Annotated in this window: 809 protein-coding genes, 11 tRNA genes, 1 other RNA gene, 7 pseudogenes, 6 riboswitches and 1 other annotated feature (1 of these 835 running past the window's edge); of the genes and pseudogenes, 370 read left to right on the forward strand and 458 right to left on the reverse strand. The window is 54.0% G+C overall.

Features of this window, described 5'->3' with window-relative positions; genetic code table 11:
* Positions 1 to 25: 25 nt before the first annotated feature.
* A complete protein-coding gene (locus D888_RS0111900) occupies positions 26 to 913 on the reverse strand; it encodes a radical SAM protein (RefSeq protein ID WP_020676784.1) in 888 nt (295 codons plus the stop codon).
* 44 nt (positions 914 to 957) lie between these two features.
* Complete coding sequence (locus tag D888_RS0111905; protein ID WP_020676785.1) at positions 958 to 1746, reverse strand: TIGR00266 family protein; 789 nt, start codon at positions 1744 to 1746, stop codon at positions 958 to 960.
* A 571-nt stretch (positions 1747 to 2317) separates the two neighbouring features.
* Here D888_RS0111905 and D888_RS0111910 point away from each other — a divergent pair.
* The 11 genes from D888_RS0111910 to D888_RS23680 all read left to right on the forward strand — a co-directional run bounded on the left by D888_RS0111910 (position 2318) and on the right by D888_RS23680 (position 15297).
* Positions 2318 to 2746: a MarR family winged helix-turn-helix transcriptional regulator gene (locus D888_RS0111910; protein ID WP_020676786.1), complete on the forward strand. Its 429-nt coding sequence runs from the start codon at positions 2318 to 2320 to the stop codon at positions 2744 to 2746.
* Complete coding sequence (locus tag D888_RS0111915) at positions 2739 to 3995, forward strand: TolC family protein (protein ID WP_020676787.1); 1257 nt, start codon at positions 2739 to 2741, stop codon at positions 3993 to 3995. The genes D888_RS0111910 and D888_RS0111915 overlap by 8 nt, the downstream gene beginning before the upstream one ends.
* A gap of 13 nt (positions 3996 to 4008) precedes the next feature.
* Positions 4009 to 5115 carry an HlyD family secretion protein gene (locus D888_RS0111920; RefSeq protein ID WP_020676788.1) on the forward strand — a complete coding sequence of 369 codons (1107 nt, stop codon included), beginning with the start codon at positions 4009 to 4011 and terminating at the stop codon, positions 5113 to 5115.
* 26 nt (positions 5116 to 5141) lie between these two features.
* On the forward strand, positions 5142 to 6695 hold the full coding sequence (locus D888_RS0111925) for a DHA2 family efflux MFS transporter permease subunit (protein ID WP_020676789.1): 1554 nt from the start codon (positions 5142 to 5144) through the stop codon (positions 6693 to 6695).
* Between the two features lie 125 nt (positions 6696 to 6820).
* Complete coding sequence (locus tag D888_RS24775) at positions 6821 to 7438, forward strand: prepilin-type N-terminal cleavage/methylation domain-containing protein (protein ID WP_020676790.1); 618 nt, start codon at positions 6821 to 6823, stop codon at positions 7436 to 7438.
* A 10-nt stretch (positions 7439 to 7448) separates the two neighbouring features.
* Entirely contained in the window at positions 7449 to 9635 is a 2187-nt protein-coding gene (locus tag D888_RS0111935) for an HD domain-containing phosphohydrolase (protein ID WP_020676791.1), read from the forward strand.
* Between the two features lie 291 nt (positions 9636 to 9926).
* Positions 9927 to 12194: a hypothetical protein gene (locus tag D888_RS0111940; RefSeq protein WP_020676792.1), complete on the forward strand. Its 2268-nt coding sequence runs from the start codon at positions 9927 to 9929 to the stop codon at positions 12192 to 12194.
* Entirely contained in the window at positions 12191 to 13486 is a 1296-nt protein-coding gene (locus D888_RS0111945; RefSeq protein WP_020676793.1) for a glycosyltransferase, read from the forward strand. Before D888_RS0111940 ends, D888_RS0111945 begins: the two co-directional genes overlap by 4 nt.
* Before the next feature lie 47 nt (positions 13487 to 13533).
* Positions 13534 to 14166 carry a TVP38/TMEM64 family protein gene (locus D888_RS0111950; RefSeq protein WP_020676794.1) on the forward strand — a complete coding sequence of 211 codons (633 nt, stop codon included), beginning with the start codon at positions 13534 to 13536 and terminating at the stop codon, positions 14164 to 14166.
* 799 nt (positions 14167 to 14965) lie between these two features.
* Positions 14966 to 15148, forward strand: a complete 183-nt coding sequence (locus D888_RS0111960) for a hypothetical protein (RefSeq protein ID WP_020676796.1) — start codon at positions 14966 to 14968, stop codon at positions 15146 to 15148.
* Positions 15149 to 15168: 20 nt separating this feature from the next.
* On the forward strand, positions 15169 to 15297 hold the full coding sequence (locus tag D888_RS23680) for a DUF3096 domain-containing protein (protein WP_020676797.1): 129 nt from the start codon (positions 15169 to 15171) through the stop codon (positions 15295 to 15297).
* A 115-nt stretch (positions 15298 to 15412) separates the two neighbouring features.
* Here D888_RS23680 and D888_RS0111970 read toward each other — a convergent pair whose 3' ends face one another.
* The 9 genes from D888_RS0111970 to D888_RS0112015 form a co-directional block, all read right to left on the reverse strand.
* Complete coding sequence (locus tag D888_RS0111970; protein ID WP_020676798.1) at positions 15413 to 15853, reverse strand: hypothetical protein; 441 nt, start codon at positions 15851 to 15853, stop codon at positions 15413 to 15415.
* A 174-nt stretch (positions 15854 to 16027) separates the two neighbouring features.
* Entirely contained in the window at positions 16028 to 17002 is a 975-nt protein-coding gene (locus tag D888_RS23175; protein WP_020676799.1) for an alpha/beta fold hydrolase, read from the reverse strand.
* 92 nt (positions 17003 to 17094) lie between these two features.
* Positions 17095 to 17238 (reverse strand): hypothetical protein, encoded by a 144-nt coding sequence (locus D888_RS24025; protein ID WP_020676800.1) that lies wholly within the window; start codon positions 17236 to 17238, stop codon positions 17095 to 17097.
* Positions 17239 to 17279: 41 nt separating this feature from the next.
* Positions 17280 to 17564 carry a sll1863 family stress response protein gene (locus D888_RS0111985; protein ID WP_020676801.1) on the reverse strand — a complete coding sequence of 95 codons (285 nt, stop codon included), beginning with the start codon at positions 17562 to 17564 and terminating at the stop codon, positions 17280 to 17282.
* A 32-nt stretch (positions 17565 to 17596) separates the two neighbouring features.
* Positions 17597 to 18421 (reverse strand): M90 family metallopeptidase, encoded by an 825-nt coding sequence (locus D888_RS0111990; RefSeq protein WP_020676802.1) that lies wholly within the window; start codon positions 18419 to 18421, stop codon positions 17597 to 17599.
* A gap of 118 nt (positions 18422 to 18539) precedes the next feature.
* Complete coding sequence (locus D888_RS21530; protein WP_020676803.1) at positions 18540 to 19202, reverse strand: PAS domain-containing protein; 663 nt, start codon at positions 19200 to 19202, stop codon at positions 18540 to 18542.
* Positions 19199 to 19513, reverse strand: a complete 315-nt coding sequence (locus tag D888_RS0112000) for a BON domain-containing protein (RefSeq protein WP_020676804.1) — start codon at positions 19511 to 19513, stop codon at positions 19199 to 19201. The genes D888_RS21530 and D888_RS0112000 overlap by 4 nt, the downstream gene beginning before the upstream one ends.
* A 183-nt stretch (positions 19514 to 19696) precedes the next feature.
* The gene (locus D888_RS23685; RefSeq protein WP_020676805.1) at positions 19697 to 19852 is read right to left on the reverse strand and encodes a DUF3309 family protein; all 156 of its coding nucleotides are present in this window, start codon (positions 19850 to 19852) and stop codon (positions 19697 to 19699) included.
* 327 nt (positions 19853 to 20179) lie between these two features.
* A complete protein-coding gene (locus tag D888_RS0112015; protein ID WP_020676806.1) occupies positions 20180 to 20515 on the reverse strand; it encodes a YegP family protein in 336 nt (111 codons plus the stop codon).
* Between the two features lie 1281 nt (positions 20516 to 21796).
* Between D888_RS0112015 and D888_RS0112020 the strand changes: the two genes are divergently transcribed.
* Positions 21797 to 23299 carry a DUF3943 domain-containing protein gene (locus D888_RS0112020; protein ID WP_169513284.1) on the forward strand — a complete coding sequence of 501 codons (1503 nt, stop codon included), beginning with the start codon at positions 21797 to 21799 and terminating at the stop codon, positions 23297 to 23299.
* A 20-nt stretch (positions 23300 to 23319) separates the two neighbouring features.
* Positions 23320 to 23886, forward strand: a complete 567-nt coding sequence (locus tag D888_RS0112025) for a phosphatase PAP2 family protein (protein ID WP_020676808.1) — start codon at positions 23320 to 23322, stop codon at positions 23884 to 23886.
* 94 nt (positions 23887 to 23980) lie between these two features.
* On the opposite strand, the gene D888_RS0112030 is transcribed toward D888_RS0112025, so the two are convergent.
* Entirely contained in the window at positions 23981 to 24490 is a 510-nt protein-coding gene (locus D888_RS0112030; RefSeq protein ID WP_020676809.1) for a hypothetical protein, read from the reverse strand.
* Positions 24491 to 24547: 57 nt separating this feature from the next.
* The gene (locus D888_RS23180) at positions 24548 to 25261 is read right to left on the reverse strand and encodes a fused DSP-PTPase phosphatase/NAD kinase-like protein (RefSeq protein ID WP_083928848.1); all 714 of its coding nucleotides are present in this window, start codon (positions 25259 to 25261) and stop codon (positions 24548 to 24550) included.
* A 390-nt stretch (positions 25262 to 25651) separates the two neighbouring features.
* On the opposite strand from D888_RS23180, the gene D888_RS0112040 reads away from it, so the two are divergent.
* The 11 genes from D888_RS0112040 (at position 25652) to D888_RS24035 (ending at position 33743) form a co-directional block, all read left to right on the forward strand.
* Positions 25652 to 25831 (forward strand): CsbD family protein, encoded by a 180-nt coding sequence (locus tag D888_RS0112040; RefSeq protein WP_020676811.1) that lies wholly within the window; start codon positions 25652 to 25654, stop codon positions 25829 to 25831.
* A 105-nt stretch (positions 25832 to 25936) separates the two neighbouring features.
* The gene (locus D888_RS0112045; RefSeq protein ID WP_020676812.1) at positions 25937 to 26725 is read left to right on the forward strand and encodes a BON domain-containing protein; all 789 of its coding nucleotides are present in this window, start codon (positions 25937 to 25939) and stop codon (positions 26723 to 26725) included.
* A 108-nt stretch (positions 26726 to 26833) separates the two neighbouring features.
* Positions 26834 to 27055 carry a hypothetical protein gene (locus D888_RS0112050; RefSeq protein WP_020676813.1) on the forward strand — a complete coding sequence of 74 codons (222 nt, stop codon included), beginning with the start codon at positions 26834 to 26836 and terminating at the stop codon, positions 27053 to 27055.
* A 164-nt stretch (positions 27056 to 27219) separates the two neighbouring features.
* Complete coding sequence (locus tag D888_RS0112060) at positions 27220 to 28386, forward strand: AI-2E family transporter (RefSeq protein WP_020676815.1); 1167 nt, start codon at positions 27220 to 27222, stop codon at positions 28384 to 28386.
* A gap of 225 nt (positions 28387 to 28611) precedes the next feature.
* Positions 28612 to 29232 carry a paraquat-inducible protein A gene (locus D888_RS0112065; protein WP_020676816.1) on the forward strand — a complete coding sequence of 207 codons (621 nt, stop codon included), beginning with the start codon at positions 28612 to 28614 and terminating at the stop codon, positions 29230 to 29232.
* Positions 29229 to 30260 (forward strand): MlaD family protein, encoded by a 1032-nt coding sequence (locus tag D888_RS0112070; RefSeq protein WP_020676817.1) that lies wholly within the window; start codon positions 29229 to 29231, stop codon positions 30258 to 30260. The genes D888_RS0112065 and D888_RS0112070 overlap by 4 nt, the downstream gene beginning before the upstream one ends.
* A 428-nt stretch (positions 30261 to 30688) precedes the next feature.
* Positions 30689 to 31795: a DUF2914 domain-containing protein gene (locus D888_RS0112080; RefSeq protein ID WP_083928849.1), complete on the forward strand. Its 1107-nt coding sequence runs from the start codon at positions 30689 to 30691 to the stop codon at positions 31793 to 31795.
* Positions 31796 to 32417: 622 nt separating this feature from the next.
* On the forward strand, positions 32418 to 32813 hold the full coding sequence (locus D888_RS0112085) for a hypothetical protein (RefSeq protein ID WP_020676820.1): 396 nt from the start codon (positions 32418 to 32420) through the stop codon (positions 32811 to 32813).
* Between the two features lie 3 nt (positions 32814 to 32816).
* Complete coding sequence (locus tag D888_RS21545; RefSeq protein WP_020676821.1) at positions 32817 to 33155, forward strand: YtxH domain-containing protein; 339 nt, start codon at positions 32817 to 32819, stop codon at positions 33153 to 33155.
* A 102-nt stretch (positions 33156 to 33257) separates the two neighbouring features.
* A complete protein-coding gene (locus D888_RS0112095; protein WP_020676822.1) occupies positions 33258 to 33461 on the forward strand; it encodes a DUF3185 family protein in 204 nt (67 codons plus the stop codon).
* 135 nt (positions 33462 to 33596) lie between these two features.
* Positions 33597 to 33743, forward strand: coding sequence for a lmo0937 family membrane protein (locus D888_RS24035; RefSeq protein ID WP_020676823.1), 147 nt, complete (start codon positions 33597 to 33599; stop codon positions 33741 to 33743).
* An 80-nt stretch (positions 33744 to 33823) separates the two neighbouring features.
* Here D888_RS24035 and D888_RS21550 read toward each other — a convergent pair whose 3' ends face one another.
* Positions 33824 to 34702, reverse strand: a complete 879-nt coding sequence (locus D888_RS21550; protein ID WP_020676824.1) for a DUF1207 domain-containing protein — start codon at positions 34700 to 34702, stop codon at positions 33824 to 33826.
* Positions 34703 to 35127: 425 nt separating this feature from the next.
* Between D888_RS21550 and D888_RS21555 the strand changes: the two genes are divergently transcribed.
* Both D888_RS21555 and D888_RS21560 read left to right on the forward strand, forming a co-directional pair.
* Entirely contained in the window at positions 35128 to 36024 is an 897-nt protein-coding gene (locus D888_RS21555) for an ice-binding family protein (RefSeq protein ID WP_051092377.1), read from the forward strand.
* Between the two features lie 56 nt (positions 36025 to 36080).
* On the forward strand, positions 36081 to 37106 hold the full coding sequence (locus D888_RS21560; protein WP_051092378.1) for an ice-binding family protein: 1026 nt from the start codon (positions 36081 to 36083) through the stop codon (positions 37104 to 37106).
* A 105-nt stretch (positions 37107 to 37211) separates the two neighbouring features.
* Here the strand turns inward: D888_RS21560 and D888_RS21565 are convergent, their stop codons facing one another.
* From D888_RS21565 to D888_RS0112135, 4 genes are all read right to left on the reverse strand, one after another.
* On the reverse strand, positions 37212 to 38210 hold the full coding sequence (locus tag D888_RS21565) for a sigma 54-interacting transcriptional regulator (RefSeq protein WP_020676825.1): 999 nt from the start codon (positions 38208 to 38210) through the stop codon (positions 37212 to 37214).
* Positions 38211 to 38482: 272 nt separating this feature from the next.
* Positions 38483 to 40039: a sigma-54-dependent transcriptional regulator gene (locus D888_RS0112125; protein WP_020676826.1), complete on the reverse strand. Its 1557-nt coding sequence runs from the start codon at positions 40037 to 40039 to the stop codon at positions 38483 to 38485.
* Positions 40036 to 44283 (reverse strand): PAS domain S-box protein, encoded by a 4248-nt coding sequence (locus D888_RS23690; RefSeq protein WP_020676827.1) that lies wholly within the window; start codon positions 44281 to 44283, stop codon positions 40036 to 40038. The genes D888_RS0112125 and D888_RS23690 overlap by 4 nt, the downstream gene beginning before the upstream one ends.
* A gap of 64 nt (positions 44284 to 44347) precedes the next feature.
* Positions 44348 to 44632, reverse strand: coding sequence for a hypothetical protein (locus D888_RS0112135; protein ID WP_020676828.1), 285 nt, complete (start codon positions 44630 to 44632; stop codon positions 44348 to 44350).
* A 162-nt stretch (positions 44633 to 44794) separates the two neighbouring features.
* On the opposite strand from D888_RS0112135, the gene D888_RS23695 reads away from it, so the two are divergent.
* From D888_RS23695 to D888_RS0112175, 6 genes are all read left to right on the forward strand, one after another.
* The gene (locus D888_RS23695; protein ID WP_020676830.1) at positions 44795 to 46639 is read left to right on the forward strand and encodes an ice-binding family protein; all 1845 of its coding nucleotides are present in this window, start codon (positions 44795 to 44797) and stop codon (positions 46637 to 46639) included.
* Between the two features lie 153 nt (positions 46640 to 46792).
* The gene (locus D888_RS21575; protein ID WP_020676831.1) at positions 46793 to 47842 is read left to right on the forward strand and encodes an OmpA family protein; all 1050 of its coding nucleotides are present in this window, start codon (positions 46793 to 46795) and stop codon (positions 47840 to 47842) included.
* 411 nt (positions 47843 to 48253) lie between these two features.
* On the forward strand, positions 48254 to 49072 hold the full coding sequence (locus D888_RS21580) for an ice-binding family protein (RefSeq protein WP_020676832.1): 819 nt from the start codon (positions 48254 to 48256) through the stop codon (positions 49070 to 49072).
* Between the two features lie 96 nt (positions 49073 to 49168).
* The gene (locus tag D888_RS23200) at positions 49169 to 50833 is read left to right on the forward strand and encodes an ice-binding family protein (protein WP_020676833.1); all 1665 of its coding nucleotides are present in this window, start codon (positions 49169 to 49171) and stop codon (positions 50831 to 50833) included.
* 685 nt (positions 50834 to 51518) lie between these two features.
* The gene (locus D888_RS21590) at positions 51519 to 52859 is read left to right on the forward strand and encodes an ice-binding family protein (protein ID WP_020676835.1); all 1341 of its coding nucleotides are present in this window, start codon (positions 51519 to 51521) and stop codon (positions 52857 to 52859) included.
* Positions 52860 to 53046: 187 nt separating this feature from the next.
* Positions 53047 to 53541: a hypothetical protein gene (locus tag D888_RS0112175; protein WP_020676836.1), complete on the forward strand. Its 495-nt coding sequence runs from the start codon at positions 53047 to 53049 to the stop codon at positions 53539 to 53541.
* A gap of 260 nt (positions 53542 to 53801) precedes the next feature.
* Here the strand turns inward: D888_RS0112175 and D888_RS0112180 are convergent, their stop codons facing one another.
* The gene (locus D888_RS0112180; RefSeq protein ID WP_020676837.1) at positions 53802 to 54779 is read right to left on the reverse strand and encodes a GGDEF domain-containing response regulator; all 978 of its coding nucleotides are present in this window, start codon (positions 54777 to 54779) and stop codon (positions 53802 to 53804) included.
* 756 nt (positions 54780 to 55535) lie between these two features.
* Positions 55536 to 55612: riboswitch (cyclic di-GMP riboswitch) on the forward strand.
* 153 nt (positions 55613 to 55765) lie between these two features.
* On the opposite strand from D888_RS0112180, the gene D888_RS0112190 reads away from it, so the two are divergent.
* Together D888_RS0112190 and D888_RS0112195 are read left to right on the forward strand one after the other, a co-directional pair.
* A complete protein-coding gene (locus D888_RS0112190) occupies positions 55766 to 56008 on the forward strand; it encodes a hypothetical protein (RefSeq protein ID WP_020676838.1) in 243 nt (80 codons plus the stop codon).
* Between the two features lie 336 nt (positions 56009 to 56344).
* Positions 56345 to 57163: an ice-binding family protein gene (locus tag D888_RS0112195; protein WP_020676839.1), complete on the forward strand. Its 819-nt coding sequence runs from the start codon at positions 56345 to 56347 to the stop codon at positions 57161 to 57163.
* A 113-nt stretch (positions 57164 to 57276) separates the two neighbouring features.
* Here D888_RS0112195 and D888_RS24595 read toward each other — a convergent pair.
* A pseudogene (locus tag D888_RS24595) lies at positions 57277 to 57375 on the reverse strand (MscL family protein); the annotation flags it as partial.
* 306 nt (positions 57376 to 57681) lie between these two features.
* Between D888_RS24595 and D888_RS21595 the strand changes: the two are divergent.
* Together D888_RS21595 and D888_RS23700 are read left to right on the forward strand one after the other, a co-directional pair.
* Positions 57682 to 57993 (forward strand): GIY-YIG nuclease family protein, encoded by a 312-nt coding sequence (locus D888_RS21595; protein ID WP_020676841.1) that lies wholly within the window; start codon positions 57682 to 57684, stop codon positions 57991 to 57993.
* Between the two features lie 91 nt (positions 57994 to 58084).
* Positions 58085 to 58273 (forward strand): FmdB family zinc ribbon protein, encoded by a 189-nt coding sequence (locus D888_RS23700; protein WP_083928850.1) that lies wholly within the window; start codon positions 58085 to 58087, stop codon positions 58271 to 58273.
* A 270-nt stretch (positions 58274 to 58543) separates the two neighbouring features.
* Here D888_RS23700 and D888_RS0112215 read toward each other — a convergent pair whose 3' ends face one another.
* On the reverse strand, positions 58544 to 59257 hold the full coding sequence (locus D888_RS0112215; RefSeq protein ID WP_026362368.1) for a TIGR02266 family protein: 714 nt from the start codon (positions 59255 to 59257) through the stop codon (positions 58544 to 58546).
* A 409-nt stretch (positions 59258 to 59666) separates the two neighbouring features.
* Positions 59667 to 60128, reverse strand: a complete 462-nt coding sequence (locus D888_RS0112225) for a universal stress protein (RefSeq protein WP_020676845.1) — start codon at positions 60126 to 60128, stop codon at positions 59667 to 59669.
* Positions 60129 to 60576: 448 nt separating this feature from the next.
* Here D888_RS0112225 and D888_RS0112230 point away from each other — a divergent pair, with 448 nt between their 5' ends.
* Both D888_RS0112230 and D888_RS0112240 read left to right on the forward strand, forming a co-directional pair.
* Complete coding sequence (locus tag D888_RS0112230) at positions 60577 to 61008, forward strand: hypothetical protein (protein ID WP_020676846.1); 432 nt, start codon at positions 60577 to 60579, stop codon at positions 61006 to 61008.
* Positions 61009 to 61559: 551 nt separating this feature from the next.
* Positions 61560 to 65786 (forward strand): CxxxxCH/CxxCH domain c-type cytochrome, encoded by a 4227-nt coding sequence (locus D888_RS0112240; RefSeq protein ID WP_020676848.1) that lies wholly within the window; start codon positions 61560 to 61562, stop codon positions 65784 to 65786.
* 206 nt (positions 65787 to 65992) lie between these two features.
* Here the strand turns inward: D888_RS0112240 and D888_RS0112245 are convergent, their stop codons facing one another.
* The 10 genes from D888_RS0112245 to D888_RS23205 all read right to left on the reverse strand — a co-directional run bounded on the left by D888_RS0112245 (position 65993) and on the right by D888_RS23205 (position 79637).
* Positions 65993 to 67714 (reverse strand): BatD family protein, encoded by a 1722-nt coding sequence (locus D888_RS0112245; protein ID WP_020676849.1) that lies wholly within the window; start codon positions 67712 to 67714, stop codon positions 65993 to 65995.
* Positions 67708 to 69573 (reverse strand): vWA domain-containing protein, encoded by a 1866-nt coding sequence (locus D888_RS0112250; protein ID WP_020676850.1) that lies wholly within the window; start codon positions 69571 to 69573, stop codon positions 67708 to 67710. The genes D888_RS0112245 and D888_RS0112250 overlap by 7 nt, the downstream gene beginning before the upstream one ends.
* A complete protein-coding gene (locus D888_RS0112255) occupies positions 69570 to 70571 on the reverse strand; it encodes a vWA domain-containing protein (RefSeq protein WP_020676851.1) in 1002 nt (333 codons plus the stop codon). Before D888_RS0112255 ends, D888_RS0112250 begins: the two co-directional genes overlap by 4 nt.
* Positions 70568 to 71077 (reverse strand): DUF4381 domain-containing protein, encoded by a 510-nt coding sequence (locus D888_RS0112260; RefSeq protein ID WP_020676852.1) that lies wholly within the window; start codon positions 71075 to 71077, stop codon positions 70568 to 70570. Before D888_RS0112260 ends, D888_RS0112255 begins: the two co-directional genes overlap by 4 nt.
* Positions 71074 to 72012, reverse strand: a complete 939-nt coding sequence (locus D888_RS0112265) for a DUF58 domain-containing protein (RefSeq protein WP_020676853.1) — start codon at positions 72010 to 72012, stop codon at positions 71074 to 71076. The genes D888_RS0112260 and D888_RS0112265 overlap by 4 nt, the downstream gene beginning before the upstream one ends.
* Positions 72012 to 72989 (reverse strand): AAA family ATPase, encoded by a 978-nt coding sequence (locus tag D888_RS0112270; protein WP_020676854.1) that lies wholly within the window; start codon positions 72987 to 72989, stop codon positions 72012 to 72014. Before D888_RS0112270 ends, D888_RS0112265 begins: the two co-directional genes overlap by 1 nt.
* Positions 72990 to 73124: 135 nt before the next feature.
* Positions 73125 to 74081: a DUF4340 domain-containing protein gene (locus D888_RS0112275; RefSeq protein WP_020676855.1), complete on the reverse strand. Its 957-nt coding sequence runs from the start codon at positions 74079 to 74081 to the stop codon at positions 73125 to 73127.
* A gap of 2 nt (positions 74082 to 74083) precedes the next feature.
* A complete protein-coding gene (locus tag D888_RS0112280; protein ID WP_020676856.1) occupies positions 74084 to 76972 on the reverse strand; it encodes a Gldg family protein in 2889 nt (962 codons plus the stop codon).
* Entirely contained in the window at positions 76962 to 77900 is a 939-nt protein-coding gene (locus D888_RS0112285; protein ID WP_020676857.1) for an ABC transporter ATP-binding protein, read from the reverse strand. Before D888_RS0112285 ends, D888_RS0112280 begins: the two co-directional genes overlap by 11 nt.
* A gap of 561 nt (positions 77901 to 78461) precedes the next feature.
* A complete protein-coding gene (locus D888_RS23205; protein WP_083928852.1) occupies positions 78462 to 79637 on the reverse strand; it encodes a rhomboid family intramembrane serine protease in 1176 nt (391 codons plus the stop codon).
* Between the two features lie 152 nt (positions 79638 to 79789).
* Here D888_RS23205 and D888_RS0112300 point away from each other — a divergent pair, with 152 nt between their 5' ends.
* From D888_RS0112300 to D888_RS21605, 3 genes are read left to right on the forward strand one after another with little or no spacing between them, the layout of a single operon-like run.
* Entirely contained in the window at positions 79790 to 80398 is a 609-nt protein-coding gene (locus D888_RS0112300; protein WP_020676860.1) for a trimeric intracellular cation channel family protein, read from the forward strand.
* 17 nt (positions 80399 to 80415) lie between these two features.
* Positions 80416 to 81072: a fumarylacetoacetate hydrolase family protein gene (locus D888_RS0112305; RefSeq protein WP_020676861.1), complete on the forward strand. Its 657-nt coding sequence runs from the start codon at positions 80416 to 80418 to the stop codon at positions 81070 to 81072.
* Complete coding sequence (locus D888_RS21605) at positions 81069 to 81941, forward strand: Rossmann-like and DUF2520 domain-containing protein (RefSeq protein ID WP_020676862.1); 873 nt, start codon at positions 81069 to 81071, stop codon at positions 81939 to 81941. Before D888_RS0112305 ends, D888_RS21605 begins: the two co-directional genes overlap by 4 nt.
* Before the next feature lie 130 nt (positions 81942 to 82071).
* Here the strand turns inward: D888_RS21605 and D888_RS0112315 are convergent, their stop codons facing one another.
* The gene (locus D888_RS0112315; protein WP_281169681.1) at positions 82072 to 82368 is read right to left on the reverse strand and encodes an HU family DNA-binding protein; all 297 of its coding nucleotides are present in this window, start codon (positions 82366 to 82368) and stop codon (positions 82072 to 82074) included.
* Between the two features lie 309 nt (positions 82369 to 82677).
* On the opposite strand from D888_RS0112315, the gene D888_RS0112320 reads away from it, so the two are divergent.
* The gene (locus D888_RS0112320; RefSeq protein ID WP_020676864.1) at positions 82678 to 83532 is read left to right on the forward strand and encodes a pirin family protein; all 855 of its coding nucleotides are present in this window, start codon (positions 82678 to 82680) and stop codon (positions 83530 to 83532) included.
* A 196-nt stretch (positions 83533 to 83728) separates the two neighbouring features.
* Here the strand turns inward: D888_RS0112320 and D888_RS0112325 are convergent, their stop codons facing one another.
* The 61 genes from D888_RS0112325 to ispG form a co-directional block, all read right to left on the reverse strand.
* Positions 83729 to 84094, reverse strand: a complete 366-nt coding sequence (locus D888_RS0112325) for a putative quinol monooxygenase (protein ID WP_020676865.1) — start codon at positions 84092 to 84094, stop codon at positions 83729 to 83731.
* A 208-nt stretch (positions 84095 to 84302) separates the two neighbouring features.
* Complete coding sequence (ppdK, locus tag D888_RS0112330; RefSeq protein WP_020676866.1) at positions 84303 to 86960, reverse strand: pyruvate, phosphate dikinase; 2658 nt, start codon at positions 86958 to 86960, stop codon at positions 84303 to 84305.
* Between the two features lie 274 nt (positions 86961 to 87234).
* On the reverse strand, positions 87235 to 89301 hold the full coding sequence (glyS, locus tag D888_RS0112335; protein WP_020676867.1) for a glycine--tRNA ligase subunit beta: 2067 nt from the start codon (positions 89299 to 89301) through the stop codon (positions 87235 to 87237).
* A gap of 46 nt (positions 89302 to 89347) precedes the next feature.
* Positions 89348 to 90217 (reverse strand): glycine--tRNA ligase subunit alpha, encoded by an 870-nt coding sequence (glyQ, locus tag D888_RS0112340; protein WP_020676868.1) that lies wholly within the window; start codon positions 90215 to 90217, stop codon positions 89348 to 89350.
* A 100-nt stretch (positions 90218 to 90317) separates the two neighbouring features.
* On the reverse strand, positions 90318 to 91085 hold the full coding sequence (gene recO / locus D888_RS0112345) for a DNA repair protein RecO (RefSeq protein ID WP_020676869.1): 768 nt from the start codon (positions 91083 to 91085) through the stop codon (positions 90318 to 90320).
* Positions 91086 to 91098: 13 nt separating this feature from the next.
* A complete protein-coding gene (mgtE, locus tag D888_RS0112350; protein WP_020676870.1) occupies positions 91099 to 92457 on the reverse strand; it encodes a magnesium transporter in 1359 nt (452 codons plus the stop codon).
* Between the two features lie 168 nt (positions 92458 to 92625).
* Entirely contained in the window at positions 92626 to 93117 is a 492-nt protein-coding gene (gene rplQ / locus D888_RS0112355) for a 50S ribosomal protein L17 (protein WP_020676871.1), read from the reverse strand.
* Between the two features lie 35 nt (positions 93118 to 93152).
* On the reverse strand, positions 93153 to 94169 hold the full coding sequence (locus D888_RS0112360) for a DNA-directed RNA polymerase subunit alpha (RefSeq protein WP_020676872.1): 1017 nt from the start codon (positions 94167 to 94169) through the stop codon (positions 93153 to 93155).
* A 42-nt stretch (positions 94170 to 94211) separates the two neighbouring features.
* A complete protein-coding gene (gene rpsD, locus D888_RS0112365; protein ID WP_020676873.1) occupies positions 94212 to 94841 on the reverse strand; it encodes a 30S ribosomal protein S4 in 630 nt (209 codons plus the stop codon).
* Between the two features lie 18 nt (positions 94842 to 94859).
* Complete coding sequence (rpsK, locus tag D888_RS0112370) at positions 94860 to 95255, reverse strand: 30S ribosomal protein S11 (RefSeq protein ID WP_020676874.1); 396 nt, start codon at positions 95253 to 95255, stop codon at positions 94860 to 94862.
* Between the two features lie 12 nt (positions 95256 to 95267).
* Positions 95268 to 95636: a 30S ribosomal protein S13 gene (gene rpsM / locus D888_RS0112375; protein WP_020676875.1), complete on the reverse strand. Its 369-nt coding sequence runs from the start codon at positions 95634 to 95636 to the stop codon at positions 95268 to 95270.
* 19 nt (positions 95637 to 95655) lie between these two features.
* Entirely contained in the window at positions 95656 to 95769 is a 114-nt protein-coding gene (rpmJ, locus tag D888_RS23705; RefSeq protein WP_083928853.1) for a 50S ribosomal protein L36, read from the reverse strand.
* A 71-nt stretch (positions 95770 to 95840) separates the two neighbouring features.
* Entirely contained in the window at positions 95841 to 96587 is a 747-nt protein-coding gene (gene map, locus D888_RS0112380) for a type I methionyl aminopeptidase (protein WP_020676876.1), read from the reverse strand.
* A gap of 1 nt (position 96588) precedes the next feature.
* A complete protein-coding gene (locus D888_RS0112385) occupies positions 96589 to 97236 on the reverse strand; it encodes an adenylate kinase (protein ID WP_020676877.1) in 648 nt (215 codons plus the stop codon).
* Positions 97237 to 97253: 17 nt separating this feature from the next.
* Positions 97254 to 98564 carry a preprotein translocase subunit SecY gene (secY, locus tag D888_RS0112390; RefSeq protein WP_020676878.1) on the reverse strand — a complete coding sequence of 437 codons (1311 nt, stop codon included), beginning with the start codon at positions 98562 to 98564 and terminating at the stop codon, positions 97254 to 97256.
* Position 98565: 1 nt separating this feature from the next.
* A complete protein-coding gene (gene rplO, locus D888_RS0112395) occupies positions 98566 to 99006 on the reverse strand; it encodes a 50S ribosomal protein L15 (RefSeq protein ID WP_020676879.1) in 441 nt (146 codons plus the stop codon).
* A gap of 20 nt (positions 99007 to 99026) precedes the next feature.
* Entirely contained in the window at positions 99027 to 99206 is a 180-nt protein-coding gene (gene rpmD, locus D888_RS0112400) for a 50S ribosomal protein L30 (RefSeq protein ID WP_020676880.1), read from the reverse strand.
* A gap of 35 nt (positions 99207 to 99241) precedes the next feature.
* Positions 99242 to 99724: a 30S ribosomal protein S5 gene (rpsE, locus tag D888_RS0112405; RefSeq protein WP_026362373.1), complete on the reverse strand. Its 483-nt coding sequence runs from the start codon at positions 99722 to 99724 to the stop codon at positions 99242 to 99244.
* A 12-nt stretch (positions 99725 to 99736) separates the two neighbouring features.
* Positions 99737 to 100105, reverse strand: a complete 369-nt coding sequence (gene rplR, locus D888_RS0112410) for a 50S ribosomal protein L18 (protein ID WP_020676882.1) — start codon at positions 100103 to 100105, stop codon at positions 99737 to 99739.
* Between the two features lie 18 nt (positions 100106 to 100123).
* Positions 100124 to 100660, reverse strand: coding sequence for a 50S ribosomal protein L6 (rplF, locus tag D888_RS0112415; protein ID WP_020676883.1), 537 nt, complete (start codon positions 100658 to 100660; stop codon positions 100124 to 100126).
* A 34-nt stretch (positions 100661 to 100694) separates the two neighbouring features.
* Complete coding sequence (rpsH, locus tag D888_RS0112420) at positions 100695 to 101093, reverse strand: 30S ribosomal protein S8 (protein ID WP_020676884.1); 399 nt, start codon at positions 101091 to 101093, stop codon at positions 100695 to 100697.
* Positions 101094 to 101117: 24 nt separating this feature from the next.
* On the reverse strand, positions 101118 to 101303 hold the full coding sequence (locus tag D888_RS23710; RefSeq protein ID WP_083928854.1) for a type Z 30S ribosomal protein S14: 186 nt from the start codon (positions 101301 to 101303) through the stop codon (positions 101118 to 101120).
* A gap of 23 nt (positions 101304 to 101326) precedes the next feature.
* Positions 101327 to 101866 (reverse strand): 50S ribosomal protein L5, encoded by a 540-nt coding sequence (rplE, locus tag D888_RS0112425; protein ID WP_020676885.1) that lies wholly within the window; start codon positions 101864 to 101866, stop codon positions 101327 to 101329.
* A 12-nt stretch (positions 101867 to 101878) separates the two neighbouring features.
* Positions 101879 to 102208, reverse strand: coding sequence for a 50S ribosomal protein L24 (gene rplX, locus D888_RS0112430; RefSeq protein WP_020676886.1), 330 nt, complete (start codon positions 102206 to 102208; stop codon positions 101879 to 101881).
* A 25-nt stretch (positions 102209 to 102233) separates the two neighbouring features.
* A complete protein-coding gene (gene rplN / locus D888_RS0112435; RefSeq protein WP_020676887.1) occupies positions 102234 to 102602 on the reverse strand; it encodes a 50S ribosomal protein L14 in 369 nt (122 codons plus the stop codon).
* A gap of 11 nt (positions 102603 to 102613) precedes the next feature.
* Positions 102614 to 102880, reverse strand: a complete 267-nt coding sequence (rpsQ, locus tag D888_RS0112440; RefSeq protein WP_020676888.1) for a 30S ribosomal protein S17 — start codon at positions 102878 to 102880, stop codon at positions 102614 to 102616.
* A gap of 13 nt (positions 102881 to 102893) precedes the next feature.
* A complete protein-coding gene (gene rpmC / locus D888_RS0112445; RefSeq protein WP_020676889.1) occupies positions 102894 to 103085 on the reverse strand; it encodes a 50S ribosomal protein L29 in 192 nt (63 codons plus the stop codon).
* Positions 103075 to 103500 carry a 50S ribosomal protein L16 gene (gene rplP / locus D888_RS0112450; RefSeq protein WP_020676890.1) on the reverse strand — a complete coding sequence of 142 codons (426 nt, stop codon included), beginning with the start codon at positions 103498 to 103500 and terminating at the stop codon, positions 103075 to 103077. The genes rpmC and rplP overlap by 11 nt, the downstream gene beginning before the upstream one ends.
* A gap of 18 nt (positions 103501 to 103518) precedes the next feature.
* A complete protein-coding gene (rpsC, locus tag D888_RS0112455) occupies positions 103519 to 104163 on the reverse strand; it encodes a 30S ribosomal protein S3 (RefSeq protein WP_020676891.1) in 645 nt (214 codons plus the stop codon).
* A gap of 20 nt (positions 104164 to 104183) precedes the next feature.
* Entirely contained in the window at positions 104184 to 104516 is a 333-nt protein-coding gene (gene rplV, locus D888_RS0112460) for a 50S ribosomal protein L22 (protein ID WP_020676892.1), read from the reverse strand.
* 27 nt (positions 104517 to 104543) lie between these two features.
* Positions 104544 to 104825 carry a 30S ribosomal protein S19 gene (rpsS, locus tag D888_RS0112465; protein ID WP_026362374.1) on the reverse strand — a complete coding sequence of 94 codons (282 nt, stop codon included), beginning with the start codon at positions 104823 to 104825 and terminating at the stop codon, positions 104544 to 104546.
* A gap of 31 nt (positions 104826 to 104856) precedes the next feature.
* On the reverse strand, positions 104857 to 105684 hold the full coding sequence (gene rplB, locus D888_RS0112470; protein WP_020676894.1) for a 50S ribosomal protein L2: 828 nt from the start codon (positions 105682 to 105684) through the stop codon (positions 104857 to 104859).
* Between the two features lie 33 nt (positions 105685 to 105717).
* Positions 105718 to 106005, reverse strand: a complete 288-nt coding sequence (locus D888_RS0112475; protein WP_020676895.1) for a 50S ribosomal protein L23 — start codon at positions 106003 to 106005, stop codon at positions 105718 to 105720.
* Positions 106002 to 106625 (reverse strand): 50S ribosomal protein L4, encoded by a 624-nt coding sequence (rplD, locus tag D888_RS0112480; protein ID WP_020676896.1) that lies wholly within the window; start codon positions 106623 to 106625, stop codon positions 106002 to 106004. The genes D888_RS0112475 and rplD overlap by 4 nt, the downstream gene beginning before the upstream one ends.
* 29 nt (positions 106626 to 106654) lie before the next feature.
* On the reverse strand, positions 106655 to 107281 hold the full coding sequence (rplC, locus tag D888_RS0112485; protein WP_020676897.1) for a 50S ribosomal protein L3: 627 nt from the start codon (positions 107279 to 107281) through the stop codon (positions 106655 to 106657).
* Between the two features lie 37 nt (positions 107282 to 107318).
* Positions 107319 to 107627 carry a 30S ribosomal protein S10 gene (gene rpsJ / locus D888_RS0112490; protein WP_020676898.1) on the reverse strand — a complete coding sequence of 103 codons (309 nt, stop codon included), beginning with the start codon at positions 107625 to 107627 and terminating at the stop codon, positions 107319 to 107321.
* Between the two features lie 9 nt (positions 107628 to 107636).
* The gene (gene tuf / locus D888_RS0112495; protein WP_020676899.1) at positions 107637 to 108830 is read right to left on the reverse strand and encodes an elongation factor Tu; all 1194 of its coding nucleotides are present in this window, start codon (positions 108828 to 108830) and stop codon (positions 107637 to 107639) included.
* A gap of 26 nt (positions 108831 to 108856) precedes the next feature.
* Positions 108857 to 110938, reverse strand: a complete 2082-nt coding sequence (fusA, locus tag D888_RS0112500) for an elongation factor G (RefSeq protein WP_020676900.1) — start codon at positions 110936 to 110938, stop codon at positions 108857 to 108859.
* Positions 110939 to 110968: 30 nt separating this feature from the next.
* Positions 110969 to 111439, reverse strand: coding sequence for a 30S ribosomal protein S7 (gene rpsG / locus D888_RS0112505; RefSeq protein ID WP_020676901.1), 471 nt, complete (start codon positions 111437 to 111439; stop codon positions 110969 to 110971).
* Between the two features lie 18 nt (positions 111440 to 111457).
* Positions 111458 to 111829: a 30S ribosomal protein S12 gene (gene rpsL / locus D888_RS0112510; RefSeq protein WP_020676902.1), complete on the reverse strand. Its 372-nt coding sequence runs from the start codon at positions 111827 to 111829 to the stop codon at positions 111458 to 111460.
* A 149-nt stretch (positions 111830 to 111978) separates the two neighbouring features.
* Positions 111979 to 116151, reverse strand: coding sequence for a DNA-directed RNA polymerase subunit beta' (gene rpoC, locus D888_RS0112515; RefSeq protein WP_020676903.1), 4173 nt, complete (start codon positions 116149 to 116151; stop codon positions 111979 to 111981).
* Positions 116152 to 116221: 70 nt separating this feature from the next.
* A complete protein-coding gene (gene rpoB, locus D888_RS0112520; protein WP_020676904.1) occupies positions 116222 to 120331 on the reverse strand; it encodes a DNA-directed RNA polymerase subunit beta in 4110 nt (1369 codons plus the stop codon).
* Positions 120332 to 120580: 249 nt separating this feature from the next.
* Positions 120581 to 120958: a 50S ribosomal protein L7/L12 gene (rplL, locus tag D888_RS0112530; protein WP_020676906.1), complete on the reverse strand. Its 378-nt coding sequence runs from the start codon at positions 120956 to 120958 to the stop codon at positions 120581 to 120583.
* Positions 120959 to 121025: 67 nt separating this feature from the next.
* A complete protein-coding gene (gene rplJ, locus D888_RS0112535) occupies positions 121026 to 121544 on the reverse strand; it encodes a 50S ribosomal protein L10 (protein WP_020676907.1) in 519 nt (172 codons plus the stop codon).
* Between the two features lie 21 nt (positions 121545 to 121565).
* Positions 121566 to 121709: a sequence feature (ribosomal protein L10 leader region), on the reverse strand.
* Between the two features lie 22 nt (positions 121710 to 121731).
* Entirely contained in the window at positions 121732 to 122433 is a 702-nt protein-coding gene (gene rplA / locus D888_RS0112540; RefSeq protein WP_020676908.1) for a 50S ribosomal protein L1, read from the reverse strand.
* A gap of 26 nt (positions 122434 to 122459) precedes the next feature.
* Positions 122460 to 122882 (reverse strand): 50S ribosomal protein L11, encoded by a 423-nt coding sequence (gene rplK / locus D888_RS0112545; RefSeq protein WP_020676909.1) that lies wholly within the window; start codon positions 122880 to 122882, stop codon positions 122460 to 122462.
* Between the two features lie 37 nt (positions 122883 to 122919).
* Positions 122920 to 123453 carry a transcription termination/antitermination protein NusG gene (gene nusG / locus D888_RS0112550; RefSeq protein ID WP_020676910.1) on the reverse strand — a complete coding sequence of 178 codons (534 nt, stop codon included), beginning with the start codon at positions 123451 to 123453 and terminating at the stop codon, positions 122920 to 122922.
* 18 nt (positions 123454 to 123471) lie between these two features.
* Positions 123472 to 123657 carry a preprotein translocase subunit SecE gene (gene secE / locus D888_RS0112555; protein WP_020676911.1) on the reverse strand — a complete coding sequence of 62 codons (186 nt, stop codon included), beginning with the start codon at positions 123655 to 123657 and terminating at the stop codon, positions 123472 to 123474.
* A gap of 36 nt (positions 123658 to 123693) precedes the next feature.
* Positions 123694 to 123770 (reverse strand) — tRNA-Trp (locus D888_RS0112560).
* 43 nt (positions 123771 to 123813) lie between these two features.
* A complete protein-coding gene (gene rpmG / locus D888_RS23715) occupies positions 123814 to 123963 on the reverse strand; it encodes a 50S ribosomal protein L33 (RefSeq protein ID WP_083928855.1) in 150 nt (49 codons plus the stop codon).
* Positions 123964 to 124028: 65 nt separating this feature from the next.
* Positions 124029 to 125222, reverse strand: coding sequence for an elongation factor Tu (tuf, locus tag D888_RS0112565; protein WP_020676899.1), 1194 nt, complete (start codon positions 125220 to 125222; stop codon positions 124029 to 124031).
* A 113-nt stretch (positions 125223 to 125335) separates the two neighbouring features.
* Positions 125336 to 125411: transfer RNA gene (locus D888_RS0112570), tRNA-Thr, on the reverse strand.
* A gap of 28 nt (positions 125412 to 125439) precedes the next feature.
* Positions 125440 to 125516, reverse strand: a tRNA-Gly gene (locus D888_RS0112575).
* A gap of 150 nt (positions 125517 to 125666) precedes the next feature.
* A tRNA-Tyr gene (locus D888_RS0112580) sits at positions 125667 to 125751 on the reverse strand.
* A 59-nt stretch (positions 125752 to 125810) separates the two neighbouring features.
* Positions 125811 to 125886, reverse strand: a tRNA-Thr gene (locus D888_RS0112585).
* 156 nt (positions 125887 to 126042) lie between these two features.
* The gene (gene rlmB, locus D888_RS0112590) at positions 126043 to 126783 is read right to left on the reverse strand and encodes a 23S rRNA (guanosine(2251)-2'-O)-methyltransferase RlmB (RefSeq protein WP_020676912.1); all 741 of its coding nucleotides are present in this window, start codon (positions 126781 to 126783) and stop codon (positions 126043 to 126045) included.
* Complete coding sequence (pyrF, locus tag D888_RS0112595) at positions 126780 to 127511, reverse strand: orotidine-5'-phosphate decarboxylase (protein ID WP_020676913.1); 732 nt, start codon at positions 127509 to 127511, stop codon at positions 126780 to 126782. The genes rlmB and pyrF overlap by 4 nt, the downstream gene beginning before the upstream one ends.
* Positions 127511 to 128737: a DUF4388 domain-containing protein gene (locus tag D888_RS0112600; protein WP_020676914.1), complete on the reverse strand. Its 1227-nt coding sequence runs from the start codon at positions 128735 to 128737 to the stop codon at positions 127511 to 127513. The genes pyrF and D888_RS0112600 overlap by 1 nt, the downstream gene beginning before the upstream one ends.
* A gap of 46 nt (positions 128738 to 128783) precedes the next feature.
* Positions 128784 to 130493: a proline--tRNA ligase gene (locus D888_RS0112605; RefSeq protein WP_020676915.1), complete on the reverse strand. Its 1710-nt coding sequence runs from the start codon at positions 130491 to 130493 to the stop codon at positions 128784 to 128786.
* Between the two features lie 168 nt (positions 130494 to 130661).
* Positions 130662 to 131657, reverse strand: a complete 996-nt coding sequence (locus tag D888_RS0112610) for a DUF3187 family protein (RefSeq protein ID WP_169513285.1) — start codon at positions 131655 to 131657, stop codon at positions 130662 to 130664.
* A 4-nt stretch (positions 131658 to 131661) separates the two neighbouring features.
* Positions 131662 to 132735 (reverse strand): flavodoxin-dependent (E)-4-hydroxy-3-methylbut-2-enyl-diphosphate synthase, encoded by a 1074-nt coding sequence (gene ispG, locus D888_RS0112615; RefSeq protein WP_020676917.1) that lies wholly within the window; start codon positions 132733 to 132735, stop codon positions 131662 to 131664.
* A 167-nt stretch (positions 132736 to 132902) separates the two neighbouring features.
* Here ispG and rlmD point away from each other — a divergent pair, with 167 nt between their 5' ends.
* The 3 genes from rlmD (at position 132903) to D888_RS24045 (ending at position 135030) form a co-directional block, all read left to right on the forward strand.
* Positions 132903 to 134282, forward strand: coding sequence for a 23S rRNA (uracil(1939)-C(5))-methyltransferase RlmD (rlmD, locus tag D888_RS21610; RefSeq protein WP_020676918.1), 1380 nt, complete (start codon positions 132903 to 132905; stop codon positions 134280 to 134282).
* A gap of 58 nt (positions 134283 to 134340) precedes the next feature.
* Positions 134341 to 134925, forward strand: a complete 585-nt coding sequence (gene yedF, locus D888_RS0112625; protein ID WP_020676919.1) for a sulfurtransferase-like selenium metabolism protein YedF — start codon at positions 134341 to 134343, stop codon at positions 134923 to 134925.
* 9 nt (positions 134926 to 134934) lie between these two features.
* Positions 134935 to 135030 (forward strand) — tRNA-Sec (locus D888_RS24045).
* Positions 135031 to 135156: 126 nt separating this feature from the next.
* Here D888_RS24045 and D888_RS0112630 read toward each other — a convergent pair.
* The 3 genes from D888_RS0112630 to lexA are packed head-to-tail and all read right to left on the reverse strand — an operon-like array spanning position 135157 to position 139934.
* Positions 135157 to 138162: a DNA polymerase III subunit alpha gene (locus D888_RS0112630; RefSeq protein WP_020676921.1), complete on the reverse strand. Its 3006-nt coding sequence runs from the start codon at positions 138160 to 138162 to the stop codon at positions 135157 to 135159.
* On the reverse strand, positions 138159 to 139328 hold the full coding sequence (locus tag D888_RS0112635; RefSeq protein ID WP_020676922.1) for a DNA polymerase Y family protein: 1170 nt from the start codon (positions 139326 to 139328) through the stop codon (positions 138159 to 138161). The genes D888_RS0112630 and D888_RS0112635 overlap by 4 nt, the downstream gene beginning before the upstream one ends.
* 3 nt (positions 139329 to 139331) lie before the next feature.
* Positions 139332 to 139934: a transcriptional repressor LexA gene (gene lexA / locus D888_RS0112640; RefSeq protein WP_020676923.1), complete on the reverse strand. Its 603-nt coding sequence runs from the start codon at positions 139932 to 139934 to the stop codon at positions 139332 to 139334.
* Between the two features lie 239 nt (positions 139935 to 140173).
* On the opposite strand from lexA, the gene D888_RS21615 reads away from it, so the two are divergent.
* From D888_RS21615 to D888_RS0112660, 3 genes are all read left to right on the forward strand, one after another.
* Complete coding sequence (locus tag D888_RS21615) at positions 140174 to 140617, forward strand: DUF4019 domain-containing protein (protein ID WP_020676925.1); 444 nt, start codon at positions 140174 to 140176, stop codon at positions 140615 to 140617.
* Between the two features lie 87 nt (positions 140618 to 140704).
* Entirely contained in the window at positions 140705 to 142213 is a 1509-nt protein-coding gene (gene malQ / locus D888_RS0112655) for a 4-alpha-glucanotransferase (protein WP_020676926.1), read from the forward strand.
* Between the two features lie 115 nt (positions 142214 to 142328).
* Positions 142329 to 143108, forward strand: a complete 780-nt coding sequence (locus tag D888_RS0112660) for a GW dipeptide domain-containing protein (RefSeq protein WP_020676927.1) — start codon at positions 142329 to 142331, stop codon at positions 143106 to 143108.
* Between the two features lie 214 nt (positions 143109 to 143322).
* On the opposite strand, the gene D888_RS0112665 is transcribed toward D888_RS0112660, so the two are convergent.
* Together D888_RS0112665 and uvrC are read right to left on the reverse strand one after the other, a co-directional pair.
* A complete protein-coding gene (locus D888_RS0112665) occupies positions 143323 to 143772 on the reverse strand; it encodes a NanQ anomerase/TabA/YiaL family protein (protein ID WP_020676928.1) in 450 nt (149 codons plus the stop codon).
* The gene (gene uvrC / locus D888_RS0112670) at positions 143769 to 145625 is read right to left on the reverse strand and encodes an excinuclease ABC subunit UvrC (protein WP_051092416.1); all 1857 of its coding nucleotides are present in this window, start codon (positions 145623 to 145625) and stop codon (positions 143769 to 143771) included. The genes D888_RS0112665 and uvrC overlap by 4 nt, the downstream gene beginning before the upstream one ends.
* Positions 145626 to 145795: 170 nt before the next feature.
* Between uvrC and D888_RS21620 the strand changes: the two genes are divergently transcribed.
* The 5 genes from D888_RS21620 to epmA all read left to right on the forward strand — a co-directional run bounded on the left by D888_RS21620 (position 145796) and on the right by epmA (position 149470).
* Entirely contained in the window at positions 145796 to 146320 is a 525-nt protein-coding gene (locus D888_RS21620; protein ID WP_020676930.1) for a cyclic nucleotide-binding domain-containing protein, read from the forward strand.
* The gene (locus tag D888_RS0112680; RefSeq protein ID WP_020676931.1) at positions 146320 to 147447 is read left to right on the forward strand and encodes an AI-2E family transporter; all 1128 of its coding nucleotides are present in this window, start codon (positions 146320 to 146322) and stop codon (positions 147445 to 147447) included. The genes D888_RS21620 and D888_RS0112680 overlap by 1 nt, the downstream gene beginning before the upstream one ends.
* 191 nt (positions 147448 to 147638) lie before the next feature.
* Positions 147639 to 147977: a hypothetical protein gene (locus D888_RS24050; RefSeq protein WP_156827008.1), complete on the forward strand. Its 339-nt coding sequence runs from the start codon at positions 147639 to 147641 to the stop codon at positions 147975 to 147977.
* 22 nt (positions 147978 to 147999) lie between these two features.
* Positions 148000 to 148563, forward strand: coding sequence for an elongation factor P (efp, locus tag D888_RS0112685; protein WP_020676932.1), 564 nt, complete (start codon positions 148000 to 148002; stop codon positions 148561 to 148563).
* 1 nt (position 148564) lies between these two features.
* Entirely contained in the window at positions 148565 to 149470 is a 906-nt protein-coding gene (gene epmA, locus D888_RS0112690) for an EF-P lysine aminoacylase EpmA (RefSeq protein WP_020676933.1), read from the forward strand.
* 739 nt (positions 149471 to 150209) lie between these two features.
* On the opposite strand, the gene D888_RS23210 is transcribed toward epmA, so the two are convergent.
* From D888_RS23210 to D888_RS0112940, 49 genes are all read right to left on the reverse strand, one after another.
* Positions 150210 to 150737, reverse strand: coding sequence for a ComEA family DNA-binding protein (locus D888_RS23210; RefSeq protein WP_169513286.1), 528 nt, complete (start codon positions 150735 to 150737; stop codon positions 150210 to 150212).
* A 31-nt stretch (positions 150738 to 150768) separates the two neighbouring features.
* The gene (cimA, locus tag D888_RS0112700) at positions 150769 to 152340 is read right to left on the reverse strand and encodes a citramalate synthase (RefSeq protein ID WP_020676935.1); all 1572 of its coding nucleotides are present in this window, start codon (positions 152338 to 152340) and stop codon (positions 150769 to 150771) included.
* 47 nt (positions 152341 to 152387) lie between these two features.
* Positions 152388 to 153611, reverse strand: a complete 1224-nt coding sequence (locus tag D888_RS0112705) for an aspartate kinase (protein ID WP_020676936.1) — start codon at positions 153609 to 153611, stop codon at positions 152388 to 152390.
* A 163-nt stretch (positions 153612 to 153774) separates the two neighbouring features.
* The gene (gene tsaE, locus D888_RS0112710) at positions 153775 to 154251 is read right to left on the reverse strand and encodes a tRNA (adenosine(37)-N6)-threonylcarbamoyltransferase complex ATPase subunit type 1 TsaE (protein ID WP_169513287.1); all 477 of its coding nucleotides are present in this window, start codon (positions 154249 to 154251) and stop codon (positions 153775 to 153777) included.
* Between the two features lie 7 nt (positions 154252 to 154258).
* Entirely contained in the window at positions 154259 to 154708 is a 450-nt protein-coding gene (locus tag D888_RS0112715; protein WP_020676938.1) for a CBS domain-containing protein, read from the reverse strand.
* Positions 154702 to 156264: a bifunctional ADP-dependent NAD(P)H-hydrate dehydratase/NAD(P)H-hydrate epimerase gene (locus tag D888_RS0112720; RefSeq protein WP_020676939.1), complete on the reverse strand. Its 1563-nt coding sequence runs from the start codon at positions 156262 to 156264 to the stop codon at positions 154702 to 154704. The genes D888_RS0112715 and D888_RS0112720 overlap by 7 nt, the downstream gene beginning before the upstream one ends.
* A 27-nt stretch (positions 156265 to 156291) precedes the next feature.
* Positions 156292 to 156672 (reverse strand): holo-ACP synthase, encoded by a 381-nt coding sequence (acpS, locus tag D888_RS0112725; protein WP_020676940.1) that lies wholly within the window; start codon positions 156670 to 156672, stop codon positions 156292 to 156294.
* Complete coding sequence (locus D888_RS0112730) at positions 156672 to 157391, reverse strand: pyridoxine 5'-phosphate synthase (RefSeq protein ID WP_020676941.1); 720 nt, start codon at positions 157389 to 157391, stop codon at positions 156672 to 156674. The genes acpS and D888_RS0112730 overlap by 1 nt, the downstream gene beginning before the upstream one ends.
* Before the next feature lie 41 nt (positions 157392 to 157432).
* Positions 157433 to 158731 (reverse strand): phosphoglucosamine mutase, encoded by a 1299-nt coding sequence (glmM, locus tag D888_RS0112735; protein ID WP_051092417.1) that lies wholly within the window; start codon positions 158729 to 158731, stop codon positions 157433 to 157435.
* A gap of 59 nt (positions 158732 to 158790) precedes the next feature.
* Positions 158791 to 159492 (reverse strand): CdaR family protein, encoded by a 702-nt coding sequence (locus D888_RS0112740; RefSeq protein ID WP_020676943.1) that lies wholly within the window; start codon positions 159490 to 159492, stop codon positions 158791 to 158793.
* Between the two features lie 2 nt (positions 159493 to 159494).
* Positions 159495 to 160280, reverse strand: coding sequence for a diadenylate cyclase CdaA (gene cdaA / locus D888_RS0112745; protein ID WP_020676944.1), 786 nt, complete (start codon positions 160278 to 160280; stop codon positions 159495 to 159497).
* Positions 160281 to 160339: 59 nt separating this feature from the next.
* Complete coding sequence (gene folP / locus D888_RS21630) at positions 160340 to 161221, reverse strand: dihydropteroate synthase (RefSeq protein ID WP_245555014.1); 882 nt, start codon at positions 161219 to 161221, stop codon at positions 160340 to 160342.
* On the reverse strand, positions 161205 to 163109 hold the full coding sequence (gene ftsH / locus D888_RS0112755; RefSeq protein WP_020676946.1) for an ATP-dependent zinc metalloprotease FtsH: 1905 nt from the start codon (positions 163107 to 163109) through the stop codon (positions 161205 to 161207). Before ftsH ends, folP begins: the two co-directional genes overlap by 17 nt.
* Before the next feature lie 95 nt (positions 163110 to 163204).
* On the reverse strand, positions 163205 to 164581 hold the full coding sequence (gene tilS, locus D888_RS0112760; RefSeq protein ID WP_020676947.1) for a tRNA lysidine(34) synthetase TilS: 1377 nt from the start codon (positions 164579 to 164581) through the stop codon (positions 163205 to 163207).
* 84 nt (positions 164582 to 164665) lie between these two features.
* A tRNA-Met gene (locus D888_RS0112765) sits at positions 164666 to 164742 on the reverse strand.
* Positions 164743 to 164780: 38 nt separating this feature from the next.
* Positions 164781 to 164857 (reverse strand) — tRNA-Met (locus tag D888_RS0112770).
* 68 nt (positions 164858 to 164925) lie between these two features.
* Positions 164926 to 165699, reverse strand: coding sequence for an SPOR domain-containing protein (locus tag D888_RS0112775; protein WP_020676948.1), 774 nt, complete (start codon positions 165697 to 165699; stop codon positions 164926 to 164928).
* Between the two features lie 60 nt (positions 165700 to 165759).
* Positions 165760 to 166071 (reverse strand): FtsB family cell division protein, encoded by a 312-nt coding sequence (locus D888_RS0112780; protein WP_020676949.1) that lies wholly within the window; start codon positions 166069 to 166071, stop codon positions 165760 to 165762.
* A gap of 79 nt (positions 166072 to 166150) precedes the next feature.
* Positions 166151 to 168193 carry an LPS-assembly protein LptD gene (locus D888_RS0112785; RefSeq protein ID WP_020676950.1) on the reverse strand — a complete coding sequence of 681 codons (2043 nt, stop codon included), beginning with the start codon at positions 168191 to 168193 and terminating at the stop codon, positions 166151 to 166153.
* Positions 168190 to 169449, reverse strand: a complete 1260-nt coding sequence (locus tag D888_RS0112790; protein ID WP_020676951.1) for a bifunctional folylpolyglutamate synthase/dihydrofolate synthase — start codon at positions 169447 to 169449, stop codon at positions 168190 to 168192. Before D888_RS0112790 ends, D888_RS0112785 begins: the two co-directional genes overlap by 4 nt.
* A 6-nt stretch (positions 169450 to 169455) precedes the next feature.
* Positions 169456 to 170304, reverse strand: coding sequence for an acetyl-CoA carboxylase, carboxyltransferase subunit beta (gene accD / locus D888_RS0112795; protein WP_020676952.1), 849 nt, complete (start codon positions 170302 to 170304; stop codon positions 169456 to 169458).
* A gap of 63 nt (positions 170305 to 170367) precedes the next feature.
* Positions 170368 to 171132, reverse strand: coding sequence for a 3',5'-cyclic-nucleotide phosphodiesterase (locus D888_RS0112800; RefSeq protein WP_020676953.1), 765 nt, complete (start codon positions 171130 to 171132; stop codon positions 170368 to 170370).
* Between the two features lie 21 nt (positions 171133 to 171153).
* A complete protein-coding gene (gene trpA, locus D888_RS0112805) occupies positions 171154 to 171957 on the reverse strand; it encodes a tryptophan synthase subunit alpha (RefSeq protein WP_020676954.1) in 804 nt (267 codons plus the stop codon).
* Positions 171958 to 172041: 84 nt separating this feature from the next.
* Entirely contained in the window at positions 172042 to 172566 is a 525-nt protein-coding gene (locus D888_RS0112810; protein WP_020676955.1) for an SRPBCC family protein, read from the reverse strand.
* 46 nt (positions 172567 to 172612) lie between these two features.
* A complete protein-coding gene (locus D888_RS0112815; RefSeq protein ID WP_020676956.1) occupies positions 172613 to 173881 on the reverse strand; it encodes a DEAD/DEAH box helicase in 1269 nt (422 codons plus the stop codon).
* Positions 173882 to 173974: 93 nt separating this feature from the next.
* Complete coding sequence (gene trpB, locus D888_RS0112820) at positions 173975 to 175171, reverse strand: tryptophan synthase subunit beta (RefSeq protein WP_020676957.1); 1197 nt, start codon at positions 175169 to 175171, stop codon at positions 173975 to 173977.
* Positions 175168 to 175785 carry a phosphoribosylanthranilate isomerase gene (locus D888_RS0112825; RefSeq protein ID WP_020676958.1) on the reverse strand — a complete coding sequence of 206 codons (618 nt, stop codon included), beginning with the start codon at positions 175783 to 175785 and terminating at the stop codon, positions 175168 to 175170. Before D888_RS0112825 ends, trpB begins: the two co-directional genes overlap by 4 nt.
* A 7-nt stretch (positions 175786 to 175792) precedes the next feature.
* Positions 175793 to 177148, reverse strand: coding sequence for a TrpB-like pyridoxal phosphate-dependent enzyme (locus tag D888_RS0112830; protein WP_020676959.1), 1356 nt, complete (start codon positions 177146 to 177148; stop codon positions 175793 to 175795).
* 76 nt (positions 177149 to 177224) lie between these two features.
* A complete protein-coding gene (gene trpC, locus D888_RS0112835) occupies positions 177225 to 178010 on the reverse strand; it encodes an indole-3-glycerol phosphate synthase TrpC (protein ID WP_020676960.1) in 786 nt (261 codons plus the stop codon).
* The gene (gene trpD, locus D888_RS0112840; protein ID WP_020676961.1) at positions 178007 to 179056 is read right to left on the reverse strand and encodes an anthranilate phosphoribosyltransferase; all 1050 of its coding nucleotides are present in this window, start codon (positions 179054 to 179056) and stop codon (positions 178007 to 178009) included. The genes trpC and trpD overlap by 4 nt, the downstream gene beginning before the upstream one ends.
* Positions 179053 to 179634 (reverse strand): anthranilate synthase component II, encoded by a 582-nt coding sequence (locus D888_RS0112845; protein WP_020676962.1) that lies wholly within the window; start codon positions 179632 to 179634, stop codon positions 179053 to 179055. Before D888_RS0112845 ends, trpD begins: the two co-directional genes overlap by 4 nt.
* Positions 179635 to 179638: 4 nt before the next feature.
* Positions 179639 to 181120 (reverse strand): anthranilate synthase component I, encoded by a 1482-nt coding sequence (gene trpE, locus D888_RS0112850; protein ID WP_020676963.1) that lies wholly within the window; start codon positions 181118 to 181120, stop codon positions 179639 to 179641.
* Between the two features lie 277 nt (positions 181121 to 181397).
* Positions 181398 to 182627, reverse strand: a complete 1230-nt coding sequence (locus D888_RS0112855) for a DEAD/DEAH box helicase (RefSeq protein WP_211215669.1) — start codon at positions 182625 to 182627, stop codon at positions 181398 to 181400.
* 247 nt (positions 182628 to 182874) lie between these two features.
* The gene (locus D888_RS0112860; RefSeq protein ID WP_020676965.1) at positions 182875 to 183738 is read right to left on the reverse strand and encodes an MYG1 family protein; all 864 of its coding nucleotides are present in this window, start codon (positions 183736 to 183738) and stop codon (positions 182875 to 182877) included.
* 339 nt (positions 183739 to 184077) lie between these two features.
* Positions 184078 to 186429: a response regulator gene (locus D888_RS0112870; protein ID WP_020676967.1), complete on the reverse strand. Its 2352-nt coding sequence runs from the start codon at positions 186427 to 186429 to the stop codon at positions 184078 to 184080.
* 21 nt (positions 186430 to 186450) lie between these two features.
* Positions 186451 to 190533 (reverse strand): response regulator, encoded by a 4083-nt coding sequence (locus D888_RS23215; RefSeq protein ID WP_020676968.1) that lies wholly within the window; start codon positions 190531 to 190533, stop codon positions 186451 to 186453.
* Between the two features lie 21 nt (positions 190534 to 190554).
* A complete protein-coding gene (locus D888_RS0112880; RefSeq protein WP_026362376.1) occupies positions 190555 to 191439 on the reverse strand; it encodes a CheR family methyltransferase in 885 nt (294 codons plus the stop codon).
* Between the two features lie 678 nt (positions 191440 to 192117).
* The gene (locus tag D888_RS0112885) at positions 192118 to 193407 is read right to left on the reverse strand and encodes a pyridoxal phosphate-dependent aminotransferase (RefSeq protein ID WP_026362377.1); all 1290 of its coding nucleotides are present in this window, start codon (positions 193405 to 193407) and stop codon (positions 192118 to 192120) included.
* A 74-nt stretch (positions 193408 to 193481) separates the two neighbouring features.
* A complete protein-coding gene (locus tag D888_RS0112890) occupies positions 193482 to 196478 on the reverse strand; it encodes an NAD-glutamate dehydrogenase domain-containing protein (RefSeq protein WP_020676971.1) in 2997 nt (998 codons plus the stop codon).
* 36 nt (positions 196479 to 196514) lie between these two features.
* The gene (locus D888_RS0112895) at positions 196515 to 197003 is read right to left on the reverse strand and encodes a universal stress protein (protein WP_020676972.1); all 489 of its coding nucleotides are present in this window, start codon (positions 197001 to 197003) and stop codon (positions 196515 to 196517) included.
* A gap of 19 nt (positions 197004 to 197022) precedes the next feature.
* Entirely contained in the window at positions 197023 to 199113 is a 2091-nt protein-coding gene (locus D888_RS0112900) for a TRAP transporter permease (RefSeq protein ID WP_020676973.1), read from the reverse strand.
* Positions 199114 to 199246: 133 nt separating this feature from the next.
* A complete protein-coding gene (locus D888_RS0112905) occupies positions 199247 to 200218 on the reverse strand; it encodes a TAXI family TRAP transporter solute-binding subunit (RefSeq protein ID WP_020676974.1) in 972 nt (323 codons plus the stop codon).
* 303 nt (positions 200219 to 200521) lie between these two features.
* Positions 200522 to 201940 carry a sigma-54-dependent transcriptional regulator gene (locus D888_RS0112910; protein WP_020676975.1) on the reverse strand — a complete coding sequence of 473 codons (1419 nt, stop codon included), beginning with the start codon at positions 201938 to 201940 and terminating at the stop codon, positions 200522 to 200524.
* Entirely contained in the window at positions 201937 to 203658 is a 1722-nt protein-coding gene (locus D888_RS0112915) for a transporter substrate-binding domain-containing protein (protein ID WP_020676976.1), read from the reverse strand. The genes D888_RS0112910 and D888_RS0112915 overlap by 4 nt, the downstream gene beginning before the upstream one ends.
* Entirely contained in the window at positions 203645 to 205027 is a 1383-nt protein-coding gene (asnS, locus tag D888_RS0112920; RefSeq protein WP_020676977.1) for an asparagine--tRNA ligase, read from the reverse strand. Before asnS ends, D888_RS0112915 begins: the two co-directional genes overlap by 14 nt.
* Positions 205028 to 205118: 91 nt before the next feature.
* Complete coding sequence (locus D888_RS0112925; protein WP_020676978.1) at positions 205119 to 205805, reverse strand: YiaD family glycine zipper/OmpA-like lipoprotein; 687 nt, start codon at positions 205803 to 205805, stop codon at positions 205119 to 205121.
* Between the two features lie 84 nt (positions 205806 to 205889).
* The gene (locus tag D888_RS0112930) at positions 205890 to 207473 is read right to left on the reverse strand and encodes a peptide chain release factor 3 (protein ID WP_020676979.1); all 1584 of its coding nucleotides are present in this window, start codon (positions 207471 to 207473) and stop codon (positions 205890 to 205892) included.
* 204 nt (positions 207474 to 207677) lie between these two features.
* Complete coding sequence (locus D888_RS0112935; protein WP_245555045.1) at positions 207678 to 208628, reverse strand: Ig-like domain-containing protein; 951 nt, start codon at positions 208626 to 208628, stop codon at positions 207678 to 207680.
* Between the two features lie 28 nt (positions 208629 to 208656).
* Entirely contained in the window at positions 208657 to 208917 is a 261-nt protein-coding gene (locus D888_RS0112940) for a hypothetical protein (RefSeq protein ID WP_020676981.1), read from the reverse strand.
* Positions 208918 to 209169: 252 nt separating this feature from the next.
* Between D888_RS0112940 and upp the strand changes: the two genes are divergently transcribed.
* The 5 genes from upp (at position 209170) to D888_RS0112965 (ending at position 214678) form a co-directional block, all read left to right on the forward strand.
* Positions 209170 to 209796 carry a uracil phosphoribosyltransferase gene (gene upp, locus D888_RS0112945; protein ID WP_020676982.1) on the forward strand — a complete coding sequence of 209 codons (627 nt, stop codon included), beginning with the start codon at positions 209170 to 209172 and terminating at the stop codon, positions 209794 to 209796.
* A 357-nt stretch (positions 209797 to 210153) separates the two neighbouring features.
* Positions 210154 to 211485 (forward strand): DUF1015 domain-containing protein, encoded by a 1332-nt coding sequence (locus D888_RS0112950; RefSeq protein WP_020676983.1) that lies wholly within the window; start codon positions 210154 to 210156, stop codon positions 211483 to 211485.
* 63 nt (positions 211486 to 211548) lie between these two features.
* A complete protein-coding gene (locus D888_RS0112955) occupies positions 211549 to 212160 on the forward strand; it encodes an HAD family hydrolase (protein ID WP_020676984.1) in 612 nt (203 codons plus the stop codon).
* A gap of 129 nt (positions 212161 to 212289) precedes the next feature.
* Complete coding sequence (locus D888_RS0112960) at positions 212290 to 212640, forward strand: translation initiation factor Sui1 (protein ID WP_020676985.1); 351 nt, start codon at positions 212290 to 212292, stop codon at positions 212638 to 212640.
* Between the two features lie 22 nt (positions 212641 to 212662).
* On the forward strand, positions 212663 to 214678 hold the full coding sequence (locus D888_RS0112965) for a molybdopterin-dependent oxidoreductase (protein ID WP_020676986.1): 2016 nt from the start codon (positions 212663 to 212665) through the stop codon (positions 214676 to 214678).
* Between the two features lie 108 nt (positions 214679 to 214786).
* Here D888_RS0112965 and D888_RS0112970 read toward each other — a convergent pair whose 3' ends face one another.
* The 12 genes from D888_RS0112970 to D888_RS0113020 all read right to left on the reverse strand — a co-directional run bounded on the left by D888_RS0112970 (position 214787) and on the right by D888_RS0113020 (position 227120).
* Entirely contained in the window at positions 214787 to 215890 is a 1104-nt protein-coding gene (locus D888_RS0112970) for a hypothetical protein (RefSeq protein ID WP_026362380.1), read from the reverse strand.
* Positions 215887 to 216918 carry an LOG family protein gene (locus D888_RS0112975; RefSeq protein WP_026362381.1) on the reverse strand — a complete coding sequence of 344 codons (1032 nt, stop codon included), beginning with the start codon at positions 216916 to 216918 and terminating at the stop codon, positions 215887 to 215889. Before D888_RS0112975 ends, D888_RS0112970 begins: the two co-directional genes overlap by 4 nt.
* 23 nt (positions 216919 to 216941) lie before the next feature.
* Positions 216942 to 217493 (reverse strand): hypothetical protein, encoded by a 552-nt coding sequence (locus D888_RS23220; RefSeq protein ID WP_020676989.1) that lies wholly within the window; start codon positions 217491 to 217493, stop codon positions 216942 to 216944.
* A gap of 59 nt (positions 217494 to 217552) precedes the next feature.
* Positions 217553 to 217928, reverse strand: an RNA gene (gene rnpB / locus D888_RS23500) — RNase P RNA component class A.
* Positions 217929 to 217948: 20 nt separating this feature from the next.
* Complete coding sequence (locus tag D888_RS21645) at positions 217949 to 218656, reverse strand: zinc ribbon domain-containing protein (protein WP_020676990.1); 708 nt, start codon at positions 218654 to 218656, stop codon at positions 217949 to 217951.
* Between the two features lie 39 nt (positions 218657 to 218695).
* Positions 218696 to 219823 (reverse strand): Nif3-like dinuclear metal center hexameric protein, encoded by a 1128-nt coding sequence (locus tag D888_RS0112990; protein WP_020676991.1) that lies wholly within the window; start codon positions 219821 to 219823, stop codon positions 218696 to 218698.
* A gap of 207 nt (positions 219824 to 220030) precedes the next feature.
* Positions 220031 to 220107, reverse strand: a tRNA-Ile gene (locus D888_RS0112995).
* Between the two features lie 68 nt (positions 220108 to 220175).
* Positions 220176 to 221930, reverse strand: coding sequence for an RNA polymerase sigma factor RpoD (rpoD, locus tag D888_RS0113000; protein ID WP_020676992.1), 1755 nt, complete (start codon positions 221928 to 221930; stop codon positions 220176 to 220178).
* A 130-nt stretch (positions 221931 to 222060) separates the two neighbouring features.
* A complete protein-coding gene (gene dnaG, locus D888_RS21650; RefSeq protein ID WP_020676993.1) occupies positions 222061 to 223800 on the reverse strand; it encodes a DNA primase in 1740 nt (579 codons plus the stop codon).
* Positions 223797 to 226169, reverse strand: a complete 2373-nt coding sequence (locus D888_RS0113010; protein WP_020676994.1) for an endonuclease MutS2 — start codon at positions 226167 to 226169, stop codon at positions 223797 to 223799. The genes dnaG and D888_RS0113010 overlap by 4 nt, the downstream gene beginning before the upstream one ends.
* Positions 226170 to 226176: 7 nt before the next feature.
* Positions 226177 to 226662 carry a CvpA family protein gene (locus D888_RS0113015; protein ID WP_020676995.1) on the reverse strand — a complete coding sequence of 162 codons (486 nt, stop codon included), beginning with the start codon at positions 226660 to 226662 and terminating at the stop codon, positions 226177 to 226179.
* A gap of 11 nt (positions 226663 to 226673) precedes the next feature.
* A complete protein-coding gene (locus D888_RS0113020; RefSeq protein ID WP_020676996.1) occupies positions 226674 to 227120 on the reverse strand; it encodes a GatB/YqeY domain-containing protein in 447 nt (148 codons plus the stop codon).
* 241 nt (positions 227121 to 227361) lie between these two features.
* Between D888_RS0113020 and D888_RS0113025 the strand changes: the two genes are divergently transcribed.
* From D888_RS0113025 to D888_RS0113045, 5 genes are all read left to right on the forward strand, one after another.
* Positions 227362 to 227946, forward strand: coding sequence for a YSC84-related protein (locus D888_RS0113025; protein WP_020676997.1), 585 nt, complete (start codon positions 227362 to 227364; stop codon positions 227944 to 227946).
* Between the two features lie 160 nt (positions 227947 to 228106).
* Positions 228107 to 229432, forward strand: coding sequence for a vWA domain-containing protein (locus tag D888_RS0113030; RefSeq protein WP_020676998.1), 1326 nt, complete (start codon positions 228107 to 228109; stop codon positions 229430 to 229432).
* A gap of 67 nt (positions 229433 to 229499) precedes the next feature.
* On the forward strand, positions 229500 to 231173 hold the full coding sequence (locus D888_RS0113035) for a sensor histidine kinase (protein ID WP_020676999.1): 1674 nt from the start codon (positions 229500 to 229502) through the stop codon (positions 231171 to 231173).
* A complete protein-coding gene (locus tag D888_RS0113040) occupies positions 231170 to 231907 on the forward strand; it encodes a response regulator transcription factor (RefSeq protein WP_020677000.1) in 738 nt (245 codons plus the stop codon). Before D888_RS0113035 ends, D888_RS0113040 begins: the two co-directional genes overlap by 4 nt.
* Before the next feature lie 179 nt (positions 231908 to 232086).
* The gene (locus tag D888_RS0113045; protein ID WP_020677001.1) at positions 232087 to 232515 is read left to right on the forward strand and encodes a Ros/MucR family transcriptional regulator; all 429 of its coding nucleotides are present in this window, start codon (positions 232087 to 232089) and stop codon (positions 232513 to 232515) included.
* A 195-nt stretch (positions 232516 to 232710) separates the two neighbouring features.
* On the opposite strand, the gene lhgO is transcribed toward D888_RS0113045, so the two are convergent.
* From lhgO to amaB, 9 genes are all read right to left on the reverse strand, one after another.
* Positions 232711 to 233922, reverse strand: a complete 1212-nt coding sequence (gene lhgO, locus D888_RS0113050) for an L-2-hydroxyglutarate oxidase (protein WP_020677002.1) — start codon at positions 233920 to 233922, stop codon at positions 232711 to 232713.
* Positions 233912 to 236032 carry an amino acid permease gene (locus D888_RS0113055; RefSeq protein WP_020677003.1) on the reverse strand — a complete coding sequence of 707 codons (2121 nt, stop codon included), beginning with the start codon at positions 236030 to 236032 and terminating at the stop codon, positions 233912 to 233914. The genes lhgO and D888_RS0113055 overlap by 11 nt, the downstream gene beginning before the upstream one ends.
* A 290-nt stretch (positions 236033 to 236322) precedes the next feature.
* Positions 236323 to 237522 carry a 3-oxoadipyl-CoA thiolase gene (pcaF, locus tag D888_RS0113060; RefSeq protein ID WP_020677004.1) on the reverse strand — a complete coding sequence of 400 codons (1200 nt, stop codon included), beginning with the start codon at positions 237520 to 237522 and terminating at the stop codon, positions 236323 to 236325.
* 20 nt (positions 237523 to 237542) lie between these two features.
* Positions 237543 to 238865: an aspartate aminotransferase family protein gene (locus D888_RS0113065; protein ID WP_156827010.1), complete on the reverse strand. Its 1323-nt coding sequence runs from the start codon at positions 238863 to 238865 to the stop codon at positions 237543 to 237545.
* A gap of 8 nt (positions 238866 to 238873) precedes the next feature.
* A complete protein-coding gene (locus D888_RS0113070; protein WP_033423644.1) occupies positions 238874 to 239515 on the reverse strand; it encodes a 3-oxoacid CoA-transferase subunit B in 642 nt (213 codons plus the stop codon).
* Positions 239516 to 239556: 41 nt separating this feature from the next.
* Entirely contained in the window at positions 239557 to 240267 is a 711-nt protein-coding gene (locus tag D888_RS0113075; RefSeq protein ID WP_020677007.1) for a 3-oxoacid CoA-transferase subunit A, read from the reverse strand.
* Positions 240268 to 240301: 34 nt separating this feature from the next.
* Positions 240302 to 241897, reverse strand: coding sequence for a hypothetical protein (locus D888_RS0113080; RefSeq protein WP_020677008.1), 1596 nt, complete (start codon positions 241895 to 241897; stop codon positions 240302 to 240304).
* Between the two features lie 42 nt (positions 241898 to 241939).
* Positions 241940 to 243028, reverse strand: coding sequence for a saccharopine dehydrogenase family protein (locus tag D888_RS0113085; protein WP_020677009.1), 1089 nt, complete (start codon positions 243026 to 243028; stop codon positions 241940 to 241942).
* A gap of 220 nt (positions 243029 to 243248) precedes the next feature.
* On the reverse strand, positions 243249 to 244781 hold the full coding sequence (gene amaB, locus D888_RS0113090; protein WP_020677010.1) for an L-piperidine-6-carboxylate dehydrogenase: 1533 nt from the start codon (positions 244779 to 244781) through the stop codon (positions 243249 to 243251).
* A gap of 226 nt (positions 244782 to 245007) precedes the next feature.
* Between amaB and D888_RS0113095 the strand changes: the two genes are divergently transcribed.
* On the forward strand, positions 245008 to 245850 hold the full coding sequence (locus D888_RS0113095; protein WP_020677011.1) for a LysR family transcriptional regulator: 843 nt from the start codon (positions 245008 to 245010) through the stop codon (positions 245848 to 245850).
* Here D888_RS0113095 and D888_RS0113100 read toward each other — a convergent pair.
* From D888_RS0113100 to D888_RS0113175, 16 genes are all read right to left on the reverse strand, one after another.
* Complete coding sequence (locus D888_RS0113100) at positions 245837 to 246739, reverse strand: DMT family transporter (protein ID WP_026362383.1); 903 nt, start codon at positions 246737 to 246739, stop codon at positions 245837 to 245839. The genes D888_RS0113095 and D888_RS0113100 overlap by 14 nt on opposite strands.
* A gap of 66 nt (positions 246740 to 246805) precedes the next feature.
* The gene (locus tag D888_RS0113105) at positions 246806 to 248140 is read right to left on the reverse strand and encodes a saccharopine dehydrogenase C-terminal domain-containing protein (RefSeq protein WP_020677013.1); all 1335 of its coding nucleotides are present in this window, start codon (positions 248138 to 248140) and stop codon (positions 246806 to 246808) included.
* A gap of 92 nt (positions 248141 to 248232) precedes the next feature.
* Positions 248233 to 249411, reverse strand: coding sequence for a saccharopine dehydrogenase family protein (locus D888_RS0113110; protein ID WP_020677014.1), 1179 nt, complete (start codon positions 249409 to 249411; stop codon positions 248233 to 248235).
* 145 nt (positions 249412 to 249556) lie between these two features.
* On the reverse strand, positions 249557 to 250765 hold the full coding sequence (locus tag D888_RS21655) for a saccharopine dehydrogenase family protein (protein ID WP_020677015.1): 1209 nt from the start codon (positions 250763 to 250765) through the stop codon (positions 249557 to 249559).
* Positions 250766 to 250808: 43 nt separating this feature from the next.
* Positions 250809 to 251579 carry an ATP-binding cassette domain-containing protein gene (locus D888_RS0113120; protein WP_020677016.1) on the reverse strand — a complete coding sequence of 257 codons (771 nt, stop codon included), beginning with the start codon at positions 251577 to 251579 and terminating at the stop codon, positions 250809 to 250811.
* 40 nt (positions 251580 to 251619) lie between these two features.
* Positions 251620 to 252408: an amino acid ABC transporter ATP-binding protein gene (locus D888_RS0113125; protein ID WP_020677017.1), complete on the reverse strand. Its 789-nt coding sequence runs from the start codon at positions 252406 to 252408 to the stop codon at positions 251620 to 251622.
* 2 nt (positions 252409 to 252410) lie between these two features.
* Positions 252411 to 253754 carry an amino acid ABC transporter permease gene (locus D888_RS0113130; RefSeq protein ID WP_020677018.1) on the reverse strand — a complete coding sequence of 448 codons (1344 nt, stop codon included), beginning with the start codon at positions 253752 to 253754 and terminating at the stop codon, positions 252411 to 252413.
* A gap of 1 nt (position 253755) precedes the next feature.
* Entirely contained in the window at positions 253756 to 254919 is a 1164-nt protein-coding gene (locus D888_RS0113135; protein ID WP_020677019.1) for an amino acid ABC transporter permease, read from the reverse strand.
* Positions 254920 to 255066: 147 nt separating this feature from the next.
* Entirely contained in the window at positions 255067 to 256110 is a 1044-nt protein-coding gene (locus D888_RS0113140) for an amino acid ABC transporter substrate-binding protein (protein ID WP_020677020.1), read from the reverse strand.
* Positions 256111 to 256530: 420 nt separating this feature from the next.
* Positions 256531 to 256671 (reverse strand): hypothetical protein, encoded by a 141-nt coding sequence (locus tag D888_RS24055; RefSeq protein WP_020677021.1) that lies wholly within the window; start codon positions 256669 to 256671, stop codon positions 256531 to 256533.
* A 142-nt stretch (positions 256672 to 256813) separates the two neighbouring features.
* Positions 256814 to 257806, reverse strand: coding sequence for a D-cysteine desulfhydrase family protein (locus tag D888_RS0113150; protein WP_020677022.1), 993 nt, complete (start codon positions 257804 to 257806; stop codon positions 256814 to 256816).
* Positions 257807 to 257939: 133 nt separating this feature from the next.
* Positions 257940 to 259115 carry a saccharopine dehydrogenase family protein gene (locus D888_RS0113155; RefSeq protein ID WP_020677023.1) on the reverse strand — a complete coding sequence of 392 codons (1176 nt, stop codon included), beginning with the start codon at positions 259113 to 259115 and terminating at the stop codon, positions 257940 to 257942.
* An 83-nt stretch (positions 259116 to 259198) separates the two neighbouring features.
* The gene (locus D888_RS0113160) at positions 259199 to 259927 is read right to left on the reverse strand and encodes an amino acid ABC transporter ATP-binding protein (RefSeq protein WP_020677024.1); all 729 of its coding nucleotides are present in this window, start codon (positions 259925 to 259927) and stop codon (positions 259199 to 259201) included.
* Between the two features lie 85 nt (positions 259928 to 260012).
* Positions 260013 to 260666 (reverse strand): amino acid ABC transporter permease, encoded by a 654-nt coding sequence (locus tag D888_RS0113165; RefSeq protein WP_020677025.1) that lies wholly within the window; start codon positions 260664 to 260666, stop codon positions 260013 to 260015.
* A 1-nt stretch (position 260667) separates the two neighbouring features.
* Positions 260668 to 261336 carry an amino acid ABC transporter permease gene (locus D888_RS0113170; protein WP_020677026.1) on the reverse strand — a complete coding sequence of 223 codons (669 nt, stop codon included), beginning with the start codon at positions 261334 to 261336 and terminating at the stop codon, positions 260668 to 260670.
* A 112-nt stretch (positions 261337 to 261448) separates the two neighbouring features.
* Positions 261449 to 262252: an ABC transporter substrate-binding protein gene (locus D888_RS0113175; protein ID WP_020677027.1), complete on the reverse strand. Its 804-nt coding sequence runs from the start codon at positions 262250 to 262252 to the stop codon at positions 261449 to 261451.
* A gap of 1231 nt (positions 262253 to 263483) precedes the next feature.
* Here D888_RS0113175 and D888_RS0113180 point away from each other — a divergent pair.
* Positions 263484 to 265028, forward strand: a complete 1545-nt coding sequence (locus tag D888_RS0113180) for a M48 family metalloprotease (protein ID WP_020677028.1) — start codon at positions 263484 to 263486, stop codon at positions 265026 to 265028.
* A gap of 49 nt (positions 265029 to 265077) precedes the next feature.
* Here the strand turns inward: D888_RS0113180 and hisIE are convergent, their stop codons facing one another.
* From hisIE to gluQRS, 16 genes are all read right to left on the reverse strand, one after another.
* The gene (gene hisIE, locus D888_RS0113185; RefSeq protein WP_020677029.1) at positions 265078 to 265770 is read right to left on the reverse strand and encodes a bifunctional phosphoribosyl-AMP cyclohydrolase/phosphoribosyl-ATP diphosphatase HisIE; all 693 of its coding nucleotides are present in this window, start codon (positions 265768 to 265770) and stop codon (positions 265078 to 265080) included.
* Positions 265771 to 265806: 36 nt separating this feature from the next.
* A complete protein-coding gene (hisF, locus tag D888_RS0113190) occupies positions 265807 to 266577 on the reverse strand; it encodes an imidazole glycerol phosphate synthase subunit HisF (protein ID WP_020677030.1) in 771 nt (256 codons plus the stop codon).
* 4 nt (positions 266578 to 266581) lie between these two features.
* The gene (gene hisA / locus D888_RS0113195; RefSeq protein ID WP_020677031.1) at positions 266582 to 267316 is read right to left on the reverse strand and encodes a 1-(5-phosphoribosyl)-5-[(5-phosphoribosylamino)methylideneamino]imidazole-4-carboxamide isomerase; all 735 of its coding nucleotides are present in this window, start codon (positions 267314 to 267316) and stop codon (positions 266582 to 266584) included.
* The gene (gene hisH / locus D888_RS0113200; RefSeq protein ID WP_020677032.1) at positions 267317 to 267940 is read right to left on the reverse strand and encodes an imidazole glycerol phosphate synthase subunit HisH; all 624 of its coding nucleotides are present in this window, start codon (positions 267938 to 267940) and stop codon (positions 267317 to 267319) included.
* A 138-nt stretch (positions 267941 to 268078) separates the two neighbouring features.
* Positions 268079 to 268669 (reverse strand): imidazoleglycerol-phosphate dehydratase HisB, encoded by a 591-nt coding sequence (hisB, locus tag D888_RS0113205; protein ID WP_020677033.1) that lies wholly within the window; start codon positions 268667 to 268669, stop codon positions 268079 to 268081.
* Between the two features lie 28 nt (positions 268670 to 268697).
* Positions 268698 to 269987 (reverse strand): histidinol dehydrogenase, encoded by a 1290-nt coding sequence (hisD, locus tag D888_RS0113210; RefSeq protein WP_026362384.1) that lies wholly within the window; start codon positions 269985 to 269987, stop codon positions 268698 to 268700.
* 60 nt (positions 269988 to 270047) lie between these two features.
* Positions 270048 to 270710: an ATP phosphoribosyltransferase gene (gene hisG, locus D888_RS0113215; RefSeq protein ID WP_020677035.1), complete on the reverse strand. Its 663-nt coding sequence runs from the start codon at positions 270708 to 270710 to the stop codon at positions 270048 to 270050.
* 30 nt (positions 270711 to 270740) lie between these two features.
* Entirely contained in the window at positions 270741 to 271994 is a 1254-nt protein-coding gene (gene murA / locus D888_RS0113220; RefSeq protein WP_020677036.1) for a UDP-N-acetylglucosamine 1-carboxyvinyltransferase, read from the reverse strand.
* A 27-nt stretch (positions 271995 to 272021) separates the two neighbouring features.
* Complete coding sequence (gene prmC, locus D888_RS0113225) at positions 272022 to 272879, reverse strand: peptide chain release factor N(5)-glutamine methyltransferase (protein ID WP_020677037.1); 858 nt, start codon at positions 272877 to 272879, stop codon at positions 272022 to 272024.
* Positions 272876 to 273949, reverse strand: coding sequence for a peptide chain release factor 1 (prfA, locus tag D888_RS0113230; RefSeq protein WP_020677038.1), 1074 nt, complete (start codon positions 273947 to 273949; stop codon positions 272876 to 272878). The genes prmC and prfA overlap by 4 nt, the downstream gene beginning before the upstream one ends.
* A gap of 19 nt (positions 273950 to 273968) precedes the next feature.
* Positions 273969 to 274658 (reverse strand): FAD-dependent thymidylate synthase, encoded by a 690-nt coding sequence (gene thyX, locus D888_RS0113235; protein WP_020677039.1) that lies wholly within the window; start codon positions 274656 to 274658, stop codon positions 273969 to 273971.
* A 136-nt stretch (positions 274659 to 274794) separates the two neighbouring features.
* On the reverse strand, positions 274795 to 275004 hold the full coding sequence (rpmE, locus tag D888_RS0113240) for a 50S ribosomal protein L31 (protein WP_020677040.1): 210 nt from the start codon (positions 275002 to 275004) through the stop codon (positions 274795 to 274797).
* Between the two features lie 120 nt (positions 275005 to 275124).
* Entirely contained in the window at positions 275125 to 276372 is a 1248-nt protein-coding gene (gene rho, locus D888_RS0113245) for a transcription termination factor Rho (RefSeq protein WP_020677041.1), read from the reverse strand.
* Positions 276373 to 276688: 316 nt separating this feature from the next.
* Complete coding sequence (locus D888_RS0113250) at positions 276689 to 278557, reverse strand: response regulator (protein WP_020677042.1); 1869 nt, start codon at positions 278555 to 278557, stop codon at positions 276689 to 276691.
* 128 nt (positions 278558 to 278685) lie between these two features.
* Positions 278686 to 279447: a hypothetical protein gene (locus D888_RS0113255; protein WP_020677043.1), complete on the reverse strand. Its 762-nt coding sequence runs from the start codon at positions 279445 to 279447 to the stop codon at positions 278686 to 278688.
* 107 nt (positions 279448 to 279554) lie between these two features.
* Entirely contained in the window at positions 279555 to 280481 is a 927-nt protein-coding gene (gluQRS, locus tag D888_RS0113260) for a tRNA glutamyl-Q(34) synthetase GluQRS (protein ID WP_026362385.1), read from the reverse strand.
* Positions 280482 to 280681: 200 nt separating this feature from the next.
* Here gluQRS and D888_RS0113265 point away from each other — a divergent pair, with 200 nt between their 5' ends.
* The gene (locus D888_RS0113265; protein ID WP_020677045.1) at positions 280682 to 281092 is read left to right on the forward strand and encodes an RrF2 family transcriptional regulator; all 411 of its coding nucleotides are present in this window, start codon (positions 280682 to 280684) and stop codon (positions 281090 to 281092) included.
* A 258-nt stretch (positions 281093 to 281350) separates the two neighbouring features.
* On the opposite strand, the gene D888_RS0113270 is transcribed toward D888_RS0113265, so the two are convergent.
* Positions 281351 to 282565 carry an ammonium transporter gene (locus tag D888_RS0113270; RefSeq protein WP_020677046.1) on the reverse strand — a complete coding sequence of 405 codons (1215 nt, stop codon included), beginning with the start codon at positions 282563 to 282565 and terminating at the stop codon, positions 281351 to 281353.
* A 326-nt stretch (positions 282566 to 282891) separates the two neighbouring features.
* On the opposite strand from D888_RS0113270, the gene cysK reads away from it, so the two are divergent.
* From cysK to D888_RS0113320, 8 genes are all read left to right on the forward strand, one after another.
* On the forward strand, positions 282892 to 283848 hold the full coding sequence (cysK, locus tag D888_RS0113275; protein ID WP_020677047.1) for a cysteine synthase A: 957 nt from the start codon (positions 282892 to 282894) through the stop codon (positions 283846 to 283848).
* A 21-nt stretch (positions 283849 to 283869) separates the two neighbouring features.
* Positions 283870 to 283984, forward strand: a riboswitch (SAM riboswitch).
* Between the two features lie 73 nt (positions 283985 to 284057).
* A complete protein-coding gene (locus tag D888_RS0113280) occupies positions 284058 to 285212 on the forward strand; it encodes a trans-sulfuration enzyme family protein (RefSeq protein ID WP_020677048.1) in 1155 nt (384 codons plus the stop codon).
* A 188-nt stretch (positions 285213 to 285400) separates the two neighbouring features.
* Positions 285401 to 287782, forward strand: a complete 2382-nt coding sequence (locus D888_RS0113285; protein WP_169513288.1) for a methyl-accepting chemotaxis protein — start codon at positions 285401 to 285403, stop codon at positions 287780 to 287782.
* 141 nt (positions 287783 to 287923) lie between these two features.
* A riboswitch (SAM riboswitch) is annotated at positions 287924 to 288040 on the forward strand.
* Between the two features lie 98 nt (positions 288041 to 288138).
* Entirely contained in the window at positions 288139 to 289248 is a 1110-nt protein-coding gene (gene metX / locus D888_RS0113295; RefSeq protein ID WP_020677051.1) for a homoserine O-acetyltransferase MetX, read from the forward strand.
* Between the two features lie 350 nt (positions 289249 to 289598).
* Positions 289599 to 291410, forward strand: coding sequence for a chloride channel protein (locus D888_RS0113305; protein WP_020677053.1), 1812 nt, complete (start codon positions 289599 to 289601; stop codon positions 291408 to 291410).
* Positions 291411 to 291438: 28 nt separating this feature from the next.
* The gene (locus D888_RS0113310; RefSeq protein ID WP_020677054.1) at positions 291439 to 292038 is read left to right on the forward strand and encodes a DUF502 domain-containing protein; all 600 of its coding nucleotides are present in this window, start codon (positions 291439 to 291441) and stop codon (positions 292036 to 292038) included.
* A gap of 126 nt (positions 292039 to 292164) precedes the next feature.
* Entirely contained in the window at positions 292165 to 292671 is a 507-nt protein-coding gene (locus D888_RS0113315; protein ID WP_020677055.1) for an MgtC/SapB family protein, read from the forward strand.
* An 8-nt stretch (positions 292672 to 292679) separates the two neighbouring features.
* The gene (locus D888_RS0113320) at positions 292680 to 293255 is read left to right on the forward strand and encodes a DUF2179 domain-containing protein (RefSeq protein WP_020677056.1); all 576 of its coding nucleotides are present in this window, start codon (positions 292680 to 292682) and stop codon (positions 293253 to 293255) included.
* Positions 293256 to 293261: 6 nt separating this feature from the next.
* On the opposite strand, the gene D888_RS0113325 is transcribed toward D888_RS0113320, so the two are convergent.
* From D888_RS0113325 to D888_RS0113335, 3 genes are all read right to left on the reverse strand, one after another.
* A complete protein-coding gene (locus D888_RS0113325) occupies positions 293262 to 294407 on the reverse strand; it encodes a M20 family metallopeptidase (protein ID WP_020677057.1) in 1146 nt (381 codons plus the stop codon).
* Entirely contained in the window at positions 294404 to 294898 is a 495-nt protein-coding gene (locus D888_RS0113330) for a GNAT family N-acetyltransferase (protein ID WP_020677058.1), read from the reverse strand. The genes D888_RS0113325 and D888_RS0113330 overlap by 4 nt, the downstream gene beginning before the upstream one ends.
* Positions 294899 to 294973: 75 nt before the next feature.
* The gene (locus D888_RS0113335) at positions 294974 to 296176 is read right to left on the reverse strand and encodes an MFS transporter (RefSeq protein WP_026362387.1); all 1203 of its coding nucleotides are present in this window, start codon (positions 296174 to 296176) and stop codon (positions 294974 to 294976) included.
* Positions 296177 to 296719: 543 nt separating this feature from the next.
* Here D888_RS0113335 and D888_RS21660 point away from each other — a divergent pair.
* Positions 296720 to 297610: an aminotransferase class IV gene (locus D888_RS21660; RefSeq protein ID WP_020677061.1), complete on the forward strand. Its 891-nt coding sequence runs from the start codon at positions 296720 to 296722 to the stop codon at positions 297608 to 297610.
* A 24-nt stretch (positions 297611 to 297634) separates the two neighbouring features.
* Here the strand turns inward: D888_RS21660 and D888_RS0113350 are convergent, their stop codons facing one another.
* Entirely contained in the window at positions 297635 to 298786 is a 1152-nt protein-coding gene (locus tag D888_RS0113350) for a histidine decarboxylase (RefSeq protein ID WP_020677062.1), read from the reverse strand.
* Between the two features lie 142 nt (positions 298787 to 298928).
* Here D888_RS0113350 and D888_RS0113355 point away from each other — a divergent pair, with 142 nt between their 5' ends.
* Positions 298929 to 299399, forward strand: coding sequence for an Lrp/AsnC family transcriptional regulator (locus tag D888_RS0113355; RefSeq protein ID WP_020677063.1), 471 nt, complete (start codon positions 298929 to 298931; stop codon positions 299397 to 299399).
* A gap of 51 nt (positions 299400 to 299450) precedes the next feature.
* Positions 299451 to 299663: a hypothetical protein gene (locus tag D888_RS0113360; protein ID WP_020677064.1), complete on the forward strand. Its 213-nt coding sequence runs from the start codon at positions 299451 to 299453 to the stop codon at positions 299661 to 299663.
* Between the two features lie 72 nt (positions 299664 to 299735).
* Here D888_RS0113360 and D888_RS24780 read toward each other — a convergent pair whose 3' ends face one another.
* From D888_RS24780 to yjgA, 3 genes are all read right to left on the reverse strand, one after another.
* Positions 299736 to 299870, reverse strand: coding sequence for a hypothetical protein (locus D888_RS24780; protein WP_020677065.1), 135 nt, complete (start codon positions 299868 to 299870; stop codon positions 299736 to 299738).
* 97 nt (positions 299871 to 299967) lie between these two features.
* Positions 299968 to 300168 (reverse strand): cold-shock protein, encoded by a 201-nt coding sequence (locus D888_RS0113370; protein ID WP_020677066.1) that lies wholly within the window; start codon positions 300166 to 300168, stop codon positions 299968 to 299970.
* Positions 300169 to 300415: 247 nt separating this feature from the next.
* Positions 300416 to 300970: a ribosome biogenesis factor YjgA gene (gene yjgA / locus D888_RS0113375; protein ID WP_020677067.1), complete on the reverse strand. Its 555-nt coding sequence runs from the start codon at positions 300968 to 300970 to the stop codon at positions 300416 to 300418.
* 100 nt (positions 300971 to 301070) lie between these two features.
* Here yjgA and D888_RS0113380 point away from each other — a divergent pair, with 100 nt between their 5' ends.
* Complete coding sequence (locus D888_RS0113380) at positions 301071 to 301601, forward strand: cysteine hydrolase family protein (protein ID WP_020677068.1); 531 nt, start codon at positions 301071 to 301073, stop codon at positions 301599 to 301601.
* On the opposite strand, the gene D888_RS0113385 is transcribed toward D888_RS0113380, so the two are convergent.
* Complete coding sequence (locus D888_RS0113385) at positions 301580 to 303013, reverse strand: nicotinate phosphoribosyltransferase (protein ID WP_020677069.1); 1434 nt, start codon at positions 303011 to 303013, stop codon at positions 301580 to 301582. The two genes, D888_RS0113380 and D888_RS0113385, sit on opposite strands and share 22 nt — an antisense overlap.
* A gap of 110 nt (positions 303014 to 303123) precedes the next feature.
* Between D888_RS0113385 and D888_RS0113390 the strand changes: the two genes are divergently transcribed.
* From D888_RS0113390 to D888_RS21685, 28 genes are all read left to right on the forward strand, one after another.
* Positions 303124 to 303690: an HDIG domain-containing metalloprotein gene (locus D888_RS0113390; protein ID WP_020677070.1), complete on the forward strand. Its 567-nt coding sequence runs from the start codon at positions 303124 to 303126 to the stop codon at positions 303688 to 303690.
* Positions 303691 to 303699: 9 nt separating this feature from the next.
* A complete protein-coding gene (gene larB / locus D888_RS0113395) occupies positions 303700 to 304455 on the forward strand; it encodes a nickel pincer cofactor biosynthesis protein LarB (protein WP_026362391.1) in 756 nt (251 codons plus the stop codon).
* Positions 304452 to 305651: a nickel pincer cofactor biosynthesis protein LarC gene (gene larC / locus D888_RS0113400; protein ID WP_020677072.1), complete on the forward strand. Its 1200-nt coding sequence runs from the start codon at positions 304452 to 304454 to the stop codon at positions 305649 to 305651. The genes larB and larC overlap by 4 nt, the downstream gene beginning before the upstream one ends.
* Positions 305648 to 306931, forward strand: coding sequence for a CinA family nicotinamide mononucleotide deamidase-related protein (locus tag D888_RS21665; RefSeq protein ID WP_020677073.1), 1284 nt, complete (start codon positions 305648 to 305650; stop codon positions 306929 to 306931). The genes larC and D888_RS21665 overlap by 4 nt, the downstream gene beginning before the upstream one ends.
* A gap of 71 nt (positions 306932 to 307002) precedes the next feature.
* A complete protein-coding gene (locus D888_RS0113410) occupies positions 307003 to 308487 on the forward strand; it encodes a GAF domain-containing sensor histidine kinase (protein WP_020677074.1) in 1485 nt (494 codons plus the stop codon).
* A gap of 230 nt (positions 308488 to 308717) precedes the next feature.
* Positions 308718 to 309752 carry a recombinase RecA gene (gene recA, locus D888_RS0113415; RefSeq protein WP_020677075.1) on the forward strand — a complete coding sequence of 345 codons (1035 nt, stop codon included), beginning with the start codon at positions 308718 to 308720 and terminating at the stop codon, positions 309750 to 309752.
* Positions 309753 to 309790: 38 nt separating this feature from the next.
* Positions 309791 to 310972: a type IV pilus twitching motility protein PilT gene (locus D888_RS21670; protein WP_020677076.1), complete on the forward strand. Its 1182-nt coding sequence runs from the start codon at positions 309791 to 309793 to the stop codon at positions 310970 to 310972.
* The gene (locus D888_RS0113425) at positions 310944 to 311432 is read left to right on the forward strand and encodes a regulatory protein RecX (RefSeq protein ID WP_020677077.1); all 489 of its coding nucleotides are present in this window, start codon (positions 310944 to 310946) and stop codon (positions 311430 to 311432) included. Before D888_RS21670 ends, D888_RS0113425 begins: the two co-directional genes overlap by 29 nt.
* A gap of 97 nt (positions 311433 to 311529) precedes the next feature.
* Positions 311530 to 314172, forward strand: coding sequence for an alanine--tRNA ligase (gene alaS / locus D888_RS0113430; RefSeq protein WP_020677078.1), 2643 nt, complete (start codon positions 311530 to 311532; stop codon positions 314170 to 314172).
* A 23-nt stretch (positions 314173 to 314195) separates the two neighbouring features.
* Positions 314196 to 315326, forward strand: a complete 1131-nt coding sequence (locus tag D888_RS0113435; RefSeq protein ID WP_020677079.1) for an ATP-binding response regulator — start codon at positions 314196 to 314198, stop codon at positions 315324 to 315326.
* Positions 315327 to 315436: 110 nt separating this feature from the next.
* Positions 315437 to 315967 carry an ATP-dependent protease subunit HslV gene (gene hslV, locus D888_RS0113440; protein WP_020677080.1) on the forward strand — a complete coding sequence of 177 codons (531 nt, stop codon included), beginning with the start codon at positions 315437 to 315439 and terminating at the stop codon, positions 315965 to 315967.
* Positions 315964 to 317292: an ATP-dependent protease ATPase subunit HslU gene (gene hslU / locus D888_RS0113445; protein WP_020677081.1), complete on the forward strand. Its 1329-nt coding sequence runs from the start codon at positions 315964 to 315966 to the stop codon at positions 317290 to 317292. Before hslV ends, hslU begins: the two co-directional genes overlap by 4 nt.
* 64 nt (positions 317293 to 317356) lie before the next feature.
* Positions 317357 to 318262 carry an acetylglutamate kinase gene (gene argB / locus D888_RS0113450; RefSeq protein ID WP_020677082.1) on the forward strand — a complete coding sequence of 302 codons (906 nt, stop codon included), beginning with the start codon at positions 317357 to 317359 and terminating at the stop codon, positions 318260 to 318262.
* Positions 318259 to 319473, forward strand: coding sequence for an acetylornithine transaminase (locus D888_RS0113455; protein WP_020677083.1), 1215 nt, complete (start codon positions 318259 to 318261; stop codon positions 319471 to 319473). The genes argB and D888_RS0113455 overlap by 4 nt, the downstream gene beginning before the upstream one ends.
* Positions 319470 to 320393, forward strand: a complete 924-nt coding sequence (argF, locus tag D888_RS0113460; protein WP_020677084.1) for an ornithine carbamoyltransferase — start codon at positions 319470 to 319472, stop codon at positions 320391 to 320393. The genes D888_RS0113455 and argF overlap by 4 nt, the downstream gene beginning before the upstream one ends.
* Complete coding sequence (locus D888_RS23225) at positions 320384 to 321085, forward strand: RDD family protein (protein ID WP_020677085.1); 702 nt, start codon at positions 320384 to 320386, stop codon at positions 321083 to 321085. Before argF ends, D888_RS23225 begins: the two co-directional genes overlap by 10 nt.
* A gap of 43 nt (positions 321086 to 321128) precedes the next feature.
* Complete coding sequence (locus D888_RS0113470; protein WP_020677086.1) at positions 321129 to 322352, forward strand: argininosuccinate synthase; 1224 nt, start codon at positions 321129 to 321131, stop codon at positions 322350 to 322352.
* A gap of 69 nt (positions 322353 to 322421) precedes the next feature.
* On the forward strand, positions 322422 to 322916 hold the full coding sequence (locus D888_RS21675) for an NUDIX domain-containing protein (protein WP_020677087.1): 495 nt from the start codon (positions 322422 to 322424) through the stop codon (positions 322914 to 322916).
* Positions 322909 to 324111, forward strand: coding sequence for a hypothetical protein (locus tag D888_RS21680; protein WP_020677088.1), 1203 nt, complete (start codon positions 322909 to 322911; stop codon positions 324109 to 324111). Before D888_RS21675 ends, D888_RS21680 begins: the two co-directional genes overlap by 8 nt.
* 57 nt (positions 324112 to 324168) lie before the next feature.
* Positions 324169 to 325542, forward strand: coding sequence for an argininosuccinate lyase (gene argH / locus D888_RS0113485; RefSeq protein WP_020677089.1), 1374 nt, complete (start codon positions 324169 to 324171; stop codon positions 325540 to 325542).
* Positions 325543 to 325577: 35 nt separating this feature from the next.
* Positions 325578 to 326333 carry a fibronectin type III domain-containing protein gene (locus D888_RS0113490; RefSeq protein ID WP_020677090.1) on the forward strand — a complete coding sequence of 252 codons (756 nt, stop codon included), beginning with the start codon at positions 325578 to 325580 and terminating at the stop codon, positions 326331 to 326333.
* A gap of 167 nt (positions 326334 to 326500) precedes the next feature.
* Complete coding sequence (gene dapA, locus D888_RS0113495) at positions 326501 to 327376, forward strand: 4-hydroxy-tetrahydrodipicolinate synthase (RefSeq protein ID WP_020677091.1); 876 nt, start codon at positions 326501 to 326503, stop codon at positions 327374 to 327376.
* A 9-nt stretch (positions 327377 to 327385) separates the two neighbouring features.
* Positions 327386 to 328189 carry a 4-hydroxy-tetrahydrodipicolinate reductase gene (dapB, locus tag D888_RS0113500; protein WP_020677092.1) on the forward strand — a complete coding sequence of 268 codons (804 nt, stop codon included), beginning with the start codon at positions 327386 to 327388 and terminating at the stop codon, positions 328187 to 328189.
* 33 nt (positions 328190 to 328222) lie between these two features.
* The gene (locus tag D888_RS23720) at positions 328223 to 328348 is read left to right on the forward strand and encodes an entericidin A/B family lipoprotein (protein ID WP_020677093.1); all 126 of its coding nucleotides are present in this window, start codon (positions 328223 to 328225) and stop codon (positions 328346 to 328348) included.
* A 95-nt stretch (positions 328349 to 328443) separates the two neighbouring features.
* Positions 328444 to 329679 carry an LL-diaminopimelate aminotransferase gene (locus tag D888_RS0113510; RefSeq protein WP_020677094.1) on the forward strand — a complete coding sequence of 412 codons (1236 nt, stop codon included), beginning with the start codon at positions 328444 to 328446 and terminating at the stop codon, positions 329677 to 329679.
* 434 nt (positions 329680 to 330113) lie between these two features.
* Positions 330114 to 331283, forward strand: coding sequence for a helix-turn-helix transcriptional regulator (locus tag D888_RS0113520; RefSeq protein WP_020677096.1), 1170 nt, complete (start codon positions 330114 to 330116; stop codon positions 331281 to 331283).
* A 12-nt stretch (positions 331284 to 331295) separates the two neighbouring features.
* Complete coding sequence (locus D888_RS0113525; RefSeq protein WP_026362394.1) at positions 331296 to 332111, forward strand: alpha/beta fold hydrolase; 816 nt, start codon at positions 331296 to 331298, stop codon at positions 332109 to 332111.
* A 289-nt stretch (positions 332112 to 332400) separates the two neighbouring features.
* The gene (locus D888_RS21685; protein WP_020677098.1) at positions 332401 to 335001 is read left to right on the forward strand and encodes a hypothetical protein; all 2601 of its coding nucleotides are present in this window, start codon (positions 332401 to 332403) and stop codon (positions 334999 to 335001) included.
* 227 nt (positions 335002 to 335228) lie between these two features.
* Here D888_RS21685 and D888_RS0113535 read toward each other — a convergent pair whose 3' ends face one another.
* Positions 335229 to 337736, reverse strand: coding sequence for a glycogen/starch/alpha-glucan phosphorylase (locus tag D888_RS0113535; protein ID WP_020677099.1), 2508 nt, complete (start codon positions 337734 to 337736; stop codon positions 335229 to 335231).
* 259 nt (positions 337737 to 337995) lie between these two features.
* Here D888_RS0113535 and D888_RS0113540 point away from each other — a divergent pair, with 259 nt between their 5' ends.
* The gene (locus tag D888_RS0113540) at positions 337996 to 338247 is read left to right on the forward strand and encodes a hypothetical protein (protein ID WP_020677100.1); all 252 of its coding nucleotides are present in this window, start codon (positions 337996 to 337998) and stop codon (positions 338245 to 338247) included.
* A 45-nt stretch (positions 338248 to 338292) separates the two neighbouring features.
* Here the strand turns inward: D888_RS0113540 and D888_RS0113545 are convergent, their stop codons facing one another.
* Positions 338293 to 338979: a glutathione S-transferase N-terminal domain-containing protein gene (locus D888_RS0113545; RefSeq protein ID WP_020677101.1), complete on the reverse strand. Its 687-nt coding sequence runs from the start codon at positions 338977 to 338979 to the stop codon at positions 338293 to 338295.
* A 40-nt stretch (positions 338980 to 339019) separates the two neighbouring features.
* Positions 339020 to 341386 (reverse strand): APC family permease, encoded by a 2367-nt coding sequence (locus tag D888_RS21690; protein ID WP_020677102.1) that lies wholly within the window; start codon positions 341384 to 341386, stop codon positions 339020 to 339022.
* 156 nt (positions 341387 to 341542) lie between these two features.
* On the opposite strand from D888_RS21690, the pseudogene D888_RS0113555 reads away from it, so the two are divergent.
* From D888_RS0113555 to D888_RS0113570, 4 genes and pseudogenes are all read left to right on the forward strand, one after another.
* Positions 341543 to 342082: pseudogene (locus D888_RS0113555) on the forward strand (DsbA family oxidoreductase); the annotation flags it as partial.
* Between the two features lie 72 nt (positions 342083 to 342154).
* On the forward strand, positions 342155 to 343072 hold the full coding sequence (locus tag D888_RS0113560) for an MBL fold metallo-hydrolase (RefSeq protein WP_020677104.1): 918 nt from the start codon (positions 342155 to 342157) through the stop codon (positions 343070 to 343072).
* A 4-nt stretch (positions 343073 to 343076) separates the two neighbouring features.
* Positions 343077 to 343280 carry a hypothetical protein gene (locus D888_RS0113565; protein WP_020677105.1) on the forward strand — a complete coding sequence of 68 codons (204 nt, stop codon included), beginning with the start codon at positions 343077 to 343079 and terminating at the stop codon, positions 343278 to 343280.
* Positions 343281 to 343289: 9 nt separating this feature from the next.
* Positions 343290 to 344456: an aminotransferase class I/II-fold pyridoxal phosphate-dependent enzyme gene (locus D888_RS0113570; protein ID WP_020677106.1), complete on the forward strand. Its 1167-nt coding sequence runs from the start codon at positions 343290 to 343292 to the stop codon at positions 344454 to 344456.
* Positions 344457 to 344502: 46 nt separating this feature from the next.
* Here the strand turns inward: D888_RS0113570 and D888_RS24060 are convergent, their stop codons facing one another.
* Positions 344503 to 344643: a hypothetical protein gene (locus tag D888_RS24060; RefSeq protein WP_020677107.1), complete on the reverse strand. Its 141-nt coding sequence runs from the start codon at positions 344641 to 344643 to the stop codon at positions 344503 to 344505.
* 293 nt (positions 344644 to 344936) lie between these two features.
* Here D888_RS24060 and D888_RS0113580 point away from each other — a divergent pair, with 293 nt between their 5' ends.
* The 8 genes from D888_RS0113580 to D888_RS0113615 all read left to right on the forward strand — a co-directional run bounded on the left by D888_RS0113580 (position 344937) and on the right by D888_RS0113615 (position 358688).
* Positions 344937 to 345773, forward strand: coding sequence for a universal stress protein (locus tag D888_RS0113580; RefSeq protein WP_020677108.1), 837 nt, complete (start codon positions 344937 to 344939; stop codon positions 345771 to 345773).
* Complete coding sequence (locus tag D888_RS0113585) at positions 345770 to 348442, forward strand: cation-translocating P-type ATPase (RefSeq protein ID WP_020677109.1); 2673 nt, start codon at positions 345770 to 345772, stop codon at positions 348440 to 348442. Before D888_RS0113580 ends, D888_RS0113585 begins: the two co-directional genes overlap by 4 nt.
* A gap of 155 nt (positions 348443 to 348597) precedes the next feature.
* Entirely contained in the window at positions 348598 to 350940 is a 2343-nt protein-coding gene (gene lon / locus D888_RS0113590; protein WP_020677110.1) for an endopeptidase La, read from the forward strand.
* A gap of 100 nt (positions 350941 to 351040) precedes the next feature.
* Entirely contained in the window at positions 351041 to 351973 is a 933-nt protein-coding gene (locus tag D888_RS21695; RefSeq protein ID WP_020677111.1) for an RluA family pseudouridine synthase, read from the forward strand.
* Positions 351974 to 352222: 249 nt separating this feature from the next.
* Positions 352223 to 354289, forward strand: coding sequence for an ATP-binding protein (locus tag D888_RS0113600; RefSeq protein ID WP_156827013.1), 2067 nt, complete (start codon positions 352223 to 352225; stop codon positions 354287 to 354289).
* A gap of 42 nt (positions 354290 to 354331) precedes the next feature.
* Positions 354332 to 356536 carry a putative bifunctional diguanylate cyclase/phosphodiesterase gene (locus D888_RS21700; RefSeq protein ID WP_020677113.1) on the forward strand — a complete coding sequence of 735 codons (2205 nt, stop codon included), beginning with the start codon at positions 354332 to 354334 and terminating at the stop codon, positions 356534 to 356536.
* Between the two features lie 205 nt (positions 356537 to 356741).
* Positions 356742 to 358220, forward strand: a complete 1479-nt coding sequence (locus D888_RS0113610; protein WP_020677114.1) for a DUF2779 domain-containing protein — start codon at positions 356742 to 356744, stop codon at positions 358218 to 358220.
* 18 nt (positions 358221 to 358238) lie between these two features.
* On the forward strand, positions 358239 to 358688 hold the full coding sequence (locus tag D888_RS0113615; protein WP_020677115.1) for an acyl-CoA thioesterase: 450 nt from the start codon (positions 358239 to 358241) through the stop codon (positions 358686 to 358688).
* A gap of 142 nt (positions 358689 to 358830) precedes the next feature.
* On the opposite strand, the gene D888_RS0113620 is transcribed toward D888_RS0113615, so the two are convergent.
* Together D888_RS0113620 and D888_RS24600 are read right to left on the reverse strand one after the other, a co-directional pair.
* The gene (locus D888_RS0113620; protein ID WP_020677116.1) at positions 358831 to 359589 is read right to left on the reverse strand and encodes a PEP-CTERM sorting domain-containing protein; all 759 of its coding nucleotides are present in this window, start codon (positions 359587 to 359589) and stop codon (positions 358831 to 358833) included.
* Positions 359590 to 359892: 303 nt separating this feature from the next.
* Positions 359893 to 360201, reverse strand: a pseudogene (locus D888_RS24600) (transposase); the annotation flags it as partial.
* A 303-nt stretch (positions 360202 to 360504) separates the two neighbouring features.
* Between D888_RS24600 and D888_RS24885 the strand changes: the two are divergent.
* The 5 genes from D888_RS24885 (at position 360505) to D888_RS23230 (ending at position 366770) form a co-directional block, all read left to right on the forward strand.
* Positions 360505 to 360672 (forward strand): SOS response-associated peptidase family protein, encoded by a 168-nt coding sequence (locus D888_RS24885; RefSeq protein WP_083928944.1) that lies wholly within the window; start codon positions 360505 to 360507, stop codon positions 360670 to 360672.
* Between the two features lie 99 nt (positions 360673 to 360771).
* A complete protein-coding gene (locus D888_RS0113630) occupies positions 360772 to 361656 on the forward strand; it encodes an alpha/beta fold hydrolase (RefSeq protein WP_020677118.1) in 885 nt (294 codons plus the stop codon).
* Between the two features lie 156 nt (positions 361657 to 361812).
* Entirely contained in the window at positions 361813 to 362547 is a 735-nt protein-coding gene (gene cmoA / locus D888_RS0113635) for a carboxy-S-adenosyl-L-methionine synthase CmoA (RefSeq protein ID WP_026362395.1), read from the forward strand.
* Positions 362544 to 363515 carry a tRNA 5-methoxyuridine(34)/uridine 5-oxyacetic acid(34) synthase CmoB gene (cmoB, locus tag D888_RS0113640; RefSeq protein WP_020677120.1) on the forward strand — a complete coding sequence of 324 codons (972 nt, stop codon included), beginning with the start codon at positions 362544 to 362546 and terminating at the stop codon, positions 363513 to 363515. The genes cmoA and cmoB overlap by 4 nt, the downstream gene beginning before the upstream one ends.
* A 403-nt stretch (positions 363516 to 363918) precedes the next feature.
* Positions 363919 to 363995: riboswitch (cyclic di-GMP riboswitch) on the forward strand.
* A 62-nt stretch (positions 363996 to 364057) separates the two neighbouring features.
* Positions 364058 to 364134: riboswitch (cyclic di-GMP riboswitch) on the forward strand.
* A gap of 149 nt (positions 364135 to 364283) precedes the next feature.
* A complete protein-coding gene (locus D888_RS23230) occupies positions 364284 to 366770 on the forward strand; it encodes a c-type cytochrome (RefSeq protein WP_020677121.1) in 2487 nt (828 codons plus the stop codon).
* Between the two features lie 547 nt (positions 366771 to 367317).
* On the opposite strand, the gene D888_RS0113650 is transcribed toward D888_RS23230, so the two are convergent.
* The 3 genes from D888_RS0113650 to D888_RS24065 all read right to left on the reverse strand — a co-directional run bounded on the left by D888_RS0113650 (position 367318) and on the right by D888_RS24065 (position 369009).
* Positions 367318 to 368010, reverse strand: coding sequence for an outer membrane beta-barrel protein (locus D888_RS0113650; protein ID WP_020677122.1), 693 nt, complete (start codon positions 368008 to 368010; stop codon positions 367318 to 367320).
* 137 nt (positions 368011 to 368147) lie between these two features.
* Positions 368148 to 368423 carry a GNAT family N-acetyltransferase gene (locus tag D888_RS0113655; RefSeq protein ID WP_020677123.1) on the reverse strand — a complete coding sequence of 92 codons (276 nt, stop codon included), beginning with the start codon at positions 368421 to 368423 and terminating at the stop codon, positions 368148 to 368150.
* A gap of 436 nt (positions 368424 to 368859) precedes the next feature.
* Positions 368860 to 369009, reverse strand: coding sequence for a hypothetical protein (locus D888_RS24065; RefSeq protein ID WP_020677124.1), 150 nt, complete (start codon positions 369007 to 369009; stop codon positions 368860 to 368862).
* Between the two features lie 147 nt (positions 369010 to 369156).
* Here D888_RS24065 and D888_RS23235 point away from each other — a divergent pair, with 147 nt between their 5' ends.
* From D888_RS23235 to D888_RS0113705, 10 genes are all read left to right on the forward strand, one after another.
* Positions 369157 to 369510: a rhodanese-like domain-containing protein gene (locus D888_RS23235; protein ID WP_051092382.1), complete on the forward strand. Its 354-nt coding sequence runs from the start codon at positions 369157 to 369159 to the stop codon at positions 369508 to 369510.
* On the forward strand, positions 369500 to 369961 hold the full coding sequence (locus D888_RS23240) for a YceI family protein (RefSeq protein ID WP_051092383.1): 462 nt from the start codon (positions 369500 to 369502) through the stop codon (positions 369959 to 369961). Before D888_RS23235 ends, D888_RS23240 begins: the two co-directional genes overlap by 11 nt.
* The gene (locus D888_RS0113670; RefSeq protein WP_020677125.1) at positions 369958 to 370539 is read left to right on the forward strand and encodes an NnrU family protein; all 582 of its coding nucleotides are present in this window, start codon (positions 369958 to 369960) and stop codon (positions 370537 to 370539) included. The genes D888_RS23240 and D888_RS0113670 overlap by 4 nt, the downstream gene beginning before the upstream one ends.
* A gap of 375 nt (positions 370540 to 370914) precedes the next feature.
* Positions 370915 to 373074, forward strand: a complete 2160-nt coding sequence (locus D888_RS0113675; RefSeq protein ID WP_020677126.1) for a HEAT repeat domain-containing protein — start codon at positions 370915 to 370917, stop codon at positions 373072 to 373074.
* A complete protein-coding gene (locus D888_RS21715) occupies positions 373071 to 374276 on the forward strand; it encodes an HD-GYP domain-containing protein (RefSeq protein WP_020677127.1) in 1206 nt (401 codons plus the stop codon). The genes D888_RS0113675 and D888_RS21715 overlap by 4 nt, the downstream gene beginning before the upstream one ends.
* Positions 374277 to 374400: 124 nt before the next feature.
* Positions 374401 to 374718 (forward strand): putative signal transducing protein, encoded by a 318-nt coding sequence (locus D888_RS0113685; protein WP_020677128.1) that lies wholly within the window; start codon positions 374401 to 374403, stop codon positions 374716 to 374718.
* A 148-nt stretch (positions 374719 to 374866) separates the two neighbouring features.
* The gene (locus tag D888_RS0113690) at positions 374867 to 375502 is read left to right on the forward strand and encodes a flavodoxin family protein (RefSeq protein WP_020677129.1); all 636 of its coding nucleotides are present in this window, start codon (positions 374867 to 374869) and stop codon (positions 375500 to 375502) included.
* Between the two features lie 77 nt (positions 375503 to 375579).
* Positions 375580 to 376221, forward strand: a complete 642-nt coding sequence (locus D888_RS0113695; protein ID WP_020677130.1) for a hypothetical protein — start codon at positions 375580 to 375582, stop codon at positions 376219 to 376221.
* Positions 376222 to 376396: 175 nt separating this feature from the next.
* Positions 376397 to 377038: a cytochrome c3 family protein gene (locus tag D888_RS23740; RefSeq protein WP_020677131.1), complete on the forward strand. Its 642-nt coding sequence runs from the start codon at positions 376397 to 376399 to the stop codon at positions 377036 to 377038.
* Positions 377039 to 377112: 74 nt separating this feature from the next.
* The gene (locus D888_RS0113705) at positions 377113 to 377625 is read left to right on the forward strand and encodes a YcxB family protein (RefSeq protein ID WP_020677132.1); all 513 of its coding nucleotides are present in this window, start codon (positions 377113 to 377115) and stop codon (positions 377623 to 377625) included.
* 48 nt (positions 377626 to 377673) lie between these two features.
* Here D888_RS0113705 and D888_RS0113710 read toward each other — a convergent pair whose 3' ends face one another.
* The 13 genes from D888_RS0113710 to queF all read right to left on the reverse strand — a co-directional run bounded on the left by D888_RS0113710 (position 377674) and on the right by queF (position 395385).
* Complete coding sequence (locus D888_RS0113710) at positions 377674 to 378102, reverse strand: CBS domain-containing protein (RefSeq protein ID WP_020677133.1); 429 nt, start codon at positions 378100 to 378102, stop codon at positions 377674 to 377676.
* 122 nt (positions 378103 to 378224) lie between these two features.
* A complete protein-coding gene (locus D888_RS0113715; protein WP_020677134.1) occupies positions 378225 to 380117 on the reverse strand; it encodes a PAS domain S-box protein in 1893 nt (630 codons plus the stop codon).
* Between the two features lie 76 nt (positions 380118 to 380193).
* Complete coding sequence (locus D888_RS0113720; protein ID WP_020677135.1) at positions 380194 to 380967, reverse strand: AMP nucleosidase; 774 nt, start codon at positions 380965 to 380967, stop codon at positions 380194 to 380196.
* Between the two features lie 318 nt (positions 380968 to 381285).
* Positions 381286 to 381903: a peroxiredoxin gene (locus D888_RS24605; RefSeq protein WP_083928869.1), complete on the reverse strand. Its 618-nt coding sequence runs from the start codon at positions 381901 to 381903 to the stop codon at positions 381286 to 381288.
* Between the two features lie 309 nt (positions 381904 to 382212).
* Positions 382213 to 382347 carry a hypothetical protein gene (locus D888_RS24785; RefSeq protein ID WP_020677138.1) on the reverse strand — a complete coding sequence of 45 codons (135 nt, stop codon included), beginning with the start codon at positions 382345 to 382347 and terminating at the stop codon, positions 382213 to 382215.
* A gap of 199 nt (positions 382348 to 382546) precedes the next feature.
* The gene (aceA, locus tag D888_RS0113735) at positions 382547 to 384802 is read right to left on the reverse strand and encodes an isocitrate lyase ICL2 (protein ID WP_020677139.1); all 2256 of its coding nucleotides are present in this window, start codon (positions 384800 to 384802) and stop codon (positions 382547 to 382549) included.
* A 16-nt stretch (positions 384803 to 384818) separates the two neighbouring features.
* The gene (locus D888_RS0113740) at positions 384819 to 386735 is read right to left on the reverse strand and encodes an aldolase/citrate lyase/malate synthase family protein (RefSeq protein WP_020677140.1); all 1917 of its coding nucleotides are present in this window, start codon (positions 386733 to 386735) and stop codon (positions 384819 to 384821) included.
* A gap of 166 nt (positions 386736 to 386901) precedes the next feature.
* Entirely contained in the window at positions 386902 to 388080 is a 1179-nt protein-coding gene (locus D888_RS0113745; protein ID WP_020677141.1) for a pyridoxal-phosphate-dependent aminotransferase family protein, read from the reverse strand.
* A 611-nt stretch (positions 388081 to 388691) separates the two neighbouring features.
* A complete protein-coding gene (locus D888_RS0113750) occupies positions 388692 to 390206 on the reverse strand; it encodes an SDR family oxidoreductase (RefSeq protein WP_020677142.1) in 1515 nt (504 codons plus the stop codon).
* Positions 390207 to 390315: 109 nt separating this feature from the next.
* Positions 390316 to 391779 carry a cryptochrome/DNA photolyase family protein gene (locus tag D888_RS0113755; protein ID WP_020677143.1) on the reverse strand — a complete coding sequence of 488 codons (1464 nt, stop codon included), beginning with the start codon at positions 391777 to 391779 and terminating at the stop codon, positions 390316 to 390318.
* A complete protein-coding gene (locus D888_RS0113760) occupies positions 391772 to 392725 on the reverse strand; it encodes a YbgA family protein (RefSeq protein ID WP_020677144.1) in 954 nt (317 codons plus the stop codon). The genes D888_RS0113755 and D888_RS0113760 overlap by 8 nt, the downstream gene beginning before the upstream one ends.
* A 321-nt stretch (positions 392726 to 393046) precedes the next feature.
* Complete coding sequence (gene sthA / locus D888_RS0113765; protein ID WP_020677145.1) at positions 393047 to 394447, reverse strand: Si-specific NAD(P)(+) transhydrogenase; 1401 nt, start codon at positions 394445 to 394447, stop codon at positions 393047 to 393049.
* 116 nt (positions 394448 to 394563) lie between these two features.
* Entirely contained in the window at positions 394564 to 395385 is an 822-nt protein-coding gene (queF, locus tag D888_RS0113770; RefSeq protein WP_020677146.1) for an NADPH-dependent 7-cyano-7-deazaguanine reductase QueF, read from the reverse strand.
* Between the two features lie 149 nt (positions 395386 to 395534).
* On the opposite strand from queF, the gene D888_RS0113775 reads away from it, so the two are divergent.
* Both D888_RS0113775 and ppnP read left to right on the forward strand, forming a co-directional pair.
* Entirely contained in the window at positions 395535 to 395714 is a 180-nt protein-coding gene (locus tag D888_RS0113775; protein WP_020677147.1) for a hypothetical protein, read from the forward strand.
* A 71-nt stretch (positions 395715 to 395785) separates the two neighbouring features.
* The gene (gene ppnP, locus D888_RS0113780; protein WP_020677148.1) at positions 395786 to 396100 is read left to right on the forward strand and encodes a pyrimidine/purine nucleoside phosphorylase; all 315 of its coding nucleotides are present in this window, start codon (positions 395786 to 395788) and stop codon (positions 396098 to 396100) included.
* A 48-nt stretch (positions 396101 to 396148) separates the two neighbouring features.
* Here the strand turns inward: ppnP and D888_RS0113785 are convergent, their stop codons facing one another.
* The 3 genes from D888_RS0113785 to D888_RS21725 form a co-directional block, all read right to left on the reverse strand.
* Positions 396149 to 396583: a CBS domain-containing protein gene (locus D888_RS0113785; RefSeq protein ID WP_020677149.1), complete on the reverse strand. Its 435-nt coding sequence runs from the start codon at positions 396581 to 396583 to the stop codon at positions 396149 to 396151.
* Between the two features lie 120 nt (positions 396584 to 396703).
* A complete protein-coding gene (locus D888_RS0113790) occupies positions 396704 to 397492 on the reverse strand; it encodes an ABC transporter permease (RefSeq protein WP_020677150.1) in 789 nt (262 codons plus the stop codon).
* The gene (locus D888_RS21725) at positions 397489 to 398166 is read right to left on the reverse strand and encodes an ABC transporter ATP-binding protein (protein ID WP_169513289.1); all 678 of its coding nucleotides are present in this window, start codon (positions 398164 to 398166) and stop codon (positions 397489 to 397491) included. Before D888_RS21725 ends, D888_RS0113790 begins: the two co-directional genes overlap by 4 nt.
* A gap of 303 nt (positions 398167 to 398469) precedes the next feature.
* Here D888_RS21725 and D888_RS0113800 point away from each other — a divergent pair, with 303 nt between their 5' ends.
* The 5 genes from D888_RS0113800 to D888_RS0113820 all read left to right on the forward strand — a co-directional run bounded on the left by D888_RS0113800 (position 398470) and on the right by D888_RS0113820 (position 401872).
* On the forward strand, positions 398470 to 398670 hold the full coding sequence (locus tag D888_RS0113800) for a cold-shock protein (RefSeq protein WP_020677152.1): 201 nt from the start codon (positions 398470 to 398472) through the stop codon (positions 398668 to 398670).
* Between the two features lie 84 nt (positions 398671 to 398754).
* Positions 398755 to 400053 carry an MFS transporter gene (locus D888_RS0113805; RefSeq protein WP_020677153.1) on the forward strand — a complete coding sequence of 433 codons (1299 nt, stop codon included), beginning with the start codon at positions 398755 to 398757 and terminating at the stop codon, positions 400051 to 400053.
* Positions 400050 to 400553: a shikimate kinase gene (locus D888_RS0113810; RefSeq protein ID WP_020677154.1), complete on the forward strand. Its 504-nt coding sequence runs from the start codon at positions 400050 to 400052 to the stop codon at positions 400551 to 400553. Before D888_RS0113805 ends, D888_RS0113810 begins: the two co-directional genes overlap by 4 nt.
* A 38-nt stretch (positions 400554 to 400591) precedes the next feature.
* A complete protein-coding gene (locus tag D888_RS0113815; protein WP_020677155.1) occupies positions 400592 to 401020 on the forward strand; it encodes a hypothetical protein in 429 nt (142 codons plus the stop codon).
* A gap of 78 nt (positions 401021 to 401098) precedes the next feature.
* Positions 401099 to 401872 (forward strand): DUF4350 domain-containing protein, encoded by a 774-nt coding sequence (locus tag D888_RS0113820; protein ID WP_026362398.1) that lies wholly within the window; start codon positions 401099 to 401101, stop codon positions 401870 to 401872.
* A 22-nt stretch (positions 401873 to 401894) separates the two neighbouring features.
* Here D888_RS0113820 and D888_RS0113825 read toward each other — a convergent pair whose 3' ends face one another.
* The 6 genes from D888_RS0113825 to ilvC form a co-directional block, all read right to left on the reverse strand.
* Entirely contained in the window at positions 401895 to 402347 is a 453-nt protein-coding gene (locus tag D888_RS0113825) for a YaiI/YqxD family protein (RefSeq protein WP_020677157.1), read from the reverse strand.
* Between the two features lie 79 nt (positions 402348 to 402426).
* Positions 402427 to 402822, reverse strand: a complete 396-nt coding sequence (locus D888_RS0113830) for a TM2 domain-containing protein (RefSeq protein WP_020677158.1) — start codon at positions 402820 to 402822, stop codon at positions 402427 to 402429.
* On the reverse strand, positions 402819 to 403910 hold the full coding sequence (locus D888_RS0113835) for a TlpA family protein disulfide reductase (protein ID WP_020677159.1): 1092 nt from the start codon (positions 403908 to 403910) through the stop codon (positions 402819 to 402821). Before D888_RS0113835 ends, D888_RS0113830 begins: the two co-directional genes overlap by 4 nt.
* Before the next feature lie 23 nt (positions 403911 to 403933).
* Positions 403934 to 405079, reverse strand: a complete 1146-nt coding sequence (gene mltA / locus D888_RS0113840) for a murein transglycosylase A (RefSeq protein ID WP_020677160.1) — start codon at positions 405077 to 405079, stop codon at positions 403934 to 403936.
* A 214-nt stretch (positions 405080 to 405293) separates the two neighbouring features.
* Entirely contained in the window at positions 405294 to 407477 is a 2184-nt protein-coding gene (gene priA, locus D888_RS0113845; RefSeq protein WP_026362399.1) for a replication restart helicase PriA, read from the reverse strand.
* A gap of 172 nt (positions 407478 to 407649) precedes the next feature.
* Positions 407650 to 409128, reverse strand: a complete 1479-nt coding sequence (gene ilvC, locus D888_RS0113850; RefSeq protein ID WP_020677162.1) for a ketol-acid reductoisomerase — start codon at positions 409126 to 409128, stop codon at positions 407650 to 407652.
* Between the two features lie 151 nt (positions 409129 to 409279).
* Here ilvC and ilvY point away from each other — a divergent pair, with 151 nt between their 5' ends.
* The 6 genes from ilvY to D888_RS0113885 all read left to right on the forward strand — a co-directional run bounded on the left by ilvY (position 409280) and on the right by D888_RS0113885 (position 419335).
* Positions 409280 to 410164 carry an HTH-type transcriptional activator IlvY gene (gene ilvY / locus D888_RS0113855; RefSeq protein WP_020677163.1) on the forward strand — a complete coding sequence of 295 codons (885 nt, stop codon included), beginning with the start codon at positions 409280 to 409282 and terminating at the stop codon, positions 410162 to 410164.
* Positions 410165 to 410289: 125 nt separating this feature from the next.
* Positions 410290 to 411765, forward strand: coding sequence for a molybdate ABC transporter ATP-binding protein ModF (gene modF, locus D888_RS0113860; RefSeq protein WP_425402575.1), 1476 nt, complete (start codon positions 410290 to 410292; stop codon positions 411763 to 411765).
* A gap of 406 nt (positions 411766 to 412171) precedes the next feature.
* Positions 412172 to 414064: a KUP/HAK/KT family potassium transporter gene (locus D888_RS0113865; RefSeq protein WP_051092421.1), complete on the forward strand. Its 1893-nt coding sequence runs from the start codon at positions 412172 to 412174 to the stop codon at positions 414062 to 414064.
* A gap of 571 nt (positions 414065 to 414635) precedes the next feature.
* Positions 414636 to 417722, forward strand: a complete 3087-nt coding sequence (locus tag D888_RS23250; RefSeq protein WP_020677167.1) for a PocR ligand-binding domain-containing protein — start codon at positions 414636 to 414638, stop codon at positions 417720 to 417722.
* Positions 417723 to 418009: 287 nt separating this feature from the next.
* Positions 418010 to 418678 (forward strand): flavodoxin family protein, encoded by a 669-nt coding sequence (locus tag D888_RS0113880; RefSeq protein ID WP_020677168.1) that lies wholly within the window; start codon positions 418010 to 418012, stop codon positions 418676 to 418678.
* Positions 418679 to 419023: 345 nt separating this feature from the next.
* Complete coding sequence (locus D888_RS0113885; RefSeq protein ID WP_020677169.1) at positions 419024 to 419335, forward strand: YdhR family protein; 312 nt, start codon at positions 419024 to 419026, stop codon at positions 419333 to 419335.
* A gap of 196 nt (positions 419336 to 419531) precedes the next feature.
* Here D888_RS0113885 and D888_RS0113890 read toward each other — a convergent pair whose 3' ends face one another.
* The 3 genes from D888_RS0113890 to D888_RS0113900 all read right to left on the reverse strand — a co-directional run bounded on the left by D888_RS0113890 (position 419532) and on the right by D888_RS0113900 (position 423513).
* Positions 419532 to 420311, reverse strand: coding sequence for a 4Fe-4S binding protein (locus tag D888_RS0113890; RefSeq protein ID WP_020677170.1), 780 nt, complete (start codon positions 420309 to 420311; stop codon positions 419532 to 419534).
* A 217-nt stretch (positions 420312 to 420528) separates the two neighbouring features.
* Positions 420529 to 422886: a hybrid sensor histidine kinase/response regulator gene (locus tag D888_RS23255; RefSeq protein ID WP_020677171.1), complete on the reverse strand. Its 2358-nt coding sequence runs from the start codon at positions 422884 to 422886 to the stop codon at positions 420529 to 420531.
* A 15-nt stretch (positions 422887 to 422901) separates the two neighbouring features.
* Positions 422902 to 423513, reverse strand: coding sequence for an MEDS domain-containing protein (locus D888_RS0113900; protein ID WP_020677172.1), 612 nt, complete (start codon positions 423511 to 423513; stop codon positions 422902 to 422904).
* 519 nt (positions 423514 to 424032) lie between these two features.
* Between D888_RS0113900 and D888_RS23260 the strand changes: the two genes are divergently transcribed.
* The gene (locus D888_RS23260) at positions 424033 to 425799 is read left to right on the forward strand and encodes a sensor histidine kinase (protein WP_020677173.1); all 1767 of its coding nucleotides are present in this window, start codon (positions 424033 to 424035) and stop codon (positions 425797 to 425799) included.
* 275 nt (positions 425800 to 426074) lie between these two features.
* Here the strand turns inward: D888_RS23260 and D888_RS0113910 are convergent, their stop codons facing one another.
* From D888_RS0113910 to D888_RS0113920, 3 genes are all read right to left on the reverse strand, one after another.
* Positions 426075 to 427271, reverse strand: a complete 1197-nt coding sequence (locus D888_RS0113910; protein ID WP_020677174.1) for an FprA family A-type flavoprotein — start codon at positions 427269 to 427271, stop codon at positions 426075 to 426077.
* Between the two features lie 142 nt (positions 427272 to 427413).
* Positions 427414 to 428433 carry a 3-deoxy-7-phosphoheptulonate synthase gene (gene aroF, locus D888_RS0113915; protein WP_020677175.1) on the reverse strand — a complete coding sequence of 340 codons (1020 nt, stop codon included), beginning with the start codon at positions 428431 to 428433 and terminating at the stop codon, positions 427414 to 427416.
* Positions 428434 to 428466: 33 nt separating this feature from the next.
* Positions 428467 to 429633 (reverse strand): pyridoxal phosphate-dependent aminotransferase, encoded by a 1167-nt coding sequence (locus D888_RS0113920; protein ID WP_020677176.1) that lies wholly within the window; start codon positions 429631 to 429633, stop codon positions 428467 to 428469.
* A 223-nt stretch (positions 429634 to 429856) separates the two neighbouring features.
* On the opposite strand from D888_RS0113920, the gene D888_RS0113925 reads away from it, so the two are divergent.
* From D888_RS0113925 to truD, 3 genes are read left to right on the forward strand one after another with little or no spacing between them, the layout of a single operon-like run.
* The gene (locus tag D888_RS0113925; protein ID WP_020677177.1) at positions 429857 to 430189 is read left to right on the forward strand and encodes a c-type cytochrome; all 333 of its coding nucleotides are present in this window, start codon (positions 429857 to 429859) and stop codon (positions 430187 to 430189) included.
* Between the two features lie 27 nt (positions 430190 to 430216).
* On the forward strand, positions 430217 to 430906 hold the full coding sequence (gene trmB, locus D888_RS21740) for a tRNA (guanosine(46)-N7)-methyltransferase TrmB (RefSeq protein WP_020677178.1): 690 nt from the start codon (positions 430217 to 430219) through the stop codon (positions 430904 to 430906).
* Positions 430906 to 432141, forward strand: coding sequence for a tRNA pseudouridine(13) synthase TruD (gene truD / locus D888_RS21745; protein WP_020677179.1), 1236 nt, complete (start codon positions 430906 to 430908; stop codon positions 432139 to 432141). Before trmB ends, truD begins: the two co-directional genes overlap by 1 nt.
* A gap of 100 nt (positions 432142 to 432241) precedes the next feature.
* Here the strand turns inward: truD and D888_RS0113940 are convergent, their stop codons facing one another.
* The 3 genes from D888_RS0113940 to D888_RS0113950 all read right to left on the reverse strand — a co-directional run bounded on the left by D888_RS0113940 (position 432242) and on the right by D888_RS0113950 (position 436989).
* Positions 432242 to 434542 carry a DNA translocase FtsK gene (locus D888_RS0113940; RefSeq protein WP_020677180.1) on the reverse strand — a complete coding sequence of 767 codons (2301 nt, stop codon included), beginning with the start codon at positions 434540 to 434542 and terminating at the stop codon, positions 432242 to 432244.
* A gap of 61 nt (positions 434543 to 434603) precedes the next feature.
* A complete protein-coding gene (locus D888_RS0113945; RefSeq protein ID WP_020677181.1) occupies positions 434604 to 436262 on the reverse strand; it encodes an RNase J family beta-CASP ribonuclease in 1659 nt (552 codons plus the stop codon).
* A gap of 4 nt (positions 436263 to 436266) precedes the next feature.
* Positions 436267 to 436989, reverse strand: coding sequence for a lysophospholipid acyltransferase family protein (locus D888_RS0113950; protein WP_020677182.1), 723 nt, complete (start codon positions 436987 to 436989; stop codon positions 436267 to 436269).
* A gap of 226 nt (positions 436990 to 437215) precedes the next feature.
* Between D888_RS0113950 and D888_RS0113955 the strand changes: the two genes are divergently transcribed.
* Positions 437216 to 437728, forward strand: coding sequence for a single-stranded DNA-binding protein (locus D888_RS0113955; protein WP_020677183.1), 513 nt, complete (start codon positions 437216 to 437218; stop codon positions 437726 to 437728).
* A gap of 86 nt (positions 437729 to 437814) precedes the next feature.
* Here the strand turns inward: D888_RS0113955 and D888_RS0113960 are convergent, their stop codons facing one another.
* Entirely contained in the window at positions 437815 to 438273 is a 459-nt protein-coding gene (locus tag D888_RS0113960) for a DUF4019 domain-containing protein (RefSeq protein WP_020677184.1), read from the reverse strand.
* A gap of 214 nt (positions 438274 to 438487) precedes the next feature.
* Between D888_RS0113960 and D888_RS24070 the strand changes: the two genes are divergently transcribed.
* The 3 genes from D888_RS24070 (at position 438488) to D888_RS0113975 (ending at position 440564) form a co-directional block, all read left to right on the forward strand.
* On the forward strand, positions 438488 to 438655 hold the full coding sequence (locus tag D888_RS24070) for a hypothetical protein (protein WP_020677185.1): 168 nt from the start codon (positions 438488 to 438490) through the stop codon (positions 438653 to 438655).
* A gap of 273 nt (positions 438656 to 438928) precedes the next feature.
* Positions 438929 to 439711, forward strand: a complete 783-nt coding sequence (locus tag D888_RS0113970; RefSeq protein WP_020677186.1) for an IclR family transcriptional regulator — start codon at positions 438929 to 438931, stop codon at positions 439709 to 439711.
* A 73-nt stretch (positions 439712 to 439784) separates the two neighbouring features.
* Positions 439785 to 440564, forward strand: a complete 780-nt coding sequence (locus D888_RS0113975) for an alpha/beta hydrolase (RefSeq protein WP_020677187.1) — start codon at positions 439785 to 439787, stop codon at positions 440562 to 440564.
* Between the two features lie 37 nt (positions 440565 to 440601).
* Here D888_RS0113975 and coaE read toward each other — a convergent pair whose 3' ends face one another.
* A complete protein-coding gene (gene coaE / locus D888_RS0113980; protein ID WP_020677188.1) occupies positions 440602 to 441207 on the reverse strand; it encodes a dephospho-CoA kinase in 606 nt (201 codons plus the stop codon).
* A 51-nt stretch (positions 441208 to 441258) separates the two neighbouring features.
* On the opposite strand from coaE, the gene D888_RS21750 reads away from it, so the two are divergent.
* The 8 genes from D888_RS21750 (at position 441259) to D888_RS0114020 (ending at position 452140) form a co-directional block, all read left to right on the forward strand.
* Positions 441259 to 443100: an AMP-dependent synthetase/ligase gene (locus tag D888_RS21750; RefSeq protein WP_020677189.1), complete on the forward strand. Its 1842-nt coding sequence runs from the start codon at positions 441259 to 441261 to the stop codon at positions 443098 to 443100.
* Positions 443101 to 443220: 120 nt separating this feature from the next.
* Positions 443221 to 444798 carry a HEAT repeat domain-containing protein gene (locus D888_RS0113990; RefSeq protein ID WP_020677190.1) on the forward strand — a complete coding sequence of 526 codons (1578 nt, stop codon included), beginning with the start codon at positions 443221 to 443223 and terminating at the stop codon, positions 444796 to 444798.
* Between the two features lie 65 nt (positions 444799 to 444863).
* Positions 444864 to 445142, forward strand: coding sequence for a hypothetical protein (locus D888_RS0113995; RefSeq protein ID WP_020677191.1), 279 nt, complete (start codon positions 444864 to 444866; stop codon positions 445140 to 445142).
* Positions 445143 to 445269: 127 nt separating this feature from the next.
* Positions 445270 to 446331 (forward strand): type IV toxin-antitoxin system AbiEi family antitoxin, encoded by a 1062-nt coding sequence (locus D888_RS0114000; RefSeq protein WP_020677192.1) that lies wholly within the window; start codon positions 445270 to 445272, stop codon positions 446329 to 446331.
* 64 nt (positions 446332 to 446395) lie between these two features.
* Positions 446396 to 447205: a GPMC system MBL fold metallohydrolase gene (locus D888_RS0114005; RefSeq protein ID WP_020677193.1), complete on the forward strand. Its 810-nt coding sequence runs from the start codon at positions 446396 to 446398 to the stop codon at positions 447203 to 447205.
* Entirely contained in the window at positions 447205 to 449025 is a 1821-nt protein-coding gene (locus tag D888_RS0114010; RefSeq protein WP_020677194.1) for a TIGR04442 family protein, read from the forward strand. Before D888_RS0114005 ends, D888_RS0114010 begins: the two co-directional genes overlap by 1 nt.
* Positions 449026 to 449050: 25 nt before the next feature.
* The gene (gene fusA / locus D888_RS0114015; protein ID WP_020677195.1) at positions 449051 to 451114 is read left to right on the forward strand and encodes an elongation factor G; all 2064 of its coding nucleotides are present in this window, start codon (positions 449051 to 449053) and stop codon (positions 451112 to 451114) included.
* 42 nt (positions 451115 to 451156) lie between these two features.
* Positions 451157 to 452140: a ketopantoate reductase family protein gene (locus tag D888_RS0114020; protein ID WP_020677196.1), complete on the forward strand. Its 984-nt coding sequence runs from the start codon at positions 451157 to 451159 to the stop codon at positions 452138 to 452140.
* A 23-nt stretch (positions 452141 to 452163) separates the two neighbouring features.
* Here D888_RS0114020 and ldhH read toward each other — a convergent pair whose 3' ends face one another.
* From ldhH to D888_RS0114035, 3 genes are all read right to left on the reverse strand, one after another.
* A complete protein-coding gene (gene ldhH / locus D888_RS0114025; protein WP_026362404.1) occupies positions 452164 to 454323 on the reverse strand; it encodes an L-lactate dehydrogenase (quinone) large subunit LdhH in 2160 nt (719 codons plus the stop codon).
* A gap of 49 nt (positions 454324 to 454372) precedes the next feature.
* Positions 454373 to 454924: a LutC/YkgG family protein gene (locus D888_RS23265; RefSeq protein WP_020677198.1), complete on the reverse strand. Its 552-nt coding sequence runs from the start codon at positions 454922 to 454924 to the stop codon at positions 454373 to 454375.
* 119 nt (positions 454925 to 455043) lie between these two features.
* The gene (locus D888_RS0114035; protein ID WP_020677199.1) at positions 455044 to 456483 is read right to left on the reverse strand and encodes a sigma-54 interaction domain-containing protein; all 1440 of its coding nucleotides are present in this window, start codon (positions 456481 to 456483) and stop codon (positions 455044 to 455046) included.
* A 474-nt stretch (positions 456484 to 456957) separates the two neighbouring features.
* Between D888_RS0114035 and D888_RS24790 the strand changes: the two genes are divergently transcribed.
* The 8 genes from D888_RS24790 to D888_RS0114080 all read left to right on the forward strand — a co-directional run bounded on the left by D888_RS24790 (position 456958) and on the right by D888_RS0114080 (position 465816).
* Complete coding sequence (locus tag D888_RS24790; protein ID WP_020677200.1) at positions 456958 to 458307, forward strand: 3-oxoacid CoA-transferase subunit B; 1350 nt, start codon at positions 456958 to 456960, stop codon at positions 458305 to 458307.
* Positions 458308 to 458411: 104 nt separating this feature from the next.
* Positions 458412 to 459173 (forward strand): 3-hydroxybutyrate dehydrogenase, encoded by a 762-nt coding sequence (locus tag D888_RS0114050; protein ID WP_020677201.1) that lies wholly within the window; start codon positions 458412 to 458414, stop codon positions 459171 to 459173.
* A 254-nt stretch (positions 459174 to 459427) separates the two neighbouring features.
* Complete coding sequence (locus tag D888_RS0114055) at positions 459428 to 460585, forward strand: TRAP transporter substrate-binding protein (RefSeq protein ID WP_020677202.1); 1158 nt, start codon at positions 459428 to 459430, stop codon at positions 460583 to 460585.
* A 106-nt stretch (positions 460586 to 460691) separates the two neighbouring features.
* Positions 460692 to 461189 (forward strand): TRAP transporter small permease subunit, encoded by a 498-nt coding sequence (locus tag D888_RS0114060; protein WP_020677203.1) that lies wholly within the window; start codon positions 460692 to 460694, stop codon positions 461187 to 461189.
* Positions 461190 to 461219: 30 nt separating this feature from the next.
* Entirely contained in the window at positions 461220 to 462560 is a 1341-nt protein-coding gene (locus tag D888_RS0114065; RefSeq protein WP_020677204.1) for a TRAP transporter large permease, read from the forward strand.
* A gap of 20 nt (positions 462561 to 462580) precedes the next feature.
* Entirely contained in the window at positions 462581 to 463063 is a 483-nt protein-coding gene (locus D888_RS0114070) for a universal stress protein (protein ID WP_020677205.1), read from the forward strand.
* A gap of 40 nt (positions 463064 to 463103) precedes the next feature.
* Positions 463104 to 464495, forward strand: coding sequence for an FAD-binding oxidoreductase (locus tag D888_RS0114075; protein ID WP_020677206.1), 1392 nt, complete (start codon positions 463104 to 463106; stop codon positions 464493 to 464495).
* 4 nt (positions 464496 to 464499) lie between these two features.
* Positions 464500 to 465816, forward strand: coding sequence for a (Fe-S)-binding protein (locus D888_RS0114080; protein ID WP_020677207.1), 1317 nt, complete (start codon positions 464500 to 464502; stop codon positions 465814 to 465816).
* Positions 465817 to 465975: 159 nt separating this feature from the next.
* Here D888_RS0114080 and D888_RS0114085 read toward each other — a convergent pair whose 3' ends face one another.
* Positions 465976 to 466245 (reverse strand): hypothetical protein, encoded by a 270-nt coding sequence (locus D888_RS0114085; RefSeq protein WP_020677208.1) that lies wholly within the window; start codon positions 466243 to 466245, stop codon positions 465976 to 465978.
* 198 nt (positions 466246 to 466443) lie between these two features.
* Here D888_RS0114085 and D888_RS22685 point away from each other — a divergent pair.
* A pseudogene (locus tag D888_RS22685) lies at positions 466444 to 467103 on the forward strand (ATP-binding protein); the annotation flags it as partial.
* Positions 467104 to 467256: 153 nt separating this feature from the next.
* Here the strand turns inward: D888_RS22685 and D888_RS0114095 are convergent.
* The 4 genes from D888_RS0114095 to D888_RS0114110 form a co-directional block, all read right to left on the reverse strand.
* Positions 467257 to 467994, reverse strand: a complete 738-nt coding sequence (locus D888_RS0114095) for a FadR/GntR family transcriptional regulator (protein WP_020677210.1) — start codon at positions 467992 to 467994, stop codon at positions 467257 to 467259.
* A 124-nt stretch (positions 467995 to 468118) separates the two neighbouring features.
* Positions 468119 to 468385 (reverse strand): helix-turn-helix domain-containing protein, encoded by a 267-nt coding sequence (locus D888_RS0114100; RefSeq protein ID WP_020677211.1) that lies wholly within the window; start codon positions 468383 to 468385, stop codon positions 468119 to 468121.
* Between the two features lie 550 nt (positions 468386 to 468935).
* Positions 468936 to 469610 (reverse strand): response regulator, encoded by a 675-nt coding sequence (locus D888_RS0114105; RefSeq protein ID WP_020677212.1) that lies wholly within the window; start codon positions 469608 to 469610, stop codon positions 468936 to 468938.
* A gap of 69 nt (positions 469611 to 469679) precedes the next feature.
* Positions 469680 to 470489, reverse strand: a complete 810-nt coding sequence (locus tag D888_RS0114110) for a pyruvate, water dikinase regulatory protein (protein WP_425402584.1) — start codon at positions 470487 to 470489, stop codon at positions 469680 to 469682.
* A 313-nt stretch (positions 470490 to 470802) separates the two neighbouring features.
* Here D888_RS0114110 and prmA point away from each other — a divergent pair, with 313 nt between their 5' ends.
* Genes prmA through D888_RS0114125 form a run of 3 tightly spaced genes read left to right on the forward strand, consistent with a single transcriptional unit; the run spans position 470803 to position 473111 of the window.
* Positions 470803 to 471726, forward strand: a complete 924-nt coding sequence (gene prmA, locus D888_RS0114115; protein WP_020677214.1) for a 50S ribosomal protein L11 methyltransferase — start codon at positions 470803 to 470805, stop codon at positions 471724 to 471726.
* A gap of 3 nt (positions 471727 to 471729) precedes the next feature.
* A complete protein-coding gene (locus tag D888_RS21765; RefSeq protein ID WP_020677215.1) occupies positions 471730 to 472500 on the forward strand; it encodes a 16S rRNA (uracil(1498)-N(3))-methyltransferase in 771 nt (256 codons plus the stop codon).
* Positions 472497 to 473111, forward strand: coding sequence for a hypothetical protein (locus D888_RS0114125; protein ID WP_020677216.1), 615 nt, complete (start codon positions 472497 to 472499; stop codon positions 473109 to 473111). Before D888_RS21765 ends, D888_RS0114125 begins: the two co-directional genes overlap by 4 nt.
* A gap of 87 nt (positions 473112 to 473198) precedes the next feature.
* On the opposite strand, the gene D888_RS21770 is transcribed toward D888_RS0114125, so the two are convergent.
* Together D888_RS21770 and D888_RS0114135 are read right to left on the reverse strand one after the other, a co-directional pair.
* Positions 473199 to 473810, reverse strand: coding sequence for a hydroxyacylglutathione hydrolase family protein (locus D888_RS21770; protein ID WP_020677217.1), 612 nt, complete (start codon positions 473808 to 473810; stop codon positions 473199 to 473201).
* Positions 473810 to 474022: a hypothetical protein gene (locus D888_RS0114135; RefSeq protein WP_020677218.1), complete on the reverse strand. Its 213-nt coding sequence runs from the start codon at positions 474020 to 474022 to the stop codon at positions 473810 to 473812. Before D888_RS0114135 ends, D888_RS21770 begins: the two co-directional genes overlap by 1 nt.
* A 120-nt stretch (positions 474023 to 474142) precedes the next feature.
* Here D888_RS0114135 and dapF point away from each other — a divergent pair, with 120 nt between their 5' ends.
* The 5 genes from dapF to D888_RS0114160 all read left to right on the forward strand — a co-directional run bounded on the left by dapF (position 474143) and on the right by D888_RS0114160 (position 477552).
* Positions 474143 to 474988, forward strand: a complete 846-nt coding sequence (gene dapF, locus D888_RS0114140) for a diaminopimelate epimerase (protein ID WP_020677219.1) — start codon at positions 474143 to 474145, stop codon at positions 474986 to 474988.
* Positions 474985 to 475632 carry a pyrimidine 5'-nucleotidase gene (locus tag D888_RS21775; RefSeq protein WP_020677220.1) on the forward strand — a complete coding sequence of 216 codons (648 nt, stop codon included), beginning with the start codon at positions 474985 to 474987 and terminating at the stop codon, positions 475630 to 475632. The genes dapF and D888_RS21775 overlap by 4 nt, the downstream gene beginning before the upstream one ends.
* Positions 475629 to 476492: a deoxyribonuclease IV gene (locus tag D888_RS0114150; protein WP_020677221.1), complete on the forward strand. Its 864-nt coding sequence runs from the start codon at positions 475629 to 475631 to the stop codon at positions 476490 to 476492. Before D888_RS21775 ends, D888_RS0114150 begins: the two co-directional genes overlap by 4 nt.
* Positions 476489 to 476938, forward strand: coding sequence for a D-aminoacyl-tRNA deacylase (gene dtd, locus D888_RS0114155; protein WP_020677222.1), 450 nt, complete (start codon positions 476489 to 476491; stop codon positions 476936 to 476938). Before D888_RS0114150 ends, dtd begins: the two co-directional genes overlap by 4 nt.
* Positions 476939 to 477027: 89 nt before the next feature.
* Complete coding sequence (locus D888_RS0114160; RefSeq protein WP_020677223.1) at positions 477028 to 477552, forward strand: HlyD family secretion protein; 525 nt, start codon at positions 477028 to 477030, stop codon at positions 477550 to 477552.
* A 77-nt stretch (positions 477553 to 477629) separates the two neighbouring features.
* On the opposite strand, the gene trxA is transcribed toward D888_RS0114160, so the two are convergent.
* The gene (gene trxA, locus D888_RS0114165; protein WP_020677224.1) at positions 477630 to 477959 is read right to left on the reverse strand and encodes a thioredoxin; all 330 of its coding nucleotides are present in this window, start codon (positions 477957 to 477959) and stop codon (positions 477630 to 477632) included.
* 173 nt (positions 477960 to 478132) lie between these two features.
* Here trxA and D888_RS0114170 point away from each other — a divergent pair, with 173 nt between their 5' ends.
* From D888_RS0114170 to D888_RS0114225, 12 genes are all read left to right on the forward strand, one after another.
* On the forward strand, positions 478133 to 478708 hold the full coding sequence (locus D888_RS0114170) for a phosphoheptose isomerase family protein (RefSeq protein WP_020677225.1): 576 nt from the start codon (positions 478133 to 478135) through the stop codon (positions 478706 to 478708).
* Positions 478698 to 479411, forward strand: coding sequence for a precorrin-2 dehydrogenase/sirohydrochlorin ferrochelatase family protein (locus D888_RS23270; protein WP_020677226.1), 714 nt, complete (start codon positions 478698 to 478700; stop codon positions 479409 to 479411). The genes D888_RS0114170 and D888_RS23270 overlap by 11 nt, the downstream gene beginning before the upstream one ends.
* The gene (gene ccsB, locus D888_RS0114180) at positions 479408 to 480247 is read left to right on the forward strand and encodes a c-type cytochrome biogenesis protein CcsB (RefSeq protein ID WP_020677227.1); all 840 of its coding nucleotides are present in this window, start codon (positions 479408 to 479410) and stop codon (positions 480245 to 480247) included. Before D888_RS23270 ends, ccsB begins: the two co-directional genes overlap by 4 nt.
* Positions 480248 to 480277: 30 nt before the next feature.
* Positions 480278 to 481588 (forward strand): glutamyl-tRNA reductase, encoded by a 1311-nt coding sequence (gene hemA, locus D888_RS0114185; protein WP_020677228.1) that lies wholly within the window; start codon positions 480278 to 480280, stop codon positions 481586 to 481588.
* Between the two features lie 13 nt (positions 481589 to 481601).
* A complete protein-coding gene (gene hemC, locus D888_RS0114190; RefSeq protein ID WP_020677229.1) occupies positions 481602 to 482564 on the forward strand; it encodes a hydroxymethylbilane synthase in 963 nt (320 codons plus the stop codon).
* Positions 482561 to 484081 (forward strand): uroporphyrinogen-III C-methyltransferase, encoded by a 1521-nt coding sequence (gene cobA / locus D888_RS0114195; protein ID WP_020677230.1) that lies wholly within the window; start codon positions 482561 to 482563, stop codon positions 484079 to 484081. Before hemC ends, cobA begins: the two co-directional genes overlap by 4 nt.
* A gap of 104 nt (positions 484082 to 484185) precedes the next feature.
* Positions 484186 to 485160, forward strand: coding sequence for a porphobilinogen synthase (gene hemB / locus D888_RS0114200; protein ID WP_020677231.1), 975 nt, complete (start codon positions 484186 to 484188; stop codon positions 485158 to 485160).
* Between the two features lie 137 nt (positions 485161 to 485297).
* A complete protein-coding gene (locus D888_RS0114205; protein ID WP_020677232.1) occupies positions 485298 to 485960 on the forward strand; it encodes a DUF2270 domain-containing protein in 663 nt (220 codons plus the stop codon).
* 14 nt (positions 485961 to 485974) lie between these two features.
* Positions 485975 to 487297: a M16 family metallopeptidase gene (locus D888_RS21785; protein WP_020677233.1), complete on the forward strand. Its 1323-nt coding sequence runs from the start codon at positions 485975 to 485977 to the stop codon at positions 487295 to 487297.
* A gap of 18 nt (positions 487298 to 487315) precedes the next feature.
* On the forward strand, positions 487316 to 487657 hold the full coding sequence (locus D888_RS0114215) for a zinc ribbon domain-containing protein YjdM (RefSeq protein WP_020677234.1): 342 nt from the start codon (positions 487316 to 487318) through the stop codon (positions 487655 to 487657).
* 111 nt (positions 487658 to 487768) lie between these two features.
* Positions 487769 to 488056 carry a nucleoside triphosphate pyrophosphohydrolase family protein gene (locus D888_RS0114220; RefSeq protein ID WP_026362409.1) on the forward strand — a complete coding sequence of 96 codons (288 nt, stop codon included), beginning with the start codon at positions 487769 to 487771 and terminating at the stop codon, positions 488054 to 488056.
* A gap of 42 nt (positions 488057 to 488098) precedes the next feature.
* The gene (locus D888_RS0114225) at positions 488099 to 488575 is read left to right on the forward strand and encodes a MaoC family dehydratase (protein ID WP_020677236.1); all 477 of its coding nucleotides are present in this window, start codon (positions 488099 to 488101) and stop codon (positions 488573 to 488575) included.
* 13 nt (positions 488576 to 488588) lie between these two features.
* Here D888_RS0114225 and D888_RS0114230 read toward each other — a convergent pair whose 3' ends face one another.
* The 6 genes from D888_RS0114230 to D888_RS0114250 form a co-directional block, all read right to left on the reverse strand.
* On the reverse strand, positions 488589 to 488885 hold the full coding sequence (locus D888_RS0114230; protein WP_020677237.1) for a hypothetical protein: 297 nt from the start codon (positions 488883 to 488885) through the stop codon (positions 488589 to 488591).
* Between the two features lie 119 nt (positions 488886 to 489004).
* Positions 489005 to 490078, reverse strand: a complete 1074-nt coding sequence (gene dinB, locus D888_RS0114235) for a DNA polymerase IV (RefSeq protein WP_020677238.1) — start codon at positions 490076 to 490078, stop codon at positions 489005 to 489007.
* Between the two features lie 214 nt (positions 490079 to 490292).
* Positions 490293 to 492539, reverse strand: a complete 2247-nt coding sequence (locus D888_RS23275; RefSeq protein ID WP_020677239.1) for a GAF domain-containing protein — start codon at positions 492537 to 492539, stop codon at positions 490293 to 490295.
* A gap of 17 nt (positions 492540 to 492556) precedes the next feature.
* Entirely contained in the window at positions 492557 to 494860 is a 2304-nt protein-coding gene (locus D888_RS22690) for a CheR family methyltransferase (RefSeq protein WP_169513290.1), read from the reverse strand.
* Between the two features lie 4 nt (positions 494861 to 494864).
* The gene (locus D888_RS24075) at positions 494865 to 495152 is read right to left on the reverse strand and encodes a chemotaxis protein CheB (protein ID WP_051092385.1); all 288 of its coding nucleotides are present in this window, start codon (positions 495150 to 495152) and stop codon (positions 494865 to 494867) included.
* Positions 495153 to 495540: 388 nt separating this feature from the next.
* A complete protein-coding gene (locus tag D888_RS0114250; protein ID WP_020677240.1) occupies positions 495541 to 495969 on the reverse strand; it encodes an FKBP-type peptidyl-prolyl cis-trans isomerase in 429 nt (142 codons plus the stop codon).
* 193 nt (positions 495970 to 496162) lie between these two features.
* Between D888_RS0114250 and D888_RS0114255 the strand changes: the two genes are divergently transcribed.
* The 7 genes and pseudogenes from D888_RS0114255 (at position 496163) to D888_RS0114280 (ending at position 503048) form a co-directional block, all read left to right on the forward strand.
* The gene (locus D888_RS0114255) at positions 496163 to 496759 is read left to right on the forward strand and encodes a TetR/AcrR family transcriptional regulator (protein WP_020677241.1); all 597 of its coding nucleotides are present in this window, start codon (positions 496163 to 496165) and stop codon (positions 496757 to 496759) included.
* A gap of 19 nt (positions 496760 to 496778) precedes the next feature.
* A pseudogene (locus D888_RS24890) lies at positions 496779 to 497008 on the forward strand (efflux RND transporter permease subunit); the annotation flags it as partial.
* Between the two features lie 66 nt (positions 497009 to 497074).
* Positions 497075 to 498475 (forward strand): efflux transporter outer membrane subunit, encoded by a 1401-nt coding sequence (locus D888_RS0114260; RefSeq protein ID WP_020677242.1) that lies wholly within the window; start codon positions 497075 to 497077, stop codon positions 498473 to 498475.
* A 70-nt stretch (positions 498476 to 498545) separates the two neighbouring features.
* Positions 498546 to 499910 (forward strand): TolC family protein, encoded by a 1365-nt coding sequence (locus D888_RS0114265; RefSeq protein ID WP_020677243.1) that lies wholly within the window; start codon positions 498546 to 498548, stop codon positions 499908 to 499910.
* Positions 499911 to 499912: 2 nt separating this feature from the next.
* On the forward strand, positions 499913 to 501091 hold the full coding sequence (locus D888_RS0114270) for an efflux RND transporter periplasmic adaptor subunit (protein ID WP_020677244.1): 1179 nt from the start codon (positions 499913 to 499915) through the stop codon (positions 501089 to 501091).
* Complete coding sequence (locus tag D888_RS0114275; protein WP_020677245.1) at positions 501088 to 501834, forward strand: ABC transporter ATP-binding protein; 747 nt, start codon at positions 501088 to 501090, stop codon at positions 501832 to 501834. The genes D888_RS0114270 and D888_RS0114275 overlap by 4 nt, the downstream gene beginning before the upstream one ends.
* Complete coding sequence (locus tag D888_RS0114280; RefSeq protein ID WP_020677246.1) at positions 501831 to 503048, forward strand: ABC transporter permease; 1218 nt, start codon at positions 501831 to 501833, stop codon at positions 503046 to 503048. Before D888_RS0114275 ends, D888_RS0114280 begins: the two co-directional genes overlap by 4 nt.
* 27 nt (positions 503049 to 503075) lie before the next feature.
* On the opposite strand, the gene D888_RS0114285 is transcribed toward D888_RS0114280, so the two are convergent.
* Positions 503076 to 503600 carry a nitroreductase family protein gene (locus D888_RS0114285; RefSeq protein WP_020677247.1) on the reverse strand — a complete coding sequence of 175 codons (525 nt, stop codon included), beginning with the start codon at positions 503598 to 503600 and terminating at the stop codon, positions 503076 to 503078.
* Positions 503601 to 503858: 258 nt separating this feature from the next.
* Between D888_RS0114285 and D888_RS0114290 the strand changes: the two genes are divergently transcribed.
* On the forward strand, positions 503859 to 504431 hold the full coding sequence (locus D888_RS0114290; protein WP_020677248.1) for a sterol desaturase family protein: 573 nt from the start codon (positions 503859 to 503861) through the stop codon (positions 504429 to 504431).
* A gap of 247 nt (positions 504432 to 504678) precedes the next feature.
* Here D888_RS0114290 and D888_RS0114295 read toward each other — a convergent pair whose 3' ends face one another.
* From D888_RS0114295 to D888_RS0114315, 5 genes are all read right to left on the reverse strand, one after another.
* Positions 504679 to 505329 (reverse strand): response regulator, encoded by a 651-nt coding sequence (locus D888_RS0114295; protein ID WP_020677249.1) that lies wholly within the window; start codon positions 505327 to 505329, stop codon positions 504679 to 504681.
* Positions 505326 to 506732, reverse strand: a complete 1407-nt coding sequence (locus tag D888_RS0114300; RefSeq protein ID WP_020677250.1) for a sensor histidine kinase — start codon at positions 506730 to 506732, stop codon at positions 505326 to 505328. The genes D888_RS0114295 and D888_RS0114300 overlap by 4 nt, the downstream gene beginning before the upstream one ends.
* Before the next feature lie 291 nt (positions 506733 to 507023).
* Complete coding sequence (locus D888_RS0114305) at positions 507024 to 509072, reverse strand: cytochrome c3 family protein (protein WP_020677251.1); 2049 nt, start codon at positions 509070 to 509072, stop codon at positions 507024 to 507026.
* Positions 509073 to 509398: 326 nt separating this feature from the next.
* Entirely contained in the window at positions 509399 to 510361 is a 963-nt protein-coding gene (locus D888_RS0114310) for a tRNA dihydrouridine synthase (RefSeq protein ID WP_245555015.1), read from the reverse strand.
* The gene (locus D888_RS0114315) at positions 510330 to 511322 is read right to left on the reverse strand and encodes a sensor domain-containing diguanylate cyclase (protein WP_020677253.1); all 993 of its coding nucleotides are present in this window, start codon (positions 511320 to 511322) and stop codon (positions 510330 to 510332) included. The genes D888_RS0114310 and D888_RS0114315 overlap by 32 nt, the downstream gene beginning before the upstream one ends.
* A gap of 155 nt (positions 511323 to 511477) precedes the next feature.
* Here D888_RS0114315 and D888_RS21800 point away from each other — a divergent pair, with 155 nt between their 5' ends.
* The 3 genes from D888_RS21800 to D888_RS21810 are packed head-to-tail and all read left to right on the forward strand — an operon-like array spanning position 511478 to position 514987.
* Positions 511478 to 513853 carry a CHASE2 domain-containing serine/threonine-protein kinase gene (locus D888_RS21800; RefSeq protein ID WP_020677254.1) on the forward strand — a complete coding sequence of 792 codons (2376 nt, stop codon included), beginning with the start codon at positions 511478 to 511480 and terminating at the stop codon, positions 513851 to 513853.
* Positions 513850 to 514575, forward strand: coding sequence for a Stp1/IreP family PP2C-type Ser/Thr phosphatase (locus D888_RS21805; protein WP_020677255.1), 726 nt, complete (start codon positions 513850 to 513852; stop codon positions 514573 to 514575). The genes D888_RS21800 and D888_RS21805 overlap by 4 nt, the downstream gene beginning before the upstream one ends.
* 37 nt (positions 514576 to 514612) lie before the next feature.
* A complete protein-coding gene (locus D888_RS21810; RefSeq protein WP_020677256.1) occupies positions 514613 to 514987 on the forward strand; it encodes an FHA domain-containing protein in 375 nt (124 codons plus the stop codon).
* Positions 514988 to 515155: 168 nt separating this feature from the next.
* On the opposite strand, the gene D888_RS21815 is transcribed toward D888_RS21810, so the two are convergent.
* The 3 genes from D888_RS21815 to D888_RS0114345 form a co-directional block, all read right to left on the reverse strand.
* Complete coding sequence (locus tag D888_RS21815; protein ID WP_020677257.1) at positions 515156 to 516868, reverse strand: hybrid sensor histidine kinase/response regulator; 1713 nt, start codon at positions 516866 to 516868, stop codon at positions 515156 to 515158.
* Positions 516869 to 516884: 16 nt separating this feature from the next.
* Positions 516885 to 519851, reverse strand: coding sequence for a chemotaxis protein CheB (locus D888_RS0114340; protein ID WP_020677258.1), 2967 nt, complete (start codon positions 519849 to 519851; stop codon positions 516885 to 516887).
* A gap of 140 nt (positions 519852 to 519991) precedes the next feature.
* Positions 519992 to 520930 carry a 3-hydroxyacyl-CoA dehydrogenase family protein gene (locus D888_RS0114345; protein WP_020677259.1) on the reverse strand — a complete coding sequence of 313 codons (939 nt, stop codon included), beginning with the start codon at positions 520928 to 520930 and terminating at the stop codon, positions 519992 to 519994.
* Positions 520931 to 521414: 484 nt separating this feature from the next.
* On the opposite strand from D888_RS0114345, the gene D888_RS0114350 reads away from it, so the two are divergent.
* The 5 genes from D888_RS0114350 to D888_RS0114370 all read left to right on the forward strand — a co-directional run bounded on the left by D888_RS0114350 (position 521415) and on the right by D888_RS0114370 (position 526080).
* Entirely contained in the window at positions 521415 to 522170 is a 756-nt protein-coding gene (locus D888_RS0114350) for an ABC transporter ATP-binding protein (protein WP_020677260.1), read from the forward strand.
* Positions 522163 to 522879: an ABC transporter ATP-binding protein gene (locus D888_RS0114355; protein WP_020677261.1), complete on the forward strand. Its 717-nt coding sequence runs from the start codon at positions 522163 to 522165 to the stop codon at positions 522877 to 522879. The genes D888_RS0114350 and D888_RS0114355 overlap by 8 nt, the downstream gene beginning before the upstream one ends.
* Before the next feature lie 35 nt (positions 522880 to 522914).
* Complete coding sequence (locus D888_RS0114360) at positions 522915 to 524126, forward strand: ABC transporter substrate-binding protein (protein ID WP_020677262.1); 1212 nt, start codon at positions 522915 to 522917, stop codon at positions 524124 to 524126.
* An 81-nt stretch (positions 524127 to 524207) separates the two neighbouring features.
* Positions 524208 to 525113 carry a branched-chain amino acid ABC transporter permease gene (locus tag D888_RS0114365; RefSeq protein ID WP_020677263.1) on the forward strand — a complete coding sequence of 302 codons (906 nt, stop codon included), beginning with the start codon at positions 524208 to 524210 and terminating at the stop codon, positions 525111 to 525113.
* 49 nt (positions 525114 to 525162) lie between these two features.
* Positions 525163 to 526080, forward strand: coding sequence for an ABC transporter permease subunit (locus D888_RS0114370; RefSeq protein WP_083928946.1), 918 nt, complete (start codon positions 525163 to 525165; stop codon positions 526078 to 526080).
* A gap of 127 nt (positions 526081 to 526207) precedes the next feature.
* On the opposite strand, the gene thyX (D888_RS0114375) is transcribed toward D888_RS0114370, so the two are convergent.
* The 19 genes from thyX (D888_RS0114375) to yihA form a co-directional block, all read right to left on the reverse strand.
* A complete protein-coding gene (gene thyX, locus D888_RS0114375; RefSeq protein ID WP_020677265.1) occupies positions 526208 to 527116 on the reverse strand; it encodes an FAD-dependent thymidylate synthase in 909 nt (302 codons plus the stop codon).
* A gap of 133 nt (positions 527117 to 527249) precedes the next feature.
* Complete coding sequence (locus D888_RS21820; RefSeq protein ID WP_020677266.1) at positions 527250 to 528728, reverse strand: glutamate synthase subunit beta; 1479 nt, start codon at positions 528726 to 528728, stop codon at positions 527250 to 527252.
* Positions 528721 to 533283, reverse strand: coding sequence for a glutamate synthase large subunit (gene gltB, locus D888_RS0114385; protein ID WP_020677267.1), 4563 nt, complete (start codon positions 533281 to 533283; stop codon positions 528721 to 528723). Before gltB ends, D888_RS21820 begins: the two co-directional genes overlap by 8 nt.
* A gap of 419 nt (positions 533284 to 533702) precedes the next feature.
* Positions 533703 to 534779, reverse strand: coding sequence for a pyridoxal phosphate-dependent aminotransferase (locus D888_RS0114390; protein ID WP_020677268.1), 1077 nt, complete (start codon positions 534777 to 534779; stop codon positions 533703 to 533705).
* Positions 534776 to 535717, reverse strand: a complete 942-nt coding sequence (gene cbiB / locus D888_RS0114395) for an adenosylcobinamide-phosphate synthase CbiB (protein WP_020677269.1) — start codon at positions 535715 to 535717, stop codon at positions 534776 to 534778. The genes D888_RS0114390 and cbiB overlap by 4 nt, the downstream gene beginning before the upstream one ends.
* On the reverse strand, positions 535714 to 538050 hold the full coding sequence (locus D888_RS0114400; protein WP_020677270.1) for a cobyric acid synthase: 2337 nt from the start codon (positions 538048 to 538050) through the stop codon (positions 535714 to 535716). The genes cbiB and D888_RS0114400 overlap by 4 nt, the downstream gene beginning before the upstream one ends.
* Positions 538051 to 538085: 35 nt before the next feature.
* The gene (locus D888_RS0114405; RefSeq protein WP_020677271.1) at positions 538086 to 539138 is read right to left on the reverse strand and encodes a cobalt-precorrin 5A hydrolase; all 1053 of its coding nucleotides are present in this window, start codon (positions 539136 to 539138) and stop codon (positions 538086 to 538088) included.
* Positions 539139 to 539202: 64 nt separating this feature from the next.
* The gene (cobM, locus tag D888_RS0114410; RefSeq protein WP_020677272.1) at positions 539203 to 540000 is read right to left on the reverse strand and encodes a precorrin-4 C(11)-methyltransferase; all 798 of its coding nucleotides are present in this window, start codon (positions 539998 to 540000) and stop codon (positions 539203 to 539205) included.
* 153 nt (positions 540001 to 540153) lie between these two features.
* Entirely contained in the window at positions 540154 to 541365 is a 1212-nt protein-coding gene (cbiE, locus tag D888_RS0114415; RefSeq protein WP_020677274.1) for a precorrin-6y C5,15-methyltransferase (decarboxylating) subunit CbiE, read from the reverse strand.
* A 29-nt stretch (positions 541366 to 541394) separates the two neighbouring features.
* Positions 541395 to 542450 carry a cobalt-precorrin-5B (C(1))-methyltransferase CbiD gene (cbiD, locus tag D888_RS0114420; protein ID WP_156827019.1) on the reverse strand — a complete coding sequence of 352 codons (1056 nt, stop codon included), beginning with the start codon at positions 542448 to 542450 and terminating at the stop codon, positions 541395 to 541397.
* Positions 542447 to 543079: a precorrin-8X methylmutase gene (locus D888_RS0114425; RefSeq protein ID WP_020677276.1), complete on the reverse strand. Its 633-nt coding sequence runs from the start codon at positions 543077 to 543079 to the stop codon at positions 542447 to 542449. Before D888_RS0114425 ends, cbiD begins: the two co-directional genes overlap by 4 nt.
* A gap of 20 nt (positions 543080 to 543099) precedes the next feature.
* On the reverse strand, positions 543100 to 544407 hold the full coding sequence (gene thiC, locus D888_RS0114430; RefSeq protein WP_020677277.1) for a phosphomethylpyrimidine synthase ThiC: 1308 nt from the start codon (positions 544405 to 544407) through the stop codon (positions 543100 to 543102).
* The gene (locus D888_RS21825; RefSeq protein WP_020677278.1) at positions 544391 to 545785 is read right to left on the reverse strand and encodes a cobyrinic acid a,c-diamide synthase CobB; all 1395 of its coding nucleotides are present in this window, start codon (positions 545783 to 545785) and stop codon (positions 544391 to 544393) included. Before D888_RS21825 ends, thiC begins: the two co-directional genes overlap by 17 nt.
* The gene (cobC, locus tag D888_RS0114440; protein ID WP_020677279.1) at positions 545782 to 546396 is read right to left on the reverse strand and encodes an alpha-ribazole phosphatase; all 615 of its coding nucleotides are present in this window, start codon (positions 546394 to 546396) and stop codon (positions 545782 to 545784) included. The genes D888_RS21825 and cobC overlap by 4 nt, the downstream gene beginning before the upstream one ends.
* Positions 546397 to 546399: 3 nt before the next feature.
* A complete protein-coding gene (gene cobS / locus D888_RS0114445) occupies positions 546400 to 547155 on the reverse strand; it encodes an adenosylcobinamide-GDP ribazoletransferase (RefSeq protein WP_020677280.1) in 756 nt (251 codons plus the stop codon).
* Complete coding sequence (gene cobT, locus D888_RS0114450) at positions 547152 to 548213, reverse strand: nicotinate-nucleotide--dimethylbenzimidazole phosphoribosyltransferase (protein WP_020677281.1); 1062 nt, start codon at positions 548211 to 548213, stop codon at positions 547152 to 547154. Before cobT ends, cobS begins: the two co-directional genes overlap by 4 nt.
* 58 nt (positions 548214 to 548271) lie before the next feature.
* The gene (gene cobU / locus D888_RS0114455) at positions 548272 to 548793 is read right to left on the reverse strand and encodes a bifunctional adenosylcobinamide kinase/adenosylcobinamide-phosphate guanylyltransferase (RefSeq protein ID WP_020677282.1); all 522 of its coding nucleotides are present in this window, start codon (positions 548791 to 548793) and stop codon (positions 548272 to 548274) included.
* A 22-nt stretch (positions 548794 to 548815) separates the two neighbouring features.
* Positions 548816 to 549391 (reverse strand): cob(I)yrinic acid a,c-diamide adenosyltransferase, encoded by a 576-nt coding sequence (locus D888_RS0114460; RefSeq protein WP_020677283.1) that lies wholly within the window; start codon positions 549389 to 549391, stop codon positions 548816 to 548818.
* 28 nt (positions 549392 to 549419) lie between these two features.
* Positions 549420 to 549614, reverse strand: a riboswitch (cobalamin riboswitch).
* Positions 549615 to 549656: 42 nt separating this feature from the next.
* A complete protein-coding gene (gene yihA / locus D888_RS0114465) occupies positions 549657 to 550247 on the reverse strand; it encodes a ribosome biogenesis GTP-binding protein YihA/YsxC (RefSeq protein WP_020677284.1) in 591 nt (196 codons plus the stop codon).
* 200 nt (positions 550248 to 550447) lie between these two features.
* On the opposite strand from yihA, the gene D888_RS0114470 reads away from it, so the two are divergent.
* Positions 550448 to 550957: a ferritin gene (locus tag D888_RS0114470; RefSeq protein ID WP_020677285.1), complete on the forward strand. Its 510-nt coding sequence runs from the start codon at positions 550448 to 550450 to the stop codon at positions 550955 to 550957.
* Between the two features lie 40 nt (positions 550958 to 550997).
* The gene (locus D888_RS0114475; protein WP_020677286.1) at positions 550998 to 551486 is read left to right on the forward strand and encodes a ferritin-like domain-containing protein; all 489 of its coding nucleotides are present in this window, start codon (positions 550998 to 551000) and stop codon (positions 551484 to 551486) included.
* 214 nt (positions 551487 to 551700) lie between these two features.
* On the opposite strand, the gene D888_RS0114480 is transcribed toward D888_RS0114475, so the two are convergent.
* The 16 genes from D888_RS0114480 to D888_RS0114555 form a co-directional block, all read right to left on the reverse strand.
* Positions 551701 to 553164 (reverse strand): ATP-binding protein, encoded by a 1464-nt coding sequence (locus D888_RS0114480; protein WP_020677287.1) that lies wholly within the window; start codon positions 553162 to 553164, stop codon positions 551701 to 551703.
* Between the two features lie 30 nt (positions 553165 to 553194).
* Complete coding sequence (locus tag D888_RS0114485; RefSeq protein WP_020677288.1) at positions 553195 to 553908, reverse strand: ComF family protein; 714 nt, start codon at positions 553906 to 553908, stop codon at positions 553195 to 553197.
* 26 nt (positions 553909 to 553934) lie between these two features.
* Positions 553935 to 555437 (reverse strand): 2,3-bisphosphoglycerate-independent phosphoglycerate mutase, encoded by a 1503-nt coding sequence (gene gpmI, locus D888_RS0114490; RefSeq protein ID WP_020677289.1) that lies wholly within the window; start codon positions 555435 to 555437, stop codon positions 553935 to 553937.
* A gap of 23 nt (positions 555438 to 555460) precedes the next feature.
* A complete protein-coding gene (locus tag D888_RS0114495) occupies positions 555461 to 556828 on the reverse strand; it encodes a tetratricopeptide repeat protein (RefSeq protein ID WP_020677290.1) in 1368 nt (455 codons plus the stop codon).
* Positions 556829 to 556945: 117 nt separating this feature from the next.
* The gene (locus D888_RS23285; protein WP_020677291.1) at positions 556946 to 557299 is read right to left on the reverse strand and encodes a TraR/DksA family transcriptional regulator; all 354 of its coding nucleotides are present in this window, start codon (positions 557297 to 557299) and stop codon (positions 556946 to 556948) included.
* Between the two features lie 26 nt (positions 557300 to 557325).
* Complete coding sequence (rlmH, locus tag D888_RS0114505) at positions 557326 to 557796, reverse strand: 23S rRNA (pseudouridine(1915)-N(3))-methyltransferase RlmH (RefSeq protein WP_020677292.1); 471 nt, start codon at positions 557794 to 557796, stop codon at positions 557326 to 557328.
* Positions 557793 to 558149, reverse strand: coding sequence for a ribosome silencing factor (rsfS, locus tag D888_RS0114510; RefSeq protein WP_020677293.1), 357 nt, complete (start codon positions 558147 to 558149; stop codon positions 557793 to 557795). The genes rlmH and rsfS overlap by 4 nt, the downstream gene beginning before the upstream one ends.
* 14 nt (positions 558150 to 558163) lie before the next feature.
* Positions 558164 to 558817: a nicotinate-nucleotide adenylyltransferase gene (gene nadD / locus D888_RS0114515; RefSeq protein ID WP_020677294.1), complete on the reverse strand. Its 654-nt coding sequence runs from the start codon at positions 558815 to 558817 to the stop codon at positions 558164 to 558166.
* A gap of 21 nt (positions 558818 to 558838) precedes the next feature.
* Positions 558839 to 560095, reverse strand: a complete 1257-nt coding sequence (locus D888_RS0114520; protein ID WP_020677295.1) for a glutamate-5-semialdehyde dehydrogenase — start codon at positions 560093 to 560095, stop codon at positions 558839 to 558841.
* A gap of 11 nt (positions 560096 to 560106) precedes the next feature.
* Complete coding sequence (gene proB, locus D888_RS0114525) at positions 560107 to 561252, reverse strand: glutamate 5-kinase (RefSeq protein WP_020677296.1); 1146 nt, start codon at positions 561250 to 561252, stop codon at positions 560107 to 560109.
* Positions 561253 to 561313: 61 nt separating this feature from the next.
* Positions 561314 to 562357, reverse strand: a complete 1044-nt coding sequence (gene obgE / locus D888_RS21835) for a GTPase ObgE (RefSeq protein WP_020677297.1) — start codon at positions 562355 to 562357, stop codon at positions 561314 to 561316.
* Between the two features lie 185 nt (positions 562358 to 562542).
* A complete protein-coding gene (gene rpmA, locus D888_RS0114535) occupies positions 562543 to 562797 on the reverse strand; it encodes a 50S ribosomal protein L27 (protein WP_020677298.1) in 255 nt (84 codons plus the stop codon).
* 11 nt (positions 562798 to 562808) lie between these two features.
* The gene (gene rplU / locus D888_RS0114540) at positions 562809 to 563117 is read right to left on the reverse strand and encodes a 50S ribosomal protein L21 (protein ID WP_020677299.1); all 309 of its coding nucleotides are present in this window, start codon (positions 563115 to 563117) and stop codon (positions 562809 to 562811) included.
* Between the two features lie 123 nt (positions 563118 to 563240).
* On the reverse strand, positions 563241 to 564743 hold the full coding sequence (locus D888_RS0114545; RefSeq protein WP_020677300.1) for an Rne/Rng family ribonuclease: 1503 nt from the start codon (positions 564741 to 564743) through the stop codon (positions 563241 to 563243).
* 97 nt (positions 564744 to 564840) lie between these two features.
* Positions 564841 to 567336: a TIGR03960 family B12-binding radical SAM protein gene (locus tag D888_RS0114550; protein WP_020677301.1), complete on the reverse strand. Its 2496-nt coding sequence runs from the start codon at positions 567334 to 567336 to the stop codon at positions 564841 to 564843.
* A gap of 104 nt (positions 567337 to 567440) precedes the next feature.
* Positions 567441 to 567743 (reverse strand): J domain-containing protein, encoded by a 303-nt coding sequence (locus D888_RS0114555; RefSeq protein WP_020677302.1) that lies wholly within the window; start codon positions 567741 to 567743, stop codon positions 567441 to 567443.
* 149 nt (positions 567744 to 567892) lie between these two features.
* Between D888_RS0114555 and radA the strand changes: the two genes are divergently transcribed.
* The 6 genes from radA (at position 567893) to D888_RS0114585 (ending at position 572825) form a co-directional block, all read left to right on the forward strand.
* Positions 567893 to 569245 (forward strand): DNA repair protein RadA, encoded by a 1353-nt coding sequence (gene radA, locus D888_RS0114560; RefSeq protein WP_020677303.1) that lies wholly within the window; start codon positions 567893 to 567895, stop codon positions 569243 to 569245.
* A 26-nt stretch (positions 569246 to 569271) separates the two neighbouring features.
* The gene (gene moaC / locus D888_RS0114565) at positions 569272 to 569760 is read left to right on the forward strand and encodes a cyclic pyranopterin monophosphate synthase MoaC (protein WP_020677304.1); all 489 of its coding nucleotides are present in this window, start codon (positions 569272 to 569274) and stop codon (positions 569758 to 569760) included.
* Between the two features lie 72 nt (positions 569761 to 569832).
* Positions 569833 to 570348: a hypothetical protein gene (locus D888_RS0114570; protein ID WP_020677305.1), complete on the forward strand. Its 516-nt coding sequence runs from the start codon at positions 569833 to 569835 to the stop codon at positions 570346 to 570348.
* 63 nt (positions 570349 to 570411) lie between these two features.
* Positions 570412 to 570768, forward strand: coding sequence for an RNA polymerase-binding protein DksA (gene dksA / locus D888_RS0114575; RefSeq protein WP_020677306.1), 357 nt, complete (start codon positions 570412 to 570414; stop codon positions 570766 to 570768).
* Positions 570769 to 570828: 60 nt separating this feature from the next.
* Complete coding sequence (locus D888_RS0114580) at positions 570829 to 572703, forward strand: sensor histidine kinase (protein WP_083928875.1); 1875 nt, start codon at positions 570829 to 570831, stop codon at positions 572701 to 572703.
* Between the two features lie 46 nt (positions 572704 to 572749).
* A tRNA-Ala gene (locus D888_RS0114585) sits at positions 572750 to 572825 on the forward strand.
* 60 nt (positions 572826 to 572885) lie between these two features.
* Here the strand turns inward: D888_RS0114585 and D888_RS0114590 are convergent.
* The 3 genes from D888_RS0114590 to D888_RS24085 all read right to left on the reverse strand — a co-directional run bounded on the left by D888_RS0114590 (position 572886) and on the right by D888_RS24085 (position 576188).
* Positions 572886 to 574196 (reverse strand): tyrosine-type recombinase/integrase, encoded by a 1311-nt coding sequence (locus D888_RS0114590; RefSeq protein WP_020677308.1) that lies wholly within the window; start codon positions 574194 to 574196, stop codon positions 572886 to 572888.
* A 256-nt stretch (positions 574197 to 574452) separates the two neighbouring features.
* Entirely contained in the window at positions 574453 to 575340 is an 888-nt protein-coding gene (locus tag D888_RS0114595; RefSeq protein ID WP_020677309.1) for a DNA-binding protein, read from the reverse strand.
* 233 nt (positions 575341 to 575573) lie between these two features.
* Positions 575574 to 576188 (reverse strand): hypothetical protein, encoded by a 615-nt coding sequence (locus D888_RS24085; protein ID WP_156827021.1) that lies wholly within the window; start codon positions 576186 to 576188, stop codon positions 575574 to 575576.
* A gap of 81 nt (positions 576189 to 576269) precedes the next feature.
* On the opposite strand from D888_RS24085, the gene D888_RS21840 reads away from it, so the two are divergent.
* The 10 genes from D888_RS21840 to D888_RS0114660 all read left to right on the forward strand — a co-directional run bounded on the left by D888_RS21840 (position 576270) and on the right by D888_RS0114660 (position 598142).
* Positions 576270 to 576854 carry a helix-turn-helix domain-containing protein gene (locus tag D888_RS21840; protein ID WP_169513291.1) on the forward strand — a complete coding sequence of 195 codons (585 nt, stop codon included), beginning with the start codon at positions 576270 to 576272 and terminating at the stop codon, positions 576852 to 576854.
* 85 nt (positions 576855 to 576939) lie between these two features.
* A complete protein-coding gene (locus D888_RS0114615) occupies positions 576940 to 577497 on the forward strand; it encodes a hypothetical protein (protein WP_020677313.1) in 558 nt (185 codons plus the stop codon).
* An 812-nt stretch (positions 577498 to 578309) separates the two neighbouring features.
* Positions 578310 to 581360: a BPTD_3080 family restriction endonuclease gene (locus tag D888_RS0114625; RefSeq protein WP_020677315.1), complete on the forward strand. Its 3051-nt coding sequence runs from the start codon at positions 578310 to 578312 to the stop codon at positions 581358 to 581360.
* An 11-nt stretch (positions 581361 to 581371) separates the two neighbouring features.
* Positions 581372 to 584149 carry a site-specific DNA-methyltransferase gene (locus D888_RS0114630; protein ID WP_020677316.1) on the forward strand — a complete coding sequence of 926 codons (2778 nt, stop codon included), beginning with the start codon at positions 581372 to 581374 and terminating at the stop codon, positions 584147 to 584149.
* Positions 584150 to 584188: 39 nt separating this feature from the next.
* Positions 584189 to 585937, forward strand: coding sequence for a hypothetical protein (locus tag D888_RS0114635; protein WP_020677317.1), 1749 nt, complete (start codon positions 584189 to 584191; stop codon positions 585935 to 585937).
* Positions 585934 to 589017: a hypothetical protein gene (locus D888_RS0114640; RefSeq protein WP_020677318.1), complete on the forward strand. Its 3084-nt coding sequence runs from the start codon at positions 585934 to 585936 to the stop codon at positions 589015 to 589017. The genes D888_RS0114635 and D888_RS0114640 overlap by 4 nt, the downstream gene beginning before the upstream one ends.
* Before the next feature lie 3 nt (positions 589018 to 589020).
* Positions 589021 to 591102 (forward strand): UvrD-helicase domain-containing protein, encoded by a 2082-nt coding sequence (locus D888_RS0114645; protein WP_020677319.1) that lies wholly within the window; start codon positions 589021 to 589023, stop codon positions 591100 to 591102.
* Positions 591087 to 591833: a DUF429 domain-containing protein gene (locus D888_RS0114650; RefSeq protein ID WP_020677320.1), complete on the forward strand. Its 747-nt coding sequence runs from the start codon at positions 591087 to 591089 to the stop codon at positions 591831 to 591833. Before D888_RS0114645 ends, D888_RS0114650 begins: the two co-directional genes overlap by 16 nt.
* Positions 591820 to 597048: a RecQ family ATP-dependent DNA helicase gene (locus tag D888_RS0114655; RefSeq protein WP_020677321.1), complete on the forward strand. Its 5229-nt coding sequence runs from the start codon at positions 591820 to 591822 to the stop codon at positions 597046 to 597048. The genes D888_RS0114650 and D888_RS0114655 overlap by 14 nt, the downstream gene beginning before the upstream one ends.
* A complete protein-coding gene (locus D888_RS0114660) occupies positions 597048 to 598142 on the forward strand; it encodes a hypothetical protein (RefSeq protein WP_020677322.1) in 1095 nt (364 codons plus the stop codon). Before D888_RS0114655 ends, D888_RS0114660 begins: the two co-directional genes overlap by 1 nt.
* Here the strand turns inward: D888_RS0114660 and D888_RS24795 are convergent, their stop codons facing one another.
* Positions 598143 to 598277, reverse strand: coding sequence for a hypothetical protein (locus tag D888_RS24795; RefSeq protein WP_020677323.1), 135 nt, complete (start codon positions 598275 to 598277; stop codon positions 598143 to 598145).
* A complete protein-coding gene (locus tag D888_RS24345; RefSeq protein WP_020677324.1) occupies positions 598274 to 598420 on the reverse strand; it encodes a hypothetical protein in 147 nt (48 codons plus the stop codon). Before D888_RS24345 ends, D888_RS24795 begins: the two co-directional genes overlap by 4 nt.
* Positions 598421 to 598607: 187 nt before the next feature.
* On the opposite strand from D888_RS24345, the gene D888_RS21845 reads away from it, so the two are divergent.
* Complete coding sequence (locus tag D888_RS21845; RefSeq protein ID WP_020677325.1) at positions 598608 to 599444, forward strand: metallophosphoesterase family protein; 837 nt, start codon at positions 598608 to 598610, stop codon at positions 599442 to 599444.
* Positions 599422 to 599877 (forward strand): hypothetical protein, encoded by a 456-nt coding sequence (locus tag D888_RS24090; protein ID WP_020677326.1) that lies wholly within the window; start codon positions 599422 to 599424, stop codon positions 599875 to 599877. The genes D888_RS21845 and D888_RS24090 overlap by 23 nt, the downstream gene beginning before the upstream one ends.
* A 29-nt stretch (positions 599878 to 599906) precedes the next feature.
* Here D888_RS24090 and D888_RS0114685 read toward each other — a convergent pair whose 3' ends face one another.
* Together D888_RS0114685 and D888_RS0114695 are read right to left on the reverse strand one after the other, a co-directional pair.
* Positions 599907 to 600605 (reverse strand): hypothetical protein, encoded by a 699-nt coding sequence (locus D888_RS0114685; protein WP_020677327.1) that lies wholly within the window; start codon positions 600603 to 600605, stop codon positions 599907 to 599909.
* 914 nt (positions 600606 to 601519) lie between these two features.
* Positions 601520 to 602203, reverse strand: coding sequence for a recombinase family protein (locus D888_RS0114695; RefSeq protein WP_020677329.1), 684 nt, complete (start codon positions 602201 to 602203; stop codon positions 601520 to 601522).
* 275 nt (positions 602204 to 602478) lie between these two features.
* Between D888_RS0114695 and D888_RS0114700 the strand changes: the two genes are divergently transcribed.
* Complete coding sequence (locus D888_RS0114700; protein WP_020677330.1) at positions 602479 to 603417, forward strand: helix-turn-helix domain-containing protein; 939 nt, start codon at positions 602479 to 602481, stop codon at positions 603415 to 603417.
* Positions 603418 to 603442: 25 nt separating this feature from the next.
* On the forward strand, positions 603443 to 605197 hold the full coding sequence (locus D888_RS0114705; protein WP_020677331.1) for an MBL fold metallo-hydrolase: 1755 nt from the start codon (positions 603443 to 603445) through the stop codon (positions 605195 to 605197).
* A 270-nt stretch (positions 605198 to 605467) separates the two neighbouring features.
* Here D888_RS0114705 and D888_RS0114710 read toward each other — a convergent pair whose 3' ends face one another.
* Genes D888_RS0114710 through D888_RS21850 form a run of 3 tightly spaced genes read right to left on the reverse strand, consistent with a single transcriptional unit; the run spans position 605468 to position 607430 of the window.
* Positions 605468 to 605671 (reverse strand): hypothetical protein, encoded by a 204-nt coding sequence (locus D888_RS0114710; protein ID WP_020677332.1) that lies wholly within the window; start codon positions 605669 to 605671, stop codon positions 605468 to 605470.
* The gene (locus tag D888_RS0114715; RefSeq protein ID WP_020677333.1) at positions 605668 to 607059 is read right to left on the reverse strand and encodes a hypothetical protein; all 1392 of its coding nucleotides are present in this window, start codon (positions 607057 to 607059) and stop codon (positions 605668 to 605670) included. Before D888_RS0114715 ends, D888_RS0114710 begins: the two co-directional genes overlap by 4 nt.
* A gap of 59 nt (positions 607060 to 607118) precedes the next feature.
* The gene (locus D888_RS21850; protein WP_020677334.1) at positions 607119 to 607430 is read right to left on the reverse strand and encodes a helix-turn-helix domain-containing protein; all 312 of its coding nucleotides are present in this window, start codon (positions 607428 to 607430) and stop codon (positions 607119 to 607121) included.
* Between the two features lie 204 nt (positions 607431 to 607634).
* Between D888_RS21850 and D888_RS0114725 the strand changes: the two genes are divergently transcribed.
* Together D888_RS0114725 and D888_RS0114730 are read left to right on the forward strand one after the other, a co-directional pair.
* Entirely contained in the window at positions 607635 to 608270 is a 636-nt protein-coding gene (locus D888_RS0114725; RefSeq protein ID WP_020677335.1) for a hypothetical protein, read from the forward strand.
* Positions 608263 to 609711 carry a HesA/MoeB/ThiF family protein gene (locus tag D888_RS0114730; protein WP_020677336.1) on the forward strand — a complete coding sequence of 483 codons (1449 nt, stop codon included), beginning with the start codon at positions 608263 to 608265 and terminating at the stop codon, positions 609709 to 609711. The genes D888_RS0114725 and D888_RS0114730 overlap by 8 nt, the downstream gene beginning before the upstream one ends.
* 786 nt (positions 609712 to 610497) lie before the next feature.
* Here D888_RS0114730 and D888_RS24095 read toward each other — a convergent pair.
* The gene (locus D888_RS24095; protein ID WP_169513292.1) at positions 610498 to 610701 is read right to left on the reverse strand and encodes a hypothetical protein; all 204 of its coding nucleotides are present in this window, start codon (positions 610699 to 610701) and stop codon (positions 610498 to 610500) included.
* A 297-nt stretch (positions 610702 to 610998) separates the two neighbouring features.
* Positions 610999 to 611205, reverse strand: coding sequence for a GSU3473 family protein (locus D888_RS0114745; protein ID WP_020677338.1), 207 nt, complete (start codon positions 611203 to 611205; stop codon positions 610999 to 611001).
* Positions 611206 to 611609: 404 nt separating this feature from the next.
* Here D888_RS0114745 and D888_RS0114755 point away from each other — a divergent pair, with 404 nt between their 5' ends.
* Positions 611610 to 611999: a hypothetical protein gene (locus D888_RS0114755; RefSeq protein WP_020677340.1), complete on the forward strand. Its 390-nt coding sequence runs from the start codon at positions 611610 to 611612 to the stop codon at positions 611997 to 611999.
* A 45-nt stretch (positions 612000 to 612044) separates the two neighbouring features.
* On the opposite strand, the gene hypE is transcribed toward D888_RS0114755, so the two are convergent.
* From hypE to D888_RS0114785, 6 genes are all read right to left on the reverse strand, one after another.
* On the reverse strand, positions 612045 to 613061 hold the full coding sequence (gene hypE / locus D888_RS0114760; protein ID WP_020677341.1) for a hydrogenase expression/formation protein HypE: 1017 nt from the start codon (positions 613059 to 613061) through the stop codon (positions 612045 to 612047).
* Between the two features lie 158 nt (positions 613062 to 613219).
* Positions 613220 to 614311, reverse strand: a complete 1092-nt coding sequence (hypD, locus tag D888_RS0114765; RefSeq protein ID WP_020677342.1) for a hydrogenase formation protein HypD — start codon at positions 614309 to 614311, stop codon at positions 613220 to 613222.
* Entirely contained in the window at positions 614308 to 614541 is a 234-nt protein-coding gene (locus tag D888_RS0114770) for a HypC/HybG/HupF family hydrogenase formation chaperone (protein WP_020677343.1), read from the reverse strand. The genes hypD and D888_RS0114770 overlap by 4 nt, the downstream gene beginning before the upstream one ends.
* Positions 614542 to 614643: 102 nt before the next feature.
* Positions 614644 to 615408: a hydrogenase nickel incorporation protein HypB gene (gene hypB, locus D888_RS21860; RefSeq protein ID WP_020677344.1), complete on the reverse strand. Its 765-nt coding sequence runs from the start codon at positions 615406 to 615408 to the stop codon at positions 614644 to 614646.
* Positions 615409 to 615410: 2 nt separating this feature from the next.
* On the reverse strand, positions 615411 to 615752 hold the full coding sequence (hypA, locus tag D888_RS0114780; RefSeq protein WP_020677345.1) for a hydrogenase maturation nickel metallochaperone HypA: 342 nt from the start codon (positions 615750 to 615752) through the stop codon (positions 615411 to 615413).
* A 323-nt stretch (positions 615753 to 616075) separates the two neighbouring features.
* Positions 616076 to 616339, reverse strand: a complete 264-nt coding sequence (locus tag D888_RS0114785) for a WYL domain-containing protein (protein ID WP_020677346.1) — start codon at positions 616337 to 616339, stop codon at positions 616076 to 616078.
* Positions 616340 to 616734: 395 nt separating this feature from the next.
* Between D888_RS0114785 and D888_RS21865 the strand changes: the two genes are divergently transcribed.
* Both D888_RS21865 and D888_RS23290 read left to right on the forward strand, forming a co-directional pair.
* Positions 616735 to 617955, forward strand: a complete 1221-nt coding sequence (locus tag D888_RS21865; protein ID WP_020677347.1) for an MFS transporter — start codon at positions 616735 to 616737, stop codon at positions 617953 to 617955.
* 154 nt (positions 617956 to 618109) lie between these two features.
* Positions 618110 to 619600, forward strand: a complete 1491-nt coding sequence (locus D888_RS23290; protein ID WP_020677348.1) for a GGDEF domain-containing protein — start codon at positions 618110 to 618112, stop codon at positions 619598 to 619600.
* Here the strand turns inward: D888_RS23290 and D888_RS0114800 are convergent, their stop codons facing one another.
* Together D888_RS0114800 and D888_RS0114805 are read right to left on the reverse strand one after the other, a co-directional pair.
* Entirely contained in the window at positions 619601 to 619825 is a 225-nt protein-coding gene (locus D888_RS0114800; RefSeq protein WP_020677349.1) for a YgaP family membrane protein, read from the reverse strand.
* 115 nt (positions 619826 to 619940) lie between these two features.
* Positions 619941 to 621044 (reverse strand): phosphotransacetylase family protein, encoded by a 1104-nt coding sequence (locus tag D888_RS0114805; protein ID WP_020677350.1) that lies wholly within the window; start codon positions 621042 to 621044, stop codon positions 619941 to 619943.
* 328 nt (positions 621045 to 621372) lie between these two features.
* On the opposite strand from D888_RS0114805, the gene D888_RS0114810 reads away from it, so the two are divergent.
* A complete protein-coding gene (locus D888_RS0114810) occupies positions 621373 to 622881 on the forward strand; it encodes a multiheme c-type cytochrome (protein WP_020677351.1) in 1509 nt (502 codons plus the stop codon).
* An 80-nt stretch (positions 622882 to 622961) separates the two neighbouring features.
* Here the strand turns inward: D888_RS0114810 and D888_RS0114815 are convergent, their stop codons facing one another.
* On the reverse strand, positions 622962 to 623753 hold the full coding sequence (locus tag D888_RS0114815) for a dienelactone hydrolase family protein (RefSeq protein WP_020677352.1): 792 nt from the start codon (positions 623751 to 623753) through the stop codon (positions 622962 to 622964).
* 121 nt (positions 623754 to 623874) lie between these two features.
* Entirely contained in the window at positions 623875 to 624684 is an 810-nt protein-coding gene (locus tag D888_RS0114820; RefSeq protein WP_020677353.1) for a carbon-nitrogen hydrolase family protein, read from the reverse strand.
* A gap of 152 nt (positions 624685 to 624836) precedes the next feature.
* On the opposite strand from D888_RS0114820, the gene D888_RS0114825 reads away from it, so the two are divergent.
* The 4 genes from D888_RS0114825 (at position 624837) to D888_RS0114840 (ending at position 628188) form a co-directional block, all read left to right on the forward strand.
* A complete protein-coding gene (locus D888_RS0114825; RefSeq protein WP_020677354.1) occupies positions 624837 to 625601 on the forward strand; it encodes an NRDE family protein in 765 nt (254 codons plus the stop codon).
* 206 nt (positions 625602 to 625807) lie between these two features.
* Positions 625808 to 626173 (forward strand): PilZ domain-containing protein, encoded by a 366-nt coding sequence (locus tag D888_RS0114830; RefSeq protein WP_020677355.1) that lies wholly within the window; start codon positions 625808 to 625810, stop codon positions 626171 to 626173.
* A gap of 109 nt (positions 626174 to 626282) precedes the next feature.
* Positions 626283 to 627440, forward strand: coding sequence for a glycosyltransferase (locus tag D888_RS0114835; RefSeq protein WP_156827023.1), 1158 nt, complete (start codon positions 626283 to 626285; stop codon positions 627438 to 627440).
* Positions 627441 to 627852: 412 nt separating this feature from the next.
* Entirely contained in the window at positions 627853 to 628188 is a 336-nt protein-coding gene (locus tag D888_RS0114840) for a hypothetical protein (RefSeq protein WP_020677357.1), read from the forward strand.
* 352 nt (positions 628189 to 628540) lie between these two features.
* Here the strand turns inward: D888_RS0114840 and D888_RS0114850 are convergent, their stop codons facing one another.
* From D888_RS0114850 to D888_RS0114865, 3 genes are all read right to left on the reverse strand, one after another.
* Positions 628541 to 629368, reverse strand: a complete 828-nt coding sequence (locus D888_RS0114850; protein WP_020677359.1) for a formate/nitrite transporter family protein — start codon at positions 629366 to 629368, stop codon at positions 628541 to 628543.
* Positions 629369 to 629595: 227 nt separating this feature from the next.
* Positions 629596 to 629784, reverse strand: coding sequence for a hypothetical protein (locus D888_RS0114860; protein ID WP_156827024.1), 189 nt, complete (start codon positions 629782 to 629784; stop codon positions 629596 to 629598).
* A gap of 347 nt (positions 629785 to 630131) precedes the next feature.
* The gene (locus tag D888_RS0114865) at positions 630132 to 630995 is read right to left on the reverse strand and encodes a universal stress protein (RefSeq protein WP_020677362.1); all 864 of its coding nucleotides are present in this window, start codon (positions 630993 to 630995) and stop codon (positions 630132 to 630134) included.
* Positions 630996 to 631379: 384 nt separating this feature from the next.
* Here D888_RS0114865 and D888_RS0114870 point away from each other — a divergent pair, with 384 nt between their 5' ends.
* A complete protein-coding gene (locus D888_RS0114870) occupies positions 631380 to 633155 on the forward strand; it encodes an SLC13 family permease (protein WP_026362419.1) in 1776 nt (591 codons plus the stop codon).
* A gap of 98 nt (positions 633156 to 633253) precedes the next feature.
* Here D888_RS0114870 and D888_RS24995 read toward each other — a convergent pair.
* From D888_RS24995 to D888_RS0114890, 4 genes and pseudogenes are all read right to left on the reverse strand, one after another.
* Positions 633254 to 633418: pseudogene (locus D888_RS24995) on the reverse strand (IS3-like element ISPpr7 family transposase); the annotation flags it as partial.
* A 174-nt stretch (positions 633419 to 633592) separates the two neighbouring features.
* Positions 633593 to 633880 (reverse strand): annotated as a pseudogene (locus tag D888_RS25000) (helix-turn-helix domain-containing protein); the annotation flags it as partial.
* Between the two features lie 623 nt (positions 633881 to 634503).
* Positions 634504 to 634686, reverse strand: a complete 183-nt coding sequence (locus tag D888_RS0114885) for a hypothetical protein (RefSeq protein WP_020677366.1) — start codon at positions 634684 to 634686, stop codon at positions 634504 to 634506.
* Positions 634687 to 635151: 465 nt separating this feature from the next.
* The gene (locus tag D888_RS0114890) at positions 635152 to 636117 is read right to left on the reverse strand and encodes an IS30 family transposase (RefSeq protein WP_020675961.1); all 966 of its coding nucleotides are present in this window, start codon (positions 636115 to 636117) and stop codon (positions 635152 to 635154) included.
* A 37-nt stretch (positions 636118 to 636154) separates the two neighbouring features.
* On the opposite strand from D888_RS0114890, the gene D888_RS0114895 reads away from it, so the two are divergent.
* Positions 636155 to 636553, forward strand: coding sequence for a hypothetical protein (locus tag D888_RS0114895; protein ID WP_020677367.1), 399 nt, complete (start codon positions 636155 to 636157; stop codon positions 636551 to 636553).
* Here D888_RS0114895 and D888_RS0114900 read toward each other — a convergent pair.
* From D888_RS0114900 to D888_RS0114915, 4 genes are all read right to left on the reverse strand, one after another.
* Positions 636536 to 637270: an MBL fold metallo-hydrolase gene (locus tag D888_RS0114900; RefSeq protein ID WP_020677368.1), complete on the reverse strand. Its 735-nt coding sequence runs from the start codon at positions 637268 to 637270 to the stop codon at positions 636536 to 636538. The two genes, D888_RS0114895 and D888_RS0114900, sit on opposite strands and share 18 nt — an antisense overlap.
* A gap of 549 nt (positions 637271 to 637819) precedes the next feature.
* Positions 637820 to 638197 carry a hypothetical protein gene (locus tag D888_RS24100; protein WP_156827025.1) on the reverse strand — a complete coding sequence of 126 codons (378 nt, stop codon included), beginning with the start codon at positions 638195 to 638197 and terminating at the stop codon, positions 637820 to 637822.
* Positions 638198 to 638313: 116 nt separating this feature from the next.
* The gene (locus tag D888_RS0114910) at positions 638314 to 639699 is read right to left on the reverse strand and encodes a malonyl-CoA decarboxylase (protein ID WP_020677370.1); all 1386 of its coding nucleotides are present in this window, start codon (positions 639697 to 639699) and stop codon (positions 638314 to 638316) included.
* A gap of 88 nt (positions 639700 to 639787) precedes the next feature.
* Positions 639788 to 640867, reverse strand: a complete 1080-nt coding sequence (locus D888_RS0114915) for a beta-ketoacyl-ACP synthase 3 (RefSeq protein WP_020677371.1) — start codon at positions 640865 to 640867, stop codon at positions 639788 to 639790.
* A gap of 516 nt (positions 640868 to 641383) precedes the next feature.
* Here D888_RS0114915 and mobB point away from each other — a divergent pair.
* The 8 genes from mobB to D888_RS0114955 all read left to right on the forward strand — a co-directional run bounded on the left by mobB (position 641384) and on the right by D888_RS0114955 (position 647502).
* Entirely contained in the window at positions 641384 to 642481 is a 1098-nt protein-coding gene (gene mobB / locus D888_RS24800) for a molybdopterin-guanine dinucleotide biosynthesis protein B (protein ID WP_156827026.1), read from the forward strand.
* Positions 642478 to 642819 carry a winged helix-turn-helix domain-containing protein gene (locus D888_RS0114925; RefSeq protein ID WP_020677373.1) on the forward strand — a complete coding sequence of 114 codons (342 nt, stop codon included), beginning with the start codon at positions 642478 to 642480 and terminating at the stop codon, positions 642817 to 642819. The genes mobB and D888_RS0114925 overlap by 4 nt, the downstream gene beginning before the upstream one ends.
* Positions 642816 to 643583, forward strand: coding sequence for a molybdate ABC transporter substrate-binding protein (gene modA, locus D888_RS0114930; protein WP_020677374.1), 768 nt, complete (start codon positions 642816 to 642818; stop codon positions 643581 to 643583). The genes D888_RS0114925 and modA overlap by 4 nt, the downstream gene beginning before the upstream one ends.
* The gene (locus D888_RS0114935; RefSeq protein ID WP_020677375.1) at positions 643580 to 644371 is read left to right on the forward strand and encodes a molybdate ABC transporter permease subunit; all 792 of its coding nucleotides are present in this window, start codon (positions 643580 to 643582) and stop codon (positions 644369 to 644371) included. Before modA ends, D888_RS0114935 begins: the two co-directional genes overlap by 4 nt.
* On the forward strand, positions 644368 to 645441 hold the full coding sequence (locus D888_RS0114940) for an ABC transporter ATP-binding protein (protein ID WP_020677376.1): 1074 nt from the start codon (positions 644368 to 644370) through the stop codon (positions 645439 to 645441). Before D888_RS0114935 ends, D888_RS0114940 begins: the two co-directional genes overlap by 4 nt.
* A 26-nt stretch (positions 645442 to 645467) precedes the next feature.
* Positions 645468 to 645899, forward strand: a complete 432-nt coding sequence (locus D888_RS0114945; protein WP_020677377.1) for an MOSC domain-containing protein — start codon at positions 645468 to 645470, stop codon at positions 645897 to 645899.
* Positions 645900 to 645926: 27 nt separating this feature from the next.
* Positions 645927 to 647144, forward strand: coding sequence for a molybdopterin molybdotransferase MoeA (locus D888_RS0114950; protein ID WP_020677378.1), 1218 nt, complete (start codon positions 645927 to 645929; stop codon positions 647142 to 647144).
* A 124-nt stretch (positions 647145 to 647268) separates the two neighbouring features.
* Positions 647269 to 647502 carry a twin-arginine translocase TatA/TatE family subunit gene (locus tag D888_RS0114955; protein WP_020677379.1) on the forward strand — a complete coding sequence of 78 codons (234 nt, stop codon included), beginning with the start codon at positions 647269 to 647271 and terminating at the stop codon, positions 647500 to 647502.
* Positions 647503 to 647677: 175 nt separating this feature from the next.
* Here D888_RS0114955 and moaA read toward each other — a convergent pair whose 3' ends face one another.
* Positions 647678 to 648661: a GTP 3',8-cyclase MoaA gene (moaA, locus tag D888_RS0114960; protein WP_020677380.1), complete on the reverse strand. Its 984-nt coding sequence runs from the start codon at positions 648659 to 648661 to the stop codon at positions 647678 to 647680.
* A gap of 176 nt (positions 648662 to 648837) precedes the next feature.
* On the opposite strand from moaA, the gene D888_RS21885 reads away from it, so the two are divergent.
* The gene (locus tag D888_RS21885; RefSeq protein ID WP_033423250.1) at positions 648838 to 649812 is read left to right on the forward strand and encodes a thiamine biosynthesis protein; all 975 of its coding nucleotides are present in this window, start codon (positions 648838 to 648840) and stop codon (positions 649810 to 649812) included.
* A 120-nt stretch (positions 649813 to 649932) separates the two neighbouring features.
* On the opposite strand, the gene D888_RS0114970 is transcribed toward D888_RS21885, so the two are convergent.
* From D888_RS0114970 to D888_RS23300, 5 genes are all read right to left on the reverse strand, one after another.
* Entirely contained in the window at positions 649933 to 652119 is a 2187-nt protein-coding gene (locus D888_RS0114970) for a S8 family serine peptidase (protein ID WP_020677382.1), read from the reverse strand.
* Between the two features lie 252 nt (positions 652120 to 652371).
* Positions 652372 to 654024, reverse strand: coding sequence for a chaperonin GroEL (gene groL / locus D888_RS0114980; RefSeq protein WP_020677384.1), 1653 nt, complete (start codon positions 654022 to 654024; stop codon positions 652372 to 652374).
* Between the two features lie 45 nt (positions 654025 to 654069).
* Positions 654070 to 654363, reverse strand: coding sequence for a co-chaperone GroES (groES, locus tag D888_RS0114985; protein WP_020677385.1), 294 nt, complete (start codon positions 654361 to 654363; stop codon positions 654070 to 654072).
* A gap of 230 nt (positions 654364 to 654593) precedes the next feature.
* Positions 654594 to 655121, reverse strand: a complete 528-nt coding sequence (locus D888_RS21890; protein ID WP_020677386.1) for a hypothetical protein — start codon at positions 655119 to 655121, stop codon at positions 654594 to 654596.
* Positions 655122 to 655179: 58 nt separating this feature from the next.
* The gene (locus D888_RS23300) at positions 655180 to 655737 is read right to left on the reverse strand and encodes a DeoR family transcriptional regulator (RefSeq protein ID WP_020677387.1); all 558 of its coding nucleotides are present in this window, start codon (positions 655735 to 655737) and stop codon (positions 655180 to 655182) included.
* Between the two features lie 227 nt (positions 655738 to 655964).
* Between D888_RS23300 and D888_RS0115000 the strand changes: the two genes are divergently transcribed.
* The 10 genes from D888_RS0115000 to D888_RS0115045 all read left to right on the forward strand — a co-directional run bounded on the left by D888_RS0115000 (position 655965) and on the right by D888_RS0115045 (position 667619).
* Complete coding sequence (locus D888_RS0115000) at positions 655965 to 656525, forward strand: helix-turn-helix domain-containing protein (RefSeq protein WP_020677388.1); 561 nt, start codon at positions 655965 to 655967, stop codon at positions 656523 to 656525.
* Positions 656526 to 656616: 91 nt separating this feature from the next.
* The gene (gene scpA, locus D888_RS0115005) at positions 656617 to 658755 is read left to right on the forward strand and encodes a methylmalonyl-CoA mutase (RefSeq protein ID WP_020677389.1); all 2139 of its coding nucleotides are present in this window, start codon (positions 656617 to 656619) and stop codon (positions 658753 to 658755) included.
* Between the two features lie 175 nt (positions 658756 to 658930).
* Positions 658931 to 659911, forward strand: coding sequence for a methylmalonyl Co-A mutase-associated GTPase MeaB (gene meaB / locus D888_RS0115010; protein WP_020677390.1), 981 nt, complete (start codon positions 658931 to 658933; stop codon positions 659909 to 659911).
* Positions 659912 to 659957: 46 nt separating this feature from the next.
* On the forward strand, positions 659958 to 660365 hold the full coding sequence (gene mce, locus D888_RS0115015) for a methylmalonyl-CoA epimerase (RefSeq protein WP_020677391.1): 408 nt from the start codon (positions 659958 to 659960) through the stop codon (positions 660363 to 660365).
* A 219-nt stretch (positions 660366 to 660584) separates the two neighbouring features.
* On the forward strand, positions 660585 to 661082 hold the full coding sequence (locus D888_RS23305; RefSeq protein ID WP_020677392.1) for a TlpA family protein disulfide reductase: 498 nt from the start codon (positions 660585 to 660587) through the stop codon (positions 661080 to 661082).
* A 293-nt stretch (positions 661083 to 661375) separates the two neighbouring features.
* Positions 661376 to 661513, forward strand: coding sequence for a hypothetical protein (locus D888_RS24105; RefSeq protein ID WP_020677393.1), 138 nt, complete (start codon positions 661376 to 661378; stop codon positions 661511 to 661513).
* Between the two features lie 117 nt (positions 661514 to 661630).
* Positions 661631 to 662959 carry a hypothetical protein gene (locus D888_RS0115030; RefSeq protein WP_020677394.1) on the forward strand — a complete coding sequence of 443 codons (1329 nt, stop codon included), beginning with the start codon at positions 661631 to 661633 and terminating at the stop codon, positions 662957 to 662959.
* A gap of 97 nt (positions 662960 to 663056) precedes the next feature.
* Positions 663057 to 664802, forward strand: a complete 1746-nt coding sequence (locus D888_RS0115035) for an FG-GAP repeat domain-containing protein (protein WP_020677395.1) — start codon at positions 663057 to 663059, stop codon at positions 664800 to 664802.
* A 355-nt stretch (positions 664803 to 665157) separates the two neighbouring features.
* A complete protein-coding gene (locus D888_RS23310; protein WP_020677396.1) occupies positions 665158 to 665718 on the forward strand; it encodes a hypothetical protein in 561 nt (186 codons plus the stop codon).
* Between the two features lie 122 nt (positions 665719 to 665840).
* Positions 665841 to 667619, forward strand: a complete 1779-nt coding sequence (locus D888_RS0115045; RefSeq protein ID WP_020677397.1) for an ATP-binding cassette domain-containing protein — start codon at positions 665841 to 665843, stop codon at positions 667617 to 667619.
* On the opposite strand, the gene D888_RS0115050 is transcribed toward D888_RS0115045, so the two are convergent.
* The 4 genes from D888_RS0115050 to D888_RS0115065 form a co-directional block, all read right to left on the reverse strand.
* On the reverse strand, positions 667609 to 668424 hold the full coding sequence (locus D888_RS0115050) for an ion transporter (RefSeq protein ID WP_020677398.1): 816 nt from the start codon (positions 668422 to 668424) through the stop codon (positions 667609 to 667611). The two genes, D888_RS0115045 and D888_RS0115050, sit on opposite strands and share 11 nt — an antisense overlap.
* A gap of 101 nt (positions 668425 to 668525) precedes the next feature.
* Complete coding sequence (locus tag D888_RS0115055) at positions 668526 to 669785, reverse strand: (Fe-S)-binding protein (RefSeq protein ID WP_020677399.1); 1260 nt, start codon at positions 669783 to 669785, stop codon at positions 668526 to 668528.
* 4 nt (positions 669786 to 669789) lie between these two features.
* Positions 669790 to 671172, reverse strand: coding sequence for an FAD-binding oxidoreductase (locus D888_RS0115060; RefSeq protein ID WP_020677400.1), 1383 nt, complete (start codon positions 671170 to 671172; stop codon positions 669790 to 669792).
* Positions 671173 to 671373: 201 nt separating this feature from the next.
* Complete coding sequence (locus D888_RS0115065) at positions 671374 to 672669, reverse strand: nickel-dependent lactate racemase family protein (protein WP_020677401.1); 1296 nt, start codon at positions 672667 to 672669, stop codon at positions 671374 to 671376.
* Positions 672670 to 672776: 107 nt separating this feature from the next.
* On the opposite strand from D888_RS0115065, the gene D888_RS0115070 reads away from it, so the two are divergent.
* Positions 672777 to 673841, forward strand: coding sequence for a branched-chain amino acid aminotransferase (locus D888_RS0115070; protein ID WP_020677402.1), 1065 nt, complete (start codon positions 672777 to 672779; stop codon positions 673839 to 673841).
* A 209-nt stretch (positions 673842 to 674050) separates the two neighbouring features.
* Positions 674051 to 675322, forward strand: a complete 1272-nt coding sequence (locus D888_RS0115075; RefSeq protein ID WP_020677403.1) for an ammonium transporter — start codon at positions 674051 to 674053, stop codon at positions 675320 to 675322.
* A gap of 138 nt (positions 675323 to 675460) precedes the next feature.
* Here the strand turns inward: D888_RS0115075 and D888_RS0115080 are convergent, their stop codons facing one another.
* From D888_RS0115080 to pcnB, 4 genes are read right to left on the reverse strand one after another with little or no spacing between them, the layout of a single operon-like run.
* Complete coding sequence (locus tag D888_RS0115080) at positions 675461 to 675913, reverse strand: NUDIX hydrolase (RefSeq protein ID WP_020677404.1); 453 nt, start codon at positions 675911 to 675913, stop codon at positions 675461 to 675463.
* Entirely contained in the window at positions 675910 to 677196 is a 1287-nt protein-coding gene (locus D888_RS21910) for a glycosyltransferase family protein (protein ID WP_020677405.1), read from the reverse strand. The genes D888_RS0115080 and D888_RS21910 overlap by 4 nt, the downstream gene beginning before the upstream one ends.
* The gene (gene miaA, locus D888_RS0115090; protein WP_020677406.1) at positions 677189 to 678109 is read right to left on the reverse strand and encodes a tRNA (adenosine(37)-N6)-dimethylallyltransferase MiaA; all 921 of its coding nucleotides are present in this window, start codon (positions 678107 to 678109) and stop codon (positions 677189 to 677191) included. Before miaA ends, D888_RS21910 begins: the two co-directional genes overlap by 8 nt.
* Before the next feature lie 5 nt (positions 678110 to 678114).
* On the reverse strand, positions 678115 to 679395 hold the full coding sequence (gene pcnB, locus D888_RS0115095) for a polynucleotide adenylyltransferase PcnB (RefSeq protein WP_245555017.1): 1281 nt from the start codon (positions 679393 to 679395) through the stop codon (positions 678115 to 678117).
* A gap of 549 nt (positions 679396 to 679944) precedes the next feature.
* Between pcnB and D888_RS0115100 the strand changes: the two genes are divergently transcribed.
* Positions 679945 to 680433 (forward strand): chemotaxis protein CheD, encoded by a 489-nt coding sequence (locus D888_RS0115100; protein ID WP_020677408.1) that lies wholly within the window; start codon positions 679945 to 679947, stop codon positions 680431 to 680433.
* A 259-nt stretch (positions 680434 to 680692) separates the two neighbouring features.
* Positions 680693 to 683575 carry a PAS domain S-box protein gene (locus D888_RS23315; protein ID WP_020677409.1) on the forward strand — a complete coding sequence of 961 codons (2883 nt, stop codon included), beginning with the start codon at positions 680693 to 680695 and terminating at the stop codon, positions 683573 to 683575.
* A gap of 109 nt (positions 683576 to 683684) precedes the next feature.
* On the opposite strand, the gene D888_RS0115110 is transcribed toward D888_RS23315, so the two are convergent.
* Positions 683685 to 683760: transfer RNA gene (locus D888_RS0115110), tRNA-Phe, on the reverse strand.
* A 445-nt stretch (positions 683761 to 684205) separates the two neighbouring features.
* Here D888_RS0115110 and aroF (D888_RS0115120) point away from each other — a divergent pair.
* From aroF (D888_RS0115120) to D888_RS0115140, 5 genes are all read left to right on the forward strand, one after another.
* Positions 684206 to 685237, forward strand: coding sequence for a 3-deoxy-7-phosphoheptulonate synthase (gene aroF / locus D888_RS0115120; RefSeq protein ID WP_020677411.1), 1032 nt, complete (start codon positions 684206 to 684208; stop codon positions 685235 to 685237).
* 19 nt (positions 685238 to 685256) lie between these two features.
* The gene (locus tag D888_RS0115125; protein WP_020677412.1) at positions 685257 to 685535 is read left to right on the forward strand and encodes a hypothetical protein; all 279 of its coding nucleotides are present in this window, start codon (positions 685257 to 685259) and stop codon (positions 685533 to 685535) included.
* A 33-nt stretch (positions 685536 to 685568) separates the two neighbouring features.
* A complete protein-coding gene (serC, locus tag D888_RS0115130; protein WP_020677413.1) occupies positions 685569 to 686660 on the forward strand; it encodes a 3-phosphoserine/phosphohydroxythreonine transaminase in 1092 nt (363 codons plus the stop codon).
* 121 nt (positions 686661 to 686781) lie between these two features.
* Positions 686782 to 687828 carry an AI-2E family transporter gene (locus D888_RS0115135; protein WP_020677414.1) on the forward strand — a complete coding sequence of 349 codons (1047 nt, stop codon included), beginning with the start codon at positions 686782 to 686784 and terminating at the stop codon, positions 687826 to 687828.
* A gap of 109 nt (positions 687829 to 687937) precedes the next feature.
* The gene (locus tag D888_RS0115140; protein ID WP_020677415.1) at positions 687938 to 688447 is read left to right on the forward strand and encodes a universal stress protein; all 510 of its coding nucleotides are present in this window, start codon (positions 687938 to 687940) and stop codon (positions 688445 to 688447) included.
* Between the two features lie 125 nt (positions 688448 to 688572).
* On the opposite strand, the gene D888_RS0115145 is transcribed toward D888_RS0115140, so the two are convergent.
* A complete protein-coding gene (locus tag D888_RS0115145; protein WP_020677416.1) occupies positions 688573 to 689919 on the reverse strand; it encodes an ammonium transporter in 1347 nt (448 codons plus the stop codon).
* A 33-nt stretch (positions 689920 to 689952) separates the two neighbouring features.
* Complete coding sequence (locus D888_RS0115150) at positions 689953 to 690291, reverse strand: P-II family nitrogen regulator (RefSeq protein ID WP_020677417.1); 339 nt, start codon at positions 690289 to 690291, stop codon at positions 689953 to 689955.
* 367 nt (positions 690292 to 690658) lie between these two features.
* On the opposite strand from D888_RS0115150, the gene D888_RS0115155 reads away from it, so the two are divergent.
* The 5 genes from D888_RS0115155 (at position 690659) to D888_RS0115175 (ending at position 697939) form a co-directional block, all read left to right on the forward strand.
* On the forward strand, positions 690659 to 691297 hold the full coding sequence (locus tag D888_RS0115155) for a TetR/AcrR family transcriptional regulator (RefSeq protein WP_020677418.1): 639 nt from the start codon (positions 690659 to 690661) through the stop codon (positions 691295 to 691297).
* Positions 691291 to 692709, forward strand: coding sequence for an efflux transporter outer membrane subunit (locus D888_RS0115160; RefSeq protein WP_020677419.1), 1419 nt, complete (start codon positions 691291 to 691293; stop codon positions 692707 to 692709). The genes D888_RS0115155 and D888_RS0115160 overlap by 7 nt, the downstream gene beginning before the upstream one ends.
* The gene (locus D888_RS21920) at positions 692706 to 693902 is read left to right on the forward strand and encodes an efflux RND transporter periplasmic adaptor subunit (RefSeq protein WP_020677420.1); all 1197 of its coding nucleotides are present in this window, start codon (positions 692706 to 692708) and stop codon (positions 693900 to 693902) included. Before D888_RS0115160 ends, D888_RS21920 begins: the two co-directional genes overlap by 4 nt.
* 17 nt (positions 693903 to 693919) lie before the next feature.
* Positions 693920 to 697054, forward strand: a complete 3135-nt coding sequence (locus tag D888_RS0115170; RefSeq protein ID WP_245555018.1) for an efflux RND transporter permease subunit — start codon at positions 693920 to 693922, stop codon at positions 697052 to 697054.
* Between the two features lie 108 nt (positions 697055 to 697162).
* Positions 697163 to 697939 (forward strand): hypothetical protein, encoded by a 777-nt coding sequence (locus tag D888_RS0115175; RefSeq protein WP_020677422.1) that lies wholly within the window; start codon positions 697163 to 697165, stop codon positions 697937 to 697939.
* An 80-nt stretch (positions 697940 to 698019) separates the two neighbouring features.
* Here the strand turns inward: D888_RS0115175 and D888_RS0115185 are convergent, their stop codons facing one another.
* The 19 genes from D888_RS0115185 to D888_RS21925 form a co-directional block, all read right to left on the reverse strand.
* Positions 698020 to 699993, reverse strand: a complete 1974-nt coding sequence (locus D888_RS0115185; RefSeq protein ID WP_020677423.1) for a response regulator — start codon at positions 699991 to 699993, stop codon at positions 698020 to 698022.
* A gap of 18 nt (positions 699994 to 700011) precedes the next feature.
* Positions 700012 to 703164, reverse strand: a complete 3153-nt coding sequence (gene glnE, locus D888_RS0115190) for a bifunctional [glutamate--ammonia ligase]-adenylyl-L-tyrosine phosphorylase/[glutamate--ammonia-ligase] adenylyltransferase (RefSeq protein WP_020677424.1) — start codon at positions 703162 to 703164, stop codon at positions 700012 to 700014.
* A 36-nt stretch (positions 703165 to 703200) separates the two neighbouring features.
* A complete protein-coding gene (mtnA, locus tag D888_RS0115195) occupies positions 703201 to 704265 on the reverse strand; it encodes an S-methyl-5-thioribose-1-phosphate isomerase (RefSeq protein ID WP_020677425.1) in 1065 nt (354 codons plus the stop codon).
* Positions 704266 to 704409: 144 nt separating this feature from the next.
* Positions 704410 to 705846, reverse strand: a complete 1437-nt coding sequence (gene gatB, locus D888_RS0115200; RefSeq protein WP_020677426.1) for an Asp-tRNA(Asn)/Glu-tRNA(Gln) amidotransferase subunit GatB — start codon at positions 705844 to 705846, stop codon at positions 704410 to 704412.
* A 23-nt stretch (positions 705847 to 705869) separates the two neighbouring features.
* Entirely contained in the window at positions 705870 to 707327 is a 1458-nt protein-coding gene (gene gatA, locus D888_RS0115205; protein ID WP_020677427.1) for an Asp-tRNA(Asn)/Glu-tRNA(Gln) amidotransferase subunit GatA, read from the reverse strand.
* 59 nt (positions 707328 to 707386) lie between these two features.
* Positions 707387 to 707674, reverse strand: coding sequence for an Asp-tRNA(Asn)/Glu-tRNA(Gln) amidotransferase subunit GatC (gene gatC, locus D888_RS0115210; RefSeq protein ID WP_020677428.1), 288 nt, complete (start codon positions 707672 to 707674; stop codon positions 707387 to 707389).
* A gap of 98 nt (positions 707675 to 707772) precedes the next feature.
* Positions 707773 to 708645, reverse strand: a complete 873-nt coding sequence (locus D888_RS0115215; RefSeq protein ID WP_020677429.1) for an Mrp/NBP35 family ATP-binding protein — start codon at positions 708643 to 708645, stop codon at positions 707773 to 707775.
* 46 nt (positions 708646 to 708691) lie between these two features.
* Positions 708692 to 711709 carry a response regulator gene (locus tag D888_RS0115220; RefSeq protein WP_156827027.1) on the reverse strand — a complete coding sequence of 1006 codons (3018 nt, stop codon included), beginning with the start codon at positions 711707 to 711709 and terminating at the stop codon, positions 708692 to 708694.
* A gap of 7 nt (positions 711710 to 711716) precedes the next feature.
* Positions 711717 to 713927: an ATP-dependent helicase gene (locus tag D888_RS0115225; protein WP_020677431.1), complete on the reverse strand. Its 2211-nt coding sequence runs from the start codon at positions 713925 to 713927 to the stop codon at positions 711717 to 711719.
* Entirely contained in the window at positions 713920 to 715737 is a 1818-nt protein-coding gene (locus tag D888_RS0115230; RefSeq protein WP_245555019.1) for a chloride channel protein, read from the reverse strand. The genes D888_RS0115225 and D888_RS0115230 overlap by 8 nt, the downstream gene beginning before the upstream one ends.
* Before the next feature lie 309 nt (positions 715738 to 716046).
* A complete protein-coding gene (locus D888_RS0115235; RefSeq protein WP_020677433.1) occupies positions 716047 to 717363 on the reverse strand; it encodes an HlyD family type I secretion periplasmic adaptor subunit in 1317 nt (438 codons plus the stop codon).
* A gap of 2 nt (positions 717364 to 717365) precedes the next feature.
* Entirely contained in the window at positions 717366 to 719459 is a 2094-nt protein-coding gene (locus D888_RS0115240) for a peptidase domain-containing ABC transporter (protein WP_020677434.1), read from the reverse strand.
* Positions 719456 to 720775 carry a TolC family protein gene (locus D888_RS0115245; RefSeq protein ID WP_020677435.1) on the reverse strand — a complete coding sequence of 440 codons (1320 nt, stop codon included), beginning with the start codon at positions 720773 to 720775 and terminating at the stop codon, positions 719456 to 719458. Before D888_RS0115245 ends, D888_RS0115240 begins: the two co-directional genes overlap by 4 nt.
* A 3-nt stretch (positions 720776 to 720778) precedes the next feature.
* Positions 720779 to 722002 carry a glycosyltransferase gene (locus D888_RS0115250; RefSeq protein WP_020677436.1) on the reverse strand — a complete coding sequence of 408 codons (1224 nt, stop codon included), beginning with the start codon at positions 722000 to 722002 and terminating at the stop codon, positions 720779 to 720781.
* Positions 722003 to 722085: 83 nt separating this feature from the next.
* Positions 722086 to 731052 carry a calcium-binding protein gene (locus D888_RS24805; RefSeq protein WP_020677437.1) on the reverse strand — a complete coding sequence of 2989 codons (8967 nt, stop codon included), beginning with the start codon at positions 731050 to 731052 and terminating at the stop codon, positions 722086 to 722088.
* Positions 731049 to 731735, reverse strand: coding sequence for a hypothetical protein (locus tag D888_RS0115260; RefSeq protein WP_020677438.1), 687 nt, complete (start codon positions 731733 to 731735; stop codon positions 731049 to 731051). Before D888_RS0115260 ends, D888_RS24805 begins: the two co-directional genes overlap by 4 nt.
* Positions 731725 to 732243 (reverse strand): hypothetical protein, encoded by a 519-nt coding sequence (locus D888_RS0115265; RefSeq protein ID WP_156827028.1) that lies wholly within the window; start codon positions 732241 to 732243, stop codon positions 731725 to 731727. The genes D888_RS0115260 and D888_RS0115265 overlap by 11 nt, the downstream gene beginning before the upstream one ends.
* A complete protein-coding gene (locus D888_RS0115270) occupies positions 732240 to 733217 on the reverse strand; it encodes a helix-turn-helix domain-containing protein (RefSeq protein WP_033423251.1) in 978 nt (325 codons plus the stop codon). Before D888_RS0115270 ends, D888_RS0115265 begins: the two co-directional genes overlap by 4 nt.
* A 153-nt stretch (positions 733218 to 733370) precedes the next feature.
* Positions 733371 to 736892: a DUF2339 domain-containing protein gene (locus D888_RS21925; RefSeq protein ID WP_020677441.1), complete on the reverse strand. Its 3522-nt coding sequence runs from the start codon at positions 736890 to 736892 to the stop codon at positions 733371 to 733373.
* A 297-nt stretch (positions 736893 to 737189) separates the two neighbouring features.
* On the opposite strand from D888_RS21925, the gene D888_RS21930 reads away from it, so the two are divergent.
* A complete protein-coding gene (locus D888_RS21930) occupies positions 737190 to 737546 on the forward strand; it encodes a hypothetical protein (protein WP_020677442.1) in 357 nt (118 codons plus the stop codon).
* Between the two features lie 597 nt (positions 737547 to 738143).
* Here the strand turns inward: D888_RS21930 and D888_RS0115290 are convergent.
* Positions 738144 to 738719, reverse strand: a complete 576-nt coding sequence (locus tag D888_RS0115290; RefSeq protein ID WP_020677444.1) for an SCO family protein — start codon at positions 738717 to 738719, stop codon at positions 738144 to 738146.
* Positions 738720 to 739187: 468 nt separating this feature from the next.
* On the opposite strand from D888_RS0115290, the gene D888_RS0115295 reads away from it, so the two are divergent.
* The 8 genes from D888_RS0115295 (at position 739188) to D888_RS21955 (ending at position 744733) form a co-directional block, all read left to right on the forward strand.
* Positions 739188 to 739640 (forward strand): hypothetical protein, encoded by a 453-nt coding sequence (locus D888_RS0115295; protein WP_020677445.1) that lies wholly within the window; start codon positions 739188 to 739190, stop codon positions 739638 to 739640.
* A 190-nt stretch (positions 739641 to 739830) separates the two neighbouring features.
* Positions 739831 to 740295: a nitrous oxide reductase accessory protein NosL gene (locus tag D888_RS0115300; protein WP_083928881.1), complete on the forward strand. Its 465-nt coding sequence runs from the start codon at positions 739831 to 739833 to the stop codon at positions 740293 to 740295.
* A 92-nt stretch (positions 740296 to 740387) separates the two neighbouring features.
* Entirely contained in the window at positions 740388 to 740618 is a 231-nt protein-coding gene (locus D888_RS24640) for a hypothetical protein (protein WP_342666821.1), read from the forward strand.
* Entirely contained in the window at positions 740618 to 741772 is a 1155-nt protein-coding gene (locus D888_RS0115310) for an ABC transporter permease (RefSeq protein WP_020677448.1), read from the forward strand. The genes D888_RS24640 and D888_RS0115310 overlap by 1 nt, the downstream gene beginning before the upstream one ends.
* On the forward strand, positions 741772 to 742464 hold the full coding sequence (locus tag D888_RS0115315; protein ID WP_020677449.1) for an ABC transporter ATP-binding protein: 693 nt from the start codon (positions 741772 to 741774) through the stop codon (positions 742462 to 742464). The genes D888_RS0115310 and D888_RS0115315 overlap by 1 nt, the downstream gene beginning before the upstream one ends.
* Positions 742461 to 743471 carry a hypothetical protein gene (locus D888_RS21945; protein WP_020677450.1) on the forward strand — a complete coding sequence of 337 codons (1011 nt, stop codon included), beginning with the start codon at positions 742461 to 742463 and terminating at the stop codon, positions 743469 to 743471. The genes D888_RS0115315 and D888_RS21945 overlap by 4 nt, the downstream gene beginning before the upstream one ends.
* 177 nt (positions 743472 to 743648) lie before the next feature.
* Positions 743649 to 744101, forward strand: coding sequence for a copper chaperone PCu(A)C (locus D888_RS21950; RefSeq protein WP_020677451.1), 453 nt, complete (start codon positions 743649 to 743651; stop codon positions 744099 to 744101).
* A gap of 32 nt (positions 744102 to 744133) precedes the next feature.
* Positions 744134 to 744733 (forward strand): SCO family protein, encoded by a 600-nt coding sequence (locus D888_RS21955; RefSeq protein ID WP_020677452.1) that lies wholly within the window; start codon positions 744134 to 744136, stop codon positions 744731 to 744733.
* A 943-nt stretch (positions 744734 to 745676) separates the two neighbouring features.
* Here the strand turns inward: D888_RS21955 and D888_RS0115340 are convergent.
* From D888_RS0115340 to D888_RS0115350, 3 genes are all read right to left on the reverse strand, one after another.
* Positions 745677 to 746246 carry a hypothetical protein gene (locus D888_RS0115340; RefSeq protein ID WP_020677454.1) on the reverse strand — a complete coding sequence of 190 codons (570 nt, stop codon included), beginning with the start codon at positions 746244 to 746246 and terminating at the stop codon, positions 745677 to 745679.
* Entirely contained in the window at positions 746236 to 746499 is a 264-nt protein-coding gene (locus D888_RS0115345; protein WP_020677455.1) for a PolC-type DNA polymerase III family protein, read from the reverse strand. Before D888_RS0115345 ends, D888_RS0115340 begins: the two co-directional genes overlap by 11 nt.
* 64 nt (positions 746500 to 746563) lie before the next feature.
* Positions 746564 to 746809, reverse strand: a complete 246-nt coding sequence (locus D888_RS0115350; protein ID WP_169513293.1) for a hypothetical protein — start codon at positions 746807 to 746809, stop codon at positions 746564 to 746566.
* 141 nt (positions 746810 to 746950) lie between these two features.
* Between D888_RS0115350 and D888_RS0115355 the strand changes: the two genes are divergently transcribed.
* Positions 746951 to 747235 carry a hypothetical protein gene (locus D888_RS0115355; RefSeq protein WP_020677457.1) on the forward strand — a complete coding sequence of 95 codons (285 nt, stop codon included), beginning with the start codon at positions 746951 to 746953 and terminating at the stop codon, positions 747233 to 747235.
* A gap of 111 nt (positions 747236 to 747346) precedes the next feature.
* Positions 747347 to 747562 carry a hypothetical protein gene (locus D888_RS0115360; protein ID WP_156827031.1) on the forward strand — a complete coding sequence of 72 codons (216 nt, stop codon included), beginning with the start codon at positions 747347 to 747349 and terminating at the stop codon, positions 747560 to 747562.
* 498 nt (positions 747563 to 748060) lie between these two features.
* On the opposite strand, the gene glmS is transcribed toward D888_RS0115360, so the two are convergent.
* On the reverse strand, positions 748061 to 749890 hold the full coding sequence (glmS, locus tag D888_RS0115370) for a glutamine--fructose-6-phosphate transaminase (isomerizing) (RefSeq protein ID WP_020677460.1): 1830 nt from the start codon (positions 749888 to 749890) through the stop codon (positions 748061 to 748063).
* A 170-nt stretch (positions 749891 to 750060) separates the two neighbouring features.
* Positions 750061 to 751443 carry a bifunctional UDP-N-acetylglucosamine diphosphorylase/glucosamine-1-phosphate N-acetyltransferase GlmU gene (gene glmU / locus D888_RS0115375; protein WP_026362430.1) on the reverse strand — a complete coding sequence of 461 codons (1383 nt, stop codon included), beginning with the start codon at positions 751441 to 751443 and terminating at the stop codon, positions 750061 to 750063.
* Positions 751444 to 751614: 171 nt separating this feature from the next.
* Between glmU and D888_RS23325 the strand changes: the two genes are divergently transcribed.
* From D888_RS23325 to D888_RS0115390, 3 genes are read left to right on the forward strand one after another with little or no spacing between them, the layout of a single operon-like run.
* On the forward strand, positions 751615 to 752184 hold the full coding sequence (locus tag D888_RS23325) for an MXAN_5187 C-terminal domain-containing protein (protein WP_020677462.1): 570 nt from the start codon (positions 751615 to 751617) through the stop codon (positions 752182 to 752184).
* A 40-nt stretch (positions 752185 to 752224) separates the two neighbouring features.
* Positions 752225 to 753328 carry a patatin-like phospholipase family protein gene (locus tag D888_RS0115385; protein WP_020677463.1) on the forward strand — a complete coding sequence of 368 codons (1104 nt, stop codon included), beginning with the start codon at positions 752225 to 752227 and terminating at the stop codon, positions 753326 to 753328.
* Complete coding sequence (locus D888_RS0115390; RefSeq protein WP_020677464.1) at positions 753325 to 755163, forward strand: B12-binding domain-containing radical SAM protein; 1839 nt, start codon at positions 753325 to 753327, stop codon at positions 755161 to 755163. Before D888_RS0115385 ends, D888_RS0115390 begins: the two co-directional genes overlap by 4 nt.
* Here the strand turns inward: D888_RS0115390 and D888_RS23330 are convergent.
* The 7 genes from D888_RS23330 to D888_RS0115425 form a co-directional block, all read right to left on the reverse strand.
* A complete protein-coding gene (locus tag D888_RS23330; protein WP_020677465.1) occupies positions 755156 to 756523 on the reverse strand; it encodes a response regulator in 1368 nt (455 codons plus the stop codon). The genes D888_RS0115390 and D888_RS23330 overlap by 8 nt on opposite strands.
* Positions 756524 to 756715: 192 nt before the next feature.
* Positions 756716 to 756991 (reverse strand): thioredoxin family protein, encoded by a 276-nt coding sequence (locus D888_RS0115400; protein ID WP_020677466.1) that lies wholly within the window; start codon positions 756989 to 756991, stop codon positions 756716 to 756718.
* A gap of 93 nt (positions 756992 to 757084) precedes the next feature.
* A complete protein-coding gene (gene clpB / locus D888_RS0115405; RefSeq protein WP_020677467.1) occupies positions 757085 to 759697 on the reverse strand; it encodes an ATP-dependent chaperone ClpB in 2613 nt (870 codons plus the stop codon).
* 63 nt (positions 759698 to 759760) lie between these two features.
* Positions 759761 to 760147 carry an Hsp20/alpha crystallin family protein gene (locus D888_RS0115410; protein ID WP_020677468.1) on the reverse strand — a complete coding sequence of 129 codons (387 nt, stop codon included), beginning with the start codon at positions 760145 to 760147 and terminating at the stop codon, positions 759761 to 759763.
* A 40-nt stretch (positions 760148 to 760187) separates the two neighbouring features.
* A complete protein-coding gene (locus D888_RS0115415; protein ID WP_026362431.1) occupies positions 760188 to 760637 on the reverse strand; it encodes an Hsp20/alpha crystallin family protein in 450 nt (149 codons plus the stop codon).
* 273 nt (positions 760638 to 760910) lie between these two features.
* On the reverse strand, positions 760911 to 762308 hold the full coding sequence (locus D888_RS0115420) for a sigma-54 interaction domain-containing protein (protein ID WP_020677470.1): 1398 nt from the start codon (positions 762306 to 762308) through the stop codon (positions 760911 to 760913).
* A 15-nt stretch (positions 762309 to 762323) separates the two neighbouring features.
* Positions 762324 to 762659 carry a PilZ domain-containing protein gene (locus D888_RS0115425; RefSeq protein WP_026362432.1) on the reverse strand — a complete coding sequence of 112 codons (336 nt, stop codon included), beginning with the start codon at positions 762657 to 762659 and terminating at the stop codon, positions 762324 to 762326.
* 291 nt (positions 762660 to 762950) lie between these two features.
* On the opposite strand from D888_RS0115425, the gene D888_RS0115430 reads away from it, so the two are divergent.
* Entirely contained in the window at positions 762951 to 763265 is a 315-nt protein-coding gene (locus D888_RS0115430; protein WP_020677472.1) for a c(7)-type cytochrome triheme domain-containing protein, read from the forward strand.
* A 196-nt stretch (positions 763266 to 763461) separates the two neighbouring features.
* Here the strand turns inward: D888_RS0115430 and D888_RS0115435 are convergent, their stop codons facing one another.
* The gene (locus tag D888_RS0115435) at positions 763462 to 764469 is read right to left on the reverse strand and encodes a hypothetical protein (RefSeq protein ID WP_020677473.1); all 1008 of its coding nucleotides are present in this window, start codon (positions 764467 to 764469) and stop codon (positions 763462 to 763464) included.
* A 10-nt stretch (positions 764470 to 764479) separates the two neighbouring features.
* On the reverse strand, positions 764480 to 765130 hold the full coding sequence (locus D888_RS0115440; RefSeq protein WP_020677474.1) for an arylesterase: 651 nt from the start codon (positions 765128 to 765130) through the stop codon (positions 764480 to 764482).
* On the opposite strand from D888_RS0115440, the gene D888_RS0115445 reads away from it, so the two are divergent.
* The 9 genes from D888_RS0115445 to D888_RS0115485 all read left to right on the forward strand — a co-directional run bounded on the left by D888_RS0115445 (position 765129) and on the right by D888_RS0115485 (position 775774).
* Positions 765129 to 765818, forward strand: coding sequence for an ABC transporter ATP-binding protein (locus D888_RS0115445; RefSeq protein ID WP_020677475.1), 690 nt, complete (start codon positions 765129 to 765131; stop codon positions 765816 to 765818). The genes D888_RS0115440 and D888_RS0115445 overlap by 2 nt on opposite strands.
* On the forward strand, positions 765815 to 768334 hold the full coding sequence (locus D888_RS0115450) for an ABC transporter permease (protein ID WP_020677476.1): 2520 nt from the start codon (positions 765815 to 765817) through the stop codon (positions 768332 to 768334). Before D888_RS0115445 ends, D888_RS0115450 begins: the two co-directional genes overlap by 4 nt.
* 362 nt (positions 768335 to 768696) lie before the next feature.
* Positions 768697 to 769914: an ABC transporter substrate-binding protein gene (locus D888_RS0115455; RefSeq protein WP_020677477.1), complete on the forward strand. Its 1218-nt coding sequence runs from the start codon at positions 768697 to 768699 to the stop codon at positions 769912 to 769914.
* Positions 769915 to 770000: 86 nt separating this feature from the next.
* Positions 770001 to 770897, forward strand: a complete 897-nt coding sequence (locus D888_RS0115460; protein ID WP_020677478.1) for a branched-chain amino acid ABC transporter permease — start codon at positions 770001 to 770003, stop codon at positions 770895 to 770897.
* An 11-nt stretch (positions 770898 to 770908) separates the two neighbouring features.
* On the forward strand, positions 770909 to 771904 hold the full coding sequence (locus D888_RS21970; RefSeq protein ID WP_020677479.1) for a branched-chain amino acid ABC transporter permease: 996 nt from the start codon (positions 770909 to 770911) through the stop codon (positions 771902 to 771904).
* Positions 771870 to 772607: an ABC transporter ATP-binding protein gene (locus D888_RS0115470; RefSeq protein WP_020677480.1), complete on the forward strand. Its 738-nt coding sequence runs from the start codon at positions 771870 to 771872 to the stop codon at positions 772605 to 772607. Before D888_RS21970 ends, D888_RS0115470 begins: the two co-directional genes overlap by 35 nt.
* Positions 772607 to 773305 (forward strand): ABC transporter ATP-binding protein, encoded by a 699-nt coding sequence (locus tag D888_RS0115475; protein WP_020677481.1) that lies wholly within the window; start codon positions 772607 to 772609, stop codon positions 773303 to 773305. The genes D888_RS0115470 and D888_RS0115475 overlap by 1 nt, the downstream gene beginning before the upstream one ends.
* 78 nt (positions 773306 to 773383) lie before the next feature.
* Positions 773384 to 774463 carry a malate/lactate/ureidoglycolate dehydrogenase gene (locus tag D888_RS0115480; RefSeq protein WP_020677482.1) on the forward strand — a complete coding sequence of 360 codons (1080 nt, stop codon included), beginning with the start codon at positions 773384 to 773386 and terminating at the stop codon, positions 774461 to 774463.
* Positions 774464 to 774811: 348 nt separating this feature from the next.
* Positions 774812 to 775774: a calcium/sodium antiporter gene (locus D888_RS0115485; protein ID WP_020677483.1), complete on the forward strand. Its 963-nt coding sequence runs from the start codon at positions 774812 to 774814 to the stop codon at positions 775772 to 775774.
* Positions 775775 to 775875: 101 nt separating this feature from the next.
* On the opposite strand, the gene D888_RS0115490 is transcribed toward D888_RS0115485, so the two are convergent.
* A complete protein-coding gene (locus D888_RS0115490; protein WP_020677484.1) occupies positions 775876 to 777753 on the reverse strand; it encodes an aldehyde ferredoxin oxidoreductase C-terminal domain-containing protein in 1878 nt (625 codons plus the stop codon).
* Between the two features lie 225 nt (positions 777754 to 777978).
* On the opposite strand from D888_RS0115490, the gene D888_RS0115495 reads away from it, so the two are divergent.
* Genes D888_RS0115495 through D888_RS0115505 form a run of 3 tightly spaced genes read left to right on the forward strand, consistent with a single transcriptional unit; the run spans position 777979 to position 781052 of the window.
* Positions 777979 to 778986 (forward strand): HlyD family secretion protein, encoded by a 1008-nt coding sequence (locus D888_RS0115495; protein WP_020677485.1) that lies wholly within the window; start codon positions 777979 to 777981, stop codon positions 778984 to 778986.
* Positions 778979 to 779902: an ABC transporter ATP-binding protein gene (locus tag D888_RS0115500; RefSeq protein ID WP_020677486.1), complete on the forward strand. Its 924-nt coding sequence runs from the start codon at positions 778979 to 778981 to the stop codon at positions 779900 to 779902. The genes D888_RS0115495 and D888_RS0115500 overlap by 8 nt, the downstream gene beginning before the upstream one ends.
* 1 nt (position 779903) lies before the next feature.
* Positions 779904 to 781052, forward strand: a complete 1149-nt coding sequence (locus tag D888_RS0115505) for an ABC transporter permease (RefSeq protein ID WP_020677487.1) — start codon at positions 779904 to 779906, stop codon at positions 781050 to 781052.
* Positions 781053 to 781113: 61 nt separating this feature from the next.
* Here the strand turns inward: D888_RS0115505 and D888_RS0115510 are convergent, their stop codons facing one another.
* Positions 781114 to 782523, reverse strand: a complete 1410-nt coding sequence (locus D888_RS0115510) for an MBL fold metallo-hydrolase RNA specificity domain-containing protein (RefSeq protein ID WP_020677488.1) — start codon at positions 782521 to 782523, stop codon at positions 781114 to 781116.
* A 767-nt stretch (positions 782524 to 783290) separates the two neighbouring features.
* Between D888_RS0115510 and D888_RS0115515 the strand changes: the two genes are divergently transcribed.
* Complete coding sequence (locus D888_RS0115515; protein WP_020677489.1) at positions 783291 to 783710, forward strand: hypothetical protein; 420 nt, start codon at positions 783291 to 783293, stop codon at positions 783708 to 783710.
* A gap of 537 nt (positions 783711 to 784247) precedes the next feature.
* Entirely contained in the window at positions 784248 to 784979 is a 732-nt protein-coding gene (locus tag D888_RS24185; protein ID WP_156827032.1) for a hypothetical protein, read from the forward strand.
* Positions 784980 to 785381: 402 nt separating this feature from the next.
* Here the strand turns inward: D888_RS24185 and D888_RS0115530 are convergent, their stop codons facing one another.
* The gene (locus D888_RS0115530) at positions 785382 to 786491 is read right to left on the reverse strand and encodes an IS110 family RNA-guided transposase (protein WP_020674480.1); all 1110 of its coding nucleotides are present in this window, start codon (positions 786489 to 786491) and stop codon (positions 785382 to 785384) included.
* Positions 786492 to 786640: 149 nt separating this feature from the next.
* Here D888_RS0115530 and D888_RS0115535 point away from each other — a divergent pair, with 149 nt between their 5' ends.
* The 3 genes from D888_RS0115535 to D888_RS0115545 all read left to right on the forward strand — a co-directional run bounded on the left by D888_RS0115535 (position 786641) and on the right by D888_RS0115545 (position 789209).
* Positions 786641 to 787270 (forward strand): hypothetical protein, encoded by a 630-nt coding sequence (locus tag D888_RS0115535; RefSeq protein WP_020677492.1) that lies wholly within the window; start codon positions 786641 to 786643, stop codon positions 787268 to 787270.
* A gap of 249 nt (positions 787271 to 787519) precedes the next feature.
* Positions 787520 to 788380: a hypothetical protein gene (locus D888_RS0115540; RefSeq protein WP_020677493.1), complete on the forward strand. Its 861-nt coding sequence runs from the start codon at positions 787520 to 787522 to the stop codon at positions 788378 to 788380.
* Between the two features lie 25 nt (positions 788381 to 788405).
* Entirely contained in the window at positions 788406 to 789209 is an 804-nt protein-coding gene (locus D888_RS0115545) for a hypothetical protein (RefSeq protein ID WP_020677494.1), read from the forward strand.
* Between the two features lie 88 nt (positions 789210 to 789297).
* Here D888_RS0115545 and D888_RS0115550 read toward each other — a convergent pair whose 3' ends face one another.
* Positions 789298 to 790293 carry an IS30 family transposase gene (locus tag D888_RS0115550; protein ID WP_020674685.1) on the reverse strand — a complete coding sequence of 332 codons (996 nt, stop codon included), beginning with the start codon at positions 790291 to 790293 and terminating at the stop codon, positions 789298 to 789300.
* Between the two features lie 230 nt (positions 790294 to 790523).
* On the opposite strand from D888_RS0115550, the gene D888_RS21975 reads away from it, so the two are divergent.
* From D888_RS21975 to D888_RS0115605, 10 genes are all read left to right on the forward strand, one after another.
* Positions 790524 to 790703, forward strand: a complete 180-nt coding sequence (locus tag D888_RS21975; RefSeq protein WP_020677495.1) for a hypothetical protein — start codon at positions 790524 to 790526, stop codon at positions 790701 to 790703.
* Between the two features lie 17 nt (positions 790704 to 790720).
* Positions 790721 to 791386, forward strand: coding sequence for a transposase (locus D888_RS0115560; protein ID WP_020677496.1), 666 nt, complete (start codon positions 790721 to 790723; stop codon positions 791384 to 791386).
* A 142-nt stretch (positions 791387 to 791528) separates the two neighbouring features.
* On the forward strand, positions 791529 to 791831 hold the full coding sequence (locus D888_RS24190) for a zinc-ribbon domain-containing protein (RefSeq protein ID WP_156827033.1): 303 nt from the start codon (positions 791529 to 791531) through the stop codon (positions 791829 to 791831).
* A 172-nt stretch (positions 791832 to 792003) separates the two neighbouring features.
* The gene (locus D888_RS0115575) at positions 792004 to 793623 is read left to right on the forward strand and encodes an ExeA family protein (RefSeq protein WP_020677498.1); all 1620 of its coding nucleotides are present in this window, start codon (positions 792004 to 792006) and stop codon (positions 793621 to 793623) included.
* A gap of 3 nt (positions 793624 to 793626) precedes the next feature.
* On the forward strand, positions 793627 to 794406 hold the full coding sequence (locus tag D888_RS0115580) for a general secretion pathway protein GspB (protein ID WP_020677499.1): 780 nt from the start codon (positions 793627 to 793629) through the stop codon (positions 794404 to 794406).
* Positions 794407 to 794457: 51 nt separating this feature from the next.
* Complete coding sequence (locus tag D888_RS24195; protein WP_156827034.1) at positions 794458 to 794649, forward strand: hypothetical protein; 192 nt, start codon at positions 794458 to 794460, stop codon at positions 794647 to 794649.
* Positions 794650 to 794790: 141 nt separating this feature from the next.
* Entirely contained in the window at positions 794791 to 795393 is a 603-nt protein-coding gene (gene can, locus D888_RS0115590; RefSeq protein ID WP_020677501.1) for a carbonate dehydratase, read from the forward strand.
* Positions 795394 to 795678: 285 nt separating this feature from the next.
* The gene (locus D888_RS0115595) at positions 795679 to 796320 is read left to right on the forward strand and encodes an SGNH/GDSL hydrolase family protein (protein WP_020677502.1); all 642 of its coding nucleotides are present in this window, start codon (positions 795679 to 795681) and stop codon (positions 796318 to 796320) included.
* A 138-nt stretch (positions 796321 to 796458) separates the two neighbouring features.
* Positions 796459 to 796869 carry a PaaI family thioesterase gene (locus D888_RS0115600; RefSeq protein ID WP_020677503.1) on the forward strand — a complete coding sequence of 137 codons (411 nt, stop codon included), beginning with the start codon at positions 796459 to 796461 and terminating at the stop codon, positions 796867 to 796869.
* 335 nt (positions 796870 to 797204) lie between these two features.
* The gene (locus tag D888_RS0115605; RefSeq protein ID WP_020677504.1) at positions 797205 to 798644 is read left to right on the forward strand and encodes an OmpA family protein; all 1440 of its coding nucleotides are present in this window, start codon (positions 797205 to 797207) and stop codon (positions 798642 to 798644) included.
* Between the two features lie 85 nt (positions 798645 to 798729).
* Here D888_RS0115605 and D888_RS0115610 read toward each other — a convergent pair whose 3' ends face one another.
* Entirely contained in the window at positions 798730 to 799347 is a 618-nt protein-coding gene (locus D888_RS0115610) for an HD domain-containing protein (protein WP_020677505.1), read from the reverse strand.
* Between the two features lie 179 nt (positions 799348 to 799526).
* Between D888_RS0115610 and D888_RS0115615 the strand changes: the two genes are divergently transcribed.
* The 3 genes from D888_RS0115615 to D888_RS0115625 all read left to right on the forward strand — a co-directional run bounded on the left by D888_RS0115615 (position 799527) and on the right by D888_RS0115625 (position 802934).
* A complete protein-coding gene (locus D888_RS0115615; RefSeq protein WP_020677506.1) occupies positions 799527 to 800408 on the forward strand; it encodes a DMT family transporter in 882 nt (293 codons plus the stop codon).
* Positions 800409 to 800628: 220 nt separating this feature from the next.
* A complete protein-coding gene (locus D888_RS0115620) occupies positions 800629 to 802248 on the forward strand; it encodes an ATP-binding protein (protein ID WP_020677507.1) in 1620 nt (539 codons plus the stop codon).
* A 2-nt stretch (positions 802249 to 802250) separates the two neighbouring features.
* A complete protein-coding gene (locus tag D888_RS0115625) occupies positions 802251 to 802934 on the forward strand; it encodes a response regulator (RefSeq protein WP_020677508.1) in 684 nt (227 codons plus the stop codon).
* On the opposite strand, the gene D888_RS0115630 is transcribed toward D888_RS0115625, so the two are convergent.
* From D888_RS0115630 to D888_RS0115645, 4 genes are read right to left on the reverse strand one after another with little or no spacing between them, the layout of a single operon-like run.
* Positions 802929 to 803609: an AbrB family transcriptional regulator gene (locus D888_RS0115630; RefSeq protein WP_281169667.1), complete on the reverse strand. Its 681-nt coding sequence runs from the start codon at positions 803607 to 803609 to the stop codon at positions 802929 to 802931. The two genes, D888_RS0115625 and D888_RS0115630, sit on opposite strands and share 6 nt — an antisense overlap.
* Complete coding sequence (locus D888_RS0115635; RefSeq protein WP_020677510.1) at positions 803527 to 805050, reverse strand: tripartite tricarboxylate transporter permease; 1524 nt, start codon at positions 805048 to 805050, stop codon at positions 803527 to 803529. Before D888_RS0115635 ends, D888_RS0115630 begins: the two co-directional genes overlap by 83 nt.
* Positions 805050 to 805484, reverse strand: coding sequence for a tripartite tricarboxylate transporter TctB family protein (locus D888_RS0115640; protein WP_020677511.1), 435 nt, complete (start codon positions 805482 to 805484; stop codon positions 805050 to 805052). The genes D888_RS0115635 and D888_RS0115640 overlap by 1 nt, the downstream gene beginning before the upstream one ends.
* Positions 805481 to 806461 (reverse strand): Bug family tripartite tricarboxylate transporter substrate binding protein, encoded by a 981-nt coding sequence (locus D888_RS0115645; RefSeq protein WP_020677512.1) that lies wholly within the window; start codon positions 806459 to 806461, stop codon positions 805481 to 805483. Before D888_RS0115645 ends, D888_RS0115640 begins: the two co-directional genes overlap by 4 nt.
* Before the next feature lie 780 nt (positions 806462 to 807241).
* Here D888_RS0115645 and D888_RS0115650 point away from each other — a divergent pair.
* Both D888_RS0115650 and D888_RS0115655 read left to right on the forward strand, forming a co-directional pair.
* The gene (locus D888_RS0115650) at positions 807242 to 808543 is read left to right on the forward strand and encodes a porin (protein ID WP_020677513.1); all 1302 of its coding nucleotides are present in this window, start codon (positions 807242 to 807244) and stop codon (positions 808541 to 808543) included.
* Positions 808544 to 808667: 124 nt separating this feature from the next.
* Positions 808668 to 808850, forward strand: a complete 183-nt coding sequence (locus tag D888_RS0115655; protein WP_020677514.1) for a plasmid mobilization protein — start codon at positions 808668 to 808670, stop codon at positions 808848 to 808850.
* Positions 808851 to 808924: 74 nt separating this feature from the next.
* Here D888_RS0115655 and D888_RS0115660 read toward each other — a convergent pair whose 3' ends face one another.
* The 4 genes from D888_RS0115660 to D888_RS0115675 all read right to left on the reverse strand — a co-directional run bounded on the left by D888_RS0115660 (position 808925) and on the right by D888_RS0115675 (position 811641).
* Positions 808925 to 809437, reverse strand: coding sequence for a ribonuclease HI (locus tag D888_RS0115660; RefSeq protein ID WP_020677515.1), 513 nt, complete (start codon positions 809435 to 809437; stop codon positions 808925 to 808927).
* On the reverse strand, positions 809437 to 810375 hold the full coding sequence (locus D888_RS0115665; protein WP_020677516.1) for a DMT family transporter: 939 nt from the start codon (positions 810373 to 810375) through the stop codon (positions 809437 to 809439). The genes D888_RS0115660 and D888_RS0115665 overlap by 1 nt, the downstream gene beginning before the upstream one ends.
* 133 nt (positions 810376 to 810508) lie before the next feature.
* Positions 810509 to 810733 carry a VF530 family protein gene (locus D888_RS0115670; RefSeq protein WP_020677517.1) on the reverse strand — a complete coding sequence of 75 codons (225 nt, stop codon included), beginning with the start codon at positions 810731 to 810733 and terminating at the stop codon, positions 810509 to 810511.
* Positions 810734 to 810789: 56 nt separating this feature from the next.
* Positions 810790 to 811641 carry a hypothetical protein gene (locus tag D888_RS0115675; protein WP_020677518.1) on the reverse strand — a complete coding sequence of 284 codons (852 nt, stop codon included), beginning with the start codon at positions 811639 to 811641 and terminating at the stop codon, positions 810790 to 810792.
* 139 nt (positions 811642 to 811780) lie between these two features.
* Between D888_RS0115675 and D888_RS0115680 the strand changes: the two genes are divergently transcribed.
* From D888_RS0115680 to D888_RS0115690, 3 genes are all read left to right on the forward strand, one after another.
* Positions 811781 to 812140 carry a hypothetical protein gene (locus D888_RS0115680; protein WP_020677519.1) on the forward strand — a complete coding sequence of 120 codons (360 nt, stop codon included), beginning with the start codon at positions 811781 to 811783 and terminating at the stop codon, positions 812138 to 812140.
* Complete coding sequence (locus tag D888_RS0115685) at positions 812137 to 812379, forward strand: YheU family protein (protein WP_020677520.1); 243 nt, start codon at positions 812137 to 812139, stop codon at positions 812377 to 812379. The genes D888_RS0115680 and D888_RS0115685 overlap by 4 nt, the downstream gene beginning before the upstream one ends.
* Positions 812380 to 812501: 122 nt before the next feature.
* Positions 812502 to 813335: a class I SAM-dependent methyltransferase gene (locus tag D888_RS0115690; RefSeq protein ID WP_020677521.1), complete on the forward strand. Its 834-nt coding sequence runs from the start codon at positions 812502 to 812504 to the stop codon at positions 813333 to 813335.
* Positions 813336 to 813363: 28 nt separating this feature from the next.
* On the opposite strand, the gene D888_RS21980 is transcribed toward D888_RS0115690, so the two are convergent.
* On the reverse strand, positions 813364 to 814263 hold the full coding sequence (locus D888_RS21980; protein ID WP_020677522.1) for a zinc metalloprotease: 900 nt from the start codon (positions 814261 to 814263) through the stop codon (positions 813364 to 813366).
* Between the two features lie 17 nt (positions 814264 to 814280).
* Positions 814281 to 814421 (reverse strand): hypothetical protein, encoded by a 141-nt coding sequence (locus tag D888_RS24380; protein ID WP_169513255.1) that lies wholly within the window; start codon positions 814419 to 814421, stop codon positions 814281 to 814283.
* A gap of 218 nt (positions 814422 to 814639) precedes the next feature.
* Between D888_RS24380 and D888_RS0115705 the strand changes: the two genes are divergently transcribed.
* Positions 814640 to 815053, forward strand: a complete 414-nt coding sequence (locus D888_RS0115705) for a hypothetical protein (protein ID WP_020677524.1) — start codon at positions 814640 to 814642, stop codon at positions 815051 to 815053.
* Between the two features lie 85 nt (positions 815054 to 815138).
* Here the strand turns inward: D888_RS0115705 and D888_RS0115710 are convergent, their stop codons facing one another.
* The gene (locus D888_RS0115710) at positions 815139 to 816389 is read right to left on the reverse strand and encodes a hypothetical protein (protein ID WP_020677525.1); all 1251 of its coding nucleotides are present in this window, start codon (positions 816387 to 816389) and stop codon (positions 815139 to 815141) included.
* A 211-nt stretch (positions 816390 to 816600) separates the two neighbouring features.
* On the opposite strand from D888_RS0115710, the gene D888_RS0115720 reads away from it, so the two are divergent.
* From D888_RS0115720 to D888_RS0115750, 5 genes are all read left to right on the forward strand, one after another.
* Positions 816601 to 817569, forward strand: coding sequence for a cation diffusion facilitator family transporter (locus D888_RS0115720; protein ID WP_020677527.1), 969 nt, complete (start codon positions 816601 to 816603; stop codon positions 817567 to 817569).
* A gap of 4 nt (positions 817570 to 817573) precedes the next feature.
* Positions 817574 to 818455: a pseudouridine synthase gene (locus D888_RS0115725; protein WP_020677528.1), complete on the forward strand. Its 882-nt coding sequence runs from the start codon at positions 817574 to 817576 to the stop codon at positions 818453 to 818455.
* A gap of 249 nt (positions 818456 to 818704) precedes the next feature.
* Positions 818705 to 818929, forward strand: coding sequence for a DUF3820 family protein (locus D888_RS0115730; protein ID WP_020677529.1), 225 nt, complete (start codon positions 818705 to 818707; stop codon positions 818927 to 818929).
* Between the two features lie 72 nt (positions 818930 to 819001).
* Entirely contained in the window at positions 819002 to 820384 is a 1383-nt protein-coding gene (gene dbpA, locus D888_RS0115735) for an ATP-dependent RNA helicase DbpA (protein WP_020677530.1), read from the forward strand.
* A gap of 619 nt (positions 820385 to 821003) precedes the next feature.
* Positions 821004 to 823139, forward strand: a complete 2136-nt coding sequence (locus tag D888_RS0115750; protein ID WP_083928886.1) for a DUF4215 domain-containing protein — start codon at positions 821004 to 821006, stop codon at positions 823137 to 823139.
* A 438-nt stretch (positions 823140 to 823577) separates the two neighbouring features.
* Here D888_RS0115750 and D888_RS0115755 read toward each other — a convergent pair whose 3' ends face one another.
* On the reverse strand, positions 823578 to 825461 hold the full coding sequence (locus D888_RS0115755; RefSeq protein WP_020677533.1) for a fibronectin type III domain-containing protein: 1884 nt from the start codon (positions 825459 to 825461) through the stop codon (positions 823578 to 823580).
* Between the two features lie 304 nt (positions 825462 to 825765).
* Between D888_RS0115755 and rnhA the strand changes: the two genes are divergently transcribed.
* The 4 genes from rnhA (at position 825766) to D888_RS0115775 (ending at position 829620) form a co-directional block, all read left to right on the forward strand.
* Positions 825766 to 827199, forward strand: coding sequence for a ribonuclease HI (rnhA, locus tag D888_RS0115760; protein WP_020677534.1), 1434 nt, complete (start codon positions 825766 to 825768; stop codon positions 827197 to 827199).
* A gap of 10 nt (positions 827200 to 827209) precedes the next feature.
* Complete coding sequence (locus D888_RS0115765) at positions 827210 to 827752, forward strand: GNAT family N-acetyltransferase (RefSeq protein ID WP_020677535.1); 543 nt, start codon at positions 827210 to 827212, stop codon at positions 827750 to 827752.
* Between the two features lie 114 nt (positions 827753 to 827866).
* The gene (locus tag D888_RS0115770; protein ID WP_020677536.1) at positions 827867 to 829195 is read left to right on the forward strand and encodes a diguanylate cyclase domain-containing protein; all 1329 of its coding nucleotides are present in this window, start codon (positions 827867 to 827869) and stop codon (positions 829193 to 829195) included.
* Positions 829192 to 829620, forward strand: a complete 429-nt coding sequence (locus tag D888_RS0115775) for an outer membrane protein assembly factor BamD (protein WP_020677537.1) — start codon at positions 829192 to 829194, stop codon at positions 829618 to 829620. Before D888_RS0115770 ends, D888_RS0115775 begins: the two co-directional genes overlap by 4 nt.
* A 29-nt stretch (positions 829621 to 829649) precedes the next feature.
* Here the strand turns inward: D888_RS0115775 and D888_RS0115780 are convergent, their stop codons facing one another.
* Positions 829650 to 830864 (reverse strand): BaiN/RdsA family NAD(P)/FAD-dependent oxidoreductase, encoded by a 1215-nt coding sequence (locus D888_RS0115780; protein WP_020677538.1) that lies wholly within the window; start codon positions 830862 to 830864, stop codon positions 829650 to 829652.
* 244 nt (positions 830865 to 831108) lie between these two features.
* Here D888_RS0115780 and D888_RS0115790 point away from each other — a divergent pair, with 244 nt between their 5' ends.
* The 4 genes from D888_RS0115790 to D888_RS0115805 all read left to right on the forward strand — a co-directional run bounded on the left by D888_RS0115790 (position 831109) and on the right by D888_RS0115805 (position 834370).
* The gene (locus D888_RS0115790; RefSeq protein WP_020677540.1) at positions 831109 to 832056 is read left to right on the forward strand and encodes a rhomboid family intramembrane serine protease; all 948 of its coding nucleotides are present in this window, start codon (positions 831109 to 831111) and stop codon (positions 832054 to 832056) included.
* Positions 832057 to 832204: 148 nt separating this feature from the next.
* Positions 832205 to 832576: a YajD family HNH nuclease gene (locus D888_RS0115795; protein WP_020677541.1), complete on the forward strand. Its 372-nt coding sequence runs from the start codon at positions 832205 to 832207 to the stop codon at positions 832574 to 832576.
* 23 nt (positions 832577 to 832599) lie between these two features.
* On the forward strand, positions 832600 to 833463 hold the full coding sequence (locus tag D888_RS0115800) for a YitT family protein (protein WP_020677542.1): 864 nt from the start codon (positions 832600 to 832602) through the stop codon (positions 833461 to 833463).
* Positions 833464 to 833491: 28 nt separating this feature from the next.
* Entirely contained in the window at positions 833492 to 834370 is an 879-nt protein-coding gene (locus D888_RS0115805; protein ID WP_020677543.1) for a DNA ligase, read from the forward strand.
* A 37-nt stretch (positions 834371 to 834407) separates the two neighbouring features.
* Here the strand turns inward: D888_RS0115805 and D888_RS0115810 are convergent, their stop codons facing one another.
* The 3 genes from D888_RS0115810 to D888_RS24200 form a co-directional block, all read right to left on the reverse strand.
* Complete coding sequence (locus tag D888_RS0115810; protein WP_020677544.1) at positions 834408 to 834656, reverse strand: hypothetical protein; 249 nt, start codon at positions 834654 to 834656, stop codon at positions 834408 to 834410.
* Between the two features lie 10 nt (positions 834657 to 834666).
* Positions 834667 to 835656, reverse strand: coding sequence for a beta-ketoacyl-ACP synthase III (locus tag D888_RS0115815; protein ID WP_020677545.1), 990 nt, complete (start codon positions 835654 to 835656; stop codon positions 834667 to 834669).
* Positions 835657 to 835719: 63 nt separating this feature from the next.
* Positions 835720 to 835896 (reverse strand): hypothetical protein, encoded by a 177-nt coding sequence (locus D888_RS24200; RefSeq protein ID WP_020677546.1) that lies wholly within the window; start codon positions 835894 to 835896, stop codon positions 835720 to 835722.
* 293 nt (positions 835897 to 836189) lie between these two features.
* Here D888_RS24200 and D888_RS23335 point away from each other — a divergent pair, with 293 nt between their 5' ends.
* Complete coding sequence (locus tag D888_RS23335; protein ID WP_020677547.1) at positions 836190 to 838358, forward strand: ATP-binding protein; 2169 nt, start codon at positions 836190 to 836192, stop codon at positions 838356 to 838358.
* On the forward strand, positions 838348 to 838941 hold the full coding sequence (locus tag D888_RS0115830) for an SAM-dependent methyltransferase (protein ID WP_020677548.1): 594 nt from the start codon (positions 838348 to 838350) through the stop codon (positions 838939 to 838941). The genes D888_RS23335 and D888_RS0115830 overlap by 11 nt, the downstream gene beginning before the upstream one ends.
* 33 nt (positions 838942 to 838974) lie before the next feature.
* On the opposite strand, the gene D888_RS21990 is transcribed toward D888_RS0115830, so the two are convergent.
* From D888_RS21990 to D888_RS0115845, 3 genes are all read right to left on the reverse strand, one after another.
* Positions 838975 to 840504 carry a DEAD/DEAH box helicase gene (locus tag D888_RS21990; RefSeq protein WP_020677549.1) on the reverse strand — a complete coding sequence of 510 codons (1530 nt, stop codon included), beginning with the start codon at positions 840502 to 840504 and terminating at the stop codon, positions 838975 to 838977.
* Positions 840505 to 840740: 236 nt separating this feature from the next.
* Positions 840741 to 841244 (reverse strand): YgjP-like metallopeptidase domain-containing protein, encoded by a 504-nt coding sequence (locus tag D888_RS0115840; RefSeq protein ID WP_020677550.1) that lies wholly within the window; start codon positions 841242 to 841244, stop codon positions 840741 to 840743.
* Positions 841245 to 841250: 6 nt separating this feature from the next.
* Entirely contained in the window at positions 841251 to 841970 is a 720-nt protein-coding gene (locus D888_RS0115845; protein ID WP_020677551.1) for an RluA family pseudouridine synthase, read from the reverse strand.
* Between the two features lie 344 nt (positions 841971 to 842314).
* Between D888_RS0115845 and D888_RS0115850 the strand changes: the two genes are divergently transcribed.
* Positions 842315 to 842935 (forward strand): YigZ family protein, encoded by a 621-nt coding sequence (locus tag D888_RS0115850; protein ID WP_020677552.1) that lies wholly within the window; start codon positions 842315 to 842317, stop codon positions 842933 to 842935.
* Between the two features lie 23 nt (positions 842936 to 842958).
* On the opposite strand, the gene D888_RS23340 is transcribed toward D888_RS0115850, so the two are convergent.
* Positions 842959 to 846543: a PAS domain S-box protein gene (locus D888_RS23340; protein WP_020677553.1), complete on the reverse strand. Its 3585-nt coding sequence runs from the start codon at positions 846541 to 846543 to the stop codon at positions 842959 to 842961.
* Positions 846544 to 846751: 208 nt separating this feature from the next.
* On the opposite strand from D888_RS23340, the gene D888_RS0115860 reads away from it, so the two are divergent.
* Positions 846752 to 847717, forward strand: coding sequence for an IS30 family transposase (locus D888_RS0115860; RefSeq protein ID WP_020675961.1), 966 nt, complete (start codon positions 846752 to 846754; stop codon positions 847715 to 847717).
* Between the two features lie 629 nt (positions 847718 to 848346).
* On the opposite strand, the gene D888_RS0115870 is transcribed toward D888_RS0115860, so the two are convergent.
* The 10 genes from D888_RS0115870 to D888_RS0115915 all read right to left on the reverse strand — a co-directional run bounded on the left by D888_RS0115870 (position 848347) and on the right by D888_RS0115915 (position 858078).
* On the reverse strand, positions 848347 to 849174 hold the full coding sequence (locus D888_RS0115870; protein WP_020677555.1) for a carbon-nitrogen hydrolase family protein: 828 nt from the start codon (positions 849172 to 849174) through the stop codon (positions 848347 to 848349).
* 26 nt (positions 849175 to 849200) lie between these two features.
* Complete coding sequence (locus tag D888_RS0115875; protein ID WP_020677556.1) at positions 849201 to 850163, reverse strand: ABC transporter ATP-binding protein; 963 nt, start codon at positions 850161 to 850163, stop codon at positions 849201 to 849203.
* On the reverse strand, positions 850160 to 851167 hold the full coding sequence (locus tag D888_RS0115880) for an ABC transporter ATP-binding protein (RefSeq protein WP_020677557.1): 1008 nt from the start codon (positions 851165 to 851167) through the stop codon (positions 850160 to 850162). Before D888_RS0115880 ends, D888_RS0115875 begins: the two co-directional genes overlap by 4 nt.
* On the reverse strand, positions 851164 to 852051 hold the full coding sequence (locus tag D888_RS0115885) for an ABC transporter permease (protein ID WP_020677558.1): 888 nt from the start codon (positions 852049 to 852051) through the stop codon (positions 851164 to 851166). The genes D888_RS0115880 and D888_RS0115885 overlap by 4 nt, the downstream gene beginning before the upstream one ends.
* Positions 852051 to 853067, reverse strand: a complete 1017-nt coding sequence (locus tag D888_RS0115890; RefSeq protein WP_020677559.1) for an ABC transporter permease — start codon at positions 853065 to 853067, stop codon at positions 852051 to 852053. The genes D888_RS0115885 and D888_RS0115890 overlap by 1 nt, the downstream gene beginning before the upstream one ends.
* Before the next feature lie 66 nt (positions 853068 to 853133).
* Complete coding sequence (locus D888_RS0115895) at positions 853134 to 854687, reverse strand: ABC transporter substrate-binding protein (RefSeq protein WP_020677560.1); 1554 nt, start codon at positions 854685 to 854687, stop codon at positions 853134 to 853136.
* Positions 854688 to 854890: 203 nt separating this feature from the next.
* Positions 854891 to 856288, reverse strand: coding sequence for a sigma-54 interaction domain-containing protein (locus D888_RS22000; protein ID WP_020677561.1), 1398 nt, complete (start codon positions 856286 to 856288; stop codon positions 854891 to 854893).
* Positions 856289 to 856417: 129 nt separating this feature from the next.
* Positions 856418 to 856693 carry a hypothetical protein gene (locus tag D888_RS0115905; protein WP_020677562.1) on the reverse strand — a complete coding sequence of 92 codons (276 nt, stop codon included), beginning with the start codon at positions 856691 to 856693 and terminating at the stop codon, positions 856418 to 856420.
* Between the two features lie 254 nt (positions 856694 to 856947).
* On the reverse strand, positions 856948 to 857334 hold the full coding sequence (locus tag D888_RS22005) for an HPF/RaiA family ribosome-associated protein (protein WP_211215702.1): 387 nt from the start codon (positions 857332 to 857334) through the stop codon (positions 856948 to 856950).
* A gap of 159 nt (positions 857335 to 857493) precedes the next feature.
* Positions 857494 to 858078 (reverse strand): hypothetical protein, encoded by a 585-nt coding sequence (locus tag D888_RS0115915; protein ID WP_020677564.1) that lies wholly within the window; start codon positions 858076 to 858078, stop codon positions 857494 to 857496.
* Positions 858079 to 858234: 156 nt separating this feature from the next.
* Here D888_RS0115915 and D888_RS0115920 point away from each other — a divergent pair, with 156 nt between their 5' ends.
* The gene (locus D888_RS0115920) at positions 858235 to 858525 is read left to right on the forward strand and encodes a hypothetical protein (protein WP_020677565.1); all 291 of its coding nucleotides are present in this window, start codon (positions 858235 to 858237) and stop codon (positions 858523 to 858525) included.
* 118 nt (positions 858526 to 858643) lie between these two features.
* Here the strand turns inward: D888_RS0115920 and D888_RS0115925 are convergent, their stop codons facing one another.
* Entirely contained in the window at positions 858644 to 859003 is a 360-nt protein-coding gene (locus tag D888_RS0115925) for a hypothetical protein (RefSeq protein WP_020677566.1), read from the reverse strand.
* Between the two features lie 244 nt (positions 859004 to 859247).
* On the opposite strand from D888_RS0115925, the gene D888_RS0115930 reads away from it, so the two are divergent.
* The 3 genes from D888_RS0115930 to ylqF all read left to right on the forward strand — a co-directional run bounded on the left by D888_RS0115930 (position 859248) and on the right by ylqF (position 861504).
* Complete coding sequence (locus D888_RS0115930) at positions 859248 to 860129, forward strand: ATP-binding protein (RefSeq protein WP_020677567.1); 882 nt, start codon at positions 859248 to 859250, stop codon at positions 860127 to 860129.
* Between the two features lie 8 nt (positions 860130 to 860137).
* On the forward strand, positions 860138 to 860446 hold the full coding sequence (locus D888_RS0115935; protein ID WP_020677568.1) for a rhodanese-like domain-containing protein: 309 nt from the start codon (positions 860138 to 860140) through the stop codon (positions 860444 to 860446).
* Between the two features lie 209 nt (positions 860447 to 860655).
* Positions 860656 to 861504 carry a ribosome biogenesis GTPase YlqF gene (gene ylqF / locus D888_RS0115940; protein ID WP_020677569.1) on the forward strand — a complete coding sequence of 283 codons (849 nt, stop codon included), beginning with the start codon at positions 860656 to 860658 and terminating at the stop codon, positions 861502 to 861504.
* A 7-nt stretch (positions 861505 to 861511) separates the two neighbouring features.
* Here ylqF and D888_RS0115945 read toward each other — a convergent pair whose 3' ends face one another.
* On the reverse strand, positions 861512 to 862336 hold the full coding sequence (locus D888_RS0115945; protein ID WP_020677570.1) for a universal stress protein: 825 nt from the start codon (positions 862334 to 862336) through the stop codon (positions 861512 to 861514).
* A gap of 192 nt (positions 862337 to 862528) precedes the next feature.
* Between D888_RS0115945 and D888_RS0115950 the strand changes: the two genes are divergently transcribed.
* The 9 genes from D888_RS0115950 (at position 862529) to D888_RS0115990 (ending at position 875322) form a co-directional block, all read left to right on the forward strand.
* Entirely contained in the window at positions 862529 to 863980 is a 1452-nt protein-coding gene (locus tag D888_RS0115950; protein ID WP_020677571.1) for a sensor histidine kinase, read from the forward strand.
* Positions 863973 to 865316 carry a sigma-54-dependent transcriptional regulator gene (locus D888_RS0115955; protein WP_020677572.1) on the forward strand — a complete coding sequence of 448 codons (1344 nt, stop codon included), beginning with the start codon at positions 863973 to 863975 and terminating at the stop codon, positions 865314 to 865316. Before D888_RS0115950 ends, D888_RS0115955 begins: the two co-directional genes overlap by 8 nt.
* Positions 865317 to 865448: 132 nt before the next feature.
* On the forward strand, positions 865449 to 865877 hold the full coding sequence (locus D888_RS22010) for a response regulator (protein WP_020677573.1): 429 nt from the start codon (positions 865449 to 865451) through the stop codon (positions 865875 to 865877).
* A gap of 6 nt (positions 865878 to 865883) precedes the next feature.
* Positions 865884 to 867341 (forward strand): DegQ family serine endoprotease, encoded by a 1458-nt coding sequence (locus D888_RS0115965; RefSeq protein ID WP_020677574.1) that lies wholly within the window; start codon positions 865884 to 865886, stop codon positions 867339 to 867341.
* Positions 867342 to 867447: 106 nt separating this feature from the next.
* Positions 867448 to 868818, forward strand: a complete 1371-nt coding sequence (locus D888_RS0115970) for a TrkH family potassium uptake protein (protein ID WP_020677575.1) — start codon at positions 867448 to 867450, stop codon at positions 868816 to 868818.
* A 4-nt stretch (positions 868819 to 868822) separates the two neighbouring features.
* Positions 868823 to 869479, forward strand: a complete 657-nt coding sequence (locus D888_RS0115975; protein ID WP_020677576.1) for a potassium channel family protein — start codon at positions 868823 to 868825, stop codon at positions 869477 to 869479.
* Between the two features lie 288 nt (positions 869480 to 869767).
* Positions 869768 to 871186, forward strand: coding sequence for a TolC family protein (locus D888_RS23345; protein ID WP_169513294.1), 1419 nt, complete (start codon positions 869768 to 869770; stop codon positions 871184 to 871186).
* On the forward strand, positions 871183 to 872286 hold the full coding sequence (locus D888_RS0115985) for an efflux RND transporter periplasmic adaptor subunit (protein WP_020677578.1): 1104 nt from the start codon (positions 871183 to 871185) through the stop codon (positions 872284 to 872286). The genes D888_RS23345 and D888_RS0115985 overlap by 4 nt, the downstream gene beginning before the upstream one ends.
* Positions 872287 to 872289: 3 nt before the next feature.
* Positions 872290 to 875322 (forward strand): efflux RND transporter permease subunit, encoded by a 3033-nt coding sequence (locus tag D888_RS0115990; protein ID WP_020677579.1) that lies wholly within the window; start codon positions 872290 to 872292, stop codon positions 875320 to 875322.
* Positions 875323 to 875422: 100 nt separating this feature from the next.
* Here the strand turns inward: D888_RS0115990 and D888_RS0115995 are convergent, their stop codons facing one another.
* From D888_RS0115995 to D888_RS0116040, 10 genes are all read right to left on the reverse strand, one after another.
* Complete coding sequence (locus D888_RS0115995) at positions 875423 to 876643, reverse strand: MFS transporter (RefSeq protein ID WP_020677580.1); 1221 nt, start codon at positions 876641 to 876643, stop codon at positions 875423 to 875425.
* A complete protein-coding gene (locus D888_RS0116000; RefSeq protein ID WP_020677581.1) occupies positions 876633 to 877277 on the reverse strand; it encodes a DedA family protein in 645 nt (214 codons plus the stop codon). The genes D888_RS0115995 and D888_RS0116000 overlap by 11 nt, the downstream gene beginning before the upstream one ends.
* Position 877278: 1 nt before the next feature.
* On the reverse strand, positions 877279 to 877704 hold the full coding sequence (locus tag D888_RS22020) for a hypothetical protein (protein WP_020677582.1): 426 nt from the start codon (positions 877702 to 877704) through the stop codon (positions 877279 to 877281).
* Between the two features lie 158 nt (positions 877705 to 877862).
* Complete coding sequence (locus tag D888_RS22025) at positions 877863 to 879821, reverse strand: bifunctional DedA family/phosphatase PAP2 family protein (protein WP_020677583.1); 1959 nt, start codon at positions 879819 to 879821, stop codon at positions 877863 to 877865.
* Between the two features lie 17 nt (positions 879822 to 879838).
* A complete protein-coding gene (locus D888_RS0116015) occupies positions 879839 to 881815 on the reverse strand; it encodes an LTA synthase family protein (protein WP_156827035.1) in 1977 nt (658 codons plus the stop codon).
* A gap of 107 nt (positions 881816 to 881922) precedes the next feature.
* The gene (locus tag D888_RS0116020) at positions 881923 to 883239 is read right to left on the reverse strand and encodes an ATP-binding protein (RefSeq protein ID WP_020677585.1); all 1317 of its coding nucleotides are present in this window, start codon (positions 883237 to 883239) and stop codon (positions 881923 to 881925) included.
* Entirely contained in the window at positions 883236 to 883898 is a 663-nt protein-coding gene (locus D888_RS0116025; protein WP_020677586.1) for a response regulator, read from the reverse strand. Before D888_RS0116025 ends, D888_RS0116020 begins: the two co-directional genes overlap by 4 nt.
* 108 nt (positions 883899 to 884006) lie before the next feature.
* On the reverse strand, positions 884007 to 884360 hold the full coding sequence (locus tag D888_RS22030) for a PepSY domain-containing protein (protein ID WP_020677587.1): 354 nt from the start codon (positions 884358 to 884360) through the stop codon (positions 884007 to 884009).
* Between the two features lie 347 nt (positions 884361 to 884707).
* Entirely contained in the window at positions 884708 to 885613 is a 906-nt protein-coding gene (locus D888_RS0116035) for a hypothetical protein (protein ID WP_020677588.1), read from the reverse strand.
* Positions 885614 to 885673: 60 nt separating this feature from the next.
* On the reverse strand, positions 885674 to 886552 hold the full coding sequence (locus tag D888_RS0116040) for a DUF535 family protein (protein ID WP_033423736.1): 879 nt from the start codon (positions 886550 to 886552) through the stop codon (positions 885674 to 885676).
* A gap of 408 nt (positions 886553 to 886960) precedes the next feature.
* Between D888_RS0116040 and D888_RS0116045 the strand changes: the two genes are divergently transcribed.
* The 4 genes from D888_RS0116045 to D888_RS0116060 are packed head-to-tail and all read left to right on the forward strand — an operon-like array spanning position 886961 to position 891575.
* Entirely contained in the window at positions 886961 to 887605 is a 645-nt protein-coding gene (locus D888_RS0116045) for a PsbP-related protein (protein ID WP_020677590.1), read from the forward strand.
* 1 nt (position 887606) lies between these two features.
* Positions 887607 to 888272, forward strand: a complete 666-nt coding sequence (locus tag D888_RS0116050) for an ABC transporter ATP-binding protein (protein ID WP_020677591.1) — start codon at positions 887607 to 887609, stop codon at positions 888270 to 888272.
* Positions 888265 to 888924 carry an ABC transporter ATP-binding protein gene (locus D888_RS0116055; RefSeq protein WP_020677592.1) on the forward strand — a complete coding sequence of 220 codons (660 nt, stop codon included), beginning with the start codon at positions 888265 to 888267 and terminating at the stop codon, positions 888922 to 888924. The genes D888_RS0116050 and D888_RS0116055 overlap by 8 nt, the downstream gene beginning before the upstream one ends.
* Positions 888921 to 891575 carry an ABC transporter permease gene (locus D888_RS0116060; RefSeq protein ID WP_020677593.1) on the forward strand — a complete coding sequence of 885 codons (2655 nt, stop codon included), beginning with the start codon at positions 888921 to 888923 and terminating at the stop codon, positions 891573 to 891575. Before D888_RS0116055 ends, D888_RS0116060 begins: the two co-directional genes overlap by 4 nt.
* 128 nt (positions 891576 to 891703) lie before the next feature.
* On the opposite strand, the gene D888_RS0116065 is transcribed toward D888_RS0116060, so the two are convergent.
* Positions 891704 to 892480 carry a COG4705 family protein gene (locus D888_RS0116065; RefSeq protein ID WP_020677594.1) on the reverse strand — a complete coding sequence of 259 codons (777 nt, stop codon included), beginning with the start codon at positions 892478 to 892480 and terminating at the stop codon, positions 891704 to 891706.
* 274 nt (positions 892481 to 892754) lie between these two features.
* On the opposite strand from D888_RS0116065, the gene D888_RS0116070 reads away from it, so the two are divergent.
* A complete protein-coding gene (locus D888_RS0116070) occupies positions 892755 to 894884 on the forward strand; it encodes a thioredoxin domain-containing protein (protein WP_020677595.1) in 2130 nt (709 codons plus the stop codon).
* Between the two features lie 34 nt (positions 894885 to 894918).
* The gene (locus D888_RS0116075) at positions 894919 to 895218 is read left to right on the forward strand and encodes an MTH1187 family thiamine-binding protein (protein WP_020677596.1); all 300 of its coding nucleotides are present in this window, start codon (positions 894919 to 894921) and stop codon (positions 895216 to 895218) included.
* Positions 895219 to 895231: 13 nt separating this feature from the next.
* Here the strand turns inward: D888_RS0116075 and D888_RS23350 are convergent, their stop codons facing one another.
* The 5 genes from D888_RS23350 to tatB all read right to left on the reverse strand — a co-directional run bounded on the left by D888_RS23350 (position 895232) and on the right by tatB (position 901348).
* A complete protein-coding gene (locus D888_RS23350) occupies positions 895232 to 897937 on the reverse strand; it encodes an EAL domain-containing protein (protein ID WP_169513295.1) in 2706 nt (901 codons plus the stop codon).
* Between the two features lie 139 nt (positions 897938 to 898076).
* Positions 898077 to 898907 carry a DUF3014 domain-containing protein gene (locus tag D888_RS23355; RefSeq protein ID WP_083928889.1) on the reverse strand — a complete coding sequence of 277 codons (831 nt, stop codon included), beginning with the start codon at positions 898905 to 898907 and terminating at the stop codon, positions 898077 to 898079.
* A 130-nt stretch (positions 898908 to 899037) separates the two neighbouring features.
* Positions 899038 to 900045, reverse strand: coding sequence for a ribosome small subunit-dependent GTPase A (gene rsgA / locus D888_RS0116090; RefSeq protein WP_026362441.1), 1008 nt, complete (start codon positions 900043 to 900045; stop codon positions 899038 to 899040).
* Positions 900046 to 900213: 168 nt separating this feature from the next.
* A complete protein-coding gene (tatC, locus tag D888_RS0116095; RefSeq protein WP_020677600.1) occupies positions 900214 to 900978 on the reverse strand; it encodes a twin-arginine translocase subunit TatC in 765 nt (254 codons plus the stop codon).
* Positions 900971 to 901348: a Sec-independent protein translocase protein TatB gene (gene tatB, locus D888_RS24810; protein ID WP_020677601.1), complete on the reverse strand. Its 378-nt coding sequence runs from the start codon at positions 901346 to 901348 to the stop codon at positions 900971 to 900973. Before tatB ends, tatC begins: the two co-directional genes overlap by 8 nt.
* 197 nt (positions 901349 to 901545) lie before the next feature.
* On the opposite strand from tatB, the gene nadA reads away from it, so the two are divergent.
* The 8 genes from nadA to D888_RS0116140 all read left to right on the forward strand — a co-directional run bounded on the left by nadA (position 901546) and on the right by D888_RS0116140 (position 913098).
* Positions 901546 to 902460 (forward strand): quinolinate synthase NadA, encoded by a 915-nt coding sequence (gene nadA, locus D888_RS0116105; RefSeq protein ID WP_020677602.1) that lies wholly within the window; start codon positions 901546 to 901548, stop codon positions 902458 to 902460.
* Between the two features lie 38 nt (positions 902461 to 902498).
* Positions 902499 to 906005: a transcription-repair coupling factor gene (mfd, locus tag D888_RS0116110; RefSeq protein WP_020677603.1), complete on the forward strand. Its 3507-nt coding sequence runs from the start codon at positions 902499 to 902501 to the stop codon at positions 906003 to 906005.
* A complete protein-coding gene (locus D888_RS23360) occupies positions 905992 to 906933 on the forward strand; it encodes a peptidylprolyl isomerase (protein WP_020677604.1) in 942 nt (313 codons plus the stop codon). The genes mfd and D888_RS23360 overlap by 14 nt, the downstream gene beginning before the upstream one ends.
* Before the next feature lie 43 nt (positions 906934 to 906976).
* A complete protein-coding gene (locus tag D888_RS0116120; RefSeq protein ID WP_020677605.1) occupies positions 906977 to 907918 on the forward strand; it encodes a SurA N-terminal domain-containing protein in 942 nt (313 codons plus the stop codon).
* 157 nt (positions 907919 to 908075) lie between these two features.
* Positions 908076 to 909071, forward strand: a complete 996-nt coding sequence (gene pdxA, locus D888_RS0116125; protein WP_020677606.1) for a 4-hydroxythreonine-4-phosphate dehydrogenase PdxA — start codon at positions 908076 to 908078, stop codon at positions 909069 to 909071.
* Between the two features lie 13 nt (positions 909072 to 909084).
* A complete protein-coding gene (gene uvrA / locus D888_RS0116130) occupies positions 909085 to 911895 on the forward strand; it encodes an excinuclease ABC subunit UvrA (protein WP_020677607.1) in 2811 nt (936 codons plus the stop codon).
* Positions 911896 to 912158: 263 nt separating this feature from the next.
* Positions 912159 to 912557, forward strand: coding sequence for a PEGA domain-containing protein (locus tag D888_RS0116135; protein ID WP_020677608.1), 399 nt, complete (start codon positions 912159 to 912161; stop codon positions 912555 to 912557).
* A 205-nt stretch (positions 912558 to 912762) separates the two neighbouring features.
* Positions 912763 to 913098 (forward strand): hypothetical protein, encoded by a 336-nt coding sequence (locus D888_RS0116140; RefSeq protein ID WP_020677609.1) that lies wholly within the window; start codon positions 912763 to 912765, stop codon positions 913096 to 913098.
* A 369-nt stretch (positions 913099 to 913467) separates the two neighbouring features.
* On the opposite strand, the gene nrfD is transcribed toward D888_RS0116140, so the two are convergent.
* From nrfD to D888_RS0116190, 8 genes are all read right to left on the reverse strand, one after another.
* A complete protein-coding gene (gene nrfD, locus D888_RS22050; protein ID WP_020677610.1) occupies positions 913468 to 914616 on the reverse strand; it encodes an NrfD/PsrC family molybdoenzyme membrane anchor subunit in 1149 nt (382 codons plus the stop codon).
* 12 nt (positions 914617 to 914628) lie between these two features.
* Positions 914629 to 915183, reverse strand: a complete 555-nt coding sequence (locus D888_RS0116155) for a 4Fe-4S dicluster domain-containing protein (protein WP_020677611.1) — start codon at positions 915181 to 915183, stop codon at positions 914629 to 914631.
* A gap of 28 nt (positions 915184 to 915211) precedes the next feature.
* Positions 915212 to 917413, reverse strand: coding sequence for a molybdopterin-containing oxidoreductase family protein (locus tag D888_RS0116160; protein WP_020677612.1), 2202 nt, complete (start codon positions 917411 to 917413; stop codon positions 915212 to 915214).
* A 141-nt stretch (positions 917414 to 917554) separates the two neighbouring features.
* The gene (locus tag D888_RS0116165) at positions 917555 to 919063 is read right to left on the reverse strand and encodes a DUF3373 family protein (RefSeq protein WP_020677613.1); all 1509 of its coding nucleotides are present in this window, start codon (positions 919061 to 919063) and stop codon (positions 917555 to 917557) included.
* A gap of 36 nt (positions 919064 to 919099) precedes the next feature.
* Entirely contained in the window at positions 919100 to 919423 is a 324-nt protein-coding gene (locus D888_RS0116170) for a c-type cytochrome (RefSeq protein ID WP_020677614.1), read from the reverse strand.
* Between the two features lie 498 nt (positions 919424 to 919921).
* Positions 919922 to 920530 (reverse strand): TorD/DmsD family molecular chaperone, encoded by a 609-nt coding sequence (locus D888_RS23365; protein ID WP_020677615.1) that lies wholly within the window; start codon positions 920528 to 920530, stop codon positions 919922 to 919924.
* Positions 920531 to 920767: 237 nt separating this feature from the next.
* Complete coding sequence (locus D888_RS0116185; protein WP_020677617.1) at positions 920768 to 922471, reverse strand: sigma 54-interacting transcriptional regulator; 1704 nt, start codon at positions 922469 to 922471, stop codon at positions 920768 to 920770.
* Between the two features lie 126 nt (positions 922472 to 922597).
* On the reverse strand, positions 922598 to 922746 hold the 3' end of the coding sequence (locus tag D888_RS0116190) for a C40 family peptidase (RefSeq protein ID WP_245555020.1). Its footprint extends 673 nt past the window's final position; 149 of the gene's 822 nt are visible here — the last part of the coding sequence; the start codon falls outside the window, past its right edge — the gene reads right to left on this strand; the stop codon is at positions 922598 to 922600.

Consider the following 922746-nt stretch of genomic DNA (forward strand, 5'->3'; position numbering starts at 1 on the left):
TCGGCCTTTAATTATTGCCACACCTCTAATAATGCGTCTCTTCGTAATCAGGGACCAGATTGTACCAGTCCGGATCGCGCGCCCCTTGTACCAGACAATGTTCAGCCTGGCCGATGATCCGCTCTCGATCCTTCGGGTAGCTCCCCTCTAAATGGAGAATGTTTGAGACATGATTGGAGCGCAGAATAGTTTTTTGGGGGGAGAGAGCGCGCACAACCGTCAGGGCTTCCTGTAACACTTCACCGTTACTGAGTTGATCAATCAATGCAAAATGGGCGTCATTGTGACGGCGAAACATGGTCAGCAGTGAAAAATACTCGGGTGACAGTTGAGTTACCCAGTCGGCCGTCGCCAGAGCATGCTCACGGGTACGCGTCCTGCCGGCCAGACCGAGGATTGCGGTGACCGACAGCTTCAGCTGCGCATCTTTGGCTTTTTGGCAGAGCTGCAGCATCCGTTGGGCATTAAAGCCCTTCTTGATCAGCAACAGGGTCGCATCGTCACCGGATTCAAGCCCGAAATAGAGGATGCGCAGCTTTTTGTCGCGCAGGAGCCTTAACTCTTCGACCGACTTGGTGGTCAAACTGTTCGGCGAAGCATAAGCGGCGACCCGGGTCAAATTGGGGAAATTTACCGCCAGTAGATCGAGAATTTCGCCAAGCCCGGCCTGGGGATAAACCAGTGCATCACCATCACCCAGAAACACCCGTTGCACCATAGCCCGACGGGCCAGGGGAATCATCTGCATCTCGGCCTGAATCTCCGCCACCGGTCGCAAGCTGAACTGCTTCATTTTATACATGCCGCAAAAGGTGCAATCATTCTGGCTGCACCCGAGAGTGATTTGAAAAATCAGGCTGCGCCCTTCTGAAGGCGGACGAAAAAGCGGCTGATTGTAATCAAAATAATACATGCGGACACCCTGACGGTCAGTTCAAATTAAAGTTCAAGCGCTGCTCAATCACCATCTAAAAGACGACCAAATCCACCCAGGACCGAGCCTTCCCCTTTACTTGAGCCACCTGCTCTCGGCGCATTAGCGAGAATCCGATCGGCCAGACGGCTGAATGGCAAACTCTGAATCCAGACCTTGCCATGACCGCTCAAGGTCGCAAGAAACAGCCCTTCGCCAGCAAATAACATGCTTTTAAGATTCCCGGCACGCTCAATGTTGTAATCGACGCTCGGCTCAAAAGCGACCAGGCAGCCGGTGTCGACGCGCAAGGTTTCCCCCTGGAGTTGTCTTTCAACGATGGTCCCGCTGGCGTGGACGAACACCAGACCGTCACCCTGCATCCGCTGCAGGATAAATCCTTCACCACCAAAGAAGCCGGTCCCCAGGCGACGCTGAAACGCAATATCCAGTTTGGTGCCATAGGCCGCACACAGAAAGGAATCTTTCTGGCAGAGCACCTCTCCGCCAAGCTTGTTAAGATCCAGCGGGATGATCTTGCCGGTGTAGGGTGCAGCAAAGGCGACGTGCCGTTTGGTGCTCCCCCGGTTGGTAAAGTGGGTCAAGAAAATCGATTCTCCGGCCAGCACACGCTTCCCCGCGCTGAACAGCTTGCCCATCAACCCCTGGTCGGCCTGCGAGCCATCCCCCATCCGCGCCTCGAACTGAATATCCTGCTCCATGTAGTTCATCGCCCCGGCCTCGGCGATGACCGTCTCACTCGGGTCGAGCTCGATCTGAACCATCTGCATATCGTCACCGACAATCGTGTAATCAACTTCGTGACAGCGCATTATTCTTCTCCTGTAGGTCAGTTTAAAATCTGCATTCTAGCATATCTCTCTTTGCATGAGCTCCAGAACAAAAAAGTGAGAACCCGAAGGCGACCCTTGCGACCCGGTGAATACAACATAATAAAGGGCGCTCTTATTTCCCTATAAGGACGAGATAATGAAATAGGTAGGAACAAACCTGATCCCTGACAGGACAGCATCGAGGATAGCTTCCAACTTTTTAATTGTGCCCCATATTCCCACCTTAAGCACTGGACATCTCAGGCGCCCGCAAAAGACTGGCCTTGGCCGTAGAACAAGCGGTCAATAGCGGCAATTCAATACGCGTTACCAAGGCTTTTAACCTCCTGCTTTGGTAGTAACGGATGGGCAGTAAACTATTTGAACCAAATCTCTCCCCGTCAACACTTCTCTTAGCCCAATCCTCCACCACCACAGTTCTATTAATAACTCACTCAGCCCTATCTGCGCATTTCCTGCTTGACCATGCCGCAAGTGAGGAGTTAGGATTCGCTCTTTCTGTCGCACACTGATTATCCGCACTGTAACAATAGCCAGGGAGAGCCGAAGGATGGATTTTGATATTGAGAAAAGCGTCGGATTCCTTTTGGCGAAGGCGCACCAGAATCTCTTCGCCCAATTTCGTGATCTGCTCGCACCACACGGGATCACCCCACCGCAGTTCGCACTCCTCGGATTCCTGTGGAAACAGGACGGCCTCTCCCAGGTCGAGCTGTCCGAGAAGACCGAAATTGACCGAACGACCTTAAGCGGCCTGATTGACCGCTTGGAGAAACAGGGACTGGTCACCCGCCAGCCCCACCCCGGAGACCGGCGAGCCTTCCTGGTGGCGTTAACCTCAGCCGGCCGCGCTATTGAATCACTGCTGGTACCGCTCGCCATGCAGATTCGCCAACAGCTCAAAGACGGGCTGTCCCCGGAAGAATATGAACAACTCTGTTTCCTGCTGAACCGCCTGCGAGGTGTCCGTCATGACTAGAAAACTGCTCTGTCTGTTGCTGCTGCTGGGTTGTTTCGCGACGCTTGCAGCGGCCGAACCTCTAACCCTTGAAGATTGCCTGCAGCGGGTACGTGAACAGAACCCTGACCTGTTAGCTGCCGCCAGCGGACCACGTCTCGCCGCGACTGCAGCCGAAGGCGCCCGAAGTGCCTACCGTCCGCAGGTTCAGCTTTCGGCCGGCTACACCGAGCAGCAGGCTCCGCAACAGGTGGTAATCGGCGGAAACAGTGCCCAGACCCAGGATCAGGGGTACGCTCATCTCAGCCTGGGTGTCGATCAGCTGGTCTATGACTTCGGCCGGACTTCAGGCGGCATCGCCGCCGCCGCCGCAACCAGCCGCGCAGCTGCTCACGCCTACGCATCAACCGAGCAGGACCTGTTACTGCAGACCCTGACCGCCTATTACCGAGTGCTGAATGCAGCCTCACTTCTTAAGACAGCCAAGGAAGAAGTCAACCAGACAGAGGCTCACCTGCACACCGCCCAGGCGCTCTTTGATCAGGGGGTGGTCACGCGTAACGACCTGCTGCAGGCCGAGGTCCGGCTGGCCTCGAGTCGCCAGCAGGTCCTGGCGCGCGCCGGAAGCGAAGAGAACGCCTGGCTCACGCTCAACTATCTGACCGCCCGCCCCCCCGAAGCCCGCGGCGAACTGAGCGCCGGCCCGCTGCCGAGTCTCGAACCTGAGACTGAACCGACGGCGACCCGCCCCGATCTCCTCGCCCAGAGTGAACGGATCGAGAGCGCACAAGAGGCGCTGCGTCAGGCCAAAGGAGATTACCGCCCCGAACTCTTCGCCCATCTTGGCGCGGATTACGTCGAAAACAGTTACGTTCAGGAACAGACCATCTACTCAACCACCGTCGGGCTGCGCATGACTCTCTATAATGGCGGATTACGCAACGCCAAGCTGCGCCAGGCCGAAGAGAATGTGCACCGCGAACAACAACGCCTGACCAACCTGCAACAGCGTGCACGACTCGAGACCCAATCGGCCCGCAACGATGCGCGAGTCGCAGCGCAGCAGATCGCCGTGGCACAGAGTGCGATCCGCCAGGCTGAAGAGAACCTGCGTATCAACCAGAATCGTTACAAGGAACAGATCGGGACCGCGACCGACGTACTGGATGCCCAGACCCTGCTGACCCAGGCCAAAACCGATCTGGTCCGGACCCAATTCGATTATCAGGTAGCCGTGGCGCGCGTGCGTCACGCCGCCGGACAACTTTGAAGGAATTACCCCAATGAGCGAAACAGACAACCAGACCCCGGCACTAACCAAGCAGGTCGACAACAACGAAAACGCAGCAAAAGGGAACGGCAGGCGTCGAATCGGCCTGGTGCTGGCGGTTCTGATCCTGAGCGGGGTCTTGACCGCGTCCTGGCTTTGGTACAAGAGCAAGGTCGAACTTACGACCGATGACGCCTTCATCGAGAGCCATATCCATCTGATTTCGGCGCGGGTTTCCGGCCAGGTCGCAACCATCGCCGTCGCCGACAATCAAAAGGTTGCCGCCGGGGATCTGCTGGTGGTACTCGACCCGGCCAGGTATCAGGCCCAGGTAGCGAAAGCTGAAGCGCTGCTGGCCCAGGCCCGCAATACCACTGGTGAGAACCAGGCGATCATCGGCGCCCAGGAAGCCGCGGTGAACCAGGCCCGCGCCCGCTTGTCACAGGCAAAAACCGACCTGCAACGCGGCACAGCCCTCTTCGCCCACGAGGTCATTCCACAGGAGCGGCTCGATCAGCTCAAGACCGCACAACGGGTCGCACAGGCCACCCTGGAGCAGGCACGGCAAGAGCTGCACGCGGCCAAAGCCAAGCTCGGCGACGCCGGTGTGGGTGGCGAACAGGCCAAGATTGCCGAACGCACCGCCGAGCTCGAGCTGGCCAAACTGAACCTCGCGTACACCCGAATATTCGCCCCGGTGGCCGGCTATGTGACGCGTAAATCGGTGCAGGTCGGCAACAATATACAGACGGGGCAACCACTGCTTGCCCTGGTTGCTCTGGATAACCCCTGGATCATCGCCAATTACAAGGAGAGCCAACTCACCCATCTTGAGCCGGGACAGCGGGTAGATTTTCGGGTCGATTCCTATCCGGGACAGATCTTCAGTGGCCGGGTCGACAGCATTATGGCCGGGACCGGAGCGGCCTTCTCGCTCCTGCCGCCGGAGAACGCCAGCGGCAACTACGTCAAGGTGGTCCAGCGCGTGCCGGTTAAGATCAGCATCGATCCCTCCAGCGACCCGCAGCATCAGTTACGCATCGGCATGAGCGTCCAACCGACCATTTATACCGGCCGCAGCCTGGGCGATATCCTCGCCACGCTCGACCCATTTAACTGAAACCTCGTCGTGCGCCGGAATTTCTTATGAGCCAACCCAAAGCCATTAACAAGTGGCTGATCACCATCACCGTAATGCTGCCGACGATCATGGAGATCGTCGACACCTCGGTCGCCAACGTCGCGCTGCCGCATATGCAGGGGAGTCTGAACGCCGGGACCGACGAGATCACCTGGGTGCTGACCTCATATCTGGTCGCCAACGCCGTAGTTCTGCCGATGACCGGATGGTTGTCACGCATGTTCGGACGCAAGCGTTTTCTCATCACCTGCATCGTGCTCTTCACCATCGCCTCGTTTTTATGCGGCGCGGCGCCGAACCTTGGTTTTCTGATCTTCTTCCGCATCCTGCAGGGCGCGGCCGGCGGCGCGCTGATCCCCAACAGTCAGGCGATCCTGATGGAGACCTTCCCGCCCAAGGAACAGGGGATGGCGATGGCGATCTTCGGCATCGGCGCCATGTTCGGCCCGATTATCGGACCGGCCCTGGGTGGTTACGTCACCGATCAGCTCAACTGGCGCTGGATCTTCTATATCAACTTCCCCATCGGGATCATCGCGGTGATCATGGCCGCCAGCTTTCTGGTCGATCCCGAATACCTGCGCAACAAACAAAAGATCAGCATCGACTACTGGGGTCTGGCGCTGTTGGTCCTCGCTTTCGGCACTCTGCAGATCGTGCTCGACAAGGGACATCAGGAGGACTGGTTTGCCTCCGGTTTTATCACGGCCTTCTCCCTGATCTCGTTCTTCTCACTGATCGCGTTGATTCTCGTCGAACTGCGTCATCCCCACCCTATCGTCAATTTAAGGCTGTTTAAATACGTCTCTTACTCGGCGGGAAACTTTCTGATGTTCATCTTCGGTTTCTGCCTTTACAGCGCGATCATGCTGATCCCGCTCTTTCTGCAGACCCTGATGGGCTACAACGCAACCAGCGCCGGTATGGTCCTCGCTCCCGGCGGGGTCGTGACCCTCATCACCATGCCGTTTGTCGGCGCCGCCCTGTCGCGCGGCGTACAGGGGCGTTATATCGTCTTCTGCGGGCTGTCCATCGGTGCGACGGCGATGTTCATCATGCAGGGCTTCACCCTTGAAGCCTCTTACTTCGATTTCGTCTGGCCACGCATGGTCCTCGGCCTGGGGCTGGGAATGATCTTCGTGCCGCTGACCACCACCACGCTGTCGGTCATCCCCAAACCGGAGATGGGGAACGCCACCGGCATGTACAACCTGCTGCGCAACATCGGCGGCAGCGTCGGCATTGCGGTCTCGGCAACCCTGCTGCAGCGCTTCAACCAATTCTACCAGAACCAGCTTGTCGCCCACGTTAACCCGCTGAACCCGCAGTTCCAGCAGAAACTCGCGACTCTGACCCAGGCCGCCATCGGTCGCGGGGTGCCCCCGAGTGAAGCCGAACACACCGCTCTGGCGATGATCTACCAGCTGGTTCAACGGCAGGCGGGGATGCTCGCCTACAACCACGTCTTCTGGATTTTGGGAGTCGCCTTTCTCACGGTCATCCCCTGCCTGCTCCTGTTGCGCAAGGGAGAAGGTGAGGCGCCGGCAGGGCTGCATTAGGCCTAAACCGAAATCAAAAAGAAAACAACCTTGCGTTACCTTATCCTGAACGTTAATATGCCCGATCGGAAAACTAAGCTTATACAAGGTAAAAAACGCTAAGGGGGACAACTAAGGCTTGTTAAATGAAAACCGATATACAGCAGAGCGCGCGGAATTATACCAGAAGCGGGAAGTCTGAAAGATCTAGGCTCGGGAAAACCATCTGTCGCCGGTTTAAACCAGAGCAGTCGATTCTTCGGTCTGAACCGGACGACACTCTGGACGTCCTCGCTGTCTACCGGACTCCAAAAAAGACCTACGCCGGCTTCACCCTCATAGAGCTGCTGATCACCATGGCAATTATGGCGATCCTGGCCGCCATCGCCATCCCGGCTTACCGGAACTACATGCAGGGGTCAAAAAATAACGTAGCTATTTCCGATATCAAAACAATTTCAACTTCTCTTGTTATCTACCAGTTCGAGAACAGGCGGTTCCCCTCCTCCCTCACTGAATTGGAGGGTGTCAATTTGATCGACCCCTGGGGGCACTCCTACCAGTATCTGAATATTGACGATGACCACCCGAGCAAAGGCAAGATGCGCAAAGATCGGTTTCTGGTCCCGATCAATTCGGACTATGACCTCTACAGTATGGGGGCCGACGGCAAGAGTGTTTCACCACTCACCTCAAAGCTGAGTCAGGATGATATCGTCAGGGCGAATAATGGCGGGTACCTGGGCCTGGGCAGTAATTATTGAATCTGGCTAGATGATGACCAAAGAAATCGCCATCTCTGTCTTTACCAGCCCCCTCACACGCCGTATTTTTCTGCTATTTGTCATCTGCGCTCTGGTGCCGGTGCTCAGCCTTTCGCTAGTCTCCTACTGGCAGGTCAAACAACAGATGACCCGGCAGCTTGAGCAAAACCTCAAGCGTGCCAGCAAAAATACCGGTATGTCGATCTTCGATTCCCTCACCTCGCTGGAATCGGAGTTGCTCGACCTCGACAGGTTCTTGTCGCACTCCTCAACTATTTCTCCGCGACAGAACCAGAATCTGATCGATGCCCGCGGAGTCAAAAAACTCCGTGCCCTGGGATTGTTCAAACAGAACCATCTGTTCCTGCCGCTGTTCGGGTCCTTCCCCCCCCTGGCCCTGCCCGACGATCTCCCCAAAGAGACAAGTCTCATCTTTATTCCCCAGCAGGGGCAAACGACTCGCCTGATGATGGTCATTGCACGCGACCAGAGACGCTTTGCCGATGAGTATCTGGTCGCCGAACTGAACCCGGAGATGCTCTGGGAACAGGCCTTAAGGGCAGCTCCTCCAGAGGCTCTCGTCAGTGTTCTGGCGCCAGACGGCTCGCCGATCTTTACCTCGGAACCCCTTTCTTCCAAAATTTTCACAAAAACCTTAACCAAAGCCAAACAGATCTCCAGCGGCCAGTTTTCCTGGGAAGAAGCGCAGAAAAATTATCTTTCCAGTTACTGGACCGTCTTTCTCCAGGGGACCTTCGACACCGACAACCTGGTGGTCCTGGTCAATGCGGAGAAACAACAATCACTATTAGCCCTCAATCGGTTTTCCCGCTCTTTCCTTCTGATATACATTCTGGCTCTCCTGCTCGTCATGCTCCTCAGCAGCATCTTCGTCCGTCGCACCCTCTACCCGCTGGCCGCCCTGCAACGCGGAACACGCCTCATCGGCGCGGGAGATTTCACCCAAGAAGTCAAGGTACACAGCAAAGATGAATTCAGCGAACTGGCCGACTCGTTCAATGTCATGACCAGACGGATTGACGGCCATTTTCGCGGGCTCAACCAGACCAGTCAGACCGTGCGTCTGATCCTTTCGGCCCTCGACCGGCAAAAACTGATCAAAATCCTGCTGGAGAATATCGATAAAACCATCCCCTGCACATTGGCGGCAGTCTCACTGTTTCTGCCGGATTGCACCGATACCATCCAGACCACCTGCTTCCCCCCCGGCGCATCTCAGAAGCCCTTTAGCGAATCGGTAACTATTCTCAGCAGCCAGGAGCTGCAAACCCTTGCCGGAATCACCAACTATCTGCTTCTGGACAGACCTGACTGCTTGGCCAACCTGCTTGAGCCGCTGGGTTCAACCTCCCCCGGCTCCTTTTTATGCTTACCACTTATCCATAAGGATAAGATCAACGGGTGCATCAGCCTGCGATTCACAGACGGTGCTTCCCTGCCGTCTGAGTCCCTTCTGAGGGTGCGACAAATCGCGGATCAGGTGGCCATTGCCCTGGCCAACACGCGTCTGGTGGAAGAACTGGATCAGCTGAACTGGGGGACACTCCAGGCCCTGGCGCGCACCGTCGACGCCAACTCCCCCTGGACCGCCGGTCACTCTGAGCGGGTCGCCGTCCTGGCCCTGAAACTGGGCCGGCAGATGGGTCTGTCCGTGCCGGAACTCGACAACCTGCACCGCGGCGCCCTGCTTCACGATATCGGCAAAATCGGCTGCCCCACCGCCATTTTGGACAAGCCGGGCGCTTTGACGCCGGAAGAAGTCGAGATTCTCAAACAACACCCCGCGCAAGGGGCGAAAATCCTCGAACCGATCGCCAAGTTTCAAGCCATCATCCCCATGATCAGGCAGCATCATGAACGCTTCGATGGTTCGGGCTACCCAGATGGTCTGCAGGGAAAAGCGATCTGCCGTGAGGCCAGAACCCTGATCGTCGCCGACGTGTTTGACGCCCTGATCTCCCACCGCCCCTACCGGCCCGGCTGGGAGATCGACCGGGTCAAGGAATATCTCGCACAGAACAGCGGCAGCCTGTTTGACCCCGAAATCCTGCAGCTGTTCCTTGACAAGGTTATCCCCAGCCTCAGCCCCTATGACTATGCACCGCCTATCGAGTTCCCCCTGCTCGAAGCGACGACTCTGGCGACCAGTACCACCATGGACAAGATCGACGTCTGACTCCGTCGGACTTTAAACATTTCCGTGCTCAAGCCACGGTGCTCCGATCACAACTTCCTGTTTTGCCAACTGCACCCGTTCTGACCGTCCTCGTAGTTAAATAACCTGCGCTGAAACCTGCGGACAGATCGCAGAGCGCGCCAGAAATTACCCGACACGTATTGTTGATTTCAGATCTCATGATACCCTTCCAGGTAAGGCAACAGGCTAATTCATAGGCTTATTTTGCTGTTTGCCGCACGCTGAGATTCGCGGGTAACCTGCCGATAAAGCCGGCAAAAGGAAGGGGTTATGCTCAGTCGATGGATTCCCTGGAACTACCTGATTAAAGCGGCGGCCCGCCGCTATGGCCTGATCGACCCGCTGACGCTCCTGGCCCGGTTGCGGCACTTCGCACAGCCGAGTGAGGTCCTGGAACCGATTGAACTGCTACGGGCGGGGATCGTGTTCCATGCTCGGGGGCTGATCAATACCCGGGCGATTCAGCACAATCTCGATTGGGTCTGGCCCTACTGGGTCGTGAAACAATTTGATCCCAGAGACCCCTCCTTTATCCCCCGGGCCTTTTCCTTCACCCATATCAACCTGACCCAGCGTAACTGGACGACGGTCGGTTGCCCCGACTTGCCGATTTACCCGATTGTCGATCCGCGCGGTCTGCTCACCCCGCTGCATGATGGCTGGTCACTGGACGCCTGGCTGATAACCACCGATGGACGCCGGCTGTTCCCCTCCCAACTACCGCAGGTCGACCAGGAATGGCGGTTTAAGCCGGACTTGGCGGTGGTAACCACCTGTCGGCTTGAGGATCTCGGCTTGAGAGGTCGGATCTGGCTTGAGTGCTGGGATACCAGTCCGCAGCTGCGTTGGCAACTGCAGGGATCAGGACCGCCAGGGTCAGCCCTGGTCATCAGCCTGCGGCCCTACAACCCCGAAGGGATCGAGTTTGTCGAAACCCTCCGTTTCGACCCGAAGGAAAACTGTCTGCTGGTCAATGATAAAACCGGCGTGCGCTTTTCACATGCGCCAGCGCGTCTGCTCTTCGCCAATTATGCCCAGGGTGACGTCAGTCGGCGGCTGGATGACGCAGGGGGAGAAACCGGGACCAACTGCAAGGTCGGCATGGCGACAGCGGCGGTGATTTTCCCACTTGATGAGCAACCAACCGAACCTCTCGAAGTGTTTGTCGACCTGCGCGCTGGGCTCGATAAAACCGGGCGCACCGCCGTACAACGATCGCACTCGTGCAACAGCTGGCCGGAAGCCCTGGCTGGCTCTGCCCAGCTGAATATTCCGCATGAGCGCTTCAGCTTTTTGTATACGGCGGCGGTCCGTACCCTGACCCTGCTCTCCGCCGGTGAGGTCGTGCCCGGTCCCTACACCTACAACCGCTTCTGGTTCCGCGATGCCTGCCTGATGCTCAACGCCATGCTCTGTCTCGGCCTGGAAGAACGCGCGCGCCGCTGCCTGGACAGCTTTCCAGTGCGGCAGAAGCTCACCGGCTATTTTTGCAGCCAGGAGGGAGAATGGGACTCCAATGGCCAGGTCCTGTGGATTATTAAACGCTATCTGCAATTGAGCGGCAGACCGTTCCCTGCAGCCTGGCAGAAGGTCCTCTGGAAAGGCGCCGAATGGATTCTGCGCAAGCGGCTGGCCGCAGAGCCCGCTACCCCGCATGCCGGTCTGTTACCACCTGGCTTCAGCGCCGAACATTTCGGGCCCAACGATTATTATTATTGGGATGATTTCTGGGGTGTCGCCGGACTGCAGGCCGCCGCCAAACTGGCAGACCGCGTCGGTGAAACTGACCGCGCCGCCAAATATGCCACGGCCGCAGCCGAATTCAGCGCCGCGGTCTGGCGCAGCATCGCCCAGATTCCCGAACAGCGCAGCCGGGGCGCGATCCCTGCTTCGCCCTACCGACGCCTGGATTCCGGCGCCATCGGCTGTCTGGCGGCAGACTATCCACTGCAGCTGGTTGCGCCCGGGGACTCCCGAGTGGCTCGGACCGCCACATTTTTACAGGAGAACTGTTTTGTCGACGGGGCTTTTTTCCAGGACATGATTCATTCCGGGATCAATCCTTACCTGACCCTGAGCGTCGCTCAGACCTTACTCCGTAACGGCGACCTACAGTACCGCAAGCTGGTCGAACGAGTGGCGACGCTGGCGACGCCCACCGGGCATTGGCCGGAGGCGATCCACCCCTTCAGCGGCGGCGGCTGCATGGGGGACGGCCAACACGGTTGGGCCGCGGCCGAATGGGTGATGATACTGCGAAACATGTTTCTTCGCGAAGAAGCCGGAGGCCTCATCCTGCTCTCGGGAATTTTCCCGGAATGGCTGCAGTCATCCGAAACGCTCAGCTTCGGGCCGACCCCGACTCCCTGGGGCGCGATCAGCCTGAGGCTGTTCAAAAAGGCGGGTGAACATTTTCTCGAACTCAACGCAGTTTGGCGCGGCCTGCCCCCTCCCCTCGAAGCGCGGCTGCCGGGCTATCGTTCGCAGGTCCTCGAAGCACATCGCAAACCTCAGCGCATGATTTTGGTGAGCGCATGAACATCTGCATGTTTACCAATACCTTCCTGCCGCACGTCGGCGGGGTGGCCCGCTCGGTGGCGACCTTTGCCGAGGATCTGCGCCAACGCGGGCACCAGGTGCTGGTGGTCGCCCCGAATTTCCCCGGTCAGGATCCGACCATCGACTCTCGAAATCAGGTGGTGCGTGTCCCGGCTATTCAAAATTTCAATGGCAGTGATTTTTCCGTGCGCGTTCTGCTGCCGGGACAGTTCAAGAGTCAGCTTGACCGGTTCGCGCCGGACATCATTCACAGCCACCACCCCTTTCTGCTCGGCGATGCCGCGATCCGTACGGCTCGGATCCGCCATCTTCCGGTGGTCTTCACCCATCATACCCTGCACGAGCGCTACACCCATTACGTCCCCTTTGATTCGCCACTCATGCAGCGCTTTGTCATCGACCTGGCGACCCGCTTCGCCAATCTTTGCCAACTGGTCATCGCGCCTAGCGAGAGCATCGCCGCGCTCCTGAAAACACGTGGGGTCAGTACGCCCTGCCGGGTTATTCCAACCGGGGTCGATACAGATTATTTCTCTCGGGGCGATGGTCAACGCTTCAGGCATAAACAGAACATCGCCGCAGACGCCTTCGTCCTCGGTCACCTTGGACGACTGGCCCCGGAAAAAAACCTGAACTATCTGACGGCAGCCGCCATCAAGGCTTGTCGCAGCGTAAATAACCGGGTTTTTCTGATCGCCGGCAACGGTCCATCAAAGAAGCAGATCTGCCATGATTTTGCGGTCGCAGGGCTGGCCGAACGTCTGGTCATGGCAGGAGACTTACAGGGGACCGATCTTCCCGACTGCTATGCCGCCATGGACCTGTTCCTGTTCGCGTCAACTTCGGAGACCCAGGGCATGGTCCTGACCGAAGCGATGGCCGCCGGGCGGCCGGTCATCGCACTTGATGCGCCCGGCGTTCGTGACGTCGTTAGCGACCGGATCAACGGCCGGCTGTTACCACAGAGCGCGACGGTTTCCGACTTTGTCAGCGCCATCAGCACCGCGGCCGCCACAGCGCAGGGGTTAAGCGCTTGGCAAAAACAGGCCTTGCGAACTGCGGTCAAATTTTCCCGGCAGTCCAGCACCGAACGCCTTGAAGCGGTTTATCGGGAAGCCCTTGAGCTGAAGCGCAACCATCATGCGAAGACCCTCGCCGGCTGGGATACGCTGCGAGAATCTTTGCATGCCGAATGGAATCTGATCAGTTCAAAATGCGGCGCGGCATTTGACGCGGTCAGGGACCGGCCCGATCATGAAGAACAGACTTGAACCGCACCTCCGGACACAAGGACGATCCGCGCGGACCGGAGATCTAGATGCATAAAGCCTCTCTGCAACGTTGGCTGTGGCTGGCGCTGGCGATCCTGGCGGGCTTGTGGATCCTGGTGCCTCTGTTTTCCGAAGCGTCCTGGGATTGGCTGGGTTTTCTGCACAATCCTGACACTCACCCCGGGATATTTATTCTTATGATGATTCTGCTGCCGATCCTCGGCTTCCCCATCATTCCGTTTCTGTTGCTGGCCGGAATCAAGTTCGGTCCCTGTTTGGCTGTTGGAATAAGCGTCCTGATAATCAGTTTTCACCTGGTCGTATCCTATCTGCTCACTCATTCCTTTTTCCACCAGCAGATCAGTCGGCTGCTGGCCCGCATGAACTACCAAATCCCGGAGGTTAGCGTCCGTCGGCAATTGCTGTTTTCGATCATCTTCATGGCCCTGCCCGGACTCCCCTATACCGTCAAGAACTTTACTCTGGCGATTCTTAATATTCCATTCCTGATTTTCTTCCCGGTCGGTCTGCTCTGCAATGTTACCCTGGCCCTGCCTTTTATATTTTTCGGGCCGTCACTGTTCGACGATCCTAAGCTCAGCCTTCTGCTTTTGGCAGTTATCGCTGGAGGCTACGCACTCAGCCTCCGGCTAAAACGTAAATTTAACGAAAAAGACTGAGCGTGCGAGACTATTTCTGGAAATTTTGGCCAGCTTAAGGCAGTCAAAGGCTACCAACACCTCCGAGCCGAACCCCGCCGCCCGTCATATATGGCATTTATGTCATCAGTGACGATTTCTGATGACGGGTTTTTCTTAGCTATCGGCGATGCTCTCTTTATTATCCTGTATTATCAGTACGTTACGCCCTATTTATCTTTTTTTATCCCCCGGCACGCTATTTGTAATTATCCAGGCAGAGGGACAGCGTTGTCATCTTCCGCTTAATCAATGGGCCATGATCCCAGGGCGAAAAGAGAACAATGACAATTTTCAAAATATCAAAACCAGGTGCAACTATCCTGTAACAATCAGAGAGGATTACAGATGAAAAGATTTAATTTGTTTAAGTTGTTCGTTTTGCTCCTGACAATCGCGACGCTGTCAGGCTGTATGGTGAGGCCGATAGGATTTGGACATTATCATGGTGGGGGGCATGACAATGGTCATCATAGAGGTCATCACGACCATGACGATCATGATCGTGATTAAGCACATAGCGTTTGCGCGAAGAGTGTCGTAAGTAATGAGATAAAAGTGCAATTTGCTGCCATTTAACTGAAGGAAACTAAGGCCCGCTTTCTTAAGTTTCCCCGAAAGTGAAAAGTCCGCATTCGACGAATAAAGCGGACCATCCTGATTTAGGATAGACGCGAGTGACCAGGGCTTGATGCCTGAATTAAGATCGGTACGATTTTGAAATAAATTTACGTCTTGCCGTTCTTCGAGGCAGACTATTTACGGGGAAAAAGGAAAGATCATGAAATCGTTCATTTCGCTGGTAATCGTTGTCCTTGCGGTCAGTGTGACTTTGACGATCAGCGCCTGCGAGAAAAAAGGCACCGCACAGAAGGCAGGAGAAAAGATCGATCAAGCCGTCGCGAAAACAGCGGAAACGCTGAAAGATACGACTAAAAAAGTCGAAGACGGCCTGAAACAGTAACCTCTAAAGGAGTCCTCATCATGTATGTGCAACTGCAACCTGTCTTATCAATTTTGGCCGGAATCTTGATCTTGGCGATCCCCAAGGCGCTGAATTATATCGTCGCCGGCTACCTTATTTTGATTGGCGTCTACGGCTTTATCCACTAAAACCCATCTCTCTGCCCAGCCAGAAGATCGGCTGGGCAATCAGGGGATGCCCGGATTCCGGATCCGACAACCCTGGGGCTGCAAGCCCAGGACCAGTTGACGGGCCCCCTGAGATTCACTTCCCTTTCTTGCCCTTATGCTTGCCCTTTCCCTTGGATTTGCCTTTGTCATCATACAGATCATTACCGCGCTTCAAGGCATGAAACTCATTTGAGCCAGGCTTGATCCCCAGGCTTTTTGCCAAAACGCCCCAGCCGCGGTTTTTTTCGCTACGATATTTATCAATGACAATGTTCAATGGCTGACGCGACATTTCCCCCAACCGCAAGACCATATAGGCGTCCCCGGGCCGGTCAACCTGTCTCAGCACGGCATCGATCTGCACATCACCGATTTTAAATCGTGTCGCCAGGCTGGCCCTGAACCCTGAAGAATCCGCTGCTGCGCGGATATTTAAATTATTAATCCAATCAAAATCTGCAGCCTTGACCATTGTTACTGAAGAAATCAGCAAAAGGACGACCAGGGGGATGAACAGCATCTTTCCAAACGTCATAGGATTCTCCTGACTGATGTTTCCTGCCTCTAACACGAACGAACAAAGGAATTTGATAACCGCAAACCTCGCCTTACCTGAGGTCCTGATATCTGGGAGTCAGAATAGAGGATATTGTAACTTTTCAATACCCCATTGCTCCTGAACACCCGCCGGAGCGGTCAGCCTCTTGCGCTAAGGCTCCGGTTCTGCAACGGTCGTCAGAGGAACGGATGTCTTCCGCCCGAGAAAATTCTGGATCAAGACCGCCACTTCTTTTGGTTTTTGAAGTTCGAGATCGTGAACCCCGTCAGGAAAAGAGACCACCTCGACGTTGGGCAGATAATGTTTAAAGAAGGCGATGTTCATATCGGTCATCGCGCGAAACTCGGAGTGATCTCCGGAGAGGTAAAGGACCGGTGCTGTGATCGATTTTGCTTCCTCGGAGAAATCTTCGGCATCGTTCAAAGCCCGCGCCAGGCTGAGCCAGGTGCGGCGCGAGGCGACAGCGGCATTTTTAGCGATGATGCCGGTGATTTCCTGCTGCTCTTCGCTTGTTAAATCAGCCCAGGAGGGCCCCATGATATCCTTGGCCATGGTTTCGTCAAAGAGCCCCGAGCGGACAAAACCGATAATTATATCGCCGAATATCGGGTATTTGAGCCCCTGAATCAATCTGTGATACGGGGTATTTTTCGGCATGATGACGGCCCCCTCGATGCTGACGATAGAGATCACCCGCCCTGGGTAGCGGGCGGCAATATTGAGGGCGATCATCCCGCCGTAAGAGACGCCGACAATGTCGCATCTGGTGATTCCGAGATCGTCCATCAAGGCGACAACCTTCTCCGCCTGTTCAGCCACCGAATAGTCAAAATCGCTCTCTGGCCGACCCGATTGGCCCGTGCCGAAATTATCAATGGCAATCAGGCGATTATGGTCCTTGAGTAAAGGGATCACACGGTTAAAGCCGCTGTGAATACCAAACAGTCCGGGAATCAAAATGACCGGCGGACCCTGACCGACCTCGACGTAATGAATCTGACTCTTCGTGACATGGGGGAAGCTGTGCGTGCCGGCTTTGACTTGTGTTTCTGGCTTGTGAGCGCAGGAGACACCGAGAAGAACGATGCAGGACAATAGCAAGAAACGGGCGATTCGTTTAATCATTACAGTTGTATTTCCCAAGGGGGCTAAGGCGTTTTAGTTAACTATCTACAAAACTTCAGATGCCCGGCTCTCCGTGCCATGAAGGCCCGTTATTATTTTTTTGATATCTTGTTGATCAGCACCGCCAGCAGAACCACCAGCAGGACGCTGATCACCGACCAGAGAAACATTCCACCACCCATCCATCCGTGATTCATCCAACCACCGTTATGGTTCATCATGTCCGAAGAATTCATGCCCTGCTCCTTGACGAAAGAATCCGCTCAGCTTGTGAAATTTACGTGTTTTTTATCGCAGCGCTCAAGAGATTACCCATCTCGCTCCGGATTCGTTCCGTCCCGGATTTGAATTCTTCCCATTCATGATCGCTGGCCAACGAGATCCCCTGGAGCTTTTTCGCTGCTTCGTCCCGCTTGAATTGCAAGGCCGAAATAGTTTTATAGTGTTCGAATTTCTTCTCAGGCGAAGCCGTTTCTGCTTTCTCCTTGAGCCGCTCGATATGAACCTCCCATGCGACCATCTCGGCCGAAAGCTTTTCCACGTACGTAGTTTTCTGGTTCATGACTGCAGCTCCTTTTAGTCTTAGATGTTTGCTCATGCCCCCTGTTCCGGTCTCCTGGCTTTAGCTTCGGGGGAAAAGCGTCTTGCCCTCACGGCCGGATCCTGACGGTAGTAGGCGCCAAGAACCTGGTAAAGGTCAGGTGCGTGTTCTATGAGAGCCAGAGGGCGGTCGAAGAACTCCTCGGTTGCCACGGCAAAGAACTCGGCTTCGTTGCTGGCGCCATAGGCGTCGAGAAAGGATCTTTGGCCTTTTTCTGTCAGTATCTTCAGCCGCTGAAATTCCCTGGAGCAGACGGCTACCCACTCGTCGAGCTGCTTGCGGTCAGCAAGAGGCGGGGTGCCATCGGCGGCGCCGTCGAGCATGTCGAGCTTGTGGGCAAATTCATGATAGACGACATTGTGACCCTGCTCGGGATGGCGGGCGCCTCGTTTGACGGCGTCCCAGACAAGGATCACCGCGCCTCCGGCGATGGCCTGGCCGAGGATCGGGACAGCTGTCGCCACCGGAGCGCTGACCCGTTCGAAAACGCCGGGTGTGTGTTCGGGGATAACAACGGTGGAGGGGTAGACAAGAATCGACTCCACATTGCGGTAGTAATCGTGAGGGAGGCCCAGAAGGAGGAGGCAGGCCTGGGCGGCGATGGTAATGCGGATCTCGTCAGTCAGGTCGAGGCCACCGCACCCCTCCCAGTTCTTCTCCTCTAATAGGACCAGGATCAAGGCGCGCAACTCGGCACGCCCGGCATCATCAAGCATGCCATAATGGACCACGTTCTTGCGCAGGATGGACTCCCAATTCGAGGGGAAAGCGCGCATGCGCACTTCTTCGCGGTGATGGTCTCGAAGCCAGTGGAGCATATTTTAAAACCTCCTTCGAGGAACTTGGTTTGATTGACTTTCCAGTCGGAGCGCCGCAGGCACCCCTACAACAGGGGCACTCGCTCCCTTCAGAAAGCAAGAGCCTGAACATAAAGATTTAAGACGGATCTCCTGGCAAGGTTCCCTGACAACCGCCAACGGGTGGCGCAGATTCGTTGCCAGGGTCTGGGCAAACCGCCTGCAGTTCAGCGTTGGCGACGGCCAGTACAAAATGCTGCTTTTCAATTTGTTCTTTCATCAGCAGACGCTGGGAAATATCAAAGAGTGCGACCCGGCAATAAAGCCCTGAGGCAGAGGGCAAGGCCTCGACTTGCACAAAGATCGATTGTGCAGAACAGATCAGCAGCGCCACCTCACAGATTTGCTTGCTTTGACCGGAAAAAACAGTCGAGAGAAAAGTGGAAAATTCTGCACGGGACCCTGGGGCAACGATCGACTCAAAACGCTGGCCAAGCAATCGTGCGCGTCCGACTCCAAACTGTGAGGCGGCGGTGAAGTTCGCGTCACCAATGATCCCATCCTGGTCAAGGGTCAGATAACCGACCGGTGCGAAATCGTAGAGGTCGGTGTATTTGTCCAAAGCGATTTCCAGCTCGTCTCGCGTCTGCTGAAGCACGGCGTTCTGCGTCACCAACTCGATCTGGTGAACTTCTAGCTCATGGACGTGCTGTTGCGTCTCATTACCGTTACCAAAAATCCGGGACACGACCGTCCTTGCCTGTAATTGATCTTCGGCGCTGCGGGACGCGGGGGTCTTCACTTGACAACCAGGTTGTTTTTCACTCCGACAACCCCCTGGACGCCACGTGCAATCTCTCCGGCCTTCTCAACGCTCATCGCCGAATCGACAAACCCACTCAGTTGAACCTCACCTTTGAAGGATTCCACCTCGATCTGCAGGCTTTTCAAGGTCGGTTCGTTAAAAATCGCGGTTTTGACCTTGGAGGTGATGACGGAATTGTCAATGTACTGACCGGTGCTTTCATGCGTAGAGGTTGCAGCACATCCCATGAATGAAGCAACCAGGGCGAAACCGGCCAGAAACAGAATAATACGTTTGGTTTTGAACATGGTAGTCTCCTTTTGGTCTGTGACCAATGTTGTGTTCTCTTGGTTATTGAGCAGTAAAACGAGTCCGGTTTTCTTTTTTGCCCCACCCCTCTTTGACAAGGAGGAAACACCACGAAACCAACATACCCAGGGTGAGGTGGGGAAAATGCAAAATCTTAAAAAAATCACGGTGGCCCCTGCCACCTAAATCCTGCCGACCAGCATCAAGACAAGTAAAATCACCAGGATTAAGCCGAGCCCGCTGCTGGGATAATAACCCCACTGGCGGCTGTGGGGCCAAGCAGGCAGAGCGCCCAGCAGCATCAAGATGAGGATGACGACCAAAATTGTTCCAAGCATGATTTTTCTCCTTGATTGAATTTCTCTACGATTCTATTTAGCAACCAGCGTGCCAGCACAACCAGATCGACATTATTTCTATAACCACCTGGAATCATAGGTTAAAAAATAGATAACTTGATTTATGGGCGAGAAAACCAGACCAATCTATCCACCATATTTAGCAGAAACTTCACATTTGACAGACTGGTGGAGGGAGGGCAGGTCATGTTTTTCAACCATTCTTCGCCAAGGAGAATGCCCTTCTGCCTGGTCATGACATGAAGAGAACAAAAAAAGCCCCTGTTTGACACAGGGGCCTCTCATTTTTTTATGATATGACGAAGGTTAAATGGTGAGATCCTCTACCGTCGCACCGGGTCCATTCTGTTTAACCGATGCAATCCCCGCCTCCATAGCCGCTGTGGATGAGTACATCTGGCTCTGCCCGATGATCTGTTTATTCAGTGCCTTCAGCACAAAATACGGTTTGTTGTTCTTGGATTCTTTTCGCTCATAGTTGTCATCAGCGGCCGAATTGTTCTGGATCGACTCGATACCGTTTTGGGCGCTCGCCTTGGCCTTGTACATTTCACTGGTCAAGATCACCTGCCCGTTGACTGCTTTGAGGTTAAAGTAAAATTGCTCGTCCTTGGCTCTTTCAATAACAAATTTTCCAATCATATTTCCTCCTGCCCATAGGTTGAGTCTTTCCAAGTGCCGCGTGGCAATATCCATGCTTTAAGGATGTGATTTTCGCCAGCGGTCGTCGATTTACAGACTTGGGTAAGCGCAATGACCGTGCCAGAGAAAGGTCCATACAAAAGTCAGGAGTGCAACACACTGATTAGACAGGGTAAAATTAGATGACAGCGGGTAAACAGGTCTTGAGGCGGAGCCCGCATATAGCCGTTATATTTGACAGAACCGCGCTATGGTGAGGCAAATGGGGTTTCCACATCATCAAGCAGGTTTGTTGATTTTTGATTTTATTTTCAAGACGGCGCTGTCGATATTATAAGTATCGACCCACCTTTTAGAGGATTTATTGCGCCGTTAAATGCTGCGACAGACGCCCAAAACCTTTGGCCATAAAACTGTCGTCTCCGAGCATTCGCTAATCTGCCCCCCCCCCCACTGTGAAACTCGATCAGAGGTTCTTCCCCCATGCCATCAAGCACGAATACCAAATATTCGGCTCGTGCCTTGGATGAAACATACTCATTGCGTACGGATACTTATTAAATATTAAAATCCCCTGGATCTTGCGCACCAGGATGCGCAAATTCTGCATCCGCCGGCTAAACAGATTCCCTGCTCGGCCATTCAAAACAGCCACCATCGTCCCGGCATATTTGACAGTAATGCTATATGAGATGGATGGCACTGACGGCTTTTCTTACCCTCTCGCCCGTTATCTTTCCGTTTTAACCTGTATAATCAGCCACTTGCGCACACATAATGTCAAGAATTTCCTCCGGCATGTTTATTGCGGGACACCCTTATTAATCTCAGGGTATCGAAAGCTAGGTGGGTACCTATGTGACGCCTTCTTCATTAACTGTCCAGAAACGCCTTTCGCGAGAGAGATTGGTCTCAAGAATATCCGGCCTGGGATTGTGTTGAAAAGTGGCAAGCTGAAATTCGTGATCGCTGAGGGTCGTCGCCGGGAATTTAAATTCCGGCAATCACTCTCATAACGGGGTGGTGGGAGTTGCGGGAAAGCCTTTTGCGCCACCTCAACTGCGATGACACAGAGGCCAGGCAGAATTATACCGCCATCGGTCTGCGCCGCATATTGCTGACTGCCAGGCTGAGTAAAATCCGGGAATAAATCAGATCATCTTATTGGCTATCGAGGATATACCACCAGGCATAAACAGCTGGAAGCTCTGCCGCCCAGGTCCGAGGAGCACTCCAAGTTACCGAAAAGGAATCACGATGGCCCCAATGCAGGTTAAACTCATGAGTCTCCGGACTTTTATTAACGCTCTTCTGGTCCTGGCCCTGCTGATTCCGGCCTCTGCTTTTGCCGAGGATCCGAAGCTTGACACCAAGTCGCAGAAGGTCGCTCCAACGGCATTTGCCGATGAAAAACCCAGGCCGGTATTACATTGGGGTGAAGGAGACGGCAAGAGCTACTTTGTCCCGGCCCTGGACATTTCCGGCTTCTTATTAATTCTGAATCAATACGATCGGCATTTTATTGATGACGACGTCTACCATTCAGATTTTTCTTCCTTCAAAAAGAACCTGACCGGGGCATGGGTCTCTGACAGTGACCCGTTTGCCATTAACCAGTTCATGCATCCCTATGCGGGCTCCATGTATTACGGATTTGCACGTTCCGCAGGCCTCGACTACTGGAGCTCGCTCGGCTATACCGCCAGCGGAAGTCTGCTCTGGGAACTGGCGGGCGAGACCAGTCCCCCCTCGATAAACGATGAATTCACCACCGGTTTCGGCGGAACCATCCTGGGCGAGCCGTTGTATCGAATGGCGAGCCTTTTGCTTGAAAGCGGCAATGGTAAGCCTGGATTCTGGCGCGAACTCGGTGCGGCCGCACTCTCGCCACCGACCGGCTTTAACCGTCTCGCCTACGGTCAACGTTTCAAAGGCGTCTTCCGCAGTCACAACCCGGCCGTCTTCACGCGCTTGCAGCTCGGCGTGAATTTGAACGCTTCGGTAACCTCGAATGTCATCCGCAATCCCAACTCGGGAGCAGCACCGATCCCACAGAGCTACCAGGTCGGGGAACCAATCGCGGATTTTACCATCGGCTACGGCCTTCCGGGCAAGCCCGGTTACACCTACACCCGCCCTTTCGACTATTTTGACTTTCAGTTCACCGCCGCCGGCAGCAACGTATTTGAGAATATCATCAGTCGCGGCCTGCTCTACGGGACAGCCTATTCCGCCGGCGACAACTATCGCGGAGTCTGGGGCCTTTATGGCATGTACGATTACATCGCGCCGCAGATTTTTCGCGTCTCCACCACGGCAGTAGGCCTCGGTAGCACGGCGCAATGGTGGCTCTCAAAAAGAATTGCACTGCAGGGTACGGCTCTCGCCGGAGTCGGCTATGGCTCGGCCGGCACAATTCACGGCGCCGGCGAACGAGACTATCACAGTGGCGTCAGCCCGCAGGGTTTGCTGGCATCGCGTCTCATCTTCGGTGATCGTGCTGCGTTAGACCTGGAACTGCGCGATTACTACGTCAGCAGTTTGGCAGCCTCAGAAAACAACGGGTCGGAGAATATTATCCGCGGGGTCGCGACGCTCACCGTGCGCGTGTACAACCTCCACGGCATAACCCTCAGATACACTGTTTCGCAACGGGATGCGCACTATAGCACCCTGAATGACTCCCACCAGACCGTGGGGGCTGTAAGTATTGGCTACACCTACCTTGGGCAGACCCGCTTCGGTGCGGTCGACTGGCGGTCCAAAAGCGCCGGGGGCCCTTAACCTTGAAGAGGAGCTTACATATGAGGATTTTTATCAACAGATATCTGGTTGTGTGCCTGATGCTCGCGGCGCTCGGGTTGAACGCCACCACTGCAATCGCCGGAGGCGATTACCCGACCGACGAATTAGTGTCCGACGTCCTCACCGGCGTTGTTCCCCTCACCGGCCTGGCTGTTGCCCTGTTCACGGGCGATACCGAGGGCCAGAAGGAGTGGCTGCGCAACACCGGGGTGAATCAGGTCCTCACCTCTGCCCTGCGGCTAGGATTCAACGAGACCTACCTGGGTAAACGTCCAAACGGCAATAGATATGGGTTCCCTTCCGGTCACGAGGCTTTCGTGATGTCCGGTGCAACGTTCCTGGGCCAACGCTACGGCTGGAAGTGGGGCGTCCCCGCTTATCTGGCAGCCGCTTACGTCGCTCGCGTTCGAGTGGTCAACAACCATCATCACGTGCGCGATGTCGTTGCCAGCGCTGCACTGGCCTATAGCGTCGCCTTGCTCACAGTCACGTCAGAAAAGGCGTCCTATCTGGCGCCGGTGATCGGACCCGATTTCCTGGGGCTCCGTTGGCAGCGCTCTTTTTGATGCCTCCACTCTTCCATGTTGCGGGCCCATTCAACGCAGCAGGCAGGGCATAAAACTGGTTCAAAAAGTCTGAAAATATTGCTTTCTTAACAAATCAACCAGGTCCCTTATGGAGCCTTATTTTTTTTTCAGTGCAGTACCCCGTCGGGTGCTGTCGCGCGTAAACAGCGAGCTGTTTTTGCACCTGTATGTTTTCCAGGTCCGAAAGCGGCTGATAGCCGCGGCCATAGGGCCAGCCGTAGCCCCACCGATACCAGGTGGGAAAGTCCGGAAGCCCGCCCAACCGGGCACCAAGATACATGGTTTCTGCCAGGTGTGGATCATTAGTCCGCGTCAGCACGCAGTCGCGCAGGGTCACATCAGCCCGGTCGCGGGCCTCCGCGCTCCCACCCTGCCAATAGGCGAGATCATGATTCAGGCAACAGTCACACCACTTGTCCCGGTCTCTGAAAGTTCCATCAGGAAAGAGGCTGCAGCCGTCACTGGTAAAGGGGACAAGTTCCGCGGTATCAGGACGGGTACCGAGACACGACGACAAGGACAGAGCTGTCAGCAGTGCAATTAATGCCAGGGAAAGAGACCGGCAAGCACGAGGTGAAAACATGGCATGTTCCTTCCGCAGGGACGACCCTATCTCCCCCCTCTTTTCGTCAGGGGAGTCCTAAAGACTTTCCCCCGGATTCCGAGAGATACCAATCGTACATTTTCTATCCTTGCAGGTAATTTGTACGGGGTCTTCCAGTCGGGAAATCATTTCACTGATTTTTCGGAGGATATCACTTCGCCGCAGTGCTAAAGCCCTCAGGTACTTAGCGTCGACGTCAGACCAGAACCCCTGATAGGTCATCATTTCCTCAATCACCGCGTCAATATCCGGATTGCCTTCAATAATTATTTGATACGCCGCAACCATGACGCCCGTCCGGTTTTGGCCGGAACGGCAATGGACATAAACGGGCTGGTACGCCTTCTGACTCGCAATTGCGAGAAAATGGACAACGTGTTCATCTTCAACTGAAGAGGCCAAAACCGGGAGAAGTTCCCAGTCTTTAACGCGGAAGTAGTCAATATTAAAGATCTTTTGAGTTGTAAGCTCGACCTGCTCAACCCGGGAAAGATCATCATGCATCAACTCAAGATTGACGATTGTTCTGACCCCATGTTCGATGAGCCAGATGACCCCTTCTGTATCAGGTTTAGCCCCGCGCCACAGAACATTCTGCTTCACCTGGCAGAATCTTGAAATTGGAGAGTTGAGATTGCTCCTGCATGAGTCGGGCGCTTTTACAAAGGTGGTACTGCAACCGGTCAAGAGAAGTGAAGCTGCTATTAAGCAAAGCAGACGGCCTCTGCATAGACAAACACTCAAATCCATACCTCTCACGATGGTGAAGGGGAAGCCGTTCTTGTATCCGACGGATTCATCCAGAAAATGTCACGGGTGAATTGTCTAGAGAGTACCTCGTTCGGGGTTCGATAACCAAGGATCTTTCCAGGTCGGTTGTCCAGCCCCGCCAGGGTTGCTGATCTGACCTCCAAAATGAAGCGTTACTGTTAAATATGGCGGGCCGCGTTGGCGGCATATATTTCGTCAAGCTTAACCTTCCAAGTTTTACCTTGTATTCCCGGTGACTTGCAGATTTACAGACTACATTTCATTTCCGGCACGTTCGTTGCGATTAAGGACATTTAAGTCATCTGGACAGAAAAAGATGACCGGTGAAGATTCTTCGCAATCCAGGCAAAATTCGAAAATGGAGGAGACATGAAAAACAGTCGTAAAGATCAGGCCAAGGGTCTGTTTCACCAGACGAAGGGTTCGGCCGAGGAGATTGCCGGGAAAATAAGCGACAATCCACAACTGGAAGCTGAAGGCGCAGGAGAAAAGGTCGCTGGAAAAATTATGGAAAAGATCGGTCAGGTCGAAAAGGTTTTGGATTCTTAAGCTGAAGAGGATCCTGTGCCGTCGACGAATACAGCCACGCTTCTGCAGGGCATGAGGCCTATGTGGAAAAGCGTGGATACTGAGTTACTAAAAGGAATTGAAGTTATGAAAGCAAAAGGAAAACTGGCAAAGAAAGTTATCTATGCCCTACCCGTCGTTATGGCGGCGCTGATGCTGCTCACCTTCAGCCTGCCCGTGCAGGCGGCGAGCACCGACACCAACATCGAATCAGCGGCCAGGAATTCCCATGTGTTCACCAGCTACCTCAAGGACGATGATATCAAGGTCCAGTCCAAGGACGGCGCTGTCACCCTGACGGGGAGCGTCGCCACGAAACTGCATAAGTCCATGGCCGGAGAGACCGTTGCGAATCTGCCAGAGGTCAAAAGTGTCGACAACCAACTGGACGTCGAGGGGGAAGTTCCGGCTGAATTGTCCGACGCCTGGTTGCTGACCAAGGTGAAAACTGCCTTATTATTTCACCGCAGCGTGAGTGCCGTCACCGAGGTCGATGTTAAGGACGGTATCGTGACTCTGAGCGGTGTTGCCGACAACCAGGCCCAAAAAGAATTGACCACGGAATACGCCAAGGATATTGACGGCGTCAAAGACGTCAAGAATGAAATGACTGTGGCAAAATCCTCGCAAGAAAAGCAATCGCTCGGCGACAAGATCGGCGAAAAGATCGATGACGCTTCTATCACCACCATGGTCAAAATGACATTGCTCAGCCATCGCTCAACCAGTGCCTTCAAAACTTCGGTCACAACCAAGGATGGTGTGGTCACCTTATCTGGCAAGGCTGGCAACCAGGCCGAAATAGATTTGACCGAAAAACTGTCCAACGATGTCGATGGCGTGCAGTCGGTGCAGAACAACATGACGGTGAAGTAGGTAAAGCGTTAACCAGGAACCTCAGCAAGTCCATCGATTAGGAGGGTCTGCTGAGGTTCCAGCGCAGCCGACAAGGCTGGGGCTCCAAAGCTCATGAGGAGGCGCAAAATGAAACCATACACGATAACAGGCATCATTCTTATTGTGGTCGCCGTCGCGGCTTTTGCCTATCAGGGCATCAGCTTTACGACCAGGGAAAAGGTTGTCGATCTCGGTCCATTGCACATGACCGCTGAGAAAACCAGAACCCTGCCCCTTTCGCCACTCGTCGGCGGGATCGCGCTCGTCGGCGGGATTGCACTGCTGGTTATGGGAAAGAAAAAGAGCTGAACTAAATCGACGCTCAAAGAAGGAAATATGCCATGGGCAATTGCTATCAGCCTTATTGTTCTTTGGCTGCTGGAGTTGGGGAGTAGTCCCACTCTGGGGAGGGGGCTGCTGTCTGGTTGGCTGAAGTTTGATGAAAATACGGCATAAGTAAAGAGAGGTCGGAATTGAAGAACAAATCTCCGTTCGAGGGACAAGGCAACGAGCAGGAATCTTCGGAATCGGTTCCTGCTACTCTGCACCTGCCGGTTGATGTGCGGAATTTCTCCCTCGCGCTGCTCACGCTGCTCGCGGTGATCTTCGTGCTGAACTGGGCCAAGGCAATTTTTATTCCGCTGATGCTGGGATTGATGATCAGCTATGCGCTCGCTCCGTTTGTCACCTGGATGCATAAATGCCGAATTCCTCGGGCCATCGGTGCCGCGGTCCTGCTCCTTGGCCTTTTAGGCGGAACAGGCTCGCTGGTCTATTCACTCAGAGACGATGCCTGCAAGCTGATCGAAACCCTCCCCGACGCCGCACATAAGCTTTATCTGTCCCGACTCAAGGATCGGGGAACCTCCGTCGGTACCATGGAGAATATGCAAAAAACTGCCACCCAACTCGAACAGGTAGCAAACGTCGCAGGCGCTCCGGCACCCGATACCCCGCGAGGGGTGACGCGGGTGCAGATTGAAAGACCTCAACTGAATATTAAAGATTATCTGTGGATGGGGACCAAGGGAGCTGTCGCCTTTGCCGGCCAGCTCATAATGGTCTTTTTCCTGGCGTATTTTCTGCTGGCTTCCGGCGATACCTTCCGACGCAAACTGGTCAAGATCGCCGGCCCCACCCTCAGCAGGAAAAAAATCACCCTGCGGGTGCTGGATAATATCGCCGAGCAGATTCAACGCTATCTGCTGGTACAGATCTTCACCAGCATCATGGTGGCTGTTGCGACCTGGCTCGCGTTTCTCTGGCTCGGTCTGGAACATGCGGCCGTCTGGGGGATTATCGCCGGGGTCCTCAAAATCATGCCGTATCTCGGCCCCCTCGTCGTTTGCGCCGGCACCGCCCTCATCGCGTTTCTCCAGTTCGGAACCGTCGACATGGTGCTGCTGGTTTCCGGCACCTCGCTGATCATTACCAGTCTCGAAGGGTACCTGATAACCCCCTGGCTGACCGGCCGTGCAAGTCGGATGAGCCCGGTCGTGGTGTTCGTCAGCGTGCTGTTCTGGGGCTGGTTGTGGGGGGTATGGGGTTTATTGCTGGGCGTGCTCATCATGATGATCATCAAGGCGGTCTGCGATCATGTAGAAGATTTGAAGCCCATCGGCGAACTTCTCGGTGATTAACACAGCGCTAATCGGCGCGGATGAGACCATCACTGGGGTCAGAAAAACATCCGGCACTCGGTTTTCTTTAAAAAGAACATAATAAAGTTCACCAGAAAGTTGGATGCCTGGTGTTCGCGCCAGATGCGGAACATACTGTTTGGAAAAGCAAACTTGTCAACCTGGACCCCGTAACCTGACCCGTGGCTCAACCCGCAAAAACGAAGAAATGAACAGGAGGAATGAATGAAGACAACTATGACAAGAGTTGACAGCGTACTGATTTGTCCCGTTTGTTCTCAACAGCACCAGGCCGTTCCTTTCGCATCGTCCACCACCGTAAGTTGTGCCCGATGCGGGTCGGTCATCATTCGCGGCGGATCAAAAAGTGTCAGTCAAACCCTGGCGTTCTCCATTGCGGCCCTGATTCTTTATATCCCGGCCAACATTTATCCAATCCTGTCCATGGAAAAGCTTGGTGTCTATTCTGAAAATACCATCTGGCAAGGGGTAAGGGAGTTATTTCACCATGGCTATTGGGGAATTTCAGTTCTGGTGTTTTTGGCCAGCATATTCATTCCCTTACTGAAAGTTCTGGTTATGATTTACCTCTCCCTGGCGCGACACCACGGCGGCAGGCAAAAGCTAAAGCTGGGTCTTTTCAGGTTGGTGGAGCGCATCGGTCCCTGGTCAATGCTCGACGTTTTTCTGGTAGCGATCCTTGTGTCTCTGGTTAAACTGGGCGATTTGGCAACCGTCCATCCTGAATCAGGATTGACTGCTTTTGCCGCTGTGGTGGTTTTAACTCTGTTTGCCTCGGCGAGTTTTGAGGTTTCCGTGCTCTGGGAAAAGGAGGATGAAATATGAGTGAAGAGAATCAGAAGAACAAAGAGACCATCGCAACGGCAACGACTCAATCACCAGTGAAGGGACCGGACAAAACACAAGGGCAACCCTTGCCGAAGCCGAAGCTGGGCAAAAAGCCCAGCCTGATATTAGCCTGGCTGGTGCCACTGCTTGCCATCGGCCTGACAGGGTTTTTCGTCTATCACAGCCTGCCCGAGAAAGGTCTGGATATACGTATTCTGGCAAAAAATGGTGCTGCCATCGATCCTCAACGTACCTTGCTTAAATATCGCGGCGTGCGGGTCGGCATCGTCAGCCAGGTGGGCCTGAATGACAGCGCTGAACAGGTCGTGATTGAGGCTACGCTGGACAATGATTACCGCGACTTTGCTAAAGAAAAATCTCAGTTCTGGGTCGTTCGTCCCGAGATTTCCTTAGCCGGGGTTCAAGGTCTGGATACCATCGTTTCGGGCCCCTATATCAACCTGCGGCCCGGAAACGGAAAACAGAAATTAGAATTTGAAGCGCTCTCTTCGCCAGCTGTATCCGATAATTTAGGTGAAGGGTTGCGGCTGCAGATTAAATCTCCGCGCTTGGGGGCGATGAAGATCGGCACCCAAATAATGTATCGCGAGGTGACCATTGGCGAGGTTTATAATTTTAAGCTTTCGGAAACCGCGCAGTTTGTGCGTCTTCTGGTTTTCATCGAGGAGCCATACAAAAATCTGATTCGGAAAAACAGCGTTTTCTGGAATGCCGGCGGATTTGACCTGAATGTTTCACTGTTCGGAGCGAAGATCACCACCGAATCTATCAAAGGTATTTTAACCGGAGGAATTGGGGTCGCAACACCAGAAGATCCCGCGGAAGTCGTCCAAGATGGTGCAGTGTTCGAGCTCCGTGAAAAGCAGCAAGGGGAATGGTTGGAATGGGCGCCCAGTATTGATGTTATGGGAGGCAAAAACGAAGGCCGCAGTCACGAGGCACCGAAAAAGAAGAAAACGCTGGAGGAACATAAGGGAGCGTTTTTTTCAAATCCACATGCCTAGGAGAAGGCCAATCGGGGTCGGGCCTCAACAACCGGCAGGACAAATATACTGCACCTACTGGTCAGTGGCGGGATCCACTACGGTCAGGGCGCCTTCCCTGCTACACAGCCCTCGCCTTCCTTCAGCGCCCACGCCTCTCCGAACATCGCATCAGTTGAAACAGTAGTTTTCGATATTTCAATTTAGCCCCATTACCGCGCCAGAACGACGAATATACAGCAGGTCCAGCCCTTGATTTGTGGAGGCTGATCCCTTTGACCGAGGTAGATCTTATCTTGTACATAATCAGTCGACATGGCATCCTTCAGCTTCTCAAGTGTTGGCTTCGCCTTACTTGAAAAACTGGAGTTTGCTCTCTGCTTTAGAAATTCATCAACCACTTTGACACCACAGATGTCTCGGCCGCCTCCCCCAGTGGAATTTATTTTATGGGAATAAAAACCTTGTATCAGCAGCATGAAGCACGCCTTACCGCCATCAGGCGCTTTCTGCCAGGCCTCGCGTTTATTAGCGGTTTTACCTGGGATTCGGTGTCCATGGGGCGGGTGGTTTCATTTTATGACCTCCTTATTCTTACCACTTACTATTTCGGCGCGGGTCTGATCCTCGTCCTTCTGGTGCGAGAGATACAACCCCGCTGGCAAAACTGGTTCACCTTTCTTATCCAGTTTTTTTTCGGCAGCCTGTTCAGCGCCCTGGTGGTCTTTTATTTCAAGAGTTCCGGTTCCCTGTACACTTTTCTGGTCGTGATATTCCTGGCTTTGATGCTGGTTTCCAACGAATTTATTGCCGAAAGATATCGGAGCCGGACCCTGACCTGGACCATGTTTGCCGCTTGCGGCACCATGTATCTTAATTTTCTTATCCCTCACGTCGTCCACTCTATCAAGCCGGTCTGGTTTTATCTGAGCTGCATTTTCAGTCTGACGGTGGTTTTCGCGATCCACGGCTTCGCTTACGCCAAGCAACGCGAATCCATGACAATTGAAACCAAAAGATTGCAGTATCTCAGGGAGTTACTACAAATGGCCCCGTCCCTGGCAGTGGTTGCCCTGCTGGTGGTTCTCTATCAGTTTCAACTCATTCCACCCGTGCCGCTGGTCTTGAAGGAAAGCTATATCTGCAAGGACTTCAGCAGCGAGAACGGAGTCTATCAGTGTCAGGCCGAAAGACAATCCCTGGCACGGGCCCTGGGCTTTGGTGGTGACGTCATTCATATTACCAAAGGGGAGAAGATCTATAACCTGAGCGCAGTCTTTGCGCCGACCCGCATAACTGTCGACCTGGAGCAACGTTGGTGGTTATGGAATGAGCAGCTCGGCAGCTGGCTGGCCAGTGGTGTGGTGCCCCTCCCGATGGTCGGGGGGCGTAAGAATGGGTGGCGCACTTACAGTTACATCCAGGCCAGCACTCAAGCGGGAGACTGGAAAGTAGAAACCGCCCTTAAGGATGGTGCGGTGCTTGCCGTTGCCTACTTCACGGCCAAAGATCAAGTAGAGCCAGCGCCCCGAACCCATGCGGTCAGGGTACTCTAGACAGGTCAGCTTCTTTTATCCAGAGGCAAAATCTTTTAAAGAGCGCGACATACCGCCGCGAGTCCTCTAGCCCCAAATCATGCATTCCGTAACGAAGTCTCTGGGACCTGCCCCTGTTACATATGGTGGCAATATCAAATACGACGGCTTTCGTTGAGAAAACTTACACCCACCAATTTTCAATCACCATATTTTACCCATTAGAATCAGACACTTACCAACACTTGAAGGATTATCCCTCTTGGCCTGATTGTTGCGATTATATCGGGCTGACAGCGCATGATGCCCTGCTCAAATTCAGAGCCACAAATAATCTTTTCAACTGCTGGTTTAAATTCAGCACACCAAAAAGAGGCTATCATGAATCACATGATAAACTATTCAGGATGGATAACCGGAGAGCTGTGGATCGAACAACTGGTGGGTGTGATGACTTTAGGGTTGCTGATTGTCATGCTCACACGAGTTTATCGCACCTTCGTTACTATTGAGTTCGAACCGGTGCGGCGGCAAAGGTTGGTTCCGTGCCGGTTGACCAATCTTCAGGCCAAACGGCGAGTCGTCTATGTCGAGCCAATTAGCCAAGGTATGAATAACGCGATTTTCCATAACAGGAGGACACATGACCGTCCAAGTCGACATTGTCACACTGAGCGTTTTGGTGATTGTCATTATTTTTGCGGCGACACTGCTGCCGATGATCTGGCAGTGGAAAAAGACCGGCAAGGAGGCTGATGCGCTGTTGAGCGAATTGCGCCGCGAATTGGTCCCAACTCTGAAAGACGTCAGGGAGATAACGGAGCGCATCAACCGGGCCTCGGTGAAGATTGAAAAAGGGAGCGGCCACGCCGAAAACCTCTTCGAATCCCTCGACGAGATTGTCGGTTCGGTGCGCCAGATCAGCCATAGTTTTCGTTATGATGCCTGTCATCTTGCCGAGAACGCCGCCTTCCTCATAACGGGTCTCAGAGCAGCCATCAAGGTTTTCTCCAAAGAGACTCAAGACAAAGGAGTTTAGCGTATGTCAGAAAAAAATTCGAACGGATTGGGCCTGACTTTTTTAGCGTTTACCCTGGGTGCAGCCATCGGAGGGGGGCTGGCATTGTTAACTGCTCCCCGTTCCGGGGCGGAATCGCGGGAAAAGATGCGAGGAATGGTGGACGACAAACGGGTGAAATTGGATGAACTGACAGAGGACGCGGAAACCCGAATAAAAAAAGTGATTCAGGAGAGTCATGAGGTTCTTGAGAAGAAGGTTGATCTTATCAAGGCCGCACTTAAAGCGGGCAAGGACGCGATAGACGCAGAAAAAGCTAAACAGAAAAAATCAACCAAAGCAGACACACCTGCCGATGCTTAGGGAACAGATGGTCCTGAAGCTATAGCAGCTTTTAGACCGAATTGGAGAACCTTCTCCAATTCGGTCCCACCCAAATTGCGACAACTACCCAAAGGAACAACCATGGCCAAAGGAACCTCACAGCTGATGGCAATTATTCTACTGATCGCTGGAATCGCACTTCTGATCTGGGGAAGCGATCTTTACGGTGCGTTCGGCAACAAGCTTACACGAGCTCTCGACGGCTCCGTTGACACCAAAACAATTGTAGTCCTGGTCGCAGGAGGCGTCTGCACCCTCCTCGGCCTGGCTAAACTCAGAGGATAGATAAGCGCCGCTCAAACATTGGTAAAGGGAGTCTGTCCGTCTGTTGCAAACACAGGCAACACGCAATCTGCACAGAGAGTGGAATAGCGGTATACAGACAATCAGCCACCAGCAACCAAAAATGGGGAGTTTTTTATGCTTTGGACATTTTGCGTCATACTGATCGTACTGTGGGTTTTAGGGATAGTGACCTCCACGACCATGGGCGGGCTGATCCATATTCTGCTGGTCATAGCGGTTATCATGGTCCTGGTGCGTATCATCCAGGGAAGAAGGATTTAGTAAGGAGTTAAAGCCTTCGGTAAAACAATTTTTTCAAAAGAAAGGGCGCACTGCGGTGCGCCCTTTCTTTTGAGGTTTGCTTAAAAAGAGATGTTGATGCCCCCGCCAAAGTACTCGGCGCGCAAGGCGTAGAATTGGCCGAAGGGCAAATTGCCGTGATAGTACTCACCAAATATCTGAATCGAGCGTTTCTCGGCATAGGGGCTGCGAATGTTGACACCGGCCTTGACGGTTAGGTCCGTATCCCAGTCGGTTTCTGCCCAGGAATGCCAGAGAACGCTGGCAAAGGGGTAAGCTGTTGAGGTGATGACGGGCTTGGTGAGGAGATAATCTATCCCCGCCTGAGCGCTGAAGCGCTTGAGGGGGGTCGAGGTATGGACAATATAGGAGGGTCCGGCGGTGAGGCGCAGACCTTTCCAATCCCAACCGGCGAGCAGTTCGATGGTCTCGAAGCTTAAGTTGATGCGAGGTTTCTTCAGTTCAGCGTTCTGAGGCAGCAGCAGAAACTCGTCCCCCAGGTGAGAAGACTGGTGGAAGAGACGCGCCCGGGCAGACCAGACCCCATTTCGATAACCCAGCGGGAAGCCGATAATATAATCCGCGTTGACCAGATCGAGGGATTCGGCGTCCATATTGAACTGGGCAAGGACTGCCCCGCTGATACCCAGCTGCCAGGCATCGGTCTCACCCCACCCAGGCACGCGCACCAGCCCGAAGCTATCGCCAAACCCGACCGAACCAACGTTTAAGCTGCTGCCGGGGAGGTTAAGGCGCAGCCAGGTGACATAGGTGCGAGGTTCCTTGGCGCTCGACAATGAATTCACGAAGAGAGAATCCACCGGAAAGAGGATCGCAGAGCGGTTGGCGACCGGCTCCGCCTTCTCCGTTTGCACAGCGCTGAATCCGGTAATGAGAGGAAAAAACAGGACCAGAATCAGGAATAAAATTAACTTTTGCATCGCGAAACTCCATTGAGGGGTGAATTTCTTTGTTGCGTTGTTGGATACGCATTTAAAAACTTTCCTTTTCAAGGGTTTTCACCACCACATCGGCAGTCACCATACCCTCAACATCTTGAGGACCCACCAAATATTGAGGCCACAAAAAACAGTCACGGAAACTTTGCCTCTTGTTAATGCAGAGCTAACAGACCGTAATAAATCACTTTTTATTTTTAAAAATACAAATTACGAAATTGGCAAACTCCTTGCGGAGACTGTAAGCATATCCTCTCTGTCTCATCTTTGGTAGAAGCTGCCAGTTTCCAGAAAAGGAGAAATATTTTAACGGCAGCATTATCGGCATAAGGCGAGAAGAGCAGTCAATTGAAAGATTGTCCCAGACAAATCAAGACTAGCTTAAATGAACTCTAAAAGGAGTACTTATGAAAATGTTCAAATCGAGTAGAGCCTACCTGATACTTACAGTCATTCTGTGTGTCATTGCCAGCGGCTCGCTGGCTCTCGCTGGATCCCATCATGAGAAAAAAAGCCACCATGTCAAGCCGGCCAAAGACCTGCCAACTGCTTCTACAACCGATATCCTTGGCTCCGCCGCACAGTTCGGCGTTTTCGGCGGCGGCGCCGGCATGACAAACCAGGGAATTCTTACCATTGTGAACGGGGATATCGGCACAACCGGTGTATCGACCCTGGTGACCGGATTCCACGATAGCAATGCCGTATTTACCGAAACCACCATGAACATCGGGCAAGTCAACGGTACCGTACACACGGCCACCGCGCCGGCCGGTTCGGTCCCGAACGTTATTGCCGCAGCGGCCGCACTTGATGCTCAAACCGCCTTCGACAATCTCTCTCCCGCAGCGCTTCCCGGTGGCATAGATGTTTCCGCCTTTGGTGGCGGAGCCGGCGAACTCGGAAATCGCACCCTCGCACCCGGTGTGTATCAGTCGGCGCCAGGTTCCTTTGCGATCCAGGGCGGAGATCTCACCCTTGATGCCCGTGGTGATAAAAAAGCGGTCTGGGTTTTCCAGATGGCAACCACACTGACGGTCGGCGGCCCGGGTGCAGCTTTCCCCCAGAGCGTCATTCTGGTGAACGGCGCGCAGGCCAAAAACGTCTTCTGGCAGGTCGGCAGTGCTGCAACAATTAACGCAGCAGGCGGCGGCACCATGGCAGGAACCATCATTGCCTCTTCCGGTGCGGCATTCTCTACAGCTGGTAACGTCGTCCCCGTGATTCTCGAAGGCCGTGTACTTGCCCTGCATGCTTCTGTCACTCTGGTAAATACCCAGATTAACGTACCCGCAGTTAAATAGAGGCTGGTGCCTGAATGAATAATCGCAGTTGAAACTGCTTTCAATAAGGAAACAACATGAAGAAGTTAAAGGTCGGCAAAGTTTATCTGGTTTTGATGGTCATGCTGAGTGTTATCTTCAGCAGTTCGCTGGTTTTCGCCGGCTCCCAACAAGACTGCAATGAGCATAGGGATGATTCCAACAGGCATGAGCATAGTTCACTTGTCTATGCTGATTCCCATCTGCATCGTAAGCACAACAATAAAGAGCACAACAACAACGGTAACACCAAAGAGCCCAACAACGACAACCACAGTAACAATGGCAATAACAATCCACCCAGCGTTCCGCCCGTCGTTTTAACGCCTAACGTCCTTGGCTCCGCTTCATTGTTTGGAGTTTTCGGTGGCGGCGCCGGCATGACCAACCAGGGAATTCTGACTGTCGTTAATGGCGATATCGGCACCACCGCGGCCTCGACTTTGATCACCGGTTTCCACGACAGCAATGCCGTTTTTACCGAAACTCCCCTGAATATCGGGGCAGTCAACGGTACCGTACATACGGCCACTGCTCCATTTGGTTCGGTCCCGAACGCCATTGCCACCGCGGCGGCACTTGATGCCCAAATCGCCTTTGATAATCTCTCCCCCGCCACACTCCCCGGTGGCATGGATGTCTCCGCCTTTGGTGGTGGAGCCGGTGAACTCGGTAATCGCACCCTCAGCCCCGGAGTCTATCTCTCCGCTCCGGGTTCCTTTGCGATCCAGGGTGGTGATCTCACCCTGGATGCCGCTGGTAACGCCAATGCAATCTGGGTTTTCCAGATGGCCACCACTCTGACGGTTGGTAGTCCGGGTTTCCCCCAGAGCGTTGTTTTAGTCAATGGTGCTCAGGCCAAGAACGTCTTCTGGCAAGTCGGCAGTGCGGCAACGATTAACGCAGCTGGCGGCGGCACCATGGCCGGAACCATCATTGCTTATTCGGGAGCTAGCTTCTCGACTGCCGGCAATGTCGTCCCCGTGACTCTGAATGGCCGCGTACTGGCCCTGCACGCTTCAGTCACGCTGGTAAACACCCTGATTAACGTGCCTGCTCCCTAAGAAACAGGTTTCAAGACAGGCAATAAGAAGGGAGCCAGGCTGCTGATTAAAAGCAGACTGGCTCCCTTCTTTGTGTCTATTAGACTTTTGGTGCTACGGTTATTCTTATGACCGGACGATCCCCAGTTTCCGCATCCGGGCGCGGAGGGTGCTGGGATTGAGGCCCAACAGAAGTGCCGCTCCGTTTTTGCCATCGATGCGCCAGCCAGCATCCTGCAACACCTGAAAAACATAATCACGTTCCAGGTCGATCAAAGCCACAACACCCTGCCCCACCACTCCTTCTGTCTGTCGATCCTCGTCAAAGCAGTTCAAAACCTGGAGAGTTGAACCCTGACTGATGATAACAGCCCGCTCGATGACGCTCTCTAATTCCCACAGGTTTCCGGGCCAGGGATATTCCTGAAGTTTCTTCAGGGTCGCTTCAGGAACGGTCGTTACCTCCCTGCCAAGCTTCTGATTAAATTGGCCTAGAAAGTGATCGACGAGCAGCGGGATATCTTCCTTGCGTTCCCGGAGCGGCGGCAGGGTGATGGAAAAAAGATTGAGTTGGGCATAGAGGTCTTGCCGGGACTTGCTGTTGGGGATTTCTTTTTTTAAATTGCGGTTGGTGGCCAGAATGATCCGCACATCGGTCTTGATGGTGCGGAGACTCCCCAGGAGTTCTAACTCACCATCCTGAATCACCCGCAGGAGCTTGCGTTGCAGCTCCAGCGACAGGTTACCGATTTCGTCAAGAAAAAGGGTACCGCCAACGGCCATTTCGAAGCGTCCGATCTGTCGGTTATCGACTCCAGCTCCTTCCTCTTTTTCTTCCCCTAAAAGTTCGCGGGCGATACGGTTCTCCGGCAAAGCTGCACAGTTGACCGTGATCATCGGCTTGTTTTTGCGCGCACTGCAATGGTAAATCATGCGAGCGATCATGCCCTTCCCAGTGCCGGACTCACCCAGAAGAAGAACAGGAGCATTCAGGGGCGCAACCTGCTTTACACTCTGAAACACCTTCGCAAGAGCGGCGCTTCGACCTATTATTTCGTCGAATTTTAACTGCGGCGCGACCTTTGTCTCGAAGGAATGCTTTTCTGGTGGTATGAGGGTTCTCAAAAGTTATGTCTCCGTCTATCCATCCGGAATTAACACTATTGTTTTCCTGGGCCTATTGGTGATGGCCAGGGTGTGATTAATTGAATTTGCAACTCGCGTACCAGAGGTGGTACGCAAAGAAGGTCAGCCAAGCATTTGATTTTACTGGGGGATATGCACTAAAGATGGGCTGGGTCGCGCCGGACCCGTAAAGATGATCCGTCACATATAACCATGCTGTTATATATGACGGACCACTCTATGAAAGATATTCTGGGTGTGCAGAGTTTTCTCTATTGCCTGGCAATGCCCATTTTTCGCATGCGGGCACGCAGGGTGCTGGGGTTGAGACCCAAAAGGAGCGCCGCGCCGCTTTTTCCTTCGATGCGCCACCCGGTTTGCTGCAGCACCTGGCAGATATGATCGTGTTCCAGATCAGCGAGGGCCTTGATTTCCTGGTTTTCAACCTCACTGGCTCCCACATCCGCCACAGCCTGGATCATTTCAAAGCGGTCCAGAACCTGAAGTGAATTTCCCTGGCTGGTAATGACCGCCCGCTCGATGATGCTTTCCAGCTCCCGCACGTTGCCGGGCCAGTGATACTCATGGAGATGGTTCAGAGTGTTGGTCGAGACCGTCTCTATTTTCTTCCCGATTTTTTTGTTGAAGATGGCAACGAAATGGTTGACCAGCAGCGGGATATCTTCCTTGCGCTCCCTTAAGGGCGGCAGGGTGATAGGGAACACGTTGAGCCGGTAATAGAGATCCTGCCTGAACTTGCCGGTGCGAATCTCTTCTTTCAAATCACGGTTGGTGGCCGCGATGATCCGCACATCGGTCTTGATGGTGCGGGGGCTGCCCAGCCGCTCAAACTCGCCGTCCTGAATCACTCGCAGGAGTTTGCTTTGCAGTTCCAAAGGCATTTCACCAATTTCGTCGAGAAAAATAGTGCCTCCGTTGGCCAGCTCAAAGCGGCCGATCTGCCGGGTATCAGAACCGGTAAACGCTCCCTTTTCCCGGCCGAAGAGCTCGCTTTCCACCAGAGTAGCAGGAAGCGTCGTGCAGTTGACCGTAATAATGGGATGGTCCTTGCGCGTGCTGCTGCGATGGATTGCTCGCGCCACCACCCCTTTACCGGTGCCGGTCTCCCCCAGCAACAGCACGGTTGCATTCATGGGTGCGACCTGTTGGACCTGTGAATATACGACCGCAAGGGCATCACTTTGACCGACGATTTCGCCGAAATTGTATTTTTTGTCCACCTCATTCCGCAGGTAAACATTCTCCTCTTTGAGCCGGTCTTTCAGCTGTCTTATCTCCGCATAGGATTTATGCAGGGATTTTTCTGCCTTTTTACGTTCCTCTACTTCCTGGATGAGTTGCATATTCGCACTGGTCAGGTCACTCGTCCGCTCTTGCACCGTCTCTTCCAGCCGCATGTTGTGATGCTGGAGTTTTTTGTACAGCATCCGCACTTCCAGCATATTGCGGATCCGCGTCTTGACTTCGACCAGTTCAAATGGCTTGCTGATGAAATCCTTTGCGCCGACTTCGAGGGCCCGCATCTTGTGTCCCGGTTGGGCGGTAATCACCAGAACCGGAATATAGCCCTCCGGGTTTTGGGCCTGAAGGGCTTCCATCACCTGAAATCCATCCATTCCCGGCATCTGCAGGTCGAGCAGGATCAAATCGTAATTATTTTCGTGGTGCAGCGCACAGACTTCTACAGGGTTCGTCGTTGAAGTCACGCAGGTATAGCCAGCGTCACTCAGCAACTGTTCCAGCAGCTCCACATTGGTCTTCTGATCATCGACAACCAGGATTTTGGCGTTTAAAATTTCGGCGGTCATGTTTTTGATTTTCCCTTTTCGACGGCCATGGCCGCCTCCATTTTTGCATGTTTCAGCGTCAGGTCCAGGGTATCCATGAACTCGGCTACCTTGATCGGTTTGGTGAGATAGCGGAAAAATCCGGCTTCAAGCCCCTTTTCAATATCGCGGGGGATAGCATTGGCACTCAAGGCAATGACCGGAATGTGCGCTGTTTCCGGAATGTCAGCCAGAATTTTCAGAGCATCAATGCCACTGATACCGGGCAGATTGATATCCATCAAAATCACATCCGGCTGAGAGGTGCGGGCAATCTCGACCCCTTTAATTGCGTCTTGCGCACTCAGAAAGCGAATGTCGGGCCGACGCGCCAGAAGATCTTCGACCAGCATCAGGTTCGCCGGGTTGTCCTCAACATAGAGCAGGGTCCTCTTCTGCTCGTCCGCTTGATCATCCGTTGCGACGATTGTTGTGAATTGGTGGATGTGGGTGGACGCCTGGTGTTCAGTCGTCTGAATCAGTTCGAACCAGAACACGCTCCCCTCCCCAACCGTACTCTCAAATCCGATACCACCACCCATCGATTCGACCAGACGCTTACAGACCACCAGGCCGATACCGGTCCCTTCTTCAACGTCACCCTTTTGGCCGAGGCGATTAAACGGCTGGAAGAGTTGCGTAAGCTGTTCCGGAGTCAGCCCCGCGCCGGTATCACGGACACTGATTCGAATAAAATCCGGGGGGGTCAAGGTACAGCTCACCGTAATCGTTCCGTATTCCTTATTGTACTTGATCGCGTTGGAAAGCAGATTGAGGAGTATCTGCTTCACCCGTGTCCGGTCGGCGTTGACAAAACAAGGGGATTTAATCTCGGAGAAGATCACCTGAATATTGCGTTCCTTGGCCTGAGGTTCAACCATGGCCTCGCACTCGTTCAAGACGTCCTCAAGGGAGACCGGTTCCAGTGATAGCGAGAGTTTACCGGACTCGATCAACGCCAGATCGAGGATTTCATTGATCAGTTCCAGCAGATACCAGCCGGCTTTTAGAATTTGATCAATGCTCCTCTTCTGGACAGGGGTCGGCTCCGGCTTTCCCGATTCCATCAGCTGTGCAAACCCGAGAATCGCTCCGAGCGGGGTACGCAGCTCATGACTCATGCTGGAAAGAAAATCTGATTTAGCGAGGTTAGCTTTTTCTGCCACCGACCTGGCACTCTCCAGTTCGACGTTCTTTTCCCTTAATGCCTCATCCAGGCGTTTGCGCTCGGTCACGTCGCGGGCCCCGAAGAAGATGCCCTGTAGCTTGCTGTCCCGATCGTAGAAGACGTTGGCATTGAAAGAGACCACCGTCTCCTTGCCGTCACGGGCCCGTGCGGTGAGTTCATAGTTAGAGGTGTTTATTTCTTTCAGCACCCGTTTAATCCCGTCCTCGACCAGAGAAGGATCAGTGAAGTAGTTCTTGAATGGTGCGCCGATCAATTCCTCGCGCGTGCACCCGGTGAGCGCTTCCATCTGCTTGTTAACATCGGTGATGATGCCGGACGGATTGGTGGTCGTGATCGCGTCAATGTTAGCTTCAATCAGGTTGCGGGTATAAAACTGCTGGTCCTGCAAACGCTGACTGAGTTCCTTCTGCTCTTTCTCAATCTGTTTGCGCGCGGTGTTATCTGTACCGATAAGCAGATAGCCAATAATAGTCTCTTGATCATCACGCAGGGCGGTGACCGAGACGACCGCCGGGAAGCGACTGCCATCCTTGCGGATATAGGTCAGCTCGTAGATATCCTCAATGCCGCGCCGCGCCTTGAAGACCAATGCGTCGAAGCCCGGGGTGATCTCGGTCTCGAGCTCGGTACTGAGCGCCTGGGCGCGGGTGATAATCTCCTGGGGATCAGAAATATCAGCCGGGGTGTTCTTGTTCACCACCTCGGCGGCGGTGTAGCCGAGCATCTTCTCGGCGCCGACGTTGAAGATCTGAATAACCCCCTCGGCATCGGTGGCGATGCTTGAGAAGTTGGCGCTATTGAAAATCGCCCTCTGCAGCGCTCCCGCCTGGAGGAGGGCCTCTTCGGCCTGTTTGCGCGCAGTGTTATCGGTACCGATGAGCAGATAACCGATGATGGTCCCCTGATCATCACGCAGGGCGGTGACCGAGACGACCGCCGGGAAGCGACTGCCATCCTTGCGGATGTAGGTCAGTTCGTAGATATCCTCGATGCCGCGCCGCGCCTTGAAGACCAATGCATCGAAGCCCGGAGTGATCTCGGTCTCGAGCTCGAGGGTCAACGCCTGGGCGCGGGTGATAATCTCCTGCGGATCGGAGATGTCAGCCGGGGTGTTCTTGTTCACCACCTCGGCGGCGGTGTAGCCGAGCATCTTCTCGGCGCCGACGTTAAAGATCTGGATGACCCCCTTCTCATCCGTTGCAATACTCGAGAAGTTGGCGCTGTTGAAAATCGCGCTCTGCAGAGCTCCCGCCTGGAGGAGGGCCTCTTCGGCCTGCTTGCGAGCAGTGTTGTCGGTACCGATAAGCAGATAGCCGATAATAGTCTCTTGATCATCACGCAGGGCGGTGACCGAGACGACCGCCGGGAAGCGGCTGCCATCCTTGCGGATGTAGGTCAGCTCGTAAATATCCTCAATGCCGCGCCGCGCCTTGAAGACCAGGGCGTCAAAGCCCGGGGTGATCTCGGTCTCGAGCTCAATGGTCAGCGCCTGGGCGCGGGTGATAATCTCCTGCGGATCGGAAATGTCAGCCGGGGTGTTCTTGTTCACCACCTCGGCGGCGGTGTAGCCGAGCATCTTCTCGGCGCCGACGTTAAAGATCTGGATGACCCCCTTCTCATCCGTGGCGATACTCGAGAAGTTGGCGCTGTGGAAAATTGCGTTTTGCAAGGCGCCCGCCTGGATCAGTGCCGCTTCGGCCTGCTTGCGGTCGGTAATGTCCTCCATGGCCAGCAGGATAATGTCCGAACCGATTTTCTCGCGGAAGATCTGCCGCGCATTGAGCAGGATAAACTTGTGGCCGATGCCGGGAAAATCATGTTCAACTTCGTAGCCATTGATCACGGTATCCAGGGGGAGGATTTCCTCGACCAGCAGTCGCAGTTGGGGAATATCCCACTGTCGGTTGCCGATATCATAGATGAAATTCCCGATTGTTTCCTCGGGGGTGACTTTGAACATCTCGTAGAAGCTGTGATTGGCGGTAAGAATTTTTAAATCGAAATTAAGCACCACCAACGGCTCGCGCAGCGTATCGACAATATTTTCAGCGTATTCCCTGGCGTCCTGGATTTCCATTTCCAACTGCCTGCGCTCGGTAATGTCCTCCATGGCCAGCAGGATAATGTCCGAGCCGATTTTTTCGCGAAAGATCTGGCGGGCGCTGAGCAGAATGATCTTGTGCCCGATGCCGGGAAAATCATGCTCGACCTCATAGTCCTTGATCACGGTATTCCGGGGGAGAATTTCCTCGACCATGAGTCGCAGCTGGGGAATGTCCCATTGCCGGTTACCGACTTCGTAGATGAAATGACCGATGGTTTCCTTGGGGGTGACCTTGAAGGTCTCGTAGAAGCAGTGGTTGGCGGTGAGAATCTCCAGATCAGAGTCCAGCACCAACAGGGGCGCACGCAGGGTTTCGACAATATTCTCGGAATATTCCCGCGCATCCTGGATTTCGGATTCCAACTCCCTGGCCACCGTGACATCGACGATAGAGGAAAGGATGTCCCTCCCATCGCTCTCATTCGTACCCAGGACGGTACTTTGAATCTGGGTATGGATCACCTGACCGTTTTTTTGAGTCAGCTTGATTTCACAGCCCTGCATATCATTTTTTTGTAAAACATTTTTTAGGTGACAGCTAAAAACTTTTCGCCCCTCGGCATCGGCGATGAAACGGCTGATGGGAATATCTGCGAGCAGTTCCCGCTCAATACCGAGCAGACTGGCGCCGGCCAGGTTGATTTCCTGTATCAGCCCCTGCGCATCAAAGGTGAAATAGCCGACAGGAGCAAAATCATAGAGTTCAGAATATTTATCCCGCGATAACTCAAGCTTTTGTTGGGCTTGTCGGAGTTCGTCACTCTGCATCTCCAGCTCGATCTGGTGAACCTCTAGTTCATGGACGAGCCGCTGCGTCTCTTCCTCATTGTGGGGGAAATTCACCGAGGATGATCTCTCCCCCAGCTGATCTTCGGCAAGCAGGCGTAATTCGGCGTCTGCTATCGGCTGCCCCTTGCGTTTGTTGCTTTTCATGACGGATTCCTCTGGACTTGGGGTGGGGAAAATGGTTTTTATTTTCTAATATTGAAACTAAAGTTCAGCCCCAAGTTGATTCCTGATTCCTGCTATTTAATTTTTTTTTTTTAGAAGTACGCATGATATCAGCCTTACTTTGAAATAGCCCCATAAATCGGGGAATCAATTCCGATTTTCCATAATAATCCTCCATATTAAACAGTTCCGCCAAATACCAAGGCCAGGCCACCGTTACATCCACCTGCCTTCTCGCCTGTCTCTCTTTGTAAATAACCGATATTAAACCCTTATTCTGCAATAAAATTTTTACCTCGGGTTTGGCAGGCTCCTTGCGATAGTAGGCCATTATCCTTATTTCGCCCACAAATCAACCCTTACCGGAAGGACTGTTTCTCTAAACGCAGGTCATGATCGTTGAATCTAAAAACGATATGACCAAGGAGAGTGATCGCAAAGAAGGGTTGGATGAAATTAAACGTATTTTCACTGAGTTTTACAGGAGGCATTAATGAAAAGATTGAGAATGTTGAAGACGTGTCTGGGATTTGGGTTGTTGTTGAGTATTTTTCTACTCTCCGGCTGTGGGGGCGATGCTGGCGTGGGTGTCTGGGACGCACCCACTAATAATACAAATAAACTATTAACTTCCATCTCGGTGACGCCAGCAGCGTCATTCGTCCCCATCAATGGTATTCGACAATTCACGGCCACTGCTTCATATGACGATGGATCGACCGGCGACGTCACCGCTTCTTCCAGTTGGACTTCGTCTACCCCCGCTATTGCCACCGTTGGTACTATTGCACCGACGACTGGCCTGGCCACTGGCCTGACCAGCGGCGTCTCGGATATCACAGCCTCTTTCGGCGGCCAGACTGCGACAGCTACATTAACGGTAGCAACCTTGACCTCGCTCCAGGTGACCCCTGTTTCGGCTTCCGTCACGCTGGGTGGCACCCGGCAATATACGGCTCGGGCGACTTACAGCGATGCGTCAATCCACATCGTGACCTCCGATCCCGCCACGGTCTGGAACTCGTCGATCCCCGGCGTTGCCACCATCTCGGCCAATGGCCTTGCGACAGGCGTGGCCGACGGCACCTCAAATATCACGGCCACGTTCGGTGGACTGACTTCGGCCGCGGTAACTTTGAATGTTGATGCGACACTCCCCTTGATAATTATCCCCGGCGCGGTTTGTACAGTAGACAGTGGGCCCACCATCCCGACAGTCACAATGTCCGATCCGACCAGTGATAACCTGCTTGTGAAGACCAGCACTGCGGGTGTCGCCAATAACGGCAAATTAATTACCGCCACCTTCAGCCTGGCCATGGATCCGACAACAATCACTGCGCCGCCCACATTCACAATCATGGAGACTGTAAGCTTAAACAGTGTGGCCGGTTCCGTCACCATGGATGCCACAAACAAGATTGCGACCTTTACCACCGACGCAGCGCTATTGCCTGATACGGATTATACAGCGTCTATTTCGACCGCCGCCATGAGCGCTGACGCCATCGCTATCTCCTGTCCTTATGAATGGGACTTCACCACCGCCACCAACGTAGCCACAGGTGTCGGGTCGGTCAACTTTGGTGCAGCCGCAACCTTCGGAAGTGCCTCGACCGCCGGGATTGTCAACGTCGGCGCGACCACAGTCAACGGTGATGTTGTTCTGGATCCCGATTTTACCTGTAATGGTGTAACCGTCGGCAGTGCCGGACTTATCGGCCAATGCAATGGTATCGCGCCCACAATCAACGGGGATGTCATCAGCCCTTTGTATCCCGATGCAGGCGTAACTTCCGGTAAGATTGTTGCCGATTTACGGGCCGCATATATCGCCCTATCGCCCGCTCAAATGAGCACCGGAGTCACCACCATTGCCGATGGCACGACTTTAGGGGCCGGAGCTGGAACAGCCGCCGTACTCAACGACAACTTGTTCTTCCCTGGTATCTACAAAACCACCTCAGGGGGGATGCTGATTACGGGTGATCTCACCCTCGACGGCCAGGGCGATTCGGATGCGGTCTTTGTTTTCCAGTCCGACAGCTCAATCGGAACGGCAGCCACCGGCGCCGCCGATCCTCATACCCGGATCCTCCTGACCAATGGCGCCAAAGCGTCCAACGTTTATTGGTGGGTTGGCAGCAATCAGGCGACCCTCGGAAGTCACACGATCTTTCAAGGCAACATCCTGTCCTATAGCAGCATCACCATGGAAACCGGCGCATCCTCCTGCGGCAGATTATTTGCCGGGGCGTCTACCGATGGTGCCTTTACCTTCGGTGATAATATCGTTTCGGTACCGGGGAACGTGAACGCTCCTGCCGGCTGCAAGTAAGGACCAGAGGTATTCAGCGCAAAAAACAAAACAAGGGAGACAGGCAAAAATAGGCTTCAGCCTGTCTCCCCTTGAATCTTCTAAAATGTTGAAGTTGGAAAGTACAACGGTAATCACGGATAAGATTCATCCACATAATTTTGGGAGCTTCATATGAAAAGAGAATATTCAATAGGTTTGCTTCAAAAGAAGATGTTGCCATTGTTGTTAGCGGTTATCCTTCTCTGTCCCTTGGCGGCTCAGGCCGAGATCAAGGCCAAGAGCTTTGAGTTGAGTCCTTTTATTGGCTACCATTTCTTTGAGGGTCAACAGAACCTGGAAAATGATTTTGTCTTCGGCGGCCGCGTTGGTTATAACTTCACCAACCGTTTTGGTATTGAAGGCGCCCTGGAATTCATCAACACTGGCGTTGATGATAAAAATCAAGCATTTACCTCTAAAGGCCAGTTTGCAACTCCAATTAATGACGTAGATATGACGTCCTTTCATCTGGACGCTCTCTATCATTTCATGCCGGAGAGTAAACTTAATCCCTACATCGTGGCCGGGTTCGGCGCTGCTCATTATAACCCGAGCATCAGCGATAACCTCATGGCGATTGTTAGTTACGGGGTCGGCGCGAAATACTGGTTGGTCGAAAACATCGGGCTGAGAGCCGATCTCAGAGATAATATGGTTGTGGATGAAACATTCCACAATGTCGAAGCAACTCTGGGCGTTATCTTCAGATTCGGCGGCGATTCAAAACCCGAAGCCACCCCGGTCGCGAAGTATGAGCCGGCCCCCAAGCCAGTGGTAGTAGCTGAAAAGCAGGTTGTCGTCGCTCCGGTTAAACCAGAGATCACTGTTCTGGAATTCGACGACGTCCATTTCGATTTTGATAAGGCGACCCTCAAACCCGCCGCGAAGAAAAGTCTGGATGAATATATCCAGGTCCTGAAGAAAAACCCCAGGGCTAAAATCCGTATCGAAGGATATACCTCCGAAAAGGGCACGGATGAATATAACCGGGATTTAAGTAAAAAAAGAGCCGATGCCGTCAAGTCGTACCTGATGCGCGAAGGGGGCATAAAGTCGAGTCGCCTTAAATCCTTCGGCTATGGCGAGACCGACCCGGAAGCCTATGAGGCAAATCCTGAAATAATCAACTCGCGTGCCGCAAAGAAAAACATGCGCGTTCTTTTTGAAATAGCCGTGCAATAAGGGGATCAGGTTCGGGCAGGGGATATTTTTCAGACCCGACCTATAATTTGTTCAAGACGGGCAAATCAGCCCTCTCTGTAACCCCAAAGAAGCCCGTAACCGATAATCGGTCGCGGGCTTCTTTATTTTATTTTGACCCGATTTAATCCCGGACGGCAGAGTCTACATTCGACTCCGGAGTGTGATTCTGAAAGGTCATTCTCCCTTCCATCTCCCACCATATTTAACGGTTTCGTTAAATATGCGGGGCTAGAGTGACGCCCAGACAAACTTCTTCAACCATCAAAAATACGAAATTATTCTATATAATCAATAACTTACGCACGAAATGCCTATTTGGCACAGAAGGTGTAACTATAGATTATTGACAGGTCATCCGATTTGTCACCATTCAAACGAGGAGTAAGTAAAATGTATAAAAAATTAAGAAGCAATTTGGGGTTTTTGGGACTGTTCCTGATCATCGCTCTGGCAGGCTGCGGCGGTAGTGGTGATGGGGGAGCTGGGGGCCAGGCGAATCTGGGTCCCATTGGGAATGTCAGTGTTGAAGCGGCCGGCGTCAACCTGGGAACAGCCGGCAACTATGCGATCCTGGCAAAAACCGGTGTCGCAACCGTTCCCCCTTCGGTCGTAACCGGCAATGTTGCCGTGAGTCCAGAGGCCCGCGTGGCGTTAACTGGCTGGGACCTGGTGTCTGAACCAACGGATACCTATTTTACCTCGGCGCAAGTGGTTGCCCCGGGAAAACTCTATGCGGCCGACAATGTGGGGGGCACAACTTCTGTTGACCTGACCACCGCCGTAGCCAACATGGAAACTGCTTACACTGATGCCGCCGGCCGGACCGCATCCTCGGCCGCAACTACCAACGTCGGTGCTGGCACCCTCACCTCCTTGGTTCTTCTCCCAGGCGTCTATGAGTGGGGTAGTGCTGTTACCATTCCCACCGACCTTACTCTCGCTGGCAGTGCAACCGACGTGTGGATCTTCAAGATCGCCGGGACCCTCAACATGGCCGCTGCCAAAAACGTTATCCTCACGGGTGGCGCTCTTCCCCAGAACGTCTTCTGGCAGGTGAGTGAAGCAGTGACCGTTGGTGCCAGCACCCATTTCGCAGGAGTCATCCTCGGTCAGACAACCATCACCTTCGGCGATCTTGCCTCGCTCAACGGGCGGATGCTGGCGCAGACGGCGGTCACTCTTGGTGCAACGACAGTAACCGTTCCCTAAGGACGAAAATCAACTGAGCTAAATCAAGTGGAGTGGTGAACAATCAGGTTCACCACTCCACTGAATCTGAAAAAGGTCCCCAGGGAGGGGGCAAAAATGAATAAGTTTTTAAAAGGCACCAACAAATGGGTTATGGCCCTGCTCCTCGTCGCCTTTGTCGCCGGCTGCGGCAACAGTAACGATACGACCGGTTCCAATGAAATTACGGCATACTCTCTGAGTGGAACTGCTGGAGTTGTCACTGAAGGGACAACTCCCAAGACCATTGACGTGGTGATGCCCTTCGGGACAGATCTCTCGCAGGCGCTGATTGCGACCTACACATCCACCGGCATTAGTGTTGGAATCAACAAGGTTCTGCAGGAGAGTGGAGTCACGGAGAATGTTTTTCTCTCGGTTCCCCAGGCTCCGGTCATTTACACCGTGACCGCGATAGACGGCTCAACGGCGACCTATGATGTCAACGTTACTGTGGCGGCAAACGATGCCGCTGTCATGACCACCTTTTCTCTTGGCAATACTGCAGGCATTGTCCATGAGAACACAGTTCCCAAGACCATTGACGTCGTGATGCCCTTCGGGACGGACCTGTCGCTCCCGCTGGCAGCGACTTTCGTGGCGACAGGGGACGTTAAGATCGGCACCATCCTTCAGGAGACTGGCATGACGAATGTGTTCCCCCTGAGCCCCCCGGCTTCGGCGATCTACACCGTCATTGCTGCAGATGGCATCGCAAAGGCGACCTATGAAGTCAACGTCACTGTGGCGGCAAACGATGCTGCTGTCATGGCCTCTTATTCAATTAACGGCTTTAATGGAATTATCAGCGAAAATACCAATCCCAAAACCATCGCAGTGTTGATGCCTTTCGGGACAGACCTGAGCACTGATCTGGCCGCAACATTCACAGCGTCCCCCGGAGCAAATGTCACGATTGAGACGACACCTCCGACACCGCAGGTAAGTGCTGTAACGCTGAATAATTTCAACAATCAGGTCATTGTAAGCTATACGGTTACCGCTGCTGACACCGTTACAACCGCGACTTATGATGTCTCCGTTACTTTGGCCCCCGATACCGTACCGTTTGTCGACCTTGGAACAGCTGCCAACTACGCGATTTTGGCAAAAGCTGGTGTTTCAACGGTTCCCTACTCGGTCGTGACCGGGAATGTCGGTTTAAGTCCCACCGACAGAGGCGCTTTAACCGGTTGGTCGGAGACCTCTGACACCACGGATACGTACTCGATTTCTGCGCAAGTGGTTGCACCTTTCGAACTCCACGCCGCCGACTATCTGGGAGGATCGACTTCAGTTGACCTGACCACCGCCGTCGCCAACATGGAAACCGCGTACACCGACGCCACCGGACGGACCGCAACCTCGGCCGCGACAACTAACGTCGGTGCCGGCACCCTGACGTCCTTAACCCTCACCCCCGGTGTCTATGAGTGGGGGACCGGAGTTATCATCCCGACCGATCTCACTCTCAATGGTAGTGCAACTGATGTCTGGATCTTCAAAATTGCCGGGACCCTCGACATGGCCGCTGCCAAGAATGTCGTCCTCGTGGGTGGCGCACTGCCTGAGAACATCTTCTGGCAAGTTACCGATGCGGTGAACATTGGGGCGAATACCCACTTTGAGGGAAATATCCTCGGTAAGACTGCAATCACATTTGGGAATCTCTCATCGATCAACGGACGACTGTTGGCTCAGACTGCTGTCGCACTTGACGCGACCACAGTTACCGCTCCTTAATGCCAATACTCGCCAGGGACTCTTGAAAACCAGGCGAATATTACTGCCCAGTAGGGCAACTGTTTGAAATATAACCAAGAAGCCCGCAACAAGTCATTTGTTGTGGGCTTCTTTATTGAGCAGCCTGAGATGACTCATCGCGACCACCGGGGATTATTGTGCAAATTAAGGAAAAAGGACGGTTACACTCATCTTCCCGCTCAGGGGATCCCTTTCGCCTAGGAGGCTGTCGGACTATGAGGGTCGAAGCGAAAATTCGGAAGTTTGAGAACAGATTTTGGTTCGTTTGCAGGCTCATAGCCGTAGCTATGAGACAAAAAGGAACTAAAATATGGGCCAAACAGCCGGATTTGCAGCTGGCTCATGGATAGTCCGACAGGCTCCTAGCTGTGGCATTTGGCGGTCTTACTAAATGTGACAGTTTTCCTTAACGGTATTTCCCTCCACTCCGCAATATTTTTCTTAATTTATTCAATAAAAACAAAGCCTTAACCTTGCTAAATTAGAAAATATTTTCTCGGCAAGGTACTTGCTCAGTACTATGAGTAAGTTCTCGAGTTCTCTGCGTACATTCGTCAGAGCATTCGTCATTCGGGTTTTAACCTGAAAGGTAGTAGCAGGCGCCTGGTTAACCACTAAGAATTCCGTTTTAGCGGCTTAACAAGTCCCCAACGAGGAGACAAATATGAACAGCATTAAAGGGTATTTAAATAGTTGGTTTCTGGGGTTACTCCTTATCACTTTTTTGGCCGGGTGCGGCGGCAGTAGTAACAGCGCTACCGATGCCACAACCGCCAAAGACACGAAGGCTATCACCACGTTTTCGCTTGATGGCGCCACCGGGATCGTCGCAGAGTCAGCCAGGGAGATTCTGGTGACTCTGCCGAACGGCACACCACTAGAAGCTTTGGTTGCGAAATTCACCCTCACCGGCGAATCCGTCGCTGTCGGTTCGACGCCGCAGACGAGTGCTGTCACACGGAATGACTTTAGTAAACCGGTTGACTACAGGGTTACCGCTGAGGACAAGACCCAGACGGTATATACCGTGACCGCGACCGTTGCTCCGGCTGAAGCCAAGGCCATTACCAGCTATTCGATTCGAAATGGGGCTGTTTTCATTGATGAAGCGACCAAGACTATTTCCGTGATCATGCCGGCCGGGACCGACAAAACGGCTCTGGTTGCGACTTTCATCACCACGGGGCAGTTCGTCGACGTGGTGAATACCGGACTCCAGCAGGAGAGTGGTTTTACGGTGAATGATTTTACCGATCCAGTAGACTATCTGGTGACCGCTGGCAATTCAACAGAGGCAACTTATAGCGTAACAGTGACTGTGCGCTCTGCCCTTGGGCCCGACCCGGTCAATCTCGGCACCGCCGGCAATTTTGCAATTCTGGCCAAATCTGGGGTCTCAACCACCGGAGCCACTGCCATTGTCGGCAATATCGGCGTGAGTCCTTCCGCCGCAAGTTACATCACGGGATTTGCCCTCACCGCTGATTCCACCAACACCTTTTCAATCTCGTCGCTCGTGACCGGGAATCTCTACGCCGCCGATTATGCCACACCAACCCCGGCGAATATGACCACGGCGATCAGCGATATGGAAATCGCCTTCACCGACGCCGCCGGACGCTCAAACACCGATTACACCGAACTCTATGCCGGAGACATCAGCGGGCGCACCCTGGTTCCAGGCCTCTACAAATGGGGCACCGGAGTTCTTATCACCAGTGCCGGTGTGACTCTTAGCGGGGGAGCCGACGACGTCTGGATCTTCCAGATCGCTCAGGACCTCACCGTCAACAACAGCGCCATTGTGCACCTGAGCGGCGGAGCCCAGGCCAAAAATATCTTCTGGCAGGTTTCCGGACAGGCGACCTTGGGTACGGCGGCAGACTTCAAGGGGATTTTGTTGAGTCAAACCCTGATCTCGTTCAATACCGGCGCCAAATTAACCGGCCGAGCCCTGGCACAGACCGCAGTAACATTAAATGCCACGACCGTCACAGCGCCTTAGCAGCAGAATATATCCCCTCTGGCACACAACCAGAGGGGACTTTCATTTGTCATAAGGTATGGCTGTTGCCGCTGCTCGGCAACTGGAATAAACCAAGGCAGGTTGAAGCAAAATGAACTTACTCGCATTTGATTCATTACTTGAGTTACTTTCAAAAGTTTATTAGGTGAGTCTGGAGGGACCAAACATGAAAATATTTAAAAGCTATCGCAATAAATGGATCATGACCCTGTTTATGTTAATATTCGCAGCCGGGTGCAGCAACAGTAACCACATCTCCATCAGTTCCGCGAGGGTAACAAATGCAAAGGCGATCACGACTTATTCGCTGAACGGGGCTGACGGGATAATTGATGAGTCGGCCAAGACCATATCAGTCACCATGCCAACCGGGACGAACCTGACCGCCCTAACTGCGACATATACCACCACGGGGAAGTCCCTCGCTGTAGGTCCTACGCAGCAAATAAGTGGCGGCACCCCGAATGACTTCACTGCTCCGCTGAGCTATACGGTCACCGCTACTGACAGTTCAACTGCGATCTATACCATAAGCGCATCCGTTGCTCCGTCCGAGGCCAAAGCGCGCACCAGTTTTTCGCCGAGTGGTGTGACAGGAGCCATCAATGAAACGACCAAAACCATAGTGGTGGCCATGCCAACCGGGGCAGACCAGACTTGACCTTCAATACTGGCGCCAAAATGTACGGACGAGCGGTGGCACAAACCGCAGTAACATTGAATACGTCGGCCATGACTTAACCTAACCTGTAAGACAAGACCCTCCTCCTTGGATGACAGGTGAGGTTGATCCTTTCCGGAGCTCAGGCTCCGGGAGGAATTTTTACCTTTCAGCACCCGCTAGCCAAATCAACCCCTTCAGTCCATCAACAACCAAATGAGCCAAAATCATCTCGTTCTCTTCACACGAGAATCCATCTTTTAGGCGTCAGCGCACACTGCGATTCGATAGGCGTTCTTCCCTGCCGCTTTGGCCAGGTACAGCGCCTGGTCAGTGCTCTTCATCAAGGATTCCGCGTCCTCGCCATTCACTGGATAGATACTGACCCCGGCGCTGGTAGTTATGTCCACAATATGATCCTCTATGTCATAAGGTTGCGACACGGCAGCGATTACTCTGGCCGCCACCAAGGCCGCATATTCAGCTCCGCTGACGTGCCACAGGGCGATGGCGAATTCGTCACCCCCAAGGCGCGCCACGGTGTCCTCCTGGCGCACAGCAATCAACAGGCGTTTTGCGACCATTTTCAGCAAGATATCCCCGACGCCGTGGCCGAGGGTATCATTGATCGCCTTGAAGCCATCCAAGTCCAGATAAATCATGGTCATGGCACCCCTGTTCCTCTGCGCATGAACCAGGGCCATCGTTATCCTGTCGTCGAAAAGTCGACGGTTGGCAAGGCCTGTCAGAGGGTCATTCAGCGCCAATTCTTCCAGCAACGCTACGTAACTGCGAGCCTTCTTATGCAACAGGCGAACTTCCACCATGTTACGTACTCGCATCAACACTTCGGCCAAATCGAAGGGTTTGCTGACGAAATCTTTTGCGCCGCTCCGCAGCGCACGTAACTTGTGAGTTGGTTCGGCGGTCACGGCGAGGACTGGCAGGTAGCCATCCGTTTCAAGCTCCTTCAGGCCTTCCATCACCTGGAAACCATCCATATCGGGCATGCGCAGATCGAGAAGGATTAAATCGTAATGATTTTCACGGTGCAGCGCGCAGACAGAACAGGGGTCCTGGGTTGTGGTAATTTGCGTATAGCCGGCACCCCGCAGCATTGCTTCAAGCAGTTCCACATTGGTTTCCAGATCATCCACGATCAGAATGTCGGCATTCAGGATATCGGTGTTACTTACCATGACCAGGCTCCCGGGCATCTTCGGCGTTTGATTCATCATTTGCATATTCCAGGCATTTTCAGGAACGGGATTAGCTGTCTCATCCGGTCCCGACCAACAGAATGAATGCATAACCGAAAGTATTTCCGGCTAAAAACAGAATCATAATTTTTTGCTTTAACCAGTTAATACATCGCAACGACCGTGCCAGAGAAGACCTGCTGGTATTTCCGCTACAAAGGTATGATTTTACATGGGAAAACAGGGAGGGGCCCTGAGAGGAGCAGACGGTGGCCACCAAAAGGTGCGGCCCTGAACGACATAACTTTTAAATATGATGGGCGGTGTTCTGAGCAACAGGTCTCAATGTCTTCACAATTTCTCCCTCTCCTTCCCCAGACAAATTCCATGAGGAAAGAAAGTCTCTTCGCCAAAGAGTCCGGTTCTTAATAATATTTTCCGTCATTTAAAACAGATCTGTTGAATTCGATAGATTTTAATGTAGGCGTTAATATACACATTTTTATCATCATCATCTTTAACCATGTTAAATTAGTAAGTTAGCAACATCTTTCCACATACGTAAATTTTGGCGCGTTACTTGAAATGACTATATCTTCAAGAGCATGAATTTAAACCGGGCTTGCGGTGACAATTCAAGGATGGCCGCAAAACCAGCCCGTAACTCCCGGAGACCGGAGATATCAAGTCAAGAGTTGTAGGAGGAGGAGCATTACAGCCTCAAGGTAGCGTTTGCAAAGACGAACATTCATATCGGTCAGCTTCTGAGCTGGAATGCGATATGAATCGATTGATAAACGATAAAACTTAACCATCCGCAAGGATGGGGCGGAAAGCCTACAGGGTCTCCATGAGACAGCCAGGATGCCGAAATATCATAGAATTTCGGTATTCTGGCTTTTTTACATATTTCCCTGAGAACACTGAAATCTACTAACAGTCGCTTCATGGTCGAAGGTTGGGCATGAGCACAATCGAAGGATAACAACAACCCGAAGTGGTTTCTTCCACTCAAAAGGAATTTTATGAACAGCCTCAATGCACAGTATGAGATGTTGGCGCGAGCCGCCCAGAGAGACCCCAATTTTAACACCCTGGCACTTGCCGCGGGGGGCTATGGCAGCCCCATTCACGAAGGAGAGATGACTGGATTAACCGAAAAGAACAACCCCTCTGTAACGACCTGGCTGTGGGTTTTAGGCCTTGCTCTCAGCGCAACCTTGCTTTCGACTGCAGCCTTAATAATCCGCTGGCTGATACTGCGTTAAAGCAAGCTGTGCCCTCTCCCCCAGGGGGCCTCAAACTGACAAACAAAGACCTCGCCAATTTGGTGAGGTCTCTGCGGCTCTCTAAAGTTCCCCTGGAGGAAAATTCAAATACCCACCAATAATTTCTGTCAGTCACGACAGTTTTGTCAAACTCGACAGATTCTGATGGCGGTTTTTGCCTCATAACCGGTGGGTGCTCCTTAAATTTTACCGTTCAATAACAAGCACTTGGTTATTCATTACCACCTATTTATTTTTTTTTGGCGCGCTACGTGAAGACTCCATACCGAGAAGAACATGCACGTTAGTTATTTAATAACTGTCAAAGGAGATTTCATGAAAAGATTTATCGAACGGAAAGCTTATCTTTTATCGATGCTCGTACTGAGTGTTTTTGTCTGCACCCTGCCCGCCTACGCCGGTTCACATCACCGGAGCAGTGACGACAATGACCAAAATTCAACCAGTAGTACCTCCGCTGCAGGGCCCAAGGCCGTAAACCTCGGGACAGCCGGGGATTTTGTTATTCTGACAAAAACCGGAATCACCACCACTGGAACCACGGCAATTGTAGGAAACATGGGTGTTAGTCCTATCGTCGCAACGGCCATGACAGGATTTGGCCTGATTGCCGATTCGACGAATACATTTTCTACCTCGGCCTTGGTCACCGGGAAAATCTACGCAGCCGACTATGCTCCACCGACCCCGACCATAATGACCACCGCAATCGGCGATATGCAAACCGCGTACACCGACGCCGCCGGAAGAATAAATCCTGATTTTGCTGAACTCGGGGGCGGAGATATCAGCGGCAAGACTCTTCTTCCCGGCCTCTACAACTGGAGCACAGACGTTTTAATCACGAACGCCGGCATTACTCTCGCCGGTGGCCCGAATGATATATGGATCCTGCAGATGGCTGGCAATCTAACCGTGAACAACAGCGCCATGGTGACCCTCCTCGGCGGCGCCCAGGCCAAGAACATCTTCTGGCAGGTTTCCGGCCAGGCGACCCTCGGAACAGCGGCTGACATGAAGGGGATCATCCTGAGCAAAACGTTGATTTCCATGAATACCGGCGCAAAACTGAGTGGCAGAGCTTTGGCACAGACCGCAGTTACCTTAATCGCAAATACGGTTACGGCCCCTTAAGGCGTTCTGTTCAGGTATGGCAATAAGAAAAAAGACGGGCTGTCTGTGCGTAATTCAGCCTGTCTTTTTTTTGTCTCACCGCAAGATCCGTATTGTTCACAGGTATTGGCCGCTGAACTGACAATCTTGCCAAAAGCGGCGCCGATAATAATACCGACCGCCATATCCACAAGATTACCGCGCATCGCAAATTTCTTGACCTCATTGAGCATGAAGGCCTCCTTAAAGAAATGTTTGTTTAATCGAGAAAATATTTGCTCATCCAAAACAAACAACCCTGCTCATAAAAAAAATCACCAACAACTCACTTCAATCTCTATATAATTGCTCACTTGATCCAACCGACCGGGCCTAAAAGGGAGAGAGGCCCACGAAAAGCCATTTTTTTATATTTCATTTAAAGGACCATGCATGCCCTCCACCAATTCTCTCAGGCAAATTAGCAACACAACCGTGGGTCAACCGCATGTTAAATTTGCTCGATCGGCAATCATTGGAATATCAGAGGCATAAAAATAATGAACTGGCAGGTCTACATTCTTCTCTGCTCGGACGAATCACTCTATACCGGCATCACGACGGACATTGAGCGGCGGATGGCTCAACACCTGGATGGAACCGGAGCCAAGTATTTTCGCGGGCGTAAGCCGCAGCGCCTCGTCTATCTGGAGAGGGGACATGACCGCAGCAGCGTCAGTCGGCGGGAGGCTGAAATCAAGCGGATGCAGGTCAACGCCAAGCGACGGCTGATCGCCTCGCCACTGTTACAAACAAAAACAGCGACCAGGCCGAAAAGCGGCGCTGACAAAGAGTCGGCGATTGAGGTTTGAAAGTTGGCGTCCTTGGACCTCTGCATAATTTACACTTGATCGGTAGTAGAGATTCAAATATTCTATTTCTACGATGAATGGAGGTTGAACGATGCCGATATATGAATACCAGTGCAGCGGATGTGATACCCGAACTGAAAAAATCAGCCGGACCGACGTGCACGAAATTGACTGCCCGCAATGCAACGGGAAAGCACGACGAATCGTTTCAGTGGTTGCCGCCAAGGCCAATGATTCTGTGCCGGGGGCAGGTTGTCGCCCTTCGTCAGGATTCACCTGAGGCTAAACCCAATGAGCAGCGTGACTGCTTAAAACGAGAACCGAAACAAAAAAAGCCCGTTCAATTTGAGCGGGTTTTTTTCTGGCCAAAGAAAAACCCTCGAAAAAAGGAGGGCAAGCTTTTTCACTATTCAATAAACAAGTCCATTAGCGCGCTTCGAGGTACAGCACACTTCACTTGCAACGCAATTAAATAAGGGAGGCCCGAAGCTCGAGGAAGGGACTGTGTCTCAAAAGCCAACCAAGCAACTGCCCCCTGGCAAACTCAAAATCACCAGGAAGGTTGAAGATCCCGGGTTTTGATATATTCCCGGATGGCATCACGATCGTCCTCATTCAAATCCAGAAACTGCAGACCCAGCCCAACCGGCAGTGCCTTATTAAGCATCTTCTCTGGATGATTGACCCAGGCCACTCGTCCTGTGCAGACGATCTCCCTTCCCACCCCGGGGATGACAAATTTAATCCTCAGGGCAGAATCGACAAGCAGGATATCTTCGGTTTCGATGAAGACTCCTCCGGTGCTGAGATTAACCGAATAGTTGGATAACAGGTTCTGCTCCTCACCATAACGGATACTGATGCGTGCCTCGGCGCGGGGGGCGACCCGGGTGCGGACATGCAGGAAACGGTGGGCAGCCTCGGCGAAATGATGTTGTTTGATCGGTTTGAGAAGGAAATCATCACAGCCTGACTGGCGACAACGCTCCAGATCAGTGGGTCGGGAACCCTGAGTAACCATGACCACTGGGGTGTGACTTATCTCGGGGTCCGCCTTGATCCTCCGGCAGGCCTCATCACCGTCCATCTCTGGCATATGGAGATCCATGAATACCAGATCGGGCCGATGCTCCTTGGCCAGAGCGATGGCCTCAATGCCGTTGCGGGCCAGCAAAATTCGAAACCCCTCCCGCTGAAGAAAGGTCTTTTCCAACTCCAGAAAAAGTTCCACATCATCAACAAGCAATACAATGATCTCAGGCACTGGCTGTCCCCCTGCTTCTGCAATTATATCCATCGCCATCTGTATGTCCCGCCAGCCCTGACTACCATAAGGCAGTGAGTTAAAGAAAGAAGAGAAAAATTCACTTGCGAGGGGTACCGCAACGGCACGCTGTCCGTCCATTCACTGTCATCGGCAGCATGTGACAATATTAACCAACGCCGACAGCTTGTCAATCTTAAGCGACTCAAATCTTTTTTAGATAGTAGCCAGAGATTCGGTTCCCGTGGTTACAAAGGGGGTTAGAGCTAACGTTCAATTCGCAACCAATTCAAGAAAGCCTACGAGCCGGACCAACTCAACCCACTCCTTCCGCTGAACTTTCCCCGCAAACTGCCTCCGAAACCCGCTTTCCATTGGGGTCCTCCCGTGCATCATGGGAGGATAAATATCACCAATCCACTGGTCCTGGCTCTTTTTTAACCAGCAGAATGGAACAGGGCATGCGGCGGATCAGCTCTTCGTTGCTGCGACCGAACAGGAAGTGCTCAAGCCGCCCTTCTTCGTGGGCAAGCATGATCATCAGATCGATCTTGTAATCATTTACTACAGTAATGATCTCCCTGTCCGGCTCACCCTCTCTAACCAGTTCGGACACCCTGAGCCCCTTCTCCCGCTCGCTGGCCACCAACTTTTCCAGATCCGCTTTGGCTTCCTCGCGCAGCTTCTCGTAGTCCTTTTTTAGAGACACCATCGGCAGATTCCAGCCTTCCAGGCCGAAAGGGTTGTGCATTACGTGGATGAGAAATAGCTCCGCATCATATTTTCTGGCCAGCGAGACCCCCTGCTGGACCGCCTCAACGCAGTTTTTTGTCATCCGGCTGACGACAAGGATTTTGTTGATATTTTTCATAATTGACTCCTTCCTGAGGTGATTCGAAACGAAAAACCACCATGATTTAAAGCGCTTGTTCAATTATCCTCTCGTCGAGAAGACCTGTCAAACCGGGAGAAGTAAAGGCAGATTTTAATTACCTTAGGGGACATCACTCATCAAAAAAATGCCGCACCTTCTCTCCTTCCCCACCCGTGGCAAAGAACCCAGCTAACTCCCGTCCGACCGTTTCCGCGCCTGAGTATTCGTTACAACAGGCACCTCATTGAACCTCGTCGGCGATCAGACAGGTATCCACTTTGCCCAGCCTGACGTGGCTCATGGAAAGGAAAGGATTTTTATTGCAATTCCAGACCAAAGAGGTAAACTTTATGCCATAATTTTCCGATCCACTATCAGGTCCCCACGTCGTGTAGACTTTATGGATTGCTGGATATCATCTCGTGTCACTGTGTGGAGGTCCAAAATGGCTAAATTCATTAAATCAGGGATCAGTGTAGGGCTTGCCCTCGTTCTGATGACAGGAGTTGTCTTTGCCGGGGAGAATGGGCATGAAGACCATTCCAGAGCATCGATGACCATGCACCACATGCACATCATGATTAATAATGCTGTAGCTATGGCAGCTGAGGGTTCAAATATGGTTATGACGGGACAGATGGATATGGCAAAAGGTATCGATAATATCAGCATTAAGCAGGGTCGAAAAATGATCGAAGACGCCGAAAAGCTAGCCACAGAGGTTCTAAATGGAAAAGCAATGAAAGCCCTGCATACTGGTGGTTATGGTCAGAATGTGTCCCCCGAAATGGCTTATACACATGAACTCGCGAGTGTTGCGTTAGCCTATATCCAGGCAATGAAAAAAATGTCTGCTTCTCCTGCATCCCATGAATAACAAGATCCAACGGATAAGGAGACGAGACACATCTTATCGAACGGCAGACAACAGCATGACAGCTCACCTTGATTCCAGGTACTTGCGCCGTCTTGCATTTTGTACTGCAAGGATGTCTTGTTTTACCCTGGCCTCAAAAATACAAAACGATTTGCTCAAATCAGGTCTTCATTTCTGAGAATGACAAATTGGCAGAGTTCTTGTTTATTCAGTGAGCGAATTCCTATAAAATATCGACAAACTTAGAGAACGCGACAATCAGCAAATCGACATGTAATTCGTCTACCGCGACGGATTGGTGCCGAAGGCTCATCTGCTACGTAAAATCGACAGAGTAATTGACTTCGCATTTATTCGCGAGACGGTCAAACATCTCGCTTGTCGCACCATCTGACTCAAACTCAAACCGCGAGATAAAAGCCTGCCCCAGACTTATAGTCGTATGCTCCTCCGGAATGGTTTTCTCTCTCGCCATCGTATTAATGGCTGGGTTGATCCCTCAATCTGTATCCGTTGTCACGCTTAAGTAAATGACTGAAAGAAGAAATCGTATGCAAAAGCCCATATTGATCTCTATCTGTCTGTTTTTTTTAACCCTCGCCGGTTGCTCAGGTGGTAGCAATAATTCGGCAGGCGCTGGGCAGAAGATTCACCCGGCGTCATGGAACAATGATCCACTGATCGGTCATCAACAGAACTTTCAGGGAACCTTGAGTGACAAGACTCCGTGGACGACCTGTGCCAATGGCGCTTGTCATGGGACCACTTTACAGGGAAGTTCAGGCCCGAGCTGTCAGAATGCAGCTTGTCACAACACTGGTACGAATGGCTGGCCACCGGCCCCTGCAAACCATATCGGCTACAGCCCCGCATCCAACGGGACACACGGTCTGGGGGCCAAGGGTGTGACTAACCCGGCACTAAGCATGGGCAATTACTGCCTCATGTGTCATGGGACACCTACAAATGCACTGCAGACCCGGTTTAATGGCGGGTTCGTGAGTAATCCGGCGATTCTCAATAATGCCAACGGCAACTGCTCCGCCTGTCACACCGCCGCCACGGCTCATCCGACAAACTGGGTGAGCACACGGCCCGGGAATGTTGTGAATCACAATGATGGCAACATCACTGCCCATCCCAACATCAAGAGCGATTCCTGCGCCCTGTGCCACAATACGACCAGTGGCAGCCCAAATAGCAGCCCATTCCCTGGCGCACCGACTTGCTTTGATAGTGGTTTTAATGGAACAAATAACTGTCATCCGGGCGGACCGGGTGGCGCCGGACACGTTACACTTGCCAAGGACGGAATCGACTATACGCAGCCGGATCTCCATGGTCCGGACGCCAAGGCTAACCTGATCTACTGCCAGACCTGTCATGCAACGGCCGGTGGGGCCGGCAGCAATCCGCGCTTCAATATCCCCACGGGCCGTTTGTCAGCAGGGTCAGGGCTCGGCAACAACATTCAAAATGGGTGCGAACTTTGCCACCCGATTGGTGCTGCACACCCGACCGGCCAGGATCGCTGGACCTTTAACACGGATACGGCCTATCCGACCCGGCGCACGCACTTCGCTGCCGGGCTTGACGGAACCAACCCGCGTAACCTCAGTGGCTGTTCGCTCTGCCACAATGTAACGGCTGCGGATAGCAACACGTCGCCGGCCAAGGCCTGTACGACCTGCCATCTCAGCCTGACTGCTACCGGGCCGTCCAAAGGACTCCTCTGCACCTATTGTCATGCCGCGCCGCCTGCCGGTTCAGCTGATCTAACCGGTGGAACAGGGGTTAATCATATCGGAATTCTAACCGGTGGACTTGATGTCAGCGCTATCCCCCTGCACCAGAAGTGCTCGCTCTGTCATGGCGCCAGTGAGAATGGCACAACGGGCCAACTGGCGACGGCGTATCCGGCTGATTATCTTCTGACCAACTACACACAGGCCACGGCGAAGACAGATGCGACTTATGAGGGTGGGGATCACCTCGATGGCAACCTCGAAATGAATGTCGGTGGAGCAGGCTACAGTCGAAGCAACACTCCAGCGTACAGTTGTACCAAATCCTGTCATGCTACCGAAGTGGGCCATGTTTTCACCAACTCGGGCTTGACGCTTGAATCGGGAAATTTCGGCTCCGGGGCCTGCAACAGTTGTCATGATTATCCACCGAACGGGGGTGCCTGGCCTGATGGTCGTGCCTTAAGCAGCACCAATCACCTTTCCCTTGGGCCATTAGGTAGAACAGGCGCCGGACTGACAGATGCCCAGTTCTATGCGAACCATGATGTCTGTGCAGTCTGTCATGGGGTGAAGGGGAACAAGACCCCGCCCACCCTGGCGACGGCCCGAACCGGAGCGGTGGACTTAAGCCTCAGCGGTGGTGATAAATATCTCGAGCCGGATTATCACAACGACGGCAAGGTGCAGATGAATGGTTATGATGCCACCGTACCGGGAGCTGATGCTACGAGTGACAACAATGCCCGCTATGATGGAGCCGGTGGCTGTACGAATGCCTGTCACCCTACAGGGACCAGCTATAAATTGACGCCTTCAGGGGCGAATACTGTCCAGAAGCGAGAATTCGGCGGCGGGTGTAATGCTTGCCACGGATATCCACCAACCTCTGGAGCTCATACAAAACATGCTGGCGGAGGCTCAAACTACTCGTATGATTGTCAAGTTTGTCATACCAGCCCATTCGATGGAACGACGCATAACCAGAGCGGGATGACCCCAGGCTCTGGCACCTTGAACCCTGCGCTCGTGAATATTAAAGCGCAGTTGGGAGGATTCGGGAATATTCCCGCGGCAGGCACTTTTGATTCGGTAACAAAAAATTGTTCCAATACCTATTGTCACGGTACCGGTACGCCCACATGGAGCCCTGCAAGTGCCGTCAGTTGCGGCGACTGCCATGGTGATGCCAATGGCCGCCCGGGGACCCCTGGATCCGGAGGAAACCATTTTACCCCGGGGCACTCGACCACGGCGACCAACTGTGATTTCTGCCATCCGCATAACGGCAATGATGTCCTCCAGCACGTAAACGGGCCTGCAGATAAGACCAATACGCCTTATCGGTATGTGGCCACGGTTGGAACAACAGGGACGGCCAACAACAAACTTGGAACCCATACTTACGGAAACGTCACCCTTGGGACTGAAGCGTCCACTCTGTTCAGCTATACCCAGAGTACCTGCAGTTCCAATGCTGCTGGATGCCACGTCTCTCCTGGCAAATGGGGGGGGACAGGCGCCTGCGATGCCTGCCACTTTGTCGGTAACACCGTCGGTGCGCCAGAGGTAACCTCATCCAGTACGCACGTCAAAACGACAACGACTGGGGCTTTTGGGGCCTGCACTGATTGTCACTCCGGGCATGTTGGCAGCGGCGGGGTCACCATCGAACTTCCGCCGAAAAATTGGCAAAACCCGGTTGATAACAGCGAAACCCACGTGACTGGTGACATGCAGACCGCGCTGGGGATCGACTACACCACGCACGGCGGCATCAACCTCGGTGGACCGGGGACTGTAAACAGCATCAGCACCAAGGGCACTGAAGCCGAAATCTGCTGGAGTTGCCATGATGCCAACGGCATCGGCGAACTGGCAAGCGGCGGTGGAGCGACCTACAAGTTCGGTGTGCTGTCGACCTCGCAAACCCTTACCGCCAACCATGTCTCTGACTGGACCACGCCGAATGCCTGGCGGATTGATGCCTATGCCAGTATCCTGACGCGACCGATTGCTTCGGTCCACTCGGTCAACATGAGCGGCACCGTCGGCCATTCATCGTCAGTGACCAATAACGTCGATGCCAGTGGTCGAGTCAATCGCGGTGCACTCAATGGTTTTCTCCCGGGCAACGCATCAGGGCAAGGAAATTCCAGTGCAGTTGTCCTTGAAGACAAGAAGTACATCCGCTGCAGTTACTGTCATGATGTTCATTCACTCGGACGAAACGGATATAAGCCTGCGGGAACCCCTTATCTGCGCGGTTCCTGGCTGAGCGACCCCTACCAGGCCGATGTGCCGCCGAACGGAGACTATAACGTCTCCACCAATTATTTCATCGCCGCCCAGACCAACGGCATGCCGCGGGTCAAGGCCGAGAGCATCGGTGACGGCTATTATATCGATCAAAACAGTGGTAATCCGACCAGTGGAAAAACCCTGGCAAATTCAGCCGGACTCTGCACCCTGTGTCATGGCAGCGATGTTGACAACATGGATTACTACACCAGCAGCAGCCTGTGGCGCACCACCAACGGTCACAGTAACGCGGCTATCGGTGGCATGGGCAGCAACGCGCGTAATCTATTCGATGCCCGCCGTGGCCTTTCCACCTATTTCATGGCAATGCAGGACAGGATCAGCGCAGCCACCAACAGCGGAACGCTGCCCTGGGGGCCGATCCTGAACCGTACCAAACCGGATGCCGTACGTAATTCGGGTTGGTACGGAGGCACGGTCGGGTCGATCACCCCTGGAGGTGGTTATAGTGCCTGGTACAGTTTGAATGGTATCGGGAGTCACACCGGAGTTTCCGGCGACCTGGCGCATGAGTTCAGCTGTTCGAAGTGCCATAGTCCGCATGCGACCGGTCTGCCTGCACTACTGAAAACCAACTGCCTTGATGTCCAGTTGAACGCCTGGACCAACTCAAGCAACTCGGCGGTCAATTACAATGCTGCCCAGGCTAACAACTGCCACCGCAAGACCAGCACCACCGAAGGTTGGAACAATTTGGCCCCGAAGCAGTAAACCAGCCGGAATATGCGGGCGTTTCGACGCCCGCATATTCCGGCTGGCCCGTGACCTGAGCCTTGGCATTGCAATAACCCTGAACGCTCAACAATCAAATCAACCTAAAAGATCTGGAACCTTAAATTGGATAGCGAGGACCGCCCCTTTTTTTCTAATTAAGAAACGGTCCCGTCTGCCAGGGGCCTCAACGGCCTGCGCCGGAATCAGGGATACAGGTCCGGCAACCGCGCAGTAATTACGGCATTCGAAGTCGCTTGCCAGTTGGCGATAAGATCAGCCAACGCCTGACCATCCCATTCACTACCTGAAACCCCATACAGACACTGATCGAGGGCATCCAACTCCTGACGCAGGATCGGATCGGCGGCCTGTGCCAACTGTTCATAAGCACTCCCCTGCGCTGCGGGCCAGAGAATATGTGTCCAAACCCGCAATGCCTGCCGCGTCGTCTGGGGATCGTTGCGCCGGGCAGCTTGCACCACCGCCTTGCGGGCCGACTTTTCGGTGGGCTGAAGATCGACAACGGACGGCTTTGGACTGGGCTGAGCGCGCCGCCACAGACGCCAGAGCAGGACCAGAGTCAATAACCAGCCGAGCCCCAGAGCGAGACTGAGCCAGGGCCAGAAACCGGACAGTGGGTGGACTGCAGCAGGGCTCGCAGGTGCTGGTGCGGCGGGCAAGGAATTCTCTGCGACCGACGGCTCGCCAGACGGGCGTACTACTGGCGGAGGTGCGGGCGATGCCGGGCTGGTGAGTGCTGCATCGGTTGACGGCGCGACCTCAAGGTCAACGGCATCGAGATGAGCCTTCTGCCAGCGGCCGCTGGTGACATCCCACCAGTCGAGGTCAATGGCCGGCAGGGTAAACTTGCCGGCCCGGGTCGGGACTATGGCTATCTTCTGTTCCAGCACCCCGGTAATCCCGCTGCTGCTCTGCAGATCTTTACGCTTGGGTTGATCAGGATAGGTTTTAAATTCGGCCGGCATCTCCGGTTTCAACTCCGGCAGCTGGGCCGCCATTACGCCGCTGGCGCCCAGGTGCAGGGTGCGCGTCGCCGGCTCACCGACGGTCAGTTTGGGCGGATGTTTCTGCCAGTCATCTTGCAGATCAAGACTGTTGGCCGGAATCCACGAGCGACGGCCGATGTCTGCTGGCAGCGACAAAACCTCGACCTGCAGCGGCTGAGAGGTGCGCCGCACCCGCTTCCCCTGCTGGCCAAAAGGATCGAAACGCGTGCGGCCGGCGGCGATGCTGCCATCAAACTGCAACGCGGGAATCTGCATCGTCCCCACCCCCTGCGGGAAAATCGCGTAGTCGCGTTCGATCACCTGATAGAGCTGGCCATTACGACGGGTTTCATAACTGCGATCGTCTCCCAGTTTCTTGACCACCGCAGACATGCCGGTCGGCTGTGGTTCGTTCAACTGGCCGTCAAGCAGGTCGACGCGCCTGAGCAGGCTCACCTTGAATAACAGTTGCCCCTGGGTCACAATTTTATGCGGACTGACCTCGGTCTCCAGCAGCAGCGCATCATTTGAGCCGCTCCCCTTGGCCGGAGTCTTCGAAATCTCAATCGGCAGCGGGAGTGAACAATCCTTGCCGAAGCAGACCGCCGGAACCATCACGGTCCCATGGCCGCGGGGCATCAGGGTCAGGCTGTAAACCACTGAGCGGCTAAAGCTGCCATTGACAATCTGCACCTGGCTGCTCTGGGACCGGTTGAGGATCTCCCAGTTCTTCTCCAGTGCGCTCAGGTCAGGTTCACCATCGGGGCTGCCGTCGACCCGAAGTTGCAATTGCAGGCTTTCGCCGGCGGCAATCCGGTCGCGGTCGGCCACGGCCTGAACCGTCGCCGCCCGAGCACCGCTCCCCCAGAGAATAAAGACCAGCAGAGGGATAAGAACAATACGCCATCTGTTTACCATGATCGATCCGTTTCGGTTTGATGACCGCGCTGGCGGTATTGATAAAGAAATTTGCGCCGCATCAAACCACCCGGGTCATCGGGGATCTGCTGCAGCAGCATACGCGATTCGCGCTGCTCGGCCGTCTCGGGCGGCGGCTCTTCAGACCCGGCGACAGAGCTGAGCTTGTCGTCGGGATTTTTCTCGGCAGGCTTCGGTTTCTGCGCCTCAGCTGTTTTGTCCTGCGCAGAGGAGGCGGGCGGCTTGTTCTGCGCTTTTTTATCTGCCGCGGCTTGCGCCGACGACTGATCCTTCTGCTGCTTCTCATCACTGCCAGATTTACTCTGGTCGTCCTTTTGTTTGCCCTGCTTATTCTGATCAGCCGCCGAGGGCTGCTTTTGTTTCTGCGCTTTATCCTGGTTCTGGTCGGAGGCTTTCTGTTGATCATCAGATTTTTGCTGTTGATCGCCTTTGGAGTTCTTATCACCTGGTTTTTTCTGCTGGTCCTTTTTCTTCTGCTTTTGTTTCTGCAGCTCCTTTTCGACCAGCTCCTTGTTATATAAGGCGTCGGCGTGGTCCGGTGCTTTTTTCAAGGCCTGTTGATAAGCCTTGAGAGCGCCCTGCAGATTTCCCTGTTTCGCCAGCGCGTTCCCCTGGTTGTAAAAATCATCGGCCGTCTGCGGCTGTGCGAGCAACTTGGCGGCGGCACTATATTTTCCGGCTCGATATAGCGCACTTGCCTTCCAGCGTGCATCCTCAAAGCGCGCGGCCGCGCCGGTGTAATCCTTATGGTTGAAGGATTGCTGCGCCTGCTGATTGGGGGTTCGCCACAGCTCCTGCCAGCTGAGCGCCTGGGCGGGAGCAGGAAAAAGAAACATCAGGGGCAAGACCAGCAGCCAGCCGCGGCGAAAGGCGAACGCGGCCAACAGCGCCAGCGGCCAGAGCAACCAGACCCCCTCTTCACGCCAGATATCCCCGGAGACCGAGGAGCTCTGCCCAGACTGGTCGAGGCGATGTTTGTCCAGCCCGGAAAGCAGACTATGCAGGTCAGCATCATCGACACTGATACTGTGGTAGGGGCCTCCTCCAGCCTTGGCCAGCCGCTGCAGGCCGGCAACGTTCAGCTGCGGCAGCACCAGATTACCGGTCGCATCCTTGAAAAAACCACCGCCCGGCATAGGAATGGGTGCACCCTCTTTGGTTCCGACGCCGAGCACCGCCAGGTCATATCCCTGACTTGCCAACTGACGAGCGGCGTCCATGCTGGAGTCAGGCCGGTCTTCATCGGTCACCAGCAACAAGCGTCCCTTCTTCAGTCCCGCCTGTTTCAGGAGTTCCTCCCCCAGCCGCATGGCACGCGCCGGATCACTCCCCTGGGCGGGCATCATCGCGGGGTCCAGACTTTTCAACAAGGCTTCGATGGTGTGCCGGTCTTCGGTCAGCGGCGTCACGGTAAACGCATCAGCAGCGAAAACGATCAGGGCGGTCTGTCCCTCTTTACGCTGACGCAGCAGATCTTCAATTTTGAGCCGTGCGCGTAAAAAACGGCTCGGCTTTAGATCGGCTGCCTGCATCGAACGGGAGAGATCGAACAGCACCACCAGCGCCGATTGCGGCCTGAAGAGCGGCTGCGGCTGACGTTTCCAGACCGGCCCGGCGAGAGCCAGAAGCGCCAGCAGCAGCCCGAGCAGCAACAGCCAGAGCGGCCAGTTGGCACGCCGCACCGAACGCCCGAGCAGAAGATGCGGCAGCAGTTCGGGATCACAAACCGCCTGCCAGCTGCGGCTGCGCAACTGGCGACGCGCCAGCCAGACAAGCAGCAGCAAGGCCGGGGGGAGTCCCCACAACCAGTCGGGACGTAAAAAGTGAAACTCGCTCATCCGCGCCTCCTGCTGGACAATGACGGCAGCTGTGGCACCAGGATCAACAACAGCGCCCCGACCAGCGCCGCTGCCAACGGCCAGAAGTAGAGCTCGGAGATCGGCCGATAGACGTCGCGGTCACGCACGACTGGCTCAAGTCGATCAAGCTCGGCGTAGATTTTGGCCAGCTGTTCGGTGTCGCGGGCGCGGAAATAACGACCGCCGGTCTTCTCGGCGATGGCGGTCAGGGTCTTCTCATCCAGATCGGCCGAAGGGTTGATGGTCTGTCTGTAGAAGAAACTGCGCACCTCCATGCTGTCGGCACCGATCCCGATGGTGTAGATTTTCAGGCCTTCACGGGCCGCGAGTTCGGCGGCCTTGAGCGGCGCGAGCTGACCTGCGGTATTCGCCCCGTCGGTCAGCAGGATCAGAACCTGCTTCTTCCCCTCCCCCGCCTTCAGACGTTTAACCGCCAACCCGATGGCATCGCCGATCGACGTTCTTTCCCCCGCCAGCCCCAGGGCGGATTCATTCAGCAGCTGCTGAACCGTGTGCCGATCGAAGGTCAGCGGTACCTGCACGTAGGGTTTTTCACCGAAGAGGATCAACCCGAGACGGTCACCGACGCGGCGCTGAATAAATTCTCCGGCCACGGCCTTGAGGGCGGTGAGCCGATCGACGGTTTCGTTGCCGAGTTTAAAATCCTTGGTCTGCATGCTGCCGGAGAGATCGACCGCCAGAAGCAGATCGCGCCCACTGACCGGCAGTTCAATCGGATCCCCGAGCCATTGCGGTCTGGCCGCAGCACCGACCAGCAATAACCAACACAACAGCGCCAGAGGGATCTGCCAGCGGCCCTTGCGCTGAACTTGCTGATGCCGGGTCTCGCCGAAGGGGGAGAGATTCGGCACCCAGAGCGCGGCTTCTTCAGCCGCCAGGGCCGGGGGACAGAATTTGTAAATCAACCAGGGGACAATCAGCAGAAGAAAGGCCCAGGGCCAGGCAAATTGAATCATCGGCCCCTCCAGAAAGATAAGGATCGCGGGGGAAGTTTTTTCAGCCAGCTGCGGCAGAGCGGGATCAATTGCGAGCCTTCGATCTCGGCGGCAGGTCGATAGGGAGCCACACCCAAAACCTTTCCAGGGCCCGAAGAAAAGGGGCGGTCAGGAAAAGGACGATCCAGAAATTCAAGCCAGGCGTCACCGCTCAACCCCGCAACCTGATGGCGGGGAAAATGACTGATCGCTGCCTGACGCAGCAGCCGCGACAGCGCCGTCGCCAGTTCATTGCCCCTCAGGGTTTGCAGACTGTCGAGTTGGCGAAGTGCCAGCCGCCGCAAGCGACGGCGCTGACGAAAGCGGATAAACAGCAGCAGACCCAAACCCAGAAGAATAATGATTCCGAGCAACAGCCACCAGCCCGGCGCCAGCGGCCAGTAGCCGATTTTCGCCGGCAGGTGGATATCACGCAGCGGGAGATCGGGCGGAGTTATGGCCGGATTTATGGCTGATGACGGGGTCATTGGCCTGCCCCTTTCACCCCGGTCAAACATTCAAGCGGATCGAGATCGGTCGGCAGGGAGTAGAGGCGCGAACGCTGGCGGCGGCAAAAGTCGTGCAGCAGTGCGCGGCGCTCAACAAATTTACGTTGATAATCCTGACGAGCCCTGAAATCTGAGGTGGCGATGGTCAGATCACGCGCGCCATCGCTCAGACGATAGGTCCCCGCAGGCGGAAGTTCGGCCTCGAGGGGGTCGAAACAATGCACCAGGCCCAGTTCGCAATGCCGGCTCAAAAGCGCCAGCTGTTTCTCGACCGATTCGTCCCACTGGCTGAAATCGCTCAAAAGCAGAATCAGGCTCCCGGGCCGGGCGACCCGCTGCAGACGCTGCAGGGTTTCGGCCAACCGTTGTTGCGGGGCGAAGGGCTGGTGGGGCGCGCGTTGCCAGGCCGGATCGGCGACCATCTGGCGCAACAGCTGCAGCACCCCCTTCTTCCCGAGCTGCGGGCGCAGTTCGAGGTTGCGTTCTTCGGAGAAGATGAAACCACCGACCCGGTCGCCGCGCGCCTGCGCCTGCCAGGCGAAGAGTGCCGCCAGCTGGGAAGCCTGCACCGCCTTAAACCGGCCACGGGTGGCGAAGAACATCGGGCGCCGGTAGTCGAGCGCGATCAGCACCGGGCGCTCGCGCTCTTCATGAAACAGCTTGGTGTGGACCTTGCCGCGCCGTGCCGTGACCCGCCAGTCGATGCTGCGCACATCATCACCTGGCAGATAGGCGCGGACCTCGGCGAACTCCATGCCGCGCCCGCGAAAGCGGCTGTGGTAACCGCCGTTTAGCGCGGCAAGCTGCCGTCCGGGTTGCAGGTTCGACGGCAGCAGCCGGTCGCCCAGCGCAATCAATTCGGCCAGATCGATGGCCACCGGCGAATGTTTTAAGGATGAGACATTGAGCGACATCAGGGCACCGGCACCCGCGCAATCAGTTCAGCAATCAGGCGGTCGGCATTCATCCCGTTGGCCTCGGCCTCATAACTGAGAATCAGACGATGGCGCAGCACATCGAAGGCCAGGTGCTGGATATCTTCGGGCAGCACATGATCACGTCCGGCCAGCCAGGCGCGGGCGCGAGCGCAACGATCGAGGGCGATACTCGCCCTGGGGCTGGCACCATACTGAATGGCATGCTGCAGATCTTCACCGTAAGGCTGTGGGTTACGGGTCGCCAGCACCAGCTGCAGCAGATACTCTTCGAGATTTTCGGCCAGATAAAGATCGAGCACCTGTTGCCGCGCCTGGCGCAGTTCGTTGGTCGACAGAGGAGCAAATTCCCGCGGCCTGATGGTGGCGTCAATCTCCTCTGCGGCTTCCCGCCGGGCCAGCCTCAAAATCAGACGTTCACTCTCGACGTCAGGGTAGTCAACCCGCACATGCAGCAGAAAGCGATCGAGTTGGGCCTCGGGGAGCGGATAGGTTCCCTCCTGTTCGATCGGATTCTGGGTCGCCATGACCAGAAAAGGGTCAGCCAGCGGGTAGGTGGTCTGGCCGATACTGATCTGGCGCTCGGCCATCGCTTCGAGCAACGCCGACTGCACCTTGGCCGGGGCGCGGTTGATCTCGTCGGCCAGGATCAGGTTGTGAAACAGCGGACCTGGCATAAAAGCGAAGGAGCCCTCCTGGGCACGATAAACATCGCTACCGGTCAGGTCGGCCGGGAGCAGGTCGGGGGTAAACTGCACCCGGTGAAAGCTCCCCTCCAGCAGTTCACCCAACTCCCTGATGGCACGGGTTTTGGCCAGGCCGGGCGCGCCTTCGACGAGTAAGTGGCCGTCGGCCAACAGCGCAATCAACAAGCTCTCGACCAGCTGTGGCTGACCGATAACCTGGAGGGTAAGAGCGTCTTTCAACTGACCAAAACGTTGCTGCAATAATTCCATGAGAAGCATCCTTGTGTCGTAAAAAGCCTGTCAAAATCCCCTCGAAACTTTAATCAGCTTGAGCGGTTAAAGCAAGGAGCAATCCCCCGCTCCCGCCCATCGCCAAAACGATGGGAGGGAAGCGGAGAACCTACATCACTCCTTGGCGGGTGGAGTGTCTTTGGCCTGCGGTTTTGCGACCGGGCGCGGTTGAACCAGGGTTGCCCGGGTGTAGGCGGCGAGGTCATCCTTCAGCCCTGGAGACACCTTGAACAACCAGGGTTGGTCTGAGACCTGCAACTGCAGATCCTTGCCATCAGCCCCTTTGATGAACTGATAGCTGCGCTGGCGGCCATCTGCCAGGCTCAAGGCGACATTCAAAACAACCGGACCGGCCAGCGACTGCTCGGGTTTGCCTGCCACATCGAGGATAGTCAGATTGGCCAGTTTATTGAGCAGTTCGGTAACCTTCGCCGCATTGGTCTGCTCGCCGTCTTTCAGGTCGGCGACCTCCAGCTGTTTCCCCTTCTTCACCAGTTGGCAATCCGCCAGAGTGAGACCGGTGATCTGCCCGTCGCTCAGATGCAGCTGCCCTTTATCGACCCAGTCTGCGGCCTTCAGACTGACCTGATAGGTGCTGAACGGTATGTCATAGACATTTTTTTCACCAGCGACCCGGGCATGGACCTTACGAAACCCCGGCGAGCTGCCAAGCAGCAGACTCCCGAGTTCCTTATCCCCGTGCCGCAAGGTCAGGCGACGTTCGAAACTGTCATCGGCCACCTTAAAGCGCTTGTCGGCGCTGTCATTTTCGGCCACCGGCCAGGGTCGCCGCAGGTCGGTCAGGGACTTCAGCAGTCCATCAATTTTCGCGCCATCTGCCAGGGCGCCGAAGTGAGCGGGCAGGGTCCAGTGACCATCCTGCTTTTTCAGCACCAGCTGCTGTTTCTCGGGCCCTTCAATCGTTAACTGATCCGGGGTGTCATTCCCCAGGGCAAGCAGACGCTCAGTCGCGTCAAAAGCCTTGAGATGATCACTGTTGATCCCCAGCGCGAAAGCCAGACCGATCTGCGCCAGCAACAACAGGCTTAATAAGATTAATTTAGTGCGCATCTTCAGCTCCTCCCTTCCAGCAGCAGTTGATAGCGCCGCTCCACACTGCGTTTTCGCAAACGATAGAACAAAAAGACCAGCAACAGGCCGAACAGCTCCAGCCCATAGTTGAGATACTCGTACTCCATCTGCACCTCACGGCTCAATGGCAGCAGCGTACGCGAATAGTGTCCGCGACTGCGGATACTCAGGAGACCGGCATCTTCCAGGGACCAGTCGAGGGTATTTTCAACCAGCTGCAGCGCACCCAGCTCCTGTTGACCGGCGACACTTGACGCCAGCTGCAGGGTCTGGTCACTGAGAAAATCGCTGGAAGAGAAGAGGATCAAACGCGCCGATTCGGGCGAACGGTCAATCACCGTCGCCAGTTGCGGGGCCTTCTCGCTCGTGGTTTTAGCCTTAGCTGTTTTCTCCGGCGCCTCCAGCAGAGGAGAGGGTTTCCCTTTGAAGTAGGAGTCGAAACGACCTGTCACAGCGACCCCTAAGAGTTTTTCGCCCAGGTCCGTTCCGGGTGAGAAGGCGGCCTGCCCGTTTGCCGCAAGACGCGGAATCAGGTTGAGCTGACCAGAGGTCCAGGAGTCGGCAGAACTCTTAAGCAGCCAGTCGACCTTTTTCCCGGCGGTCTTCGCGGTGTCGAGCTGAATCGGTGACGCCCAGTCGATCATCACCCGGTTGAGGGATTTGGTCACCGCCAGATCAGGGTTCAGTCCCTGCCCGCGGACATCAACAAAATACGGATAGGGGACCATACGCAGTTCACGAATATTCAGCCCGTTCAGATTGCGCATGACCGGAATCGGGAAGGGTTGGTTGCGACTGTCGAGCACCATTTTCTGTTCGAGGCTCAACCCCTTCTGCTTCAGCCAGTCTTCCACAAGCTTGTTCGGCTGGAGCTTGGCGGTCAGGCTGTCACGGCTTAAGCTCACCTGATAGGGAGAAGCAGCCAGCATTACCGTGCCGCCCTTCATCAGAAATTGATCGATGGCAAACAAGCCTTTCTGATTCAGAGCATCGGGCGCAGCGACGATCAACAGATCGGCGGCCTCAGGCACCTGTCCCTGATTGATATCAAAACTGCGCACATTGTGATTCTCTTCCAGCTTCTTGCGTAAGGCGTCGAAATGCTTGCTGTTGTCCATGCCATACTGGGCCATATAGGGGTTTGCCGCCGGTTGAGGCACAGCTAGTGCCAGGGTTTTCAGATACCCGGCCGAGAACCGTTTGAGTGTCGCTAGCAGGCTCTGTTTGAGCTCCTCCTTCTTAAACGATGGCGGCAACGGAACCTGCAACTGCTGTTCACCATCACTCAGGGTCAAATAGAAATAGAAGCGCTTGGTATCAAACAGACCGGCCTGCATCGGTTGAAACCCGAATTTAGTGCCAATCTTTTTAGCCAGTTCCCCACCGTTGGCATCTGGATCAAGCTGGACGAACTTCAGTTTCCCCTGGGCTTGATGCCCCAGGTCTGTCGCGAGCGATTGCAGGTCCTGCCGAAAGTTGCGCAAAAACTCGGGGAGTTTGTCATTACTGGAAATATATCCGGTCAGGGTAACCGGCCCGGTCAATGAAGCGAAGAGATCGCCACCCCCTTTAAAGCCATACATGACCTTCTTGATGCTGCGGGTCAGCTCATATTCGGGGTTGCGCAGTTCGACCTCGATCCCGCGATCGCCCTGTTGCTTGACCTCAATCAGGTCGCGGAAGTTGAGAACCTGAAACTGATCACCATACTGCACCAGCAGTTGGAAATAGGAATTAACCAAAGACGATTGATAGCGATCGGCGACCTGAAAAGGGACAGGTTTGATCCCATATTTCTGGTTGGCCTCGGCCTCGAGGGCCGGATGTTGTTGCGGGTCGATAAATTCGACATGCACTTTGGAACCACCGGCAATCTGATATTCACTGAGCAGGTCACGCAACCGCGGGACCAGTGGAGCCAATAGCGGATGGGTCTTGGCGCTGAAATACCCGCGGATCAATAACGGCTGCTGTAGTTGACTCAGATATTGCCGCGTCGCAGGTGAGATCGAATAGATATGCCCCTGAGTTAAATCGACACGCGCCTTGCCCAACTGTTGCAGCCAGAGATTACCGCCCAGCAGGTTGGCGACCAGCAGCAGCACCAGCAGACCGTAGGCGCGGTGCGAGGGCGCAGTCCGACCCTTGGCCCAGCGCAGTTTTTGGAGGCTGAGCAGAGTGAGGCTGAAGAAAACCCCGACCAGGCTCAGGTAATAATAAAGGTCGCGCAGATCGATCACTCCGCGCGTAATTGAGGTGAAACGCGAGCCGCTGCCGAGGAGCTTAAGCAGTTCTGCGCCGCGATTACCGAAAAACCCGGTCAGAAGATCACTGCCGAGCAGATAGAAAACCCCACAAACGAAGACGGTCGAGATCAGGCTGACAATCTGGTTGTCAGTGCGGGCACTCAAATAGAGTCCGATGGAGATATAAGCGGCCGCCAAAAAGAGCGCTGCTAAATATCCACCCCAGACCGGACCCCAGTCGAGCGGTCCGATAAAGCTGACCGTAATCGGGAGCGGCAGGGTCAAGAGCAGCGCCAGCGCCACGAGCGCCAGACAGGCGAAAAATTTTCCGGTCAGAATGTGCAGCGGTTTGACCGGAAGCGTCATCAGATGTTCGATGGTCCCCATGCGCCGTTCTTCACTCCACATGCGCATGGTAAGGGCCGCAACCAGAAAGATCAGCAGCAGAGGCATCCAGTCGAATAGCGGCCGTACATCGGCAATATTGCGGGCGAAGAAGGCATCGGCCCAGAAAAACACAAACAGACTCACCAGCAAAAACGAGCCAAGAAAGATATAGGCAACCGGCGAAGCGAAAAAACTGGACAACTCTTTACGGGTAACGCGCAGACTGTTACGCAACATTTTGCTTCTCCTCCCCGGCGGCAATCTGATGAAAAAGTTTCTCCAGAGAATGTTCCTCAGGCTGCAGGGCAAAGAGCTGCCACCCGGCGGCGACAACTTCGGCTGCAACCAGGGGCGCAAGGGCCAGTTGATCCTGTTGCGGATCCAGGCGATAGATGAAACGCCCGTCCTTTTCGGATTGCAGATCAATCGTTGCCAGAGACGACAGTTTTTGCAAACGGGCCATCAGCTGTTGCGGAGCGGCATCACAACTGAGCAACAGTCCGTGACCGCGCAATTCGTTAAGCTGTGCATCCAGGGCCAACTGGCCGCGCCGCAGAATGAGAACCCGGTCGCAGACGGCTTCAACCTCCTGCAGGATATGCGTCGAGATCACCAGCGTCGATTGCTCGCCGAGGGTCTTGATCAGACCCCGCATATGCTCAATTTGACCGGGATCGAGGCCGTTGGTCGGCTCATCCAGAATCAGAATATCGGGATTGTGCAGCAACGCCTGAGCGACACCGACCCGCTGACGATAACCGCGCGATAGGGTCGCGATGGCGGCCAGTGCTTTTTCACCCAGATCTGCACGCTCAATGGCACTCCGAATCGCCTTGGCCCGCGCTCCCGGTTCAATCCGGTGGAGGCAGGCGGTAAAATCGAGAAAATCAATTACGCTCATCTCGGGATAGACCGGACAGTTCTCCGGCAGATAACCGATTCGTTTCTGCGCCCTGCTCGGATGAAGAGCGAGGTCCTCGCCGCCGATCATAACCTTGCCGCTGTTCGGCTCGAGATAGCCGGTTAACATTTTCATAATGGTCGATTTGCCGGCACCGTTGTGACCGAGCAGACCAACAATCTCACCACGACCGATATTAAATGAGACATCGTCGACGGCCAGAAAATCACCGTACATACGACTGATTCGCTCAACACTGATCATTGATAATCCTTTCCCAGACATTACAGATTGACCACGAGCACAGGTTGAGCCCATTGGTTTAAAGGGTCAATCACTGCGCGCAGGTAAAATCTTGTTTCACGCCGGCATAAACTGCCCGGCTCAGATGAGGTCGTTCAGCTTGGGAATGAAAAAGGAGGAGGGCGTGACAGATGAGCAAGGGAAATTTCGCTGACAGAGATTTGAAACGAGGTCTGTGAACACTGTAAGGGCAGACAGGACTCATTCGCCCGGGAGATTTCTGGACTGGCGGTCAGGAGCAGGTCGACGCAATCGTCCAGATCATAGGCCGTGTTCAGGTCGTTAGAAGAGAGGGAATTGTCGAGAATTCGGGAAACTTCGGGAAGATAGGAAAAGTGTCTAAAGGGAGAAGCAACGTGGACATGCACACTCATCAAACTGAGCAGAATGAACAGCCAGAAGCTTTGTTTCCGGAGATATTGGAGGTACGCTTTTGCCATCGTCATCCGACCTAAATGCCCGAGCTGCAGGCCTGAACTGCAATCTTTACACCCTGCCTCATGCCGAGTCAAGCCTCTATCCTCAGGGTGCCAGCGGTCGGCCTCCCCGACGTTGTAGCCCTTCGATGCGCTGAATTCCGGCACGAGCTTCACTGGCGATATCTGGCGTTGACGCCAGCTCTATGGCCGAGAGCAGATAGTGGTAAGCACTGGTTACATAGCGCGTCTGTTGCAAGAGAATTTTGCCGGCCCCGAGATAAGCCCGATCGAGCCCAGGACTATTCTGTCTTTCGGCAATAAATCGCCGAAAGATCTTCAGCGCAGCTCTATCCTCCCCCCTGGACAGCAGATAGTCCCCCAAAGCCAAAGCTGTTTCAGGAGGAACCACCTTGCGTTCCTCTGGTTGCATCAGTCCCAGGTAGCAACGACTCGCGGCTTCCAACTCGCCAGCGGCCACCGCCCATGGAATGGTCTGAGGAGAGCAGGAATTCTGGTCCCAGACAGGTGTCTTTTGAAAACGGAAGCGTAAATGAAGACGCTCGACAACAAAAACCAGGCCCAGACCGGCCAGAAATCCGCCAATATGGGCTCCATGCGCAACCCCACCGCCAGAACTGGAGACGAGAAAGGGGACCAGGTTCTCAACCAGCAGATAAAATCCGAGCACCCAGCGCGCCGGGATCATCAACGAGGTCATGATCAGCGGGAAAAGAAAAACAAAGACCTTCACCCGGTTACGTGGAAACCACAGAAAATAACAGCCCATCACCCCTGAGATGGCTCCGGAGGCTCCGATGAGCGGCACGTTGGAATGGGGGACAAAGAGACCGAAGAACAACGTGGCGGCAACCCCGAAAAAGAGATAAGCACAGAGATATTTTAGCGGTCCGAGGCGATGTTCAACGTTATCGCCGAAGATGTAGAGAAAGAGCATATTACCGGCCAGATGAAACAGACCTGCGTGCAGAAATAATGAACAGAAGAGGCTGATCAGATTGAAGGACGCCGGTCTAAACCCGTAACGAAAGACCAGCAGATCATAGACGGTTATCTGATTTTGAATGGCGCTGATCGGGACCGGGCCATGAACCCCGAGCATGCGCAGATATTCGGCCAGCAATGGGTCATCCAGCGCGGGCGGCCGCCAACCTGCAGGGAGAGTTACGCCAAGATAAACCGTCACATTCAGCCCGATGAGTAACCAGGTCATCCAGGGGGTGGAACTGGCACGAGGTGAATCCCCTATGGGTAGAAACATGACATCTTCATTCTGGGGTTAGGGATGCACCAGGCTTAACCTATGCAGGATCAAGGCACAACCCGGGCACCGAATATGGAAACACTTTCAGATTATAACATTGGTTGCCGATACGCCAAATTTAGGCTATCTTCCGCGCAAAAGGAGTGACCATGACCCTGCTTTATCTGCTCGACATGATAGGCACCGCAGCCTTCGCCGCATCCGGCGCCTGGGCCGGTGTGCGCCGCGAAATGGATCTGCTCGGCGTACTGATTCTGGGCATGGTTACCGCCATCGGCGGGGGGACCCTGCGTGACATGCTGCTGGGCGACACCCCACCCTTCTGCCTCAAGGACGAAAACTACCTCTGGCTTTCGCTGATTGTCTCGCTGCTGGTTTTTTTCGGGCATCGCCACCTTGAACGACTCAAGCACCCCCTGCTCTACTTCGACGCCGTCGGCCTCGGCACCTTCGTCGTCATCGGGACGGGAAAGGCGCTGCAGTTCAACCTTGGCCCTTTCGGCGCCGTGCTGATGGGGATCATGACCGCGACCGCCGGCGGCGTGATCCGCGATGTGCTCTCCAATCGAGTCCCGCTGATCCTGCAGCGCGAGATTTACGCCTCGGCCTGCCTGATCGGCGCCGGCCTGATGGTCTCGCTCTCATATACGGCCTTACCGCAGAGTCTGATTTTTATTTTGGCCGCCTCCTCCGTCATCCTCCTGCGCCTGCTGGCGATCAATAACAACTGGGCCTTACCCAAAGCTCAATTACCCTGACCCCGAAGGAGACCACCATGCACAACATCAAACTGAAAGGCTCGGACAAGGCCTACATCGTCGGCAAGATTGTCTGTCTCGGGCGCAACTACCTTGAGCATATTCGCGAGTTGAACAACGAAGTCCCGGATCAACCGGTGATCTTCTGCAAACCGGGAAGCAGCATACTTAAGAACCATGGTCAGGTGGTCATTCCCGCCTATTCAAACGACTGCCACCACGAACTGGAGTTGGCCGTTCTGATCGGAAAAAACGGCAAGCATATCCCTGAGACCGAAGCCATGTCCTACGTTTGTGGTTATGGGGTTGCTCTGGACCTGACCCTGCGAGATGTGCAGGCCAGACAAAAAGAAAAAGGGCTCCCCTGGGAAATTGCTAAAGGCTTTGATACCTCCTGCCCGCTTTCTGACTTTGTCCCGGCCGCCCAGGTCGGAAATCCGGATAACCTTGAGATCTGTCTCAAGGTTAATGGCGTCATCCGCCAACAGGGGAACAGCAATATGATGATGCGTTCGGTCGCCCAGATTATCAGTGAAATTTCCACGTTCTTCACCCTCGAAGAGGGGGATATCATTCTGACGGGGACACCATCCGGGGTTGGACCGATCCAGAGTGGCGACATCCTCGACGGTGAAATTGAGCAGGTCGGCAGTCTGCGTGTGTCGGTCGCATGAAACCAGCGCTCGTTCTGATCGGCCCCGGTCGCGTCGGCTGCGCGCTGGCCCATCTGCTGTATAGGGCAGGTTACCCCCTGGCGGCAGTTATCGGCCGCGATCAGGAGGAGGTCGAAGAGGCGGTCCGTTTTATCGGCTGCGACACACAGCTCGCCACCACCGACTTGCAAGCGGCGGCTAAGGGGACAATTCTGCTGCTGACCCTACCCGATGATCAGCTGGCCGAATTTTCAGCCCATCTGAGCGACGAGGTCGAATTGTACGCAGGCACCACGCTGGTTCATTGCAGTGGTCTTCATCCCGCCACGATCCTGTTTCGCCAGCGGGACGGAATCGGGCTCCTCTCCATTCATCCCCTGCTACCGTTTGCCGACCGCGAGATGGCGGTTGCCAACCTCAAAGATTGTCCCTGCGCACTCGAAGGGGACCAGGATCGTCAAGCCCTGGGTCTCGAGCTGATTACGGCCTTTGGCGGACAGGCATTTCTGGTGCCGACCGAAGCCAAAGCGCTCTATCATGCCGCGGCCAGTATCGCCTCAAATTTCATGGTCGGACTGACGGCCTGTGCCCGCGATCTGCTGATCTCCTGCGGTTTGGATTCACAACAGGCGTTACAGCTGATCACTCCCCTCCACCGCGCCACCAGCTCTAATATTCTCGCGCTTGGCCCGGAAAAGGCTTTAACTGGACCAATTGTACGCGGTGATGTCAGTACGGTGGAGAGCCACCTCGAAGCACTACGGAACGACTTTCCCGAAACAGCTGAACTTTACCGCTGTCTGGCCAGGACCACGCTTCAGCTGGCACAAAATTCCGGCCGTCTGCCGGCAGCTCGGGCAGCAGAGATGACGCGGATGCTGAAACCCTGACGAATCCGCAGCAGAATAAACTTTGAACAGAGCAGTTGGAGATCAGGGTTAAAGCACTCAGCCCGCTTATAAGAAAAGGCCCGACCCGATCTCGGGTGGGCCTTCACAAATCATCTATTTCCGGGCGGTTCTAGTTCACGGCACCTTTGAGCTGTAACCCGGGTTTGAATTTTGGCGAGTTAGATGCGGGGATAACAAGGGCTGCTCCCGTTTGAGGGTTTTTCCCGGTCCGCGCAGTCCGCGCTGACACACTGAAAGTACCAAACCCGATTAAAGCGACTTTATCTCCAGCCTTAAGAGCGTCAGTAATCGATTCAAGGGTTGCGGCCAGGGCTTTAGTCGCCTCCGCTTTGCTCAGTCCAGACTTTTCTACGATTGCGTTGATAAGTTCTGCTTTTGTCATTTTTCCCTCCGTTAGAGTTTGAATTTACGATTATGGTGAGATTACTTTGGAACCTGAGATGAATCAAGTCTTTCTGATGCCGAGCATTGCATTATTATTCAATAATGGAACTAATCCACCGAATTATAACCACCTCGCCATAAGTGCAGCTTGAACCTGTTGCTCCTCCAACAGATTCCAGATATGGCGCATCGGGTGAATCCTCTGATCAGAGATAGTAGAACAGGACGCACCCACAGGAATAGTCAACGCACCTCTTGAGAGCGCCTCCAATCCCGTATGCAGCTGCTATACTGCATTACATTCACCCTTCACTAACCGCAGGAGGAGTCAATGACCACCAGAAAAATCAAGCGTGTGATGACCAGTATTCCCACCCTGGAAGGAGCCGGAGTACATCTGAACCGGGCCTTTGGCAATAAGGATGTGAACTTGTTCGACCCTTTTCTGCTGCTCGATGATTTCCGATCCGACACTCCTGCATACTACGAGAAAGGCTTCCCCTGGCACCCCCATCGCGGCATGGAGACCATCACCTATGTTCTCAAGGGGGTAGTGGCGCATGGTGACAGCCTCAACAATCGGGGGGAGATCGGCTGCGGCGATGTGCAATGGATGACGGCCGGCAGCGGTATCATTCATCAGGAGATGCCGCAGGGAGACAAAGATGGCAAAATGGAGGGGTTCCAGCTGTGGGCCAACCTGCCGGCAGCCAGCAAAATGATTCATCCGCGCTACCGTGACATCAAAGCTGCACAGATCCCGATCCTTACACTGGACAATGGCACTGAAATAAAGGTCATCTGTGGACAGATCGGAGAGGTATCCGGACCGGTGAGCGATGTGATGATTGAACCCGAATACCTTGATGTGTGGGTCCCGGCGAACACGACCTTTATCTACCAGACTCCGAAAAATCACACCGTATTCGCTTACGTTCACGCCGGGGAGGGACGCTTCGACGAAGACTCCGGTGCCTTGCTCGGTAATAAATCACTCATCTTGTTTGATCAGGGCGACCAGGTGTGTATCCAGGCAGGGGATGTTTATTTGCGGTTTCTGTTGATCTCAGGGCGACCACTGGGTGAACCTGTCGCCTGGGGCGGACCGATCGTGATGAACACTCAGGAAGAGTTGCAACATGCCTTTAACGAATTTCACAACGGCACCTTTATAAAACATGGCTAAAGCTGTGAGATCCCGAATAAGCGGTCGGATGAACAAAAAAGGCAACATTGTCTATGCTGTGTGTGGAGCTTTCAATCAGGTTCCGGCATTGTGGCTCGCTAATTCATCCATGGCCGATGACCCTCAGGCGCGCTATTAACAGCCCCTTCCGGTCCAGGGGTGGGAAAACATGCCAGATAAAAGGGATTTTGACTCTTTATTCGCGTCGAAAACCATATTCCAGGACAAAGAACTGTGGCTTCATTTCGGCCAGTGGCTTACGGAGTTTGGCAAGTTCTTCTTCCGGGCCATGAACTTCGAGGCGGATCAGATCAGCTATCGTTAGAGATTCCTTAAGCAAAACATCTACGCTTTTGAGATGCGTCAGCACAGCTTCGGCATCTTTGTATCCTTCTCGACAATGCGCCTGGTCACCGTCAAAACTGAAACCATAATAGAGGCACTTCGGCTCGGTGCTGGTCTTTTCTACGAATTTTTCGCACAGCGATTTAAATTCCGCACGCTTCCCGCTCATGATTTTGAAATAGGGGACGACCGAACAGCATCTGTCTTGGGTTGCCATAGCTTCCTCCTTGTCGCACATCGTTTCGACTCATTTGATCCATGCACCACCTGATTCAGTTTCATCAGGCGTTTTGAGACTGTCAATACACGCAGCGGTTCAATAATCCTTCAGCCCCTGGAATCGGGAAAATGGCTTTAAATGGAAAAGACCCTGGCAAGCTGTAACCTGCCAGGGTCGATATCAAGATAATTCGTTCTGTTGAGGTTTAATCTTCCAGCAGTACCGCATGGGCCGCTGCCAGACGCGCAATCGGTACCCGGAAGGGGGAACAGGAGACATAATCGAGCCCAACCTTATGGCAGAAGATGACGCTCGAAGGTTCGCCGCCATGCTCACCACAGATTCCCAGCTTGATAGCAGGACGGGTTTTACGCCCTTTTTCACAGCCGATTTGAATCAACTGTCCCACCCCGTTCTGGTCGATGGCGACGAAGGGGTCTTCGGGCAGAATCTCCTGATCAACATAGCTGGGCAAAAACTTGCCTGCATCATCACGTGACAAACCGAAACAGGTCTGGGTCAGGTCGTTGGTGCCGAAGCTGAAGAATTCGGCTTCGGTCGCGATTTCATCGGCGGTGAGGGCAGCGCGCGGCAATTCGATCATGGTCCCGATGAGATACTCAACCTTAACCGCATAACGCGCGATGACCTCATCTGCGACCCGGATCGCATTCTTACGCAGGACCGCAAGTTCATTGACGTGACTGACCAGCGGAATCATTATTTCCGGGATGATACTGAATCCTTCATTTTTAACCAGTTCACAAGCAGCTTCGATAATTGCCTGAACCTGCATGTCGTAAATTTCAGGGTAGCTGATCCCGAGTCGGCAGCCGCGATGACCGAGCATCGGATTGGTTTCGTGCAACGAGTCGACCTTGGCATGTAGAGTCTGTGGTGGCACTTTCATCACCTTTGCCAGATCAACAATCTCCGCTTCGGTCTGCGGCAAGAATTCATGCAAAGGTGGATCGAGCAGACGGATAGTGACCGGCAGATCCTTCATCTCACGGAAGAGTCCAAGAAAATCACTTTTTTGCATCGGCAAAATCTTGGCCAGTGCGTTGGTCCGTCCTTCAAGGTCCTCGGCCAGAATCATTTCACGCACAGCCATGATTCGCTCGGCATCGAAGAACATATGCTCGGTCCGGCAAAGGCCAATCCCTTCGGCCCCAAAGTTACGTGCCACCTTTGCATCATGTGGTGTATCGGCGTTGGTGCGCACCTTGAGGCGACGGACACTGTCAACCCAGCCCATCAGGGTACCAAAGTCACCCGTCAGTTCGGGTTGAACGGTTGGCACCTTACCCAGCATAACCTGCCCGGTTGAACCGTCGAGGGTCAGCATGTCCCCTTTTTTAACAGTCACCCCACCGGTTGCAACAAAGAGCTCTTTTTCATAGTTGACGCGGATATCCCCGCAACCGGAGACGCAGCATTTTCCCATCCCGCGCGCCACCACGGCCGCATGTGATGTCATCCCGCCCCGTGTAGTCAGAATTCCCTGCGCCGCGTGCATGCCATGGATATCTTCGGGGCTGGTTTCGATCCGGACCAGAATAACCTTGCGCCCCTCACGGGCGGCTGATTCAGCCTCATCCGCATAAAAGACCACCTCACCGCTCGCCGCTCCGGGTGAGGCCGGAAGCCCCTTGGCGATCACTTGTTTTTCGGCTTTAGGGTCAAGCGAGGGGTGGAGCAGTTGGTCAAGTTGCTCGGGAGAGACGCGCAGAATAGCTTCCTTCTGACTGATCAACCCTTCCCGGACCATATCAACGGCTACACGGATCGCAGCAGTTGCAGTGCGCTTACCGGTGCGCGTCTGCAACATAAATAGCCGACCCTTTTCGATGGTAAACTCAATATCCTGCATATCATGATAATGTTTTTCGAGGGTCTGCTGAATCGTCATCAACTGTGCATAACTCTCCGGCATCACCTCTTCCATCGACGGCAAAGAGCCGTCGCCACCAGCCATATTAATCGGCTGAGGCGTGCGGATACCCGCGACCACATCTTCCCCCTGGGCGTTCACCAGAAACTCTCCAAAAAAGAGGTTTTCACCGGTCGAGGGGTTCCGAGTAAAGGCGACACCCGTGGCGCAATCATTCCCCATATTGCCGAAGACCATCGACTGAACGCTGACAGCAGTGCCCCAGGTTGCCGGGATATTATTCAAGCGGCGATAGGTAATAGCGCGTGGGTTCATCCAGGATCCGAACACCGCGCCGATGGCGCCCCATAGCTGATCCTGCGGGTTTTCGGGGAAGGAGGTGCCTAGCGTCTCCTTCACTTTATTTTTAAACAACCCAACCAGTTGCTTAAGATCATCGGCAGTCAGTTCGGTATCGAGGTCAACGCCACGATCCTCTTTTAATTCTTCGAAAATATCTTCAAGGATGTCACCCTTCAGTCCCATCACAACGTTGGCGTACATCTGGATAAAACGACGGTATGAATCGTAGGCGAAGCGCGGGTCTTTACTCTGGTCGATGATCCCCCGGATGGTTTCATCATTAAGTCCCAGATTAAGTACCGTATCCATCATACCCGGCATCGAAGCACGCGAACCGGAACGCACAGAAACCAGGAGAGGATTGGTGCGGTCACCAAACTTTTTTCCCATCAACTGCTCAACCCGCGCCATATGCTCAGACACCTCCTGAATCAGCCCTGCAGGATACTGACGGTCGTTGGCATAAAAGGCAGTACAGACCTCGGTAGTTATAGTGAAACCGGCAGGGACCGGCAGACCGATGGAGGTCATTTCAGCGAGATTGGCACCTTTGCCCCCGAGCAGATTGCGCATGCCGCTTGCTCCGTCGGCCTGGCCTCCCCCAAAAAAATACACATACTTTGTCATATCAACCACTCCTCTACGTTAGGTCTCTAACCTCAAATAAAAAGACCGAAAAGCCTACATCACCCGAAGATCAAATGATAAAAGCCCAAGCACAATCATGCCTCAACATTGGCACTCTCATACCGATTGCGAAGACGATTGAACCGGAGCTTCATCATTGTGAGCCTCCCGGGAGATGACCGGTATCGGCCATCAATAATAAGTATAGTCTGAAATCGACGTCGTGCTGCGGGAATTCAGGTTTCGTGCGACAGTGCCCGCCGCCGCCCGAAACTCAGGCTGATATCTTCGAAAAATCCGCTATATCAGTAAAGAGCCGCGAGACTGAGGTTAACAGAGCCAACCGATTGATGCGCACCTTTTCATCTTCGGCCATAACCATAACCCCGTCAAAGAAGGCATCGACCGCAGGTCGAAGCCCGGCGATAGTTATCAGAGCTTTGGAGTAATCTGCAGCATCCACAAGTTGTTTCAACCCGTTCTGAACTGCTATCAGCTGCTGATGCAGGACTTTTTCACTTTCTGTTTCAAACAGGGAAGGATCGACAACCTCAACGACGCCCCCCTTGATAATATTGACCACGCGTTTGAAAGCAGCGGCGAGGGGTTCAAAATCATCGCGACCTTTCAACTCGGTCAGGGCCTTCACCCGGGCCAGGGCATCCCCTGGCTGGTCAAAACTGGCACTCAGAACTGCATCAACCACCTCAGCTGGATATCCCTGACTGGTCAACATATTAACCAGCCGCAGACGGATAAATTCGACCACTTCGGCCGCGATGACCGCCAGCGGGCGCTCAGCTTTTTTCTCAAGCAGATGCAGGCTACGCGCGACCAGAGTCGGAATTGAAACAACGTAGTTCCGTTCCAGAATAATCGCGAGAATGCCAATGGTTGCGCGTCGCAGCGCATAAGGGTCGGCAGTGCCGGTTGGGATGAGACCAACCGAGAAGCAACCACAGAGGGTATCGATCTTGTCGGCCAGGGAGACGAAAGCACCAACATCATCCGACGGCAGTTCTCCGCCCGCCTGAGTCGGCAGGTAATGTTCGAAGATGGCCAGCGAGACGCGCGGGTCTTCTTTCTCCAGCAGAGAATATTCACGGCCCATGACGCCTTGTAACTCTGGGAATTCATAAACCATTCCGGTTTCAAGGTCACACTTGGCCAAAAGGGCGGCACGTTCCACCAGACCCTTGATCGCTGGATTCAAATTAGTGGCCATTTCGCTGGACAGGGTACGGAAGCGTTCGATCTTCTCGAAGCTGGTGCCGAGTTTCGCCTGATAAACGACCTTCTTGAGTGCTTCAAGCCGTGATTCTAACGGCTTTTTTTGATCTTCTTGCCAGAAGAACATTGCATCGGACAGCCGCGCGCGCAGAACGCGCTCATTCCCGGCGATGACGACCAGAGGATTGCGTGGGATGGTGTTGGCGATGGTGATGAAATGGGGCATCAACCTGCCCTCGGCATCGACCAGGGTAAAGTAACGCTGATGCTCACGCATACTGGTAATCAGGAGTTCGGGTGGCAGAGCCAAAAAGCGCGCTTCGATCGTACCAACCAGAGCTTTCGGAGTCTCAACCAGATAGCTGACCTCTTCGAGCAGGGCGGGATCAGGGTTGATCCGCCCACCAAGTTTTTGGGCGATCTCTTCCATCTGTGCCTCAATCAGGCCGCGCCGTTTTTCAATCTGCGGAATGACATGATGCGCCTCAGCCTTGGCCAGGTAGTCTGCCAGATCAGCAACGGGAAACGCGTTAGGTGCCATGAAACGGTGGCCGCGGGAGAGATTTCCACTGTGGACATCTCCAAACACAACCGGCAAAACCTCTCCACCGTAGAGCGCAACCAACCAGTGTATCGGTCGTGCAAAACGGACATCGAGATCCTTCCAGCGCATTGATTTACGAAACGGAATATTGCTGATGACCGATTCGAGTATGGTCGGCAACTGTGCCAAAGACTCACCGCCCTCAATCACCTTGGAAATAAACAGATAGGCCCCTTTCGGGGTTTCGATGGTCGTTAGCTCTGACACCTCTACCCCGTTGGTACGGGCAAAACCTTCGGCAGCCTTGGTCGGCTTCCCCTCTGCGTCAAAAGCGATGCGGGCTGGCGGACCGGTCACTTCAAGTTCCAGGCGTTTTTGCTGACGTGCCACACCGGCAACGGAGATGCACAGGCGCCGGGGCGTAGCAAAGGTCTGGATCTGCCCGTATGAAATCCGGGCCTGATCAAACTCTTTGATCAGGAGTCGCTGCATGTCTGCCAATGCTTTGGGGATCAGGCCTGCGGGGATCTCTTCGGTGCCAATTTCAAGAAAAAGTTCTGCGGACATTCTATTCTCCAGTCGAAAAAGGGCGCACCCTCTTAGTCACAAAAGCTCACCCCTTCAACAATGGAAACCCGAGTTTCTCTCGTTGTTTAACGTAGCCCTCAGCACAGATTTTAGCCAGGTTCCGGACACGTCCGATATAACCGGCGCGTTCAGTCACCGATATCGCACTGCGCGCATCGAGCAGGTTAAAGGCATGTGACCCTTTGAGGACAAAATCGTAAGCCGGGAAAACCAACTCTTTTTCAGCCAGACGAACACACTCTTTTTCATACATATCAAAGAGTTGAAAAAGCATGGAGGTATCCGCTTCTTCAAAGTTGTACTTAGAGAACTCAACCTCGGTCTGATGATGAATATCTCCATACTTAATGCCGTCAGTCCATTCAAGGTCATAAACATTGTCAACCCCTTGAATATACATGGCGATTCGTTCGATACCGTAGGTAATTTCACCGGAGACAGGTTTCAGGTCAATGCCTCCCGCCTGTTGAAAGTAGGTGAATTGAGTAATTTCCATCCCATCAAGCCAAACTTCCCAACCCAGGCCCCAGGCTCCAAGAGTCGGAGATTCCCAGTCATCCTCCACAAAACGGATATCATGGTCTCTGGGATCGATGCCGAAACTCTTCAATGAATTCAGGTAAAGATCCTGAATATTCTGCGGTGAGGGTTTGAGAATGACCTGAAATTGATAATAGTGTTGAAGGCGATTCGGATTCTCTCCATAGCGACCGTCAGTCGGCCGGCGTGAGGGTTCGACGTAAGCGACTTTCCACGGCTCCGGTCCCAGCACACGCAGAAAGGTTGCGGGGTTGAATGTGCCAGCGCCTTTTTCCATATCATAGGGCTGTTGAATCAAGCATCCCTGCTGCGCCCAGTAGTTCTGCAGAGAAAGTATCAGGTTCTGAAAAGTCACGGGTCCTCCATTATTGATCATGCTGACGCTAGCAGCGACGTGAAAAATCCTGTTCTGGTAATTTTTGGTGCGCGCAGTTTAGCCCCCGATATAGGGGATGTCAAGGATCGGCAGGACTCAATGTTTGCTGCAGAAAACGTTGTGATTTGGGAACTCGCGGAAGGATCAATTGAAGCACCAGGTTCATCATTGCCGCCCCATCTCTCAACGTTCTGCCCCCAAATTGAAACCCCGCAAAGAGATCAATGGGCGTTTGCAATGCACGCGAAAGACTCCCGAGGGTTCCGACCCCAACTTCAAGCTGTGAAGCGCCTGCAGCACAAGAGCGACAGAGGCTTCCTCCTCGAAGAGGATCGAACGCGATCAAAGCCTCCTCGAATCGAACAAAACATTCACTGCAATGAAGGAGGTGGGGAATATAGCCAAGATGCTTGACGAGTCGGATTTCAAATAGAAGTCTGGCCAGTTGAGTGCCACCACCGTCTGCAAGAAAATCGAGACAGCCCGCCATCAAACTAAAGATATCCGGCTGCGGATCTCCTTCCTGAAGCAGCATCTCGATTAACTCAACACAATAACTCGCCAGGGCCAGTTGCGGCAAAGATTGACGTAACCCGCGGCGTGCGTCAATCAAGTCGGCGTCCAGCAACGTCAACAGGTCACCAAGACCTGCCTGCCAGCGAATTTCGATTTGAGTGAACGGTTCTAGAGCTGGGCCAAAGCGCTTCACACTTTTGCGCCCACCACGTGCGTACCCTCGCAACAGCCCGTGTGTCGGGGACAGAAAAGAAACTACCAAGTCCGCTTCCCCATAATTGATCTGCCGCAACATAATCGCAGGGCTATTGTGTGGCACACGCCGCACCATCCAACCTCCCGGGTTAGGTTAGATGTACGAGGAAAAAAGTAGCCGTTGAAAAATAGATTAAGATCCCGGTTATATCATTGACTGTTTGAACAAAGGGACTGGCTGCGATCGCGGGGTCAATACCGACTTTTTTGAAAAAAGAGGCAGCTAAAACACCCATGCAAGCAGCAACAGAGATAGCAACGGCCATAGCAACGCCAACAACAAGGCCCAGGTACAGATTATGGTGCCAAACATAAGCAACCGCGGCAATGGTCATGCCACAGATGGAGCCCATAATTAAGCCGACTCTTAGCTCCCTGAAAAAAATCTTGCGCAACATGGAAAAATCGATCCGCCCGGTGGCGAAGCCGCGCACCACGATCGTCGAAGTCTGACCGCCGACGTTCCCTCCCATCCCGGTAATAACAGGGATGAATGATATGAGCGAGATCGCCTGCTCAAGCGTGGCCCTAAAAACCCACATCAGAAACCCGGTCAGAACCCCGCCACAGAGGGTCGTCAGTAACCAGGGCAATCGCAATCTGGCAACCTGAAAAGCCTTATTGCCATACATGAGTTCTTCCTGGCTGGTACCGGCCATCCTGAAAATATCTTCGTTGGCCTCTTCACGCATAACATCGATGACGTCATCGACAGTGACTATTCCCATCAGTTTGCCGATTTCATCGACGACCGGAATGCCGAGAATATTGTATTTAGCGACCAGCCCGGCAACCTCTTCCTGATCCATATCGGTCCGAACCCTGATAACATCGGTCGTCATGATATCTTTCAAACAGGTCGAAGGGGGAACTGTCAGTAACTGGCGTAAAGAGAGGACTCCAACCAGATGATTATGCTCATCGGTGACGTAAACATAGAAGACCATCTCAAACTCTTCAGCACCCTGCAGGGCGTCTATCGCCTGACTTACGCTAAGATTTTGATCGAGAGAGAAAACATCGGTCGACATGATACCACCGGCCGTATCTTCATCATAACCAAGCAATTGTTCTATATCATCTGAATGCTCGCTTTGCAGGGCTGACAGAATTTCCTCGGCCAACTCATCAGGCATATTCCGTAATAATTCTACGATATCGTCATCCGCCATCTCTTGCAAAATGGCAATAATGGTCTCACGATCTATTTTTTCAAGTAGATGCGCACCCTCTGACCAGTCGAGTTCAGAAAGAACATCGGCGGCACGCGACTTATCAGAAATCAGGCTAAGAAGTAAAGTTTGATCTTTGAGGTCAAGATAGAGAAAGAGATGAGCGATATCTGCAGGATGAATCTTAGCCAAGGCCTTGCGCAGATTAGGGGTGGCACCACGACGCAAAAGCTTTCGTACCGACCCGAGAAGAACCTGCATTCTCTGTTCCTGCATGAAAACCTCCATAGTCAATTAAAGACGATCTAACCGGTATTTTTATGAGGTTGGGATGTCCCCCGCACAAAACCTTACACCGCGTACGCGAAATTTAAAAACAAAACAAAACGGGACAGAGAACTTTCGCTCCCTGTCCCGCCTGGAATATTTCTATGCGAGGAGCTATCAGCCTTCTGCTTTTTCCTCTTCGGATGAGACCTCGGCCGTCAGTTCAACATCTTTTTCAACGACAGGAGCGACATCAGCAGCTAATTTGGGTTGGTCTATTTTTGTCACAGCCTTTTTAGGCTTTAACGTCAACTCCGCCTCAACCAATTCAATAATCGACATGGGCGCATTATCACCCACGCGAGGATTGAGACGCATAATACGCGTATAGCCACCTTCTCGTTCCTGATAGCGAGGTGCAATCGTATCGAACAACTTAGCAACAATCTTTCGGTCATGAATGACCTTAAGAACCTGACGACGAGAATTTAAATCACCGCGCTTGGCCAGGGTAATCATCCGCTCAGCGATACGACGAAGCTCTTTCGCGCGAGTAACTGTCGTCGACAGTTTCTCAAACTCAAACAGGGAAGTCATCATATTGGCCATCATGTGCGCGCGATGCGACGGGCCACGCCCAAGACGTCTACCAATTTTATTGTGACGCATTACGTTTATCCTTTCGTAACTTCACAGAGGGACGATTATTCTTCGTCCTGACCCTGTTGGATCAATTTTAAATATTCAGGATCTGGAAAACCATCGGTCTTCATTCCAAGAGTCAGTCCCATCTCGGAAAGAATATCTTTGATCTCATTAAGGGACTTGCGACCGAAGTTCTGAGTCTTGAGCATCTCAGCTTCGGACCGCTGAACCAACTCGCCAATCATATTGATTTGGGCATTTTTCAGACAGTTGGCGCTACGGACTGAAAGCTCGAGTTCTTCAACTGAGCGATAAAGATTCTCGTTGATACGGCTACTGACTTCATCAGTTTCAACGATCTGTGGCTCATCTGATTCGTCAAAATTAATAAAAACCTGTAATTGCTCTTTAAGAATTTTGGAGGCATACGCTACAGCGTCATCTGGACGTACGCTCGCATCAGTATAAACCTCAAGCGTCAGTTTGTCATAGTCTGTCATCTGACCAACACGAGCGTTCGAAACGGTATAGTTGACCTTATTAATCGGGGTAAAGATTGCGTCAATAGCAATCGTACCTACCGGTGAGTCTTCAACACGGTTCCGTTCAGAAGGAACGTAGCCCTTACCCATTGCGGCGGTCATATCTATTTCAAGATCCGCTTCTTTGTCACAGGTTGCAATGTGATGGTCGGGATTCAAGATTTCGACATTACCATCAGTGATGATGTCGCCTGCCTTAACGGTACCCGCACCCTTTTTTACAATACGAATATTGCGAGGGTCATGGCCATGTAAACGAACCTTTACCCCTTTGAGGTTCAAAAGGATATCTGTGACATCTTCAGTCACACCAGCAACACTTGAAAATTCATGTTGTACGTCTTTGATACGCATCGAGGTTATGGCTGCTCCCTGTAGGGATGAGAGCAGAACCCTGCGAAGAGAATTCCCAAGGGTGGTTCCAAAACCACGCTCAAGAGGCTCAGCAACAAACTTACCGTACGAATCAGTCAGCGTATCTGCATCGATCTGCAACCGCGAGGGTTTGATCAGATCTCTCCAGTTTTTATACATAATGGTGCACTCCCTCGCAAAACAACAGGATAAGACAGACTGTTATTTCGAATACAGTTCGACTATCAGTTGTTCCTGGAATTCAGGCGTGGTCAACTCGTCACGAACCGGCAGAGCCTTAATGGTACCCTTGAATTTTTCACGATCAAGTTCAACCCAAGAAGGAACACCACGGCGCATGACACTGTCGAGCGCTTCGTTGAAAGTAACAATTTCGCGACTCTTCTCACGCAGTTCGACAACATCCCCGGGACGCACAAGGTAGGAAGGGATATTAACTTTACTGCCGTTAACATGGAAATGACCATGACGAACGAGCGTACGTGCCTGTGAGCGCGAAACAGAAAAACCGAGACGATAAGCTATGCTGTCAAGTCGACGTTCCAGGAGAACCAGCAGGTTTTCCCCGGTAACACCTTTCATACGATCGGCCTTAGCGAAGTAAAGACGGAATTGTTTCTCCTGCAGACCATAAGTCCGCTTAACCTTTTGCTTCTCGCGTAACTGCAGACCGTACTCAGTAACCTTGGTACGACGTTGTCCATGTTGCCCTGGGGCATAATTACGACGCTCAATAGCACATTTATCTGTATAGCACCGGTCCCCCTTAAGGAACAGCTTAGCGCTTTCTCTTCTGCACTGACGACAGACAGCTCCGGAATACCTAGCCAACTTCTTCCTCCTTACCGCTTAAACGCGACGACGTTTCGGCGGACGACAACCGTTATGGGGAATGGGTGTTACATCTTTAATCATTGTCACAGTCAGACCCGCCAGCGAAAGAGCACGTAGGGCAGACTCACGTCCGCTCCCGGGTCCCTTCACATAGGCCTCGACCGTTCTCATCCCATGCTCCTTTGCTTTAATGGCGGCATCTTCAGCAGCCATCTGCGCAGCAAAAGGGGTACTCTTACGCGACCCCTTGAAGCCCTTAGCACCCGATGTAGACCAGGCAATTACATTCCCGGCAGGATCACAGATTGTAACAATAGTATTGTTGAAGGTAGACTGAATATGTACGACACCGCGTGCAATATTCTTTTTCTCAACCTTCTTCCTGACAACTTTTTTACCTGACTTAGCCATGGTAGCTCCCGCTTACTTTTTCTTGCCGGCAACGGTCTTTTTAGGACCTTTACAAGTCCGGGCATTTGTCTTGGTCTTCTGACCGCGACAAGGTAGCCCTTTACGATGGCGTAGGCCGCGATAGCAACCGAGATCCATCAACCGTTTGATATTCATGGTGACCTCACGACGAAGGTCGCCCTCAACTTGGTAATCCACATTCATGATCTCACGAATTTTCGCTAATTCAGCTTCCGTCAAATCATCAGTGCGGGTATTCAGATCTACGCCAGCAGACGCAAGAATCTTTTGCGAAGAAGTGCGTCCAATCCCATACACATAGGTCATAGCCACTTCAATACGCTTGTTACGCGGTAAATCGACTCCAGCAATACGTGCCAATGTCCTGTCCTCCTAGGGTCTAACCCTGTCTTTGCTTATGCTTAGGATTTTCGCAGATAATGCGCACAATCCCTTTACGCTTAACAACTTTACATTTATCACATATTTCTTTAACCGAAGATCTAACCTTCATCCTGTGATCCTTTTCTCTGTTACAATCATTTCAATCTTTAATTGGCAGATAAAAATGTGAAGTAGCCAAAATTAAAGTTTAGTCAATATTTCCGGCCCGTTATCAGTTATAGCAACCGTGTGCTCGAAATGTGCCGATATCCCACCATCAATCGTGACAGCCGTCCACCCGTCTTCTAGAACCTTAACAGATGGAGATCCAAAGTTGACCATCGGCTCAATCGCCAGAGTCATTCCTGGCTTCAGTTGCGGACCTCGTCCCGCAGGCCCATAGTTCGGGACCTGTGGATCTTCATGCAGTGCGCGACCAATACCGTGCCCTACAAATTCCCTGACGATGCCATAACCCTTAGCCTCTGCACAAGACTGCACCGCATGGGAGATATCCGAAAGCCGTCCACCGGGAAGAGCGGCAGCAATCCCGTCTTTGAGGGATTGCTTTGTTACATCTAGAAGATTCTGCCTCTCCCCATTGATCTTGCCTACCGCGAAAGTATAAGCAGAGTCTCCATAAAATCCTTCGTAAATTAAACCAAAATCTATACTAATAATATCACCCGTTACCAAGGGGATAGAGTTGGGAAAACCGTGAACCACCTGATCATTAGGTGAAGCACAAATGGTAAACGGAAAGCCACCATACCCCTTGAAAGCAGGGATAGCCCTTCTCTTCAGACATTGTTCCTCGGCAATACGATCAAGTTCCAGGGTCGTCACGCCTGGCGCAATTCTTTCCCCTAACAGTTCCAAAACTTCAGCGACCATTCGACCAGAGTTTCTCATCCGCTCCAATTCAGCCGAAGTCTTTACGACTATCATGCTAAATTGCCTGCAAGATGTCGAGAATCTGACCTTGAACGCTATCGATTGAAGCCATCCCGTCTACCGTCTTCAACAGCCCGTTCTTGCGGTAATAGTCTTCAAGAGGCGCAGTCTGCATATGGTAGACTTCCATCCGATTCCTGATGGTATCTTCCTTGTCATCTTCTCGTTGAACTAATTCACCGCCACAACTGTTGCACACATTGGCAACAGCAGGCGGATCGAACCGAATATGGAAGCCCAGTGAACAATCGCGGCAAGTGCGGCGACCTGTTAAACGCTCAACCAAAGAGTCAGTATCAACCTGCAAAGAAACCACCACGTCAAGTTTTCTACCTAATCCCACCAATACTCCGGTTAAAGAGTCGGCCTGGGGAAGAGTTCGCGGGAATCCGTCAAGAATAAAGCCATTAGAACAATCTTCAAGTTGAAGACGTTCGCGCACTATCCCAACAACCACTTCGTCGGTCACCAGAGCTCCCGAATCCATGAATGCTTTAGCCCTAAGACCCATAGGGGTCGATTCTCGCACAGCAGCACGCAACATCTCGCCAGTAGAGATTTGTGGGATTCCAAAATTCTCGACAAGCCGAGCAGCCTGCGTACCCTTCCCTGCTCCCGGAGGTCCTAGCAAAACCATATTCATCGTAAAAAGATCCTCAATCAGCCGTGCCGACCCTTGAGAGACACGCCTTTCATAAAACCTTCATATGAACGTGAAATCAAATGAGCCTCAATCTGCGAAGCCGTATCTAATCCGACACCTACAACAATCAACAGAGAAGTCCCCCCAAAAAAGAATGGGACATTAAACTTACTAATCAAGAGTGTGGGCAACACGCAAACGACAGAAACATAGACAGCCCCAGCAAAAGTCAGCCGCCCAAGGACCATATCAAGGTAATCTGACGTTTCCTTCCCAGGCCTTACCCCGGGGATAAAGCCACCCTGGCTCTTAACATTTTCGGCTACACTGACCGGGTTAAAGGTCACAGCCGTGTAGAAGTAGCAAAAGAAGACAATAAACGCAACATAAAAAAGCGTATAGATCCAGTGCCCGGGTGTCATAACCGCGGCCACAGATTGCACCCAAGGAACATTAATCAGATTCGCCACTGTAGCAGGAAACATAATAATTGAACTTGCGAAAATCGGGGGGATAACACCGCTCATATTAATCTTCAGCGGTAGATGGCTGGCCTGCCCTCCCATATTACGCATACCGACAACGCGTTTAGCATAGTGAATCGGAACTCGACGCTGGGCACGTTCCATAAACACGATGGCTGCAACAACAGCAAGCATGAGAATCAGAATGAATAGCATTACTGCCGGCGTCATTGCGCCCGTATCCATTAGACGAAGAGAGTTTACGATTGCAGCAGGAGTTCCAGCTATAATCCCAGCAAAGATGATCAATGAGATCCCGTTACCAATGCCCCGCTCGGTTACCTGCTCTCCCAACCACATAATAAAAGCAGTACCTGCGGTCAAAGTCAGAATGGTCATGAGAACAAAACCTGTACCGGGGTTCGGCACAACCAATTCTCCTGCCGGACCTGTCATAGTCTGCAGACCAACAGCAATACCCGCACCCTGGATAACTGCCAATGCAATCGTTCCATAGCGAGTGTACTGGGTTATCTTGCGCTTGCCAGCCTCTCCCTCCTTCGAAAGCTTCTCAATCGGTTCAAACACGACAGTCAGAAGTTGAAGGATAATCGAGGAACTAATGTAAGGCATTATGCCAAGGGCAAAAACAGTCATGCGCTGTAAAGCGCCACCGGTAAAGGCACTCACCATCCCAAGTAAAGTACCCTCAGTCCCCTCAAAAAACTTAGCAAGAACCTGAGCGTCAATGCCAGGAGTCGGCACATGACACCCGACACGATAGACGGCAAGCATACCCAAGGTAAAGAGGATGCGGCGCCGCAGTTCAGGAATGGCGACGATATTCTGCAGCGTTGTCCACACGTTAAATCACCTCAACCTTGCCGCCAATTGCTTCAATCTTGGCAACGGCCGCTTTGCTGAATTTATGAGCTTGAACTGTCAAAGCTTTGGTTAAGTCTCCAGAAGCCAGAATCTTGACACCATCATTAAGCTTTCCAACTAACCCCACACTCGAGAAAGCTTCAAGACCAACCGTACTCCCTGCATCAAATACTTCAAGGTCTTCAAGATTGACCAAAGTATATTCCTTGCGAGTCAGTGGAGTAAATCCACGCTTTGGCAACCGGCGCTGTAATGGCATCTGGCCACCCTCGAAGCCGGGCTTAATACTGCCACCGCTGCGCGCCTTTTGACCTTTGTGACCTTTACCTGACGTTTTACCGGTTCCAGAGCCTGGACCGCGTCCGATACGTTTTCTATTTTTTGTTGAACCGGGAGCCGGTTGCAGATTACTCAGATCCATCGTGTAGTCCTCTACGAAAATCAGTCTTCAACGACAACCATATGCTCAACCTTACGAATCATTCCACGAATCTCAGGAGTGTCCTTAAGGCAAACAGTCTGTTGCAGTTTATTAAGGCCAAGCCCTTTGAGCACCTTGCCGAAATAGGCAGCGCGTCCAATTGGACTTTTCTTCAGGGTCACTTTTACTTCAGCCGACATGGCCAGTCTCCTTGTAATTCACCTAAAAGGCTGGCTCAGGACAGGCCACGGCGAGTTTTTATCTCTGCCGGGCTTCTGAGCATTTTCAGCGCATCAAAGGTCGCCTTGACAACGTTGTGTGGGTTATTTGAGCCCAGGCACTTGGTCAAGATGTTGTGAATACCGACAGCTTCAAGAACGGGGCGCACTGCTCCCCCGGCGATGACACCGGTACCGTCAGATGCAGGCTTAAGCAGTACTTTGCCAGCACCAAACTTGCCAAGCACATCATATGGAATAGTTGTACCTTCAAGCGGGACCTTGATCAAACTCTTGCGAGCCTGCTCTACTCCCTTACGAATAGCCTCGGGAACCTCTTTTGCTTTTCCGAGACCATAGCCGACACGCCCAGCTCCGTCACCGACAACCACCAGTGCGGAAAAGCTGAAGCGACGACCACCCTTAACGACCTTTGAATTTCGGTTGATATGAATCACCCGATCGGTCAATTCCATCTCATTCGGATCGATACGTTGCACCATCTTCTCCTCTTAGAGCTTCAAGCCGGCTTCGCGAGCAGCGTCAGCAAGAGCTTGCACGCGGCCCTGATACAAAAAGCCGTTACGGTCAAAAACAACAGTGTCGATATTCCGCGCCAAGGCTTGTTTCGCAATCGCGGTGCCAACCGCCTTAGCAGCTTCGACATTCCCTTTAAATTTTACAGAACTAGCTACATCTTTACTCAGAGTTGAAGCAGCCACTAACGTGTGCCCGCTGGTATCTTCAATAATTTGAGCATAAATGTGCCCTGCACTACGGAAAACCGAAAGACGCGGACGCCCTGGAGTTCCTATTACTTTTTTTCGAACGCGCGCCTGGCGCTTAAGGCGTGCAAGTCTTCTGCTCTGCGCAATATCCACGGCCGAACTCCTTATCTGTTACTTACCGGTCTTGCCGGCTTTGCGCAGGATGCGCTCCTCAGCGTATTTAACACCTTTACCCTTGTATGGCTCAGGCTTACGGAAGGAACGGATCTTGGCGGCCGCTGAACCGACCAATTGTTTATCAATACCTCTGATAATAACTTTTGTCTGCTTCTCGACTTCAATTTCAATCCCGGCAGGCACTTCGTATACCACAGGATGCGAATAGCCAAGGCTTAAAGTTAATTTTGTACCGGTGATTTCAGCACGATAACCTACGCCGTTGATTTCAAGCACGCGAGTGAAACCCTCGCTGACGCCAACGACCATATTACTGATCAACGAACGGCTGAGCCCGTGAAGTGCACTATCAGTTTTACTATCCGAAGGACGAGTGACAATAACCTGATCCGCTTCGACAGCGACACAAACTCGTTCATGAAGCAGCTGCTTCAGGCTGCCCTTGACGCCCTGGACACTAATCTCGTTCCCGTTCATTGAAACCTTGACCCCAGCTGGGATAGTAACGGGAAGTTTTCCGATTCTTGACATGGTGAAGCTCCTTAACTTCTTTACTAGAATCTGCTTACCAGATTGTGCAGATTACTTCCCCACCAACCTGCTCACGGCGGGCGGCAACATCATCCAGTACCCCTTTCGAAGTCGAAAGGATAGAACAACCATGGCCATTTTTGACCCTAGGGATCTCTCCCTGACCAACATAAACACGGCAACCGGGAGTGGAGATCCTTTTGACCTCATGGATGACATGAGTTTGATTTTCATCGTATTTGAGATAAATTCGCAGAACACCCTGCTTAGCATCAGAGATTGTTTTGTAGTTCTTAATAAATCCCTGCACCTTAAGAACTTCGCTGATAGCAACTTTCAAGTTGCTGGAGGGAAGATCAAGCTTAGCGTGCCTCGCCATCCCAGCGTTACGAATACGTGTAAGCAAATCCGCGATCGGATCGGTCATTGACATGGATGGAGCTCCTTCTTAGCGCTGTTACCAGCTGGACTTGACCACACCTGGGAGTTTCCCCTCGTTGGCCAGTTTCCGCAGACAAATTCTGCACATGTTAAACTTACGATAGTAAGCACGCGGACGGCCGCAGAGTGGACAGCGGTTGTACTCACGAACTTTAAATTTCGCCGGCCGGTTGGCCTTTGCAATTATTGACTTCTTAGCCACAACTTTCCTCCGCTAGCCTACGCTTATTTCCGGAACGGCATACCCATACCAGTAAGCAGGGCGCGCCCTTCCTCATCGGTCTTGGCTGTCGTTACAATTGTGATATTCAATCCAGAGACTTTTGCAATTTTTTCTAGATCAATCTCAGGAAAAATCAGCTGTTCACGAACACCAAGGGTATAATTGCCACGGCCGTCAAAAGCCTTACTAGAGACTCCCTTAAAATCACGTACTCGAGGCAAGGCAACATTGATCAAACGATCAAGAAACTCCCATGCACGGTTGTGCCGCAGGGTAACACAGGCACCAATCGGCATATCCTCCCGAAGTTTAAACCCTGCAATAGAACGCTTAGCGCGGGTAATAATGGCCTTTTGACCAGTAATAGCGCTTAGCTCCTCAACCGCGGACTCGAGCAACTTAGGGTTTTGAATCGCCTCACCCAATCCCATATTAAGGACAACTTTCTCAATCCTGGGAACTTCCATGACGTTCCGATACTGGAACTCTTTCATCAATGCAGGAATTTGTTCCTGCTGATACGCCTGTTTTAACCTGGCCATCAAACTCTCCGTTTATTTATCGACGATTTCGTTACATTTTTTGCAATAACGAACTCTGCTACCATCTTCAATGGCACGCATTCCAGTACGAGAAGCCTCGCTGCAAGAAGGACAGATCAACATAACATTCGATATATTGATTGCTGCTTCTTTCTCGACAATACCACCCTCAGGACGAAGTTGAGTCGGGCGGGTATGACGCTTGATCACATTCAAGCCTTCAACGACTAGGCGACCCTTGGTGGGAAACAAAAGTAAAACTTTACCAGTCTTACTTTTTTCCTTACCAGAAATTACCTTCACCATGTCGCCTTTTTTGACATGAAATTTGAAAGTTGCCATCTATTTGTATCTCCAACGCTTTTGATTAAAGTACTTCAGGGGCCAGCGAAACGATCTTCATGAATGATTTGGCACGCAATTCACGGGCCACCGGTCCAAAGATACGAGTACCAACCGGATCATTACCAGCGTTAACTACTACCGCTGAATTATTATCAAACCGGATATAGGAACCATCGTTGCGACGAACTTCCTTGGCCGTGCGAACGATAACCGCACGCACCACATCACCTTTTTTTACCCTGGAATTCGGCAGAGCCTCTTTGACGCTGCAGATAATAACATCGCCGATGCCAGCATATTTACGCTTCGACCCACCTGGAACCTTAATACAACAGAGCTTTTTAGCCCCGGAATTGTCGGCCACACTGAGCATGGACTGCATCTGAATCATGGTTCATTCTCCTAAGCAATTACGGCTTTTTCAAGGACTTCCCGGACACGCCAATGCTTGTCTTTCGACAGTGGGCGAGTCTCAACGATCAGAACCTTATCCCCGATGCAGCAACTATTGGCCTCATCATGAGCCTTACAGTTAACCCTGCGCTTGATGTATTTTTTATAAATTCTGTGTTTTACGACCTGGTCAACACGCACAACAACGGTTTTATCCATTTTGTCACTGACCACAATACCAATCCGGGTGCTCCGGGTTCCACGCTGTGTGTCCATTGTTTCCCTCACCTCAGGCATCAAGTTTCTGATTCAGGACAGTCTTGACGCGGGCGACATCCTTTCGAATCTGGGACAACTTGGCCGAATTCTCAAGGTGCCCGGTATGAAGTTGAAATCGCAGATTGAACATTTCTCGTTCAAGCTCTACGGCTTTAGCATGCAGCGCCTCAACACTGAGGTCTTTGATTTCATTAGCTTTCATCAGTGCCAGCCTCTCTTTTCACAAACTTAGTTTTCATCGGCAGCTTGTGAGCGGCCAAGCGGAAAGCTTCGCGTGCGATATCCTCATCAACGCCTTGCATTTCATAAATGATATGCCCAGGTTTAACCACTGCAACCCATTTTTCGGGAGAGCCCTTACCTTTACCCATCCGAGTTTCAGCGGGCTTGCTGGTCAATGGTTTATGCGGAAAGGTACGAATCCAAATTTTACCGCCACGCTTGATGTAACGCGTCATGGCACGACGGGCCGCTTCAAGTTGTCGGGCTGTAAGCCAACCACAATCAAGGGCCTGCAAACCGTAATCGCCGAAGTTAACTTCGTTCCCTCGGCTGGCAGCACCCGTCATGCGACCGGTAAATTGCTTTCTGTGTTTTACTTTCTTTGGCATTAACATCGTGTAAAACTCCTGCTATCAGCCAGCGGGCTGATCTTTGCCAAAGACTTCACCTTTAAAGATGAGGACCTTGACACCGATAATTCCATAGGTCGTCTTGGCTTCGGCAAAACCGTAGTCGATATCGGCACGCAGGGTGTGCAGAGGCACCCGCCCTTCACGGTACCACTCGCGACGGCTCATCTCGGCACCACCGAGACGGCCAGAACATTCAATCTTGATCCCCTGAGCACCGAACTTAAGTGCCATGCTGACACTCCGCTTCATAGCACGTCGAAATGCGACTCGACGCTCCATCTGCAGTGCAACGCTTTCAGCAACCAGTTGAGCATCAATTTCAGGCTTACGAACCTCCTGAATATTAATAAAACACTCATCGTCAGTCAGCTTAGCAAGGTCACGTTTGAGTTCTTCAACCTCAGCACCCTTCTTACCAATGATAATTCCGGGGCGTGCAGCAAAGATGTTAACCTTAACCTTATTTGCAGCACGCTCCAGTTCAATCTTGGAGATACCCGCATGGTAAAGGCGCTTTTTAAGGAAGTTGCGTAACTTCAAATCAGCGTGTAGCTTTTCGCTGTAATCGGAATCAGCATACCACCTGGACTCCCAGGTCCGGTTAATCCCGAGACGAAATCCTATCGGATGAACTTTCTGGCCCAACGGGTCACCTCCTTGGCGTCTTACTTAACGGCCAGAACCACAGTAATGTGGCTGGTCGGCTTGCGAATTTTGCTGGCGCGCCCCTGAGCACGAGGAATGAAACGCTTCAAGACAGGGCCCTGATCGACACTTGCAGTCTTAATGAACAACTGGTCGACATCTGATACACCCTTCTGCTCAGCGTTTGCAACAGCAGACTTCAGTAATTTAGAAAGTATTGGCGCAGTCTTCTGTGGAGAGAACTGGAGAGTATTGAACGCCTCCTGAATCCCCTTACCTCGGACCAAATCGACAACAAGTCTCGCCTTTCTTGGAGAAAGGCGAACATTTCTCAGCTTAGCTACAGATTCCATGTGGAACTCCTGTTACGCGGCCGGTCCTTACTTACGGACCTTGCCTTTCTTATCGGCACCGTGGCCGTAGTAGGTCCGTGTTGGGGAAAACTCGCCCAATTTGTGCCCGACCATATTTTCGGAAACAAACACAGGAATGAATTTCTTGCCGTTATGCACGGCAAATGTTGACCCAACAAATTCTGGGATAATAGTCGAACGGCGTGACCAGGTCTTAACAACCTTACTGCGATTCGGCTCACCCTCGAGATCGACCTTGCGCAGCAGACATTCGTCCACAAAAGGTCCCTTCTTAATTGATCTAGCCACGATCCTCTCCTACTGCATCTATCTTAATTAATTACTTCTTATTACGGCGACGAACGATAAATTTATCTGTGCGTTTGTTGGACCGAGTCTTGTAACCCTTGGTCGGGACACCCCAGGGAGTCACAGGATGTCGTCCGCCTGAGCTCTTACCCTCGCCACCACCATGCGGGTGATCAACCGGGTTCATGGCAACGCCACGAGACTGAGGGCGCCTACCGAGCCACCGCGCACGCCCGGCCTTACCCAGTTTGATATTCTCAAAATCAAGGTTGCCGACCTGGCCTATAGATGCAAGACACTCCTGAAGTATCAACCGAACCTCGCCAGAGGGAAGACGCAGTTGAGCGTAGCGGCCTTCCTTGGCCGCAATAGCAGCATACGTGCCCGCACTACGAGCAAGCTGGCCTCCGCCACCAATCTTCATCTCGACATTATGAACCCAGGTGCCGAGAGGAATTGAACGAATACTCATTGCGTTCCCAGGTTTGATGTCGGCTGATTCACTTGCAACAACCTGGTCACCGACATTCAGACCATTCGGCGCAAGAATATAACGCTTCTCACCATCCACATAGTGCAGCAACGCTATACGTGCCGATCGGTTCGGATCATATTCGATTGTCGCCACTCGCGCAGGGACGTCTTTCTTGTCTCGACGGAAATCAACGACCCGATACTTGCGCTTATGGCCACCGCCAGTATGTCGCTTGGTAATCCGACCATTATTATTACGTCCACCCGATTTTGTCAATGGTGCCAGAAGTGATTTTTCTGGTGTCGAGGTCGTTACTTCCGCGAAGGTCGAAGAAGCCATATGCCGCCGACCCGCTGAGGTCGGATTAAATTTCTTTATACCCATCGTCTTTACTCCGTTACGGCTATGCGCGTGGCATTATACGCCATAAAAATCGATATTGCTTCCCTCAGCGAGGGTCACATAGGCTTTTTTCCAATTATTGCGCTGGCCGTAATTGACACCTACTCGCTTAACTTTGCCACGGCACAAAATAGTTTTAACAGATTTGACCTTGACATCGAATGCCTGTTCTACAGCGGCCTTTATCTCGATTTTATTCGCTTCACGCCCAACCTCAAATGCGACAACATTTGCCTCTTCCTTAAGAAGATTAGCCTTCTCAGAGATCAGCGGCTTACGGATAATCTGGTGCAAGGGTTTCATTTTTCCAACGCTCCTTCGATCTGGCTCACGGCGGCACTTGTGAGTACTAGATTAGGGTACCTAAGGACGTCGTACACATTAACTCCGTCAGCACGCAAAACCTTTACATTCTTGAGATTGCGCGCTGAGAGCTCGACCTTCGGGTCTGCCTGATCAATGACAATCAGAGTTCCGACAAGTTCAAAACGTTTGAGCATATCAGCAACTGCCTTGGTATTAATTACCGAAAGTTCGATAGCATCGAGCACGGTCAACTTTTCAGCCTGATATCGGGCAGAGAGCGCGCTGCACAAAGCAGACTTCTTAACCTTACGGTTCAGTTTGAATTCATATGACCGCGGCTGAGGGCCAAAAGCAACGCCACCACCGACAAAATGAGGTGCGCGGATAGTGCCCTGACGAGCATTGCCGGTCCCTTTTTGCTTAAACGGTTTCTTGCCGCCTCCGGCAACCTTACCGCGAGACTTCACCGCCGCGGTACCTTGACGACGAGCAGCTAGCTGATAACGCACCATGTCGTGCAGCAAATATTTTTTGACTTCGGTATTAAATACCTCGTCCGCCAACTCACGCTCGCCAACCTGCTTCCTATCAAGATCGTATACTGTTACTGTTGCCATTTACCTATCTCCTGTCGCCCGGGAGCCTTTTAGGCTTTAATTCCCTTGCGAATCGACACAATTCCATTTTTGGGGCCAGGTACCGCACCCTGAACCAGAATCAAATTTTGCTCAGGACGCACATCCACAACAACCAGATTATGGGTTGTAACTTGTTCGTTACCCATTTGCCCAGGCATTTTCTTGCCTTTAAAAACATGAGAAGGCCACGCAGACATACCAATCGATCCTGGTGCACGATGGAAGGTAGAGCCGTGAGTACTTCTTCCCCCGGAAAATTTCCAACGTTTGATTACACCCTGGAACCCCTTACCCTTACTGGTTCCAGTCACATCAATACGGTCACCGATTGTAAAGATGGAGCAGGTTATTTGATCGCCTACGCTGCAATCACCCCCAGCTATCGGAAACTCGCGAACATGAGAGAATGCTCCCATCCCCGCCTTCTTAAAGTGCCCCATCTCCGGCTTATTCACACGCTCTGCGCGTTTCGAAAGAAAACCAACCTGAGCAGCAGTGTATCCATCAGTCTCAGCGGTCTTCTTCTGCAATACAACACAGGGTCCCGCTTCAATCGCGGTTACAGCGATGCGTTGGCCATCTGCGGCATAGACCTGTGTCATGCCAATCTTTTTCCCTAAAATTCCGTTGATCATCTGTAATGCCCTTAACTGAAACTAAAATGACTCAAATTTAGAGCTTGATCTCGACATCAACCCCGGCAGAAAGGTCGAGCTTCATCAGGGCATCGACAGTCTGCTGAGTCGGCTCCATGATATCAAGCAGACGTTTGTGGGTCCGGATCTCAAACTGCTCACGACTCTTCTTGTCAACATGAGGTCCCCGAAGAACACAATACTTATTGATTACTGTTGGCAAAGGGATGGGACCAACAAGGCGTGATCCTGTACGCTTGGTTGTATCAACGATTTCAGCCACAGCTTGATCAAGAAGGTTGTGATCGTATGCTTTTAAGCGAATTCTGATTTTTTGGGTAGACATAATCTCTTCCTACTCGATGACTTCGCTGACAACACCAGCACCAACGGTACGGCCACCTTCGCGGATTGCGAAACGCAGCTCTTTATCCATGGCGATCGGGGTGATCAGGTCTACAACAACGGCGATATTGTCGCCTGGCATTACCATCTCGGTGCCTTCGGGAAGGGTCACAACCCCGGTCACGTCGGTGGTACGGAAATAAAACTGAGGACGGTATCCCTTGAAGAACGGGGTATGACGACCACCCTCTTCCTTGGTCAGGATGTAGCACTCCGCCTTGAATTTGGTGTGCGGGGTAATGCTGCCGGGCTTGGCCAGAACCTGGCCGCGCTCGATATCTTCACGCTTGACGCCGCGCAGAAGAATACCGCAGTTGTCTCCAGCCTGACCCTGATCAAGCAGCTTACGGAACATCTCGATTCCGGTAACGACTGTCTTCTGGGTGTCCTTCATGCCGACGATCGAAATCTCATCCTGCACTTTGACAATACCGCGCTCGACACGACCGGTTGCAACTGTACCACGACCGGAGATCGAGAAGACGTCTTCGACCGGCATCAGGAAGGGCTTGTCGATGGCGCGCTCAGGTTCAGCGATATACGCATCGACGGCTGCCATCAGTTCAAGAACCTTGTCTCTGCCGATTTCATCATCGCGACCTTCAAGGGCAGCCAAAGCCGAACCTGCAATGATCGGGATATCGTCGCCCGGGAAATCGTAACTGGAGAGCAGCTCGCGAATCTCCATGTCGACCAGCTCAAGCAGCTCCTCATCGTCAACCATGTCGGCCTTGTTGAGGAATACCACCATAGCAGGGACACCAACCTGACGGGCAAGCAGAATATGCTCACGTGTCTGGGGCATCGGACCGTCGGCGGCCGAAACAACGAGAATGGCGCCGTCCATCTGTGCCGCACCAGTGATCATATTCTTGACATAATCGGCGTGGCCGGGGCAGTCAACATGAGCATAGTGGCGATTTTCGGTTTCATACTCGACGTGAGCGGTGGCGATAGTAATGCCGCGCTCGCGCTCTTCAGGCGCATTATCAATCTGGTCAAAGGCCTTGAATGTGCCTTCACCCGACTTCTCGCACAGAACTTTAGTAATAGCGGCGGTCAGAGTTGTCTTACCGTGGTCAACGTGACCGATGGTCCCGATATTGACGTGCGGTTTGACCCTCTCGTATTTTGCTTTAGCCATGATAAATCTCCCTTGTCGTCAGTACCTTATTGGCCTTTGACCTTGGCTATAATTTCTTCACTGATTGCCTTTGGAACTTGGTCGTAATGATCAAAGGTCATCGTATAGGTCGCACGCCCCTGAGTGGCGCTGCGCAAGTCTGTTGAATACCCAAACATGCTCGAAAGCGGAACCTCAGAATCGACAATCTGGGCACCCCCACGGGACTGCATACCCATAATACGACCACGACGGCTATTCAAGTCGCCGATAACATCGCCCATATATTCCTCGGGGACGACAACCTCAACTGACATAATCGGCTCAAGCAGTATCGGAGATGCCTTGGCCGCACCGGCCTTGAAACCCATGGAGCCGGCGATCTTAAATGCCATCTCATTTGAGTCAACATCATGATAGGAACCGTCAAAAACGGTTACCTTGATATCGACAATCGGGAATCCCGCAAGGACTCCATTCTCAGAAGCTTCCTGAGCACCCTTCCCGACGGCAGGAATATATTCACGTGGGATAACACCACCCTTAACCGCATCGACAAAAGTAAACCCTTCACCTGGCTCACCTGGCTCAAGACGCAACCAACAGTCGCCATACTGGCCGCGACCACCGGACTGACGAACAAACTTGCCCTGAACTTCTACCGTCTTTGTGATTGATTCACGATAGGCAACCTGCGGAGCGCCAATATTGCACTCAACCTTAAATTCGCGCTTCATTCGATCAACAATAACTTCAAGATGGAGCTCGCCCATCCCTGAGAGGATTGTCTGCCCGGTCTCTTCGTCAGTCCGAACACGCAACGAGGGATCCTCAGACAGAAGCTTACCGAGAGCAACTCCCATTCTTTCCTGATCAGTCTTGGTTTTGGGCTCAACGGAGAGGTGAATAACCGGCTCCGGAAAATCCATCGACTCAAGCAGCGAAGGCTTACTCGGGTCGCAGAGGGTATCACCTGTCGTTGTATATTTCAAGCCTACAGCTGCAGCAATATCACCAGCATAGACCTGCTTAATCTCTTCACGTTTATTTGCATGCATTTTCAGCAACCGACCGAAACGCTCTTTCTTGCCCTTTGTCGAATTGAGAACAGTAGAGCCTGATTCAGCAACACCAGAATAAACCCTAAAGAAAGTTAACTGGCCAACAAAGGGGTCGGTCATGACCTTAAATGCAAGCGAAGAAAATGGAGAATCATCACTGGCGGGACGCTCTAGAGGCTCACCATTATCAGGATTCAAGCCCTGAATTGGCGGGACATCAAGAGGAGAAGGCATATAATCAACAACTGCATCTAACAGTGTCTGAACGCCCTTATTTTTAAAGGCACTTCCACAAAGTACAGGATTGATATGCAGCCCCATGGTTGCTTTACGGATTCCGAATTTTATCTCCGCGACTGTGAGCTCTTCACCACCCAGGTATTTCTCCATTAAATCATCATCATGCGAGCAGACTTCTTCAAGCATGGCCTCGCGAGCCATGTCAGCTTCGTCCAACAGGTCCGCCGGGATATCTGCCACATCGTACTCAGCGCCCATAGCTTCATCGTGCCATAAGAGAGCCTTCATCTGAACCAGGTCAATACAACCCTTAAAGTTTTCCTCAGAGCCTATTGGAAGCTGAATCGGAACGGGATTGGCGCCAAGACGATCGCGCATCATCTCAACACCATTTTGAAAGTTAGCGCCGATACGGTCCATCTTATTAACAAAGGCTATCCGCGGGACATGATATTTATCAGCCTGACGCCAAACCGTTTCAGACTGAGGCTCAACACCTCCCACCGAGCAGAAAACCGCCACAGCACCGTCGAGTACCTTTAGAGAACGCTCTACCTCAATAGTAAAGTCAACATGACCAGGCGTATCAATAATATTGATCCGATGGTCCGACCACATACAAGTTGTAGCAGCAGAGGTAATCGTGATACCTCGCTCCTGCTCTTGCTCCATCCAGTCCATCGTTGCCGCACCGTCGTGGACTTCACCGATCTTGTGAGAGACTCCAGTGTAAAAGAGAATCCGTTCAGTTGTGGTGGTCTTGCCAGCGTCGATATGCGCCATAATCCCGATATTACGGGTTTTTTTCAAACTTACTTGACGTGCCACTTCGTTTCTCCCGATACGCAGTCGATCAGATTACCAGCGATAATGAGCGAACGCCTTGTTGGCCTCAGCCATACGGTGCGTATCTTCTCTTTTTCTCATGGCTGAGCCACGACCAGCAGCAGCGTCCATGAACTCACCCGCCAGCCGTTCGCGCATAGTCTTTTCATTGCGCTGACGAGCATAGGTAATCAACCAACGTATTGCCATAGCAGTCCGTCGTGAGGGAGCAACTTCAACCGGAACCTGGTAAGTTGAGCCACCGACACGTCGAGACTTAACTTCAACCAGAGGACGCAGATTGTCCATGGCCGTTTTAAACGTCTCAAGGGGGTTCGCCCCCGACCGTTCAGCGACCAGATCAAATGCACCATAAACAATCTGCTCAGCAGTACTTTTTTTACCACCGGACATGACGCCATTAATAAACTTGGCGACCAACAGATCCTCAAATTTTGGATCGGGCAGAATAACGCGTTTTGGAACTTCTCTTCTTCTAGGCATAACGTCCTCTTCCTATGCTTACTTCGGCCGCTTGGCGCCGTACTTCGAACGCGCTTGCATGCGATTTTTCACGCCAGCAAGGTCGAGCGTACCGCGTACAATATGATAACGAACACCCGGGAGGTCTTTGACCCGACCGCCACGAATCAGGACCACAGAGTGCTCCTGAAGATTATGGCCTACACCAGGAATATAGGAAGTCACAACATAGCCATTAGTCAAACGAACCCGGGCAACCTTGCGCAAGGCCGAGTTCGGCTTCTTTGGGGTTGTGGTGTAAACGCGGGTACAGACACCACGACGTTGCGGACAGGATTTCAATGCTGGCGCTGTCGACTTCGTGACTTTTTTCTGCCGACCCTTGCGAACCAGCTGGTTTATTGTTGGCATCTGATAACTCCCAGATATCTAAAGTTTTTAGGTCTACACAGACCAGTATTATTAAGGGGAAAAACCCGCGGATCTTATCAACCCGCCTCGGCTTTGTCAAGCTGATTTTTCCCCAGGCGTCTTTCTATTTCAATCTCACTGCAACTAAATTACTCCGGTGTTGCAGTCTGGCCAGCGGCGGCCAATTCTTTTTCATATTCAGCATCAAAATCGATCGGTTCTTCGAGTTTTGGCTCAGGTTCAGGTGTGTTGATCTGAGCGGCCCGATATTTTGCAATCCCGGTGCCGGCTGGGATGAGCCGACCCATGATGACATTCTCCTTCAATCCGCGTAAGTTGTCGACCTTGCCCTGAATTGCGGCCTGCGTCAACACTTTTGTGGTCTCCTGGAATGAAGCGGCGGAAATAAATGATTCGGTCGAGAGCGATGCCTTGGTAATCCCGAGCATAACCGGCTCCCCTATGGCAGGGCGACCGCCATCTGCCAGGACCCGTTCATTCTCATCTTCAAACACCCAGCGATCAGCCTGATCATCTATAAGGAAGTTTGTATCCCCGACATCTTTAATCTCAACCCGACGTAACATCTGACGCACGATGGTTTCAATATGCTTATCGTTGATCTTAACACCCTGCAGACGATAGACCTCTTGGACCTCGTCGACCAGATACTTCGCCAACTCCTTAATACCCAAGACCCGTAAAATATCGTGAGGGTTGGAAGAACCATCGACCAACTCCTCTCCGGCACGAAGATAGTCACCCTCATGGACAGCGATGTGTTTGCCTTTGGCGACCAGGTATTCTTTCGGTTCACCGATCTCAGGGGTAACGACTATCTTGCGCTTCCCTTTTGAGTCTTTACCATAAGAGACCACACCATCGATCTCAGTAATAATAGCGACCTCTTTCGGTTTACGGGCTTCAAAGAGTTCGGCAACACGCGGCAGACCTCCGGTGATATCTTTGGTCTTGGTCGTCTCCCGCGGAATCTTGGCGATAATTGAACCAGCGTGGATGATGGCACCTTCCTCGACCGTAATATTCGCCCCGACAGGCAACATATAACGCGCCTGGTTCCCACTCGGCAATTTTAGAGCCTTGCCATCCTCCCCCTTAAGGGTGATACGCGGACGCTTATCTGCAGACTTTGCTTCAGTGACAACTTTGCGCGACAGGCCGGTGACTTCATCGACCTGTTCTTCCATGGTGAGGCCTTCTGCAATATCACCAAAGTGGACCACACCACCAATCTCAGTGATAATTGGAACCGTATAGGGGTCCCACTCAGCAATAACATCAGCAGCCTTGATCGCTGCGCCCTCTTGGCGTGTCAAACGGGCTCCATAAACCACAGAGTAACGTTCCCTCTCACGACCAGTCTCATCGACCACCAGAATTTCACCCTTGCGGTTCATAACAATGGGGAATCCCGCTGCATCATCGACAGTAGTCAGGTTATTGAATTGCAGAGTCCCGTCAAAACGAGCCTCAAGCGATGTCTGCTCTGCACGCCGTGATGCGGTACCTCCGATATGGAAGGTACGCATGGTCAACTGGGTTCCAGGCTCACCGATCGATTGAGCCGCAATGACCCCGACCGCCTCTCCAAGATTAACCAGATGGCCTCGAGCAAGATCTCGTCCGTAACAAAGCGCGCAGATTCCGTGCTTGCTTTTACAGGTCAGAACGGAACGGATCGTGATATTTTCAATCCCGGCATCCTCAACCCTCTTAACCAGGTCCTCATCAATCTGCTCATTAGCCGAGACCAGCAACTCATCAGTAATTGGATCAAAAACATCATCCAACGCCACGCGTCCAAGGATACGATCCCCCAGACGCTCGATGATTTCACCGCCCTCGGTGAGGGTCGACACTTCAATGCCATCAATTGTGTCGCAGTCATGTTCGACAATAATCGCATCCTGCGCAACATCGACCAGGCGCCGCGTCAGATACCCAGAGTTTGCCGTTTTAAGCGCCGTATCAGCAAGGCCCTTCCGCGCACCATGGGTTGAGATAAAGTACTGCAGAACCGTCAAACCTTCACGGAAGTTAGCAGTAATTGGCGTTTCAATGATCGAACCATCAGGCTTTGCCATCAAGCCCCGCATACCAGCTAACTGACGAATCTGTTGTGCAGAGCCTCGTGCCCCTGAGTCGGCCATCATGTGAATAGCATTAAAGGACGAAACCTCAACGACCTCACCATCCTCTGATTTGATCTTGTCAACCGCAATATTCCCGAGCATGATGCCAGCGATATCTTCAGTACACTTCGCCCAGATATCGATAACCTTATTGTAACGCTCACCATCGGTGATCAGACCCTCAGTGTACTGCTGCTGAATGTCCTTGACCTCGTCAGAAGCGGTTTTAATCCTTGCTTCTTTGCTTTCGGGAATTTCCATGTCATCAAGACAGATCGAGACCCCGGCCAGAGTAGAGTATCGAAAACCTGTTTCCTTAAGCTTATCGGCAAGGATGACCGTATCCTTATTACCGGCAAGTCGGAAGCTGACATCGATCAAATCGGCAACCTGCTTTTTACCGACAACCTTATTGACATGCTCGAAGGGTATCGATGGAGGAACAACCTCACGCAAAAGTACACGTCCAACAGTCGTTTTGACCAACTGGAGCGGGGCACCTTCAGCAGGACTCATTCGCACGCGAATTCCCGCCTGGAGATCAACCTCCCCGGAATCAAATGCCATCCGTACTTCATCTGGCGAAGTGAATGCCTTGCCACTGCCAACGACAAAGGGGCGCTCTCGGGTCATATAATAAAGACCCAGGACCATATCTTGCGATGGGACAATGATCGGTTTCCCATTCGCCGGGGAGAGGATGTTGTTGGTCGACATCATCAACACCCGTGCTTCGATCTGACTCTCAATCGAAAGCGGCAGGTGAACGGCCATCTGGTCACCGTCGAAGTCGGCATTGAACGCAGTACAAACCAATGGGTGCAATTGAATTGCTTTCCCTTCGATCAGGACCGGCTCAAACGCTTGAATTCCCAAGCGGTGCAGAGTCGGCGCCCGGTTCAACATGACCGGATGCTCCTTAATGACTTCTTCGAGCACGTCCCAAACTTCTGTCTTCTCTTTTTCAACCATACGCTTGGCGTTTTTGACCGTGGTACTATGGCCGTACTCCTCAAGCTTCTGATAGATAAAAGGTTTAAACAGCTCAAGTGCCATCTTCTTTGGCAAGCCACACTGATGAAGTTTAAGTTCCGGTCCGCAGACAATAACCGAACGGCCTGAATAATCGACCCGCTTACCCAGCAGGTTTTGACGGAAACGACCACCTTTCCCTTTGAGCATATCCGAGAGAGACTTAAGAGGACGCTTACTCGGTCCGGTAATCGCCCGACCGCGACGCCCATTATCAAACAGCGCATCAACGGACTCTTGCAGCATCCGTTTTTCATTGCGGATAATAACTTCCGGCGCACGCAATTCCATCAACCGTTTGAGCCGGTTATTCCGGTTAATCACACGACGATAGAGATCATTCAGATCGCTGGTCGCAAACCGGCCACCATCCAGCGGAACCAATGGACGCAGTTCAGGAGGCAAAACCGGGATGGTTTCAAGGATCATCCATTCTGGTCGATTACCACTATTTCGGAAGGCATTGATCACCTTGAGCCGCTTGGAGGTTTTCTTCCGTTTCGCTTCGCTGGTCGCCTCTTTCATTTCGATGCGCAGTTGATCACCTTCGACCTCAAGATCAATCTCGGACATCAGCTCACGAATTGATTCGGCACCCATCCCAGCTACAAACTGCCCGGCAAATTCGTCCATCGCCTCGATATATTTGTCTTCTGAGAGCAGTTGCCCCTTCTCAAGGCCGGTGTCTCCGGCATCAAGAACCACATAGGCTTCAAAGTACAGAACTTTTTCAAGGTCCTTGAGGGTCATATCCAGCAGAGCCCCGATCCGGCTCGGCAGTGACTTCAAAAACCAGATATGGGCGACCGGGCAAGCCAGGTCAATGTGACCGAGCCGTTCACGGCGAACCTTACTCGGGATAACTTCAACCCCGCATTTTTCGCAGACGATGCCGCGATGTTTCATGCGCTTGTATTTCCCGCAGTTACATTCATAGTCTTTGGTCGGACCAAAGATTTTGGCACAGAACAGGCCATCACGTTCCGGTTTAAACGTCCGGTAGTTGATGGTTTCTGGTTTTTTGACTTCACCAAAGGACCGCTCCCTAATCTTTTCTGGCGAAGAAAGAGAGAGCTGAATCGAATTAAAACTCAATGGGTCCTTGGGGCGCTCAAACAAACCTAAGATATCTTCCAAAACGCATCCTCCTTATAGGATGAGTGTTCAGCAGTTTCACTAACTCGACTGACACTGCCGTTTAACCGGTTCAACTCGCGTTATCTTCGAGCAGATCGACGTCAAGGCACAGGGCCTGCAACTCTTTGATGAGGACGTTGAACGACTCGGGGAGTCCCGCCTCAAGGGTATGCTTGCCTTTGACGATTGCTTCGTAAATCCGCGTCCGACCAGCAACATCGTCCGACTTGACGGTGAGGAACTCCTGCAACGCATGCGCTGCGCCATAGGCCTCCATCGCCCAGACTTCCATCTCGCCGAGACGCTGGCCACCGAACTGCGCCTTACCACCTAGAGGCTGTTGTGTAACAAGACTGTAAGGCCCGATCGAACGAGCATGGATCTTATCATCAACCAAATGGTGCAGTTTAAGAATGTACATGATCCCGACCGTGACTTTTTCTTTAAAAGCAATCCCGGTCTTACCGTCGTAGAGGGTCATCTGACCACTACTGTTGAACCCGGCCTTTTCCATCTGCTGCTTCATGATCTCTTCGCTGACCCCTTCAAAGACCGGTGATGCCATCGGCACCCCGTGAGAAAGACGTCGCGCCAGGACCTTAAGATCATCCTCGGCCAGGCCATCGATGAAGCCGTTCAGTTCTCTATCATCGTAGGCTGACTTGATCTGTTCACGCAGCGTTTTCAGCGCAGCCCCACTATCCAGAACCTGCTGAATTTGTCGCCCCAGCCCACGCGCAGCCAAACCCAGGTGAGTTTCAAGAATCTGTCCTACGTTCATCCGCGAAGGAACACCAAGCGGATTAAGGACAATCTCAACCGGGGTACCATCTTCCATGTAGGGCATATCTTCTTGCGGAAGAATCCGCGAGAGGACACCTTTATTACCATGACGCCCGGCCATCTTGTCACCAACCTGAAGCTTCCGCTTGATGGCGATATAAACCTTAACCATCTTGATCACGCCGGGCGGCAAATCATCACCGCGTTTACACTTATCGATCTTATCGGCAAACACCGCCTGTACCAATTGCTCGCGCTCGGCAAGGCGATTCAATAGATCGCTAACCTTCTGCTCGACATCAGCAGCATCCTCCAGAGAGACTTCACGCAGTCGCGAGAATGGAATCAGGTTAAAGATTTCTTCACTGATTTTGCGTTTTTTCGGCAACAGACTCTTGCCCGAGACATCCGAAATACCAACCGCAGAGGTCTGACCGAGCAGCAGGGCCCCGATCAGTTTACGGGTTGAGGTCCGCAAGATCCTTATTTCATCATCCTGATCCTTGAGCAATTTTTCAATCTCAAGGTTTTCGATATGCTCAGTCCGTGCATCCTTGTCGGAACCTTTGCGCGAAAAGACGCGCGCACCGATGACGACACCCTCTTCTCCCGGAGGCACACGAAGCGAGGTATCACGAACATCGCCGGCTTTTTCACCGAAGATTGCCCGCAACAGCTTCTCCTCTGGAGAGAGTTGAGTTTCACCCTTCGGGGTTATCTTGCCGACCATTATATCGCCAGGCTTGACTACTGCCCCGATTCGGATGATCCCGGACTCGTCTAGATCAGCCAGGGCATCCTCGCCGAGATTGGGAATATCGTCGGTGATCTCTTCCTTGCCAAGTTTTGTATCCCGGGCAACGCACTCAAACTCTTCAATATGAATCGAAGTATAACGGTCTTCCTGAACAACTTTTTCAGAGATCAGAATCGAGTCTTCAAAGTTGTAACCATGCCAGGGCATGAAGGCAACCAGGATATTCTGTCCCAGAGCAAGCTCGCCCCATTGGGTGGAGGGCCCATCGGCAATAACATCACCCCGCTTAACTCGAACCCCCGCCTTGACGATCGGCTTCTGGTTAATGCAGGTATTCTGGTTCGAACGGGTAAACTTGAGCAGATTGTAAATATCAACGCCAGTACCACTCTCATCGACCTCTTTTTCATCTATCTGAATGACAATGCGTCCGGCATCGACACTTTCAACCACGCCGTTATGGCGTGCTACAACCGAGTTACCAGAGTCATGCGCAACAACACGCTCCATGCCGGTTCCGACCAGGGGTGCGTCGGCACGCAGCAAGGGGACAGCCTGGCGCTGCATGTTTGACCCCATCAACGCACGGTTGGCATCATCGTTCTCAAGGAAAGGGATCAAGGCAGCAGCAACCGAAACAATCTGCTTCGGCGAAACGTCCATCAAACTCACTTCTGCAGGAGGCAGAAGCATGAACTCACCATCCTTACGAACGTTGACGAGCTCATTGGTAAACTTACCCTTAGTATCAAGCGGTGCGTTGGCCTGGGCGATCGCATGCTTTTCTTCTTCAAGTGCGGAAAAATACTTGATATCAGTCGTAACCTTGCCATCCTTCACAAGACGGTAAGGTGTTTCAACAAAACCGTACTCATTGATCCGCGCATAGGTCGAAAGGGACGCAATCAGACCGATATTCGGGCCTTCAGGGGTCTCAATCGGGCAAACCCGTCCATAGTGGGTCGGATGAACGTCACGTACTTCAAATCCGGCCCTCTCTCGGGTTAAACCACCAGGTCCAAGGGCAGACATCCGCCGCTTGTGGGTCACTTCGGAAAGTGGGTTGGTCTGGTCCATAAACTGAGAAAGCTGGCTGGAACCGAAGAACTCTTTGACCACGGCCGAAACCGGTTTGGAATTGATCAAATCGTGAGGCATCAGCGCGTCAACATCCTGAAGACTCATCCGCTCTTTGATAGCGCGCTCCATGCGCACCAAACCAACGCGGTACTGATTCTCGAGTAGCTCACCAACTGCACGAACCCGCCGATTGCCGAGGTGGTCTATATCATCGATATGACCATGCCCGTTGCGGAGTTCTATGAGATAACGAACAACCTCAAGAATATCTTCCTTGGTCAACGTTGCCAGCTCAATGGGGGAATCGAGACCCAGTTTGTGATTCAGTTTAAGACGACCAACCGGCGAGATATCGTAGCGCTCCGCACTAAAAAACAGGCTGTCAAAGAGATTGGTTGCCGTCTTGACCGTTGGTGGGTCACCGGGACGCAGACGCCGGAAGATCTCAATGATACCTTCCTCGCTGCTGTCAATCTTATCAACCAGCAGGGTGTCCCGCAGATAGGGCCCCGCAACGTTGTGGTCGATGAAGAGAATTTCGAATTGATTAATGCCACGCTCACGCAACTCTTCAAGCTTGCCTTCACTCAACTCCCCATTCGCCTCAAGAATAACCTCACCTGTCGCGGTATCGATAATATCGGAGCCCACGACCTTACCAAGCAACTCCTCAGTAGTCAGTGCGATCGACTTGATACCGGCCTCGTCCATCTTGCGGATGGCGGCTTTGGTAAACTTCCGGTTGGCCTTGACAACAACCTCGCCCGAGGCGGAGATAACATCAGCGTTCGCCCGCTGACCAGCCAACAGATCGAGGTTCACGCGCTTCTGATAAGAGCTGCCATCGAAACTGATCTGTTCGAGTTGATAATAATGCTTCAATAACTCTTCGGTGCTGTAACCGAGGGCCTTAAGCAGGACGGTTGCCGGAAGCTTGCGCCGACGATCAATCCGCACCCAGAGTAGATCCTTGTGGTCAAAATCAAAATCAAGCCATGAGCCACGGTAGGGTATGATTCGAGCACTAAACAAAATTTTCCCGCTCGAATGGGTTTTGCCACGATCATGAGAGAAAAAGACGCCGGGAGAACGGTGCAACTGGCTAACGATGACACGCTCAGTCCCGTTGATAATAAAGGTGCCATTTTCGGTCATCAGGGGGATTTCCCCGAAATAAACCTCTTGCTCCTTTATATCGCGAATGGATTGCGTCCCCGATTCTTTGTCGACATCCCAGGTCACAAGACGAACCTTGACCTTGATCGGCGCCGCAAAGGTCATTCCGCGTTGATGGCACTCCTCAACATCGTACTTCGGTGTTCCCAGCCCGTAGGAGACATACTCCATAGAGCAGGTGTCACTAAAATCCTTGATCGGAAAAACCGAACGGAAAACGGATTCCAGACCGATCGGACGACGCGCTGAAGGCGGAAGGTCCGCCTGCAAAAACCGCGTGTAAGATGTTTTCTGGATATCGATAAGGTTCGGAATATCGATGATATTCCCGGATTTTGCGAAGTGCTTCCGGAGGAGCGGGTTATTCGCAAACGAATAGGCCATGATTTCTCCTTTAGATCAGGATCAATGGGCAACGTCTTACCCCAGCCAACCATTGAGATGAGAATCCTGCCGCACCTGAGGCGGCAGAATAGACAGTTCATCTCAATGCAGACGCCGACAACCGTCATATGTCAGCACCAGGACCTTTGGACAGGCCCGCCCCAGCGAAAAACCGCAGGGGCCGATAACGACAAAAGCCAAGGCCGCACAACGGCGACCTTGGCTACCTGTGAACTTTAGGCGAAAGCCCTATTTAAGCTCAACACTAGCGCCGGCTTCTTCCAGTTGCTTCTTGATGCTTTCAGCTTCGTCTTTGGTTGCGCCTTCTTTGACGGTGTTCGGAGCGCCGTCAACCATGTCCTTAGCTTCCTTAAGCCCGAGACCGGTAATTGCACGAACAACCTTGATGACGTTGATCTTCTTCTCGCCACAGTTGGTCAACACAACATCAAACTCGTCTTTTTCTTCAACTGCTGCGCCAGCTTCACCGCCAGCAGCGGCAGCGGCAACCGGAGCTGCCGCAGATACGCCAAATTTAGCTTCGAGCTCTTTAACGAACTCAGACATTTCGAGAACCGTCATGTTCTCCAGAAATTCAACGACTTGTTCTTTAGTAATTGCAGCCATTTTTTCCTCCACTTATGGATAGATGAATTATGTATTTTCGTATTCAGTTAATTAATAGTGCTAAACGCTAAGCCGCCTTGCTTTGGCCAATGGCGTTGAGAACTTGAACCAGTGAACGTGGGATAGCTGCCAGGGTACCAACGAAATTGGATACCGGAGCGTTCATTGAACGCAACGCCTGCCCCAAGAGTTCTTCGCGACTCGGCAGTTTAGACAGAGCCGTGATCTCATCAACACTAATCAATTTACCATCAAGAACGCCAGCCTTGAGATCGAACGCAGCAATCTCTGCGGCGTACTTGGCTAGAATTTTAGCCGGGGCCACAACATCATCACCAGCCAGGGCGATTGAAGTCGGACCGGCACAAAACTTTTGCAGAGCTTCTGCAGGAGTGCCTTTTGAGGCCAGGCGCAACAGGCTGTTTTTGACAACACGGTAGTCAACACCAGCCGCAACAAGTTCACGCCGTAGACGGGTAACCTGGTCAACAGTGATCCCCCGATAATCGGCAATAAACGCAGCTTTGACTTTGCTCAGTTTTTCAGCAAGTTCCTGAACAACTTTCTCTTTTTCAGTTCTGTTCATGCATCTCCTCCTTTCTTAAGGAATACCGGGATTAAATCCCGTCCAAGTCAAGGCAGGGGAGACGATTAGAAACCGTCATATGACCCTTTTTTAAGCCTCGGCAGGTGGCAACCCATTAAACGCTCAAAGCGTACCTGCTGTCTTTGGATTTGGTCTATATTAAGCGGCCACAAAAGGCCGTTTAGGTTTAACGTACGGCAGCCTGAACGTCAGCAACGTCAACAAGAATACCAGGGCCCATCGTAGAACTGACCGAGATTTTCTTCAGGTAAATACCCTTGGCCGAAGAAGGCTTAGCTTTCATCAAAACGTCGACCAGGGAGAGCAGGTTTTCACGCAGTTTAACGACATCAAAAGATGCCTTGCCTACTGCCGCATGGATAATACCTGCCTTTTCAACGCGATACTCGATCTTACCCGACTTGGCCTCAGAAACAGCCCTGGCGATGTCAGGAGTAACCGTGCCGACCTTGGGGTTCGGCATCAGGCCACGGGGTCCGAGCAGACGACCAATCTTGCCGACCACACCCATCATATCAGGGGCTGCGATAGCGGTATCAAAATCAAACCAGCCACCCTGAATTTTCTCAGCAAGGTCATCACCACCGACATAGTCGGCACCTGCGGCCTCTGCTTCCTGGATTTTTTCGCCCTTGGCGAAAACCAGAACCCGGACATTTTTACCGAGACCATTCGGCAGCACAACTGCGCCGCGCACCATCTGATCTGCTTTCCGCGGGTCAACCCCAAGACGAATACTCACCTCAACGGACTCATCGAACTTGGCGAAAGTGCCTTCCTTAAGTAAGGTGAGGGCTTCGTCGAGCAGATAGGCGCGTGAGCGATCAATCTTCTCCTTGGCGTTACGAATCTGTTTACCTGTTGCCATGATATATCTCCACTATTCACCCTGAATCAGGCGATTTCAATTCCCATGCTACGTGCAGTTCCCTTAATAGTCCGGACCGCCGCTTCTTCGGAGAAAGCATTGAGGTCAGCCATCTTCAACCGCGCAATTTCCAGAATCTGCTCTTCAGTTACGCTTCCAACCTTCGTCTTATTCGGCACGCCGGAACCAGACTTGAGCTTGGCCGCACGCAGCAAGAGAACCGCTGCGGGTGGAGTTTTGGTAATAAAGGTAAAAGATCGGTCACCATAGACGGTAATGACTACCGGAATAACGAGACCTTCTTGATCCTGTGTCTTGGCATTATATGCCTTACAGAACTCCATAATATTAACCCCGTGCTGACCGAGCGCGGGACCAACTGGAGGCGAAGGGTTCGCCTTACCGGCAGTGATCTGCAATTTGATCTGTCCAATAACTTTTTTAGCCATGACTGACTCCTTAACAACTTAGCCGGCCGCAAGCGGCTCAACTGGTCTTTTCAACCTGTATGAATTCAAGTTCAACCGGGGTTCCCCGACCGAAGATACTGACCATAACCTTGAGGGTCCCGCGCTCAGGGCGAACATCCTCAACCACACCAGTGAAGTTAAGAAATGGCCCATCAACCACCCGCACGGTTTCACCCACGTCGAACAAGACCTTTGGCTTCGGCTTCTCGACACCTTCTTCCATCCGATTGGTGATTTTCTTCACTTCCTCATCAGGTATCGCTGGAGGATTCAATCCACCTCCGACAAAGCCAGTAACCTTGGAAGTACCAGTCACCACATGCCAGGTCTCGTCGTTCAGTTCCATTCTTACCAGAATATAACCCGGAAAAAATTTACGCGTAGAGGTTCGACGTTCCCCTTTGCGCATCTCGACCACAGTCTCTGCCGGGATCAGAATTTCTTCAAACTGATCCTCAACCCCCATCGAACGAATCCGCTCTTCAAGACTGAGTTTAACCTTGTTCTCATACCCGGAGTAGGTATGCACGCCGTACCATTTCATGGTCATGGTGTTCCTTCTTCCGAATTAACCAAGAATCATGCGCACCAAACGCGACAGGATCAAGTCGACCCCACCGAGAAAGACCGCAGAAACCAGGACCAGCATTAAAACGACCAGCGAAGAAGCATAAGTATCCTTGCGAGTCGGCCAGGTTACCTTTTTCAACTCCATCTTAACGTTGGCTAAAAAATCGTTGATTTTTCCAATCATTGGTCGTTCGCCCCTATACAAGCAGTCAAAATCAAGTGGCAGGCCAGGAGGGACTCGAACCCCCAACACCCGGATTTGGAGTCCGGTGCTCTACCAATTAGAGCTACTGGCCTGCAAGCTCATCTCATAAATCATCCGCAAAAAGCAGACAAAGAATTACTTGGTCTCCCGGTGCGGAGTGTGCTTCCGGCAAAAACGACAATACTTACTGAACTCAAGTTTGTCCGGAGTGTTCCGTTTGTTTTTTGTCGTCGTATAATTACGTTGCTTACACTCGGTGCAAGCCAAAGTGACGATATCACGCATGTCATATTCCTTAATATCTCTGCCCCGGAATGACCCGAAACAAAGGATAAACCACCAACTGCTTCTTACTCGATGACTTCGCTGACAACACCAGCACCAACGGTACGGCCACCTTCGCGGATTGCGAAACGCAGCTCTTTATCCATGGCGATCGGGGTGATCAGGTCTACAACAACGGCGATATTGTCGCCTGGCATTACCATCTCGGTGCCTTCGGGAAGGGTCACAACCCCGGTCACGTCGGTGGTACGGAAATAAAACTGAGGACGGTATCCCTTGAAGAACGGGGTATGACGACCACCCTCTTCCTTGGTCAGGATGTAGCACTCCGCCTTGAATTTGGTGTGCGGGGTAATGCTGCCGGGCTTGGCCAGAACCTGGCCGCGCTCGATATCTTCACGCTTGACGCCGCGCAGAAGAATACCGCAGTTGTCTCCAGCCTGACCCTGATCAAGCAGCTTACGGAACATCTCGATTCCGGTAACGACTGTCTTCTGGGTGTCCTTCATGCCGACGATCGAAATCTCATCCTGCACTTTGACAATACCGCGCTCGACACGACCGGTTGCAACTGTACCACGACCGGAGATCGAGAAGACGTCTTCGACCGGCATCAGGAAGGGCTTGTCGATGGCGCGCTCAGGTTCAGCGATATACGCATCGACGGCTGCCATCAGTTCAAGAACCTTGTCTCTGCCGATTTCATCATCGCGACCTTCAAGGGCAGCCAAAGCCGAACCTGCAATGATCGGGATATCGTCGCCCGGGAAATCGTAACTGGAGAGCAGCTCGCGAATCTCCATGTCGACCAGCTCAAGCAGCTCCTCATCGTCAACCATGTCGGCCTTGTTGAGGAATACCACCATAGCAGGGACACCAACCTGACGGGCAAGCAGAATATGCTCACGTGTCTGGGGCATCGGACCGTCGGCGGCCGAAACAACGAGAATGGCGCCGTCCATCTGTGCCGCACCAGTGATCATATTCTTGACATAATCGGCGTGGCCGGGGCAGTCAACATGAGCATAGTGGCGATTTTCGGTTTCATACTCGACGTGAGCGGTGGCGATAGTAATGCCGCGCTCGCGCTCTTCAGGCGCATTATCAATCTGGTCAAAGGCCTTGAATGTGCCTTCACCCGACTTCTCGCACAGAACTTTAGTAATAGCGGCGGTCAGAGTTGTCTTACCGTGGTCAACGTGACCGATGGTCCCGATATTGACGTGCGGTTTGACCCTCTCGTATTTTGCTTTAGCCATGATATTCCTCCCTTTGTCGTTTTTTTGATCTTCCAGCTGTTTTAGTTTGATTCGAACATGTTTTCAATTAGCGCGCCATGAGCAACAAACCACAAACTCCAATAGATTTGACATGGAGCTCACAATCGGAATCGAACCGATGACCTCATCCTTACCAAGGATGTGCTCTACCATCTGAGCTATGTGAGCCGATATCAAAGCTACCGGAGGTGAATTCTGGAGCGGGAAACGGGATTCGAACCCGCGACCCTCAGCTTGGAAGGCTGACGCTCTAGCCAGCTGAGCTATTCCCGCCCAAACCTCACGACCGCATAAAACATATTCTATTGTTTTGCAGGTATTTTCCTGCAATATAACTGGACCTCAATTTCGACCCTGCCCCAGTCCCGGCAGCCCAAAGGCCTCCTGGATGACAGCAACCGAATCTTATCCGGTGAGCAAAGCTGGTGGAGGGGGGAGGATTCGAACCTCCGAAGTCTACGACGTCAGATTTACAGTCTGATCCCTTTGGCCACTCGGGAACCCCTCCAGGGGAACCTTATCTTAAGCTATATCGATTTTACGGGCGACGCCCGTCATCAGCCTAAATGGAGCTGGCGACAGGAATTGAACCCGCAACATCCTCATTACAAGTGAGGTGCTCTACCTGTTGAGCTACGCCAGCACGGCCGCGAGTTATACCCCAGCCAAAAGCTGATTGCAAGCAAAAATTTACCGCCATTTCGGCGGTCCCCGGAGGTAGATGCGACAAGCCCCGATATGTATAGCAAACCGGCGGACCTGTCAAGAAGTTTTAGTCGGATCTTTTAACCGGGGCCCATCAGCCCGCCTGCCGAACGACCTCAAACATGGCAACAGATGCGGCCACGGACGCATTTAGTGAGTTGACCTGTCCTGCCATCGGAATTGCCAACAAACCGTCACAGTGATTCCGGACGTTGGGTCGCAGGCCCTTCCCTTCGCTGCCGACAATCAAAGCCAGGTTGCCGCTCAGATCCGCCGCAAACAGATTCTGCGAACCCGCATCTCCGGCCAGGCCATAACACCAGATACCGAGTTTTTTCAACTCTTCGAGGGTTCGCGAGAGGTTAACGACCTGGCACAGCAATAAATGGCTGAGAGCCCCGGCAGCCGTCTTTTCAACTACTGGCGTTACCGGGCAACTGCGATCCTTGGCCACGACCACCCCATGACAGCCTGCTACTTCGGCACTACGCAGGATCGCACCCAGATTATGCGGATCTGTAACACCATCCAACACCAGAAAGAAGGCACTGCGGCCGCTACTCCGCCAATGATCAAGCAACTGATCCAGCTCTGCATAGACAAAGGGGGGGAGTTTAAGCAGGACTTGCTGATGTCGATTATGCCCGGCCAGACGATCAAGCTCAGGTTTGGTCATCAGTCTAATCTTGATTGCCTGGCCCTCGGCCTGCTCGCGCAACTGCTCGAGCCGAGGAGCCAAGCGGCCCGAAGGTAGTATCAGTTCAAGGGGTTTACGTGTGCCGGAGAGCAATGCTTCCGCGACCGGATTTATCCCGTGGATCAGATCGAAATTCATCGATTTAGGGCGTCAGCAATTTCGCCCAGGATAAGGCGGGCCGCTTCGACCGGATCTACCGCCGCCGAGATCGGCCGTCCAATCACCAGATGACTGGCACCGGCGGCAATAGCCGTGGCAGGCGTGGTAACGCGCTTCTGGTCATCGAGCGACGCAAAGGCCGGTCGGACCCCCGGAGTAACAATGGCGAACCCGTCGCCACAGACCTCACGAATCAAACCCACCTCCTGAGGTGAGGCGACAACTCCGTCAAAACCGGCATCCCTGGCGAGTTTCGCAAGTTTCGGCACCATCTCCGTCACCGGACGATCGATCCCAACACCGCGCAAGGTCTCCTCTGTCGATGATGTCAGAATCGTCACCGCCAGCATCAGGGGGCGGGTCTGCCCGGCATCTCGACACCAGGCGTCAACCTCTGCCACGGTCTGCTGCATCATCTCCAGGCCACCCAGGGCGTGAACATTAAACATGCCGACCCCCAGCCGACAGGCCTCAACCCCAGCCTTGGCTACGGTGTTGGGGATGTCATGATATTTAAGATCGAGAAACACATCTGAGCCCAGTTCACGAATCATTTCGACCACCTGCGGACCACAGCGGGTAAAGAGCTGTTTGCCAACCTTGAAGAGTCCGACTTGTTCACGCAGCAGCTCTACCCAGGCTTGTGCCTTGTCAAAGCTGTCAACATCCAGAGCAAAAATCAGACGCTTGCGCGCTTCATTCAACATCAATCACTTCTCCCAACCAGAGCTTTAACCCGATTACTGATCTCCTGAACGCGGGCGATCAGGCTTTGTGCTGCGGACGATTCAAGTTCGCGCCGCACGGCCATAGATTCCATATAGACCAACTCACCCAAGGCGTCAGCAAGCAGCTTCTTCTTATCCCCCTCTTCGAGTCCGGCAAGGTTCTGCACCACCCGGTGCCCATCAAGGGTTCCGTCATCATTCAGCTGAACATCACGCAGCACAAAAGAGTAAGGCTGCGGCAATTCGCGCAGAAAATGACTGATCTCTTCGGAGAAGCCATCAAACTTCTTTATGACCCGCCCATAGATGGCCTTGAGCACACTATTATAGATCATCAACACCTGACCAAGATCTCCGCCGATTTCAGTCGCCGCCTGCTCTTCCATGGTGAGCATCCGCTTTTCGAGCAGGGCGTAGAGCACGCGCATGCCATCGAACTCGCGCATGCCACACTTACGAAAAAGGTCCTGCGCCGTCACCTGTCCTGGCCGCGCGTAGGTATAAAACTTCTTTTCGTCCTGTGAAAGATCCGCCGGCAGTCGGTCGGTCCCCTTAGGAAAGTGCGCGAGCGAGATAATCTTGCGCATGAAGAGCGCCCCCTCATCCTGGCGGCGGAGCCCTTCCATGATGATATTCTGGGTGCTCATTGACAGGCGAATGATCTGTTCGCTGTCGAGAGCCTTGGCACGATAAGAGAAGCTCCCGGTCTCTGCGGTAAACAACTGATAAACAATCCCCTCGACCTGAGTCCGTACCATCAACCACAGATCTTTGGGGGAAACGGCACCACTTTCAACCAGAACCCGGCCAAGAGTCGTGCGGCCCTGTGCAATATCGCGGGCTTGCTGCAAGGCAGCGCGTTCGACCTTTCCGGTGGCAAAGAGCAGTTCTCCCAGGTCCTCCTTGGGGAAATTGCTGGTAGCGAAAACAATCTCACCGTTCTGAAAATAGAGAGATTTTTCACCTGCAGGCAGATCGAAATGAAGGATGCCGGTCTTACGGAACATATTGAAAAAGGAGAGCAAATCCGGGATGACCATATCGCCCAGGAAGCCGGCCAACACAACCTGTTCGTCATCTTCTCGACCGAGCAGCAGGTGGCGCCGTGAGCAGGAGAGATTCACCAGCGGCTCATCTCCGAGGAGCTCGTGAATCCCAGGGTTCAGCACAAGCCGCCCTGACTTATCGATATAGAATTTATCCATGTTTTCGGGTTCCGATATCACTTCACTCGACACAACAGGCTTCAATTCAGAGGGCAGCCTCAACCCTGGCCTTCAAACTGGCAGCAGCCTCGGCGATGGACAGCATTTCAACCTCTCCGCCGGCACGGGCCTTAAGTTCAAACTGCCCCTCTTTCAACCCACGTGCGCCAACAGTCACCCTGAGCGGAATGCCGATCAAATCAGCGTCCTTAAATTTGGCGCCGGGACGCTCATCACGATCATCGAGTAACACGTCGATCCCCAGGGCGAGCAGCTCGGCATAAAGATTTTCTGAGGCCTCTCGGATCTCAACATCATCAGGATTCAGCATCGCAATCAGCACCTGGAAGGGAGCGATAGGCATGGGCCAGATGATGCCGTTTTCATCATAATTCTGTTCAATGGAGGCGGCCACCGTGCGCCCGATTCCAATCCCGTAACACCCCATGATCAGCGCCCGGCTCTGACCTTGATCATCCAGCACCGTCGCATTCATCGACTCCGAGTAGCGCGAGCCGAGCTTAAAAACATGACCGACTTCAACCCCGCGCCAGCTTTCAAGTTTACCACTGCAGCGCGGACAGTCATCACCGCCAACCGCCTGGCGCAGGTCGGCAAAGGTCTCGACCCTGAAATCGCGCTCAAGATTCGCCCCGCTAAAGTGGTAATCCTTTTCATTTGCGCCGATGACAAAATCGCTCATCTGACGCACAGCATGATCTGCGACGATGCGGATTTTCAAACCGCGCGGACCGGCAAAGCCGGTCGGAGCGCCGGTCGCCCTGAGCACATCAGCCTCTTCGGCTAACAACACCCAATCACCACCCAACAGGTTGAGCAGCTTGATTTCATTCAGTTCGTGATCGCCGCGCAGCAATACCGCGATCAGTTCTTCATTGCTGGTCTGCACGATCAAGGTCTTCAACAGCTTAGCTGTCGGAAGTTTCAAAAAAGCCGCAACCTCGTCGATACTCTTCTGACCCGGCGTTGAAACCTTCTCCAGCGCCATAGTCGGTGCCGCGGCCAGACTATCCGTAACGCGGATTTCAGCTTTTTCGATATTGGCGGCATACTCGCAACTGTCGCAAGAAACAATTCCGTCCTCTCCCGCTTCAGCCAGCACCATGAATTCATGGCTGAAAGAGCCCCCAATCGCACCTGAATCGGCCTCTACCGCACGAAAGTTCAGCCCGCAACGCTTGAAGATGCGACGATAGGCCTGATACATCTTCTCGTACGCCTTGTCTGCATCGGCCTCTTCGAGATCAAAGGAGTAAGCATCCTTCATAATGAATTCGCGGCCGCGCATCAGACCGAAGCGCGGCCGGATCTCGTCCCGAAATTTGGTTTGAATCTGATAGAGATTCAGGGGCAGCTGACGATACGACTTGACGACATTGCGCACGATATCGGTGATCACCTCTTCATGGGTTGGTCCCATGCAGAACTCGGTTTCCTTGCGATCCTTAAAGCGCAGCAACTCCTTGCCGTATTTTTCCCAACGCCCCGATTCCCGCCACAGCTCTGCCGGATTGGCCATCGGCATCAAACACTCAATGGCACCAGCGCTGTTCATCTCTTCACGCACGATCTGTTCGACCTTGCGGATCGCACGCAGACCAAAGGGCATATAGCTGTAGATCCCGGCCGCAACCTTGCGGATCATACCGGCACGGGTCATGAGCTGATGACTGATAATCTCAGCGTCAGCCGGGCTTTCTTTGAGGGTCGGGAGCAGATATTGACTGTAACGCATAAAAAATCCGGATCCTTTTATTGATTGATCAATGGTTAAAACGATAAAAATTGGCCTGAAAACTAACCCGAATAGGGCCGAAAAGCAAGAGCCGTCACGCCCCGAATCACTCCCGGGCGGACAGATGCATTCTTTTAGAGAATATCGCCCCGCAGCAGAGCCAGGCGTTTAAAATTGGTGTATCAGGGCGAGATGAAACACAACATCGGGGGCCGTATTCACCAGGACATCCTCGATCACGGCCAGCTCGAGCGCCGTTTTATCTGCAAGCGCCAAACTGCCGCCGATCGCCAACTGTCCGGCAAACTTGTTCAATTCAGGAAACTGGCTCTCCTTAAAGAGAGGGGTATGCCCGTCGAACTGAAGCTGCAGACCGAGCTGAGCCCAGGGTTGCCAGGCGACACCAAGATTGACCAGGCCCGCCAGATTGCGGCGCTGATCGGGGAGCAGATCGCCATCAGTCGTGAACAAAGCACCACCACCGCCATAAAGAGTCAAAGGTCCGGTTGCAGCTTTAAAGCGTTGTTCGCCACTCAACCAGAGAGCCAGATCAGTGCTCCCGCTCCCGGTGAGATCGCGCGCACGGCCGGTCGGCAGCTTCAAGCTGGTCCGCAGCGCGACAGAACGTAGTTTTTCCGTATCCTGCCAGCACTGCCAGGCGGCGCGCAACGAGAGATCGCCGATTCCCGACTGATCGGACTGCAGCGCGAAGCCGCTCTCCGGTCGGGTATAACTGTAGTCTAGCCGGCCAGTTGGGGCATGATTCCGACCTCCCTGGGGCAAGCCAAAGGCATTATGCCAGCCTTCGATGAAGTCATCGAGAAACCCGCCCTGATTGCTGATCAAGGGCAATTCTGCCCCAAACTCCAGGTTAGACCCGACGCCGTAATCAACAGAGAGCGCAGCCCGGTAGGTCTCACCATCGAAACGCAGACTCTCTCCAGCAGACGCTTTTTCGGTAAAGTTACTGATCAGATCAACAGTCGTCTCAACCCGACCTGCGCCAGATGCCAGCACCCGGGCCGGACCAAGGGCGGGGATACCAAAACCGAGCGCCACGGGAGAAAGATTCCGCGTGGTCAAGGGTTGCATTTCAAACCCCGCGGCCATAACCGGAGCACTGACAAGGATCAATGAGATGAGGACAAATAATCTATACCGCATGGGCTTATGCATTCTCCTGCCTCCGCTCGGCGGCCAGCGCCTGCGCCTCTTCAACCAGCGCATCCGCCAGTTGTGCTTCAGGGACCTTGCGCACGACTTCGCCATTTCGGAACAGGAGGCCCTGCCCCTTGCCCCCGGCGATCCCCAGATCAGCTTCCTTGGCCTCACCGGGCCCGTTGACCACGCAGCCCATTACGGCGATGGTCAACGGGACCGGCAGATCATGCAGACGCCGTTCAACCTCTTCAGCGACTTGAATCAGATTCACCTGACAACGGCCACAGGTCGGACAACTGATAAAAATCGGCCCCCGCTGGCGCAAGCTAAGGCTTTTAAGAATTTCAAATCCGACCCGCACCTCCTCAACCGGATCTCCGGTCAACGAGACGCGCAGCGTGTCCCCCAGCCCTCCATACAACAAGGTCCCCAGACCTACTGCGCTCTTGATCGTGCCGCTCCAGGTCGTGCCAGCTTCGGTAATCCCGATATGCAACGGATAATCAACCTGACCGGCCAGTAAGCGATAAGCTTCAACCGTGCGCTGAATATTCGAGGCCTTGAGACTGACCTTGATCTCCTGATAGTTAAGTTCTTCGAGAATTCGGATATGCCCCAGCGCACTCTCAACCATCGCTTCGGCGCTGGGATGGCCATATTTCTCAAGCAGTTCCTTTTCTAAAGAACCGCCGTTGACCCCAATGCGGATCGGCACCTGACGCTCGGCACAGGCCTTGACCACCTCGGCAATCTTCCAGCGCTCACCGATATTCCCCGGGTTCAAACGCAGGCCAGCCACCCCCTGCTCCACGGCGGTCAGAGCCAGCAGATAATCAAAGTGGATGTCCGCCACCAGCGGCATCGGGCAGTCCTTGACGAGCGAGCCCAGATTTTCGGCGGCGGCCATATCGGGCACCGCGCAGCGCACGATTTCGCAACCGACCTCAGCCAGGCGTGAGATCTGCTCCAGGGTCGCGGTCGTATCTCGCGTATCGGTGTTACACATCGACTGCACGGCGATGGGTGCCCCTCCCCCGATGGCAAGCGGTCCAAGTTTAATCTGTCTGGTTTTTACTGCCACACTCTCAACCCTTTCGTTCTGACTTTTCACCCCCCGGCGCACCGGAGCGGTGAGTCTACCCTGAAGCCATGCTATGATCAAGGACTGCGCAGGGTTTGACAGGCGAGAAGACCAAGAGTAGTCTGCGCCGAATTCATCTACCAACGTCCTGAAAAAAGAAGATTAACGTGAAAAGACCTAGAGCGCCTAAAGAGGCCCGCGAAATACTCAAAATCAGCATCGATTCACTGGATGCCGATGGTGTCGGCCAAGGCCGATATCAAGGTCAGCCGGTGAGCGTACCTGGTGCCTTCCCCGAGGAGATCGTACTGGCTGCCGTCGAGCATCGCGGACAGAATCGCATTGCCGCTCATTTGTCAAAAGTTCTGCGCCGCAATCCGCAACGCCGAGCCGCAGAGCCCTGCAGTTGCGCAGCAGACTGCTTGGGCTGCCCACTGATCAATATGAGCGATAGGGGACAGCTCGAGTTCAAACGCCAACGGATTATAACCGCTCTTGGCGAAAACGGTCTGGCAGAGGTTCCGGTCGAGCCGACTCTGGCCGCGGAACCGACCCTGCAATATCGCACCAGCTGCAAGCTGGTCGTGGCCCGCGAACGCAACGCCGTTAAAATCGGCCTCTACCGACGCGGCAGCCATCAGGTCGTCGGGATTGAGGATTGTCCGCTGCATCACCCGCTGATCAACCGGATTGTGAAGGTGGTGTCGGAGGAGATCACGCGCCAGAAGATCCCGGTCTATAACCCGAATCATCAACGCGGGCTGTTACGTTACCTGCTGATTCGAATCTCACCCCAGAGCGGCAAGGCGATGGTCACCTTTGTCAGCCGCGAACAGGATCTGCGCTTTCTCCCGAAGCTGGGGAAATGGTTACAGCACAAGGTCCCCGAGGTTATAGCGGTGCATCAAAATATCAACAGCTCAACCGGCAACGTGGTGATCGGCGGCGACACGCTCAAGCTGCACGGACAGCCCGACCTGTTTGACCGGGTGGGGAACATCCGATTGCGCATCAGCCCGACTTCGTTCTTTCAGGTCAACCATCAACAGGCGGCCCGGGTTTATCAGATGATCCGCGAATGGGCCAACCTGAACGGCAATCAGTCGGCTCTGGATCTCTACTGCGGGGTCGGCGGCATCAGTCTGCATTTGGCGCAGGACGCCGGTCAGGTGTTCGGGATTGAAGTGGCTGAAGATGCGGTCCGCAACGCCCGCGCCAACGCGGAATTGAACGAACTGAGGAATTGTGTGTTTCGCGCCGGGGATGCTACAGAACAACTCCAGATTCTCGCGGATGAGCTTCCGAAGCTCGCCCTGGCCTGCCTGAACCCTCCGCGCAAGGGCTGCGATCAGGAGGTCTTAATGGCGATGGGGGAACTCGCGCCGCAACAGATCATCTATATGTCCTGCGAACCAGAGAGCTTGGCGCGGGATCTGGCGCTGCTGACAACCCTCGGCTATAAAATCACCAGGGTGCAACCGGTCGACATGTTTCCGCAGACGGCCCACGTTGAAACCCTGGTTCACCTGCAACGGATCACAGCTTAAAATCGGACAGCACCCAATAGATTGAAATATCCACAAACCAAGAACAGGACGAACCCCCATGAAAAAAATTGACTGCCGCAACTGGCAATGTCCGCAACCGGTCATTGAAGTCCGCAAGGCGATGCTCGCGGACCCGCGGCAATCCCTCGAGGTGCTGCTGGCCGATGACGCCGCCCGGCAAAATATCACCCGCCTGGCTGCGACCAGCGGCTACAGCATCAAAGAGAAGACCAACACCGAGTTCACTATATTGACCCTCTCGCCCGGAGAAATGGTGCGGGAAACAGGCGGCAGGCCACAAGCCAGCGGCCGCACCCTGCTGGTGTGCGCCAGTAATAAAATGGGCGAGGGAGACGAGGAGCTCGGCCGCTTGCTGCTGAAAAACTTTCTCATCACCCTGCTCGAGACCAGTGAAATTCCACACAGCATTTACCTGGTTAACTCTGGCGTCAAACTCGCCTGTGCCGAAGCAGAAACGGTAGAAATCTTGAACAAACTCGCCTGTCGCGGGATTGATATCGCATCCTGTGGACTCTGCCTCGAATTCTACAAACTAAAAGAGAGCTTGCAGGTCGGGCGAATCACCAATATGCTGGAGATCGCCGAAGCGCAACTGAGCGCGGGGCTGATCATTCGTCCTTGAAAATTGTATGGAGGCAGCCAGTGCTCTGGTGACACTCACGGTCTTCAAAACCGATGTGGGGCGCATCCCGTCCCAGGTGAGTTCGATTCTCATCTGCCTCCGCCATTTTTCGATAAGCACCTGATTCCTCAGGTGCTTTTTTCATTCAAAACAGCCTCTTGTACCGATTGGTGTCCCGACGCGAGGCGCTATACGGCACCCCCATTCTCCTTCCGTAGGAGCAAAGCCTGGTTATTGATCTAAAAAATCTACCCACTCAATGTTCAACGCCGCGACGCCGAATTCTTCCTCCACTTTCCCTTTCAGGATGAAAGGCCGTTGGCGCGTCATCTTCTGGCAAAATCGTTCATAAGCTCTGGGAAAGAAAGTTGCGTCGAAAATGGCCGTCGTGTCCTCGAACGACACGAATTCCATTGGACGCCCTCCCTTGTCCTGAACCGTTTTCCCCGTCACCCACCAGCCGATCATCGTTACATAACTCCCGACCCAGTTCTGCATCTGATCACCGCGTACCGGCTTAAGGCGGGAGATCTCCCGTTGATGAAGCAGTAAGGGGTGACATGAGGTGAGCATGCCCAGGGTCTCGATCTCCTGGCGCAACATGACCTTGTCATCATAGGGGGGTGGGGAAGGTAATGAGGTCTTGTTATCCTCGAAAAGCAGTCCAGTGCCACGGCGGTCAAACTGTTTATCGAGAGCGAGAAGTTCCCAAAGCAGCGCCGGACGCTTCTGTATGCCTTCCAGCACATCAAAGCACCCAGCCTTGATCAGCAGTTTTGCGTCTGACGGGTCGATTCTGCCCCGCTGGAGAAAGTCTCGAAAACCGGTAAAAGCCCCCCCCTCTCCGCGTGTCCGCAGAAGCGCCTCAAGCGCTTTTTTACTCAGACCTTCGATCTGCATCAAGCCGACCCGCAGGGAACGATGCGCTCCGGTATAATGGTATGCGCTGGCGTTGATGTCAGGCGGAAGAACCTTCAACCCCATACGACGCGCCTCGGAGAGGTAAGCAAAGGCCGAGTAATAACCGCCCTGATTGGAAATGACCGCCGCCATGAACTCGGCCGGATACATGGCCTTCAGCCAGGCGGATTTACAACTCACCAGAGCGTAGGAAGCCGAGTGCGGTTTGCAGAAAGAGTAGCCGCCGAAGGAGAGGATCTGCTCCCAGACGGCGGCCAGAACATCGGGCGGGACCCCTTTGCGGCCGCCTCCCGCCATAAACATCTGCCGATAGTCGGCCAGCTTCTTCTCTTTATGTTTTTTGCTGATGATCTTGCGCAGCTGATCCCCTTCGAAGGCCGAAAAGTCGGCCAGAGCCATGGCTATCTGGGTGATCTGTTCCTGGTAGATTGCGATACCGTAGGTTTCGTCCAGCACCTCGCTCAGCAGCGGGTGAATGGGATTCCACTGCTTGCCGCGCATGCGTGAAACGAACTCGCGGATAAAGGCATTCGCCGCCGGACGGATGATGGAAGAGGCCATCACCAGGTGTTCAAACAGATCACACTCTTCAAGCCTGGGATTGCCGTTCCACATTTTTTTGAGCAGCTGCCGAGTGGCGGGAGATTCGATGTAAAAGCAGCCCATGGTCTCGCCGCGGCGCAGAAGCTCCCGTGCCTCGGCATCCTCCAGCGGTTGCCAGGTCGCATAATCGATGTCGCGGCCGGTGTTTTTGCAGACGGCCGCCAGCGCGTCACGGATGACGGCCAGAGAACGGTTGCCAAGGATATCGATCTTGACCAGCCCGGCGGCCTCGGTTTGCTCCTTCTCCCACTGCATGACGGGGAGACCCTTGGCGGAGATCTCTACCGGTACGTAGCGCCGGATCTCGTCCGGCACGATGACCAATCCGCCACAGTGAAGCGAGAGGTGACGCAGCTGACCATGCAAACGACCGGCGAGGCGTAAAATGTTCTGCCAGTCAGCAGAAAGTTTCTCCCCCTTGAATAAAGGGTGCTGTTCAAGCCCGGCGAGAGCCTGGTCCGCCTTTAAATACCCTGAGATGCGCGAGGTGACGGCCTTTATCTCGGCCTCGGGCATGCCGAAAACCTTGGCGACCTCCTTGACGGCCGCCCGCCCCTTGAAACCGATCTGGTTGGCGACCATCGCCGCTCGTTGCGCGCCATAACGGGCAAATGCGAAGTCGAGGACGGCGTCACGTTCATCCCAGGGAAAGTCGATATCGATGTCCGGCGGATCGACCCGGCCGGGGTTGAGAAAGCGCTCGAAGAAGAGATTGTAGCGGATGGGGTCGACGTGGGTGATGCCGAGACAGTAAGCGACCAGCGACGCGGCAGCGCTCCCCCGACCACAGGTGCGCGGCGACTGCCGGGTGATCTCCTCCACGACCAGAAAGTAGTGGGAAAAGCCTTTCTCGTTGATGATGGTCAGCTCTTTTTGCAGCCTGGCTTCGACCCTGTCATCAATCTCGCCATAGCGCCACCGGGCACCATCCCGGGCGCGACCTTCCAGCGCGATAAACGCTTCCTCGCTGGCCAGACCGCGATAGGCAGGGAAGATGGTAGTGGAAAAATCCCAATCGGTTTTGCACGCAGCGGCAATCTGGACAGTATTTTCCAGAGCCTCGGGGCAGTGAGGATAAAAATCGGCGAGTTGTTCCGGTGGGAGCAGCAGGTCGCTGGCGCTGGCGGTCTCTTCTTGTTTAAGTCGCGAGAGCTTGGTGTTGAGCGCAATCGCCCGCAACACCCGGTGCAACTCGAAATCTTCAGGCGCCAGAAAGAGCGCTCGTGACGTTGCGACCGGCGGCAGTCCTGACTCACGCGACAGGGCCAGGGCGCGGTGCATCTGATGTCCGGGAGAGAGTTCGACAAAAAGGCCCTTCGACGATTGATGGCGCAGGGGGGTCAAGATGGCAGGTACGTCGGAGATCACAATGAGTCCTCGACGGTACCTAATGAGGCTTTGACCAAGGTCGAAATCGCGGCGACTGTGAAGATCGGACAAGAGGCGGCACAGATTGCTGTAGCCTTCTTCATTACGCGCCAGAAGCAAGGCCCGGTGTGTGCCGCTGACCGCCTCGGCGCCGATGATCGGGGCAATCCCTTGTCTCCTCGCCGCTTCAAGAAAGTGGGGAATTCCGTACAGTCCATTTCTGTCGGTGAGCGCGAGTTGTGTCATCCCCATGGCTTTGGTTGCAGCACAGAGATCCCCAAGAGGGCGAACACCCCAGTGGGGAGAGAAGGAGGATTGGACATGCAGGTGGGTAAACCCGGTCATGACACCATGGCTCGGCCCCAACGGACCGAGGCCATCCCATACTTGCCACGCAGACCATCCAGAGCGGCCTGCAACGCCGACGGGCAGGAAGGCAGCGTGTTCGGGTCAGCAAACAGGTCCATCTGCCTTTGTTCAGAGCTGAACCGCGAGCAGACCAGCTTCAACCCCTTTACCCGCACCCGCCGCTGACAGGCTTTCTCGAACAGTTCTTCCGCGATCGCGAAGAGCACCAGGTCATGATTCTGAGCCAGAGGGAGGGTAGACGTGCGTTGGGCAGAGACCCCGTCAGTATAGTTTACGCTCAGGGTGATGCGACCTGTCCCTGTCCCCATGCGCCGTAATTTCAGACCACAGCCCTCGACCAGACGACACAACGCGGCAAGCAGAATCTGGTCGTTGTTCTCCTCGATCTGCAGAAACGCCTCTTCGCTCACCTCGGGCGAGCGACATGGGGGCTGGACGGGGGAAGGATCGAGGCCGCAGGCGCGCTGATGCAGCAGCGAGGCAAAGGGTCCGAAAGCCAGACGAAGCTGGGCGACAGAGAGCGCACACACCTCCTCCACCCGGCGCAGGTTGAGATCCTGCATCAAAACCAGCTCGCGCGCCTGACCAATCCCCGGCAGGACCGAAACCGGCAGCGGGCCGATGAAGCTGCGTTCAGCCCCATGTAAAACATCACATACTCCCGGTTTTTCCAGATAGCCGGAGGCGATGCGTGAAACCAGTTTATTCCCGGCAACGCCGATTGCGCCTTGTAGTCGCAAGCGCGTGGCAATCTCCCTCTCCAGCCGGGCAGCAACGTCACGCCCCGGCCCCAACAAACGGCGGCAACCGGTGAGATCCAGAAAGAGGCGACCATGAGAATTCGGTTCAAGAATTGGACTGTAGCGGCCAGAGACCTCAATCAACCGCTGGGTCCCTTTGGCAATCAGTTCGGGCTTCGGTGGCACCAGAATAAGGGCGGGACAAAGACGGCGTGCGCGAAAGGCGGGCATGCCTTCAAAAACGCCCTCGCGCCTGGCCTCGGAGGAGACGGACTGAACCAGAGCGCGGTCAGAGTTGCCGGGAATGATCGCCACGGGTCGTTCGCGCAAAGACGAGTCGACAACCCGGGCCAACGCGATAGCGAAAGCTGGAATGGAGAGATGGAGAATGTCGCGTTCCATAGGTCACAAACAATGCCGGATGACTCCCACCACGACTCCTTCTATGCGAAAGTTCTCATCATCCTCAACCCTGATCGGCAGCATCGACGGATTAGCCGGATGCAGTTCGATCTGCTCCCCCTTGCGGTAAAAACGCTTGACTGTCGCTTCATCACCAAGCAGAGCAATCACCGTCTGACCATTCTCGGCAGAAGCCTGCTTGCGCACGACCACATAGTCGCCGCTCAGGATACCGTCCCCGATCATGGAGTCCCCCTGAATACGCAGGACAAAGTTTTCACCCGGACCCACCATGGAAGCCGGGACCTCGATGCTGTCGTGGGTTTCAACCGCCTCAATCGGCTTGCCCGCCGCGACGCTTCCAGCCAACGGCAGCTCGAAGCTGTTCCCTTTGGGACGCAACAGCCTCATGCCGCGCCTGGCGTTCCAATCCTTCGCGAGAAAACCCTCGCGCTCCAGACGAATCAGATAGTTTTGCACCGTGCCGAGAGAGCTATAGCCGAAAGCCTGAGCTATTTCCTTCTGGGATGGCGAACAGCCTTCCCTGGCAATGTATGCCTCGACGAAGTCGAGCACCTTCTTTTGTTTCGGGGTAATTGGGCTCATGACATCTCCTGTTGAAGACCAAAAGCATATGCGTAAGTTTTGCGTAAGTCAAGAGCCTGTGAGCCGTTCAGGCAAGGGGTGCTTTTCGGAATGCTTCACCATGGTTTTATCTCAGCGCTGCTGAAAATCACCAGATTGACCTTCAATTCGTGTTTGCTCGACGGGGCCTATCCTGTTAATCTGCCCCCTTAATCAGTCATCGGGTTCCACGATTCCTCATCAGCACAAAGGCGCTTTCCATGCTTATCCCCAAAAAATACCATTTCCATCTAGTTGCACTCGTTGCGGTCGCAGTGATGATCTTCTATCCGATCCTGAGCAAAAAAGTTGAACCGCGGATGCTGATGGAAGGAACAATCGCGGCTGAAGATTTTCTCCACCTGATTGACAGCGGACAGTATGAGCAAAGCTGGAACAGTGCCTCTGCCCTGATGAGAGATAAAATTTTTCTCGAGGTATGGAACCGCAGAATACCGGCCATGCGCACCAAAGTCGGAACCCTGATCAGTCGTCATCAGACAGACGCTTCGATATCTGATATGGCCGAAGGCGCACCCGAGGGGAAATATCTGACCCTGGTCTATGACTCAACCTTCTCGAAGCAGTCCACGGCAACCGAAACCGTTATTCTTGCCCTGGAAAAAGACGAGAACTGGCGAGTCGCGGGCTATTTCCTGAAATAACTCTGCTTGACCTCTTCCCACGGTAAACCTCGCATCCGCGATTTCCGCTATACTGGGGCTTCTTTTAAACTGCGGAGATAAAACCCGATGCTCACCAAACGTCAGTCAGGAATTCTGCTCCACCCCACCTCCCTCGCCGGCGCCGAAGGTTCGGGCACTCTGGGCGAGGAGGCCTTTGCCTTTGTTGATTTTCTGGTATCTGCCGGACAGAGTGTCTGGCAGATACTCCCCCTCGGGCCGACCGGCTTCGGCGATTGTCCCTACAGTTCGTTTTCGGCCTTTGCCGGCAACCCGGATCTGATCAGCCTGTCCGGCCTGGTACGTCTCGGCGACCTGAAGGCATCAGACCTCCCTCCGCAAGGCCCCCAGGGCAACCGGGTCGATTTCGAGGCCTGTCGAGCGACACGCACCCCCGTATTACAGAAGGCGGCACAGCACTTCCTGACGGCAAAAACCACCAACCAGCGTCACCAGAATTTTTCTGATTTCTGTCAGCAGCAGGCAAGCTGGCTGAATGACTACGCGTTCTATCGTGCCATGCGCTGCGCCCAAAGGCAGCGCAGCTGGCAGGAGTGGCCAAAAAGCCTACGCGACCGTCACGAATCTGCGTTGCATCAGGGGGGAACCGAACTCGCCGCCGAGATCGCGTTGGAGAAATATCTTCAGTTTGTTTTTTTCGAACAATGGGCTGCGCTGAAAAGCTATGCGAACCGAAAAGGGGTTCAAATCTTCGGCGATCTCCCGATCTTTGTTGCCTATGATTCAGCTGATGTCTGGGCCAACCGTGATCTTTTTCAACTGGATATAGAGGGGCAACCGCACCTGGTCGCCGGAGTCCCTCCCGATTATTTCAGCGAGGATGGTCAATTATGGGGGAACCCTCTCTATGACTGGGACCACATGCGTGAAGATGGCTATGCCTGGTGGAAAGCGCGGTTGCAATGGAACCTGCAGCTGTTCGACCTGGTCCGGATCGACCACTTCCGCGGGTTTGAGGCCTGCTGGGCCGTTCCGGCACAGGAGAAAACAGCAATTAACGGGACCTGGCAGACAGGCCCCGGCGCCGATTTTTTTCAGCGCATAAAGCAGGCCCTCGGCGATCTGGCGCTGATCGCTGAGGATCTTGGAGTCATCACCCCGGCAGTTCGACAATTACGTGATCAGTTCAGCCTGCCGGGAATGAAAATTCTACAATTCGCCTTCGACTCAGGACCTAAAAACCCCTACCTTCCGCATCAGTACCCGAGAAACGCGGTGGTTTACACTGGCACCCACGATAACACCACCAGCCGTGCCTGGTGGGAATCTCTCCCTGCGGAAGGCAAACAACAGGTGCGAGACTACCTTGGAACCCCTTGTCGAGACATGCCCTGGCCACTGATCCGATGCGCCCTCGCCAGCACAGCGAGGCTTGCGATTTTCCCTGTCCAGGATTGTCTGAGGCTCGGGAGTGACGCACGTATGAACCAGCCAGGGACGGCCCTCGGAAACTGGAACTGGCGCCTGATTCAAGATCAGCTGGATCCGGCGATCGCGTTACGATTGGCCCATCTCTGTGAACAGTTTGACCGATGCACCATGGAGAAGATAAAGTAACAAAAGAGGTTATTGACTACTTGTTTCGGCTAATTCTCCTGTGCTATCTTCCACGGGATTATTTGGACAACCGTCATTCCGGCGGCAATATAAACAACCTACTGGAGGATGTACTGTGAAACGAATCCTTGTTCTTCTCGTCGTAAGTATTTCTGTTATGACTCTCTCTGCCTGTAGCAAAAAAGATGAAGCCCCCAAAGTGGAAGCTCCTGCTGCTGCCGCCACTACCCAGGCTCCCGTTGCCGCTAAAGCGGCCGGTGTGACAGGTAAAGTCGTCGAAACCATGAATGCGGCTGGCTACACCTACGTGCAGGTTGATGATGGTACGAAAAAAGTCTGGGCTGCGGCTCCTGAGTTCAAAGTTAGCGTCGGCGATAATGTGATCATCCCCGAGGGAATGCCGATGAAAAACTATCACAGCAAGTCACTTGGGCGCGATTTTGATGTGGTCTATTTTGTCGATTCAATCCTCAACCCCAATGCACCGGCCGCTGCAAAAACTGACGCGAAGATGCCGGAAGGTCATCCCAACACCCAGGTCGCCTCTACCCCCCCGGTCACTGTTGACCTGAAGGGGATTGCAAAAGCCAAAGGCGGTATGACTGTTGCCGAAGTTAACACCGACAAGGCTGCGCTGGCCGGTAAAGAGGTCGCTGTCCGCGGCAAGGTCGTGAAGTACAATGCCCAGATCATGGGTAAGAATTGGCTGCACATTCAGGATGGAACCGGCGACGCGGCTAAAGGCAGCAACGACATCACGGTCACCTCTACGACCGAAGCCAAGGTTGGCGACACCGTACTGGTGAGTGGGAAAGTAACTCTCGATAAAGATTTTGGCTACGGCTACAAATATGCTCTGATCATTGAAGACGCTAAAGTCACTGTTGAAAAATAACCCTGGCCCTGCTTCGGGCTGTTTCGGTTACGTATTATCTGGCCTCCGGTTTCTGACCGGGGGCCTTTTTTATAAAATCTGTAGGCAAGTTTTCCCTTGGCCCTTCTGGCAAAGCAAAAGCAGCCTCCGCGGAAGCCAGAAGATTGCACGTCACACTCCATCAGATGACCGCGACACAGTGTCTCCCGAGCGCACCTTCCGCTTCGGGCCACTTTTATACCCTAACCTTCATCACGACTTTTCTCACCCTGTCGTCAGGTTCTCCAAGTCCCGGCATGTGCAGGTCGTGCGGATAATAGATAGCGAACATCCCCTCCTCAACCCGAACCATAGATCTTGCCGCGCCCGCATAGAAGATCAAATCGCGCTGGCCATCATAGGGGGTCAGGACTGGCTGACCGTGTAGCGGGGCATAGCCGATCCTTTCCTCCCCCCGCACCAGATACTGAATATCGATATAATTCCGATGCGCTTCCAGCCGTCCTTCGGTCTCGGGCTTTAACTGGTACTCATTGACAATCGCCATGATGTCTCGCCCCTCAAGGCAATGTTCCCCGAGGGCCATTTCGGCAAAATCGGTCCGGTGCAAAAAATCAAGCGCCCGGGCAAGTCGATCGCCAAGGGTCAGATACTCGGCAAAATTTTCGATACGATCCACAATCATTCGGAGATCTCCTGCGGGCTATTATCTGGTGACTGATAGGTTTGAAAGATTTCATTGGCAAGGGCTATCGAAACACCGGGAACCTTCAACAGTTCTTCCACACGGGCAGCACGAATCTGTTTCAGACTGCCAAAATGCTTAAGAAGTGCCTTGCGCCGGGCAGGGCCGACTCCGGGGATATCTTCGAGCCCGGAGCGCAGTGTCGCCTTGCTGCGGAGCTTGCGGTGATAGGTAATTGCAAAACGGTGGGTTTCATCGCGCAACCGTTCAAGCATATACAGTACCGGTGAGCCACTTCGCAACCTCAGGGGATTTTTACGGCCTGGCAGGAAAAATCGCTCCTCAGTCTTCTCCACCAGCTTACCCCGGACATTAGCCCGCACACGGCTCTTGGCAATACCGGCGATTCCGATCAGATTCTTCAGCCCAAGCTCAGCCAAGACCTCGGAGAGCACCGTCAACTGGCCCTTGCCGCCGTCGATCAAAATCATCTGCGGCAGACAGTTTTCATCGATTCCGCGGGCCAAACGCCGGCGCAGGACCTCGGACAGGGAGGCGTAATCATCCGCACCCTCAACTGTCTTAATTTTATACCGCCGGTATTCCTTGGGCGCCGCCTCGCCGGCAATCAGCACCGCCATGCTGCCGACCGACAAAGTCCCCTGAATGTTCGAGATATCAAAACATTCTATCCGTTGCGGCAGAGCCGGGAGGTGAAACAGATCCAGAATCTCCTTCAGTACTTGCTCCCGAGCCTCTTTACGGCTGCCCCGCTGACGCTTCTCGTCGGCAGCATTGCGACAGGCCAATTCGACCATGCGCCGCTTGTCTCCCCGTTGCGGGGTGCTGATCTGCACTTTTTTGCCACGCAATTCACCCAGCCAGCCTCCGAGCAGATCCGCGTCTTCCAGAGGTTCCGGTAGCAGTATCTGATCAGGAATAATCACCCCGCTGGTGTAATACTGGCGCAAAAAATCAAAGATCAACTCATCAATATCAAGCCGCCACTCGACCAGCCAGCTGCGTTTTCCAAGCAGCTTCCCCTGCCGAATAAAAAGAAGCACCAGTTCGACTTCGCCACCATCGCGCTCCAGACCGAGGATATCTTGATCTCCGCCCCCCAAATCGGCCACCGATTGACGCTCAACGCTTCGCTGAATAGCCCTGATCTGGTCGCGTAAGCGCGCAGCTTCCTCAAATCGCAACGCAGCGGAGGCGACCACCATGCGTTGTTGCAGGAGTTGCAGCACTTCCGGGTCGCGCCCCGACAGGAGCGCCACCACACCCTGAACCAGGTGCGCATAGTCTACTGCCGAAATCTTGCCGTGACAGGGGGCACTGCACTGTCCGATCTGATGAAAGAGACAGGGCCTGTCCCGCATACGGCAACGTTCAATCCGCGAGTGCCGTAATGGAAAAAGACGATAGATCTCTTTCAGGGTCTGCCGGATCGCACCCGACGAGGCATATGGCCCAAAATAGAGGGCGCCATCATTGTGCACCTGTCGAACAATTTCGAGCGCCGGGAATTCGTCATGCGGATCAAGGCGCACCGAGACATAGGTTTTATCATCACGCAGGTCAATATTGTATCGGGGTTTATGCTGTTTGATCAGATTGTTTTCAAGCAGCAGGGCCTCTTTTTCGGTATCGGTTAAAATAACTTCGATCGCCGCGACTCTAGCCATCAATAAAGGAATCTGGGCGCGTCCGTCACCGCCGGGGGAAAAATAATTGCGGAGTCGGGCCCGCAAGTTTTTGGCCTTACCGATATAAAGAATCAGCCCTTCAGCATCTTTCATCAGATAGACACCAGGTGAGGCTGGATAGTTTGAGGGATCAAGTATTGTCATAAGGTCATAAGAATAGAGCATATCCCACGGATCGGAAAGCCATCATCACCCTTCAGGAGCACAACCTCCTGTTTTCTCTGGATATTGCTTTCTTAAATGATATACTGAGCGACGTTTTGGTTAGATAGCTAATGGCTATCGCATATATGCTACCTACGAGAGGACTCAGGGTGAATCCGTTCTGGAGTAATATTTTCCGTAAACCCGGCTACGAAGGGACCCTCGCCTACTTTCTGGGCACCGTACCGCCCTTTTCGGCCCTTGGCCGGCGCGACCTCAATTTCCTCGAAACCCTCATTCATCTGCGCAATTACCACCCGGGGGAAACAATCTTCAGCGAAGGGGATATCGGCTCGGGGATGTACATCATTCGATCCGGCGGTGTCCGCATCGACATGAAAGATGAGCAGGGGCAGAACAAGGTTCAGGCAAATCTTGAAGCAGGAGATTTCTTTGGTGAAATCGCTCTGACTACCCCCATGCCAAGGATCGGAACGGCCACGGCCACCGAACAGACCGTACTCGCAGGGCTGTTCAGGGCGGATGTTCTTGATGCCTTACGCAAACATCCGGCGATCGCGTCCAAGATTTTGCTCGGACTGAACCGCATTCTCAGTGAGCGGCTCCAGCACGCGGGCCTGCGTTTGCATGGCCTGAGTTACGCACACCTTGAACCCAGCTACGAGGAACAGTAATGACGCCCCAGGTTCGCGCCTCAAGTCGCCATAAAAATCTGGTTCTGTTCGTCGTATTGACGGCAGGGATCGCCTCGGGAATTACGATTTTCTCTTCCGCTTCAACGGTAGCCGATTGGTTGCAAACGGCTACCAATGGTCTTTTTCTGCCGATATTGTTATCCCTGATTGTTACTTTTCTGCTTGATCCTCTGGTCCTTTTTTTTGAACGGGCTCAGATCAGCCGCACCTCAAGCATCTTTTTAGTCTATTTTATTCTGCTCGCCCTTCTCGGGTTGATACTGATGCTGGTTGGCCCGCCGAATTGGCAAAGCATGTATGATGCCCTGCGCGCCGACTTTCCGCGTTATATCACGCGAGTACTCGAATATCTTAATAATCTTATGACCAGCCTGTATACACAATTTCCGTTCCTGGAAAATTATGATATCGCAGGGAAGGTCAGCCACGGTGCTCAAGAATTTCTCGGTCTGGTTCTGCTCGGAACGCCACGCTCCGCTATGCGGATCGGCAGCCTCTTCCTGCTTGTTCCGCTTTTTTCCTTCTTTTTTCTGCGAGACAGCCAGCGAATCATGCGCACCCTCATCTCCCTGACCCCAAATCGTTATTTTGAAATGGTGCTTGATATCTACGATCACGTCAGCTGGCAGTTGGCGAATTTTATCCGCGGCCGGATCATGGAGGCATTGCTGATTGGGATTGTCGTCTGGCTGGGGCTCTCCCTCACAGATATCCGCTACGCCCCGCTGTTAGGCGCCATAGCTGGGATTACCAATCTGGTTCCCTACATTGGTCCGATCGTAGGCATGGTCCCGGGGCTGGTCATCGCCCTTGTTGATCTGGGCATTGGGCCACAATTCTGGTGGATTTTCTGCGTTTATCTATTGATCGGCCAGATCATCCTCGACAACTTCATTTTGATTCCGATTCTTATTTCGCGGGTTTCCAACCTGCACCCTCTCTGGGTCATTTTGGCGATCGTCATGGGGGGCAAGCTTTATGGCATCCTGGGCATGATCATCGGAGTCCCGATTGCGAGCATTATCAAAATCACCCTGATCGAAATTCGCCACTACCGCAGCAGTTTTAACCTTTCTCAAGAAATCATGCTGAGTCGCAGGGAGTAACCCGGAGGAATACCAAAGACGAGTAATTCTCGTATTTCTGCCCGCCGCTGTTCTTCATTAAAACCATGACTCCTGGCTATTTTCTGCTTTTGGTGAAGTCCTCTCTATTTTTCACAGGATTTTTATTGCCCTCGCGCTGGTCTCCCTTGTCCCGCTGACGGCTATCAAAGCGATCAACTTCAGAACGATTGGTGCACTACAGCGCCAGGGTTTTACCGCAGCTTATCGCTTTTTATGTATCCGATTGCCTGACTCTACCGATTCAGGCGTTAACCAGAGTCGTTGATCTATTTAGACAGGGGAAACTTAACCTTAAAATCAGCGATTTTATTCGCAAAGACGCATCCACCGCCCTGTGCGAACGCCAAGGGGCAAGTATTCTCATGGCGATAGAACGCTTGCAGTCCCGAAAACCAGTTAAAAAGAACCCGACTGGATGCTGCTCAGGTTCTTTTTACGCACATGGCCGATTTTCAATGGAAAAAGTATCCCGCTTATGGTTAAATCCGGGGCCTGAATATCTGCAATAACGATTATGTAGGAGATAACAATATGTACAGCTGTTCTGACCTGAGAAAAGGCCTTAAAATTCTACTCGACGGTGAGCCTCATGTCATCGCCGGTTTCGATTTTACCAAACCGGGCAAAGGCCAGGCTCTCTATAAATGCAAGCTCCGCAACATGGTGACCGGTTCGCTTTTTGACCGCACCTACCGTTCGGGAGAGAGTTTTGAACCGGCGAGCCTTGAAGAGCGTTCCATGCAATACCTCTATAAAGATGAGTCCGGGTACGTCTTTATGGATCAAAAAAACTACGAACAGACCATTCTGGACGAAAACGTTCTAGGCGATGACAAGTATTTCCTGATCGACAACATGGATGTTGAGGTTCTGATGTTCGGTGAGCGCGGGATCGGCATCACCCTCCCCAACTTCGTTAATCTGCGCGTAACGATTTCAGATCCCTGGGTTAAAGGGGATACCGCCGCGGGGAACAGCAAACCCGCAACGGTCGAAACCGGCTATACCCTTTCGGTTCCGCCTTTCGTCGAGGAAGGCACTCTGATTCAGATCGATACCCGCACCGGAGAATACTCGACCCGGGTCAAGGAATAAGATGGATAATCTCCTGACGCACAAGCAGGAGATTCTCAAACTGAGAGCTCGGATCGTTCAGGCGATCCGGGCTTTTTTCGTTGCTGCTGACTTCCTCGAAGTCGAAACACCGCAACGCATTCCAACCAATGCCCCGGAAGTGCAGATTATTCCGCAGGAGAGCGGCGACTGGCAATTGCAGACCTCACCAGAGCTCGCCATGAAAAGGCTTTTGGCCGCCGGCTATTCGCGCATCTTCCAGATCAGCCATTGCTGGCGCAAAGAGGAACGCGGTAGCAGACATCTCCCTGAATTCACCCTGCTCGAATGGTACCGCGCTCACTGCGACTACACCCGGTTGATGATTGATTGTGAAGATCTGCTCCGTTCGGTGTTGCCGGCGCAACAGTTCACCTATCAAGAACACAGCATCGACCTGAAACAACCGTTTGAGCGCCTCAGCGTTGATCAGGCCTTTTCCCTTTATACGGATACAACCCCCCGGCAGGCGATTGCTGACGATCGTTTCGATGAACTGATCGCACTCACCATCGAGCCAAGGCTTGGTCTGCAACGTCCAACAATTCTGTATGACTACCCCCTTGAACTCGGAGCGCTGGCACGAAACAAACCGGGTCAGCCTTATCTCGCCGAACGTTTTGAGCTCTACGTTGCAGGCCTCGAATTGGCTAACGCCTTCTCTGAGCTGACCGACCCGCAGGAACAGCGGCAGCGCTTTGCCCTGGACGCGAAAATAATTTACACCCAGTCCGCACGTCCGGCCAACTTCCCGGAACCCTTCTTAAAAGACCTCGCGCAGATGCCAGCCTCAGCCGGTATCGCTCTCGGAATTGATCGTTTAATCATGCTGCTTACCAACTCCAGCAGAATCGATCAGGTTGTCGCCTTCACACCCGCGGACCTATAGGAATGCAATCTGTGCAAAGACTGTTTCAGAATTAAATACGCGAATCTTTCATCACCAAGCTTCCGGCAACAGACCTGGCAATGCTGATTCATTATCAGGCAGGGTCGAGGAGACTCAAATCACATGCAACAGATTTCTATTCACCGATGTCATTCAGCGGAATAAAAACCGCTACCGAATCACCGCAATCGCCCTGCCCCACTGGCGTTCATCGGAGAACCGTGCAGTAACAACATTCTTTATCTGTGGGGAGAAGCAGGCACGCCGACAGCAGGACCGTATTTTCTTTAGCTGTCAATCGCAGATGTATTTAAGGATGTGTTTTGAAGCTGAAGCTCAAGCAGATAAACTTTGAGAAGACAATTTCCCAGGTCACTTAAAGGAAAAGGCCGGGAATTCCCGACCTTTTCTGTTATTAACCCACGTAAAGATTTTGACTGCGGGCTCGATTGGCTAATATTGTAGGGTCAACGACCTCGCCGCAGGCGCAACACCTCCAGGCGTCAAAGGCACGAACGAAATCATAGTATCTCTCGGAATACATTCTGCTTTTACACTTGGGACATTTCATAGAGACCCTCCTGGCCGGACGCAAACTCAATAGACACCCTTTCATCAGATTCACTGAGTAGGTGGGATGTCTATACTTCATAAGCTGTGCCAAGAAAAATTTCATTCCGAAGAAATACTTAATGTGTTCTCAGTAAGGATTTTTTCCTAATACTTTCAGTATCTTAAGCTAATTGAAAAATTCAGCCCAACGTTCAAGCCGCTTTGCTCCCACACCATGAACACGGGCAAGATCTAAAAAGGACCCAAAATCGCCATTACGTTGACGGTATTCATTAATCTTCAGTGCTAATAAGGGGCCAACGCCAGGCAAGGCCACCCAGTCGGTTGCATTCATACGCTGGACTCTTAGGGGTATCCCCAGGGCCATGCGCATTTTTGCGGACATCCAGCCCAAATCTGCAGCGACGACTTTACGTCCAACCAGCTGAAAAGATATAGATTTTCCTGGCTGAAGAACATCTCCAGAAAGTAACTTTTCGCGAAAGCAAGCGGGCAAAGCTATGCCCGCCAATTTAATGACATTCAACAATTGAAAAACGTCATTAAATTGATGAATTCCATCAACATCCCCCCCTATCCCAGAAATCAAAACCGTCCCTTTATGGGTGTTCGCAACAGAAAAAACCGGCCGCTCTTCCACGTGAAGAACAGGCCGGCTTAAATCATATCCGGACAAAGCGAGCAGTATTACCAACAGTATCCATCCCCCCCGCTCAAACATCGCCTTACTCGCCGGAATCCTTGAGCAACTTATACTGCAGGGCATCTATCAGGGCATGATAGGAGGCATCAATAATATTTTCACTAACCCCGACCGTCCCCCAACGAGAGTCCTTATCTCCAGATTCAACAAGGACCCGGGTAAAAGATTCGGTCCCCTTCCCCGCAGGTAACACCCGAACCTTGTAATCAAGCAGATTCATTTCAGCGATCTGCGGATAAAAGCTCTCCAGCGCCTTGCGTAACGCACGATCCAGAGCATTAACAGGGCCATTCCCATCCGCAGCAGTATGTTCAATCTTGCCACCAACCCTGACCTTAACGGTCGCTTCGGATAGCGGCATCTGGTCTTCGCTCTGGCGAGTATCTATCACCCTGAAGGCCATAACTTCGAAATATCTTTTGACCTTACCCATCGCACGCCGCATCAACAATTCAAAAGAGGCTTCGGCGCCTTCAAATTGATATCCCCGGTTCTCCATTTCCTTGATCTCTTCCAGAATCTCCAGCGTGATGGGATCCTTACTGTCTAAGGGCAGGCCGCACTCCTCAGCCTTGACCAGAATGTTGGAACGGCCCGACAGGTCAGAGACCAGCACACGGGTACTGTTTCCGACCAACTCGGGACGCATGTGTTCATATGTCTCGGGATGGCGCTGGATGGCTGAGACATGGACCCCGCCCTTGTGGGCAAAAGCCGAGTTGCCGGTGTATGGCTGGTGCTTGGTCGGTACCAGGTTGGCCAGTTCATAAACGTAGCGTGACAATTTACGTAGCCCTTTCATCTGCTGATCGCTGATGACACTCAGACCCATTTTATATTGCAGTGCGGGGATAATCGAACAAAGATTCGCATTTCCACACCGCTCACCAAAACCGTTTATCGTCCCCTGGACATGAACAGCGCCCAACTTAATAGCCATCAACGAATTGGCGACGGCACATTCCGCATCATTGTGCGCATGGATTCCCAGAGGGACCGAAATTGCACGCTGAACCGCTTGCATAATTGCAGGAAATTCATGAGGAAGAGTCCCGCCGTTGGTGTCACACAGGACAATACAATCAACCTGAGCATCTGCCGCGGCCTGAAGTGATTTAAGAGCATACTCCGGGTTTGCTTTGTAACCGTCAAAAAAATGTTCGGCATCGTAAATCACTTCGCCAACGTGTTGTTTCAGATAAATCAGAGAATCGTTGATGAGTTCGAGGTTTGCCTCAAGGCTGATGCGTAACGCTTCGTGCACGTGAAAATCCCAGGTTTTACCAAAGATTGTTACGGCATCTGGTTCAGCAGCAATCAGGGTCTGGATGTTATTATCTTCAGCCGGGGTCACGTTGGCGCGGCGGGTCGAACCGAACGCGGTGATCTTTGCGTGAGAAAGACGTTCCTTTTTTATAGATTCGAAAAAATCGATATCTTTCGGGTTTGATCCTGGCCAGCCCCCCTCGATATAGTCAATCCCAAGATCATCGAGGCGGTGAGTAATATTAACCTTGTCCTGAACCAGAAAAGAGATATCCTCTGCCTGGGTTCCGTCCCTGAGGGTAGTATCGTAGAGTTTGATCCGACTCATCACATAACACCTTTCAAAATACAGTTTGAACTCAGCGGCCTGTCAACCTACCTGTCCTCTTTGTCCAATCCAAAAGCTTCATGCAGAACGCGCACGGCCAATTCTGTATACTTGTCGCTGATGACACAGGAAATTTTTATTTCGCTGGTCGAGATCATCTCAATATTGATCCCTTCTTTCGACAGGGTTGCAAACATCTTGCTCGCCACCCCGGCATGGGAACGCATCCCCACCCCGATAATAGAAACTTTTGAAATAGAGGTATCACTGCTGGTCCCGCGTGCGCCGATCGTGCCGGCAACCGACTCGATAATCTGCACTGCCTTTTTACAATCAGTCTTGGGGACGGTGAAGGTCATGTCGGTCTTCCCCTCACTCGAAACGTTCTGAATAATCATGTCGACCGTGATATTCGCTTCTGTCAGTGGCGAGAAGATCTGTGCTGCGATACCCGGCTGATCCGGCACGCCCAGAACACTGATCTTGGCCTCGTCCTTATTAAAGGCAATCCCTGAAACAAGTACCGTCTCCATCTCCTCATCCTCCTTCATCACCAGTGTTCCCTGGCTATCGTCAAAACTGGAACGAACGTGAATAACCACGTCGTATTTCTTGGCAAATTCAACCGATCGAATCTGCAGCACCTTGGCGCCAAGAGACGCCATCTCAAGCATCTCCTCGTAGCTGATTTTATTAAGTTTACGCGCCGCAGGGACCATGCGTGGATCCGTTGTATAAACACCATCGACATCGGTATAAATTTCACAGACATCTGCTTTAAGGGCTGCTGCTATAGCCACCGCTGAGGTGTCCGAGCCGCCACGCCCCAGTGTCGTAATATCCCCCAGATCATCCACACCCTGAAAACCGGCACAGATTACGATGGTTTTGTGCGCCAGATCCTTGCGGATATTGATGTCTGGAATACTCTTGATCCGCGCGACGGCATGCGCACTATCGGTAATCATCGGAATCTGCGAACCAAGATAGCTTTTCGCCTGATACCCCATCGACTGCAGACACATCGAGAGCAGGGCGATTGTCACCTGCTCACCGGTCGAGACCAGCACATCATATTCACGCTCATTGGGGAACTCACACACCTCATTGGCCATTGCGACCAAACGGTTGGTTTCGCCTGACATGGCCGAAACAATCACCACCACTTCGTTCCCTTCATCAAAGGTCTTCGCGACCCTTTGGGCAACGCTGCGGATGCGCTCGATTGTGCCAACCGATGTGCCCCCGTACTTTTGAACAACCAAGGCCATATTTTTCCTGCCTCCTTCAGTTTTTAGGACGACGTTTCACCATTGGGCTAACGCCAGAAATATCTCTAGGCTGTGGTTATTTCAGCATTTTCAAGAGAAAGACCTTAATAACAGGAAACCTCTAGAGGGGTCAAAACGTTTTTAATAAAAGATCCCATAAGCGTTAGCTTTTGGCAGCGATTAACTCACGTTCAAGATGACATAACAACAAATGAGGGCTCTCCCCCCGTGCCTGGAGTTCAATGCGACGCTTATCAGCCGACAATCGCACAAGTGACACAAGCAGGTGATCAAATTCACGATTATCCAGACGCTCTGGCCACTCGACCAGCGCTACACCATCACTATAGGCAAAATCGTCAAATCCGATTTCGATCAACTCATCAACATCCAAAAGACGATAGAGATCAAAGTGATAGAGATCGAAACGTGCCGAATAATGGTTCATCAGGGTAAAAGTCGGGCTGGTGATCGGGACCTCTTCCGGAATCCCAAGGCCTCGCGCCAGGGAACGGGCAAGGACTGACTTTCCGGCACCCAGATCTCCTTGCAAAAGGATGGTCATTGGGGATTGCAGCAGCTCACCGAGGAGATAGCCCAAACGGCTGGTTTGCTCTTCACTGCAGGTTTCGATTGTCACGACAGGTTCAAACCTCAAACGCCTTAATCAGATCCAGCCGCGCCACAACACCCAACAATTTACCTTTTTCAATGACTGGGATTAAATGGGCCTTATGCTGGCTCATCAGGCCGGCTATTTCACCCACCGTCGCATCAGGTGAACAGGTCACGGGATTCCGCTGGCAAAGCTCACCAACGGTTTGCGCAGTCACTCGATCGACCTCTTTGCGAAATTGTTTCTCGCTATCGAGATAAAACACCCCATCAAACAGTGCCATAACGGTCGGGATATGCAGCGGTTTCTGCTGCTCAATCAGATCGGTCTCACTAATCACACCAACAAGTTTGCCGGCATTGTCCAGAACCGGCATATTACTAACATTTGAAGCGACAAATTTAGCCGCCAGCTCTTTTAAACTGGTATCCGGGGTGACACTGACCACATTCGTGGACATGATCTCTTTTGCTGTCAGCATAAGCAGGCTCCTTCTAGTTGATAACGTGCGACAGGAACGGCCTTTAGCAGATCTCCAGCCAAAATTCCCGCACATCCAAATTCAGCCGCCAAATGATCGGCTGCGGCTCCGTGTAACCAGGCCCCGAGGCTGGCGGCATCAAAAGCCGTCAACCCCTGTGCCAGTAATCCCCCGATCAGGCCACTAAGAACGTCTCCGCTTCCAGCGCTGGCCAGTCCAGCATTTCCACTGGTGTTAATTCTCACCTGTCCAGCGGGATCAGCAATCAGGGTTCGTGCACCTTTCAGCAGCAAGACGACCTGATGATCGATGGCAAACTGACGGGCCAGACGAAAACGATCCGCCTCAATGGCCGCAATCGGCATCCCGATCAGACGCGAGAACTCACCGGGATGCGGAGTTAAAACCAGAGGGTATGATGTTCGAGTCCGCAATAGCTCAACGACCCCGGCAAAAGCGTTGAGCCCATCGGCATCCAGTACCATCGGTAACGTGCTCTCTGTAACCAGCTGTCTGATGGCAGACACTGTCTCTTGGTTATTCCCAAGACCTGGGCCAAGAACCAACGCCTGCCAACCTGCAGCAGCCAAGGCAAAAATCTCCTGGATGTTTTCCGTGTGGAGGAACTTCCGTTGCAACGCCAGTGGGCGGGTCATCACTTCGGTCAACTTGATTTCAAAGATATCATGTAAACCTCCGGGACAGGCCAGGGTGACCAAACCGGCGCCACTGCGCAACCCGGCTTCACTACTCAGAGCTGCAGATCCCGTCATCCCGGCGGAACCAGCCACCACACCTAGATGTCCAAAAGAGCCTTTATGCCCAGTCGACTGCCGTGACGGGATGAGTTTTGCCGCCGTAATCGCATCGACCAAATCACAACAGAAATCAAATTTCGGACGTTTCAAGCGTGGAATCCCGATCTCAAGAATGCGCAGATCCCCAACGAAATCAGCCCCCGGACGGCTGGCGAGACCGATTTTGCCACTATCAAAGGCCAGGGTCAGATCCGCACGCACCGCACAACCCATTATCCGGCCATCAGAGCCCTGAACGCCTGAAGGAATATCAATCGCGACCACCTTGGAGGAAGACTGATTAATCAGATCGATTGCCGTGCGATAAAGACCGGTTACCTCGGCCGAAAGTCCGGTTCCGAGCAGAGCATCAACGATTAAGATCGGTTCCGACTCGGTAAATTCGACCTGCAGGCTTACCGCCTCAGATAAAAAACGAACATCGGCTTCCAGATTCTGTAAAATTTGCAGCATCAGGGCGGCATCACCACTGATCCGATGCTGCTCGGCAAGTACCAGGGTACGCACCTGCCAACCAGCGTCAGCCAGGATCCGGGCAATAACGTAACCATCACCACCATTGTTCCCGGAGCCGGCCATGACCAATAGCGGACCAGGGAAGATATCGCTGTATTGATGCTGAATCACTGCCGCGGCGGCCCGCCCGGCATTCTCCATCAAAGCCGCACCTGGAATCCTAAGGGATTCTATCGCGTTACGATCGATCGCCTGCATCTGTTCGGCCGTGACCAGCTTCATCTACACACCTGTGTGAAAAAGGGATGACTATGCTTCGAGTATAACCGATGCGACACCATATTCGCCGTCGTGACTGTAGGAAAGATGGGTGCGACTAGCACCTTTTTCGGCCAGCATGGCCAGCGCACGTCCGCTTAAAAGTAACGAAGGGCATCCTAACTCATCACGCACGACCTCGATCTGTTGCCAGCTCAGGCCGCAACGCAAACCGGTTCCGAGCGCCTTCACATAGGCTTCCTTGGCTGCAAACCGCACCGCAAAATGGGAAGCGGGATGTTTATGCGCTTGAGCGTAATCCCGTTCACCCGGGGTAAAAATACGCTCCAGTAAGGCCGTTTTCTTCTGATCAACAAACCGTTGAAAACGGGGGATACTCGCCAGGTCAACGCCAGTACCAACAATCGACATCAGCTCCCCTTGAGAAGTTCAAGCATTTCGCGAACCGCTCGTTCCATCCCGACCAGTACCGCGCGACCAACGATGCTATGACCAATATTAAACTCATCGATACCGCGCAGCGCAGCGACCGGACCAATGTTGCGGTAATTCAGCCCGTGCCCGGCATTAACTCCCATGCCGAGTTTACGTGCGGCGCTGATAGCGAGTTCAAGGCGCCGCAACTGTTCGAGTCGATCCTTTTCGAGCTTCATCTCACAATAGGTCCCGGTATGGATCTCAATATAATCAGCGCCGACGCGATGACTGGCCTTAATTTGTTCAATATCGGGCTCAATAAAGAGACTGACGACAATACCAGCCTGCTGCATCAGCGAGATCTTCTGCTTCAGTGTCTGACGTAACATGGAAACGTCAAGCCCGCCCTCGGTGGTCAATTCGTGTCGCCCTTCAGGAACAAGTGTCACCGAATCCGGCAACAGCTTCATGGCGATGGCAACCATCTCTTCGGTCAGGGCCATCTCCAGATTCAAACGGGTCTTGACCGTTTTGCGCAGTATTTTAACGTCACGGTCTTGAATGTGCCGCCGATCTTCGCGCAGGTGAACGGTAATCCCGTGCGCGCCTGCCAGCTCGGCCAACATCGCTGCGGCAACCGGATCGGGTTCATCGATACCACGCGCTTCACGCAACGTAGCAATGTGATCAACATTAACTCCCAACTTAGCCAAGGGTTCGAACTCCTTTAAATAGAAAATTATACTGAGCCTTTTCAGGCCCCGATGGCATTTTTCACTGAGGTTGCAATTTCAGCGGCCAAAAGCTCGATCTGTTGCTGATCGGTACCCTCGAGCATGATACGAAGCAGGGGTTCTGTCCCCGAGTAGCGGATCAAAACCCGACCCTGTTCTCCCAGAGCAGCCTCTGCGGCGGCAATCACCCTGCTGACCTCCGGGAGCTGCGAAAGCTCGGTGCGTTTTTTCACGCGGACATTTACCAGCACCTGAGGGAGCGCTTCCATCACCTGGGCGAGTTGCGAGAGCCGCTTGCCGCTCCGCTGAACAATTTCCAGAACCTGCAAGGCGGAGAGGACGCCATCCCCGGTGGTATTATGATCAAGAAAAATCATGTGTCCTGACTGTTCGCCGCCCAGGTTATAACCCCCACGACGCATCTCTTCGACCACGTAGCGATCACCGACCGCCGTCCGCAGCATGGTGCCGCCAGCTTTTCTGAGCGCAATTTCAAGCCCCATATTACTCATGACCGTCGCCACCAAAGTGTTTTTCTTCAGGGTCCCGGCTGCCAGCATCCGCGTAGCGCAGATGGCCATAATATGGTCGCCATCCACCTCATTGCCATGTTCATCGACAAAGATCACGCGATCGGCGTCACCATCAAGCGCGATGCCGAGATCGGCACCATGTTCGCGCACCGCCTGCGCCATAACCTCTGGATACAAGGAGCCACAGCCGGCATTGATATTTTTACCATTCGGTTTGACCCCGAGGGTAATCACCTCGGCACCCAACTCTTCAAAAACTGCCGGGGCAACCTTGTAGGCGGCACCATGGGCACAATCAAGCACGATCCTCAGACCCTGCAGGTCAAGATCACGCGGAAAGGTATTCTTCAGGAATACGATATAACGGCCAACGGCATCATCGATCCGATATGCCTTACCCACCGCATCGGCGATGGGCCGCAAAGAGTCAATTTCTCCACTGCTGATCAGTTCTTCCATGCGCATTTCCATCTCATCGGGCAGCTTAAACCCGTCGCGGCTGAAGAACTTGATCCCATTATCCTGATAGGGGTTGTGCGAAGCGGAGATCACCACCCCAGCATCGGCACGCATTGACGAAGTTATAAAAGAGATTCCAGGCGTGGGCAGAGGCCCGACCAACAACACATCAACCCCCATGGAACAGATTCCCGCAACCAGAGCGTTCTCGATCATATATCCCGAGAGCCGGGTGTCTTTACCGATCACCACCCGATGGCGACGATCGCCATCCTTAAAGATATGACCTGCGGCGCGCCCCAACTGCATGGCGACTTCAATCGTCATCGGATAGATATTGGCTACTCCCCGCACTCCGTCTGTTCCGAACAAGCGTTTTTTCCCCACTACTTCACCCCACCTTCTGTAGAATTATTCGCCGGCAACTGGGTCTCAGGGACAGGAGCCACCGGCTCAATTGCGACATGAATCTCTGCTGTTTTTTCGTTCAAAAAGTTGGAATACGTGTGTTCATAGACCAAAGGTACAATCTGCGAAAACCCTTCGGTTACACCTTTCAGACTGATCGGCTCGGTCATCACCTCCGAAACTGATTTGATCTCACTTTCGGCCCCGGAAATAGCGATTTTATCCGGTATCGTCTTGAGACCGGAAACACGATAACCCGGGTCAGGATCATCGGCAAAAACCACCTTTATGGGGACAAGTTTTTCTTTCCGCCGATCAAGCCGAATATCAACAAACGATGGCGAAAGACGGGTCACACGCATCCCACTCGGAAGATTCAAGCGCTCATCAAGACGTTTAAAGGAGGTCAGCCCCGGTTTAAGGTCAGAGAGATCGACGGCAATACTGATATCGTTCGGACTGACCTTCATCAACAGGGTGCGCGGCCCGCTGATACGCACGTCTATCAAACTGGGAACCTGATTGGCAATCACCAGATCTTTCGGAATTTTCTGCAGCTCGAGGGGAACGGTGTATCCGACCTCAAGATGCCGCTCTCCCATAATGAACATCCACAAAATCAGGGCGAAGGTCAGGGAAAGGAGTTTCAACGTCCAGTTTTTGGTAATCAACTCAAGCATCCCTAACCCTTCCTTTTCTGCTTGGTTTTTTTGCGCCGCGGCTCAAGCAGTCGACCCAGAACCTTGCGCAGGTCTGTCGCATCCAGGTCGCGAGTGATTCCCCCGTTGACCACCACTGAAATCTTGCCTGTCTCTTCCGAGACGACAATCACCACGGCATCCAGCAGTTCAGTCAGACCGATGGCAGCACGGTGACGCGTGCCCAGATACTTGCTGATATCCAGATTTTGGCTCAGCGGCAAAAAACATCCGGCCTGAGTGAGACGACCCTGTTGCACCACAAGGGCGCCATCATGGATCGGCGAGGAGGTCAAAAAAATTGCCTGAATAATCTCACTCGTCACCCGCGCGTCGATCGCGGTGCCAGTTTCCAAAACATCCTTGAGCCCCGTTTCACGCTCAATCACGAGCAGCGCGCCGATTTTCTTCTGCCCGAGAGCAACACACGCCTGCACCAGTTCATCAAGAACGGCGCTCTCCTCGGAAAAGGACAGGCCCGCAAAAAAGGGATTACGTCCGACATGCATCAGGGCACGCCGGATATCGCTTTGAAAAATAACAACAATAACCAGGATAATTGAAGAGAGGAAATTACTGAGGATCCAGTTAAGGGTATGTAGCTCGCCAACCCGTGACGCCACATAAACCAGGAGAATAACAGCCAACCCAAGGAGCATCTGCACCGCGCGGGTGCCTTTGATTAACAGGATAATTCGATAGATAATAAAGGCAACGATGCCGATATCAAGTAAATCAAGCAGTCGGAAGTTGGCTAGTATGTCAGGCATTGAAATCCCAATTCCGGGAATCCGTCACAGTCAGAGGCATCATCATTGGCGCACTCGTCTCAGGTAACGGGCGGAGCCCCCTCGCGGATAGCCCAGGCAACCAAAGCCGCTTCGCGTGCCGGGCGCACATCATGTACTCGAAAAATCTGCGCACCCCGCTCAACCCCAAGCGCAACACTGGCCAAGGTCCCGGCAAGCCGATGGGAGGGATCAACCATTTGCAGAATCTGACCGATAAAACTCTTGCGCGAGGTGCCAAGCAACACCGGATATCCACATGCGACCAGAAAGTCCAGATGTTTTAACAGCGCGAGATTTCCGTAAATATTCTTACCAAATCCGATACCTGGATCAAGAGCTATTGAATGTCGATCCACTCCAGTGGCAATGGCGCTTGCTGCAGCCTGAAGCAGGAAAGAGGTCACTTCTCCAATCAGGTCTTCGTAGTCGGTCTGTTGTTGCATGACATCAGGCCGACCAGGAGTGTGCATCAGGAAAAGACCGGCACCGGTCTCAGCTGCAACATGAGCCATCAGTGAATCGAACTTCAAGCCACTGATATCGTTAATAAAATTGGCACCTTCCGCAATTGAGGCTGCAGCAACAGAGGCCTTATTCGTGTCGATCGAGAGTGGAATATCGGTTTCATCGCGCAGACGTTGAATCACGGGAAGAACCCGATCCAGCTCCTCCTGGAGTGAGACCGTCTTCGCTCCTGGCCGGGTACTCTCCCCCCCGATATCCAACAGATCAGCCCCTTGAGTTATCATCTGGCGGGCCTGCGTCAGCGCATTGTCAAGGCTGTAAAAATGACCACCATCCGAAAAGGAGTCGGGGGTCACGTTCAGAATACCCATAATCCGCGGTCGGGTCAGCTCGAGCGAGCACCCCTTACCGAACAATCGCGCAGGTTGCGGTATCCGTTCAGGCGTCTGGGTCACGCGCTTCTGATGAGCTGTCAACCACGGTTTCATCAACAGCTGGCTCGACAGTCTCAGCCCCCTCGCTTACTTCAGTTACGACAGGCGCTGGAACTTCGGCATTTGGAAAAACGATCTTCGTGACTTCGGGTCCGTCAAGGGTCTCGCGCTCAAGCAAAGCTTCGGCAAGGTCCTTTAATTGAGGATGATGTTCACTGAGCAGCTTCTTGGTCTTCTGATAGTTTTCCTGGACAATCCGCCTGATTTCATTATCGATGTCAACCGCTGTCGATTCGCTATAGTTCTTCATATGGCCCATGTCACGGCCGAGGAAAACTTCGCCGCCCTCCTTTTCACCGAAGGTCAGGGGCCCCATTTTTTCACTCATGCCCCATTCGCAAACCATCTTTCGTGCAATGGCACTGACCCGTTCCAGATCATTGCTGGCACCACTGGTGACCGATTCGAAGGTCATCTCTTCAGCAATCCGTCCTCCCAACAAGGCACATATTTTTATATTCAGACCGATCTCAGTTTCATTGTACTTCTCTTCGGCAGGCAGATACATGGTGACCCCCAGAGCACGTCCCCGTGGGATAATTGACACCTTATGCACCGGGTCTGAACCTGTGGTCAAAACCGAAACCAGCGCATGACCGGCTTCATGATAGGCCGTGACTTTCTTCTCGTCCTCAGTAATCACCATTGAACGGCGTTCTGCCCCCATCAGGACCTTATCTTTGGCCGCTTCAAAATCACAATTATCCACCTGGGTTTTATTGCTGCGAGCGGCCAGCAATGCTGCCTCATTGATCAGGTTCGCCAGATCGGCACCGGAGAAACCAGGCGTCCCCTTGGCAATCGCATCGAGGTTGACATCCTCACCCATCGGCACTTTACGTGAGTGCACCTGAAGGATTCGACTTCGCCCCTTGATATCTGGCCGAGGGACCACAACCTGACGGTCAAAACGGCCCGGCCGGAGCAGAGCGGGATCAAGGACGTCTGGTCGGTTGGTCGCCGCGACAAGGATGACCCCTTCATTTGACTCAAAGCCATCCATCTCGACCAGCAGCTGATTCAGAGTCTGTTCACGCTCGTCATGTCCACCGCCCAGACCGGCGCCCCGGTGACGACCCACGGCGTCAATTTCATCGATAAAGATGATACAGGGCGCATTTTTCTTTCCTTGCAGAAAAAGATCACGCACCCGACTGGCCCCGACGCCGACAAACATTTCAACAAAATCTGAACCGGATATGGTGAAGAAAGGGACCCCGGCTTCACCCGCGACAGAACGTGCCAGCAGGGTTTTCCCGGTTCCGGGAGCGCCAACCAACAGTACCCCTTTGGGGATTCGGCCGCCAAGACGAGTAAACTTTTTCGGATCCTTGAGAAATTCAACCACCTCCTCAAGCTCTTGCTTGGCCTCGTCGACACCAGCAACGTCCTTAAACGTCACCAACCCCTGAGTATCAGTCAGCAGCTTGGCTTTACTCTTGCCGAAGCTCATGGCTTTACCGCCACCAGACTGCATCTGGCGCATAAAAAAGATCCAGACCCCGATCAGCAAGAGGATCGGCCCCCAGGAAACCAAGAGGGTAAACCAGAACCCCTGATCATCGACCGGCTTGGCTTCAATCGTGACCCCCTTATCCTTCAATTCCGGGATCAACTGCATGTCTGGCGGGGCTGTTGTTAAAAATTTGGTGCCATCTTCAAGTGTTCCGGAAATTTGGGAACCTTGGATGACGACTTTGGTAACCTGTCCTGACTCAATATTACCCAGAAGCTCGGTATAGTTAATTTTTTTCTGGTCGCCCCCCCGTTGGCTCATCATATTGAAGAGCATGATCATCAGGAGTGAGATGACCAACCAAAGGGCAAGATTTTTCTGAAATTGACTCACTGGACCCCCTATGGAGCTTTTACGCTACAGCTGGCCGTTTAACGGCCAGCCAGATGACTTGAAAGATTTGAAAAACTAACATAAACGAACTGCACTCACAAGGCAATTGTCGGTAAATCTGCGGCTTCAAGCAGCCTCAGAACAAGCATTTTCCGGCTGTTACTTTCGAGAGGGGCCAGAGCCGAACGACGCAGACCAATCAACCAAAGGATCTCTCCCCGATCAAGCAACAAGGGAAAGGATTGGCGCTGCTCTTTTTCGAGCTTCAGATCAATCATAAAATTTTTTAGCTTTCGCTGCCCCCGCATTCCTGACGGTCGAAAACGATCCCCAGCTTCCGGGGATCGAACCTGCAGCGGAAATTCAAGTGCTGACGGATCAAAGACAACCTGAACAGCTGTCTCGCTAACCGCCTGACCGCTCAGTTCCGCATAAAGAACCCTTCCATCAGGGAGAGAAAGTGGCTTGCCTAGTGATAAAAGGAGATCAAAGGACAGGCGCTCTGGTTTGGATTTGCGTAGCCATAATTGCTCATAACGGCGACCGGCCCAACTGCCGGGTAGATCGAGCTCAGCCTGAGAACGTTCGGTATGAAGTAATCGGGACAAAGCATCCAGGTGCACAGTTGCGATTCCAGACAAATCTCCCCTCACCTGGCGTAACCCCTCCCGCAGCAGGCGCACCTGAAGAGCAGGATGTGCGTCAAGAAGTGCCTGCCGATTCAGGCGCAGGCCATCCTCATTGTTAACTAGTACCTTTGCCCAGCACTGGGCCACCTGCTGCTGCCAGAAATCTTCCTCCAGCTGAAACTGACGACTCAAAGAAGCCAACCGCTGCTTTATTTCAGGGTTGTAGTCAGACAATTGCGGCAACAACTGATGACGGATTCGGTTACGCAGATAAACAGTGTCCGCGTTACTCTCATCTTCCACCCACCGGAGCTTTCTCTGTTCCGCATAGGCCATTATTTCCTGCCGCGAAAACCGGAGCAGGGGGCGCCACCACAGACCTTGTATTTCAGACATCCCGGCCAGGCCACTCTTGCCGCTTCCTCTCAACAGGCGTTGGAGAAAGGTTTCAGCCTGATCATCACGATGGTGGGCCAAAACAATATGCATACAACCGGCGGCCTCTGCCTGACCTAAGAATAATTTTCTGCGTGCTTCACGACCTGCCGTCTCCAGGCTTAAACCTTTCTCGATCGCAAGCGCCGGGACATCAACCCGTTCCACCTGACAAGGAATCCCAAGTTCCCGGCACTGATTAAGGACAAAATCAGCATCTTCATCGCTTTTTGCGCGAATCTGGTGGTCAACATGGACAATCTGCAAATAGTGACCGCCATCTCCCATAAAACGGCACAGCAGATCAAGCAACACCATCGAATCAACGCCACCAGAGACACCGAGAAGCAGAGAGGTCTCTGCCCCGACTCCTGCCTGCCGGGCAATCTTACTGAAAATTCTCTCCACAGATCCCTCATACCTGTCGCTACAGTCTAACGCGCAGTATAAACCAAAAAAGCCCTCCCCGTAACCGGGAAGGGCTTTTCGAATTGGTGGCGGTGCAGAGATTCGAACTCCGGACACTGCGGATATGAGCCGCATGCTCTAACCAACTGAGCTACACCGCCATGCAACTATTTAATGCCCGGATAAAGGGCTTATAACTTGGTTGCGGGAGAAGGATTTGAACCTCCGACCTTCGGGTTATGAGCCCGACGAGCTACCAGACTGCTCCATCCCGCGTCACGAGTGCAGGAAAGTATTACTCCGCAGATCAAATGTCAAGCAAAAAACTGTTGTTCAAACCCCGATCAGCGGTGCTTGACAAAGCCCTTAAGTTTATCCTTGCTCGTCGCAAAGGACTGCGCCTGAACAGCTGTATTTTTATCGAGGTAGGGGCCAAAAAGAACCCGATACCAGAGACCCTTTTTCCCCAGATCTGCTTCGGCAATATACGCCGGATACCCTTTGGCGCTCAACTTGTCACGCAGGATTCCGGCGTCGGCAGCGGACTGTGAAGAAAAGACCTGAACCACCCACTCTCCCCCTTTGACGACCGAAGGCATGGCCTGGGGTTTAGAAGAGGCAGAGGATTCCAATTCAGCAGGAGGGGTTGATTTCTTGGCGGTGGGAGAAGAGTCAACCTTTGCGGATGCCGTTGCCACATTGGACGCGGCAGGTTCAGACACTGCCGGGCTAACCTCTTGAAATGAGCCCGAGATTAATTTCTCCGTTTTTAATTTTTCGGCACTCGACAAGCGATTATCCGGCGGCAGGTTAATCCCACTCCCGAGCGGGGCAGGCTCTGCCTTGGACAGATTATCGTAAAAACTAAGTTTTTCCTCGGGAGCCTTTGCCTGGAGCGGTTCCTTTTCGGCCGTCGGAGTCTGCGAAATCGGCACACTGATACGAGTCGATTCATTTGCAGAGGGAAGATCTTTCACGGCCACGCGATTCCGCCCGACAATTACACCCAAAGCAAAACTGACGACCGCGATCACCAGAACCAGCGTGACCAGCAACACAACCTGTTTTTTTTCAACCCGGCGCTGCACCCGTGTTTTCATCGTTGATTTCATGTCCATCGTTGTCCCCGCATATTCAAGTGTTCGCTGCGAAGCAGTATTTCACCTGCAACAAATAACTTATTTTTCGTCACCCGAAAACTGATAAATCAACTCACCTTCCCGCACCATACCCAAGTCTTTGCGCGCAAGCTGCTCCCAATAATCACGGTCCTTCTGCAACAGCTGGATCTCCTTACGCAACTCCTCCTGCTGTTTCTGCAGATCAGCCAACCGTAACTCAAGATCCTGCTTATGCCGATAAGTTTGAAAGGCCCTCAACGCTCCGCGTTCACCCAATAAGGCAAACCCGAACATCACCAGCACAATCAGAATCAACCAGAGAGGAATAATTCTGTTTACCGGCCGACCCGGTTCTTTTGCTTCAGCCAAACACGCCTCCCCACTTGAAGGTTAAAAGCTTCGCACGCAGCAACAATAGGGTCAACATCTTTCCCGGTATTCACCTGATCTAGTTGGACAGGAAACTCCGACCAAACTGTCCGATCTGCCCGATTCCACTGAGTGTCAATTCAAACATGATTGAACGTTCAACGTTCCGGTCACGCAAGGTCGCCTTGATGCCCCAGCACTGCTGACGCAGATCCAGAGTGACCACCTGCTCCAGTTGGGATGACTGCAAAAGATCGTAGCGTTGTTCGTACCCCAGATACAACGGCTTCAGCAGCGCCAGGTTAACCCCAATATTGACATTGTCAACCTGCTCCAGACCAGTGGAGGGTCGCCGTTTATGATAGGTAACATTCAGGCTGTTACCATGCTCATCAGTCAGGTTGCCATCAAAGGAAAGGTCCGGCCAACGATTCTGCTCAATATCGTAATAAGCATCCGCTGACAATGAGCCGTTCTGCAAAGGACGCAGGGTCAATTGAGTGCGCAACTCGGAGAAAGGGTTGCCCTCGACTCCCCCTTGCTGAAGTGCGTAGTCCTGTGACAATTTGAGCCACAGCACCTCGCGCTGGATATCGCCGCCCTCATCATTGCTCCACTTTCCGATGATCCGATTAACCAGTGCATAACCTACAGAATGCTGTTGATTTACCTGATCGTAACGATCGAAATCAGGAAGTGCAACGCCAGTATTGGCTTCGTTATAAATATAATTGAATTCAGGCTCGATGCTGTGCAGCCAGCTGCGACTTCCGTTGCCGTAAACTCGTGACAGCCGGCTCGACACGCGCGCCTGCATATCCGCATAACCTGAGGAAGAGGTCAGGCCGTTATCCAGTTGAACATAATGATTCTGGCGATAGCCATATTCAAAATTAAATTCGAGTCCCTTGGTCAGATAGGTATGAACCCCAATTCCCGGACGCACTGTCAAGCGGGTTCCGGTGACCCCGTCATCTCGAGCAAAACGGGTATAGGCCGACTGTAGCCCGAAGTAGAGAGGCGTTTTCCAGAGCCGTAAAGGGGCCACAGAAAAATCGACTTGCGGAGCCGCCTGCCAGGGATCGCTGTCTGCAGCCTCGAGATCCTTGATTGACTTGAACTGCCCGGTAAGGCTCGCCTTATCCCAGACCTGATTCACAAAGAGACTGCTTATAACCTGCTGCTGATTATACACCCCTGCGACTTCACCGTAATCACTGAAATAGCTGCGATCGTTGACAAACTCTGCATCGACCACCATTCGCAGGTCATCGTTGATCTGCCCGAAATGCGTCCAGTCGAGGAGCAGGGGATTGCTGCCGTCTCGTGCCAGGACAGTATAAGCGTTAAATTTCCCCTGCTGGTTATGTGAAAAGATATAGCGATATTCAAGCCCGATCCCGGTACCGATTTTCGACATATGGTCCAGATAAAAGGTCGCATCCATATTGCGGCCCAACACCTGATACCAGGCGGTTGATAATTTGCTGCCTTTCCGGCCAGAAAAACCGAGACTGGGCATTAAAAAGCCTGATTCACGTTCGTTTTTAATCGGGATCTTCAAGTATGGGGAATAAAAAAACGGCACATCCTTGATATAAAGCAGCGCATGCTTGGCGATAAGATAACGACCAATGGTGACATCCGCCTGTCGGGACCCGACCGACCATGCCGGACGTTCTCCATCACACAGCGTGATTCGGCCATCATAGAGACGAAATCTTTGCGTCCCGAGTCGCTCGAGACGCCGACCAGAGATACGGAGAGATTTCGCCGGCCACAGAGCCTCTCCTTCTTCGATAAAGCCGGTTCCCTGTCGCAGATCGTAGGAAATTCGTTGCCCATTCAACTCTTCCTCGGGGCCGGTTAAATGAACCTGACCGCTGGCATCAATTTCACCGGTTTGTTGATTCCACCAGAGCTGATCACTCCTCACCTGGAGCGGCCCCTGTGTCAGATGCACATTCCCAAGCGCATGATAGCGGCCCGTTGCCTGATCAAAATCGAGTTGATCAGCTTCCAGATCCACCGGAGCCCCCGCTGCGGATTTGGGCAACTCAGCGGCCAGGAGTCTGGAAGACAGCAGCAGGAGAGTCACTATGAAAAACAAGCCCAGTTTCAAATGCCGACTCCAGAAAGATGTAGACACTGTTCACGCAGCTGAGCCACCAGAAAAAGGGAGCCAGCAACCAGAATTTTTTGCCCCGACTTTCTAACTCTGATGGCCTTCATCAATGCATCCTCCAGGTTGCAAAAAACTTCGCCGGAAACTCCATTCTGTCTGGCGATTTCCAGAATATTCGGTGCAGAGGCGGAAGGTTCAGCCTTCAGCGGGGCCGAAAAAACCTGTTCAACGTGGGGAAAGAGAGGTGTCAAAATCCCCGTGACGTCCTTATCCCCTTTGACTGCAACGACCCAGAGCAGACCCTGCAAATTTTCCTGGGCGAGAAATTCAGCCAGGCCCAGAGCTGCATGAGGGTTATGTGCTCCATCGAGCAGGATGTCCCCGACCCATTCAAGTCGACCCGGCCAACGCAGCTCAGCAACGGCACCCCTGATAAGTTTTAGATCAAGAAGCTCAGCGGGCAAAAGTTGCTCGACAGCGGCCAGGGCAAGGGAAATATTTTCGCGCTGATAGACACCAGGCAGACCAGACTCAAGCTCGGGAATTTCCAGTGATCTACCGTGAAAACCAAAAGGGAGCGGAGGCAAATCCCAAGAAAAATCACGCCCCGCCAATAATAAGGGGGCCTGTTTGTGCTGAGCAACCTGACGCAAGACTTCGGCCACCTCAGGCTGTTGCCGAGCACAGATCAGCTGGACGGCGTCCTTTATAATGCCTGCCTTCTCCCGGGCAATCAGGGTCAGCGTCTCGCCGAGGTGAGCCGCGTGGTCGAGCGCTACAGGCGTAATGATACACAAGGCAGGACAAACCACATTGGTCGAATCAAGCCGCCCACCCAATCCGGTCTCCAGTATCACCCAGTCGACCTTCTGCTCGGCAAAAACGCGCAAGGCCATGACCGTCGTAAACTCAAAAAAAGTCGGGATGATCTCTGCACCACAAGCTCGAATCTCTTGAGTTTGTCGCACAACCTCCGCTTCGCTGATCGAGCGGTTGTTAATGCGGATCCGCTCGGTAAAGCTGTGGAGATGAGGTGAGGTGTAAAGGCCGGTTGAAAAGCCCAGGCTACGCAAAACCTGCTCCAGCGCAGCCGCCGTCGAGCCCTTGCCATTGGTTCCGGCAATATGGACAATCCGCAGCTTACGTTGCGGATTGTCCAGCGACTCTAGCAGTCGACGGGTATTTTCAAGCCCGAGCTTTATGCCGAAATGTTGTAAGGCATAGAGGTAATCGAGGCTGGACGAATAGTCCATGTCGCCTCAACTATTAGTGAAGATCCGCAATATCTGCGAAAGACGTTCTTTCATTTCGCTCCGCGGCACAATCATATCGACCATGCCATGCTCAAGCAGATACTCAGAACGCTGAAAACCATCCGGCAGAGTCTGGCGAATCGTCTGCTCTATAACCCGCGGTCCGGCAAAGCCGATCAAGGCACGCGGCTCGGCCATATTGATATCACCGAGCATGGCAAAACTGGCAGTCACACCACCGGTCGTCGGATCGGTCAATACCGAAATAAACGGAATTCCTGCCGCTTTCAACTTGCCCAGCGCCGCACTGGTCTTGGCCATCTGCATCAACGACAGGATACTCTCCTGCATCCGCGCCCCACCCGATGAACTGAAGATCAGGACCGGAGCCTTGACCTTAAGCCCTTTCTCGATGGCGCGTGTCAGTTTTTCACCAACGACCGACCCCATACTTCCCCCCATAAAGGAGAAGTCAAAGACGCCGACGATCGTCGGTAGCCCATCGATGGTGCCGCTGCCACAAATAACGGCATCACCATCACCTGATTTTTTGACCGCATCGCGAATTCTGTCTTTGTATTTTTTGGTGTCTTTGAACTCCAGAAAGTCAACCGAACGGACCTTTGCATCCATCTCGACAAACGAACCCTCATCCAGAATCAGATCGATCCGCTCCCGGGCGCTGATACGAAAATGATAATCACACTTGGGGCACACATTGAGGTTACGCAGGATCTCCTTGGCGTAGATAATCTCCTGGCAGTTCTTGCATTTGGTCCAAACCCCTTCAGGCATCTGGATTTTCTTTCTTTCAACGGCCGTGACCGGCGCTTTCTTACTCTTAAACCAAGCCATGAATCAACCTCTCTTCCGCCATTTTATTTCCCGGTCCTGCCGGAAAAGGATAGCGGATATCTGTCAGATCTCGTAGATTTCGCCTCCGCGGAGCACCGTTAACTGCGGATGGGCCGACTGTGAAAGTTCACGTTGCAACTCATCGAGATACTGCTGCTTCATATGAAAGATGTACACCGGAACATCGTCCCGGTCCAGTTTTACCAGCTGTTTTTCCAACATCGCTGGTGTCATGTGTCCACTGCGTATCGCTAAATCGTCAAGGCGATTAGGAAAAGAGGTTTCAATAAATGCACCACGCAGCTTAGTGCATTCACGCCCTAACTGCCAGATCTCTTCTGTATCACTGGTGTCGCCCGAATAAAGAATCGCGGCATGCTCAGTTTCGAACAGATAGCCGACGGTATGCACCGGGTGGTTGGTCTGTCTCCAGCTCACCTGCAAGCCGGCAATTTCTACAGGTCCCTCCGGCGGCAGCGGACAGTACCGCAAGACCGGACGGTCAGAACTGGGAAGACGGGTAAAGTCTGGCCAGACCTTGTTGTTCAGTAGATGCTCACTTACCATGGCGAGAACAGGTTCAGGCGCCCAAACCCGAATCGACTTTGTTCGCAAACCCATCATATTGTCGGCCAGAAAGGCCAGATCAACCATGTGATCAAGATGGGCGTGAGTCAGCAACACATCATCGATCTGGGCTTGCTCTTCAAGGCTCAAGGCAAAGCTGACGGTTCCGGCATCCAGCAGCAATCGCTGGTTGATCAACAGACAGCTGGCATGAAAACCGGGAGCACGGGATCCACTGCTGCCGAGAACCTTCAGTTGCATTCCAACCCTCCAATAAATCGATCAGCGACAGTTTTCAAGCCCCTGCCGTAGGTCAGTAATAAAACGATGCACCTGCTGTTGCAGATCAGGTTGATGTGCGTGATCGGCTATTACTTTAACCAGAGCACTCCCTACCACCACGGCATCTGCATAACTGCCGACTATCGCAGCATCTTCAGCGGTAGTAATGCCAAAACCGACACCCACTGGAATCGGGCTCAATTTCCGGACCTCAGTGACGGCCTGACGAATCTCTTCGGGATCGAGCTTTTTAGAGCCAGTCACCCCGGTCATGGAAACATAATAGAGGTACCCGCTACCCAGTTCGGCAAGACGCTTCATTCGCTCGGGCGGAGTGGTCGGCGCCAGCAGGGTAATTATATCGATACCGTGCAGCTTGAGTGCCGGGAGAACCTCATCGGCCTCTTCCGGCGGCAGATCAACCAGCAACAGGCCGTCGACCCCGGCAGCAGCAGCATCGACCGCAAAACGTTCAACACCGTAGCGATAGACCGGATTGAAATACCCCATGAGTACGATCGGCACCTGTGACTCCCGACGCACTTCCGCAACCAGGCTCAAAACACCTGCAAGACTGGTTCCGGCGGCAAGAGCGCGTTCCGATGCCGCTTGAATCGTGGGACCGTCGGCCATGGGATCAGAAAACGGAAAGCCGAGCTCAATCACATCCGCACCGGCAGCAACAAGGGTGCGCACCAGCACCAGACTGGTTGCAAGATCAGGATCACCAGCGGTAATAAACGGGATCAACCCGGGACGGTCGGCCTGTTTAAGTTGAGCAAAAACCTGTGTAATGCGATTCATTGAGTTTCCTGACATCAACCGCCACCCTCCAAACCGAGGGCTGACAAGGGCACCCGGCAGTCTAATCGAAGCGGACGCCGGGTTTCAATCCTTTTCTCCACCCGAGATCGGCCTTGACTGCAGATAAAGATCAAGGTTTTCAAGCAATTTCGACTGGTATTTAAGAAAGGCCTCTTCTCCAGTTATATGAGCGAGCATAGCCTGTGGGCCACGAATAAAATTTTCGATTCTAAGTCGGCATCCCCCCTCAATTGGCTCAAGATCAAAACGGGTACCCGCCCGACTCATCAAGACGCCGCTTCGCTCCCAGATCAGGATTCTGGGTCTGTCGACCCGCGTCAAGATCACCGGGGTTTCTGCCGACATGCCCTTGAGATCAAGATGCATTGCATTCCCCGTTGAAAAGCTCCCTGCAAGCTCGGCTTTCTCTGCGCCAGGCCACCAGCGAGGCCATTGCCTCACCTCAGCCAGAACCTGCCAGAGACCAGCTTGCGATACCTGATAGTCCCTGTGGCTCTCAACCGAGAAAGAGCTTTGTTGCGTGGTCAGAAGGAGCAAAACAAGGGCGATGACGAGCAGGCCCGCAAGCACGATAATTTTTTTCAGCATCGGTCATCAACCCCTGCCCCGGATGCGGCCAGCCACATGGGTGAGTTCAGCCTTTCCTGGGCCCGGGTTTGGACCCTGGACGTCGGCCGGCCGGGCGGCGTGAACGAGTCGAGCCCTCGGCCTTGCGTACCGGCATCGGGGGCCGCTTTCTGCGCGCTACCCGTTTGTATTCGAAGCAGAAGTCTTCATCAAGAGGCATGGTGCTCGGAATCTGCCTGCCGAGATAATCCTCAATTTCCGGCAACTGGTACACGGTCTCTTCATCCGCGAAGCTGATCGCCTTGCCGCTGGCACCCGCCCTGGCGGTACGCCCGATGCGGTGGACATAATCCTCACGGTCTTGGGGCAGATCATAATTGACGACGTGGGTGACGTTATCCACGTGAATCCCGCGCGACGCGACATCGGTCGCGACCAGGAAGATCACCTCGCCGGCCTTGAACTGATCGAGAATCCGCATCCGCTTCTTCTGTGGAACATCCCCCGAAAGCACGGCCGACGCAAACCCGTTGGCCTCGAGCAGATCATTAAGACGTTCCCCTTCGATTTTGGTATTGATGAAGAGCAGCATTCGTTCGATATTCTCTTCACGCTTGATCAGACCGTTAAGCAGGGCGAATTTTTCCCGGCGTGAAACGTGGTAGAGGATCTGCTCTATATTTTCGGCTCCGACCTGTTTCGGCGCGATCGAAACCTTCGCGGCGATATTCATGAACTCGTAGGCCAGCTCCATCACCTGGGGTGAAAGGGTCGCCGAAAAAAGCATGGTCTGACGCTTTTCAAAGGGAGGCAACTGACGCAGGATGTAACGCAAATCCTTGATGAAACCCATATCGAACATGCGGTCGGCTTCATCAATCACCAGCATCTCAACCCGATGCATGGAAAAGACCTTCTGCTTGAAGTAGTCAATCAAGCGCCCCGGAGTAGCAACAATAATATCGACCCCGTCGGTCAGCGCCTGGCGCTGCTTGTCGTAGTCCATTCCGCCGAAAATCGCCTGCACCCGCAGACCCGTATGGGCTCCGAGCTGTTCCGCATCGCTGCAGATCTGGACCACCAGTTCACGGGTCGGGGCCATGATCAGCGCGCGGGGATTAACAGTGGTCTCGGTTTTGCTCGCCAGCAGGCGGGTAAAAATTGAAATCAGAAAGGCCGCGGTTTTGCCGGTGCCAGTCTGGGCCTGAGCCGCGACATCCTTACCGCTGATCGCCAGCGGGATTGATTCTTCCTGAACCGGGGTCAGTTTTGTAAAGCCGGCCTCAGCGATCCCTTTGAGAACCTGGTCGGGCAAATTAAATCGGGTAAATTCCATGCAAACGTTAGCTGAGCCCGCGGGTCTCCCCGCCTGACTCATCTTCCTTTCTTAAAGAGAAACGAACTAAAAAACCAATGGATAGCCAGGCTATCAAAGTGAAGCGTTCAGCGCTTCAGCAACGGTATGAATATCTTTGTCCCCGCGACCGGAGAGGCAGACGACGATTATTTGATCGGGCGTCATGGTCGGCGCCAATTTCAGGGTGTGCGCTATCGCGTGGGCACTCTCAAGTGCCGGGATAATTCCCTCGACCCGGGTCAGCCTCTGAAAAGCATCGAGCGCCTCCTGATCGGTAATCGATACATACTCGGCACGCCCGATATCATTTAAATGAGCATGTTCGGGTCCGACCCCGGGATAATCAAGGCCGGCCGATATGGAATGGGCGTGGTCGATCTGACCATCGGCATTTTGCAACAGATAAGTCTTGTTGCCGTGCAGCACGCCTTTAGCGCCGGCAGTGATCGATGCAGCATGCTTATCGGTATCAACTCCAAGTCCAGCTGCTTCGACCCCGATCAGACGTACAGCAGTATCATTGATAAAGGGGTAAAAGAGCCCCATGGCATTGGAGCCGCCACCGATGCAAGCCAGCGCCACATCGGGCAAGCGACCAGCCGCCTCCAGAATCTGCTCACGCGCTTCAACACCGATGACCGATTGAAAATCACGCACCATCTCGGGATAAGGATGGGGGCCAGCCACAGTCCCGATAACGTAAAATGTGTCGCGCACGTTGGTGACCCAGTAGCGCAGGGCATCGTTCATCGCATCTTTCAGAGTAGCTGTGCCGCTGGTCACTTCATGCACCCGCGCTCCGAGCAGTTTCATGCGAAAAACATTCAACGACTGGCGACGGATGTCCTCGGTCCCCATGAAGACATCACACTCCATGCCGAACAGCGCCGCAACAGTGGCAGTCGCCACGCCATGCTGCCCGGCACCGGTCTCGGCGATCACCTTGTTTTTCCCCATACGCCGGGCAAGCAGGATCTGACCGACAGTATTATTGACCTTGTGTGCGCCGGTATGGTTGAGATCCTCGCGCTTCAGATAAACCTGAGCGCCACCCAGTTCACTGCTCAAACGCCGCGCATGGTAAAGCGGGCTGGGCCGCCCGACATATTGCCGCAGGTAATATTCAAACTCGGCGGTAAATTCCGGGTCCTGACGCGCCTCGCTATAGGCCTGCTCAAGTTCAAGCAGTGAAGGCATCAGGGTCTCGGCAACGTAACGCCCGCCGAAATCCCCATAATGCCCACGCGCATCGGGTTGTTGATATGTCATATATTCCTCACCTGGCGGATAAATTCCGCCATTTCTGCATGATCTTTTCTCCCCGGCGCAGACTCAACACCGCTGGAGACATCGACCGCAAAGGGACGTACCTGGCGGATCGCCTCCGCCACATTCTGCGGATTCAGCCCGCCAGCCAGGATTACCGGATGCTGGTCGGCGAAATCCTGCAGCAACTGCCAATCGAAAGATTCACCACTACCACCATAAAGCTGATCGGACCAAGCATCGAGCAATAGCCCAGAGACCTCATAGTCTGCTGCTGCCGCCAAACTCCCAGCATCCCTGACGCGCAACGCCTTGATCACCCGGCGTCCGGGGAACAGGCAGTCTTGCGGGGTTTCATCGCCATGCAGCTGGATCAGGTCGAGACCGCAGGCTGAAACGGTCTGCTCGATCACCACCCGAGTTTCATTCACAAACAGACCGACGGTTGAAATAAACGGCGGCAGTGCCCTGATAATGACTGCGGCCTGGGCCGCCGTAACCGCACGCGGGCTCTTGTCATAGAAGACAAAGCCCAAGGCATCCGCGCCGGCGGCCACTGCAGCCAGCGCGTCCTCCACAGAGGTGATGCCGCAGATTTTTACCCGCGTATACTGCATAAGCACCCTAGAAAGCAACCTTCGGCAGATGCTTGAGCGATTCGGTAATCGCCTCGCTCGGATACTCAAAATCTTCCAGCTGACCGGCAAAGAAGGCGTCGTAAGAGGCCATGTCGACATGCCCGTGGCCGGAGAGATTGAAAAGAATTGTTTTATTCTGCCCCTCTTCTTTGGCCAGTAGCGCCTCGTCGATGGCGGCGCGGATGGCGTGAGACGATTCGGGCGCCGGGATAATCCCCTCGGTGCGCGCAAACAGCACGGCCGCATCGAAGCAACCGACCTGGCCAACGGAGCGGGCCTCGATGATCCCTTCATGCAGCAGTTGCGAGACCAGAGGAGAGGCCCCGTGATAACGCAGACCACCGGCATGGATGCCAGGTGGCATAAAGTCGTGCCCCAGGGTGTACATCTTAGAGATCGGCGCCATCTTGGCGGTGTCCCCGTAATCGAAGGCATAGACCCCCTTGGTCAGGGTCGGACAGGAGATCGGCTCCGCTGCCACCAGACGCACCTGCTTACCAGCAGCCTTATCCGCCACAAAGGGGAAGGCGAGACCGGCAAAATTGGAGCCGCCACCGTGACAGCCGATGACCACGTCAGGATAATCTCCTGCCATCGCCATCTGCTCTTTGGCCTCCAGCCCGATCACGGTCTGGTGCAGGCAGACATGATTGAGCACGCTGCCCAGGGCATAATGCGTATCGGCATGGGTCGCCGCATCTTCAACGGCTTCGCTGATCGCGATGCCGAGCGAACCATTACTGTCGGGATCAGCTGCAAGGATACCACGCCCGGAGTTTGTCAGGTTGGACGGCGAAGGGATGACGTTGGCGCCCCAGAGCTGCATCATGCTTTTACGGTACGGCTTCTGCGCATAACTGATCTTGACCATATAGACGGTACATTCGAGACCAAATTTCTGGCAGGCGAGCGCTATCGAAGAGCCCCACTGTCCTGCTCCGGTCTCACTGGCGATCCGCTTGATCCCTTCCTTTTTATTATAGTAGGCCTGCGGCACAGCAGTGTTCGGCTTGTGGCTCCCCGCCGGAGAAACCCCTTCGTACTTGTAATAGATCTTGGCCGTGGTCCCCAAGGCCTTTTCCAGAGCGTGGGCACGGTACAGCGGCGAAGGACGCCAGAGGCGTAAAATCTCGAGGACTGGCGCAGGGATATCGATCCAGCGCTGGTTCGACATCTCCTGTTCGATCAGCGCCATGGGGAAGAGGGGCGCCAGGTCATCGGGCGATACTGGTTGTCCGGTCCCGGGGTGAACCACCGGCGCCATCTGCCCGGGCATATCAGGAATCACATTGTACCACTGCTTGGGAAGACGATCTTCAGGCAGAATAAATTTGGTCTGCATCGCTCATTACCTCCAGGTCAGTTCATATATGGATTGAAATCGGGTTGCCCCATTTCTCGGATTTCGATTCTTGTAGCTACCCGAGTAGTTCCTGCATCTTTGCGCCGATGTCCGCTTCGCGCATCAGGCTTTCACCGATCAGAAACGCCCTGGCGCCAGCCTGTTGCAGGGTTTCGATGTCGCGGCGAGTGTTGATGCCGCTTTCAGCGACAATCAGACGCTCCGCAGGGATCAGCTTGGCCAGACGTGCGGTGGTCCCCAGATCGGTGACGAAGGTTTTGAGGTTACGGTTATTGACGCCGATCAGTTCACAATCTGTTTGCAGCGCCGCCTCGAGTTCCTCTTCGTTATGCACTTCAAGAAGGACGTCCAGTCCCAGCTCAGCGGCCACCCCGCTGAATTCCTGCAACTGACCGACCGAGAGCATTGCCGCAATCAGCAACACCGCATCGGCGCCATGGACCCGCGCTTCGACAATCTGATAAGAATCGCAGATAAAATCCTTGCGCAGTAGCGGCAACGAGACCTGTTCGCGGATCAACCCCAGATAACGCAGGTGGCCATAAAAGAACTGCTCGTCAGTCAGGACCGACAGACAGGTCGCACCGTGAGTCTGGTAACTTTCGGCGATTTCGAGCGGATCAAAATCAGCGCGAATGATTCCTTTGGAAGGGGAACCCTTTTTTACTTCGGTAATCAGCGCGGTCCAGCCTGAGCTACTGGCCATCCGCAGAGCGCGGGCAAAACCGCGAGGCACATCTTCAACATCCCCGACCCGCATGCTGAGCTCGGCGAGGGACATCGCCACCTTGGCGGCAGCCACCTCCGCTTTTTTAACGGCGACAATCTTATCCAGAATCATTGATTCGTCATCCTGATCAGCGCCTCAAGCTTCGCCAGGGCCAGCCCGGCATCGAGGACCGACGCAATCTGATCCATCCCATCAGGGATCGATTCGGCCAACCCCGCAGCCACCAGGGCATAGCCGCCGTTCAACACGACGATATCCCGCTTCGGGCCCTTTTCGCCAGCCAGGATGGCACGTACGATCGCCGCATTAGACTCGGCATCCCCGCCCTGCAGATCGTCGAGACGACAACGTTTCAGTCCGAACTGCTCGGGCTCAATGGTCTCCAGTTCGACCATCCCGCCGGAAATCACCGCAACCTTGGAAGGCCCGGTCAGAGTGATCTCGTCCATACCGTCATCGCCGTGGACCACAAAGCCGCGTTTGCAGCCGAGTTGGGCCAGAACTTTGGCCAGGGGCTCGACGAGTTCGGCACTGAAGACCCCCAGCACCTGACGATTGGCACCGGCCGGGTTGGTCAAAGGACCGAGCACGTTAAAAATGGTGCGGATGCCGATTTCACGCCGCGGGCCGATGGCATGCTTCATCGCCGAGTGCAAGGCCGGCGCAAAGAGAAACCCGATCCCGATCTCTTCGATACATTGTGCAACCGTATCCGAAGTCACATCGAGGTTGACCCCGAGTTTTTCGAGCACATCCGCGCTGCCGCAGGTCGACGAGATACTGCGATTGCCATGCTTGGCGACCTTGGCCCCACAGGCGGCAACCGCCAGGGCGACCGTGGTTGAAACATTGAAGGTCTTGGTGCCGCTGCCGCCGGTGCCGCAGGTGTCGATAATAGTTTCCCGATCGACGTTTATCTCCTCGCGGTCGATATCGACCACATGTCCGACCCGGATCGGGGTGGCATGCTCACGCATAACCCGCGCGGCACCGGTGATTTCAGCGACGGTCTCCCCCTTCATGCGCAGCGCGGTAATAAACGCGCCGATCTGCGCCGGGGTCGCCTCGCCGCCCATGATCTGGTTCATCACCTCGATCATCTCCCCCTCGGTGAGATCCTGCCGGTCAACAACCTTGCTGATAGCCTGTTTGATCATGGTGTGGCCTCCGCACTGAGTTTCAAAAAGTTGGCCAGTAGCTGCATGCCAGATGTCGTCAAGATCGATTCGGGATGAAACTGTACCCCCCAGATCGGCAGGGCACGATGTTCCAGCGCCATAATCACCTCATCGTCGGTCCAGGCCGTCACCCTGAGACACGCGGGCAGACTGGTGCGTTCGGCGATCAGCGAATGATAGCGGGTGGCAATAAACGGGTTATCGACCCCGCTAAAAATGCCCCTGCCGTCATGTTCTATCATACTCGTTTTACCGTGCATCAGTCGATCGGCGCGCACCACCTTACCGCCGAAGGCCGCGGTGATCGACTGGTGGCCGAGACAGATGCCGAGGAGTGGTATTTTACCGGCAAAGTGCTGAATCGCCGGCACCGAGATGCCGGCTTCGTTCGGGGTGCAGGGCCCTGGAGAGATCACCAGATGCTGCGGCGCCAGCCGTTCGATATCGGCAATATCCAGCTTGTCGTTGCGCACCACCAGAACCTCTTCCCCCAACTCCATAAAATACTGAACCAGATTGTAGGTGAAGCTGTCGTAATTATCGATCATCAGCAGCATGGCGCTAGTCCAGACCTTTATTAGCCATTTCAATGGCGCGTTTCACGCCACGAGCCTTGTTGAGAGTCTCCTGATATTCCATTTCGGGATCGCTGTCAGCGACGATGCCCGCCCCGGCCTGCAGCAGGATGCGCCCCTTTTCAACCATCAGGGTGCGGATCGCGATGGCCAGATCCATATTGCCACTGAATGAAAAGTAACCGACGGCGCCGCCGTAAACTCCGCGCCTGTGCGGCTCGAACTGGTCGATAATCTCCATCGCCCGGATCTTCGGTGACCCGGAGAGGGTCCCGGCCGGGAAGGCGGCCCGAAAGACATCGAAGGCGTCAAGCCCCTCGCGCAACTGACCGCGCACGTTGGAGACAATGTGCATCACGTGGGAATAGCGCTCGATAACCATCAGCTCGCTGACCTCAACGCTGCCGCCCCGCGCAACCCGACCGACGTCATTGCGCCCCAGGTCGATGAGCATAATGTGCTCGGCACGCTCCTTGGGGTCGGCCAGCAGCTCGGCCTCGAGGCGACGGTCCTCTTCCGGGGTCTCCCCCCGCGGGCGGGTCCCGGCAATCGGCCGGACCTCGACCTGCTCCCCCTCTTTACGCACCAGCACCTCGGGCGAAGCGCCGACCACCAGATTCTCGCCGAAGCGCAGAAAGTACATATAAGGCGAGGGGTTGATCGTCCGCAGCGCGCGGTAGATATCAAAAGGGTCGGCCTGCAGTTTTCCTTCGAAACGCTGCGAGAGGACGACCTGGAAGATATCGCCGGAGCGGATATACTCCTTGCAGTCCTCGACCGCCTGGCGAAAACCGGCCGGGGTAAAATTGGGGGTCAACACCTGCTCGGGGGCCTCATGCTGTGGCGCTATCCGATGCGGCAGCGGTTGACGCAGCTGCTCGATCAAAGCTTCGATCCGCTCGACACCACGCTGATAAGCAGCCTGCGGATCTTCCTGGTCCGCGAGCAGGACGTTGCACACGACCTTGATCTTCTGGCGCATGTTGTCGAAGATCAGCAACCCTTCGGTGAGCAGAAAGCAGGCGTCCCAGTTATCGCTGTCGCGCGAATTCTTGTCGGGCAGTTCCTCAACAAAACGCACCATGTCGTAACCGAGATAACCAACTGCGCCGCCGAAGAAGCGAGGCAGCCCCGCGATCTCCACCGGACGATAGGCCTCGAGTAATTGCTGGAGCTCGGCAAGAGGATCATCCGACTCACCGCTCTGTTCAAGCTGGTCGCCATTGACAACTTCAAAATAGCGATCGCGGCAGCGAAAGATCCGCGCCGGGCCACTCCCCAAAAAGGAGTAGCGCGCCCACTTCTCACCCCCCTCGATTGATTCGAGCAGAAACGAGGTCTGACCATCATCAATTTTACGGAAGGCGGAAACCGGAGTCTCCATATCGGCGAGAATTTCGCGATAGACCGGAATCAGGTTGCCCTGTTGCGCCAGAGCCAGGAATTCTTGTCGGGAAGGGTAATACATGTTGGACCTGTCACGGGCAAAAATAGAAATTTCTACCACTTAAGACCGCGAAAAGTCAAGAATTTGCGGGACTTTCCCAGACAGGAAACTCTAAGATAAACAATCAACGAACAAGCCTCGGCACCTTGCGTCCCCACCTGAAATCTTCGAGAAAGACCGGTCAACCCGCCATCAGGCATTTTAAATTCAGAGATATCAATTTCAATGACCTAGATAAATATTAAACGCAGAGGACCTCACGCAGCGGCAGTCTTAATAACCTTCGATACCCAGAAATTTAATCTCCCGCTGTTATCTGCTTCGACTTCTTCGGTTTTTTCGGGCGCGCAGCCAGCTGGCGCGTCAAGGGGACCTTATGGGTGGGGATGAAGCCCGACTCCTGTTTGCGCTCCAGCGTCTGCCCCAGCAGTGTTTCAATGCGCGAGAGAATTTTGACTTCATCGGCGCTGACCAGCGAGACTCCCTCGCCCTCTAACCCGGCACGCCCGGTCCGCCCGATGCGATGGATATAGTCTTCCGCCACCTTCGGCAGGTCGAAATTAACCACCAGAGGCAGCTCCAAAACGTCAATCCCGCGCGCTGCGACATCGGTCGCGACCAGGACGGCAACCCTGTTGGCCTTAAACTCGGCGAGATTGCGACTGCGAACGGCCTGGCTCTTGTCCCCATGAATAGGAGCCGCAGAGATGCCGGCCCGAACCAACTGGGTGACCAGACTGTCTGCCCGTTCCCGGCTGCGGACAAAAACCAGCACCTGCGTCCAGCCCCTGCTCCGGATCAGATGAACAAGCAGAGCCGGCTTCTGCTCTTTGTCGACCTGGTAGAGGTACTGTCGCACGCTGGTCGCGGCCATATTGGGCGGGTTGATTTCGATCTGAACTGGACATTTAAGTAGGCCATCAACCAGCGACTGAACCTCGAGTGAGCTGGTCGCTGAAAAGAGCAGGGTTTGACGCCGGTTCGGCAGCAGAGCGATAAGTTTAAGGATATCGTCCCTGAACCCCAGGTCCAGCATCCGGTCTGCTTCATCGAGCACCAGGATTTCCAACTGAGTGAACCTGACGGCGTTCTGCCGGTACAGATCGAGCAGCCGCCCCGGTGTCGCGATCAACACATCAGTCCCGCCACGCAGCCGCATCATCTGCGGATTGATCTTGACCCCGCCAAAGACCACGCCTGATTTCAGCGGCAGGTAGCGCCGAAAGAGCCTAACCGCTTCCGCCAGCTGCTGCGCCAGTTCGCGCGTCGGGGTAAGAATCAGGGCGCGGATATGGTTAGCTTTGACTCTTTGTCCCGGGCCAAGACGCTGTAACAGCGGCAGCACAAAACTTGCAGTCTTGCCGGTACCAGTTTGAGCCGTTGCCATGAGATCTTGACCTTCAAGGATCGCGGGAATCGACTGCTGTTGGATGGCTGTCGGCGTAACATATCCGACCTCCTCAATCACACGAAGGATCGGCGACAGGAGTCCAAGCGCAGAGAATGTCATTGGAGGATTGGTATTCAATCTATTATGTCCTGGGGAGAGTTTCGAATCAGCTGTAGCCTTCCGCTATACGTCCCATGCCTGACCAAATTCCTGTCGAACCGCTGTGGCTATCGCTGTGTCAGTATCTGATGACGCGAACATCTGACCGTTTGCCAGCAACGGGACAGAACTCTGCAAAAGAGGGATTAATTAAAGTGTCCAGCAAGATTGGTGGAGCCTAAAGACGTTGATGGTGGGATAACCAAAATCGGTCAGGCATGTTCCATCATAGATCTGTGCCTGTATCGTCAACAGCGCCGAAATCTGCTACAGCGTGCGAGGCCAGCTGTATGACCTCTTCAAGGGGCAGCCTGAATTCGGTTTTGGCCAAAAATCCGTTGGCATGAACAAAGCTGACCTCGGGATAATCCTTGATCTTCAGAAAGTCGACCACCCGGTTGTCCCCCAGCCGCAGCAACTCCCAGCCAGCTCCGCGCACCGAAGGGGTTATGCTCATAACGATAGCGTCATCATTGAGATGACGCAGATAGAGTTCCATCGCCAGTTTGGGGGATTTGTCGATACTGCTGGTAATCGCCTTGAGATGTCCGATCTGAACAACCTGCGCCTCGAGCTTTAGTCGCGCAAGGCGCTTCATCTTGCGTTCGATCAGGGCCAACATATCCTGGCCCAGCGCCTTCATGAACTCATAGAGCAGATCATTTTTCTCCAAGCTATCGTGCCTGGAAAAACGCGACAGAATATAGCCATCGATGGGCGAGGACGAGGCAAAGAGCACGCTGGAGTCGATGCCCAGATGCTCGGCCGTCTGGTAAGGTCCGCGGACATCCATCATGCTCATGTGCGGGTACCAGACAAACATCGACATGGCGGCATCATGATGACCGAGATGCTGCATGACCAGATGAAAAGCGCAGGGGAGCGAGGGGTCCTGATGATGGTCGAAGTTGTTCCGGTCCGGGGTATATTCCATCCCGACATCCACCACGTAGGTGTCAGGATCGGCCAACTCTTCACTGGTCGGCTCACGCCGAAAAACCTTGGCGTCACCAAGGATCGCCAACAGCACGCTGACCGACATGAAGTCATCTTTATGCGCGCTTCCCGGGTGTGCAATGATTTTATACATGAAATAAAACTTTCAAGTTCTCTTGCGAGTTAAGGAGTCCCTCTTCAATAGTAAATTTGAAGAATACCACTTTCCTTGCGTATCGGGGAGATAGAAATGAAAGGGCGACCGCACTCGCGGCCGGGATTCGCCGCTTCCGGGTTACTTTCCAAAAGGAGATTGGAGAGAGAAACATCAGGGACCTGATGTGTGTTTTCGCAACATTGAACCCTGCCAACTATGTGCTGCTATTGTTTAAAATCAGCGGGAGGATCCATCTACAGAAAAAGGCAGAGTGAATGTTATTCCCCTGCCGGTTGCCTTAATGGAAAAAATGGATCAAAAGTTTTCCAGGTTTATTCACAATGCCGCGCCCATGCCATAAAGCATGTCGTCTATCTTGTTCAAAAGTGTTTCCGGAGAAAACGGTTTTTGAAGAAAATTTAAATCATTCATTCTGTGGCTTTCTGCGCTAGCGTGAAGCTCGCCATAACCAGAGATAAAAAGAATATTTGTATCCTTTTTTATGGCTAATATTTTATTTGCCATCTCAGTACCGGTCATCCCGGGCAGACCGACGTCGGTTATTACAAGGTCCAGATCCGCCTTTTTATCCATCCACAAATCTAACGCCTCAAGGGGATTTTTACCCAGAAAAACAGTGTGGCCGGCCCCTGCCAGTATTTGTTCAAGGAGAGAAAGAACCGCATCCTCATCATCGACAACCAGAATACTTTTGGGCGATCTCTTCAGCAGTTCCCCGGCGGGTTCTGTTTTTTCGGTAACAACTTCCTCCTGGGCCACGGGCAGATAAATTGAAAATTTTGTTCCCTCGCCAGGGAGACTGTTCACAAGAACATAGCCGCCCGATTGCTTCACAATGCCATAAACAGTCGAGAGTCCGAGCCCTGTCCCCTGCCCCTGTTCTTTGGTCGTAAAAAATGGATCAAAAATTTTCTCTTTAATCTTCAGAGGAATACCACAGCCGTCGTCCTCGACCGTAATCAGGCCAAAGGATTCATAAGGCTCCGGCAAAAAAGAATAGCGTTTTTTATCCGGCAGCTCAGACTGACCCACTTGCACCCGAATAACCCCTTCATTCTCTCCGATGGCATCCCTGGCGTTCACCACCAGATTGACCAGAATCTGTTCAGCCTGCGTCGGGTCGACCTGAACAAATACAGGATGGTCAGACAGGCACAATTTCAGCTGAATATTTTCACGCAGCAGTTTCTTTAGTAAGTCCTTGAAATCCGTCACCAGCAGATTCAGGTCAAGGGTCTGTATCTGAAAAACCTGTCGACGGCTGAAAGCCAAAAGTTGTCGGGTCAGGTTTTCGGCTTTTTTAGCCGCCATCATCATTTTTTCAATATCCTTGAAGGTTTTATTCTCCGGACTTAACCTGTTACTGACCATATGTCCGTAACCCAGGATGATGGTCAAAATATTATTAAAATCGTGAGCTATGCCCCCGGCCAATTGGCCAACTGCCTGGATTTTTTGAGATTGCCGAAGCTCATCTTCAAGTTCGAGGGCCTGGGTGATATCATTTTTAACGGAGACATAATTTGTCGTCACCCCCAACTCATTACGTACCGGCGAAATTGTTGTTTCTTCGGTATACAGGGTACCGTCTTTTTTCTTACTCACGAAGCGTCCACGCCAGGTTTCACCACGCGCAAGTGTATCCCGCACCTCCGCATAAAACTTCGCACTCTTCCCTTTAGGGTTCAACATGCGCAAAGTCTCACCAAGAGCGTCCTGCCGGCTGTGGCCCGTCATCTTTTCAAAGGCCGGATTTAAATACTGGATAGAACCAGCCTGATCCGTTATCACAATCGCTTCCGCCGCCTGCTCAACGGCAGACTGCAGTAGCTTCAGTCCCGCTTCAGCTTGTTTGCGGGCGGTTATATTCTGAAAAACGCAGTAGGTCTGCCGCACACTGCCGTCTTCGCGGTAACCAATACAACCTTCAAGCGCTACATCTAAATAATGCCCAGCGCTGTGCTTCATTCTGAAGCGAACATCATGGATATGACCGCGCTGCTTAAATAGGGAGAAATTCTTTTCAAGGACGGGAATCCAATCAGGGTGCAAAAAATCCGCGAAAGGTTCACCTAGCACTTCCTCGCGGGTGTAGCCTAGAGCTTTCAACCAGGCGGGATTTACATCAAGAACAAGACCATTCACGTCGAGAGACTGATAGGCGAGAGGGGCGTTGTCATACAGAGCCCTGTATTTCTCCTCGCTCGCACGTAATGCTCTGGTCTTCTCGGCCACCAGAGCTTCCAGGCGCCCATTTAAATCGCGTAAATCGTTCTCCGCGCGCTTGACCCTCAGCATGACTTTGACCCTGGAGACGAACTCGACATTGTCAAAAGGCCGCAGAATAAAATCATCGGCCCCAGCCTCAAGCCCTCTGGCCTTAAATTGAGCCGGGGCGTTATGGGCGGTCAGCAGGATCAAGGACATTTGTGCGGTGCGACTGTCAGCCTTCAGCTGGCGGCACATTTCAATCCCGTCCATTTCCGGCATTTGCACATCAATCAGGGCGCAGTGGATCTGATTTTCACGGGCAAGCCGAATGCCTTCGGCGGCATTGGAAGCTGTAAATATCTTGATGAGGGGAAAATATTCTTTAACGAGACTACGAAGAACGATCAGGTTATCCTGGCGATCATCGACAATCAACAGGGCAATTTTGTCAACCATGGTACGGGCCCCCTCCCTTTTTTAGGTTAGCCATTTGCGCACCTTCGCTTGCAGATCCGCCGGATCGAAAGGCTTGGACAAATAATCATTACAACCGATCGCCAGCATCTTCTCGCGATCACCTTTCATGGCGTTAGCCGTCAGGGCAATAATCGGAATTCCGGCCAACGCCGGGTTACTCTTGATCTTTTGCGTCGCGTCCATGCCGCTCATCACTGGCAGATGCATATCCATCAGGATCAGTCCGGGGCGCAACTTTTCCGCCATCTCAACCCCCTGTTCGCCATCGATTGCGGCGATGATCACACAGTCCTCATTTGCCAGGGTTGAGGAGATGGTAAACAGATTATCCGGGTTATCCTCAACGACCAGCACGGTTCTGTTCGCGTTCAGACTCAGAGTTAACTGCGGTTGCGCCTCGACAACTTCCGGCCTGGCTGGCACTGGTTCAAGCAGTGAGTGGACCGCAGCGATGAGTTGCGCCTTATTGACTGAACCCTTCTGGATCAATTGATGAACATGATTGTATTTGAGCCGTGCCCGATCCTGGGCAGTCAGCTCTTTAGCGGTCAAAACCAAAACGGGTAGTTTCTCGGTCCAGGGTGTAGAGCGGATGGTCGCCAACACCTCAAAACCATCGACCCCGGGCATCATCAAATCAAGCACCATACCGTCTGGCACTGATCTTTTGACACTGGCCAACCCCTCGGTGCCGTCACTGGCCAAGGTCACGCTGTAACCACTCTCCTCCAAGGCCATCCGCACCTGGAGTGCGGCAGTTTCGTTATCCTCCACGACCAGTATTTTGCGCCTTACCGGTGTAGTCAAACCTATTGTGCCAAGCTCCAGCTGCTGCAAGGTGGCAAGCAGGCCACTCAAAAACTTTTTATTGGTGAGCACCCCCTTGGCAATAACCCTTTTTGCCGACGCCTTCAGACGACTACGCTCTGCGGCGGTCAGATCTTTCGCCGTCAGAATGATCACCGCCAGCCCAGACAAAACCGGATCCTTTTGCAGTTCATCCAGCACCATATAGCCATCGACATCGGGCATCATCAGGTCAAGAAGTAACACATCAGGCGGATATTCCTTAACAATCCGCAGTGCCGCTTCTCCACCATCGGCCTGTGTGACCAGATAACCCTCATCAGTCAGCGCTGCTTCGATATAATTACGCGCGACGGCATCATCATCGGCAATCAGGATGCGCTTGACCTGTTTATGAGAGCCAATCCTTTCTAACTCGGTGCAGAGCAGGTTTCTGTCGATCGGCTTTGTCAAATATCCGGCAGCGCCCAAGGCCACGCCCGTCGCCCTGTCTTCGCTGACCGAGAGCATGGTCACTGGAATATCTGCAGTATCTGGATTATTTTTAATCCCGCGGAGGACTTCCCAGCCATCCATATCGGGCATTAGAATATCAAGTGTAATAGCGAAAGGGTGGTGTTCTTTTGCCAGTTGCAATCCCTGCCTGCCGCTCGACGCGACAATCACTTCATACCCTGCCGCCTTCAGATGTCTGGCCACCAGTTCACGCACCTCGCGTTCGTCATCAATCACCAGAATGGTACGCTGCATAGAACGGCCAGGGAGAGTCTCTGCTTTAAGCGCAGTCATGCTCGAATTTTCACCCGCAGTTCGAACCTTTGCCACCGACATTTTTAACGGCAGTTCGAGAGTAAAGGTGCTCCCCTGACCAAAGGTACTTTCAACCAGAATCTGACCACCCAATAATGTCGCCAGCTTTTGGCAGATGGAAAGCCCCAGCCCCGTCCCTTCATGTTTTCGTGTGGTCGTACCGTCTGCCTGGCGGAATTCATCAAAGATGTGCGTCAGGTCTCCCGGCAAAATACCGATGCCGGTATCGCTAACCTCACAGCGCAGGGTCTGCGCTGTTGCGGTCACGTTCAGGGTTATCTCCCCTTGTTCGGTGAACTTGATCGCGTTGGAAAGCAGGTTCAAAAGGATCTGATGCAGTTTCTCCTCGTCGGATTCAATCGCGGGAAGCGTATCAAGGTTCAGTGAAATTGCCAGATTTTTGTTTTCGGCGAGGGGACGGACGGTGTCAAGCGCACGCTGAACAACCTGATTGACGTCGAAAACTGCGGGGAAAATATCCATGCGGCCCGATTCGATCTTGGCCAAATCGAGGATATCGTTAATCAGGTTCAGCAGCTGACGACCGTTTCTTTCGATTACTTCCAGAAAGTTTTTCTCTTCGTCTGGGTCCTTGCCGGTGCCACGCGAGATCATCAACTGCGAAAGGGCCAGCACACTGTTCAATGGCGTGCGCAGCTCATGGCTCATATTGGATAAAAATTCGGACTTGAGACGATCCGCTTCTTCGACCTGGGTGCGTCGCGATTCCAGTTCAGCCGCCGTCCCGCGCAGTTCATCCGCCTGCTCGCGTAATTCCTCGGATTGGGAAACTAATTCCTCGGTATTGATTTGCAGCTCCTCGTTCTTTTCCGCGAGCTCAAGCGCCTGCCTCTGGGTTTTCAGATTGGCCAGCACGTTAACCAGAGCACTGCTCACGGGCATCCAACACACCTGCAAAATTTCCAGGCATTCAGCCGAGTAACTATGCAGACTGGCGAGTGAGACCACCGCCTTCACTTCGCCGCGTTCTAGAAGGGGGATGGTAATGATCTCACGCGGTAGCACCTGACCGGCAACTGCATTGAAGGTAAAGCGGGTATCGGCAGGGATATCACGGATGAGTTCGATCTGTTTTGAGGCCAGCGCGACCCCGATCTCCCCTTCCAGACTGGTGGCATTAAAAGGCGGCAAAGAGTCCGGTCCGGTACCGATCGAGGTCACAATTTCAAAGCTGTCGCCATCGCTACTGCGCAGGTAAAATGCGGCCAGACGCGATCCCGTAATCTCGATCAACTTCTTCAGGAGTATCCGGGAGAACTCTTGCACCGATTCGACCGCAATAATCGATTGAAAAATTGCACTGTTGCCACGTTGCACATTCATTTTCGCTTCAATTGAGCCAGCCAACTCATTGAAGGCTCTGGCCAGAAAACCGAGCTCGTCGGCGCGATGAATATCATTGCGTACTGCCAGTTCGCCATTTTGTTGTCGGCTTGCAACATTTTTCATGCTCACAAGTGGGCCCACAATCCTTTTAGAAATAGCGAAAGAGTAAAAAATAATGATTGCGGAGGAGAGAACGAAAATGATCAGCAAATTCATCAAGAGTTCTCTGGCCGGAGCATAGACTTCAGCGGCATCCTGCTTTGAGACAAATCCCCAATTTACCCGTGGTATGTGCTTATAAGCCGCCAGAACTTTTACACCGCGATAATCATTGACCTCAATGACACCTTCGCGCCCCTGCGCGGCAAGAACTGCGGGAAGGGCTTTGATCGTCAGGTTCAATGGAGCGTTTTCATGCCATCTTAATTCGTTTAACGCCAATCCATCCTTACTGACAATGAGAGTCTCCCCTGTTTTTCCCATTCCGGTGCGATCCATCAGGAGTCTATAGATAGAATCTTTCAGATCGATGCGGGCGACCAGAATGGCGTTAATTTGTGCATGATTGACAAGATCAAATATCGGCGTCGAAAACGCCATCGCAGGCGCGTGAAGGTCCGCTGAATAATAAATGTCCTCGATAAAGGTGGCTCCAGATTTTAGCGGGCCGTTGAAAGACGGGTCACTCAGCCTGGAGAGTCCCTCACGCGACGCGTCCGTAGAGAGCAGAATCTTTCCACTGATGGCATCGACAATATAGAGCTCGTCATAGTATCGATGTCCCAGGACGTAGCGCTGCAAAAGATTCCTGGCCGCAGCCAGATCGAGCTTATCTTCGCGGTTACCTTGTGATGAACTGAGGTCCGTGGCCATTCTTGCGAGCCCCGGATCACCCGAGATAACGTTGAGATCAGTGCTTCTATCCTCAATCCAGTTATTCACTTGCTGAACCTTTAGGTCGCGAATAACTGAAAGTTTGGAATAGACCTGCTCCTGAAGGGTATGAACCCGTTGGAAATAGGTCACCCCTCCGAAAATAGCTGCGGGCAACATACCCAAAATCAGAAACCAGAGTGTCAGCCAGCTGCGCATTGATTTAAAGTGAAACCTTGCAAACATCTGTAAGCACTCCTTTTGGTCCTAAGCCAATTTACCCGTAAGTTTTTGGTAAATTTTATTGTGCGAATCTACAACTTTAAACCAGGGCGCGATCTCTTCGGTAAGGGTCTCAGAACTCCCCAGTACCAGATACCCGCCAGGGACCAATGACCGTAAAAACTTGGACAGGACACGAAGCTGCAGGTCCCGATTGAAATAAATCAGGACATTGCGACAAAAAATCAGATCGAATTCGCCAAACACACTCTCTGCCGGAGAGTCGGTCTTTTCGGAGGTAAGATCATCCTGAGAAAAATGCACCATGCTGCGAATGGCGAGCTTCAGCATGAAATTCTCGGCCAGGGGTTCAAAATATTTATCCACCACCCCCAGCTTGGTCTCCAACAGGCTTTCGCGCGGATATACGGCTTTGGCTGCTCGCTGTAAAGCGCTATTGTCGATATCCGTCCCAAAAAGACAATTCGTCCAATTCGCCCATGTTTTATCGCTTTTTTTCAGCGCCTCCTTAATACAGATAGCGAGAGAATAGATCTCTTCACCAGCGGCACAGCCAGCACTCCAAACTCTGAGTTCGCGCACCCCGAGGTGACTTTTTTTCTCGATCATCTCAGGCAATATTTTCTGACTCATGATTTCAATAACAATCGGGTCACGAAAAAATGAACTGACGTTTATGGCTATAACATCGATTAATTCATCACATTCTGCAGGGTCGTTTTCGAGCCGTTGCAGATAAAGTGCGTAATCATCCATTCCCAATTTTGCAAGCCGTGCAGCTACGCGTCTACCGAGCATGCGCGGACGATAGTGACTGAAGTCGATTCCCCGAGTCTGTTTCAAGCAGGCCAGGATATTAATAAGATCTGGGTTTAGCTGACGGATAATCTGCCCTTTCAGGTTCATCATACGGCGTCGGAAAAGGAGAGGACAAAGGTCGCACTCGGCCACTTACAAGGCAGGGACCGGAAGTAAACATTGCAGACAGACGCGCAAAAACCCCCTTATTTCATGTCGCTCACGAGACATGTCGACCAATAACAGCCTGGTCAGGGTTACCATGCGCTCTCCAGGATGACGCTGATATTGCACCAGATCAAAAACCAGAGAGATCCAATTCCCAAATAACAAAAAAAAGCATGCGCAATTACGCGGATTTGAAAATCGGTCATCTGTAGGGGCGCTGATGACCGGCTAAAACACCGGTCACTAAGAACAGGATATACCTTGAAGGATTAGATTATTCTACTTGAAACCAAAAACAAGTCAAGAAATCATATCCATTTGAAATAAAACTACTTTTTGTCATTTTAAGGGGATTAGAGATCGGACCCCCTTGATTTAATATTTGTTTTTTTGGGGGAAGAAACTAAAAAATAGTTAGTGAGGAGTTAAGTTGCACAAATGGCCCGAAAATATCAAAGAGCGGCAGAGTTCGCGCCCTGTTGAATAGTTCTACTGAATGAAGCTTTTCGACCAACCAGACCAAAAACGAGCCGATCAATACGTATATTGACCGGCTCGTTTTTAATATTAAAGTGGACTGTTTAGAGGCTCAACCGCATGCAGCTATTAACACAGTGATAATTATCCAAGCCAGGCGCACATCCGTTCCATCGCGGTCAGCACCCGGCCGCAGTTGGCTCGCAGGAAGTCACGATCCAACCCTCGATCATCCGGCACCAGTTCAGCTGCAGCCAACGTCCTTGTGCCATCAAAATCGACATAAGCCAGCCGGATACTCAACTCGGTTGCGGGACGACCGAAGCAGGTACCTGGCAGCACAGCAACGCCGGTTTCCTCGAGCAGTCTTGTGCAAAGTTGCGCGCTGGTGGTAATGCCACGTTTTTCGAGGCGCTCGCCTAACGGGCTGAAATCAGGGAAGGCATAGAAGCCGCCATCAAGTTGCGGCAGCATCAAACCGAGCTCAGTAAGAGACGCATGCACGCTCGCGCCGAGGGCCTTAAGGATGCGCCGCGACTGCCAGAGGTAACGTTCGATCGCTTCCCCGCCTTCGAAGGCGCGCACCGCCGCATACTGGATCGGCGCGCTGACCGAGGTAAAGCTTTCGGAAGCAACCGTCGCCATCGCCTTAACCAGCCATTCGAGCTCCGGCGGGGCAACGAAGGTCCCGAGCCGCCAGCCGCCAGCGCCGCACCATTTGCTGAGCCCGCCGCTGATGATGGTCCCTTCGGGGTAGTAGCGGGCGATGGAACGATGACCGCCATCAAACTGCAGCTCACCATAGATCTCGTCGGAGAGCATGATAATTTTATACTTGCGCGCGACCAGAGCCAGCGCCTGCAGCTCGGCATCGCTGTAGCTGTAGCCGGTCGGGTTGTTCGGATAGTTAAGGATCACTATCCGCGGTTTGGACGGATCTGCGGCGCAGACCTTCTCCAGCTCCTCGGGAGTCAGCAGCCATTTATTTTCGGCCCGCGTCGGTACCCAACGCACCGGACGACCGGTAATGTTCGCCTGAGGCGCGTAAGAAACCCAGCTCGGGGAGGGGATCACCAGCTCACCATAGTAGACCAGCTGCAGGATGAACATCAGCTCCTTCGACCCCGGTCCGATCAAAACCTGCTGCGGTTCATAAACCAGGCCCTGAGTTCGTTCAAGATAATTAACCACCGCCTGTTGCAAGGCCGGGAGACCACGCACCGGCAGGTAATCTTTCTGGTGCGCGTTGGCCTGCAGCGCACCGACGACCTCCTGCGGCACCGGAAAGGGCGATTGACCGAGACCGAGCTTGTAGATCTGCTTTCCGGTCGCGAGCAGGCGATTAGACAGTTCGTTGATCTCGAGGGTTGCCGAAAGGGGCAAACCCCTGACATTGAGATTAAGATGCATTTCGTGGCTTGCGTTAGAGCTCATAATTGTCCTGTCATGCAAAAAAAAAGACTCTGACCCGATTGTGACAACCGGGCCAGAGTCTTTACCGAGGTTCTTTATTTAACGTGGTTAAAGTGTCGCTCCAGATGCCCACTGAGCATCTGTTCGTATTCGGCTTCGCGATCTTCCTGATAAACCAGCGATGAAGCAATCTCACTCGCCAGAATCGCCGCATGATACTTGGGCGGCAACTTGTTGATCCGCTTGCGGTAAGCGGGACTTTCCCGCAGGATACGCGGCAGGTGCGCCAGTAACGCCCTGCGGTAGAGGGGTTTATTCCCCAGCTCGTGATGCTCCTGGAAGTAGTTGAAGAGCCGCGCATAATGCGCATTGATCTCTTTGGAGAGATCCGCCGAGATATCGGTATAGCTGCGGGTACCGCCAAACTCTTCATAACGACGGAAGATCAGGCGCGCTTCGTCGGCGGCCCGCTTTTCAAGAATTTCAAGCACATCACCGACATATTGTTCTTTATTGGCGAAGAACTCTTTTTCGGTCAGCAACAGATTGGCGATAATCTCGTAAGAGGAGGAGATGACCCCGCACTTGTTGGCCGAAGCATCGCGCATGATGATGACCCCCTTGGCCTGTAATTTGTCGCGCGCCTCCGGGGTGATAAATGAGTTGGCCCCTTCGATAATGGCCCGCGCGCTCGGCTTGCCGTTGATCAGAAACTGCTGCCAGTTGCCGGCATGAATCGTTTCAGGACGGCCACCCGCCGGGATAAACAGATCGGCTTTAACCTCGAAAATCAGCTGATTGAAGAGTCGATAAAATTCATCGACCGTGATCCATTCTTCGATCAGCTCCTCCCCTTTGCGCGTGACTTTGCGATAGAGCTCGCGCAGCCCCTCGTGTTTGGTATGGCTGCGGAAGATCATCATCCCGCCATCATGCAGGGCGTTGGGATCGTACTGGTCGATATCCGACTTCAGCACCACCTTCTGCAGTGCCTGATGGTCGGCTCCGGCAGGATCAACCAGAGCACCGGTGCCATCGAGGATCAGGCGAATCTGCACCTTCGGGCAACGATCGAGCAGGATCCGCAGGCCGTTGCCGGCCACATCACCGCCCGGACCGCCAGTAATCTTGACGCTGAAGGGATCTTTGCGCACATCGATACCCAGATGTCTCATGGTGATCTCGGCAAAGGCGATAACGCCGGTCGAGGTCACGCCGTACTCTTTGTGATTGATACCGAACTCCTTGCTCGACATCACACCGGGTCCAAGGATATAGCCGCGTTTTTCTGAAATCCGCGCGATCAGCTCGATCATTTCATCATGCATGTTCTCATCGGGGCCGAGTTCGATCGGCTCATCTTCGCCGTAGTAATCGACCACCCGTGGGTCACGCGCGATCCCTTTATCGGTCACAAAAATATCGAGAAATGCCTGAATAAAACCGTACTGCATCTTGTACAGACGTCGGGTCAAGGTTTCGGGATTGTCAAGATCTGCGGCATCCAGCGCCACCACCATCTTCGAGCCGCCTTCGTAGATATCCTTGTTTTTCAGGTGTTGGGTATGGGCCAGAACATAGTTTTCGCGGAACAGGGTATTGCAGCTGGTGGTAAAATCATCACGGTTTTTTGCCAGCACCGTGCGCCAGCCGCCACGCGCGATATCAGAGAAGCCGATATGATAACCACAACCGTGCCGCCCGAAAAAGAAGGTCACCCGAAAGGGGCGTTCCGGAGGCAAATCGTCGGTAAATTCTACCCCCAGCTCAGTGAGGTACTCCGGATTGAGACGGAAGGCGAGGGCATGCTTTCCAGCGACGAAGAAATTAGTCTTCAGGGTGTTAGTGATAAAGGTCAGGGCACAGCGATAGACCGTGCGGCGGATACTGTCGAGATAGGCATGTCCCGTATTGTAATCATCAATCGACTGAGCAAGAGCCAGCTGCTCGCGCGTGTAGTTTTCGTCGCGGCCGGGGAGATGAGGCTCAAACCGCAGCCGGAAGAGCGCTACCAGCCGCAGCGTCATCTCAAGGTCCGAGATAAAAGCGTTTTCAACCTCCTGGTAGCCGAAGCGGTCCGGCTGATTGTGGGCCAGTGAAGTATGACAGAAGCTGGCGAAGGCATTGGTCAGTGCGGCATCGACACCCGTCATCTTGTCGGTCATCAAAAACCGTTGATAGGTTTCCGACATAGTTGACAGGATCTGGGTATTGAACAGCTCTTCTTCGAGCTGGTTGTAGAGAAAGCCATCCTTAGCCAGTAGCATTTTCCCCTCGCCACGCAGGTAGAAGGTACCGAGAAAGTAGGTATGCAGACCGTTATGAATGGTCAGCAGGTAGGCCCGCTCGATCCCCAGACCGAGACGTTTATAGACCTCCATGATCTGCTCGAGAAAATCGAGCTGCGGCGGGTTTCCGGCAGCGAACAGAATGCGGTACTCAGGTTCATCCTGCGGCTCTCCAGCCGGCTCGGCGTCAAAATAGATCCCGCCGCCCTGCACCGCCTGCTGATACAGCCAGAGGATCTGGGCAACCCGACGCGGGGGGGACACTCGCACATAGCTCTCATTATTGATCCAGAGCAGGCGAATCTCCTTATCAAGACGTGAAAAATCATATTTCGGATAGTGTTCTTTCAGCGCATTTTTGACCTCGCGCTGCAAGCGCTGGGGAATGCGCTGCTCACCGGCGCCCGTAATCTCTTCGGCGGTCCGGCGATCAAACTCAAAGCGCTGCAATTCCAGTTCTTCACTCATCCCCGGAACAGGAGAATAAGAATGAGTGAACTGCGCATAGGAGATTTCGCGCTCCCGCAGCAGACGCAGGGTCTGATAAAGAGAACCCGGCTTATTCAACCGGGCGAGGATCAGGGTTTTGTCGGTGTCACGCAACACCAGGCGCTTATTGCGTTTCAGGTAAGGCAACTGGATCGCGAGTGATCCGATCGCCTCTGCTTCATCATGCATGGTCACCGACAGATAGGCGTGCATCTGCTCCTGTATCCATTGCAGATTGGCGCCCGCGTCCAGACAACGCGCGGTGATCGATTTAGAAACCTGACGGAACCAGCGGCTTTTTTCTGTCTCGGTCATGTAGATATCCTCTTTGATATCGGTGAGTCGGCCATTTCAATGGGGTAAAGGGACAAGCATAACCGGAATTTCGGCGCGACGCATTATCTTTTGTGCCACGCTTCCTAAAAAAGCGTATTCCAATCGACCCTTGCCGTGGGTCCCGATGATCAGCAGATCAGCCTGGCTCTTGCGCGCTTCGCTCAGAATCGTCGACGCCGGTTGCCCTGATAAAACATCTATGGAATCAATCCGTTCCAGATCCTCGGGATGATCGGCCAACTCTTCAGCGGCAAACTCTTTGAGTCGTTTCAGCAGATTGGCTGCAACTTCATCCTTATGGCTGATCTCGGCGGCCGCCAGCTTGTCGGCCCCCATGATAGTCGCGACATAGTTGATCATAGCGGCATCAACTTCAGGCAGCACATGCAGGATGTTGATCCGTGCATCGTTAGCGCGCGCGGCGGCAATAACATGCTTGAACACCGAAGGTGCGCTGACCGACAGATCGGTCGCGTAAAGGATTCTTCTGTAGACTGGAATCATAATGCTTGAACCTCCATGGTTATGCGCCTGCAGTGCCGGTTAATAATTTAGCCGTCTCACGATCGGCACGCGGCTTCTGCAGCAGATAGAGCAATATCCACAACCCGATGCCGATCAGGTAGAGCCAGTGTTTATTCGGTCCCAGGCCCATCGCCTCGGCGAAGAATCCGGGGCGGAACATGATGGCGCTGATGGCGATCAGGATCGGCATCTCGTACCAGCGGTTGCGGGCGATAAAATAACCCTGGGTCAGGGAGGCGAAGGCGAAAGTCCCCAGGCATGTCATGGCAAAGATGACCAGCGCCGTGGTCCAGCTGTTTATATGCCAGAGCAGGATATCGGTGTTGAAGATGAACATAAACGGCAGAATCGCGGCGCGGATATCGTAGTAGAAAGACTGGAAGCCGGTCTTGATCGGATCGGACTTGGCGATGGCCGCTGCGGCATAGGCCGCGAGCCCGACCGGCGGCGTGTCATCCGCAAGGATTCCGAAATAGAAGCAGAACAGGTGCGCCGAGATCAGCGGCACGAAGAAGCCCTGAGCCCCGGCGATATGAACGATGACCGGGGCGGTCAGCGAAGCCATGACAATGTAGGTTGCGGTGGTCGGCAGCCCCATCCCGAGCAGCAGGCTGGCGATGGCGGTGATCACCAGCATGATAAAGATGTTGCCACCGCTCAAACTGGCAATAATCTCGGTGATCATGCCGCCGATCCCCATAGTAACCCCACCGACGATAATCCCGGCGGCGGCACAGGCAGCCGCCACCCCCACCATATTACGTGCTCCGGCGATCATGCCATCGCGGATATCCCGCGCGCCCTGAAAGAAACCCGCGACCACATCCCCGCCTTTGAATTTGGCGCGCACCGCATGCTGGACGAGCATCACCAGAAACAGGGCGAGGGTCGCATGAAAGGCTGAAAGGTCAGGTGAGTGACGCGGAATGATCAGTTCATAAAGGAGAACCCCGACTGGCAGAATAAAGTGCAGCCCGCTGAGCAGGGTTTTGAAGAAGCGCGGCAGATCGGCCTTGGGCAGTCCCATCAGACCGAGCTTACCAGCCTCGATGTGGGTCAGATAGAAGAGCGTGGCGTAAGAAGCAAAGGCCGGAATGGCTGCCGCCTTGCAGACTTCCAGGTAAGGGACGTTGACGTACTCGGCGATGATGAAGGCCGCGGCCCCCATGATCGGCGGCATAATCTGACCGTCGACGGCGGCGGCCACCTCGATCGCGGCGGCCTTCTCGGCCGGGTAACCGACCTTCTTCATCAACGGAATGGTAAAGGTGCCACAGGTCACCACGTTGGCAATTGACGAGCCCGAGATCATACCGGTCAGGCCACTCGACAGCACCGCCGCCTTGGCCGGTCCACCTTTGTAGCGTCCAAGCAGGCTCATGGCCAGATCGATGAAGAAACGCCCGGCGCCGGCACGCTCAAGCAGGGTTCCAAACAGCACAAACAGAAAGACGATGCGCGCCGAGACATCGAGCGGAATACCGTAGATCCCTTCGGTGGTCAGCGCGATCTGTCCGATGAACCGCGTGACGCTAGCCCCCTTGAAGGCCATGAAATCGGGCATATGCGGGGCAAAGAAGAGGTAGCAACTGAAGGCGATGGCGATAGCCGGCAGGGCCACCCCCATGACCCGGCGGGTCGCCTCAAGCAGGATGAGGATCAGCAAACCGCCAATCAGTAGATCGCGGGAGATCGGCAGACCAACCCGGGACGCCAGCCCCTCATAGTCGAAAACAATGTACAGCGCGGCGAGCACCGAGACGACGGCCAGAACCATATCGACGAGCGGAATCTTGTGCTTCTCTCCCATCCAGCGCAGCCCCGGTGTCGCCACGTCACGACGCAGGGCCGGGTAGGAAAGAAAGATCAGCGACAGGGCGAAGGCGAGGTGAATGGCGCGGATATAGGTCGAATCGAGCATCAGCCAACTGGACAGCGAGAGCTGAAACAGGGACCAGCACATAGCGATGGTCGGCACCACCAGGCGCTGCCAGCCACCGGCACGACGCAGGCCAAGCTCTTCTTCCTCAGCGATCTTACGCGCCGCCTCAATCCCATCATCCAATGGTAGATCGGTCACTCCGGACATCTGATATCTCCTTAAATGCGTACAAAAACTCCTCCGTCATTTTGGCAAAAGGCGTCCTTATGGAAGCCTTTTGCCAAAAAAACGGAAAGGTCTCGGAGGCAGGCAGCTGCCTGCCTCCGAGACCGGCAAGTCCCTACATCAGACCAGCTTCCTTATAGTACTTCATGGCACCGGGGTGAATCGGAGCGCTCATCCCTTCAAGCATCTGCTTCTTGGTCAGGTGCGCGTATGCCGGGTGCAGTTTTTTGAAATCTTCGAAGTTCTCAAACACCTCTTTGGTGATCGCATAGACAATATCGTCTGGCACATCGGCGTTGGTAACCAGAGTCGCCTTAACCCCGAAGGTCGGGACGTCGGTCGTATTGGCCACGCCAGGATACATTTCGACAGGGATATCGCCCTTGGCATAATAAGGGAATTTTTTGACCAGCTTGTCAGTGATATCGGCGGGGACTGCAACAAAATTGACCTTGCGCGCGCCGGCGACAGCTTCCTTAACCGAACCGTTGGGATGACCGACAGTATAGAAGAACGCATCAATGCGGCCGTCCTGCAGCATGCCAGCCGACTCAGCGGCCTTCAGGCCCTCGGCCTGGAGATCCTTGTTGTAATCAATGCCGGCAGCTTCGAACAGATCGATAGCGTTTCCACGCTGACCGGAACCGGGGTTGCCGATATTTACGACCTTACCTTTGAGATCGGCGACGGTCTTGATGTTTTTGTCAGCAGCAGCCACGATGGTGACCAGTTCGGGGTGGATCGAGAAAACGGCGCGCAGCTTGGTCTGCGGCTTGCCCTCCCAATCAGCCGTGCCATGATAGGCCTGATACTGACGATCGGACTGAACGATCCCGAACTCCAGGTCTCCGGTCATGACCGCATTGACATTAAAAACCGAACCGCCGGTCGATTCGACTGTGGCGCGCAAATTGTATTCTTTGCGCTTCTGATTCACCATTTTAGCGATAGCGCCGCCGGTCGGATAATAGACGCCGGTTACGCCGCCGGTGCCGATTGTCACATAACGTTGGGCAGCAAAGCCGTTTACCGGGACCATAGTGACGGCAATCGTCAACGCCAGGGCGATGTAAAGCAGGTTTTTCATTTTATCCTCCAAAACTTCCGTTGTTGTGACGGCTCACGAAATGTGCCCGCCGGGGATGTCTCAATTCAGAACATTGGTTTAGCAATTCGGGTGCCAGATCAAGAAAACTCCTTAACCTATTGTTTTTAAAGCGATATTACGAAGAGTATTGAAAATCTAAAGAACAAGGGGGGTATAGCCAGGGTTATAGGAGCAAGAGCAAACGGAGGCGCCTCGAGCCTGGGGAGTCAGAATTGCCGAGAGATGGGAAGAAACAGGGTTATGATTTTGACGGTATAACCAGGGTTATTGCTATAGCCCTGGTTATACCCCTTTGTCGTCGGGTTGACGTCGGAGTTTGAGACGTTTGCTGAGGGCTGGCTGGGAGATCCCCAGAAGTCGGGCCGCGAGAGACTGATTATCTCTGGCCCGCAGCAAAGCGGCATCCACCAACAGTTCGGTCGCGACCGAAAGCGTTGGCAGTTCGTGCAGATCCGTAAACGGGTTGTCCGTCGCCAGGATCAACTGTTCCCGTGTGGTACCGGTCCGTTCAACAAAAGTCTGCATCGACAACACGCCACCGCGATGCCGACTGACCGCATCCTGCACCATGGTCTGCAGTTCACGAATATTCCCCGGGAAGCTGTAGCTGCCGAGCAGGGCGCTCAGTTCACGGGGTGGGGTCGGTACCGATTTATCGAGCTCCGCAGCAGCAAGTTCCAAAAAATGCTCAAGCAGCAGTGCGATGTCCTCGCGCCGTTCGCGCAGCGGTGGAATCCGCACCTGGTGGGCGTGCAGACGATAATAGAGGTCATTGCGGAAATTTCCTGCGGCAACCGCCGCCGCCAGATCCTGATGAGTCGCGCAGATGACCCGCGCCTGAATATGCTGTGGGGTATCGCTGCCGAGGGGATAATATTCCCCCTCTTGCAGCAGACGCAATAATTTGACCTGACTCGCGGCCGACAGATCACCGATCTCGTCCAGAAACAGGGTCCCACCAGTCGCCTGTTCGATCATGCCACGTCGGTCGCGCTCGGCGCCGGTAAAGGCCCCCTTACGATGCCCAAACAGGGTGTCGGCGAAGACGTTGTCATCGAGTCCGGCCACATTGACACTGACCAGTAGCCCCCCGGGTTGCGCCAGCCTGTGGGCAACGCGGGCGATCAGTTCTTTACCGACGCCACTCTCCCCAAGAATCAAGAGCGGGTGACGCGAGGCGGCGATCGACTCAAGATAAGTAAAGACCGAAATCATCCGCGGATCACGCGTGATGATTTCGCTGAAAATTTCAGGATGCTCCAGCTTGGGTGCCAGCAAACGCCGACGAATTTCATGGTTTTCACGCTGCAGTTCGACCATCCGCACGGCACGTCTAACCCCGTCAAGTAGACGGTCCTCTTCAACAGTCTTGACGAAATAATCAAACGCCCCCTGCCGCATGCAGCCGACTGCAGTTTCCAGCTGGTTCATCCCCGAAAGGATTATGACCTGGGTCGCCGGGAAATCGCGCTTGATCAACTGCAGCAGTTCCTCCCCTCCCAGGTGTGGCATGGTCAGATCAAGCAGCACCACCCCGACATCATGCTGAGCCAGCAGTTTCATCACCTGACGACTGTCATCACACTGCATCAGATTTTCGAATCCACCGGGGCCTTCGAGGGTCATCCCCAGGCTGCGCAGCCAGGGGAGCTCATCATCGACCATTAAAATCTTAAAGGCGGGATATTTGTCAGTGGTCAAGAGGATTCTCCTTGTGCGGGCAGCAGCAGCAGGACAGAGGTGCCATGGCCCACAATCGAGGTAAATTCAAGCCGGCCGCCATGGTCCTGAACGATTCCGGCAGAAACAGAAAGTCCCAATCCGGTCCCGCCCTCTTCACGTCTGGTGGTAAAGAACGGATCGGTTAATTTCGGCAGGTGTGCCGCAGCAATCCCGCAACCCTGATCACGCACCTCGAGGAACAACCAGCCATCAGCCTGCACCCCCGTACGCAGCTCAATCGCCTCATCCCGGCTTTTCAGGGCATGACAGGCATTGAGCAGCAGATTGACCAGAACCTGTTCAATCCGTTGGGCATTGCCGCGAAAACGCGGCATATCCGGGGTCAACTCCGCCCGGAAATGATCGGTCGCCTGCTTCAATGAGTTATCGACCAGGCGGAGCGCCGTCTCTGCCACCTGGCTCAAGTCGACCGCCTCATCCAGTTCGGCGCTGTCCTGGCGGGTAAAGTCCTTGAGATCTTCAACAATCCGTTTGATGCGGCTGGCCCCCTGCTGCATCTCTTCGAGCATCTGCGGGATCTCATGGCGCATGCGTGAAAAGTTAAGCCAGCCGAGCTTGAAGTCACCCTGGAGTCGATAATGCTCCTGCAGCAGACGCAGGGCATCATCCCAGGATTTTTTAAGCAGGGGCAGATTGAGCAGAATCAGGCCGTTCGGGTTATTGATTTCATGTGCCACCCCCGAGGTCAGAATCCCCAGCGAAGAGAGTTTGTCCGCCTGGATCAGCTGTTGCTGCCGGACCTCAAGCTCACGAAATGCCTGACGATTTTTAGCGACTTCCTGTTCAAGATCCAAGGTACGCAGAGCAACCTGCCTTTTCAGGGTCCGCGACCAGAAGACAGTCAACCCCAAAATCAGCAATAAAGGCAGCAAGACAATGGCCCCGATTTGAACAATCTGGCTGAGAGCGATTCCTGGGCGGGGTAAAACTCCGAGCCATTTTTCATAGATCGGACGGTAACGACCAGATTTGTTGAGCAGCACCAGCCCCTCATTGAAGCGTGCCAGCAGGTCGACATTCCCTTTTTTGACCGCGTAACCGTAATCCTGCGCCACCAACGGCTTGGCGATCGGGGTGATATTATCTAACCCGTCCTTTTGAATCAGGTATTCACCCGGCAGCTTGGCAACCAGGGCGGCATCAGCGACTCCTGCAGAGAGGCTGCGCAGGGCGTCTTCCAGGGTTGCAACCAGGCGCAGACGCACCTTCAGTTTCGGGCGCTGCAGAATGTAGTCGTGCATCACGGAGCCACGCATGACGATCACCTCATGCCCGGCCAGATCCTGTAAACTTCTGACGGTCGAACCTTTGCGGATCCAGATCGACTGATGGACCTTGGCGTGGGGTGTCGAAAAATCGACCTCCCGGGTCCGCTCACGTGTCCAGGCCATGCCCTGCAGAATATCAATTTTGCCTGAGGCCAGCCCCTGACGCATCTCCCCCCAGGGGCCGAGACGAATTTCGAGATCCATCCCCATCACCTCGGCGATGGCGCGCGTTAATTCAACATTGAAACCGGCCGGCTGGCCATCGGCATCGAGGAATTCGTAGGGCGGGTAGTTCCGGTCGCCGCCGACCACAATCGTCCGGTCGGCGGCACCATTATCTTCAGCCAGGACGGCTGTCGCTGCCAGAAGGCAGAACAGCAGCGCCGCGAGCCATCTAGAAATCTGCATGACCCGGAGTCCGCGGGAAGGGAATGACGTCGCGGATATTCTCCATCCCGGTCAGGTACATCAGCAGCCGCTCGAAACCCAGGCCGAAGCCGGCATGGGCACAGCTTCCCCAGCGGCGGATATCGAGATACCAGTCGAGGTCTCCTGCGGCGATCCCCTGGGCGGCCATCTTCTGCTGCAGGCGGTCGAGACGCTCTTCACGCTGACTTCCGCCGATAATCTCGCCGACGCGCGGCACCAGCAGATCCATCGCCGCGACGGTCTTGCCGTCGTCGTTATCGCGCATGTAAAACGCCTTGATCCCCTTGGGGTAATCGGTGACAAACACCGGCCCGCCGTAGATCTTTTCGGTCAGATACCGCTCATGCTCCGATTGCAGATCGTTCCCCCAGACCACCGGAAATTCAAAGCTCTGCCCTGAATTCTGCAATTGACTGACCGCCGCGGTGTAGCTGACGCGATGGAATTCAGCCTTATACAGGCTCTGCAGTTTGTCGATCAGGCCCTTTTCGATGCGCTGATCGAAGAAGTCGAGATCTTCACGGCAATGCTCCAGCGCATAGCCAACCATGTAACGCAGAAAGTCCTCGGCCAGATCGCAGTTGCCAGTCAGATCACAAAAGGCCCTTTCGGGCTCGATCATCCAAAACTCGGCGGCGTGACGGCTGGTGTTGGAATTTTCGGCACGAAAGGTCGGACCGAAGGTATAGATATCGGAGAAGGCGGTGGCAAAGAGCTCCCCCTGCAGCTGGCCGCTGACGGTTAAGCCGGTGCGCGCGCCAAAGAAGTCACGCGACCAGTCAACCTGTCCCGCTTTGTGTGGCGGATTTTGCGGGTCAAGAGTCGTCACCCGGAACATCTCCCCTGCCCCCTCGCAATCGTTGGCAGTGATGATCGGGGTGTGGACATTGACAAAGTTGCGTTGCTGAAAATATTGGTGCACCGCAAAAGCGAGGGCACTGCGCATGCGAAAAACGGCGCCGAAACTGTTCGAGCGTGGGCGCAGGTGGGCGATACTGCGTAAAAACTCGAAGCTGTGACGCTTCTTCTGCAGCGGGAAACTCTCATCAACGCCGCCCAGCAGCTCGAGGGCGGTGACCGTCAACTCCCAGTCCTGTCCCTCCGCCGGAGAGGCGATCAGATCACCGATCACGCTCAAACAGGCGCCGGTGCCAAGTCCGGGCGGGAGAGTCTCCAGCAGCTGCGGGTCAACCACCAGTTGCAGGGTCGCAAAACAGCTGCCGTCATTCAGCGCGATAAAAGAAACCTCTTTCCCGCTCCGCACTGAACGGACCCAGCCACACACCTTCGTCTGGGTCTGCGGTTGATTTGCCGCCAGAATATTTTTTATGGGAATCCTTGTTTGCATCATCTTCTCCGTTGTTGGGAGTTGTAGCCCTTGTAAAAAGGCCCCAGCATCTCTGCCGGGGCCTTTTTCGTGGTCTTTTTATATTCTGTGGCTACTTGATATCACTGTCCGGGACAATCAGCATCTCAACCCGGCGATTCAACTGGCGACCCGCCTCGGTATCGTTGGTCGCACGCGGCTCAGACTCGCCGCGGCCACTGGTGATGATCCGGGAGGCGGCAACCCCACGTCCTTCCAGGACATGGCCTACAGCCATGGCACGCTTCTCGGAGAGCTGCTGGTTATAAACCTCGGAACCGACATTATCGGTATGACCGATGATTTTGATGCTGGTCCGCGGATAGCGGGTGAGAATATCGGCAACCTTGTCGAGGCTCCGCTCGAAGGCGGGTTGCAGGCGTGACGAATTAAAATCGAAAGAGACTTCAGAATTCATGGTAATTTTCAAATTTTCATTCTGTAAGCGTTCGACTTCAATCTGGTTGGCCGCACGCTCTGCGGACAGTGCCTGTTCGAACTCGGCTTGCTGTTTATCCATGTAATAGCCGGCGCCAGCCCCCAGGGCACCACCAGCAGCGCCGCCGATCAGTGCGCCCTTGAGCGCGCCGCCTGAATGATCCGCCTGATAACCGATGAACGCCCCGGCCAAAGCCCCAACGGCGGCGCCGATGCCAGCCTTCTGCTTGGTGTTTTTATTCGGGTCGTTGGGTTGGATACAACCAGCAAGGATCAGGGTCAAAAGAGAAAAGGCAATCAGGACTTGTTTCTGGATTTTCATTTTATCTCCTCGAATATTTCTGTATCTGCATGAAACCACGGTCAAGAAAGTCTAGCATAAATTGACCCTGTAAAAACACGTCCATCAGCTATGTTCACGGGCCTTCAAAAAATCTATCCCGGGCCACTCTTCCATAGTATGTCCAAGTCGCCACTCACTGGCGGCGAGGTAAGTCAGATGTCCTTCGGCGTCCTCGGAGAGATCATTTAGATGTTTCTTCTGAAAATCGGCGAGGCGCTTCTTGTCGCTCGACTGAATCCAGCGTGCGGTGGTGTAATTGACCCCTTCATAGACAGCGTTGACATTGTATTCCGACTTCAGGCGCTCCATCGTAACCTCAAACTGCAGCACTCCGACCGCCCCCAGAATAAATTCTGAACCGGACAGGGGTTTAAACACCTGCACCGCCCCCTCTTCAGCGAGCTGAAAGAGACCCTTCTGCAGCTGTTTGGACTTGAGGGGATCCTTCAGCCGCACCCGGCGGAAATGCTCCGGGGCAAAATTGGGGATGCCGGTAAATTTCAACTCTTCCTTGGGGGTGAAGGTGTCACCGATCTTGATCGTGCCGTGGTTATGCAGCCCGATGATATCCCCGGGGTAGGCCTCCTCGACGTTGGCGCGGTCCTGGGCCATGAAGATGGTGGCGTTGCCGAGCGCAACCTCCTTGCCGATCCGGTGATGCCGGACCTTCATACCGCGGGTAAACTTGCCGCTGCAAATGCGTAAAAAGGCGATCCGGTCGCGGTGCGCCGGGTCCATATTCGCCTGAATCTTAAACACGAATCCGGAAAAATCCTCTTCACTCGGCTCAACCATGCGAGTCGTGGTCATGCGCGGTCCTGGCGCCGGAGCCAGTTCACAGAAGGCGTCAAGCATCTCTTCTACCCCGAAGTTATTGATCGCACTGCCGAAAAAAACCGGGCTCTGGCTGGCTTTCAAATATTCGTCACGATTTAAGGGGGTGGCCGCACCTTTCAGCAGTTCGATATCTTCACGCAACTCATCGGCCTGCCGGCCGAGCAGTTCATCCAGGCGCGGATCGTTGAGGTCGGCAATCTTGATCCGTTCTTCGCTGCGTCCCGAACCGGGGTTAAACAGATTGAGCTCATTACGATAGAGATTGTATACCCCCTTGAAGCGTCTCCCCATGCCGATTGGCCAGGAGAGCGGCGAGCACTCAATCTGCAGCTTATCTTCAATATCAGCCAGCAGGTCGAGGGGTGCCAGACCTTCACGATCCAGCTTGTTGATGAAGGTCAGCACCGGGGTATTACGCATGCGGCAGACCTCCATCAGCTTTTCGGTCTGCGGCTCAACCCCCTTACCGCTGTCGATCACCATCAGCGCCGAGTCGACCGCCGTCAACACCCGATAGGTATCCTCGGAAAAATCCTGGTGGCCTGGCGTATCAAGCAGGTTGATCTCATAGTCGTGATGATTGAACTTCATCACACTGGTGGTGACCGAGATGCCGCGCTCTTTTTCGATACTCATCCAGTCACTGGTGGCATGCCGGCTGGTCTTGCGCGACTTGACCGCGCCGGCCATCTGGATGGCGCCGCCGAAGAGCAGCAGCTTTTCGGTCAGGGTAGTCTTTCCCGCATCGGGGTGACTGATAATGCCGAAGGTACGACGCTTGGCGATCTCTTTGAGCAGCCTGTGACTCAAGGGACTGATCCTTATCTGCAATATTAAGAAAAATAAAAAATAATCGGCCCGACAACACTGTCGAGCCGATCATTATAGCTGAAATTACGGGGAGACTGAACTCCCTATTTTAATCTGCCGCCTGAATTATCACCCGTTGCACCCTCAATCCTCCCGCTCGGACAAAAGCCTGGAAGAGCGACGGAGGCGATAAGTCCGGTGATGTCATCGATAGGCAGTGATTGTTGGGTGCAGGGTGTCAATCGCAACGCTGACCGGAATTGCCGCAGCATTTTCATTGCGTGCCGCATCGGTAAACTTGGCGGCGTTAACCGTTATAGAGCCACGTCCCACAAAATTTTTCGCCGCGGTAAAGGTCGCGTGGTAGTGGGTGGCATCATCCTTCACCAGAGAACCGATGACGCCATTTGCGACGCTGATGTCACTCTCGGAAAAATCGACCGGAGCTTCACTGAAGATGAAGTTTACGATGGAGCTGTAGGTCCCGTTTGCGACTGAGATGTCAGTCGTCGCGAAATCGACCGACGCACTCCCCAGAGCGGTGGGGTTGATATTGATCGCAACGGTGGGACGCAGACTGTCGATGCTGTAAGGGTTTGAATAGGTAATTCCGCTGCCAGGATTACTCACGGCATTAATAACGCCGGAATTGTCCAGGGCAATAACGTTATTAGCCGCTTCCACGCCAGGCGTGGGTGTCAGAATCGCCGTCCAGGTCAGGCCGCGATCGGTCGTTTTGACCTCTGACAACGTGCCGTTGGTAACGGTCAGGTCGCTCTTTTCCAGGCCGCCGACTGCCGTATTGAAGGAGATGGTCACCAGGGAGGTTTCTCCCGTCGTCAGGAAGGAATCGGCAACAATGACGCTGGTAGTCGTTTCATCGACCGTGATTGATTCGCCCCTCTCGTAACCCTTTTTCAGCATACAGAAGTTGAAAACCTTCTTGCGCTGGAAATAATCCTTCATGTCAGCCATGGGATAATTATGCACCGGGCTCATATTGATAAAGCCGAACCGGTCGGCCACAGCCGCACACTCGCCAAGATCCACCGTGAGATCGGCCTTACCAGTTTTGGGGTGGGTATAGATCTGCTCAGGAGGCCTGGCACAACCGACCAGGGCCAACATGACCAGCAGCAACAGCAGAGATTTCATCTTCAATTTTCCACTCCTCTTACGCAGGCTAAAAACGATAGCCCTTCTCCTGCATACACATGAGAAACAAATAATTTTGACGTCGCCGGTCGGGTTGATTCTGGGCTTTGTTCCCCAACAGCGGGGCGAGACTTATCACCCCGAAGCGTTCGGCATACGCAAGACAACGCGCCCGATCCGCTGCCAAATCAGGCGATCCGGGCGGCAATACCCGGGGTACGCGCAGCACAGGTGACGCACAACCGGCTCCAAACAGCAGCAAACTCATCAGAAAAAATCGCACCACCATGATTCAGCGCTCCATCGTCACGCCCTACGCAAGCAGATATCATGCCTCAAAATATTTTGACTCTTTTCTCCTGCAACCACGGCGTCAGCGGCAACATACATTCAGACGCTCCGTGATGAATCCCGTCATTTGAACGGTACTGGCGCGAAATCCCCAACCTCCTTGAGCAAAAAGTTCGATCTTGACCCTCGGCGGGTCAAACGATTAAGGTGCTGGGGAATTTAATCAAAATACTTCCGGGAGAAACGAAACATGGCCGTTTTTGAAGTGAACCATCCGCTGGTTAAACACAAACTGGGACTGATGCGACATGCCGATATCAGCACCAAGGCGTTTCGTGAACTGGCCTCTGAGGTCGCACGCCTGTTGACCTATGAGGCGACCAAGGATCTCGAAACCGAGAAGGAGATAATTGAAGCCTGGAGCGGCCCAGTCGAAGTTGATCGCATTAAGGGGAAAAAAATCACCGTAGTGCCGATTTTACGAGCCGGTCTGGGGATGATGGATGGCGTCCTCGACCTGATTCCCAGCGCCAAGGTCAGCGTCGTCGGTCTCTACCGCAACGAAGAGACCCTGGAACCGGTCACCTACTTCGAAAAAATGGCCAGTGACATGGAGAATCGGACCGCCCTCATCCTTGATCCGATGCTGGCAACCGGAGGCTCGCTGGATGCCTGCATCTGCATGCTCAAGCAGCATGGCTGCACCAGCATCCGCGGTATTTTTCTGGTTGCGGTCCCGGAGGGTATCGAACGGGTCACCAAAGCACACCCCGACGTCGACATCTATGTCGCCTCCATCGATGAGCGCCTCAATGAAAATGGTTACATCCTGCCCGGTCTGGGTGATGCCGGCGACAAGATCTTCGGCACCAAGTAGCCAGCCCGGCCAGAGAACGTCTTCACCGACAAAAGCCAATAACAGTGCATGTTATTGGCTTTTATCGTCAGACCTCAGTGCCTCGCAGTCTGTTGATGTGAACGGGCGCTGTTTCTGGCCACAACAGGCGATCCAGAGAAGCAGGTGAACTGCTTGCTCCTCCGGTTGATTTCTTCGGATACACTTCACCGCTTGCGCCAGGATGATTTCAATTTTTACTCGCACGGCATGAAGTTTGTCCGACCTGCTCTTTACAGGCTATTTTTAAGCGTTTAACCTGGTTCTCACGGTTCTCATCACTAAAAAAACATGATAGAAATATCCTTTATTTCACCCAACCCAAAGGATCACACCCAAATGAACTATCCCGGCATCGGGCTACAAGTCCCCCAGATTCTACTCCCTGAAAAGGGGAAAGACATGCACCACTGGGCGGTCATCGCCTGCGATCAGTACTCTTCGGATGAAGACTACTGGCAACGGCTGGCGGTTGAAACCGCAGGCGTCCCCTCGACCCTGAGGCTGGTGTTTCCGGAAGTCTACCTGGAAGCGCCGGACGGTGCGTCACGAATCAGGGAGATCAATCAGACCATGGAGCACTACCTGGCCTCTGGCGTACTGATTGAGCAGCCCGCCGGTTTTATTCTGGTCGACCGCAAAACCTCCGAGGTCGAATCGCGCAAGGGGTTGATGGTAGCTCTCGATCTGGAACAGTACGATTACAACAAGGGCGCCACCTCACTGATCCGCGCCACCGAAGGAACGATTCTGGATCGGCTGCCGCCGCGGATCAAGGTACGCGAAAACGCCCCGATTGAACTGCCGCATATCATGGTGCTGATCGACGATCCGAACCGGACCGTAATTGAACCGCTGTTCAACACCCATCCCGAGCCGCTTTACGATTTTGAGCTGATCGCCAATGGCGGTCATATCAAAGGGTATCGAATCGATCAGCCTGCTCAGATTGAGCAGGTGGTTGAGGCCTTGACCCACCTGGCCGATCCGCAGAGCTACCGTTCACGTTACCAGGTAGAGAGCGAGGTCATGCTCTACGCCATGGGGGACGGTAATCACAGCTTTGCAACAGCCAAGGCGATCTGGGAAAACCTGAAAGCGCAGGCGACCGACCAGCAGGAGATTATGACTCATCCGGCCCGCTACGCGCTGGTCGAACTGGTCAACCTGCACGATCCGGGGCTGGAATTTGAAGCGATCCACCGGGTACTGTTCAATATCAACCCGGCGCATCTGCTGCAGGAAATGGAGCTCTGGTTCAACGGTCACGGCGAGCAATTCACCTATACCCCCTGCCAGACCCTGGCAGCGGCTCAGGCGCTGGCCGAAGCGGCCCATGAAGGTCAGGGCTTCTGCTGCATTCTGGCCGGACGATTCGGTTATTGCCATCTCAAAGCCCCGCAACTGAGCCTGGATGTCGCAAGTCTCCAGACCTTTCTGGATGACTATCTGACAAACCAGCCTCCCACCCGGATTGACTATATTCATGGCGAAGAGGCTGTAAGCTGTCTCGGCAAACATGCCAACAACGCCGGGTTCTATCTCCCCGCGATCTCGAAAGACAATTTCTTCCGCACCATCATTATCGACGGCGCCCTGCCGCGCAAAACTTTTTCGATGGGGGAAGCTGACGAGAAGCGATTCTATCTCGAATGCCGGCGCATTCGTTAAGTTGAGCCGCTTGGCCCTGAAAATGAAGGGCATTCCCAGTTTTCAGCAAAGGACTGTCTTTTCATGCAGCAGATCAATCATGTGGTCTTTGATCTTGGCAAGGTGCTGGTCGATTTTTCGTACCGTCAATTTCTACCTTTGCTGCGCAGTCGCGGAGCACAGATTCGCGACGCTGAAGACTTTGCCGAGCGGGTCAATCTGATCGACTACGAACACGGCCGGCTCTCGACCGGCGCTTTTCTGCGGGGGATCAATGCGCTGCTCCGCGCACCGCTTACGGAGCCTGAACTGCAGCTGGTCTGGTGCGGCATCTTTACTCCGATGCCACAGATGTTGCATCTGGCCCGGCAGCTGAAATCACGGCTGCAGGTCTATATCCTGTCAAACACCGGTGCCATTCACTGGCAGTATCTTTGTGAACGCTTCGCACTGATGGATATGTGTAAGGACGCCTTTCCTTCCTGTGAAGTCGGCCACATGAAACCGGCGCGCGAAATATATACCCTCGCCGAAAAACGCTTCGGTTTTACCCCGACCGAGGTGGTCTTTATCGATGACCGGCTCGAAAACGTGATCGGGGCACAGAACTGCGGCTGGCATGGCATTCAACACCAGAGCTACGGTCAAACCTGCGAAGCTCTGCTTGAATTAGGGGTTCACCCCTCCGAAGTCTGAACAAACAGGGGTGTTACCCTGAGGTCAAAAAAAAACCGGCTGACCGCCAAATAATTTTTTTGAAAATTCAGAGAGGTTTACACTCAGCGTCGCTATCCCCCAGAACCCGTATTCACTTAAGGAATACAGATGAAAAACACCGACAACCGCCTGGTCTATTCAGACGAGATCGGGACCGACTGCCCCAGGTGCGGCAAGGCCCTGAAAAAATGCAGTTGCCAGGCCTCCCCAAAAAAGAGCGAGGGGCCGGTGCGGGTCGAACGTCAGACCAGAGGGCGTAAAGGCAAGGGGGTGAGTCTGATCAGTGGCCTGCCGCTGGCCGAGGCGCAACTCAAAGACCTGGCGAAGGAGTTGAAACAGCGCTGCGGCTGCGGCGGCACGGTCAAAAACGGCATCATTGAAATCCAGACCGACCAGCGCGATCTGCTGATCGAAGAATTGCTCAAAAAAGGCTATCACGCCAAAAAAGCCGGTGGTTGAATCACTCAGTGGAGTCCGACACATGACAGCAAAGCTACTGCCTTCCGTCTGCCCCTACGATTGTCCCGACTGCTGCGGGCTGCTGGTCGAAGTTAAAAACGACCAGGTTTTGCGCGTCACGGGAGATCCGGACCATCCCATGACGCGCGGCAGCCTATGCGCCAAGATGAATCATTATGAAAAAACCGTTCATTCAGAGCGCCGCCTGACCACCCCGCTACTGCGCTGCGGAGCCAAGGGGGCAGGCCAATTCCGCCCGATCTCCTGGGACGAAGCGATCGCCAGCATCGCGACCCGCTGGCGCGAGATCATCGCCACCGACGGCCCCGAGGCGATTCTCCCCTACTCTTATGCGGGGACGATGGGCGTGATTCAACGCAACGCCGGGCACCCCTTCTTTCATCGCATGGGTGCATCACAGCTGGTGCGCGGGATCTGCACCCCTGCCAAGGGCGCCGGCTGGGAAGCGCTGATGGGTGAGACCCCGGCGCCGGACCCGACGGACGTGCTGCACAGCGACCTGGTCATCCTCTGGAGCAGCAATGCGGCGGCCACCAATATTCACTTCTTGCAGCTGGTCAAACAGGCGAAGCTGAAGGGGGCCAGGGTCTGGATGATCGATCTCTATCGCAACCAGACCGCCGGGCTCGCCGACCGAACCCTGCTGTTAAAACCGGGAACCGACGCGGCTCTGGCTTTGGGGTTGATGCATATCTGGACACGGGACGGACTCTGCGACCAGGAGTTTATCGCGCAGCAGGTGCTGGGATTCAGCGAACTTGAGGCACAGATCCTGCCCGCCTATTCACCCGCAGCTGTCAGCCGCATCACCGGACTGTCCAGCGCGCAGATTGAAGAACTGGCTCGGGTCTTCGCCGCGGCCAGGGCCCCCTTTATCAGCTTGGGCGGCGGCGTCTCCCGCTACGCCAACGGGGCGATGTCGGTGCGCTGTATCGTCGCGCTCCCGGCGCTGATCGGGGCCTGGGGAAAACCGGGCGGCGGTTGTTTCGTCGGCACCAGCACTGGTGCGGCCTTCGATATGCAGCAGGTCGAACGGCGCGACCTGCTGCCAGAGCGGCCACCCCGCAGCATCAACATGAGTCAGCTCGGGGATGCGTTGAACAAGCTTACCGATCCGCCGCTCAAGAGCCTGTTCATCTACTGCTCCAACCCGGCGGTAGTCGCTCCCGACCAGAACCGGGTGCTCGAAGGCCTGGCGCGCGAGGATCTGTTTTGCGTCGTCCACGAGCGCTTCCTGACTGACAGCGCGCGCTATGCCGATATCGTCCTGCCGGCCTGCAGTTCGCTGGAGACCAGCGACATCTACCGCGCCTACGGCAGCTATACAGTGCAACGCACCCGCCCGCTCATCCCTCCAGTAGGTCAATCAAAATCGAATCTCGAAGTATTTGCTCTTCTGGCCAAGGCGATGGGCTATGAGGATGCCGGGTTTTATCAGAGTGCCGAGGAGAAGATCGAGCAACTCAGCACCAACGATTGGTGGCGGGGGGTCGACATGAAGTCCCTCGCCGCCGGACGCCCTGCCTTGCTCAGACCTCCTCCACAGGGTTCAGGCTATGCCACATCTTCCGGCAAAATAGAGATTCTGAACGCCAGTATCGACGAGCCCCTGCCGCGCTATCTGCCTCCGACCACCAGCGGCTTCCCGCTGCAATTGGTGACTGCGCCGGCGTTAAAAACCTTAAATTCAACCTTCTTCGAACGCGATGATCTGCGCGACACAGAGATGCAGGTCAAGATTCATCCCGGCGAAGCGGCCGAACGCGGTCTGACCTCGGGAGAACGAGTCACTGCTTTCAATGCCCTGGGCGAAGTTGATTTTTTACTGTTACTGGATGAAGGGGTACCTACCGGGTTGGCGATTGCCGAGGGGGTCTGGTGGTGTGAATTTGTCCGGGGGAGTCGCACAGTGAACGCCCTGACCGCGCAACACCTGACCGATCTGGGGGGTGGCAGCACCTTTTATGACAACCAGATTGAGCTGCGACGCGCGGCAGGCCGCCCGCCTCATAGTTAAATACCGGGTAAAAATACGCGGCGACCCCATGCACTTCTGACATGAATTAGTGAAAGACGGGGTCTATGCCGGTCTCAATTGTATGTGCTGCCAATTTATAAAGTCAGATCATGCGTTGGATTCGAGAACCACTGCCGCAAATCCGCCGCCGACGGTGTTCAGGTTGGTCACTTGCCCCTGATAGAGCCGCGCCGCTATGCCGAGGGCATGATTTCGCCAGGCGTAGAGTCGCAGGTCCAGCTTGAAGGCGTTCCCTGCGGGGTCTGATATCTGCGACGGCGGCACCAGTTGCTGCACCAGGGTGTCAAAAGGCTCAAGTTCGGCAAAGCGTTTACGAGAGATAGTCTTGCCCAGCAATACCCCCTTGCTGCCATAACGGGCGACCGGCTTAAAGACCTTCTCCTTACGGAGTTCCCATAATTCATTTGGATCAAAATCAGCCAACAGGCAACTTGCCGGGATCAATCGCTGCAGAAGGCCAATCTCAACGACGGAGAGTCCCAACCCCGCCATTTTCTCGGCTTGAGTCCAAAGTTTCAAGCGTCGCTTGTCACCAAGTTGCCCATAAATAAACGGGTTGGGGGTCAGACAGACCTTCCGCGCCAGATAGGCGCTGCGAATACCCGCCATCGAGATATCATCCAGATAAAAATCACAGTGCCGATTATAGATCAGGTCGACCACTTTTCCGGCAAGGCTCACACCTCTCGCATCCGCCTCAAGCTCGACTGGGTCGACGATATGAACCTCAATGCCGGCTGCCTCCAGCCAACCGGCAAAGCGTTTCATTTCGGGATAAAGATGCTGCTGCTGCGGATTCTCATCGAGAATCACCAGCCTCTGCAGGGGACGCCGGGCCTCACAAAAATCGGACCATTCGCGCTCAAACATCTGCCCCAGGCGGCGCTTTAAGGACGGGGTCAGCGTCGGCTCACCATGACAGGCCCGTAGCGCAAGCGCTGACCCTCCGGCGTTGGTATTGATTTCGATCAGGCGTGGGCCATCTTCGGTGAGATGAAAATCGTACCCCATCATCACCCCCGCCGTACCCGTAACCATACGCGCGGAAGCCGGGAGCTCTGCTGCGATCAGCTGCTGATAGGCAGGCATTGCCTGTAACTTCCAGCTTAAGCGCAGCAGCTCCAGCATCTGTACCAGATCGGACTTTTTCAATGGAACCCGCAAGGGGCTGACCGGAAGACTGTCCATCATTCAAAAGAGTTGATGCGGCGAATAAACGCCTGGAGAAGACCGTAGCTACGACGATTGAACTCCATCGTAAGCCGCGGCAGCTGACTTAGATCGGGCTGATCAGCCTCTTCCGGGAGAGCACTCGTCAGTTGTAAATGACCTCCCGGGGTGATGATCTCACTGAATTCATCCCGCAGCACCTTGAGATGTTCGGAATCGAGCGCTCGATTGAGACGGATGACCAGCTTCCCCTTAACAAATCGTGTGCTGTGATAGTTTCGATAAAAGTCATCGATCAGATTCACCGCCTCAAGCGGATCACGAGTGATGGTAAAGAGGCTGAAATCTTCGGCGCTGATCAGGCCACGCTTGAACAGCGGGTCACGAATAAAATCCAGAAACTTATCCCAGTAACCGCCGTTGTCATCATCAATCATCACCAACGGAATCGGCGGATTTTTCCCGGTCTGAATCAGGGTCATGATCTCCATCCCCTCGTCAAGGGTACCGAACCCTCCAGGAAAGAGCACGACAGCGTCAGCCTCTTTCAAAAAAGCGACCTTTCGGTTAAAGAAATACTTGTAGTTAATCGCCTTGTCACTACCATCCATCACCGGGTTGGTGTGTTGCTCAAAAGGCAGTTCGATATTGATCGCAAATGAATTTTCCGCTCCGGCGCCCTCGTTGCCAGCTTGCATGATCCCGGGACCGCCACCGGTAATCACCATGTAGCCACGTTTGACGAGAAGGCGTGAAAATTCGACGCACTTTCGATAAAGCGGATCCTCGGGTGAGATCCTTGCGCTACCGAAGATGCTGACTTTCCGGCGGTTGCGATATGGCGCGAAGACCTTATTAGTGAAGCGCATCTCCTTCATGGTGGTGCGCATCAATTTTTGATCGGCCAAATAATCATTTTCCTGCCCGGACTTGAGCGCGCCCAGAATCATCTGACGAATCATTTCAGGATGATAGACCCCGACCCGTGCCATCAATTCATCAATAAGACGATCGATTTCGCCATTGTGGCGATCAAAATGTAGCTCCATCTCATCAGCTCCAATAAAAAGGGTCAAACGGTATCGATCCGGCGCAGAAAAGGTTGTCCCTGTAAACGACCAGCGACCAGCAGCAGGCCGGACATGCCGCCACCGGCGTAGCGCCGGGAGAAAGCATAATAAAGCCGGCGCAGTTCAGCTTCAAGAGCGTAAAAATGAGAGATCTGGTCAGGCGACAGCTGCGGTTCAAGTCTATCACACAGAAAACTGATACAGGCGTAAGGACGTTGCTGTGGCGTTAAAAGACATCCCTGGTCCCCTAAAAGGGGGCAGGTTTTCTTATAGTCGAGTGTCGGGACCGGGATTTCCTGGGACAGCAACAGCAACAGATTGGCGAGGGTCAGATGATTATGCCCGAGCTCGCAGCAATCCCCGCGGCAATCACTGCACTGTTGTGGACCATCCCCCCTTTGGAACAATTGATCAAGCTCGAGCTGTAATGCCGAAATGTTGAGACAGGTTGAATGAATCCAGCCTTTTTCAGCCTCGGGGAGCTGGATGTATTCAGCCTGAATCTGAGAGACAAGTTGCTGCCAAAGCTGTGTGCGCTTGAGTGATTGCGACATGGCATTGAACCTTAAAAAGAAGGCAGCACCACATGACTGCGGTGCTGCCGAAAAAAAGTGGTTAAAGAAGTCCGTAAGCCGGGTTCTGTTCCCTGAAGCAGTTACCCACCTCAGGGCGACGATCATTCATCTAGGGTCGCCGTTGCCGACGACCTCAAGCAACCAACCCGGGAACCTCGGACGAACCGCCCTCAATCGTTCCTCTATTCGGTCTTGCTCCGGATGGGGTTTACCTGGCCTCCGACGTCACCGCCGGAGCCGGTGAGCTCTTACCTCACCCTTTCACCCTTACTCTGCAACGCAGAGCGGTCTTCTCTCTGTGGCACTGGCCCTAGGGTTGCCCCCGGTCCCCGTTAGGGACCATCCTGTCCTGTGGAGCCCGGACTTTCCTCCCGTCTGCCCTTACAGCAGACCGGCGATCGTCTGTCCTTCTTCAACCACTGAAGTTCTCTGAGTTAGTCCCGATCCATATAGAGCAGGCGGTTGCAGTGAGGGCAACTCTGGAGCTCTGTACCGCGCTGCAATCGATTATACTGCTGGGGAGGGAGTTGCATATTGCAGCCCAGACAGGCCCCTTCGATGACGCGGGCGACCGCCAGTCCACCGCGGCGGGTAAAAATCCGCTGATACTTACTCAGCAGTGATTTCGGCAGATCCTTCGCAAGACTGTCACGCGTTGATTGACGTGCGCTGTATTTCTTGTCGCTCTCTTGCAGAAGACTGTCCACTTCGGCCTGCCGGGCAGCACATTTCTCGGAAATAGCAGTCAGTTCTGTCTGCTTTTCGTCAAAATCGGCCTGGAGTTCGGCGATCTCTTTATCTTTTGCCGCTATCTTGGCCTGGGTTTCGAGGCTGGCCTTCTTTGCCATGTCGATCTCTTTTAAGACGGCCACATACTCTTTCTGCGTCTGAATATCCGGCAAGCGGCTCTCGACCTTTATGATCTGGTCTTTTTCAGCCACCTGCTCCCGCCGGAATTGAGCTTCTTCGCCCTGGAGTTCATCCAATTGAGACTGCAGCTCGTCCACCATCCCCTGAACCCGTATTTTCTCATCGGAAAGTCCCTGAAGTTCACCTTCAAAGCCCGCGCGAGCGGTTGCCAGTTCGGCCAGTTCCTGATCGACTTCCTGCAGTTCCCTGAGAAGGTTCATCTTTTCGTACACATTATCCTCCGTCTGTTGCCAAAGTTTATCCGTCAGTGACTAGATCCACTGAAAGGGATCTTCCTCACCGGTCATTTCTATAATTTCGAGCGCCCACTGCTGATCGGTCGCAGCGCGCCTGAGTCGTTCACTCAAATGTTTCACCATCAGAATCTCTGTACCGAAATGCCCTGCATCTATCAGGACCAGGCCCTCGGCACGAGCCCTTTGGGCATCGTGATATTTTACATCTCCCGTGAGCAGGCAATCAGCCCCCTGCCGCAAGGCTTCAGAAATCAGCGAAGCTCCGCTGCCACCACAGACGGCGACCTTTTTTATCAACTTGTCTGCAGGGCCTGCCATGCGCAGATGTTTCACATCCAGTGCTTGCTTGATCTTTATAATAAACTCGTTCAGCTGGAGCGCTTCCGGGAGCTGACCGATGCGCCCCAGACCAACATCAGAGCGCTGATTGACCAGCGGATAGAGATCGAAGGCCACCTCCTCGTAGGGATGGACCTTAAGCAGCTTCGCGACGACTTTGCTGGCCAGTGCCGCAGGGAGAACGGTTTCAACCCGGACCTCATCGACGGCCTCCTGTTCTCCCGGCGTGCCGATAAAAGGGGTGGTTTCTGTCCCGCAGCGGAAACCGCCATGACCCTTGCTTTGAAACGAAACACGGTCGTAAGCCCCGATCTCCCCTGCTCCGGCGCTAAAGAGTGCATCCTTGACCGCTTCTTCATGTCCGCAAGGAACAAACACCACCAGCTTGAGTAAATTTCCAACCCCTTGTTCCAAAGGGGTGACCTGCCTCAAGCCAACCCGCGTAGCCAGCCAATCGTTAAGCCCGCCCCTGGCCCGGTCGAGATTGGTATGGGCACTGATGACTGACACCCCCTGACGGAGTGCCCGAAAAATGGTGCGCCCTGGTTCATCAATCGGTGCGATGCGTTTTAGCGGTTTATAGATCAGCGGATGATGTGAAATCACCAACTGCGCGCCAAGCTCTTCGGCACGCAAGATCACCTTTTCTTCAACGTCAAGACATACCAGCACGCGCTCAACCGCAGTGGCGGAATCCCCTAGCTGCAAACCGACATTATCCCAATCGTCAGCCAATGCCTGAGGATATAAGCGGTTGAGCAGTCCGCCAATATCCTGAACGCGAATGATTTTTGACTTTGCCATCTCTGCCCTCTGGCACAAAAAGAAAGAGTGCACCGGTTTCTCGGTGCACTCTTCTATTTCAAATCTGGTTTTCCCCCTCGACGGCTTGAGCCGCTTTACCCTGGTGGTAAGCAATCCCGATGCGGGTTCGCTGCCACACACTTGTCAATTTTCTTTTCAAGCTGTTTTCACCTGTGTCAGTAACGACCTGATGGCCGCTGGGAAAACTGGTGGGCCCACCAGGACTCGAACCTGGGACCAGCCGGTTATGAGCCGGCGGCTCTAACCAACTGAGCTATAGGCCCGCGAAAAAACGACAAGAGCAGATACTAAGCAATATCACCTCAGGCTGTCAAGGAATTTTGCCTCTTGCTTAGCTATTAGAGTCCGTTTGCACGAACCCCTTTAACCGCTTGGCGCGACTCGGATGGCGCAGCTTACGCAGTGCCTTGGCTTCGATCTGGCGAATCCGCTCACGCGTAACATTGAAATCCTGTCCAACCTCTTCGAGGGTGTGGTCCGATTTTTCGCCGATGCCAAAGCGCATACGCAGGACCTTCTCTTCACGCGGGGTCAGTGAGGCCAGAACACGTGCCGTCTGATCGGAAAGATTGCCCTTGATGACCGCCTCGAGGGGCGAGATGACCCCCTTATCCTCGATAAAATCCCCAAGGGAAGAATCCTCTTCCTCGCCAATCGGGGTTTCAAGGCTGATCGGTTCCTTGGCGATTTTCAGGACGCGACGCACCTTTTCGAGCGGCAGATCCATCCGGTCAGCGATCTCCTCGGGGATCGGCTCCCGACCTAGCTCCTGAACCAGTTGGCGTGTGGTGCGGATCAGTTTATTAATCGTCTCGATCATGTGCACCGGAATCCGGATGGTCCGGGCCTGGTCAGCGATGGCGCGGGTAATCGCCTGACGAATCCACCAGGTTGCGTAGGTCGAAAATTTATACCCTCGCTGATACTCAAACTTATCGACCGCCTTCATCAGGCCGATATTACCTTCCTGAATCAGATCGAGAAACTGCAGCCCGCGATTGGTATATTTCTTGGCAATCGAGACAACCAGCCGCAGGTTCGCTTCTACCAGTTCGGACTTAGCTTTTTTCGCCAGCCATTCCCCCTTGTGGACTTCTTTTAAATATTCAACCAGCTCTTCAGCCTCAAAGCCTGAATCATCCTTGACCTTCTTGAACTTCCGCTTGGCGCCCTTCAACCGTTTTTCAACTGTCAGCAGGGTGTCACCCGACACCTTAAGCTCTTCGGCAACGGCGCAGGCGTCTTCTTCGCTCTTGCGCATTTTACGCAACAGGCTGCGGATATCCTTATATGGCCGTCCCAGCTCCTGCTCGCAGGCCATAATTTCAAGCTGGCCTTTTTTGACCTGATTCCCCATCTCCTTGAGGCGGTCGACAATTTTGGCGACCTGAAAGTCCTTAAGCCGGATCTTATGTAGATGATCGGTCATTTCCAGCAGTACGGCGGCCCGGTCTTTTTCAAGGTTGGCGCGCGTTTTTAGTGGCAGTTCACCAGCCAACTCCTCTTGCAGTGCCAACAAGCGCACCTCAATCGGTCGCAGTATCTCGAGTATTTCGAGCAGACGCTGCCGCTGTCGCCCTTCGACCTCGCCACCTTCTTCCTCATCATACTCACGGGTAATCTCGGAGACACCGATAGTCCCCTTTTCAAGTCGGGTGAGCAGGGTCATCACTTCGGTAAAGGCAACCGGCGTACGCATGACAACCTTGGTCACCTGCGTCTCGCCATCCTCTATCCGCTTTGCGATAACGACTTCGCCCTCACGGGTCAGGAGAGCAACCTGTCCCATTTCACGCAGATACATCCGCACCGGATCGCTGGTTCGGCCAAGGGTTCCCGCTTCAAGCTCGACATCCTCGTCATCGCTATCTTCGTCATCCGAATCACCTTTGTGCGGTGCCTTGGCCTCAGATTCCACAATTTCGATATCCATGTCGCCGAACATCCCCATAATATCATCGAGCTGATCCGATGAAACCATGTCGGACGGGAGAACGTCATTGACCTCGTCATAGGTCAAGAAGCCCTTCTCTTTGCCAAGTTCGATAAGTTGCTGAACCTCTTCAGGATTGGTTTTTTTTGCCATTTCTCTTCTCTTCTCCTCCGGTATCCGCCCGTAGCGGATATCTCGTTCAGAGCAAAATCTTACCCTAGTTTAACGTCTTCTGCCGAGGAGTAAACTCCCGCCAGAGCAAATAACCGATGAATCAACTCAACTATAGATCTTTCACCTGTTGCCGCCTGCGTTTGTCGGCCGTCTTGCGCCGATTATTTTCCAACATCTGGCGCCAGACGCCAGCATATTCAACCGAATCGTACTCCAGCGGCATCGGCAACTGAGCCAGCAATTCCGGCCGTTGTTGCAATCGGGTCAACTCCTGACCCGGGACAACTCCCGCCAATTGCTGAAGCAACTCTGACGCCAACCGGCACGCGAAAGGCTCAAAAAAGAAGGTATCAACTCCCTGTACCTCGACCTGCCCGCGTCCATCTTTTTCAAAAATGATCATTTTCAGCAACTTGCCGTCGGCCGGAGTCAACTTATCCGCTGACCTTCCCTTCACCGCCAGGTTTGCTTCTGCTGGTAGCGGTACTTGCGGCGCTATTTCAGAAGAAGATGCGGATCGTCTTGAGCGTGCCTCACGCTCATGTTGCTGATGCCTGACCTGTTCAAGCTGCTGGCGCAACAGATCGACTTCGATCTCCGTCCATTGAGCCAGCTCCTTCAGCGACAGATCAACCTCCAGCGGATTGGGCAGCAACACCAGCTTTTCCAGGACCTGTTGCGCGGCGCGCGACACCCCCGAGGGGTTCGCCGGGGCGGAGGCAAGCTGTTCCTGCATATAGAGTTCAAGCACAGGGCGGGCCGCCTGCAATCGCTCAGCGAAGGCCTCTTTCCCGCGTTTCTGCAGGAATGAATCAGGATCCTCTCCCTCATCGAGCTCAATCACCGCCGTCTCAAGACCTCCTGGCAGCAAAAGCTCCATCGCCTTGAAGGTGGCGTTGCGCCCGGCCTTGTCATTATCGAACAGCAGAAGCACCCGCTTGGCGTAGCGCTTAAGTAACTGGGCATGTTCGACTGTCAGTGCCGTGCCGCAAGTGGCGACAGCGTTGCCGACCCCGGCACGAGCCAGCGCCAGCTGATCGAAGTAACCTTCGACCAGGATGACTTCCGTCGCCTGCCGGATCGCCTGACGTGCCCCAAAAAGGCCGAACAACACCTGCCCTTTGTGGTAGATCGGTGATTCCGTCGAATTAATATACTTCGGCTGGCCATCACCCAGGATCCGCCCGCCGAAAGCGACTATCCGCCCGCTTAGATCATGAATCGGAAAGATCAGGCGACCACGGAACAGATCGTAATCTCCCTCTCCCTTGTCACGACGCCGGATCAAACCCAGCGTACGCGCATCATCCAATTCGACCCCCTGCTGGCGGAAGTGCCCAGTCAGCGCATCCCAACGATCAGGCGCGTAACCCAGCTGATATTCAGCAGCGCTGGTCTTGCCATAGCCACGGCGATTGAGATACTGCCGACAGGCTTCAGCTTCAGGGGACTCGATCAGCTGACGATGAAAAAATTCCGCCGCGACCGCATTCACCCGTTGCAGCCGGTCCCGTTCCTGACGGCGCCGGTCCTCTTCGGGTGAGAGTTGGGTCTCCTCAATATCAACCCCCACCTCCCCTGCGATCCGTCGCGCAGCCTCAGGGAAGCTTAGCCCCTCTATTTTCATCAAAAATTCAAAGGCGTCGCCACCGACACCGCAACCAAAACATTTAAAGATCTGACGGCCGGGGTTGACACTGAAAGATGGCGACTTCTCACTATGAAAAGGACAAAGCCCGACATAATTTGCGCCTGAACGCTTCAGCTGCACATAGCGCGACACCAGCTCGAACATATCGGCCCCGTCACGCATTTGCTGAATTTTGTCGTCAGGAATACTTCCCTTCATCCGCTCCCCAGCTCGGCTACCGTGATTTTTTCCCCTCCATCTTCAGCCGCCGCGGCATAAAAGGCAGTCACAAATCGCTGTCTGGCCAGATATTCACGCACAGCCTTACGCAGGGCGCCGGTGCCGCTACCATGGACGATCTCGATCTGCTCCAAACTGGCCAGCAGTGCATCATCCAGAAAACGCTCCAGGGCCTGCAGGGCCGGCTCGATCCGTTGCCCGACCAACACCAGCCGCATCGCCTGAGACTCGGATACCGCTGGCCTGCTGACCGAGGTCGCTTGCCGCTCACTACGCCGTGCAAAACGCCGTGGAGTCAGGGCCTCAACCTGCGCCAAAGGTTGGCGTATCCGCTTGCCACTAATTTGCAGCTCCACGTCCTTCCCTTGAATCTTGACCACCTCGGCGGTCAGATCAAGAGGAATCACCCGAACCAGCTCACCCACTTCAGGGGCCTGCCCGCTGGTACGCCGAGGCTTTTGCAGGGGCCGAAAAGGCGCCAATTGCTGTCTGACCTCGTCGAGCTTGCCGGCAACCGCGACCTGCGCCTTGGCACTGGTGCCGATGTCGGCATCGCGCTTCAAGCGGCGCAACTGCCGGGTTGTTTCGGCGATCAGCCCTTCCGCCTGCTGCACCGCCTGGGCATGAACCCGTGACTTGTGCTGTTGCAGTTTTTCAAGCTGATCACGACGCATCAGCCACAGTCGCCGCGCATCGACACGTTCCAGCTCAATCTGTTGATGTAACGCATCGAGCTCTTGCTGCCGCCGGTTAAGGCTGAGAATCAGTTCGTTCCCCTGCTGGGGTTGCTCGCCAAGGAGTTGCTGCGCCCTGTCCAGTAACGGCGTCGGGAGCCCCAGACGACTCGCCGTGGCCATGGCACTGCTCGCTCCGGGCACCCCGTAGTTCAGCCGATATTTGGGTGCCAAGGTGTCGGGATCTATATCGACCGCGGCATTTTCGACACCCGGCGTCTCGGCTGCCCAGTTTTTAAGCTGCCCAAGGTGGGTCGTCAATACCGTATGTGCACCAGCCTGCTGAAGCATCTCGAGCGCCGCGATGACCAGCGCGGCGCCTTCGGCCGGGTCGGTCCCGGTCCCGGCTTCATCCAGCAAGACCAGGGCATTAGGCCCGGCCTGCCGAAGGATTTCCTTCAAACGGGTCAAATGCCCGGAAAAAGTCGAAAGCTGCTCACTGATGCTCTGTTGGTCACCGATATCGACGAACAGGGCATCAAACAAAGAGAGCCGGCTCCCTTCGGCGCAAGGAATCGGCAAACCGGCCCGCACCATCAACAGCAACAGGCCAAAACTTTTAAGCGCTACCGACTTTCCGCCGGTATTGGGTCCGCTGATGACCAGGGTCTGAGCGGGCGGCAGCAGACACAAATTGATCGGGATCGCTCGCACAGGTTCAAGCTCTTCGCCAGTCCCGACCATCAGTAATGGATGCCGCGCCTCACGCAGATCAATCAGAGGTTCATCGACCAGCAGAGGGATCTGACCGTTATACTCACCAGCCAGACGGGCCGTGGCAAATCGCAGATCAAGGCGCGCCAGCAATTCTTCATTTCGTGCAAGTTCAGTCCGATACTGGCGAACCAGATCGGTCAACTGCAACAGGATCCGACGCTCTTCGCGCTGCTCTTCCTGGAGCAGCTGCTGCAGGCGACTATTGCCGGCCAGAACCAACTCTGGTTCAAAATAGAGCGTCTGACCACTGGCTGACTCATCGTGAACCAGGCCCTTGATGCGACCCCGATAATCTGCCTTAAGCGGCACGACATAGCGCCCGTTACGGACCGTAATCAATTCGTCCTGAAAACAGCCCGCGACCTCTGAACCGGCAAGCAGACGGGTCAATTGCTGTTTGATCTGACCGCGAAGCTGTCGTAATTCGCGGCGGATATCGCCAAGCTCAAAGGATGCACTGTCGAGGATCTCGCCACGCGCGCCGATCGATAACTGCAAACGCCGCAACAGGCCGGATAAAGGATCCAATTCCAGACAAAGGCACGCCAGACGGCTCTCAACCTCCAGTGGATCCGCCCAGTTGCGACAACGTCCGGCCGCTTCAATCGCGTCACGGACCTGCTGTAACTGTTCTGCTCCGAGGAGACTGCCGCTCGCCGCCGAGCGTTTCAAGGTTGAGCTCAGTACCGCATTATTCGCCAGAGGCGGCGTTCCATCCGCAAGTAAATGTTGCGCCTCACCTACTTCTTCCAGCGCGAGAAGCACGGCCTGATGTGATTCCAGCGGCACCAGCTGCTCAGCCAGAAGGCGGCCCGGCGCCGATGCCGTGCGTTTAGCCAGCAGGCCGCGCACGGCGTCAAATTCCAATCGGACTAAGGTGCTGGTTACGATTTCCATCGTCGGCTCAATTCAGCGCCAGATCCTTGCTGCTGGAAAAAATTGTTGCTCCCAAACGACTAAAAGGCGGGGCCAATTCAGAACGCTTAAGCTGCTGGTTAAAATCCCCCGGCAGGTCGGTGGAATTCAAAGCAAACAGGATCAATGCTAAGAGGACGACACCCTGAGCCATACCGAAGATCGCCCCCAATATACGGTTAACCCCGGTCATCAGGGTCAGGGTTGCAAAACGGTTCAGCAGATAACCCAGTACCCCGAAAACCAGCACAGAGAGCAAAAAGACCAACAAAAAACTGATCGTTACACAAAGTTGCGACGGCCAGTGAAGCATCTTAACGAACCATTGCGACAAGGGGATATGCAGGTAAAAGGCAAGCAACCCGCCAACAACCAGCCCGAGCAGGCTACAGACCTCGCGTAACAATCCACGCAACACACCCTTCAGCAGAAAAATCCCGAGGATCACCAGGATCAGAATATCAACCAGTCCCATCCTGCCCTCCTTCAGCCCGCGAGCAGTTCCTTTACCAGCTGATTGACCAGCTTCCCCTCGGCGCAACCCCGGGTTTTGGCCATAACCGGCCCCATCACCTTACCCATATCCTGCGGCGAGGTGGCGCCAACCCTGGCAATGATCTCCGAGATGATGGCCCGCAGTTCTGCTTCGTCAAGCTGGGTCGGCAGGTAGGCCTGCAGGATCACAAGCTCGGCGTCTTCCTTTTCCGCCAGTTCGAGGCGCGCGTTGTCGCGGAACATCTGTGAAGCTTCACGGCGCTGCTTGCACTGAGTGGTAATCACCCCGATAACCGCGTCGTCTTCCAACGGTTTTCCGGTCTCAATTTCTTTGTTTTTAATCGCACTGCGAAGTTGGCGGATAGTGCCAAGGCGGATCGTATCTTTCGCCCGCATCGCGTCTTTCATGTCGTTATTTAGTTGGTCCTGGAGACTCATGGAACCCTCTTGTGGCGGGGGGTGAGAAATGGACTCAAAGCGTTCAGTTATCTCTGTGCCCAAATTTAAACGAATTTGGCAGTATATGTATCCAATCAAAAGAATGCAAGGATAAAACATCAATTCCGCACATCAACCATCCTTGTTTGCCGGACCAATTGATTCTGATATCGCCAGGGAGAGATGTTATACTGATATCCCTCCAGAACCCGGACCCTATGTCACTCCAAGGAGTTTCCCCATGAACAGATTCCTTACTTTTATCATCCTCACCTCATGCCTGATATTGAGCTCACCGGTGCTCGCCTCAGATGTCGCACCGAATCCAGAGGACCCACTCATGGTCTACCGCAGCTCTGAGGTTGCGGGGCCCTTCTTTAACAATTCCTATGGCTATGCTTTTTTCCCCACCGTCGGCAAAGGCGGGATCGGAATAGGCGGGGCTTATGGTCAGGGGCAGGTCTACCGCAACGGCAGGATTACTGGCACTGCGTCCCTTTACAAGCTGTCGATCGGCTTCCAGCTGGGTGGCCAGGTTTTCAGCGAAATCATCTTTTTTAAAGACAAACATGCCTATGACGAGTTTGTTAATGGTGGTTTCGAACTGGATGCCTCGGCCTCGGCGGTGGCCATTACCGCAGGCGCCCAGGCGACCACCGGTACCGCAGGGAGTTCGGCCGGAGTCAGTGTCGGGACTCACTCTGACAGACAACTGGGTGGAGAATATCGCAACGGTTCAGCTATATTTATCCATACCAAGGGAGGATTAATGTACGAAGCGTCTGTCGGCGGGCAGAAGTTCACCTATCGCCCGCTTATCAATTAACCGGAGCATCCCGAGGTCATCCGTCCACCCGACCTCCGGGACAGGCTTTTTACAATCTTTTGACAAAGCCATGACGACCTTTACAGCCCGGCGGTGATCTACTGCCAGCATCGAAGATCGGCCATTCCAGCTGGTCCCCCTTTCCATAAAGGAGCCCGTCATGAAAGCGATGCTGAAAGTCCTCCTCCCCCTCCTGCTGCTGGCTTTGGCCACCCCGGTTCTGGCCCGACCGCTGGTCAACCTCAACCTTGATCTTGACCGCACTGTTCTCCCGGCGGGGCAGACAGTGAAAGCCATCATCAAGGTCTTACTCGATGTTCCGCAGCTTGAAAATAGCAGCCTGCGCCCACCGGTCAACCTGACTCTGGTTCTTGACCGTTCTGGTTCAATGGCAGGGGCTAAACTGCAAAAAGCCAAGGAAGCCGCGATAGTCGCCCTGAGTCGTCTTGGCGCACAGGATCTCTTCTCCCTGGTCACCTACGATCACAGTGTCATCACCCTGATCCCACCTCAGTCCGCGGCCAACAGCGAATGGATCACCTCAAGGATCCGCGCCATTACCCCCGGGGGCAACACAGCCCTGTTCGGTGCCGTCAGTCAAGGCGCCGCCGAGATCCGTAAACATCTCGATGACAACTACATCCACCGCATTATTCTACTTTCAGACGGGCTGGCCAACGTCGGACCGAGTTCAGCGTCCGATCTCGGTCGCCTTGGCGCAGCACTGCAGAAGGAAGGGATCTCGGTGACCACCATCGGTATCGGCGACGGCTTTAATGAAGACTTAATGACACAACTGGCCAGCCACAGTGACGGCAACCACTACTTCGTCGAATCAAGTCAGGATTTACCCCGAATTTTTGCCAGCGAACTGGGTGATGTCCTGAGCGTCGCGGCCAGTCGGATACGTATTGAAATCGACTGCCTCCCCGGCGTTCGCCCGCTACGCATTATCGGTCGCGAGGGGACCATCCGCGGCACTGGTGTCCAGTTGCGGATGAATCAGCTCTACAGCGGTCAGCAGAAATATGCTTTAATCGAAGTCCTTATCGAACCGGGGATTGCAGGACAGCAGAGGGAAATTGTGCAGGTCACCAGTCGCTATGAAAACGCCATGACCAACAAGGCCGAAAAGATTCAACGCCTGGCCAGTATCAATTTCTCCGCGAGCCATGATGAGGTCCGGCAATCGGCCAGCCGAACAGTTCAGAAAGCCGTTGTCGAAAACGAAATGGCGACTGCGCGTGATCGCGCCCTTGACCTGTATAATGCCGGACGTAAAGAGGACGCGGTACGGGAGCTACAGCAGAGCAGCGACGTCCTTGAAGCCAGCAGTGCCAACCTTGGCTTTAGTGATCTCGCCCAGAAAGCAAAATCACTCAACAAGGATGCGGTAGAATTTTCGGCCCCGAGTATTCCTAGTGCCCGAAAAAAGGAGCTCCGCTCTGAAAGTTACCAGGTGCGCAAGCAACAGAAGGCCCATTGATCAAGGATGAGGGATCAGGCGTGAGCGGAGAACACGTGGCTCAAGATAAAGGAAAGCTGACTTAAAAATGATCCGCACCAGACTGATCATCGCCTCATGGCTTCTGCTGCTGGTTCCGGCCCTGCTCCTCGGGGTCGGAGCCTGGCGGTTGCTACAGAACGAAAACACGCGCCTGAACCAGCGCGAACGTCAGTCTGCCGCGGTACGACTAAACACCGTCGCCAGCAACCTGGAGCTGGCGATTGCGGAAGTCGAAGATGGTCTCATGCAGCGCTTAAAAACCTTCGCGGGCGGAGATCTGCCACAACTGCTCAGCGACTGGCGCGAAGAGAACCCGCTGGTTCGCAACGTCTTTATCTGGCAGCCGGGAACGGGCCTGATTTTCCCCGACCGCAAACGTCCGGCCAGCGATGAAGAACGCCTCTTCATCAGACGCTACCTGCCGCTCTTCTCGGGTGAAATTGCCTGGCAACCACCACCCGCAGATCAAATGCCGGCCCGCCTAAACGCTTCGCCGTCCCCAACCGATTCGGTGATAAATGAGCGCAAGGAGCTTCGCCTGCTCGCCAGCAAGGCTCCGACTTCCAGTGAATCCGTGGCAACCGCAGACCTCGCGGCGCCTACCGGGAAAACACTCTGGCGGAGCTGGTACGCCGATGATCAGCTGCATCTTCTGGGCTGGTATCAACCCGCCGGAGGAGGACTGCGTTACGGCATAGAACTTGAGATGATGGCCCTGCTCAGCCGTCTGCTCAGCACCCTCAGTCCTCCCCCCGGCAGCCACGAGGCCCTGGCGCTCATTGATGGCAACGGTCATATTTTTCACCAGAGCGGAGCCTTTGAAATCACCGACCAGGCCCCCGAGTTCAGCCACAGTATCGCCGGTCTGCCACACTGGCAATTGGGCTTCTTTACCAACCCTGACCAGCGCCAGGCAGATTCGGGGTTTCTGCTGATTGGCTCTCTGCTTGCGGGCAGCTTTATCGCTGCAATTCTGCTCGGCGGGTCCCTGCTGTTATGGCAAAGCCTGCGCCATCAACGCGACGCCCGTCAGAAGACCTCGTTTGTCTCCAACGTCTCACATGAACTCAAAACCCCCCTGACCACGATCCGCATGTACGCCGAACTGCTCGAGGAAGGGAAAATAGAGTCAGCCCAAAAACAGCGTGGTTATCTGCAGACCATCATCCGCGAGAGCCAGCGCCTGACGCGCCTGGTGAACAATATTCTCGACTTCAGTCGGCTTGAGCAGGGGCACAAAGATTACAACCTCAGCGACTTTGACCTGATCGCGCTGCTGGATGAGATCCTGGACCGCCAGTCTCTTCGCCTTAAAGAAGCCGGGCTTGTACTGACCCGCCAGATTGACCTGGACAGTGTCCTGATCTGCAGCGACCGCGATGCCATCGAGCAGATCCTGCTCAACCTGATCGACAATGCCATCAAATACGCGGCAAGCGGCAAACAACTGACCCTCGAGGTGACCCGGACCAAAACGCAGGTCAACATTTCATTAACCGATCACGGCCCCGGTATCCCCTCGGCCCAACGACAGAAAATCTTCGCCAAGTTTCACCGCCTCGACAGCTCGCTGACCAGTTCGCAACCCGGGGCGGGCCTTGGTTTAAGCATCGCACAACAACTGGCACGCGGCATGGGAGGCGATCTGAGTTGCAACCCCGGGCCAACCGGCGGTACCTGCTTCTGCCTGACTCTGCCACTTTTAAGGGGGAGAACATGAACCGGCCACTGATCCTGGTTGCGGAAGATGACCACAGCCTGCGCCAGGGTTTAATTGACCTGCTCGAAGCCGAAAACTATCGGGTCTGCGCTGCGCCCAATGGCAGAGAGGCCCTTGAGCTATACCAACGGCTGAAGCCCGACCTGCTGCTGCTCGATGTAATGATGCCGGAGCTGAGCGGCTATGATCTGTGCCGCGAGGTTCGTCGTCATGATTCAGATACGCTGATTGTCATGCTGACAGCTAAAGGGGAAGAGATCGACAAGGTGGTCGGGCTTGAATTGGGCGCGGATGATTACGTCACCAAACCCTTCGGCCTGCACGAGTTGCGGGCACGCGTGGCCGCAGTTTTGCGCCGGCAGCGAAAAGCCCCGTCGCTGGTAGACTTGTCGTCAACATTTATTTTTGGTCTAGCAAAGATTGACCGAAAAGCCTTCACCGCAGAACGTGAAGGGCGCCGATATAAACTCAGCAGCCGGGAACTGACCCTTCTTGAAACCTTCGCCGCCGCCGCCGGAGAAGTTCTCTCCCGCAATGACCTCCTCAACGCCGCCTGGGGAGTCGACTATTTCGGCACCACCCGCACCCTCGACCAACATATTGTTCAACTGCGCAAGAAGATAGAAGTTGACCCTGCCCACCCCGCAATTATTGAAACCGTACACGGTATCGGCTACAGGTATAAAGGCCAACACCAGACGGACCAAATTTCTTTCGGATCAAAACCTGAATAAAAACCATTTTGTGCATAAACCTCCACACCAGGGTGACCGTTCCTATTGATCAGGGGTTTTAATAATTCAAAATGTTCGGATAACACCCAAATATTTCATATTAATAGTTGCATCTATTTTAAATAGACCTATCATATATCCAGTCGGAGGGATCATCTCATATCAAAAAGGATAGAAAATTGGCAACAATCACTGAATTAGCCGCAAAAATTGTATCAGCACATGCATCATCAACCGCTTTGACAAAAGATGAGCTTTTTGCTGAGCTAAAAGACCTTCATTCTGTACTATCAAAGTTGGAGAAGAGTGAGTCCTTACCTCCTGCAGAAGAAAGTACAGAGGAGATCCCGGCGATCTCTAAACGGAAAGCCTTTGGCAACAAGAAAATAACTTGTATGGTCTGTGGCAAGGAATTCACCACCCTTAAAAGGCATTTAAAAACTTCGCATGAAATGACCGCCAAAGAGTATTGCACAAAATTTGACATCCCTGCAGGCACCGTACTCGCTGCCAAGGACTATTCTGCAAGCAGACGACAAATGGCACTTGATAAGGATCTAGCCGGGGGATTAGCAAAGGCACGTGCCGAAAAGGCCAAGAAGAAATAGGCCTGAGTTTCCCCATCAAGTAGACGGTTATATTGCGGACACGAAAAAGCCGCGGCTTTAACTAAAACCACCATGATTGATCAAAGAAAAGCTCAACCTTAACTTCAAGGTTGAGCTTTTCTTTGAGTGGGATTCAAGAAGGATTTTCAGATCCGCAAAAAGAACAGAAAGATGGCTCATTTGTTAAAGAGAACTTCACCCTCTGCGCTCTTCAATCTGGTCACAGATGTAAGCCCCGATCGGCAGCGCCGAGGTTGCTGCCGGAGAGGGTGCGTTGCAGACATGCAGGCTGCGCGGGCTTTCAGCAAAGAGAAAATCGTGGACCAGACTGCCATCGGCCATGACTGCCTGAGCGCGGATGCCGGCGGGATATGGGCGCAGATCACTTAAGGCCAACTGTGGGCAATACTTGCGGACCAGTTGCAGGTAGCCCCGCTTCCAGAGTGAATTCTTCATCTCGACCGTCCCCGAACGCAGGTGGTTGCGCATCACCCTCCAGAACCCCGGGAAACTGAGATTATCGATACTGTCGCGCAGGGAAAAGTTGACCCGACCGTAGCCTTCGCGCTTCCAGCCGACGACCGCGTTCGGCCCGACGGTTACGCTGCCGTCGATCATGCGCGTCAGATGCACGCCTAAAAAGGGAAGTTCGGGATCAGGAATCGGGTAGATCAGGTGTGAGACAATATCGTTATAGTCGGTCGGCAGCTGATAGTATTCCCCACGAAACGGGACGATCCGAAAATCGGCGTCAATCCCGAGCATCGCCAGCACCCGGTCGGCCATCAAACCGGCGCAGCAAACCAGAAAGCGTCCCCGGATCCGTTCGGAACCGTAAACTACCTCGATGAAATCCTCTTCCTCATAGAGCGCAGCGACCCTGGCGGACAAACGGATCTCCCCACCCAGCCTGGCAAATTCTTCGAGCATAGCCATGGTGATCTGGCGATAATCAACAATGCCGGTGGCCGGCACCAGAAGTGCGCCCAACCCGGCAATGTTCGGCTCGGCCGCCTTGAGTTGCGTGGCACTGAGGATTTCGATCTCAATCTCGTTCTGTCGACAGCGCTCGGCCAGATCCTCCATCCGTCCAAGTTCAGCGGCGTTCGTCGCCACCAGTAATTTTCCACAGCACTGGTAGGGGATCTTATGGGCTTCGCAAAAGGCCATGGTCGCCCGCGAACCCTCGCGACAAAACTGCGCTTTGAGACTCCCCGGAGCGTAGTAGACTCCGGCGTGGATGACGCCGCTATTGTGCCCGGTCTGATGGCTGGCGGCGGTCGACTCTTTTTCGAGCAACAAAATTCGCGCGGCGGGAAAACGTTGTTGCAGCTGCAAAGCCGTCGAGGCCCCGACAATTCCGCCGCCGATCAGCAGATAATCGTAGAGAGTGGTTTCAGTCTTCAACGGGTCGCCCCTCCTTAACACTTAAGTACTCGCGCCGCAGCTGATGAATCGCTTCAGGCTCACCGATAATTGTCATGCGATCATTCTCCAGCAGCAGGGTATTGGAACGTGGCACCATCATATCATTACCACGACGCAGCAGGGCGACCAGGCTCCCCTGGGGCAGATTAATCTGATCGAGAGTCCGGCCGATCAATCTTGCCGTGAGCCCGGCGCTGTCCAGAATCATGGACAGACAATTCTCGTCGCGCAGGAGCAATTCTTTAATTTCCTGTTCATTGCTGGTGCGCTGCCAGATTTCGGCAAACCCTTCATTCTCAACCAAACCGGCGATCTGGGCCAGAAGTCGCAGATGCAAAGCGGGGTTGTCTTCAGGGCTGATCAGAAAAAACACCGCCTGCACCAGCTGGCTCGTGTGTGCCCCGGGCTGAAGAGGGTGTGGAACATCGATCTTAAGACCACGCGGGGCACGCACAATCGCCAGATGTGCGTATTCAATCCCCTCGGTCCGAAAATGAGGGAGGGCCACGCCACGGGCCACCGGAGTTGCACCGACGCGGGTTCCCTCAAGAAACTGCTCACCGATCTCGGTTGGAGAGTGTCCAATCCGGTCGGCGAACCATTCGGAAACAACCTCGACCGCGACCTCAAAGGTGGTGCGCTCGGCCAGGTTCACCACGTAACTGCTGGCGATGATCTGATCAAAGGGGTCTTTCTGACGCAACCCCTTCTCCTTCATGATCTCGCGCAGTTCATAATCGAGTCCCTGCTGACTGAGGCGACCGAGCCGCGCAAAAATATGAAAGATTGCACCGCTGCGCTGGACCTTAAGCCGGGCATAGCTGCGGTACCAGAGCGTCCCGACGAAGATAAGACCCACAGTAAACAGGGTCGGCAACCAGCCCATCTCAACGATGAACCAGAGCGGGGCGAAGATCCCGACCAGCTGCATCCAGGGGTAGAAAGGGGAACGATAGCCGGGATCGTAACTGTCGAGGCCGCTCTCGCGCATGACAATGACGGTGAAACAGATCAGCGCGAACATCAGTAATTGAAAGGCACTCGCCAGCTTGGCGATACGCAGCGGATCGAGAAACAAAAGGATCATGACGATACTGCCCACCGTCACCAGAATCGACAACACCGGCACACCGTCACGCAGATGGCTGAAGGCTGACGGCAGCAGGCTGTCACGCGACAATGCCAGGGGGTAGCGGGAAGCGCTCATGGTGCCGGCATTCGCAACGCTGGTAAACGCCAGCACCGCGGCAAACGACATGATATAGAGCCCGGGTTTACTAAAGAAAACTGCCGTGGCATCCGCCACCGGCGTCATAGTCGCGGCAAGTTGCGCCATGGGCAGTACGCCGACCATGATGGCTGTCCCCAGGCCATAAACCACGAGCGCCGTCAGCAGCGACAAGAAGACCCCGCGCGGAAGGTTTTTTTCCGGATCTCTGACCTCTTCCGAGAGTGAGGTCACCGTGGTCACACCCACATAACTGATATAGACAAGTCCGGCGGTGGAGATAATCGAATCAAAACCGGCCCCAAAAAAGCCATCAAAATGAACCGGATTGATGCTCGGCAGGCCAACCCCGATAAAACCGGCCAACAGCGCCAACAGAAAAAAGACCAGATAAATCTGCATGCGACCGCTCTTTTTAGAGCCGAACAGGTTCAGAACCCCGATCGCCAGAGCCAGGATAACGGCCAGGGTACGGATATGTCCTTCGCCGATTTCGGGAATAAAGAGCGCGAGATAATAGCCCATCCCCATCAGGGCGAATGAAACTTTCAGGATCAGCGCCAGCCAGGTCCCCATTCCGCCGATGGTACCGAACAGTGGGCCGAGGCTGCGATCGAGGAAATAGTAGACCCCGCCGGCTTTTGGCATGGCGGTACAAAGTTCAACGATACTGAACATCGCCGGAATCAGCGGGATCGCCGCCAGCATATACGCCAGAACCATGGCCGGACCAGCCTGTGAAGCGGCAATCCCCGGCAACAGGAAAAACCCCGCGCTCAGAGTGGTGCCGGTGGCGATAGCGTAGACACTGAAGAGGCCGAGCTCTTTTTTCAGTTTCTGTTGTTTGCGAACCGGGAGCATCCTCACCTCATTACATATGTCAGCTGATTCAAAGGACATAAATCATATCATAGAAATTTGGTCATCTGTCTTGAGAGCAGAGCATGCCAGACACAAAAAAACCGGACCCATTTTTCAAGGGGCCCGGTTCAGCAGTTACGTTATTGTGTTTCATCACCCATTATTCAAGGTGGTCTTTCAAGCCAGGAGGCCTTTTTGACCTATAGCTATGGTTATGAGCCTGCAAACGAGCTAAAAATTGTACTCAAATCTCCGAATCTTCACTTCAGTCCGTATAGTCCGACAGTCTCCTAGACCCTCTCGATGACCAGCGCGATCCCCTGCCCGACCCCGATACACATGGTGCAGAGCGCACGTTTTCCACCCGTTCGCTGAAGCTGATAAACGGCCGTCGTCACCAGACGTGCGCCGCTCATCCCCAGGGGATGACCCAGGGCGATCGCCCCACCCAGCGGATTGATTCGCGGGTCATCATCGGCTAACCCGAGCTGCCGGGTACAGGCCAACGCCTGCACAGCAAAAGCTTCATTGAATTCCAGAAGGTCAAAATCATTCAAACTCAGGCCGAGTCGTGCCAGCAGCTTTTGGGTTGCCGGCACCGGCCCTATCCCCATAACGCGCGGCGGCACCCCGGCGGCGGCCATACCCAGTACCCGCGCCCTGGGAGTCAAGCCATGCCGCGCAGCCGCCTGCTCTGTCGCCAGCAGCAAGGCCGCGGACCCGTCGTTGATCCCTGAAGCGTTGCCGGCAGTGATGCTCCCATCGACAAACATCGCCTTCAACTGAGTCAGCTTCTCCAGCGTGGTTGCACGCGGGTGCTCATCCTGCTCAACCCTGAGCGGCTCCCCTTTACGCTGCGGAATGCTGACCGCTACGATCTCATCATCCAGGCGGCCATCAGCCTGTGCCGCGGCCGCCTTCTTTTGGCTCCAGAGGGCGAAACGATCCTGATCCGCACGGCTGATATTGAACTCACGGGCCAGGTTCTCGGCGGTTTCCGGCATCGAATCGGTGCCGTAAACACTTTTCAGCTGCGGATTGACGAAGCGCCAGCCGATGGTGGTATCAAAGATCTCTGCAGTGCGCGAGAAAGAAGTGGTCGCCTTGCCCATCACAAAAGGCGCACGCGACATGCTTTCAACTCCACCGGCGATGACCAGCTCGGCGTCCCCCGCCTTGATCGCCTGCGTGGCGCTGCCGACCGCATTCATTCCCGAGCCGCACAACCGGTTAATGGTGCAGGCCGAGACGGTCTCCGGCAGCCCCGCGAGCAGCAAGGACATCCGTGCCACGTTGCGGTTATCTTCACCGGCCTGGTTGGCACAGCCGAGGATGACATCATCCACCGCACTCCAGTCCACCGCCGGATTGCGCGCCATCAGGGCCTTGAGCGCAATCGCGGCCAGATCATCGGTACGCACCGCAGACAGGGCACCGCCGTAACGGCCAATCGGGGTGCGGATCGCGTCACAGATAAACACTTCATTCATGGGTCGTCCCTCTTTAGTTTTCAGGCCAGATCATGCAACTTACGGAAACCACCCAGCATGACCTCGGAAAGATAATCGATCTCCCTTACAGTCATCACCGTCGAGATGGTCGCGGAGCAGGTATTAATCAGCATGGCGCCGTTATCAAACAGATAATCGAGCAACCGCTTAATGCGTCCGGCCTCATCGGCGTCAACATAGCCCGACCGGTAGTCGCCCGAGACTTCAGGCTTCAGGTGCACGCGGAACATGGAACCACCCCCGGTGACGCAGGCCGGGATATCTGCGACCCTGATCGCTTCTGTAATCTGCGCACGCGCGCGATCAGCCAGACGGTTGACTTTCTCGACCGCGGCCTGATCAAACATTTTCATCGTCGTATAACCGGCGACCATGGTCATCGGATTCGCCGAAAAGGTCCCGCCCTGAGGGAAGAGAACCTTATCTGCCAAGGGGTTCATGACGTCCATGACCACTTTGCGGCCAGCCAGGGCACCAACCGGGAAGCCGCCGCCGATCATCTTGCCCATGGCAGTCAGATCCGGGATAAGGCCATACCAGTCTTGCGCGCCAGCATAGCAGGAGCGGAAGGTGATGACCTCGTCAAACACCAGCAGGGCGCCATTTTTCTTTGTCCAGTTACGCAACGCACTGACAAATTCAGCGCTTGCCGGGGTCAGGCCGATGCGGTGCGGCATCGGATCGATGAGCACACAGGCTAACTGGTCGGCGTGCTGATCGAGAATGGCTATAGCCCGCGCGACATCGTTAAACGGCAGCACCACCACGTCGTTGAGCGCCGAGGAGGGAGTACCGTAAGCCACCGGGACGCTGTTGGGCTTTTCCGCCGGGCCCCAGTTTGCAGGGCTTGCGGTCTGGCTGACTTCGGCATAGTCATACAGGCCATGATAGGAGCCTTCCATCTTGGCGATCTTGGGCCGGCCGGTAAAGGCGCGCGCGGCTTTAATGCAGTTCATCACCGCCTCGGTGCCGGAGTTGCAGAAGCGGATCTTTTCGAAGCCGGAGTTGCGCTGACACATCAGCTCGGCGAAGAGCACTTCCGCTTCAGTGGCCATGGTAAAGGCCGTCCCCCTGTGCAGCTGTTCGGTCAGCGCTGCGACAACCTCGGGATGGGCGTGACCGTGGATCAGGGCGGCCATATTGTTGGCGAAATCGATCCGCTTCACCCCTTCGATATCAGTGACGTAACAACCCGCGCCGCGTTCAGCATAAAGCGGATGAGGGCTGCGCAGCACAGTGTTGCGGCTGACACCGCCAGGCATCACCTTGCAGGCCCGCAGATAAAGTGCGGCACTCTTTGAATTATCTGTCTGTGCCATCATTTTGTCCTTTAGTCGTTGAGCGCTTCGGCCAGTTGAGGGCCGAGGAGCAGGCTGCAGGCGGTGCGCTGTTGTACATATTTGAAATTAACCCCCGGGGCCAGTTCGACAACTTCCAGACCCCGGTCCGTAACCGCGATGACGGCCAGGTCGGTATAGATCCGGTCGACCACCGCTTTGCCGGTCAGCGGATAGCTGCAACGCTCGACCAGCTTGGCCTCACCGTCCGAGGTGCAGTGCTGGGTAATCACGTAGATTGTCTTAACCCCGGCGACCAGGTCCATCGCCCCGCCCACCGCCGGGATGGCGTCCGCTTCGCCGGTCGACCAGTTGGCCAGGTCACCCTGTGCCGAGACCTGCATCGCCCCCAGCACACAGATATCGATATGCTCACCACGAATCATCGCAAAGCTGTCGGCATGATGAAAGAAAGCTGCCCCGGGGATAGCTGTCACCGGTTTTTTACCCGCGTTGATCAGCTCGGGGTCTGCCTCGCCTTCTGCCGGAACCGGGCCCATGCCGAGCAGGCCGTTTTCAGTGTGATAGATCACCTCGCGCCCCTCGGGGACATAGCGGGCGACCAGCTCGGGGATGCCGATGCCCAGATTGACGTAGGAGCCGTCGGGGATATCGAGGGCGGCGCGGCGCGCCATCTCTTCCCGCCCCCAGCCGATCTTCTGTTTTTCGACGGCGGTCACGGGTAGCGCCTCCCTTCGGCAATCAGCTGAGCTTCCTGGGCAGGGTTGGTTACTGTAACAACCCGATCGACGAAGATTCCGGGGGTCACCACCACTTCCGGGTCGATAGCGCCAAGTTCGAGCAGGCTGCCGGTCTGGACGATGGTCGTGGCGGCTGCCATCGCCATGATTGGTGCAAAGTTGCGGGCGGTCTTGTTGTAGATCAGATTTCCATAGCGATCGGCAGCGACACATTTGATCAGGGCGAAGTCGGCCTTCAAGCCCCGTTCCATGACATAGTCGCGACCATCGAAGTTGCGCAACTCCTTGCCTGCGGCGAGGGGGGTGTTGACCGAGGTCGCGGTGTAGAAGGCGGGGATTCCGGCGCCACCAGCGCGGATCCGCTCCGCCAGAGTCCCCTGGGGGACCAGCTCCAGTTCGATTTTGCCGCTGCGGTAGAGCTCCGGAAAAACCGTGGAGCCGAGGGTGCGTGGATAGGAGCAGATCATCTTGCCGACCCGGCCGTTTTCGACCAACGCCGCCAGACCGACATGGCCGCTGCCGGTGTTGTTGTTGACCACGGTCAGATTTTTTGCCCCCTGATCGATCAGGGCGTGAATCAATTCAATCGGGCTGCCGGCTTCGCCGAAGCCACCAATCATCACCGTCGCGCCATCGAAGATGTCGGCCACAGCGGCGGCAGCTGAGGCGATCCGCTTATCAATCATGGCTATTGCCTCTCATCTGCTTGAATCCTCCGCATCAGGCCAGCCGCCGGCGCAGGGTTTCAGCCAGACGTGCTTCGATCTCCTTCAGCTCTTCGGCGAAGAAATACTTCTCGGTATCGAAGGGAAGCAGCAGGTCAATCTTGTTCTTCTGCTCGTCGTACTTGGCGTGGAAAACCTGGTTCATCCATTCCATGTTGCGCCCTTCGGTAAACTGCAGGGCGAAACACTTCTCGCCTCCGATCACCGATGTACCCAGGATCGCCAGCTTGCCGGCGGAGATGGTCATGGAGATGTGCCGTGACGGGCGATTGATGGAGGAGAGTGAATTATAGATCTTGCTGAAAATCCGCTCGATGTCGGCCAGGGGGGCGGCAAAGTAATGATGCTCGCCGGTCGGTCTGGCGGCGTACATGGAATGGAAGCCGATGCCCAGCATAGCCAGGATATTGGCCAGGTCGATCCAGTTCTGCGCCGACCTTTCGACATCCACCTTGCCCTCTGCATCAGAGAACAGGCTGATGTGGTTCATGATCGGACTCTGGCTGCGAACCATCACATGATGAGCTTTCAGGCGCCGAATCGCCGCCAGGGTGCGTGGATTGAGCAGCTCGCGCGGGGTGGAGAAATGCGCCATCCAGGCCATCTGAATACCGTTGTCGTAGAGCAGATCGAAGAGCTCCAGCATCCTGTCGTATTTACTCGAGAGGATCATCTCCGGGTGAAAGGTCAGGGCGCGGGAGCCGAGGCGAATGTTGCGGATGTGCCCCAGAGCCGGGTCTTCAATGATCGGGCGGATATACGCCTCAAAACGGTTAGCAGGCATGAAGCCGCCGTCACCGCCGGTGATCAGCAGGTCGCTGACTTCAGGATGCTGTTTGACGTAACGATGCAGTTGATCAATGTCCTGCTGCAGGAACATGTCCTCATCGCCCCGCACCTGGGCATGCCGAAAGCAGTAGGTGCAGAAGGAGAAGCAGTTCTGGGTGCTGGTGTCGAACACCAGCTGACACTGCGGGTACTTGTGCTGGCTGCCGTCGAGAAACTCGACCTCGCCAGTGTCATTTTCAAACCAGGGTTTGTTGAGCTGCTGGTTACCGTCATGGGGATTGGTCTTCGCGCTGTATGCGGCGACAATGCGGGCACGCTCCCCGGCAGACCCGGCCTTGACATAAGCCGCTGTCGGTTCCGCAGCGATCATGCCGGGCTGCGGCAGCACCAGCTGGTAAACCGCGTCGGTCTCATAGTCGTCCCAATTGATGCTGTTCAGGGAATGACTGGTCGCCAGAAAGCGGTAAACCTCGATATAGAATTCGCGCTCCCTGATCTGGCTGAGCTCAATCCCGTTCTCTTTAAGAATTTCGCAGACCCGCCGGAAACCGTCGAGCCCCGCGTAATTCGTACCAACCTTGAACAGAAACGGCTTGGTCTCCAGCAATCCAGAGTGCTGTGGATAAGCGGCCTGCAGACGGCTCAGCAGACCGACCGGCAACAGGTTCTCCTGCTCAACGAGACGTCTGGCATCAGGCGAGAACTGGTATCGTTCCAGCATCGCTTCAACATCTGCAGACTGCACCGCGCGGTGAAATTTATTCTCGACGCCTGACTGCTCGGCCGTGTTCGAACTCTTCATTATTTCTGCTCCTGTCGCGAATTAGATTGGACTCTGGGACCTCTAAAGTTTTCCCCCATGCGGGAGGCCAGAATACAAACGGCCGTTGTGCGTCAGCAGAAATTTATCCAGAGCAATCTCTTCCTGCTTGATGAACCCCTTGTCGGACAGGGTGCCGTTACTCACCAGCTCGATTACCGCGCAAGCGGAGGCAGCAGTCGTCCAGGAGATGGCCCGCCAGCGACGTCCGCCGATTTCTACTGGCCGATAGGCGTTGACGAACTCCTCACGCACCAGATTGCCGAATTTCCAGCCTTCCGCCGAGGCATGGACATAGACCACATCATCGCTCACCGGCGGCTTGGCATTCACCAGAATCTCGCCGGCCTTCAGGCGGTCTTCGCGCATCAATAGTTCGTGAAAATAGAAGTTCATCAATTGCGCATGGCCGGGATAGCGCATCGTCTTGTAGTCCAGATTTTCGACCACGCCGGCGTAGGTCTCACACATGGTGCCCAGACCACCAGAGGTGGTAAAGGCCTCCAGTTCGATGCCATCAATGACGATCTTCTCCAGCCACTCCAGGGGGGAGACCCACTTGTGTTGCCCGCCTTCGATCACCTCGCAGTCGTTGAGATACTCGTTAACGACCCCTTCGGGTGACCAGTTAAAGGCATAAGAGAGCAGACCGGTCGGATTGCTGGGCAGCGCTCCGACCCGCAGCTTGATGTTTCTAATTTTATCCAGTCTGTTCGCCAGAGAAGCGCCGACGATCGCGATGAATCCTGGGGCCAGACCGCATTGAGGGGCCATGACCGCGCTGGAGGAATGGCTCATTTCGATGATCGCTTTGGTTGTCGGCACATCTTCGGTGAGGTCAAAATAGTGGATACCCAGTTGACTGGCGATGCTGGCGACGCTGATGTTGAAACTGTACGGCAGACAGGAAATGACCGCGTCGAAGCCGTGCATGTTCTTTTTCAGCGCCTCACTGCTGCTGACATCCAGAGTCTTGACCGCAAAGGGGTAATCTTCTCGAATCTGCATATCGGCACCCGTGACCTCGAATCCGGTTTCATGGAGCATGAATGCCATCAACGAGCCAACCTTGCCCAAACCGAAAACCAGAATTGAATTTATTTTTCTCTGCATTTGCTGTTCTCCATTCAAACTTTTTTAAGAGTGAGATTTTAGGAACCTGTCCGACTATCCATGAGCTGGCTGCATATGCGACTGTTTGGCCCAGATTCCAGCTCCTTTTTGCCCAATAGCTATAGCTATGAGCCTGCAAACGAGCCAAAATCTGATCTCAAACATCCGCATTTTCGCCTCAACCCTTATAGTCCGACAGGTTCCGAGGCCGCAATCAAACTCAGATATCAAACTTGATCCCCTGAGCCAGGGGCAGAGTTCTGCCATAGTTTATGGTGTTGGTTTGACGCCGCATGTAGGCCTTCCAGGCATCGGAGCCTGATTCACGTCCACCGCCGGTCTCTTTCTCACCACCAAAGGCTCCACCGATCTCAGCGCCGGAGGTGCCGATATTAACGTTGGCAATGCCGCAGTCAGAGCCGATGACTGAGAGAAATTCTTCGGCCTCGAGCATGTTCTGGGTGAACACCGCCGAGGACAGACCCTGTACCACGTCATTGTGCAATACAAGCGCATTCGCAATCTCGCCTTCATACCTGATCAAATAAAGGATCGGAGCGAAAGTTTCTTCCTGCACGATTGCGTAGCTGTTTTCAACTTCGACGATGGCGGGGACCACGTAGCAACCAGAGGCATAGCCCTCACCTGCAAGGATATCACCTCCATAGGCCAGCGTTCCGCCTTCCTCACCAGCACGCGCCAGCGCGTTTTTGAAATCACTGACCGCGCCTTTGTCGATCAGAGGACCAACATGGTTGTTCTCATCCAGAGGATTGCCGATTTTCAGGCCACCATAGGCCTTGACCAGCGCCTCTTTGACCTTGGCGTAAATGGAATCATGAATAATCAGACGCCGGGTCGAGGTGCAGCGCTGACCTGCGGTGCCGACCGCGCCAAATACAATAGCGGGGAGCGCCATGTTAAAGTCGGCATTGGGCGTCAGAATAATCGCGTTGTTCCCCCCCAACTCAAGGATCGCCTTGCCGAAGCGGCTGGCAATGGCCTGGGCACCATGACGTCCGACTTCGGTCGAACCGGTGATCGAGACCAAGGGGAGGCGTTTGTCATTGAGCAGCTTTTCACCAATCGACGCACCCCGGCCGACGATGAGATTAAACAGTCCCTCGGGGAGGTCGTTTTCGCGGATAACGTCGGCCAGAATATGTTGTACGGCGATGGCGCTTAACGGGGTTTTTGAGGAGGGTTTCCACAGGCTGGGATCACCGCAGACCGCCGCGATCATGGCGTTCCATGACCAGACCGCAACCGGGAAATTGAAAGCAGAAATTATTCCGACAACTCCAAGGGGATGGTACTGATCATACATCCGGTGAAATTCTCGCTCCGAGACGGTTGTCGAACCGTAAAGCTGACGGGACTGACCGACGGCAAAATCACAGATATCGATCATCTCCTGAACTTCACCCTTCCCTTCCTGCAGGGATTTACCCATTTCGTAGGAGACCAGAGAACCAAGGGCATCCTTATGTTTACGTAACTGCAGCCCGATCTGGCGCACGATCTCACCACGCTTGGGGGCTGGGACCATTCTCCACTGCTTAAAGGCCTCAACACCCTTGGCGACAAGCCGCTCATAGTCTTCTTCCGAAGCAAGGTAAACGCTCGCGATCTGCTGACCATCAACCGGCGAAACGATATTCAGCTCCCCCTGGTCGGTCGTGGTATTCCATTCAATCCCGGTGGAGGCACCGTAGTTTTTAGCCTTAATTCCAAGCTCTTTCAGAAAATTCATGACCCACTCCATTGACTCTTAAATAAGGGTTATTCAGGATGAAGGCACCCTGAATCTCAGTAGCTGGATGATGAGCAGGCTACTGGTTCACTCTAGAGTGAACTTAAGGCCTTAGCTGAGGGAATGTAAAATACAGCTTTACTGTAGGGGGTAAAGGAATAAACTATGATGTGAGGCCGATAGCCTGGCCGGTTCTGTCCACAAACAACCACAGAGGACTTACACTATGGAACTACGCGCCCTGCGTTATTTTATCGCGGTCTATGAGGAGTTGAGCCTGACCGGAGCGGCCAAGCGCTGTTTCGTTGCTCAGCCTTCGATCTCGGCCGCCATACAGCAACTGGAAGCTGAACTGGAACGTCCGCTGTTCATTCGCCATCCCAAAGGGGTCACCCCGACCCGGGCCGGGAATAACCTGTATCCCTATGCCCATAAAATGCTCACCGACGTCCAGACAATCAAAGATCTCTTTCACGAGCAGGCGCCGAAAATCTCCTTGCGGCTGGCAATTATGCCGTTCTTGTCAGGCCAGAACATCAGCCTGATCATCAAAGACCTGCTGTCCACGATTCCAGGACTGAATTTGACTGTCGTCGATTTGAGCGAAGAAGCAGACATGCGCATCATCTCCAGCAACCTTGCCAGGCAGGATGAAGCCTTTCATAAGCTCTGGCATGATGAGTTTGTGCTGGCACTCCCCCTTGGCCACCCGTTCGCCCTGCTGAAATCTGTGCCAATGGCGATGCTGGATCATGTCCCGTTTATCAGCCGGCAACCCTGTGATGTCAACGATGCCTGGAACTTCGCTATCCAGAAGAGCAAAATTACCCTCGACACCAAAGCTACGGTCAAAACCGAAGAGTATGCGCTGGACCTGGTTGCCGCGGGGTTGGGTCTTTCCGTCGTACCAAGCCATTCAACCGGCCTACGCTCAGACATAGAGACCTGTGAGGTCAGCAATCTCAAGCTGGAACGAATTGTCGGACTGGCCCACAAAAAGGAGCATCCGCTACCGGCTCAATTATTGGACATTATCAACAATGCCAAAATCCGTCTTACCCCGTTGTAAAAACCATTGATACCCCGATGACAACCGCGAGTGCGGCCCATGCAGAGGCAATATGTGGTCGCTCTTTAGTCAGAAGCCAGAAGGCAGGCAGCACCAATACAGGTGTTGTGGAAGACAAGGTCGCAACAATCCCGACAGGGGCAACTTTAATCGCCCATAACAACAAACTCATTCCCACACCCATGCCGAGTAAACCACTGGCCATAATTTGCGCCGCTACCGCCAGGTTCATGGTGCGATAAGCTGAAAAAATAGTCGTACCCCTCGTCAATAACAGGGTCAGAAAGAGGCAGCTAAATGAAATCCACACACGAATAGCTGTTGCCAATACCGGGTTTGTGCCCGCCTGCATCGCATCAAGAGCGATAAAAGTGCCTATTGACTGACAAACTGCAGCAAGAACCCCGGCCGCAATACCAAAACCAACCCTGCCAACGGATTGCTCCCAGTGGTGCTTGCCCGCATTTCTACGGAACGCGAGAGCCAGCATGACGCCACTGGTAACGAGTGCAACACCGAAAAAATTTATAAATTGGAAGCTTTCATCAAACCAGCATATTCCGATCAAAAAGCTGATCGGGGCATTGGCCGCGAAAAGTAACCCGGCAAGGCGCGGGCCCAGCCGTTTAACACTGCTGTATAAAAAAGTATCGCCCATGTAAATGCCGACAAAACCTGACAGCACCAGGGAAATTGTCAGGTCATGCGTCGGCAGATCCCATTGCCCGGTCAAAATGAGGGACAGAGACAAAATCAGTGCAACACACAACATTCTAAAGGCATTGAATGATATCGCGCCCAATTGCCTGACTGGACCAACATTCAAAAAACTGCTAAAGGCCCATACTGACGCAGCACCTAGTGCCGCCAAATAGCCAAGTGATTGCAATGCTGAGTCCTTGTTCTGCTTACTAAGCTATTGACAATTAAACGTATTTTTCACTAATCAAAAAAGCTACAAATAGATCTCTTCCTCAACGAATCTGATCCCCAGGCTCTCTAGTTCATCCAGGATAGGAACATACATTTCGGGCATAATGGGGATGTGCACCCCGGCTTGCTTAATGCCACCAGTAATGAGCAGCTTTGTCGCAATCGCCAGAGGGGTCCCTACGGTGTACGACATGGCAGTATTGGCCTTATTCTCGCCCTCACAACTCATGGAAGAGATAATGCGCTTCTTTTGCCCATCCAACACAAAATCAAACTGATGTTGCATGACCAATAGATCCCGATCTTCTGGCCCCATAGCCCACTTCTGTTCCAGAATTTTTTGCAACACCATCGCAGGAGTCGCATCTTTGATCCCACTGACCTCATCCGAGAATATACCCAGCCAACGCAGCTTATCCATTACCCCTGAATCCATGGAGAGCCCGAAATATTCGGCCAGATTTTCTTCAGTGCTTTGTCCTTCCCGGAAGGGAAGAAAACTCTCCAGATACTGGCGATAGCTGAGCAGATGTGAATCGCGCATGACATAGCTGTCGTCGGTGCAACCCAATTGGACGAAGATGTCCCAGGCTTCCGAGTAACCGGGGCGGCGCATGGTCCCCCTGATGATGGAAGGGATATCTTTAAGGCCGTACAATGCGCAATAGGGAAGTGAATCCCGGTTTGGGTAAACCTCGAAAGCACCATAACCGGGGACCTCAACCTTGCTGAGCGTCGAGAAAAGTTTCTGATAGGGAACGTATTTATACTGTCCGTTCTCTTTGTACTTTGCCACGCCCTGACCGGCAACCACGACGTTGCGTGGGTTCCACGAAAATTTGTAATTCCAGGGATTATCGTCGCTGGTGGGGGCGACCAACCCGCCACAAAATGATTTAAAAGACAGAATTTCTCCACCCCTGTGCTTAATCCTGTCGATAACGCGCATGGCTGACATGTGATCAATACCTGGGTCCACCCCCAGTTCGTTCAGAAAAGACAGCCCTTTTTCACGCACAGCGCCATCAATCCGCTGCATCTCGGGGGAAACATAGGAAGGAGTAAGCAGGTGTTTACCGTACTTGAGGCACTCCCTTGCGACAATCGAATGCAGTGACCCAGGCAACATAGATACGACGACATCTGTCTGGGAGATTTCCCTGGCTCTAAGCTTTTGCTGATTAATGTTAAATTGAATTGCACGTCCATTGGGATGGTCGGCAATCTTTGTCTGAGCTGTTGCCAATGACATATCACCCACGGTGACTTGCCAGTCATGTTGCTGAGAATATTTCAGCAGATAATCGATCAGACTGGTCGCCGACAAGCCTGCTCCAATGATAAAAATATTTGTCATCGCTTACTCAATCCTTATCTGTGTAATTGCCAATTCCAACCCATCCCTAACGAGAAATACCCAAGCTATCCGGAAGAAAAATATTTTCAAACTCAGTCCAGTTCCTCCACACGATAATCCACATGCATCCCACGCGCTTTAACCTCCGACAGAAAGGTCACAGGGGGAACATGACGCACCGGGGAGAGCACTCCAGCGCCGGTTATCTCGCCAGACAAAATCATCAAGGCACCAATGCTCGAGGTGAAGCCCACCGTGCGATTCATGGCGAAAAGGCCTGTAGTAAGGTCACGGTAATCGACCAGATCATAGATCACCTTGATCTTCCGGCTGGCCTTGATACCCCAGGCTTCGACCCTGAGAAGTGCAAGGTCCTGTTGTTCAGCTGTGTACTGTAGACGGGGTGTAAGCAACTGGGTAATAAAGCTGCGCGGCGATATTTGGGCGCCACCAACGCTGATAGGAGTGTCGGCGAGCAGGCCGAGATCCACAAGCTTACGCCAGAACTTCGAATGCCCGGGCCATCTCAGGGCAAACCGCCCCATTTCTACAAGTTCTTTGCCCAGCCCGAATATCTCCACATACCGTTCCGCATCACCGTTTGGGTAGGCCTCCACCATGCCGATTCCTGGGAATTCAATTTCGTGAACGTTTTCGGGTCTGAAAATCTCATTCCCGGGAACAACATGCAGTCGTCCACCTTTAAAAAGCCTGGCCTCGCGCGTGTAAACCGCCAGGACCCTATCAAATATCCAGGAGATCTTATAGCGAATGGGGCTGTCATCGGCACATTCTGCCGCAGGGATCCCACCACCGTAGGAATAGAGACCGTGAACTTCATCTAATTCGTCCACAGCCAGTCGCCCGAGGACAAGATCAATACCCGGATCAAGCCCCATTTCCGGCAAGATAATACAGCCCTTTTCCTTTGCAAGCGCGTCCAGTTCTTGGAGTTGGTAGGTGTAGTTGGAACTCACAAAAGGAATGCCGGCGTTCATGGCGGCCGTAGCAGCAGTGAGGGCAAGTTCGATGGGCAGCATACAGATGACGATGTCGATACCCAGCGTAGAATATGTCCCGGATAGATCGTTATCCCGGGAGATATCAAGTTTGAGCACTTCTGTTTTGGTATATCCCATCCGCTCCAGGTACGTTTCGGCATTGTCGAGATTAATGTCAGCAGCAAAAATTTTACTGATCAAGTTACTTTGTTCAAGATCATGGATGACGGCCTTGCCTTGAAGGCCCATTCCAAGCACGATTGCTATCATTTATTTTAACTCCAGTTCCATTCTCTCCGCCGTATTACGTAGATTGCGTTGTCATATTATTGGTGAAGCTTCAGGATAAGGGTGTCCGCCCAGGCCACCACCTGTTTTTGATAACAGGCTTTGATGCCATACCGGCTGACACCGTTTATGCCACGGGCGTTGAAGTTGGCTCATACCGACCAAGATCAATATCTTCAACCCGGCACTGCGACCGGATGCCAACCAGTTCAAGTTCCCTTAAAAAATCTTCTGTGGGAACGTCTTTTATTGGCGAAAGGACCCCTGGTGCATTGATTTTCCCGGAGAGGATCATCTTCGCTGCTATGGCGGTGGTGTAACCAACAGTACGATTCATGGCAAAAAGCCCGGTTTCAAGGTCCCGGCTATCGATAAGATCCCAGGTAACCCGCTTTCCGACACCATCTTTTTCACCCCAGGCCTCTACACGTATAATTACAATGTCTTTTTCCCCATCGGCGTATTGCAGTTTGGGGGAGAGGGCTTTGACCAGAAACTCCCGAGGAGATACAGGTAGAGTATCTGCGGGTTTATCTGCCAGCAGGCCCAAGTCGGCCATGGTCCCCCAGAAGCCGCAATGTCCGGGCCAGCGCAACGCAAAACGGCCCATGTGACGAATGTTTTTATCCAGGCCGAAGGCTGAGATGAACTTTGCGGCGTCTCCGTTGGGATAGGCCTCCATCGATCCCAGCCCCGCAATATCAACCATGTGGGTATTTTCCGGCTTAAAAATCGAGTTTCCAGGGATATCGATCTGTTCTCCCTCCCTGATGACAACGGCATCCCGGGCGTAGGCTTTCAGTACCCCTTCAAATGACCAGGAGATCTTGTAACTCAGAGGGTTATCATCTTTGTGGGCTGGCTCGGGCACCCCACCCCCGTAAGAGTAAAGGCCATCCACCCGATCCAGCATGCCCACGGCAATTCCGCCCAGGATAAGATCGATTCCAGGATCCAATCCCATTTCCGGGAGCATAATAACCCCTTTAGCCTTAGCCTCTCGATCCATAAGGGCAATTTCTCCAGCATATCCAGAGGAGACGAAATGGATACCCGCATCGAGTGCGGCCCGGGCCACGCTGCTCCCGAACTCCACCGGCAGCATCATGATAACGAGATCAGCACCCGACTGGCTGACGCTTTTGTGCAACTCGCTCTCACTTTTGGCATTCAGCGCCCCGGTGGTTATCTTCTTAAAGCCGATCTCAGCGACATATTTATTAATCGAGTCCAGGTTATTATCCAGAACCAGAATCTCTTTCACCAGAGGACTCTTTTCCAGACTTTGCGCAACAGCTTTCCCCTGTAACCCCATCCCCAGTAGTAATACTTTCATAAGTCATCTTCCTTTAAGTATTTGTAAAGATTTCATCCGTTGCTTACAAAATCTGGTTTAAAAACTGCTTGGTCCGTTCGTGTTGAGGATTATTAAAAAATACGTCCGGACTGTTCTGCTCAACGATCTCGCCGCGATCCATAAACATGACCCGGTCGGCGACACTTTTAGCGAAACCCATCTCGTGGGTGACGACCAGCATGGTCATTCCTTCACCGGCCAGATCAATCATGACATCGAGAACTTCTTTTATCATCTCAGGGTCAAGGGCCGAGGTCGGTTCATCAAACAGCATCACCTGCGGGTTCATGCAGAGGCTGCGGGCTATGGCGACGCGCTGCTGCTGTCCACCGGAAAGCTGGCCGGGAAACTTCCGCGCCTGCTCGGCAATCTGCACCTTTTCCAGGTACATCATGGCGGTTTCCTCGGCCTCTTTCTTTGGGGTCTTGCGGACCCAGATCTGCCCGAGAGTAAGATTGTCTATGATTGTTAAATGAGGGAATAGATTGAAGTGTTGGAAAACCATACCGACCTCAGCCCGAACCTTTTCGATATTTTTAATATCGTTGGTCAGTTCGATTCCATTCACGTTAATCTGACCGCTCTGGTGCTCTTCCATGCGGTTAATACAGCGGATTAACGTAGACTTCCCGGAGCCTGAAGGACCGCAGATAACAATCTTTTCCTGGGATTGCACCAGAAGATTGATATCTCTCAGAACATGGAAATCTCCATACCATTTATGCATCCCGCTGATTTCGATGATCGGCTGGATGGCACTCTCAGAACGGACTTTTAGCTGCGACTCATTCATGGCGTTCCCACTTACTCAATGCAACTATCCTGAGACAGTCCTATGATTTATGACTCAAGACGTGTTGAAAAAATTGCGCAGTCCTGTCCCATTTTGGATGTTGGATGACCTGCCCAGGTGGCCCCTCCTCGACGATTTCCCCTTCTGCCATAAAGATCACCCGATCAGCAACCTGATACGCAAATTGCATTTCATGGGTTACACAAATCATGGTCATTCCCTGAGTCGCCAAATCGATCATCACATCCAGCACCTCTTTAATCATCTCAGGATCCAAGGCGGAGGTGGGTTCGTCCAGCAGCATAACTCTGGGTTCCATGGCCAGAGTGCGGGCAATCGCAACCCGTTGCTTCTGCCCACCCGATATCTGGCCAGGGTATTTAGCCGCCAGGTCGGCAATTCCAACCCTTTCGAGTAACGCGGTAGCTTGTTCATTGGCCCGCGTTTCAGGTATTTTGCGTAATTGGATTGGCCCGAGCGTACAATTTTCCAAGATGGTCAAATGGGGAAACAGATTAAAATTCTGGAACAACATCCCAATATTATCCCGGATGGTATCGGCACTTTTTTTACCCTTGCCAAGCTTTTCACCGAAGATAGAAATGCTTCCTTCCTGATATGTCTCCAGATGGTTGACACAGCGGATAAGAGTCGATTTTCCAGAGCCAGAAGGTCCGCAAACAACAATAATTTCTTTTTCTGAAACAGACAGTGAGATATCTTTCAAGACATGAAATTCATCAAACCATTTATTTAATCCATCGATCTTAATTGCAGTGTGGCTGAGTTTATCGTCGCCTGCTTTATTTTCTATATTGTTATTTTTCATGATTATTTATTTTTCTTTAATTTTTTTTCTAAATACAAACTGTATTGAGACATAGAGTAACAAAATATAAAGAATATAATTGAAATTGCTATAAGAGGTTCGCTATGAAGACCAAGCCATTTCTTATCATTTGATATATTTCGTGCCATCAACATAATGTCAAAAAGACCAATGATTGATACCAATGTTGTATCTTTAAATAGACTGATAAACGAAGTAACGATATTTGGAATCATGTCTCTTAATGCCTGGGGCAGAATTATAAACGCCATAGTGTACCAATAACCTAAACCTAATGATTTCGCCGCCTCGTATTGTCCACGCGGGATCCCCTGCAAACCGCCCCTGACGGTTTCTGCCATATAGGCTCCAGCAAATATGCAAACAGCGACAAGCACCTGAACCAGCTTGTTCAACTCAATCGTATTGGGAAAGAATAGGGGCATCATTGTTACAGACATGAACAAAACGGTTATCATCGGCACTGAGCGAACAAGTTCGATAGTGCAAATTGAAAACCAGCGAAACACAGGCATCTGCGAGCGCCGTCCAAGAGCAAGGAGGATACCGATCGGCAATGCCATCACAATCGCAAAACCGGAAATGATTAAAGTCAGAAACAGCCCCCCCCAGACATCAACTGGAACCAGCACCAGAGTCAGGTCCTGAAAGATCAAGGCGAACAGAACAGTCACAAGCAGCCAACTGCTCAAATACCCCCAAAGAGCACCTCTTTTTTTGTGGATACGCCTAAACAATGGTTCAAGATATTCTCCCATCGTTTTACGACTCAAATAAACAAAGGCAATATCAACGTATAAGATCAGCAAGTAGGCCAGGGCAATGCAGGCAATGATGAAGTTAAAACTGCTGTTCTCTCCACCTAGAAACAGATAATTACCCAGAAAAGGGAAGAGTATAATCGCCATAATGGCAATCACCATTTTACGTTTTACTTTTTTCAATGCCAGGGGGGCTAGCCAGATCATGCCAAGACAAAAGCCAAGGTTTACCCGCCACTGCAACTCATTCGGATAGCGGCCGTAGATCAGATTATTGAACCATCGAATAACCCCTGACCAGCAGGCGCCATCAGGACTATCGGTCAGACACTCGCGCCGGTCAGCGGCGGACCAGTTGGCGTTTAAAATAGCCCATTCAAAAAAAGGCTTTAACAACAGGATAAGCAAAGCGAAGACCACAAGCGTTAACAGAGTATTCCAGACATTGCCAAACAGATGTTTTCTCATCCAGCCAAAAACGCCATACGTATATACAGCCGGGGCGCGACTTGGGCGAGGAACAAATTTGTGCAGTTCGGTCTTTGCCGTTGGTTGACTGTTCAACTTATCCCTCCTGCATCTGGATATGGGTGTTGTAAAGATTCAGTAAAAACGAGATCAGCAAGCTGATACACATGTAAAATCCCATAACCATCAAGACAATTTCGATGGCACGCCCGGTTTGATTGAGTGAGGTCTGCATAAACACTGAGACGAGTTCAGGAAAGCCAACCGCGACGGCCAAAGAAGATTCTTTAACAATTGTCAGCCAGGCATTAATCATTGGTGGCAAAATAGCCCGTGCCGCTTGAGGTCCAATAATCAAGCGCAGGGTCTTAAAGGGTGGAAACCCGATTGCCGAGGCTGCTTCACGTTGACCCTTATCGATCGACTGGATGCCGGCACGAACCGCTTCACCAATTGTCGCTGAGCGGTAGATGGTCATGGAGACAAAAGCTGCCAGAAAGGAGATAGGGAAATTAAACCCATCGTGAAAGTTGAACCCTTGCAGGGTCGGGACCGCCCAATGCAAAGGTTTTCCTGTAAATACAAAAATCAGTGCCACGAAAAGCACCAGGGCAAAAAGGCTGGGGAGCAATGCGGCGCGGTGCTTACCGCTGTATTTTCGGTACCGTTGAGACCACTTAAGTAAAGCGAATGCACCGACGAGCGCGGAAATAATGGCCAAGAATGACCAGAGGAAATTTGCTTCAAATATTGGCGCGGGGAAGTAAAATCCACGGTTGTTTAAAACTAATGTGTCAAAAAGACGATAACTTTGCCTTGGGGAGGGAAGGGTAGAGAATACGACGATAAACCAAAATACAATTTGAATCAGTAAGGGCACATTCCGCACAAACTCTACATACCAGCGCGCAAGTTGAGAGACCATGAAATTTTTCGACAACCGCATGATACCGACCACGAAGCCGAGTACAGTCGAAAAAATAATAATCAATACAGACAATAGCAGGGTATTGACGATGCCAACCAGATACACCCGACCGTAGGACATGGTCGGATCATAGGGGATAATTGACCAGCCAATATTAAAACCAGCAGTAGAACCGAGAAAATCAAAACCAAAGGGAAGCTCCATCTGACGGAGATTTTCAACCGTATTGGAGTACAGATAATACCCGACACTGAGGATAAGAATTACGATTAGACCCTGAAAAAAATTTGCGCGGAAAGATGAATTATAAATCAGTTTTTTAAGTGCACGCATTGTCTTCGATTTCGATTTTTATTGGTCAGATTAATTTCAGCAAAGTGACAAGCGTCTCGCTCGGTTGTTGCGCTCACAAGAAAGCTGTAAAAAAGGACGGGAAAAGAATCCTGTGGAGGAGGGAAACCTCCACAGGATTCTCCAGCTCTAACGGAAGGATTTTGCGTATAGCAAACCACCATGTGTCCACAATTCGTTCAGAGTGCCCTTACGATCTAGAGCCAAAGCGGTATTCGGACCAAGATTGCGATCATAGACTTCCCCATAGTTGCCGACCTGTTTGACCACCTGGTAGGCCCAGTCTGCCGGCAAACCGAGGCCCTTGTTGAGATCTCCCTCTAAACCAAGGAAGCGTCTGATTGTCGGATTGGTGGTGGTCTTACGAATTTCATCAATATTCTTGGAGTTAATTCCCAACTCTTCGGCCTCAACGAGCGCGGCAAAGGTCCATTTCACAACATTAGCCCAGGCACTATCGTTTTGACGGACAGCAAAGGCGAGAGCTTCTTTTGAAATTGTCTCAGGCAAAACAATATAGTCGTCTGGCTTGGGGGCGGCCGAGCGGGCAGCGGCTAAACCGGATCTATCGTTTGTCATTACATCGCAATTGTTTTTGAAAAAGGCGTCATTGCGCAAACTCGAATCATCAAACACAACCGGCTTCATATTCAGGTTGTTCGTGCGGTTGTAGTCGGTCAGATTGAGTTCCGAGGAGGTCCCGGTCAACACGCAAACAGTTGCCCCCTTGAGTTCACGCGCGGATTTAATCCCACTATCCTTGCGAACCATAAAACCCTGGCCATCATAAAAATAGGTGTCCAGAAAATCGAGACCCTGACTGGTATCACGGGATAAGGTCCAGGTCATCCCTTTAGACATCAGATCTCCAGCACCGCTCTTAATCGAGGTGAAACTTTGCGCCCATTGCACGGGATTAAACTTCACCTTGTCTTTATCTCCGAAAACAGCGGCGGCAACACTGCGGCAGATATCAATATCCATACCCGACCATTCGCCCTCTTTATTGACGGTATAAAAACCGACAAATGAATTGCCAATTATACAATTCAGATACCCACGCTCCTGCACGGTTTTCAAGACAGATTCTTCTGCATTTGCTTGACCTTGCGAAAACATCATTCCAAAAACAACGAGCAATGCAATTGACAGGATCCTGGTCATTTTCTTCATAACTTTCCTCCAGATAAGGTTGATTAAGCTTGAGGTGCATCTCTTTAAGGATGCTGAAAATAGATATTTTGTCTTCTAACACTAACCTGGAAGCAGTACACCAATTGTCTAATTATAACAATATTCTACCTAGCACCCAGATTCAGAAATAAAGCAACCATAAATAATAGAATCCCCTTAATTAAAAAGGAATATTAAAGGGCGCATAAAGGGATATGCGGAAGGTACAATACCTTAATATTAAACAACTTTTCCGAAATATAGATAGATTGACCTGAAATCCAGATTGTCGTCAGACAAGTTAAAGACAATACAGAAAAATAGATAATACTGTTTTGCTAGATGGGGTATAGAAGCGGACTATGGGTAAATATGATGCTGTTTGAATTCATTGTCTAGCAGCAGATAGATCGATAAAAGTTAATATTGAATCGCGCGTCCGTTGGGATGGCTGGCCACTTTACGCTGGGCCGTCTCCAATGACATGTCGCCCAGGGTGACTTGCCAGCCATATTCTTGCGAATGCTTCAAGAGGTAATCAATCAGACTGGTCGCCAACAATCCCGCTCCAATGGTAAAAAATTTCAGCGCTGATTAATTTTCACCGTCCATATAAACCTTATGGCTCATAATGCGAAGACCTGCAGGGAGATGGTCTCTCCATGGAGACCAGACCAAAAAAAAACACTCCAGGGGAGAGTGATTACAACAGTTCGCGATAGGCAAAGAGTCCCGGGCTCCCACCCGTGTGCAAAAAAAGAATATTCTGGCCAGAGCTGAAGACGCCACTGCGACACTTATCAATGAGACCGGCCATCCCTTTGCCGGTGTACACCGGATCGAGCAATATACCTTCTACCCGAGCACACATTTTCACGGCCTCCAGCGTCGCGGGTGTCGTTATACCGTAACCCTCGCCAAAATAACCACCATCCGCCACAACACGGCCAGTAGCTAGCGCAGGGTCGAGCCCCAGGTACTGAAGTGTCTTCTCCAGCAAGGCCTGAACCAGCGCCTGCTGTGCTTCGGTATCACGGCTTACGGCGATACCCAGCACCGGAATATCAGCCCCCGCCGCAATGAGACCTGCCAACAGACCGGCTTGCGTCCCCGCGCTGCCCGAAGCGTGAACAATTTGATCCACCTGGATGTTCTGCGTTGTGATCTGCGCCAATATTTCATGTGCGCAGCGAACATACCCGAGGCTGCCGACTTCGTTAGAACCACCCACCGGGATAAGATATGGTTTTCTCCCCGCTTCAGCCAACCTGGCCATCAATTGATCAGCGACTACGACGCCATCTTCACCCTCAACCACAGGATGAATATTTGCCCCGAACAACCTGTCGAGCAGCAGGTTGCCATTGTTGTAGTAATCCTGTTTAGGAGTCCCTGCGACATCCTCAAGGACCAGTTCACAGACAAAACCACATTTAGCTGCCGCTGCAGCCGTCTGCCGAGCATGGTTCGACTGCAATCCGCCAATAGTGACTAATGTATCGGCCCCCTCATCGCGGGCGGCAGCGACCAGATATTCCAACTTACGGGTTTTGTTGCCACCAGCTCCCAGGCCGGTGCAATCGTCGCGTTTAATATACAGATTGCAACCAACCGCCTGTGACAATCTAGGCATTGCCTCGAGCGGGGTTGGTCCATGACCGATTGTCATGCGGGGGATGGAGTCAAAGTCAGGCATTCGGGGAGGGTCTCCTTTGGTGCTGACGAGCGGCCGTCAGCACCAAAATAATGCAGCACGAGGAAACGGTCTCGGTTGGTCGGGCAGATCATCTACCCATTTCAGCAAATCAGTCAGTCGACATCTACGCGTTTCAATCCAGATCCTTCATCTCAGTATCAATTTTGATTCCGCGCTTTGATAATTCAGAAAAAAAGGTTTCACAGGGGATGTCCAGGGCTGGAGATAATAGCCCCTTTTTGGTTATTTCCCCCTTAGCGATCATTTGGGCCACAACACTTACGGGATAGCCGACACCCATATTCATGGCAAAAAGACCCGACTCAAGATCCCTTTCGATCAATAAATTCGAGACAAGCGATTTCCGTTTTCCATCCTTAATTCCTTCAAAAACATTTTGCATAACGACAATATCTTTTTCGGTTTTCTCGTACTGGACCTGCGGCCCGATAAGGGTCGTGAGGAACTGCAAGGGACTGACCTGACCACAAGGAAAGTCGAGCGCCTCATCAGAAAGAAAACCCAACTGCTTTAATGGACGCCAGAAATTACTCCACCCGGGCCAACGCAAGGCGTAGCGGGTGGTCTCTTCAATGGTAGCGGCAATGCCCAAGAGATCTGCATATACCGCGGCATCGCCGTTGGGAATGCACTCCAACTCACCAAGCCCGGGGAACAATATCGTACCGACATTCTCTGCTTTATGCTGGTCGGCAGCCGGGATAGCCAACCTCTGGCCATCCTTGATAAACAACGAATTCCGCATCGAGCTGCGCAGGACCATTTCCCAATTCCAGGTGACCTTATAATTGAGAGGGTTGTTGCAGGCGCTTTTCTCGGGGAAACCGCCACAGTAGGAGTTAAGCACCTTGACTTCATCAAACTGCCTGACACCATGGCCGAAGAGCACCAGGTCGATTCCGGGGTCCAGGCCGCATTCAGGCACCAGGGTAACCCCGGCATCCAGAGCCTGCTGGTGCAGATGGCGCAAGCTGTGCGCATAATTGGTACTGACCAGAGGAACTCCTGATGCAATCGCCGCTTCAAATGCATTGGACATAAAACTGACCGGAAGCAGATCGATGGCGACATCAACGCCTTGCTTAAACAGGTGGCACAAGGCTTCTGGCGAAGACGCATCCATCTTTACTGGTGTAATTTTTTTGGTATCAACTGTTTTGGCAAACTGTGCCCAGCCAGCGAGATTAGCATCGGCACAAATTACCTCGTCAACGGCGGGACTTCTTGCCAGATCAATGAGTACGGCACGACCCTGAGAACCCAGACCACCCAAAACAACAATCTTCATTATCCAGCTCCTATTTCTGTAAAAAGCTCATTCAAATGGCAGCTCACAACTGGTTATCAGAGGTGATGAGGCGGCCAATCTGATCAATGGGACAGAATTTTACTGATAAAATCAGCAGCACGTTCCGTTTTAGGATTATCAAAAAAATCTACCGGCCGGCCGGTCTCGATAATCTTGCCTTCATCCATAAACAGAACCCGATCGGCGACCTTTTTAGCAAAGCCCATTTCATGGGTTACGACACACATCGTGATCCCTTCAGAAGCAAGGCTCACCATAACGTCCAAAACCTCACCGATCATTTCCGGGTCTAAGGCAGAGGTGGGTTCATCAAAGAGCATAACCTCCGGTGACATTGCAAGCCCACGTGCAATAGCCACCCGTTGTTGTTGCCCACCAGACAGCTGAACAGGATAGGCATCAGCTTTTTCAGCCAGCCCGACCCTGTCCAATTTTTCTCTGGCGATTTTTTCAGCTTCACTTTTTGGAATTTTTTTTACGTTGACTGGTGCCAACATAATATTTTGGAGTGCGGTCATGTGGGGATAGAGATGAAATTGCTGAAACACAAAACCTATTTCACCCCGGAGTTTGGTCAGGTTTGTGGATGAATCATGGACGGACATATCGTTAACAAAAATTTCACCTCGCTGAATTGGTTCAAGTTTGTTGATACACCTGATGAGGGTCGATTTGCCTGAGCCGCTGGGACCGCAGATGACCAAAACCTCCCCCTTGGGTATAAACAAATCTATTTGGTTTAAGACGTGAAGTTCGCCGAACCATTTGTTGACGCCTTTAAATTCAATCATTACTCCTTGAGCCCTTTCCTGCTTTGTTGCTTGGACCTCATTAAATAATCAGCCGGGTCACAACAGAGAACTACTTAGCTACTGCTTATACCGCCATCTTCTTCTCCAGATAATTGGAAAGAAGAATCAGGGGGTATGAAATGGAAAAATAAAGAACTCCAACCAGTGCAAAAACCATCAGCCCTTCAGGGATTCTCATCACCGTCACCCAACCCACCCGGGTTAAATCCATCACCCCGATAACCGAGACAACGGAGGTGTCTTTAATCAAAAGCACATACTGCCCCACCAATGGTGGCACGATCACCTTCATCGCCTGAGGGATGATAACCAAACGCAGTTGTTGAAATTTAGTTAATCCGGAAGAGGTGGCGGCTTCGTGCTGACCCTTAGGGATTGAGTCAATCCCACTTGCAACAATTTCACAGATGAATGCCGACCCCATAATCGCCATGGCCAGCAACGCGGCAGAAAACGGTTCGAGCTGGATTCCCCATTCAGGGAAGATAAAAAAGACGATAAAAATCTGAACCACAAATGGAGTTCCCCGAGCAAAAGAGATGTAGACTCCGATAAGGCGTTTTAACCAGATATTATTGCTTGATCTGATCATCCCAAGGACAAATCCGATCAGGGTACAGACCGCAAGACTGATAAAGGCAATCTTGGTGGTCATCCACAAGCCTTGAAGAAAGAAGGGGAAGATCTCCACCAGACGGCCGAAATAGAAGGAGATCATTTTAATAGACCTCCCTGAAAATCAGCTTCCGCTGCGACCAGTCAGCCAGGGCTTTGAGGCAAAAATAAATACACATGTAAAAAAAGGTAACCGTTAAAAATGCTTCCGCAGGCATAAATCGTTCGGAGGTCATAGTCTGCCCACTGCGAGTCAGGTCCATAACCGATATGAGTGAGAGCAGGGCGGTATCCTTGACCAGCACGATCGCCTGTCCCAACAAAGGGGGAACGGTTACCCCCAAGGCTTGCGGTAGAATGATAAATCGCATTCTCTGAATATAATTCAGGCCGGACGAGAGCCCCGCTTCGATCTGGCCCTGATCCACGGAATTAATTCCGGCACGGATAATTTCTGCAATATAGGCCCCGGAATTAAGCATCAAGGCAATGATCCCGGTCTGAATTTCCGGCACCATTATCCCAAGGGTTGGCAGGCCAAAATAGAGAAAATAGATTTGAACCAGAAGAGGTGTTGAACGAATAACTTCGATATAGGCAATAACTGGATACGCAAGTAATTTTAAACCTGAAATTCGACACGCAGAGGCGATAATACCGACGATAAGAGCAAGACCTAGTGAGACAAGAGAGATAATAAAAGTATATTTCAATCCAGTCAGAAATAATGGCAGATATTCGTAAATAACTCTAAAATTAAAATACTCTAGCATATTAATATCCGTCATTAGTCAGGCAGCTATGAAACTAATATTTCATAGCTGCCTGACCCATTACTTCAGTATATTTTTTTACTTATTTTTTAAATAAACAAACCTTGGTGGATTAATGGTCTTTTTTCCATTCAATCCCTTCCATCCAATAGGAGATATTCTTGTCATAAGTCCCATTGGCTCTAATTGTTTTAAAATAAAGATTAACCCATTGCCACAAATTGACCGATTCTGGTTGTACAGCAAAAGCAAGGGGATCTTTGGATGGGCCGAGACGTTTTTCCAGCAGACGGATAGAGTTGGGCGGGTAATCGGGAAGTACGGTAAGCACGGCCAAGTCATCATTAACGCCGGCGTCAACATGGCCCGCTTCCAAAGCCTGAACGATCATCCGGCCGCCACCTTTATAAGACTTTATTTTAGCATTTGGCAGGTATTTTTTAGCGATACTTTCGCCGGTGGAACCTAAAAGAACACCTACGGTTACGCTCGGTTTATTTACATCTTCAAGCGTCTGAAAACTGGCATTAGTCGTGGTAAAAATGCAGGGTTGAACATAAATCCAGGGATCAGTAAAGGTAACTTTTAAGGCGCGCTTCAGGGTAGGAGTCATATCGGCGGCCAATATGTCGGCTTTCCCGGATAAAAGAGCCGGGATCAGACCATCCCAATCGTAAGAAAGAATTTTTAACTTAACCCCCATGGCGTCCGCCATTCCCTGGGTGAAATCGACCATCGAACCAGCTGGGTTCCCCTGCTTGTCAATAAAAGCATAAGGTGGCGCTCCGGACTGAACAGCGACGCGCAATTCACCACGCTCGACGATTTTCTCCAGAGTGCTGGCAAAACTGACACCGGAAAAAAGGACTGTCAGGACGAGAGCAAGGACGATTGATACAAGCTTTCTCTGTTTCATTTGCCACTCCTTCTCTAAATTTTACTTGTTCTTAAACAAGTGGGAACAGTACCCACCTGACCGAATATCAGATGGATGCAGACGGGCGCACTTAATATCAAATCTAACCCTCTGATCTGGAGGATGGGGTTTGCCATATTAATTATTGTATTTACCAGGTGATATTCCTTCGACCCCTTTGTGATGTATCCGTACTCTCGGAGGGACTGATCAACGGCAGAATCGCAACAAGAAGTAACAACACGCGCCCTGATCTGAGTAAAAAGCTTACAAGGTTTTTGATCTTTCGCTAGTGAAAAGCTAGGCAATTCCCATTGGCCTGAGTATTAGCTTACTGCCCTTCTTCCCCGAAACCCTCTAGACCCCGCAACTAACCTAAACCTGAAGCTCTAATCTGCATTCTATCAAACCTAATGCACAACATGGGGAAATGTAAAATATTGTTCTACTATGGGGGGTCAAGGGATAAGCTATAGCGGAGTATTTTACATATTAGCTTGATTGAGGATTTTGCTGAGTAAGTAATCGGCTTTAACACTCTGCACGCGTGAGAGACTTGTCACCAAAATGGCAACCAGAATTCTCGGCGCAAGAGAGCAATCAGTCCGCTGATTAACGATCCTTCCTATGAGGCGGAAAATTAGCTGACAGCGCTGCATCGTACAGATATGACGTCACACCCTCGCATCCACGCCCCGAATTTCATGCAAAAATTAGCATAATATGAGCGGCAATGTACCTCCAGGGCCCTCAGCCCTTTAACTCTGTTGCCCTCTTTTTCAACACACCAGGCTGACACGATACTAAGCCGGTCCCATCCGATTCGACTCATATTCTCCAGCAGTGCCCAGTCATAAATTTCTTCTCCCCCACATAGGAAAACAAAATTTTACAATTTTCAGTTATCTCTATTAATCATAAATAAGACAACAACATTGACCTGCCTCAGGCAAGATCCTTTCTTTTTCCTGCCGACCACATTTCACTCTTAGCCAAATGACTTTGATGAAAATTTAATCTTTTAATGCCCCTGCCCTTCCGAATGAGGAGACGCAGGCGACACTTGCCGCAGAGAATGGTAAACTCGGCTTGTCGGTATTTCGACCGAAACTGACCTGATTTCGAAGCAACTAGCACGGTTAATTTTTCAAGCAGAGACTGACCCTCCAGGTTCCCAACCTGGGTCAGCTTGGTCAAAGATTGATCTGATGCATGGCGAAAAGGATTTGGAATGATGAAAAGACGACTGATACTCTGCGCGATATTTGCTCTTCTATCCGGCTGCGCCGTCAACCCGGTAACCGGCAAGAATGAATTCAGTCTGGTCAGTGAGCAGCAGGAGCTCGCCATCGGCGCACAGCAGTACGCCCCGGCGCGCCAGACTCAGGGAGGTGATTATGTGGCTGATCCCGAACTGGCGACCTATGTCAACCAGGTCGGGCAGAAGCTCGCTGCGGTGAGTGATAGAAAACTCCCTTATGAGTTCAAGGTCCTGAACAACTCCGTCCCCAACGCCTGGGCCTTACCCGGTGGCAAAATTTCGATCAACCGTGGACTGCTGACGGAGTTAAAGAGTGAATCTGAACTGGCAGCCGTCCTCGGCCATGAAATAGTCCATGCCGCCGCCGGTCATGGCGCCCAAAGCATGTCCAAAGGGATGTTGCTTCAAGCCGGGATGATGGGGGCCGCCCTCGCCACCCAGGGAACAGATTATGCCAATCTGGCCCAGATGGGCGCGGGGCTCGGGGCCCAGCTGATCACGCAGAAGTTCGGCCGCGATGCCGAACGTGAAGCGGATCACTACGGCATGTTGTACATGTCGCGTGCCGGCTACGATCCACAAGGCGCCGTCGACCTGCAGCGCACCTTTGTCAAACTCGCTGAGGGAAAACAGCAGGATTGGCTTAATGGCCTCTTTGCCAGCCATCCGCCGTCAGAGGAACGCGTACAAGATAATATCGCCATGCTGGCAACCCTGCCCAAAGGGGGCGAGATCGGAAGCGTACGTTACCAGGAAAAGATCGCGCATCTGCTCAAAACCAAACCGGCCTACGCCGCCTACGACAAGGGGCGTGAGGCGCTGGCGAAAGGTGATTTGACGAGCGCCAGCCGTCTGGCCCAACAGGCGATCGCGCTGGAACCTAAGGAAGCTATCTTCTATGGGTTGCTGGGGGATGTGGAGCAGAAGAAGAAACAGTTTGGCGCGGCTATCGTTCAGTACGACACGGCTACACGTCTGAACCCCAACCTCTTCTACTTCTACCTGCAACGCGGTAAGGTCAACGAGCAGTTAAATCTGGTCACCCAGGCGCAAGCCGACCTGAAGTACAGTGTCAAACTGCTGCCGACCGCCGAGGCCTACAATTCACTCGGAAACCTGGCGCAAAAAGCCGGGCATCTGGATGAGGCGAAAGCCTACTTTGCCAAGGTTGCGAGCAATCAGGGGGAACTTGGCCAGCAGGCCTACGGCGCCCTGGTTGATCTGGACCTGAAGGATAATCCCGCTAAGTATTTACAGCTCAGAACCGGGCAGGACGCCCAGGGAAGGATTGTTGCGCAGATTGGTAATCCGACGCCCAGAAGTGTCGGTGGAATTATCCTGGTCCTTCAATACATGGATGTCACCGGCAAGATCCAGCCACTGACGCGCAGCTTGAACGGATCGGTCGCAGCCCGCAGCCAGAAATTCTTCGATCTCGGCCTGACCGGGCAACTCACATTGGAGCAGCTAAAGTCGTTAAAATCCGGGATTGCAGCAGCACAGGTGGTACGCTGAGTCCGGGAATGAATTATAACTCGGGATGTTGGTCCCGCTGACAACTTGTTCACTTACCGCGAGCGGCCTTCTCGTCGAGACCCGACAGGCCGAAGCGGCGCCGCAGTTCGGCGTAGATTCTTTCTGGCGGCAGATCGTAATAACCGAGCAGGACCAGGACGTGGAAGAAGAGATCGGCGACCTCGCCGATAATCTCTTGCTTGATGCCGCCCTTGCCGGCAACCGCGGTCTCGGTCGCTTCTTCACCGATCTTGCCGAGGATCTTGTCCAGCCCCTTATCAAAGAGTGACTTGACATAGGACTTCTCGCCGTCGGCCAGCTGCTTGCGCTCCTGAATGATATTATAGAGCGCTTCCATAATATCCTGCCGGGCGTAGATACTGGCGGTATCAACCAGTTTCTCGCCTCCTGCTTTTATCCCCGCATCCCAGGAACGATAAAAACAGCTGCGCTGCCCGGTATGACAGGCGGCGCCCTGCTGCTCAATCTTGATCAGCAAACAGTCGTTGTCGCAATCGAAGCGGATCTCCTTGACGATCTGAAAATGACCGGAGGTTTCACCCTTCAGCCACTGCTTCTGGCGCGAGCGCGAATAGTAATGAACCTTGCCCGTCGCCAGGGTTTGGGTGACGGCCTCGGCGTTCATGTAGGCCATCATCAGCACTTCGCCAGTCTCGGCGTCCTGGGTGATCGCCGGGATCAGGCCATCACTATCAAATTTCAATTGTTCAACCAAAGACATCATCTCTCCTCCCCCTCACTCTTTACGCCTCACCCCTCACAGGATTCTGGCTGGCACCCCATGCTGTTTCAGATATTCCTTGCACTCGGCGATGGTGTATTGCTTGAAGTGGAAGATCGAAGCCGCAAGGGCCGCACTGGCACCGCCCTCCACCAACCCCTCGCGGATATGTTCGAGAGTACCGACCCCGCCCGAGGCGATCACCGGAATCTCAACCGCATCACTGACCGCGCGGGTCAGAGCAATATCGTAGCCATCCTTGGTACCGTCACAGTCCATCGAAGTCAGCAAAATTTCCCCGCTGCCGTAGGCTTCCATCTTCTGAGCCCATTCGACCACATCGATACCGGTCGGTTTACGGCCACCATGGGTGTAAACTTCCCAGCGCGTCGGATTAGAATCGGGGACACGACGCGCGTCAATGGCAACTACGGTGCACTGGCTGCCAAAACGGTTCGCAGCTTCACGCACAAACTCGGGATTAAACACCGCGGCGGTGTTGATCGACACCTTGTCGGCTCCGGCGTTAAGCATCTTGCGAATGTCTTCACAGCTCCGAATCCCTCCGCCTACGGTCAGCGGCATAAAGACCCGCTCGGCGGTGCGTCGCACCACATCGATGATGGTGTCGCGATTATCGCTGCTGGCGGTGATGTCGAGAAAGATCAGTTCATCTGCGCCCTGGGCGTCGTAGGCCTCGGCGGCCTCAACCGGGTCCCCGGCGTCACGCAGGCCGACAAACTGCACCCCTTTGACCACGCGGCCATCCTTGACGTCGAGGCAGGGGATAATTCTTTTGGTCAGCATCTGATTAATCCTGTCTCTGCCTGGTCAGAGCGACCGCTTCGCGCAGATCAATAGCTCCGGAGTAGATCGCCTTGCCGGTGATGACGCCGGTCACCCCGGAAGATTCGATCGCCATCAGACGCCGGATGTCATCGAGGCTCGAGAGCCCGCCCGAAGCAATCACCGGGATATTGATCGCTTCAGCCAGCGCTTTGGTCGCCTCGATATTCGGCCCCTGCATCATACCGTCACGCGCGATATCGGTGTAGATGATTGCCTCAACGCCGAAGCCTTCCATCTCTTTGGCCATTTCGGTCGCGAGTTTTTCGGTCACATCGGCCCAGCCACGCACCGCGACCAGCCCCTTCATGGCATCGATACCGACCACGATCCGACCGGGGAATTTTTTGCACGCTTCCGCGACAAGCAGAGGATTCTCCTTGGCGATGGTACCGAGAATCACCCGGGTCACACCCAACTCAAGATACGCCTCAATCGTTTGCAGATCACGGATACCGCCGCCCAGTTCACTGGGAATGCTGATCGCTGCAACAATCGCGCGGATCGCGGCCTTGTTCTTCGGTACCCCGGCAAAGGCGCCATCGAGATCGACGATATGCAGGAGTTCACCGCCCTGCTCCTGCCAGGTCAGCGCCTGAGCGGCCGGATCATCATTATAGACGGTATCCTTATCCATCAGACCCTGCTCCAGGCGGACACAGCGGCCTTCTTTCAGATCAATCGCGGGCAGAATAATCACTTACATCTCTCCAAAGTTTTTAAAAATATTCAAGCCAATCAACTGGCTCTTTTCAGGGTGAAACTGCGTCGCAAGGATATTGTCGTGCCAGAGGGAGGCACAGAACTCGACCTCCCCGTAGCGACAGCTGGCGGCAACATCGGCCTGGTTCTCGGCCTGACAGTAATAGGAATGGACAAAGTAGACGAAGCTTTCGTCAAGCACACCTTTAAACAACGGTGAGGCCTGCTTCTGCAACAGGTTATTCCAGCCCATGTGCGGCACCTTGAGACGTTCGCCGTTCTCGACCATGCCCGAGGGGAAACGCATTACCTTGCCGGGGATCAGGCCAAGCCCCTGATGCTGGCCGAACTCTTCACTCTCATCAAACAGCATCTGCATGCCGACGCAGATCCCTAACAACGGCTTGCCGGTCTTAACGTGAGCCAGCAAGGGGTCAACAAAACCACCGGCCCGCAAATTGTTCACGCAGTCGGCAAAGGCGCCGACGCCCGGCAATACAATTTTATCGGCGCTGGCAATATCCTGCGGATTGGCGCTGACCCGGACAGCAAAGCCGAGGGACTCAAAGGCCTTCTCGACGCTGCGCAGGTTGCCCATTTCGTAATCTATGATGTTAATCATTCTGTCTCTCTGAATAAATCCCCTCTCCCTCAGGGAGAGGGCCAGGGTGAGGGGGAATCTCAAACAATCCCCTCATCCGGCCTTCGGCCACCTTCTCCCTGAGGGAGAAGGAATAATCAAAAAAGCCTCACGACGCCATTATTCGAGACTGCCCTTGGTCGACAGCACCCCGCGAATGCGTGGATCAATGGAGGTCGCTTCATCCAGCGCCCGGCCGAACGCCTTGAAGATAGCTTCGATGATGTGATGCAGGTTATCGCCGTAGGCGAGATTGACGTGGATATTGGCACCGCTGTGGTTGCAGAAGGCGACAAAGAACTCTGCGACCAGTTCAGTTTCAAAATTACCGATCTGCGCCTTGGGAATCTCCGCATTGAAGACCAGAAACGGACGCCCGGAGAAATCAATAATGATCGACGCCAGCGCTTCATGCATCGGCATGGTGCCGCGCCCGAAACGACGGATACCGGATTTATCGCCGAGCGCCTTCTTGAACGCCTCGCCCAGACAGATGCCGACATCTTCAACCGTATGATGGGCATCGATTTCAATATCCCCTTTGGCGACGACGGTTAGATCAAAGAAGCCGTGGCGGGTCAATGCCGAGAGCATGTGATCAAAAAAGGGGGCCGGTGTTGAAATATTCTCCGTACCGGAACCATCCAGATTCAACTCAACACAAATCTCGGTCTCTTTGGTCTTCCGCTCAATTTTTGCGCTGCGTGCCATGATGTCTCTCCCGAGTTAGAAATCGACTTTAGTCTTGCAAACGGATCGAAACCGATTTCGCGTGGGCTTGCAGCCCTTCGAGTTCGGCGATGTGGATGATCTCTTTGCCCAGGCGCTTTAAGCCGGCCGGGCTGAAGCTGATGATGCTTGATTTTTTTACAAAATCATCAAGGGACAACGGCGAGAAGAAGCGCGCGGTCCCGCCAGTCGGCAAGGTGTGATTGGGACCAGCGATATAATCGCCCGCCGCCTCGGGGGTATGATGCCCCATGAAGATCGCACCGGCGTGACGGATTTGCGGCAGGATCGCGAAGGGATCATCCACCGCGAGTTCCAGATGTTCAGGTGCGATCCGATTTGAAAAAGCGATCGCTTCGTCCAGATCTTTCGCGACAATGATTGCGCCGTAATTGTCGATCGACTGACGCGCTATCTTTTCGCGACTGAGATGATGAAGTTGCTTTTCCACTTCAGCCTGCACCTCCGCCGCCATCTTCTCACAACTGGTGACCAGTACCGCCGAAGCCAGCTCATCATGCTCGGCCTGACTGAGCAGGTCGGCGGCGATATGTGAGGCCGTACCGCTGCCATCATTGATAACCAGAATCTCGCTCGGCCCGGCAATCATATCAATATCGACCAGACCAAAGACCAGCCGTTTGGCGGTGGCGACATAGATATTTCCCGGTCCGGTGATCTTGTCGACCTTGGGCACCGACGCGGTACCGAAAGCCAGTGCCGCGACCGCCTGGGCTCCACCCAGCTTGAATACACGATCGACTCCGGCAATTTTAGCGGCGGCCAGCACAGCCGGGTTAATCACCCCGTCCGGCATCGGCACCACCATCACAACTTCACCGACACCCGCAACCTTGGCTGGCACGGCATTCATCAAAACCGAAGAGGGATAGCTCGCCTTGCCGCCCGGCACGTAGATCCCGACCCGATCGAGAGGACGTACCAGTTGACCGACCAGCACATCCGTTTCGTCGGTTGAGAGCCAGGTCTCCTGCTTCTGCTTGCGATGGTAATCCGCAATGCGCTTGGCGGCGAGTTCCAGCGCGGCATAAGATTCTGCACTCACCTGGGCGACGGCGGCATCCATTTCGGCGGCGGTCACTTCGACGGTGGAGGCCGTGAGTAGCAACCGATCAAACCTGGCGGTCAACTCGAAGAGCGCCGCATCGCCACGCAAGCGCACATCGGCGAGAATCTCTTTTACGGTCTGCTCAATTCCGGAAGGAATCTCTTCGGCACGTTGCTCAATCTTCCGAAATGACTCAGCAAAATCTGCATCAGTAAATTTCAAAATCCGCATCATCTCATCACCTCACCTTTCACGCCTCGCACCTCACACTTCACCTCTCACAGAATGTCATCATTCCGAGATCCGCACCTCATCACCGACGACCTTTTCCAGATCCTCGATGATCTTGCCGATCCGCTGATGCTTGGTCTTGAGGCTGGCGCGATTCACGATCAGGCGGCTGGTGATTTCAGCGATAGTTTCGACTTCAACCATACCATTCGCCTTGAGCGTGCCGCCGGTCGAGACCAGGTCGACAATCCGCTCCGAAAGACCGACCAGCGGGGCCAATTCAATCGACCCGTAGAGTTTAATCAGTTCGACCTGCACCCCCTTTTGAGCAAAATAACGTTCGGTGATGTTGGGATATTTGGTCGCCACCCGAATGTTTGACCAGTTGAGCGGGTTATCCTCCGCCTGCAAATTCTTCGGTTCCGCCACCACCAACCGGCAGTAACCGAACTTCATATCGACCGGTTCATAGAGGTCCTTCCCCTGCTCAAGCAGGGTGTCCTTACCGACGACCCCGATATCGGCACAACCGTATTCAACATAGGTCGGTACGTCAGTCGCGCGAACAGCCATGAAGCGTAATTTCAACTCAGGGTTTTCAAAGACCAACTTGCGACTCTTCTCATGCATCTCGGGGCAGGTGATCCCGATCTGCGCAAAAAGCTCCATGGAATCTTCGAGTATGCGCCCTTTCGGCAGGGCAAAGGTGATCCAGTCATTCATGAGTATTATTCCTTACTTCGGTCGCCCTGCTTATTCAGGAACCCGGGCGATACAAGCACCGAGTTTCGCCAATTTTGCTTCGATCCGTTCATAACCGCGATCGAGATGATAGATGCGGGACACCTCGGTCGTATTTTCCGCGGCGAGACCGGCCAGAATCAGACAGGCGCTCGCGCGCAGATCGGTCGCCATCACCGGCGCGCCGTGCAACTGTTTAACCCCATGGATAGTCGCACTATGGCCATCAATACTGATATCGGCACCCAAACGCTGCAGCTCACAGACATGCATGAAGCGATTTTCAAAAACATTTTCCGAGACCCGGCTGGTGCCATCGGCCAGGGACATCATCGCCATGAACTGGGCCTGCATATCGGTGGGGAAGCCGGGAAAAGCCGAGGTTCGGATATCAACCGGCATCAACCGGTCGGGGCCAATGACGCGCAAGCCGTCCTGAGTTGCATCAATATGCGCGCCGGCCTCGGTCATTTTTTTCAACAAGGCCTCCTGATCCCGCTGCCGTGCACCACGCACCAGCACATTGCCGCGAGTCATGGCGGCGGCAATCATGAAGGTACCTGCCTCAATCCGATCCGGCATCACCGATATTTTCAACGGTTGTAAAGAACTGACCCCTTCAATATGGATGCGTGCAGTACCGGCGCCCTCGATTTTGGCACCCATAGAGATCAACGCTTCAGCGAGCTGCACAATTTCAGGTTCGCGCGCAGCGTTTTCAATGATCGATTCGCCTTCGGCCAGGGCGGTCGCCATCAGCAGATTTTCGGTACCTCCAACCGTCGGCATATCAAAAATGATATGCGCCCCACGCAGGCGCTCGGCGCGCGCCTCAACATAGCCATGTTCCAGGGTGATCCTGGCCCCGAGGGCTTCGAAACCCTTCAGATGCTGATCGATCGGACGCGCACCAATGGCGCAGCCCCCCGGCAGACTGACCCGCGCATGACCACACCGCGCCAGCAGCGGCCCTAAGACCAGCACCGAGGCCCGCATGGTTCGCACCAGATCATAGGGCGCCTCGACACTCTGAATCGTGCGCGCATCCACCTGACAGCAGTCCTCAGCCCGCGCAGTCGGCGCACCCAGAATTTTCAAAAGGGACAGGGCCGTGTCAATATCACGTAAATCGGGGACATTGCAGATTTCACTCTGCCCCGCAGACAGTAAGGTGGCAAATAAAAGCGGCAGGACCGCATTTTTGGCTCCACTGATCTGAACTTCACCATTAAGCGGCAGGCCGCCCTTGATCACAATTTTATGCAAAAGGCTCTATCTCTCAGATACACATTTTTAAAACCTGCGCCGTCCACCGACGACACGCGGATTGCCGGCATAATCCTGCCGACAATAGATTTCGTTCAATCCTGCTTTCTGCAAAAGATCAAACACCGGCTGTTCCTGGGAACAACCGATTTCGCAGAGCAACCACCCGCCCGGCTTGAGAATTTTATCGACCTGTGCCGCCAGTAAACGATAGCAATCAAGGCCGTCGGCCCCGGCCAACAGCGCCTGCGACGGCTCATGATTGCGTACTTCCGGCATCAATGCTTCATATTCCGAGCTGCTGATGTAGGGCGGGTTGGAGACCACCAGATCGAAAGATCTTTCCGGTAGTTGAGCAAGGTCACCTAAAAGAAACCGGCAGCGCGACTCGAGCGTGTGGTTGTCGGCATTTCCTCTAGCAACCGCCAGCGCAGCGGCTGAGATATCGAATCCGGTAACCTGCCAGCGCACCTTTTCATACGCAAAGCTAAGGGCAATAGCGCCGCTCCCGGTCCCGATATCGAGCAGTTCTCCGACGTCATCAGCTTTTTTCAAGGCTTCTTCGACCAGAACTTCGGTATCGGCACGTGGAATCAAGACCGCCGGTGACACCTTGAACTCGAGGGACCAGAATTCAGTATTTCCCAGAATATATTGCAAGGGCTCCCGTTGCCCCCGGCGCTTGACCAACGGCCGGATCAGGCTTAACTCCTCAGGAGTCAGGGGTCGGTCGTAATTAAGGTAGACGCCGACCCGGTCCAGCTTCAGAACATGGGCAATCAGGAGTTCAGCATCAAGCCGTGGATTATCGATCCCCTTATCCTGGAAAAAACTGGTTGTCCAGCGCAACAACTTCAGCAGAGTCCAGGCATCAACGTCGCTCAAGCCGAACGCTCCTGCTGACTCAAGAGTGCCGCCTGATGATCAGTGATCAGGGCATCAATCACCTCACCGACATCACCCTGCATAATGGCATCAAGCCGATAGAGGGTCAAATTGATCCGGTGATCGGTGCAGCGGCCCTGGGGAAAATTGTAGGTCCGGATACGCTCGCTGCGATCGCCGCTGCCGACCTGGCTTTTGCGATCCGCCGCCATGACAGATTGTTGTTCCGCCAGCATTTTATCGTACAGACGTGACTGCAGTACCTTCATCGCCTTGGCCTTGTTTTTATGTTGCGATTTTTCATCCTGGCAGGAGACGACCAGCCCGGTCGGGATATGCGTCAAACGCACTGCTGATTCGGTTTTGTTGATATGCTGACCGCCCGCGCCCGAGGCCCGGAACAGATCAAGTCTGATATCGGCCGGGTTGATATCAACATCAACATCTTCAGCCTCTGGCAATACCGCCACGGTGCAGGCCGAGGTGTGAATTCGCCCCTGGGTTTCGGTCGCAGGGACACGTTGGACACGGTGGGTGCCACTTTCAAACTTGAGCCGCGAGTAGACATGATTCCCATTGATCAGCGCTATAACCTCTTTGAACCCGCCACCGTCTGTTTCGGAAAGACTGAGAATCTCAATTTTCCAGCCCTGGGCATCGGCATAACGCGAATACATCCGGAACAGATCAGCAGCAAACAAGGCCGCCTCATCACCGCCTGTCCCGGCACGAATTTCAAGGATACTATTGCGCTCATCGTTCGGGTCCTTCGGCAACAACAACAGACGCAGGTTGGCTTCGAGTTCTTCCTGTTGCGCTTCGAGCAGAGGCAACTCTTCACGCGCCATGGCTTTCATGTCAGGGTCCGGATCCAGCAATAATTCACGGTTCCCTGCGATTTCAGACAGGACCTGCTTGTAGAGGCCATAAACTCTGACCACCTCACTCAAGTCCGAATGTTCTCGGGTCAACTCGCGATAGCGCGACTGATTCGACATGACGCTCGGATCCGAGAGCAGGCCTTCGACTTCACGAAAACGATCAACGACATTTTCAAGATTATGAAACATAGGTCCCTTCGGGATCACCTCAAACCAAGTGTTTGAACTCGCCACGCACCTCATTTATCGCCCCGCAGGTCAATTCTCCCTCAGGACATGCCCCGCCGACACAACCCGGACCGGCCTTGGAAAACAGGATCGGGGCCAGGGGTTTAACCAGTTTGAGCATCTCTTTGGCCAGGCGCTGGATTTCCCATTGGGCACGCCGACAGCAACGCAGTTCAAAAAAGTGGAGCAATTCCCGGCCATTCATGGTCACCACAATCTTGGTCGTCGCCGCATTTGGCAGGATGAAACGCGCATCCTCTGCCGGAATCCCGGAGTCAAGCATCTCCACATAAAAGCCATGAATTTCACTCAGCAGCTGCTGGTAGCGTTGATTCAGCTCAGCGTGCTCCGCAATCGAATCAGGTGTCACTGCCGAAAAGCGTTTGCTATGAGAGACATAGCGCTGACTCTGTTGCGAATAACTGGCCAGACGATGCCGGACCAGCTGATGAGAACAGGCGCGACTGATCCCTTCAACCCCGAAGGAGAAGCTGACATGCTCAAGCACTGACAGATGGCCAAGCGAGGTGATCTTCTCGAGAAAGGCCTCCCGCTCGGTTCGGCTCTTCTCGAGCAATGCTTCGATCGAAGAATTCGAGTAGCACAAGCGCGCGGCAGCGGCGACCACCAGTTCAGGTTCTGGCGTATAAGTCAGTAATTCAATCTGCATAAAGAGTCACCCCGTAAAAAAATTCGCCCCGATTCTGCCATAGTCGGCGCGACACTCCAAGTAAAAGCCGGCCGGGAAGAGCTCCAAACAAAAAAAAACGGCCCCCGAAAGGGCCGTTGATTGCGTAGATGACGGGTTATTTCGTACCCGGTCCGTACTTGCGACGGAAACGCTCAATCCGACCAGCGGTGTCAATCAGCTTCTGCTTGCCGGTGTAAAACGGATGGCAAGCCGAGCAAATCTCGGTATGAATCTCATCGCAGGTCGTAGAACGGGTTTCAAAACTGTTGCCACAGTCACAACGAACCGTGATTTCTTCGTAAGCAGGATGAATTCCTTCTTTCATTTTCTTTCTCCTTGCAACCTGGCTTTGGTACAGGTCATGAGCTGAATCGACTTAAACAGAGCGGTCTTTTACCATCTAATTGAGCGACAAGCAAGCGTTTTCTGGCCAGGCCAAGTTCCCTCAGCGATTCATGGAATCGAGGAAGTCCTGATTGGTTTTTGATTCTCGCAGCTTATCAAGCATAAATTCCATACAATCGACCGAATTCATGGTCGACAACAATTTACGCAACAACCAGATTCGCTGCAAACTGGCCTCGGGGATCAAGAGGTCTTCCTTGCGGGTACCGGAGCGGTTAATATCGATCGCCGGGAAGGTCCGTTTATCGGAGAGTTTTCGATCAAGATGAACCTCCATATTACCAGTCCCTTTGAATTCTTCGAAGATAACCTCGTCCATCTTACTACCGGTGTCGATCAGGGCCGTTGCGATAATCGTCAGGCTGCCGCCCTCTTCAATATTTCGCGCGGCGCCGAAGAAACGCTTCGGTTTATGCAGCGCATGGGCATCGACACCACCCGAGAGTATTTTACCAGAGGAAGGGATAATCGTGTTGTAGGCCCGAGCCAGACGGGTAATCGAGTCGAGCAGGATCACGACATCGCGCTTGTGCTCGACCAGACGACGGGCTTTCTCGATGACCATTTCTGCGACCTGGACGTGGCGGTTGGCTGGTTCATCAAAGGTCGATGAGATGACTTCGCCCTTAACGCTGCGTTGCATATCGGTGACCTCTTCAGGTCGCTCATCAATCAGCAGGACAATCAGGTAGATTTCAGGATGGTTCTGGGTAATAGAGTTGGCGATATTCTGCATCAGCACCGTCTTGCCGGTACGCGGCGGAGCAACGATCAGGCCCCGCTGACCTTTGCCGATCGGAGAGCACAGGTCCATAACCCGTGCTGCCATATTGTCAGAGCTGGTCTCAAGAATAATGTGCTCTTCTGGATAGAGCGGTGTCAGGTTATCGAAGAAGGTCTTCTCCTTCATCTTCCCTGGATCTTCAAAATTGACCTCAGCAACTTTCAAAAGGGCAAAATAACGCTCTCCCTCTTTGGGCGGACGAATCTGACCCGCCACGGTATCACCGGTGCGCAGACCGAAGCGCCGAATCTGCGACGGAGAGACATAAATATCATCAGGACCGGGCAGGTAGTTGGCATCGGGTGCCCGTAAAAAACCGAACCCGTCAGGTAGAATTTCGAGCACACCCTCACCGGAAATCTCATTTTTCTGCTTGGCCGTCGCATTGAGAATGGAAAAGATCAGGTCCTGGCGACGTTGGCCACCGATATCCTCAACCTTCAGTTCTTTAGCAAGGCCAATCAAGTCAGACATCTTCCGGGTTTTGAGTTCTTTCAGGTTCATGCAGGGTCTCCACGGCCAAAACAGGGCCGATTCAGGGCAGCACCCTCCCCTTTGGGGGCTGCGGGTCAAAGGTCTTTAAAGAGATCGAAACGACTAAGTTTTATAGAAGGATATAGATATTTCGGTCAGGCTCTTGGTATCATCTGGCACAAATTTGCCGGTACATTAAATTAGGGATTTCAAAATTGATGCATCAGGGTAGAGTCAATCAAAGGGATTTGATTTCAGAATTCAAGGGGTGGGAATCAACCTGCCAGTCTCATCTGACGGGATCCGCGCTATCTTCAATACTTAGCTTGTACCCTCTTTTAAATTCTTAAGTCAACTGGAAAAACGAGGAAGTCTCTTTCTCTTCAAGATCTTCCAACTTGAATCCTTGCTCGCTAAGCAAACTGCGAATCCGCCGAAGCAACTCTTTGGGGAAAAACGGTTTGGTAATATAGTCGACAGCTCCGACCGAAAGTCCCTTCTCCCGTTCGTGCTGGCGAGCCACCGCTGTGAACATTGCGACCGGAATATCGCGCGTTCCGGACTGGGTCTTGAGCTTTTTACAGACCTCGAAGCCGTCCATGTCCTGCATATAGAGATCAAGCAGAATCAGGTCAGGTTTAAAGGTCAAGGCCAACTCCAACCCCTGTATCCCGCCAGAGGCGACCTCAAGATCAAAATGTTCGGTGAGCAACACCTGCACGAAGCGGCGAATTGCGGGTTCATCATCAATCAACAAAATACGCGGCCGCCGGCTGCGCACCGTTCCTTCCTCCGCTTCAAAGGGGGCTGGTTGCAGATCAAGCGGAAAAATCAGGTTGATACAACTACCAGGACACTCTAACCCAGATTCAGCTACAGTCCCTGGGCTCTCGGCCCAGACGAGTCCACCGTGGCCATGAACAATTCGCTTGACCAGAGCGAGACCGAGCCCAACCCCTCTTCCTCTGAATTTATTACCGCTGCTGTGTTCTTCGAGCTTCCCCGCAGCATAGAAACGATTAAAAATTCGCGGGAGATCGACATCAGAAATCCCGATGCCATTGTCACGGACCATGACCTGCAAAAAATCGCCCTGCCAGGACAGCGCATCAACCCCGTCGGGATAGAAGGGTTTCAGTTGAACCTCCGGCAGATTTTGGAAGCTGACCTGCTGGGTACAAACCTCAATTCGCCCACCATCTGCTGTATATTTAATGGCGTTCTCAAGAAGATCGGTAAACACCCTTCTCACCATGGCGGTATCGGCCAATAATGGCGGCCAGTCGGCCTCTGGTGCAAAGACCAGCTGGATATTCCGTTCCTTGAGAGCCCAGCTCAGCTCGAGATGAACCTCATGCAACAGCTGATAAAAACCTACCTTGTGCCGCCGCAGGCTGAACCCCTCGGCTTCGATCCGCACAATATCAAGCATGTCCTCAACAATATCGGAGAGCCGTTTAGCACCCTGCATCGAATAGTCGAGCAGCGTACTTTCATCGGAACTTAAGCGCTCGGGCAGACTTTCGTAGAGATATTCAAGAGATCCGAGAAGAAAGGTCAGCGGTGTACGCAATTCGTGAGAGGCGATGCCGATAAAATCACTCTTGATTCGATCAATCTCGCGCAGTTCTGCATTGACCTTCTCCTGTTCTGCCATTGCCACCTTAAGCTGCGCCTGTGATTCTTCGAGCGCCAGGGCCTTCTCTTCGAGGTCGCGGTGACTCTCCTGCAGTTTTTCATACAATCGGGAGCGTTCCAGATCACGCAACCGAACACCAGTCAAATCACGTGCCATCAGCAGCACTCCGGCCACGGCCTCCCCTTCCAGAATCGGGGCAAACAACAAAGCAAGCAGAACTTCTTTGCCGGAGGGCCAGAGATATCGGGTCTCTATTTCATGTGTATGTCCCTCAAGGGCATGGGCGAAGGCCGTTTCAATCTGTGGTATGGTCGTCAGGGGGAAAATATTTTCAAGTTTTTGGGTGAGGAGCTGCTCAGGAGGCGTTCCCAGAATGGTGCGGCATGACTTGTTGGCACGCAGGATCTCACCGGCGATCGAAAAAGAGACGATCGCTTCACTGACCGCCTCGAACAGGCTTTGAAAACGGGTCTCGGTGCGCTCTTGTTCAAGAATACGCTCACGCAACCGCGAACACTCTTCCTGTTCGGCACGACAGGGCTCAGTGTTGAGTTGTGAATGGGTGGGATCACTCACGAATCGGGTACCATTCTTTTTCCTGCAATTTGAATCGGGGGTCTCATACGAATCTGAAGACTCGTGCAAATCGGACAGAAGTATAGTCGCTGGGTTATTTTTCATAGCTCATCACCCACATTTCACTTTCAATGAAAAAAGGTCGGACTCAATGCCGAGGTCACCTTTTCGAGCCAGGCCTTAATCTGCACAGATGTCGATTCTTCCTGATCTTTACCCGTAGCAGTGAGGAGGGTTTTTTCTAATCCTGCGCGTCCGATAAATTTGAGCTTCACCGCATCGGACCGGTTGTAGAAGGCCTCATCAAAATCAGGATACTGCAACCTCAAAAGAATTTCAGCGTTTTGACCATCCATCTCCCAGAGGACACGCCCGTCAGCCGCCACCAGAGTAGCGGTGCCGACGATATCGTTGTAATCGGTCACCAGAGTCTCAAGTGTTTTACGCGACCAGCGTTTGTCATTATGCACCGCGCCCTGAAGAGTAAAAATTAACAGGCCGTCAACTACCGCTTTCTTGCACAGCTCAGCAAGATAAGGCAGGTTCAATTGATAACCTGCGGGATAGCCGAGCTCATCGACCCTCGCCTTGAGTAACAATTGTTCTGCCAGAAGCCGCGGAGGGTCATGGATCAGGCGAACATCAAAATAGCCTTTTTTCTTCCGCAGAGCATTAACCACGGATTCGCCCTGTCCAGCCGCGGCACGCCGCACCAACTCGAAAATTGCCTGCCTATCCGGGTGAAGAATCACTGAGCGACTATCAACCAGCAGGGGCAACACTCCCAGAGTCTTTATCTGCTGATGATATTGCTCCTTCGTCACATGATAAACACCGCCACCACCGCAACCAGAAAACACAAGACATAAGATCAACACCAGAATCCGCATAAAACCCCTTTCGTACTGTTGCGCGCCACATTATCTGAGCCGTATTCTGCAAACTATCCTTCACCGTAACAGAAGAACGCCAACAGCGAAAGCCAGTGAAGAGTATCTTAATAGCTAAACTGCAAGCCGGAAAGTTTAAGATTTGCTCTCGGAACTGCTGCCATCTCGAAATTCGCAACGGCCCATTCGAGGAGTCGTACGGCAGGAGCACCGCAGAGTTCTCGGGGGGGAGGTTGCCCCAGAAAAATCAATGCGAGACACATCATACTTGAACCATTTTCGCCCGTCACGCAACCAGCCTCACCCTGCCGCTTACTGATCTTTTCCCCTGCTTCATCGAGTAACAGGGGAAGATGGAAGTACTCCGGAGGAGACTCATGCAAACAGCGATAGAGAAAGATCTGGCGCGGGGTAGAGGTCAACAGATCGGCACCACGCACTACCTGGTCGATTCCAGCGTCAAGGTCATCGATCACCGTAGCCACCTGGTAGGCAAACAGGCCATCGGCACGAAATAGAACAAAGTCACCGACTTCGGTCTGAAGATTCTGGCGATAATCCCCCTGCAGACCGTCGTGGAAAGAGATTGTATTCGATGTCACCTTCAGCCGCTGGGCATATTGCGCTCGGGAAGTGGTGGGCTTCTCGCGGCAGGTTCCAGGATAGACAGGGCCTTCTTCCCCGGCATGCGGAGCACTGGCCAGAACCTCCTTTCGTGAGCAACTGCAGGGATAAATCAGACCGGACTCCCGCAACTGCCCCAAAACCTCGGCATAACGTTTATTGCGAAGACTCTGATATACCGGCGCTTCGTCCCAGGTAAAACCCAAGGTTTCAAGCAGTCGCAGAATCTCCGCGGCAGCACCGGGAACAACCCGTGGGCGGTCCAGATCATCAATCCGAAGCAGCCAGCGACGTCCACTGTTGCGCGCCAGAAGATAACTCCCCAGCGCCGCAATCAGCGAGCCCAGATGCAATGGCCCAGTCGGGCTCGGGGCAAAACGTCCAGCGCCTTTTTGAGATGAGGATGACATGTTATTCAGAACCGTCCAGAGAGAAAGATAGCAGGGATAATGCCGCCGGGCGCGAAAAACTGCAAGATCAGACCTTGCCTCAAAAGTCTAATTCTTCAGGTTAATTAGACGATTGACATCAAAGTTCAAAGCGTGTATTGCTAACTCTGCAAGTCAACAATTCGCATTAATCTGGCTAATGCCTGCCAAGGAGCTGCACTTTGGTCATCACCCGTGCTACTGAATATGCTATCCGCACCGTCATTTTTCTGGCAAAACAACCGCCGGGAGAAATTGTCCTTAAAAAGGATATCTGCCGCACCCAGGATGTAACTCCCGCATTTTTGACAAAAATTCTTCAGCCGTTGATTAAAGCGGGAATAGTCAGTTCTCAACGCGGCGTCGGCGGCGGTTTTTTGCTGGCGCGCGATCCTGACACCATCGACCTGCTGCAACTGCTTGAAGCAGAAGAGGGGCCCCTGACGCTAAACCACTGTCTGCTGGAGAAAGGACATTGTACGCGTGATACCTTTTGTGCGGCCCATCAGGTTTGGAGCGAAGTGCAATCCGAGATGGTCCGCGTACTGCGAAAGTACAGCATTTCCGAACTGGCCAGCAAAGATAAAACTTGAACTAAACCCCTTCCATTATAAATAATTTGTTTTAAATAAAGAGCGCCCTCCTGCAGACGTTGTCAGGGGGGCGCTCTCTTATTCGACTTCAAAAAACCCGGAGTAAAAATACCCTGGCAACCAGGAGGGTTAGGTCTGCCAGGGTAAAGCAGGGGGCTGCCACGGCCCCCTGTAAAAATCATGTCGCTCTTAACATCCATAATCAGATTAACAGCGAAATGATTCCTGTCAAACCCATCAACAAGCTTTCTTTTTTGATCAGCCAATCCGATCTTCGGGATAGGCGTGAATTTTATGAATACTGAGATCGGGTCCTGCAAACTCGTCTTCCTGCGTCATGCGTAGACCGAAACATTTATCGATCAGATAATAGACAACAAAACCGGTGACCAGTGCGTAGAACACGGCCAATAAACTCCCCGCCAACTGAGCCAGAAAGCTGACTCCACCGAGTCCTCCCAGGGCTTTAGCGCCAAAGATTCCAGCAGAGATGCCACCCCAGGTTCCGATCACTCCATGCAGAGGCCAGACCCCGAGAACGTCATCGATCTGCAATTTTTCCTGCTCAAAGGTATAACCGTAGACAAAGATCAGTGAGCCGATGCCTCCGACAAAAAAAGCCCCGATCGGATGCATCAGATCAGACCCGGCACAGATCGCAATCAGACCGGCCAGCGCACCATTGTGGACAAAGCCAGGATCATTGCGGCTGGCAACTTGGGCAAACAGCACCCCACCCACCATTGCCGCCAGGGAATTCACCGCGACAAGCCCGGAGATTCCGTTAAGTTTCTGAGCGCTCATGACGTTAAATCCGAACCAGCCGACCGCCAGAATCCAGCTCCCCAGGGCCAGAAACGGGATATTACTGACCGGAATGGCATGGCTTCGGCCGCGCACAAAGCGCCCCATGCGCGGACCCAGGATCAGCACCGCCGGCAGAGCCAACCAGCCCCCGATGGAGTGAACCACCACGCTACCGGCAAAATCATGAAACTGGGCACCAAGATTGCGTTCAAAGAAGGCTTGCAGTCCAGCACTGTTGCGCCCCCAGATAAGCGATTCAAAGACGGGGTAAGAAAAACCAACAAAAATTGCTCCGGCCACGACCTGGGGCCAGAATTTGGCGCGTTCAGCAATCCCCCCCGAAATGATCGCTGGGATACAGGCGGCAAAACAGAGCAGAAAAAAGAACCTCACCAGGCCATAACCTTGATTGTCTCCCATCAAGCTCGCAGCGGGCATGATGAAATTGATGCCGTAGGCGATCGGGTAACCGATCAAGAAGTAGACCACGGTCGAGACCGACCAGTCGGTAAGGATTTTTGAAAAAGCGTTAACCTGGCTTTTTTCACGCACACTGCCCACTTCAAGAAAGGCAAATCCTGCGTGCATGGCGAAGACCATCACCGCACCGAGCAGCAAAAAAAGAACATCCCCCCCTCTTTGCAAACCTGCAAGAGAAACTTCCATCGCTAAGACCTCCTCGTCTTATGACCACAGTATGAAGACCTCTTTGTCTTCTTTGGGTCAGCACGGCCGGTTACAATTGTTATGCCTAAATGGTCTTCTCTTTGTACTGGGCCTAGCTTGCGCATAAAGCTCGAGAGATTGCTTAATATACAGGCACGGCTGCTCAAAAGATGACCAGATATAACCAGCGCTTAATTGTCGCGCATTAAGTAGGTGTTATCAGAATCAATTCTTGACAAAATTAGTTGTGTAGACTATTTTTTTATCCACACGCGCAAATAGAAAACTTTCGGCAGGCACCTTTTCCGACCAATAAGGAGATCATCATGGCTCAGGTATTTAACGATAATTCTCTCAGCATTGGGCGCACCCCGCTGGTTCGACTTAATCGTGTCGTCCCCAAGGGTGGCGCCACCATTCTTGCAAAAATTGAAGGTCGCAACCCGGCCTACAGCGTCAAGTGCCGCATCGGTGCTGCCATGATCTGGGATGCTGAAGAGAAAGGGCTGCTCCGCCCCGGGATGGAGATTGTCGAACCGACCAGTGGCAATACAGGCATTGCTCTCGCTTTTGTAGCTGCGGCTCGGGCCATTCCGATCACCCTGACCATGCCCGAAACCATGAGCATCGAACGCCGCAAGGTACTGAAAGCCTTTGGCGCCAAGCTGTTGCTAACCCCGGGGTCAAAGGGGATGGGTGGCGCCATCGCCGCCGCCGAAGAACTGGCTGCCAGCGATCCCGAACGCTATCTCTTGATGCACCAATTTAAAAACCCGGCAAACCCGGCGATTCACGAACGGACTACCGGACCGGAAATCTGGGACGATACCGAAGGTAAAATCGATATCCTGGTCAGCGGCGTCGGTACCGGCGGCACTATCACCGGCATCTCGCGCTACATCAAACATACCCGGAAGAAAGCGATTCTTTCGGTCGCGGTCGAACCGACCCACAGTCCTGTCATCAGTCAGCATCTCGCCGGACAGGAATTAGTACCGGGCCCCCACAAGATTCAGGGGATCGGTGCCGGATTTATTCCGGAGACGCTTGACCTGTCGGTTGTCGACCAGGTTGAGCTGGTCAGCAATGATGAATCCATCGAGATGGCACGCCGCCTCGCCGTTGAAGAAGGGCTGCTATCAGGCATCAGCTGTGGGGCCGCGGTGGCAGTTGCCGTCCGCCTGGCGGGCTTGCCCGAAAACGCCGGCAAAACAATCGTAGTGATCCTCCCCGATTCGGGCGAACGCTACCTGTCGAGTGTGCTGTTCGAGGAGACCGCCTAACGCCTGAAACGCATAAAACACTTTTCATCAAGAGTGGTTGAGGGACAGGCCCGTTGACGCCACAGCAACCGAAAGCCGAAGTTATTTCGTCATCAGGTGCTAACTCCTGCTCCGTTGAATCGGAGAAAGATGAGAAGGCTCCGGCATGTACCCTGTGTTCCCGGCCCCTTTTCTGATGAGAAGGGGCCTTTTATTTTAAGGAGAGTTATATGCTCAAAAAAGAGAGACTCCGCATTGAAACGCGACTGGTCCAGGCCGGCGTAGGCCGTGACACGCTGACCGGCGCCATCAGCCTGCCGATTCATCCGAGCGCCACATACCGGCATCCCGCAGTTGGACAATCAACCGGCTACGACTACACCCGCTCGGGCAACCCGACCCGTGAGGCACTTGAAGAGCTGTTGGCTGACATGGAGGGTGGCTCCCGCGGTCTGGCCTTTGCTTCCGGGATGGCAGCCCTGACCACCCTGTTCCTCTACTTTTCCAGTGGCGACCATCTGATTCTGTCAGAAGACCTTTATGGTGGAACCTATCGGGTTCTGGATCAGATTTTCTTACGTTTTCAGCTGACCACCAGCTATGTCGACACCAGTGACCTGAACGCGGTGAACAACGCTATTACCCCCGCGACCAAAGCGGTTCTTGTTGAGACACCGGGCAACCCCCTGCTCGGGATCGCCGACATCCGTGCCATCGCGCGGTTGTGCAAACAGCACCGGCTGCTCTTTATCGTCGATAACACCTTCTTAACCCCACTTCTGCAGCGCCCAATCGAACTCGGAGCCGACATCGTGATTCATTCGGCGACCAAGTATCTCGGCGGGCACAACGACCTCTGTGCAGGAGCCCTGGTCACCGCAGACAAAAAGCTGGGGGATGAGCTCTATTTCCTCCAGAATTCAACCGGGCCCATCTTGCCACCTCAGGATTGCTGGCTACTCGTCCGCAGCTTGAAAACTCTCGCACTCAGACTTGAGCGACAGTGTCAAAGCGCGCAACAGATTGCCGAATGGCTGGATCTGCAGCCACAGGTCCAAACTGTCTATTTTCCAGGATTACCCACCCATCCCGGACATCAACTGATTCAAGAGCAGGCGACCGGATTCGGCGCCATGCTCTCCTTTCGCGTCGACTCTCACCAGCGCGCCCGCCAGATTCTCGAAAGGATAAAAATTATCAGCTTTGCCGAAAGTCTTGGGGGGGTCGAGAGTCTGTTGACCCTGCCGGCAATCCAGACCCACGGTGATATACCTGCAAGTGAAAGAGAACGCCTGGGAATTTGCGAATCACTGCTGCGTCTCTCGGTAGGTTGCGAAGATGTAAACGATTTAATTGCCGACCTGCGGCAGGCACTGAACGGCTGAAATCACAACTTGTCGTAAAATTATTATTTCTTTATATTTAACCCTATGTTCATATGTAGGCGTTTAGCATGTGTAAGTACGAATTATGCACCGCAGCGCAAAGGAATCCAGTCTGACTTTTATAGTCGATGAAACCAGGGCGCCTGCGGTTATTCTGCCATCTCATTGATTATCTCCACCCTGAGGAAATGATGCTACGCTCCCTAAGTCTGCGTTGGAAAATTCTGATTGCCTTACTTGGGCTATCTCTGCTGCCACTTATTCTGGTCAGTTTTCTCTTCACCCAGATGACGGATTCCCGCTTCAACAATGATTTGCTCGAAAAAGCGGAACGCGGTGAAAATTTCGTGCGCGCGAGCAACCAGGCAACCCAGGAAGAACTTGGCACCGAGCTCAAACGGCTTGAGGATAATTCGGGGTTGATCGATGCCATACACCTCAATCAATTGACCGGCGATGCCAGCAGACTGACCCCGGCTCTGCATAAAATCCTGCAGAGTTATGCTTTGGACCGCATAGAAATACTCAGCCAGGACGGCATACTCTACACCCTGACAAAAAAACAGGACTCCCTGGATAGAGAAGTTCTTACCGATAGCGAAAAAGAGAATCTCCTCGGCAGCCTGGGGGCCGAAGTTGATAACCGCACCCAGTTGATTCGCGGAGACCTGACCTTTGCGGCGGGAATCCCGATCATTTTTCAGGGGCAGGCCATTGCCCGCCTGCACGGCTTCCGCATCTTCAATAATGCCCTTGCAATCCGTCTAAAAAAACTAACCGGGACCGAACTGGCCTTTCATAATGGGAACCGGGTGGTCGCCTCATCGACCCCGGCCCTTGCGCAACTCAACCTGCAAGCCATACTTGATCACAAACTGAACCAGACGAAGATCGATTCGACACCCTTTATGTTGTTCTCCTCTACCTTACCGAATAATCAGGGTGGCTTCTATCTGGCTATCAACAACTCTGCCGCTCAAAATTCCCGCAATCAAATGCGGCAAACCCTGATGGTCGCTCTGATTGTTGTCTTTTTTCTTGCCGCCGGAGTCGCCTTGGTTGTTTCGCGCGGGATCACCACCCCCCTGCAGCAGGTCGTTGGCCACCTTCAACAGATTGCAGATGGCGCCGGAGATTTGACCCGGACCCTGCCGATCACCTCAGGGGATGAAGTCGGTGCTTTGGCGTTGAGCTTTAATCGCTTGATGGCCAGCCTGCATGAGATGATTTCCCGTACCCATAATGCTACCCAGAGTGTCGGCGAAGCAGCCAAACAACTCAGCAGCCGCTCGGTTGAACTCAGCCATGAAGCAGATGAACAATCCCTGGCTCTTGAAAAGAGCCATCTCGCCATAAAGGTCATCAGCGCGATGGCCGAGGAGATTACTGACAACGTTTCATCGCTTGTCGCATCGGTACAGGAGAGTGCCGCCGCCACCTACGAATTCGGGTCAACTACCACAGGTATTTCGGAGCAAATGGAACATCTTTTCAACGTCACCAATGAAATTTCCAATTCGATCCACCAGCTCTCTTCATCGAACATGCAGATTGAAGGGAACATCAGTGAACTCTCGCGCAGCTCTCTGGAGACTGCGGAATCAATTCGCCAGATGGAAGAAGCAACCCGATCGATAGATGAGGGGGCAGGGCATACGCGCAAACTGGTTGAACAGTCAGCCGCACAGGCCCTGGAGGGAAAAGCCGCAGTAATGGACACCATCCGTGGTATCAGTGGCTTACAGAAAACGATTGAGCAGGCTCATCACGCGATCCGCGACCTTGGAAATCGTTCGGATGCCATCGGCAATGTCGTAAATGTCATCGCTGAGATTGCCGACCAGACCAACCTGTTGGCACTGAATGCAGCAATTATTGCGGCACAAGCAGGTGAACATGGCAAAGGGTTCGCCGTTGTCGCAAGTGAAATTCGAAGCCTGGCCGAACGCACTTCGATCTCGACCGAGGAGATTGCCGGAATCATCGAAAACCTGCAGGAGGGGACACGCCTGGCGGTCAGTGCGATTGAGGCCGGAAGCGTTAAGGCCGAGCAAGAGGTTGCGCGTAGCCAGAACGCCGGGGACGCCCTCGAAAAACTACACAACAGCTCTATCGCCTCAAAGACCCAGGTTGAACAGATTAGCGACCAGGTTCGCAGTCAATCCGATGCCAGCAGCAACATCACGCAGGCAGCTGTCAGCATTACCGAGACCCTGCAACAGATCGCCGCCTCGATCGGGCAACAAAGTCACAGTACCCAGCATCTCGCGAAAGCCGCTGAACAGATGACCGAAATTTCGGCACGCGTTAAAAACAGCACCAGCGAGCAGAAACGTGGCGGCCAGCAGATCTCCAAGGCGATGGAGCTGATTCAGGAAACCATCGAAAAAATTCATAGCGCGACCCTGCAACAGAGCGAAAGAAGCCATGAGGCTATTGAGGTGGTTGGCAAATCAGCGGATATCGCAGAGAACAACGCCACCCGTGCTATCCAATTTAACGAGATTGTCAAAACCCTCTCGACCCAGGCAAAGAGCCTGCAGAAGGATGTCAGTACCTTCAAAGTCTAAAGAATCACGCCCTCTGGAACCCGAAAAGACCTTGCTCATGGTCTCGTCAGAAGCGGTCGAGGTCTGCATAACAATTGACAGCCGCAATCCCGCTGAGCTAGAGTTCACAAACATCGGGCGCCACACCGCGCCCACCAAGCGTCTTTATCGTGAGTGGTGGAGGGAAAGGCCCTTTGAAGCCACGGCAACCGCCCGTTATCTTTATGGATACGGGGTCTGGTGCCAAATCCTTCTCTGTCTGACAGAGAAAGATAAGGACGGTGCCGATTTAAGAGACCGTTACACCTCTAAAAGGCCCGTTTCCTTATTGGAAATGGGCCTTTTTTTTGCGGCAGCCCCCAAAGGAACCGGCAAAGTTGAACGACAGCATCGGCATTGTCACAACTGAATACGCACACTTCGACACCCAGTTGCGCCTGGAAAGCGGTCGGCGTCTCGGTCCCCTGACCATCGCCTACGAAACCTATGGCCGACTGAACACCGCACGTTCAAATGCCATTCTGGTCACCCACGCCTGGACAGGTGATGCCCATGCGGCGGGGCGGCATCACGAAGATGACCGCAAATCCGGCTGGTGGGATAACATGATCGGCCCTGGAAAAGTCTTCGATACCGAGCGCTACTTTGTGATCTGCACAAATGTGATCGGCTCCTGTAAAGGGTCGACCGGGCCGACCAGTATTAACCCTGCCAACGGCCGTGCTTATCGGTTAAACTTTCCGGTTATCATGGTGCGCGACATGGTGCGCGCGCAAAAGCTACTCATCGACAAACTGAAAATCGAAAAACTCCACACCGTTGTCGGTGGATCCATGGGCGCGATGCAGGCACTGGAATGGGGGATTCATTTCCCCGATCGGGTACGTTCCATCGTCCCGATTGCCGGTACCGGTCGCACCTCCCCCATGTCGATAGCGTTAAATGCCCTGGCGCGCCAGGCGATCTTCAACGACCCCCTCTGGAAAAAGGGGAACTATCACCCGGAGCACCCACCAGCTGATGGCTTTGCGCTGGCCCGCGCCGTCGGTCATATCAGTTTTCTATCTGACGCCTCAATGCACTTGAAGTTTGAGCGACGCTTTTCGCGTATGGACGGGATTTTCGATTTTTTCGGAAAATACGAAGTCGAGCGCTATCTCGACTACAACGGCAACTCTTTCGTCGATCGCTTCGACACCAACAGCTTCCTCTATCTGGCCAAAGCGCTGGATCTGTACGACGTCTCCTGGCGGTTTGATTCCCTGGAAGAGGCACTGGAGCCGCTGATCTGTCCTTCGATCTGGTTTTCGTTCAGCAGTGATTGGCTCTACACCTCGTCCCAGGCTGAGGAGGTCGTCACCGAGCTGAGCCGCCAGCAGAAGCCGGTCACCTATCACCTGATCGAATCAGACTACGGGCACGACAGTTTCCTGGTCGAACCGGAAAAATTTGTACCGCTGTTGAAAGATTTTCTCGAGGACTTGTGAGGATGGGGCAAACCGGACGTGTCAGTCCTGCCTGCCCGGATTACCGAAGAGATCAAGTTGGACAAATTTGAGTTTTTCTGATTTGAAGGGGCGGGGCAAAAAACGCGGGCATTCGAGCAAGAGAACGGATTCAGACTGCCGACAACTGCGCACACATTTGCCACAAAGTTTGTTAATCACCAAAGTATCTGACTTTTTTTTGGCGTCCATCTGAATCCTTTTTAGCAAAGACAGCCCAGAGTCTAATCGCGCATTAATTGATTTGCAAGCTCGTTTATCCAATCATTCCTTGCCGATTCCCGCCAGCTCTGGTAAAAAGACCTGTTGCCCTCGCCTCTCCCGGAGTCGCCTTGATCAGTTTTTCTCACTACCTCAAAACTCTGCGCACCCGCTTTTCCGATTCGGGCTTCCGGCTTTTATTTCTGGCTGTTCTGGTTGGCATCGTTGCCGGCTGCGGGGCACTCTTCTTTTATTATGCGACCAATGCTGTCGACCACCTGACTCTGGGGACACTCGGGAACTTTCACCCCCCTCATGAGGGCGTTGCAGCAACGGCTGAGTCCCCCTTTATTGATAGCCTGCACCTTAATTTTCGCTGGTTCCTATTTTTGATTCCAGCCTTCGGCGGAGTGATCTCCGGATGGTTGGTCTACACCTATGCTCCTGAAGCCGAAGGACACGGCACCGACGGCGCGATTGAAGCGTTTCACCGTAAAGGAGGGCTGATCCGCAGCCGGGTCCCCCTGATCAAGACCATCGCTTCCATTGCGACTATAGGTACGGGTGGTTCAGCCGGCCGCGAAGGCCCGATTGCCCAGATCGGCGCAGGCTTCGGCTCTTTTGTCGCCACCAAGCTGGGAATGTCGATTAAGGATCGGCGCATTCTGCTTCTGGCCGGCATGGCCGGAGGAATCGGCGCAACCTTCCGCAGCCCGCTCGGAGGCGCCCTGTTTGCCGTCGAAGTTCTCTACCGCGATCCCGAGTTTGAGCACGAAGGGCTGATCCCCTGCATCATCGCCTCAATCGTCGCCTATAGCCTGTTCGGCGCCGTTACCGGCTGGTCACCGCTCCTAGCCACGCCACGTTTCCATTTTGATCACCCACGCGAATTGATCCTCTTCGGCGTCCTCGGACTGGTGTGCGCAATCCTCGGCAAATTCTACGTCAAGATATTCTACGGCATGCGCGATCTGTTTAGACGCCTGCCGCTCCCCAACTGGCAGAAGCCGGCTGTGGGTGGGCTCTTGGTCGGGATCCTGGCCATGTTTATTCCGCAAGTTCTCGGCTCAGGCTACGGCTGGGTACAGGCGGCACTCTACGGCAAGATGGCGCTCTGGGTGATGCTGGTAATCGCGCTGGCCAAAATTATCGCAACCAGCCTGACTATTTCCTCCGGCGGCTCCGGTGGGGTCTTCGCCCCGTCCCTGGTCATCGGCGCCATGATCGGGGGGGCCTTTGGTGCTTCAGCCGAAATACTCTTTCCTGTATTAACGCAGGACCCGCGCGCCTACGTCCTCATCGGCATGGCCGGGTTCTTCGCCGGCGTGGCCAACGCGCCGATTGCGACCCTTATCATGGTCAGCGAGTTGACCGGCAACTACGGCCTGCTGGCGCCACTGATGCTGGTCTGCGTCGTTGCGATGCTTACCACGCGCAAAAACAGCATCTATGAAAAACAGGTTGCCGGCCGTTTTGATTCTCCTGCTCACCTTGGAGACTTCGTCATTGATGTGCTTGAAGGGATTACCGTTTCTGCCCTCGCCGGCAAAGGACGCCCACCTGTCTGCATCCCTTCCAATATGACCCTGCCAGATATTCTGCATAAAATTGCCACGGCCAAGGGCGCCTACTACCCGGTCATCAATGACAAGGGCTTGATGACCGGCATTTTTTCGGTGAATGATATCCGCCGTATTCTCAATGAAGATATCCCCCCCGGCCTCATTATCGCGCAGGACATCGCTACGCAACAGGTCATGACCGCCAGCCCTGACGAACACTTGCCCATCGTCATGAAACGTCTGACCCAGCGCAACCTCGACGAAATTCCTGTGGTTGACCCTAACGAACCTCAAAAAGTTCTCTATATGCTTTCACGCCGCAGCCTGCTTGCGTACTATGCCGAACAAGTTGAAAAGACGCGTGAAGTGATGGCGCTCTAAACTGTTGAGTGAACCAATGAAAACAGTAATGAACATCGTGATAGGCTATTTTTTGCGTGGACTGCTGTTTGTCGTGCCGATCGCGGTAACGTTGTATGTTGTAGTGCAACTCTTTCAATTTATCGATGGTCTGCTGGCGCGCGTTGTCAATCCCTACCTGCCAAATTACGTAGTCGGCACAGGACTGGGCCTGGTCGTCCTTATTCTGGTCATTACACTTCTGGGCATCATCACCTCCAGCGTCATTGCCCAACAGGTCCAGCTCTTGATCGGCAAGGCCCTCGAACGTGTGCCGCTGATCAAAACCATCTACTCGGCGATCAAAGACCTGCTCTCCGCCTTCGTAGGGAAAGAGAAACGCTTCGAGCAACCGGTTCTGGTCAAATTGGGGCACAACCTGGAGATCGAACGGGTCGGGTTCCTGACCAAGTCCAGTTTGGCCGACATCGGCCTTGACTCAGATAAGGTAGCGGTTTACCTCCCCCATGCCTATGCCTGGTCGGGCAATCTGGTCATTGTGCCGCGCAATCTGGTCACCCCCCTCAATATCAAGCCAGCCGAAGCGATGAAGCTCATCATCTCAGGCGGGGTTACGCACATTGTCCAGCGACGCCCGGACGGCAAATAGACATCCATCTCGCCGCAGCATCCTTTAAGGTCAGATCCCCAAAAGACCCAGCCAATTAAGTCGCTGGCTTTTTCAAACAGCGCCAGTTAGGATGAAGAGCCTTTCTTCTCTCTTCGGAGCGGTTGCATGCATGCACTTTTCACTCTCCCTGTCGACTTTTCAATATTCCCACTATCCTGGGCGGGACTGATAACAACCTTTATCTGCGGTGGAATTATCGGCCTGGAACGCCAGCTCTCCGGCAAGCCGGCGGGCATTCGCACCAGCACCCTGATCTGCATGGGGACCTACATTTTCGTCGCCGCCGGAACACCCCTGGTCAGCGCGGGCGGCGATCCGACACGGATTATCGGACAGGTCGTCACCGGCATCGGTTTTCTCGGCGCCGGGGTTATTTTGACGCGGGAAGGTTCGGTACTCGGGGTTACCTCAGCCGCAACGATATGGGTTCTGGCGGCCATCGGAGTCATGGTTGGGCAAGAACGCCTCTATGTTGCGATTGTACTTGCGCTTCTGACCGTAGGTATTCTATTCGGCGTCAACCTTCTCGAGCGGATATTCTCCAGTCTGCAGCCCGGGGTTCACCACCAGTTGAAGAACCTGTGGCGCAGCACTTATAACAGCGAACAGTAGGCATGCCGATGATTGAAAGCTGGTCCCTGATTATCCTGCCATTTGCGATCTTCTTCGCCCGTATCATCGACGTGTCGATCGGCACTCTGCGGATTATTTTTCTGACCCGCGGGCTAAAATATCTGGCCGGTCTCCTCGGGTTTTTTGAATCACTGGTCTGGATTCTGGCCATCAGCCAGGTGATGCAAAATCTCAACGACTGGGTGGCCTATCTGGCCTATGCTTGCGGGTTCGCTGCGGGGAACATCGTCGGAATCTGGTTCGAAGAGCGCATCGCCATGGGCAACCTGATCGTACGCGTCATCACCCGACTGGAAGCCGATGAACTGGTCATCAAGTTGCGCGATAACGGCTTTAGCGCCACCGCAATCGACGCCGAGGGGGAAGAGGGGCCGGTCAAGGCGATCTTCGTCATCATCAAACGAAAAATGCTTACCGAGGTCCTGGCGCTCATCCGCCAATACAACCCGAAAGCCTTCTACACCATCGAAGATGTGCGCTTCGTCAGCATGCCGCATTTAGCGCCCCTGGCCGCGCCAAAAAGAACCCTTCAAGTCAGGCGTGCCCTGCGCATGCGCAAATGAGTCCGCTTAGACCTTACGTCCGGCGCCTGCATGCCCTAACGCCAGTGCCGTATAAACCCGGGCCGCAGCTTCGACTTCAGCGAGACTGGTCTGCTCTTCGGCGGTGTGGGCGGTTTCAAGCGAACCGGGGCCAAGAATTAACGGCTGACTTCCGGCCTGAAAAAAGAGATTGCCGTCGGAATGGGAACGGAATGGGACGAAATTGAGCGGCAGATTAAGTCGCGGATAGGCGTCTTCCAGAATTTCGACCATCGAATTTTTCAGATCCATCTGGTAGCCGCCCGCCTCAAACTCGAACCCAACCTCCAGCGCAAGCCCCTTGATACTCGACCTTGCCTTTTCGATGACTTTTTCAACTTCACGCCGCACCACCGCCGGATCAAGTAACGGAGAGAGGTGGAGATCGATCCAGGCCTCACAGCGATCCGGCACCACAAAACCTGCACGTGCCGAACTCATCTCGCGGATTGAATAAACCAGTTGCCCCTTCTCCTGATCGAAGAGCGGCAACCGCTCCAGCAGCAGCAGCACACGCAGCATCGATTCGATCGCGTTATGCCCCAACTCCGGCAGTGAAGAATGGGTTCGCCGCCCCTGAGTGGTCAGCGCAACTTCCATATAACCATAGTGGCTGAAGGCTGGCAGCATCGAAGTCGGTTCGCCGATCACCACCCATTCAGGAACAGTCTCCTGCAAAAAACGCGCACTGCCGTCGCCGTTCTCCTCTTCACCAACCACCAGCAACAGACCAAGGGAGGGGCGTTCAACTTCAGGCAGGGTTGCCAACGCCAGCCAGGCTTCGACCATCGCCGCACAGCCCCCCTTCATATCCGCAGCGCCCAGCCCCCTCACCACACCCCACTCTTCGACAGCCGCATATTCGTCGATGTCCCAGGCGGCGACTGTGTCGACATGGCCAACAAGATAAAGGGAGGGTTCACCTTTACCCATGATCGATATCAGATTGTAGCGCTCCTCCTCGACTTCCTGACGCAAAACCGGGATACCGGTCGCCGCCAGATGCTCCTCCAGGTAAAGCTGGATATCCTCCTCTTTGCCCGAGGGAGAATAGATATCGATCATCTCCATCAGGGTGCGTTGCAGGCGTTCGGGATCGATGGCGTTCCAAACCTGCTCGAGTGGCGCAATCATACTCTGGCCTTTCTCGGCTTCTTGGGTTTCGAAAGATTGAGCGTCATATAAACGTGCTGCTGCATCTTGTCGAACCCCAGCTTCTTAAAAAATTTGATCCCTCCTTCATTATCGGCGTCGGTATCGATAACGATCATCCGCACCCCCTGTTCGATCATGCGGTGGCGGATTTCAACAAAAAGTTGCTGTCCCGCCCCGCCCTTCTGCAGGCCAGGCCGCACGCCGATCCAGACCAGATAGCCATATTTCCAGGCCGAATTTTGTTTCTCAACCGTTGTCCCCAGGGCAAACCCGACGATTTCACCCTCCAATTCAGCCACCAGACAAAGTTCGGTCTCGGTATTGAAGAGACTGGTAATTTCATACTCATCCCAGGTGCGATACATGCTCTGGGAAAACTCAGAGGTAAAGAGCTTCTCCCCCAGATGAAACACCGCCGCCAGGTCATCAATCGTCATGTCTCGGACATCAATTTCTTCTTTTTTGTTCATAACACCTCTGGTTATCTTTAATTAATCTTACAGTCGTCCTCAATAGTTTATTATCAGAAAATACCGGATATGATTTTATCCAATTTTGCCAGCAGGATCCAACACCAGCGGCTTGTCATTGATCGGCAGATGCAGCAGAGTCGCCAGCAAGCCCAGTCCCATCGCAATCACCCAGACCCCGGTATAAGACCCGGTTAAATCAAACACACGTCCGCCGAGCCAGGCCCCGAGAAAGGCTCCCAGTTGATGGCTCAGAAACACGATGCCGTAGAGGGTCGAAAGGGAACGCACACCAAATATCTGGGCAACGATACCGCTGGTCAGGGGCACCGTCGCCAGCCATAAAAACCCGATCAACAGACTGAATCCGAGCGCCGTAACCGACGTCATCGGCAGCAGAATCAACGCCAGCATCAGGAAGGTCCGTGAAATATAGAGGCCGCTGAGAAGAAACTTGCGCCGCGTCAAATCTCCAAGTTTACCGAAGACCAGACAGCCGAAGATATTCGCCAGCCCGATGAGCGCCAGTGCATTGGCCCCCAGCTCTGGAGAGAGCCCGCGATCCACCAGGTAGGCCTGATAATGTGTCGCGATGAAGGCGACGTGAAAGCCGCAGACAAAGAAACCGCAATTGAGCAACCAGTATCCACGATGGCTGCGGGCGCAACGGAAAGCCACGGACAGATCAAGTCCCTGAGCATGGGAGGGGTGATCTCCAGTTTCAGCCGAAAAACCGAATGCGAGCAGCGAAATTCCAACCACCAGCAACGCCAGCAGTTCAAGGGAGTGCTGCCAGCCGAAAGCCTCCGTCAGAGCCTGGGCTATCGGCACCAGGGCGAACATGCCAAACGAGCCAGCGGCGGTAATAATCCCGAAGGCCATGCCGCGTTGCCCCGCAGCGACCAGACGGGCCACAACACCGAGGACCACAACATAGGTGCTCGCCGAGAGTGCCAGGCCGATCGTTGCGCCCAGGCTGAGGTTCAACGCCAACGCCGAACCAGAGTGGGCCGTCAGCACCAGACCCAGGGCATAAAGCAGGCCACCAGCGGCCAGTACGCGCTGCGGGCCGATCCGGTCGGCCAACAGCCCGACCAGCGGCTGGACCAACCCGAAACAGAGATTCTGCAGGGCGATGGCCAGCCCGAATGTCTCACGGCCGACCGCCAGTGCCTGAGTAATCGGCTGCAGGTAGAGCCCGAAACTTTGGCGGATACCCATGCTGAGAATAACAATCAAGGCACCATACATGATGGTGCGGGAGGTTGAACGCGACATGCAGAGGAAAATCTCCATTGTTCTCGGCAGAATAGCCACATGACCTTCCTGCCATCCTAGCGCTTGAATGTTCCTAAAGCAATCGGAGACAGGGAGAGTGCTGTCGACAGGACTTCAAATAAGCGAACTCTGTACTTAATTGAGCCGCAAACCGGCGCTGCGAGGGGCGATGAGGCATGGGGATGGCACTCTCTTGGTATCACTTACGTCAGGTCCTGGTTTTTCTGAGCCTGTACCCACTCAATTAGGCAGAAATTTTCTGCAATACCTTTGACGGCAGCTTCAATGAAAGTGGTAATCTGGTACATGAACAGATTCTGGACCTTCGACGCCCAGCCATGGGCACCCTGTCATCTTCCTTAGCGATCTGAGTATGCTTGACAACGTATGGGGTTTCACCTCGTCCCCGGTCACGAGGTCGTGCAGTATCAGTCAGATTGGGTCCGATATCCGACACCTGAGCGTCAATCAAAAAGTCGGTCTTAGCTGGCATGCCTGTTACAGCATGACCTGTCCGACCTGAATGGTTGGCAGGCGCGTCACATGAAAATAATCAGAAAGGTCGCTATGAGCTACGTCTACCTGAACGATGAATTTGTTAAAAGTGATGCGGCGAAAATCTCGGTTTTCGATCAGGGGTTTTTATACGGTGACGGCATTTACGAGTGTTTCCGCTCCATCGGCGCGCGACTCTATCACTTCTCGCAACACTATCAGCGCCTTCGCCAATCGGCCGAAGCCCTCAGCTATGCGCTCCCCTACAACCAGAGGCAACTGGAAGAGGTGTTACTAGAGCTGCGCCAGCGCAATGCCCTGCAAGACGCCTATTTCCGCATCACCATCACCCGCGGACGAGGTGAAATCGGCTTTCAGCATGACCTCAAGAGTGCGTTGACCTGCGTAATTATTGCGCGTGAATTCAGAGGGTTTGCCGCAGAACACTACCAACAGGGGATCGCCTTGCGGGTCGCACAGATTCGGCGCAACGCCCCCGAAGCGATCAACCCCAAGATCAAATCGATCAGTAACCTCAACAGCCTGCTCGGCAAACTGGAAGCCAAGGCGGTGGGCGCCTTCGAAGTGATCATGCTCAATAATAAGAATCACCTCTGTGAAGGGGCGGCTTCGAATGTCTTCTGGACCAAGGGGGGCTGGGTCTTTACCCCATCGGAGAGCACCGGCCTGCTGGAAGGTGTCACCCGTTCGACCGCCATCCGGCTCTGCGAAGAGCACCTCAACCTGCGGGTGATCAGGGGTGAATACAAACTGCAGGATCTGCTCTGCGCCGACGAGGTTTTCATTACGTCCACTTCACTGGAGGTGATGCCGGTGATCAGGGTCGATGACTTTACCATCAACCAGGGTGTAGTCGGGTCGCTTGCAAAACGACTGCGGGCCGCCTTGCATCAGGATATGGAGTTATCAGGCGAATAGTCCTGAGACGCAGCGGGATTCACTTCAAAACTCAGCAGCAACATCTTCGACAAATTGATCGATCTGCTCGCGACGGACATTAGGCAGGGTTAAAATATGGGAAGCACCGTCGGCACTGGCAAGCTGCCATCGGCTTCGCACCTCCACAGACGGACTGGGGAAAACAACAGTAAGGGCGTTCGGATTACGCCAGGCCTTGACTCCGACCGCACAGAGTCGAGCACAGGCGTAATCAGCCAAATCCAGGCTCTGCTGCACCCGCTCTCGAAAACCCTCATCACCCAAACGTCGAATCGCGGTCCACAAAATCAATGGGGTCAACCCGTTACGCGAACCACTGATCGTGGTGTCGAGATTACCGATATAGGCGATGGATCGGGCGATCCGTTCAACATGCCTCTTTCTGGCCAGCACCACTCCGCAAGGAATGGGAGACCCGATAAACTTATGCCCGCTGATCGAAATACTGTCGGCACCGTCGGCAAAGTCGAAGGCAGGGCGAGGCGTCAAAAATGGGGCCATGAAGCCACAGAGCGCAGCATCACAGTGGATGTACGACTCGCCGATCGCCATCTCCTTGAAAATCTGACGAATCTTAACCAGGTCATCCTTCCCTTCGGTCATGGTCGTCCCGATATTGGCAAACAGAATCGGCACCTGATCCCTGTGCAGCCGCAGGGTTTCACGCAGATCGGCATAATCAATCTCGCCGCTCTCCTGAGCGCGGATCATGATGTGCCGCATGCCGAGCAGATGCAGATTTTTGCTCACGCTATAGTGGGTGGTCTCGGAGAAATAGACCATCGCTTTTGGAAAAAGCTCGCGCGCCAGATACAGCCCGTAAAGATTTCCCTCGCTGCCGCCATTGGTGACATAACCCCACCAGCTATTCTCTTCGGCGCGCAGCAAACGGGCTGAAAACTCGAGGACCTCACGTTCAAATTCACGGGTATCGACCTGATAGGTACTGGGCGCAAAGGGGTCACCAATATTATTCAGGGGCAGATCAAGGAACTGCACCAGATGCTGATAGTCAAAATCCTTGGCCACCGGATAACCGAGGAACTGATCCGTCCGCTCGCTGAGGCGTTCAAATAATTGAGTCAGGCGCGCCTGATCCTGAGTGTTAAGCCTGCGGGACTCTTGATTAAATTTAAATATGGTCGCAACCGGCATAAGAACCCTTTCCCGCAGAACAATATACAGACAAGACCAAGCTTAACCGTAAATCGATCAAATTTCTTTTCAATGTTTTGCTATTTTGCTTGAAAATTGATAGTATTTTTCAGGAATCAGCTTTTTAAAGATCGGATTTATCATGGCACTGGATCGACAGGAGCGCATCATTCTTGAGGCGTTGCAGAAAGATGCAACGCTTCCGGTATCCGATATTGCCCAGCAGGCCGGCCTTTCAACTCCAAGTTGCTGGCGCCGCATTCGGCAATTGCGCGATGCGGGCTATATCCGCCGGCAGGTTGCGCTTCTTGATCCCGGTAAAGTTAATTTACTGGTCACTGTTATTACATCGGTCACCTTGCGGGATAAATCGGTGGCCGGGCAACGTGAGTTTGAACAATTTTCGCAGTTACGCAATGAGGTGCAGGAGTGTTTGTTACTGAGCGGCGGGCGCGATTACCAACTCAAGGTCATCGTACCGACCATCAAGTCTTACGAACATTTTTTAACCTCGGTGTTGCTGAATATGCCGATCGTAGAATCCGCCGAATCTAACTTTGTGTTGCGCGAGGCGAAACAGACGACAGCGCTACCGTTAGGATTGGTCGAATAAATCGACGTGAATGATCGTGCACGTCGCTTAACCAACAGGGAAGAGACAAACATGGAAATTTGTGAGTTATGTGAAGAACAATCGAAAAAAACGCGCAACGGCAAGCCGCATGAACATCTGACTAAAGTCGATGAGGCCCGTATTTTCACAGGCAAAAAACCGAGGGGTTACGAACAGCAGGACTACCAATGTATGACGTGCCAGTCCAAGTTTACCCAAAGCAGCGATAAAAATGATTTAGCCTGGACACTGTGGCGTGGGTAAAGGGTAAATAGTACCCTTGCTTTTACCCGAGACGTCAAAAGGAGGAGGCCCCCCTAAATGACGCAGCAGTCTTCAACCTTCGGCGGGAACATTCGGCTCAGAGGTTTCGACGTCTTCAAGTTTGCGTTTCTTCTTTTCTTCCTTCTTCGCTTTTTTAGCAATCTCTTTCTGGCGTTTTTCAAAGTCATAATTGGGTTTTTTGGCCATCGAAATCTCCTTTTGGATAAGAATTACAAATAATTTGTTAGAAAAAAAGGCCCCACGGAATCCGCGGGGCCTTTTTGCAAATCTACGTAAATCTTATTTAGATTTTACGAACATTTGACGACTGAGGACCTTTTTGGCCCTGGGTGACCTCGAAGCTTACGCGGTCGCCTTCAGCAAGAGATTTAAAACCCTCGCCCTGAACTTCGGAAAAATGAACAAACACGTCAGGTCCGTTATCTTGCTCGATAAAACCAAAACCTTTAGAGTCATTAAACCACTTTACTGTACCTTCTGCCATTTTGATCTCCATATCCCCCGTTGGGGATTTTTTTGTTGTGTAACCTCAGAAACCCTAAAAAAAAACACACAGTCCTATTGAGGTCTGCGTGTCCTTAACATTTTGACACCTTGTCAAACTGTGAGCTCTGAAAACTCTTACACAAACTTGCTTAAGTTCGCGCACCCTAACACAGCATTGAGTATAAATACAAGTGTTTAAATTAAAATAAAAATCACAGCCCAAAGATGCCTCTGAACAGGGATAATCACTTATCGCTGGTTTGTTCGGAATAATCGCGCAGACGTTTAAAAATTTCGCGCGAAGCGCGCTTATCGCCAAAGTTGTGTACCGATTGCGCCAATCGCGCGATGCCTGCATGGTCGAGAGCGGGCCAGAGACTGACCATCTCGTCGAAGGCGCTCTGGAAGCGCTCCTGATCACAAAGTCGGTCGCGCAGATCTTCCAACCTATGAAATTGACGTTTATCCATCCGTTTAACCTGATCAATATCCTCCAGCGCCGCAAAAATCATCGGAAGCCTGTCATCGCGTACGCGCAGTGCGCCGGCAAGGTGCTTGACCTGGCGCTTGTGTGAGCCCCGCCCCAGGGTGTCACGCGCTTCCTTGACCTCGGAGGCGATATCTTCATCCAGCTTTAACTTTTTAAATTGCGCAAGAGGGAGTTCAACCAGACGGATCGCCAAGGCTTCAATCTCCTTGGCCATTTGCTTTTTCTTGGTTTTACTCAGGGGCAGGTCCGCTACAGAGTCAACTTCAGGTTCGTTCATCTCTTCACTCCAGAATTCGGCACAGTTCGACATGCTTAGTCTTCTTTTTAATCCGAGCAACATACCACAACGGCATTTCAATTCGCTGTTATAATTCCCCGGACAGGTTGACAACTTTACGGGAGGCAGAAACATGCAGAGAGCCCTGCTGATCATCGATATGCTGAATGACTTCGTCCGTCCCGGCGCCCCGCTTGAGGTGCCCCAGAACCGCGACATCCTGCCAGCCCTGCAACTACGCCTGATGGATGCTCGACGCGATGGAACTCCGGTAATTTTTGTCAGCGATGCTCACGCCGCAGATGATCCTGAATTTAGTCGCATGGACTGGCCGCCACACGCCATCAGCGGCACAAGCGGCGCAGCAATCATCACTGAACTGGCACCACTAACCACTGAAATTCGCATCGCGAAAACCACCTACTCCGGGTTCAACGGAACCAACCTTGAGGAACAACTAAAAAAGCTGAACATCGAAGAGCTGGTTCTGACCGGTTGTGTCAGCAATATCTGTATCCTCTACACCGCCGCCGACGCAGTAATGAAAGGCTACAGCGTAATTGTGCCGACCGATTGCGTCGCACACCTCGATGCCGCCGACGGCGAATTTGCTTACCGCCAGATGCAGATCATCCTCGGGGTTCAGGTTGAACGTCCGGCCTGAATTGCTGCCTCAGCCAGTAGACGCTGACGTAACTCCAGAAGGCCTCGGCTGATCGAGACCTTGTAACGATGCGGGTTGCGCAAACGAAGTGAACCTGCGGGCAGGCAAGCCAATTCACGCTGTGAGCGTTTTGTCATATCAGCCAACCCCTCCTCAACGCCAAGAAGCTCTCCGCCGGACATGACTAACTGATGAAATTCCTTCAGCCGGGCACGGGCCGGAATCTTGAGGGAGCGCACCGGGTTTTCCGGATCGAACACCTCCGCTTCGGGAAGAATGCTTTCCCCCTGCAACGCAATCAGGTCCAGCAGGTACTGGCCGTCTTCATCTTCAACCCGATAGACCACCTTAGCCCCTGGCAAAGTGGCCTTGGCCGGATCACCGGTGGCCTTCAAGGTTGGACGCCCCGCTATTTCAACCAATTTGTAAACGCCGCCAAGAGCCCCACCTCCCTCGCCGGCACAGGTTGCGAGCCGAGTGCCGACGCCGTAGATATCAATGCGACCCCCGTCGCCGCGGATCGCTTCGATCAACTCTTCATCCAACTCGTTCGAGGCCAGAATCTTCACCTGCGGGAAACCGGCCTCATCCAGCATCTGGCGTGCCTGTCGACTGAGCCAGGCCAGATCCCCAGAATCAAGCCGTATTCCGGCCAATTCAAAGCCTTTTTCGCGCAGCTCCCGCGCGACGGTCACTGCGTTCGGAACCCCTGACTTCAGGGTGTCCCAGGTATCGACCAGCAGCACACAAGTCGCCGGGAAACTTTCGGCATAAGCCCGGAAGGCCTCCAACTCGCTGTCAAAGGCCATCACCCAGCTGTGGGCCTGGGTCCCCCGGACCGCCAGACCGAAGCGCTGGCCAGCGAGCAGATTGCTCGTCTCGTTTCCCCCGCCGACCGCCGCTGCTCGTGCCACGCTCATAGCCCCGTCTGGGCCCTGAGCGCGACGCAAACCGAAATCGATGACCTTGGCTGCCCCCGCCGCAAGACAGAGCCGCGCAGCTTTGGTTGCCACCAGGGTCTGAAAATTGATGATATTAAGCAGCGCGGTTTCGACGAATTGCACCTCGGCCAGAGAGCCCTCAAGGGTCAAGAGTGGCGTATGAGGAAAGACCGCTGTCCCTTCGGGTGGAGCCGTCACCTGACCACGAAAGCGAAAATCGGCCAGCCAGGTAAGAAAATCCGGCTTAAACAGCCCGAGGTTTCCCAAGTAGTCGATTTCTGCGGGTTCAAATTTCAAGTTTTCAAGATAAACCAGCGCCGGCTGCAGCCCGGCAAAAATCGCATAACTGCCATGGTAAGGCGGCGTCCGGAAATAGAGATCAAACACCGCGTGATCCCGATGCATGCCGCGCGCATGGTAGCCGGCGAGCATGGTCAGTTGATACAGGTCGGTCAGAAGGGCTGAAATCATCTTATATCCTTTGCCTTTTGGTCCTCAGATATTTCCAGTATAAACTCTTTCACTTTGGGGCACAGACTCTTTCTGCTATGCTTGCACCAACTTCGTTCAGGAGATGAGAGATGGAATATGGAATCGAGCGCGCCACGGCACTGTCCCTGGTACATGAGCACCTGCAGCAGCCCAACATGATCAAACATTGTCTGGCCAGCGAGGCGGTGATGCGGGCCCTCGCCCGCCAGTTGCACGAAGATGAAGAACAATGGGGCCTGGCAGGACTGCTCCACGATCTAGATGCCGAAGCCACCGCCGACAACCTGTCCATTCACACCCACCAGACGGTCAGGATTCTCGAGGAACGGGGCGTCGATCCGGCCATCATCGACGCCATCGCAATGCACAACGCCGAGGCTCATAACACCCAGCGCCGTACAACCTTTCACCACGCTCTGGCTGCCGGCGAAACCATCACCGGCCTGATCACCGCCACCGCTCTGGTCTACCCCGACAAAAAGCTTGCCAGCGTCAAACCCAAGTCGGTGACCAAGCGCATCAAAGAGAAAGCCTTCGCTGCCGGTGCCAATCGCGATATTATCCGGGAATGCGAATTGATCGGAATACCCCTGCCCGACTTTTGTGCTCTCTGTTTGGGAGCGATGCAGGAAATTTCTGAAGACCTTGGCCTTTAGGTAGAGATGATGACCCCCGAACAGCTCAAAGAATTGCTTCACCAGATCAAAATCGGCAAGACTTCTCTGGAAGATGGTTTTGAAGCCCTGCGCAAATTACCCTTTGAAGATATCGGCATCGCCCAGCTCGACCATCATCGCAGCCTGCGTCAGGGTGTACCGGAAGTTATCTTTGGCGAGGGAAAAACCAGCGAGCAACTGCGGACCATTCTGACCGCCATGGTAAAAGCTGGTGGCAATATTCTGGCCACCCGCCTAGACCGCGAAAAGGGTGCAGCCCTGCAGGATTCCTTCCCCGCCGGACGATTCGATATTGATTCCGGGACCTTCTGTCTTGTGCAACAGTCAATCATTGAGCATGGCGGCAAGGTTCTGGTGGTCTGTGCTGGCACTTCCGACCTGAAAGTCGCCCGTGAGGCAGCCATCACCGCGCGAATGCTGGGGAATCCGGTTGAGGAGCTGATCGATGTCGGCGTCGCCGGCATCCACCGCCTGCTGGCTAAAAGCGATCAGCTACGCGAGGCAGCGGTCATTATCGTGGTCGCCGGCATGGAAGGCGCCCTGCCCTCAGTCATCGGCGGACTGGTGCCGGCGCCCGTGATCGCCGTCCCCACTTCGGTCGGATACGGCGCCGCTTTCGGCGGCATCGCTGCCCTGCTCGGTATGCTCACCAGCTGTGCCAGTGGCGTAACAGTCGTCAATATCGACAACGGTTTCGGCGCAGCCTTTGCGGCACACCGGATTAATCGAGCGAGCAAACCATGAAAACCCTCTACCTCGACTGCTTCTCAGGCATCTCCGGCGACATGTTCCTCGGTCTGCTCATCGACCTCGGCCTTGATCCACACGCTCTTGGATCCGAGCTCGACAAACTCAACCTGCCTGGCTGGCAACTCAAAATCGAACGCGAGCAGCGTCACGGCATCGAAGGTTGCCGAGTGCAGGTGCTCTGTGAAGAGCAGCATCATCATCGCCACTGGAGTGATATCGACCAGTTGATCGAGAAGAGTGCTCTTTCGTCGCCTATCAAAGACCGGGCGAGGCGAATTTTTCTGCGCCTGGGTGAAGCTGAAGCCAAGGTTCATGGCATCAGCCTCGAGGAGGTCCATTTCCACGAGGTCGGCGCCATTGATGCAATTATCGACATGGTCGGCGCGGCCATTGGCCTCGAGCTGCTCGGGATTGAAAAGCTGATCTGCGCCCCGCTGCCACTCTCCCGCGGTCTGTCCCGCTGTGCCCACGGCGCTCTCCCCCTGCCGGCTCCGGCGGTGCTTGAAATTCTTTACGGAGTCCCGATTCTCGACAGCGGCTGTGACAAGGAGCTTGTGACCCCCAGCGGAGCGGCGATTGCGCGCGAAGCATCAGAGTTCGGGCCCCTGCCGGCGATGCAGATTGAAGTGGGCGGCTACGGTGTCGGTGGCTGGCAACTCGAAGATCGCCCCAACCTGCTGCGCGGACTGCTCGGGGTCACCAGGGAATCAAGCCTTGAGCGGGACAGGGTCATGGTCCTTGAGACTCATATCGATGACGGTAACCCGGAATGGCTCGGTGCGCTTATGGATGACCTGCTCGCAGCCGGGGCGCTGGATGTCTGCTACAGCCCGCTGCAGATGAAGAAAAACCGTCCAGCAACCTGCCTCACAGTGATTACCCGGGCAGCCGATCAAGAAAAACTGGCGCGCCTGATCCTTACCGGCAGCAGCGCCAGTGGCCTGCGTTCATATCCGGCGGAACGCTACAAACTGGCCCGTGAAAAATTTGCATGTGAGACAACCCTGGGGTCAGCAAGGGCCAAATTGTTTTTCGAGAACGGATCCCTGCTGCGCATCACCCCCGAATATGAAGATTGTCGGCTGCTCTCCCAGAACAACGGACTGCCGCTCCCGGAAGCCTACAGAATCATTGAACTGCAGATGCGCGAGACGTACCTCGCTCAAAATGCGAAACAGGATAAGAAATGAACAGCTTGCGTGTTGCCATTTTGGCCACCGGTGATGAGCTGCTGAATGGCAGCGGTTGTGACACCAACACTCGTGATATCGCCCGCCTGCTAGGTCCGGCGGGCTATCACATCAATACCGCTCTCTGCGTGCCGGATAATCCCGAGGCGATCCACCGCGCCCTGCATCAGCTCATTTCGCAACAGGATGTGATTATCTGTACCGGAGGTCTGGGCTCAACCGGTGATGATCTGACCGCTAAAACCGTTGCCCAGGCCTTGGGCAGGCCCCTCGAAGAGAATCCCAAGGCGGCCGATATGATCCGCAAACGCTATGCCGACCGAGGCCGCGAACTCGATCCCGGCGTCTTACGTCAAGCCATCCTGCCGCAAAAATCGATCCCCCTGCCCAATTCGCAAGGAACAGCCCCGGGGTTCTGGTTGCGCCAGCAGAATTGCGACCTGTTCTTTCTGCCCGGGGTCCCGGCCGAGATGCGCGCCATGATGATCAATTCCGTCATTCCAGCCCTGCAACGCACAAAACCAGGCGGCGCTCCATTATTACGCCGCAGCTTCGGCTTTTTCGGACTCTCCGAGCCCCAAATTGAAGCACGCATCCCCTATGACGAACTCCCCGCTGAAGTGCAAGTTGCGTTTTCCCTCGACTTCCCGCTGGTCAAGCTGACCCTGAAGGCGGCCTCACCCGCCGCCGGGGATCTTCTCGATGAAGCGGAAGCCCTGCTGGTCGGCACCTTGGGTGACTATCTGGTGTCACGTGGAGATGAGAGTATGGCCGAGCATGTCGGGGCCCTGCTGCGCCATGCCGGGATCAAACTGGCCCTGGCCGAATCCTGCACTGGTGGCTTGATCAGTCATATGCTGACCAGTGTCGCCGGCGCTTCAGATTTTCTTGAACGCGGTGCTGTAACTTATGCCGACTCAGCCAAAATAGATTGGTTGAATGTTTCACCCGCTATTATTTCAACCCATGGAGCAGTCAGTGAGGAGTGCGCCCTGGCAATGGCCACCGGCCTGCGCACTGCGACTCAAAACGATTTAACTCTCGCGGTCACCGGGATCGCCGGACCTGGTGGCGGCACACAGGAGAAACCGGTCGGTACAGTTTTTCTCGCGCTGGCAGCAGAGGGTGTCTCGCAGGTTCGCGGCTACCAGTTCAGTGGTGATCGCCAACAGATCCAAAGAATGAGCGCCTTTATGGCGCTGGAATGGTTGCGCCGCTTCGCGCTTGAGAGCCTGAACTCAGCAAAAACCCAACTTGGCCCTGGCGACCGGCTGCCTTAATTTGGTTGCCCACTTGACGGTTCATCCTGTCTTACTTTTTGCGACACGGCACCTACGATTCGAGATTGAGGGTGAAAAAACAATTGCAGCGAAATTCTGTTCCGCATGACTATTTTGACTTACAACACGAAATTGACCGCCTGCGCCTGCTACAGCAGGTCGCGCTGCATGCCGCCAGCAATCGTCACAATGCCGAAGCTATGCCTGAGCTTTTGGGCCAATTGCAAGAAGCATTCGCCGTTGACGGCTGCGGAATTTATCAGATACCGCAGTCCGATTCTCCCCTGACCCTGCTTCACAGCATCGGCATCGATGAAGATCTCAAACGCGAGATACAAAAAATTCCAGCTAACAAAAGCCTGACCTATAAGGTCATAGAGCGGGGAGTTCCACGCAACTGGGTTGATCTGCACGGGGAAGAAAATCTCTACTGCTCCGCTGCTGTCGATGCGGGCTGGCGCAGCTATCTGGCAGTGCCACTCATAGTTGAAGAGAGCACCTTTGGAGTTCTCTTCTTTTTCCAACGCATCCCCCGGCAGTTCTCACACGCAGAGATCGAACTTCTTGTTCAGATCGGCACCCTGATCGCGGCCAACATCAATACCAACGAACTGCTGGAAAAACTCGAATGGCAACATCGCCTGATGAAGGCCGGACAGCGTGAACTTGAACGCTCACGCAAGCAGTTGCGCGAGCACCTCCTGCGCCTGGAAACTGCCAACAACACACTTGAACAACTCGGTCGCATGAAAGATCGTTTCCTTGCCCTGGCCTCCCATGAGTTACGTACCCCGCTGGTCTGCATTCTCTCCGCCGGACAGCTTCTCGAGCAGCAGCTCGAGGACGCTTCAGACGATGCCCTAGACCTTCTGGCGACCATGCTCCAGGGGGGTGAACGACTAAATATGCTGGTTGAGGATCTTCTCGAGGTGGCACGCATTGAATCGCGTGACATCTATATTGCCCGCGAACGCATCGATTTAACTCAACTCGTAAATAACCTGTTACAGCATAAGACAGAAGCTGCTCACCTTCGTGGTATCAACATCCGGGGCGGAGATATTCCAGACCAGTTCTCACCCTGTGGAGACCAACACCACCTGGAACGCGCGCTGACACATCTTGTCGATAACGCGCTCAAATTTACCCCCCCGGGCGGCTGGATTGAAATCGACGCAGGCTATATCTGCGGCAGCGAGATCCTGAGCAGACAAAAGCTGCTCGAACCCTTTTGTCCACGCTTTTTTGGCGCAGAGCATCTCCCCGATATGGTCGACATTCGCATCTCCGACAGTGGCAGCGGGATCGACGAGCAGGAACGCCTGAAAATTTTTGAAAAATTTCATGGCTGTGGCGATATCAGGCTGCACGGCCGACAGAGAAATTCGCCATCGGGACCGAGTGTTGGGCTTGGCTTGCCGCTGGCCAAAGGCCTGATTGAAGCCCATGGCGGACTTCTCTGGAGTGAGAATGGTGCAGACGGAACAGGGAGTATTTTTCACACCATGCTCCCGATCTTCCGACATCAGACTCATATTGGTCATGAAGCCCCTTAAAAGTGTTTCCAGTCTGCTGTTACTCACCACTATCTCTTGTTGAAACGACAAAATTTATGTTATCGATAAGCGCGCGTGCTCATATTTAATTTTGGCGCAGGATTCGAAATAAGCGAAAAACATCGGAGGGGAGCAGTTTCTTACTATGACCTATTCTGTCACAAGGTTGTATAAGAATTCCTGCCACACACATCATCTTTCATTCTATTTAAAAAGTAAGGGAGAAATTCATGTCCAACGACCGTAATCGTGCCATTGATCTGGCCATGGGGCAGATTGAAAAACAGTTCGGCAAGGGGAGCATCATGCGGTTGGGCAAGGATAATGTCATGCCGGACATTGAAACGATCTCTACCGGAGCTCTCAGCCTTGACCTGGCCCTGGGCGCCGGTGGCATTCCACGGGGTCGGATTATCGAAATCTACGGGCCTGAATCCTCGGGTAAGACCACCCTGGCGCTGCATATCATTGCCGAGGCCCAAAAAGTTGGCGGGGTCGCCGCTTTTATCGATGCAGAGCATGCCCTCGATATCAAGTACGCCTCCAAACTCGGTGTCGTGGCCGACGACCTGCTGGTCTCGCAACCCGACACCGGCGAACAGGCGCTTGAGATTACCGAGGTCCTGGTGCGTAGCGGTGCCATCGATATTCTGGTGGTTGATTCGGTTGCCGCCTTGACCCCGCGCGCCGAAATTGAAGGTGAAATGGGCGATTCGCACATGGGGCTGCAAGCCCGCCTGATGTCCCAGGCGCTGCGCAAATTGACCGGGACGGTCAGCAAGAGCAACTGCAGCATCATCTTTATCAATCAGATCCGGATGAAGATCGGCGTCATGTTCGGCAACCCAGAAACGACCACCGGCGGAAATGCACTCAAATTTTATGCCTCGATCCGGCTCGATATCCGCCGCATTGCCTCGCTGAAGAAGGGCGAAGATGTCATCGGTGGCCGCACCCGCGTCAAGGTGGTCAAAAATAAAATTGCACCACCATTCAAGCAGGCCGAATTTGATATCATGTACGGAGACGGGATCTCGCGCGAAGGGGATCTGCTGGATCTGGGGGTCGAAAAAGAGCTCATTGAAAAGAGTGGTTCCTGGTTCTCCTACAACGGTGAACGAGTTGGTCAAGGGCGTGAAAACGCCAAAACCTTTCTGGTTGAACACCCGGAGATCGCCGCTGAGATCGACACCCGGCTGCGTGAAATGTATGGCCTGAAAGCGGCGCTCAAACCTGATGCTGCCAAAGCCAAGGCCAAACCCTAGGTTTCAGCGACTGGCCTCTCACTCGTAAAGGACGATTCATGAATCTGAATGATATTCTCGAGCTGGCGCTTAAATCGAACACCTCAGATATTCATCTGAAGGCTGGCCTGCCGCCGGTTTTCCGGATCGACGGCAATTTAAGACCCCTGCCCAAGGCTCCGCGTCTCACCGCCGACGAAATCAGGGTGATGTGCGAGGGGATCATGAATGAGCGGCAGCGCGTCCGCTTCGAGGACTGCCACGAAGTCGATCTTGCCTATGGCGTTCCTGGCCTCGGCCGTTTCCGGGTTAACGTCTTCAGTCAACGCAGCAGCGTCTCGGCAGTTTTTCGCGCTATTCCGTACAAGGTTCTGACCCTCGATGAACTCCATCTGCCAAAAGTCATCAAGAAAATTGTGAGTGAACAACGTGGGCTGGTACTGGTAACCGGGGCGACAGGGACCGGAAAATCGACCACCCTGGCCGCGATGCTCGACCATATCAACAGCAATCGAACCGAACATATTGTCACCATTGAAGATCCGATCGAATACCTACACCGCGACCGTAAATGCATAATCAATCAGCGCGAAGTCGGCTTCGACACCGACAGTTTCGCGGTGGCCTTAAAAAGTGCCATGCGCCAGGATCCCGACGTCATTCTGGTTGGCGAGATGCGCGATCTAGAAACAACTGAAACAGCCCTTGCGGCAGCAGAGACCGGACACCTGGTCCTCTCAACTATGCACACTATCGATGCACCCGAAACCATTACCCGCATCGTCGCCATGTTCCCTCCCCACCAGCAACGCCAGATCCGCCTCCAACTCTCAGGCGTACTCAAGGGGGTCATTTCCCAACGGCTCATCCCCCGCTCTGAAGGGAAAGGCCGGGTCGCCGCAGTAGAGGTTATGGTTTCGACCGCCCGCATCCGCGACCTGATTGATGATCGTGAAAAAACTATCCACCTTAAAGATGCCATCGCGTCAGGACATACCACCTACGGTATGCAGACCTTTGACCAATCGCTGATGCAGCTGGTCAAAGAGAACATCATCACCTTTGATGAAGCCTTGCGCCAGAGTTCGAACCCGGATGACTTCAAGCTTAAGTTTTCAGGCATATCCTCCTCGAGCGATGCCTCGTGGCAGGATTTTGAAGACGCCCAACAAGTGATCGGCAAACAGGAGGCCGCCGAGGCCAGAGAACAGGATGGAGAACTCAAAATCGAGCGTTTCTAAGCCTCTCGCCTGCGCCCTGCGGATACTGGCACGCCGAGATCACAGTGAAGCCGAACTACGTCAAAAACTTGAGCGGTTCGGCTTCACTGTCTCTGCCATTGAAGAGGTGATTGAACGGTGTTACCACTACAAGTATTTAAACGACCCTAGATATGCCCTCGCCAAAAGCCGTGAAATGCTGAGGACCGGGCGCGGAGTGGGGACAAGGATTCTGCTCGAACTCAAGCGCCGGGGGATTCCAGAGGTCATTGCCCGCGAGGCCCTGCAGCAGGCAACCGAAGAGGTCTCGGTCGCAGAGGTCTTGCGCCAGCAACTGGAGCGCCGCTTTGGTGATTTTGACTTTGCGCTGGCCGACGACAAAAAACGTCGTCGCGTCGTCACCTACTTTCAACGCCGGGGTTTTGAGCTGGGAACAATTCTCGCGCTGCTAAAGAATCCCCCTGAGTCCGATAAAAATTGAGTCTGGGGCTTTTCAAGCCCGACGTCTTCCATTACTATTCGACATTTTCAGAGTTCGGACAATCAGGTCCGGATGCCCAAATCTAAAGGATTCAAAGATGACAGGCTCAGAGATTCGCGCCCGCTTTCTCCAATTTTTCGCCGACCGTGGTCACACTATGGTCCAATCCTCCTCACTGGTCCCTCACAACGACCCGACCCTGCTCTTCACCAACGCCGGGATGAACCAGTTTAAGGATTGTTTTCTCGGCGCCGAGAAGCGCGACTATCTGCGGGCCTGCTCTTCGCAAAAATGTGTGCGCGCCGGCGGCAAGCACAACGACCTGGAAAACGTCGGACGCACGGCCCGTCACCACACCTTTTTCGAAATGCTCGGGAATTTCTCCTTTGGCGATTATTTCAAAAAAGAAGCGATCGCCTACGCCTGGGACTTTCTTACCAAGGAACTGGGCCTGGATACCAGTCGGCTCTATGTTTCGGTCTATACGACTGACGATGAGGCAGCCGATATCTGGCATAAACAGGAAGGTGTTCCGCGTGAGCGGATCTTCCGCTTCGAGGAAGATAACTTCTGGTCGATGGGTGATACCGGCCCCTGCGGCCCCTGTTCGGAGATCTTCTATGACAACGGCTCCGAAATCGGTTGCGACAGCCCGAACTGTACCGTGGGCTGCGACTGCGATCGTTATATGGAAATCTGGAACAATGTCTTCATGCAGTTTGACCGTCAACCGAACGGCGAACTGATCCCCTTGCCGAAACCGGCCGTCGACACCGGCATGGGTCTGGAACGGATTACGACCGTCATGCAGGGCGTTCAGTCCAACTATGACACAGACCTGCTACGCACGATTATCAGCTACATTGAAAACCTTGCAGAAAAAACCTACGGCGACAATGAGGAGCATGATGTTTCAATGCGGGTCATAGCCGACCACAGCCGGGCGACCGCCTTTTTGATCGCCGATGGCGTTCTCCCGTCTAACGAGGGGCGCGGATACGTGCTGCGGCGCATCATGCGGCGGGCCATGCGTCACGCCAGAATGCTCGGCTTCGAGGCCCCGGTCTTATACAAAACAGCGATCTTCGTTCTGGAATCTATGGCGCTGGCTTTTCCTGATGAAGCCAAACGCAGCAGCTTTGTCGCCAAAGTTGTCCAGAATGAAGAGGAACGCTTTATTCTGACCCTGGGGAACGGACTGCGCATTCTGCAGGACGAGATCGCCAAGCTGGAACAACTGCAGCAGAAGACTATCCCCGGGGAAACTGTCTTCAAGCTGTATGACACCTATGGCTTCCCGTTCGATCTGACTGCGGATATTGTCGAGAAAGACGGCTACATACTCGATGAAGCCGGATTTGAAACCTGTATGGAGGAACAACGCAAAAAAGCCCGCGCCCACTGGAAAGGTTCAGGAGAAGAGGCCGTTGCCGGAGTTTACAAGGAACTCATCGAGCAAGGCATCCGCTCGGCCTTCAGTGGATATCAATCCCTTGAAGATCAGAGTGAAGTGCTGGTGTTGCTCCAAGAGGGACAACAGGTCGAAGAAGCTGTTTGTGGCGAAAAGGTTGAGGTCATTTGTTCAACCACCCCCTGCTACGGTGAATCAGGTGGCCAAGTCGGCGACACCGGCGCTATCTCAAGCGACGAAGCCAGCTTGCGCATTATCGAAACCCGTAAACCACTGCCGAATCTTCTTGTCCACAGCTGTGAAGTGTTGACCGGAGCTATCCACCACCGCGCCAGGGTCAAGATCACTGTCGACGCCGCACGTCGTCTGCAGATCGTGCGTAACCACACCGCGACCCATTTGCTGCAGGCAGCCTTACAAAAAATTCTGGGTGAGCATGTCAAACAGGCCGGCTCGCTGGTGACGCCGGAGCGCCTGCGTTTCGACTTCACCCATTTCTCTCCTGTCAGCCCACAGGAGCTGCAACAGATCGAAGAGCTGGTTAACAGCGAAATTCGCCGCAATAACACGGTCTCTACCCGGGAAATGGCGTCAGATGAAGCCATTGCGGCCGGAGCCATGGCTTTATTCGGCGAAAAATACGGAGATTTGGTTCGGGTTGTTGAGGTCGGCGACTTCTCAATGGAACTTTGCGGTGGCACTCACGCCAAAGCTGCTGGAGATATTGGACTGTTCCGGATTCTGAGTGAAGGCGGAATCGCGGCCGGTGTGCGACGCATCGAAGCAGTTACCGGGGACACCGCCCTGGCGCAAGTCCATGAGCAACAACAGATGCTCAGCCAGATTGGAAACATACTTAAGACCGATCAGGCCAATTTGGAACAACGGTTGCACAAACTTCTTGAACACCAGCGTCAACTCGAAAAAGATCTGGAGCAACTCCAGTCACAGGTCAACGCCAACCTCGGTGGCGATCTGCTCTCCCAGGTCCAGATAATCGAGGGGATCAAACTTCTGGCCGTGCGGATTGACGGCTGCGATGGCAAACAGCTGCGAGAACTGTCGGATCAATTGCGCGATAAATTGCAATCCGGGGTTCTGGTGCTGACCGGAAACTTCGAAGAGAGCGTTCCACTGCTGGTTGCCGTCACCAAAGATTTGACCGATCGCGTCTCAGCTGGAAACCTGATCAAACCTCTGGCCGCGTTGGTCGGCGGCCGCGGTGGTGGTCGTCCCGACCTGGCGCAGGCCGGCGGCAAGGATGCCGGACAGATCGACAATCTGCTGGCTGCAGCACCAATGCGGCTTAAAGACATTTTACAGGGCTGATTCACAGGCCTATGGAGAGACTGATGGAACTGTCTCATCGACCACAACCTGAAATGACCCTGGAGCAGGAAGGAAAAAGCCTGCTGATCGTCGATGATGAACCGATCATCCGCGATCTCTGTGCGCGTGCGCTCAAGGGATTCAAAATTTTTCAGGCGAATGATGGTCAGGAGGCGGTCGAGCTGTTGAAACAACAGGAGATCGACGTCATCCTCAGCGATGTCATGATGCCGAATCTCAACGGTCTCGACCTGCTGCGTCGGATCAAAGAAGAAACCCCCAATCAAATTGTCATCCTGATGACCGGCTACACCGAAAAAGAGGTCATCCTTCAAGCGTTAAAAGCGGGTGCCGATGATTTCATCAGTAAACCACTCAATCTTCTCCACCTGCGCACCACCATCGATAAAACCTTCGAAAAACAGACACTTAAACGACAAATTTCGAATCTCCGACAGGCGGACAAGCTCAAAAGTGAATTTCTGGGGCTGATCTCGCACAAGCTGAAAACCCCGGCAACCGCGATTTCCCTTTTTATTCAAAATATCGCCAACGGCGTCATGGACTACGAAGATCCGAACTTCAGAACAGTGCTCGGCCTGGTCCAGGCCGAAACCCTGCACATGGAACACCTGATTCAGGATCTGCTTTACTTCAGTCAATTTATTCTTGACGATCATCCCACCAAGCTGCAACCCCTCGAACTCGGGAAAATTGCCCGTCAGCTCTGCACTGATCTTGCGCCGCTGGCGGAGGCCAAACAACAAAATCTGGAAGTCAGGATTCAAGTGCCTTTTGCGCCAACCCCCTTGAGACTGGATCGTGAACGAATCTCGTTTGCCCTGCGCGCGCTCCTCGATAACGCCATCAAATTTACCCCGGCCGGGGGATCAATCCTGGTTGAGGGACAGCTTAATGGTGAAGATGCAACCCTGATCATCCGCGATACCGGGACTGGTATCTCAAAACCTGAGCTGGCCAAGGTTTTCTCAAAGTTCTATCAGGTTGATCCCGCCAACAGCGGCCAGGTGCGCGGTTTCGGCCTCGGTCTCTTTTATGCCCGCAAATTTATCCGCTCCATGGGTGGCGAACTCAGCCTGGAAAGCCGTCCGAGTCTGGGTACGGTTGCGACGATCAAGCTCCCCCTCAACTGATCCTCCCCTGCATTGAAATCCCGTAAAACCTTTTTTTTCGGCCATCTTTTGTGCTATATGTCATCTTTTACTCTGACTGAGGTATGCCCTCGATAAGGAGTCAGCGCCAAATGTTTAAAGGAACGACAATCTGTTGCGTCAGACGTGAAAACCGGGTGGCGCTCGGCGGAGACGGCCAGGTCACCCTCGGCAACACCGTCATGAAACATAGCGCGCGAAAAATTCGCCGTCTTTATCAGGACAAGGTACTCGCAGGCTTTGCCGGCAGCACCGCCGATGCGTTCACCCTGTTCGAGAAATTTGAAGCGAAATTGCATGAACACCGCGGCAATCTGCCTCGTGCCGCCGTCAGTCTGGCCAAGGACTGGCGGACAGACAAGTTTCTGCGCAAGCTCGAGGCACTGTTGATCGTCGCCGACCAGCAGAACACCCTGGTCATTTCAGGCGCTGGTGATGTTATTGAACCGGATGACGGGGTCGCGGCCATCGGCTCGGGCGGAAGTTATGCCCTGGCTGCAGCGCGCGCGCTCCTCGCCGATACAGACCTAGAACCGGGGGTCATCATTGACAAGGCCTTGCATATCGCGGCTGACATCTGTATCTACACCAACGACCACATCGCCGTTGAGGAATTATCGTGACCAACTTTACCCCACGTGAAATCGTCTCGGAACTCGACCGCTATATCGTCGGCCAGCAGAATGCCAAGCGCGCCGTCGCCATCGCTTTGCGTAACCGCTGGCGCCGCCAACAGGTCCCGGCAGAGCTGCGTGATGAAATCGCACCGAAAAACATCATCATGATCGGACCGACCGGGGTCGGTAAGACCGAAATTGCCCGGCGGCTGGCCAAGCTCGCCCAGGCCCCCTTCATCAAAGTGGAAGCGAGCAAGTTTACCGAGGTCGGCTACGTTGGCCGCGATGTCGAAAGTATGGTGCGCGACCTGTTTGAACTCGCGATCATCATGGTCCGCGAAGAGGAGGCCAAAACCCTGCGGATTAAGGCCGAAGATCTGGCCGAAGAACGCCTGCTCGATCTGCTCCTGCCCGGCGAGCCGGATCAATCTCCAGACAAGCAGGAGCAGCTGCAGAAAACGCGCGACAAATTACGCAAGCTCCTGCGTCTCGGTGAACTTGATGAACGCTTCGTCGAACTCCAGACCGAAACGACACAGATGCCGCAGCTGAATATTCTGGCGCCACAGGGTGGCGAGGATATGGGGATCAATTTCCAGGAGATGTTCGGCAATCTCTTCCCCAAAAAGAAGAGCAGCAAACGTCTGCAGGTGAAAGATGCACGTGAACAGCTAGTCGAGAGCGAAGCGGAAAAGCTGGTCGACATGGAGAAGGTCCTGTGTCTGGCCCGCGAACGCACCGAACAGAGCGGTATCATCTTTATCGATGAGATTGACAAGGTCGCCAGCCGCGAAGGTTCGCACGGCCCTGAAATTTCACGCGAAGGGGTCCAGCGCGACATCCTGCCGATTGTAGAGGGAAGTACGGTCAACACCAAACACGGCCCGATCAAGACCGACCATATTCTGTTCATCGCCGCAGGTGCCTTTCATGTCAGCAAGCCGAGCGATCTGATACCTGAGCTGCAGGGTCGCTTTCCGATTCGCGTCGAGCTCGACAGCCTTGGCGAAGAAGACTTTATCCGGATCCTGACCGAACCCAAAAATGCCCTGGTGCGGCAATACTCCGAGCTGATGAAGACCGAAGGAATTGAGCTTAACTTTACATCTGAGTCGATCAGGCAAATTGCCATCACGGCGCGCATGGTCAATGATTCCACCGAAAATATCGGAGCTCGGCGTCTGCATACGATCATGGAAAAGCTGCTCGAAACCTTAAGTTTCGATGCCCCCGAGATGAAGAATCAGAAGATTGAAATCAGCGCCGAAAACGTCAAGGATAAATTGGCCGACATCGCTCAGGATGAAGATCTTTCGCGATTTATCCTTTAAAAAGACTGTTTACTAGTTCAGATAAAAGGTTTAACCCAAACACAAATCTCCCTGTGAAGGTTATATGCAAGAGTTGATCAAAAAAGCCGAAGTCCTAACCGAAGCCCTCCCCTGGATCAAGCGCTTCTACGGCAAGACCATTGTTATCAAATACGGCGGCAACGCCATGGTCGATGAGCGCCTGAAAGAAGGATTTGCGCGCGATATTATCCTGATGAAATATATCGGCCTCAACCCGGTGGTGGTGCATGGTGGCGGACCACAGATTGGGCAGGTCTTAATGGCCATGGGGATTGAGTCCCGCTTTGAACAGGGGATGCGCGTCACCGATGCCGCCACTATGAACGTCGTGGAGATGGTGCTGGGCGGCACGGTCAATAAGGAAATTGTGGCCAACATCAACCGTCACGGCGGTCGAGCGGTTGGCCTGACCGGCAAGGACGGTGGCCTGTTCACCGCGCGAAAACTGGCGATGACCAAAGTCAACCCCGAGACCCTGACCCCCGAAATCATCGACATCGGGATGGTCGGTGAAGTCGATCAGGTCGACCCGCAGATTATTGAGACGCTCGAAAATAATAATTTTATCCCGGTGATCGCACCGGTCGGCATGGGTGCCGATGGCCTGACTTATAATATCAACGCCGATCTGGTGGCCGGGCGGCTTGCCGGAGCCTTAAAAGCCGATAAACTCATCCTGCTCACCGATGTCGAAGGGGTCAAGGACAGGCAGGGGAATCTGATCTCGACCATTGACATTCGCCAGATTGCCGACTTGATTAAGGATGGCACCATTTCGGGCGGCATGATCCCCAAACTCACCTGTTGCCTGAATGCGATCAATGAAGGGGTGGTCAAAACCCACATTATTGACGGTCGTCTCGCACATGCCTGCCTGCTTGAAATCTTCACCGACAAAGGTGTCGGCACCGCCGTCGCCGACTACGAAAAAAACGGGGCTCCATCATGAAACAGTCCAGCCAGTCAAACCAGTCACAGCAATGGATCGCACGCAACGACAAGGTGATCGCCAAGACCTACGGCCGCTATCCGCTGGTGCCGGTGCGGGGGGCAGGCTGCAAGTTATGGGATGCAGATGGCAGAGAATACCTCGACATGCTCGCCGGTGTGGCCGTCAACAATCTGGGTCATTGCCACCCCAGGATCGTCGCGGCGATCAAGGCACAGGCAGAAACCCTGATCCACTGCAGCAACTACTACAATATCCCTCAACAGATCCGTCTGGCCGAACTGCTGTGCGAAAACTCGTTTGCCGAACGGGTTTTCTTTTGCAACTCGGGCGCTGAAGCCAATGAAGCCGCGATAAAGCTGGCACGCAAACAGAGCCTTGAAATCCATGGCCCGGGACGCAGCGAAGTTTTAACCGCCCTCGCCTCCTTCCACGGTCGGACCTACTGCGGAATCAGCGCCACCGGCCAGGAGAAGGTCAAACAGGGGTTCGAGCCGTTGCTCCCCGGGTTTCGACATCTCCCCTTCGGCGACATCGAGGCCCTGCGCAGCGCCGTCAGCGCAGAGACCTGCGCGATCATGCTCGAACCGATTCAGGGTGAAGGTGGCGTCAATATCCCCCCGGCCGGATACTTCCAACAGGTCCGGAATCTTTGCGATGAAAAGGGTTTATTGCTGATTCTCGACGAGGTTCAAACCGGTTGTGGACGTAGCGGGACCCTGTTTGCCTATGAGCAAGAGGGGATCACGCCCGATATCATGACCCTGGCCAAGGGGCTGGCGGGCGGTGTTCCGATCGGGGCGATGCTGGCAGGCGATGCCCTCGCCGAACATCTCGGCCCTGGCACTCACGGGTCCACCTTCGGCGGCAATCCGCTGGCCACCGCCACCGGCATCGCCAGCCTCGAAACCCTGCTCGGCGAAGGAATCCTCGAGAACTGCCGTGCAATGGGCGACTACCTGTGCGCTGCACTTGAAACGTTACAGCAGAAATACCCCTTTATCAGCGCGGTACGCGGCCGCGGTCTGCTCATCGGACTCGAGTTGAGCATCGAAGGGGGCGAGCTGGTTAAAACTGCTTTGACCCGGGGGCTGCTGATCAACTGTACCGTTGGTAAAGTCCTGCGTTTTGTACCCCCTCTGATCATTACCCGGACCGAAATCGATCAGGCGATCAACATTCTTGATGAAATTTTTTCGGAGGTAAAATGAAAAAGGACTTTCTCTGTCTATCAGACTGGACGCGGGAAGAACTGGAAGCGATCTTTGAGCTCTGCCATGACTTAAAAGCCAAAACCAAGTCGTACGAGCCGCACCGCCTGCTCGAGGGACAGACCCTGGCGATGATCTTCGAGAAGAGCTCGACCCGCACTCGGATCAGCTTTGAGGTCGGCATGTCTCAACTCGGCGGACATGCGCTCTTCCTTCATTCAGACACCACCCAGATGGGGCGCGGCGAACCAATCAAAGATACCGCGCGGATCATGTCGGGTTACTGTGACGGCATCATGATCCGCACCTTTTCCCAGGCGGCAATCGAGGAACTGGCCAAATATTCATGGATTCCGGTCATTAATGGCTTGACTGACATGTACCACCCTTGCCAGATCATGGCCGACCTGTTCACGGTCATTGAACACAAAGAGCATTACCGTGAGCTGAAATACTGCTGGATCGGCGATGGCAACAACATGGCCAACAGCTGGATCAATGCGGCCAGTGTCTTCGGCTTTGAACTGCGAGTTGCCACCCCCAAGGGCTATGAGCCGGATACGATGGTGGTCGCCCGGGCTAAAAAAGCCGGCGCCAAGATCCTCTATACCAACGATCCGGTTGAGGCTGCTCGCGGTGCGGATGTTCTGAACACCGACGTCTGGGCCAGCATGGGGCAGGAGAGTGAGCAGCAGGAGCGAGCAAAGGCCTTCACCGGCTACCAGATCAACGACGAACTGCTCGCCCTCGCGGACAGCGACTGCGTGGTCATGCACTGCCTACCGGCCCATCGCGGTGAAGAGATCACCGACAGCGTCATCGAAGGGAAACACTCGATCATTTTTCAAGAGGCCGAGAACCGGCTGCATGTACAGAAAGCGATTATGGCAACCCTGATGGAGTTCAAGGCGTGCAACTGACCTGCCCCCATTGTCAGCACAGTAAAGAGGTTGCGGCTGAAAAATTGCCGAGCGAACCGACACGCGTGACCTGCCCACAGTGCCACGGGAGTTTCTCTCTGCCGCAACCAGATACCGCGCCAGCAGGACCAATGATCAGCTGCCCGGCGTGCCACCTTGAGCAACCCGCGGCGTCAGTCTGCACCTCCTGTGGTCTGACCTTCGCCAAATATCGCCCCCCGCACAAGGAAAACACCGTTTCAACCACGGCGACGACAGAGACCACCAGCCCCGAGAGCCTTCCCAAAGCCGGCTTCTGGGTGCGGCTCGTCGCCCTGTTGATCGATTATTTTCTGGTTTTTGTGATGCAATTCATCTTTGGCGTGCTGCTGGCCTTCATTGTCGGCCACGATTTCGCTATGCACGGGGCAATCTTGACGCTGATCCAGCTCTTTTCGCTCGTTCTCAGCCTTTTCTACTGGATCTTCTTTACCGGTTATTGTGGACAGACCCCGGGAAAGATGCTCTTGAGAATCAAGGTGATTGTCACCGACGGCAGTTCTCTGGGTTACGGTAAAGCCTTCTACCGTGAGGTCATCGGTAAATTCATTTCGGGGATCATCCTCGGCATCGGCTATCTGATGGCCGCCTTCGATGGTCAGAAACAGAGCCTGCATGACCGCATGGCCAAAACATACGTGATTAAACTTTAAAAACGCGCAACAAACGCAGCTTCTATTTCAGGAGAACTAACCGATGAGTAAAAAAGGACAAGTCAAAAAAGCAGTACTCGCCTATTCCGGTGGACTCGACACCTCGATCATTCTCAAGTGGCTGATCGAAGAATACGGCTGCGAAGTCGTCGCCTACTCCGCCGACCTCGGTCAAGGCGAAGAACTCGATGGCATCCCGGCTAAAGCCAAAAATACGGGCGCCAGCAGCTGTCACATCATGGATCTTAAAGAAGAGTTCGCGCGCGACTTCGTCTTTCCGATGTTCCGCGCCAACGCCATCTACGAGGGACGCTACTTCCTCGGCACCAGTATCGCGCGGCCGTTGATCGCCAAGGCACAGATGGAGATCGCCAAACAGGAAGGCGCCGATGCCGTTTCCCACGGCGCGACGGGCAAAGGGAATGATCAGGTCCGTTTTGAAATTTCCTACTACCACTTCGACCCGTCGGTCAAGGTCATCGCTCCCTGGCGCGAATGGGACATGAACAGCCGCACCGCACTCGAGGCCTACGCCAAAAAACACGGCATCCCGGTCCCGACCAGCAAGAAGTTCCCCTGGAGCAGTGACCGCAACCTGCTGCACATCTCCTTCGAAGGGGATGTCCTGGAGAACCCTTGGACAGAAGCCCCCGAGGAGATGTATGTCCTGACGACCAAACCGGAGAATGCTCCGGATCAAGCCGAATTTGTCGAGATTGAATTCGAAAAAGGGGATGCAGTAGCGATCAACGGCGTGCGCCTCTCACCGGCCAAACTGCTGGCCAAACTGAATGAACTCGGCGGCAAGCACGGCATCGGCCGCGTCGACCTGCTGGAAAACCGCTTCGTCGGCATGAAAAGCCGCGGCGTCTATGAAACCCCCGGCGGCACAATTCTCGAAGAGGCCCATCGCGGCGTCGAATCGATCTGCATGGACCGTGAAGTTATGAACCTGCGCGACTCGCTGGTCGCGCGCTACGCTGCAATGATCTACAACGGCTTCTGGTTTGCCCCGGAAAGGCTGGTTCTGCAGGCCCTGATTGACGCCTCGCAGCAGACCGTCAACGGCATGGCTCGCGTCAAGCTCTACAAGGGGCACTGCCGCCTAGTCGGGCGCGACTCGGCAAACGACAGCCTGTTCAACGTCGACTTCGCGACCTTCGAGGCTGACGAGGTTTATAACCAGGCCGATGCCGAAGGCTTCATCAAGCTCAACGCTCTGCGTCTGCGTATTGCTGCAATCCAACGTCAAACCAAAGGCAAATAACGAGAAACACGCGTAGCGAAGTGGGACAAACAAAAAATCCCGTTTCGCGCCGCGCGACTCGTTAAAAATATGGATTTCACCAAACAGACCATCAAAACCTCGGTCGTCGCTTGCATCATTGACGACCGACAGCGCGTGCTGTTGACCCGACGCTGCATCGAGCCCTTTTGCAGTCAATGGGTCATGCCCGGTGGCAAGATCGACCACGGGGAGGCAATCCTCGCCGCCTTGCACCGCGAAGTCCGCGAGGAGGTCGGTCTGGAGATCCGGGCCGAAGGATTGATCGACGTCTACGAACACCTTGGTGTCGGCTCACGTCAGGATCATTACGTGATCCTCTACTATCGCTGTACGCCGCTGAGCTTTGCGCTGAAACCCAATGGCGATGAGTGCACCGAAGCCCTCTGGGCATCCAGTCAACGGCTGCCCGAGATGGCACTCCCCCCTGGTTGTCGCTATATCCTCGCTCAGGTCTACCCGGAATTAGGTTGGGGACAAATCCCCAAACCCGAGGACGTATACGACGAAATTCCTGATCACTACAGTGGGGGTCGCAATGATTAACATCGTTGAAAAAGAGCTCAATCTCACTTTTCCGCCTGGCCATCACCAACATTGCCTGGTCTGCCAGGTCCCCAGTAACCTGCAGCGCCGCGACGGCATCTTCAAGATCAGTGATGCAAACAAACAGTGGGCTCAGGTACGTTCCATTCTGGAACTCGTCGCCGAGGGAAAGGGGAACCTGAAGAAACTCCATTTCGTGTTCCTGCCTGAATCAATTATGCCCGCCTCGGCCGTCCCTGAGGCGTTGGAGTTGATCGAGCGCAGTTTTCGCCCCAACACGGTGACTGTCTTCGGGGTCGAACACATCCGCCTTAGTGAGTACCGCCAGCACCTGCTCCGCTATCAGCAGGACAACGCCGAGGCCCTCGCCTCTGTAGATGAGGACATGGAGGCCGGTGACATAGACCCGGTCCCTGTCAACTGGTGCGTCGTTGCAGTCAAGGAGAATGATGGCCGCCTGCGGGTCTTTCTTGAGGCGAAAAGTCACCCCTTTGTCGGTGAGGAGACCTTCGATCATCAGCACGACCTCTATCGCGGCAAGATCTTCACCCTGTTCCGCTGCCACCCGACCTGTTTCAACTTCATGACCTTGATCTGCCTCGACTACGTCTACCGCGATCTCTACCAGTCCAATATCGGGACCATCATCGACAAAGCGAACCAGCTGTTCTTCGAAACCCGGCAGCGACTTGACCTGCTGGCAATCATCCAGTGCAATCCGAAACCGGAACATCGCGCCTTTCGTGATGTGGTCAACGGCTTCTATGGCGAATATCTCAGCTATACCCCGGGGGTTCGCGATACCAGCACCGTCTTCTGCAATGTCGCCAACGGCACCAGCTGCGAAGGGATATCCGCTGACACCAGATTCGGAAACTCCTCGGTTATTTTACACGACAGCCACCGGCTTGAACCACAGAAGTGTGCCGAATTTGCGACCGACGACTTCGACGGTCTGCCGGTCTGTCGGCTGCGTTTCGGGACGGAACCCCGGCTCTATTTTTTCAACCTGCCGCTGTTTCAAGAGCTCGATCCGCGCACCACGCGTATGCAGCTGAAGATTCACAGCATCTACCGCCCCGACCAGCATGAAAACTGGGTTCGAATGGCCGGCGAAGAACTCACCCTCAGCAGTAAAGGTGCCAGCCCACCCCGTAAAAAAACATCGATTCCCAAGCCAGGGGTGGCAGAATAACAGCCGGCTAAAACCAGCAATACGACTGGATTTACATCATCTGATCATGGAGCAGACATGACACAAAACAAACTTTGGGGTGGACGTTTTACCCAGCCGACGAATAAATTTGTTGAAGAGTTCACCGCCTCGATCGAGTTTGACCAGCGTCTTTACGCATACGATATTCAAGGCTCAAAAGCCCATGCCGAAATGCTCGGGCGCCAATCCATCATCGCGGTTGCCGATGCCGAGCAGATTATTGCCGGGCTGGACGGAATTCTGAGGGATATCGAAGCGGGCAAGGTCGAATTTACCGTAGAACTGGAAGACATCCACATGAACATTGAGGCGCGCCTTATCGAACGGATCGGCGCCGTCGGCGGCAAGCTCCACACCGGCCGGAGCCGTAATGACCAGGTCGCGGTCGATATCCGCCTCTACCTGCGCGATGAAATCGACAGTGTCCTCGCTTACCTGGCGGCGCTTGAAATCTCACTCATCAAGCAGGCCGAGCGGAATCTCGACGTCATCATGCCCGGCTTCACCCATTTGCAGACCGCTCAACCGATTCTCTACAGCCATCACATGCTCGCTTATCGCGAGATGATCGCGCGCGACACCAGCCGACTGAAAGACTTACGCGCGCGCTTCAACCTTCTGCCTTTGGGCGCAGGCGCCCTGGCCGGCACCACCTTCCCCATCGACCGGGAGTGGGTAGCCGACAAACTCGGGTTCGACGGCGTCACCCGCAACAGCCTCGACTCTGTCTCGGACCGCGACTTCGCCATCGAGTTCTGCAGTTTCGCCAGTATCCTGATGATGCACCTCTCGCGCCTTTCGGAAGAGCTGATCCTCTGGTCGAGCGCCAGTTTCAATTTTATCGAACTTTCCGATGCCTTCTGCACCGGCAGTTCGATCATGCCGCAGAAGAAGAACCCTGATGTGCCTGAACTCGTCCGCGGCAAAACCGGCCGGGTCTACGGCAACCTGATGAGCATGCTGACCCTGATGAAATCGCTGCCGCTGGCCTATAACAAGGACATGCAGGAAGATAAGGAACCACTCTTCGACAGCATCGACACCATCAAGGGCTCCCTGAAAATCTTTGCCGACATGATCGACCAGATGCAGGTCAAGGCCGACAACATGCGCAACGCCGCCGCCCAGGGGTTTTCCACGGCCACCGACGTCGCAGACTATTGCGTGCGTAAAGGCCTCCCCTTCCGTCAAGCCCACGAGGTGGTCGGTAAAACGGTGCGCTACTGTGTCGAGACCGGCAAGGATATCCCCGAACTGAGTCTGGAGGAATTTCGCAGTTTCAGTGGGTTGATTGATGCCGATATCTACGATTACGTCACTCTGGAGGCCTCGGTCAATGCGCGCAAGGCCACCGGAGGAACCGCCCGTGAAGCAGTCGAACGTGAACTGGCGCGGCTCAAATCTTGTTAAACTCGATCTCCAGCGACAGGTTTGGTGGCGATCCCATGCACAGACTCCAGCTTCTTATCGGCTTGACCCTGTTGATCCTGCTCTGTGCCTGTGGCAAAAAGGGCCCGGTGCGGCCACTGCAGGAAAAGGTCCCCCAGGCAGTTGAGGCTGCGAAAATCCTGCAGCGGGGGGAGAGTTTCCAGCTCCAGTGGAAGATGCCGAAGCACAATCAGGACGGATCAAGTCTTAATGATCTCGATGAGATCCTGGTGGAGCGCATCTTCAGCACTGAAGATGAATTCTGTTCAGAGTGCACCACTCCCTGGCCGCTGATTGCACGCATCCATCCTCAACTTCCCAAACCAGCGCAGCAGGTCCGTAATCTTTATCTGTTAAGCGACTCTGGCGCACTAAAGGGCCAGGTGGGGCGCTACCGTTTAAGCGCACGCAATAAGGAGGGGGCGCTTGGTTTGGCGCTTATTCTGAAGCAGAGCTACCGTCAGCCGGTATCTCCGCCAAGCGATGTCCGGATTATACCCCACGATCAATCGCTTGAATTGAACTGGAAGCCGACCGAAACACTTGAAGGGGCGGTGCTCGTCGGTTATCAGATCTATCGCCGCAGCGGGACAGAACCATTCGCCCCACTCTCAACCAATCTGCGCCCGATTAAAGAAACCAGATTCGCCGACTTCGGACTTACAAATGGCCGGACCTATTATTACCGGGTTCGCAGCCTCTTTAAATTCGGCGAAGAACGACTCGAAAGCCTGCCGAGCATCCCGGTTTCGGCAACCCCAGCGGCGGGTTAAACCCCAGCCTCAGCCTTGTTGAAGCGGCTTTACTTTTAGCCGGGGGCTGTGTTAGCAATACCCTTTAATTAACCCCGGATTCGGGGCTTTGACTGTTATTTTTGAGAGACGCAAGCGGAGAGCCTCAAGGGCGAGATTCTCCCCCGAACAAGGATGGAGGAAACAACATGATCAAGGGTTCAATGGTCGCCATCATCACCCCCTTCGACAAGGCCGGGAACTTCGATGAAGAGAGTTACCGTCAGTTGATCGAATTTCAGATCGAGAACGGCACTGACGTTATTGTCCCCTGCGGGACCACGGGCGAATCGGCCACCTTAAGCTTTGACGAGCACCCGCGCGTTATCAAGGCCTGCATTGAACAGGTCAATAAACGCATCCCGGTTGTCGCCGGTACCGGTGCCAACAACACCGCAGAAGCCATTCATCTCTCCCAGAACGCCAAAGAGATGGGAGCCGACGGCCTGCTGCTGGTTTGTCCCTACTACAATAAACCTTCTCAGGAAGGAATCTATCTCCACTATAAGAAATTGGCTGAAGAAGTGGCCCTGCCGCAGGTGCTGTACAACGTCCCCGGCCGCACCGGGGTCAACATTACCGCTGCCACTACCATCCGTCTGGCTGAGATCAGCAACATCGTCGCCATCAAGGAAGCCTCCGGCGACCTGACCCAGGCGAGTGAAATCATCAAATGTGCCGGGGACAAGATTGATGTCGTCTCGGGTGATGATTTTCTGACCTTTCCGATGATGGCCTGCGGGGCCAAAGGCGTCATCTCGGTCACCGCCAATATCGCTCCGGCGCAAGTCAAGCAGATGGTCACGGCAGTCCAGAATGGCGATTATGTGACCGCACGTAAGCTTCACCTGGATCTGCTCGAACTGCATCAGGCGATGTTCATTGAGGCCAATCCGGTCCCGGTCAAAACCTCAGCCAGCCTGATGGGCATGTGCACTAAAGATGTGCGCCTGCCACTGTGCGAAATGCAGCCCGCCAATTTCGTAAAACTTCAGGCCGTCCTGAAGAAATTCAACCTGATCTAAGGCTGACTCATGACCAGAATCGTTGTCACCGGCGCCGCCGGGCGCATGGGCGGACGGATCATCACGCTCATCTCTGAAACTGACGGGTTGCAGGTTACGGGTGCGGTCGAGATGGCCGGCCACCCGAAACTCGGCGATGATGCCGGCTATGTCGCTGGCTGTGGTGACCTGGGCGTCAAAATCTGCGACTCCCTTGAAACAGCCCTCAAGAATTCAGATTTACTGATCGATTTCACTTTTCCACAGGTCAGCCTGCAGAATGCGGCCATCTGCGCCCGCCTCGGCAAGGCGATGGTGGTTGGCTCGACCGGGTTCACCCCTGACGAACGTCAGCAACTCGCAGAGTTCGCCCACCAGACCCCGATCGTCTTCGCGCCGAACATGAGCGTCGGGGTTAACGTCTGTTTCAAACTGCTCAAGGATCTGGCCAGGACCCTGGGAGACGGCTTCGACGTTGAAATTGTCGAACTCCATCACAATAAAAAGAAAGATTCTCCGAGCGGCACCGCGGTACGCATGGGTGAGGTCGTTGCCGAAGCCTTGGGCCGCGACTACAACCAGGTCGCTAACTACCATCGCGAAGGGATGTGTGGCGAACGCAGTCAAGCCGAGATCGGCATGCAGACCGTCCGTGGCGGTGATATTGTCGGAGAACACACGGTGTACTTCATCGGTATGGGGGAGCGAATTGAGCTGACCCACCGCGCCATGAGCCGTGACATGTTTGCCCGCGGCGCTATCCGTGCGGCCGGCTGGCTCAAGGGCAAATCGGCAGGCATGTACGACATGCAGGATGTTCTTGAATTAAAATAACCAAAGTACAGATCGCCGAACAGGAGTCATGCAATGAAAAGAATTCTGGCACTACTTTTAATCGCCGCCGTTCTCTGTATTTCCGGCTGTGAGACATTTCGCGGCTTTGGCAAAGACGTCCAAAAAGCCGGGGGCTGGATGCAGGAAAAGGCCAAGTAATAACAGCGCACCCCTTTCAAACGTAACGCAGGGCGGTCTGATTCGGGCCGCCTTTTGCACAATTTGACACACACCAACATCAGGAGATTATTGCAATGGCACGGATTAACGACAATTATCTTAAACTGCAGGCCGGATATCTCTTCCCCGAGATCGGCCGTCGGGTTAAGGAGTTTACCACGGCCAATCCAGAAGCCAAGGTCATCCGATTGGGGATCGGCGATGTAACCAGGCCGCTGGTCCCGGCTGTAGTGGCGGCCTTCCACGCCGGCGTCGATGATATGTCCAGGGGGGAGAGCTTTCACGGCTACGGCCCCGAGCAAGGGTACGACTGGCTGTGCGATCTTATCATTAAAAAATCGTACAACCCCCTCGGCGTCGAGTTAAAAACGGGTGAGATGTTTATCTCCGACGGCTCCAAGTGCGACAGCGCCAACATCCTCGACATCTTCGATCTGGGCAACAAGGTAGCGATTGGTGACCCGGTCTACCCGGTCTACAACGATACCAACGTCATGATCGGCCGCACCGGTCAGATGAACGCCAAGGGTTACTACGAAGGACTGGTCTACATGCCCTGCACCCAGGAGAACGGCTTCACCCCCGAGATCCCGACGGAAAAAGTGGATGTCATCTATCTCTGCTCGCCGAATAACCCCACCGGGACAGTGGCGACCAGAAAGCAGCTGCAGGCCTGGGTCGAATATGCGCTGAAGAACGAGGCCGTCATCTTCTTCGATGCTGCCTACGAAGCCTATATCACCGAAGCCGGTGTCCCCCATTCCATCTACGAGATCGAAGGCGCAAAAAAATGTGCGATCGAGTTTCGCAGCTTCTCGAAAACCGCCGGCTTCACCGGAGTACGTTGCGGTCTGACCGTGGTACCGGAAGAGCTGATGGGCACGACCGCCAAGGGTGAAAAATTCAGTTTCAACAAGCTCTGGAACCGCCGTCAGTGCACCAAGTTCAACGGCGTATCCTACCCGGTCCAAAAAGCTGCCGCCGCCGTTTACAGTGATGAAGGCTGGGCTCAGGTCAAGGAAATCATCGACTACTACATGGATAACGCACGCATCATTCGTGAAGGCCTGTCGAAAGCCGGAATCATCTGTTTCGGCGGGATCAATGCCCCCTACATCTGGCTGAGAACTCCTGAGGGGATGACCAGTTGGGATTTCTTCGACAAGCTGCTGAGTGAGTGCCACGTCGTTGGCACCCCCGGCTCAGGCTTCGGCCCCTCGGGCGAAGGCTACTTCCGCCTCAGCGCCTTCGGCGACAATGAGAAGGTGAGCGAAGCGGTCACCAGGATCGTGAAGAAGTGGGGAAAATAAAAAAGGCCTCTCCTTAATCACACAAAGCAAAAAGGGCGTGCAGATTGGCCGCCCTTTTTGCTTTGTGTGCATATTTGTCAATCAGTATTAAATATTGATCCGCCAACTTCTGCAAATTTAGACCCTCCTTCAGGGGCTAGCCTTAGTCGTTTTTTTTCGAGACAACTTTTCCAGCTTTCATTTTTAATTTCAGCAATATCATCATTTATGGATCGGACTGCCAGCACCTTGGCTTCAATGATCAGCCCCCTGCAAAAGTTCCTCTCCCAGACGAATCTGAAACAATTCTGCAATTACCGAGGTGGGTAAACCGACGCACACATGCCAAATTATCAGTGTTCGAATTCTATTGGCATTTCGATAAACAGTAGACTCCCTGGACATCATATGCAAACATAGCGATTCCTTCATGTTTTGTGGGTCATTTAAATTATATGGATGACGAAAAAAAAATACTGATGTCCGCTCAGTTTGCGCAACAGCGTGGACGTATGATCGAAAATATTTATTCGACCATCGCTGATCCTGATAATTGGCGCACAGTAATCAGCGAGCTGGCCGCGACGACCGATTCGCGTTCGGCCCGCCTGTTGGTCATGAATGCCGATGCCACCCATGTCAGCTCCAGCTTCAAACATAATATCGATGAAAATTATCATCGGCAGTACGTCGAGCATTATGTAAACGCTTGCCCCTGGCGGCCCGAGATGCGTCAAAAGCGGCCGGGCCGCTTCTATTCGAGCTATCTCCACTTCAGTTGCCCTCAGCCCAACTTTTATCACACCGAATTCTATAACGATTGGGCCGGCCCACAAGATATCCACCATGGCGCGGCGGGCACCGTTTATCAGGATTCCGGTCAAGCGGTGCAGTTGATGGTGCAGCGCACCCAGCGGCAGGGACACTACACGGAAACAGATACCGCTTTTTTAAACGAGCTTGTCCCGCATCTGCAACAAGCATTTCAGCTCGCCAGGCAGGTCGAGGACAGCCATGCCCGGGCTCAGGCGATCGAAATTGCTGCCGGGGCTGAAATACTGCCCTTTATTTTATTGGATTACGCGTTGCGCCCCATTCACTGCACTTCGGTGGCTGAAGCGCTGATCAACGCGGAATCCACCCTGGTGCTCACCAAAGAGCGCTTGCGGCTTTCCGACCGCGAGCATGACCAACGCCTGCAGCGCTTGTTGAGGACATGTTTGGCCGCCGCCGATTCACGGACCTTTCAGACCACGGGCGGAACGCTTGCGGTGCCGCGCGCCCAGGGCGCAAATCTTCACCTGCGGGTGAAACCTGTTCATCCAGATGTTCCGCTCTGGAGCGGCCGGCCGGCCGGGTATGTTGCGGTTTATGTGTACGACCCCGAGGCCGGAATTTCTATCGATCGAGAAGGACTGAGCGAACTCTATGCTTTGTCCAAAGCTGAAATCCGCGTGGCCATCGAAATCCTCGCTACGCCCGATCCCGCTGAAGTGGCAAGACGCTGCTTTATAAGTTTGCACACCGTGCGTTCGCATCTTAAGGCGATCTTTGCCAAAACCGCTGTGAATAACCAGGCTGAACTGGTCAAACTTTTGCTGGCCGGCTCCGTCCGACAACGCTAGAGGTCTATTCAAATGAGCACTCGAACGACGTCTTCCCCCCTTTGTTCCTTATCCTCCCATGACCAGATACCGCTCGCTTGCGAGTGTCGCGGTCAGGGCGAACCGCTCCTGTTGTTTATCCACGGCTGGACCTGCCGGCGTTCCTACTGGCGGCCGCAACTTGACCACTTCAGTCAAAACTATTCCGTCGCGGCGCTTGACCTGCCTGGACATGGCGATTCCGGACGCGGTGATCGAGTGCGCTGGGGCGTAACCTCCTTTGCCGCCGACGTCGCTTCCTGTGTCAGGGCGTTGAACGCTGAAACGGTCATCCTGATCGGACATTCCATGGGCGGCGCCGTTGCTCTGGAGGCCGCCCGCCGGGTGGGCACGGCCCTGGCCGGAGTGGTCCTGGTGGACACTTTCGCCATCGACTACGGCGGGTTATCTGCCGAAACAGTGCAAGCTTTCACCGCGCCCTTTGAGGCGGATTTCCCAGGCGCCATAGCCTGGCTGATTGAACAGACCTCAACGCCGGCAACGCCACAGAACCTTAAACAACAATTGATTCGCGAAATGGCTGCGGCCGATCCGGCCTGGGCCCTGCCGGCATGGCACGACCTCCTCTCCTGGAGCCCCCAAGCCGCCTTCGAAGAACTCCAGATCCCGATCCACGCCATAAACGGCGGTTTGATTCCGGAAGCGGCACGAAACCGTTGCGCCCCCTTCATGACTGAGACGGTTATCCCTGCGGCCGGACACTTTCTGCACATGGAAGATCCGACCGGGTTCAACCATGAACTGGAGGAAGTGCTCGTGTCTCGTTTGGTTCATTCAGCAGACCTTTAACTTTCATATATTCGGTTATTTCTATTCAAAATCACCCATATGGGTGATTTCAGCCCGGCCGGCCTCTGCTAACCTGCCTTTCAACAAAAATCCGTTTTCTCCTTGCGCTTCGCATGTGTTTCCTACCCGCGCAGCGCAGGTCCAAATTGCACTTTCTGGAAAATTCATGCCACCTCGATCGGAATGCGAGACCGGGGATATTGGCACCTGTCTTCAAGACGATGTAGTCCTGATTTTGGCTTTGGCTGAGCAATTACGAGAACTCGAAAACGAAAGGGAGAGGTGGAAAATGAAAAGATTATTCAGGTTATTGACGGCATGTATTTTTATAAGCGCCTTGGCGGCCTGCGGGGGGGGAGGGGGCACAGACCCAATAGCAAACCAACCCGCGACGACACTCTCTGGAACCGCAGCAGCAGGGGCACCGATCATCGGCCAGGTCACGGTCAAAGGCAGCCAGGGGCATACCAAGACAGCACTGATCGAAGCAAACGGCAATTATTCCGTTGATGTCACCGGGTTGACGGCACCTTATCGGCTGCGTGCCCAGGGAACTGTCGGTGGTATCGAGTACAAGCTGCACTCCTATGCCGAAACGGCTGATCTCGGCAACACGGTCAACATTACCCCTTTTACGGACCTGATCGTCGCCAATGCCGCCGGCCAGATCGCGAGCACCTACTTCGATGAGGTCGCCCCCACCGATATTCCTCCCGCTGACCTTGCCGCGCAGGAAGAAGCACTTCAAACCAAACTTCAGGCGGTTTTTACCACGCTCGGGGTTGGAACCGCCGTTGATCTCCTGCATACGACGTTCAGTGCCGATCATACCGCGCTGGACGCCGCCCTGGATATTATTCGGATCGAGACGGATAGCACCTCAAACATTGCCACGATCACGAATGTGATCGACAACACCTCAATTACAGATGCCATACTTGATCCATCAGACGTTTCAGCCCCACTGGTTGTAAATCCTGGTCTGGCTGCCGCCGTCAGCGCGCGACAGGCTATATTCAATACCCTGGATAGTTTTTCAGCTCTGTTTGCAACCGCACTCCCAAGTTCTGCACAACTGGGCCAACTCCTATCTGACGATTTCTTACATATGGATATGGGGAAAGCCCAGACCCTCACAGAATGGACGACTGACCCGACAATGGTCGGTCTGTCCTTTCAATCCGTAGTCATTAATGCCATTGATGAGGCCGCTGGCACGGCCACCGTATCATTTAATGTAGCGTTTAACGGCGTGGCTAGACCAACAGAGGTGGAAACCTGGACGCTGACCAAGGCCAGCGGTGCCTGGCAACTTCGCGGGAATCAGGAAATCGTCGATCGCTGGTTTGATTATATCTGTGAGACCAGCAGCTATGGCCAAAGCTGTGGTATCAACCTTGGTGCCGACGATTTTGACCCTACCAATAACAACGGGGCCGGTGTTTTGATCGATTCGGCCAAGGTGACCCTGATGAGAGCCGGCAACCCGGTTTCAGGAGGAGTGGTTTATATGGGCGTACCTGCAGGCGGGGCCGCAGGTGAGCTGAGGATCTATGACACAGACTATAGCAATGATCACATGGCCTTCGGTAGCGGTGCATTGCAAATTGACTCAAGCCTCTTTCAGGTTGGCGATGATCTGCAATTTGAGTTGTACACTGCTCCGCTGGACCTGACGAATCCGCAGGCACCGGTTGTTACTGGCACCGCAATAGCCACATACAGTACTCCCATCACCACAGTTCCTGTCACTATGGCAGACAGCCCAACTTATCCCAGCGCAACCCAGGCCACCCTGACTGCATTTAATGCCTACACCACAGAAGGTGGTAATTTAACTGTCGGATGGACGATCCCGACGGGACAGGCTATTGATGAAGTCATGTTTCAAGTGTGCAATAATTCCACCTGCCTCGATGAATGGAAATGGCTTCCGACAGGTAGTGAAGCAACTCTTAGCATCGACACTTCAAGTCTGAGCTTGGCGGACGCCCCTTACCGGACAGAACTGCGAGTCTACTCCGCAGATCCACAGGGTCGAACATTCTTGACCACTTACCTAGGCACTGCAAACGCGTCGGGTAGTGGCACAACACCACCTGCCGCGGGTTTTACTGCACAAATGCTTGATGCCAGTCCAACCTATTACGTGACCTATCCGGGCAACTTCGATGGAACAATCACCGGCGGAACGACTCAGGAATCTTTAGTTGTCAGTGGCAGCGGGCCATATACCGTAACGGATACCGTGGATTATTTCGATGCAAACGGCTTGTTTGTAAGTAGTACACCTCTCTCTGGCACGTTTGTTTTGAATACGGATGGGACCCTGACAGCAACGATTAACGGTCTCCCAGGTCAGTCAATAATGACCTTAACAACCTCGACGACTACATATTTGGGCATTACCGGTACCGATAACACTGGTTCCTGGTCTGATTTCTGGTATTTTGCACCACCTGCAAGCTGGCTCTCCACTCAGGCACCAACGGTTTTTACCGCACCAATGCTTGATGCTATCAGCACGGTCTATATCCAATACCCCGCAGACGACCCTGCTGCGCCAAACTTTCCGGGTGGCACGACGCAGGAGGTGATCACCATGAGCGGCAGTAACGGGAGCTACCAATTGTCCTTCGTCTCATCCTTCTTTGATGCCAGTGGGGCTTTCCTATCCTCTGAAACGGGGCAAGTCGCAGCCACTCTCGGGCAGGGTGGGACCCTCTCGGCAACATACACGGACGCGAGTGTCACTCCAGCTGTTGACGTTACAATTAGCTGGGCGTTGCAGAGCGACAACGGAACAACCCTGGTTGTCAACGGCAGTGATAATTCTGGCACTTGGCAGAATGTCTGGAATCTGAACACACCGCCGTCAGGTTGGCTTTAGCAAGGTTTGAGTCATTTGTGAACCAATTGTGTACATAAGCGGTCCGACTTAAACGAGTCGGACCGCACTATAGTTAGCAGATGCCTGCCCAATCGGTTTCCAGATTTTTCTTACGACCATAAAACATCATCGGTTCACACCCCTAAGCGCAAAACCATAAAAAAAAGCGACCCGCTGACGAGTCGCCTTTTTTTTTATGGTAAACGTTCTCCCAATTTCACGAATACTCAAAGAGTTCCATTCTGCGGTGGTATAGGCTCCAGTTTCCAGATATCCCGATTATATTCCGCAATCGTTCGATCGCTTGAGAACCGGCCACTGGCGGCAGTATTAAGAATGCTCATCTTCGTCCAGTGTTCCTCATCCTTATAAGCCTCGGCAACACGTTGCTGCGCCTCAACATAGCTGCGAAAGTCGGCCGCGGTCATCCAGGGGTCATTGGGGCTGCGGATCGTCTGCAGGATCGGATCAAAGATACCAAACTCAAACTGGTTGAAGTATCCGCACTCAAGCAGCTGCATCACCCGGTTTAGATCGGTATCGGCGGCGATGATAGCGGCGGGATCGTAATGACTGCGCAACCCCTCCACCTTATCGGCCGTCAGGCCAAAGAGGAAAAAATTCTCCTCACCGACCTCCTCCAGAATCTCGACATTGGCCCCGTCAAGAGTGCCGATAGTCAAGGCGCCGTTCATCATAAACTTCATGTTCCCCGTGCCGGAGGCTTCCTTGCCAGCGGTAGAAATCTGCTCCGAGAGGTCGGCCCCCGGGGCGATGATCTCCATCGCCGAGACTCTATAGTTCGGCAAAAAAGCCAGGCGCAGGCGACCATCGGTTACAGGGTCCGCATTGATAACAGCCGCGACGTTGTTGATCAGCTTGATGATCCGCTTCGCCAGAAAATAGCCGGGGGCGGCCTTGCCACCAATCAGGACACAGCGCGGAGTCCAGTTTTCAGTATCACCACGTTTAAGACGATCGTAGAGATGAATAACGTGCAGCAGATTGAGTAATTGGCGTTTATATTCATGGATCCGTTTGACCTGTACGTCAAAGATGGCCTCAAGGTTAAAAACCACACCACAATCTGCCTTAACAAGCTGTGCCAACCGGCGTTTGTTCTGTAACTTCACCTCACGCCAGTGACCGCGAAAGTCGGCATCTGAGGCCTGCGGAGCGAGACCGGCCAATAGGGAAAGGTCTGCGACCCAGTCTGGGCCGACGATTGTGGTGATCAGCCCGGAGAGCCCCGGGTTGCACCAGGCCAGCCAGCGACGCGGGGTGACGCCATTGGTCTTGTTGTTAAACTTGTGCGGCCAGAGCACAAAAAAGTCATTGAACAGCCCCTCGGTAAGCAGTCGCGAGTGGAGACTGGCGACACCGTTGACCGAGAAACTGCCGACGATGGCCAGATAGGCCATGCGCACCTGCGGCTGCGGACCCTCCTCAATGATCGACAGCCGCCTCTGCCGCTCAGTATCCCCGGGCCAGCGCCGGGCCACCTCGGCCAGGAAGCGGGCGTTGATTTCGAAGACGATCTCCAGCAGACGTGGCAGCAGGCGGGCAAAAATCGGGACCGGCCAACGCTCTAAGGCCTCGGGAAGCAGGGTGTGATTGGTGTAGGCCATGGTCGCGCTGGTGATACGCCAGGCGTCATCCCACTCCAGACCCTGCTCGTCCATAAGCAGTCGCATCAGTTCGGGCACAGCACAACTCGGGTGAGTATCATTGAGCTGAAAGCGGTTCTTGTCCGCAAAGTCTGAAAAATCGCCGCCGTGCTTGCCGACCCAGCGCGCCACAACATCCTGCAGGCTCGCCGAGGCGAGAAAGTATTGCTGACGCAGACGCAGTTCTTTTCCGCTCTCGCTGGCGTCATTGGGGTAGAGCACCAGGGTAATCTGTTCAGCCGTGTTCTTGGCCGAGACAGACTCAGGGTAGAGCCCGGCATTGAACTCGCCGAGATCGAATTCATCGGTCGCGCAAGCCTTCCACAGGCGTAAGGTGTTTACGGTGCCATTCTGGTAACCTGGCACCGGAACGTCATAGGGGACCGCCAATACGTCATGGCTATCCACCCAATGGGCATGTTTTCTGCCGACATTATTCCGCCGCCATTCGGTATGACCCTCAAAACGCACCCGCTGAGTATACTCATGACGTTCCAGCTCCCAGGCGTTCCCTTCACGCAGCCAGTGATCCGGCCCTTCGACCTGCTCACCAGCGACAATTTCCTGACGGAACATGCCGTACTCATAACGCAGCCCATATCCCGTGACAGGTAACTGCAGGGTGGCACAACTGTCCAGAAAACAGGCAGCAAGTCGTCCCAACCCGCCATTTCCCAGTCCGGCATCCTGTTCGTTCTCGACCAGATCCTCCAACTCCATCCCCAGACAACTCACGGCCAGTTCCGTCTCCTCATCGAGCCCGAGGTTGAGAGCAGCATTTCCCAAAGCGCGACCCATCAAAAACTCAAGGGACAGGTAGTAAGCATGCCCGGCGTCAGCGGCTTCGTAGCCATAACGGGTATTCTTCCAGCGTTCCATCAGCCGATCCCGCAAACTCAGCACCAGCGCCTCGTAGGCATAATGGGCCGACTGACAGTGACGGTCGCGGCCCAGGGTGTGTGAATAATATCGCCGGAAATCTTCCACCAGACTATAGACATCCATGCCCACCGGCGGCAGGTCGGTCAGGCTCGCTTCAAATGTTTTGCGTAGGGTTTTTACGTCCATGTTTTGACCCTCATAAATTTAAAAATTCTAGACCCCCAACTCCCTGAACGACGCTGAGCGGAGACACTAAATCTCAATCTACCGCAAAATCGCCCTAGCTGTCGCATGCTGAAACAAAATAAGTTATAACACTTAAAAAATTTCTCAAAAGCGGCTCAAGCCATGCCTGACCGTAACGCTCAAAGGAGGAGTCTAAAGACCATGCCCCCTTCCACCACCGGGCGCTGAAGGAGTAGAATGACAGCGTAAGGAGGTCATTATGTATGCACTGAGAATCGTCAATCCAACCTTTTGGAACAACAACTGGTCTGCTGAGATCGGACAGAAACTCAAAATTTTGAACAGCACCTATAACCTGTTTGTCTTCGACAAAGGGACGATCAGGGAGGAGATTATTCAAGTTCTGGAGGAGATTCCACCGGCCGCCTACACGCTGCTGCAGATTCATCCATCCGAACCAGGGCACTGTGAAATTTTCACCGACAACGGCCAGTGCTACGAACAGGAATGAAGGTCGAAGCTGACCTGATTCGACGATAATTACGGCCCTCCTAAATCAGCGCCGCCCCTGCCCGAAAAGTATCGCCTTCGCCTTGTCATCAACAGTTTTGGCCGAATTGATTTCACTCCCCTTGCGATAAGCCTCGACCACCGCCGGTCTTTGACTGATCAGTTCGAACCAGCGCCTGACCTGAGGAAAGTCGGCGAGACTGATCCCCTGTTTTTCGTGGGATACCACCCAGGGGTAGATCGCCATGTCCGCCACCGAATAATCTCCCGCAACGAATTCCGACCTGGTCAGTTGGTCATCGAGAACTCCGTAGAGACGTTCGCTCTCTTTCTGATAGCGCTCGATGGCGTAAGGGATTTTTTCGGGAGCATACTGACTGAAATGATGGTTCTGGCCGAGCATTGGCCCGAAGCCACCCATCTGCCACATGAGCCATTGTTGAACCTGATGCCGTGCTCGTGGCGCTACGGGGAGAAATTTACCTGTTTTTTCAGCCAAATAAAGCAGGATCGCCCCCGACTCGAAAAGCGCCAGCGGCTCACCTTTGTCGAGGGGATCCTGATCGACAATAGCTGGAATCTTGTTATTTGGTGAAATTTTCAGAAATTCGGGTTTGAACTGGTCACCAGCACCGATATTTATCGGGTGGATACGATATTCCAGTCCGGCTTCTTCCAGAAAAATTGTTATCTTGTGCCCATTCGGGGTTGTCCAATAATAGAGATCGATCATTACTTGCTCCTGATTCTGCCATCAGGCTGAGCCCTGAGGCTCAGCCTTTGCTGCCTGGGTTTTCATCGCGAACTCCGGCCTTCATTTTAACACTATCAACAGGTTCAGATTCAACCTCCGGTGCAACATCGGCTGCTAGACTGTTTTCGGTTGCGCTCTGGACAACCTCATCCTCATCTTCGGCCTGTGGCGAGACGAGTTCACCAATAAACAGGCTGCCATTGTGCACCAGAAAACAGCTCGGCAGGCCCTCGGTCAGTTCAGCCAGCCGCTCGGCATATTCCTCCTCTTTCCCTTCATCAGGACAGGCGAGACCGAGGAGCACCAGATCGGCCCTGGAACTTTCACGCTGCATGGTTTCACGCAGGCTGACACCCGGCTGCCGCATCTGCACATCGATTTCGGCATTGATGCGGATCTCGGGGATCAACTTCTGCAGAAAAAGCCGCGTCCTCTCGACCATCAGTTCGCTCGAGGCAAGACTCAGGACACGAATCCTGGCGTTACGCCACTCGATGTTACAGGTCAAAAGGTAGGCGAGCAGCAGCTGCAGATCGCCGTTACGTTGCAGACCGCCCCACCAGATATGAATTTCGAGTTGATGTCCTTCGTGCAACGGAGCGATCTTATCGAGACGTCCGATAATCAAGGAACGATTCAGTTGTTTCAGCGGGCGAATGGTTTTTAAAAATGAGATCAGGCGCTTGCGGCTATCGGGCCAGCCGACCATCACGGTGTTCGCTTCCAGACCGCCGAGACCATTCGCCTGGGCCACCGTAATTAATCCACGCGCAATGTCGCGCACGACATCCACTTCGGCAAAGGCCGGGATTCCAGCGTCCTTGAGCACAGCATCCATCTCGGCGGCGCGCTGGATCGGATCAAACTCGAGGTGCATGATATCACCTTCGACCAGTTCGCAGACGGTCATCACGCCGCGATTTTCACCGAACCAGGCGGCGAACTGGACAAGATCGAGACGCTTGCTGACGTCACCGACAAAGACCAGCGGATGCGGTCGCCAGTTGCGTGCGGTCATTGGGCGTGTTGCCAGCCGAAACAGACCCCAGCGTACAATCGTTTCATACAGGTCGCGGCGCAGGTCACCCCAACGTTCGCTGCGAACCCGCTTTTTAAGCACCAGCCAGAGCCCCAATTCCACGCCCAGCGCAATGAAAGTCGCCCAGGGATTAATCAGCAGCATCACCGCAAAACAGGCCAGCGCGCCAAGCAGCGAGATCGCCCAGGGAACATGAATACGCGGCCGCCATGAGGGATTCCCTGAAATTTTTTCAAGGGCAGCAACCAGGTTGATCACACCATAGACGGTTAAAAAGAACATCGAAACCACGGTCGCAACCGCGTTCAACCCACCAAGAAAAACGGCGCCGAGCGCAATCACCATGGTTGCCGCGAGCCCAAACAGGGGTTCACCAACCACCCCATAGGTTTTCCCCAGAATCCGTGGAGCCAGACGGTCGTTAGACAGCGCCTGAAGGGTGCGCGGTGCACCGAGGATCGAGCCGACCGCCGAGGAGAAGATCGCCCCCCAGAGTCCGGGCAAGACCAGCCAGGGTCCGAGTACGGCAATCTTGGCCCAGATCAGCGGCTCGGCACGCAAGGTCGCCGGGTCACTGCCAAAGTTCAACAGAACCGGCACCAGCAGATAAATCACCAGACCGGTAAGTACCGCCGCCAGGGTCCCGCGCGGGATCGAGCGTTGCGGGTCGGACAGATCTCCCGACAAACTCAAGCCAGCCATGATGCCGGTGACGGCCGGGAAGAAGACCGCAAACACCGCCCAGAACGGCACGCCGGCTGCGATTTCACCCCCAGCGACGTAATTGGGCAGCAGTAAACTGCCGCCGCCCATGGCCAGCAGCGAAATAACAATCAGTCCCAGCATCGGCACCTGCACCTTGAGGGCGAAATCGGCGCCCTTCAGCGAGAGCGCGCCGACCAGCAGGATGATAATAAAGGTCGCCAACTGCAAGGGGAGTCCGGGCCAGATGAACCGGAATGACTCGGCCAGACCATAGGCATACAAGGTCACCGAAAGCGCCTGCGACAAGAAGAGCGGCAAGCCGATCGCCCCGCCGATCTCAACCCCGAGTCCACGTGAAATAATAAAGTAAGCGCCGCCCACCCCGACCCGCGCATTGGTCGCAATCGCCGACAACGACAGACTCGCAGCCAGGGTTATGGCATTGGCCAAAAGCACAATCAGCAGGGTCTTGAGCAGACCGACCTGTCCCAGCACCCAGCCGAAACGCAGGTACATGATAACGCCGAGAATAGTCAGAACCGTCGGCGTATAAACCCCGAGAAAGGTGCCAAGCCCAGTTGAGGTCTGGCGGGGGCGTTTTTTATCACGCGAAAAAAACTGGCGCAAAAAAATGAAGGGCATAGGAGCTCCAGAGGCAAACAAATTGCTGATAATCAACTGAACAACACTCTAGCAGATTTTAGCCGCAGCATATTGCCAGAGTCAGTGCACACCTGTTACATTTTAGGAATGAAAAGACTAGAGATATTTTTCGATTATGTCTGACCCTGGTGTTACTTCGATGCCGTGCGCATCGACCAGTTACGCGCCGAATTTCAACTCGATTGCCAGTATCGGGTCTTCCCCCTGCATCCTGAAACCCCGGATGAGGGCATGAGCCTGAAGGAGCTGTTCGGTGATCGGATGGATATTCCGGCTGCCCTGGCGCGCCTCAGTCAGGTTGCCGCCTCGCTTGACCTGCCATTCGGCGCGCGCTCCCACACTTATAACAGCCGCAACGCCCAGGAGTTGGGGCTATGGGTCGCAGAGCAAGGGAAGTTCGAGGCTTATCTGAAGGCGATTTACCATGCCTATTTTGTCGACGGAGTCAACATCGCTAGGCCGGAAGAGTTGATAAAAATCGTCAGAACCCTTGGACTGGATGGCACCAGGGCGCAACAGGCGCTGGAGGAGCACAGCTTTGCCGCTTCCCTCGATAAAGAATTGGATGCGGCCCTCAGTTCCGGGATCCGTGCCGTCCCGACCCTGAGATGCGAAGGACGTGAGCTGGTCGGTTTTCAGACCCTGGAAGCCTGTCGACAACTGATAACCGGCTGACAGAACACCCCGCCGCTAAGGCTCCGCTGCCGGATAAAATGGCCGGCATGACTAAAAAAAGGGACCACACACATGACTGAGCAGAACCTCTTCTGCATCGACCTGGATCAACCGAGCCTGCCCGGCTTTCGCCAATTCATCAGCAGCTGGTGCTGGCAGACCGCCGGCAAGCGCCTGCTCATTGATCCCGGCCCGCTCTCGACCATCCCACACCTGCTCAAGAGCCTGCAGGCGGCCGGTGTGGACAGGCTCGATTACATCCTGCTGACCCATATTCATATCGATCATGCCGGGGGGACCGGCGAACTACTGAAATACTTCCCCGAAGCGCGGGTTTTTGTCCACCCGGAAGGGGTGCGACACATGATCGAACCGACCAAGCTGTGGCAGGGTTCGCTCAAGGTCCTCGGCAAGACCGCCGAAGCCTATGGTGAAATCATCCCGGTTCCGGCCGACAAAATCGGGTTTTCCGAATGGATCGGAGAAACCGGCATTCGCAGCTATCTGACCCCCGGACATGCCGTGCATCACTGCTGCTACCTTGCAGACGATCTGTTGTTTGCCGGAGAAGTCGCCGGGGTGCGAGCCAGGATCGACAATGGGATCTACATGCGCCCCGCAACGCCACCGCGTTTTATCCTCGAGGTCGCGCTCGATTCGTTGCAACGCATGATCGAGCTGGCGCCGAAGCGCATGATCTTTGCCCATTACGGACTGGTCGACGAGGCCCTCACCCACCTGAAGATCGGCAAGGGTCAGTTGCAGCTCTGGGTGCGCGGAGCTGCCGCCACCCAAGGGCTGGAAGCCGAAGTCCGGGTGGAAGCATTTTTCAACTGGCTGCTTGAACGGGATCCCAACTATGCCCGAATTGACCAACTTGCGCCCGACCTGCTGGTCCGCGAGCGCGAATTTCTCGGCAACACGTTGCGCGGCATGGCCGAATATATCGGTAGCCTGAGTGACGCCGAACGCCGGGCGCTGGCGGCCTAGCCCAATGAACCATAATGAAGCACCAACGCCCTGGATCTGTCATGTCTGCGATACTAAAGGGACCGGCGAAAGCCTGGTCTGCAGCAACTGCTTCAAGGTCTGCTGCGCCAAACATCTCAAACACGTCACCAGCTACAACCCTGAAAGCGGTCTCTACCAGTTGATGCCCGTCTGCCTCGACTGCGCCATCCGTGAAACCATAAGGTGAGTCCTCAGCATGAAATTGTCCATGGCACTGCGGGTTGCAAGCATGCAGCCGACTATCTTCAGCACCATGACCCAACTGGCCATCAAACATGAAGCAGTCAATCTGGGTCAGGGCTTCCCCGATTTCGACCCGCCGGACTTTATTCGCGACGCGGCGATAGCAGCGCTACGGGGACCCTATAATCAGTATGCACCCGGCATGGGACATCTCCCCCTGCGCCAGGCGCTCGCCAAACGTTATACCCAGCGTTATCACCTGAATTATGACCCTCAAACTGAAATTCTAGTGACAGTCGGTGCGACTGAGGCACTGTTCGCGACGATGATGGGGCTGCTCGATCCGGGTGACGAGGTGATTCTGTTTGAACCCTGCTTCGATTCCTACCATCCCGCCATCGACTTTGCCGGCGGCGTAGCACGTAGCTGTGTGCTCAGGCCGCCGGACTGGCAATTTTCGTCAAATGATCTCGAAAACCTGATCAGCCCGCGCACCAAATTACTGCTGCTCAACAGTCCGCAAAACCCTTGCGGCAAGGTCTTCTGCCAGGAAGAGCTGGAATTGATCGCCGCCCTCTGCATCCGGCATGATCTGATCGCCGTAACCGATGAGGTCTACGAATTCATCACCTTCGATGGTCACCCGCATATTCCCTTGGCCAGCCTGCCGGGGATGCGCGAACGGACCCTGACAATCTCATCCCTCGCCAAAACCTTCAGCGTCACCGGCTGGAAAGTCGGCTGGGCCTCCGGCCCGGCAGAGCTGATCGAAGCACTGCTGCGCGCCAAACAGTTTATCACCTACTGCGGCGCCGCACCGTTACAGATGGCAGGCGCCAAGGCGTTGGAGAGCGTCGAGGAATATTATCTCGATTTGGCAGAGGATTATCGCCAGCGCCGCGACTTTCTTTACGCAGTGCTGAGAGACTGTGGCATGCATGTGCTGCTGTCTCAGGGGACCTACTATCTGATGGTCGATATTTCAGCCCTCGGGCGCGGAGATGATGTCGCGTTCTGCCGCTGGCTGACCACAGAGGTGGGTGTCGCGGCAATTCCAGCCAGCCCCTTCTATGCCGATCCTGCAGACGGACAGAAGTTGGTGCGTTTTGCCTTCTGCAAGTCCTGGCCGATCCTCGAAGAAGCCGCGCGCCGCTTGAGGCAAAGCTTCACCGCGTCCTAACGCCCATTGGCCTCAGCATCACGCGATCCTCCACGACCCCCCCTTGCTAACCACCGTTGCCGGCATTCACAGGGCGCAGACGTTGATCATATCGTCGATGATTACCAGCACCTCCGGCTTGATGAGTGAAGACCAGACCCTCGACAACGGTCAGCCCCTGGCGCCGCACCTGGATGCGCTCGGCCATCGGCTCACTGGCCAGGGTGAAGAAGGGGGTGAAGGTATACCACCAAATCCAGGGCCACCATCCGGATATAACCCTGTGGCAGGAGGACGCCCCCCTTGTCTCTGTTAAGCCCACAGTCCCGCTAAAACCCTCGGTATTCTCCCTGACCGCAGCGCTCCGATCATACCCACAGTAAGCGCTCGACCCGACCCGAACAGGCCAGACTTTTTTATCACGACCTAGCGAACATCATTCTGGACCGCCCACTTCCCTGTTTCAGACGCTATACTGCATAAATCTATAATGGAGGCGCCATGATTATTCTGGCTCATGATGGGTCCCTCTACGGCGACTGGGTCGCACGCTATGCTCTCAACTTTGCCGCAATTGAAGTGGACCGCAAACTTCTAGTCCTGCATGTCCTTGATGGGAAAACTGCCCACAAACTGGTCTCGACCAAGTTCGCCCATCTTGAAGCGGCCTGCCGCAACCGAGAGATCGAATTCATCCCTCAGCTGCTCCCCCTTGACCAGAGCGTCTATCGCACCCTGCGCCATGCCATTCCCCCGGCAGCGGAGAACTTACTGGTCTGCGGCACGCGACTCAAGGCCAAAGGACGGACTTTTTTGCAAAATTCGGTCGCCGAACAACTGCTGCGCTCTCATCAGTGCCCGGTGCTTGCCCTGCGCGTTGTTCAGCCGGGACTGCTCGGCTCACCACAAGATCTCTTGCTACCCCTCGCCGGTCATATAGCGGGCTTTGCCCGGGTCTGGCCAATCTTCGCGCGCCTGACCGTCAAATCACAACGTGTCCACCTGTTCCGTTCTCTCCATGTCAACCATCTGCGTAGCACCCACCTGAGTCCGACTCAGCAACGAAAACTGCTCGCTGCAGGCCAAAATTATCTGGCCGGGATTGCCGCGGAGATGACGGAAAATATCCCGGATCAACCCTTCTGCGTTGAGCGACAGGTGATGATCTCGTCCGACTGGCCCAATGCCGTGCTGATGCAGGCCAGCCACTTGAAGGTTCAGATGATCCTGCTCGGAGTCAGTGAGCGCACCCTGGCCCACCGCTTTTTTTATGGCGTCGGCATTGAACGGGTCTTACGCGAAACCCCCTGTGATGTGGGGATATATCGAGGACCATGAACGAGCCGTTGCAGATTCAGCATCTGGAGGCTGCGCAGGCATTCACCGCCCTGCACAGTAATCCACAGGGACTCGACCCGGCCGAAGCTGCGGAACGGCTGGCTGAACTCGGACCCAACAGCGTCGAGGTCCGCGATCCCTGGCGCTTGACCCGCAGCCTGCTGCACCAGTTCACAAACTTTTTTACCCTGCTACTGTTCACTGCCGCGGCGATCTGCTTTATTGCCGAGCACCTGCAACCCGGGGAAAATATGGCGATTCTCGGCTGGGCTCTCGCTGGAGTCGCCCTGCTCAACGCCACATTCAGCTTTATCCAGGAATACCGCGCTGAAAAGGCGATGGCGGCGCTGCGCCAGTTTCTGCCGCCGCAGGTCGAAGTTGTACGCGCCGGACGAGTCATCACCCTTGTCGCGGAAGATCTGGTCCCTGGCGACCTGTTACAACTGAAGGAAGGTGACCGGGTGCCCGCCGACACCCGGCTGGTCTCCGCCAATGGCTTGCTGGTCAATAATGCGCCCCTGACCGGCGAAGCACAGCCGGTAGCACTCGGCTCGGCTCCCTGTCCAGGACGTCTGGTGGAGAGTAACAACATCGCATTCGCCGGCTGCCTGGTTCTGCGTGGCACCGCACAGGGTCTGGTCTTCGCCACCGGACTACGCACCGAATTCGGTAAGCTGGCCCACCTGTCGCAAGCAATCCGTCGCGCCCCCTCGCCATTAGAAAATCAGACCGCGCACATGGTCCGGGTGCTGACCATCATCGCGGTCAGCCTCGGCTTTTCCTGCTTTCTTTACGGGGTGTTCAGCGGCCGCCCCTTATGGCTGAACCTTGTCTTCATGATGGGGATTATTGTCGCCAATGTCCCCGAAGGACTATTGCCTACCTTTACCCTGGCGCTGGCGATGGGCAGCCTGCGCATGGCGCGCAAGAATGTCCTGGTCACCAGCCTCACTGCCGTTGAAGGGCTGGGTGCCGTGCAGGTGATCTGCACCGACAAGACCGGCACCCTGACCCTTAACCAACTGGCGGTCAGTCAGATCCATACGCCGTTCGAAACCACCGACAGCACTGATTCCTGCTTCCGTCAGCAACTGCTGCGCCTGGCGCTCGGCGCCTCTGACGTGCACCTCACCGACCAAGGCCTGAGCGGTGATCCGCTGGATGTCGCGATTGCGGAAGAACTACGCTCAGAGGGGCACGACATCTCCGCCGACACCCAGGCGACAGAGCAGCATTTCCCCTTCGATGTCGAAAAAAAGCGCGCGGCCGGCGTCGTCCACTTCGACGGCAAGCCGGTATTTACCGTCAAAGGGGCCTGGGAAGTGTTGCGCCCGCTACTGAGTCACATCCTCGCTCCGACCGGAAAGCTGCTATCGCCAACCATGACGGAACTCGACCGAGCCGAGGCGGTCATGACCAAGCTGGCAGCTAGTGGTCTACGGGTGGTGGCGGTGGCCTATCGCAATCTGGTAGAGGTCCCGCCCTCGACGACCCCGCAGGAAGAGCTGGAGCAGGGGTTGATCTTGGCCGGTTTTCTGGCCATCGAAGATCCGTTGCGCGCCGAAGTCCCCGCCGCCATCGCCAGCTGTCAGACGGCCGGCATTGAGGTCATCCTGATTACCGGCGACCATCCCGATACGGCCCAAAGTATCGCCATGCACTGCGGAATTGTCGCCGACCCCGCGAACAAGGCACAGATTATGACGGGCGCCGTGTTGGAAGAGTTAAGTGAAGCGGCCCTGGCGGACGCCCTAAGTACAGGGGTGCGGATCTTTGCCCGAACCAGCCCGGCGCAGAAGATGAAAATCGTCATGGCCCTGAAACAGCTCGGGCAGGTGGTAGCGATGACCGGCGACGGGGTCAACGATGCGCCCGCTTTAAAGGCGGCCGACATCGGCATCGCCATGGGCCGGGGGGGAACCGACGTGGCCCGCGCCGCGGCCCAGATTATCCTGCTCGATGATAACTTCGCTTCGATCGTTGCCGGCATCGAAGAAGGGCGGACGGTCTTCAACAATATCCGCAAGTTCACCAACTATGTCCTGGTCAGCAACGGCCCGGAGATTCTCCCCTACTTGCTCTACGTGCTGTTTCCGGTCCCCCTGGCACTGACGGTGATTCAGATTCTCTCCATCGACCTCGGGACCGACATTATCCCGTCGATGGCCCTGGGGCAGGAACCACCCGAATCCGATACGATGAAGCTCCCGCCGCGTGATCGCGAGTTTCACCTTCTTAGTCCAGGGCTGGTTCTGCACAGCTACCTGTTTCTCGGCCTGATCGAGGCGCTCTGGTCCTTAAGCCTGTTCTTTTACGTGCTGCTGGCCGGGGGGTGGCACTACGGGGAAGAGCTGGCGACTAATCTGCCACTCTACCGTTCGGCCACCGGAATCGCGTTGGCGACCATTTTGCTGATGCAGATCGGTAATCTGCTCGGTCGGCGCTACCGATTGAAGTCCGGGCTCGACCGGGGGATCTTCCGCAACCACCTGCTGTTGGCCGGCATCCTGATTCAAGTTCTGTTTTCCTGGGGTCTGCTCTATCTCCCCCCTCTCCAAAAAGTCCTCGGTACCGCCGCGGTCGACTTGCCGGTCTACCTGGTAGCCTGGCTCGGTATCCCTTTGATCTTCGGCGCAGACTACCTGCGCAAGCGCCTGTTTCTGCACTAGAAACCTCAGCGCAGCTCACGTGAAGAAAGAGAGAACGCGAACCGGACACGCCGATATTTTTCACCTCTGACGATAAAAACCTCGCAGTAAATGGTAGAATTATCTTGAGCTGCAACGACAAAAACGCCAGTACGCCAGCCGTATCGGACTCCACCATGAGCCATGAAAGTCAATCCTACTCCTTATCAATATTACCGCTGAAACACCTGGTCATTTTTCCGTCCTTTGCCATCCCGATGACGATTCAGCGGATTGAGTCGGTGCGGGCTATAGATGCTGCTCTTTCCAGCGGAAACCGGAGGATTGCGGTTTTTTCGCAGAAACCCTCTGAGGTCCTTGTCCCTCAGCCGGAGGATCTCTATACCGTTGGAACCGCAGCGACCGTTCAACTGATCGCGAGATCCGGCAACACTCTGCAGGTCATAATTCAGGGCACAGAACGCATCACCTTTGTCCATTTTACCCAAACCGACCCCTTCCTCAAGGCTCAGGTGCAGCCATATCCCCTGGTAATCACCCAAAATATTGAGCGTGAGGCCCTCCGGCGCGAGGTTATGGATCTGACCAGTCGCTTCCTGGCCCTCAGTCACCCCGAAATGCAGCTGAACTTTCCACCGCTGGTCTCCGCCGAGGAAGACATCATGCAACTGATCTATCCGGTGGGTAAGCTGCTCAATCTGGAGTTGGCCAAAGAGCAGGCCTTGCTGGCAGCGGCCAGCGACAGCGAGGCGATACGACTGCTCAACGATTTTCTGCATCATGAAATCGAGATCCTGGAAGTGCGCAAAAAAATATCCGAGCAGGCCGAAGGCAAACTGAACCAAGAACATCGAAAATACATCCTTCGCGAACAGATCAAGGCGCTGCAGCAGGAACTGGGGGAGGGATCCCCTGAAGCGGAAACCAAGGGGTTACGCAAAAAGTTCGAAGCCTGCGAGCTGCCGGAGACGGTCAAACCCGAGGTCGAAAAGGAGCTTTTGCGTCTCGAACAGGTCCCCCCGACCTCACCTGAATATCAAGTCGCCCTGGCGCATCTTGAACTGATTCTTGAGCTCCCCTGGCAAGCGCTGACCACGGACAACCTTGACCTCGGCAATGCCCGCCAGGTTCTCGATCAAGACCACTACAATCTGAAGGAGATCAAGGAACGCATCATCGAACAGCTGGCGGTGATGAAGCTCAACCCCCGGGCCAGGGCGCCTATCCTCTGCTTTGTCGGGCCGCCTGGCGTCGGCAAGACCTCTCTGGGGCAATCGATCGCCAAAGCACTGGGACGTAAATTCGACCGCTTCAGCCTCGGCGGCATGCACGATGAAGCTGAGTTGCGCGGCCACCGGCGCACCTATATCGGCGCCATGCCGGGACGCATTCTGCAGTCGATTCGCCGCGCCGGGGTAAAAAATCCGCTGTTGATGCTGGATGAAATCGACAAGCTGGGACGCGACTTTCGCGGCGATCCGGGCGCCGCCCTGATGGAGATCCTCGACCCGGCCCAGAACGATTCCTTCCATGATAACTATCTGGATCTTCCCTTTGATCTGTCGAAGGTTTTTTTCATCACCACCGCCAATTCCACCGACAGTATCCCCAAGCCCCTGCTCGACCGTATGGAGACCCTGCACCTGAGCGGGTACAGCGACGAGGAGAAGCTGGAGATTGCACGGCGCTATCTCTTCCCGCGACAGCGAAGCGAAGCGGGGCTGGGGGCCGACCAGTTTGCGGTACCCGACGAGACCCTGACCGCCATCATCCGACGTTACACCCGCGAGGCCGGGGTGCGCGAGCTTGAACGCATGCTGGGGCGACTGGCGCGCAAGGTGGCGGTGCGCTTTGCCGAGGGTGAATCCACCGCGGTCAGCATTGCGTTGGCGGATTTGCGCGAGCTTCTCGGCACGGAGCGCGTTTACCTTGAGCAGCTGCGCAAGCAGCACTCACCGGGCGTCGCGACCGGACTGGCCTGGACCGAGAGTGGCGGGGATGTCCTTTATATCGAAGCCGTCATTCTCCCCGCCGGAGAGAAATTCACCCTCACCGGACATCTGGGCGAGGTCATGAAAGAATCGGCCATGGCTGCCAACAGCTACGTTATTGCCCATTGTCATGAGTTCGGCATCGACGGAAGGTTTAACCCTGTGCATCTGCATGTGCCCTCCGGGGCTATCCCCAAGGATGGCCCCTCGGCCGGGGTGACCATGGCCACGGCCCTGACATCACTCTATCTGGGGGAGCCGGTCAGGGCAGATACCGCGATGACCGGCGAGATCACCCTGAGTGGTCTGGTGCTGCCGGTTGGCGGTGTCAAGGAGAAGATCCTCGCCGCACGCCGGTCCGGCATCACGCGCGTTATCCTGCCGCGGGAGAACGATAAAGACCTGCATTCACTGCCGGAGCAGGTATGCGCCGAGATGGAATTGATTTTCGCCGACCGCATCGAGGACGTTTTACGCGCCGCCATCCCGGCGTTTAAGGACCTGGACCCGCCGCTGCAATCTGCCTGAAAATCCGGATAACAAAAGAAATTAATTCTGCCATTTAATCTGGATTTTTACCTGCGCGCAAATGGTGCAGAGATTCCCGGCTTGTTGTATAACAGTCCGCATGAATGTGACCTCCAAAGTCCCCGCCGCCTTTAAGGGCCTAAGTCTTCTCGCGTATCTGACGAGCCGTTTTACCTATCTGCCCGCAGACGACTGGCGGCAACTTATAGAGGATGGCCGCATCTCCCGCAATGAACTCCTTTGTGGCGCTACAACGACACTGTCCCAGGGCGACAGCATCTGCTGTGAGTTGCCCGACTTCGAAGATCCGGTCGTCAACCTGGAGTATACGATTGTTTATCAGGATGAATGGCTTCTGGCGATCAACAAGCTGGCGGGGCTGCGGGTTCACAGCGGAGGCAAATTCGTCAAGTCCAACCTGATGTACCATCTGCGCCAGATCCATCAACCGGCTTACCCCGAGGCCAATCTCGTTCACCGTCTGGACGCTGACACCTCGGGATTGGTACTGCTGGCACGGGATAAAGTCGTGCTTACAGAGTTGGTGCGCCAGTTTGCCGAGGGGTTGGTAAAAAAACAGTACCTGGCCGTAGTGGAAGGGCGTTTCAGTCCGACAAGCGGCACCATCGACCTGCCAATCGGCCCGGTTAAAGATGCGCGCGTTCCCCGCTTCTGGATCGACACCGCAACAGGCAAAGCAGCTCTTACCCACTACACGACCCTTCGCACTCTCTCTGCCAGATACAGTCTGGTCGAATTACGCCCCGAGACCGGGCGTACCCACCAGCTGCGCGTGCACATGGCCGCCATGGGGCACCCCATCGCCGGTGATCTGCTGTACACTCTGAACGACACCGACTATCTCGATCGACGTTTAAACCCAAGGCCAACAACAGGGTTACAGCATCAGGCGCTGCACAGCCATCAATTGCAGTTTCGCCACCCGATCCATCACACAATCTGCACCCTGACCGCCCCTCTGGCAGCCGACATCAAACAGTTCATACTGAAAGTTTCAGCAGCCGAAAACTGACTCAAATCCTCTAACCAGGAATCCCGCCATTAGAAAACATGCGTTTTCGATCATTTAAGGTAAAATTTTCACAAGACAAGACAAAATTACCTAAATTTAACAGCATTTTACATCATTCTTCTTGCACCAAACTGATGAGGTTGTTTATTCTGTAGGAAATTACAAGACACGGGAATTCAGATTATCAATGTGGGGGAGATTGATCGCCAAGATTGGCCACCCCGCCCGGCATCGGAGCCTTGCCTGCGCGTGAGTCAAACACCACCTACTCAACTCAGCCGCAAGTCAACAGATCAGTTGTTTTCGTGTCCGCGCGTTCTAGTTCAATTCCTCGATGCCTGCTTGCGCCAGGAACCCCGCCAACATTTTGTCGCCATCCTCCAGCAAGACGCCGCTCTGGCAGTCAGAATACTGCAAGCGGCAACCACTTCCTCCTCTGAACCGATCCCGGCCAATGAACCGCTCTCGACCGCTTTAGACCGTCTCTCTCCGGCGACCCTGTCGGCAATCGGTCTGCGGGCCGCCGGTCGCTACCTCGAGGAGCATCTGGGCCTCTCCCAAAGCCGTTTCCGCCAAACTCTCTGGCTTCATTCACGCGTCGCTGGTATAGCTGCACGCAGCCTGGCTGAAGCCCTCTCCTATGCCCGCAGCGAAGAGGCGCAACTGGCCGGCATGCTGCACAATATCGGCATGCAGCTGCTGTTTGCCCAGGACAGCGCTCATTACCACACAAAGGTCGTACACCCTGCCAGTAGCGCTGAGGTATGCCGCCATGAACTAAAAGCTTACGGCGATGACCATCTACACCTCGCCGCTGAACTTGCTGAGTCCTGGCGGCTTGAATCCTTTCTGCCCGATGCCCTCGCCTCTCTTCACCACCCGCAGGCCGAAGGGGGCGGGGTTCTGATCCGCCTGCTGCAACTCGCCCACGCCCTCAGTGTTTCACCCGCGCATCTCAGCTGTGAGGCCCTTGACCTGGCTCAGCGTTACTTCGATCTGGCACCGGCGGCGGTTCAGGAGATCTTCGCCGAGGTCGAACGCCAGTATCGTGGCTTTTCAAAGTATGTCGGGGATCCGGATCGCCTGCAACAGGAAGAGCTTGATGCGTCATTGCAGCTCAGAAAGCTCTCCTTTTTACTCGCCGAGCGACAGGCCTGCCTGGTGCAACTGGGGCACTGTGACAGCCTGCCGCAGTTGCTGAGCACCGGACGCAGCCTGCTGTTGCAGAAGCTGGATGTACGAGAGACCATCTTTCTGCTGGCTGACGCGCATAAGGGCGTGCTCTGCGGCATGCCGGTCAACGGGCAATCACAGCTGGTTACTGATCTGCAGGTGCCGATGGATCCGGCGTTCAGCCTGGTGGGACGCTGCCTGATCGAAGGTGGTGTCCATGACTCTGCGACCATCAGCCCCGGTGAAATCACGGTCGTCGACCGCACCCTGTTGCGCCTGACCGCGAGTTCAAGATTCGCCTGCCTGCCGCTGTCAACCAAAGATCCGTTCGGGGTCGTGGTCATCGGCCTGGATGAAACTCAGGATATCGAGGCCTTCGCTACCGGCGAAACACAGGTCCTCTGCCATGCCATCGGACGGGGCTTAAGAACCTATGTCCAATCCGGTATGCTGCTCGGCCGGCGCGGCGGTGACCGCATCGAACTGCGCAGGGTTGCGCATGAGATCAACAATCCACTGGCAATTATGGGCAACTATCTACAGGTGTTGCGACAACAGCAGGGGAACGACGAGGTGCTCAGCGCGATGGAAGATGAGATCCAGCGCGTCACTGAAATTCTGGGGTACTACAGTCGCCAGCAGGAGCGCTCTCCCCTGCCGGTCTCTCTGGTTGATGTCAAGGAGTTGATCGAATCGGTCCTGACCAGTATGAAACCGACGACCCTGACCCCGCGTCGCATCGAAGTTGTAGCCGCCTTTGACCAGATGCAACCCATCGCCATCAACCCGATTGTACTCCGTCAGATTTTAATCAACCTGATAAAAAATGCGGCCGAATCCCTACCCCCCGAAGGGCGCATCGAACTGCAGAGCAGTGAAATGCTCGAAGCGAATGGCGAAAAACAGGTCGAGATTGTCGTCGCCGACAATGGTCCCGGGATTGCCCCGCAGCTGTTCAATCAGCTGTTCAATCCGGTGACAAGTTCCAAAGGGAGCGGCCATGCCGGCCTTGGTCTCAACATAGTACGCAATATGGCCAAGGATATCGGGGTCAGAATCAGTTGTCAGAGTCGTCCTGAGACCGGAACCTGTTTCCGTATTCTTATTCCACGGCATGGCACTGAGAAACCAGTTTTGGAATGAAACGTTTTGCTTTGAATGACAGGTCGCACAGAGGAGGGCAAGATGTCTGAGCACCGCAGTCTTTGCGAAAAAATACTGGTAGTCGATGATGAACTGGCCATGCGTAAAAGCCTCTCCCTGCTGCTGTCCGGCGCAGGGTTTGAGGCCTTGGCGGCAGCCGATGGAGCAGAGGCTTTGTCTCTGTGCGAGACGGCTGAGTACCCGGTAATGTTGCTCGATTTGCAGATGCCCGGGACCAACGGGCATCAGGTGTTGACTGGCCTGCTGCAGCAAAAGGCAGGAACCCGCGTGGTTGTGCTCAGCGGTGAGACATCTTTTGACGCCGTCCGCGATTCATTGCAGCTCGGAGCCTACGATTTTGTGCGTAAACCCTATCCCGCCGAGGAGTTGTTAACCACCATCCGCAATGCCCTGGCCAGCTATCATCAGGAACAAGAACGGGTGCGCCTTAAAAAGACCATGCTCGAATCAGAGAAGCTGCACCGCTATATCGTCAACAACTCACCTGATTTTGTCTACGTTCTTGATAAAAACGGACACTTCACCTTTGTCAACGATACGGCTGAAGGACTCCTCGGGTATACCCGTGATGAGTTGCTCGGACGTCACTACTCCGATCTGGTCTTCGAAGAAGACCTGCCGCTGGCACGCTACGTCTTTAACGAAAGACGAACCGGCGAACGTTCAACACGCAACGTCGAACTGCGCCTCAAGGTGAATACCGAACAACGGGAAACCCGTACCTTCGACACCCATCTCCTGCCGATCGAGCTGAGTTCGGTGGGAATGTATAATGCGGGATATACCGGTGACCCCAATAAATTTATCGGCACCTACGGTTGCGCACGTGACATGACGGAACGCAAGCGCGCGGCAGAATTAATTCATTTCCACGCCTACCATGACCAATTAACCTCCCTCCCGAATCGAGCCCTCTTCGAAGACCGCCTGGGGCTGGCCATTGCCCACTCCAAACGTAACGAAAAGATGCTGGCGGTCATATTTCTTGATCTGGATCGTTTTAAACTGATCAACGATACTCTCGGACACAGTCTGGGTGATCAGGTTTTACAGGGGGTCGCCGAACGGATACAAGGCTGTCTGCGGGCAGAGGACACCCTCTCACGTTTTGGCGGAGATGAATTCACCCTGCTGCTACCGCAACTTGAAGATCAACGTGACGCGGCTACTGTGGCCAAGAAGATTCTCATGCGGATCTGTGAACCCTACCTGATCGGCGAGCACGAAATGTTTCTCAGTGCCAGCATCGGCATCGCCTTGTTCCCTGACGCGGGTGAGACAGGTGACTCCCTGTTACGCGCAGCCGACGTAGCGATGTATCACATTAAGGGTGAGGGTAAGAATGGCTTTGCTTTTTTCCAGGAGAGTATGACCGCTGGGTGGGGGGAACACCTGTCCCTTGAACGTGATCTACACCGGGCCATTGAAGATGAGCAGTTCTCCGTTTTCTTTCAACCCAAGGTCAATTCCTCGAGTAGCCAAATTGTTGGACTGGAGGCGTTGATTCGCTGGCGGCATCCCATACGTGGTCTCATCTACCCGGATCAGTTCATCCCGCTGGCAGAAACGTCAAAGCAGATCATTCAGATCGACAACTGGGTCCTGCGAACGACCTGCGCAGAGATCAGGCGCTGGCGCGAACAAGGACTCCCGCCCGTGCCGGTGTCGGTCAATATTTCGGTTGTACAGATTGAACAGCCCAACTTTGTCCAGGGTATTCTCAGCACCCTGGCCGAATTCGGCATCCCGGGCCATCTGATCGAGATCGAGGTCACAGAATCTGGAATCATGAAAAATCGCGAAACCACCGCGCTCAAGCTCAGGGCTTTGAGCCAACATGGCATCTCAATTGCGGTCGATGATTTCGGCACCGGCTACTCGTCCCTGAGCTACCTGCATCAGTTCCCGGTTGACACCCTCAAAATCGACAAATCGTTCGTTCAGCAGATTAAAGAAGGCACCTCCGATGCCTGTATTGTGGATGCAATCGTAGCGATGGGGCGCGGCCTGCGGCTGCATATCATTGCCGAGGGGGTCGAGACCGAGGCCCAGCTCAGCTACCTCCAAAAAATCGGCTGCAGCGAGGTACAAGGCTTCCTGTTTGGCGGCGCCCAGTCAGCACAGCAGACGTTTGAACTTTTGCGTAGCGGGGTCATGGCAAAGGCTCCAGCCTGTCCCCTCGAAGATTTAAACATTCAGCGATTCCAATTGACGACCTCGTCGTAAGCTGGCCGCCGAGAACACAAAACATCGCATCAAACCTCAGCTGTCAACCAGTCATTGATAACACCAGGGGCAGACTTTTATTACGCTTCCCATAAGGTGCCGGCTGGCCAAGATGGTCGCATTTTATATACGCCTGCCCTCCTCGTCCCTAACCGCCTGTTTCAACGAATCAATTTTATCTGATCGATATAAAAGGAATGAAAACATGAGTCAATCAGGGAAGAGCGGCCTCAGCAAATCGCTGATCCTTAAAGGGTTGCAATGCCAAAAAGCCTTGTGGTTAGCCAAAAATCCCCCCGCTTTTGATTTCCCCACACAACCCGATTTAGAAGCCAGATTCGCCGCCGGTACCAAAGTCGGAATTCTTGCCCAGCAGCTGTTTCCCGGCGGCACTGAAGTCCCCTACGAAGGGCTTTCCTTTCCGGCACAGCTCACCCGGACCAGGGAACTGATCGACAACGGCACCCAAGTCATCTATGAGGCGTCCTTCTCCTTCTCGGCGATCTTCGTCAAGGTCGATATCCTGGTAAAAGATGGTGACCAGTGGCAGATCTACGAGGTCAAGATGGGGACCGGCGTCAAATCGGTCAACCTGGACGATGTTGCGGTGCAGCAGTATGTGCTGAACGGCTGCGGCTTGTCGGTCTCCAAAGCGTTCCTCGTGCATATCAACAACAGTTACGTGCGACAAGGCGGGATTGAAGTCGGCAGGCTGTTTCACGCCGAGGAGATCAGCGCCAAGGTCTGCGCGCGCCAGCAAAGCCTCCCCGAGATCATGCGCGAGTTTCGTCAGACCATGGCCGAACACCATGAACCTAAGGTCGACATCGGGCCGCACTGCACAGACCCTTACGCATGTGACTACATCCCCTACTGCTGGCAGCATATTCCCGAAAATTCAGTCTTCGCGCTGCGCGGCAACGGCCTAAAGAAGTTCGACTATTACCAGCGCGGACTGATCCGGTTTGAGGATTTACCCCTCGCCGATCTAAACCCCGCCCAGCAGCAGCAGGTTGAAGCCACCCTGAAGCAGCAGGATTTTATTGATCCCCTAAAGGTCAAAGCGTTCATTGACAGTCTCTGGTACCCGCTCTGCCATCTCGATTTCGAAAGCTTCAACACTCCGATCCCCAAGTTTGATGGCACAAGGCCCTACCAGCAGGTGCCTTTTCAATATTCGATTCATGTCCAGTCAACCGCCGGAGCCAAACCGCAGCACTTTGAGTATCTTGCCCGGCCGAACATTGATCCACGCCGCGAGCTTATCGAACAACTCCTCACCGTGATCCCGGAAAACGCTTGCATCCTGACCTACAATCAGACCTTCGAAAAGGGCGTGTTGCGCAACCTCGCCGACCTCTTCCCCGATCTGGCGCAAGCGATTAACCTTCGCCTGCCCAACCTGCGCGACCTGATGGCCCTCTTCCGGCGGCGAGACGTCTATCGTTGGCGGATGCACGGGTCCTATTCAATCAAAGAGGTGCTGCCGGCGATGGTGCCTGAACTGTCCTATGCCGAGATGGAGATTGCTGACGGAATGGCGGCGAGTCAGGCCTATCATGAGATGTGCAGGTTGGATGATCCATTGGCGCTGGCTGAGTTGAGGAAAGCGATGCTCGCGTATTGCGCGTTGGATACGTTGGCAATGGTGAAAATTTTAGAAACCTTGTTAAACATAGATTGATGATCGGAAGGGATAACAATGGAACTATTCGAGCAACAGGTCACAGTGCGCTGGTCGGATCTCGACCCCAACGGCCATGTGCGGCATTCGGTCTATTACGATTACGGCACGTTTGCACGGGTTGCCTATTGGCAGAAATACGGCTTCGGTCCCGACTGGATGAAGCAGAACAACTGCGGACCGGTGTTGTTTCGTGAAGAAGCGCATTTTCATCGGGAATTGAACTCCGGCGATGAACTCATTATAAATGTGAAGCTGAGTGGTCTGTCCGCCGATCACCGTAAATGGAGCATACACCACGAGATTCGCCGCGGCGAAGAACTGTGCGCCACGCTCGATATGGATGGTGCCTGGATCGACCTGAAAATTCGCCGTGTCGCCGCACCACCCAAGGATTTGGGAGAGAGATTTGAGGTTTTGGCACATACCGAGGATTTTCGAGTGATCGGTTCGGGGAAGGGGTGCTAGCGAGTGCTCAAATTAAAGTGTATTTGGAACTATGAGACGTATCAGTAGTGTTTTCTTTTCTGCTACGCCTAGCTTTCGACCAATCAAAAAAGGCTGCCATGGAAAATGACAGCCTTTTTTAGAATTGAAAACATTGCAGGATCTAACAGGCTTTTTTTCTACGATAGAAAGCAAGCCCAACCAACCCAATCCCCAGCAACACCCAGGTTGAGGGTTCAGGAACAACCGGATGCACGATAATAATTTCAGAAAGTTTTGCGGAGGTGAAATCTTTCGTAAAATTCGTTGGATCTGTCCTTAAATACGACAAGTCAAAAAGTCCTGCGTAGCTGGTGGCCATATTTTTAAACACCGCATCATTCCAGTACTGATAATAATTTGTCTCGGTGATGACATTCAACAAGATATTGTTGTCACTCATTTTTTTAGCCAACGCAGCTTCACCCGACAGGCCACCGTAGCTGTAAGAATCGCGATAATTATTTGGTTCATCCGTAATCAGAACCATCACCTTAGCGAAATTACCTCCACTCCAGCTGAAATTATCAGTCGCCCAATCAAGTGCCTGATAGCCTCTCTCTGTCCCGCCGTAAGTACGCACTCCCGTTACCGCGTTGACCGTATCGCTTATGTTACTGCTAAGGTCTTGCCAGACGCTGTAGCTTGGGGCGCTGGATTGATTACCTGCATACATTTCGTAGCCCGCCACGCCATATGTTGCCGTAATTCCCTTGGCACTGACTTCGGTACCAATACCGCTAATGCTGTTTTTGAGCCAACTGAATTCGCCTCCCATGCTACCAGATTGATCGATAACAAATCCAATGTCAGCGAACTGTGAAGCAACAGCTGTAGTGCCAAAACAGAACAATAAAAAGAAAGCCAAAAACAATTTCTTCATCTTTTCCTCCATTGGTTCCCTTTAACGCAAATTTATTTACGGCTCAAATCATGTAAGCTTTGAATTCAAAACATCATTTTGCAATACTAATACCAATTTTGTATACCCATGATTTTATTGAACAAATCAAACACTACGAATGGGAACATATGGATATGTAAATTTTATCGACAATATTTTATTGAGGAATATTAAGTAACCCCCAGTTACCTGATTACACTCTAAAGCTAGGGTGTCCACGGGACATTTACCAATCCCCCACTCAGTCTTGTTTTTCTGTAGCCAGCTAATAAATATGGCTCGTCAGCAGAATCTGTGAAGATATTCAGGCTCCGGCAACTTGCCAAGTGCTTGATATAGAAAGGTTTATAGATATTTTAAAGTCTTGAAACTGTACGCTTTTCTCATAGTGCGTTTTGCTTTGAGGTTCAACCCCTCAACCGTACCGCTGGAAAGTCGTCCCTTGGCCTTAAACCAATTAAGAATCAGCGGTTTGTGCCTGCGCAGCATCTTGACCACATTCTTCATCGGATCCAAGTCGGTTTGCAGCGTTCTTGTTAACCAGTTATCGAGAAACTTTCCAGCAAAGTCATAACGCTGATAGTCCCAGAACTACTGTGAATGTTCAGGGATGTTGTTTAATAATCCCTTTACTTAGGACTTGTTTTTCTGCAGACAGCTAATAATTTGAGATGGCGACCTCGATGGTCATAATTCCGGGACTGAAGAGCCAGCGTGCCCCTACAATCACCTACCATTGTCCGCTAGTATCCCAACCCCGCAACTAACCACATGGTAATCTTTCGGCATGTGCGGACGTTATTCGCTCAAAACACCTTCTCAACAAATCGTTGACCATTTCGGAGTGTCCGAACTTCCCGAGCTTGCCTCCGCTGGAATCTCCCGGGGTAGCGGATTCTCGCGGACAGAACTGGTGATACCAACCAACGCACCGCTGCCCTCATCCACTGGGGTCCGATTCCACGCTGGGCCAAAGAAAAATCTGTCGGTTACAAGATGTTCAACGCGCGTTTCGAAGCGTGCACCGAAAAACCATCCTTCCGCTCTCACTTGAAACAATAGGAACCTAGGTTCGCGATATATTCCGAATTGGATTAGACTTACAATGACAGGGTAGCATCCGATCACTCCCTCTTTGTCTGATCCGTGCGAGGTCCAGCCATGGTACTGTTTGGTGAGAACTTTATTTCCATTCGACGTAATACCAGCGAAGCGACTATCAATCTGGTGCATGGCGGCTCCGGCCCGCCACTGCTGCTGTTACACGGTTACCCGCAAACTCACTGCATGTGGCACCTGGTCGCACCGAATCTGGCAAAAAACTTTCATATCATCTGCCCCGACCTGCGCGGCTACGGCGACAGCTCCAAACCTGCTGGGACACCCGACCACTCCAACTATTCCAAACGCAAGATGGCGCAGGATATGGTCGAAATAATGGCCTCTTTCGGCTACGAAAAGTTCTTCGTTGCCGGTCATGATCGCGGGGCCCGTGTCCTTCATCGCATGGCGCTGGACTATCCGGATCAGGTCGCAAAGGCTTGCGTCATGGATATCGCCCCGACCTACCAGATGTTCAAATCAACAGATCAAGCCTTCGCGACCGGCTATTATCACTGGTTCTTCCTGATTCAGCCCGATGGCCTTCCGGAACGGATGATCGGCGCCGACCCCGCTTATTATCTCACCGAAAAACTGAAGCGCTGGAGCGCCCCCGATGCGCTCTTTGCCGAAGCTGCAGTCGCCGAATATAACCGCTGCTTCAGCCGTCCAGCGGCAATTCACGCGTCCTGTGAGGATTATCGTGCGGCCGCAAGTATCGACCTGATCCACGACGAAGCGGACCTTGAGCGTAAAATAGACTGTCCTTTGCTGGTACTCTGGGGTGCCGAAGGATTTATCCAGCGCCGTTACGATGTGCTGAACGTCTGGCGTGAGCGTGCCACAAGGGTCGAGGGCCGAGGCCTCCCCTGCGGGCATTTTCTGCCCGAAGAGGCCCCTGATGAGGTCATTGCTGAATTACGGCGCTTTTTCATACCGGAATGACAGCATAGGCTGCTCCGCGCCTTCTGCGGGCGGAGGGAGAGACTGACGACAGACATCGGCTGAAATGAGCTTTTTTCTTTGACTCTTTTTTTGCTTCAGTCCAAATTGAGTGCCCATCAGGCGTTACCAGACAATCCCATGAAGGACAAACCCGCCGTGACCAAAAAACAAGATGCCATCTATGCCGCGCCATTAAATGAAATTATCGATTTTCAGTTCGATGAGCGGGTTGCCGCGGTCTTTCCCGACATGATTCAACGCTCGGTCCCCGGTTACGGAATGATGATTTCAACTATCGGGATTTTAGCTGGCCGCTATGCCCAAGCTGACAGCCGCTGCTACGATCTCGGTTGCTCGTTAGGGGCGGTCAGTCTGGCCATGCGACAACGGATTTCTCAGCCAGGGTGCGAGATTATCGCCATCGACAACTCAGCGGCGATGATTGAGCGCGGCCGCGACTTGCTGGCGCGCGATACGACCTCGACCATCCCGGTGACCATGGTCTGTGCCGATCTGCAGGAGATCAGCATTGAAAATGCGTCCGTCGTCGTATTGAACTTCACCCTGCAATTTATCCCGCTTACCGAACGCTTAACGCTGATAAAACGGATCTATCGGGGGTTAAAACCGGGCGGCATTCTGATCTTGTCAGAGAAGATTGCCTTCGAGAAGCAGGCTCGCCAGCAGTTTCATGTGGAGTTGCATCATGACTTCAAGCGCGCCAACGGCTACAGCGACCTGGAGGTCAGCCAGAAACGCACGGCGCTGGAAAAAGTGCTGATCCCGGAGACTCTGGACTGTCATCAACAGCGCCTGCAAGCAGCAGGTTTTGTTTTTACCGACATTTGGTTCCAATGCTTTAATTTTGTCTCACTGGTGGCGATCAAATGAATTTTTATCAGTCCTTGTATCCGCAACTTGATGCGCTGGGACTGCAGGCCTGGTCGCAACAGTTGCAACAGACTCTGCCTGACAAACTCTCCCTGGAGAGTCATGGGATGATGGCCGTCTGGCAGACCGCGCTGCAGGGGTTACCGGGAATCCGACCCTCCCGCATTGAACTGAAAAACGGGGTGGAGATCGGCCGGGCCGAAGATTTGGTCAATGTCAGCCATGAAGAGTTGACGAACAAACTCAAGGCCTTTCACCCCTGGCGCAAGGGGCCCTACAGCCTGTTCGGGGTGGATATCGACACCGAGTGGCGTTCCGACTGGAAGTGGGAGCGCGTCCTGCCGCACATCCAATCCCTGACCGGCCGCAAGGTTCTGGACATCGGCTGCGGCAACGGCTATCACGGCTGGCGCATGCGCGGCGAAGGGGCCGAGTTTGTACTCGGCATTGATCCAACCCTGGTGTCGGTGATGCAGTTTCAGGTGATGCAGCGCTATCTGCGCGATCCGCAGCATCACCTCCTCCCCCTGGGGATTGAGGATGTACCGGCCAACCTCGCCTGCTTCGACAGCGTCTTTTCGATGGGCGTGCTCTACCATCGCCGTTCGCCCCTCGACCATCTGCTGGAGCTCAAAGGGTGCCTGCGCCCGGGCGGTGAACTCATCCTCGAAACGCTGATTGTTGAAGGGGATAAAGCGACCATCTTCATGCCCGACGGCCGTTACGCCAAAATGCGCAATGTCTGGTTCCTCCCCTCGATTGAGGCCATGATCCTCTGGCTGCAGCGCTGCGGATTCAAAGATATCGCCTGCGTCGATACCAACCGTACCGGCACAAAAGAACAACACCGCACCGAGTGGATGACCTTTGAATCGCTCTCCGATTACCTCGATCCGCAGGATCCCACCAAAACCATCGAAGGCCACCCCGCCCCCCTAAGGGCGATCTTTGTCGCAACCAAGCCCTGATCAACCCGGAATCGATTTGCACCCTGTTGATTGCGGATCAGCCTCTGGCCAAAGACGAACGCTGAAATCCTGCAGGATAAAAGGCCAAAACCGTTGCGTGAAGTGAACATACATGAGCAACTTACTGACATTAAACACTTTCAGAAGGACAAGCCAGTCTAGCAACAACGTCCCCAGCCCTTCATGTCTGAGAGTTTCAATGTTGATATCACACTAAACACCGTAATTATCGAGTGGGCCAAAAATAATAATTTGCCCGGCCAAGAACAGAACCCCGGATTATTAAGGTCTTAGCGGTTTAAAAACAGAGACAAGACATGATTGACTACCTTTTAGGTATACAAAGGGGTTGACTCGAAAAATCTGCTCAAGCTATGGTCGTAGTAACGCAAAAGGGGGAGATACACGACAATACTAAACCACTCGCAAGGGTGGGGCGGAAAGCCCATTGGGTCTCTCTGAGATAGCCGGGTTGCCGAAATATCACGAAGATATTCGGTGACCCGGTTTTTTTGCGACCTGTGCCGAAGGTCGCACAGGATACACGATAATACTAAACCATTCGCAAGGATGGGGCGGAAAGCCCATTGGGTCTCTCTGAGATAGCCGGGTTGCCGAAATATCACGAAGATATTCGGCAACCCGGTTTTTTTGTGACCAAAATGGCAGGTTAGAGCCAACACGTGGGGTAGACATGCTTTTCTGATGTGAGGGTGAAAAGTGCCATTCACCTGGAGACATGAATTTCCACAAACAAGGAGTTTGAAAATGTTCAAAAATAGAATTGATCTTTTGTTGCTTGTCTTTGTTGCTTCGATTTTGATGACGGCTTGTGGTGGCGGGGGCTCGGGTGGAGACTCTCCCATGGGGACCTCTGCAAATACTTTATCTGCGGGGGTTGTTGTCGATCCCTATATCAGTGGTGCCGTTCTTCAGGAAGTTGCAGCCGATGGGACAGTTATCCAGCGCTCATCAACAGGAGTTTCAGATGCGCGCGGCCATTTTCATTTTCCAAAGCCGTTGACCGTCGGGTCTGTTGTTGAAATCAAAGTCGGTAACCGAGGAGATCATGTTGGCGTCAGCAATCAGGTTATTTTACGACGCAAGGTTCTTTCTGGTGACAGCGGTGATTTGATCGTTTCGCCCTTGACGACATTGCTCGCCAACGGCAGCACAGAAACGGAACTGGTTGACCTGTTGCATTCCGCCGGTCTGAATGATGTCTCGGACAAGGATCTCTATCTCGATCCGATGGCCAATCTTAGCGATCTGACCACCAGCCCCACAGCTTCCAGCCTCAGCAGGCTTCAAGCCGCGATGACAGTCAGTAACTATTTGGAAGCTGTTAACAATCAGCCAGTTACGGTTTCCGATCTGAATAATGCGACGGATTTTCAAACCCTGACGACTCTGCTCGATACGGTTCAGCACACCCTGAATGCCAGCTTATTCCAGAGCATCAAAACCCAACTCGCGACAGATAGTACCGTTTCAAATCTGACCCTGGGTGATTTTATTGATGCCGCTGTTGTTCAGAACCGTGCGGTTGTCGCCCTGGTGAAATCACAGTTGTCGGCCAACGGCCAGATCGATCCAACGCTCATTGCTGCAGGGATGGTCGCTGCAGCTAATAACATGATGACTGCGACTCTGACCCAGAATCACACTTCTCAGGGGTATACTCCGCCGTCATTAATCGGTGAGTCCTTGTATGCAAACTACTGTGCGACCTGTCATGGCGCCCTCGCTGTAACGGCCAAGCCCGGACGCAGTGCAGCTGCGATCCAGAGCGCTATTAATAATATTGGCGCTATGAGTTCCTTGAGCAGCTTGACCTCTACCCAGATTCAGGCGATTGCCAATGCGCTGCCTGCGGCACCTGTCGTTGGTCCGGGCACGCCACCTGATGGCACCGCCCTGTATGGCACCAACTGTGCCAGTTGTCATGGGAGCCTGGCGACGACCACAAAACCTGGCCGCAGTGCAGCTGCGATTCAAAGCGCGATTAATAATGTCGGCGCTATGGGTTCATTGAGCAGCTTGACCTCTGCCCAGATCCAGGCGATTGCCAGTGTGCTGACTGCGGCACCGGTTGTTGGTCCGGGCACGCCACCTGATGGCGCCGCCCTGTACGCGAGTGAATGCGCCGGGTGCCATGGTCCGCTGGCGACCACATCCAAAACCGGACGCACCGCCGCAGCGATTCAGACCGCTATTAATAATAATACCGGCAATATGAGCTTTCTGACCTTGACGCCAGCAGAGATCCAGACGATTGCCGATGTGTTACCACCAACGCCGGTCGTTGATCCCGGCACCCCGCCGAACGGCACGACACTCTATTCGAGTAACTGTGCCAGCTGCCATGGCGCGCTGGCAACGACCACCAAACCGGGACGAACCGCAACCGCGATTCAGAGCGCTATTAATACTGTCGGCGCTATGAGTTCATTGAGCAGCCTGACCACCGCAGAGGTTCAAGCGATTGCCGATGCGCTGCCGCCGGCACCGGTTGTGGATCCCGGCACACCACCTGATGGCACCGCCCTGTATGGCACCAAATGTGCTAGTTGCCACAACGCCTTGGCGTCCACCACAAAGGCAGGACGAACTGCAACCACGATTCAGACCGCCATTAATAGTGTTAGCGCTATGGGTTCATTGAGCAGCCTGACTCCCGCAGAGGTCCAGGCGATTGCCGATGTGCTGCCAGCCGGAAGCGGCGGGCCTGATTACAGCGATTGCACCGCTTGTCATTCACAACCACCGAACGGCTCAGTTTTCCCGAACACGGCCGGTGCCCACCTGGCTCACCAGGCGATCGGAGCGATCGGGACCAATTGTTCGATCTGTCATTCCGGTGCGACTCATAACGGCACGGTTGAACTGGTTTTCCCTGCGGCGTATAACTCTCCAGGCAGTGTCGCTACGGAAAATCAGGATGGCACCTGCAGCAGTATCCGTTGTCATGGCGGCATTACTACTCCAAACTGGTGGACCGGTACGATTAATTTGGCTTCGGATTGTACGACCTGTCACGTCCGGCCCTCGACCGGGAGACATGGCGACCATAGATCTAAAAGCTGTACAGTTTGCCATAACAGCAGCAGAATGGCGACTCACATCGGCGACCCAACAACCTCCAGCTATGAAGTGACAGCCGCTTCGACGATCGGCGGCAGCGGCACCAGTATTAAGTCTTATAATACCAGTACCCGCTCGTGCGTCGGTTGTCATGATACCGAGACATGGTAAAAGTACTACGTCAGACTAGAACATAGCCCTATAAAACCGGGACGGATCTTTGGATTCGTCCCGGTTTCTTTTTTTGACATTGACGACTGGAGTTGGTGTGCATTTATTCACTGGAACTTTTGCCTAACTAGAATAAATTTAATAATTGAAAGTTCCGGTGGCACCTCCCTTAATTGACGATGAACGGTAAATTCTATTCGTAAGTGCACCACTCAAAGACTGAGCAAAAATCTTCTTACGGCTTTTACCCGATACCTCAACGCCGCCCTTTCAGTATGGGAGCGATAGAAATACTCTCTGCAGCATCCTTTTCAAACGTGACACCAGATACTCCTTTCTCAATGGCGCAACCCCCAATAGCGACAAAAAGCGATTCTATCTTCGCCCATTTTAATTTGCAATTTTGCAAGTCAAGCCCTTGATTTTCTGAGGTTTACCCCCGGTCAAATCATACCAACTCTTCAGGCGCGGTTTCGAAACCGCCATGATTGACCGTTGATTGGGCGTTGGCACAGTTCGCTTTTTCGCTGATACCGCAAAGGGCTAGTTAATAGAACCTGGAGAAAGACAGGAAGCCCTGGACGCCGCTCAGACCTGAAGACGCTCCCGGGGCGCTATCGAATTCGATGTTGGTCTTCAACTCGCGGACACCAAAACCAACGAAGCCCTGATCACGCAGGCGATATTCGATGCCGGCACGGATATAGGCGCCGACGCCGAATTCCGAGTCACTATTCCCTGCTAATGTCTGCTCGGGCGAATCTGCGGAGAGATTGTTCTTTTCGTCGTATTCCCCGAAAACAACGGCCGGACCGGCTGCGACATAAGCCCGCCAGTGGCGGGAGCTGTGTGCGATATAGAGTCCGGCAGCAAGATCCGCCAGCCAGAGTTCGGTGTCGACGCTGATCGCCAGCTGATTGTTAGACGCCACCACGTGCGTGTTGCGGGAGCGCCAGCCGTACAGGAAGCTACTGTCCAATCCCCACGAGATATTTCCCCCGCCGAACGGAACCTGAACGGCCAGACCCAGGTAAGGCATGTTCGACAAATCGTTTTCAAGGGCGGTTGACGTATCGCCGCCGACCGATCTCTGGAAGGATAGATCGTCCCGGCTAAACTGCGCCGCCCCAACCAGCGCCTGGACATATACAGCCGGGGTGACATCCAGAGCCTGAGCCCTTGGCGCCTGAAGCGTTAGTAAGAACGCCAGCATCGCTGAGAAAAACAATAATTTCACCATGAGTATTTATGACCTTCCCCCAACCCTTTAAAAGACGGACCAGGTTGGTGCTTTGTCTCTCCGCTTATTTTATTCCCACCTCCCGGTGAACCAAAGGCTCATGAAGCTCGTGATCATTTGCCCCGGGAATGATTCAGCTACGGAACGAGATCCTGATAATCGGGATGACGGTCGATATAACTCCTGACAAAGGGGCACCGGGGGACGATTTGCAATCCCCGGCTTTTTGCATAATCAAGAGCAAATTGAACAATTTTGCTTCCCAGCCCCTGGCCGCCGAGCACGGCAGGAACCTCGGTATGAACCAGCGTCAGGACATCGTCATCCCGATTGTAATTGATATGCACCATATGCCCGGAGATGATCGTCTCGAAGCGCTGGGCACCAGGGTTATTGAGGAACTCATATTCCATAGTCTGCTTCTTCCTTCCCCCAAAAAAGCCGAGGTATTAACTGGCCGGTGAGATTATCTTTCCTTAAAGCTTACCCCTATTTTCAGATAAATACTCAGCGACGATCAGGCGCAAAAATCCGCACTCACCTGCTAACTCTGGGAGGGACGGCCCAGTAATGACTCTCCCTCGGTCGAGTGAGATAACCAGGACCACTGACGGCGCGATCTGCACCGGTCATTGAAGCACCTGAGAACAATAAGGTCAGGCCTGCAAAGTTGCAAATTTGAATTTTCAATATGAGGAGTAAGGAACATCGCTAAATAAGCTGCCAACGGAGAACAACGTGAACCTGCTGCTCGCCGGACTGGTCATATTTTCCACCGGACACTCAGCGTGGATATCGGGGACGCTGGTAACGTACGCAACTCATTAATGGAATCAGGCCCTGGTGATTTCAGCCCGACTCGTCGTAATGACAACTGAGATCTTCGTCTTCCAAAAGCCCTGAACACTCGGGGCAGATCAGTTGGCCGTTGTCTTCGCGCTTCAACAGTTCATCTTCCGACCAGAGTATTCCACATTGGTCACAAGCAACTTCCTTCATCGCATACTCCTTAACTGGCTGAAAACTATTCATCTAAGAGGGTCGGTGCCCTAAATAATTTTACCAACACCTGTAAATATAACAAAAATGGTGATATTTTTAAGTTCACCACAATATGGAGTCACTGATTTTACAAAGGACGACGGCATGAACGAGATGAAAGCAACACGCAAGATTTCAATTCATGAGCTGAAAACCATGATGGCGACAGGCGATAAGCCACTGCTTCTCGACGTTCTCCCCCAGACACGCTACCAGCAGAAACATATCGCAGATGCCGAGAATACCTGCGTATTTGAGGTCAATTTTCTTGAGCAGGTTGCGTCACACTGCGCCGCTAAAAACCAACCGATCGTTTTCTATGGGTGTAATGACAAGACCCTTGACGCCAAAACCGCTGCTGATAAATTGCACCGCGCTGGCTACGCCCAGGTTTCGGTTCTGGATGGTGGTCTCGCTGCCTGGCAGGCGGCAGGAAACCCTGTAGACTGTGGAAGGTGATGCGACCGCCGCGGCTGAATTGCAAACAGAGCAGATTAAAGACGGGACCTACCAGATTGATAGCGAGGCCAGTGTCATCGAATGGACAGGGCGCAACCCGAACAGCGCACATTGGGGGAGACTGCGGCTGGCGGCCGGTGAGGTTAAGATTGAAACTGGACAGGTCTCGGGTCAGTTCACCATCGATATAAATTCGATCGAAAACGCGAATTTAGTCGGCAGTGAACTGAAACCGGTGCTCGAAAACCATCTGAAATCAGATGATTTTTTCTTCGTCAAAAAGTTTCCTCAGGCGCACTTCGAAATAACCGCAATAGCAACCTCAGCGGCGCAGCCTGTCAGTGCACCCAATTACACCATCAGCGGCCAGCTTGCAAAATTGCAAACTTGCGCCTTTAATGTGAAGCATCAGGCCACGTTGCTGCATAATCTGCCAAAGGAGAAAACTTGAGTATTCTCATCGCCGGACTCATCATATTCTTTACGTTACACTCGGTGTCGATCATCAACGAAGGTTGGCGTAATCGCATGGTGGCAAGCATCGGCGAAGGTCCTTGGAAAGGGCTCTATGCGCTGGTCGCCCTTCTCGGGTTTGTGCTGATGGTCTGGGGTTATGGGCTGGCCCGGCAGGACTCTGCTGTTCTCTATTCTTCGGCCCATTGGCTGCGGCATCTGGTGATGTTACTGCTGCTGCCGGTCTTCCCCTTGCTGCTGACCACCTATTTTCCCGGGCGCATCAAAGCGCTGGCCAAAAACCCGATGCTGATCGCGACGATTCTCTGGTCCTTTGCACATCTGCTGGTTAACGGCAGGCTGGTCGATGTCCTGTTGTTCGGCGCCTTTCTGGTTTGGGCTGCCCTGGATCTCTACTCCATGCGCCGGCGTGTGCCACGCACCCTGCCCGGAGCACCGATTGCCAAAGTCAACGATGTCATCGCCCTAACGCTTGGTCTCGGGCTCTATGGCCTGTTTATTGTCTGGCTGCATGGCCTGTTGATCGGAGTTGCGCTTATTTCGCCAATTTCATGAAATTTACTCTGTAACGCGGCAGGGCAGGTATTCAGGGGACAGTTTATTCATTGGCGATTATAACCATTTTGCTATCTTCGCAGGATCAACTTCAACGAAGGCTGACCTGGTTACCTTTGGCAAGAGCATTTTACTTCCTTTCCTATAAATATGAGCTATCTGCCCGCCGCCCACTCTGTCGAAATGAATCTCTTGAACCTCAGATGGAAATCAGCTGATTCTCGATGTCATGATCTCCCTGATGAGGTGTCGACTGACAGCCCTGACTTCTGATTTTATTGCACATCTGCTTCGGACTTTGCTACATTGCATGGAACATGCTTTGTTTTCATTAGCTCCCCGGCTCAGCTAACCCTGTCGGCGAAGGACCCGCGCATGTTGCAGGAGGAAAGATCAGATCTTATTACGCACAGCACAGGCATCCTGAACACGATGTTTCTGCTGTGCAAACACCTGAGTCTCTACAGCGAAGACAATTCGGTGGTGGTGAAGACCACGGACAAGCTGATGCAGGCCCTCGCACACAGTCACGCCTCTGGTACCGCTCTTCTTGTTACTGTCTCCAAACATGGGTTCCTCTTTCATGGTGAATTTTTAAACCAGAAGAACCAGCTCTTCAGCAAGTTTGCCCAACGCATGTTTCAACACGGAATTTCCTCCTTTACCCTGACCGAAGAGCTCACCGTTCCTTCACTCTACGCCTTTCTCAAGGTGATCATGCGCAATGGCACAGATACCTGGGATGAGGGCGGGATCGGGGCCTGCCTGCAGACCAGAAACATTATCGGCCTCCAGATCACCGAGATGTCCGAAAGGGATTTTCGTCTGCTCGATTCTGTTGTAGATCAGGATCAAATTAATGAAATCCCTCCGACAGCCGACCTTTGGAACAAGTTCGCTCACTCAATATTCAACGCTCTGACGGGTGGAGAACAGGAGAGTCCCACTGATGGCGAGATAACTCCAGCAGAACTCGCCGATCGGGTCAGTGAACATCTGGTTGGAAAATCAAAATTAGAAAAAGAGGTTATCACGCAGGAACTGACCCGCTTTGCGGCAACCCTGCAACGTGAAAAGACAAAAACTGTCAGAGCGGCAGCGTTAGCCAATCTGGCCGATCTCATCAATCATCTCAGTGATGACTTGCGTCAAGCCATCTTGAGCAGAATTTGTAACCTGCAAATGACAGAGGATTACGCCGAAGATTTTTTCAATGGTTTGACCAATAAAGCTATTCTGGACGCTTTCCGCGAGACAACAATGAAGCCGGGGTACACCCCACCGGTGGTCATGGCTCTAATCAACAAACTGGCCGGGAGCAGAAAACTTGTTTCCGAGATGGATCTGGCCATACAACTTTCAGCAAACGCTGATATGGCTCAGAATGTAAAAGAACTCTTCCGTCCCGACGAATTCAAAAAATATGTTCCGTCTCGTTATCAGAATGCCCTGATGCAGGTTTTAAACAACCAGCAGGTCCCCTCAGCCTTAAGCTCTAAGCTGCAGAGCCTCAAAGCATCTCTGGAAGATTCCCCTCTTGGGCAGAAGATGGGCCGTCTGGCGCAGTTTATCCTGGAAAACAATCCGGACGAAAACCTCATGGAAGGCCTGCGTAACCAGCTGATCGGATCCATGCAATTTCATCTCGATGCCGTGGATTATCCCGCCCTGGTCGATCTCTGTCGCACCTGTTTTGTCGATAAGACAGACGAAAAGACCAAACTTCTGGTGGACCTGATCCCTGATTCTTTTATGGAGCAGGTTCTCGGTGATGCCTCCCGGTTCGGGAAGGACCATCAGATGGACATCGCCGAAGTGGTCGCCTTGATCGGGCCCCCTTTCATTAATCCACTGATCGAATGCATCAACCTGGAAACTGATCGCTCAACCCGCTATTTCTATCTGGAGCGTTTAAAACGACTCGGCCCCCAGATTGTGGACCACATTGCTTTTTTCCTTCAAGATGAGCGCTGGTTCGTACAACGTAACATGCTGAGCCTGCTCGGCGAACTTGGCGCTGCAGACAAACTTTCAAAGATTAAACCACTGCTCAAACACAGCCACCAGAAGGTCCGCCAGGAAGCGCTGAAAACCTGTCTGCTGTTGCGTGACGAAGACTCAATCCAGGAACTGGTTCATGCCCTTTCCTCGGAAAACCGACAAGACCGGCTGCACGCCATAACCCTCAGCAAGCTGGTGAATCATCCGAAACTCGCCACCAAGTTGCTGGCCATATTAAAAACAAAAACCCTGTTTCGTTTTGATTTTGATATTAAAAAAGCCTTGGTCCATACTCTTGCAGAGCACAAAAATGCTGAGGCCCTTGGCGTTTTCTCAAACCTCCTGAAATCCCGCAAGCTGTTTCAGGCCAGCTCCTACAAAAAATTCAAACTTGAGATCATCAAGGTTCTGCCAAAATACCCCGCTACTCAGGTCGTGCCCCTGCTGCGGCAACAACTCAACAGCGGGACCAAGGAAGCAGCCGACCAGGCCAGGCAGATCTTGGCAAAATTGTCGGTGGAGGATGCCCAATGAAGACGGTCCTTGGTCGACAGGCGATTCAGGAAACGCTCCGCCTGCTTTCCTCCGCCCTGGCGGCGTCAAGCCTTTACTCCCCTGAGCACAAACAAGTCCAGTCGCTTGTCCCTCAGATCCTTGAGAGTCTCCATCGCTTGTTGGACCAACAGAGCGAACTGACTTTCCTGTTCGTCAAAAATGATCTGCTGTTCGATGGTAAACCACTGGATCGCACCCCTTACACCGAGCGAATTTCCCGTCTGTTTTACGGCCGAAATATCGGATTTATCCGGCTTCAACAAGGGATTGAGTCCAGGGAAGTTGAACTGCTGCTACGGGTTGCCATTGGGCTGGAAAAAGTAGAGAATCTCAGCGTGCTGACCCCCAACATCGATTATGGTGCCGTCGAAACCCAGAATGATCTTGACGATGTCCTACCGATCACTGGTTTTGAATTGCTGACAGACGAAGAGCTGAAAAGTATCAGCGATTTTTACGATGTCATCGCCGACAAAGACAATCTCGACATCCGTAAAGTCTCATCCATTATCGCCGGATTCGTAACCGCCTTCCAGCAAGAGGCCAATCCCCTCCTGGCTCTGGTCCCGCTGCGCATGGAGGACGAATACACCTTCACCCATTCGATCAATGTCTCTATCCTCAACCTCGCCCAGGGGACTTCACTCGGGCTACAGGAGCAGCTGCTGCATGATGTTGGCATTGCCGGCATGCTGCACGATGCCGGGAAAATTTTTATCGACAATGAGATCATCCGCAAGCCGAGCAGTCTCGTCGATGCAGAATGGGAACAGATGATACAGCACCCGATACGCGGCGCACAGTATCTGATGAACCAGGAGGGAATTCCTCAAATCGCTATCTGCACGGCCTTTGAACATCACATGCGCTATGACAAAACCGGCTATCCAACGGTACCAAAAAACTGGAAACTCAGTCTGTGCAGCGAAATGACCATGATCTCCGACACATTCGACGCACTTAGAACCAGGCGTGCCTACAAGGAACCCTGGGATTTTCCGAAAATAAGCGGATTAATGCTGGAGTTGGCCGGAACGCGGCTTAACCCTTACCTGGTTTTGAACTTTCTCAAGATACTTGAAGAATTAGGCGAGCGGGTCATTGAGGACGGGATCAACCTCTCTGCTGATGCTCCCGCTCTTTCAGAAGCTCAACTCGCTACCCGTCATGTGTGTGAATAACAACAAAATGGCGCCTGAACCTGGCTCGACAGGTTGCCAATTTGCCGGAATTTTATTTTAGAGACGGCCTGGGATCAACGCGATTTTTTGTCGTTTCTCTGACTCTACGAACCTCACCGGAACTATGAAAAAACTTCACGTTTTTGATATCTGGCAGCGACCAATTGCAGGAATGCTTAAGGATCAACTGGAAAACGAGGGGGTTGCCTGTCTGCTGCGGAATGATCAGCTGTCTACCGCTATGGGTGATATCCCGTTTATTGAGTGCTATCCCGAACTCTGGGTCATTGATGATGAAACCTATCCGCGCGCCCGGATGCTGCTTGACAGCTGGCTGACCAGGCAGGAATCGGATAAAGAACCATGGACCTGCCCCTTTTGTGGTGAAGTTTCTGAGGGACAATTCTATCTCTGCTGGCGCTGCGAGAACCAGCGGCAATAATTCATGCTGTATAACATCCCATCATATTCTGAGCCTGCTCAGATAAAAGTTGGTTGTTGACATCTGAACCTCCTTGGTCAAAATATCCTCAGGCGAATTAACCTCAACCAAATACCTGCTCATCAATAATCAAACGGGAGAAACGATTGTGAAAGTTCTGGCATTTAACGGGAGTCCCCGCAGAGAAGGCAATACCTGTCTAGCCATCAGCCTGGTCACCGCTGAACTCGAAGCGGAGGGAATTGAAACAGAGGTCATTCAGGTCGGAAGCAAGGTGATCCGAGGCTGCACCGCTTGCGGCAAGTGCAGGGAAAACAAGGATGAGCGTTGTGTGTTGCCAGGCGATGATGTCAATACGTGGATTCAAAAAATGAAAGCGGCTGATGGCATACTTTTAGGCTCACCCGTCCATTTCGCAGGGATGAGCGGGGCCATGAAATCGTTTTTGGATCGAGCCTTTTATGTCTCTGGATCGAACGGCAACCTGCTGCGCCACAAGGTCGGCGCTGCGGTGGTAGCAGTCAGACGTTCCGGCGGTCTGCCAACCTTTGAGCAGCTGAATAATTTTCTGCTCTACTCAGAGATGCTGCTGCCAACCTCCAACTATTGGAACGTGATCCACGGAACCCAGCCCGGCGAAGCGGCGCAAGACCTCGAGGGCGTTCAGATCATGAGGGTGCTGGGGAGGAATATGGCCTGGCTGATGAAACTGGTTGAAAACGGCAAAGGGAAGGTTGTCCCTCCAGCGAAAGAAGCCAAAGCGTTTATGAGCTTTATTCATTAACACAGATCAGAGGTTTTCCTGACATCACTCACTCTGTCTTGCAAGCCGCTATGCCCGTATTATTTTCAGGAGAAAATATGAACAGGTTGCACAAACAAGGACTTGCATTACTGATCATTCTGTTGCTGACCGCTTGCAGCCACTACGTCACAGAATTGGTCCCGCCGGTCATTGACCTGCGCAACTATAAGACTGTCGCGGTAGTCGATTTCCCTGTCAGTGCTTCCTTCCCCGCTCAGGCCGAGGTAACTCGCCGCTTTCTTGCCGCGCTTCAGGCCGCCCAACCCGGGGTCAAGATCCTTGAGCTCGGCAGCGCACAGCAGGTTTTGACCACCATAGGCCGGACCAGCTTCGACATCGGTGCTATTAAAATGATCGGTCAACAATACGGGGTGGACGCTGTGCTGACCGGAGAGATGACAGTCACCGTCATGCAGCCGAGTCTGTCATTGAACAATGCCCTTACCCAGCTTAGTGCCAGTGCCAAGGTCAAAGGAGCGCTCAACAGCAAGGTGCGCGAAACCAGCAATGGGGCAACGGCCTGGACAAATGGTGCCCACGGCACCTGGACACTTGCCGGATTCAGCATGGATGAGCATGGGCTGACCGGAGGCAGGGTGAACGATGTGAATAGCAAATATGAAGAGATGTTGAGTGATCTGGTTAACGTCGCTACCAGGGATTTTCGTCCGACCTACAAACGGCGCCAGGTAGACTGATTGCGTTCAGTTAACATGATGACCGAAGTTGCCCCATGGGTCGGGCGAACCATGGGGCAAGAGTTGCAGGACCGCAAACAGACCCGAGCGTAGCCGAGCTTTCGAGGATAAGAGCTGGTCTATGGCGCGAGCCCCTCTTTATCTGGCACGATTTCACCCTTTTTAGGAGACGAGCATGCGACCGATCAACACAATCCTTTTTACTCTGCTGGCAGCAACCCTCTTCAGCGCCTGTTCGCAGGAGACACCACCCGCCGTAAAACCAGCCAAACCGGTCACGGCGGAATCCCAGCCAGTCAGCGCCCAAACAAAACAGGCTGTGGCTGAAGCCAAACAACAGGTCAAAGAAGCGGTTGCCGAAGTTGAGCAGGAGGCAACCAAGCAGGTTGACGCGATCAAGGCGGAAGCCACCAAGCAGGTTGACGCGATCAAGGCGGAAGCGACCAAACAAACTGCCGCCGTCAAGGCAGAGGTTTCCACGGCCATAGAACAGGCAAAAACAACCACCATGGCGACGGTAGACACCGCCAAAAAGGAGACGATCTCAGCCCTCTCGGAGTTAACCGACAGTAAACCGGCGGCCTCATCAGCGGCGACACCCTCCCCCGGAGTAGTTGTTTACGCCGCTTCGATGGGAAAAGTCACCTTCGACCACACCGCGCATTCCGGCCGTCTTGAGTGCAGCAAGTGCCACCTGACCGACCCGCCACAAAAGATTGTAATTTCCAAGGAGATTGCTCACGCCCTGTGCAAGGGATGCCACAAGATCAGTGGTGGCAAGGCGCCAACCGCTTGCATGGGCTGTCACAAAAAATAATTCAAATAAAAGGGACGGGCCCCTAGAGAGCCCGTCCCTTTTCTGCTCTTCCACCCAAAAATAAGACAGACGACATGCCCGAAACCATTATCCTCAACTACCGACTCACCAAAGAGCTCTGGAGCCAGTTTTTCGAAGCCCATTACAGCTGTGACCGCGCGCTGAAACTGCGCTACTTCTGGGGGGCCATCTGCATTGTGATCGGTTCGCTCGGGTTTGGTGGATTCTATGGATCGCGGCTCATCGCCGGGCTGATGCTGGCTACCGGTTTTTTCGGGGTTTTGTCGAAACATCTGCTGATATATAAGTCGCTGCGCACTGCCGGCAAGCATCCTTTTTTCGGTAAGGAATTAACGGTCGCAATTTCACTGACCGAGATCTCGGTGCGGAATGAAATGTCCGGCTACCGCCAGCCTTGGGATAATTTTGTTGCCTACCGCAAGCTGGCTCCCGGATTTTTGCTCTACCACGATAAAAACGCCTTCTTTTTCATCCCGCTTGTCGCGATGACGGCAGGCAACGCCAACCGTCTGGTGCAGATTCTTACGGCAGCCAGAGTGCCTGACCTGGCGGGCAAAAATATTTGAAAATCTGGCATCGCAACTCCGTCAAGGCTTCGACCGCACGCAGAGGGTTCAGGTGGTTTCAGCAGAGCTGAGCTCAGTGATCAAACGGTTCTTATACTCCAGAATCGCTTTGACCAGATCGCCGATCGAAATAAAATCAACCATATCCTCATTCTCGAGGATCGGCAGATGTCGTACGTGCCGCTGAATCATGATATCAAGACAATCCTCCAGCGAGGTCTGCGGGTCGACCGAGATAAGTCGCGGCGTCATAATTTTCTTGACCATCGTGTCAAGAGACGAAGCCCCTTTAAGGATGACTTTTCGCGCATAATCCCGCTCTGAAAGAATCCCCACCAGACGGCGCTCCTCCATCACCGGCAAGGCCCCAACATTCTTTTCGGCCATCAACATCAGGGCTTGGTAAACGGTCTGTGAAGAATTGATGGTGAAAATTTCCCTCTTTCTGGTCTTTATCAAATCCCGAACGGTGCTCATGGCTCCTCCTGACGCTAAAGGGGTAATTTCTTCATATTTCGTTAATGACATTCCAACAACTTACGGCACCGGCAAGACTGCCAGCAATAAACCGAGAGACAGCGCCGACCCTCTTCAGTCCTTCAGCTTAGCCTGGCGATCATGGCTTTATCGGCCAGAGCCCCCTCATTTGGGCAGCAGAGGGCTGATTCGGGAAACTTGAGCTTGAAGGTACTCCCGCCACCAGGAGTTTCTTCGACCCAGACATCGCCATGATAAAGTCGGGTAATTTTACGCACGGTAGCCAGCCCGATTCCTGTGCCACGGATCTTTTTAGCTGCCGCGCCGCGATAAAAAACTTCAAAGATGCGAACACGTTCCTCTGGCGGGATGCCCGGGCCGTGATCCCTGACATAAAAGATAACCTGACGGTCCAGGCGTTCTTCTCCGACTTCTATAGGCCTTCCTGCGTCTCCGGCGTAGCGGACCGCATTACCGATCAGATTGGCGAACAACTGACTGATCAGGGTTTCAGGCAGACAGAGGGAGGATAAGGGGCCGACTTTGACTTTGACCTTGGCGGCGATTATCTGATTGGTCAGATTTTGCAGGACCTGATCAATCATCCGGCGCGTATCAACCGGAACAGCAGGTTGCTGAACATGCCTGACCTGGGCCAGATCCAGTAAATCCTCAAGCAGGGCCAGCATATGCTGACCGGATTTTTCAATATCTGCCAGCAGATTGAGCGCGTCAGGATCAAGGGCTCCCGAGACGTAACTCTGAAGAATTTCGGCGATGCCGATAATCGGGGTCAACGGAGTGCGCAGATCATGGGCAACGGTCCGAACAAAGGCGTCGAGTTCATCGTAAGCTTGCTGCATTTTCGCTTCGGTCACCTTGTGGTTGGTGATGTCCTGCACCAGACCGATACAGTAATTTTTACTCTGGTCACGCTCTGAGACACAGGCGATCGAAACATAGCCCCAGCGAATCTGACCATCCTTGCATAGATAGCGTTTTTCGATATTGATAATCGGATCCTGTGCCTGACGCAGTGTGGCGTAATAATCAATCGTCATTTCACGATCATCGGGATAAGTCACCTCTTCGATATTCCGTCCAATCAACTCCTCTGCCCGGTAGCCGCTGAAGTTGCAGAAATAGGGGTTGACCTCTTGAATTTGGCCATAGGGAGAGAGGATGACGATCCCCGCTGCGGCGGTATCAAAAATCGAACGAAAGCGGGCTTCGCTGACCCTCAGCCTTTCTTCAGCCCGCTTGCGCTCGCTGATGTCAAGTATGACGGCAACGAAGATCGGGGTTTCGGTTCTAAGCAACTGCAGCTGAACAGCGACCGGGTAACGCGAACCATCCTTGCGTTGATGCAGGGCTTCGAAAACGATCGTCTCTTTCTTGCCCATCCGCAAGGGGTGCACAAGAGCGAAAAAATCTTCTTTACTCAGCAGAGGGTTAAGATCGAGCAAGGTCATTTTGGCGAGTTCCTGCTTGCTGTACCCGAGATTATTTCTGGCGCCCCGGTTGGCCCGGAGAAGTTGCAGGGTTTCGGTATCAACGGTGTGAATTTCGGTGAGCGAGGAATCGAGGATACGCCCGAAACTGGCCGCTTTGTCTATGGCCAGTTGCTCTCTATGATGCATGGTCCATTCGGCCAGGCTGTTATCAATGATCTGGCGAAGACGCTTCAACAGGTCCGGGGACTCAACCAGCACGTCGACAGCACCGGCTTTGATCAGCTTGACTGCGGCCTGGGTGTCTTCCTTGTCGAGCAGAACCAGCAGAACAAACTCTGGAGAACCGTTGCAGGATTTGAGCAGCGAGACAGCATCAGGGGCTGACTGGAGCGAAAGGACAACGAGGCGATCCGCTTGGTTTTCAGCGATATAAGCCCTGACATCTGCCGAACTGCCCACAATATGCAGCGAGCAGCCTGATTGATTCTCCAGGCTCCCGACAACAAGCTCGAGTCGTGCCGGAGAGGTGCCGACCACTAACAGCTTTATCGCTGATTTCATTATTTTTATCATCCCTGAATTCTAACCTCCCGTGCCGATTTCTCAAGGGGAGGTCTTTACCCCAGACGAGCGCATGTCAATACAGAAAATGCTTGATCTTCTCACCTTTCTCACCAATTTGGGTCATCGCGTCAATGCCGATCTGCAAGTGGCTGGCGGCCCAGAGCTTGGTCACCTGCTGATCCGACTCCTCGGTCTTCACCCCTTCCGGAGTTAAGGGCACATCCGAAATAAGCAGAAGCGCACCACGCGCGATGGCATTGTAATGGCCGACGATAAAAATCGTCGCCGTCTCCATGTCAATCCCGATGCTGGTGGTTTTTTTCAGTTTCTCGCGGAACACCGAATCATGTTCCCAGAGCCGACGGTTTGTCGAATAGACCACGCCAGTACGGTAATCATGGCCGTGCTCAAGGATCTTTTCCGAGACAAATTTGTGCAGCTTAAAGGATGGCAAGGCCGGGACCTCGGCGGGATAATAATCGTTACTCGTCCCCTCACCCCGAATGGCTGCGATCGGCAAAATAAAATGTCCGATCTCGATCGATTTTTTCAGCCCGCCGCATTTACCCAGAAACAGCACACCCTTCGGCTGAATGGCGCTGAGCAGGTCCATGATGGTAGCCGCGTTCGCCGACCCGATGCCGAAGTTGATGATCGTCAGGCCACTGCGATTGGTGGCCGACTGCATCGGCTTGTCTTCGCCCTGAATATCACAACCGAACATCTCCGCGAACCTGACGACGTAATGGCGGAAGTTGGTCAACAAAATATACTCGCCGAAGCCTGAGAGCGGCATCCCCGTATAGCGCGGCAACCAGTTTCTGGTAATTTCAAGGCGTTCCAGCATTTGATTCTCCCCGCTATGAATCGGACTGCGTCCTGGTTCTCATTACCGACAATAATCTTTAAAAAAGGATAGAAGTTGGTGAAATAATTAACAAACGACCCTGACGGAAACTTCAGAGTCCGTCCTAAATAGTTTTTAGCTAAAAAACAGGGTGCGCCCAGTGGCATAAGAAATGGGTTTAATTTCTGTTGACCTCGCAAACCCGAAATGGCCACCCCAACTGCAGAGGTGGCCATTTCCCCCATCGGTAACCAGCAAAGCGGTTGCTTTTATCAACAGCTTCAGCGGAGATTTACGGGATGGCTATCGGCTGAGACGCTACTCGTTCAACGCTTCGTGAACCCTGCCGACCATCTCTGGAGAGGGTTTGAGGGTCTTGTCCCCCTCTTCCTGCCATTTCGACGGGCAGCCCTCATCTTTCTTTTTCGCCAGATAGAGGTTGGCTTTAAATTTACGCATCAATTCGTCAATATTCCGGCCCATGTTATAAAAGTTGACCTCGGAATTCATCAGGATTCCCTCGGGGTTAATGATGAATGTGCCCCTTAAGGCAAGGCCGGAGGACTCATCATACACGCCGAACATACGGGACAGATTCCCGGTTGGATCGGCTCCCATGGGAAATTTCACCTTGGCGAGTTCTTTCTCATGCCGCTGCCACGCCAGGTGGACATACTGAGTGTCGGTGCTCAGGGTAACAACCTCGGCACCCATTTTACTGAAACGCGCGTACTGCTCTGACAGAGCAGCAAATTCGGTCGCTCAGACAAAGGTAAAGTCGGCGGGATAAAAAAACAGGATAGTCCATTTACCGGCAGCTTTTTGCCCTGCAAGGCTCAGCTTGCCGAAATTCTTTACGCCCGGTTCGTACGTGTCGATCGCAAAGTCCGGAACCGGATGCCCCAATTTCAGATAACTTTCATAACAATCACCCATGCCAGTACCTCCCTTAAGGTTGAATATCTTCCAGAGACCCTGATTGGTTTCTCCGAGGAAAGATCCGCCGCCTTCCTATTCAGGAAGGTTGACCTCGCCGGAGAATTTTCTCTTTACAGAAAAAAGGATAACGCGAATGAAAGGTCAGTCAAGACAAGCAGACAAACTAAGCCATGAAGTTTCCAGATTTTGACCGCCTCTCTGCCTCAGGCGGGAGCCCTGTCGTGCTTCTCCCCGTGCGAGAGAGTTAACCATTCGGAAAATATCGCCGAGGCCGTCCTGATGAGAGGCTGGAGGTCGCACCCCGGATTACCCCTCCGCGCGTTGAATCAGCCTCATCGTACTGGCAGGATAGCGCTCGCCGTAAAAATCTGACATCCCCATACAGCCCAGTCCCTGGGCTGAGACACTCAACCCCTGACTCCCCAAATTTCTCCGTTTCATAATTTTTCTCCCGCTGATTTTTTTTAGTCCTGTGGCTAAGAATACCAGTGTACTCTGCTTGACGGATGGTTTCGTGGCTCACCTATGAAATGCGCTGAACAGGGGTTCGAACCCGCACGTCCGCCGAGGTCGTAAAAAAAAGGGCATCCACTTCTGGATGCCCCTTTTCATATCGGCACGCTCAAGGGTTCGATCCCCCTCAGGCCTTGGCAATGAGTTTGGCTAACGCCTCACTCTCCGGTTTGACCAGCTCCTTCACGCAGTCGGCGTTGACCTGGGCGACGATAATCTCGCCCACCTCCGTCCGAATATCCCCATAAAGCCCCAGCGCGCGCATCCCCTCGGCCTGCAGCTGATTATCCTCAGTCGGGGTGACGTAGTGAACCGAAACCGCCTTGTAGCGATGGATAAGGAAAAGCGAGATCAAGGTCATCAGGCGCTTCTGGCGAAAGTCTTCGCTGAAGGTGTTCTGATCGCGAATCGACAGCATATTGCGCAGGCGCCGGTCCTGGAGTACGGCGAAGATGATATTGGCCATTTTGTTATCTTTATTGTCGACCAGGGTCAGCTCCAGCAGTTCCGAGCCGGCGGTGTGCGGCCGCAGGATAACCCGCAGCTTGCCGTCCAGGTTGTAATGGCCAGCCCATTGTTTGAGCCAGTTTTCCAGTCGCCGCGGTGGAACTTCGGTCTCGATCAGGTGCTGGAACTGGGTCGAACCCTTACCCATCGCCTTGGTGGTCGCAGTGCCGCCGGTGGTCGCCATGAGTCCGGCGTCAGAGCGCGGGCCGCCGACGTAGGTCTGCGGCGTCTTGTAGGGAGAGTCGATCAGGCGCAGCTTACGTTGCAGACGGGCCAGCGCCAGCATACCGTCTTCCTTGAGCGCCCGGGCAAACTCTTCGCCAGCCAGGCCGTCGACCTGATGTCCGCCGTAGGTGATGAAGTTGAAGACAAAACCGAGCTTGCCGATCTCGACCGGAAAGTTGCGCATCTCCTCCTCGCTCATACCGGTCGAATCCCAGTTGAAGGAGGGGGACAGGTTGTAGGCCATCATCTTGTCAGGATAAACCGCGCGGATCGCATCAGAGAAGATTTTGGCATCATGCAGATCGGCGGTCTTGGTCTCCATCCAGATGATATCGGCAAAGGGCGCCACGCCGAGGGATTTGGCAATCGCGTAGGAGATACCGCCGCGGACCTGATAATAACCTTCAGGGGTGCGCGCAATATCGCAGTTCCAGATGATGTTGAACCCCAGAGAACGGGCCTTCTCTCGCGCCTCGACAAAAGACGCGGTCTCGACGAAGGCATGCCACTCGTCGACGGTCATAGCGATCTCGGCCCCTTCATCGATATGAAAGGCCATGACATCAGCGACCGCCTCGCCGTAGGTCTTGAGGCTGGCCTCCATCTGCCAGAGTTCAAGCAGACGGGTCGAGGCATCATCAAGAGCCGCTGTGATCGCTGCGGTACTCCGGTTGGACATCGCCTTGATTCTGGCCTTGATTTCGGTCGTGAGGCCGATCTTGTCGAGCCAGGCATCGGCTTCGGCGTAAGCCTCATCCGAAATGCGGTACATCAGGTGGCCGTTGATCTCCGCCACTCCCCCGGTATGGAACTGGCGCATGACGGCCAGAAAAGCGGTCTTGTAGTTAGGGATGTTGGTACTGGTCGCACCGAGGATGAAGCGCTGATCTCGTTCGTCGCCACGTCCGTCGAGAAAGGTCGCCGCCTCGGCATCGGTGCGCGCGACGATGATCCCCGGCACCTTCATGACGTCGAGTTGAAAGCGTGCGGCGTTGAGGCGCTTGATCTGTTCATCGACCGGCACCAGCACCTTGCCGGCCTGATGCCCGCATTTCTTGACCCCCGGTTTCTGATCTTCAATATGGTAACCCGGCACCCCGACCTCGGCAAAACGCCGGATCAGGTTGCGTACGTGGGCGTCGCCGCCGTGGCCGGTATCGGCGTCGGCAATAATAAAGGGGCGATAATCGATGGCGGGGGTCTCCTTGCGCTCCTGTTCGGTCATACGCAGGCGCAGATAATACTGATTGCGATCGGCCGCCATCAGGGCACGCACCAGGGGCGCGGCCTCATCGGGCACCTGACTTAAAGGGTAACTGGCCAGGTCGGGCCCCGGATCTTCATTGATTGAACCCTTGGCCGAAGTCGCCCAGCCACCCAGATAGATCCCCTCGATCCCCATGCGCTTGATCGTCACCGCCTGACCGGGTGAATAAGGACCAAAGGTGGTGATCGATTTCCCCGCCTTGAACAGTTCACGCAGGCGCTGGTGAAAAGCCTCCGCAGCATCGCGCGCGATGGTGTAATCAACCGCGATCGTGCCGCGTTGCTCGACCACCTGATCGGCGGTAAACAGCCGTAAAATCCCTGCGAACCGCGGACTATTGAACCAGTCGCGGGTGGCCTTGACCTCTTCAGAAAATGTGCTCATGCTTCCCTCCTCTTTCCTAACGGCACGCAGCCGATATGGTGTCAAGATTTTCGGTGATGCGCACGCCCGTATTTTTGTAGGCGTCCAGATACTGAGCGATCCGCTGCCGGGCAACCCCGAGATCCTCATTGTTGAGATTGATATTCAGCAGATCGATATACCAGGGCGCTTTGACCGGATCGAGGACATAAGCTTCAACAATGGCGCGCGCAATCGGCAGGGTCGTGATCTTGGAGGCATCGTAGACGTCACGGTTATTCGCCGCGAGGAGCTTGGCGTATTCCTCTTCGAGCAGACGGTTGAAAATCTCAAGGTTGAAAACGTCACCGGCTTTGAGTCCGCTTTCGGTATCATCTTCAGTCAGCGCGGCGCCTTTGTGGATCCATTCCCACAGAATGCTCAGGCGTATCTCGCCGGTCGCCATATCTTCCATCAGATAGAGGATGTCATCGTTGCCGAAAAAGTCGGCCGGTTTAAGCGCCGCCGCCTGCATCCCCTGACCGAAGGCGTTGCCATACTGCAGCGCCACACTCAAAAGGTTGCGTGCGCCGCGTACGGTGCGTGGCGCAGGTTCCAGCAGGGTCAGGCCAGCGGCATCCTCAGCCGTGTAGCCGAGCGGCGCAAAATTGCGCCCGAGCTGGTTCGCCTCACCGACCACTTCCCAGACCGGGCGGATGATATGCGCCATCTTCCAGTGCGCAATCCACTTGCCACTGGCCCCCTCACGCTGCTCGCGTTCGGCGCCGGCCTTGGCCTTTTTCATGCTGCTCGCGACGCCTTCTTTTGAACCGACCGGAATATTCGGCTCCATCCCCCCCTGCCAGAGGGCAAAGTTGCCTTTGGCGTCCGGAGTGTTCACCGCGCGGCGCACGCGATCTTCGTAGTTGCGCATGTAGCCGTAAGTCATGACGATCGATTCGATGTTGGGATTGACAAAGTCCATGTCCCAGCTGGTGGCGTCGGAGACGCTGTTGATGTAGTCCCAGCGACCGGTGTTGAAACCGACGAAATGCAGACCCAGAGCCGCGCGAATCTCCATCAGCTGGAATGTCTGCTCCAGCTGTTCGACCAGCACGTAGACCTTGATCGTACCTTCAGCCAGACTCAGATGCCCTTCGAGGGCGGTCAGCATCCGGCTCCAGAAACCGGCCTCTTCGGCGGTCTGAATTTTGGGCAGGTAGAGAACGATGGAGGAACCGTCCTTGAGCAGATTCTTATAGTTATTGACCACATAGAGGCACATGTCGACGGCGGAGGCGGAGAGCGACTGGCCATCCACGCGGATATGCCGGTCGTCCAGGTGCAGTCCGCGCGCACGGAAGATTTTGGTCGTGAAGTCGAGTTGACTTCGCCAGTCGGCGATGATCTCGCGGCCGAAGAACTCACGCGCCCAGGCGTTCATTTCAACGGCGACCTGTTCGGCTACTTCATAAAAGAGAGGATCACGGGCGATGGCCAGCTTGAGGCTGCGCTGGTTGTCAAGGGACATGGTGGTGATCTGACCCAGGGCATCCTCACCGTCAAACATCCAGCCGTCGGCACCCGAGAGCAGGGCATAGGCGACATTCCTCAGGTTCGCCTTGACCGGGGAGTTCGGCTTGGCGGCCGGACCCGTTCCCTGAATCCACTGCCGTTGCAGGTCATGGGGGATAACGGCGCCAACAAACTTGCCATCCCGCGCATCCTGGACCCGAATACCGGTCCCCTGAATGACAGCATCAGGGGCAAGAAAACCGATAGCTTTGCGCTCCTTGATGCGTGCGGTACGGCGCTTGGTGCGCTCCATCATCAGACGCTTCTGTTCAGCGTTGAACTGCGACATGAAGGTCAGGGCGACAAGTGCTTCCGGTGTGTAGATGTCGGCATAGTCTGCCGCCAGATTGTCCCGGATCTGCAGCTGCGGGTCGCCGTTGGTCTTTGCTGTGGTCCTCATCGGGTCCTCCCCCTGCTACGATGAACGTCGGTTCACCGTAGGCTGTATGTGGTGGCTTTGATATATGACTATTTTGGTCATTTAATCCGTTGAAGGTCTCTAAGTCAATACATTCCTAAAATTATGTTTAATTTTATTTTAGATTGCCCCCCGAAGAGCTACAAAATTAACCCAGAGCCTTCTGCATGGCAGACAACGCGACCCCTGATGTAATATCGGCGCCCATGTCGCTCAACACCGCTTCGAGTGCGCCGATACACAGCAAGATATTCTCCGCCCGGCTGGAGTGCCCCATCAGGCCGATGCGCCAGACCTTGCCGGCCAGGGCACCGAGACCGGCACCGATCTCCAGGTTGTATTCACCCAACAGACGACCGCGCACCACTGCCTCATCAACCCCGGCGGGAATAGTCACGGCGTTCAACTGCGGGAGGCGTTCCCCCTCTTTGACGATAAACTTCAGCCCCATGGCCTCCAGTCCCGCCCTGAGCGCCAGATGGTTCTTGTGATGTCGCGCCCAGGCGTTTTCCAACCCCTCTTCCTGCAGCATCAGCAACGACTCATGCAGGGAATAGAGGGCGTTGATCGGGGCGGTATGATGATAGGCGCGCCGGGTTCCGCTGCCCCAATAGCCCATGACCAGGGTCAGGTCCAGAAACCAGCTTTGCACCCTGGTTTTGCGAGTGAGGATCTTCTCCTGCGCACGCTCGTTGAAGCTCACCGGCGACAAACCCGGCGTGCAGGAGAGACATTTCTGTGAACCGGAGTAGATAGCGTCGATCCCCCACTCATCCACCTTGAGCGGGGTGCCGCCCAGCGAGGTCACGGCGTCAACGATGGTCAGGCAGTCATGCGCATGCGCCAGCGTGACCAGCGCGGCGACATCCGACTGGGCCCCGGTCGATGTTTCGGCCTGGACCATGGCGATAATTTTCGCATCGGGATGCGCCTTCAGCGCTTCCTCGAGTTTGCCGATATCAATCGCTTCGCCCCAGGTATCCTCCACCAGCACTGCGACGCCACCGCAACGTTCGACATTCTCCTTCATTCGCCCGCCGAAGACGCCGTTCTGACAGACGATGACCTTGTCCCCCGGCTCGACCAGATTAACGAAACAGGTCTCCATCCCGGCGGAACCGGGCGCAGAAACCGGCATGGTCAATGCGTTTTTGGTCTGAAAGGCGTACTGCAATAATTCCTTCAATTCATCCATCAGGCGGATAAATTCAGGATCGAGGTGTCCAATGGTCGGACGCGAAAGCGCCTCCAGGATACGGGGATGAACATCAGAGGGACCCGGTCCCATCAGGGTGCGGACAGGAGGATTAAATGATTTAACGGACATGTGATGACCCCTTTTTAAGTGAAAACGTTGGAATTAGTATCCATACAGGAAGGCTGAAAGTCGGTTTAAATATCACAAAAAATACTATCCTATCCGCTCAAAAGAACAACACCGTGAAATCCGGAAATTTGATTTTACAAAATTTAAAGCAGATAAAATATTAGATTTGCGGAATTATAACCAATAAAGTGATAGTTATCAATAAAGAGATGAAACAGATTTACTGTCGAACAGGGTGCTTTAAGTCTCCAGGTGAAACAAGGGAGGGAGTCAGCGCAACCGGTGAGGCGGTCCTGACAGTTGTAATCAGGTTGGGCCGAGACGGTCAGAAACCCTGCTCAGCGAGCCCTTCCCTCTCATCTTGATGCTGGATCATTGTTTATCGTGGTTTGTTTTCCGAGCCCCAAATGGTCCGCCCCGGGCAGGGGATTAGCATTGAATGGTTGATTAATTTTTAGGCGAATAGCTACGAAGGGAAAAGCTGCTGGCCTCGGCCTGAATTATCAACATCAAAGTACCGGGTTACCAACAGGAGCTGTTCAAAACCAAAGCAGCTAACTCGCTGGAGCCCGAGACAGACCATTACTTCTGCAGGCAGCTAGGCATTTATCCTAAAGGAGGATATTTTTATCAATTTTTTCCGGGCCACTGCTAATCGTTTGCCCAGCAGCCTCTGCTATCCCGCGCAACATCCCATTAAAAACATAATGATGAAATGGCATGACGGCATACCAGTAAAGGAGACCGAACAGGCCGCGCGGCAGAAACCGGGCAATCTGCTGCAACTCAGTCTGTCCGTCTGCAAGTCGATTCAGTCTGAAGGAAAGAACTGCTTCCCCCGGTAATTTCATTTCTGCGGAGAGCATCAGGTGCGTGCATTTTTCAACTGCTACCACACGCCAGAAATCGATGACATCTCCCGGAAAAAGTTCAGAGGCGCTTCGTCGTCCCCGGCAGAGTCCAACCCCGCCGCAGATACGATCAATAAAACCGCGAATTTCCCATAACCAGTTTGCATAGTAGTAGCCGACTTCCCCGCCGATGGAACTGACGGCTGGCCAGATGTCTTCCGGCTGGCCATTAAGAACAATTCTTCGGGCATCACTGAAAAGACTGCCGCCGGCCCAGGCCGGGTCGCCGGGGTTACTCCATTCCGCCGGGTGAATTTCCCCCGAATCGGTCCAGGAGGTCTCCACCGTATGCTGTTTAATACGATCGAGTGCAAGGCGGATCGCCTTGCGGGTATCGAAAAGTTCTTGCGGCAAAAGCTCGGCGATTCGGTTCTCCCGGCAAACCACCGGATTACTTAAACCTTCCGCCAGTGGCCGGGCAATTGACGCCGGTACCGGGGTAACCAGGTGGATCCAGTAGGAACTGAGGCGCGGAGTGAGAACCGGAACCGGAATAATCCAGCGCCTCGGCAATCCGGCTTCCTCGGCATAAACTTCCATCAATTGCCGATAGTCGATCACTTCTGGCTGGCCGATATCGAAGGTTCCGCCAACCACATCCTTATGCTCAAGACAACCGAGCAGATAATGAAGAACATTGCGGACCCCGATAGGTTGACAGGGGGTACTCACCCAGCGGGGCGTGATCATCACCGGCAGCCGGTCAACCAGATAGCGGAGGATTTCAAATGAGGCGCTACCGGAACCGATGATCATGGCCGCGCGTAGAATTGTGACAGGGACAGCTCCCTGGCGGAGAATATTGCCGACTTCGGTGCGTGACTGCAGGTGGTGACTCAGCTCACTCTGCTCTTCACCAAGCCCGCTAAGATAAATGATCTGTTCCAGGTTTGCCGCTTCTGCCGCAACGACCATATTCCGGGCTGCGGTGCGATCGGTCACCGAAAAATCTTTCACCTCCGGACTCATCGAGTGAACCAGGTAATAGGCCGCCCGGCAGCCGGCGATGGCTTGAATTAAGGCGTCGGAATCAAGGACATCACCCTTGATGATGCTTAAATTCGGATGCTGTGCCCAGGGACGATCTCTCAGCTTTTCCGGCGCCCGGACCAAAGCACGAACCTGGTAGCCGGAATCCAGCAGCCGAGGGAGAAGGCGACCACCAATGTATCCTGTTGCCCCAGCAACAAATATCGGTTTTGTGCTGACTTCCATTAATGATCTCCAGTCGGAGGTGAGGACCATAGCTATGCAACAAAAAGCAGCCGAAATCTGGTCCAAACAATCGGTTTTGCAGCCGGCTTATGGATAGACCGACAGGTTCCTAGGCAAGATAGCGCTGCAGGTAATTTTTGACCGAAAACTTACGCGCCGTATTCTCCGAAGTCATATAACGTATTTTACCGTATATTGGCCGCTCCGGCCCCCAGGCCCGGTCGTAGCGGCCAAGGCACCAGAAGATGCCACTCACCGAATTGGGATCGCGGCCGTCAAGGGCGTACTTATCATTGAGGGTTAACATGGTCTGCAAGGCAGCCTCGGCATCGCGGCTCCATTCGAGGATTTTTTTCCCCCAGAGCATGCGTAAATAATTCTGCATCCTTCCTTCGCGCAGCAGCTGATTCTGCGCTGCGTTCCAGAGGGGATCCTGGGTTTTCGCCTGTTCGAGCTGTTCCAAACTGTACAGATTGGGGCGTGGATCGTCGCGGTGTCTGGCGAGCGACCTGCGCGCCCAATCGGGGAGAGAATGATACTGATCGTAGTCCGGGCGGTACCGGGCCGCGTTGAAACCGACCTCCCGCCAGGTAAGCAGTTCATCCAGAAAGCCCTCCGCCGCTTCACTCATTCCCCACCAGCCGCTGCGTTTACCCTTGATTTCCGGCCCGAGTTTGCCGACCGACCAGCGCTCCTGCGCGACCAGTTGAGTGAATATCTGATGGCTGGAGATCTGACCAAAATGGAGATAGGGAGAGAGTTCGCTGCTGACCGTTTTTTCCGGTTCGCTGCGTTGAAGATAGTGCGGCAAGCGTTCTTCAAGGAAACGCTGCAGGTAAAAATCGGCTTCCCGCCAGCCACCGAGTTCATCGACGGGTGCAACCTGGTGATCGATGGGCAGTCGGGACAGAACCTCGGGAGCGGCCGCCAGCAATTCGACCGCTGCTGGCGACCAGTGTTGCCTGACCGCATGCGGCAGCGACTCAAGTCGGGGCAGGCTGACGCCGTCAAGGGCATCGCGCTGCGGGAATTCGAATAAATGACCGGGTAGCTGTTTCTGGAGCATGCGGCGAAATGCGTGGGCCGTGGGAAAATCCCTGTCGACCGCACCCAACGGCAACAGGCCGTTGCTGTCGACTGCCTCCAGCCTTACCCTGACCTTGTCTGCCGCAGACTGTAGCATGTGCGGATAGAAGAAACCGGGATGGTCGTCCGCGACGATCAGGCATGCCGCGCCAGCCAGCGCCTCCAGCAAACCCTTCCCCGCACCCTGCCCGGTTTCGACAAAGGGGTAGTAGTGGGCGGCAGTTGTGCCGAAATGGGCGGCATTATCGGCCATGCCGTTCAGAATAAAACGGTGCAGGCGATCACTGGCGTAAGGATAGTCGCAACGCAGGGCTTCTAAAATCAGCAGCGGTTTCTGCCGCTGCCTGGCCTGCTCGACTGCCCGCTGCAGGGCGAAATTATAAAACGGCCGGCGAAATGCGGTCATCCAGTAGAGGATGTAGTCGCCAGTGACATTGGACGGCAGATCATTTAACTGCCGGATGCGCAAGCCTGGTATCTCAGACATGGTTGCGCAGTTTTAACTCAACCGGATGAGGGTTAAGATAGACCTGCTGCCCAAGGTATGGCTGATCGTATTTGCGCACGAAATGATTCAGCAGGGTCAGCGGTACGATCAACGGTATCAGCTGGGTGCGGTAATTTTCAATCAGGGTGATGACCTCCTGCTTTTCATCCGCACTGAGCTGTTTTTTGAAGTAACCGAGAATATGTTGCAGGACGTTGGCATGTTTGGCCACACTGGTTTTCACATGCAAGGCCTTCAGCAACTGTTGCAGATAGTCCCGATAAAGGATATCGACATCCAGATTGCCGGCTTCGGCGATCAGCTTACCCATCTGTCGGTAGCTCTCGACGCTGTGAGCCATAAGCAGATATTTGTGTCGGGTATGGAAATCGATCAGCAGTTTCGCCGATCTCCCCTGCGCCAGCGATGCGCGCCAGCGCTTCAGAACAAAAATCGCTTCGATGAAATTCTCCCGCAAAAGGGGATCATGCAACCGCCCATCTTCCTCGACCGGAAGGAGGGGGAAGTGTGCCATGAAGACTCTGGCGAACAGACCGACGCCGGTCTTGTTCGGCACGCCGTTACGGTCGTATAGACGAACCCGCTCCATACCGCTGCTCGGTGACTTCGACTTGAAGACGAAGCCAGCGAGATCCTCTTTTTCCAGCAGCCTGACCCGTTGCTCTGCCCAGGAGGTCATCCGCTCGGTGATATCTTCACCACTTTTTGAAAACACCAGACGTTGCTCGTCCGGGGTGCCGACCAGACGCAGGGTTTCACGCGGAGTCGGAAGGCCGACTTCGACTTCGGGGCAGACCGGGACATAGTCAACATAGCGACCGAGGGTTTCGGTCAGAAAGCGATCAAGCTGGTGGCTGCCGTCGAAGCGAACTTTTTCACCGAGCAGGCAGGAACTTATTCCAAGGCGGATGGTTTCTGCTGTCATATGGTTTTCTCCTGAATAAACAAGGTCACTCAACAATGCTAACAGAAAACCGTTCCTCCAGCTGATGCCAGCTCCTGGGAATGTAATAAGTAGTACCTGAATAGGCGATTTTGAATGATAAAGCAGAGAGAGTCGGCAGGCATTTTTTTGAACGAGACATTATCCTTAATGCCGAGGTTGAAACGCTGAGGGACTTTATGGCGACGCCGTCCAGATTCCTCTGTTCGGCAAGCAGCGTTGGTTGACGGAAATCAGGCATATCCGTGAGGGAGAATATTTTGTTTATGAACAGCGGATCAAACTTTTGCAGCCCCCTCAAAGTTACAGCCGGTTATAACCATTGAGCGCCGCGACCCGATAGGCCTCGGCCATGGTTGGGTAGTTGAAGGTGGTGTTAATGAAATACTTGACGTTGTTGTGCGGTACAGGCTGGGCCATGATCGCCTGACCGATGTGGAGAATTTCAGCCGCGTTATGACCGAAACAGTGGATGCCGAGGAGTTCGAGCGTCTCGCGATGAAAGAGTAATTTGAGCATGCCCGCCTTGTGCCCGGTGATCTGACCGCGAGCCAGGTTGCGGAAAAAGGCATGCCCCACTTCGTAAGGGACGCACTTCTCGGTCAGCTGGCGTTCGGTTTCGCCCAGACAGCTGATTTCGGGAGTGGTATAGATGCCGGTCGGAATATTGCTGACCAATCGGTCGTCACAGTACCCGTCAACAATGTGTGTCCCGGCGAAGCGTCCTTGATCGTAGGCGGCACTCGCCAGGTTGGGGAAACCGACAATATCCCCAACCGCATAAATATGGGGCTGGACCGTCTGATAGGCGGCATTCACCGCGATGTTGCCGCGATGATCTACCTGAATCCCCAACGCCTCAAGCCCCATCCCGGTGGAATTCCCACTGCGGCCGTTGGCCCAGAGCAGCAAGTCTGATTTGATGACCTTGCCGGTCTTCAGGTGCAGCACCACACCACCGTCAGTCACCTCAACCCGTTCATACTCCTCATTCTGACGGATCAGGATCCCCTGCTCATCACGCATGTGATAGCTGAGGGCATTACTGATCTCTTCATCGAGGAATTCAAGCAGGCGCTCCCGCGTATTAACCAGATTGACCCTCACCCCGAGATCTTTAAACGCTGAAGCGTACTCGCAGCCGATCACCCCGGCGCCGTAAACCGTCATCGTAGTAGGGAGTTCTTTCAACTGCAGGATCGTGTCGCTATCAACCACCCGGGGATGGTCAAAGTCAATGTCGTCCGGCCGATAGGGGTGCGAACCGGTCGCCAGCACGAAATAGTCGGCGGTGAACCGGTTAGGATTGGCGGAGGTATCGCTGATCTCAATGGTATGGGTATCGACAAAGCGGGCCGTCCCATCGATAACCTTGACGTCGTTGCGTAGGTAAAACCCTTCTCGATCGCGAACCTGCTGCCCCACAACTTCGGCCACGGTCGTCAACAGTTCAGCAGCGGTGACCTTGGCCTGCTGGCTGCGATTAAACAGGCGGCTGCTCTTCTGTTCGGCGTACTGCTGCACCAGATGAATAATCGTTTTGCTCGGGATCGTCCCCGAATGCGTGCAGCCCCCCCCGACAAAGGAGTCTCTTTCGACTATGGCAACCGACTTGCCGGACTTGGCGAGCTTGATCGAAGCCCCTTCACCTCCAGGGCCGCTGCCAATAACAATGACATCAAAGTGCGTCTTCGGCGTTTCCATCTTGAAATCTCGTCTCTGATTGCTTAAAACTTTGCCCGCGATCTGTTGATCGGGGAGGGTATCGCCAAATATGGATCAATTACCATGGTGACAAGCTGTCCAGCCAACAACTAAGCTTACTGTCGCACCAGGCGCAGGATACGTGGTTCGTGACAACAGTTGGTGCGAAAGGGGTTGATATCCAGACCGCCACGCCGCGTATACCAGGCTTGCACGCTGAGCTCCCGTGGTCGACAGGTCCGTTGAAGGTCAACAAAGATCCGCTCGACACACTGTTCATGAAATTCGTTGTGCTGACGAAAGGAGATCAGATACCGCAGCAGAGCCTCGCGGTCGATCCTGGCCCCGGAATATTCAATAAGAATTGAACCCCAGTCGGGTTGATTGGTCACCAGACAATTACTCTTGAGCAGGTGACTGTGCAGAATTTCGCTGACCTGATTGTCGGCATCAGCCTTCAGCCCTGCGGGTTGCAGCTGATAGTTATCGATGTGCAGATCTAGGTCATCCAGACAATCTCCGGGCAGGGAATCAAGCTGGCTCCCGGCGGTGCTCAGTCTCAACAACTCTACCCGGACCGGTGCGCCGCTGACGGCGGAAAGATCTGTCGTCAGGGTCCGTTGTACCTTATCCCAACTATCGATAGAGGTCTGATTAAAGGAATTGAGGTACAGCTTGAACGACTTCGATTCAATTAAAAAAGGGGATTCACAAGCGAAGAAAAACCGCGCCATGGCAACCTGCGGCATCCCCTTGAGGTTCAGCCAGGAGAGTTCATAGCCGTTCCACAAATCACCACCGGAAAAAGGGAGGCTGCCCTCTACGCCGATTTCATCGCGCTTGACCTGTCGCGGAAAGGGACAGAGCAAAGCGGGATCATATTGCGAGATATAGGCAGTCGCTTTGCCGAGGGGGATATTGTTCGGGTAATCACTCAAGACAGCTCTTCTTTCGTACAATTTAGGGGGAGCAGCAGTTTCCGTCAGCAGGCCTGTTTTTGTCAATCGACAGGCCGATCTTCTGTCTCGGCTTGACCAGGATGAGGCGCCATCGGCTATAGTGAAAATTATAGCAAAGGAGGCTGCGCATGAGCGATGATCACTGCCCAACCCCGAAGATGCACCCCAAGCATCTGTGCAAATTGAAAAAGCTGGGTCAAGCTGAAGAACTCAGGGCGCGCAACAACACACCGACCGTAACCTGCGACAAGTGTGGTGCCCGGGGCAATCAACCCGAAGATGTTTGTCGTCCGCAATCAGGCAGATAAACCAGAAGCTGTTTCAGCAAACTTCAACCTGGGCCATTATCTGCCCTTTACCACGAAGTAAGAGGTCCTCCATGAAGAAATTCAAGCAGGTTAATGTCATCAAAAAAGCAAACATTTATTTCAACGGCAAGGTCACCAGCCGCACCCTTGTTTTCGATGATAGCTCCATCAAGACCCTCGGCATTATGCTGCCGGGAGAGTATCTCTTCAACACCGACAGTAAAGAAGTTATGGAGATCCTGTCGGGAGACCTTGAGGTCCTGCTACCGGATGATGACAACTGGATAACAGTGACAAGCGGGGGATCGTTCGAAGTACCTGCGCAATCCAAGTTTGAGCTGAAGGTCAAAACCATTACCGACTACTGTTGTTCCTTCGTTGTCTAACCACCACCGCCGGGTGAGGACAGCCTGTCTTCACCCGGCGGAATGAATTCAACCACCTTTGATGTAGTTTTCCAGCTGACCGATAATAAACTCTTTTTCGGCGATTGAAGCCTTGACCAGATCGCCGATTGAAATCAAGCCGACCAGCTTGTCAGCCTCCATAACCGGCAGATGACGACAACGCTTTTCGGTCACCAGCGCCATACATTCCTCAACTGTCTGTTCAGGACGGGTGTAATAAATATCTCGCGTCATGATCGCGCGCACCTTGGTCATCGGCGAAGAAAGCCCGTGCAGTACGACCTTGCGCGCGTAATCACGCTCAGAGAGCATCCCGACCAAACTTCCGGAATCCATCACCATGAGCGCCCCGACATCTTCCTGTGCCATCAGCGCGAGGGCGCTCAGCACAGTGGCATCGGCCTCAACGCTATACATGATCCCCCCCTTGCTACGCAGAACATCTCTGACAGTTTTGACCATGGCAAGCTCCTTTAGTTTGGCAACGGCTCAATTTGATTACAGTTTATCGAAGAGAGTGGCCATGTCAATGTCCCGCGTTTCACCTGACGCTGGCATCTCCGAAAACCCTGACAAAGCAACTCAGGATTTAAACAGACCCCGATCGAGCATCCCGAATGCGTTGAAGTTACGCCCGATCGTCAGACGGATCGCCAGCACCACGGCCAACGCCGTGCCACTGAAAATGGCAAGCATAATCGCGATCTGATACTTGATGGCGGTCATCGGATTTCCGCCGCCCAGAATCACACCAGTCATCATGCCAGGCAGGGCAACCAGACCGATAGTCGAAATGGTCGCGATGGTTGGAGCCAGAGCCGCGCGGCAGGCCTCACGCATAAAGGGGAACAGGGCTTCGCTCTGACTCGCCCCCTGAGAAAGTTCGAGCTGATAGAGCTTCTCTTTTTTACGCAGTCCTGTGTAAAAGCTCTGCAGGCCGATAATATCGGCGCGCAGGCAATTTCCCAGAATCATGCCGCAGATCGGGACCAGATACTGGGCCTGCAGCGCCGCCTCGCGCTGGAGGATGAAAAAAACGAAAAACAACAACGGCACCAGAGTGCCGACCAACAACGCCACAAAAAGCCCCCCGGCCAGACGCTTGAGATGCAGATGGCAGCCCTGGGCAATCGAGACATCCGCAACCAGAACCATGATCAGCACCCAGGCCGCCGTCACCCAAAGGCTGTTCAAGGTAAACACAAACTGCAGATAAAAGCCGACGAACAGCAGTTGCAGGGTCATCCGTATCACCGCCAGCAAGGCTTCACCGAAGAGGGGGATCCGTAGCCAGAGGATTACACCCAAGGGGATGATCAGGAGCAGATAACTGATCGCCAGATGTGCCGTGCTGATATCCAGTGTCGTCATACGGTCTCCGGGGCTGTCGATCGCAGCTCAAGCGTTGCGGCGGAAAACCCGGCCCACTCACGCTCATGCGAAACGGCAAGAATTGTCAAATCTCGGCGCGCGACCATGAGTTCAACCATCGCCTGGCTGGCGGCCGGATCAAGTGCCGAGGAAGCTTCATCCAGCAACAGAATTTCACGTTGAAGGAGCAGCGCCGACACCATTGCAATTCGCTGTTTTTCGCCGCCCGAAAGCTGTTGGGCCTCCCGCTCCAGGAGATCATGTGGCAACAGGAGCTGGTCGAATAAGGAGGGGAGCAGCTCAAGATTTTTTTGCAGATGCCGATTGACCCGAAAGCTAAAAGGTCGCGCCAGCAGATCGCGCACCCGTCCTTCTGCCAGCTCGGGTTCCTGGGCGACATAAGCCATGCGGGTGCGCAGAGCCCAGACCGAGTGGTGATTCAGATTCTGTCCAAAAACCCGTATCTGACCCGTGGTTGGCTGGATATAGCCAAGGAGACACCTGAGCAGGCTCGACTTGCCGCACCCCGAGGGTCCGCGCAGGACAAGTCGCTCTCCTGCCCAAAGCTTAAAGCTCAGCCCGGTGAAGAGTTGATGGCCTGAGAATGCAAGAGTCAAATTTTCAATATCCAGCGCGGCCACCGTCACTTCAATCTCCCGACTCTCTGTATGCACAGAGTTTAAACAATACAAGCAGAAGGACAATCAACTCCCCTGATATTTAAGCACTTATACACCTTGTCAAAAATTTTAAATACTCGGCAGAAACCAAACAAAAACACTTGCTTTTGTCAAGAATGCCATGATAAAGAGAATTAACTTTAGAACTCCGTGCAGGTGTTGGATACGTAAACACACAGGTTGTCTGATGGTTTGAAACTACTTCGACTCTGTTCGTCAAAGTGGTTTTGTTTAATCTCCAGCCCCCCTGCACGGCACCGGTTCCGACAGAAACAGGGACACAAAAGGAGCAGTAAAATGGCAGAAGGTACAGTAAAATGGTTTAACGATTCCAAAGGCTTCGGTTTTATTGAACAAGATGGGGGCCCCGACGTCTTTGCCCATTTTTCCGCTATTCAGAGCGAAGGATTCAAGTCCCTCGCCGAAGGCGAGCGCGTCACCTTTGACGTCGTTGAAGGCGGCAAAGGTCCTCAGGCTGCGAACATTCAAAAAGCCTGAGCAGACCGCCAGACAGCTACACAAAAAAGGCCAGGTGCTTTCACCTGGCCTTTTTTCTTGGGGTGAACAAAAGAAGAAACTCAGATGAAATTGCCCACTCTTTGCAACCGAAAAACGATTTCCTACGCGCTGTATGATTGGGGAAATTCAGCGTTCGCCACAACCATAATGGCGGGTTTCTTTCCGGTTTTTTTTAAACAATTCTGGAGCGCTGGGAGTGACGTGACCCTCAGCACTGCCCGCCTTGGGTTCGGGAATGCGGCCGCAGGTCTGTTTCTTGCCCTCCTCGCTCCGATCCTCGGAGCGATCTCTGACCGCGGTATCCATAAAAAACATTTTCTGCTCTTTTTCACCCTGATCGGGGCACTCTTCTCGGCGAGTCTTTTTTTTGTCGGACAGGGAGACTGGCAGCTTGCAGTCATCATCTATATTGCAGGGACCATCTGCTTTATCGGTTCCAATCTGTTTTATGACTCACTGCTGGTGGACGTCGCCGCACCCGAACAACGCAACATGGTTTCGGCCTTCGCCTATTCGGCCGGATATTTAGGCGGTGGTCTGCTCTTTGCTCTGAATGTCGCCATGACCCTGCGTCCCGGTTTTTTCGGCTTAGACGGACCGGCACAAGCTATCCGCATATCATTTTTATCCGTGGGAATCTGGTGGTGCGTCTTCGGCTTGCCGATCCAGTTCGCCGGCATTAGATCTCGGACCTCTGCCCCCCTCAACCTGCGCCTGTTCTCAGCGGCTTTCAAACAACTCGCGGGTACTTTTAGGGAGATTCGTGCCTACCGCTCGATCCTGCTGTTTCTGATCGCCTACTGGTTTTATATCGACGGCGTAAATACCATCATCAAGATGGCTGTTGATTACGGGCTCTCCCTCGGCTTTCATTCCAGTGCTTTGATTACAGCCTTGCTGATCACCCAATTTGTCGGCTTTCCGGCGGCTCTCTTCTTCGGCTGGCTCGCCAAACGGATCGGCCCGATTCGCGCCATCCGCATCGCGATTATTGTCTACCTGGGGGTGACGATATCCGCTGCTTTCATGCGCACAGAACTGGAATTTTATCTGATGGCAATCAGCATTGGCCTGGTCCAGGGTGGGATACAAGCCCTTTCGCGAGCCACTTTCGCCAATATGATCCCCGAAGATAAAAGTGCCGAATTTTTTGGGTTTTATAATATGGTGGGTAAATTTGCAGCGATTATCGGGCCGGCCTTGATCGCCATCACCGGCTTACTTGCGCATAAGGCGGGGCTGGCGGAAACGGTTGCGACTCGGGTCGGGATTTCATCGATTGCCATCATGTTTATTGCGGGCTGGTTTTTCCTGGGCCTGGCCACCGGCCAGAACCCATCTCAGGAAGAGGAGCACTCATGAGAAACAACCTGATTCTGATCGGCATGCCGGGCGCCGGGAAAAGTACCGTCGGAGTCCTGTTAGCCAAACAGCTCGCCCTTGATTTTATCGATACTGATCTGGTCCTGCAGCGTCAGACAGGTCTGCGCCTGCAACAGCTAATCAACCTGCAGGGTTTGCATCGCTTTCGCGCCGCGGAAGAGGCGATGTTAATTTCACTCGATTATACGGATACCCTTATTGCCACCGGCGGTTCGGTTATTTATTCTGCCCCGGGAATGGCCCGGCTGAAAGAGCTGGGTCGCCTGGTGTATTTAAATATCTCCCTCCCGTTGCTGATTCAGAGAATCGCCGACACAGGGGAACGTGGCATCCTTAAGCCGGCGGGGCAAAGTTTTGCGGACCTGTATGCCGAACGTACGCCAATCTACGCCGATTATGCGGACGTCAATATTGATATTGATGGCCTTAGCCCGGAAGCAGTGTTACAAAAGATCGAAAATTGCCTCAAAACAGGCTAAACTATGACTGCAAGTCAACCCGCACCCAAGGCCGTCTGATGCAGAGTGAATTTAACCAGCTGGTCGAATCGGGGATTACCGCTCTCGGCAACGGAGAAACCCAAAAAGCCCTGGCGCTGTTCGAACGTGCCTCCAGAATCGACAGTTCCCCAACCCTGAGTTCGTGTCTCGCTTACTGCATGGCCCGCGAACGCGGGCAGGTCAAGGCAGGACACCGCACCTGTGAAGAATTGATCAATACCGATCCGCAGAATCTTTTCCATTACCTGAATCTCGGGCGGATACTGCTGCTCGAGAACGACCGCAGTGCCGCGATTCAAGCCTTTCGCGCCGGAATCGCTCTGGACCCCCATCCGCAAATCATTCGCGAATTAACGCTGCTCGGCGTCCGCAAAACCCCTCCGATCGCATTTCTTCCCCGTGGCAATATTCTCAATAAACTCCTGGGCCATTTCAGCAACCGTTAACGGACCAGAGGACTTGACATAAGCAGGGATCCCGCTGAACATAGTTGACATCTTTGATCATCTATTTCTGAGGTTAGGATGCGAGAACTTTTTTATATATTGATGGTCCTGTTTCTATGCACTCCCGCATTCGCCAATCAGCCCCGCGTACTCTTTGACCAGGGTCATGGGCAGGTCTTCGTTATTGAACAGGAGACTGGTCTTCATCTGTCGCGACTGGCACGGACCTTCATCGGCGAAGGATTTGAAGTCTCCAGTACGGCCCACCCCCTGACAGCGGGACTGCTCGACAAAACCGACGCGCTGGTCATATCCGGAGCGTTCAGACCCTTCTCCCCCGCTGAAATTGCCGAAATAATCCGTTTCATCAAACGCGGCGGACGCCTGGCGGTAATGATTCACATTGGGCCACCTCTCAAGACCTTGCTCAGGAATTTGGGAGTCGACGTCGCTAACGGCGTGATTCGCGAAGAAGAACAGGCAATTGATCACGAGCCGCTCAATTTCAGGACCAGCCGGCTTGCACCTCACCCCTTAACCCGGGGAATCAAAGATTTCGCGCTCTACGGATGTTGGCCGCTTCGCACGCTTTCGCCAGCAGGAAAGACCTTGGCGTTCAGCAGCAATCGTTCCTGGGTCGATCTGTCAGGCGACAAACGCCTGACTCCGGGTGATGCCGTTCAGGCATTCGGTGTGGTTGTGACATCGAGGATCGGTCAGGGGGAACTGCTGGTTTTTGGGGATGATGCCCTGTTTCAGAACCGTTTTCTCAGCGGCAACAATTTGATCCTGGCAAAAAACCTTGGGCGCTGGCTGGCGGGGGCCCTAAAAGTGCCAGCCCAGGAGATTTAACGTCGCGCGTCTTGCAGCGGTGTTAAGCGCTCAGGGCACGGGTCAGTATCCGATCGAGCTGATTGGCGAAGGATTGGCGATCCGCACTGCTGAAACTGGCCGGCCCGCCGGTTTCAACCCCGTTATTGCGCAACTCTTCCATGAAATTCCGCATGGAAAGCCGCGCCCCGATATTTTCCGGGGTATAAATTTCACCTCGAGGATCGAGCGCAGTCCCGCCCTTTTCGATCACCAGGGAAGCCAGCGGGATATCCGCTGTCACCACCAGATCTCCGGCATCAAGCAAGCGAACGATCTCCGCATCTGCAACATCAGCCCCGGCTCCAACCTGCACAGTGCGGATGTAGCAGGACCTGGGCACCGCAATCGGCTTGTTCGCAACCAGCACCAGTTCCATCTGACGTTTATCTGCAGCGCGGTAAAGCACCTCTTTGATGACCCGCGGACAAGCATCTCCGTCAATCCATATTTTCATTCAACGTCCAAACTTTCATGTGAAGTTTTGCCATAAACTATGGCGATTCAATGGGAACACAACAGAACCCGCCGTCAATTCACCAGCCAACACCCTCTCTGTTCAACTCGGACAGCTGATCATTGAGGGTCCAGTAATCGTAGATGATGCCGAGCAGGAAGACGCCCCCGGTCAGCAGATACACCAGCCCTGTCAACCACTTTTTTTGGTAAAAACGATGTACCCCGAACAGCCCGAGAAAGGTGAGGAGTATCCAGGCCAGATCATAGTTAAGCCCCCCCTGGACAAAGACCTCATCGGCCTTTGCCTGCATCCCAGGAATCAGCAACAGATCAACCAGCCAGCCGATAAAGAAAAACCCCAGGGTGAAAAAATAGATGGTTCCGCTCACCGGGCGCCCGTAATAAAACCGGTGGGCTCCAATGAAGCCGAAGATCCACAACAGGTAACCGACCAGCAAAGAGTGTGATTTCATTTGGTACTCACCTTCAAATATCCAGTAGCTTCAAGTTCTTTAAGCAGCGCTCGTCCCTGATCAAGACTGTTGAAGATAATCGCCGAGGTCATGGTCGCGCGCGAGATGGCATCAACCTGCGGATCAAAATTCCAGTGCTTTTTAAGAGAACCGCCTATCAAGAGCTGACGCATTTTACTACGCTCCTCCGAGTTCCACTCGATGTTGCCGTAACGGGTCAGATGCAGGGGTTCGAAGGCGATCACCTTCCCCTGTACATCGAACAGATAATAAAAATGGACATTGTGGCAAACGTCACAGATGGCCGAACGCGCCAGCACCTCGGCAAACAGCGGGCGCCCCGCGACAATGCCGCGATACACCCGGCGCTTGCTGGGCAAGGTCAACTCTTTAAATTCGCTCAGCGCGCCAAAGGCAGAGAAGCTCTTACGAATCCTTGCGGCCATGAGGTCGGGAGGGAGAAAGGCCTCAACGGTTGTCTCCCCACCTTCGTTATCAATCGGCAGGCTGGAAAACTCCGTTACCGGCAATGCAAGAGTTTCTTTGAGATAGGAAAACAGGTCCGCAATCTCCTTGTCTTCACCCAGATGCGACCCGGCGACGTACCCCTGCTTCCCGCTATCCTTGCGCACGTAGATCGAAAAAGGGGTCGGCCCGCCGCCGACAGCAGCGTGCATCTTGAAACTCAGGTCGGAAACTATCGGAAAATCGACCGCGTAGATATCCACAAAATCTTCAATCTGCTCGGCGTTGTTGCCGACGGCGATACCGAGCATCTTGATCCGGCCACGCGTTTTAGGATCGTTCTGGATCAACGAAAACAGTTTGCCATAAGGGAGGGTCTGCTTTTGGCAGTGCGGACAGAGGACGTTGAGGATTTCCACCAGCACAATTTCCCCGGACACCTGACTGAGGGTGAAGGTCTTGCCTGGAACCAAACCAAGATATGATCGCGCTTCCATGCTCAATGGCTGCGGCAGGGCGATTTCAGGAAAAGGCTCCCCCATGTCGATTCGATGAGCGGCAAATGCGGCCGTTTGTAATAACATCAGGAGCAAGCAGATAAAAAATGTTATTTTTTTCGACATGTCCCACCTCGCTTGATGCAGGTTCAGCGTTTGGAAAGAACCTGAGAATCATCCATTTTATAAGTTTTAGGAAGCAACACCCAGAGCTGCCCCTGGCTCTTCATCCGACCGGCCAGTTCTCCGGCGTCGGCACCCATTCCCCAGAAGAAATCAGCCCGCACACGGCCCTTGATCGCTCCCCCGGTATCCTGCGCCACCATCAGCCGATTCAAAGGTTCGTCACTGTCCGGGCGTTGAGTTGCCAGGAACACCGGCGCTCCGAGAGGGATGGAGCGACGATCGACGGCGAGACTCCGTTCGGCGGTGAGGGGGACTCCCAGGGCGCCCGGCGGCGACTCGACCCCTTCGGGCAGCTCCCGAAAAAAGACATAGCTGGGATTTTCATCCAACAGCTTGCGCCCGGCCTCCGGGTTTTGCGCCACCCAGCTGCGGATATTCTGCATCGACATCTGATCGCGAGTCATCGCGCCCCGCTCGAGCAGCAGCTTGCCGATGGAACGGTAGGGGCGCCCGTTTTGATCGGCGTAATTGAGCATCACTTTCTCGCCATCCGGCAGCAGAATACGTCCGCTCCCCTGAATGTGCAGAAAAAAGAGCTCAACCGGATCGGCGACCCAGAAGAGTTCATTCCCTGCCAGGGGGTTGTTAGCCCCATCGATCTGACCACGATCAAAGTAAGGGACGACGCGATGCCCTTCGACCCGCCCCCGCAGTCGATACCCCGCAAGTTCGGGATAGACGTCAGCCAGGTCAACCGTCAGCAGATCGTCCGGTTGCCGATATAGCGGATATTTGAAATGATCGTCTGGCGTACGGCTCCCTTCGAGTTCAGGGACGTAATAACCGGTGATCGTCCCGCTGTCACTGCCATCTTCATTGATCAGTTGCCAGGGGGTGAAAAAATCTTCAAAGAAGTGTCGCGCCGCCTGCTCATCCGCCGCCGGAATCATCAGGGCTTCATTACAGACCTGAGCCCATTGCTCACGCTTAGCGATGACATTGCAGCTATTCAGGAAGGTCTCCAGAGCGGCCGCTGGAGTCCCCTCCTGCCACAGGGGAAGATCAGCAAAACCGGCAGTGCGCAAGGGGGCTGCGATAGGTGGGGGCACGGGTACCCTGGCGCAACCGGCCAGGAACAATAAAAAAAGACACAAACGGAGCAGTTTCATCAGGTCTCCAGATTAAAGATGCGCGCTCAGTATAGCCAATACGCCCGGTCAGAAGCCAGCCCTTCCACCATCAAGGACAGATAAGCTGTCTAATCCAAATTTTCGCTATCCAAAGCTTGTCATTTTTTTTTGCGAGGCGCAGGCATATATCAATAAGACAGCGCCCTGAAAAACAACTGCAGAGCGAAAGATTCAAATTTGGCCAACGCCATCATCAAAACATGTCCAGTGGATCAACATCGACCATTAAACTGACCCCGGCCGGAACCTTCCACTGGTCAGCATAATCGAGCAGATATTTGAGGGCTTGACGTTTGGCGGACTTGAGCAGAATCTGCACGCGGTTCTTGCCGCGCAGGCGGAAGAGCGGGCAGGGACTGGGGCCGAGGATTTCGACTGAGCTTCCGGTCGCCAGCAGGTGCGCGGCAAAATCTTCGGCGACCTTCAGCACCCGCCCTTCGCCGATGCCGGAAAAGACCAGGTTGGCCAGATGTCCGGCCGGCGGATAGCCCAGCTCTTGGCGGAAGAGGATCTCCTGCGCATAGAAGCTGGCATAATCCTGGGTGGCGGCGCACTGCAGCGCATAATGATCAGGGCTGTAGGTCTGAATCAGCACCCGCCCGCCGCCGGTGCGCCCGGCGCGCCCCGCAACCTGGGTCAAGAGCGAAAAGGCACGCTCCGCCGCACGGAAATCGGGCAGATTCAGGACCGCATCGCTGGCCAAAACCCCGACCAGCGAGACCCCGGGAAAATCGTGCCCCTTGGCGATCATCTGGGTTCCGACCAGGATATCGATCTCGGCCGCCATCATCTGCCGCACCAGCTTCTGATGGGCGCCCTTGCGGCCGGTGGTGTCGCGGTCCATGCGGGCAATGCGGGCGGCAGGAAAGAGCTGCGCGATCTCCTCTTCGAGGCGTTCGGTACCGAACCCCTCCGGTTCAAGCTGATGCCCTTCGCAACGCGGGCATTGTTCGGGCGGTTCGACAGCGTAATCACAGTAGTGGCAGCGCAACTGACGGACTTTTTGATGATAGGTCAGGGTAATTTCACAGTTGGGACAGCGGAAGGTCTGGCCACAATCGGCACAGAGCAGAAAGGGGGAGAATCCGCGCCGATTGAGGAGCAGCATCACCTGCTTTTTCGCCTCAAGAGCCGCGGTAATCTCCAGCTGCAACCGCTCCGAGAGCAACTGTTCTGGCGCCTGTCCGGCCAGGTTTACCAGTTCGACCTGTGGCAATTCACCGGCGTGTGCGCGCCGGGAGAGCTCGAGCTTCTCCATCTGCCCGCTGGCGCAGCGAAAGGCCGAACCGAGAGAAGGGGTCGCGCTGCCAAGCAGCACCGGGCAGGCGACTTTTTGACCACGCAACAGGGCGAGGTCACGCGCATTGTAGCGGAAGCCCTCCCCCTGTTTGTAGCTGCTCTCGTGTTCCTCATCGACAATAATCAGCCCCAGGCGCTGCAGAGGGGCGAAGATCGCCGAGCGCGCGCCAATGACAATATCGATATCATCCCGCGCAATCTGCCGCCAGGAATCGAAACGTTCCCCATCCGACAGCCCTGAATGCAAAACCGCAATCCGGTACCCGGCCGCCTCGAACCGCGCGCGAAAGCGGCCGACCAGTTGAGGGGTCAGCGCGATTTCCGGCACCAGGACCAGCCCCTGTTTGTGCTGTTTCAGGACTTCGGCGATGGTCTGCAGATAGACCTCGGTCTTGCCGCTGCCGGTCACCCCCTGCAGCAGGAAGGGGGAAAAGCTTTGGGCCTCTACCGCCTGTTGCAGGCGGTCAAACGCGATCTGCTGTTCGGTGGTCAGAACCAGCGGAGAATCGGCCTTGATCGGATCAGACAGAAAGGGATCACGCAATCTTTCAATTTCGGTTCGGGTCAGATACTCCTGGCTCACCAGCCGTTCGAGCACGGCATGGGGTGCCGCGAATTCCAGCCGCAGGCGACTGAGGGTCGCCTCCCCTGCCGTCCGCACAAATTCCAGCAGCTCTTGCTGCTTTGCGCCACGTGGCCGCTCGCTCACGGCGCCCGGGCGATACAAAAAATCTTTGAGGATACCGACCCGCGAATCTTCAGACCCCAGGGCCGCAGGTAAGGCCGCACGCAAAACCAGCCCGACCGGATAGCGATAGTAATCGGCCGCCCAGCAACAGAGTTCCAGCAGAGGTTGATCGAACAGCGGTTCTTCGGCCTGCAACTCTGCAACATCTTTCAGCTTCTCGCCACTACCACGCCGCAGCGCGACCACCAGCCCCGCCACCCGTCGCCGCCCGAACGGGACCCGCACCCCCTGCCCCGGCCGAATCACCGGGGCGAGTTCGGCGCTGACCCGGTAGGAAAAGAACTGGCGTAAAGGCGCAAAAACAGCAATATCGGCGATCAATTCAGGCATGAAAGGACCAATGGGAAAAAGGAACACTGGCAAGAAAATCGGACTAGCAGGGATTCTTTCACAGGCTCATGCCGAATTCAACCAGCGTCGTAAGAAACAATCCTCTTGCATCACAAAAAAAGACCCCATCTTGCGACGGGATCTTTTCCATTAATCTCTATGTTGCTAGTGCTCAGGCAGAGGCGATCGCCTGCATGCCGTTCATGGCGGCGCGCAGCTCCTGACCGACTTCTTCAATCAGGTGTTCGCGGATTTCGGCGTTGAGTTCGACCAGAGTCTGGTTGTCGATGTAGTTATCCTTGGCGTCCAGTCCTTTGCCAATAACGTCGGTATCGAGGTGGGACATGAAATCCTTCAACAGCGGCACACAAGCGTGGGCAAAGAGGTAGCAGCCGTACTCAGCGGTATCGGAGATAATCCGGTTCATTTCGTAAAGTTTCTTGCGGGCGATGGTGTTAGCGATCAGCGGGGTCTCGTGCAGGGACTCGTAGTAAGCTGATTCCGGCTCGATGCCCGACATCACCATGGTTTCGAAGGCCAGTTCAACGCCAGCCTTGACCATGGCAATCATCAGAATCCCCTTGTCGAAATATTCCTGTTCAGAGATCTCACCGGCGGCCTCGGTCTTCTCGAAAACGGTCTGGCCGGTCTGCTCACGCCAGGTCAACAGGTTAATGTCGTCGTTGGCCCAGTCGGCCATCATGGTTTTGGAAAATTCGCCGGAGAGGATGTCGTCCATGTGCTTTTCGAACAGCGGGCGCATGATATCTTTCAGGTCTTCAGCCAGTTCGAACGCTTCCAGTTTGGCCGGATTGCCGAGACGATCCATCATGTTGGTGATGCCACCCTGCTTAAGCGCTTCGGTGATGGTCTCCCAGCCGTATTGAATTAGTTTGACGGCATAGGGAGCCTCGATACCGTTTTCGACCATCTTGTCGAAACAGAGCAGCGAACCAGCCTGGAGCATGCCGCAGAGAATGGTCTGTTCGCCCATCAGGTCGGATTTGACCTCGGCGACGAAGGAGGATTCGAGAACGCCGGCGCGATCGCCGCCTTGGGCCGAACAGAGCGCCTTGGCGATCTCCAGACCGTCGTTATTGGGGTTGTTCTCGCCGTGAACAGCGATCAGGGTCGGTACGCCGAAGCCGCGCACGTACTCGGCGCGAACTTCTGTGCCCGGGCATTTGGGGGCGACCATGATAACGGTCAGGTCGGAACGGATCTTGGTGCCCTCTTCGACTATGTTAAAGCCGTGGGCATAGCTGAAGGTGGCGCCCTGCTTCATCAGGGGGACAACGGTTTTAACCACGTCGGTGTGCTGCTTGTCGGGAGCCAGGTTCATAACGATGTCGGCGGTCGGCAACAGCTCTTCGTAGCTGCCGACGGTGAAGCCGTTTTCGGTGGCGTTGAGGTATGACTGACGTTTTTCGGCGATCGCCTCGGCACGCAGGGTGTAGGAGACGTCAAGACCGCTGTCGCGCATATTCAGCCCCTGATTCAGACCCTGGGCACCGCAACCGACGATGACGATCTTTTTGCCTTTGGCATACTCGCAGCCGCCTGAAAATTCTTCGGCATCCATGAAACGACAGGTCCCGAGTTCTTGAATTTTTTGAGCAAAGGGGAGCGAATTGAAATAATTTTGCGCCATGAGATTTCTCCTGATTTTATGGTGATAAGGGACTTTAAATGGCTGGAAAAGATTTTTAATCCTCTCACTATACGCAATCTCTAGTGTTGCGTAAATTGATTTGTTATGTATACAGTATTGCAATTATCGCAACACAAAAAGGAATGAGTGATTGGATAACCGCGAACTGGAAATATTTCTGACGCTGGCTGATCTGCTCCATTTCGGCCGGGCCAGCCAGGCCTGCAACCTGAGCGCGTCGGCCCTGACAAGAACGATTCAACGCCTGGAGGAACAGGTCGAACAGCCCTTGTTTCTGCGCGACAACCGGACCGTCACCCTGTCTACGGCGGGGGAGCAATTCCGCATCTACGCCCGGCAGTCACTGCAGGACTGGCAACAGTTTCAGACCGCGCTCAAAACGGAACAGGCGGTCGCCGGAACTCTCACAATTTATGCCTCGATAACCGCCGTCTACAGTCTGCTCCCCGATCTGCTCGAATCTTACCGCAACCTCTACCCTGAGGTCCAACTCGACCTGCGCACCGGCACCGCTGAGCAGGCGGTCGCCCAGGTGCAGACCGGCGAGATCGACCTGGCCGTAGCCGCCCTGCCTGACAGGAATCGCTCACAGATCGAATTTCTGCCGATCACCACGACGCCGCTGGTCTTTATTGCACCGCTTCAACACGAACATTCAATGGCTGTGACTGTGGAGGGGAAGCTGGACCTGGCGCGGGCGCCTCTGGTTTTGCCCCAGGCGGGACTGTCGCGGCGGCGGCTCGACAAGTGGCTCAAGAGCAACCGCATCACCCCGAATATCAGTTCTGAGGTCTCCGGCAATGAGGCGATCATTCCTATGGTCCGGCTCGGCTGCGGGGTCGGCGTTGTGCCGCAGCTGGTCCTGGAGCGCAGCCCCTTCCGCGATGAGGTGCAGATCCTGGGAAATGCTCCCCGGCTGGAACCCTATGTAGTTGGGCTCTGTTCGACGAAACGCAACCTGCAGCGCTCCAGTGTGCAGGCCTTTTGGGGCCTGGCTGAAGAACGATCTCTTTAATCTCTGACATATCGGCCACCTCCAACTGAGAGCGGGAGGGTTCTCTTTGCCGGTATTCAGGAACGTCTTGACGGGCTATTTTGCTCGACCTAGATTGACAACAATTTACATTTTTTGCGTGTGAGGTGATTTCATTGGGGCAACAAATAATCTTTAAAAACGTAACCGCGCGAATCAGCGCTAACCTCAGCCTGAATGATATTACGCTCAACCTCGGTCCTGATGAACACTGGGCGATTGTCGGGGCGAATGGCTCCGGAAAATCCTCGGTCGGGAAGCTGCTCTGTAATCGGCTAAAGATCCACTCCGGCACTGCGATCACTGCGCAAAGATCGGAATTTATCTCTTTCGAGCAGGTCATTGAGATTCTTGATTTTGAACGTTACAACGATGATTCAGACTTTCTCGACCGCATCGATCATGGCACCCCGGTGCGCGAGTTTATCCTGGGGAAGCAGGTCGATGACGACTCTGCGCTGCTTGAGTTGGCGAAGAAGATGAAATTTTTGCCCCTGCTCGAGCGTGGCATCCGGTTTTTGTCCACCGGGGAGATGCGCAAGGTGGTCATCTGCAAGGCTTTGCTCCAAAAACCGCAACTGCTGGTGCTGGATGAGCCCTTTGATGGGTTGGATTTGGAATCCAGAGCTATCCTGCACGAGCTCATCTCGGACATCATCGCTAAGGGGATCAAGGTTGTCCTGCTGCTGAACCGCTTCAGCGAAATTCTGCCCGAGATAACGCACATCGCCTACGTGAAAGACTGCAGCATATTTATCTCCGGCGCCAAACAGGAGCTAATGCAATCCGCGGCCCTGCAGCGTCTGCACTCTTTTCACAGCACGCTTCCGCGCAGCTTGCCGAAGATTGATGGTTCCACGCTCCCCGCGCGCCTGGATGCCGATGTTCCTCTGATCGAAATGCGCGATGTTGAGGTGCGCTACGCGGAAAAATATGTGCTTAACAAGCTCAGCTGGACGGTAAAACCTGGAGAACACTGGCAGATCTCGGGGCCGAACGGGGCCGGGAAATCGACCTTGTTAAATCTGATCAGCGGGGATAATACCCAGGCCTATGCCAACGACATCAGATTGTTCGGGCGCAAAAAGGGGAGCGGGGAGAGCGTCTGGGAGATCAAAAAGCGCATCGGCCTGGTCTCCTCAACCCTGCAGCAGAACTACGGACTCAGGGTCTCGGTGACAACCGTAGGAATCTCCGGTTTTTTTGATTCGATCGGGGTTTATCAAAAACCCACATCCCAACAGCAGGATATCGTCCTTGAATGGCTGAGGATCCTGCACATGGAAAACCGCCGCAATGATCCCTTTCGCAGTCTGTCTTATGGCGAACAGCGGCTCGTCCTGCTGGCCCGAGCCATGGTCAAACAACCACAGCTGTTGATCCTGGATGAACCCTGCCAGGGGCTTGATGACGTCAATCGGGCCATGGTCTTGAAGCTTATCGATCACCTTGGAACAATCGGAACCACCCAGATTCTGTATGTGACACATCATCCGGAAGATCGCATCCCCTGTACGACAAACCATCTGTCGCTCGTACCCGCCGAGCAAGGTGGGTACACCGCACTTATAGAGTATTCCTAAGGGCGCAGGGTGTGGCCGCAGGCGCACATATTTTCTTAAAATTATCGGGTTGCATATGCTATCCCCCTCCCCCGAAGTTAACCCTCTTTCTTTCTGGTTCCCTATTTAATGAATAGTGCGTTAAGCTTTATCTTCTCCTCTGACCCGGAATGTCAATGATGGCTCAATTCGAATAACCGATTAACAGTAGCCGACCGAGATCATTAACATCGCCAGGTTGAGCAACGTGAATCCATTGGGTATACCGGCCGAAACAGAGGCAATACGTCAGGGAGGCATCAGCAGAGGAGTCTGGCTCGCGTACGAGGTTCGCCCTGGCTTTGAGTGTCCGTAACATCACGATGTAAGGAGTACCGTGAAGACCCGTCAAGATAACCCAAAGGGGCTCGATGCCCAAAAAGAGGCGCTGGAGCGTGCTCCGGCCGTGCAGCCCCATAGCAAGTCTTTTTCCGTGCTCGCCATAGCAGTACTCGGTGTGGTCTACGGCGATATAGGCACCAGCCCGATTTATGCACTGCGCGAGACCTTCGGCGGCAAGAATCCCATTCCCGTGTCACCCGAAAATGTCCTCGGGGTCCTGTCCCTGATTTTCTGGACCCTGATCCTGGTCATCTCACTCAAGTACATGATGTTCGTCCTGCGAGCTGACAATCGGGGTGAAGGCGGCACCTTCGCCTTGATGGCCCTGCTGCATCCAGAACGCAACCAGGATAAACGGCGGCGACGCGCCTTGATCTTACTCGGCATCCTTGGTGCCTCCATGCTTTATGGCGGGGCCATGATCACCCCGGCCATATCAGTATTGAGCGCGGTGGAGGGCTTGAGCGTGGCCGCCCCGACATTGCAGAGCTACGTGATTCCGATTACGGCCGGCATACTGTTCGCCCTTTTCGCGGTGCAAAGACATGGCACGGCAAAGGTGGGCGCCATATTCGGGCCCCTGACCGTGGTCTGGTTCGCGGTGCTGGCGGTGCTTGGCATCCACGGTATTATGCAGGCCCCCCAAGTGCTGCTGGCCGCCGATCCGCGGTATGCTGTGCACTATTTTGTGAACAACGGGATGAGTGGGTATTTGGCCCTTTATGCGATATTCCTGGTTTCCACCGGTGGCGAGGCGCTCTATGCAGACCTGGGCCATTTCGGTCGTGTCCCCATCCAAAAAGTGTGGTTCACCTTCGTTCTCCCGTCTCTGTTGCTCAATTACTTCGGCCAGGGAGCCCTTTTGATCGTGGATCCGACCGGAAGCACGCACCCCTTCTTTCACCTGGCACCTAGCTGGGGGCTGTACCCATTGATCTTCCTTGCCACGGCAGCAACCTGTATCGCCTCCCAGGCGGTGATAACCGGGACCTTTTCCATGACGCGCCAGGCGGTGCACCTTGGGCTGTTGCCTGAACTGACGGTTGAACAAACATCGCCCCATGCTCGCGGCCAGATTTACATGCCGACCGTGAACTGGTTCATGATGGTTGCGGCTATCGGGCTGGTGGTTACCTTTCAGTCTTCAGGCAACCTGGCCGCGGCTTATGGCGTTGCGGTCAATTCGACCATGGCCATCACGACGGTGTTAGCGTTCAACGTGGCGCGCGAACGCGGTCGATGGTCTCTTCCCGCCGCTCTGGCCTTCCTGATCGGGTTCTTATTCATTGACTTCGGATATCTTGGCGCCAACCTGGTCACCATTCCAGATGGTGGCTGGTTGCCCCTGTTGATTGGAACAATATTGTTTGTAGTGATGACCACCTGGCGGCGCGGCGCCAATCTTTTAGCAGGACAAGTTGCCACGTCAGCTTCCAGCGTGCAAACATTCATCGGGCAGGTTAACGGCGAAAAAATCCCCCGAGTGCCAGGCTGCGCGGTCTTTTTTACCCGCCATCCGGAACAGACCCCCCAGGCTCTGCAACATTTGGCGCGCACCACCGGTGTGGTACACGAAAAGGTCATTCTGACTACGGTCGTCATTGAACCGGTACCCATCGTCGGGTCTACAGAACGCATCGAATTGACCGAGTTGGATTCCGGATTTTATAGCCTGGTGTTGCGTTACGGATTCATGCAGGGGCCCAATGTCCCTTCTGACCTGTCCAGTTGCGCAGAATGGGGCCTCGACCTGGAAATGGATCAGATCCGCTACATTGTCGGCCATACCGACCTGTTGGCCGGCCGCAAACTACACGGCATGGCCGCCTGGCGCGACAAACTCTTCGTTCGCATGGCAATCAACACCCAGGACACGACTTCGTCCTACCAGATCCCTGTGGCACAAACCATGAAGGTCGGTCTGCAAATCGGGATATGAGAAACCGGCCCGTGAGCACCCGGACCATGCTTTAAACAGAAGGTAGCGGCCGGAGACATCCATGCCACACCTTGATCAGGGAAGCTGCCGCAGGCAGGCACTGGACTACCTCCCCGCACTGCGACCAATGCCGAACGGGATGACCGGGGCGGATAGTTTGGATTTCGTCTTATATCTCACCATCAGCCAGACACCGAAACGGCCAACCTCAAAAGAGAGATTGGCCGTTCTTATTGACCAGAGTCTCTAATAAACTACGAGTCGGCTTTATTGCAAGAGCTGCCGATATTCAGCAAGATGAAATATCGGTTGCGCTCCTCTCTTTGACTTAAGGGACTTGCCGAGTTACATTGACCTGTTCTTAAAAAGGCTGGTATCCAGGGAGTGAAGGATGGCCGCCAGCCCCCTGTGTCAGCATGGTTGTCACCTCAAACTGAAATAACAGAGGAGACAGCAAACATGTATCCAAAAGTCTTCCTGACCTTGATTGGTTCAAAAACCACATCCTCACAAGAAGCATAAACCCACCAAGCATTTGTTTGACGGACGAATCTCCCTGGGAGAGCTAAGAATGAAGGACGAGAAACCTAACTTTTCAGGGACCGAAAGAGCTTTACTGGAAAGCCAGCGGCGGTATGAGCGCATGGCGAATACCATACCGGTAATGCTCTATGATTCCATTATTACCTCAGATAACATCAGCCGTTTTATCTATGTGGCGCCAGGTCCCTGCCGTGAAATTCTTGAACTCGACCCTGACGCCCTCCTGAAGGACATGAGCCTGGTCTGGAATATTATTCATCCTGATGATTTGACCCGTTTTTATCAGGAGGATGTCGTTGCGAACAAGGAAGGAAAAGAGTTTTTATCCGAGGTCCGGATTATCACGCCCTCCGGTCACCTGAAGTGGCTTCTGGTTAACTCCAAACCCAATCCTTCTAAGCCAGGAGAACCCGTCGTCTGGAGTGGTTATCTCCAGGACATCACCAAGCGCAAGCAGGCGCAAAAGGAACGGGAACAATTCTATAAGTTCTTTCAGACGTCGGCCGACCTGATGTGCATTGCCAATCCTCATGGCAGGTTCATAAAAACAAATCCTGCCTTCACCGAGACACTTGGCTATACGGAATCAGAACTCATCTCGAACGAAATTATTGATTTTGTGCATCCAGACGATAAGCAGGCAACCTTGGATGAAATTGAAAAGCAACAACTGAGAGGCTGTACCACTAATTTTGAAAACCGCTACATCTGTAAAGATGGCCATGTAAAATGGTTGTCCTGGCGTGTTACCTATAGTCGAGAAGAGGGCGTTTCTTATGCAACAGCACGCGATATAACAGATAAGAAACAAGCAGAAGAGACCCTGCGAGAATCACGGAGCCTGCTTCACACTATCCTGGAAAATATTCCGATCCGCGTGTTTTGGAAGGATCTCGATCTACACTATCTTGGTTGCGACACTTCTTTTGCGCAATCTGCAGGCCATTCACAACCCGAAGATTTGCTGGGCAAGGATGATTTCCAGATGTGCTGGCGCGAACAGGCTGAATTTTATCGTGCCGATGACAAGCTGATTTTGGCTTCCAGGAAGCCAAAGCTCAACATCGAAAAGCAACAAACCACCCCGGACGGCCAGACGATTTGGGTACGCACTTCCAAGGCTCCGCTGTTTAATGCCGAGAAAGAGGTCATCGGTCTGCTGGGCATCGACGAGGACATCACCGAACGCAAGTTAATGGAAGAAAATCTTCAAAAACAGGCACTCCAGCTTGAAGAGGAACTCGTTAAGCGTCAGGTAGCCCAAAAAACCTTACAGGACCAGGCGGCTATACTTAAAGAGGAGATTGAAGAACACAGAAGGACGGAGGAGGCTCTCCAGAGAAGTGAAAATTCGGTTAAGAATAAGCTCAGAGCCATTCTTGAACCGGAAGGTGATATCGGCGCACTTGCACTATCTGACATCATAGATTTCGAAATACTGAGATCCATGCTGGAAGCTTTTTACAAAATAACCGGCATGTTAGGTGCTGTACTCGATCTTTCAGGCAACGTTCTGGTTGCTGTCGGATGGCAAGATATCTGCACCAAGTTTCACAGGTGTCATCCCGACACGCTCAAAAATTGCATCGAAAGTGACACAACTCTTACCAATGATGTGCCCATAGGGACATTCAAGCACTATCGCTGCAAGAACAACATGTGGGACATGGTCACCCCTCTCGTGGTAGGCGGAAGGCATGTCGGTAATGTTTTTATCGGGCAGTTCTTCTATGAAGATGAAATACTTGATGTGGAGGTGTTTCGGGAGCAGGCCCGGAGGTACGGTTTTGATGAGAAAGAATACCTCGAAGCACTTGATCGGGTGCCACGCTTCAGTCGAGAGGCAGCGGATGCGGGGATGGCGTTCTACGCTAAACTTACCAATATAATTTCAACTATGAGTTATAGCGCGATCAAGATGTCCAGAATGCTTAGCGAGCAAATCCACCTCGAAGGACAGCTTCATCAGGTCCAGAAAATGGAATCAATTGGCCAGCTGGCTGGGGGCGTGGCGCACGATTTCAACAACATGCTCGGAGTCATCCTCGGCCACGCAGAAATGGCTCTTATGAAAGCGGGCCCTTCCAGCCCATTCAGCCATGATTTGCAGCAAATCAGCAAGGCGGCTCAATCTTCCGCCGACCTTACCCGGCAACTGCTTACTTTTGCCCGCAAACAGGTCATCGACCCCAAAATACTCGATTTGAATGAAGCTGTGGCGGGAACGCTCAAAATGCTGCGGCGCCTCATCGGTGAAAACATCCGGCTATCCTGGAACCCAGAAGCCAATCTCTGGCCGGTCAGAGTTGATCCGGCACAGCTGGATCAGATTCTGGCGAACCTGTGTGTCAATGCCCGTGACGCGATCGCCGGTATCGGCAAAATATCGATAAAGATGGAAAACCGCACTATGGACGAGAACGCCGCTAACGCACTTCCCTACGACGTTGTGCCTGGTGATTATGTCCTGCTGTCAGTGAGTGACGATGGCTGCGGCATGGATAAGAAGGTTCAGGCCCATATCTTCGAGCCATTCTTCACGACCAAAGAGGTCGGTGGTGGAACCGGACTTGGACTGGCCACCGTTTATGGCGCTGTCAAGCAGAATCACGGTTTTATCACTTTTTACAGCGAAGCGGAGCTGGGCACAGTATTCAATATCTATCTTCCCCGCGCGAGTAAGACTGTTGACGCGAAACAGAAAACCGCAGAAATGCCATTTCTTCGCGGCACCGAAACAATCCTCCTCGTTGAAGATGACGAAATGCTTCTGTGCCTGGAAACGACCATGCTCGAAGAGGGCGGCTACAGGGTACTGGCTGCCGCTACAACCGAGCTTGCCGAATCTTTCGCAAGAGAACACCCCGGCCCGATTGATCTGTTGATTTCCGATATGATCATGCCGGTCATGAACGGCAGGGAATTATCTGCCATGCTGCAACCACTTCGGCCCGAGATGAAGGTCCTGTTCCTCTCCGGCTACACCGCCGATATCATCTCCAACCAGGGGGTGATCGAAGATGAAATACACTTTTTGCAGAAACCTTTCTCACTTGAAGTGTTGACGTCTAAAGTGCGGGAGGTCCTGGACGAAAGCAGAGCTATCATTTCTTAAAACGCACCATCAAGCTGACACACAAAACCCCCGATCAACAGATCGCGGGTTTTCTGATTTTTCAGGGGTTACAAGCAAGGCTCAACTGCTTCGATCGAATTCACACTCTTCATTCCATGTCGAAATATCTAGCAAGGCACTCATCTCTTTGACATCACCTGATGACTGCGTTAGCCTGTCAAGCGTCTGATTTATATAGGTATCTGAAAATACAGGGGGGGCTTGTTTTGTCTTTCGCGGTCTAATAAATAGGGAAGCTCACAGCAACACTGCACAGGAGATGAATCATGAAGATAGCCGTCATCATTGGCAGCCCGCGCGGCATGAAGGGCAACACCGGTCGCCTGCTGGAAGAAGTTCTGGCAGGGCTGAGCAAAGACGCAAAGCCCGAGTTGATCGACCTCTCGAGACAGAGAATACTCCCCTGCAACGGTTGTGACCATTGTCACAGAACTGGAACCTGTCACCTCAAAGACGACTACGAAACCATCAAGCAAAGTCTGCTAACCTGTGACGGTTTCATCCTGGCGAGCCCCAACTACATCTTTAGCGTCACAGCCCAACTCAAGGCGCTGTTTGACCGCAGCGGCAACATCATTCACTGTCTCATGCTTGAAGACAAGTATGGCGCAGTCGTGGAGACCTCCGGAGGGGGAGAAGACGATGAAGTCATTGGTTACATGGCCCGCTTCATCAATTCGACCGGTGCTCAGTCCGTTGGCGGCATTGGCTCACCCACGATAGGCGACCGAACCTTCCCGGACGAGGAGGTCCTGTTTGATAAAGCGCGCGCTCTGGGCAGTGAACTCTGTCGCTGCATCAAGGACGCGGAATACTTCCCCGATCAGGCCGAATATCTTCTGGCCTTCAAGTCCCGCATGAAAAGACTTGTTGAATATCAAAAAGAAAACTGGACTGCTGAACAAAGTTACTGGCAGGAACGTCTCGCACAGTGAGCACAGATAGTCACCGGTGAAGTGACCACTATCTCTTCCGCTAGCATTTTTTTTGTTTATCATCCATTTAACAGACGCCAAGGGGTTGACACAGGGCTTTCTTCGGGAAGATAGTATTGATTAAGAGGCAGGTTTGAACAAACCTGTTCCTTATAGGCCCGGTGACCCCCCCCCTCCGTCACCGGGCCTATTTTTTTCTGATTTATCACCATCAATACGACATGAGAATGGCTGCCTCCAAAATGGGGTGGCCATTCTCATTGATCCGCAGTGCCGAGACGAAAGCATACGTGTCGTTGTATGCTTTCGCTCTAAAGGTTATTAAATCTTAACTGGAGGAACATTATGATAACAGCCATAGCTACCTTCCAATTGCCAAAGCCAATCACCCTCGACGAAGCGCGTAAGACATTTCTGAGCACAGCGCCGAAATATCAAGGAGTGACTGGCCTTATCCGGAAATACTATATGCTGTCCCAGGATGGCAGCACCGTTGGTGGGGTATATCTCTGGAACAGCAGAGAAGAAGCTGACGCAATGTATACGGAGAGTTGGAGATCTTTCGTGCGAGAAAAGTACGGTACAGATCCATCAGTCACCTATATGGATAGCCCAGTTGTTGTTGACAATCTTTCGCATGAGATCATCGAGTCATAGGGAATATTTTCATAAATCACCATCAGGAAGACACACAACCGGCCAACACGAAATATCGGGTTGGCCGGTCTTATTGATCAGAGAATTCGATGATATTGGATCCACACAGGTTTTTAGCCTGCAAAACAATGTGACCCATAATCCAGGCCGTTTGCCTCACGGTCAGAACACACCATCTCTCTGCAAGAGGAGATCCTTATACAAAGAGAGTCGGCGCTTTGGGAACACTGCAATTTTTAACCAACAGTGCGCGTTTCTCTCCAATTTTTTGATGCTTCAGCGCGCGCGCATCAAAAGCACATGCCTTGACACAAGCGCAGCACATGACACAGCCGGCAGCATCCGTTAAGACGGAATCTGTCACACCGACCACGCCGGTCGGACAGACCTCAGCGCATTTCCCGCAAAGTGTGCATTTTTGGACCTCTGTTTCAGGCGCGATCCCACCCAGTTTCACCCGATCCTTGTAGGGCAGATTCCCCGCAATCGGTGGAGTGTCCAATTTGCCCTGCGCAATTTTTTCCGCAATTTTCCGCCCAAACTCAAACGCGAGCTTCTGGTCCTCTGTATCGGGTCGGTCTTTGGCAATAGGGCTGGCAGGAGTCGAGTACGAATGTTCCCCGATAAAGGCACCTGCGGCGATAACCTGAAAGCCTTTCACAGTGCTGACATCGCGCAGTTCGATCAGTGCATCTTCGAACTCCCGGTTGCCGTAAAGTGCGACAAGAATTGCAGGTACCCCCGTTGAAGTGATCTCTGCCATGCGCGTCAAACATAGTTCGGGGACACGCCCGGCATAAACCGGAACGCCGATAAGAGCAACGCCCCTGGTGATGACCGCTTCGCAGTTCGCACCCGGCAGGGTCAGGTCATAGTGAATGACCTCTTTGGCACCCAGCCCCCGAGCGATGCTTTCGGATATCTTTCGTGTGGTTCCCGTTGGGGAAAAATAGATGAGGTAGGCTTGCTCAATCATTCGCGCTCCTTTTTTTATCTGCTCTGATTAATTTGTTCCACTGTTTCTGATCTCTCGAGCGACTTGCGGGGAAAGGAGATGTTTCCCAAAGTGCTGGTAAGAATATTCTTGAAATCGTGTGCGATACCTCATACAGGCTGGATCGTATCGAGATTCTCCGTCAAAAATAAAATCCTGCGTTTTGATGGTGTTATCTGAGACCTCAATGACCTCCCACTTATGAACCAACCAACACCTCTTGAACTTTATCGATCAGGGTTTCAAGCGAAACTGGTTTCTGCAGAAAGAAAACTCCTTCTTCAATAAAACCTTGTTGAGAAATGATATCGGCGGTGTAGCCAGACATAAAGAGAACCTTCATGCCTGGTCGAAGAGCCTGTAACTGTTTCGTTAGCTCCTTGCCGTTCATCTCGGGCATGATGACATCGGAAATCAATAGCGGAATCGGACCTGGGTGTCGCTCAGCCAGTGACAGGGCAACACTAGGCAGCGCGGCAGGTAGAACCGTATAGCCGCTCCCTTCCAGAATCTCCGTTTCCAGGTGGAGTAACAACTCGTCATCTTCTACGAGCAGGATCGTTTCTTTCCCGCGCCGCAACAGTTTTGCCGCGGGTTTCTGCACGGCCTCCAACACTGTTTGGGTTCGGGGAAGGTAAATATTGAAGATCGTTCCATGCCCCGGTTCACTGTAAAGGGTAATAAATCCGTTGTTCTGCCTGACAGCTCCATAAACTGTAGCCAATCCTAAACCGGTCCCCTCACCAACGACCTTGGTGGTAAAGAATGGTTCAAAGATATGGGCCTGTACCTCTTTCTCCATCCCCTTGCCATCGTCGCTAAAAGAGAGTTGAACGTAATCACCCGGCACCACATCAGGGTAAGAGACACAAAAAGTCTTGTCTATGCTGCTGTTCCCCGTTGTGATCGATATCTTGCCGACTCCCGAGATAGCATCTCGCGCATTGACCGCCAGGTTGGCGAGAATCTGATCTATCTGCGAAGGGTCGACCTTGACCGGCCAGAGGCTTGCGGCGGGGTGCCAGGAGAGTTGAATATTCTCACCGATGAGCCTCTGCAGAATTTGCAGCATTCCGGCCACGGTTTCATTCAGGTCGAGCACCTTGGGTACAACCGCTTGTTTGCGGGCAAAGGTTAACAGTTGCCGGGTCAGATCGGCGGAATGTTTGGCCGCCTTACTGATTTCCTCCAGGTGATGAAAGAGTCGATGAGAGGGATCCGCTCTCATCATTGCCAGTTCCACATGACCGAGGATGACCCCGAGCATGTTGTTAAAATCGTGGGCCACACCTCCCGCCAACTGTCCGATCGACTCAATTTTCCGGGTCTGCTGGAGTTGGGATTCGAGCTTTATTTTTTCTTCTTCGGCCCGTTTGCGCTCGGTGATGTCCCGCCAACTGGTATGGAGCATGGTTTGCCCTTTGATGGTGATGGGCATGAGAGAAACCTCGACGGTAAACACACTCCCCTCGGCGTTGATGTGGCTCCAGTCAAAACGGTGCATTCCCTTGCTGTAGGCCAACGCCACCATCTTTGCTGCAGCTTCGTCAGAACGTCGGCCGTCGGGTTGGAACTCCGGTGAAATCCGCTCAGGCGGCGAGAACAGAAACTGCTCACGTGTCATCTTGAGGAGATCTAGCGCTGCCTGGTTACATTCCACGAAAACCCCCGTATCGTCGATCAGGAGGATGGCATCTGAGGAGTCCTCAAACAGTTTCCTGAACGTAGCCTCACTTTGGCGCAGTGCGTTCTCGGCTCTCTTGCGCTCGGTGATATCGATCCCGGAGCAGAGTACGCAGACAATCTGACCCTTTTCGTTCCGCTGCAGGACGTTGTGCCAGGAAATAAATCGGAGTTCACCTGCTTGGCAAATGATCTCATTTTCAGCATATTCTACAAAGTCCTTTTGCCCAGCCATGGCCTCGGCAAAAACCTTCTGCACCGCCGGCAGAACAGGGGAGGGAATACACAGCTTGAACCAGTCCTGTCCCAGCAGATCGGCTTGCTCGTAGCCGAGGATTTGGCAGCCGCGCTTATTGATGAGGCGGATTTTCCCTTTCCGGTCCAACTCGAGAATCATCGCCTCGGAAATATCCAGATAGAGTTCCGCGCTTTTCTGAGCCTTTAGGGCCCGCTCTTCCGCCATTCGTCGTTCCCGAATCTTTTCCTTAAGTTCTTTGGTGCGTATTTCAATCTGCCGTTCCAAAAGTTGCTGATGCTGCTGATTAAGTCGGGATTGGTGACGTTCCTCAAGGATTACGGCAATCATAAAGCAGAGATTGCTGATGAAGGAATGGTAGGGCTGGAACGCTTCATTACTCGAGAGGAAAAGGCAGATCTCGCCGTAATGGCTGTGATTCAGTTGGATAGGGAAATGGCGGGCTTCGTTGGTTGGTAAGATTTTTTTTCGGTCAGAAGAATAGGCGGCTTTTTCGACGCCGGGTATTTCTTCCAAACCCCTGCAGACAAAACTGAAGACCGAATCCTGATCCTCAAGCTGAGAAATCATATTCTGCAGCAACAGGATCCGGGCCAGGGCGTGGGCATCTAATGTCATTAAAGAGAGACCAAGTTAGTGCAAAATTTCTTGTGCGGGTACATAAAACGGATTGTGAATGACGTTACCGCGGACCAGCATCATCGGGTGAACCCTCATGACATCCATGATAGTGGCCCCATCAAAAACATGGGCATCATACTGACAAACAGCGGTCACCGGATATTTTTTCAATAGTTGATTGACTGCGGCCTCATATTCAAAAAGTCTGGAACCGCCCGGAACTTTTTGGATTTCCGAAGTCATCTCACCTATAACCCGCGCCGCAGGATAACCTTCTTGCTTGGCGTCGTTATGGAAGGTGGCAAGCAGATTCAGCATTCTTTCCGGCTCGAACCTGCCTTGATGAAAATAAACCTCCGAGGGAACGGCCGTAATCAGATCGTTTTTGGCCCTGGCCTGATCAAGATCAATGCCATCTTCGGCAAGCAATTGACGCAATTTTTCATTATCAATTTGTTCAGAGAAGCAGGCATTCCTTTCCCTGGCCTTCAGACCGCTTGCCAGGAAGTGCAGCAGGGCGTCGTTTCGCTCATCCTCATCATTGTAAATCTGGCAGATATGTGTTCCGACGGGGATTTCAACTTCGGCAAAGCCGAGATTAATTTTTGTTGTCTTCTGTGTCATATCTCTTCTCCATAGAGTCGAGGATGCGTGAAAAACTTGAAATTTTCATCACTGCAGACAAGTCGAAATCTATCAGGGGGAGAGTCTAAACACAACCTGATAAACGCTGGTCTTCCGCTAGCAGTTTTGAATGGCATCACTCCCGATGGTCAGATCCCCTTGTCTCATTTCACAAATTTTCAGTCAAAAATCATTTTCAAATATCCTTGGAATTTTTGACAGATAGATGGGCTGTCATATAAATCACCATCAGTCAGATACTAAAACGGCCAACCTCAAAAATGGGGTTGGCCGTTATTGCCTGGCAGGGAATTTGATAACCATGGTTCGGAGGGTTGTTCACCATCAATTATTAATGAGGCCAATTGATTAGACGATTGTTGATGTATTTTTCTGTGGGACGACTCCTCAGGCTAAAGAAACCACTGCAAATTGAAGACAGCTCGAACTTGTTTCATTCCTGTCCTTAGGCTAGATTGTTGTGGCCGTGTTGCAGCAGGAGACATAAGGAGCAATTAATTGCCAATTCCTAAATTTTCAAATTTGTCCATACGAACTCAGTTGATAGTCTTGGCGGTCCTGCTGACACTCCCGGCCCTGGGAATAATCATTTATTCGGGACTGAAGGAACGTTCTATTGACTATCAACATGCTGTCGTTGAATCTCAAAAACTAGCCGAAAATCTGGCGGCAAAGCAGGAGATTCTGACAAACGAAGCTAAACTGTTGTGTACTCTATTGGCAGGGCTTCCTGAGGTTAAGAGCCATGATGTTGATAAACTGCAAGCCATTCTTGCCGACATCCACAAACAAAGTTCACAATATATCAATATCCTGGTTGCTGATGCTGAAGGACATGTGTGGGCTTCCGCGCTTCCATCCGCTAAAGATGAATCCATAAAGGACAGGCGCTATTTCAAGAGTGCTCAGCAAACAAAAAAGTTTTCTTCAGGCGAATTTGTCATCAGCCGGTCGGTGTTGAAACCCACACTTCATATGGCATATCCTCTCCTTGACCATGGTGAGTTCGATGGTGCGATTATTCTCGGGTTTGATCTTGATGTCATGCGGACCATCCTTGAACGTGCTCAATTGTCTTTTGATACGAACTATGTCCTGGTTGACCATAACGGAATTATTGTCAACAGAGGGAAAGAACCGGGCCTGCTCATTGGGAAGCCCATCCCCGCCGATACGTTGAAATACATGGAAGGTGGCCCTGACCAAGATACTTTTAAATTTATGCGCAGGGATGCGAGTCACCGTATTACAACCTATCGCAAATTGTGGCTCCCCGGTGAACAGAAGCCCTACATGTACGTACGCGCGGGGATAGCGGAAAAGGACGTTTTGTCCGCCTCAAATAGAGCGCTGGTTATCAATTTATCAACTCTTCTGTTCTTTGTTGTGCTCTCATTCCTATTGGCTTTCTTCATTGGTAAGCGCTCGATAGTTGACCGAATCACGGTTCTCAAGCGCGCCTCGCAACGGTTGGCGGGCGGCGATCTCGATATCAGGGTCTCCAGTCAGATTTCAGGAAGTGAGCTGGGAAGCCTGGCCGAGACGTTCGATTCGATGGCACAGGAACTCGGAGCGCGAGAAAAATCCCTGCAGGTGGCAAACCACGAACTCGAAGCCTTCAGCTATTCCCTTTCTCACGATCTGCGTTCTTATCTGACGCGCATCTCGTTAGCCGGAGAAACCTTACAAGCCTTAGATGGTGAACATTTAAGTCATGAAGGCAAGTACTGCCAGCAGACGATCCTCGATACATGCCAGGGCATGAATGGCCTCATTACCACGATGCTGACCCTGGCTCACATCTCCCGACAGGAGTTACGACTCGAAGAGGTCGACTTGAGCCGTTTGGCTGAAATAATTTGCGCTGAGCTTGCCTTGACCGAACCCGAACGCACCTTGAATTTCGATATCAGCCCCGGCCTGCAGGTCACCGGTGATGCAGCCTTGCTGCGCGTGGCGTTGGAAAATCTGCTGGGCAATGCCTGTAAATACACCAAGGGGAAAGCGGAGGTCCATATCTCCCTGAGCGCCAAGCAGCAAGAAGGTCGGCAGGTCTTTGCTCTCGCCGACAACGGCATTGGGTTCGATATGGAGGAAGCAGGCGCACTTTTCCGCCCCTTCAAACGCCTTTCCAGTTCACAGGCATTCTCCGGACTCGGCATCGGACTGACCACCGTTGAACGCATCATCAAGCGGCATGGCGGCGAAATTTGGGCCGAGGCTGTGCCCAACGAGGGGGCAACCTTCTTCTTCACTATTTCATGACTGGTACCTCACCATTAGTGACACAAAAAAGCCCCCGCCTGTAAATACAAGCCGGGGCTTTTCTGTAGGTTTTCCGTATGTGGGGGGGCAGATTCACCTCAGGGTTAAAAGCACGCCCATCATCAGAATATTCATCTCAAAACGCATAATTGCTGTGGCGAGCATGAGCGCTTTGCCGACCTCACTACCGCTGCCTCTTCGACAATAAAGACAAGGCCCCCAGTTTACAAAACCCGCTTGCAGCGACTTAACGCTGACGGCCAACCGGGCGACCGTTACTCTTCGGTATGCACGGTGCTGGCAATCTGCTCGGCGAATTTGCGACAGCTTTCGAGATTCTCGGCCGTCGGCGTAAAGCGGAAGGAGATCCCCTCGGCGGCAAATTTGTACTTGAGGCCGGTGAGACGCTGCTCGACCATCTTGACAGCCTCGCCGCTCCAGCCGTAGGAGCCGAAGACCGCTGCAACCTTGGATTTTGGGGTAACCGACGAGATCAGTGCCAGGGCGTGCCAGACCTGCGGCGGCGCGTCACGTTGAATCGTCGGGGTGCCGATCACCAGGACATCCGCCTGCTCCAGGGCATTGCGATAGTCATCATCGCGCATATCACTCAGGGCAAAGCCGACGACGTCAAGTCCTTGCGCCTTAAGTTCAGTCGTAATCACATCAGCCATATCCCGCGTATTCCCATGGGAAGAGAGGACCGCCAGCAGGGCCTTCGGCCTGCCGCCGACTGGTGGAGCAACCGACCAGCGTGCGTAGGACTCAATCGCGAAATTGCCCGTCGAACGGCGCACCGGACCGTGAGAAGGACAAACCATACGGATCGGCAGATCCTTGATCTTGGCCAGGGCGTCGCGGACCTTATCCTTGAAGGGGCGCATGATGCAGTCGAAGTAAAAATGGAAATCAGCCTGGAAATCGGCAATTTCGTCGTCAAACAGCTGATCGGAACAAAAATGCGCGCCAAAGGCATCGCAGGGAAAGAGGATTTCGTCCTCGACCAGATAGGTGAAAATCGTGTCCGGCCAGTGCAGGTAGGGCGCCAGGATAAAGCGCAGCTTGCGGCCACCCAGATCAATTTCATCACCATCATTAATGATCTGACTGTTGAAGTCGCGATTGAGCAACTGCTTGAGGAAATTCTCGCCGGCCTTGGAACAGTAGACCAGGATCTGCGGATTTTTCTCCAACAACAACGCCAGAGAGCCGGAATGGTCCGGCTCGGTATGGTTGACCACCACCGCGTCTATCTTGTCGATGGCGACATGCTCTTCGACTTTACGGAAGAATTCTTCGGAAAAGCACGCTTTGACCGTGTCGATCAAAATGTTCTGCTTGCGCCCCTGAATCAGGTAACTGTTGTAGGTCGTACCGTTATGGGTCGGGAAAAGATCGTCAAAAACCTTGAGTTCCGGGTGGCGCACGCCGACCCAATGCAGCTTATCGGCAACCTGAATAGAGTGTTCCATGGGTAAAAATATCCTCCGTTGTCAGATTCCGTCGCGCCTCAAAAAAAATCGAGTCACAACGCATAGATTACTTGTTCAGTGAGCTATCATACCCGCAGCCATAGCGGCCAGGCAAGGGGCGTGTACGATGTGACGAAAGGCTTCAGACGGCGAGTTCGGCCATAAAGTCCTCTATCCGCCTCAACTCAAGCATCAGCTTTTCGAACCCTTTGGGGTCAAGGCTTTGTGCCCCGTCACACAGGGCCTTCTCCGGCTCGGGGTGCATCTCAACCATCAGGCCGTGGGCGCCAGCCATCAATGCGGCACGCGCCATCACCGGCACCAGATGGCGTTTTCCAGTGGCATGGCTGGGGTCGACAATAATCGGCAGATGACTCAGCTCACGAATCAGCGGCACCACTGAAAGATCGAGGGTATTTCGCGTCGCCTTTTCAAAGGTGCGGATCCCGCGCTCGCACAGCACCACGCGATTGTTCCCCTCGGCAACGATATACTCCGCCGCGGCCAGAAACTCCTCAATCGTTGCGCTCATGCCGCGCTTGAGCAGGATCGGAAAATCAAGTTTGCCGACCTCCTTAAGCAGATCGAAGTTCTGCATGTTCCGTGCGCCGATCTGCAGCATGTCGGCGTGCTGGCAGACGATATCCAGCTGCTCGATGCGCATCACTTCGGTCACCACCGGCAGCCCGACCGCCTTGCCGGCCGCGCTCAGATACTTAAGCCCTGCGATGCCCAGACCTTGAAAACTGTGCGGTCCGGTCCGCGGCTTGAAGGCACCGCCACGCAGGATGTGTCCACCTGCGGCCTTGACCTGCCGGGCGGCAGTCAGCATCTGCTCCTCGGTCTCGATAGAACAGGGACCGGCCATCATCACGACCTTCTCGCCGTCGCCAATCTTGACCCCGCCCACCTCAACAATCGTCGCCCGGGGATGAAAATCCCGCGACACCAGTTTGTACGGTTTGCTGACATGGATGACCTCGCGCACGCCAGGGAGTTCACGGATGGCGGAATCATCGACGTAGCCCTGATTATCAAGCACGCCGATGGCGGTGCGCATGCTGCCGGGGATCGGTTCGGCGCGCAGACCCAGCGCCTCGACTGCCTGTTTGACCGCCAGAATCTGGGCATCGGTCGCCTGATGATGCATGACAATTAACATGAATGAACTCCATTCGTGACACAGAGAAAGGTCTTAGCGAGGGGGCAGTTTGCCACGATCACGCAGATAAAGGGTGAGCCGCTGCATGGCGTCATCAATCTTCTCCAGCGGACTCGAATAGGAGAAGCGCAGGAAGCCTTCGGCCCCCTCACCAAAATCAATACCGGGGGTCAACGCCACCCCGGTTTTATCCAGAATATCGAGGGCCAGGCGCATCGAATCGGTATCGATGTGGCGTGCATCGGCCAGCACATAAAAGGCCCCTTTCGGCATAAACGGGATGCCGAAGCCAAGATCGCGCAGTTGCCGCACCAGCTGACGACGGCGCAGATCATAGAGCCGCCGCATCCGTTCGACGTCGGCACTGCAGTAACGCAGGGCGGCAACCCCGCCAAGCTGAACAAAATGATTGGCGCAGATCATAAAATTCTGATGCAGCGCCTGCAGTGCACGCACACAGCCGGGGGGGGAGATCAGATATCCGAGCCGCCAGCCGGTCATGGCGTAGGCCTTGGAGAATCCCCCCAGGACAAAGGCGTTATTGGTGTATTCGAGGATGGAGTGTTCGTCACCTTCGTAGGTGAGGCCGTGATAGATTTCATCCGAGATAATCGGAATCGGCAGCCGCGCCAGGGCTTGAAGTTCGGCCCCGCCCAGCACTGACCCCGCCGGGTTAGACGGAGAGTTGATCAGCAGGCCACGACTGCGGGGGCTGATCACGGCCTGAACTTCTGCGGGGCGCGGCTGAAAGCCGTTTGCCGGGTCGGTCCGTAGCGCCACAGGGTTGCCGCCGGCAAAGCGCACGAAATTGGGATAACAGGCGTAACCGGGATCGGGCAGGATCAGCTCATCCCCCTCTTCCAGCAGCAGAGAAAAGAGCAGCAGCATCAGCGGACTGGTGCCGTTACTGACCAGGACCTGCTCCGGCTCGATACGCACCCCGTAGCGCTGGTGATAATATCGAGCGATCTCCGTGCGCAGTTCGAGCAGGCCGAGGGAATGGGTGTAGGAGGTAGCACCATCCTCCAACGCCTGACGCGTGGCAGCGACCACCGCCGGCGGGGTCGGAAAATCTGGCTCCCCCAGACAGAGATAGATGATATCGCGGCCAGTGGCTTCAAGAGCCTTGGCCTTCTCCATCACTTCCATGGCCAGAAAAGGAGTCACCAGCTGGGCGCGGCGGCTGAGCGGAATCTGCATGATCTCTCCAGAGGAACGAATCCTTAAACTTCGCCGACGGGCTGGCGTCAGTCACGAATTTTCGTGTAACATCGAAGTGCTTCAGCTTAATGGGGGGCGATAGATATTGCAACCGCTATCACCTCGCTATCACCTCGCCATCACCTCGCTGGCAACCCGTTGCAAATCGTGCCCGGCACAGGTATCTTGTGGCCCGAATGAAAAGAACCCGAGAATTTTCGCCATGCGTCCCATATTAGTCGCCATCACATTGTTGCTGTCAACGCTGACCAGCCCTCTGCTGGCGGCCGACCTCACTTCAGAACAGAGTGCACAGGCCCGGCAACTGTTTACGGCCCTGGGATGTCAAGCCTGCCATGATTTTAACAAGAGCGGTTCGACCCTGGCACCATCACTGGATCGTATCGGCCTCAAGTTAAACGCCGAACAAATTTTGGCCCGGCTGCAACTCCCCGCACAAAAACTTGGCCAGGGTGAAAAATTCATGCCTTCTTACCGGACCACCGCGCCTGCACAGCTTGAACTGCTCAGTCGTTTTCTGGCCCAGCGTAAATAACCATTTTCCTGTGAGAGATCCGTTCCAATGACCCAACGTATGACCCTGATCACGTCCCCCTGCTATGTGCCCGAATCCCGTCTCCACAAGCTTGATGACCTGCAAGAGCTCTTCGCCTGCCGGCAACCTCTGAACCTGGAGATCGGCTGCGGCATCGGCGACTTTGTGGTGCAACTGGCCGAACGCGAGCCGCAGCATAACTTTATCGCCATCGATATCTTCAATCGTGGTTGCGATCAGTCCGCGCGCCGCATCGAAGAGGCGGGCCTGACCAATGTGCGCGTTCTGCGCACCGAGGCGCGTTCCCTGCTGTTGCACCACGTGAAGCCCCAGAGCCTGCGCGCGATCTATATCAACTGTCCTGATCCCTGGCCCAAAAAACGCCATCGCAAGCGTCGCCTGGTCAACAGCGACTTCCTCAAGCTCGCCCTGCACTTTCTTGAAGAAGAAGGGCATTTCAATTTCAGCACCGACTTTACCGATTACGGGATTGAGGTCGGCGAGCTGTTGACGGCCGAACCGGGATTCAACAACTGCCACGCCACCCCCTACACTCACGAGCTGGGGAGTTACCCCATTTCGAAATATATGCGCCGCTTTCTTGAGCTGGGACAACCGATCTTCTACAGCCATTATCAGCGCGAACCCAACTTTGCCGCCGTAGCGCCCCCCGCCCCGAAAAAAGGCTTTCGCATGCGCTGGGCCACGGAGAGCTGATGCCCTGGGTGACTGGAGATCTGCCCGGAATCGGCGGGAGCTACAAATTCTGCCCCGAGGACTTTCTGGTTGACGAAATCCCCCTCTACCCTGCTTGCGGGCGGGGGGAACATCTCTATCTGCAGCTTGAGAAGCGCGGACTGACGACCCACGAGCTGCTGCGTCAGCTGGCCGCCTGCTTTAACCTTCAGCTGCGCGACATCGGCTATGCCGGGCTCAAGGATGCACAGGCGGTCACGCGTCAGTGGGTTTCGGTCCCGGCGCGTTGTGAACGGCTGCTGCCACGCCTGGAACAGTTGCCCGTTAAACTACTCGCCAGCACCCGGCACGACAACAAACTGCGCCTCGGTCATCTGGCCGGCAACCGCTTTCGCTTAAGGGTGCGCCAGCCACAGCCGCACGCCAGACAAAAGGCCGACCTCATCCTGCAACGCCTCGAAAAACAGGGGGTACCGAACCACTTCGGTGAGCAGCGCTATGGGCTGCTGGGCAATTCCCATCGTCTGGGACAACTCCTGCTTAACGCTGAATATACAGATTTCTGTCATGAATATATCGGCGATCCCGAGCGGATTGAGCATCGGGATTGGCGGGAGGCGGCGCAACACTTCCGCGCCGGGGAGTTAGAGGCAGCCCTGCAGAGACTGCCGGCGCGGATGATGAACGAAAAAAATCTACTGACGCTGCTGATCCAGGGGCGCTCGGCAAGGGCGGCGGTTCTAAGTTTGCCGAATCCGCTCCTGCGTCTCTATCTTTCAGCCCTGCAATCCTGGCTGTTTGATCAACTCCTGCGACAACGACTCCCCGAGCTTGGCCGTTTGCAGGCTGGAGATCTGGCCCTCAAGCATGTCAACGGCGCCTGTTTTCTGGTCGAGGATGCAACCCGCGAGCAGGCCCGCGCCGATCTGTTCGAGATCAGCCCGACCGCGCCGCTGTTCGGCAGTAAACTTAAACTGGCGGGACAGGCTCCTGGCGAACGTGAGCGAGAACTTCTCACGAGGATTGGCCTGACACCTGAAAGCTGGAAATTGGGAGACGGTTTAACCATGACTGGTGAACGGCGCCCACTGCGCGTTCCGATCAGTGCCTTCTCGACCCGCGAAATTGGACCAGATCTTCAGCTCGATTTCTGCCTGCCCCGTGGCAGCTATGCCACGAGCGTGCTGCACGAAATCATGAAACCTGAGCGGGCTGAGGTTCTGCCCCTGTGGCCGGAGACAGCAGAGAACTGCTGAACCCGGCAGCTGAGTCATGGAGTTCGACCTCCACAAGCCGCACAAAAAAAGAGGCCCTCTCTAAAGGGCCTCTTTTTTACACTACCGGCGCTGCCGTTTATTACTCTATCCGCCCTATCAGGACTTCCCTTGGCTTGCCGCTGCCATCGGAGGGCCCGACAATCCCTTCGGACTCCATCTTTTCAATCATGCGGGCGGCACGATTGTAGCCGACGCGCAGCCGACGCTGGAGCATGGAGATCGATGCGCCCTTGGTCTCGGAGACGATGCGCAACGCTGCGTCCCAGTGTTCATCATAGCCATCTTCATCTTCGCCAGGCGCGCTTTTCGCGTCGGGCTGCGCCGTCAGGATCGATTTGTCATATTCGGGTTTCCCCTGTTTGCTCAAGAAGTCGACCACCCGCTGGACCTCGAGCTCTGAAACATAGGCGCCATGGATCCGCTGCAGATAGCCGACGCCCGGGGGCAGAAAGAGCATATCCCCCATGCCGAGCAAGGTTTCGGCCCCCATCGAATCGAGGATGGTACGCGAATCGATACGTGAAAACACCTTGAACGAGATCCGCGTCGGAAAATTGGCCTTGATCAGACCGGTGATCACATCGACACTGGGTCGCTGGGTGGCGAGAATCAGGTGGATGCCGGCGGCGCGCGCTTTTTGGGCGAGACGCGCAATCGATTCTTCAATGTCGCGGCCGGCGACCATCATCAGGTCCGCCAATTCGTCGACAATCACCACGATGTAGGGGAGATGGACGTGATCAAGCTCCTCTTTGGAGGGCTTGATCACCGGAAATTCGGCCTCAGTCTCCGCATCGAGCATGTCTTCGGCGGTGAGGATAATGGTGTCATCCAGCTCTTCAAGCGGAACTGCGTCATATTCGGCCTTGGCTTCTTTTTCGAGCTTGCGGTTGTAGCCATCCAGGTTGCGCACGCCTTTGTCGGCCAGCAGCTGATAGCGTCGTTCCATCTCGCGCACCGCCCAGGCCAGCGCCAGATTGGCCTTTTTGGGGTCAGTGACCACCGGCAACAGCAAGTGTGGAATCCCTTCATACATCGAGAGCTCGATCATCTTGGGGTCGATCATGATCAGCCGCACATCCTCAGGAGCCGCCCGATAGAGTAATGACAGGATCATTGTATTGATCGACACCGACTTACCACTGCCGGTGGCGCCGGCGACCAGCAGGTGCGGCATCTTGGCCAGGTCCGAGACCACGGTCTGGCCGAAGATATCCTTACCCAGGGCCATCGGCAGTTTACCGCCGGTGCGCTGAAACTGGTCGGACTCGACAATCTCTTTAAAATAAACCGTCTCGCGGTCGATATTCGGAATTTCAATTCCGACCACGCCGCGCCCCGGAATTGGCGCAACAATGCGGATCGAGACGGCCTGCATCGCCATCGCCAGATCATCCTGCAGATTGGAGATTTTATTGACCTTCACCCCGGCCGCCGGGGCAAATTCATACATGGTCACCACCGGGCCGGGCTTGACTTCGACCACTTCTCCTTCAACCCCGAAGTCGAGCAGTTTGCGCTCGAGCATTTTGGCCGCCAGCGCCAGTCCCTCGCGATTGATCGGCGCGGCAGGTTCGCCATCGTGATCGAGTAAGGAGATCGGAGGACGATGGTAGATACCTTCAACCTCTAAAAACGAAAAGGAGACCTGATCCTCATCGACAGTCGATTTTTTCGATTTTGATTTTCCGCTTTTACGTGGAGGGGGCAAGGTCTGAGCGGGCAGCGACAGGGTCACCGGAGTGCGAATCTCAGGCTCACGAAAGGCAACTTTTTTTGTCAGCGCCTGACGATTTTCACGCCGCTGCTCAAACCGCCGGCCGAAACGCTCAAGAAATCCGTCGATAAACAGAACCAGACTGAAACGGGTCGAGACGATCAGGGCCACCAGAAAAAACACGCTTAAAACGACGGCTGCGCCACTGAGATTAAAATAAATAGAAAGTAATCTGACCAGCACCCGTCCTATGGCGCCGCCAGCCTCTCCAATCCGACTGCCGAAGAACATAACATGGCTGAGTTTGAGCGCCAGCAGCCCGGCCAGCGCAATCTGCAACAGCAGAAAGGCGGCACAGCGTTGCCAGTTAAATCGCACATCACGAAACTTGAGCCAGCGCCAGGCCAGATTGAGGCAGGCCAGGGGAAAAAGCAGGGCCGTCAGGCCATAGACCTGAAAAAGGAGATCGGCCAGATGAGCGCCAAAAATTCCGCCAAAGTTCTGAATTTTGGCCGGGTGGAGACTGTTATTGAATGAGGGGTCGCTGTGACTGTACGACCCCAGGCAAAACAGCAGAGACAGACCTGCCGCCAGCCACACCAGGCCCAGAATCTCCTTGCGGATACGGCTTTCTGTCGGCATGTCGGGAGCTTGTTTACTCATCGATTATTCCTGTTCATTAACCGACCACTGAGATTGATGAAAATCAGCATAACCATCGGCCCTATAGTTCAAGTACCAGTGGCAGAATCAGCGGCCGCCGGGCAAGATTTCGATTGAAGAGGCGACGCAGGGTTTTGCGCACATTGATCCGCAACTCTTCCCAATCGGTTACCGCCCCCATGCTTTGTTCGACGATCAGGTCACGCAACTGATGACGTGCCTCTTCGAGCAGCTGCTCACTGGCGTCTTCGTCTTCAGGGATGAAGCCGCGCGTGAAGATTTCTGGCCCGTAGACCACCTCACCGGTCGCCTGATTCACCCCCAGCATCGCTATGACCAGTCCATGATTAGCAAGATGCCGCCGGTCACGCAACTCCAGGCTGCCGACATCACCGATCCCCTTGCCATCGACAAACACCCGCCCGTGATCAAACCGCGGCCCGAGCTCGATGTTGTTTGCATCAAAAAGCAGGGACTGGCCATTTTCGAGCACCAGCGTCCGCTCGGGTGACAGCCCCATTTCAATCGCCAGCTGACGATGCTTCACCAGATGCCGGTACTCACCATGGATGGGCACAAAATAGCGCGGCTGCACCAGCTGATGAATGAGCTTCAGCTCTTCACGGCTGGCGTGGCCAGAGACATGGATCTCGCTGGTTTTTTCGTAGAAGACCTCGGCCCCGCGGCGATACAGATTATTGATCAGATCGGAGATCGCCTTTTCGTTGCCGGGGATAAACTTGGACGAAAGGATCACGGTATCACCCGCTTCAAGCTCGATCTGTTTATGATCCCCCAAGGCAATCCGCATGAGAGAACTGAGCGGTTCCCCCTGGCTCCCGGTGGTCAGAATCAGGACCTTCTCCGGCGGGAGATCGCGCAGATCACGCAGATCGATAAACATCTCATCGGTCGCCCGCAGATATCCGAGCTGACGTGAAATAGCGATATTTGAGACCATGCTGCGGCCATTGACAAGGATCCTGCGCCCACAGGCGTTTGCCGCATCGATGACCTGCTGAATGCGGTGGATATTGGACGAAAAGGTCGCAACGATAATCCGCCGCGGACAGCCGGGCATAATTTCGCCGAAGGCCTTGGCCACCGTGGTTTCAGATAGGGTATAGCCGCTGTTCTCGACATTGGTCGAATCTGCCAGCAGCAGGAGAACCCCTTCTGCGCCAAGCTCTGTCAGTCGCTCCAGATCAGTTTTTTCACCGTCTACCGGAGTTTCGTCAATCTTGAAATCCCCGGTATGAATAACCGTTCCGGCCGGAGTGCGGATCGCATAGCCGACCCCATCAACAATCGAATGGGCCGCGCGAAAAGGCTCGATCTTAAAAGGGGGAATGTCGACCAGTTGACGTGGCGCCAGGGTTACAAGTTCGACCTTCGACTCCAGCTGGAATTCCCTGAGTTTATTATGCAGCAGCCCAAGGGTCAGGCGTGTGCCGTAGATTTTGGGACAGCCCAGCTTCGACCACAGATAGGGAATGGCGCCGATGTGATCTTCATGACCATGGGTCAGAATTAATCCGACAATATCCTCAACCCGCTCTTCGAGCATCACCACATCGGGCAACACCAGATCGACCCCCAGCATATAGGCCTCGGGAAACATTAACCCGCAGTCAATAAGCAGAATCTTACCGGCAGTTTCAAGAGCCATCATGTTCAAGCCGATCTCGCCCAGCCCGCCCAGCGGCATCAAACGCACCATCGGCTCAGTTGATATTGGCAAAGTGGCTCTCCTTTTCTATAGCTTCGGTCAGGACGCTGCTGACCTGATCCAGCAAGCGCTCCGAATCACGAATGGTCAAGGAGGCGGTCTCAATCGGCGCCAAAATCTGCAGCCGGATAATGCCGGGACGAAATTTAAACTCACCTTTATGCATCACCTGCCAACTGCCGCTGATCGCAACCGGCACAATCGGCACCCGAGCCTTGAGCGCAATCAGGAATCCCCCTTTTTTAAACTCCTGCAGTTTACCATCATAACTGCGCGTCCCCTCAGGGAAGATCACTACCGAGGTCCCGCTTTGAATCCGTTCGGCAGCCAGAGTTATGCCCTTCATCGCTTTACGTCCGTTGCTCCGGTCAATCGCAATATATCCGCTACGGCGCATAGCAAAACCGAACAAAGGCACCTGAAAAAGTTCTTCTTTTGCCATCCAGCGAAACTGCAGCGGCAGTCCGGCAAAGTAACACAGAATATCAAAATTGCTCTGGTGATTTCCGGCGAAAATCACCGGTTGGCCATTTACAGGCAGATGTTCGTGTCCTGAAACCTGCAGCCGAACGCCTGCCAGCCATAATGTGACTCGCGCCCAGAGCCTGCCACTATTGTGCATATAATCTGCGCGCAGCAGAGAGAAGGGCGCACCACACAGAATGACTAATGCCGTCCATGGGAAAAAAAGCACATAAAAAAAGACAATTCGCAACACGCTCAATTCTCCTTACACCTAATAAACTTGCTATATTGCTGAATTATCAGCACTTTTGTCAATCATTTTTCATTCATTTGCCCAGTCAGCCTGTTGTCTGTGGATTAACCGGTTTACTCACAGAGCTCAATCGGCTACATTTTCAGATCAGAAAATACCGCTTAAATGACACTCACTGAAATTGACAGCCCATCGCGGCGTTTCATTGCAAAAAAGGAGGCCACCCATGTCGGTCAACAAAGTTATTCTGGTCGGAAATCTAGGTAAAGACCCCGAGCTCCGTTACACCCCCGCAGGCGCAGCGGTTGCGACCTTTTCTCTGGCGACAACCGAGCGCTACAAAGATCGGGACGGCAATCGTCAGGAGAAAACCGAGTGGCATAACATCGTGGCCTGGCGCCAGTTGGCCGAGATCTGTGGTAAATACCTCCACAAGGGCAAGCAGATCTATATCGAGGGGAAGATTCAGACCCGCTCCTATGACGATCGCGACGGCAACAAAAAATATATTACCGAAATCGTTGCCGACCAGATGCATATGCTGGGGAGCAAAACTGACGATCAGAGCGGTGGTCACGGCGGAAAACCTGCGCACCACGATGCAGGTGGGAATCAGGGTCGTTATGGCGGACAACCTCAGAGCGGAGGCTCCGCCGGAGGGCAACCGTCGAAAGCTGCCCCACAGAGTAGAGACTTTGAAGAACCGACTTACAATGACGATGATGAGATCCCCTTTTAGAGTTCAAACATAACCTAAAATCAGAAAAACGGGTTGCCGCCACTGAAGGCGCAACCCGTTTTTTATTACACTACCGCCAGGTCTGACTATCGCAATCGATAGGAGACCACCCGCCAGTCCTCGAAAGGCTCCTTGTTAAGGATCAGCAGCTCCAAAGCCTTCTGTTTCTTTTCAAAGCGACTGCCAACCACAAAAATGCGATAATCCCCATCGGGAAAGCCACTCATCACCGTACGTTCGGTTACACCTTTAATTGTGCGCTCCGTAAGGTGTCCGAGTAATTGGCGCTGAACGAGTTGCTCGGCGACCCAGGTATCAAGATCTGTCGTCTGATGCAAAAGTTCGCTCCCCTCCCACCAGGCCTGGATATAATTACCCGCATCAAGCAATTCAAGAAAACTGTTCGCAGCAACGCGTGACAGATCCTCCCGCTCAGCGTGGCCGGTCGAAACCCCAAACACCAGAAATAGCGCGCAGACCAAAATGGTTCGATACAAAAGACGACTTACAAGACTGACCAGATACGATGTATGTTTGGATTTCATAGAAGGCACCCCCCTCTTCATTCTTTTGATTGTACCCTTCAGCAGCACAACGGACAAGGAGCTTAAGATTAATTTTTCCGGCAGATAAAAACAAGGCACGCTTGACCATCTTCAAAGCCCGGGGGATTTCTAGAAAAAAAGGACGTGAGAAAATGCTCGAAGAAAGAAGAACCGCCTTAAAAATCGCCCGCACCGATAGCGACCAAGGTGCGTGATGCTGCCGGAGCTGCTCCAACTTGAGGGGCTGAACGACCTCCCTCATCTTCCTGCCCAACTCGCCAGCGCCGACAGGGCGACCCGCATCGCCTGCGTTCAAGCTCCTGGCCGCGTCCATTCGAGCAAGGTCTTTATCCCCTTAAATCAAAACAGCGCGCCCAGATAAAAAATTCCTTTATTTGCCATGAGAAGCCTTGTCCACCCCTGTTTCCCGAAGCCAAAGCGCTGCCATCAGCACATAAACATGTCTGCCAATGAGACCTCGTCAAAGTTAAATTCAAACAGATGATTGACAACAATAAAACAGCATTCTATAGTCTTTAAGGGGCGGTGAAATGACTGAAGAATCACCCATACACAGCTTGACAGGTCATTCCCCCGGGTATAGAATCACGGGGTTTATGCGAATCGCACGCCATCCAGGAGGACGGAACATATCATGGTCAAAAAAGATAAATCTGAATATATAATTCAGGCCGTGTCACACGCGCTTGATCTGCTTGAGCAGTTTCATGGTGACATCGATGAACTTGGGGTCACCGAACTGAGCAAACGGTTAAAACTCCACAAAAACAATGTTTTCCGCCTGTTGGCAACCCTCGAGTCTCGTGGTTATATCGAGCAGAATCGCGCCACTGAAAACTATCGACTTGGGCTGAAAGCGTTAGAACTTGGACAGACCTTCATCAAACAGATGGGCCTGCTTCGCCAGGCCCGTCCGATTCTTGATCGCATGGTTGAAGAGGGGAATGAGACCGCCTATGTCTCCATCTTCAAGGAAAATCACATCGTTTATCTTGATGTGGTTGAAACCAGCCTGACAGTTCGCGTCGTTTCACGCGTCGGGTCTCGCCTGCCTGCCTACTGCACCGCCTCAGGGAAGGTTCATCTGGCATTTATGTCAGACGAAGAATTTGAGGCCACCATGGCAGAGCAGAAATTGGCACAGCACACCCCAACAACCCTGGTCGACATCAAGAAGCTTAAGGCTGAGCTTGAATTGATCCGCACCAATGGTTACGCCATTGACGATGAAGAGCTTGACCTGGGCGTGCGGTGTATTGCCGCACCGATACGTGACTACACCAGGCGCATTGTTGGTGCCGTCAGCATCTCCGGGCCGAGCATGCGTCTTGAAGACAAACGGATGAAAGAAGAATTGATCCCGATGATTCTGCACGCTGGCGAAGATTTGTCGACCCGCCTCGGTTTTCCGCACTGATATTTTTGCGACTCCATTATCCTAATCCAAAGGGCTCCGTTCAGGAGCCCTTTAGCGTTTTCACAGGCTGACAATGCTGCTGGACTTTACCTCAGAGCTTGAGCGCGCACAGCATGAAGGAGTCGGTCATAGAGAGAACCTACCCTTTCTGTTCGAGCCCGATAAGACCAACGGCAAGGCACTGCTCCTGATTCACGGCTTCAGCGGAACCCCTTATGAAATGCGTGCCCTCGGAGAGTTTCTCTGTGCCCGAGGCTATGTGACGCTGGGCGTTAGACTGGACGGACATGGCACGACACCTGAGGATCTGAGCCGCTACCGCTGGCAAGACTGGCTACAGACCCTTGAGCGCGGTTACGCTATATTACAAAAAACCGGGATGCCGATCTCACTGGTGGGGCAGAGCACCGGCGCGTTACTGGGGCTGGCCCTTTCGAGGCATAAACCTCTTTCGCGCCTGGTTTTGCTCTCACCCTTCCTGAGCCTTAAGCACCCTCTGGCGCGTTTTTCCCGGTTCCTGAAATATTTGATCCCTTTTCAACAAAGAACTCTCCCCCCTCTCCAGCAGCTTCATTACTATGAACGTCGACCACTGGCCGGAATTGAGCAGATATTGCGTCTGCGAAATGAGCTCAAGCCCACCCTCAAGCGGATAATGCTTCCGACCCTAATATTGGCTGCCGAAGGGGACCAGACCGTCGCCAGAGACAGTGCCCTGACGCTGTTTCACTTGCTTGGGAGTCCGCAAAAGGAATTTCACCTGTTTGGCCCTCAATCGCCCCATGTGCTGAGCACGGACGAAAATCCCGAATTCGAAGCCGTCTATGCTATGACCGCCGCCTTTCTAGGGTGATCCGACCCAGGTCACTATCAGTCAGAAACAGGGTGGGTTATCCCACCAGTTTGGCCCAGAGCCGATCCACCTGGATCTGAAGGTCATGCAGACTGCCTGAGTTATCAATCAGGTAATCGGCTCGCGTTTTCTTTTCAGCCTGTGACATTTGTGCCTGGATGCGCTGAAGCGCTTCGCCGACATCCAGATGATCGCGTTCAACCAGGCGACTTAACTGCAGGCCCGGATCAAGAGTCACAACCAGAACCTTATCGACACGTTTCTCAGCTCCGGCTTCATACAGGAGTGGGGCTTCATAAACCACAAGCGCCACCCCGGTTTGTGCCAGCACAGCAAGGCGATCTTCAGCAAGCTGAGCGATTGCCGGGTGCATAAGTTTATTCATTTTCTGGCGCGCTTCTGCATCAGCAAAGACCAGACGCCCCAAACACTCTCGATCCAGCGCCCCAGCGCGCGTCAGGATCTGGGGACCGAACATCTTCACCAGCGCTGCAAGGGTCTCCGTCCCGGGCGCAACCACATCCCTGGCCAGTTGGTCGGCGCTCAGAACCGCAGCACCCTTTTGGCGCAGAAGCTCAGTCACCAGGCTTTTACCCGTGGCGATACTCCCTGTAATTCCAAGAATCAAAATTGTCTTTCCCATGCTAGAATCAAAGAATCCTGTCCTTATTTCATCGCGCAAAAGGAGCCGATTATGAAAGACACCTTACCCAGAATGGTTTTGCGTCAGTGCGAAAGATACCAGGGACAGACTGTCATGCGTCGTAAATCAGGAGGTCGCTACCAGGACATCAGCTGGTCTCAACTCGCCGAAAGCATCAATACCTATGGCCGGGCACTGATGACCCTGGGTCTGAAAGCAGGCCAGCACGCTGCTATCATGTCCCCGAATCGACCCGAATGGGCCTGGGCCGATCTCGGTATTATGGCGGCGGGCGGGTGCTCTGTGCCCGTTTACCATACCGAAGGGCTCAAGACAATCATCCATATCCTTAACGATTCGCAAAGTCATTTCCTCTTTGCTCATTCTGCCAGCTTTACCGCCGAACTCATGGCTCAGATTGAACAACTCCCGAAGCTCGAGAAAGTCATCCTGCTTGAAGGGAGTTTTGCACATTCACGGGTGATGACCCTCGCTGAATTTCTTGAATTGGGACAAAAGACAAAACCTGAAAAACTGGAAAAAACTCTCGCGGCTGGACAATATGAAGGGCTCGCAACCTTGGTCTACACCTCAGGCACCACCGGGACCCCGAAGGGAGCTATGCTGACTCACAGTAACATTCTCAACAATGTCGAAGCCTGCAGTCAGCTGATCAGACTCGATGCGACCGATCAATGTCTGTCCTTTCTGCCACTGTCACACATCTTTGAACGCATGGCTGGTTATTATCTGATGCTGCATCAGGGAGTCACCATCGCCTACGCCGAAAGTATAGACACGGTGCCGGCCAATCTCGCCGAGATCCAGCCGACCGTCGTCACCAGCGTGCCACGTCTGTATGAAAAGATGTACAACCGCATCCTGGAACGTATCTCTTCTGGCCCCTGGATAAAAAAACAACTCTTTTTCATGGCTCTCAAGGCCGGTAAAGCGCAGGTCGCCTGCCAGCAGCAAGGCCGCCACCCCGGAATGGGACTCAACCTGGCGATGGCCATTTTTTCAAAACTTGTCTTCGCCAAACTGCGCGAGCGCCTTGGTGGCCGACTGCGCTTTTTTATCTCTGGCGGAGCACCACTGGTTCAAGAGATCGCCGAGTTTTTCCTCGCCGCGGGAATCCCCATTTATGAAGGTTACGGGCTCACCGAGACTTCACCGGTCATCGCCGTCAACTACCCTGGACATCATCGTCTCGGAACAGTCGGCCTGCCGCTGAGCAACATCGAAGTCAGGATTGCTGATGACGGTGAGCTTCTGGTCAGGGGCCCCAGTGTCACAAAAGGGTACTGGCAACTGCCGGAACAGACGGCAGAGGCCTTTAGTGATGACTGGTTTCACACGGGAGATGTCGCCCAGCTCGATGCTGAGGGCTATTTGCAGATCACTGACCGTAAAAAAGATATTATCGTCACCGCCGGCGGCAAAAAAGTTGCTCCACAGGAGATCGAAAATACCCTCAAAACCGATCGTTACATCAGTAACGTCATGGTTCACGGTGATCGCAGACCCTATTTGACGGCGCTGATTGTTCCTGACTTTGAGGCCTTGATCGCTTATGCCGCTTACAAAAAAATTAATTTTCTCGATCAATGCGATCTGGTTAACCATCCACAGATTCTCAACTTGATCCGTCGCAGGATCGATCAACTCCAGCGAGATCGCCCAAACTACAAGAAGATCCGCCGTTTCACCCTGCTGTCCCGGGACTTTATCGGCACCCAGGGGGAAGTCACCCCCACCCTGAAGCTGAAGCGCAAAATCATTAATCAACGATTTGCATCTTTAATAGAAAATATTTATCGCCCCGAGGACGAAGGGATTCATGATACCAGTTTCTGTATTATCGATAGCCCCGAATCCCCCGACCAGGGCTGATTGAAAGTCAGCAAATACCCGAAATATAAGGGGTTATTTACAACTCCGACACGACCGGGTATCCTGCCATGGATCACGTCTACGGGTTTAGACAGAACCTGACAGTTTGCGGAGGTATCATTGGCTGAAAATCAGCTGATCCTTGAGATAGAGCAGGCACTCACTGGCCTGATCAAACTTCTGAAGGCGCTACGCTTTTATCCCAGGGAGCACCCCAGCCTGCATGCCGCCATTACGGACTGCATGACCTGCTTTAAGCCACTGCTCACGCATCAGGAGCGGCGTGCCATCCAGTCCTCTCAAAAGGGGTTTACCCTGGGCGAAGACAGGATTGGCGAAAAGAACCCCGCCTTACTCGATCTGGCTTACCTGCTTGCCGAGCGACGGGTTAATCAGATAATTTTTCTCAGCGATCTCCAGGCTCAGGAACTACTTTACCTGGCCGATGGACTGACAACGCCAGCAGAAGAAATATATAGCGGCGGTGGACTCCAGACTTTTTTGCGCAGCCGCAAAGTAAACAGTATCTGGTTGAATGAGAGCAGCCTGGATGAAGCTCTGCAGAAACGTCAACAATTCGCCGTTGAAACAGAACAGGCCGCCGAGCAGATCGGGATGAGCGCATTACCCCCCGCAGAGCCGCCCAAAGCTATAGATCTGGTCCAACAACTGAGAACCCTCGTTGAACAGCTCCAGATAAAACAAGCCGACGAGGAATACGGGCAACAGATCGACCAGCTGCTCAAACTGGCCCCCCAATATTTTGAACAGAGCGGTGCGCCCGGGATTCTGCGAATCCTGCCGCTGCTGCTGGCACAAAGCCAACAGACCGAACGCAGTCCCTTTCAGCGCGACCGTGCCGCCAGTGCCCTTGAACACTTACTAAGCAGGCCGATGGTAGATCTGTTGCTGGCACAGTTCAAAAGCACGACCTTGACACCGCAACAATACCGACGGCTGCAACACCTCATCATCGGGCTGGGTCTAAGAATAGCCCCTCAAATGCTGGAGCAAATCGGTCGCGAGGAAGCAAGCAACGTTCGCAATCGCCTGAGTTCAATGCTCACCAAAATGGGGGAACCTCTCCTCGACCTGCTGCGTGAAATGATTCATAGCAGCAAGTGGTATGTGGTGCGCAACGCAGTCACGCTGATCGGCAACTTACGCCTTGCCCCCGGAATCACCCTGCTTGAACCACTGGTTAAACATCCGGATCAGCGGGTCAGACGTGCGCTGATTAGCGCACTGGCGATGATCGGCGGAGACATGGCGGTCGTACCACTGAGCCTGCTCGCACAGGATCCCTTCTTCGCCTTACGCCGCCCGGCGGTCAAAGCTCTCGGCGCCACCAGGAGCAACCTTGCCGTCCCTCCCCTGCTGGCGATTGCTCAGCAGTTTGACCCCTTCGGCCGCTATACGGAGATCCGCCGAGACGCAGTTTCGGGACTCGGTCTGATCGGGCAAAAAGAAGTGATCGCCCCACTCCTCTCCCTGGCCAAACGTCCCAATCTGCTCCGCCGACCTCGGCTCGAGGAGTTTCGTGCCGAAATTATTCTGACCCTTGGCAAACTCGGGGATAAAAATCTGGATCAGGCGTTTGAGCGCTGGCGCAAATCGCCCCACGGCGTTGTCCAGCGGGCGGCAGATCTCAGCCTCGCCACCCTGGACAAAAAACATGATCATCCTGCACCAAATTAAACAGATTCCCGCAAGCCTGGGCGCCGTCCTGCTCTCCGAAAAAAGCTCTTGATCGACGGCAAAGCATGAGCGGCAATCATCTTCATCCCGAATATGTCGAAAAATTTTACGGCGTTCCTCGGCCCTTTTCCTGTTGGCACCCTGTGCGACTGAACAATGATGAAATTGCGCTGATGATTGACCGCAACCATCTGGGCGAGCACTCGCTGAAGCTTAAATTGATCATCACCGCCGAAGGCCGCCGCTTGAAAGATGCACCCGAGTTTAATCTACCAGATAGCAGTCGGATTCTGGCTGAAGTCGACCCGCTTCTCAAAGGGCTTCAAATCGAAAATTATCTCTAGACGACTGCGTTGAACCGGCAGAGAACGCTTGACAAGACGGCCCTCTTCAGTTTCAATAATTGCCGCTATCAATACCATTGAACACCCTGACTTTAGTGAACACAAAAACCCATAAAGCTGAGATCTCATGACCAACAAGACCAAACAACGCGATGAACAAATTATCTTTGGCAGCATGAAGGCGATCCGCAGTCTGCCTGGATGTCATATTGACTTCGTCATCAAAAAACTGGGCGGGCCGTTTGCGGGAACCATTAAAATCGGCGGGGACTGGGGTGAAAAATATTACTTCCTTAAGGTCGTACCCAAACTTTCTCCAGAGATCGCCGATCTGGTGATTCATCAATTAAAAACAACCGCAGCTCCGGCAAATTGTGCCCCCCTGCTTTTGACCCATTACGTCAGCCCCAACCTGGCCGCCAAATTAAAGCAGAAAAAAATTGAGTTCGCTGATTGCGCCGGCAACCTGCTCCTGCAACAGGCGCCGCTCTATGTCGAAATTGCGGGGCAACGACATCTGCAGGTCAGTGGTGGGCTCGACCGCCTGTTCCGATCCGCGGGGCTGAAACTGATATACCTCTTCCTGCGCAATCCACAGAGCGTCAATGCCTCCTATCGAATCCTTGCCGAGGACGCCGGTATTGCGTTGGGAGCAATCGGAGATATTTTTAAAGAACTGAAAAATCGCGGAAATCTCATGCTCAGTTCTGAGGGTAGAGAACTAACTGCCGCCGAAGACCTTCTGCAACGCTGGCAACTCGGGTATCTTGAGACCCTGCGACCACGCATGTTAGTTCAACGCTGCTCCCTGAATTCGAGTTATTCGTTGCAACAATTGCCGGAGCTGTTACGCAGCTCCTCTGATAGAGCAACGGTAATGCTCGGCGGACAATTGGGCGCATCGTTGTTAACCAATCACCTTGACCCGGAATCGGCGGTGCTCTATATCAACTCGCAACAGCAACAGGAAGTTATGCTGCAACTCCAGCTGACTCCAGATCCGCATGGTAATGTCAGCCTGCAGGCCCCCTTCGGAAAACAGAATTTCTGGAATGGCGTGCAACCCGCAGGGCTGAATCTGGTCGATCCAATCTTGACCTATGCTGAACTCGCCGGCGACAGTTCCTGTGCCAGAGCTGCAGACAATCTCTACACACAGTATATTTTGCCGCGTCTATGCCGGAACTGATCCGATTTCGCCATCGGATAAACGCGCGATTTTATCCTCACTCTAACTTGAGCTGCGCTGAAATATGGACTTTGACCGCCTGACGCTGACAATTCTTGGTTCTGGCACCAGCACCGGCATTCCGGTAATCGGCTGCTCCTGTGCGGTCTGCCGGTCAGAAGACCCGCGTAATCGCCGCACCCGTTGCAGTGCGCTACTCAGCTTTTGCGGTCACAACATCCTGATCGACACGGCAACCGACCTGCGCCAACAGCTGCTGCGCGAAAATATCGGCCATATCGATGCGGTCCTCTATACCCATGTTCACGCGGATCACCTGCACGGCATCGACGATCTCCGGGTCTTCACCCGCCGTGACATGCCAGCCTTACCGCTCTATGGCGCGGCCTCAACACTCCAACAGATCCGCCATAACTTCAGCTACATCTTTGACCCCGTTACACAACCGGGGTATATTCCACAATTGAAAACCTGCCCTGTCGCAAACAGCTTTACTCTCGGAGGACTAACCCTGATTCCGGTCCCGCTTTTGCATGGAGCAATGGAGGTCTTCGGTTACCGGATTGGGCCACTGGCTTACTTAACTGACTGCAATGGAATCCCGAAAAATTCCCTCAAACTGCTCAAGGGGCTAGATGTTTTGATTCTTGATGGTCTACGGCTCAAACCGCACAAAACACATTTCAATGTTCAGCAGGCGGTCGCCATGGCGCAGGAGATTGGGGCACAACAAACATGGCTGACCCATCTCAGCCATGAAATTGACCACCCCCTGCATGAAAAAGAGCTCCCACAGGGAATTGGATTCGCCTATGATGGACAGCAGATTTCACTCGCGCTACCCACATTAAATGCAGACAGAGATTTCGACTGATGAATACTGAACTTCGCCTGCACGGCCACATCGATGAGAATATTGAATTTTTCGCTACCTCCGCGGGGGGCAACGATGCGCGCCCACAGTTTTATCAGCAAAATGGTAAAGAACTCCGCTTCTTTGCACCCGGCAACGAATTTTTCCTCACACCGCAAGGGGTCAAACATCGGGGGAATGGTGGTTCCTTCTGCGAGTACATGTTCGGGGTCGAACAACCCCTGGCCGATCTGGCAAAGACCGATATCCGCAATCGCCTCATACTTTACGGCACAAGCTATGACAAGAATGCGCGTCTGCTCTTCAGCAACAGCACCGACGGTGACCACAGCTACAGCCGCCTGTTTCTCGAAGGTCATGCGATCTACAACACCTTTTTCTTCGTCCACGACCCCCTCAATGAAGAGAACATCAAAGGACAACAGCTTCAAATCCTGCAAAAGATAGGCAAAACCTGCAAGCGCACCCTGGAACTCAGCGCTATTGACGATTCGTCTCTCTGCGCCGAGCTCCTTAAGCAACTGCCGGAGAGCTCATCAATCTATCTGTTCCGCCTGATTCACAAAAAGCATCGCTGCTTCCAGCAACGCTTCCGCGAACTCTATTTTGCCAACCACAACCTCGATACCAATGCCCTGACTGAACTTGACAACCTGGCGTTAACCCTTGGAATTGATCGATATCAGCAAGAACGGATCCGCATCGATGTCATGTTTCAGCATCGAGACAATTCCCGGATCGTCAATGAATATAAAAAGGTCCTGATCTCCTGTCGTCAGAAAGGGTTTATTGACCAGGCCGCCAACGCACGCCTGACCCGGCTGAAAACCTTGTCAGTCCGTCAAGGGATTCCAACGGCACTGTTTTTGGCCCTCGATGAGCTTCTGAAAACACAGGAGATGGAGGCCCCACGCGAAAAAACCTACATCTCAGAGACTCGCCAGATCCTGCAGGGGATGATGTTTCAAGAAGAACGCTTCGAAACCAGCGTCGACAACCGCGACATGGTCATTCTGCTAGAAGCCAAACAGCTTGCCGCAAAAAACCGTGATCACAGCTTTGAACACCTGCTGCTTGAAACCGGCAAAATCTGTGATGAAAAGATCCGGGACGGAGCAGATCTGCTTCTGCTGGAGAATTTCTCTTACATCATCACCTTTTTTGATCGTTTTGACAGCAGTTCCCAGCAGATCAGTCAACTGGCCTTCATGGACGGCTACCGGCTCAACGACGAGGTCGTACGCAGCCTGCTGGGCAGCCGTGATTCTTTTGAGTCCCTGCAACCCGGACTTTTTGAAAAACTCTTCTTCTCATCCATCGAAGAGAACGACTATCTAGGTCGCTTCGGTCGGCGCAAGATCAAGGTCTTGCGCCGGGGTCTCGACCGGATCGTTGCCGGTCAGCAGAGTATTAACGATCTGGTCACCGAACTTGCCCGGCTCAACGAAGAGGAGCGCCTCTTCCTTTTGCTGTTGGGGCAGGCAAAGAAGAGAATCCGGAACTCTTACTCGCGCTACTATACGCGTAAGGAGCAGGAAGAGCTTCTCAACGAAATCAGTAACGAATTACGCGACACCGGGGCTTTAGATCAGGATATCCCAATCGCCCTGTTTGAAGATGTGGTGATGCATATCAAAAAAGAAGCAGTCTATCTCCACAACCTGCTGCCGCAGATTATATCCGAAAGTGATCTGTGTCTGCGCAATGACTTCTTGACCAACAGCGGATTAGACCGCTTTACCATCGAAGAGATCGAACGCGAATACTTCAGTCATCACGATCTTGACCCCAATGCTCTGGTCCAACTTCGCGCCGGGTAACACCCTTCTCCAAATCGGGGGGAACATGCCAGCAACCAAACTCGACCGGATGCGCAATATCGGGATCATCTCGCATATCGATGCGGGCAAAACGACCCTTTCCGAACGGATCCTCTTCTACAGCGGCGAAATTCACAAAATGGGTGAAGTACATGACGGTGCTTCGGCCATGGACTGGATGGCTCAAGAACAAGAGCGCGGCATCACCATTACCGCCAGTGCCACCAGTTGCCGCTGGCACGACCTGCAGATCAATCTGATTGACACCCCCGGCCACATCGATTTTACCATCGAAGTTGAACGCTCTCTGCGTGCACTCGATGGTGCCATCGCCATTTTCAGTGCGGTAGAAGGGGTGCAGCCCCAGAGTGAATCGGTCTGGCGCCAGGCCAACCACTATCAGGTGCCCCGCATCTGCCTGATCAATAAAATGGACCGGATCGGCGCCGACTATCAACGAGTCATGCAGACCATTGCCCAAAGGCTCAACGCTCGCCCGGTACTGCTCCAGCTCCCGCTCGGGATCGAAGAGAATTTCTGCGGGGTGATTGATATCCTCAACAGTCAGCAGATTCTCTTTTCGAACGAGGATCAGGGGTGCAGTCTACAGGTTTCAGCAGCCAACGCGTCTTTCGCAGCACAGATCGCCAGCCACCGCGAGCTGATCGTCGAGGTCGCGGCTGATTTTGATGAAATGATTTTGGGCGATTTTTTGAATGGTCAACCTGTCAGCAACGAACGCCTGATCGCCGCCCTGCGCAAGGGAACCATTGCCGGTGAGATTTTTCCGGTGCTGCTTGGTTCGGCGCTGCGCAACAAAGGAATTCAGCCTCTGCTGGATGCCGTCGACCAATTCCTGCCCTCCCCTCGCGACTGCATCCCGGCCCTGGGGCGCCACCCGGAAGACAATCAGAGCGAAACCATTCCCTGCGATCCCGACGGACCCCTTTGCGCACTCGCCTTCAAGGTGGTCGCGGACGAAGGACGTAAGCTGACCTATCTGCGCATCTACTCTGGCAGCCTTGAAGCTGGCGACAGCCTGCTGGTCAGTAATCGCATGCAACCCGAAAAGGTCGCCCGGCTTTTCCGCATGCATGCCCACAAGCGCGAAAGGATAACCTCGGCCAGCGCCGGTGATATCGTCGCCGCATCCGGGCTCAAATCCGTGCTGACAGGCGACACACTCTGCCGCAATGAGCACCCCCTGATCCTCGCCGGCCTCGAATATCCCGAACCGGTGGTATCGCTCGCGGTCGAACCACGCGGTATCGATGACCGCGAAAAACTGAGTCTGGCCCTCGACAAACTCCAATGGGAAGATCCAACCTTCAGGGTCACAGAAGACCCAGATACGGGCCAGACGTTGCTGACCGGCATGGGCGAGTTGCATCTGGAAGTGATTGTGCAACGACTCGAGTCCGATTTCGGCGTTCAGGTTAACACCGGCAAGCCCCAGGTGGTCTACCGCGAAACCTTGCAAAAGCAGATCGAACATCGTGAACTTTTCGAACACGAAATCGATGGGCACCTCAACCAGGGCGACGTCCTGCTGCGCTTGACCCCGCTGCCCCGGCGCAGCGGGGTACAGATTGATCTCCCGCCAACGCTTCTGGAGAGCCTCACCCCCGAAATTTCTGTGGCACTCAAACCCGAAATTGAACAAACCTGCCACGCCGGAGTCGTCGCCGGTTACCCCCTGACAGACCTCAAGGTCGAAATTCTGGAGATCCCTTTTGATCCGGTCAAAACCACACCGCGCGGGATTCTGGCCGCCCTGCATCTCGCCATTATTCAAGCGGGGCGTAAAGCGGGTCCCACCCTGCTCGAACCGATTATGCAACTTGAATTGACCACACCCAGCGAACACACCGGCCGCGTCATGGGGAGCCTGCAGCAGAAAGGCGGGCAGGTCGCCGGCATCCTCACCAACGCCGATCAGGACCTGATCCACGCGACCATCCCGTTGACCCAAATGTTCGGTTACATGACCGAACTGCGCAGCGCGACCAAGGGAAGCGGCAGCTTCACCATGGAATTTTCACATTTCGATCAGGCACCGGTCGAAACCCTCAAACGGTTCGGTCTGTGATACATTCGCCCTGACAAAACGACGCAAAACAGGAAACAATCCATGACTCGACCAGAGAAAGTTGCCATTCTTGGCCTCGGCGCAATGGGGGCCTATTTCGCCAGCCGGTTCCTCTTGACTCCACATGTCTGCACCTCAGTCCTGGCAAAAGGCCAACGTTACGCCCGATTAATGGAAAACGGTGTACAGGTCAATGGCCAGCATTTTAAAATCCCGCTGGTCCATCCTGAAGAAAAACCCGATCCGGCCACTCTGATTATTGTCGCCTTAAAACACCATCAGCTGGCAGAAGCTGCCCATGACCTGCAAAACCTGGTCGGTGATCAGACCACGATCATCTCGGTCATGAACGGACTGGACAGTGAGAACTTCCTCGGGTCGATCTACGGCATGGACAAAGTGCTCTATACCATCTCAGTCGGCATCGATGCGGTGCGTGAGGGGAGCGAGGTCAGCTATACAAATCCGGGAAAACAAATTTTCGGGGCGGCAGACAACCAGCAGCTCAGTCCCAGAGTTAAAACGGTCCAGGATTTATTTCGGCTGGCCGGGATTCCCTTTGAGACCCCGCCGGATATGATCCGCATGCTCTGGTGGAAATTTATGATCAATGTCGGCATGAACCAGGCGTCAGCCGTCCTGCGCGCACCCTATTCGGTTTTCCAGCAATCGAGGGAAGCTCAACAGTTGATGATAGCCTTAATGCGTGAAGTCATCGCCCTCGCTGATGTTACCGGGATAAAATTGGGAGAGGACGCCATCGAAGATTGGTACCCTGTCCTCCATGCCCTTGCGCCACAGGGGAAAACCTCGATGTTGCAAGACATTGAGGCAGGGAGAAAAACAGAGGTCGAAATTTTTGCGGGCAAGGTTGTCGAACTCGCTGAAGCATACGATATCCCCGCGCCCGTGAATCGAACCTTTTTGCAAACGATCAGGGTTTTGGAAGCGTATCCAACAAAAAAAATCCCCGTGTCACAGGAGGCGCAACACGGGGGAAACACCTGGAGAGAGAAGCCAGGCTAGCACTTGGGATTTTCTGTTAGGGTCTAACCTTTTGCCTTTTCAGCCCGTAGCCCGGCAGCCAGCAGTTCGATGGTGTGGGCGACGGTGACCTTGGATTCATTCTTCTCGAGCCCGCCACGCAGCTGCATCATGCAGCCCGGACAGTCCATCGCGACGCAATCGGCGCCAGACTTTTCAATATCCTGCAGCTTGTCCCCCAGAATTTTTTTGGCAATTTCCGGGTGGCTGGTCAGCGAGTAACTGCCGCCGAAGCCGCAGCAGCGATCAGCGTGATCCATCTCGATCAGTTCATGACCCGAGGTTTGGATCAACTCACGCGGCTCTCGCCAGACTCCAGCCCCGCGCTTTAAGTGGCAGGAGTCATGATAGGTAATTTTCTGCGCCAACGGCAGATCCTTGAACTGCTCGGCGGCTTGCAGTTGATTGACGATGTAGCCGGCAGCATCCACCGTGATCGATGAAAGCTTTTCGGCCTTGGCCAGCCACTGGTGATCGTCCTTGAAGTGCTCAACAAAATCCCGCTGCAACGCCATGGTGCAGGTTGGGCAGGTGGTGAGTACGGCGTCGGGATTTCCGGCCAGCAGCGCGTCTATGTTCTGTTTAGCCAGTTCGACCGCAGTCGTCTTGTCCCCCGAGTAGAGCGCCGGGACCCCGCAACAGTTCTGCTCAAGCGGGTAATCAACTTCAACATTCAGATGGTTCATCACCTCGACCAGATCGGTCCCGAGTTCCGGGTAGAGGAAATCATTTGCGCAACCGCCGAAAAGTGAAACCTTCTGACGTGGCGTCTTCAATGTCTGCTTAGGCCAGACATCCCTCAGCGGTTTGTCGGCAATCGCCGGCAGGGTGCGCCATTCGGTGAGGGGCGAGAAGAAGAGCGGCAGGTGACGGATGGTCCGTTCCCCGCGGGTCACCGGCTTCTGCAGTACGCTTGCCGCGCGCAGCAGACCGTGGAACAGTTTGCGATTGCGCATCACCTTTCTGAAGACCAGCGACTTGGCGCCACCGATCCCTTCCTTGTCGGCGATGGTTTCACGCAGGGAGAGGATAATCCCCTCCAGATCGATATTCGCCGGACAGACCGCAACGCAGGAGCGACAACCGATGCAGGCCTTGACGATCTCGGCGGCGTTATCCAGGCCATGGAAAAAGGCAGTCAGAATGATACCGACAGCGCCGATATAGATGTGCCCGAACACGTGACCACCGACGCTCTGGTAGACCGGACAGACGTTGGCACAGGCCCCGCAGCGGATGCAACGGCTGGTATCGCAGCAGTGTTCGTCAGCCGCCAGACGGCTGCGGCCGTTGTCGAGCAGCACGATATGCAGGTCCTTTTCACCCTCTTCACAGGGAACCGCGCCGCGAATCCAGGTGACATAGCTGGTTAAAGCCTGGCCGGTGGCATTCTTCGGCAGCACGCGGATGACCCTGGCCGCATCTTCGAGGGTCGGTACCAGTTTGTCGATCCCGACCAGCGCGACATGAGTTTTCGGCAGGGTGGTGGCCAGACGTGCGTTCCCCTCGTTGGTCACCAGGGCGATCCCGCCGGTTTCGGCGATCGCCAGATTAGCTCCGGAAATTCCCATCTCGGCGTCGAGGTAACCCTGGCGCAACTGCTGACGGGCCACTTCGACCAGATGCTTGATATCTGCCGGTTCTTCCTGTCCAGTCTCACGGCTAAAGAGTTCGGCGACCTCTTCCTTGAACATATGGATCGCCGGCATCACCATGTGGCTGGGCCGCTGGCCTGAAAGCTGCAAAATCCATTCACCCAGATCGGTCTCCAGCGGTTTGACCCCGGCGGCTTCTAGCGCCTTGTTGAGATGAGTCTCTTCGCTGGCCATGCTCTTACTCTTGACTGTCAGCTTGACCCCTTGCTTGACCGCCAGTTCGGCAATGTAGCGGTTGGCATCCTCGGCGGTCGCTGCCTGATAGATCGTCGCCCCGGCCGCCTGGGCATTATCGATGAACTGCTGAAGATAACGGGCGTGGTTGATGCGCACATCATCCTTCATCACCCCTATCTCCTGACGCAGAGCATCAAAATCAAGTCCGCTGAAGGCTTTTTCGCGCGCCAGCAGGTAAGCGTCACCAAACTGGTGCAAGGCCTGCTGCAACTTGGGGGTGGCCAGTGCTTTATCAATCCGGTTCTGATATGCCTTTGAACGTTCTTTCATCATCTACTCCTGAAGCCTGCGCTTCTCGCCTCTCAGGCCGCATTTTTGAGGTTTACATCTCCAGCAGATCTGCCGACCATTCATCCAGCAATAAAATATAAAGTTCCTTGGGACCGTGGACGCCAATGGTCAAGACCCGCTCAATATCGGCGGTTCGGCTCGGGCCGGTGATGTAGGCGATGTAATTACGTGAGTTTTGTTGATGCATTTTACGCAAGGGGCCTACTGCGGCCAGACCGTCGGCCAGCATTTTACTGGGGTCGAGTATGACAAAATGCCGCGTTGGCAGGGTGCTGGCCAGTCGTACATCTTCAGCGGTGCTCTCCAACACCAGGGTGCCGGTATCAGCAATTCCGAAACAGGCGCTGGTGACTCCGGCCGCGGCTTGCTCGGCCTGCCTGCGTTCGACCGACAACAGCTTAACCCCGGCTGACAGCAATGCTGCATTCAGTTCTGCGCGTTCAATACTGGCCGAAACCGGTACCAGAACTCCACCCTGGGCATGCTCGGCGATATAGGTGACAGCCGCTTGCTGGTTTTTGCACTCGATCAGCACAGCGCCGGCCGCCGTGGCCGCGTTACAGAATTGTTTGAGTAAAGACATAGCTCCTCCGTAAAGTGGTAAGACCAATGTACCTTAATTGCCTCTACCTCTTGCTGTCAAGCCAAAAGCTTAGATTCCATAACAGCGGTATAAATTCACACCTGCCACATCCTGACCCATTAACCGAGGGGGATCTGATATTTGGTCATTTTCTTGTAAAGGACGGTCCGATGAATTCCGAGCAATTTTGCCGCTCTGGCCTTATTGTTGGCCGTCAGTTCCAATGCCTTGCGCAGGGCCTCCCGCTCAGCTTCAGCGACAACTGCAGCCAGATCCCATTGTCCACCTTGTAGCGCGGCAACTGCCGGCCGGCTGAGATAAAAAGGAAGATCACAGGCATCAATGCAGTTGCCTTCAATGGTAAAAGCCGTCCGTTCCAGGACATTAATCAGTTCGCGGATGTTGCCCGGCCAATGATAGGCATCCAGTACTTTTTCTGCGGCGGGGGTCAACTGGTAACAGGACCCCGGATAGTTATCCGCGATCTTGCCGAGCAGGTGCTGAGCCAAAGGGATGATATCCCCTCTCCGCTCGCGCAGCGGCGGGATTTCAAGGGGTACAACATTCAAGCGATAGTAGAGATCCTCACGGAACTGCTTCTGGGTCACCATCATCTTCAAATCCCGGTTGGTAGCTGCAATAATCCGGAAATCACTTCTCATCATCCGATTCCCACCTACCCGCTCAAACAGATGATCCTCCAGAACCCGCAATAACTTGGGTTGCAGCTCAAGCGGCATCTCGCCGATCTCATCTAGAAACAGGGTGCCCCCGTCGGCCAACTCAAATTTCCCCGGTTTCCCCCCTGACTTGGCACCGGTAAAAGCCCCATCGGCGTAACCGAAAAGTTCCGCCTCGAACAACTCCTTGGGAATCGCCGCGCAATTGAGATGAATGGAAGGATGTTTGTGCCGGGAGCTGGCCTGATGGATCGCCTGAGCAAAGAGTTCCTTGCCAGTGCCCGATTCACCGGTAAGAAGGATCGGCAGGTCGGTCTGCGCCGCCTTACGCGCCTCCTCCTTCAACGCAATAATCGGCGGACTGGTTCCTCGGATGCTGTCGAAAGTGTAACGGGTGGCACGCAACGAAATCAGTTCCTTTTCATACAGTTTGAGCTTTGACTCCAGCAGGCTCAGGTTGCTGGCCAGACGACCCACATCACTGACCTGCTTGAACATGATCTGGCCGAAGACGGCGACAACCTTGCCCTCCTCAAAAATCGGGATGCGCTGAACCACCATATCCCGACCTCGCGATGTAAAGATCTGGTTGACCTCCGCCTTGCCGGTTTTGGCCACGATATGCATCCGGCTGTCTTCCAGAATTTCGGTGACATGTTTACCCAGGACCTGTTTCACCTCCAGGCCGAGAAACCGAGCATATGGCTGATTGAAATAGAGGATATACCCGGCAGCATCGGTCACCAGAGCGCCATTTTCAATATGGTCAAAGATCAAATCAACCAATTGCAAGCGGCGGATCATCCCCTGCAGCAAGCCTTCAGAAAGCTGTGACAGTGGTTCTGGCTCACCCTGAGATATTGGTGTCGTTTCCTTCAAAAGTAGATCCTCCTGTTCTGTCCCCCGTGAACTACATGTAGCCATACTGAGACAGTTGGCCAGAATTGGCGAGCAACCTGAGAGTCGCGGCGGGTAACCTTTCAGGGGAAGACCTGACCAGCAGCGGTTTTGTCCGCTATATCCGGCCAAAGTCTTCTACTCAACGCCGAGACGAGAATGAACATCATTCTATTCCTTCTCAGCCTAGCGCGCGGTCCAGGTGTAGTCAAGCGCCTACACTTGAATCCCTCAGAAACTCTTTACCTCTTTGATTCCGCGCGAATAATCCATGACAAACAAAGTATAAGTATTTGTTTTTAATAAGTTTTTAACTACATATATCCTAAACGAAAAACTTCACCACTTGCATGGCACGCACCTTGCGATACATTGAAGTAGAAATATAACATCGTTATTTACCTTTCTAACACAGAGACAAACGCATAAGACCCCAAATTCAAAGGAGAAATTTTAATGAAACTCATTTTCACTGATGCCAACAAGGCCCTTGAGGGAGTAACCAGCGACAATATAACCGTCGCCGCCGGAGGCTTTGGCCTGTGTGGTATTCCCGAGAACCTTATTACCGCCCTGCGGGATTCTGGCGCCAAGAACCTCACCGTTATCAGCAACAACGCCGGGATCGATCAATTCGGGCTCGGACTGCTACTCCAGACCCGCCAGATAAAGAAGATGATCTCCTCCTATGTCGGTGAGAATGCCACCTTTGAAAAACAGTTTCTGAGCGGCGAACTCGAATTGGAACTCACCCCGCAGGGCACCCTGGCAGAGAAACTGCGCGCTGGCGGTGCCGGGATTCCGGCCTTCTTCACCCGCACCGGCTTCGGCACCCTGTTGACCGAGGGAAAACCGATCCAAACATTTAACGGCATCGACTATGTCCAGGAAGAATCCCTGACCGCTGATCTGGCAATTATCAAAGCCTGGAAGGCCGATAAGGCGGGAAACCTGGTGTTTCGCAAGACCGCGCAAAACTTCAACGCTGCCTGCGCCAAGGCAGGAAAAATCACCATCGCCGAAGTCGAGGAGATCGTTGAAGCGGGCGATCTCGACCCGGACCAGATCCATCTGGCAGGAGTCTACGTTGACCGCATTTTACTCGGGAAGAGTTTTGAAAAACCGATCGAGCAGCGCACCCTGGCTGTCAGCAGTTCCGGTAGCAGCAAGGTCAACCCCGAACGGGAATGGATGGCCAAACGCATCGCCCGCGAGCTGACTGACGGTGCCTACGTCAATCTGGGAATCGGCATGCCGACTCTCGTCGCCAACTATATCCCTGCGGGCGTCGACATCACCCTGCAATCAGAGAATGGTCTGCTCGGCATCGGTCCTTTTCCAACCGAAGATCAGGTCGACGCCGACCTGATCAACGCCGGCAAACAAACTATCACGACCATCCCCGGTGCAGCATTTTTCGACTCGTCCGAATCCTTCGCCATGATTCGCGGGGGAAAGGTCGATCTCTCCGTCTTAGGCGGCATGCAGGTCAGCGCCAAGGGCGACCTGGCGAACTGGATGATCCCGGGCAAAATGGTCAAGGGCCCAGGCGGAGCCATGGATCTGGTGAGCGGCGTCAAAAAAGTCATCATCATGATGGAGCACTGTGCCAAAGACGGCAGCCCCAAGATCCTGCCCGAATGCGATCTCCCGGTAACCGGCAAAGGTGTTGTTGACCTGCTCGTAACAGAAAAAGGGGTATTTGAAATCGATGAAAACGGCATGACCTTGATCGAGATTTCCCCCTTCAGTTCTCTGGAAGAACTGAAAGCTTGCACAGGATGTCAGTTCGGTACTCGACTCTAAGAGGACAGGCCTTTTTTATAAGAGAAAGGCAGAGACCCTTTTAACTCGAGATTTCAGTTGAAAACAACCATTCCACCAGAAAGAGGTTAAAGGAGTACACCTATATGTCTAATCAACAAGTCGCCCTGGTTACTGGAGCCGCCAGCGGCATCGGTCTGGCCGCAGCGGAGGCTCTGGCGGCCAGTGGTCGCCTGGTCGCACTGGCCGACGTCAACCGTGAAACCGGTGAAGCTGCCGCCAAACGTCTGGGAGGATTCTTCATCCAGGCCGACCTGAGTACCCGTGCAGGGTGCAAGGCCCTCGCCGACAGCGTGCTGGCCAAATTCGGGCACTGCGACATTCTGGTTAACAATGCCGGCATCCAGCATGTCGCCCCCATCGAAGAGTTCCCCGAAGACAAATGGGACTTCATTATCAGCCTGATGCTGACCGCCCCGTTCTTACTGACCAAGTATTTTTGGCCAGGGATGAAGGAACGCTCCTGGGGACGCATAATCAATATCAATTCGGTTCACGGTCTGCGGGCCTCTGAATTCAAGGCAGCCTACGTCAGCGCCAAACATGGTCTCACCGGCTTGACCAAAACCGCAGCCCTCGAAGGAGGACCACAGGGGATAACAGTCAACTCTATCTGTCCGGCGTATGTCCGCACTCCGTTGGTTGACGGTCAAATTGACGCGCAGGCCAAGACCCATGGCATCCCGCGTGAGGAAGTCATCAGCAATATCATGCTGAAGAAAGCCGTCGTAAAACGGATGATTGAACCCTCTGAAGTCGGAGATCTCGTCATCTACCTCTGCTCAGATTCGGCGGTCTGCATCACCGGAACGATGCTGACTATAGACTGTGGCTGGACTGCAAATTAGGGGCTCAGCACCTAGATGGCTGACTGTTGAAGCCACCCCATCAGTGTTTTGCCCATTTTCAAGTAACTGGCAGTCAAGGGCATGAGTGACTAAAAACATTGTTATATTTTTTCCCTTGACAGAAATATTTTGTTTACTTTAGAGTATGCTATCAAATTGGTCTTACCAATTAAATGGTGTACTTATTGACCATCCCCGCGAACCAGGGGAATTCGACCAGTAACATCTCTTAATCTCGTTAACAGGAGGAAAGAATGAAGAAGCTCAAAATGTTCATCGGTCTGGCCCTGATCCTGACCTTGGCTCTGGCGCCCAATGCCTTTGCCGCAAAGCGCGAAAAGTTTGGCACCGACAAGCGCCATGAAGAAGTCAAAAAGGAACTGCGCACCATCAAAGCATCCACCGAAAAATTCAGGTGGAAAATGGTCATGCCTTGGTCCAAAGGCCTGCTGTTCTATGATATCGCCCAACATTTTGCTGATTCAGTAAAGCTCGCTTCAGGTGGGCGTCTCGATATCAAACTCTTTTCTGCAGGTGAACTCGTAGGTGCCATGGAAAGTTTTGATGCGGTAAGCAAGGGCCAGGCAGATATCGGTCACGACTGGCCGGGTTACTGGAAAGGCAAAAACGAAGCTTTTGTCGCCTTTGCATCAGTCCCGATGGGGCTGGACACCGAGGGTTACAACATCTGGTTGTACGAGCGTGGTGGGAAAGAAATGATGAACGAGCTTTATGGCCGTTACAACCTGGTGGCCTTCCCCGGCGGTAACGTCGGTCAGGAACTGGGTCTGTTCTCCAACAAAAAGGCAACGAAAATTGCCGATTTTAAGGGGATGCGCGTTCGGACTGCAGGCTGGTACATGGATATTTTGACCAATCTCGGTGCCAGCGTTTCGCCCCTTCCCGGCGGCGAAGTCTATCTTGCCCTCGAGCGTGGCGTTATTGATGCCGCTGAGTTCAGCACCCCCGCTATCGACTACCCGATGGGCTTTGATGACATTACCAAATATGTCATTCAACCAGGCGTCCATCAGCCCTCTTGCCAGAGTGCCTTCTTTATCAACAAGGATTCCTACGCAAAACTGCCTGACGATCTGAAGTGGATCATCAAAATTGCCGCCGAAGAGACCCAGCAATGGTCCACCGCCTGGGCGGAAAACCTCAATGCCGAAGCAATCAAACTGCTCAAAAAGAAGGTTGAATTCGTCCGCATGGACGATGACGCCATCAACCAATTTGCCATCGCTTCTCATAACTATATCGAAGGTCTAAAAGCCAAATATCCCGACGTGAAAAAAGTCATGGATTCTCAGGACCAGTTCAAAGCCGATTTCGCCGACTGGCGTAAAGAACGCGGCGGGATTACCCCCTGGCCCTATGAGCAATTTATCAAAGGGCAACACGAACAATAAGCCAAATCTTAGGCCCAGCAAGATAATCCGGGCGGGGGTCTGCGGACCCCCGCTTCTTTCCTCTTGTCCCACAGATGCACACCACTTATAGATTATGAGGTTTTTTATGTTTAAGCTTGATGGCGCGATCGACAATCTCAACGAGAAAGTGGGTTTTTATGCCTCATATCTCGTTATACCACTGATTACCGTGGTGGTCTGGGAGGTCATTATGCGTTATGGATTTGACGCGCCGACATCTTGGGCCTTTGAACTGACCGTTTTCCTCTACGGTCTTCACTACTGTTTTGCCATGGCCTACGCGCACAAACACAACACCCATGTCGCTATTGACGTTTTTGAAGCGCGACTGTCCGAAAGATCGCGGACCATTCTGCGCATCATCACCAACGGACTGATGTTTTTACCAACGATCGGCCTGCTGACTTTCTACATGTGCGTGATGGCCGCTTCCTCCTGGCACCAGTTGGAACACGCTTCAAGTTCCTGGGCGCCTGCAATTTACCCCATCAAAACGCTCATGGCGATTGGCTTTGTTCTCTTCTTCCTGCAAGGGCTCGCCAAACTGATTCAAGATGTTCGTTTACTTAAAAAGACCAATTAAAACCTGCCTGAGCCAGGAGATAAGATCCCAATGAGCGTCGAAGTACTCACTATCCTAATGTTCGTAACCCTGATGGCCTCAATCGCCATGGGGCATCCCTTAGCGATAACTCTGGCCGCAGTTGCAACCCTCTTCGGCCTGATCGATAACGGTTTCAGTATCCAGGCGTTGATGGGGCTGTTTGCCAATAATGCCTGGGGCATTTTCCTTAATTATACGCTGGTCGCCATACCGCTGTTTATTTTCATGGCTCAGATTCTCGATCGATCCAAGGTCTCGGAGGGGCTGTTCGACGCCCTGTACCAGGTCCTGGGTGGACTGCGCGGCGGTTTGGGAATGGCGGTTATCGTAGTTTCGACAGTTTTTGCTGCCACCACCGGCATTGTCGGCGCTTCGGTAGTTGCCATGGGTCTGATGGCTGGCCCGGCCCTGCTGCGCCGCGGTTACGACCGCTCACTTTCAGCCGGAATCATCTGTTCCTCGGGGACACTGGGGATCTTGATCCCGCCATCAATCATGCTGGTTGTCTATGGCGGCCTGACGGGTCAAAAAGAGACCTCGGTCGGCAACCTGTTTGCTGCGGCTATTCTTCCCGGCCTGCTGCTCTCCGCAATGTACCTGCTTTACGTCGGTGTGCGCTGCTACATGAACCCGAAGCTCGGCCCGCCGATTCCATTGGAAGATCGAACCGCCACCGTTTCAGAAAAAATTTCCATGACCATGAAGAACTTTGTCCCGCCGTTCGGCCTGATCCTGACGGTCATGGGCACTATTTTAGCCGGGATCGCCACCCCGACTGAAGCCGCTGCTCTGGGCTGCATTGGCGCTCTGGTTCTGGCTCTGGTCACCGGTCGGCTCAATTGGACGGTCATTACCCAGGCCTGCGTCTCGACCTCCCGCACCACAGCCATGATCATGGCCCTCTTTTTGGGTGGAAAATTCTTTTCCGTAGTCTTTCTGAGCATGGGCGGTGGCGACGTTGTCGCCAACACCTTGCTGGGGATGGATGTCAGCCCCTATGTGGTTTTTACGATCATGATGGCGGTGGTTTTCTTCATGGGAATGTTTATCGACTGGGCCGCCATTTTATTGGTTGTCGTGCCGATTTTCACACCGATCGCCATGGAGCTGAATTTCAATCCGCTCTGGTTTGCGATGATGGTCTGTATCAATCTGCAGACATCTTTTCTGACCCCCCCCTTCGGCTATTCCCTGTTCTATTTCAAAGGGGTGGCCCCACCTGAATACAGCATGAGTGATATCTACCGAGGGATCATCCCCTTCGTTATGATTCAGGTATTCGCCTTGGCAATCCTGATGATCTTCCCGCAGATCATCACCTACTTACCGAGCGTATTCTTCGGTAGCTAAGCGAGATAGAGGATAATCAAATGCTTCCGGAAATTAAAAACATTCTTTACGCTACCGACCTCAGTTCCGGATCAACCCATGTGTTTCGCTATGCTCTAAGCCTGGCCAGGCGCTACCAGGCCCAGGTCAGCATTCTGCATGTGGTTGAGCCCTTGACAACTTTCGGCCAGAGTCTGGTCGAACTACATATCTCTCATCAAGTTTCAGAAAACTTGCATGCGGAGATCCGCACTCAACTGCTGGATAAGTTAAAGGAGCGACTCCGTAGCTTCTGCGAACAAGAAGCTTGTGCCACCGAGGAAAATCTGGTGGCCGACATCCTGGTACTAGAGGGGCGGCCCGCCGCAACCATCATCGAACAGGCCAGGGTTATCCAAGCTGACATAATCGTTATGGGGACCCATCAGCACTCTGCGGTCGGAGAAGCCCTGCTTGGTACAACTGCGCACAAGGTGCTTCACAGCTCTGCTCTGCCGACCTTGCTGATCCGTATTCCAAAGTAGGCCAAGGGCAGCAGAAAGCGAAAGAAGATCAGAGGCTATTATGATCGATAAAAATATACTTGAGACACTCGTCCTTAAATTAGGTAGAGAGGCCGTCGTTTCCGAGCCCGAGGACCTACTGGTCCTCGGCTATGATTCGACCCCCGGACTGCACCACACCCCAGATGTCGTCATCTACCCGACCAGCAGTGAACAGGTCCAGATAGCGATGCAGATCGCCCGCGACAACAAGCTGCCGATCACCCCCCGTGGGAGCGGTACCGGTCTGTCTGGCGGGAGCATCCCGATCAAAGGCGGCATGGTTATCTGCCTGAATAAGATGAACCAGATTCTTGAGATCGACGAGGAGAATTTGACCGCTACCTGTCAAGCGGGAGTCGTCACACTTGACCTGTTCAACGCGGTCGCAGCAAAAGGGCTCTTCTACCCACCCGATCCGGGATCGCAGAAAATCTCGACCCTTGGTGGCAATGTCATGGAGGATGCCGGCGGTCTGCGTGGCCTCAAGTATGGCGTGACCCGTGATTACGTAATGGCGCTCAAGTGTGTATTGCCGGACGGCAGCCTGCTTTCGACCGGCGGCAAGAGCGTCAAAGATGTCGCCGGATATGCCTTCAAGGATCTGTTGGTCGGCAGCGAAGGAACCCTGGCAATCATCACCGAAATCACGGTCAAACTGATCCCGCCACCCCAGGACAAGCGGACCTTCCTCGCCTATTTCGATGACATCCGCATCGCCGGAACAGCGGTGAGTAAAATCATCGCCGCCAAGATCATCCCCTCGACCATGGAGATCATGGACAAGGCGACCATCAACTGCGTCGAGGATTACGTCAAGATCGGCCTGCCGCGTCAGATGGCAGCGCTGCTGCTGATTGAGGTCGATGGTCACCCGGCGATGGTGGCCGAAGAAGCCACAGAGGTCGAGCGGATCCTTAACGACGTTGGCGCCGCCGAAGTTCATGTCGCCAAAGATGCCGCAGAAGCGGCCAGCCTGGCCGCAGCACGGCGTACCGCCCTCTCTGCACTGGCGCGGGTTTCACCGACGACCCTGCTCGAAGATGCAACCGTGCCGCGCTCAATGCTGGCCGAGACCTTCACTCTGATCGAAAGGTTGACCCAAAAGTACCAGCTGACCGTCGGCACCTTCGGCCATGCCGGAGACGGCAACCTGCACCCGACCGTGCTCTGCGACGAACGCAATACCGACGAGATGAAGCGCGCCCACGCCTTTTACGACGAACTCTACGAACAGGTCCTGGCCTGGGGGGGTACGGTCTCCGGGGAACATGGCATCGGCATCGCGAAAAAAGACTACCTGGCCCGACAGATCGGCCCGGGCGGCGTGGCAGTAATGAAACGGATCAAACAGTCCTTCGACCCCGACGGAATTCTCAATCCGGGCAAGATATTTATTGCTAACGGGGAATAGTCCAATGAGCAAACAAACAAGCAAAAAAGAAAAACTCGGGAACTTTACTGCCGTAGACGCCCCTGAGTATGAAGCCGTTCTGCAGTGCATGCGCTGCGGCTTCTGCCTGCCGACCTGCCCGACCTTTATGCTGACCGGACGCGAACGCTCCAGCCCGCGCGGTCGCGTCGCTCTGGCGCGCGCTGTCGCAGAAGGAAGACTTGAATTTACCGCCGCGGTTAAAGACGAGGCCTTCTTCTGCCTCGACTGCCGCGCCTGCACCACCTCTTGTCCCTCAGGCGTGCGTGCCGGTGAAGTGATGGAGATCTGCCGCAGCCAGGCGCAGCAGCAGACACCGCAGGGACATATGGGCAAGAGCATTCGTGACTTTATCCTGCGAAGAATGCTTCCTGATCCTGCGTTACTCGAGAAATCGATGCTGCCGGCCCGTCTTTATCAGCGTCTCGGTATTCAGTGGCTGGTGCGCCACTCCAAGGCACTCAAACTCGGTCCCGCCTGGATGGAAAAAGCTGAGGGGATGATGCCCAAACTCGATGCCCCCCTGCGTCCACAGTTGCCCGAGTTAACCCCTGCCCATGGCGAAAAACGCGGCAAGGTCGGTTTCTTCCTTGGCTGCATCATGACCCTGATGTACCCCGAGGTTTCGCGGCAGACGGTGCGCGTTCTTGCCCATCAGGGCTTCGATGTCATCACCCCCAAAGAGACCAAGTGCTGCGGCGCTCCGCACCTCAATGAAGGGGACCGCCAGACTGCCCGTGAGCTCGCGCGCTTTAACCTCGAGCTCTTTCTGGCCCAGGATGTTGATTATATCGTTACCGACTGTGCCGGCTGCGGGGCAAGTCTCAAGGAATATGAAGAATTGCTCGCCGCAGACGAGGACCACCAGCGTCTGGAACTCTTCCGCAGCAAAGTGCGCGACGTACAGGAATTTCTGTTCGATAAGGGTCTACGCACCGAGGAACTGTTGCCGGTCAAGACCAGTGTCACCTACCACGAACCCTGCCACCTCTGCCACGCGCAAAATATCTCAAATCAGCCACGTGCGTTGCTTAAGATGATTCCTGGAGTTGAGCTGCGCGAGATGAATGAAGCGAGCTGGTGTTGTGGGAGCGCTGCCACCTGGGGTTTGAAATTTTCGGAGGAATCCAAGCAGGTTCTGGATCGTAAACTGGCCAACGTAGCGGCGACCAATGTCGAGCATCTGATTACCGCCAACCCCGGATGCCACCTGCAACTGGCCTGGGGGCTCAAACAGGCAGGAATGAAACAAGATGTGCTGCACTTGATGGAACTGCTGGGACGCGCGACCCCGGAAAACTGAGCCTAGAAACCAGAAGATAAATCCCCGGAGTTTTCGAGACATCCTCCGGGGAGAGCCCCGACCTTGCCTAAGCGTAAGATCGGGGCTTTTTTATTGCAAGTCAATAGCTTATGACTGCGCAGACACCACTTCTCTTCATCAAAATCCAGGTCAAATCCCTCAGATTGAAATGCGCATCTTTTTGCAGAAGCTGCGCATGACCATTTCAGCTTGCCGCAACCGTGACAGACGCATATTCTTGGCCTTGAACTGTAAGGCATCTTCAGCAGGGATCTGAATGGAACGAACTTCACGTTGGATAACGGCCAGATTAGTCAAAATAATTTTGAGATCTGCCGGAGTGTAACTCTTAAGCCCCGGTGCCGAGAGGTTCATAAATCCATCGGCGATATCCTGGGCCAATTTTTTCGGATTTCCTGCAATTGCCATAGCTCCCCCTTAAAAATAATTATTCATATTTATTGCCATACATGCGAGTGATGACCTTAACAGATCACAGACCCAAAATCATGATACTCTCGATCCATAAAGAAACTGACCACTCGTCAAGCATTGAACCGAAAGCTGATGACTATCAACTGGACAGAAACCCGCGCCGCGATCTGACAACCCTACAATTCCCGACTCAGATCGGTTGAACGAATCGACCCGATTCAGCTGAACCAACTTCTCGGCATCGAGAAGCAGAAAGAACCGTTGCTGAACAATACTCTCCGCTTTCTGCGCGGCAATCCAGCCAACAACGCCCTGCTCTGGGGGGCTCGCGACACAGGAAAATCATCACTCGTTAAAGCGGTGTTCAACGCTCTGCACCCGCAGGGTCTGCGGCTGATCGAAGTCGATGACCTCTCTTTTGCTGAAAATGAGCGTGGCTATCGCCACCTGAAGAGCGTGCTCGAAGGGTCTATCGAACTCCCGCGGAACAACCTGCGTTTCTACACAACCAGCAATCGCAGGCACCTGCTACCGGAAGCGATGCGCGACAACCTTGAGACGCATGTCGAAGATGGTGAAATCCATTACAGCGACGCGGTGGAAGAAAAGATCAGCCTCTCGGATCGTTTCGGGCTGTGGTTGTCTTTTTACAGCGGTTCTCTCGATCACTACCTGGAAATTGTCGATTCGCTTTTCAACGATTATCCGTCCAACCACGAACCGCTACACGAGGCGGCCCTGCTCTTTGCCGGGACGCGCGGAAGTCGTAGTGGTCGCACGGCGATGCAGTTTTTCAATCAATTCTCCTCATCTCCACCAGCCATCGCCACAACTAAACGAAAAATTTATTGATACAGACGACAAGAACCAAAGTGTTTTGCAGGGATCGTTCCAAGGGGAAATGCAGGGTTGGATTTATCTGACGAACTCTTATGCTTAAATCAGACACAAAAAAAGCACCTACTCAACGCCGGTGCTTTTTTACGTATAGAGCAAAAAAAAGATTCAAACCGTATCAGGACGCTCACGATGCAGAAAGAGCGCAAGCTTCTCCTCGACCAGAGTTAAATGCTCCATCATTTTTTGACGGGCGCGCTCGGGGTCGTGTGCGGCAATTGCTTCAAGTATTTCACGGTGATGATTCAACAACAGCTCAATATAACCCTCCTTGGTGTAAAATTCGCCCAGGGTCACCATAATGGTCGTTTGAAAGAGCGTCTGAATCGTATCCAGCACATGAACCTGCAGGGTATTATGGGTCGCGGCGGTGATTGTTAAATGAAACTCCGCATCGATGGCAGGGTCCCAGCCACCGCTTTCCGCCTGTTCTTCCATAACTTCATAGAGTTCACGTAAACGGGCAATTTCCGAATCTTCGGCCCGCTTGGCTGCAAGGTAGGCCGACCAGGTTTCCAGCCCCATCCGCACTTCGGTCAGAGCATGCAACATGCGGGGGTCTCTTCGTTCAACCATACTGGCCAGAGGATCAGCCATCGAGCGCTCGGTCAGTGAACGAACATAGGTCCCCCCCCCTTGCCGCGACTCCAGAAAACCCATAGCCTCAAGGACCATGATTGCTTCCCGCACCGAAGGACGGCTAACACCCAAAAATGTGGCCAATTCACGTTCGGAAGGGATACGTTCGCCAGGCTTGAGATCTCCATTCCCAATCAGGTTCTTAATCTGCGAAACGATCTCTTCTGAAAGTTTTTTGGGACGAATCGGTTTAAAAACGGGTGGCATAAAAATCCTTCAGTAAGATGGTAAGACCTTTTAGCATGATGGGGGCTCAAACACAAGAAAAGACCGAACAGACAAGAGGTTAAACCTCAGCTCCTATACCGCACCGAAAGCACTTAAACTATTTTTAAAACTCAACTTCCTCAAGTTCCATTTCGAAGGCATTAATCAACCCTCGCGCCAGAGAAACAGCCAGTACACGATTGTGCAGATTAAAAGAATCTCCAACTTTTTTACCATGAAACTGCTCCTGATAAAGCCCCTGCTTGATATAAAGCGAGTGCAGTCGACTCTGCACCACTCGCCGCGACAAACAACGTCGTTGGGCAATCAGGTTGTCGGTCAGACCAAGAGAAATATCGAACAGAGCATCATATTCAATCTCAGGGAGCATTGACTGCGGCAGTGAACCCCATCGCAAAGCCGCTTTAGATGAGCTCCGAGTGCTGCGCCCAATGCCTTGCCTTCTCGCGGCTTGACCAATAAATCCCAATTAATAAGTAAGCTGCACGAAACCAGGAAGCAGTGCCAGCATCACCTGGTTTTGACAAAAATTTTCATAACAGCGGACCAACAGCGACTTTGCAAAAAAGCAGCATGGAGATAGGCACCCGTCCACCTAAAAGGTCGAGGTCGTCAAGCCGAAGTCTCCGACGACTGGGCAGCGACAATGTGGGCACATTGAGAAAAAACAGGCGGGGTCGTAAATCAGGCATGAAGCTCTCCAGCAATCCAACAGTTGGCCGGAGAAAAATAAACCCTAAAGGCTCTCACATCTGTGCTTGTCGTATGGACCTACGATAGATAAAAAAAGCCCCACGGACCTGGAGGGGGGGTAGGTCCGTGGGGCTCAAGACCCGAAGATCTCTTAATGGTTCTTATAACTCAGTTAGCGGCAGAAGTAAACAGCCTACTCAATTTTGAGCGCCCCGCCGACTAGTGGCTCAATCGGTCTCCTTCAAGACGTAGCCGACTCCGCGAACGGTGTGAATCAATTTTCTATCGAAATCACGATCAACCTTCTTACGCAGATAGTTGACATAAACATCGATAATATTTGTGAAACTGTCAAAGGTGTAATCCCAAACGTGTTCCGCGATCATGGTCCGGGTCAGCACCTGATTCGGACTGCGCATGAAATACTCAAGCAGGGCGTATTCCTTGGCGGTGAGATCGATCTCTTTCCCTTCACGCCAGACCTTGTGAGTCACCGGATCAAGCCGCATGTCGCCAAAATAGAGTTCAGCGCCACGGTCCTGGGAACCACGTCGAATCAGGGCACGCACACGGGCGACGAGTTCTGCAAAGGCAAATGGCTTGGTCAGATAATCGTCACTACCGATGTCGAGACCAGAGACAATATCCTCAACTGTATCCCTGGCCGTCAGACATAGAATCGGGGTCTTGACCTGCTTTGAGCGTAACTCACGAATGGCTGTCAAGCCGTCCTTTTTGGGGAGCATGACATCCATCAGGACCAGATCATAAGCGGTATTCTCCGCCATATAGACCCCTTCTTCGCCATCGTAAGCGACGTCGACGCCGAAACCTTCTTCTTCGAGACCACGCTTAATAAAACTGGCTACCTTCTTTTCATCCTCTACAACTAAAATTCTCATAGTGCTTGCTCCCATAATGGTGATCCGACTGGAATTCTCTACGATCTACAACAGGCTAGATCATCAGAATTAAATCAGTTTCAGTTTGTGCAGTATTTCGTTGGCCGTCTCTTCTATTGCTTTGGTCGACACATCGATCACCGCCCAGCGCTGCCGACGGAAAAGCCGACGTGCGGCACTTATTTCTTCATTAATTCGTTCATAATCTGCATACTCGGTGCGCGGATTCTGCCCCATATTGATCAGGCGCGCAGCTCGCATTTCCAACAACCGCTGGGGTTCGATGATCAACCCTGCGACCTTCTTGGCATCAAGTTTCAACAGCTCTGGAGGAGGATCAATCCCGGCAACAATCGGAACATTTGCAACCTTCCATCCCCGGTGAGCCAGATAGATCGAAACCGGCGTCTTGCTCGAGCGTGAAACACCCGCCAAGACAATATCAGCCTTATGCAAGTTGCGACACTCTTGTCCGTCATCATGTTTAACGGTAAACTCAATCGCGTCAATTCGGCGGAAATATTCTTCATCCATCCCCCGAAACAGGCCAGGCAAGCCCTGTGGAGAATGGCCAACCTGTTCTGCCAGACGCCTCAAAAGAGGGGTCAACAGATCATGACTGGCCAATCCAAGAGCATCACACTCTTCGTAGACTAATTGCGCCAGCTCACTGTTGACCAGCGTGAACACCACCAATGCCTGCGAGGCCAGGGCCCGATCGAGAATTTCGTAGATCTGATTCTTAGTGCGTACATTACTGAAACGTCTAAGAATCGCCGGTTTTTCACGAAACTGGCTTAGAGCGGCCTGAACCATACTTTCGGCCGTCTCACCCGTTGCATCCGACAGGAGAAAGACCTCCCAGGGTGAAGCCATAATTAATCCTCATGAAAGGGATGTATCACTTTAGCAGAGAGATTCGCTCATCGCAAGCTACCTTAATAAATTCTTAATGGCTATCCTGCAATAAAAAAATACCATTTCGTGGTTATTTTAAGTGAAAGACAATGGGTCTCTCATTGGGCGAGCCTCAGATTTAGGCCAGAGAACCATTTCCCTGTCAACTGTCATTCTCAAAACTTTTCCGTTACCTGCAGAGCGACCTCCATTTTATTCGCAAGAAGACGTCCAGATACCTCAGGCTGCTGATCGATGGTTGCTTTTCAACCCTGCTGAATGATATCTAGAGTCCATGAAAAATGACGCATGGATTCTTATCAATATTACCATCCCCGCACCAGCCGTTGACCTCGTCTGCGATGCCCTGTCAGGTCTCGGCTGCTCTGGCACCCTGGTTGAAAAGCGTGATCTGGATACCTTTACCGTTCCTGATGACGATTTTGATCCCAATAGCGACCTTAATATTCAAGCCTACTTCCCGGAAGATCTAGCCCAGTCAAACCTTAAAAGGCAGATCGAACAAGTGCTGGATGAATTGCGCCCGTTTTTCACCGGGCGACACTTTCAGGTTGGTGCTCAAAAACAGGTTCATCTAGAAGATTGGGCCGAAGGCTGGAAGCAGCATTTTTCGACCATGCGGATCGGACGCAACCTGATTATTCATCCCAGCTGGGAAGCATATGATCCAGCAGAGAATGAAAAAGTCCTTGAACTCGACCCCGGCATGGCTTTCGGCACTGGTAGCCACGGCACAACCCTCCTCTGCCTGGAAGGCATTGTTGATCTCTTCGACCGTGGAGAGTCCCCGCAAAGCCTGTTGGACGTTGGAACCGGGTCAGGCATTCTGGCCATGGCCGCGGCGGCACTCGGCGCTGATAAAATTCTTGCCTGCGACATTGACCCTCTCGCCTGTGAAATCGCCACCGAAAACTGCCGCAAGAATCAACTGGAGGCACGTATTCAAATCACCAGCGAGCCGCTCGACCAACTCCCTGGTCACTATAATGTTGTAGTTGCCAATATCCTGGCCGAAGAAAATATCCGCCTGGCAGATCAACTGGTAGATCATCTGGCCCCGGGTGGGTACCTTTTTCTTTCCGGCATTCTCCAGGAAAAGGAAAAGTTAGTTTGTGACGGTTTCGCCGACCAGCCCCTGGAGCTACTAGACGTGACCCGGCAAGATGGCTGGGCTTGCCTGACCTGGCGACGTATTTAACTGATGAGGCGCTTCTTCTTCTCACAACTACCGCCTGAGCCAGGAACGAGTTTTGACCTCCCCGCAGATATCTTTCGGCATATCTCAACCGTGTTGCGCCAAACACAGGGTTATGAATTCGAACTTTTTAACGGTGCTGGCGGCATCGCGCTCTGTCGACTTGAAACGACCGGACAACAGGCAAGGGTTATGAATCTTGAGTACCAAACGCCTCCAAAGCTTAGAATTGAATTGATTCAAGGGTTAGCGAAGGGAGAAAAATTGGAGCTCGTTCTGCAAAAAGGGACCGAGCTCGGCTTATCGAAATTTATTTTAACTCCGAGTGCGCGAACAATGGTCAAGATCCCTCAGACCAGAAAAGATGGTCGCGTGGAGCGCTGGCAGAAGATCGTGCACGAAGCCTGCCGTCAATGTGGCCAACCCTTTGCTCCGGCAATCGACATCAGTGACAACCTGACAAGCGCACTTAAAAAGGCCACTGGCGAGTTAAAATTGATGCTCTGGGAAGAAGAAACCGCACCTCTTTCAGAATTACTCCCTATCCAACCCCCGGCGTCCATCAGCGTACTGGTCGGGCCCGAGGGTGGATTTTCGGCCACCGAAGCAGCTCAGGCACAAACCGCCGGATTCAAGACTGTTCGTCTTGGCCCAAGAATTCTACGCACCGAGACTGCCGGGCTTGCCATCCTGTCGATTTTACAATATATTTATGGGGATTTTTCTCAAGAAACCGGCAGCTTTTCATCCAGAACGCATGGAAAGGAATTGTCATGAAGTGCCCCAAATGTGGCTACAATAGTTTCGACCATCTCGACAGTTGTAAAAAATGTGGTAAAGACTTGGCCGAGCATAAAGCCCGCTTTAACATCCGAAGCGTTCTGCTTGCTGAGATGCCGATGGAACTGACCTCAACCGTTGCAGAAGAAATTCTTGAAGTAGCGACTGCAACCGCAGGCAATGTCGGGCTCGATGATTTTGCCGACGAAGGTTCAGGCGAGGACGTCGACGACTTCGGTTTTGATTTTATGGGTGACAGTGAAGACGATGAAAACCTCGCCTTTGATGAACTCTTTGAAGAAGTCGCCTCTGAGGACGATGTCGAAGAGACTCTCCCCGCCCCCGAAGCATCAGAAGAAAAAGTTTCTGTCGCGGCGGACCCGGTTGAAACCCCAGTGGCCGAAGACAACGACGCCCTTTCTGAAGATGACTTCTCCTTCGATGAACCCGATGCCGCCCCTGCGGTAAAGAATACAACCAAATCCAGCGCTGTGAGTCCGGCAGAATTCGGCTTTGATGCCGACGAAGATCCTGCCGCCGACATTTTTGCCGAAAGCGAAGAGGACTTTTCGCTTGATTCGCTCGATTTTGATGAGAAGGACAAATAAGGGGGTCGCCCTGAAATTCCCTTTAAGAAAGGCCGCCACTGCGCAAGCAATGGCGGCCTTTTTTTTAAGGAAGCTTGTTTCTTCTGTTTATCCCATCCGCAAATGGATAAATGCTTCACGATCCGGGGCGCTCAAAAAATTATTCTCGCGCCGCTCATCGGCAATCGTCGAGATCGGACGCGCGCCATAATTGTGCCCCGGATAGACCTTGAGGGCTCCATCCAGAAGCTTGATCCGTTGCAAACTGTCATAGAGTTTGTTGACATCACTCCCCGGCAGATCGGCCCGCCCACAGCGGCCAACAAACAGCGTGTCACCTGTGATTAGACCCTCTCCCGTATGCAGCACAACCGAGCCCGGTGTATGCCCCGGCGTATGCATGACCCGAATACCTCCCTCCCCCACGGGGACGATGGTCCCCTCCAATAGAGCCTCTTTGGCAGCCGGCAGGTCGAAAGGATGTCCCCAGTGCGGCACCATAACGGCGGCCAGAATCTCATCATTGCCGGCAATATGATCATGGTGCCCGTGGGTATTGAGCAGACCGACAATTTGCAACTGCCGTTCGTATGCCGCTGCGAGCACAACCTGAGGGGCAAAGGAGGGATCAACCACAACCGCCCTGCGCGTCTGCGGACAGAAAACCAAATAGGCAAAGTTATCCATCGGCCCCGCCGGAATTTGCAGCACTTCAAGCATTACCAAGGTTGCTCCTCCCCAACAGCAATACGACAAATTTCACTGTTGATAATCTTGAAGCGATCGCCGGTCGCCACGACTCGCCACTCATCCCCTTCATCGGGAGGCTGAGGAAACTCACGTGAGCCAAGATAGATATCCTGATTTTCAATCATCCCCCACCACTCCAGGGCACCGGTCTGCCAAATTTTCGTATTCAGATTGTAGGCCATGCTCCGTTTTCTCCTTTTTGCGCCCGGAGGCGAAAATTCTTAGCGGTTGTCGCGGGAGGCGACACACGTTTATAGTAGCAGAGGATTTTCGCCTACGACAACCGGCAAGGAGCCTTATCCATGCAATTTACCAAAATGCACGGCGCGGGGAATGACTACGTGTATATTGATGGCTTTAAGCAGACCATCATACAGCCGTCTCAACTGGCGACAGCGGTCAGCGAAAGACACTTCGGTATCGGCTCAGATGGCCTGATTTTGATTCTCCCCTCCAGCAGAGCAGACCTGCGCATGCAAATGTTCAACGCCGATGGTTCCGAAGCGGAGATGTGCGGTAATGGCCTTCGCTGCGTTGCAAAATACGCCTGGGATCACAAACTGGTTGATCGGCTTGAAATCAGGGTCGAAACCGGGGCAGGGATCATGCCGGTCAAGATGCACTGTGGAAAAGACCAGAAGATCAATAAAGTTTGCGTAAATATGGGACAACCGCATCTGCGGCGAGCCGAAATCCCAATGACTGGAGAAGCAAATTCTGAGGCATTGGGGATCAATATTGAGGCAGGTGGCCAGGTTTATCAAGGCTGGTGCCTGTCGATGGGAAATCCGCACTGCGTCATCTTTGTCGATGACTGCGATAACTTTCCTGTCGCCACGGTCGGACCGCTGATCGAAAATCATCCGCTCTTTCCGCGCCGGACCAATGTCGAATTTGTCAGCGTGATCTCGAATTGTGAACTGCGACAACGTACCTGGGAACGCGGAGCGGGTGAAACCCTGGCCTGCGGGACAGGTGCTTCAGCCGTCACTGCAGCGGCCGTCTTAAGTGGTCGCACCGACCGTAAAATCACCAACCACCTGAAGGGTGGCCCGCTGGAACTTGAATGGGCCGCTGACAACTGTATCTACCTAACGGGTCCGGCGGCCGAGGTCTTCACGGGCGACTACCCCTGGGACCCCAAATGAAGGCCCTGCTGTTTGACCTGGATAACACGCTTTATCCGGCCGATAAGAATCTGTTTGCCCTGATTGATGTCCGCATCAACCGCTATATGGAAGAGGTTGTCGGCATCCCGAAAAGCCAGGTCGACCCTTTGCGCCGTCAGTACTGGCAGGACTATGGTGCCACCTTGCAGGGCCTAATTCGCCATTATGCCGCTGATGCCGAAGACTACCTCGAATACGTTCATCGCTTCGATATCGGACAACGGCTTTCACCCGATCTCGAACTGCAAGAAACACTCAAAAACCTCGATCAACCCTGCTTTGTCTTCACCAACGGCTCGCGTCAGCATGCCGAGCAGGTTACCAGCGCGCTGGGGATTCGTCAGCATTTTGAAGAGATTTTCGATATCCGCATTGCCGACTATCAACCGAAACCGAGCCCTCTCCCCTACCAGCAAGTATTGAAACAGCTGTGCCTGCAGGGAAAGGACTGCGTCATGATCGAAGATTCGCCGGCCAATCTGAAAACCGCCAAAAAGTTCGGCATGACGACACTTCTCATTGGGCCTGAACCAGCAGGGAGTTTCGTTGATGCCCAATTTTCTCGCTCCGCCGAAATAGGTCCCTGGCTCAAAATGCGCAATGCTCAGGGAACAACCCCATGATCGTTCAACGACCCCTGGGCTGCCATGTCTCAATTGCTGGAGGCATTGACCGAAGCATCGAACGCGCCGCTGGTTTGCAACTCGGCGCCGTTCAGATTTTCAGCAAAAATGCCAGTCGCTGGCAGGCGCCTCCCCTCGACCCTGACGCGGTCGAACGATTCAAATTCGCCCGTGCCAAGTCTTCCATCGCTTACATGGCCGTGCATGACAGCTATCTGATCAACCTGGCCAGCCCCGACCCGGAAAGTTGGCAGCGTTCGATTGACGCCTTTGTCGATGAACTGAAGCGCTGCAAGACCCTCGGCATTGGCGACCTGGTGATGCATCCGGGCTCACATCTCGGAAGCGGAGAGAGCACCGGGCTGCAGAGGGTCTGTGCCGCCCTGGGGCAGGCCCTTGAACGCACCGGGCAGGATGTGCGAATTCTGCTTGAAACAACCGCCGGACAAGGGACAAATCTGGGCTGGCGGTTCGAGCACCTGGCCGAAATTATTGCTACCAGCCCTTATACCAACCTCGCGGTCTGTTTCGACAGCTGTCACGTGCTTGCCGCCGGCTATGACCTGTGCAGTCCACAGGCGGTCACAGCGGTGCTAAATGAGTTTGACGCTCGAATCGGACTCACCAGACTCGCCCTGTTCCACCTGAACGACAGTATCAAGGGCTGCGGTTCACGCATTGACCGGCACCAGCATATCGGACGAGGAGAGATCGGCGCGACGGGCTTCGCAGCCCTGTTGCAAGATCCACGCGTAAGTAATGTTCCCGGCGTCATCGAGACCCCGAGTGGAACCGACCACTGTGAGGACCATCGCAACCTCAACCTGTTGCGTCAGCTCAGCAAAGAGGTATTGGCATGAGGGCGGTTATTCAACGCGTCAGCCGGGCTCAGGTTCATGTTGAGGGGCACTGCATCGGCAAGATTGGCCCAGGGCTATTGATTCTACTTGGTGTAGAGCGAAACGATACCCCTGCCGAGGCTGAATATCTGGCGACTAAATCCGCAGGCTTGAGAATTTTCGAAGACGAGGCCGGAAAGATGAACCTGTCTCTACAGGAGACAGGCGGCGCAGCCTTGGTCGTATCGCAATTCACTCTGCTCGGTGATTGCCGCAAGGGGCGTCGTCCCGGATTTTCACAGGCGGCGCTGCCAGACCTGGCCATTCCGCTCTACGAACACTTCATCCTCCATCTGCAGCGCGAAGGGGTCCGGGTTGAAACCGGCCAATTTCAGGCAGAAATGCAGGTGGAACTGGTCAATGATGGCCCTGTCACCCTGCTGCTTGACAGCCAGAGACTGTTCTGAGGCAAGTGTTGCCACCCACTCGTTTGTTGCTAAACTACAAGCAGGCCCAGTCCAAGCTGAATAAAAAAGGGCCCGGAGGAGCGGTCGTTATGAAACAAATAATTCTGGTCTGCAGCCTGTTCCTGCTGTGCCTTCCGGCAGGAACCCAGGCTGAGACCTTTTCGTGCCGGGGCAAGGATGGCACCTTACACGTGGCGGACAATTTGATGAGCCTTCCTGCGGACTGCCGATTCCAGGCAGAGACTCTGGACGAAAAAGACCCTGGTAAGGTCAACTACGTCCCGCCACCGAAAGATAACCCTCAGACCAGCCGGAAATTTCAACAGGAGTTGCAGCTGCAGCAACAAGAGATCAGTGCCCGTCAGCAGGAAGCCGCTAACCTGAGAAAAGAGGCTGACAGGCTGGTGACGACCTACGACAACGCCATCAGCTCCCGTTACAAGGCAGTGCGCAGCAGGGAGTATGGATCCCGCGAGACGATTCAAACTGCGGACCGGGATCTGCAAAGTGCGCGCGCAGAAAAAGCACAACTCCTTGACAAGCTGAAAGCAAGCCGGATTGCAGCAGAGCAGAAGGATGAGATTATAAAGTTGCTGGGTACAATTCAGGACTGACCCCGCCCAACTCCAAAAAAAAGGCCTCAGGTTGCTTACCCTGAGGCCTTTTTAACTGATAAACGTTCAATCCTTTTTTAGAGCGCCTTTTCAAGCAAGGCCTCGAGTTGGCTGCGCGGAACGGCACCGACCAACTGATCAACCACCTGACCGTCCTTAAACAAAATCAGCGTCGGAATACCGCGGACACCATACTGCCCCGGAGTCGCCTGATTCTCATCTACATTGACCTTACCGATTTTTACCCGACCATCGTAGACACCAGCCAGTTCATCCACCACCGGAGCAATCGCCTTGCAGGGGGCACACCAAGTCGCCCAGAAATCGACCAGTACCGGTTGAGAGGATTTCAGCACCTCTGCTTCGAAGTTGTTATCGGTAAATTCGAGCACCTTATCTCCTGCCATCGACCTATCTCCTTTTAATCAGTTCGCCTAGAATTTAATTATTTCTTACTCGCCTAACTATAAAGGACCCGACGAAAAAATCAAGACTTGTGAATTAAATCAGCTTTCTTGACAGTCCTTCATCTCCACCCTATCATTGGCCTGGACCCGGGGAAAGAGAGGGATAAATCGCAATGCAGGACCGCCTTTTAAATAACTGTCGCATAATTAATTCCCAGATCGATGATCTCGCCGCCAAACAAGGGGGAACCCTGATCCAGATCAGTCAACAGCTGGCCAAAATTTTCGCGCGCGGCGGTCAACTGATTCTGGCTGGCAACGGCCCCCTGCAAGCAGTAGCCCAACAACTTGCCATCGCTTTTGCTCACCGCCTGAGCTTTGAACGTCCTCCTCTGCCTGCGTTTGCCCTCGGGGTTAATCCGGCCTTCACTGCGGCGCTACTGGCAGATCAGCAACCGCATGAAATTCTGGGCCGTGAATATCGCAGCCACAGCGGCAATGAACATATGCTGCTGATTTTTAACAGTGAAAAGCCTTCGCCACAAATCAGTTATCTGATTGAACAAATTGAAGAAAACCGGATTCTGGTGTTGGTCGGCCCTGAGCATAATGAAGGTCTTGCAGAAGGCCATCCACTAGCATTGACCTTGAATCTGCCGGGTGATTCCCCGGCCCGCCTCGCCGAATTGGCCCTGATTTGTGGACACCTGATCTGCGAGCTGGTCGAAGGGGAACTGTTTGGCGTCTGATCCTGAAAGAACCCACGCGGAAGAGACCGCTTCCCTGTCCGGATACACCATCGAACTCAGGCTCAAAAATCAGCTTGTCGTCCTGATCGGGGGAGGCCGTGTCGGCCGGCGCAAACTTCCCGATCTACTTAACTCCGGGGCGGTCGTCAAATTGATTGACCCCCTGGTCCATCCAGATTTACCGCAACACCCCCGCCTTTCACACCATCAACGGACCTATCAAACACGCGACCTTGCCACAGCGCGCCTGGTTTTTGCTGCCACCAACGATGCCGCTACCAATGCCCGTATCGCTGCCGATGCAGCGCAGGCCGGTATTTTCTGCTGCCGCACCGACAGTGCAACTGAATCGGATTTCATCTGCCCGACACACCTGCGACGTCCGCCGCTCAGTTTCTCAATCTCGAGCGGAGGGGAAAGCCCCGCGCTGGTCGCGGTTTTGACGCAACTCCTGAACAACATGGTGCCCGACAGCTGGCAGACCGCCACTAAACTGGCAGGAATTATCCGGCGAAAGGTGTTGACTGAACGGGGTCAGATTCCCTACAATCAGCAGGTTTTACTGAAACTGATCGACCAGGGGTTACTCTCTCTGATCGAGCGGGCTGATAGTGCCGCACTCGACAGGTTGCTTCTCAAACATTTCGGTGCAGGCTTCTCCCTGCAAGACCTGCATTTCCAACTTCCTGAAGGGACGCCATGAGCTCACACATCATCCTCTTCAAAACTGTCATTCTCTGTTACCTGATTGCAACCGTTCTCTATCTACTACATGTCGTCGGGCGCAAGGAGAAACCAGGGCAGTTTGCACGCTGGTTTTTACTGGCCGGAGCGTTGATTCAAATGGTCGGGTTCATCGTTGAGTTTGTCCGGATTGGTCATACGCCGGTCACCGACTTGCATGAATCTTTAGCTTTTTTCGCCTGGTGCCTGGTTGCCATCTTTCTGTTTTTCGACCTGCGCTACCGGCTGTCGGTGATGGGGGCCTTCTCCAGCGTGCTGGCGGTGATCACCATGCTCGGCAGCGGCATCTCCCCCAAGGTTGTCGAACCGTTAAATCCGGCTCTCAACTCCTGGTGGTTCCCGGTCCATGTCACCTTCGCCTTCCTGGGCAATGCCGCCTTCGCTCTCGCCTTTGGTGCGGGAATCATGTACCTGCTGCAGGATCGCATGCTCAAAAGCAAACGCTTCTCGACGCTCTACTATCGATTGCCTTCCCTCGACACCCTCGACAACATTAACTACCGTGCGCTCTCCTACGGCTTCCCCCTGATGACGCTTGGAATTATCTCGGGCGCCGCCTGGGCAGAATCGGTCTGGGGGACTTATTGGAGTTGGGACCCCAAACAGACCTGGGCGCTAATGACCTGGTTTGTCTATGCCGCGCTATTGCACGGGCGCCTCAGTATCGGCTGGCGCGGACGACGTGCAGCAATCTTTGCCATCATCGGATTTGCCTGCCTGGTCTTCACCTTTTTGGGGGTTAACCTCCTCCTCAACGGCATGCACACTTTCGACGCTCTCATGGGCAAACCCTAGATCAGATCCTTTAGGATTCGGAAATCTAAAATGAATATACTGGTCATGGGGCTCAGCCACAAAACAGCCCCGGTTGAAATTCGCGAGAAAGTCGCCTTTGCCCCAAACGGAATGGCCGAACCCCTCCGCCAGATGCTGGCGCTTGACTCTATCAATGAAGCCATCATTGTCTCAACCTGCAACCGGGTCGAACTCTACGCCACCAGCCGTGATCCCGAGCGCGGAATCGCTCAACTACAACATTTTTTGGCCGAATACCACAACCTCCCGTTTGACGAACTGGTGGAGCACCTCTATGACAAACAGGGCGAAGAGGCCATCCGGCATGTGCTACGCGTCTCGGCGAGCCTCGATTCGATGGTCATCGGCGAACCGCAGATCCTCGGCCAGATCAAAACCGCCTACGGGTACGCCAGTGAATTTAAAACCGCCGGCCTGATTCTCAACCGTTTCATGCACAAGGCGTTTTCAGTCGCCAAACGGGTGCGCACCGAAACCGCTATCGCCAGCAATGCTGTCTCGATCCCCTTTGCCGCAGTCGAACTGGCGCGCAAGATTTTCGATCGTCTCGAAGACAAAACCGTTATGCTCATCGGCGCAGGTGAAATGTGTGAACTGGCGGCCAAGCATTTTATCAACAATGGTGTGGCCGAAGTGCTGGTGACCAACCGCACCTTTGCCCGCGCCGAAAAACTGGCAACAGAGTTCAAAGGTCGCGCGGTCGCTTTCGAGAATTTCCAGGACCAACTCCATCAGGCTGATATTGTTCTCTCCTCAACCGGGGCGTCAGGTTATGTCCTCGAAGCGAAAAAACTCGCCAAAGTCATAAAACTAAGGCGCAACAAACCGATGTTCCTCATCGATATTGCTGTGCCGCGCGATATTGAACCAGGGTGCAACAAGATCGACAACATCTACCTTTACGACGTCGATGACCTGCAGGGAGTTGTACAGGCAAACCTGAAAGAGCGTAAAAAGGAAGCCGACAAGGCCGAAGCAATTATCAACGAAGAGATTATCCAGTTCTATCGCTGGCTCTCGACCCTTGAAGTCAAACCGACCATCGTCGCCCTGCGTCAGAAGCTCGAAGATCTGCGCCAGAGCGAGGTACAGAAGACCCTTTCCAATCTCGCGGCTGACGACAAAACCGCCAAAGCGATCGATGCACTAACCCGTGCGATCATCAACAAGGTCCTGCATCAACCGACCTCGATCCTCAAAGAGGCACAACACAGAGAAGACGGCGAACGCTATATCGATGCCGTCCGCACCCTTTTCGCCCTGCCCGCTCCGACCGTCGAAAACACCGACCCCGTCGACAGCGACAGCACGCATAACTAAAGGAGTATTCCCCATGGCAAAGCAGATTCTGCGTATCGGAACCCGGGCCAGCGCCCTTGCCTTATGGCAGGCCAACTGGGTCAAGGATGAGCTAGAAAAGCGTTATCCCGAGATTGAAGTCACCCTGACCAAGATCAAAACCAAAGGGGATAAAATTCTGGATGTCCCGCTGGCCATGGTTGGCGGTAAAGGACTGTTCGTCAAAGAGATCCAGGAGGCGATGCTGCGCAACGAGATCGATATTGCGGTGCATTCAATGAAAGATGTTCCGACCTTCTTCCCTGAAGGGACCGGCCTGCGCTGCATCACCGAGCGTGAAGATCCGCGTGATATCATTGTGCTTAAAAAGGGCTGCAAAAGCTTCAACGACATCCCGCAAGGTGGACGGATCGGCACCAGCTCACTCAGGCGTAAGGCGCAACTGCTCAGCCTGCGTCCTGACCTGAAGATGCTCGATATCCGTGGCAACGTCCAAACCCGGATAGGGAAACTGGTCGAGGATAATCTTGATGCCGTGGTTCTGGCTGCTGCCGGGATGCACCGACTAGGCTATACTGATCAGATCGGCGAATATTTGGATCCCAGGGTTTGCCTGCCGGCCATCGGTCAGGGGGCCTTGGGGATTGAGAGCCGCCTGACGGACGATAAAACCAACGCCCTGATCGATTTCTTCAACCATCCTGAAACGGCCGCCGCCGTCATCGCCGAACGCTCGGTCCTGTCCACCCTCGAAGGGGGCTGCCAGGTTCCGATCGCCGCCTTCGGCAAGGTCAACGGCGATCAACTTGAGCTGACCGCGCTGGTCTCGAGTTGTGACGGCCAGCAGATGATCAAGCAGAGCATGAGCTGTCATATCTCTGATGCCGTAGCCACCGGGGTCGCGCTCGCCCGACAACTGCTCGCCAAAGGGGCCGGTCCGATCCTCAATGAGGTCTACGGTTGCGAAACCTTTAATAATGAGGACGACAAGGCTTGAACTCCGGCAAGGTCTACCTGATTGGTGCCGGCCCCGGCGACCCGGGGCTGCTGACCGTCAAGGGGCGTGACTGCCTGGCTCTGGCCGATGTTGTCATCTACGATTATCTGGCCAACCCGGTGCTGCTCGGTTACGCACGCCCCGAAACCGAACAAATTTATGTCGGCAAGAGCCGTGGCCAACACAGTGTCCCCCAGGAAGAGATCAACCAGCTGCTGGTCGATAAGGCTGGCGCCGGACTCCAGGTTGCGCGCCTTAAGGGCGGAGATCCCTACGTCTTCGGCCGCGGCGGTGAAGAAGCCGCCTTTCTGCGCCAACATCAGATCCCCTTCGAAGTCGTCCCCGGCGTCACCGCCGGTTTTGCCGCCGCCGCCTATGCCGGAATCCCGCTGACCCACCGTGATACAACCACCAGCCTCGCCCTCCTGACAGGCCACGAACGCCCCGAGCGTAAACTCTCGAGCCTCGACTGGCAGAAGCTTGCGACGGGACTTGGCACCCTGATCTTCTACATGGGGATGAGTAACCTGAAGATGATCTGCGAACAGCTGATCAAGCATGGTCGTGCCGCCGATACCCCGGTCGCCGTAATCCAATGGGCAACCCTGCCGCGGCAGAGGACCCTGACCGCACCGTTGAATAAGATAGCCGAACAGGTCGCGGCAGCAGGGATGGAACCGCCGGCGGTGATCATTATCGGCGAGGTCGTGCGTTACCGCGAAGAGTTACGCTGGTACGACAATCTGCCGCTCTTCGGCAAGCGCTTTCTCATCACCCGCCCAAGAGCCCAGGCGGCTACCTTTGTCGCGCTACTGCAGGCGCAGGGAGCCGAAACCATCTGCATCCCGACAATCGAAATCGCCACCCCTGAAGACTGGACCCCTTGCGACCAGAGCCTCGCCCGCCTCGGGGGGTATCATGGGGTCATTCTCACTTCGGCCAATGGGGTCGAGGCGTTTTTCGGACGCATGAAGCATCTCGGTCTGGATCTGCGCGCACTGGCCGGGGTCAAAATCATCGCCGTCGGACCCAAAACGGCCAAAGAGATTGAAAAATACGGACTGAGCCCCGATCTGGTGCCACAGAATTTTCGCGCCGAAGGGGTGGTCGAAGAACTCCTCGCCGCTGGCGTCGACGGCAAACGCTTCCTCTATCCGCGAACCGCGATCGCCCGCGAACTGATTCCCGACAGCCTGACCGCCGCGGGAGCCGAGGTAGATGCGCCAATCATCTACCGGACCATCGCCACTCTGGAGAAAAGGGATATGATCCGCCACCTGCTGGAATCCGGAGAACTGGATGCCATCTGTTTCAGTTCCTCCTCGACCTTCGACAATCTGCAGGCCATGTTCGGCGACGAATTGAAGACCTTGCAGGGGGGCACCAAATTCTTCTCTATCGGTCCACTGACGTCAGGGACCATTCGCAAACATGGCTTTGAAGTTGCCCTTGAGCCAGAGCAGTCAACCCTTGACGATCTGGTCGGGGCAATGGTTGACTATTACAAGGAACCGTGAGGAATCGGACTTAAGGCGGCTAGCGATTAGCTAGCCCTTTTGTGCTTTTGTATTTTCTCCTCACGTCTAACCCCTCACTCCTCACATGTTACAAGGAGTCACACATGTACTTTCCAGCCTATCGTGCCCGCCGCATGCGGCGTAACGCCAACATGCGCAACATGGTACGCGAAACCCACCTGCGTGTTGAAGATTTGATCTACCCGATGTTCTCGGCCTTCGGCCAGAACATCAAAAAGGAGATCTCTTCGATGCCGGGTATCTACCAGCAGTCGATCGAACATATCGTCGCCGAAGCCCAGGAGGTCAACGCTCTCGGCATCCAGGCGGTGTTGCTGTTCGGCATCCCCGAGACCAAAGATGCGGTCGGTTCCGACGCTTATTGCGAGAAGGGGATCATCCAAAACACGGTACGCGCGATCAAGGCCGCCGTCCCCGAGTTGACCGTCATCACCGATGTCTGCATGTGCGAGTACACCGATCACGGACACTGCGGCGTCATCAAGGACGGCGACGTCGACAATGACGAAACCCTCAAGCTCCTCGCCGCCGAGGCCCTAAGTCATGTCCAGGCCGGGGCCGACATTATTGCCCCCTCGGACATGATGGATGGCCGGATCGAGGCGATACGCGAAATTCTCGACGAGAATGGCTTCGAGCAGATTCCGATCATGAGCTACGCGGTCAAATACGCCAGCGCCTACTACGGTCCCTTCCGCGAGGCCGCCGAATCTACCCCACAGTTCGGTGACCGCCGCTCCTATCAGATGGATCCCGCCAACCGCCGCGAGGCGCTGCGCGAAGCCCAGCTTGACGTCCAGGAATGTGCCGACTTCCTGATGGTTAAACCGGCGCTGGCCTATCTGGATATCATCCGTGATCTACGCGACAACTTTGACCTGCCGCTGGTCTGCTACAACGTTTCCGGCGAATACAGTATGATCAAAGCCGCGGCCGCCAAGGGCTGGATCGACGAGAATCGGGTGATCATGGAGACCTTGCTCGGCATGAAACGCGCCGGCGCGGACCTCATCATCACCTATCACGCCAAGGAAGCGGCACGTTTGCTTAAGGCCTGAGCAAACAGGTGAGAAGTTAGGCGAAAGGGCAGACCCGACACAGGCCTTTCCTCCTCACTCCTTACCCCTCACACCTCACAGGCTCCCAGAGTGTTATAATATCTCCAGCCGGTCCCTTCTCCCGGCTGGAGATTTTTATGACTGATGAAAAACTCACGCACAGTGAAACCGTGACCGCTCTCGCCCATTACTACCGGGCCGAGGTGCAGCGGAGTCTCGCCTGGCGCGAACGCCTCGATCGCACTACCAACTGGGCGGTCGCCGCCTGCGCCGCCTTTCTCGGTTTCGGTTTCAGCCATCCCGAAATTCCGCATCTGTTTTTTCTGTTCGGCCTCGGCATCCTCTATCTGTTGCTCTTCATCGAAGCTCGACGTTTTCGTTTTTATGATGCCTATGAATATCGTGTGCGCCTGATGAATCAGAACATGTTTTATTCAATCCTCAGCAAGGGGACGCTGCCCCTCGATCCAAGCGGAGATGAAGGAGTCTTCTGGCGCGCCGAGCTCGCCTCGGACCTGCGCTACCCGCAGTACAAAATGTCGCTACATGAAGCGCTCACCAAACGCCTGCGGGCCAACTACATCTACCTGTTTATTGTGATGATCGCCGGTTGGGTTCTAAAACTCGCCTCCCACCCCACAGGCGCGCACCGCTGGCAGGAGTTCCTGGACCATGCCCGCATCGGTCCACTGCCCGGCCTTTTCACCCTGCTCTTTCTGCTGGTATTTCTGCTACACCTGTTCTACCTTGCGAGACGCGGTCGGAACTCTTCCGGCGGTCGTGAAATCCTCCACTCGTAGCACTAGAAAATAAGATGCCCGAATACCATATCGATACCCTCTCCAACGGCCTGCGCCTGGTCACAGTCGAAATGCCCCACCTGCATAATGCCGAACTGGTTTGCTACATCGGCACCGGCGGGCGGGCGGAGACCGAAGAATTTGCCGGAATCTCACACTTCCTTGAACACATGCTGTTTCGCGGTACTGAACGTTACCCCAACAGCCGCGCCCTTGAGGGCGCCTTTGAAGCACTTGGTGGCGCTGTAAATGCTTCGACCGACGGCGAAAACACCTGCTTCCATAGTCGGATTCACCCCGCCCACGCGGCGGCCGGAATCGAGATTTTTTCCGATATGCTGCGCAACCCGCAGTTTAACGATCTGGAGATCGAGCGCCGGATCATTTTGGAAGAGGCGCGTGAGGACTATAATCAACAGGGAGAACAAACCAACCCTGACAACCTGATGGCGACCCTGCTCTGGCCGGAACAACCACTGGGCTACCCGCTGATCGGCAGCGACAGATCCTTGCACGCCATCAACCTTGAAGCCTTGCGTGATTTTCACCGTCAGCACTACGTCCCGAAAAACACTGTCATCACCTGCTGCGGACCGATTAAACGTCAGGATATCCTCGCCGCGACGCAAAAATTCTGGGGAGACTGGTTCGGTGGTGAGACGCTCCCCCCGCTCGCCGTTCTGCCGCTTAGATCTGGGCCACGCCAGCAATGGGCCTTTGACTCCGATTCGCAGATCTGCCTGCAACTCGCCTTCCCCATGGCAGGTCGCCGCGATTCACGTCCCTTGCATTTCAGTCTGTTGCGCCGTTTGCTCAGCGGTGGTGGCAGTGCCCTGCTCCCGCACCGGCTGCGCGAAGAATGTGCACTCACCTACGCGGTTGAGGCCAACTGTTCCATGCTGGAGGATACCGGTTATTTCAGTATCGATCTGGCGGTCGCGCCGCACAATCTTGTCCCGGCGTTGGACGAAACGCTCAAGGTCCTGACAAAACTGCGCCAGGCTGCGCCGGAATCCACGGCCCTCGAAGCTGCGCGTATCGGTTATCTGTATGATCTGGAATTTTCTCTTGACCAGCCTGAAGCGATGACAACCCGTTACGGCTGGGGCTTACAGGCCGATTGCCTGCGCACCCTTGAGCAGGATCGTGATGAAATCAAGGTCATCGAGCCGGAACAGATTCAAGCCCTGGCTCGCGAACTCTTCACCGCCGAAAAATTACATCTGGTAGTGGTCGGACCCTGGGAGAAGCGACAGAAGACTGAGGTTAAAAAACTTCTTCAAGCCTTTGACTCAAACCCAAGGTGCTCGCCCTCCGCAAGCGACCGACCTGAATGAAACCAAAAGGATCAAGTCATGAGTGAATACCCTGAGTGTCCCGAGTGCAGTTCTGAATACACCTACGCAGACCGTGGCCTGTTCGTTTGCCCCGAATGTGCCCATGAATGGAGCACCGAAGTCGTTACAGCTGCGACTGAAACGGCGCAGGTGGTGCGTGATGCCAACGGCAATGCGCTTCAGGACGGCGACAGTATTACCGTCATCAAAGATCTGAAAATAAAGGGAACCTCCCTGGTCGTCAAGGTCGGCACCAAGGTCAAAAACATCCGGCTGGTCGAGGGCGATCATGACATCGATTGTAAAATTGACGGCATCGGTGCCATGCAGTTGAAATCTGAGTTTGTCAAAAAACTTTAGCTTTCCACCTCAAAAATCTGACGCCTAACAACCGGCAAAAGCCGCCAGTTGTCTGTTCTCTACTTTTTCCTGTAAACCCTGAAAAAAATTCATTCAAGGTGATGCCAAACGATGGAAGAGCCCATGGATCGCAACCACATCTACCGAGCCGCCCTCGAAAAATGGGGCGACAAGGCCCAGTATGAACAGATGGTAGAAGAATGCGCCGAGTTGATTGCGGCACTCAAACACTATGAACGGGGTAAAATTGAACGGAGCGACCTGGTTGCTGAACTGGCCGATGTCACCCTGATGGTTGGCCAACTCACCTGGATGCTGGGGCCCGATGAGGTCGCGGCGGCCATCGACGCCAAACTCGCCAAGCTCGGAGAGCTGTTGATCGACCCGAACGGACGCTGACCCGCAGGCCTGAACCCGGCGCCAAGCGCAGAAAGGAAACCGATGGAAGCGATCCAGAAACTCCGCAATTTTCTCGCCCCGCAACTTGACCAGGAAATTCATATCGGCCCCTGGCTGCAGATCGACCAGCAGCGGATCGACGATTTCGCCCGCGTCAGCGGTGACCAGCAATGGATTCACACCGACCCCGAGCGCGCGGCCAAGGAATCCCCCTACGGCACCACCATCGCCCACGGCTATCTGACCCTGTCGCTGCTGCCGCTTTTGACCGAGAGCAACCACCCCGATTTTTTTGAAAAAAATTATCCCGGCATGAAGTATCGAGTCAATTACGGCTTAAACCGGGTGCGGTTTCCGGCACCGGTTCGCTGTGGGGCACGGATCAGGGCGCGCACCAGAATTGGAGCGGTCGAGGAGGTTAAGAACGGGGTACAGATTATCTACCTGTTGACCATAGAGATCGAAGGAGAGGAAAAACCCGCCTGTATTGCAGAATTTCTGGCCCGGGTCTACCCCTGAAGCCCACCGCGAGCTACTGAAGTTCCTCTTCTTCGTGAAGATCAAATCGCAGGCGCTTGTGACGCAAGGCAAAGAGGATGGGGTTGACCTCACGAATCTGCTGCAGCACAACCCGTGGCGGGTCCTCGCGGTTATTACACACCTGCTTCAAGACCGGAATCTGACGGGCCTGAATTGAAGCGGTCTTCTCAGCCAGCCCCTCGTCTTCCGCACGCAGATAACGGCTTAACTGAAAGCCGAATTTGCGTGGTTCTCTGTCGAGATTAAGTAGAAAATTCTCCCCCCGCAGCTCCAACCAAAATCGCTTCATCAATTCATCCCAAAATTGGCAAACCTGAAAAGGAGCCGATTATCACCAGCGTTGGCATAAATGACAAGCGTAAAAAAACCGCTGCTCCTGGCGGAAAAGAATCTGGGCCAGCGCGCCCTTCAGGGAAAGGGCAATTCCAGCTGCAATGGATCAGCCCGCGGGATGTCCTGATTGAATTGACTGACGCTGATGCCGAGCAGGCGCACCGCACGTTGGCCGGCGTCGGTCCTGGCCAAAAGCTCTTCCGCCACCGCCAGCATTTCAGACGCGCTGTCAAAGGGGGCCAGCTGGGTGCGACTGCGGGTCAGGGTCTCAAAATCGGCATAGCGCACCTTGAGCGTCAGACAGTGTGCCGCGGTGTCCGCCTGCTTGAGCAATATCGCCAATTGCTCCGCCTGACGCCCCAGAAGCGTCAACATCTGGGCCGGATCGGCCAGATCTTCAGCCAGGGTGGCCTCTTTGCCGAGGGACTTTCGCACCCGATTCGGCTCAACCGGCCGCTCGTCAATCCCGCGCGCAATTTGATAATAGTAGAGACCACTGCTGCCGAAGTGGAGCTGTAACTCCTCCAGCGTACGCACGCGCAGATCCGCCCCGGTTAAAATACCGAGGCGCTGCATGCGCTTTTCGGTCACCCGACCCACCCCGTGGAAACGACGCACCGGCAGCGCAGCAATAAAATCGGGCGCCTGCTCCGGCGTGACCAGGGTCAGGCCATTCGGTTTATTGACGTCGGAGGCGACCTTGGCGAGAAACTTGTTGTACGACACTCCGGCCGATGCGGTCAGTCCGGTTTCACGCACAATCCGCTGCCGGATCAGTTGGGCCAGACGGGTTGCAGACGGATTCTGCTGTTTATTTTCGGTCACATCCAGAAAGGCTTCATCGAGGGACAGGGGCTCAACCAGGTCGGTACTATCGAGAAAGATCTGCCGCACCTGCCGTGAAACCTGAACATAGGCTTCAAAGCGCGGTCGGACAAAGATAGCCTGCGGGCAGAGTCGATAGGCACGCGCCGCCGACATCGCCGAGTGGATACCGAAGCGGCGCGCTTCGTATGAACAGGTGGCCACCACCCCCCGCCCGCCGGGATCACCACCGACCACTACCGGTTTACCACGTAATTCAGGGGCATCACGCTGTTCAACCGCAGCAAAAAAGGCATCCATATCGAGGTGGATAATCTTACGCATAGAGTTTTTTACCACTGAGGCCGTATTGAAACCAGGGCAGGCAGACACTTATCGAAGAGGGAACAATCCCCTGACAAAGCAGGCCTTTTTTATTTGTGGCCTGAGGGGCTACACATTATGACTCATTTAATGGGTTAAGCCATTATTGTCTCAAGAGGGTTGATTGAGTATTGTTGCGAAAGTTGCTTTATCTCGCAAATACGTTGATTTTTACTCAGGCAGGAGATGACGTTGAACTTTCAACAGCACTCCTCAGCACATCGCGCAACTCATCAAAGCTGTAGGGCTTGTTCAAAAATCCTGCAGCGGTACCTTTAATCCGCGAAGTCGCAACCATTTCGCCAAAACCGCTGCAGATAATGATCGATAGATCAGGAGCCCGTTCTTTGAGTTTATTGAATAGTTCATACCCGTCCATAATCGGCATACCGATATCGGTCACTACCAGGGTGATGTCTGCGGCGTGCTTTTGATATAGTTCCAGAGCTTCTGTGCCAATTGCTGTATCAATAACCGTGAAACCTAGCGCCATGATAAGGTCCCTGGCAATTTTCCTAAGCGGCGGCTCATCCTCAACCAGCAGTACCGTGCCAATCCCTTGCCATGGCAACATGGGGACATCCGGAAGCGGGTTTTCATCTGTTGCCTCACTCCTCTGCACCGGCAGATAGACGGTAAAGGTTGTCCCCTCTCCCGGCTTACTGAAAACCTGCAATGCCCCTTTATGTGCCGTGATAATCCCAAGGACTGCTGACATGCCCAGACCACGGCCGCTAAACTTGGTGGTGTAAAATGGCTCAAAAAGGCGCTGTCTGGTCTCAGCGTTCATGCCACAACCGCTATCGGTCACCTTTAAGCAGATGTATTGACCGGCCAGTATGTTCTTGCCGAGATGGTCTGTTTCTAACTGCTCGCCAACAATTGTCACAGCTGCCAGCTCAACCCGTATTTCACCATACTCATCACCAATAGCTTCGCCGCCATTGATAATCAGATTCATAACTATTTGCCGGATTTGACTGGCATCGCCCTGGATTTCGGGTAGTCCCTCTGCCAGCACAGAGGTAATCACCACATTCTTATTGATAGTTGATTTCAGCATCCGGAGCATGTCTTCGATCAGCTCTGCCATCTTGATCTGCTGCATGATCAGCAGTGATTTCCCAGCGTAGGCCAGCATCTGGCGGCACAGGTCCGCACCACGATGGGCAGCCTTATTGATATTGGGAAGCAACTCTCCCACCTTGTGGGGTTTCAGCTTCGCCAACTCGCAGTTACCGATGATGACTGCCAAGATGTTGTTGAAGTCATGGGCTATGCCGCCGGACAATACCCCCAAACTTTCAAGTTTTTGAGCCTGCTGGAATTGCTGTTCCAGGAGCCGTTTTTCTTCTTCGGCTTTTTTACTGACGACGATATCCCAGGCCAGGTCGGCCAATTGGGAAACCGCAGCGACGTCCTGCTCCGTATATCCGGTCGCTTTGTTACCGACCCCGAAGATTGCCACGATCGCGTCACCACGGAAGATCGGCACGACAAGTTCACGCACCACTGGGGCATGCCCCTCCGGCAGTCCTTTGCGGTGGGGGAGTGAAGAGTAGTCGTTATGAACAACTGGTTCGCGCTGCCGGACACAATCAGCCCAAACACCGGCGGCATCGACGGCGTAATGCTGTGAATTTCCCTTAACCTGGCGCAGGGTTGCCAGGGTTTTTGACGACCAGGCCTGCATTTCAAGCATTTTTTGATTGGCGGCAAGAAAATGGAAGAACCCGATTGTGCTTTCGGTCAGGGCTTCCGCTTCATCCAGACTCTTGGTGAGAACCTCACTCAGCGTGTGCTGCAGCGCAAAATCCTTCATTCTGATCCGGGCCTGCAAGATGGCCTCGGTCATGACACGTTCGGAGATGTCGATGATGAACCACTCAAAGCCGACAATCCCGCCGGCGTGAATGACCGGATGAGCTGAGAATATATGGTGGCCGACCGAGCCATCCTTGCGGCGGCTGGCAAACTCTCCCAAGGGGATAGGCGTGCCGCTATGCAGATCTTTTAGATGTTTGAGCGCCAATTCTGATGTGCTGTCAACCTGCAGCAGGCTGAAGTGTTCGCCGATAATCTCATCCCGCGAGTCATATAAGTGCATCTTTAGCCAGGCATCATTGACATCGACGAAACAGTCATTCGGGTCTAAACGAAAGTACCCGGCCGGGGTCATTTTGATGACGTTTTGCAGGTGCAACTCGTAATCTATCAGTGTGTAATTGGCCAGGCGCAGCTCTTCGTTCTGCATCTCCAGCTCTTCGTTCTGCATCTCCAACTCAACCTGATGTACCTGAAGCTCATGCAGCAGACGTTTTTCATCGATCTCAGCGGTGGCTGCCGGTTGTGAGGCAAGTTTCGTCTCGGCTTTGCTGCGCAATTCTGCGGCACTGCTGTAACTTTTTGTCTTATCGACCATGACTTGTCCTCCCCCGGTTAACTTGAACCCTGCCCCTTCAATCTATCAATCTCTGCGCGCAGTTCATCCTCGACCTGCCTGGCGGCGGTGATATCGTTACAGGTAATCACCACGCCGTTGATCATCTTGTCCATGGTGCGGTACGGCATGATGCGCACCAGAAACCTGCGGCCATCCAGGGTTGGCACCTGGTTTTCCACCGAGATCAGCCTTCTGAGCACATCCTGGACATGGTCATACAGCTGCGGATAGTCGAGGTTCGAGACGATATCGGTCAGCGGCCGCCCCACATCGCCCGGAATCAGCTTGAACAGCCGATTGGCCCCGCTGGTGAAACGGCGCACCTGCAGATCATTATCCAGAAAGATCGTGACGATCTCGGTGCTGTTCAGCAGGTTCTCCATGTCGTTGCTGGCCAGCAGATAATCATCCAGCCGGGCGGACTGCTCGGCGTTCACGCTCTGCAGCTCTTCGTTCATGGACTGCATCTCTTCTTTCGAGGTGGTCAACTCTTCATTGGTGGACTGCAGCTCTTCGTTGGTGGATTGCAGTTCCTCATTAGTCGACTTCAGCTCTTCCTGGCTGGTCTGCATCTCCTCACTGGTGGTCCGCGGCTCTTCACGGGCCTTCAGCAGCTCCTGTTCAAGCTCTTCAACCTGAGCACTTTCCGGTAGCGTTCCAGCACGTCGGCGCTTTACCTTGTGTGGCAAGACTACCTCCTTGAAGGCGATCATCACCATCCCACGCAGTGCTTCAGGAGTTTCCAGCTTTAATATTGTTATATCCACAGTCTTAACTTTACTGTCTTCTTCCGCCAGGTCGCCCCTGACTGTGACCGGCTCAGTCTGTTGCAGCGCCTGATTGAAGGCATTCCCCAGTTTGTACTGCAGGTCACCACGGATCATGGCAAAGATGTTCAGGTTGGCTTTCCCAGCTGCAGGTTCGAGGTATTTTCCGGTACGCCCGCTGATATAAATAATATCCCCCTGATCATTGACCAACACCGTCGGCAATGAGAAGTGCTGCAGGATTAAAGCGTCAGCCAGGGGTTGAAGGTTGTCGGCTGCCTTGAGCATAAGAGACTCCTGATACGTTGAAGCGGGCTGGGTGTGGGTTAACGAGGTCGGGAAGCTTATCGCCCAATTGCGGAACAAGGTTGGTTTGCGCCAGAACAACTTCGATTTGAGCGTGGCGACATCGAACAGATCGACCTGGGACCCGATGGTCTCAGCGCTGCCGAGAAAGAGCAGACCACCCGGTTTCAGCGAGTAGTGGAACAGCGGCAGCAGTTGCTTCTGCAGATTGGTGGAAAGATAGATCAACAGGTTGCGGCAGATCAGGATATCCAGTTTGGTAAAGGGAGGGTCCATGATAGCGTTCTGCTGGGCGAAGGTGACCTGCTCACGGATCTCCTTGCATATCCGGTAACTGCTGCCCTCTTTGGCGAAGAAACGCCGCAGCCGTTCTGGCGAAACATCGGCCTCGATCCTGGCAGGATAGATCCCGCGACGGGCTTTTTCGATGGCATCGACATCCAGATCGGTGGCAAAGATCTGCAGAGAGTAGTTAACCGACTGCGGGATCTGATCCAGAGCCTCCCGGAACAGCATCGCCAGGGAATAGGCCTCCTCTCCAGTCGAGCAGCCGCACGACCAGGCTCGCAAGCTGCCGCCTTCAGGATAGTTTGCCAGTATCCTGGGTAGAGCTTCGTTCTTCAGGTCATCCCACATGGCCGCGTCACGGAAAAAGCTGGTAACGCCGATCAGCAGCTCCTTGAAGAGCAGCTCGACTTCTTGAGGGTTCTTCGCCAGTAAACGGGCATAGTCGGCAATCGAAGCGAGCTTGTGAATCCCCATGCGCCGCTCGATCCGTCGATAGACCGAGGTGGGTTTGTAGAGCGAGAAGTCGTGCCGGGTCTTTGCTTTGAGAATGGCGGTGATCTTTTCAAAGTTGCCCTGCTCGTTATCGCGCTCCCCCTGCTCGGTCTTCCAGCGCGGTGCAGCGTAACCAAGAAAATCGATGATGCGGGCCGGTATTTCCTCTGCCGGGGCAACGATGTCGGCATAGCCCGCAGCGATAACGCTTTTAGGCATGCTGTCGAACTTGGCTGAAACAGGTTCCTGAACCAGCGCCAGACCACCCTGCTCCTTAATGGCACACAGCCCCAGAGTGCCGTCCGAGCCCATCCCGGAGAGGATCACGCCAATGCTCTGCTCGGTGCAATCCGCTGCCAGCGAACGCAGAAAAATGTCTATCGGCAGCCGCAGTCCGTGTTTTGCCTCAGGAACCTCAATCTGCAGAGTCCGGTTGCTGATCAGCATATCTTTATTGGGGGGGGATAACATAAACACAGTCAGGCAGCACAGTGGTCCTGCCATTGACCTGCTGGACCTTCATGCTGGTGAAGCGTTGCAGGAGTTCTGGAAGATTGCCGGTGTGATCAGGGGAGAGGTGCTGAACCACGACAAAAGCAATGCCGCACTCTTTGGGGACATGACGTAAAAACAGTTCCAACGCCTCCAGACCGCCAGCAGAAGTTCCTATGCCGACGATGGGGAAGAGCGGAGGTGGCCTTTCTGCATTGATGAGCGGTTTCGTTTTTGCACCCTGCATGGAGGTCTCCGGATGAAAACAAAAAACGACCCACAAAGGGAGTCGCAACTCCGAGCTATCTGGGCATCTAAAAGGACAACTCATTAAGAAATCGTTAAGTGAGCATGTCTATGAGTATACCAAATGGCAATTTAATTACGTAGAAATAAAAGGAAAATGGCCCAAATAGCTGTCGTCAATATTCACTTTTGCAAGGATTTCGACATAGCCCCGTTAGGCCATCCCAGGGAATCTTCAGAATGTAGTTAATTGATTATCATTGAAGGCCACTGAGGCCATTGAATATTTGTGAGGGCACGCAAAAAAAACTGAGGATTGCATCCATTCCTGACAAAACAGCCCCGATGAGGCTTCACCGGGGCTGTTTTATTTCAACTGGCAATACGGGTCAAACAATCTCAACCAGTTCGATCTCAAAGTTTAGGTCTTTACCAGCCATCGGATGATTCGCATCCAGCACAATTTTGTCGCCTTCAACTTCAACCACGGTCAGCAGGACTGGCTGGCCATCGTCGAGTTCCGCCTGAAATTGCTGGCCGACTTCCGGGGTGAGCCCTTCTTCAAACTGACCAAGGCTGGACTCAATAACCATCTCAGGTTTGCGCGGGCCATACGCCTTCTCCTCAGAGATTCGGACCGTCTTTGATTCGCCGATCTTCATCCCCACAACGGCCTGCTCAAAGCCAGGGATCACCTGACCACCACCGACCTCAAATTCTAAAGGATCATTTCCGACAGAACTGTCAAAGGTTGTCCCATCATCAAAAGTCCCGGTGTAATGAACCTTAACTTTATTCCCTGCTACTGCGACTGACATAACCTCTCCATAAAAGCTGTTGGCCGCTACGTACGACCAGTTAAAAACAGACTTGGCGATTATCAAATGCTCAGCTTTGCCCAGATGGCCGGATAAATCAACCCCCCCTAAATCCTTTTTCCGAAGACCGCTTGACAGCCAGATTCAGCCAGAGCTATAACGGAATGAACGTTCATTCCACAGGAGAACCAAGATGACGATTGAAGAAGTTGACAAATGCCATGCGGTGACACAAGCAGCACTTGAGCTGATTGCCGTGCAAGGCTTTCATGGCACTCCAATTTCACAGATCGCCAAACTGGCCGGTGTCAGCGTCGGCAGCATCTACCGTTACTTCGCCGATAAGGATGCGTTGATTCACGCGATCCATACGCAGGTCGAAGAGAAGATGCACGATGCGCTGACTACCCAACTTTCCGTGAATCTGGCCAACCGCGAGCTTTTTATGCAACTGATAAAAACCCTGGTGCTCCACCTCTACACCAATCCCCTCGAGTTTAAATTTATTGAACAATATTATAATTCACCGTTCGGTGTTGAAAAGATGCGTAAAAAATTTCTGGAGGATGCGGATCCCTGCCTGTGCTCTGATCAGGACAAGCCTTTTTTCGATCTTCTCTGTGAGGAGCGTGGCAAGACGATCAAAAACCTGCCGGTGTCGATGATTCACGCGCTGGCCTTCGGTCCAATGATCTTTCTTGTGCGCGACCTGCACTCCGGATTCGTTGCGCTGAATGATGACCTGCTGCAGCAATTTGCAGCCAGTTGCTGGGACGCAATAAAACTTTAAGAGGCATGCGTTTTCGACTGCGGAGATTAAAGTGGCAACCCTGCGTCTGCGACCGATCCTCATGACCACCGGAGCCACGGTGCTCGCCAATATTTCCCTGGCGCTGTTGCCGAGAGCCTTACGCAGATCGGCTGGGTCATTGTCGACGGCTTGTCGTTCGGGACTCTTTTGACCCTGTTCGTCATCCCGGCGGTTTATCTATTGCTCGCGCGTAAACGTCAACCTATGATGGCAGAGGACACTAATTAAGTTAATGAACCTGAGTCTACCCGCAACCAGCACCACAGAGGTGATCGCATGATAAAGGACAAGAACATGCTGAAGATGAGTTCCAGATCGATCCTGATTCCGCTGCTGCTCCTGTTTCTTGGCGGCTGCGCCCTCGGTCCGAATTATCAGAAACCTGCGGCGCTGGTGCCGATCCACTACAAAAATGATGCCCCCTGGAAGACGGCTACCCCCAGTGATCAGCTTGAAAAAGGGAACTGGTGGGAGATTTACGCCGACGACAGCCTGAACGGGCTGGAACAACAGGCGAATGCCGCCAATCAAACCCTGAAGGCCGCCTACGCGCGGCTGACGCAAGCTCAGGCCGCGGCCGGGATCAGCAAGGCGGACCGCGTGCCGCGCCTCGACCTGAACGCCAGCGCCAATCGCAGTCGCACCCCCGGTGCGTTTTCATCGACTGGCAGCGGCGTGGTCGGGAACCAGTTCCGCCTGCCGCTCACCCTGGGATATGAGATTGATCTCTTCGGGCGGGTCAAGCGCTCGATCGAAGCGGCAGAGGCCGACGCCGCCAGCGCAACCGCCGACTATCAGGCGCTGCTCCTGCTCCTGCAGTCGGATCTGGCGCGCAGTTACTTTTCGCTCCGCGAGCTTGATACCGAAATTTCTCTCCTGCAGCGGACCCTGAAGCTCCGCAACGAATCACTGAAGATGATTCAGAGCCAGTTTGATCATGGTCTTATCGGACAGCTCGACCTGTTGCGCGCCCAGACCGAACTCGCTGCTACTGACGCCGAAGCCATCGGCCTGCAGAGACAGCGCGACCAACTCGAAAACGGCATCGCCCTGCTGGTCGGGCAGTCCCCCTCCAACTTCACTCTGACCGCAGCCCCCCTGAAACTGAATATCCCCGCAGTAACACCCGGGCTCCCCTCCAGCCTGCTGGAACGGCGTCCCGACGTGGCCGCCGCCGAACGCCAGATGGCGGCCGCCTCGGCGCGCATCGGCGTGGCGAAAACCGCCTTCTTCCCGGCCATCAGCCTGACCGGCAGCGCCGGTTTCGGCAGCACCCAGATCAGCAACCTTTTCAGCCTGGACAATCGCAGCTGGGGGCTGGGACCGGCCATCTCGCTGCCGATATTTGATGGCGGGCGCAACAGCGCCAATCTTGAGCGCGCCAGAGCCGCCTACGAGGAAGCGATCGCCAACTACCGTCAGCAGGTGCTGGTGGCTTTTGGCGAAGTGGAAGACGGATTGAACGGCCTGCAGAGTCTGGCGCAGCAGGCACAGGCCCTCCAGCGCTCGGTCGATGCCGCAACCCAGGCCTGGCAGATCTCGGAGAAACGCTACAACGCCGGGCTGGTCAGCTATCTGGAGGTCATCGATGCCCAGCGCAGCGCCCTGCAGTCTGAACGCCTGCTCAATCAGAACCGCGGCCTGCAAATGACCACCAGTGTACTGCTGGTCAAGGCCCTGGGCGGTGGCTGGTAATACGCGTTCGCAGCCGAAAGGTTGTTCCTTCTTGCCGAGATTCTGCCCCGAACTTAGGGTTCTAAAGCCTATGAAAATATTATTGTCTATCACCATCGCTCTCTGTCTGTTGAGCTGCGTCTCTCAAGTAACATTCGCGGCCGAACCAGAACAGCATCCACGACAACTGACTCTGGCTGACGCCGTCAATCTGGCGCTGGCTGCAAACCCTGCGTTGACTCTGACTCGCAACCGCCAGGCGGCGGCGAACGTCAGCGTCGAGGCAGCCCAGGCCAATTTTCTCCCCGATCTGCAGGCGAAAACTCGCGCCAGCGAGCGCTATGCCCAGGACGCCATTCCGGGACAGGGGAACGACTCCCGTTCCTTAAGCCTCGGCCTCTCCTCCAGCCTCAATCTGTTCAACGGCTTCGCCGACGAAGCCAGCCTCAGCAACGCCCGGCGCCAACTCGATGCCGCCGCAGCCACCCTGTTGCGCCAGCAACAGGCCACCGCCTTCAACGCGGCGACCGCCTATATCAATGTTTTGTCCAATCGTGAACTGGTCAAGGTGGCCGAACAGAATCTGGTCCGGGAAGAGGCGTTGCGCGCCCAGATCGAGGCGTTCTATCAGGCGGGAAATCGCTCAGTGACGGACCTCTATCAACAACAAGCCGCCAAGGCCCAGGCCGAACTCGATCTGCTTGACGCCCGGCGCAACCTTGAGGTCGCTCTCCTGCTGCTGGCCCAGAGCCTGGGCCAGCAGCCCCCCTGGGCCGTCGACCCGCAGCCCCTCAATCCCCTGGCACTGGTTGACAGTCTGAAAGGGCTCGAGCCGGGCGCAGCACTGCAGTTTGCACTCAAAGCGCGCCCCGACCTGATCGCCCAGAACAGGCTGGTTGAGGCGGCGCAAGATACGACCCGTGAGGCTGCGGCCGGCCGCCTGCCCCGCCTTGATCTGGTAGCCAGTGCCGACACCGGATACAGTTCGCTCAACAGCGGACGCGCTATTGGTGCCCAGCTCAGTCAGGATAATGGCGTCGCCACCCTCGGATTAACCCTCAGCGTACCGATATTTGATCGCGCCAAGACCCGCAGCGAGGTCAGCCAAGCACGCATCGCCGAGCAGGATGCCACAGTCAAGGTGGTTCAACTGCGGCAACAGATCGGCGTCGAAGTCGGCCAGGCGGTCGCCGATTACCGGCGTGCCGAGCTTCAACTGACCCTCACCCAGGCCCAGCTCAAGTTCGCCCGTCAAGCCCTGGATGCCGCCCTCGCCCGCTACCAGGCCGGCGCGGCGAGCTGGGTTGAGCGCGCTACCGCCCGCACGACCTTTGTCCAGACCGCCGGAGCCGAAGTGCGGGCCCGTTACGCCCTGCTCCAGCAGGGACTGGCCGTAGGTTACGCTCGCGGTGATATTCAACTTCTGCTGACCCGCATCCCCTCAGGCAAGGAATAACCATGAAGCATCCACGACTTTTCTGGGGCGGTTTGACCCTTCTGCTGTTGCTGTTGATTGCCGGCACGCTGATGTTTTTCACCGATGGCATGGGCAGCGACCCGGCAAGCAAAACCTATGTGAGCACCCCCGTTCGCCGTGGCGTTTTTGAACGTACGGTCTCGAGCACCGGCACCCTGGCGGCGGTTGAAACCGTAACCGTCGGCACCGAAGTCTCGGGGACCATCGACCAGGTGCGGGTTGATTTTAATGACCATGTTAAAAAGGGCGAGGTGCTGGCGACCCTCAAACCCGACCTTTTTAACGCGGCCGTGGCCGATGCCCGGGCGACCGTAGACAAAGCCACCGCCGATCTGGCTCAGGCTGAGCGCGAGCTGGAACGCAACCAGCCGCTCTTTGCCCAGGGCTACCTTTCAGAACAAGAAATTCTGCCGCTGCGCTACAACGTCGATCGCGGCCGCGCCAGCCTCGCCTCTGCCCAGGCCAGCCTGTCCCGCGCGAGCATCAACCAGCGCAACTCTACCATCCGCTCCCCCATCGCCGGCACCGTCATCCAACGCAGCGTCGACGCAGGTCAGACCGTCGCCGCCAGCCTCAACACACCGACCCTGTTCATTATCGCGCGCGACTTGAGCCGCATGCAGATCGAGGCCGATGTCGACGAGACCGACATCGGCCAGATTCACCCCGACCAGGCTGTCCGTTTCAGCGTGCAGAGCTACCCCGAGCGCAACTTCACCGGACGCGTCCGGCAGGTCAGGTTGCAATCGAAAACTGTACAGAGCGTCGTCACCTACACCGTGATCGTCAGCGCGGACAACCCCGATCGCCTGCTTCTGCCAGGGATGACCGCGACCGTCGATTTCGTCGTCGAACATCTTGACGACAGCCTGCTGGTTCCAACTTCAGCCCTGCGCTTCGCCCCGGAAGAGAAGAAGCCCGGCACGCCCCGGAAAAAGCGCGTTGAAACTGACAACCAGCGCGTGTATCGCCTGCAAGGCACCGCACAACTAGAACCGGTCAAGGTGAAGTTAATCAGCAGCGATGGGCAGCATGCGGCGGTGAGCAGCGAAGAGCTAAAAGTGGGAGATCTGATCGTGACGGCTCTGGGACAGGAAGATAAAACCAGCAAGAAGAGTTTTTCGCTGTTCGGCGCGATGCGCGGCAAGCCAAAACGATGAGCGCCGTCTGCCTTCAGGTACGTGATCTGACCAAGGTCTTCGATCTGGGTCAAGTCCAGGTTCATGCCCTGCGCGGGGTGACGCTGCAGATTGAGCAAGGGGAGTTTGTCGCCGTGATGGGCACCTCGGGGAGTGGCAAGTCGACGCTGATGAACATTCTGGGTTGTCTCGACCGACCGACGGGCGGTGACTATCAGCTCGAGGGGGTTGCGGTCGGCACGCTGCCACCCAACGCGCTGGCCAACATCCGCAACGAGAAGATCGGCTTTGTGTTTCAGGGGTTCAACCTGCTGGCCCGCACCACGGCCCTTGAGAACGTTGAACTTCCGCTGCTTTATGATCGCCGCCACCGCATCGAGAATCCCCACGAAAGTGCCCGCCTGGCCCTGACGCGCGTCGGCCTGGGTGATCGCCTCGATCATGTCCCCAACCAGCTCAGTGGCGGTCAACAGCAGCGCGTCGCTATCGCCCGCGCGCTGGTCACGCGGCCGGCCATCATCCTGGCCGATGAACCGACCGGCAACCTGGACAGCCACACCACCCTCGAAGTGCTGAAGGTCTTTCAGCAGCTCAACGCCGAGGGGATGACGATTGTGCTGGTCACCCACGAGACCGAGGTCGCGAGCTACTGCAGCCGGATTATCGAACTGCGTGACGGCCAGGTGCGACGTGACCAGGCAGTAGCCGCGCCACGCGATGCAGCAACCGATCTGGAAGCAAGGCAGCAGGAGCAGCCGGCATGAAATGGCTCAAACTCATCCAGGTGGCATTGCACAGCATCGCGCGCAATAAGATGCGCTCTCTGCTGACCATGCTCGGAATCATTATCGGGGTCGGTTCGGTGATCGCTTTGGTCGCTCTGGGAGAAGGTTCGTCCAAGGATATTGAGGCCCAGGTCGCGACCCTCGGCACCAACCTGTTGATGGTCCGCTCCGGCAGTAGCCGAGTTGGCGGGGCCCGTGGCGGAGCCGGCAGCCTTGATACCCTCACCATGGCCGACGTCTCGCGCCTGCGCACCAACGCCAGCCTGCTGCAGGGGGTCTCACCTGAGATCCGCGTCACTGCCCAGGTGGTAGCCAGTAACCGCAACTGGAACACCACCGCCATCGGCGTCGCCCCCGAGTATCTGTCGATCCGCAATTACCAGGTAAAAAGCGGCGACAGCTTCGGCGAACGCGAAGTGCGGACTCGGGCCAAGGTGGCGCTGATCGGGACAACCCTGGTGCGCGAACTGTTCGCCGGCGCAGACCCTATCGGCGCCTCAATCCGCATCCGCAACGTGCCGTTTAAAGTGATCGGGGTGCTGGCGAGCAAAGGACAGTCCGCCTTCGGCAGCGATCAGGACGATATCATTCTCGCCCCATCGACCACGATTCTCTATCGCCTCAGCGACGGCAAGACGGTGCGCTCCATCGTGGCCAGTGCCACCAGTCCCGAAACCATGGAGGCTGCCAAAGAGCAGATCGGCCAGATCCTGCGCGAAGACCATCGCATCCCGTCTGGTGGCATCGATGACTTTCATATCAACGATCAGAGCGAAATCAACCAGATGGCAACCCGCATCACCGGCACATTAACCCTGCTGCTCTCGGCCATCGCGGCGGTGTCACTGCTGGTGGGGGGGATAGGTATCATGAATATCATGCTGGTTTCGGTGACCGAGCGCACCCGCGAGATCGGCATCCGGCTCGCCATTGGCGCCCGCCCGCGCGATATCCTCGCCCAGTTCCTGATCGAGGCGGCGATTCTCAGTCTGCTGGGCGGGATCATCGGAATTGCAGGAGGGCTGGGGACCGCCTGGGGGGTCGGCAGCATGCTCGGCATCAGCAGCGTCATCAACCCGAGCGTGATCGTGGTCGCGGTGCTGTTTACCGGTGCCGTCGGGATTTTCTTCGGTTTTTATCCCGCCCGCAAGGCGGCCAACCTTAACCCGATCGACGCTTTACGCTATGAATAGCCAGCCCTGCCGTACGCGACCAATGTCTCAGCCGCCGAAGCGGTTATGATGCAATTTATCCCAGGGCAGCGCATCAAACTCATGCCCCTTCGGCGTTTCGACAGGATAACCAAACCCGATGATGATCGGCACCTCTAATCCGGCGGGAATCTTCAACAACTTCCGCACATACTCTCCCGCCGAGCAGCTCTCATCGTGGGCGCGCAAACGTAACTGTCCCCAGCAGCTTTTCAACCCCAGGCTCTCCGCCGCGTACTGTGCGGTGATTCCGGCAATCGCACAATCCTCGACCCAGACATCGCTCGCCGCCGGATCGGCAACGATCACCAGCGCCAGTTGAGCCGACTGCATGAAACGCGTACCGTGTGCCTTGCTCACGGCCAGTTGTTCGATCAACGCCTTCTCTTCGACGAAGATGAACTGCCAGGGACGGTTGTTGCGGGAGGTTGGCGCACGCAAAATCGCTTCACGCAGGGTTTCGAGGGTATCTGGCCTAATGGGAGCGTTGGTAAAGTCACGGACACTGCGGCGCTGACGTAAAATATTGAGCATGCTCGTATCTCCTCATGAAATATTTTAACTATTAATCATGCCATAATATCTGGCCCTTGGAAATTCGATACGGAGTGGCCTGTTCATGGTGATATCAGATACCAGAATCCAGAGCAAAAGCCAACGACAGGCTTGCCCCGCGTTGATTTTCCTTGTCCTGGCCAAGGTTGGCTGCGATGTCCGTAGATTCCAATCCTAGGATAATGCTAGTCTGCGAATAAAATGTTCTGAGAGGTAACCTCAATGCAGGAGCAAGGAATGCGGCGACTGACCAATGCCACGCTGGACAACATTTTAAAGATGTCACAGACACCAGCTAATTACTGGGGTGAATTTATTCTCGATATCCCCGTTGGGATTTTTCTGATCTATGAAGGTTCACAAAATGCCGACAGTCATCCGGTACAAGTCATTGTGACCATCTTGATCGGGTTATTTTTGTTCAGCTTTATCGAGTATTTCTTCCACCGTTGGCTGTTTCATGGCTCGATGCGCATCATGGTGGAGGGACATAGTGAACACCACGCGAACCCGTTAGGTTATTCCGGACTACCATTCTTCCTGCCGGCTCTGGTGTTGATGGGACTGGTAGGGGTCTTTATGTTGCTGCTGCCAATGAACTACTCGTTCCTGTTGGTGGGGACCATAGCCTTGGGCTACGTCGCCTACGGACTCAGCCACTTCATCATTCATCACTTCCGTTTTCGGCCTGGTCTGGCTCGACGCTGGGCGGCCAATCATCATATTCATCACTTCCACCCCGAGACAAACTTTGGCGTGACAACTCCGCTATGGGATATCGTGTTCAAGACACTGTATGTGCGTAAATAACACCCGTAGAAGAGGGTTGTTCGTCTGGAGATAATCAAAGAAACGCCAAAGCAGGAGAGCGAACGGACGGCTAAGGACCGGGCGGAGAACTCCAAAAACCAGATCCGGATGAATGAAATAGTTACATAATTCCGGTAATTCCAGTGTCATCCATAGGACTGGATCGCAGAGAGAGGTAAAGCTATCAAGCAACAACGTCCCTTAATACCTTTGGCCTTTGATTGGGCTATTTAACTCCGCAGTAGGATCAACTCGTCAGGTTGTTAATCACAAAATTCATGCACTGTGACACCTTTTCACCTTCGGTCGTCAGACAGTAAAACCGCTGATCATCCTGATCAATCAAACCGTTTTCTTTAAGCACTTTTAAATGAAAATTAACCTTGGTGTGGTCGTCGATACCCAGCCCCCGGGTCACGTCCATGAAGCGGAGTCTGGCATTGGCAACAAGCAATTGCAAAATTTGCCTGCGAATTGGGTTGGCGAGGGAGTTGAAAGTCCCGTCCATATTCAGGGTCATCTGGCAGGCTTTGAATTTTGCCTCTTCGAGGACTCGCCTCAAGGTTGTCAAAAGGTCAGCCGACTTGAAGGGCTTGGTCAGATAATCATCGGCTCCTCGGCGCATCGCCTCAACGGCATTCTCAACGGTCGAAAAGGCTGTCATCAGCACCACCCTGATCTGCGGCTTTTGTCGATGCAGCAACATGAGAGTTTCCATCCCACTGAGGCCGGGCATAATCAGATCCAGCAACATGAGATCAAAATCCTTGTCCTTTACGATCTCAAGCGCCTCGGTGCCATTCTTTGCGAGAGTAACTTCATATTTATCACCTGCAAGAACCTCTTGCAGGTTTTCGCGCAACTCTTGATCGTCATCTACAACGAGTATGCTGTTCATTGAAGTGATCTTTCTGGCAAGGGGAAGAGAAGTCTGATTGCCGTTCCCTCACCCATCCTGCTGTTGATAAGAATTTCACCGCCATGCAACTCCATAATACCAAAACATATGGCCAACCCAAGTCCGGTCCCTTTCCCCGGCTCCTTTGTCGTAAAAAATGGGTCGAAGACAAACTTCATATCTTCTTCGCGGACACCGGTGCCCTGATCCTGGATCATGCAACAGAGGTTAAGGCCCTCGACCCGGGTCATCACCTCAATCCTGCCACCCTGTGGTGTCGCTTCCATAGCATTCATCAGCAGGTTCAGAATAACCTCTTCAACCTTCCAGGGGATGCCATTAATGTCGGGGATATCATCAAGGTCGAGGTGGAAATCGTAGAAATTCTGGCGGCTGCCAATCAACTCGAAAGTCTTCTGAATTATCTCATTCAGATCAATCGGTTCCAGTTCTGTTTCCCGATTGTGTGAGAAAAACAAAAGTTCACTGGCAATTTTGGCTGCCCTTTCATTGTTACGCTTGATCGCATCAAGCTTAACAATGCAGGTGTGGTCCAACTGATTTTGTTTTTGCAGATATTTCTCCAGTAATTCAACATTGATCAGTACATTTGCCAGAGGATTGTTAATTTCATGAGCAATACCGGCAGAAAGTTTCCCCAAAGAGACCATCTTTTCACTTTGCGCAAAACGTTTGAGACTTGCTTCGATTTTAGCCTTTCGCTCAACATCAAATATCTGTAACGCACGCATAATACAGTGCAACACCAGGAAGGCCGCAAAGGCTCGGTAGATTTCTATGGGAGCCCCGAAAACGTTTGCCCCGGAGGGAAACGCCCCCGCAAAAACCCCGTACAACATAATTGCAAATCCTGCAAGTTTGAGATTTCGTGCTCCGTGCCGGCTCAGAGATTCGACAGTTGCAGCATAGCGAACGAATCCGTACCCGGCGATTGCAGCCCCGGGAAGGGCTATAAAATTACGTACATAAAGTTCGTATTGAAACAGATCACCATACAAAGAAAGATTGATGATTGGACCGACGGCCAGAACAACGACCAACGCGATGAGAATCGCCCCGATCGTGCGGGTAATCTTGTTCAGCAACAATAATGCGAGGCCAAACCAAAGTAAAAGACCATATGAAAGCCCAAGGAGAAGGAGTTTAGCGAGCTCCCAATCGAGAGAATATGCCCCCTGGAAATGCGCATAATTCATACCCAAGAAGAGTTCAAGCCATTCGCTCAGGCCATGAGCATAGGCAAACAGCGCAAAGATCCACAATACCCGGGCCACTTTCAGGTCACTGAGGCGCAGGTCCCTTGATGTGATCGCTGATCCGATGGTGAAGAACACCAGCCCATAGAACAGATAAAGAACAAAAAAACCTGTTTCAGCAATCATTGCGTTACCACCATCCTGTCACTTCTACCAAAAAGTCCGGTCGGCTACTGCCGATACCAATGAAATATAAAGCTTCAATATTGACAATCCAGCTAAAACTTCACCTGTTTGCACCGAACCAGAATCCCGCCACAGTATGAGCACCCTAATCCCCGCAGCCAGCTAAAATGAAAACCGACCCATTAGACCCATTGTCTTTTCAAATTTAACCTGTTACGGCCAAAAAAGCGCCCCCGGAAAACCGGGGGCGCTTTTTTATGGCTGGGGAGAGATTCTCCCCCACCGCATTACCTACATTGCACTAAGACTATGACATACGCCACAGGTGTTTATGTAAGGCACCGGCATCGGATTAGTTGACGAAGTAGCGTTTTTCAGAGGGACATCCAGACGATGCGAGCTGATGTCATTCTGATAGTAAGTCACACCAGAGATGCCGCCGACTTTGCCGACCGTCTGACCAGCGCCAGACTTTGCCGTTTTGGTGAAGTGACAATCGATACACTTGGTACCTGCGCCCATCGAGGCGCCAGTCTTGGCAGTCATGTGAGCAACCACATCGGCCTTGGCCGCGTGACAGCTGATACACAAGCTGTTATCCGAAGTGCCGTTCAGTTGGTGACGATCGGTTCCCGGCGCGTGAATATCATGACAATCGGTGCAGGTCTTGAGCGCACTGCCATTGCGATATTTTACGGACTGAATGAAATCCGTGTACTGCTGATGGTGAGATTTTGAATGCAACCCGTCGGCCCACATGTCACTTGCCTTAGCATCATGACGATCGGTATTGTTGGCCAGATAAGAGGCCCGACTGCTGCCTGCGTGCAACATCTCGTTATTTACATCCAACGGTTGGTCAGTATGGGTACCGAAGCTATTATTGCCCTCAGGCCGGCTATGACAACGGCCGCAGAGCATGGAAGCCCGTTCAACCGGAAGATTTTGCGGGGTGACGATGGCGACGCCAAGACCGTTGGCGGCCTGATGGTCAGAACCCGGGCCGTGGCAGGATTCACAGCCGACGTTCATCTCTTCGTTGACACCAGATATCGGGTTCAGAGTGCCGTTGACATCGGCAACGGCCGTGGCGCTGAATTCGCTGGTCGTCGAGTTTTGAACAACCTGATAGCCGTTGAAGTGACAGGATGCGCAGTTGATATCAAAACTCTTTGACGCTGCGGGCAGGTCCTTAAAAAGATTATTGGTTGCAACCGCAGTGTCGAAGGTCATCCAGAAATCCAGATGATAATCACGAAAGATCTTACGGGTTCTGTCAGTCGCAGCATCATCACCCGACGCATTGTACTGTACCGGAAGGATATAGAGACTTTCACTGGCACCAAACGAAGACATGTAGCGCTGTTTGTAAACGCCGCCACCGTAGTTCATAAGAACTTCGCGGATCATCCCGCTTTTCGGATCGGCAGGGTTGATGACGTTGGTGAACTGCATTTTATATTTACTATCAACGCTGTCCTTGTAGACACGAACCGTCGCATAGATAGTTCCTGTCGCGGGGGCAGTCGTCTGCGTTTTAAATTTGTCGAATCCACGGGTGGTATCAGGGTCAGAGTACCAGATGGTCGTCCCGCCCGTAGTGGACGTACCTGCGGTAAACTTGTCCAGCCCCGCCATATAATTGTAAACCCCGGCAGTCGGACCGAACTCGGTCAGATCTTGAAGACCACTCGGAACCCCTGCCTGCATGATGCCGTGCTTGTGGGCGGTTTGCTTGATCGTGGCATAGGTCGAATGACAGCCCAGACAGGCGCTGGAACCGATATAGGTTGCCGTCGCGGAGGGGCTGGTCGAAATCTCAACGGTTGTCACGTTATTGTCCAGAGATGCCCCTGTGACCAGGTTACGGCACAGGCTGCCGCCTGGCAGGTGAACCGAATCAGTCGTTGCAGGGGTAACGTAGATAAAATACATATCCGCAGCACCAACGGGTAGCCCGGAAAGGAGTGCTTTGCCGGTGGCGTCGGTTGTGCCCGAAACGTAAGTTGTTACACCACTCCCAGCAGGGGTAAAGTTACCGTTGATCAAATCCTCAAGTGGCTCATCGACGTTCTGGGACGCTGCTGTATAGTTGCCATCTGTCCCCAAAGTAATTGGCTCAGCGGCAATAGCCGTAACGTCTGCCGCCGGGATGGCGTAGACTGTGGCCCCTACAACGGCGTCTCCTGCGGTATCTGTTACCTGAACCGTCGGCTCAATCGTGACCGCCGGCACGATCGGGTCGGATGAGCTGGAGCCGCAACCGGCCAGCATATACGTCGCCACTGTGGCCAACGCCAGATACGTTAAAATTCTCCACATTTTCCTTTGTTTCAGCATGGAACCTCCTGATTCGTTGCGGGGTTGAAGCCTTCTTGGCCTGTTATTGCCTCTAAACATTATTGGTTCTAAAATTCTGTTCACTATCCACCCGCTCTTTAAACAAGTTCCAGATAAATTAAATAAAATCCAGCGGCGCGCTGTGAAGAAAACTTCACAACTCTTTTAAGGACAGCGGCAATGAGGCGATCGGAAGGATTACGCCATAAACAGGGAATCAGGGCTGGGACTCTGCCGGGATACATAAGAAAGGGGTCAAGAAAGGAAGTCTGCCGTTGGTATTTTCTGGCCGACTATTGCAAGACCTAAGGGTAGGAAGAGGGAATTTAAACGTCCTGCAACAGAAGGCGAAATTTATCCAGACTCTGCGCCCGCTTCATCTTCCCCAACACCCGCTGGCGCGCCGGATCGGGGATGAAATTGAGCAGATCCTTGAGCTTCATCAACGCCTGGCGCTCGCCACAGAACTGTTCAAGATAGGCCGGAATGAGAGCGGCAATGTAACCCTGCAGCTGTCTGCTCCGCTCTTCAGCGGTCAGAGGTTCGAGCCGTTCTGCACGTAACCGGGTGAACAGAAAGGGATCGGCCAGCGCGCCACGACCCAGCATCAGGCCTGAGATCCCCGGGATCTGCAGCAGCTTCAGGCCGGTGGCGACATCGTTGATATCGCCGTTGGCGACAAGGGGCAGTGGGCACTTTGCCGCAACCTCAGCGGTCAGCTCGTGATCGGCGTGGCCGGTGTAACGCTGCTCGACGGTGCGCGGATGCAGAATCAGCCAGTCGACCCCGCAGTCTTCAAACACCGGCAGCAACTCGAAGATCTGACGCGGATCATCGTAGCCGGCGCGGCACTTAATAGAAAAATCTCCCTTGATCTGCGCACGCAGGCGTTGCAGCAGCGCCGCCAGCTTGAGCGGCTCACGAAGCAGCTCACCGCCGGTCGCGCCGCTCAGCATCCGGCCGTAGGGGCAACCGAGGTTCAGGTTAAGATGCCGGGCTCCGGCCATCTCCAGCCCCTCGGCCGCTTCACACAGCGGCTCTGCGCCGTGACCGATCATCTGCACCACCAGCGGGGTTTCCCCGCCGTGGCTGCTGACCTCGGCCAGATCACTGCGCGTCACGCGCTTGCGACTGCGGGTCTGCACCCGCACAAACTCGGTAAAAACCATATCGGGCGCGACCTGGTTGATAAACCACTGGCGCAGCACGCGGTTAGTCAGCCCCTGCATCGGCGCCAGCATCAGGAGTGGCTTTTGGCTAAAGAGTTTTTTTGCGGCGTTTGGCTTCATAGAGACGACTATCGGCAAGTTTAAGCAGGTCAGTGGGATGCGCTCTTTCGTTGGATGACGCGGTGCCATAACTGATGCGCGCTTCGAGGCTCTGCCCCTTGAACTGCAGCGGGTGTTTAAGAAATTCGGTCTCCATCCGCCCCAGCAAGCCTTCGGCCGCGGCGCGATCGGTCTGCGGCAGCAGCAGCACAAATTCATCCCCCGCCAGGCGGGTGGTCAGATCGGTCTGGCGGCTCATCTTTTTCAGACCCTCGGCCAGATACTGCAACAGGGCGTCGCCGTAATCATGGCCGTGTGTATCATTGACCAGCTTGAAGCGATCGAGATCGACAAAAGCGACGCTCATTTCACCGCCATAGCGTTTGATCCGCGCCAGTTCGGTGGTCAGAAAACGTTCCATGGCCCGCCGGTTGGGAAGTGAGGTCAAGGGATCATGGTAGGCCAGTTGGCGCAGCTGTTCGTGAGCAATCACGTTCGACAGGCCGAGGGACAGCTTGACCGCCAGACGTTCGAGATAGACCGGATTGTAGTTCGGGTTGAAGCGCTGCGGATCGGGATCCGCCTGATTGAGACTCCCGACCAGCTCGCCATCGAGATGCAGGGGGACCAGCGCCAGCGACTGAAAATGCTCACGCCGCGCCGCCGGCAGCAGCTTGAAATAAGGACTGAGATTTTCATTGACCACCAGCGGCCTCTCAGGCTGCGGCAGCAGCTCCTCAAAGCTTTCACGCCTGACCAAAGGCGCATCCGACTTGCCGCGCACAAAGCGCGCCGCGCCGGAATCTTCAATAAATGACAACCAGCAATGTGGTACCTTAAACAGCTCGGCAACCTGCCGCGGCAAGGCCCGGCAGAAGGTCTCAACATCGAGGATTTTGAGAATTTCGAGATCGAGCGCATAGAACTTTTCGGCCAGTTCTTCATGCTCATGAAAGCGTTCGATGAGTGAAAGTTTGTGCATCAGTACCTCATGACTGAAATAAGCTGCAGAAGTACCACAGTCCAGCCCGAAAAACCATGCTTTGACACCCCACCACCAGGAAGAGAAAAATGTCCCGCTCCGACTGGTTTTGACGTATGATAAACGCCGTCCACCCCCCCCAGCGGGAGATCAGCATGCGTCTTTTCAGTCGAATCATCTTCAGCAACCCGGTTCTCGGCCTGCTCCTCACGCTGGTGATTTTTGTCGCCTCGCAGGTCGGTTGTCCCCCGCTGCAGGTGCTGGATCAACAAATCTTTGACCAGCTGATTGCCCTGCGCAAGCCGGCCAACTCCGACAACCTGGTGATGGTCGCCATCGACCTCAAAAGCCGCCAGCAACTGGGCGATACCCCCTGGTCGCGTCACCAGCTGGCGAAACTGCTGAACGCCGTAGAGGAACAACACCCGGCCGCCATCGGCCTCATTTCCCCGCTGAGTTTCGCTTCAAGCGACCCGACGGCCGATCAGGAACTGATCGCGAACGCCCGCAATCTGGTCGTCAGAGTCGAGGACCTGCAGGGAATTTCCGCCGGCAACACGCCTTATTTCAAAAGCCATTCACTGCCGCGCATCACCCAGTTGCCCACCGCGCGCGAACTGCTGCTCAATCAGCAGAATCCGCTCCGCCGCTACCTGTCGCAGCCACCCTCCCCGCTGCTGCTGCCGCCACTTCGAGGGTTACAGGATCGGGCTTTAGCCGGGCCACTTATTTTACACCCGGATAAAGATGGCGTGCTACGACGTCTGCCGCTCCTCGTCCCCTGGCAAGATCGCCTGGTGCCGTCGCTGCCGTTGCAGCTGATTCTCATGACCACAGGCGAACGACTGCAGGATCTCAGCTACGGCCCGCTCGAATTTCCGGGACGCCTCAGCCTCGGCAAGCTGCGCCTCGACCTCGGCCCGGGGTATCAACTGCTGCTTGATCGGTCCGGCCGAGCGCCGGCCTTTCAGGCGATTTCGGCCAGCGATCTGCTACAGCAAAAAGTTCCGCCAAGGACCCTGCGCAACCGTATTGTCCTGATCGGCGAAAGCGACGCTCAAGCACAACCGGCTGGAAGGCTCGGAGCGCTTGAAGCGGCAACTCTGGCGACTATCAGCCTGCTCAACGGCACGCCACTGCATCAACCTGCCTGGGGCTGGTTGCTTGAGAGCCTGGTACTGCTCTACTTCGGGCTGTTCTGTTTTCTGCTCCTGCCCCGTCTTTCGACCCGCTTCGGGCTTTTAAGCCTGTTGTTTTTTCTGTTGACCTGGGTTATCGGCGCTGCCGCGACCCTGGTGATCAGCGGGCTCTGGCTACAGGTCGCCCCGGCCATAGTTCTCTCGCTGCTCGGTTTTCTGCTGGTGCACTACAAGAAGTTGCGACATAACCTGACAACCTCGGTCGCCGAGAGCGACAAAATGCTCGGGCGATCCTTTCAGGAACAGGGGATGCTCGACCTGGCGCTGGACCGCTATCTGCGTTGCCCGCCCGGGTACAGGGGCATGAAAGAGCTGCTCTACAGCCTCGGCCTCGACTTCGAACGCAAGCGGATGCCGCACAAGGCGCTGACGGTCTATCTGCACCTGCAGAAAGCCGGGAGTTTTCGCGATCTCAAGCAGCGCATCCGGCAACTCAGGGATAACGTTCAGACCCTGGTTATGCCTGCCGCAAATGGCACCATGGTAATCAGCAAGTCGGGCGAAAAACCGATGCTCGGCCGCTACCGCATTGAAAAAGTGCTCGGACAGGGTGCCATGGGTACCGTCTATCAGGGGGTCGATCCCAAAATCAATCGTCAGGTCGCGATCAAGACACTGGCCTATGAACAAATCGATCCGACAGAACTCGACGACGTCAAGGAGCGCTTCTTTCGCGAAGCCGAGGCCGCCGGCCGCCTTAACCATCCGAATATCGTCACGGTTTACGATGTCGGCGAGGAGGCCGATCTGGCCTACATGGCGATGGAACTGCTGGACGGCACCGACTTAAGTCAGTACTGCAGTAAGAAAAATCGCCTCTCAGCACGCAAGATTCTGGAGCTCGGCGCGCAGATTGCCGGAGCGCTCGACTACGCCCATCACCACGATGTCGTACATCGCGACATCAAACCGGCCAATATTATGCTCGGCAAGAACGGTCAGGTGAAGGTCGCCGATTTCGGCGTGGCGCGCATGGTATCGAGTTCGAAAACCGAAACCGGCATCATCCTCGGCACCCCGAGCTACATGTCACCCGAGCAGGTTGCGGGGAAACGGGTCGACGGGCGCTCCGATCTTTTCTCTCTGGGAGTGGTCTTTTATGAACTGTTCAGCGGCGCAAAACCCTTTGTCGGGGAAAACCTCACCGCCCTGATGTACAATATTTCCAACGCCAAATATCCTGACCTCCAGGATATCTGTCCCGACCTGCCGGACGACTGCTGCAGAATGGTCGACAAGTTGCTGAGCAAGTCGGCGAGCCGGCGCTACAAATCGGCTGATCTGCTCCAGCGTGAGCTCTTCGACCTGCTGGATACCATGGAGGGGAGATGAAACTGACCGCCTGCACCCTGACCGATGTCGGGCTGCGACGTACCAACAATGAAGATGCCGTCTTCGCCGATGCGGCCAACGGCCTGTTTGTCCTGGCCGACGGCATGGGTGGCCACGCCGCCGGCGAAGTGGCGAGCGCCATGGCGGTTGCAACCGTCTGCGACCAGTTCCCACCGCTCGCTCCACCCCCGGCGGACGCCACCGCCAGCCTGCAATCGGCCTTTCTCAACGCCAGCCGCAGCATTCGCCAGACCGCACTGCAGGATGAGTCCAAACGCGGTATGGGGACTACGCTTTCCGTTGTCTATATCGATGGCGAGACCGCTCAGATTGCCCATGTCGGCGACAGTCGCATCTATCGTCTGCGGGGTGCAGAGCTGAAGCAGCTGAGCATCGATCATTCTCTGGTGGCCGAACAGGTGCGGCTGGGGATCATCTCCATTGAGGAAGCGCGCAACTCGCAGATGCGTAACATTCTGCTGCAGGCCGTAGGGCTCGAGGAAAGCGTCGAGGTCTTCCTGGCGCGGCAGCTGTTACAAGCCGGAGATCTGTTGCTGCTCTGCAGTGACGGCCTCACCGACATGCTGGATGATACACAGATCCAGGCCCTGTTATGTCAAAAGCAGACACTCCAGAAAACCGCAGCACAGCTGGTTGAAGCGGCCAATCAGGCCGGTGGACGTGACAATATTTCGGTCATTGTGGTAAAAATCGAGGAGTAGAACCAGAAGGATTCACATCGGAATCAGGAGAAAAACCATGTTAAAAATCACCCTGCAACTCGGCGACAAACTGTTGGCCACCTATGAAACTGACAACGATGACCTCAGCATTGGCCGCAGCGCCAGCAACGACATCAGGATCGACAACCTGGCGGTTTCCAGCCAACATGCCAAAATCCGCAAGGTGATGAACACCTACCTGATCGAAGACCTCAAAAGCACCAACGGCACCTTCGTCAACGAAAAGCAGATCGACCGCTATGAACTGATCGACGGCGACCGGGTGACCATCGGCAAGCACAGCCTGCTCTTCAGCATCTCCGGCGGTTCGAAGAAGCCCCCCTTCGACGCCGACAAAACCATGATCCTTGATACCGAGAAACAACGCGAGCTGCTGGATAAAAATCGCTGACAATCGCGAGCCTGACTCTCTTTTGAACAGATCCGATCCGCGTATCTAAAATGATGTTCCGAGCATCGAATCACTTAGATAAACCGAGATGCCGCTCTCAGACAGGACGTAAAAAGGCCCAACCAGTTTAGCTCTGGTCGGGCCTTTAAATCTGATCAGCGGATCTTTTCAGCTCTGCCCCGAAGCGGCCTGCTCTTCATCCAGTACCCTGCGTGTCACCTGGACCATCTCGGCGAGGGCCAGGGGCTTCAGGCAAAACGCGTTGATCCCGAGTCTCTTCGCCTCTTCGGCATCAATCAGATTACTGTGCCCGGTACAGAGAATTGTCGGGAGATCAGGGCGGATGCCGTGTAGTTCGGCGATAAACTCATGGCCCGAAAGGCCCGGCATGGTCTGATCGCTGATAACCAGATCAAAATCATACGGATCCGCTTTGAAAATTTCCAGCGCCCGGGTACTGCTGACCTGGGTAGTGACCTGATAGCCGTACTCGCTGAGAATCTCTCTCCAGGCCTCGAGCAACATGCTGTCGTCATCCACAATAAGGACCTTTTCACTGCCGCGGGGCAGCGCCAGGTCAACGGCTGGAATGTCTAACTCCCGGTCTTCAATGATCGGAAAATAGAGTTCAAAAGTGCTCCCCTGGCCCGGGGTGCTGTTGACCTTGATCAGCCCGCCATGCTTCATCACAACCTTCTGTGTAGTTGCAAGCCCTATCCCTGTTCCGGCGTTGACCCCCTTGGTGGTAAAGAAAGGTTCAAAGATTTGCTCGATGATTTCCGGGGGCACACCCGCACCCGTATCCTGCACACTGAGCCGGGCGTAGCTGCCGGGTCCGCAGGCGTAGGCCGCAGGGATTTCGGCTGTTTGCAAGGTGACCCTGTCGAGGCTGACACACAAATCGCCCTTTTCGCGCATGGCATGGACCGCATTGTTACACAGGTTAATCAAGGCTTCCTGGATCTGGGTGGCGTCGCCTTTGATGATAATTTCGCCCCTGTCGTGGGTGATGATTTTTTGCAGCTTGACCGTGCTGGGGATAGTGGACTCCAACAGCTTGAGGGTCTCATCGACCAGCGCCGGCAATGAAACCGGCAGCACGTAATCTGAACCTTGGCGGCTGAAGGTCGAAATCTTCTGGACCAGCTCGCGGGAACGGTTCACGGCAATCTTGGCATTCGCCAACAATGGGCGCGCAGGACTGTCTTGCGCCAGCCGGTTCAGAGAAAGATCGATATTCCCGAGAATAATCGCCAGATTATTGTTGAAACTGTGGGCAACCCCGCCGGCCATATGACCGAGGGTTTCCATCTTGTGCTGCTGTGTTTCGCGCAAATCCTGCTTGGCCTGCTTCAATTCGGTGATGTCGATCAAGGCCAGGCGGCATTCTTCCCCGGTCACGGTCACCAATGCCTTAAGTTGGAGAACGACACCAGAATGCGCCTTTGGCATGAGATTCACTTCGCAGCTTTCTTGAGTAGCACTCAAAAAGGCCTTTTGGAGTAAGGCGTAAAAAGCGGGACGGAACGGATAATCAACGAAATGTTCAAAGCGCCGCCCCCTGATGCGAAACCGTTCAAGCCCGATGAGGCGCGCCGCAGTGAGGTTAACAGCGAGGATAACCCCGGTGCGGTCGAGGGTCACATAACCGACCGGCGCGAAATCGAAGAGGTCGGTGTACTTTTCGAGCATGGTTTCGAGTTCATAGCGGGTGTCGCGCAGTTCTGCATTCTGAAGTTCCAGTTCAACCCGATGCACCTGGAGTTCGTGCAGCAGTCTGAGGGGTTCATTGCTGAGATCGGGGGGGTGGGCTAAGCGTTCTTCCGCACGACGGCGCAGTGCGGCAAGATCCTTTTTATACTCTTCGTTATCTGTCACCATGAGAGCCCCTTCCTGATCAACCTTTAACCTGCAGCAGCACTGAGAGATCCTGACCGAGGGCAACGATACCCGCCGGTTGGCCATCGACATCCAACATCTGCCCGGTCGACCATTGGATACTAAAAGTCTCCCCGGTTTTCGTCTCAAACGGCGTGGTGAAGTTCAAACCTGAGTCTGCCGATAGCATCTTTTTCAAGCGCGTTGCGGCCTGCCCCCCCCTCGGCCCCGGGATGAACAGCTCGAAAAAGTTTTTATGCAGAACCTCGTCCCGGCGGCAACCCAGCAGTTTTTCCGCAACGGGGTTGAACTCCAGAATTTTCCCGTCCTGCGCCAGACAGATGACCGTAAATGTCGAGGCGTGTACGATCGTCCGCAGCATGCTCGTGGTTGCGCGTAACTCAGCCTCTATTTTCTTGGCCGCCGTGATGTTGGTAAAGGTCATAACCACACCGTCGATCTTATCCTCCAGGGTGCGATACGGCAGAATGCGCACCATAAACCAGCGGCCGTCTGCGGTGGCAACTTGGCGCTCATTGAAGATCAGGCTGTCCAGCACCTCCCTTGCCACCGCCGGCAGCTCCGGATAGAGCAGATCGCTGGCAATATCGGTCAACGGCCGGCCGATATCGCTCGGAATCAGCTTGAAAACTTCATTGACGCCGCGGGTGAAGCGTCTGACGCTAAGCTCTTTATCCAGAAAAATCGTGACAATCCCGGTACTGTTGAGCAGATTTTTCATGTCGTTGCTGACCCGCGCCAGCTCATCCATCTTGGCTCTCTGTTCGGCATTGACCGTCTGCAACTCTTCATTCATCGATTGCATCTCTTCTTTCGAGGTGGTCAACTCCTCGTTGGTCGACTGCAGTTCTTCATTGGTCGACTGCAGCTCTTCATTGGTCGACTTGAGCTCTTCCTGAGAGCTCTGCATCACCTCACGGGCGGCCTGTAATTCCTCATGGCTGCGATTAAGCTCCAGTTCCAACTCCGCAATACGGGCAACTTCTGCCCCCGCCTCTTTTGAGCGCCCTTGCGCTTTTGTGGTTGGCAACGCGGCGACGGCGTTAAAAACGATCAACACCATTCCCGCAAGCTCTTCGGGACTCGACAGCGGCTGAATCAGCACGTCGACTCTCTGTGTCCGCCCCAGAGCTTCGACTGTCAGCCCGTTGATCTTGATGGCCTCTTTTTTGACAACCGCCTTTTTCAGCCCCCCCGTCAACTCGAAACGCAGACCCTCGCGCGCCATGACGAAGATATTCCAGTTGGCCTTGCCGGCCGCCGGCTCCAGGTATTGCCCGGTGCGCCCGTTGATGCAGAGGATATCCCCCTGCTCATTGACCAGCACTGCAGGTGAGGTGTGATTCCGCAGAATAAGCTGGTCCGTTAGAGATTGGAGGTTGGCTTTCGGCTTGTGCATGGTCAAATCCTTGGAGATATCGAGAGGATGGTGGGCAAAGCCCGCCGGAAAATCGACCGGTTCGACAGGCTGACTCGACTTCCGTTTGCGGAACAGGCGCGATTTGGGATGAAGGGTCATAAAAAGATCAGTAAAACTGCCGATACTCTCGGCGCTCCCCAGAAACAGGACCCCTTCTGGAATCAGACTGTAGTGGAAGAGGGGCAGAAGTTTGCGCTGAAGATCCGCATTGAGATAGATCAACAGATTCCGGCAAACGACGAGGTTCAGCCTGGTGAAGGGGGGGTCCATAATGACATTCTGGGTGGCGAAGGTCACCATCTCGCGAATCTCTTTACAGATCTGGTAACTGTTCTCCTCTGCGATGAAGAAGCGGTTCAGACGCTCCGCTGAGACATCGGCGGCGATATTCGCCGGGTAATGCCCCTGCCGCGCCCTGGCGATCGCATCCGGATCGAGATCGGTGGCAAAGATCTGTAGCGTATAGCGCTCCTTTGGCCGCAGTTGCTCAAGCATTTCAGCGAAAATGATCGCCAGGGAATAGGCTTCTTCCCCGGTCGAACAGCCCGCACACCAGGCCCGCACCACACCTGTCGCCGGCCGCTCGGCCAGAAACCAGGGCATGACATCGGCCTTGAGCAGTTCCCATTCCTCCGGATCGCGGAAAAAGCTGGTGACGCCGATCAACAACTCCTTGAACAGGAGTTCGATCTCCTGGGGGTTCTCGCGCAAAAACCGAATGTAATCGTTTATTTTACCCAGCTGGTGAATCCCCATCCTCCGTTCGATGCGGCGGGAGATGGTGGTTTTTTTATAGTCAGAAAAATCGTGACCGGTTTTGGTTCGCAGCAGGATGGCGATCTTCTCCAGGGAACTCTGTTCCTTGTCGTCCAGCAGTGGAGCGCTACTCTCATGGCTGGTAACGTAGCGATGATAATCGATAATCCGGACGGGAAGTTGATCTGTCGGCGCGACAATGTCGGCCAGCCCGGCATTGATCGCGCTACGCGGCATGCTGTCAAATTTTGCGGATTCCGGGTCCTGCACCGCAGCCAGACCCGAATTCTCCCGGATGGCACGTAAGCCCATGGTCCCGTCTGAGCCCATCCCCGACAGGATGATGCCGATGCTCCGCTCCTTGCAGTCATCGGCCAGGGAGCGCAGGAAATAATCGATCGGCAGCCGCAGACCACGCGGCGCGGCCGGCTCAAACAGATGGAGTCGACCGTGCAGGATCGACATATCCTTGTTGGGTGGAATCACGTAGACCGAATCCGGTTTAACCAGCATCCGGTCTTCGGCCTGAACAACCGGCATGCTGGTGGCCGAACGGAGAATTTCGGGCAGCATCCCCTTATGGGTCGGATCGAGATGCTGGACGATCACGTAGGCAATCCCGCTTTTTTGCGGGACATACCGCAGAAACTGGTCCAGCGCCTCCATTCCGCCGGCGGATGCACCGATGCCCGCGATAGCAAAAGGTCGCGACGTCTTCGGCGATGGAAGGTTTTCTGACCCTGAGGGAGTCACTTTTTGTTTGTCTGCGGTTTTTTTTCGCTGAGTCATATACCCATTCTAACAGCTAAAAGTAAAAAGTTAAAATGACCAGTTTGCCCCCCCCCAAGAGCACGACCCTTGGCGGCGGTCAACAGCAGACCACAACAAAAAAGCGCATAAAAACTCGGTGAAAGGGTTGATGCGACCCGTCATGCTTTGCGGCGCAGTTTAAGAAGCCGGATAAACGCAAGATCGCGACTGCGAATTTTATCGGCGATGATCTCTCTGGTCGGGTAAGCGTAGAACCCCTGACCGGTTTTGATGCCAAGCTGACCCTGAAGGTTCATCTCCTTGAGGATCCCTGGCACCGTAGGCGTACAGTCGAGTTCGGGACCCAGGTTGGTCATGACGCTCTGCCAGGTGTCCAGCCCGCCAAAATCGGCCGTCTCCAACGGCCCGATGACCGACCAGCGGAAGCCTGGCCCCGCCGTTATCGCCATGTCAATATCATGCCGGTCTGCCACGCCGCTCGCAACCAGATGCAAAGCCTCCCGCAGGAGGGCGGCCTGCAACCGGTTGGCGATAAACCCCGGAACGTCTTTCCGCAAAACAACGGGAACCTTGCCAACCAGACGGAGCAGATCCAGGACGGCCATGATGATCTCATCCGGAGTGTCCTTCGATTTGATGACTTCGACCAGCGGCACCAGATGAGCGGGATTGAAGAAGTGTGTAATAACCACCCGTTCAGGTCTTGCAAGATGCTTGGTCATTTCGGTCAGCGGCAGGGTCGAGGTGTTGGAAGCGATGATCGCCGTCACCGGGGCCTGAGCTTCAATCTCGGCCAAAATTTGCCATTTCAGTGCCAGGTTCTCCGTTACCGCTTCGGTAATAAACTCGGCTGTGCCGACTGCTTCCTTTAGACTGCATAGGGGGTTGATATTATCCAACGCAGCCTGCCGCGCAGCACCGGACACCAACCCTTCATCGACGAGCAACATCAGGTCTATTCCGATCAGATCCCTGGCCTGGGCCAGTACTTCCGGGCTGCTGTCATAGAGTGCAACCCGGCAGCCGTGCAAGGCATAAACCAGAGAGATACCGCGCCCCATGATACCTGCACCGATCACAGCAACTTTATCCATCATCACCCATTCCTCCTGATTCCTGATCTTTGTTAATGGGCTGCAACCGCAGCGCTCGTGAATGAATGAATGAGAATATTAATCCACACTCTGGTTATCTACTTGGCTCAACGAATGCTGAGGATGTGCTCATGGCACCCATGGAAGGGTTCATATGGCCCTAGAAAGGGTGCGCGAAGGCACATCTTTGCCCAAGCGGAGTGAACTGGATAACCAGAATTCACAATACCGTTCTATAGTTCATGCTAAAGTATATATTCAAAAATAGGAATACATTTTGCCTTAAGCGCCTGTTTTGGTCTTGCATCTGAGCATAGTTTCTATATAGTAAAACAGCGTTTTCTCTATATCAACCATCGCCCTGGTCGCGGCACTGTCTCAAAAAACGCCCGGTGTTCCACCGACGTTCGAAAGCCCTGAGGGCCAGCCACAACCCTGCGATGTTGAGCATTTTACCTTGTACCATGCAGGAGAAATTACCGTCATTATGGCCTCTGAATACCTCATCGAAACGCGCAGTCTGACCAAAAACTTTTCTGGCTTCACCGCCGTTGATAAAGTCAACCTCAGGGTAAAACAGGGCTCAATCCATGCTCTGATCGGACCCAACGGAGCGGGCAAGACGACCGTTTTTAACCTGCTGACGAAATTCCTCATCCCTTCGGGCGGAAGCATTTTGTATAAAGGGGTGGATATCACCCACGAAAAACCCGCCGATATTGCGCTGCGTGGTATCATCCGCTCCTTCCAGATCTCGGCGGTCTTCCCCAAGCTGTCCCCTTTCGAGAATGTCAGGGTGGCTCTGCAGCGTCGACTTGGCACCTGCTACCACTTTTGGAAACCGGCCTCGAGCCTCGACGTTTTGACCGCGCGGGCGCTGGAACTGCTCTCCGCCGTCGGGCTGGAGGAGTTTGCCCACCACCCGACGGTGGAACTCGCTTACGGTCAGAAACGGGCACTGGAGATCGCCACGACCCTGGCACTGGACCCTGAGCTCATGCTCCTGGACGAACCAACCCAGGGGATGGGAGCCGAGGACGTAGGGGAAATTACCGAACTGGTGCGCAAGGTATCCGCGAATCGTACTATTTTGATGGTCGAACACAACCTGAAAGTGGTGGAGAGCCTGGCAGATCGGATCACTGTTCTGCAGCGCGGCGCTATTCTGGCTGAGGGGAGTTATGATGAGGTTTCTCAGGACCCACTGGTGATGGAGGCCTATATGGGGACCGCAGATGCCTGACATTCAAGCGACGACGATTCTGTCGGTAAACGACCTGCACGCCCATTACGGCGAATCCCACATTTTACACGGGGTTAACTTTTCGGTTCAGCAGGGGGAACTTGTCACCCTGCTGGGACGCAACGGGTCCGGACGCACCACGATTCTCAAATCAATTCTAGGGCTGGTGGGGCGGCGCAGCGGTTCAATCCGGATTGCCGGGTATGAGACCGTAAAACTCCCTCCTCACCGCATTGCGCGCCTCGGGGTGGGGTATTGCCCTGAGGAGCGGGGGATCTTCTCCCGCCTCACGGTGGAAGAGAACCTGCTGCTCCCGCCAGTGGTCAAAAGTGGCGGAATGACCCAGGCCGAAATTTACGCCCTCTTTCCTAACCTGCTGGAACGCAGAAAAAGTATGGGGACCCGTTTGTCGGGAGGGGAACAGCAGATGCTGGCCATGGCGCGCATCCTGCGCACCGGCGCCGACTTGTTGCTGCTTGATGAAATAACCGAAGGCCTGGCCCCGGTTATCGTTCAGGCCTTGGGCTCCCTGATTCGGCAGCTCAAGAAGCGGGGCTTCACTATTATTCTGGTCGAACAGAACTTTCATTTCGCCGCCGATCTGGCCGACAGACACTACGTGGTCGACCACGGCAATATCGTGGATATGATTTCAATGGAGGCCCTGGAGGCGAGCCGGGAACGGCTCAATGGTTATCTCGGGGTTTAACGCAGGACCAATCAATAGAGGGAAGGAACCGCATCATGAAAAAAAGTTTTATGCAGTTCATCACAGGGTTCGCTGTTTTCGGCCTGGCCATGACCGCCAGCGCGGCGGGGATTTCGAGCAACGTAGTTAAAATTGGCGTCCTTACCGACATGTCCGGAGTCTACTCAGCGATTGGCGGCGAAGGAAGCGTGACCGCGGCAAAAATGGCGATAGAGGACTTTGGCGGCAAGGTTCTGGGCAAGCCGATTCAACTGATTTCAGCTGACCACCAGAACAAGGCAGACATTGCTTCAACCAAGGCGCGCGAGTGGGCCGACACCGATCACGTTGATATGATCACTGGCTTGCTCAACTCTGGTTGCGCTCTGGCGGTACAGAAGATCGGCACCGAGAAAAAGGTGATCTCCATGGCCACGGGTGCTGGCAGCACGGCGCTGACCAACAAGGACTGCAGCCCCTACGGCATCCATTATGTCTATGACACCTACTCTCTGCCCAAGGTTGCCGGCGGTGCCATCGTCGATACCGGCGGCAAAACCTGGTACTTCATCACTGCCGATTATGCCTTCGGACACTCGCTGGAAGAAAACACCTCGGCCTTCGTCAAGGCTCATGGCGGCCAGGTTCTCGGACAGGTTCGTCACCCTCTCTCCACTGCAGATTTCTCCTCCTACCTGCTTCAGGCTCAAGCTTCGGGCGCCAAAGTCATCGGGCTGGCCAATGCGGGCGGCGATTTCATCAACGCCGTCAAGCAGGCGCGGGAATTCGGGATTGTCAAAGGCGGGCAGACCATCGCCGGAATGCTGGTCTTTTTGAGCGATGTGAAGAGCCTCGGTCTTGATGTCGCCCAGGGCATGAATTTCGCCACCAGCTTTTATTGGGATCGTGATGAGCCCTCGCGTGCCTGGTCCAAGCGGTACTTCGCCAAAACCGGCGCCATGCCGACAATGGATCAGGCCGGCGTTTACTCAGCGACTACCAACTACCTTAAAGCGATTCAGGCGGCCGGTACCGACAATGCCGACGCGGTCATGAAGCAGCTGCGTTCGATGAAGATCGACGACTTCTTCTCGATTAATGGCCACCTGCGCGCCGACGGCACCATGGTTCACGACATGTTTTTGGTTGAAGTAAAGAAACCCTCCGAATCAAAGGGCCCCTGGGATCTCCTCAAGGTCATCAAACAGGTCCCAGGCGACGAGGCGTTTATGCCGATGTCCGAGGGAAGTTGTCCGCTGGTTAAGTAGGAACCACAAAATCAATACGATGTGCGCACCGGGACGAATCCTGCTTCGTCCCGGTGCTGAGCGTAATCCGGAGACGGTGTCATGCATTTATCCTATCAGATGGTTTTAGCACAGCTGATGCTGGGTCTTAACAATGGCGCCTTTTACGCCATTCTTAGTCTGGGACTCGCTGTTATCTTCGGACTGCTGAATATTATTAATTTCGCTCATGGGGCGCTCTACATGCTCGGCGCCTTTGTTGCCTTGCTCGGTTACAATGAACTGGGTCCTTTGCTCGGCATGCCCGGTTTTCACATGAACTACTGGACCGCCCTGATCGTCTCACCACTGGTGGTTGGACTGCTGGGGGTACTTATCGAAAAGACCATGCTCAAGCGTTTGTACAAGGTTGACCACCTGTATGGATTGCTGCTCACCTTCGGTCTGGCGTTGATCCTTCAGGGCGTGTTCACCAATTATTTCAACGTCTCGGGGGTTTCCTATAACGGCAAACCTGAAATTCTGCGGGGCGTGGTGAACCTCAAGTTTATGATGTTCCCCACCTACCGGCTCTGGTCGATCGGTATCTCACTCACCGTCTGTTTCGCCACCTGGTTTATTATTGAACGCACTAAACTCGGTTCCTATCTGCGTGCCGGCACCGAAAATCCCAGCATGGTGCAGGCCTTCGGGGTCAACGTTCCGCTGATGATCACCCTGACCTACGGCTTCGGGGTGGGACTGGCGGCCTTTGCCGGAGTGGTCGCGGCGCCGATTTTCTCTGTCAGCCCGATCATGGGTGCGGAGATGATCATCACCGTCTTTGCGGTGGTCGTCATCGGCGGCATGGGTTCGATCATGGGTTCGATAATCACCGGGCTCTCCCTCGGCATGGTCGAAGGACTGACCAAGGTGATCTATCCTCCAGCCGCCAACACGGTGATTTTTTTCATGATGATACTGGTGCTGTTGATAAAACCGGCGGGCCTTTTTGGCAAGGAAGAATGAGGAAATACGCGTGAACCGTATACTCTGGATTGCATTGTTTCTGTTGGGGATGGTGGCGCCTTTTCTGGCCTATCCGGTGTTTGTCATGCAGCTGCTCTGTTTCGCCCTGTTTGCTTGCGCCTTCAATTTGCTGATCGGCTACACCGGCCTGCTCTCTTTCGGCCACGCCGCATTTTTCGGCGGGGCAGCCTATATCACCGGCTATCTGGTTAAACACATGGGGCTGACCCCCGAACTCGGAGTGCTTGCCGGCACCCTGGCAGCGGGGGCTATGGGCTACGTATTCGGCAGTCTGACCATCCGTCGTCAGGGGATCTATTTCGCCATGATCACTCTGGCACTCGCCCAGGTGGTCTATTTTATTGCCCTCAAGGCGCCGTTTACCGGCGGCGAAGATGGGCTGCAGGACGTCCCGCGCGGGATGCTCTTCGGTTTGATCGATCTGGGTCACAGCTACCACGTGGCAGGTAAACCGCTGGAGCTCAATCTCTACTATTTCGTTTTTACCATCTTTTGTCTCGGCTTCTGGATCATCCACCGAGCTATTCATTCCCCCTTCGGCCAGGTTCTCAAGGCGATTCGCGAGAATGAACCACGGGCGATTTCGCTGGGATACAAGGTAGAGCGCCTGAAATTGCTGGCATTTGTTCTCTCTGCGTCCCTGGCCGGGACGGCCGGCGCGACCAAGTCCATTGTTTTCCAGCTCGCCTCACTCACTGATGTCAGCTGGCATACCTCCGGGGAGGTGGTGTTAATGACCCTGCTCGGTGGCCTCGGCACGGTTCTGGGACCAGTGGTCGGCGCCTTCACCGTAATCACCCTGCACTCCGAACTGAGCGCCATCGGCTCCTGGGTGACGGTAGTCATCGGGGTGACCTTTGTCGTCTGCGTGCTCGCTTTTCGGCGTGGGATTGTCGGCGAGGTGCTTGAAATAATCAGGGCATGGTCGCTCAAACACAACGATTAAACCAACCGAAGAAGCCACCTCTGTAGCAGAATCTCCACCATAATAATGGCCATCCTTACGACAAGGATGGCCATTGCTTTTTCAAAATCTACCAAACATTTTTACTCAACCCGAGTCCTGAGCGAACTCACCCGACAGTCTTCAAACCCAGCGCTGCTAGTTTAGATTCAATCTCCAGCGCCTCGCGGGATTTCTTGCCGCTGGCGGGATTTATCCAGCCTTTTTCAAGCATCCAGACTCTGGCGGCGGCCTGATCCTGAGTGATCAAGATCCGCATCAACTCGATTTCCGGGCCTGAAAGACGCAAAGCGTTCAGACGATAGTCTTTAAACGCTTCCCAGGCCAGGGGCACCCAGCGCGATACGATCTCTTCACCGATCAGGCTGGCGTACTGCCTGATTTCGTATTGGGCATGACCATCCATGCGCAGCTGCAGAAAATGCAGCAGATTATGCAGATCCGTTGACCAGTAGGCTTCGGTGTAGGTCGATAGCGGCAGGTCTTTACGCGCCTGTTCACGGGCCACGCCTTCATTAATGCGGGACTGGTAAAGTTCGCGGGCGGCCTGATGAAAGCCTGCTTCGGCCGCGGTCAGCTCCGAACCCGTCTCCGGCGCGAGAAAGCCATCGCTCCCCTGCTTGTTCTGAGCCGCCTGAAGCCGCCATTCGTCGGGCAGGGTCGTTTGCTGATCGGCGATCGCCTCGGAGTATCGGGTACTATACTCGTTGACTGATGCGGTGCGGTGACGAATCCACTGACGCCAGCAGTCCATCGGGACGCGAACATGGAGCTTGATCTTGCACATTTCAAACGGGGTGGTGTGGGCGTTGCGCAGCAGATAGCGGATCAGGCCACGATCTTCATGCACCTGCTTGGTTCCCGCCCCGTAGGAGACCCGGGCCGCCTGAACAATCGCGGCATCATCGCCCATATAATCGACCACACGGATATGGCCATGATCGAGAATCGGAAAGCTCTGTCCTAAAATCTCATCCAGCGCCGGAACGCTGGCACGCACGATCTGGTTCTCCGTCATTTCGGATTCCTTTTTATGTCACCCTGAATGGTGCAAAATAGCCTTATCCAGCCCGAACAGTATAAAAAAACCTCCACAAAAAGGTAACACTTGTGGAGGTTTTTTGTTCATCGCAGCGGGGCAAGGAGAATGATCAATAAACAAAGGCCTCGAGGCGCACCTGGGGCAACAGGCTCGGGGACCCGGTCAGGTACTCGTCGACACAGCGGGCGACTTCGCGCCCTTCGCTGATCGCCCAGACCACCAGGCTCTGCCCACGGCGACAGTCGCCGGCGGCGAAGACCCCATCGACCGAACTCATGCGGGTCTTGGTGTCGGTCGTGATATTGGAACGCTGGTCGGTTTCACAGCCAATCTGCTTGACCAGCTCGGAACGCGGTCCGAGGAAGCCCATGGCCAGCAGGACGAGATCGCATGGCCAGATCTGTTCGCTTCCTGTGACCTTCTCCGGTCGACCATTAGCCCAGACGATCTTGACGGTCTCCAGGCCGGTGATGCTGCCTCTTTCGCCAAGAAAACGGGTGGTCATGATTTCGTAATAGACCTTGCCCCCGTTGGCGGCCATCTCTTCAACGGAAGAGCTGACGCGCATGATGCGTGACCACTGCGGCCAGGGGTTGTTGGCGCCGCGCTCGGCCGGAGGCTGATCGAGAAGTTCGAAGTTGACGACGCTGGCCGCACCCTGACGCAGTGAAGTACCGATGCAGTCGGAGCCGGTGTCGCCGCCGCCGATAACAATGACCCGCTTCCCCTCGGCGCTGATCACCTGTTTTTTAGGGTGGAGCGCGGCAATATCCGCATCCCCCCAGTTGGCGCGGTTCTGTTCGGGGAGGAACTCCATCGCAAAGTGAATGCCGTCCAGCTCGCGCCCCTCGACGGGGAGGTCGCGCGGTTCTTCAGCGCCGGTGGCAATCACCACCGCATCAAAGGCGGATTTAACTTCGGCAAACGACCGATCCTTGCCGATTTCGCAGGAATAGATGAACTCAATCCCTTCGGCCGCGAGCAGGTCGATGCGGCGTTGCACCTTTTCTTTGCGCAGCTTGTAATGCGGAATGCCGTACATCAACAAGCCACCGGCGCGGTCGGTCTTCTCGAAAACGGTTACCTTGTGACCGGCGCGATTAAGTTGCTGCGCACAGGCCAGACCGGCTGGGCCGCTGCCGATCACGGCAACGGTATGAGTGCTGCGTTTTACCGGCGGTTGGGGGATGATCCAGCCCTCTTCAAAACCCTTGTCGACGATAGAGACTTCGTGCAGCTTGATCGTCACCGCCGGTTCGTTGATTCCGAGCACACAGGAGGTTTCACAGGGCGCAGGGCAGACCCGGCCGGTGAACTCCGGAAAGTTATTGGTCGCGTGCAGGGCGCGCAGGGCTTGTTCCCACTTGCCGCGATAGACCAGGTCGTTCCATTCGGGGATCAGGTTCCCCAGCGGACAGCCGGTCATGCAGAAAGGGACACCGCAATCCATACAGCGCGCTGCCTGGGTCTTGATCTTCTCTTCACTGGGATAATCATAGTGTTCATCATAATTCTGCAAACGAACCTCGACCGGTTGAATGGTCTTGTCGCGGCGGCCATGTTTTATAAATCCACGTGGATCACCCATTGAGAGTCTCCTTCTGTTCAGCCTTGGCGGCCCGTTCAGAGAGGGCCCGGCGGTATTCGTGGGGAAAGACGCGGACGAAGCGGGTCAGATGTTCATCCCAGGTCGCGAGGATTTTTTTCGCGCGGGGCGACCCCGTCATTTCATGATGCCGGCTGATGACCTGCTGCAGCCACTTGGCATCATAATCATCGGTCGACATCAACTCGAGATCGACCGTCGCTGAGTTGCAACGGCGACGGAAGCGGTTATCGAGATCCAGAACGTAGGCAAATCCACCCGACATCCCGGCCGCAAAATTGCGTCCGGTCCGACCCAGGCAGATCATGCGCCCAGCGGTCATGTATTCACAGCCGTGGTCCCCCACCCCTTCAACAACCGCGATAACGCCCGAATTGCGCACGCAGAAGCGTTCACCGGCCTTGCCGGCAAAGTAAGCTTCACCGCCGGTGGCACCATAGAGCACGGTATTCCCGACGATCGAGTTCTCATCCCAGGCGAAAACGGCTTTGGGGTCAGGACGGATAATGATACGACCACCGGCCATCCCCTTACCAACGTAGTCATTCGCCTCACCGATCAGGTGCAGATCTATGCCGGGAGCTAAAAACGCACCAAAGCTCTGCCCGGCGATGCCGTTCAGGGTGAGATTGATGGTCCCTTTGGGCAACCCTTCACGGCCGTGCAGCATGGCGATCTGGCCCGAGAGCATAGTGGCAAAGGTTCGATTGGAGTTGCGGATCGGCATCTCGATATGGACGGCTTCCTTGCGTTCCAGGGCGGGCGCGGCGAGCTTGAGCAACTGATTGTCGAGCTGCTTCTCGAGGCCATGGTCCTGCCCCTGAATGCGCCGGGTGGCGACCTCGGGACCGACCTCAGGTTTGGCCAGCATGCGCGAAAAATCCAGGCCCTGGTTCTTCCAGTGCTTGATCGCGTCGTCCATCTCCAGGTACTGGGTCTGGCCGATCAGTTCGTCCAGGCTGCGCACGCCGAGTTCGGCCAGCAGTTCGCGCACCTCTTCGGCAAGGAAGGTGAAGTAATTGATCACATGCTCGGCCTTGCCGTTAAACTTGGCGCGCAGCGACTTGTCCTGGGTGGCGACACCGACCGGGCAGGTATTGAGGTGGCATTTGCGCATCATGATGCAGCCGAGGGTCACCAGCGCCACGGTGGCAAAGGCATACTCTTCGGCGCCCAGAATGGCGGCGACGACGACATCACGCCCGGTGCGCAACTGGCCATCTGTCTGCACGATAATGCGGCCGCGCAGGTCATTGAGGACCAGAGTCTGCTGGGTCTCGGCCAAACCGATCTCCCAGGGGATGCCGGCGTGCTTGATCGAGGAGGTCGGCGACGCGCCGGTACCGCCGTCATAGCCGGCGATGACCACGCGCTCGGCGCGACCTTTGCTGACGCCGGCGGCGACGGTGCCGACGCCGACTTCACTCACCAGCTTGACCGTGATATCGGCCTTGGGGTTGCAGTTCTTCAAATCGAAAATCAGTTGGGCCAGATCTTCGATCGAATAGATATCGTGATGAGGCGGCGGTGAGATCAGGGTGACTCCGGGAACACTGTAGCGCAGCGAACCGATGTATTCACTGACCTTGTGCCCGGGAAGCTGGCCTCCTTCGCCGGGTTTGGCACCCTGGGCGATCTTGATCTGCAGTTCGTCAGCGTTGACCAGGTAATGCGGGGTGACACCAAAACGCCCAGAGGCCACCTGCTTGATCGCACTGCGGCGCTGGTCGCCGTTGACATCCGGGGTGTAACGGCGCGGATCTTCGCCACCTTCGCCGGTGTTCGACTTGCCTCCAAGACGATTCATGGCGATGGCCAAAATTTCGTGGGCCTCGGGCGAGATTGAACCGAGACTCATCGCACCGGTACAGAAACGCTTGACGATGGCACTGACCGGTTCGACCTCATCCAGCGGGACGGCCGCACTCTGGCCCTTGAACTTGAACAGGCCACGCAGGGTGCAGAGGCGTTCGCTCTGATCATTAACCATATGGGCGTACTGCTTGAAGACGTCACGGTTTCCCGAGCGCACCGCATGCTGCAGCAGGGCGATGACCTCCGGGTTCATCAAGTGGATCTCCCCGTCACGGCGCCAGGAATATTCAGCACCGCGCTCCAGATCCCGGTTGATATCCGGCTGTTCAGCGTAGGCGATGCCGTGACGCATCAGGCTCTCGGTAGCAATCTCTTTCAGGCCCGCGCCGCCGATACGGCAGGCAGTACCGGGGAAATACTTGTCGGTAAAGCTCTGGTCCAGACCGATGATCTCAAAAATCTGGGCGCTGCAGTAGCTCTGCAAGGTACTGATCCCCATTTTGGAGAAGACCTTAAGCAGGCCCTTGCCGATCGCCTTGATGTAGTTTGTGGAGTACTGGTAGACGATATCGTGCTCTTCGTCGGCGCGGTCATTACCGTCTAGACCCGGTAGCGAACCGTCATGCACCATATCCTGCAAGATCTCGAACGCCAGGTAGGGGTTGATCGCTGTTGCCCCATAGCCGAGCAGCAGGGCAAAATGATGCACCTCGCGCGCTTCACCGGTTTCAATGATGAGTGAGCACTGGCTGCGTTTTCCCGCCCGGATCAGGTGATGATGAATAGCGGAAAGAGCCAGCAGAGCAGGGATCGGAGCCTTCTGAGCACAGACCCCGCGATCCGACAAAACCAGGATGGTGCAGCCCGCATCGACGGCGGCCTCGACCTCGACAAACAGATTTTCCAGGCGATTCTCAAGCGCATCGGGGCCCCTCCAGGCTTCAAAGAGGGTGCTGACCGTCGTCCCCTGAAAATTCTGCAGATCACTGTGGCGCAACTGCTCGAGCACATCATTGGTGATGATCGGATTTTCGAGTTCCAGCATGCAACAGTGCTCCGGACCGGGCATCAGAATGTTTCGTGCTGGTCCGATATACTGGGTCAAGCTCATGACCAGTTCTTCGCGCAACGGGTCAATGGAGGGGTTCGTCACCTGCGCAAAGAGCTGTGAGAAATACCAGTAGATCAACTTGCTGCGCTTCGAAAGCACCGCAATCGGGGTATCTGTCCCCATCGAACCGACCGGCTCCTGACCGTACATGGCCATCGGCGCCATCACCACGCGCATCTCTTCCAGGGTATAACCGAAGCTGCCCTGCACGCGCCGCAGTTCTCCAGGACTGGAGCCGCGCTTGGTCGCCGGGGCGGGCAGATCCTCGAGGCGAATCAGATGATCGCGGACCCAGGAGGCATAGGGTTGAGCCGCAGCTAGATCTCCCTTGATCTCGTGATCTTCCTTGAACTCACCAGTTTCAACGTCGACCAGAATCATCTTGCCGGGCGCCAAGCGCTCCTTACGCAGAATCTTCTCGGGGGGCACATCCAGCACGCCAGCCTCCGAAGCATAAATAATTTCATCGTCGCTGGTCAGCCAGTAGCGCGCCGGGCGCAGGCCGTTCCGATCAAGGATCGCTACGATCTGGCGACCGTCACAGGCGACGAGGTTGGCTGGGCCATCCCAGGGCTCCATCATGGTCGCGTGATATTCGTAGAAACCTTTGAGCTCGGGCCGCAGGTGCGCCTTTGAGGCCCAGGCCTCGGGGACCATCATCGCCAGAGAGTGCGCCAGGCTGCGACCCGTGACCACCAGTAGTTCGAGGGCGTTATCAAAACAGGCGGTATCAGAGCTGCCTTCAATGACGACCGGGTCAAGGTCAGAGATCCCATCGGCCAGATCGAGGTGGGCGAACAGGGCGGTACGTGCCTTCATGCGATTGATGTTGCCACGCAGGGTATTGATTTCGCCATTGTGCGCAACATAACGGAAAGGGTGCGCCAGATCCCAGGTCGGGAAGGTATTGGTGCTGTACCGCTGATGCACAAAAGCCAGGGCACTGACGAGACGCTCATCGTCCAGTTCAGGGAAGAAGGTGTTTAGCTGTTCGGAGAGCAGCATCCCCTTATAGAGGATAGTGCGGGTAGAGAGCGAACAGACGTAAAACAGCTCCTCGCCGGCGAGCTTCGCAGTACGAATGACGTTCTCAGCCCGCTTGCGACCCAGATAGAGCATCAGTTCAAGCTGACTGGCTTTGATCTCTCCCCGTCCGACAAAGATCTGCATGACCTTCGGTTCTACAGAACGAGCGTTGCGACCTATGGTACTGCCATCGGTACAAACGTCGCGCCACCCGAGAAGCGGGCAACCGGTTCTGACCAGTTCACCTTCCAGCGCTGCGATACAGGCCTCACGGCGCGCTTCGCCCTGAGGTAGAAACACCAGACCGGTTCCGTATTCGCCTAGCGGCGGCAACGAAAAGTTACAGACCTCACGGTGGTAAGCATCAGGGAGCTGGATCATCAAGCCGGCTCCGTCACCATCCAGAGGATCAGCGCCCACAGCGCCGCGATGGGTCAGGTTGCAAAGAATCTCAATGCCGCGTTTGACAATACTATGGCTTTTACGGCCTTTGATGTTGGCAACAAAGCCGACCCCGCAACTATCATGCTCGTTAGCTGGATCGTAAAGGCCTTGGGCGGGCGGCATGCCAATATGATTTGTCATGGTCAATCCTTGATCGTTGGGGAACGGAAGCAGGGCCCGCAAAGGGGCAAGCCTCAGACAGGGGTATAATCAATTTTACAGATAGCAACAGTGACGGAAGGGATCAAAAACTGACCTCATCAACATCAGAAGCAAAGGACCAGAGTCGTGAATTCACGGCCTGGCTTGACACTTCAAGCGGCTCTTGTTTCGCGGATACTAAGCTGAACTGCTGAGAGGTCTTTGCTTTACGGAGATCACGCCTGGGACGATCTGGACCATCCATCACCGCCGATTTTATAAAAAACCGGCCTATTCAACTGATCTGAATTCCGTTGTTTTATAGACCAGCTTGTCTCTCATGTCAATTTCAAACACCAGCGGGAGGGGTAAAACAGAGCAAAACGGTTCAAGAATAACAGGCTCTTTGACAAGACCAATCACGCACCGTCGCAAACGGAAGCTAACTTACCCAGCGCCTGTAGCAAAAAGAGATTCTGCTCTTCCCTGAGCACCGCGAAGCGCAGGTAACGCCTGTCCAGTGGTAAAAAATCACAGCAACTGCGCAGTAACAGCCCCTGAGGTCGCAATTGTGTGACAATCTGCGGCGCAGGAGGCCAGTGATCCGGCAGGCGACAAAGCAGATAGTTGGCTTCACCGGCGAAGACCTGCCAGCCGAGCTGTTCGAGACCCTGTTGAAATTGCGCACGCAGTCGTGGAATCATCTCCAGAGTGCGGAGCTGGAAGGTCTCTGCTTTCAGACAGGCGCGTGCCGCGACAATTGCCAGATTTGACAGACTCCAGGGTTCGCGTCCAGCCGCCAGCAGCCTGATATCGGCAGCGGACCCCGCCAGATAACCGGCGCGCAGACCCGGAATGGCATAAAACTTGGTCATCGAACGCAACAGCAACAGATTTTGTCGCTCGACCACTCTGGAGATCAGAGACCGCTCAGGGCAGAAATCGACAAAGGCCTCATCGACCAGCAGACGACAGTCTCCCAGTCGATCCGCCAGTTCGATCAGCTGTCCCGGCACGATGCCGACACCACTGGGATTACCGGGATTGGCCAGCACCACCAGATCTGTGTGTGGCTGAAGCACAGCGAGAATATCAGAAACATTAAATGCAAAATTATTCTGCGGGTCGAGGCTAAAGTGGTCAATCTGACAGCCGACCTGCTGCAGGGCGGGGGCATACTCACCAAAACCGGGTTGAATCAGCAAGGCACGGCGTGGTCGCAAGACCCGCGGCAGCAGATAAATCAGTTCAGTCGAACCGCTGCCGGGGAGCAGATGTGCTTCGGGCAGTTGATGAAAGCGCGCCAGCTCCAAGCGCAGGCTGGCACCATCGATTTCAGGGTAATCAGTGATGCGACCCAGGGCCTGCTGCAAGGCCTGCTGCACACCGGGGGGAACCCCGAGCGGGTTGATGCTGGCCGAAAAATCGCAGATCTGGCTGCGCCCCAGCCCCAGCTCATGCATCGCAGCATCCACCCCACCACCGTGCACCCTCATGAAAAAACTCCGAGGAGCAAGACCGCCGGTAGCAAGCCCAGAAACGCCGAGGTGTAAAGTAGCCGAATCATCGACTGGTAATGCCCGATGGTGATCGCTTCGCTGGCATCACCGAGGGTCGGCTTTTCAATCTGCGCACCGAAGTAGACCGCGGCCCCGCCCAACTGCAAATTAAGCGCCCCGGCCGCCGCCGCTTCGGGCCAGCCAGCATTAGGGCTGGCGTGTTTGCGCGCGTCCCGCCACATGATCCGCCAGGCGCCGGAGCCATTGAGTCCCGTCAGCCAGGCCGCCCCGACCAGCAGCAAACCGGTCAAGCGCGCCGGAATCCAGTTAAGCAGATCATCCAGCTGCGCCGCGCTGCGACCGAAATGCAGGTAGCGCTCATTTTTATACCCGACCATCGAATCCATGGTATTAACCGCCTTGTAGAGCAACGCCGCCACCGGCCCACCGAGACACAGGTAAAAAAGCGGCGCGATCACGCCGTCAGATGCATTTTCGGCCAGGGTTTCAACCGTTGCCCGCAGAATCCCGGCTTCATCCAGTTGCGCAGTTTCACGTCCGACGATCATCGCCAGTGCCTGCCGCGCCCCACCGACATCCCCCTCTTTCAGGGCCTCAATCACCGGCAGCGACTCAAGATGCAGACCACGCAGCGCCAGACAACTCGCGGCAAGCCAGAGTGCCAGAAGGCTCTGAAAGAGACCGGCAATCGCTCCGGCAATCTGAAGGGCAGAGATCACGGCAAAGCCGACAATGCCCAGCACCGACAGAACCAGCAGCAGGCCGGCCAACGACTCATGCCTGACCCGCTGACGTAATTCATCTTCCAGTCCTGTGATCAGGCGTCCGATCCAGACCACCGGGTGCGGCCAGTGACGCGGATCGGCAAAGAGCAGATCCAGCACCACCGCAGCGACCAACAGCTCGGCACTCATTTCTCTGCTCCGCTGGTTTTCGGCGGGATCAGCCAGCTAAGGATTTGCGGAAGGTCCAGGTGGGCCTCCAGATGATCCGCGAGGCGGTCGAGTTCACCTTCGAGATCGTAGGCCGGCAGGGTCCGATCGGCGGCACCATGACGTAGGGGGGCCAGCACCGCCCGACGCAACTCATCATTATCGAAGATACCGTGCAGATAGCTGCCCCAGACCCGCCCATCGGCTGAAACGGCGCCATCATAGAGCACTACCCGTTGTTTGGAACGTTCAGTCAACTGCAGCAGGGGTCGGCAGGCGGAGCCGTATTCGGTTTCGCCGGCGTGAATTTCGTAGCCGCTCAATTCGGCAAGCCCCGAAAATCCGGCCGCCGCCGCGGCAGGTTGAAGTTGCGCGCGCACCTGGTGAGTCTGCTTGTCGCGACACAGAGTCGTATCTAAGTCGAGCAGGCCGAGTCCCTCCCCGACGGCCTGTGACGACTCGACCCGCTCGGGGTCAAGGATGCGCCTGCCGAGCAGCTGCAGCCCACCACAGATCCCGATCAGGCGCCCGCCCTGTGCGGCAAAAGTTTGAATAGCGCCGAACAGGCCGCTGGTCTTAAGAAACTCAAGATCGGCCAGAGTGCTCTTGGTCCCGGGCAGAATCAGCAGATCGAGATTTTGCAGCTGCGCGGGATGTTCGACGTAGATCAGGTCAACGTCCGGCTCACGCGCCAGGGCATCGAAATCGGTATGGTTGGAAATGCGCTGCAGCCGCACCACTCCGACCAGCACCGTCCCCCCGCCAGTGCTGCGCCGTTCAAGACCGAGGGAATCTTCAGCTGGTAGATCGAGTTTCAGATAGGGGACTACGCCGATCACCGGGAGCCCGGTGCGATCCTCTATCGCGGCGATGCCGCTGTCGAGCAGGCTGGCGTCGCCGCGAAAACGATTGATGATGATCCCCCGCAGTAGCGCGCGTTCTGCGGGTGTCAGCAGTTCAACCGTGCCGAGGATGCTGGCGAAGACCCCGCCGCGTTCGATGTCGGCGACCAGAATCCCCGCCGCACCGGCCATCTCGGCCGCCTTGAGGTTGGTGAAGTCATGGGCGCGCAGGTTGATCTCGGCGATGCTTCCCGCCCCTTCGAGCACCACCAGTTCGACCTGTCCTGAGAGCCGTCGGTAAGAATCGACCACCTTGGTCCAGACCTGATCCTTGTACTGATGATACTCGCGCACCCCCATGTTACCGACCGGGCGACCCTGCACGATCACCTGGGAACCGGTCTCGCTGTTCGGCTTGAGCAGAACCGGGTTCATATCGACGTGCGGTTGCAGCCCGCAGGCCGCCGCCTGCAACGCCTGGGCTCGACCGATCTCGCCGCCACCCGGGGTCACCGCCGAGTTATTCGCCATATTCTGCGCCTTGAAGGGCGCGACCAGGTAACCCCGGCGTTTCAGAATGCGGCACAGTCCGGCGCTGATCACGCTCTTGCCGACATCCGAGCCGGTACCGCCGATAAAAAGTGCGTTGCACTTTTTATCCGTGAGGGGTGAGGAGTGAAGGGTTAGGGGTATGCTGATCTCCACCTCACTCTTCACCCCTGACACCTCACGCTTCTTCTCATAACCACGCGGAGTCACCATCCGGCCCTGATTATCGACCCGCGTACTGCTATTACCGATGATCACTACGGAGAACATGTCGATCTCGGCTTCGAGCATGTCGGCCAGAGTCGTAAGGCAGACGCTCTCCCCGGCGCGGCAGGCGTTACGCACGATGCCGACCGGGGTCTCGGGAGCACGATGACGCATCAGAATCGCGCGCGCTTCTCCGATCTGGGTGGTGCGGCCGCGACTCTTGGGGTTGTAAAGCGCGATGACAAAATCGGCCCGCCCGGCCGCGTCCAGACGTCGCCGGATCAGGCTCCAGTCGGTCAGCAGGTCGGAGAGCGAGATCACCGCGAAGTCATGCATCAGGGGGGCGCCGAGACGCGCGGCCGCGCCCTGGACGGCGGAAACCCCAGGGATGATCTCGACCTCAACCACGGCCGGACCCTCAAGCTGCTGCAGCTCAAGCACCAGTCCCGCCATGCCATAGATCCCGGCGTCGCCACTGCAGACCAGCGCTACCACGGCCCCTTGCGCCGCACGCCGCAAGGCCTCACGGCAGCGCTCAGTCTCCTGCCGCATGCCGGTCGCGAAGGTCTCTTTAGTCCCGATCAGATCAGCGATCAGCTCAAGGTAAACCTGATAGCCGGTGACGACAGTGGACGATTCAATGGCGGTCAGCGCCGCCGGGGTCATATGTTGAGCGTCCCCCGGGCCGAGACCGATGACAAAGAGTTTTTTCTGCATTTTGAGCCCTGTCTTAAGGAGCGATAAACCCGGGATTAGGTTTTGATTTCAGCGATGGCCACCGTCACGTTGCCGTTCTTCTTTTTTTTCACCAGCATGCGCCCACCGCTTGAAACCAAAAGAGCGGCCGGTTCGCACACCCCTTTAGCGCCGACAGCATGCTGGACATAATCAGAGGCGGGGGTTGGTGCCTCGATGGCGTTCAAGTCATCCGCGCTGTAAAAATGAAGGGGCAGCCTGTGTTTGTCTGCGAACTGCAGCAGGCCGACTTCGTCCTGTTTGGCATCGATACTGGCAATGGCGCCGATACTGGCGAAAGCGAGGAATGCCTCCCGCAGGGTCTGACGCACAACCATTTCGATTTCGTCAGCGGAAGTGTCGCGATTGCAGCCGATACCGACCGCCAGATTACGCGGCCGCAAGGCCAGCAGGTCAGGTCGGTCATTGAGCGGCGGCAAATAACGATTGCTGACAAAAACGTAACCGGCGGCGGTCTGTTCCAGAGCCGTCGCAAAACTGCGGACTATCTTTACGCAGGGGATATTTTGGTAGGCTGCGGCAACCGCGCCTTCAGCGTCGGCCAGCACAATCGGTTGCTGCTCAAGGAGCAGACGATTGAGCAGCTTGATCCGCGTCAGCGGCTCGACCGCCATATTGCACTTGCGCGCAACCTCGTCAAAGGCGGGAAGCTGGTTGACATCGGTCGCGGTGGTAATGACCGCCGTGCCCCCCAGGAATGAGGCGACTTCTTCAGCGAGTTCGTTAGCACCACCGAGATGCCCCGAGAGCAAGCTGATGGCGAACTGTCCCGCTTCATCGCACACCACCACCGCTGCATCCTGATCTTTCCCCTTGAGATGCGGCGCGAGCAGGCGCATGACGATCCCGCTGGCCATGATACAGATCAGCCCATCGACCCTGGCAAAAAGCTGAGGCAGCAGCTCTGAAAGTTTTCCATCAAAGTAGTTTAGACCGTCTGCCAGGCGAAACTTCTCCGGTAACCAGAGCTCGGCATCCTCGGCCTGCGCATGGAGTCTTCTGGCGAGTTGGGCGCCGCCGCTGGTGATAGCGATGATGGCAAGGGTCATAGGGCTCGACTCGACTGGTTTGCAGTGAAAACCTCAGGTTGGGATCAAAACGCACTGACTTGTGCTACTCGACCTTGCTCCGATAACCGTGGGCAAAGCCAGCATCATAGAGTTTGGACTTCTCCGGCACCCCCTGGCGGCGCGCTTTCAAAACCTCACCGACCAGCACCAGGGCCTGGCGGGTAATTCCCGCCGCGGCGACCCTGGCGGCGATATCGGCAAGGGTGCCCTCGACGATCTTTTCATCCGGCCAGCTGGCACGGTAGACAACGGCAGCAGGGGTCTGTGGAGTGAACACCCCGCCAGCCAGCAGGTCCACAACCAGCTGGTCCATCATCCCGACCGAAAGGTAAAGACAGATCGTTCCGCCGTTGCGTGCGATGTTACGCAAGGCTTCGCTATCGGGCACCGGAGTGCGTCCCGCCAGCCGCGTCAACACCAGAGTCTGCGAAACCCCGGGGAGGGTCAGCTCCTGTTTGAGACTGGCGGCGGCGGCAAAGGTCGCCGTAACCCCGGGGATAACACGGTATGGAATATTCTCGGAATCCAGCACTTCCATCTGTTCCTGGATGGCGCCGTAGAGAGCGGGATCGCCGGTATGCAGACGCACCACCTTTTTGCCCGCCCGCGCCCCGGCAATCAAAAGTACCAGCACCTGCTCCAGATTGAGCGGGGCGCTGTCGTAGATTTCGCAGCCGGCTGGACATTCATCGAGCAGCGCCGGGTTCACCAGCGAACCGGCATAGACCACCAGCTCGGCCTGCTGCAGCGCCTTCAAGCCCTTGACCGTAATCAACTCCGGATCACCGGGACCGGCGCCGACAAAGATAACCTCACCCGGTGTCATTTGAAAATTGTTCATTCAGGTGTCCAAATCAGTAGAAATAACCCGATGGCTAAGCAAAAATTTCGTCCAGCAAGGCTCCGGTGGGAATCAAGGGCGCAGGCATACGCCAGAATGTCAAGATCTTGCTTACCGCCGACAACGCAGCTGGGCGGAATTTTTGCGCCGCCATCAGTCTTTCACCGCCGTCAGAATATAGACCGGGTTGTAAGCCTCGAACATCTTGTAGCTGGTCAGCGGACGGGTGCGGGAGATATTGACCGTCACCACCTCAAGTTCGTAGCCCGCGTTACCGAAGAATTCGCTGGCCGAGGTCAGGGTATCGAGGGTTATCGCGTTCAGCACGATCCGCCCGCCGCTCGCCAGACGCTGATCAACAAGCTTCAGGATATCCCACAGATGCCCGCCCGAACCACCGATGAAGACCCGGTCAGGATCGGGCAGATTCTCAAGACACTGGGGCGCATCCCCTTCGACTAGCTGGACATTGCGGGTGTTGAACTTTTGCAGATTCTGCTTGATATACCTGCGGCACTCTTCATTGCGCTCGATGGCGAAGATCCGCCCGTTAGGCAGCAGATGATCGGCCTCAATCGAGATCGACCCCGAACCGGCGCCGACGTCCCACAAGCACATATCGTGACGTAGCTTCAGCTTAGCCAGGGTGACGACGCGCACCTCTTCCTTGGTGATCAGCTTCTTGACCGTAAAAAACTCATCGTCCGGAATCCCGAGGGTCGGCACATAGGCCTGGTCTTCATCATCGAATTCGCGGATCAGGAGCAGGACATTCAAGGGGGCGGCCTCGGTTTTGGCCAGATCAATAATATTGCTGATGCGAATGCGCTCCCTGGGGGTCCCCAGATCTTCGCACAGATAGGCGCGATAGCCACTGCGTCCGCGTTCGAGCAACGCCTTGGCGATTGCCGCCGGGGTATTGACCTCATCGGTCAGAATCGCGGATTTATCGTTGGCCATAATCCGGTCAATCGCCTTCTGCAGCCCGCGTCCATGGACCGAAAGAAAGACCGCGTCATCCCAGGGTTCACGAATTTTGGCAAAGGCGTATTGCACCGAGGTGACATTCGGCAGGAATTCAAGCAGGCTGTCGGGCAGGTTGCGCAACAGGTAGCGTCCGATACCGAAGAAGAGCGGATCGCCCGAGGCCAGCACCACGCTATGCCCCTGATGACGCTGGAGCTTCTCAACCAGATCACCCAGGTTCCGATCGATCAGCAGTTTTTCACCGCGGAAATCAGGGAAGAGCGCCAGCAGCCGTTCGCCGCCGCAGAGCAGATCGGCTTCGCGGATCCGTTCGAGGGCCTGATTGCCGAAGGCTTCCTGGCCGTCGATCCCGGCTCCGATCACATGGATACTTTTCATGGGGGCCTCCTCAAGGCACTGGGTCAAGCTTAAGCAAATTTACGCACCACCGTCCCCTGATAATCGACCAGCAGGAGCTGCAGAGCGGTGTCGGGAAGAATCTTGCGACAATGACGCAGCGCTTCGGCCGCCACCCTGTCGATCAGTGCCGATTCGGCGCCGAAGCTGACAAAAATATCGCGGGCAGTGTGGGCCAACTCTAGCTGTGATCTGTCGGCAGGGTCAAGGTCGATCTCGGTCGACCAGTGCCGCACCTGATCCAGATCGAGACTGGAGTTCCGCACATGGGTTTGCGGGTGACCGCAGGCGATTTTAATCAACTTGGCGAACTGTCCGGCCAGCACCAGGCGCGGCACCTGCTTGCGAGCGCAGGCGTCCAGGCAATAACCGATATGATCCCCCATCATAACAAAGGCTTCGTCCGGCAGCTGCGGTAGATAAATGCGCGCCGCCGTTTCGCTGCTGCGTCCGGTGCTCAGGACCAGTTCAGTCGTCGCGCTGGCCAGCCCGACATCCAGTGCCACCTCCAGCGTGTCGGTCCAGGCCTGATGGCTGATCGGACGTACGATGCCGGTGGTGCCGAGGATCGATAGCCCACCCTTAATGCCGAGCCGTGCGTTCATGGTCTGAAGCGCGCGAACTTCTCCTTCGGGGATGAAAATTTCAACGCGGAAGCCACCGACCGGGAAGACTTCACGCAGCGCAGTTGTGATCATCTGACGCGGCACCGGATTGATCGCCGGCTCACCAACCGGCAGAGCCAGCCCCGGCTTGGTGATAGTGCCGACCCCGACCCCGGCGACAAATTCGAGGATTTCTCCCGGGATGCGACTCAGGCGCGTGCCGATCTCAACCCCGTGAGTCACATCGGGATCATCACCGGCATCCTTGATCACAGTAGCTAGCGCGGCATCTTCATCAAATTGACAGCTGTGCAGCACAAAACGCACCCGATCCCCAGCTGGCATCGCCACCAGGACCTCGGTGGGCGAAACGCCATCGCGCATCAGTTGAGCCGCGCCCAGGGTCGCGGCGGCGGCGCAGGTGCCGGTGGTAAAACCGCTGCGCAGGACCTTCTTCATCAATCAGCGGCCTGCAGCATGAGCGCATTCAGAATGGTCGCCGCAATCGCCGAGCCGCCCTTGCGCCCGCGACAACAGATATAAGGGAGTTCACTGCGACAGAGTGCCTCTTTCGACTCGGCCGCGCCGACAAAGCCGACCGGCACCCCAACCACCAGCGCCGGGTCGACCGCTCCCCCCTCAGCCAGGCGCAGGAGCTCAAACAGCGCCGTTGGCGCATTGCCGATCAGAAAGAGATTGCATCCCTCTTCGACCCCTTTGCGCAGCGCCATGATTGAGCGCGTGACGCCCTTTGCCTTCGCAGCCGTAGCGACATCGCTGTCTGCCACATGACAGACCGCGCTTCCACCCAGTTTGGCCAACAGGGTCTTATTGATCCCTGAAAGCACCATGTTGGTGTCGCACAGGATCTTCGCCCCGCCACGCAGGGCATCAATGCCACGCACAACCGCCAGAAACGAAAACTCGGTCGAATCGACAAAGGAGAAATCAGCGGTGGTGTGAATAACACGCCGCACCAGGGGCCACTGCTGTTCATCGAATTGATGCGAACCGACCTCGGCATCGATAATGCGGAAACTTTCAGTCTCGATCGCTTCGGGTTTGACAATCGTCGGGCCTGTACCAGCCATAAAAAATCCTTTAGTGAAGATTAAACCTTATCCCCGCGCAGGTCCTGCTTGAACAGTTCGCCCGCGCCGCGTGAGGCGCAGAAATCGCCACACATGGTGCAGGTATCCTCATCCTCGGGGGTGCGACTGGCGCGGATGGCACGGGCGTCTTCGGGGAAGAGCGCCAGTTCAAACTGTTTCTCCCACTTGAGGTCGCGCCGCGCCTTGCTCATCTCTTTATCACGCTCGCGGCCGCGTTCCGGGTACTTGTTCATGTCGCCGATATAGGCCGCGATCTTGGCCGCCTTGACCCCGTCGATCACATCCTTTTCGTTGGGCAGGGCCAGATGCTCGGCAGGAGTAATATAACAGATCAGGTCGGCACCGTAACGGCTCGACTGCGCGGCACCGATGGCAGCGGTGATGTGATCGTAGCCGGGAGCGACGTCGCTCGAGATCGGGCCGAGCATATAGTAAGGGGCACCGCCGCTCATCCGTTTCTGCAGGCGGATGTTGGTCTCAATCTCGTCCAGCGGCATATGTCCCGGGCCTTCAACCAGCATCTGACAACCCATCTCATGCCCGAGTTCGGCCAATTCACAGTTGATCAAAAGCTCCTGAACCATGGCGCGGTCATGACTGTCGTGAATCGCCCCGGCGCGCAGACCGTTGCCGAGGGAGAGCACCACATCATACTTCTTGAGGATAGCGCAGACCCGGTCGAATTGTGCGTAGAGTGGATTCTCGCGGCCGTTCTTCATCATCCAGGCCACCATCGAGACCCCGCCCTTGCTGACCAGACCTCCATAACGATAACCCTGCTTGCGCAGCCGTTCAATGGTGTAGAGGTTGATACCACAATGAATCGCCATGAAGGCCAGTCCATCGGCGCACTGCTGTTCAATAATATCGAAGAGCATCTCCGGGTCGAGCTTGTTCGGATCACCATATTTGCGTGCCGCCTCGCAGAAGGCCTGATAGAGCGGTACGTTGCCGACCGGTAGATCGACGGCGGCGATCACTTCGCGGCGCACCCGATCGAGGTCACCACCCACCGAAAGCTCCATCAGGGTATCCGCGCCAGCGGCCTGAGCGGCCAGGGCCTTGCGGATTTCGGCGTCGTAATCGACGATATCACTGCTGGTGCCGATGGAGGCGTTGACCTTGGTGCGCATCCCCTTCCCGATTCCGGCCGAGAGCGGATTGCGCTTAAGGTTGTTGGGGATAACCACCTTCCCCTCGGCGACCATCTGGCGTACGAACTCTTCAGTCAAGCATTCATTGTTGGCTACGGCCGCCATCTGCGGTGTCACAACACCCTGCCGGGCGAATTCAATCTGGGTTGCCACGCGGTACTTCCTCCTTGATGCATTCACAAAAATTCACGAAATTTTCTGCCAGTTGCGGGTTGCTGCCGAAATGCAGATGCACATAGCTGGCAAGCACATTTTTGTAACTGAACCCTTCACTGCCTAAATCGGTCCCGCCCTTGCGACTGAGACGATAACTGCGCCCGACCGAATCGGGCATCTCGACTTCCGAATAATGGAACTCATGCCCACGAGCGATGGTGCCGGCCGGTCCGAGGGGGGTGTCACTACTGAAACAGACTTCGCGGTAGCCGAGGGCTTTGCGCTCTTCCAACAGGCGCGACCGCGCCGGGAAAATGCCGCACATGGGCTGATCATTCAACCCCGCACACAAGAGCAGCATGCCTCCGCACTCGGCGTAGATTGGCAGACCCGCATCGGCGGCACTGCGCAGTTGTGCGATCAGTTCAGTATTCGCCGCCAGCTGCTCGAGATAAAGCTCGGGATACCCACCGGGCAAATAAAGTCCATAAATCCCCTTCGGTAAGGGCTCGATCAGTGGCGAAAAGAAAATGAGCCCGGCGCCGACCGCTTCGAGGGCTTCCAGGTTTTCCGGGTAGCAGAAACAGAATGCCGCGTCACGCGCCACGGCAATTATGGGTTGAGTCCCCCTCACCCGGCCTCTGTCCATCTTCTCCCTCAGAGAGAGGGGCTGGGGGTGTTGGACGGGATGAGGTTGCAGCCCAACCAGCAGAGCATCCAGATCAAGATGCGCTTCCACAAGATCCGCCAATACGGCATAGTCGACGGCCTGCTCTCCGGCGGTAACCAGCCCCAGATGACGCTCGGGCAGATTCGCTTCTGCTTTACGTGGCAAGCAGCCGAGCAGTGGTGGCAGGCCGGGGACAGATGCCAGCGCGGCCTTCAGCAACTCCGCATGGCGGCTCGAACCGACGCGATTGAAGATCACCCCGGCAAACTGCAGCCGCGGATCGAAGTCGACAAAACCCTTCACCAGCGCCGCGGCGCTGCGCGCCTGCGAACGCGCGTCGACCACTAATAAAATTCGACCGTTCAGCCAGCCCGCGACTTCTGCAGTCGAGCCCTCATCGGATTCCCCTGAGGCCCCATCAAACAGGCCCATGACCCCTTCGATGAGCGCGACATCGGCGCCGGCACAGCCCCTGACATAGGTCGCGCGTACCGCCTGCTCGCCACACATCCAGCCATCAAGGTTGCGGCTGACCCTGCCGCTGGCTGCGGCATGATGGCTGGGATCGATAAAATCAGGCCCGACCTTGAAGGGTGCGACCACTAACCCGCGGCGTTTCAGCGCCGCGAGCAGGCCGAGGGTCAGGGTCGTCTTGCCGCTCCCGCTCGCCGGAGCAGCGACGATTATAGGTTGAAGCCCGCTCACGTCTCAGTCTCCGCCGCATTCAACAGCTGCACCGTGGTATACCCGTCAGCAAAAAAGTCGATGATATTGTAACAGCCATAGCTCTGCTCAAGATGAAACATCTGGGTCAGCGGCGCACCGATCGCATCAAGCAGAATCACTCTGTTGACCCCACCGTGGGCGACCAGCGCGATCTCTTCACCCGGGTGTTTTGCGAGCAGTTCAGCGACGACCAGGCGCACCCTGTCAGCCATCTGCTGCAAGTTTTCGCCACCCGGCGGTGCAATATTGACCAGGTCATTGAGACGCGCCTGCCATTCAAGCGGCCAGCGCAACTGAATCTCATCCCAGGTCAAGCCCTCCCAGTCGCCGATATGCAATTCCCGCAACCGCGGATCCTGGACCGGGTTCAGGTGATGCTGGGTCCCAATCAGGTTTGCGCCAAAAGCTGAGCGACAGAGGTCGCTGCTGTAAACGGCAGTCAGCGGGACAGACATGACCCTTGCGGCATAACCGTGCGTCTGCCCAATCCCTAAAGCGGTCAGGGGCACATCAGCCTGGCCGTTATAGCGCCGGGCTTCAAAGCCGACAACCTGACCGTGACGCATAAGATGAAGACGCATTTTCAGCATTTTTTAACTTCCAAAGGTCGCCAGCACCAGCAGTAGAACCAGCACCTCGACCATTTCGGTCACCGCGCCGAGCACATCACCGGTGACCCCACCGAGGCGACTTTCGAAATAGCGCAGAATCAGCATGGTAGCTATCCCGAGCAGAAAAACGAGAAAGATCCCCTTGACCGAAAAAAGGACCAACGAGGCGACAATCAGGGTGGCGGTGGCGCGTAAAAACTCGGGCTGACCGACATTCTCGACAAAGGCACTGCCGGTCCCGCCTTCGGAGCGGACATAGGGGGCATAGCAGCAGAGACAAACCTGCATCCAGCGGCCAGCGGCCGGCATGAAGATCAGCGCGGCATTTTTATATTCCAGCGGCACATGATAGAGGCTCAGATATTTGAGCAACAGCACCATCACCAGTCCGACCACGCCGATGGCTCCGACCCGGCTGTCTTTCATGATTTCGAGCATCGAGGCCCGATCCTTGCCACCCGCCAGGCCGTCAAACAGATCGGCGACGCCGTCGAGGTGCAGCGCGCCGGTCGCCGCAATCAGCAGCAGGACCAGCAGACAGTCGAGCACGGCGCGCGGCAACAGCCCCTGTAGCATCCAGTTGGCCACACACAGACCCAGCCCCAACAGCAGCCCGACCGCAGGGAAGAGGCCCATGCTGCGTCCCAGCATTTCGGGAGTGGCCTTGATATCCCGACCGACCGGGAAAACGGTCAGAAAGGAGATCGCCAGACGGAAGTCATCCCAGCACGCCCTCATTGATCATCGCCGGCGGAAACACCCGCATCATCAAAGGTCCGGACCTCGCGCAGGACCTGCAGGCTGGCTTCGATCAGGGTCATGGCCAGGGCACCACCGGTCCCCTCGCCGAGACGCAGATTCAGATCGAGCAGCGGTTGCTGACCGATCCGTTGCAGCATGTGCCGATGCCCGATCTCGACCGACTGGTGGGCGGCGAAGATATAGTCGCGCACATGCGGATGAAGTTCCGACGCAATCAGGGCGCCGGCAGTCGAAATGAAACCATCGACCACCACAGGCAGGCCTTCGGCCGCGCAGCCCAGAACCAATCCGGCGATCCCTGCGATTTCGAAGCCACCAACCTTGGCCAGAACATCGATCGGATCCTCTGGATCGGGCTGATTGATCTCGAGCGCCCGGTTGATCACTTTAATCTTCTTGCCGAGGGCGGCATCATCAATGCCAGTGCCGCGATGGGTCACCTGGAACGGCGTCAATCCGGTGAACGCCGCGACGATCGCCGAAGAAGGGGTGGTATTAGCAATCCCCATGTCGCCGGTACCGAGCAGATCAACGCCATCGTCCTTTGCCTGAGCGGCCAGTTCAACCCCCGCCTGCAATGCCGCCAGGGCCTGCTCACGGGTCATGGCCGGGCCAATAGCAATATTCCCGGTCCCCATGGCGATCTTGCGGTCAATCAGTCCGGAAAGGCCGGCGAAGTCATGATTAACCCCCATGTCGACCACCCGCACTTCGGCACCGGCGTGACGGGCCAGGGCATTTACCGCCGCCCCACCCTCGATGAAGTTGTAAACCATCTGCGGCGTCACCTCCGCGGGAAAGGCGCTGACCCCTTCGGCAGCAACGCCGTGGTCGCCGGCGAAGGTGTAAATCCGTTTGGCGCGAATATCTTCACGACCCGTGATCGCAACATAGCGTCGGCTCAGCTCTTCAAGCCGCCCGAGTGAACCCTGGGGCTTGGCCTGACGATCGATGCGCGACTGAATGGTTTTTAGTTTCTCTTCGCTGATCGGCTGAATGCGCGCGAAGACAGCTTGCAGATTAAAATCGGACATGACGTACCTCAAAAAAAGAGTTCCCTCGCCCTGAGGGAGAAGAGTAAAATTCCAAGTTTTATTTCAATTTCAACGGCAAACCAGCGACCACCAGCCAGGCGTCATCGGCCGCTGCGGCCAGGCGTTGATTGACAATTCCCGCCAGATCGCGAAAATGTCGCGCCAGCGGATTGTCAGGTACAATCCCGCTCCCCAATTCATTACTGACAAGATACAAAGGCTCATCCAGCTGCCAGGCCAGTTCGAAAAAACGGTCGACCTCGGCGAGAATCGGGCCCTGTTTCTCCTCAAAATGAAAGAACAGATTGCTGATCCACAGGGTCACGCAATCGAGCAAAATTGCCCCTTTGCCCGGGGCCGACTCCAGGAGTTTGTCGGCCAGCCAGAGTGGTTCTTCCAGCAGGTGCCAACGTTCACCTCGCGTCTCCTGGTGCAGGCGCACGCGGCGCAGCATCTCATCATCTTCTGCCTCGGCCGGAGCGATATAGAGCAGTTTCCCCTTATGCTTCTCAGCCAACTGCTGGGCAAAATTACTTTTCCCACTACGCGCACCACCGGTGATAAAGATCATCTGCCCCATAGAAACTCCTCCCGTCACTCGGTTAAAACTCTATCCCCTTACGCGCTGCAACTCCCTGTGCATAGGGGTGTCGCACAGCGTCCATCGATGTCACCAGATCGGCCCGCTCGATCAACTCGGCTGGCGCATAACGGCCAGTGAGAACTAACTCGGTCGATGGCGGGCGATTATCGAGCAGTTCAAGCGCATCAGTCAGGGGCAGGTAGTTTTTGCGGAACAGCCCGTTGAATTCGTCGAAAACAGCCAGATCATAATTAAGAGCGAGCGCTTTTTTAGCGCACTCAAAAGTTTTGCGCACATCGGTGGCGACGGCTGCAGAATCAGCCGCGGCATAAATACCGCCCAGCCCGGCATCAATAATATCAATCCCGTCCATCTCGCGGAGCATCCGGACTTCGCCACTGTCGGGTTGGGCGGATTTGAGAAAACGCACCAGCAACACCCGCCAATTGTAGCCCAGGGCCCGCAGAATCAGACCGGTGGCAGCCGTCGTTTTCCCCTTACCCGAACCGGTATATATTTGCAGCAGACGCTTCACCAGGACACTCCAGTCAAAAAGACCCCACTGCCGAAAAGGCACCGGGGTCATGTCGCGCATGGACTCCGGCTCTTTCCCGCGAAAGAGGCAGCGTTACTAAAACCGGGCAGGTCTCCTGGCTTGTGGGTCAGCTTACTGACCGGCCCTTCCCGCTCGAAAAGAGCAGTGGTCTGCCGGCGTTCATCGCCACTTACAGTTGCGGGGCAGCGAGGGACTTAAACCCTCTTCCCTATTCTCCAGCCATTGGCAACCAACAGCTGACACCTGGTTCGTTAAGACTGTGAAGCTCATTTTCTAGCAGAGCACCACTAAAAAAGCAAACGGCTCAGTCAGCCTCCGCCAGGGCCGACTCGATCAATTCCCAGATCGCTTCATTCCCTTCACGGGTATGAGCCGAGAACAGGGTAAAGGCGTTTTTTCCCAAGCCCGTCGCTTCGGCGATTTTAGCGATCTGAGCGCTCCGCTGACTCCGCGGCAGTTTATCGATTTTGGTGATCACCGGAATGGTAGGCACCCCAAACTCTTCGAGCCAGTCGATCATCTGGATATCTTCTTCACGCGGCTCACGTCGGATATCCAGAATAAAAACGACCGCACGCAGATTGTCTCTCGTTTCCAGATAGGTGCGCATCATCGGTCCCCACTGTTTTTTTACCTCGGGGGGAACCTTGGCGAATCCGTACCCGGGGAGATCAACCAGGGTGAAAGTCCCGTTGATATCAAAAAAATTAATCAACTGGGTCCGTCCCGGAGTCGCTGAGGTCCGCACCAATTTGCGCCGATTCACCAGCACATTGATCAAGGAACTCTTCCCGACATTACTGCGCCCGGCAAAAGCGATCTCGGGGAGATCGCTGATCGGGTAATTGACAGGCCGAGTGGCACTCTTAATAAATTCAGTAGAAACAATTTTCACGAAGAACTCCGAAAAACAATAGCTCAAGACAAAACAGACCAGCGCACAATAGCCGATCCACTCCCCTCGGGGCAACAAGATCGCGATTGAAAGTATTGGTCTCACTGTTAAGATGGTGTATACTGTTAAACGATCGGGGCGTTGCTTTTGCGCCCCGTTGACTTATTATCCAACAAACTTGTTCCCTGGAGGGCTAAAAAATGCTTAGTAAAAAGCTACAGGATGCGATTAACGAGCAGATTGCTTTTGAAATCTCCTCCGCACTCATCTACAAGGCAATGCAGGCATATTTTGAACATGAAGATCTTCCCGGTTTTGCCAACTGGATGGACGTGCAGTATCAGGAAGAACTTTTTCATGCAAACCGCTTCTTCACCTATGTCTGCGATGCTGGTGGCCTTGCCGCGATGCTCCCATTTGAAGGCGCTCGCAATGATTATGAGTCGCCGCTTGAGGCGTTCCGGGTTACCCTTGATCATGAGCAGCAAGTCACGGCTCGCATCGGCAAACTGATGGACCTGGCCCGTGAGCAGGGTGATCATGCAGCGCAAATCATGCTGCAATGGTTCATTACCGAGCAGGTAGAAGAGGAAGCCTCTGCCGGCCTGATCATTCGTAAACTTGAAAGGGTTGAAGGCGACGGCCGCGGGCTGTTGATGCTTGATCAGGAATTGGCACAACGTGTTTATACTCCGCCTGCCGGCGCGTAACTAAAAGCTGTAACAATTTTATTTTCAGAGGAGAGCAATGATGTCAGATGTACAAAATGCATTGAAGCGCTCGGTTCAAACCGAGAAAAATGCCATGAACTATTATCAGATCGCCGCCAAGCACATGAAAGACGTTGGTGCGATCAAGACCTTTGAACTGCTGGCCCGTGAAGAGCGCGACCATGCCAAGCAATTCTTTGATAGCTATGATGGCGATGATATGCCGAGCTTTGAAGATTTCATCAATGCCCCCCCGGAGAATGAGTCCGATTGGTTGTCTGATCTTGAAAAGGCCATTGCCAGCGGCCTGAACGAGCGCAAGGCGATGGAGTTGGCTCTTGAGAAAGAGAAGAAGCTTGAGGAGAGCCTGCGCGAAATGGCCGGCAAAGTTTCTGACCCGAAAGTTGCGGCTGTTTTTGAGGCCAATGCCAAGTCGACCCACAACCATTATGTGATTATTGAGTCAGAATTTGCACGTCTGATGGGAATGGTTCACGAAACCGATATCGATACCTTCGTTCGCGAATAATCCGGAGATCATCCAACTAAAAAAAGGGTTCCGTCGTCTGACGGGACCCTTTTTGGTTTTTTCTTTTCCTGGCATTTTCGCAACGCCGGGGTCTTTATTTTGCCGATAGTGACAGGGGAAAAGCGATCTTTTTAAGCTCACCCTAATCTTCTGAAGACACAAGCCCCTCTTCACCATTCTCATTCAAACGCTGGCACGCGCTGCCAGAACATGATTAAGCCTCAGGCTCATCAAAAAATTCAACGACAAAAGTCGCGCCACCACCCTCGGTCTTTTCGACGTGAACCTTTCCGCGATACAGACGAGCAATTTTCCGGACCGTCGCCAGACCGACCCCCGTCCCGGGAGCATGTATCCCTTCGGCGCCCCGTTGAAACGGCTCAAAAATCAGGTCTTGCTCTTCACTCACCACCCCTGGACCGTGATCAATAACACGAACCTGAATTCGACCAGGGAGTCTCTCCCCCTCAATCTCGATCCTGGGATCCTGACCAACGGCGTAGGCCAGGGCATTACGCAGCAGATTTCGGAACAGATCAACCAGCAGGCTCTCAGGAACCCGCACTTCGGGCAATTCCCCAATCTCAATGCAGGCCTTTTTGCGCAGAATCTGGACGGCCAGCTCCTGTCGCACCTCTTCCAGCACCCGGTTGATCGACACCGGCTTTATCGGGCGAGACACCTCCCCGACGCGCGCCAGCGTCAGCAAGTCTTCGAGCAGCGCCTGCATGCGGCGCCCGGTCGATTCAATTTCATGCAGGCAACTGACTGCGGTTGCATCAAGATTTGGTCCATACTGCTCAATTAAAAACTCGGAGAAACCGATCAGTGGCGTCAGGGGAGAACGCAGATCATGGGAAACGGTCGAGACAAAAGCATCTAATTCGGCGTTTGCGTGTTTCAAGCGTATTTCAGTTTGCAAACGCTCGGTAATATCACGACAGACCCCCAGCTTACGTACCCTTCCATCGGCTTGATACAACGGGGAATGGATAATTTCGTAGGTTCGATTCGACATGGGAAGCCTGCGTTCCTGCCGGACGATCTCCCCTTGCTTGACCAGAGGCAAAGGGCAGTCGTCACAGACGCGTGGCAGACCATGCATCACCTCGTAACACTTGCGCCCTCGGGCCTCACCCAGCAGTTCCTGCATTGCCCGATTCATGAAACTGACCTCAAAATCTTCGGTACAGATATACGCCAGATCCAGCATGCCATCGAGGACAGCACGCAAATTTCGCTGTTCCTGCCCTAGCTCAACCGTACGTTCGTCGACCTCGGCCTTGAGGTTTTGCTGAAGCTGCTTCAGCTGGGTAATGTCGACGAAAGACTCGATCCCCCCGAGGAGATCGCCCTTTTCGGTATAGAGCAGGTCAAGGTTTTTGCTCAGATCAATGCGGCGCCCATCCTTGTGGCGGATTGAGCAGCTAATCCCCCTGAGAGGCTTGGGAATGCCGGGATCGAACAGTCCACATTTTGTGCCGCAGGGAATCCCCTCGAGAAAAGAACAATGCTTGCCGACCACATCAGTCGCAAGAAAACCGGTAATCCGCTCGGCTTCGACATTCCAGTAGACAATTGACATGTCGGGGTTAACCATGAACAGTCCGGTCGGAATGGTCTGCAGCAGCTTGTCAAGCGGATAGACTTCGAAGAAACGTTTGGCCAGGCTGTCCATCGGTTCTCCTTCTGTTAAAAAACATCCAAGTCAGTGTCTTGGCGCGCGGGCAATCACAGCAACCCTTACCTGCCCGGAACCGGCAACCATCAGCGCCTGTGCGCAGGCCCTGATGGTTGCACCCGTAGTCATCACATCGTCGACCAACAGAATCCCGCGGCCATCAAGCCTGCGGGGTGAAACGAAGGCGCCGCCCAAGTTTAGCGCACGCTGACGAGCTCCGAGACCCTGTTGCGGCGGATTATCTTTAATTCGCTGTAAAACCTGGGAACATAAGGGCCTTCGCAATTTAAACGCCAGCATTTTTGCGAGCAACAGCGACTGGTTATATCCTCGTTGTCGCAAGCGCGAGACGTGCATGGGGACCGGGACAATAATGTCATCCCGATCGACGCTGGAGACCCGGGGCAACAGCAGGCTGACCAGAGGGCGATCAAGATCGATGGCTCCCGAATATTTAAACCGTTGCAACGCTGTTTTCAGACTCCCGGCATAAAGCCCTGCAGCGGAGACCTGAGAGAAGCACGGGGGCTTGCGGCAACACTCAGCACAAAGGTGGGCGCTGCTGTTTTCAGAGACAAAGGGGAGTGCACACCGACTGCAACGCCCGGCCGGCAAGGGGGAGATATTGGATACACAACTGAGACAAAAGGGTGAAGAAGCACCCCGCAACAGAACTCTACAGATGGGGCAGACCGGGGGGAACAGCAGATCAACCAATCCGCTTATTTGTTGGCCGACCATATTGTCCCCCCTCCTGACATTAACATTTACCTGACCAGCAGACTCGTGCCGGCCATCTCATGCGGGACAGGTATGTTCAATAATTCGAGGAGGGTCGGAGCGAGATCGGCGAGAATGCCGCTACGTAAAGAACACTCCCGCTTCAGATCAACGAAGATCAGCGGGACCGGATTACAGGTGTGGGCGGTGAAAGGCCCACCCTCTGCATCGCGCATCTGTTCGCAGTTACCATGATCGGCGCTGATCAACAATGCCCCCCCCGCGGCCAAAACCCGCTCAACAACCTGCCCCACACATGCATCCACCGTTTCAACGGCTTTTATGGCGGCATCCAGCACCCCGGTATGACCGACCATATCGCAATTTGCGTAGTTCACCACGATCAGATCGTATGCCGCAGAATCAATCCGCGAAAGGAGTTCGGCCGTCACTTCAGCCGCGCTCATCTCGGGTTTCAGATCGTAGGTCGCGACGTCTTTGGGAGAGGGAATCAGCACCCGTTCTTCCCCGGCGAAGGGTGTTTCGATTCCGCCATTAAAAAAGAAGGTGACATGAGCGTATTTTTCAGTTTCAGCAATGCGCAACTGTTTGAGTCCGGCGGAAGCGACCACCTCGCCCAGAATTTTCTGTGGTGTTGCCGAAGAAAAGGCGACCGGGAGGTTGAAGTTCTCGTCATACTCTGTCAGACACACGTATCCTTCTAGTTTTACTTTCTCCCGCCGCTCAAAACCGCTGAAATTCGTAGCAGTCAAAGCGCGCGTCATCTCGCGCGCACGGTCCGCACGAAAATTGAAAAAAATAACCCCGTCGCCATCTGCAACCTCACCGCCCCCATCAATAATCCAGGGTTCGACAAATTCATCGCCCTGACCAGCGGCATAGGCAGCAGCTATGGCTTCCGCAGAGCTCGCGGCAGTCTGACCGACACTCTCAGTCAACGCCAAATAACTGCGCTCCACACGATCCCAGCGCTGGTCACGGTCCATCGCCCAGTATCGACCGCTGATCGTAGCGACACGTCCAATGCCAACCGCGATCAGCTCTTTTTCCAAAGCAGCAAGATAATCAATCCCGCTACGCGGCGGGGTGTCACGTCCGTCCAGGATAACGTGAACACAGACCTCCCTCACCCGGGTCTGACGCGCCAGGCGCAAGAGCGCATAGAGGTGGCTGTTATGCGAATGGACACCCCCATCAGAAAGCAACCCCAGCAGGTGCAAGGTTCCTCCCGAGGCGGCCAGACGACGACACAGCTGAACCAGGACAGGGTTATCGAAGAAGGACCCATCATCAATCGCACGACTGATCCGGGTCAACTCCTGATAGATGATGCGACCGGCACCAATATTGAGATGTCCGACCTCTGAATTCCCCATCTGTCCGGCCGGCAGGCCGACATTCAGACCAGAAGTACCAAGGGTGCTGGTTGCAAAATCAGCCTGGAGGCGATCGAGATTCGGGGTCTGGGCCAGACAGACCGCATTGGCCTCGCAACTGGGGTTGAGACCCCAGCCGTCGAGAATCATCATGACAACAGGCTTAACAGACAAGTTCAGGCCTCACGTTGGCCATGAGGGATGGCCTTTTGCAATTGCGGCCGTGCTTTCTGAAGCTCTTGCCGCTCCTGGAGCCCCAGGGTATCGAAGGTACCACAAGTTTGACAACGACTCAGCCACTGAGAACTTTCCGCTCCGCAACTTTCGCAGACGTAACCCAGACTCAGATGATTATCGACCTTGAGGGCCAGACGGTACTCCTTAATCGCTTCATCGATCTGCTTCCGGCGGCGGTTGGCTTCGGCAAGCAACAGGTGGAGTTGCGGGAAATCAACGCCAGAGCTTTCGACGGCATGCAACTGATCAATCGCCTCGTCGACCATCTCAATCCGCAAACAAAAACGTCCGAAATAGAGCCGCATCAAAAGATCATCGCTGTTTATCAACAGTTGTTTACGATAAAAGCTGAGGAGAGCCGATGGGTCTTCGGCCTGCATGTAACAATGTTCGAGACGGGCCAGAAATACGCTGCGTTTTTCGGTAAGGTATCCGGCCTGATAAACTTCTGCGGCTTTATCGATATGCCCTTTTTTCAATTGTGCATCCCCCAGAGAGACACGCGCCGGGGTAGACACCGCCTTTTCACGCGTCAACTCCTCCAGAGTGGAAATCGCTTGATCAATTGAACCTTTTGTCAGGTCACGCAAAGCGACCTCATAGCGCAACTGCAGCATCAGTACTTTTTCTGCAGCGGCCTTGCTCCCGGCGGAAGCGGCTTTGATCACGCGCTTTTGGAGTGCCAGGGCTTCATCCCAGTCTTGAACTTCGATCAGCAGATCTCGCAGGGCGCGCAGGGCCTTCCGGTTTTCACCGTCCGTCGTCAACAGACTGCGATAAGTCTCCATGGCATCTTCAGTTCGCCCGGCAGCACGATAAACGGACGCCAGTTTAAACAGCACCTCGAGACTCTGGGGCTCGAGATCACGCGCCTTCAGCAGCAGATCGATCGCCTTGGGGTTGTTCCCTTCCTGCTCGGCAACATTGGCCAGCGCCATATGGACATCGACCCGCTTGCGATCGCGCTCCAGAGCTTTTTGCAGAAAGACCTGGGCCTTCTTTAAATCACCGGAGAGAAGACGCCCGACCCCCTTACGATAGATATTCAGGGTCTCTTCATTCTTTTTCAGGCGCCGGGAACCGCGCCAGCTTGAGACCGAACGCCCGAACAGGCTGAAGACATGCAGCCCGTTACCAAGCAGCAGACCCACCAGAACAGCGGCAATCAAAAATATCGGGGTGGGGAAGGTATAACTATGGTCGGCGGCAATGAAGACTGTCATGTCCCCAGGGTTGATCCCCCAGAAATAGAGGAAAAACAGTGCAAAAAGGACAAAAACGAACATAAACAGGGCAATTAGGATCATAGCCTTCTCCCCGAACCGGTTCTATTCAAGACCGGCAGACGACCCGTTGTCACTCGTTGCGCAACAGGTAATAATGACATATACGACAGTTGAGAAATGAGTATCGACGGGTACAAATTACTCGCCGTACTTTTCAACCTCTGATTTGCACTCTACACAATAACGGGAAAAGGGACGGACTTCCATGCGCCGCGCCGGAATTTCTTCTTCGCAGCGTGCACAAAGCCCGTAGACCCCGGAGTCGAGTCGTTCAAGAGCCGCATCTATATCAGCAGCCGAACGACGCTGGGCATTGCTGAGACTCATCAGGACTTCTTGAGTATAACTATTGGATGACATATCACCGATATCGGGTACGCCGTCTTTGCCGAGAGTCTGAGATTCAGCATAAGCCCGAGCTGCATCATCAAGCAAGTCTTCACGCATTATCAGCAGCCGCTCGCGGGCCTGTTCTATTTGTTCCGGATCCATGGTGCGCTATCTACCCTCCCTCATTTTTAACGGTTGTGATACGGCTCATTACGAATGATTGTCCCGCTGCGATAGAGTTGCTCCAGCAGCAGCAGACGCGCCATCTGATGGGTTAGAGTCATTTTCGACAGAGAGAGCAACAGATCAGCACGCTCGCGCACCGCAAGATCAAGCCCGTAAGGTCCGCCGATCACCAGGGTCCAGTCGCGCCCTCCGTGCAGCATCTCCTGTTGTAGACGTTCTGCAAGCTGCATCGAACCGAGCTGCTTTCCCCGTTCATCCAGCACAATCACCACCGCTTCTGGCGCTATGCGTTCGAGAATTCTCACCCCCTCGCGTCGCACGAGGCCGGGAATATCCCTGGTCTGGCCCTGTTCTTCCTTCAGCTCAATAATCTCGATGGAGTAATGTCGCTGAAAACGCGTCAGGTAGTCTGCTGCCCCGCGTTTAAGCCAATCCTCAGACAGGCGACCGACGCAGACCAGGCGGAATTTCATGCCTGTCCGGAATCTGCCAGGGCAACATGAGGGGCTTCAGTCCAAAGACCTTCAAGATCATAAAAGGTGCGCACCGCAGGCTGAAAGACATGGACCATAAAGTCACCGTAATCGAGGAGCGCCCAACGACCTTCATCCACCCCTTCGGTTGCGAGGGGGGTAACTCCCAGCTCTTTCAGGCCAAGACGGATCGATTCAGCGATTGCTGAAACCTGACGGTCCGAACGCCCTGAAGCGATGAGCAGAAAATCAGTCAATGAGGAGATTTCCCGGACTTTCAGCAACTGCAGATCATAGGCCTTCTTTTCGAGAGCGAACGCCACAGCCTTTAAACAATTCTCTTGCGTGTTCAATATTGATCCTTCGATCACCCGGCAGGTGAATGCCGGTAGAGTTTGTGTTGATGAATATAAGTGGCAACCGCTGGACAAATCCACTCGTCGACCAACTGACCAGCAGCGATCCGATTGCGAATTTCGGTCGACGAGATATCGGCTGCTGTCTGCCTGACCAGCTGGACCGAAAAGCCCGATTTACCGCAGAGTTTTAAAGCGTCGGCATCATAGCAGAAGCGGTCTGCCATCGCAACCGGAAGCAGCTCCTGCAGATCCCCGGCAAAACCTGGTCGAGCAGCAACCAGAATGTGACAGAGATCAAAGAGTTGCTCATAGGATCGCCACAGGCCAATCTCGGCAAAAGAATCGAGTCCCATGATAAACGTGAATTCATCGGCCGGATACAACTGCCGCAACTCCTGAAGAGTTTTAACCGAGAAACTCCGCCCGCCCCTGCGGCCCTCGAGATCACAGGCGACAAATTCGGGACAGGGTTCAATCGCCGCCCTGACCATCGCCAGACGGTCCGCAAAAGAGACCTGAGCGGCCAAGTTTTTATGCGGCGGCAGACAGGCCGGCATAAACCAGATCTGATCCAGTTCGCCTGCCTGATAAATCTCCCGAGCCACAAGCAGATGCCCGTTATGGATCGGATTAAAGGTACCGCCGAAGATTCCGATTTTCATGATTCCTCTTTGTGGCCAGAACTATTCGCGAATCTGGCCATCACCCAGCACGATGAACTTGCGAGTGGTCAGATCTTCTAACCCCATCGGCCCGAAGGAGTGAAGCTTGGAGGTTGAGATACCGATCTCGGCCCCCAGCCCCAACTGCCCGCCATCCGAGAAGCGTGACGAGGCATTCACCATCACCACACTCGAGTTGATCTCGCGCAGAAAGCGTTGCGCGGTGGCGTAGTCGCGTGTGACAATCGTTTCGGTGTGCAGCGAACAGTAACGATTAATATGATCACGCGCGCCCTCAAAATCATCAACAACCTTAACCGCCAGGATCAGGTCGAGGTACTCGGCCGGCCAGTCCTCCTCGGTCGCCGGGGTCATACTCGGCACCAACTGACATGCGCTTGCGCAGCCGCGCAGTTCGACCCCCGCCTTCCCCATGGCGACGGCGATCTGCGGCAGAAAAACCGGCGCGGCGTCACGATGGACCAACAGGGTCTCAAGAGCGTTACACACCCCCGGGCGCTGAACCTTTTCATTCAGACAGATCCTCTCGGCCATCTCAAAATCAGCACCGGCGTCCACATAAGTATGGCAGACCCCTTTATAGTGCTTGATCACCGGAATGCGCGAATGCTCGCTGACAAAACGAATCAGCCCTTCGCCGCCGCGCGGGATGATCAGGTCGATCTGTTCTTCGAGCTTCAACAGCTCCGTGACCGCGTTGCGATCGCTGGTCGTCACGACCTGCAACGCCGCCGCCGGCAGTCCGGACTCAATAATCGCGGTCTGCAAAACCTCACCAATGGCGCGGTTGGAGTGAATCGCCTCCGACCCGCCTCGCAAAATCACCGCGTTGCCGCTCTTCAGGCAGAGTCCGGCAGCATCAGCGGTCACATTGGGACGGGACTCATAAATTATCCCGATCACACCCAGCGGAATCCGCTGCCGTCCAACCTGGATACCGTTGGGACGCAGCCACATGCCTGTCACTTCGCCGACCGGATCAGGCAAGGCCGCCACTTCGCGCAGGCCATCCGCCATCGACTTGATCACCTTGTCAGACAGCTCGAGACGATCCAGCATGGCCGCGGCCATCCCCTTGTCACGCCCCGCCTGCAGGTCGAGAAGATTCGCCTGTTTAAGTTGACTCGCCTGCTGCTCTAAGCGCGCGGCCATGGTCAACAATAGGGCATTTTTTACCCCGGAAGAGAGGGTCGCGATAATGCGCGAGGCCTCACGCGCCTGCTGTGCCAGGCGCAACATCTCGTCAGAAATGCTCATATATTGGTCTCCTATGCCGTGTCACGAAGCAGGACCAGGTTGTCGCGGTAAACCGCCTCATCCCGATATTGATACCCCAGGATCTCCTCAATCTCGGCGCAACGATGCCCTTTGATCTGCTCCAGTTCGGCGCGGTTATAATTGGCCACGCCGATCGCAAACGGAACATCAAGCTGATCGCAGATATGCACAGCGTCGCCGCGCTCAAATTCACCGTCAACGCTGGTGATCCCGGAAGGGAGCAGGCTTTTGCCTGAACCAACAACCGCCCTGACCGCCCCGGCATCCAGCAATATCCGGCCGCTCGGCTGCATCGATAAAGCCAGCCAGCGTTTGCGCGCGTTCAATTTAGACGTCTGTGGCAAAAAGAGGCTGCCAAGCTCCTCGCCCTGAATGACCTTCTTAAAGATGTCCGGCTCCCGGCCATTGACAATCAGGGTCGGAACCCCGGCCAACCCGGCTTTTTGTGCCGCCTGAAGTTTAGTTTGCATTCCTCCCGTACCCATTGTACCCCGCGAGGTACCCGCCATCGCTTCGATCTCAGGCGTAATGCGTTCGATCAGGGGCAGAAGCCTGGCCCCAGGATCGCAGCCAGGGTCACCTGTATAAAAACCGTCGACATCCGAGAGCACCACTAAAAGATCGGCTTCCATCAGACAGGCGACCATGGCGGACAGATTGTCGTTATCGCCAAAGCGGATCTCTTCGACCACGACCGTGTCATTTTCGTTAACGATGGGCGTGACGCCATATTCCAATAGCGTTTCAAGGGTATTATGCGCATTCAGATAGCGCCGCCTGTTTGACAGATCATCGCGAGTCAGCAAGACCTGAGCAACAACCCGATTACGCTGGCGAAAAATTTCTTTGTAGGCCCGCATAATGCGCGGTTGGCCAATTGCCGCAGCCGCCTGTTTTTGAGGAATGGTCTTCGGTCGGCCCTCAATCCCGAGGGCACTCCGCCCCGCCGCCACCGCGCCCGATGAAACCAGAATCACCTCGATCCCTCGCTCACAGAGATCACTAACCTCCCCGGCCAGCCGGGCGACCATTGCCGCGTCAAGGCCTTCAGCCGTCGAAATGACCCCGCTACCGACCTTGATGACCACCCGCTTAAGTTGTTGCAGAATCTGCGGTCGAGCATCTTTCATATGCATGTAATTTTCAAACCCCAAAAAGAATAAATTGACTCAGGCGAAACCAGGAATTTGCGGCTTTTTATAACAGCGGCCGACCATCATCAACAACCGGTGTTTGATCGGCGCGCAACTCCGCCAGTCGTGATGCCGCGGCCTGAACCAGATCCTTGACCCCTTCACGACTCACCGCTGAGATCAAAAAGACCTCATGGCCCTGAGCGATAAAATGATCCTTGAGTTGCACCGCCTGCTCGAGAACTTCAGGGATATCGATCTTGGTAAACACCACCAGCTGTGGCTTGCTGGCGAGTGCGGGGTCATAGCGTTCAAGCTCCCGATTGATCAGTTCAAAATTTTCAAGCGGATCGCCCTTCTGCAACATGCTCAGGTCGATCAGATGCAGGAAAAGATCGGTCCGTTCGACATGGCGCAGAAAGCGCGTTCCGAGGCCCAAACCCTCACTGGCACCTTCAATCAAGCCAGGGATATCCGCCACGACCATGGTGCGAGCGCCCAGATCAACGACCCCGAGATTCGGCACCAGGGTTGTAAACGGATAGTCCGAAATCTTGGGTTTGGCGGCCGATATCACCGAGATCAGGGTTGACTTGCCGGCATTCGGCAGCCCGATGAGACCAACATCGGCCAGCAGTTTCAACTCAAGCCTCACCTGCCGCACCTCACCGGCGATACCTGGTTGAGCATGACGTGGGGCGCGATTGGTGCTGGTAGCAAAGCGGGCATTCCCCCGGCCACCCATGCCGCCGGACAGAAACAGAACCTGATCGTCAGTCGCGGTCAGATCGAGCATCTGCTCACCGGTCTCATCATCAAAAACGAGAGTGCCGGGCGGCACGTGAAGAAAGAGGTCATCCCCCCCTTTTCCGTGCATATCTTTCCCCAGTCCGGGAGCGCCGTTTTGGGCACGATGATGTCGCTGATAACGGAAATCAAGCAGGGTAGAGAGGCTGGGATCGACGACAAAGTAGACATCACCGCCTCTACCGCCGTCACCCCCGTTGGGGCCGCCGAGAGCGACAAACTTCTCGCGTCGAAATGAAACGCAACCGCGGCCACCATCACCAGACCGGACCTCAATCAACACCTGATCTACAAACTTCATGAATTTTTCGTCCCAATAAGTAAACTATTTCGAGCAGGCTCGGCTTTGGCACCATGGCAAGACGCGAGCCGTGTAGCAAGACAGTCCGGGATATGCCTCCGGACGTCCCGATTAAAAAAAACAAAACCCGGGGTTCGCTTTCGCAAGCCCCGGGTCGGTTATTCCTGTCCTGATTGAGATTTCTCTCAGGCAGAGTAGACGCTGATAAACTGGCGTCCCTTGGCCTTGGTCTCAAACTTGACCACACCATTGGTCAGGGCGAACAGGGTGTAGTCTTTGCCACAGCCGACATTGGTGCCGGGGTGGAAGGTCGTACCACGCTGACGTACCAGAATCGATCCGGCGGTCACAACCTGACCACCAAAACGTTTGACGCCGAGTCGCTGTCCCGCGCTATCGCGACCATTTCTCGAACTACCGGCAGCTTTCTTATGAGCCATGAGTTGCCTCCTTAAGCTTCGATTGCCGCGACTTTAAGTCGGGTAATAGGTTGACGGTGGCCGTTCTTCTTACGATACCCTTTGCGTCGCCGGGAATGAAAAACAAGGATCTTCTTGTCTTTTTCCTGAGCAACGATCTGCGCCATTACCTTAGCGCCTGGTACGAGAGGTGTTCCGATTTTAACCTCTGCGCCACCGACCATGAGGACCTGATCGAGTTCAACTGTCTCACCGACAGCTCCTTCGATCAATTCGACCTTAAAAAGGTCGCCTTCGGAAACTTTGTACTGTTTGCCTCCGGTCTTGATCACCGCATACATGTTCTATACCTCGTTTCGTTAGAGCTTTACGACGCCGACACAGCGCCGCAGCGGGACAATATAGCCGTGCCCTCCTCGCCTGTCAAGAAAATTGTCGGACATAACAGGACTGAATTTTTGCAGTTATCCTACCGCAATTTCAAATTGCTCGATGTGAAACCCTGGCCGCGCGTTGATCACGACTGTCCGCCCGGTCTCCTGTTCAAGCTCGTCAATCCCGGCACGCTCTTCATCAATCAGCAATCCGGCAATCGCAGGATGCGCCATCAGAGTCACCCGACCATCAGGCAGATCCTTGAGCTCGCGCTGCAGCTCACGCAAAATCTCATAGATGATCGTCAAATGCCCTTTGACGTAGCCCTTCCCCTCGCAATAAGTACAGGGCTCACAGAGGGTCCGCCCGATCGATTCGCGCACCCGCTTGCGCGTCATCTCGATCAGACCAAGCTCGCTGATCTTGAGGATATTGGTCTTGTTCTTGTCGTTCTTGAGCACCTCTTCAAAGGCCGCGTGGACCTTGTCTCGATGCTGCTCTTTCTCCATATCGATGAAATCGATGATGATCAGCCCGCCGATATTACGCAAGCGCAACTGAAAAGCGATCTCCTTGACCGCTTCGAGGTTGGTCTTGAGGATGGTATCTTCCAGGTTGTGCTTGCCGACATATCGCCCGGTATTCACATCGACCGCCACCAGCGCTTCGGTCTGTTCGATGATGATCGAACCACCACTCTTGAGCCAGACTTTCTTCCCCAGCGCACGCGAAATTTCAACCTCAAGTCCAAAGGAATCGAAGATTGGTTCATCGCCGTCATAGAGTTCGATGCAGTAGTTAAGCTTAGGCATGAAGGTTCGGATAAAACGGACGATTTTATTGTACTCTTCCTGCGAGTCGACAATGATCCGCCGCACATCTTCAGTCAGGATATCGCGTAACACCTTACTGGTGACGTCCAGATCCGAATGGATCAGTGATGGCGCCTTGCGTTGCTCAATGCCGGCGCTGATCGCTTTCCAGAGTTCGACCAGAAAATCCATGTCGGCTTTCAGATCGGCCTCGCTCTTCCCTTCAGAGACAGTGCGCACGATGAAGCCCGAACCTTCGGGCTTCATGGTCTCAACCAGCACGCGCAAGCGTTCGCGCTCCTCCTCGTCATCGATCCGGCGCGAGATCCCGACGTGGTCAACCGTCGGCATATAGACCAGGTGGCGGCCCGGCAATGAAATATGTGAAGTGATCCGCGCACCCTTTGTGCTGATCGGTTCTTTGGAAATCTGCACCAGGATCTCTTGCCCCTCGCGCAGCAGGTCCTCGATCGGCGGCAAGGGTTGCTCTTCACCCTCAGCCTGCTCCGTGCCCGAACCTTCCCCATCGATAAAGCGCGCAACCGCATTCATCTCATCAATGACATCGGCCACATAGAGAAAGGCCGCCTTTTCCAGACCGACATCTACGAACGCCGCCTGCATCCCCGGCAGAACGCGGATCACGCGCCCCTTGTAAATATTGCCGACAATGCCCATCTCGCGCTCGCGTTCGATGTAAAGTTCGGCAATATGCCCCCCCTCGAGCAGGGCAACACGGGTTTCATGCGAAGTGGTATTGATCACCAACTCCCTGGTCATAACTCTCTCCAATTCTGGTCTATTTGTTCAATATTTATATATGTTCAAAAAAATCATGCAAAATTTCGCTCATATCCAAAACCGCGGAACCGATATACTAAGATTTCAATTCAATACGAATCTTACGCACACCGAGCTGGCGGACCGGTTCAACGCCCAGACCGAGCAGCTGTGAAGCAACCCGTAACGGACTCCCCTTGATCAGGCGAATTTCAAGCTCACCATCGACACACTCAAGGCCCAAGACGTCAGGTCGAAGATCAACAATTTTTTCAACGCCTTGCTTCAATTGAACATAGCTGACTTTCTCACTGGCGAGAAAGGTACTTATCGCCTGCTCAATATCTGTATTTTCACCAGGAAGCGGCACGCGGTAGATACTCGCAGCCACAGAAGCCGAAGGGGACGGAACCCCCGCCGCGGGAATCTCGGCCGCTACTACCAGAAAACCCTCAGGCAGTTGCAGGTTCAAGCGTCTGGCGACCTCTTCTGCACTCACCGGCTCGAAGAGTTCAATATCGACCAGTTCAGCTTCACTCTCCACCCCCATGGGCAGGGCTTCAAGATAGGAAACCTTGGGGGTCGGATGAAATCCCTGAGAAAAACGCACCGGCAGTCCAGCACGCCGTACCGCGCGCTGAAACATTGTCAGATACTCGAGGTGCGCAACCATCTTGGCCCGTCCGAGCTTGCTCAGCTGCAAACGCACCCGGAACCGCAACTGGTCATTGCCGGAGGTCACCGGCTTGGCTGGCGGCAGGGGGAGATCCTGCGGTTGCTGGAGACGCATTCTCAACTGTTCAAAATCGCAGACCCCACAGACGCTGCACTCGCCGCTACGACAATCGGGGGTGGCCGTCAATTCAAGGGACTTGCGCCGCTCGGTACTAAAGAAGTCCTTCGACAGCCCGCAGTCAATATGATCCCAGGGGAGGATCTCTGACTCTTCACGCTCACGCAGATACCAGTCCGGATCGATGCCAGCGACAGCAAAGGCCTGCTGCCATTTGGCATAGTCGAAATGCTCACGCCAGCCGTCAAACCTGCACCCGGCGGCAAGTGCCGCTTCGAGCAGACGTCCAAGCCGCCGGTCGCCACGGGCAAAGACTCCCTCGAGATAAGAGAGCGAGGCTTCATGATATTTTAGACGCAGCTTCTTCGAGCGCAAACCATCCTTCAGCAGATTCTGCTTGCGCAGGGTCTCGGCAATACTCAGCTGCGGTTCCCACTGAAATGGAGTGTGCGGCTTCGGCACAAAGGTCGAGACCGCGACATTGACATCAGCCCCCCCTTGAGTCCCACGGCCGCTGCGCTTGACCTGCGCGGCCAGCTCAACAATCGCCTTCAGGTCTTCATCGGTCTCGGTCGGCAGACCCATCATGAAATAGAGCTTGATCACGCGCCAGCCAAGGGTGAAAGCGTTGTGCGTGGTTTCGAGCAGATCCGCTTCGGTGATCCCTTTATTGATCACCTGACGCATCCGCTCGCTGCCTGCTTCTGGCGCCAGGGTAAAACCGGTCTTGCGCACCTTCTTGATCTCTTCCATCAAACTTTCAGAGAGCGAACCGACCCGCAAACTGGGAAAGGAGACCGCCACCCGATCTTCGGCATACCTGGTCATCAACCCCTTGAGCAACGGCTCGATGCAACTGTAATCACCGGTCGACAGCGAAAGCAGCGAAATCTCTTCATAGCCAGAATTTGACAGTGCCGCTTCAACCAGCTCAGCGATCTTCTCCGGACTGCGTTCGCGCACCGGCCGGTAGATATAACCGGCCTGACAAAACCGGCAGCCGCGCGTACAACCGCGGGCGATCTCCATCGCCACCCGGTTATGCACGGTCTGCATAAAGGGGATAATCGGTTCGGTCGGGAAAGGTGCGGTTTCAAGGTCCGCCAGAAAGCGTCGCGTGACCTTGGTGTAGCCTGGTTTCAAGGGCCGAATCTCTGCCACACGTCCGTCCGCCTGATAGTCCACTTCAAAAAACGACGGGACGTAAATACCGGGGATCGTCGACAACCGCTCGAGCAATCCCGCCCGCGGCAGCTTTTCGCGCCGCGCCTGCCGCACGGTCTCCACCAGTTCGACAATCGCCTCTTCCCCATCACCGATCAGCGCACAATCGATAAAATCGGCCAGGGGTTCGGGGTTGAATGCACAGGGACCACCAACCACGATCAACGGGGCATCGGGACCGCGTTCTTCGCGGCGCACCGGGAGGCCGGCCAGCTGCAGCATCCACAAAATATTGGTGTAGCTGAGCTCGTACTGCAGGGTAAAGCCGATGATATCGAAGTCGGCCAGCGGTCTTCCGCTCTCAAGGGAGGTCAGGGGCGCGCCATCACGCACCAGCAGCTCTGCCATATCGGGCCAGGGGGTATAGGCGCGTTCGGCGGAAATACCATCAAGATCGTTGAGAATGCGATAAAGAATCGGAAAACCCATGTGACTCATCCCCACTTCATATACATCGGGGAACGCCAGGGCCATGCGTAATTCAATTTGATCGGGATTTTTGGAGCGACTGCCCAATTCACCACCTAAGTAACGGGAGGGGCGGCTGACTTCCGTCAACCTTCGAAAATCATTCATAATTCTTTCTTTGGACAAATGCTTGAGATGAAGCTGTGAAAAATGAGCAAACTACCACGGCAAACCCTTGAAAAACAAGGCGGAAAATTCAAATCCTGACAGATTCAAACATCCGGGTCATGCCCGCCCCAGAGGCTGTCAAAGGCAAACTGTTCGCGCAGCCGCTCTTCGGGGTACTGCTCAAGAAATTCTGCGTGAGAACAATCAAATCGATACTCCTGAAAATAATCACGTAAAATTCCATAGGCTTCATTGACCCGGCGCATTTTCTCCGGATCAGCCCCGCCGCCATTATCGGGATGATAGCGCCGTGCCAGTTGCCGGTAACGCTCTTTCAGCTGAGCCATGCTGATCCGCTCGAAACATTCAAATTCGGCCAGTGCCGCCTGCAACTCTGAATAGCGCATCAGAAGCTCCTCTCCAAGCCTTAAACACCTGCCCAGTATAGCTCAGAGTTGTCGGCAATTGACAGTTCAGCGCCCAGACCTTAGGATGATCCTCTTTCCCGCACCCCGGCGCAAAGCAGGTGCATCCAACCCTTTCGGCAGGGACCGGCATGGCCAAGGTAAAAACCTTCTTCACCTGTCAGCAATGTGGCTTTCAAAGTCCAAAATGGCTGGGGAAATGCCCCGATTGCAACCAGTGGAATACCCTGGTCGAGGAGCAATCTCAACCCCTGCCGGGAAGTCGCGCCTTGCCGACTCCGGGCAAACCGCAAAAAATGTGCGAAATCACTAATTCGGCTGAAGATCGCGTCAGCTGCGGCCTGGCAGAACTTGATCGCACCCTCGGCGGCGGACTGGTTGCCGGCTCACTGATTCTGATCGGCGGAGACCCCGGCATCGGCAAGTCGACCCTGCTGCTGCAGACCGCCAATCAGCTCGGGAAAAGAGGCAAAGCGCTCTACGTCACGGCCGAAGAATCGCCACGTCAGGTCAAAATGCGCGGTGATCGCCTCGGGGCTGCATCTGATAATCTCTACCTGCTCGCCGAAACTTCACTCGAACAGATCCGCAAACGAGTCAGCGAGCTCAAGCCCGATTTTCTGATCATTGATTCCATCCAGACAATCTTCACCAGCAGCGTCGAATCAGCCCCCGGCAGCGTCAGCCAGGTGCGTGAATGTGCCGGGCAACTGATGATGCTCGCCAAAGGTGAAGGGATCCCCACCTTTCTGGTCGGACACGTCACCAAGGATGGCTCCATCGCCGGCCCGCGGGTGCTTGAACATATGGTCGACACCGTGCTCTACTTTGAAGGTGACCCGGGCCACCCCTACCGTATCCTGCGCGCTGTCAAAAATCGTTTCGGCTCGACCAATGAGATCGGGGTTTTTGAGATGCAAGAGAACGGCCTGCGTGAAGTCTCGAACCCCTCGGAACTTTTCCTGGCCGAGCGCCCTGAAAAAACCCCGGGGAGTGTCGTCGTACCCGCCCTCGAAGGAACACGGCCGATTTTAGTCGAGTTACAGGCACTGGTCTCCGGCAGCAGTTTCGGCACCCCGCAGCGCACCGCAATTGGAATCGACCACAAACGGATGGCGTTATTGATTGCCATTCTCGATAAAAAAGTTGAACTTCAGCTGGCGGGACAGGATATCTTTGTCAATGTCGCCGGCGGAGTACGTGTAGATGAACCGGCCATCGATCTGGCCACCATCGCGGCGTTAGCCAGCAGTCACCTCAACCGGGCGATCGAGGCACAAACCGTTATCTTTGGTGAAGTCGGTCTGACCGGCGAAGTCCGGGCAGTCTCCCAGCCTGAACTCCGGGTCAAAGAGGCGGCCCGTCTCGGCTTTAACCGCTGCATCCTGCCACAGGGCTGCCTGAAGAATCTCAAACCACCCAGGGGGATGAAACTGATCCCGATCCGCCATGCCAGTGAACTGATAGATCTGATCTTCAACTGAAGAACCGACAAAAGGGGACATCCGAGATGAGCGATAAACTGACCCACTTTGATGCCGAAGGTAAAGCGATCATGGTTGATGTCGGCCACAAGGTTGCGACCCTGCGCCGCGCACTCGCCCTGGGCGAAATTCGCATGCAGCCGGCTACCCTGAAGCGTATCCTTGACCGCAGTATTGAAAAAGGAGACGTCTTCGGCATCGCCCGGATCGCCGGCATCATGGCGGCCAAACAGACATCGAGCCTGATCCCGCTCTGTCATCCCCTCGGACTGACCTCGGTCGAGCTCGAATTCACCTCCCTCGCCGAGTCGGGCCTGGTACGAATCTCGGCAACAGCCAAGGTCAACGGACAGACCGGGGTCGAGATGGAAGCATTGACAGCCGTCTCGGTCGCCGCACTGACCATTTATGATATGTGCAAGGCGATCGACAAACTGATGGTGATCGGTGAAATCCGTCTGCAGGAAAAGAGCGGCGGCAAGAGCGGCGATTTCGTACGACCAGAAGACTGCTGAAAGTTCGATTTACCTTGGCAGCGGCAGTCATTTTTGTTAGATTTTGACAATATCTTTTAGAAAGCAGAATCAATGCAGCATTTCAGAATTCGCCGAAACTTTCTTTTGGCCCTCGGCCTGACCGGCCTGTTGCTCATCGTCCTGCTGCTATTGTGCATCATACAAAAAGAAGCTACGGGGAAAACCCTGATCCTCGCGGCTATCATGTTACCGGTCCTGGGTTTATTCGCTGAAAGCTGGCGACGCCAGATCAGTTTTTCTGCTGACCAGATTATCGCCCGGCGGCTTTTCCGGACCAAGGTGATCCCGCTCGCTGATATCACGTCCGTCGATACGGTCAGGGTTCGACGCCGTGTTTTTGTCAGCATCAGCACTGAGGCAGATTTTCTGATCCTGTCGAACAACTATGAAAAATTCGGCCAACTCGTCACTCAATTGCTTGAGCGGTTGCCCGACACCGTCATCAGTGACGAAACCAGAGAACTTGCGGATAACCTGCCAAACAAGAGCAATGATCTCTTTTCGATCTGGCTGGCGGTTATCGTTCTGATTCTCATTCTCTACATTCAACTGGGAGGCAGATTCTGAGCTGCAGAGCAGGATCTGTTAGCTGTCCACCCCCTGCCAATCCGGTTTCGCGAGGTAACGATTATGAAAAAAGACCTGATCAATGAATTTCGCACCCTCCTCCGTGCTCAGATGAACGAACTGTTGCATGATGCGAACCGAACAGTCTCGGACATGACCGAAGATAACATCAACTTTCCTGACCCGACCGACCGGGCAAGCCTCGAATCGGACCGGAATTTTGAGTTACGCATCCGTGACCGGGAGCGAATGCTGATCAACAAGATTCGTCAGGCACTGGAGCGGATTGAAGAGGGCTCCTTCGGCCAATGTGAAAGCTGTGAAGAAGAGATCGGCGCCGATCGCCTGCGCGCCCGTCCGGTTACAACCCTATGTATCGACTGTAAAACCGAGCAGGAGCGGCAGGAAAAAATCGGTTAACATAAAAACAACAAACCGCCGGAGACCGCAACTTCGGCCGTCCCCAAGTGATAACAACCCATGGAGCTAATATCCCGCCGGATCGCTCAGCTAACCCTGTTGTCACGCCTTGGTCAAGCCATCAACGCGGCAACCGACCTCACTAGTCTATGTGAAATTATCCCGACGGTCTTTGTGGAACACGCCGCATTGACAGGGGTTATCCTGCGCCCAAAACTCAGTGACCCCATCTCCGAAAAACCTTATTTTCTGCGCACGCAAATCACCGACTCTGCCCAACTGTTGTTTCTGCTTCAGCAGGAACAACAGATAAGTGATCAGGTTCAACGTACCGGACGCAGTCAGAATCTTACCCCGATTGGCCCGCAAAAAGATCTTCCCTCCTGCCTTTACTGCGTTCCACTGAGTATCCATGGCCGACACCTTGGCACCCTCAGTTTTTTCGGTGGCAGTGATGATAATCGAGCACCTTTTCGCCTTGAGCAGCAGCAACTTTTTTTGACCTGCAGTTTTCAAATCGCCCAGGCACTCGAGCAGCAACTGACCACCGAACGCCTGCGGCGTGTCTCCGCAGCCGATGCCCGCAATCTCCAGGATATATCTCTGCTCTATCGTATCAGCCAGTTGCTCCATAGCACCCTCGCTACCGATGAGCTCATGCACCTGATTCTCTCACTGCTGGTACACCCCCAGGGCGGGGCCTTTCAGCGTGCAATGCTCTTCATGGTCAATGAGCGAAGCAACAGCCTGCAGGGGATATTGGGCGTTACGCGAGAGACTTCCGAGCTGGTCTTGCCCGAAGGCCTCCCGGTGGAGAACAACCCCTTACAGATCGCCGCCGAAGTCCTGAGCGCACAGAAAAACACCGACTTTTCCCAGCGAATCATGCAACTCCGTTTACCGCTCGATGATCCCGACAGTTGTCTGGCGCGCGTTGTCCGGGGACAGCAAGCAGTCAAGATCGAGCGCCCACATAAATCAGACGATATGGCGCCAACGCTTTCACTGCAAGACCATGCCTGCATTCCGCTGATCGCCCGACAGCGGGTCCTGTGCGTGTTGGCAGTGGACAACTACGACACAATGGAAAAGATTGATGCCCAACGCATGCTTTTTCTCGAACTTTTCGCCGCACAAGCCGGCATCGCCCTCGACAATGCGCAATTAGTCAGCCGTTTGGAATCAGCACACCGCAGTCTGCATGAAACCCAGGAACGCCTGCTTCACCGTGAAAAGATGGCAACCATCGGCGAGATGTCGGCCTCTATTGCGCATGAACTGCGCAATCCTCTCGCTTCGGTCGGTGGCTTCGCACGCCGTCTGCGCAAAAAACTTCCCGCGGACAGCAGCGAACTGAATTATGCGATCATTATTCAGGAAGAGAGTGAGCGCCTCGAAAAAATGCTCGACAAAATTCTCTCCTTCGCCCGACAGGATGAAATGACCCCAGCCCTGTTCCGACTGGAGCGTATCCTCGAGCAATCATTATTGATTGAAAGCGAGAAACTCACTCAAGCCAATATCAAGCTCACCACAGAGTTTGCGGCGGACTTACCCCCCTTGCAGGGGGATGCTGAACAGATCGAACAGGTTTTAATCAACCTGATCGGCAACGCACGTCAGGCGATGCCCCAGGGAGGACAGCTGTCCATTCGCGCACGAAAAACCCGGATCCGCGGAGAAGATGCTATCCAGCTTGAAATCCACGACACCGGTGAAGGGATCCCTCCCGAGGTCATGGCCAACATCTTCAACCCATTCTTCACCACCCGAAAGCAAGGAACCGGCCTCGGACTATCTATCTGTCAACGGATCATTGATCACCACCAGGGAGAACTCAAAGCGGTTAATCATCAAAACGGCGCATGCTTCACCCTGACACTCCCGCTGAGATTAAAAGGACGCAGCTTCAAAAACCCGGACGCAGACAATTGACAGCGTCAGATCGGTTGGTTAATTTACACCTGCAGTATCAAGGTAAGGGGCTGTAGCTCAGTTGGGAGAGCGACGCGTTCGCAACGCGTAGGTCAGGGGATCGTACCCCCTCAGCTCCACCATAAAATCAAGGGGTTAGCGATAATTCGCTAACCCCTTTCTGTACAGTTACTATGCAGTTACTACTTTTTTGAGACCAGATTCTCATCAATGTTCTGCCTACGCGATTCGACAAGAAGTTCAAACGCTTTATCCGCAGCCTTCCCTTTGCGACGGTGCACATACCGCTGGAGGCTCCGGACATCTTTATGCCGCGAGATCACCATCAGAGTTGAGTCGCTCACTTCGGTTTCAGCAACTTCGGTCAGGAGATTGTGACGAAGGTCATGTGGCCTCAGGTCGCCATCATCAAAAATAAGTCCAGCTTTTCTGGCCGCTTTTCGAAATGCAGAACCTAGGCTCTTCCAGCGCGTCCCGCTAAAAGGGTTGTAAAACACGTATTCGCACACCTTCGGCTGAGCATTAATAATTGCCCAGGCCATTGGCGATAGAAAAAGAGTTTCGACGTCCCCATCTGCTTTGCTCGTCTTTGTGTCCTTAAGTTTGGCAATTTTTTTCATTCCCTCTACACGCTTCCAGGTCAGCGTCATCGCTTCAGTTATCCTGCACCCTGACTCATAAACAAATTCAAAAAATGGCTTCGTGGCTGGAGAAAAAAAACTGAACAATTTCATTCGATCTTCTTCGGAAATTATATGATCAACCTCCCGGGACCCCGGCAAACCGTACTCGTAAAACGGATGGTCCATGGGCTGGCCATAGTAGACGTATTTATTTTCCCATGCAAAATTGATGATTTGACGCATTACTGAAAGTTCACGGCCAACGGTCGATGCTGCTATTTTTCGAGGCTTTTTTACTCGCTTGAAAAGAGTTCCATTTTTCGTGACCTCGGTTTTCCCGGCTAAGACCGTCTGAGTCTCCCTGTGGGTCCGGTAAGCCATAAGATCTTTCTTGAAAATTCCCCCTATGGGTTTGTTGCCATAAAATTGGATCAAATGATCGACGATAGTCTTTTCACGCTTGATATCCTTGATTTCAGTCGAATGTAAACGATGGAACTCGACAGCGATTTCATCGAAAGGGGTGCTTCCGTCAGTCTGATTGTCACGTCTGACGTCTGCCCTATCTGATAAATGCTGGGCTGGCGGGTCGATATTAAGTTCCGGGTAAAGTTTCTGTAACTTTTTTTCTAATTCAATTTTCGCAAGAACAGTTCGGGCCTCTATCTCGGTTTCAAAGGTTTTTGTCGTTTTTCCTGAATTTTTCATTTTGTACCATTGTATTGTGAACTTAGTGGACACAACCAACTCCCCACCACATTTGGGACAGTTAGCAACTGCTTTTGAGGGACTTTTCTTTTTTTTAAGTGGTGATGTAAGCCAAATGTTGCAACCAGGGGTCTTGCATACTGCCTTGTGAAAAATTGACATGATTCTTTCCTCCGGAAAATGAGTAATGCGCCTAATGACGCTCCTGTTCATCTTCAGCACGTTGCATGCCAATTCGTAATGATTACAATAGGTTAGAGTATTACTGCGGTACTACTAATCCGTGATTTAGTATTACTGAAGTGTTACCGGATCAGGATAGAAGTTGAGGAATTTCCACTATCATCGACATCAATATCCTTGAAGGGTTGCTGGAGGGTAAAACCAACCAGCAACTTTTCATAGAATGGATATAGACCTATCTACTCTTCACCTTCGCCGAAGACTTTTCAACTGAAGGGGTCTCCTCCGCTTTCGGTTTAAGTAAGTCTGAAAGTTCCGACTGGAGCGCCAGAGAGCGTTCGGTTGCGATGGTGCACAGTTTCTCAGCCTCAATTCGCAAATTGGTTTCAGTTATGTGGTCGGCCAGGGTCTGCATCGTGCGAGCGTTCAGTTCGTCGTTTTGCTCTTGAAGTCGTTCTGATGTTTTGGCAAAGGCATCCCCCTTAGCTTGAGCATCCTTCAGTTTGGCCAGGGTCTCATCCAGCCGATCTTGAAGTTTTTTGGCTTGCAATTGTGCGGTTTTGACTTCGGAAGAGTAGCGTCCAAGGTTCTGATCTTGTCTGGACAAGCGTTTAGTTGCTCTATCAATCTGAATTTTTGAATTCCCAAGATCCGTTTTTAGTATCTCAATCTGGTGTTGAGCTTCTTTCCATGCCCCTTCAGCAATTGCCTTAGAGTGCTCAACATTCTTGACCGTTGCGTGATGCTCTTCGCGTTCTTTTTGAAGCAAAGCACGGAGCTCTTCGTTTTCAGCGTAAAGTTCTGCAAGGCCTCGTTCCATTGAAGAACAATCGTTTTCAAGTTGGTCGATTTCAACCTGAAAAATCGAAGTGTGCGCTCGCATGTACTCTTCTCGATCCTTAAATATTGCTTTTGCGAGATTTTCATTAATCGCAGAATCGATTAGCGCCTGTTCTTCCGCTTTCTTTTTTTCACGCCACTGTTTCAAAAATCTTCGTACATAGTCTCTTCTCCCACCGATCTCTGCGATGATTAGATCGACGGTTGGTCGGCTTCCTTCGGCATGGATTCGTTCTGCTATTTCCACGACTTTTTCGTATGTCACTACGGTTTCTGCGGGCATAATTACTCCTCATCAGGGTTTTATTCTTCAGTGCTCTGCATCCGGTTTGGAAACCTCGATTGGACATATGTCCCATGTCCCATTTCCATTCAGGTTTTGAATTCCGAATACTCGTCTCTTGCCTGTGAGGAATATCGCCACTGAAAAAGGAGCATTTTAGGGGGCGGTCAGAATATTAAATCGGGGCAGCAGGAAACATGAGGGAACGCGTGGCATATCTGTCTAAAGGTTCACTATATTTGTCCATTCCTGTCCATAAATTCTTTCATTTTTGCTTCACAGCTAGGGCACCCATTTGTTTGATTTGATTTGGGCCCACTGTCCCTTAAAAACCAACTAAAAGGAGCCTCGAATGGAGTTGCACAAGATATGCATTGGAAGGAATAAACATCATCTATCTCCCAAATTTCATTGACGTGATGGAAATATGCAAGGCGTTGGGATCGGATGAGCACATAGTCTTGGATCTCTCTTTTGTTACCGATTTGTGAAAAATCTGTAGGCTCATAGCAGTGAACACAGCATCTATCTCCGGATTTTTCTATTGCTGCTATTGAAGACCAAGAGTAATGATTGCAATCGCTGTGGAGAACCTTAAGTTTTTGATGGCGATAAAATTTTTCGGTGGTGCTCGGCAGGATCTGATCTGCTGCCAGCGAAAAACGACCCCTGGAGAAATTGTGAACCTCAGTGGCTATCTGACCCCGTTTTTGAGAGAAAGGGATTTTGGGGTTTAGATTTAGGGGATTTGAGGTCAAAAATAAACCTGGGAGGTTCAAAACCTCCAGGAGTCGTCCAGCTTTTGATGTAATCCTTATGTGATCTTTTTTTCTTTCTTGATTATTCATATGGTGATCATCTCCGGCATATGGCATATTGGTAATACGTCCGATCTGGCAACTAATCTGATTATACACAGGTGGGCCAAAATGGCAATAATTAAAAAAAATAAACAAGCCCAAAATGGCAACATGCCCGAGCTAAATGAAATTACTCAAGAAAAATTGAGGGATATAGGAAATAGAGTTCGTATGATCCGAGAAACATCGGAATCGTCGACCCAAGTTTCGTTCGCGTCTTTGCTTGGAGTTAGCGTTGCAAAACTAAACAGAATCGAAAATGCTCGACGAGCGCCGGACTTGGAGTTTTTGCTCAGGTTCAAAAGAAAGGCAGGTTGTGATTTGAATTGGCTACTTACTGGGGATGGTCTTGACCAAGACACCTTCACGGAGACAACTAAGGCCAATTTGCTACTACTTCTCCGGGAAGATGATGTTTTCCGTACTGAGATCCTCGATGAGCTTGGGATACGGCCACACGATGAAGTCAAAAAGGTCGGGCAAATTTATAACGGTCTACAAAATCAATATCTCGATTTAGTTGAACTGGTCGCGAACACTATTAAACTCGTTGAAGATGGTAGCAAAGAGAAAAAGATTGAGGCGGGAAAGTACCTTGAAAAATATCGCGAGCGGATCGATTATTTGCAGGTATTGCTAGAAGTTGGACGATAAATTTAACCGTTAGTAAAATTGCCGTCGGTAAAAATATTCACATCGAGATCAATTTCTTGTAACTCAAACAAGAAAGGATCTCGTTATGTTTAAAAAAGCAGAAATATTTAGGATTTCCAACCCGTCGGAGTTTTATCAGAGCCTCGGTGTCAAATTTAGTTTAGACCCGACCGAACTTGAAACTGCGACCAAAACTCTTCCTAATCTAGAGAAAGATTTACCTATTCCAGGAAATATCAGAGACATCGGACTATTGGCTGAGCTCACTTCAGACATTGTTTGGTATTTGAGAAGCAATGGAGGGACAAATCAGCCAATTGTCACTTCAGATCTGACTTTTATGCGGAAATTCGCGCAGTTTTTAAAGAGTCACAACCATCCTGCATTGAATAGAACCGGTACCGTTCTTCCACGGCATCCTAAAATAGTTTTACCTTGGGAAAAGTTTGCTTTTAGTATTTTCCTGAACAACAAAATTGACCGGAACCTGGATGGTTCCATGGTCCAAGCCAGGAAGCGAATTTACATTGAACGCCTGGCGAATCGAATTTCAAAGAAATTCAACATTCCCATAACTTCGGCACTCTATGCAAAAATCCGAAAAATTCGAGAGATTGCTTACTACCTGAAACGTAAAAGATGATAAGCAGTATATGGTGTCATAGCTGGTATATTTGACAACGCGGGACAAGTCCCCTCTTAGGGAAGATCTCGAATTTCACTAAGAATTATCTTCGGTGCGAAGAGTGCTTATATTTAAAAGGCGCAATTTCTAGTAAATGGAATTGCGCTTTTTTTGATGAAATTCACAAGGTAAATATGATGGATGCCCCTCTTTGTCTTCGCGACTACCAACCAGATTTGACGTTACTAATATTGCGCGATTAGGGTCGGCAATCCCCCCTGGGTATTAGTATGGACAGTACCTTATTTGTTAACAACGGCGCGATTAGTAACATGCTGATGCTCTATAAAGAGTATTGACGTGTTCAAAATACTTGTTTTGGTGTCCTGTTTCGACCTTGATTGAATGTGATGCAATCAACTGACAAATTAACTCAAATATCATACCCATGAACTGACCAAACGTTTTGCGTTTGACGATATCGAAATGCTTGCTGGTGTTCAGTTTGATTCTAAGGCCGATCTGAACCCGCATCAGGTTAATGAGGGCTTTTGGTTGACCTTTCTGGATTAAATCAGTATCTTGCAAGATATTAATTTGATTGTTGTTTTAAGGGGGCGGGATGATTATTTTGTTGGTGCAAATCTATTAATTGGTCGCATTATTCTGCATAGCAGGACTGCGGCTTTTTTTGTGCCTTCAGGGTTAGCTTGATTGCCAAATCACCTCTGATTTTGTCCTCCGCAAATATACCTTTGTTCACGCATAGCTAATAAGCACTCTACTCAACAATTTAACTTTTCGCCCAGCTACCAGTGGGAAGGCCCAAAATGGACAATCCATTTTTCGATAAGCCAATACTGAATTCACCCTATGAATATCCAAAAAAACATTGGGAGTTAGATGATCAGGGGCAGCCGACCCAGAATCTCATTGAAAAGCGTCGTCGTGCTGAATTCATTACCCCGATTCCCAAACCTCGGAAGCGTAAGGGTGCAGCAGCGCAATTAGATCTTCTTGCTGATTTGGCCATGTCAACTGCTGATCAGCAATACGATCCGACGTCAATTATAAATGAGTTACGCCACCACGTTGATAAGTGGCGCAAACTTCCCAATACAAACGACTGGAAGGTTACGCCCGAAACTGCTCGTCTGCTTCAACATTGGCGGCATCATCCATTTAACGGTATCCGTCCCTTTTTCTGTCAGGTTGAGGCAGTCGAAACCGCCATCTGGCTCACAGAAGTGGCGCCTACCGATAAAGCAGGTAAGGGCTTCCTGGATCATCTGGCAAATGCAAACCATGACGCCAATCCCGAATTGATGCGCTTGGCGCTAAAGCTGGCGACCGGGGCGGGTAAGACTACGGTTATGGCGATGGTGATCGCTTGGCAGACCATCAATGCCGTTCGTCGCCCCAACAGTAAAAAGTTTACGCGGGGTTTTTTGATTGTGGCCCCAGGCATCACGATTCGTGACCGTTTGCGCGTTCTGCACCCCAACGATCCGAACAGCTACTACCAGAGTCGTGAGATCGTGCCGCAGGATATGCTTGGTGATCTTGACCGTGCCAAAATCGTCATCACCAACTACCATTCCTTCAAGCTGCGTGAGCGTATCGACCTGTCAAAGGGCGGTCGTTCGCTACTTCAGGGCCGTGGCGAAGCGCTCAATACGCTTGAAACCGAAGGCCAGATGCTCCAGCGGGTCATGCCTGCTTTGATGGGTTTGAAAAATATCCTAGCGATCAATGATGAGGCCCATCACTGTTATCGTGAGAAACCGCTGCATGAAGATGACGATCTGAAAGGCGAAGAGAAAAAGGAGGCCGAGAAGAACAACGAGGCAGCTAGACTCTGGATCACTGGTCTTGAAATCGTCAACCGCAAGCTCGGGCTTTCGCAGGTGCTTGATCTGTCAGCGACTCCCTTCTTCCTGAGTGGCTCAGGTTACGCCGAGGGGACACTTTTCCCCTGGACTATGAGTGACTTTTCGCTGATGGACGCCATTGAGTGTGGCATCGTCAAGCTGCCGCGTGTGCCGATTGCCGACAATATACCCGGTGATGAGATGCCGATGTTCCGTAATCTTTGGGAGCATATTGGCAAGAAGATGCCGAAGAAGGGGCGTGGCAAAGCAGATGCCCTGAATCCGCTGGATCTGCCACCGCAACTGCAAACGGCCCTTCAAGCTCTCTACGGACATTACGAAAAAACTTTCGATCTTTGGCAGAAAGAGGGTATCAACGTACCACCCTGTTTTATCGTTGTCTGTAATAACACCGCGACCTCAAAGCTGGTCTACGATTACATCTCCGGCTTTGAACGTCAAAACAAGGATGGTTCAGTTCAGCTTGAATTCGGTCGTCTTCCCCTGTTCCGCAACACTGACGAACATGGCAATCCTCTCGCTCGGCCAAATACCTTGCTGATCGATAGTGAGCAGCTTGAATCGGGAGATGCCCTTGATAACAATTTCCGTGAGATGGCTTCGTTTGAGATTGACCGGTTTCGTCGTGAAATTATTGAACGGACTGGCGATCGCCGTCAGGCAGAAAATATCACCGACCAGGATCTGCTGCGCGAAGTCATGAACACGGTCGGCAGGCCTGGTCAACTTGGTGGGTCGATCCGTTGTGTCGTTTCTGTCTCCATGCTCACCGAAGGCTGGGATGCCAACACAGTAACCCACGTTCTGGGGGTTCGGGCCTTTGGTACTCAACTATTGTGCGAGCAAGTCATTGGTCGCGCTTTGCGTCGGCAGTCCTATGAACTGAATGAGGATACTGGTCTCTTCAATACAGAATATGCCGATGTTCTGGGGATTCCCTTCGACTTTACGGCAAAGCCGGTAGTTTCACCACCTCAGCCTCCGCGCGAAACAATCCAGGTCAAGGCGATTCGGCCGGAGCGTGACGCACTAGAAATCAAATTCCCCAGGGTCGCGGGTTACAGAACCGAACTCCCCGAAACGCGACTGACGGCTTCATTTAACGATGATTCGACCATGGTTCTGACTCCGGATCTGGTTGGTGCAACTGAAACTCGTAGCTCAGGGATCATCGGTGCGTTCGTTGACCTGAATCTGGTTCATACCGGAGATGTCAGGCCGTCTCAGGTCGTTTATGAATTGACCTCTCATCTGGTTTTGACTAAGTGGCGTGACGCCAATGGTGAGCCCCAGCTTTCACTTTTTGGACAATTGAAGCGTATCGCTCGCCAATGGGTAGATAACCATCTGGTCTGTCAGGGGGGAACCTATCCAGCACAGCTCAAATACAAAACCCTTGCTGACATGGCCTGTGAAAGAATCACCGCAGCGATTACCCGTGCACACGTTGGTACACATCCAATCAAGGCAGTGCTTGATCCCTATAATCCTGTCGGATCAACCTGCCATGTCAATTTCAATACCTCTAAAAGAGACCGTTGGGAGACCGATGCCCGCCGGTGCCATATTAACTGGGTCATTCTCGACAGTGATTGGGAAGGTGAATTCTGCCGCGTCGCTGAAGGTCATCCTAAAGTCAAAGCCTACGTTAAGAACCACAGTCTTGGACTTGATGTGCCGTACCGCTACGGTTCCGAGATGCGTAAGTATATCCCCGATTTCATCGTGCAGATTGATGATGGCAACGGGGATGACGACTTGCTGCATCTGATTGTCGAGATCAAAGGGTATCGGCGTGAGGATGCCAAAGAGAAGAAGTCGACCATGGAGACCTACTGGGTACCAGGTGTGAACAATCTGGGCAACTACGGCCGTTGGGCATTTGCCGAGTTTACTGAAGTTTACCAGATCGAGTCTGACTTCGAAGCCAAGGTCGAATCTGAATTCAACAAAATGATCCAAGCCGCCACCGGCACGTCGAAAGCATAAGGACAAACATAATGGCCAAAAACCCTACAATGAAATCTGTTGAAACGCTGAAGCATGAAGATGCCACGCGAAAAAATATTCCGACGGCTGAGCATCAGTCGATCATGCACGATGCGGATAAAAATCCGATCAAGGTGGCTTACGAACGACGTAATTGTGACCTAGATCCACAATTGGTTTGGCGTGGGAAGGATGAAAAGGATTGGTCAGATCTGGTGGTGCAGGCGCCACCGCTCTACATCCAAGAGAAGGTCCACCCCAAGGTGTTGATCGACGACCTGCTGCTCCGCACCAAGATCAAGACAAAAGCTGACGAGTCTCAGTTTGACCTATTTGCTGATTTCAACGGGTTGCCCAATGAGTCCGCCAAAACCGAATTTTATCAGCACGATGCTCATTGGGCCAACCGCATGATTCTGGGTGATAGCTTGCAGGTGATGGCGTCGCTGGCCGAGCGCGAGGGCCTACGCGGAAAGGTGCAGTGTATCTACTTTGATCCGCCCTACGGTATTAAATTTAACTCCAATTTCCAGTGGTCAACCACCAGCCGTGACGTGAAGGACGGCAAGGTCGACCACATCACTCGCGAGCCTGAACAAGTGAAGGCGTTTCGGGATACCTGGCGCGACGGCATCCACAGCTACCTCACCTACCTTCGCGACCGCCTCACTGTCGCCCGCGATCTTCTCACTGAATCCGGTTCCATCTTTGTGCAGATTGGGGATGAGAATGTGCATCGGGTTCGGGCGGTGATGGATGAGGTATTTGGAGATGAGAACTTCGTGACGCTAATTACCGTCTGGAAGACCAGTTCTCAGACCTCCTCGACTCTGGCTTCAACCTCCGACTATGTTGTCTGGTATGCCCGCGATATCTCACGAGTCAAATATCGCGGGTTGAAAACTCGCAAGGACCCTAGTGCTCCAGGTTCAGGTGCAGACGACTATAAGTTTCTGTGGTTAGGAAACGATGTCCGAAAGTCCGTAGCTCACGCCACAGATGAGGAGAAGCGAAAATTCAAGGTCTTTGGCCCCTCTCCGACGACATCCCAATCTGGATCTGAGACTACAAGGGTTTCGATCAAGTTCAACGGACGAGAGTTCTTGCCTGGTCCCGGTGGCTGGAAGACGAATGCCACCGGATTCAAACGTTTGATCGCCGCTGATCGGATCATGTCGCGAACGAACAGCCTGCGATACGTTCGCTTCCTTGATGATTATCCCGTAGTTCCAATTTCTAACTTATGGACGGACGTGAGATGGGGATTTGATGCGAGCGAAAAGCGTTACGTAGTTGAGACGAATCCTCAGATTCTCACTCGCTGCCTTCTCATGGCCAGTGACCCCGGCGACCTCGTGCTTGACCCGACCTGTGGTTCCGGCACCACCGCCACCGTCGCAGAGCAATGGGGTCGCCGCTGGATAACGATTGACACTTCGCGAGTGGCGCTGGCGTTGGCTCGTGCCCGGATCATGGGCGCGCGTTATCCCTATTACCTACTGGCCGACAGCTCTGACGGACAACAGAAAGAAGCGGAAGTCTCCCGGACTCTGCCTTCCACGCAGCCGACCCATAGCAATATCCGTCATGGTTTTATTTATCAGCGTGTGCCACACATAACCCTGAAATCAATTGCCAACAACACTGAGATTGATGTCATTTGGGACAAGTTTCAAGAAACCCTCGAACCGCTGCGCGACCAGTTGAATGAATCGCTGGGCAAGAACTGGCCGGAATGGGAAATTCCCCGTACGGCCGATATCAAATGGTCGGAGGCCATAAAGGAACTGCACGCCGCTTGGTGGCAACAGCGCATCGCCCGCCAGCAAGAAATCGATGACTCCATCGCCGCCAAGGCTGATAATGAATATCTTTATGACAAACCCTATGACGACAAAAAGAAAGTCCGTGTCGCCGGGCCGTTTACCGTCGAAAGCCTGTCGCCGCACCGGGTGCTGGGCGTGGGCACAGATGACGAGCTGATCGATACCGTCGCTGAAGCCAAAGATGGCTATGGCGAGGAGCGTGACTTTGTCCAGATGATTCTTGAAAACCTGAAAACCGCCGGGGTGCAACAGGCTCACAAGGAAGACAAGATCACCTTTACCGCGCTAACCCCCTGGCCGGGCGATCTGGTCTGCGCCGACGGACGGTTTGAAGATGCCGGTGGCGAAAAACGCGCAGCTATCTTCATCGGACCCGAGTTTGGCACCGTCTCCCGACCCGACCTGGTCGCTGCCGCCCGTGAAGCGGGAGATGCCGGTTTCGACGTGCTGATTTCCTGCGCCTTCAATTACGACGCTCATTCCTCTGAATTCGACAAGCTCGGCCGTATTCCAGTTCTCAAGGCTAGAATGAATGCCGATCTGCACATGGCTGACGATCTAAAGAATACCGGCAAGGGAAACCTGTTCGTTATCTTCGGTGAACCGGATATTGACATCCTCGACGCTGAAGACGGTCAGGTGCAAGTCAAGGTCAACGGCGTCGATGTCTTCCATCCCAACACCGGTGAAGTCCGCAGTGATGGAGCTGACGGAATTGCATGTTGGTTCATCGACACCGACTACAACGAAGAAAGCTTCTTCGTCCGCCATGCCTACTTCCTGGGTGCAAACGATCCCTATAAGTCATTAAAAACGACCCTCAAGGCCGAAATCAACCAAGATGCATGGGATACACTCAATAGCGACACATCGCGTCCCTTCGGCAAACCTTCGACCGGACGGATTGCCGTGAAGGTTATCAATCACCTTGGTGATGAAGTGATGAAGGTGTTTCGGGCATGAGATGTTTTTATTCTCATTTAGATCAAAGTTGTGACGAATATGAACTTTAAAGCGGTTTCTGAAATTCTCGCACTCCACAACTTTCGTGAGCCGGTGCTTAATGCGCTTGTTCCCGATGAGAACAATTATTCAGTGCTTCTCATGCAACCCAATGGACAACTTGAGGTAGCCGCTGATGGTGTTCGGAGTAGGGATAGAGACCTCGCTAAAAGCCAGTTCCAAGGGTTCCTCGAAAATGCAATTGATTCTAGTGCTGATCTTGTTGCAACTCCAGAATACTCTATGCCTTGGGATGTGTTGGCCGAAGCGATTAAATCCGACAAAATTCCTCAGCGAGGGAAAATATGGGCACTCGGTTGTGAAGGGATCAAATACAGTCAGCTCGAAACGTTCAAAAATGAACTGGCGCCAGTTGCTACCGTCCTCTATGAACACTTGGTTGATGACCCCACTCGTTTTCTCAGTTCTCTCGCATATGTTTTCAAGGTTCAAAGTGTTGAAGAAAATCAAGATGATCAAACTGTAGTCCTTATTCAATTCAAGACACATCCAATGGGTGACGAGAATCATTTCGAGATAAATGGGATGCTGAGAGGGTCTTGCGTCTACCATTTTGGTGGAAATGGTGAGCACTTAAGACTTGTCTCGTTGATCTGTGCAGATGTTTTTTCTTTTGAGGACGCTGATGCTCGCTTAATTTATGACCGTGCATTAGTTCTTCATATTCAACTTAATCAAGAACCGAGGCATGAAAGTTTTCTTGGGTGCAGACAAAAACTCCTGTGTTTTAAGGGGGATGAAACTGAAGTCATCTGCTTGAATTGGGCAAAAAATGTTCATTTCTGGCGACAAGGAAACGCTATTGATTGGAAAAATATTTCAGGCTCCGCATGGTATTTAAAATCAAAGGATTTTGACAGCCGTGATAACACATTGAAAAGTAGTCATGTTAAGGGGTTTTATTATACGCGGCTTAAATCTCTTTATGCCCATGCAATGTTTTTCAATTTCGAACCGGCAACATATCAATTGATTGCATCCAAGGTTGCTCACGTCGGAGTTATGGGTGCAATCTCTAGGCGCAGAGGACCACAACTCACTAAGCTGCGTAAATGGAATGAAGACACTAGTGCTTGGCAGGAACAGGAAGCATCAAATGATGGTTTTCTTGAAGTCGTAGCACTTTGTGGTGACGCCAGTGGCCAATTAAAAACTATCGCTGAAGAGAATCCTTTTAAAGCTGAACGGATTCTTGCTTTAAGCGCTGGTAGTGTAATGAGTGGTTTAGATTGGCATAAAACTCCAAATTTAGATTCATGTGTCATCGAGTCATCTGAAGTCATTCGTCGAATTACTTTTAGTCAGGATACCAATCAGGGAGCTTCAGCTTTCCGCAATGCTCGACTTTTACGATTGAGACATCTTTGGAGAATTGTAACGACACTTGAATTGCCCCCAGCGCTAAAGCCCTCAGAGGGAAACTTCACGATTAGCTGGACCAATGATAGCCCTCACCAGAATGCAATATCTGCTGATGGCAGTCGTGCAACCCTTGTTTATATGGGAGAGGACTCAAGTTTTGAGCAGGTAAAAGCAACAAAGAAAAAGATTGCTGATTATCTCTTCTGGTCAGCCTCAAGTCCAGATCACGCACGAGCGGCACAACAGCGACTTGCTGTCTGGTTTCGGGGCGAGAATGGCGAAATTGAACTATATGATCCGTATCGCTACGTCAAAATTGATCAAACCGGTGAGTATTCCGAGTTCGATATAGGGAGGGAAGAATGACTTTAAGTCTTACGCAACTTCGGGACCACGTTGCTACAAAATTCCCAGAGGTTGAAATAGTCAACAATTCGACTCTTCGCTTCATGAAAGAACTGAAGGAAAGTCCATATGCGGTGTACTATTTTGATCTAACGCAAGACATTCCACGTTCCAAAGAGGCTCTGGCGAAATATATGGACCAAGTAATTGGTAGCCATTACTTCAAAGACAAGAAAAGTCTCCAGTGGAACAACTACCTGTACTTCATCACTCAGTCGGACCTACTGATGGATGACGAAGGACATAAAGTCAAAGAGTTAATTGAACGCGATAGAAATTATGCTAGAAAATTTGTTATTCCTATCGAAGAAATTGACTCTATCCTCGCCCCCCCAGTAGTTGTACCCAAATCAGCTACCCCACAGGCTAACGTCCTTAGTATTTGGTCTGAAATGCTAACTGATGTTGGCCTCGATAGGGCAATCTTGACTGATGTAGACATGCCGACAAGATTGTCTCTGATTGAGTCGTCGAAAACTGCACCTGCTTCGAAAGTTAAAACAAAGAAGCTCAGTGCTAAAACTAAATCAGAGACATTTATGCGGTCGTTGCAATTGAATGAATTTCGGGATTGTCCCCGCCAAAAAAGTTTTACCTTCGGGACTGTTAATCTTATCTTTGGTGCTAATGGTTCAGGTAAAACATCTCTTCTTGAGGCGATTGAGCTTTATTATTGTGGGAAAAATAAGCGGAACCCGAAAACAAAATCTCCGTATCAAATAACCGCAGGCTTTGAAGATGGAAAATCTGAAATTGTGACTGGAGGGCGCGGATTACAGTTGTTTCGAGATCGAAACCTCATGTGGTATGGACAACCGGAGACAAATACACAAAACCTCTATCAAAGCTTTTCTCAGTTCAATTTTCTTAATACCGATGCTGCTGTGAGCCTCACTGATTCTGTCACTCGTATAGAAGATGATCTTTCCAAACTGCTTGTTGGGCCAGAAGCTTCCAAGACGTGGCGTGATATAGAACGGGTTTCTGTCGCTGCGAAAGCGAAGAAGCGTGATCTTAATTTGCTTGAGACGCAAATCAAGGAAGAACTTTCTGCCCTGAACAAACAGATACAGGATTACAGCGAAATACGGCAGGAATCAGATTCAATACAAATTCGACTTGAGGAAATGATAAATCGGGTGGGGTGGAATCATGGCTACGCTGACAAGAAATACATTGTCAACTTGGTAGAGGATCTTTCTGAGCTAATTTCAATAGCGCACCAAGCAGCGGTCCTTAATTGGACTGAATCTCCAGTGTCACTCAATTCAATAGAGGAGTATATCCATAAGGCACGAATTATCAGCGACAAAGTTGAAAGAAGTCTTATTCAATTAGAGAAAATGCGAAGTTCCCATAGAAAGCTTGCAGATTCTATCAAACGTGATCGCGAGGCACTAGAGCTTGCAAAAGATATCAAACGGATAAAAGAATCTGGCGTTTTTAACTATTCCGATGATCGCAACAGACAGCGGCAGTTGATAGCCTCCCTTTCTGAGAAGCTTGTCGGGATCGACACCGATTCCTTGCGTGAACTTTTCCCTACCTATCTAGATATGGAATTGCTCAAAGGTCATGAGGTGGCTCTTGCCAGGCGATCTTCCTCTGAGGCGTTACTTGCCAACTCAAGGGTAGAATATCGGGATTTTTGCAAACTAAGAGATCAATCTCTCAATCTTATCCAAGAGCTTCAAAAGATTGCCGACCGAATAATTCATGATAGCTCAAACCCAGATGAATGCCCACTTTGTCACACCAATTTTGAACAAGGTGAATTATCTAAGCGCATTGGTATGAGTGGAGATGATCATCTAGCCTTGCTTGGTCAGAAGCTCCTTGATCAGATACAAGAGCAAGAAGGCGCGTTGAATGATGCAACGACCATTGATGTCGTATTGGCTTCGCTACTTAAGTTCGGTGAACGGACAAAACTTTCTTCAAATATTTCGATTCGCTCAGTTCTAGCTGAAGTTGCAAGCATTAAGAAAGAATTACTGGCAGCTCAAGACGAGCTATCCTTAACAGAAAGCAAATTACTTATGCTTGAGGAACAGGGCTTTTCCATGCAAAGAATGGTGGAGAGTTCTGAACTGTTAAGTGGACTTGAACACCCACTATCTAGTTTTTCACAAAAAGATATTGATCATCTGATTTTCGAAATCTCAGAATCCCTTCCGATATTATCAAATGATCTCGCTGACGATGGAAAAGCTATAGAGCAACTAAGACAAGTGATCGCAGATTCTCTGGGCACAACAAGTTCGGACGAACTTGACCTCAAAAATAAACAATTTCAGATCAAAGAAAGGATTGTGACAACAGAGGGTGTTTTTACAAAGTTGAAACATTTCACCTTATCAAATTTTCCTTGGCCTGGGGATAAATCGATAGCTGAACTTATTATTGAAACTGAATCGATCCGCGAGGTTGCTGCTGATATGCAACTTGCACTTGGTAAAGAGAGCCAGGCAGAAAATACATGTTCACAATCGATAACTCGAAGAGATGTTCTCCAAAAGAAGCTCAAAGATTTGCAGGTGAAATTAGATCGATATAAGCAAGCGCAGATCACCTTCAAGAGCATACTAAACGAGCATTCTTTGAAGTCTGCAATGGATTCAGCGCTTCAAGAAAATCGTGAATGCATCGAATCAATTTTTAAAACTATTCACTCACCCGCTGAATTTCGAGGTCTTGGATCAAATTGGTCGACACTTATTCGTGAAAAGGGTGGTGAAGAAGCCGAACTGAGTGAAATTAGTACAGGGCAGCGAGCGGCATTTGCGTTGTCAATATTCCTGGCCCAAAACGTACAGATCAAAGACGCCCCCCCTGTAATTCTTATTGATGATCCGATTGCGCATGTAGACGATCTCAACTCGTTATCATTCCTAGATTATCTACGTGAGATTGTATTGAAAGGGAAAAGACAGATTTTTTTTGCTACTGCTGATGACAAGTTAGCATCTCTATTTCAACGAAAATTCGACTTTTTAGGTTCTGAAGAATTTCATAGGATTAACCTCAGCCGGGAATCATGACAAATGAAATTCCTTATCTCTGACACTTTTACCGACAGCCTCGCCAAACTGACTGGCGAGGAGCAAAAAGTTGTTAAGACCACAGCCTTTGATCTTCAAATGAACCCCTCTAGCCCGGGGATGAGCTTTCACAAACTTAGTAATGTGAAAGATAAGGGCTTCTGGTCTGTTCGCGTTAGCAGTGACCTTCGCATCATCGTCCACAAAACCAAACTGAGCCTTCTGCTGTGTTATGTCGATCATCATGATTCTGCATACAATTGGGCCAGTCGACGTAAGCTTGAAACCCACCCCAAAACTGGGGCGGCACAGCTTGTAGAGGTAAGAGAAACAGTCCATGAAATATCAGTTCCGGTCTATGTCCCGACGGAAGCTCTTGCTCCATCAAAACCTCTCCTCTTTGCCGAAATCAGCGCAGAAGAACTGTTTAGTTATGGTGTCCCAGAAGAGTGGCTAGAGGATGTCCGGGCTGCCAATGAGGATACGATCCTCGATTTAGCCGATCACCTGCCGAGTGAGGCTGCCGAAGCATTGTTAGATCTAGCCATTGGAGTCAAACCGCTGATTCAACAGCCTGCTGCTGCCGACACCAATCCGTTTGAACATCCTGATGCAAAACGTCGCTTCCGTCTGATGACCAATGTCGAAGAGTTGGAACAAGCTCTCGATTACCCATGGGAGAAGTGGACTGTTTTTCTGCATCCTGCACAGCGGGAATTAATTGAGCGTGAATATAGTGGCCCGGCCCGTGTTTCTGGTTCGGCCGGGACTGGCAAAACGATCGTGGCACTGCACAGAGCAGTTTATTTGACCAGATCCAATCCCGATGCGCGTGTTTTGCTAACCACCTTCTCTGGAGCATTGGCCAGTGCTCTGCGCACCAAACTGAAGCGATTGATTGGCAACGAACCACGGTTGGGCGATCGGCTTGAAGTTCATGATCTCGATACCATTGGCCAGCGGCTTTACAACTTGAACTTTGGTAAATATCAAGTTGCCTCCCGAAAAGAAATCAAGTCATTACTGGCTGAGGCTGCCGCTAACGTTGATGGGCATAAATTCACATCTCGCTTTCTGCTCACTGAATGGGAGCTAGTAGTCGATGCCTGGCAACTGGGTGACTGGGAATCTTATCGTGACGTTGTTCGGCTGGGACGAAAAACAAGATTGCCAGAGAATCAAAGGGTTCAACTTTGGACGATCTTTGAGCAAGTGCAGGGTGAGATGAAGACTCGCGGATTGGTCTCACGCTCGGACATGTTCAGCAGATTGGCGGCCAAACTTACTGAGAGTAAAAACCCGCCGTTTGATTTTTCTGTGGTTGATGAGGCTCAGGATATCAGCGTGGCTCAATTGCGCTTTTTATCGGCACTGGGGGCGGGGAGATCGAATAGCCTCTTTTTTGCCGGTGACCTTGGCCAGAGGATCTTCCAGCAACCCTTCTCCTGGAAATCTTTAGGGGTCGACATTCGTGGTCGCTCACGCAATTTGAGAATCAACTACCGCACCTCCCATCAAATCAGGATGCAGGCCGATCGTCTCTTGGGTCCTGATGTTGCCGATGTTGATGGTAACGTTGAAGAACGACGCGGGACGATCTCGGTCTTCAATGGGCCTAAGCCATCTATTTTGGAACTGGAGTCGATCGAGGACGAGATTCATTCTGTCGGGCAGTGGTTGAAGGATCGTTCAGGTGAAGGATTGATGCCACACGAGTTCGGTGTATTCGTCCGTTCAGCCGCTGAGCTGGATAGAGCCAAAGCTGCGGTTGAGGCCGCCGAACTTCCCTTAGTCGTACTCGATGAGAAGGTTGAAACGGTCAGCGGTCACGTATCGATCAGCACCATGCACTTGGCAAAGGGGCTTGAGTTTAGAGCTGTGGTTGTCATGGCGTGCGACGACGAGGTCATCCCCTTGCAAGAGCGGATTGAAACCGTTGCTGATGATGCTGACCTGCAAGAAGTCTATGACACCGAGCGACATCTTCTGTATGTGGCCTGCACTCGGGCGCGTGATCATCTGTTGGTAACGAGTGGGGATGTGGCTTCGGAATTCTTGGATGATTTGACATGCACACCTGCATAATCGGAATTGACTGTGCAACCGAACCACAAAAGCGTGGGGTCGCCTGTGCCCGTTTCGAAAACGGGGTTTGCATAGTGGACGAAACTGCAACAGGACTTACCGATTCTCAAATCGCTGATTTAGTAATTAACTGCAAAGAACAATTCAAAAATGTCCTTCTTGCTCTAGATGCACCACTTGGGTGGCCCGAAGGTTTGGGTATAGGCCTTGTTGGACACCATGCAGGTCAACATCTACCTGGCTCAGCTAATAATCTATTCCGTCGTGAAACGGATCGCTTTATCAAGAAAAGGTTTAACAAGCAACCTCTTGATGTTGGCGCGGATCGCATTGCTCGTACTGCACACTCAGCATTAAGACTTTTGGCTGAGATATCTAAAAGTCTTGGCTCTGTTATTCCTCTCGCCTGGAGCAATACCTTTTCAGATGTCGTAGCGATCGAAGTCTATCCGGCCGCGACCTTACTTGCCTATGGTCTCCCGGCCGGTGGTTATAAAAAACAAGCTGATCGAGCAATACGACAATCTATAATCAATGGTTTACAGGAGTATTTATCGGTTCCAAACATTGAACCTCTGCTTCTAAACGCAGATACTCTTGACGCCGTTTTATGCGTCCTAGCTGCGACAGATTTTATCGTCGAGTCTACCTATCCGCCAATAGATAAAGAACTTGCTCGAAAAGAAGGCTGGATCTGGGTGAAAACAAGATCGGAGAATGGCGTTGATTAATGTCAATTCCATCCTCAAAAAATGCCTTTGCCTTGACCTTGAAACCACCCTTGAAGGCAAAATCTTCAAGATTGGTGCTGTTTATCAAGAGGGTACTTTTGAGCGGCAGGGCAAGTTTAATCTACAAACTGCCTTGGCTGAACTCGATCAATTCGGAGCAGGTGCCACCTATGTGCTTGGGCACAATTTGCTTGGCCACGACCTCCCTCTGCTGGAGACAGTTTCACCCAATCTCTCGCTGCTCAAAAAGCCGGTTATCGACACCCTTTACCTTTCGCCACTGGCATTTCCGGAAAATCCCTATCACCGTCTGGTCAAAGATTACAAACTCGTCCGTCAATCTATCAATGACCCGGTAGCTGATGCCCAACTTGCCGCATCGATCTTCGCCGACCAATGGGAGGCTTTCGAAGAGCTACGTCATCACAGCCCTCAGGTGATCGATTTCTATCGTTTCTGTTTTGAAAATTCAGAAATTAAAGCGGTCCGCTGGGATGGTTTGAGTGAGGTTTTCAAGTGCCTGGGAGCTGCAACCATCGAGCTGGAAGATTCGCTGAGAACCTTCAACGAAATTACGGTTGATAAGGTTTGTACAACAGCGTTGAGGACTGTCGCCAAACAGTACGTCTGGGACCCTGCGGAGTGTGCGACACTCGCATACTGCGTTGCTTGGCTACGGGTCGCTGGTCACAATTCGGTACTTCCCCCCTGGGTACGGCATCGCTTCCCCAGTACGGTTTCAATTCTCAGGCAGTTGCGAGACATCCCGTGCACTGATCCCAATTGTGACTATTGTCGTTTGAATCACGACCCGGTAGGGCAATTGGAGCGTTATTTCGGTTTTTCGGCGTTCCGTCCGGTTCCCGCAGCCCCAGATGGTTCGAGCCTTCAAGAATCAATTGTTCGCCATGGCATGAGTGACCAATCCCAGTTGGCTATCCTCCCAACGGGCGGCGGAAAATCACTTTGCTTTCAGATCCCTGCTTTGGTGCGAAACTTTCGACGCGGCACTCTGACGATTGTTGTTTCACCTCTTCAGGCGCTGATGAAAGATCAGGTTGACAATCTAGTCGCTAACACCGGAACCCCCTTTGCTGCCGCGCTTTACGGGATGCTGACACCACCTGAGCGTGGTCAGGTTCTTGAGTCGGTTCGAATGGGTGACATTGCGATTCTGTATGTTTCTCCTGAACAGTTACGCAATCGTTCGTTTAGGGAGGTTATCAGTCAGCGTGAAATCGGCTGCTGGGTTTTTGACGAAGCCCACTGCCTATCCAAGTGGGGCCATGATTTTCGCACCGATTACCTCTACGCCGCACGCTTCATTCGCGAATTTTCCCAAGAGCAAAAGGTTCCAATTCCAGCGATCGCTTGCTTCACTGCCACTGCTAAGAAGGATGTTTCGGAGGAGATCGTCGATTATTTTCGGCGCGAGTTAGGTCAGGAACTTCGTCTGTTTGAAGGGGGTGTCGATCGTAACAATCTACACTTTGAAGTACAGACCGTCGGTCGTGCTGAGAAATTCGAAAGGGTCTATGACCTACTCGCAGATCGCTTGGATTCGGAAGGCGCCGCTGTTGTTTATGCCGCCACGCGCAAAAGAACTGAGGAGATCAGCGAGTATCTGGTTAAAAAAGGGATTGTTTCTGACGCCTTTCACGCTGGGCTGAAGGCTCCGAATAAAAAACAGATTCAGGAAGATTTTATCGCCGGGAAACTTCAGGTGATCTGTGCGACAAATGCCTTCGGCATGGGGATCGACAAGGACAATGTCCGCCTGGTTATCCATGCCGAAATACCTGGTTCTCTTGAGAATTACCTACAAGAGGCCGGTCGTGCGGGTCGGGATCAGCAGGATGCCGAGTGCGTGCTGCTCTATGATGAACAGGACATCGAAACCCAATTTAAGATGGGGGCTTTCTCCGAGCTTACCTTAAACGACATCATGCAGATCCTGCGTGGCTTAAAAAAAGCCAAAAGAAATCGAGCGGGGGAAATAGTCATTACCACGGGCGAGATCCTGCGTAGCGACGCGGTGGATACCAGTTTTGACTCATCAGATAACTCGGCTGACACTAAGGTTAAAACGGCTGTTGCCTGGCTTGAACGAGCCGGGATCGTTGAGCGTAACCACAACAGCACCGGTGTATTCCAGGGGCGCCCTGCGATAAAAAATATTGAGGAAGCACGGGAGAAAATATCGGCACTGAATCTACCGGCGTTGACTAAACGCCGTTGGTTTGCAGTTCTTGCGGCGTTGATGAATGCAAATCCCGATGAAGGTCTTAGTGCCGACAAATTGGCAGAATTGCCGGAATTTCTCGACGAACCCATACCGGATGCCGAAGGGAAAAAATCCCTTCAGGAAAATTCTGATTCGCAACGTATTCTGCAAACCTTGAACGATATGGCTGAGGCAGGCCTTATCAAAAGAGACCTTTTATTGACCGCTTTTGTCCGTTACAAGGTTGGCAACCACTCGTTGTTGGCTTTGGAAAAGGTCTGCACCTTAGAAAAAGCGTTGCTGAAATTGCTTCAAGAGGAAGAACCCGATGCTGAAGGGTGGCTCCACCTCTCGCTGCGCCGTTTGAATCAACGTCTCCTGGATGAAGGATTCATTAGCATCCCTGAGTTCTTATATTCTATTTTCAATAGCCTGGCACGTGATGGTCGTGGCTTGGCCGGTCAAAGGGGTAGTCTGGAGCTGAAGTCCTTCGGCACCGATCTGTACCGCGTTAAGCTCCATCGTGGCTGGGATGCCCTAATAAAGACCTCAGAATTGCGCTCTTCTTTAGCAAAGAACCTGCTTGATGCAATCATCGCTAAGATCCCCGATTCAACCCCCGCTAGCGCAAGTATTCTGGTGGAGTTTTCACTAGACGATCTTGTTGCAGCTCTAAAAGGAGATCTATTCCTCTCTGGGCAGGTCAAAAATGAACTGGCCGCAATCGAACGTGCGTTGATGTTCCTCCACGAGCAAGAAGTCATCGTTCTCCAGCAAGGCCTGGCGGTGTTTCGGCAAGCCATGACAATTAAACTTTTAGAACAAAAGCGTCGTTACACCAAAGGGGATTACAGCCCACTGGCCGACCACTACAAGGAACGAACCTTTCAAGTTCATGTGATGAATGAGTATGCGCGCCTGGGAGCTGAAAAGATTCAGATTGCGTTGGGTTTGGTTGCCGCTTATTTCACCATGGACAAGTTTGATTTTGTAAAACGCTTCTTTGCTGGGCGCAAAGAAATTCTTGATCGCGCAACGAGTCAGGAATCGTTCCGAAGGATCGTCGACAATCTCGAAAATCCCGTTCAGATGGCAATTGTCTCTGCCCCAACGACCGAAAACATGTTGGTTCTGGCTGGCCCAGGGTCTGGGAAAACCCGCGTTGTTGTCCATCGTTGCGCCTACCTGTTGCGGGTTGAACGCATACCCTCCAAAAGTATTCTTGTGCTTTGTTTCAATCGGCAGGCCGCAGGGGAATTGCGCCGCCGCTTGTGGGACCTGATCGGTCCGGATGCTATTGGTGTGACGGTTCTTACCTATCACGGCCTTGCTATGCGACTGACGGGGACCTCCTTTGCCGATCGTCTTTCTAAACAAGCTGATGAGGTCATTGATTTTGATCAGCTTATCGATAAGGCTATTCGTCTCTTGAAAGGGGAGGAGGATATCCCGGGGGTGGTACAGGATGATCTGCGTGATCGCCTATTGGCCGGTTATCAGCATATTCTGGTGGATGAATATCAGGATATTGACCAGCGACAATACGATCTGGTCTCCGCCATCGCAGGCAGAACGCTTGATGATGACGATGCTAAGCTGACGATTATGGCTGTGGGTGACGATGACCAGAATATCTATTCATTTCGCGGGGCAAATGTCGCATTTATCCGTCAGTTCGAGGAAGACTATCAGGCAAAATTCCAGTACCTCGTCGAAAATTTTCGCTCTACCGCCAACATTATTGCAGTTGGAAATGCCCATATTTTCCAAAACCAGGATCGGATGAAGACCGAATATCCGATTCGTATCAACAAAGGTAGAGAGCGACTTGATGCTGGTGGTGACTGGACGCACCTCGATTCGTTTACTAAAGGTCGCGTGCAGATTCTCGCAGTTGAAAATCGCCAGGCACAGGCCAATATTCTGGTTGCTCAACTGGAAAAACTTAAAAAACATAATCCGTCCCTTCAGTGGTTTGATTGTGCGGTTCTGGCACGCACTCATGAAGAACTCGCACCTATCCGTGCAGCCCTTGAACATGTCGAAATACCGGTTGCGTACGGGCGGCAGGACTTGAGTTTACCAATTGGTCGCGTGCGAGAAATCACCCAGCTCTTTGATGCCTTGGAACCTTTAAGAAATGAATTAAAGCGGGCCAGAGATCTCGAGCATATTCTGGCTAAGATGCCAGGCCAGAATTCTGGAAAACCAAACATTTGGTGGGAATTGTTAACGGTTTGTCTGCAAGCCTGGCATGAAGAAACCGGTAATGCGGAACTGCCGGTTAAGCATGCCATCGATTATTTGTGGGAAGCCCTGGCGGAACAGAAACGGGAACGTTTTATGGGCCGAGGCGTTTTTCTGAGCACCGTTCATTTCGCCAAGGGAATGGAATTCGACCATGTCTATGTCTCCGATGGTGGCTGGGACGCACACAATGGCGAGGGTGAAGAGGAACGTCGAGTTTACTACGTAGCAATGACCCGAGCTCGGCAGACCCTGACTCTTTTCGAAAGAGATGATGATCCAAATCCATATTGTAAAGTTTTGGTCGATAAGCTTCCGGGGGATAAGGTGTTTTCGGTGCGGCCGGTCGTTGATAACCCTTTACCTGAAGCAATCTTACGCCGTCGTTACGAGATCGTCGGACTACGTGATGTTTATCTAGATTATGCAGGACGTCTCTCGGAGTCAGACGCAGTTCACCAGCACCTCACTAATATCGGGGTCGACTCATTGGTTCAATTAAAAGCCAAGGGTGAAAAGTTGGAAGTCTGTACCCAGTCCGGTCATCCCATCGCCATGCTATCCAAAGGGGCAAGCGAACGATGGACCAAAAACCTTAATCTCGTAGAGAGCCTGAAGGTTATTGCGATGGTTGAACGACGCGCTGATGATTCGCAAGATCTTGATTATAAAAAACTCCTGAAGGTTGATCGCTGGGATGTGCCTGTTTTGGAGGTTGTTTGGGCCGAGGGGTGTGATCTTTAGTGCTATTACCACCAGAATTTATCATAAATAAATGTCTTAACCTTCGTTTGGATGTTGAGGGTCGCCGTGAAATTGCACGAATCTATGGGTGCGGCGAACCTAATGTCAGAAGGTGGCTGAGAGACAATTCCTTCCCAGATGATGCGCTAGAGAAAATCACGGAGCACTTTGAAGGTTTAGGGGCGAATGATCTCGCTAGGGATATTCAGGGCATAAGTGACGAACCATACACTGCCGAATTGGCTGCAACCAAGTGGCTGCTTTTCTGTCAGGGAATGCTCGCTCATAAAGATGTCTTTCTGGCTGGTACAATAAGGGAGTTAAAGGATTTCTCTGAAGGACAGATTAGCTCCATAAAAAAAGTACGGAGTCTGCCGACTTCCCAACGATTTGATGCGTATAAAACATATTTCGCGGATACCCTTGCGCCCAAGTTTTGCTTGCCGATATCAAGTGTTAAGACCCTGCAACAGGGCACTGACTGGGAATCAATCAGGCCGGTTGCTTTGTGGTTTGCCGCTGAGTTACTCATCTATTTTATGGCTATGGCAGAAGTTGAGTGCCTAAATGCCTATTACAATATTCGTGAGTCAAAACTTATTGAGTGGGTCTTGCCAATACAGAAAAAAGGGAAAGCTGTCCTCCCTCTGAGGGTATTTTTCGGTAACTTTTTTGATAGGTGTATCTCCCGAGGAGACTTTCCGAACCTTGAAGCTATTGCAAAGAAACTCACTGTTGTTAATCGTGGTGATGCCGCTACCCATATAACTAAGGATAGCGCTCTGAGGGAAATCAAAAGAGCGAAGTATCAGGGCAAGGCCCCTACCTTCGAAACGGTCGCTGCATGGTTCGATGCCCTTGCTCCCGTTGGTATTTATCCCACTGACGAAGACAAAAAAATGGAAAAGCGATTACTGCTTGACGGGTTTGGAGCGGCAAGAATTTTCGATGGCTTCTATCGTGACGCTATAAATGAGATCTCGGAAGAGCAACTTCTTTCTCACTTCGAAAGATATGATGACTGGTACAAATTTCACTCTGAACGGTTCGAAAAGTCCGGGGGCGAAGTTGGCACTCCACCCCCGGCAAACTAATCACTCGTCGTCATCTTCATCGTCACGATCGTCCCAATCGTCAGGCCGTTCATCATATCCGCGTGATTCCCAGTAAGCATCATTGTTTTCATTGAGTTGATTGGAGTGGTTGTCCATATCGTCTTTGTGACTCATTTGTCTCTCCTTTTCTGCTGGTCTCTTTTCGCGACAATTGATTCAGCCGTGGCTGCAAAATCGCCTTTTCTGATCTGGCCTCCTTGTGTTTTTGCCTTTCCGCCCTTAATCCTTTTTACGTCTTCTACTGTAAGCTTGCTCATCGAAATATCCTTTCTATGGTTGGGTTGATGAGATAGTAAGAAGACTACTTGTCCTTGGCTTTAATTTATATGTGACAACGACTGTAAATCACAAATAATGTGGTATTCCGATAGGTTACAATTTAGGCTATAGTTGGTTTAGCGATGAAAGATCGTTTTCCTTGAAAAGGTCCCGATTGGATTCATTATGAAAATTGCATGGCTAACGGACGTCCACCTTGAATTGGTAAATCAAAAATCAAGGAAAGTCCTTTTTGAGGAAATTGCTGAGGCGCGACCGGACCTCATTTTGCTTGGTGGTGATATTTGCAACTCAGAATTTCTCGAAGCCTGGTTGTTGAAGCTGTACCAGAAAATTCAGGTTCCTATCTATTTCGTCCTAGGCAACCACGACTTTTACAAATCATCGATATGTGAGGTCAGAGGTTTGGCTCGCAGCATAACCAAAACCCATGAACAAATAAGTTGGCTACCTGAAGTAGGTGTGGTTCCACTCACCGATGATGTCGGACTGATCGGGCACGGATGCTGGGGAGATGCCCGGGTTGGCTCATTTTTCAACTCACCCCTCTCTTTGAACGATTTCAAATATATTCAAGAGCTGTCCAGTTTGAGTAAGCATGGACAACTCGAACAAATTAAGCGGTTAGGATCAGAGGCGGCTGAGTATCTTGAATCTGCGGCGGCAATGGCTGCTAAGAATTATGGGAAAGTCGTCGTGCTTACCCATGTTCCACCTTTTCCAAAAGCATGTTTTTACCTGGGCCGTCCGTCGAAAGAAGGATTGCCATTTTTTTGCAGCAAGGCGGCGGGTGATTCTTTGATAAAGGTTGCAGCAAATAATCCCCAGACTCATTTCTTGGTTTTATCGGGGCATACACATGATGCAGTCGAAGTGAAAATTACGGACAATTTAAAGATTATTGTTGCCGAAGCTGAGTATGGCAGACCCGATTTTAAGATGCTCGACTTATCAAATATCTTCAGTAAATGGCAAGGAGATGAACAACTATCACCTAAATAGATATACATCGATTAGGTATCTACCAGGCCACCTGATTGGATGCTTTGAAAATGACCACACCCTATGCACCTGGAAAGGAAACTCCTCTATACCCTCCTCCACTTTTATAAAGTGGCTACCCCTAGGGCAGAATCGGAGAGATGCAGAAATCTGCTTTGCCTTGAATACGACTACATCTTTTCTGGTGCCCGGCAGGCCCAAAACATTGCGAAGGTTGAAGATGTGGAGTCAGCCTGCCGAGGATCTTTGGGCCGACCAGCAGTGCCTCATACCCGCCCTGGCGATTAGGGATCTATTGAAAATCGACATTTACAGAGATGAGTTTGAACGAGATCTAGCCATGTCCATCGGAGATGGGTTTGCTGCCGAGAGGGTCATGCCGCATGACTTGGTTGATGAGGCAATAATTCTGACAGCAAAAAGCGATTTTTGAATTAAAGCAGCGTCTTTTCGATTTGCAAATTAGCTAGCTGATTTTTGTGTCCAGCGGTCTTTACCATCAGCAGATAGCTGTAAAGACAGTTCGATGTTTCGGTATACCTTGATAAGTTTATTAACCAACTTGACCATGTTGTCTACCGAAGGATCGGCAGGGTCAAATTTACTGAAAATTCTTTTGATCTTGTCTCCCTCTGACCGTGTTTTTATTTTTATCCCCAGGTACCGTTCGGATTGAGACGCAAGCATTCCAAAATGATACGTATCAGTAACTGAGCAGTTCCCTTTTGATAGACCTTTGCTCTTATAATTCCGGAGACAACTTTTCAGCTCGAAAGTAAAGATTTCTGGAAAGCGTTTGCATTGAAAATCCTCAACATAGAAATCATTAGCTGCCCGCAAAAGAGGAATCAAATCATCTTGAAGATCAACGGATAATGTTTCGTCATAATCAAGTGCAGAAAAAATCACGTGGTGTTTTTCGGCTAAATAGGCATGAAGAATCTCGTGAAAAAAGTCGTAATGTTGTAATAGGTCACAACTTGAAAGAAAATCTTCAGGTAAATTGATGGAATGAATCTTATTTTGAGAGCATGAGTAAATTGAGAGCGCGTCATCATCATCCCCAGGATATCTTTCAAGCGGCCATTTTATCTGACAAAGATATTCTTCTATGACTGTCTTAATGGCAGTAATGGCAAATTTCTGATTGATGCTGTACATCTGAACTCCTCGACTAATTAGACAATAAAATGTGAGCGCGCCCCTTGCACTAGAACATTGTTGCTGAACCAACTGTAAAAGGGATGGCATTTTCTATTGAATTTTCTTGCATGTTGTTTTTCTTTTTTGTGATTCATTCTGATGGTTTGTATGTCGTTACGAGCTACAAGGCTGATACATCTTGATACGGATTGCAAGGGTTTTTTTTCGTTAAAAATGAATAAAATCATATAGTTATCTATCGATAAATACCGACAGATAACTATAGATATCGATATCTATCGACAGATATAAATATCGATAAAATTTAAATATTTGATTTTAGGTGATTTTTTGAAGTATCAAATTCCGAAGAGGGTCTTTGTTCGACATGATCTGGTGGATGGATATCGCTACGCCTAGATGGGGGTCATGCTTGGAGATTTCTGCTCACCGGACCATGTCCAGCTCAATTTCTTTTATACACAACATTGCTGCCAACAAAATGACACATTGATGCAGACCATTAATAACACCACAGCGGCAAAGGGAAGGTTTGGTTCGGGGGACAGCGACCGCAAAAGGGCTGGTTTGTTAATCGTAGCTAATCTATCATCAGCATATACGACGAGGTGAGCGAGCATTCCATAAGTAAAATATCCAGAAAATCAATCAACATTATTCTTGACCCGCACACTTATGCTTTTGGGGAGGTAAGTGCCACTGCGGATTACTTCCAATTCCCGGTTTTGAATGCTTTTGAGGAAACAAAGCCCACTTTCAGACCCTGAAACGTATTTACTTTGATTAAATCAAAAGGGTTGAGGCGATTGATAAAATCCTCCGGGCGCAAAAACCATCCTAAGTTACTGAAATTGCAAACAACTTAATTCATGGGAGAGCTTTGCCACTGCCCTTATACTGAGACCTCCGAGCTAGAGGCCCTCTATTCGCTCGATAACATTTTTCACGGCACAGGCCGTCCAAACAGCTTTGCCTCTCGCGGTCAGAATTCCTTCTTTGCTGAGTACACGTGCAATGGCATGAAGACTCAGTCCTTCAGCCCTTAATGGAATAATACGTTCAATACAGTCCTTTGCAAATACATCCGCTTTGGATTTAATGGATTTCACCCCTGCTATACGTCCTCGCTCAGCTCCCGCTATTGTAAGGTTGTCTGGATTTCCTAATTTCACACCACGAGCCTTCGCGGCGGCGAGCGCGTCTATAGTGCGCCGACTTATGGCCCGGCGCTCTTCTTGCGCGACAAGTGCCATAATTCCAATCGTCAATTCATTTGCCGTAGGCATGTCCACAGCAACAAAGTTCGCACCAGACTTCTGTAGTCCTATAAGAAAATGTGCATCACGACTGAGTCTGTCCAGTTTAGCGATCAAGAGCGTGGCGCCGGTCGCCTTACAAAGCTGAAGAGCCTCTTGAAGTTTCGGTCGGTCATCTTTCTTTCCACTCTCGATTTCAACATACTCTTTAAGCAGAGTCCATTGACCGCCATTCAGATAATTATCAATGTTAGTGCGCTGAGCTTCGAGACCAAGTCCGCTTGCACCTTGTCGAGAGGTGGATACTCGGAGGTAACTAATATATTTACCCGTTGCCATATGCCTCCCCTAACCTCCGCATAGAATCGTCAGTCGTTCGTTTTCTGATTTTACATAGATGAATTCTCTTGTCAATTAACGATTCGTACGCATCAGGTTATATCGATTTTCTTTATCGCAAAAATTCACAATTATTTATGATATTTCACGATAATATCAATTGCGGTGCTACGGCTAGGATATTAGGCTTGCATTACCGGTTGAATTCAACACGAAACAAATTTCGACAAAGCCTGAGGCGTGGAATTAATTTGCAGAAAGACATGGAGACCTTAATGACTACACAACCAGATAACGCAAAACACCCAAACACAAGGGCACTCATTACAAGAGCAATTGAGACGTGCGGATTGACTCAGAAGCAAATCGCCGAGATCTGCAATGTCCAACAGAGTGTCGTGAGCGGCTGGAAGGCTGGAAAGATCGTAGCGAGATGGAAACAAGTCAGACCGCTAATCGATAAATACGGAGATGTGCAAGGAGAGAAGACAAGCAATACCTACTGCCGAGTCATGAACTCCACCTACGTTCTGGGTGGAGAGGTAATCTCGTATTTACAAGATGTTATGACGAGCACGTATATGCACGAAAGCAGTCTTGCAGCAAATAGTGCCGAGGACAAAAACATCAAAGCTATTTTGGAGCACAGCCATTCGATACTTAAAGATATGAGTAAGGCCATTGAAGATCTGGGCGAGATCCGTTTCGAAACGGAAGGTGAAGTTTATGGATTCATCAGCAAGTTCAATAAAGGTGATTCCAGAGATTTTTATGATGAATTCATAATCACTAAAAGAGTCCAGTCGAACATCCTCAGGTTGGCGCATAGATATGAAAAAGAATATGTGAAGATTTATGGAGAAAACATATTTGAATACACTTTTTATGCCCCGAAAGGTGATTTTAAAGATAAATACGCCTGGATGAAGTGGTCCGTAATCTCCTCTCTTGATGGGCTTCTTACTTGGGTAGTTAGCAAGCAGAAATGTGATAGAGGCATAACTGAAGTAGACAGCAACCATGAACACGCGGCATGGGTGTCTGAGATATATGAAAGCATAGATGCCGAAGAGTTGATTCGAAAATCCGAGAGTTACAGATTCGAACCTTCGCACGAATGTTTTGTCGATAGAGACATTCTGCTGTTTTCACTGATCCATGCATTCTCCAAAAATGGCTACGACATGGAAATTGTCAAGTCTCTTGGTCAATAACTAAAAAAACATAAAGGGGATTTATATGCTTAAAGTAAAATTCGTAGGTGCGGTTGAGGGCGTTTCTGGTTCATGTACCTGGCTACATCACACCGATTCGGACACTCAGTTTCTAGTCGACTGCGGTATGAACCAGGGAAGCACTCTTGATGCATGGAAAAACAATCAGCCCTTCCCGTTCAACCCGTCGCAGATAAAGTATGTACTGCTGACACATGCCCACATTGATCACTGCGGATTAATACCTAAACTCGTGAAAGAAAACTTTTGCGGCGTGATTTATGCGACACGTGCCACCCGCGAGTTGACAGAAATCATGCTACGCGACTCAGCAAAGGTCAACGGGACACCCAATCACATTAAACTCATCGAATCAATCAACTGGAGCATTCTCGACGATGACCTTGGATTTAAATGGGGACGAGTCATCAGAATGGCAGAAGGGCTTCGATTCTCGTTCCTAAGAAGCAGCCACATATTGGGCGCATGCTGTATCTCTGTTTCCTGGATGGTAAAAGATGCTGAGGAGAACTTTGACAAGGAGAGCGAAAAAAATATTTTCTTCAGCGGAGATATTGGTTCTCAAAGTGACGAGAACCCTTACCTTCCCCTGATGAAGGCAGGGCATAACCCTTTCCCAAATACCAACTTCATTGTGACCGAAGCAACGTACGGCAGCAGAATAAGGTCAACAGAAATTCAGTGTGCAGAAACACGAAGGAAACGACTAGCCGACACAATCCTTCATACCGTCTACAACAAGAAAGGGAAAGTTATCCTCCCTGCTTTTTCTTTACACCGTACCCAAGAGCTTCTGGCGGATCTTCATTGGTGGCTATCCGAGGGATGGGCAAGTTCTGACCAAGCTGATCTTATGGGGAAATTGGTAGATGGGAAATACGAGAACCCTCTTAGGATCTGCGTTGACTCACCCCTTGGATATAAGGTGACAGAAGCATACAAAAACAACTTATTTCAGCGTTCTCCAAACGGGAAGTACAAGTATTTAAAAGATCCTCCTTCCGATGACTCATGCTCAAAATTTGAGAGCTTTATGAATGATTTATTTGAGGCTCAGGGCAGTTTTTATAATTGCGGTAATCTTATAAAACTCTTCAATCCTGAATCTAAACAAAAGCCAAAAAATGTTTGCAATAAGCAGAAAAAGCAAATCAATAAATCGGAACGAAAATTTGAGGTATACCCTGTTATCGTGGCAAGCGCGGGGATGTGTGGTGCCGGCCCCGTTGCAGAGTATCTTGAACGGTTTGGCAACGATCCAGCGAATACCATCATTCTCACAGGCTATCAATCGGCAGGCACACCTGGCAGATTTTTAATGGAAAGAGCGACAATACAATGTTCTGACCCTGAGAGGTTACCTGAGGGCAAAGCTGAAGTCATAGACATGTCAGGATTTTATTCTGCCCATGCAGATCAAAATATGCTGCTGGATTCTCTTTTTTCCCTTGGTGGTTACAAACAAAGCACACCAGCAAAGGTGCTTATCAATCATGGTGATGTGGAAAGCAAAAAGAGTTTGGAAGAGGCCATTCGAAAAAGGATTGCGCTAAAGATACCAAATGAGCGGGTTGTAAATGATGTCAACATCGCTGATGCTCGATGGATTGATCTAAACAGTGATGAATATCTACCAGAGATTCCCGTCAGTGATGCATCAAGTGCAGAGGAGATAAAACTGAACATGGTAGAAATAAAATCTGAAATGAGGGAACTTCAAAAAATGTTGGCCCAATTGCTGGAAAGAATCGCCGCCTGATCTTTGGCCTCAAAAGCACAACTCTAAAACAGCCTTATCGTAACAATCGAGATCTGACCTGACAGACATTGTCTGACTGAGGGGCTTTCAGAGATTTTAGCAATCTCGATAAACCAGACATGAAAACGGCCACCTCAGAAATGGGGTGGCCGTTTTTGTTTTGCAGGAAATTTGAGATTCTGTTTTACTCTACTGAGGCCGATATCCTTGCCATGTGAGGTTCTGCTACCCACAAATAAAGGCCAGCCACAAAACAATGGAGATCTCATATTACCCTAGCATTTTAGTCCTACTTAGTTCTGCGATTTTTGCACAGCGAGTTCTTTCCTCGGCAAGGTAAGAAGAAGATTCATTTTTTAATTCCTCCCTTACAGTAGAAAGTCCATTATTCCAAGCATCCTGACGCTGATCATTGACCTTTTCAAACTTCCCAAGAATACCTTCTTCGTGACCTAATCTCTCCAACAAAGTCATTGAAGCCTCCTCAGATTATTTTTATACATTGGTTCTACCTGCTCCTTTAGCTTAATGGCTGGTCCAGTAATTCCATCACCATGCGGATTAACGCTGACCTCTGAACCACTTTTTAAACTTATGAAGTTGCCCTCGTAATGTTTAAGCATTGTCGCATCAAAAATAATTCTATTGCTTACCAGGCATTTTTTATATTCATCAATTGTTGAATATTCTGCCACCCAAATGAATTTGGGCATTTGCAAATGAGTGTGGATCTCTCTATAAATATCATCTTTAGAGTATACATTTACGGACTTTTTAAATGACCTGCTGGAAGTTATAAAAACTCTCCTAACTAATGTTTTGCCTTCTTCAAGGTTCAGAAGATTTTTCTCAAGGGAGGGTAAAAGTCTATCATATAAAAAGTCCACATCCAGATACATTTTTTGGTAGAAAGGGACAACTAATACATCAATATCTTCAAGCTTGATGTATCCATCATTCTCATAGTTATAAGCCTTCCTGTATGGAAGATGGTTGTCGTCGGACAGAATAACGCTTTCAACAAGGTCACAACTATCTACAACTCCTTGCCCCTCACTAAAAACAGAGTCAATATCTGATAACTCACCATGCCCAACAATTGCCACAGCATGCTTTTTTTCTCTCAATCCAGCGATGTATGGGATTCCTGATTCAATAAAAGTGTAAATCAACCTATTAAATTCTTCGGGTTTATATATAGCATCCTCAGAAGAAATTTCACGAACATATACTTCAGGGTCAAATCTGTTTTTTTGTAAAATCTGGGCAATCTGTTCTATCGTCGCTCCCCTAGAGGGGATTCTCCGTGTTGGACTGTCGTGAACAGTAATTTCGTGTAGAGTTTTTTCTGGATAAAATGGGTATTTTTGACTGAAGTATCTAACCACGCTCCAAGCAGCGATATGGGCACAAATTGAAACATTGCCATCTTGCTGCATCCACGGAAAGGCCCAAACTGTTAGTTCATTTCCTTTGAACAATACGGAATATTCTGCAAGGCAATAATAGCCTCCGCTGAAGTCTTTCAGCGCTTTTGGACAGAGATATGATCTACCTATCGTATATACTTTTGTATCTCTTAGAGTTAGGAAACCGGCATAGTTATTTTGTGAAGAATTGTCCTTATCGTAAAAAAGATGAAGCCTTACAGAGTCCCTAGATATCTTTTCAAACCTTTTAGAAAAATCATTATAGTAAGTATCTCTGAAGTCCTTATCTACATATGGATATTCTAAAATTATTTCATTTATTTCGTTTGATATGTGTTTATCAAGTTCATCTCTGACGAAGTCAGGCATATAGCAACCAACGTCTGCCTGAATATCCGCGAAATTTCTTCGATAAGCTTTGTAATGTATCATCCCCACCCCATTGAACATATTGGGCTATATAGCCCAATACGCATATTGACCCATATGGCTTATCTTGTTTTTAGAAAATGTATGTTTTGCAATATTTGCTGTCGGTTGTCAGGTGAAAGCTGCTTGAACTCTTGGAATGCATCTTTTATTTCATCGTCGACAAAAATAGCATCTTCTTCCCCAGAACCCAAAAGAAAATCGGTGGATACGCCCAAGGCTTTTGCCAACTTCGTAAGCGTGTCAACCGAAGGTGCTTTAATATTTTTCTCTAAACGGTTAATAGCTGGAGGAGAGATACCAATGATCTCGGCAAGTGCTTTTTGGCTAAGCTTCATCTCTAACCTTTTTGCTCTCATTCTCGTGCCGATCATCTCTTAGCATACCTCCATTTCGCGTAAACCCCTGTTTGAACGTAAATTATAGCACTCCGATACGGCGGTCAAGAAAAAAATAACCTAGGGACAACATTTTAATCTTGACAGAATAGTAACTGCTGGTTAATTTAAACATAACCAGGGTGTCTCCGTTGCCTTCCGCTCGGCTGTCACCAATACACTTTTTTGAAAGGACCCGTCATGGAAAAGCTAAAAGGGAAAGACCACGAAATTGTTTTTTTTATCGACAAAGAAAAGTTCAAAACTGACAAAATTGAGTTATCAGTTCGAGAAATCCTCCACGATTTTGCGAAAGAAGATCCCGATGAAACGACCTTAGCGCTCAGAAAGGGCAACGATCGACAGAAATTTCCTGATCTAAATGTTTTGATTTCTTTGACCAACGGGATGAAATTCATCGTTTTTCACAATGGGCCCACCACAGTCTCAAATGGGGATGTAACCTACGGCCCGGAAAGACTTCGTAAAGATTTGCTTGATCTGGGTCACTGTGTTGAGGAGGTGAAGTCCAATGGAATCACATATGTCGTGATACCTGGCTACGAAGTTGAAATGGGCAGATTTCAAGGGCATATAATCGATTTGGGGATACCTTCCACACCCGATTTTCCTCGCACTGCTGCCCCTTCAATCCACGTAAAAACAAATCCACAACTTCTCGATAAGAAAGACAGTATTCCAGGTGTAAGAAACATTACCGACAGCCCACTTGGACCAGAATGGCGTTACTGGAGCCGTAACTTTGGCTGGAACGGTACTGAGAAGTCCGCCCGGCGCCTCATGAATCAAATAAAAGGGGTTTTCGCAAATGTTTAATCATGAAACTTCAGTGGCCATGGCCGAGAGGACACATGTCCATCTCTCTAATTTTCTTATCCGCGCAGATCTTCAGGAGGATCTGGTTTTTGCTTTATGGACACCTTCTAGAGGGGGGAAGAGGTTTACAGCTCTTCTTCATACTCTTGTCCTTCCAGGCGAAGGGGATCGGCAAATCCATGGCAATGCCAGCTTCAATCCAAACTACTTTGAACGGATCTGTACCCTTGCCGTAGAAAAGAAATGCGGGATTGCCTTTCTGCACAGTCACCCAGCGACTGGTTGGCAGGGCATGAGCCATGATGACATTGTTGCTGAAAACAAAATGGCAAGTGCTGTCGATGCGATTACCAATCTCCCACTGGTCGGAATGACTGTCGGATCTGATGGCATATGGAGTGCACGCATGTGGAAACAGGTTGAAGGTCGCAAGTACCAGGGGAACTGGTGCCATTCCGTACGAACCGTCGGCCAAGGCCTCAAAGCAGATTTTAACGACTCACTTGTGCCGAAACCGGAATATAGCGAGTTATTTAAAAGGACTGTGACCGTCTGGGGCAAGGAAAACCATGCCAACCTCGCTCGGCTTAGAGTCGGAATCGTCGGCCTTGGCAGTGTGGGAAGCATTGTCGCAGAAACCCTTGCTCGCATGGGAGCAGAACGCTTTAGCTTGATTGACTTTGACGAGATCCAGGGACACAATTTAGATAGACTTCTAGGAGCAACAGCAACCGATCTCGGTAAGAAGAAAGTTTCTATCGCCCAACGCCAAATTAAGCGATCGTCTACTGCCAGTCGTGTGGAAATCCTGTCTGTGTCCTGTAGTCTAGCAGAAGAAGAAGGCTACCGCGCTGCCCTGGATTGCGATGTTCTTTTCAGTTGCGTTGATCGTCCCCGAGCACGTCACATTCTCAACCATATGGCATACAGCCACCTAATTCCAGTTATAGATGGCGGGATAGAGGTGCGCTTTAAGAATGGAGTGTTCAGCGGCGTCGACTGGCAGCTCCAAACGGTAGCCCCTGGTCGCCCTTGCATGGAATGCCTTGGAACCTACAATCCTTCTGATGTGGCATTAGAGCAAAGCGGCCAACTTGATGACCCTAGCTATATGAAAGGTTTGGGGGAAAACCACCGGCTCAAAAACAATGAAAATGTTTTTCCCTTCAGTGCGAATCTAGCATCACTGGAAGTTCTTCAGTTTGTCGCGTTAGTAACAGGCGCTGGAGGGATTCACAACTTCGGAGTCCAGCGGTATAGGTATTGGCCTGGTATCGTCGAAGCTGACGAAGGAAGAACCTGTAGGCCCGAATGTGACTGTATCGAGCTGGAAGGGCAAGGGGACCGGTATTTTCAACTTTTTGGAAGGGATTTGGGGGCAGAAATTGCCCGCAAAAGACAGGAGCAGCCAATAGAATGTGCCTGCATGGAAAATGTGTAAAACTACGGTCGTCTCAGGTAAAGCGAATATACCGTATTCGGGAGGCACCGATTCCCATCTATTTTTATAAATTTTTTGGAGAACACTATAATAAACTTCAGGGCCACCTTGATCACAGGATCAGGTGGCCTTTTCTCTAATGTGGGATATGTATGACTGGACATTTGCAGATATAGTAAGTTTTTACTGGTAGTAAAACGTCTTGGCTTTTGTGCTAAATAGATTTTCTGCGCCAAAAAACTGAGGACCCCTAAAATTACTGCATACCCTAATATCTGAAATTTGGAATCTGCCATTCGTAAGATGTTTAATCCATCTAAGCAGCACACTTCGAACGGGGGGGGGGGAAGAGATTGGTAAATTAGTCAGGAAAAACCCAAACCATGATGAAATGGTACAGCTTCCAGAGGAATGGCCTATAAGGTCGATGTGTCAAACTCAGCATGGCATGAGTCCTGCGTTGGTTCAGACCGCGTACCGATACTAAATGCCCAGCAATAGAATGTACGCAGATAAAGCATAAGGATTTTTAAAAGTGACGAAAAAGTGACTACCACCGATCAATTAGATACAAAATCTATGTGGTACGATTTTTCAGAAAACACCAAATTTCGGGTATTTAGATGATTGATAGTAGCCCACACAGGACAGGTCACGCGTTCGCAACGCGTAGGTCGAGAGTTCGATCCTCTTCAGCTCCACCATAAAATCAAGGGGTTAGGCATCTTGTGCCTAACCTATTTTTACCTCTGCTAGAAACTATGATAACGGCGGGGGAAGAGGATATTAACCCCGGCCAAATCTCCGGGCGTCTGCTCTAAGCTGAAAAATTAATGTGCCATGCCGAATAACCACCGAGGCAAAATGGAGAACAGTGACATTCTTCTCCGGAGCATGGACGGCATGGACAGCGATGCTGAATATAGCACCGGCGGCGGCCGCAAATACCGGCATTGATCCTTGCAGGCCATTACCGACAAGGCCCGCCATGGCCAAACACCAAGGGAACCCGTCCTGACCAGAACGCACAGTGAAAAAGCCGAGGTTTATTCCTGAGGATTCGATCTGCTCAACACAATAAAAGGCTCAACGTTCAGCTCGAATCCAGAGATTCGGCTTGGCAAAACGCGAAGAATGGTTCAATAAGGTGCTGCTTTGAATTTGTCTGAGTGGATCTTGAGGTTATTCAGGAAGGGACTTTGACACGAAAATACCTTGAATCCGCGGGCGTAAATACTAGAGGCATCAACAACCGCAAAGCACAATCACCTGAAACGTTAAGGGGAACTAAGCCCGCAGCTTCGGCCAGGGTGCGCGGCGCTCTTCGCCTCCCCAGGGCTTGCCCAAACTTTGACGGATCTGGGCACGGTCGACGTCAATCCAGCCCGTTGCACGTCGAATCTTTCTGACTTTCATATTTGCGACCAGAATATCGAGCATATCGTTGCGGACCATATCAAAACGACCATCGTCATACATCACGCGAACCAGCATGTAGACCTCCCCTGCCAAATGTTACTCTGACAGTAACCTATCTTTAATGCCAACGCAACTCCCGGGGATTTATCAAGTGATTGACATAAAAAATATACTCAGTATTATACCTCCCCGTCAGGCCTCTGGTCTGGAAAAAGCCCGGCAGCACCTCCCCCTCCGCTGTCGGGCTTTTCACCGATAAAAACCTTTCCTGCGCCCCCCTCAAAAAATTTCAGATTTAACAAATTAATTCTTGACTTGATTAAGCAGATGTCCGATATTTTCACTCAATGGACGCCTCGAGTGTCCTGAAGCCCGGTGACCCCCCCCCTCCGTCACCGGGCTTTTTTTATCTTCACTTCACACCCCGCCACCTGCACACCCCCTGAAACAAATCCTCCAACCTGCCAGGAGAGCTCAGGGTGATCCTCGAAAACCTGGCTAATGACGAGGATGCTCACGCCATGCAGTTGCGTTTTGCCTTGCGGTTTCCGGCTGGGACAGCGCTGGTCGACAAACGTTTTGACCTTGCGCCGGTCAATGAATTGCTTTCTCGGGTCAAACTTCTGCTTGAGCTAGCCACCCAGCAACAGCTCGACACCAGACAGGCACTTGAGATGGGGGTTGAACTTGAGCAGGAGTTTTGTACAACCCATATTGGCAGCAGTATGGAGTTCAGGGATGAAAATCTAAAGAAGATGTTTGCCGCTCTGGCCGAGGACGACAAGACCCATAAGCAGAAACGGGTGGATGCCAAAACCCGGCTTTCTCTGGCAGCCCTGAATACCCGAACCGACAATGGCCCGCCCTGAGTGCAGAACGAGGCTATTATCGGTTACCTTGAGGGTTGTATGCTGTCAGCAGATACGCGGCAACTGTTCGCCGGCCAGCATCTCAATCGCCCTCAGGCCACCTATCGCCGTGCGCATCATCACCCGCCCGCCTGAAACATCCGTCACTTCGCCGATGATCGCCGCCTGCTCGCCGAACTCACACCCCTGCATAGTTACGAGCACAGCGTCTGCCACTTCGGCCGCGACCAGCACCAGAAGTTTACCTTCATTGGCGACAAACAACGGATCCAGACCCAAAATCGCGCAGGCTCCGGCGACTGTAGCATTCACCGGCAGGGTCGTTTCATTTAGACAGATATCAACCCCGGATTGCAGGGCGATCTCTTTGAGGGTGGTCGCTACCCCTCCGCGGGTCGGATCGCGCAGCACGTGAATAGCTGCGCCATATTCGGCTAACAACTTAGCGACCAGGGCATTCAAGGGGGCGCTGTCGGACACAATCTCTGATTGCAGATCAAGCCCTTCACGACTGGCCAGCACCGCCATTCCGTGGTCGCCGATGCTGCCGTTGATCAGGACCTTGTCTCCCCGCTTCGCGGCATTCCCGGCGGGTTTCAGATCGTGGTCGAAGACTCCGACCCCCGAGGTATTGATAAAGATTTTGTCCCCCTTACCGCGCGGTACGACCTTGGTATCGCCGGTGACAATTTTGACCCGCGCCTTGTCGGCCGCCGCCTTCATCGCCGTCAAAATTTCTCGCAACTCTGAAAATTTGAGCCCCTCTTCAAGGATTAAACCCACACTCAACGCCAGCGGTCGCGCACCACTCATAGCCAGATCGTTGACCGTACCGTTCACCGCCAGATCGCCGATGTTACCGCCGGGGAAGAAGATCGGATCGACCACATAACTGTCGGTGGTAAAGGCGATACGGCTGGAGGTGATCCCTTCAAGCACAGCCGCGTCATTCTGTTCGGACTGCGCAACCTGAGAGAGGATCGGGATGATCAACTCGTCGAGCAGTTGATGGCTGAGTTTGCCCCCGCTGCCATGACCGAGCAGAATGATATCATTTTTCACTTGGCAGGCTCCTTGATTAAATTCCAACAAAACTGAACCATCGCAAAAGACGGCTCAAAAGGCTCCAGATGCAAGGCGTCCGAAAGCTGAGAAGTGAGGTGTAGCGGCAGTTAGGTTTTAACGTCAAAGCTAAGGAGAACGCAGCAGATGGAGTATTTTCAGCCGCCGTATTTATACTCTGCAGAGCAGGTGCCTTCTGACGACACCATACACGCTCCGATCGGATGTTCAGGGGTGCAGGCCTCGCGGAAGAGCGGGCACTGCTTCGGCGTGACCTTCCCCTTCAAGATTTCGCCGCAGAGGCAACCCCGGTGCTCTTTCGCCTCTTCGACCTCGACCGGCAAGGCGCTTAAGGCGTTGAATTTTTGATATTCGGCGCGCAGCTGCAGCCCGCTGGCGGGGATAGAACCGATGCCGCGCCACTCCGCATCACAGGGTTCAAAGACCCGCGCCAGAATCGTCTGGGCCTTGAGGTTCCCTTGCGGTTTGACGATGCGGCTGTATTCGCATTCGACCCTGGCCTCACCGGCAACCACCTGCTTCACCAGCAGCTGAATGCCACGCAGCATATCGACCGGCTCGAAGCCGGTGACCACACAGGGGATGCCATACTGCTCGGCCAGCGGACGGTAAGCGTCGGAACCGATCACCGCGCTGACATGCGCCGGGCAGATATAACCATCGACTTTGAGCTCGGGGTCGCTGGTCAGGGCGATCATCGGTGCGGGCATGGTCTTGTGGGCACAGAGTACAAAAAAGTTGCTCAGCCCGCGCCTTTCGACTTCAAGCAGACTGCCGCCGATGGTTGGAGCCGTGGTTTCAAAACCGACCCCGAGAAAGACCACCGCTGTGTCTGGATTCTTTTCGGCGATCGCAACCGCATCGAGGGGGGAATAGACGATGCGCACATCGGCACCCTTTGCCTTCTCGCGTAATAGATTACTGGTCGAGCCGGGGACGCGGATCATATCGCCGAAGGTGGCGACAATTGTGGCCGGACGCCGGGCATAGGCGACCGCCTGATCGACATAAGTGATCGGCGTGACGCAGACCGGACAACCAGGCCCGCTGATCAGCCGGACCTGCGTCGGCAGCAGGCTGCGGATGCCATGCTGGTAGATCGACATGGTGTGGGTGCCGCAGACCTCCATCAGGGTCATCTGACCGTCAAAGCCCTCAACATTCCTGGCGATGGCCGCGACCAGGGCCTTGGCCAGTTGGGGATCACGGTATTCGCTGCTGTACTTCATAGTTCAACGCCACCGCCCGCATCGAGAACTTCACGAAATACGGCGAGGGTTTTTTCCGCTTCTTCAGGGTCAATCCTCTCGATGGCGAATCCGGCGTGAATCAGCACATAATCGCCGACCGCCGCATCTTCCAGCATCATCAGGCTCGCCTCACGGCGCACCCCGTCAACCTCGCAAATGGCGAGCCCCTCGGTAATTTCGGCAATCATCATCGGTACGGCCAGACACATAGTTAACTCCAGTAAAATAAAAGCGAGAGGTGTGAGGCGGGAGAAGTGAGGCGCAGGGAATCTACCCTAAAGGCGTGGTTCCTTGGTTTTTCTCCTCACTCCTCACCCCTTACTCCTCACCATTAAGCCTTTGGCGCTGACCTGCTCTCCCAACCAGGCATACCACTCATCAAGCCCTTCGCCACTGTAGCAGGAGACCTCGAAAATCTTGATGCCGGGGTGGACGCGTTCGGCGTACTCACGACATCTGGCGATATCGAAACGGACATAGGGGAGCAGATCGATCTTGTTGATCAGCATGATCTCGCTGGCGCGGAACATCTGTGGGTATTTGAGTGGTTTATCTTCACCCTCTGTCACCGACAGCAGGGAGACCTTGAAATCTTCCCCCAGGTCGAAGGCCGCCGGACAGACCAGATTGCCGACATTTTCGATCATCAGCATCTGCACCGCATCCAGGTTGAAATGCTCCAGGCCGTGGCCGACCATGTGAGCGTCCAGATGACAACCGGCGCCAGTGTTGATCTGATGCACCGGCACACCGGTGGCGGCGATGCGGTCGGCGTCGTTGGCGGTCTGCTGATCCCCTTCGAGCACCGCGAAGCTGATCTCGTTTTTCAGAGCACTCAAGGTCATCTCAAGCAGGCTGGTCTTGCCACTACCGGGAGAACTGACCAGATTGAGGGTAAAAATCCCCTTGTCAGCAAACAGGGTGCGGTTCGCTGCGGCCAGGCGATTATTCTTGGCGAGAATATCTTCTTCGATGCTGATGGTTTTGCGGCGCTGAACGGTGTGCTCCTCATGCGAGTGAGGAGCATCATGATGGTGATGATGGTCGGTCGGGGCACAACCACAGTCGATACACATGGTCAGTCGATCTCCATTTCTTTGATACGCAGATCTTCACCACACAGCAGATCGCTGGCGGCACTGCCACAGGCGGGGCAGCAGGTCAGCAAATCGACCAGGGGGTAATCGGTCGCACAATCACGGCAACGGGCCCGCGCCGGGATTTCTTCGATAATCAGACGGCTCCCCTCGAGCAGGGTCTCTTTGCTGCAGGCCTCATAACAAAACAGCAAGGCATCGGGGACTACGCCAGCCAGCGCGCCGACTTCAAGGGTAACCGAATGAATGATTGTCGCCGCCTGTCCCGTAGCCGTACGCAGGGCGATCTCGACAATACTCTGGGTGATCCCGAGTTCGTGCACAACGTTTCCCTTACCCTGAAAGAGGTCGTCCCGTTATCGTTCTCAAAATAACTCAAGGCGCTGTTGCTGCATCAACACATCCAGAAGTCCGGCCAAGAAAACCCGCGAGATGAAGACCGCACACTTTTTAACTATCTGTTTTTACAGCGACGCAAACAGAACGCCCACTATAGAGGAAACCCGAAACTAAAATCAAGCGAAGCAAAACGATTTTTCGCCCTTAATTCAGACATTTAGAGAATTAAACCGGATACGGTTCACAAGCACCGAAGGCCGCCCTGAATGAGGACGGCCTTCGGTGAAGCTATGGTTCAGGCTATGCTTTAAAAGTCGACCGGGAACCGGGGTTTGAAAAGGCGCCTTGTCATTTCAGCCTCGCGAATCCTGGACAGCTCGATATTCCGGTATTCTTGATTTTTAATATCCAGACAGAAAAACATCTGACCACCGTCTTTTTGTTTCCGTCCATACGGCTCAACCTCAAAAACATCAAGGTTCCCCTTGCTGTCTTCGACCTTGATCCGTACTGTTTGATTACGCCGCCCCGCCATGGAAAGAACCGTTTCAACACTCTGTTTTTCGTCCATCCTTAATTCTCCCCCTTTTGGTCGTTACAAAATAAAAAAGCCTGATGTCAAAGCAGACAGCAGACCTATATCCAGATTGCACCACCTCAAATAACTGTTTAGAACGTACCTCGCTTCACATTAAAAAACAAGTAAACCATTGATAAATAGATTTTTTCATCCACTTCGCCTGACATGTTATAACCGCCTCATGCGGGAAAGCATTGATTGAATTAAGCCTCGGACTCTGCTGGGATGAAGGGACCGAAAGCTGACTGAAAAACCGTCCTCGGCGTATAGCTATCAACCAGCTCTCAGTTAACCTCAGCGGCTCTACCCACCGGTTGTGGACCATCCTTCGGTAATTTCCAACTTCGCATTGCATCTGCGGCGACGTTAATCTACTGTTTCAGGCTATGATCTCCGCCCTTCCCACAACGTCGCCGTTTAAGCTATCCACCCGCCTGGTGCTGTTCAGCGTGCTCGCTACCGGCATCGGCCAGTCCATGACCTTCGCCCTGCTGGCACCACTCGGCCGTGAAGTCGGACTGGGGGAGGTACAGATCGGCCTGATTATAACCTGCTCTTCTCTCGCCTTCACCCTGACCAGCCCGATCTGGGGACGCACCAGTGATCGCTGGGGACGCAAGCCGGTGCTGCTTCTGGGCCTGTTCGGCTATACCTTCGGCTGCATCCTGTTCGCCTCGGTTTTTTTCTTCGGACTCAAAGGGCTGCTGGGCGGTCTGACTCTCTATCTGCTGGCGATCGGTTCGCGTGTACTGATGGCCTCGCTGATGTCGGCTGCCCCCAGCGCCGCCTCGGCCTATATTGCGGATACAACCAGCGCCGAACAACGGGTCGCCGGGATGGGCCGCCTGGGCGCTGCCAGAACCCTGGGCGCGATACTGGGACCGGCCATGTGCGGGCTGCTCGCCTTTCTCGGGCTGCTGGCCCCGCTCTATGTCGCCGCAGGAATCACCCTGTGCAGCACCATTTTGATCGCCGTGGTTCTGCGAGAGCCCCCACAAATAGCCCCCCGCTCAACAACCCTGCAGAAACTGAAGCTGTTTGACAAACGCTACTTCCCCTACATTCTGATCGGCTTTCTGACCTTCTTCGCCTTCTCGATGACCAGCCAGACCATCGGCTTTTACTTTCAGGATCGCTTCGTGCTCGACGGCAAGGCCACGGCTCAGGCCCTCGGCATGGGGATGATGTTTTCGGCGAGCATGTCGTTCTTCTCCCAGGCCTTTCTGGTTGGACGCTTAAAGCTCAACCCGATCCGGCTGATGAATCTGGGGCTGCCGGTGTTGATGATCGGTTATGCCGCGCTGCTGTTTGCCGGCAGTATCGCGGCCCTGGCCATGTTTCTCGGAATTTTGGGTTTGGGGCTGGGGATGGTATCGCCCGGATTCACCGCCGGGGCCTCGCTCTCGGTCAGCGCCGATGAGCAGGGTGCGGTCGGCGGCCTGATCTCGGCCTGCCCGGCCGCAGGTTTTGTCCTGGGCCCGCTGGTCGGGACCAGTCTGTACCAGCTGGATCACCGACTGCCTTATGTCTGCGCCTGCGGGCTGATGCTGCCATTGATCGTCTACGCCTGGCGGTTCGGACGCATTGAACAACAAACTCTGCGATAAACTGCTTCCCAAGCACGTTTGTGTTGCTTTATTGTTAGCAAGGGTTTACGAATGTCAGATTGCGTCGAATGAGTCTGCTTCGTCATTGCACCTGCAGTTTAAATCCGCACACAGCCATCGTCACAACTATTAAATTCGATTTTCTGGAGCCAGGATGACTCTACGCGCAAAACTGATCGCCGCGTTTGGCACCACCCTGATTCTGTCAATTTTGGTGTTCAGCCTGATCACTTACTTGACCTTTGCGCAGGACAAGATCGCCGATAAAGAGGAGATCTTTCGTTTACGCGCCGAAGTCGTACTGGCCTCCATCAGAAGTGCCACTGAACGTGCCCTGCTCGACAGCCTGCCCCATCAGACCATTGTCCCGCCGCGAGACAGGGATGACGGTTTAGGCGACACCAGTGCGGCGGACTCTCCAGACCCGCCAAGCGGCGAAACGCCCCTGCTCACCCTGGTTCAAATTTTGCCCTGGCCCAAGGATTCAACTCCCGTTGACATGTTGAATGCGTATCAGGTCAAGGCGCGCAATCTTCATGTCGCGACCAGTGGCCCGACTTTTTTCCACAATCAGGATCAGATCTACCTGCTCTGGCCTTGGGGAAAACCCGGGATGCCGGACCACCTGTATATTTTGCGGTGTGACAAACCCGCATTACAGAAGTTGATTGCGCAACGCGCTGCTACACAGCAGTTGATGTTGCGCATCTGGCTTGATGGAGAGATATTTCAGACGATCGATCGGCTGGATCAGCAAAGTCCGGCCCAAACTGCCGCCGCCTCAGAATTTATGAATCAACCAGTGACGGGAAAAGGACACTTTGTCGGTGGGCGAGATTTTCATCTCTTTGCTCCAACCCAAAGCCTGATGGGCTTGCAATTTCGCTATCTTATACCGAATACCGACCTGTTCCACAGCACCATCGCTTTTAAAAACCGCATCATTACGGCGCTGATTGTCCTGGGCTGGGCCAGTATCTGGATCGTTTTGATCATCGCGTATCGGATCACCAAACCACTGGGGATTCTCGATCAGGCAGCCCAGGATATTATCTCCTACAACTACGAGACCCCGCTGACCTTAAGTGGCGGCGGGCGGGAAGTGAAATCGCTCGCGGCCAGCTTTGAAACGATGCGCCAGAAGATCAAAGAGCTGGTGGTCCAGGACACCCTGACCCAACTCTATAATCGCCGTTATCTGATGCATGCTCTGGAGCTTGCGGTTGCCCAGGCCGAACGTAATCATGAGCCCCTGACCTGCATCATGATCGATATCGACAACTTCAAAGCGATCAATGATCAATATGGACATCAGGCTGGTGATGAAGTTTTGCGCAGTCTGGGAGGTCTGATGCAAAGTTGTACGCGCGAGTATGATATCGCGGCTCGTTATGGCGGGGAGGAGTTTACCCTGGTGTTACCGAAAACCGAGCCACAAACCGCTCAACAGGTCGCGGAACGCATACGCCGGACAGTTGAAAAATACCCGTTCACTTTCAGTGAACAGCAGATGGCCTGTACTATCAGTCTGGGGATCGCCTCCTTCATTGCGGAGAGTGACAGCCCGGATACCCTGATGGGTCGTGCTGACCGGGCCTTATATCAGGCCAAACAACAGGGTCGTAACCGCACGATCAGTCTCTGATCAGGATTTTTGCTTGCTGCAGGTATTGATTCCGATCAGCGTATAGAGCGGACAGTATCGGAACAGGCCGGTGAGCAGCGGCACGACGGCAAAGATCCCGATGATGATTTTGGTTGTTCCACCCGACACAATCGGATTATCCAGCACACCGATCGCAAGTAAAACTGCAGCCAGAACAAAGCGCAGCACACGATCAACTTGACCCACATTGGCCCATTTTGACATCAGAAGCATCCTTTCAAATCAGCAAAGTTGTTATTTCTTACAACAAACTCATTTATAATTCACAATTACATAGCGTGCAAGCGCTCAAAAACGGGCTCAACCCTCAGCCCATCAATCAGCCGCCATCGAACAGACGATCCAGTTCGTCAAAATCAAAACGGGTTTCAGCCAAAGAGCGGATCATCTCAATTTTCCCTACATCCTCGGCAGTCAATTTGTACACATCTTCAGTTATCGCCCGGTAAAGAACGCCTGTCGTGTGTTGGGTCGTGCGCATATAAGGGATCTTGCTCCGATCAACGATCTGCTGGGCAATCGGGCTGACCTTCGCCACCCCGGGGATCAGCAGGCCGACAATTTTATGCCGATGCTCTGGGATCTGGTACATGTTCGCCAGGGTGATCAACAGTTCATCGCGACTGCTGGTGACGATCAGCAGGGTGTCGTCGCGCAGCAGTTCGGTAACCCGTTGGGTCGAGGGGGCGCCGATCTGCAGAAAATGGATGATCCGCTTCGATTCACGTTTGTTACCGTGAATTTCGAGGTTGAGGATATTCGCCACCCGACGCAGGGTCGGATCGGCCAGGATCGGCTGATAATTGAAGCCCCCCAGCAGCCTGAACGGTTCCCGGACAAAGGCGCGGCTCAGATAGTCGAGGGTCGTGTCACGTTTCTCCGGGATCAGCTTGTTGACCAGCACCGCCCGGATCTCGACCTCTTCTCTTTCGAACAGGGCACGATCCAGATGGACCGAGTCAATCACGTTCCCGACCCCGCCGCCGGTCACCATCAGGACCGACGCATTCAAAATCCGCGCGACACGGGCATTAGACAGTCCGACCACCGAACCGACACCGGGATGCCCGGCACCTTCGATAATGATAAAATCACAGTGCTTTTCGAGGGCGGCACAGGCATCCAGGATGTTCTGCTCGAGGACCCGGGTATCGAGCTGTCCGTCAATAAATTTGCGCGTTGAATCACCTTCGATCACGACTGGTGACATATGGCATAGATCGCGCCCCAGACCGAAGACCTGACACATCAGCGCCGCATCCTTATCGACCGTCAAGCCGCGCAGCTGGATCGGTTTCGGGCTGATCGGCTTCATAAATCCGACCCGTTTATATTTTTTTTGCGCCAGATGTAAAAGAGAAAGGCTGACCGTGGTTTTGCCGGCGTTTTGACCAGATGCGGCGATGAAGATTTTACGCGCCATGGGATGCTCCTGCTTGAAGTAAGACACAAGCTTAACAGATTCAGGGTGTCGGCCGTGTCATAAAAAAAATGACCAATCGCTACGGCCCGGCGCCCGTCCAGGCAACGTTCCCGAGTTCAAAAGGGAACTTTCCATATCAGCCCCGAAAGAGTTCCTTTCCCAGACAATTACTCCTCTTTGACTCAGGTCAATTTAATCACAGACCGGTTCGACTAAACTGTCAAAAAAAATTCGCCGGGTTTGAATATAAATTCAGCTTATTAGGGAGGATTGGGAGCTTCGGCTTTTCATGCCTCATGACTGTTGTTGCCGACATCAAGGAGATCGAATGAAAAAAGTAATGAAGGTTGTTTTGCTTGGGTTTATTGCAATGGGGTTTACGGTTGCCTGTAACGCAGCCAGCTTGAAAGACAATAAGAATTTTGAAATTCTTAAAAATTTCAAGGCACAAGGGGTGACCAATGAACAATGCCTGTCCTGTCACAAGGAGCAGGATCAGGGGATTGTCGCCGACTGGGAACATTCCAAACATGCAACCGTCGGCGTTGGCTGTGTCGCTTGCCATGTGGTGCCCAAAAATTATCCCACGGCCTATAAATCACATCCCTTAAAAGGGGATGACTGGGAGATTCAGTTGGCGGTTTCATCAGTCACCTGTGCGAAGTGCCATGCCGCTGAAGTCACCCAATTCATGAATTCCGGACATGCAAGAGCGGGTTCTCAATGGCTTGCGGGGAATAAGAGCCCCCACGGCTATGCGATGACCAAACTCAGCTACAACTATGAAGGGATGGGCGGTGATAACCCCTCCTTAAATGGCCACACGGACATGGGCAAAGGAATCGACCCTGAGTTCAATCTCAATCAGGACAATCCCAAACTGGCGGCAGAGACGGTTGCAAATACCTGCGTCCAATGCCACGGAGCGGTGATTACCCTCAACCAGCAGGGAGTCCCGAATTCAGAGGTTTGGCCCAATGATGGGATGGGCTCGAATTATCCCGATGGTGGAATCAGCAATTGTACCGCCTGCCATAGCCGGCATAAATTCTCCGCAGCCGAAGCAAGACAACCCGCAGCCTGTGCCAGTTGTCACCTCGGGCCGGACCATCCGGATATCGAAATTTTTGAGTCAAGTGTTCATGGCCATATTCTTGCGACCAACCCGGAAGATTATGATTTTTCTACCGGAGAACAAATTCCAGGAAAAACCCTCAGAGGGCCGACCTGCTTTACCTGTCATATGAGTGGGATTAACGGCCTTAAGCCGACGCATAACATTTCGACAAAACTTAAATGGAATCTCTGGGCTCCAAAAAGTTTCAAAAGAACCGAAGGTGATGAAACCGCAGGCTGGGATTGGTATAAAGATAAAAAATTATCGCGCGGTAATCCCAAAGCAGGTAATCCCAAAGGACCTGAAGCCGCAAGAAGTGACATGATGCAGGTTTGTTCCACCTGCCACCAGACAACATTCGTCGATAACTATTTCGCCAGAACGGATGCGCAGGTAACCCTCTACAATCAGTACAACACGCTGGCAGATCAAATGCTTCAAGACCTCAAGTCCAAGGGACTAATTAAAGCGGACCTCTGGAGTGATACCTTTTTTAAACTGTATTACTATTCATGGCATCATGAAGGCAGAAGGATGAGACAAGGCGCCGCGATGGGGAGCCCAGACTATTCACATTGGCATGGGTCCTTCGAGGTGATGCAGGACATCAGAGAAATGAAGGCGCTTTACAACTACAGGTTGAAGCTCCTCGCAAAATATAAAGACCCCAAAAAGGTCTTTGAAGAAGAAGTGCCCATGCCGATGGCCCCCCACGACTGAGCACCAGAGAGCATTCTCGGCGTACTCCCCCAGAGGCGGGGGAGTACGCTGCCTGCCTACCTGACCTCCCGCCAAAACTTCTACTTGAACACCTCGGCAAACATCCTGCGCATCGCTTCCCATGATTTATGATCAGCCGCGGCGTTATAGCCGAGGGGCAGACCGAATTTTTTTCCCAGCGCATCTGAGTCGGGATTGGTAAAGCTGTGCACCGCGCCCGGCAGGTTGAGAAAGTCGAACGCCACCCCGTTAGCGGCCAGTTCACCGGTCAAGGCGGCGACATCCTCAGCCTTGATGAACTTGTCCGCCGCGCCGTTGGCGACCAGGATTCTCTTCACCTTAATTGTCCCCGGTTCGGCGCGATGACTGGCGGCCAGGCTGCCATGGAAACTGGCGACCGCATCCAGCTCGACCCCCTCACGGGCCATTTCCAGCACGACCGCGCCACCGAAGCAGTAGCCGATGGCGGCGATCCTGGTCGGATCGACGTTCGGCTGTTGTTTCAGCAACGCCAGGGCGGCGTCAAAGCGCGCCCGGGCTTCGGGCAGATTCTTCATCACCGCCGACGAAAAAGCCCCGGCATCCTTGGGATGATCGGCGGTTTTGCCATCGCCGTACATGTCGAGCGCCAGCGCCGTATACCCCAGCGCGGCGAGCATGTCGGCCCGTTTGCGCGCATAGGCATTCTGCCCCCACCACTCGTGCACCACCAGGACCCCGGGGCGCTGGCCGCGTATCGCATCATCCGTGGCCAGATAACCCTTCATGGTCGTCGCACCAGAGGTATAAGTCACCTCTTTCCCCTCAACAGCAGCAAAAGCAGCAGTTCCACCAAATACCGTTGCCAGTAGCAAGATCATTATCCGGATCATAGGTCTTCTCCTTTTCAGCGCTGCAGCATTCATGACTTGTAAGGTCACAATTCTACCACTTGTATCCTTTAACAACAGCCGGTTCTGAAAATTTCCAGCCTTTTTCTTTCACTCTCCTGAATCAGAGTTTTTCATGGCGCCACGCCGGCATCTTGCGGCGAATGTCGCTAACAGTATTGAGCTCGATATCCCCAACGATCAGCTCCCCCCCGGCGGCAGAATGATTACTGGCCTGGGCAACTATTTCCCCCCAGGGGGCAATGATCATGCTGTGCCCATAGGTCTGCCGCCCCCCGGGGTGGGTCCCGATCTGGGCCGGCGCCAGGACATAGGCCTGATTTTCAATAGCCCGCGCGCGTAACAGCACCTCCCAATGCGCCTGGCCGGTCGGCACCGTAAACGCCGCAGGGATCGAGAGCAGGTTGCAGCCCAGAGCGCTGTAGTAACGATAGAGCTCGGGAAAACGCAGGTCGTAACAGATACTCACCCCCAGTCGCCATTCATCAAGCTGAACAACCAGCGGTGTGTCACCCGCTTCAATCTGGGCGGATTCATGATAGCGACCGTCCGGCAAATCAACATCAAACAGATGCATCTTGTCATAGATCCCGAGACAAGCTCCGTTGCGGTCGTACACCGGGCAAGCATTGCGCAGCTTATCCTGGCGACCCTCAAGCAACACCGAACCGGCAATAATCGCCATATGGTATTTTTGCGCGGCAGCCGCCAAAAACGGCAGCACCGTTGCGGGACAGTCCTGCCGGGCAAAATCGCGCTTGCGCTGCAGATCCGGATGCATGAAAGCGAAGTTCTCCGGCAAGGCTGCCAGTTTTACTTTCTGCTCCGCGGCACGTTGCAACAGCAGATCGATATTCTCCAGGTTCAGGCTTAGCAGGTCACCGGTGTTGATTTGCAGACAGGCTACTTTCATAGAGAGACCTCGGGTAAGGGGGAGAAAGGGGCCATCAAGGGTTTATTCAGGTGTCTCATTGTATACCAACTGTAAATTTTGCGACTCGCTTAGGCTGGCAGATATCGGCCGCCCTATAGCTTTCCGCCAACAACCCCATTAAACTGAGGCCCATGTGTCTCATACTCTTAGCCTGGCGCTGCCACCCTGAATATCCCCTGATCGTTGCTGCCAACCGCGACGAATTTTACCGACGCAGCACTGCTGCTGCGCACTGGTGGCCGGAACAACCTGATCTGCTGGCGGGAAGAGATCTTGAGGCGCAAGGGACCTGGATGGGGATGACCCGCAGTGGACGCTTTGCGGCGGTGACCAACGTCAGGGAACCGCAGCTGGCCGTCCCCGCAGCCCGTTCACGTGGCGAGCTGACTTGTGGTTATCTGGGGAGCGACACCGAAACACAGGATTATGCACGACAACTGCAGAAAACCAGCGACCTGTATTCCGGCTACAATCTGTTGTATGGCAGCCAGAACGGGCTCACTTACTATTCCAATCGGCTGTCTGCCCCGCTCGCGTTAAAACCCGGCCTGTACGGGCTTAGTAACGCCCAACTCGACACGCCCTGGCCCAAGGTTCAACAAGGTAAGGCGCAGTTGCAGGCACTCCTTGCCAGGTCCGAGTTTGAAACCAGCGATCTACTCAGAATTCTCGATGACTCGCGCCTGTTTCCCGACGAACTGCTCCCTGCGACCGGGGTCAGCCTCGAACGGGAACGCCAGCTTTCCGCACTGCGGATCTCCGGCACTGACTATGGTACGCGCAGTTCGACCGCACTGTTGGTCAATCGTCGGGGGCAGGTCATTTTCCACGAAAAAAATCTGGCCCCGGAACCAACCAGCGATATACGCTTCAGCTTCGCCCTGCGATCATCTTAAAGTTATTCCTGATGAACTGCGCACAATTCGAAAATGCGCGCACGCGAGCCGGTCTATCGCAACCTGCGCGAGCTGGTCATGTCCTAATCCCAGATAACCAATTTTTACGTTTATGAATCATTAGATTACTACCCAGGGCAAACTATTCAATGATACCTTGGGCATCGCACATGACTTAGGCAGGGGATTTCATCCTAGGCGGGCCAATGATCAATTCAGTTGATAATGAATATGTACCTAAACGCCTAAGGGCTGAGATGCAGGTCAGATTTGGGAGTCCCGACGGAACCCTTCTGAGTGGATTTAGCATTGACTTAAGTACTGGTGGGCTTTTTCTGCAAACAAATTATCCATTAAATGTTGATGATATCTTGATTCTGCGCTTTAAACTGTTGAGGCAGGATGACACAATTTCATGTCCTTCAAAAGTTGCGTGGGTAAACACGAAAGAAAATCCGTATAACCCAGAGTTTGCTCCTGGAGTGGGCATACAATTTGTGGATATTCCCCTTGAAGAAGTAAATGCAATTGGCAGATTCCTAAAACACAATGATATCCAACCAAGCTGGTAGCGATTTTCTTGCAGGTGATTACGACCTGAAGTCAACATCTATTTAGATGTAAATACGGCCAACCTCATAAAGGGGTTGGCCGTTCCCATTGATGAGGGTGTTCGGCATCATGAAGCGAATACTGTTCTTACCCGCGCTGGGATTCGCCCACGTAACCAGATCACTAGTGCTCGCCAAAGAAATGGCGAAAGAGTTCGAGGTGAGAATCGCATTATCCAATTCGTTCCTGTCGCTGGCGGAGGAGTTGCGGATCGACACACGGTTAGTTGATTTACCGCTAGTCGATTACGAAAAGTTCTCACGGGGGGAACCGGTATTCGATACCGAGGAAAAAGTCGAACAGTTCGTAGTCACCTACGGCACGGTGATGGACGAATTCAAGCCGGATTGCGTTGTGAGTTCGATGCCAATGGTGGCAAGGATTCCAATCAGGGCACGGCGCATACCTCATGTTACGCTATTCAACGCCTGCAATCATCCGCAGTTCCGCATGTCGGACGAACTGACCGAAGAACAAGAGCGCGAGCGTATCAAGAGGGCCAGCCAGATATTGGGCCGTTTCAACGCAGTTGCGAGACGGATGCATGCCCCTGAGGAAAGATCGTTGCGGATGATCTTCACCGCAGACCTCAATATCCTTCCGGACTTGCCGTCGCTGTTTCCCATCAGGGCCCTGTCACCAAGTTTCTCCTACATGGGACCGGTCACCTGGCATGGAGCAGATAAACCTCTTGATCCGACCGTTGTAATTGACGCCAAAAAACCACTCGTCTATATGGCGATGGGAAGTTCCGATAATCGCGAACATATGAGGGTCGTCGCGGAGCGGTTGCGAGGTTCACAGTTCCAAGTCGTTATAACCACCGGCGGGGTTATGGAGGCACGGGAGATGAAATCTTACGAGCGACCCGGGTTCTTTGTCCGCGATTTCTTGCCGGGAGACAAGGTGATCGCATTGAGCTATCAAACGATTGTGATCTGTCACGGTGGAATCGGCACCGTTTATCAGGCCCTGGAAAACAAGGCTCGCGGGATAATCATTATACCGGCACATCGGCAGCATCGACGAATTGGCAACCGTCTAGCCGAGATCGGGCTGGGGAGGCTCGTGACCGACAGTGAACTGCCGGGAGTTGTTGAGATGGTCAACCAATTGCTGGCGCTGTCTGACCATCCCGCCCCAATCGATATTGGAACTGATCTCCAGACTTACACCGGTGCGCCCTTGGGGAAGAAACTCATCTCGGAGTTCATACACCAAACATAGCTCAAGACCCCGACCGGACTTCGGATTTTTCCCCAGTATAGTTAACGACTCAACCTACCCAGACGTGTCTGGAAATCACCACCACTAGAACGCCAAACGCCCACGGTTAGCAGATCGTGGGCGTTTCTTATTATGCACGACATTTAAGACGCTGTAACGAAGTAACCCCGGCTAGTGTCAGTGCTACATTTTGTTACTACATCCGAGACCTGGATATGAAGAAGCCCCGACCCAACAGGGGCTTACTTACGTTACCAGCTTAGTTCCATGGGGTCGGGCGTGCCCCCCCACTTCTGTTGAACTTATGTTCAAAAATCTATCAAATTGCGTTAGTACAGTTTATTTTGACAAAGTCAAAACCGTCCGAGATACTGGAAACAGGCATCCTTAAACCATCGACAGAAATGAACCCATGAATATCAACGACCCATTCGGACGAATGAAGGACAAGCACCAGCGGAATTACGAATCATTGTGTCTCTCGTTACAAAAAGTCGGCCTGACTAACCGGGTTGACGCTCAGGCTCTCTTGGTGAAATTACGCTGGCGTGGAATATGGGGACTAGCGTTCATCGTGCCGGTCACCTTGCTGCTGGCGCTGGCGCTGCCGGAATTTCGTATCTTCGTCCTGGCGTGCGGAGCTTTGCTAGTCTTCTGGTTGAGTAAAACCAGCGTGAATAGTCAAGAGTATGTCAAACGTTATATTCAAGAGGAACTGGCCGAGCATGACGAATCCACTTCCTTCTGAAGCGGGCTTACTTTTTCATCTTGCGGAGATAAAAACCGTCGGCCCCTGAGCCAAGCAGCAACATTATCCTTGGCTCAGGGTCAGGGCTAACAGTAACTTCCAGCGATGCCAAATCACCACTGTTGAAACACGAAACCCCGTCTGATGATCATAGGGGGTTTTCTTATAGGTCAGGGTCAGCGAGAACTCAACGATGCTCTCCACTCCAGGGCCGCTCTTTTGGGTGACTAACTTATAAGACCCTTTGATTGAGCAGTGGTTTGATCCCGACCCGGTCCTTGAGAAACCGCTGCTGTGCTTAGTTGAAACTGTCTATCTATTGCTGCGCAAATTAATGTTCTGTTGGATACGTCTATTCGTCCTGGCCCGGCACCTGCCGATAGATAAGGTGGTACACTAACCCGACCAATACACTGCCACCAACAATATTGCCCAATATTACTGGCACCAGGTTACCAAAGAGACCAGCCCAAGTAATGGTATTGGAGTTCACCCCAATGTTATCGAAGCTTTGCAATAGCATGGCGAGCGGAATAAAAAACATGTTGGCAATGCTATGCTCGAAGCCTGCTGCAACAAAAGCAGATATTGGAAAGACTACCGCTACTGCCTTGTCGATTACACTTCTTCCGGCAAAAGCCATCCAAACCGCCATGCACACCAGAATATTACAGAGAATGCCTTTAAAGAAGGCCGTCCAGAAAGGCAAGGCAACCTTGGCTGAAGCAATCTTGATATACTCTTGGGCAATTCCACCGTTGTTCATTTCAACATGATGTGAGAGAAAGACCAAGAGAGCAATTCCGACTGCACCAATAAAATTACCGCCGCAAACAATCACCCAGTTCCGCAGCAACTCACGTGTGGAAATTTTTCCATCAGCCCAGGCCATCGCCAGCAGATTGTTTCCGGTGAATAACTCCGCACCTGCCACTATGACAAGAATCAATCCCAAAGAAAAAGTCACGCCGCCGAGCACCTGTTTGGCGGCGAACCCTAGGTTAGGGTCTGATTTGACAATCACAAAATAAAGAGCGCCCAGACCAATAAAGGCACCAGCCAGCACACTCAGCATCAGCATAGGAATTAGTGGTAAGTGCGCCTTGGCCACGCCGATTGTTTCGACTCGCGCAGCGATTTCCTTGGGCGAAAAAACATCGAAACCAAAAAGCTCAGACATGAGGTACTCCCTCAAGACAATAACTCATTAATCGTACAGTTCTGTAGCCAACGGGTGGGCTCGTAGAGGAAAAGCCCCGGGCTCTTTTTTCATGCTCTCATCATTTTCTCATTACGCACAAAGATGATATGAATTTTAATTCCAAAGTATATGACCTTTTTACCTTGCTCACCACAAAGCCACAAATCGATCATACATATCCTAGACCAGCGCCGAGCTCACTTAGGTCATGGAACGAAAAACAAGCCCGAATCGCCAAATATTTGGCGAGGAAAGAATTTAGGGTGTGTTTTCCTTGCAGCGAATAAAATCTCACTTTGACCATGGTTTTGATTTTCATCAAATACTGAAATGGCCACTCCAATTCCTGAGGCGGCCATTTCAGTATTTGCAGGGGTGGCAGGAATTTCAAGCACGCCCTCCGCTAGACGTTGAAATCATACAAAAATTTATGTAGCCAAGTACCTGGAAGAGTGTTGCCAGATCAGTTTTTCTCCAGATCCTTCAGTCGTCAAAGATTCCGGTTGGCGATATTTCATTATCCAGATGTACAGAGAATTAGCATTAACCCCCTAATCTCTGTCAGTCTGTCTGGGCAACAGAATGGTCGGATTCCACTGCCACCTTGACTGCATCTTGTTTAAATTGTGACGAGTAGCTTGAATTTATTGGACACACCTCCATAATCGGGCACTATTCCTCGGTTTGTGTGTCCGGGATAGTGTAGGTCCTGCTCAGGGGATTATATTTTCAGCACAAAGAGTCATAAGCTGTTTGCTACCAATACATCACAGGGTGGGTTGGTCAGGATGTCAAGTGCGATGCCACCAAGTTTATAAGGCATCAGCTTAGGCCGGCTGTGGGCACCAATTGCAATCAGTTCAGCATTAAGCCCAACTGCTTCACGAAGGAGTCTGTTATCGGCTTCTCCTTGGGCCAATCGATAATGAAATTCTGGTTGTTCGCCGGCCGTTTTTTCAAGATCAAAGCTGTATTCCTTGACAAATTTTTCTAACTTCTCTTTTTCAGAGGCTTCAATAACATCACCAGTATATTGGGTAATTTTGTCTCCAATGTCGGTATCTGGGATATCGTAGAAGTGGACTAGGTTCACGATCCCTTTTGGGGCCAGTTTAAGGGCTAGGCGAAGCGCCTGGCCTGATCCAGCAGAAAAATTAGTGCCAACCAAGAGATTTTTGTACTCCCCAAGGGGTTTATCTTTGACCATCAAAACCGGCAGAGTTCCCTTACGGATAACTTTTTCTATTGTTGTTCCGATAAACTTGTCACGAAGTTTTGATTTGCCATGCATCCCCATGACAATAAGTTCCGCATCGACCTCATTTGCAAGTTTGATAATTTCGGCAAACGGTTCCTGATTTTCTTTCACAGTTATTGTGTGTTCTACATTTATCAGCTCTTTGTTACTGGCTAGGTAGCTGTTCATTTTTTTTATTGCGCTAAGATTTGGGGATTGTTCCATATTTGCCTTGCTGGTAAGAGATGATGGCAGACAAACATGAAGGATGTGAAGTGTGGACTTTAGCGATAAAGCGAGCTTGACTGCCCTTTCAAATGCGCGATCAGTTTCGCCAGCAATGTCAGTTGCCAACAGAATATTTCTCATCTCTTCCTCCCTTTTTTGCTTTCCAAGTATGATGCAGCGCCGCCCTGCAAATCGATCTTAAAAGTCCGCGTGCTTAGAGAATATCAGAAAAACAGATCACCACTGATTGACTGCTTACGATATTTGAAAGAAGAAACGGGTTGATCGCGGCAGTGTCCTGCAACTCACAACATATAGAGCATCAAAAGCCCACCTGGCGATCCGGGTGGGCTTTTCTGATAAGTCGGTCAGGATCTGCAGGAATTTTGCATTTCGGCCAATTTCAAACATTTAAAACTATGTAGGACAAAAATTAAGAAATCCATCTATTTGACCTCGACTCAGACCCAAGTATAGTTGATATCATCTGATTTTATACGGATCTCTGGGAATTACCTTTTAATGATGACTACCGACCAAACCATCCTCTTCAGTCTGATTACACTCATTTTAATTTTTCTCATATGGGGCAAGATACGTTACGACGTGACCGCATTTGCCGCACTTGTTTTGGCCGCTATGACCGGTGTCATTCCCAAAGACCAAATTTTCTCAGGTTTTGGCCACCCGGCGGTCATCATCATTGCCTTGGTACTGATCGTCAGTCGCGGTCTCTCTCGATCTGGTGCCATAGAAATGCTGGCGCGCAAAGTCGTCGACTCGTCGCGCAGCTTACAGAACCATATCGGCATTATGGCAGTTATCTCCGCGACACTTTCGAGCATTATGAACAATGTCGCTGCGCTGGCGTTGCTGATGCCGGTCGACATACAGGCTGCCCAGCGCTCCAAGCGGAGCCCGTCTCTAACGCTGATGCCGCTTTCTTTCGCCTCTATCCTTGGCGGCATGATAACTTTGATCGGCACTCCACCAAACATCGTTATTGCCACCTTTCGCGAAAGCGCTCTAGGCAAACCGTACGGCATGTTCTCTTTTGCCCCGGTCGGGCTTGTGGTAGCGATTGTCGGGGTGTTGTATGTCTCTTTTCTTGGCTGGCGGTTGATTCCGGCCGAACGCGGCAAGCACGATACTCTTCTGGAACTTGGCGATTTAAAAGCCTACATTTCAAACGCCAAGGTGCAAAAAGCCTCCAGTGCCGTGGACAAGAAGCTCAAGGACCTCGAACCGTTCGCTGAGAAGAGTGATGTCAATATTCTCGGCCTGGTGCGGCACGGCAAGCACCTACCCGGTTCCGCCCGGCGAGAAATCATCCGTAAGAATGATCTGGTGGTGCTTGAAGGGCGGCCTGATGCCATCGACCAGTTTGTCGGTGCCGCAGACTTAGAATACGTCGGCGCACATAAGCATGACAGCATGCTCGCCGAAGCAGTGACCCTAATGGAAGTCGTTGTCCCGAAAGGGGCTATGATCGAAGGCCGTAAGGCGATGGAGGTCCGGTTACTCTCCCAGCGTAACGTGACCCTGCTCGGTATCTCGCGGAAGGATCGGAGAATCCGTGAGCAGGTACGCAAAGTCCCAATTAAGGCGGGAGATATCTTGCTGTTACTTGGCCCGGAGGAGCAACTTCCGAATGTGGTTGATTGGCTTGGTTGTCTGTCACTAGCTGGACGTGGTCTCGAAGTCCCTCAGCGGAGCAAGGCGTGGGCGGCGGTGGCTATTTTTGCCGCCGCAATTATTGCCGCCAGTACCGGTTTGATTTACCTGCCAATGGCGTTGGCGGCAGTGGTTGTCGCTTATGTCGCTCTGCGCATTGTGCCATTATCACAAGTGTATGACTCGGTCGAGTGGCCAGTTATTGTGCTGCTTGGCTCAATGATTCCGATCGGCGCCGCGCTAGAGGCGCGTGGTGGCACAACTCTGGTGGCCAATGCAATTGTTGACTGGACGGCTGGCTGGCCGACCGTCGCAGTTCTTACCATCCTGATGCTCGTCACCATGACCCTTTCGGATGTGTTGAATAACGTGGCAACGGCACTGATCGCCGCCCCCATCGGCATCGATATAGCCACCCGGCTTGATGCCAACCCGGATTCTTTCTTGATGGCGGTCGCCGTCGCAGCATCCTGTGCATTTCTGACTCCCATCGGTCATAAGAACAACACCATCATCATGGGTCCTGGTGGCTATAAATTTGGCGATTACTGGCGAATGGGTCTGCCTCTGGAGATTTTGGTCGTGCTAGTTGGCATTCCGACGATTCTCTTGGTCTGGCCTCTTTGAAATTCACGAGAACAATAACCTTCTCATAGATCACGATCCAAAATATAAAAAACGGCCCAACCTGATTCCAAATGGTTGGGCCGTCATATATGTTGTGCTGGGTGCTCCGGTCGATACTTTAACGTGCGAAACAGAGATTCCGAGAAGGGATTGTCGTTGCCGACACCAGGGCGACTGAAGGAAGGCATAACGCCCAACTGCTGAAGTGCCGCCAGCATGGTTGATCCTTTCATGGGGCTGCCATTTTCGGAATGTAGAATCAGACCCTGCGAATCAACCTCATACTGACCAGCATCGGCCAGACGGGAAACAATTTGCCAGGGTGAAAGATCCCGGTATTCAGGGGCATTGGCCACCGCAAGGACTTGCTGCCTCTCGACATGTGACAGTTGATTCGGGGGCGCAGTTCGTGGGCCGTTACGTCGATCATACCCACCATTCTGGTCCCGCCATCTTTGTACTGTACGACTTGTTAACCCAAGCATTTTGGCCACCTGTTCCAAACGAGCGCCCCGGCACATCGCGTCTTTGATCAGGAGGAGAACCTGTTTCCGGACTAGAGGGTCGTGTCGTCGTCCACCCAAAGGTCCCGGGCTTTTTTTCAGGGCCAGCAGAGTTGCCGCTTCTGCCAGAGCCTTGTCCTTGCGCAGAAGTTCCTTTTCCAAGTCCTGGATACGCTTACGCTCATTGCGCTTACCACCAAATGTCTCTAGACCAACCAGCATCTGATCGTGCTATTGCTGCGTGTGGGATTATGCAAAACTCGGCTGCGTAAAAAAGGGCCTAGGTCTTCCTCCGAAAGCGATGTCGCTTCTAAGACCGCAGCCAGTTTTTCTTCAGGAGTCCAATCATAGGGACGTTTCATCTTTGATATCCTCCGTATAGATTTGGAAAACGATGGTAAATCTGGCTGGTCCGCAACATCCACCGTATCTGTTTCGCTCATCCCGCGATAGAGAGTGCTCCATGATACGCCAGCTTCTTGTGCAGTCGAAGTTTTATTTGCCCCGTTAAGCTCCGCAGCCTTACGGATCATAAGGGCCCTGAATGATCTGGTATACATGTGCCTCCTGACTGCCCCCAATTTTGAGTTCAGTTAGAGGCGACAACAATGCTGACACAGGGAGATCTTGCTTCACCTTAGGACTTAAAACACACCCAACATCAGAGCCACCGTCTCAAAAATTCTAAGTTATGCCGCATCAAGCGCCATAGTCAAAAACTGGTGTTCTCCATCTCTAAACTATCAGGATTAATGAAATGGAGCACCAGAACTATACATAAAAACGCCCCGACAATTCAGTCAGGGCGTTACGAGGATTAATTCTCTTTGAATCCCTTTTTAAATTTAGCCAGCTATCATGTGAGCGATGAATGGCCACGCCACCAACACCGCAGTGCTAAAGGCAGTAACACCAAGACAGACTAAAAGCACTCCAAGCCAAATGTTAGCAAGCGGATTAACAGCTTGAGACACAGTAGTGACTTCGTTAATTTCTTGGCCGATTGTCGTTGTGATAGAATTGGTCATGGCGTCCTCCTTAGCGGGCGTGGGAGACCTACCTCCCATTCAATTATGGTGAAACATTCTCTTTTATTCCATCCTTCTTGATATATTGATATTCCAAGGAATGTGCCAGAAATTCAAAAAACCATATATTTATATTTTATCCTTAAATATCGGTGACTTATAGCGAAATTTAAACTCTCCATAAATAAGCATAGAAACAGTCTTTCGTTGCAGTTGCAACAAAGCTTATTGTTATTTAGGTTAGCAACTTGTGTTTAGGATAATGAACCACTCCTAATTTTGCTGATTGGTGGGAGTTTAACGCTTTTTACTGCCGAAATGAGGTCCTCTCCTTAAAATGTTGCTTTAGCCGTTGCAATATATAAAATGCAACAACTTCATCACAAAGCCGCCACCTCTACATTCTCAAGCAAGCTCACTGGTTTGCGTTTGGAATTGCTTGGCAGGTTAATTTCTTAGGCGGATTCAATTCGCTAGTGCAACCGGTGGATTGATTCCAAAAAATACCTGATTGGGGGTTTTAAATCCAAGGCATTTTCTGGGGCGGTTGTTGAGTTTGTTCATCACTCTCTGAATCTCTTCGTCAGTCACTTCAGCGAGATCCTTGCCTTTTGGGAAGAACTGGCGAATAAGGCCATTGGTGTTCTCGTTTAAGCCGCGTTCCCACGAATGATAAGGGTGCGCAAAATAACCGCTAGACTGAAGCATCTCGTCAATGTCCAGATGCAAGGCAAACTCTTTCCCGTTGTCGTAAGTCAACGTTTTCACGTGTGAGGCCAGCGGTAGTAATCGTTTCACTATGACAGCCCGAACCTTTTTTGCTGTCCGATCGGGTGCCTTGCCAATCATGCTCCAACGGGTCTTGCGTTCCACGAGGGTAACCAAAACAGCGCTGCCTTGTTTGCCAATGACCGTATCGGCTTCCCAATCACCGACTCGACTCCGTTCGTTGACCACCTCTGGTCGTTCGTCGATCGAAACGCGCCCTTTGAGCTGGCCACGACGATCTGGCGCACCGTAACGCTTTTTACGTTGTTTCTGACAGCGCAGATATCGGTAGATGTCACCACCAGCCCGCTTGTCACGAAGAACATATTGATAAATCCACTCGGGACTAACATGGAGACATTCTTCCTGCCGCAGCCAATAGCTGACCTGCTCTGGACTCCAGTATTCGCGGGTCAACTGCTCGACGCGCGCCCAGGACTCGCGAGTGATACGGCAAGTGACCTTTTCCTGACGACGACTTACAGCAAGACCATCAGCCTGCTTGGGTCTGTAGCCTCTCAACCCACAATTGCGTGCCATCTCCCGGCCAATGGTGGATTTATGGCGGCCAAGAACCTTGGCCATTTGCGCCTTCGATTGACCGGCTGTTTTCAAGGCGGAAATCTGATATCTTTCTTCTCGGGTAAGCTGTGTGTAGTGCATCATCGCGCTCCTCTAACTTTGGTCGGTGAAAGAAGCCGTGAGCCTACCGCAGCTTATCCTTCAAACCAAACTATTAGAGTTGCACTTACAACTTGAATCCGGGTTAGAAATCACGATCAAAATACAAAAAACGGCTCGATCTGATTCCAAAGGGTTGGGTCGTCTCTTACATGTTGTGTTCGATCATGTTCCTGCTTCATCGAAGTACTTAAAACACACCCACTATCAGGAGGCCATCTCAAAGCTCCTGATCAATAAGAACGACACAGGGGCCCCCATTTGGAAGGTTGGCCGTTTCGGTGTCTTATTGATGGTGATTTACGGCGGCGTCTCCAATCTGCGCGCGTCACTGCAATTTTTCCTCATTTTACAGACAGCGTTTTTCAGTTGGTTGCTCAGATTGCCAGATGGTATTCCTCTAAGCCTGACTCCGTAGAACTGCCAAATTTTCCAAATGAATTCTGTTTTCATTCGCGGTGTCAAAATTAACACGCACTCCATCTTTTATCATCAGCAGGTAGTCAATTGTTTTCTGGATATCCAAATTTGTTATTTCCAGGGTATGACTTGAAAAGATCTTTCTGGTGGGCAACGAAAGGTAGAGTTTGAGTGTTTCGATATAGGTATCCAGATTTGGATCTTCGACGTAAATAATTGGGCTTTCGACGTTATCACCAACATACAAGGCACCTTCAGCCCAATCGAAAATAGATATGCAATCTCTTGTGTGTCCGGGACTGTGAAATATTTCGATCTGATCGTCAGGGAAGGAGATCGATTTATCGAAAACCAGTGAAGGCAGAACCGGTTCAACCTTACCGCTTATATATTGCCCATTATTGTCAATTTGACTCTGCCAATTGTTGAGCAGATCCTCACGACAAAAACGGTGACCAACGATTGTTTTATCCTTGAAGGCAACATTGCCCCATACATGGTCCCAATGGAAATGTGTGTTGACGACTAGGACTTCTTTCTTCGGGTCAAGCTTTTCCAGGCGTCTAACTATTGGCTCCATGCTCAGGGAACCACAGAACGTATCAATAACAAATAATCTATTCATTTTTTCTATCAGGAAAACACATGTGTAATACTCGCTAATTTCATTATATATGTAGGCTACTGAGTTACCTGTAATAACTATTTCTTCCATTTTTACTCACAATTAATCAAAGTTAGTTTGCTTCTTCAAGGACGAGATCTTCGTTAACAACGATTGACGCAGTGAAGAAACCTGTCTTGGGTTAATTCTATATTTATTTTACGGAAAGAGTCGATGTGGTATGTGGCATTCTCGCAATCCTGCATTGCGAGAAATGCCGACCAGTTCACCAGCCGCTGTACAAAATCAACTTAACTCACTAACAGAGCCTTTTTATTTGTAAGTGATAAAAAGGGGACAGATTTATTTAATCTAAATTACGGGGTTTTGCAAAGTTGCAACCACACCCAAGAACAACAAAAGCCACCCTTCAGCATCAACCTGAAAAGCGGCTTTCAAAATTCACCTTGTCCTAAAACCCCGAATAATATCCCCACAGATCAGTGTGTTATTTCAACTAGTTGCCGCCATATGCTCCCAGCGCGACTGACCTGTCAACCAGCTGCCGTCGCTGGTGATTTTCAGACAGCCTATTTTCGCGGCAAAGCCCTCAATTCAGGCCTTAATGACGATCAGCAGGCAGCGGGAATCTGGATTGATTCAGCGCGGCGGGATGGCGGGGACCTGACGCCAGCCTTTTGCCAGCATGCAAATGTGAAAATAACGTTGTTCATCATACCAGCGACGTTGCACATCGTAATAAAAGGGCGGCGGCTCACCATACCAATAAGCAGAGTGACGATAATAATGGCGGTCGTAGAAGGGAAAGCGCGGGTAGAAGTGGGGGCTAAAATAGTCGCTATTCTCGGCCTCTTGCCGGGACAACCTCAGGCATTCGTCGGTTGCCTGCTGTAACTCTGCTTGACTGAGTCCCTCCGGGTGTTGCCAGACCAAAGGAACCCCGCAGCCACAGAGAAGCAGCAGACAGAACCAGAGCAGGAGATGGGAAAGATTCCAGTTGAACCTGACGCATTTCATGGCTCAATTATAGCGAAAAAAACTCAAAATACTCAAAATCTGTCGAAGATCAGATTGAGCTAAATCCCGACCTGCGGGAACTCATCACCCCTCAACCTGGAGTCATAGGTCCCCTGCTATTTCAGACCCTTAACCGCTGAGGAGAGGGCAATCTTTCTCTCTGTCGCATACAGCTCATGATTCTTCTCGATATCCTTGATCGGATAAAGATAGTTCACCATCAATCCATAGGCCTGCATGAGCCCCTTCTCTGACAGGTCACCGAGCCAGTTGACCCGCTCGATGCGTGCGCCGTTGCCGAGGTGAAAGCGCTCGACCGGGTCGATCGGCTGCCCGTCGGCGCGGGTGGTGTGAAAATACTGGTAGAGCAATTTCTCCAGCAACGGTCGCACCATGGCACAGAATTCACCGTTCTGGTGCCAGCCCGATTGCTCAAGAAGCGCAACGAGATCAACCGGAGACCCCGGCTCAGAATCAGTCTCCGTCAGCCCTTCCATCACCTCTTCACCGAGCAACTTCGCCACTTCTTCGGCACCAGCTCCTTTCAGCCAACGGGAAAAACCGGGGATCGGCGACAGGGTCGAGAAGGTTTTGATGTCAGGCAGTTCCGCCTTGAGGGTTTCGACCACCCGCTTGATCAGAAAGTTGCCGAAACTGATCCCCTGCAGCCCCTGCTGGGCGTTGGAGATCGAATAAAAGATCGCCGTATCGGCGTCCTCAGGGGGCACATGGGGCGTCGATTCATCGAGCAGGTTCTGGATGCTGTCGGAGAGACCGTTGGTGAGGGCGACCTCGACGAAGATCAGCGGTTCGCCGGGCATATTGGGATGGAAGAAGGCATAGCAGCGGCGATCGAGGTGCAGCCGGTGACGCAGGTCCTGCCAGGAATGGATTTCGTGCACCGCTTCGTAGGCGACCAGTTTCTCGAGCAGGGCGGCCGGTGATTGCCAGTCGATGTGACGCATCTCGAGCAGGCCAACATCGAACCAGGTGGCGAGCAGACGGCGAATCTCCAGATCCAGCGTCGCCAGTTCGGCATCGGTTTTGGCAAAGCCGATCAGATCCTTGCGCAGGTCGACCAGAAACTTGATCCCCTGCGGCAGGGTATTGAACTGGTGCAGCAGTTTGAGTCGTGGCGTAATCAGTAGATCGCGCAGCGCCTCTTCAATTGGGCCGCAGTCGGTATCATCGGTCCCCAGATAGCGTTTGCACTGTTGGCGCAGCGCCTGCCGGTCCGGGCCGAATTCACGCGCCAGGAGACGCAGAAACCGACTGCGCCCCGCGCTCGTAAGGTTCTGGTAAAGCCCGCCAATCTCCATGGCGTGCTTGCGTGCCGAGACCTCTCCGCCCCGCGCCTCGATCCAATTCTGAAACTGGCGACGCAAAATGTCTTCGTCGCCTTTGGGGAGATCCGGATTGAGCTTCTGGTTGCGGTCTCCCATCAGGCTGCCGGTGAGACTTGACCAGCTGCGCCCGATCGATTTCAGGCTGTTTTTGAACATTTCAAAGTCCTTGTCTGTTCCTATCTCAAACCAGAGTTCTGGCATTCCGCCGAGATTCGTAAAACCTGAACAATGTCCATGTCCAGGTTTAGCCCTTTTTTATCTGCCTGGCCGCAATTATCTCCAGCACCAGCTGCAATCCGGTCTTATCACAAGGAGACAGATCGATATCCGAGGTGCCAAGTGGCGCTGTCCGCGAGCCCCAGGTCAGCAGATGCGCGCTCCAGGTGAGGCCGCCACCGAAGGCGGGCATCAGGATCTTCGCGCCGGGAGCGACACGGCCCTCTTCAATGGCTTCGACCAGGGCCAGCGGAGCGGTCGCGGCCGACATGTTACCGTAGCGCTGAATATTGATATAGACCTTCTCATCACTGGCGCCCATGCGTTTGGCGAGGGCATCGATGATGCGCAGATTAGCCTGATGCGGCACTATCAAATCGATCGCCTCCTTGGCCAAACCCTCTTTTTCGAGGACATTGTCACAGGCACGGCTCATGCCGACGACGGCGCGTTTAAAGATTTCGGGGCCATTGAAGTTCCATTTCGTTTCACCGAGAATCACCCCCTGATTGGCATATTTCTGTCCCCAGCCGGCGACATCGAGGATATCGCGGTTCTTGCCGAAGCAGCCGAGGGATTCTGCCACCACTCCCGCTTTATGCTCGCTCCCCTCCAGATAAAAGGCGGCGGCACCATCGCCGAACAACACCGCAACGTCACGGTTCGACCAATCCATCATACTCGAAGTCACTTCGGCCCCGATCACCAGCGCACTCTGGACGACACCGGTCCTGATCATCGCGGTTGCGACACTCAAGGCGTACATGCCACTGGTACAGGCGGTGTTCAGATCCATGCAGGCGGCGTTGTCGGCACCCAGCAGTTGCTGCACGCGGGACGCAGAGTTCGGCACTATTTGATCAAATGAGCAACTGCCGAAGATTATCAACCCGACCTCAGCCGCCGTTTTTCCCGCCGCGGCCAAGGCCCGCGCACAGGCAATATGGGCCAGATCGCTGACCGGGACGTGGGAGATACGGCGTTCTTTCATGCCGGTCCGGCTGACGATCCAGGCATCATCTGTTTCAAGAAAGGTTGAAAGATCGCCATTGGTCAGGATTGCGGGCGGGGTGCATTTCCCCCAACCGGTGATATCTGCGTAACGCATCATTGCCTCCTGGGCAGGGTTAAAAAGCGCGAATAAAACGAACAAAGCTGCTTTGACCCGGCGGTTTTGTCACCGCATTTTCAACGAATACTCCAGTCTGGAATAATCGATAACATCCTGAACCCGGTACTCGTCCTTGAGCATCTCAAACACTTCATAGCGGCGCTCTTTGTGCCGACCAGGGCCGAAAATGGTGTACCTCCAAGATGGATCGAGACGTCATTGACCTTCACTCAAAACTACGCTGGAAGTTGACCGACCCTGTTTTTGTGCTTTTGCGAATAATGTAATAACCAGCCCCTGAATACTATCCAATCAAAATCCTCGGGTCAAAGCCTATATCCGAGATCCGGGTTTTACCCTATGACAGAGAGAGAACGAAGCCTTGGCCGGGAGTTGTCAGTCACAGTCTTGGTCCGTGGGCAACCGACCGCTTAAAGGCCGCACTTTATTCATTGCTCTTTTTTGCTGATTAAGACCCTTGACAAACATATCAGTTTTCATATTATATGCGTTATGCAAATTTCGCATATCGATAATTTTCTGCCGCTGTCCAACGTCACCGGTGTCGTTTTTGCCGGAGGCCGCAGTACGCGGATGGGGAGCGACAAAGCAGCCCTGCTGATTGACGGTCAGTCGCTTTTCAGCCGGGTCGCCCGCGCCCTTGGCCAGGTCTGCGCCCGGCGACAGATCGCCGGTGAACGCCCCGACCTTGCGACGAAAGAACTGCCGGCCTTCGCCGACACTTACCCCGGTTCAGCCCTTGGTGGTTTGCATAACGCCCTCGAACATGCATCGACGGAGTGGGTGCTGGTGCTCCCCTGTGACCTGCCCTGCCCTTCTCCACAGCTGCTAAAAACCCTGCTTGCGCATCGTCGGCAGGACGTCCAGGCGGTTATTCCACGAACCTGCTACGGCGATGAACCCCTGATCGCCTGTTACCGCCGGGATATTCTGCCGCTGGTTGAAGCGCAGTTGCTGCAGCAGAACCTGCGCATCAAAGATCTGCTGAAGCATCTTCAGGTTTGCTATCTGGAGGAGGCCAAGCTGCCTGCCGGTTGGCGGCGCGCCTTGACCAACCTGAACCGGCCGCAGGATCTGGCGCGCCTCCTGTCTCCTCCGGTTGTGACCCTGGTCGCGCGCAGCGGCACAGGTAAAACCACCCTGCTGGTCAAACTGATCGCCGAGATGACCGCCCGCGGCTGGACGGTCGGTGCGCTCAAGCATGACGCCCACAAATTCGAGATTGACCACGAAGGGAAAGATACCTGGAAGATGGCCGCGGCCGGGGCGGCCATGACCGCGATCAGTTCCCCAACCAAGACCGCAATCATCCAGCGCCATGAACTTGAGCCACAGTTGGAGCAGTTACTTGCGCCCTTTACCGGCAAGGTCGATATCCTGCTGACCGAAGGCTTTAAAAAGAGCAGTCTGCCTAAAATAGAGGCACACCGCCAGGAGTTACACCAGCCGCTCCTCTGCCGCGGTGAGATCGATGATCCAAGTTTGATCGCGGTCGCCAGTAACACCGTGCTGCACCTGGACGTCCCCTGCTTCGATTTGAATGACGCCAAGCTTCTGGCCGATTTCATCGAGGAACGGTTCTTGAAGTGAACAGGATTCAGGTGCGCGCCAAGGTCTGGCTCGAAGTCGACGGCGAACCGTTAATCGGCTCCGGCCGCGAACGCCTGCTGCTGGCGATAGAGCGTTGTGGCTCGCTGAATGCCGCCGCCGCCGAACTCGGCATCCCCTACCGCAAGCTCTGGGCACAGCTCCAGCAAATGGAGGATCACGCCCCGTTCCCGCTGGTTGAACGTTCCAAGGGGGGCAAAGGCGGCGGATCGACCCAACTGACGATCGAGGCGAAAGAGCTGTTGCAACGTTTCGCACGGCTCAAACTGGGACTGAACGAATTGATTGACGAGAAATTCGCTGAGGAGGATCTGCGATGAGGATTATCCGGCTGTGTCTGCTCATGATTTTACTGCCGACCCTGGCCCAGGCCACTGAACTGTCGGTGTTTGCGGCCTCATCCCTGACCGAAGTTCTGCAAGCAGTCGCGCAGGCGTATCAAACCCAGCATCCCGCCGACAAAATTGTCCTCAACTTTGCCGGCAGCCAGTCCCTTGCCACGCAGATCGAACAGAGCGCACCCGCCGATCTGTTTATTGCCGCCAACACTGCGGCGATGGATAGATTGCTCAACAAAGGGCTGGTCGAGAATCCACGCACTCTCCTGCAAAACCAGCTGGTTCTGGCGATTCAACCTGAACTCAAGGCAAAAATCACTTCAATTAAAGACCTCGCTCGGTACGACCTGCTCCTGGTGATCGGCAACCGGCAGGTCCCCGTCGGCAAATACACCCGTCGACTCTTCGCCAATCTGGCCGCTGATCCCGAGTACGGGCCTGAAGTCGTGCAGCAGATCGAAAAGAAGGTCGTCAGCCAAGAGAATATGGTCAAGGCGATTGTTGCCAAACTGCTACTCGGTGAGGCCGATGCCGGCATCGTTTACCAGAGTGACCTGTCCGCCGATTCCGCGCGTAAATTAGTGGCGGTTCCCATCCCGAGCCGGCACAATCCGCTGGCGACCTATCCGGTGGCCATGACCACCGGAAGACACGCAGATTGTACAAAGCTGGTGGAGTTTCTCTTCAGCCCTGAGGCGCAACAGCTCTTTACCCGCTATGGGTTTCTGACGGGTGCCCGCGAGTGAACCGGCCCCGCCTTTTCTCTCTGTTTCTGGCAACCGCGGGGTCGCTGCTGGCCGCCCTGATCCTGCTGCCGATTCTCGCCCTTTTGCTGGCCAGCAGTCCGCGAGAACTGCTAAGCCTGCTGTTGCGCGGTGAAGTCCAGCAAGCCCTCTGGATCACGCTGCTCTCGTCACTTCTGGCACTCCCGCCGATATTCCTCCTGGGCCTCCCCGCCGCCTACGGCCTTTCGCGCATCAACGGCAAAGTGCGCCGGATTCTGGAGACCCTGCTCGAACTGCCGATGGTGATGCCCCCGATCGTGGCCGGTCTGTCTCTGTTGCTCGCTTTTGGCCGCCGCGGCCTGCTCGGCAATCTGCTGATGGATATCGGGCTGAGTATCCCCTTTACCCTACTGGCGGTTATCATCGCCATTCTGTTTATTGTCACACCCTATTTCGTGCGGCGCTGTACCCTGCTCTTCGCCGGGGTCGATCCTAAACTTGAGGATGCGGCCCTGCTGCTTGGCGCCACCCCTTTTCAGACCTTTCTACGGGTCTCACTCCCCCTGGTCCGTCGCGGCCTGGCGGCGGAAGCGATCATGGCGCTGGCCCAGGGGGTCGGGCTGTTCGGCACCATTATCCTGTTTGCGGGCAATCTCCCCGGCCGCACCCAGACCCTGTCGCTGGCGATCTACACCGCCTTTCAGTCGGATCCACAACAGGCCTTCGGCTTGGGCGCGCTGCTGTTGTTGATCTCTTTGTGCCTGCTGACCGCGGTAAAATGGGTTGCGCCACAGGAGTCAACCCAATGAATAGCCTCAGGTGCCGCGTCCAATACCCGCTCGCGCAGTATGAGCTGGTGGTCGATCTGACCGTGAAGGCGGGTGTTACCGTGTTACTCGGGCCCAATGGCGCCGGGAAAAGTAGCCTGTTGCGACTGATCGCCGGTCTGGCCAAGCCCAGAGCCGGGCGGATCCAGTTGGGTGAGCGGCTGTTATTTGATGTCCTCAAGAAGATCGATCTGCCCCCCGAACAGCGGCGGATCGGCATGGTCTTCCAAGATCTGGCCCTCTTCCCACACCTCAATGCCAGGCAGAACATCGCTTTCGGGCTGCGGATTCGATCTCTGCCCAAGGCTGAGATCGAGAACCAGGTTGAGAGCATTCTCGATAAACTCGGGATCGGCCAACTGGCCGAACGCAGTGTCACCACCCTCTCGGGTGGCGAACGACAGAAGGTCGCCCTGGCACGCACCTTGATCACCGGTCCGCAATTGCTGCTGCTCGACGAACCGACCGCGGCCCTCGACCCGTCGTCACGCGGGGCGATCCGACGCTGGCTGCACCAGATCCTGGGAGAGCTACAGATTCCAACCCTGCTGGTGACCCATGATTCCGAGGAAGTTGCCTGGTTTCGCAAACGCGTCGCAGTCATCGAGAATGGGCAGATCGTGCAACGCGGCAGCTATCACCAGCTGCTGCGTGAACCACAAAGTGACTTTGTCGCCCGCTTTGCCGGGATCAACCTAATCAGCGGCGAGGTGATTGAACAGGGGAGCGAGAAATCTTTTCACAGCGCTGGCGGCACCCGCCTCCTCGGACAGTTTATCAGCGTACTCCCCGGACCTGCGACCCTGGCGGTTGCCCCCTGGGAGGTCTCGCTGTTTGCCGAGCCACCGGGCGGGAGTCCACAGAATGTTATTCCCGGCCGCGTCAGTGAACGCATTGTCCTGGGCGACCGGGTCCGGGTCACCCTGCTCGGTAAAGAAAAGCTGGTCTCTGAAATCAGTCACCGGGCCTGGGAGAAGATGGGATCCTTCGACACCGGGAGTGAACTGTACGCCGTTTTTAAAGCGCGCGAAGCGCGTATCCTGAGCAACTAAGTTGCTTGAATAAATAAGGAGTAACCATGAATGCAAAGATTGTCGCAACCTGCATCAGCACCAACAAAGGGGAACGTAAAACTCCGGTCGAGCTGGTTGAACTGCGAAAGGAACATGGAATTATTGGCGACGCCCACGCCGGGGACTGGCATCGTCAGATCAGCCTGCTCGCCAGCGAGAGCATTGCCAAGATGCAGGCGCTGGGGCTGGATGTCGACAGCGGCGACTTCGCCGAGAACCTGACGACCGAAGGGATTGACCTGGTCAATCTGCCGATCGGCACCCGTCTCAAGGTCGGTGAGACCCTGCTCGAAGTGACCCAGATCGGCAAGGAATGTCACAATCGCTGCGCCATCTACGAGCAGGCGGGTGATTGCGTAATGCCGAAAGAAGGAATCTTCGCACGGGTGATTGAAGCTGGGATTATCAAGCCCGGCGATACGGTCATTCGCCTTTAAGCCCGTCAGGAACGATAGGAAAAACAGATGCTCAGTTACGATGAAGCGATCAAGCTGGTCCTCAAGAATATCACCCCTCTGCCGGCGATCGAAAAACCCTTGGAAGACGCTGGCGGACTGGTTTTGGCTGAAACGGTGAGTGCGCGCTGGGATCTGCCGACGGCGGACAATTCAGCGATGGACGGCTTCGCCCTGCACTATGAAAGTCTGCCAGCCTCGCGCCGCCTGCCGGTGACAGGGCACACCTACGCCGGACACCCTTTCGCGGGGACGATTCCCGCCGGTGCCGCGTTGCGCATCATGACCGGAGCACCAATCCCCGCAGGTTGCGATACCGTGGTCCCGCTTGAGGATGTGAGTGAAGATGCAGAGACCATCTGTTTGAATCGAGAGCTGGTTCGCGGCCAGCATGTGCGCCACGCTGGAGACGAATTCCGCAACGGGGACCTGCTGCTCGCAGCTGGCACCTGTCTGTGGGCCGGTGAGATTGGCCTGCTGGCTGCGGCCGGCATCTCGCGGGTGCGCGTTCATCCGGCGCCGCGCGTAGCGATTCTTTCGACAGGCGATGAACTGGTCGAACTGGGAGAGCAACCCGGCCCGGGACAGATCATCAATTCGAACCTGCATCTGCTGACCGCCCGCCTGCGTGAAGCCGGAGCCGAAGTGATTCCGCTCGGCATCGCCCGGGACGATATAGACGATCTCGACCACCGACTGCAATCAGGTCTGCAAGCCGATCTGCTCTTGACCAGCGGCGGCGTCTCGGTCGGCGACAAGGATCAGGTTCAAGATGCCTTTATCCGCCTGGGATTCGAAAAAATCTTCTGGAAGGTCGCAATCAAACCGGGCAAGCCGGTGCTCTTCGGCAAGATCGGTAACAAACCGATTTTTGGCCTGCCGGGGAACCCCGCCGCTTCGGCAGCTACCTGTGAAATTTTCACCATCCCGGCGCTGCGGCGACTGGCAGGGCATCCCGATCCTCTGCCGCCGTTGCTCAGCGCAAAACTCAGTCGGCAGGTCGAGGGAGGTGGCAAACGGCAGGCCTTCCTCTGGGGAGAACTGCAGCGCAAAGGGAATGGCTATCTCTTCCACCCCTCAATCCGACAAGGATCGGGGCAGAATCGTTCACTCCAGGGATCCTGCGCACTGCTCCCGATTGCAGCCGGGGCACCCGACCTCGAAGCTGGCACCCGGGTCGAAGTGCTCCTCATGCGCCTCCCCCGGGGACGTAGCTATACTGAATAGAGACGCGTTGTTTTTTTCTGATTTCCGATGTATCGTGTCGCTCTCAGTAGCAAACAGACTGAGACTGCTATAGACCATCGATTACTATTCCCCGGAGCGGGGAACACCTTTAAGGAGAGAGACCATGTTCGGACTTGGCACGCAGGAACTTTTAATTATTCTGGTTCTGGTAATGATCGTTTTCGGCGCCGGAAAACTGCCCCAGGTTGGAGGCGCACTCGGCAAGGGTCTACGCAACTTTAAAAAAGGGATGAATGACGCCACTGACGGGATCGAAGAGGCGGAAGTCACCGAGATCGAAAAGAAAGAAAAGAAGGACGAGCAAACAGAAAAGAAGGACGATCAAAAACAGAGCTGAGCCCGACAGGGCATATATTTTACAATAAAGGAGTGGCCGATGTGTGCCGCTCCTTTTTGAGTTGGACAAAGGATCTCAGCTGACAGCTCAAGCTGGCATCAGCCCTTTGCGAGTTCGGCTGTCATCTGTTTGAAACAAAGTTTTTTTCTGAGTACCCCGTCCTCGGCAAAAACCCTCAGCCGCCGATCCCCTGCATCTTACGGATTCGCGTTTGAACCCCTTGCTCTTCGGCAAGATGATGTCTCTCCGGCTTGATCTCGACCGCGCCACGCAGCAGCCTGACGAGGTCATCATCACTGCATCCCGCACGCAGAGGGGTGCGCAGGTCAATCTCATTCTCACAAAAGAGACAGGGGCGCAAAAAGCCATCCGAGGTCAAGCGCAAGCGGTTGCATTCCCCGCAAAAGTGTTCAGACACGGCTGGAATCACCCCGACAACTCCCTTGGCCCCGGCGTATTGAAACAGCCGCGCCGGTCCGGCCGGCCCCTTGCGTGCAAGCTCTTGCAGGGGGGCAATTCCGCGTAACACTTCGGTAATCTCAGCCGCAGAAAACCGGCTTTCGGGAGGATAATCAAGGCCGCCACTCACCGGCATGAACTCGATAAAACGCACCTGCCAGTTGTGCGCAAAGGTCAGGCGCGCGAAATCGGCAATCTCATCGGCATTAACCCCGCGAATCGGCACCATATTGAGTTTGAGTGGCAAGAGACCTGCGGCTTCGGCGGCGTAGATCCCTGCGAGTACCTGCTCAAGTCCGGGACGCCGGGTGATCTGCTCAAACCGTTCCGGCTTCAGGGTATCGAGGCTGACATTGACGCGCTGCAGCCCGACGCTTTTGAGTTCACCGGCCTGCGCAGCCAGCAACAGGCCGTTGCTGGTCAGGGTCAGTTCCGGCTGCTGGGGCAGTTGGCAGAGTCGCTCGACAAAGGAGATCAGGCCCTTGCGCACCAGCGGTTCACCGCCGGTCAGACGAATCTTGCACACTCCCTGTTCCACCGCGATACGGGCGACGCGGAAGAGTTCTTCGAAAGAGAGGACCTGACCGTGACCGACCGAGGGAACACCCTCTTCCGGCATACAGTAACGGCAGCGCAGGTTGCAGCGATCGGTCACCGAGATACGGAGATAATCTATTTTTCGATTGAAGGTATCGCGCAAGAGAAAATTGCCTCTGAGGGTTGATGTTCACTGGGAATAAGAATACTCTCTTTCGCCTTTGTCAGACAAGGCAATTGGTAAATTTTACCGCCCCGTCAGACTTGTTTCACATTGAAACATCGTGTTAATCTGTTTGTCTTTTCACTGTGACGAGATCAAGAATATTGGAGACAAAAATGAGTAAAGCACTAGGACTTATGTCGGGGGGTCTGGATAGCAGTCTGGCCGCCATGACCCTGATGCGTCAAGGGATTGAAGTGACCGGCATCTCGTTCGTCACACCATTTTTCGGCGCCAGTAAAGCAAAGTTCGCTGCCGAAAAAATCGGCTTTCCGCTGATCGTCAAAGAGATCAGCGACATCCATCTGCAGATGGTCAAAAATCCGAAATACGGGTACGGTCGCAACATGAACCCCTGTATCGACTGCCATTCGATGATGTTTCGCCTGGCGGGAGAGATCATGCAGGAGCAGGGCTTCGACTTCCTCTTTTCGGGTGAAGTCCTTGGCCAGCGCCCGATGAGCCAGAACGCCAACGCCTTGAGTACCGTCAGTATCTACTCTGGTCATGCGGACAAGGTATTGCGACCACTATCGGCCAAGCTCCTGGCGATCACGCCGATGGAGGAGAGTGGTCTGGTCGATCGTGAACGCCTGCTCGATATCCAGGGACGCTCGCGCAAACGCCAGCAGGAGTTAGCTGTAGAATGGGGTTTTCCCGAGTATCCCTCCAGCGGCGGAGGCTGTCTGCTGACCGAATCCGGTTTTGCCGATCGCCTGCGCGATCTGCTTGAGCATGATGAACAGGCCAGCGTCAACGACGTTCAACTGCTCAAGGTCGGCCGTCAGTTTCGGCTGTCGGACAAGTGCAAAATGGTCCTCGGGCGCAACCAGGCTGACAACGATGCAATCCATCTTCTCGCCACCGGCGACCGCCTGCGCCTGCGCAACGCCGATTTCAATGGTCCCTCAGGTCTCCTCTGCGGCGAATCCAACGAAGCCATCATCCAGACCGCCGCGGCCATCGTCGCCAGTTACGGTAAGGGAAAGGATGAGCCCGAGGTCAGAGTGATTCTGGACCGCAATGGCGAAGAGCAAACCGTCCTGGTCGCACCCCTGAACCGCGAAGACTCGATTAAACTGCTGGTGTAGATTTCAGCTACAGAAACAGACAAAGGCCCCGGCGAAACAATTCGTCGAGGCCTTTGCTTTTACGGATCCGCGCCGCCAAAACCCCGCGAAAGCATATGACATTTTATGGAAGACGAAGCATTAGATGCCCGTAGTAAATGACCTGACGACACTTTCGGACACCCCACCGCGGCTGTCCACAGAGCGGACTTTCCAGTAATAGGTTGTATTCGGTAACAGGCTGGTCGACTGATATCCCCCCGACGGGTTTGGCAGCACTGAGGCCGGCGAGGCGTTGCTGCCCCCACAGGAGACCAGGCAGAACGCCAAGCCCAGAATCAGAACCAGCCAGAGCCAACCCTTCAGCCGCCGTGCGCCCCACAAACCCCAGAAGATGCCACCGCCGGCCAACAGGAGCAGCCCCTGAGGAAGAGCCGCTGTAATCGGGGTGCTGTCCGAGAAATCGCCATGCGCCGAAATCAGCAGAAAATCGGTCACCTGATCGCCATCGAGATCCATATCGCGATGCCAGCTGAAGTTGACCGGACGTGCTATGCCGACGGCTCCATCAACGGGAAGAAGCAGGGTAGCCGCCGGTGGCGCGTTATTCCCTAGCCCTTTCAGGGTCAAGGTTTGCGAACCGGCAGGATCACTGCTGAAAACGGTCAAACTTGACGTGTAACTACCCAGCGCCTGAGGCGCAAACCCCAGCTCAACACTGCAGCTCGCGCCGCCGCTCAGCGACCGTCCGCTGCACAGATCCTTGACAACACTGAAAGCCGGATCAAGCAGGCTGGCATCAATACCGCTGATGACCAGCGAACCGCCGCCGCCATTCTTCAGCAGCAGAGACAGGCTGCGGCTGTTTAAGGGCGCAACGCTGGCAAAATCGATGATCTTATCGCTGCTCGGAGGGGTCGGATCGATCATCACCAGCAGCGGATTTATCCCCTGCAGCTGATTATAGGCCGCTGCGACATTCAGCAGCCCATGGCCATACACGTCATCCGCCCCCGGAGTGCCCAGATCAGACGCCAGCTGTTCTACGGCTGTCTCCAGGCTGGTCATGCTGGTTGAAGGTCCAGGAAATGCCTGGCGTAACAAGGCCAACGCCCCGGCAACCTGGGGTGCCGAGAATGACGTCCCGTCAACACTGACGTAGCCAGAAAAGAGGCCTGCACTGCGGACTGACATTCCGGGGGCCACCAGATTGGGAAAAACCTCACCCGGCGCATCGCAGGGGGAGGGCCCGCGCGCACTGAAAAAAGCGACCTCCTTGTTTATATTGATAGCACCAACAGACAGGACACCGCTCATGTTCCCGGGTGGTATGCTAGTGCTGGCAAACGGGCCGGTGTTGCCCGCCGAAAAAATCACGGCAACATCTGCCGCTATCAGATTGTTCAGGGCGATCTGCATATCATTCAAGCCGAGGCCTGAAGCGCTCAAACACTGATTGAGCACACTTTCATATCCCCAGGAATTATTGACGATGTCGGCACCGTCATCGGTCGCGGGATTATTGTCGGGATCAAGAGCCCAGCCCAGCGCCTGAATAATCTTGGCGCTATCGGCCGCGCCGGTATCGGGAAATATTTTGGCCGCGATCCACTGCGCGCCCGGGGCAACGCCAATGGCACTGCCACCGTTGCGGCCACCGACCATCACCCCCATGACGGCGGTTCCGTGCCCTTCACTCAGAGGATCGCCGGTAACTGGATCATAGGGCAAACTGCTCGAACTGTAAGGATCGAACCAGCTGTTTGTACCTCCCCGCCAGTTGCCGCTGAGATCGGGATGCGTCACATCGACCCCGGTATCAAGGCTGGCGACCACCACCCCCGTCCCATCAAACCCCTGCGCCCAGAGTTGCGGCGCACCGATCATATCAATGTTCCATTCAACAGCTGCCGTCGCAGCGGGAAGAACAACCGGGCGCGGCACTGTCTGGTTGACACTGATCAGTTCCACCCCGGGCCAGCTTTGCAGTTGCGCGATAAGTTGCGGACTAGCCGAAAACGCCAGACCATTGATCAGCCAGAGCGAAGTCGTCTTTTTTACCCCCTGCTGGTGTAAATAGTCGATCAGAGCCCCCTGCCCTTGCTGAGTCTCCTGCTTCAAAGACGCAATCAGGGTCCGCCGCGCAGCTTTGCGGGTCAGCCCCTTCACGCGTGACCTTACATCGGTGGTCGTCATCCGCACAATCACCGCGACCGGTTCGCGCGACGTCTGCAAGACAGCTTGAAGACTTGGAGACAGGGGCGCAGCCTCCAGTCCCGAAGCAAGGCTGAAACAAGCGAGGATAAGCAGACAGAAAAAACGCATCATTTAGAATCCTTTTGCCGAATATCTAACTTCACGCCGCAAATAATCTGATTTCTGGTATTCCAATCGCAGTGGGACCAGCGCCAGAGTCGCCGGATCCATGAAAAATACTGCACCCTCGCCCTCCGGTCTGCAGTCTGACTCGCCCATCATAGTACCATCCCTGGCATTCTGATACTGCCGGAACGCACAAAAAAGGCCCCATCGGACAATTGCCGATGGGGCCTTCTGGTGCTTCACATTGGGGTGGGACGCTTACATCATGCCGCCCATGCCGCCCATGCCACCCATGCCACCCATGCCACCAGGCATGCCGCCGCCAGCAGCGCCAGCATCAGATGGCTTATCAGCAATCATCGCCTCGGTGGTCAGCATCAGACCAGCAACCGAAGCTGCGTTCTGCAGTGCGGTGCGAGTTACTTTGGTCGGATCGAGGATACCGGCCTCAAGCATGTCGCAATACACATCATTCTGCGCATCAAAACCATAAGCGCCCTTCCCTTTGGCAACCTTGTCAACCACGATAGCACCTTCAAGACCGGCGTTGATCGCGATCTGACGCAGTGGCTGCTCGAGGGCACGGAGAACCAGATTGGCCCCGAACTGTTGCTCGCCATCGAGCTTGAGCTTCTTGACAGAATCAATACAGCGGATCAGAGCGACACCGCCTCCAGGGACGATCCCTTCTTCAACCGCAGCGCGGGTTGCGTGCAGTGCGTCTTCGACGCGCGCTTTCTTCTCTTTCATCTCGGTCTCGGTGGCAGCGCCAACCTTAACCACTGCAACACCGCCGACCAACTTGGCCAGACGCTCTTGCAGTTTTTCACGATCGTAATCGCTGGTGGTCTCTTCGATCTGAGCACGGATCTGCTTAACGCGGCCAGAGATGGCGGCCTCTTCACCGGCACCGTCGATAATGGTGGTGTTATCTTTGGTGATAACGATGCGCTTGGCGGTGCCGAGCATATCGAGAGTGGCGTTCTCAAGACTGAAACCGACCTCTTCAGAAATCAGGGTACCACCGGTCAGACAAGCGATATCTTCGAGCATCGCTTTGCGACGGTCGCCGAAGCCCGGAGCCTTAACTGCCGAGATATTCAGGGTGCCGCGCAGCTTGTTGACGACCAGAGTCGCCAGAGCTTCGCCATCGATATCTTCGGCGATGATCAGGAGTGGACGACCCTGCTTAGCAACCGGCTCAAGCACCGGGAGCAGATCTTTCATGGTGCTGATCTTCTTGTCATAAATCAGGATCAGCGCGTCTTCCATGACCGCTTCCATGCGCTCGGCATCGGTCACGAAGTAAGGGGAGAGATAACCACGATCGAACTGCATCCCTTCAACAGTCTCGAGGCTGGTATCCATCGACTTGGCTTCTTCAACCGTGATAACGCCTTCTTTACCGACTTTTTCCATCGCCTCGGCGATGATGTTGCCAATGGTCGAATCGCTGTTGGCCGAGATGGTTCCAACCTGGGCAATCTCGGTGTGATCCTTGATCGGCTTGGACAGCTTCACCATGGCCTCAACTGCGCAGGCAACGGCCTTGTCAATGCCGCGCTTGATCTCCATCGGATTGTGGCCAGCTGTGACCAGCTTGACACCTTCCTGATAAATCGATTGAGCCAACACGGTCGCGGTGGTGGTGCCGTCACCGGCAACGTCCGAAGTTTTCGAAGCAACTTCCTTAACCAGTTGGGCGCCCATGTTTTCAAACTTATCTTCCAGTTCGATCTCCTTGGCGACAGTGACGCCGTCCTTGGTGATCAATGGAGCACCGTATGATTTGTCGATCACAACGTTGCGCCCCTTAGGACCGAGGGTCACCTTGACGGCATCGGCCAGAGCGTTAACGCCGACCAGGATCTTGGCGCGGGCATCTACCGAAAAAAGAATATCTTTAGCCATAATATTTATTCCTCCCAAAAATAGTTTTTTAAGTGTGTCTGTTCTTTATTTCTCAACCACGCCGAGAATGTCATCCTCACGCATGATCAAATATTCTTCGCCATCGATTTTGACTTCGCTACCAGAATATTTGCCGAAGAGCACGCGATCGCCGACCTTGACGTCCATCGGGATCAGCTTGCCATCTTCATTCATTTTCCCCTTGCCAACAGCAATAACCTTACCTTCTTGCGGCTTTTCCTTGGAGACGGTGTCCGGGATGATGATGCCACCCTTGGTCTTCGTTTCCTCTTCAATGCGCTCAACAATGATCCGATCCTGCAAAGGTCTAAGCTTCATTTTGTTGCCCCTTTCCTTCTGCTATTTGATGATTTATGACCATGTTATGTGGCCGGTTCAAGACGCCGGAAGCCGAAGCTGGTTTTAAAACAGGCGACGGCCAAAAAAGTGTTAGCACTCACACAAAGACAGTGCTAACACCACAGGATAATAATCGGTTCAAAAGAATTGTCAAGGGGTTTATTAGCACTCAAGGCAAAAGAGTGCTAACCGATACAGGGGTTGCTTTGTCAGCTCCCGGTGAGAGCCTCTTGCAGTTTTTGTGACATGCTGTCTGAGATTTTCTTGGCAATTTGGCGACGGGCACTACCCAGAGTAACGCGATCTTTTTCGTAGAACACTTCAACAGGATAATCTAATTGCAAGGTGGCGTCAGCCTGACCGGACTGAAAGAGACGAATTCGGCTTTTGGCTCGAATCGAGGCCATGGTACTCCCGGCATCTTCGACATAAGCAAAGATCTCCCCGGTGATATAGTCATGAGCCTTCAGCCAGGTGGGGTCAATCTTATCGAGACCCTGCTTGAGGATAATATATTCGAGCCCGGTACCCGATTTTGCGGCGTTGAGATTATCGACAAATCGATCAAAAAGCCCCTCGGTAACTTCGGCAGGGACCATAATGGTAGTGAAGGGGACCACAAAAATTGTCTGGCTCACCTTACGCGGCACGAAAGTTTCTTTTTGTTCGGTCTTTACCCCTAAAGAACAGGCACCCAGCATAAATAAAAGAACAACTGAACAACATAATGACTTCACTGATTAAACTCCTTAAATTTTTATATTTTCCAAGGTGCGAAAACCACCCAAGTCACAGCTAATATCCATTTAATCCCTCAGCTACCCGCAGAAACTCAAGCGCTTCTGCCATGTGAGCGACAGAACCACCAAAGCCTGACTGAAATAATGCCGCCTCCTGTTCATCATAAAAGCTCAACAATGAAGGCTGGCAACAAGGAGCGGCCAGCGAGTTGACCAGGAAAAAGGCGCCAATAGCGGGGAACATGCGTCCACTTATCTGGTCGCCGACCAGAACAGAAACGCCCCCGTCTTGCTGCATAAATTGGCGCAGCCCGCAGGCCGCACAGCAAGCAACACTCACCGTGCCATCAGCCTGATGAAGTTCACAGCGCTGATGGGGTAAAATGGGACGCTCACAACCTGAGCAACTAAGTTCAGACGGCCCCCTGACCAGCGGCTTTGCGACGGCACCACCATGAATACGCAAAAGCAGGTTCTGCTCAACCAGACGGTCCAGATCCCGGTGAATTGTCATCCGCGAAACCTGGAAATGACGCGCAAGCTGACCAGCCGAGATCCCGGATTCGCGGGAAACCAGGGTTAAAATTTGAGACTGTCTTACCTCTGGAGTCATTAAGAACTCTAACGTCTTAAATGTTAGACTACCGATCGAAGAAGCGAACGTATTTTAACATAAGATCATCACAAAACAGGGTCATAATAGACCCGGCTTGTCTAAACTAAAAATGATTTATCCTCAATAAAACTTTTTATCTTTAATAAATATTGAAGTTGACATTTTGTACCATGTCCGCTATACCCGAGAGGATATAAAACCCTATTCTATTTTGTAGGAAATCCATGGAATTCAATATTGGTAAAAAGATCAAGTATCTCCGCAAGGAGCGTAAACTGACCTTGCAGGATGTCGCTACAGAAACCGGCTTCTCTCCGGCACTGATCTCACAAATCGAGAACAATAATGTCTCTCCGCCAATCGCGACCCTGTCTAAAATTGCGCGCTTCTTCGATGTCAAGATGAGCTTCTTTTTCGAAGAAGGTGAAGCGATAGCAAAATACGAAATTGTCCATAAGACGGATCGGCGCATTGTCAGTCGGGTCATCTCGAAAGATGGCACCGGGCACGGATACACTTACGAAACCCTTTCATACCGCAAAAGCAACAAGAAGATGGAACCTTTTCTGTTAACCGTCTCAGAGCGCGCAACCGAAGAAACGCTCTACAACCACGAAGGGGAAGAATTCCTGCTGATCCTGAAAGGCGAAGCCGAACTCCTGCTCGACGATGAACGTTTTGAACTTAAAGAAGGCGATGCAGCCTACTTCGATTCATCGGTCAAGCACCGCCTCCTCTCCAAAGGAGAAGGCACAGTCGAAGTTCTGGCTGTTGTCACCCGCTGATCCACCTATCGCTTCTAATCAGAGGACATCACAACTCAAGCGTAATCCTCATCCCTTAATAAAAATAAAAACGTAGACGAAAGGAACCGCTATGAGCAGTTTCGAGAAAAAAAACCTGTCAGACTGGGAAACCCTGGCCAAAAAAGAGCGAAAAACCGACGACCTCACCAGCTTCAAATGGGAAACCCCGGAAGGGATTTCAGTTAAACCACTCTATACCGCAGCCGATACCGCGGGGCTGGACACCGCTGACACCCTGCCGGGGATGGCCCCCTTTGTCCGCGGACCGATGGCCACCATGTACGCCGGACGACCCTGGACCGTGCGCCAGTATGCCGGGTTCTCCACCGCAGAAGAGTCGAACGCCTTCTATAAGCGCAACCTCGCAGGTGGGCAGCAGGGACTTTCCGTTGCCTTCGATCTGGCCACCCATCGCGGCTACGATTCTGATCATCCGCGGGTTGAAGGGGATGTCGGCAAGGCCGGGGTGGCCATCGACTCGGTCGAGGATATGAAGATCCTCTTCAGCGACATCCCCCTCGATAAGGTTTCGGTCTCAATGACCATGAACGGCGCAGTGCTGCCGATCATGGCCAACTACATTGTCGCCGCTGAAGAGCAGGGGGTCAGTGAAGATAAACTGGCCGGCACCATCCAGAATGACATTCTTAAAGAATTTATGGTGCGCAACACTTACATCTATCCCCCCGCGCCTTCGATGCGTATCATCGGCGATATTATCGAGTACACCAGCCAGAGAATGCCGAAGTTCAACTCGATCTCAATCTCCGGCTATCATATCCAGGAGGCTGGCGCCAACAACGCGTTAGAGCTCGCCTTCACCCTTGCCGATGGTGTTGAATACGTGCGCAGCGCCGTCGCCAAAGGCCTGGATGTAGATTCCTTCGCCCCCCGGCTGTCATTCTTCTTCGCCATCGGTATGAACTTCTTCATGGAAGCCTCCAAGCTGCGCGCTGCGCGTTATCTCTGGGCCAAACTGATGAAAGAGTTCAATCCAAAGAATCCCAAATCGTCGATGCTGCGTACCCACTGCCAGACCAGCGGCTGGTCGCTGACCGAGCAAGACCCCTACAACAACGTCATCCGCACCACCATTGAGGCGATGGCTGCGGTTCTGGGAGGCACCCAGTCGTTGCACACCAACGCCCTCGATGAAGCGATCGCCCTGCCGACCGACCACAGTGCACGCATCGCCCGCAACACCCAACTGGTCATTCAGGAGGAGTCGGGAATCTGTAATGTCGTCGATCCCCTCGGCGGATCCTACTATGTCGAGAGCCTGACCAAGGGGCTGATCGATGAAGCACAGAAGATTCTGGATGAGATCGAAGGCCTCGGTGGCATGACCAAAGCAATCGAAACGGGGATGCCGAAACTGCGTATCGAGGAATCGGCGGCCAAGAAGCAGGCTGCCATCGATTCAGGCCGCGATGTCATCGTCGGGGTCAACAAGTACAAACTGGCCAAAGAAGACCCGATTGAGGTGCTTGATGTCGATAACGCTGCAGTTCGTGAGGGACAGATCGCCCGACTTAAAAAGATGCGCGCCACACGCGATGAAGCGGCATGCCAGCAGGCACTTGCCGACATCACGACAGCATGTGAGAATGGTAGCGGCAACCTGCTCGATCTCAGCGTTAAGGCTGCACGCCTGAGGGCTTCGATCGGCGAGATCTCCGACGCCATGGAAAAAACCTTCGGCCGCCATCGCGCCGAGATCAAACTTGTTTCAGGAGCCTACGCATCCGTGGTTGAAAGCGACAGCGATTTCAATGAACTCAAGCAGCGAATCGACGCCTTCGCCGAAAAAGATGGTCGTCGCCCGCGCATCCTGATTGCCAAAATGGGGCAGGATGGTCATGACCGCGGCGCCAAGGTCGTCGCCACCGCTTACGCCGACGCCGGCTTCGACGTCGACATGGGACCGTTGTTCCAGACCCCGGAAGAGGCTGCCAAGATGGCCGTCGAAAACGACGTCCACGTGGTCGGCGTTTCCAGCCTCGCAGCAGGGCACAAAACCCTGGTCCCGCAGCTAGTGGCAGAACTCAAAAAACTCGGAGCCGACGATATTGTCGTCGTCTGTGGCGGTGTTATTCCACGGCAGGATTACACTGAGCTGTATGCCGCCGGCGCCGCCAAAATTTTCGGTCCCGGCACCCCGATCACCGTCTCGGCTGGGCAGACATTGGATGCTATTGAAGGGAAGTAGGTCTCAATCCGACAAAAAGCTAAACTCAACTCGCGCAAAGTCTCAAAGGCGCCAAGAAAGCCCATAAGAACCTAAGATATTTTGGCCTTCTTTGCGTCTTTGCGACTCGCCTAAAAGCGTCTAATTCTGGTTAGTGAGCAAAAGCGAACGAGCGCGAGGTCAAGGGTTATAAACTTTGCCAAAAATCAAACAAATAGCCGAAGGCGTGCGCACCGGCAACATCCGCGCGCTGGCCAAAGCGATCACCCTGATCGAAAGTCGCAACCCCGAGCATTCGCGAGCTGCCACCACCCTGCTTGACGAGTTATTGGCCGATTCGGGCAAGGCAATCAGGGTCGGCATCAGCGGCGTCCCCGGCGTCGGTAAAAGCACCCTGATCGAAGCGCTGGGGATGATGTTGATCGCACAGGGGCATCGCATCGCGATTCTCGCGGTCGACCCCAGTTCACAGATTTCCGGTGGCTCAATCCTCGGCGATAAAACCCGTATGGAACTACTGTCCCGCGAAAAGAACGCCTTTATCCGTCCCTCCCCCAGCAGCGGCACCCTTGGCGGCGTCGCGCGTAAAACCCGTGAAACCATGCTGCTCTGTGAAGCCGCCGGGTACGATATCATCATCGTCGAAACCGTCGGGGTCGGTCAGTCGGAGATTACCGTCGCTTCAATGGTCGACTTTTTCCTGCTGTTGCAGCTCAGCAATGCCGGGGATGAACTGCAGGGGATCAAAAAAGGGGTGATGGAGATCGCCGACGCGATTCTGATCAACAAGGCCGAAGGCGAAAACCGCCCGCGCGCCGAACTCGCCCGTCAGCAGTACGAAAACGCCTTACATCTGCTAAAGCCCAAAAGCAAAAACTGGCAGGTTCCGGCCCTGATGTGCAGCGCCCTCCACAACCAGGGAATTCAGGAAATCTGGTGGACAATCACCAATTTCACCGAGACCCTGAAGCAGAGCGGCGAGTTTGATGAAAAACGCCGCCTGCAGGCTCACGACTGGATGTGGACCCTGGTCATCGACGATCTCAAAGATCTCTTCACCCGCGACACAGCCGTAGCTGCGCTACTGCCTCGCTTGCAGGCTGGCGTCGGTCAAGGCACGACAACCCCCAGCGGCGCAGCCAGGCGGCTCATTGCGGCTTTCCGCAGAAACCTCTAATCCTCATACGGAACTCATCCAAAGCTAACAATCGGGAGCGATAACCATGACCAAAAAAATTAACCACATCGGTATTGCAGTAAAAAACCTCGAAACGGCTGTCCCCTTTTATCGCGACACTCTGGGGATGACCTTCGAAGGAACCGAAGAAGTGACAGAACAGAAAGTACGTGTCGCATTTCTTAAAATCGGAGAGAGTCGCATCGAATTACTGGAGCCGACCTCAGCTGACTCGCCGGTGACCAAGTTTTTAGAAAAGAATGGCGAAGGGATTCACCATATCGCCTACGAGGTCGACAACTTGGCCGCCACGCTTCTTGAACTGCAGCAGAAGGACGTACGCTTGATCGACCAAACCCCGCGCACCGGGGCGCACGGTGCAAGCATTGCCTTTATTCACCCTAAAGCCAGTGGCGGGGTGTTAACTGAACTCTGCCAATCAGCTCGGCACTGACAAACAACGTTATAAATACAATTTCTTCTTTTATTGCCAAATGTTAAGGCAAGTTAGTATTTTTTATCTTGACTTAATTTCGGGTAAAAATATACTGACCTCGCAATTATAGAACAGACTTGGGGGCAACCTCGCCCGGTTCAGTCTTGACAGGAAATGAAAGACTGATAAACTCCGCGGCGAAACGTTACCAACCAAAGTAGCCGGGAGATTTGCTCTATGAAATTTTGTTTTCTACTCATATCGATGCTTATCACCATCGGTTGTGCAAACCCGGCCCTCGCACTTCTGAATGCCGGCGATACTGCTCCTGATTTCAACGCGCAGACCCTTGATGGCCATGAGGTTTCTCTCAGCAGCTTTAAAGGAAAACTCCTCCTGATTGAGCTGGGGACCACCTGGTGCCCAGCATGTAACGAGTTGGCGCACCAGATTGAAAAAATACGGCCGTTCCTCAAAAAAAAGGGTGTGACTTTTATCTCGGCCTACCTCGCAGACTCCGCTGCCAGCATCAAGTCACACCTGAAAGACGAGGGTCTCAAAGCAGCAGATGAGACTATGATCGACGACGGTGAGGCGCGCACCAGCTACAGCATATTTACCATCCCGCGCCTGCTGTTGATCGACAAAGATTTCAAAATTGTTTTCGATGAAATGATGCTCGACAGCAGTCAACTAAAACAAAGGATCGATGCTCATCTTCAAGGCAGGAGCTGAGCAGTAACAACTAAGGGTTTGCGCTTGTCATACTGGTAACTGTGTTATATAACCGACAAGCCTGTGGCACAAAAGCAACAACAACAGAATAAAACACTGCTTCAGCATTTGACCATATGCTACAAAAAAACAACGGGATTCCGGCACATTAAACGCCTGGAGTTAAAAGCCAAACATGTTGGCATCTTTAGTGCTCTAAGCATTCGGTGTCCATAGGGGAACAGTCCGTATGAGCTCCCCTTGGTTCTATTTTAATAGAATGGCAATAACAAGCTCCAGGGAGGGCTTCAGACTTGATCAAAACCATCACCACCCTTGCCCTGATAATTTTGTTGGTCTCAGCTCTGAGCGCCTGTGCGCCGTTCAAGAAATCCCCCACACGGGTCAAGTGCCCGGCCTGCGGTTATGAATTTGATGTTCCACAGTCGTGAGCCACTCGGTATCGACGACTTTTGAGCAATTTATAGATTAGGTTTCAACCGACCAGTAGGTCACAAATCGCCGAATTGTTCGGCACATTCCTAACCCTTTTGTAAGGAGGAAACACCATGAGTAAGTTTCTGAAAGTTATGATCGTCCTGCTGACGATCGCTGCAATGGCTTCACCGGCCATGGCAGAAATCAAATTGAACGGCTACTACCGTCTACAAGGTACGGTACAGAGTCCTACCGATGGTTCCGCTGCAGCGTACCAAGGTCAGTTTGAAAATTTTCTCACCACCCCCGCTAACAAAACCGCTGGTAACAACGCCTTTTTTGACCAGCGCCTGCGCCTGAAAATGACCGATAACCTCAACGACAACATCAGCGTTGTCTATTACGGCGAACTCGACGCCCCCTTCGGCGCTAAAAGCAGCAAGCTGTCTGCCGGGAATGGCGGCCAGTTGAGCGCTGATGGTAACATGCTCGAGACCAAAAACTTCTATGTCGACTTCAAAGTTCCGAGCAGCGACTGGAGCGTGCGTACTGGTATTCAGGGCTTCGGCTTCGGTCACTACGAAAGCTTCGTCACCGATGACGACATGACCGGCATCTCGACGCGCGGCACTGTTGGTCCGATCGCCTTGACTGCTGGCTGGTTCGTATGGAATCGCGGCCAATTCAGCGAGTCCGCAGGCGTTAACTTCTACTCCCTCAATGGCGAAATGAAGGTCAACGATCAGCTCAAATTTGGCCTGACTGCCGCTGACGTTAAAAACGACAGCGCCGCGGCTAAAAATGGTACTGCAGCTAAAACCGACGACTGGTACTATGGCGCCTATGGTGACTTCACCATGGCTAAAATTGGCTTCGCCGGTTCGTTGCTCTTCCGCAACGCTGTTGGCCAAGACAATAACTTAACTGATGGCCAGACTTTCATGCTCAACCTCTATGCCAAAGCCAAGCTCGCTAACGCCGGCAACATCAAGGTGCACGGCATCTACATCCCGGCCGACACCAGCAGCAAGCAGAACGACCGCTTCTCAGCCAACCAGGCTGGCTATGAACTCCCGAGCGACAACCTGATGATCTTCGGCACCGATGCCTATTACAACAACGGTTCCCAGGGTGGTCTGGCCGTATATAGCAGTGCATACGCAGGCTATGGCCTGATGGCTCTGATGGTTTCGGGCGACTACAAACTGCCTGAGGCTGCTTACCTCAAATACGGCGCCGGCTACTTCATGGCAGCCGACAAGTCACCGACCCACGGTGTCGCTAAAGACAATGCAAACCTCGGCGCTGAATTTGATGCCATGGTTGGCAAGAAATTTGCTGAAAAATACGACCTCAGCCTGCGTGGCGCTTACGGCCTTCTGGGCGACTTCTACAAGGTTGGTGGGCAAAGCCCGGATGACCTTTACAAAGTCGTTGCAATGCTGAACGTCAGCTTCTAATTGCTCAAAAAAAATTAGTTATGCTAGTATGCGGTCGGGCCTCGTGCCCGACCGTTTTTTTGTTCATGTCCCCTGTCAGCCCTGGAGCCGATCAAAAATGTCATCACTTAAAACTCTGACGTTTCTCCTGCTTCTCACCTGCACCCTCGGCGTCCCCTCAGTGGCGAAAGCCCTTCCGTCTGAGATTGCCCACAACCTGAAGCCACTTGACGGGGTAATTGTGTTGCCGATCGATGGCGAGTATCTGATTGACCTCGACGCCTCCAAGGGTGTGGCTGTGGGAGACATCTTTTCGATCATCACCCCAGGTCCGGCAATTATCCACCCGGTAACCGGCGCGGTGATCGGCTCTCTCGACAAGGTGGAGGGTTGGCTCGAAGTTACCCGGATTAAAAGTGGTTATTCCTACGCCCGACCGCTGAACCCAAAAATCACATTCACCAAGGGAACCCGGATTCATCGCTTCAAGGACCTGCCGGCGGTTTTCTGGGATTATAGCGGCAGCGGCGAAAAGCTCTTCGATGAGTTGCGCACCGCCCTCCCCCAACTGGAATGGAACAGCTATGCCAAAGATCAGACTTCACGTCCGACTGAGCCTGCGCAGGTGGCTTTTGCCACCCCGGTGCTGACCTTCATTGATCAAGGGGGACAACTTCAGGTGAGAGGCGCGAGCTTTCAGCTGCTTGGGCAGTATGCCTTGCCCGCCCTGGTCGCACCGACGTTACAGGGAGCAACCGCTGCGACCTCGCTTCTCCCGTCGGGCCCGGTAGCCGCAATGACCTCTGCCCCCAAGTCCGGGATCGTGATTTCCCACCAGGAAGCAACACCGGGCGGAATCGTTCTTAATCAGACCCTGAACACAGATAAAATCTGGTCAGCAGCTGATTTCAAGGGGAACCCGACCGGGCTCGAGATTGCAGATTTTGATCAGGACGGGCTAAACGATATCGCCATTCTGCACAGGAACGACCTTGAAATTGGTCAGATCACGAATCGCAAATATCAGCGGACAATTCTGCTTCCGCTGACAGGGATCGAGAGAGCCCTGACCCTTTCAAGCGCCGATCTGGATGGCGATGGACGACCAGAGCTCTTCATCAACGCAATGGATGGCGTTAAAGTGGATTCCCTGATTGTTGCCTTTAAGGATGGTAGATTCCAGATCGTTCAAAGCAACCTCCCGTGGTTCCTGCACGCTATTACTAACCCCGATGGCAGTAAAATTGTTTTGGGGCAGCGCCTCGGCAACCGCGTCGATATTTTCGACCCCAAGGTTGTCAAGATCGAATTCAAACAAGGCGGCTATGCCAGCGCGGGGGAGTATCCCCATCCCTGGCAGACCACTATTTTCTCGTTGCAACCACTCAATAGTGCCGATGGCAAGCCAATTTTCGCTGAAATTTCGAACAATGATCAGCTCAGACTATTTTCACCACAAGCGGAAGTGTTGTGGGAAAGTTCAACCAACTATGGCGGAAGCGTGGTCTCTTTTGCGCAAGGGGATAAAAGCGGAGCAAGAGATGCGGCAACGATGTTCATCTCGGTGCAACCGCGGATGGCCTTGTTGGATAGCAACACCATTCTGGTTCCCTCGAACGAAGGCTGGAAACTCTCTAAAGCTTTGCAATCAATCGGCCCTGGCCAGATTACGGCGCTACGCTCAGACGGCAACAGTATGGTTGAACTCTGGCATACCACGCCGCAACAGGGCAGCCTTGCTGACTTTCAATATGCAGACATCGACAATGATCATAAACCTGAGGTTGTCCTGCTTATGCATTACAAAAGTGCAGGATTGCTCAGTAAAGGAAATGCTGGCTTAAAAGTTTTCGAACTCAACTAGTCAGTCTGACTAGACTTTTTAGCACCAATTAATACCGGGCTCCTCATTCACTTTGGATGCCCGGTATTTTTTTACCTTTCTCTCCCAAGCCTTTCAAACGGCCACTTATATTACGCAGTCAGACATCATACCTGCCAGGCAACCCAGCCATACCAGTTAAGCTTTAATTGGAAGCTCCTCAAAATATCTAATAGTCGACACCTGGCTGTTGGATATTCTTCACCTTATCTGTTATTAATTTACATAAAATCTACAAGCGCTTGATTTTAAACATTTTTATTATTGGCACAAGACTTGATATATAGCTTGGTCAAGCAGCACAAATCATTTAACTTTTCCTTTCAAGGAGATGACCATGAAAAAGAACACTGCATTAACCGTTACATTCGCAAGTCTCTTCGTCGCCGCCAGCTTTTTAACCTTCAGTGCTGTCAATTTCGACCAGGAACTCGGAGCCCGGGACGGCATCAACAGCTACGCCGCTGTGAACTTTGACAAGGAACTCGGTCCCCGTGATGACATCAACAAATACGCCGCCGTGAACTTCGACAAAGAACTCGGTCCCCGTGATGACATCAACAAATACGCCGCCGTGAACTTCGACAAGGAACTTGGTCCCCGTGATGACATCAACAGCTACGCCGCTGTGAACTTTGACAAGGAACTCGGTCCCCGTGATGACATCAACAAATACGCCGCCGTGAACTTCGACAAGGAACTCGGTCCCCGTGATGACATCAACAAATACGCCGCCGTGAACTTCGACAAGGAACTCGGTCCCCGTGATGACATCAACAAATACGCCGCCGTGAACTTCGACAAGGAACTCGGTCCCCGTGATGACATCAACAAATACGCCGCTGTGAACTTCGACAAGGAACTCGGTTCCCGTGATGACATCAACCGCTATGCTTAAATGAGGCTGAGCACCTAGTTCTGTCATGAGTTTTATTTAGAAAATATTTTTATTCGTTAAATAAAAGGGCCCTTCAAAATGGGCCCTTTTTTTTCGTCAACAGATATGCTACACACGCCGCTATGGCTCTTATCTCTCTCAATAATCTCTCCCTCGCGTTCGGTGGTTCCCCACTCTTTGACCGCACCGCCCTGCAGATTGAACCGCGTGACCGGATTGCGCTGATCGGGCGGAACGGCTGTGGCAAATCAACACTGCTTCGCCTGCTCAACGGCGAACATCGCGCGGACTCGGGTGATATCATGCGCCAGCAGGGGTTGAAGACCGCAATCCTGCAGCAGGACGTCCCTCTCAACTTCGCCGGCAACATCAACGATGCGGTGCTGCGTCTGTCCTCTGGCAACGAGGGGGATGGCCGCCTCGAAGCGCTCCTCTCGCGCCTCGATCTCGACCCACAACTACCGGTCGCCAGCCTTTCAGGCGGAGTGAAACGCCGCGTACTGTTGGCGGCGGCGCTCTACTGTGAACCGGACCTGTTACTCCTTGATGAACCAACCAACCACCTCGATATCGATTCAATCCTCTGGCTCGAGCAGTTTTTAAAGCGTCTGCAGACCACTCTGGTCTTTGTCAGCCATGATCGCGCCTTCACCGCCAGCGTCGCCAGCCGCATTGTGGAACTCGACCGCGGACAACTGTTCGATTACCCCTGTGACTATCCAACCTATCTGGTCCGGCGTGAAGAGCGCCTGCATGCCGAAGACGAGCTGTGGCGGCGCCAGGATAAAAAGCTGGCCGAAGAAGAGGTCTGGATTCGCCAGGGGATCAAGGCACGGCGCACCCGCAATATGGGGCGCGTAAGGGCGCTCAAAAAAATGCGCGACGAGAATCGGCAGCGCCGCGCACGCAGCGGAGAGGTACGGCTTAGTCTCGACACCGGGGAACGCAGCGGTCAGATGGTCATTGAAGCTAAAAACATCAGCTTCAGCTATGCTGATAAAGCTGTGGTGAGTGACCTGTCAATCCGTCTGATGCGCGGCGACCGGGTAGCGATTCTGGGTCCCAACGGCTGCGGTAAATCGACGCTGCTGAAACTCTTATTGGACAAGCTGAAACCAACGACTGGAACCCTGCGCCAGGGAACGAACCTGCAGATTGTCTATTTTGATCAGCTGCGCGAACAGCTCGACGAAAACGCCAGCGTCAAACAAAATGTCTGCGGTGATCATGACACGGTCGAAATTTCCGGTCAGCAACGCCACATTTACGGTTACCTGAGTGATTTTCTCTTCACTCCCGATCGCGCACGCACCCCGGTGCGGGTCCTTTCAGGCGGCGAGCGCAATCGCCTGCTGCTGGCCAAACTCTTCACCAAACCCGCCAACCTGCTGGTACTGGACGAACCGACCAACGACCTTGATGTCGAGACCCTCGATCTGCTTGAGGAGCTTCTGCTCGAATATCAGGGGACGCTGCTGCTGGTTAGTCACGACCGGACTTTTGTCGACAATATTGTCACCAGCTGCCTGGTGTTTGAGGGGGATGGACGATTCAGTGAGCATATCGGGGGGTACACCGACTGGCTCGAGTCCAGCCAACCTGTCAAGAAGCCGATCGAGGAAAAGACTAAGCCGCAAAGAGCTAAAGAACAACGCCCCAAACGTCTCAGCTTCAAGCAGAAACACGAACTCGAAACCCTGCCCCTGCTGATTGACAAACTGGAAACAGAACAGGCAGCAATTCACGAATCGATGGCTGACCCGGCGCTCTACCAGCCCGGCAAAAAAGCGCTGAGCGAGCAACTGAACGCCCGCTTGCCCGAAGTGGAGAAAGAACTTGCCCGCGCCTATGCCCGCTGGGATGAGTTGGATGCGCTGAACGATAACGGAACTACAGGTTGAGTTTCTCCCCGCAATATTTACAAAACTCCGCATCAGGATCATGTCCAAAAGCACTACATTCCGGGCATGATTGGGTGGTTATCTGTTTTTTGAGCGCCAATTCCGCGGTCACGATTCCAGTCGGAATCGCAATAATTCCATAGCCTAGCACCATGATAAAAGCTGCTATCGCCTGGCCCAGATCTGTCCTGGGAGAGATGTCACCGTAGCCTACAGTGGTCATGGTCACAATGGCCCAGTAGATAGAGCGCGGAATACTGGTAAAGCCGTTTTTTTCCCCCTCGACCAGGTACATCACCGCTCCGAATATCACCACCAGCGTAACAATCGCCAACAAAAAAACAATGATCTTCCGCCCACTGGAGCGTAAAGAGCGCAACAGCACCTCAGCCTCGCCAACAAACTTGACCATCTTGAGGATTCGGAAGATACGGAGCAGACGTAAGATCCGAATGGAGAGAAGAACTTGCCCCCCTGGTAACAGTAGTGCCAGGTAGGTTGGTAGCACAGACAGCAGATCGACTATTCCAAAAAAACTTCGCGCATATTTCAGAGGATGACCAATGCAATAGAGTCTGAGAACATACTCCAGAGTGAACAAAAGGGTAAAAAACCATTCGGCAATATAGAAAATATTTCCATACTGGGCACGAATGCTGGCGACACTGTCGAGCATGACGATCAGCACACTGGCAAGGATGCTGAACTGCAGTAACAGATCAAACATTTTTCCGGCAGGGGTATCAGCCTCGAAAATGATTTCGTGGAGTCGCGATCGGAGGGGATTTTTCAAATGCGAAGTCATGAGGTCCAACAACCGACAGAGAAGTGATCTTTCGTATTGAAATACAAGGTTACCCGATTAAGACCAGATGAAAGCCGGCAGGGGTAGAATTCATTTTACCATCAGTCAGGAAGTGCTTCATTCAGCAATTCCAAGATATGCACGGCCCGCTGTTTGCCCCCGGCATGGTTGATCGAATCCTGCAGCTGCATGATGCAGCCCGGACAGTCGGTGGCGACTAACTCCGCCCCGGAGGTTTCAATGTTCCCCGCCTTTAGAGCTCCAATTTTCTTACTGTTTTCATAGTGGTAGACCGAGTAAGTCCCACCCAGCCCGCAGCAGGTCCCGGCATTTTCCATTTCGACATACTCAACCTGCGGCAGGGCCTTGAGCACGGCGCGCGGTTCCTGGGTGATCCCCTGGGTGCGCAGGTGACAGGGATCATGATAGGTCACAACCTTGCGCACCGCCGCCCGTGGCAATTCGGCCAGTTTCTCGGCCAGGCCCTGTTCAAGCAGAAAAACAAAAATATCGCGTGTTTTAGGTCCTAACTCGGCGCACTCACCTTCCATGTCCCCATAGACCTTGACCAGCCCGGCGTTGCAGGAAGCACAGGCGGTAAGAATGAAATCGACCGGCTCACGCGTAAGGGCCGCAAAATTCTGCTCGGCGAGCGTTTCGACCGTGCTGCCGGCTCCGGCTGCGACAGCTGGCAGGCCGCAGCAAGCCTGATCCTTGGGGATAATAACCGTGATGCCAAGAAACTTGAGTGCCTTCAAAAAGGCCTCACCGACGGCCGGGTACATGTAGTTGATGCCGCAACCGGTGAAGAAGGCAACCGTCGGCTTGCCCGCCTCCCCCTCGATGCGATCAGGACAGCGCTCGCGGAAGGGTTTGTCAGTAAATGGCGGGAGCGTGCGCCCAGACTCGAGATAAGGGACCGGAAAACGCAAACGCAAGCCGCTATTTTCAGGCAGCTTCTTAAATAAGAGGTTCGACAGTTTACCGCCGGTCTTGGCCAGAGCGTTCATCAACTTCGGCCGCCCGATCACTGCCGCCACCCCTTTGCCAAAGGTCGACAGCCCCTTCTCCTGCGCAATCCGCCGCCGCGCGGCGGCGACAATCTCTTCGGTCGGCACCTTGTTCGGGCAGCCTGCACCGCAACTCCCGCAGAGGAGGCACTGGGAGAGATCTTCCATCACCTTGGCGTCGAAATCGATTTCACCATCAAGCACCGCCTGCGACAAGGCTATTTTACCCCGCGCAACGCGGCCCTCACGTCGTTCGGCACCAAAAACCGGGCAATGCGCCCGACAGGCTCCGCACTTTACGCACTGTTCAATCTCTTCGCGGTAAGCTTCTAAGTCTTTTAGTTTCGCCATGGTCTCAATTATCCAGAAATATCTTCCCGGGGTTCAAAATATTATTCGGGTCGAGGGCCTGCTTGATTGCTTTCATGTAGTCAGCGGCCTTGGGAGTTATCTCAAGCGGGATGTAGGGCGCCTTGGCGATGCCGACCCCGTGTTCGCCGCTCATGGTGCCGCCGAGTGTGAGAGCGCCTTTGAAGACCTCCTCGATCGCTTTTTCCGCCTTTTCCGCTTCGCCCGGAATCTTCTTGTCGATCATGACATTGACATGGATATTACCGTCACCGGCATGACCGAAGTTGACGATGGGGATGCCGTATTTTTCACTGATCGCGTCAACCTTGCGGATCATCTCCGGCACCTTGGAGCGCGGCACACAGATATCCTCGTTGAACTTGTCAGGGTTAACCTTGCGCAACGAAGCCGAAACCGAACGCCGGATCTGCCACAAGGCTTCACTTTCCGCAGGAGTCTTGGCGATGCGGGTTTCAACCACCCCGAGGGGCTGGATAACCGCGGCGATTTTCTCGACCTGTTTGGCGAGGAATTCCCTGTCGCCGTCGACTTCAATAATCAACAGCGCCCGCGCTGCCTCGGGTACCTCGAGGTTGGTCGCCTTCCGCACACAATCGATGGTGCGCCCGTCCATGAATTCAAGGGTGGTCGGGATAATTTTGTTGCCGATAATCGCCGACACGGCCTGAGCAGCTCCGTCGATTGAAGCAAACATCACCAGCATGGTCTGCTTGGCTTCGGGGAGCGGCAACAGCTTGATAATGATGCGGGTGATGATGCCGAGTGTCCCCTCGCTGCCGCAAATCAGCTTGGTCAAATCGTAGCCAACCACGCCCTTCATGGTCGGGCCACCGGTGGTGATGATGTCGCCCTGAGGGGTAACGATTTCCAGCCCGATGATGAAATCTTTGGTCACACCATACTTGACGCAGCGCGGCCCGCCGGCACATTCGGCGACATTGCCGCCGAGGGTCGAAAACTTGAGCGAGGCGGGATCAGGCGGATAAAAGAGTCCGAGCTTTTCCACCACCAGCTGAAACTGTTCGGTCACCACCCCCGGCTCAACGGTTGCGACCAGATTCTCACTGTCGATCTCAAGGATGCGGTTCATGCGCTCGGTCACCAGCACGATCCCCCCTTTGGTCGGCAGACTGCCTCCGGAGAATCCGCTCCCCGCACCCCGCGGGAAGACCGGAATCTTTTCGGAGTTCGCCATCTTCATGATCAGTGAGATTTCAGCGGCGGTCGCCGGGTGCACCACGACGTCCGGCAAAAACTTCTGCTGGGTGGCGTCATAGCTGTAGCAGAGCAGGTCAGCTTTTTCGGTGGAGACATGCTCCTTGCCGAGGATACCGGTCAAAATGCGGACGATACGGGCTTCGATCATTTCAAGTTTTCCCTGCAAGATGAGTTCAAATGAAAGGGGCGCGCCGTCTCAAAAGAGTTCTTCGCACCCCGAAATTGTTTATGCTGCCATTATTCTACAGGTCAGGAGAGAATGTCCATCTGATGAGGCGGGGAATTTTTACTTCACCCATGCCCTCAAAGTCTTAGAGAAGTGCCAGCGCCCTGCCGACTCAGCGCCGATTTACGCAGGATCGGCAAATGTCTTCACTTTTACGAACTGATGCGGCAGCACCAGTCCACCATCGGGGATCACCAGGGTTTTGGGCATTGAAGACAGGTTCGCATGCGCCATGTCAATCGCCTGCTGAAGATCGCGCGCCTTCTCCATCCCCATTCGGGCGGTAATTTCCGCATCAAATTCACTGACCATGATCACGCGAAAACGCCGGGCCTTCGACAGCAGTGAGTGGGCGGTTTGTCCATTGATCTGATAGTTCTCACGCAGCGCCGCTTCAAACTGAGCCAGATCCTGATAATCGAACCAGGGATAAAAATGCTCATGCCCGAAGCCGTCGCGGCAGGCCGCGAGCAGGACGATCGTCCCTCCTTCGCGCACCGCCCGACAACCATAATCCAGCGCCTTTTGCGCCTGAATCAAGTTGATATCCTTCGGTTCACCGCCACTGGAAATAATGGCCAGATCGACCCTTTCGGTCCGAGGTTGATATAGATCCTGCACCTGCTCACAAGCCGCCAGATGCGCTGCCTCAAGTTCACCGGCATAGACGCCGAGAATCTCCTTTTGCGGAGAGAGGACCGTATTAATCAACAGATCACAGCGCACCATGCGTGCCGCTTCAAGCAGATTATGATGCACCGGATTATCGTCCAGAACCCCGGCGGTCGCCTGCGGATGTTTGCCCGTTTGCGGCGCCTTATTAAACACCGAAAAATGACTCGCCATGCAGGTTTTACGTGCCGCCACGCCCGGAACCAAGCCTTTGCGTCCACCGCCAAACCCGGCAAAGTAATGAAACCCGACGGTGCCGGTGACAATCACCCGATCCGTCTCGACCACACGTCGATTGACAGCGACCGGAATTCCGGCGCTGGTTTCACCCAGTTCAACTAACTGCGCGGGGTCATCGCAGGCATGATCAAAAACCTTGATCCGTCCGAAGAGCGGGCCAAGAATTTTACGGTGTTCAGCCTCGGTCTGTGGACGATGGATCCCCAGGGCGATCAGAATGCTGATATCGGTATCTGCGATCCCGCAAGCATTCAACCTTTCGACCAGAATCGGCAGATAGATCTCGCTCCCGGTATAGCGCGTGATGTCGCTCGTGACAATAACAACCCGCTCCCCCGCCGAAAAGATCTGTTCAAAGGGAGCAACCGCGAGGGGGCGATCGAGAGCCCGATGAACCTGCAATGCAGGATTTTCAGCCGGAGGGGGAATACACGGCTGTAACAGCTGCGCATCAAACGGAATTTCGCCCTGCAATTTCCGGTTGCCATATTTCAGCTCTATGTGCATAAAACTCCCTTATAACCTGACTTTAGCGCTGTTCCCTACCTTGCGGTTGTCGCATTATTTATGTTAAGAACAACAATCCTATATCTGCTTCCACAGGAGGGCCAGAAATGAAGCTCGAAATCCTTCCAGTTCCATCCCCTAAAGAGAAGATCAGCGATGAATCGCAGCTGGTCTTCGGTAAAAAGTTTACTGACCGCATGTTCATCATGGAGTTCGACCGAGCGAAAGGCTGGCATTCGGCACGGATCCAACCCTACGGTCCTCTCGCCCTCGATCCGGCGGCCACGGTCCTGCACTATTCGCAGGAAATTTTCGAAGGGCTCAAGGCCTTCCGCCGTCCCGACGGATCAATCGCCCTCTTTCGCCCCAAGGATAATATTGCACGCTTCAATCGCAGCGCCAAAAGAATGTGCATGCCTGAGGTCGATGAAGAGTTCTTTCTCCAGTCCTTGCTGGAGCTGATCCGACTCGAATCTGACTGGGTTCCCAGAAGTGAAGGGACGAGCCTCTATATCCGCCCAACCATGATCTCCAGCGAGGCCTTCCTCGGCGTGCGCCCGGCGGATCAATATCTCTGTTATATCATTCTTTCGCCGGTCGGTGCCTATTACAAAGGCGGCGTTGCTCCTGTCAAGATCTGGATTTCAGATAACTATGTCCGTGCCGCCCACGGTGGCACCGGCGAAGCCAAGACCGGTGGCAACTACGCTGCCAGCCTGATGGCGGCCAAAGAAGCGGCCGAAAAAGGTTATGATCAGGTGTTGTGGCTGGATGCGCGTGAAAAAAAATATGTCGAAGAGGTCGGCAGCATGAACATGGTGTTCTTCTACGATGGCAAGATCGTCACCTCACCGCTGGCCGGGACGGTCCTCGATGGCATCACCCGCCGCTCGGTCCTGAAGCTGCTCAAGGACATGGGCTACCAGATTGAAGAACGCGCGTTATCGGTTGACGAGGTGATGCAGGGTGCCGCCAGCGGCAAACTTAAAGAGGCCTTCGGCACCGGCACGGCCGTGGTCATCTCTCCGGTCGGTTCATTCTGTTACAAGGAGAACTGCGTTCAACTTGGTGACGGAAAACCGGGGGAACTGACCATGAAACTGTACAAAAATTTAACCGATATCCAGTATGGTCGCCAACCTGACCGCTACGACTGGATTGTCGATATCTGATCTTTTATCGCACATAAGTATCATCAACTCCCGCAGCCGCAAGGCTGTGGGAGTTTTTTGCTCTAAAGACGTCCACTCCTGCCTGTTTTTTAAACAGAATCATTCACTAATATCCGTAACATACCGATTTTATATATTTTTTTTTCTGGCACGCCGGTTGCTAAATCCAAAGGAGGCACTGAAGCCTATGTTTTCCCGGAGGATCGAAGATGACCCGACTGCGCACATGTTTTTTAACCCCGCTCATTTTGACCCTGTTAGCCAACCCGGCCCTGGCTGCCGACCACCTGGATAGCGGCGATACCGCCTGGATGCTGATCTCATCGGCGCTGGTGCTGGTAATGCTCCCCGGACTGGCCCTCTTTTACGGCGGCATGGTCCGGTCAAAGAACGTGCTGTCGACCAGCATGCACACCTTTGTGGCCATGGCGATTATCGGGGTGCAATGGATCGCCTTCGGCTACAGCCTGGCCTTCGGCGGGTCTGGTCCCCTGATTGGTGGCTTCGATCATATTTTCCTCAACGGGATCACCCCTGAAAGTCTCAGCGGCACCATCCCGACCTATATTTTCGTCATGTTTCAGGGAATGTTCGCCATCATCACGCCAGCTCTGATCTCGGGCGCGGTGGCTGAACGGATGAAGTTTTCAACCTACTGCGTCTTTATCCTGCTCTGGTCAACCCTGGTTTATGATCCCCTCTGCCATTGGGTCTGGGGCAGCGGCGGTTGGTTGGCGGCGGCCGGCGCCCTCGATTTTGCCGGCGGCACGGTTGTCCATCTCTCCTCAGGGATTACCGCCCTGGTGCTGGCGTTCTTTCTGGGCAAACGGATTGGTTATCCGCAAGAGCGCATGACCCCGCACAACCTGCCGATGACCCTGCTGGGGGCAGGCCTGCTCTGGTTCGGCTGGTTCGGCTTCAATGCCGGCAGCGCCCTGACCTCAGGCGGCAGCGCCGCGCTCGCCTTCACCACCACTCAAACCGCCGCAGCGGCCGGGGCACTGTCCTGGATCTTGATCGAATGGTTTCACGCCGGAAAACCGAGTGCCCTAGGTGCAGCATCGGGAATCATTGCCGGGCTGGTGGTCATCACCCCGGCCGCCGGCTTCGTTTCCCCGGGCTGGGCGCTGCTGATGGGTCTATCCGCAGGTCTGGTCTGCTACGGCGGCGTGATGCTGAAACACCGCCTGGGGTATGACGACTCTCTCGACGCCTTCGGTGTACATGGCATGGGGGGAGCCTGGGGTGCCATCGCCACCGGTATATTCGCCAGCGTCGGCGCCACCGGTCTGATCGGCGGGAATTTTCATCAACTGTGGGTTCAGTTGATCAGTGTGGCCGCCACCATCGCTTACGCCGTGAGCGTTACCCTGATCCTGGTCTTTATCCTCAAGAAAACCATGGGTCTGCGTGTCGAAAAAGATGATGAGCGCATGGGTCTTGACCAGACGGCCCACTCCGAAACCGGCTACAATTACTGAGTTGCTCCTGAAGAAGCCTGGTGCTGAACCAGGAGTACCGCGATCCGTCATAAAAAGGGAGCTGGCCAATTCGGCAGCTCCCTTTTTTCAGCTAGAAACTCGGATGGGTGCCATGACTGTTTCTGGTTTGGAAACCAGCTAGATTCGGTGCTCCTGCACATATTCAAATGGTGACATGCTGTAGCTGTAATAACCGACCCCCTGCTGCGGGGCGAGCAACTTCTGCAGACGATTCCGGTTCACCGAGTGCTCCGGCATATCGAGCGCCAGCTCTTGATCAAACCAACCAACTTCAAGGCTCTCCTCACTCGTAGTCGCTTCACCGCCAGCCAGGCGAGCCGCCAACCCGAAGATGATTGATGAGGGCTCGGGTGACAGCTTGCTGAAGATGGCAATCAAGCGGACAACCTCCACCTCGTAGCCCGACTCTTCGAGAACTTCGCGACTGGCTGCGGCGAACAGATCTTCCCCCTGCTCAACATGCCCTTGGGGCAGTTCCCAGCCACGATGGGGATGTTTGATCAGCAGAAGCCGACCCTCCTCATCACGCACCACGACACTGACAATGACCGTATGGAGGGGACGATTCATCCTGTTTTCTCCCTTGGCTCCTGAGCAGGGACGCCCTGCTGCTGTTCGAGAAATTGCAACTGATCTACCCCTTTATATAAACCGGGATAGCCGCCTGCCGCCAGCAGTTCCGCAACCAGGCCTTCAGGTGGCAAAGGCGGTGACGCGGTTTCAAGGCGCATCAACAACTGGCGCGTACGCAGGCCATCAAACCAATGATGAAAGGCCGTCAACAGCGACCCCCGTCCGGCATTCTGCTGTAACCTGTCCCAGGCCGCAGCGAAACCGGTTTCGTCAAGATACTGCCGTAACAGCGGAGAGAGCTGTTCGGCACATGCAAGAAGCCTGTCCGCCTGCGCAGCTGGTTGACTCTGAATCAAAGACAACCAGCCATTCAACACGGCAAACCCGGCGTGGGACACGAACTGATAAAGCTGTCGCCCCTCTTCAACCTCGGCCGAAAGCGCCTGTCCGGTCCCGAAGGGGACTCGCGCCGAATAGCGTGCCGCGGGTTTGACCAGGGTCCCGCAGAGCGCGGAAACCCCACCTGTCTTCACCAGCTGCTGCAGGAAATAAAAATCCTCTCCTGCGAGCCGCCGCTTCATCCCGCCAGCCGCCACATAAGCCTGGGCACGACAGGCCAGCGCGCTGCCGAGGGCGATAAAAGCATAGGGGGAGCCGGCCAACTGCAAGCCGAACTGATAACTGCGCAGGTAGAGTTCATAACGCCGCATTGCTGCTTCCTGCGCCGGTGTATCCGCAGTTTGATGACGGAACGGCAGATAGGTGCCCGCGCTGGAATTGCGGCGAAAGTGAGCAAAGATTGCGGGGAGATAGCTGGCATCCACCAGGGTGTCGGCATCCAGAGCGATCACGAGCGGGCTGGCTGTCCAATCCAGGTGCGAGAGGGCCAGATCACAACCGATCTTGCGCGCCAGCCCGACCCCGTCTTTGTCGGGCAGCTCACGTCCACTGCTGCAGGCGTCGACCCATGCAAGGTTCAGCCCCGGACAGGGTTGCGTTTTCAGCCAGGCGAGGGTTTTCCGGTTATCGACTTTGTGAGTGGCGCTGGCAGATGCTCGATGATTGACCACCACCACAATCAGGGTTTCCGCCAACGCCGAGAGAGGATTTCGCCCCAGCGCTGCAAGCGTCTCAGGCAGGGTTTCAAATTCGGCCAGGGCGGGGATGACAACAACCGCGGTGAAATCGGTACGCAAACAAGGTTCAATTTTCCAGGGGGAGGTCAGAGCGCGCGTGCGAAGGTATTTTGCGAGCTGCAGATTGAGCAATTGCTCAGACATTTGGTAAATCCTGCAGAACCTGGCAAAGGTCGGCAAATGGCTCACCTTGCCCATCAAGCCAATGGATTTTCATCCCCTGTTTCTCCATGCGCCGAAAAAAGGTCTCCTGGCGCTTGGCAAACTGGCCGATAGCGCTGCGCAGCTGTTGAACCATATCGTTCCGGTTAAGATGCCCCTGCAGATGCTGCGCAATAAGACGATATTCCAATCCGTAGAATTCAAGCTTTGCCCAGGGGACCCCCCCTTCATGTAGTTCCGCAACCTCAGCGATCATCCCCTGTTCAAAGCGCTGCTGCAAACGCAGGGCAATCCGCTGGCGCAGAACCTCGTGCGGCCAGCGCAGACCAAAAATGCAGGGATGGAGCGGGGGGAAAGGTGGAAGGTCTACGGAGTTCTGTTCGCCGACGGCGATCTCAATCGCCCGTAACAGCCGCTGACGATCGTCAAGATCGGTGCGATTGTGGAGTTGCGGCTTTAACTGCATCAGGCGCAGACGCAGCTGATGATCGGAAAGGGGTTCAAGCTCGGCGCGCAGCGCGCGATTTTCGGGGACTTCAATCAAGCGATAGCCGCGCAGCACCGCGTCGAGATACATCCCGGTCCCGCCACAGAGCAACGGGAGTTTTTCGCGCTGATGAATCGCTGCGATCGCAGCGAGGCAGTCGCGCTGAAAGTTGAAAACATTGTATTCCGCACCCGGTTCGACGATGTCGATCAGATGGCAGGGGATCTCGCCATATTCGGCGAGATCCTTACCGGTCCCCAGATCCATCCCGCGATAAACCTGACGGGAATCGGCGGAGATAATCTCGGCATCCAGCTGCCGAGCCGCCCGCACGGCAAGGGTCGTCTTCCCGCCTGCGGTTGCGCCCAGAATAACCAGCAGATTGATGGGTTTCTGACTGCCGAACATTCTAACTAGCCCGGGACCGGAGCTTTGCGGCGCGGCCGACGACGTCTGCGCTTTGGCCGATGTTTCTCGTCCGAATCAGGCTTCACCTCGGGATCAAGGGAGACCTGCCAGCTGGCGTAGGTATCGTTCAGGCTGTGGTCGATCTGACACCAGAGCGCAAACAATTCTAAAATTTTGGGGGTGAAGGGGTGGCGCAAAAAGCGGGCGTCCCCTTTCATGCCGCGTCCGCGCGCCAGGCGGAAACAACCGATCAGCAGATCACGCGCCTCACAACGGATCCCCTGGGCAATGCTGTAGTGAATGCAGTGAGGCCGCAACAGCTCATCGGCGACGGCAACCGCATCATTCAGATGCAGACTGCGCTCCGTCGGACAGCGCTCGAAAAAAGCCGCCAGGGTCAGGCCCGCAAGGACAATGCTTTCGCGAATCGGTGTCCCTTCAGCGGTGCGTTGATCGATAAGCTTTAACAGTTCGATGGTCTGCGGCACAAAGGGGATAGTCCCGAACAATTGATCCAGCAGACCGAAACGCTGCGCCAGTTCACAGAACTGACCCGCGACCTGATGGCGGAACAGCTCCATAATCTCTTCACGCAGGCGCGCACTTGAGGCGGTTGAGAGCAACTGACGGCGCTGATCAATCGCAGCGATAATCTCATCATCAATAGTAAAATCTAGCCGCGCCGCAAACTCCAGCGCCCGCAACATCCGCACCGGATCCTCTTCAAAGCGAACCAGCGGGTCGCCGATCATGCGCAGTCGCCGCTCCTCAAGATCCTTCAGCCCGCCGACATGGTCAATGACCGAAAAGTCATCGATATTGTAAAATAGTGCGTTGATCGTGAAATCCCGACGAAAGGCATCTTCGCGTGGGGTACCAAAAACATTCTGCACAAAATGAAAATGATCATCTCCGTCTTCGGGGAGCTCATCAGCTGACGGATTCCTTCTGAAAGATGCGACCTCAACCAGGAGGTTCCCACGAAAGCGGATATGTGCCAGACGAAAGCGCCGTCCGACCAGAAAGCAGTTACGAAAGAGCGACTTGACCTCTTCGGGGGACGCATCAGTACCGACATCAAAATCTTTCGGGGTTCTCCCCAGCAGCAGATCGCGCACACTTCCTCCGACCAGATAGGCAAGATGCCCCTGGCGATTGAGTCGGTAAAGCACTTTCAATGCATGCTCATCGACATGCTGACGTGAGATACAGTGTGCGGCACGCGGTAGAATTACAGGTGAGACTGAGCATACGGACATGTCGGGTTCAGGATTTGATTTGATCATCGTCAGCTTTCTGCATAGGAATTTTCTGGTGCAAACTATAGCAGAAAGCCTCTGATCTCCCTATCAAATCTTGTTCAGGATGTTAATCCAACTCTGGGCCATTGCAGAGAATCCTATCTGCGGGCTGCGGTTACTTAACTCCTTGCCAGGGGTACACCTGGATACTTTGAATCGACCCGCAAATTCCGTCTGCCATCTTTTGCGAATACAGGGTCCAGCCTTAAGAGAAAAACGACAGGGAAATCATTTCGAAGATGAATCCAGAATTATCAAAATGTAAGCATACCGGTCTTCAGTTTATCTTGCTCATATAGCGGGTTTCGTTATAATTAACGTTTAGTTCATGAGTAAAAACTATTCTTTCTTGGTAACAGTCTCAAAAATATTTTGGGTGCCAAATCCTGATGCGGGGAAACGATAATGACCGGGTTCAACTTCGCCACTAAATTCAAGCGCCCGACACTATAAAATAAACAAGCAACAGGAATGACAGTTTATTGACCCGAGGCTGAACCACCCCTGTTCAGCCTGCTGATGGAGAATGAGACGATGAGTCAGATCATTATCGGCGTGGGAGAATATGGCGTCTCAAACCGCCCCGGCGACGAGATCAAAACCTTTGCCCTCGGCTCCTGTGTTGCGGTGATCTTTCTCGACCCCAGGACCGGTACCCTGGGTATGTTGCATGTCGCCTTGCCGGAATCAGAAATCAACAAAACCAAATCCCTTGATAAACCGGGCTATTTTGCGGACACCGGAATTCCTGCCCTGCTCGCGGAGATGGCCAGGCTCGGGTGCAGCCCTCAAGGCCAGGGAATGGTGGTCAAGCTGTGCGGTGGAGCGAATATTATGGACACCAATGAAATCTTCCAGATCGGGAAGTGCAACGCGCTGTCGATCAAGAAACTTTTATGGATATATGAGATGGATGTGGTGGCGGAAGATCTGGGGGGAACCTTCAGCCGTTCGGTATCTGTTTCGGTGGAGACCGGAGAGATCATTCTCAGCTCGCCCGGTCGTCCCGACTGGAAGCTTTGAAGAGGCACCAAATGAAAAAACAACCCCGCCGCAAGCAGCGGAGTATCAACAGCCTTCACCCTTTACTCTAAATACGCGGCAAGCTGCAGGGAATTAGTCCCATCTACGATTAAACCTCTAGCTACGCCATAAAACTACGTGAAGTTGAGGTATACTTTACGTCCTCTAATATTGCAATATTCTCATGCAAATTAAGAGAGCAGGTGGATCGATCTTTTATAGGAATACACTTTTGACCCCGATAAAAAGAGGAAATCTCATGCGGATGGCGTTGCAGATTCTTTTTATTAGCTTGTTTTTTTGCCTGTTTCCTTTGGGGTTTGCTTGCGGTCAAGAACAAGGGATACTCCTGTCGGCGGAAGAACAGACGTACCTTCAAACTCACGATACAATTGTCTTTATCAGTCAAACCGACTATCCGCCGTTTGAGTTTCGTAATATTGACGGGGTGTCCGATGGTATGACCCTCGAACTGATCCGCTGGCTTGCTACCGAGATTGGTTTTCACTGCAGGTTCAAGAATGCTTCCTTCCTTGAGGCCCAGCAGGCTGTTTTATCTGGCGAAGCTGATGTCTTGACCAGTTTTTTTTACAGTGAAAAACGGGATCAATTATTCGATTTCACCCAACCCCTCTTTGAGGTTCCCGCCTCGATTTTTGTGCTTGCCGATAGACCCGATATCGTTCACCTGCGGGATCTGTCAGGAAAACGTGTTGCTATCCAGCAAGGGGATTACGCAAAGGATTTTCTCGATGCTAAGGGAATTAACTTTACGATGGTCTCGACCAGGGATTTTGCTGAGGCTACCGATACGGTTATTAAGAGGACTTCCGATGCGATCATCGGTGATGAGCAGATTGTTCTCTATTTTCTTTACAGCCATGGCCTGATCGACAAGGTCAAAAAGGTGGGCGAACCCCTCTACACCGGTATTGACTGTATGGGTCTCAAGGATGGCAACCGGGTTTTGCGGTCCATTCTAAATAAAGGGATTTCCCACGCCCGCAAAAGCGGGGTTCTCGACAGCCTGACCCGCAAATGGCTCGGCACAAAGTATCCTTCCCGAACTGATTACTGGGCCAAGTTCTGGCCTTACCTGGCAGCTGTTTTAGGTTTGATTTTGCTCGTTGTCGCCTGGAATATTCGCTTGCGCCGGGCGGTAGAACTAAAAACCAGACATCTGCGTGAAAGTGAGCAGAAGTTCAAAACGATTTTCGACCAGTCTTATCAATTCATCGGGCTGATGAGCCCGGATGGCACCCTGCTCGATGTCAACCAGACGGCGATAAAATTTACCGGCCAAGAAAAAGAGAGCCTGCTTAATCGTCCCTTCTGGGAAACCGCCTGGTGGCAGCATTCCGCCGAATCCAGAAGTCAAATCCGCGACGCAACAATGCGTGCCGCTAAAGGGGAGATTGTCCAGCTTGAAGCGACTGTTTGTTCTGGGTCCGGAGAAATCCATACTTTTGATACCTCGATTACCCCGCTTTTTAACGCCAAGGGGAAGGTGACACTGCTGATTCCGGAAGGACGGGATATCACCGAACGCAAGCAGGCGGAAGCCAACCTGTCTCAACAAAAATCCTTGTTTGAAGCAATCTTCACCTGTATTCCGGATGCCATAGTCTACACCAATATTGAACGTGAACTGATCGGGATCAATCCGGCGTTTTCGTCAATATTCGGATTCTCTATGGATGATCTGGCGGGGAAGAAAACATCCTTCTTATATGAAAATCTGGAAGAATATGAGAATCAGGGCAGGATCCGATTTAATTTGACGGCAATCGAACGCACCCTGCCTTATGAGGTCCGTTATCGCAGGAAGGATGGTTCAATATTCCCGGGAGAGACCTTGGGGACAACAATAAGGGACGCTAGCGACACAACAATGGGATACATCGGGGTCATTCGTGACATCGCCGACCGCAAACTTGCAGAAGAAGAAAAACGGACACTCGAACAGAACCTCCAGCAGACCCAGAAACTTGAAAGCCTCGGCGTACTCTCCGGCGGCATCGCCCACGATTTCAACAATATCCTTGCCGTAATCATAGGTTATTGCGGTCTGATAAAGTTGAAATATGAGTCGGCAGAGAAGAACATCCCTGAAATTGAAAAAGCCGCTAAGCGAGCTGCCGGACTCTGTCGCCAGATGCTGGCCTACGCGGGAAAAGTACAACTCACCAAGACCAAAATCAATATGGTGACGAAGGCGGCCGATATAGTCGGCATGTTAAAATCTACCCTCCCCCATAATGCCGTCATTAAAACCGATTTTTCAGCCAAAATCCCCCTTATAGAAGGTGATGCCAGCCAACTCAGGCAGGTCGTCATGAACCTGATTATCAATGCGTCAGAGGCTATCGGCACAGAACAGGGCGAGGTCAGGGTGTCGCTCACCAGGATTAAGGTTGGATCTGGTAAAACCTGCGTGGATTACCACAGCAAAGCTATCCCCCCTGGCGAATACGTCTGCCTGGACGTCACAGACAACGGCTGCGGCATGGATGAAGTAACCAAATGGAGAATCTTCGAGCCGTTCTACACAACCAAATTCACCGGCAGAGGTTTGGGAATGTCAGCGGTACTCGGCATCGTCAAATCACATGCTGGAGCTGTGCAGCTCTTCAGTCAGCCTGGTCAGGGGACAACCTTCAAAGTGTATCTTCCCGCCCTGACAAGTGAAACTGTCGGAGATGAAGATCAAACGATATCCACCCCTTCAGCCCTATGGCAGGGAAGCGGCACAATACTGCTGGCAGAAGATGAAAAGCAGGTCCGACTTATTGCGAAATCATTGCTCGAAATGTTTGGATTCTCTATTCTGGAAGCCGCGAATGGAAAAGAAGCATTGGAGATCTACCTGAAAAACGCCGCAGCGATCACCCTCGTATTAACCGACATGGGTATGCCGGTAATGGATGGTTATCAGTTGTTCCATGAGCTGAAAAAACTCAACCCGGAACTCCCTATCATCATCTCCAGCGGTTACGGTGATACCGAAGTCAATTCACGCATAGGGCTTGACAATATAGCCGGGATAATCAGCAAACCGTATAATATGGATCAGTTACGGGAGGTTTTGAAGACGGTTTTGGATGATGCGAAATTACCTCAGAAGGGCACAAATGGCATTTAAGGATGTGGGAGAGGATGGAGACTTGGGAATGACTGCGATGAGCTACCCATTGTGTTACCCAATAATAAAAAAGAGGTCACAGCAAAAGCTGCAACCCCTTGATTTTTCATGGTGCCCAGGGACGGAATCGAACCGCCGACACGAGGATTTTCAGTCCTCTGCTCTACCGACTGAGCTACCTGGGCGAAATGAGCCCCGTTTATATCCAAAGGGGCTGAGACTGTCAAGCAATATTTGCTGACACCTGCAACCGGTGATGGCGAATCGATGACCCTCGGACGGTAGCGAAGCGGTTATTTTCTCTTGATTTTTGCATGAGGCAAGGCATAGTATCAACGTTCATAGACTTTATCGAGGATCCATCACATGACTTATGTCTTTAACAGCGCATTTTCTTTTTACTGGTATTTCGGCTTTAGCGGGCCGTCTGCCGGGAATAAGAATCTGTAGCGGGCATGAGCTAGCGGATTCAGACCATGGCAGAACGGCACAAAGGTTCTCCCATGGTCTTTTCTTTTTTAATCTGTTGAAAAGTAGAGGCCGCCGGCAGAACCGGACGGCCTTTTGCCTTTTCATCAGCTGTGGACAGGGCCATTGACCAGTTCTGTCCATAAAAAGGAGCCCTCCAGTATGATTATTGTTATGAAAAAAGGTGCCGACGCAAAGCATTTGGCCGATGTCGAAAAACGGATTCTTGAACTGGGTTATCAGCCCCACGTCATTCATGGCGAGACCCGCAACGTGGTCGGCGCCGTTGGCGACGAAGAGGGGAAAGACAAACTTCAAACACTTGAGCTGCTGCCGGGGGTTGAGCGCGTCGTGCCAATCATGAAACCGTACAAGTTGGCCAGCCGGGAAATTCAGGCCCTGTCGAGTGAGGTTGAAATCGCACCGGGGATCGTCATCGGCGGCAACGAGTTCATGGCGATAGCCGGTCCCTGTTCCGTTGAGGGACGCGAGCAGATCTGTTCGACGGCCCAACAGGTCAAGGCAAGCGGCGCTCGTCTGTTGCGCGGCGGAGCGTTCAAACCACGCACCAGCCCCTACAGCTTTCAGGGGATGGAGGAGGAAGGGCTTAAATTACTGGCCGAAGCGCGCGAGTTAACGGGTCTGCCCATCGTCACCGAAGTCGTCAACCCTCGTGATGTGGAACTGGTTGCCCGCTACGCCGACGTGATGCAGGTCGGAGCACGAAACATCCAGAACTTCGCGCTTTTGAAAATGCTCGGTCAGCTCGACAAACCGATCCTTTTGAAGCGTGGTATGGCGACTACGGTGCAGGAGTTTTTGATGAGCGCCGAATATATTTTATCCGAAGGGAACCGCAAGGTTATCCTCTGTGAACGCGGCATCCGCACCTTTGAAACGGCTACGCGTAACACCCTGGACATCTCCGCGGTGCCGGTATTGAAAAGCCTGACGCACCTGCCGGTATTGATCGATCCATCGCACGCCACCGGACATGCGCACCTGGTGGCGCCAATGTGTTATGCCGCTGCGGCCGCAGGTGCTGATGGAATCATTGTCGAGGTCCATCCATGCCCCGAAGAAGCCGCCAGTGATGGCCCGCAATCACTCCGCCCTGAAGATTTCAGCGCGATGATGAAGAGACTCAGACGTTTCGTTGAGGCCGCCGAGCGCAGCATGGCGAGCGGAAATTGAAGCAACAGAAAGAAGACTCATGTTCCTGATACCGCTTAATCAACTTGAAAGTGTCGAACTGGTCATTCATAGTCTGAAGATCGCTTCCGGTGAAGCTGACTGTTCAACCTGCCCGGTACACAAGGTCTGCATGAAACAATGTCTGACGATTGCCGGGGCCATTGAACAGATGCTCTTCACCGAGACACTGCCGCAACTCGATCGTCCCCAGGCGACCGAACTGAGCAGTTCACCCCCTGATGAGGATCCGAAAGATGAGCCACCCAAGGGGCGAGCTCGCTTATCGGTGGTGAAATAAATCTTTACTTGATGACCAAGGATACAACACGCCATGACACAACAGGTCTATAACTTTGGTGCCGGGCCGGCAATGTTGCCGCTGGAAGTGATGCAGCAGATTCGCGAAGAATGGCTCGACTATCGGGGGATGGGGGTTTCGGTCATCGAAATCAGCCATCGCTGTGAACAATTCGATGAAATCATCACCAGCACCCAAAAACTGTTCCGTGAACTGACCGGCCTGCCCGACAACTATCGCATTCTGTTTATGCATGGTGGCGCGCGCATGCAGTTCGCTGCAGTACCGATGAACCTGGCGGGACGGGTCACTTCGCGTAAGGCCCTCTATTGTGAAACCGGCAACTTTGCCAAGATCGCGGCCAAAGATGCGGCCCCCTTCGCGGCAGTCAAAACCATCATCAGTGGTGCCGACTCTGGTTACACCTCCATCCCGGCTCTCTCGTCCGAGTTGATTGAACAGGATGCAGCCTACCTGCACCTGACCAGCAACAATACGCTCTACGGCACGCGCTGGAACAACTTTCCCGATGGCGGAGACGTCCCGCTGATTGCCGATATGACCAGTGAACTCTTGTCGCGGCAGATCGACTTTTCGAAATTCGGCCTGGTCTTCGCCGGACTCCAGAAGAACCTCGGTCCTTCGGGGATGGCGATGGTCATCGTGCGCGATGATCTGCTTGAGCATGCAGGACCGCAGGTGCCCATACTGATGAATTACCAGCAATGCGCCAGGGACAACTCCCTGACCAACACCACCAATACCTTTGCCATCTATGCCATCCGTCTGGTTCTGGAATGGCAAAAAAAGCAGGGGGGGATTGCCGCCATCGAGCAACGCAACCTGCGAAAATCGGCACTCCTTTATGCCCTGCTGGATGAGTCCGATTTTTATACCGGCGTCGCCCACCCCGATCATCGCTCGACGATGAATGTCACCTTCCGTCTGCCGACCGAAGCGCTTGAAGACAGATTCGTTGCACAAGCGGAGGCTGATGGTCTCTATGCTCTGGCCGGACATCGCAGCGTAGGGGGCATTCGGGCCTCAATCTACAATCCGATGCCGGAAGCCGGAGTGCAGAAATTGGTCGATTTCATGCGTAATTTTATGCGCACGCAGGGCTGATCTGTCAGCTCGATCACCAGTCGACTCGCTCAGCTCCCGAGCTGCGTTGGGGACGAGGTTGTAGATTACGCAGCTTGAACCAGGTCCCCCCATAAACAGCCTTCTTACTCTAGAGAGTGCAATGACGACTACTGGTACCCACAACCGCGGACTGCTACTGACTCTGGCATCTTTTATCATCGTCGTTGCCGGAATGCGCGCGGCACAAAGCCTGCTGGTCCCCTTTCTGCTCGCCATTTTTATCGCCATCATCTGTGCCGGACCGATGCATTGGCTGCAGCGACACCGGGTTCCGTCAGGACTGGCCGTTTTCCTGGTCATTCTGACGGTGGTCGGGTGCAGCCTGACAGTTCTCATTCTGGTCGGTTCCTCGGTCAACGACTTCACCCAGTCCTTACCCGAGTACCAGCAGAGCCTGCGTTCTCAGGCGCTGGCCCTGGTCACCTGGCTTCAGGGACTGGGGATTAAAATCTCGACCAGTCTGATTACCGATTACTTCGATCCGGGGAAGGCGCTGGAGATCGCCGGGAATATGCTGGCGCGTACCAGCGGCGTGTTAGCCAACACCTTCATGATTTTATTGACGGTGATATTCATTCTGCTCGAAGCTGCAGGCATGCCGGCAAAACTGCGAGCCGGGCTCGATAACGCCGAAACCTCGCTGCAATCCTTTGAACGCTTCAATACCGGGGTTCAACAATATCTGGCGATCAAGACCCTGATCTCCTTTGCCACCGGGATAATCATCAGTCTCTGGCTGATGTTTCTCGGGCTCGACTACCCGCTCCTCTGGGGGCTGGTCGCTTTTCTGCTCAATTATGTGCCGAATATCGGTTCGATCATAGCGGCAGTTCCGGCGGTATTGCTGGCCGTGGTTCAACTCGGGCCTGGCTCCAGTCTGATGGTTGCCGCCGGCTATCTGGGGGTCAATCTGGTGCTGGGGAGTGCCCTCGAACCAAAACTGATGGGTCGAAAACTCGGAATTTCAACGCTGGTGGTCTTTCTCTCTTTGGTCTTCTGGGGATGGGTTCTCGGCCCGGTCGGCATGCTCTTGTCGGTACCCCTGACGATGATCGTCAAGATTGCGCTTGAAGTGAAACCCGAAACACGCTGGCTGGCACTGCTGCTCGGTTCGGAAATCCCACAAGACGTGACTGAAAAAGGCTGACGCCCCCCTTTTCTTTCGCCGAATCTGCGGCATACTTGGGAACAGTTGATACATTCGTCGAACTCGATGCCTGACGAACAGGTTCGCATCCATAAAAAAGGAGCAGTCGATGATCCCAAACATTAAAAACATTCTCTACACTACCGGCCTGGGGAGTGGAACACCTTACGTTTTCCGCTATGCCTTAAGTCTGGCTCAGAAATATGATGCCAAGATCCATATTATTCATGGGCATGAACAGATGCCCAGCGCTGCCCAGAACATGGCAGACCTCTATGTCGCCAAGGAAAAGCTGGCCGAAATTTTTGAACAGTCGTTGCTCGATGCGGAGAAAAAGATTATTGATCGGCTTAAACTCCTCTGCGCCAAGGAGACCTCCAGCGACCCTCAGGGGCTTGAACGGGTCGCCAGCGTTACGATCGCAAAACTCCCGCCGAAACAGGCTATCCTGGAAGAGGCTGAAAAGCGAAATATCGACCTGATTGTCATGGGCTCACACCGTCATTCGGTCCTTGCCGATGCCATGCTGGGGACCACCACGCTCAAGGTTCTGCATCGTTCCACCATCCCGGTGATGGTCGTACGTATTCCTGAGAACTACCAGGAAGAAGGCTTTTAATCCGCTCAACACAGGGAATCCACCAACGCCAAACGGCCGTCACCCACTGAGTGACGACCGTTTGGCGTTGAACTATCGCGTTTCGTAAAGCTAGTTACCCGTTCTTCGTATGATCACCAACAACATCATTTGGTATCGGCTTTTCCACTCCCTGAAGAAGTAAAAACCGAACCGAGGTGAACCGTATGAAAATCTGGGTAGGCACTGGCACCATGTTCTGAGAAATCGAGTCCGGCTAATTCCTCTTCTGCGCTGACACGCATACCGATCACCAGATCGATCAATTTAAAAACGACCAAGCCCCCGATAAAGGCCCAGGCAAAACAGGCACCAATCCCAATCAACTGCACCCCAACCACCTTGAGCGAGAAACCACCGTGATCAAACAGGCCAGCAGCCAGAGTCCCCCAGGCACCGCAGACGCCATGCACCGAAATCGCACCGACTGGATCATCAATTTTAATCTTGTCAAAGAAGAGAACCGAAAAAAGCACCAGAACACCGGCAATCAATCCAATAATAACCGCCGATATCGGCGTCACATTGGCGCAACCCGCGGTAATACCAACCAGACCGGCCAATGCGCCGTTGCAAGTCATCCCGATATCACTTTTACCATATTTAAACCAGGTCGCGAGCATGGCCGAGAAAGCACCGGCAGCACCGGCCAGTGTGGTCGTCACCGCGATTAAAGCTATTGAACTGTCCCCGGTGGTGGTGGAACCTGGATTAAAGCCATACCAACCGAACCAGAGAAGAAAGACACCCAGCGCCGCAATCGGGATATTGTGCCCAGGGAGCGGACGAACCTTGCCATCTTTGCCAAATTTACCCAGACGCGGCCCGACTACAATCGCCCCCGCCAGAGCCAACCAACCGCCGACCGAATGAACGACCGTCGAACCGGCGAAATCAATGAAACCGAGCCCTTCCAACCAACCACTTCCATGGTAGAGCGATCCCCAGGCCCATCCACCGAAAATCGGGTAGATCAGCGCTGAGACAAGAACCGAATAGACCAGATAAGCACTGAACTTGGTCCGCTCTGCAACCGCGCCCGAAATGATGGTCGCCGCCGTCGCGGCAAAAACGACCTGGAACATCCAGAAGGCATAATTCCACGGGGCATCATTACCGACCGCGCCGCTGAGGAAGAAGTCGGTTGTACCGAACAGGCCATTGGTCTTCCCGAACATCAGGCCAAAACCGACGGCCCAGAAGGCAATGGAACCGACAGCAAAATCCATCATGTTTTTCATCATGATGTTGCAGGCGTTCTTGGCCCGCGTGAAACCGGCCTCAACCATGGCAAATCCGGCTTGCATGATAAAAACCAAAAAGGCGGCAATCAGGGTCCAGACAAAGTTAAGGTTGGTCTGAACCTCTGCTGCCGTTATCGGTGCATCTCCAGCAAAGCCGAGTAGCGGCAGTGCCAGCAACCCCAGTGTCAGCAACAAAATACGCTTATTCATGATTTTCTCCTTAGTACCTGTTAGTTGATAATTTCACAAAGAATCGACACCGGTCTCGCCGGTACGGATACGAATTGCCTGCTCAATCATGCTGACAAAAATCTTGCCGTCTCCGATGCGGCCGGTGCAGGCTTCTTTCTGCACCGCGGCGACAACCTCAGCGACCTGGTCCGCCGGGATCACCAGCTCAATCCTGACCTTGGGGATAAAATCGATCTGGTATTCGGCGCCACGATAGAGCTCGGTGTGCCCCTTCTGCCGGCCGAATCCGCGAACCTCACTCACCGTCATCCCGTTAATGCCCAGATCGGTCAGGACCGATTTAACATCATCCAGTTTGAACGGCTTGATAATGCACTCAACTTTCCGCATGATTTTTCTCCTTCATAGAGATTTTCGAACCAAAAAAAGGCGCTCTACCCCTCGGACTGAGGGATAGAGCGCCTTTGCTCAATGTCGATATAAAGCGAAACATCATTGTTCCGCAAAAGTGTATACCTATTGGTACTTCGTTTTAGCGAACGTCAATCAACTAAGCAGTGACCATGCCAATTCGCTAACCCTCTGATATTGTGCCATTCAATCCGATGCCTTGAATATCTGTGCACAATAAAGAGGCAGATTTTAAACAGCCTGAACGCTGGCTGAGCATACAGGCCTAACCATAAGCCAAACTCAACCACTTGACAGAAGTCAAACGATCGTTTTAAATGTGCGTTTAATATTCCAAGGAAAACACATGACCCCATTCGATACCAAAACACGACTCCTCGACGCTGCGGAGAGCCTTTTTTCAAATCACGGCTTCGCCGGCACCTCAATGCGCACAATCACCACGATGGCTAACGCTAATCTGGCGGCGGCAAATTATCATTTTGGTCACAAAGAAGATCTGCTGCGAGCAGTTCTTGAGCGCCGCCTGCTGCCGCTCAACCAGATCCGCAACCAACGGATTGACAAGGTTATAGCAGATGCGGCAGCGGCCAACAGACGTCCCGGAGCAGAGGATCTGTTGCGCGCATTTATTGAACCAACCATGGCACTCCGTCACAGCGAGAGCGGTTCAACCGAATTTGTGCTGATGATTGGCCGGTCACTGACTGCCGCCGACCCGGCGGTCCGTGACCGATTTCTCGAGCTAACGCGCCCTCTGATCAAAAAACTCCATCAGGCGCTATGTCTCGCACTGCCGCAACTGCCCGCCGAGCTCCTCTTTACCCGACTCTTTTTCACCATGGGAGCGATGGGACATTGTCTCTGTTTTGCCGGAATAACCCATCTTTTTGGAATCGACACCGGGTGTGATCACCCAAATGAAGACAGACTGGCCCAAAACCTGATCAGCTTTGTCACGTCCGGCCTGGAGGCACCATGCTGAAATTTCAATCAGCAGCAATTATGCTGTTCTGCCTGCTGGGAGCCTGCGCCCCCCACGCGCGTCAGAGCGCGTCCCCGCTGGAGATGCCGAATAAATTCGATTCATCCTCCCTGATCGTACCGGTGACGACCGGACGCTGGTGGCTGGCCTTCAATGACCCGAACCTCAACCGCCTGGAGGAAAAACTCTTCGCCGCCAACCTGAATCTGGCACAGGGGCATGCCCGCCTCCGCCAGGCAGAGGCGTTCATGCAACAAGCGCGCGCCCTTCGCTATCCGAACCTGGCCCTTGAAGGACAAGCTGGCCGTAGCAGCCAGCCGGGAATCACTGGAGATATGCAGGGAGAGAGTTACCAACTCTCTGTCTCAGCCGGTTTTGAACTCGATCTGTTCAACAAGCTCGCCTCGCGGAGTCAGGCAGCAGAGCTCAACTACCAGGCCTCGCAATACGACCTGCAGAGCCTCTACATGAGCCTTTCTGCGCAACTGGCCGACCTCTACTACCTGGCGATAGAACAACGCGCCCAGCTAGCCCTGACCGATGCAACCATCTCCAGCCTCAGAGATAACCTGCGACGGGTCGGGGACCGCTATCGTCTGGGTTTGACTGCGGCCATCGATCTGTACCAGGCCCGCCAGAATCTGGCCACCGCCAGGGCCGGGCGACTCAGTTATGAGCAGGGACTGAAAGTGACGGAGAATGCCCTCGCCGTCCTGCTGAGTGAATACCCTGAGAGCCATGCCTTTTTGCAGCAGGCTCATCTCCCGGTTGCCCCCCCGCAGCTCCCGGCCGGGATACCGGCAGACCTGCTGAAGAATCGTCCCGACATCAAGGCCGCTTTTTTACGGGTTGCGGCACGTGATGCCGAAATCGCCGCTGCGATTGCAGAGCGCTTCCCCAGCTTCAACCTGGTCGGCAACTATGGGCTGTCACAGACCAACCTCACCGGAAGCCTGATCAGCGGAGATTTCTGGAGTCTGTTGGTAAAATTCTCTCAGCCACTCATCGATGCCGGCCGAAGAAAAGCCGAGGTCGAACGCACCAGAGCGGTTTTTTCTGAAACAGTCGCAGCCTATCAGGCGACCGTTCTGCGGAGCTTCCAGGACGTCGAAGATGCCTTGAGCGGCAACCGGACCAGCGCCGGGCGCATAGAACGTCTGAACGAACAGGTTGCGGCGACCGATGCGGCACAGAGGCTGGCCCTGGATCGTTATCTGAACGGGTTGACCGACTATCTGCCTGTCCTCGCCGCACAAATTTTCAAGTACAACAGCCAGAGCCAGCTGCTGGCGGCAAAACGCCAGATCTTATCCCAACGGATCTCCCTGGCCCGTGCCATCGGCGGGAACTGGATGGCCGAACAGTTAAAATCCGACCATAAACAGCTTGCCGACCAAGGGACGGGCCAATGAGCGAAAACACCCCAAAACGTAATCACCTCAAGTGGATTCTGCCAATCCTGATCCTGATTTTGGCCCTTCTCGCGACTCGCGCCCTGCTTAAATCACGCAGAGCCCCGGAAAAACTGGTCCAGACCGATCGCGGCTTGCTGGTTAAAACCATGCCGGTCGTGCTGGGACCCCAACAGGCCAGAGTCATCGCCACCGGCACGGTCAAGGCTCAATATGAAATCACCCTCTCAGCCGAGATCAACGGGCGGCTGACCTGGGTCTCACAACGCTTTGTCGAAGGAGGGTTCTTCGGCAAGGGGGACAAGATCCTCGAAATCGATTCGCGAGATTATCAACTGGCGCTGCAACGGGCTGAAGCCGAGCTGGCGCAAGCCAAAGCAGCACTTTTGACCGAAGAGGAACAGGCCGGTATTGCCAGACGTGAATGGGCGAGGCTGGATCTTGCCGACAAGGGGGAGCCAGGCGCCCTGGTCCTGCGTCAACCGCAACTGCTGAGCGCCAAGGCCGCCTTCGCAGCAGCCGAAGCGGGGATTCAGCAGGCACAGCTCAATCTGCAGCGCACCCAGATTCGTGCACCATTCAACGGGCGTCTCCGCAGCAAAACAGTCGATCGGGGTGAATACATACGCAGCGGGAACCCGCTGGCGGTGCTGGCCAGTTCGAATCGGGCCGAGATTATCGTGCCGCTACCGGTTTCCGATCTCCAGTGGCTCACCATTCCGGCCGCCGGGAGCAAACAACAAGGCTCCTCCTGTACCATTTCGCTCACAATAGATGGCCAACGCCACCAATGGCAGGGGAACATTCTCCGCTCCTTCGGGGAAGTTGATCAAACCACCCGCATGGCCAAGATCGCCATCGGGGTCGACGATCCTTATCGAATAAAGCATCAACACGCCAAGGAGAAGCTGCCGCTGGAGAATGGGCTGTTTGTCGAGGTGGCCATCGCTGGCACAGAATTGGGGCAACTGGCCAGTATCCCGCGCAACGCTCTGCGCGAAGGCGACCTGGTCTGGCTGGCCGACGCAAAAAACCAGCTTGAAATCCGCCCTGTCCATGTTTATCGGCGGCAACAGGAAACCCTCCTTATCGATCGAGGGCTCACTGGCAATGAACGCCTGATTTTAACCAGTATTTCGGGTGCGGCCACGGGAATGAAACTGCGCCTGGCAAACGGGGAGAAATCACAATGAAAGGGGCCGTGCGCTGGATGGCCAGAAACCATGTGGCGGCCAACCTGTTAATGCTGATACTGATTCTTGGCGGAATCATTAAGGCGCCGCATATCAAACAGGAAGTCTTCCCCGAGGTATCTCTCGACCGCATTCTGGTGAGTGTCGCCTACCCAGGTGCCGGGCCGGAAGAAGTTGAAGAAGGAATTTTGCTCAAGATCGAAGAGGGCTTGACCGGAGTCGACGGCATCAAGCAGCTCAAGTCGACTGCAACGGAAGGCTCCGGAAGCGTGGTTGCAGAACTCTACGCCGATCAAAACCCGGATCAGGTACTGCAGGACATCAAAAGCGAAGTCGACCGCATCACCACATTCCCCGAAAACGCCGAAAAACCGGTCATCAGCAAACTGCTCACTCGGCGCGAGGTCATTTCAGTGGTCGTTTCGGGTACCATCGGCGAACGTGCCCTGCGCCAACAGGCCGAAAACCTGCGCGACGAACTACTCGAACTTCCCGGCATCACCCAGGTTGATCTGGGCGGCGTGCGGCCATTTGAGATTTCAGTCGAAATCCCTGAAGATCACCTGCGCCAGTATCATCTGACCCTGGAGCAGGTGGCGGCACGCATCCGCAGCGCTTCCCTCGATCTGCCCGGCGGGTCGGTCAAGACCAAAGGCGGAGAAATTCTGCTGCGCACCAAGGAGCGCCGTTATTTCGGCCCTGAATATGCCGACATCGTGATCCTCAGCAAACCCGACGGCACCCAGGTGAGGTTGGGAGATATCGCCCATGTCGTTGATGGCTTTGCCGACACCGAGGAGTATGCCCGATTTGACGGTCAGCCCGCGGCTATGGTCAAGGTCTACCGGGTCGGCGAACAAAAGCCGACCGAAATTTCACAACTGGTGAAAAATTATATTCAGCAGAAACAACGGCAGCTCCCCGCCAGCGTCAAACTGGCCACCTGGAATGACACCTCTGAAGTTTTTCAGAGTCGCATGTCGCTGTTACAAAAAAATGCCTTATATGGGTTGACCCTGGTGTTCATTATTCTGGGCCTGTTCCTCGAAATCCGTCTGGCTCTATGGGTCATGCTGGGGATCCCGATCTCCTTTTTCGGCACCTTGTTTCTCATGCCGTTTCTCGGCGTGTCGATCAACATGATTTCACTCTTCGCCTTTATTCTCGCCCTGGGGATTCTGGTCGACGATGCCATCGTCGTCGGTGAAAATATCTACGAACACCGACAATCGGGCAAAGACTTTGTGACCGCCGCTATTGACGGAGTTCTCGAAGTGGCGCTGCCGGTGGTTTTTTCCGTGTTAACCACGGTCGCCGCCTTTTTGCCTCTGGTCTATGTCGCAGGCATGATGGGTAAATTCATCAAGGTCATCCCGATCATTGTAATTACCCTGCTGCTGGTGTCGCTGGTTGAATCACTCTTTGTGCTCCCCTCACATTTGTCCATGGGGAAAAGGCGCGCCGAGAGCCGCGGGCTGCTGGGCACCATCGATCGCATTCGGCGCAGCTTCGGCAACGCCCTCGACCGTTTTGTCGGCGGACCCTATCGGCGCACCCTTGAACTGGCCATCAATTATCGCTACGCGGCACTCGCTATCGGCCTTGCCATGCTGCTGCTGACCATTGGCGTCGTCAAAGGCGGGGTCGTCAAATTCATTTTCATGCCGGAAGTCGACGGGGATCAAATTATCGCCTCGGTGCAAATGACCCGCGGCATGCCGATTGCCGAAACCGCCAAAGTCGAGCAGCGACTCGTCGAAACCGCACAGCAGACCGTAGCTGAATACGACAGCAAGCGCCCGGCGGGTGACAGCATCCTGCGCAATATCTACTCAGTAGTCGGCGGCACCATCGCTGGCGGCGGACCGGCTGGAGGTTTGACCAGCAGCGGCACCCACCTCGCCAATGTCGCCCTGTTTCTGACCAAAAGTGAACTACGGGGCATCCCCGCCAGCGAAATTTCGGCCCGCTGGCGTGAAAAAATGGGCGAAATGCCAGGGGTCGAATCGTTGTCCTTTGCCTCGAACATGGTGCGTATGGGGGCTAACATCGACATACGCCTGGCCCACGAACGTTTTGACGTTCTGGAGAAGGCATCGAACCGCCTGCGAGAGACTCTGGCCGCGTATCCCGGGGTTGGGGATATTGAAGATACCTATGCTCGAGGCAAACGTGAGATCAAGTTGCAGCTCAAACCTGCAGCACGCACCCTGGGGATCACCGAAACAGATCTCGGACGGCAGATTCGGTCAGCCTTCTATGGGGCCGAGGCGTTGCGACTGCAGCGCGGTCGCAACGAGCTTAAAGTCATGGTGCGCTACCCCGAAGAAAATCGCCGGGCGCTCTCTGATCTCGAGAACCTGCGGATCCATACCTCGTCGGGAGAGGAAGTCCCCTTGAGCGTCGCAGCCACAATCACCCAGGGCTTTGGTTTTTCCGAAATCAATCGCAGCGACCGCAAACGCGTCATCAACGTCACCGCCAGCGTAAACAGTCGCCTGAACAACGCGCAGGATATTTTAAGCGAATTGAAAGCCAAAACTCTTCCCCAGATGCAGGCCGACTATCCGGGCTTAAGCTTCGACATGGAGGGGGAAGAAAAAGAGCGCGCTGATTCGATGAACAGCATGTTCAGCGGTTTTCAGCTGGCGCTGGTGATGATTTTTGCCCTACTGGCGATCCCCTTCCGCAGCTACAGCCAACCGCTCCTGATCATGGCTGCCATCCCCTTTGGTCTGGTGGGCGCGGTGCTGGGGCATATTATAATGGGGTTCTCCTTGAGTCTTTTGAGCATGTTCGGACTGGTGGCGCTGTCGGGGGTGGTGGTCAACGACTCGTTGCTCCTGATCGACCGCGCCAACCAGAACCGGCGTCATGGTCAGGAACTGCATCCCAGCCTGATAGAGGCGGGGACCCGGCGCTTCCGCCCAATCCTGCTGACCTCTCTGACCACCTTCGGCGGGCTGATGCCGATAATTTTTGAAACCAGTGTCCAGGCGCAGTTTCTGATACCGATGGCGATCAGCCTTGGCTTCGGCATCCTCTTCGCGACAGGGATCACCCTTGTGCTGATCCCCTGTCTATACATGATTCTTGAGGATATCCGCCGCGCCATTGGCCTGCGTGATCATCATGCAGAATACGATCTGTAGCCCGGAAATGAAGATCAAACCAGCTTGAGAGTGATAGCCCAGACGCAGCCAGCTGAGCAGAAAGAGAGTACCGTCAATCGAATAAGCGCAGAACTCGAAGAATCTGATATGATCAAACAGATTCGTGTTCACTCGCGACCCAACATACCCGGAGCTCTGAAATTAACCATGCTGGAGAACCACTCCCGTCCCCCGCTGACGAAAAGCCTTTTTCTGTGTATCGAGGATCATCCCCTCAGCGAATTACTCAAGGCCCTAATGCGGGAATGGGGATACCATCAAACCGAAAACCCTGAAGAGCAGTCATTGCTCGTGATCAGTGAAGGCCTGCCGCAACCCTCAGGGTTTCAGCAGGTGCTGACCTTCCATACGTCTCCTTCTCGCAACCGGCAGCGCCTCCAGATCCCACTGACGATCGAGAATTTGTATCTGGCCCTGGAAAGTTATTTTCACCGTGAACCAAGAAAACACCTCCGCATAAATATCGACTGGCCGATTCGGGTCACGGTCCGCGATCAACAGTTCCTGACGCATGCAGTCACCGTTGCAGATTGCGGGATCCGTTTTATATCACCAATCGATCTGGACCGGCGGGAAGAGATGCAGATCCTCATTGAACGCGAAGATGAAACATACAATCTTCACGCCGAGGTGGTCTATTCAATTGTCGGAAAGGAGATCGGGCGGGGGGACAAGATTGAAGTAGCGGTGGTATGCACCCCCCAATCGAAAGAGGTTCGTGACAGTCTTCGCAGCCGGATTATCGACAATTATCTCGCGCGCGTGAGACCTGTACTCGGCAGCAACCTGTTTGCCGAAGCCCTGCGCCAGCTCAATTCAACCAGCATGTCACAGACCGTCACGACTGCTCGACCTGTCCTTTAAAGACAGGGAATGCAGGGAACGCAGCCACTTAACAGCAGGAACATCCCCAGCCCCAGGAAATATTTATAATTCACCACTTACTACTCCTTGTTGAGAAATTTTTTGAACAACCCCTTCGAGGGCTCTTGTTGCCCGCGCCGCAAATTAATCAGCCTGAGTTCACGCAGGGCTTCTGTCGATTTTGGATTGGCCTGAACCGCCATTTCAAATGACTTTTCAGACTGTCGCTCTTTCCCCAAGGCCTGATACACATAGCCGAGAAAGAGATGAGTCTCTTCAAGTCCCGGATTCAGTTCCCGCGAGGAGAGCAGAATTTCGAGCGTCTTGTTCTGAATTCCGTCATTTTCTGGGGCGGACTTAAACAGAGCCCAGGCGTAACTGGTCAGATACTCTGGTTCTTCAGGGCTCAATTCGATTGAAATCTTCAATTTAGCCGCAGCCGCCTTGAACTGACGGACCTTCAACAGACCCCGCCCCTGCTGAAAGGCCGTCTCGGCTTCTATCACCTGGTTGACATCGATCCTGCCTTTTGGCCCGTGTTCAAGCTCGTCCCGATAGCTGCTGCGCAGCGTTGGATTACTCAGCACACTGTACGCCTGAGTCACATGGCCGAAGATCTCATTGACCTTGTTCTCCATGTCATTTGACAATCCCCGCCCGAGAAAGCGGTCAGGATGGTAGAGCTTCGCCAGTTTATAATAGGCGCGTCGCACCATGCCGCTGTCACACTGATGTTCAACACCGAGAGCGGTAAAGTAATCGGAGGACATGATCCGCTTGTAATCTTCGAGTATCTCCTTACGCAGTTCACCATCGACAGGTCTCTCGGCCTTCCGCTGGGCACGCGCCTCATCGTCCAGTCTGCTGGCCGTCGTCCGCAGTGTCACCATGCCCGAAATGACCAACGCAACCATCACCTGCTGCACCTCACGCCGCGACAACGGGTGCCGTTCAAGAATTTTCTCCAGGCTCAGATCTCCCAGACACTCGGCAAAAACTTCTTCGCCACGGCGGGAAAGACCCATCTCCTGATACAGATAGAGTGGATTTTCAGCCTGTTTCACGTAGTCGATCAGATGAGGCCGTAAATAATTTTCGATCTGGTCCCGGTTCCAGTATTTACTCACCCCCTCGAGAATCAGGCCAGCCGGAGAGAGTTCAATGCTGGTTATATTCTTGCGGAAATCCGCCTGTGGTAAAAAACGGAACTGGCCTTCAGTCCAGGCAAAAACATTCAGTAGTTTTTCTGTGACCTGTTTTTTGAGCGCAGCGTGTAAATCCTCAGGCGTGAGCAGACCCATCTCGATCAACTCGGTCCCCTGTAACCGCCCCGAAGACTTGCTCCGCTCGACCGACTGGTCGCAATCGACCTGGGTGATAACATCGTCTTTGACCAGCATGCGACCCAGACATTCTCCCAGAATATTGGAGCGGGCAAAGACCGGGTAACCGTTCTTAATATAGATGACCTTCTTGGCGGCCTTATTCTGCAGATGCAGCAGTCCGGTTAACTTCTGCTGATACAGTTGATGCAGCAACCGCGGAAACTGCTGCTGTGCGAGTTTTCCTGAGATGACACCGGAATCCACGACCGGAGGGGTTTCATCCGTAACGTCCTCAGCCTCGGTCGGTTCCGGCTGCGCCTCGACCGGGGCCGCGGGTGCCTCCCCGACATCATCGCTCTTGCCGATCAGGGACTCGACTACTTCGAACAGATCAGCCACACTGAAAGGTTTGAGTAAAAAAGCACTCGCCCCGTACTCACGCATGGCGTCAGCCATCTGCTGTTCAGTCTGGAACATGGCGGTCATCATCACCACCGGAATTGTCCTGGTCTGCTCATGCTTGCGCAGCGCGGAGCAGATCGTCTGCCCCGAAATCTCGGGCATGTTTAAATCGAGAAAGACCAGATCAAATTTTCCAGCCAGCAGCTGCTGAAGACCGGGCGCACCCCGCTCGGCAAGGGCAACTTCGTAGCCTTTAACAAACAGGGACTTTTGCAGAAATGAGCGGATCCCCCGATCGTCATCTATGACCATCACGCTTTTTTTCATTAACACCTGCTTTCTATATCAATTATCTGCCGTCACCGGGCAAAGAGTCCGTTCAAAAATTGTGCGAATATTCTCGGTAAGCCGGTGATAGTCCCCTAGCAACTGTTCCTCCGGCAGACTGAGCCCCTTTTCATAGCCAAGACTGCGTGCAATCCGATTGAGCCCTGCACCGCTGGCACTTAACTCATTCATCGACTGATCATAGAACAGACGTAACTTATTTTCCAGCCGCCTGAGCCCCTTGTACCCCTTAAGCAGGGCCTTGCCATCTTTTTTATCCAGCAGTTTCAGTTTGACCAGCGCCTTCAGCAGTACCAGGGTATTCTGTGAGTGTAACTGCCGATGTGTTCGTCCATGTTTCAATTGCAGATACTGGGTAATAAATTCTACATCGACCATGCCGCCACGGCCGGTCTTGATATTAATCCGCTCGCTATCTTCCCTGGCAATCTCCAGCTCCATCCGTTGTCGCAGGCGACAGATCTCCGGCGCAAGATCTTCGGGCAATTCACGCTCGAAGGTCAACTCTTCAATCAACGCCTGCGCCCGGTTCAGAAATTCATCCGGCCCGCAGATCATGCGCGCGCGGGTCATCGATTGCCGCTCCCAGGGTTGTGCCGTTTCGCGATGATAACGCTCAAAGGCATCAAGGCCGGTCACCAACGAGCCCTGATTTCCCGAAGGGCGCAGCTGGGTATCGATCTTGTAGACGATCCCCTCGCGTGTCACCAGGGTCAGAATGCTGATAATCCGTTGTGCCAGCCGACCGAAATATTCCTGGCTGTTCAACTGGCGGAACCGTTCCGGATCAGTACCAGCGACCGGACGGGTCGTGCCGGCCCCTTCATGCAGAAAGATGATATCAAGGTCTGAGTGGTAATTGAGCTCATACCCCCCCAGTTTCCCCATGGCGACAACGCCAAAGGCGACTTCACGCTGTGGTTCGGCCTCAAGAAAAGGCAGACCAAAGCGGGGAATCAATTCTTTACGCGCCATCAGGATGGCCCGCTCGAGGCAGACCTCCGCCAAGAGAGAAAGTTGATGCGTCCCCTCGCTCTGTCCAAGCTCGCCATGCAGATCGTTCAGGGCGATGCGTAAAAATTCTTCATTCCGAAAGCGCCGTAGAATTTCGAGCTGATCTTCGTAGCTGTCCGTAGCATTGATCTGCAAGGTCAACTCTTCGACCATTTGCGCCTGGGGTTTAACGCTCACCGCACCGGCACGCGAAACCATGGTATCCAGCAGTTCAGGACGCTGAATGAAAATGCGCGACAACATCTGACTTGAACCGAAAAGCGAAACCAGAAGCTTAACAATCTCAGGATTTTCAGCCAGCAAGGCAAAGAATGAGGCCCGACTATGTAACCGATCCAAAAAAGCTTCGAGATTACTTAACGCCTGATCCGGATTAGGCGAATCGAGTAAAGCCGACAGCAGCAGGGGGGCCAGCTGTTCCAGATAACGCCGTCCCCGTTCCGTCAGTCGGCGCTCGGGCTGATCGCCATGCAGGGTGCGCAAACTTTGATAGGCGACATCCGGATTGGAAAAGCCCCGTTCTTCCAGAAGATCCTTAACCTGATCAGGGTCGGACTCATGGTCAAAGATAAAACTGACCTCGGGCCTCAACACATCAGGCGTCTCAACCGCATGGAAGAGGTCGCGATAGATGCGACAGACCTCATCACGCTCCGCCTTAAGTGCGGCTTCAAATCCCTTGTACTCGGTAAACCCGCTGCGGCGTGCGAGTGCCAGGAGCTCAGCTTCGCGGATCGGCAACGAATGGGTCTGACGTTCCTGCACGATCTGAATCCGGTGCTCAACGGTGCGTAAAAAACGATAGGCCCGCTGCAACCTTGCCACCTCCGCAGGACTCACCAGCCCCTGCTCCCCCAGCAGCGTTAACGCCTTGAGCGAATTCCGCTCACGCAACAGGCGATTTTTACCACCATTCACCAGCTGCTGCGCTTGAATGAAGAATTCGATCTCACGAATGCCGCCGCGCCCGAGCTTGAGGTTGAGCTCCCCTTCACTGGTGCGGTTTAAACTGGCGTCGATCTTCTGCTTCATCAGCATGATATCCTCGATCATGCCGAAATCAAGATAGCGCCGGTAGACAAAGGGCTCCAGCCGTGCCAGCAACTCTTCACCCAGTTCGATACTGCCAGCCACCGGGCGCGCCTTGATCATCGCCGCACGCTCCCAGCTCTGGCCCCAGGACTCATAGTAGGTTTCGGCCGCATTAAGCGAGATCGCCAGGTCGCCGCTGTTGCCATCGGGCCGCAGCCGGGTGTCGACCCGAAAGACGAAGCCGTCGGCCGTAGGTTGATTGAGGGCGCGGGTGATCATCTCCGATAACTTCAAATAATACCGCCGCAGCTCGACCTGTTCCCCACGACTGCCGCCGCTGGTCTGGCCGCACATGGTCGAGTAGCAGTAGATCAGATCAATATCTGAAGAAAAATTGAGCTCATAACCACCCAGCTTCCCCATACCGAGGATCGTGAACTCTGTCATTTCACCATCCTCATCCAGGGGCTCCCCATACTCCTGCTGCAATTGGTACGAACAGTATTCGTAGGCAATCTGGAGCGCGGCGGCGGCTAACCCGGAGAGTTCGGCGGTAACCTCTTCAAGCGTCGCCAGGCCACAGAGATCACGTCCACCGATACGCAGGAACTGATGCGCCTTGTAATAACGCAACCGTTGATCGGCCTCTTCGGCAGGCGTTTCGATCGGGATCAGACGCCTGAGATCGGCGATCATCTGCGCTTCAGTGCAGGCTTGATCAATCTCGGCCTGGATAAAGAGTTGGGCAAAAAAGCGCTTGCCGCGACACATCAGCGTGCCCAGAAAAGGCGAGCCCCCCAACATGATCAACAACTGAAGACGCCGCTCCCTGTCGCTGAGGACCTGCAGCAGCTGGACATGATCGACAACCGCCAGGAGGCGTTCCAGATAATTGAGGGTCAGATCCGGGTCTGCAACCGCCAGTGAATCCTCGACGATCCGGCAGAGGAGTTCCGGCTGCGGCCAGACCTCGAAGAGCAGTTCGAGATTGATCACGCTCCGCTGCGGCTCATCAAAGCCGAGCGGCTCCAGCTGAATCGCCAGTTCTGCCGAGGATGAGCCATCAAATAAGGAGCTCAATCTGTCGAATTGCTCTTGTGCCACAGGATTTCCTGATTGTTAGTTGTCAGCGTCTGGAATTCAGCGAGTAAACAGATTTGCCAACCCCTGCCGATAGTCCCCTTCAACCACCCCGGCCTCGGTGATAATGGCGCTGACCAGCCGCGCCGGGGTCACATCAAAGGAGGGGTTACGTACCGGGACCCCTTCGGGAGCGATACGGATACCGCCGACATGGGTCACTTCCCGCGCATCACGCTCTTCGATCGGGATCAGTGAACCATCACTCAGAGACAGATCGAGGGTCGACAAGGGTGCGGCGACATAGAAGGGAATCTTGTGCTCCTTTGCCAACACCGCCACGGTGTAGGTGCCGATCTTGTTGGCGACATCGCCGTTGGCCGCAATCCGATCGGCACCGACGATGACACAGTCGATCTCACCCTTGCTCATCAGGTAACCGGCCATATTGTCGCAGATCAGAGTCACCGGAATATTATCCCGCTGCAACTCCCAGGCGGTCAGGCGCGCGCCCTGCAAGAAGGGTCGGGTCTCATCGGCGATGACTGAAATTGTCTTCCCCGCTTCCACTGCAGCGCGCAACACTCCGAGTGCGGTCCCATAGCCGCCGGTCGCCAGGGCACCGGCGTTACAGTGGGTCAACACCCGGGCACCGTCCGGGATCAGGCGCGCCCCATTCTTCCCCAGCTTGCGATTGAGACGATCATCCTCTTCAGCGATGGCGAAGGCCTCATACTCAAGACCGATCTTCAACTCCTGAATGCTGCGATCGAGATTGGCCTGGGCGAAACTTTTCATCCGCTCCAGGGCCCAGCAGAGATTAATCGCCGTCGGGCGGGTCGCCGCCAGATGCGCACAGATCGCCTCAAACTGCTGCATAAACTCGGCGCTCGTTTTGGCTTCGATATCGCGCGCGCCGAACCAGGCCCCGATCGCCGCCGCCACACCGATCGCCGGGGCGCCACGTACCACCATGCTGCGGATCGCTTCAGCGACCTCCTGGTACTGATCATACTCAAGCCAGAGCTCTTCAATCGGCAGCTTGCGTTGATCAAGCATGCGGCATTTACCGGCGGAATAGATGATCGGGCGGATACTCTTGGTGTCTATTGGGCAAGCCATCATTTACTCTCTTTTTATCGGGTTATCAGTTTAGCTCTACAGTTAAGTGCCTGAGGGTTACATCCGTTGCCAGCGAAAAGTTAAGTGACAATATTGAACGCAGGTGATGGCTGTAACCCTCAGACGATACGGATAATGAAGCTTTAGTTATTCGGCAAGTTTCTGTTGCAGCAGCTGATTGACCACGCCGGGGTTTGCCTTGCCGCGACTCTTCTGCATCACCTGACCGACGAAGAAACCGATCAGCTTGTCTTTCCCAGCACGATATTCGACGACCGAATCGGGGTTGGCGGCCAGCACCTCGTCGATCAAGGCTTCGATCGCACCTGTATCGGTGACCTGTTTGAGCCCCTGCTTTTCAATGATGCTGTCGGCGCTGTCGCCCGAGGTCCACATCGCCTCAAAGACCTGCTTGGCGATCTTGTTCGAGATGGTGTTGTCGTGAATCCGTCCCAGCAGTCCGGCCAGCAGCTCGGGAGAAACGGGGCATTCGGCCACCGTCGCCCCCTTCTCCTTGAGGGCGCGCATGACCTCGCCCATCACCCAGTTGGAGCAGATCTTGGGCTGATTGTGCAACGCAACCAGCGCCTCAAAATATTCGGCCACCCCCCGTTCAGCGACCAGCACTCCGGCGTCATACAACGGCAACTCGAACTGTTCAAGGTAACGCTGACGTTTGACCTCGGGCAGCTCAGGCAGCTCGCCCCGCACCCGCTCAACCCAGGCGCTGTCAACGACCAGCGGGACCAGATCGGGATCGGGGAAGTAGCGATAGTCGTGCGCCTCTTCCTTGCCGCGCATCGAACGCGAGACCCCACTGTCGGCATCGAACAGGCGAGTCTCCTGTACCACTTTGCCGCCATCGTCGAGGAGGTCGGCCTGACGCTCGACCTCGTACTCGATCGCCTGCTTGATAAAGCGGAAGGAGTTGATGTTCTTCAGTTCGGCGCGGGTCCCGAGTTCGACCTGCCCCTTGGGACGCAGCGAGACATTGGCGTCACAGCGGAAGGAGCCCTCTTCGAGGTTGCCGTCGCAGATTCCCAGATAGACCACGATCTGATGCAGCTGCTTGAGATACTCGATCGCTTCATCGGCGCTGCGCATATCCGGCTCGGAGACCACCTCGAGCAGCGGGGTACAGGCGCGATTCAGGTCGACCCGGCTGCCGCTGTTGCCGCCATGCAGCAGTTTACCCGCATCCTCTTCCATATGAATGCGGGTGATGCCGATGCGTTTCTTGTCACCCGACTCCTGGTCGATATCGAGCCAGCCGTGCTCACAGATCGGCAGTTCGAACTGCGAGATCTGATAGCCTTTCGGCAGATCGGGATAGAAATAATTTTTACGCGCGAAGATCGAACGCGGCGCGATCTGGCAGTTGGTCGCGAGACCGGCACGTATGGCGTACTCGACCACCTGCTGGTTCAACACCGGCAGGGCGCCGGGCAGACCGAGACAGACCGGACAGGTTTGGGAATTGGGCTGCTGGCCGAACTCGGTGGAACAGCCGCAGAAGATCTTGGTTTTGGTCGTCAACTGGACATGAACCTCGAGTCCGATAACCACCTCATAACGTGCGTGCATGAAGAACTCCCTGCTTAAACTCTTTAAACGCGCGGTGCGCGCTGTTTATGCCAATCGGTCGCTGACTCAAAGGCCTGCGCCGCCTGCAGCAGCGTCGCCTCGTCAAAGGGCTTGCCGATCAACTGCAGACCGACCGGCAAGGCGCCATCCATCCCGCATGGCAGACTTAAGGCACAGGTGCCGGCCAGATTGACCGGGATGGTGAAAATATCCGACAGATACATCTGCAACGGATCGTCGGTCTTCTCGCCGATCTTGAACGCGGCAGTCGGTGACACCGGGGTCAAAAGCAGATCGACCTGGTCGAAGGCCTTGAGGAAATCCTCGCGGATCAGGGTTCTGACCTTCTGCGCCTTGAGATAATAGGCATCGTAATAACCGGAGGAGAGCGCGTAGGTGCCGAGCATGATGCGGCGCTTAACCTCATCACCAAACCCTAAGGCGCGAGTCGCCTCATACATACCGGTCAAGCCAGCCTCACCCTGCTCCCGCTTGCCGAAGCGCACCCCGTCGTAACGCGCCAGGTTGCTCGAAGCCTCGGCTGTGGCGATCAGATAGTAGCAGGCGACCGCATAATCAGTGTGCGGCAGACTCACCTCGATGATCTCGGCCCCCAGACTGCGATAAACCTCAATCGCGGCTTCGACCGCCTGCTTGACTGCCGGATCGAGCCCCTCGATAAAATATTCACGCGGCAGACCAATCTTCAGCCCTTTAACCCCCTGATTGAGGCTGGCCAGATAATCAGGCACCGGGCAGTCAACGCTGGTCGAATCCGCCGCATCGTAGCCGGCAATGGTGCCCAGCATCAACGCCGCATCCTCGACGCAGCTGGCGAGCGGGCCGACCTGATCGAGGCTCGAGGCGTAGGCGATCACTCCATAACGCGACACCCGCCCGTAGGTCGGCTTGATCCCGACCACACCACAAAAAGAGGCAGGCTGACGGATCGACCCCCCGGTGTCGGTCCCGAGGGTCGCAAACGCCTGGCCGTCGGCCAGAGCCGCCGCGCTGCCGCCCGAGGAGCCACCGGGCACCCGTTCAACATTCCAGGGGTTACAGACCGGCCCGCTGGCGCTGTTTTCGTTGGAGCTGCCCATGGCGAACTCATCCATATTGAGCTTGCCGAGCAGAATCGCGCCCTGCGCCTTCAATCTGGCAAAGGCGGTGGCGTCATACGGCGCCACATAGTTTTCCAGAATGCGTGATCCGCAACTGGTGCGGACACCTTCGGTATTAAAGATATCCTTGACCGCGATTGGAATCCCGGTCAGCGGACCACCCTCACCGGCGGCCAGTTTGAGGTCGGCCTCGGCGGCGGCGGTCAGAGCCTCAGCGGCACACACCGTCACAAAGGCGTTAATCTGCTCATTGCGTGCCGCAATCCGATCAAGGCAGGCACGCGTCAGCTCAACCGCGCTGGTCTGGCCGTCACGCAGCGCCTGCTGCAACTGACGTATATTCATTTGCGAAAAAGACATGAAAACTCCCGATATTCAATCTGCTGGACAGCTCTTTCAGAGCCTGGTCGCCAGCGACTCTATTCGATGACCTTCGGCACCACAAAACAACTCTCTTCACTCTGCGGGGCGTTCTGCAGGGCACGCTCAAGACCGATCGAGGCCTTGACCTCATCGGCACGAAAGGCGTTCTCCATCGGCACCGCATGCGCGGTCGGCACGATCCCGGTCGTATCCAGCTCGTTGAGCTTTTCGACGTACCCGAGCAGTTGGTCCAGCTGCCCGGTAATGGTGTCGATCTCCGCCGGAGCCAGTGCCAGACGCGACAATCGCGCGACATGCTCAACCTCTTGACGCGTAATTTTCATAATAACTCCTGATGACAGGGTTTGATGCCAGCATCTGGCGGCATCAAACCCTGAAGAGTAGCATGACAACCCCAAAATAACCAAGGGAGTTCGGCGACTTAGGCCTGCAGCCACCATTGATGAAGCTGCTCGGCGGCACCCTCGATGGCGATACTGCTTTCCGATTCCGGGTGCGACAGGATATGCGGTTTGCCGCTGTCCCCGGCGACCACGATCCGCGGATCAAGAGGGACCAACGCCAAAAAGGGGATCGCGTATTTCTCGGCCAGCTTGCTGCCGCCGCCACTCTTGAAGATATCAGAACGCTTATCACAGTGGGGACAGATAAAACCGCTCATGTTCTCAATCATGCCGATAATCGGCAGCTTCATCTGCTGACAGAAGCTGATCGATTTCTCGACATCCACCAGCGCCACATCCTGCGGTGTGGTCACAATGACGGCGGCGGCACTCTTGCCGAGCATCTGCACCGCACTCAGCGGCTCATCTCCGGTCCCCGGAGGACAGTCGATCACCAGATAGTCGAGGTCGCCCCAGACGACGTCAGAGATCAGTTGCTGAATCGCGCCATTTTTCATCGGGCCGCGGATAATCATGGCGTCACTGGTCTTCTCCAGCAGAAATCCGATCGACATCAGCTTAATGCCGGCAAACTCAAGCGGAATAATCCCATCTTCACTCCCCTGGGGATGCACGCCTTCGAGGCCGAGCATTTTTGGCAGGCTCGGACCGTGAAGATCGATATCGAGCAGACCGACCCGATGCCCCTGCTGCGAAAGTGCAATCGCCAGGTTCACGGCGGTGGTGCTCTTGCCGACCCCGCCCTTGCCCGACATCACCAGAATACGTTTTTTGATACTGCAGATCCGACTCTCCAGCGCCTGACGTTGTTGAAACTGCGCGCTGTTCTCCTTGGGCCCCTGATTGTGGCTGGCGCAGGAACTGTCGCTACAACTGTTACAATCACTCATCAATCCCGTCCTCTTCTCTTGTTAAAAAAATGTGCTCATGCCTGATTTAAGGCCGTTCATCCTCCAGAGTGCGGATAATCTCCGCGATCTCTTCAGGGGAGAAATCTTCCTCCTTCAACGACTTGCGATACTGATCCAGCAACCGCTTCTGCTTAACATGGTCCTGATTTTGACGATAGAGAGCCATCAAACGCTTGATCAAAGATTCCCGGATCGGGTCAATACGTAAACCACTCAGCAGAAGAGCTTCGAGATCAATCCCCCGGCAGAGAGGATCACTCAGACCGGACATAAGTTCGATCTGCTCAAAGCGCAGCTCTTCAAAGGCTTGCTGTTTGTCCAGACATTCTTCGGGCACATCGAAACCCTCCATCAGACTACCCCGCCAGAGGCGCTCAGCAGCCATGAGTTTATGACAGGCCTGCCAGGCGTTGCCGCGCCGCGAGAGGTTTCGCGCCTGTTCAACGTGCTCCTTGTATTTCAAAGCGTCTACATCCAGATGACGCAAAAACAATATTCCTCTCTCGACCACCAGATAGCAGCGTGCAGACCCGCTGCCCCAGGTGTCATCAAGAAATTTGCGCATCCGCAACATGGTACTGTCAAAGTTCTGTCGGGCCCTGCTGGGTGAACTTTCCGGCCAGATTTTACCACTGAGTGTGTCGATGGACATCTGGTGCCCCGGCGCAAAAATCAGCAGCCCGAGGAGATGACGCCCGGTGGCACCGAGACTGCTGCCTTCAAGCCATTGACGGCTGGCGACCCGCATGAGAAAGGGACCAAGCAGAAAGATGCGGAGATGCGGGACCTGCGACCCGTCATCATGGATATCTCGTCCGAGATATTCCGCCGAGAGACGCTGTGCTATCTCGGGGAGGACATCATTCTCGACTGCCAGGGGCAGAATATCAAACAGTTCCGGGGTTAAAAAGAACCCGCAGTTCTGATGCCGGGACCCCAACAGCGCCAAAAACTCACGTAGCTGCTCAAGCGCCCTGGCCGTGTCGGCCTGACGCTGATAGAACCGGGCAAAGACGACGTGGATGCCGGGTCGAACCAGCAGATCGCCACTCCGACGTGAGAGCTCGAGGGCTCTCTGCAACAACTCTTGAGCCTCGGGGAGTTCATCGAGCTCCAGCAGGGTTTCGGCACAAACCAGCAGATTGGTCAGGATATGCACCCCGCCGCCGGCCTCTTCGCGCAACCTGCGTGAGGTCTTCAGATCCAGGCGCGCCTCTTCTTTGCGCCCTGCCCTGGCATGCAACAAAGCCCGAAACTGCAAAAACCAGCTGTGCAAGTGAGGATTCTGGGTGGCCACCCCTTCGACCCAACCGATGCGGATCATTTCGGCGGCCGCAATCGCATCCCCTTCAAACAGCATGGCTTCGACATCCAAAAGATACAGCACAGCCCCCAGGATCCCTTGTTGCAGCGACTTGCGACTGAAACGTTCCGTCAGTTGGCGGCGCTGTTCTCGATAGCCGCCTACGTCACCGGTGTGCAACAGCAGATTGGCCGCCATAAGGTAGAAGAACACCGAACCATTGGCACCGTCTGCGCATAATTGCCAGGCATTCTCCACTTCCGAGAAGGCCACAACGCAGCTCCCCTGCAACAGTGCCAGATAGCCACATGCAATCCGGCCATCCAGCTCAAGATCTGGCTGGCCGCTGCGCTGGGCCACCTGCAGACAGGAACGCGCGTAGATCTCACCCTTGGCCAAATCTCCGGAAAAAAAACATTTCCCGAGGGACAAGGCATAGAGGACCATCGACTGATTGACCGGATCAAGATCCTGCTGTTCCGCCAGCAACTCTTCCAGCCGCGGCAAAATTTCCTTCCCGTAGGCAAAACGGCCATCAAGAAACAGATACTGACGGACTTGCTGGGACAAGGCCAGTAATTCTCCCCGCCGATCACCGGCCGCAACAAAACGGGCACGCGCCAGTTCGAACCAGTTATCAATCTCCCCGGGCGCATTGCCAAATTTACAGCTCCCCACAAACAGCGAAAACCAGCCCAGCCTGGCGGCCAATGCTTCCGGCACCAGCTCCAGCAGTTCAGCAACGTTCTGCGGAGCGGTCAAGGGCAACAACAGCCCGGTCTGACTCAGGAGAAGTTCAACCTCCTGATACAGCTGACCCAGAAGCAGATGCCGGAGTGCGCCCCATAAATCGGCTTTTTCCTGGTACCAGCCAGCCGCCGTATGATGAACCTCGAGGTGTTCATTTTCATTCAACAGGACTTTCGCCTGCGCCCGCAGATAGCCCTGCAGCTGTTCATCGAAGCGGTAGCCCCCGGCGACGGTTTCGACATGGTAGTTATGCCGCCAGAGATAATCGAGAATTTCCTCGACCTCGCCAAGGGGGGTCAGACGCCGCGCCAGTTCAAGGGGGATGGATTCGAGCAGCGCCAATTTCAGCAGCGCCGATTGCCAGCCATGCGGCAGCTCCGGCAGCAGCCAGCTGGCAAACTGATCGGGAGTCGGTTCTTGCGCGCCATCAAGCCTCGTGGCCAGGTTCTCGAGCAGCTCAGGCTCAAGAGTCGCGCTGCTTCCGACATCGACCAGACCGGTCAGCCAGCGAAGCGCCGCGACGTTGCTTTTGAGGGTCTGTCGCAATTGCTGGTTCTGACTGGACAAACAGACATGTTCACGCTGCAGGCGCAGCATCACGCGGATCCTCGCCAGCATTTCGATATTGCTGACCGGTTGCGAAATGAAATCCTGCGCACCAGCATCGAGTCCCTCGGCCCGACTTTGGGGTGTGGCGATATGAGCGGTCAGAAGCACGACCGGGATATGAGCGGTTTGGTGGTCGGATTTAAGCCGGCGACACATCTCGAACCCGCTGATCCCGGGCATCTGGACATCGACAAAGGCCCCGTCAATCCGCTCCACTGCGAGCAGTGAAAAAGCCTCTTCGCCGTTCGCAGCCTTGAAGCAGCGCACCTCGGGCAGATGGTTTTCAACGATACGTGCCATCAATTCAAGGTTGGTCGGATTATCATCGACCACGAGCAGATGGAATGTCGGAGGCTGAGTAGTCATCAGTTCTTTCGTCACCGCTGCGTCACGCCGGCTCGAGCCCGGCAAACCGCAGGAGCAGCTTCTTCGCTCCCACTGAGTTGAAATAAACGATCACCTTCTGATTTTCACCAACACCTTCAATGCGGCGCACGGTTCCGACCCCGAACTTGATGTGCCGCACGCGCAGTCCCAGGCGCAACCCCTCCTCGGCCTCGGGGACGACCTTAACCTCGTCAAAGGATTCGCCGGCCTCCTCGGGCCCGGTCGCTTCAAGCGACCCGGTTTGTACTCCGCTAAAGAGCCCGGCGAGATTATGTTGACTGCTGACCTCCGGTTTCAGCGTTCCGGCCAGGACTGCGACCGGAATCTCGGCCAGAAAACGGCTCGGCGGGTTGTACTGATAGCTGCCGTAAATGCGGCGGCGACGTGCATGGGTCAGATAAAGCTGCTCCATGGCGCGCGTCATCCCTACATAACAGAGCCGCCGCTCTTCCTCGATATCCTCACCTCCTGCTCGGCTGTGAGGGAAGAGGCCGTCCTCCATGCCGGTGACAAATACCACTGGAAACTCGAGCCCTTTGGCGGCATGCAGGGTCATGAGGGTCGCGCGCTCGAGGCTGCTGTCGTTGCGATCAAGATCGGTCACCAGCGCGATCTCTTCGAGATAATCCTGCAGGCTTCCGGAGCGGCCCCGGTGCTCCTCCATCCCGGCGAGCAGTTGCTCGAGATTTTCGAGGCGTCCCTGCGCTTCCTGGCGCTGACCCTCGGTCAGGGCGCCCTGCGCCTCTTCACGCAGGACCGGCAGATAACCACTCTCTTCGAGCAGCTCTGCGGTGAGCTGCGGGTAAGGCAGACGTTCAAGCCGCTTGCTGAAGTCATCGACTAAATCGACAAACACCTTGAGCTTGCGACTGGCGGCCGCACCAAGAGTGCCCTCAGCCAGCGCTAACCGACAGGCGGCGAAAAAACTCCGCTCATCCCCCTGCAGCGCTATAACCTTGTCGACCGTCGTCTTGCCGATGCCACGCGCCGGGACATTGATGATGCGTTGCGCGGCGACCGAATCGGCCGGGTTGAGCAGCAGCCGCAGATAACAAAGTGCGTCCTTGATCTCCATGCGGGTGAAAAACTTGACCCCACCGAACATGACATAGGGGATGCGGGCGAAGGTGAGTGCCTCCTCGAGGGGGCGGGACTGGGCGTTGGTGCGATAAAAGACCGCAATTTCGCGCAAGCTTCGCCCGCTGCTTTGCAGCCGCTCGATCTCGTTTGCGACAAACCGCGCCTCTTCGAGATCGTCACCGCAGGCTTCAATGCGCACCAGAGCGCCTTCGGGGTTATCAGTCCAGAGGGTCTTGCCTTTACGCTCGCGGTTCTGTTCGACGACGCCACCGGCAGCAGCAAGAATTCTGCTGGTGGAGCGATAGTTCTGTTCCAGGCGGATGGTCTTGGTACCGACATAATCACGTTCGAAGTTGAGAATATTAGTGATCTCGGCCCCGCGCCAGGCGTAGATCGACTGGTCATCATCACCGACGACGCACAAGTTGCCATGAGGACGGGCAAGCATATGGATCAGACGATATTGAATGCCGTTGGTATCCTGAAATTCATCAACAAGGATGTGTCGAAACCGCGCTTGCCAGCGCTGCAGGATCTCTGGATGCTCGTCAAACAACTGGACCGTTAGCAAAATCAGATCACCGAAATCGACGGCGTTGGCCTGCTTGAGCCGCTGCTGGTAGCGGCGATAGATCTCGACCAGACCCTGATCTTCATCGTCGGCCAGATCCGCCGGTCGCTGCCCGCGATTTTTGGCCTGATCGATGGCGTGGGCCGCCGCGGAAGGCCGCAGACTTTTTTCACCGATCCCCAGTTCGGTCAGCACCAGCTTGAGCAGGCGCTGCTGGTCCTGGTCATCATAGATGATAAAGTCGCGGCCATAACCGAGAGCCGTAATCTCCTGACGTAAAATACGCACACAACTGGCATGAAAAGTCGCCACCCAGGGCGGCTCGGTCTCAGGCAGAATACGTGCCAGACGTTCACGCATCTCGCCGGCGGCCTTATTGGTAAAGGTCACCGCCAGAATCTGCCAGGGCGCGATCCCCTGCTCGCGGATCAACCAGGCGACCCGGTGAATCAGGGTGCGCGTCTTGCCCGAACCGGCGCCTGCCAGAATCAGCATGGGCCCATTGATGTGGGTGACCGCCTCGCGCTGTTGAGGGTTCAACCCGCTGAGCAGATCACTCATCCTCTTCCCCCAGGGTCCGCGCCATCAGGGCACGATTGTAGGCCGAGACCATATCATGTCGCGAAATGATCCCGATCAAATGGGAGTGGGTTTCACGATCCACCACCGGTAGCTGTTCGATATTGCGGTAGCCGATCTTGCGCATGGCCGTATCGAGATCCTCATCGGCATGCGCCGTGATGACATCGAGGGTCGCCAGTTCCTTGACCACAACCAGATCCATCAGTTCCGGTTCGAACACCACCCCCATGAAATCCTGCACCGAAATGATCCCGGTCAGTTCCCCTTCCGAATTGACGAGGGGAAAATTGGTGTGATGAGTGCTGGCGATGAAGTGAGCAAACTCGCCGAGAGTCATACTCTCAGATATCGCTTCAACATTTTTGGCCATCACTGCGTCGACGCGCAAGGCCTTCATGATGTTGCGTTCCTTGCCGGCCTCGAGATCGATCCCCTCACGCACCAGCTCAGCGGTTTCAAGATTCTCCGTCTTGAAGTGGCGGGCGATGGAGGTGCCGATCACACAAGCGATCATGATCGGAATAATAACCTCATAAGAATCGGTGATCTCAAACAGCAGAAAGATGGCGGTCATCGGTGAATGAGTGGCGGCCGACAGAAAAGCGCCCATGCCGACCAGCGCATAGGCGCCGGGAGCCAGATGCAAGGCCGGAAAGAGTTGCGCACAGATCAGACCGAAAGCGCCGCCGGTGACCGCACCCAGATAGAGACAGGGGGCAAACATCCCGCCCGGCATCCCGGAGTTGATGGTGATCGAGGTCGCCACCGCCTTGACCAGAATCAGCGCCAGCAGCAGCAAGGGTTGATGCCCGGCGAGAACCGTACTGATGAATTCATAGCCGTTGCCATAGACCTGCGGGAGTCCGACCCCGATCATACCGACGGCCAGGCCCCCCATAATCGGCTTGGCCAAGCGATGCAGACGCAGGGATTCGATGCCGTCCTTGATGCGAAAATGCAGTTCGATAAACCCGCTGGCCAATAAGCCGATGATCGAGCCGAGAACCAGATAGAGCAGCAGCTCCCAGGGGCTTTGCATCAGGTAGGCTGGTGCGCCCAGTTCGGTGGCGTTGCCGAGCAGCGCCCGCGAGACGACGGTTGCCATTCCACTGGCGATTACGATGGAGGTAAAACTGGCGAGCTCAAAGGAGGAGAGCAGCACGATTTCGGCGGCAAAAAAGACCCCGGCGATCGGCGCATTAAAGGTCGCGGCGACCCCGGCGGCGGCGCCGCAGGCGACCAGCACCTTGAGCCGATCCCCGCCCATTTTGAACAGCATCCCGAACTGGCTGCCGATGGTCCCGCCGATCACGGCGATCGGACCTTCCTGCCCGGCACTCCCCCCGGCCCCCAGGGTAATTGCCGCCGCCAGACCTCGAGTAAACAGGGGTCTGAAGGGCAACTTGGCGCCTTTCAGGTTGACCTTGACCAGAAATCCGGCGAACCCGCCTTTTAGATCCTTACTGAAGTAGAACCAGAGCGGGACCAGCAACAGCCCACCGAGCGCCGGGAAGACAAAGGTCAACAGCCGCGCCGTCGACCAGTGATCCGGGTCGATGTGCAGCAGCTGCTCCCCCTGCGTCACGATGAGAAAATGAATCAGCTCAATGGTTTTGCGAAAGGCGTAGTTACCCAGGCCCGCCAGCACGCCAATAACCACCGCCAGCCCCACCATAAAGGTGTTTTCACTGACCTGGAAATGACGTAAGAACTTTCGGTTAAGATGTCGGATTCTTCGAGAAAAGGGGTTTCTAAAAGAAATAAAGTTACGCACTGAAGGCTTAAACAAACCGCGGCACCTCGTCAAATCCTTTGACCATCAAAAAAATAACGTCCCAACCTGAATTCAAAATCGACCTCGATCACCACGGAAATTGAGAAAAACAGTTTCATAACCATCAACAGACACAAGCCAACCAAAAGCGGCGGCTATTATGCCCTCAAACAGGTTGACTATCATAGTAAAGAATAAGCGGCAGGGCAAATAGAGGGGCTCACAAAAAAACTTTGCGAAGATAGCTCAAAACTCCAACAATTTCGGCGGTCGGTCATTGTACATTGATTGAAAACGGTTACCCGGCGGCCTTACACATCAGCCTCAGATCAGACTGACCCCCTCATCCAGATATTTAATCAAGGGGTAGAGAAAAAACTCGATGATGCGCCGCTTCCCCACCTTCACCTCCGAGGTCACGCTCATGCCCACCGTAATAGGCGTCTCGACCCCATCAATCATCAGGGTATTTTTGTCCGGGGCGATATAGAGTTCATAGACCAACCCCAGCCTCTGGTCTTCAAGGCTGTCCTTTGAAACCTGAATGACCTTGCCCTCAATGATGCCGTACTTCTGGAAACTGAAGGTATCAACCTTGATCGAAGCCAGCATATTTTCGGCGACAAAACCGGCGTCCTGATTCGGCAGCAGGGCCTTGATCAGCAGAGGCGAATGACTCGGGACGATGTATGCAAGCTTCTCGCCCGGAGCCACCACGCCGCCGATGGTATGGAACAGCAGCTGCGAGACATAGCCATCAACCGGCGCGGAGAGCTGCTGGCGGGTACTCACAAACAGGGCCTTTTCAATCCGGGAGTGCAGATAGAGGTAGCGCTGCTTCTTCTCGGCCAGATCTGTGAGCAGCCGGTGACGGTCTTCTGCTTCAATAGCGGCGATCTCCTGATGAGTCTGCATCTTCAGGGCCTCCAGCTCAGCGACCCGATATGACGCGGCTTTGAGATCGCTCTGGTACTGGGTCATTTCAGCTTCGCTGCGCTCGAATTCATCCCGGCTGATAATATTTTTAACCTGCCGCAGCCGCTCAAGCTTTTCTGATGACCTGTCGAACAGATAACCAGTCTGCTCGGCCTTTTTGCCCTCTGCTGCCAGTCGTTCATCAAGCTGCACCAGGCCTTCCCGCTTGACCTGGATCTGTTTTCTTAATCGCGCTTGTTCCGCTAGATAGAGTTGCTGCTGCACGCGCAGGACCTCGGCATCATATTGCGTGTCGTCAATCGCAAACGCGCGGTTTTCAAGAAGTGCGTTAATCCGCACGATCTCGAGTTGCGCCTGTTTCAGATCGGCCTGCATTGAGGCCAGTTCAGGGTCGACATCCGAAGGATCGATCTCCATCAAAATCTGCCCCTTAGTAACATAATCCCCCGGCTGAATCAGGATACTGCGTACCACCCCGGCATTCAGCGGCTGCAAGGTTTTTACTTCGCCAGCGGGGATAACCTTCCCTCGGGCGGAGACAACGATGTCGACCTCGCCGAAGAACATCCAGAGGCAGGTAAAGAAGATAGCGCCAATCACAATCCAGAAAACGGCACGACCCAGAGGATTGAGAGGCCGCTCCTCAATTTCAACCAGAAGTGGCTTGAATTCATGACGATCATCTGCGGGCTTGAATTTAAACATGCTCAACCCTGCTGACTTGAGAGGTTATGGTAATAGCCACGTTGAGCGAGCAACTGCTCATGGCTGCCGGATTCAACCAGGCGCCCCTTGTCGAGCACCAGAATCAGGTCGCAGTCCTTGATGGTCGCCAGGCGATGGGCAATGATGATCGTGGTGCGCCCCTTCTTGATCGACTGCATATTCTGCTGGATGATCCGCTCCGACTCATAATCGAGGGCCGAGGTCGCCTCATCAAAGATCAACAGCCGTGGATTGGTAATCAACGCCCTGGCAATAGCGATCCGTTGCCGCTGACCGCCCGACAATGACGAACCACGCTCGCTGACTTCGGTGTCATACCCGCCCGGCAATTGCGCGACGAATTCATGGGCACCGGCAATCCGGGCCGCCTGCAGAATCAGCTCCATCGGGGCATCCGGCTTCGACAGGGCGATATTGTCGCGAATAGTGCCGCTAAACAGGTAGTTCTCCTGCAACACCACCCCGATATTGAAGCGCAACCAGTACGGGTTCAGGTGCCGGGCGTCGATCTCATCAATATAGATCGACCCTTCGCTTGGGAGGTAAAGCCGCTGCAGCAGTTTCGCCAGGGTACTTTTGCCACTCCCGCTGCGCCCGACAATCCCGACACTCGTTCCCGCCCTGATCGAAACGGACAGCCCGTCCAGAACCAGCGGCCCATCTGGCGCGTATTTGAATGAGACCTGATCGAGCTTCACCTCCCCTTTGAGCTCTGGCAGGGTAATCGCCTTTTCGGTGGTCAGTTCCGTCGGATGGTTGAGAATGTCCCCCAGCCGGTCAACGGAGAGCAGGGCCTGCTGGAATTCGTTCCACAGGTTGACCAGCCGCAACACCGGACCGGCAAACTGCGCGGAGAACATCTGAAAGGCGATCAACTGACCGATGGTCAGATCTCCCTGCAGCACCGCCTTGACCCCAAGATAGAGGACCGTGATGGTCATCAGACGGCGCAAGGTCCCGGAAATTGCCCCGGAGATATTCGACATGTTCGCCAGATTGAAACTTGAACTAACATAACGTCCCAGATGATCTTCCCAGCGGTTCTGCATGGTCCCTTCCACCGCCAGCGACTTGACCGTTTGGACGCCTGTCACCGACTCGACCAGATAGGAGTTGGAGGAAGCGGCCATCTGAAACTTACGCTCCAGGCGACGCCGTAATTCCGGAGTAATGATCAGGTAGAGCAGCGCGATCACCGAGACAAACCCAAGGACCACCAGAGTCAGCTTGACGCTGTACAAGAGCATCACCGCGACAAAAACGCAGGAGAAGAACAGGTCGATAATTACGCTGACCGCCTTGTTGGTAATAAACTCGCGGATGGTGTCCAGCTCCCTGACCCGGGCAGCGATATTGCCGACCTTGCGCGATTCAAAGTAGCGAAAGGGGAGTGCCAGCAGGTGCCTGAAGAGTTTTGCGCCGAGCTTGACGTCCAATTTGTGCGCAGTATGGATAAAAATATAGTTCCGCGCGATATTCAGCAGCAGTTCGAAACTGGCAATCGCCAGAAAGGCGACAGCCAGGACGTCGAGCGTGGTCAGGCTGCGGTGGACAATGACCTTGTCGAGGATGACCTGGGTGAAGAGCGGCGTCACCAGGCCGAAGAGCTGCACCACGAAGGAACCGAGCAGCACCTCGCCGATGATCCGTTTAAACGTGATGATCTCCTGCAAAAACCACTTGAAACCGAACACCACCTGAGAATTGATCTTCTTGTGCCGCAAAATGATGAATTGGGCGTAGGCCGTTTCGACCTCTGCGGTTGTTCTTTCGACGGTCTTCTTCGTCGCCGGATCGAACAGTAAACATTTTCCGGTGTCCTTGTTCTTCTTGAGCAAGACCGCATACTGACCATCAGCACCAACGGCAATGGCAGGCAAGGGGTAAGCGTCAGCCAGCTTGGCGACCGTCAGGTTTTTCAGTTTCGCCTTAAAATCAAAGCGCTGGGCGATCCGCAACAATTCATCCGGGGTCACTAATGCTTGCAAACTGAATTCACGGGCGACGGACCGGATATCAACATCGATCCGGTTGATCCGTGCGACCAGATCAAACGCGAGCAGAGCAGAATTCATTGCAGGGCCTTATGCAGGAAGTCGAGAGTTAACGCAGAAGTAGCATAATCGACCTGCCACAATTCAACGTTAAGACGCTGCCGGGTCAGTTCGATTATTTTGCGCTGGAAGCTGACCTGATCCGAAATCTGCTGCGCCGCCAACTGCACGGCGTCATCCTGCGCCTGCGCAATCTGCTCCAGTTGCCGCAGCCTCTTCGCCTCACCTGCCGCGTAGGTCTCATAACGGTTAACGTCCTGCGAGAGTTCCTGTTCGAGTTCAGCCTTTTTCAGCTGTTGTTGATAGCGAAGGCCGGCTATTTCATGTTGCAACCGCAGCCTCTTCGCCTGGCTTTCAAAACCGCTGAAGAGGGGCCACTCCAGGTAAACCGTGACCGAGGCCTCTCTGGACTTAAGATCTGTCAGGGAATGGGCAAAACTGTCCGTATTGCTGCCGAACATTCGGTAGGATCCATACAGGGTCAGTTTAGGCAACATCGAACGTTTCAGCATCGACAGTTCGGCCTCTTTCTTTTCAGTCTGCTGCCGGGCAACCAGAACCTCAGGCGCAACATCCAGATCGATACGGGTAAGAATGCCGTCAACGGGAGCCAGCTCCGCCAGGTGAATCTGTTCGCCGCGATAGGTTTGCCGGGTATAGGAGGAAAAACTGTCTAACGCATCCTGAAAACGAACCTTCAGAACCCCCAGCTGACTCAGCGTTTCCGCCAGATTTATTGCGGCGGTCCCGAGCTGCTCACGGCCGAGAGTGCCTGCCTGTTTCAGCTGTTTGCTCAGGTGGAAGATCTTGTCTTGCCGATCGAGGATCACCCCCTGGACCTGAATCTGTTTTTGCAATTTCAAGCCGTTTGCGTAAGCGGTCAAAAGTTTTTTGCGGAGGTCAATAAACGTCTGTTTTTCCGTTAAACTGGCAATCTGCACTTGTTTTTTCGCGTTCTCAACGGTCAGTTTTCGCACGCCAAAATCGAACAGATTGTAACTGAGGCCGGCGATCAGGGAATGCTTATAGCCGGAGCTATTATTGGCAATCACGGCATCGCCGACCGTAGCGACACCGGCATTCACCTCGAAGGCATGGACATATTCGTTGCCGAGACGCACTGACAACTGCGGATAATAGTCCGCCATGGCCTCACCTATGTAGGCCTGGCTGGCCTGAACATCTTCCCCGGCGATTTTAATCTCGTAGCAGTTTTTCTGTGCAGCAGACAAAAGCGACTCGAAATCGAGTTGCTCCGCAAAAGCGGAAGAGACACAACAGAAAATCAGTAAAAACGAAAGGGCCGAGAAGGCCTTTGGCCGGAACCGAGCAATCACCACTTACGCCCTCAGAGTGCTTGCTATCAAGCGTTCGCAGTGATCCACAACTGCGGTCACTGGCTCGATTCGCTTCAAGGCGGCATTTTTCTTCGCCAGCGATTCACCGACTGCGGAAAAACGCGAGTCCTCCAGCAGTGTGGACAGGTCATCTTGAATCTGCTGTTGACTGGCGCCCTCCCTGACATAGAGACCAGCCCCCAGTTTTTCAACCTGAAGCGCATTATGAAACTGCTCAAGCTGCTCAGGGAGCAGCAGCACAGGTTTCCCGGCGAACAAGGCGTCAGAGAGGGTGTTCTTCCCCGCGTGGCAGACGACAACATCTGCGACCTCCAGTGCCTCGCTCAAATCGCAGGGTTCGACACAGATCTTCAGCCCTGGCCGCTGAAACTCTTCCCGTGCCTTCTCTGGCAAGCCTGCGCAAACAATCAGGCCGACACAATCCAACGCCGCGATGCTCGCGATTGTGGCCAGACACAGCCTGGCGGACGGCTTGAGATAGGCAAAAACCCTCTTCCCCGCTTCTGTCGGCCAGATCGCAGGCTCCATACTCCCCGTCTCCTGAGGCGGGCGCAGATAGGTCGCAGATCGCCAATTCTTCTGCATATCGATTTCAGGGACCATGAACAGAAAAATATGGTCTGCCTGAAAGAGATCGGATACCTGCCGAATGGGTGAGACCCTGCACTTTTTCAAAACCTGATTGACAATACCGACAACCAGCTTTTCACTCGACTGGGTCTGCTTCTGGCCGTCTTCGTTCCAGGGCCGCAGGCAGCGATCCGGCAACCCCGCGGTGCTCTCCCCGAACCCTGAACTGATGATGACTTTGGGAATTGTCCCATCGCGCGCAGCTAAAAATGCCGTGGGGGCGTAATCCAGCAACAGCAAATCGGGCTGAAGGGTTTTAAACAAGGTCTGCCAGGCCAGGGTCAGGGTCAAAAGTCCCCTCGCGTTTCCGTAGCCTTTATGCAACAAAATGTCGGAGAAACAGACCGGCTCGCGCTCTGTCCGCAGGCGCGGCAACCAGACCGGGGCCTGATAAAGCCCAACCGGAAGGTGGGCAACAAACTCATAGGCCCGGGAAAGATCCTGCAGGCACAAGGAGACGCGGTCCCCTCTGGCGATGAATCCTTTGGCGATCGAGGCAATCCGGGTGATATGGCCCAAGCCACCGCCGAGTTCCCAGGCAATCAAGATATGGCGCTGTTGGGAGGAGACCTTCATAGAAACAAAGACCCTTGGTCTGGCATAAAACGCTGCCGGCCGGGGACCCGACTGACGGCGTTTATTTCATTAAAGTAAGTGAGTTACGCGGCGTGCCATGCCCCTGCAACCAGGGTCATGAGGTTCTCATCCTCGCGCACCGCGCTGAGGGAGTTTAAACTGATCCCCTCCTCAACGGCATAAGCCGACATCTGCTGAATGACTGCATCGATATCAGCGGCGGTCAGGGTCTGCCCGCTGGCCAATTGCAGCTCATCGACCTGATTGTCGCGGCCGACAAAGTAATCCCTGACCGTGATCTGATCGTTGCTGCCATAACCGATTTCCAGATGATTATCATTGCGGAACAGCGCGATCTGCGTCGGGTCGACTGCCGCACCAAACAGAATGCGGTCGAAACCGGTTAGATCAAAGTTGTTGATGGTGTCCACGCCATCACCGCTGTCGAAGAGATAGCTGTCGTCACCCTGGGCTCCTCCGAGCCAGTCATTGCCCGCACCGCCAGTGAGCTGATCGTTGCCGCACTCCCCGTAAAGGATATCTTCCCCGGCCCCGCCGAAGAGCCGATCATGGCCGGCACCGCCATGCAGTTCGTCATCACCCGCTTCACCGTAGAGCAGATCATTGCCGCGTCCGGCGCTGACCCTGTCGTTGCCGGCCCCGGCGTAAACGCTGTCATCCGCAGCCCCCAAGACGATCAGATCCTGTTTCTTGCTCCCCTCAAAGACTGCGGTCGCTGCTAACAGTTCATCGGTGGTTGCGCTGCTGCCGTCCGCAAACTCCAGCTTGAGAGGATACACACCGCCCGGCATCTCCACATCGAAGCCTTCGTTCGACTCGGAACCATGAACATCGAGCAGACGAATCTGCGCGATCGGCAGGCCATCCCGTTCGGTCAGGCGCACAACAACCTGATCTTTGTCGATATTCTGGCCGAAACGGACCAGGTTCACCCCCTGAACATCCCGGATCAGATCCAGCCCGCCGCCGCGGGAGTAGCGATAGCTGTCATTCCCCGCCCCACCTTCCAGGATATCATTGCCGGCGCCCCCCTCCAGGGTGTCGTTGCCGGCCAACCCTTGCAGCAGGTTGTCGCCGCTGTTGCCGAGCAGCTCATTATCAAAGGCGTTGCCGACCGCCTGCAAGTCCGCCGCGCCGATCAAACGCAACGCCTCAAGGTTGGAACCCAAGATGTAATCGATACTCGCCTCGACCCGGTCAAACCCGGCATCACTCGCTTCATAGATGTTGTCATACAGGCTGTCCACGGCGTAGGTATCGTTACCCAGCCCTCCGATCAACTGATCGTTGCCGGCGCCGCCGTCCAGGCGGTTATCCCCGCTGTTGCCGACGATCAGATTGCTCAGATCATTCCCGCTGCCGCCGAGATTATCACTGCCGGTCAAGCGCAATTCTTCGACATGGTCAGTCAGCGCATAGGTGATGGAACTGTAAACAACATCGTAACCAGCGCCTGCGCTTTCAGTGACGCTATCGGTGACATAGGTCGTGAGCAGCTGATCCGCAACGTCACTGGTCGGAGTCAGGTTCTGAATCTCGAGAGGCAGTGGTTCTGCTGACGGCAGGGTCAGGGTTTGGTCTTCGGCCGCAGCTGGTACTTGTGACTCAGGTATGCAGACATTCTGCCCTTGGTTGCTGCCGCCCTTGTTGCCGGGGTTGCCGGGAGCGGTTCCGGGGCCATCATTCAGGTTCACATCATGACCGGGTGGTGGTGGATCCTCACCGTTACCGACCCCTTCGTTCCCTTTGGGTTGAGCATGATCCTTACCGATCTCGAGCGTCGGCCCGTCGAGCGGCAGGCACTCATGAGCGGGGTCACTCCCGTCATCGCCATCACCGGGGATGACGCTGACCTCGGCATAGCCGTCGACATAATAGGTGTCATCGCCGCTGCCGCCGGCCATGAGGTCGATTCCCGTCCCCCCGTCAAGCAGGTCGTTGCCGACCCCGCCGTCCAGGATATCGCGCCCCTCACCACCGTAGAGACAATCGTCGCCAGTACCGCCCCGGAGCAGGTCGTCGCCCGCACCACCATTGAGCATGTCATTATTGGTCAGGATTCCGCCGTACCCACCATAATCAAAATATCCACCGTAGGCGCTGTAACCCGGCCCGTCATCCCCACCGTAGAGGAGATCATCTCCTGCGCCGCCGAACAGGATATCGTCTCCCGAACCCCCATCGAGCTGGTCGTTGCCGGCACCCCCGTCGAGAAAATCATTGTTACTCGATGCTGCGCCGTAACTGAAATAGTCATAGTAACCACCATAGGCCAAGATGCCGTCATCTCCGCCGTACAGGAAGTCATCACCATCCCCACCGAGCAGGCTGTCGTTCCCCGCGGCACCGTCCAGCTCATCGTCGCCACCTCGGCCATCAAGCAGATTGGCGTTATCATTACCGATAATCCGGTTATTCTGGGCATTGCCGGTACCATCGGCGGCATTGGTGCCAGTCAGGGTCAGTTGCTCAACATTTTCCGAGAGGGTGAAGCTGACCTCACTCGCAACGCGATCGTAGCCCTCCCCGGAGGCTTCGATGATCTGATCATCCAGGCTGTCGACCAGATAGCTGTCATCGCCGAGACCCCCGATCAGGGTATCATTGGCGTACCCACCATCGAGGAGGTCATTGCCGGCACCGCCGTTTAAGATGTTGCTGCCGGAGTTGCCAAGGATTCGGTTATCCAGGGCATTCCCGCTGCCATCGATGTTGGCATAGCCGGTCAAATTGAGGTTTTCCAGATTGTCGGCCAGACTATAGGTCACAGAGCTTTCGACCTGATCGTCGCCTTCGCCGAGATACTCGATAATCTGGTCACCGGCGGTGTCCACCCTGTAGCTGTCGTTGCCGCTGCCGCCAGCCATCAGGTCGGCACCGCTGCCACCATCGAGGAAATCGTCGCCGCTACCGCCGAATAGCTGGTCGTCACCGGCCTGACCATAAAGAACGTCAGTCCCCTCGCCTCCATCGATACTGTTGCTGGCGCTATTGCCGAAGATAATATTATTGAGCAGATTGCCGCTGCCATTGATGGCGGCGCTGCCGGTGAGGGTGAGATTTTCGACATTGGCCGCGAGGGCATAACTGACCGAGCTTTGAACCTGGTCGCTCCACCCGCCGTTGAGAGATTCGACAACCTGATCGTTCAGGTTATCGACAATATAGGTATCATTGCCGAGGCCGCCGTCAAGGAGATCGGCGCCAGCCCCGCCATCGAGGAGATTGTTGTTGTTATTTCCGATGATGTGGTTATTCAGACCGTTCCCCGTACCGCGCACGGCGCTGCCGGTCAGGGTGAGGTTCTCGATATTATCCCCAAGGGTTAGGTTGATCCCGGTTTCCACCGTATCGATCCCCTGATCCGCTTCTTCCACCACAAGGTCGCCAAGGCTATCGAGGCGGTAAATATCGTTTCCGCCACCGCCTCTCAAGATGTCGCTACCGCTGCCGCCATCAAGCAGGTCGTTACCCTCGCCCCCTTCCAGATGATCGTCCCCGGCTAAACCGAAGAGCTGGTTGTCGCCGGCGTTGCCAATCAGCAGATTGGCGGAGGCGTTCCCGAAACCACTGATGTCATCACTTCCGCCCAGTTGCAGCTCTTCCAGGTTGGCACCCAGCTGGAAGGAGACGAAGCTTTCGACCCTGTCGTATCCCTCCCACGCGGCTTCGAGCACCTGGTCGCCGAGATTATCGACCCGATATGTATCGTCACCAGCACCGCCCTGCATGCTGTCCGCCCCGCTCCCGCCATCCAGCAGATCATTACCGGCCCCGCCGCTGAGGCTGTCATCGCCAGCGCCGCCGTAAAGCAGATCGGACCCATCCAGGCCAGCCAGCAGATCGTTCCCGGCCAGCCCATCCAGGCGGTTGTCGCCAGAGTTACCGACAACCCGGTTGTCAAGCTCATTACCGGTCCCCTGCAGCGCAGCGCCATCCAGGCTGAGGTTTTCGACGTTGTCGCCAAGGGCGTAATCGAGGCTGGAACGGACCTCATCGATCCCCTCGCCGACCAGTTCTGTGACCCGGTCCCCGGCATCATCGACCAGATAGGTATCATCCCCCTGATTGCCGAACATGCGGTCGGCCCCAGTGCCGCCGTCGAGCAGGTCGTTGCCGGCCTTGGCGATGATGGTGTCATTTCCGGCAAAACCCTGCAGCCGGTCCTCGACGCTGGTTCCTTCAATAATGTCATTGCCCTCGGTTCCGTTCAGATCGAAACCTCGGGCAATCAGCTCTGCGTAAGGCAGAACCGTACCGTCGGCAAACTCAAAACGATCGATGGCATACTGGCCAAAGACGTCGTTGGGATTGAAATTTTCGATGTGGATTTCGTCACCGGCGTCACCGGTGTTGATCAGCAGGGAGCCGAGCCCGAGGCTGAGGCTGTCACTGCTGATGCCGAAACCAAAACGAAGAGTGTTACTGCCGGTATCGAGAATGCTTAGCCGGCCGTCGCCACGTTCGTAAACATACGTGTCCTGTCCAGAACCTCCGTCAACGACATCGCTCCCCGCCCCGGCAAGCAGCAGATCGTCGCCGGCGCCGCCGTACAGGGTGTCATCGCCGTCGCCACCGTAAAGGGCGTCATCACCGTCATCGCCGTTCAGGGTGTCGCTGCCGGTGCCGCCCACCAGTTGGTCGTTGCCAAGCCCACCGTCCAATTGATCGTTGCCGGCGTTACCGTACAGGCTGTCGTCGCCGTCGCCGCCGGCAAGAATGTCGTCGCCGCTTTCCCCGGTGGCGTCGCCGTACAGGACGTCGTTTCCGGTACCGCCGTCAAGCCGGTCGTTGCCGGCACTGCCGACCAGGGTGTCGTCGCCCGCGGCACCGAAAAGCTGGTCATCCCCGTCGTTACCGTAAAGAGTGTCGTTGTCCAACCCGCCGTCGAGACGATCATTCCCCATCCCGCCGTACAGGCTGTCAATGCCGTCACCGCCGATCAGGGTATCATTACCGCCGCCACCGCTGAGCAGGTCGTCGCCAGCGCCCCCGTCGAGACGGTCGTCCCCCTGATAGGCGGCAGCAATGTCGCCGCCGTCGCCGTAGAGTTTGTCGTCTCCCGCGCCACCGTACAGGAGATCCTGGCCGCCGTATCCCACCAGGAGGTCATTCCCCCTACCGCCATACAGAGTATCGTTGCCGTGATCCGCCGCCGCCAGATCGCCGGAATCACCATGCAGCTCGTCGTTGCCGTCATCCCCGTAGAGAGTATCGTTGCCGCCGACCCCGAAAAGCAGGTCGTTCCCTGTGCCACCGTGAAGTTCATCATCACCATGGAGACTGGCGACCAGTTGTGCGGGGCTGGCATCACCGATCAGCGTATCGTCGCCGCTGCCGCCATAAAGCTTGTCATTCCCGGCATCCCCGGCCAGATAATCGTTGTCCTCGTCGCCGCGCAGCACATCGGCACCGCCACCGCCGTAGAGAAAATCATCCCCTGCGCCACCGGCCAGATGATCATCCCCCTGCAGCTCGGCACTCAGCGTTTCGGACGGATGATTGTCACCATACAGAATGTCGGCATCAGCGCCACCGAACAGCACATCATCCCCGGCACCGCCGATCACCAGATCCTCTCCATCATCACCGAACAGGGTATCGTCCCCCCCCTGGCCGAGGATCTGATCGTCGCCGGCACCACCTTCGACATAGTCGTTACCGTCGCGCGCGGCGAGTTGGTCTGATTGCGAATCGGCCCAGATCAGGTCATTCCCCGCTCCGCCGAAGATGATATCCGTCTCGGATTCACCATGGATTTCGTCATTGCCCGCGCCCCCGAGCAGGATATCGGCCCCGGCGCCGCCGGCCAGAAGATCGTTTTCATCGCCGCCCTCCAGCACATCGTCACCGCCGTTGCCGATCAGGATGTCCCGATCCGCGCCGCCCGAGAGTGTGTCGGCACCGTCATTGCCCACCAGCACGTCGTTGCCGGCGTCGCCGTTCAGGATGACCCCCGCGCTGGCGCTGTTCTCCGGCTGAATCATATGTTCCCAGGATCGGGCCGGCGCCACCCCGTCGGGAGCTTTGGTCGGATGATAATAGGTGATCTTGAACGCGTCATCGGCGCCGATACTGAATTCATAGGTCCAGCCGTCCCCCAGGACCGAATCGCCGGCGTAGCTGCCAGGCGCCACGCCACTCCAGAATGAGGCGGCAAGGTAACCGCTCTCCGTCACCACGAGCCCGTCGGCATGGCCGGACTGCCAGCGTTGACTGACATCGGCCCAGAGCGCATCGGCGGTGATATCCCCCGTGGGCTGGTCGACGTAAAACCATTCGCGGCCATTCGCGGTAATCAGGTCGTCGCCAGCCCCGCCGTTCACCCGGCTGCCGCCCCCGATCCAGCTGACCAGATCATTGCCGCTGCCCGCCTCGATGATGTCGGCGCCGCCGCGCCCGGCGATCCAGTCGTTACCGGCTCCGCCGTCAAGGATGTCGTCGCCGCTGCTGCCGAACACCATGTCGCGCCCGGCCTGGGCATAAACTTCCTGCCCGACGCTTGAATCATCGAATATGTAGTTGGCGTTCGCGTCGCCCGGCGCCACGGCCACCTGCGGCGCAGCCGGGGTGTCCATCAGGTTGATGCCGAACTGCCCCGTTTGAAAGTCGGTCCCCAGGTCGATGCTGCCGCCATCGGCGAAGGTGAGTACCCAGCTTGATCCTTGAGTCAAGGTGATATTGCCGGAATTGCTGGTCCATTGGTTTGAACCGGTGCCGGATTGAGTGAAAATCCCGGTCGCCACATCGATAACAGTTCCGTCGGCATCGGCCAGCAGGATCTTTCCCAGGCCGTCACTATCGATCAGGGTGTCGTTCCCGTCGCCGGGTTTGTAGATGTAGGTGTCGTTGCCTGCACCGCCATTCAGGATGTCGTCGCCGGAGCCGCCCTGTAAGATGTCGTTTCCCGTGCCGCCGATCAGCTGATCGTCACCCTGAGAACCGATAAGAATATCGTTCCCCCCGCCGCCGTCGATCTGTTCGATATTTTCAACAAGGGTGCCTGAGAGATCGATGGTATCGGCCAGAACAGTACCTGAGATGGTGTCGTTACCATCACCACCGTCAATTTTTTCGATGGAATTGTCGGAAGTCAGCCTGTTGAAACTGATGATGTCATCCCAATTACTGCCGACAATCTGGTCGATACCTTCCCCGCCATCAACGCTGTCGACCCCGTTATCGGTCCCTTGATAGCCGAAAGTGTCATTGTCATCTCCACCGCTGAGGATGTCATTTCCTTGGCCTCCTTCGATGTAGTCATTTCCAAAACCACCGGAAACAGTGTCGTTTCCAGCCATGCCGTAAAGATGGTCGTCATGCGCGGCGCCGGCAAGCGTATCATTTTCATTCGAACCGAAGGTGTAACGGGCCTGATCCAGCAAACTGCTCCTTTTCCCGGAACTAATACTGATATTTTCGCCATCGGTTCTGATATCGGTGAAAAGAATCGGCGGACCATCGCCTCCGATGTCGGTGGTATCAGTGAGATTGGCCTTGATCAGACTGGCCAGAAATTCCGCGCGATCAGACAGGTACATGTTGGTGAGTTGCCCCTGTCCCGTCTCGGGATTGTAGATATCCAACTCGCCATTCTGATTGAAGTTGCTGTAATCGACACCCTTGACGACGAACGGATTACCGTTGACCAGCGCGTAGCGATAGGCAATGTCGTTACGTGCCAGGCCTTCGATTTTGGTGGGGGAGTCAGGGGTGATACTGCCGTCTGCAGCGGCTGTGCCGAGGAGTTCAATACTCAGGCCGGAAGTATTATCTAGTGCCTGTTCAAGTTCGATGATGCGATTATGAATCGCGGTCCGTTTTAAAAAATCCCCCGCCTTTATCCACCCATCTACCCCAGCGGCGATATCATTGGGCTTGTCTGCCAGACGAGAGCTCTGATCGGGCAATAACAACCCAGTGAGGGCGTCGAGTAATACTTCTTCACTTTTGCCCGGGTCGAAAGAAGCAGCTTTTAACAAGGCCCCCGTACCTGTTAGCCCGATATTTGGAGTCAACCGTTCAAACAATGCCTGCACAGCCAGAGAATCCATAAACGGCTCGATCATATGACTGTTTTGTTCCGTGGTAACGAATTGTTGCTGGCCTGGCTGGGTTCCAGTGATCAGGGTTGAAGAAACACCCGATCCATCATTCCCAGGGACAGAGTCTTCGCTGACCATGACTTGGATATTTCCAAAATCTGCCAAAGGGGGTGTGCTCAGGTGTGGTGCGAAAAAAGTATCAACGAATTCATCTGTCAGCTTTTTCCCCAAAGAGATAATGCCGACACCATCTCCGGGGAAAGTACTGATGCCGAGATCAGGATCAAAACCTGGAGCATTGTATGTAACTGTAGCATCGAATAAATCTGGAAATAGGCGCTGTCCAATCGCAGCCAAGTGTCCGCCGAGTGAATGACCTGTGATAGTGACATTATCCGCGGGGTCCAACAGGCCGAGTCCTGTCCCCGTTTGCGTGGCCACAACCGAGAGATAACGTGGAGGAAGGAGTTGGACAGTGATGTACTCACTTGAGGATGGAGCCATCAAGCTTTCTACCAACTCCAACTGCAAAACATCAGTAGCGCCCTCGGGGGCCTGAAGACACTGCACATAGTTGAACAGGCTCACCGCCTGCGATATGGCCATGCCGTAACTGCCTATTTCCTGCAGGTCGGCTTTGAAAAGATCTGAATATGCCTGGCCCTCGACGTTTGGTTCAGTCCCGGCAATGGCTAGGACCTTTTCGACGGTGGCGGAGTTGGTGAACAGGGAGGCTTTGAATCCGGCGGTGTCGTTGGGATGGTAGTCGGCGACTTGCCAACCTTGTCCACCATCGGTTACAGGGGCGAATATTTTTTCACCGAGGGTATCGATCACACCTGAAAATTGCCCAGGTATCCTGGGGTTGTCTGGGCTGCTGGCATCCTCAATCATCTCTTGAGGCGTTAGCCCTGAACGCTTGCGCCAATTCACATAGGCCAATGTTGAAAAAAGCGAGTACCGGTAATAATCCTGAATATTCATTTAAATCCCCCTTCTGACATTTTTGGTTTCAATGTCGCCCGAACGACATCACTTCCACCCAACCTAAGAACATCACTTTTCTGTGTAGGCTCATTGCCACAAGACCAGGGATGAAAACCTGATCCAGAACCGGACAATCCAATAATTATGTTGTCCCACCAACCTGGATAGATTGAGAAAGCTACCAATTCGCCAAGAACTTCATCACTTTGAATATCAATCACCTGATAGCTTGTTCTTGCAAAATATTTGTCAATTACACGGTGGTTATCACCTGACTTTAATTGGTTTCGGCTGATAAACTTCTGAACTCTTTGATGGACTGGCTTACCATTAACCATTGTGTAACGGCTCATTTTGTCACCACCTCCACTTTCAACATATTGGAAGCCAAATTTTGACCAAACTTCGATACTGCTATCCCCCAAAAAACCCTCCGCCTCCACCGTTTTGTACACATGCAGCCCCCCCTCCTCACGACACAACCGCTCAGCATCCCGACCAATCATGTAAACATCCCAGAACGGAAGCGTCAGCAGCACTAGTGCCACCAAAACTAGAAACGGCAAAGCCGATTTAATTTTCCGGTAGAGCCACCAAAACAAACCAAGCACCAACGGCAGATACAACGCCACATAAGCCATCTTGCCAAGATCGGTCATATACATATGTTCAGGCAGCATTAAAGACCTCCTCGCGAGGAAGGGTTTTATAGAAAAGGCCTGAGTCCTGATTGGCCAGCGCATCGTGATAGGCGATGTCGATACCGGTGGAGGAGTCGGGTGTGAAGGTGCCATCTGCCGTGGTTGTGCCGAGAAGGTCGAGACTCAGGCCGGTTCGATTGGTCACTTCAATGGAGATATCGTGCAGGCAGGCGATGGTGTGAATATTCCATCTGGTGAAGGTATCGGCCCCGCCCAACAGCCCGAAAAGGTTTGCAATATTGGTATCAGCATTGCCGCTTAATCCACTGATTAACCCGGTCATGAAACCGGCACCATTAATTGTGAGCGCTTCAACACCAGTGTCGGGAAACAAGCGGGTAAACGCAGCCGCCAGGTGTCCGCCTAGACTGTGTCCGGTAACCGTCAGTTGCGCTCCGGCAGAGATGGCCTCTGCTCCCACACGTCGCGGATCGCCAGTGGCATATGTGTGACGAGGGGACGTTGGTAAGTTATGTAAGTTATTCATCCCCTAACCTTTCCAGCCTGCTCTGACTTCGCCTGTTCAATCGCCAATTTCACCGCGACGTGGCTCCTGCCCGTCAGCCGACCCAACATCGAAAGTGTCGCGCCAGCTTTTTCGTGCGCGGCAACAAAGAATAATTTGCGCGCATGACTCACACTCCGACTTCGGCTGGCGCCGAGGATTTGTTCTCGACTGATTCCGCTCTTTTCTGCCACGTCTTGCAATATCTCATCGACAGCGAGCTTCTTGCTGTCACCGCCGTGTTCGCTGTCACGCAGTACCGATGCGACGAAATCGCCGTCGCCAAGAATCCTTGCGTCCGACAGCTCACGCTCCTCAAGACTTCTTGCCATGATCGCTGCCGACCCGCCGGCGCTTCGGATTAATCCTCCCCCGCGCAATTCCTCGCGGCGCCCCTGACTGAAACCATCCGCCACGAATCGACGGTAACCGACCACCGCAGTTCTTTGCCGGTCTGAAAATCGCGACAATACCGCCGCGATGTCCTGCACGTCGTAATCTCGTTTTCCCAGAATCACGGCGTGCCCGGTATATTGATACGTGGCCAACTCGTCGAGACTCCTGACGATACCGGCACGGACAGGGTTGAGATGGATGTAACGGACCAGCTCCAGAAAATAGGCCTCCTCATCAACCACAATGCTCTTGAACCGGTTCTGAAACAAATGCCCCTGTCGTTTGTGCCGCAAGTTGTACGTCACGGCATGCCCGGTCATCAAGCGGCGCATCATCGGCGATAAACGTCCCTCGCCGCCGCGCAACAACAGATGGAAATGATTCGACATCAAAGCCCATGCATAGAGCTGTGGGCCTCCTGGCATACTGACGCCATCCGTCAAGCGCTTCAAAAAACCGTCCCGGTCATCATCGTCACGAAAAAGATCCTGCCCTTCGATCCCTCGCGCCATGACGTGATGAACCAATCCCGGCATATCCAGTCTCGGCTGCCTCGGCAATTCCGCCCCTCCACTTTCTCGATTTCATCTGATAACTTACATAACTTACCTACGTCCCCTTAGATATACTCTCCTTTTCCCTACCTTGATTTCCGCGGCAACGGTCATTCCCGATGTGATGGTGGTCGTTATCCCCTTAACGTGCAATGCAGACTAACGGCACGTTAAACCAATGCACCTTCCCGAATTGAAATCCAATACTCGCGAATGCCCTGCGTTTCCCGTAGGAATTTGCACTCCCTTCGGGACGATAAACGTAACAGCATGCGCTCCGAAAAGTCCTGCCGGGAATTCCATTTCCCCAAGAACTACATAGTATTTCAATCCCACGCTGAAAAAAGCATCAGATCTTTTGCCGCTAAGGTTCCGCCAAGTGTCAAAGTCCCGCTCAGTCGCCAAACGCAGTAATCCCTTCGCAATTAATTGGTCAAGGCCCGCTTCCCCAGCAGCCGGAAGATTAGATAATGTGACATTATCTGGGGGTCTCGTCTTTTGGTGCATAATTGCACCCCTTGCACCGATTTCTAGATTTCCATTATCTGCCAGATAATAATTCCCAACAGTTCGGTTGAATACCTGAGATATCACCGCATCTGCATTAACCGCTTCATTTCGAGTGATATAAAAATAGCCACACTGATTTTTACTCCCCCCACTGGAATTCAAAATGGGCACTCTTGAATCAAGTCCAGCCAGTTCTTGACGTAGGTATCCGGAGACGAAAACGCCCGCAATTTTAGTTCGAGACGACGAATGGATTGACCATACCGATGGTTCATAGGCTCCAAGTGCTAAAACGACAAATTCGTCGGGTTCGTCGATATAAACATCGAACCGAGTTGCTTCATGACCGGAGCGGTCTATTGACTTTCCCATTTTACGACCGTGGTAAGCCCCCCCGACATATAGTCGATAGTCGGCTGGCAGACGCTTTCTGAACAGAAGAGATTGATCAACAATTTGGGGGAGCTTTTGGGGGAGCTTTTGGGGGAGCTTTTGGGGGAGCTTTTGGGGCAGATTCTGGGGCGGACTTTTGGGTTTGCTGACAGGCAAGGTCGGTCGGGATGGCACCGGAACTTTCACCAAAGGCGGCGCAGCAATAGGATGGAACTGACCTTTCCGAGGACTAAAAATATGGCTCCGATAAGCATTTCTTCCAAGAGCAAACAGAAGGAGTAAACCCAGAACAGCCAACGTTATCCAGAGACTGTTTCGGTTCTCAGACTTCATTGCTCGATAGGGCGCCCGGGAACCCGGAGAGGACGTACCCTGTCCCCGAGTTGCCTCTCCTTCTAATCTGCGATGCTGTGCATATGCTGACTTCTCCTTTGCACCCAATGGGCGGTCTTTAACAACAAAAGTATCTGGCTTTTTCAAACCCTTCGGCGGGATTTTTTTCTTTGGCGGCGGAGCCAGCCAAGCAACCAAAAGAAAGACCACCCCAGCCGCTATAAGGGCAAGGATATTCGCAAGTTGACCTAAAGAGGTAAAATCGAGTACCACCAGTTTTACAGCGGCTGCTACCAGCAAAAGAGCACCGCATCCCCATAAGGTTCTGGATGAGCTTTTGGTCCCCCACCACGCCATGACTCCTCCGCAAACAGCCCACATTAGGGACACTATTGCGGGAAGATTCATTCTGCCCAAATCTAGAACCGTCATGACTCGGGCTGGACCCAGAAGACGCAAAAGAGTCGCTTGCAACACCATTGCCCCGGAAAAAATTGGAATAATTTCTAAAAATACAAGTTTCTTTTTTTCTTCGAGGTGAAGAAATGCTGGAAAAATAAACAGATAGACAAGGGCAAGAATTTCAAAAGAAACTGCCAATAGAGATCGTTCGATGTGCAGAGTAACAGCGAAACCGAGCCCTAATACGATGAGATAATAATTGCACGGCCAAACCACTTCGCTGATCCATATTCTCTCCCCCAAACCAAAACGGTTTGCGCTCAAGCCGATCATTGCCGCAACTGTCCATACACATGCTCCAAAAAACAGAGGCTCAACTCCTACGGCCTTGGCTGATTCAAGTATCCATGGCAAAAGCGTCATTGGAAGCAGGCCAAGGGCCAAAGATCGTCCATCCCTCGGTCCCAGCGATCCTTTTGCTGTCAAGACAACACCTCCAACAAACACAAGAGATGTCAGTAAAAGAAAGAGCAAAGGAAACAGCTGAGCAGCTTCCTTGGCGGCCCAGTATCCGACAACAAGTACCAATAAAACTGCAATGGCCGTAATACCTTGCTGCCATGCACGCTTTCTAGCCCATACGGCCATACCACAGGTCGTTGCCAATAGCATTGCATAAGCAAATTGTGCTATGAATTTGAAATTGAAGCGCTCCAATTCAATGCCAACAGCCAACATCGTCCAACCGACTGCAAACCCACCAATAATCAGGCTTAATTTAAGTTTTTGCCCCATTGCAACCAAGGCGGCGCCAGCCAGCAATACCACTGAAATCAAACGTTGGGCAAAAACTTCATTGAATCCTGCAGGCCCGCCAGAACCTTCCATCAAAGAATTCATCACTGTCAAAAATCCCAGCAGTAAAACAATTCCAGCAAGAACTTCCTTCTGATCGTGCATGAAACCAAGCCGAGGGGCCAATGCCAACAAGGTTACACTCAAGGCAAGGAATACCAGTGCCCAAGGCACCGTCGTCATGTACAGCAATATGGCCCCGAAAAGAAAAAAAACAGCCACAACCCCATGCAAGAAAGCTTCTTCTCTTTTGAGGATGTATAACAGCGCACTTGCCCCTCCCCAAATTACGGCCAGGAGGATATATCCCAAAGCTCCCTCACGGTGGTAGCCGGGCGCGATACTGAGAGTCAGACAAGCTGCGACCCCTGGAAGGGAGATGAAATACAATTTGTCAAAACGACTCAACCACTTTCCAGAAACGGTTGTTCTTTCAATAAGAGGCATTGCCAGATGCAAGGCAACCAGGGCTAATAAAAGAGGCTGCATGACCGGATAGAACTCCGGTTGAAAAAACTCGGCGGTCCATCCGAAAAATAATGACCCAGCCAAGGTGAATAAGAAGCTGAGATGGATAAGGCCATGCCACCGTCGAAGAATTGTCATGGTGAAACTTAAAGCACTTACTGCCAGGTAATATCCATATACCGGGATCGGCGCCGGTGTTGACAAAGAAAAAGCGGGAGCCAAGAACGCGCCCGTCATTGCCAAAATTGCAATTGACATGGAGCTGGCATTAATAGCAAAAATTCCCGTTGCCAAAGCAACCAGGACAAGTAAGGACAACGCCTTGATCTCGCCGATATACCCGAAAAAACCGTAAGCACTATATGCGGTTAAATAGGCGACACCGGCAGCGGTTCCAGCCAAGGCCAGGTAAACCGCGCGTCCTTTTGAACGAGTTCGTATCAGGAACGCACCGGCAGCCAATGTTGCAGAAATAATAAATCCGCTTCCAAGCTTCAGCTCGGGTGAAATCTGGATTTGGATCATTGCATATCGCAGGAAAGCACCGATGCCGAGCAAAAGAAGTCCGCCGCCTACTTTTGCAGGCCAGTTACCCGAAACCAGCCATGTCCCAAGTCCAATCGGGCGTTTCCAAGATCCTCGTTCTCCCCAGGATTCCGACAGGAAAAGACTTCCGAACAAAAGTACCATCCCAAAAAAAATCATTAATGAAATCATCATTGCCCCCTCTTTCAAAATCGCCATCAATTCAATATGGTAAAGACCGCTTACTTAACTCGCCGACTAAAACAAAAACAGCCCATCTCCGGCACAGGGTGATCCCTGACCGAAAACGGGCTGAATAGTTACAACAATGCGACACATGGATCCCCCTCCAAACAGCATTAAAAGCCTTTTTAATGAAAGGCAAATTAAAGTCAAATTAACTATTTGTCAAACTTTTTTCTATTCTTTGTATATTAGGGACACTTCCCCTACTTATCCTCTTTCTTCATCAATTCCCGCTATCATCCTGCCATGCCTAGAATCGCTCGCATCATTGCCCCCGGATATGCTCATCATGTCACCCGGCATGGTAACAACCGCGCACAGGTTTTCTTTGATAATGAAAACTACCTCTGGTCTAGCGCCCGAGCCCACCTTGGCGGTTCCCCCGATGAACGCTTGAAACTTACGGACTGGATCGATCCGGCAGAGCGCGAAGCCTGTGCCTTATTTGTAATGACCGAAGACGCTGCACACAACAACGCCATCCGCAAAGCCACCGGCACAGGTCGGCCGCTTGGAACAGAGGCTTTTGTCGATACTCTTGAGTATGAGTTGAACCGTGCAGTCAGAGTAAAAAAGGCTGGGCGACCGAAGAAGAACTCGTAAATGCGGGAAGTGTCCCTATTTTCCCCAGCGATGGAAAAGCTATAGGGGTCAGAAACAACCATCGGGGGCAGATTGTTTCCGTAGAGATTCTCCTTTTCCCGTATACATCCGGTAACGGTCAAAGGAGGGGTCGGTGGTCGGGAGGGTTGACCCGATACCGGATGTGCCGAAACCCTTAGCGCTGAAAAACTCTGCTAGATCAGCACGGGGCGGCAAAGATTCTCAGCGGAATGGGTCCTCGCTGCGCAGTTTTCGCAGACAAACTGGGGATTTTCGAATACTTTGTCGATTTCTGGGGTTCGCGGCATATCTTTGAGTGCACAGGCGTGCAAATCACCATGTTTTTCCGGATTTGAACAATTGTTTTTTGGCATCGTATTTTCTCCTGTATGAAACTGGAGCAAAAGACCTTGATATCTCAGCATAACCTGAAATGGGAGCCGACGTAAATCAGGCACAATACTCTGATCAAACGACCCTCGCGTATCCTGATTGAACAAGTATCCGAAGAATAACAGCCCTCGAAATCATCGCAGGATTTCGAGGGCCTTGTTCCTGACGCTGCCGCGAAATTAGATCGCGGCGAACCACCCCGCTTCACTGGTCGGCGATCTGCTTGTACTCTGAGAGAAAATCTTTACCGCTCATGATGCCAAACAGTCTGATCCAGGTACCATTCTTCGGGTTGCGGATCATGTTCAGTGGATAGTGAGACATCTTGTCCGGGATGTAGGCATTGAAGGCCTTCATTACCTTGTGGATGTCGGCAGAAGTCCCGGTGAGAAAATCCCATCCGGGTTTTGCCCGGTAGCGTTTAAGGTAGTCCTTCATGATTTGCGGGCTGTCATGATCGGGATCGATGGTGATCGATATCAGCCGGGCGCTGCGACCCTCTTTGGCAAGTTTGCTCTGCAAATTTAAAAAACTGATCGACAGGAGCGGACAAATGGTTGTGCAGGTCGCGTAGATAAAATCGACGATTACCGGCTGATCGGTTTCGAGAAGCGCTTTGAGCGCGACCCTTTCCCCATCCTGGTTGATCAGTTCCACATCAGGTACGGTGTAACGCGCAACTGAGCGTTGATAATGTTCTGCTGCAAATACAGGATGAGCAACAAAAGCCACCACAAGCAGCAGAGACAAGCAGATCAGATTGAGACTATTTTTGATCATTATCAAAGAACTCCTTACAAATTAAGGGCCGTGATAAGCCCGAACCTAGGAGGCTGTCTGACTATCCATGAGCCGGCTGCAAATCCGACGGCTTTGCCCAGATTTCCGCTCCTTTTTGGACCATAGCTACGGTTATAAGCCTGCAAACGACCGAAAATCTGATCTCACCCCTCCGAATTTTCGCTTCGGTCCGCATAGTCCGACAGCCGCCTAGGATCACTCAACTTCCGCCATATCCAAGGGACCTGCCAGAGCCAGGAAATGTGATCAATTCTCCTTCGCAGCTGCGGGATTAAATAATCGGTCGGACAGTGAAAGATGACGGCCTGCCTCTCTTCCGAAGTTATCGGACCATAGGTCATCTAAAGAGTCTGAGAAACCATTGGACTTTCAATTGTAACATAAGATACCGTAAAAACTCTTCCGGGGCTGGGGTCAAAAAACTTAAAAAATCAGGAGATATCAGCAATGAAAACGAAATGGATATTTACGTTTATTATTGGAACGTTGTTGATGTTCACCTATGGCTGTGCCCAGACTCCAGGGTCGGCTAACATGACGAAGATGGAAAACCACGGCGCACGAACGGACGTTCTTTACTCTTGCGCCTGTGGCGCCGGTTGTGATTGCAACACGGTTAGTACCAAACCCGGGACCTGCCGTTGCGGTAAGCCGCTGGAGTGGGGGCATGTGGTCAGGGTCGAAGGGGATGTCGCCCTGGTCTGTACCTGTGCCGAAGGTTGCACCTGCAAGCAGGATGCTGCCGACCCTGGTAAATGTGGCTGCGGTAAACCGCTCAAGCGAGTTAGCCTGGCGGGGACCGGCTTGTTCTTCTGCAATTGCGGCGGAAGTTGTAGCTGCAATACGGTCTCCGGCGCAGCGGGAAAATGCAAGTGTGGGATGCCTTTGAAGCAGGAATAAGCTGGTACAAATATCTCAAAGGCCGTTGGTCAAAACCTAAGAGGGCTCTTGACCGGATCGCTCGAGAAGGCTCTCCTGTTCTCTCAAATTTCATCACTCCGCTAAAGGATGCTGATGCTCCTTGCTATCAGCATCCGATTTGGTGAGTAGATCAATCCGGGGTCCTTTTTTCAGGGCCGAGAGGGAAATTATGCGACTGTCACTTTTATTCTTATTATTCCTTCTAATCAGTTCACCTCTCTGTGCCGAAACTCCGCCTAAACCTGACAGCAAGGCTCGTTGTGAGGTGTGCGGCATGTTTGTGGCGCCATACCCGCAATGGGTCTCAGTTGTGGAAATGACCGACGGACGTCATTTTTACTTTGATGGGCCCAAGGACATGTTTATTTACTATAAGAATCTGGCCAAATATCAGCCCGGGGCCAGCTACGACCAGGTGGCAAGTCTCTATGTCACGGAATACTATACGGCCAGCCTGACCTCAGCTACGGGGGTGTTTTTCGTCGAGGGGAGCAATGTGCCAGGACCGATGGGCATGGAACTGGTGCCTGTGGCTGGGCGTAAGACGGCCGAAATATTTCTGAAAGATCATAAAGGGGTCAAATTGCTTCTGTTTAATGGCCACGAACTGCTTGATGCTCCGGCGGCGCCTTGATCCGCAGTCAAGTTTATCTCAGCCTGATCCTGCTGTTGCTTGGAATCCTGGCCGGATTGACGGGATGGGCGAAGTGGACCTCGACACATTTTCTGAAACAGGATCTCCCGGCACGCAGGGAACTGGTCAGAGTTTTATCTCTGACCGACCTGGCGCTCTGGACGGAAGCGCGCTACACCCGCCACCCCTCCATGGCTGATCTTTTCAGCCCTTTTCAGGATCATCCTGGAGCCTTTGACCATTTTCCTGCGGGAAGTTTAATGATCCCGGCGGGGCCTCGCCCTGAAACCTGGCTGAAGGTGCGCCGCCAGGGAGAAGACTGATGCCCAATCTCAAGATCCTTGAATACTCGCTGGCTTCTCTCTTGCGCCGTCCGGGGAAGACCTGCGCCATCCTGGTGGTCTACACCCTGATGATTGCGGTGCTCTCCTCCGTGCTCCTGTTGACTGAGGCCCTCAAGAGTGAAGCGACGGCGACGCTTGCCGGCGGTCCGCAGCTTATCGTGCAGAGACTTATGGCGGGCAGGCATGAGTTGATTGCGGTCGCTGAGATCGATAAGCTGGCCAAGATTCCGGGCGTCAAGGGAATTAAACCCAGGGTCTGGGGATATTATTACGATTCCCTTACCAAGATGAACTTCACCATGCAGGGAATCGACACTGCAGCGAGTCAATTAAGCCTGCTGTCCGGGCGCCTGCCACGTGGGGAGGACGAGTGCGCAATCGGTGCAGGCATTGCCGAGAATCGCCGGATCGGTCTGGAGGATGACCTGATCCTGATCGATAACGCCACCCTGGGCAGGTCATTCACCGTGACCGGAGTCTTTACTGCCGCCTCGGACCTGCTGACCCAGGATCTGATTGTGATGCCGACGGAGACCTTACATCAGTTTTTCGGTATGCCCGAGGGCTATGCCACCGATCTGGCTGTCGAGGTTTACAACTCGAACGAGATCAATACCATCGCCGGCAAGATCAAGCTGGCCCTCCCTGATTCACGCCCCATCACGCAGAGTGAACTGTTGCGGACCTACCATGCGGTCTTCGACTGGCGAGGCGGGATGCTGCTGGCGCTCTTTTCCTCAGCGCTGATGGCCTTCTGTATTCTGGCCTGGGATAAGGCGACGGGACTCAGCGCCGGAGAACGGCGCGAAATTGGCATTCTGAAAGCGGTTGGCTGGGACACCAGCGATGTGCTGCTGCTCAAATTATGGGAGGGACTCGCCCTCTCGCTGCTGGCGTTTCTGGTCGGTTATCTGATGGCTTTTGTGCTGGTGTTCTTCTGGGGGGCACCGCTTTTGGGAAGCGTTCTGCGTGGCTGGTCGGTGCTTTTTCCGGCCCTGCATCCGACCCCCTTTATCGACCCCTACCAGATAGCGACTCTAGCCTTTCTGACCATTGTCCCATATGTAGCAAGTACCGTCATCCCGGCCTGGCGGGCGGCGGTGACCGATCCCGATGAAGTGATGCGCGCCTGATGGCTATCCTGATAAGCACCGAAAAGGTCAGCAAGACCTACCACCCGAAAAAGGCCGACGCAACCGAAGCGGTTTCCGACATCAGCCTGGAGATCACTGCCGGCGAAGCCGTCGTGCTGAAGGGACCGAGTGGTTCCGGTAAAACCTCATTACTGAGTCTGATCGGCTGCATGACCCGGCCGACCAGCGGGCGGGTCATGGTCGCCGGGGAAGAGGTCTCACGACTGCCGGAGAGGTTCTTGACCCTGATCCGGCGGCGGACTTTCGGTTTTGTTTTTCAGCAGTATCATCTGATTCCAGAGCTGAGCGTGCGGGACAATGTCATGTTGCCCCTCTATCCCGAAAGCCTCTCTGCAGCCGAAATGGGTCGCAAGGTGGCGGTTGCGCTTGCCGATGTTGAGTTGACCGGGCTTGAGAAGCGCCGGGTGACTGAACTCTCCGGCGGCCAGCAGCAACGGGTCGCCATTGCCCGGGCGCTGGTCAACGCACCCAGGGTGTTGATCGCCGATGAACCGACCGCTCACCTTGACAGCCGTCTCAGCGTTGCCCTCCTTGAACGCTTCGCCCTGCTGAAACAGGCGGGCCTGACCCTGGTTATCGCCACCCATGACCCGCAGGTCTGCGAGCATCCCCTGATTGACCGGATTATTGAATTGCACGACGGGCGGCTGTGCCAGGGGACCGGGACATGATCCTGCACCCCGGAGTGCTGGCCCTGTTGGTCGGGGGGCTGGTCAGTCTGCTGATGCTCTCTTATGGCGCTCTGCTCGGCTTGCAGGTCGCGCGGCGCTGGAACCCTGAGGGTGCTGAAGCTGAACAACTCGAGCTGGAACGGCGCTCCTGGCTGGTCGCGGTCCTGGTCCGCTGGGCGATCATCTTTGAAGCCCTGTCGCTGCTGCTTTTCATCTATACCGTGGAAGTTATTCACCCGATGTTTGTCGGAGCCATGTGTGCCACCGGGACCCTCAACGCCAACCCGATCGGCTGGCATCTGATCTGGATTAAACTGCTGCTCTTTCTGCTCGGCAGCTTCTGGATGGTCGTCAACCACCTCGATCTGCAGCTCCCCAGTGCTCCTCTCACCCGGCTCAAATTTCTTGCCCTGCTCCCCTTGCTGCCGCTGGTTTATGCAGATTTGTATCTGACCTGCAGTTACTTCTTCGGTCTCGAACCGGAGGTGATCACTTCCTGCTGCGGTGCGCTGTTCAGCTCAGGGGGGAGCGGCCTCGCAGCTGAGATGACCTCGTTTCCGCTGCGACCAATGATCATCATTTTCTATCTGGTCTCCGTGCTGTTCGCTCTCTTGTTGCTGGTCTGTCGCTATGCCTCCTGGCGGGGCTGGCGGACCCTGTTGGCCTTGAATGCGCTTGCCTTCGGAGCGGTTGCGCTGGCGTCGGTCGTATCATTCATCTCGGTCTATTACTATCAGCTTCCGAGCCACCATTGCCCCTTCGATCTGCTGCAGGGGCATTATTACTTTATTGGGTACCCTCTCTATTTTTGCCTGTTTGGTGCCCTGCTCTGTGGGTTGATTCCCCAACTGCTGTTTCTGCTGAAGCGGGAGGTCGCTTCAGACCAGTTGATCGCCAGTACGGAAAGGCACTGGCTTAATGCCGGCCTCATCCTGTTGGCAGGGATGCTGACTTTGGTCAGCTGGCCGATGCTGTTCAGCAGCTTTACCCTGAAGGCTTATTTTTGACCGGAGTTGATGAATCACAATTGTCAATCGGCGGTGCGAAACCATTATCTCAGACCTTATTGGAGGACTCTTTGTGGACCTTTTCGCTCCTAACCTTCACACGCCGTGTTAAAGTTTCTGAGATCCAAACAGCAATCAGCTTGAACAAGTAGCGTATCCCTAGAAAGGCGACCTTCCATGCATTTTTTTCGTAGTTTCTTTTTGTTTATTTTAATCCTGGGCCTGAATTATCCCTCGATAGGCCATACTCAGGATTTGGAGTCAACAATTCTGGTCAGTCACGCCTGGATTCGTGCCATGCCGCCTTCCATGAAAAATACAGCGGCTTATCTGACAATCGAAAACAAAACGAAGACTGAACTTGTTCTTCAATCGGTCACAACCACTGCCTCCAAAATCGTTGAAATTCATCAGATGGCCATGGACGGCGACATGATGAAAATGAAAATGGTCGATGCCCTGCATATCCCGACTGGAGGACGCCTGGAACTGAGTCCGAATGGTTTTCATCTCATGATTATCGATCTGCATAGGCCATTGGTTGAGGGTGAAACTCTTCCACTTGTTCTTAATTTTAAAGATGGAACTACTTTGACCGTCAATGCAGTTGTCCGTAAATGGAGCGAATAGGTTTTTATAAATATTAAGGTAAAGGGATGACGATGGGAAAAATACGATTTCTTAAATCACCAATAGTTATTGTGGGATTTTGCCTGGTGATTGTCTTAGGGACATTTTTTCTTTATCTCTCAACCTTGCTGCCGCCGGGAACAGAGCAGGCGTTAAATCCCAAGGGAGATTTCACCCTGACGGAGAGTTCTGGGAAAGAATTCCATCTGAGGGATTTAAAAGGACAAGTCGTCCTTTTATTTTTTGGTTATACCACCTGCCCTGATGCATGCCCGATAGCACTTACCAAAATAAGCCGGGCCATGGACCGACTCGGTCCAGGCAATAAGAATGTAACGACTGTTTTTGTCACAGTCGATCCAGAACAGGATACGCCTGCCAAGTTAAGTGAATATTTGGGGTTTTTCGGTGTAAATGCTCTCGGTTTGACCGGGACAAAAGCGCAAATTGATACGGTGGTGCAGGCGTATCATGCCTATTATCTCAAAAATCCTGGGGAATCGGCCCTCGGGTACACGATCTCTCACACCGTGACTATTTATCTGATCGACAAAAAAGGGAAAGTGCGATTTTTGTTCCATCCGGAGGATACTGCCGAAAAAATGGCTGAAACAATTACGAAGTTTCTCTGAGCGTTCCTCCAGAACTTGAACCTGGGGGTAAAGTTCTGTAATCCTAAAGAAAAACCATAAAGATCAGATCTCAACTTTCAAAACACTCAGTTCACGCTCGAGTTCTCTCAAGTCATCCCTCAACCCTTCGTCGACCTTCAAACCTACGACGACCCTATTTCTAGCAGCAGATACTCCAGCATCACTGATTCCATATTCCCCACCGATTGGAGGTCAGTTAACCATTTATCTCGATTTGTTGATGCTGAGATCTGGCCCCTTATGCCCTTCTTTGAACAGGCTGGGGCTTCTTATGCCGGGAATGGTAATCAATATGACGGACAACATGAGGCCAACGGAGTGGGAAGAGCCACTAATTCATCCACCAGGTAGGATGCGCATTGCTATAATAATGAGTAAAACGATAGAAGCTATCAGTAAGTAAATCAATTTATTCATCTGCCCCTCAGCAATCCTCGATTGCCCCCTTCATTAAAGCCCTATCGCCCTATTGAGTTAGCTATGCATCGAATCGGAATGTCTAATACATAAAAAATTAGCATAAGCTTATACCAAAAACAAAACATAGTTATGTTAATGAAAACAAAATAATCACAATATGATCAGGTCCACTATCTTCGTTTTAATGTATCGCGGAATTCAACACAGCGTGGCAAAGTCCAAGTAGCTGTGAGCCTAATTCTCAGGCCCAGATTTAAGGCATCAACCCCACCACAGTAGCGGTTGTCCCCTCTCTATGGCATGTAAGGTGGCAACAATCGGCTACGCTGACACAGTGGGATTCTCAGATACCCTCCAAAGCGTGAACGGCCAACCTCAAAAGAGGTTGGCCGTATCGGTATTTGACTGATGTCGATTTATGAGAAGAATACTCTTCTCGTGAATTTCAAAGAGACCAGACAAAAAGAATCGTCGGAATTCCACCTTATACTTTGACCGGCGATCAACTCTCCGCTTTTTTTCTCCTTGGAGTTTTTTCCTGATTTGTTTCTTCAATTTTGATTTTTATCGGTTTCCAGCATTTGACCAGTATTGTTTTGATCGGATAGATCTTGGAAGCCTCAGGAGCCGGGATTGAAGGATCTAGCTCACGCCGAAGAAGAGTTCCGTCCTTGTTTTCAACGATACAGTCGATTCTGGACTCCGTTTCAGCTCCGCTAGTTTCTTCTCTTGCCTTGCTTTCAGCTATCCAGGTCATTTTCTGTTCATAATAGAAGGCAACATCAAAGATTTTTTCTGTAGCTTGTTCCTGGTCGGCACTCAGACTTTCAAGTTTCCCCGAGAATTTTGTCAGAGTATCGTTTGCATCCAGCAAAAAAATCATAGCAACCTTCCTTTTCTCGATCTTGAAGATCGAAAGGATAAATGAATCGTCATTTTCAAAATGAGCCAGATCAGACTTGCTCAGATTTCGACAAGGGAATTTTTTACATTCCGGGCACTTGCCCAGGGCTTTGCGTGACTGTGAAAGGGGACACCAGATGAAATCGCTTTTCCCCCGATTAACAGCCATGTTTCACCGGTTCAGTCCGCAACTTTTGCCAAAAACCATCAACTCTGTGTTTAGATATTTTGGCCAGGGTCAGATAAACGTCGAATGGAGTCGTTCCAAATCCTGGTCGATATTTGATCTCTTGAGGATGCTCGCGCACCAGATGACCAGTCATTTCAGCATCGTCGAGGGCGAGGTTATGATCACTTGACGAAGGCAGGTTGAGCGAGCGGGCCGAATTTTCCAGGCTGTGCGATTTGAAAGACTGATACATTCTCCGAGAGATTAGCCTTGAGGAGGCCAGCGGCTGGATACAACATTTCCTCAGCATTTCGAGCTTATGGTCTTCCGTTTTTTATGAAACTTGCAACTTCAGTCGCGAAGGCGACTTCATCTGTAATGTTTTCCATTTCCAGCAAATACTCTATTTTTTCATCTTTGATGAGACACAGGCACGCATAATCGGAGCCAACCTGAACACTGAGTGCATTTTCAAGCGTAACCGCCCCATCCATAAATTTCGGATCTTTCGACACCTCGTAACCCAACACCTTTACACCAACCTGCCCTAGTGCTTTTGCCATCTTCTTTGTCAATAACATGGAGAGTAACCTGCTTTCTTGTTTACGATTTTTTCTGTAAGAGATAAAGATAAACAGCATTGACCTCGTGTTCAAAGTACCTCGATGGTAACGCCTTCGTGCCAACCTAGATGAATCTTTTCCGTGGGTCAATTCTGGGAAGTCCCAAAAATCATTCCAGAGTCATTTTTGGGCCAAGCATGGCAGAAACAGAGGGGCTTCCGAAAAAAGAAGGCAGCTCTCAACTTTCAGCAAACTCAGGTCATGCTCGATCTCTCTCAAGACATCCCTCAACCCTTCGTCGACCTTCAAACCTACGGCGACCCTATTTCTCGCAGCAGACACTCCGGCATCACTGATCCTATATTCCCCTCTCCTATTGGCGGTCAGCTAACCATTTATCTCGATTTGTTGATTGTTGAGAACTGACCCCTTATGGACTACTCAAGTTTCGTCTGAAAACTACCTCGGAATTTCAGATACGCTATAATTCTACAATAAGGAGTCCCGAGAACATAAGTCCGCTTTTCTAAGGAGCAGATGATGAAATCACCGTTCCCAATCTACACAGTCATAATTGCTGTCAGCATGACTTTATCGATTACTGCCTGTGAAAATAAAAGATCTGGCCAAAAAAACGGGAGCAAAGAAACCACAACTGTGAATAAAGGCGCGCAGATTGACAAGGTTACGGAAGGGACCAAGAAAAAGTCCTCTCAGAATAAAGAAAATGCCGATGAAGAGGTCCAGTATTAAATTGCGAGAGAGTTTTCCTGGTGATTGTACACCTGGGGCTCATCATTGCGTCCGTTTCGAAAATTGATTTTCTCACTGGCACTGACTTCTGAAAAATTGCCATGGCAACTTCCTGTTGAAAGTTGACCGGGCCGTTTATCTGCCATACGCAGTGAAACCCGTATGATAACAACCTGTAGCCCCTGACTTGAGTCGTCAGAATCACTAATGGCCCAGTTTCTATACAAAAAGGAGGATTGGTCACAGCTTCTCCTGGCGTATCGGTTAGCTTTACAGACTTAGGTAATGTGCTGATCCAATAAGAGATCCTTAACTTTCCAGAACGGACCCGTATTTATGCTCCACCAGGAAGAAGCCCCCTGATTTTTAACCAGAGGGCTTCCATGTTTTGCAACTCTATTTTCCAGTTGCCAACTTCATTTTATATTTGCTGACTATTTTTTCCCGCTTCCCAACATTATTTTCAAGATACACGGGGAACGTTATTTGTAAAAAAATCTACTCCACGGTAACGCTCTTAGCCAGGTTACGCGGCTGATCAACATCGGTCCCTTTGTAAACGGCGACATGATAGGCCAGTAATTGCATCGGGATTGAAGTGAGGATCGGCATCAGATCATCATCGGCTTCGGGCAGACAGAAGAGACTTTCACAGGCCGTCTCCAACCTGCAGCCCTGGCCACTGGTCACCACGATCACCCGCCCGCCGCGCGCGCGCACCTCCTCCATATTGGAGACGACCTTGTCGAAGGTCGCGTTATCAGGCACGATCACCACCACCGGCAGCTGCTCATCGATCAGAGCGATCGGACCGTGCTTCATCTCACCGGCGGGGTAGCCTTCGGCGTGGATGTAAGAGATTTCTTTGAGCTTAAGCGCGCCTTCCAGCGCTATCGGATATTGATTGCCGCGCCCTAGATAGAGAAAATCACGTGCAGCACTCAGCTCGCGAGCGATCTTTTCGATCGCGCCATCAAGCTCGAGGCAGCTCTCCAACAGCCGCGGCAGGGTTACGAGCGCCTGCATCTTCTGCCGGCACTCGTCGGCACTCAGGCTATTGCGCGCCCGCCCCAGGCGCAGGGCAAAGAGCAGCAGCGCGACCAGCTGGGTGGTGAAGGCCTTGGTCGAGGCGACCCCGATCTCGGGTCCGGCATGGGTATAGATGACACCGTCACTCTCGCGCGCAATCGATGAATCGACCACGTTGCAGATGCACAGCACCTTCCCCCCCTTGCCATGCGCTTCACGCAGCGCCGCCAGGGTGTCGGCAGTTTCACCGCTCTGGCTGATGACCAGAATCAGGGTTTTGGCGTTGACGATCGGATCGCGATAGCGGAATTCACTGGCGATATCGACCTCGACCGGAATGCGACAGAGCTTCTCCAGATAAAATTTGCCGACCAGGGCGGCATGCCAGCTGGTGCCGCAGGCGACGATGAAGATCTTTTCAAATCCCGCCAGCTGCTGTGTGTTCAGCTTGAGATCACCGAGGTAAATATCCCCTTCATTCTCACGTAGACGCCCGGCAATGGTGTCGGCGATGGCACGCGGCTGCTCATAGATCTCCTTGAGCATGAAGTGCTTGTACCCGCCTTTTTCCGCCATCAGCGGGCTCCAGGTGATGGTCTTCTCCTCTTTCTCAAGGGTCGTCCCGGCCAGATCGCAAAACCGCAGGCCCTGCGGAGCAAAGATCACCATTTCACCATCTTCGAGAAAGATCATCTGTCGGGTATGGGCGAGCATCGCCGGGATATCCGAGGCGACGAAATACTCATCAGCGCCGCGTCCGACGACCAGCGGCGAACCATGTTTGGCCGCGATCAACAGGTCTGGCTCCGCTTCACAGAGCACCGCGATGGCATAGGCTCCCCTGACTTCATTTAAGGCATGGCGCACCGCAAGCTCAAATCCGCCGCCCTGTTTGAAGTGTTCTTCGATCAGATGGGCAATAATTTCGGTATCGGTGTCCGACGAAAAGTTGTGCCCTTTGTGTTGCAGCATCTGCTTGAGTTCAAGATAGTTTTCAATGATGCCATTGTGCACGACCACAATCTGTCCAGCCTTGTGCGGATGAGCATTGATTTCAGAAGGGCGGCCGTGAGTCGCCCAGCGGGTATGCCCGATGGCGCGCGTCCCGATAAGCGGCTGCTCTTTCAAGCGCTGCTCCAGATTGACCAGCTTCCCCTGAGCCCGCAGCATGCGAATACCGCCATCGCTAATAGTTGCTATGCCGGCCGAATCATAACCGCGATATTCAAGCTTTCTCAGACCTTCAAGCACAATCGGCGAGGCCTCGGCACTTCCCAGGTATCCTACAATTCCACACATAGTTTCTGATCTCTCCCCCGTAAGTCGCTTTCTTTATTAATTCGGGACATTCCCTAACAGACTAACCACCCAGCGTCGGGGCTACAGCCGTTGCTTGCGCCAAGCGAAGCATCAACGCTCCAATCAAGCCATAGCGCTAGACCACCTGACCCTGCGAACATGTTGATAAATTACTTTTTTTTCTGGAGCGGATGTTTAATCCGCCAGCCCTCAATCACCTTCTGCGGGGTGCGCGACAGGGCCAGAGAATCGGCCGGCACATCCTTGGTGATGGTCGATCCGGCGGCGATCAAGCTGTTGCGCCCGATCCGCACCGGAGCGATAAACTGGGTATCGCTGCCGACAAAAACATCATCTTCGACAATCGTTTTATGTTTATTGGCCCCATCGTAGTTGCAGGTGATGGTGCCACAGCCGAAATTAACGTTCCTGCCGACCTCGGCATCGCCGATGTAGGTCAGATGGCTGGCCTGCGAATTTTCTCCGAGCCGCGCCTTCTTGGTTTCGACAAAGTTGCCGATCTTGTTATGCCCGAGCAGTTCCGTTCCGGGCCGCAGATGTGCCATCGGTCCGATGTTGCAGTTCTCCCCCACCAATGCCCCTTCGAGCACCGAACCGCTCTTAAGATGAACATGATCAGCAATGTTTGAACTGTCGACCTGCACCCCGCTTTCAATTACGCAATGCTGTCCAATGCGGGTCTTTCCGGTAAGAGTAACCCCCGGATGCAACAGGCTGTCGCTGCCGATTTCGACCTGCTGGTCAACATAGGTGGTTTCCGGGTCGACGAGGGTTACTCCGCCCAGCATCAGGCGCTGATTGATGCGCTGACGCATCAAACGGCTAGCCTCGGCCAGCTGCACCCGGTCATTGATCCCCAGCGCCTCGTTGGGATCGAGAAGACAAACCGCCCGTGCCTTACGCCCGGCAGCGGCAGCCGCTGCGACGACGTCGGTCAGGTAATATTCACCCTGCACATTCTCTTTACCGAGCCCTGGCAGGATCGAAAATACAAAATCAGCATCGAACACATAGGTACCGGTGTTGATTTCACAGATTGCACGCTCGGCCGGGCTGGCATCCTTTTCTTCAACGATGCGCCGGACATTCTCGCCATCGCGCACAATTCGCCCGTAGCCGTGCGGGTTGGCCAAGCGGGCGGTCAACACGGTCACTGCCGCTTCTTCGCGCCGATGCAGGTCCAGCAGCCTTTGAACCGACTCGGTGGTTAATAACGGCACATCACCACAGAGCAACAAGAGATCCCCGCTGAACCCGGAGAATTTTTCAGCGGCGCAGAGGAGTGCGTGCCCGGTGCCGAGCTGCTCGTGCTGCCAGACACAGTCAACCTGCTGGTCGGACAATGCCTCCACAACCTCATCGCCCTGATGTCCGACAACGAATGACACCTGACCACAACCGGCAGCTCTGGCCACCTGCAGCGGATAAAAAAGCAGCGCCTGGCCGGCGATCGCATGCAGCACCTTAGCCCGCTCCGACTTCATCCTGGTCCCCTTGCCTGCCGCAAGAATAACCGCAGCTAAATTACTCACGTATTCAACCCCTTCCGTTCTGATTCTGATTTTATGAAAAACATCTGATTATCCCGAATTGAGCACTCGCAAGTCAAGGAAACACCGAGCCGAAAAGCAGTGTTATCCCGCGTTCTTATTTACATTTTCTCACTTCTTCGCGTATAGTTTCTGTTCGCGGAGGGTAGTCGCATGAAAGAACGGCGCAAAATCGAAAAGGTCCTGAACGAAATCCAGCAGGAGATGAAAGAGCTGGAGATCCGCTATGAGCAATATTTTGCCGGTGTCGAGAAACGCGAACCCCAACGTAACCGTACTGAACTGGCAAAACGGATCCGTCAGTTGGCCACCCGCCCGATTTTCCAGACTGACATTAAATTCCGCTACCAGAGCCTGGCTTCGCGCTTTTACTCTTATTCACAATACTGGGACCGGATTCTGCGCCTGATGGATGAAGGCAAATACCACCGTCACCTGTCACGCAAACCCACTCTCCCAAAACTGCCAGCCGGCCCTGCCGTACCTTCAGCAGAACCTCAAAAACCGTCTACCGAAGAGACCGACAGACTCCTTGAAGCGCTGCTGAGCGCGCGCCAAAAATGCGGCCAGCAGGGCGCGGCCTTGACCCGTGAAAAAGTTGAGCAATTTCTAACGACTCAAAAGCAAAAAGTTCAAGAAAAATTTGGCGACCGCCCGGTCGAATTTATAGTCGACAGCAGCAGCGGCAAACCACAGGTGAAAGCCAGACTGATAAAGGGGTAAGCCTACGATTTCACTGACGAGAAAAAAGCATAAAACCGCCATGGTCCTGATGGGAGGCGGCATCATTGGCGGCGCCTGGGAGATCGGCTGCCTGACTGCGCTGGACAAGATGTTACGCGGTCGCTGTGCGACCAGCCAGCTTGACATTTACATCGGCATCAGCGCCGGATCGGTGATCGCGTCACTGCTGGCAAACCGGGTTCCTCCTGCGCAAATTTACGAAATGATTATCAATGATGAGGCCGGTACCTTCAACTTCTCGCGTTCCGATATCTACCGCGTCAAAAAACGCGAGCTGCTGCTGGCCACAGGACGTATTTTTAAGAATTTCGCCCGCTCCCTGAGCCGCTACTACCGGCGTCAGAAACACCTTGGTGCCAGCGATCTGCTCTATATCCTGCAGGAACAGTTCCCGTCCGGTTTTTTTTCGCTCGATCCCATGCAGCGTTACCTGTGCCGCTCCTTTGCCAAAGAGGGTTTGATCGACAACTTTTATAATCTGCCGGCCGAGCTCTACATCCCCGCTTTCGACATCGACCTCGGCGAACGCATCGTCTTTGGCGATGAAGGCTATCGCTCGCAGCATATCTGTCAGGCGATCACCGCATCCTGCGCGATCCCGGTCTTTTTCCAGCCGCACCGTATCGGCAACAGCCATTACATAGATGGCTCAACCGGACGGGTCGGACATATCGATCTGGCCATTGAGCGCGGCGCCGACCTGGTTATTGCCATCAACCCGCGAGTACCGTTTCGCAACGATCGCCAAACCAGCTGTCTGCCATCGCTCTCATCCGGAAAATGCGCCAGCATTACAGAACTGGGGGTCAGCTTCGTCTGGGAACAATCGCAGCGCATCGAAGGTCGGGAACGACTGGCGCTGGCGCTGGAAGGGTACCGCCGTGACCATCCCAAGATCGACATCATCCTGATTGAACCGAGGGTCGATGAGCCACTCCTCTTTCTGCAGAGCCCGATGAGCTTTGAATCGCGGCGAATGGTGATGGAATACGGCTACCAGACGACTCTCGATCACCTGACAAACGAATACGACCACTACGCAAAGATCTTTTCTCGCCATGGTTTCAACATTTCAAACCGCCATTTCGGCGACCCTCCCCCTCGGCAGGCTGATGGCCCATGAAAATCCTGATCGTGTCCCTTCATGTCCGGCGCTCGGCACAGGCGGTCGCGCTGGCAGCCGGAAACCTTAAAGCGGCGCTCCCTGAAAAGGTACAACAGCAGACCCAGCTGCTGGATCTCTACCTGCAACAACCGCTGCCACAGATGTTGAAAGAGATCCGTAACGCCCGGGCCGACCTGATCGCCTTCTCCTTCTATCTGTGGAATCGGCAACAGCTCCTCGACCTGGCCGCCGCACTCAAAACCGCGCAGAAGCCGCCATTTCTTCTGGCTGGAGGCCCCGAGGCCAGCGCCGACAGCACCCGCCTGCTCGCCACCGGCCTGTTTGATGCGCTGTTGCGTGGCGAAGGGGAAGAGAGCTTTGCCCTGCTGGTCGAACGCCTGTCGCAAAAGAGCAATCTCACCGGGATTGCCGGCCTCTCCCTGTCGGCCCGACAGCCCCTCCCTGCCGCCTGCAGTTGCGATGTCACACGGCTCAAATCCCCCTGGCTCAGCCAAACCCTGCGTCCGGCCGAGGGTGGCGTCCTTTGGGAGGTGGCGCGCGGCTGTCCGTTTCGATGTGATTTCTGCTACGACGCCAAAGGGATGGCCGGGGTCAGACCCTTGCCGCTTGCGCGCCTGGCCGCTGAGCTCGAGAGCTTCAGCCTCAATAGTGCGGAACAGGTCTGGGTGCTCGATTCAACCTTCAACGCACCGCCCAGGCGGGGCCACACATTGCTGCAACTACTGCTCGAAAAAGGCCCGCAGCTGCACTATCACCTCGAAGCCAAGGCTGAGTTTATCGACGACCAGACCATCGACCTCTTAAGTCAGCTCTCCTGTTCCGTTCAGCTGGGATTGCAATCGGCGGACGATGGGGTCCTTGCCGGGCTCAACCGTAAAATCGACCCGTTAAAATTTTGGGCCGGCGTCGAAAAACTCGCTGACTCGGGACTGACTTTCGGCCTCGACCTGATCTATGGTCTCCCCGGGGACAGCTATGCGGGCTTCTGCGCCAGCCTGAATCGTGCCCTCTCTTACCGCCCCAATCAGGTCGACATCTTCCCCCTTGCCGTCCTGCCGGGAACCCGGTTGTTTGAACAACAGCAGGAACTCGGGCTGAAGGCTGACGCTCAGCCCCCCTATTTGCTGCGCCAGAGTCCCGATTTCTCGCCAGCTGCAATGCATGACTGCAGCCTGCTCGCCGCCGCCGCCGACATCTTTTACAATTTCGGCCGCGCCGTCGGCTTTATGCTCCCGCTTTGTGAGTCACTGCGCGTTTCACCACTGAGGTTACTGGAAGACTTCAGGGACTGGGTCAAAGAGAACAAGGGCGGGGAAGAAGCCCTCCTCTCCCGAGAGAAGTTTAAACCGCAAGAGATTCTGCAGCTGCAGCAGGATTTTCTGCAGCAACGTCTTTATGCCGCAGGACAACCGAACTACGTGCCACTGGTCGCAGATATTCTGGAGTACCACTACCGTTACGCCGAAACCTTACTCGGTCCCGAAACGCTGCCGGCTGCAGGCAAGATCACGGCGGGACAACGCTTGCACCTTGCTGCGGGGGTTTGTCTGATTGAACTGCGTTGCGACATATTGGGCGCGCTTGAGACAGAAGCGATCGATTTAAAGCGCTGGGGGAAGCTGGTCGAACAGACTCCGACCCGGGGCCTGATGATTCGACGGGGAAATCAGGTTTTTACCGAAGTACTGACGGAAGAATTCGCCGAACTGCTGGGCCGCGCTCAGACAGCCAGAACCCGTCAGCAGCTGCTCGCCGGCCTGCCGACCGCAGCCGCCGAAGAGCTCTTGCCCTTTGCCTTACAGGAGGGGCTGCTGGTGGCTGCCCCTACTTGAGCAGCAGATCCATAAAGCCCTGATAGGTCTGACGCTTCCGCTCGGAACGGCCATAGAGGGTCGAAGAAAAGAGCGCCGTCGCAGCGTGATCACCCAGCATTGAAAACAGTTGATAGTCGATGGAGGCGAGCTCTTCTTTCTGAATAAAGAGCCGGTAGATCGCCAGCAGTCCGAGCAACTCCCCTTGTATCATCAACGGAATTGCGACCAGGGGCGCCAAAGGATCGTCCGATCCCTGGCCGGCCATATCTGTGCCGAAGTAGTTTTCGCAGCGTTCGGCGACTCCGCCCAACAGACCTTCACCCACCTTTATTTCGGGGATTTGCTGATCATCCTCGAACCCTTCACCGGTTTCGAAGCTCAGAGTATTCTCCGCTTCATCATGGATGAACACAGCAAATTTTTCAGCACCGACAAAGTTGATCACAACCTCTTTGATAATTTCGAGCGTCTCTTTGCGATCAAGGGTCGAATGCAGTCGGGAGGAAGCAATATACAGATTGGTCAGATTGTTGTTGACGTCCTCGACCTGCACCAGCTGATTGGCGAATTCAAGGTTCTCCTCTTCGAGTTCACCGATGCGCCGCTGATTATCTTCCTGCTCTGAACGCATGCGGGCGCATTCTCGCTCGAGCGCCAGCATGCGTTGATGCAGGTTGACATCTCCGCCTGATCCCGCGCGGAGATTAACCATCCCCTGGCGGATCAGATTGTCGATATCCTTCTGATCCTTGGCATCAGGATTGACCAGATAGACACCGAGACCCTTCTCACCATCCTGTTCGATGCGCTTGACCTTACCGAACAGGTCGAGGGTTTTCTCATCAGACAGTTTGATTGAGAGCTCAACCATGCTGTTTTCGGGCAAGAGAGTCTCAGTCTTAAGATAGACTCCGTTATGCGAGACATCCCGGGTTTTCAGCTGTTGTTCCTGGCCTGCCCCTTTAAGATTGACTGATAACTCAAGCGGCACCCGATCGACCGTGCGACGGTGAACCAGACCCAGCAAGCGCTTGACCTTCTCGCGCAGCTCCTGCTTGTTCACCGGCTTGGTGATGTAATCATCACACCCGGAGAGAAGGCAGCGCTGAACCTCTTCAGGTTTTCCTGCAGCAGTCACCATGATGATCGGCAGATTCTGCCAGCGGGGGTTCTTGCGCAGCGTGGCACAGACCTCGTCACCGTCGATCCCCGGCATGTAGAAATCGAGCAACAGGATATCGGGTTCGACCCGCTCAATCCGCGCCAGCGTCTCCTCACCGGAGGACGCAGTCACCAGATCATACCCCAGCCCTTCAAGATAGGAGCGCTCAAGTTCAAGGAACAGGTCGACATCATCAACCAGTAGGATTTTCGCCATGTCTGTTAACTTCCCCTGTTGTTGAGTTTAGCCATAGACAATACCCCAGCGACGTCCAAAAGTAAACTGAGACTCATGCCTTGATGACCCCTTGACCTGAATCTTCAGCAGCCTCCCGGCAGCCTGTAAACAAGTAACGCCCCGTCTAGGGATAGACGGGGCGTTACTTGTTTACAGGTATGGATTGCAGAACTATTCGACCTCGGCGACCTCTTTCAGGTAGCGGGGCCGCTCAGCCAGAAATTCGACAATCTCGTCGACATCCGGAATACGACCGGCTATGCGGAGCTGATCATCGATCAATAATGCGGGACCAACATAGATGCGATTATCGATAAGCTTGCGGGTGTCCTGAAACTGATGAACCTCAGCTTCAACCCCAAGTCTATCCAACGCCGCGCGTACATTGCTTACGGTCCCTTCACATCGACCATGATTGTCAGGTTTGCAGAGAATATCTATACGCATGATGACCCCCTATGGGAAGACGAGCCCTTATTGATGACCATTTAAGTTTAATATACACTCCCTTTTGTGGAAATCAAGCATAAAAATGCCTGCTTATTTTTCACTCACCACATCCACCTTCAACCTGCCGTCCACCACACCAACCAGCAGTCGACTGCCAGGCGACAACTCAGCGGTGATCATGCGGCGGGCCAGGAGCGTCTCAAGCTCTCTCTGGATATAACGTTTCAGGGGACGGGCGCCATAGAGAGGATCATAGGAAGCCTCAGCAATCAGCTGCCTGGCCTCTTTGGTCAGCTCCAGGGTCAGACCGTGCTCCACCAGACGCTGAGCGAGCTGGGCGACAAGCAGATCGGTAATTTGCAGAATCTCCTCGCGCCGCAACGGCAGGAAAATCAGGGTGTCATCAATCCGGTTTAAAAACTCCGGCCGGAAGTGCAGATGCAACTCCCCCTCAATCGCCTCACGTGTGGCCTCCGCAAGGGAGCCATCGGCGCCGATCTCTTCAAGCAGGCGCTGCGAGCCAATATTCGAGGTCATGATAATCACGGTCTGCTTAAAATTAACCGTCCGTCCCTGGGCGTCAGTCACCCGGCCATCATCCAGAATCTGCAGCAGCAGATTGAAAACTTCGGGATGTGCTTTTTCAATCTCATCAAACAGGATTACCGCGTAGGGCTTACGCCGCACTGCTTCCGTCAACTGGCCCCCTTCCTCGTAACCGACGTAGCCGGGAGGTGCGCCGATCAGGCGGCTGACCGCATGTTTCTCCATATATTCCGACATGTCGATCCGGACCAGATTCTCTTCACTGTCAAACAGCGCTTCGGCGAGCGCCTTGCCCAATTCCGTCTTGCCGACCCCGGTCGGGCCCAAAAACAGGAAGGAACCGATCGGACGGCGCGGGTCCTTGATCCCGGCGCGGGCGCGGATGATCGCATCGGTCACGCGCTGGACCGCTTCATCCTGGCCGACCACACGCTGATGAAGCTGCTGGTCGAGTCGACCGAGCTTCTCTTTATCGCTCAGGATCATGCGGGCCACCGGAATGCCAGTCCACTGGGCGACGATCTGGGCGATCTCCTCTTCGGTCACCTCTTCACGTAACAAACGCCCCGCCTGTTCTTCGGTTGCAGGGTGCTCTTCCCGTGCCTTGAGCTGCCGTTCGAGATCGGGCAAGCGACCATGCTTGAGCTCTGCAGCCCGTTGCAGATCATAATTGCGTTCGGCCTCTTCCAGTTCAAGGCGCGCCTGTTCGATCGCTTCGCGCAGTTGCTGACTCTGCTCCAGCCCCCCCTTCTCCTGTTGCCAGCGGGCCGAGAGTAAAGACTCCTGCTCTTTCAGATCTGCCAGTTCACGACGCAAGACAGCCAGACGCTCCTTACTGGCGGCGGCTTTTTCGCCCTTTAAGGCTGCCTCCTCAATCTCAAGCTGGCGCACTCGGCGGGAAATCGCATCCAGCTCGGATGGCATCGAATCAATCTCGGTGCGAATCCGGGCACAGGCCTCGTCCACCAGGTCGATCGCCTTGTCCGGTAAAAATCGATCACTGATATAGCGTTCACTCAACTGCGCGGCAGCGACCAGGGCGTTGTCCTGAATCCGCACCCCGTGAAAGAGCTCATAGCGCTCCTTCAACCCGCGTAAAATACTGATACTGTCCTCAACCGTCGGCTGTTCAACCATGACCGGCTGAAACCGACGTTCAAGAGCGGCATCTTTCTCAATATATTTGCGATATTCATCCAGGGTCGTCGCACCGATACAGTGCAACTCCCCACGCGCCAGCATTGGCTTGAGCATGTTGCCGGCGTCCATCGCACCTTCAGTCTTGCCAGCTCCGACAATGGTGTGCAGTTCATCAATAAAGAGCAGAATCCGCCCGTTACTCTCGCGAATCTCCTTGAGCACAGCCTTGAGCCGCTCTTCAAATTCACCACGAAACTTGGCTCCGGCGACCAGCGCCCCCAGGTCGAGGGAGAAGATCGTTTTATTTTTGAGCCCCTCGGGGACGTCCCCTTTGACGATCCGTTGTGCCAGTCCTTCGGCGATCGCGGTCTTGCCGACTCCTGGCTCACCGATCAGGACAGGGTTATTTTTAGTTTTGCGCGACAGGATGCGGATGGTGCGACGGATCTCTTCATCACGACCGATGACCGGATCAACATTCCCCGCCTTTACCGCTTCAACCAGATCACGACCATACTTCTGCAGCGCCTCGTAAGACGCCTCGGGATCAGCGCTTTCAACGCGCTGGTGCCCTCGAACCTTGGACAGAGCTTCAAGCACCCTGGAATGATCGACCTTATTCTGGTGAAACCAGCGTTGCGCCGGAGAATCGTTGCTGGCAGACACCGCGGCCAACAACAGATGCTCCACACTGACATAGCTGTCCTTCAGGGTCGCAGCTTCTTTCTCCGCCTGGATGAGCAGCTGCTGCAAACCCCGGTTGGCGTAGGCCTGCCCAGCGGCAGCGCCCGGCCCGGATACCCGCGCCTGCTGCGCCAGGTGTCTTTCGAGGAGAACGCGAAGTTCATCAGGATTCACATTCAGCGACTGAAGAAGACGCGGCACCAGCCCTTCCGGCTGCAACAGGGCCACCAGCAGATGCTCCTGCGTCGTATCAGCATGGCCGTATTCAACCGCCATATTCTGGGCTGACTGCAATGCTTCCTGGCTTTTAATCGTGAGTCGATCAAGCTTCATCGTTTTTCCTCGACGTTAGAAAGAAGCAGGGGGAGGAACAGCCTCCCCCCAAAATGGACAATCTCAATGGACGGTTTTTACCTCAATGCGCTTCGGCAAGGCCGTGGCCGCCTTTGACATTTTCAAGGTCAGGACACCGTTTGCGAGCTGAGCATCAACCTTGTTCAGATCGATATGTTCCGGCAAACGGAACTGGCGATAATAGCCGGAGGGTGAAAACTCCTGAAAGAGTCGGTCTCCCTGCTGCTCGATCCGGGCCTGAGCCTCGATGGAGAGGATCCCCTGATCAATATTAATCTGTAACTTATCAGAGGTGACACCAGGCATATCGGCCACCAGCGTCAAGCCGCCATCCAGCTCGTAGATATCGACCGCCGGAGTCACGTAATTCTGGCGTAATTCAAGTTTAGCATCTTTGGTTTCGGATGAGACAATGCTCTTGTCACTCATTTTAATTCTCCTTTATATTCGGTGAAAGCTGTCTGTTCGTTTAGTTTCCGGCCTTAATTGAGATCCGCTTCGGTTTTGCAGATTCGGCCTTGGGCAAGATCACACGCAAGACGCCATCCACATATTCAGCGCCGATCTTGTCATTATCGACATCCAGCGGAAGTTCAAGGGTACGGACAAATTTGCCGTGGCCGCGTTCCTGACGCTGCCAATGCGCACCCTCAAGTTTTTCAACCAGCCGTTCGCCGCTTATACTCAGGGTACTCCCGGTCAGGCTAATATCAAGCGACTTGGCGTCAACCCCCGGGATTAAGGCTGCCAGATAAAAACTGTTCGCATCCTCACTCAGATTGAGCCGCGGAAAACGGCGGGTCCCGATCCCGGGTAAAAAGGCGCTGTGCTCCTCATTCTCCAGAGGCAGCCCGCCAAAGATTGTATCCATTTCGCGGCGCAGGTTATCCATCTCTCTAAACAGATTCCAGTTCATCATAATTTGTTCCTCCTTTGTTGGTTTAACCACCGCGGTGGCCTGTTGATGATACCAATAGATATCAAGGGTCATACCAACCAGGGGAAAAATAAAAAACTCTGTTATTTCAATATGTTAAATATTTAGGTTTTCGACTTAATCAGGCCTGCGACGTCGCAACTGTTGCAAGGAGACGAGCCCCTGCAACAGCTGCGACGTCGCAGGGGAAAGTTACTTAGGAGGCTGTCGGACTATCCATGAACTGGCTGCAAATCCGTATAATCCGACAGTCTCCTAGGAGAGGTCTTGGCGGGAAAGTCCCAGACGGGACAGATGACGATAGAAGGTCGCACGATGAATGCCGAGCAACCGGGCAGCCGCGGCAATATTCCCTTCGGCCTGCAAAAAAGCCTGGCGCAACCGGGTTTGGTCAAGGGCGGGGGAAATCTCAGGCAGAAGATCAATATCGATGACCCTGTGCTTTTCGGGGTGAGACGCGACAGGAACCAGCGCGGTCGAAGGTCTTAATGACGCTTGCAGGCCGCCGGGCTGAAAAGCCTGACGTTCACGTACCCATTCTGCCAGCGCGCGGCCACCGATGGCAGGCGCCTGAGTTTCAATCACCAGACGCTCAATGAGATTGCGCAATTCACGGATATTTCCGGGCCACATATATGCCTTGAGGATCGACATCGCCTCGGGGGTAAAACGTTCGATCTGCTTCTGATAGCGCCGATTGAACTGGTGCAGAAAATGGTTCGCCAGAAGCAGGATATCCTCATCGCGCTCACGCAAGGGAGGAACGTGAATCCGCAACACCGCCAGACGATGATAAAGATCGGCACGAAAGCGGCCGTCGCTGACCGCCTGCTCGAGGGCGACATGGGTCGCCGCCACGACCCGCACGTCAACCGTATGAATCCGTTCGCTCCCCACCGGCTGCAGCTGGCCCTCTTCAAGCACCCGCAGCAGTTTACTCTGGGTATGCAGCGGCATGTCGCCGATTTCATCGAGAAACAGGGTGCCGCCATCGGCCTGCTCAAAATAGCCGCGGTGCGCTCTTAACGCTCCGGTAAAGGCCCCCTTTTCATGCCCGAAGAGTTCCGATTCGAGTAACTGTTCACTGATGGCGCTGCAGTTGATTGAGGCGAAGGGACCCTGCTGCCGCGCACTCTGACGATGCAGGGCGTTGGCGACCAGCTCTTTGCCGCAGCCGGTTTCACCGGTAATCACAACCGTCGCTTCGGTTTCAGCATACAGCTCGATCTTACGGAAAACCTCGCGTATCGCCGCACTCGAACCGATCAGGCCGGCGTAACCTGACTCTTGTTGGCTGGAGAGACTCTCCGTCCGCAGATGGACCTGCACCTGTCGACCGCGATAGTCCTGCGCAAGACCGGAATCGTAAAAGTCGGCTAAAAATGCCGGCTGTCCCGGCAGCAGGCGCAACTTGACCCCGGTTAAATTATGGCCGTTTAAGATTACTTCATCTAACAGTGGGGGGAACAAAGGAGAACTTTTGGGGAAAACCTGTTCAACAAAACGGCCGGACAATGACTCCGGGCTCGCTTCGCAAAAAGTGGAGAGGCGGGTCGAAATCTCCCGGATCTGCCAGAACCCGTTATTTTTCTGGAGCAGCAGATCAGGAATGCGCGCAGGAAGATTCGACTGTAGAGATCCGGATCGATTCATAGTGGATGAAGGATATCACCGATGCAGGCTCTCGACAAATTCCTGATAAGCCTCTTTCCCGGAGATATAGTCGACAATCCGGACTCCCATCCCTCCCTTGTTGACCAGACGCAGCATATTGGGTGGAACCCTTTTGGCCCAACAAATCCGGCCCGAGCAGAGCACCGGCGTTTCATCAGGCAGGGTTATTTCGAGCTGCAATAACGTACCTGGCTTTTCTGGCATGACCGTTTTAATGAAAAGCCCCACAAACGAGAGGTCATCGGTAAAGGCCATTTTTTGTGGCGTTTCAATGCCAAAACGAACCCTGACTCGTTTGCGTCTCCGCGCGATATCTCTTTTTTCTGCCACAACATATCCCTCCACCGATAGATTGAATAAAAAATATGCCACCATAATGGGAGCGGGCCAAAACATCAAGCTCTTTGCCGGGATATGACCGAAATATGGCGCGAAATGGGGGCAAGACGGAGCATTTAGATCCTGAATGACTGTGCAGCCTGCCCGGTGTAAAGATTGCGTAATCAGTTCACGTTTTATTGACGACATCCTGATGATCGGCTACTCTTTCGGATGAAAGCACCCCCAGGTGGGAGTGCGGGCCCGTTTCCATTTGCACTTGAAACAAGAAAGGATCCACAAATGAAAAAGGTTATTCTGTTGATTGTTGCTGGTCTGTTTTTTATGTCCGGAGCGGCAATCGCTGTCCCGTCAGGAAAAACCCTTGAGTTTACCAAGAGCCCGATGGGCAAAGTGACCTTCTCCGGCACAGAACACGCCGAAGCCGGGATTAAATGCAAAGAATGCCACAATCCTGAGATGTTCCCCAAGATGAAGCAAGGGACCGTCAAAATCACCATGTCTAAAATCTACGCCGGTGAACTCTGTGGCAAATGTCACAACGGTAAACGCGCCTTTGAAGCCAAGAAAAACTGTGCCCGCTGCCATAAGCACTAGGAGACTGTCTGGCTATACGGACTGCAGTGAAAATTCGGAGGTTTGAGAACAGTTTTTAGCTCGTTTGCAGGCTCATAGCCATAGCTATGGGTCAAAAAGGAGCTGAAAAATGGGCCAGACAAACGGATTTGCAGCAAGGTCATGGTTAGTCAGACAGACTCCCAAGCCAAACAGCTTCAAAAAAAGCCGCATCAGTTCAAGCTGATGCGGCTTTTTTTATGATCTGAGTCACGCGTTGCGCCTGATTTAAGACAAAAATCAGATCTGCTCGACCAGGCATCTCTGCCAATTGATAACGGGTCAGACGTTCATAATGCATGATGAAGCGCTGTAGTTGCGCCGCATCCATCACCCCGCAACCTTTGCTGGTTGCCGCCAACAGCCGTTCCTGATTACTCCGCCAGCGATAGACCATCTCCCAGCTCGGGATCTTCAGCATCAATAACAGATCGAGCCGATCGAACAGTGCGCGATAACCTTGCCCCAGCTGCTGGTTCACATAGGTGCGCCAGACGGCGGAAGGATCTTCATCCAGCTCCAGCGCATTTACCGCTGCCGCCAGCTCTGCTTGCGGCTGGGCCTGCGCGCCGACACACCAGCCCTCAAACAAGATCAGGTCGGGACGCCCCCGAAACGGATCCCAGGCAGATTCCGGCACCCTGTCATCACTGGCCTTATCAAAACGCGGAATCGGCGTAATACTGTCAGTTGCCGTGGCGCCTAAGCTATCAAGAAGGTGTAATCCCAGTGCGACATCATGGGTCCCCGGCACCCCGCGAGTCTCCAGCAGGGGGTGGATCTCTTTGGCCAGCAACAATCGCTCGGACCGGGTCAGGTAGAGATCGTCCAGCGACAGCACACAACAGCGCAAACCGAAACCCTCTCCCAACAACCAGGCCAGCAAGGTACAAAGGGTCGTTTTGCCGCTCCCCTGCGCGCCATTGATACCGACGATTAACGGCCGGGTCTGCCGCGTCTGCTTTGCTAACCATGAGGCCAGCGGTAGATAGAGCCTTGCGAGCTCAGTCTTCAACTCGATCGGGAGTTGCCGGTCGGACAACAATCGGGAAAAACCGGGTGTAAGGCTCTCCAGCCGTCGGGCCAGTTCGACCGCGCTCACTGCAGCGAGGTTATTTGGCCAGAGGATGTTCATATCGCTGAGTTTTCCATAAAACTGGGATGAAGAGGTCGGCAAAAGACCCAAGGTGCGCTCCTCATTTCAATGAGGCTCCACGCAGATTAAGCCGTTTCAGCTGCTCTGCGATCAGGGGGAGCATTTTCCCGACAATCAGCGCCACCCCTTTGGTGTTAGGGTGTAGACCATCGGCTTGATTCAGTTCGGCACGACCGGCGACCCCTTCCAGAAAAAAAGGGTAGAATGGAACCGCATGACGTTCAGCCAGTTCGGGGTAGAGTCGATCGAACTTGGTATAATAATCAGGGCCCAGATTGCGCGGCGCCTTCATCCCGGTGAGCAGGGCCGGCACGCCGGCTGCCTTGAGTCGCGTAAGGATGGCATCCAGATTCTTGTGCGTCAGCTCCGGGTCGAGACCACGCAGGGCATCGTTGGCACCGAGTTCGACGATCATCAGATCGGGGCGCGCGGCCAGACTCCAGTCGAGACGCGCCAGACCGCCGGCGCTGGTATCGCCGGAGACCCCGGCGTTCTGAACCAGGACCCGGTAACCCGCCTTCTGCAGGGCGCGTTCGAGCTGCGCCGGGAAGGCCTCGCGCGCCGCCAGGCCGTAGCCAGCGGTCAGACTGTCACCGAGCACCGTAATACGCAGCGGCAGCCCGCTGGCCCAACCCATATGGACGAAGAGCAGGAGAGCTAAACCTAACCAGAAAAACCGGGGAGTCTGCATGTCAGAACCGATCGTAAAAATTGCGGGTTTGCATCTTAGTCTAGTGGGTGGCGCCGGGCCGGTCAACATCCTCTGCGGTCTTGACCTGCAGGTGGCCGCTGGCGAAACCCTCAGCATTGTCGGTCCCTCGGGAGCAGGCAAGACCACCCTGTTGATGGCCCTGTCCGGTCTGGAGCGCCCGAGCGCGGGTCGGGTCGAGGTTGCCGGCTTCGACCTGGGTACGGCCAGTGAAGATGAACTGGCGCGTTTTCGCCGCCGACACATCGGTATCGTCTTTCAATCCTTCCATCTGGTGCCGACTATGACCGCGCTGGAGAATGTCGCCCTGCCCCTCGAATTCGCCGGACAGCCAGACGCTCTCAAGCTGGCCGCCGAGGCTCTCAGCGCCACCGGCCTCGGCGCCCGCCTTGCCCACTTTCCAGGTGAACTCTCCGGCGGCGAGCAGCAGCGGGTTGCTCTGGCCCGCGCCTTTGTCGCTCGTCCGGCGTTGATCCTCGCCGATGAACCGACCGGCAATCTCGACCGCGAGACCGGACAAACGGTAATGGAGCTTTTGTTTAACCTGCAGAAAGAACAGAACACCACGCTGGTCCTGGTGACCCATGATGAACAGCTTGCGAGCCGCTGCGGTCGCAGCATTCACATGGCCGACGGGAGATTGCATGCGCCTGGCGGAGCCGAGCGATGAACGAGCCGCCCCTTCTGCACCAGGCCCTGCGCCTCGCACGCCGTGAACTACGCAACGGCCTGCGCGGTTTCGGGGTCTTCCTCGCCTGCCTCTTCCTTGGCGTCTTCGCCATCAGCGGTATCGGCAGTTTCACCGCCGCGGCTAAATCGGGTCTGCTCGCCGATGCCAGCGGTCTGCTTGGCGGCGATCTTGAGATCCACAGGATGTATCAACCGCTCTCTGAGGCCCAACAGCACTTTCTGGACGCCCGGGGGTTGAGATCAGACGTGATCGAGATGCGCAGCATGGCCGGAAATCCGCACACCAAAGAACACGTCCTGGTCGAACTGAAAGCGGTCGATAACCACTATCCGCTCTACGGTCGTCTCGAGATTGAACCGCTGCAGCCTACCTCACAGGCGCTGGCCCGTCAGGGTGCCCTGGTCGAAGCCGCCCTCCTCGAGCGTCTTCATCTCAAGGTTGGAGATGCGCTGCAACTCGGCGACGCCCGATTGCAGATCCGCGGAATCATTAAGAATGAACCGGATCGCGCCATAAGAGCCTTTTATCTCGGCCCGCGTCTGCTGATCAGTCGCGCAACCCTCGACACCACCGGTCTGATTCGCCCCGGCAGCCTGGTTACATATCTCACCCGATTGAAACTTGCCGATCCGAACCGGGCCGAACAGGTCGTTGCCGAACTTCAGCAGACCTATCCCGAGGCCGGCTGGCGGCTGCAGACTTGGCGCAAGGCCGCGCCGCGAGTCCGCCACCTCCTCGACCGGATGGACACCAACCTCAGCCTGCTCGGCCTTTGTGCCCTGCTCCTTGGTGGTCTCGGCGTGGCCGGCGCCGTACGCGGCTACCTTAACGCCAAGGTGATGCACATTGCGACGCTCAAGTGCCTTGGCGCTTCAAGCCGGGTAATCTTCACCACCTACCTGCTACAGATTCTGTTTCTTGGCGGAATCGGTGCCGGGGCCGGGCTCGCTGCGGGGGCGACCCTCCCCTGGCTTATCGGGCTGTTATGGGGGAGTCAACTGCCCATCCCGCTGCAACCCGCACTCTTCCCGTTGGTGCTGCTGCGGGCCGCGCTCTTCGGGCTGCTGATTGCGTTACTCTTTTCGCTCAAAGAGCTCGGCATCGCGCGGCGCGTGCCGCCAGCGGTGCTGTTTCGCGGGTACGCCCCAGGCGGGCGAACCAGCCCTGGCCGAGCGATCTGGTTGAGTATCACCGTGATCGGCCTGTTGCTGGCCGCCCTCGCGTTTTTCAGCAGCGAGGATCAGCGCATCGCCGGCGGCTTTATTCTCGGCGGTGGCATCTGCTTTATCATCTTCCGCCTGTTGGCGATGGGAGTGATTCGTCTCGCCAGACGCCTGCCAAGCCCCACGCAACCTGCCTTGCGTCTCGGCCTGGCCAACATCCACCGCCGCGGCTCGCCGGCGACCAGCGTGCTCTTCTCCCTCGGGCTCGGCCTCACCGCGCTGGTGATGATCGCGCTGGTTCAGGCCAATCTCGGTGATATGGTCAATGACAGCCTGCCGGAAGAAGCTCCAGCCTTCTTCTTTCTCGATATCCAGCCCGATCAGGTTGCCGCCTTCGATCAGCGGCTCGCCAGCATGCCCCTGGTGACAAAAGTTGAGCGCTACCCGACCCTGCGCGGACGCATCACGGCGATCAAGGGGATCCCGGTGGAGCAGGCGAAGATCGCGTCGAACGTGCAGTGGGCGGTGCGTGGTGACCGATTCTTGAGTTACGCGGACAAACTGCCGGCAGGCTCACGCCTGGACGCAGGGAAATGGTGGCCGCCCGGCTACAAAGGAGCGCCGAAGATCTCGCTCAGTGCGGATCTGGCCAAGGGATTCCACGTACAGATTGGTGACAGCCTGACCGTCAATGTCCTTGGCCGCAGCATCACGGCTGAAATTTCCAGTCTCAGGACTATCGACTGGTCAAGCCTGGAGCTGAACTTCGCCATCCTCTTTTCCCCCGGGGTACTGGAAGGCGCTCCCCAAACCCATCTGGCCGCAGTGCATGTGGCTCCCGCCGGAGAGAATGAACTCTTTCGCGCCATCACCGGCCAGTTCCCCAACGTCTCGGCGATCAGCACCCGCGAACTGTTGCGCAACGTCTCGCGCACCCTGGCCCGCATCGGCAGCGCCTTCAACGGCATGGCTGCGATCACCCTCCTGAACGGCTTTCTGGTTCTGGCCGGAGCAATTTCGGCTGATCAGCACCGACGCATCCACGATGCCGTCATCTTCAAGGTCTGCGGCGCAACCCGGGGCGACATTCTGCTCGCCTTCGCCGCCGAATTCGCGATCCTCGGCCTCGCCGCCGGCGCCATCAGTGCCCTCGTCGGCAGCCTCGCCGCACTCGCCATCCTGAAAGGTCCGATGGATGTCCCCTTTCACCTGCACCCGCTGGTCAGCATCGCTACCCTGCTGACCGGCATCACCCTGACCCTGCTCCTCGGTCTGGCCGGGACCTGGAAGGCCCTTGGGCAGAAGCCGGCGATCTATCTACGCGATGAATAAAGCGGCGGGGAGGCGAAAAATACGGAGCTATCTAATTTCGCGATGCAAAATTAGATTTCGCCATACCCTGCCACCCTTGAGAATAAAACTCTATTTTAATCAATGTGATAAACTCTTAAAAATTGCAGCCCGGAACATTCTTGCACAATCAACGAGAACTCTATTCCACACTGCGGAATAGAGTTCCGAATAACATCGTTTTATATCTTGACATTCAGCTTGCAGGGCTATAGGAATTAAGCACAAGGTCAATCAACCTTAAAATATAAAATCTGGACCTTTACTTGACTGTCGCTAGCTCCGTTCTTCCTGGATTTTTTTGTTTTTCAATCTTCACTCGATTAAAAAGGAGACAAGTTTCCATGAAAAAATCATTGAAGTTTTTCTGTCTGGCGGCCCTCGTCGGTTGTTCCCTGCTGACAGTATCAAGCGCTTTTGCCGCCAAAACGATCAAGGTCGGCATTGTCGATACCTACAGCGGTCCCGCCAGTACCTACACCAACGATGTGCGAGACGCCTTTGCCCTGGCTGCGGAGAAAATCAACGCCGCGGGTGGAATTTTGGGCCGGCAGCTTGAGTTTTTCACCCGTGACAGCAAATTTAAAGTTGGTCTCGGGCTGAGTGCTGCCAAAGAACTGGTGATGCGAGAGAATGTGGATATTCTCATGGGGACAATCAACAGCTCCCTGGCCTTAGCAATCTCGGACTTTGCCAAACAAGAAAAAATTCCTTTTTTGGCCACCTTCGCCAAAAGCGCAAAAATTACCGGAGAGAATGGGCATCGCTATGTATTCTCCATGAACGAGAATACGGCCATGATTGGCAAGGCAGCGGCAGAGGGGCTGGCCAAGAGGCCTTATACCAGCTACTGGATCGCCGGGGATGATTACGAGTACGGCCATGCTGTCGCGGACGGCGTCTGGGAAAATCTCAAAAAACTCAAGCCCGGCGTCAAGCTGCTCGGCCAATCCTGGTGGAAAGTCGGGGAACCTGACTTCACCCCCTACATCACCGCAATTCTGGCGCAGAAGCCCGATGCAGTCATCGTCGCTACCGGCGGACGCGATTGTGTGCCGTTCCTGAAGGCGGCTCAGGCCACAGGTTTCAACAAACAGGTCCCCTTCTACATGCATACGGCCACGGAGATTTCGACCCTTAAACCGCTGGGACTCAACGCTCCCGAGGGGGTTATCGGAACGGCCAACTATCACAGCTATTACCCCGATACCGCTGAAAACCGTGCTTTTGTCGCCGAGTTCGAAAAGGCTTATGGCCGCACTCCCGCAGTGGGCGCCTTATATGGTTATATTACGGCTCAGTTCATCTCCCGGGCTTACACGAAGGCTGGTGCGATCGACACTGAGAAGTTTATCAACGCGCTGGAGGGGCTGAGTGTTGACTCCCCGGTGGGCAAGGTGACGATGCGGGCCGAAGATCATCAGGTCATGCTCCCCATGTTCATGGGAGTGACAACCAAGGCCGCAGGTCAATCGGTCCTTATTGCCAAAGATATCGTCACCATACCCGCTGAAGAAACCATGCCTTCGCTGGATGAAATTCGCAAGGCTCGCCAACACTGAACGCACAAGGAAAGGTGGAGGCACGCTGCCTCCACCTTTCGTCAATCGCTTCGTTTTCTCATTTTCCTGCACGCAAAGAAAGACTCATGGAACTGTTTACCGGTCTATCTTTTTCGGTCCTCTGTATCCAAATTCTGGTTGGTCTGAGCAAAGCGACCATCTTGTTTATTGTCGCCTCGGGACTCACCTTGATTCTGGGAGTCCTGCGCATTCCGAACCTGGCCCACGGCTCGCTCTATATGATCGGCGCCTTCACGACCTACTCGATTGCCACAGCGTTTTCGCAGAGCAGTCTGGGTTTCTGGGTGGCGCTGCTACTGGCACCGCTGGCCGTGGCCCTGATTGGGCTGATTATGGAGCAGGGCCTGTTTCGGTTTCTGTATAAACGCGACCACTTGATGATGCTGCTTTTCACCTTTTCTTTTTCCCTGGTTTTCGCCGATCTGGTCAAAATGATCTGGGGCTCTGACTACCGTTCTTTAGCTGTCCCTGAGATATTTCAGGGGTCCTACCTGCTGTTGGGGATGCCTTTCCCGCGTTACAATCTATTTCTGCTCCTTTTGGGGCCGCTTTTCGCCGCAGGGCTCTGGTATCTGACCAACCGGACTCTGCTGGGCAAGATTTCGCGCGCCGCGGCAGTGGATCGTGAAATGGTCGGAGCGGTGGGGGTTAACGTTAATCTGGTCTATGCGGCCGTATTCGTTATCGGCTGTTACCTTGCGGGGATCGGCGGGGCCCTGGTGGCTCCGACGCAGAACATAACCCAGGGGATGGATCACTCCATCATCATTGAGATCTTCCTTATCGTCATTATCGGCGGTCTCGGCAATGTCTGGGGGGCTCTGCTGGGGGCGGTCATCTTTGGTCTCACCGATGCCATCGGCATTCTGGTGGCACCCCAGTTCGGCATCGTCTTCCCCTATCTCGCCGTGATCACTGTCCTCATCTTCCGCCCCAAGGGGCTGTTAAAATCGATCTGGTAAGGGACAATCCCATGATCTTCGGCATCTTTGGCAAAAAGTCTCTTCCTCTGGTCACGCTGTTTTTGGCCGGCCTTTTTTGCATGCCCTTTGTGACTCCCAGATTTTACATCTACCTGGCCAGCGTCATCCTGGTCACCGGGCTGCTGGCGACAAGTCTCAACCTGGTTCTTGGTTATGGGGGGATGTACCAGTTCCATCACGCCGTCTTCTACGGCGTTGGCGCCTATACGACCGCCTTGCTCCTGACCAAGACAAGCCTGCCGATCTGGGTCGCCTTTGCCTCGGCTCCGCTGGTCGCGGCCCTGTTCGGCCTGGTGATCGGTCTGATCTGTGCTCGCCTGAGCAGTCTGCACTTTGGCATGCTCCAGCTTTCTCTGGGCTCCCTGCTGTGGGTCATCGTCTATCGCTGGTACGACTTTACCGGCGGCGACGATGGCATCCATGGCATCTCCATGCCTGCGGCCATTTCTGGAACGACCTCCGCTTACTATTTCATCCTGATCATCACCGCCCTCTGTCTGTTGCTGATGTTCATCCTTATCAAATCTCCGTTCGGGAGGATTCTCCAGGCCCTCCGCGACAACCCGGAGCGCTGTGCCGCCATTGGGGTTAACGTAACCTGGCACCGTATCCTTGCTATAATGATCGCCGCATTCTTTGCCGGTGTCGCCGGTTCGCTGTTCGTCACCCTGGAGGGGAGTGTTTTCCCGGGACTGCTGTTCTGGACCCTGTCTCTGGAAATCCTCATCATGTGTCTTCTGGGAGGCTGGTTCACTTTTTTTGGACCGATGCTCGGGGCCTTCCTCATCATTTCCCTGCGCACCGTCGCGGGCAACTACACCGAGTACTGGACCCTCATCCTCGGTCTGATGATGATGCTGACCATATTTTTTCTTCCCAAGGGCGTTTTGGGTTTTGTTAATGATCTGTTTCGTTCCAGATCCCCTGACCAACCGCTCGAGGAGAGCAGTCATGCTACAGATAAGGTCTCTACAAAAATCGTTTGACGGCTTTCAGGCGGTGAAGGACGCCAACCTCTCGGTGAACCCGGGAGAGGTTGTGGCGGTCATCGGTCCCAACGGCGCCGGGAAGACGACCCTGTTCAACCTCGTCAGCGGCCAGATACGTCCTGACGCTGGCAGCATCCTTTTTAAAGGAGAAGATATTCGTGGTCTGCCGTCTCATAAACTTTGCCACAGGGGGATGAGCCGCTCGTTTCAAATCGTGAAGATCTTCAGTCGCATGAGCGTATTTGAGAACGTCCAGACCGCGGTCATAAGCCGGATAGGAAAAACCGCGAACCTGTTTACCCCGGCCCGGAACATCGCGGTGAAAGAAACGCTGACTATCCTCGAAGCCATGGGCCTCAGCGACAAGCGCGACAGAATCTGCGGCCTGCTCTCTCACGGCGATCAAAAGGTCCTGGAGATGGCCATCTCTTTGGGCAGCGATCCCCAACTACTGATCCTGGATGAACCCACGGCAGGGATGTCCGGGGAGGAGACAGCGACAACCATAGATCTCATGAAGCGCCTGTCGAGCGAGAGGGGCCTGACCATTTTGTTCTGCGAACACGATGTGGAGCTGGTATTTTCCTTTTCCGATCGAATAATGGTCATGCAGCAGGGGAGCACCATTACCCAGGGGACGCCGGATCAGGTACGCAACGATCCACAGGTCAAGAAGGCTTACCTGGGAGGCCAGAACTGATGCTGGAAGTCAGGGAGATCAACAGCTATTACGGACTGAGCCATATTCTCTTCGATGTCTCACTCAACGTGCACAAAGGCGAGATCGTCTGCCTTCTGGGGCGTAACGGTGCGGGTAAGAGTACCACCATGAAAAGTATCATGGGGCTGACGCCGCCCAGGCAGGGTGAAATCATCTTCAAGGGGGACCGCGTGACCGGCCTGCCGCCCTACCAGATGTGCCGCCGGGGCATGGGGTTTGTCCCCGATGATCGCAGGGTCTTTGCGGATCTGAGCGTGGGCGAGAATCTTGAAATATCCGCCCGACCCTCTCAGGGCAGCGCTGGCTGGGATAAGGAGAGGGTCTACGCTTTTTTCCCTGCCCTGCGCGACCTCGACGGCCGCAGAGCCGGTGTCCTCAGCGGTGGCGAGCAGCAGATGCTCACCATCGGGCGCGCCCTGATCACCAACCCCGATCTGCTGCTCCTGGATGAACCTACGGAAGGACTGGCGCCGATCATCGTCGAGATGCTCGAAGAAAAAATTCTGGAGCTCAAGGCTAGTGGTCTCTCGGTCCTGCTGGCCGAGCAGAACCAGGTCGTCGCCTTGCGCCTGAGCGATCGTGCTTATATCATCGACAACGGCCATATCCGCTACCAGGGTAGTATTGAAGATCTTCGTCAGAACGAGGCCATCCGCCACAAGTATCTTCTGGTTTGAAAACTTTTTAGCATTGCTGACTACTTTGCACCCAAATCGTCCCTCTTCCCCCAAATGGAAAAACGAGGAGAAACAGCCATGACCCTGAGTCACGAGAAGCTTGAGGAGCTGGCTTTTGCCATCCTTGAGGCGGCGGGAAGCGCCCCCCTTGAGGCCCGTACTGTGGCGGCGCATCTGCTACAGGCCAACCTCAGTGGTCATGACAGCCACGGCGTGGGGATGCTCCCCACCTATGTGACAAATATCGCCAAAGGTCTGTTGCGGCCGAACAGCCCGCTTGAAACGGTCAGCGATCAGGGGAATTTTCTGCTCTTCGACGGCCAGCGGGGTTACGGCCAGGTGGCCGCAAAGTCGGCGATGGAACGGGGGATCGCACGCTGCAAGGAGAACGGTCTGGTCCTGCTGGGACTGCGCAACGCTCACCACATCGGCCGCGTCGGCTCCTACGGTGAGCAAAGCCTTGCGGCGGGGCTGATCTCGCTGCACTTTGTAAATGTCGCTGACCACGCCCCCCTGGTGGCCCCCTTCGGCGGTAAAATAGCGCGCTACGGCACCAACCCCCTGTGCATCGCAGTGCCTGCGCCGAACCCTGACGACCATTTACTGCTCGACATGGCGACCAGCAAGATCGCCCTCGGCAAGGCTCGCGTGGCCAACAACAAGGGGCAACAGGTTCCGAAGCAGTCCCTCATCGACACCGAGGGACGACCGACCCGGGATCCCAGCGTCATGTTCAGCGAGCCGCCAGGGGCTCTTTTACCTTTCGGTGAGCACAAGGGCTACGTTCTGGGCCTGCTCTGCGAGGTTCTGGTGACCGCCCTGACCGGCGGGCCATCAATCCAGCCCGGCAACCGGCGTGGCGGCGGGATTATCAACCACATGCTGACGATCCTCATTGACCCGGCAATCTACGGCGAGCAGGAGGCCATCCGCCAGGAGATCAGTGCCCTGATCGCCTATATCCGGGCGACCCCGCCCGCCCAAACCGACTGCCCGGTCATGGTGCCGGGCGACCCGGAGAGACAACGGCGAGCAATCCGACGGTCTACCGGAATTGTCATAGAAAAGAACACCTGGACCGAGCTCGTCGAAGCCGCCCTGAGTGTGGGCCTGAATCTTGATGATCTGAATTTAACCGAACCACAGCCCTCGCCATAATACCTGAGATACAGGATTAATCTTCCGTTCCCGAGGTGTTCTCTCCCCAAACGGCCCAAGCCCTTACCCTGCTCCGGCGCAATTAACCTTATGCGTTTGGTCACGGAGCGCTGACTAAGGCATAATTCATAGCGGCCTTCCGCAGATCATGATATTCATTAACGGCCCCCCGCACCTCGACTGGCTTTGGGTCACAGTACCGTTAAACCTGTTTTACTGCCGGATCAGGACGGTCGATTCGTCGGGCTCGAGTTCGCAGTCTGGTTGTCTATCAACGGATTTCCTGGGCCCAGGCTAAGATCGGAGAGGCATGAAGAATCCCATTTTCCCCAAGTTGATGGATATATTATGACCCTTGCTTTTTTCGCAATCGCCGTCGGCCTCGTGCTGCTGGTCTGGAGCGCCGACCGGTTTGTCGATGGCGCGGCCTCGGCCGCACGCCACTTCGGCATGCCCCCCTTGCTGGTCGGGATGGTGATCATCGGTTTCGGCACCTCCGCTCCCGAAATGGTGGTTTCGGCGCTTGCCGCCTCCCAGGGGAATCCGGGGATCGCCCTCGGTAATGCCTATGGTTCAAATATCGCCAATATCGCCCTGGTGCTGGGCTTGACCGCCCTGATCGCGCCGATTGCGGTACATTCGCAGATTCTGCGCAAAGAGTTGCCGATTCTGACTGTGGTGACGGTTCTGGCGGCGATTCAGCTGTGGGATGGTGAGATCAGTCGCATAGATGGTCTGGTGCTGCTGGCAGTTTTTTGCGGTCTGATGGGCTGGGCGATCCGTCAGGGCCTGAGACACAAGGAAGATAGTCTGGGGAGCGCCGTAGAGCTGGAACTCATCCAGCATCCGATGCCGCTTGGCCTGGCGCTCTTCTGGCTGCTGCTCGGTCTGCTGCTGCTGATCGCCAGCTCACGTATCCTGGTCTGGGGGGCCGTGGTGATCGCGCAGGGCTTCGGGGTAAGTGACCTGATCATCGGACTGACCGTGGTTGCAATCGGGACGTCGCTGCCGGAGCTGGCGTCGTCGATCGCCGCCACGCGCAAGGGGGAGAACGACATCGCCCTGGGGAATGTGATCGGCTCCAACCTGTTCAACACTCTGGCCGTGGTCGGCATTGCGGGCACGATTCACCCGATGACTGTCGATGCGCAGGTTCTGTCGCGCGACTGGCTGAGCATGGCTTTTTTGACTCTGCTGCTCTTCGCCTTTGCCTATCGTGGCCTTCGGATCAACCGCGTCGAAGGCGCGATCCTGCTCGCCTGCTACATCGGTTACACCAGCTACCTGGTGACCAGCGTCTTCGGTGGCTAATAGAGTAGCAAACTGTGAGGGGGGAATGGTCGCAAAAGCAGCCCCCTCATCCGGCCTTCGGCCACCTTCTCCCTCATGGAGAAGGGCAAAGGAAAGATCCGTTAAAAAAATTCGCGCAGGCTTTCGTCGATCCCCATCAGGATCTGATACCAGAAATCTCTGGCCGCTTCGTGCTTGTCCTGGTCAAATTTCACCAGCCATTCCGCCAACCGGGGATCCGACTCCTGCTCCACCTCCTGTTTGCGTTTCAGAAAGGTCTGCAGGTAATCAATGTTGCGCTCCGACTCCCAGAAGATCGGGCTGTTGCGGCTGTTGATCCGACTGGCGAGCACGGCGATGCCGCGCAGGAACTGCTCCTTGCAGCCATACAGTTCACCGACGATCTCGGGGAGCATCTCTTCGGCCCAGCCGCGATGGAAACGGCAGGTCCCCAGATTATCCAGAATCAGCTCTTTCTTCATCCGCTCGGCGCACATTCTCCCCAGGGTTCGGGGCGGGATAAAATCATAGCTGTAGATCATGTAGTACTTGCCCATGATCGCCATCGGCGACAACACGCCCGACACCCAGTACTGATTGGGGACCATCCAGCCGCGCCGGGTAAACGCCGTGTAAACCAGCCGATCATGCAGCGCCGTGCCCTTGATGCGCGAATGAATGCGGCTCCATTTGCGCACCCCCTCGCGCAGGTCGAGAATCCCGCGCCGTTCGAGGATCGCCGTGATCAGCTCACAGCCGAGCTCGGCATTGTGCAGCGAGTCCTTCACCACATCAAAACCAGCCATCTCCCACCTCGGCAGACGAGTGACGCCCAGCTCTTCAGGGCTGAGCAGCTTGACGTCGAGCAGGTCCATTAACCAGGCCAGCACCCCGCCGGCCGAGACCGCATCAAATCCCATGGCATCGCAGCGCCGGTTGAGTTTCTCCGCCGCGCGCTGATCGAAGATGCCGCACAAAGGACCCAGGGTCTGATAGGGTTCAAAATCCTTCTTGTATTCGCCGTTCATCTTCTTGCACACCGCGACACAGGGTTCGCCGCAGGTTGCCTGTTGTTTGGCCTGGATGGTCTCCGCGTTGAACTGCTTGAGGTAGTGATCAACCACCAGTTTCTGATGCAGGTCCAGACGCTCGGCTTCGCTCCAGAAGATGGTGCGGTAGTTGAACGCCAGGATTTTACCCCCAACGGCCGTGTAATTTACGCCGAAGGTGCCGCCGGTTTTAAGCTTTTCGTCATAGCGATACTTGCCGGTCACCTCCAGATCCTTCTGCAGCAGGTGCTGGTTGTACTTGTTCTGAAACCAGGCATCGGCGACCTTTTTGTCGCGAAAATCTTCGTCCACCAGCGTACCGCCGTAGATGATCGCCACGATCCCGTGCTTCTGCAACATGGCGCTGCCGAAACCGCCGCGCCCGGCCCAGGTATCGACAGGGCTGATCTTCCCCTTGCTGATCGGCACCGACATAATCCCGCCCATGTCGGTCTCAAGCGCCGCCGGGCCGGTGACCAGAATGCGCGGATCGCTCGCGTAGCGCTCGCCGAACATTGCGTAAACCCTGTCGGTCAGCGCATACACCCCGCTGCGACCCGAGTTCCAGACCGCCGCCACGTCGAGCGGCACGACCTCGACCTCAATCTCTTCACCGTGATTGCGGTTCAAACACAGCACCGAGGGGACCGGCGCCTTCCCCACCAGGCTCAGCATGTTGACGCCCAGGTTATCGAACACCAGCCCGGCGCCCCCCATGGAACTGATATAATGCCCCTGCCAGCAGGGGGAAAAGCCGGTCACAATCAGGCGATTCGACCCCGGCAGGATCGAACCGGCAAAGATGCCGACGCCAAAATTAAGACTGCGATATTCTTCGGTCAGATGAATGCCGAGGTCGACCGGACCGAAGTACCGCTCAAAACTGTATTTTTTAATTTTATAAAATCCGGTTCCTGGATCAACCAGAAGGACGCGCTGGAACATGTTCATAACGAGCCTCACTCCTCTTATCGCCACTCCCATCGAACAGGATGGGATGCTGTAAGCTGTGAAAGACAGTCTACCAGCAACCGGTGACTTTTGTTCGGCGCCGGAGAGTCGCCTGGCTGATCACAATCCCGCCGGGAAAAGGGCTGGTTGATAATTCCTGAAAAGAGTGAGAAACTTTCATGACTTAGATCCTCTCTTTGAACCGCCGCGGAAGGAACACCTGGCATGAACATTCTGATCCGACCCGCCATGAGCAAGCTTTTGCACGGGAACCGCCACCGGCTCGCGTTTCTGCTCATGACCCTGGTCTTGTTGGCAGGGTGTCAGGCGCAGACGGAACCAGGTTTTCAAGGCTACACCGAAGGGGACTTTGTCCTGCTCGCTTCACCGCTGGGCGGGCGACTGACAAGCCTCGCGGTCACGCGCGGCGCTCGGGTGAAGGCCGGAGAACGACTCTTCAGCCTGGATCCGCAACCGGAACAGTCCCTGGTTGAAGCGGCCAGCCAGGAGCTCCGCCGCGCCGAGAGTCGGCTCCAGGATATGCTCAAGGGTCTGCGGCCGAGTGAACTGGCGGCGATACGTTTCAGGCTAACGCAAGCGCGCACCGCCCTGGCCCTGTCACAGCGCGAATTTGAACGTCGCACCAAGCTGGTGGCGCAACAGGCCATGGCGGCAGAAGAGCTTGATCGCGCCCGCGCAGATCTGCAGCACGACCAGGCTGCCGTCGCCGAGGTCAAGGCCCAGCTCGAAACGGCCCAGCTCGGTTCACGCGCCGATTCCATCAGCGCGGCTCGGGCCGAGATTGAAGCCGCGCGGGCCCAGCTCACACGGGCGCAGTGGGCAGCAAGTCAAAAAAGCGTGACCGCCCCGCAGGATGCGCTGGTCTTCGACACCCTGTTTAAAGCGGGTGAATTTGTCGCCGCCGGCGCCCCGGTCGTAAGCCTGTTGTCCCCGGCGAATATCAAGATCCGCTTCTTCATCCCCGAACCCCTGGTCGGCGGCCTGCAGATCGGCCAGACCATCGCTGTCCATTACGACGGCGAAGCCGAAAACTTTAGCGCTAAAATAGTCTTTATCTCCCCCCAGGCCGAATACACGCCCCCCATCATCTACAGCCGCGAGACACGCGCCAAGCTGGTGTTCATGGTCGAAGCGCGGCCCGAGAGCGCGGTCGCGGCCCGCCTCCACCCCGGCCAGCCGGTGGATGTCCAGCTGGTCGTTCCCGATGAATGAGACGGCCCCGGTTATTGATGTGCGCGGGCTGACCAAATCTTTTGGCGGGAAAGTGGTCGTCAACCAGCTTTCCCTGCGCGTCGAGCGCGGCGAGATCTACGGTTTTCTCGGTCCCAACGGCAGCGGCAAGACCACCCTGATCCGCATGCTCTGCGGCCTGCTGCGACCCGATGCGGGGACGGGGGTCTGCCTTGGTCATGACCTGCACACAGACGCGGAACAGATCAAACCGAAGATCGGCTACATGTCACAGCACTTCAGCCTCTATGAAGACCTGAGTGTCCGTGAAAATCTCGATTTTATGGCGCGGGTCTACGGGGTAGCGCGGCGGAAGCAGGTGGTCAACGAGCTCATTGAGCAGATGGGGCTGGGGACTTACACCCACCAGCTGGCGGGGACCCTTTCGGGGGGCTGGAAACAGCGGCTGGCTTTGTCCTGTTGCCTGCTTCACCAACCAGAGCTGCTGCTGCTCGATGAACCGACGGCCGGCGTCGACCCCAAGGCGCGCCGCGATTTCTGGGATGATATCTATCAGCTGGCGGCCAACGGAATCAGCACCCTGATCAGTACACACTACATGGATGAGGCGGAACGCTGCCATCGCCTGGCCTACCTCGCTTACGGCGACCTGCTCGCGGCGGGCACCGCCGAAGAGATCGTCGCCGGTGCGGGCCTCACCACCTGGTCGGTGTCCGGGCGCAACGTGCATCTGCTGGCAGAGAAATTAAAAACCGTCAGGGAGGTGGAGCAGATTGTCACCTTTGGCAACACCCTGCACGTCAGCAGCCACAATGCCACAGAGTTAAACGCCAGCCTGCAGCCTTTTCGCCAGGACAGCTCTTATCACTGGGAACAGACCGCGACCAATCTTGAAGAGGTGTTTATCAGCCTGATGCCGCGCAGTCAGGAGCATTGAGATGAGACGCCCGAGCTTCTTCCGTTTCTCGTTCCGGCGCTTCTGGGCCATGGTCAGCAAGGAGTTTGTGCAGATCCGCCGCGACCGGGTGACCTTCGCCATGATTTTGGGCATCCCGATCATGCAGATGGTGCTCTTCGGCTTCGCGATTAACGGCGATCCCCGGCATCTGCCGACGGCGGTCATCAACGCCGATCAGGGCGCGTTTTCACGCAGCATCGTCACGGCCATGCAGAACAGCACCTACTTCCAGCCGGTGCGCAGGGTGACGAGCGAGGCCGAGGCGGCACGACTCATTGAAATTGGCGAGGTTCAGTTTGTCCTCAACATCCCGCCACAGTTCTCCCGGCGCCTGATGCGTGGCGAGCGCCCCGACCTGCTGCTGACCGCCGACGCCACCGATCCCGCCGCAACGGGCAATGCCCTGGCAGCTTTCCGCGTGCTCACCGAATCAGCCGTTTCCCGCGACCTTGAAGGTCCCCTGACGTCTTTGCGCCGCAAGCCAGCGCCGCTCAATATTATTCTCCACCCCAGGTTCAACCCCGAGGCGATCACCCAGTACAATATCGTCCCCGGACTGATGGGGGTGGTGCTGACCATGACCCTGGTGATTATCACCGCGCTGGCCATCACCCGTGAACGCGAACGCGGCACCATGGAGAATCTGCTCGCGACGCCGGTGCGGCCGCTGGAGGTGATGCTCGGCAAGATCATCCCTTACGTTATCGTCGGTTATCTGCAGCTGGTGTTCATCCTGCTCACCGCCTACCTGCTTTTTCATGTACCGCTGGTCGGCAGTCTGACTTTGCTGCTCGGCGTCTCACTGCTGTTCATCGCCGCCAATCTTGGGGTCGGCCTGACCTTCTCGACCCTGGCGCGTAACCAGCTGCAGGCGGTGCAGATGGCCTTCTTCTTCTTTCTGCCCTCGATTTTACTGTCGGGCTTCATGTTCCCCTTTCGCGGCATGCCGGTGTGGGCACAATATCTTGGATCGGCCCTGCCGTTGACCCATTACCTGCGTATCGTGCGCGGCATTCTGCTCAAAGGAAATGGTCTCACCGAAATCCTGCCCAACCTCTGGCCGATCCTGCTATTCCTGGTGGTAGCCCTGACCATCGGGCTAAAGCGCTACCGCCAGACCCTCGATTGAGCGAATCCCTTCTCAGCCGGCCTCCGGCCACCTTCTCCCTCAGGGAGAAGGGCCTGAATAATTAAATCTCGAAAGATTCCAGCGACTGCGGGATATGCACATTCTGGAGTCCCAGTTCATCGCGCAAGGCAGCGGCCAGGCTCAGCGCAGATTCTTCTTCGCCGTGCACAACAAAGGTCTGTTGCGGTTTCTGCTGCATCACCCTGACGAAATCGAGCAGGCCGTCCCGGTCGGCATGACCGGAGAACCCGGGCAGAACTTCCAGCCTGGCGCGGACCTGATGTTCTTCACCGTAGATACGCACCGTCTTTTCCCCCTCGACGAGGCGGCGGCCCAGGGTGTTGGGAGCCTGCCAGCTGGTCATGAGAATGCAGTTCCGCGGGTCCCCGATGCGGTTGCGTAGATGATGCAGAATCCGGCCCCCTTCCAGCATGCCGCTGGAACTGATGATGACCGCCGGGACCTTGAGGCTGTTGAGCGCCTTCGACTGCTCGACACTCTGGGTGTACTGCAGGCGCCCGAAGCCGAAGGGATTCTTGTCGTCATCGCTCAGCAGAAATTCACGAGTTTCGGCATCATAGACCTCCGGATGCAAACGAAAGATCTCGGTGGTGCGGGTGGCGAGCGGACTATCGACGAAGACCGGCAGATTGGGGATGAGGCCGGAATTGTGCAATTTGTGCAGGGCGAAGACCAGTTGTTGGGTCCGGCCCACGGCAAAGGCCGGGATCAACAGGCAGCCGCCACGGCTGGCGGTCTCATTGACAATGCGCTGCAATTCCTGCTCAGACTCGAGATAGGGGGGATGCAGGCGGTTGCCGTAGGTGCTCTCCATGATCAGGATATCGGTGCCCTCGATAAGCGGCACCGGATCGCGGATGATCGGGATATCCGACCGGCCGATATCCCCGCTGAAGACCAGGCGCTGCTGCCGGCCGGTTTCCTGATCATCGATGTCCAGAATGACATGAGAGCTACCGAGCATGTGTCCGGCATCGACCAGAGTCAGAAAAATCCCGGGATAGAGCTGACGCCGGCGGCTGTAGCTCAGACCAACGAACTGCTCCATCGCCCTGGCCGCATCGACCTTGGTATAGAGGGGCTCAAAGGCGCGCTGGCCATTCCGCTTGCGCCGCCGGTTAACGAACTCGACATCATGCTCCTGAATAAACGCACTATCCATCAGCATCACCGCACACAGGTCACGCGTCGCCAGGGTACAGAAAACATCACCACGAAAGCCGTTTTTGACCAGGCGCGGGATGCGCCCGGAATGATCGATATGCGCGTGAGAAAGGATCAGCGCGTCGATCTCTTTGGCATGACAGAACTCGTTACGGTTCCGCTCGAAGGCTTCCTTGCGTTTCCCCTGGAACAGGCCACAGTCGAGCAGAATCTTTTTGCCGTTCACCTCAAGCAGATGTTGCGAGCCGGTGACGGTCTGGGCGGCGCCGTAGAATGTCAGTTTCATATTTTTTCCTCTGAGGTAGGCCGGGGTTCGGTGCGGTTCGGGCTCAGAAGTTCAATCACGGAGCAAGCCGGAACAATTGCACCAGGCATTAAAAGGATGACAGCCCGCTACCGGTTGTCAATCTAATGGTTATCCCGGAGATGATCCTGTTATTGTTCGGGGCATTCTGCTATACCAACACCTGCGAGGGGAAAAACTGCGACACTAAACCACCCTTCGCCTGAGAACCTCAGCGTCCTGCTGTTCTTTTCTTGTTGTTCCGATCAACGAATACCCGTCCACTGACCTTGCGTAAGCCGTAGGGGATGACCTCAGGAAATTTGACCGCCACTGAGCCATAGGGCCAAGGCCCGGTCAGATATCGCCCCACTCGCAAAATGTTATAATCACTAGTACAACGCTTCAAAAAATAAATTACTGGAATGACAGGCTTTTTTTGACCCAAATGCCGGGGCCGCCTATTCCCTGTTAAATACCGGAAATATTAAATTCTCCGAGGAGGTTCTGATGAAGCTGTTCACTCTTGCTGCACTTTTAATATCTATTTCCATCACTGGTTGTTCTTACAGCATTGCCGAAATTGACATTTCCAACGCTGAACCAGGTTGCGTAAGAGATTGCTCAAAAACCTACTCACAATGTGTTTCGCAAGGGAATCAAATCGGGTCAAAAATGGAAACGTTAAGAGCTTGTCGCGAGGCATACAGTATTTGCGTACAAACTTGTCCACCAAAATAAGCAACAAACTAGCTACAAAGGAGAATCAAATGAGTCGCATTCTTATAATTCTAATTTTTATGTTTTTCTTTACCACAATCGCAAATGCAGAAGTTGTTGAATCATGGATCTGCCAGGAAAGTTCAAATGGTGACTGGTCTAAAATTATTGCCACCGTAGAAGTAAACAAAGGAAAAGAAAATGGTAAAGTTGATATATTTGGAGAATCACATATAGCCACTTTTGGAACGATAGGCACTAATAAGAGTTGGAAATATGGTTCTTCTTATGAATTTGTTTTTATGATCAAGCCCAATGGTGAGGCCATGTATTATGACTATTCCAAAGCAACTAAAGGTGATGACGTAAAACCTCAAATAACTTTATTCTGTAAAGAAAAAGAGATTGTCAAAGAAGATGCGCCTAACATAAAAATCAAATTGCCGGAAGATAAGTCTGAGCACATTTGAAAAACCAAGCCTGAATTGTGGATGGGCCACGCAAGTTCGGGGAAATAGTGATTGGGCTACCCCGAGTTGTTATCAGCAGCCACCTGGTTCCGCAGAGTTAGGGAACAATTGCAACAGGTTTCAGCCCGCCCCCGGTTGTTAATTGCCACAGGCACTGTCCCGGTAATGATCCTGTTATTAATTGAGGCATTCTGTTATACCAACATCTGCGAGGGGGAAAACTGCGACACCAAACCGCCCTTCGCCTGATAATCTCAGCGGCTGGCGGTTTTTTTGTTCAGATCAACGAATACCCGCCCACTGATCTAGCGTAAGCCCTGGGGGATGGCCTTGGAAAATTTCACCCTCACAAAATCAAAAGGTCAAAAGCCCGTCAGATATCGCGCCACTCACAAAAGGTTAGGATTACGGATAAAATGCTGGTAAAAATAAACTACTGGAATGACTTGTTTTTTTAACCAATATACCGGTAACCGTTATATTCAATATTCTGGTAACCGTCTAATCCCTGTTAGGCATAAGAAAAGGATTGAATCAATGCCAGACCACTCTGAGTTGGATTCTAGATATTTCATAGATAATGATATCTACAATTGTCCATACTGCAATCTTAGGCATGTTTCATATACGGTTCGTGGAAGTAAGGTTTTTAATTGGACTGACAGCAAATTATGCTACGTCTATTTTGTTTTCTGTCATTCATGTGAAAACTTGTCTATGCACCTTTCCTTTAACGAAATTCCTCTGTCTGGCACAGGTTACTCGGGACGCTCAAATATAAATGTAGATGAAGATATTAAGATAGACGATTTATTTTTCTATTCAGTACCAACCTCATTTTTTGCAATTGATTCAAGAGTTCCCAAAGTATTGAGAGAATTAATGACAGAAGCGGAAGGGTCTTTAAAAAGCAATTATTTAACAGGGGCGTCTGTCTGTGCCCGTAAAATGATATATGAATTAGCTATTATCGAGGGAGCTCAGGGTGAAAACTACGAAGATAGAATTAAGTCATTAAAGTCAGTACGAACAGACGTCGATGAAGAATATTTTGATACTTTACTTACTATTCAGCAAGTAACCAGCAATAAAGTCCATGAAGAATCATATGATGGTTGGGAATCAAAACACCTGAAATTAATTCTCTCAACGTTAAGAGAAATATTTGGAAATATGTATGTTATTCCTGAAATAAAAAAACAAAAAAGAAAATCAATACTCGAATTAAAGGAAAAGATAATTGGAAAGACAAAAGGAATAGAAGGATAAACATGCCTAACAAAAAAATGAAGCGGACGAAAAATAGCTGGGTGCTTCCCGAAAAACAAAGGTTCGGTGGTTCCCATGTCGGCGCGACGTCGCCGCTTATCTAATACCGTTGATATGGTTTACATCTGTCAAGTAGGCACACTGCTCCCTTGGCTTTGCTCTTTTACTTTTATGCACATCCCCGAAGGCATGAAGCGAGGTGGAGCCGTCTTTGCGACGGTTGATCCTGCTGATATTCGTGGGTTGGTTACCACCTGACCGTATTACGTCACGGAGCTGCCTCACTCTAGGATCGGGCATTTCGACCTTTTCTGTCGCGCCCATAACGGTTCCCGAGGGTTCTCCTGACCGTGGCTGCACCTCGCCCCATGCCAGTGGGGATGTAGGTTGTCATAACACTACTTAGCCGACCCTGACCTCCTTCGCGATGGCCCAGAGGTAGCCCAAAAGTTCACGAGCAATGGCGGTGACCGTTTGTTGCTTGCACTTGCCGGACGCCATAAGCCGCCGATAACGCCCACAGAGACGCAGTTGCGCCTGCCAGGAAATCTCGTTGATCGCCGATGGCAGGTTCTCCTGCCGCAAGCGGATGATGCGCGACACCCGTGGCGGCAGGCGATAGGCCCAAGCGGCTTCGACCAATATACGACGCACATGGACGTTGCCGGTTTTGGTGATGCCTCCACGTCTTGTACTGGCCCCGCTGGAATGCTCACTCGGGACCAGACCGACATAGGCCGACAGTTGGCGGGGATTGTCGAAGCGGCGCAGGTCACCCAATTCAGCAGCTACGGTAGCAGCCACCACCAACTGCACTCCGCGCAATGACTGGTAGGCAGCGATCAACGGTTTCATCCGCCAGGAATCGATCTGGACACTGATCTGTCTCTCTAGTCGCTCGACCCGCTCTTGAGCGTTGCTCGTGGCATCGAGATACTCTTGGAAGGCGATCTGCTGGGCTGGTTGCGGCAAACGCAGTTCGGACAACCAGCGCAGGTGGGCCGGAATCCAGGAGGACTTACCCTCGTAGCGGATACCGTTGCGCAACAGCAGCGCTTTCAACTGCTGGCGAGATTTATGCCGGGCAATCCGGGCATCCTCACGACAGCGAACCAGGTCGCGAATCGCTTCATCCTCAGGATGCGGCACATAGATCGGGGTTAATTCCCCAGAGCGATGAAGACGCGCAAGTTGCAGGGCATCACGACGATCGGTCTTGATACGATCTCCGGGACGCCTCGGAATCAGCGATGGGGCAATCACCACGCAGTCGAGACCTTGTCCATGCAGGTAGCGATAAACCTCATAGCCACAGGGGCCAGCTTCGTAGGCAAAGTGGAGAGTGGAATGACGCGAGCGCAGCTTGCGCACCGCTTTGCCGAGAGCATCGAGATCGCCGCCGACAGCACCGTAATGCCGAACCTCGCCAGTACGACCAAATTCGGCAATGGCGATATCGATAGAATTTTTGTGGACGTCCAAGCCGACGAAAGCTGTGCTAAAATTTTCCATGACCTGTCTCCTTTGATAGGTTGCTTAAGCGCATAGCTAAGCATGTGGCTCTACGTGTCTGACACGCAATCCACGTTAACAAGGAGACAGGTCACTTCTTTAGGTGTGAACCATATTGTCTAGCAATCAAAATATAAAAGAGGAAAATTATGGCTGAAATTTTATCTTCACTAGGATGGCCACATTTTACATTCATCTTCGCCATAGTTTTTCTATTGATCTTTAGAACACAAATTTCTGGTTTTATTTCTCGAATTTCATCAATTGACAAAGGCGGTGTTAAAACATCGCCGGTCCCTGAAGCACAAAGAGAAAAAGAAAAAACAGAAGCAGTACAAGAATTACTATTGGCAATCGGGGACTCAATAGTAATGCGAGAAGTTGAAGGTCGTATTGTTGCTGACCTACAAAGTAAGGAACTCGAAACTGAGAGTGGCACTGCAAAAGTGCTTATCAAGCACCTCGCCGCCTCAAAAATACTTCTAGAATTTGAACAAATCCATAATTTGATTTTTGGTAGCCAAATTTATCTCCTCAAAAAACTCAATGAAGTCACGGGACAAGGGCAAGACGCCGAGGTGGTAAAAGCGCAATTTGACCACGTTAAAAGTATGTTCAATAAGGAATTTGAGGCTTGGGACTTCGACAAATATATGTATTTTTTGACAGCAAGATCCTTGGTTACAATTGAGAACAATCAGTATCACATAACAAATCTGGGGGTGGAGTATTTGACCTGGATCGCAAGAAATGGGCGTAGTGAAAATCGGCCACTGTAAAAATTGCTAACCAGTCAATCAAGGCGGACGGAAAATAGCTGGGTGCTTCACGAAAAGAAAAATCAAAATTGCGGTAGTAGGCCGAACCTTCTCGTCGCCGCCGCTTATCTCAAACCGGTTAGGGTCTGAAATGAAATTAACTAATAACCACGAAAGCTACTATAGATAATGAGATTCCGGAACTTAAAGAAATGGGATGATCCTAGAAATTGCCCTGGCTTGTTATATTTAGCGCAAATACTAGAGGAAATGTTGTTTGATTTTTCTCTTGATACGTATAAACCTTCAGTCATGCATACAGGTTTATTGTGCAATGAAGCCCTTCAGACAATTGGAGAAATAAAGCGTGGCAACATAAGGCAACCAAATATTAATCATGTCGCAACTGAACTTTGCAACTGCTACGAAAGCGATACTGTTGCAAAAGCACTTATAATTCTTCCCCCAACATCCTTTACTCCAACCTTGAAAAATACAAAAAGTTCATTACAAGAAATTCAAACAGTTTTAGAACTACTTTCAGTTCAATTATCTTTGAAAAATTACAGAATTAAAAACGAAGAACTTTTAAGGCAAGAAATTCTTGGCGGCCAATCAATATCAGAAATAAGGAGACTCGCTAGGAATTATGTTACTACACTTATTGCTATAGGTTTTAATCAAAAATACCTGCACGATAAATGCTTAGATTTTTTCTATTACGGGTCAAATCGAATAGCAGGGGTTGATGCAATTAACGATTTTTTTGATCTATTCACAAAGGAAAATCATAAATACAAAGTTTTTTTTCGCGTTAAGAAAATTTTCGAAAATGCATCAACAGCCTTTTCACCAATTGGGCTAACAGTAACAAGTACCACTCCGGAAGAAATAGACTTAAATAAATACCCTGAATTTAAACCAAAAAAAGGTGAAACTGTTTATGCCATCGTAAATGATGTTGAAGCAAAAGACGAATACAGTGCGCGCACAAAGGCAGAGAGCATACTGAAGCTTTCATCAACACTTTTGACTATTTATCACCATAAAGAAATTCCAGAATGGCAACAGGAATGTATTGTTTTCAACCTAGATCAAAACAATATGAAAAAAAATTCAAAAACCTATTAATGCTATGCATAAATGCAAAGATCTTATGCAAGCAACAGCTAGCAAGAAATTAAATTTATTTTTGAGCGAATTTTCTTTAAAAACAGATTCATTCCTTAAATTTATTCGTAGCGCACAACTTCATGCTATGGCACTTGGGAGCAATTCATCTGAAAATCAAATACTGAATTTATGGATATCCCTTGAATCATTAATACCATCAGAGGCTAAAAGTGATTCTACTGCCAACATTGAACATATTGTAAACTCCCTTATCCCATTTTTGAGTATTGGTTATTTTGATCGCCTTATCAATAATCTTGTAAAAGATTTATTAAGGTGGAATTCTGTTGCAACAAAACAAGCGTTTCGAAATATTAGCGGTACAAAATTTACAGACAAGCTGCTTAAATTACTAATATTGCCTGAGAATGCAACACATCTGGAAAAGCTAGAATCGAGCTTTGGTGAATTTCATCTCTTGAGAGATCGCATTGAATACTTTAAGAATATATTGTCTTGTCCTAAAAATGTTTTAAATGCTTTAGATATTCACAGAATACGTCTCGAATGGCAAATCAGAAGAATATATAGAACAAGAAATATCATTGTACATAGTGGGAAAACACCTTCTTACACAAATAGCCTGATTCAACATACTCACGACTACCTTGATACTGTCCTTTCACTATTGGTTAAGCTTGCTACAAAACCAAAAGTCATAGACTCTGTAAGTCAGGGCTTTAAATATTTAGACTTGCAATATACATTTTACTATAAATCATTAAGCAAGAAAGATCTAAGCTTCAATGAATCAAATATTTCAGAACTAATATTCACAAAAATTTAAAGTTATTAAAATTCAAAAAAACCCCTAACCATATAATGAAGCGGATGGAATATAGTTGTGTTGTTCACGAATAACACAGTGGGTAGATTCATATTGCAAGTGCACCATCTGAAGCCTCATCAAGAACTTCTTGGGGTGTCCGGTAGCCAAGGCACTTTCTCGGGCGGTTGTTGATCTTCTGTATCACTTTGGCCAACGCTTTTTCTGATACGCGCTTAAAGTTCATCCCTTTTGGGAAGTAGAAGCGCAGCAAGCCATTGATGTTTTCATTCGCTCCACGCTGCCAGGCGGAATAGGCGTCGGCAAAGAAAACCTTGAGGCCAGTCCCGGCTTCCAGGTCTTTGAATCGTGAGAACTCTTTACCGTTGTCCAGGGTCAGCGTATGGCAAATCCCTTGCGGCAGTGACTGATAAGCCGGAATCGCTGATGCATTGAAGGTCTCGGCTTTTCGGTCCGGCAATAAAGACGCCATGAGATAGCGGCTTTTGCGTTCAATATGGGTGGCAATAGCGCCTGAACCTCGTCGGCCAAGGACCAGATCTGCTTCCCAGTCACCATAGCGACCTCGTTCGGCAACAACCTCAGGCCGCGTTTCAATGCCGACCCTGCCGGGGATGAATCTGCGACCGGCACCGTAGCGTTTCTGCCGTCTGCGGCACTTATGCCGTCTTCGCAAATGGCGATGCAGGTTGCCACCCTGCTCGGCGTCGAGAAACACCCAGCGGTAAATGGTTTCATGACTGATCCGCATGCGTTCGTCATGAGGGAACTCTGAACGCAGGCGTTGAGCGATGACTTCTGGCGGCCAGTCTTCCCTGAGTTTGGTATCGATGTACTGAACCAGTGGGGGATGACTCTGACGCCGGTAACTTCGCGCTCTATGCCGATTTATTTCAACTTGTCGCTCGATAAAGTAGTACCAGTAAACTCCGCCTGGGTAGGTTGGACCATTACGCTTGAGTTCACGACTGATGGTCGTGTGGTGTCGTCCCAGGCGACGAGCAATCTCTCGCAAACTGAACTTCGCCACCTTTAAATGGCTGATGACATACCGATCTCTTGGAGTAAGATGTGTGTAGGGCATGATGGATTCCTTTCTGGTGTATTGGTTGCTCGCACTTCCAACATTACCAGAAACCCCATCATGTCCTGCTTTTTAGCCCGTGTTACGGGTGGTGCACTTACGAATAGAATCTACCGTGGTACACGCAAGTTAGCGTCGCCACCGCTTATCACTACCGTTGAGGCTGTAGAAAAACCCTGAAATTTGTTAGAATGCGGACAGTTTTTGGGATGAAATTCTGGAGGGAAAACATGCCTCGCTTTACCGAACACAACCAGGGACAAGGGGCCTTCGTGACGGTTCATTTCGACCGCCAACTGGTTCCCGGCACCTTCGAACACACCCTCAATTATCTGGTTGATCAGAAACTCGACCTGAGCATCTTCCATGAAAACCGAGTTCCGGGGACACCACACTTAATTGATAAATGAATTTGTTGGAGGGGGGGATGGCACGCATTTCCAGAATCGTAGCACCCGGTTTGCCACATCATGTGACGCAACGCGGCAACCGTCGGCAAACTACATTTTTTACCGATAACGACTATCGCTCCTATCTTGATCTGCTTGCCGAGTGGTGCGCTGTTCACGATGTTTTGGTCTGGTCGTATTGTTTGATGCCAAACCATGTGCATTTGATCGTTGTACCCCAAGCCGAAGATGGTCTTAGGTTGGCTATCGGGGAAACCCATCGACGCTATTCACGAATGATAAATTTTCGCATGGGCTGGCGTGGCCACTTGTGGCAAGGGCGATTCGCTTCTTGTGCCATGGATGAAAATTATCTGTTGGCTGCGGCAAGATATGTTGAACGTAATCCGGTTGTCGCCGGGCTTACGAATTCGCCGGGCGATTACCCATGGAGTAGTGCAGGGCATTATCTGGGGAGAAGAAGTGATCCGCTGATTCAGAAGTCTCCACTTGGGGATTTGGTTGAAGATTGGTCTACGTTTTTAACCCTAGAGGTAGAGGCGGAAAACAGAGCAGCTATAGGCCGAGGGGAACGATCAGGTCGCCCCCTTGGTTCAACGAAATTCATCGCTGGTCTGGAAGGGGACCTCGGACGGGAGCTGCAAAGACAAAAGCCCGGTCCCAAACCCAAGGGGATTAAGTGAGGTGTCCCCGGAATTCCCGGAATTCCGGATTTTTTACCTGCCGAATAGTGACCAATGATAGTCCGCTGGTACTTAAAGTTCGCGTCGCCGCCGCTTATCTAATACAGTTAGATCTCACAACAAAAAAGAGGAAGGAATTAACATGGCGTTGATAAACTGTCATGAATGCGGAAGAGAAGTATCCGATAGTGCTTCCTTATGCCCGGGGTGTGGGGCACCAATTCCAACATCTCAGCTAAAAAAGAGCGATAGAGTTCCATATAGTGATCAAGAAGTGGCGATTATGTTGAGCAAAAAGAAAAAAACGAGCCATATCCTTCACTTGATTCTGTCTGTAATAACCGGCGGCCTCTGGATCATTATTTGGGTTTTGGTGGCAATTAGTAACTCTTCGGATAATTCGAAAATTGAATCCCAAATTAAAAAGGGCAAAAAAGTAAAATGAGTTCCAACCCGAAAGTACCACCCAGGGAGTCCCCGGAATTACCGGTATTACTTCGGCGCGCGCCCATTTATCCATTGAACTCAAACAGCTCAGCCCATAGTATCAGGGTGGTTCCTTCGCTGCTAAGCTGACAGGCGCCACGGGCTGGTTACTTCTTGTTTGCGGGATCACGATGTACTGCGATTTTTTTGGTCTCAAGGAGAACCCTTTTTCCATCGCACCCGATCCGCGCTATCTCTACATGAGCGAGCGCCACCGGGAGGCCCTGGCCCATCTGCTCTACGGCCTGCAGAGTGACGGGGGGTTCGTCCTGCTGACCGGTGAGGTCGGGACCGGCAAGACCACGGTCTGCCGCTGCCTGCTGCAACAGATCCCGGCAAACGTTGAGGTGGCCTTTGTTCTTAATCCGAAACTGACCGCACTCGAGCTGCTCGCGACCCTCTGCGATGAGCTCAGAATTGATTATCCATCAGGGACAACCAGCATCAAACTACTGGTCGATCGGGTCAACCAGTCCCTGCTGGCCACCCACGCCGCCCACCGCAAGACAGTGCTAATCCTCGACGAGGCGCAAAACCTTGCGCCAGAGGTGCTGGAACAGATCCGGCTGTTGACTAACCTTGAAACCGACCGGCACAAGTTGTTGCAGATCATCATGCTCGGGCAGCCGGAACTGCTGGAGATGCTGGCCCGTCCGGACCTGCGCCAACTCGCGCAACGGATTACCGCACGCTATCATCTGGAACCACTCTCACTATCGGAAGTCAGCGCCTACATCAAACATCGCCTGGCGGTGGCGGGGGTAGAGCATCAGCTCTTCGCCAGCAGCATCCGCCAGATTTTCCACCTCAGCCATGGCATTCCGCGCCTGATCAACATGCTCTGCGACCGAGCCCTGCTCGGGGCCTACGTACAGGAGCAGGAGGCCGTCGACCCGCGGACCCTGCATAAGGCGGCCCAGGAGTTGTTCGGCAGCGGCAAGCCTGGGGCAAAAAAACGGGATCGCTATGGCCGGTGGCTGCTGGTAACACTACTGCTGCTACTCGGCGGTGGCGGAGCCCTGGGGCTGCACTTCTATCCCCTGCGAGTCGCGCAGCAACCTCGCACACCAGCGACGCAAACCCTGCCGCTTCCGCCCGCCGCAACTGCTGCACCCCGTGCCATGGACAGCCTGACCTGGCCCGCTGATTTGCCACAGGAGCAGAGCAAGCGCCTGGCGTATCAGGCGCTGTTTGCGCGCTGGGGGCTTGAATACAACCCGACTGCGCACGAGCTGGCCTGCCAGTTTGCCGAGCAACAGGGGTTAAAGTGCCTGTTCAAAAGAGGGAATCTGGGCAGCCTGATCAAACTCAACCGACCCGCCGTGCTCACCCTGCACGATCCCCGCGGCCAGAGTTATTACGCCACCTTAATCACGCTCAACGAAGAGACCGCCAGCTTCCGCCTCGGGACAGAAACCAGAAGGGTGATGCGGCGCCAGATTGAAGACGCCTGGGAGGGCGAATACGCCCTGCTGTGGCGTGCTCCGGCCTCTATGCCAAAGCTCTTGCATCCCGGCGACCAGACCCCGTCGGTTATCTGGCTTGACCAAACCCTGGCCCGCATCCTGAACAGACCGCCACAGGTCGAAAACCGGCCGCGCCTCGCCGGGGCGCTACTCAAAGAACTGCGCCAATTTCAATCCTCCAGGGGTCTCAGCCCCGATGGCGTAGTGGGAGCACAGACCCTGATTCAGCTCAACAGCCTGAGCGACAAAAGTATTCCGACACTGAACGCCGAGGGGCCCGAATAGCCGATGTCTTTTATTCTTGATGCACTCAAAAAATCAGAGCGCTCCCGCGCGGCCGGGAGCGTCCCCGACTTACAGACAGTCCATAATCCGACCCCAAGCTCAAATCTGAGGGAACGGCGGCAACCTTGGAAATTCTGGCTACTGCTGGCTCTGCTGGCCGTTCTGTTACTCAATGCCGGGCTGCTGCTCTGGGGGCCCAAGCCGCTGCAGACCGAAATCAGTGTTACATCCGCCGAGCCCCCAGCCACGGACAACGACCAACCCACAGCGCCAACCCCACTGACCCAACCTGCACTGCGCGACGTCCCCGCGGCGATGCCGCAAGCACAAACGGACCCGGTCGCCCCGCATAAGCCCAGGCGACAGGCTAGCCCACAGGTTCTGACGGTAGCGCGAGTGCCTGAAAAAGCCACATCCACCACCCCGCGATTGGAACACGCGCCTGCTGCATCTGCCGCACCTGCAGCCTCATCAGCGCCAGCGACGCTGACTCCGCCCGCAGGCAACTCCTTACCACCGAGCGAGTTGCCCGCCGCAATCCGCAGCGAGCTCCCGCTGATAACCATATCGCTTCACTATTACAGCGGCGATCCCCGGGAGCGCATGGCCCGCATCAACAATAAGATTCTGCGTGAAGGGGAACAACTCCAGGACGGGCTGGTCCTTGAAGAGATTATTCCGTCCGGGCTCATCTTTTCTTACCGGGGCTATCGCTTCAAAACCGACCGTCACGGCTCGCTGCGCGATCTGCTCGATGCAGACACCGCCGACCCGATACGGTAATACTATTGGCCAGGAGTTCCGAGGAGATACAGGGAAACCTCCATTTTCCCGTTGACTTTACTTATCATGGATGTCTCCGGAATTTCCATTGCCGTACGGTGGTTGGGTTACCCCGGAGTCGCTATCAGTCGCCACCTGGGTATCGGCCCGCCCGCGGTCAGCCGCGCCGCTGAGCGTGGCGCGACGATTCTGGCGGCCAATGTGGAGTTAAAGAAAGAGCTTGAACGGACGATAAAGCAATAAAGCAACAACGTCCCTTTTGTACATACGTCCCTTTTATACATATGCTGCAAACATTTTGGTGTGATATCTTGAAGGATCAAATTAACTGACAAGAGTAAATCCATTTCCCGAGCAAAAAAAGTGTAAGGATAATTAAAAAAATTGAAAACTCTAAAACACTTACTTGATAGCAATTTTGTCTGGGCTGAATCAATCAAGAAAAATGACCCTACGTTTTTCACTCGGCTATCAAAACAACACTCCCCGGAGTATTTGTGGATTGGTTGCTCAGATAGCCGAGTTCCTGCCAACCAGATTACCAATCTGCAGCCTGGAGAGGTATTTGTTCATCGTAATATTGCCAATGTTGTCGTACATACAGATCTGAATTGCCTTTCTGTAATTCAGTTCGCGGTTGAGGTCCTTGAAGTAAAGCATATTATAGTTTGTGGTCACTATGGATGCGGGGGAATCAAGGCGGCACTGGAAAACCAAGAGCATGGTCTTATCGATAACTGGCTACGTCATGTCAAAGATGTCATTCGCTTCAATGAAGCAAAATTTGATGGGCTTACACATAATAAACAGCTAGATTTACTTTGTGAGTTAAATGTAAAAGAGCAAGTCAAAAACATATCCAACACCACTATTGTCAAGAATGCATGGAAACAAGGGAAAGAGCTCTCTGTCCACGGTTGGATTTACAGTCTTAAAAATGGAATTTTAAAAGATTTAGATACCTGCTTTTCATCAGCAGATTCATAAATCTGCAGATAACAAATCGCTGCACCGGTGTTCAAAGTTAAGGGGGTGCGCTTGAGTCAATTGCCAGGCGTTCGCGTCATAATTGGTGAGGGATCCTTCGACCTTCACCAGTTCAAGTTCGTCAATAAAAATCAGTGATACTTCCCGTATCTCTCCCCAAAAAAAGCCTTCTTACCTAATCTGGCGAACCAAAGCCGACAGTGTTAATCTTAAAGTTCTGTCGTCCTCACGGCGGGCCATGAGGCCCCTTGTCTAAACCGCCAAACCGCACCAGGAGGTCATATTATGGAACAGATCCTGATCTATGGTGACAGCCTCACCTGGGGGATCATCCCCAACACCAGAAATCGGCTGGCCTTCGATAAACGCTGGCCGGGCGTATTGGAAAATTCCCTCAAGGCACAGGGGAGAAATCTCAGGGTCATAGAAAATTGTCTCAACGGACGCCGCACCACCTGGTCGGACCCGTTCAAGGACGGACGCGATGGCTCCCAGGGGCTGGCTCAGCTGATGGAAATCTGCTCGCCGCTCAAGCTGGTTATTTTGATGCTCGGGACCAACGATTTTCAGTCCAGCCACCAGAACACTGCCTGGATGTCGGCTCAGGGCACCGCCAAACTGGTGCAGGTTATCCGCCAGGCGCCGATCGAGCCGGGCATGCCGCTGCCGGAGATATTGATCGTGGCGCCACCGGTAATCCTGGCCCCGCGAGGCGTGATCGCCAATAAATTTACCGGCGCCGAAACGCGGAGTATCGGTCTGGCAGATGAGCTGGAAAAAATTGCCCAGCAGCAATCCACCCTGTTTTTCGATGCCGGAAGGGTCACTGAGGCCAGCCTCATCGACGGGATTCACCTGGATGAAGATCAACACCGCACCCTGGGTGAAGCCATCGCAGGTTTTGTTGCGGGAAAGAGCATCATATGACCGCGGTTCACCGCTGGTTAAAGCCCAACTGTCAGAGCCTAACCTGGACCTGAAGGTTGGATAAATTGAGGGTCGGCAGTTAGTAGCGGATTTCGTGGCAAAACAGATCACTGTCAGCGCCATTTGAGGAGAGAATCAATGGTCTCAAAAGAAGAGATGAATCAGTTTTTCCGCGCGGAATTCCCGCAAACGAAATGCACCGTCGAAGCGCTGGGCGAGATGTCGGCGAGGGTCAGACATAAGGTCGGGTTCGAGGAACTGCGCCCCGGCGGGACCGTCTCCGGCCCGGTGCTGATGACGACGGCCGATGTCGCGCTCTACGCCGCGATTCTGGGCAAGATCGGGCTGGTAGCGCTGACGGTCACCACCAGCCTGACGATCAACTTTCTCAGAAAGCCTGCGGCGGACAGGGACATCATCGGGGAATGTCAACTTTTGAAGGTCGGCAGATCTCTGGCAATTGGCGAGGTCGCCTTATACTCCGAAGGAGACTCAGCGCCGGTGGCACATGCAGTCGGCACCTACTCTATCCCACCCGCCAGATCCTAAGATTCTGGAAAAGCGTTCAGCGGAAGGCTATTCGTCACTGAGCTCCCCTCGCGCGCAGGCCTCTCTCATCTCCGGGGGGCTGACGCCTCCCCTATGACAAGACATGGAATCTCCATATAATTCAGCGATAACCCTGTGTCATCGGGCAAATTTTGACTCAAAGGACGGCGTTTTTGAATTGACGTTAGAGTGAATTCATTATATGTTTGAGCGCTTTAATTATGCTCAATAAGCAACAGGTGAGATTTGGTTATAGATCACTCCTCGCAATTAAGATTTCTCTCGAAGGCAGGTCATATTTACTTTTTTGTTACTCAAAACTACTGGAGGTGCTCGTGAAGCTGAATATTTTTTTACGCCTGTTTACAATGCTGGCCCTGGTTACGGTGTTCGGATTAACCCCGCAGGCCGAAGCCGCCAATCGTGCCGGAGCGATTACCCTGTCGCCAATGGTGGGAGCCCACATCTTTGACAAGAACGAAGGCTTCAAGAATAGCGGATTTATCGGACTCAACCTCGGGTACAACTTCACCAAAAATTGGGGAGCCGAGCTGGTGGGGACCTCGTCGAGGGTAGCTAAGGACGCCGTCGGAGCGGATGATTTCACCTATTTCACCGGCCGAATTGACCTGCTCTACCATTTCCGCCCGGATGAGCGGCTGGTCCCCTATCTTGCAGCGGGCATCGGTGGAGCCCTTTTAAAACATAATATGCCGGGGGATACCTACAACCAGGATCTTCTGGCCGACTTCGGCGGCGGCATCAAGTATTTTTTAACTGACAGGCTGGCCCTGCGTTTTGATGCACGAAATGTGATTCGCCATGAGATTTCATTCGACCCGATAACCCACGGTAACAATTACAACAACTTCATGTTTTCAAGTGGACTCACCTTCCAGCTGGGAGGCAAGGTCGCGGCCCCAGCCCCGGCCCTTGCCGGACCCGTGGACAGTGATCATGACGGCGTGATCGATTCCCTGGACCGTTGTCCCGGAACCTCCCCCCAGGAAGCTGTCGATGCTGATGGCTGCCCCCTCGACAGTGATTCCGACGGGGTCACCAATGCCTTTGATAAGTGCCCGGACACCCCGGCAGGAGCCAAAGTTGATGCCAACGGCTGCGTACCGGTCCCCGAAGTCGTTGTTATTCATGATACCGATGCAGATGGGGTTGTTGACTCAGAGGACCACTGCCCTGCCACCCCCGCGGGCGTCAAGGTCGATAAACTGGGGTGCACGGCCGACAGTGATCATGATGGAATCTTCGACGACAGCGATGTCTGTCCAGGGACCGCGGCGGGAATCAAGGTTGATGCACAGGGTTGCCCGGCCGACAGCGATCAGGATGGCGTATTGGACAGCTTCGACAACTGCCCTGGTACCGCAGCCGGCAAGAAAGTCGATGCCAAGGGTTGTGAGGTCATCTATGCGGCAATGGTAAAATTAAATCTCGAAATCACCTTTGCCAGCAATAGCTCGGTAATCACTCCCGAGTTCAAACCTCAGCTGCAGAAGGCGGCCGACTTCATCAAGTCCCATCCGGACAAAAATATCCTGATTGAAGGCTATACCGACAACACCGGTTCGGCAGCCATGAATAAACAGCTTTCCCAAAAACGTGCCGACACCGTCCGCTGGGTTTTGTCTCGCGATTATGGCGTCGACCTGGCCATCCTGACGGCCAAAGGATTTGGCAAGGATAATCCGATCGCCGATAACAGCACCCCTGAGGGCCGCAAGGCCAATCGACGGGTTGTGATCAGGCTGGCCGAATAAGCCCTCGTCTTCGTTGTCGCCTGTTACTGAGAGTAGCAGGCGACAACGAAACATGGGCTCAGCTTAAAATATCCAGGCACCTCAACTACCGGCCGGAGGCCTGCTCTTCTTCCGGCGTTAATTCTCTGAGCAGTCCCGCGGCACAAGCCTCATCCAGATACTTCACAACCTGTGGCCATAGCGCCGGAGCGCCCTCTTTGATCGGCAGCATGCGTGCAACAACCCGCGCGCGATCGATGTTATGGATGCGCCAGGTGCCCCCGCGGGTGTTGAAATTCTGCAGCAGCACCTGAAAGCGGTCGAGGGCGTTAGCAAAGCGCGCCTCGTTCGTCTCACCCGCCTCGAACTCGTCCCACAGACTGCGGAATTCAACACCCTGGTCGGGCGGCAGCAGACCAAAGACCTGCTCAGCGGCACGGCGTTCACGCGCGAGCTTGTCTTTATTCCCCTCAACATCGAAGCAGAAGGTATCACCCGCCTCGATCTCGATCACATCATGCAGCAGGAGCATCTTCAACACCCGCGACTGGTCGGTTGGCGAGGGCGCATATTCGGCCAGCACCATTGCCATACTGGCGATATGCCAGGAATGCTCGGCAGTGTTCTCGCGACGGGACTCATCCATGACCAGATTCTGACGCAGCACCAGCTTGAGCCGGTCAAGACATTCAATAAAGGCAATCTGTTGTTTCATGCGATCCATAGTGAAGACGTCTCCGGAAGAGGTTTATGCGAACGGTGACAGAATAGTGCTATTCTGACTGCCGGTACAGAGTTACACTATCGTGGCTCGCCATCAACGTTAAAAAATTTGACCTGTTTCTTCTCTTTTCCCGAACCAGTTGATGAACGTCTGCTGGGTTTAACTACGACTCGGTTCCCATGAATATTCAATCCCCCGGGCGCGGCCCCAGGTTTTCCAGTCAAGCCGTCGGCTGGTCTGCCGTTTTTGGTTCGGCCTTCTGTTTCTATCTCGCCACCCTGATCATCCGCTGGGCCAAGCCTCATGTGACGATCGAATCGGCCTATTTTGTCTTTGCCCGCCTGCTGCTCGGGTTCATCGTTGTTTCTGTGGTGCTGATCCTGCAAAAGAAGAGTTTGCACCCAAAAAACTACCACTATCTGATCGGTCGAGCCCTGGCCAATACCCTGGCGGTATTCTGTTTTTACAAGGCCGTGGAATCTGGGTCGGTGGCCGAAGCGAATATCCTCAATATGACCTATCCGCTGTTTGTCGCGATCTTCTCGTGGATATTTCTGCGCGGGCAACGTGACCGATTGTCTTTAGTGATCGTGGCGGTGGCCTTTGCCGGGGTCTGGCTGGTCCTCTCCCCGGGAGAGATTCAGCTTGGCTGGGGAAAGCTCTGGGGCCTCAGTTCGGGGATCACCGCGGCGGTCGCGGTGATCTACCTGAACATCAGCCGGCGCTGCCACGATTCACAGACCATCCTGTTTTTCATGTTCGGCCTGGGTACGCTTTTGATGCTGGTATTTTTTCATGACGCTATCTTCATGCCGAATCCCGAGGAGCTGTTTTTTCTGCTGAGCTGCTCAATCGCCGGGGTCCTCGGGCAGTATCTGATCACCTACGGCTTTTTATACGTCACCGCAGTGGAAGGGTCTATCATCTCTTCCAGCAGGATCTTGCTGGCGGCCCTGCTCGGGCCCATACTGGTCGCTGACCCGCACCTTGCGCTTGCCGGCTGGTGTGGGGCGCTGCTCATTTTTGCGGCCAACGCGACCCTGGCATTACGGAGAGCGTGAGCAAAATGAACAGAATTACGCTAATGACCATATCGTTCATTATTTGCAGAATGTTTACTGCGGGTAACGATTAAAGGTAGCGTTTTATACGAACCAAAATATGAGGTCGACATCCTCCCTCGGGACAGGAGTGTCTTGCTGAGACCTTGAGGGTTGGTGCAGAAAGTAGAGAAGCTGGAGCCTGTCCTGGCGAGTCAGGGCTAGGTTTAAGGAGTTCCCCTTGAAAGCGACACGCCATTTTTACCTGCTTCCACGGACCCTACAGATGAAAATGGTCCTGCTGGTGACAGGTCTGATGCTCTTTGTCATTCTTCTGACCGGCAGTATGTTCAGCAATTTTCTCAGCGGAGTCATCGAGGAAGAGATCGGCCAGAAGGCCTTGATGGTCTCCGAGAGTGTCGCCTCGATGCCGGAACTCCAGGAGGCCCTGGTCAGGAAGGATCCCCTGGGTAAGATTCAAATCCTGGCCGAAGAAATTCGCGCCAAAACTGGCGCAGAGTTCATCGTCGTTGGCGATCGTAGTGGACACCGGTATTCACATCCCGATCCTGAAAAACTGGGCAAACTGATGGTCGGTGGCGACAACTGGCCCGCTCTGCAGCAAGGGAAAGCCTATATTTCCAAGGCTGTTGGCACCCTTGGTCCCTCGATCCGCGGGAAAGCCCCGATCATCACCCGTACAGGGGAGGTCATCGGTGTCGTCTCTGTCGGCTATCTTCTGGCGGATGTTAACAGCATCATTCGCAGGGCCCAGTTCAAGGTTGCGCCCTTTCTGCCTCTGGCTCTGCTGTTTGGCATTGCCGGGGCGGTCTGGATATCCAGCACTTTCAAGAAAGCAATTTTTGGCCTGGAGCCGCAGGAGATCGCCGGCATCCTGCTGGAGCGAAACGCGATCCTCGAATCGATCCGCTCAGGAATCGTGGCCACCGACAACCAACTCAATATTACGCTGGTCAACCACGCCGCACTCAAAACCCTCGACCGGGCAGGTCCGGAGGAACTTCTCGGCCGGCCGCTTGAAGGGATTTTCCCGCTGGTCCCGGTTGCAACGGTGCTGGCCTCGGGCGAACGACAATTCGACCGCGAGTATCTGGTCAACGACACCCTGATGGTCTTCAACCTGATCCCGGTCATCCAGAATCAGCAGATTACCGGGCTTTTGGCCACCTTCCGCCGCAAGGATGAAATTGATATCCTGACCCGCAAACTCTCTTCGGCCAAACAGTACGCCGATATCTTACGCGCTCAGACCCACGAATATTCCAATAAACTGCATACCATCGCCGGCCTTATCCAGCTTGAATCCTACGATGAGGCCCTCGACCTGATCGTGCAGCAGGACAACCAATTCAAGGAATTCGTCAGCCTGGTAACGCGCATCTCGAACAATCCGGTCGTCTCGGCGCTGGTGCTCGGCAAACTCAGCTACGCCCATGAAATGCAGATTGATTTTATCCTCGACCCGGACAGCAGCCTGACCGCGCTCTCGGAGGAGTTCGCCAGCGAAAAGCTCGTGACGATTATCGGCAATCTGCTCGATAATGCCTTTGAGGCCGCGCGCGAAGGGGGGAAGATGGGGGGCTGGGTCCGGCTGCTGTTGAGCGACCGTGACAAGCAATTGACGATCAGGGTCGAAGATTCCGGCCGCGGGGTTCCGGACGAACTGGCCGAGCGCTTGTTTCAGCGCGGCGTGTCGGGCAAGGGCCAGTCCGGCCGGGGCGTCGGCCTGTATCTGGTTGCAAAGTGCCTGGAGGAGCTGCGAGGCGAGATTCGTCTGAGCCGAGGCCGGAGTGGCGGCGCGATTTTTACCGCCTCCATTCCACTGACCACAAGGGATTAAGCATGGATATGATACAGGTTCTGATTGTCGAGGATGATGTGAAGATTGCTGAAATTCACCGCCGCTTCACCGAGAAGGTGGAAGGGTTCGAAGTCGTAGGGGTGGCAAACAGCATCGATGAAGCGCGCGACCTGGTTGAGGTGTTGCAACCGGCGCTGGTGCTGCTCGACATCTACTTTCCCAATGAAAGCGGCATCGACCTTTTATGGGAGATTCGCGCCAAATACCGTAATACCGACCTGATCCTGATCACAGCGGCCAAAGAGATGGAGCCGCTGCAGGAGGCGATCCGCGGCGGGGCCTTTGATTATATCATCAAGCCGGCGCTCTTCAGCCGTTTCCAGGACACCCTGCAGCGTTTTCGTCAGGCCCGTCTCCGCCTGGCGGCGCAAGGTTCCGTCGCGCAGCAGGACGTCGATCAACTGCTCAATCCGCGTTCGGTCGCTCCACTCGACCGGCCGCAGCTGCCAAAGGGGATCGATGCCATCACCCTTGATAAGGTCAAAAAGGTCTTCTCGGCACCACCAGCCAACGGGTGGAGCGCTGACGAGGTCGGACGACAGGTCGGCATGAGTCGCTCCTCGGCGCGGCGCTATCTCGAATACCTGGTCGATGTCGACTGGCTGAGTGCTGATCTGCTCTACGGTACGGTCGGCCGGCCGGAACGCAAGTATTTTCGTTTATAAGCCCCGCAATTTCGCCAATACCAGCCTGCCGAGCAGCGGAACGACCAGAAACAAGGTGAATATTCGCACGGTATGTAGAAACGCCACGACTGAAGCCTGGTGTCCTTCGGCCTGCGCCAGCAGACTCATTCCAGACATCCCTCCGGGAGAAAACCCAAACAGTGCTGTAGCAAAATCGATTAAACCAAAGACCTGCGCCAGCCAGACCATAACAACTGCGATCATTAGCAACGCCAGGGTACTGAGGATCGCCAGTGGCAAGAGCTTCACCCCGAGGGGCAGAAACGATCGATCGAAACCCATTCCAAGCGAAACTCCGAGCATAATCTGCACCGCCGTGGACATGCTTCCTGGGATCACGAACTGTCCGGGGATGAGGATAGCGGTCAAGCCGGAGGCAAGCATTGAACCGACCACTGGGCCGCCAGGGCAGCCGACCCTTTTAGCGAGCAACCCACCGACCACACCCACCACAAGTATTAGCGCAACCCGGCCCATAGCTTCTCTGCATAATAAATAAATCGCTGGCGCACTCTTGCCCCCGATTTGCAACGCAAATCGGGGGCAAGAAGGAAAACCTGAATCTTGGGACCTAATCTTCGATATGTGGTTCCGGCTCGACAGATCCTTTAATCCGGAAGAATTTACCAAGGAAAAAAGGCAGGACCAAACCACCGATAGCCATAATCCACAGTCCGATACAGAGTGGGCTATCGACTAATGTCCACCAGTTGCCATTGCTGATGTTTAGGGCGCGCCGCAAGTTATCCTCCATCAACTGCCCGAGGAGCAGTCCCAGGATAATCGGCACCAGCGGTACTTCCAGCTTGCGTAAGAACCAGCCCCCGACGCCGAAGGCGATCATCACGAACAGATCAAAGGCGCTATGGCTGATGGAGTAAATCCCGATAAGACCGACGATCGCGACGATCGGCATCAGCACATAGGAGGGGACCATAAGAAGTTTGGCGAACAAGCCAATCATCGGCAGGTTGAGTACCAGCAGCAAAAGGTTACTGATAAACAGAGCCGCAATCAGCCCCCAGACGACATCCGGGTGGTTCTGGAAAAGCAGCGGGCCCGGAGTGATATTCATCGACATCAGCATCGCCAGCAGGACTGCGGTGGTTCCGCTGCCGGGCACCCCGAGGGTCAGCATCGGCACCAGCGCACCGCCAGCGGCGGCGTTGTTACCGGCCTCGGGTGCGGCCACGCCGCGCGGGTCGCCCTTGCCGAAGGTCCCTTTGTGATCAAACAGCCGTTTTTCAATGGTGTAGGAGATAAAACTGCCAAGTGATGCCCCGGCCCCCGGAAGCACCCCGGCAATAAAACCGATGAAACTGCTGCGCACAGTGGTGCCGGTCAGTCCGAACATCTCTTTCCACTTAATTTTGAACTTGTTGACCGTGACCTTGGTGACCTTTCCGGCGTGACTGTCCTCGACAAAGAAGAGGATCTCGCTGATGGCGAACATCCCAACGATGGCGACCAGGAAGTTGACCCCTTCAAACAGTTTCATCTGCCCTAGGGTATAGCGGGCTTCGCCGGTCGACGGGTCGAGGCCGATTGTCGCGATCATGAGTCCCAAAGCGGCCGCCAGCAGCGACTTGAACTGATTTTTGCTGCTGATCCCGCCGATGGTCGTGAAGGCCAGGACGAAGAGCACAAAATATTCGGCTGGCCCGAAGAACAGCGCGAATTTTGCCAGGATCGGCGCAAACAGCAGCAGCCCGAAGGTCGCCAGCAGGCCACCGACGAAAGATGAGACCGCTGAGATTGCCAGCGCCTCACCGGCTTTCCCCTGCTGGGCCATGGGGTAGCCGTCAAGCGTCGTCATCAAGGCCGGTTCATCACCGGGGATATTCAGCAGGATACTCGAAATCCGCCCGCCGTACATGGCCCCGTAGTAAACGCTGGTCAGCATGATCAGCGCCGAAGATGGTGGCAGGCGCAGACTGAAGGCCAAGGGGATGAGGATCGCCACCCCGTTGGCGGGGCCGAGCCCGGGCAGGGCGCCCATGATGGTGCCGAGGAGACACCCGAGCAGCGCCAGCCCCAGATTCATCGGGGTCAGGGCCACATCGAAGCCCTGCATCAAAAAACCAAAAGTTTCCATCAAAATCTCCCGAGCAGCCCGGCAGGCAGTGGTAGTTCAAGGACAATATCGAAGAGTCCGTAAACCACCAGCGAAACGCCGATTCCGGTCAATATGGCCGTCCTCAGACTGGCGCCGAGGCGCCAGCCAAGCATAGTCACGGTCAGCAGGGTAGCAATCAGAAAGCCGAGCCACTCCAGCAGACTGGCGTAGGCCAGCAGCACCAGGATAACCAGCCCCAGCTGCAGCAGGCGCGGCAGGTCAGGCCAGTGCGCTGTGGGGTCAGGCCGCAGCAGCAGATACAGGGCGGTCACCGCAAGCACCGCGCCCAGTAAATAGGGGAAGGTCTGTGGGCCCAGGGGATCGGCCATGAACCCGGGGTCGAAACCCCGGGCTGTCCAGCTATAGTCTGCGGCCAGCAACAGCAGCAGTACCCCAAAAATCCGGTCGCTCATTTTATAATCCCGAGTTCCTTGGATAAATCACGAATATCGGCTACCTGTTGAGCAACAAAGGCATCGAAATCAGCGCCCTTCTTGAAGAACGGCATCAAACCGTTATTGGTCATGATCTCCTGCCATTCGGCAGACTTGTAGAGGGTAGCCATTGAATCTGCCCAGTAATTGTATGCATCGTCGGAGATATCTTTAGGCACATAGAAGCCGCGCCAGTTGGGGCACACCGCATTGACGCCCTGTTCGACAGCAGTGGGAATGTTACTCATCGCACCTGGCAGACGTTCTTCTGAGAGAACCGCCAGAATGCGGATGTCGCCAGACTCAAGGTGCCCCTGAACTTCGCTGACGTCACCGGTGTAAGCCTGGATGTGTCCACCAAGAACCTGGGTAATGGCTTCGCCACCACCCTGAAAGGCGATGTATTTCACTTTAGTCAGGTTTTTAACCCCGGCCGCCTTGGCGGCAATCAGGACCTTGAAATGATCCCAACCCCCGACGGCGCTGCCGCCACCGATGGCGACCTGGGACGGATCAGTCTTAAGAGCGGTCATGAAATCGCCCAGGTTTTTAAAGGGTGAATCCTTGCCAACCGCGATGATCCCGTAATCGGCGCCCAGTGCCGCAACCCACTTCACCATGTCTTTATTCATGCCCGGGAACTTGTCTTGCGCTAGACGGGTAGTCGTTGAGGTACTGGCCGCAACCATCAGGCTGGCGTCGTCGCCACGCTTGCTGATGACATAACCGTAGGCCACGCCACCGCCGGCACCGGCCATGTTTGTTACCTTAACCGGTCCCGGAACCAAATTCAGATCGTAGAGCGCCTTGCCGACTTGCCGACAGGTAAAATCCCACCCGCCGCCAGGATTGGCCGGGGCAATACACTCGGTGTTGCCTGGCTCGAAAGCCAAAGCCTGTGTCGTGATGCCGACCATGACGATCAGCATCACGGCCATAATCTTAAATGTTTTCATGGTGAATTCTCCTTAGCTGGGGTTTATTGGTTTGGAATAAACCGACGTTTGGGCCATCCTAAAGTCCGCTATAAAACCTTGTAAACATTGGGTAAATACTGAGTTTTAAAGAATTAATGCGCATTTCGGGCATATTGTTCACGGCCCGACTGACAGTTCTCAAACCTCCAGATTCAAAAAACAACACCAGTGGATATTCAGGAAAAAACTGAGTGCTCAAGTCTCCTCCATGCCCCGGACTCTTCCCCCCTCATCAAACTCAAAAAAATCAGCGCTGCCTCTGACGTAAATGATCAAAATCTCCAGAAATCTCAAAAAAAACTTTAATTACCTAATATTTACAAAGACTTAACCCATCAGTACTGTCCCCGTAGAACAATGGTTTGTTCCTCGATAAATCCAAATCCATTTTGATGAGATCGATCCTGGCGGTCGACTGTTTAAAAAACCAAAACGGACAGAATTGCGGACCGGTCGTTACTTCCACCTTGTTTAACCCTCGAGTGTTTCCTCCTTACAAAGAACTCGTAAGGGTGGAAGCTGACCGGTCCGCCCCCCTGTAACGATCAATGGCCTGTCCTTCGACAGATAAAGGCCTATTCAAAGAAAGGAGGTAACCCCGCCAGAGTCCGCTACCCGATCAGCTTCCTCGGCAGATTTCACTGCGCCATTTGGGGGATCTCAAGCGGGAGGGATGACAGCTAAGCGGAGGGCAGGCATTCGACGACGGCAGAAATTAAATCAACCGCAGCATTAATGGCTCATCAGACAGGAGAAACTATGAAACAGTTAAAAATGTTTGTCACCCTGGCCACGATTCTGGCCCTGGCCAGTCCGGCATTCGCCGAGATGAAATTAAATGGCTACTACCGGATGACCGGCGTGTATCAGGACATCAAGAGTAAATCGAACGATCCGGAGGCGGAAAGTCTCGTCGATCAACGCATCCGTATGAAGCTCTCCGACAAGCTCAACGAAAACGTGACCTTCGTTTATTATGGGGAGGTTGATACGGTTTGGGGAGAGCAGTCAAAAGGGAAGGTCGGTGGCGGTGGTCAACTCGGCACCGATGGTGTAAATATCGAGACCAAAAATGCCTATGTCGACCTCAAGGTCCCGGAATCTGATTGGGCATTGCGGGTTGGTTTGCAGGGGATCAACGACAACCTTTCCGGCATGGTGATTGATGAGGACGCTGCAGGTGTAGTGGTCAAAGGGAAACTCGCCGGTAACAATGTGGGTCTGATATATTCGAAATTCGACGAAAAAGTCCGCACCGAAAATGATGACACGGATTTTTACGGCGCCCAAATTAATCGCAATTTCGGTGAACAGTTCAATCTTGGTGGCGAAGCCTATCTTTTTGACGACAATTTAACGAAGAAAAAAATCTATTACTATGGCGCAACCGCTGATTACAAGTTAAAGGATTACGACATTAACGGCTTTCTGGTGATGCAAAACGGTTCTACCGACACAACCAATGTCGACAGTCAGGCCTTTGCCGCGAGCATCAAGGGTTCGATGACCCTGCCCAAAGGGAACCTCGGCCTGCGCTTTATCTACGTCAGTCCTGATGATAGCGCCACCGACGATAATGCCTGGCAATCAAGCATTGGCGAATGGGAATTTGCCGGCGAGAACCTGATGATCTTCCTCCCCGACAAGTTGATCAACAACTCCGGCTACCCCCGCTACGCAATGGTCGATGGCGCGATGGCCGGCTTCGGCATGACCGGCCTGGTCGCCAGCGCCAATTTGAATGATCTGCCGTTGGGTCTGTACAGCAAACTCGGTCTGGGTGCCTTTATGGCCGCTGATGATCGCCGCAACGGCAGCAAGGCCTCCCACGTGGCTGGTGACCTGGTGACCGCGAGCAGCGATACGCGTGCTGGCAGCATGATGGGTTATGAAATCGCGGCCCGTGTCGGCAAAGTCATCGCCGAAAAGTTCGATATCAGCCTGCGCGGCGCTTATGCGAGCTACGGCGATTTTTATGACGACACCGTTGACGCCAATGGCACCGTCACAAACCCCGACAATGTTTACAAAATCGCAATGATGGTCAACGTTAACTTTTAATACTCGATTTCCCGGTTCGGACACCTGTTCCGGATCGGGAAATTTAAACACCGCGTACTTATTTTTTCAGATAGCGCACCTTACGGGATGCGCTATTTTTCTAATCAACCGGAGAGTGAAGCCCGTGGGAAAAAAATCAGGAATCCCAAGCACCACCACCGTGACCTTTCGGGTCACCCGCGATGAAAAAGACGCCATCAAAGCGCTGGCCAGACGTCATCAGATCAGTGTCTCTAAATACCTGCACGACAACGTCTACACAATTCTGGAAGCTGAGCTGCTGGCTTTTCTTATCGGGCATGATTGAAACTGAGGAAGAAACCAAAGATTTGCAGAGTCGTGACCAGCCTGGGTCCCTTCGGCAGCCGCAGTTGTGGCAGATCAGTTATCATCACCGACGCGCCCCGACTCTCTCTCCGATTCCTCCCGCAACGCCTGACGTGAGGCGCGATCCACCAGGGTAAAGAGTCGATCCACTGGGGTTTTCAGCTTCGCGGTCAGATGCCCCCGTAGTTGGACAAACTCACAGTCGAGCTGGTCGGTCAGTCGATAAAATTCCTGATAGAGGAGAGCGTTGTTGAGCGGCCGATTGTTGCTGGAGCGATAGCCGTTCTGCTCCAGCCGTTCACGCCTTCCGGCCAAACCGATAATCGTCTGTGAATCGGTGTGGACCCGTACCCGGCAGCCCGAGGCCGGCATCTCCCCTAGCGCCCAGATAAGCGTCTGCAATTCCAGTCGGCTCGAAGAGGTCTGGGTAAAGCGCCGCAATTTTACCTGCAGGCGCAGCTCCGCCAGCGGCAGGTCGGGATCAGTCACCATGAGATAAGCCCCATAACCTGTTTTCGATTGCGGGTTCATGCTGCCATCGATCAGCAGCATCAGCTCGGACGGCATCAACTTTTACTCTGCGTGACGTCCGGCGCAAGCGCTGGCTTCGCCAGGGATTCGACATTTTTGCGATAGGAGCCGATGTAGATCGCCCCCAGGATCAAGGTGATGCCGACAACCTCGGTTCCGTTGGTCGGCCTGGCGAAAAAAATCACGTCCCACACACAGGCGAGGGCCGGCTGCAGCAGCAGCACCAGCCCGGCGGTGGTGGCAGGCAGAAACTTAATGGCCGATGAGATCAGGGTCCAACCGAGAGTAGTGCTCACCACACCGACCCCCAGCAAGGCCAAAAGAGAACTGACATCGGGAATAACGAACGAAGCGCCGCCCACACTGGTGACAAGCCCGAGCAGAACCGTACTGATCAGCGAGACCACCAGCATGGCTGCTACGCCACTGACGCTGCTGCTGTTCAGTGCACCTTTCAGCAGCAAAATATAACCAGAATAGAAGACCGCCGTAGCGAGCCCCAGCAGGATCCCCAGTCTGGTCCCCTCACCCAGGACGTTCCAGTCGACCCCCGTGATCAGCAGTAATCCGATGAGCGCAATCACAACCGCCAGCATAAATAACCGGGTTATCTTCTGTTTGAGAAAGAGACAGGCAAACAGGGCGGTGAAAAACACCTGGAAATTGGCCAACAGGGTGGCGAGCCCAGGCCCGACCAGATGGATACTCCGGTGCCAGCACATGAAGTCGATGGACAGAAAAAGGCCCCCACCCGCGAGCAGCAGGAGGGTATTGCGCACGGAGGTCAGCTTTCCACCCTGCAGGCGCAGCAAAACCAGTAGGGATAAGCTCGCAAACAACATGCGATAAAAGCCGGCGGGGTCAGGGGGAACATCGGCCAATTTAATGAACACCGGTGAAAAACTGATACAGACCGAACCGGCCAGCAGACGAAGCAACAGGTGCGGCGGGGCCACAGAGGGGGAATGGTTCATGATGTGAGATGTCCCGTTTTTATGTCCAGATAGGCTTAAAGATCTCTTTTGTACCAGTCTCGGAGCAACCTCCGCAAGGCGGAAGCACGTGCTGGCTCAAGCGACAAACGGCTGGCAAGGACAGGGGTTCCCATTACCACTCTCTGCTCAGGGCGAGATACAAATCTTCGACCTTCTTTCTGGCCCAGGGGGTCTTACGCAGAAACTTGAGGCTGGAGCTTATGGAGGGATCACAGGTGAAACACTTGATCGTAATCTCTTCACCCAGATCTTCCCAACCGTAATACTCAACCAGATGGTTAAGGATCTGTTCGAGAGTGACGCCATGCAGAGGGTTGTGAGGTTGTTCTGCGCTCATGGTTTATCCTTGTTCAAAGTAAAAAGGTAAAAGACGCGAATCACGACCTGTGCCCTTCAGCCGCAGCGACCTGACACCAGATAACGCGCAGCGTACCAGAGGAGCATGATCAGGGCAATCAGCGGCAGGGCCGGAAGAAACAGGCCGGTCACCTGCGCCAGCACAAGGGCGCTGAACAATGCCATGACAGAGACGGGCAGATACCGCCCGAGCTGCCCACGTCGGGCCCGGGTTTCGCCTGAGGCGCCCAGCAGGTTGTCGTTGATGCCGTGACGGTGCGCGACCAGGGCGAAGAAGACCACCATAATCCAGTCTGAGATACCGAAGACCGGTCTCAGCGCCACCGAACCGGGGAAGGCCAGCTTGATCAGCAGCATGTCGATGAGCGGCTGCGGGCCTTCGGGCACCAGATAATAGTGCCGAATCTGCTGAGTGAAGCTGGCGGTCGGCCCGATAGCCCAGCTCAAAAAATCAGCCAGAGTCATCATGATACAGATCGGAACAATCTCCCATAACCGCCGAATATATCTGGCCAGCGCCGCCCCGATCAGGGTCGCGATCAGCAGCAGCAGCCCCGACCTGATGACGGCGAGCAGTGGCGGCCAGCCTGCGGGGAGGCTCACCTGATTCATCAGCCAGATCGTCAGCACCAGAGTCGCCCCCCAGAAGAGATAAAACCCGCGCGAACGGACTTCGGCTTCCAGGAGCAGCGCCGGCAGCAGCAGCTGAGCCGCGCCGAAAAGTTGCAGAGCGATCGCCCCGGCGGACAGCCAGGGCGTCCCTTCGATCAGCCCACCCAGCGCCCAGAGACTGAGAAGCGCACAACTCCACAGCAGATGGCTGGCGATCAGCAACAGGATCAGGCGCCGGTTTGTTTGACTGAAGCGGGTGAAGGGATGCAGATTCATCCTTCGATTATGCCTGACTGATCCCTGAAGTCGAGAGCATATTCCGTAGTGTCTCGGTTATAATAATCCTTGGAGCGCGACAGGAGGCATCTGTGTTAGTATTCGCGCTCCCCGCTCCTGAACCATTCGTCTCGAGGTCATGGTGAAGAATAAGCTGATTCGTCTTGCAGAACTCGTCCAGGAAGACTTTTCCGAGAACCTGGTGGCCGCCTTCAAGTCCGCCGAAAAGACCTCCCTCGCTCAGCGCCTGGCCATCACCGGCCTGGCGATCACCAGCCATCAGAAACATTCCGAAAGCCTCTGGCTAAAGGCGGGTAAAAAGCGCACCCCCCAGGAACGAAAAGCCGCCGCGCGCGCTGAGCTCGCAGCCTTTATCTTCGCCTACCTCACCGGAGATGCCCGGGAATATGCCGAGAGCGCCATCGCCGCACTGCGCGCCCTCGGGCGGCAGAGTGAAGACGAGCTGGTGAAAAGCCTGTGCAGGCGCAGAACGCCATGAGACGGGAACCGACCACCGAAACGCATGAAGCGGGCATTGAAATCCCCTACGAGCGGATCAACCCCGACACCCTGCGCCGCATGATTCAGGAATTTGTGACCCGCGACGGGGCCGATTGGGCCGAACTGGGTTGCACCCTCGAAGACAAGGTCGAACAGGTGCTGCAGCAGCTCAAAAGCAGAAAGATTAAAGTGGTTTTTGATCAGACTTCGCAAACCGCGAACCTTGTCGTTCGTTAAAGAGGTTCATGCTCAATCAGCCGGCTCAACAACCGATCAGCTCGCTGCACCAGGGCTCCTGTGCTTGACAGCTCAGCCCCTTGCTCAGCCCACTCACCACACAGGCGAATATGAGTCATCCCATGTTCTGGTTCTCAGCCACAGAAGCGCGTCAGGTGCTCACGGCCCTCGACCGCGGCGATCCCCGCATCGACATTTCAGTCGACCTGAACCTCTCACGCGACAGCTTCAGCCTCTGCGGCGACGCACTGGTGCTGGACGCGCATAATCGTTTGAGCCGGTCGGAATTACTGCAGATTGCGGGGAAGGAGAACCGCATCTTTATCCTGGAGGATGGCGAACTCGAGGTGCTCGAGATCAGGGACGCGGGTTATTATAAGCTCGCCCCCACGGAGCAGGCGCCCCTGCTCGAAATCAGCGGGGTGAAGATGCATATTTCTAAAGGGATTAATCCCTTTGAGAGTGCGGGGCAGATGGCCGCCCAGGTTGTTAAGAAGGGAGCGCGGGTTCTGGATACCTGCAGCGGACTGGGTTATGCGGCTTCGGCGGCCTTGAACCTCGGAGCGCGCGAAGTGGTTTCCGTCGAACTGAGTGACGCGGTCATCGCCTTGCGGAAAAGAAACCCCTGGTCTCAGGCCCTTTTCGGGGCCAACATCAGGCTGGTGCACGCCAATATCGACAGTTACATCCGCGAGCTCGAAACCGCATCGTTCGACGCGGTCATCCACGATCCTCCGCGCTTTTCCCTGGCGGGTGAACTCTATGGCGAAGAGTTTTACCGTGAAATTTTCCGCGTCCTGAAACGCCGCGGAAGCCTGTTTCACTACACCGGCAACCCCCAGCTGCTGAAACGCGGCACCAGCTTTATCGACCACGCCGTGAAACGTCTGCGCGCCAGCGGATTCACCAAAGTGGTCAAGATCCCCGAGCTCATGGGCGTCACGGCGTATAAATAGGCATGGGGACCAGCCAACATTACTGCGGCTACATCCCCTGCAACGGCCCGTGCATCGCCAGCATCCCGATGGATGTTACGGCCAGCAAAAGCAGAAACGCAAAGCCCATCCCGGCACGCTTCGCCAGAGAGACATCATAGTAGCGGGCATGCTCGGTCTTGGACGTCCTGGACATCTTGAACGATTTGTAGATCTGGAAACTCCCCAGCAGCAGGATCAGCGCGACGATCGGTGACCAGGTCAAATAGAAGAGCAGGCCTGCGCCCAGCAGCCCCAGCAGCCAGAGTTTGGGGCTGATGACACCGATGATCCGCCCGCCATCCAGCGGGGAGATCGGCAGCAGGTTGAACAGGTTGAGCAGAAAGCCGCTTGAGGCCAGGGCAAACCAGAAGAGGTTCCCCGTCGTCAGACCAATACCGACGCAGCCGATGGCGCCCAGCGTCCCGAGCAGCGGGCCGCCGTAGGCCCCCACTGCCTCGACGAAGGCGTTCTTCGGCATCTGTTTCATGACAATCTGCGCCCCGACAAAGGGGATGAACATCGGCGCCGAGGCCGGAATCCCCATCGCGCGCAACGCCAGCACATGCCCCATCTCATGGATAAAGATCAGCGCCACAAATCCCGCAGCAAACGGCCAGCCCCAGAACATGGCATAGGCCCAGATACTGATCAGCATGGTGATGAAGGTCTTGAACTTGCCGATTTGCAGGATAAGAGCCAGATATTTCAGCTTGCTGAATAGATAGAACAGCACCAGTCCGAGCGTACCGAACTTGCGCAGCCCCCTTTTGAGCACCGGCCCAACCTCAATGGTCGGTGCAGTTCCCGGCGTCCCCTGGTCGGACTCGGGGGGTGCGGTGTCTGCAATGATTGGTTCAACCAGCCGAGTCGGGATCGTGCTCACATTTTCTTGATGGAATTTTTGCATCAGAAATTCAGAGATCCTTACTTCTTCTCCTTTTTCTCCTTCTTTTCCGCTTTCTTTTCCTTCGGAGTTTTGGTCGCTGCTTTTTTGACGTCTTTTTTACTATCCTTGCCTTTGCTCATGATCTTTGCTCCTCTATCACTGCGAGATAATGCTGCCAATCCACCATGAATCCTTCACGCTATCATATACCACAGATGTCACCGGGAGCAGGTTATTTACGACCACAGCCAAATTGCATTAGAGGCGGATAACTTACTGATTTATAGAGATTTTGTTGCATTTGTCACATTTCGTGATAGTGCTTTATAAACACCAAACGACTGACACCTCCTGATTAACATGCAATCGCCCCGCATCAGATGAAAGGAGAACAGCCATGGGATTTTTCAGCAAGAAGGTAACCTACCCGGAGCTGGCAGCAGATACCCAGGCGGCCAAACAGCTCAACGCCATTGAGGGTTCGCTCAAAGAGTTAATTGGTCAGATTTCAGACCCACTCGAGGTCATCCCCGCCGACGGCCACGCTTATGTCTTTATCGGCAAGCCACCCAAGCGCTTCGGTATGGCGATGATCGATGACGGGGTTCACAGCCTCGGCGCGGCGGCCAAGGAGAATGGAATCGACCAGATCCAGCTCCTGAAGATCAACGAAAAGCTGCGCGAGGCCTACTTGCAATGCCAGGATGCCCCGCGCTACACAACCAGCGTCGCCGGTAGAGACCTGGTGATCACCCCCAGTCCACAGCTGGCTCAGGAAGTCAGTGAAATTACCCACAGTATTTACACCTGAAGATTGCAATTATCGGGGCTGAAACCGGGGACAACCCTTTCATGGTTGAAAGAGTTGTTCCCGGTTTGTTTTTGCGCCACCCTGCTCAATTCGACGAAATCGGCGCGCCCTCGGCAGGTTGCGTCAGCCTTTCCCACAGCTGCCCATAGGGCAAGCGGAAGAAATCAATGCTCAGCCGTTCGCGGGAGCCACGCAGCACAAAACCCCGCGCCTTAACCCCCGCCTCAAGCCCCGGCATATGCATGGCGCCCCAGGGGATCAGGATCGTCCGATATTTGTGCAAGCCTTTCGCCAGATAACTCAATACCGCCCGATTGCGTTTGAGCAACAGATCAGCCATCAGGACCTGGTTGATCTCCGGTGTCAGGTGTTCCCTGGCCCACTGGCTGAATTCCTGATAGCCCCTTCCCGGCGAACTGGCGTGCAGCAGATAAGTGCCGACAGCTTTGAGAACGTCAATCGTGCGCGGATCAAAATCTTGCGCATCGATATCTGCGCGCAGGATATCGGGACCAGCGGATGCAGCCGTCAGGGGCAGGTCGAGTGACGCCGCGGTGATCGGATGCCCGGGAAACCGCAGATGCTCTTGTGAATCGAGGTCCAGCAGCTCGGCCAGGTTCCCGTAGCTGAACTTCCCGCGCAGCAACCCCTGCGTGTCGCTGACCCCCTCGGCCAGCAACAGACTCGGCCCAGAGTTAAACGAGTTTGAGAGGTCGGCATAAAATTCAGGTCGGGCCAGATGAATCATCGCGACCAGTCGAATCTCCTTATCGCCCCGTGCGTACACCTTTTCGATCATATAGAGCCCGTTCGGTTTCAGGCGTACAAAGCCGGCGGTATAGCTTTCAACCAGATTGCGGCCCGTCGCAAAACCGAGCAGCAGCAGAATCAGGGGCAAGAGCGGGAGACCCAGCAGACAGAAACGCAAGAGATGCGCGCCACTGAAGGACGGACCTGCGAACTGACCCGCGGTTAACAGCCAACTGCTGCCATTCTGGCGCCGAATCGAGCGCAGAACCAGCATGCCCAGCAGCAGTTGGCCCAGCGCCGCGTAGAGCGCATAGTTGACCCCGATCAACGGCTCCAGCGGCCAGAAATCGAGCAGCCCCCAGCACAGATATACCAGCAAGGGGACAAACTGGGCCTTCACCAGATGACAATTAAGACCAAGTCCGAAATAGACCGCCACCGCCAGCAGGAATAGCAGGATTGCCAGCAGATGGTTGAGCCCGGCGATGGCCCCCGGCAGCGCAGAGAAACGCGACAGTTCGGTGAAGATTCTCATGGCGGCAATAACAAGGAACAATATGAGGAACAGGTTGGCTATTTTTCGCATTTGTCTTCTGTGGAGTCAGGGTTTAAGGGAAAGGGGAACGATCGCAAAGGCCCTCATCCGGCCTTCGGCCACCTTCTCCCCCAGGGAGAAGGTTAAAAAAGCAGCCTTTATCAGAATCAATAAAGAACATGGCAGGCAGCAGCGTGCTTAGTGTAGCATTGACAGACAAACCTGAAAACCTGGCATTCGGCACAAACCAAGGAGCCCTCGCGTGGCGGGATCATCGAAAAAAGTCATCTATGCCGCCCTGGCTGGCAATGCCCTGGTTGCGGTGACCAAATTTATCGCCGCCGCCCTGACCGGGAGTTCGGCAATGCTCTCAGAGGGGATCCACTCAGTGGTCGACACCGGCAACCAGCTGCTGTTGCTGCTCGGCCTGCACAAAGCGAAACAACCGGCGGACGAGCGCTTCCCCTTCGGTCACGCCAAGGAGGTCTATTTCTGGAGCTTTGTGGTGGCGCTGCTGATCTTTGCCGTCGGCGCCGGGGTCTCCCTGTATGAAGGGATTCATCATCTCGCTCATCCGGCGCCGATCACCGACCCCTACATCAATTACCTGGTGCTCGGACTGGCGGTGCTGTTCGAAGGGCTGTCGCTCTATTTTGCCCTGAGTGAATTTTCCCGCACCAAAGGAACACGCAGCTATTTTGATGCGATTCACAGGGGGAAAGACCCGACGATCTTCGTCGTGCTGTTTGAAGATGCCGCCGCCATGCTCGGCCTGCTGGTCGCCTTCTGCGGCGTCCTCTTTTCTCAACTGAGCGGCAATCTGATCTACGACGGTCTGGCCTCAATCGTCATCGGTCTGATCCTCGGCGGCACCGCGATCTGGCTGGCCTATGAAACCAAGGGGCTGCTCATTGGCGAAAGCGCCAGCGTCGAAGTTGTAGCGGGCATCCGCAAGCTTGTCGCCGCCTATCCCGACGTTGAGCATGTCAACCAGGTATTGACCATGCACATGGGACCGCAACATATCCTGGTCAATCTGAGCGTTGACTTTAGCGATCAGACGACGGCTCTCGAGCTGGAAAAAACCATTGGGGTCATCGATCTGGAGATCAAGAGAACCTGGCCGAACGTCAAGCAGGTCTTTATCGAAGCCGAGGCCCGCGGCGCGCTGCGTAACGACCCGACTCGTACTGGGAGTGAATTGCCGGCTCCCCCCGCAGAAAAGAGTTAACTCCATGGCGACCTCCCCCTACCCGTCATGTGTCAGTCTTCCCTGCGCCGAAAAACCCTACCCTGCGATTCTGGATTTTCTGGTGCTCAGGTTCCCCAGCATCAGCCGCTCCGTCTGGACAGCGCGGCTGCATAACGGCAAGGTGCAGGATGAAGCCGGCAGGCCGATCACCGAAGCGACCCCTTATCGACCGCAGCAAAGACTCTTTTACTTCAGGGAGCTGCCCGAAGAACTGCGGATTCCCCTGGCTGAAACCATCCTCTTTCAAAACGATGAGCTCCTCGTCGCCTGCAAGCCACCCTTCTTGCCGGTCACGCCTTCAGGACCCTACATCAACGAATGCCTGCTTAACCGCCTGCGTCTGAAAACCGGCAACCATGATTTGACCCCGCTCCACCGGATTGATCGCGAAACTTCGGGTCTGGTGCTGTTTTCGATGAACAGGCAAACCCGTGGCCTCTATGCCAGCCTCTTTTCAGACGGGCGGATCGAGAAAACCTATGAAGCGCTTGCCGAGCTCGAGCAGCGCCCCGCAGCCAATACCTGGACGGTGGAAAATCGCCTGGAGAAAGCAGAGCCCTGGTTCCGGAGGCAGGTCGTGCCGGGCGTCGTCAACGCCCGCTCGCGGATATGCCTGGTGGATTACCGTGACAACATGGCGCACTTCACTCTGTCTCCGATCACCGGCAAGACCCATCAACTGCGGGTCCATATGAGCGGGCTGGGTTTTCGGATCATGAACGACAGGTATTACCCCGAGCTGCTCCCCAAACAGGCAGACGACCTGGATAATCCCCTGCAGCTCATCGCCCGTCGCGTGAGATTTACCGACCCGATTTCGGCTGAAGTCATGGAATTTGAGTCGGAACGGAGCCTGGGCGGCTAGGAGCCTGTCCGACAATAAGGGCCGAAGCGAAAATCCGGAAGTTTGAGAACAGATTTTGGCTCGATTGAGAGCTCATAGCCGTAGCTATAGGCCGAAAATGAGCTGAAATATGGGCCAAACAGCCGGGTTTGCAGCCGGGTCTCTATTCCCGGACAGGCTCCTAGCCCCGAAAAGGCCGGAAAGCTTGTATAAACAGTGGAAGGTCTGTATAAGACTCCGGCGCCACTAACCCTCTTCTCAGGAACCCCGATGCAACCCGGTCCCGCGTTCAATCATAAGGCCCTGCTCGAACTCGCCGCCACGCGCATGCCCTTCGGCAAGTACGAAGGGATGCGCCTGATCGACCTGCCCGAACCCTACGTGGTCTGGTTCCACCGCCAGGGTTTTCCCGAAGGGAAGCTCGGCCAGATGCTCGGCACCATCTACGAAATCAAGGTCAACGGCCTGGAGTATCTCTTCGATCCCTTGCGCTAGTCAGCAGCGATCTGCTACACCCAAGGTAGGTCAATTCTAAAGCACCTTCTCCCCTGGACGAATGAGTCATCCATGAACCCGAACGCATTTTCCAACCTGCCCTTAAAAAATCCGATGCTGCAGAACCTGGCCTCCCTCGGCTATGACGAAATGACCCCGATTCAGGCGGAGAGCTTACCGCTGATCCTGACCGGCACCGATGTGATCGCCCAGGCCAAGACCGGCAGCGGCAAGACCGCCGCCTTCGGCATCGGTCTTCTGGAGCGGCTGGTGGTGAGCTGCTTCGGCGTGCAGGGGCTGGTGTTGTGCCCGACCCGGGAGCTGGCCGATCAGGTCGGCAAGGAGCTGCGGCGTCTGGCGCGCTTTACCGACAATATCAAGATTCTCACCCTCTGCGGCGGCGTCCCCTTCGGCCCCCAGCTCGGTTCCCTCGAGCATGGCGCCCATATCGTCGTCGGCACCCCGGGACGCATCCTCGATCACCTGCAGCGCGGCAGCCTCGAGCTTAAGACGCTGCGCATGCTCGTCCTCGATGAAGCCGATCGCATGCTCGACATGGGCTTTCAGGATGAACTCAGCAGCATCATCGCCGCCGCTCCGAGCAACCGCCAGACCCTGCTCTTTTCGGCCACCTACCCCAAAACTATCGCCAGCATGAGCGCCCGGGTGCAGCACCAGCCGGTTACGGTCAAGGTCGAGGCGCTACATGACGAGCAGCAGATCGAACAGCTTTTTTTCAGGGTCGAGAATGATCAGCGCATCGCCGCAGTCGCACGGATTCTCGGCCATTACCGGCCGGAATCGAGCCTGGTGTTCTGCAATACCAAAAAGGATTGTCAGGAGCTGGCCGATGCGCTGAAGAGTCGCGGCTTTTCAGCCCTGGCGATTCACGGCGATCTGGAGCAGCCCGAACGGGATCAGGTGCTGGCCCGCTTCGCCAACAAGAGCGTCGCCATTCTGGTCGCAACCGACGTTGCGGCGCGCGGCATCGATATCAAGGAGCTGTCCGCCGTCATCAACTTTGAGCTGACCCGCGACCCGGAGGTTCACATCCACCGCATCGGCCGGACCGGGCGCGCCGGGGAGCAGGGGCTGGCCTTCAGTCTGGTGAGCGCGACAGAGAACCGAAGAGCGGCGGCGATTGAAGACTATCTCGGGGTCAAGGTTGAACGCGCCGAACTCGAACGCCTCGCGATGCCGACGGAGACAGATCATGCGGCACCGATGATCTGTCTGTGCATCGAAGGCGGGCGCAAGAACAAACTGCGCCCCGGCGATATTCTCGGCGCTCTAACCGGTGAGGCCGGCATTTCCGGCAGCGAGGTCGGCAAGATCAATGTCTTCGATTTTCACACCTACGTCGCCATCCGTCGCAACAGCGCCAGGCTTGCGCTAGAGCGCTTGAGCACCAATAAAATCAAGGGGCGGTTCTACAAAATTCGCACCTTCAGCTGATGTCTGCTGTCCCTCCATTCGGGCTTAAACCCTCCACTCAAAGCTGAACAGCAAAAAAGCGGAGCTCCTTGCTGGGCGCCTTCTTAGCTCCTCGCCAACTCATCCGAATTGAGTGATTGCGGGCCACCTCGGCCTCGGTTATTTATCCTTTTTTTCAGACACTTCAGCAAACGCGGTGCTGCCCTGATACCTTTTCCCAAGAGCATCCCCTTGAATAGCGTCCAACCTGGAGTTTCGTACATGGACGGCTCAAAAACCCCTTACTCTACCAGCCCAGTGTCCTGATCTTCGGCGGCGGCTTTACCGGCCTGCAGTATGCCCTCGACCTGCCCATTGCCGGTCTCTCGGGTTTTCATTTTATTTCTTGCTGATTAAAAATATTTAGATTATTGTCGAGTTCTGCCGCTAAAATTATACCCTAATGGTTCCTAACCATCTAAAATACGGGTTGTTTAAAAAACATACTAAAAATTGAATAATCACAGCTTCTGTCTGCGAATCCAGCCATCGTTCTGCAGTTCATGACAAACCGGCCTCGGACAGACAATAGCTGCAAACCAGTCGACCAGCGCCTTGGCCGGAAGCATAAGCAGTCGACAAACTTCGATCGGGGATTACCATGCGCGGCAAATGGATTAGTTCGTTGCTTGTTGTCTGTGGAGGGTTCGTTTTACTATTGCTCGCGTCATGTGGCGGCGGCGGTAGCAGCAGCCCTCCGGTAACCTTGTCCAGCAATGCCTTATTGTCCGAAATCCAACTGGCTGGAACCAGCCTCTCCCCTGGATTTTCCGCCGAAACTACCATCTACACTGCAGACGCCGGCCTTGCAACCAGCTCGATTACCGTCACATGCACCAGTGACAGTGACAGGGCAACGCTAAAAATCGATGGCGTTACGGTCGCCTCTGGGGTAATCCACCCGGTCACCATTCCTGTGGGCCAGACGCAAATTATCGTCGAAGTAACCGCCGAGGATGGCACCACCAGAACCTATATGATAACCGTAACGCGACCGGGCGTGGCCTTGAGTCCGACTTCGGTCAATCTCAATTCCGGACGCGGGACGATGCTGTCGGTTTTGCTGGCCGCCCCGGCCAGCGGCGACACCGAGGTCACTCTCGGCTCCTCTACCGCCGACGTCTCTCTGCCGGCCGCGGTAACCGTCACCAATGCCACAACACAAAAAGAGTTCGAGATCCTCAGTGTCGCCGCAGAAACAACGACCGCGACCATCACCGCAACCCTGAACGGAGATAGCGCAACCGCTACCGTCAACGTAACCGGAGCCTTGTGCGGCGACGGTATCCTGGGGATCGGGGAACAGTGTGACGACGGCAATGCCAACCTTGGGGACGGCTGTTCCAGCTGCCAGATCGGAGCGGGCTGGCAATGCGCCGGAGAGCCGTCAGTTTGTGCCACGACTTGCGGTGATGGCATTGTTGCCGGATCCGAAATGTGCGACGACGGCGCTACCGTCGGGGGTGATGGCTGTTCCAGCACCTGCAATATAGAGAACGGCTGGAACTGCGCCGGAAACCCCTCTGTCTGTGCACCGATCTGCGGCGATGGCATCGTCACCGGCACCGAGCAGTGCGACGATGGCAATCAGATTGACAACGATTTCTGTTCCAACCTCTGCCAGGTGGTCACTCATAATTGTGATGATGGCATCGCCTGCACCACCGACAGCTTTAATGTCGGCACACTGAGCTGCCAGCATCTTCCCAACGATGGGTCCTGCAACGACGGAAACCCTTGCACGGCCGATACGTGTAATCCCGCTTCGGGTTGCGAATATCTCGGAGCTCCACAAAACGGCACCTCCTGCGATGACGGCAATGCCTGCACCAGCAGCGATGTATGTTCCGGCGGCGCCTGTATCGGTGGCAATCCGGTCCTTTGTGACGACGGTAACGGCTGTACCTCGGATAGTTGCAATCCCGCCACCGGCTGCGGCTATAGCCCGGTGGGTGACGGCGCCTTTTGTGTCGGCGGAACCTGCAATAGCGGCATCTGTCTGCTCTGGCCTGTGAACTGCAGCGATGGCGTCAAGGACGGCGACGAGACCGGTCTCGATTGTGGCGGGTCCTGTCAGACTTGCGTAACGGGAGAAGGATGCATCTCGTTAGCCGATTGTCAAAGTGGTGTTTGCAGTAGCGGCGTCTGTCAGGCGCCGACCTGCAGCGATGCTGTCAAAAATGGTACCGAGACCGATTTGGACTGTGGTGGATTCACGTGTGGGAGCTGTGCCGATGGCCGCATCTGTGCCGCCGCAACGGATTGTATCAGCGGAGTTTGCAGTAGCGGCATCTGCCAGGTTCCGACCTGCAGCGATGGGGTCAGAAACGGTATTGAAACGGGCCTTGATTGTGGAAACGGCTGTGCACCATGTGCCAACGGTAGCGGGTGTGATTCGAACAATGATTGCCAGAGCTCGGTTTGTATCGGGGGCGTCTGCCAGGTCCCGACCTGCTTTGATGCGGTCCGAAACGGCGCTGAGACCGACGTTGACTGCGGCGGTTCCTCTTGTGGCGGCTGTATGGATGGCGCCGCTTGTTCTGTGGCGAGCGATTGTTCCAGCCACGTATGTAGCAGCGGGGTATGCCAGCTGCCCAGCTGTTTTGATGGGGTCCAGAATGGCATTGAAACCGCTGTAGATTGTGGCAACGGCTGTCCGTCATGTGCCACCGGCGCAGGTTGTGACGACAATACCGATTGCCAGAGCGGTATCTGCACCGGCGGCGTTTGCCAATAACTCGATTCGCCCCTCGGGCTGAATCCGTACGTGCGGCGTTTTTCCGGCAGGTTACACCCAGATTTATCGTCCTGCCAAGTAAGGGCAATCTCAGGAAGATCCTGTCGATTGCCCTTACTTTTTTCCCGACGAGGCGTTGCCAAAAAGCAGGTTTGAGCCTGGCGGAGTCAACACCAACAATTTTCGGCCGTGTGAAGGAGAAACCCCTGCATGTCACTGCAGCGCCAGGCATGCGCTAGAGCGCTTGAGCACCAATAAAATCAAGGGGCGCTTTTACAAAGTTCGCTCCGTCGTCTGAACCCCTCCACTGACGAAACTTGCGCTCTGGGCCATCTCCAAAGCTACAGGGCGACAGCCCACCCGGCTCAGCGCCAGCGGACCATCGCCCCTGTTCATCACACAACAAACTCTCTGCACCTACCGCTGAACATCAGGCGGCTAACGAACCTCGACCTCGATCGACGTCCATTGACCGGCGGGATCAAGTACCGCGGCGGCATCACTCGGATCGAGCGCTGTCAACCGCGTGTGATTGTTCACCGTTGAAGTGCCGATCGTCGCGCTGTCATCCAGGCTGAAGGTCAACCGCCACCAGCCAGGCTTCAGTGCTCCCGGCGGGAGTGAATCCTGATTGAGCATCCAGTTATAACCAAACACCAGACTGCCACCGACATTGATCTCGGCCGAATATCCCCCCGGTCCGTCACTGCCGTAATTCTCCCAGACCGCCTTGTCGAAATGCGTAAACACCACGTTGCCACCCGGCCCATCGAGCTTGTCGATGGTCAATCGTGCCGTCACGGCATAGACGTTGCGGCGCGTCGTTTCGTACAGGACCGCACTGGTTCCCTGCATCTCGGTCACCCCAGACCCGTAAAGCAGGTCCATAGTGTAAGCGGTCAGGGTGTCGGGCGGATCCTGATAGAGAACGGTCTCCACGCGCACGACCGAATTTTCGGAGAAAGAGACGCTGGCCAGATTATCGCCCCAATTGACCGTCACTTCCTGAACCGCCGTCGGGTCGCTAGCGATACCGTTCACCCAGTCCGCCTGCCAGGTACTGGCTGTCTGTTGCTCGTAGTAATCCACCGCATTGAGCGAGTAGATGTTGTCTGGATCGAAATTCGGAAACGCGGTCAGACTCACGAGCTCCTCGGCGGTCGGCCGCAAACCGGTGTTTGGATCAATATTGGTCAGACTGTAAGGCGGCACAATCGTCGTCGAGATCTCCGCTCCGGTCAGCCCGTAACCATCGGCAAACACTAGTGGTAACGACAGATTGTTGCCGAAACCGCTATCGCCCCCGCCCCCGGTGGTGCTCTGCGAACCGCGGGGGGTCGCAGAAACTTCAGCCGACGGGGAACTCTCCACGCTACCAGCGACCGCTGTCAGAGTGTAGTAGTAGGTCGTCCCGCCGACCAGTCCGACGTTATCGATATAACTGGTGGCCACCACGCCGTCTGTCACCAAGTTTGCCGGATCGACTGCCACCGGCGTCGTGACTGCGCGATAGATGTTGTATGAATCGGGCACAGCACCAATCAGCGGCTGCGACCAGGAGAGGGTGATCGAGCGCGTCGTCTCTGCGGTCAACACCGCGCTGACGTTCACCGGCGCGTTAAGCGGCAGGCGTGGAAGCGCCGAAACCTGTTGCGAAGGGAGACTCTCGCCACCGGCACCGACTGCCGTCAACATATAGTAATAGGTCGTGTCATGCACGACATCCAGATCCCGGTAAGGCGAAGTCACATCGACAGTACTCGGACTGGCGATGGTGACCGGTGCAACGATCGATTTATACAGGGTATAAGAGGTCGCCCCCACCAGCACGTCTGCCCACTCGATATCCACATAGGGGGTAAAGACTTCCCCCTCCTGAAGATTCCCCGCGGTCACCGCAACACTTTCGGGCCCATTCGGTGCCAGAGTTACCGACGCTTCGGCCGAGCCCTTACTCTCACCGGTCGGATGAACAGCCGTGAGCACGCAGAAATATCTGGTCCCGTTTTCCAGCCCGGTCACGGTATAAGGTGACACGACCGAGGCAATTTTGACGCCAGTTGCCGGGGTAACTCCGCTAGTCAAACCAGCATAAAGATTGTAATCTGTCGCTCCTGAAACGTCCGACCATTCAATCGTTGCGGTCCCATCCCCGGCCGTGACCGCGGAGATCGTGGGTGATACTAACTCCGAACTAGGACTGGAGCTCGAACCACCACAGGCCGCCAGCAACGAGGTGAACAAACAAAGCAGCGCCAGCCCACCCCACCGTTTAAGAATCGAAAACATTTTGCTTCTGACAAAACCTGTATTTCGACACATAACCTGCCTCCTTCCAAGTCCCGAGACCACTGACGCTTTGCACTGCGCAAGGGGAAAAGTCTTCCCCTCTCTGATGGAAGGCTATCAACTGCAGGGCTGATCACAATGACCGAAACGTCTATCTTTCTTAAACTTTAGTCTATACCGCCAATATCGCCGTGCTCTTGTCTTTGCTAAATGGCTTTTTCGGGCTTGAAAGCTTATTGGAACTAAAAAGATTTTATTCCTTTTCCCGTTTGTGCAATGCTCTGCATGAATTTTAGGATACCGAACCCCATCTGCAATGTCCCCTCTCGGAGCACACGTGAGCTTGTTACCGCAACTCTATCTGCTGGACGGATCCAGTTATATCTACCGCGCCTATTATGGCGTGCGCGACCGGGCCACCGCTGGCGGCATACCGACCAATGCCATCTTCGGCTTCACCCGGATGCTCCTCGGTCTGCTGCAGGAGCAGCGTCCCGATTTTCTGGCGGTGGTCTTCGACCCACCGCGCGCAGAGACCTTCCGTCGCGAGCTCTATCCGGCCTACAAGGCGAATCGGGAAGATATGCCCGCAGAGTTGGCGATGCAGATTCCCACCATTAAACAGATGCTCCAGGCCCTGAATATCCCGGCCCTCGAAGCCCCCGGGTTTGAAGCCGACGATCTCATCGCCACTCTGGCGCGTCGTTACGCCGCCGAAGGGGTGCAGGTCACGGTCGTCACCGGCGATAAGGACTTGATGCAGATTGTCGGAGAGCGCATTACCCTCCTCGACACCATGAAAAGTGTGCTTTCGGGTCCCTTGGAGGTTCTCGAGCGCTTCGGCGTCCCGCCCGAACTGGTGGCGGATGTGCTGGGGCTTTCCGGTGACACCTCGGACAATATTCCTGGCGTCCCCGGTATCGGCGAGAAGACGGCGGCCGACCTGGTGCAGCGCTTCGGTTCGATGGAACGCGTTCTCAAATGGAAGGATCAGGTCAAGGGGAAGAAGCGCCGCGAGAATTTACGCGCTTTTGAAGAGCAGGCGCGACTCTCGAAGACCCTCGCCACCGTCCGCTATGACGTCCCTTTTGCGCTGAGCCTGGCCGAATTGCAGCGCCAGAAGCCGAACCTTGCGACCCTGCTCCCCCTGCTACATGAGCTGGAATTTGAAACCCTGGCCGTCGCCTTCACCCCGGCTGAGGCGGGCCTGGTCGAGATCTACACCGATGGCTCCGGCCGTGACTCTGGCCCCGGCGGTTATGGCGTGATCCTGCGTTATGCTGATTTCGAGAAAGAGTTGAGCGGCTTTGAAGCGGTAGCCACCTCGCAGCGCATGGAACTGCTGGCGGCGATCAGGGGGCTGGAAGCGCTGAACAGCCCGAAGCGGGTGCGCCTGTTCAGTGATTCGCAATACCTGGTGCGTGGAATGAGCGAATGGCTGGTCGGCTGGATTCGCGACGGCCGACTGGAGACGCCGGACGCCCTGGCGAATCAGGACCTCTGGCAGCAGCTGGTCCCCCTGTCACGCACACACCAGATCGACTGGCAATGGGTGCGCGGGCATGCCGGCCACCCGTTTAATGAACGCTGCGACAAGTTGGCAAAGCGCGCTGTCGAGGAGGGTCTGCGGCTGGCGAACGAGCCTGTCGAGCCTCGCGAGCAAGAACCGCTGCAGCCAGTGGCTGTCGCTGCGGTTGTGCCGCGACCGGTTCCCATTGAAGATTATTCTGAGTTCGGTGTTGACGAGGATGGTCAACAGCGGCTGTGCTAAGGAAACTACGATGAAGATCCAGACATTAAGCGAAGAACATCGCGCCAAGGCCTACGCCCTCTTACGCAACGCGTTCCCCGAGAGCGAGTATGAAGCGACCCTGGTGCAGTTGCTCCACGCCAGAGACAAACCCCTCCACGAATGGGTCTGCCTCCACACCGGCAAGGCCATCGCCTACATCGCCTTTGCTAATGCCTATCAGGGCCGCAAGGTCTGCGGCCTGCACCTGGCGATGATAGCCGTGAGCCCCGAATTTCAAAAACAGGGAGTGGGCGCAGAACTGCTGCGCTTTGCCCTGCGCCAGGCAGCGATCAAGGAGCAGGCATTGTTCGTTCTGGGCGCTCCCGCTTTTTTTCAAAAATTCGGTTTTGAGCCCTGCAGTTCGCCCCTTTGTCCTTACACCAGAAACAACACCAATTTCATGAGCCTGCGCAATCTGGACGACACCAATTTTACGGTCGGCTATGAGCCGGAGTTTAAGGCGGCAACCAAACAAACACGGCAGAAGGAAGAGATTCGACCAGCCAAAGGGGGCGTCAAGAAACGCCACTGAAAATCCAGACCTCATCTCTACTCCTTTGCTTTCCTAATCTGCAAAAACACCGGCTGATCTGTGTTAAAGTTCGAGGATATCAAAACTGCGTTCCGATCCCCGTCAGGAGCAGAAATGAGGGCTAAATTTACGGTAACCAGAAAAGTCGCCTTCGGCTATCTGGTGATTATCGTTTTCAGTCTGCTGGCAATCGGCTATGCCCTGATCAGCCTGCATGATCACAACCTGCGGACCGAGCAGCTGGTCGGTGGTCAGTTCCGGGCCTTTACCCTGCTGCGCGATATCCGTCAGAACCTGCTGGGACAGGAGAACCTGGAAAAACAGCTCCTCATCCTGCGCGATCCCCAGCTGCTGGGCCTGCTCGAGCTGCGGATCTCCGGTCTCGAAACTACCATCACGGACGTCAACACCTCGGCACTGCCCGACTATTTTGCCACCCTGCCCACCAAGGTTGAAAACTACCTGAGCCAGACCCGCCAGCTGATGCAGGTATTTGCCGCGAAGGATTGGAAGAAAGCGGCCAAGGTTTCCGCCACCACGACCGCACCCTTGCGCAGTCAACTGCTCGACCAGCTGGCAGATCTCAGGATCCAGCACCAGACTGTCCTGGACAACGACCTGCATGACCTGTCCCTCCAGAGCAGCAAGGCCTACCGCCTGACCCTGATTATCACCCTCGTCGGTATTCTGCTCTCGGCACCGGTCGCTCTCACGGTGATCATCAGCATTCACCGCTCAGTCAAGGCGCTGACCAAAGCCACTCGCGACATTGCGGCCGGAAGCTTCGAAACCCAGATCGATATCCGCGGCAATGATGAGTTCAGCCAACTCGCCCAGGACTTTTCCGGCATGGCACGAAAGCTCATGGAATTTGAACAACTGAATCTGGACGCCAACCCCTTAACCCGACTGCCCGGAAACCTGGCGATTGATCGCGAGCTGAAACATCGTATCGCACAGAATTTACCCTTCGCCCACCTCTATATCGACCTCGACAACTTCAAAGCATACGGCGACCACTATGGCTACCATGTCGGCAGCGACGCCATTAATATGGTCGGCAACCTGCTGCGCGAAGTCGTTGACCTGGAGGGCGGCGAAGGGGATCTGGTTGGCCACATCGGCGGAGATGACTATGTGGTTCTCACCGCCCCGGACCGGGGTGAGGCGCTGGCCAAAGCGATTATCAGCAAATTCGACAGCTGCGTCCCCGAACTCTACACGAAGAAAGATCTCGAAGCGGGCTTTATCCTGGGGACCGACCGGCATGGGATCAAGCGTTCGTTTCCACTCTTGACCATCTCCATCGCCATAACCCTCTCCGAGAACCTGGATCATCCTTCTCTTTTGGAGATCAGCAACAACTGTGCAAGAATGAAGGGGCACCTGAAACAACTGCAGAACAGTAACTATCTCATTGACCGCAGAAAGCAGATCCCATGACCTCAGTTGTCGCCCGTTGGTGCATTGTGTCGCTGACCTTTCTGCTGCTGGCCGGCTGCAGCCTGCCGGCACTCAATATGCCTGGCACGCAAGAGACCGAACTCTTCGCCCAGGGGCTCGATCAGCTCCTCGCCAGCGGTGATCTGACGACCCTGAACCAGCTGCTGCAACAATACCCGCAAGGGGAGTGGCAAACCAAAGCCGCAGGGCTCATCACCATGGTCAAAAAGCAGAAACAGTTACAGGAACAGCAGCAGGCCCTGCTGGAGAAACAGGAGCAGAAACTGGCCAGCCTCAAGGACAACAAAGCCCTCGCCGTATGTCAGCAACAGAAAGACGCTCTGGCACAAGACAACCAGGTCCTCGAAAAAACCCTCAAACGCCTGAAAGAGGTCCTCATCGATACCGAACTGCAGGCGAAGTAAGTTCCCGCAAGCGCGCCTTGTCCACCTTCTTAGTTCAATTTCGCCGCAATAAACGCCGTGGTCCAGGCGGCCTGAAAATTAAACCCTCCGGTGATGCCGTCAATGTCCATGACCTCACCGGCGAAGTACAGATTTTCACAGACCCTGCTCTGCATCGTATTCAGGTCGATGCTCTCCAGACTCACACCGCCACAGGTCACAAATTCGTCCCTGAACTGGGTACGCCCCTTGACCGCGTAGACGTCATTGGTCAGGGTGTTGACCAAACGGTTCAGCCCGGTCTTACCGATCTCTGCCCATTTCTTGGCGGGTTGCAGACCGGTCTTCTCCAGCAGATAAAGCCACAATCTTTCGGGTAACGCATAGGGTCGAAGATTGGCCAGCAGTTTTTGCGGATGTTCATCTATCAGACTGTTCAACGCAACAACGACCTCGTCGTTGTTGCGCACATCAGTCCAATTGACCTGCAGCTTAAAGTTGTAGTCTTTTTCACTCAACACCCGTGCGCCCAGAGAAGAGAGCGTCAAGATCGCCGGCCCACTGAAACCCCAATGGGTGATCAACAAAGGGCCTTCGGCTTTCAGTTTGGTCCCCTGAACGCCCACCAGGGCGTTGTCAACCACGACCCCCATCAACTCGGTGACGGCTTCATCTGGAACCTTGAAGCTGAATAAGGATGGCGCGGGCTCTTCAATTTTATGATTCAACTTTTCCAACCAAGCCAAACCCTCTCTGTGTTGCGAACCGCCGATTGTCACAATCACCTTATCAAACGCGGCCGCCGGGAGCTTCCCGCCGACAAAGCCCAACTGCAATTTATCCCCGACTTTTTTGATGCTTTTTATGCCTTGCTCCAACGCGAGTTCAATCTTTAATTTTCGCGTTTGCTCCAAAAAACAATCAATGACGCTTTGTGAATTTTGCGAGAGCGGAAAAACACACTGGTCATCCTGAACCATCAAGGGGACGCCCCGCGACTCAAACCAGTGCATCGTATGCTGGTTATTGAAGGTGCCGAAGGCTTTCTTTAAAGCGTTGCCACCGCGCGGATAGGCCTCGGACAGCTCCTTGACGCTGGCGCAGGCATTCGTCAGATTACATCTGCCGCCGCCAGATATTTTAACCTTGGTCAGGATCTCCTTAGATTTTTCAAAAATGACGACCCTGGCTTCGGGATAATTCTCCTTGGCGCTTATTGCCGCAAAGAAACCGGCCGCCCCGCCACCAATTATTGCTATGTCCATTTTTCCTCCGTGTCAGGCTTATATTAGGTATGACGTTAATTTGAAGGAGGTCCCTCTCGACAAAATGATTTATTCCGAAACGAATAACCCGCCGAAGAGCCCTGCCTCTCTCTGCTGTCTGGCCCTCTTGTCCAGAAGGGAGACGAACTTCCACATCATAACGCAAAAGCGATTTACAAACCTGAAGCGCCAGCAAGCCGATTTCCAGGTGACGCGGTAAAACCGATCTGTCATTCTGTCGCACATGGACAATACCCCTGAACTGCAACCCGCTGAACCGGAATGGCTCGCCATTCCACCTGACCTGCTCCCCGAAGGGGTTGCCCGCCCGCTCTCGAGGAAGCTGCTGCGCCGATGGGGGCTGGTGCTTGAAGCCAGAGGTATTCCGTTTCACAACGAAGCGCTGGTCGAAGGCTGGTACCTCAGGGTGCCACCCGCCCTCTTGAGCCGGGCGTGCAACGAACTGCGCCGCTACGAAGAGTTGAACCACAACTGGCCGCCGCCGCTGCCCGCCGCAACCCCGCAACAGGACAACCTGCTCTCAACCCTGTGCGTGCTGCTCGCCGTGGCGACCTTCTATAACCTGACTCAGATCGACATCAACCTGTTGGGACATCACCCGGTTAATTGGAACGACCTCGGCAACGCCGATGCGCGCAAGATTCTGCAGGGGGAGTGGTGGCGCCTGATCACGGCGCTGACCCTGCACGCCGACTGGCTGCACCTGCTCGGCAACCTGGTCATTGGCGGGTTCTTCATCAGTCGGCTCTGCCGCGATCTGGGTGCGGGTCTCGGCTGGAGTCTGCTGCTGGCGAGCGGCCTGCTCGGAAACGCGCTCAACGCCTGGCTGCAACACCCCGAGCATCAGTCTATCGGGGCCTCAACCGCGGTCTTTGGTGCGATCGGGATTTTGGCCGCAATCAGTCTGGTACGCTACCGGCGCAGTCTGCGCAAACGCTGGCCGCTTCCCCTCGCTGCGGCCCTGGCGCTGCTGGCCATGCTCGGCAGTTCCGGCGAACACACCGATCTGGGGGCGCATCTGTTCGGTTTTGGCTGCGGGATCGTGCTGGGACTTGTAACCGAATACCTGCAGAGTTGTTTCGGCCGGCCCGGCAGCGGACTCAATCGCCTGCTCGCCCTCGGCAGTGCTGCGCTGGTATTCCTGGCCTGGTGGGCGGCGCTGAGCGCCTGATCCGCGTCAAGGACAGAACAAAACCCCCCGGCCGATTTGAAAGAACCCAACTCCGATTTTATCTGTGTTAACATCTCAACCTGCAAGGTTTTCGGCTCGGTTAATTTTCCTGCGCCTTAGCTCTGATTCTCAACCCCGGAGGCTGTCGATGAATCCCCCCTCAACAAAACATCCAGATCAACTTGTGGCAGAGATGCGCAAAGATGAACAACAGCGGCTGTCGGGTTACCGGGAGCAGGCTTTGAAGCTCTTTCCTCACGTCTGCGGCCGCTGTTCCCGCGAGTTCGAAGGGAAGAAATTGCGCGAGCTGACGGTGCATCACAAAGACCATAACCATGACAATAATCCCGCCGATGGCCGGAACTGGGAACTGCTCTGTCTTTACTGCCACGATTTTGAGCATACCCGTGGTCTGCAGGAGGATCAGGAGCCGGATGGCCCAAGTGAGCGCCAAACCAGGCCGAGTCTGGCGCATTCCCCCTTTGCCGCCCTCGCTGAGAAGCTCAAACAACCAAAATAAATTTCTTCAAATTGGATAAAAGCATGACCGGTAAAAAGAGAAAATTCCTCTATTCGATTTTTTGGAACTGCAGCCTGATCACCATCGGCACCCTGATTCAGGCGGTTGCCCTGAAATCGGTGGCCATTCCACACAATTTTGTTCCGGGCGGGCTGTTCGGCATCGCTTCGCTGATCTACTACAAGACCGACTTTCTGGACCCCGGTCTGCTCTACATTCTCCTCAACGTGCCGATGTTCATCCTGGGTTACATCTTTATTTCGCGGCGCTTCCTCTGGTATAGCGCACTGGCCATGGGGGAGATCGCCCTGTTTTATCAGCTGGTCAATTTCCAGATTGAAATCAGCAATCAACTTTATGCGGCACTGGTCTTCGGCGCTCTGCTCGGCGTCGGGGCCGGCATGGTCTTGCGTTCACTCGGTTCCAACGGCGGCCTCGATGTCGCTGCGGTGATCCTCAATCAAAAGTTCAACATCGGGCTCGGCAAGGTCTACTTCTCCTTCAACCTGATTCTCTTTACCTTGAGTTTTGCGAGTTTGGACAATGATCTGGTCATCGCCTCGATGATCGCGGTCTTTATCTGCTCCCTCTCCATCGACTATGTGCTGTCCCTCTTCAATCAACGGAAAATGACCTTTATTGTTTCGGAAAAACCCGATGAAATTGCCGACCAGGTCATGACTCACCTGAAGATCGGCACCACCATGCTACCGGCGATCGGGTCCTACCGCAGAAAGGCAAAAACCGTGTTGATGATCGTCACCAACAACATCCAGCTGAAGCGCCTGGAAGAGATTGTCTTCACCACCGATGAGCATGCCCTGTTTATCGTGGAGAACACCTTCAACGTGCTCGGTTCGACCTTTTCGCGACGTAAAATTTATTGACAGGTTTAAACAATCGGAGGGGGAAAATATGCGAACATCGATCCATCAGAAGCGAACAACACTGGCGCGCACACCACTCATCTTGCTGGCGCTCTGTCTGGGTGGCGGACTGCTATCTGCGGCCAGCGCGGCGGCGACCGACCTGATGTTGCCGCAGGTCTATCAGGAGCGGGTCGAGGTCAGCGGATGGCTGATGAGTGAAAAACTCGACGGGGTCCGCGCCAGCTGGGACGGACATCAGCTGCGCTCGAAGCAGGGCAACCTTTTTCATCCCCCGGCGGCGTTTATTCAGGGGCTACCCCCCTTCCCGCTGGAAGGTGAACTCTGGGGCGGACGCGGCAGCTTCGAACAGACCGTCGGCATCGTCCGCCGCGAGAAGCCCTGTGCTGACTGGCTCAAGCTCAAGTTCGCGATCTTCGACCTGCCCGAAACAACTAATGATTTCACCACCCGGATGCGCAAGGCCAAAGACTGGTTCGACCAGCATCCCTCCAGCCATGCCTTTCTCATCCCCCAGATTCTGGTGCGCGATCGCGATCACCTGCGTCACGAACTGGACCGCATCGAGCGGCTTGGCGGCGAAGGCCTGATCGTGCGTCAGCCGCACGCGCTCTACACCCCGGGACGCAGCGCCGAAATTCTCAAGGTCAAAAGTTATCAGGATGCTGAGGCCAGGGTTATTGCGCAGCTCCCCGGCAAAGGGAGAAATCAGGGTCGAATGGGGGCTTTACTGGTTGAATTGGACGATGGCACCAGGTTCAAAATCGGCAGCGGCTTCAGCGACGCAGAACGCGAATCGCCACCGGCGCCCGGCACGCTGATCACCTATAAATATTACGGCAGGTTCCAGTCAGGGTTGCCGAAGTTCCCGTCGTTTCTGCGTATCCGCAGCGATCAGAACCTTTAGGCCGACCCCGGCGTAACGCGCACCCGGCGGAGTCGGACTATTCGTCCGGCACCTTCGAGTTATTGATCATCTGGTGGGTATTTTGGGTGCCGACGGACAGAGTTTCGCGAAAAAGACTGACGGCGTAGAAAAAGGCCGCCAAAAAGAGCAGCAACAGCACAAATTTGAAGCTGGATTTCGGGTTTTTCCAGGCGATAAAAAGCAGAATAAGCGCGACCACCGCCAGCACGACCGGGTACTGGTGATATAGACCGAACAGACGATTTACCAGCTTATCCAGATCCATGAAGTCCCCTTTATACCCGCAACAGCGCTGCCGCCCAGGTGAACCCGGCGCCGAAGGTGACCATTCCGACCAGTGCACCGTCCTTGAGTCCGGCGTCACGGCGGAGCTCGTCAAGGGCGATGGGGATCGAAGCGGAGGAGGTATTGCCGTAGCGATCGACGTTGACGTAGACCTTCTCCATCGGAACCTTGAAGCGCTTGGTTACAGCCTCAATAATGCGCAGATTGGCCTGGTGCGGGATCAACAGATCGAGATCCTTCTCCGTAAGCCCCGCCCGCTCGAGCACCTTGGTCAAGGCGCCGACCATGGATGACACCGCATGACGGAAGACCTCTTTGCCTTCCATGCGGATAGCGTACACTTGCGCAGCGAGATTCGCGGCGCTGGGCGGATTGAGACAACCACCACCGGCATTATAGAGCAGATTGCTATGGGCACCGTTACTGCCCAGAAAGGTCTGCAAAAGTCCTCGCCCGTCAGTAGAAGGCCCGAGGAGCACAGCTCCGGCCCCATCCCCGAACAGCACGCAGGTATCGCGATCCTGCCAGTTGACCATGGAGGTGAGCACCTCACCACCGATCACCAGCACCCGCCGGTAACCGGACGCGACCATCATCCCCTCGGCCACTTGCAAACCATAGAGAAACCCGGAACAGGCGGCCGAAAGATCAAAAGCCACGGCATTTTTCGCCCCCAGTTTCTCCTGAACAATACAAGCCGTCGCGGGAAACTGCATATCCCCGCTCACGGTCCCGAGGATGATCAGATCGACCTCGTCGGCTGTTACGCCGGCGTTCTGCAGGGCATTGCGCGCGGCTTCGGTCACCAGATCCGAAAGTGCGCTCCCCGGCTCGGCGACATGCCGCTGCCTGATGCCCGTCCGCGCGACGATCCATTCATCGGAGGTGTCAACGATCTGTTCCAGATCGGCATTGGTGAGAATCTTTTCCGGTACAGCGCGACCGGTGCCCAGTATCATGACCTGCGGTTTTTTTGACATTAAATTTCCTGACTTCGGTAAGTAACCATAGTCGCACAAAATAACATACTGCCTCTGTGAGGGCTAGGAGTCTGTCTGACTTTTCAGAGTCTGAAGTTTGAACCTGCTGGCCGGGAAGGCGCTGATCAGCCCCATCCCTAATGCGGCCAGGTAGGGAAGCGACTGGACCAGCAGGGCAGCGCCCCAGAGCAGGAAGGTCGCCAGCCCGAAGCCGAGTGCGATCAACAGATTGATCCGCAAGGTTTTTTATCCATAGATTTTTAATCCCGGAACAAGAAGCCTGATCAGAAACGTGCAGATTATAGAGCCGAAACCGGCAAAACTGGCTAGAAAAAAATTTGTTTCGCCTCTATCCATATATAACGTCCTGACTAAATCACCCCCGAGCGCTGAATCTGCTATGTCTCCAGCGATCGGCAAGAGCCAGTCTCTCCCGCATTTCCAGCTTGATTATGACAACCTTTGACCTCTCAAAGAGGTTGCGCTACATTTCGAAATATTTCTCAGACTAAGGCCTAAAGAAAGGACCATGGATGAGCAGTTTCACCGGTCTGTTTAACAACGCGATCCTCCTGCTGGCCATGGGTGTTATTTACGATGCCCTGGGCATACATAACCTCCGGCGCTCCATCGTGCGCGATATTCTATCGGGGCTGCTCATCGGTCTGGTCGGCATCGGGGTGATGCTGACCCCCTGGTCACTGGCACCGGGGATCTTTTTCGATACCCGCTCGGTGTTACTCAGCCTGTGTGCACTGTTTTTCGGTTTACGTCCCACCCTGATTGCGGTGGCGATGACCCTGGCCCTGCGTGCGTTTCAAGGCGGAGCGGGGGTCTACGTCGGTTCACTGGTGATTGTGTCCTCTGCCGCCATCGGCCTCGCCTGGCGCCAGTTGGAACTTGCCCACAACGGGAAATTGAGCTGGTGGAACCTCTATCTCTTCGGCATGCTGGTTCAGGTAGCTACTCTGACCTGCATGTTGCTGTTGCCCGCCATGGTGCGTTTCAAAGTTCTGGCAGCCATAACCCCTCCGGGACTGCTGATCTTTCCGATCGGGACCATGTTGCTGGGATTGGTCCTTCGCCGTCAGAACGAGCGTAGAACGGCGGAGAAGGCACTGACCGAGCATCGTCATCTACTTGACCGTGAACGCGGACTGTTGCGCGGCCTGATCGATTCAATCCCGGACGCCATATTTTTCAAAAACACCAAAGGTCAATATCTGGGGTGTAATCAGGCCTTTGACCAACGATCCGGGCTCTCTGAGCAGGATATTATCGGCAAGACCGCGCTGGAACTTTTCGATCCACAAACGGCGGCAAGGATCAATCGACAGGACCAGCAGGTCTATACCTGCAGTGAGCCATTCAGCGCAGATGATTGGATAAAATTTCCAGATGGTCAGCTGCACCTGATGAGCACTCTCAGGGTCCAATTTCGTGGCCTGGATGGCACCCTCTACGGCTTGGCCGGCATCAGTCGCGATATTACCGAACGCACCCACGCTGCTGAAGAGCGTGCCAGACTCGAAGACCAGCTCCAGCAGTCCCAGAAAATTGAATCGATCGGCCTGCTGGCAGGCGGCCTCGCCCACGATTTCAACAATATTCTGGCCGGCCTCTATGGCAATATCTCCCTCGCTAAAAACAAGCTGACCAGGACCCTGCCCGAACATCCCGGTCTCCGCTACCTCAATGCGGCCGAAAAATCGCTGGGACGTGCCACCTCCCTGACCAATCAGCTGCTGACCTTTGCCAAGGGTGGAGTCCCGGTTAAAGAGATTCTGGCCCTGGACAGTCTGATTGAAGACGTTGTGCAGTTCAGTCTGTCCGGCAGTAAGGTCATCCCGCAGATCTCCCAACCCGATCACCTGTGGCTGGTTGATGTCGATCAGGGGCAGATGCAGCAGGTTTTCGGCAACCTGACTATCAATGCCAAACAGGCCATGCCCGAGGGTGGATTGTTGCGGATTACCCTGGAAAACACGGAACTCCCGGGCAACTGTCTGCCAGACCTCAGCGGGGGGAAATATGTCCGGATCACGCTGACGGATAATGGCAGCGGCATCCAGCAGGAGCATCTTGAGCAGGTCTTCTCCCCCTACTTCACCACCAAACCATCCGGCAGAGGACTGGGCCTCGCCACCGTCTATTCAATCATCAGAAAACATCTCGGGCATATCAGCGTCGTTTCTCAACTCGGCCAGGGAACCACTTTTATTCTCTATCTGCCCGCCGCCAAGAGTCAGGAGCTGCCACAGAAAACAGTGCCCATAAACACCACCCCCCCACAGCAAATTTCCAGGATTCTGGTCATGGATGATGAAGAAGCGATCCGTGACATCACACAGGACCTGTTGGAAGAAGCCGGCTTTGCGGTCGAAACTGCGCCCGATGCCAAATTGGCCCTCGCTTTATATGGTCAGGCGTTGGAGGCCGGGAGACCATTTGATCTGGTCATTCTGGACTTGACTATCCCCGGCGGAATGGGGGGATTGGAGGTCATCAAGGAGATTCTGACACTTCACCCGCAAGCGAGCGCCATTGTGTCGAGTGGTTATGCCGATGATCCGGTGATGGCGAATTATGCAGACTACGGTTTCAAGGGCGTGGTGGCGAAGCCTTACGAACTCAGGACACTGACCGACGTTGTGTGCCAGGTTTTGCACAGAACACCAGGGAGATTTGAAGATGTGGGATGAACGTTATCAGGCTGAAGAATTTGTCTACGGCACCGAGCCGAACGCATTCCTGCGTGAAGCCGGCAGCCAACTGACTCCGGGCAGAGTCCTCTGCCTCGCCGAGGGGGAAGGACGTAACGCGGTGTTTCTGGCCGAACAGGGCCATACGGTGACAGCAGTCGACGCGTCAGCGGTCGGGCTGAAAAAGGCCCAACGCCTGGCGATCGAACGCGGGGTTCAGATCAGAACCGAGGTCGCCGATCTGTCAGTGTACAAAATTGAGGAAGAGGGTTGGGACACGATTGTTTCAATTTTCTGCCACTTGCCCAAGGTAATCAGAACAACACTTCATAAAAATATCTCTAAGGGCTTAACACCGGGAGGCCTGTTTATTCTTGAGGCCTATACCCCGGCCCAGCTTGCGTTCGGCACGGGCGGCCCACCGGTCAAAGAGTTGATGCTAACCCTGACTGAGCTGCGGCAAGACCTGGCCGACCTCGACCTGGAACATGCGCTGGAGACCGAACGCGACGTGATCGAGGGCTCGCTCCACACCGGCCGCGGAGCTGTCGTCCAACTCATCGCACGTAAACCAGGCGCTTAACGACCTGGGAGCCTGCCCGGAGAGGCCCGGCTCCTAGGATCTGCTCCCGCGGCGGCCGGTTTTGACTGCCGGCTTACCGGCGGTCCCGGCTCCCGGTTTTTTTTTCTGCCCGACCGTCCGACTCTTTGTCGATTTCTGCACCTTAGCCGGGCCTTTAGCGGTTTTTATTTCTCCGCTGCCGGGCTTAGCTCTCTTGGCCGGCGCTTGCCCTGATTTAGTCGTCGCACGCTCTGGCTTAACGGCAGGCGTTAGTGTGCGGCCCACTGCGCGTCCCGAGCTTCGCTCAACCTTACCCGTCGATTTCGAAGCCTTTGCGGAAGTTCTTCCGCCTGAAGCAGAGCTTTTCGCTGGCCGGTTCGTGCCCCGTTCGGTTTTGACCGCCGGTTTCGCCGTTTGAGCAGGTTTGGATCTGATAGAGGGATCGAGCTTGACCTTGGGAAATGCGCTCAGGGTCTCTTTGGGGATCGCGTATCTCAGCAGTTTTTCAATCGCCTGCAGACGCGGCAACTCTTCCTGACAGACCAGCGAGACCGCAACCCCCTTCTCGCCGGCACGCCCGGTGCGGCCGATGCGATGGACATAGTCTTCCGGCACCTGCGGCAATTCGTAATTGACCACCTGCGGCAGATTGGCGATATCGAGGCCGCGCGCGGCGACGTCGGTCGCGACCAGGACCCGCAGCTCTCCCTGTTTAAATTGGGCCAGAGTGCGGGTGCGGATCGACTGACTCTTGTTACTGTGGATGGCCGAGGCGTTAATGCCATCGTACAACAACTCTTCGGTCAGCTTGTCCGCGCCATAACGCGTGCGGCAAAAAACCAGCACCTGGTCCCAGTTCCCCTGCTGGATCAGATCGGCCAGCACTTCTCGCTTTTTGCGGCGCTCAACCGGGTAGACAATCTGGGTCACGGCGTCAGCAGCCAGGTTACTGCGCGCCACTTCGATCCGCCGCGGCTGGTTGAGCAGTTCGTCGGCCAGCTGCTTGATATTCGGCGCGTAGGTCGCCGAAAAGAGCAGGGTCTGACGTTTCGTCGGCAGGTACTCGGCGACCTTGAGGATGTCGTCGATGAAGCCCAGATCGAGCATACGGTCGGCCTCATCCAGCACCAGAAATTCAACTTTTGAGAGATTAATCGTCGCGCGTTCGGCGTGATCGAGCAGGCGTCCCGGGGTCGCCACCACGATATCTACGCCGCGATGCAACCGCTCAATCTGCGCCTGAATGTTGATCCCGCCGTAGATCATGGTCGAGCGCAATGACAGCCGACGGCCGTACATCTGCATCTGGTCACTGACCTGAGCCGCCAGCTCCCGCGTCGGCACCAGCACCAGCGCCCGCGGCCGCCGACGTTTCCCTTCGGGAATGGTTTCGCTTAAGCGCTGCACAATCGGCAGAGCAAAGGCCGCGGTTTTTCCGGTGCCGGTCTGCGCCCCGGCCAGCAGGTCTACCCCCTCAAAAACCACCGGGATCGCCTGGGTCTGGATCGGGGTCGGAGTGGTGTATCCCTGATCGGCAATCGCCTTCAACAGTTCGGCACAGAGGCCAAGAGAATCAAAAGACATGAGTTCAAATCCTTAAAAGGAGGAGCTGTCGGGTTTTCCACGACCTGGCCCACCCACAACATCTGAGCTGCGGCTCTTGCCAGCGGAAAGTTAAGTGACAACGTTGGACGCAGGCAAGAGCCGCAGACCAGATGTCCTCGTTAAAAAACGTAATTTATGCATCCTGTGATCAACAAACGTCGGAAGATACTCGGATTAGCCCACAGCTGTCAAGCCGCCGAAAAATCGAAGGTTTTTTAGTAGAGGGGACCACAGAGTTCGAGATGGGTCAGATAGAGTCGGACATCGAACTCTAATTGGGGATAGGCGGGTTCCATGTGGAAACACAGATTATAAAAGGCCTTGTTGTGCTCCTTCTCTTTTAAGTGCGCCAGTTCGTGGACCACGATCATGCGTAAAAACGCCAATGGCGCGATCTTAAACACTGCACCGATGCGGATTTCGCTCTTCGCCTTGAGCTTGCCACCCTGCACGCGCGAGACAAAACTATGCAGCCCGAGTGCCTGATGGGTCAGGTTGATCCTGGTGTCAAAGACCACCTTGGAGAGCGGGGCGGCCTTGCGCAGGAACTGATTTTTAATATCCAGCGTGTAATCGTAGAGCGCCCGGTCGGTCTTGATCTCATGCGCTGCCGGATGGCGCTTGAGCAGCACTTCCCCCAGCCGCCCTTCATGGAGCAGTTGCCGGATCTGCAGACAGACCTGCTCCGGGTAACCGGCCAGATAGGTTAACTCTTTCATCCCGTGCTACTCTTTTCCGTTTTTGACCCCGAACAGCCGGATAAAATCGTCCGGCATTCCGGTATCGAAGAACATCTTACGCCCATGGAAGGGGTGAATAAACGCGATTGAGCGGGCGTGCAAGGCCAACCGTTTGGCAGGGTGATCATCGCGGCCATATTTCTTGTCGCCCAGCACCGGATGCCCGTTTTCAGCAAAGTGGACCCGGATCTGATGTTTGCGCCCGGTCAACAGATGGACATCAAGCAGACTGAATCCCGGCCCCTCCTGCACCACCTTGAAGGCGGTCCTGCCGAGTTTCCCCTGCGCCGCATCCGAGATTGAATACACCCGCTGAGCGGCATTTTCGACCAGATAGCTGGAGATCAGCCCCTCTTTTTCACTCAGCCGCCCCTGAACGATGGCCAGGTAATGCTTGTCGGTCTGTTCCCAGTTATCCTGCAGAAACTTCTTGGCCTGCTCGCTCTTGGCGAACAGCAGCAGGCCTGATGTATCCTGATCGAGACGATGGACGACATAGACCCGGTTGCGCGACTTGGGATTCCCCTTGCGCACATAGTCGTTGAGCAGATAGTGCGCGGTGCGGGTCTTGTCGCGGTCGGTGCCCACGGTCAGCAGACCGGCCGGCTTATCAATCACCAGAAGATCCTTATCCTCATGCAGGAGGATAAGGCCTCGTGGACCACGTTTTTGCGGCGGACGTTTGCCGTGATGCTGATGATCCATTTTATTATCCGCCACTCTTGACCTCATAACCACTGTACTGCCCGCTGGAAGAATAAGTGTAAAAGCGGATATTTGAAATTAACAGGTTAGTGGCAAAGTGCCTGGTACTCTATACACCCTAAACCTTCGCATCTTACTTGTTCTTTTCCGCGCCAACTGCGTTGTGCTTTCCGCTGTATAGCTATGCTATGCAACGAAAAACACGCCTTGTTGACACGGAAAATACCTGCGCAATCCTACAATTGCTTAGAATGTATAGAGTACTAGCGCAATTGTCAAAACTGGTTGTTTTTTAACGACAATCCTGCAATTCTTGGCCCCTGATCTTAAAAGGAGAAGCTCCAATGTCATCCCCGGCTCCCCGCTACCCGATCGCGGCGCAACGCTCACGCTGCGAGATTGAAGTCGAACGCAGCCGCTTTATCGCCACGCTGCAAGAGGTATGTTCTGCTGAAGATGCGCAGGCTTTTGTTGCCGAGCTCAAAGCCGAGTTTCCCGACGCCAGCCACAATTGCTGGGCTTATCTGGTCGGCCCTCCCGGCAGCAGCGACCGCATCGGCCTGAGCGACGACGGCGAACCCCACGGGGTCGCGGGACGCCCGCTGCTGACCTGCCTGCAGCACAGCGGACTGGGTGATATCGCGGTGGTGGTGACACGCTATTTCGGCGGGATCAAACTCGGCAAAGGCGGGATGGTCAAGGCCTATACTTTAGCGGTGCAGACCGCCCTCGATCAACTGCCGCGTGCTGAACGGGTCGACTGGTGCGAGCTGCGGGTGACCTTCGACTACGCGCTGGTGACACCCCTGGAGCGGCGCCTGATGGAGTTCGAAGCGGAGCCGCTCGCCACAGACTATGCGGAGAAGGTCAGTTTTCGGTTGAGGCTTCCCCGGGAACGGGCAGAAGAATTTCGCCAGATATTTGAAGATTTGACCGCCGGGCAAGGCAGCCTGAGGGTTTTATGAGAAACGCTTTTCCCCAAGTTACATCAAATTTGATCGAGAACCTCCCTCACTTTTCCAGCAAATGTCTCCAGGGAGACAGGTTTTTGAAGAAAGTGGATATAATTATCGACGATCCCTTGTTTGGAAATAATATCTGCGGTGTACCCTGAAACGAATAAGACTTTAATTTCTGGATGAAGGGCCAGTATTTTCTCAGACAATTCCCTGCCATTCATTCCAGGCATGATCACGTCCGAAATCAGGAGAGCAATCGCACCAGGGTGTTTTTGGACCAAAGCCAGAGCAGCCCCTGCCGATGACGCCGGAAGAACCTGATACCCACAGCCTTCCAGCATGACCATCCCCATTTGAAGCAACATCTCATCATCTTCCACCAACAGAATGGTTTCAGTTCCACCCGCGAGTTCTTGCTCTTGTGGACTTGCTGGCGTTTCGGCGGCGTCCATCTCGCGCGGGAAGTAGATATTAAATGTCGTCCCAACCCCGGGCTCACTGTAAAGAGTGATAAATCCATGATTCTGCTTTACGGCACCATAGACTGTAGCCAGACCCAGACCCGTCCCGTAACCAATTTCCTTGGTGGTAAAAAATGGTTCAAAGATGTGATCCTGAACCTCCTTGGGCATGCCACATCCATCATCGCTGACGGAGAGCTGGACATAATCCCCGGGATAAAGTTCATAGGGGCGTGCCATGCAATAAGCTTTATCGATGGAGGCATTGCCGGTCTGAATGCTGATGTTGCCACTACCAGCGATCGCATCACGGGCATTAACGCAGAGGTTGGCCAGGATTTGATCCATCTGGGAGGGATCGACCTTGGTTGTCCAGAGGTCGGATTTCGGGCTCCAGGAGAGGCGGATATTCTCGCCAATCAAGCGCTGCAGCATTTTGAGCGTTCCCGCCACCGTATCATTTAAATCGAGAATTTTAGGGGTAATAGTCTGCTTGCGGGCAAAGGTCAACAGTTGCCGGGTTAAATCTGCGGAACGTTTAGCGGCCAGACGAATCTGCTCAAGGTTAGTGGTTACGCACTTACCCTGGCCCTCTTTTCTCAGGGCCATTTCCGCATGACCTAAAATCACGCCCAACATGTTATTAAAATCATGGGCGACCCCGCCTGCGAGCTGGCCGATGGATTCAATTTTCTGCGCCTGAAGAAGCTGACTTTCCAGCCGCTCACGTTCGTTCTCCGCCAGTTTCTGGTCGGTTATATCTGCGTTGATACCGATCATGCGCTCTGCCTGGCCATCGGCTCCCCTGACAACCAAAGCGTTGGCCTTCAAATGCCTGACCTTTCCATCGGGATGGCAGACGCGGAATGCAGTGTCGAACTCCGGTCCGCCGTTCACGGCAGCCTGACAGGCTGCAACGGCGGCCTCTTTATCTTCCGGGTGGAGACCATTCATCCAGGCATCAACATTATTAGGCGACTCCTCGGGGCGAATTCCGTACAGCTCAAACATCCGCTCGTCCCAGATCATGCTGTTCTCGGGGATGTCCCAGTCCCAGATTCCCAATTTCGCTGATGAGGTAGCGAGAAGCAGACGTTGGGTAAGGTTTCGGGTCTGCCCTTCGGCGTGTTTTTGTTCGGTGATATCTGTGAAGACGACGATGGCTGCCGTCACTTCACCAGCTTCATTCTTGATCGGGGCGGCATTGGCCGAAACGATATGGTCATCACCCTGGTCGCGGCGAATGATGAATTCCCGGTGGCAGGTTTCACCGAACAGGACCGCCCGAGCCAGGGGCACTTCATCTGTTGTTAACGGCCTTCCGTCCAGATCAAGCAGTTGCCAACTCGCCACGTACTGATCCAGGCCGACCCCATCTACCACGGTTTGCCGGTCACTACCCCGGATCAACAGTCCCGCATCGTTGACATAGCTCAAACGGCCATCTGGCGCTTCAGCAATGGCAATACCGGCAGGACTCTGGTCCATGGCTGCCTGTAGAATTGCCTGGGTGTATTGATATTGTTCTTCGACCTTTTTTATTTCAGTGATGTCTCGTCCGGCAACTGTAACACCCGCTATTGAGCCATTTTCAACATAGGGAGTATATGCGAGATCGAAACATCGTCTGCCTGCCTGGGGGAAATCAATCCAGGTCTGGTAGCGGACGATCTCTCCAGCCAGGCAGCGATCTATCTGCGCTTTAACAATCTCCTTAAAAGCCCTCTCGCCTATCATCTCGACAACGGTATGCCCGACGATTTCCCGGTGAGATTTGTTGTGTAACCGGAGGTAGGCCTCATTGACCATCCGGTAACGGTAGTTACGGTCAACCAGCGACACAAGATCTTCGGAATTTGAGGTGATATTTTTGTAAACCTGCAATTCCTCCTGTGCCCGTTTACGGGCGGAGATATCCCGCATTATGACAAAAGATCGAGATGAGGCATTATCCTGGTCGAAAACTACCGAATCCACTTCGACGGGGAATTTTTCACCGTTTTTGCGAATTGCGGTAATTTCATAGCCCTGCACTTTCCCTGCTTGCTGCCGCTCTTGAAGACCCATAGGGAGTCGTGGGTCACTCTCATCAAGAATCCCGGCACGGGTACGCTGAAGCATCTCCTCTCTTGTCCATCCAAACATTTCGCAGGCGGCGGGGTTGCAATCGGTGATCCGTCCATCGGGTATGGTCAAGAAGACCGCGTCGGGACTGCTCTCAAAAAGCCCCTTAAACTTCAGCTCACTTTGCCTCAACACCTCATCAGCGAGTTTATGCTCGGCGATATCCCAGGCCAGATCGGCGAACAGGGAAACTGTTTCAATATCCGCTTCAGAATAATCTTGGGGTTTATTGCCAACGCCCATGATGGCCACAATTCGATCATGGCGTTTGACTGGCACGACCAGTTCTCGAATCACCGAAGCATGCCCCTCGGGGAGGTCACTTCGATGAGTGAGCGCGGCATAATCATTGTGAACAATTGGCTGGCGGGTTCGCACACAGTCCGCCCAGACACCGGCCTCATCGAGACTGTAATGCCCTTCCAGCCCGTCCATATGGCAAAACTCTGTTGCCGTTCTGGTGGACCATTCCTTGAGGGTAATGATTTTTGTAGTCTCATCGTAGAAATGGTAGAAGCCGATCGTGCTGCCCGTGAGGTTCTCCAATTGATCAAGAGTCTCGACGAGCAGTTCTTCAAGAGAGTGGGATAAGGCAAACTGCATCAGAAGAAGACGCGCAGCATGGACCTCATTCATCCTTTTCTGCCTCGAGATATCATGAAGAGTCACGAACACCTGATCGGGTCTGTCACAGGACTCTTTGAGTACGGGAATGGCGTTGATTTTCAGCCAGACATATTGGTTGCGGTGTGGAACAAAGACCCCGGCCATGAAATCGCGCACGGGCTGTCCGGTTCGCAGCGCAACTACTGAGGGGTAGTGTTCATGACCAAGGATGGTCCCATCCTTGGTTATCATTTGCCAGGCAGAATCACAGGAGACGCGCCCCATAAACTGGTCACGGGTTAGTCCGAGCATCACCAGCGCGGCCGGATTGACATCGAAGGGATATCCATCGCCTCCGACAAAAAATGCACCTTGAGCCATGTTCTCGAACATAGCCTTATATTGCTGTTCAATTTCGGCCATTGCTAAAACTCCCTGGGAGCCAGATTCTGTCCGGTTTTGGAAGGCGCATTCGATAGGGGTAGAATTTATTTTTTATTAACCTGTTTATATATGAGAAAAACCAAACCCGGATTCAAGTTGTAAGTGCAACTCTAATAGTTTGGTTTGAAGGATAAGCTGCGGTAGGCTCACGGCTTCTTTCACCGACCAAAGTTAGAGGAGCGCGATGATGCACTACACACAGCTTACCCGAGAAGAAAGATATCAGATTTCCGCCTTGAAAACAGCCGGTCAATCGAAGGCGCAAATGGCCAAGGTTCTTGGCCGCCATAAATCCACCATTGGCCGGGAGATGGCACGCAATTGTGGGTTGAGAGGCTACAGACCCAAGCAGGCTGATGGTCTTGCTGTAAGTCGTCGTCAGGAAAAGGTCACTTGCCGTATCACTCGCGAGTCCTGGGCGCGCGTCGAGCAGTTGACCCGCGAATACTGGAGTCCAGAGCAGGTCAGCTATTGGCTGCGGCAGGAAGAATGTCTCCATGTTAGTCCCGAGTGGATTTATCAATATGTTCTTCGTGACAAGCGGGCTGGTGGTGACATCTACCGATATCTGCGCTGTCAGAAACAACGTAAAAAGCGTTACGGTGCGCCAGATCGTCGTGGCCAGCTCAAAGGGCGCGTTTCGATCGACGAACGACCAGAGGTGGTCAACGAACGGAGTCGAGTCGGTGATTGGGAAGCCGATACGGTCATTGGCAAACAAGGCAGCGCTGTTTTGGTTACCCTCGTGGAACGCAAGACCCGTTGGAGCATGATTGGCAAGGCACCCGATCGGACAGCAAAAAAGGTTCGGGCTGTCATAGTGAAACGATTACTACCGCTGGCCTCACACGTGAAAACGTTGACTTACGACAACGGGAAAGAGTTTGCCTTGCATCTGGACATTGACGAGATGCTTCAGTCTAGCGGTTATTTTGCGCACCCTTATCATTCGTGGGAACGCGGCTTAAACGAGAACACCAATGGCCTTATTCGCCAGTTCTTCCCAAAAGGCAAGGATCTCGCTGAAGTGACTGACGAAGAGATTCAGAGAGTGATGAACAAACTCAACAACCGCCCCAGAAAATGCCTTGGATTTAAAACCCCCAATCAGGTATTTTTTGGAATCAATCCACCGGTTGCACTAGCGAATTGAATCCGCCAAACAAAAGAAACAGATATCTAAGGATTTTAAAAAAATTAGAGAAGTCAACAATATGGTAATTTGGGATCATGGTTGGTATTTGGAGGCTGATGCCCACTTTGGCTAGAAACATCGACAAAACATATGATCTTCTTTCAGATTGGAGTTTGCACAAAGAGGTGATTCCCTATGACCTGACCCTGTCGGGCGGGTACCGGAACTTTTTTTGACGCGTATGGCTGAGATCAATTGAAAGGGAGTGCCTGCAATTCTTGTCGCACTTTATGGCAACCGGGAGTTTAAAGGTGCACTGGTCGAGCTGCCTGATGTCAGCACTGCGAAGGGTTTTCAGGCCATCACCGCAGGTGCCTTTATCGGGGAACATTCTTACTCGACTCCTGTCAGACCTCCTGCCAAAGGCCGGGCCCGATACAGAGGACCAGAAGCTCGCGTTTGATTTTGGGCGGAAAATTCCTCAGGAAAAATTGAACTCTTCACAGATTGCGGGGAAATATCTTGGCTTATGTGGCGCATTGTTTTTGCAGGCTAAAAAACTGAGAGGACCTGAACTTATTGAAGCCCCTGATTTACGGGAATGTGAATTAAGTAGCAACTGTCGCCAATTGCTACTTAATCAATTGTCATTTTCGCTCCCGACGCGGCAATTCGAGTGGCCCAAGATTTTTCAATGCGCAATCTGTCGCCGCATTTTGCGTGTAGATTGGATATCTAACCAGAGCATCTCGAAAACTTTTAAGTGGCTGCCCCAGTCCCAGCAGGCCCCGCTCGCGCACCCGACGCACTCGCTTTAAATCAATTTCGAAGACAATTGTTTCTGGACCTGATTGCGCCTGGTAAATTACATCCCCTTCGGGACCAACGATTACCGAACGGCCGTATCCGAGTTCGCCGACATTGTTGACATCACAGAAATAGCATTGATTTACCGCGGCACTGGTTCTGGCGATAGAAAGTTCCAGTTCCCGGTCCGAGGTGTTGGTCATGGTCGGATGTAGAATGACCTCTGCACCCATTGCGACCATGCTTCGGGTTGTTTCAGGGAACCACATGTCATAACAGATCGACAGGCCGAAGCGTCCAACCTCAGGGATATCGAAAACCGTACATTCAGTTCCACCTGCGATCCCTTTTTCATAAGGCAAAAAAGGATAGATCTTTCGATGCCTGGTCACCACTGCACCGGCCGGGCTAATAACCGGTGCAGTGTTGTAGACGATGTCACCCGACAGTTCGTTAAACGACCCGGGAATTAGCCAGATACCATACTCTTGGGCTAAAGCGCAGAAATATTGTTCTGCGGCACCCGGCATAGGCTGTGCTCGGGCTATATCCGGGCCAAAAGCACAAAGTTCGCCAAACAGGACCATCTGCACCCAGGGATAACGTGCCATGGTGCGCTCAAGTTGAGCTTTCATCGCTTCAAGGTTATCCCCTGAGCGGACCTCCATTTGTATTCCTGCAATAGCGAAATTCGTCATTGACTCGCCTCTTTTGACAATGGATAAAAACATGCGACCGAACGGCTGGTGCCGTTTGATACACACACCGGGACCACTTTGCGGCAGTGATCCTGAACCTTGGGGCAACGGGTTTGAAAGGCACAGCCAACCGGTCGATTCAGGGGGCTGGGAATCTCCCCGGTCAAGGGTTGTAACTTGCCGCGCTTTTTCAGATCAATGGTAGGGATCGCCGTCAGCAAAGCCTTGGTGTAGGGGTGCTGCGGTGCACTGAAAATCTCGGGAACTGGCCCCTGCTCAACAATCCGCCCCAGATACATGACGACAATTTCGTCAGCGATATATTCGACGGTTGCCAAATCATGGGAGATGAACAGATAACTGATGCCGGTTTTATCCTGCAGATCAAGGAGCAGGTTAAGAACCTGAGCCTGAACAGAAACATCAAGGGCGGCCGTCGGTTCATCGAGAATCAACAGCTTCGGCTCTAAGGCCAGAGCACGGGCAATTGCGATGCGCTGGCGCTGACCGCCCGAGAATTCATGCGGGTAGCGATCCATGTGCTGCGGCCCCAGCCCGACATCGCAGAGCAATTGTTCAACCCGTTCACGCAAGGCCTGTCCACGTATCTTGTAAGCCGTTTGCAGCGGTTCACCAACGATCTTGAAAACTCGCATCTTCGGATTGAGCGACGAATAAGGATTTTGAAATACGATGCTCATGTTCTGGCGTAACTTGCGCATGGTCTTGTTGCCCATATTTGCCAGATCAACACCTTCAAAAATCACTTTGCCACCATCGGGCTTAAGGAGATGCAGCAGGGTCTGAGCAACGGTGCTTTTGCCGCAACCTGATTCGCCGACCAAGGCAAGGGTTTTGCCACTCTCGACCACAAAAGAGACATCCTCAACGGCCGTGACGACCCCTTTCTTCGTTTCAAAAGTCTTTTTAAGGTCAGTAACATTGAGTAAGGCTGTCATGCTGTCCCTCCAATGTTTGCAGTGTTCTTGGGGGAGACATCACGCTTCGGATAGTGACAACGAACAGTTGAACCTTGGGTTAATCCTTGCGTCGCCGGCATCTGCTGCGTGCAGCGCTCTTGTGCCCTCTCGCAACGCTCATGGAACGCACAACCCGAGGGAGGAAACGCCATATCGGGGACATTGCCACGGATATAATCCAGACGATGATCGTTACCGCCGAGCGCCGGTACGGTTTGCAGCAGTTTTGCGGTATAAGGATGAGCCGCCGACTCAAAGACCTTTTCCAAGGAACCGCTTTCGACCACCTGACCGGCATACATCACCGCCACCCGGTCACAGAGTGAAGCAACGACGCCCAGATCATGGGTGATAAAGAGCACCGTCAAGCCGAGGGTGTCGACCATCTCGCGCAACAAACAGATGATCTGCGCCTGGATGGTGACGTCCAGTGCGGTGGTTGGTTCATCGGCAATCAGTAACTGCGGACGGCAGGCGATGGCCATGGCAATCATCACCCGCTGGAGTTGACCGCCCGACATTTGATGCGGATACCGGTTGAACACCAACTTCGGATCGGGCATGTGAACCATCTGCAGGGACTCAATCACGGCTTGATGAATTTCCGCTTTATCGCCTGGCAGATGACAGTTCAGGGCTTCCACCATCTGTCGCCCCACCGTAAAGAACGGATTCATCGAGGTTGCCGGATTCTGAAAGATCATTGAGGCAACCCCGCCCCGCAAACGGAAGAGTTCCTTTGGGGTGGCGTGAACTGCCTGAATACCGGTGACCTTGACATCCCCCCTGACCCGAGCCGATTGGGGCAGAAGGCCCAGGCAGGTTTGCGCGGTAATCGATTTGCCACTCCCGGATTCGCCAACCAGCCCGAGAACGGTCCCTTTTTCGATCCTCAGGGAACAGCCCCGCACGGCCTGAACAGTTCGTTCGAGGCCGGGGAAATCGACATAAAGATCGTTGATTTCAAGAATGGGCTCACTCATAAATGCTCTCCCCGATGTTTTGGATCGAGCATGTCACGAATGCCATCACCCACCAGATTGATCGACAACACCGTCAGGAAGATGGCCAAGCCGGGGGCCGCAGCTGTCCACCAATAGTCGAGAAACTTGGAGCGCGACAGGGCCACCATCAATCCCCATTCGATCGTTGGAGGCTTAGCACCAATCCCGATAAAACTAAGAGAGGCTGCCGCCAGAATGGCGTAACCAAAATCCATCGAGGCCTGAACGATTGATGGGGTCAACGAATTTGGCAGGGCATGTCGCAACATAATACGGATATGCCCTACTCCCATGGCACGGGCGGAATCGATATATAGGTTGCGTTTCACCGTCATCACCGAGCCACGCATAATTCGTGCGTACCAGGGAAACCAGGAGATCGCCAACGCCAGCATGGCATTGGTCAATCCGCTCCCCAGGGCGGCGGTAATTGCAATCGGCAGCAACAGGGGTGGAAAGGCAAGAAAAATATCGGAGAACCGCATCAGGAGGGTATCGACTTTCCCGCCGAAATAACCAGCAAGCAAACCAATGGGAACCCCGATCACCATAGAGACCGCCAGCACAACCACTCCGATCATCAACGACTTCTGAGCCCCAAAGAGGACGCGGGAAAACAGATCGCGCCCCAAGGCATCAGTGCCCATGAAGTGGCGCATTCCGGGAGCCATCAACTTATCACTGAAATTAATAGCGTGCGGATCGTAGGGTGCCAGCCACGGAGCCAGAACGGCACAGAGAGCTACCGCGCAAAATATCGCCACACCGACGACAAACAGGAGATGCTGCGAAGCAAAATAAGTCAGCTTACGCATCCCGCTCGCGCGGACAAAAACAGCGGGTGCGACTTCAGTCATACTCATCAAGAAGCCCTTAAACGTGGATCGACAACATAATAGAGCAGGTCGACGATCAGATTGATGCTGAGATACAGGGTCGCAAGAAACAGGGTTACGCCCATCACCGAGGGGAAATCATTTTTAGTTATTGCGCCGACCACATAGCTGCCCAGACCCGGCCAATCGAAAACGTACTCAACTACTACCGACCCTCCAAGCATAAAACCATAAGTCAGACCGATAACCGTCAGCATGGGAATCATGGTTGCTTTGAAGGCAAAACGATAATGAATTTTACGTAGCGGAATCCCATAGGCGAGAGCGGTCTTGATATAGTCCTCACCCAATACCTCGATCATAGTGTTACGCGTAATCCGGGTAACCACCGCCAGTGAAGCAATCGCCAAAGTCAGCACCGGCAATACCAGATGTTGAAAAGAACTGAGCAGTGCCACCCATTGACCTGATAAGAAGGAGTCGATGAGATAGAGACCAGTGGTATTATGAAAGGGATAATCGAGCATCACCTCGCTGTTGATACGCCCCTGCAGTGGAAACCAGCCGAGTTGGCCGTAAAACAACATCTGCAGCATCATCCCGATAAGAAAGACCGGCAGAGCCACCCCGGCGATGGAGATAGAGCGACCCGCATGATCAACCATTGAGTTCTGTTTGACTGCCGAGAGAACCCCCAATGGGACCCCGACTATGACCACGATAATGACCGCCAAAGTTGTCAGTTCAAAGGTGGCGGCCATGCGGGCGCCAATTTCACTCAAGACTGGCTGACCAGAGCGTAGGCTGGTACCAAAATCACCCTGTAATGCAGCAACCAGATAGTTGTAAAACTGCTGCCACATCGGTTGATCGAGACCCAAGGCCCTTTTCGCCGCTTCGATCTGTTCCGGGGTTGGCCGATGCCCCAGCATCAGTTCAACCGGAGAACCCGGCAGGATGTGACTCAGCGCAAACGTGACTGCAACCACACCGATCAAAATTCCGACCATCATCAATAAGCGTCGACCGATATATGCGAGCAAAACAGCATCCTCATCGAGTCGCTGCTCTCCCCCTCCGCCAACAGAGGAGGGAGAGCAGCGAGTTATTTACTTGCGCGACAACTGATAAAAGAACACACCGTCATAGGCGGGATTAACCACTAAACCGCTGATATTACTCCGCCGCGCAATGCGTTTCTTGATATCGGCATAGAAGATCGCTGTTGCGTCATCGATCAAGATTTGTTGCGCCTTTTCATAGTTGGCGATCGCTTGGGCCCGGTCCGAACCTTCTAGCGCGGCACCGTCATCGATCAACTTGTCGTAAACCGGATTGGAATAGTGCGACAGGTTGAAAAGCGTCTTCTTCTCGGTGTGAAACAGTCCCGTCAGCCAATCGTTGGGCGTCGGATAGGTCGGCCACCAGGTCATCGACTGCAGATTGGGAGCGGTGTCCAGTTTTTTCGCATTCGACCAGAGGACACCCCATTCGCCAGGAATCAACTCAACCGTCAAGCCGACCTGACGACTTATCTCCTGAAACAGCAGAGCAGAGTTTTTATACTCTTCAGAGGTGCCGATATAGGCCATGGTAACCTTCCAGTCCTTTTTCGGAATTCCCGACTCTTGCAACAGCTTCAGCGCTTTGGCGGGATCGAAATCCGGCGTCTTCAGATTGGGGTTGTGCCCCCAGAGACTGGCCGGGATCACCCCTTTAGCAACTTCAGCTTGTCCGGCATAAATATCCTGCACAACTGTCTTATAATCCCAAAGATGCGTCAGCGCCTGACGGAACCTCTTGTTGTCGGTCGGGTAAATTTTGGTGTTGATCAGGAACTGTGAATTTTTCCAGGAGGCAACAGCCTCTGCCGTAATCCCGGGCTGCTTGTTCAGCGTAGCAACAGCATCGGCCGGAACCAGAGAGATAAAGTCTGCTTCCCCTGATTTTAGCATCTGCACCTGAGTGGCATTTTCGTTAACAACCTTCAACAGAACCCGATCAAAGTTATCCTTTCTCCAGCCACCCCAATAATCGGCATTCTTTTCCAGAACGACATGCTGCCCCTTGACCCATTGACGCACGTAATAGGGACCGGTACCGGCATCGTTGCCAAGATTGAACCAATCGGTGCCTTTCTCTGCGGCCTTGGGCGAATAAATGTAGCTACCGTACTGTGAAGAGGCGATCAGGTCGATCGGTAGCGGATTCTTGGTTTTAATCACCAAGGTGTACTCGCTGGGAGCGGTGATTTCAGTGACGCCAGACCAGATGTAATAAGCACCCTTCTTCATGGCCATGGTGCGCTCAATCGAGAACTTGGCAGCGGCGGCATTCATCGGCTCCCCATCGTGAAATTTAACGCCTTTGCGCAGGTTGAAGGTCCAGACGAGTCCATCTTCGCTGACCGACCAATCGGTTGCCAGTGCCGGAGTGAATTGGTCCTTGGAGCCTGGCGGGTTGTACCAGAGTAGTGGCTCATAAACGTTAACCAGCATCACCACTTCCATGGAAAAGGCAATTGCAGGATCCCAGTCTTTCATATCGGCATACATTGCATAGGTCACCGTATTTTTCGCCGGAGCGGCAAAAACGTTCCCCGACATGCCCAATACTGCAACCAGAGCAAAAACTCCAAAAAACAACTTTCGTAAACTCAGCATCGACGTTACTCCCTATTCAGTTAGATTTTTTGACATGTAACTTGAGAAAGATGCGAAGACAAAAGAGCAATGGCTATGCCAAGATTAAAACACTGTTAGTACTCTTTTAAAAACAGGGTGTTATGGAATATTAACCGATTCAATGACCTGAAAATTTATTCGATACCGAATAAATAAACTCATTTTTATTCATTTATAAATAATTACAACTTCAACCCATGCTTCTTGATCAACCTCACGACTGATGGCTGCGAAATGCCAAGATAGTCTGCCATGTCTACCTGTCGGGAAAATTTCATTGAGGCTCTTTCAAGCCAAGCCCTCTCGACCTCTGTAACCGCCTCCTTCAATGTCACTTGACTGCCCGGAAGCCTCTTTACCTGTCCCTTGTCACGAATCTCGGCAGGCAGATCACCAATCCTGATTTGCTCTCCGCGACAAAGCACAAAGGCCCGTTCGAGAATATTGTTAATTTCACGCACGTTGCCGGGGAAATCATAATTGCACAGCAATTCCATCACACGCGGCGACAGGGTTCGACGCACACCGTAACGCTTTCGCAGATTTTCGAGGATATTGGTCGCCAGGAGGGGAATATCGGCGCGGCGCTCAGCGAGTGGCGGAATGTCAATCTGTACAATATTTAAGCGAAACCACAAATCCTCGCGGAAAAGTCCTTGACGAACCAGAGTCTCCAAATCCTTGTTAGTAGCTGCCAGCAGGCGGATGTCAACCTGCTGGAATTTGGTCGCGCCAACGCGGATAAAACGTCGCGTGTCGAGGAATGTCAGCAGCTTAACCTGCACCTCAAGGGGGAAGGCATCAATCTCGTCGAGAAATAATGTCCCGCCGTCCGCGGCCTCAATCAGTCCCGGCTTGCCTCCTTTTTGGGCCCCGGTAAAAGCCCCGCCGACATAACCGAAGAGTTCGGCATCAACCAGCGTCTGTGGGAGCGCGCCACAGTTGAGCGATAAGAACGGTTTATCTTTGCGCCTGGAGCTATCGTGGATGACCTGGGCAATGAGACTCTTACCCACACCAGACGGCCCGGTTGCCAGAATCGTGGTGTCGAAATCAGCGACCCGAAAAGCAGTTTCCAAAACTCGCTTCATCTCTTCGCTCTCTGCAACGATTTCATGGCTCTTGAGTTCGCGCATCTTCATCATCAACAACTCTGACTGGATTTTACGATTAAGTTGCTGTTTTTTCTCCAGCTCTTCTCGCAACATATTAAGCTCAGTCACGTCCCTCTCAGTGCCTACAACATAACGGATTTCGCCATCATCACCGAAGATCGGGACACCGTTAACCAACAGGGATCTCCCAGAGCGAACTGTCTGAATAATTGCCACCGGCTCACGTCCGATCAGCACCTTCTTGGTGACGGATTGATCGTAATTACCCCGGCCCTGCAATTCTTCGACGGTCCTGCCGCAAACGTCTTCTCGCTTGATGTCATTCAGACTCTCGACTGCTCGATTGATCCATAGCAGACGCGGAGTCGCGTCACAAAGCCATAACCCAGTACTGGTAGCATCAAAAATTTCTTCAACGTCTCCAAGCGCATCTGCACCCAGCGCCTCTTTCAGGGATAGTGTCATTTTTTCACCTCGGGTTGAATTTATTCATAAATGAATAATCCCAACCCTATCACAGGGGTTGTCTGCTCAATAATTATTTTTTCTAGAGAAGGCACAACGGAAGGGGGCATTGACCAGATCGGGAATTAACTAGCTAAAACTCATTGCCAGGTCGCCGACAAAGAAGATCACGGCGAAGCGTCTGGTGTAATGCCTTTCTGCTTTAACGACGCTATTGATCGGTGCCAATGTCATCGACCGCTCGGCAGGCGCAATATAATTATTGCCGGAAACAATCCGAAAGGCAGAATGACTTTTCGCCTGTAAATGCATTTCAACACCCAACGAAGCAGGAAAGAGGGTGTTGGGAAATTGGACCTTTTCAGATTCTTCTGTTGTTGGTGGGCAGCCAGTGATGTTGGTCAAGAAAGTTATTACCCAGGTCCGATAAGTTGTGTCACCTGACCTCAGCCCACAACCGGCAAATATTTATCCGCATTTTTAGATACCCTGGTTCATAAAGAACGGCCAACCGCAAAAATAGGGTTGACCGTTTTGGTGTCTGGCAGACGGTGATTTATGAGTCAACGGTTAAGTCCCTTATAAATAGGGGTACAAACTCACGATTCCGGACTCCAAACTATCGTTTTCTGATGTGCGGATTCGTCAACTGCCACACATCACTCTTCGTCATCATTCTCCGGTTCATCCAGCCCGTAAGGCTGCGGATCAGCCCCGTGGCCCCGTTGATCTCGCGACCGTCCAATAGTGCTCTCAATCAATCGGGATAACTTTTCTGCTGCGCCGTTGACGGCCTGTTCCAGTGTTGTGGTCTGATGAGTGGCCACAACGGGCTGACGCCCCTGGAGTCGGGCTTCCATAACGCAGCGCAGCCCGTCTTTGCCCTTTTTTTTGTCGCTGTTCTCATCACTCAGATGGACTTCCATCCGGGTGATATGATCCCTGAACCGGCTCAGGGCCTGTTCGGTTTCGCCTCTGACATAGGCTGCCAGCGCTTCGTTACCATCGATGTTACGGTCGGTATTTATTTGAATCTGAATGGTGATCTCCTCTTTGGTTTCCTGAAGTTAATCGTGCTCTACTTATGCAGAATACCTCCACCTAAACAATTGCGATACCTCACCACTATACCCTTAATCGTCCAACAAGTCGTCTCATCAATTACGCTTCGGAGGGCTTCCCGCGAGAAAATTACAAAATCCCTGCTAAACAACCTCCCCCAGCATCGCCCTCACCTTTTTTGCATCGGCTCGTTCCAGAGACTTCCCGGTAATCTGGCAAAAAGGCCGCTGACGGCGATCATTGGGCGGATAGACCGCGCATTCAATCTCGACCCCCTCATCCTCCAGATAAAACCGCACCTGCTCGGCGTCTCCCTCTTCGCCAAAAGTGATCCCTTCGCGCTCAAAAAAATATCCGACCTCTTCCGGCTTGTCGCAGAACAGCTGCAGGTTGATATCGCTGAGCTCACGCACCTCGCCGCGCTGTACCGAACCGACCAGCAGGGGTTGGAAAGGTTCGAGCAGCTCCAGATATTTCAGCGCCAGCAAGCGCCACTCCCGAACGCGCCTGGCCAGTGTTTCCCCACCGTAAAAACGCAGCAGATGCTCAAATTCGGTGTGGATTTCTGCATATTCCGGGAGATGAGCGCCGCGTGTGCTTGAAACCGCTGGTCCGAAATGTCGTATCGCCTGACGGCGCGCGTCGCGATAGCTGCGCACCTCCTCTTCAAAGAGCAAACGCGCCGCCTCGCGGGCGATCTCGGTTTTGATTCTCTCCTTGCGTTCCATGGGCCCGATACTCCTTCCGGCATCGCTTGTAACTTCCGCAGTTTTTTGACCTGGGTCATGTCGCAGATCAAGCCATCCGGTATAAGGTGAAGGTTATTCTGGACAGCGCCTCAAACTGTCCCCATATCCCGAATATCTCTACAAGGAGTATAAACCATGAGCAATTGTGCGTGCGGTGGTGGTCATCATCATGGCGGTGGCGGGCCTTTCGCCGAAGGCCGAGACCTGGTTGATTTTGTCGCCCGGGCCCACGGCGGAGGAAAACGGGATCAGCCGATCCCCGGTGGCGGGCTCAAGGCTAACTGTCAGGGATGCGGCGCCCCTTTCACTCTGCTGACTTTCGTCGGCAGCTGTCCCGCATGCGGCGGCGTACATGCGGTGGCACCGCCGCGCAGCGACGATGCGGCGAACATCCAGTTTGCCGGCGCGGATTACCAACTCCCCTGAGTCTCGACCTGGAACCCACTCCGCGACCATCAAACTTCCGGCGCTGCCAAAGAGAAAAGCCTCCCTTTATGTACCAAGCGGGAGGCTTTTCTCTTTAATTAGGTCAAACCGGCACTTATCAGTCAACGATGTCCTGCCGTAGCTGCTGTCGATCCTGACGCCGTTCGCGAGTGAACTCTTGACGATCGATACGCCGGTCAGCCTGATAATCATGTTTCTGGTCGTGCATTTCGCGGTGAATCTGCTGGCGTTCCTGCACCGTAGCGGCATTGTTCAGCTCCTGCCGACCGGTACGCATGGCACTGTGCAACTGTTGACGGTCGGCGCGGCGATCCTGACGATAGGCCTGTTGATCGAGGTGGCGGTCCATCTGGAAACTACGCGCCTCGACCCGGGTCATTTTGGCAGAGCCGATCGCCGGAAGCGCAAGGCACAGGGCGAGCAAGGTGGCAAGGCTGAAGATTGACTGTGGCTTCATGGTGATTCCTCCTGTCGGATGGTTTGGCGTCATTGCCCTATGTTGCTGTGACGCTTCAACGACAAAAAGGTTTACAGCCAGATAAAAACAATATCAGCCTCGCGCTGAGCCGCAGAGATCGCGAAGCAAGATTGATCAAGAGCTGGAGTCAGTGATATTTGACACCCAGCCGGCAGCTGACGTATACAGTACCCCTTTTTGCCTGCCATTTTTATCTGATCGAGATTAAAGAGAGTAAAGAACCATGATGAATCTCAAACCCGAAGTGATTGCCCAGCTTGAGCGTGTGCTCGGTTCGGTTGAAATGCTGCTCCCCAAAATGTCCAAGCCGGTCGACTGGGCTAACTGTTACGCGGCCAACTGGCGTCGCCACTCCTTTTCCGGCTATCTCGAACGGGTCAAGGTCACCGACACGACCCGCCTCGATCAACTGCTCGGCGTCGAAGAGCAGAAAAAAACCATGATCAATAACACCCGTCAGTTTCTTAAGGGCTTACCGGCCAACAACGCCCTGCTCTGGGGTTCGCGCGGCACGGGCAAATCATCCATCGTCAAGGCCTTGCTCCACGAATACGCCGCCGAAGGCCTGCGTGTGATCCAGGTCGAAAAGGAAGATCTGATCTATATCGCCGAAATTTTCGCGGCGGTCGAGGATCAACCCTACCGCTTCATCATGCTCTGTGACGATCTGACCTTCGAGATGGGCGAGCTCTCCTACAAAATGCTCAAGAGCGCCCTCGACGGCTCGGTCTATTCGGCGCCGGAGAACGTACTGATCTACGTCACCAGCAACCGCCGCTACCTGCTCCCCGAATACGAAGGGGACCATCTGGGCGGCAAGTATGTGAAGGGAGAGTTGCAGCAGAGTGAGATTCAGGAAGAGAAGAGTTCACTCTCGGACCGTTTCGGGCTCTGGGTGCCGTTTCATGTCTTTTCGCAGGAGCGTTATGTCGAAGCGGTCAAACTGTGTATCGAGCGCTTTGCCCAACAACTCGGTCGTGACATCCCGATGACCAAAGAGGTCGAACTGGCCGCGATCAAATGGTCGCACGACAAAACCAAACGCTGCGGCCGCACCGCCTTCCAGTTCAGCAAGAACTGGGTCGGCAAGTATCTTTTGAAATAGGTGCATCTATGACTATCGAAACCCTGATCAAACAGCGTAAAACCAAAACCCCGCCAGTGATTATCGACGTACGCAGTGGCCCGGAATATCGTAACGGCCACATCCCGGGGGCCCTGCATCTGCCAAGCTCAAGACTGATTCTTAGCCGCAGCCAGCTGCCGGACGATAAAACCGCCCAGCTGGTGATCACCTGCGAACATGGTCCGCGCGCCAGTGTAGCCAAGAGCCTGCTCGCTCTGTTCGGCTATCACAACTGCGAACTGCTCGAGGGGCACATGCACCGCTATCGGCAGAAAGGGCTTTCCCTCGAGAAGTAGCAAGCTCATAGCCGTGAACAAGCGTTCATGTTAGGGTGCACTTCATACAAGAAAAAACACCCTGCCCCGATCTACAGGCAAAGCATGTGGGCTGCAGCTGTTGCTGGCGGGAAGTTAAGTGGCAACGTTGGACGCAGGCAATGGCTGCTGTCCACATGCCCCCCGCGCAAGGACTGAACAGTTACATATTGCACAGGAGTTAAGAACGCATGAAGATCGACTGGTATCCGGGGCACATGAAGAAGGCACGCGAGCTGATCCTCGATCTGGTCAAGAACATTGACCTGATCGTTGAGATCCTCGACGCACGCCTGCCGCAGAGCAGCGCCAACCCCGTACTGCAGGAACTGCGCGGAAGGCGGCCGTTTATCCGCGTGCTCAACAAGGATGACCTGGCTGACCCGACGGTGACCAAGGCGTGGAAAAATTATTTCGAACAAGAAGAGGGGGTCAAGGCCTTGCCGCTCTCCGCCAAAAATCGCAGCGCCTCCTCCAGTCTGCAAAATCTCTGTCGCCGCATGGTCCCGCATCGCTGCAAACCGGGCCGCCCGATCCGGGTTATGATCGTCGGCATCCCCAATGTCGGCAAGTCGACCATGATCAACACCCTGGCCGGAAAAAAAATGGCCCGTGTCGGCGACAAACCAGCGATCACCACCTGTCACCAGCTCATCGACCTGCGTAACGGTATTCTGCTCTCCGACACGCCAGGGCTTCTGTGGCCGAACCTGGAAGAGCGCGGCGGCGCGCAGCGCCTTGCGATCAGCGGCGCGATCGGCGAGAACGCCTATGATCAGGGGGAGATCGCCCTGTATGCCCTGAAATGGCTGGTCGCAACCTACCCCCAACTGCTGATCAAACGCTATAAACTCGATGACCTGAGCGGCGAACCGGCCGACTTATTGGCCACCATCGGCAGTAAACGCGGCTGCCTGATTTCCGGCGGTGAGGTTGATTTCCGGCGCTCCGCCGATCTGCTGCTGCGCGATCTGCGCGGCGGACAACTGGGCCGGCTCAGCCTAGAAACTCCCCCCCTGGCGGAAGCACCGGCCGCCTGAGCAAACCTCAGCTCACCGCTTTCACCCAGCTGCACTTCGGGCCCACCACCATCAAACTGTTCGGCAGGCCACTCTGCACCTTCTCCATTGTGCTGCCGAACAGGAGCTTACGCATCGAGCCCTTACCGTAGGCGCCCAGCATCACCAGTCCATCGTGGGGGATGCTGAAGAGTTGTGAGGAAATATCTCCATCCCCCAGAAACTGCCAGTCAAAGGCTTCAATCTGCGTCTCGGCGAACCCTTGCCTTATGAGCTGGATTTTGAGTTCAATCCTGTCTCCCTGACTGAAAATTTGCAGTGGCGCATTGCACCTCCGGTTTATCTCCAACGCCAGGCGCAGGGCACCGGCGGCATTGTCCGACCCGCCGTAAAAGACCGAAAGCCGCGTCCAGGGTTTAAAAACCGGCGCCGGTAGAAATATCGGAAAATGTGCCGACTGGACAATCCGCCGCACCTTGGAACCGATCACCCCCAGCGCGATCTTGCGCGTGTCTTCACTCATCGAACGCGGACAGGTCATCAGGGAGAAATGGATCGGCAGGTCAGGCAGGTCGCTGGCAGTCTTCCCCTTCGGGACCACCAGGGTATGTTCCACCTGATGGAAGGCCAGAATTTCGCTGATATGATCCCTGGCGGTGGCGGGGTCGGTCAGGTAACTGGAATCCAGATCCACCTGCACCACCTCGGGGTCAAAATACATCAGGAATCGTTTAAATTCAGGCAGGTATACCGCAAGGGGCAGCTGCATTCGACGACACAGATAGGCGGTCTGGAGCAAGGTTTCGCGACCGAACGGCGTATTGCGAAAGATGTGCATGACTGGTTTATTCATAAGACCTCCGGATGCGGGTAAATGCGCATCATAGCGCCGCAGTCGTCTTCATGGCAAATCGATCAGATGCCCCTTTTCAGGAGCCGGGATTCAACCCGATTCGACTTTTTTTTAAAAATATCAGGTTGACAAAAATCAGTACAACTGCAGGATAAGCCCTGACGAATGATTTATTAACCGACAGGACCATCCATGCGCTTAACCATCCGCATCACCGCTGCTGTGACCCTCGGGATTATTCTGGTCTTCTCAATTTACAGCTACCTGTCGATTCAACGCGAGCGGCAACAACTTAAAAAAAACCTTAGTCGCGAGGCCCGCAACCTGGGTGAATCGCTGCTCTTTATCGTTACTGATCTCAGAGAGTCCCGTGGCGAAGAGGTGGCGATCGCCTTTCTGAACCGCCGCAATCTGCTCAGCCCCAGCCTTCAGGCCCGCTGGGTCTGGACCGACGCCCCGGCGGGCAGCCCTCAAAGCCCCCTGGTCCCGGAACCGGATCTTTCGCCACTCCAAAATGGAGAACCTCTGTCGCTACTCGTCTCCTCCGAAGATGGCCACGATTTTTTACTGACCTATCTCCCGTCGCGTGACAGCAAGGGCCGACTCGGTGCCATCGAAGTCCGCGAATCGATGGATGAGCTTCACGGTTACGTCCAGGAGAGCCTGCGCCGCTCAGCCATGGTGGTCGGTGCGGCGGTTGCTTCGGCCCTGCTGCTGATGACCCTCCTCGGCAGCCTGTGGATTAACCGTCCGGTGCGCCGGTTGCGAGAACAGGCCGAGCGGATCGGTACCGGTGATTTTTCGGCGCCACTCAATCTGGGTGGCCGCGACGAGCTCGGCAAGCTGGCGGATACGATTGATCAGATGCGCGGTCAACTCGCGGCGGCCAAAGAGGCTGATGAAGAGTCAACCCGCGAGCGGATTGAGGCCCTGGAAAAGTTGCGCCATACCGAGCGTCTGGCGACTTTGGGCCGTTTGTCTGCGGGGATGGCGCATGAGATCGGGACGCCACTGAATGTCATTTCGGGACGGGCCAAGTTAATCGCCCAGGAGGCCCTCAGCCCGCAGGAGACTGTCCACTCGGCAAAAATCATCGGTGAGCAGACTGAGCGGATGACCCATATCATGCGCCAGTTGCTCGATTATGCCCGGCGCGGAGAGATCCTCAAGCAACAGGTTGATGTCTCTGAGCTGCTCCGCGTGGTCAGTGAAATGCTCCATCCGACGGCACAGAAACAACGGATCGAGATCGAACTGAATCTGCCCCAGGAGGCGTTGATGGTCAAAGCCGACCCCGGCCAACTCCAGCAGGTGCTGCTCAATCTGGCGATAAACGGTATCCAGTCCATGGGCAAGGGCGGCCGCTTGAAGATCGACCTGTCACGCCACCCTGAGGATAAAAATCTGGTCCAGATCGACATCTGCGATCAGGGGTGCGGGATTGCGGCGCAGGACCTGCCGCATATTTTCGACCCCTTCTTCACCACCAAGGAAGTCGGCCAGGGGACGGGCCTCGGGCTGTCAATCGCTCAGGGGATTGTCATTGAACATGGGGGCAAGATCGAAATCGACAGTACTCCCGGAGAAGGGACATGTTTCCACCTGAGCCTGCCACAGAATCTGCAGGATCAAATTAATGGTTGAAACCCAAGCACGCATCCTGATTATTGAAGATGACCAGGCCTTTCTCGACCTGCTGCGTGAAACCCTCACCCGGCGGGGCTATCAGACAGACTGCGTGACGCGCACCGCTGACGCCGATCAGCAGATGCAGAGGATCGATTACGATCTGATTTTGACCGACATCAACATCCCGGGTGAAACCGGCACCGATTTTTGCGCACGCCTCCAACAGACCCTCCCCGACCTGCCGGTGCTGGTCATGACCGCTTTCGGCAGTCTGGAGACCGCCATCGAGGCCTTGCGTGCCGGCGCCTACGATTTCATCACCAAACCGGTCGATCTCGATCTGCTCGGGATCTCTCTGGAGCGCGCCCTGCAGCACCGACGACTGACCCGGCAGGTGCGGCTGCTCGAAGAGCAGGTGAAAAAAGCTGACGCAACACAGGAGTTAATCGGCAACAGCCCGGCCCTCATCAAACTGCGTGAACAGATCAGCCGGCTGGCGCCGGTGAACACCTCGGTCATGATCAGCGGCGAGAGTGGTACCGGTAAAGAGTTGGTGGCGCGCGCCCTGCACCACCAGAGTGGTCGCAAAGGGCGTTTTATCGCCATTAACTGCGCCGCCCTGCCAGAGTCCCTCCTTGAGAGCGAACTCTTTGGCCATGCCAAAGGGGCCTTTACCGATGCCCACCTGGAGCGTCGTGGGCTGTTTGTCGAGGCCGATGGCGGTACCCTCTTTCTTGACGAGATCGCCGAACTCCCCCTCGCACTGCAGCCAAAACTGCTGCGTGCCCTCGAAGAACGTCGGGTGCGCCCCTTAGGCGGAAGTATTGAAATCGACTGTGACGTTCGGATTCTTGCCGCCAGTCACCGCGACCTGAAAGAGGCTGTCGCTTCGGGGGCTTTTCGCGATGATCTCTACTACCGCCTCAATGTGATAGAGCTGCAGCTTCCCCCGCTTGCCGACCGCGGTAACGACATCCTGCTTTTGGCCAGCCGCTTTATTACCGAACTCGCCCCGCGTTTCAATAAAAGAGTCGAAGGCTTATCCGCTCCTGCGGCTGCTCGGCTGCTCAGCTGGAAGTGGCCAGGGAATGTGCGCGAACTGCGCAATGTCATCGAACGTGGGCTGGCGCTCTGTCGCCACGACCAGATTACTCTTGAAGATTTACCGGAACCATTGCAGAAACAGAAGGGAGCACCCGCCAGGCCGGGCGCTGAGTCACAGCCGACCCTGGCCGAGGTCGAGGCGAGGTACCTGGCTCAAATCATGGAAGAGACCGAGGGGAATCGTACTCTGGCCGCCAAAATCCTCGGCATTGACCGCAAGACCCTCTACCGTAAACTCAATCCATAAATCCGGGGCAGTCTGCCCCGGCGGGGCAAAATGCCCCGCCGGAAAAAACATTTAACCTACTGATATTACTAGAATTCTATCCCGGCACGCTTCCTGCGACAGGAATGGTCTCCCCCTTTCAAGGAGATGCCTGTGACCCAGCCGAAAACAACCGAAAACCAACGGCCGCCCTGCGTACTGATCGCTGAAGATGATCAGGCGTTGCGCGAGCTTCTGGCCTTCGCCCTGCATCGCGCCGGCTTCTCGGTTGCCAGTTGCAACAACGGACTCCGCCTGCTCGAAATGCTTGAAAACGGGATTGATGATGCCTCAACCGCTGCGGATATCGTCATTACCGACCTGCGCATGCCGGCCCTGACCGGTCTCGAGGTGCTCGAAGCGCTGTTCGAGCGCCCCGGTCGTCCCCCGGTGATCTGCATGACCGCTTTCGGCGATCCCAAAACCCATCAGGCAGCAATCCGCTTCGGCGCCACTCACACCATCGACAAACCCTTCGACATCGATGAGATGATCGAACTTGTTCGCGCCGTCCACAACTATCAAAACAGAGAGAAGGAGTAACCTGCAATGAAAATGCTGACAAATAAAACCCTGCTGTTCCTGCTGCTCACCTTCACCGCGGCCAGCCTGATGCTGCCGCCGAATGTGCGGGCCCAGGAAGCGGGCCTTGAAAGCCTGCGTCAAACCGGTATGGCGTTTCGTGAAGTCGCCAAAAAGGTCTCTCCGGCGGTGGTCTTTATCAAGGTTGAGAAAGAGATCAAGGCCCAGCCGGGCGGTAATCCGCTGAACTCGCCCCTTGGTGACGAGTTCTTCCGCCGCTTCTTCGGCCAGCCACCCCAGCAATATCCCCATCAGCAACCCCAGCAGCAGCGGCCACCTCAGCATGCGATCGGCCAGGGGAGCGGCTTCATCATCTCACCTGACGGCTATATCATGACCAATAATCATGTGGTTGCGGGGACAGACCAGGTCACCGTCACCCTGCTCGACGGGCGCGAATACAAAGCCAAAGTCATCGGCACTGACCCGCCGACCGATGTCGCAATTATCAAGATTGATGAGACCGACCTCCCCTTTCTTAGCTTCGACGATTCCGATAAACTCGAGGTCGGTGACTGGGTTCTGGCCTTCGGCAACCCCTTCGGCCTCTCGCACACTCTCACCGCCGGGATTGTCAGTGCCAAGGGGCGCAGCGGCATGGGCTTAAATGAATATGAAAACTTTATCCAGACCGACGCGGCCATCAACCCCGGAAACTCGGGTGGTCCGCTGGTCGATCTCGACGGCAAGGTCGTCGGCATGAACACCGCCATCTTCAGCCGCAGCGGCGGTTATATGGGGATCGGCTTCGCCATCCCGATCAACATGGCCCAACGCATCCGCGAGCAGCTGGTCAAAACTGGTAGCGTCACCCGCGGGCGCCTCGGGGTCATGATTCAGGATATGACCCCGGAACTGGCAGAATCGTTCGACCTTAAACACGGCGAAGGAATTCTGATCGCACAGGTGATAGAAAATTCACCGGCAGCGGAGGCCGGGCTCAAGCAGGGCGACCTGATCCTGCAGCTCGACGGGCAAAAGGTCGGAAAGATGGCCGCTTTCCGCAACAAGATCTCCTTTACCCCCCCCGGCACCAAGGTCAAACTGCTGATCCGCCGAGACGGCAAGGAACAGACCCTGACGGCCAAGATAGGTACCCTCGAAACGGATAAAAACGGACGCCCGGCGGCAACCAGCAAGTTGTCAAAACTGGGGTTGAGCCTGCAGGAACTCACGAGTGACCTCGCCGATAAGTTTGGCTACACCGGCCAAAACGGAGTTCTTGTGACCGAGGTCGAACCCGGCTCCGCCGCCGAGCACGCCGGGATCAAACGCGGTGACCTGATCCAGGAAGTGAATCGCGCGGAAGTCAAGACCCCGAGCGAAGTGCGCAAGGCGATCGAAAATAATCGCCGCAGCTCTATCCTCCTGTTGGTCCGCCAGGGTAATGCGACACGCTATCTGGCCCTGAAACTCGACGAATAAGGTCCCTTCTTCCCCTGCCGCTCCCCTGTTTCTGGAGGAGCGGCAGGGCCTTTGTTTTTTTTATGGAATTTGATTCGGGTCAGGAGTAATATCCGCCGCTGTGAACATGACTCTTATTCGTGCGCGGCTCCGCCACCTCACTCCCGGCCAGGCCCTGCTCATCTACTATGCTTTTGCGATCCTGCTGGGCGGCACACTGCTCAGCACTCCTCTGGCCTCCACCGGCAGCCCGCTCTCTTTCCTGGACGCCCTCTTTACCGCTACCAGTGCCCAATGTGTCACCGGGCTCGCGGTAGTCGATACCGGTACACGTCTGAGCCTTTTTGGTCAAGTGATTGTGCTGCTCCTGATCCAGACCGGTGGGCTCGGCATTACAACCTTTTCGGTCTATCTCTTCTCGTATCTCGGCAGCGGCTTCAGCCTGCACAGCCGCAAACTGATCGAAGAGACTCTGCTCCCCTGCCCTTATGCGTCAATCAATGAACTGATCCGCGGCATCTTCATCCTGACCTTTGCCATCGAAGGGATCGGCACCCTGCTGCTTTCCATCCGTCTGGTGCCACAGCTCGGCTGGGCCATGGGGCTTTACAGTGCCCTCTTCCATTCGATATCGGCCTTCTGCAACGCAGGCTTTTCACTCTTCCCCGATAGCGTCATCGGTTTCCGGGGCGACCCGCTGGTCAATCTGACCCTGATGTTTCTGATTATTGCCGGCGGTCTCGGGTTTCTGGTCCTGCAGGAAGTTCTGGGGATGACCCGCCGCACCAAAGGGCATCGACGCCGTCTTTCGCTTCACAGCAGACTGGTGCTTGTGACCACGCTGATCCTGACTCTGGGGGGAGCGCTATTGCTCTGGCTGATAGAAGTACCCTCGGAACTGCATCATTTGAGTCCTGCTGAAGGGTTCTGGACCATGCTCTTTCAATCGGTGTCCGCCCGCACGGCCGGATTTAACAGCCTTGACCTGAATCTGCTTGCGACTCCCTCGCTCTTTCTGCTGATCGTCCTGATGTTCATCGGCGCCTCCCCTGGCTCCTGTGGCGGCGGGATCAAGACCACCAGTCTGGCCCTGCTCTTCGCCATCCTGAAGAGTCGCCTGCGCGGCGAGAATCACACCAATATCTTTCGTCGCACCATCCCCGAAGAGTTGACCACCCGGGTCCTGACGCTGGTGCTGCTCTCGATACTGGTCTGCGGCATCGCCATCTTTGCCCTGCTCGCGGTCCAGACCTACGGCCTGCCGGCCAGTGCAAGCCGCGGATCCTTATTGGCCTACAGCTTTGAAGCGGTCTCGGCCTTCGCCACCGTCGGGCTCTCCCTCGGGGTGACCTCCTCATTGCTCCCGGCTGGGAAACTGATCATTATCGGCCTGATGTTTATCGGCCGCGTCGGAATTTTAACCCTGGCCTTCGCCTTTGCCCAACGCTCGCGCCGGGCATCGGTCGTCTACAGCCAGGAACAGATCATGATAGGATGATGCCATGAAACGTTTCTGTATTATCGGTGCCGGCAACTTCGGCTTTCACGTCGCCTCAAACCTCTATCAGGAGGGTCACGAGGTGATGGTGGTTGACAACAACCGTGCCCATATCCAGCAAGCGCAGGAACATTGCTCCTTCGCAATTCTGGCCGATGCCGCGGATCGTGAATTTCTTGAAGCGCAGGGGCTCGCCGGAATGGATGCCGTCGTCGTCGCCATTGGTGAGCGCTCCCATGCCGCGACCCTGACCACCCTCTATCTCAAGGAACTGGGGGTTAAAAAGATTCTGGTCAAGGCGATCAACGAAGACCACGGCCGCATCCTCCATAAGGTCGGCGCCACCGACATCATCAATCCCGAGAAAGACATGGCGGTCAAGGTCGCGCGCACCCTGGCCAGCCCCAATATCCTCGACATGCTCTCCATGACCGGCGGCTACAGTCTCAACGAGCTGGAACCACCGCGGGCCTTTATCGGCAAAAACCTCATCGACCTCAATCTGCGCAAAAGATTCGGTGTGTTCGTCCTGGGGATTAAAGACGTGCTGACCGACGAGTTTCTGCTGCTCCCCCCGGCCGATCGGGTCATTCGTGACAGCGACATGTTGCTGATCTTCGGCCGCAATGAAGATATCAACCGCGCAATCGGGAACCGCTGATCGCCCTAGGCGGTTCATCTGCCCGCTGTTGAATCTAAAAGTATTTATCCGCGTCAGGTCCGACGACCAGATCCGCAGCATCATAAAGTAGCGCGACTGAAATACTCTCAAAATGAGGCCTGAACATCGCGATCATTACAGCCTTAAGCTGGTCTTAAGGTGAGTTCTTTACTATCCCTGCTTTCCCTACTTCAGATCAGTTAGGTTGTCAGGATAGATTTTTGGAGGCATATCCACAGGAGAATGTTTAATGATGGGACGGAATCCGCCAATCCTGGTCCTGGGCCGATGAGACTTATCCACAAGGGCGTGTTTAGCCTGGTCCTGGTTTTACTCAGTGCCTGCGCCAGCTATCGGCCACAGCCCCTCACACAGGCCGCGGTCCAGGCCAGGCTGAAGCACCCGGATATGGCAGAGCTGCGGATTCTCGCCAGTGAGATTAAACACCCCATTCTTCACCCGGTGGCGTTAAACCCTGAAGAGGGTCTTTCCCCCGATGGCGCCGCGGTGCTCGCGGTCCTGCTGAATCCCGCCCTGCGCGCCCTGCGCGACCAGAAAGCCGTAGCCAACGCCCAACTGCTTGAGGCCGGACTGCTGCCCAATCCCGAACTCTCCTACAGTCTCGATCTACCGACGGGGAACCGGGCCGGACGCGGCAACGCTTTCGGGCTGGGGTTGAATTGGAATGTTTCCGCGCTGATCTCGCGCGCCGCCCGCAGGGGCAGCGCACGGGAGCATGATGCTGCCATCGCCCTGGATATTGCCTGGCAGGAGTGGCAGGTTGCGCAAGGGGCTAAATCCGCCGTCTATCGGCTGGTGAGTTTGCAGGCGCAGGAGGCGCTTGCTGAGCAGTCCGCACAACATCTGGCGACAACCCTGACGCGTCTCCAACATGCCGTTGCGGCTGGTTCTTTGACGTCCAGCACCCTGCGTCCGGCCCAGGCGGCCTGGAGGCAGGCCAACGCAACCCGGCTCGAGCTCAGCCAGAAGACCGCGCAACAGCTGTTACAACTCAAACGCTTGCTGGGGCTGCCGAGTACCAGCAAACTGCATCTGCAGCAGGAAATTTCTCTGCCCTCCCGAATTGAACTGCCCGCTGAAACAGCCCTGCTCAAAGATCTGGAACAGCGGCGTCTGGATCTGCTTGCCCTGCGGCGCGGTTATGCCAGTCAGGAGGCGGCAGTTCATGCGGCCATCCTGAACCAGTTCCCACAGATCAGCATCGGGCCGACGCTGAGTCGCGATGCGGACAACCTGCGGACAACGGGATTCAGCCTCAACCTCAGCCTGCCGATTTTCAATCGCAATCAGGGCCAGATTGCCCTGGAGCGTGCGACCCGGCAGAGACTGTTGGATGAATACACCAACCGGGTCTTCGAAGCCGGTTCGGACATCGGTCTACTCTTATCTGGAATCCACTTTATCAACGAACAGATCACTCAGGCCCAGGCGGACGCGACCGATCTTGATTGCCAACGGCAACTGTCCCGCTCGGCGCTTGCCGCAGGGCTAACCGACCGGGTTTCTGCTGACCTGATCTGGAACGCACATATCAGGGCACAGATGAAAATGTTCGCCCTGCGAGGCGACCTGGCCCAGGCGCTTGTCGCCCTTCAGCTGGCTTCCGGTTTCTATGCAATCCCGCTCGCCGCAACTCCGCCAACCGGAGCCGCGCCGAGCTGGATCAACGAAGGAAAAGCCTTATGAGGTTCACACCCACGCTCCGCGTTATGATGGCAATACTGTGCGGCGCTCTGCTTCTGCCCCTCTCTGCCATTCAGACCTGCGCGGCGCCGCAGACATCCTCTGCCACCGGCGATACTGCGTCTGCCGGACCGCAGCTGATGACCCTGGCACGCCCCGAACTGCGCACATTTATTCAGCAGATTCCCTGGATCGGCCGCGTCGAGACCAAGGTTTCGGTGAAACTGAGCGCGCCCCTGGCTGGCCAGATCGCGACGATCAGCGTTGAGGATCAGGCCCGGGTTAAAAAAGGCCAGCTGCTGGTGACACTCGGTGGTTTTCAGGTGGAAGGGGAGCGCGCCCGACTGACGGCTGAGGTTGAATCCCTGCACACCCAGCTTGAACTGGCGCAGCAGACCCGGAAACGGCTCAAGGAGAGTCTGCAGGCACAACTGGCGACAAAAGATCAGCTGGCCGCAGCTCTGAGGACACAGGTGCAACTTGAAACACGCTGGCATGAAGCGCTCACGCAGCAGAAACTCTTTGAGAAAAAAATTCTCATCACCGCCCCCACAAATGGAATTTTCACGCAACGGCGGGTCAGTTTGGGGCAACAGGTGAAGGCCGGTGAGGTGATCGCTGACGTCATCGACCTGGATCAGCTGCGTGTCCTGGCCTTCATTACGCCAGCGGCAGGTGTTGAGCTGCGGGGCAGAGAGGCTCGGCTTCAGCCTGACCAGATGCAGCCGGCCTTGCGGGGAGTGGTGCAGGCCGTGCTGCCTCAGGCCAGCGCGACCGGGGCGCTGCAAATCTGGATCGAGGGCCCACAAATCAATCGCCTGCTGCGGCCCGACCAGACGGTTGCCGGAACTGTCACTATTGCGACCGGGACGCAAGCCCTCGCGGTTCCGCAATCGGCGATCATCTACGATGCAGAAGAAAATCCCCTGATTTTCGTGCAGAAAAACCAAACGTTTGTGCCGCAGTATGTTCAGCTGGGCCAGGTGCAAAATGGCTGGGTGGAGGTTCTCTCCGGCCTGAGCGCAGACCAGACCCTGGTCACAGAAGGGGGCTACGAACTCTTTTATCGCCAGTTCAATAAACAGTTCAAGGTCGCGGATTAAACGATGCAGAAATTTCTGAAACTGACCATCGCCAATCCGCTTGCGGTCATACTGCTGGTGATGATCGCGGTCTGGGGTGGGGCCTTCGCCCTGCTGCACCTGCCGGTGGGTCTGTTTCCCGGTCTGGATGTGCCGGTGGTCAACGTAATTACCCATTATCCCGGCGCCGCCGCGGAAGACGTGGAACTGCTCGTTACGCGCCCGATCGAGGATCGGATCCGCGCTATTTCCGGGGTTCGGCGCGTCGCCTCTACTTCCATCGAGGGGGTCTCTCAGGTCACAGCCGAATTTGATTGGGGCCTGCGGCTGACCGATGCGCGCCAGCTGATCCAGGCTGAACTGGCACCTCTTCAACGCGAGTTGCCCGGCGACGTCAGACCTCGACTGGAGAATATCGGCACGACCCTGCAAGAGGTCGCGGGTTATGTAGTTTCCGGCGGCGGGAACCCGAGTGAGCTGCGTACAACGGTGCGCAGCACGCTGGTCAGCCGCCTGATGAGTGTCGCCGGGGTCGCTCACGTCGAGGTTCTGGGCGGCGACGAACCGGCCTATATCGTCCAGCTCAGGCCGGAGGCCTTATCCCGCCATCACCTGACGCTCAGCGCCGTTTCTGCCGCCCTGAGCAGATACAACCAGGTGGCCGCGACCGACTTTATCGAGCGCGGGGCGCGCGAATATTTTATCCGCGGCGATAGCCGCTTACAGACGGCAGCGGATATCCTGGCGGTGCCGGTGGTTGCCGACGGCGTCAACTCGATCTTTTTGCGAGATATTGCCCGGGTGAAAAGCGGACGGGTGCCCAGGCACTACCGGGTACATGGTAATGGCCTGCCCGCAGTGGCATTTCTCGTCAGCAAGCAAACCCAGGCCAGCACGATTGGCGTCGTTCAGGGCGTCGACCGCGAGCTGCAAAGCCTCAAATCGCTCCTCCCGCCCGGGGCAAAAATCCGCAAATTCTATGATCAGGCCGACATTGTCAGCGAAGCCCGAGACGCACTCTTTCACGATCTGATCCTGGGCGCTTTGCTGGCGGTGGCGGTGCTGTTTTTCTTTATGGGCCCCCTGCGCGCGACCCTGATCGTGACCGCGACCATCCCGATCACCCTGCTGGCGACCCTGGCGGTGATGCAGCTGTTCGGCCAGACCCTCAATGTGATCACCCTTTCGGCCCTGACCCTGGCGGTCGGGATGGTGGTCGACGATGCGATCGTGGTGGCCGAAAGCGTGATGCGCCATCTGCAGTCGGGAGCAGGGCGGCAGGCCGCCAGCCTGGCCGGAGCGGCAGAGATTGCGGGGCCGGATATCTCCGGCACCCTGACCACGGTAGCGGCCTTTGCGCCCCTGCTGTTCCTGGGCGGCATCGCCGGCCTTTTCGTGCGTCCTTTCGGCCTGGTCGTCAGCGTCGCGCTGCTGGCTTCCCTCGTCGTTTCCCTGACCCTGGTGCCGATGCTGTTCGGCCAGATTGACTGCGTCGGTCGCCACCGCGCCCTGGGTTCGCGACTTCTGGATGGTCTGGACCGGGGGCTGCAGAAGACGCTGCGCTGCGCCTTTGCCCACCGCGGTCTGGTGCTGCTGCTGGGGGGATTGAGTCTGGGGCTGGGTGGGCTTGCCGCCTGGCTGGGACCGGTCAGTGTTCTGCCGCCGATCGACGAGGGTGCGATCCTCATCGAATACGTCATGCCGCCGGGGACCTCCCTGAGCGAGAGCGACCGGGTCGGCAATATTCTTGAACAACAGGCCCTGGCACAACCGGATGTCGAGACCGTCTATCGCCGCACCGGGTCACCTGAAGGCGGGTTTCAAATCGAGGGGGTCAATCGCGGCGAACTTACGCTCAAGCTCAGTCCACGCAAGGTCCGCAGCCGGACAGTGGCTCAGATCATTGCGCGCCTGCGCAGCGCATACGCCCAGATTCCCGGCGTAGCCTTTCTGTATCACCAGCCGACCCAGGAAAAAATGGACGAAAGTCTTTCAGGTTTGCCCGCCCTGTTCGGGGTAACAATCTATGGCAGGGATAACAACAGACTTGTCACCCTCGCGGGTCAAGCCGAAGAGATCATGGCCAAAGACTCGGCGCTGGCCAACATCATCAACAACACCAAGATCAAGAGTCCCCAGATCATCTTCCGGCCTGACCCGCTCGAACTGGCCCGCTACGGCCTCGCGCCCGGCGATGTTTTCGCGACGATTCAGGCCAGTCGCTCAGGGCTCCTGGCGACAACCATCCTGCGCCAGAGACAACAGGTGCAGGTTTTGCTCAAGAATGATGCGCCGCCCGACATGACCCTCGATCTGCTCGAGGGGCTGGCGATTAACACCGCTAAGGGTCCGGTACCGCTGCGACAGCTGGCCAAGGTTGAAATGACCCATCTGCCCGCCGCCGTGACCCGCCTCAATGGCCAACGCGAAGTCACGCTGCTGGCCGAGGTCGATGGCAGCATCCCTGCGGCGGTGGAGCGGCTGCGCCAGAAGTTCTCAGCTATCAGCCTCCCTGAGGGCTATAGCATTACCTTTACCGGTCAGTACCAGGTGCTCACTCAAACAATCCGGGACTTTCTGCTGGTCGGGCTGGCGGCCATGATGCTGGTCTATCTGATCCTGACCATGCAGTTTCACTCCTGGCGTCAGCCGTTGATCATTCTGGTGACCATCCCGGTGGCCCTGGTGGGTGCAATCGTACTGTTGGCCATCACCCAGGTCGGCCTCGACGTCTCGGTCGGCATGGGGGTTCTGACCCTGGTTGGCATCGCGGTCAATAACGCGATCGTCCTTCTCGACTACACCAACCGGCAGGTCGCCGCTGGTCAGGACCTGACCGATGCCCTGCTGGCTGCCGCCTCGGTCCGCCTGCGCCCCATCCTGATGACGGCGACGACCACAATCTGCGCCCTGATACCAGTCGCTCTCAACCCGGCGGTCGGCTCACGGATCTTTCAACCCTTCGCGATCACCGTTATCGGCGGGCTGCTTTCAGCGACCTTCGCCACCCTGATTCTGGTCCCGGTGCTCAGAACCTTTCGCCAGCAGGGGGAGTAAAAACGGGCACTATGGCATTGAAAGGATGACTTGGATGGCTCCAGCTTGAAGCCAGATGATGTCCATTCAGGATTCCCGCTGTTGATCATGATTTGAGGGTTCAGGTGCTTTTAATTCGTGGCGGGGATCTTTGTTTCCAGGCCCAGGTAAAACCGGCCAGGGCCACGGCCGCGATTGACGCCCCGCCGTAAAAGGTGGTCGCGGCCCCGAAATGCTGCCAGAGACCACCGGCAAGCAGGCTGGCGAACAGGATGGCGATGCCGCTGACCAGACCGAAGATCCCGAAGGCGGTACCGCGTAACTCCGGCGTTGCGGCGTCGGCCACCAGAGCCGAGAGCAGGCCCTGGGTCAGGCCCAGATGCAGCCCCCACAATCCCGCACCGGCATAGACCCACCACAGATTCGCCGCTCCGGCCAGCAACAGGTCGGCGGCAATCAAGACCAACAAACCCGTGGCCATCAACCCCTTACGTCCGATGCGGTCCGAAAGCTTGCCCACCGGGTAGGCGGTCAGGCTGTAAGCGATGTTCATGACCACCAGCACCAGCGGAATCAGGCCGGCGCGCAAGCCCAGATCTTCGGCGCGCAGCAGCAAAAAGGCCTCGCTGAAGCGAGCCAGGGTAAAGAGCGCGCCGATCACCACCACTAACCAATAGCCGGAACCGAGGCGCGCCAGGCTATGACGCCGAAAAGGAAAGCTGAAGCGTTTTTCGCTGTTTGATGCCGGTTCCTTGACCCAGAAAAACAGGATCAAAACCGCCATCAGCCCCGGAATAAAAGCGATCCAGAAGACCCGGCGAAAGTTGTCGCCGGTCAGCAGCATCAGGCCGATAGCGAGCAGCGGTCCGGCGAAGGCGCCGACGCTGTCGAGGGACTGACGCAGGCCAAAAGCGGCACCGCGCTGTGCAGGTGGGGTGACATCAGCGACCAGCGCATCGCGCGGCGCACCACGCACCCCCTTGCCGATGCGATCAACGAAACGCGCACCGAACACCAGCCCGATACTGGGCGCCATGGCAAACAAGGGTTTGCTGAAGGCGCCCAGCCCATAGCCGCACAGAGCCAGAATCTTGCGCTTGCCGAGCCAGTCGCTTAAGGTCCCGGAAAAAACCTTCACGATCAGTGCAGTGCCCTCGGCCACCCCCTCAATCAAGCCGACGGTCTGGACACTGGCGCCGAGAATACTGACCAGAAACACCGGCAGCAGGCTGTGGACGATCTCGGACGAGACATCCATGAACATGCTGACCAGACCGAGCGCCCAGACGGTTGTCGGAAGCGCGCGCCTGGCAGGCAGTGGTGTTTCAGACTCAGTCGACATTGCCATCCGCGGCCTCAGGGAGTGAACCCTGGCTCCGACCTTGCCGACGACGCAGCCAGATATAGCCCGCCACCAACAGCAGACAGGCAAACAGGACCAGCCATAAAATGCGATGCAGGTACTGCCCGACCAGCTGCGGGTTATTACCGATGACATAACCGGTCAGCGCCAGGATAATAACCCAGACACCGGATCCCAGCGCGGTGAAGGCCGCAAAGAGCAGCGGGTTCATGCGCGCCAGTCCGGCGGGCAGGCTGATGTATTGACGGATACCGGGCAACAGGCGGCCGACAAAGGTCGAGATATGCCCATGACGGGCAAAGAACAGTTCGGCCCGATCGAGGGATTTGGAACTCACCAGGAAATAACGCCCGTAACGCTCAAATAGCGGCCGGCCCCATCTGACCGCCAGCCAGTAATTAAAGCTGGCCCCGAGCAGGCTGCCGAGAATTCCTGAGCCGATCACCAGCGCCAGAGACATCTCGCCCTGGGCGGCCAGGTATCCGGCCGGAGGCACCACAACTTCGCTGGGAAATGGGAAAAATGAGGATTCGAGAAACATCAGCACAATAATGCCGGGATAGCCCCAGAGTCCGACGGTGTCGACAATCCAACTGACGATCTGATGCAGCATATCAATCCTTCTGGGTTACGGCCATTGGGTTAAGGTCCCTGCTACTGAAGTCATAGCCACAACGAGTACCGCAAGCCTCGGCCTCAGCGACATCTCTTGGGTCGATGGGGAAAACCTTGCAGGCCTGAGGGCGGCAAATGCCATAGACGATACAATTCCCGTCATTTGTCAGCGACGGGCAGGTAAACAACAGATTACAACAGGTGCCGCATTGTCGACATTTACCCTGCCGGGTCGAAAGCTGGTTCTGAACGTAACTCTTACGAAAATGAACCAGAAAAAAACGCCTTAGTTTCCCCGTTGCGTGAAGCAAAAAACGTGAATTGCTGAAGGACCGGGTGACCGTAGAGAACAAACGCCAGGAAAGCTGAACCCGGTCGGCTAACTGGTCACTGAACCCTTCCCTCTTATGCTGTACTGTCTGCATATCGCCTCCTGTTGACAGCTCGCAAAAATAGTTTACGTCGTTAAATTTCCGGTTTCGAGCAAATCGGACCTATGACCAAACCGGCACCGTCGAGAAACACCAGCAGATCCCCGGATGCGGACGGTATCGACTATCCAGCGGAAGATCTGGTGCAACATTTATTTGACCATTTCGACGCCCGAGCCCGCGGGAGTCTTGAGTAACAGGATCTTGCCCACGGCATCAGCGGGCAGAGGCGGGGGAACCTGAGCCCAGCTCATGTTGAGCATATTTTGCTGCTCAAGATCGCCTGCCAGCGTCTGCAGTGACGCACCGAAATCCTTTTTTCCCAGCGGCAAGGTCAGAAGATTGGCCAGCGGCTGAGCGGTCTCATGCTCAACCGTGCCTGCCCACAGCGGTTCGCCGTTTTTAAGCTGAAAGGAGGTCGGCCAGAGGCGCAGGACCATGCGACTGGGGGGGACATACTTGACGAGGCGCAAAATTTCCCGGCGGCCGTTGGACAGACGGGGCAACAGGGGCAATTGAGCGACCGGAATGTCAGAAACGAACAGATTCAGTAACTGCCGGGCCGTCAATCCGGGGGCCGGCTGCCAGCCATGCCTGAACAGGGCCCTGGCCAAATACTGCGGATCTCCAGCCAGTTGCAGGGTCAGGGGCTGTTCCATGTCCCCCAACAGGGTATAACGCCAGGTCGGGAGTTGCCGGAAACCCTGATTCTGCCAATCCGCGGATTCCAGGATCTGCAGGGGCTCCTGGGCACGATAGCGGAGCAGGTCCGATGCGTGGCGCTGGTTGATGTGCCCGACCCCTGCGAGGAGCAGCATCAGGAGCACCGATAGCAATACAGGCCGCATTGGAACTGAGGTTTTGGCGCCACGCAGATAGAAAATCCCCAGCAGAATCACCCAGCTCCAACCCAGGGCCATGCCGCCGACAACATCGGACAGCCAGTGCGCGCCAAGATAGATGCGCGACAATGCAATCAACAGCGAGACCCCGATCGCGGCGCCAAAGGGAGTCCAGCGCCAGCGTGGAGCAAAACTGCGCGCCAGCAGCAGGGCCAAAAAGCCGTAAAACACCACGCTCATGGTGCTGTGCCCGCTGGGGAAGCCCCAGCTGGAAACCCCGCTGTAAATATCGATCGGCCGGGGTCGATGCAAGGTCCATTTGAACAGCTGCACCAGCCCGACACCGCCAGCAACGGCAGCCAGCCAGTACCACACATCACGAAACCTGCGGTGAAACAACAGCACCGCCAGCACCGTTAATACCAGCGGGAAAAGAACCAGGGCATCACCGAGCTCGGTGAGCGCTACAAAAAACTGATCCCCCCAGGGCGAGCGCAGCGACTGCAGCCAGTGATAGATCGCCTGATCGGCCTGAACCAGCGGATCAAAGGTGATCAGATCCTCCAGCACCCCGGCGAATAACCAGACCGCCAGCAGCAGCGCAATACAGAGCAGCGGCAGCAGTCTCTCCCCTTTGGCCCCGAGGCGCCCCAGACGCTCGAACCCCTTGCGCGTGAGCCAGAAGGTCAACCACAGAAGCAGCCCCAGCATCAGCAACAACAGGCTGAGCCGGGTGCTGACGGCGCCGACCAGAGTCAGTGAGCTGCCGAGGATAACCCCAGGGAGAATGTAGGCGAAGGCCCAGCCGATGGCAGAAAGTATATTGACCAGCAAAAAGCGCCTGACCGGCATATCCAGCATGCCGGCGATGACCGGAATGACCGGGCGCACCGGACCGACAAAGCGGCCGAATAGTACGCTCTTGCCGCCATGTTTATGGAAGAACTCTTCACCACGCTGCAAAAGTTGCGGATGCTTGCGAAACGGCCAGAGTTCTTTGATCCCCTGATGGTAATGATGCCCCAGCCAATAGCTGAGGCCATCACCACTAATAGCCCCGGCCATGGCGGCAAGCAGGGTGATTTTCAGGGAGATAGCTCCGCTGCCGGCGAGGGCGCCGATGCCGACCATCATCACCGTTCCAGGCACCAGCAGGCCGACCAGAGCCAGGGATTCTGAAAGCGAAATCAGAAAGATCGCCAGATAAGTTGCCAGGGGGTAAAGCGAAACCCATTGCAACAGATTATGCCAGAGGTGCGACCAGTCCATAACGGCCTTTCAGGGTGTCACTTTTGCACGGCCTGTTCAGATTCAGGCTTTATTTTCTCCGGCAGTCGATACTGCTGATTAAAGTAGGTATAAGACGGCCAGAGCGCAAGTGCTGAGGCTTCGACCGCAAACTTGGGATCAAGGTCCTGGGCGACGAGCTTGCCGCCGGTGTAACGGAACTGTTTGGCTGGCAGGTGTGGCTGTTGCACGATGACCTGATCGCCGACCATGGTCGCGTGGTTCAGATTGAACTGCATGACCGCATGCCCAGGATCGTCGGCCGGAATCTGTAACAGGTTGCGCCCTGGCATGGGGTGCCAGGTAGTCTTACCCAGAAGGCTCAGCAGGGTCGTCGGCAGATCGGACTGGCCGGCAATTTTGCTGATAACCTGCGGTTTGATGTCGGCGCCCAGAATCAGCGCGGGGATGTGAAACTTGTTAATCGGCACCAGAGCGTTACCGTAAACCCGATTTGAATGATCGGCGACAATCACAAAAAGAGTGTTCTTCCAGTAATCCGATTTCTGCGCCTGAGCGATGAATTTCCCCAGGGCATAGTCGCTGTAGCGCACCGCATTCCCGAGCTTGGAATAGGCCTGTTCGTTTTTCAGAATGCCACTGGGGATATCGAAAGGTTCATGGTTTGAGGTGCTGAAAACCAGAGCGAAGAACGGCTTGTCACCCATCTTGCGAAATTCTTCATCGGCGCGGTTAAACAAATCTTCGTCCGAAACCCCCCAGGTTCCCCGGAATTTAGGGGTTTCGAAATCACCTTGATCGACGACCTTGTCGAAACCGTTCCCGAGGAAAAATCCGCGCATATTATCAAAAATACTCTCACCACCATAAATAAAGCTGCTTTTGTAGCCCAGCGGTTTAAACAGCTGCGCCAGGGTAAAGAAGTGCCGTTGCGCCAGGCCGAGTTTGACCACGCTACGTCCGGGCGAAGGGAGCAGCCCGGCGGTCGTCGCTTCGATGCCGCGCACCGAGCGCGTCCCGGTGGCATACATGTTTTCGAACCAGATCCCCTCGTGACGCAGTTTGTCCAGCTGCGGAGTCCAGTCTTCGCCGCCAAGAGATCCGACGAAATCGGCACCGAGGCTCTCCTCGAGGATGATGACCACATTGCGCGGGCGTGCCAGCTGCTGCAGCGGGTCCTGGCGGTGGTAGGTGGGGATGTCTTTGTCGGGGAAGGCCGTGGACGGCAGGTTCATATAGCTATACAGCTGACTGAACATTTCGGCGACGGGCATTTTCGGATAGAGCCGATCCGCCCGGCCTTCATTGTGAATGTTCTGCACCGCATAAAGCAGCGAGTAGGTCGAACTGACGCCCAGGCGATTGACCAGCTGATCGACAGAAAAGGAAGCGGTGCTGAGATTCGCCGGGCGGTGATCGAGACTGGAGCGCGCACCGAGAAAGATGAGGACCCCACAGAGGGGAAACGCCAGCAGGCGCCAGCGCAGCCGCCAATGGCTCTGTTGTTCCCCCAGCCTGAGCATGGTTCTCAGACTGAGCCAGATGGCCAGAATCAAGAGCGCCAGGCCGATAAAAAGTTGCAACTTGTAACTGGCCCAAAGGGTTCCGAAGACTTCTTTGGGATGATTCAGATATTCAAAAAAAAGCCGCCCCGGTCGGCTGTCATACTGGTTGATGTAAGAGGGCGTGGCCGTTTCCATATAAACGAAAATTCCGAAGCACAGAGAGAGAAAAGCTGCCTCTACGCGGCGAAAATAGCGTCGCAGGGTCGGAAAATCAGGGAGGAGCAGGCTACAAACCACCGGCAGGGCAATGGCAAAGCAGATGACAATCAGGTCAAAGCGCAAGCCGAAACCGAGTACCGGCCAGAGGCCGTCAACCGCCGAAACCCGTGGCCAGAGCCAGATAATAAAGGCGATACGGAACAGACTCAGCACCAGCATGGATTCAAGGATGAAAAACACCGACGGCGCCAGTGGGCCGCAAAAACGCGCAAATTTGGTTGATACAGACATGCAATTTTCCTTCTTTTCTTTAAACCCGCCGAAGCTGATCAGGTCACAGTGACACACCGCCTCGGTTTTTTTTGATTGATCGTCCCAGAAACGCAATAGTTTACGCCCTAAGTGAATTCGGTATCAAGTGGCAGCCTCACCAATACTCTCAACCCGTTCTGCTGTTCGGCGTCAGCGAGGGTGATTTCGCCATGGTGACGTGTGACCACTTCCTGAACAATCGCCAGGCCCAGGCCGCTGCCCAGTTCGGAAGTCCCGGGGCGGCGGTAAAACCGCGCGAAGACCTGGACGCGCTCTGCGTCGGGGATTCCCTGGCCGTTGTCCTGGATCTCAAATTGAGCAAAATTTTCAAACCGACTTAAGGTCACATCGACGCGCCCCCCTTCGGGTGTATAGCGGACGGCGTTATCGACCAGGTTACCCAGCATGATCCGCAGGCTTTCGGTGTCACCTTTGATAAACAGGGCTTCATCCCGACCAACGCCGAGATCAATCTGCCGATTTAATGCCGCCGAAGAATGGTCCGTCACCACCGACTTCATCAAAGCACTCAGATCGACCCGGGTAAAGGGGCGTTGCCAATCTTCGGGTTCCATCCGCGCCAGGGTCAAAAGCTGTGTTACCAGATGGCTGGCGCGCGAGGTGCCGGCGCGAATCTGTTCGAGAGCCGCCGTTTTTTTCTCCACGCTGGAGACGCGTTCTAAAAGCTGGGCCTGTAGCTGCACGGCCGCCAACGGGGTGCGCAGTTCGTGTGCGGCATCGGCAATGAATTTACGCTGTCCATCCAGGGCCTCGCCGAGCCGTTTCAGCAGGTCATTCAAGGCGTCAATCAGAGGCTTGATCTCTTCTGGTGCATCCTGCATGAGGAGCGGAGTGAGGGCGTAAGGACGCCTGAGGCCAAGAGCGCGTGTTATCTCTTTTAAGGGGCGTAAGCCGAGTCCCACACTGACCCAGACCAGAATGCCAAGTACAAAGACCAGCACAATAACCGGGGCAACCGCACCCAGCGCGATGCCGGTGCTCATCTCGAGTCGATCCGAATAGGGCTGGCTGGTCTGAATCAAACGGTCACCGCGACGCAAGACAAAACTGCGCCACAGCATCTTGTTTGAAAGATGGGTACTGAAGCCCTCTTCTGCCAGGTTCGGAGCACCTTCCTTGCGGTTGATGTTCGTCAGCAATGAGCCGTCACCCCGCCAGACCTGAATGACAAAATCATCATCATTGTCCTGGAGGCTAGTCAGAGGGGGCGGGAGAAACTCCCCTGTTGCAGACACGCTGTAGGCCAGTTGGCGCAGGCGGTCATCAAACAGATTGGCCAATTCACCGCGCACATAAAAAAAAGTGAGCCCGCTGCTCGTCACAATGGCGATCAGTTGACCGATCAGCAGCCAGCGCAACAGTTTTTTACGGATCGAATTCATTTCAGATTCCCCAGCAGATAACCGACCCCGCGCAGGGTCCGAATGGCATCGGCTCCAAGTTTTTTGCGCAGGTTATGGATATGCACCTCGATGGCATTACTTTCGATTTCACTCCCCCAGCTGTAGAGCTTCTCTTCGAGCTGGGCCCGCGAAAGTACCGCACCAGGACGGTCAATCAGGGCCTGTAACAGCGAAAATTCTTTAGCGGAAAGGGTAATTTCAAGCCCATTTAAGGTGCATTTGTGGCTGGCGGGATTAAGGCACAACGTCCCATGGCACAGCAGCGGTTCGGCACGTCCCTGCTGGCGTCTTTGCACTGCCCGGATACGCGCGCTGAGTTCATCGAGATCGAAAGGTTTCACCAGATAATCATCGGCCCCGGTGTCCAGCCCGGCAATCCTGTCCGCAACGGCATCGCGGGCGGTCAGAATCAGCACGGCGACCGCATTCCCTTTTTTACGCAAATCGGCCAGCACCTCCAACCCTGAGCGATCGGGTAACCCCAGATCGAGCAGCACCAGTTCATAGTCCTCGGTTTCAAGTGCCAGTTCAGCGTCAGCCGCGTCCTGGGCCCAATCAACGGCATAACCTTCAATTATCAGACCCTGACGAACGGCAATAGCGATCATGGCGTCATCTTCAACCAGCAGAATTCTCATCTATAAAAACCTCGCATTACATCCATCAGGGACGCAGCCAAGCCCTAAGCATAGCCTATCGAGCGAACAAAGAAATGGGCCGGAGCTTTTGCCCCGGCCCGCAAAGAATCAATCCTTATCTTTTTTATCGTTTTTGTCACCGTCGTGGTCATTATCTGCTGTGTCGAGTTGTTTCGCTAGAACCTTACCGTTTTGCGTGTCGAGTGTCACCCTGTAGGTTTTCTCATGGCTGACAATTTCCACCCGGTAAACAGCGGTGGCATCTTCGTCGTCCAGCTCGGCACTAATCGCCTTACCTGGAACGACCGCCAGGGCACCGCTGACAGCCTGGTTCAAGGTGATCCTGGCCTCAGCCAGAGCCTTGTCATTTTTTGCATTATTCTCATCGGCCCAGGCCTTCACGGTCATTGTCGCCGTGGCCAGGATCAACGTCAGCAAACCCAAAATCGCGATTTTCTTCATTTTTATATTCTCCTTTGACTCTCGTCTCTTTCAAAGTTTGAATCCTGCATATTGAAATCGAGGATTCAATTTTCAAAAGGCCTGTCACCCTCAGGTGACAGGCCTTTCAAGGGGGGTAAAGAAGCCCGCTTCGCATTGTGAGGGGTTACGATTTCGGGCTTCTTCAGGCGAAATATAAAGACGAAACATTAAGTCAATATGAAGGGAGGCTTCGGTCGGATAGCGGGTACTCCCTGTTGCCTGCGGAAAAAACGCTCTGATGCCAGTTACTGAAACACAGAAAAACGGAAATACCACTATCAAGCTAAAACCGTCGCACCCTTTGACCATTTCCCAAAAGATGAGAATTAAAAGTGATACTCGACCCCGACGCCGTAACCATCCTTGAAGCCATATGGGGAACTGGCGCTGTTGCCGCGATTAAGGTTATTGAAGCCATACGCATTGACATACGTATCTATGTTTTTAAAAAAATAGTAACGCAATTTAAGATCGTAATCGAATTCGCGTTTCGTGCCCCCGAGACCGTCATGGGCATTAAACAAAGACACCCCCGCTTTCCTCGCAAACCAGAATTGCATCGAAGTTGAAAGCTCGAGTTTGGGGTTATCTATCGTTCCCAATAAATAAAAGTTATTATCCCATTCTATTTTATAGAGCGGCTTATAGGCCAAAAGATTTGGTGCGACCTTCTTCCCATAAAAAAACAGGATGGTATGGAGGGAGGAATCAATTTTGTCATAAGTGAATCTGAAATTTATATCGGCACCGAGAAGTACTTCTTTTGACAGTTGTTCTGACTCTTCATCGGAATAATCGACACCAGGGAAAAGCGTAGAAGGTTTCTCAGATTTAAAGGGCAGAGCAAAAGAGCCGTAAAGACCAAGGTTAAATGATTCATAGGTCTCTTTTTTATAGAGCGGATACAGAGAAGTTAACTTCCCCCTGAGTTCCAGCATGCTGTTTTTTTTAAACCCGGTTCCGGTTTGCTTGTCGCCATAAAGTGCATGTATGTCTATATTGTTAATAAAATGTTTAAAATCCAATTCGCCCTTGATTCCGATGATGGCTTTTGGCTTAAGCCCTATATTGTTTATGCCCGGCATTTCTCCACCTATTTGCCCCAGGTACAGGGTAAACTTTTTATTTGACGAACTATCAACGGGATCCGAATTTCCTAAGGGTCCGGCCATGCTGATATCTGCAGAAAATAAAAATACAAGAACCACAAAAGTGGAAAATAATTGCTTCATTCAAATACTCCAGTTTTTCTTTCTAAGGATTCAACAGAAACGCAAGGAATGGACTCGATCTCAACCTGTAACTGTTCCGAAAAGGGAGTAAATATTAGCCGCAAAAGTATCCAGCCATTCATAACGACGCCGATACATGGACCGTTTTTTTGACACAATTTCTTCGAGCGGTTTTCGTGTCAGCTGAGGTAGCAGAACGAAATTGGAATCAACATCCCGGGCTTCAAATTCAGACCACAGCTCATCATAATCAAGCTGGACCTTCCCTTTTTGTTTTTTACTGTACCGTTTGGCCTGAAACACATGGGCATTCTTCTTGACCGCCATGACCTGCTCGGCCCCCAGCGCTTTTGCAATCATCAAGACACCCAGGACAACAAGGGATTTTGGCCTTAACCCGTAGGCCCCCTTGGTCATGATGCGGACCTTCTCCTGAGCCTGGTCAACCGCAGGTTCAGGTCCCTGCACCGACCCGATGATGAGATGAAGCTGCTCTGCTGTCCCGGCCAGAGAAAACGCACAACTATAGAGTCGCTTCCCCGCTTCATCCACGACCGAGAGCACCAGCTCCCCTTCCCTGCGGAAAACCCCATCGTAACGCAGGATGACGCGATTAAAATTGTCGGGATAACGGCCGAGCTCGATCCCGGACTCAAGGAATAACGGCTCGATAAGATTCGGGTAGCGCCGCAGCAGAAGACGATAATGTTCCTCCACCCTCTGCGCCCGCACGCGGGCACTGGAATTGGCAATCTGATAGGGGCGTAAGGTCTTGTCCAGGAGTTCTCGATGTTTCTCTGGCAGGGTTCTCAACCGTTCTTCCTGAAAAAGAAAAAACATCTGCTTGAGAACGCGGCGGTAAAGCAGGCTCCGCAATAAAAATCGGACTCTTTTAAATTTATAGTGAGCATTTTCAGCCGGATGGATTATCCGGGCCATAGCGAAGGCAGAGAAGTGAATTTTGTCGGTCAAGTCATCGTTCATGTCGTTTTATTCCTTACCCCCAGGTGATGCGCAACCACGAGGAAAAACATACCCAACCCAAAAACACCCCCTGCTCGACGAAAAACAGGGTATCCCCCATTTCTCAGGGCCAGATTAAAAAGCCAACCTTAAGTGAATATGAACGCTGCTTATATTGAGCAAAGGTCCTCCGAATGGTTCAGGTTACGAATATACCGAAGGGGAGGAGAAATAAGCCGCAGGTTCGACCCGGGGAAATCCCTTCAGTCTGAGTTAAGTTGTTCCCTGTAAAACAATATTCAAAATTCTGGATGTCTGTCATTGACCCTGGTCTTCTGATGTTCAATCCGGACAACGCTGTATAGCAAAAGAAAGGGACTGAAAATGACCTCGAAGACAAAAAAATCGAAAACAAAATTATCATTTCTTATTGCTCTTGCCCTGGTCGCGGGCATGAGCGGCTACGGCGAGACAGGCCGGGTCTGGGCGAGTGACAACCCGGCTGCCAGTTCCCCGCGCATGGACAGCAGGCGCTCAGAGTTGCCGGTCGCAGCGGAAAAAAATCCTCCTGGCGATATCCCGGACAGCCAGGTGTTTGTCCCCTACTCCTCATCGCAAGCAGGCTACCGACTTTCAGTTCCGGAAGGCTGGGCCCGGACAACCAGTGAACATGCCGTTACCTTTCAGGACAAACTGAACGGATTGTCGGTGACGATCACCAAGGCAGATAAATTACCTGACAAACGCGACATCTATAACAACCAGGCCACCAGGCTGAAGCAGACCGGCAGAGCCGTCATCATGAAGCAGATCAAAACGGTAAGGCTTTCCAACCAGCCAGCCATACTGATGCGCTATGAATCAAATTCAGAACCGGATCCGGTCATCAATAAACAGGTCCGCCTCGAAAACAGCAGCTATTTCTACTACCACAACGGCAAGCTGGCGGAACTCAGACTCTGGGCTCCGCTGGGCGCGGACAATGTTGATCAGTGGCGTCTCATCTCACGCAGCTTCAACTGGAGGTAATATGAGGGTTCTTGAGGCCTTTGACCTGTACCGCTTCTACCATATTGAAGAGGAAGAGACCCTCGCCCTGAAGGGGGTGAGCCTGGCGCTGGAGGCCGGCGAGTTCATCGCCGCGCAGGGCCCTTCGGGGAGCGGCAAATCCACCCTGCTTGCCTGCCTGGCTGGGCTGGACGAGCCGGACGGCGGCTATGTGACCGTTGCGGGCCAGCGTCTGACCCGACGCTCGGAGGCCGAGCGGGCCGCCGCGCGCGTTGGCAATATCGGGATCATGCTCCAATCGGGAAACCTGCTGGACCATCTGTCGGTCGAAGACAATATTCGCTTGCCCATGGTGCTGGCCGCCAAAGTTGATCAGCCGTATTTAGACGAGCTGCTTAAGATGGTCGGTCTGGAGCATCGGCGGCAGGCACGCCCCGCCCAGATCTCCGGCGGGGAAGCGGCCCGCGCGGGGCTGGCCGTCGCCCTGGCCACCCGGCCGCAAGTCCTGCTGGCCGATGAGCCGACCGGTGAGGTTGACGCTGAGATCGAAGCGCAGATTCTCGCCTTGCTGGATCGCTACCGAAAAAATGGCGGGGCTATTCTGGCGGTAACCCACAGCAACGCCGTGGCAAACTATGCCGACCGGATTATCCACCTTTTTGATGGGAGGATTGTCACTCATGCCTGACCTTGTCAACCTGGATAACCTTGGCCGCACCTATACTCAGGGCGGCATCTCGGTGGCGGCACTGACCGCCATCACCTGCAGCGTTGCCCCCGGCGACCATATTGCTGTGGTCGGCGCTTCCGGCAGTGGCAAATCGACTTTATTGCATCTGATCGGCGGACTCGATGCCCCGACATCAGGCAGCATCTCATGGCCCGGGTTGGGCAAAAAATCGGAGCTTCGCCCGGAAAAGGTCGGCTTTATCTTTCAATCCCAAAGCCTGCTAGCCCCCCTCACGGTGGTCGAAAATGTCGAGCTGCCGCTCCTGCTGCAGGGGATAACCCCGGCGGCGGCCCGCATGGCAGCAGAAAAAACCCTGAGAGATCTGGAAATGGCGGCACTGATCGACAAGCTGCCGGAAGAACTTTCCGGCGGACAGGCCCAGCGGGTCGCGGTGGCCAGAACCCTGGCCGCCCGGCCGCAACTGATATTGGCCGATGAACCAACCGGACAGCTCGACCACCCTACGGCCCAACATCTGTTTACGACCCTGCTGGCAGCGATTGCCGAGACCGACACCAGCCTGATTGTCGCCACCCACGATCCTGCCATTGCCGAGCATATGCGCATTCAATGGCATATCCAGCATGGAATGATGGAGGTCAAACCATGAGATTTATCACCTGCTGGCTGAAGGGTCTGCTGACCTACCGCCCGGAACGCCTGCTGGCCACTATGGCCGGAATCGGCCTGACAATTGCCACCCTTGCAGCTTTAGGGACCTTCATCGCCTCAAGCTCCGTGAGCATGACAAAACGCGCCATCGGCGATGTCCCCATCGATTGGCAGGTGCTGGTATCCGGCGATACTTCGGTGGCCGCTTTTACCGATACCCTGGCAAAAACCACCCGCTATACGGCGTTGCAGCAGGTGACCTATGCGGATACGGCTGGCTTTGAGGCCAGTACCGACGGTACGGTGCAAACCACGGGACCAGGTCAGGTGCTTGGTATAAGCGACGCCTATCGCCAAGCCTTTCCCTCCGAGATCAGGCCGCTGACCGGCGCCCGGCAAGGGGTTCTGGTCGCCCAGCAAACCGCCGCAAATCTGCATGTCAAGGCGGGCGACAGGGTGCTGATCAAGCGGATCGATTTGCCCCCGGTCGCGGTGACCATTGCGGGTATCGTTGATCTCCCCGATGCCGATGCGCTCTTCCAGGTGGTGGGTGCTTTAGCCGGGACCGCTCCTACCGCGCCGCCGGACAATGTCCTGCTGCTCCCCGGGACGCAATGGCACCGTCTGTTCGACCCCCAGGCCAGCAGCAGTCCGGACACAGTCAGCACCCAGTACCATGTCAAAATAGGACATGATCTCCCCACCAACCCGAATGATGCCTATCTGACCGTCAAACATCTGGCCAATAATCTTGAGGCCCGTAATTCAGGCGGCATCAGCGTGGCCGACAACCTTGCCGCCCGCCTGGCCGGCACGCGGGCCGATGCCATGTATGCACGGGTCCTCTTTCTGTTTCTCGGTCTGCCCGGAGCATTATTAGCCATCCTCCTGACCCTGTCGGTGGCGGCTTCGGGTAAAAAACACCGCCTCCACCAACAAAGCCTGCTGCGTGTGCGCGGCGCTTCTCGCCGACAGATTTTGAAATTTGAGTTGGGGGAGAGCACAATTGTCGGGATCGGCGGGGTGGTTTGCGGGGGAATTTTATTCCTGCTGGCCGGTACAATGACTCAAGTTGGCGCAGACAGCAGTGAGTCGCTGGGCTGGCTGGCCGGAGCATCACTGGCAGGTTTTCTTCTGGCCCTGATCAGCACCCTCTATCCGGCCTGGCAGCAGGCCCGCCATTTCAGCGTCGCCGCCTCGCGGGATCTCTTGCGGCGTTCCGGCAAACCCCTGTGGCAGAAAACCTGGCTGGATATCATTCTTCTGGGGTTGGCCTTTTTTGAATACTGGCGGACGGCCAGCTCCGGCTATCAGGTGGTACTGGCGCCCGAAGGCGTCGCGCAAATATCTGTCCACTATGAAGCCTTTATTGCCCCACTCTGCCTCTGGATCGGCGGCATCCTGTTAGCCGCCCGGTTGGGAGAGGACAGCCTTGAACATGGCCGACAGATCCTGCTCCGGCTGCTGCGACCCCTAGCGCCCAATCTGACCGGGCCGGTGGTGGCGTCATTGATCCGTCAACGTCGGCTTATCAGCCGGGGGATGATCATGGTCGCCCTGGCGATCTCGTTTGCCGTTTCCACCGCCACCTTCAACACCACCTATAATTTCCAGTCACGCGTCGATGCCGAACTGACCAACGGCGCCGATGTCGCGATCAAGGGCTCCAGCGCCGCGCCTCCCGGCAGCAAACTCGCCGAGCTCAAAGCCCTGCCCGGTGTCGCCGCAATCCAACCGATGCTGCACCGGTTTGCCTATGTCGGCAAGGACCTACAGGACATCTACGGCATCAACCCCGACCAGATCGGCACTGCGACCCCGATGTCCAACGCCTATTTTGCCGGCGGCAATGCCAAAGCCACGCTGGCGCTGCTGGCCAAAAATCCTGATGGTCTGCTGGTCTCGGAAGAGACGCGCAGAGATTTTCAACTCCGGCCGGGGGATCAATTAAATCTGCGCTTACAGCTGGCGACAGATCACCAATATCATTTGATCCCCTTTCACTTTATCGGGGTCGTCCGTGAATTCCCCACCGCGCCCAAGGATTCTTTTCTGGTGGCGAATGCTGACTACCTCACCCGCCAGACCGGGATCACAGCTCAGGAAATCGTCCTGATCCGCACCGCTGGTGACGCCGCCCAGCTGGCGGCTGAGGCGCGCAAGACGGTCTCCTCCCTGGCCGGGGTCAAGGTGACCGATCTCGGTTCGGCACAGCGGCTGATCAGCTCCAGCCTAACCTCCGTTGATCTGCACGGCCTCACGCGCCTGGAACTGATTCTCGCGCTCTTCCTGGTCATGGGAGCGACCGGGTTGATTCTGGCGCTCGGTCTGACCGAACGCCGCCGTAATTTCGCCATCCTTGAGGCACTGGGCGCCAGCAGCCGGCAGCTGGGAGCTTTCATCTGGAGTGAAATTTTACTGATCCTGGTCGGCGGCGGCGTTATCGGTACCTTCCTCGGGTTGGGGATCGCACAGATTCTGGTGAAGGTTTTAACGGCGGTGTTTGATCCGCCGCCTGAACACCTCTATATCCCCTGTAGCTATTTGTCGCTATTGGCGGTGGTCGCGATTGTCTCAACAATTCTTGCGACCTGGATCATAAGGCAGGTATCACATCGCCCGGTCGTCGAAGAATTACGAAACCTTTGATGCTGAACGTTCAGGTCTGCATGGAGAGTCTCTTTCGGAACGGAAAGAGACGATGCTGCGGAAATAAAACAAGAGCAGCCTTCGCATGGCAAAGGCTGCTCTTGTGCTGGGCAAAAAAGAATTGCGCGTTAGCTATCCGCACCATTGGTAACTTCAATTGTGGCGACGGAGGATCTTGCTTTGAGGGTCATAAAGAAAACCAGGCTGACAATCACGGTGAGAAAAATAACATTCACCGGGGTCATACCGAATCCCAGCCCGCCATCGACTTTCGTCTGGATCAAGAAATCACCGATAGAGGCCCCAAGGGGTCGGGTCAGAATAAAAACCACCCAAAAGGTCAGGGTACTATTCAATTTCAGGCCATAATAACCGAATGCTACTACCGCTATTGACAGGGAAAAGGTCAGCAGCGCAACCCCGTAGCCCAGGTTGATACCTTCAGAAATAAGATCGCCGGCGCCTGTCCCGAGGGCGAACGCCAGTAAAATGATTATCCAGTAATAAACTTCTCTTTTGTTTGTATCTATGGAGTGAATTGAGAGTGTTTTTTCGGACTTATACCAGACAGCAAAACCAGCAAGCATAGTTATGGTGAACACAATACTCAGGGTTAACAGGCTGACGCCAAAATTTTCAACAAACATATCGGTAATGAGAGTACCGACGACACTCATCAACACCACAACCGTCCAGTAACTCGCAGGGACATAGCGCTTTAATCTGAGCTGAATAACGAGGAAGACCGCCAATAAAACACTCATAACCAGAGTCGTGCCATTCAATCCGAGGCCAAGCCTGTCAGAAAGAAAATCTGCCCCGGTTTCACCGACCGTGGTTGACAGCACTTTTACCACCCAGAACATGAGGGTTATTTCTGGCACTCTAAGCAATAAGTTTTTCATTTTTTTCTCCTGAAGTAAGCGCAACCAGATTGAATGTCCCGAAACGCCGGTTCGATGATTCACGCAGGGCGCGGCAGGGGCCAATAGCTCCCATGTCAAGCGTTAACCCCTTTCGTGAACTGCAGGTTGCTCAAACGACCTTAAGCCAATATGAAGACATTCATTTTTATTGAGAAAATTTAAAACCCTGAGATCTGCGTAAAAAATGACGGGGCCTTGGCATATTGACGACGAGAGTGGTTATAATTAGCAGAACCCTTTCTCTGGAGACTTCATGTCATTTTATCCCTTTATCTCTCCTCTGTGTCTTGCCTCAATCCTGCTGGGCGTAGCGCCGCAAGCGGCTCTGGGCAACCGGCTGAGGCTGGAACAGAGCCCCTACCTGCTGCAGCATGCCGACAACCCGGTCGAATGGTTCCCCTGGTCGGAAGAAGCCTTTGCTCTGGCCGAAAAAGAGCGGCGCCTGATTTTTCTCTCCATCGGCTACTCGACCTGTCACTGGTGTCATGTGATGGAACATGAAAGCTTCGAGGATACCGAGGTCGCAAAACTCCTGAACAAGGACTTCGTGGCGATCAAGGTCGACCGCGAAGAACGCCCCGACATCGATCAGTTTTACATGCAGGTCGCAACCAGATTGACAGGTCAGGGCGGCTGGCCACTGACGATCATCATGACCCCGGACAAGGTGCCGCTCTTCGCCGCGACCTACCTGCCGAAGACGGGACGTTATAACCGTCCCGGCATGGTTGATCTGCTCCCGCAGATCGCCGCAGCCTGGACCGATCATCCGCAGCAACTCGAACATGACGCCCGTCAGTTTTTGGTCAGCATGGCGCCACAGTCTGCAGCGCAGGCGTTTGATCCGGTCTTGATTGAGCAGGCGGTCGGACAGATGCGCTCCGAGTTTGATGCCAAAGATGGCGGCTTCGGCGCGGCGCCCAAATTCCCGCGTCCGCATCAGCTGAGCTTTTTACTGCAACGCTACCGGATCGACCGCAACCCGCAACTGCTGGCAATGGTTGAAACCACGCTCAGCGCCATGCGCGACGGGGGCATTTATGACCAGCTCGGTTACGGTTTCCACCGCTACTCCACCGATAAAAAGTGGCTGGTGCCGCATTTTGAGAAGATGCTCTACGATCAGGCGGGTGTGGCAGAGGTCTACCTCGAGGCGTTTCAGGTGACCGGCAAGCCCGACTATGCCGCCACCGCCCGCGAAATCTTCAGCTATCTGCAGGACCAGATGCGCAATCCGCAGGGCGGCTTCTATTCGGCTGAAGACGCCGACACTGAAAAGGCCGAGGGGAGCACTTATCTGTGGACGGAAAAGGAGTTACTGGAGGTTCTTGGGCCGGAGCGCGGAGCACGCTTTGTGCAGTATTTCGGGGTGACCACCCCAGGGAATTTTCCCGACGAAACAACCGGGGCCGTAAGCGGCAACAATATTCTGCATCGCACCAGACCGATTGCCGTCTGGGCCAAAGAGTTTGACATGTCAGCCGCGGACCTGAGCACCGAACTTGATGCCGACCGCACAGAGCTGATGCGACTCCGTGAACACCGCCCCCAACCCTTTCGCGACGACAAGGTGCTGACCGCCTGGAACGGCATGGTGATTTCAGCCTTCAGCAAAGGGGGAACCATTCTCCGGAGCGATGAGCTTCTGAAGATAGCGAACGAGACCGCGGATTTCGTTTTGACAAAGCTGCGTAAGGCGGATGGCCACCTGCTGCGCCGCTGGCGCAACGGACAGGCGGCCATAAACGCTTTCGCCGAGGACTATGCCTATCTCGCGCGCGGACTGCTCGACCTTTACCACGCCGATCTCGATCCACGGCGCTTGCAACAGGCGCTGGCGCTGGCCGACATTCTGTTCGACGAATTCGCCGGCAACGGCACCATCTACACCAGCGCCGACCTGAAAGAGCTGCCGCAACGCACCAGCGAACGCTACGACGGCGCGATCCCCTCAACCCCATCCATCGCGCTGGAAGTCGCGGCACGTCTCGCCCAGCTCACCGGCGACGTCAAATGGTCAGAGCGTGCCGCTCGGCTGCTCGAGGGCGCAACCAGCGAGGTCAAACGTTACCCGCAAGGCTTTCCGCATCTGCTCTCTGCCGCCGAGCGCCTGCTGGGCAAGAGCCGTGAACTGGTGATCATTGGCCAAAGAGCTGACCCACACACCAGGGAGATGCTGGAGATTCTGCGCAAGGCCGATCCGACCCTGACGTCGTTGCTGTTTGTCGAGGCGGAAGAACCCGATCCCCTGACAGTTCTCGCGCCTTTCACCCGCGACATGCACCAGATAAACGGCCTGACCACCGCCTACCTGTGTGAAAATCACGCCTGCGGCAGGCCCGTGACCGACCCTGCCCAGTTCTCACAACAGCTGGGCAGGTAAGCTATATTAACCATTTTCACGCAGGAGCTTTCAGATGCAGATCATTGTCGATCTTTGCCTGGTACCCATGGGGGTCGGAGTCTCGGTCTCCCCTTATATCGTCGCTTGTCAGGAGGTGCTTGAAGAAGCAGGGTTAAACTTAGCCCTGCATGCCTACGGTACCAATATTGAGGGGGAATATGATGAGGTTTTCATGGCGATCCGGCGCTGCCATGAACGGGTTCATGAGATGGGGGCCCCACGCATTACGACCACGATCAAACTGGGGAGCCGTACAGACCGTGCCCAGAGCATGGCCGACAAGATAGAGAGTGTGCGCAGCAAATCGGGCTGAAACGGCAGAAAAATCAGGCTCCAGCGCCGGGAAAGTTAAACCGAAAGCAGGGCGAATCCCCTGCATTTTGACTGAACACAGGCGTGAGAAACTTTTCGCGCAGTTCGGCTTCAGGGATCGGCCGACTGAAGAGGTACCCCTGCCCGAGCTGACATCCACGGCGGGAAAGAATATCGATCTGCTGCTGTGATTCAATCCCCTCGGCGATCACTTCCAGATTCATGCTGCGACCTAGAGCGATGATCGCGTCGACGATCATCGCCGGCTCCTTTTCATCGACCAGACGGAAAATGAAGGAGTGGTCTATTTTCAGTTGATCCACCGGGAAGCGATTCAGATAACTGAGCGAGGAGTATCCGGTACCGAAGTCGTCAACCGAAAGCCGGATGCCGCGCATGCGCAGATCGGTCAGCTCCATAATCGTCGACTTTACATCACGCATGATGATGCTCTCGGTAATTTCCAGTTCCAGATCTGCCGGCGTAATCCCTGTTTCGGTCAGGATCAGATCGACGGTCTCGATGAACCCGGAATGTTTCAATTGGCGACCGGAGATATTTACCGCCATGCGTAGCGGGAAAAACCCCTGCCGTTTCCATGCGACCTGCTGACGACAAGCCTCGCGCAGCACCCACTCACCGATCGGTACGATCAGTCCGGTCTCTTCGGCCAGTGGAATAAAATCGTCCGGTGGCACCAACCCCTGCAAAGGGTGAATCCACCGCACCAGCGCTTCGACCCCCATCAGTTTACCGGTCGCCAGTTCGACCTGTGGCTGGTAATAGAGGCAGAATTGCCCCTCTTCGAGGGCCTGCCGCAGATCACTCTCCAGCAGCAACATTTCATGCGCACGCGCGTTCATACGCGAGGTGTAGAACTGGTAGTTATCCTTCCCCTCATTCTTGGCGTGATACATGGCGACATCGGCGCATTTGATCAGATCCTCAGCGCTCCCGGCATCATCCGGAAAGATGCTGATCCCGATGCTACCGGTCGCCACCAGCTGATAACCGTCGATTTCGGCGATGCGGCCCAACTCCTCCCGTACCCTCTGCGCCATGGCGGTAACGGTCTGAAAACAGTCGACCTGCTCCAGCAGGATCAAAAACTCGTCACCACCTAACCGGGCAACGGTATCCGCGTCACGCACTGCAGCCCGCAAGCGGTGTCCGACCTCCACCAGCATACGATCACCGATCTCGTGACCCAGGGTATCGTTGATATTCTTGAAACGATCAAGATCGATGAACATCAGCGCCATTTTATGTTGTCTGCGTAACGCCTTTGCCAGCGCATGGCGCAAACGGTCCTCAAACAGCAGACGATTCGGCAGCCCGGTCAAGGGGTCGTGATGCGCCATGTGCTGCAGGCGCTTTTCCTTCTCACCCAGCAACTCTTCAACCTTAAGCCGAGCGGTGATGTCGCGCGAAGCCTCAATCATGCCGCGCAGACGACCGTCAGCATGCCAGATAGGCGATGCGGTCAGCTCAACAATACGCCGCTCTTGCCCGACAAAATGGCAATGAATGGTAGTGACCGTTTTGCCGGTTGTTTTGACCTCATGCAGGGGGCAGGGGTGGTCATCCCCGGAACAGGGGGTGGCTCTTTGATGGAGGAGTTGATAACAGCAGAGGTCCTTCTGCCTGTGCGGCAGTTCCGGCAGACACTCAGCGGCGACCCGATTCATCATAAGCAGCTGGAACTCGGGTGAGATCACCATGATCGGATCGGTCACACCATCAATCACCGTCTGTAAAAATTCTGATTGTTCAACCAGTTCCGCTTCAATGCGGTGCCTGGCAGCAAGTTCGATTTCGAGCTGGTCATTCTTCTGCTTGATTTGGCGCGTCTTTATTTGTACCTGCCAGCGGGTCTGATAAATCCCCAACCACATGAGAAAAAACAGAACAATAATCGCCACGGCCAGGGGGTAGACCCAGGCAGGGAGATGCGTTCCGAAACTGGAGGGTGACAACCATTTACCGAGTAACAAATGATAAGGCGAGCCCTCTGAATTTTTCCACCGGGCAAAAGTAGACTCCAGCTGCTCTTTTAGAGGTCTGGCATTGCCGCGAGCAAAGGCCATGCGGATATCAACCGGATTGAGCAGCACCGAGCTCGGTTCAAGCGCGAATTGCGCCTGATGCCAAGCGCCGAAGATCCGATTCACTAATGCGGCATCGGCCCGCTGATCCTTGACCGCCTGGAGTGCGGCAGCATAGTTCGGCACGGGGATGAACTGAAGCTTCAGACCAAAGCTGGTGGCCAGTTCTCGCAGACCGCCGGCACCCTCCAGAAAAACATCTGCATTAATAACCGCAACCCGCTTGCCACTCAGGTCAAGAATGGAAGAGATATGGGAGGAGTGAGCGGCAAAGACCTGACCCCAGTTTGAAAGCAGGGTGGTGTTAAGAAAATCGAACTGTTCAGCACGCTGAGAGGTGTAGGCGATCGGCCCAAGCAGGTCGATCTTCCCCTGGTTGAGGAGTTCAAGACATTCGGCCCACTCGCAGGAGACATAGTTTAGAGTCCAGGGCTGATTGCGACTGGCGGTTGCCAGAAGTTCAGGAAAGAATCCGCTCGGTGCCCCTGCATCATCCATGAATGAGAGGGGGGGATTCGGATAGATGCCAACCCGATAACTCGTCTCGGCGGCGCAAGGCTGCGCTGCCGTCAACAGCATGATCCCGGCTAAAAGTAGTAGACAGCTCCGTAACACCGGCATCCCCCAAAAGCGTGGCAATTAACCCAAGCCCATTAAGAAATCATTAATTATTCCCAGACTACTCGATCTGGGAATAATTGCAAGCTCCTCCTGAGGGAGAGGTTTGACGCAGGAAAGCAGCAGTGACGGAAAGCTACCAATCTTTTCGGACCAGGGCCTCACGCAGGCCTTGAAGTTTCTGTTTGACGCGCCGGGTATTTTCAACTCCCATGCGCAGCAGAATCTTCTGCCCCGCTGAACGGGACTCCAGATCCGGATCGGCATAACGGAAACGGTTGATATGACGGACGAGCGCTATGGGCTCCTGCGGCTCCGGGGTCGCGAGAAGGTCATCGATGGCAACGATAAGACGGTCATTAAAATAGCCGCTGGGTTCACCAGCTTCACGGTAGGCCTGCTGAAACAGGGGATAAAGCCCACGATAGAGACGCAGCAAGACCTCATCCGGGATTATTTCAACCAGTTTGACATAGGCCAGATAACGCAGCATGTTTGTCTTGCCGAGGGTGCGTTGGTCACCACTTCCGCTGGTCACAAAACCCGGCTCGGGGGGGACGAACGGCAGGTACAGCCGGGGAATGCTCTGCTCCGGGAGATGATCAACAAAGAGCACCAGCTTCTGAATAAAAAAGTTCAGATCGAGCAGCAATAGCAGCTTTTGGTCCTTCAGCAACTGAGGTAACCGGGTCCTCAGATAGGTATCCGCGCCCTCGAGATCCGTGGGGAAAGGGAGCGCCTCAGGCTCGACAGAAGCACTGACAGCCGGACTCTCGAGCGGGACAACCGGATGGCGGGGAGGGACCGGGAGACGGGAGCTCTCAGACTCAGTCGCTGGTTCCGGAACGACATTTAGTACACTTAAGGGCTTATTCTCCGGGAAATACTCCTCAAGATTCGCAGCAAGATACCAGCCGACTGCGGCAGCTACCAACAGCACCAGCGCCAAAATTCTCAGTTTCATCATTCATCCTGATCGAAAAGCAGGGCCCGCAAAAAAAAACGGACGAATGTCCCCCCAGACTCCACCAGTAAGCGTAAGACAGCAATGCGGTCCGGTCAACGTTAGAGCTGCATATTTCTCTTTATAGAGAAAATCAGCGCCGTCGTTGCAGCTGGGAGAGTTCATCTTTCAAACGCAGATAGTTGGCCAGACGGAGATCGTCGAGGGTCGATGAGACAACCGCTGCCTGTACCGCACAACCCGGTTCAGATTGATGTCCGCAGTCGGAGAAACGGCATTGCAGGGCCAGGGCTTCAATCTCGGCAAATGATTCGACCAGATCCTCTTCTTCGCCCCAGAGATGCAGCTCACGCATGCCGGGATTGTCCATCAGGACGCCACCGCCATCCAGAAGAAAAAGTTCGCGATGGGTCGTAGTGTGCCGCCCCTTGCCGATCCCCGCACTGACGGCGGCGACCTTCTGGCGCTCGTCACCGAGCAGGGCGTTAATGATAGTCGATTTGCCGACTCCGGACGAGCCGAGCAGCGCCAGAGTCTCTCCCGGGCGCGAATAAGCCTTGAGCTGTGCGACCTGCGTCTGATCTTTGGCGCTCAGCAGTTCAACCGGTGAACCCGCCGCAACCTCAAGCACCTGCCGCCTTTGGTTGTCGACATCATGACTGAGGTCCGCCTTGTTCAACACCACTACCGCTTCAGCGCCCCCTGCCTTGACCAGGGTCAGGTAGCGTTCAATGCGCCGCAGACTGAAATCCTGATCGAGGCCACAAACGATAAACACGCGCTCGACGTTGGCGGCGATCACCTGCTGCTCGATGCGCTCGCGCCCCTTCCCCTTGCGCCGGCCGGGGAGATTGCGCGCAAAGGAGGAGAACCGGGGGAGAATAGCGTGGATCATGCCACGCCCCGCTTCCGGCTGCGCCTCAATGGCGACCCAGTCGCCAACCACCGGCAGATCCTGCCGTCCTTCGGCGTTATGCCGCATCTTCCCGGCGAAACGCACAGTTAATTCCCCGAGGGAACAGATCACCCGGAAATAATTCTTTTCACCACGAAACACGCGCGCCGGCAACAGCCCTTGTGCCGCAAAAGGGCTGAACACCTGCTCAAAGCTCTCGTTCCACCCGTAGTCTTCTAGATTCATGGATGGCAGATTAGCATGAAGCGAAATAGGGGAGATACCGGAATCGCGCAGCGTTTAACGGCACGGCACAGAAGAACGTAGAGAAAAACAGGGATGAGCATTCGGTCAATATGCGCCAGCCGCTCCAGAAACCTGGGGCGGATGGCGCATATTCTAAACGGAAAAGGATCAGATGTCTTCTTCGTCATCTTCCAGTTCAGGATCCGCTTCGACCTTCTTTTTGCCGAACAGACGGGCCACGATAATCCCGACCTCGTACAACAGAATAAAAGGGATGGCGATTGACGCCTGCGAGAAGACATCGGGTGGGGTCAGAACCGCGCCGATCACAAAAGCCACAACCAATGCGTACTTGCGCTTGGAAGACAACCATTTGTAATCAACCACTCCCATTCGGGCGAGGAAAAAGATTATGATCGGCAGCTCGAAGACCAGACCGAAGGCGAAGAGCAGGCGGGTCGACAAAGTCAAATAGGAGCCCATCGACAACATGGCGTTGATCTCGCCGCCACCCGTGCCGAAGTTGACCAGAAAGGTAAAAATCGTCGGGAACACATAGGAAAAACCGAAGTAGGTTCCGAGTCCGAAACAGAGGCAGCTGGCCAGCACGAAGGGGACGGCAAAAATCTTTTCATTCTTGTAGAGCGCCGGTGCGACAAAACCCCAAAGTTGCCACAAAATCACCGGCATGGCGACAAGCAGCCCGGCCACCGCTGCCACCTTGAGGTAGGTGAAAAAAGGCTCGGTCGCCTGAATAAAGACCAGCGAACTCCCCTTGGGAAGCGCCTGCTGAACCGGCGCAGAGAGGATTTTAAACAACTTTTCGGCCACCGAATAACAGCCAATAAACGCCACCAGCCAGGCGGCCGAGGCAATAATCAGGCGTTTGCGCAACTCTTCGAGATGCCCGGAGAGCGGCATGGAATCAAACATCAGCCTGCTCCTGATCTACAGGTCCCTGGGGTGTTTTCTCGTCCACAGTTTTGGCAGTCTCGAGGGTGCTGACCGAGGCCTTGTTGGCGACGCTGGCATCGCTCTCGGGATCAACCTCGCCATCGACATAGGGGTTATAGGAGCGTTCGGTCCCCGGCGGGGTCAGCTTGCCGTCCTTGAGCAGGCGCTCCTTGGTCTCGGCAACACGGGTCTCTTCCTGAAGGGTATTTTTAAACTCTTCGGTCGCACGTTTGAACTCGGCGAAGCCCTTGCCCAGGGCGCGTGCCAGCTCAGGCAGTTTTTTCGGACCGAGCACCATCAACGCCAGGGCACCGATCAGCAGCAGTTCGGACATACCGATTCCAAACATGGTAATCCTTTCAGAAAGGAGAGTATACTAGGCATCCGCAACCTGGACGAACCCGGCTCGAATCTGCGCGAGAATAGCGGGTTGTCACGCCCTCTGTCAAGCGGATGTGCAGGGGCGAAAAGTTTGACTTATCAGGGGGTTTGGTCTAGCATTCGCGACCTGTAACCGACACTGAAAACCATAGGGAATTGGCTCAGATGACTCAGGATCAGATCAAGGCACGCATTCTTCAGCTGGCCGAGGAACACAACGCCCTGCTGATGGCTCATAACTACCAACGCGATGAAATTCAAGAGATCGCCCATATCACCGGCGATTCCCTGGCCCTCTCGATTGAAGCCGCACGCACCGACAAACAGATCATCGTTTTCTGCGGGGTGCATTTCATGGCCGAAAGCGCAGCGCTCTTAAGTCCCGAAAAAATCGTACTGCTTCCACGCCATGACGCCGGCTGTCCGATGGCCGACATGGTCACCCCTGAAGGCTTGCGCGAACTTAAAAAACAACACCCCAAGGCGACGGTCGTGACCTACGTCAATTCCAGCGCCGCAGTCAAGGCCGAGAGCGACATCTGCTGCACCAGCTCCAACGCAGTCAACGTGGTCCGCTCCCTCGACTGCGACGAGGTTCTGCTGGTCCCTGACCGCAACCTGGGGCGCTACATCGCCAGCCAGGTCGACAAAACCTGCCATATCTGGGAGGGCTTTTGCCCGACCCACGAACGCCTGAAGGTCGCACAAATTGAAAAGGCCCGCGCCGACCACCCCGACGCCATCTTCATGGCCCACCCGGAATGCGCGCCCGAAATCCTTGCCCTGGCCGACCATATCTGTTCAACCAGCGGGATGTACGAGTACGCCGCTGCCAGTTCGGCCACAACCTTCATCGTCGGCACCGAGATGGGTATCCTCTACCGGCTGCGTACCCAGAATCCGGGCAAAACCTTCATCCTGCCGAGCGAAGGACTGATCTGCCCCAATATGAAGCTGACCTCACTCGAAGATCTGCTCAAATGCCTCGAAACCCTGAGCCCGCGTGTGACGGTCGATCCCCTGACGGCAGAAAAAGCCCGGCTCACCCTCGATCGCATGCTCGCCGTCCCCCGCGATTAATTAACGCCCCGCGGCTGAGCCGCAGCAAGATGGCCTTCATGGATCAGGAACTCTCTCAGCACATCAACTATGCGACGGCTCAAAGCCTGCTTGATGGCTTTACTGATCGTCACCGCCAACTCGAAATTCTGGGCATTAACGGTAGCAGCGATGCCGCCCTGCTCTCCAAAACCCTCGGCCGGAACTCCCGCCCGCTGTTCGTGGTCTGCTCCAGCCAGAAAGAGGCCCAGCGCCTCTGCACCGATCTGCAGTTTTTTGCTCCGAGAGCCGAGCGTATTGCCCTCTTCCCGCATTGGGAGCTCGGCCCCTACGATCCGCTGACCCCGCACCCCGAGATCGAAGCCAGCCGGCTGGACAGCCTGGTCCGGCTGCTCAAAGGGGAGATCGACGCCCTGATCGTGCCAGCCCGCGCCCTGATGCAGCGCGTCATCCCGCGCCCGATTCTGGCCAGCCTCTCCCTGGTTCTGAAACTTGAAGATGAATATCCGCGGCAGGAGCTGCTGCAACAACTGCAGAATCTCGGTTATCAACCCGTCGCGCTGGTCGAAGACCGGGGCTCCTTTGCGGTGCGCGGTGACATTATCGATATCTTTCCGGCTGATGCCCAGCAGCCGGTGCGCCTCGATTTTTACGGCGACTATATCGAGCGGATGCGCACTTTTGATCCGACCAGTCAGCGCTCCGAGCCTGGCGAATTAAAACAGCTGCGCCTGATCCCCTCGCGCGAACTCTGCCTGAGCGGCGAGCACCTTGAGCACCTGCTCCTTAAGCTGAAACAACGCTGCGATGAACTGGAGCTGCCGCGCAACCTGCGGGACGGGATCAGCGAAGAGCTGAAAGAGGGGATTCTTGCACCGGGGCGCGCCTTTCTGCTGCCGTTCAACTACCCCGGACTCGAAAGCCTGTTCGATTATCTCCCCGAGGCGGACCTGATCTTCAACGATCCCCCGGCGATCGAACAGGAGATCGACCTTTTCAGCGGCGAGATTCGTGCCGCTGAAAAGCGTCAACTCGAACACCGACTGCCCCACGTCAAACGCCAAACCCTTTACCTTGATCCAAGCGAACTTGAACAGGCTTTCGGCCGCTACCGCCGGATCGAGCTGAGTCGCCTGCAGGTTTTTCAGCTGGATGATCAGCGCCAGAGCTACCACTTCGACATTAATGGCAACTCTGACCTGCGCGCCAGCCTGGCGCCGGGCCAGGACGGGCTGGCCCCCCTGCTCGAACGGCTCGAGGGCTGGAGCGAAGAGGACTGGCGGATCTTGCTGGTCTGCCGCCAATCGGGACAGGCGCAACGCCTGCAGGGGTTGCTGCGCGAAAACGGCTGGGAGCTGCCTTTACGGCAACAGACAGAGCTGAGCCGCCTGCCCGCTGGTGCACCACAGCTGCAGGTCGGAGAACTCTCGGCGGGCTTCCGCATGCCTTACGATCGGCTGGTCATTATCACCGAAGAGGAGATCTTCGGCCAGCGCAGCCATCACCGCAAGAAGACGCGCAAGTCGGCACTGCAACTCTTTTCGAGCCTGGCCGATCTACGCGAACAGGATTTTATCGTCCACACCGACCACGGGGTCGGACGTTATCTGGGACTGATTCACCTGACGACCGGCGGCAGCGAAGGGGACTATCTGCATCTCGAATACGCCGGCGCCGACAAACTCTACCTGCCGGTCGAGAGGATCGAAAAGGTTCAGAAGTATATCGGCGGCGAAGGTGCCCAGCCGCGCCTCGACAAGATGGGTGGCCAGGGCTGGGAAAAGGCCCGCCTCAAGGCCCGCGCCGCGATTGAGGAGCTGGCCCGTCAGCTGCTTGAAATTTATGCGCGCCGCGAGCTGTGTGAAGGCTTCGCCTTCAGCCCGCCAGACCGCCTGTTCCGTGAATTCGAAGCGACCTTCCCCTACGAAGAGACGTCCGATCAGGCCGCGGCCATTATTGACGCCCTCACCGACATGTGCTCACCCAAACCGATGGATCGCCTGATCTGCGGGGATGTCGGCTATGGCAAAACCGAGGTCGCCCTGCGCGCGGCGACCAAGGCAGTACTTGATGGCAAACAGGTCGCGGTGCTGGTGCCGACCACGGTGCTGGCCCAGCAGCACTGGAAAAGTTTCAGTGAGCGCCTCAAGGACTTTCCGGTCCAGGTCGAAATGATCTCGCGTTTCCGCACCCCGGCCGAGATCAAAAAGGTTCTGGAAGGGATGGCGAGCGGTCGGGTCGATATTGTCATCGGCACCCATCGCCTGCTGCAACGTGATATCCGCTTCAAGGATCTGGGTCTGCTGGTCATCGACGAGGAACAGCGCTTCGGCGTCAGCCACAAAGAGAAGCTGAAAAGCCTGCGCGCCGAGGTCGACACCCTGACCCTGACCGCCACGCCGATCCCGCGCACCCTGCATATGAGTATGGCCGGCATGCGCGACCTGTCGGTCATTGAGACCCCGCCGATTGACCGCCTGGCGATCCGCACCTATGTCACACGCTTCGATGATGAGCTGATCCGCGAGGCGATCCTGCGCGAACTGCGCCGCGGCGGGCAGGTCTACTTTGTCCACAATCGGGTCCAGACGATTGGGGCCATGGCGGAACACCTGCAGCAGCTGGTCCCCGAGGCCAAAATCGCGGTCGGCCACGGCCAGATGCCTGAAAAGGAGCTGGAAAGAGTAATGCTCGATTTCATCGAGGGACGCAGCAACCTGCTGGTGGCTTCGACGATTATCGAGAACGGGCTGGATATCCCTATCGCCAATACGATTATAATCAACCGCGCCGACTGCTTCGGACTCTCGCAGCTCTATCAGTTGCGTGGCCGTGTCGGGCGCTCGGACCGTCGCGCCTACGCCTACCTGCTGATCCCCGGCGAAGCCTCCCTGACCCGCGAAGCCCGCGAACGCCTCAAGGTGCTGCAGGAGCTGACCGAACTCGGTTCCGGCTTCCGTATCGCCAGTCACGACCTGGAGCTACGCGGAGCGGGGGACCTGCTCGGAGCCAAGCAATCGGGCCCGATCGCCGCGATCGGTTTCGAACTCTATACCGAACTGCTCGAAGAGACGATTGAGAAGCTGCGCGGCCATGAATGCGAAGCGCGCATCGACCCGGAGATCCGCCTCGGGCTTTCGGCTTTTCTCCCCGAAAAGTACCTCCCCGACCCGAATCAGCGCCTGCAATTCTATCAAAAATTGGCGGGCGCTGAAGATGATCGCGAGATCTTCGATATTGCCGATGAACTGCAGGACCGTTACGGCGCCCTGCCACCCCCGGGCGAATTGCTGCTCGGTGTCATGCGCCTGCGGATTATCCTCAAGGAGTTATGCGTCGAACTGCTCGAATATGATGGCCGCCGCCTCAACCTGCGCTTTCATGCCAGCACCCGGGTTTCACCCGACCTGATCCGCAGCCTGTTGGATCAAGAACCCGAACGCTTCAGCTTATCAGCTGATTTTCGGCTGAGCATCCGCTGCGAGCGCTGGCAAGGCGAAGAGTTACTGCGCGAAACCCGGCGGGAACTGCAGAGATTTCAAGGAGTGGCGCATGTTGAAGCTTAAGCGCCTGGGACTGGGTCTTTTGGTGCTCGGCCTGGGTCTCTGTGCCTGCCAGCAGGAGCAGAAACCGTTGATCAGAATCGATCAGCATCTGGTAACCCTGAACGCCTTCCGTCAAGAGATTCAACCGCTGCAGAAGGAATTGGCCCTGCTCCCGCAGGAGCAGCAGAAACTGCTGCTGCGTCAGGCGCTATCGCAACTGATCGACCAGGAGCTGCTGATGGCCGAAGCACAGCAGCGCGGCATTGAAGTCAGCGAACAGGAGCTGCAGCAGGAGATAGCGGCCTTACGGGGAAATTACACAGCAGCCGAGTATCAGGACATTCTCCTCAGTTCGGGGCAAAAGCCTGAGCACTGGAAACATCAGCTGCGCATCCGGCTCTTAGGTGTCAAGGTTGCCGCGCGGATCACCGAGGCCAAGATCCATATCAGCCCCACCCAGATCGAAGAATTTTATCTGCAGCACCGCGCGGACTATAGCCGACCGGAACAGGTTCGGGCACGCCAGATCCTGCTGACAACCACTGAGGAGGCGATCAACCTGCGCAGCCGCCTGATCGCCGGCGAAACCTTTGCGACCCTGGCAAAACAGCACTCGCTCTCCCCCGAACGGGTCAACGGTGGGGATCTCGGGCTCTTTTCCCGCGGCCAATTCCCCCCCGAAGTCGATGCTGAACTTTTCAACCTGAAACCGGGCCACATCAGTGACCCGATCAAAAGCCCCTACGGCGTGCACCTCTTCCAGGTCGAGCAGCGCTTTGCGGCCAGAGTCCTCCCCCTCTCCGAGGTTGAGGGCTCAATTCTCGCAACCCTCAAAGCCCGGGAGGAGACGCGTCTCTACCAGGAATGGCTCCACGCCCGGCGTGAACGTAGTGATGTCCGCATCGATTGGGAACAGCTGGACAAACTCCACTTCGACAGGGCAGAATAGCGCCTTCACCAAATTGTCTTAACCCCAAAGGAATGGAACCCTGATGAAAAAGATCCTCCTGACAAGCCTGCTCCTGCTCTGTGCGACCAGCGTTTTCGCCACCACCCTGATCAAAACTGTGGCGGTCGTCAATAACGATGTGGTTACCAGTTACCAACTGGAGAAGAAACTCGCTCTCGTCATGGCGACCAGCGAAGGGAAACGCCAGTTCAGCCAAAAAGAACATGCCGCCCTGCGGCTGTCCGTCCTCAATGATATGATCGACGATCTGCTGGTGGAACAACGCATTCACGAACTTGGCCTCACGGTGACAGACCAGGAGCTCAACTCGGCGATCGAAGATGTTCAGCGCCAGAACAAATTAACCAGTGAACAGCTTAAAGATGCCCTTCAGGCCCAGGGGATGTCGTTTGAAGGGTATCGCCAGCAACTGCAAAAGGAAATTTTGCGCTACAAGCTGATTGCCAAAGAGGTGCACAGCAAAGTCGAAGTGACCAACGCCGAAATCCGCGCCTATTTCGACGCCCACAAAGATGAGTACATGACCGTTCCAACCTTGCATCTGTTGCGAATCAGCTATCCTCTGCCCAAGGACGCGACGGCAGAACAAATAACCCAGATCAAGCAAAAGGCACAGATCGCGCGGCAGCTGCTGCTGGAAGGCAAACCCTTCGCCGAGGTGCTGGCCGGAGTCGGGACTGATGCCAATGGCGGCGACATGGGGACCATGATCGAAAAGGAAATGCACCCGGAACTGCACAAGATGGTGGCCACATTAAAGGTCGGTCAGATCAACGAGCCAACAGAAGCTCTCGGCAGCATCCATATCTTCCAGGTGCTGGAGCGAACCCCGGCGAAGGCAGAACTGACCGATGAGGTCAGCGCTGCCATCGAAAAAATCCTGGCCACGCAGAACAGCGAGAAGCGGTTTGCCGAATGGAAAAAGGAACTCCGCCAGGATGCCGTTGTCGACATCCGCATCTGACCTTTAAGCTTTCTTATAATTTGAGCTTCAATAAATCGGCCCGGGTCTTCCAGGCCGTTTTTATTTCTCCCTGACCCTGATCTCATCCTGCTTATTGTCGCGCCCCCCTCTGATCAGATATACTGGTCGATTGATGCGAACCCAAGGATCTCTTCATATGCGACCGATCATTATCACCATGGGCGACCCTACCGGAATCGGGCCGGAGCTGATCCTCCGTTCCCTGGCGGCAGGCGGACTTCCGAACAGGCCGCTTCTGGTCGTCGGTGACCTACAGGTCCTGCAGAACACCGCAACGCAACTAGGGGTGAAACCGCAAATCTCAACGGATGCCCAAGGCCGCACCTGCTTTACCCTGAAAGGGAACCGTTTTTCGCTGCAACCCCTTTCGCAGCTCGCCCCTGACAACTTCAGCCCCGGGCACCCCGACGACTGCTGCGGGCGGGCCATGGTCGCCTATATCGAATGGGCCATCAGCGAATGTCGCGCCGGACGCGCTGCCGCCATGGTGACCTGCCCGATCAACAAGGCGGCGATCAATCGCGCGGGCTGCCACTTCCCCGGCCATACCGAACTGCTTGGCGAGCGCTGTCAGGCGAAACGCGTGGTGATGATGCTGGCCGGCAGTCACCTCAGGGTGACCCTGGCGACCATCCATACCGCCCTTGCCAAGGTTCCCGGCTTGCTTGACAGTCAGGAAATTTTTGAGACCATCCGCATCACAGACAAGAGTTTGCGCGAGCATTTTGGGTTGAAAGTCCCGCGGATTGCAGTTTTGGCCCTCAATCCACATGCTGGGGAAGAAGGACTCTTCGGGGATGAAGAAGAACGCTTCATTCGACCGGCTATCGCCCTGGCCCAACAGGCCGGGATCTGCGCCAGCGGTCCTCACAGCGCCGACACCCTCTTCTACTTTGCCGCACGCGGCGACTATGACGCCGTGGTCTGCATGTATCACGACCAGGGATTGATCCCGCTCAAGCTGCTGCATTTCGATGATGCGGTGAATGTCACCCTCGGCCTGCCGATTGTGCGCACCAGTGTCGATCATGGCACCGCCTATGATCTGGTCGGCAGCGGACGCGCCAGTATTGCAAGCCTGCAGGCCGCCATCCAGATGGCGGCGCGCATGGCCGATAACCTCAAATTCTGAAGGTACTTTTTCGATGATAGAAAAGATCAGCATCCGCGGAGCCCGCGAACACAACCTCAAAAATATCGATCTCGATATCCCCCGCGATCAACTTGTGATTATCACCGGCGTCTCGGGATCAGGCAAGAGCACCCTCGCCTTTGACACCATCTACGCTGAAGGTCAGCGGCGCTATGTCGAAAGCCTCTCGTCCTACGCCCGCCAGTTTCTGGAGCAGATGGAGAAACCGGATGTCGACCAGATCGATGGCCTGTCGCCCGCCATCTCGATCGAGCAGAAGACCACCTCGCGCAACCCGCGCTCGACCGTCGGCACCGTCACCGAAATCTACGATTACCTGCGCCTGCTCTTCGCCCGCGCGGGTGAGATCCACTGCCACCGTTGCGGCCAGCTGATCAGTTCACAAACGGTTGAGCAGATGGTCGACCGGATCATGCAGACCCCTGAAAAATCCAAAATTATGGTGATGGCGCCACTGGTCCGCGAACGCAAGGGGGAGTACCGCAAGGAGTTGGCACAACTCCAGGCCGATGGCTTCGTCCGGGTCCGGATCGATGGCAAAATGCACGAACTGGGCGAAGATTTTCAGCTGGATAAAAAACGCCAGCACAGTATCGAGGTGGTGATTGATCGTCTGGTGGTAAAACCGGGGATCGAAACCCGGCTCGCCGATTCCATCGAAACGGCGTTGAAACTTGCCGACGGCATGGTCCGGATTGAGATTCCCGATGGCGAAACCCGTCTCTTTTCGGCCAAACATGCCTGTATCGATTGCGGCCTCTCCTACCCCGAAGTCACACCGCGGATGTTTTCTTTTAACAATCCGCATGGTGCCTGCCCTGATTGCAGCGGACTGGGAACACGCAACTATTTTGATATTGAACAGGTCGTCCCTGACTCCAGCCTGTCGTTGCGCGAAGGCGCCATTGTTCCCTGGGACAGCCGCACCGGTTACTACTATCAGGCAATGCTTGAAGCCCTGTCTGAGCACTATCAGTTCAGCATGCGCGTCCCCTTTTCCAACCTCCCTGAGTCAGCGCGTTCAATTCTTTTGAACGGTTCAGGCAAAGAGAAAGTCAGATTCTTCTTTGATCAGGGGGAGAATCGCCATCATTACGAAAAGGCGTTTGAAGGGATTCTGCCGAATCTGGAGCGGCGCTATCGTGAAACAGATTCGGACACGGTGCGCGAAAATCTCGAAAAGTATATGAGCGTCATCCCCTGTCCGAGCTGCGAGGGGGCGCGCCTGCGTCCTGAATCTCTGCACGTCCAGGTCGCACAGAGAAACATTCAACAGGTCTGTGCCATGTCAATCGCCGAGGCAACCGCCTTTTTCCTGAACCTCGAGCTCCCCCCAAAACAGGCCGAAATTGCACGGCGCATACTGAAAGAAGTGCGCGATCGCCTCGGATTTTTAAGTCACGTCGGGCTCGATTATCTCTCTCTCGACCGCGCGTCAGGGACCCTGTCGGGGGGGGAGGGTCAGCGCATCCGCCTCGCCACCCAGATCGGATCATCGCTGATGGGGGTGCTTTATATCCTCGACGAACCCTCGATAGGACTCCACCAGCGCGACAACCAGCGGCTGCTTGAAACCCTGCAGAAACTACGCGATCTCGGCAACACGGTCCTGGTGGTCGAGCATGACGAAGAGACCATGCTGTCAGCTGACTACCTGATCGATATGGGTCCGGCGGCAGGAGTGCACGGCGGCGAGGTCGTATTCGCCGGACGGCCCAAAGACGTGATCAACTGCGCTGACTCACTGACCGGCCAATATCTGTCGGGCCGAATGAAAATTGAGATCCCCAGGCAGCGCCGCACCAGCGAACGCAAGCTTGAACTGAAAGGCGCCAGCGCCAACAATCTGCAGAATGTCGATGTCGAAATCCCCCTCGGCGTCCTGACCTGTGTGACCGGCGTCTCCGGTTCAGGGAAATCCTCACTGATCATCGAAACCCTCTACAAGGCTCTCGCCCAGAAACTGCATCACAATCGGGAAAAAGCCGGGCCGGTCAAACAGATCCTCGGGCTTGAGCAACTCGACAAGGTGATCGACATTGATCAATCGCCCATCGGCCGCACCCCGCGCTCCAACCCGGCGACCTATACCGGGGTCTTTACCGATATCCGCGAGCTCTATGCACAGCTCCCCGAGGCGAAGATCCGGGGCTACAAACCGGGACGTTTTTCCTTCAACGTCAAGGGCGGCCGCTGCGAAGCCTGTAGTGGTGATGGAATCATCCGCATCGAAATGCACTTTTTACCCGATGTCTACGTGGAATGCGAGGTCTGTAAAGGCGCGCGCTATAACCGTGAAACCCTTGAGGTCAAGTACAAAGGAGAGAGTATCGCCGGCTTGCTCGACATGACCGTCAATCAGGCCAGCCTGTTCATGGAAAACCTGCCGCGGATCAGCAACAAACTCGAAACCCTGCGCGATGTCGGACTGGGCTATATCAAACTGGGACAGAGCGCGACGACACTCTCCGGGGGGGAAGCCCAACGGGTCAAGCTCTCCCGCGAACTCGGCAAGCGGGCCACCGGGCGCACCATCTATATTCTGGATGAACCGACCACCGGCCTGCATTTCGCAGACATTCACAAACTGCTGGAAGTCATCGACCGCCTGGTCGAGGGGGGGAATACGGTCGTTGTCATTGAACACAACCTGGATGTCATTAAAACGGCAGACTACGTTATAGACCTCGGACCCGAGGGAGGCAAAGGGGGCGGGCAAATCATCGCGGCGGGGACCCCCGAACAGATTGCGCGCTGTGCAGAATCTTACACCGGACAGTTTCTCCTGCGCTATCTGAAGTAAAAATGCGCAGTGGTTTCGCCACTACTTCAGACCAGGAGTGTCGCTTTTTTTCCTCTAAGGTGTCAATTTTGAGGCGGAAATCACTCATTAACGCTTCCGGCTTACGCAGCTCAGAATTAATAATCGAGGCTAACCACCTAAAAGAAGACCCCTGATTTCATTTCAGCCATTGATTCCAAAAACTAACCGGCGCGAATGGAATGGGATTTGCAATTCTTTACGATAAGTACTTGCGACCGATAACTCCTGTAACAGGACACTATGTGCTAAAAAATCTGATCTGCCTGATTCTGCTGACAACCTTCACCTGTGCTTGCGCACCCACGCGCGCCTTGATTCAGTCGGAGCCTCCCGGGGCGATGGTGATCATGGATGGCCAGGAACTGGGTGTCACTCCGATCAGCTATAGCCACAAACTCAGTTCCGGTGAGAACCATGAGATATCCCTCCAGCATCTGGGCTTTGAATCGATCGACATGACCATCAAGGCAGACAAGACGGATTCCAGTGCTCTTAAAAGCTGGCTGACCGCAGGTGTCATCTGGAGTCCGTTGTGGATCGGCACCCTCTTCACCAAGAAACTTAAAGAGAGCTACATGTTTGTCATGAAACGCAATCCACAGCAGATGACCGCCAGTCTCGGACAAGAAGCGCAAAAATAATTTTTCTCTCTTTTCGAATAAACTCTTTTTAAACCGGCCTATTGGCCGGTTTTTTGTTTTTGAGCACGTTTAATAAGTGCCCTGCAGTTGCGATTTTTTTGAATTTCGGACGCGACTCGATTATGATGAACAGGCAATCAATAAAACCCGGCCTAAGAGACCATCACCTCAACAACCTCCGATGCCACACCCAGGGGAATCGACAATGGCTGAAAAAATCTGCCCGACCTGCAAAGCAGAACTCAAGGGAAAATACTGGTGCGCCAAATGCAAAACGGTATTTAGATGCCCTCTACCTGGCTGTGAAACCGAAATTACCAAACCAGGTACTGAGGACTGTCCGCGCTGCGGGCTCTTTTTTGAAGAGTATCTAAGTCAACGCAAAATGTATCGTCGTTGCCCCAAGTGCAAAAAAAAGCAGGGGCTCTCCGAACAGCAGTGTCGCGCCTGTCGGCACTGGTTCAACTGCCCGACCTGCGGAGAGAAGGTATCAACCAACACTATCCTGACCTGTCCACGCTGCGGCACAGGGTTGCGCTGAGAGCATATAACTTTCTTAAAAAGAAGGGGCCGGTCATTGCTGACCGGCCCCTTCTTTTTATTTTACAGTCTCATCGCTGTTCTGCTTTTCGGTCTCCCGCACGGGGAGACTGCAAGAAGCTGACATTCAGGTCTGAACCCCCATGCGCGGCAGAATCCAGCGATTTAATACGAACCAGACTGCGACTATCCCGAGTAACCAGAGTAAATCCATAAAGTGTTCTCCTTTAAGTCAAGCATAAGCGATCTGTGCCTGTCACGCAATTACCAGCTGCTCATCGCTAAAAAAAGGCCGGCCCGAAGGCCGGCCAAGGAGGCAGGAATGATCAGGACGTCAATCTGCCCTGACCGGTTGTTCCTCTGGCGATTATCAGTGTTGTTCACTTTCAAGATCGAGGGAGACAAACCTTTCAATCAGGGTATAGGCGAACGCGCTGAAGGCGATACAACCGACGACAATCAGCACCTCAGCAATTGAAGGGGTGTAAGTGAATACACCACCGACAAGCCCTTTGGCGCCCTGACGCATCGGATAAATCTGGCCAGCGATGGTCATGTCATAGCGCATGAAAAACATCCCGATTAACGCCATCAGGCTTGCCAGCATCGTGGTAAAGGGGGTTCTATTTTTTCGCAACAACAGCCCCAGGGGAATCAACAGACCGACAAGCACTTCACCCAACCAGAAATTAGCTGATAAATCGCCGTTAACCAGGGCCATGACTGGTTCGTAGTGACCGGGTTGCTGACCGTAGAGGCCGACAATCACATTCCAGAACACAGAGAAGATCAGAACAAAAATCATCAGGCGCAAAATGCGGCCGAGCAGCCTGATAACACGTTTATCGGTATCATCCATCAGCAGCCCACGCAGGGCGTGATGAAAGTACATTACCAGACAAATCAGCGCCGTTCCCGAGACCAATGCAGTAATCAGGATATAAACCGGTAGAAAAGCGCCATGCCAGAACGAGCGTGCCAGGGTTAAGCCGAAGACCGAGCCCAAGACCGAAGGTGCGGCGATGGCAAACAGAAAGCCGAGGGTACCCGTTACCATTGACAGCTTCTGGTTATCGGTCATGAGCGCATAAAACTCAACAATCAGCACGACCAGATATATGCCGTAAACCGTGCCCATCCACCAGATAGCGGAAGAAAAGTTCGGCGACAGCAGGGTATAAATCATATTAAAAGGACGTTCCAGATCCATCCCGATGGCACCAAAAGCCCCCATCAGACAAACGATCGCCAGCAGGATCGCGCGACGACAGATCAGGTTGAACTCGTGAAACCCGAACACATGCCCTAAACTGGAGATGAGGCAGAGCCCGGAGCAGGATATCGCCATGAAAACGTAGGTCGAAATCAAGATGCCCCATGGCACCCCGCGTGAAACGTTAAAGGCATGTTCATGGCCGACCATATAACTGTAGCCCGCGGCACCTACCGCGGCAATCAGACAGGCCCCGAGGAACGCAAACCACAGGATATAACCAGGTTTTTTAGCCAGGGTTGACATAGTCGTCTTCTCCTAAATCAAATAGAACAGATACGGCTTAGTACCCATTTCCGGTTTGAGAACGCGGTGCTTATTTTTAGCCAGCAGCATTGAAACCTCGGAACTGGGATCATTCAGATCTCCAAAGACCCGAACCTTGGTCGGGCAGGTTTCAACACAGGCCGGAATGCCCCCCACAACTATCCGCTGGATACAGAAGGTGCATTTGTCGATCACACCTGTCTCTTCGTTGTAATAACGTGCGTCATAAGGACAGGCCAGCATGCAATATTTACAGCCGATGCATTTATCCGGGTTGACCGTCACGATGCCCCCGGCCGTGATCCCGGTAGCGCTGGTCGGGCAGACGGAATTACATGGCGGGTTTTCGCACTGATTACACTGACTCGGCGCGAAACTCTGACCAAGATGGGGATAAGTCCCCCGCAAAGGATCTTCGGTGACCCAATTGCGATAGGTCTCATTACCAATCGGAACATTATTTTCCGCCTTGCAGGCCACCGTACAGGCCTTGCAATCGATGCACCGTCTGGTGTCAAGGACGATGGCGTAGCGTTTTTCTTTCATCTTTTCAACTCCTTAACTGCTGCCCCCTTCAAGCGGGGCTGACGTCGACAAAGGTCTGATGCATGGCGACATTGCCAGAAATAGGCTCGAGTTTTTCCTCGATCAGGGCTGCATCACAGGCGCCAACGCCATAGATCAACGATTGGCCTTTGGAGATAACCCCGAACCCATGTGCCATATAGACACAATCAGGACGGATCTTGTCTGTTACCTCCAGTTTGAGCGTCCCCTCGCCGACATTGCTCTTGACCTTAACCATCTGCCCGTCGCGCAGGCCCATCTTTTTGGCAGACTGCGTATTCAGCCACAGTGCATTCTCCGGCATCAGATCATGCAGATAGGCATTATTTGCCGTGGTCCCGTGGGTGAAATAGGCGTTGCGTCCTACGATCAAACGAAATTTCCCGGTCGGAACCCCGGCATGCCGCTTGTAGACCGGCATGGGATCGAGCCCCTTCTTGACATAGTTTTCAGAATAAATTTCAATTTTGCCTGTCTTGGTTCTCAGCCGTTTCCCTTTCGTCAAGCCGTAACTCGGCTCCACCTTCATGTAATGAACGCCCTTACTCTTAAGATCCTTAAGAATTTTGGGATTCTTTTCAACCTGATGATGGATGTAGTCATCCATCGTAAAATCAAAGGTATCGGCAATATCCGAGCTCAGCCGTTTCGCCAGATTCTGCATGATCCAGAGATTCGGTTTACTCTCAAACAACGGTTCAATGCAGGGCTGCCGAAAGGCCACAACCGGCAGGATTCCACCGATCGATTCAAGCGGATCCTGGCGTTCAAGGTAGGTTGCTTCGGGCAACACAACATCCGAATACCAGGCGGTATCGCTCATGGCGATATCGATGGTGCAGATAAAATCCATCTGATCCATCATCTTCATGGTTTTGGCGCGATTAGGCACCGACATCAACACGTTCTGTTTATAAATCATCATCCCTTTGACCGGATAAGGCTTTTCCTCGAGAATCCGGTCACGCATCGCAGTCCAGGAGCCGTCTTTCTCAGACAGAAATGCGGCGCTGCCATTGTCGATACGAAGGGGCACACCATCATACCAGGGGGCCAGATAGTCATGGTTCTGTAATGGGATATGGCTGTTGGGCACCAGGCCACCCTCGGTATCCCAGTTGCCGACAACGGCATTGAGAATAGCCATTGCCCGGCGCAACTGAACATCGTCATCAGCAAATGAAGAACGGCGTCCGGGATAGAACACCGCCTTGGGCGCGGCCTTGGCGAACTCCCGCGCAATGCGTTTGATATCCTCGGCCGGGATTTCACACTCCACGGCCGCCCATTCAGGAGTGTACTGCTTGACGTGCGGCACCAGCATATCGAAACCGACTGTCATCTTCTCGACAAAATCTTTGGCATACCGCCCTTCGCCAACAATGACGTTAATCATCGCCAGGACAAAGGCCATATCCGATCCCGGCTTGATCGGAAACCACTCATCGGCCTTGGCGGCGGTTTTGGTGAAGCGTGGATCAAGGTAAATCAGTTTGCGTCGACCGCCGTCACCCTTGAGCTGATCAATGGAATCCGGGGTGATCAGAGCTTCGCTGCGATTGGCTCCCGCCATGATGATGTAATCCGCATTGAGAACGTCCGGCGTCGGGAATGTGCCGTAAGTGGCGCTGAACCCTTGAATGTTGGAAGACAAACATAGGCTCGGATGGCGTACCGTATTCGGCGAACCGAAGCATTCCGCCATTTGCAGGAAAAAGTGTTCCTGAAAGGTCCCCTCGGTCGAGGCGAACATCACCCCGGCCCGGGTATATTTTTCGGCGATCTCATTCATATTCTTCGCCACCAGGTCGAGAGCCTCGTCCCAGCTGGCACGCCGCCATTTTCCCTCACCCCGTTTGCCTGAGCGGATCAGTGGATATTTCAGGCGATCAGGATCATAAACCACCTTGACGCCGGCATTTCCACGGGCGCAAAGCATGCCGCGGCTCTTGATGTATTCGGGGTTCGGATCCAGCTTGTGGATTCGTCCATCGCGAACCCGTGCGATCACGCCACATTTGTTGACACACATGCCACAGGCGGTAAAGACATCCTTCGTCCCTCCCATCTTCGACGTTGTGACCTCGCCAGAATCGGCCAGCGCCTTGAGTACCGTCGTTTGTGCCCCGACTGTCGCGACAGCCAGCGCACATCCCGAAGTCCCCAGAAAACGCCGACGACTCAGTTTTTTATCGATCAGTCGTGCCACGTCAAACTCCTTTTCGCCTTGCCGGCCTCATGAACATCCAAACCTGCCGGCTTAATAATTAACTCAATAATCTAGATACTTGAATGTTTTAATCCAAAATAAAGGGAGGACGGATAAAGCGCCGTCCTCCCCGGATAAAATTTAAAACTTAACTGTCATGGACAGATTTACATCCACAGCGGTGTCAACCACCGGGAACGCCGAGTAAGCTTTCCCATCTTTAACATCAGCAACCTTCTGTGGCTTACCGACCGGAGAGCCGCTACCAGTGTACTGATAATCATAGTAAAGCGCACCAAGCTTGATGAAGGCCCTCGGATTGATATCGAAGATATAATAGACTTCACCGACATGACCACGAGTTGCCAGTTTGGAGCCTAAGACATCGTCCTGTGCCTGGGTAAAGGGAATCCAATATTCTGAACCGTAGTTGTACTCCAGGCCCAGCTTACCCATGGGGGCAGGAATCTGCATGCCGACGTAGACCGAATAACCGTTGTGATCTTTGCCAACTCCATCTTGCGCGTAATTTCCAGTAGGTGCCCCTGTTGCAGCATCATAAATTGGCGCCGCATCCGACAAGAGACCGCCGAAGCCCATACCATTAAAGTTATTATTGGCAATAGTCCGGGTGTAACCGAAGGAACCGAAGAAGTTCATGCCATTCATGAGGGAGACACCACCACCGACACCTGCCAGTATCATGTCACCAATATTGGTCGAAGCCTGCAGACGTGAAATATAGCCCAATGGATTTGAGCCGTCCGCTGCAAGTCCCATAGGCATGACCGCTAACCCTTTGAAACCATCGCTGACGTCCTTGACCCCAAACAACGTCATCTGCAGCCAGGAAGCATCGGTATTCCAGACGTCGAAGTTAAACCCGCCGAGATGGGTGTCTTTGACATCCGTTTCACGATAAAGAGTGCCATTGCCATACTGCGACTCATAGCCCTGGCCGTAGCAGAAACGCAGGGTCTGCCCTTCCACTTCAGTCAGATCGCTCAGGTGGTAACCGATGGTGATGCCGTCAAAGTTGAAATTGACCAGATGGCCCGAAGGGGTGCCGCCGCGCAGCTCGTTTTCGCGGTAGTTGGCCGGTGCGCCATAGGTCGAGGGCCGACGGCCGATCGACAGATAAAAGGGGCTGTCAGCAATGTCTTTCCAGACAAAAAAGGCCCGCTCGACCCGCAGGAAATCGCCGTTGGTGTTACCACCGTCGGTGCCGTCCATGGTGAAGGCGTTCCAGGAGTCCATGACCTTGGCCCCAGTCGAATCACCCCAGTTTTTATACATGTTCAGGCGGCCCATAAACTCCATATTATCAGCAATGTGAGCCTTCATCCCAAGACGCAGACGGGTCGTATAAAGAAGCGCGTTGGTCTCGTCAAATTCAGCCTTGGGAAGGGCAAAAAATCCTGCGGTGGTCATCATCCCCTGTGCAACCGTTACCTTTTGCTTGGTTGAATCGGCCTTAACTCGCAGGTCGCCGTAGAAACTTATCCGGTCAGTTGCGACCTTACGCTCGGCCTTATCAAGCCGAGAACTCAATTCGTCCAACTGCTGCTGCAGTTGATCAACAGTCGCTGCCATAACCGTGGCAGGGGCCAGCAGCAACAGGACCATCAACAGGGTCAAAAACTTTTGCATCGTCATTCCTCCATATTTATAAGTTAAAATCCCTGCTCAGCCGCAGGTTTCAGGTTGGTCTGAGTCAACAGCGTGGTCAAACAGGAACTGATTGATATCCTTCAGATCCTTTTCGGAAAACTTTTTCATGACCTCGGGACTTTTCTTGTGTTTGTCCTCGTTAAAGAAGCGATCCCACTGTTTCTGGGTTTTCGACAGCGGGGTTAGCTCTCCACCCTCGGCACCGGAGACATGACAGACTTTGCAATTTTTCTTGTAGAGATATTTGCCTTTACGCGAGTTACCGCCCTCTGCAGCAAAGACTGCTGTGCAAGCAAAAACCACCACCATCATCACGATCAGAACCTTCATCAATTTCATTTTCTGCTCCTTCTCAAGCCTTGAGATGTTTATGCCACGAACAACCAGACGAATATTCGCAGCGGTTACTATTGTTGTTGCGTTACTGGCAAGACAATTTTCAACGAAATTGGCCAGGACATTGATAGAGATTAAATATGTTTTACGCGATATCTAAATTTCTCAATATAGTACTATCAAGATATATGCCAAGCAGAATGCTTTTTGTAAAACTTCGAAACTATAGGGGTTTTTAAAAAAACACCTGAGGGCGGCAAACAGATACGAAACGATTTGTTTCTAATGTTCGGCGATAAAATTCGGGAGGGGCCTGCATTCTACGGTTGTTTGTCGAGAATTTGCGAGGATTGAAACATTTCGTTTCTGGAAACATTTTGTTTCACTGGAAAACAGTTTCTGCTATCTGCGAAAGAAGTTATCGGTAAGAAATCAATAAAAAAAGCACCAGGGAAAATTCCGATGCTTCATACTTTACCAACCTTCAACCCGACTGAACTGTCAACTTACATCGCAGAGTTCTTCTTCATGTTGACAAAACAGCATCAAAATCTCTGCCGACCAACGGTAAACCTGGTGGGCACTCTCGACCCGCAGAATTCGCTGGCAAAACGGATAAACCCAGGGCTGCAGCAAGGAATGACAGAAATCGACCTGTTTCTGACGTAAGCTATGAGCTGCCTCAAGGTCATTGCGCGACAAGGCATCGATCTCCTTCCCTACCAGAAAGTAGAGAAACTCCATTTCGGTCGCAATAAAATCGGGGGGTTCACCACCTTCCTCATGGTTCAAACCCTCTCCTTCGTAAGCGCTCAAAACGCAAAGTGTTGTTTGCCCCATCAACTGCCCCTCTTTTTCGAGATAAACCGAACCATAAGGGGGTGCCGGGACGCCGCCCAGTCGGCTGATAAAAAGTTCAGTATAACCAGTTTGCAGTTCAACCAGATCCGGGAGAGCGTTCAACTGCGGGGGGTGAGATGAAAGAAGGGTGGCCGCCGCGGCAACCTCATCAGATAAATCTCCAATCAGAGAAATATCAGGGTAGCTGAATATTCTCGCAAAAAACCGATACAGCTCCTGGCGTTGATAATTCTCAAGCATGTTGTCCATGACTCCCTTGCCGATCCGTTTAAAAACCCAAATGCAAAATCAATTTTCCAACCCGCATAGTCCAGCAGGGTCCTTGGAGCCTGCTGGACTATGCGGGTTGAAGCGAAAATTCGAATGGTTGAGATCAGATTTTGGCTCGGTTGCAGGCTCATAGCCATAGCTATGGGGCAAAAAGGAGCTGAAATCTGGGCCAAACAGTCGGATTTGCAGCCAGCTCATGGATAGTCCAGCAGGCTCCTAGACCAGACCCGCATTCTTCATACGGCGCCACAGGGTCGTGCGACTGATCCCAAGCGCATCAGCTGCCGCACTTTTTTGCCAGCGACAACGCTCAAGGACCTGCTGCAACTCGCGCTGCTCACCCCCTTCAGAGTCATCGGCAATATTTGTCGCTTTGGTTATATATCCCTGCATCTGAACCGGCAGGAAGCGGCGTTCGATTCGCCCTGAAGTACTGGTGACATAGGCATGTTCCACCGCATTTTCAAGTTCCCGCACATTTCCAGGCCAATTGTATTCCATCATCAGCGCCATGGCGCGGGTTGAAATTTCCTGGATTCGCTCGCCGCGGGCATTAAATTTTTCGATAAAGAACTCCACCAACAACGGAATATCTTCTTTCCGCTCCCGCAAGGGCGGAAGATGCAGCGGAACGACACACAGTCGATAGTAAAGGTCCTCACGAAAAAGCCCCTGTGCGACCTCTTTGCGCAGATCCTTGTTGGTCGCCGCGATCACTCGCACATCCGCCTTAAGGGTCTTGACCCCACCGACACGCTCAAATTCACGTTCTTGCACAGCGCGTAACAGCTTGGCTTGCAAGGCGAAGGAGGTATCTCCGATCTCGTCCAGAAACAGTGTGCCGCCCTCAGCCAGTTCAAAACGCCCCGGCTTGTCACGAATCGCCCCGGTAAAGGCTCCCCTGTCATGGCCAAACAGTTCGCTTTCAAGCAAACTGTCGGTCAATGCGGCACAGTTGACCCGCACAAAAGGCTTATTCCGGCGTTCGGAACGGTAGTGAATGGTCCGTGCCATAATCTCTTTGCCGGTGCCGCTCTCACCTTGAATCAGCACCGTTGCCTCGGTGGCGGCCACATTGTCCGCCAGCTCAAAGAGCTCGGCCATCGTCTTGCTTTTGCCGACAAAATCACTAAAAGAGAGACTATCCCCTAAACGTTTTTTTAGTTTTTCAACCTCGGACCGATCGCGCACAATCCCGATACAACCGCTGATCTTTCCATCGGAATCTCGTAACAGGTCGGAAGAGATAAAGGCAGGGATGTTGCCACCGACCCGACTGACAAGAGTGGCGCGACAATTTTGAATCGGTTTCTCATTCTCAAGCGTCCAGCGCAGCGGACAATCGACGTCACACACGCTGGTTTTCAGAACGTCGCGACAACAGGCACCAAGAACTTCCTCCTCTGCAAAGCCGGTCATCCGCTCAAGGCTGCGCGAAAAGGCCGTAATCCGCATGGAAGTATCAACCGTATAAATACCGTCAGCGATTGAATTGACCAGTGCCTTCGAACGCTCCGTCTCAGCCTGCAGACTCGCCTGTTTCTTTTGCAGACGGGCCGACATTTCATGAATCACCGGCGCCTGACGAAAGGATTCCAGCAGTGCCACACAAGAGCCCTCATCCCCGAAGAGCGGCGTCAACTCGACGATCAAAGGCAGACCGTCCCCGATCCCTTCCGTTTCCAGACGATGCAGACCTTTCCCCTGTTTGACAATTTCGGCGAGGGGGCCACTCTCGGACAGAACCGAAAACCCCGTCGCCTCATCCGCATGCCGACCGCGCAACGACGCCTCATCAGCCTGAAACAAGCTACAGGCCTGCTTGTTAGCCGCGAGCACCATCCCCTGCAGGTCAAGAAGGAGTGCTGCTTGCGGGAGTTGTTCAAACAGCTTGCGATCACCCAGAAAAGGGAGGGACATAGCCAATTCCTATTTTTAATTAATATATATGATATTTAATATCTTACAGAGCCCAGGAATTCAGGTCAACAGAAATTTGCGCCGGGCAAACGCAGCCCTGAATCGACAGGCCCGGGGCCACTTCCTTCACAAATAACTTCGCCCGCCAACGTAGGCATTTGACCAGTATTTTGAGGAGAGGTTCGCGAGTCGCACCGTCTTGCCAGTCCGCGGCGCATGAATAAATTGGCCAGCACCGGCATAAATTCCGACATGCGTCACCCGATTACCACCGT

The organism is Geopsychrobacter electrodiphilus DSM 16401 (assembly GCF_000384395.1).
GTDB lineage: Bacteria > Desulfobacterota > Desulfuromonadia > Desulfuromonadales > Geopsychrobacteraceae > Geopsychrobacter > Geopsychrobacter electrodiphilus.

Excerpts from the sequence above, each read along its gene's own strand:
- D888_RS0115610 (WP_020677505.1), bottom strand. The coding sequence starts at position 799,347 with ATGGATCGCATGAAACAACAGATTGCCTTTATTGAATGTCTTGACCGG.
- D888_RS22025 (WP_020677583.1), bottom strand. The coding sequence starts at position 879,821 with ATGGACTGGTCGCACCTCTGGCATAATCTGTTGCAATGGGTTTCGCTT.
- D888_RS0114295 (WP_020677249.1), bottom strand. The coding sequence starts at position 505,329 with ATGAACAGCATACTCGTTGTAGATGACGATCAAGAGTTGCGCGAAAAC.
- accD (WP_020676952.1), bottom strand. The coding sequence starts at position 170,304 with ATGGCTTGGTTTAAGAGTAAGAAAGCGCCGGTCACGGCCGTTGAAAGA.
- D888_RS23305 (WP_020677392.1), top strand. The coding sequence starts at position 660,585 with ATGAAATTTTGTTTTCTACTCATATCGATGCTTATCACCATCGGTTGT.
- D888_RS21975 (WP_020677495.1), top strand. The coding sequence starts at position 790,524 with ATGCCTCGCTTTACCGAACACAACCAGGGACAAGGGGCCTTCGTGACG.
- D888_RS0113105 (WP_020677013.1), bottom strand. The coding sequence starts at position 248,140 with ATGACAAATATTTTTATCATTGGAGCAGGCTTGTCGGCGACCAGTCTG.
- D888_RS21575 (WP_020676831.1), top strand. The coding sequence starts at position 46,793 with ATGAAAAGAGAATATTCAATAGGTTTGCTTCAAAAGAAGATGTTGCCA.
- D888_RS21840 (WP_169513291.1), top strand. The coding sequence starts at position 576,270 with ATGGCAATAATTAAAAAAAATAAACAAGCCCAAAATGGCAACATGCCC.
- D888_RS0115240 (WP_020677434.1), bottom strand. The coding sequence starts at position 719,459 with ATGAATTCTGCTCTGCTCGCGTTTGATCTGGTCGCACGGATCAACCGG.
- D888_RS23345 (WP_169513294.1), top strand. The coding sequence starts at position 869,768 with ATGAGACTTATCCACAAGGGCGTGTTTAGCCTGGTCCTGGTTTTACTC.
- D888_RS0114955 (WP_020677379.1), top strand. The coding sequence starts at position 647,269 with ATGTTCGGACTTGGCACGCAGGAACTTTTAATTATTCTGGTTCTGGTA.
- rplK (WP_020676909.1), bottom strand. The coding sequence starts at position 122,882 with ATGGCTAAAAAAGTTATTGGACAGATCAAATTGCAGATCACTGCCGGT.
- D888_RS0114370 (WP_083928946.1), top strand. The coding sequence starts at position 525,163 with ATGGTGGCGCCTTTTCTGGCCTATCCGGTGTTTGTCATGCAGCTGCTC.
- aroF (WP_020677175.1), bottom strand. The coding sequence starts at position 428,433 with ATGTTAATTGTCATGCATCATCAGGCGACCGATGCCCAGATTCTGGCG.
- recA (WP_020677075.1), top strand. The coding sequence starts at position 308,718 with ATGTCCAACGACCGTAATCGTGCCATTGATCTGGCCATGGGGCAGATT.
- larC (WP_020677072.1), top strand. The coding sequence starts at position 304,452 with ATGAAAACCCTCTACCTCGACTGCTTCTCAGGCATCTCCGGCGACATG.
- aroF (WP_020677411.1), top strand. The coding sequence starts at position 684,206 with ATGATTATTGTTATGAAAAAAGGTGCCGACGCAAAGCATTTGGCCGAT.
- D888_RS0112885 (WP_026362377.1), bottom strand. The coding sequence starts at position 193,407 with ATGAGCTCTAACGCAAGCCACGAAATGCATCTTAATCTCAATGTCAGG.
- D888_RS0112605 (WP_020676915.1), bottom strand. The coding sequence starts at position 130,493 with ATGCGTTACAGTCAATATCTGCTCCCGACCCTCAAAGAAAGCCCGGCT.
- D888_RS0115850 (WP_020677552.1), top strand. The coding sequence starts at position 842,315 with ATGTCATCCCCGGCTCCCCGCTACCCGATCGCGGCGCAACGCTCACGC.
- D888_RS0113025 (WP_020676997.1), top strand. The coding sequence starts at position 227,362 with ATGAACAGATTCCTTACTTTTATCATCCTCACCTCATGCCTGATATTG.
- gluQRS (WP_026362385.1), bottom strand. The coding sequence starts at position 280,481 with ATGTCATCCTCATCTCAAAAAGGCGCTGGACGTTTTGCCCCGAGCCCG.
- D888_RS0115510 (WP_020677488.1), bottom strand. The coding sequence starts at position 782,523 with ATGAAACTGACATTCTACGGCGCCGCCCAGACCGTCACCGGCTCGCAA.
- D888_RS0112275 (WP_020676855.1), bottom strand. The coding sequence starts at position 74,081 with ATGCGCACTAAATTAATCTTATTAAGCCTGTTGTTGCTGGCGCAGATC.
- asnS (WP_020676977.1), bottom strand. The coding sequence starts at position 205,027 with ATGCAAACAAGGATTCCCATAAAAAATATTCTGGCGGCAAATCAACCG.
- D888_RS0115575 (WP_020677498.1), top strand. The coding sequence starts at position 792,004 with ATGTACTGCGATTTTTTTGGTCTCAAGGAGAACCCTTTTTCCATCGCA.
- rpsJ (WP_020676898.1), bottom strand. The coding sequence starts at position 107,627 with ATGTCTACCCAAAAAATCAGAATTCGCTTAAAAGCATACGATCACAAC.
- D888_RS21865 (WP_020677347.1), top strand. The coding sequence starts at position 616,735 with ATGATCTCCGCCCTTCCCACAACGTCGCCGTTTAAGCTATCCACCCGC.
- D888_RS0115300 (WP_083928881.1), top strand. The coding sequence starts at position 739,831 with ATGCGACTGTCACTTTTATTCTTATTATTCCTTCTAATCAGTTCACCT.
- D888_RS0114910 (WP_020677370.1), bottom strand. The coding sequence starts at position 639,699 with ATGTTCAAAAACAGCCTGAAATCGATCGGGCGCAGCTGGTCAAGTCTC.
- cdaA (WP_020676944.1), bottom strand. The coding sequence starts at position 160,280 with ATGCCTGACATACTAGCCAACTTCCGACTGCTTGATTTACTTGATATC.
- D888_RS0114885 (WP_020677366.1), bottom strand. The coding sequence starts at position 634,686 with ATGACCAATTCTATCACAACGACAATCGGCCAAGAAATTAACGAAGTC.
- D888_RS0113650 (WP_020677122.1), bottom strand. The coding sequence starts at position 368,010 with ATGGTGAAATTATTGTTTTTCTCAGCGATGCTGGCGTTCTTACTAACG.
- hslV (WP_020677080.1), top strand. The coding sequence starts at position 315,437 with ATGTTTAAAGGAACGACAATCTGTTGCGTCAGACGTGAAAACCGGGTG.
- D888_RS0112385 (WP_020676877.1), bottom strand. The coding sequence starts at position 97,236 with ATGAATATGGTTTTGCTAGGACCTCCGGGAGCAGGGAAGGGTACGCAG.
- gatB (WP_020677426.1), bottom strand. The coding sequence starts at position 705,846 with ATGCACGCACGTTATGAGGTGGTTATCGGACTCGAGGTTCATGTCCAG.
- D888_RS0114815 (WP_020677352.1), bottom strand. The coding sequence starts at position 623,753 with ATGATCCGGATAATGATCTTGCTACTGGCAACGGTATTTGGTGGAACT.
- D888_RS21680 (WP_020677088.1), top strand. The coding sequence starts at position 322,909 with ATGATTAACATCGTTGAAAAAGAGCTCAATCTCACTTTTCCGCCTGGC.
- D888_RS0115845 (WP_020677551.1), bottom strand. The coding sequence starts at position 841,970 with ATGGATCATCAGCATCACGGCAAACGTCCGCCGCAAAAACGTGGTCCA.
- D888_RS0115145 (WP_020677416.1), bottom strand. The coding sequence starts at position 689,919 with ATGAATAAGCGTATTTTGTTGCTGACACTGGGGTTGCTGGCACTGCCG.
- D888_RS23290 (WP_020677348.1), top strand. The coding sequence starts at position 618,110 with ATGACTCTACGCGCAAAACTGATCGCCGCGTTTGGCACCACCCTGATT.
- D888_RS0114555 (WP_020677302.1), bottom strand. The coding sequence starts at position 567,743 with ATGCGCTATTCAGAGTTGCAGGCGGCACTGGCCGAATTTGAATGTTTC.
- D888_RS0115930 (WP_020677567.1), top strand. The coding sequence starts at position 859,248 with ATGATGAATCTCAAACCCGAAGTGATTGCCCAGCTTGAGCGTGTGCTC.
- D888_RS21930 (WP_020677442.1), top strand. The coding sequence starts at position 737,190 with ATGCCTAGAATCGCTCGCATCATTGCCCCCGGATATGCTCATCATGTC.
- D888_RS0114425 (WP_020677276.1), bottom strand. The coding sequence starts at position 543,079 with ATGGCTGGTACAGGCCCGACGATTGTCAAACCCGAAGCGATCGAGACT.
- D888_RS0112300 (WP_020676860.1), top strand. The coding sequence starts at position 79,790 with ATGACCCTGCTTTATCTGCTCGACATGATAGGCACCGCAGCCTTCGCC.
- D888_RS0114655 (WP_020677321.1), top strand. The coding sequence starts at position 591,820 with ATGGCGTTGATTAATGTCAATTCCATCCTCAAAAAATGCCTTTGCCTT.
- D888_RS0115485 (WP_020677483.1), top strand. The coding sequence starts at position 774,812 with ATGACCCTTGCTTTTTTCGCAATCGCCGTCGGCCTCGTGCTGCTGGTC.
- D888_RS0113880 (WP_020677168.1), top strand. The coding sequence starts at position 418,010 with ATGAAGATAGCCGTCATCATTGGCAGCCCGCGCGGCATGAAGGGCAAC.
- glmM (WP_051092417.1), bottom strand. The coding sequence starts at position 158,731 with ATGACGATTGAAGTCGCCATGCAGTTGGGGCGCGCCGCAGGTCATATC.
- nusG (WP_020676910.1), bottom strand. The coding sequence starts at position 123,453 with ATGACCATGAAATGGTACGGCGTGCATACCTACTCCGGGTATGAGAAC.
- D888_RS0114275 (WP_020677245.1), top strand. The coding sequence starts at position 501,088 with ATGAGCGCCGTCTGCCTTCAGGTACGTGATCTGACCAAGGTCTTCGAT.
- D888_RS0115295 (WP_020677445.1), top strand. The coding sequence starts at position 739,188 with ATGAAAACGAAATGGATATTTACGTTTATTATTGGAACGTTGTTGATG.
- D888_RS0112630 (WP_020676921.1), bottom strand. The coding sequence starts at position 138,162 with ATGACCGGGTTTACCCACCTGCATGTCCAATCCTCCTTCTCTCCCCAC.
- D888_RS0113140 (WP_020677020.1), bottom strand. The coding sequence starts at position 256,110 with ATGAAGAAAATGACCAGGATCCTGTCAATTGCATTGCTCGTTGTTTTT.
- rplP (WP_020676890.1), bottom strand. The coding sequence starts at position 103,500 with ATGTTAATGCCAAAGAAAGTAAAACACAGAAAGCAATTTACCGGTCGC.
- D888_RS0114580 (WP_083928875.1), top strand. The coding sequence starts at position 570,829 with ATGGAGCTAATATCCCGCCGGATCGCTCAGCTAACCCTGTTGTCACGC.
- D888_RS0115495 (WP_020677485.1), top strand. The coding sequence starts at position 777,979 with ATGAACATTCTGATCCGACCCGCCATGAGCAAGCTTTTGCACGGGAAC.
- D888_RS0115410 (WP_020677468.1), bottom strand. The coding sequence starts at position 760,147 with ATGAGTGACAAGAGCATTGTCTCATCCGAAACCAAAGATGCTAAACTT.
- groES (WP_020677385.1), bottom strand. The coding sequence starts at position 654,363 with ATGAAGCTTAGACCTTTGCAGGATCGGATCATTGTTGAGCGCATTGAA.
- D888_RS0114545 (WP_020677300.1), bottom strand. The coding sequence starts at position 564,743 with ATGACCAGGGAGTTGGTGATCAATACCACTTCGCATGAAACCCGTGTT.
- D888_RS0115935 (WP_020677568.1), top strand. The coding sequence starts at position 860,138 with ATGACTATCGAAACCCTGATCAAACAGCGTAAAACCAAAACCCCGCCA.
- D888_RS21685 (WP_020677098.1), top strand. The coding sequence starts at position 332,401 with ATGAAAAGATTATTCAGGTTATTGACGGCATGTATTTTTATAAGCGCC.
- D888_RS0112225 (WP_020676845.1), bottom strand. The coding sequence starts at position 60,128 with ATGAAAAATATCAACAAAATCCTTGTCGTCAGCCGGATGACAAAAAAC.
- D888_RS0114770 (WP_020677343.1), bottom strand. The coding sequence starts at position 614,541 with ATGTGTCTGGCCGTACCGATGATGATTGCCGAAATTACCGAGGGGCTC.
- cbiE (WP_020677274.1), bottom strand. The coding sequence starts at position 541,365 with ATGAAAAGTATCCATGTGATCGGAGCCGGGATCGACGGCCAGGAAGCC.
- D888_RS0115880 (WP_020677557.1), bottom strand. The coding sequence starts at position 851,167 with ATGAGTGAGCCCATTCTTGAAATCAACGATCTTTATGTCGATTTCCCC.
- ppnP (WP_020677148.1), top strand. The coding sequence starts at position 395,786 with ATGAAGAAATTCAAGCAGGTTAATGTCATCAAAAAAGCAAACATTTAT.
- D888_RS21945 (WP_020677450.1), top strand. The coding sequence starts at position 742,461 with ATGATCCTGCACCCCGGAGTGCTGGCCCTGTTGGTCGGGGGGCTGGTC.
- rpoB (WP_020676904.1), bottom strand. The coding sequence starts at position 120,331 with ATGGCCTATTCGTTTGCGAATAACCCGCTCCTCCGGAAGCACTTCGCA.
- D888_RS0116055 (WP_020677592.1), top strand. The coding sequence starts at position 888,265 with ATGCCTGACCTTGTCAACCTGGATAACCTTGGCCGCACCTATACTCAG.
- D888_RS22030 (WP_020677587.1), bottom strand. The coding sequence starts at position 884,360 with ATGAAGAAAATCGCGATTTTGGGTTTGCTGACGTTGATCCTGGCCACG.
- trpC (WP_020676960.1), bottom strand. The coding sequence starts at position 178,010 with ATGATTCTGGATAAGATTGTCGCCGTTAAAAAAGCGGAGGTGGCTGCC.
- D888_RS0115440 (WP_020677474.1), bottom strand. The coding sequence starts at position 765,130 with ATGCAGACTCCCCGGTTTTTCTGGTTAGGTTTAGCTCTCCTGCTCTTC.
- D888_RS0114470 (WP_020677285.1), top strand. The coding sequence starts at position 550,448 with ATGCTTAGTAAAAAGCTACAGGATGCGATTAACGAGCAGATTGCTTTT.
- D888_RS21770 (WP_020677217.1), bottom strand. The coding sequence starts at position 473,810 with ATGCTTGAAGTGCTGCAAATTCCGGCGGGGCCGATGGATAACTTTGCC.
- modA (WP_020677374.1), top strand. The coding sequence starts at position 642,816 with ATGAGGATTATCCGGCTGTGTCTGCTCATGATTTTACTGCCGACCCTG.
- D888_RS0113995 (WP_020677191.1), top strand. The coding sequence starts at position 444,864 with ATGAGCGGCAATCATCTTCATCCCGAATATGTCGAAAAATTTTACGGC.
- D888_RS0115915 (WP_020677564.1), bottom strand. The coding sequence starts at position 858,078 with ATGGAACGCAAGGAGAGAATCAAAACCGAGATCGCCCGCGAGGCGGCG.
- D888_RS21800 (WP_020677254.1), top strand. The coding sequence starts at position 511,478 with ATGCGTCTTTTCAGTCGAATCATCTTCAGCAACCCGGTTCTCGGCCTG.
- D888_RS0114915 (WP_020677371.1), bottom strand. The coding sequence starts at position 640,867 with ATGCGTTACGCAGATATCACCGGTTGGGGGAAATGCACCCCGCCCGCA.
- hisH (WP_020677032.1), bottom strand. The coding sequence starts at position 267,940 with ATGATTAACATCATAGATTACGAAATGGGCAACCTGCGCAGCGTCGAG.
- D888_RS0114230 (WP_020677237.1), bottom strand. The coding sequence starts at position 488,885 with ATGAAGCGATTTTGGTTGGAGCTGCGGGGGGAGAATTTTCTACTTAAT.
- rpsQ (WP_020676888.1), bottom strand. The coding sequence starts at position 102,880 with ATGGACACACAGCGTGGAACCCGGAGCACCCGGATTGGTATTGTGGTC.
- D888_RS21955 (WP_020677452.1), top strand. The coding sequence starts at position 744,134 with ATGGGAAAAATACGATTTCTTAAATCACCAATAGTTATTGTGGGATTT.
- D888_RS0115455 (WP_020677477.1), top strand. The coding sequence starts at position 768,697 with ATGAAAAAATCATTGAAGTTTTTCTGTCTGGCGGCCCTCGTCGGTTGT.
- pcnB (WP_245555017.1), bottom strand. The coding sequence starts at position 679,395 with ATGATCAAATCAAATCCTGAACCCGACATGTCCGTATGCTCAGTCTCA.
- rho (WP_020677041.1), bottom strand. The coding sequence starts at position 276,372 with ATGAACCTGAAAGAACTCAAAACCCGGAAGATGTCTGACTTGATTGGC.
- D888_RS0115265 (WP_156827028.1), bottom strand. The coding sequence starts at position 732,243 with ATGAATAACTTACATAACTTACCAACGTCCCCTCGTCACACATATGCC.
- D888_RS21950 (WP_020677451.1), top strand. The coding sequence starts at position 743,649 with ATGCATTTTTTTCGTAGTTTCTTTTTGTTTATTTTAATCCTGGGCCTG.
- moaC (WP_020677304.1), top strand. The coding sequence starts at position 569,272 with ATGAGCGATAAACTGACCCACTTTGATGCCGAAGGTAAAGCGATCATG.
- rplE (WP_020676885.1), bottom strand. The coding sequence starts at position 101,866 with ATGGCCAGGTTAAAACAGGCGTATCAGCAGGAACAAATTCCTGCATTG.
- serC (WP_020677413.1), top strand. The coding sequence starts at position 685,569 with ATGACACAACAGGTCTATAACTTTGGTGCCGGGCCGGCAATGTTGCCG.
- fusA (WP_020677195.1), top strand. The coding sequence starts at position 449,051 with ATGCCAGCAACCAAACTCGACCGGATGCGCAATATCGGGATCATCTCG.
- D888_RS23265 (WP_020677198.1), bottom strand. The coding sequence starts at position 454,924 with ATGTCTTTACTCAAACAATTCTGTAACGCGGCCACGGCGGCCGGCGCT.
- D888_RS0114785 (WP_020677346.1), bottom strand. The coding sequence starts at position 616,339 with ATGGACGAAAAACAGAGTGTTGAAACGGTTCTTTCCATGGCGGGGCGG.
- D888_RS0112050 (WP_020676813.1), top strand. The coding sequence starts at position 26,834 with ATGAAACCATACACGATAACAGGCATCATTCTTATTGTGGTCGCCGTC.
- D888_RS0116000 (WP_020677581.1), bottom strand. The coding sequence starts at position 877,277 with ATGCTGCATCAGATCGTCAGTTGGATTGTCGACACCGTCGGACTCTGG.
- D888_RS23315 (WP_020677409.1), top strand. The coding sequence starts at position 680,693 with ATGCGGATGGCGTTGCAGATTCTTTTTATTAGCTTGTTTTTTTGCCTG.
- D888_RS0113750 (WP_020677142.1), bottom strand. The coding sequence starts at position 390,206 with ATGGAAGTCAGCACAAAACCGATATTTGTTGCTGGGGCAACAGGATAC.
- D888_RS0114825 (WP_020677354.1), top strand. The coding sequence starts at position 624,837 with ATGTGTCTCATACTCTTAGCCTGGCGCTGCCACCCTGAATATCCCCTG.
- D888_RS0112265 (WP_020676853.1), bottom strand. The coding sequence starts at position 72,012 with ATGTCGCTCAATGTCTCATCCTTAAAACATTCGCCGGTGGCCATCGAT.
- D888_RS21695 (WP_020677111.1), top strand. The coding sequence starts at position 351,041 with ATGAATGTGACCTCCAAAGTCCCCGCCGCCTTTAAGGGCCTAAGTCTT.
- nrfD (WP_020677610.1), bottom strand. The coding sequence starts at position 914,616 with ATGTCAACCCTGGCTAAAAAACCTGGTTATATCCTGTGGTTTGCGTTC.
- D888_RS0112810 (WP_020676955.1), bottom strand. The coding sequence starts at position 172,566 with ATGCTGAAAAAAATTATCGTGCTTGCGGGCCTGCTCGTCATCGCCCTT.
- D888_RS0114705 (WP_020677331.1), top strand. The coding sequence starts at position 603,443 with ATGCTTAAAGTAAAATTCGTAGGTGCGGTTGAGGGCGTTTCTGGTTCA.
- rpsH (WP_020676884.1), bottom strand. The coding sequence starts at position 101,093 with ATGTCAATGACCGATCCGATCGCGGATTTGCTTACACGTATTCGTAAC.
- D888_RS0115490 (WP_020677484.1), bottom strand. The coding sequence starts at position 777,753 with ATGAACATGTTCCAGCGCGTCCTTCTGGTTGATCCAGGAACCGGATTT.
- D888_RS0115170 (WP_245555018.1), top strand. The coding sequence starts at position 693,920 with ATGGCCAGAAACCATGTGGCGGCCAACCTGTTAATGCTGATACTGATT.
- nadD (WP_020677294.1), bottom strand. The coding sequence starts at position 558,817 with ATGAAAATCGGAATCTTCGGCGGTACCTTTAATCCGATCCATAACGGG.
- D888_RS0113900 (WP_020677172.1), bottom strand. The coding sequence starts at position 423,513 with ATGACACAGAAGACAACAAAAATTAATCTCGGCTTTGCCGAAGTTGAA.
- D888_RS0115810 (WP_020677544.1), bottom strand. The coding sequence starts at position 834,656 with ATGGATCTGGATAAGCTGGTAAATCGTCTGTTCGGTCTATATCACCAG.
- pdxA (WP_020677606.1), top strand. The coding sequence starts at position 908,076 with ATGCGACCGATCATTATCACCATGGGCGACCCTACCGGAATCGGGCCG.
- D888_RS21885 (WP_033423250.1), top strand. The coding sequence starts at position 648,838 with ATGAGTAAAGCACTAGGACTTATGTCGGGGGGTCTGGATAGCAGTCTG.
- rpmC (WP_020676889.1), bottom strand. The coding sequence starts at position 103,085 with ATGAAAGCTAATGAAATCAAAGACCTCAGTGTTGAGGCGCTGCATGCT.
- D888_RS0115060 (WP_020677400.1), bottom strand. The coding sequence starts at position 671,172 with ATGATCGAAGCCCGTATCGTCCGCATTTTGACCGGTATCCTCGGCAAG.
- D888_RS0116120 (WP_020677605.1), top strand. The coding sequence starts at position 906,977 with ATGAAAAAGATCCTCCTGACAAGCCTGCTCCTGCTCTGTGCGACCAGC.
- D888_RS0112600 (WP_020676914.1), bottom strand. The coding sequence starts at position 128,737 with ATGGATAAATTCTATATCGATAAGTCAGGGCGGCTTGTGCTGAACCCT.
- ldhH (WP_026362404.1), bottom strand. The coding sequence starts at position 454,323 with ATGATGAAAGAACGTTCAAAGGCATATCAGAACCGGATTGATAAAGCA.
- D888_RS0114150 (WP_020677221.1), top strand. The coding sequence starts at position 475,629 with ATGATCGTTCAACGACCCCTGGGCTGCCATGTCTCAATTGCTGGAGGC.
- cobT (WP_020677281.1), bottom strand. The coding sequence starts at position 548,213 with ATGTCCGATTTTAATCTGCAAGCTGTCTTCGCGCGCATTCAGCCGATC.
- D888_RS0115660 (WP_020677515.1), bottom strand. The coding sequence starts at position 809,437 with ATGCCGTCCGAGCTGATGCTGCTGATCGATGGCAGCATGAACCCGCAA.
- rplV (WP_020676892.1), bottom strand. The coding sequence starts at position 104,516 with ATGGAATCTGTAGCTAAGCTGAGAAATGTTCGCCTTTCTCCAAGAAAG.
- D888_RS23690 (WP_020676827.1), bottom strand. The coding sequence starts at position 44,283 with ATGAAAAGCAACAAACGCAAGGGGCAGCCGATAGCAGACGCCGAATTA.
- trpA (WP_020676954.1), bottom strand. The coding sequence starts at position 171,957 with ATGAATCGCATTACACAGGTTTTTGCTCAACTTAAACAGGCCGACCGT.
- D888_RS0115540 (WP_020677493.1), top strand. The coding sequence starts at position 787,520 with ATGTTGTTTGATTTTTCTCTTGATACGTATAAACCTTCAGTCATGCAT.
- D888_RS0114135 (WP_020677218.1), bottom strand. The coding sequence starts at position 474,022 with ATGGCCTACAATCTGAATACGAAAATTTGGCAGACCGGTGCCCTGGAG.
- D888_RS0112015 (WP_020676806.1), bottom strand. The coding sequence starts at position 20,515 with ATGATTGGAAAATTTGTTATTGAAAGAGCCAAGGACGAGCAATTTTAC.
- D888_RS0114590 (WP_020677308.1), bottom strand. The coding sequence starts at position 574,196 with ATGTCAATTTTTCACAAGGCAGTATGCAAGACCCCTGGTTGCAACATT.
- hemC (WP_020677229.1), top strand. The coding sequence starts at position 481,602 with ATGGCAAAGCAGATTCTGCGTATCGGAACCCGGGCCAGCGCCCTTGCC.
- trpD (WP_020676961.1), bottom strand. The coding sequence starts at position 179,056 with ATGATCAAACAGGCTATCAGCAAGGTTGTTGACCGGCAGGATCTCACC.
- lexA (WP_020676923.1), bottom strand. The coding sequence starts at position 139,934 with ATGAGCCCAATTACCCCGAAACAAAAGAAGGTGCTCGACTTCGTCGAG.
- D888_RS0114615 (WP_020677313.1), top strand. The coding sequence starts at position 576,940 with ATGTTTAAAAAAGCAGAAATATTTAGGATTTCCAACCCGTCGGAGTTT.
- D888_RS23325 (WP_020677462.1), top strand. The coding sequence starts at position 751,615 with ATGAAAGAACGGCGCAAAATCGAAAAGGTCCTGAACGAAATCCAGCAG.
- D888_RS21785 (WP_020677233.1), top strand. The coding sequence starts at position 485,975 with ATGCCCGAATACCATATCGATACCCTCTCCAACGGCCTGCGCCTGGTC.
- D888_RS0111985 (WP_020676801.1), bottom strand. The coding sequence starts at position 17,564 with ATGAACCAGAAAACTACGTACGTGGAAAAGCTTTCGGCCGAGATGGTC.
- D888_RS23220 (WP_020676989.1), bottom strand. The coding sequence starts at position 217,493 with ATGTCGCAATCACTCAAGCGCACACAGCTTTGGCAGCAACTTGTCTCT.
- tuf (WP_020676899.1), bottom strand. The coding sequence starts at position 108,830 with ATGGCTAAAGCAAAATACGAGAGGGTCAAACCGCACGTCAATATCGGG.
- D888_RS0112900 (WP_020676973.1), bottom strand. The coding sequence starts at position 199,113 with ATGTCCGGAGTGACCGATCTACCATTGGATGATGGGATTGAGGCGGCG.
- D888_RS0115945 (WP_020677570.1), bottom strand. The coding sequence starts at position 862,336 with ATGAATAAACCAGTCATGCACATCTTTCGCAATACGCCGTTCGGTCGC.
- D888_RS0113675 (WP_020677126.1), top strand. The coding sequence starts at position 370,915 with ATGTTGCAGGAGGAAAGATCAGATCTTATTACGCACAGCACAGGCATC.
- D888_RS0113790 (WP_020677150.1), bottom strand. The coding sequence starts at position 397,492 with ATGACGACACTGGATATCAGCACGGCACATCTGGCGATCAGTTATCTG.
- D888_RS0115790 (WP_020677540.1), top strand. The coding sequence starts at position 831,109 with ATGGACAATACCCCTGAACTGCAACCCGCTGAACCGGAATGGCTCGCC.
- D888_RS0112360 (WP_020676872.1), bottom strand. The coding sequence starts at position 94,169 with ATGTATAAAAACTGGAGAGATCTGATCAAACCCTCGCGGTTGCAGATC.
- D888_RS23175 (WP_020676799.1), bottom strand. The coding sequence starts at position 17,002 with ATGATTAAACGAATCGCCCGTTTCTTGCTATTGTCCTGCATCGTTCTT.
- D888_RS0113120 (WP_020677016.1), bottom strand. The coding sequence starts at position 251,579 with ATGAATGAGTCGCAGCTAAAAGTCCGTTCTGAGAGTGCCATCCAGCCG.
- D888_RS0112960 (WP_020676985.1), top strand. The coding sequence starts at position 212,290 with ATGAAAAACACCGACAACCGCCTGGTCTATTCAGACGAGATCGGGACC.
- D888_RS0111935 (WP_020676791.1), top strand. The coding sequence starts at position 7,449 with ATGATGACCAAAGAAATCGCCATCTCTGTCTTTACCAGCCCCCTCACA.
- D888_RS0114950 (WP_020677378.1), top strand. The coding sequence starts at position 645,927 with ATGCTCAGTTACGATGAAGCGATCAAGCTGGTCCTCAAGAATATCACC.
- D888_RS0113075 (WP_020677007.1), bottom strand. The coding sequence starts at position 240,267 with ATGATTGATAAGCGGATCGCCTCAGCTGCCGCCGCTGTGGCCGACATC.
- D888_RS0115690 (WP_020677521.1), top strand. The coding sequence starts at position 812,502 with ATGTTCTGGTTCTCAGCCACAGAAGCGCGTCAGGTGCTCACGGCCCTC.
- D888_RS0115225 (WP_020677431.1), bottom strand. The coding sequence starts at position 713,927 with ATGAGTGATCTGCTCAGCGGGTTGAACCCTCAACAGCGCGAGGCGGTC.
- D888_RS0113960 (WP_020677184.1), bottom strand. The coding sequence starts at position 438,273 with ATGAAATCCAAACATACATCGTATCTGGTCAGTCTTGTAAGTCGTCTT.
- D888_RS23360 (WP_020677604.1), top strand. The coding sequence starts at position 905,992 with ATGTTGAAGCTTAAGCGCCTGGGACTGGGTCTTTTGGTGCTCGGCCTG.
- rplX (WP_020676886.1), bottom strand. The coding sequence starts at position 102,208 with ATGGCAACTTTCAAATTTCATGTCAAAAAAGGCGACATGGTGAAGGTA.
- D888_RS0115800 (WP_020677542.1), top strand. The coding sequence starts at position 832,600 with ATGACCGGTAAAAAGAGAAAATTCCTCTATTCGATTTTTTGGAACTGC.
- D888_RS0113040 (WP_020677000.1), top strand. The coding sequence starts at position 231,170 with ATGAACCGGCCACTGATCCTGGTTGCGGAAGATGACCACAGCCTGCGC.
- D888_RS23275 (WP_020677239.1), bottom strand. The coding sequence starts at position 492,539 with ATGGTCGATAAGACAAAAAGTTACAGCAGTGCCGCAGAATTGCGCAGC.
- D888_RS0113805 (WP_020677153.1), top strand. The coding sequence starts at position 398,755 with ATGAAATTGCCCACTCTTTGCAACCGAAAAACGATTTCCTACGCGCTG.
- D888_RS0115830 (WP_020677548.1), top strand. The coding sequence starts at position 838,348 with ATGTGGGATGAACGTTATCAGGCTGAAGAATTTGTCTACGGCACCGAG.
- ylqF (WP_020677569.1), top strand. The coding sequence starts at position 860,656 with ATGAAGATCGACTGGTATCCGGGGCACATGAAGAAGGCACGCGAGCTG.
- D888_RS0113125 (WP_020677017.1), bottom strand. The coding sequence starts at position 252,408 with ATGAAAAATAACAATATAGAAAATAAAGCAGGCGACGATAAACTCAGC.
- D888_RS0115075 (WP_020677403.1), top strand. The coding sequence starts at position 674,051 with ATGACCCGACTGCGCACATGTTTTTTAACCCCGCTCATTTTGACCCTG.
- rpmA (WP_020677298.1), bottom strand. The coding sequence starts at position 562,797 with ATGGCTCATAAGAAAGCTGCCGGTAGTTCGAGAAATGGTCGCGATAGC.
- D888_RS0113350 (WP_020677062.1), bottom strand. The coding sequence starts at position 298,786 with ATGCCGGTTGCGACCATATTTAAATTTAATCAAGAGTCCCGCAGGCTT.
- D888_RS0112680 (WP_020676931.1), top strand. The coding sequence starts at position 146,320 with ATGACGCCCCAGGTTCGCGCCTCAAGTCGCCATAAAAATCTGGTTCTG.
- D888_RS0113510 (WP_020677094.1), top strand. The coding sequence starts at position 328,444 with ATGGCACGGATTAACGACAATTATCTTAAACTGCAGGCCGGATATCTC.
- D888_RS0115805 (WP_020677543.1), top strand. The coding sequence starts at position 833,492 with ATGCGAACATCGATCCATCAGAAGCGAACAACACTGGCGCGCACACCA.
- D888_RS24095 (WP_169513292.1), bottom strand. The coding sequence starts at position 610,701 with ATGGCGGGCCTTGTCGGTAATGGCCTGCAAGGATCAATGCCGGTATTT.
- D888_RS0111990 (WP_020676802.1), bottom strand. The coding sequence starts at position 18,421 with ATGCTCCACTGGCTTCGAGACCATCACCGCGAAGAAGTGCGCATGCGC.
- D888_RS0115925 (WP_020677566.1), bottom strand. The coding sequence starts at position 859,003 with ATGAAGCCACAGTCAATCTTCAGCCTTGCCACCTTGCTCGCCCTGTGC.
- D888_RS0116185 (WP_020677617.1), bottom strand. The coding sequence starts at position 922,471 with ATGTCCCTCCCTTTTCTGGGTGATCGCAAGCTGTTTGAACAACTCCCG.
- D888_RS23215 (WP_020676968.1), bottom strand. The coding sequence starts at position 190,533 with ATGTTTGCAAGGTTTCACTTTAAATCAATGCGCAGCTGGCTGACACTC.
- D888_RS0115975 (WP_020677576.1), top strand. The coding sequence starts at position 868,823 with ATGAAACGTTTCTGTATTATCGGTGCCGGCAACTTCGGCTTTCACGTC.
- D888_RS0112045 (WP_020676812.1), top strand. The coding sequence starts at position 25,937 with ATGAAAGCAAAAGGAAAACTGGCAAAGAAAGTTATCTATGCCCTACCC.
- D888_RS0115460 (WP_020677478.1), top strand. The coding sequence starts at position 770,001 with ATGGAACTGTTTACCGGTCTATCTTTTTCGGTCCTCTGTATCCAAATT.
- rplB (WP_020676894.1), bottom strand. The coding sequence starts at position 105,684 with ATGGGTATAAAGAAATTTAATCCGACCTCAGCGGGTCGGCGGCATATG.
- D888_RS0112990 (WP_020676991.1), bottom strand. The coding sequence starts at position 219,823 with ATGGCAAAGTCAAAAATCATTCGCGTTCAGGATATTGGCGGACTGCTC.
- D888_RS0111900 (WP_020676784.1), bottom strand. The coding sequence starts at position 913 with ATGTATTATTTTGATTACAATCAGCCGCTTTTTCGTCCGCCTTCAGAA.
- D888_RS21615 (WP_020676925.1), top strand. The coding sequence starts at position 140,174 with ATGCTTATCCCCAAAAAATACCATTTCCATCTAGTTGCACTCGTTGCG.
- D888_RS0113820 (WP_026362398.1), top strand. The coding sequence starts at position 401,099 with ATGCGAGAACTTTTTTATATATTGATGGTCCTGTTTCTATGCACTCCC.
- D888_RS0113810 (WP_020677154.1), top strand. The coding sequence starts at position 400,050 with ATGAGAAACAACCTGATTCTGATCGGCATGCCGGGCGCCGGGAAAAGT.
- rplL (WP_020676906.1), bottom strand. The coding sequence starts at position 120,958 with ATGGCTGCAATTACTAAAGAACAAGTCGTTGAATTTCTGGAGAACATG.
- D888_RS0113560 (WP_020677104.1), top strand. The coding sequence starts at position 342,155 with ATGACTGAGCAGAACCTCTTCTGCATCGACCTGGATCAACCGAGCCTG.
- D888_RS0113800 (WP_020677152.1), top strand. The coding sequence starts at position 398,470 with ATGGCAGAAGGTACAGTAAAATGGTTTAACGATTCCAAAGGCTTCGGT.
- D888_RS0112180 (WP_020676837.1), bottom strand. The coding sequence starts at position 54,779 with ATGATGAATCAAACGCCGAAGATGCCCGGGAGCCTGGTCATGGTAAGT.
- D888_RS0112030 (WP_020676809.1), bottom strand. The coding sequence starts at position 24,490 with ATGTTTTCACCTCGTGCTTGCCGGTCTCTTTCCCTGGCATTAATTGCA.
- D888_RS0115235 (WP_020677433.1), bottom strand. The coding sequence starts at position 717,363 with ATGTTTAAATTCAAGCCCGCAGATGATCGTCATGAATTCAAGCCACTT.
- D888_RS0115650 (WP_020677513.1), top strand. The coding sequence starts at position 807,242 with ATGAAACAGTTAAAAATGTTTGTCACCCTGGCCACGATTCTGGCCCTG.
- D888_RS23365 (WP_020677615.1), bottom strand. The coding sequence starts at position 920,530 with ATGGACAACATGCTTGAGAATTATCAACGCCAGGAGCTGTATCGGTTT.
- D888_RS0115390 (WP_020677464.1), top strand. The coding sequence starts at position 753,325 with ATGAAAATCCTGATCGTGTCCCTTCATGTCCGGCGCTCGGCACAGGCG.
- D888_RS0115535 (WP_020677492.1), top strand. The coding sequence starts at position 786,641 with ATGGCTGAAATTTTATCTTCACTAGGATGGCCACATTTTACATTCATC.
- D888_RS0113325 (WP_020677057.1), bottom strand. The coding sequence starts at position 294,407 with ATGATTGCGCCACTCGAGCAGGTTTGGAACGCCATCGATCCCGAACGC.
- D888_RS0115755 (WP_020677533.1), bottom strand. The coding sequence starts at position 825,461 with ATGTGTCGAAATACAGGTTTTGTCAGAAGCAAAATGTTTTCGATTCTT.
- D888_RS24785 (WP_020677138.1), bottom strand. The coding sequence starts at position 382,347 with ATGAAACGGAGAAATTTGGGGAGTCAGGGGTTGAGTGTCTCAGCCCAG.
- D888_RS0112175 (WP_020676836.1), top strand. The coding sequence starts at position 53,047 with ATGAAAATATTTAAAAGCTATCGCAATAAATGGATCATGACCCTGTTT.
- groL (WP_020677384.1), bottom strand. The coding sequence starts at position 654,024 with ATGGCTAAAGATATTCTTTTTTCGGTAGATGCCCGCGCCAAGATCCTG.
- D888_RS0112895 (WP_020676972.1), bottom strand. The coding sequence starts at position 197,003 with ATGATTCCAGTCTACAGAAGAATCCTTTACGCGACCGATCTGTCGGTC.
- D888_RS23205 (WP_083928852.1), bottom strand. The coding sequence starts at position 79,637 with ATGTTTCTACCCATAGGGGATTCACCTCGTGCCAGTTCCACCCCCTGG.
- D888_RS0114300 (WP_020677250.1), bottom strand. The coding sequence starts at position 506,732 with ATGATTGCTGAAACAGGTTTTTTTGTTCTTTATCTGTTCTATGGGCTG.
- yedF (WP_020676919.1), top strand. The coding sequence starts at position 134,341 with ATGAAAAAAATTGACTGCCGCAACTGGCAATGTCCGCAACCGGTCATT.
- D888_RS23255 (WP_020677171.1), bottom strand. The coding sequence starts at position 422,886 with ATGACATTAGATGCCCACGCCCTGGCCCGGATCCTGTTGCTGCAGAAT.
- D888_RS21845 (WP_020677325.1), top strand. The coding sequence starts at position 598,608 with ATGAAAATTGCATGGCTAACGGACGTCCACCTTGAATTGGTAAATCAA.
- D888_RS0114810 (WP_020677351.1), top strand. The coding sequence starts at position 621,373 with ATGAAAAAAGTAATGAAGGTTGTTTTGCTTGGGTTTATTGCAATGGGG.
- D888_RS0113080 (WP_020677008.1), bottom strand. The coding sequence starts at position 241,897 with ATGAAGAGTTCGAACACGGCCGAGCAGTCAGGCGTCGAGAATAAATTT.
- D888_RS0114020 (WP_020677196.1), top strand. The coding sequence starts at position 451,157 with ATGACTCGACCAGAGAAAGTTGCCATTCTTGGCCTCGGCGCAATGGGG.
- D888_RS0114345 (WP_020677259.1), bottom strand. The coding sequence starts at position 520,930 with ATGATGGATAAAGTTGCTGTGATCGGTGCAGGTATCATGGGGCGCGGT.
- D888_RS21910 (WP_020677405.1), bottom strand. The coding sequence starts at position 677,196 with ATGTCTGAGCAATTGCTCAATCTGCAGCTCGCAAAATACCTTCGCACG.
- D888_RS0112665 (WP_020676928.1), bottom strand. The coding sequence starts at position 143,772 with ATGATTGTGGATCGTATCGAAAATTTTGCCGAGTATCTGACCCTTGGC.
- D888_RS0115750 (WP_083928886.1), top strand. The coding sequence starts at position 821,004 with ATGCGCGGCAAATGGATTAGTTCGTTGCTTGTTGTCTGTGGAGGGTTC.
- rplF (WP_020676883.1), bottom strand. The coding sequence starts at position 100,660 with ATGTCAAGAATCGGAAAACTTCCCGTTACTATCCCAGCTGGGGTCAAG.
- D888_RS24025 (WP_020676800.1), bottom strand. The coding sequence starts at position 17,238 with ATGAATTCTTCGGACATGATGAACCATAACGGTGGTTGGATGAATCAC.
- miaA (WP_020677406.1), bottom strand. The coding sequence starts at position 678,109 with ATGTTCGGCAGTCAGAAACCCATCAATCTGCTGGTTATTCTGGGCGCA.
- D888_RS0115550 (WP_020674685.1), bottom strand. The coding sequence starts at position 790,293 with ATGCCCTACACACATCTTACTCCAAGAGATCGGTATGTCATCAGCCAT.
- mgtE (WP_020676870.1), bottom strand. The coding sequence starts at position 92,457 with ATGCAGGAACAGAGAATGCAGGTTCTTCTCGGGTCGGTACGAAAGCTT.
- D888_RS0113685 (WP_020677128.1), top strand. The coding sequence starts at position 374,401 with ATGAAAAAACTTCACGTTTTTGATATCTGGCAGCGACCAATTGCAGGA.
- D888_RS0114710 (WP_020677332.1), bottom strand. The coding sequence starts at position 605,671 with ATGACTTTGTTGGAGAGATTAGGTCACGAAGAAGGTATTCTTGGGAAG.
- D888_RS0115985 (WP_020677578.1), top strand. The coding sequence starts at position 871,183 with ATGAGGTTCACACCCACGCTCCGCGTTATGATGGCAATACTGTGCGGC.
- rlmB (WP_020676912.1), bottom strand. The coding sequence starts at position 126,783 with ATGAATTTCGATCTGATCCACGGGATAAATCCGGTCGCGGAAGCATTG.
- D888_RS0115415 (WP_026362431.1), bottom strand. The coding sequence starts at position 760,637 with ATGATGAACTGGAATCTGTTTAGAGAGATGGATAACCTGCGCCGCGAA.
- D888_RS0115475 (WP_020677481.1), top strand. The coding sequence starts at position 772,607 with ATGCTGGAAGTCAGGGAGATCAACAGCTATTACGGACTGAGCCATATT.
- D888_RS0113270 (WP_020677046.1), bottom strand. The coding sequence starts at position 282,565 with ATGGAAGTTTCTCTTGCAGGTTTGCAAAGAGGGGGGGATGTTCTTTTT.
- D888_RS0112325 (WP_020676865.1), bottom strand. The coding sequence starts at position 84,094 with ATGGCAACCCAAGACAGATGCTGTTCGGTCGTCCCCTATTTCAAAATC.
- D888_RS0111920 (WP_020676788.1), top strand. The coding sequence starts at position 4,009 with ATGAGCGAAACAGACAACCAGACCCCGGCACTAACCAAGCAGGTCGAC.
- gltB (WP_020677267.1), bottom strand. The coding sequence starts at position 533,283 with ATGACAAATCATATTGGCATGCCGCCCGCCCAAGGCCTTTACGATCCA.
- D888_RS0115100 (WP_020677408.1), top strand. The coding sequence starts at position 679,945 with ATGAGTCAGATCATTATCGGCGTGGGAGAATATGGCGTCTCAAACCGC.
- D888_RS23285 (WP_020677291.1), bottom strand. The coding sequence starts at position 557,299 with ATGGATCCGGAACAAATAGAACAGGCCCGCGAGCGGCTGCTGATAATG.
- radA (WP_020677303.1), top strand. The coding sequence starts at position 567,893 with ATGGCCAAGGTAAAAACCTTCTTCACCTGTCAGCAATGTGGCTTTCAA.
- D888_RS0112285 (WP_020676857.1), bottom strand. The coding sequence starts at position 77,900 with ATGATCAGTGTTGAGCGAATCAGTCGTATGTACGGTGATTTTCTGGCC.
- D888_RS24060 (WP_020677107.1), bottom strand. The coding sequence starts at position 344,643 with ATGGCCGAGCGCATCCAGGTGCGGCGCCAGGGGCTGACCGTTGTCGAG.
- rpmD (WP_020676880.1), bottom strand. The coding sequence starts at position 99,206 with ATGTCGGCTGAAGTAAAAGTGACCCTGAAGAAAAGTCCAATTGGACGC.
- D888_RS0113885 (WP_020677169.1), top strand. The coding sequence starts at position 419,024 with ATGATAACAGCCATAGCTACCTTCCAATTGCCAAAGCCAATCACCCTC.
- D888_RS0115340 (WP_020677454.1), bottom strand. The coding sequence starts at position 746,246 with ATGGCTGTTAATCGGGGGAAAAGCGATTTCATCTGGTGTCCCCTTTCA.
- D888_RS0113540 (WP_020677100.1), top strand. The coding sequence starts at position 337,996 with ATGTATGCACTGAGAATCGTCAATCCAACCTTTTGGAACAACAACTGG.
- D888_RS0114595 (WP_020677309.1), bottom strand. The coding sequence starts at position 575,340 with ATGCCCGCAGAAACCGTAGTGACATACGAAAAAGTCGTGGAAATAGCA.
- D888_RS0113570 (WP_020677106.1), top strand. The coding sequence starts at position 343,290 with ATGAAATTGTCCATGGCACTGCGGGTTGCAAGCATGCAGCCGACTATC.
- D888_RS0113695 (WP_020677130.1), top strand. The coding sequence starts at position 375,580 with ATGAACAGGTTGCACAAACAAGGACTTGCATTACTGATCATTCTGTTG.
- D888_RS0113335 (WP_026362387.1), bottom strand. The coding sequence starts at position 296,176 with ATGTCGCGTTCAACCTCCCGCACCATCATGTATGGTGCCTTGATTGTT.
- D888_RS0113630 (WP_020677118.1), top strand. The coding sequence starts at position 360,772 with ATGGTACTGTTTGGTGAGAACTTTATTTCCATTCGACGTAATACCAGC.
- D888_RS0113940 (WP_020677180.1), bottom strand. The coding sequence starts at position 434,542 with ATGAGTAAACAAGCTCCCGACATGCCGACAGAAAGCCGTATCCGCAAG.
- hisB (WP_020677033.1), bottom strand. The coding sequence starts at position 268,669 with ATGGCACGCAGCGCAAAAATTGAGCGGAAGACCAAAGAGACCGAGATT.
- D888_RS24070 (WP_020677185.1), top strand. The coding sequence starts at position 438,488 with ATGCTGCCGGAGCTGCTCCAACTTGAGGGGCTGAACGACCTCCCTCAT.
- rpsL (WP_020676902.1), bottom strand. The coding sequence starts at position 111,829 with ATGCCAACAATAAACCAGCTGGTTCGCAAGGGTCGGCAGAAAAAAGTC.
- D888_RS0115315 (WP_020677449.1), top strand. The coding sequence starts at position 741,772 with ATGGCTATCCTGATAAGCACCGAAAAGGTCAGCAAGACCTACCACCCG.
- D888_RS0115990 (WP_020677579.1), top strand. The coding sequence starts at position 872,290 with ATGCAGAAATTTCTGAAACTGACCATCGCCAATCCGCTTGCGGTCATA.
- nadA (WP_020677602.1), top strand. The coding sequence starts at position 901,546 with ATGACTCAGGATCAGATCAAGGCACGCATTCTTCAGCTGGCCGAGGAA.
- ilvC (WP_020677162.1), bottom strand. The coding sequence starts at position 409,128 with ATGGCGCAAAATTATTTCAATTCGCTCCCCTTTGCTCAAAAAATTCAA.
- D888_RS24100 (WP_156827025.1), bottom strand. The coding sequence starts at position 638,197 with ATGAAATGCGTCAGGTTCAACTGGAATCTTTCCCATCTCCTGCTCTGG.
- D888_RS0115450 (WP_020677476.1), top strand. The coding sequence starts at position 765,815 with ATGAACGAGCCGCCCCTTCTGCACCAGGCCCTGCGCCTCGCACGCCGT.
- D888_RS0113135 (WP_020677019.1), bottom strand. The coding sequence starts at position 254,919 with ATGCGTGCACTTAAAAAACTGATTTATAATTCATCTTTCCGCGCAAAT.
- D888_RS0113165 (WP_020677025.1), bottom strand. The coding sequence starts at position 260,666 with ATGATCTCCTTCTATTTCGGCCGTCTGGTGGAGATCTTCCCCTTCTTT.
- D888_RS0113035 (WP_020676999.1), top strand. The coding sequence starts at position 229,500 with ATGATCCGCACCAGACTGATCATCGCCTCATGGCTTCTGCTGCTGGTT.
- D888_RS0113910 (WP_020677174.1), bottom strand. The coding sequence starts at position 427,271 with ATGGAACACTCTATTCAGGTTGCCGATAAGCTGCATTGGGTCGGCGTG.
- argH (WP_020677089.1), top strand. The coding sequence starts at position 324,169 with ATGACACAAAACAAACTTTGGGGTGGACGTTTTACCCAGCCGACGAAT.
- hisG (WP_020677035.1), bottom strand. The coding sequence starts at position 270,710 with ATGAATGACTGGATCACCTTTGCCCTGCCGAAAGGGCGCATACTCGAA.
- dtd (WP_020677222.1), top strand. The coding sequence starts at position 476,489 with ATGAGGGCGGTTATTCAACGCGTCAGCCGGGCTCAGGTTCATGTTGAG.
- D888_RS0112025 (WP_020676808.1), top strand. The coding sequence starts at position 23,320 with ATGAGGATTTTTATCAACAGATATCTGGTTGTGTGCCTGATGCTCGCG.
- D888_RS0115420 (WP_020677470.1), bottom strand. The coding sequence starts at position 762,308 with ATGAATCGATCCGGATCTCTACAGTCGAATCTTCCTGCGCGCATTCCT.
- D888_RS0111950 (WP_020676794.1), top strand. The coding sequence starts at position 13,534 with ATGCATAAAGCCTCTCTGCAACGTTGGCTGTGGCTGGCGCTGGCGATC.
- efp (WP_020676932.1), top strand. The coding sequence starts at position 148,000 with ATGTACAGCTGTTCTGACCTGAGAAAAGGCCTTAAAATTCTACTCGAC.
- D888_RS21970 (WP_020677479.1), top strand. The coding sequence starts at position 770,909 with ATGATCTTCGGCATCTTTGGCAAAAAGTCTCTTCCTCTGGTCACGCTG.
- D888_RS0113255 (WP_020677043.1), bottom strand. The coding sequence starts at position 279,447 with ATGCGGATTCTGGTGTTGATCTTATGTCTTGTGTTTTCTGGTTGCGGT.
- D888_RS0114010 (WP_020677194.1), top strand. The coding sequence starts at position 447,205 with ATGAATACTGAACTTCGCCTGCACGGCCACATCGATGAGAATATTGAA.
- D888_RS0116075 (WP_020677596.1), top strand. The coding sequence starts at position 894,919 with ATGCAGATCATTGTCGATCTTTGCCTGGTACCCATGGGGGTCGGAGTC.
- D888_RS0115400 (WP_020677466.1), bottom strand. The coding sequence starts at position 756,991 with ATGCGTATAGATATTCTCTGCAAACCTGACAATCATGGTCGATGTGAA.
- recO (WP_020676869.1), bottom strand. The coding sequence starts at position 91,085 with ATGGTGCGGCGTGTGCCACACAATAGCCCTGCGATTATGTTGCGGCAG.
- D888_RS0114290 (WP_020677248.1), top strand. The coding sequence starts at position 503,859 with ATGCGGCGACTGACCAATGCCACGCTGGACAACATTTTAAAGATGTCA.
- gatA (WP_020677427.1), bottom strand. The coding sequence starts at position 707,327 with ATGTCTTTTTCGCAAATGAATATACGTCAGTTGCAGCAGGCGCTGCGT.
- D888_RS0113425 (WP_020677077.1), top strand. The coding sequence starts at position 310,944 with ATGGAGAACTCAAAATCGAGCGTTTCTAAGCCTCTCGCCTGCGCCCTG.
- aceA (WP_020677139.1), bottom strand. The coding sequence starts at position 384,802 with ATGAGCACATTTTCTGAAGAGGTCAAGGCCACCCGCGACTGGTTCAAT.
- D888_RS0113610 (WP_020677114.1), top strand. The coding sequence starts at position 356,742 with ATGAGTCAATCAGGGAAGAGCGGCCTCAGCAAATCGCTGATCCTTAAA.
- D888_RS0112705 (WP_020676936.1), bottom strand. The coding sequence starts at position 153,611 with ATGGCCTTGGTTGTTCAAAAGTACGGGGGCACATCGGTTGGCACAATC.
- D888_RS0111925 (WP_020676789.1), top strand. The coding sequence starts at position 5,142 with ATGAGCCAACCCAAAGCCATTAACAAGTGGCTGATCACCATCACCGTA.
- D888_RS0116015 (WP_156827035.1), bottom strand. The coding sequence starts at position 881,815 with ATGTCTGTATCAACCAAATTTGCGCGTTTTTGCGGCCCACTGGCGCCG.
- D888_RS21990 (WP_020677549.1), bottom strand. The coding sequence starts at position 840,504 with ATGTCTTTTGATTCTCTTGGCCTCTGTGCCGAACTGTTGAAGGCGATT.
- D888_RS0115640 (WP_020677511.1), bottom strand. The coding sequence starts at position 805,484 with ATGAGCGACCGGATTTTTGGGGTACTGCTGCTGTTGCTGGCCGCAGAC.
- epmA (WP_020676933.1), top strand. The coding sequence starts at position 148,565 with ATGGATAATCTCCTGACGCACAAGCAGGAGATTCTCAAACTGAGAGCT.
- D888_RS0112720 (WP_020676939.1), bottom strand. The coding sequence starts at position 156,264 with ATGAAGCTGGTCACGGCCGAACAGATGCAGGCGATCGATCGTAACGCG.
- D888_RS0115860 (WP_020675961.1), top strand. The coding sequence starts at position 846,752 with ATGCACTACACACAGCTTACCCGAGAAGAAAGATATCAGATTTCCGCC.
- D888_RS0113825 (WP_020677157.1), bottom strand. The coding sequence starts at position 402,347 with ATGAAAATATGGATTGACGGAGATGCTTGTCCGCGGGTCATCAAAGAG.
- D888_RS24185 (WP_156827032.1), top strand. The coding sequence starts at position 784,248 with ATGCCAGACCACTCTGAGTTGGATTCTAGATATTTCATAGATAATGAT.
- D888_RS0112965 (WP_020676986.1), top strand. The coding sequence starts at position 212,663 with ATGACAGCAAAGCTACTGCCTTCCGTCTGCCCCTACGATTGTCCCGAC.
- D888_RS21580 (WP_020676832.1), top strand. The coding sequence starts at position 48,254 with ATGTATAAAAAATTAAGAAGCAATTTGGGGTTTTTGGGACTGTTCCTG.
- D888_RS21765 (WP_020677215.1), top strand. The coding sequence starts at position 471,730 with ATGAGGCGCTTCTTCTTCTCACAACTACCGCCTGAGCCAGGAACGAGT.
- D888_RS0113390 (WP_020677070.1), top strand. The coding sequence starts at position 303,124 with ATGGAATATGGAATCGAGCGCGCCACGGCACTGTCCCTGGTACATGAG.
- mltA (WP_020677160.1), bottom strand. The coding sequence starts at position 405,079 with ATGAAACTGCTCCGTTTGTGTCTTTTTTTATTGTTCCTGGCCGGTTGC.
- D888_RS21550 (WP_020676824.1), bottom strand. The coding sequence starts at position 34,702 with ATGCAAAAGTTAATTTTATTCCTGATTCTGGTCCTGTTTTTTCCTCTC.
- D888_RS0114095 (WP_020677210.1), bottom strand. The coding sequence starts at position 467,994 with ATGCCACCCGTTTTTAAACCGATTCGTCCCAAAAAACTTTCAGAAGAG.
- D888_RS0113755 (WP_020677143.1), bottom strand. The coding sequence starts at position 391,779 with ATGTCTGAGATACCAGGCTTGCGCATCCGGCAGTTAAATGATCTGCCG.
- D888_RS0113155 (WP_020677023.1), bottom strand. The coding sequence starts at position 259,115 with ATGAAGATTGTTGTTTTGGGTGGTCTGGGTTCTCAGGGTCGTGCCGTA.
- D888_RS0115595 (WP_020677502.1), top strand. The coding sequence starts at position 795,679 with ATGGAACAGATCCTGATCTATGGTGACAGCCTCACCTGGGGGATCATC.
- D888_RS0112800 (WP_020676953.1), bottom strand. The coding sequence starts at position 171,132 with ATGCAACTGAAGGTTCTCGGCAGCAGTGGATCCCGTGCTCCCGGTTTT.
- D888_RS0113355 (WP_020677063.1), top strand. The coding sequence starts at position 298,929 with ATGGCACTGGATCGACAGGAGCGCATCATTCTTGAGGCGTTGCAGAAA.
- thyX (WP_020677039.1), bottom strand. The coding sequence starts at position 274,658 with ATGCAGATTGAATTACTGACTTATACGCCAGAACCTGAACTGGTGGTC.
- D888_RS0113370 (WP_020677066.1), bottom strand. The coding sequence starts at position 300,168 with ATGGCAGAAGGTACAGTAAAGTGGTTTAATGACTCTAAAGGTTTTGGT.
- D888_RS0115545 (WP_020677494.1), top strand. The coding sequence starts at position 788,406 with ATGCAAGCAACAGCTAGCAAGAAATTAAATTTATTTTTGAGCGAATTT.
- D888_RS0113310 (WP_020677054.1), top strand. The coding sequence starts at position 291,439 with ATGAACATCGTGATAGGCTATTTTTTGCGTGGACTGCTGTTTGTCGTG.
- pyrF (WP_020676913.1), bottom strand. The coding sequence starts at position 127,511 with ATGTTGAATGAAGCGCGCAAGCGTCTGATTTTTGCTCTGGATGTTGAC.
- D888_RS0112320 (WP_020676864.1), top strand. The coding sequence starts at position 82,678 with ATGACCACCAGAAAAATCAAGCGTGTGATGACCAGTATTCCCACCCTG.
- D888_RS21690 (WP_020677102.1), bottom strand. The coding sequence starts at position 341,386 with ATGCCCTTCATTTTTTTGCGCCAGTTTTTTTCGCGTGATAAAAAACGC.
- D888_RS23180 (WP_083928848.1), bottom strand. The coding sequence starts at position 25,261 with ATGGATTTGAGTGTTTGTCTATGCAGAGGCCGTCTGCTTTGCTTAATA.
- D888_RS0114865 (WP_020677362.1), bottom strand. The coding sequence starts at position 630,995 with ATGAGAAATATTCTGTTGGCAACTGACATTGCTGGCGAAACTGATCGC.
- D888_RS0112925 (WP_020676978.1), bottom strand. The coding sequence starts at position 205,805 with ATGAAAATCCAGAAACAAGTCCTGATTGCCTTTTCTCTTTTGACCCTG.
- D888_RS0115175 (WP_020677422.1), top strand. The coding sequence starts at position 697,163 with ATGATCAAACAGATTCGTGTTCACTCGCGACCCAACATACCCGGAGCT.
- D888_RS0113160 (WP_020677024.1), bottom strand. The coding sequence starts at position 259,927 with ATGATTGAATTTAAAGGCGTCAACAAATGGTTCGGCGAACTTCACGTC.
- D888_RS0115725 (WP_020677528.1), top strand. The coding sequence starts at position 817,574 with ATGGCGACCTCCCCCTACCCGTCATGTGTCAGTCTTCCCTGCGCCGAA.
- D888_RS22020 (WP_020677582.1), bottom strand. The coding sequence starts at position 877,704 with ATGCAGACAGTACAGCATAAGAGGGAAGGGTTCAGTGACCAGTTAGCC.
- rplQ (WP_020676871.1), bottom strand. The coding sequence starts at position 93,117 with ATGCGTCACAATAAAATTGGTAGACGTCTTGGGCGTGGCCCGTCGCAT.
- D888_RS0114205 (WP_020677232.1), top strand. The coding sequence starts at position 485,298 with ATGACTGATGAAAAACTCACGCACAGTGAAACCGTGACCGCTCTCGCC.
- D888_RS0115215 (WP_020677429.1), bottom strand. The coding sequence starts at position 708,645 with ATGAGTGATTGTAACAGTTGTAGCGACAGTTCCTGCGCCAGCCACAAT.
- D888_RS0113320 (WP_020677056.1), top strand. The coding sequence starts at position 292,680 with ATGATTGAAAGCTGGTCCCTGATTATCCTGCCATTTGCGATCTTCTTC.
- D888_RS0112935 (WP_245555045.1), bottom strand. The coding sequence starts at position 208,628 with ATGAAATCTCTGCTGTTGCTGCTGGTCATGTTGGCCCTGGTCGGTTGT.
- D888_RS0113180 (WP_020677028.1), top strand. The coding sequence starts at position 263,484 with ATGATGAAAAGACGACTGATACTCTGCGCGATATTTGCTCTTCTATCC.
- alaS (WP_020677078.1), top strand. The coding sequence starts at position 311,530 with ATGACAGGCTCAGAGATTCGCGCCCGCTTTCTCCAATTTTTCGCCGAC.
- D888_RS0114250 (WP_020677240.1), bottom strand. The coding sequence starts at position 495,969 with ATGTCAGTCGCAGTAGCAGGGAATAAAGTTAAGGTTCATTACACCGGG.
- obgE (WP_020677297.1), bottom strand. The coding sequence starts at position 562,357 with ATGAAGTTTGTAGATCAGGTGTTGATTGAGGTCCGGTCTGGTGATGGT.
- D888_RS0114005 (WP_020677193.1), top strand. The coding sequence starts at position 446,396 with ATGGACTTTGACCGCCTGACGCTGACAATTCTTGGTTCTGGCACCAGC.
- D888_RS0115530 (WP_020674480.1), bottom strand. The coding sequence starts at position 786,491 with ATGGAAAATTTTAGCACAGCTTTCGTCGGCTTGGACGTCCACAAAAAT.
- argF (WP_020677084.1), top strand. The coding sequence starts at position 319,470 with ATGAAAAAGGACTTTCTCTGTCTATCAGACTGGACGCGGGAAGAACTG.
- D888_RS0114480 (WP_020677287.1), bottom strand. The coding sequence starts at position 553,164 with ATGGACAGCCTGGCCAAACGTTTCTTCGAAGTCTATCCGCTTGACAAG.
- D888_RS23695 (WP_020676830.1), top strand. The coding sequence starts at position 44,795 with ATGAAAAGATTGAGAATGTTGAAGACGTGTCTGGGATTTGGGTTGTTG.
- ccsB (WP_020677227.1), top strand. The coding sequence starts at position 479,408 with ATGAGCTCACACATCATCCTCTTCAAAACTGTCATTCTCTGTTACCTG.
- D888_RS0114800 (WP_020677349.1), bottom strand. The coding sequence starts at position 619,825 with ATGTCAAAATGGGCCAATGTGGGTCAAGTTGATCGTGTGCTGCGCTTT.
- D888_RS0112270 (WP_020676854.1), bottom strand. The coding sequence starts at position 72,989 with ATGGAATTATTGCAGCAACGTTTTGGTCAGTTGAAAGACGCTCTTACC.
- D888_RS0114260 (WP_020677242.1), top strand. The coding sequence starts at position 497,075 with ATGCTGAAGATGAGTTCCAGATCGATCCTGATTCCGCTGCTGCTCCTG.
- D888_RS24075 (WP_051092385.1), bottom strand. The coding sequence starts at position 495,152 with ATGCAGGGTGCAAAAACGAAACCGCTCATCAATGCAGAAAGGCCACCT.
- D888_RS0111940 (WP_020676792.1), top strand. The coding sequence starts at position 9,927 with ATGCTCAGTCGATGGATTCCCTGGAACTACCTGATTAAAGCGGCGGCC.
- D888_RS0113020 (WP_020676996.1), bottom strand. The coding sequence starts at position 227,120 with ATGAGTCTCCAGGACCAACTAAATAACGACATGAAAGACGCGATGCGG.
- hisIE (WP_020677029.1), bottom strand. The coding sequence starts at position 265,770 with ATGTCTTTGGTTGAACAATTGAAATTTGATAGTGATGGCCTGATCCCG.
- D888_RS0113945 (WP_020677181.1), bottom strand. The coding sequence starts at position 436,262 with ATGGTGCGTTTGATGCCGCTGGGCGGGCTGGGCGAGATCGGCTTGAAC.
- D888_RS0114080 (WP_020677207.1), top strand. The coding sequence starts at position 464,500 with ATGAGCAAACAAACAAGCAAAAAAGAAAAACTCGGGAACTTTACTGCC.
- glmS (WP_020677460.1), bottom strand. The coding sequence starts at position 749,890 with ATGTGTGGAATTGTAGGATACCTGGGAAGTGCCGAGGCCTCGCCGATT.
- D888_RS0115815 (WP_020677545.1), bottom strand. The coding sequence starts at position 835,656 with ATGTCAAAAAAACCGCAGGTCATGATACTGGGCACCGGTCGCGCTGTA.
- D888_RS0112880 (WP_026362376.1), bottom strand. The coding sequence starts at position 191,439 with ATGATGAACCTGAAAGGGCAGATTATCCGTCAGCTAAACCCAGATCTT.
- secE (WP_020676911.1), bottom strand. The coding sequence starts at position 123,657 with ATGATTGGAAAAATCAACGATTTTTTAGCCAACGTTAAGATGGAGTTG.
- D888_RS0112790 (WP_020676951.1), bottom strand. The coding sequence starts at position 169,449 with ATGGACTATTCGTCCAGCCTCGATTACCTCTATGCCTTACAACATTTC.
- lon (WP_020677110.1), top strand. The coding sequence starts at position 348,598 with ATGAGCCATGAAAGTCAATCCTACTCCTTATCAATATTACCGCTGAAA.
- D888_RS0114695 (WP_020677329.1), bottom strand. The coding sequence starts at position 602,203 with ATGGCAACGGGTAAATATATTAGTTACCTCCGAGTATCCACCTCTCGA.
- D888_RS23235 (WP_051092382.1), top strand. The coding sequence starts at position 369,157 with ATGAACGAGATGAAAGCAACACGCAAGATTTCAATTCATGAGCTGAAA.
- cysK (WP_020677047.1), top strand. The coding sequence starts at position 282,892 with ATGGCTCAGGTATTTAACGATAATTCTCTCAGCATTGGGCGCACCCCG.
- D888_RS0111970 (WP_020676798.1), bottom strand. The coding sequence starts at position 15,853 with ATGACGTTTGGAAAGATGCTGTTCATCCCCCTGGTCGTCCTTTTGCTG.
- D888_RS0114635 (WP_020677317.1), top strand. The coding sequence starts at position 584,189 with ATGAACTTTAAAGCGGTTTCTGAAATTCTCGCACTCCACAACTTTCGT.
- D888_RS0115360 (WP_156827031.1), top strand. The coding sequence starts at position 747,347 with ATGATGAAATCACCGTTCCCAATCTACACAGTCATAATTGCTGTCAGC.
- D888_RS0113585 (WP_020677109.1), top strand. The coding sequence starts at position 345,770 with ATGAACGAGCCGTTGCAGATTCAGCATCTGGAGGCTGCGCAGGCATTC.
- D888_RS0116050 (WP_020677591.1), top strand. The coding sequence starts at position 887,607 with ATGAGGGTTCTTGAGGCCTTTGACCTGTACCGCTTCTACCATATTGAA.
- D888_RS0111910 (WP_020676786.1), top strand. The coding sequence starts at position 2,318 with ATGGATTTTGATATTGAGAAAAGCGTCGGATTCCTTTTGGCGAAGGCG.
- D888_RS0115635 (WP_020677510.1), bottom strand. The coding sequence starts at position 805,050 with ATGGAAACTTTTGGTTTTTTGATGCAGGGCTTCGATGTGGCCCTGACC.
- D888_RS0115125 (WP_020677412.1), top strand. The coding sequence starts at position 685,257 with ATGTTCCTGATACCGCTTAATCAACTTGAAAGTGTCGAACTGGTCATT.
- D888_RS21815 (WP_020677257.1), bottom strand. The coding sequence starts at position 516,868 with ATGGTGACAGATAACGAAGAGTATAAAAAGGATCTTGCCGCACTGCGC.
- D888_RS0114475 (WP_020677286.1), top strand. The coding sequence starts at position 550,998 with ATGTCAGATGTACAAAATGCATTGAAGCGCTCGGTTCAAACCGAGAAA.
- pcaF (WP_020677004.1), bottom strand. The coding sequence starts at position 237,522 with ATGAATGAAGTGTTTATCTGTGACGCGATCCGCACCCCGATTGGCCGT.
- D888_RS0115070 (WP_020677402.1), top strand. The coding sequence starts at position 672,777 with ATGAAGCTCGAAATCCTTCCAGTTCCATCCCCTAAAGAGAAGATCAGC.
- rpsK (WP_020676874.1), bottom strand. The coding sequence starts at position 95,255 with ATGGCTAAGTCAGGTAAAAAAGTTGTCAGGAAGAAGGTTGAGAAAAAG.
- D888_RS0112860 (WP_020676965.1), bottom strand. The coding sequence starts at position 183,738 with ATGTATAAAATCATTGCACACCCGGGAAGCGCGCATAAAGATGACTTC.
- rpoD (WP_020676992.1), bottom strand. The coding sequence starts at position 221,930 with ATGGCAAAAAAAACCAATCCTGAAGAGGTTCAGCAACTTATCGAACTT.
- D888_RS0114700 (WP_020677330.1), top strand. The coding sequence starts at position 602,479 with ATGACTACACAACCAGATAACGCAAAACACCCAAACACAAGGGCACTC.
- D888_RS0116140 (WP_020677609.1), top strand. The coding sequence starts at position 912,763 with ATGGCTGAAAAAATCTGCCCGACCTGCAAAGCAGAACTCAAGGGAAAA.
- D888_RS0112250 (WP_020676850.1), bottom strand. The coding sequence starts at position 69,573 with ATGAGCGAGTTTCACTTTTTACGTCCCGACTGGTTGTGGGGACTCCCC.
- D888_RS0112195 (WP_020676839.1), top strand. The coding sequence starts at position 56,345 with ATGAAAAGATTTATCGAACGGAAAGCTTATCTTTTATCGATGCTCGTA.
- D888_RS0113775 (WP_020677147.1), top strand. The coding sequence starts at position 395,535 with ATGAGCGATGATCACTGCCCAACCCCGAAGATGCACCCCAAGCATCTG.
- rpmG (WP_083928855.1), bottom strand. The coding sequence starts at position 123,963 with ATGCGTGATATCGTCACTTTGGCTTGCACCGAGTGTAAGCAACGTAAT.
- D888_RS21775 (WP_020677220.1), top strand. The coding sequence starts at position 474,985 with ATGAAGGCCCTGCTGTTTGACCTGGATAACACGCTTTATCCGGCCGAT.
- D888_RS0113785 (WP_020677149.1), bottom strand. The coding sequence starts at position 396,583 with ATGGTCAAAACTGTCAGAGATGTTCTGCGTAGCAAGGGGGGGATCATG.
- D888_RS0113520 (WP_020677096.1), top strand. The coding sequence starts at position 330,114 with ATGGATGACGAAAAAAAAATACTGATGTCCGCTCAGTTTGCGCAACAG.
- D888_RS0114355 (WP_020677261.1), top strand. The coding sequence starts at position 522,163 with ATGCCTGACATTCAAGCGACGACGATTCTGTCGGTAAACGACCTGCAC.
- D888_RS21700 (WP_020677113.1), top strand. The coding sequence starts at position 354,332 with ATGTCTGAGCACCGCAGTCTTTGCGAAAAAATACTGGTAGTCGATGAT.
- D888_RS0115445 (WP_020677475.1), top strand. The coding sequence starts at position 765,129 with ATGTCAGAACCGATCGTAAAAATTGCGGGTTTGCATCTTAGTCTAGTG.
- D888_RS0113535 (WP_020677099.1), bottom strand. The coding sequence starts at position 337,736 with ATGGACGTAAAAACCCTACGCAAAACATTTGAAGCGAGCCTGACCGAC.
- proB (WP_020677296.1), bottom strand. The coding sequence starts at position 561,252 with ATGCATATGAAAGATGCTCGACCGCAGATTCTGCAACAACTTAAGCGG.
- D888_RS24795 (WP_020677323.1), bottom strand. The coding sequence starts at position 598,277 with ATGAGTCACAAAGACGATATGGACAACCACTCCAATCAACTCAATGAA.
- D888_RS0114170 (WP_020677225.1), top strand. The coding sequence starts at position 478,133 with ATGCAGGACCGCCTTTTAAATAACTGTCGCATAATTAATTCCCAGATC.
- D888_RS23250 (WP_020677167.1), top strand. The coding sequence starts at position 414,636 with ATGAAGGACGAGAAACCTAACTTTTCAGGGACCGAAAGAGCTTTACTG.
- D888_RS0115895 (WP_020677560.1), bottom strand. The coding sequence starts at position 854,687 with ATGCTGAGTTTACGAAAGTTGTTTTTTGGAGTTTTTGCTCTGGTTGCA.
- D888_RS21980 (WP_020677522.1), bottom strand. The coding sequence starts at position 814,263 with ATGCAAAAATTCCATCAAGAAAATGTGAGCACGATCCCGACTCGGCTG.
- acpS (WP_020676940.1), bottom strand. The coding sequence starts at position 156,672 with ATGTCGATTGTTGGTACTGGCGTTGACCTGGCGAGTATCCCCCGTTTT.
- larB (WP_026362391.1), top strand. The coding sequence starts at position 303,700 with ATGACCCCCGAACAGCTCAAAGAATTGCTTCACCAGATCAAAATCGGC.
- rsgA (WP_026362441.1), bottom strand. The coding sequence starts at position 900,045 with ATGAATCTAGAAGACTACGGGTGGAACGAGAGCTTTGAGCAGGTGTTC.
- D888_RS0115675 (WP_020677518.1), bottom strand. The coding sequence starts at position 811,641 with ATGAATCTGCATCCCTTCACCCGCTTCAGTCAAACAAACCGGCGCCTG.
- D888_RS0114310 (WP_245555015.1), bottom strand. The coding sequence starts at position 510,361 with ATGAAGCCAAACGCCGCAAAAAAACTCTTTAGCCAAAAGCCACTCCTG.
- D888_RS21560 (WP_051092378.1), top strand. The coding sequence starts at position 36,081 with ATGAAGAAGTTAAAGGTCGGCAAAGTTTATCTGGTTTTGATGGTCATG.
- priA (WP_026362399.1), bottom strand. The coding sequence starts at position 407,477 with ATGCCTGAATTGATCGCCGATATTGCTGTTTTTGCGCCTTTACGCCAG.
- D888_RS0115030 (WP_020677394.1), top strand. The coding sequence starts at position 661,631 with ATGAGTAAGTTTCTGAAAGTTATGATCGTCCTGCTGACGATCGCTGCA.
- D888_RS0114940 (WP_020677376.1), top strand. The coding sequence starts at position 644,368 with ATGAATAGCCTCAGGTGCCGCGTCCAATACCCGCTCGCGCAGTATGAG.
- D888_RS0113975 (WP_020677187.1), top strand. The coding sequence starts at position 439,785 with ATGCTGCTGGACTTTACCTCAGAGCTTGAGCGCGCACAGCATGAAGGA.
- D888_RS24065 (WP_020677124.1), bottom strand. The coding sequence starts at position 369,009 with ATGAAGGAAGTTGCTTGTGACCAATGTGGAATACTCTGGTCGGAAGAT.
- dksA (WP_020677306.1), top strand. The coding sequence starts at position 570,412 with ATGAAAAAAGACCTGATCAATGAATTTCGCACCCTCCTCCGTGCTCAG.
- dapF (WP_020677219.1), top strand. The coding sequence starts at position 474,143 with ATGCAATTTACCAAAATGCACGGCGCGGGGAATGACTACGTGTATATT.
- D888_RS0115155 (WP_020677418.1), top strand. The coding sequence starts at position 690,659 with ATGACCCCATTCGATACCAAAACACGACTCCTCGACGCTGCGGAGAGC.
- D888_RS0113720 (WP_020677135.1), bottom strand. The coding sequence starts at position 380,967 with ATGCTGGAACGCCTTGAAATTACCAGAAACTGGTTGCCGCGCTATACG.
- D888_RS0116070 (WP_020677595.1), top strand. The coding sequence starts at position 892,755 with ATGTCATTTTATCCCTTTATCTCTCCTCTGTGTCTTGCCTCAATCCTG.
- dinB (WP_020677238.1), bottom strand. The coding sequence starts at position 490,078 with ATGCGTAAGATTATCCACCTCGATATGGATGCCTTTTTTGCTGCGGTT.
- D888_RS21660 (WP_020677061.1), top strand. The coding sequence starts at position 296,720 with ATGAAAATAATCAGAAAGGTCGCTATGAGCTACGTCTACCTGAACGAT.
- D888_RS0115840 (WP_020677550.1), bottom strand. The coding sequence starts at position 841,244 with ATGAAAGAGTTAACCTATCTGGCCGGTTACCCGGAGCAGGTCTGTCTG.
- D888_RS0115870 (WP_020677555.1), bottom strand. The coding sequence starts at position 849,174 with ATGGAGGTCCGCTCAGGGGATAACCTTGAAGCGATGAAAGCTCAACTT.
- D888_RS0111905 (WP_020676785.1), bottom strand. The coding sequence starts at position 1,746 with ATGCGCTGTCACGAAGTTGATTACACGATTGTCGGTGACGATATGCAG.
- rplN (WP_020676887.1), bottom strand. The coding sequence starts at position 102,602 with ATGATTCAGATGCAGTCCATGCTCAGTGTGGCCGACAATTCCGGGGCT.
- D888_RS0114820 (WP_020677353.1), bottom strand. The coding sequence starts at position 624,684 with ATGAAAGTAGCCTGTCTGCAAATCAACACCGGTGACCTGCTAAGCCTG.
- cobC (WP_020677279.1), bottom strand. The coding sequence starts at position 546,396 with ATGCTGAAAATGCGTCTTCATCTTATGCGTCACGGTCAGGTTGTCGGC.
- cobS (WP_020677280.1), bottom strand. The coding sequence starts at position 547,155 with ATGAGGGCGTGCTGGGATGACTTCCGTCTGGCGATCTCCTTTCTGACC.
- D888_RS0112870 (WP_020676967.1), bottom strand. The coding sequence starts at position 186,429 with ATGGTTGACAAAATTGCCCTGTTGATTGTCGATGATCGCCAGGATAAC.
- D888_RS0115345 (WP_020677455.1), bottom strand. The coding sequence starts at position 746,499 with ATGTATCAGTCTTTCAAATCGCACAGCCTGGAAAATTCGGCCCGCTCG.
- D888_RS0114650 (WP_020677320.1), top strand. The coding sequence starts at position 591,087 with ATGCACACCTGCATAATCGGAATTGACTGTGCAACCGAACCACAAAAG.
- trpB (WP_020676957.1), bottom strand. The coding sequence starts at position 175,171 with ATGACATATCAACAACCCGATGCGCGTGGGCATTATGGGGATTTCGGC.
- D888_RS0115625 (WP_020677508.1), top strand. The coding sequence starts at position 802,251 with ATGGATATGATACAGGTTCTGATTGTCGAGGATGATGTGAAGATTGCT.
- D888_RS23200 (WP_020676833.1), top strand. The coding sequence starts at position 49,169 with ATGAATAAGTTTTTAAAAGGCACCAACAAATGGGTTATGGCCCTGCTC.
- D888_RS0115970 (WP_020677575.1), top strand. The coding sequence starts at position 867,448 with ATGACTCTTATTCGTGCGCGGCTCCGCCACCTCACTCCCGGCCAGGCC.
- D888_RS0115920 (WP_020677565.1), top strand. The coding sequence starts at position 858,235 with ATGAGCAATTGTGCGTGCGGTGGTGGTCATCATCATGGCGGTGGCGGG.
- malQ (WP_020676926.1), top strand. The coding sequence starts at position 140,705 with ATGCTCACCAAACGTCAGTCAGGAATTCTGCTCCACCCCACCTCCCTC.
- D888_RS0115160 (WP_020677419.1), top strand. The coding sequence starts at position 691,291 with ATGCTGAAATTTCAATCAGCAGCAATTATGCTGTTCTGCCTGCTGGGA.
- D888_RS0111960 (WP_020676796.1), top strand. The coding sequence starts at position 14,966 with ATGAAATCGTTCATTTCGCTGGTAATCGTTGTCCTTGCGGTCAGTGTG.
- D888_RS0114805 (WP_020677350.1), bottom strand. The coding sequence starts at position 621,044 with ATGGCGCGTAAAATCTTCATCGCCGCATCTGGTCAAAACGCCGGCAAA.
- D888_RS0114315 (WP_020677253.1), bottom strand. The coding sequence starts at position 511,322 with ATGCACAAACTTTCACTCATCGAACGCTTTCATGAGCATGAAGAACTG.
- D888_RS24775 (WP_020676790.1), top strand. The coding sequence starts at position 6,821 with ATGAAAACCGATATACAGCAGAGCGCGCGGAATTATACCAGAAGCGGG.
- D888_RS0114830 (WP_020677355.1), top strand. The coding sequence starts at position 625,808 with ATGATCAATTCAGTTGATAATGAATATGTACCTAAACGCCTAAGGGCT.
- D888_RS0112635 (WP_020676922.1), bottom strand. The coding sequence starts at position 139,328 with ATGGAACGCGACATTCTCCATCTCTCCATTCCAGCTTTCGCTATCGCG.
- D888_RS0114360 (WP_020677262.1), top strand. The coding sequence starts at position 522,915 with ATGAAAAAAAGTTTTATGCAGTTCATCACAGGGTTCGCTGTTTTCGGC.
- D888_RS0114365 (WP_020677263.1), top strand. The coding sequence starts at position 524,208 with ATGCATTTATCCTATCAGATGGTTTTAGCACAGCTGATGCTGGGTCTT.
- D888_RS0114890 (WP_020675961.1), bottom strand. The coding sequence starts at position 636,117 with ATGCACTACACACAGCTTACCCGAGAAGAAAGATATCAGATTTCCGCC.
- rplJ (WP_020676907.1), bottom strand. The coding sequence starts at position 121,544 with ATGAACAGAACTGAAAAAGAGAAAGTTGTTCAGGAACTTGCTGAAAAA.
- D888_RS0112715 (WP_020676938.1), bottom strand. The coding sequence starts at position 154,708 with ATGCTGACAGCAAAAGAGATCATGTCCACGAATGTGGTCAGTGTCACC.
- yjgA (WP_020677067.1), bottom strand. The coding sequence starts at position 300,970 with ATGTCGAACTGTGCCGAATTCTGGAGTGAAGAGATGAACGAACCTGAA.
- D888_RS0114640 (WP_020677318.1), top strand. The coding sequence starts at position 585,934 with ATGACTTTAAGTCTTACGCAACTTCGGGACCACGTTGCTACAAAATTC.
- rplC (WP_020676897.1), bottom strand. The coding sequence starts at position 107,281 with ATGATCAACGGAATTTTAGGGAAAAAGATTGGCATGACACAGGTCTAT.
- D888_RS24035 (WP_020676823.1), top strand. The coding sequence starts at position 33,597 with ATGCTTTGGACATTTTGCGTCATACTGATCGTACTGTGGGTTTTAGGG.
- D888_RS23680 (WP_020676797.1), top strand. The coding sequence starts at position 15,169 with ATGTATGTGCAACTGCAACCTGTCTTATCAATTTTGGCCGGAATCTTG.
- scpA (WP_020677389.1), top strand. The coding sequence starts at position 656,617 with ATGAGCAGTTTCGAGAAAAAAAACCTGTCAGACTGGGAAACCCTGGCC.
- D888_RS0113280 (WP_020677048.1), top strand. The coding sequence starts at position 284,058 with ATGCTCAAAAAAGAGAGACTCCGCATTGAAACGCGACTGGTCCAGGCC.
- D888_RS0115730 (WP_020677529.1), top strand. The coding sequence starts at position 818,705 with ATGCAACCCGGTCCCGCGTTCAATCATAAGGCCCTGCTCGAACTCGCC.
- upp (WP_020676982.1), top strand. The coding sequence starts at position 209,170 with ATGGCCGTTTTTGAAGTGAACCATCCGCTGGTTAAACACAAACTGGGA.
- D888_RS0116045 (WP_020677590.1), top strand. The coding sequence starts at position 886,961 with ATGACCTCGAAGACAAAAAAATCGAAAACAAAATTATCATTTCTTATT.
- D888_RS21675 (WP_020677087.1), top strand. The coding sequence starts at position 322,422 with ATGGATTTCACCAAACAGACCATCAAAACCTCGGTCGTCGCTTGCATC.
- D888_RS0114685 (WP_020677327.1), bottom strand. The coding sequence starts at position 600,605 with ATGTACAGCATCAATCAGAAATTTGCCATTACTGCCATTAAGACAGTC.
- D888_RS0114270 (WP_020677244.1), top strand. The coding sequence starts at position 499,913 with ATGAAGCATCCACGACTTTTCTGGGGCGGTTTGACCCTTCTGCTGTTG.
- D888_RS0115615 (WP_020677506.1), top strand. The coding sequence starts at position 799,527 with ATGAATATTCAATCCCCCGGGCGCGGCCCCAGGTTTTCCAGTCAAGCC.
- cobU (WP_020677282.1), bottom strand. The coding sequence starts at position 548,793 with ATGGGGCAGATGATCTTTATCACCGGTGGTGCGCGTAGTGGGAAAAGT.
- D888_RS22690 (WP_169513290.1), bottom strand. The coding sequence starts at position 494,860 with ATGCTGATCAGCAACCGGACTCTGCAGATTGAGGTTCCTGAGGCAAAA.
- rpmJ (WP_083928853.1), bottom strand. The coding sequence starts at position 95,769 with ATGAAGGTTAGATCTTCGGTTAAAGAAATATGTGATAAATGTAAAGTT.
- D888_RS0114725 (WP_020677335.1), top strand. The coding sequence starts at position 607,635 with ATGGAAAAGCTAAAAGGGAAAGACCACGAAATTGTTTTTTTTATCGAC.
- D888_RS0112260 (WP_020676852.1), bottom strand. The coding sequence starts at position 71,077 with ATGACCCCGTCATCAGCCATAAATCCGGCCATAACTCCGCCCGATCTC.
- D888_RS0112305 (WP_020676861.1), top strand. The coding sequence starts at position 80,416 with ATGCACAACATCAAACTGAAAGGCTCGGACAAGGCCTACATCGTCGGC.
- D888_RS0115995 (WP_020677580.1), bottom strand. The coding sequence starts at position 876,643 with ATGTCGACTGAGTCTGAAACACCACTGCCTGCCAGGCGCGCGCTTCCG.
- D888_RS0115885 (WP_020677558.1), bottom strand. The coding sequence starts at position 852,051 with ATGAGTATGACTGAAGTCGCACCCGCTGTTTTTGTCCGCGCGAGCGGG.
- rplO (WP_020676879.1), bottom strand. The coding sequence starts at position 99,006 with ATGGATCTGAGTAATCTGCAACCGGCTCCCGGTTCAACAAAAAATAGA.
- uvrA (WP_020677607.1), top strand. The coding sequence starts at position 909,085 with ATGATAGAAAAGATCAGCATCCGCGGAGCCCGCGAACACAACCTCAAA.
- D888_RS0112915 (WP_020676976.1), bottom strand. The coding sequence starts at position 203,658 with ATGCAGATTTCTAGATGGCTCGCGGCGCTGCTGTTCTGCCTTCTGGCA.
- D888_RS0115000 (WP_020677388.1), top strand. The coding sequence starts at position 655,965 with ATGGAATTCAATATTGGTAAAAAGATCAAGTATCTCCGCAAGGAGCGT.
- D888_RS0114225 (WP_020677236.1), top strand. The coding sequence starts at position 488,099 with ATGGAAGCGATCCAGAAACTCCGCAATTTTCTCGCCCCGCAACTTGAC.
- D888_RS0115705 (WP_020677524.1), top strand. The coding sequence starts at position 814,640 with ATGGGATTTTTCAGCAAGAAGGTAACCTACCCGGAGCTGGCAGCAGAT.
- D888_RS23740 (WP_020677131.1), top strand. The coding sequence starts at position 376,397 with ATGCGACCGATCAACACAATCCTTTTTACTCTGCTGGCAGCAACCCTC.
- D888_RS23330 (WP_020677465.1), bottom strand. The coding sequence starts at position 756,523 with ATGGCGAAAATCCTACTGGTTGATGATGTCGACCTGTTCCTTGAACTT.
- mce (WP_020677391.1), top strand. The coding sequence starts at position 659,958 with ATGACCAAAAAAATTAACCACATCGGTATTGCAGTAAAAAACCTCGAA.
- D888_RS0115955 (WP_020677572.1), top strand. The coding sequence starts at position 863,973 with ATGGTTGAAACCCAAGCACGCATCCTGATTATTGAAGATGACCAGGCC.
- D888_RS0114900 (WP_020677368.1), bottom strand. The coding sequence starts at position 637,270 with ATGGAAGAAATAGTTATTACAGGTAACTCAGTAGCCTACATATATAAT.
- D888_RS0113315 (WP_020677055.1), top strand. The coding sequence starts at position 292,165 with ATGCATGCACTTTTCACTCTCCCTGTCGACTTTTCAATATTCCCACTA.
- D888_RS0113175 (WP_020677027.1), bottom strand. The coding sequence starts at position 262,252 with ATGAAACAGAGAAAGCTTGTATCAATCGTCCTTGCTCTCGTCCTGACA.
- D888_RS0114160 (WP_020677223.1), top strand. The coding sequence starts at position 477,028 with ATGAAACAAATAATTCTGGTCTGCAGCCTGTTCCTGCTGTGCCTTCCG.
- D888_RS0112975 (WP_026362381.1), bottom strand. The coding sequence starts at position 216,918 with ATGGAGCTACATTTTGATCGCCACAATGGCGAAATCGATCGTCTTATT.
- D888_RS0115185 (WP_020677423.1), bottom strand. The coding sequence starts at position 699,993 with ATGAAAAAAAGCGTGATGGTCATAGATGACGATCGGGGGATCCGCTCA.
- hypD (WP_020677342.1), bottom strand. The coding sequence starts at position 614,311 with ATGAAGTACAGCAGCGAATACCGTGATCCCCAACTGGCCAAGGCCCTG.
- D888_RS0113715 (WP_020677134.1), bottom strand. The coding sequence starts at position 380,117 with ATGAAATCAGCGATAAAGCTGTTAGTGGTCGGCACCTCTCCGGCACGA.
- D888_RS0112815 (WP_020676956.1), bottom strand. The coding sequence starts at position 173,881 with ATGGAATTTACCCGATTTAATTTGCCCGACCAGGTTCTCAAAGGGATC.
- D888_RS21850 (WP_020677334.1), bottom strand. The coding sequence starts at position 607,430 with ATGATCGGCACGAGAATGAGAGCAAAAAGGTTAGAGATGAAGCTTAGC.
- D888_RS0115500 (WP_020677486.1), top strand. The coding sequence starts at position 778,979 with ATGAATGAGACGGCCCCGGTTATTGATGTGCGCGGGCTGACCAAATCT.
- mfd (WP_020677603.1), top strand. The coding sequence starts at position 902,499 with ATGGATCAGGAACTCTCTCAGCACATCAACTATGCGACGGCTCAAAGC.
- D888_RS0113835 (WP_020677159.1), bottom strand. The coding sequence starts at position 403,910 with ATGTCGAAAAAAATAACATTTTTTATCTGCTTGCTCCTGATGTTATTA.
- D888_RS0113760 (WP_020677144.1), bottom strand. The coding sequence starts at position 392,725 with ATGACAGCAGAAACCATCCGCCTTGGAATAAGTTCCTGCCTGCTCGGT.
- D888_RS23720 (WP_020677093.1), top strand. The coding sequence starts at position 328,223 with ATGAAAAGAATTCTGGCACTACTTTTAATCGCCGCCGTTCTCTGTATT.
- D888_RS0112950 (WP_020676983.1), top strand. The coding sequence starts at position 210,154 with ATGAACTATCCCGGCATCGGGCTACAAGTCCCCCAGATTCTACTCCCT.
- D888_RS0114125 (WP_020677216.1), top strand. The coding sequence starts at position 472,497 with ATGAAGTGCCCCAAATGTGGCTACAATAGTTTCGACCATCTCGACAGT.
- thyX (WP_020677265.1), bottom strand. The coding sequence starts at position 527,116 with ATGACGGAGAACCAGATCGTGCGTGCCAGCGTTCCGGCGCTGGATGAG.
- D888_RS0114285 (WP_020677247.1), bottom strand. The coding sequence starts at position 503,600 with ATGCTCAATATTTTACGTCAGCGCCGCAGTGTCCGTGACTTTACCAAC.
- D888_RS0112955 (WP_020676984.1), top strand. The coding sequence starts at position 211,549 with ATGCAGCAGATCAATCATGTGGTCTTTGATCTTGGCAAGGTGCTGGTC.
- D888_RS0113815 (WP_020677155.1), top strand. The coding sequence starts at position 400,592 with ATGCAGAGTGAATTTAACCAGCTGGTCGAATCGGGGATTACCGCTCTC.
- D888_RS0113655 (WP_020677123.1), bottom strand. The coding sequence starts at position 368,423 with ATGGAATATGAGTTCCTCAATAACCCTGGTGCCCAGCGCTTCGAGACG.
- D888_RS0115310 (WP_020677448.1), top strand. The coding sequence starts at position 740,618 with ATGCCCAATCTCAAGATCCTTGAATACTCGCTGGCTTCTCTCTTGCGC.
- cbiB (WP_020677269.1), bottom strand. The coding sequence starts at position 535,717 with ATGAGTGCCGAGCTGTTGGTCGCTGCGGTGGTGCTGGATCTGCTCTTT.
- D888_RS0114085 (WP_020677208.1), bottom strand. The coding sequence starts at position 466,245 with ATGGCAATTGCAGGAAATCCGAAAAAATTGGCCCAGGATATCGCCGAT.
- prfA (WP_020677038.1), bottom strand. The coding sequence starts at position 273,949 with ATGTTTCATAATCTTGAAAATGTCGTTGATCGTTTTCGTGAAGTCGAA.
- D888_RS0113095 (WP_020677011.1), top strand. The coding sequence starts at position 245,008 with ATGGAACTACGCGCCCTGCGTTATTTTATCGCGGTCTATGAGGAGTTG.
- D888_RS0113525 (WP_026362394.1), top strand. The coding sequence starts at position 331,296 with ATGAGCACTCGAACGACGTCTTCCCCCCTTTGTTCCTTATCCTCCCAT.
- D888_RS0112940 (WP_020676981.1), bottom strand. The coding sequence starts at position 208,917 with ATGGTGGTGCGATTTTTTCTGATGAGTTTGCTGCTGTTTGGAGCCGGT.
- D888_RS0114715 (WP_020677333.1), bottom strand. The coding sequence starts at position 607,059 with ATGATACATTACAAAGCTTATCGAAGAAATTTCGCGGATATTCAGGCA.
- D888_RS0114945 (WP_020677377.1), top strand. The coding sequence starts at position 645,468 with ATGAATGCAAAGATTGTCGCAACCTGCATCAGCACCAACAAAGGGGAA.
- D888_RS0114060 (WP_020677203.1), top strand. The coding sequence starts at position 460,692 with ATGTTTAAGCTTGATGGCGCGATCGACAATCTCAACGAGAAAGTGGGT.
- D888_RS0114065 (WP_020677204.1), top strand. The coding sequence starts at position 461,220 with ATGAGCGTCGAAGTACTCACTATCCTAATGTTCGTAACCCTGATGGCC.
- D888_RS0114050 (WP_020677201.1), top strand. The coding sequence starts at position 458,412 with ATGTCTAATCAACAAGTCGCCCTGGTTACTGGAGCCGCCAGCGGCATC.
- D888_RS0111915 (WP_020676787.1), top strand. The coding sequence starts at position 2,739 with ATGACTAGAAAACTGCTCTGTCTGTTGCTGCTGCTGGGTTGTTTCGCG.
- D888_RS0113030 (WP_020676998.1), top strand. The coding sequence starts at position 228,107 with ATGAAAGCGATGCTGAAAGTCCTCCTCCCCCTCCTGCTGCTGGCTTTG.
- D888_RS0112065 (WP_020676816.1), top strand. The coding sequence starts at position 28,612 with ATGAAGACAACTATGACAAGAGTTGACAGCGTACTGATTTGTCCCGTT.
- D888_RS0115965 (WP_020677574.1), top strand. The coding sequence starts at position 865,884 with ATGAAAATGCTGACAAATAAAACCCTGCTGTTCCTGCTGCTCACCTTC.
- D888_RS0114870 (WP_026362419.1), top strand. The coding sequence starts at position 631,380 with ATGACTACCGACCAAACCATCCTCTTCAGTCTGATTACACTCATTTTA.
- D888_RS24805 (WP_020677437.1), bottom strand. The coding sequence starts at position 731,052 with ATGAATATTCAGGATTATTACCGGTACTCGCTTTTTTCAACATTGGCC.
- D888_RS0116165 (WP_020677613.1), bottom strand. The coding sequence starts at position 919,063 with ATGCAAAAGTTTTTGACCCTGTTGATGGTCCTGTTGCTGCTGGCCCCT.
- D888_RS0115875 (WP_020677556.1), bottom strand. The coding sequence starts at position 850,163 with ATGACAGCCTTACTCAATGTTACTGACCTTAAAAAGACTTTTGAAACG.
- D888_RS0114630 (WP_020677316.1), top strand. The coding sequence starts at position 581,372 with ATGGCCAAAAACCCTACAATGAAATCTGTTGAAACGCTGAAGCATGAA.
- D888_RS0115765 (WP_020677535.1), top strand. The coding sequence starts at position 827,210 with ATGAAGATCCAGACATTAAGCGAAGAACATCGCGCCAAGGCCTACGCC.
- D888_RS0112085 (WP_020676820.1), top strand. The coding sequence starts at position 32,418 with ATGACCGTCCAAGTCGACATTGTCACACTGAGCGTTTTGGTGATTGTC.
- D888_RS0112070 (WP_020676817.1), top strand. The coding sequence starts at position 29,229 with ATGAGTGAAGAGAATCAGAAGAACAAAGAGACCATCGCAACGGCAACG.
- D888_RS0116065 (WP_020677594.1), bottom strand. The coding sequence starts at position 892,480 with ATGAAAAACTTATTGCTTAGAGTGCCAGAAATAACCCTCATGTTCTGG.
- D888_RS0114625 (WP_020677315.1), top strand. The coding sequence starts at position 578,310 with ATGGACAATCCATTTTTCGATAAGCCAATACTGAATTCACCCTATGAA.
- D888_RS0114570 (WP_020677305.1), top strand. The coding sequence starts at position 569,833 with ATGCAGCATTTCAGAATTCGCCGAAACTTTCTTTTGGCCCTCGGCCTG.
- D888_RS21820 (WP_020677266.1), bottom strand. The coding sequence starts at position 528,728 with ATGGGTGATCCACGTGGATTTATAAAACATGGCCGCCGCGACAAGACC.
- D888_RS0112080 (WP_083928849.1), top strand. The coding sequence starts at position 30,689 with ATGGGAATAAAAACCTTGTATCAGCAGCATGAAGCACGCCTTACCGCC.
- prmA (WP_020677214.1), top strand. The coding sequence starts at position 470,803 with ATGAAAAATGACGCATGGATTCTTATCAATATTACCATCCCCGCACCA.
- D888_RS0115065 (WP_020677401.1), bottom strand. The coding sequence starts at position 672,669 with ATGCACATAGAGCTGAAATATGGCAACCGGAAATTGCAGGGCGAAATT.
- hemA (WP_020677228.1), top strand. The coding sequence starts at position 480,278 with ATGAATATACTGGTCATGGGGCTCAGCCACAAAACAGCCCCGGTTGAA.
- D888_RS0114070 (WP_020677205.1), top strand. The coding sequence starts at position 462,581 with ATGCTTCCGGAAATTAAAAACATTCTTTACGCTACCGACCTCAGTTCC.
- D888_RS0112095 (WP_020676822.1), top strand. The coding sequence starts at position 33,258 with ATGGCCAAAGGAACCTCACAGCTGATGGCAATTATTCTACTGATCGCT.
- D888_RS23230 (WP_020677121.1), top strand. The coding sequence starts at position 364,284 with ATGTTCAAAAATAGAATTGATCTTTTGTTGCTTGTCTTTGTTGCTTCG.
- D888_RS0114460 (WP_020677283.1), bottom strand. The coding sequence starts at position 549,391 with ATGCGCGACATGACCCCGGTGCCTTTTCGGCAGTGGGGTCTTTTTGAC.
- D888_RS0113360 (WP_020677064.1), top strand. The coding sequence starts at position 299,451 with ATGGAAATTTGTGAGTTATGTGAAGAACAATCGAAAAAAACGCGCAAC.
- D888_RS0113055 (WP_020677003.1), bottom strand. The coding sequence starts at position 236,032 with ATGCTCCCGGTTCGCAAACAACAGAAACTGAAAAAAGAGCTCGGCCTC.
- D888_RS24780 (WP_020677065.1), bottom strand. The coding sequence starts at position 299,870 with ATGGCCAAAAAACCCAATTATGACTTTGAAAAACGCCAGAAAGAGATT.
- D888_RS0112230 (WP_020676846.1), top strand. The coding sequence starts at position 60,577 with ATGGCTAAATTCATTAAATCAGGGATCAGTGTAGGGCTTGCCCTCGTT.
- mobB (WP_156827026.1), top strand. The coding sequence starts at position 641,384 with ATGCAAATTTCGCATATCGATAATTTTCTGCCGCTGTCCAACGTCACC.
- cmoB (WP_020677120.1), top strand. The coding sequence starts at position 362,544 with ATGAATTTTTATCAGTCCTTGTATCCGCAACTTGATGCGCTGGGACTG.
- D888_RS0113110 (WP_020677014.1), bottom strand. The coding sequence starts at position 249,411 with ATGATAGCAATCGTGCTTGGAATGGGCCTTCAAGGCAAGGCCGTCATC.
- D888_RS0114000 (WP_020677192.1), top strand. The coding sequence starts at position 445,270 with ATGACCAACAAGACCAAACAACGCGATGAACAAATTATCTTTGGCAGC.
- D888_RS23335 (WP_020677547.1), top strand. The coding sequence starts at position 836,190 with ATGAGCAGTTTCACCGGTCTGTTTAACAACGCGATCCTCCTGCTGGCC.
- glyS (WP_020676867.1), bottom strand. The coding sequence starts at position 89,301 with ATGTCCGCAGAACTTTTTCTTGAAATTGGCACCGAAGAGATCCCCGCA.
- D888_RS0114055 (WP_020677202.1), top strand. The coding sequence starts at position 459,428 with ATGAAGAAGCTCAAAATGTTCATCGGTCTGGCCCTGATCCTGACCTTG.
- dbpA (WP_020677530.1), top strand. The coding sequence starts at position 819,002 with ATGAACCCGAACGCATTTTCCAACCTGCCCTTAAAAAATCCGATGCTG.
- D888_RS0113455 (WP_020677083.1), top strand. The coding sequence starts at position 318,259 with ATGAAACAGTCCAGCCAGTCAAACCAGTCACAGCAATGGATCGCACGC.
- D888_RS0111945 (WP_020676793.1), top strand. The coding sequence starts at position 12,191 with ATGAACATCTGCATGTTTACCAATACCTTCCTGCCGCACGTCGGCGGG.
- D888_RS0115050 (WP_020677398.1), bottom strand. The coding sequence starts at position 668,424 with ATGACTTCGCATTTGAAAAATCCCCTCCGATCGCGACTCCACGAAATC.
- tuf (WP_020676899.1), bottom strand. The coding sequence starts at position 125,222 with ATGGCTAAAGCAAAATACGAGAGGGTCAAACCGCACGTCAATATCGGG.
- gatC (WP_020677428.1), bottom strand. The coding sequence starts at position 707,674 with ATGAAAATTACGCGTCAAGAGGTTGAGCATGTCGCGCGATTGTCGCGT.
- D888_RS0112475 (WP_020676895.1), bottom strand. The coding sequence starts at position 106,005 with ATGAAACCCTTGCACCAGATTATCCGTAAGCCGCTGATCTCTGAGAAG.
- D888_RS0115515 (WP_020677489.1), top strand. The coding sequence starts at position 783,291 with ATGAGTCGCATTCTTATAATTCTAATTTTTATGTTTTTCTTTACCACA.
- D888_RS21920 (WP_020677420.1), top strand. The coding sequence starts at position 692,706 with ATGAGCGAAAACACCCCAAAACGTAATCACCTCAAGTGGATTCTGCCA.
- D888_RS0115560 (WP_020677496.1), top strand. The coding sequence starts at position 790,721 with ATGGCACGCATTTCCAGAATCGTAGCACCCGGTTTGCCACATCATGTG.
- rpsG (WP_020676901.1), bottom strand. The coding sequence starts at position 111,439 with ATGCCTAGAAGAAGAGAAGTTCCAAAACGCGTTATTCTGCCCGATCCA.
- D888_RS0114645 (WP_020677319.1), top strand. The coding sequence starts at position 589,021 with ATGAAATTCCTTATCTCTGACACTTTTACCGACAGCCTCGCCAAACTG.
- trxA (WP_020677224.1), bottom strand. The coding sequence starts at position 477,959 with ATGGCAGGAGATAAGGTGCTCGAATTTACCGATAACAACTTCGAAGCA.
- D888_RS24085 (WP_156827021.1), bottom strand. The coding sequence starts at position 576,188 with ATGAATAATCAAGAAAGAAAAAAAGATCACATAAGGATTACATCAAAA.
- D888_RS0112040 (WP_020676811.1), top strand. The coding sequence starts at position 25,652 with ATGAAAAACAGTCGTAAAGATCAGGCCAAGGGTCTGTTTCACCAGACG.
- D888_RS24345 (WP_020677324.1), bottom strand. The coding sequence starts at position 598,420 with ATGAGCAAGCTTACAGTAGAAGACGTAAAAAGGATTAAGGGCGGAAAG.
- D888_RS0113490 (WP_020677090.1), top strand. The coding sequence starts at position 325,578 with ATGCACAGACTCCAGCTTCTTATCGGCTTGACCCTGTTGATCCTGCTC.
- D888_RS0115710 (WP_020677525.1), bottom strand. The coding sequence starts at position 816,389 with ATGCGAAAAATAGCCAACCTGTTCCTCATATTGTTCCTTGTTATTGCC.
- D888_RS0114305 (WP_020677251.1), bottom strand. The coding sequence starts at position 509,072 with ATGCTGAAACAAAGGAAAATGTGGAGAATTTTAACGTATCTGGCGTTG.
- D888_RS0114520 (WP_020677295.1), bottom strand. The coding sequence starts at position 560,095 with ATGAGCATTTCTGACGAGATGTTGCGCCTGGCACAGCAGGCGCGTGAG.
- D888_RS0115430 (WP_020677472.1), top strand. The coding sequence starts at position 762,951 with ATGAAAAAGGTTATTCTGTTGATTGTTGCTGGTCTGTTTTTTATGTCC.
- D888_RS0114405 (WP_020677271.1), bottom strand. The coding sequence starts at position 539,138 with ATGACCCTTGCCATCATCGCTATCACCAGCGGCGGCGCCCAACTCGCC.
- argB (WP_020677082.1), top strand. The coding sequence starts at position 317,357 with ATGCAAGAGTTGATCAAAAAAGCCGAAGTCCTAACCGAAGCCCTCCCC.
- D888_RS0115685 (WP_020677520.1), top strand. The coding sequence starts at position 812,137 with ATGAGACGGGAACCGACCACCGAAACGCATGAAGCGGGCATTGAAATC.
- dapB (WP_020677092.1), top strand. The coding sequence starts at position 327,386 with ATGACCAGAATCGTTGTCACCGGCGCCGCCGGGCGCATGGGCGGACGG.
- D888_RS21810 (WP_020677256.1), top strand. The coding sequence starts at position 514,613 with ATGTTAAAAATCACCCTGCAACTCGGCGACAAACTGTTGGCCACCTAT.
- D888_RS21590 (WP_020676835.1), top strand. The coding sequence starts at position 51,519 with ATGAACAGCATTAAAGGGTATTTAAATAGTTGGTTTCTGGGGTTACTC.
- D888_RS0114280 (WP_020677246.1), top strand. The coding sequence starts at position 501,831 with ATGAAATGGCTCAAACTCATCCAGGTGGCATTGCACAGCATCGCGCGC.
- D888_RS0112240 (WP_020676848.1), top strand. The coding sequence starts at position 61,560 with ATGCAAAAGCCCATATTGATCTCTATCTGTCTGTTTTTTTTAACCCTC.
- D888_RS0116170 (WP_020677614.1), bottom strand. The coding sequence starts at position 919,423 with ATGAAATTGATGAAGGTTCTGATCGTGATGATGGTGGTGGTTTTTGCT.
- D888_RS0115780 (WP_020677538.1), bottom strand. The coding sequence starts at position 830,864 with ATGGACATAGCAATAATTGGTGGCGGGGCGGCCGGTTTCTTTGCGGCA.
- gpmI (WP_020677289.1), bottom strand. The coding sequence starts at position 555,437 with ATGATGATTCTCGACGGCTGGGGTCTCAACCCCAGTTGCGAGGCCAAT.
- D888_RS21750 (WP_020677189.1), top strand. The coding sequence starts at position 441,259 with ATGAAAGACACCTTACCCAGAATGGTTTTGCGTCAGTGCGAAAGATAC.
- amaB (WP_020677010.1), bottom strand. The coding sequence starts at position 244,781 with ATGAATTTTCTGAAAGAGCTTGGAATTAAGGCTAAAAACTACGGTGCC.
- D888_RS0114730 (WP_020677336.1), top strand. The coding sequence starts at position 608,263 with ATGTTTAATCATGAAACTTCAGTGGCCATGGCCGAGAGGACACATGTC.
- D888_RS0112775 (WP_020676948.1), bottom strand. The coding sequence starts at position 165,699 with ATGGACATGAAATCAACGATGAAAACACGGGTGCAGCGCCGGGTTGAA.
- D888_RS0113740 (WP_020677140.1), bottom strand. The coding sequence starts at position 386,735 with ATGAGGACCACAGCAAAGACCAACGGCGACCCGCAGCTGCAGATCCGG.
- D888_RS0113385 (WP_020677069.1), bottom strand. The coding sequence starts at position 303,013 with ATGATTTCAGCCCTTCTGACCGACCTGTATCAACTGACCATGCTCGCC.
- D888_RS0112740 (WP_020676943.1), bottom strand. The coding sequence starts at position 159,492 with ATGCTTGAGTTGATTACCAAAAACTGGACGTTGAAACTCCTTTCCCTG.
- dapA (WP_020677091.1), top strand. The coding sequence starts at position 326,501 with ATGATCAAGGGTTCAATGGTCGCCATCATCACCCCCTTCGACAAGGCC.
- coaE (WP_020677188.1), bottom strand. The coding sequence starts at position 441,207 with ATGGGAAAGACAATTTTGATTCTTGGAATTACAGGGAGTATCGCCACG.
- D888_RS0113545 (WP_020677101.1), bottom strand. The coding sequence starts at position 338,979 with ATGATCGATCTCTATTATTGGACAACCCCGAATGGGCACAAGATAACA.
- D888_RS0112245 (WP_020676849.1), bottom strand. The coding sequence starts at position 67,714 with ATGGTAAACAGATGGCGTATTGTTCTTATCCCTCTGCTGGTCTTTATT.
- D888_RS0115260 (WP_020677438.1), bottom strand. The coding sequence starts at position 731,735 with ATGCTGCCTGAACATATGTATATGACCGATCTTGGCAAGATGGCTTAT.
- D888_RS0113580 (WP_020677108.1), top strand. The coding sequence starts at position 344,937 with ATGATTATTCTGGCTCATGATGGGTCCCTCTACGGCGACTGGGTCGCA.
- D888_RS0112135 (WP_020676828.1), bottom strand. The coding sequence starts at position 44,632 with ATGGCCTACTATCGCAAGGAGCCTGCCAAACCCGAGGTAAAAATTTTA.
- D888_RS0112190 (WP_020676838.1), top strand. The coding sequence starts at position 55,766 with ATGAACAGCCTCAATGCACAGTATGAGATGTTGGCGCGAGCCGCCCAG.
- D888_RS0115680 (WP_020677519.1), top strand. The coding sequence starts at position 811,781 with ATGGTGAAGAATAAGCTGATTCGTCTTGCAGAACTCGTCCAGGAAGAC.
- D888_RS21715 (WP_020677127.1), top strand. The coding sequence starts at position 373,071 with ATGAAGACGGTCCTTGGTCGACAGGCGATTCAGGAAACGCTCCGCCTG.
- D888_RS0113620 (WP_020677116.1), bottom strand. The coding sequence starts at position 359,589 with ATGAAGAAATTGTTTTTGGCTTTCTTTTTATTGTTCTGTTTTGGCACT.
- D888_RS0114350 (WP_020677260.1), top strand. The coding sequence starts at position 521,415 with ATGGCCTCTGAATACCTCATCGAAACGCGCAGTCTGACCAAAAACTTT.
- D888_RS0115775 (WP_020677537.1), top strand. The coding sequence starts at position 829,192 with ATGACCTCAGTTGTCGCCCGTTGGTGCATTGTGTCGCTGACCTTTCTG.
- D888_RS0115385 (WP_020677463.1), top strand. The coding sequence starts at position 752,225 with ATGGTCCTGATGGGAGGCGGCATCATTGGCGGCGCCTGGGAGATCGGC.
- D888_RS0114550 (WP_020677301.1), bottom strand. The coding sequence starts at position 567,336 with ATGAATGATTTTCGAAGGTTGACGGAAGTCAGCCGCCCCTCCCGTTAC.
- tatB (WP_020677601.1), bottom strand. The coding sequence starts at position 901,348 with ATGTTTGGAATCGGTATGTCCGAACTGCTGCTGATCGGTGCCCTGGCG.
- D888_RS0113955 (WP_020677183.1), top strand. The coding sequence starts at position 437,216 with ATGTCGGTCAACAAAGTTATTCTGGTCGGAAATCTAGGTAAAGACCCC.
- D888_RS21925 (WP_020677441.1), bottom strand. The coding sequence starts at position 736,892 with ATGATGATTTCATTAATGATTTTTTTTGGGATGGTACTTTTGTTCGGA.
- D888_RS23685 (WP_020676805.1), bottom strand. The coding sequence starts at position 19,852 with ATGCTTGGAACAATTTTGGTCGTCATCCTCATCTTGATGCTGCTGGGC.
- D888_RS0115470 (WP_020677480.1), top strand. The coding sequence starts at position 771,870 with ATGCTACAGATAAGGTCTCTACAAAAATCGTTTGACGGCTTTCAGGCG.
- D888_RS0112020 (WP_169513284.1), top strand. The coding sequence starts at position 21,797 with ATGAGTCTCCGGACTTTTATTAACGCTCTTCTGGTCCTGGCCCTGCTG.
- D888_RS0115950 (WP_020677571.1), top strand. The coding sequence starts at position 862,529 with ATGCGCTTAACCATCCGCATCACCGCTGCTGTGACCCTCGGGATTATT.
- D888_RS0116035 (WP_020677588.1), bottom strand. The coding sequence starts at position 885,613 with ATGAAGCAATTATTTTCCACTTTTGTGGTTCTTGTATTTTTATTTTCT.
- D888_RS0115795 (WP_020677541.1), top strand. The coding sequence starts at position 832,205 with ATGAATCCCCCCTCAACAAAACATCCAGATCAACTTGTGGCAGAGATG.
- D888_RS0115045 (WP_020677397.1), top strand. The coding sequence starts at position 665,841 with ATGGCTCTTATCTCTCTCAATAATCTCTCCCTCGCGTTCGGTGGTTCC.
- D888_RS0115150 (WP_020677417.1), bottom strand. The coding sequence starts at position 690,291 with ATGCGGAAAGTTGAGTGCATTATCAAGCCGTTCAAACTGGATGATGTT.
- D888_RS0113065 (WP_156827010.1), bottom strand. The coding sequence starts at position 238,865 with ATGATGGCACAGACAGATAATTCAAAGAGTGCCGCACTTTATCTGCGG.
- D888_RS0113330 (WP_020677058.1), bottom strand. The coding sequence starts at position 294,898 with ATGAACAAAAAAGAAGAAATTGATGTCCGAGACATGACGATTGATGAC.
- D888_RS23310 (WP_020677396.1), top strand. The coding sequence starts at position 665,158 with ATGAAAAAGAACACTGCATTAACCGTTACATTCGCAAGTCTCTTCGTC.
- D888_RS0115480 (WP_020677482.1), top strand. The coding sequence starts at position 773,384 with ATGACCCTGAGTCACGAGAAGCTTGAGGAGCTGGCTTTTGCCATCCTT.
- D888_RS0113150 (WP_020677022.1), bottom strand. The coding sequence starts at position 257,806 with ATGCCTGACTTTGACTCCATCCCCCGCATGACAATCGGTCATGGACCA.
- cobM (WP_020677272.1), bottom strand. The coding sequence starts at position 540,000 with ATGAACAATTTTCAAATGACACCGGGTGAGGTTATCTTTGTCGGCGCC.
- D888_RS21605 (WP_020676862.1), top strand. The coding sequence starts at position 81,069 with ATGAAACCAGCGCTCGTTCTGATCGGCCCCGGTCGCGTCGGCTGCGCG.
- cimA (WP_020676935.1), bottom strand. The coding sequence starts at position 152,340 with ATGAGTCGGATCAAACTCTACGATACTACCCTCAGGGACGGAACCCAG.
- D888_RS24090 (WP_020677326.1), top strand. The coding sequence starts at position 599,422 with ATGAACAACTATCACCTAAATAGATATACATCGATTAGGTATCTACCA.
- D888_RS23355 (WP_083928889.1), bottom strand. The coding sequence starts at position 898,907 with ATGATGAAACTGAGAATTTTGGCGCTGGTGCTGTTGGTAGCTGCCGCA.
- D888_RS21655 (WP_020677015.1), bottom strand. The coding sequence starts at position 250,765 with ATGAAAGTATTACTACTGGGGATGGGGTTACAGGGGAAAGCTGTTGCG.
- D888_RS0113925 (WP_020677177.1), top strand. The coding sequence starts at position 429,857 with ATGCGTCCCATATTAGTCGCCATCACATTGTTGCTGTCAACGCTGACC.
- D888_RS0114485 (WP_020677288.1), bottom strand. The coding sequence starts at position 553,908 with ATGGTCGGCCAACAAATAAGCGGATTGGTTGATCTGCTGTTCCCCCCG.
- D888_RS21555 (WP_051092377.1), top strand. The coding sequence starts at position 35,128 with ATGAAAATGTTCAAATCGAGTAGAGCCTACCTGATACTTACAGTCATT.
- truD (WP_020677179.1), top strand. The coding sequence starts at position 430,906 with ATGCCCTGGGTGACTGGAGATCTGCCCGGAATCGGCGGGAGCTACAAA.
- D888_RS21595 (WP_020676841.1), top strand. The coding sequence starts at position 57,682 with ATGAACTGGCAGGTCTACATTCTTCTCTGCTCGGACGAATCACTCTAT.
- trpE (WP_020676963.1), bottom strand. The coding sequence starts at position 181,120 with ATGTATTACCCTTCCCGACAAGAATTCCTGGCTCTGGCGCAACAGGGC.
- D888_RS0114075 (WP_020677206.1), top strand. The coding sequence starts at position 463,104 with ATGATCGATAAAAATATACTTGAGACACTCGTCCTTAAATTAGGTAGA.
- D888_RS0114265 (WP_020677243.1), top strand. The coding sequence starts at position 498,546 with ATGAAAATATTATTGTCTATCACCATCGCTCTCTGTCTGTTGAGCTGC.
- D888_RS0113380 (WP_020677068.1), top strand. The coding sequence starts at position 301,071 with ATGCAGAGAGCCCTGCTGATCATCGATATGCTGAATGACTTCGTCCGT.
- D888_RS21665 (WP_020677073.1), top strand. The coding sequence starts at position 305,648 with ATGAACAGCTTGCGTGTTGCCATTTTGGCCACCGGTGATGAGCTGCTG.
- D888_RS0113745 (WP_020677141.1), bottom strand. The coding sequence starts at position 388,080 with ATGTCCGTTAAATCATTTAATCCTCCTGTCCGCACCCTGATGGGACCG.
- D888_RS21805 (WP_020677255.1), top strand. The coding sequence starts at position 513,850 with ATGAAACTGACCGCCTGCACCCTGACCGATGTCGGGCTGCGACGTACC.
- D888_RS0116155 (WP_020677611.1), bottom strand. The coding sequence starts at position 915,183 with ATGAAAGAAAAACGCTACGCCATCGTCCTTGACACCAGACGGTGCATC.
- hisF (WP_020677030.1), bottom strand. The coding sequence starts at position 266,577 with ATGCTGACCAAAAGAATTATCCCCTGCCTCGACGTCAAGGATGGCCGC.
- D888_RS0115580 (WP_020677499.1), top strand. The coding sequence starts at position 793,627 with ATGTCTTTTATTCTTGATGCACTCAAAAAATCAGAGCGCTCCCGCGCG.
- D888_RS0112825 (WP_020676958.1), bottom strand. The coding sequence starts at position 175,785 with ATGCAGTATACGCGGGTAAAAATCTGCGGCATCACCTCTGTGGAGGAC.
- D888_RS23340 (WP_020677553.1), bottom strand. The coding sequence starts at position 846,543 with ATGGCCGAAATTGAACAGCAATATAAGGCTATGTTCGAGAACATGGCT.
- D888_RS0115290 (WP_020677444.1), bottom strand. The coding sequence starts at position 738,719 with ATGATCAAAAATAGTCTCAATCTGATCTGCTTGTCTCTGCTGCTTGTG.
- D888_RS0113890 (WP_020677170.1), bottom strand. The coding sequence starts at position 420,311 with ATGATTGAGCAAGCCTACCTCATCTATTTTTCCCCAACGGGAACCACA.
- D888_RS0114495 (WP_020677290.1), bottom strand. The coding sequence starts at position 556,828 with ATGATCCTAATTGCCCTGTTTATGTTCGTTTTTGTCCTTTTTGCACTG.
- D888_RS0113615 (WP_020677115.1), top strand. The coding sequence starts at position 358,239 with ATGGAACTATTCGAGCAACAGGTCACAGTGCGCTGGTCGGATCTCGAC.
- hisD (WP_026362384.1), bottom strand. The coding sequence starts at position 269,987 with ATGCGGATTTTGAAATTTACTGATGCAGATTTTGCTGAGTCATTTCGG.
- D888_RS23700 (WP_083928850.1), top strand. The coding sequence starts at position 58,085 with ATGCCGATATATGAATACCAGTGCAGCGGATGTGATACCCGAACTGAA.
- D888_RS0112280 (WP_020676856.1), bottom strand. The coding sequence starts at position 76,972 with ATGTTGCGTAACAGTCTGCGCGTTACCCGTAAAGAGTTGTCCAGTTTT.
- D888_RS0113170 (WP_020677026.1), bottom strand. The coding sequence starts at position 261,336 with ATGCTAGAGTATTTTAATTTTAGAGTTATTTACGAATATCTGCCATTA.
- D888_RS0112890 (WP_020676971.1), bottom strand. The coding sequence starts at position 196,478 with ATGACCGAGACAGAAAAAAGCCGCTGGTTCCGTCAGGTTTCTAAATCG.
- D888_RS0115350 (WP_169513293.1), bottom strand. The coding sequence starts at position 746,809 with ATGGCAAAAGCACTAGGGCAGGTTGGTGTAAAGGTGTTGGGTTACGAG.
- D888_RS0115080 (WP_020677404.1), bottom strand. The coding sequence starts at position 675,913 with ATGAATCGTCCCCTCCATACGGTCATTGTCAGTGTCGTGGTGCGTGAT.
- hemB (WP_020677231.1), top strand. The coding sequence starts at position 484,186 with ATGTACTTTCCAGCCTATCGTGCCCGCCGCATGCGGCGTAACGCCAAC.
- D888_RS0116025 (WP_020677586.1), bottom strand. The coding sequence starts at position 883,898 with ATGAGAATTCTGCTGGTTGAAGATGACGCCATGATCGCTATTGCCGTT.
- D888_RS0113085 (WP_020677009.1), bottom strand. The coding sequence starts at position 243,028 with ATGCAGAGAAAAATAAATTCAATTCTGGTTTTCGGTTTGGGCAAGGTT.
- dnaG (WP_020676993.1), bottom strand. The coding sequence starts at position 223,800 with ATGAAGGGAAGTATTCCTGACGACAAAATTCAGCAAATGCGTGACGGG.
- D888_RS0115645 (WP_020677512.1), bottom strand. The coding sequence starts at position 806,461 with ATGAAAACATTTAAGATTATGGCCGTGATGCTGATCGTCATGGTCGGC.
- D888_RS0112970 (WP_026362380.1), bottom strand. The coding sequence starts at position 215,890 with ATGATGGACAGTCTTCCGGTCAGCCCCTTGCGGGTTCCATTGAAAAAG.
- D888_RS0112610 (WP_169513285.1), bottom strand. The coding sequence starts at position 131,657 with ATGCGGTATAGATTATTTGTCCTCATCTCATTGATCCTTGTCAGTGCT.
- D888_RS0113710 (WP_020677133.1), bottom strand. The coding sequence starts at position 378,102 with ATGAGCACCGTTCGGGATTTGATAAAGACCAGAAAGAGGGAAATTTTC.
- map (WP_020676876.1), bottom strand. The coding sequence starts at position 96,587 with ATGATAGTCGTAAAGACTTCGGCTGAATTGGAGCGGATGAGAAACTCT.
- D888_RS0115140 (WP_020677415.1), top strand. The coding sequence starts at position 687,938 with ATGATCCCAAACATTAAAAACATTCTCTACACTACCGGCCTGGGGAGT.
- D888_RS0113285 (WP_169513288.1), top strand. The coding sequence starts at position 285,401 with ATGATGCTACGCTCCCTAAGTCTGCGTTGGAAAATTCTGATTGCCTTA.
- D888_RS0114745 (WP_020677338.1), bottom strand. The coding sequence starts at position 611,205 with ATGCTGGTTCGCGTGATGTATGACGATGGTCGTTTTGATATGGTCCGC.
- ppdK (WP_020676866.1), bottom strand. The coding sequence starts at position 86,960 with ATGACAAAGTATGTGTATTTTTTTGGGGGAGGCCAGGCCGACGGAGCA.
- uvrC (WP_051092416.1), bottom strand. The coding sequence starts at position 145,625 with ATGACAATACTTGATCCCTCAAACTATCCAGCCTCACCTGGTGTCTAT.
- D888_RS0114215 (WP_020677234.1), top strand. The coding sequence starts at position 487,316 with ATGAGTGAATACCCTGAGTGTCCCGAGTGCAGTTCTGAATACACCTAC.
- D888_RS0114100 (WP_020677211.1), bottom strand. The coding sequence starts at position 468,385 with ATGCTCCCTGAGATTGAATATGATGCTCTGTTCGATATTTCTCTTGGT.
- D888_RS0113920 (WP_020677176.1), bottom strand. The coding sequence starts at position 429,633 with ATGCAGATTCCGCTCAGCCGCCGCGCCCAGCTGGTGACTCCTTTTCTG.
- D888_RS0114400 (WP_020677270.1), bottom strand. The coding sequence starts at position 538,050 with ATGCAGAAAAAACTCTTTGTCATCGGTCTCGGCCCGGGGGACGCTCAA.
- D888_RS0112845 (WP_020676962.1), bottom strand. The coding sequence starts at position 179,634 with ATGCTGCTGATGATCGATAATTACGACAGCTTCACCTACAATCTGGTT.
- D888_RS0114390 (WP_020677268.1), bottom strand. The coding sequence starts at position 534,779 with ATGAGGGTGCACGGTGGTGGGGTGGATGCTGCGATGCATGAGCTGGGG.
- D888_RS0113010 (WP_020676994.1), bottom strand. The coding sequence starts at position 226,169 with ATGGAAATCGTAACCAGCACCTTAGTCCGATTGGAATTTGACGCCGTG.
- D888_RS0115505 (WP_020677487.1), top strand. The coding sequence starts at position 779,904 with ATGAGACGCCCGAGCTTCTTCCGTTTCTCGTTCCGGCGCTTCTGGGCC.
- D888_RS0114970 (WP_020677382.1), bottom strand. The coding sequence starts at position 652,119 with ATGATGCGTTTTTTCTGTCTGCTTATCCTCGCTTGTTTCAGCCTTGCT.
- mtnA (WP_020677425.1), bottom strand. The coding sequence starts at position 704,265 with ATGATGGCTTGCCCAATAGACACCAAGAGTATCCGCCCGATCATCTAT.
- clpB (WP_020677467.1), bottom strand. The coding sequence starts at position 759,697 with ATGAAGCTTGATCGACTCACGATTAAAAGCCAGGAAGCATTGCAGTCA.
- hypB (WP_020677344.1), bottom strand. The coding sequence starts at position 615,408 with ATGTGTATCGACTGTGGTTGTGCCCCGACCGACCATCATCACCATCAT.
- D888_RS0115035 (WP_020677395.1), top strand. The coding sequence starts at position 663,057 with ATGTCATCACTTAAAACTCTGACGTTTCTCCTGCTTCTCACCTGCACC.
- trmB (WP_020677178.1), top strand. The coding sequence starts at position 430,217 with ATGACCCAACGTATGACCCTGATCACGTCCCCCTGCTATGTGCCCGAA.
- rplA (WP_020676908.1), bottom strand. The coding sequence starts at position 122,433 with ATGGCAACAGGTAAACAGATTCGTAACGCCAAGGAGAAGATTGATCGC.
- D888_RS0114255 (WP_020677241.1), top strand. The coding sequence starts at position 496,163 with ATGACGATTGAAGAAGTTGACAAATGCCATGCGGTGACACAAGCAGCA.
- D888_RS0113705 (WP_020677132.1), top strand. The coding sequence starts at position 377,113 with ATGCCCGAAACCATTATCCTCAACTACCGACTCACCAAAGAGCTCTGG.
- D888_RS0115770 (WP_020677536.1), top strand. The coding sequence starts at position 827,867 with ATGAGGGCTAAATTTACGGTAACCAGAAAAGTCGCCTTCGGCTATCTG.
- D888_RS22000 (WP_020677561.1), bottom strand. The coding sequence starts at position 856,288 with ATGACACTATCCCTGAAAGAGGCGCTGGGTGCAGATGCGCTTGGAGAC.
- rplU (WP_020677299.1), bottom strand. The coding sequence starts at position 563,117 with ATGTATGCGGTGATCAAGACCGGAGGCAAACAGTACAAAGTTTCCGAA.
- D888_RS0113470 (WP_020677086.1), top strand. The coding sequence starts at position 321,129 with ATGAGTAAAAAAGGACAAGTCAAAAAAGCAGTACTCGCCTATTCCGGT.
- tatC (WP_020677600.1), bottom strand. The coding sequence starts at position 900,978 with ATGTTTGATTCCATGCCGCTCTCCGGGCATCTCGAAGAGTTGCGCAAA.
- D888_RS0116060 (WP_020677593.1), top strand. The coding sequence starts at position 888,921 with ATGAGATTTATCACCTGCTGGCTGAAGGGTCTGCTGACCTACCGCCCG.
- D888_RS0112905 (WP_020676974.1), bottom strand. The coding sequence starts at position 200,218 with ATGAAAAACCTGCTTTACATCGCCCTGGCGTTGACGATTGCCGTCACT.
- D888_RS0116020 (WP_020677585.1), bottom strand. The coding sequence starts at position 883,239 with ATGAATTCGATCCGTAAAAAACTGTTGCGCTGGCTGCTGATCGGTCAA.
- D888_RS24790 (WP_020677200.1), top strand. The coding sequence starts at position 456,958 with ATGAAACTCATTTTCACTGATGCCAACAAGGCCCTTGAGGGAGTAACC.
- rpmE (WP_020677040.1), bottom strand. The coding sequence starts at position 275,004 with ATGAAAGAAGGAATTCATCCTGCTTACGAAGAAATCACGGTTCGTTGT.
- D888_RS0115250 (WP_020677436.1), bottom strand. The coding sequence starts at position 722,002 with ATGAAGGTCTCCTCCCAACAGCGCCATATCTTGATTGCCTGGGAACTC.
- D888_RS0113970 (WP_020677186.1), top strand. The coding sequence starts at position 438,929 with ATGGTCAAAAAAGATAAATCTGAATATATAATTCAGGCCGTGTCACAC.
- D888_RS0113435 (WP_020677079.1), top strand. The coding sequence starts at position 314,196 with ATGGAACTGTCTCATCGACCACAACCTGAAATGACCCTGGAGCAGGAA.
- D888_RS23300 (WP_020677387.1), bottom strand. The coding sequence starts at position 655,737 with ATGACTCCAGAGGTAAGACAGTCTCAAATTTTAACCCTGGTTTCCCGC.
- D888_RS0112255 (WP_020676851.1), bottom strand. The coding sequence starts at position 70,571 with ATGATTCAATTTGCCTGGCCCTGGGCCTTTCTTCTGCTGATTGTCCCC.
- D888_RS0115600 (WP_020677503.1), top strand. The coding sequence starts at position 796,459 with ATGGTCTCAAAAGAAGAGATGAATCAGTTTTTCCGCGCGGAATTCCCG.
- D888_RS21670 (WP_020677076.1), top strand. The coding sequence starts at position 309,791 with ATGAATCTGAATGATATTCTCGAGCTGGCGCTTAAATCGAACACCTCA.
- rplD (WP_020676896.1), bottom strand. The coding sequence starts at position 106,625 with ATGGCAACAGTAACAGTATACGATCTTGATAGGAAGCAGGTTGGCGAG.
- D888_RS0115135 (WP_020677414.1), top strand. The coding sequence starts at position 686,782 with ATGACGACTACTGGTACCCACAACCGCGGACTGCTACTGACTCTGGCA.
- D888_RS0114105 (WP_020677212.1), bottom strand. The coding sequence starts at position 469,610 with ATGAGAATTTTAGTTGTAGAGGATGAAAAGAAGGTAGCCAGTTTTATT.
- D888_RS0113070 (WP_033423644.1), bottom strand. The coding sequence starts at position 239,515 with ATGGCGCGCCGCGCCGCCCTCGATATCCCCGACGGCTCCTACGTCAAT.
- D888_RS0114220 (WP_026362409.1), top strand. The coding sequence starts at position 487,769 with ATGGAAGAGCCCATGGATCGCAACCACATCTACCGAGCCGCCCTCGAA.
- D888_RS0114340 (WP_020677258.1), bottom strand. The coding sequence starts at position 519,851 with ATGACTCAGCGAAAAAAAACCGCAGACAAACAAAAAGTGACTCCCTCA.
- D888_RS0113565 (WP_020677105.1), top strand. The coding sequence starts at position 343,077 with ATGAACCATAATGAAGCACCAACGCCCTGGATCTGTCATGTCTGCGAT.
- D888_RS21545 (WP_020676821.1), top strand. The coding sequence starts at position 32,817 with ATGTCAGAAAAAAATTCGAACGGATTGGGCCTGACTTTTTTAGCGTTT.
- rlmH (WP_020677292.1), bottom strand. The coding sequence starts at position 557,796 with ATGAAATTCCGCCTGGTCTGCGTCGGTCGCCTGTCTGAGGATTGGCTT.
- D888_RS0112830 (WP_020676959.1), bottom strand. The coding sequence starts at position 177,148 with ATGCAGACCAAATTTATTCTGCCTGAAGATCGTCTTCCCAAGCAGTGG.
- D888_RS0115665 (WP_020677516.1), bottom strand. The coding sequence starts at position 810,375 with ATGAACCATTCCCCCTCTGTGGCCCCGCCGCACCTGTTGCTTCGTCTG.
- D888_RS0114835 (WP_156827023.1), top strand. The coding sequence starts at position 626,283 with ATGAAGCGAATACTGTTCTTACCCGCGCTGGGATTCGCCCACGTAACC.
- D888_RS0114850 (WP_020677359.1), bottom strand. The coding sequence starts at position 629,368 with ATGTCTGAGCTTTTTGGTTTCGATGTTTTTTCGCCCAAGGAAATCGCT.
- D888_RS0112000 (WP_020676804.1), bottom strand. The coding sequence starts at position 19,513 with ATGTTCAAAACCAAACGTATTATTCTGTTTCTGGCCGGTTTCGCCCTG.
- D888_RS0115055 (WP_020677399.1), bottom strand. The coding sequence starts at position 669,785 with ATGGCGAAACTAAAAGACTTAGAAGCTTACCGCGAAGAGATTGAACAG.
- D888_RS0115670 (WP_020677517.1), bottom strand. The coding sequence starts at position 810,733 with ATGAGCGCAGAACAACCTCACAACCCTCTGCATGGCGTCACTCTCGAA.
- D888_RS0116040 (WP_033423736.1), bottom strand. The coding sequence starts at position 886,552 with ATGGCCCGGATAATCCATCCGGCTGAAAATGCTCACTATAAATTTAAA.
- sthA (WP_020677145.1), bottom strand. The coding sequence starts at position 394,447 with ATGGAAACGCCGAAGACGCACTTTGATGTCATTGTTATTGGCAGCGGC.
- D888_RS0113015 (WP_020676995.1), bottom strand. The coding sequence starts at position 226,662 with ATGGGACTGGTTGATATTCTGATCCTGGTGATCCTCGGGATTTTTCTG.
- D888_RS0113830 (WP_020677158.1), bottom strand. The coding sequence starts at position 402,822 with ATGAAATCACACTCTTTGCTGGTCGGTTACCTGTTGTGGATCTTCGGC.
- D888_RS24190 (WP_156827033.1), top strand. The coding sequence starts at position 791,529 with ATGGCGTTGATAAACTGTCATGAATGCGGAAGAGAAGTATCCGATAGT.
- D888_RS0112125 (WP_020676826.1), bottom strand. The coding sequence starts at position 40,039 with ATGACCGCCGAAATTTTAAACGCCAAAATCCTGGTTGTCGATGATCAG.
- D888_RS0114840 (WP_020677357.1), top strand. The coding sequence starts at position 627,853 with ATGAATATCAACGACCCATTCGGACGAATGAAGGACAAGCACCAGCGG.